Source organism: Streptomyces sp. NBC_00620 (assembly GCF_026341825.1).
GTDB lineage: Bacteria > Actinomycetota > Actinomycetes > Streptomycetales > Streptomycetaceae > Streptomyces.
Genome location: NZ_JAPENY010000001.1, coordinates 802571 through 1721108, shown reverse-complemented (window position 1 = coordinate 1721108; position 918538 = coordinate 802571). Strand labels below are relative to the sequence as shown.

At 69.5% G+C, this 918538-nt stretch carries 818 protein-coding genes, 7 tRNA genes, 3 rRNA genes, 18 pseudogenes and 2 riboswitches (2 of these 848 cut by a window edge); of the genes and pseudogenes, 529 read left to right on the top strand and 317 right to left on the bottom strand.

What is annotated here, in order from left to right; translation table 11 throughout:
* The 3 genes in view from OG246_RS07820 to OG246_RS07810 are tightly spaced (at most 56 nt apart) and all read left to right on the top strand, a layout consistent with a single transcriptional unit that may run on beyond the window.
* A protein-coding gene (locus OG246_RS07820; protein ID WP_266457810.1) for an MBL fold metallo-hydrolase crosses the window boundary here: on the top strand, window positions 1-591 show its 3' portion. 261 nt of this gene lie to the left of the window's left edge; only the last 591 of its 852 coding nucleotides appear in the window; its start codon lies off the left edge, out of view; its stop codon occupies window positions 589-591.
* A gap of 56 nt (window positions 592-647) precedes the next feature.
* Window positions 648-2234, top strand: coding sequence for an MFS transporter (locus OG246_RS07815; protein WP_266457808.1), 1587 nt, complete (start codon window positions 648-650; stop codon window positions 2232-2234).
* Complete coding sequence (locus OG246_RS07810; protein WP_266457806.1) at window positions 2231-3175, top strand: fumarylacetoacetate hydrolase family protein; 945 nt, start codon at window positions 2231-2233, stop codon at window positions 3173-3175. The genes OG246_RS07815 and OG246_RS07810 overlap by 4 nt, the downstream gene beginning before the upstream one ends.
* A gap of 75 nt (window positions 3176-3250) precedes the next feature.
* On the opposite strand, the gene OG246_RS07805 is transcribed toward OG246_RS07810, so the two are convergent.
* The gene (locus tag OG246_RS07805; protein ID WP_266457805.1) at window positions 3251-4531 is read right to left on the bottom strand and encodes an SH3 domain-containing protein; all 1281 of its coding nucleotides are present in this window, start codon (window positions 4529-4531) and stop codon (window positions 3251-3253) included.
* 234 nt (window positions 4532-4765) lie between these two features.
* Here OG246_RS07805 and OG246_RS07800 point away from each other — a divergent pair, with 234 nt between their 5' ends.
* Entirely contained in the window at window positions 4766-5563 is a 798-nt protein-coding gene (locus tag OG246_RS07800; RefSeq protein ID WP_266457803.1) for a M23 family metallopeptidase, read from the top strand.
* A 94-nt stretch (window positions 5564-5657) separates the two neighbouring features.
* Here OG246_RS07800 and OG246_RS07795 read toward each other — a convergent pair whose 3' ends face one another.
* The 3 genes from OG246_RS07795 to OG246_RS07785 all read right to left on the bottom strand — a co-directional run bounded on the left by OG246_RS07795 (window position 5658) and on the right by OG246_RS07785 (window position 9471).
* Window positions 5658-7343: a serine/threonine-protein kinase gene (locus OG246_RS07795; RefSeq protein ID WP_323178280.1), complete on the bottom strand. Its 1686-nt coding sequence runs from the start codon at window positions 7341-7343 to the stop codon at window positions 5658-5660.
* A complete protein-coding gene (locus OG246_RS07790) occupies window positions 7340-8140 on the bottom strand; it encodes a serine/threonine protein kinase (RefSeq protein WP_266457801.1) in 801 nt (266 codons plus the stop codon). Before OG246_RS07790 ends, OG246_RS07795 begins: the two co-directional genes overlap by 4 nt.
* Before the next feature lie 215 nt (window positions 8141-8355).
* The gene (locus tag OG246_RS07785) at window positions 8356-9471 is read right to left on the bottom strand and encodes a hypothetical protein (RefSeq protein ID WP_266463959.1); all 1116 of its coding nucleotides are present in this window, start codon (window positions 9469-9471) and stop codon (window positions 8356-8358) included.
* A 518-nt stretch (window positions 9472-9989) separates the two neighbouring features.
* On the opposite strand from OG246_RS07785, the gene OG246_RS07780 reads away from it, so the two are divergent.
* Together OG246_RS07780 and OG246_RS07775 are read left to right on the top strand one after the other, a co-directional pair.
* The gene (locus OG246_RS07780; protein WP_266457799.1) at window positions 9990-10907 is read left to right on the top strand and encodes a hypothetical protein; all 918 of its coding nucleotides are present in this window, start codon (window positions 9990-9992) and stop codon (window positions 10905-10907) included.
* Window positions 10908-10969: 62 nt separating this feature from the next.
* Window positions 10970-11392, top strand: a complete 423-nt coding sequence (locus OG246_RS07775) for a peptidase inhibitor family I36 protein (RefSeq protein WP_266457797.1) — start codon at window positions 10970-10972, stop codon at window positions 11390-11392.
* A gap of 82 nt (window positions 11393-11474) precedes the next feature.
* Here OG246_RS07775 and OG246_RS07770 read toward each other — a convergent pair whose 3' ends face one another.
* Window positions 11475-12695 carry an Ig-like domain-containing protein gene (locus OG246_RS07770; protein ID WP_266457793.1) on the bottom strand — a complete coding sequence of 407 codons (1221 nt, stop codon included), beginning with the start codon at window positions 12693-12695 and terminating at the stop codon, window positions 11475-11477.
* Between the two features lie 241 nt (window positions 12696-12936).
* Between OG246_RS07770 and OG246_RS07765 the strand changes: the two genes are divergently transcribed.
* The 6 genes from OG246_RS07765 to OG246_RS07740 all read left to right on the top strand — a co-directional run bounded on the left by OG246_RS07765 (window position 12937) and on the right by OG246_RS07740 (window position 21812).
* A complete protein-coding gene (locus OG246_RS07765) occupies window positions 12937-14133 on the top strand; it encodes a peptidoglycan bridge formation glycyltransferase FemA/FemB family protein (protein ID WP_323178279.1) in 1197 nt (398 codons plus the stop codon).
* A 68-nt stretch (window positions 14134-14201) separates the two neighbouring features.
* On the top strand, window positions 14202-15755 hold the full coding sequence (murJ, locus tag OG246_RS07760) for a murein biosynthesis integral membrane protein MurJ (RefSeq protein ID WP_323178312.1): 1554 nt from the start codon (window positions 14202-14204) through the stop codon (window positions 15753-15755).
* Window positions 15756-15778: 23 nt separating this feature from the next.
* Entirely contained in the window at window positions 15779-16462 is a 684-nt protein-coding gene (locus OG246_RS07755) for a response regulator transcription factor (RefSeq protein ID WP_266457784.1), read from the top strand.
* 50 nt (window positions 16463-16512) lie between these two features.
* On the top strand, window positions 16513-17934 hold the full coding sequence (locus OG246_RS07750; protein ID WP_266463958.1) for a HAMP domain-containing sensor histidine kinase: 1422 nt from the start codon (window positions 16513-16515) through the stop codon (window positions 17932-17934).
* Window positions 17931-18545 carry a hypothetical protein gene (locus tag OG246_RS07745; protein WP_266457781.1) on the top strand — a complete coding sequence of 205 codons (615 nt, stop codon included), beginning with the start codon at window positions 17931-17933 and terminating at the stop codon, window positions 18543-18545. The genes OG246_RS07750 and OG246_RS07745 overlap by 4 nt, the downstream gene beginning before the upstream one ends.
* 189 nt (window positions 18546-18734) lie before the next feature.
* Window positions 18735-21812 carry an FG-GAP-like repeat-containing protein gene (locus OG246_RS07740; RefSeq protein WP_266457780.1) on the top strand — a complete coding sequence of 1026 codons (3078 nt, stop codon included), beginning with the start codon at window positions 18735-18737 and terminating at the stop codon, window positions 21810-21812.
* 44 nt (window positions 21813-21856) lie between these two features.
* Here the strand turns inward: OG246_RS07740 and OG246_RS07735 are convergent, their stop codons facing one another.
* Entirely contained in the window at window positions 21857-22630 is a 774-nt protein-coding gene (locus OG246_RS07735) for a polysaccharide deacetylase family protein (protein ID WP_266457777.1), read from the bottom strand.
* 244 nt (window positions 22631-22874) lie between these two features.
* Between OG246_RS07735 and OG246_RS07730 the strand changes: the two genes are divergently transcribed.
* The 4 genes from OG246_RS07730 to OG246_RS07715 all read left to right on the top strand — a co-directional run bounded on the left by OG246_RS07730 (window position 22875) and on the right by OG246_RS07715 (window position 27633).
* On the top strand, window positions 22875-23495 hold the full coding sequence (locus OG246_RS07730) for an RNA polymerase sigma factor (RefSeq protein ID WP_266457775.1): 621 nt from the start codon (window positions 22875-22877) through the stop codon (window positions 23493-23495).
* Entirely contained in the window at window positions 23492-24118 is a 627-nt protein-coding gene (locus OG246_RS07725) for a hypothetical protein (RefSeq protein ID WP_266457773.1), read from the top strand. The genes OG246_RS07730 and OG246_RS07725 overlap by 4 nt, the downstream gene beginning before the upstream one ends.
* Before the next feature lie 598 nt (window positions 24119-24716).
* Entirely contained in the window at window positions 24717-26594 is a 1878-nt protein-coding gene (locus tag OG246_RS07720; RefSeq protein ID WP_266457771.1) for a serine/threonine protein kinase, read from the top strand.
* Window positions 26595-26766: 172 nt separating this feature from the next.
* Window positions 26767-27633: a helix-turn-helix transcriptional regulator gene (locus OG246_RS07715; protein WP_266457769.1), complete on the top strand. Its 867-nt coding sequence runs from the start codon at window positions 26767-26769 to the stop codon at window positions 27631-27633.
* Between the two features lie 27 nt (window positions 27634-27660).
* On the opposite strand, the gene OG246_RS07710 is transcribed toward OG246_RS07715, so the two are convergent.
* Window positions 27661-27798 carry a hypothetical protein gene (locus OG246_RS07710; protein ID WP_266457767.1) on the bottom strand — a complete coding sequence of 46 codons (138 nt, stop codon included), beginning with the start codon at window positions 27796-27798 and terminating at the stop codon, window positions 27661-27663.
* A 155-nt stretch (window positions 27799-27953) separates the two neighbouring features.
* The gene (locus tag OG246_RS07705; RefSeq protein WP_266457764.1) at window positions 27954-28574 is read right to left on the bottom strand and encodes a TetR/AcrR family transcriptional regulator; all 621 of its coding nucleotides are present in this window, start codon (window positions 28572-28574) and stop codon (window positions 27954-27956) included.
* Between the two features lie 62 nt (window positions 28575-28636).
* Between OG246_RS07705 and OG246_RS07700 the strand changes: the two genes are divergently transcribed.
* A complete protein-coding gene (locus OG246_RS07700) occupies window positions 28637-29413 on the top strand; it encodes an SDR family NAD(P)-dependent oxidoreductase (RefSeq protein ID WP_266457761.1) in 777 nt (258 codons plus the stop codon).
* Window positions 29414-29563: 150 nt separating this feature from the next.
* Window positions 29564-30004 (top strand): VOC family protein, encoded by a 441-nt coding sequence (locus tag OG246_RS07695; protein ID WP_266457759.1) that lies wholly within the window; start codon window positions 29564-29566, stop codon window positions 30002-30004.
* Window positions 30005-30032: 28 nt separating this feature from the next.
* Here OG246_RS07695 and OG246_RS07690 read toward each other — a convergent pair whose 3' ends face one another.
* The gene (locus tag OG246_RS07690) at window positions 30033-33272 is read right to left on the bottom strand and encodes a BTAD domain-containing putative transcriptional regulator (RefSeq protein ID WP_266457757.1); all 3240 of its coding nucleotides are present in this window, start codon (window positions 33270-33272) and stop codon (window positions 30033-30035) included.
* A 166-nt stretch (window positions 33273-33438) separates the two neighbouring features.
* Here OG246_RS07690 and OG246_RS07685 point away from each other — a divergent pair, with 166 nt between their 5' ends.
* The 4 genes and pseudogenes from OG246_RS07685 to OG246_RS07670 all read left to right on the top strand — a co-directional run.
* A complete protein-coding gene (locus OG246_RS07685; protein ID WP_266457755.1) occupies window positions 33439-33768 on the top strand; it encodes a hypothetical protein in 330 nt (109 codons plus the stop codon).
* Window positions 33769-33855: 87 nt separating this feature from the next.
* Complete coding sequence (locus OG246_RS07680) at window positions 33856-34122, top strand: CopG family transcriptional regulator (protein WP_266457752.1); 267 nt, start codon at window positions 33856-33858, stop codon at window positions 34120-34122.
* Window positions 34119-34562: a PIN domain-containing protein gene (locus OG246_RS07675; RefSeq protein ID WP_266457749.1), complete on the top strand. Its 444-nt coding sequence runs from the start codon at window positions 34119-34121 to the stop codon at window positions 34560-34562. The genes OG246_RS07680 and OG246_RS07675 overlap by 4 nt, the downstream gene beginning before the upstream one ends.
* A 104-nt stretch (window positions 34563-34666) precedes the next feature.
* Window positions 34667-34729: pseudogene (locus OG246_RS07670) on the top strand (dihydrofolate reductase); the annotation flags it as partial.
* A gap of 313 nt (window positions 34730-35042) precedes the next feature.
* On the opposite strand, the gene OG246_RS07665 reads toward OG246_RS07670, so the two are convergent.
* Window positions 35043-35876, bottom strand: coding sequence for a PIG-L family deacetylase (locus OG246_RS07665; RefSeq protein ID WP_266457746.1), 834 nt, complete (start codon window positions 35874-35876; stop codon window positions 35043-35045).
* Between the two features lie 263 nt (window positions 35877-36139).
* A pseudogene (locus OG246_RS07660) lies at window positions 36140-36704 on the bottom strand (DnaB-like helicase C-terminal domain-containing protein); the annotation flags it as partial.
* A gap of 159 nt (window positions 36705-36863) precedes the next feature.
* On the opposite strand from OG246_RS07660, the gene OG246_RS07655 reads away from it, so the two are divergent.
* The 6 genes and pseudogenes from OG246_RS07655 to OG246_RS07630 all read left to right on the top strand — a co-directional run bounded on the left by OG246_RS07655 (window position 36864) and on the right by OG246_RS07630 (window position 40968).
* The gene (locus OG246_RS07655) at window positions 36864-37679 is read left to right on the top strand and encodes an oxidoreductase (protein WP_266457743.1); all 816 of its coding nucleotides are present in this window, start codon (window positions 36864-36866) and stop codon (window positions 37677-37679) included.
* A gap of 117 nt (window positions 37680-37796) precedes the next feature.
* Entirely contained in the window at window positions 37797-38879 is a 1083-nt protein-coding gene (locus OG246_RS07650) for an SMP-30/gluconolactonase/LRE family protein (protein ID WP_266457732.1), read from the top strand.
* A 40-nt stretch (window positions 38880-38919) separates the two neighbouring features.
* On the top strand, window positions 38920-39522 hold the full coding sequence (locus OG246_RS07645; protein ID WP_266457729.1) for a TetR/AcrR family transcriptional regulator: 603 nt from the start codon (window positions 38920-38922) through the stop codon (window positions 39520-39522).
* A 46-nt stretch (window positions 39523-39568) separates the two neighbouring features.
* Window positions 39569-39828, top strand: a pseudogene (locus OG246_RS07640) (alkene reductase); the annotation flags it as partial.
* Between the two features lie 280 nt (window positions 39829-40108).
* A complete protein-coding gene (locus tag OG246_RS07635; protein ID WP_266457726.1) occupies window positions 40109-40681 on the top strand; it encodes a TetR/AcrR family transcriptional regulator in 573 nt (190 codons plus the stop codon).
* 80 nt (window positions 40682-40761) lie between these two features.
* The gene (locus tag OG246_RS07630; protein ID WP_266457723.1) at window positions 40762-40968 is read left to right on the top strand and encodes a hypothetical protein; all 207 of its coding nucleotides are present in this window, start codon (window positions 40762-40764) and stop codon (window positions 40966-40968) included.
* Window positions 40969-41007: 39 nt separating this feature from the next.
* Here the strand turns inward: OG246_RS07630 and OG246_RS07625 are convergent, their stop codons facing one another.
* Window positions 41008-41877, bottom strand: coding sequence for an alpha/beta fold hydrolase (locus tag OG246_RS07625; RefSeq protein WP_266457720.1), 870 nt, complete (start codon window positions 41875-41877; stop codon window positions 41008-41010).
* Window positions 41878-42573: 696 nt separating this feature from the next.
* Here OG246_RS07625 and OG246_RS07620 point away from each other — a divergent pair.
* The 6 genes from OG246_RS07620 to OG246_RS07595 all read left to right on the top strand — a co-directional run bounded on the left by OG246_RS07620 (window position 42574) and on the right by OG246_RS07595 (window position 50678).
* Window positions 42574-43578, top strand: coding sequence for an NADP-dependent oxidoreductase (locus OG246_RS07620; RefSeq protein ID WP_266457718.1), 1005 nt, complete (start codon window positions 42574-42576; stop codon window positions 43576-43578).
* 530 nt (window positions 43579-44108) lie between these two features.
* On the top strand, window positions 44109-45347 hold the full coding sequence (locus tag OG246_RS07615) for an IS256 family transposase (protein ID WP_266457717.1): 1239 nt from the start codon (window positions 44109-44111) through the stop codon (window positions 45345-45347).
* 606 nt (window positions 45348-45953) lie between these two features.
* Entirely contained in the window at window positions 45954-46556 is a 603-nt protein-coding gene (locus OG246_RS07610; protein WP_266457716.1) for a hypothetical protein, read from the top strand.
* A gap of 360 nt (window positions 46557-46916) precedes the next feature.
* On the top strand, window positions 46917-49442 hold the full coding sequence (locus OG246_RS07605; RefSeq protein WP_266457714.1) for a hypothetical protein: 2526 nt from the start codon (window positions 46917-46919) through the stop codon (window positions 49440-49442).
* A 607-nt stretch (window positions 49443-50049) separates the two neighbouring features.
* Window positions 50050-50271, top strand: coding sequence for a type II toxin-antitoxin system VapB family antitoxin (locus OG246_RS07600; RefSeq protein WP_266457711.1), 222 nt, complete (start codon window positions 50050-50052; stop codon window positions 50269-50271).
* Window positions 50268-50678: a PIN domain-containing protein gene (locus OG246_RS07595; RefSeq protein WP_266457708.1), complete on the top strand. Its 411-nt coding sequence runs from the start codon at window positions 50268-50270 to the stop codon at window positions 50676-50678. Before OG246_RS07600 ends, OG246_RS07595 begins: the two co-directional genes overlap by 4 nt.
* A 101-nt stretch (window positions 50679-50779) precedes the next feature.
* Here OG246_RS07595 and OG246_RS07590 read toward each other — a convergent pair whose 3' ends face one another.
* Window positions 50780-51163 carry a hypothetical protein gene (locus OG246_RS07590; RefSeq protein WP_266457705.1) on the bottom strand — a complete coding sequence of 128 codons (384 nt, stop codon included), beginning with the start codon at window positions 51161-51163 and terminating at the stop codon, window positions 50780-50782.
* Window positions 51160-52857, bottom strand: coding sequence for a hypothetical protein (locus tag OG246_RS07585; RefSeq protein WP_266457702.1), 1698 nt, complete (start codon window positions 52855-52857; stop codon window positions 51160-51162). The genes OG246_RS07590 and OG246_RS07585 overlap by 4 nt, the downstream gene beginning before the upstream one ends.
* 383 nt (window positions 52858-53240) lie before the next feature.
* On the opposite strand from OG246_RS07585, the gene OG246_RS07580 reads away from it, so the two are divergent.
* Complete coding sequence (locus OG246_RS07580) at window positions 53241-53636, top strand: hypothetical protein (RefSeq protein WP_266457699.1); 396 nt, start codon at window positions 53241-53243, stop codon at window positions 53634-53636.
* A gap of 560 nt (window positions 53637-54196) precedes the next feature.
* On the opposite strand, the gene OG246_RS07575 is transcribed toward OG246_RS07580, so the two are convergent.
* From OG246_RS07575 to OG246_RS07565, 3 genes and pseudogenes are all read right to left on the bottom strand, one after another.
* A complete protein-coding gene (locus OG246_RS07575) occupies window positions 54197-54886 on the bottom strand; it encodes a hypothetical protein (RefSeq protein WP_266457697.1) in 690 nt (229 codons plus the stop codon).
* 256 nt (window positions 54887-55142) lie between these two features.
* A complete protein-coding gene (locus tag OG246_RS07570; protein ID WP_266457694.1) occupies window positions 55143-55553 on the bottom strand; it encodes a VOC family protein in 411 nt (136 codons plus the stop codon).
* Window positions 55554-55734: 181 nt separating this feature from the next.
* Window positions 55735-56140: pseudogene (locus OG246_RS07565) on the bottom strand (DUF1152 domain-containing protein); the annotation flags it as partial.
* A gap of 2 nt (window positions 56141-56142) precedes the next feature.
* Between OG246_RS07565 and OG246_RS07560 the strand changes: the two are divergent.
* Window positions 56143-56532: pseudogene (locus OG246_RS07560) on the top strand (site-specific integrase); the annotation flags it as partial.
* 90 nt (window positions 56533-56622) lie between these two features.
* Here OG246_RS07560 and OG246_RS07555 read toward each other — a convergent pair.
* Window positions 56623-56696, bottom strand: a tRNA-Gly gene (locus OG246_RS07555).
* A 538-nt stretch (window positions 56697-57234) separates the two neighbouring features.
* Between OG246_RS07555 and dcd the strand changes: the two genes are divergently transcribed.
* A complete protein-coding gene (dcd, locus tag OG246_RS07550) occupies window positions 57235-57810 on the top strand; it encodes a dCTP deaminase (protein WP_266457691.1) in 576 nt (191 codons plus the stop codon).
* Window positions 57807-58310, top strand: coding sequence for a phosphoribosyltransferase (locus OG246_RS07545; protein ID WP_266457688.1), 504 nt, complete (start codon window positions 57807-57809; stop codon window positions 58308-58310). Before dcd ends, OG246_RS07545 begins: the two co-directional genes overlap by 4 nt.
* Before the next feature lie 82 nt (window positions 58311-58392).
* Here OG246_RS07545 and OG246_RS07540 read toward each other — a convergent pair whose 3' ends face one another.
* The 4 genes from OG246_RS07540 to OG246_RS07525 form a co-directional block, all read right to left on the bottom strand.
* Window positions 58393-59298, bottom strand: coding sequence for a Yip1 family protein (locus OG246_RS07540; RefSeq protein ID WP_266457685.1), 906 nt, complete (start codon window positions 59296-59298; stop codon window positions 58393-58395).
* Window positions 59299-59381: 83 nt separating this feature from the next.
* The gene (locus OG246_RS07535; RefSeq protein ID WP_266457682.1) at window positions 59382-60473 is read right to left on the bottom strand and encodes an IS630 family transposase; all 1092 of its coding nucleotides are present in this window, start codon (window positions 60471-60473) and stop codon (window positions 59382-59384) included.
* A gap of 103 nt (window positions 60474-60576) precedes the next feature.
* The gene (locus OG246_RS07530) at window positions 60577-61833 is read right to left on the bottom strand and encodes a VCBS repeat-containing protein (RefSeq protein ID WP_266463957.1); all 1257 of its coding nucleotides are present in this window, start codon (window positions 61831-61833) and stop codon (window positions 60577-60579) included.
* 231 nt (window positions 61834-62064) lie between these two features.
* A complete protein-coding gene (locus OG246_RS07525) occupies window positions 62065-62772 on the bottom strand; it encodes an SDR family NAD(P)-dependent oxidoreductase (RefSeq protein ID WP_266457680.1) in 708 nt (235 codons plus the stop codon).
* Window positions 62773-62873: 101 nt separating this feature from the next.
* Here OG246_RS07525 and OG246_RS07520 point away from each other — a divergent pair, with 101 nt between their 5' ends.
* A complete protein-coding gene (locus OG246_RS07520) occupies window positions 62874-63710 on the top strand; it encodes a helix-turn-helix transcriptional regulator (RefSeq protein WP_266457677.1) in 837 nt (278 codons plus the stop codon).
* Window positions 63711-63823: 113 nt separating this feature from the next.
* Here the strand turns inward: OG246_RS07520 and OG246_RS07515 are convergent, their stop codons facing one another.
* Window positions 63824-66091: a (Fe-S)-binding protein gene (locus OG246_RS07515; protein WP_266457674.1), complete on the bottom strand. Its 2268-nt coding sequence runs from the start codon at window positions 66089-66091 to the stop codon at window positions 63824-63826.
* Between the two features lie 257 nt (window positions 66092-66348).
* Here OG246_RS07515 and OG246_RS07510 point away from each other — a divergent pair, with 257 nt between their 5' ends.
* The 5 genes from OG246_RS07510 (at window position 66349) to OG246_RS07490 (ending at window position 71695) form a co-directional block, all read left to right on the top strand.
* Window positions 66349-67404 carry an undecaprenyl/decaprenyl-phosphate alpha-N-acetylglucosaminyl 1-phosphate transferase gene (locus OG246_RS07510; RefSeq protein ID WP_266457671.1) on the top strand — a complete coding sequence of 352 codons (1056 nt, stop codon included), beginning with the start codon at window positions 66349-66351 and terminating at the stop codon, window positions 67402-67404.
* Between the two features lie 106 nt (window positions 67405-67510).
* A complete protein-coding gene (gene dnaK / locus OG246_RS07505) occupies window positions 67511-69358 on the top strand; it encodes a molecular chaperone DnaK (RefSeq protein ID WP_266457668.1) in 1848 nt (615 codons plus the stop codon).
* Window positions 69355-70017, top strand: coding sequence for a nucleotide exchange factor GrpE (grpE, locus tag OG246_RS07500; protein ID WP_266457665.1), 663 nt, complete (start codon window positions 69355-69357; stop codon window positions 70015-70017). Before dnaK ends, grpE begins: the two co-directional genes overlap by 4 nt.
* A 33-nt stretch (window positions 70018-70050) precedes the next feature.
* Complete coding sequence (dnaJ, locus tag OG246_RS07495; protein ID WP_266457663.1) at window positions 70051-71235, top strand: molecular chaperone DnaJ; 1185 nt, start codon at window positions 70051-70053, stop codon at window positions 71233-71235.
* Window positions 71236-71242: 7 nt separating this feature from the next.
* Complete coding sequence (locus OG246_RS07490; protein ID WP_266457660.1) at window positions 71243-71695, top strand: helix-turn-helix domain-containing protein; 453 nt, start codon at window positions 71243-71245, stop codon at window positions 71693-71695.
* A gap of 77 nt (window positions 71696-71772) precedes the next feature.
* On the opposite strand, the gene OG246_RS07485 is transcribed toward OG246_RS07490, so the two are convergent.
* On the bottom strand, window positions 71773-74241 hold the full coding sequence (locus tag OG246_RS07485) for a PA14 domain-containing protein (protein WP_266457657.1): 2469 nt from the start codon (window positions 74239-74241) through the stop codon (window positions 71773-71775).
* 17 nt (window positions 74242-74258) lie between these two features.
* Window positions 74259-75959, bottom strand: coding sequence for a fibronectin type III domain-containing protein (locus tag OG246_RS07480; protein WP_266457654.1), 1701 nt, complete (start codon window positions 75957-75959; stop codon window positions 74259-74261).
* Between the two features lie 433 nt (window positions 75960-76392).
* Between OG246_RS07480 and OG246_RS07475 the strand changes: the two genes are divergently transcribed.
* Window positions 76393-76977 carry a hypothetical protein gene (locus OG246_RS07475; protein ID WP_266457652.1) on the top strand — a complete coding sequence of 195 codons (585 nt, stop codon included), beginning with the start codon at window positions 76393-76395 and terminating at the stop codon, window positions 76975-76977.
* Between the two features lie 113 nt (window positions 76978-77090).
* On the opposite strand, the gene OG246_RS07470 is transcribed toward OG246_RS07475, so the two are convergent.
* Window positions 77091-77804, bottom strand: a complete 714-nt coding sequence (locus tag OG246_RS07470; protein ID WP_266457649.1) for a hypothetical protein — start codon at window positions 77802-77804, stop codon at window positions 77091-77093.
* A gap of 97 nt (window positions 77805-77901) precedes the next feature.
* Here OG246_RS07470 and OG246_RS07465 point away from each other — a divergent pair, with 97 nt between their 5' ends.
* On the top strand, window positions 77902-78474 hold the full coding sequence (locus OG246_RS07465; protein ID WP_266457647.1) for a transcriptional regulator: 573 nt from the start codon (window positions 77902-77904) through the stop codon (window positions 78472-78474).
* A gap of 43 nt (window positions 78475-78517) precedes the next feature.
* On the opposite strand, the gene OG246_RS07460 is transcribed toward OG246_RS07465, so the two are convergent.
* Together OG246_RS07460 and OG246_RS07455 are read right to left on the bottom strand one after the other, a co-directional pair.
* Window positions 78518-78712 carry a DUF397 domain-containing protein gene (locus OG246_RS07460; protein WP_266457644.1) on the bottom strand — a complete coding sequence of 65 codons (195 nt, stop codon included), beginning with the start codon at window positions 78710-78712 and terminating at the stop codon, window positions 78518-78520.
* 11 nt (window positions 78713-78723) lie between these two features.
* The gene (locus tag OG246_RS07455) at window positions 78724-79605 is read right to left on the bottom strand and encodes a helix-turn-helix transcriptional regulator (protein WP_266457641.1); all 882 of its coding nucleotides are present in this window, start codon (window positions 79603-79605) and stop codon (window positions 78724-78726) included.
* Between the two features lie 254 nt (window positions 79606-79859).
* Between OG246_RS07455 and OG246_RS07450 the strand changes: the two genes are divergently transcribed.
* On the top strand, window positions 79860-80291 hold the full coding sequence (locus tag OG246_RS07450) for an ATP-binding protein (RefSeq protein WP_266457638.1): 432 nt from the start codon (window positions 79860-79862) through the stop codon (window positions 80289-80291).
* Window positions 80292-80422: 131 nt separating this feature from the next.
* The gene (locus OG246_RS07445; RefSeq protein WP_266457636.1) at window positions 80423-81064 is read left to right on the top strand and encodes a Uma2 family endonuclease; all 642 of its coding nucleotides are present in this window, start codon (window positions 80423-80425) and stop codon (window positions 81062-81064) included.
* Window positions 81065-81154: 90 nt separating this feature from the next.
* On the opposite strand, the gene OG246_RS07440 is transcribed toward OG246_RS07445, so the two are convergent.
* Window positions 81155-82867, bottom strand: a complete 1713-nt coding sequence (locus OG246_RS07440; protein ID WP_266457635.1) for a PA14 domain-containing protein — start codon at window positions 82865-82867, stop codon at window positions 81155-81157.
* A gap of 134 nt (window positions 82868-83001) precedes the next feature.
* Entirely contained in the window at window positions 83002-84672 is a 1671-nt protein-coding gene (locus OG246_RS07435) for a fibronectin type III domain-containing protein (RefSeq protein ID WP_266457632.1), read from the bottom strand.
* A gap of 288 nt (window positions 84673-84960) precedes the next feature.
* Between OG246_RS07435 and OG246_RS07430 the strand changes: the two genes are divergently transcribed.
* Window positions 84961-86088 carry a sugar ABC transporter substrate-binding protein gene (locus tag OG246_RS07430; RefSeq protein WP_266457631.1) on the top strand — a complete coding sequence of 376 codons (1128 nt, stop codon included), beginning with the start codon at window positions 84961-84963 and terminating at the stop codon, window positions 86086-86088.
* Window positions 86089-86268: 180 nt separating this feature from the next.
* Window positions 86269-86925, top strand: a complete 657-nt coding sequence (locus OG246_RS07425; protein ID WP_266457628.1) for a M15 family metallopeptidase — start codon at window positions 86269-86271, stop codon at window positions 86923-86925.
* A gap of 53 nt (window positions 86926-86978) precedes the next feature.
* Here the strand turns inward: OG246_RS07425 and OG246_RS07420 are convergent, their stop codons facing one another.
* Genes OG246_RS07420 through OG246_RS07410 form a run of 3 tightly spaced genes read right to left on the bottom strand, consistent with a single transcriptional unit; the run spans window position 86979 to window position 90359 of the window.
* Entirely contained in the window at window positions 86979-87842 is an 864-nt protein-coding gene (locus tag OG246_RS07420; RefSeq protein ID WP_266457626.1) for a transglutaminase family protein, read from the bottom strand.
* A 2-nt stretch (window positions 87843-87844) separates the two neighbouring features.
* Window positions 87845-88777, bottom strand: coding sequence for an alpha-E domain-containing protein (locus OG246_RS07415; RefSeq protein WP_266457624.1), 933 nt, complete (start codon window positions 88775-88777; stop codon window positions 87845-87847).
* A gap of 37 nt (window positions 88778-88814) precedes the next feature.
* A complete protein-coding gene (locus OG246_RS07410; RefSeq protein WP_266457621.1) occupies window positions 88815-90359 on the bottom strand; it encodes a circularly permuted type 2 ATP-grasp protein in 1545 nt (514 codons plus the stop codon).
* Window positions 90360-91053: 694 nt separating this feature from the next.
* Between OG246_RS07410 and OG246_RS07405 the strand changes: the two genes are divergently transcribed.
* Window positions 91054-92094 carry a helix-turn-helix transcriptional regulator gene (locus tag OG246_RS07405; protein WP_266457618.1) on the top strand — a complete coding sequence of 347 codons (1041 nt, stop codon included), beginning with the start codon at window positions 91054-91056 and terminating at the stop codon, window positions 92092-92094.
* Here the strand turns inward: OG246_RS07405 and OG246_RS07400 are convergent.
* Both OG246_RS07400 and OG246_RS07395 read right to left on the bottom strand, forming a co-directional pair.
* On the bottom strand, window positions 92051-93052 hold the full coding sequence (locus OG246_RS07400) for a helix-turn-helix transcriptional regulator (protein ID WP_266457615.1): 1002 nt from the start codon (window positions 93050-93052) through the stop codon (window positions 92051-92053). The genes OG246_RS07405 and OG246_RS07400 overlap by 44 nt on opposite strands.
* A gap of 23 nt (window positions 93053-93075) precedes the next feature.
* Window positions 93076-94059: a helix-turn-helix transcriptional regulator gene (locus tag OG246_RS07395; protein WP_266457612.1), complete on the bottom strand. Its 984-nt coding sequence runs from the start codon at window positions 94057-94059 to the stop codon at window positions 93076-93078.
* Window positions 94060-94407: 348 nt separating this feature from the next.
* Here OG246_RS07395 and OG246_RS07390 point away from each other — a divergent pair, with 348 nt between their 5' ends.
* Window positions 94408-94743 (top strand): hypothetical protein, encoded by a 336-nt coding sequence (locus OG246_RS07390; RefSeq protein ID WP_266457609.1) that lies wholly within the window; start codon window positions 94408-94410, stop codon window positions 94741-94743.
* A 133-nt stretch (window positions 94744-94876) separates the two neighbouring features.
* Here the strand turns inward: OG246_RS07390 and OG246_RS07385 are convergent, their stop codons facing one another.
* Window positions 94877-95293 (bottom strand): pyridoxamine 5'-phosphate oxidase family protein, encoded by a 417-nt coding sequence (locus OG246_RS07385; RefSeq protein WP_266457607.1) that lies wholly within the window; start codon window positions 95291-95293, stop codon window positions 94877-94879.
* Between the two features lie 147 nt (window positions 95294-95440).
* Between OG246_RS07385 and clpB the strand changes: the two genes are divergently transcribed.
* A complete protein-coding gene (gene clpB / locus OG246_RS07380) occupies window positions 95441-98038 on the top strand; it encodes an ATP-dependent chaperone ClpB (RefSeq protein ID WP_266457605.1) in 2598 nt (865 codons plus the stop codon).
* Window positions 98039-98062: 24 nt separating this feature from the next.
* Here the strand turns inward: clpB and OG246_RS07375 are convergent, their stop codons facing one another.
* Window positions 98063-99112 (bottom strand): helix-turn-helix transcriptional regulator, encoded by a 1050-nt coding sequence (locus OG246_RS07375; protein WP_266457602.1) that lies wholly within the window; start codon window positions 99110-99112, stop codon window positions 98063-98065.
* 144 nt (window positions 99113-99256) lie between these two features.
* Here OG246_RS07375 and OG246_RS07370 point away from each other — a divergent pair, with 144 nt between their 5' ends.
* The 12 genes from OG246_RS07370 (at window position 99257) to OG246_RS07315 (ending at window position 120695) form a co-directional block, all read left to right on the top strand.
* Complete coding sequence (locus tag OG246_RS07370) at window positions 99257-99439, top strand: hypothetical protein (protein ID WP_266457600.1); 183 nt, start codon at window positions 99257-99259, stop codon at window positions 99437-99439.
* Between the two features lie 69 nt (window positions 99440-99508).
* Window positions 99509-99757, top strand: a complete 249-nt coding sequence (locus tag OG246_RS07365) for a phosphopantetheine-binding protein (protein WP_266457597.1) — start codon at window positions 99509-99511, stop codon at window positions 99755-99757.
* Window positions 99754-103005 (top strand): AMP-binding protein, encoded by a 3252-nt coding sequence (locus OG246_RS07360; RefSeq protein WP_266457594.1) that lies wholly within the window; start codon window positions 99754-99756, stop codon window positions 103003-103005. The genes OG246_RS07365 and OG246_RS07360 overlap by 4 nt, the downstream gene beginning before the upstream one ends.
* On the top strand, window positions 103002-109646 hold the full coding sequence (locus tag OG246_RS07355; protein ID WP_266457591.1) for a non-ribosomal peptide synthetase: 6645 nt from the start codon (window positions 103002-103004) through the stop codon (window positions 109644-109646). The genes OG246_RS07360 and OG246_RS07355 overlap by 4 nt, the downstream gene beginning before the upstream one ends.
* Window positions 109647-109760: 114 nt before the next feature.
* Window positions 109761-113705, top strand: coding sequence for an amino acid adenylation domain-containing protein (locus OG246_RS07350; RefSeq protein ID WP_266457588.1), 3945 nt, complete (start codon window positions 109761-109763; stop codon window positions 113703-113705).
* Window positions 113706-113740: 35 nt separating this feature from the next.
* A complete protein-coding gene (locus OG246_RS07345; protein ID WP_266457586.1) occupies window positions 113741-115057 on the top strand; it encodes an MFS transporter in 1317 nt (438 codons plus the stop codon).
* Window positions 115058-115063: 6 nt separating this feature from the next.
* Window positions 115064-115264, top strand: coding sequence for an MbtH family NRPS accessory protein (locus OG246_RS07340; protein ID WP_266457583.1), 201 nt, complete (start codon window positions 115064-115066; stop codon window positions 115262-115264).
* Between the two features lie 34 nt (window positions 115265-115298).
* Window positions 115299-116381: a MupA/Atu3671 family FMN-dependent luciferase-like monooxygenase gene (locus OG246_RS07335; protein WP_266457580.1), complete on the top strand. Its 1083-nt coding sequence runs from the start codon at window positions 115299-115301 to the stop codon at window positions 116379-116381.
* On the top strand, window positions 116378-116908 hold the full coding sequence (locus OG246_RS07330) for a flavin reductase family protein (RefSeq protein ID WP_266457578.1): 531 nt from the start codon (window positions 116378-116380) through the stop codon (window positions 116906-116908). The genes OG246_RS07335 and OG246_RS07330 overlap by 4 nt, the downstream gene beginning before the upstream one ends.
* Entirely contained in the window at window positions 116905-118518 is a 1614-nt protein-coding gene (locus OG246_RS07325; RefSeq protein ID WP_266457575.1) for an ABC transporter substrate-binding protein, read from the top strand. Before OG246_RS07330 ends, OG246_RS07325 begins: the two co-directional genes overlap by 4 nt.
* A complete protein-coding gene (locus OG246_RS07320; RefSeq protein WP_266457572.1) occupies window positions 118511-120061 on the top strand; it encodes an AMP-binding protein in 1551 nt (516 codons plus the stop codon). Before OG246_RS07325 ends, OG246_RS07320 begins: the two co-directional genes overlap by 8 nt.
* 103 nt (window positions 120062-120164) lie before the next feature.
* On the top strand, window positions 120165-120695 hold the full coding sequence (locus OG246_RS07315) for a YbjN domain-containing protein (RefSeq protein ID WP_266457569.1): 531 nt from the start codon (window positions 120165-120167) through the stop codon (window positions 120693-120695).
* Between the two features lie 174 nt (window positions 120696-120869).
* Here the strand turns inward: OG246_RS07315 and OG246_RS07310 are convergent, their stop codons facing one another.
* Both OG246_RS07310 and OG246_RS07305 read right to left on the bottom strand, forming a co-directional pair.
* Window positions 120870-121976 carry a glycosyltransferase family 39 protein gene (locus OG246_RS07310; RefSeq protein ID WP_266463956.1) on the bottom strand — a complete coding sequence of 369 codons (1107 nt, stop codon included), beginning with the start codon at window positions 121974-121976 and terminating at the stop codon, window positions 120870-120872.
* 225 nt (window positions 121977-122201) lie between these two features.
* On the bottom strand, window positions 122202-123392 hold the full coding sequence (locus OG246_RS07305) for a pyridoxal phosphate-dependent aminotransferase (protein ID WP_266457567.1): 1191 nt from the start codon (window positions 123390-123392) through the stop codon (window positions 122202-122204).
* A 128-nt stretch (window positions 123393-123520) separates the two neighbouring features.
* On the opposite strand from OG246_RS07305, the gene OG246_RS07300 reads away from it, so the two are divergent.
* The 11 genes from OG246_RS07300 to kynU all read left to right on the top strand — a co-directional run bounded on the left by OG246_RS07300 (window position 123521) and on the right by kynU (window position 135329).
* On the top strand, window positions 123521-123808 hold the full coding sequence (locus OG246_RS07300; RefSeq protein WP_266457564.1) for a hypothetical protein: 288 nt from the start codon (window positions 123521-123523) through the stop codon (window positions 123806-123808).
* A gap of 406 nt (window positions 123809-124214) precedes the next feature.
* The gene (locus OG246_RS07295) at window positions 124215-124751 is read left to right on the top strand and encodes a DUF2617 family protein (RefSeq protein ID WP_266457561.1); all 537 of its coding nucleotides are present in this window, start codon (window positions 124215-124217) and stop codon (window positions 124749-124751) included.
* A gap of 138 nt (window positions 124752-124889) precedes the next feature.
* Window positions 124890-126536: a polyamine aminopropyltransferase gene (locus OG246_RS07290; protein WP_266457558.1), complete on the top strand. Its 1647-nt coding sequence runs from the start codon at window positions 124890-124892 to the stop codon at window positions 126534-126536.
* Between the two features lie 78 nt (window positions 126537-126614).
* Window positions 126615-127454 carry an SRPBCC family protein gene (locus OG246_RS07285; RefSeq protein ID WP_266457556.1) on the top strand — a complete coding sequence of 280 codons (840 nt, stop codon included), beginning with the start codon at window positions 126615-126617 and terminating at the stop codon, window positions 127452-127454.
* Between the two features lie 440 nt (window positions 127455-127894).
* Window positions 127895-128683, top strand: a complete 789-nt coding sequence (locus OG246_RS07280; RefSeq protein WP_266457554.1) for an aldose 1-epimerase — start codon at window positions 127895-127897, stop codon at window positions 128681-128683.
* Between the two features lie 10 nt (window positions 128684-128693).
* The gene (pyrE, locus tag OG246_RS07275) at window positions 128694-129242 is read left to right on the top strand and encodes an orotate phosphoribosyltransferase (protein ID WP_266457551.1); all 549 of its coding nucleotides are present in this window, start codon (window positions 128694-128696) and stop codon (window positions 129240-129242) included.
* Between the two features lie 210 nt (window positions 129243-129452).
* Window positions 129453-130475 carry a class II fructose-bisphosphate aldolase gene (gene fbaA, locus OG246_RS07270; protein WP_266457548.1) on the top strand — a complete coding sequence of 341 codons (1023 nt, stop codon included), beginning with the start codon at window positions 129453-129455 and terminating at the stop codon, window positions 130473-130475.
* 62 nt (window positions 130476-130537) lie between these two features.
* A complete protein-coding gene (locus OG246_RS07265) occupies window positions 130538-132067 on the top strand; it encodes an MFS transporter (RefSeq protein ID WP_266457545.1) in 1530 nt (509 codons plus the stop codon).
* 425 nt (window positions 132068-132492) lie between these two features.
* A complete protein-coding gene (locus OG246_RS07260; protein ID WP_266457542.1) occupies window positions 132493-132906 on the top strand; it encodes a DUF3151 domain-containing protein in 414 nt (137 codons plus the stop codon).
* Window positions 132907-133246: 340 nt separating this feature from the next.
* Window positions 133247-134140 (top strand): tryptophan 2,3-dioxygenase family protein, encoded by an 894-nt coding sequence (locus OG246_RS07255; protein WP_266457539.1) that lies wholly within the window; start codon window positions 133247-133249, stop codon window positions 134138-134140.
* A 1-nt stretch (window position 134141) separates the two neighbouring features.
* Window positions 134142-135329: a kynureninase gene (gene kynU, locus OG246_RS07250; protein ID WP_266463953.1), complete on the top strand. Its 1188-nt coding sequence runs from the start codon at window positions 134142-134144 to the stop codon at window positions 135327-135329.
* A 259-nt stretch (window positions 135330-135588) separates the two neighbouring features.
* Here the strand turns inward: kynU and OG246_RS07245 are convergent, their stop codons facing one another.
* Window positions 135589-136200 (bottom strand): TetR/AcrR family transcriptional regulator, encoded by a 612-nt coding sequence (locus OG246_RS07245; RefSeq protein ID WP_266457536.1) that lies wholly within the window; start codon window positions 136198-136200, stop codon window positions 135589-135591.
* Between the two features lie 193 nt (window positions 136201-136393).
* On the opposite strand from OG246_RS07245, the gene OG246_RS07240 reads away from it, so the two are divergent.
* The 8 genes from OG246_RS07240 to OG246_RS07205 all read left to right on the top strand — a co-directional run bounded on the left by OG246_RS07240 (window position 136394) and on the right by OG246_RS07205 (window position 145670).
* Window positions 136394-137308: a S9 family peptidase gene (locus OG246_RS07240; RefSeq protein ID WP_266457533.1), complete on the top strand. Its 915-nt coding sequence runs from the start codon at window positions 136394-136396 to the stop codon at window positions 137306-137308.
* A gap of 305 nt (window positions 137309-137613) precedes the next feature.
* The gene (locus OG246_RS07235) at window positions 137614-138594 is read left to right on the top strand and encodes an alpha/beta hydrolase (RefSeq protein ID WP_266463949.1); all 981 of its coding nucleotides are present in this window, start codon (window positions 137614-137616) and stop codon (window positions 138592-138594) included.
* A 64-nt stretch (window positions 138595-138658) separates the two neighbouring features.
* Window positions 138659-139888 carry an acyltransferase gene (locus tag OG246_RS07230; protein WP_266457530.1) on the top strand — a complete coding sequence of 410 codons (1230 nt, stop codon included), beginning with the start codon at window positions 138659-138661 and terminating at the stop codon, window positions 139886-139888.
* 151 nt (window positions 139889-140039) lie between these two features.
* Complete coding sequence (locus OG246_RS07225; protein WP_266463946.1) at window positions 140040-141473, top strand: sensor histidine kinase; 1434 nt, start codon at window positions 140040-140042, stop codon at window positions 141471-141473.
* Entirely contained in the window at window positions 141470-142153 is a 684-nt protein-coding gene (locus tag OG246_RS07220; protein WP_266457527.1) for a response regulator transcription factor, read from the top strand. Before OG246_RS07225 ends, OG246_RS07220 begins: the two co-directional genes overlap by 4 nt.
* Before the next feature lie 156 nt (window positions 142154-142309).
* A complete protein-coding gene (locus tag OG246_RS07215) occupies window positions 142310-143656 on the top strand; it encodes a sensor histidine kinase (RefSeq protein WP_266457525.1) in 1347 nt (448 codons plus the stop codon).
* Window positions 143653-144363, top strand: a complete 711-nt coding sequence (locus tag OG246_RS07210; RefSeq protein ID WP_266457523.1) for a response regulator transcription factor — start codon at window positions 143653-143655, stop codon at window positions 144361-144363. The genes OG246_RS07215 and OG246_RS07210 overlap by 4 nt, the downstream gene beginning before the upstream one ends.
* An 86-nt stretch (window positions 144364-144449) precedes the next feature.
* Window positions 144450-145670: a cytochrome P450 gene (locus OG246_RS07205; protein ID WP_266457520.1), complete on the top strand. Its 1221-nt coding sequence runs from the start codon at window positions 144450-144452 to the stop codon at window positions 145668-145670.
* Window positions 145671-145779: 109 nt separating this feature from the next.
* Here the strand turns inward: OG246_RS07205 and OG246_RS07200 are convergent, their stop codons facing one another.
* From OG246_RS07200 to OG246_RS07190, 3 genes are all read right to left on the bottom strand, one after another.
* Window positions 145780-146295 (bottom strand): hypothetical protein, encoded by a 516-nt coding sequence (locus tag OG246_RS07200; protein ID WP_266457517.1) that lies wholly within the window; start codon window positions 146293-146295, stop codon window positions 145780-145782.
* Between the two features lie 18 nt (window positions 146296-146313).
* Entirely contained in the window at window positions 146314-146568 is a 255-nt protein-coding gene (locus OG246_RS07195) for a hypothetical protein (protein ID WP_266457515.1), read from the bottom strand.
* A gap of 94 nt (window positions 146569-146662) precedes the next feature.
* Window positions 146663-150577, bottom strand: a complete 3915-nt coding sequence (locus tag OG246_RS07190) for a polymorphic toxin-type HINT domain-containing protein (protein ID WP_266457514.1) — start codon at window positions 150575-150577, stop codon at window positions 146663-146665.
* A gap of 203 nt (window positions 150578-150780) precedes the next feature.
* On the opposite strand from OG246_RS07190, the gene OG246_RS07185 reads away from it, so the two are divergent.
* Both OG246_RS07185 and OG246_RS07180 read left to right on the top strand, forming a co-directional pair.
* Entirely contained in the window at window positions 150781-151293 is a 513-nt protein-coding gene (locus OG246_RS07185) for a hypothetical protein (RefSeq protein ID WP_266457513.1), read from the top strand.
* Window positions 151294-151373: 80 nt separating this feature from the next.
* A complete protein-coding gene (locus tag OG246_RS07180) occupies window positions 151374-153578 on the top strand; it encodes a trypsin-like serine protease (protein WP_266463942.1) in 2205 nt (734 codons plus the stop codon).
* A gap of 118 nt (window positions 153579-153696) precedes the next feature.
* Here OG246_RS07180 and OG246_RS07175 read toward each other — a convergent pair whose 3' ends face one another.
* Complete coding sequence (locus tag OG246_RS07175) at window positions 153697-155307, bottom strand: ABC transporter permease (RefSeq protein ID WP_266457510.1); 1611 nt, start codon at window positions 155305-155307, stop codon at window positions 153697-153699.
* On the bottom strand, window positions 155304-156218 hold the full coding sequence (locus OG246_RS07170; protein ID WP_266457507.1) for an ABC transporter ATP-binding protein: 915 nt from the start codon (window positions 156216-156218) through the stop codon (window positions 155304-155306). Before OG246_RS07170 ends, OG246_RS07175 begins: the two co-directional genes overlap by 4 nt.
* A 103-nt stretch (window positions 156219-156321) precedes the next feature.
* Here OG246_RS07170 and OG246_RS07165 point away from each other — a divergent pair, with 103 nt between their 5' ends.
* Window positions 156322-156819 carry a GbsR/MarR family transcriptional regulator gene (locus tag OG246_RS07165; RefSeq protein ID WP_266457505.1) on the top strand — a complete coding sequence of 166 codons (498 nt, stop codon included), beginning with the start codon at window positions 156322-156324 and terminating at the stop codon, window positions 156817-156819.
* Between the two features lie 101 nt (window positions 156820-156920).
* Here the strand turns inward: OG246_RS07165 and OG246_RS07160 are convergent, their stop codons facing one another.
* Window positions 156921-158438: an APC family permease gene (locus OG246_RS07160; RefSeq protein WP_266457503.1), complete on the bottom strand. Its 1518-nt coding sequence runs from the start codon at window positions 158436-158438 to the stop codon at window positions 156921-156923.
* A 206-nt stretch (window positions 158439-158644) separates the two neighbouring features.
* Between OG246_RS07160 and eutB the strand changes: the two genes are divergently transcribed.
* Window positions 158645-160039, top strand: a complete 1395-nt coding sequence (gene eutB, locus OG246_RS07155) for an ethanolamine ammonia-lyase subunit EutB (protein WP_266457500.1) — start codon at window positions 158645-158647, stop codon at window positions 160037-160039.
* Entirely contained in the window at window positions 160036-160827 is a 792-nt protein-coding gene (gene eutC, locus OG246_RS07150; protein WP_266457498.1) for an ethanolamine ammonia-lyase subunit EutC, read from the top strand. Before eutB ends, eutC begins: the two co-directional genes overlap by 4 nt.
* A 142-nt stretch (window positions 160828-160969) precedes the next feature.
* Here eutC and OG246_RS07145 read toward each other — a convergent pair whose 3' ends face one another.
* Window positions 160970-161833: a diacylglycerol kinase gene (locus OG246_RS07145; protein WP_266457495.1), complete on the bottom strand. Its 864-nt coding sequence runs from the start codon at window positions 161831-161833 to the stop codon at window positions 160970-160972.
* A 190-nt stretch (window positions 161834-162023) separates the two neighbouring features.
* Between OG246_RS07145 and OG246_RS07140 the strand changes: the two genes are divergently transcribed.
* The 7 genes from OG246_RS07140 to OG246_RS07110 all read left to right on the top strand — a co-directional run bounded on the left by OG246_RS07140 (window position 162024) and on the right by OG246_RS07110 (window position 170111).
* Window positions 162024-163307, top strand: coding sequence for an adenylosuccinate synthase (locus OG246_RS07140; RefSeq protein WP_266457492.1), 1284 nt, complete (start codon window positions 162024-162026; stop codon window positions 163305-163307).
* A gap of 182 nt (window positions 163308-163489) precedes the next feature.
* Entirely contained in the window at window positions 163490-164560 is a 1071-nt protein-coding gene (locus OG246_RS07135; RefSeq protein WP_266457489.1) for a helix-turn-helix domain-containing protein, read from the top strand.
* A gap of 45 nt (window positions 164561-164605) precedes the next feature.
* Window positions 164606-164779 carry a hypothetical protein gene (locus tag OG246_RS07130; RefSeq protein WP_266457486.1) on the top strand — a complete coding sequence of 58 codons (174 nt, stop codon included), beginning with the start codon at window positions 164606-164608 and terminating at the stop codon, window positions 164777-164779.
* Between the two features lies 1 nt (window position 164780).
* Entirely contained in the window at window positions 164781-165779 is a 999-nt protein-coding gene (locus OG246_RS07125; protein WP_266457483.1) for a peptidoglycan-binding protein, read from the top strand.
* 204 nt (window positions 165780-165983) lie between these two features.
* The gene (locus tag OG246_RS07120; protein WP_266457479.1) at window positions 165984-167792 is read left to right on the top strand and encodes a bifunctional UDP-sugar hydrolase/5'-nucleotidase; all 1809 of its coding nucleotides are present in this window, start codon (window positions 165984-165986) and stop codon (window positions 167790-167792) included.
* Window positions 167793-167973: 181 nt separating this feature from the next.
* On the top strand, window positions 167974-168777 hold the full coding sequence (locus OG246_RS07115) for a methyltransferase (protein WP_266457475.1): 804 nt from the start codon (window positions 167974-167976) through the stop codon (window positions 168775-168777).
* Window positions 168774-170111, top strand: a complete 1338-nt coding sequence (locus OG246_RS07110; RefSeq protein ID WP_266457473.1) for a salicylate synthase — start codon at window positions 168774-168776, stop codon at window positions 170109-170111. Before OG246_RS07115 ends, OG246_RS07110 begins: the two co-directional genes overlap by 4 nt.
* On the opposite strand, the gene OG246_RS07105 is transcribed toward OG246_RS07110, so the two are convergent.
* A complete protein-coding gene (locus OG246_RS07105; protein WP_266457471.1) occupies window positions 170098-171252 on the bottom strand; it encodes an acyltransferase family protein in 1155 nt (384 codons plus the stop codon). The genes OG246_RS07110 and OG246_RS07105 overlap by 14 nt on opposite strands.
* Window positions 171253-171564: 312 nt before the next feature.
* On the opposite strand from OG246_RS07105, the gene OG246_RS07100 reads away from it, so the two are divergent.
* Entirely contained in the window at window positions 171565-171855 is a 291-nt protein-coding gene (locus tag OG246_RS07100; protein ID WP_266457469.1) for a DUF3303 family protein, read from the top strand.
* A 73-nt stretch (window positions 171856-171928) separates the two neighbouring features.
* On the opposite strand, the gene OG246_RS07095 is transcribed toward OG246_RS07100, so the two are convergent.
* From OG246_RS07095 to OG246_RS07085, 3 genes are all read right to left on the bottom strand, one after another.
* The gene (locus OG246_RS07095; protein WP_266457466.1) at window positions 171929-172579 is read right to left on the bottom strand and encodes a hypothetical protein; all 651 of its coding nucleotides are present in this window, start codon (window positions 172577-172579) and stop codon (window positions 171929-171931) included.
* 140 nt (window positions 172580-172719) lie between these two features.
* A complete protein-coding gene (locus OG246_RS07090; protein ID WP_266457464.1) occupies window positions 172720-173433 on the bottom strand; it encodes a GntR family transcriptional regulator in 714 nt (237 codons plus the stop codon).
* Window positions 173434-173729: 296 nt separating this feature from the next.
* Window positions 173730-175085: an aspartate aminotransferase family protein gene (locus tag OG246_RS07085; protein WP_266457462.1), complete on the bottom strand. Its 1356-nt coding sequence runs from the start codon at window positions 175083-175085 to the stop codon at window positions 173730-173732.
* Window positions 175086-175265: 180 nt separating this feature from the next.
* Between OG246_RS07085 and OG246_RS07080 the strand changes: the two genes are divergently transcribed.
* The 5 genes from OG246_RS07080 to OG246_RS07060 all read left to right on the top strand — a co-directional run bounded on the left by OG246_RS07080 (window position 175266) and on the right by OG246_RS07060 (window position 181631).
* Window positions 175266-175883, top strand: coding sequence for a type 1 glutamine amidotransferase family protein (locus OG246_RS07080; protein ID WP_266457460.1), 618 nt, complete (start codon window positions 175266-175268; stop codon window positions 175881-175883).
* Entirely contained in the window at window positions 175880-176371 is a 492-nt protein-coding gene (locus OG246_RS07075) for a MarR family winged helix-turn-helix transcriptional regulator (protein WP_266457459.1), read from the top strand. The genes OG246_RS07080 and OG246_RS07075 overlap by 4 nt, the downstream gene beginning before the upstream one ends.
* A gap of 79 nt (window positions 176372-176450) precedes the next feature.
* On the top strand, window positions 176451-178466 hold the full coding sequence (locus OG246_RS07070) for a serine/threonine-protein kinase (RefSeq protein ID WP_266457456.1): 2016 nt from the start codon (window positions 176451-176453) through the stop codon (window positions 178464-178466).
* A 126-nt stretch (window positions 178467-178592) separates the two neighbouring features.
* On the top strand, window positions 178593-180122 hold the full coding sequence (locus OG246_RS07065; RefSeq protein ID WP_266457453.1) for a substrate-binding domain-containing protein: 1530 nt from the start codon (window positions 178593-178595) through the stop codon (window positions 180120-180122).
* 105 nt (window positions 180123-180227) lie between these two features.
* Window positions 180228-181631 carry a M20/M25/M40 family metallo-hydrolase gene (locus tag OG246_RS07060; RefSeq protein ID WP_266457450.1) on the top strand — a complete coding sequence of 468 codons (1404 nt, stop codon included), beginning with the start codon at window positions 180228-180230 and terminating at the stop codon, window positions 181629-181631.
* A gap of 211 nt (window positions 181632-181842) precedes the next feature.
* Here the strand turns inward: OG246_RS07060 and OG246_RS07055 are convergent, their stop codons facing one another.
* Window positions 181843-182652: an SLATT domain-containing protein gene (locus tag OG246_RS07055; protein ID WP_266457447.1), complete on the bottom strand. Its 810-nt coding sequence runs from the start codon at window positions 182650-182652 to the stop codon at window positions 181843-181845.
* Window positions 182653-182912: 260 nt separating this feature from the next.
* On the opposite strand from OG246_RS07055, the gene OG246_RS07050 reads away from it, so the two are divergent.
* From OG246_RS07050 to OG246_RS07020, 7 genes are all read left to right on the top strand, one after another.
* On the top strand, window positions 182913-183257 hold the full coding sequence (locus OG246_RS07050) for a YbaB/EbfC family nucleoid-associated protein (RefSeq protein ID WP_266457444.1): 345 nt from the start codon (window positions 182913-182915) through the stop codon (window positions 183255-183257).
* Window positions 183258-183375: 118 nt separating this feature from the next.
* Window positions 183376-183975 carry a recombination mediator RecR gene (gene recR, locus OG246_RS07045; protein WP_266457441.1) on the top strand — a complete coding sequence of 200 codons (600 nt, stop codon included), beginning with the start codon at window positions 183376-183378 and terminating at the stop codon, window positions 183973-183975.
* Entirely contained in the window at window positions 183968-184627 is a 660-nt protein-coding gene (locus OG246_RS07040) for a DUF5063 domain-containing protein (protein WP_266457438.1), read from the top strand. The genes recR and OG246_RS07040 overlap by 8 nt, the downstream gene beginning before the upstream one ends.
* 105 nt (window positions 184628-184732) lie before the next feature.
* The gene (locus OG246_RS07035) at window positions 184733-185128 is read left to right on the top strand and encodes a type II toxin-antitoxin system RelE/ParE family toxin (protein WP_266457435.1); all 396 of its coding nucleotides are present in this window, start codon (window positions 184733-184735) and stop codon (window positions 185126-185128) included.
* Window positions 185125-185457 carry a helix-turn-helix domain-containing protein gene (locus tag OG246_RS07030; RefSeq protein ID WP_266457432.1) on the top strand — a complete coding sequence of 111 codons (333 nt, stop codon included), beginning with the start codon at window positions 185125-185127 and terminating at the stop codon, window positions 185455-185457. Before OG246_RS07035 ends, OG246_RS07030 begins: the two co-directional genes overlap by 4 nt.
* A 113-nt stretch (window positions 185458-185570) precedes the next feature.
* Window positions 185571-185882 carry a trypco2 family protein gene (locus tag OG246_RS07025; RefSeq protein ID WP_266457430.1) on the top strand — a complete coding sequence of 104 codons (312 nt, stop codon included), beginning with the start codon at window positions 185571-185573 and terminating at the stop codon, window positions 185880-185882.
* Window positions 185883-185924: 42 nt separating this feature from the next.
* The gene (locus OG246_RS07020) at window positions 185925-188585 is read left to right on the top strand and encodes a tetratricopeptide repeat protein (RefSeq protein WP_266457428.1); all 2661 of its coding nucleotides are present in this window, start codon (window positions 185925-185927) and stop codon (window positions 188583-188585) included.
* A 1-nt stretch (window position 188586) separates the two neighbouring features.
* Here OG246_RS07020 and OG246_RS07015 read toward each other — a convergent pair whose 3' ends face one another.
* On the bottom strand, window positions 188587-189003 hold the full coding sequence (locus OG246_RS07015; RefSeq protein WP_266457426.1) for a hypothetical protein: 417 nt from the start codon (window positions 189001-189003) through the stop codon (window positions 188587-188589).
* Between the two features lie 78 nt (window positions 189004-189081).
* Here OG246_RS07015 and OG246_RS07010 point away from each other — a divergent pair, with 78 nt between their 5' ends.
* Entirely contained in the window at window positions 189082-189894 is an 813-nt protein-coding gene (locus OG246_RS07010) for a helix-turn-helix transcriptional regulator (RefSeq protein WP_266457424.1), read from the top strand.
* Entirely contained in the window at window positions 189891-190100 is a 210-nt protein-coding gene (locus OG246_RS07005) for a DUF397 domain-containing protein (RefSeq protein ID WP_266457422.1), read from the top strand. The genes OG246_RS07010 and OG246_RS07005 overlap by 4 nt, the downstream gene beginning before the upstream one ends.
* Here OG246_RS07005 and OG246_RS07000 read toward each other — a convergent pair.
* Window positions 190069-190803, bottom strand: coding sequence for a sulfite exporter TauE/SafE family protein (locus OG246_RS07000; RefSeq protein WP_266457419.1), 735 nt, complete (start codon window positions 190801-190803; stop codon window positions 190069-190071). The genes OG246_RS07005 and OG246_RS07000 overlap by 32 nt on opposite strands.
* Before the next feature lie 62 nt (window positions 190804-190865).
* Here OG246_RS07000 and OG246_RS06995 point away from each other — a divergent pair, with 62 nt between their 5' ends.
* The 4 genes from OG246_RS06995 (at window position 190866) to OG246_RS06980 (ending at window position 194635) form a co-directional block, all read left to right on the top strand.
* A complete protein-coding gene (locus OG246_RS06995) occupies window positions 190866-191273 on the top strand; it encodes a hypothetical protein (RefSeq protein WP_266457416.1) in 408 nt (135 codons plus the stop codon).
* Between the two features lie 62 nt (window positions 191274-191335).
* The gene (locus OG246_RS06990; protein WP_266457413.1) at window positions 191336-193366 is read left to right on the top strand and encodes a tetratricopeptide repeat protein; all 2031 of its coding nucleotides are present in this window, start codon (window positions 191336-191338) and stop codon (window positions 193364-193366) included.
* Between the two features lie 120 nt (window positions 193367-193486).
* On the top strand, window positions 193487-193990 hold the full coding sequence (locus OG246_RS06985; RefSeq protein WP_266457410.1) for an SgcJ/EcaC family oxidoreductase: 504 nt from the start codon (window positions 193487-193489) through the stop codon (window positions 193988-193990).
* A gap of 141 nt (window positions 193991-194131) precedes the next feature.
* The gene (locus tag OG246_RS06980) at window positions 194132-194635 is read left to right on the top strand and encodes an SgcJ/EcaC family oxidoreductase (RefSeq protein WP_266457408.1); all 504 of its coding nucleotides are present in this window, start codon (window positions 194132-194134) and stop codon (window positions 194633-194635) included.
* Here OG246_RS06980 and OG246_RS06975 read toward each other — a convergent pair.
* Both OG246_RS06975 and OG246_RS06970 read right to left on the bottom strand, forming a co-directional pair.
* Complete coding sequence (locus OG246_RS06975; RefSeq protein ID WP_266457405.1) at window positions 194598-195899, bottom strand: HAMP domain-containing sensor histidine kinase; 1302 nt, start codon at window positions 195897-195899, stop codon at window positions 194598-194600. The two genes, OG246_RS06980 and OG246_RS06975, sit on opposite strands and share 38 nt — an antisense overlap.
* The gene (locus OG246_RS06970) at window positions 195896-196579 is read right to left on the bottom strand and encodes a response regulator transcription factor (protein ID WP_266457402.1); all 684 of its coding nucleotides are present in this window, start codon (window positions 196577-196579) and stop codon (window positions 195896-195898) included. Before OG246_RS06970 ends, OG246_RS06975 begins: the two co-directional genes overlap by 4 nt.
* A 257-nt stretch (window positions 196580-196836) precedes the next feature.
* On the opposite strand from OG246_RS06970, the gene OG246_RS06965 reads away from it, so the two are divergent.
* The 4 genes from OG246_RS06965 (at window position 196837) to OG246_RS06950 (ending at window position 201609) form a co-directional block, all read left to right on the top strand.
* On the top strand, window positions 196837-198129 hold the full coding sequence (locus OG246_RS06965; protein WP_266457400.1) for an aspartate kinase: 1293 nt from the start codon (window positions 196837-196839) through the stop codon (window positions 198127-198129).
* A complete protein-coding gene (locus OG246_RS06960; RefSeq protein WP_266457397.1) occupies window positions 198129-199223 on the top strand; it encodes an aspartate-semialdehyde dehydrogenase in 1095 nt (364 codons plus the stop codon). The genes OG246_RS06965 and OG246_RS06960 overlap by 1 nt, the downstream gene beginning before the upstream one ends.
* Window positions 199224-199819: 596 nt before the next feature.
* A complete protein-coding gene (locus tag OG246_RS06955; RefSeq protein WP_323178311.1) occupies window positions 199820-200395 on the top strand; it encodes a SigE family RNA polymerase sigma factor in 576 nt (191 codons plus the stop codon).
* Window positions 200392-201609, top strand: a complete 1218-nt coding sequence (locus OG246_RS06950; RefSeq protein ID WP_266457392.1) for a hypothetical protein — start codon at window positions 200392-200394, stop codon at window positions 201607-201609. Before OG246_RS06955 ends, OG246_RS06950 begins: the two co-directional genes overlap by 4 nt.
* Window positions 201610-201642: 33 nt before the next feature.
* Here the strand turns inward: OG246_RS06950 and OG246_RS06945 are convergent, their stop codons facing one another.
* On the bottom strand, window positions 201643-202443 hold the full coding sequence (locus OG246_RS06945) for an SURF1 family protein (protein ID WP_266457391.1): 801 nt from the start codon (window positions 202441-202443) through the stop codon (window positions 201643-201645).
* Window positions 202444-202532: 89 nt separating this feature from the next.
* Complete coding sequence (locus tag OG246_RS06940; protein ID WP_266457388.1) at window positions 202533-202907, bottom strand: nuclear transport factor 2 family protein; 375 nt, start codon at window positions 202905-202907, stop codon at window positions 202533-202535.
* 135 nt (window positions 202908-203042) lie between these two features.
* Between OG246_RS06940 and OG246_RS06935 the strand changes: the two genes are divergently transcribed.
* Window positions 203043-204860, top strand: coding sequence for a prolyl oligopeptidase family serine peptidase (locus OG246_RS06935; protein WP_266457385.1), 1818 nt, complete (start codon window positions 203043-203045; stop codon window positions 204858-204860).
* Between the two features lie 178 nt (window positions 204861-205038).
* On the opposite strand, the gene OG246_RS06930 is transcribed toward OG246_RS06935, so the two are convergent.
* The 3 genes from OG246_RS06930 to OG246_RS06920 form a co-directional block, all read right to left on the bottom strand.
* The gene (locus tag OG246_RS06930) at window positions 205039-206949 is read right to left on the bottom strand and encodes an NAD-binding protein (protein WP_266457381.1); all 1911 of its coding nucleotides are present in this window, start codon (window positions 206947-206949) and stop codon (window positions 205039-205041) included.
* 138 nt (window positions 206950-207087) lie between these two features.
* Window positions 207088-207849: a GNAT family N-acetyltransferase gene (locus OG246_RS06925; RefSeq protein WP_266457379.1), complete on the bottom strand. Its 762-nt coding sequence runs from the start codon at window positions 207847-207849 to the stop codon at window positions 207088-207090.
* Between the two features lie 87 nt (window positions 207850-207936).
* Window positions 207937-208371: a (2Fe-2S) ferredoxin domain-containing protein gene (locus tag OG246_RS06920; RefSeq protein ID WP_266457377.1), complete on the bottom strand. Its 435-nt coding sequence runs from the start codon at window positions 208369-208371 to the stop codon at window positions 207937-207939.
* A gap of 289 nt (window positions 208372-208660) precedes the next feature.
* Between OG246_RS06920 and OG246_RS06915 the strand changes: the two genes are divergently transcribed.
* The gene (locus tag OG246_RS06915; RefSeq protein WP_266457375.1) at window positions 208661-209977 is read left to right on the top strand and encodes a phytase; all 1317 of its coding nucleotides are present in this window, start codon (window positions 208661-208663) and stop codon (window positions 209975-209977) included.
* A gap of 56 nt (window positions 209978-210033) precedes the next feature.
* Here the strand turns inward: OG246_RS06915 and OG246_RS06910 are convergent, their stop codons facing one another.
* From OG246_RS06910 to OG246_RS06895, 4 genes are all read right to left on the bottom strand, one after another.
* Window positions 210034-211446: a condensation domain-containing protein gene (locus tag OG246_RS06910; protein WP_266457373.1), complete on the bottom strand. Its 1413-nt coding sequence runs from the start codon at window positions 211444-211446 to the stop codon at window positions 210034-210036.
* 157 nt (window positions 211447-211603) lie between these two features.
* Window positions 211604-212260 carry a hypothetical protein gene (locus OG246_RS06905; RefSeq protein ID WP_266457370.1) on the bottom strand — a complete coding sequence of 219 codons (657 nt, stop codon included), beginning with the start codon at window positions 212258-212260 and terminating at the stop codon, window positions 211604-211606.
* A 102-nt stretch (window positions 212261-212362) separates the two neighbouring features.
* A complete protein-coding gene (locus tag OG246_RS06900; RefSeq protein WP_266457367.1) occupies window positions 212363-212926 on the bottom strand; it encodes a hypothetical protein in 564 nt (187 codons plus the stop codon).
* Window positions 212927-213023: 97 nt separating this feature from the next.
* The gene (locus tag OG246_RS06895; RefSeq protein WP_266457365.1) at window positions 213024-213473 is read right to left on the bottom strand and encodes a DoxX family membrane protein; all 450 of its coding nucleotides are present in this window, start codon (window positions 213471-213473) and stop codon (window positions 213024-213026) included.
* Window positions 213474-213667: 194 nt separating this feature from the next.
* Here OG246_RS06895 and OG246_RS06890 point away from each other — a divergent pair, with 194 nt between their 5' ends.
* From OG246_RS06890 to OG246_RS06880, 3 genes are all read left to right on the top strand, one after another.
* Window positions 213668-214888: an amidohydrolase family protein gene (locus tag OG246_RS06890; protein ID WP_266457363.1), complete on the top strand. Its 1221-nt coding sequence runs from the start codon at window positions 213668-213670 to the stop codon at window positions 214886-214888.
* A gap of 155 nt (window positions 214889-215043) precedes the next feature.
* The gene (locus OG246_RS06885; protein ID WP_266457360.1) at window positions 215044-215235 is read left to right on the top strand and encodes a ferredoxin; all 192 of its coding nucleotides are present in this window, start codon (window positions 215044-215046) and stop codon (window positions 215233-215235) included.
* A 107-nt stretch (window positions 215236-215342) separates the two neighbouring features.
* Complete coding sequence (locus OG246_RS06880; protein WP_266457357.1) at window positions 215343-216290, top strand: FkbM family methyltransferase; 948 nt, start codon at window positions 215343-215345, stop codon at window positions 216288-216290.
* Between the two features lie 31 nt (window positions 216291-216321).
* On the opposite strand, the gene OG246_RS06875 is transcribed toward OG246_RS06880, so the two are convergent.
* From OG246_RS06875 to OG246_RS06850, 6 genes and pseudogenes are all read right to left on the bottom strand, one after another.
* The gene (locus OG246_RS06875) at window positions 216322-217080 is read right to left on the bottom strand and encodes a glycosyltransferase family 2 protein (protein WP_266457354.1); all 759 of its coding nucleotides are present in this window, start codon (window positions 217078-217080) and stop codon (window positions 216322-216324) included.
* A gap of 8 nt (window positions 217081-217088) precedes the next feature.
* Window positions 217089-217877: a GntR family transcriptional regulator gene (locus OG246_RS06870; RefSeq protein WP_266457351.1), complete on the bottom strand. Its 789-nt coding sequence runs from the start codon at window positions 217875-217877 to the stop codon at window positions 217089-217091.
* A 296-nt stretch (window positions 217878-218173) separates the two neighbouring features.
* Window positions 218174-222214, bottom strand: a complete 4041-nt coding sequence (locus tag OG246_RS06865) for an AAA family ATPase (RefSeq protein WP_266457348.1) — start codon at window positions 222212-222214, stop codon at window positions 218174-218176.
* Window positions 222215-222812: 598 nt separating this feature from the next.
* Window positions 222813-222886 (bottom strand) — tRNA-Pro (locus tag OG246_RS06860).
* 33 nt (window positions 222887-222919) lie between these two features.
* A pseudogene (locus tag OG246_RS06855) lies at window positions 222920-223715 on the bottom strand (Pr6Pr family membrane protein).
* A 64-nt stretch (window positions 223716-223779) separates the two neighbouring features.
* Complete coding sequence (locus OG246_RS06850) at window positions 223780-224706, bottom strand: metallophosphoesterase (protein ID WP_266457346.1); 927 nt, start codon at window positions 224704-224706, stop codon at window positions 223780-223782.
* Window positions 224707-224827: 121 nt separating this feature from the next.
* Between OG246_RS06850 and OG246_RS06845 the strand changes: the two genes are divergently transcribed.
* The gene (locus tag OG246_RS06845) at window positions 224828-225295 is read left to right on the top strand and encodes a GatB/YqeY domain-containing protein (protein WP_266457343.1); all 468 of its coding nucleotides are present in this window, start codon (window positions 224828-224830) and stop codon (window positions 225293-225295) included.
* A 163-nt stretch (window positions 225296-225458) separates the two neighbouring features.
* Here OG246_RS06845 and OG246_RS06840 read toward each other — a convergent pair whose 3' ends face one another.
* Window positions 225459-227738 (bottom strand): transglycosylase domain-containing protein, encoded by a 2280-nt coding sequence (locus OG246_RS06840; protein ID WP_266457341.1) that lies wholly within the window; start codon window positions 227736-227738, stop codon window positions 225459-225461.
* Window positions 227739-228355: 617 nt separating this feature from the next.
* Between OG246_RS06840 and OG246_RS06835 the strand changes: the two genes are divergently transcribed.
* Entirely contained in the window at window positions 228356-228694 is a 339-nt protein-coding gene (locus OG246_RS06835) for a WhiB family transcriptional regulator (protein WP_266463939.1), read from the top strand.
* Between the two features lie 131 nt (window positions 228695-228825).
* Here the strand turns inward: OG246_RS06835 and OG246_RS06830 are convergent, their stop codons facing one another.
* Complete coding sequence (locus OG246_RS06830) at window positions 228826-230292, bottom strand: ArsA family ATPase (protein WP_266457338.1); 1467 nt, start codon at window positions 230290-230292, stop codon at window positions 228826-228828.
* Entirely contained in the window at window positions 230289-231266 is a 978-nt protein-coding gene (locus OG246_RS06825) for an ArsA-related P-loop ATPase (protein ID WP_266457335.1), read from the bottom strand. Before OG246_RS06825 ends, OG246_RS06830 begins: the two co-directional genes overlap by 4 nt.
* A 118-nt stretch (window positions 231267-231384) precedes the next feature.
* Here OG246_RS06825 and OG246_RS06820 point away from each other — a divergent pair, with 118 nt between their 5' ends.
* The 4 genes from OG246_RS06820 (at window position 231385) to OG246_RS06805 (ending at window position 233883) form a co-directional block, all read left to right on the top strand.
* Window positions 231385-231543 (top strand): DUF4177 domain-containing protein, encoded by a 159-nt coding sequence (locus OG246_RS06820; protein WP_003967454.1) that lies wholly within the window; start codon window positions 231385-231387, stop codon window positions 231541-231543.
* Window positions 231540-232019: a RidA family protein gene (locus tag OG246_RS06815; RefSeq protein ID WP_266457333.1), complete on the top strand. Its 480-nt coding sequence runs from the start codon at window positions 231540-231542 to the stop codon at window positions 232017-232019. Before OG246_RS06820 ends, OG246_RS06815 begins: the two co-directional genes overlap by 4 nt.
* A gap of 167 nt (window positions 232020-232186) precedes the next feature.
* Complete coding sequence (locus tag OG246_RS06810) at window positions 232187-233056, top strand: NUDIX hydrolase (RefSeq protein ID WP_266457332.1); 870 nt, start codon at window positions 232187-232189, stop codon at window positions 233054-233056.
* Window positions 233053-233883, top strand: coding sequence for an MBL fold metallo-hydrolase (locus OG246_RS06805; RefSeq protein ID WP_266457331.1), 831 nt, complete (start codon window positions 233053-233055; stop codon window positions 233881-233883). The genes OG246_RS06810 and OG246_RS06805 overlap by 4 nt, the downstream gene beginning before the upstream one ends.
* On the opposite strand, the gene OG246_RS06800 is transcribed toward OG246_RS06805, so the two are convergent.
* Both OG246_RS06800 and OG246_RS06795 read right to left on the bottom strand, forming a co-directional pair.
* Window positions 233880-234704 carry a nucleotidyltransferase domain-containing protein gene (locus tag OG246_RS06800; RefSeq protein WP_266457327.1) on the bottom strand — a complete coding sequence of 275 codons (825 nt, stop codon included), beginning with the start codon at window positions 234702-234704 and terminating at the stop codon, window positions 233880-233882. The two genes, OG246_RS06805 and OG246_RS06800, sit on opposite strands and share 4 nt — an antisense overlap.
* A gap of 131 nt (window positions 234705-234835) precedes the next feature.
* Complete coding sequence (locus OG246_RS06795; RefSeq protein WP_016642758.1) at window positions 234836-235510, bottom strand: Crp/Fnr family transcriptional regulator; 675 nt, start codon at window positions 235508-235510, stop codon at window positions 234836-234838.
* Window positions 235511-235846: 336 nt separating this feature from the next.
* On the opposite strand from OG246_RS06795, the gene nth reads away from it, so the two are divergent.
* The 3 genes from nth to OG246_RS06780 all read left to right on the top strand — a co-directional run bounded on the left by nth (window position 235847) and on the right by OG246_RS06780 (window position 238967).
* Window positions 235847-236818 carry an endonuclease III gene (gene nth, locus OG246_RS06790; RefSeq protein WP_266457312.1) on the top strand — a complete coding sequence of 324 codons (972 nt, stop codon included), beginning with the start codon at window positions 235847-235849 and terminating at the stop codon, window positions 236816-236818.
* A gap of 106 nt (window positions 236819-236924) precedes the next feature.
* Window positions 236925-237647 (top strand): CoA pyrophosphatase, encoded by a 723-nt coding sequence (locus OG246_RS06785; RefSeq protein WP_266457309.1) that lies wholly within the window; start codon window positions 236925-236927, stop codon window positions 237645-237647.
* Window positions 237648-237767: 120 nt separating this feature from the next.
* Window positions 237768-238967 carry a MarP family serine protease gene (locus tag OG246_RS06780; RefSeq protein WP_266457306.1) on the top strand — a complete coding sequence of 400 codons (1200 nt, stop codon included), beginning with the start codon at window positions 237768-237770 and terminating at the stop codon, window positions 238965-238967.
* A gap of 38 nt (window positions 238968-239005) precedes the next feature.
* On the opposite strand, the gene OG246_RS06775 is transcribed toward OG246_RS06780, so the two are convergent.
* The 6 genes from OG246_RS06775 to OG246_RS06750 form a co-directional block, all read right to left on the bottom strand.
* Entirely contained in the window at window positions 239006-239188 is a 183-nt protein-coding gene (locus OG246_RS06775; protein WP_266457296.1) for a hypothetical protein, read from the bottom strand.
* Between the two features lie 140 nt (window positions 239189-239328).
* On the bottom strand, window positions 239329-240279 hold the full coding sequence (locus OG246_RS06770; protein ID WP_266457293.1) for an alpha/beta fold hydrolase: 951 nt from the start codon (window positions 240277-240279) through the stop codon (window positions 239329-239331).
* The gene (locus OG246_RS06765) at window positions 240276-240764 is read right to left on the bottom strand and encodes a phage holin family protein (protein ID WP_266457291.1); all 489 of its coding nucleotides are present in this window, start codon (window positions 240762-240764) and stop codon (window positions 240276-240278) included. Before OG246_RS06765 ends, OG246_RS06770 begins: the two co-directional genes overlap by 4 nt.
* Before the next feature lie 43 nt (window positions 240765-240807).
* Window positions 240808-242211 carry a Na+/H+ antiporter NhaA gene (nhaA, locus tag OG246_RS06760; RefSeq protein ID WP_266457288.1) on the bottom strand — a complete coding sequence of 468 codons (1404 nt, stop codon included), beginning with the start codon at window positions 242209-242211 and terminating at the stop codon, window positions 240808-240810.
* Between the two features lie 491 nt (window positions 242212-242702).
* A complete protein-coding gene (gene acs, locus OG246_RS06755) occupies window positions 242703-244703 on the bottom strand; it encodes an acetate--CoA ligase (protein WP_266457286.1) in 2001 nt (666 codons plus the stop codon).
* A 439-nt stretch (window positions 244704-245142) separates the two neighbouring features.
* A complete protein-coding gene (locus tag OG246_RS06750; protein WP_266457284.1) occupies window positions 245143-247548 on the bottom strand; it encodes a bifunctional SulP family inorganic anion transporter/carbonic anhydrase in 2406 nt (801 codons plus the stop codon).
* 338 nt (window positions 247549-247886) lie between these two features.
* On the opposite strand from OG246_RS06750, the gene OG246_RS06745 reads away from it, so the two are divergent.
* Window positions 247887-249158, top strand: a complete 1272-nt coding sequence (locus OG246_RS06745) for a hypothetical protein (protein WP_266457283.1) — start codon at window positions 247887-247889, stop codon at window positions 249156-249158.
* A gap of 21 nt (window positions 249159-249179) precedes the next feature.
* Here the strand turns inward: OG246_RS06745 and OG246_RS06740 are convergent, their stop codons facing one another.
* On the bottom strand, window positions 249180-250160 hold the full coding sequence (locus OG246_RS06740) for an ATP-binding protein (protein ID WP_266457280.1): 981 nt from the start codon (window positions 250158-250160) through the stop codon (window positions 249180-249182).
* 101 nt (window positions 250161-250261) lie between these two features.
* On the opposite strand from OG246_RS06740, the gene OG246_RS06735 reads away from it, so the two are divergent.
* Entirely contained in the window at window positions 250262-251086 is an 825-nt protein-coding gene (locus OG246_RS06735) for a Fic family protein (RefSeq protein WP_266457277.1), read from the top strand.
* Between the two features lie 441 nt (window positions 251087-251527).
* On the opposite strand, the gene OG246_RS06730 is transcribed toward OG246_RS06735, so the two are convergent.
* A complete protein-coding gene (locus OG246_RS06730) occupies window positions 251528-252361 on the bottom strand; it encodes an HAD family phosphatase (RefSeq protein ID WP_266457275.1) in 834 nt (277 codons plus the stop codon).
* Between the two features lie 574 nt (window positions 252362-252935).
* Here OG246_RS06730 and ssd point away from each other — a divergent pair.
* The 7 genes and pseudogenes from ssd to OG246_RS42745 all read left to right on the top strand — a co-directional run.
* A complete protein-coding gene (gene ssd / locus OG246_RS06725; RefSeq protein ID WP_266457274.1) occupies window positions 252936-254030 on the top strand; it encodes a septum site-determining protein Ssd in 1095 nt (364 codons plus the stop codon).
* Window positions 254027-255241: a TadA family conjugal transfer-associated ATPase gene (locus OG246_RS06720; RefSeq protein WP_266457272.1), complete on the top strand. Its 1215-nt coding sequence runs from the start codon at window positions 254027-254029 to the stop codon at window positions 255239-255241. The genes ssd and OG246_RS06720 overlap by 4 nt, the downstream gene beginning before the upstream one ends.
* Before the next feature lie 36 nt (window positions 255242-255277).
* Window positions 255278-256153: a type II secretion system F family protein gene (locus OG246_RS06715; RefSeq protein ID WP_266457269.1), complete on the top strand. Its 876-nt coding sequence runs from the start codon at window positions 255278-255280 to the stop codon at window positions 256151-256153.
* On the top strand, window positions 256150-256932 hold the full coding sequence (locus tag OG246_RS06710; RefSeq protein WP_266457266.1) for a type II secretion system F family protein: 783 nt from the start codon (window positions 256150-256152) through the stop codon (window positions 256930-256932). Before OG246_RS06715 ends, OG246_RS06710 begins: the two co-directional genes overlap by 4 nt.
* Before the next feature lie 73 nt (window positions 256933-257005).
* Window positions 257006-257215, top strand: a complete 210-nt coding sequence (locus OG246_RS06705; RefSeq protein ID WP_266457263.1) for a DUF4244 domain-containing protein — start codon at window positions 257006-257008, stop codon at window positions 257213-257215.
* Window positions 257216-257258: 43 nt separating this feature from the next.
* Window positions 257259-257657, top strand: a complete 399-nt coding sequence (locus OG246_RS06700; protein ID WP_323178310.1) for a TadE family type IV pilus minor pilin — start codon at window positions 257259-257261, stop codon at window positions 257655-257657.
* 302 nt (window positions 257658-257959) lie between these two features.
* Window positions 257960-258277, top strand: a pseudogene (locus tag OG246_RS42745) (Rv3654c family TadE-like protein); the annotation flags it as partial.
* 176 nt (window positions 258278-258453) lie between these two features.
* Here OG246_RS42745 and OG246_RS06690 read toward each other — a convergent pair.
* Entirely contained in the window at window positions 258454-260907 is a 2454-nt protein-coding gene (locus OG246_RS06690; protein ID WP_266457254.1) for a DEAD/DEAH box helicase, read from the bottom strand.
* Window positions 260908-260987: 80 nt separating this feature from the next.
* Here OG246_RS06690 and bldG point away from each other — a divergent pair, with 80 nt between their 5' ends.
* From bldG to OG246_RS06630, 12 genes are all read left to right on the top strand, one after another.
* Window positions 260988-261341, top strand: a complete 354-nt coding sequence (gene bldG / locus OG246_RS06685; RefSeq protein WP_266457251.1) for an anti-sigma factor antagonist BldG — start codon at window positions 260988-260990, stop codon at window positions 261339-261341.
* Window positions 261342-261468: 127 nt separating this feature from the next.
* On the top strand, window positions 261469-261906 hold the full coding sequence (locus OG246_RS06680) for an ATP-binding protein (RefSeq protein WP_266457248.1): 438 nt from the start codon (window positions 261469-261471) through the stop codon (window positions 261904-261906).
* 355 nt (window positions 261907-262261) lie between these two features.
* Window positions 262262-264667, top strand: coding sequence for a sodium-translocating pyrophosphatase (locus OG246_RS06675; protein ID WP_266457245.1), 2406 nt, complete (start codon window positions 262262-262264; stop codon window positions 264665-264667).
* Window positions 264668-264893: 226 nt separating this feature from the next.
* Window positions 264894-265490 (top strand): small secreted protein, encoded by a 597-nt coding sequence (locus tag OG246_RS06670; RefSeq protein ID WP_266457242.1) that lies wholly within the window; start codon window positions 264894-264896, stop codon window positions 265488-265490.
* A 195-nt stretch (window positions 265491-265685) separates the two neighbouring features.
* Window positions 265686-267212, top strand: coding sequence for a class I SAM-dependent methyltransferase (locus tag OG246_RS06665; RefSeq protein WP_266457239.1), 1527 nt, complete (start codon window positions 265686-265688; stop codon window positions 267210-267212).
* A 284-nt stretch (window positions 267213-267496) separates the two neighbouring features.
* On the top strand, window positions 267497-267694 hold the full coding sequence (locus OG246_RS06660) for a hypothetical protein (RefSeq protein ID WP_266457236.1): 198 nt from the start codon (window positions 267497-267499) through the stop codon (window positions 267692-267694).
* A gap of 236 nt (window positions 267695-267930) precedes the next feature.
* The gene (gene topA / locus OG246_RS06655) at window positions 267931-270747 is read left to right on the top strand and encodes a type I DNA topoisomerase (protein WP_266457233.1); all 2817 of its coding nucleotides are present in this window, start codon (window positions 267931-267933) and stop codon (window positions 270745-270747) included.
* A gap of 150 nt (window positions 270748-270897) precedes the next feature.
* The gene (gene tmk / locus OG246_RS06650; protein ID WP_266457230.1) at window positions 270898-274287 is read left to right on the top strand and encodes a dTMP kinase; all 3390 of its coding nucleotides are present in this window, start codon (window positions 270898-270900) and stop codon (window positions 274285-274287) included.
* Window positions 274288-274523: 236 nt separating this feature from the next.
* On the top strand, window positions 274524-275729 hold the full coding sequence (locus OG246_RS06645; RefSeq protein WP_266457228.1) for a DNA polymerase III subunit delta': 1206 nt from the start codon (window positions 274524-274526) through the stop codon (window positions 275727-275729).
* A gap of 243 nt (window positions 275730-275972) precedes the next feature.
* A complete protein-coding gene (locus OG246_RS06640; protein ID WP_266457225.1) occupies window positions 275973-277601 on the top strand; it encodes an alpha/beta hydrolase in 1629 nt (542 codons plus the stop codon).
* 106 nt (window positions 277602-277707) lie between these two features.
* A tRNA-Thr gene (locus OG246_RS06635) sits at window positions 277708-277781 on the top strand.
* Between the two features lie 435 nt (window positions 277782-278216).
* On the top strand, window positions 278217-278441 hold the full coding sequence (locus OG246_RS06630) for a hypothetical protein (RefSeq protein WP_266457222.1): 225 nt from the start codon (window positions 278217-278219) through the stop codon (window positions 278439-278441).
* Window positions 278442-278463: 22 nt separating this feature from the next.
* On the opposite strand, the gene OG246_RS06625 is transcribed toward OG246_RS06630, so the two are convergent.
* Together OG246_RS06625 and OG246_RS06620 are read right to left on the bottom strand one after the other, a co-directional pair.
* On the bottom strand, window positions 278464-278679 hold the full coding sequence (locus OG246_RS06625) for a MarR family transcriptional regulator (protein WP_266457219.1): 216 nt from the start codon (window positions 278677-278679) through the stop codon (window positions 278464-278466).
* Window positions 278676-278951: a hypothetical protein gene (locus OG246_RS06620; RefSeq protein ID WP_266457216.1), complete on the bottom strand. Its 276-nt coding sequence runs from the start codon at window positions 278949-278951 to the stop codon at window positions 278676-278678. Before OG246_RS06620 ends, OG246_RS06625 begins: the two co-directional genes overlap by 4 nt.
* A gap of 1076 nt (window positions 278952-280027) precedes the next feature.
* Here OG246_RS06620 and OG246_RS06615 point away from each other — a divergent pair.
* From OG246_RS06615 to OG246_RS06585, 7 genes and pseudogenes are all read left to right on the top strand, one after another.
* On the top strand, window positions 280028-281551 hold the full coding sequence (locus tag OG246_RS06615) for a HAMP domain-containing sensor histidine kinase (RefSeq protein ID WP_266457213.1): 1524 nt from the start codon (window positions 280028-280030) through the stop codon (window positions 281549-281551).
* On the top strand, window positions 281454-282113 hold the full coding sequence (locus OG246_RS06610; protein ID WP_266457210.1) for a response regulator transcription factor: 660 nt from the start codon (window positions 281454-281456) through the stop codon (window positions 282111-282113). Before OG246_RS06615 ends, OG246_RS06610 begins: the two co-directional genes overlap by 98 nt.
* 144 nt (window positions 282114-282257) lie before the next feature.
* The gene (locus OG246_RS06605; protein ID WP_266457207.1) at window positions 282258-282860 is read left to right on the top strand and encodes a carbonic anhydrase; all 603 of its coding nucleotides are present in this window, start codon (window positions 282258-282260) and stop codon (window positions 282858-282860) included.
* A gap of 148 nt (window positions 282861-283008) precedes the next feature.
* The gene (locus OG246_RS06600; protein WP_323178309.1) at window positions 283009-284736 is read left to right on the top strand and encodes a SulP family inorganic anion transporter; all 1728 of its coding nucleotides are present in this window, start codon (window positions 283009-283011) and stop codon (window positions 284734-284736) included.
* Window positions 284737-284927: 191 nt separating this feature from the next.
* Window positions 284928-285104, top strand: a complete 177-nt coding sequence (locus OG246_RS06595) for a hypothetical protein (RefSeq protein ID WP_266457201.1) — start codon at window positions 284928-284930, stop codon at window positions 285102-285104.
* A 715-nt stretch (window positions 285105-285819) separates the two neighbouring features.
* Window positions 285820-286733, top strand: a pseudogene (locus OG246_RS06590) (aminoglycoside phosphotransferase family protein).
* Entirely contained in the window at window positions 286734-287426 is a 693-nt protein-coding gene (locus OG246_RS06585; RefSeq protein WP_266457199.1) for a bifunctional 2-polyprenyl-6-hydroxyphenol methylase/3-demethylubiquinol 3-O-methyltransferase UbiG, read from the top strand.
* 671 nt (window positions 287427-288097) lie between these two features.
* Here the strand turns inward: OG246_RS06585 and OG246_RS06580 are convergent.
* Complete coding sequence (locus OG246_RS06580; RefSeq protein ID WP_266457197.1) at window positions 288098-288376, bottom strand: GntR family transcriptional regulator; 279 nt, start codon at window positions 288374-288376, stop codon at window positions 288098-288100.
* 147 nt (window positions 288377-288523) lie between these two features.
* Here OG246_RS06580 and OG246_RS06575 point away from each other — a divergent pair, with 147 nt between their 5' ends.
* The 10 genes from OG246_RS06575 to OG246_RS06530 all read left to right on the top strand — a co-directional run bounded on the left by OG246_RS06575 (window position 288524) and on the right by OG246_RS06530 (window position 299786).
* Window positions 288524-288739 carry a hypothetical protein gene (locus OG246_RS06575; RefSeq protein ID WP_266457194.1) on the top strand — a complete coding sequence of 72 codons (216 nt, stop codon included), beginning with the start codon at window positions 288524-288526 and terminating at the stop codon, window positions 288737-288739.
* Between the two features lie 419 nt (window positions 288740-289158).
* Window positions 289159-289746 carry a DUF4352 domain-containing protein gene (locus tag OG246_RS06570; protein ID WP_266457191.1) on the top strand — a complete coding sequence of 196 codons (588 nt, stop codon included), beginning with the start codon at window positions 289159-289161 and terminating at the stop codon, window positions 289744-289746.
* Window positions 289731-290222, top strand: coding sequence for a hypothetical protein (locus tag OG246_RS06565; protein WP_266457188.1), 492 nt, complete (start codon window positions 289731-289733; stop codon window positions 290220-290222). The genes OG246_RS06570 and OG246_RS06565 overlap by 16 nt, the downstream gene beginning before the upstream one ends.
* Window positions 290215-290676 carry an SRPBCC family protein gene (locus OG246_RS06560; protein ID WP_266457185.1) on the top strand — a complete coding sequence of 154 codons (462 nt, stop codon included), beginning with the start codon at window positions 290215-290217 and terminating at the stop codon, window positions 290674-290676. Before OG246_RS06565 ends, OG246_RS06560 begins: the two co-directional genes overlap by 8 nt.
* A gap of 917 nt (window positions 290677-291593) precedes the next feature.
* Window positions 291594-291917: a hypothetical protein gene (locus tag OG246_RS06555; protein ID WP_266457183.1), complete on the top strand. Its 324-nt coding sequence runs from the start codon at window positions 291594-291596 to the stop codon at window positions 291915-291917.
* Window positions 291918-291928: 11 nt separating this feature from the next.
* The gene (locus OG246_RS06550) at window positions 291929-292585 is read left to right on the top strand and encodes a nucleotidyl transferase AbiEii/AbiGii toxin family protein (protein WP_266457181.1); all 657 of its coding nucleotides are present in this window, start codon (window positions 291929-291931) and stop codon (window positions 292583-292585) included.
* Window positions 292586-293611: 1026 nt separating this feature from the next.
* Window positions 293612-294787, top strand: coding sequence for a DUF3500 domain-containing protein (locus OG246_RS06545; RefSeq protein ID WP_266457178.1), 1176 nt, complete (start codon window positions 293612-293614; stop codon window positions 294785-294787).
* Window positions 294784-296172 (top strand): HupE/UreJ family protein, encoded by a 1389-nt coding sequence (locus tag OG246_RS06540; protein WP_266457175.1) that lies wholly within the window; start codon window positions 294784-294786, stop codon window positions 296170-296172. The genes OG246_RS06545 and OG246_RS06540 overlap by 4 nt, the downstream gene beginning before the upstream one ends.
* Window positions 296173-296364: 192 nt before the next feature.
* Window positions 296365-297405: a substrate-binding domain-containing protein gene (locus OG246_RS06535; RefSeq protein WP_266457172.1), complete on the top strand. Its 1041-nt coding sequence runs from the start codon at window positions 296365-296367 to the stop codon at window positions 297403-297405.
* Window positions 297406-297614: 209 nt separating this feature from the next.
* Window positions 297615-299786 carry an RICIN domain-containing protein gene (locus OG246_RS06530; RefSeq protein WP_323178278.1) on the top strand — a complete coding sequence of 724 codons (2172 nt, stop codon included), beginning with the start codon at window positions 297615-297617 and terminating at the stop codon, window positions 299784-299786.
* 74 nt (window positions 299787-299860) lie between these two features.
* On the opposite strand, the gene OG246_RS06525 is transcribed toward OG246_RS06530, so the two are convergent.
* Together OG246_RS06525 and OG246_RS06520 are read right to left on the bottom strand one after the other, a co-directional pair.
* Window positions 299861-300019, bottom strand: coding sequence for a hypothetical protein (locus tag OG246_RS06525; protein ID WP_266457166.1), 159 nt, complete (start codon window positions 300017-300019; stop codon window positions 299861-299863).
* 16 nt (window positions 300020-300035) lie between these two features.
* On the bottom strand, window positions 300036-301607 hold the full coding sequence (locus OG246_RS06520) for an oleate hydratase (protein ID WP_266463931.1): 1572 nt from the start codon (window positions 301605-301607) through the stop codon (window positions 300036-300038).
* A gap of 217 nt (window positions 301608-301824) precedes the next feature.
* Here OG246_RS06520 and OG246_RS06515 point away from each other — a divergent pair, with 217 nt between their 5' ends.
* Both OG246_RS06515 and OG246_RS06510 read left to right on the top strand, forming a co-directional pair.
* Window positions 301825-302604 (top strand): SDR family NAD(P)-dependent oxidoreductase, encoded by a 780-nt coding sequence (locus tag OG246_RS06515; RefSeq protein WP_266457163.1) that lies wholly within the window; start codon window positions 301825-301827, stop codon window positions 302602-302604.
* Between the two features lie 359 nt (window positions 302605-302963).
* Window positions 302964-306449 carry a BTAD domain-containing putative transcriptional regulator gene (locus tag OG246_RS06510; RefSeq protein WP_266457160.1) on the top strand — a complete coding sequence of 1162 codons (3486 nt, stop codon included), beginning with the start codon at window positions 302964-302966 and terminating at the stop codon, window positions 306447-306449.
* Window positions 306450-306518: 69 nt separating this feature from the next.
* On the opposite strand, the gene OG246_RS06505 is transcribed toward OG246_RS06510, so the two are convergent.
* The 4 genes from OG246_RS06505 to OG246_RS06490 all read right to left on the bottom strand — a co-directional run bounded on the left by OG246_RS06505 (window position 306519) and on the right by OG246_RS06490 (window position 312451).
* The gene (locus OG246_RS06505) at window positions 306519-308225 is read right to left on the bottom strand and encodes a bifunctional 3'-5' exonuclease/DNA polymerase (RefSeq protein ID WP_266457157.1); all 1707 of its coding nucleotides are present in this window, start codon (window positions 308223-308225) and stop codon (window positions 306519-306521) included.
* A 116-nt stretch (window positions 308226-308341) separates the two neighbouring features.
* Window positions 308342-309076, bottom strand: coding sequence for a Clp protease N-terminal domain-containing protein (locus tag OG246_RS06500; protein ID WP_266457154.1), 735 nt, complete (start codon window positions 309074-309076; stop codon window positions 308342-308344).
* Window positions 309077-309521: 445 nt separating this feature from the next.
* On the bottom strand, window positions 309522-311678 hold the full coding sequence (locus OG246_RS06495; RefSeq protein WP_323178277.1) for an ABC transporter permease: 2157 nt from the start codon (window positions 311676-311678) through the stop codon (window positions 309522-309524).
* A gap of 11 nt (window positions 311679-311689) precedes the next feature.
* Window positions 311690-312451, bottom strand: coding sequence for an ABC transporter ATP-binding protein (locus tag OG246_RS06490; protein WP_266457149.1), 762 nt, complete (start codon window positions 312449-312451; stop codon window positions 311690-311692).
* A gap of 157 nt (window positions 312452-312608) precedes the next feature.
* Here OG246_RS06490 and OG246_RS06485 point away from each other — a divergent pair, with 157 nt between their 5' ends.
* Entirely contained in the window at window positions 312609-313733 is a 1125-nt protein-coding gene (locus OG246_RS06485) for a DUF2786 domain-containing protein (protein WP_266457147.1), read from the top strand.
* 19 nt (window positions 313734-313752) lie between these two features.
* Here the strand turns inward: OG246_RS06485 and OG246_RS06480 are convergent, their stop codons facing one another.
* The 5 genes from OG246_RS06480 to rpmB all read right to left on the bottom strand — a co-directional run bounded on the left by OG246_RS06480 (window position 313753) and on the right by rpmB (window position 317707).
* Complete coding sequence (locus tag OG246_RS06480; RefSeq protein WP_266457144.1) at window positions 313753-314295, bottom strand: DUF4232 domain-containing protein; 543 nt, start codon at window positions 314293-314295, stop codon at window positions 313753-313755.
* Between the two features lie 191 nt (window positions 314296-314486).
* Window positions 314487-316277, bottom strand: a complete 1791-nt coding sequence (locus OG246_RS06475) for a hypothetical protein (protein WP_266457137.1) — start codon at window positions 316275-316277, stop codon at window positions 314487-314489.
* Window positions 316278-316602: 325 nt separating this feature from the next.
* A complete protein-coding gene (locus tag OG246_RS06470) occupies window positions 316603-317112 on the bottom strand; it encodes a hypothetical protein (RefSeq protein ID WP_266457134.1) in 510 nt (169 codons plus the stop codon).
* Between the two features lie 53 nt (window positions 317113-317165).
* The gene (gene rpsN / locus OG246_RS06465; RefSeq protein ID WP_266457129.1) at window positions 317166-317471 is read right to left on the bottom strand and encodes a 30S ribosomal protein S14; all 306 of its coding nucleotides are present in this window, start codon (window positions 317469-317471) and stop codon (window positions 317166-317168) included.
* A complete protein-coding gene (gene rpmB / locus OG246_RS06460; RefSeq protein ID WP_266457126.1) occupies window positions 317471-317707 on the bottom strand; it encodes a 50S ribosomal protein L28 in 237 nt (78 codons plus the stop codon). The genes rpsN and rpmB overlap by 1 nt, the downstream gene beginning before the upstream one ends.
* A gap of 62 nt (window positions 317708-317769) precedes the next feature.
* Between rpmB and rpmG (OG246_RS06455) the strand changes: the two genes are divergently transcribed.
* From rpmG (OG246_RS06455) to OG246_RS06435, 5 genes are all read left to right on the top strand, one after another.
* Window positions 317770-317934 carry a 50S ribosomal protein L33 gene (gene rpmG, locus OG246_RS06455; protein WP_266457123.1) on the top strand — a complete coding sequence of 55 codons (165 nt, stop codon included), beginning with the start codon at window positions 317770-317772 and terminating at the stop codon, window positions 317932-317934.
* Between the two features lie 5 nt (window positions 317935-317939).
* Window positions 317940-318203 carry a type B 50S ribosomal protein L31 gene (locus OG246_RS06450; RefSeq protein WP_266457120.1) on the top strand — a complete coding sequence of 88 codons (264 nt, stop codon included), beginning with the start codon at window positions 317940-317942 and terminating at the stop codon, window positions 318201-318203.
* Window positions 318203-319372, top strand: a complete 1170-nt coding sequence (locus tag OG246_RS06445; RefSeq protein ID WP_266457117.1) for a GTP-binding protein — start codon at window positions 318203-318205, stop codon at window positions 319370-319372. Before OG246_RS06450 ends, OG246_RS06445 begins: the two co-directional genes overlap by 1 nt.
* Window positions 319373-319376: 4 nt before the next feature.
* Window positions 319377-319610: a 30S ribosomal protein S18 gene (gene rpsR / locus OG246_RS06440; protein ID WP_266457114.1), complete on the top strand. Its 234-nt coding sequence runs from the start codon at window positions 319377-319379 to the stop codon at window positions 319608-319610.
* A 319-nt stretch (window positions 319611-319929) separates the two neighbouring features.
* Window positions 319930-320202: a DUF397 domain-containing protein gene (locus tag OG246_RS06435; RefSeq protein ID WP_266457112.1), complete on the top strand. Its 273-nt coding sequence runs from the start codon at window positions 319930-319932 to the stop codon at window positions 320200-320202.
* Window positions 320203-320280: 78 nt separating this feature from the next.
* Here OG246_RS06435 and OG246_RS06430 read toward each other — a convergent pair whose 3' ends face one another.
* A complete protein-coding gene (locus tag OG246_RS06430) occupies window positions 320281-320787 on the bottom strand; it encodes an ATP-binding protein (protein WP_266457109.1) in 507 nt (168 codons plus the stop codon).
* 358 nt (window positions 320788-321145) lie between these two features.
* Between OG246_RS06430 and OG246_RS06425 the strand changes: the two genes are divergently transcribed.
* The 7 genes from OG246_RS06425 (at window position 321146) to OG246_RS06395 (ending at window position 328269) form a co-directional block, all read left to right on the top strand.
* The gene (locus OG246_RS06425) at window positions 321146-321970 is read left to right on the top strand and encodes a helix-turn-helix transcriptional regulator (protein WP_266463927.1); all 825 of its coding nucleotides are present in this window, start codon (window positions 321146-321148) and stop codon (window positions 321968-321970) included.
* Window positions 321971-322158: 188 nt separating this feature from the next.
* Window positions 322159-323619, top strand: a complete 1461-nt coding sequence (locus tag OG246_RS06420; RefSeq protein WP_266457106.1) for an aldehyde dehydrogenase family protein — start codon at window positions 322159-322161, stop codon at window positions 323617-323619.
* Between the two features lie 99 nt (window positions 323620-323718).
* Window positions 323719-324264 carry a DinB family protein gene (locus OG246_RS06415; RefSeq protein WP_266457103.1) on the top strand — a complete coding sequence of 182 codons (546 nt, stop codon included), beginning with the start codon at window positions 323719-323721 and terminating at the stop codon, window positions 324262-324264.
* Between the two features lie 62 nt (window positions 324265-324326).
* Window positions 324327-324968: a PadR family transcriptional regulator gene (locus tag OG246_RS06410; RefSeq protein WP_266457100.1), complete on the top strand. Its 642-nt coding sequence runs from the start codon at window positions 324327-324329 to the stop codon at window positions 324966-324968.
* A gap of 115 nt (window positions 324969-325083) precedes the next feature.
* The gene (locus OG246_RS06405; protein WP_266457097.1) at window positions 325084-326067 is read left to right on the top strand and encodes an ATP-binding cassette domain-containing protein; all 984 of its coding nucleotides are present in this window, start codon (window positions 325084-325086) and stop codon (window positions 326065-326067) included.
* 89 nt (window positions 326068-326156) lie between these two features.
* Window positions 326157-326885 (top strand): ABC transporter permease, encoded by a 729-nt coding sequence (locus OG246_RS06400; RefSeq protein ID WP_266463924.1) that lies wholly within the window; start codon window positions 326157-326159, stop codon window positions 326883-326885.
* Between the two features lie 301 nt (window positions 326886-327186).
* The gene (locus OG246_RS06395; protein WP_266457094.1) at window positions 327187-328269 is read left to right on the top strand and encodes a sialidase family protein; all 1083 of its coding nucleotides are present in this window, start codon (window positions 327187-327189) and stop codon (window positions 328267-328269) included.
* Between the two features lie 26 nt (window positions 328270-328295).
* On the opposite strand, the gene OG246_RS06390 is transcribed toward OG246_RS06395, so the two are convergent.
* The gene (locus OG246_RS06390; RefSeq protein ID WP_266457091.1) at window positions 328296-329702 is read right to left on the bottom strand and encodes a glutamate decarboxylase; all 1407 of its coding nucleotides are present in this window, start codon (window positions 329700-329702) and stop codon (window positions 328296-328298) included.
* Window positions 329703-329710: 8 nt separating this feature from the next.
* On the bottom strand, window positions 329711-330985 hold the full coding sequence (locus OG246_RS06385; RefSeq protein ID WP_266457088.1) for an ion channel protein: 1275 nt from the start codon (window positions 330983-330985) through the stop codon (window positions 329711-329713).
* Between the two features lie 131 nt (window positions 330986-331116).
* Here OG246_RS06385 and OG246_RS06380 point away from each other — a divergent pair, with 131 nt between their 5' ends.
* Window positions 331117-331884 carry a MerR family transcriptional regulator gene (locus OG246_RS06380; protein ID WP_266457085.1) on the top strand — a complete coding sequence of 256 codons (768 nt, stop codon included), beginning with the start codon at window positions 331117-331119 and terminating at the stop codon, window positions 331882-331884.
* A 109-nt stretch (window positions 331885-331993) separates the two neighbouring features.
* Here OG246_RS06380 and OG246_RS06375 read toward each other — a convergent pair whose 3' ends face one another.
* Complete coding sequence (locus OG246_RS06375; RefSeq protein ID WP_266457082.1) at window positions 331994-332359, bottom strand: YbjQ family protein; 366 nt, start codon at window positions 332357-332359, stop codon at window positions 331994-331996.
* A 158-nt stretch (window positions 332360-332517) separates the two neighbouring features.
* On the opposite strand from OG246_RS06375, the pseudogene OG246_RS06370 reads away from it, so the two are divergent.
* Window positions 332518-333141: pseudogene (locus OG246_RS06370) on the top strand (DedA family protein); the annotation flags it as partial.
* Window positions 333142-333337: 196 nt separating this feature from the next.
* Here the strand turns inward: OG246_RS06370 and OG246_RS06365 are convergent.
* The gene (locus tag OG246_RS06365) at window positions 333338-334999 is read right to left on the bottom strand and encodes a threonine/serine exporter ThrE family protein (RefSeq protein ID WP_266457080.1); all 1662 of its coding nucleotides are present in this window, start codon (window positions 334997-334999) and stop codon (window positions 333338-333340) included.
* 132 nt (window positions 335000-335131) lie between these two features.
* Window positions 335132-335623 (bottom strand): inorganic diphosphatase, encoded by a 492-nt coding sequence (locus OG246_RS06360; RefSeq protein WP_266463919.1) that lies wholly within the window; start codon window positions 335621-335623, stop codon window positions 335132-335134.
* 79 nt (window positions 335624-335702) lie between these two features.
* Here OG246_RS06360 and dacB point away from each other — a divergent pair, with 79 nt between their 5' ends.
* The 6 genes from dacB to folE all read left to right on the top strand — a co-directional run bounded on the left by dacB (window position 335703) and on the right by folE (window position 343581).
* Window positions 335703-337265, top strand: coding sequence for a D-alanyl-D-alanine carboxypeptidase/D-alanyl-D-alanine-endopeptidase (gene dacB, locus OG246_RS06355; protein ID WP_266457077.1), 1563 nt, complete (start codon window positions 335703-335705; stop codon window positions 337263-337265).
* Window positions 337266-337504: 239 nt separating this feature from the next.
* A complete protein-coding gene (locus OG246_RS06350) occupies window positions 337505-338629 on the top strand; it encodes a zinc-dependent metalloprotease (protein ID WP_266457074.1) in 1125 nt (374 codons plus the stop codon).
* Between the two features lie 192 nt (window positions 338630-338821).
* Window positions 338822-339946: a tRNA lysidine(34) synthetase TilS gene (gene tilS / locus OG246_RS06345; protein WP_266457071.1), complete on the top strand. Its 1125-nt coding sequence runs from the start codon at window positions 338822-338824 to the stop codon at window positions 339944-339946.
* Between the two features lie 108 nt (window positions 339947-340054).
* Window positions 340055-340615 (top strand): hypoxanthine phosphoribosyltransferase, encoded by a 561-nt coding sequence (gene hpt / locus OG246_RS06340; protein WP_261704688.1) that lies wholly within the window; start codon window positions 340055-340057, stop codon window positions 340613-340615.
* 187 nt (window positions 340616-340802) lie between these two features.
* Window positions 340803-342830, top strand: a complete 2028-nt coding sequence (gene ftsH, locus OG246_RS06335; protein WP_266457069.1) for an ATP-dependent zinc metalloprotease FtsH — start codon at window positions 340803-340805, stop codon at window positions 342828-342830.
* 145 nt (window positions 342831-342975) lie between these two features.
* The gene (gene folE / locus OG246_RS06330; protein WP_266457066.1) at window positions 342976-343581 is read left to right on the top strand and encodes a GTP cyclohydrolase I FolE; all 606 of its coding nucleotides are present in this window, start codon (window positions 342976-342978) and stop codon (window positions 343579-343581) included.
* A gap of 154 nt (window positions 343582-343735) precedes the next feature.
* Here the strand turns inward: folE and OG246_RS06325 are convergent, their stop codons facing one another.
* From OG246_RS06325 to OG246_RS06300, 6 genes are all read right to left on the bottom strand, one after another.
* On the bottom strand, window positions 343736-344221 hold the full coding sequence (locus OG246_RS06325; protein WP_266457064.1) for a DUF3180 domain-containing protein: 486 nt from the start codon (window positions 344219-344221) through the stop codon (window positions 343736-343738).
* Between the two features lie 46 nt (window positions 344222-344267).
* Complete coding sequence (gene folK / locus OG246_RS06320) at window positions 344268-344879, bottom strand: 2-amino-4-hydroxy-6-hydroxymethyldihydropteridine diphosphokinase (RefSeq protein ID WP_266457061.1); 612 nt, start codon at window positions 344877-344879, stop codon at window positions 344268-344270.
* Complete coding sequence (folB, locus tag OG246_RS06315; RefSeq protein WP_266457058.1) at window positions 344876-345235, bottom strand: dihydroneopterin aldolase; 360 nt, start codon at window positions 345233-345235, stop codon at window positions 344876-344878. Before folB ends, folK begins: the two co-directional genes overlap by 4 nt.
* Before the next feature lie 269 nt (window positions 345236-345504).
* Window positions 345505-346017, bottom strand: a complete 513-nt coding sequence (locus OG246_RS06310) for a nuclear transport factor 2 family protein (protein ID WP_266457055.1) — start codon at window positions 346015-346017, stop codon at window positions 345505-345507.
* Window positions 346014-346997 carry a dihydropteroate synthase gene (folP, locus tag OG246_RS06305; protein WP_266457052.1) on the bottom strand — a complete coding sequence of 328 codons (984 nt, stop codon included), beginning with the start codon at window positions 346995-346997 and terminating at the stop codon, window positions 346014-346016. The genes OG246_RS06310 and folP overlap by 4 nt, the downstream gene beginning before the upstream one ends.
* A 70-nt stretch (window positions 346998-347067) precedes the next feature.
* Entirely contained in the window at window positions 347068-348960 is a 1893-nt protein-coding gene (locus tag OG246_RS06300; protein WP_266457049.1) for a phosphatidylglycerol lysyltransferase domain-containing protein, read from the bottom strand.
* Between the two features lie 225 nt (window positions 348961-349185).
* Here OG246_RS06300 and OG246_RS06295 point away from each other — a divergent pair, with 225 nt between their 5' ends.
* Both OG246_RS06295 and OG246_RS06290 read left to right on the top strand, forming a co-directional pair.
* Window positions 349186-350307, top strand: a complete 1122-nt coding sequence (locus tag OG246_RS06295) for an esterase family protein (RefSeq protein ID WP_266457046.1) — start codon at window positions 349186-349188, stop codon at window positions 350305-350307.
* A gap of 70 nt (window positions 350308-350377) precedes the next feature.
* Window positions 350378-351820: a hypothetical protein gene (locus OG246_RS06290; protein ID WP_266457043.1), complete on the top strand. Its 1443-nt coding sequence runs from the start codon at window positions 350378-350380 to the stop codon at window positions 351818-351820.
* An 85-nt stretch (window positions 351821-351905) separates the two neighbouring features.
* On the opposite strand, the gene OG246_RS06285 is transcribed toward OG246_RS06290, so the two are convergent.
* Both OG246_RS06285 and OG246_RS06280 read right to left on the bottom strand, forming a co-directional pair.
* Window positions 351906-353186 carry a PH domain-containing protein gene (locus OG246_RS06285; protein ID WP_266463912.1) on the bottom strand — a complete coding sequence of 427 codons (1281 nt, stop codon included), beginning with the start codon at window positions 353184-353186 and terminating at the stop codon, window positions 351906-351908.
* A 161-nt stretch (window positions 353187-353347) separates the two neighbouring features.
* Window positions 353348-353851 (bottom strand): PH domain-containing protein, encoded by a 504-nt coding sequence (locus OG246_RS06280; RefSeq protein WP_266457038.1) that lies wholly within the window; start codon window positions 353849-353851, stop codon window positions 353348-353350.
* A gap of 31 nt (window positions 353852-353882) precedes the next feature.
* Between OG246_RS06280 and OG246_RS06275 the strand changes: the two genes are divergently transcribed.
* Window positions 353883-355034, top strand: a complete 1152-nt coding sequence (locus OG246_RS06275) for an NADH-quinone oxidoreductase subunit D (RefSeq protein ID WP_266457033.1) — start codon at window positions 353883-353885, stop codon at window positions 355032-355034.
* On the opposite strand, the gene OG246_RS06270 is transcribed toward OG246_RS06275, so the two are convergent.
* Window positions 354999-356024 carry an SAM-dependent methyltransferase gene (locus OG246_RS06270; protein WP_266457030.1) on the bottom strand — a complete coding sequence of 342 codons (1026 nt, stop codon included), beginning with the start codon at window positions 356022-356024 and terminating at the stop codon, window positions 354999-355001. The genes OG246_RS06275 and OG246_RS06270 overlap by 36 nt on opposite strands.
* A 118-nt stretch (window positions 356025-356142) precedes the next feature.
* Here OG246_RS06270 and OG246_RS06265 point away from each other — a divergent pair, with 118 nt between their 5' ends.
* The 3 genes from OG246_RS06265 (at window position 356143) to OG246_RS06255 (ending at window position 358777) form a co-directional block, all read left to right on the top strand.
* Entirely contained in the window at window positions 356143-357348 is a 1206-nt protein-coding gene (locus OG246_RS06265) for a sensor histidine kinase (protein ID WP_266457027.1), read from the top strand.
* A 66-nt stretch (window positions 357349-357414) separates the two neighbouring features.
* A complete protein-coding gene (locus tag OG246_RS06260) occupies window positions 357415-358086 on the top strand; it encodes a response regulator transcription factor (RefSeq protein ID WP_266457024.1) in 672 nt (223 codons plus the stop codon).
* A gap of 58 nt (window positions 358087-358144) precedes the next feature.
* Entirely contained in the window at window positions 358145-358777 is a 633-nt protein-coding gene (locus OG246_RS06255) for an AAA family ATPase (RefSeq protein ID WP_266457021.1), read from the top strand.
* 104 nt (window positions 358778-358881) lie between these two features.
* On the opposite strand, the gene OG246_RS06250 is transcribed toward OG246_RS06255, so the two are convergent.
* Window positions 358882-359988, bottom strand: coding sequence for a DUF5937 family protein (locus tag OG246_RS06250; protein WP_266457019.1), 1107 nt, complete (start codon window positions 359986-359988; stop codon window positions 358882-358884).
* 158 nt (window positions 359989-360146) lie between these two features.
* Between OG246_RS06250 and OG246_RS06245 the strand changes: the two genes are divergently transcribed.
* Complete coding sequence (locus OG246_RS06245; protein WP_266457016.1) at window positions 360147-360350, top strand: hypothetical protein; 204 nt, start codon at window positions 360147-360149, stop codon at window positions 360348-360350.
* A gap of 19 nt (window positions 360351-360369) precedes the next feature.
* On the opposite strand, the gene OG246_RS06240 is transcribed toward OG246_RS06245, so the two are convergent.
* On the bottom strand, window positions 360370-361566 hold the full coding sequence (locus OG246_RS06240; protein ID WP_266457013.1) for a low specificity L-threonine aldolase: 1197 nt from the start codon (window positions 361564-361566) through the stop codon (window positions 360370-360372).
* A 185-nt stretch (window positions 361567-361751) separates the two neighbouring features.
* On the opposite strand from OG246_RS06240, the gene OG246_RS06235 reads away from it, so the two are divergent.
* From OG246_RS06235 to OG246_RS06190, 10 genes are all read left to right on the top strand, one after another.
* Window positions 361752-362684: a Rossmann-like and DUF2520 domain-containing protein gene (locus OG246_RS06235; protein WP_266457010.1), complete on the top strand. Its 933-nt coding sequence runs from the start codon at window positions 361752-361754 to the stop codon at window positions 362682-362684.
* The gene (gene panC / locus OG246_RS06230) at window positions 362681-363673 is read left to right on the top strand and encodes a pantoate--beta-alanine ligase (protein WP_266457007.1); all 993 of its coding nucleotides are present in this window, start codon (window positions 362681-362683) and stop codon (window positions 363671-363673) included. Before OG246_RS06235 ends, panC begins: the two co-directional genes overlap by 4 nt.
* The gene (locus OG246_RS06225) at window positions 363670-365448 is read left to right on the top strand and encodes an L-aspartate oxidase (RefSeq protein WP_266457002.1); all 1779 of its coding nucleotides are present in this window, start codon (window positions 363670-363672) and stop codon (window positions 365446-365448) included. The genes panC and OG246_RS06225 overlap by 4 nt, the downstream gene beginning before the upstream one ends.
* Before the next feature lie 5 nt (window positions 365449-365453).
* Window positions 365454-366446, top strand: a complete 993-nt coding sequence (gene nadC / locus OG246_RS06220; protein ID WP_266463908.1) for a carboxylating nicotinate-nucleotide diphosphorylase — start codon at window positions 365454-365456, stop codon at window positions 366444-366446.
* A gap of 5 nt (window positions 366447-366451) precedes the next feature.
* Window positions 366452-367249: a type III pantothenate kinase gene (locus tag OG246_RS06215; protein WP_266456992.1), complete on the top strand. Its 798-nt coding sequence runs from the start codon at window positions 366452-366454 to the stop codon at window positions 367247-367249.
* 335 nt (window positions 367250-367584) lie between these two features.
* Entirely contained in the window at window positions 367585-368184 is a 600-nt protein-coding gene (locus tag OG246_RS06210; protein WP_266463904.1) for a hypothetical protein, read from the top strand.
* Between the two features lie 14 nt (window positions 368185-368198).
* On the top strand, window positions 368199-368378 hold the full coding sequence (locus OG246_RS06205; RefSeq protein ID WP_266456989.1) for a hypothetical protein: 180 nt from the start codon (window positions 368199-368201) through the stop codon (window positions 368376-368378).
* Window positions 368379-368514: 136 nt separating this feature from the next.
* Window positions 368515-368907 (top strand): BlaI/MecI/CopY family transcriptional regulator, encoded by a 393-nt coding sequence (locus tag OG246_RS06200; RefSeq protein ID WP_266456986.1) that lies wholly within the window; start codon window positions 368515-368517, stop codon window positions 368905-368907.
* Between the two features lie 9 nt (window positions 368908-368916).
* Complete coding sequence (locus OG246_RS06195; protein ID WP_266456983.1) at window positions 368917-369486, top strand: amino-acid N-acetyltransferase; 570 nt, start codon at window positions 368917-368919, stop codon at window positions 369484-369486.
* A gap of 228 nt (window positions 369487-369714) precedes the next feature.
* Complete coding sequence (locus OG246_RS06190) at window positions 369715-370050, top strand: Lsr2 family protein (protein WP_266456980.1); 336 nt, start codon at window positions 369715-369717, stop codon at window positions 370048-370050.
* Here the strand turns inward: OG246_RS06190 and OG246_RS06185 are convergent.
* The gene (locus OG246_RS06185) at window positions 370029-370757 is read right to left on the bottom strand and encodes an SCO3374 family protein (protein ID WP_266456975.1); all 729 of its coding nucleotides are present in this window, start codon (window positions 370755-370757) and stop codon (window positions 370029-370031) included. The genes OG246_RS06190 and OG246_RS06185 overlap by 22 nt on opposite strands.
* Before the next feature lie 430 nt (window positions 370758-371187).
* Here OG246_RS06185 and OG246_RS06180 point away from each other — a divergent pair, with 430 nt between their 5' ends.
* Window positions 371188-373716, top strand: coding sequence for an ATP-dependent Clp protease ATP-binding subunit (locus tag OG246_RS06180; protein ID WP_266456974.1), 2529 nt, complete (start codon window positions 371188-371190; stop codon window positions 373714-373716).
* A gap of 85 nt (window positions 373717-373801) precedes the next feature.
* Here the strand turns inward: OG246_RS06180 and OG246_RS06175 are convergent, their stop codons facing one another.
* Together OG246_RS06175 and OG246_RS06170 are read right to left on the bottom strand one after the other, a co-directional pair.
* On the bottom strand, window positions 373802-377071 hold the full coding sequence (locus tag OG246_RS06175; RefSeq protein WP_266456971.1) for a serine protease: 3270 nt from the start codon (window positions 377069-377071) through the stop codon (window positions 373802-373804).
* Window positions 377068-377442 (bottom strand): trypco2 family protein, encoded by a 375-nt coding sequence (locus OG246_RS06170; RefSeq protein WP_266456968.1) that lies wholly within the window; start codon window positions 377440-377442, stop codon window positions 377068-377070. The genes OG246_RS06175 and OG246_RS06170 overlap by 4 nt, the downstream gene beginning before the upstream one ends.
* 553 nt (window positions 377443-377995) lie before the next feature.
* Between OG246_RS06170 and OG246_RS06165 the strand changes: the two genes are divergently transcribed.
* Window positions 377996-378601, top strand: a complete 606-nt coding sequence (locus OG246_RS06165) for a M23 family metallopeptidase (RefSeq protein WP_266456965.1) — start codon at window positions 377996-377998, stop codon at window positions 378599-378601.
* Between the two features lie 7 nt (window positions 378602-378608).
* On the opposite strand, the gene OG246_RS06160 is transcribed toward OG246_RS06165, so the two are convergent.
* Window positions 378609-379205 (bottom strand): TetR/AcrR family transcriptional regulator, encoded by a 597-nt coding sequence (locus tag OG246_RS06160; protein WP_266456962.1) that lies wholly within the window; start codon window positions 379203-379205, stop codon window positions 378609-378611.
* Window positions 379206-379389: 184 nt separating this feature from the next.
* Here OG246_RS06160 and OG246_RS06155 point away from each other — a divergent pair, with 184 nt between their 5' ends.
* The gene (locus tag OG246_RS06155; protein ID WP_266456959.1) at window positions 379390-380979 is read left to right on the top strand and encodes an MDR family MFS transporter; all 1590 of its coding nucleotides are present in this window, start codon (window positions 379390-379392) and stop codon (window positions 380977-380979) included.
* Window positions 380980-381387: 408 nt separating this feature from the next.
* Here OG246_RS06155 and cseC read toward each other — a convergent pair whose 3' ends face one another.
* The 5 genes from cseC to OG246_RS06130 all read right to left on the bottom strand — a co-directional run bounded on the left by cseC (window position 381388) and on the right by OG246_RS06130 (window position 386083).
* Window positions 381388-382815: a two-component system sensor histidine kinase CseC gene (gene cseC / locus OG246_RS06150; protein WP_266456956.1), complete on the bottom strand. Its 1428-nt coding sequence runs from the start codon at window positions 382813-382815 to the stop codon at window positions 381388-381390.
* Between the two features lie 8 nt (window positions 382816-382823).
* Window positions 382824-383540, bottom strand: a complete 717-nt coding sequence (gene cseB / locus OG246_RS06145; RefSeq protein ID WP_266456953.1) for a two-component system response regulator CseB — start codon at window positions 383538-383540, stop codon at window positions 382824-382826.
* A 39-nt stretch (window positions 383541-383579) separates the two neighbouring features.
* Window positions 383580-384218, bottom strand: coding sequence for a hypothetical protein (locus OG246_RS06140; RefSeq protein ID WP_266463899.1), 639 nt, complete (start codon window positions 384216-384218; stop codon window positions 383580-383582).
* A 110-nt stretch (window positions 384219-384328) separates the two neighbouring features.
* Window positions 384329-384880, bottom strand: coding sequence for a SigE family RNA polymerase sigma factor (locus tag OG246_RS06135; protein WP_266456951.1), 552 nt, complete (start codon window positions 384878-384880; stop codon window positions 384329-384331).
* A 288-nt stretch (window positions 384881-385168) separates the two neighbouring features.
* Complete coding sequence (locus tag OG246_RS06130; protein WP_266456949.1) at window positions 385169-386083, bottom strand: A/G-specific adenine glycosylase; 915 nt, start codon at window positions 386081-386083, stop codon at window positions 385169-385171.
* 425 nt (window positions 386084-386508) lie between these two features.
* On the opposite strand from OG246_RS06130, the gene OG246_RS06125 reads away from it, so the two are divergent.
* On the top strand, window positions 386509-387336 hold the full coding sequence (locus OG246_RS06125) for a hypothetical protein (protein WP_266456947.1): 828 nt from the start codon (window positions 386509-386511) through the stop codon (window positions 387334-387336).
* Window positions 387337-387431: 95 nt separating this feature from the next.
* On the opposite strand, the gene disA is transcribed toward OG246_RS06125, so the two are convergent.
* Window positions 387432-388556 carry a DNA integrity scanning diadenylate cyclase DisA gene (gene disA, locus OG246_RS06120; protein ID WP_266456944.1) on the bottom strand — a complete coding sequence of 375 codons (1125 nt, stop codon included), beginning with the start codon at window positions 388554-388556 and terminating at the stop codon, window positions 387432-387434.
* Window positions 388557-388627: 71 nt separating this feature from the next.
* Window positions 388628-390037, bottom strand: coding sequence for a DNA repair protein RadA (gene radA / locus OG246_RS06115; RefSeq protein ID WP_266456941.1), 1410 nt, complete (start codon window positions 390035-390037; stop codon window positions 388628-388630).
* Window positions 390038-390244: 207 nt separating this feature from the next.
* Between radA and OG246_RS06110 the strand changes: the two genes are divergently transcribed.
* Window positions 390245-392104: a hypothetical protein gene (locus OG246_RS06110; RefSeq protein WP_266456938.1), complete on the top strand. Its 1860-nt coding sequence runs from the start codon at window positions 390245-390247 to the stop codon at window positions 392102-392104.
* A gap of 33 nt (window positions 392105-392137) precedes the next feature.
* Here the strand turns inward: OG246_RS06110 and OG246_RS06105 are convergent, their stop codons facing one another.
* Entirely contained in the window at window positions 392138-392851 is a 714-nt protein-coding gene (locus OG246_RS06105; protein ID WP_266463896.1) for a hypothetical protein, read from the bottom strand.
* Between the two features lie 197 nt (window positions 392852-393048).
* Between OG246_RS06105 and OG246_RS06100 the strand changes: the two genes are divergently transcribed.
* The 4 genes from OG246_RS06100 to ilvD all read left to right on the top strand — a co-directional run bounded on the left by OG246_RS06100 (window position 393049) and on the right by ilvD (window position 397724).
* Entirely contained in the window at window positions 393049-393981 is a 933-nt protein-coding gene (locus tag OG246_RS06100) for a Ppx/GppA phosphatase family protein (protein WP_266456935.1), read from the top strand.
* A 189-nt stretch (window positions 393982-394170) separates the two neighbouring features.
* Entirely contained in the window at window positions 394171-394995 is an 825-nt protein-coding gene (locus tag OG246_RS06095) for a sugar phosphate isomerase/epimerase (protein ID WP_266456932.1), read from the top strand.
* Window positions 394992-395624, top strand: coding sequence for a TetR/AcrR family transcriptional regulator (locus OG246_RS06090; protein WP_266456928.1), 633 nt, complete (start codon window positions 394992-394994; stop codon window positions 395622-395624). Before OG246_RS06095 ends, OG246_RS06090 begins: the two co-directional genes overlap by 4 nt.
* A 246-nt stretch (window positions 395625-395870) precedes the next feature.
* A complete protein-coding gene (gene ilvD, locus OG246_RS06085) occupies window positions 395871-397724 on the top strand; it encodes a dihydroxy-acid dehydratase (RefSeq protein WP_266456925.1) in 1854 nt (617 codons plus the stop codon).
* A 46-nt stretch (window positions 397725-397770) separates the two neighbouring features.
* Here the strand turns inward: ilvD and OG246_RS06080 are convergent, their stop codons facing one another.
* Window positions 397771-399873, bottom strand: coding sequence for a serine/threonine-protein kinase (locus OG246_RS06080; protein WP_266456923.1), 2103 nt, complete (start codon window positions 399871-399873; stop codon window positions 397771-397773).
* Window positions 399874-400053: 180 nt separating this feature from the next.
* Here OG246_RS06080 and OG246_RS06075 point away from each other — a divergent pair, with 180 nt between their 5' ends.
* The 4 genes from OG246_RS06075 to OG246_RS06060 all read left to right on the top strand — a co-directional run bounded on the left by OG246_RS06075 (window position 400054) and on the right by OG246_RS06060 (window position 402277).
* Complete coding sequence (locus OG246_RS06075; protein WP_266456920.1) at window positions 400054-400392, top strand: SH3 domain-containing protein; 339 nt, start codon at window positions 400054-400056, stop codon at window positions 400390-400392.
* Between the two features lie 90 nt (window positions 400393-400482).
* Window positions 400483-400764, top strand: a complete 282-nt coding sequence (locus OG246_RS06070) for a peptidase (protein WP_266463893.1) — start codon at window positions 400483-400485, stop codon at window positions 400762-400764.
* A 49-nt stretch (window positions 400765-400813) separates the two neighbouring features.
* Window positions 400814-401302 (top strand): EamA/RhaT family transporter, encoded by a 489-nt coding sequence (locus tag OG246_RS06065; RefSeq protein ID WP_266456917.1) that lies wholly within the window; start codon window positions 400814-400816, stop codon window positions 401300-401302.
* A gap of 192 nt (window positions 401303-401494) precedes the next feature.
* On the top strand, window positions 401495-402277 hold the full coding sequence (locus tag OG246_RS06060; RefSeq protein WP_266456914.1) for a class I SAM-dependent methyltransferase: 783 nt from the start codon (window positions 401495-401497) through the stop codon (window positions 402275-402277).
* Here OG246_RS06060 and OG246_RS06055 read toward each other — a convergent pair.
* Complete coding sequence (locus OG246_RS06055) at window positions 402241-403662, bottom strand: SulP family inorganic anion transporter (RefSeq protein WP_266456910.1); 1422 nt, start codon at window positions 403660-403662, stop codon at window positions 402241-402243. The two genes, OG246_RS06060 and OG246_RS06055, sit on opposite strands and share 37 nt — an antisense overlap.
* A gap of 268 nt (window positions 403663-403930) precedes the next feature.
* On the opposite strand from OG246_RS06055, the gene OG246_RS06050 reads away from it, so the two are divergent.
* The 3 genes from OG246_RS06050 (at window position 403931) to proC (ending at window position 406547) form a co-directional block, all read left to right on the top strand.
* Entirely contained in the window at window positions 403931-404821 is an 891-nt protein-coding gene (locus OG246_RS06050; protein WP_266456907.1) for an ABC transporter ATP-binding protein, read from the top strand.
* A complete protein-coding gene (locus OG246_RS06045; protein ID WP_266456904.1) occupies window positions 404818-405627 on the top strand; it encodes an ABC transporter permease in 810 nt (269 codons plus the stop codon). Before OG246_RS06050 ends, OG246_RS06045 begins: the two co-directional genes overlap by 4 nt.
* A gap of 110 nt (window positions 405628-405737) precedes the next feature.
* On the top strand, window positions 405738-406547 hold the full coding sequence (gene proC, locus OG246_RS06040; RefSeq protein WP_266456901.1) for a pyrroline-5-carboxylate reductase: 810 nt from the start codon (window positions 405738-405740) through the stop codon (window positions 406545-406547).
* Window positions 406548-406626: 79 nt separating this feature from the next.
* Here the strand turns inward: proC and trpS are convergent, their stop codons facing one another.
* Entirely contained in the window at window positions 406627-407625 is a 999-nt protein-coding gene (gene trpS / locus OG246_RS06035; protein ID WP_266456890.1) for a tryptophan--tRNA ligase, read from the bottom strand.
* Window positions 407626-408455: 830 nt separating this feature from the next.
* On the opposite strand from trpS, the gene OG246_RS06030 reads away from it, so the two are divergent.
* From OG246_RS06030 to OG246_RS05980, 11 genes are all read left to right on the top strand, one after another.
* Window positions 408456-409983: ribosomal RNA gene (locus OG246_RS06030) — 16S ribosomal RNA — on the top strand.
* 320 nt (window positions 409984-410303) lie between these two features.
* Window positions 410304-413427, top strand: a 23S ribosomal RNA gene (locus OG246_RS06025).
* Between the two features lie 87 nt (window positions 413428-413514).
* Window positions 413515-413631 (top strand): 5S ribosomal RNA (gene rrf, locus OG246_RS06020).
* Together the 16S, 23S and 5S rRNA genes form the textbook arrangement of a ribosomal RNA operon.
* Window positions 413632-413714: 83 nt before the next feature.
* On the top strand, window positions 413715-414359 hold the full coding sequence (locus tag OG246_RS06015; RefSeq protein WP_266456888.1) for an HAD family phosphatase: 645 nt from the start codon (window positions 413715-413717) through the stop codon (window positions 414357-414359).
* 134 nt (window positions 414360-414493) lie between these two features.
* On the top strand, window positions 414494-415726 hold the full coding sequence (locus OG246_RS06010) for an MFS transporter (protein ID WP_266456886.1): 1233 nt from the start codon (window positions 414494-414496) through the stop codon (window positions 415724-415726).
* Window positions 415677-416849: an acetoin utilization protein AcuC gene (locus OG246_RS06005; RefSeq protein WP_266456884.1), complete on the top strand. Its 1173-nt coding sequence runs from the start codon at window positions 415677-415679 to the stop codon at window positions 416847-416849. Before OG246_RS06010 ends, OG246_RS06005 begins: the two co-directional genes overlap by 50 nt.
* 473 nt (window positions 416850-417322) lie before the next feature.
* Complete coding sequence (locus tag OG246_RS06000) at window positions 417323-418138, top strand: phosphatase (RefSeq protein ID WP_266456882.1); 816 nt, start codon at window positions 417323-417325, stop codon at window positions 418136-418138.
* A gap of 129 nt (window positions 418139-418267) precedes the next feature.
* Entirely contained in the window at window positions 418268-418480 is a 213-nt protein-coding gene (locus OG246_RS05995) for a helix-turn-helix domain-containing protein (RefSeq protein ID WP_004984898.1), read from the top strand.
* A gap of 183 nt (window positions 418481-418663) precedes the next feature.
* A complete protein-coding gene (locus OG246_RS05990; protein ID WP_003948845.1) occupies window positions 418664-418762 on the top strand; it encodes an AURKAIP1/COX24 domain-containing protein in 99 nt (32 codons plus the stop codon).
* Between the two features lie 312 nt (window positions 418763-419074).
* Window positions 419075-420136 carry an NAD-dependent epimerase/dehydratase family protein gene (locus tag OG246_RS05985; RefSeq protein ID WP_266456879.1) on the top strand — a complete coding sequence of 354 codons (1062 nt, stop codon included), beginning with the start codon at window positions 419075-419077 and terminating at the stop codon, window positions 420134-420136.
* A 14-nt stretch (window positions 420137-420150) separates the two neighbouring features.
* The gene (locus OG246_RS05980; protein ID WP_266456876.1) at window positions 420151-421200 is read left to right on the top strand and encodes a lysophospholipid acyltransferase family protein; all 1050 of its coding nucleotides are present in this window, start codon (window positions 420151-420153) and stop codon (window positions 421198-421200) included.
* A gap of 115 nt (window positions 421201-421315) precedes the next feature.
* On the opposite strand, the gene OG246_RS05975 is transcribed toward OG246_RS05980, so the two are convergent.
* From OG246_RS05975 to OG246_RS05965, 3 genes are all read right to left on the bottom strand, one after another.
* Entirely contained in the window at window positions 421316-422545 is a 1230-nt protein-coding gene (locus OG246_RS05975) for a DUF5667 domain-containing protein (RefSeq protein WP_266456873.1), read from the bottom strand.
* 264 nt (window positions 422546-422809) lie between these two features.
* Window positions 422810-423580, bottom strand: a complete 771-nt coding sequence (locus OG246_RS05970; protein WP_266456870.1) for an ECF subfamily RNA polymerase sigma factor, BldN family — start codon at window positions 423578-423580, stop codon at window positions 422810-422812.
* A 758-nt stretch (window positions 423581-424338) separates the two neighbouring features.
* Window positions 424339-425280, bottom strand: coding sequence for an HAD family phosphatase (locus OG246_RS05965; protein WP_266456868.1), 942 nt, complete (start codon window positions 425278-425280; stop codon window positions 424339-424341).
* A 159-nt stretch (window positions 425281-425439) separates the two neighbouring features.
* Here OG246_RS05965 and OG246_RS05960 point away from each other — a divergent pair, with 159 nt between their 5' ends.
* The 5 genes from OG246_RS05960 (at window position 425440) to OG246_RS05940 (ending at window position 431418) form a co-directional block, all read left to right on the top strand.
* Window positions 425440-425748 carry a glutaredoxin family protein gene (locus OG246_RS05960; RefSeq protein WP_266456866.1) on the top strand — a complete coding sequence of 103 codons (309 nt, stop codon included), beginning with the start codon at window positions 425440-425442 and terminating at the stop codon, window positions 425746-425748.
* A gap of 324 nt (window positions 425749-426072) precedes the next feature.
* Window positions 426073-426834 (top strand): redox-sensing transcriptional repressor Rex, encoded by a 762-nt coding sequence (locus OG246_RS05955; protein ID WP_266456864.1) that lies wholly within the window; start codon window positions 426073-426075, stop codon window positions 426832-426834.
* Window positions 426831-428723 (top strand): glutamyl-tRNA reductase, encoded by a 1893-nt coding sequence (locus OG246_RS05950; protein ID WP_266456862.1) that lies wholly within the window; start codon window positions 426831-426833, stop codon window positions 428721-428723. The genes OG246_RS05955 and OG246_RS05950 overlap by 4 nt, the downstream gene beginning before the upstream one ends.
* Window positions 428720-429679, top strand: coding sequence for a hydroxymethylbilane synthase (gene hemC, locus OG246_RS05945; RefSeq protein ID WP_266456860.1), 960 nt, complete (start codon window positions 428720-428722; stop codon window positions 429677-429679). Before OG246_RS05950 ends, hemC begins: the two co-directional genes overlap by 4 nt.
* Window positions 429676-431418 (top strand): bifunctional uroporphyrinogen-III C-methyltransferase/uroporphyrinogen-III synthase, encoded by a 1743-nt coding sequence (locus tag OG246_RS05940; protein ID WP_266456859.1) that lies wholly within the window; start codon window positions 429676-429678, stop codon window positions 431416-431418. The genes hemC and OG246_RS05940 overlap by 4 nt, the downstream gene beginning before the upstream one ends.
* Before the next feature lie 58 nt (window positions 431419-431476).
* Here OG246_RS05940 and OG246_RS05935 read toward each other — a convergent pair whose 3' ends face one another.
* Window positions 431477-432886, bottom strand: coding sequence for an FAD-binding oxidoreductase (locus OG246_RS05935; protein WP_266456856.1), 1410 nt, complete (start codon window positions 432884-432886; stop codon window positions 431477-431479).
* Window positions 432887-433354: 468 nt separating this feature from the next.
* On the opposite strand from OG246_RS05935, the gene hemB reads away from it, so the two are divergent.
* A complete protein-coding gene (gene hemB, locus OG246_RS05930; RefSeq protein WP_266456849.1) occupies window positions 433355-434347 on the top strand; it encodes a porphobilinogen synthase in 993 nt (330 codons plus the stop codon).
* A gap of 145 nt (window positions 434348-434492) precedes the next feature.
* Window positions 434493-435719 (top strand): PLP-dependent aminotransferase family protein, encoded by a 1227-nt coding sequence (locus tag OG246_RS05925; protein WP_266456846.1) that lies wholly within the window; start codon window positions 434493-434495, stop codon window positions 435717-435719.
* Window positions 435720-435729: 10 nt separating this feature from the next.
* Here OG246_RS05925 and OG246_RS05920 read toward each other — a convergent pair whose 3' ends face one another.
* Window positions 435730-436437: a DUF4232 domain-containing protein gene (locus OG246_RS05920; protein ID WP_266456843.1), complete on the bottom strand. Its 708-nt coding sequence runs from the start codon at window positions 436435-436437 to the stop codon at window positions 435730-435732.
* Window positions 436438-436664: 227 nt separating this feature from the next.
* Here OG246_RS05920 and OG246_RS05915 point away from each other — a divergent pair, with 227 nt between their 5' ends.
* Both OG246_RS05915 and OG246_RS05910 read left to right on the top strand, forming a co-directional pair.
* Window positions 436665-437942 (top strand): helix-turn-helix transcriptional regulator, encoded by a 1278-nt coding sequence (locus tag OG246_RS05915; protein ID WP_266456840.1) that lies wholly within the window; start codon window positions 436665-436667, stop codon window positions 437940-437942.
* Window positions 437943-438072: 130 nt separating this feature from the next.
* The gene (locus OG246_RS05910; protein ID WP_266456837.1) at window positions 438073-438975 is read left to right on the top strand and encodes an SAM-dependent methyltransferase; all 903 of its coding nucleotides are present in this window, start codon (window positions 438073-438075) and stop codon (window positions 438973-438975) included.
* 28 nt (window positions 438976-439003) lie between these two features.
* Here the strand turns inward: OG246_RS05910 and OG246_RS05905 are convergent, their stop codons facing one another.
* From OG246_RS05905 to argS, 3 genes are all read right to left on the bottom strand, one after another.
* Window positions 439004-439918: a DUF4253 domain-containing protein gene (locus tag OG246_RS05905; RefSeq protein WP_266456835.1), complete on the bottom strand. Its 915-nt coding sequence runs from the start codon at window positions 439916-439918 to the stop codon at window positions 439004-439006.
* Window positions 439919-439972: 54 nt separating this feature from the next.
* Window positions 439973-440878: a hypothetical protein gene (locus tag OG246_RS05900; protein ID WP_266456833.1), complete on the bottom strand. Its 906-nt coding sequence runs from the start codon at window positions 440876-440878 to the stop codon at window positions 439973-439975.
* 288 nt (window positions 440879-441166) lie between these two features.
* Window positions 441167-442930, bottom strand: a complete 1764-nt coding sequence (gene argS, locus OG246_RS05895) for an arginine--tRNA ligase (protein ID WP_266456831.1) — start codon at window positions 442928-442930, stop codon at window positions 441167-441169.
* A 168-nt stretch (window positions 442931-443098) separates the two neighbouring features.
* Here argS and lysS point away from each other — a divergent pair, with 168 nt between their 5' ends.
* On the top strand, window positions 443099-444838 hold the full coding sequence (gene lysS, locus OG246_RS05890; protein WP_266456829.1) for a lysine--tRNA ligase: 1740 nt from the start codon (window positions 443099-443101) through the stop codon (window positions 444836-444838).
* A gap of 97 nt (window positions 444839-444935) precedes the next feature.
* Here lysS and OG246_RS05885 read toward each other — a convergent pair whose 3' ends face one another.
* From OG246_RS05885 to OG246_RS05875, 3 genes are all read right to left on the bottom strand, one after another.
* Window positions 444936-446264, bottom strand: a complete 1329-nt coding sequence (locus OG246_RS05885) for a DUF2637 domain-containing protein (protein WP_266456827.1) — start codon at window positions 446262-446264, stop codon at window positions 444936-444938.
* A 163-nt stretch (window positions 446265-446427) separates the two neighbouring features.
* A complete protein-coding gene (locus OG246_RS05880; protein WP_266456826.1) occupies window positions 446428-447288 on the bottom strand; it encodes a DUF3558 domain-containing protein in 861 nt (286 codons plus the stop codon).
* A 147-nt stretch (window positions 447289-447435) separates the two neighbouring features.
* Entirely contained in the window at window positions 447436-448284 is an 849-nt protein-coding gene (locus OG246_RS05875) for a DUF3558 domain-containing protein (RefSeq protein WP_266456825.1), read from the bottom strand.
* A 169-nt stretch (window positions 448285-448453) separates the two neighbouring features.
* Between OG246_RS05875 and OG246_RS05870 the strand changes: the two genes are divergently transcribed.
* Window positions 448454-449647 (top strand): RtcB family protein, encoded by a 1194-nt coding sequence (locus tag OG246_RS05870; RefSeq protein ID WP_266456823.1) that lies wholly within the window; start codon window positions 448454-448456, stop codon window positions 449645-449647.
* Between the two features lie 48 nt (window positions 449648-449695).
* Here the strand turns inward: OG246_RS05870 and OG246_RS05865 are convergent, their stop codons facing one another.
* The 5 genes from OG246_RS05865 to OG246_RS05845 form a co-directional block, all read right to left on the bottom strand.
* Complete coding sequence (locus tag OG246_RS05865) at window positions 449696-450559, bottom strand: LAGLIDADG family homing endonuclease (RefSeq protein WP_266456822.1); 864 nt, start codon at window positions 450557-450559, stop codon at window positions 449696-449698.
* 144 nt (window positions 450560-450703) lie between these two features.
* Window positions 450704-450940, bottom strand: a complete 237-nt coding sequence (locus tag OG246_RS05860) for a hypothetical protein (RefSeq protein ID WP_266456821.1) — start codon at window positions 450938-450940, stop codon at window positions 450704-450706.
* Window positions 450940-451710, bottom strand: a complete 771-nt coding sequence (locus OG246_RS05855; protein WP_266456819.1) for a tyrosine-protein phosphatase — start codon at window positions 451708-451710, stop codon at window positions 450940-450942. Before OG246_RS05855 ends, OG246_RS05860 begins: the two co-directional genes overlap by 1 nt.
* 47 nt (window positions 451711-451757) lie before the next feature.
* Entirely contained in the window at window positions 451758-451940 is a 183-nt protein-coding gene (locus tag OG246_RS05850) for a hypothetical protein (RefSeq protein ID WP_266456817.1), read from the bottom strand.
* A complete protein-coding gene (locus tag OG246_RS05845; protein ID WP_266456815.1) occupies window positions 451940-452707 on the bottom strand; it encodes an SDR family NAD(P)-dependent oxidoreductase in 768 nt (255 codons plus the stop codon). Before OG246_RS05845 ends, OG246_RS05850 begins: the two co-directional genes overlap by 1 nt.
* 200 nt (window positions 452708-452907) lie before the next feature.
* Here OG246_RS05845 and OG246_RS05840 point away from each other — a divergent pair, with 200 nt between their 5' ends.
* Window positions 452908-453348, top strand: coding sequence for an ester cyclase (locus tag OG246_RS05840; protein WP_266456813.1), 441 nt, complete (start codon window positions 452908-452910; stop codon window positions 453346-453348).
* A 48-nt stretch (window positions 453349-453396) separates the two neighbouring features.
* Here OG246_RS05840 and OG246_RS05835 read toward each other — a convergent pair whose 3' ends face one another.
* Window positions 453397-453732 carry a YnfA family protein gene (locus OG246_RS05835; RefSeq protein WP_266456809.1) on the bottom strand — a complete coding sequence of 112 codons (336 nt, stop codon included), beginning with the start codon at window positions 453730-453732 and terminating at the stop codon, window positions 453397-453399.
* Between the two features lie 139 nt (window positions 453733-453871).
* Here OG246_RS05835 and OG246_RS05830 point away from each other — a divergent pair, with 139 nt between their 5' ends.
* Window positions 453872-454357 (top strand): hypothetical protein, encoded by a 486-nt coding sequence (locus OG246_RS05830; RefSeq protein WP_266456807.1) that lies wholly within the window; start codon window positions 453872-453874, stop codon window positions 454355-454357.
* 205 nt (window positions 454358-454562) lie between these two features.
* On the opposite strand, the gene OG246_RS05825 is transcribed toward OG246_RS05830, so the two are convergent.
* On the bottom strand, window positions 454563-454964 hold the full coding sequence (locus tag OG246_RS05825) for a helix-turn-helix domain-containing protein (RefSeq protein ID WP_266456806.1): 402 nt from the start codon (window positions 454962-454964) through the stop codon (window positions 454563-454565).
* Window positions 454965-455099: 135 nt separating this feature from the next.
* Here OG246_RS05825 and OG246_RS05820 point away from each other — a divergent pair, with 135 nt between their 5' ends.
* On the top strand, window positions 455100-455990 hold the full coding sequence (locus OG246_RS05820; RefSeq protein ID WP_266456805.1) for a zinc-binding dehydrogenase: 891 nt from the start codon (window positions 455100-455102) through the stop codon (window positions 455988-455990).
* A gap of 241 nt (window positions 455991-456231) precedes the next feature.
* Here the strand turns inward: OG246_RS05820 and OG246_RS05815 are convergent, their stop codons facing one another.
* On the bottom strand, window positions 456232-457041 hold the full coding sequence (locus OG246_RS05815; protein ID WP_266456803.1) for a helix-turn-helix domain-containing protein: 810 nt from the start codon (window positions 457039-457041) through the stop codon (window positions 456232-456234).
* 148 nt (window positions 457042-457189) lie between these two features.
* Between OG246_RS05815 and OG246_RS05810 the strand changes: the two genes are divergently transcribed.
* The 5 genes from OG246_RS05810 (at window position 457190) to OG246_RS05790 (ending at window position 463009) form a co-directional block, all read left to right on the top strand.
* A complete protein-coding gene (locus OG246_RS05810) occupies window positions 457190-458290 on the top strand; it encodes an LLM class flavin-dependent oxidoreductase (RefSeq protein ID WP_266456802.1) in 1101 nt (366 codons plus the stop codon).
* Entirely contained in the window at window positions 458287-458979 is a 693-nt protein-coding gene (locus tag OG246_RS05805) for an FMN reductase (RefSeq protein ID WP_266456800.1), read from the top strand. The genes OG246_RS05810 and OG246_RS05805 overlap by 4 nt, the downstream gene beginning before the upstream one ends.
* A 122-nt stretch (window positions 458980-459101) precedes the next feature.
* A complete protein-coding gene (locus OG246_RS05800) occupies window positions 459102-460670 on the top strand; it encodes a PQQ-binding-like beta-propeller repeat protein (RefSeq protein ID WP_266456797.1) in 1569 nt (522 codons plus the stop codon).
* A 129-nt stretch (window positions 460671-460799) separates the two neighbouring features.
* Window positions 460800-461531, top strand: a complete 732-nt coding sequence (locus OG246_RS05795; protein ID WP_266456795.1) for a response regulator transcription factor — start codon at window positions 460800-460802, stop codon at window positions 461529-461531.
* Window positions 461532-461605: 74 nt separating this feature from the next.
* The gene (locus OG246_RS05790; RefSeq protein ID WP_266456794.1) at window positions 461606-463009 is read left to right on the top strand and encodes a cell wall metabolism sensor histidine kinase WalK; all 1404 of its coding nucleotides are present in this window, start codon (window positions 461606-461608) and stop codon (window positions 463007-463009) included.
* A 141-nt stretch (window positions 463010-463150) separates the two neighbouring features.
* On the opposite strand, the gene OG246_RS05785 is transcribed toward OG246_RS05790, so the two are convergent.
* Window positions 463151-465118, bottom strand: coding sequence for an amino acid transporter (locus OG246_RS05785; protein WP_266456792.1), 1968 nt, complete (start codon window positions 465116-465118; stop codon window positions 463151-463153).
* A gap of 434 nt (window positions 465119-465552) precedes the next feature.
* Between OG246_RS05785 and OG246_RS05780 the strand changes: the two genes are divergently transcribed.
* On the top strand, window positions 465553-466626 hold the full coding sequence (locus OG246_RS05780; protein WP_266456790.1) for a WD40 repeat domain-containing protein: 1074 nt from the start codon (window positions 465553-465555) through the stop codon (window positions 466624-466626).
* 138 nt (window positions 466627-466764) lie between these two features.
* Here OG246_RS05780 and OG246_RS05775 read toward each other — a convergent pair whose 3' ends face one another.
* Together OG246_RS05775 and OG246_RS05770 are read right to left on the bottom strand one after the other, a co-directional pair.
* Window positions 466765-467256: a peptidylprolyl isomerase gene (locus OG246_RS05775; RefSeq protein ID WP_266456787.1), complete on the bottom strand. Its 492-nt coding sequence runs from the start codon at window positions 467254-467256 to the stop codon at window positions 466765-466767.
* Between the two features lie 67 nt (window positions 467257-467323).
* A complete protein-coding gene (locus OG246_RS05770) occupies window positions 467324-467878 on the bottom strand; it encodes a hypothetical protein (protein ID WP_266456784.1) in 555 nt (184 codons plus the stop codon).
* A gap of 620 nt (window positions 467879-468498) precedes the next feature.
* Between OG246_RS05770 and kdpF the strand changes: the two genes are divergently transcribed.
* From kdpF to OG246_RS05745, 5 genes are all read left to right on the top strand, one after another.
* Window positions 468499-468588, top strand: coding sequence for a K(+)-transporting ATPase subunit F (gene kdpF / locus OG246_RS05765; protein ID WP_266456782.1), 90 nt, complete (start codon window positions 468499-468501; stop codon window positions 468586-468588).
* 8 nt (window positions 468589-468596) lie between these two features.
* Entirely contained in the window at window positions 468597-470261 is a 1665-nt protein-coding gene (gene kdpA / locus OG246_RS05760) for a potassium-transporting ATPase subunit KdpA (RefSeq protein ID WP_266456779.1), read from the top strand.
* Window positions 470258-472390 (top strand): potassium-transporting ATPase subunit KdpB, encoded by a 2133-nt coding sequence (gene kdpB, locus OG246_RS05755; RefSeq protein ID WP_266456776.1) that lies wholly within the window; start codon window positions 470258-470260, stop codon window positions 472388-472390. The genes kdpA and kdpB overlap by 4 nt, the downstream gene beginning before the upstream one ends.
* A 5-nt stretch (window positions 472391-472395) precedes the next feature.
* Window positions 472396-473028, top strand: a complete 633-nt coding sequence (locus OG246_RS05750) for a potassium-transporting ATPase subunit C (RefSeq protein ID WP_266456773.1) — start codon at window positions 472396-472398, stop codon at window positions 473026-473028.
* A gap of 115 nt (window positions 473029-473143) precedes the next feature.
* Window positions 473144-473827: a response regulator gene (locus OG246_RS05745; protein WP_266456762.1), complete on the top strand. Its 684-nt coding sequence runs from the start codon at window positions 473144-473146 to the stop codon at window positions 473825-473827.
* 29 nt (window positions 473828-473856) lie between these two features.
* Here OG246_RS05745 and OG246_RS05740 read toward each other — a convergent pair whose 3' ends face one another.
* On the bottom strand, window positions 473857-474645 hold the full coding sequence (locus OG246_RS05740) for a transglutaminase domain-containing protein (RefSeq protein WP_266456759.1): 789 nt from the start codon (window positions 474643-474645) through the stop codon (window positions 473857-473859).
* Between the two features lie 404 nt (window positions 474646-475049).
* On the opposite strand from OG246_RS05740, the gene OG246_RS05735 reads away from it, so the two are divergent.
* On the top strand, window positions 475050-475820 hold the full coding sequence (locus OG246_RS05735) for a hypothetical protein (RefSeq protein WP_266456756.1): 771 nt from the start codon (window positions 475050-475052) through the stop codon (window positions 475818-475820).
* 156 nt (window positions 475821-475976) lie between these two features.
* Here OG246_RS05735 and OG246_RS05730 read toward each other — a convergent pair whose 3' ends face one another.
* The 10 genes and pseudogenes from OG246_RS05730 to OG246_RS05685 form a co-directional block, all read right to left on the bottom strand.
* Window positions 475977-476615: a hypothetical protein gene (locus OG246_RS05730; protein ID WP_266456753.1), complete on the bottom strand. Its 639-nt coding sequence runs from the start codon at window positions 476613-476615 to the stop codon at window positions 475977-475979.
* 9 nt (window positions 476616-476624) lie between these two features.
* Entirely contained in the window at window positions 476625-477509 is an 885-nt protein-coding gene (locus tag OG246_RS05725) for a hypothetical protein (protein ID WP_266456750.1), read from the bottom strand.
* A 153-nt stretch (window positions 477510-477662) separates the two neighbouring features.
* The gene (locus tag OG246_RS05720) at window positions 477663-478004 is read right to left on the bottom strand and encodes a hypothetical protein (protein WP_266456748.1); all 342 of its coding nucleotides are present in this window, start codon (window positions 478002-478004) and stop codon (window positions 477663-477665) included.
* Window positions 478005-478029: 25 nt separating this feature from the next.
* Window positions 478030-478395: pseudogene (locus tag OG246_RS05715) on the bottom strand (hypothetical protein).
* A gap of 88 nt (window positions 478396-478483) precedes the next feature.
* Window positions 478484-478914, bottom strand: a pseudogene (locus tag OG246_RS05710) (transcriptional regulator); the annotation flags it as partial.
* 10 nt (window positions 478915-478924) lie between these two features.
* Window positions 478925-479596: a nucleotidyl transferase AbiEii/AbiGii toxin family protein gene (locus tag OG246_RS05705; protein WP_266456745.1), complete on the bottom strand. Its 672-nt coding sequence runs from the start codon at window positions 479594-479596 to the stop codon at window positions 478925-478927.
* The gene (locus tag OG246_RS05700) at window positions 479593-479940 is read right to left on the bottom strand and encodes a transcriptional regulator (RefSeq protein WP_266456742.1); all 348 of its coding nucleotides are present in this window, start codon (window positions 479938-479940) and stop codon (window positions 479593-479595) included. The genes OG246_RS05705 and OG246_RS05700 overlap by 4 nt, the downstream gene beginning before the upstream one ends.
* A gap of 163 nt (window positions 479941-480103) precedes the next feature.
* Window positions 480104-481630: an ATP-binding protein gene (locus OG246_RS05695; protein WP_266456737.1), complete on the bottom strand. Its 1527-nt coding sequence runs from the start codon at window positions 481628-481630 to the stop codon at window positions 480104-480106.
* Entirely contained in the window at window positions 481627-482412 is a 786-nt protein-coding gene (locus OG246_RS05690) for a response regulator transcription factor (RefSeq protein WP_266456734.1), read from the bottom strand. The genes OG246_RS05695 and OG246_RS05690 overlap by 4 nt, the downstream gene beginning before the upstream one ends.
* 299 nt (window positions 482413-482711) lie before the next feature.
* Complete coding sequence (locus tag OG246_RS05685; RefSeq protein WP_266456731.1) at window positions 482712-484283, bottom strand: PucR family transcriptional regulator ligand-binding domain-containing protein; 1572 nt, start codon at window positions 484281-484283, stop codon at window positions 482712-482714.
* Between the two features lie 297 nt (window positions 484284-484580).
* On the opposite strand from OG246_RS05685, the gene OG246_RS05680 reads away from it, so the two are divergent.
* The 4 genes from OG246_RS05680 to OG246_RS05665 all read left to right on the top strand — a co-directional run bounded on the left by OG246_RS05680 (window position 484581) and on the right by OG246_RS05665 (window position 488718).
* The gene (locus OG246_RS05680) at window positions 484581-485987 is read left to right on the top strand and encodes a cytosine permease (RefSeq protein ID WP_266456728.1); all 1407 of its coding nucleotides are present in this window, start codon (window positions 484581-484583) and stop codon (window positions 485985-485987) included.
* Window positions 485988-486021: 34 nt separating this feature from the next.
* Complete coding sequence (locus OG246_RS05675; protein ID WP_266456726.1) at window positions 486022-486504, top strand: nucleoside deaminase; 483 nt, start codon at window positions 486022-486024, stop codon at window positions 486502-486504.
* Window positions 486505-486524: 20 nt separating this feature from the next.
* Entirely contained in the window at window positions 486525-487874 is a 1350-nt protein-coding gene (locus tag OG246_RS05670) for an amidohydrolase (RefSeq protein WP_266456723.1), read from the top strand.
* Window positions 487875-487947: 73 nt separating this feature from the next.
* The gene (locus OG246_RS05665; protein WP_266456720.1) at window positions 487948-488718 is read left to right on the top strand and encodes an aminoglycoside phosphotransferase family protein; all 771 of its coding nucleotides are present in this window, start codon (window positions 487948-487950) and stop codon (window positions 488716-488718) included.
* Between the two features lie 16 nt (window positions 488719-488734).
* On the opposite strand, the gene OG246_RS05660 is transcribed toward OG246_RS05665, so the two are convergent.
* Complete coding sequence (locus OG246_RS05660) at window positions 488735-488923, bottom strand: DUF397 domain-containing protein (RefSeq protein ID WP_266456714.1); 189 nt, start codon at window positions 488921-488923, stop codon at window positions 488735-488737.
* 11 nt (window positions 488924-488934) lie between these two features.
* The gene (locus tag OG246_RS05655) at window positions 488935-489780 is read right to left on the bottom strand and encodes a helix-turn-helix transcriptional regulator (protein ID WP_266456712.1); all 846 of its coding nucleotides are present in this window, start codon (window positions 489778-489780) and stop codon (window positions 488935-488937) included.
* A gap of 286 nt (window positions 489781-490066) precedes the next feature.
* Here OG246_RS05655 and OG246_RS05650 point away from each other — a divergent pair, with 286 nt between their 5' ends.
* The gene (locus tag OG246_RS05650; RefSeq protein ID WP_266456710.1) at window positions 490067-490465 is read left to right on the top strand and encodes an ATP-binding protein; all 399 of its coding nucleotides are present in this window, start codon (window positions 490067-490069) and stop codon (window positions 490463-490465) included.
* A gap of 108 nt (window positions 490466-490573) precedes the next feature.
* Here OG246_RS05650 and OG246_RS05645 read toward each other — a convergent pair.
* Window positions 490574-490693, bottom strand: a pseudogene (locus OG246_RS05645) (MerR family DNA-binding transcriptional regulator); the annotation flags it as partial.
* Between the two features lie 158 nt (window positions 490694-490851).
* On the bottom strand, window positions 490852-492336 hold the full coding sequence (locus tag OG246_RS05640) for an APC family permease (RefSeq protein ID WP_266456708.1): 1485 nt from the start codon (window positions 492334-492336) through the stop codon (window positions 490852-490854).
* 207 nt (window positions 492337-492543) lie between these two features.
* Between OG246_RS05640 and OG246_RS05635 the strand changes: the two genes are divergently transcribed.
* A complete protein-coding gene (locus tag OG246_RS05635; RefSeq protein ID WP_266464376.1) occupies window positions 492544-492903 on the top strand; it encodes a hypothetical protein in 360 nt (119 codons plus the stop codon).
* Window positions 492904-493391: 488 nt separating this feature from the next.
* Here the strand turns inward: OG246_RS05635 and OG246_RS42740 are convergent.
* Together OG246_RS42740 and OG246_RS05625 are read right to left on the bottom strand one after the other, a co-directional pair.
* Window positions 493392-493670, bottom strand: a pseudogene (locus tag OG246_RS42740) (transposase); the annotation flags it as partial.
* A 172-nt stretch (window positions 493671-493842) separates the two neighbouring features.
* Window positions 493843-494676 (bottom strand): aminoglycoside phosphotransferase family protein, encoded by an 834-nt coding sequence (locus OG246_RS05625; RefSeq protein ID WP_266456705.1) that lies wholly within the window; start codon window positions 494674-494676, stop codon window positions 493843-493845.
* A gap of 156 nt (window positions 494677-494832) precedes the next feature.
* Here OG246_RS05625 and OG246_RS05620 point away from each other — a divergent pair, with 156 nt between their 5' ends.
* The 4 genes from OG246_RS05620 to OG246_RS05605 all read left to right on the top strand — a co-directional run bounded on the left by OG246_RS05620 (window position 494833) and on the right by OG246_RS05605 (window position 498494).
* On the top strand, window positions 494833-495381 hold the full coding sequence (locus OG246_RS05620) for a hypothetical protein (protein WP_266456703.1): 549 nt from the start codon (window positions 494833-494835) through the stop codon (window positions 495379-495381).
* A 64-nt stretch (window positions 495382-495445) separates the two neighbouring features.
* Window positions 495446-495781, top strand: a complete 336-nt coding sequence (locus tag OG246_RS05615) for a helix-turn-helix transcriptional regulator (RefSeq protein ID WP_266456696.1) — start codon at window positions 495446-495448, stop codon at window positions 495779-495781.
* Complete coding sequence (locus OG246_RS05610; protein WP_266456690.1) at window positions 495781-496500, top strand: cation transporter; 720 nt, start codon at window positions 495781-495783, stop codon at window positions 496498-496500. The genes OG246_RS05615 and OG246_RS05610 overlap by 1 nt, the downstream gene beginning before the upstream one ends.
* Window positions 496501-496673: 173 nt before the next feature.
* On the top strand, window positions 496674-498494 hold the full coding sequence (locus OG246_RS05605) for an APC family permease (RefSeq protein ID WP_266456680.1): 1821 nt from the start codon (window positions 496674-496676) through the stop codon (window positions 498492-498494).
* 113 nt (window positions 498495-498607) lie between these two features.
* On the opposite strand, the pseudogene OG246_RS05600 reads toward OG246_RS05605, so the two are convergent.
* Window positions 498608-498856 (bottom strand): annotated as a pseudogene (locus OG246_RS05600) (leucine zipper domain-containing protein); the annotation flags it as partial.
* Window positions 498856-499653: an alpha/beta fold hydrolase gene (locus OG246_RS05595; RefSeq protein WP_266456677.1), complete on the bottom strand. Its 798-nt coding sequence runs from the start codon at window positions 499651-499653 to the stop codon at window positions 498856-498858. The pseudogene OG246_RS05600 and the gene OG246_RS05595, both read right to left, overlap by 1 nt.
* 36 nt (window positions 499654-499689) lie before the next feature.
* Between OG246_RS05595 and OG246_RS05590 the strand changes: the two genes are divergently transcribed.
* Entirely contained in the window at window positions 499690-500310 is a 621-nt protein-coding gene (locus tag OG246_RS05590; protein ID WP_266456674.1) for a TetR/AcrR family transcriptional regulator, read from the top strand.
* Between the two features lie 10 nt (window positions 500311-500320).
* Here the strand turns inward: OG246_RS05590 and lysA are convergent, their stop codons facing one another.
* Window positions 500321-501673 (bottom strand): diaminopimelate decarboxylase, encoded by a 1353-nt coding sequence (gene lysA / locus OG246_RS05585; RefSeq protein ID WP_266456672.1) that lies wholly within the window; start codon window positions 501671-501673, stop codon window positions 500321-500323.
* 17 nt (window positions 501674-501690) lie between these two features.
* Window positions 501691-502050, bottom strand: a complete 360-nt coding sequence (locus OG246_RS05580) for an SAV_915 family protein (protein ID WP_266456669.1) — start codon at window positions 502048-502050, stop codon at window positions 501691-501693.
* A 269-nt stretch (window positions 502051-502319) separates the two neighbouring features.
* Between OG246_RS05580 and OG246_RS05575 the strand changes: the two genes are divergently transcribed.
* Window positions 502320-503603, top strand: coding sequence for an acyltransferase family protein (locus OG246_RS05575; protein ID WP_266456667.1), 1284 nt, complete (start codon window positions 502320-502322; stop codon window positions 503601-503603).
* Window positions 503604-503605: 2 nt separating this feature from the next.
* On the opposite strand, the gene OG246_RS05570 is transcribed toward OG246_RS05575, so the two are convergent.
* Both OG246_RS05570 and OG246_RS05565 read right to left on the bottom strand, forming a co-directional pair.
* Window positions 503606-504151, bottom strand: a complete 546-nt coding sequence (locus OG246_RS05570; RefSeq protein ID WP_266456666.1) for a universal stress protein — start codon at window positions 504149-504151, stop codon at window positions 503606-503608.
* Window positions 504152-504275: 124 nt separating this feature from the next.
* Window positions 504276-504782, bottom strand: a complete 507-nt coding sequence (locus tag OG246_RS05565; protein ID WP_266456665.1) for an NUDIX domain-containing protein — start codon at window positions 504780-504782, stop codon at window positions 504276-504278.
* Between the two features lie 308 nt (window positions 504783-505090).
* Here OG246_RS05565 and OG246_RS05560 point away from each other — a divergent pair, with 308 nt between their 5' ends.
* Window positions 505091-505348 carry a hypothetical protein gene (locus OG246_RS05560; RefSeq protein ID WP_266456664.1) on the top strand — a complete coding sequence of 86 codons (258 nt, stop codon included), beginning with the start codon at window positions 505091-505093 and terminating at the stop codon, window positions 505346-505348.
* A gap of 121 nt (window positions 505349-505469) precedes the next feature.
* Here OG246_RS05560 and OG246_RS05555 read toward each other — a convergent pair whose 3' ends face one another.
* Window positions 505470-506363, bottom strand: a complete 894-nt coding sequence (locus OG246_RS05555) for a hypothetical protein (RefSeq protein ID WP_266456663.1) — start codon at window positions 506361-506363, stop codon at window positions 505470-505472.
* A gap of 365 nt (window positions 506364-506728) precedes the next feature.
* Here OG246_RS05555 and OG246_RS05550 point away from each other — a divergent pair, with 365 nt between their 5' ends.
* Both OG246_RS05550 and OG246_RS05545 read left to right on the top strand, forming a co-directional pair.
* Window positions 506729-507358, top strand: a complete 630-nt coding sequence (locus OG246_RS05550; protein WP_266456662.1) for an antibiotic biosynthesis monooxygenase — start codon at window positions 506729-506731, stop codon at window positions 507356-507358.
* Between the two features lie 63 nt (window positions 507359-507421).
* A complete protein-coding gene (locus OG246_RS05545) occupies window positions 507422-507880 on the top strand; it encodes a hypothetical protein (RefSeq protein ID WP_266456661.1) in 459 nt (152 codons plus the stop codon).
* A gap of 73 nt (window positions 507881-507953) precedes the next feature.
* Here the strand turns inward: OG246_RS05545 and OG246_RS05540 are convergent, their stop codons facing one another.
* The 3 genes from OG246_RS05540 to OG246_RS05530 all read right to left on the bottom strand — a co-directional run bounded on the left by OG246_RS05540 (window position 507954) and on the right by OG246_RS05530 (window position 509919).
* Window positions 507954-508481: a GNAT family N-acetyltransferase gene (locus tag OG246_RS05540; protein WP_266456660.1), complete on the bottom strand. Its 528-nt coding sequence runs from the start codon at window positions 508479-508481 to the stop codon at window positions 507954-507956.
* A gap of 93 nt (window positions 508482-508574) precedes the next feature.
* The gene (locus OG246_RS05535; protein ID WP_266456659.1) at window positions 508575-509270 is read right to left on the bottom strand and encodes a maleylpyruvate isomerase family mycothiol-dependent enzyme; all 696 of its coding nucleotides are present in this window, start codon (window positions 509268-509270) and stop codon (window positions 508575-508577) included.
* 109 nt (window positions 509271-509379) lie between these two features.
* A complete protein-coding gene (locus OG246_RS05530; protein ID WP_266456658.1) occupies window positions 509380-509919 on the bottom strand; it encodes a YbhB/YbcL family Raf kinase inhibitor-like protein in 540 nt (179 codons plus the stop codon).
* A 158-nt stretch (window positions 509920-510077) separates the two neighbouring features.
* On the opposite strand from OG246_RS05530, the gene OG246_RS05525 reads away from it, so the two are divergent.
* The 4 genes and pseudogenes from OG246_RS05525 (at window position 510078) to OG246_RS05510 (ending at window position 513988) form a co-directional block, all read left to right on the top strand.
* The gene (locus tag OG246_RS05525) at window positions 510078-510782 is read left to right on the top strand and encodes a GntR family transcriptional regulator (protein WP_266456657.1); all 705 of its coding nucleotides are present in this window, start codon (window positions 510078-510080) and stop codon (window positions 510780-510782) included.
* A gap of 135 nt (window positions 510783-510917) precedes the next feature.
* On the top strand, window positions 510918-511166 hold the full coding sequence (locus OG246_RS05520; protein WP_266456655.1) for a hypothetical protein: 249 nt from the start codon (window positions 510918-510920) through the stop codon (window positions 511164-511166).
* A pseudogene (locus OG246_RS05515) lies at window positions 511166-513429 on the top strand (heavy metal translocating P-type ATPase). Before OG246_RS05520 ends, OG246_RS05515 begins: the two are co-directional and overlap by 1 nt.
* A 19-nt stretch (window positions 513430-513448) precedes the next feature.
* Window positions 513449-513988, top strand: coding sequence for a copper chaperone PCu(A)C (locus tag OG246_RS05510; protein ID WP_266456653.1), 540 nt, complete (start codon window positions 513449-513451; stop codon window positions 513986-513988).
* Here the strand turns inward: OG246_RS05510 and OG246_RS05505 are convergent, their stop codons facing one another.
* From OG246_RS05505 to OG246_RS05475, 7 genes are all read right to left on the bottom strand, one after another.
* Entirely contained in the window at window positions 513989-515200 is a 1212-nt protein-coding gene (locus OG246_RS05505) for an MFS transporter (RefSeq protein ID WP_266456650.1), read from the bottom strand. It lies immediately after the preceding gene.
* Window positions 515197-516423: an ATP-grasp domain-containing protein gene (locus tag OG246_RS05500; protein WP_266456647.1), complete on the bottom strand. Its 1227-nt coding sequence runs from the start codon at window positions 516421-516423 to the stop codon at window positions 515197-515199. The genes OG246_RS05505 and OG246_RS05500 overlap by 4 nt, the downstream gene beginning before the upstream one ends.
* A complete protein-coding gene (locus OG246_RS05495) occupies window positions 516420-517523 on the bottom strand; it encodes a pyridoxal-phosphate dependent enzyme (RefSeq protein ID WP_266456644.1) in 1104 nt (367 codons plus the stop codon). The genes OG246_RS05500 and OG246_RS05495 overlap by 4 nt, the downstream gene beginning before the upstream one ends.
* Window positions 517520-518527, bottom strand: a complete 1008-nt coding sequence (locus OG246_RS05490) for an ABC transporter substrate-binding protein (protein WP_266456642.1) — start codon at window positions 518525-518527, stop codon at window positions 517520-517522. Before OG246_RS05490 ends, OG246_RS05495 begins: the two co-directional genes overlap by 4 nt.
* Entirely contained in the window at window positions 518524-519336 is an 813-nt protein-coding gene (locus OG246_RS05485; RefSeq protein ID WP_266456640.1) for an ABC transporter ATP-binding protein, read from the bottom strand. Before OG246_RS05485 ends, OG246_RS05490 begins: the two co-directional genes overlap by 4 nt.
* 27 nt (window positions 519337-519363) lie before the next feature.
* Window positions 519364-520521, bottom strand: a complete 1158-nt coding sequence (locus OG246_RS05480; RefSeq protein WP_266456639.1) for an iron ABC transporter permease — start codon at window positions 520519-520521, stop codon at window positions 519364-519366.
* A gap of 81 nt (window positions 520522-520602) precedes the next feature.
* Entirely contained in the window at window positions 520603-521370 is a 768-nt protein-coding gene (locus OG246_RS05475; RefSeq protein WP_266456637.1) for a class I SAM-dependent methyltransferase, read from the bottom strand.
* Window positions 521371-521632: 262 nt separating this feature from the next.
* Between OG246_RS05475 and OG246_RS05470 the strand changes: the two genes are divergently transcribed.
* Window positions 521633-522400, top strand: a complete 768-nt coding sequence (locus OG246_RS05470; protein WP_266456634.1) for a hypothetical protein — start codon at window positions 521633-521635, stop codon at window positions 522398-522400.
* 173 nt (window positions 522401-522573) lie between these two features.
* Window positions 522574-523200 carry a sigma-70 family RNA polymerase sigma factor gene (locus OG246_RS05465; protein WP_266463890.1) on the top strand — a complete coding sequence of 209 codons (627 nt, stop codon included), beginning with the start codon at window positions 522574-522576 and terminating at the stop codon, window positions 523198-523200.
* Between the two features lie 42 nt (window positions 523201-523242).
* Here the strand turns inward: OG246_RS05465 and OG246_RS05460 are convergent, their stop codons facing one another.
* Window positions 523243-523881, bottom strand: coding sequence for a TetR/AcrR family transcriptional regulator (locus OG246_RS05460; protein WP_266456632.1), 639 nt, complete (start codon window positions 523879-523881; stop codon window positions 523243-523245).
* A 131-nt stretch (window positions 523882-524012) separates the two neighbouring features.
* On the opposite strand from OG246_RS05460, the gene OG246_RS05455 reads away from it, so the two are divergent.
* Both OG246_RS05455 and OG246_RS05450 read left to right on the top strand, forming a co-directional pair.
* Window positions 524013-525143, top strand: a complete 1131-nt coding sequence (locus tag OG246_RS05455; RefSeq protein WP_266456629.1) for an NAD(P)/FAD-dependent oxidoreductase — start codon at window positions 524013-524015, stop codon at window positions 525141-525143.
* A 93-nt stretch (window positions 525144-525236) separates the two neighbouring features.
* The gene (locus OG246_RS05450) at window positions 525237-525785 is read left to right on the top strand and encodes a GNAT family N-acetyltransferase (protein ID WP_266456626.1); all 549 of its coding nucleotides are present in this window, start codon (window positions 525237-525239) and stop codon (window positions 525783-525785) included.
* A gap of 108 nt (window positions 525786-525893) precedes the next feature.
* Here OG246_RS05450 and OG246_RS05445 read toward each other — a convergent pair whose 3' ends face one another.
* Complete coding sequence (locus tag OG246_RS05445) at window positions 525894-526331, bottom strand: hypothetical protein (protein ID WP_019061278.1); 438 nt, start codon at window positions 526329-526331, stop codon at window positions 525894-525896.
* Between the two features lie 63 nt (window positions 526332-526394).
* Here OG246_RS05445 and OG246_RS05440 point away from each other — a divergent pair, with 63 nt between their 5' ends.
* The 10 genes from OG246_RS05440 to OG246_RS05395 all read left to right on the top strand — a co-directional run bounded on the left by OG246_RS05440 (window position 526395) and on the right by OG246_RS05395 (window position 537102).
* A complete protein-coding gene (locus tag OG246_RS05440) occupies window positions 526395-526532 on the top strand; it encodes a hypothetical protein (RefSeq protein ID WP_266456620.1) in 138 nt (45 codons plus the stop codon).
* A gap of 371 nt (window positions 526533-526903) precedes the next feature.
* Window positions 526904-528220, top strand: a complete 1317-nt coding sequence (hemL, locus tag OG246_RS05435) for a glutamate-1-semialdehyde 2,1-aminomutase (RefSeq protein ID WP_266456617.1) — start codon at window positions 526904-526906, stop codon at window positions 528218-528220.
* Window positions 528217-528903, top strand: coding sequence for a histidine phosphatase family protein (locus tag OG246_RS05430; protein WP_266456614.1), 687 nt, complete (start codon window positions 528217-528219; stop codon window positions 528901-528903). Before hemL ends, OG246_RS05430 begins: the two co-directional genes overlap by 4 nt.
* A 201-nt stretch (window positions 528904-529104) precedes the next feature.
* Window positions 529105-530382, top strand: a complete 1278-nt coding sequence (locus tag OG246_RS05425; RefSeq protein ID WP_266456612.1) for a hypothetical protein — start codon at window positions 529105-529107, stop codon at window positions 530380-530382.
* A 66-nt stretch (window positions 530383-530448) separates the two neighbouring features.
* Window positions 530449-531108 carry a TlpA disulfide reductase family protein gene (locus tag OG246_RS05420; RefSeq protein ID WP_266456609.1) on the top strand — a complete coding sequence of 220 codons (660 nt, stop codon included), beginning with the start codon at window positions 530449-530451 and terminating at the stop codon, window positions 531106-531108.
* Between the two features lie 51 nt (window positions 531109-531159).
* Window positions 531160-531897 (top strand): cytochrome c biogenesis CcdA family protein, encoded by a 738-nt coding sequence (locus OG246_RS05415; RefSeq protein WP_266463887.1) that lies wholly within the window; start codon window positions 531160-531162, stop codon window positions 531895-531897.
* A 3-nt stretch (window positions 531898-531900) separates the two neighbouring features.
* Complete coding sequence (locus OG246_RS05410) at window positions 531901-533730, top strand: cytochrome c biogenesis protein ResB (RefSeq protein ID WP_266456606.1); 1830 nt, start codon at window positions 531901-531903, stop codon at window positions 533728-533730.
* On the top strand, window positions 533727-534803 hold the full coding sequence (gene ccsB / locus OG246_RS05405) for a c-type cytochrome biogenesis protein CcsB (protein WP_266456603.1): 1077 nt from the start codon (window positions 533727-533729) through the stop codon (window positions 534801-534803). Before OG246_RS05410 ends, ccsB begins: the two co-directional genes overlap by 4 nt.
* Window positions 534804-535328: 525 nt before the next feature.
* On the top strand, window positions 535329-536690 hold the full coding sequence (gene iscB, locus OG246_RS05400; RefSeq protein ID WP_266456600.1) for an RNA-guided endonuclease IscB: 1362 nt from the start codon (window positions 535329-535331) through the stop codon (window positions 536688-536690).
* A gap of 10 nt (window positions 536691-536700) precedes the next feature.
* Window positions 536701-537102, top strand: a complete 402-nt coding sequence (locus tag OG246_RS05395) for an SRPBCC domain-containing protein (RefSeq protein WP_266456597.1) — start codon at window positions 536701-536703, stop codon at window positions 537100-537102.
* Window positions 537103-537342: 240 nt separating this feature from the next.
* Here OG246_RS05395 and OG246_RS05390 read toward each other — a convergent pair whose 3' ends face one another.
* The 5 genes and pseudogenes from OG246_RS05390 to OG246_RS05370 form a co-directional block, all read right to left on the bottom strand.
* On the bottom strand, window positions 537343-538890 hold the full coding sequence (locus tag OG246_RS05390) for an ABC transporter substrate-binding protein (protein WP_266456595.1): 1548 nt from the start codon (window positions 538888-538890) through the stop codon (window positions 537343-537345).
* A gap of 43 nt (window positions 538891-538933) precedes the next feature.
* Window positions 538934-541042: a hypothetical protein gene (locus tag OG246_RS05385; RefSeq protein ID WP_266456592.1), complete on the bottom strand. Its 2109-nt coding sequence runs from the start codon at window positions 541040-541042 to the stop codon at window positions 538934-538936.
* Between the two features lie 180 nt (window positions 541043-541222).
* Window positions 541223-541798, bottom strand: a pseudogene (locus OG246_RS05380) (cytochrome P450); the annotation flags it as partial.
* Between the two features lie 182 nt (window positions 541799-541980).
* Window positions 541981-542967 carry an isopenicillin N synthase family oxygenase gene (locus OG246_RS05375; protein WP_266456590.1) on the bottom strand — a complete coding sequence of 329 codons (987 nt, stop codon included), beginning with the start codon at window positions 542965-542967 and terminating at the stop codon, window positions 541981-541983.
* Window positions 542948-543406, bottom strand: a complete 459-nt coding sequence (locus OG246_RS05370; protein ID WP_266456587.1) for a nucleoside deaminase — start codon at window positions 543404-543406, stop codon at window positions 542948-542950. The genes OG246_RS05375 and OG246_RS05370 overlap by 20 nt, the downstream gene beginning before the upstream one ends.
* A gap of 102 nt (window positions 543407-543508) precedes the next feature.
* On the opposite strand from OG246_RS05370, the gene OG246_RS05365 reads away from it, so the two are divergent.
* Together OG246_RS05365 and OG246_RS05360 are read left to right on the top strand one after the other, a co-directional pair.
* Window positions 543509-544804 (top strand): PucR family transcriptional regulator, encoded by a 1296-nt coding sequence (locus tag OG246_RS05365; protein WP_266456585.1) that lies wholly within the window; start codon window positions 543509-543511, stop codon window positions 544802-544804.
* 79 nt (window positions 544805-544883) lie between these two features.
* Entirely contained in the window at window positions 544884-545480 is a 597-nt protein-coding gene (locus OG246_RS05360; protein ID WP_266456583.1) for an SPFH domain-containing protein, read from the top strand.
* 24 nt (window positions 545481-545504) lie between these two features.
* Here the strand turns inward: OG246_RS05360 and OG246_RS05355 are convergent, their stop codons facing one another.
* Both OG246_RS05355 and OG246_RS05350 read right to left on the bottom strand, forming a co-directional pair.
* A complete protein-coding gene (locus OG246_RS05355; RefSeq protein ID WP_266456580.1) occupies window positions 545505-546458 on the bottom strand; it encodes a glutamate ABC transporter substrate-binding protein in 954 nt (317 codons plus the stop codon).
* Between the two features lie 213 nt (window positions 546459-546671).
* On the bottom strand, window positions 546672-547820 hold the full coding sequence (locus OG246_RS05350) for an abortive phage infection protein (RefSeq protein ID WP_266456577.1): 1149 nt from the start codon (window positions 547818-547820) through the stop codon (window positions 546672-546674).
* Between the two features lie 185 nt (window positions 547821-548005).
* Here OG246_RS05350 and OG246_RS05345 point away from each other — a divergent pair, with 185 nt between their 5' ends.
* The gene (locus OG246_RS05345) at window positions 548006-548743 is read left to right on the top strand and encodes a hypothetical protein (protein WP_266456574.1); all 738 of its coding nucleotides are present in this window, start codon (window positions 548006-548008) and stop codon (window positions 548741-548743) included.
* A 13-nt stretch (window positions 548744-548756) separates the two neighbouring features.
* Here OG246_RS05345 and OG246_RS05340 read toward each other — a convergent pair whose 3' ends face one another.
* Window positions 548757-549677 carry a LysR substrate-binding domain-containing protein gene (locus OG246_RS05340; RefSeq protein WP_266456571.1) on the bottom strand — a complete coding sequence of 307 codons (921 nt, stop codon included), beginning with the start codon at window positions 549675-549677 and terminating at the stop codon, window positions 548757-548759.
* Window positions 549678-549836: 159 nt separating this feature from the next.
* On the opposite strand from OG246_RS05340, the gene OG246_RS05335 reads away from it, so the two are divergent.
* On the top strand, window positions 549837-550847 hold the full coding sequence (locus OG246_RS05335) for an aldo/keto reductase (RefSeq protein WP_266456568.1): 1011 nt from the start codon (window positions 549837-549839) through the stop codon (window positions 550845-550847).
* Between the two features lie 44 nt (window positions 550848-550891).
* A complete protein-coding gene (locus tag OG246_RS05330; RefSeq protein WP_266456565.1) occupies window positions 550892-551317 on the top strand; it encodes an SRPBCC family protein in 426 nt (141 codons plus the stop codon).
* Between the two features lie 9 nt (window positions 551318-551326).
* Here OG246_RS05330 and OG246_RS05325 read toward each other — a convergent pair whose 3' ends face one another.
* Window positions 551327-552712: a cytosine permease gene (locus tag OG246_RS05325; RefSeq protein ID WP_266456562.1), complete on the bottom strand. Its 1386-nt coding sequence runs from the start codon at window positions 552710-552712 to the stop codon at window positions 551327-551329.
* Between the two features lie 175 nt (window positions 552713-552887).
* Between OG246_RS05325 and OG246_RS05320 the strand changes: the two genes are divergently transcribed.
* Entirely contained in the window at window positions 552888-553304 is a 417-nt protein-coding gene (locus OG246_RS05320; RefSeq protein ID WP_266456559.1) for a CoA-binding protein, read from the top strand.
* A gap of 115 nt (window positions 553305-553419) precedes the next feature.
* Entirely contained in the window at window positions 553420-554415 is a 996-nt protein-coding gene (locus OG246_RS05315; protein WP_266456557.1) for a DMT family transporter, read from the top strand.
* Here OG246_RS05315 and OG246_RS05310 read toward each other — a convergent pair.
* Complete coding sequence (locus OG246_RS05310; protein ID WP_266463883.1) at window positions 554303-555193, bottom strand: LysR family transcriptional regulator; 891 nt, start codon at window positions 555191-555193, stop codon at window positions 554303-554305. The genes OG246_RS05315 and OG246_RS05310 overlap by 113 nt on opposite strands.
* Window positions 555194-555209: 16 nt before the next feature.
* On the bottom strand, window positions 555210-555605 hold the full coding sequence (locus OG246_RS05305) for a PLD nuclease N-terminal domain-containing protein (protein ID WP_266456556.1): 396 nt from the start codon (window positions 555603-555605) through the stop codon (window positions 555210-555212).
* A gap of 89 nt (window positions 555606-555694) precedes the next feature.
* Between OG246_RS05305 and OG246_RS05300 the strand changes: the two genes are divergently transcribed.
* Both OG246_RS05300 and mqnP read left to right on the top strand, forming a co-directional pair.
* On the top strand, window positions 555695-557146 hold the full coding sequence (locus OG246_RS05300) for a menaquinone biosynthesis decarboxylase (protein WP_266456554.1): 1452 nt from the start codon (window positions 555695-555697) through the stop codon (window positions 557144-557146).
* A gap of 138 nt (window positions 557147-557284) precedes the next feature.
* Window positions 557285-558187 carry a menaquinone biosynthesis prenyltransferase MqnP gene (gene mqnP / locus OG246_RS05295; protein WP_266456552.1) on the top strand — a complete coding sequence of 301 codons (903 nt, stop codon included), beginning with the start codon at window positions 557285-557287 and terminating at the stop codon, window positions 558185-558187.
* On the opposite strand, the gene OG246_RS05290 is transcribed toward mqnP, so the two are convergent.
* Window positions 558177-558806, bottom strand: a complete 630-nt coding sequence (locus OG246_RS05290) for a rhomboid family intramembrane serine protease (protein ID WP_266463881.1) — start codon at window positions 558804-558806, stop codon at window positions 558177-558179. The two genes, mqnP and OG246_RS05290, sit on opposite strands and share 11 nt — an antisense overlap.
* Window positions 558807-558897: 91 nt before the next feature.
* Between OG246_RS05290 and OG246_RS05285 the strand changes: the two genes are divergently transcribed.
* The 6 genes from OG246_RS05285 to OG246_RS05260 all read left to right on the top strand — a co-directional run bounded on the left by OG246_RS05285 (window position 558898) and on the right by OG246_RS05260 (window position 563150).
* Window positions 558898-559581 carry a UbiX family flavin prenyltransferase gene (locus OG246_RS05285; RefSeq protein ID WP_266456550.1) on the top strand — a complete coding sequence of 228 codons (684 nt, stop codon included), beginning with the start codon at window positions 558898-558900 and terminating at the stop codon, window positions 559579-559581.
* A 72-nt stretch (window positions 559582-559653) separates the two neighbouring features.
* Entirely contained in the window at window positions 559654-560109 is a 456-nt protein-coding gene (locus OG246_RS05280) for an Lrp/AsnC family transcriptional regulator (protein WP_266456547.1), read from the top strand.
* Window positions 560110-560181: 72 nt separating this feature from the next.
* A complete protein-coding gene (mqnE, locus tag OG246_RS05275) occupies window positions 560182-561345 on the top strand; it encodes an aminofutalosine synthase MqnE (RefSeq protein ID WP_266456545.1) in 1164 nt (387 codons plus the stop codon).
* Window positions 561346-561358: 13 nt separating this feature from the next.
* The gene (locus tag OG246_RS05270; protein WP_266456543.1) at window positions 561359-561892 is read left to right on the top strand and encodes a GNAT family N-acetyltransferase; all 534 of its coding nucleotides are present in this window, start codon (window positions 561359-561361) and stop codon (window positions 561890-561892) included.
* 111 nt (window positions 561893-562003) lie between these two features.
* Window positions 562004-562309: a DUF4229 domain-containing protein gene (locus OG246_RS05265; protein WP_266456541.1), complete on the top strand. Its 306-nt coding sequence runs from the start codon at window positions 562004-562006 to the stop codon at window positions 562307-562309.
* 157 nt (window positions 562310-562466) lie between these two features.
* Window positions 562467-563150: a TetR/AcrR family transcriptional regulator gene (locus tag OG246_RS05260; protein WP_266456539.1), complete on the top strand. Its 684-nt coding sequence runs from the start codon at window positions 562467-562469 to the stop codon at window positions 563148-563150.
* On the opposite strand, the gene OG246_RS05255 is transcribed toward OG246_RS05260, so the two are convergent.
* From OG246_RS05255 to OG246_RS05240, 4 genes are all read right to left on the bottom strand, one after another.
* Entirely contained in the window at window positions 563138-564037 is a 900-nt protein-coding gene (locus OG246_RS05255) for a sulfotransferase (RefSeq protein ID WP_266456536.1), read from the bottom strand. The two genes, OG246_RS05260 and OG246_RS05255, sit on opposite strands and share 13 nt — an antisense overlap.
* Window positions 564038-564058: 21 nt before the next feature.
* The gene (locus tag OG246_RS05250) at window positions 564059-565051 is read right to left on the bottom strand and encodes a hypothetical protein (protein ID WP_266456533.1); all 993 of its coding nucleotides are present in this window, start codon (window positions 565049-565051) and stop codon (window positions 564059-564061) included.
* Between the two features lie 131 nt (window positions 565052-565182).
* Window positions 565183-566478 (bottom strand): DUF6716 putative glycosyltransferase, encoded by a 1296-nt coding sequence (locus tag OG246_RS05245; RefSeq protein WP_266456530.1) that lies wholly within the window; start codon window positions 566476-566478, stop codon window positions 565183-565185.
* Window positions 566479-566697: 219 nt separating this feature from the next.
* Window positions 566698-567498 carry a MaoC/PaaZ C-terminal domain-containing protein gene (locus OG246_RS05240; RefSeq protein ID WP_323178308.1) on the bottom strand — a complete coding sequence of 267 codons (801 nt, stop codon included), beginning with the start codon at window positions 567496-567498 and terminating at the stop codon, window positions 566698-566700.
* A gap of 517 nt (window positions 567499-568015) precedes the next feature.
* Here OG246_RS05240 and OG246_RS05235 point away from each other — a divergent pair.
* Entirely contained in the window at window positions 568016-569890 is a 1875-nt protein-coding gene (locus OG246_RS05235) for a long-chain fatty acid--CoA ligase (RefSeq protein WP_266463878.1), read from the top strand.
* A gap of 9 nt (window positions 569891-569899) precedes the next feature.
* Here OG246_RS05235 and OG246_RS05230 read toward each other — a convergent pair whose 3' ends face one another.
* Both OG246_RS05230 and OG246_RS05225 read right to left on the bottom strand, forming a co-directional pair.
* On the bottom strand, window positions 569900-570217 hold the full coding sequence (locus tag OG246_RS05230) for an AzlD domain-containing protein (protein ID WP_266456526.1): 318 nt from the start codon (window positions 570215-570217) through the stop codon (window positions 569900-569902).
* The gene (locus OG246_RS05225) at window positions 570214-570897 is read right to left on the bottom strand and encodes an AzlC family ABC transporter permease (protein WP_266456524.1); all 684 of its coding nucleotides are present in this window, start codon (window positions 570895-570897) and stop codon (window positions 570214-570216) included. Before OG246_RS05225 ends, OG246_RS05230 begins: the two co-directional genes overlap by 4 nt.
* A 70-nt stretch (window positions 570898-570967) precedes the next feature.
* Between OG246_RS05225 and OG246_RS05220 the strand changes: the two genes are divergently transcribed.
* Complete coding sequence (locus OG246_RS05220) at window positions 570968-571537, top strand: helix-turn-helix domain-containing protein (protein ID WP_266456521.1); 570 nt, start codon at window positions 570968-570970, stop codon at window positions 571535-571537.
* A 105-nt stretch (window positions 571538-571642) separates the two neighbouring features.
* Here OG246_RS05220 and OG246_RS05215 read toward each other — a convergent pair whose 3' ends face one another.
* Window positions 571643-571846 (bottom strand): cold-shock protein, encoded by a 204-nt coding sequence (locus OG246_RS05215; protein WP_037627265.1) that lies wholly within the window; start codon window positions 571844-571846, stop codon window positions 571643-571645.
* Between the two features lie 357 nt (window positions 571847-572203).
* On the opposite strand from OG246_RS05215, the gene OG246_RS05210 reads away from it, so the two are divergent.
* Both OG246_RS05210 and OG246_RS05205 read left to right on the top strand, forming a co-directional pair.
* On the top strand, window positions 572204-573052 hold the full coding sequence (locus OG246_RS05210) for a menaquinone biosynthetic enzyme MqnA/MqnD family protein (RefSeq protein ID WP_266456514.1): 849 nt from the start codon (window positions 572204-572206) through the stop codon (window positions 573050-573052).
* An 80-nt stretch (window positions 573053-573132) separates the two neighbouring features.
* Window positions 573133-574746: a serine/threonine-protein kinase gene (locus OG246_RS05205; RefSeq protein ID WP_266463875.1), complete on the top strand. Its 1614-nt coding sequence runs from the start codon at window positions 573133-573135 to the stop codon at window positions 574744-574746.
* A 64-nt stretch (window positions 574747-574810) separates the two neighbouring features.
* Here OG246_RS05205 and OG246_RS05200 read toward each other — a convergent pair whose 3' ends face one another.
* Window positions 574811-579379 carry an FtsK/SpoIIIE domain-containing protein gene (locus tag OG246_RS05200; protein ID WP_266456513.1) on the bottom strand — a complete coding sequence of 1523 codons (4569 nt, stop codon included), beginning with the start codon at window positions 579377-579379 and terminating at the stop codon, window positions 574811-574813.
* 255 nt (window positions 579380-579634) lie between these two features.
* Between OG246_RS05200 and OG246_RS05195 the strand changes: the two genes are divergently transcribed.
* The 6 genes from OG246_RS05195 to OG246_RS05170 all read left to right on the top strand — a co-directional run bounded on the left by OG246_RS05195 (window position 579635) and on the right by OG246_RS05170 (window position 583511).
* Window positions 579635-579940: a WXG100 family type VII secretion target gene (locus tag OG246_RS05195; protein WP_266456510.1), complete on the top strand. Its 306-nt coding sequence runs from the start codon at window positions 579635-579637 to the stop codon at window positions 579938-579940.
* 117 nt (window positions 579941-580057) lie between these two features.
* Window positions 580058-580369, top strand: a complete 312-nt coding sequence (locus tag OG246_RS05190; protein ID WP_266456507.1) for a hypothetical protein — start codon at window positions 580058-580060, stop codon at window positions 580367-580369.
* Window positions 580370-580371: 2 nt separating this feature from the next.
* Complete coding sequence (locus OG246_RS05185) at window positions 580372-581655, top strand: putative T7SS-secreted protein (protein ID WP_266456498.1); 1284 nt, start codon at window positions 580372-580374, stop codon at window positions 581653-581655.
* A gap of 13 nt (window positions 581656-581668) precedes the next feature.
* Window positions 581669-582241, top strand: coding sequence for a hypothetical protein (locus OG246_RS05180; RefSeq protein ID WP_266456495.1), 573 nt, complete (start codon window positions 581669-581671; stop codon window positions 582239-582241).
* On the top strand, window positions 582241-582960 hold the full coding sequence (locus tag OG246_RS05175) for a hypothetical protein (RefSeq protein ID WP_266456492.1): 720 nt from the start codon (window positions 582241-582243) through the stop codon (window positions 582958-582960). Before OG246_RS05180 ends, OG246_RS05175 begins: the two co-directional genes overlap by 1 nt.
* Complete coding sequence (locus tag OG246_RS05170) at window positions 582957-583511, top strand: hypothetical protein (protein WP_266456489.1); 555 nt, start codon at window positions 582957-582959, stop codon at window positions 583509-583511. The genes OG246_RS05175 and OG246_RS05170 overlap by 4 nt, the downstream gene beginning before the upstream one ends.
* A gap of 108 nt (window positions 583512-583619) precedes the next feature.
* Here the strand turns inward: OG246_RS05170 and OG246_RS05165 are convergent, their stop codons facing one another.
* The 8 genes from OG246_RS05165 to OG246_RS05130 form a co-directional block, all read right to left on the bottom strand.
* Complete coding sequence (locus OG246_RS05165) at window positions 583620-584234, bottom strand: hypothetical protein (RefSeq protein WP_266456486.1); 615 nt, start codon at window positions 584232-584234, stop codon at window positions 583620-583622.
* Window positions 584231-584899, bottom strand: a complete 669-nt coding sequence (locus tag OG246_RS05160) for a hypothetical protein (protein WP_266456484.1) — start codon at window positions 584897-584899, stop codon at window positions 584231-584233. The genes OG246_RS05165 and OG246_RS05160 overlap by 4 nt, the downstream gene beginning before the upstream one ends.
* Entirely contained in the window at window positions 584889-585308 is a 420-nt protein-coding gene (locus OG246_RS05155; RefSeq protein ID WP_266456482.1) for a hypothetical protein, read from the bottom strand. Before OG246_RS05155 ends, OG246_RS05160 begins: the two co-directional genes overlap by 11 nt.
* A 13-nt stretch (window positions 585309-585321) precedes the next feature.
* Window positions 585322-586665: a putative T7SS-secreted protein gene (locus OG246_RS05150; RefSeq protein ID WP_266456480.1), complete on the bottom strand. Its 1344-nt coding sequence runs from the start codon at window positions 586663-586665 to the stop codon at window positions 585322-585324.
* Window positions 586666-586709: 44 nt separating this feature from the next.
* A complete protein-coding gene (locus OG246_RS05145; RefSeq protein ID WP_266456477.1) occupies window positions 586710-587000 on the bottom strand; it encodes a hypothetical protein in 291 nt (96 codons plus the stop codon).
* A gap of 20 nt (window positions 587001-587020) precedes the next feature.
* Window positions 587021-588076, bottom strand: a complete 1056-nt coding sequence (locus OG246_RS05140) for a hypothetical protein (RefSeq protein ID WP_266456474.1) — start codon at window positions 588074-588076, stop codon at window positions 587021-587023.
* The gene (locus tag OG246_RS05135; protein WP_266456473.1) at window positions 588067-588720 is read right to left on the bottom strand and encodes a hypothetical protein; all 654 of its coding nucleotides are present in this window, start codon (window positions 588718-588720) and stop codon (window positions 588067-588069) included. The genes OG246_RS05140 and OG246_RS05135 overlap by 10 nt, the downstream gene beginning before the upstream one ends.
* 346 nt (window positions 588721-589066) lie before the next feature.
* Window positions 589067-589693 carry a hypothetical protein gene (locus tag OG246_RS05130; RefSeq protein ID WP_266456472.1) on the bottom strand — a complete coding sequence of 209 codons (627 nt, stop codon included), beginning with the start codon at window positions 589691-589693 and terminating at the stop codon, window positions 589067-589069.
* A gap of 289 nt (window positions 589694-589982) precedes the next feature.
* Between OG246_RS05130 and OG246_RS05125 the strand changes: the two genes are divergently transcribed.
* The 4 genes from OG246_RS05125 (at window position 589983) to OG246_RS05110 (ending at window position 591505) form a co-directional block, all read left to right on the top strand.
* The gene (locus OG246_RS05125) at window positions 589983-590210 is read left to right on the top strand and encodes a GntR family transcriptional regulator (RefSeq protein WP_266456470.1); all 228 of its coding nucleotides are present in this window, start codon (window positions 589983-589985) and stop codon (window positions 590208-590210) included.
* Window positions 590211-590276: 66 nt separating this feature from the next.
* Complete coding sequence (locus OG246_RS05120) at window positions 590277-590666, top strand: VOC family protein (RefSeq protein WP_266456468.1); 390 nt, start codon at window positions 590277-590279, stop codon at window positions 590664-590666.
* A 168-nt stretch (window positions 590667-590834) separates the two neighbouring features.
* On the top strand, window positions 590835-591116 hold the full coding sequence (locus OG246_RS05115) for an Arc family DNA-binding protein (protein ID WP_266456465.1): 282 nt from the start codon (window positions 590835-590837) through the stop codon (window positions 591114-591116).
* Window positions 591113-591505, top strand: a complete 393-nt coding sequence (locus OG246_RS05110; protein WP_266456462.1) for a hypothetical protein — start codon at window positions 591113-591115, stop codon at window positions 591503-591505. Before OG246_RS05115 ends, OG246_RS05110 begins: the two co-directional genes overlap by 4 nt.
* Before the next feature lie 126 nt (window positions 591506-591631).
* Here OG246_RS05110 and OG246_RS05105 read toward each other — a convergent pair whose 3' ends face one another.
* Entirely contained in the window at window positions 591632-592126 is a 495-nt protein-coding gene (locus OG246_RS05105; protein ID WP_266456459.1) for a MarR family winged helix-turn-helix transcriptional regulator, read from the bottom strand.
* A gap of 77 nt (window positions 592127-592203) precedes the next feature.
* Between OG246_RS05105 and OG246_RS05100 the strand changes: the two genes are divergently transcribed.
* Window positions 592204-593511, top strand: a complete 1308-nt coding sequence (locus OG246_RS05100; RefSeq protein ID WP_266456456.1) for a multidrug effflux MFS transporter — start codon at window positions 592204-592206, stop codon at window positions 593509-593511.
* Between the two features lie 64 nt (window positions 593512-593575).
* Here the strand turns inward: OG246_RS05100 and OG246_RS05095 are convergent, their stop codons facing one another.
* Together OG246_RS05095 and OG246_RS05090 are read right to left on the bottom strand one after the other, a co-directional pair.
* Window positions 593576-593884 carry a helix-turn-helix domain-containing protein gene (locus tag OG246_RS05095; RefSeq protein ID WP_266456453.1) on the bottom strand — a complete coding sequence of 103 codons (309 nt, stop codon included), beginning with the start codon at window positions 593882-593884 and terminating at the stop codon, window positions 593576-593578.
* Window positions 593884-594255: a type II toxin-antitoxin system RelE/ParE family toxin gene (locus tag OG246_RS05090; protein ID WP_266456450.1), complete on the bottom strand. Its 372-nt coding sequence runs from the start codon at window positions 594253-594255 to the stop codon at window positions 593884-593886. The genes OG246_RS05095 and OG246_RS05090 overlap by 1 nt, the downstream gene beginning before the upstream one ends.
* Window positions 594256-594504: 249 nt before the next feature.
* Between OG246_RS05090 and OG246_RS05085 the strand changes: the two genes are divergently transcribed.
* The 11 genes from OG246_RS05085 to OG246_RS05035 all read left to right on the top strand — a co-directional run bounded on the left by OG246_RS05085 (window position 594505) and on the right by OG246_RS05035 (window position 603991).
* Entirely contained in the window at window positions 594505-595152 is a 648-nt protein-coding gene (locus tag OG246_RS05085) for a hypothetical protein (protein ID WP_266456447.1), read from the top strand.
* A gap of 125 nt (window positions 595153-595277) precedes the next feature.
* Window positions 595278-596954, top strand: coding sequence for a RecQ family ATP-dependent DNA helicase (locus OG246_RS05080; RefSeq protein WP_266456444.1), 1677 nt, complete (start codon window positions 595278-595280; stop codon window positions 596952-596954).
* Between the two features lie 457 nt (window positions 596955-597411).
* Entirely contained in the window at window positions 597412-598122 is a 711-nt protein-coding gene (locus OG246_RS05075) for a hypothetical protein (protein WP_266456441.1), read from the top strand.
* Between the two features lie 20 nt (window positions 598123-598142).
* On the top strand, window positions 598143-599006 hold the full coding sequence (locus OG246_RS05070; protein ID WP_266456438.1) for a hypothetical protein: 864 nt from the start codon (window positions 598143-598145) through the stop codon (window positions 599004-599006).
* Window positions 599003-600316 (top strand): CpaF family protein, encoded by a 1314-nt coding sequence (locus OG246_RS05065; RefSeq protein ID WP_266456436.1) that lies wholly within the window; start codon window positions 599003-599005, stop codon window positions 600314-600316. Before OG246_RS05070 ends, OG246_RS05065 begins: the two co-directional genes overlap by 4 nt.
* Window positions 600317-600318: 2 nt before the next feature.
* A complete protein-coding gene (locus OG246_RS05060) occupies window positions 600319-601362 on the top strand; it encodes a type II secretion system F family protein (protein ID WP_266463871.1) in 1044 nt (347 codons plus the stop codon).
* Complete coding sequence (locus OG246_RS05055; protein ID WP_266456435.1) at window positions 601359-602288, top strand: type II secretion system F family protein; 930 nt, start codon at window positions 601359-601361, stop codon at window positions 602286-602288. The genes OG246_RS05060 and OG246_RS05055 overlap by 4 nt, the downstream gene beginning before the upstream one ends.
* 49 nt (window positions 602289-602337) lie before the next feature.
* Window positions 602338-602589, top strand: coding sequence for a hypothetical protein (locus OG246_RS05050; protein ID WP_266456433.1), 252 nt, complete (start codon window positions 602338-602340; stop codon window positions 602587-602589).
* Between the two features lie 120 nt (window positions 602590-602709).
* Entirely contained in the window at window positions 602710-603093 is a 384-nt protein-coding gene (locus OG246_RS05045; protein WP_266456431.1) for a TadE family protein, read from the top strand.
* The gene (locus OG246_RS05040) at window positions 603090-603527 is read left to right on the top strand and encodes a TadE/TadG family type IV pilus assembly protein (protein ID WP_266456429.1); all 438 of its coding nucleotides are present in this window, start codon (window positions 603090-603092) and stop codon (window positions 603525-603527) included. The genes OG246_RS05045 and OG246_RS05040 overlap by 4 nt, the downstream gene beginning before the upstream one ends.
* Complete coding sequence (locus OG246_RS05035) at window positions 603524-603991, top strand: Tad domain-containing protein (RefSeq protein ID WP_266456426.1); 468 nt, start codon at window positions 603524-603526, stop codon at window positions 603989-603991. The genes OG246_RS05040 and OG246_RS05035 overlap by 4 nt, the downstream gene beginning before the upstream one ends.
* 42 nt (window positions 603992-604033) lie before the next feature.
* Here the strand turns inward: OG246_RS05035 and OG246_RS05030 are convergent, their stop codons facing one another.
* The 3 genes from OG246_RS05030 to OG246_RS05020 all read right to left on the bottom strand — a co-directional run bounded on the left by OG246_RS05030 (window position 604034) and on the right by OG246_RS05020 (window position 606152).
* A complete protein-coding gene (locus OG246_RS05030) occupies window positions 604034-604360 on the bottom strand; it encodes a hypothetical protein (RefSeq protein ID WP_266456423.1) in 327 nt (108 codons plus the stop codon).
* An 83-nt stretch (window positions 604361-604443) separates the two neighbouring features.
* Window positions 604444-605508 (bottom strand): hypothetical protein, encoded by a 1065-nt coding sequence (locus tag OG246_RS05025; protein ID WP_266456420.1) that lies wholly within the window; start codon window positions 605506-605508, stop codon window positions 604444-604446.
* A 2-nt stretch (window positions 605509-605510) separates the two neighbouring features.
* On the bottom strand, window positions 605511-606152 hold the full coding sequence (locus tag OG246_RS05020; RefSeq protein ID WP_266456418.1) for a hypothetical protein: 642 nt from the start codon (window positions 606150-606152) through the stop codon (window positions 605511-605513).
* Between the two features lie 324 nt (window positions 606153-606476).
* Here OG246_RS05020 and OG246_RS05015 point away from each other — a divergent pair, with 324 nt between their 5' ends.
* The 4 genes from OG246_RS05015 to OG246_RS05000 all read left to right on the top strand — a co-directional run bounded on the left by OG246_RS05015 (window position 606477) and on the right by OG246_RS05000 (window position 611965).
* A complete protein-coding gene (locus tag OG246_RS05015; protein ID WP_266456415.1) occupies window positions 606477-609461 on the top strand; it encodes a BTAD domain-containing putative transcriptional regulator in 2985 nt (994 codons plus the stop codon).
* The gene (locus OG246_RS05010; protein WP_266456412.1) at window positions 609458-610240 is read left to right on the top strand and encodes an A24 family peptidase; all 783 of its coding nucleotides are present in this window, start codon (window positions 609458-609460) and stop codon (window positions 610238-610240) included. The genes OG246_RS05015 and OG246_RS05010 overlap by 4 nt, the downstream gene beginning before the upstream one ends.
* Window positions 610241-610311: 71 nt before the next feature.
* Window positions 610312-611511 carry a cyclic dehypoxanthinyl futalosine synthase gene (mqnC, locus tag OG246_RS05005; RefSeq protein ID WP_266456409.1) on the top strand — a complete coding sequence of 400 codons (1200 nt, stop codon included), beginning with the start codon at window positions 610312-610314 and terminating at the stop codon, window positions 611509-611511.
* 7 nt (window positions 611512-611518) lie between these two features.
* A complete protein-coding gene (locus tag OG246_RS05000) occupies window positions 611519-611965 on the top strand; it encodes a hypothetical protein (RefSeq protein ID WP_266456407.1) in 447 nt (148 codons plus the stop codon).
* A gap of 33 nt (window positions 611966-611998) precedes the next feature.
* Here the strand turns inward: OG246_RS05000 and OG246_RS04995 are convergent, their stop codons facing one another.
* On the bottom strand, window positions 611999-613027 hold the full coding sequence (locus tag OG246_RS04995; protein ID WP_266456404.1) for a chitinase: 1029 nt from the start codon (window positions 613025-613027) through the stop codon (window positions 611999-612001).
* 307 nt (window positions 613028-613334) lie between these two features.
* Between OG246_RS04995 and OG246_RS04990 the strand changes: the two genes are divergently transcribed.
* From OG246_RS04990 to OG246_RS04975, 4 genes are all read left to right on the top strand, one after another.
* On the top strand, window positions 613335-613718 hold the full coding sequence (locus OG246_RS04990) for a hypothetical protein (RefSeq protein WP_266456401.1): 384 nt from the start codon (window positions 613335-613337) through the stop codon (window positions 613716-613718).
* A 19-nt stretch (window positions 613719-613737) separates the two neighbouring features.
* Window positions 613738-616101, top strand: coding sequence for a bifunctional polysaccharide deacetylase/glycosyltransferase family 2 protein (locus OG246_RS04985; RefSeq protein WP_266456398.1), 2364 nt, complete (start codon window positions 613738-613740; stop codon window positions 616099-616101).
* Window positions 616102-617490, top strand: a complete 1389-nt coding sequence (locus OG246_RS04980; protein WP_266456395.1) for an acyltransferase family protein — start codon at window positions 616102-616104, stop codon at window positions 617488-617490. It abuts the gene before it with no gap.
* Window positions 617491-617571: 81 nt separating this feature from the next.
* Entirely contained in the window at window positions 617572-618264 is a 693-nt protein-coding gene (locus OG246_RS04975) for a demethylmenaquinone methyltransferase (RefSeq protein ID WP_266456393.1), read from the top strand.
* A 67-nt stretch (window positions 618265-618331) separates the two neighbouring features.
* Here OG246_RS04975 and OG246_RS04970 read toward each other — a convergent pair whose 3' ends face one another.
* Both OG246_RS04970 and OG246_RS04965 read right to left on the bottom strand, forming a co-directional pair.
* Window positions 618332-618673 carry a PASTA domain-containing protein gene (locus OG246_RS04970; RefSeq protein WP_266456391.1) on the bottom strand — a complete coding sequence of 114 codons (342 nt, stop codon included), beginning with the start codon at window positions 618671-618673 and terminating at the stop codon, window positions 618332-618334.
* Between the two features lie 81 nt (window positions 618674-618754).
* Window positions 618755-619261, bottom strand: coding sequence for a GNAT family N-acetyltransferase (locus tag OG246_RS04965; protein WP_266456388.1), 507 nt, complete (start codon window positions 619259-619261; stop codon window positions 618755-618757).
* Between the two features lie 99 nt (window positions 619262-619360).
* On the opposite strand from OG246_RS04965, the gene OG246_RS04960 reads away from it, so the two are divergent.
* Entirely contained in the window at window positions 619361-620656 is a 1296-nt protein-coding gene (locus tag OG246_RS04960; RefSeq protein ID WP_266456385.1) for a geranylgeranyl reductase family protein, read from the top strand.
* Window positions 620657-620713: 57 nt separating this feature from the next.
* On the opposite strand, the gene def is transcribed toward OG246_RS04960, so the two are convergent.
* Both def and OG246_RS04950 read right to left on the bottom strand, forming a co-directional pair.
* Complete coding sequence (gene def, locus OG246_RS04955; protein WP_266456384.1) at window positions 620714-621340, bottom strand: peptide deformylase; 627 nt, start codon at window positions 621338-621340, stop codon at window positions 620714-620716.
* 221 nt (window positions 621341-621561) lie between these two features.
* Window positions 621562-622398 (bottom strand): C40 family peptidase, encoded by an 837-nt coding sequence (locus tag OG246_RS04950; RefSeq protein ID WP_266456382.1) that lies wholly within the window; start codon window positions 622396-622398, stop codon window positions 621562-621564.
* A 714-nt stretch (window positions 622399-623112) separates the two neighbouring features.
* On the opposite strand from OG246_RS04950, the gene OG246_RS04945 reads away from it, so the two are divergent.
* The 14 genes from OG246_RS04945 to nuoN are packed head-to-tail and all read left to right on the top strand — an operon-like array spanning window position 623113 to window position 639052.
* The gene (locus OG246_RS04945; protein WP_007383963.1) at window positions 623113-623472 is read left to right on the top strand and encodes an NADH-quinone oxidoreductase subunit A; all 360 of its coding nucleotides are present in this window, start codon (window positions 623113-623115) and stop codon (window positions 623470-623472) included.
* A gap of 14 nt (window positions 623473-623486) precedes the next feature.
* Window positions 623487-624041 (top strand): NADH-quinone oxidoreductase subunit B family protein, encoded by a 555-nt coding sequence (locus OG246_RS04940; RefSeq protein WP_055509252.1) that lies wholly within the window; start codon window positions 623487-623489, stop codon window positions 624039-624041.
* Window positions 624038-624775, top strand: a complete 738-nt coding sequence (locus tag OG246_RS04935) for an NADH-quinone oxidoreductase subunit C (protein ID WP_266456364.1) — start codon at window positions 624038-624040, stop codon at window positions 624773-624775. The genes OG246_RS04940 and OG246_RS04935 overlap by 4 nt, the downstream gene beginning before the upstream one ends.
* Window positions 624772-626115, top strand: a complete 1344-nt coding sequence (locus OG246_RS04930; protein ID WP_266456362.1) for an NADH-quinone oxidoreductase subunit D — start codon at window positions 624772-624774, stop codon at window positions 626113-626115. The genes OG246_RS04935 and OG246_RS04930 overlap by 4 nt, the downstream gene beginning before the upstream one ends.
* Window positions 626112-626972 carry an NADH-quinone oxidoreductase subunit NuoE gene (nuoE, locus tag OG246_RS04925; RefSeq protein WP_266456360.1) on the top strand — a complete coding sequence of 287 codons (861 nt, stop codon included), beginning with the start codon at window positions 626112-626114 and terminating at the stop codon, window positions 626970-626972. Before OG246_RS04930 ends, nuoE begins: the two co-directional genes overlap by 4 nt.
* Window positions 626969-628321, top strand: a complete 1353-nt coding sequence (gene nuoF / locus OG246_RS04920; RefSeq protein ID WP_266456358.1) for an NADH-quinone oxidoreductase subunit NuoF — start codon at window positions 626969-626971, stop codon at window positions 628319-628321. The genes nuoE and nuoF overlap by 4 nt, the downstream gene beginning before the upstream one ends.
* Window positions 628318-630822 (top strand): NADH-quinone oxidoreductase subunit G, encoded by a 2505-nt coding sequence (locus OG246_RS04915; protein ID WP_266456356.1) that lies wholly within the window; start codon window positions 628318-628320, stop codon window positions 630820-630822. The genes nuoF and OG246_RS04915 overlap by 4 nt, the downstream gene beginning before the upstream one ends.
* On the top strand, window positions 630819-632195 hold the full coding sequence (nuoH, locus tag OG246_RS04910; RefSeq protein WP_266456354.1) for an NADH-quinone oxidoreductase subunit NuoH: 1377 nt from the start codon (window positions 630819-630821) through the stop codon (window positions 632193-632195). The genes OG246_RS04915 and nuoH overlap by 4 nt, the downstream gene beginning before the upstream one ends.
* Entirely contained in the window at window positions 632188-632790 is a 603-nt protein-coding gene (gene nuoI, locus OG246_RS04905; protein ID WP_266456352.1) for an NADH-quinone oxidoreductase subunit NuoI, read from the top strand. Before nuoH ends, nuoI begins: the two co-directional genes overlap by 8 nt.
* Window positions 632787-633605 carry an NADH-quinone oxidoreductase subunit J gene (locus OG246_RS04900; protein ID WP_266456349.1) on the top strand — a complete coding sequence of 273 codons (819 nt, stop codon included), beginning with the start codon at window positions 632787-632789 and terminating at the stop codon, window positions 633603-633605. The genes nuoI and OG246_RS04900 overlap by 4 nt, the downstream gene beginning before the upstream one ends.
* Window positions 633602-633901, top strand: coding sequence for an NADH-quinone oxidoreductase subunit NuoK (gene nuoK, locus OG246_RS04895; RefSeq protein WP_004927567.1), 300 nt, complete (start codon window positions 633602-633604; stop codon window positions 633899-633901). The genes OG246_RS04900 and nuoK (OG246_RS04895) overlap by 4 nt, the downstream gene beginning before the upstream one ends.
* Before the next feature lie 14 nt (window positions 633902-633915).
* Window positions 633916-635829, top strand: a complete 1914-nt coding sequence (gene nuoL / locus OG246_RS04890) for an NADH-quinone oxidoreductase subunit L (protein WP_266456346.1) — start codon at window positions 633916-633918, stop codon at window positions 635827-635829.
* 5 nt (window positions 635830-635834) lie between these two features.
* Window positions 635835-637406, top strand: coding sequence for an NADH-quinone oxidoreductase subunit M (locus tag OG246_RS04885; protein ID WP_266456343.1), 1572 nt, complete (start codon window positions 635835-635837; stop codon window positions 637404-637406).
* Window positions 637403-639052: an NADH-quinone oxidoreductase subunit NuoN gene (nuoN, locus tag OG246_RS04880; protein WP_266456340.1), complete on the top strand. Its 1650-nt coding sequence runs from the start codon at window positions 637403-637405 to the stop codon at window positions 639050-639052. The genes OG246_RS04885 and nuoN overlap by 4 nt, the downstream gene beginning before the upstream one ends.
* Before the next feature lie 82 nt (window positions 639053-639134).
* Here nuoN and OG246_RS04875 read toward each other — a convergent pair whose 3' ends face one another.
* Entirely contained in the window at window positions 639135-639620 is a 486-nt protein-coding gene (locus tag OG246_RS04875) for a hypothetical protein (RefSeq protein ID WP_266456337.1), read from the bottom strand.
* A 235-nt stretch (window positions 639621-639855) separates the two neighbouring features.
* On the opposite strand from OG246_RS04875, the gene recQ reads away from it, so the two are divergent.
* Window positions 639856-641841, top strand: coding sequence for a DNA helicase RecQ (gene recQ, locus OG246_RS04870; protein ID WP_266463868.1), 1986 nt, complete (start codon window positions 639856-639858; stop codon window positions 641839-641841).
* Window positions 641842-642099: 258 nt separating this feature from the next.
* On the opposite strand, the gene fahA is transcribed toward recQ, so the two are convergent.
* Entirely contained in the window at window positions 642100-643371 is a 1272-nt protein-coding gene (fahA, locus tag OG246_RS04865; protein ID WP_266456334.1) for a fumarylacetoacetase, read from the bottom strand.
* Window positions 643372-644045: 674 nt separating this feature from the next.
* Between fahA and OG246_RS04860 the strand changes: the two genes are divergently transcribed.
* Window positions 644046-644852: an HAD family hydrolase gene (locus OG246_RS04860; RefSeq protein WP_266456331.1), complete on the top strand. Its 807-nt coding sequence runs from the start codon at window positions 644046-644048 to the stop codon at window positions 644850-644852.
* On the opposite strand, the gene OG246_RS04855 is transcribed toward OG246_RS04860, so the two are convergent.
* Window positions 644849-647092: an MMPL family transporter gene (locus OG246_RS04855; protein WP_266456328.1), complete on the bottom strand. Its 2244-nt coding sequence runs from the start codon at window positions 647090-647092 to the stop codon at window positions 644849-644851. The two genes, OG246_RS04860 and OG246_RS04855, sit on opposite strands and share 4 nt — an antisense overlap.
* 352 nt (window positions 647093-647444) lie before the next feature.
* Here OG246_RS04855 and OG246_RS04850 point away from each other — a divergent pair, with 352 nt between their 5' ends.
* Window positions 647445-648662, top strand: a complete 1218-nt coding sequence (locus OG246_RS04850; protein ID WP_266456325.1) for a sensor histidine kinase — start codon at window positions 647445-647447, stop codon at window positions 648660-648662.
* 11 nt (window positions 648663-648673) lie between these two features.
* Here OG246_RS04850 and OG246_RS04845 read toward each other — a convergent pair whose 3' ends face one another.
* The 7 genes from OG246_RS04845 to OG246_RS04815 all read right to left on the bottom strand — a co-directional run bounded on the left by OG246_RS04845 (window position 648674) and on the right by OG246_RS04815 (window position 658614).
* Window positions 648674-649348 carry a response regulator transcription factor gene (locus OG246_RS04845; RefSeq protein WP_266456322.1) on the bottom strand — a complete coding sequence of 225 codons (675 nt, stop codon included), beginning with the start codon at window positions 649346-649348 and terminating at the stop codon, window positions 648674-648676.
* A 187-nt stretch (window positions 649349-649535) separates the two neighbouring features.
* A complete protein-coding gene (locus tag OG246_RS04840) occupies window positions 649536-650843 on the bottom strand; it encodes a VWA-like domain-containing protein (protein ID WP_266456319.1) in 1308 nt (435 codons plus the stop codon).
* Window positions 650840-652099, bottom strand: a complete 1260-nt coding sequence (locus OG246_RS04835; RefSeq protein ID WP_266456316.1) for an AAA family ATPase — start codon at window positions 652097-652099, stop codon at window positions 650840-650842. The genes OG246_RS04840 and OG246_RS04835 overlap by 4 nt, the downstream gene beginning before the upstream one ends.
* 96 nt (window positions 652100-652195) lie before the next feature.
* The gene (locus tag OG246_RS04830; protein WP_266456313.1) at window positions 652196-653638 is read right to left on the bottom strand and encodes a hypothetical protein; all 1443 of its coding nucleotides are present in this window, start codon (window positions 653636-653638) and stop codon (window positions 652196-652198) included.
* Window positions 653639-653823: 185 nt separating this feature from the next.
* Window positions 653824-654573, bottom strand: coding sequence for a LysM peptidoglycan-binding domain-containing protein (locus OG246_RS04825; RefSeq protein WP_266456310.1), 750 nt, complete (start codon window positions 654571-654573; stop codon window positions 653824-653826).
* A gap of 4 nt (window positions 654574-654577) precedes the next feature.
* Window positions 654578-654728, bottom strand: a riboswitch (cyclic di-AMP (ydaO/yuaA leader).
* Between the two features lie 361 nt (window positions 654729-655089).
* Window positions 655090-657087: a CocE/NonD family hydrolase gene (locus OG246_RS04820; RefSeq protein ID WP_266456308.1), complete on the bottom strand. Its 1998-nt coding sequence runs from the start codon at window positions 657085-657087 to the stop codon at window positions 655090-655092.
* Window positions 657088-657105: 18 nt separating this feature from the next.
* On the bottom strand, window positions 657106-658614 hold the full coding sequence (locus OG246_RS04815; RefSeq protein ID WP_266456306.1) for a peptide MFS transporter: 1509 nt from the start codon (window positions 658612-658614) through the stop codon (window positions 657106-657108).
* A gap of 381 nt (window positions 658615-658995) precedes the next feature.
* Between OG246_RS04815 and OG246_RS04810 the strand changes: the two genes are divergently transcribed.
* From OG246_RS04810 to OG246_RS04790, 5 genes are all read left to right on the top strand, one after another.
* A complete protein-coding gene (locus OG246_RS04810; RefSeq protein WP_266456304.1) occupies window positions 658996-660006 on the top strand; it encodes a polyprenyl synthetase family protein in 1011 nt (336 codons plus the stop codon).
* A 172-nt stretch (window positions 660007-660178) separates the two neighbouring features.
* Window positions 660179-661183, top strand: coding sequence for a CHRD domain-containing protein (locus tag OG246_RS04805; RefSeq protein ID WP_266456302.1), 1005 nt, complete (start codon window positions 660179-660181; stop codon window positions 661181-661183).
* Window positions 661184-661416: 233 nt separating this feature from the next.
* Entirely contained in the window at window positions 661417-662628 is a 1212-nt protein-coding gene (locus OG246_RS04800) for a DUF2092 domain-containing protein (protein ID WP_266456299.1), read from the top strand.
* Window positions 662629-662692: 64 nt separating this feature from the next.
* Window positions 662693-663718: an ABC transporter ATP-binding protein gene (locus OG246_RS04795; RefSeq protein WP_266456296.1), complete on the top strand. Its 1026-nt coding sequence runs from the start codon at window positions 662693-662695 to the stop codon at window positions 663716-663718.
* A complete protein-coding gene (locus tag OG246_RS04790; RefSeq protein WP_266456293.1) occupies window positions 663705-664595 on the top strand; it encodes an ABC transporter permease in 891 nt (296 codons plus the stop codon). Before OG246_RS04795 ends, OG246_RS04790 begins: the two co-directional genes overlap by 14 nt.
* Window positions 664596-664612: 17 nt before the next feature.
* On the opposite strand, the gene OG246_RS04785 is transcribed toward OG246_RS04790, so the two are convergent.
* Window positions 664613-665194: a flavodoxin family protein gene (locus tag OG246_RS04785; protein WP_266456290.1), complete on the bottom strand. Its 582-nt coding sequence runs from the start codon at window positions 665192-665194 to the stop codon at window positions 664613-664615.
* Between the two features lie 401 nt (window positions 665195-665595).
* On the opposite strand from OG246_RS04785, the gene OG246_RS04780 reads away from it, so the two are divergent.
* Window positions 665596-666804, top strand: coding sequence for a tetratricopeptide repeat protein (locus tag OG246_RS04780; RefSeq protein WP_266456287.1), 1209 nt, complete (start codon window positions 665596-665598; stop codon window positions 666802-666804).
* A gap of 67 nt (window positions 666805-666871) precedes the next feature.
* On the opposite strand, the gene OG246_RS04775 is transcribed toward OG246_RS04780, so the two are convergent.
* Window positions 666872-667819, bottom strand: coding sequence for a M28 family metallopeptidase (locus OG246_RS04775; protein WP_266456283.1), 948 nt, complete (start codon window positions 667817-667819; stop codon window positions 666872-666874).
* A gap of 250 nt (window positions 667820-668069) precedes the next feature.
* Window positions 668070-668528, bottom strand: a complete 459-nt coding sequence (locus tag OG246_RS04770; protein ID WP_266456281.1) for a VOC family protein — start codon at window positions 668526-668528, stop codon at window positions 668070-668072.
* 52 nt (window positions 668529-668580) lie between these two features.
* Here OG246_RS04770 and OG246_RS04765 point away from each other — a divergent pair, with 52 nt between their 5' ends.
* On the top strand, window positions 668581-669162 hold the full coding sequence (locus tag OG246_RS04765) for a CGNR zinc finger domain-containing protein (protein WP_266463864.1): 582 nt from the start codon (window positions 668581-668583) through the stop codon (window positions 669160-669162).
* 124 nt (window positions 669163-669286) lie between these two features.
* On the opposite strand, the gene OG246_RS04760 is transcribed toward OG246_RS04765, so the two are convergent.
* The gene (locus OG246_RS04760; RefSeq protein ID WP_266456278.1) at window positions 669287-669727 is read right to left on the bottom strand and encodes a helix-turn-helix domain-containing protein; all 441 of its coding nucleotides are present in this window, start codon (window positions 669725-669727) and stop codon (window positions 669287-669289) included.
* 162 nt (window positions 669728-669889) lie between these two features.
* Here OG246_RS04760 and OG246_RS04755 point away from each other — a divergent pair.
* Window positions 669890-670981, top strand: a pseudogene (locus tag OG246_RS04755) (MFS transporter); the annotation flags it as partial.
* An 80-nt stretch (window positions 670982-671061) separates the two neighbouring features.
* On the opposite strand, the gene rarD reads toward OG246_RS04755, so the two are convergent.
* Window positions 671062-672090: an EamA family transporter RarD gene (gene rarD, locus OG246_RS42735; RefSeq protein WP_323178276.1), complete on the bottom strand. Its 1029-nt coding sequence runs from the start codon at window positions 672088-672090 to the stop codon at window positions 671062-671064.
* Between the two features lie 141 nt (window positions 672091-672231).
* Complete coding sequence (locus tag OG246_RS04745) at window positions 672232-673086, bottom strand: NAD(P)H-binding protein (RefSeq protein WP_266456273.1); 855 nt, start codon at window positions 673084-673086, stop codon at window positions 672232-672234.
* An 89-nt stretch (window positions 673087-673175) separates the two neighbouring features.
* Between OG246_RS04745 and OG246_RS04740 the strand changes: the two genes are divergently transcribed.
* Window positions 673176-673547, top strand: coding sequence for a helix-turn-helix domain-containing protein (locus OG246_RS04740; RefSeq protein WP_266456272.1), 372 nt, complete (start codon window positions 673176-673178; stop codon window positions 673545-673547).
* A 38-nt stretch (window positions 673548-673585) separates the two neighbouring features.
* On the opposite strand, the gene OG246_RS04735 is transcribed toward OG246_RS04740, so the two are convergent.
* The 5 genes from OG246_RS04735 to OG246_RS04715 form a co-directional block, all read right to left on the bottom strand.
* On the bottom strand, window positions 673586-674665 hold the full coding sequence (locus OG246_RS04735) for a 2-oxoacid:ferredoxin oxidoreductase subunit beta (protein WP_266456269.1): 1080 nt from the start codon (window positions 674663-674665) through the stop codon (window positions 673586-673588).
* Window positions 674658-676589, bottom strand: coding sequence for a 2-oxoacid:acceptor oxidoreductase subunit alpha (locus OG246_RS04730; RefSeq protein ID WP_266456266.1), 1932 nt, complete (start codon window positions 676587-676589; stop codon window positions 674658-674660). The genes OG246_RS04735 and OG246_RS04730 overlap by 8 nt, the downstream gene beginning before the upstream one ends.
* Before the next feature lie 297 nt (window positions 676590-676886).
* A complete protein-coding gene (locus tag OG246_RS04725) occupies window positions 676887-677546 on the bottom strand; it encodes a response regulator transcription factor (protein WP_323178307.1) in 660 nt (219 codons plus the stop codon).
* A gap of 246 nt (window positions 677547-677792) precedes the next feature.
* Window positions 677793-679148 carry a sensor histidine kinase gene (locus OG246_RS04720; RefSeq protein WP_266456260.1) on the bottom strand — a complete coding sequence of 452 codons (1356 nt, stop codon included), beginning with the start codon at window positions 679146-679148 and terminating at the stop codon, window positions 677793-677795.
* A 410-nt stretch (window positions 679149-679558) separates the two neighbouring features.
* The gene (locus tag OG246_RS04715) at window positions 679559-680797 is read right to left on the bottom strand and encodes a sensor histidine kinase (RefSeq protein WP_266456257.1); all 1239 of its coding nucleotides are present in this window, start codon (window positions 680795-680797) and stop codon (window positions 679559-679561) included.
* Between the two features lie 211 nt (window positions 680798-681008).
* Here OG246_RS04715 and OG246_RS04710 point away from each other — a divergent pair, with 211 nt between their 5' ends.
* The 14 genes from OG246_RS04710 to OG246_RS04645 all read left to right on the top strand — a co-directional run bounded on the left by OG246_RS04710 (window position 681009) and on the right by OG246_RS04645 (window position 694452).
* Window positions 681009-681434, top strand: a complete 426-nt coding sequence (locus tag OG246_RS04710) for an NADH-quinone oxidoreductase subunit A (RefSeq protein ID WP_266456254.1) — start codon at window positions 681009-681011, stop codon at window positions 681432-681434.
* Window positions 681425-682027 (top strand): NADH-quinone oxidoreductase subunit B, encoded by a 603-nt coding sequence (locus OG246_RS04705; protein WP_266456252.1) that lies wholly within the window; start codon window positions 681425-681427, stop codon window positions 682025-682027. The genes OG246_RS04710 and OG246_RS04705 overlap by 10 nt, the downstream gene beginning before the upstream one ends.
* A complete protein-coding gene (locus OG246_RS04700) occupies window positions 682024-683397 on the top strand; it encodes an NADH-quinone oxidoreductase subunit C (protein WP_266456250.1) in 1374 nt (457 codons plus the stop codon). Before OG246_RS04705 ends, OG246_RS04700 begins: the two co-directional genes overlap by 4 nt.
* The gene (locus OG246_RS04695) at window positions 683394-684362 is read left to right on the top strand and encodes a complex I subunit 1 family protein (protein ID WP_266456248.1); all 969 of its coding nucleotides are present in this window, start codon (window positions 683394-683396) and stop codon (window positions 684360-684362) included. Before OG246_RS04700 ends, OG246_RS04695 begins: the two co-directional genes overlap by 4 nt.
* Window positions 684363-684364: 2 nt before the next feature.
* On the top strand, window positions 684365-685012 hold the full coding sequence (locus OG246_RS04690) for an NADH-quinone oxidoreductase subunit I (RefSeq protein ID WP_266456246.1): 648 nt from the start codon (window positions 684365-684367) through the stop codon (window positions 685010-685012).
* Window positions 685013-685047: 35 nt separating this feature from the next.
* Window positions 685048-685692, top strand: coding sequence for an NADH-quinone oxidoreductase subunit J (locus tag OG246_RS04685; protein WP_266463861.1), 645 nt, complete (start codon window positions 685048-685050; stop codon window positions 685690-685692).
* Window positions 685692-686093, top strand: coding sequence for an NADH-quinone oxidoreductase subunit NuoK (gene nuoK, locus OG246_RS04680; protein ID WP_266456244.1), 402 nt, complete (start codon window positions 685692-685694; stop codon window positions 686091-686093). Before OG246_RS04685 ends, nuoK (OG246_RS04680) begins: the two co-directional genes overlap by 1 nt.
* Complete coding sequence (locus OG246_RS04675; protein WP_266456241.1) at window positions 686090-688081, top strand: NADH-quinone oxidoreductase subunit L; 1992 nt, start codon at window positions 686090-686092, stop codon at window positions 688079-688081. Before nuoK (OG246_RS04680) ends, OG246_RS04675 begins: the two co-directional genes overlap by 4 nt.
* A 6-nt stretch (window positions 688082-688087) precedes the next feature.
* Window positions 688088-689665 (top strand): NADH-quinone oxidoreductase subunit M, encoded by a 1578-nt coding sequence (locus tag OG246_RS04670; protein WP_266456238.1) that lies wholly within the window; start codon window positions 688088-688090, stop codon window positions 689663-689665.
* The gene (locus OG246_RS04665) at window positions 689662-691176 is read left to right on the top strand and encodes an NADH-quinone oxidoreductase subunit N (protein WP_266456235.1); all 1515 of its coding nucleotides are present in this window, start codon (window positions 689662-689664) and stop codon (window positions 691174-691176) included. The genes OG246_RS04670 and OG246_RS04665 overlap by 4 nt, the downstream gene beginning before the upstream one ends.
* A 182-nt stretch (window positions 691177-691358) precedes the next feature.
* The gene (gene htpX, locus OG246_RS04660; RefSeq protein WP_266456232.1) at window positions 691359-692222 is read left to right on the top strand and encodes a zinc metalloprotease HtpX; all 864 of its coding nucleotides are present in this window, start codon (window positions 691359-691361) and stop codon (window positions 692220-692222) included.
* Entirely contained in the window at window positions 692219-692611 is a 393-nt protein-coding gene (locus OG246_RS04655; RefSeq protein ID WP_266456229.1) for a YccF domain-containing protein, read from the top strand. The genes htpX and OG246_RS04655 overlap by 4 nt, the downstream gene beginning before the upstream one ends.
* 16 nt (window positions 692612-692627) lie before the next feature.
* Window positions 692628-693785, top strand: coding sequence for a barstar family protein (locus OG246_RS04650; protein ID WP_266456227.1), 1158 nt, complete (start codon window positions 692628-692630; stop codon window positions 693783-693785).
* A gap of 100 nt (window positions 693786-693885) precedes the next feature.
* Complete coding sequence (locus tag OG246_RS04645; protein ID WP_266456224.1) at window positions 693886-694452, top strand: SMI1/KNR4 family protein; 567 nt, start codon at window positions 693886-693888, stop codon at window positions 694450-694452.
* A 195-nt stretch (window positions 694453-694647) separates the two neighbouring features.
* Here OG246_RS04645 and OG246_RS04640 read toward each other — a convergent pair whose 3' ends face one another.
* The gene (locus OG246_RS04640; RefSeq protein ID WP_266456221.1) at window positions 694648-695955 is read right to left on the bottom strand and encodes an APC family permease; all 1308 of its coding nucleotides are present in this window, start codon (window positions 695953-695955) and stop codon (window positions 694648-694650) included.
* Between the two features lie 208 nt (window positions 695956-696163).
* Between OG246_RS04640 and OG246_RS04635 the strand changes: the two genes are divergently transcribed.
* The 6 genes from OG246_RS04635 (at window position 696164) to OG246_RS04610 (ending at window position 700144) form a co-directional block, all read left to right on the top strand.
* Entirely contained in the window at window positions 696164-696430 is a 267-nt protein-coding gene (locus tag OG246_RS04635) for a GlsB/YeaQ/YmgE family stress response membrane protein (RefSeq protein ID WP_266456218.1), read from the top strand.
* A 412-nt stretch (window positions 696431-696842) separates the two neighbouring features.
* On the top strand, window positions 696843-697220 hold the full coding sequence (locus OG246_RS04630) for a hypothetical protein (RefSeq protein WP_266456215.1): 378 nt from the start codon (window positions 696843-696845) through the stop codon (window positions 697218-697220).
* Window positions 697217-697612 carry a hypothetical protein gene (locus OG246_RS04625; protein ID WP_266456208.1) on the top strand — a complete coding sequence of 132 codons (396 nt, stop codon included), beginning with the start codon at window positions 697217-697219 and terminating at the stop codon, window positions 697610-697612. The genes OG246_RS04630 and OG246_RS04625 overlap by 4 nt, the downstream gene beginning before the upstream one ends.
* A complete protein-coding gene (locus tag OG246_RS04620) occupies window positions 697609-697767 on the top strand; it encodes a hypothetical protein (protein WP_266456205.1) in 159 nt (52 codons plus the stop codon). The genes OG246_RS04625 and OG246_RS04620 overlap by 4 nt, the downstream gene beginning before the upstream one ends.
* A complete protein-coding gene (locus OG246_RS04615) occupies window positions 697764-698078 on the top strand; it encodes a hypothetical protein (RefSeq protein ID WP_266456202.1) in 315 nt (104 codons plus the stop codon). Before OG246_RS04620 ends, OG246_RS04615 begins: the two co-directional genes overlap by 4 nt.
* 2 nt (window positions 698079-698080) lie before the next feature.
* Window positions 698081-700144 carry an FtsK/SpoIIIE domain-containing protein gene (locus tag OG246_RS04610; RefSeq protein WP_266456199.1) on the top strand — a complete coding sequence of 688 codons (2064 nt, stop codon included), beginning with the start codon at window positions 698081-698083 and terminating at the stop codon, window positions 700142-700144.
* Between the two features lie 283 nt (window positions 700145-700427).
* Here the strand turns inward: OG246_RS04610 and OG246_RS04605 are convergent, their stop codons facing one another.
* From OG246_RS04605 to OG246_RS04535, 15 genes are all read right to left on the bottom strand, one after another.
* Complete coding sequence (locus tag OG246_RS04605) at window positions 700428-700562, bottom strand: hypothetical protein (protein ID WP_266456198.1); 135 nt, start codon at window positions 700560-700562, stop codon at window positions 700428-700430.
* A gap of 178 nt (window positions 700563-700740) precedes the next feature.
* Window positions 700741-700935: a hypothetical protein gene (locus tag OG246_RS04600; RefSeq protein ID WP_266456195.1), complete on the bottom strand. Its 195-nt coding sequence runs from the start codon at window positions 700933-700935 to the stop codon at window positions 700741-700743.
* On the bottom strand, window positions 700932-701393 hold the full coding sequence (locus tag OG246_RS04595) for a hypothetical protein (RefSeq protein WP_266456192.1): 462 nt from the start codon (window positions 701391-701393) through the stop codon (window positions 700932-700934). Before OG246_RS04595 ends, OG246_RS04600 begins: the two co-directional genes overlap by 4 nt.
* A gap of 87 nt (window positions 701394-701480) precedes the next feature.
* Window positions 701481-702323 (bottom strand): helix-turn-helix transcriptional regulator, encoded by an 843-nt coding sequence (locus OG246_RS04590; RefSeq protein WP_266456189.1) that lies wholly within the window; start codon window positions 702321-702323, stop codon window positions 701481-701483.
* Window positions 702320-702856, bottom strand: a complete 537-nt coding sequence (locus OG246_RS04585; RefSeq protein WP_266456188.1) for a DUF6879 family protein — start codon at window positions 702854-702856, stop codon at window positions 702320-702322. Before OG246_RS04585 ends, OG246_RS04590 begins: the two co-directional genes overlap by 4 nt.
* Window positions 702857-702861: 5 nt before the next feature.
* Window positions 702862-703065 (bottom strand): hypothetical protein, encoded by a 204-nt coding sequence (locus tag OG246_RS04580; protein WP_266456185.1) that lies wholly within the window; start codon window positions 703063-703065, stop codon window positions 702862-702864.
* A gap of 161 nt (window positions 703066-703226) precedes the next feature.
* Window positions 703227-703916, bottom strand: a complete 690-nt coding sequence (locus OG246_RS04575) for a hypothetical protein (RefSeq protein ID WP_266456183.1) — start codon at window positions 703914-703916, stop codon at window positions 703227-703229.
* 2 nt (window positions 703917-703918) lie between these two features.
* Window positions 703919-704635: a hypothetical protein gene (locus OG246_RS04570; protein WP_266456181.1), complete on the bottom strand. Its 717-nt coding sequence runs from the start codon at window positions 704633-704635 to the stop codon at window positions 703919-703921.
* On the bottom strand, window positions 704593-705051 hold the full coding sequence (locus OG246_RS04565) for a hypothetical protein (RefSeq protein WP_266456179.1): 459 nt from the start codon (window positions 705049-705051) through the stop codon (window positions 704593-704595). The genes OG246_RS04570 and OG246_RS04565 overlap by 43 nt, the downstream gene beginning before the upstream one ends.
* On the bottom strand, window positions 705035-705388 hold the full coding sequence (locus tag OG246_RS04560) for a hypothetical protein (RefSeq protein ID WP_266456176.1): 354 nt from the start codon (window positions 705386-705388) through the stop codon (window positions 705035-705037). Before OG246_RS04560 ends, OG246_RS04565 begins: the two co-directional genes overlap by 17 nt.
* Before the next feature lie 69 nt (window positions 705389-705457).
* Window positions 705458-705880 carry a hypothetical protein gene (locus tag OG246_RS04555; protein WP_266456173.1) on the bottom strand — a complete coding sequence of 141 codons (423 nt, stop codon included), beginning with the start codon at window positions 705878-705880 and terminating at the stop codon, window positions 705458-705460.
* Between the two features lie 192 nt (window positions 705881-706072).
* A complete protein-coding gene (locus OG246_RS04550; RefSeq protein WP_266456170.1) occupies window positions 706073-707974 on the bottom strand; it encodes a YfjI family protein in 1902 nt (633 codons plus the stop codon).
* Complete coding sequence (locus tag OG246_RS04545) at window positions 707971-708213, bottom strand: hypothetical protein (protein WP_266456167.1); 243 nt, start codon at window positions 708211-708213, stop codon at window positions 707971-707973. The genes OG246_RS04550 and OG246_RS04545 overlap by 4 nt, the downstream gene beginning before the upstream one ends.
* Entirely contained in the window at window positions 708213-708995 is a 783-nt protein-coding gene (locus tag OG246_RS04540; protein WP_266456164.1) for a hypothetical protein, read from the bottom strand. The genes OG246_RS04545 and OG246_RS04540 overlap by 1 nt, the downstream gene beginning before the upstream one ends.
* Window positions 708996-709114: 119 nt before the next feature.
* On the bottom strand, window positions 709115-709327 hold the full coding sequence (locus OG246_RS04535) for an AlpA family transcriptional regulator (RefSeq protein ID WP_266456161.1): 213 nt from the start codon (window positions 709325-709327) through the stop codon (window positions 709115-709117).
* Between the two features lie 127 nt (window positions 709328-709454).
* On the opposite strand from OG246_RS04535, the gene OG246_RS04530 reads away from it, so the two are divergent.
* Window positions 709455-710087: a helix-turn-helix transcriptional regulator gene (locus OG246_RS04530; RefSeq protein ID WP_266456158.1), complete on the top strand. Its 633-nt coding sequence runs from the start codon at window positions 709455-709457 to the stop codon at window positions 710085-710087.
* Window positions 710080-711438: a site-specific integrase gene (locus OG246_RS04525; protein WP_266456148.1), complete on the top strand. Its 1359-nt coding sequence runs from the start codon at window positions 710080-710082 to the stop codon at window positions 711436-711438. The genes OG246_RS04530 and OG246_RS04525 overlap by 8 nt, the downstream gene beginning before the upstream one ends.
* Before the next feature lie 19 nt (window positions 711439-711457).
* Here the strand turns inward: OG246_RS04525 and OG246_RS04520 are convergent, their stop codons facing one another.
* Window positions 711458-711946 (bottom strand): YajQ family cyclic di-GMP-binding protein, encoded by a 489-nt coding sequence (locus OG246_RS04520; protein ID WP_266456145.1) that lies wholly within the window; start codon window positions 711944-711946, stop codon window positions 711458-711460.
* Between the two features lie 200 nt (window positions 711947-712146).
* Between OG246_RS04520 and OG246_RS04515 the strand changes: the two genes are divergently transcribed.
* A tRNA-Tyr gene (locus OG246_RS04515) sits at window positions 712147-712228 on the top strand.
* 101 nt (window positions 712229-712329) lie between these two features.
* Window positions 712330-712542 carry a hypothetical protein gene (locus tag OG246_RS04510; RefSeq protein WP_266456142.1) on the top strand — a complete coding sequence of 71 codons (213 nt, stop codon included), beginning with the start codon at window positions 712330-712332 and terminating at the stop codon, window positions 712540-712542.
* A 111-nt stretch (window positions 712543-712653) separates the two neighbouring features.
* Here the strand turns inward: OG246_RS04510 and OG246_RS04505 are convergent, their stop codons facing one another.
* On the bottom strand, window positions 712654-713310 hold the full coding sequence (locus tag OG246_RS04505; RefSeq protein WP_266456139.1) for an SDR family oxidoreductase: 657 nt from the start codon (window positions 713308-713310) through the stop codon (window positions 712654-712656).
* Between the two features lie 173 nt (window positions 713311-713483).
* Between OG246_RS04505 and OG246_RS04500 the strand changes: the two genes are divergently transcribed.
* Entirely contained in the window at window positions 713484-714467 is a 984-nt protein-coding gene (locus tag OG246_RS04500; protein ID WP_266456116.1) for a hypothetical protein, read from the top strand.
* Window positions 714468-714617: 150 nt separating this feature from the next.
* Here the strand turns inward: OG246_RS04500 and OG246_RS04495 are convergent, their stop codons facing one another.
* Complete coding sequence (locus tag OG246_RS04495; protein WP_266463858.1) at window positions 714618-715868, bottom strand: amidohydrolase family protein; 1251 nt, start codon at window positions 715866-715868, stop codon at window positions 714618-714620.
* 364 nt (window positions 715869-716232) lie between these two features.
* On the opposite strand from OG246_RS04495, the gene OG246_RS04490 reads away from it, so the two are divergent.
* The 8 genes from OG246_RS04490 to OG246_RS04455 all read left to right on the top strand — a co-directional run bounded on the left by OG246_RS04490 (window position 716233) and on the right by OG246_RS04455 (window position 721287).
* Window positions 716233-716305 (top strand) — tRNA-Thr (locus OG246_RS04490).
* Between the two features lie 46 nt (window positions 716306-716351).
* A tRNA-Met gene (locus OG246_RS04485) sits at window positions 716352-716424 on the top strand.
* A 91-nt stretch (window positions 716425-716515) separates the two neighbouring features.
* Window positions 716516-716680: a 50S ribosomal protein L33 gene (gene rpmG / locus OG246_RS04480; RefSeq protein WP_004571794.1), complete on the top strand. Its 165-nt coding sequence runs from the start codon at window positions 716516-716518 to the stop codon at window positions 716678-716680.
* A 133-nt stretch (window positions 716681-716813) separates the two neighbouring features.
* Window positions 716814-717260: a MaoC family dehydratase N-terminal domain-containing protein gene (locus OG246_RS04475; protein WP_266456114.1), complete on the top strand. Its 447-nt coding sequence runs from the start codon at window positions 716814-716816 to the stop codon at window positions 717258-717260.
* Window positions 717261-717262: 2 nt separating this feature from the next.
* A complete protein-coding gene (locus OG246_RS04470) occupies window positions 717263-717691 on the top strand; it encodes a MaoC family dehydratase (protein WP_266456111.1) in 429 nt (142 codons plus the stop codon).
* Between the two features lie 115 nt (window positions 717692-717806).
* Window positions 717807-718406: a TetR/AcrR family transcriptional regulator gene (locus OG246_RS04465; RefSeq protein WP_266456108.1), complete on the top strand. Its 600-nt coding sequence runs from the start codon at window positions 717807-717809 to the stop codon at window positions 718404-718406.
* Window positions 718407-718539: 133 nt separating this feature from the next.
* Window positions 718540-719979, top strand: coding sequence for an MFS transporter (locus tag OG246_RS04460; RefSeq protein ID WP_266456105.1), 1440 nt, complete (start codon window positions 718540-718542; stop codon window positions 719977-719979).
* Window positions 719980-720291: 312 nt separating this feature from the next.
* On the top strand, window positions 720292-721287 hold the full coding sequence (locus tag OG246_RS04455) for a UDP-N-acetylmuramate dehydrogenase (RefSeq protein WP_266456102.1): 996 nt from the start codon (window positions 720292-720294) through the stop codon (window positions 721285-721287).
* A 73-nt stretch (window positions 721288-721360) separates the two neighbouring features.
* On the opposite strand, the gene OG246_RS04450 is transcribed toward OG246_RS04455, so the two are convergent.
* A complete protein-coding gene (locus OG246_RS04450; protein WP_266456099.1) occupies window positions 721361-721993 on the bottom strand; it encodes an NAD(P)-dependent oxidoreductase in 633 nt (210 codons plus the stop codon).
* Window positions 721994-722119: 126 nt separating this feature from the next.
* Between OG246_RS04450 and OG246_RS04445 the strand changes: the two genes are divergently transcribed.
* Both OG246_RS04445 and OG246_RS04440 read left to right on the top strand, forming a co-directional pair.
* Window positions 722120-722731, top strand: a complete 612-nt coding sequence (locus tag OG246_RS04445) for a TetR/AcrR family transcriptional regulator (protein ID WP_266456096.1) — start codon at window positions 722120-722122, stop codon at window positions 722729-722731.
* Between the two features lie 16 nt (window positions 722732-722747).
* Window positions 722748-722999, top strand: coding sequence for a hypothetical protein (locus OG246_RS04440; protein WP_266456093.1), 252 nt, complete (start codon window positions 722748-722750; stop codon window positions 722997-722999).
* On the opposite strand, the gene OG246_RS04435 is transcribed toward OG246_RS04440, so the two are convergent.
* Both OG246_RS04435 and OG246_RS04430 read right to left on the bottom strand, forming a co-directional pair.
* Window positions 722980-724008, bottom strand: coding sequence for an adenosine deaminase (locus OG246_RS04435; RefSeq protein WP_266456091.1), 1029 nt, complete (start codon window positions 724006-724008; stop codon window positions 722980-722982). The two genes, OG246_RS04440 and OG246_RS04435, sit on opposite strands and share 20 nt — an antisense overlap.
* A 231-nt stretch (window positions 724009-724239) precedes the next feature.
* Window positions 724240-725466, bottom strand: a complete 1227-nt coding sequence (locus tag OG246_RS04430) for a pyridoxal phosphate-dependent aminotransferase (RefSeq protein WP_266456089.1) — start codon at window positions 725464-725466, stop codon at window positions 724240-724242.
* Between the two features lie 247 nt (window positions 725467-725713).
* Here OG246_RS04430 and OG246_RS04425 point away from each other — a divergent pair.
* The 10 genes from OG246_RS04425 to OG246_RS04380 all read left to right on the top strand — a co-directional run bounded on the left by OG246_RS04425 (window position 725714) and on the right by OG246_RS04380 (window position 739158).
* Window positions 725714-725786, top strand: a tRNA-Trp gene (locus OG246_RS04425).
* A gap of 107 nt (window positions 725787-725893) precedes the next feature.
* Window positions 725894-726175 (top strand): preprotein translocase subunit SecE, encoded by a 282-nt coding sequence (gene secE / locus OG246_RS04420; RefSeq protein WP_266456088.1) that lies wholly within the window; start codon window positions 725894-725896, stop codon window positions 726173-726175.
* Between the two features lie 77 nt (window positions 726176-726252).
* On the top strand, window positions 726253-727134 hold the full coding sequence (nusG, locus tag OG246_RS04415; RefSeq protein WP_266456086.1) for a transcription termination/antitermination protein NusG: 882 nt from the start codon (window positions 726253-726255) through the stop codon (window positions 727132-727134).
* A 198-nt stretch (window positions 727135-727332) separates the two neighbouring features.
* On the top strand, window positions 727333-727767 hold the full coding sequence (rplK, locus tag OG246_RS04410) for a 50S ribosomal protein L11 (RefSeq protein WP_030359033.1): 435 nt from the start codon (window positions 727333-727335) through the stop codon (window positions 727765-727767).
* Between the two features lie 94 nt (window positions 727768-727861).
* On the top strand, window positions 727862-728587 hold the full coding sequence (gene rplA, locus OG246_RS04405; RefSeq protein WP_266456084.1) for a 50S ribosomal protein L1: 726 nt from the start codon (window positions 727862-727864) through the stop codon (window positions 728585-728587).
* A 179-nt stretch (window positions 728588-728766) separates the two neighbouring features.
* Entirely contained in the window at window positions 728767-729687 is a 921-nt protein-coding gene (locus tag OG246_RS04400) for a hypothetical protein (protein ID WP_266456082.1), read from the top strand.
* 323 nt (window positions 729688-730010) lie between these two features.
* Window positions 730011-730541: a 50S ribosomal protein L10 gene (gene rplJ / locus OG246_RS04395; RefSeq protein ID WP_266456080.1), complete on the top strand. Its 531-nt coding sequence runs from the start codon at window positions 730011-730013 to the stop codon at window positions 730539-730541.
* Between the two features lie 110 nt (window positions 730542-730651).
* Window positions 730652-731035, top strand: a complete 384-nt coding sequence (gene rplL / locus OG246_RS04390) for a 50S ribosomal protein L7/L12 (protein WP_266456079.1) — start codon at window positions 730652-730654, stop codon at window positions 731033-731035.
* 627 nt (window positions 731036-731662) lie between these two features.
* Window positions 731663-735148 carry a DNA-directed RNA polymerase subunit beta gene (gene rpoB / locus OG246_RS04385; protein ID WP_266456078.1) on the top strand — a complete coding sequence of 1162 codons (3486 nt, stop codon included), beginning with the start codon at window positions 731663-731665 and terminating at the stop codon, window positions 735146-735148.
* A 110-nt stretch (window positions 735149-735258) separates the two neighbouring features.
* On the top strand, window positions 735259-739158 hold the full coding sequence (locus OG246_RS04380) for a DNA-directed RNA polymerase subunit beta' (RefSeq protein WP_266456075.1): 3900 nt from the start codon (window positions 735259-735261) through the stop codon (window positions 739156-739158).
* A gap of 68 nt (window positions 739159-739226) precedes the next feature.
* Here the strand turns inward: OG246_RS04380 and OG246_RS04375 are convergent, their stop codons facing one another.
* The 7 genes from OG246_RS04375 to OG246_RS04345 all read right to left on the bottom strand — a co-directional run bounded on the left by OG246_RS04375 (window position 739227) and on the right by OG246_RS04345 (window position 747712).
* Window positions 739227-740246 (bottom strand): M48 family metalloprotease, encoded by a 1020-nt coding sequence (locus OG246_RS04375; RefSeq protein WP_266456072.1) that lies wholly within the window; start codon window positions 740244-740246, stop codon window positions 739227-739229.
* Between the two features lie 25 nt (window positions 740247-740271).
* Entirely contained in the window at window positions 740272-740802 is a 531-nt protein-coding gene (locus OG246_RS04370) for a Pycsar system effector family protein (RefSeq protein WP_266456069.1), read from the bottom strand.
* The gene (locus tag OG246_RS04365; RefSeq protein ID WP_266456066.1) at window positions 740799-742190 is read right to left on the bottom strand and encodes a hypothetical protein; all 1392 of its coding nucleotides are present in this window, start codon (window positions 742188-742190) and stop codon (window positions 740799-740801) included. Before OG246_RS04365 ends, OG246_RS04370 begins: the two co-directional genes overlap by 4 nt.
* Window positions 742183-744480: a hypothetical protein gene (locus OG246_RS04360; RefSeq protein ID WP_266456063.1), complete on the bottom strand. Its 2298-nt coding sequence runs from the start codon at window positions 744478-744480 to the stop codon at window positions 742183-742185. The genes OG246_RS04365 and OG246_RS04360 overlap by 8 nt, the downstream gene beginning before the upstream one ends.
* Complete coding sequence (locus OG246_RS04355; protein WP_266456060.1) at window positions 744477-745250, bottom strand: hypothetical protein; 774 nt, start codon at window positions 745248-745250, stop codon at window positions 744477-744479. Before OG246_RS04355 ends, OG246_RS04360 begins: the two co-directional genes overlap by 4 nt.
* Window positions 745251-745369: 119 nt before the next feature.
* Window positions 745370-746086, bottom strand: a complete 717-nt coding sequence (locus OG246_RS04350; RefSeq protein WP_266456057.1) for a Crp/Fnr family transcriptional regulator — start codon at window positions 746084-746086, stop codon at window positions 745370-745372.
* A 303-nt stretch (window positions 746087-746389) separates the two neighbouring features.
* On the bottom strand, window positions 746390-747712 hold the full coding sequence (locus OG246_RS04345; protein ID WP_266456054.1) for a glycosyltransferase family 39 protein: 1323 nt from the start codon (window positions 747710-747712) through the stop codon (window positions 746390-746392).
* Between the two features lie 374 nt (window positions 747713-748086).
* Between OG246_RS04345 and rpsL the strand changes: the two genes are divergently transcribed.
* From rpsL to tuf, 4 genes are all read left to right on the top strand, one after another.
* The gene (rpsL, locus tag OG246_RS04340; RefSeq protein WP_003948652.1) at window positions 748087-748458 is read left to right on the top strand and encodes a 30S ribosomal protein S12; all 372 of its coding nucleotides are present in this window, start codon (window positions 748087-748089) and stop codon (window positions 748456-748458) included.
* Between the two features lie 2 nt (window positions 748459-748460).
* Window positions 748461-748931, top strand: a complete 471-nt coding sequence (rpsG, locus tag OG246_RS04335) for a 30S ribosomal protein S7 (protein WP_055517367.1) — start codon at window positions 748461-748463, stop codon at window positions 748929-748931.
* 39 nt (window positions 748932-748970) lie between these two features.
* Window positions 748971-751100, top strand: coding sequence for an elongation factor G (gene fusA / locus OG246_RS04330; protein WP_266456041.1), 2130 nt, complete (start codon window positions 748971-748973; stop codon window positions 751098-751100).
* A gap of 143 nt (window positions 751101-751243) precedes the next feature.
* Window positions 751244-752437: an elongation factor Tu gene (tuf, locus tag OG246_RS04325; RefSeq protein ID WP_266456038.1), complete on the top strand. Its 1194-nt coding sequence runs from the start codon at window positions 751244-751246 to the stop codon at window positions 752435-752437.
* 93 nt (window positions 752438-752530) lie between these two features.
* Here tuf and OG246_RS04320 read toward each other — a convergent pair whose 3' ends face one another.
* Window positions 752531-753754, bottom strand: coding sequence for a cytochrome P450 (locus OG246_RS04320; protein ID WP_266456035.1), 1224 nt, complete (start codon window positions 753752-753754; stop codon window positions 752531-752533).
* Between the two features lie 334 nt (window positions 753755-754088).
* Between OG246_RS04320 and OG246_RS04315 the strand changes: the two genes are divergently transcribed.
* The 28 genes from OG246_RS04315 (at window position 754089) to OG246_RS04180 (ending at window position 773781) form a co-directional block, all read left to right on the top strand.
* A complete protein-coding gene (locus tag OG246_RS04315) occupies window positions 754089-758552 on the top strand; it encodes an RHS repeat-associated core domain-containing protein (RefSeq protein ID WP_266456034.1) in 4464 nt (1487 codons plus the stop codon).
* 65 nt (window positions 758553-758617) lie between these two features.
* Window positions 758618-758848 (top strand): hypothetical protein, encoded by a 231-nt coding sequence (locus tag OG246_RS04310; protein WP_266456032.1) that lies wholly within the window; start codon window positions 758618-758620, stop codon window positions 758846-758848.
* A gap of 5 nt (window positions 758849-758853) precedes the next feature.
* A complete protein-coding gene (locus OG246_RS04305; RefSeq protein ID WP_266456030.1) occupies window positions 758854-759327 on the top strand; it encodes a hypothetical protein in 474 nt (157 codons plus the stop codon).
* 162 nt (window positions 759328-759489) lie between these two features.
* Window positions 759490-759873: a hypothetical protein gene (locus OG246_RS04300; RefSeq protein WP_266456028.1), complete on the top strand. Its 384-nt coding sequence runs from the start codon at window positions 759490-759492 to the stop codon at window positions 759871-759873.
* A gap of 213 nt (window positions 759874-760086) precedes the next feature.
* A complete protein-coding gene (locus OG246_RS04295; RefSeq protein WP_266456026.1) occupies window positions 760087-761334 on the top strand; it encodes an acyltransferase in 1248 nt (415 codons plus the stop codon).
* A gap of 447 nt (window positions 761335-761781) precedes the next feature.
* Window positions 761782-762090, top strand: coding sequence for a 30S ribosomal protein S10 (gene rpsJ / locus OG246_RS04290; RefSeq protein WP_003948644.1), 309 nt, complete (start codon window positions 761782-761784; stop codon window positions 762088-762090).
* 17 nt (window positions 762091-762107) lie between these two features.
* Window positions 762108-762752 (top strand): 50S ribosomal protein L3, encoded by a 645-nt coding sequence (gene rplC / locus OG246_RS04285; protein WP_266456024.1) that lies wholly within the window; start codon window positions 762108-762110, stop codon window positions 762750-762752.
* A gap of 5 nt (window positions 762753-762757) precedes the next feature.
* Complete coding sequence (gene rplD / locus OG246_RS04280; protein ID WP_266456022.1) at window positions 762758-763414, top strand: 50S ribosomal protein L4; 657 nt, start codon at window positions 762758-762760, stop codon at window positions 763412-763414.
* Entirely contained in the window at window positions 763414-763830 is a 417-nt protein-coding gene (rplW, locus tag OG246_RS04275; protein WP_266456020.1) for a 50S ribosomal protein L23, read from the top strand. The genes rplD and rplW overlap by 1 nt, the downstream gene beginning before the upstream one ends.
* Window positions 763831-763869: 39 nt before the next feature.
* Window positions 763870-764706: a 50S ribosomal protein L2 gene (gene rplB, locus OG246_RS04270; protein ID WP_043676819.1), complete on the top strand. Its 837-nt coding sequence runs from the start codon at window positions 763870-763872 to the stop codon at window positions 764704-764706.
* Window positions 764707-764718: 12 nt separating this feature from the next.
* Window positions 764719-765000, top strand: coding sequence for a 30S ribosomal protein S19 (gene rpsS / locus OG246_RS04265; RefSeq protein WP_266456015.1), 282 nt, complete (start codon window positions 764719-764721; stop codon window positions 764998-765000).
* Window positions 765001-765042: 42 nt separating this feature from the next.
* Window positions 765043-765390: a 50S ribosomal protein L22 gene (gene rplV / locus OG246_RS04260; protein ID WP_266456014.1), complete on the top strand. Its 348-nt coding sequence runs from the start codon at window positions 765043-765045 to the stop codon at window positions 765388-765390.
* A complete protein-coding gene (gene rpsC / locus OG246_RS04255) occupies window positions 765390-766244 on the top strand; it encodes a 30S ribosomal protein S3 (protein WP_266456011.1) in 855 nt (284 codons plus the stop codon). Before rplV ends, rpsC begins: the two co-directional genes overlap by 1 nt.
* Before the next feature lie 5 nt (window positions 766245-766249).
* Window positions 766250-766669: a 50S ribosomal protein L16 gene (gene rplP / locus OG246_RS04250; protein ID WP_099500627.1), complete on the top strand. Its 420-nt coding sequence runs from the start codon at window positions 766250-766252 to the stop codon at window positions 766667-766669.
* Complete coding sequence (gene rpmC / locus OG246_RS04245; RefSeq protein ID WP_003998824.1) at window positions 766669-766893, top strand: 50S ribosomal protein L29; 225 nt, start codon at window positions 766669-766671, stop codon at window positions 766891-766893. The genes rplP and rpmC overlap by 1 nt, the downstream gene beginning before the upstream one ends.
* Window positions 766893-767177 (top strand): 30S ribosomal protein S17, encoded by a 285-nt coding sequence (rpsQ, locus tag OG246_RS04240; RefSeq protein WP_266455996.1) that lies wholly within the window; start codon window positions 766893-766895, stop codon window positions 767175-767177. The genes rpmC and rpsQ overlap by 1 nt, the downstream gene beginning before the upstream one ends.
* A 103-nt stretch (window positions 767178-767280) precedes the next feature.
* Complete coding sequence (rplN, locus tag OG246_RS04235; protein WP_003992364.1) at window positions 767281-767649, top strand: 50S ribosomal protein L14; 369 nt, start codon at window positions 767281-767283, stop codon at window positions 767647-767649.
* Window positions 767650-767651: 2 nt separating this feature from the next.
* A complete protein-coding gene (rplX, locus tag OG246_RS04230; RefSeq protein ID WP_266455993.1) occupies window positions 767652-767975 on the top strand; it encodes a 50S ribosomal protein L24 in 324 nt (107 codons plus the stop codon).
* The gene (gene rplE / locus OG246_RS04225) at window positions 767975-768532 is read left to right on the top strand and encodes a 50S ribosomal protein L5 (protein WP_266455990.1); all 558 of its coding nucleotides are present in this window, start codon (window positions 767975-767977) and stop codon (window positions 768530-768532) included. Before rplX ends, rplE begins: the two co-directional genes overlap by 1 nt.
* A 5-nt stretch (window positions 768533-768537) precedes the next feature.
* The gene (locus tag OG246_RS04220; protein ID WP_261705331.1) at window positions 768538-768723 is read left to right on the top strand and encodes a type Z 30S ribosomal protein S14; all 186 of its coding nucleotides are present in this window, start codon (window positions 768538-768540) and stop codon (window positions 768721-768723) included.
* A gap of 207 nt (window positions 768724-768930) precedes the next feature.
* Window positions 768931-769329, top strand: coding sequence for a 30S ribosomal protein S8 (rpsH, locus tag OG246_RS04215; protein ID WP_081218894.1), 399 nt, complete (start codon window positions 768931-768933; stop codon window positions 769327-769329).
* Between the two features lie 24 nt (window positions 769330-769353).
* Window positions 769354-769893, top strand: coding sequence for a 50S ribosomal protein L6 (gene rplF, locus OG246_RS04210; RefSeq protein WP_266455979.1), 540 nt, complete (start codon window positions 769354-769356; stop codon window positions 769891-769893).
* A 3-nt stretch (window positions 769894-769896) separates the two neighbouring features.
* A complete protein-coding gene (gene rplR / locus OG246_RS04205) occupies window positions 769897-770280 on the top strand; it encodes a 50S ribosomal protein L18 (protein WP_168510320.1) in 384 nt (127 codons plus the stop codon).
* Window positions 770281-770321: 41 nt separating this feature from the next.
* A complete protein-coding gene (rpsE, locus tag OG246_RS04200) occupies window positions 770322-770927 on the top strand; it encodes a 30S ribosomal protein S5 (RefSeq protein WP_006376045.1) in 606 nt (201 codons plus the stop codon).
* Window positions 770927-771109: a 50S ribosomal protein L30 gene (gene rpmD, locus OG246_RS04195; RefSeq protein WP_006376032.1), complete on the top strand. Its 183-nt coding sequence runs from the start codon at window positions 770927-770929 to the stop codon at window positions 771107-771109. Before rpsE ends, rpmD begins: the two co-directional genes overlap by 1 nt.
* A 2-nt stretch (window positions 771110-771111) precedes the next feature.
* On the top strand, window positions 771112-771567 hold the full coding sequence (rplO, locus tag OG246_RS04190; protein WP_266455972.1) for a 50S ribosomal protein L15: 456 nt from the start codon (window positions 771112-771114) through the stop codon (window positions 771565-771567).
* Window positions 771568-771811: 244 nt separating this feature from the next.
* The gene (secY, locus tag OG246_RS04185; RefSeq protein WP_266455968.1) at window positions 771812-773125 is read left to right on the top strand and encodes a preprotein translocase subunit SecY; all 1314 of its coding nucleotides are present in this window, start codon (window positions 771812-771814) and stop codon (window positions 773123-773125) included.
* Window positions 773125-773781: an adenylate kinase gene (locus OG246_RS04180; protein WP_266455961.1), complete on the top strand. Its 657-nt coding sequence runs from the start codon at window positions 773125-773127 to the stop codon at window positions 773779-773781. The genes secY and OG246_RS04180 overlap by 1 nt, the downstream gene beginning before the upstream one ends.
* Before the next feature lie 310 nt (window positions 773782-774091).
* On the opposite strand, the pseudogene OG246_RS04175 reads toward OG246_RS04180, so the two are convergent.
* Window positions 774092-774373 (bottom strand): annotated as a pseudogene (locus OG246_RS04175) (XRE family transcriptional regulator); the annotation flags it as partial.
* 380 nt (window positions 774374-774753) lie between these two features.
* Here OG246_RS04175 and OG246_RS04170 point away from each other — a divergent pair.
* The 10 genes from OG246_RS04170 to truA all read left to right on the top strand — a co-directional run bounded on the left by OG246_RS04170 (window position 774754) and on the right by truA (window position 781973).
* Entirely contained in the window at window positions 774754-775959 is a 1206-nt protein-coding gene (locus tag OG246_RS04170) for a hypothetical protein (protein WP_266455959.1), read from the top strand.
* A 255-nt stretch (window positions 775960-776214) separates the two neighbouring features.
* Window positions 776215-776601: a hypothetical protein gene (locus OG246_RS04165; protein ID WP_266455956.1), complete on the top strand. Its 387-nt coding sequence runs from the start codon at window positions 776215-776217 to the stop codon at window positions 776599-776601.
* Between the two features lie 179 nt (window positions 776602-776780).
* Window positions 776781-777617, top strand: a complete 837-nt coding sequence (map, locus tag OG246_RS04160; RefSeq protein WP_266455953.1) for a type I methionyl aminopeptidase — start codon at window positions 776781-776783, stop codon at window positions 777615-777617.
* Window positions 777618-777758: 141 nt separating this feature from the next.
* Window positions 777759-777980, top strand: coding sequence for a translation initiation factor IF-1 (infA, locus tag OG246_RS04155; protein WP_003948620.1), 222 nt, complete (start codon window positions 777759-777761; stop codon window positions 777978-777980).
* 57 nt (window positions 777981-778037) lie between these two features.
* Window positions 778038-778151: a 50S ribosomal protein L36 gene (rpmJ, locus tag OG246_RS04150; RefSeq protein WP_003998809.1), complete on the top strand. Its 114-nt coding sequence runs from the start codon at window positions 778038-778040 to the stop codon at window positions 778149-778151.
* Window positions 778152-778358: 207 nt separating this feature from the next.
* On the top strand, window positions 778359-778739 hold the full coding sequence (rpsM, locus tag OG246_RS04145; protein WP_266455950.1) for a 30S ribosomal protein S13: 381 nt from the start codon (window positions 778359-778361) through the stop codon (window positions 778737-778739).
* Between the two features lie 69 nt (window positions 778740-778808).
* Window positions 778809-779213: a 30S ribosomal protein S11 gene (rpsK, locus tag OG246_RS04140; protein ID WP_006376016.1), complete on the top strand. Its 405-nt coding sequence runs from the start codon at window positions 778809-778811 to the stop codon at window positions 779211-779213.
* Window positions 779214-779326: 113 nt separating this feature from the next.
* Window positions 779327-780349 carry a DNA-directed RNA polymerase subunit alpha gene (locus OG246_RS04135; RefSeq protein ID WP_019055532.1) on the top strand — a complete coding sequence of 341 codons (1023 nt, stop codon included), beginning with the start codon at window positions 779327-779329 and terminating at the stop codon, window positions 780347-780349.
* Between the two features lie 177 nt (window positions 780350-780526).
* Window positions 780527-781045, top strand: coding sequence for a 50S ribosomal protein L17 (gene rplQ, locus OG246_RS04130; protein ID WP_266455946.1), 519 nt, complete (start codon window positions 780527-780529; stop codon window positions 781043-781045).
* An 82-nt stretch (window positions 781046-781127) separates the two neighbouring features.
* Entirely contained in the window at window positions 781128-781973 is an 846-nt protein-coding gene (gene truA / locus OG246_RS04125) for a tRNA pseudouridine(38-40) synthase TruA (RefSeq protein ID WP_266455944.1), read from the top strand.
* A gap of 56 nt (window positions 781974-782029) precedes the next feature.
* On the opposite strand, the gene OG246_RS04120 is transcribed toward truA, so the two are convergent.
* The 6 genes from OG246_RS04120 to OG246_RS04095 form a co-directional block, all read right to left on the bottom strand.
* Entirely contained in the window at window positions 782030-784057 is a 2028-nt protein-coding gene (locus OG246_RS04120) for an acyltransferase family protein (protein ID WP_266455942.1), read from the bottom strand.
* 51 nt (window positions 784058-784108) lie between these two features.
* Window positions 784109-785206, bottom strand: coding sequence for an NDP-sugar synthase (locus tag OG246_RS04115; RefSeq protein WP_266455940.1), 1098 nt, complete (start codon window positions 785204-785206; stop codon window positions 784109-784111).
* Between the two features lie 15 nt (window positions 785207-785221).
* Window positions 785222-786469, bottom strand: a complete 1248-nt coding sequence (locus OG246_RS04110; RefSeq protein ID WP_266455939.1) for a hypothetical protein — start codon at window positions 786467-786469, stop codon at window positions 785222-785224.
* A 20-nt stretch (window positions 786470-786489) separates the two neighbouring features.
* On the bottom strand, window positions 786490-787941 hold the full coding sequence (locus OG246_RS04105) for a glycosyltransferase family 2 protein (protein WP_266455937.1): 1452 nt from the start codon (window positions 787939-787941) through the stop codon (window positions 786490-786492).
* Between the two features lie 253 nt (window positions 787942-788194).
* Complete coding sequence (locus OG246_RS04100) at window positions 788195-789550, bottom strand: glycoside hydrolase family 26 protein (RefSeq protein ID WP_266455936.1); 1356 nt, start codon at window positions 789548-789550, stop codon at window positions 788195-788197.
* Window positions 789551-789691: 141 nt separating this feature from the next.
* On the bottom strand, window positions 789692-790579 hold the full coding sequence (locus tag OG246_RS04095; RefSeq protein WP_266455934.1) for a hypothetical protein: 888 nt from the start codon (window positions 790577-790579) through the stop codon (window positions 789692-789694).
* A 416-nt stretch (window positions 790580-790995) separates the two neighbouring features.
* Between OG246_RS04095 and rplM the strand changes: the two genes are divergently transcribed.
* The 3 genes from rplM (at window position 790996) to glmM (ending at window position 793579) form a co-directional block, all read left to right on the top strand.
* On the top strand, window positions 790996-791439 hold the full coding sequence (gene rplM / locus OG246_RS04090; protein ID WP_055614906.1) for a 50S ribosomal protein L13: 444 nt from the start codon (window positions 790996-790998) through the stop codon (window positions 791437-791439).
* Between the two features lie 42 nt (window positions 791440-791481).
* A complete protein-coding gene (gene rpsI / locus OG246_RS04085; protein WP_266455931.1) occupies window positions 791482-792015 on the top strand; it encodes a 30S ribosomal protein S9 in 534 nt (177 codons plus the stop codon).
* Between the two features lie 205 nt (window positions 792016-792220).
* Window positions 792221-793579 carry a phosphoglucosamine mutase gene (gene glmM / locus OG246_RS04080; protein ID WP_266455929.1) on the top strand — a complete coding sequence of 453 codons (1359 nt, stop codon included), beginning with the start codon at window positions 792221-792223 and terminating at the stop codon, window positions 793577-793579.
* On the opposite strand, the gene OG246_RS04075 is transcribed toward glmM, so the two are convergent.
* Entirely contained in the window at window positions 793576-794517 is a 942-nt protein-coding gene (locus OG246_RS04075) for a DUF389 domain-containing protein (RefSeq protein WP_266455927.1), read from the bottom strand. The two genes, glmM and OG246_RS04075, sit on opposite strands and share 4 nt — an antisense overlap.
* A gap of 241 nt (window positions 794518-794758) precedes the next feature.
* Here OG246_RS04075 and OG246_RS04070 point away from each other — a divergent pair, with 241 nt between their 5' ends.
* The gene (locus OG246_RS04070) at window positions 794759-796036 is read left to right on the top strand and encodes an RNA-guided endonuclease TnpB family protein (protein ID WP_266455925.1); all 1278 of its coding nucleotides are present in this window, start codon (window positions 794759-794761) and stop codon (window positions 796034-796036) included.
* Window positions 796037-796075: 39 nt separating this feature from the next.
* Here the strand turns inward: OG246_RS04070 and coaA are convergent, their stop codons facing one another.
* Window positions 796076-797065: a type I pantothenate kinase gene (gene coaA / locus OG246_RS04065; protein ID WP_266455923.1), complete on the bottom strand. Its 990-nt coding sequence runs from the start codon at window positions 797063-797065 to the stop codon at window positions 796076-796078.
* Between the two features lie 149 nt (window positions 797066-797214).
* Between coaA and glmS the strand changes: the two genes are divergently transcribed.
* The 8 genes from glmS (at window position 797215) to OG246_RS04025 (ending at window position 805756) form a co-directional block, all read left to right on the top strand.
* Window positions 797215-799062: a glutamine--fructose-6-phosphate transaminase (isomerizing) gene (gene glmS / locus OG246_RS04060; protein ID WP_266455921.1), complete on the top strand. Its 1848-nt coding sequence runs from the start codon at window positions 797215-797217 to the stop codon at window positions 799060-799062.
* 313 nt (window positions 799063-799375) lie between these two features.
* On the top strand, window positions 799376-799747 hold the full coding sequence (locus tag OG246_RS04055; RefSeq protein ID WP_266455918.1) for a holo-ACP synthase: 372 nt from the start codon (window positions 799376-799378) through the stop codon (window positions 799745-799747).
* 19 nt (window positions 799748-799766) lie between these two features.
* On the top strand, window positions 799767-801203 hold the full coding sequence (locus tag OG246_RS04050; RefSeq protein ID WP_266455915.1) for an NAD(P)H-hydrate dehydratase: 1437 nt from the start codon (window positions 799767-799769) through the stop codon (window positions 801201-801203).
* A 249-nt stretch (window positions 801204-801452) separates the two neighbouring features.
* Window positions 801453-802340: a L,D-transpeptidase gene (locus OG246_RS04045; protein WP_266455912.1), complete on the top strand. Its 888-nt coding sequence runs from the start codon at window positions 801453-801455 to the stop codon at window positions 802338-802340.
* Window positions 802341-802392: 52 nt separating this feature from the next.
* Entirely contained in the window at window positions 802393-803550 is a 1158-nt protein-coding gene (gene alr / locus OG246_RS04040) for an alanine racemase (protein WP_266455909.1), read from the top strand.
* A 99-nt stretch (window positions 803551-803649) separates the two neighbouring features.
* Complete coding sequence (locus OG246_RS04035) at window positions 803650-804888, top strand: alpha/beta fold hydrolase (RefSeq protein ID WP_266455907.1); 1239 nt, start codon at window positions 803650-803652, stop codon at window positions 804886-804888.
* Window positions 804854-805387: a tRNA (adenosine(37)-N6)-threonylcarbamoyltransferase complex ATPase subunit type 1 TsaE gene (tsaE, locus tag OG246_RS04030; RefSeq protein ID WP_266455904.1), complete on the top strand. Its 534-nt coding sequence runs from the start codon at window positions 804854-804856 to the stop codon at window positions 805385-805387. Before OG246_RS04035 ends, tsaE begins: the two co-directional genes overlap by 35 nt.
* Window positions 805388-805567: 180 nt before the next feature.
* The gene (locus OG246_RS04025) at window positions 805568-805756 is read left to right on the top strand and encodes a hypothetical protein (protein WP_266455901.1); all 189 of its coding nucleotides are present in this window, start codon (window positions 805568-805570) and stop codon (window positions 805754-805756) included.
* A gap of 76 nt (window positions 805757-805832) precedes the next feature.
* Here OG246_RS04025 and OG246_RS04020 read toward each other — a convergent pair whose 3' ends face one another.
* Complete coding sequence (locus OG246_RS04020; RefSeq protein WP_266455898.1) at window positions 805833-806387, bottom strand: hypothetical protein; 555 nt, start codon at window positions 806385-806387, stop codon at window positions 805833-805835.
* A gap of 122 nt (window positions 806388-806509) precedes the next feature.
* Here OG246_RS04020 and tsaB point away from each other — a divergent pair, with 122 nt between their 5' ends.
* From tsaB to OG246_RS03940, 16 genes are all read left to right on the top strand, one after another.
* Window positions 806510-807157 (top strand): tRNA (adenosine(37)-N6)-threonylcarbamoyltransferase complex dimerization subunit type 1 TsaB, encoded by a 648-nt coding sequence (gene tsaB / locus OG246_RS04015; RefSeq protein ID WP_266455896.1) that lies wholly within the window; start codon window positions 806510-806512, stop codon window positions 807155-807157.
* Window positions 807158-807174: 17 nt separating this feature from the next.
* Window positions 807175-807681 (top strand): ribosomal protein S18-alanine N-acetyltransferase, encoded by a 507-nt coding sequence (rimI, locus tag OG246_RS04010; RefSeq protein ID WP_266463855.1) that lies wholly within the window; start codon window positions 807175-807177, stop codon window positions 807679-807681.
* Between the two features lie 5 nt (window positions 807682-807686).
* Window positions 807687-808784: a tRNA (adenosine(37)-N6)-threonylcarbamoyltransferase complex transferase subunit TsaD gene (gene tsaD, locus OG246_RS04005; RefSeq protein ID WP_266455893.1), complete on the top strand. Its 1098-nt coding sequence runs from the start codon at window positions 807687-807689 to the stop codon at window positions 808782-808784.
* Window positions 808781-809032, top strand: coding sequence for a hypothetical protein (locus tag OG246_RS04000; protein WP_266455889.1), 252 nt, complete (start codon window positions 808781-808783; stop codon window positions 809030-809032). The genes tsaD and OG246_RS04000 overlap by 4 nt, the downstream gene beginning before the upstream one ends.
* Before the next feature lie 137 nt (window positions 809033-809169).
* The gene (locus tag OG246_RS03995; RefSeq protein ID WP_266463853.1) at window positions 809170-810207 is read left to right on the top strand and encodes a LacI family DNA-binding transcriptional regulator; all 1038 of its coding nucleotides are present in this window, start codon (window positions 809170-809172) and stop codon (window positions 810205-810207) included.
* 229 nt (window positions 810208-810436) lie between these two features.
* Window positions 810437-811726, top strand: a complete 1290-nt coding sequence (locus OG246_RS03990) for an extracellular solute-binding protein (RefSeq protein ID WP_266463850.1) — start codon at window positions 810437-810439, stop codon at window positions 811724-811726.
* Window positions 811727-811735: 9 nt separating this feature from the next.
* Window positions 811736-812746 carry a carbohydrate ABC transporter permease gene (locus OG246_RS03985; RefSeq protein WP_266455887.1) on the top strand — a complete coding sequence of 337 codons (1011 nt, stop codon included), beginning with the start codon at window positions 811736-811738 and terminating at the stop codon, window positions 812744-812746.
* A complete protein-coding gene (locus OG246_RS03980; RefSeq protein ID WP_266455885.1) occupies window positions 812743-813591 on the top strand; it encodes a carbohydrate ABC transporter permease in 849 nt (282 codons plus the stop codon). Before OG246_RS03985 ends, OG246_RS03980 begins: the two co-directional genes overlap by 4 nt.
* Window positions 813592-813624: 33 nt before the next feature.
* Window positions 813625-815850, top strand: a complete 2226-nt coding sequence (locus OG246_RS03975) for a glycoside hydrolase family 3 N-terminal domain-containing protein (protein ID WP_266455882.1) — start codon at window positions 813625-813627, stop codon at window positions 815848-815850.
* A 111-nt stretch (window positions 815851-815961) separates the two neighbouring features.
* Window positions 815962-817020, top strand: a complete 1059-nt coding sequence (locus tag OG246_RS03970; RefSeq protein WP_266455879.1) for a LacI family DNA-binding transcriptional regulator — start codon at window positions 815962-815964, stop codon at window positions 817018-817020.
* A 199-nt stretch (window positions 817021-817219) separates the two neighbouring features.
* A complete protein-coding gene (locus tag OG246_RS03965; RefSeq protein ID WP_266455876.1) occupies window positions 817220-818572 on the top strand; it encodes an endo-1,4-beta-xylanase in 1353 nt (450 codons plus the stop codon).
* Window positions 818573-818666: 94 nt separating this feature from the next.
* Window positions 818667-819746: an LCP family protein gene (locus OG246_RS03960; protein ID WP_266455873.1), complete on the top strand. Its 1080-nt coding sequence runs from the start codon at window positions 818667-818669 to the stop codon at window positions 819744-819746.
* 272 nt (window positions 819747-820018) lie between these two features.
* Window positions 820019-820867 carry a hypothetical protein gene (locus OG246_RS03955; protein ID WP_266455870.1) on the top strand — a complete coding sequence of 283 codons (849 nt, stop codon included), beginning with the start codon at window positions 820019-820021 and terminating at the stop codon, window positions 820865-820867.
* Between the two features lie 59 nt (window positions 820868-820926).
* Window positions 820927-821505 carry a Uma2 family endonuclease gene (locus OG246_RS03950; RefSeq protein ID WP_266455867.1) on the top strand — a complete coding sequence of 193 codons (579 nt, stop codon included), beginning with the start codon at window positions 820927-820929 and terminating at the stop codon, window positions 821503-821505.
* A gap of 117 nt (window positions 821506-821622) precedes the next feature.
* Window positions 821623-821979: a YciI family protein gene (locus OG246_RS03945; protein ID WP_266455864.1), complete on the top strand. Its 357-nt coding sequence runs from the start codon at window positions 821623-821625 to the stop codon at window positions 821977-821979.
* A gap of 45 nt (window positions 821980-822024) precedes the next feature.
* The gene (locus OG246_RS03940) at window positions 822025-823296 is read left to right on the top strand and encodes an RNA polymerase sigma factor (RefSeq protein ID WP_266455861.1); all 1272 of its coding nucleotides are present in this window, start codon (window positions 822025-822027) and stop codon (window positions 823294-823296) included.
* Window positions 823297-823324: 28 nt separating this feature from the next.
* Here OG246_RS03940 and OG246_RS03935 read toward each other — a convergent pair whose 3' ends face one another.
* Complete coding sequence (locus OG246_RS03935; protein ID WP_266455859.1) at window positions 823325-824524, bottom strand: SAM-dependent methyltransferase; 1200 nt, start codon at window positions 824522-824524, stop codon at window positions 823325-823327.
* A gap of 90 nt (window positions 824525-824614) precedes the next feature.
* On the opposite strand from OG246_RS03935, the gene OG246_RS03930 reads away from it, so the two are divergent.
* From OG246_RS03930 to groL, 4 genes are all read left to right on the top strand, one after another.
* Entirely contained in the window at window positions 824615-825550 is a 936-nt protein-coding gene (locus tag OG246_RS03930) for a polysaccharide deacetylase family protein (protein WP_266455856.1), read from the top strand.
* Entirely contained in the window at window positions 825547-826323 is a 777-nt protein-coding gene (locus tag OG246_RS03925; protein WP_266455853.1) for a polysaccharide deacetylase family protein, read from the top strand. The genes OG246_RS03930 and OG246_RS03925 overlap by 4 nt, the downstream gene beginning before the upstream one ends.
* A 225-nt stretch (window positions 826324-826548) precedes the next feature.
* On the top strand, window positions 826549-826857 hold the full coding sequence (gene groES / locus OG246_RS03920; protein ID WP_266455850.1) for a co-chaperone GroES: 309 nt from the start codon (window positions 826549-826551) through the stop codon (window positions 826855-826857).
* Window positions 826858-826990: 133 nt separating this feature from the next.
* Complete coding sequence (groL, locus tag OG246_RS03915; RefSeq protein WP_266455847.1) at window positions 826991-828619, top strand: chaperonin GroEL; 1629 nt, start codon at window positions 826991-826993, stop codon at window positions 828617-828619.
* Between the two features lie 111 nt (window positions 828620-828730).
* Here groL and OG246_RS03910 read toward each other — a convergent pair whose 3' ends face one another.
* The 3 genes from OG246_RS03910 to OG246_RS03900 all read right to left on the bottom strand — a co-directional run bounded on the left by OG246_RS03910 (window position 828731) and on the right by OG246_RS03900 (window position 831065).
* Window positions 828731-829438 (bottom strand): ester cyclase, encoded by a 708-nt coding sequence (locus OG246_RS03910; RefSeq protein WP_266455844.1) that lies wholly within the window; start codon window positions 829436-829438, stop codon window positions 828731-828733.
* A gap of 77 nt (window positions 829439-829515) precedes the next feature.
* A complete protein-coding gene (locus tag OG246_RS03905; protein ID WP_266455841.1) occupies window positions 829516-830289 on the bottom strand; it encodes an SDR family oxidoreductase in 774 nt (257 codons plus the stop codon).
* A gap of 107 nt (window positions 830290-830396) precedes the next feature.
* A complete protein-coding gene (locus tag OG246_RS03900) occupies window positions 830397-831065 on the bottom strand; it encodes an MOSC domain-containing protein (RefSeq protein ID WP_266455838.1) in 669 nt (222 codons plus the stop codon).
* An 80-nt stretch (window positions 831066-831145) separates the two neighbouring features.
* Between OG246_RS03900 and OG246_RS03895 the strand changes: the two genes are divergently transcribed.
* Entirely contained in the window at window positions 831146-832042 is an 897-nt protein-coding gene (locus OG246_RS03895; protein ID WP_266455835.1) for a LysR family transcriptional regulator, read from the top strand.
* A gap of 92 nt (window positions 832043-832134) precedes the next feature.
* Here OG246_RS03895 and OG246_RS03890 read toward each other — a convergent pair whose 3' ends face one another.
* Window positions 832135-832464: a WhiB family transcriptional regulator gene (locus tag OG246_RS03890; RefSeq protein WP_266455834.1), complete on the bottom strand. Its 330-nt coding sequence runs from the start codon at window positions 832462-832464 to the stop codon at window positions 832135-832137.
* Between the two features lie 390 nt (window positions 832465-832854).
* Between OG246_RS03890 and OG246_RS03885 the strand changes: the two genes are divergently transcribed.
* The 4 genes from OG246_RS03885 to OG246_RS03870 all read left to right on the top strand — a co-directional run bounded on the left by OG246_RS03885 (window position 832855) and on the right by OG246_RS03870 (window position 837699).
* Window positions 832855-833466, top strand: coding sequence for a response regulator transcription factor (locus OG246_RS03885; protein WP_003948568.1), 612 nt, complete (start codon window positions 832855-832857; stop codon window positions 833464-833466).
* 268 nt (window positions 833467-833734) lie between these two features.
* Window positions 833735-834310, top strand: coding sequence for a sigma-70 family RNA polymerase sigma factor (locus tag OG246_RS03880; RefSeq protein ID WP_266455832.1), 576 nt, complete (start codon window positions 833735-833737; stop codon window positions 834308-834310).
* Window positions 834311-834916: 606 nt separating this feature from the next.
* Entirely contained in the window at window positions 834917-836422 is a 1506-nt protein-coding gene (gene guaB / locus OG246_RS03875; RefSeq protein WP_266455829.1) for an IMP dehydrogenase, read from the top strand.
* Window positions 836423-836574: 152 nt separating this feature from the next.
* Complete coding sequence (locus OG246_RS03870; protein WP_266455826.1) at window positions 836575-837699, top strand: GuaB3 family IMP dehydrogenase-related protein; 1125 nt, start codon at window positions 836575-836577, stop codon at window positions 837697-837699.
* 117 nt (window positions 837700-837816) lie between these two features.
* On the opposite strand, the gene OG246_RS03865 is transcribed toward OG246_RS03870, so the two are convergent.
* Both OG246_RS03865 and OG246_RS03860 read right to left on the bottom strand, forming a co-directional pair.
* A complete protein-coding gene (locus tag OG246_RS03865; RefSeq protein WP_266455823.1) occupies window positions 837817-838416 on the bottom strand; it encodes a hypothetical protein in 600 nt (199 codons plus the stop codon).
* Window positions 838417-838547: 131 nt separating this feature from the next.
* Entirely contained in the window at window positions 838548-839756 is a 1209-nt protein-coding gene (locus OG246_RS03860) for a nucleotide sugar dehydrogenase (RefSeq protein WP_266455820.1), read from the bottom strand.
* A 260-nt stretch (window positions 839757-840016) separates the two neighbouring features.
* Between OG246_RS03860 and OG246_RS03855 the strand changes: the two genes are divergently transcribed.
* The gene (locus OG246_RS03855) at window positions 840017-841723 is read left to right on the top strand and encodes a glycerol-3-phosphate dehydrogenase/oxidase (protein ID WP_266455817.1); all 1707 of its coding nucleotides are present in this window, start codon (window positions 840017-840019) and stop codon (window positions 841721-841723) included.
* A gap of 121 nt (window positions 841724-841844) precedes the next feature.
* On the opposite strand, the gene OG246_RS03850 is transcribed toward OG246_RS03855, so the two are convergent.
* Entirely contained in the window at window positions 841845-842987 is a 1143-nt protein-coding gene (locus OG246_RS03850; RefSeq protein ID WP_266455814.1) for a serine hydrolase, read from the bottom strand.
* Window positions 842988-843136: 149 nt separating this feature from the next.
* Between OG246_RS03850 and OG246_RS03845 the strand changes: the two genes are divergently transcribed.
* The 5 genes from OG246_RS03845 (at window position 843137) to OG246_RS03825 (ending at window position 854162) form a co-directional block, all read left to right on the top strand.
* Window positions 843137-845251 (top strand): serine/threonine-protein kinase, encoded by a 2115-nt coding sequence (locus OG246_RS03845; RefSeq protein WP_266455811.1) that lies wholly within the window; start codon window positions 843137-843139, stop codon window positions 845249-845251.
* Window positions 845252-845421: 170 nt separating this feature from the next.
* A complete protein-coding gene (locus OG246_RS03840) occupies window positions 845422-848628 on the top strand; it encodes a protein kinase (RefSeq protein ID WP_266455808.1) in 3207 nt (1068 codons plus the stop codon).
* Window positions 848629-848824: 196 nt separating this feature from the next.
* The gene (locus OG246_RS03835) at window positions 848825-850612 is read left to right on the top strand and encodes a serine/threonine-protein kinase (protein WP_266463847.1); all 1788 of its coding nucleotides are present in this window, start codon (window positions 848825-848827) and stop codon (window positions 850610-850612) included.
* 102 nt (window positions 850613-850714) lie between these two features.
* Window positions 850715-852361 carry a serine/threonine-protein kinase gene (locus tag OG246_RS03830; protein WP_266455806.1) on the top strand — a complete coding sequence of 549 codons (1647 nt, stop codon included), beginning with the start codon at window positions 850715-850717 and terminating at the stop codon, window positions 852359-852361.
* 211 nt (window positions 852362-852572) lie between these two features.
* On the top strand, window positions 852573-854162 hold the full coding sequence (locus tag OG246_RS03825) for a serine/threonine-protein kinase (RefSeq protein ID WP_266455804.1): 1590 nt from the start codon (window positions 852573-852575) through the stop codon (window positions 854160-854162).
* 76 nt (window positions 854163-854238) lie between these two features.
* Here OG246_RS03825 and OG246_RS03820 read toward each other — a convergent pair whose 3' ends face one another.
* Complete coding sequence (locus OG246_RS03820; protein ID WP_266455801.1) at window positions 854239-855057, bottom strand: hypothetical protein; 819 nt, start codon at window positions 855055-855057, stop codon at window positions 854239-854241.
* 347 nt (window positions 855058-855404) lie between these two features.
* Here OG246_RS03820 and OG246_RS03815 point away from each other — a divergent pair, with 347 nt between their 5' ends.
* Together OG246_RS03815 and OG246_RS03810 are read left to right on the top strand one after the other, a co-directional pair.
* Complete coding sequence (locus OG246_RS03815; RefSeq protein WP_266463844.1) at window positions 855405-856994, top strand: succinic semialdehyde dehydrogenase; 1590 nt, start codon at window positions 855405-855407, stop codon at window positions 856992-856994.
* A gap of 73 nt (window positions 856995-857067) precedes the next feature.
* Window positions 857068-858849, top strand: coding sequence for a GMC oxidoreductase (locus OG246_RS03810; RefSeq protein ID WP_266455799.1), 1782 nt, complete (start codon window positions 857068-857070; stop codon window positions 858847-858849).
* 117 nt (window positions 858850-858966) lie between these two features.
* On the opposite strand, the gene OG246_RS03805 is transcribed toward OG246_RS03810, so the two are convergent.
* Window positions 858967-859995, bottom strand: coding sequence for a hypothetical protein (locus OG246_RS03805; RefSeq protein ID WP_266455796.1), 1029 nt, complete (start codon window positions 859993-859995; stop codon window positions 858967-858969).
* 310 nt (window positions 859996-860305) lie between these two features.
* On the opposite strand from OG246_RS03805, the gene OG246_RS03800 reads away from it, so the two are divergent.
* The gene (locus OG246_RS03800; RefSeq protein WP_266455793.1) at window positions 860306-870928 is read left to right on the top strand and encodes a LamG-like jellyroll fold domain-containing protein; all 10623 of its coding nucleotides are present in this window, start codon (window positions 860306-860308) and stop codon (window positions 870926-870928) included.
* A gap of 12 nt (window positions 870929-870940) precedes the next feature.
* Window positions 870941-871558: a hypothetical protein gene (locus OG246_RS03795; protein WP_266455791.1), complete on the top strand. Its 618-nt coding sequence runs from the start codon at window positions 870941-870943 to the stop codon at window positions 871556-871558.
* A 628-nt stretch (window positions 871559-872186) separates the two neighbouring features.
* Here OG246_RS03795 and OG246_RS03790 read toward each other — a convergent pair.
* Entirely contained in the window at window positions 872187-872441 is a 255-nt protein-coding gene (locus OG246_RS03790) for a hypothetical protein (RefSeq protein ID WP_266455789.1), read from the bottom strand.
* Window positions 872442-872469: 28 nt separating this feature from the next.
* Between OG246_RS03790 and OG246_RS03785 the strand changes: the two genes are divergently transcribed.
* From OG246_RS03785 to OG246_RS03770, 4 genes are all read left to right on the top strand, one after another.
* A complete protein-coding gene (locus tag OG246_RS03785) occupies window positions 872470-873015 on the top strand; it encodes an SMI1/KNR4 family protein (protein ID WP_266455786.1) in 546 nt (181 codons plus the stop codon).
* A 190-nt stretch (window positions 873016-873205) separates the two neighbouring features.
* The gene (locus tag OG246_RS03780) at window positions 873206-873754 is read left to right on the top strand and encodes an SMI1/KNR4 family protein (RefSeq protein WP_266455783.1); all 549 of its coding nucleotides are present in this window, start codon (window positions 873206-873208) and stop codon (window positions 873752-873754) included.
* Between the two features lie 173 nt (window positions 873755-873927).
* Entirely contained in the window at window positions 873928-874485 is a 558-nt protein-coding gene (locus tag OG246_RS03775; RefSeq protein WP_266455780.1) for a hypothetical protein, read from the top strand.
* Window positions 874486-874534: 49 nt separating this feature from the next.
* A complete protein-coding gene (locus tag OG246_RS03770) occupies window positions 874535-875452 on the top strand; it encodes a hypothetical protein (protein WP_266455777.1) in 918 nt (305 codons plus the stop codon).
* Window positions 875453-875480: 28 nt separating this feature from the next.
* On the opposite strand, the gene OG246_RS03765 is transcribed toward OG246_RS03770, so the two are convergent.
* Both OG246_RS03765 and OG246_RS03760 read right to left on the bottom strand, forming a co-directional pair.
* Window positions 875481-875675, bottom strand: a complete 195-nt coding sequence (locus tag OG246_RS03765; protein ID WP_266455774.1) for a DUF397 domain-containing protein — start codon at window positions 875673-875675, stop codon at window positions 875481-875483.
* Between the two features lie 13 nt (window positions 875676-875688).
* A complete protein-coding gene (locus tag OG246_RS03760; RefSeq protein WP_266455773.1) occupies window positions 875689-876540 on the bottom strand; it encodes a helix-turn-helix transcriptional regulator in 852 nt (283 codons plus the stop codon).
* Between the two features lie 239 nt (window positions 876541-876779).
* Here OG246_RS03760 and OG246_RS03755 point away from each other — a divergent pair, with 239 nt between their 5' ends.
* Both OG246_RS03755 and OG246_RS03750 read left to right on the top strand, forming a co-directional pair.
* A complete protein-coding gene (locus OG246_RS03755; protein ID WP_266455770.1) occupies window positions 876780-877262 on the top strand; it encodes an ATP-binding protein in 483 nt (160 codons plus the stop codon).
* 111 nt (window positions 877263-877373) lie between these two features.
* The gene (locus OG246_RS03750; RefSeq protein WP_266455768.1) at window positions 877374-877661 is read left to right on the top strand and encodes a hypothetical protein; all 288 of its coding nucleotides are present in this window, start codon (window positions 877374-877376) and stop codon (window positions 877659-877661) included.
* A gap of 583 nt (window positions 877662-878244) precedes the next feature.
* On the opposite strand, the gene OG246_RS03745 is transcribed toward OG246_RS03750, so the two are convergent.
* The gene (locus OG246_RS03745; RefSeq protein ID WP_266455765.1) at window positions 878245-878544 is read right to left on the bottom strand and encodes a chorismate mutase; all 300 of its coding nucleotides are present in this window, start codon (window positions 878542-878544) and stop codon (window positions 878245-878247) included.
* Between the two features lie 374 nt (window positions 878545-878918).
* Between OG246_RS03745 and guaA the strand changes: the two genes are divergently transcribed.
* Window positions 878919-880496: a glutamine-hydrolyzing GMP synthase gene (guaA, locus tag OG246_RS03740; protein ID WP_266455762.1), complete on the top strand. Its 1578-nt coding sequence runs from the start codon at window positions 878919-878921 to the stop codon at window positions 880494-880496.
* Window positions 880497-880508: 12 nt separating this feature from the next.
* On the opposite strand, the gene OG246_RS03735 is transcribed toward guaA, so the two are convergent.
* Window positions 880509-881030, bottom strand: coding sequence for a pyridoxamine 5'-phosphate oxidase family protein (locus OG246_RS03735; RefSeq protein ID WP_266455759.1), 522 nt, complete (start codon window positions 881028-881030; stop codon window positions 880509-880511).
* 199 nt (window positions 881031-881229) lie between these two features.
* On the opposite strand from OG246_RS03735, the gene OG246_RS03730 reads away from it, so the two are divergent.
* Entirely contained in the window at window positions 881230-882024 is a 795-nt protein-coding gene (locus OG246_RS03730) for a class II aldolase/adducin family protein (protein ID WP_266455757.1), read from the top strand.
* Between the two features lie 4 nt (window positions 882025-882028).
* On the opposite strand, the gene OG246_RS03725 is transcribed toward OG246_RS03730, so the two are convergent.
* Window positions 882029-882910, bottom strand: a complete 882-nt coding sequence (locus tag OG246_RS03725) for a DUF4429 domain-containing protein (protein WP_266455754.1) — start codon at window positions 882908-882910, stop codon at window positions 882029-882031.
* Between the two features lie 297 nt (window positions 882911-883207).
* Between OG246_RS03725 and OG246_RS03720 the strand changes: the two genes are divergently transcribed.
* On the top strand, window positions 883208-884446 hold the full coding sequence (locus OG246_RS03720; RefSeq protein WP_266463841.1) for a hypothetical protein: 1239 nt from the start codon (window positions 883208-883210) through the stop codon (window positions 884444-884446).
* Between the two features lie 562 nt (window positions 884447-885008).
* Entirely contained in the window at window positions 885009-885539 is a 531-nt protein-coding gene (locus tag OG246_RS03715) for a DoxX family protein (RefSeq protein ID WP_266455751.1), read from the top strand.
* Between the two features lie 81 nt (window positions 885540-885620).
* Here OG246_RS03715 and OG246_RS03710 read toward each other — a convergent pair whose 3' ends face one another.
* Both OG246_RS03710 and OG246_RS03705 read right to left on the bottom strand, forming a co-directional pair.
* Window positions 885621-885857 (bottom strand): hypothetical protein, encoded by a 237-nt coding sequence (locus OG246_RS03710; protein ID WP_266455750.1) that lies wholly within the window; start codon window positions 885855-885857, stop codon window positions 885621-885623.
* The gene (locus tag OG246_RS03705) at window positions 885844-887232 is read right to left on the bottom strand and encodes a PspC domain-containing protein (RefSeq protein ID WP_266455748.1); all 1389 of its coding nucleotides are present in this window, start codon (window positions 887230-887232) and stop codon (window positions 885844-885846) included. Before OG246_RS03705 ends, OG246_RS03710 begins: the two co-directional genes overlap by 14 nt.
* A gap of 264 nt (window positions 887233-887496) precedes the next feature.
* On the opposite strand from OG246_RS03705, the gene OG246_RS03700 reads away from it, so the two are divergent.
* Together OG246_RS03700 and OG246_RS03695 are read left to right on the top strand one after the other, a co-directional pair.
* The gene (locus tag OG246_RS03700; RefSeq protein ID WP_266455745.1) at window positions 887497-888840 is read left to right on the top strand and encodes an ATP-binding protein; all 1344 of its coding nucleotides are present in this window, start codon (window positions 887497-887499) and stop codon (window positions 888838-888840) included.
* Window positions 888837-889619 carry a response regulator transcription factor gene (locus OG246_RS03695; protein WP_266455742.1) on the top strand — a complete coding sequence of 261 codons (783 nt, stop codon included), beginning with the start codon at window positions 888837-888839 and terminating at the stop codon, window positions 889617-889619. Before OG246_RS03700 ends, OG246_RS03695 begins: the two co-directional genes overlap by 4 nt.
* Before the next feature lie 29 nt (window positions 889620-889648).
* Here the strand turns inward: OG246_RS03695 and OG246_RS03690 are convergent, their stop codons facing one another.
* Window positions 889649-890473, bottom strand: a complete 825-nt coding sequence (locus OG246_RS03690; protein ID WP_266455739.1) for an L-histidine N(alpha)-methyltransferase — start codon at window positions 890471-890473, stop codon at window positions 889649-889651.
* 28 nt (window positions 890474-890501) lie between these two features.
* Here OG246_RS03690 and OG246_RS03685 point away from each other — a divergent pair, with 28 nt between their 5' ends.
* A complete protein-coding gene (locus OG246_RS03685) occupies window positions 890502-892142 on the top strand; it encodes a PLP-dependent aminotransferase family protein (RefSeq protein ID WP_266455736.1) in 1641 nt (546 codons plus the stop codon).
* Between the two features lie 36 nt (window positions 892143-892178).
* Here the strand turns inward: OG246_RS03685 and OG246_RS03680 are convergent, their stop codons facing one another.
* Window positions 892179-893243: a C40 family peptidase gene (locus OG246_RS03680; protein ID WP_266455733.1), complete on the bottom strand. Its 1065-nt coding sequence runs from the start codon at window positions 893241-893243 to the stop codon at window positions 892179-892181.
* 403 nt (window positions 893244-893646) lie between these two features.
* On the opposite strand from OG246_RS03680, the gene OG246_RS03675 reads away from it, so the two are divergent.
* A complete protein-coding gene (locus tag OG246_RS03675; protein WP_266455731.1) occupies window positions 893647-894000 on the top strand; it encodes a hypothetical protein in 354 nt (117 codons plus the stop codon).
* Here OG246_RS03675 and OG246_RS03670 read toward each other — a convergent pair.
* Together OG246_RS03670 and OG246_RS03665 are read right to left on the bottom strand one after the other, a co-directional pair.
* Complete coding sequence (locus OG246_RS03670) at window positions 893978-894931, bottom strand: tellurite resistance/C4-dicarboxylate transporter family protein (protein ID WP_266455728.1); 954 nt, start codon at window positions 894929-894931, stop codon at window positions 893978-893980. The two genes, OG246_RS03675 and OG246_RS03670, sit on opposite strands and share 23 nt — an antisense overlap.
* A gap of 223 nt (window positions 894932-895154) precedes the next feature.
* Window positions 895155-896300: an NlpC/P60 family protein gene (locus OG246_RS03665; RefSeq protein ID WP_266455727.1), complete on the bottom strand. Its 1146-nt coding sequence runs from the start codon at window positions 896298-896300 to the stop codon at window positions 895155-895157.
* Between the two features lie 7 nt (window positions 896301-896307).
* A riboswitch (cyclic di-AMP (ydaO/yuaA leader) is annotated at window positions 896308-896480 on the bottom strand.
* Between the two features lie 234 nt (window positions 896481-896714).
* Here OG246_RS03665 and OG246_RS03660 point away from each other — a divergent pair.
* Window positions 896715-899852, top strand: coding sequence for a BTAD domain-containing putative transcriptional regulator (locus tag OG246_RS03660; protein WP_266455725.1), 3138 nt, complete (start codon window positions 896715-896717; stop codon window positions 899850-899852).
* On the opposite strand, the gene OG246_RS03655 is transcribed toward OG246_RS03660, so the two are convergent.
* Complete coding sequence (locus OG246_RS03655) at window positions 899833-900624, bottom strand: ABC transporter permease (RefSeq protein ID WP_266455722.1); 792 nt, start codon at window positions 900622-900624, stop codon at window positions 899833-899835. The two genes, OG246_RS03660 and OG246_RS03655, sit on opposite strands and share 20 nt — an antisense overlap.
* Window positions 900621-901607: an ATP-binding cassette domain-containing protein gene (locus tag OG246_RS03650; RefSeq protein WP_266455720.1), complete on the bottom strand. Its 987-nt coding sequence runs from the start codon at window positions 901605-901607 to the stop codon at window positions 900621-900623. The genes OG246_RS03655 and OG246_RS03650 overlap by 4 nt, the downstream gene beginning before the upstream one ends.
* Window positions 901608-901912: 305 nt before the next feature.
* Here OG246_RS03650 and pcrA point away from each other — a divergent pair, with 305 nt between their 5' ends.
* Entirely contained in the window at window positions 901913-904402 is a 2490-nt protein-coding gene (gene pcrA, locus OG246_RS03645) for a DNA helicase PcrA (protein ID WP_266455718.1), read from the top strand.
* A 63-nt stretch (window positions 904403-904465) separates the two neighbouring features.
* Here pcrA and OG246_RS03640 read toward each other — a convergent pair whose 3' ends face one another.
* Window positions 904466-906106, bottom strand: coding sequence for a M23 family metallopeptidase (locus tag OG246_RS03640; RefSeq protein WP_266455715.1), 1641 nt, complete (start codon window positions 906104-906106; stop codon window positions 904466-904468).
* A gap of 278 nt (window positions 906107-906384) precedes the next feature.
* A complete protein-coding gene (locus tag OG246_RS03635) occupies window positions 906385-907257 on the bottom strand; it encodes an alpha/beta fold hydrolase (protein WP_266455712.1) in 873 nt (290 codons plus the stop codon).
* Between the two features lie 699 nt (window positions 907258-907956).
* Between OG246_RS03635 and OG246_RS03630 the strand changes: the two genes are divergently transcribed.
* Entirely contained in the window at window positions 907957-908373 is a 417-nt protein-coding gene (locus tag OG246_RS03630) for a cobalamin B12-binding domain-containing protein (RefSeq protein WP_266455710.1), read from the top strand.
* A 347-nt stretch (window positions 908374-908720) separates the two neighbouring features.
* Here the strand turns inward: OG246_RS03630 and OG246_RS03625 are convergent, their stop codons facing one another.
* Both OG246_RS03625 and OG246_RS03620 read right to left on the bottom strand, forming a co-directional pair.
* Window positions 908721-910337 carry a DUF5691 domain-containing protein gene (locus tag OG246_RS03625; protein ID WP_266455707.1) on the bottom strand — a complete coding sequence of 539 codons (1617 nt, stop codon included), beginning with the start codon at window positions 910335-910337 and terminating at the stop codon, window positions 908721-908723.
* A gap of 31 nt (window positions 910338-910368) precedes the next feature.
* The gene (locus OG246_RS03620; RefSeq protein WP_266455698.1) at window positions 910369-911742 is read right to left on the bottom strand and encodes an SWIM zinc finger family protein; all 1374 of its coding nucleotides are present in this window, start codon (window positions 911740-911742) and stop codon (window positions 910369-910371) included.
* Between the two features lie 144 nt (window positions 911743-911886).
* On the opposite strand from OG246_RS03620, the gene OG246_RS03615 reads away from it, so the two are divergent.
* From OG246_RS03615 to OG246_RS03595, 5 genes are all read left to right on the top strand, one after another.
* The gene (locus OG246_RS03615) at window positions 911887-913029 is read left to right on the top strand and encodes an AAA family ATPase (protein WP_266455695.1); all 1143 of its coding nucleotides are present in this window, start codon (window positions 911887-911889) and stop codon (window positions 913027-913029) included.
* Complete coding sequence (locus tag OG246_RS03610; protein WP_266455692.1) at window positions 913026-915464, top strand: DUF5682 family protein; 2439 nt, start codon at window positions 913026-913028, stop codon at window positions 915462-915464. The genes OG246_RS03615 and OG246_RS03610 overlap by 4 nt, the downstream gene beginning before the upstream one ends.
* Window positions 915461-916690, top strand: a complete 1230-nt coding sequence (locus tag OG246_RS03605; protein ID WP_266455689.1) for a VWA domain-containing protein — start codon at window positions 915461-915463, stop codon at window positions 916688-916690. Before OG246_RS03610 ends, OG246_RS03605 begins: the two co-directional genes overlap by 4 nt.
* 159 nt (window positions 916691-916849) lie before the next feature.
* The gene (locus OG246_RS03600; RefSeq protein ID WP_266455686.1) at window positions 916850-917833 is read left to right on the top strand and encodes a hypothetical protein; all 984 of its coding nucleotides are present in this window, start codon (window positions 916850-916852) and stop codon (window positions 917831-917833) included.
* 158 nt (window positions 917834-917991) lie between these two features.
* Window positions 917992-918538: the start of a hypothetical protein gene (locus OG246_RS03595; RefSeq protein ID WP_266455683.1), read on the top strand. Its footprint extends 584 nt past the window's final position; 547 of the gene's 1131 nt are visible here — the first part of the coding sequence; the start codon lies at window positions 917992-917994; the stop codon falls past the right edge of the window.

Genomic DNA, 918538 nt, shown 5'->3' with positions numbered 1-918538 from the left:
GCCGAGGACAGCGACGCCGGACGGTTCGCCCGCCGGATCTTCGCCCGCTTCGACTACCGCGATGTCCGACCCGTCCTCCCGAACCGGGTTTTCGAAGGCGAGACGGTCCTGGACATCGGCGGGACGGAGGTCCGGCTGATCGACGTGGGAGCCGCGCACAGCGCCGGGGACACGATCGTCCATGTCCCGAGCGCGCGGACCGTCTACACCGGTGACATCGTCTTCGTCGGCGCCACCCCCCTCGTATGGCACGGCCCGTTCGCGGGCGGGCTCGCCGCCTGCGACCTGCTGCTGGGCCTCGACGTGGACACCGTCGTGCCCGGACACGGCCCGGTCACCACCAAGGCGGCCGTCCGGACCGTCCGCGACTACCTCTCGTACGTCCATGAAGAGGCCACCGCCCGCTTCACCGCCGGAATGCCGGCCGCGGACGCGGCACGGGACATCCGCCTCGGCCCCTTCGCCGGCCTCGATGAAAGCGAACGCCTCGCGGTCAACGTCTACACGGTCTACCGCGAACTCGACCCCGGCCTGCCCCCGCTCGACGGCCCCCAGCTCTTCGGCCGCATGGCCTGCCTCGCCCACCCCTGAGCCGCCTCCGTGGCCGCTTCCCCTCGGCCATGACCCGCACCCAGCAAGGAGGAGACATGGTCTCCAGCCCCGCCTACGACCCACCCGCCGCCGCCCCTTCCAGCGCGCCGGCCGTCCTGCGTCCGGGCACCCTCATCGCCGGATGCCTGGCCGTCTGCCTCGCCCAGATCGGCCTCGTCCTGCCCGCCGCGATCAACGGTGTCATCCAGCGCTCCCTGGGGACCTCCGGCGCCGAACTCACCTGGATCAGCGACGCGTTCCTCGTCCCCGCCGCGGTCCTGGCGCTGACCTTCGGTGTCGTCGGTGACCTGTACGGCCGCAAGAAACTCCTGGTGGGCGGCGCCCTGCTGGCGGCGGTCGGCTATCTGGTCTCCGCCACCGCCGACTCGGCGGCGCAGCTGATCACCGGCCAGGCGCTGTCCGGCATCGGCGCCGCGGCCCTCTTCCCCGCCTCCCTCGCCGTGATCATCGCCGGGACCCCGACACCGGCGGCCCGCGCCCGGGGCCTGGCCTCCTGGACCACCGCACTGTCCCTGGGCGCCCTCATAGCCCCGCTGCTGTCCGGGGCGGTCGTCGAACACACCTCGTTCCACTGGGCGTTCGCGGCCACCGGCGTCCTGGCGCTCGCCACCGCGTTCGCGGCCTGGCGGCTGACCACCGAGTCCAGCGCACCCGAAGGCCGCTCACTGGACTGGCCGGGCCAGATCACCATCGCCCTCGCCCTGCTGGCCCTGCTCTACGGCATCATCCAGGGCCCCACCGACGGCTGGGGGTCGGTGACGGTCGTCGGCTCCTTCGTCCTCGCCGCGGTGATGCTGGGGGCGTTCATCGCGGCCGAGTCGCGGAGCAAGTCTCCGATGCTGCGCCTGGAGCTGTTCCGCAATCGGGCGTTCTCGGCCTCGGCCGCCATGGCGGTGATCGGCATGTTCGGCTTCCTGGGCGGCGCGTACGACCTGAGCATCCGGCTCGGTGTCATCCAGCACCAGAGCCCGCTGCGGGCCGCGGTGCCGTTCCTGATCATCCAGGCCGTCACCCCGCTCATCTGGCCGCTCCTTGTCCGCCTGCTCCAGCGGGTGGGGCCGGGTCCGATGCTGGTCACCGGCTTCGTCTCGCTGGCCGTCGCCCAGCTGTGGCTGCGTGCCGTGCCGGTGCACGAGACCGGAATTCCCGCCCTGCTGGGGCCACTTGTTCTCAACGGCGTCGGCTTCGGACTGGTCGTCGCCGCCATCACCGCCGCCGCGGTCAACGTCGTGGCGCCCCATCTCACCGGCATGGCCGCCGCGACGACCAGCCTGGTTCGCGACCTCGGCCAGACCCTCGGCCCCGCGGTCGTGGGCGCGGTCGCCCTCGCCGTGGCCACCGACCAGCTGACCGGCAGCCTCGGTGCGGCGGCCCTCACCCCCGCCGAACACGGCACGGCCACGGCCGTTCTCGAGGGAGGCGGCCCGCTCGCGCTGCACACCGCCGACCTGGGCCCACTCAGCGCCAAGCTCGCCCCGCTCACCGAACGGGCCCTGGCGGACGGATACGCCGATGTCCTCCTGCTCACCGCCGGCGCCTGCGTGACCGCCGCCGTCATCGCCGCCGTATTCCTGGGCGTGAGGCCGCGCGCCGCCGCCCAGCTGGAAGGGAGCCGGTCATGAGGTTCGCGACCTTCCTGTACGGCGGCCGACGGCAGTCGGGAGTCGTGGTGGACGACAAGGTCCACCCCTTCGAAGTCCCTGCGGAACTACAGGAGTTCATCAAGGCGGGAGAGGACATGTTGCGCACGGCAGCTGCGGACGCCCTGGCCGGGACATCGCCCCTGCCCCTGGCCGACGTACGACTGCTGCCCCCTCTGCAGCCGCCCACGGTGCGGGACTTCTTGACCTTCGAGCGTCATGTGGAGGGTATGGCGCGGGGACACGGCGACACCGTCCCCGAAGAGTGGTACCAGGCGCCCACGTTCTACTTCAGCAATCCCTACGCGGTGGTCGGCGCCCACGACGACGTGCCCGTCCCGCCCGGCTGCGAACGCTTCGACTTCGAACTGGAAGTAGCCGCGGTCATCGGCAAGTCGGGCCGCAACCTCAGTCCGGCGCAGGCCCGCGAGCACATCATCGGCTACACGATCCTCAACGACTGGTCCGCCCGCGACCTGCAGGGCCGCGAGATGAGAGTCGGACTGGGCCCGGCCAAGGGCAAGGACTCCGCCACCACCCTCGGCCCCTGGCTGGTCACTGCCGACGAACTCGAACCCCACCGCACGGCCGACGGCTTCCTCGACCTCCACCTCACCGTCGAGGTCAACGGCGAGACCGTCGGCCAGGACAGCCTCGCCGACATGGCATGGACCTTCGAGGAGATGACGGCCTACGCCTCCCGCGGCACCTGGGTCCGCCCCGGCGACGTCCTGGGCTCCGGCACCTGCGGCAACGGCGGCTGTCTGGCCGAACTCTGGGGCCGCCACCTGGTCCCGGAACCGCCACCGCTCGCTCCCGGAGACACGGTCACCATGACCGTCCAGGGCATCGGAAGCATCAGCAACACCGTGGTCGAAGGGATGCCGCCCGTACCCGTACCCCGCGCCCGTCACAGACACTGAACGTGTCCGGTTGGTGGGCCGACGGAAGGCGCCGGCCCACCAACCGGATTCCCGGTCCCTTGCCGCGGGGCGGTGTCAGGGGCAGCGTGTGGTGACGCCGCCGGTCTCGTCGCCCTTGAGGTAGATACCGCTGACGTAGCCGACGCCGCCCGCATTCAGCGGCAGACGGACCCACTTGTCGTTGGTGACACCCTCGGCGGTCACGCTCTGACCGACCACCCAGCACTCCGCCGGGTAGGACTCACCCGGGTACACCTTGCTCTTGGCCTCACACGAAGTCGACGCACACGAACGGACATTGGCCTCCGCCCACGCCGTCACCGTCGCCGAACCACCACCACCGCTGTCCGGCATGAAGGTGACGTCCACCCAGCCGTTGTCGGTCATACCGAGGCCGTCCCAGAAGGTGCCGTCCGCGACGTCGATGCCGGCCGGATTCGCCGCTCGTCGGCCGAACTCGTCGAGCCCGCCGTTGTAGCCGTTTTGGTACGCCGCCTGAGCCTCGGGGGTGCCCTGCGGCAGATCGCGCCACATCTCCCGCTGCGCGGGCGGGTTCCAGTAGTCGTCGCGGGTGTTCCACGGGCCTACGTCCCACACGGGCGCGGTCTCGCAACGCCCCTGGTAGCACAGCCGCACCTGGTACTCGTGTCCGCCGTTGACCGCCAGCATCCGTCGCGAGGGCAGGGCCACGAAGTGGTCGCGGGGCTGGATGACATGGCCGTTGGCGGTGGTCTGCCCGGTGAGGCCCTCCCGGGTGGCGAACAGCCGGTAGGTGGGACCGGACGCGGCCGCCGACAAGCCGTTCTCCGGGGTCTGCTGCGGCGCGGGCTGCTCGGCCGCGGCCGCGACGGTGACGGCGTGGACGGTGGGTGAAGCACCGCCGGGGACGCCGAGCAGGGTGAGCCGGACCTGGAGGAGGGAGACCGCCTGCGGCAGCCGGACCGCGCCGGCGCCGTCTATGGTCCGCCACTGCGTCCAGGTGCCCGGGTGGTTGCTGCCCCGGATCTCGGTCTGCACCTTCGTGCCGGTGGGGAGCTCCGCCTCGGTCAGCACGGTGAACGCCGTGAGCTGGCGGCCGAGGCTTCTGCCGGGCGAGGTGTAGACGGCGTGGGAGGCGCCCCGTACAGACGGTGTCCGGGCTCTGCTGTTCTCGACGGTGATCCCGTCCGGACGGGAGGCGACGTTGCCCCGCTCGGCCTCCGGTCCCGTCAGGTCGATGCGCCAGCTGTCCTGACGTTTCTGATCCTGCGCGGCGGCGGACGGCACCGCCAGGCCCGTCAGGACGAGCAGCAGGCACAGGACCTGCGTTGCCCACAGCGGCGTACGCCACTTGGCACGCACGGATACGACACGCACGGGTTCCCCCTTGGTGGATGCGGACTTGGTGGATGTGGACGACTTGGTGGATGCGGACGACGGTCCAGGACTACCGCCCCCACCGGGCGCCGTCTCTCCGCAAACTTCCGGATGCCCCGGGGGGCCGCCGCGCGCCTAGGGTCCGTGCTCCGGCCTGCCGTGCCCAGCGGGCGAGGGCCGGACCACCGCACCCCACGGCTCGTCAGAAGCCGCTACCTCATGGGAGGAACCCAAGTGCGTCTTGGTCTGAACGGGATGAACCTGCGGGCCGGCCTGCTGGCCGCGGCGGCGGCCCTGCTGCTGCCCCTCGCGGCGGCGGCCCCCGGCCACGCGGCGACGAACGGCTCCGCCGCCGCCACCGCCTTCGCCGGCTCCTGCCCGGCCGCCGGCGTGGTCACCCAGGGCTACAGCAGCGCCCACGACGGTGTCGACATCGCGAACTCGCTCGGCACCCCTATATACGCGGTCGGCGCCGGCGAGGTCATCGCCTCGGGGCCTGCCCAGGGCTACGGCCAGTGGATTCGCATCCTGCACTCCGACGGCACCGTGACCGAGTACGGCCACATGTACCAGCGGGATGTCTCCGTCGGCCAGCAGGTGTCGGCCGGACAGCGCATCGCCCTGATGGGCTCCGAGGGCGACTCCACCGGCGTCCACCTGCATCTGCGGGTGCGGGTCGGCACCTCCACCTCGATCCGCGGCATCGACCCGGTCCCGTACCTGAGCGACCGCGGAGTCGGGCTGCCGTGCACGCCCGGTGGTGGCGGTGGTGGTGGTTCGGCGACGGTGACGGCGTGGGCGGAGGCCAATGTCCGTTCGTGTGCGTCGACTTCGTGTGAGGCCAAGAGCAAGGTGTACCCGGGTGAGTCCTACCCGGCGGAGTGCTGGGTGGTCGGTCAGAGCGTGACCGCCGAGGGTGTCACCAACGACAAGTGGGTCCGCCTGCCGCTGAATGCGGGCGGCGTCGGCTACGTCAGCGGTATCTACCTCAAGGGCGACGAGACCGGCGGCGTCACCACACGCTGCCCCTGACACCGCCCCGCGGCGGCCCACCCGGGGGCCGGGCCGCCGCGACCCGCGGCTCAGCCGGCGCAGGCCGGGACGTCAGCCGGCGCAGGCCGGGACGTCAGCCGGCGCAGGCCGGGACCGAGGGCTTGCTCCTGGTCCGCACCTCGGGCAGCCAGGCGGTGGTCCGCACGGTCTCCGCACCCTTCTCCGCCGTGGGCAGCCGCACCCGGTACCACCGCGACGACCGGACGCCCGCCTCGTCGGTGATGGGGATGCCCCGCTCCAGACCGCACTCGACGGCGAGGACATCGCCGTGCCACACCCGGGTCTGCACAACGTTGTCCAGGACGTAAGCCATGGTGGGGTCGATGGCCAGTCCGAGGCTGCACAGCGGGTGCCGGTCGGTGCTGGCGCGGCACTTGTCGTCGGCGTTGTACACGCTCAGCCGTGCCTCCGGCGCCCGCCCGGAGCCGCCGTCGGAACCTCCCCACTGCCACCAGGCGCCGCCGCCCGCGCCGAGCAGGGCCAGCGCGGCACCGGCGGCCAGGGCCACGGCCCGCTTACGACTCCGCGGCCGGGCGGCCGGGCTGTCGTCCCCCTGCCCGGCGGCCCGGATGCGTTCCAGCAGGCTGTCCGCCGTGTGCGCCGCACGCTCGACGTGGGCGGGCAGGAGGCAGTCGGCGGCCAGGGTGCGCCAGAACTCCGGCACCACGACGTGCAGCCTGAGCGGCGCCCTGCCCTCGGCGTACTCCTGGACCGCCGAGGCGCGGGAGGTGAAGGTGGCCCCGGGGAAGGGCGAGGCACCCCCGCTGAACACCTGATGGATCATCACGCCCAGGGCCCACACGTCGGCGGTGGGCCGCACCTGCACCCCGCGTTCGTCCAGCGGGGCCCTCCAACGCTCGGGCGGCAGGTAGTCGGGCGATCCGAGGGGCGGGATGTAGCCGTGGGTGCCGCGCGTCCCCTCCAGCTCGACGGTGAGACCGAAGTCGGAGAGCCGTACCGAACCGTCCGCCATGATCAGCACGTTGTCCGGCTTCAGGTCGCCGTGCACCCAGCCGAGCCGGTGCAGGTGGGCCAGCCCCTCGCAGATCTCGGTCACCAGCCGGTCCGCTTCCGGCAGCGGGTTGCCGTCCGCGGCGTCCAGCAGGTCCTGCAGGCTGCTCTCGGCCCGCTCCATGACCAGTACGACGGCGCCGTCCAGTCCGGGCACCTCGCTGTCGCCGAGCACCACGGAGTCCAGCAGCCGCATCAGCCGGGGATGGTGGGCCCGGCTGCCGAACTCGATCTCGCGCCGCGCCGTCTCCGCCAGCCGCGCGGCCTGCCGGGGAGCCAGCCCCGAGGTCGGCAGGAACTTCAGCGCGACCCGGTGCGGTGCTTCGGCGCCGCCCTCCGCGGCCTCCGCCTCTGCCGGGGCCGCCGCGTCCTCCGACGCCTCGCGGCCCTCGTAGACCTGCCCCCAACCACCGTCGGCTATCGGCTCGGTGACCTCCCAGCGGCCTACGCGGAAGCCTCGGGGTATCCGGCCGGCGGTCTTGGCGGAGCCGTTGTGGTCCGACCCGTCGGTCCGGCCCTGGTTCGTCTCGTCGGTGCGGCCGTGACTCGATTCGCCGGTGCCGCCGGTGCCTGTCTCGCCGGTCTCGTCGGGATGCGGTTCGCCGGTCCGGTCGTGGTCCGTCTCGCTGGTCCCGCCGGGTCTCGGTTCGTCGGTACCACCAGGGCCCGTCTCCCCGGTCCCGCCGCGACCCGGTTCGCCCGTCCCCCCGTCGACCGTCTCGTCGTACGTCTCGCCCGTACCGCTCACCGGTTACCCCCGGACGGTGCCGGTGCCGGGAGCGGGAGGCCCGGGGCGCGGGACGGCAGCAGTGCCAGGTGCTCCTCGCGGACCAGGCCGAAGCGCAGTGCGACGCCGACGACGGCCTCGCGCTTGCCGGTACGTCGTGTACCGCTGCCCGAGGCGTCGACGTCCTGCGGCCCGCGCACCCGCAGCTTCTGCTCGGCCAGGTAGTCGATGTGGGCGCTGACCGCCCGCGCGGTCAGCCGCGACAGCGCCGGGTGGGTGCGGATGCGTTCCACGACCTGCGGGGTGCTCGGCACGGAGACGGCCGACTCGTCGCGCAGTCGCGGTTCGCAGAGCGCTACCAGGACGAGGAAGTACGTGGCGGTCTCGTCCAGGGAGTAGGCGTTGAGGGTACGGGTGCCCCAGGCGCCGCCGGGATCGTCCGCGTCGAGGTAGACGTGGTCGGGCGCGAACACCTGGAAGCTCACCGTGGAGCCCCGGGTGGGCAGCACGACCCGGGCGAACTCGAAGGGGATCGGCGCCCCCGACCGGCGCGGCGGGACCCGCAGGTACTCCCCGGCCCCTTCGGGGTTCTCGACCAGGTAGCTGTGGGTGGTGGAGAAGTTGGTGAGCTGCCAGTGGTCCTCCGTCACCCGGATCTCCCCGGCGAGCCGGGAGACGGCCGGGTCGGGCAGCAGCAGTTCGACCGGATGCGCCTTCGTGCCCCGGCCGAAGCGCGCGGTCTCCCCCGGTCCCAGGCGCCGGGTCGTCGTCGGCTCCGTTCGGTGCGCTGACGGCAAATGGATCAGTATGCCGCTCATCGGCAGATTTTCCTTCCCCCGCTTTTCGGCTGGTCAGGCCGCCGGGCATCGTAGCCCCCGGGGGTACCCCGTACGGGCTTCGCTGCGCGTGCGTTGGCTGGATTCCGCCGGAGGCCGTGGGCGGCCGTCCGCCCGGTCGGCGCACGGGGAAGGAGGCGGAGGGCCCCCGTGGATTCCGTTCCACGTGGGGCCCTTCGCCACTCGTCCAGCGCTTCTTACGAGGAACAGACGGGCACTCCGGGGAGCTGGTTCCCCGGCGAGGTGATGTAGATGTTGGTCACGTAGCCGCCGTACTGGGGGAGATAGGCCCACCACGTGTTCGTGTATGGCGGAATGGTGACTTCCTGGCCCAACTTCTGGCAGCTCACCAGGACTTCCACGCCGGCCGGCAGCGTCGTCAGCGGCGCGGAGTCGACGGTGGTGGGCCGCGGGCGCACGTTCACGCCCGAGCTCCAGGTGCCGAACCAGGTTCCCGACGGGCGGACGGCGCCCGGCACGTCGAGGGAGCGGGTGAGCCGGCCCAGGTCCGTGTAGGCCGTGCCGTACGGGGTGCCGTCGGGGTGCAGGGTGAACACGGCCACGATGGTGCGGTCGCCGGCCCCGACCGTGCCGGTGGTGTGCAGCGCCTCCCGGGTCAGGTCGACGGCGGCCGCGGCCCGCTGAGCGGACGGCTGCGCGGACCCCTGGACCCCCGCTGCGGCGAAGGCGGTCGTCGGGGGCTTGGGCGTGCAACCGCCGGAGTTGCCGAAGCCGGACCAGCCCTGCTTGACCGCCCACGGCCGCTCGAAGGAGCCCGCGATGCCGAAGTGCTGGTCGAACCCGTCGGTGCCACAGCGCGTCGACTGCCGCAGGTTGCCCATCACGTAGTCGCGCACCGGCGCCGAGGCGGTGTCCAGGATGTACCGGTAGATCCGTACCGTGTCGGCGGCCGACAGGGCCACGTACCCCCAGGTTTCCTCGTACCCGGCGGGCGGGTTGGCGGTGTCGGTCAGACCGAGCTGCGCCACCGTCCGGTCGATGATCGCCGTCCGCCCGCCGAGGTCCCAGTAGTAACTGGCCGCGGTGTCGTCGCTGCTGCGCAGCATCGAGTCGAGCCGGGTGCGGTCGGCGGCGGACAGGGTGCGGGGGTCGTGGGTGCGCAGGTAGTCGAGGGCGATCAGCAGTTTCACCACCGAGGCCGAGCGGAACTTCAGGGTCTCGTTGATCCGCTCGGTGAAGGTCCCGGTCGTACGGTCGAAGACCGCCACGCCGGCGGTCACGCCCGCCGGTATCTCGGCCTGCGTGGCACGGGCCGGTGCGGCGGTGGCCCGTGGCGTCCCGGTCAGGCCCAGCACTGTCGCGGCCAGGGCGAGGACGGCGGCGTACGCACCGAGTCGCCGCAGGCGTGTCCCGCGCCGGTTAGGCGGTCGCTCGACGGCCGAACTGCCGTGGCGGGTGGTCGGACTGTTCACAGTGGGTTCCCCTTTTCGGTCGGGCCACCGCGGCGCCGCGGTACGGGCACCGGTACGGGCCGGGCAGCCTCGAGCCGGCGCTCCTCGGCTCCGACCGGTGGCGGCGGGAGCACGCTAGGTCGCTCACCGGCCCTGCGGTATCCGGAAGTTGACGGGGTCCGCGCCGCATGACGGTGGGTCGCCCCGGCCCTACCCCACCTGCATGCGGGGCGTCATTCCGTGAACTTCCGGATGACGCACGGGACCTCGCCCCGGATACGTTCCGCAGCGTCCGGCCGCCCCGCACAGCATCGGTCGGGTGCCACGAGTTCGGTCCGGACCGGGGACCGTCTCCCCGGCGGCGGATCACCGTCCACGACGCGAATCGACGAAACGACGAAACGACACGAGGAGTTCCGATGAGCGGCAAGGATCTGCTCCGGACGCTCGCCGTCACGGGCCTGCTGCTCGTCACGGCCTGCTCCGCCGCCGACCGGCCGGCCGAGGACGCCGGCGGCCGGCTGCGTACCGGACTGACCGACGCGGAGCGCAAGACCCTCGGCGGAGCCGAGGAGCGGCTGATCGCCGGCTGTATGCGGGACAAGGGGTTCGAGTACGGGCTCGACCCGGACGGGCCGCGCGGCGAGGTACCCACCCGCCGCTTCGGCCTGGACGACGTCGCCTGGGCCCGCGCGCACGGCTACGGTCTGGACGAGGCGGCCCGGTCCGGCGACCGGGGCGGGAAGGCCGCGGCCGGGAAAAGTCCCCAGGCGCGCTACATCGCCTCCCTCCCGCCGCGCCGCCAGGCCGAGTTCGACCGCGCCCTGAACGGCACCGACCGCGACGCGATCGTCGTCCCGGCGCCCGGCCGCGGCCAGATCTTCACGAGCGCCGACGGCTGCCAGGCCGACGCCCGCCGAGGGCTCTACGGCGATCTGCGCAAGTGGACCGAAGCCAAGGCAGCGGTGGTGAACCTGGAGTACGTCACCTTCGACGACGTGGTGGCGGAACCGAGCTACACCAAGGCGCTGGCCGACTGGAAAGCCTGCATGAAGGCACGGGGACTGGCCTACCCGAGCTCTTCGGAGGCCATCGGCGCCGTGGTGGAGGAGAACCGGTCCCGCACCGCCGAGGAGGCACGGAAGCGCGAGGTGACCGTCGCCGTCGCCGATGCCGAGTGCAACCGCGCGGCCGGGCTGGCCAGGACCGGAGCCCGCCTGCAGCGGGAGCACGTGCGGGACGCCGCGCGCAACGAGTTCGCCCGCCAGACCCGCTACTACACCCAGGCGGTCACCACCGCGCTGGACCGAGCCCGCTCCGTAGCCGGCTCCGACTGAGACCGCACCACCAAGTAACCCACCAAGTAACCCATCGAGAAACCCATCAGAAGGAGAACGCCATGCGCATCACCAAGCGCGCCCTGCTGGGGCTGGCCCTGGCCGCCACCCTGATCCCGATCGCCGCCACCACCGCCCAGGCCGGGGGCACGAAGCCCACCTGGAGCCGGGAGAATCCCGGCAACTGCCCGGAGGGGTTCCTGTGCGTCTACAAGGGGATCAACTACGACCTCGCCGACGCGGGCATTGCCAAGTTCCAGTTCGACAACCCCATCTGGTCGGACACCGACAACCGGTACATCGCCCACGAGGACTCGTCCTGGTTCAACAACGGCACCGGAAGCTCGTACAGCTCCGTGGAGGTCTTCGCGGACAACGGCTACGGCGGGAACTCCTTCTGCCTGGACAAGGGCTGGGGCAACAAGTGGGACGAGGTGGCGAACGACCAGGGCGAGGCCAACCGCTGGGTGAACGGCCCCTGCTGACCCACCGTCACCACTGACCCACCTCCGCCGCTCGCGCCGGCCCACCACCGGCGCGAGCGGCGGCGTCACTTGCCTTGGCGCCTCACCGCAGCGCGCTCTTCTCCTGCCACTCGCTCCACGAGAGATTCCACGCACCGAACCCGTTCCCCGGCGCGACCACACCCTTGGTGTCCTTGCCGGTGATCTCGAACGGGTCGCCCGGCCGCACCTGCCCGTAGAACCAGGACGCGTTCGCGTCGCTCATTCCTATGCATCCGGAACTGTGGTTGGAGTTGCCGAAGTAGCGGGCGTTCCACGGGGCGGCGTGCGCGTACATGCCCGACCAGGTCAGCCGCATCGAGGAGTTGACCATCTTGTCGTAGGCGTCGCCCAGGCCCACCGTCTCGGAGTTCATGTTGATCGTGCCCTCCTTGGCCATGAGCACGGCGGTTCCGCGCCATGAGCGCTTGTCACCGCCGGGTGTGCCGCCGGAGACCGGTATGCGCCGGACCGTCTCGCCGTCGCGTACGAGGGTGAGTTGGTGGCTGTCGAGGTCGACCTTGACGATCTGCTGGGCGCCGATGGTGAAGGTGGTCGTGTAGTCGCGTACGAACCAGCCGCCGGCCGCGCCCGAGTCGGTGCCGTTCAACTCGCCGTTCAGCGTGACCTTGGTCCCTGGCTTCCAGTACGTCTTGGGCCGCCAGTCCACCCGGTCCCTGCCCGACCAGTCGGTTATCCAGCCCCAGGAGCCCTCGGTGTTGTTCGAGGTGGTGATCCTCAGCTGCTTCTCGACCTCGGCCCGGTTCTTCACCGGGTTGTCGAAGACCAGGGAGATCGGCTGGGCGATGCCGACGGTGGCGTCGGCGCCCGGTCGCCAGTCGACCTTGTTGACCTTGTCCGCCGGAGCCGTGGTGAAGGCGGCCTTGGTGCTCTTGGCGGTTCCGCCCTCGGTCCTGGTCGCCGTCGTCACCGTGTAAGCCGCGCCGGGTATGGCCTTGCGGTCGGAGACCCAGGACCGGCCGTCGGCGGCGACCTTGCCGGCCAGCCGGTGGCCCTCGGCGTCGGCGACGGTCACCGAGGTGAGCCGGCCGCCCGCGGCCGTGACCTTCACGGGCGTGCCCGCCGGGACCTGTTCTCCCGTGGGTGTGACGGTGACCGTGACAGGGCGGTCGTCGGCGGCCGGCTTGCCGTCCGGCTTGGTGTCCTGGGCGCCGGAGGATCCGCTCGACGAGCAGGCGGCGAGCGGCGCCAGCAGGGCGGCCGTGGCGACGGCCACCACGGCGGCCCGGACGCGGGCATGGGCGAGTACGCGTGTGCGGGGCAACCGGGACAACGGGACCTCCGGGAAGGGTGAGAAAGGGGTTGGCCGAGTCGGCGATGTCGTGACTGTAGAGCCGTAAAACCCGAGGTCAGCCGCTATGGAGCAATGTGACGGCGACTGGTGAGGAACGGTCATGGTCCCGTCACACTCACCGCGCGGAGCGGTCATGGTCCGCTGTGAGCATCCTTTGCGACCCCGCGAAAAGGCCCGCGAAAAGGCCCGGGGAGAAGGAGAGGCTCAGACTGTGTCAGCGCTGCTCGTGCCGCCCAGCCGCGTGCCCCAGCCACGGAACCCGGGCGTGGCCCTGCGACCCATCACCGCGGAGACCTACCGCGCCTTCCTCGCGTCCCCCGACGGCGCCGCCCTCGGCGCCGGTTTCCTCCAGTGCCCGTCCTGGGCCGACGTCAAGGAGGGCTGGCGCTCCCAACTGCTCGGCTGGGGGCCGGATCCCGAGGCAGGCCGACTGACCGGCGTGGCCCTGGTGCTGCTGCGGCAGTTCCCCGGCACCCGCAAGTACTTCGCCTACCTCCCCGAAGGGCCCGTCGCCGACTGGAACGACCCCGACGTCGACGGCTGGCTCGGTCAGCTGCTCGAACACCTGCGCCGCGCGGGCGCCTTCGCCGTGCGCATCGGCCCGTCGCCCGCCTACCGGCGCTGGGACGCCGCCCTGCTCAAGCCGCTCGCCGGCCCTGGCCGACGCCTGGGTGACGTCCTCGCCAGTGAGGTCGACCCGCTCGGCACCGCCGTCGCCGAGCGGCTGCGGGCCCGGGGCTGGCGCCGCTGCGGTGGTGACGGGACCGGAACGGATGGCGATGCCCAGCCCCGGCACGTCTTCCACGTACCGCTCGCCGGACGCACCACGGAGGACCTGTGGTCCGGGCTCAACCAGGAGTGGCGGCGCAATGTGCGCCGAGCCCGGAAGGAGGGCGTGGAGGTGGTGGTGGGCAGTGCGGCCGAACTCCCCGAGTTCCACCGGCTGTTGGGCATCACCGAGCGACGCGACGGTTTCCGCCTCGGCCGCTCGCTCGCCTACTACGAGCGCCAGTACGCGGCGCTCAACGCCGAGGAACCGGGCCGGATGAAGCTCTACCTCGCCCGTCACCAGGGAGAGATCCTCGCCGCCCACACGATGATCACGGTGGGCCGCCGGGCCTGGTACCAGACCGGCGCCTCGGCCGACCACCGCCGCGAGGTCCGGCCCTCCAACGCCCTGCAGTGGCGGATGCTGCTTGACGCCCACGCCCTCGGCGCCGACGTCTACGACATGCGCGGGGTACCCTCCACTCTCGATCCTGAGGAACGTACGTACGGACTGCTGCGGTGGAAGCTCGGCACCGGAGGACAGGTCGTCGAGACGTTGGGGGAGTGGGAGAGACCATTGGGCGGCAGCGCCAACCACGCGCTCCACCGCGCCTTCCAGGCGTACCTGAACCGCCGATGACGCAGACGGCCCCGACGACCTCGACCACCACCGCACCGACGAAGACGGCGGCCCGCGGCAGCGCCGTCATGGCCGCCGGATCCATCGTCTCCCGTGCCACCGGCTTCGCCCGCTCCGCCGTCGTCGCGGCAGCGCTGGGCACCATCGGGCCGACTGCCGACGGCTACGCGGTCGGCAACGCCCTGCCCACCATCGTCTACATGCTGCTCCTCGGCGGCGCGCTGAACGCCGTCTTCGTGCCCGAGCTGGTCAAGGCCGCCAAGGAGCACGACGACGGCGGTACGGCGTACACCGACCGGCTCGTCACCGTCTGCGTCCTCGCCCTGCTGGCGATCACCGCGACCGCGGTGTGGGCGGCTCCCGCGATCATCGACGCGTACACCGACTACACCGGTCCGCAGGCGGCCATGACCACCGCGCTCGCCCGCTACTGCCTGCCCCAGATCTTCTTCCTCGGCCTCTTCACCCTGCTCGGCCAAGTACTCAACGCCCGCGGCCGGTTCGGCGCGATGATGTGGTCGCCGGTCCTCAACAACCTTGTCGTGATGACCGTGTTCGGGCTGTACCTGGCGCTGGCCATGGGCGGCGGCGACACGCTCACCGCGACCGAGACCGCCGTCCTCGGCTGGGGCACGACCGCCGGCATCGCCGTCCAGGCACTCGCCCTCGTCCCCGCGCTGCGAGCCGCCCGCTTCCGCTGGCGGCCCCGATTCGACTGGCGCGGCAGCGGACTGACCCGCCCCCTGCGGGCGGCCGGCTGGCTGGTGCTCCTCGTCCTGGCCAACCAGGCCGCGTACTGGGTCACCACCCGCCTGGCCACCACCGCGGGCCTCGACGGCGGCCCCGGATACGGCGCGTACAACAACGCCTATGCCCTGTGGGTCGTACCGCACGGCATCATCACGGTCTCCGTGGTGACCGCGCTGATGCCCCGGATGAGCGCGGCCGCCGCCGACGGGGACACCGCCGCCGTGCGCCGCGACGTCTCCCACGCCCTGCGCATCTGCGCCTCCGCCGTGGTCCCCGCCGCCTGCGCGCTGTTCGCCCTCGCCCAGCCGGTGATGGCCCTCGTCTTCGGGTACGGCAGGACGGGCGCCGACGACACGGCCGCCATGGCCGGGATCCTGATGGCCTTCGCGCCGGGACTTCTCGCCCTGTCGGGCCAGTACGTCCTGTCCCGCGCCTTCTACGCGCTCTCCGACACCCGTACGCCGTTCCTGCTCAACCTCGTGATCGTCGCCCTGAATGCGGGACTGTCCCTGACTGCCGCACACCTGCTGCCGGCCCGCTGGGCCGTGACGGGCATGGCGGCGGCGTACTCCCTGGCGCTGTGCGCGGGCTGGGCGGTGACCGGCCTGGTGCTGAGCCGCCGGCTCGCCGTCGTACGCCCCCTGCGCTCGTCCGCCGTCGGCGCCCACGCGCGGCTGCTGCTCGCCGCCGTCCCCGCCACCGCGCTCGGCCACCTCGCGGCCCTGGGCACGGCACGAGCGGGGTCCCTGGTCGCCGCAACTGCCGGGGCGGCTGTTGTCGTCCTCACCTTCGCTGTGCTCGCCCGTCCACTGCGACTCGCCGAACTCGACGCGCTGCTCTCCGGCGTACGCCGCAGACGCACCCGGACCTGACCATCACCTAGGGAGAACCGCCGATGCCCCGCGTGCTCCTCATCGAGGACGACCCTTCCGTACGCGAGGGGGTCGAACTCGGTCTGCGCCGCCGCGGCCACGAGGTACGGGCGGCCGCGACCGGCGAGGCCGGCCTCGCCGCGATGGCCGAATTCCGGCCCGATCTGCTGCTGCTGGACCTGATGCTGCCCGGCATGAACGGCGTACAGGTCTGCCGGCAGGTCCGCGACCACAGCCAGCTGCCGATCATCATGCTCACCGCGCGCGGCGACGACTTCGACGTGGTCATCGGCCTGGAGGCCGGTGCCGACGACTACATCGTCAAGCCCGCCCGTCCCGAGGTGATCGAGGCCCGGATCCGCGCCGTACTGCGCCGCATCGACGACAGCGGATCGGGCCGCCCGGCCATCGAGGTCTACGGCGAACTCACCGTCGACCGGGTCGGACTGACCGTCAGCAAAGCCGGCCGGCCGCTCGCGCTCGCCCCCTCCGAGCTCAAGCTCCTGCTGCACCTCTCCGGCGCCCCCGAGCAGGTGTTCAGCAGGCAGCAACTCCTTGAGCACGTCTGGGAGCACACCTTCCACGCCGACGCCCGACTGGTCGACGCCTGCGTCGCCCGGCTGCGCGGCAAGATCGAGGACGAGGTCGGCAGCCCCCGGTACGTCCAGACACTGCGGGGCTTCGGCTACCGCTTCGGGCCCCTGTGAGCAGCGGTGAGCGGTCGCGGGTCAGGGCGTTCGGGCTGCGTACGCGGCTGATGCTCGCCTTCCTGCTGGTCGCCGCCGTCAGCGCCGGCACGACGGCCGCGCTGACCTACCGCGAGGCCCGCAACGCGGTGCTCCAGACCGCCCAGGACACGGCGGTCACCTCGTTCCGTGAACACGTCGAGACGACGGCCTTCGCGCTGCCCGTGCTGGGAGGGAACGACCTGGATGAACTCCTGCGAGACATCGCCCGCAAGGGCAAGCCCCACCCCTGGGTGGTGTTCGCCGAATACGGTTCGGTCCGCGCCTCCTCGGGCGAGAACCCCGTCTCCACCGTCATCACACCCGAACTGCGCCGCGCCGCACGGTCCCCCCACGGCAGCTTCGAGCGGGTCGTCAAGGACGGCGTCCCCTATCTGACCATCGCCATGCCCATGGTCTTCAAGGCGAGCCCGGACAGCGAGCTGCCCAGCGGACTGGTCCTGTACGCCGTCATGCGGATGACCGACGAGCAGGTCAACGTCGACGCCCTCCTCATGGCCGGCCGGGACGGCGCCCTGCCAGGCCTCGCCGTGTCGCTGATACCCGGCCTGATCGCCGCGCGCAGCGTGCTGCGCCCGGTGCGCAAACTGCGCGAGGCGGCCCTGCACATGGGCAGCGGCCGACTCGACACCCGGATTCCGGTGCGCGGCAGCGACGAACTGGCCGACCTGGCACGGACCTTCAACAAGTCGGCGGGCCAACTGGAGCATTCTGTACGCGAGTTGCGCGAGGCCGAGGAACGCGCCCGCCGCTTCGCCTCCGACGTCTCGCACGAACTGCGCACCCCCCTCGCCGGAATGCTCGCCGTCACGGAGGTGCTCGACGAGGACGCGGACGGCCTGGACGCCGACACCGCCCGGGCGGTCCGGCTGGTCAGCGCGGAGACCGGAAAGCTCGCCGTGCTCGTCGAGGACCTGATGGAGATCTCCCGCTTCGACGCCCGCGCGGCCGAGCTGAACGCCGACGAGCTCGACGTCGCCGAGGCCATCCGCAAGACCCTCAACCACAGGCACTGGACCGACGACCGGATCCGCACCGAACTCCCCGACGGCATCCGGGCCCGCCTCGATCCGCGCCGCTTCGACGTCGTGATCGCCAACCTCGTCGGCAACGCCCTGCGGCACGGCGGCGCACCCGTCACCGTACGACTGCGCACCGAGCCACGCTCCCCGGGCCCGCACGTGCTGATCGCCGACGTCGTGGACAGCGGACCCGGCATCCGCCCCGAAGCGCTCCCGCACATCTTCGACCGCTTCTACAAGGCCGACGCGGCCCGCACCCGCTCGGCCGGCAGCGGCCTGGGACTGGCGATCACCCTGGAGAACGTGAAACTGCACGGCGGAACGATCTATGCGGGGAACCGCCCCGGGGGCGGTGCCGTCTTCGCCGTCGAGATACCGCTACACGTGGAGGGGGAGGGGGCCGGCGGATGAGGCGACGTGTGTCGGCTGTCGCTCTCGCCGTCGCGGCCGCCGTACCGCTGGTACCGCTGCTCGGTGGCTGCGGTATCCAGGAGACCGACGTCATCGAGGCGGGCGGTCCCGCCAGCTTCCAGGCCTTCTTCGACCGCGAGTACGAGATGCTGCTCTTCTTCCGCTCCCCCGACGGAGGGCTGAGCCCCGTGATCCGGAGCACCGGGTCCCCGGCCGGGTCCAGCGCCGAATTCTTCGGATACGAGCTGCCGGGCTCCGAAGAAACGCCGGAACCGGTGACGCCCGACCAGGTCGTCCTGGCGTTGCTCGACGGTCCGAGCGAGGAGGACCGGGCCGCGGGCCTGGGCACCGCCCTTCCCGCCGCCCGCCCCGGCGGGACCGTCGAGGTCGAGCCCGCCCCGGGCGGCAGGGTGACGACCCGCCTGCCTTTCCCCCTGAAGGGCCTGAACAGCACCGCTCTACGTCAGCTGACCTGCACGATCGCCTACAGCCAGGATCCCGACGGCCAGGTCGTCGTGGAACTGACGGGACAGGACGGGGCATCGAGGTCCGGCACCTGCGGACTCGCGCCCGGCAGCACGGGGACCACGCCGTCCGGGACGACCGGCTGAGAACAGGCGACTCCGCGATCTCCTTCCCCGGTACTCCTGATGGGCCTGGGCCTGCTGTTACTCTCATGCCCGCTGTGCGTGGGGGGCAGCTCGGGGGCTGGACATTTTCACAGCACCGTCAACGCGCGCCTGATCGGCCGCCGCCGTCCCGTCACGCCTTTCTCTGTTTGAGAGGTCCAGGAGACGTTGATGGTCCGTCGTACCACCGCCCGTACGACCGCCCGGGGCGTCGTCGCCGCGCTGGCAGTCCTCGCCGTGACCGTCGGTCCCGGCCCGTTCGCCGTCACGGCCGATGCGGACGAAGGCGTCGGGGGCACCGCCCTCGCGACGGAGAAGGTCTTCCAGGCGGACCGCTACATACCGCGGAAGGACCAGATCCACACAGCTGGCCCCAGTGGCTATCTGCATGTCCAGGAGGGGCGTTCCGGCTATCTGTGGACGTCGTACGACACCGGTGCGACGACCGAGCTGGGCGACCTGCCCCGGGCCGAACTCCCCGCGTACCTGGGGTCGTCGTCCGACGTCGTGGCCGATGTCGTCTCGCCGACCCAGAAAGTCGTCCTGCGGGACCTGTCCGCCGGTACCACCACGGACGTAGCCCTCACCCACGGCTCGTACACGGCCACCTTCGGCAGCCACGTGCTGACCCAGGCCCGGGATACCGCCGGCAACCGCGTCCTGTGGCTGTACGGCGACGGCGCGCCCGCCGACGGCACCCTCGTCGACGGATGGCCGACCGGAATCACCACCAACTTCAGCGTGGTGGGCGGCGACAGCACCACCGCCGTCATCGGGTACGCGTTGGCGAGCGGGGAACGGCACCTGGTGCTCGTGGACCTGGCCACCGCGAGCGTCACCGGCGACGTCGCCGTGTCCGCCGCTCCGACCTCCGTCGCGCTGAGCGCGGACCGGCTGGTCTGGTACCGGTACAACAACCCGGTGGCCCACGTCCTGGACCGCGCCGACCTCTCCGCCGCCGAGACGACGGTGACGCTGCCGGGGACGGAGGGGACCCCGTCCTTGGGCATCGCCGGACGCTGGCTGGTGGTGGCCCGCACCGTACCGTCGAGCCCGAGCAAGCCGGCCGACAGAGCCGGCGTGCCGCTGATGGCCGTCCCCCTCACGGGCGGGGACCCGCTCACCCTGCTTCCGCACGCGAACAGTTCCCTCGTCACGGCACCGGACGGCAGTCTGCTGGCCGTCGGCGGTGCCGACTCCGGGCACTGGGCGGTACGCCGGGTCACCGACACGGGGGCGGCCACCCCGACCCTGACGGAACTGACCGCCGTACCACCGGCGGCCGCGACTATCAGCCAACTGTCGCTGCAGAACGGCACCCTGGCCACCGACGAGCCCAACAGCAGCTTCCTGGGCGCCTACTACATTCGGCGGATCGCCGCCGACGGAACGCCGAGTGCGCCGGCCTGGCAGGCCTGGGACGGCCGCGGGGCGGGTCCCTATGCCACCGGCGACGGACGGGCGGTGACGTTCACCGCCGAGCCCGACCCCACCGTCGACTCGTACGTCGATTCCCTCGACCACGGGCAGGGCTTCTCCGTGCCCTCGGCCGCCGGGACCGTCCTCGACGTCACCGGCCACTACGCGATCGTCAACGGCACGTCCCCCACCAAGCAGTACGTCGGTGACTTCGGCCGCGCCTACACCTCGCCGATCGTCACCCGCTCCGTCACGGCCGCCTCCGTCTGGGGGACCGGCCTGTGGACGCCGGGTTCCGGCACCGGTGTCGTCACCGCCAAGGACCTGAAGACCGGCAAGACCACCGACACCGTCTCCACCGGCGCCCCGTGTGTTCCCAAGGAGCTCCAGGTGGTGGGCCGTTGGATCTACTGGTCCTGCGGCACGGCCGCGACCGCGGGCGTCTGGGACCGTACGGCGAAGAAGAACATCCCCGTCCCGTCCGGCGAGGCCCTGCTCGGCGACGGTTACCTCGTCCGGCACGACACCGCGGCCGGAGCGCTCCTTCTCACCGCCTTCGCCGACGGCACCGCGGCCACCCGCAAGATCGGCGACCTGGCGGCGGGCACCTCCAGCCTGCGCGGGGTGACCTGGACCGTGGACAAGTTCGGCGGGCCCGCGGCCTACGTCGATGCGGACAAGCGGATCCACCTGGTGCCCAGCGAGGTGGCCACCCAGCGGCTCGCGGTCATCGAGTCGGAGGTGAGGGACAACGCGTGGGGGAGCGACTCGGCCGCCAGCCCGTGGTGGCAGTGGCGCGGACAGCTCTCCAAGCCCGCCGCCTCCTGGACGGCCACACTGACCAGCAAGGTCACCGGCTCCGTGGTCCGTACGCTCTCCGGCGGAGAGGCGAGCGGCAGCGTGCCCGCGAACTGGGACATGCGCGACACCAAAGGCGCGCTCGTCCCCAACGGCACGTACACCTTCAAGCTGACGGCCCCGCCCGCCGACGGTTCAGGACCGTCGCTGACGGTGACGCAGACGCTGAAGGTGTCCAACGGAGCCGCCGTACGCCGCGACTTCACCAACAACGGCACCTGGGCGCCCGACGGAACCGGCGACGTCCTGACCCTCAACTCGTCCGGCGTCATCAGCTACCGCCCGGGCAACGGGACGGGAGCCTTCGGCGGGGCCATGCCGGCCTCGGGCTGGCCCTCCACCGTGACCCTGGTCCCCTTCGGCGACCTCAACGGCGACCGCCGCAACGACGTCCTCGTCCGGTTCAGCAGCGGCGAACTGCGGGTGTACAGGACCATGCGCGGGCAGGCCTTCCTCACGAGCACCCCGCGTACCTCGCTCGGCAAGGGCTGGAACCAGTACAACGTGCTGACCTCGCCCGGTGACGTCAGCGGCGACGGCCGCCCCGACCTCATCGCCCGCAACTCCTCCACCGGAGCGGTCTACCTCTACAAGGGGACGAGTTCCGGAAAGCTCTCGGCACGCGTGAAGCTCTACGACAACTGGAAGACGTACAAGAAGATCGTGGGCGTCGGCGACCTCAACGGCGACGGCGTCGGGGATCTGCTGGCCCAGGACAAGGCGAACAACCTGTACCGGTACTACGGCAAGGGCAACGGGACGTTCGCACCGCGCGTGAAGGTGTTCTCGGCCTGGGGAGGCTCCTACAACGCCATCGTCGGCGTCGGCGACATCACCGGCGACGGCAAGGCGGACATCATCTCCCGCGACACCTCCGGCAACGTGTGGCGCAACAGCGGTAACGGGAAGGGGTCGTTCGGGCCCCGCGCGAAGATCGCCTCGGGATGGCAGGCGTACAAGGGCGTGTTCTGACGGCTGGTGGGCGCCGGTGTGGCGGGCCTCGGCAGAGCCGGGGCTCAGCGCACCGGGAAGCCGAAGGAGTAGCCCTGCTCCTTGAGTTCGGGGAGGATCCGGCGCAGGGCCTCGACGGTCTGGGAGCGGTCGCCTCCCGCGTCGTGGAAGAGGAGCGTCGGCCCGTTGGGCAGCTCCCGCTCGACGGTGGCGACGATGGCGTCCGTGCCCGGCCGCTCGAAGTCCTTGGTGTCCACGTTCCAGCCCAGCGGGCGCATGCCGTGGGAGGCGGCGAGGTTGCGGCTGTACGGGGTGAAGGCACCGCCGGGCGCCCGGTAGTACATCGGTCGTACGCCCCCGGACGCCTCGGTGATCATGCGTTCGGCGTCGAGGATCTGCTGCGACTGGTAGGCCTGGGACTGCTTGTCCATGGTGGTGTCGTGCGACACCGAGTGGTCGCACAGCCGGTGCCCGGCCGCGACCACCTGCTTCACGAGGTCCGGGTGGGCCTGCGCCTGCGTCCCCACCATGCAGAACGTGGCCTTCACCCCGTACTCCCGCAGCACGTCGAGCACTTGAGGGGTCCACGCGGGGTCGGGGCCGTCGTCGATGGTGATGTTGACGCCGCGCGCGCCCTTGTCCGAGGCGTGCGCGATGGTCACCGCGACCTTCTTGACGTCACTGACCGGTGTGGCCGACGCGTTCGCCCTCGGGGACGAGCCGCCCACGGCACCGGCCTGCGCGGTCCACACCGAGGCACCGCAGGCGAGCAACGTCACCCCGAGCGCCGTGCCGAGCACTTTGCCGTACCAGCCGCGCCCGCCGTTGTGCCGCGCCATGTCCGCCCCGCCTTCACGCAGTTCTCGCCGATGTCATGGTCAACTCGCGACCAACTGGCAGGACGAGGATCAGCGGTCAATGGATGCGTCCGTTACCGATCAAGGACAATCCCGGAGTGGTTCCCGGACAACCGGGCGAGCAGCGGGAGGACTCCTACGGCGTCGGCCACGCGGTTGTGTTGGTCCGACCGGCGCTGTGCTGAAAGGAACCGGCCGTTGCCGGACACGACGGGTTGTGGAATCCATGACGGAAGAGGAGACGCGCCGGAAGCGGCAGGCGCGTTTCGAAAGACTGGCGCAGGTGGTGGTGGAACCGCTGCATCGGTACCTGCTGCGACGGGCGGGCGCAGACCTGGCCGAGGACGTCTTGTCGGAGACGATGCTGGTGCTGTGGCGTCGTATCGACGATGTCCCCGGGCCGGGAACAGGTTCCGCGACCGAACCCGCGACCGAACCCGATGCCGATCCCGATGCCGATCACAGTCCCGACGAAGTGCTGCCGTGGTGCTACGGGGTGGCACGGGGGTGCCTGGCAAATGCCCGCCGTGCCGACGGACGCAGGCTGCGTCTGGTGGAGCGGCTGATACGGACACAGCAGCGGCCTCCGACAGGGGCTGCCGATCACAGTGACCACAGCGACCTGCATGCCGCGCTCGGTGCCCTCGGGGCGCTGGACCGCGAGGTGGTGCAGCTGTGGGCGTGGGAGGAACTGGCGCCGCGTCAGATCGCGGAAGTCACCGGGCTGACCTCCAACGCGGTCAGCATCCGGCTCCACCGGGCGAAAAAGAAGCTCGCCGCACAACTGGGGCGAAAGGATGCCGAACGGTCCGGACACAAGAGGGATGAAGGAAGGAGCAGTCAGTGAACGACGACGAACTGCTGGCCCGGCTGAGGTCTGCGGATCCGGCACTGACCTCGAGTGCTCCGCTGCCCGACACCAACCGTCTTGTGGAGGCCACCTTGAACACCGACACCGACACCGCACTCCAGCCTGCGGAGACCGCCGCCGGCACCACGACCCGCCCTGCGAAGGCCGCAGGACGGGGACGACGCAATCTCTTCGGACTCGCGGCGGCCGCAGGTCTGCTCATGCTCGGAGGCGGCATCGCCGGGGGAATCGTGGCGGACAACGACAACGGTCACTCGATCTCGGCCGGCCCTCTGACCCTGACCGCCGAGAGCGGCTCCGCCAACCAGAAGTGCATGGAGCCCGTCCCCGACCAACTGCGCAGGTACCCGACCCTCTTCGAGGGAACGGTCACTTCCATCAAGGGCTCCATGGTCACCTTCCGTGTCGACCACTGGCTGCAGGGCGGTGACGCGGACACGGTCGTACTCGACAGCAACACGGACCAGCCGGAGACGCTGACGTTCACGGACGGTGAGCACTACATCGTGGCCGCCGAGAACGGCGTCGTCCCGTCGTGCGGCGCGAACTGGGCCTCGGCCGAAACCATCGCCAAGTTCCGCCAGGCATACGGAAACTGACCGCAAGGACCGCGCCCAAGCCCACCAGCAACTGCGGTGGACTTGGGCGCGCCGTCGGTTCGCACGCGTGGAGAGCCCCTCCGGGTGGTCGGCGGGCTGCCCCGCAGCGGCCGGGACCGCGGGTGGTACTGCTGTTCCTACCCTCGAGGCTGGCGGCTGCCGTGTTCCTTGGAGGATGATCGGGCACGCGAAGGATCCGGCGAGTCCGCTGACCGCGGCCGTCGGACCTTCATGACGTGAGATGGCGGCGCCGCCCTGCTTGTGACCGGGCCCCGTAGCGCCGCAGACCCCGAACCGGAGACAGTCAGAAGCCCTTGTCCAACCGAATCCGGGGCCTGACCGATCCAACACAGACCCCTCCAATGGCGGCCCAGCTCCTCATGGAACCGATCAACAGTCCTGGAGTCGCCCTGCGCGCGGCACTTGGGCCCGGCGCGCCTTGGACAGGGGCCGCTTCCCAGTATGATCGCCCCCTTCGACTGACAGGGCAATCCCCAACAAGCCCTGAGCGAGGGGCTGTTGGGCGTGTGTCCGGCCGGAGTAGCCCCGTGGCGCCGTCGGCCGGTTCGGTCCCTGAAGCAGCTGAAAGGAACCCACGGTGTCCGACGAAGGACGGCTGATCGCCGGCCGATACCGCATCCTCGACCGGATCGGCCGAGGCGGCATGGCCACCGTGTGGCGCGCCCACGACGATCTCCTCGGCCGCGAGGTCGCTGTCAAAAAGCTCCATCCCCAGCCGCACCTCGACGGCGACGAACTCGACACCCTCTTCGAGCGCACCCGTCGCGAGGCTCGCAGCGCCGCCCGGATCAGCCACCCCAATGTCGTTGTCGTCCACGATGTCGTGGACGACGAGGGCCTGCCCATCATCGTCATGGAGTACGTGCCTTCCACCACCCTCGCCGACCTGATCAAGGCACACGGCCCGGTCCCCCCCGAAGAGGCCGCCAGGATCGGCCGTGGCGTGATCGCCGCGTTAGGGGCGGCGCACCGGGCCGGGATCCTGCACCGGGACGTGAAGCCGGCGAACGTACTGCTCGCCGCGGACGGCCGGGTGGTCCTCACCGACTTCGGCATCGCCCAGGCCGCCGAGACCTCGGCTCTCACCCGCACCGGGCAGCTGGTGGGGTCGGTCGACTTCATGGCCCCCGAGCGTCTCGTCGGCGCCAAACCGGGCCCGGAGGCCGACCTGTGGGCGCTGGGCGCCACGCTGTTCCAGGCGGTGGACGGACGCTCACCGTTCCTCCGGGACACGGTGACGGAGACGATGTACGCCATCGCCATGGAGCCGGCCCCCGAGGTCCGGGACGCCGGGCCGCTGACCCCGCTGATCCAGGGCCTGCTCATCGCCAAACCGGCTGAGCGACTGTCGGCCGAGGACGCCGAGCGCCTCTTGCGGGCAGAGGCGAGCGCCGACCCGCGCCGAATACGCCGAGTGGGCCACTCCACCACTTCGCCCGCTGCCGCCCGTACGGGGGTCGCCGACGTTGCGGCTGCGGCTGCGGCGCCGAAGCCGGAATCGAGTGCGAGGCCGGAATCAAGTGCGAAGCCGGAACCGGACTCGAAGCCGGAACCGAGTCCGAAGCCGGAACCGGAACCGGAACCGGACTCGAAGCCGAAACCGAACCCGGGGCACAGAACACGCGAGGCATCCGCCGCCGACCCGGCAGCCGAACGCCCGCAGCCTGACACGACCGATCCGCAGGCGCGGCGGCCCTCTGGCCGAACGGACCGAACGGGCCTTACGGGCCGTACGGGCCGTAAGAAGAAACTGGTCCTGCTCGCCGCAGTGGTCGCCACGGCGGCACTGAGCACGATCGCCGCCCTGCTGGTCGACACGACGACGGAGAAGAACACCAGCGGCGCCAAAGCGTCGGCCGGCGCTCTCCCAGCCGGCGGCCCCACGACCTCGAGGTCCGCGGACAAGCCGACGGCCTCTTCTGCCTCCTCCTCACCGTCGAGCTCTACGAGTTCCAGCGTCAAGTCGCCGACGGCGCACACCCCGTCGCAGGAGTCGACGCCCAAGGCCGGACAAGAGAATCCCGACACGCAACCCGGAGACGAGAACCCGGCCACGAACAGCGGATCCGACTCATCGGACGCCCCGGCCGGCCAAACCCTGGTGGTCCCCGCCACGGAGAAGTGCCTGAGCCGCGGCGCCGGGACCGAGGGGATCCAGCTGGTCCAGGCCACGTGCGACGGCTCCGCGGCGCAGCGGTGGCTCATCGGATCGGATGGGACCTTCCGGTCGGCGGGAAAGTGCATGACCGTGGCCGGAGGGTCGAGCGATGACCGGACCGAGATCCAACTGACCGGGTGCAGCGGCGGCGCCAGTCAGCAATTCCACTTCTCCGGAACGGAACTGCTGGGTGATCAGTCCCAGAAATGCGTCACCATTTTCGGGGGCACGAGCGGAACGGTCGTGGTCCTCTGGGAATGCAACAACTGGGACAACCAGACCTGGACGATCCGATGACCCACGTCACCCCGTAGGTCTGGCCTCAAGTCCCTTATGTTGTCCGGGAGTTCGCCGCGATACTCGAAGAGGCCGCGCGCCGTGACCCAACCCGGCGTGAGTGTGTAACGAATCCGCTGGGCGGCAACAGAAGCTTCGTGTCGTCCGCGGCACCTGGACGACGATGACCCGCATGGCAGCGATGAACCACTTCGGCATGACCCTGCGCGGCTGGCGTGAGCGCATGTCACCGCAGGACAGCGGGCTGGAGGCCGACGGGGAGCGGCGCATTTCTGGACTGCGCCGCGAAGAACTTGCCCGTCTGGCAGGCATATCGGTCGACTACGTGGTGCGGCTGGAACAGGGCCGCGCCGGCAACCCCTCGGCCCAAGTGGTCACCGCCCTGGCCAGAGCACTGCGTCTCGACCCGTCCGAACGCGACCATCTGTTCCGCTGCGCCCACCTCGCGCCGCCCTCCGCCGGGAACGTCTCCAGACACATGCCCGTGAGTGTGCAGCGGCTTGTACACCAGCTGGGAGACATTCCCGCCGCGGTCTTCGCCGCCGACTGGACCATCATCGGCTGGAACAAGATGTGGACGGCCGTGGTAGGCGATCCCCGCGCGTACGGCTGGGCCGAACGCAACCTCGTCGCCGCGATGTTCCAGTCGAGCGACAGCCGAGGCCGGGACCCGGTCGCGGCATGGCCCGTCTGGTCATGGAAGGGCACCGAAGCGCAGGAGGAGGACCTCGTCGCCGACCTGCGTGTGACGGCGGCCGCCCACCCCCATGACGCACGCCTTGCCTCACTCGTCGAGGACCTGCTTCGAAGCGACCCGCGCTTCGCCCGTCTCTGGTCCAACGGCACCGCCGGCCCCTACGTCGGCGACCGCAAGACCATCGAGCATCCACTGGTGGGTGACATCGCCCTCGACGTCGACGCCCTGATGCCTGCCGGCACCGACCTCAGGATCATCACGTACACGGCCGCGCCCGAGACCATCGACGCAGAGAAGATGGATGCCCTGCGTGCGGCCTGTCATCTGCCGTTCCGCGAATGACAGAGGGACTGTGGCACGTGACGTCACTCAGCCGGCGGCGGGGGTGATCGCGACCCTGACCGTGGCCGGCCGGGGTACCGACGACGTCACGGTGCGGGCGAGATCAAGGACTTTCGCGATCCGGCGATCGCGCGATTCCGCCGGCCGGGCGAGCAGGAGGGCCACCGGGTACTCCTGGGCGATGTCGCTGCTCTCGAGGTCGCGGAGGTCCTCGGTCGCGCACAGCAGAGCGATGTCGGCCTGCCTGGTGGATCAGGTCGCAGGGAACCAACGCCGCAGATCGGCGTCGAAAGCCCCGCGTCCGCGGCACGATCCGCCGGTCAGGCCCTACGTGCCGTCGGCTCACCCGCCGTCGCGCGGAGGTGCTCGATGCCGGTGTCGAGTGCCGCCCTGAGGTGGGTCGAGTCGCCCGTGGACATCATGATGGCCACGCCTCCCTGGACACCCGCCAGCAGCGCGGCGGCCGTCCGGTCCACATCAAGGACCGGCGACACCAGCCCGTTCGCCTGAAGGGCGCGCATACCGCGGGCGAGTTGCTCCTGCCATTGGCTCATCAGCTCCGCCACGATCGCCCTGGCACCTGGGCGGGACCGTCCCACCTGCAGGAACAGTGACCCCAACGGGCACTGGTCGCCCTGGAGTTCATAACGCTCCACCACAACATCCCGCCACCGCTGCCAGGACTCCCACGAGTCCAGCCGCCCCAGATGCGGCTGCTGGTCCGTAAGGACGCGGTCCGCCTCGAACTGGGCCACCGCCAGCAGCAGTTCGTCCTTGCCGTCGGGGAAGTAGTGGAAGAGCTGGCTCTTGCTCGTGCCGGTGCGGCCGCGGATGTCATCGAGCGTCGTGAAGGCGACGCCCTGCTCGCGCAGCACCTCGGCCGCCCCTTCGACGATGCGGGCTCGTGTGGCGCGGCCCTTGGTGGTGGGTGCGTCGGGCATACGGCCTCCCTGAGCCAGTTTGTGGACTTGCTGGTCCATTTTATACGAAGCACAGTTGCGGCATGACTGAACTACTACGACTGCGGAACAAGACGGCGCTGGTCACGGGATCGACCAGCAACATCGGGCAGGCGATCGCCGAAGCGTTCGCCGCCGAGGGCGCCCACGTGATCGTGTCCGGGCGCAACCGGGAACGAGGGGCACAGGTCGTCGAAGGGATCCGTGCGTCCGGCGGCCGGGCCGACTTCCTGGAGGCGACCCTCGACGGCAGTGCTGAGGCCTCCCAGGACCTGGCCGATCGGGCCCGTGAGACCTTGGGCGGACGGATCGACATCCTGGTGAACAACGCCGGCATCTACCCGGCCCCCGGCACCCTCGCCACCGACGAGAAGACGTTCGACGAGGTCTACGGCGTGAACGTGAAGGCGCCGTTCTTCCTCACCGCCGCCGTGGTCCCCGGCATGACGGAGTCCGGCGGCGGGGTGATCATCAACCTCGGCTCGTGGATCGCACGCCTGGGCGTTCCCCTTGGCGCGCTCTACAGCTCCACCAAGGGAGCCATGGAGACGCTCACGCGGGCGTGGGCCGCGGAGTTCGGCCCCATGGGCGTGCGCGTGAACGCCGTCTCGCCCGGCGTGATCCTGCCCCCGGCCCCGGTGGGCAGCGAGCCCCATCCGGGCGAGATCATGATGAAGGGCACCCCGGCCGGTGCCGTCGGCACACCGGACGCCATCGCGCATGCCGTCGTCTGGCTGGCCAGCGACGAAGCGGCCTTCGTGCACGGAACCGTGGTGGATGTCGACGGAGGCAGGACAGGGGTCGCCGTCATCGCCGCGTAGCCCGCGGATCCGGAGCCTGAATCTCACCTGAGGCGCGATCCAGATTCTTCGGGGGTCGGCGCTCTGCGGATGTCGAAAACGTGCCACCGTCTCCGTCCCAGGGACATCAGCGGCCACCACCGGCCGCACGAGGAAGAAGGAGAAACCGGCATGGCGATTCAGCGGATGGACAACGTCGGCATCGTCGTCGAGGACTTGGATGCCGCCATCGCGTTCTTCGTGGAACTCGGCATGGAGCTGGAGGGCAAGGCGGAGATCAAGGGCCTCGTCGCCGACCAGTGCACCGGCCTCGAGGGCGTCCGCTGCGACATCGCGATGGTCCGGACCCCGGACGGTCACAGCCGGCTCGAGCTGGCGAAGTACCGCAGCCCCGCGGCGATCAGCGCCGAGCCACGAAACCGGCCGCACAACATTCTGGGCACGCACCGCGTCATGTTCGCCGTCGACGACATCGAGGACACCGTTGCCCGCCTGCGCCCTCACGGCGCCGAACTCGTCGGCGAGATCGCCCGGTTCGAGGACAGCTATCTGCTCTGCTACCTCCGCGGCCCGGACGGCATCATCGTCGGCCTGGCCGAGCAACTGAGCTGAGAGGGAGGAACCGAACACGGAGGAGACGTCACCGGTCGAGATCCTCGTACTCCGTCTTGGGTACGCCGATGTCCGAGAAGATGGCCCGCGCCTGTCGCCTCATCAGTTCGGCGGCGCCGTCGGGCTTCCGGTGGGCGCGGGCGAGTGCCATGAGGGTGCGGGCCTCGCCGAGTCGGTGGCCGGTCTCGCGGTGTACGGCGAGGGCCTCCTGGCCGAGCTCGACGGCTGTGCCGTGTGCTTCCTCGGCCTCCGCCGTCTCGCACAGGGCTGTCAGGGCCTGGCCCTCCACCACGCGGAACGAGTGGTCGCGGGCCAGGGCCAGGGCCTGTCCGGCGTGGGCGCGGGCCTCGTTGTACCGGCCCGTTTCCTTGTGGGTGAGGGAGAGGCACACCAGGCTGTCCGCCTCGGCTCGTCTGAATCGTGCCTCGCGAGCCAGGGCGAGGGCCTGCTCGCCGGCCTGAAGAGCCCGGTCCAGCTGCGACAGCCTTCGGCGGGCGGCGGCGATCGTGTTGAGGATGCTGGACTGAACCCAGTGTCGTTTCGTGTCCTGGACCAGGGCGAAGGCTCGCTCGGCCTGTTCCAGTCCTTCGCCGTGGCGGCCGAGTTCGACATTGATTTTCGCGATGGCGTTGAACATCATCGCGTGGCCGTTGCGGTAACCGGCCCTCTTGTCGGAGGCCACCTCCGGGCCGAGGAGGTCGAGTCCGTCGGTGAGACGGCCGAGTTCCCAGTACACCCCGCCCAGGATCTGCACGGCCGAGTAGGAGTCCCACCAGCTGACCTCTGCCGCGAGGCTGACGGCACGTTCGAGGTGGTCCGCGGCCTCGTGCAGCCTGCCCAGATCCCGGCAGGCCATCCCGAGGCCGATCATCCCGAATCCTTCGAAGTAGCGATGCCCGGTCTCGCGGAAGATGCGCAGGCCGGCGGTGAAATCGTCGTGCGCACTGTCGAGGCGCGCCATGCTCCAGCGCGCCATGCCTCTGAGGCCGAGACCCGACGCCTCGCCCGTCGCCCAACCGAGCTCCCGGCTGATGTCCAGTGCGCGTGTGGCGTGTTCCATCGTCTGTCGGACATGCCCCCGGTCCCACCGTGCCGCGGCGAGGCTGGAGTGCATCGCTGCCTGGCCGAACAGATCACTCTCGGCCTCGGCCGCGTCCAGCGCTGTCTGCGCGGTGGTCTGCCAGGTCTTCCGTGGCAGATGGATCCAGAAGTCGCTGAACAGTGCGGAGGTCAGGTGCCAGGCGACGGGGCGGGGGCCGTGGTGGGCGGCCTGGTTGATGACGGCGAGCAGATTCGCCCGTTCCGCATCCAGCCATGGTCGGGCGGCGATGTCCGATGGCAGGCCCGGGTGCCTGCCGGGACGGAGGCTGCTGGGCAGCTCCGGAAAGAGCCCGGTCCCCGCGGTGGTTCGGGTGGCGTTCAGGTACCAGATCAGGAGCCGTTCGAGGGCGGCTTCACGGTCCGAGGCTGTCTCCTCCACCAGCGCACACTCCTGTGCGTACTCGCGGAGGAGATCGTGGAACCGGTAACGCGCCGCCGTCACGGGTTCGATCAGGTGGGCCGAGACAAGCGCACCGATCAGACGCCGGGCCTGCGGCAGCGGCACGTCCAGGAGGGCTGCCGCGGCCTCGGTGGTGAACTCCGCTCCCGGAAACAGGCCGAGCAGGCGGAACAGCCGGCGTGCGCCGGGTGCCAGAACCCGGTACGACACCGAAAAGGCCGTACGCAAAGGAGAGTTGGCGTCACCGTCCGGCTCCAGTGCCTCCAGCCTGTTGCCATCGGTCATCTCGGTGACGAGGTCGGCCGTCCGCAGGGCCGGATCGCCCGCGAGCCTGGCGGCGGCCACGCGCAGGGCCAGGGGGAGGCTGCCGCAGAGCCGGATCAGTTCGTCGACCGCGTGTCTGTCATCGTCGACCCGCTCCGTGCCGAGGGTCCGGCCCAGCAGTGCGCGGGCCTCGTCCGGCTGGAGTAGATCCAGGGGCAGGGCGTGGGCGCCGTCGTGGGCGACGAGGTCGCCGAGCCGGTTCCGGCTGGTGACGAGGACGCAGCAGGTCGGGCTGCCGGGCAGCAGCGGTCGTACCTGATCGGCGGAGGCCGCGTTGTCCAGCAGGACGAGCAGGCGCCGGTCGCCCAGCAGGGTCCGGAACACGCGGCCCTGGGCCTCGGGGTGCGGGGGGATCTCCGACGCCGCGAGCCCCAGGCTGCGCAGCAGCAGTTCAAGAGCTTCGCCGGGTTCGAGGGGCTGCCGGTCGTGGTCGAAGCCGTGCAGGTTGACGTAGAGCTGGCCGTCCGGGAAGCGCTCGCGGACCTGGTGTGCCCAGTGCACGGCCAGCGCGGTCTTGCCGATGCCGGCGGCGCCGCCGATGGCGGAGATGACCACGGTGTTCGCCGTCCCCGGCGCCCGCGCGGGCTCCAGCAGCGAATGGAGGCGGTCGAGTTCGCCGCTGCGGCCGGCGAAACCCGGGGTGTCGTGCGGGAGTTCGGCGGGCACGGCGCTCTCCCGCGGTGTGGGGAGCGCCGACGAGGGCGGACGCAGGAGGAAGGCGTCGTCGTGGTGCAGTACCGCTTCGTGCACCCGGCGCAGTTCCTCACCGGGATCGGTTCCGAGCTCGTCACGCAGTCGTATGCGCAGTTCCTCGTAGGTTTTGAGCGCTTCCGCCTGACGTCCGCGGCCGTACAGGGCCCGTATACGCAAGGCCGTCAGCGACTCGTCGTCACGGTCGGACGCGGACAGCCCGCTCAGGTCGTCGAGGGCATCGCCGAACCGGCCCAGCAGGACCAGGCACTTGAGCCGCTCCAGCCGGAACGTCCGTCGGCGTTCCTCCAACCGCTGCCGCTCCTCCTGCGCGAATGGTCCCGGCAGCCCGGCCAGGGGCTCGCCCCGGAACAGCCCGATGGCTACGGAGAGTTGGTCCGCGGCGGTGGCCAGGTCGCCCGACGCGACGGTGCGCAGCGCCTCGTCGCCCCGTTCATCCAGATCCGCCGTATCGAGCCTGACTTCCTCAACGACGAAGCGGTACCAGCCCTTGCCGCTGCGGATCACCGACTCCGCGGGCGGGGTGCCTCCCGGATCGAGCACCCTGCGCAGCGAGTTGACGTGAGTGGGCAGCACCTTGTGGCCGCCTGCGGGAGGCTCCTCGCCCCACACCGCGTCGAGCAGCCGCTCATGACTCACTACGGCCCCTTGGCGCAGCAGCAGAGCGGCCAGCACGGCCTGCCGCTTGACCGGCCCCAGCTCCAGCGGCGTACCGCTCCGCCATACCCGCAACGGTCCGAGCACTTCTAATCGCAGCAGCTGAGGAGATCCGTCGTCCACCCCGAAGCCTCCGGTCCCCTACGTCATCCACGTCATCGGAATTTCATCGGAATTGCAGCACCCCCAGCCAAGGTGATGGACACGACATCGCACAATCCGCACAACCGAAGGGGTCCGCGTGACCGAACTGGAGTTGGTGGCCACCGCATTGGCCACGGGGGCGGCGGCCGGACTCACCGACACCTCACGAGGAGTCGTCCACGACCTCCACGCCGCGCTGAGGGAGGCGGTCCGCCGACGGTTGTCCGGTGTCGGCGACGGCGTGCGGGGCGGATACGGCGTACGGGTCCTGTACGCATACGAGACGGACCCCGATGTGTGGCGGACCCGGCTGCTCCAGGTCCTGGCCTCAGGGCTGGAAATGGACGAGGAGATCCTCGGGGCGGCCCGCGCAGTGCTCCGCGCGGAAAGGAGGAAAGGGCACATCACCGCGGTCGTCGGTCCATGACGGAGCGGGTGACCACCCAGGAAGGTGCCCAGCTCGCTTCACAGGACGGCGCATACGCCAATCTGGTACATGGGCTACTCTTGGTACATGTCCATGAAGCGCACCAACGTCTACGCCGACCCCGAGGACCTGGCGATCATCAAGGAGGCTGCCAAGCGCCGGGGGATAAGTGAGGCCGAGATCATTCGACAGGGGATCCATCTCGCGGCCATGGCGAACCGTGTCTGGGACGAGCCGCTGTTCTCCCGCACCTTCGAGGGGTCGGGGCGTACGCCGTCCAAGGCTGAGGTCCGTGACGCGGTTGCCGACGCCGTCCGACGCGAGACCGACTCGGGATCCGGAACCGCCGCGTGATCGTCGTTGTCGCCGACACGACCGGTCTCCTTGCCGCCCTTGACTCGACGCACCCGGAGTATGGGGCTGCGAACGAGGCGATCATGGCGGCCGGTCTCCTGATCATGTCCCCGCTCCTGTTGGCGGAACTCGATCACGTGGCCACGCGCGAGTTGGGACGCGCAGCCGCCGTCAGCGCGGTCGACGACCTGCGGCGCTGGATGAGCCGGGGCAGGGTTGTCATGCCCGAGATCACGGAAGACCACTTGGGCGCCGCGCAGTCCGTCCGAGTCCGCTACGGCGCGCTCGACCTGGACCTCGCCGACGCGGTGAACGTGGCGCTAGCCGCCGACTACGACACCGACGCCATCCTCACCCTCGACCGACGCGACTTCCGGGCCGTCCGCCCGTTGGGCCGGCACAAGGCGTTCCGGGTACTGCCCGACGACCTCCCGCTCTGACCCGAGATCCCCGGCGGCCAAGTGCCCGCATCGTCGCCCACCGTTGAGTTTCCCGCGCCGCGCCGGTCTGTGCGCGTGAGACCGACTCACGGAAGGCCGGCGCGATGCGGAAACTGATCTACGGCATGAACCTGACCCTGGACGGCTACATCGCCGCGCCCGGTGACACGGCGTGTCGGACATCGGAGCCTCGGCTTCGTGTCACTTCCTTGGCGGTCTGTCTTGATCGGAGCAGACCGCCGGGCTTGTGACCTGGGCTGTCGCGCACCTTCTTAGTCAGCAGCCCGCAGGTCTCCCACCTGCGCGGTTGCCAGGTGGTTTGGGGACGAGCACGGTGTCGGATCGGGAGTGCGGGCATGCGTCGGCGAGGGTCTGGACGGGGGCTGCCGGAGCGGAACCCGCGTGGACAAACCTCCGGGCGTGACCCGCTCGATCGCGCCGTGCGGTCGATGCGCTTTCCCGGCCCGTCGGGCGGGCGGATCAGCGCAGTCCGGCGAAGAGGTCGTTCTCGGGTACGGCCGCGCCGGTGGTGTCCTGGACACGTACGAAGGTCTCCATGCCCATCAACTCGCCGAACCTCTCCTTGCCCATCTTGAGGAAGAAGATGTTGTCGCCCTGGCTGGCGTGCGCGGCCAGCGCGTCGAACTTCTGGCCGCTGAACGCGGTGGCGTCCACCCACGTGGTGATCTCGTCGTCGGGGAGGCCGATCTCGGCCATCGCGGCGGCCTCGGCAGGATCCGGCTCAGGCATGTCCGGATGAAACTCGCGCATGATCTCGCCGAACCGCTGCATCATCGAGCGGGGCATCGTGGTCCAGTACACCTTCGGTGCCAGCGCGGTCATCTCCAGCGCCGCCATCGTGATGCGGTGGGCCTGGATGTGGTCGGGGTGGCCGTAGAAGCCGTTCTCGTCGTAGGTGACGACCACATCGGGTCGGTAGTGCCGCATGAGTTCCGCGAGTCGGGCCGCGCCTTCCTCCACGGGGGTCTGCCAGAAGGATCCGGGGGCGTCGTTGCTCGGCCAGCCCATCATCCCGGAGTCGGCATAGTCCAGCATCTCCAGATCGCTGACCTTCAGGGCGTCACAGCTCGCCTCGAGTTCTTGACGACGCATCAGGGCGACGGCCGCCGGATCGTGTCCGGGTTCGCCCGGCTTGACGCCTCCCGGTCCGTCACCGCAGCGGCCGTCGGTACACGTCACGAGAACCGTGCGGATGCCCTCCGCCGCGTACCGCGCCAGGACTCCTCCGGTTCCGGTGGCTTCGTCGTCGGGGTGAGCGTGTACTGCCATGAGCGTCAAGGGCCGGTCAGTCATGAAACAGTCCTCCTGCAGAAATGTGTCGTGGTCCGAGTGCGCGGCGGTCGTACCGCGATCCCGGGGCCCGGAGCCTGGTGGGGCGGACAACCTTGCGGTCTCCGTGTTTCCGCCCATACGGCGCCGGGCCCTCGGTCGATGCAACCGTGCCGGCCGGACCGGCTGTTCCCGGCGCGGCCGTTCGGGCTTCCACGCGTCGGCGTTTCAACGCGAACGAGGCCCAGGCGCGACCTGCATGTCTCAGTGCCACGCCGGATCCGACGTGGCCCGTTGCGGTGCTTGGCGACGATCAGGTCGGCCTCGCCGGCACGGGGCGATTCCTTTTCGTAGACGTCGTCGCGGTGCAGGAGGATTACCAGGTCGGCGGTGTCCTCCAGGGCTCCGGAGTCGCGTAGATCGCTGACCATGGGGCGTTTGCCGGTGCGCTGCTCCGGCCCGCGATTGAGCTGAGAGACGGCCACGATGGGGACGTCCAGCTCCTTGGCCAGGAGTTTCAGGCAGCGGGCGATCTCGGAGACCTCTTCGTAGCGGGAGGCGAACGCGCGGGTGCCGTAGGTGAGCATGTGGAGGCCGTCGACGACGACCAGTCTGATGTCGTTTCGGCTGTGCAGCAGCCGACACTGTGCGCGCAGGTCGACCATCGTCCCGTAGTCAGCGTCCTGGATGTACAGCGGAGCAGCCGACACGTCAGGCATCCGGCGGGCCATACGAGTCCAGTCGTCCTCTGCCAACTGTCCGCCGCGAAGCGTGGTGCAGGGGTACGCGGGCTTCTGCCGCCACGATGCGCATCGCGACCTCGGTGCGTCCGGATTCAAGGGTGAACAGGACGACCGTGCCGTGAAACAGCCACCGCTCGTCGCCGAGCCCCGTCGGCTCGGTGGATCTGGCTGGAGCACCGGACGTAACTACTTGCCATCGACCCACGACCACCGTATGGTCGTACGAACGTAAGGCATACGAACGTAAGACAATCCAAGGGAGTCCGTGATGGCGACAACTCGGCCGGTGGCGCTCGTGACAGGTGCCTCATCGGGGATCGGCAAGGAGACGGCCCGCGCCTTCGTCGCGGCAGGTTTCGAGGTGATCGGAACCGGCCGCAAGACCTCCGGACTCACCCCGCCCGCCGGGGTGACATACCTCGATCTCGACGTGGCCAACGACGACTCGGCCACCGCCGCGGTCGGAAAGGTGATCGACCGGTTCGGACGCATCGACGTCCTGGTCAACAACGCGGGCATCGGCTCGGCGGGCGCGGTCGAGGAGAATTCCGTCGCACAGGCCCAGAACGTCCTGAACGTCAACGTCCTCGGTGTCATCCGTATGACGAAGGCCGTCCTGCCGCACATGCGCGCCCGGGGTGGCGGACGCGTCATCAACATCTCGTCCGTCCTGGGCCTGATCCCCCAGCCCTACATGGCGCTCTACGTCGCCGCGAAACACGCCGTCGAGGGCTACTCCGAGTCCTTGGACCACGAAGTCCGCGAACACGGTATCCGCGTCCTCCTCGTCGAACCCGCCTATACCAAGACCAGCTTCGACACCAACGCCGCACAGCCCGACACCCCGCTGCCTCTGTACGCGGAGCGACGGCGCATCTTCGACGAGGTGATCGCGGATGCGATGAAGGCCGGCGACGATCCCGCGGTCGTCGCCAAGGTGATCGTCACCGCGGCCACCGACAAGAAGCCGAGGCTGCGCTACACCGCGGGCCCCCTCGCCGCGCGCATGAGGGCACTGCGCCGTTTCGCCCCCACCACCACCTTCGACAAAGGCATCCGCAAATTCAACCGGATGCCCGCCTGACATCCAGGTCCGGCTTCAGGGGCGCCGATTCCGCCTGGATGTCTCCGGCGTACCCGACATCACTGGTGTCTCCGAAAGTCCATTGATCAGTCACTCGTTGATTTGCCGAGGAGAGTCATGCAGCAGCAACGGCAGCAAACGGCCCGGCGCAGTGCATCGGGCGCACGGCGTTTCCTGAAGAGGAACGTCGGCATCGCGCCGGCGGTCACCGCGATGGCGGCCGTCCTGGTGTCGGCGCCGTCCGCGGCAGCGTGGACGGGACACTCGCACCGCGGATCCGTTGTCACCGACGTACGCACCGCGGCGAAGTTCGACTTCGCCGCCGGCGAGATCCCCGAGAACATCACCGTCAACCCCGACGGCTCGGTGACTCTGTCCCTGCTCGGCAGCTGCGCGGTGTGCGAGCGCACGCACGGGCCGGAGTTGATGCGTATCTCCGCGTCCGGACAGCGCACGGTGCTCGCCACCGGGCAGGTGGGTGAGGCGATCAGCGGCAACACCCGTGGCAGTGACGGCACCGTCTACTACAGCCTGTGGGCCCCGGGCAACGCGGCCAGGAACGGCGTGTACAAGCTGCTTGCGGACGGTACCCCTCAGCGCATCGCCGCCCTGCCCGCCGACGCGGGCCCCAACGGGCTGGCCAACGACCCGACAGGACGCACCCTCTACATCGCCGACAGCCTCAAGGGCATCATCTGGTCCGTCCCGGCCGCGGGCGGACCGGCGACCCCCTGGCTGGCCGACGCCGCTCTCGCGCCGGTACCGACCGAAGCCCTGCCGATCGGCGCCAACGGGCTCAGGTTCCACAACGGCGCCCTGTGGGTCAGCAACTTCAACAAGGGGACACTGCTGCGGGTACCGGTCACCCCCGCCGGCACGGCCGGCCCCATCCACCTCGTCACGGGCGGCCTGCCCAACATCGACGACCTCAGCTTCCTGACCCCCCGCTCCGACGTGGTGTTCGCGGCGCAGAACGGCTCCTCCTCGCAGAACGGCCCGGACAGGGTCGTGGTGATCTACCCGAACGGCACCTACAAGGCCGTTCTGACCAGCGCGGACGGTCTCGCCTCGCCTTCCGCGACCGCGGTTCGTGGCGACCGGCTGTACGTCACCGACGGCGGCGTCCCCGAGCCCCACGACCCGAAACTGCAGACCGCGAGGATCAACTTCGCTGCTCTCCTTGCCCACGCGGCACACTGACTCGACCAGGGCGGTATCCGGAGCGCAAGCCCCGGCTGCGATGGAGGAACGCCTCGTGCGGTACACGAAAGAACACAAGCAGGAGACAAGGCAGCGGATCGTCGAGAGGGCCGGTCGCCGGCTCAAGCGGGACGGCATCGACGGCTCCGGAGTCGCCACGCTCATGAAGGACGCGGGGCTGACCAACGGCACCTTCTACGCCTACTTCGCGTCCAAGGACGAACTCGTCGCCACCGCGGTCGCCGACCAGATGCGCGCACAGCACGAGAGCATCGTCGCGCAGGCGGCGCCCGGCCGGGCCGGACTCGAACAGTTGATTCGCTGGTACTTCTCCACCGAGCAGCGCGACAACGTCGAGGACGGCTGCCCCAACGCCGCCCTGCTTGACGAGATCGGACGCTCCACGGATCCCACCAGGCAGGCGTACACCGACGGCGCTCTGGTCCTCATCGACGGCTTCGCCGCCCGCCTGGCACCCCACGATCCGTCGTCGGCACGTCTGAAGGCACTCGGCCTCCTCGGCATGATGGCCGGGACGCTTCAGCTCTCCCGTGCCCTGACCGACCGGCAACTCGCCGACCAGCTCCTCGAACAGGGCATCCACAACGCCCTCGCACTACTGGATGCCGAGCAGCACGGCTGAGACGCCATCCGCGTATCGGTCACGGGGCCGACCGGGTCGAACAGGGTTCGGCGGGTCCCTCGACAACCGCATCCGCTTCGCCGTCGAGGTCGCCACCGCTCCGGCAGACGAGATCGGCGCCGGCCGTACCGGCTTCGGGTCCCTCCCGGAAACCCGTTCAACGACATCGCGGAGAGCGACACCCACGAGCTGCATCCGGCACTCGCGCGAGCCCCCACCCCGCTCGACCTCGCCTGCCTGCACATCGGCCACGGCGGCGACGAACTCCTGCACGCCCTCAGCAAGTTGTGGCCGAACACCTTGGTTGAGTCCGCCTGAGCTGACCGCACCGGAGCTACCGCGGTCTTCCCCTCCCTGATCAACAACGCGGGGTCGCCCCATGGCCGACCTGTTCGCAGCCGAACCGGACGACGCCCGCCTGGAGATGAACCCCCACTACTTCGGTGCCCTCTCGGCGGTCCGGAGCTTCGCGCCTCGGCGGCAGGGCAGCTGCTAATGATCTGCCGACTGTAATATTATGTTCGTCAGGCCATCGATTAGGATGGAGTGCGTCGCAATGGCCCCGCGGAGCGAATGGAGGAACCCTGTGGCGCGCTATGCCAAGGAGCACAAGCAGGTGACGCGGCAACGGATCATCGAGACGGCCGGCCATCGGTTCAAGCAGGACGGCATCGACGGTTCGGGCATCTCCACGCTGATGTCGGACGCCGGGCTCACCAACGGGGCCTTCTACGCCCACTTCGCGTCCAAGGATGACCTCGTCGCCCAAGTCGTGGCCGAGGAACTGCGCACACAGGCCGCGAGGTACAGCACTCTGCGGCCCGGCCGCCCGGGACTTGAGGACTTCGTTCGCGAATACCTGTCGCCCGAGCACCGGGACCACCCCGGCCTCGGATGCCCCTCCGCCGCCCTGCTCGACGAGATCGGCCGCTGCGGGGACGAGACCAAGCAGGCCTACACCGACGGCGCGCGGAACATCGTGGAGGAGATCGCCGCCCGCCTGACACCCGAGGATCCGCGGTCGGCTCGCGGCAAGGCCATCGGGCTCTTCACCATGGTGGTAGGGACGTTGCAACTGTCCCGCGCCCTCTCTGACCGCGAGTTCGCCGATGAGGTCCTTGAGCAGGGAATCGAGAACGCCCTCGCCTTCATGCGCTGAGGGGGACGGCCCACGGCCGCCCAAGAGTCACCGGAAGTCTTCTCCCAGCTCGCCTCGCGCCGACCGGCGGGGAGGCAGACATGGCCGACGGCAGCGACTCCAGGGAGTGGGGGTCGTCCGATGCGAAGGACACCGCCAGCAGAACCACGATCATCACGGGTGGCGGCTACCCGGACACCGGCCTGGTCGTCGCGCACCGCCGCGAGCGCGGCCAGGCCAAAGGACTCAGGTCAGCAACTCCGATGAGGTGGTTCGAGCCGCTCGCCCAAAGTGCGTCACGGCTCTGAGGCGGCGTCCTCGGCTCAACGGCCGACCATGCTTCGCGCCTACTGCCGTTCGAGGAACGCGAGAGCCGTCTCCACGAACTCCCGGTGGAACTGGAAGATGCCGCCGTGGCCGGCGTCTGGGTAGATCACCAACTCGCCGTTCGGCAGTCGCCGCGCCAGGTCGGCCGAGTTCTTCGACGGAACCATCCTGTCGCTCTCGCCGTTTACGACGAGCACGGGTTGGTGGATGACGGAGAGATCCTGGGGCTGCTCCAGCCCCCAGCGGTGAATGGCCTTGAGCTGGGCGCCGTACGACGTGAGGGAGATCGCCTTGTCCCGGTCGTGGGTGCGCTCCTTCAGGCGGGCCAGGAACTCCTTCCCGGCGCGACGCCCGTTGGCAGTGCGGGTGAAGAAGAGGAACTGCTTCGGGTCCTGAAGGGTGAGCAGTCCTCGGACGGTGTCGAGATGGGACAACCGGGTCACGTTCTTGATGCCCTCGCCGCCCGCGGGACCGGTACCCGTGAGGATCAGCTTGCGGACGAGGTCCGGGTCGGTCTGCACGATCACCTGAGCGATCATGCCGCCCATCGAGAAGCCGTGGAGATCGACGTACTCGAGCCCGAGCGCCCGGATGAACGTGACGGCATCCTTCGCCATCGCCTCGATGGTGCGCGGCGTCGAACCGGAGGAAGCGCCGACGCCCCTGTTGTCGAACGCGATGACCCTGCGCTGGGCGGCGATGCCGTCGACGACCCGGGGGTCCCAGTTGTCGAGGACCGCGGCGAGGTGGGTGAGAAAGACCACCGGGACGCCGGACTGGGGACCGAGCTCGCGGTAGGCGAAGGTCACTCCGCCGGCGGTGAGGGTGCGGGTCGGTGCGTTCTTGTACGACGTCACCACGTCGCCTCGTACTTCTTGTGAGTCATTCACGGTCGTGCCCTTCGGCGTGGGGGTTCCTGCGAGCGCGTGCAAACCCCTCTCTCACGGAAGGGCGCGTAGAACAGTCACCCGCGTCTCCCGACTGCGGCTGCAGTCTGCGGAGTCGACGGTCAAAGACGGTGGATGTCGGAACCCTGAGTGGTCCAGCCCCGCAGCATCGCGTCGATAATTAAAGTATGACCGTACTTCTATGCGCCTGCAAGTCGGCGGGCATCTTTCTGATGGCCTCCTTGAGTAGGGCATCCGCAACGCCCTCGCACCGCTAGGCGCCTGGCGTGAGCATGCCGGGACCTCGGATCGGCGTACCCGTGGGACGCGCTGGCTCGCACCCGGGGTGCCCGCTTACGCCCGGGCCTCGCCGATAGGTCTCGCGTCCGTCGCGGGTGCGGCGCCCTTGCGGGGAGTGGGTCCACTTGTGGTCCACCGGTCGGCCGCTTAGGATTACGAGCATAATTTAATTGACGGGGTGTCGCCGGAAGGCTCTGCCGACGGAGGTAAGCGTCGGGCGCCACGCCCGGCGCGCCCCATGCGTGATCGTCCCCCAGGGGCTCGACCCTTCACCAATGGTCTGGATCCAAAGCCCCCGCTGAGACCTGTCGCACCAAAGAGCGCGTACTACCAACAATCCACCGAAGTTCGGAATGAACAGCACCCCCGTCCGCTTGCGGGCGAGATGAGGAGCCGACGATGAGGGCCTTCACGGTAGAGCGCTACGGCGACAAGGCCGGCGTGCGTGTCGGCGATGTGCCGGACCCGGAGGTGGGCGCGGAGGACGTGCTGGTCCGGATCCACGCCGCGAGCATCAACCCGCTCGACCGCATGATCCGGGACGGGGAGATGAAGGCGATCCTGCCGTACAAGGTCCCGTTCGTCCTGGGCAACGACCTGGCCGGGGTGGTGGTCGAAGTGGGTGCGGCCGTTACGCGGTTCGCGGTGGGCGACGAGGTCTTCGCGCGGCCCGACAAGGACCGGATCGGCACGTTCGCCGAACTCATCGCGGTGCACCAGGACGACGTGGCGATCAAGCCGGCCACGCTGACCATGGAGGAGGCGGCGTCCCTTCCCCTGGTCGCCCTGACCTCGTGGCAGGTACTGGTCGAGCGGGCGCACATTCAGCCGGGCCAGAAGGTCCTCATCCATGCGGGTTCCGGCGGCCTGGGCACCGTTGCCATCCAGCTGGCAAAGGAGCTGGGTGCGTACGTGGCGACCACCACGAGCACGGCCAACGTCGATCTGGTGAAGCGTCTGGGCGCGGACGTCGTCGTCGACTACAAGAAGCAGGCGTTCGAGACGGTGCTGCACGACTATGACGTCGTCCTCGACTCGCTCGGCGGCGAGACGCTGAAGAAGTCCCTGGACGTACTCAAGCCCGGCGGGAAGGTCATCAGTGTCGCGGGCCCTCCCGACGCCGCTTTCGCCAGGGAGCTGGGAGCGAATCCGATCGTCCGGCTGGTGATGTCCGCGCTGAGTTTCCGGATCCGGCGAAGCGCCCGGCGCCGCGACGTGACGTACTCGTTTCTGTTCATGAAGGCCAGCGGGGACCAACTGCGCGAGCTCACCCATCTCATCGAGGCCGGCAGGATCCGACCCGTCGTCGACACGGTGTTCCCGTTCGAGTCGGCACGAGAAGCGCTGGAGTACGTCGAAGCAGGGCGTGCGAAGGCCGGCAAGGTCGTCGTCAAGATGACGTGAGGGAACGGGACTGCCGCTCGGCGGGGGCACGGGCCCGATCCACCGGCGCACAGTCGCCGTCGGCTGACGGGAACCAGGTGGGCGCAACTGTCCCTTTGCGTAAACGACTTCGGACGCAGGCGAACGCTCCGTGACGCGGGCCACTAGAAAAGCGTCTCGCGATTTGAGACGAGTTGCCTCTCCGCCTCGAAAATCGAGCCCCGAGGAGACTCCGGCGGCGCCTCCCACCTGCACTTAGGGCACACGAGGGCGCGCCGCCCTCGAATTGGTCTAGACAACAAACAGCCCCCAGGCCGCTGACCTGGGGGCAAATTCTGGAGCGGGTGACGAGAATCGAACTCGCACTCTCAGCTTGGGAAGCTGCGGTCATGATGGTGTCCCTCGTTGTGGTGTACGGGATCAGCGGCTGGGAGTGCGCGGGCGTTTGCCCGGGGCGCACTTCCACGGGTGAGTACCGCTCCCTGAACAGGGGGCGGGCCATCGCGTAACTCTCCTTGGTGAACGGCCAGTTCAACCACGAGGAGTGCACGATGGCCCTGTCCCAGTCTGAGCTGATACGGCTGCTTGAGTCACTACGTTCGACCGACGGAATCGAGCTCATCCGCGCCATCGCCGAGCGGATGGTGCAGGAGCTGATCGAGGCCGAGGCGAGTGCCCAGATCGGCGCGGAGTGGAACGAGCACACGCCGACGCGGACCAATGTCCGCAACGGGCACCGCGAGCGGGTGCTGACCACGCTGGCCGGCGATCTGGATCTGGAGATCCCCAAGGTTCGCACCGGCAGCTTCTTCCCGTCACTGCTGGAGCGGCGGCGCCGCATCGACCAGGCCCTCTACGCCGTCATCATGGAGGCATACGTGCACGGCGTCTCCACTCGCAGCGTCGATGACCTGGTCAAAGCTCTCGGCGGGGACAGCGGCATCTCCAAGTCCGAGGTCTCGCGGATCTGCCAGGCGCTGGACGAGCCCCTGACCGCGTTCCGCACCCGCCCGCTGGATCATGTCCGCTTCCCCTACGTCTACTTGGACGCCACTTATTGCAAGGCGCGGGTGAACCACCAGATCGTCTCCCGGGCCGTCGTGGTCGCCACCGGCATCACCGAGGACGGCAACCGCGAGGTCCTCGGACTGATGGTCGGCGACAGCGAGAGCGAGATGTTCTGGAAGGAGTTCCTGCGTTCCCTGCGTGAACGCGGGCTCTCCGGGGTCCGTCTGGTCGTCACCGACCAGCACTCGGGCCTGGTCGCCGCGGTGCGCAAGGTCATGCTCGGCGCCGCCTGGCAGCGGTGCAGGGTCCATTTCCTGCGAAATGCCTTCGGCGTGATCGACCGGGACTCCGGCGAGATGGTCGCTGCGACGATCCGCACGATCTTCACCCAGCCCACCGCCGGCCTCGTGCGCACTCAGCTGAACACCGTCGCGGACATGCTCGGCACCCAGTTCCCCAAGGTCAAGGCCATGCTGTTGGAGGCGAAGGAGGACCTGACCGCGTTCGCGGACTTCCCGCCGCGGCACTGGAAGAAGATCCAGTCGACGAACCCGTTGGAGCGGGTGAACCGGGAGATCAAGCGCAGGATCGATGTCGTCCAGGTCTTTCCCAACGACGACGCGCTGGTCCGGCTGGTCACTGCCGTGCTCTTCGAGATGCACGACGAATGGATCGCCTTCCCCCGCCGCTACCTCCCCGAAGGCAGCATGGGCGAGATCTACCGCGAGCTCCCCGAGAGCGCCCCGGCGCTACCCAACACACCGAACGCGCCCGCCAGTTGATCCCTTACACCACGGCAAGGGACACGACCGCGGTCATTTGCCGCGAGTTCGTGCGCTGATCTGGGTGAACGGTCTGGATCGAGTCCTGTCGGGCTCGGCTGCTTTTACCGTGATTCCCCGTGGTTCCCTGCTCGATCTGGTGCGGTTGTGGTGCGGGGCCAACTGACCACAGCTGACGGTCGATCACCGTCGCGTCGGTTGTCAGTGCCGGCAGCTATGGTCTCTGGCGCGTGGTCGGCTTCCGAGGGTTCCAGCTCTGAAGGGAATGGTTGCATCCCTGGCCTGTCTGGGGGCGGCCCGGAGACTCGTCCGGGACCTAACCGACGGCTGGGCTTCGTCGATGGCCAAGCAGTGACCTGCCAGCGCCGACCGCGCACCACCTCCGGCCCGGGCCGATGACAGGTGCACGCTTTACAACTGTGGTGGTCGGGTTTTGGGGTGTGCGGGGGCGTTCACCTGGGCTCATGGGCGGAGGGCTGCCAGTGCAGAGACGGTTGCGGGTCTCGCCTGAACGACCGTGAACGGGGATGAATGAGAGGGAACCTGAGACGGAGTCCGCGCACAACTCGGGTGACGGTGGGCTGTGATCGGCGCTAGCGTGCTGAGGTGATCAGCAGTGAGGGCGTAGGCCTGGGTGTGGAGGCCGCACGTCGTCTGGCACAGACAGGTCTCTACGAGTTCGAGTCGGGGCTGACGGACGCCGAGTTCATGCGCATCGAGCGCGAGTATGGCTTCGAGTTCGCGGACGACCATCGAGCGTTCCTCGCGGCCGGGCTCCCGGTCAATGTCCCTCCTGAGGACGGGCAGACCTGGTCGAGGCCCTGGCCGGAGTGGCGCGGTGGCGACTTGGACAGCTTGCGTCGGCAGCTCGACTGGCCGGTCGAGGGCGTTCTGCTCGACGTTGAGCACAACGGGTTCTGGTACGAGGGCTGGGGTGAGCGTCCCGCTGATGGGACGGCGGCACTGGATACGGCGGGGCGTCATCTGGCGGAGGCGCCGGTGCTGGTGCCGGTGTATGCCCATCGATACCTGCCCGCTGGCCGTGGCAGCTTCGGGCATCCGGTGCTCTCGATGTGGCAGACCGACATCATCTATTACGGCCTGGACTTGGCCGACTACATTCACCAGGAGTTCGACGAGGGGCGAGGCGAGATTGACGGGAGCTGGAACCCGCGAGCAACGGTCTCCTTCTGGCGGGACCTGCTCTAACCCTTCGAGGTTGGCGGCCAGGCGACGGGCGCGCTCAGCTTGGGAAGCTAAGGGCATCTAGGGCTCGCTCAGGGCCCTACCTGCGACGGAGGCTCGCAGACGCCTGGCGGAGGGTCGATCGGCTCCCCGCTGTTCACCGTGGTGGCCCAGGAGGTCAGGAGTGCCGCAGGTCGGCGATTCCTAGGCGTACATGACGATCAAGTCGGCGCTGTCACTGCCGACCCTTAGAGTGAACTGATCGCCGCCTGTGGCGGATGTGCCGGGGGCGGTTCTCAGGGGAAACATTCAGGGGGGCCATTGATGTCCGTTTTTCGTGTCGGGTGGGTTCGAAGACGTGCTGCGGCGGGACTGTGCGGAGCAGTGTCGACTGCCTCGCTGCTGCTCGCGCCCGCGGCGACGGCGTCGGACAGCGGTCCGGCGACGGTGGGCATGGTGTCGTCGACGGATGACGTGGCACCCCGCACCGGGCGGAGCGTCGAGCTGGGAGATGACGGGCGCGTCGAACTCGTCGACGGGCGTGACATCCGGGTGACAGCGGATCCGGAAGGCGCCGCTCCCGCGCTGCGCTACTCCGTCGCCTCGGTGGACGGCGTGGTGTCCGTGCGGCCGACAGGCAAGTCCGCGGCCGACCGCACGACCGCGAAGCTCCCGCTGACCGCGCGGACCAAGGCCGCCCAGAGCACCCCCACGACGACGTACGCCCCCACGACGACGTACGCCGCCGCGGCGACCTACGCGGTCAAGCTGAGCATCACGAACGCCGACGTCCGGTCCAAGTCGTTCTACGTCTGGGACCGCAAGACCTGGACGTCGTACGCCGTCGACAGCGACACCGCCGGCGCTTCGTCGACCGTGAAGCTGCCCCCGGGTGACTACTTCTCGGTCGCGCTGCACAACGACTGGCTGGAGCCGAGCTACCTGCTCACGCGCACCTTCTCGGTCGGTTCGGCCGCCAAGACGGTCACCTTCGACCAGCGCGCGGCCAAGGAGGCCGCGATCCGAACCGACGACACCACCGCCACCCGGGATGCGGCCGCCGTGTGGATCAGCGTCCCGGGCGGCGACCTGGCGGGCTTCGCCGGATCGGGAGCCGACAAGGTGTATGTCACTCCGTTCTCGGTGGGTGGCGTCTCGCTGCGCCTGCACGAGGTGCTCGGCAAGAAGGGCGCCTCGGCGAGCGTGCCGAGCCCTCACCGCTACGACCTCACACACAGCTTCACCACCACCGTGCCCGCCTCGCCCATCGCGACGGTCCGCGCCTCGGCCCTGGCGAAGACCGTCACGAAGGTGGGCGCCCCGGGCACCCGGACGACGGCCTTCCTGCAGAGCGCCCCGTCCTTCGGCGAGTGGACGGGCGTCTACATCGGCAGCGCGGTACCCGTCGGTGGTTCGGTCACCGAGTACGCCACCCCGGGCGTCACCTACAGCCGACTGCTGTCCTACGGCACCGGTGAGCTGAGTCTGAACCTCCCGGACCGGATGCTGGCAGCCGGGACCGGCGCAGGCGAGAGTCTGGGCGCGGCCCCGCTTCAGCCGGTTCGCAGGGAGTGGGGTGGCTCGCAGCGGAACTTCGGGAAGATCGTGTTGTCCGAGTCCAACGCTTTCAGCGACGCGGTCGGCCACGCGGCGATCGACGGCCGTGCGACGTACTCGTACAAGCTCGCCTCCTCCGAGGGTGTCACCTACGCACAGGCCACCGGCCTCGACGGGTATCACTCGCTGACGTCGTCGGCCCTGCCGTCGCTGCAGAGGACATACATTCTGGACCAGACCGTCCACCGCCGTGTCCCGTACTCCCGGCTGTCCACGGACGTCCACAACGAGTGGACCTTCCGCTCGGCCTACGCCGAGGGCCGGGAACTCCCGCTGATTGACGCCCGGTTGAGCGTCCCGGGCCTCGACGGGTATGGCCGCGCGGCTGCCGGTCCGGTCCAGATCCAGGCGAGTGCCACCACCCGCGCCACGGACGCGGCGGAGGCGAACACCCGGATCACCGGGCTCGCCTACTCCACCGACGACGGAGCCACCTGGACGGACCTGGCCGTCGCGTCGGACGGCTCGGCGACGCTCGACCTTCCCGCCACCGCCTCCTTCGTCTCGCTGCGCGTCACCGCCGCCGACGACCGGGGCGGCAGCCTCCGCCGCACCATCACGCGGGCGTTCGCGGGCCCGGCAGCACAGGGCGATGAGACGGCGGGGGCGACCCGCATCTCGAACGTAGTGGTCAACGGGGGCAAGCGGGTCGAGCTCACCGACGCCCCACTGCAGGAGTTCGGGGCGAAGTTCACCGCCACCGACCCGTCGGGGATCAGGGGCGGAGACATGTACCTCTACAAGGGTTCGTACGACACCCCCGACGCCATTCTCTACGGCACCTGGCCGGCGGCCTGCACCAAGGCCAGCGCGACCACCTCCACCTGCGAGGCGCACTTCGCCTACATCCAGCCGCGCTGGGCGCTCGGGCGCAACTCCCTGGCCGGCACCTGGAAGTTGGCCGCCTGGGCCGAGTCCGCGGACGGTACAAGCCACGTCGACCTGCACGCCGCCAAGTCGGTGCCCGTCGTGCGTGACGCGACCCTGACGGTCAACGCGGCTCCCGAGCCGGTGGCCAAGGACAAGACCCTCACCATCACCGGCAAGTTGTCCCGCGCGGACTGGGAGACGCTCGGTGGCTACCACGGCTATTCCGGCCAGAAAGTGACGCTGCAGTTCCGGAAGAAGGGGACGTCCACGTACACGACTGTGAAGACGGTCACCACCAGCAGCTCCGGAAGCCTGAAGACCACGGCGAAGGCGTCGGCGGACGGCTACTGGCGTTACACCTTCGCCGGTTCGTCCACCACCGCCCCCATCACCGCCTCGGGCGACTACGTCGACGTCCGCTGACCTCGCCGGGTCCCGGCTCCACGGCCGGGACCCGGCCTCCACCCGGTCCATCAGCGTCCGCGGCACGCTGGGCCTGGACCTCACTTTTGACCGAAGCGACATCCGCGCCGTAGGACCGTAGTGCCGACACGAGGCAACTGATTTCTGCCGCCCGGCAAAGAACAAGCCCCAGGCGAATGACCTGGGGCTTCAAGAAGAGCGGGTGACGAGAATTGAACTCGCACTCTCAGCTTGGGAAGCGACGGCGCTTGGGGTGCCGGGGAGCTTCTGACCTGGGCGTATGTGCTCCCGCGAGGCGTCCGAGGGGGCGGGATCTCACCGCTGTTGACCGTGGTTCACCGGTCCTATGGGCACGCTGTGGGCACGGCGTCGTGACGGATGGGCGACGGCGGCCTGTGAGGCGCACTTCCGGCTCGGGACGACTCGACTCGCAGGTCGACTGAGCGGCGACATCACGACTGCACACACCTGTGGATGGAGCACGGACACAGCTGCGGAGTGTCCGTCGCGACTGCGCATACCGGGATTCGGCGCTCAGACGTGGATCCTCGAATGTTGGTGACGTATTCTTCCATGTACATCACCAACATTTAGTGGGAGGTGCGGTATGTCTGTGACCCAGATCGACATCGACGATGACGCCCTGGAACGTGCCATGGCTCTGTCCAAGGTCAGGACCAAGAAGGAGGCGGTCAATCTCGCTCTGCACTTCTACGCCGAGCAGCAGGAGCGTGCGGCGCGCATCAGCCGGCACTTCGAGCGCGCGCGTGAGTGGGGTGCCGTCGAGGACGCCGAGCGCCTGCACCGGGCGGAGAAGGACGGCCGGTGATCTACTTGCTCGACACGTCCGGTCTGGTCCGGCTGCTCCGCGAGCCGAAGCTGCAATCGGCCTGGTACGACGCGATCGATGCCGGGGCCATCGCATCTTGCTACGTGCAGCGCGCCGAGTTCCTGTACAGCGCCCGAAACGGTCGGGAGTACGACGAGATCTCGGAAATGTTCACTGACCTCTACCCCGACGTCCCGGTGCCGAAGAACGCAGGACGCTGGATCGGCGCGGTGCAACACCGTATGGCCCAGGCCGGAGAGCATCGCAGTGCCTCGGCCGTGGACCTCGTCATCGCCGCTACAGCGGCTCATCACGGCCTGGCCGTCCTCCACGACGATGCGGACTACCGTGCCATTGCCCGGCACGCATCCGACCTGACCGAGCACAACGTCCACGACATCGCCTGAGACGTTTTCACCGCCCGACAGGTTGTGGATGGGAAGGTTTCCGAACGGGTGCTCCCCTGTCCCCGCGCCATGTGACCCTAGCCCTCGGGTCGTCCTCGCTGTCAGGCGAAGGTGGCGATCAAAGAGAGAGCGGAACTCAGCAGGGAAACGAGTCCGGGGATGCCATCGCATTTGGTCAGGATCTGTTCCAGCGTGGTCCTCGCCACGGTGCGGCCGCCGGTGTCGTCGAGGCGTTGCTGGGCGGTGAGATCGAGAAGGACGACGCACTGCTGGTAGTCGTTGACGCGTCCTTGCTCGGCCGCCAGTTGCTGGCGGATGCGGTCGAGCAGAGCGGAGAATTCCTTCAACTGATCCGAGCCAGAGCCGGTGTTGGTCTGGTTCTGGTGGGAATTGGTGGCACCCGGCTGGTTCTGGACGTTCCCCATCGCCCCGTAGTTCACGACGCCGGAATTGGCGTCCGGGGGCTGGCTGTTCCTGCGGATCACGCTATTCCTCCTGTCGGCGGGGGCTGGGCGTTCATCCGAGAACCAACGGCTCCGGGCTGGTTCTGTACGGAGCCCATCTCGCCGTAGTTGATGACGCCGGAGTTCTGGAGAATGACCGTGGTCTGCTGCACGTAGGAACCGGTGTCGACGTTGTGATCCTCAAGGAACCTCTCGACCGAGTCGAAGATGCGCCGTTGCATCATCTCGATGTAGCGGCGTGCGTCGTCGTACTGGAGCATGTCGTCCATATACCGGGTCGAGTACGCCTCGCGCAGGCTCACCGGCCCTTTTTGCTCGTCGAGTTCTGGGCGCCGGCGGTTCTTTCCCGGGTTGAACAGCCGGACGAACACCAGCGCCACGTCCACGGCCGAGGCGAGCCAGGCGCGGCGGTGCCAGGACCAGCCGGACTTGCTGGCCTCGCCGTCGGCGGAACGCAGCGTGGGGTGGAGAGGGTTCATCACGTGGGGGCGGACGGTGACCCTCAGATAGTGGTCCTCATAGGCGAAGCCCACGAAGACCGAGGCCGCCAGTTCACCGTCCCAGGAGATGACCCGGGCGCACAGGAACCGGCGGGCCACCTTCGGAGCGCGTTCCGCGCCGACGGCCTGTGCGCCGTGTTCGGCCAGGACGTTCAGTGCCGTCCACAGCTCAGGAGTGATGCCCTTCCAGCGCTCGGCGGAGATCGCGGCGACGCCGTACGCTTCGAGCCGGTTGTCCGGGTGGAAGTCCGGGCTCGGCGCGGCACCGCGCTTGAGTTCGCGTACGACATGCGCGAGTAACTCGTCCGGGGTGAACCGTCTGACACCGGCCGGCTCCGGTCCGGTCGTACGGGGACCCGGGACAGCGGAGAGAGGTCCGTCGTCGTTCTCGGGCTTTGGCTGCGCGGGCAGGACGTCGATGCCGATCGGGGCCTCATACCAGACTTTTCCCGCTCCGAGGAAGTGATATCTGGGGCCGCCCGCGCGGATCTCGGTGACGTACGGGATTACCCTCCCGAACTTGAGCTGTCTGACGGCCGTCAGGGCACGGCGGCTCTTGCGGGTGAGGCCGCGTGCCAGGGTGCCCGTCTCGATGGATCCTCCGGTCATCTGCACGAGGCGGCGGTGAGCGAGGAGCCGGTCGAGGTAGAAGGCGGCCCATAAGCCCGCGACCACCACAACGGGGGCCAACTCGGCGGCTGTGGTGCGCAGACACGCGAGTCCGGCCAGTACGGCGAGGGTCATGACGGCCCGCCGAAGGTACAGCAGATCCTCGGCGGCGGTGCAGCGCTCGACGACTGGGGTGAGTTCGAAACCGAAGGCGGGCACAGGGCGGCCGGCGGCGAGGCGGTTGCGTACCCAGCGAACATAGCCGTGCCCGATGATCACTTTCGGCTGTGGTTTCGCGGGCACCTCGTCCGCGTTGGCGTCCTTCTGCGCTTTCTGCTTCTTGTCCAGCCGCTTCTGCACGAACTCGGGCGTCAGCTTCTTCTTGAGCTCGGCCCGCTCTTTCTTCTGCCACGTGCGGAACTCCGCTATGGAATCAGGTCGCAGGTAGGCCGCCGCACTCAACAGCCATGTCGTCTCCGTCTGCTCCAGCCCCTGGCCGTGCGCGCCACCCATGACACCCAGCGGTACGGAAGGCGCGTTGAACAACAAGCTGTCGATGGTCGCGGAACTGTCCGCGTCCTTGCCGAGCTCTCTGCCTAATCCCATGGCCCACTCACGCCCCGTCTGCGCCTCGGCGTGCCCCCCTTGGCTGCCGACGGTCCATGCTGCCGCGTGTGCTGGACCCTGGCCATACCACCAACCGCAACAAAACCGGCCGACCAAAGAGCGCGAGTGGCGCCCAGGTTGCGCCGCTCCGGGGTAATCCGGGGTAAGGGGACAGCGGGGGTGTCGAGGGCTTCGGCGACTTCGCACCAACAAACAAGCCTCAGGCCACTGACCTGGGCCTCCCGATCCTACGAGTGACCGGATCAACCCACCAACAACGTAAGGAGTGACCGGATCAACCCACCAACAACGTAAGGAACTTGATCGGGCGATGTCGGGTGATTGCCTGACAGGTGAGGGATGGGTCCGATAGATATGTGAGCGTGAACGACTTCACGCCCCCCGAGGATGGCGAGCCCACCCGTTTCGCCAAGGCGAAGAACTGGTGCAAGAAGCACGAGCCGAGGTTCCGCGCCGCTGGCGGCGCAACTCTGGCCATCGGCGGCGTGATCCTGGCCGCCACGATCGCCAGTCGCATCGAAGGGCGGGACGCCGAGAGGTACGAGGTCGAGGATTGGGACCCGCTCTCAGCCCCTGAAGAGGCGGACCAATCTCGTCAGTCCTTCCTCGGCCCTGACCGTGACCCCTTCCTGCGGAGGCTCCCCGCTGGCCAGCACGCCAGCGAAGAGGCCAAGGCGAGGTATAGGGAACTGGTAGGGGACGAGCTTCCTGACGGTTACACCGTGGTTCGCCGGTGGCTCTACGAGACCGTAGCTTGAGCGGAGGGCACTGCGGCCCCATACTCCTGTGCAGTGCCGGCGGAGCTGCTGCAGAACGGTCGGATCGGTGCTGGCCTGCGCCCACGCCGGTCATCGCCAGCACGATGCTTGCCTTGGCATCAGCCCGTGCGAGTTCGCTGGTGAGCGTCCTGAACGCATCGTTCAAGTTGTCGGACGAACGGTCCGCGCCACTGTTCAACCCTGTGGCATGAAGCCTCCGTCCCCTGACACAGACACGTTGATGGACGGCTACCGGTTAGCCCGCGCCCAGCAAGTCCGACATGCATTACCCACAGACCGCTTCGTCCCGAAGTAACTTGGGGCGCTCGCTGTCCTTGGGCGGCTGTGCCAGTCACCTGCGCTGATGGTCCGCTGACGTCCACGGTTGTTCGCGGTTGTGCCTCGTGGTTGTCACGCAGTTAGACACTCATCTGCCTGGCAGGCCATTGTCCGGTCTCGGTTGATGCTTGACGCGCTGACGTCACTTGATGCTTGACGGCTGCGCGCCCGGTTGGCCCTCCGGGCGGCTGGCGGGCTGGTGTCCGGTCCCGGATTGATGCTCAGTCCGCTTCAAGCTTCCTGATGTCCAGACCGAGGCCACGTTCGGGTTCGTCGGTCTCCCAGATCGTGAGCCCGAGCGGAATGCTCTGGGTGCGCGAAATTCCGAAGACGCTGAAGCGCAGCGGAACGGCGATCTCGGAGCCGGTGAAAGCGCTCTTGGGGCCATCGCAGCCTGGTTCGCCGATCCGGCCGATCAGTTCGAGCATGATCGATTCCCCCGGTTCCAGCCTGAAGGGCACCTCAAGAGCGGGGGCATCCTCATCAACGGCTGTGAATTGCGCCCGCACCGGCTGCCAGAGGCACGGCGCATGGCTCTGGCGCCAGTCAGCCAGCGCCGGCCCGGGATCGATGATCTTGATGCTCCGCGAACTGGCGTTGTGGATCTCTTGATGCAGTGTGAGTGTGGCACCGTAGTCGTTCTTGACCATAAGAGCCCGGCCGTCAACGAGGAATGAGTCCACTTCCCAGGCGTCGGTCGACGATGTCGCGTAGGGCTGGCTGCCACCCGCCGTGAGCGGCTGGAACCCGGCCAACCACACCTTGCCCGTCAGCGGCACGGCCACTACGACCGCAACGATGCCGGCGACGAAGACCCAGATCACCCGGCGCCGCGTTATCCGCCCCCTGCGGGCTGGGCCCACAGCATCTGCGTCGACGGTCTGCTCGGCTGTAGCACTCGTCTCCGACATGCGGATCATCCTGGCCCGGACTGGAGCTGCCGGGAAGCTCAGGAACGCTGACGATCAGGTAAACGCACCCGTCGACGACCGAGGGCGACGTATCCGACGGCGCGCACCTTCCTCTACTGGTGGCGGTCCCGCTGTCAGTCGCGTCCAAGACTCAGGGGCAGAGTTTGGGCACGACAGGCTAGAACTGTTAAGCCTCAACCGACGTAGAAGCGTTAAGCCTCATCTGAACTCAGGCACTTCGGCTGGGGCGTGTCTATTAGTCGCGCTTGGGCCAGATCGGGCCCTGGTCGGTCCAGATGACGCCCTTGTTGCGGCACAGGCAGAAGGGGTGGCCGATCGGGTCGGTGTAGACCTGCCAGCCGTAGCCGTTGGGGCCGATGAAGTCCTGCCTAAGCGTCGCGCCGAGGTCGAGGACGCGGCGCTGCTCGGACTCGATCTCGTCCACTTCGAAGTCGAGGTGGAACTGCTTGGGGTGCTCGCTGTCGGGCCACTGCGGAGCGCGGTAGTCGTCCACCCGGATGAATGCCAGCTCGATCTCGCCGAACTGGATGCCGGCCCAGTCCTCGGAGCTGCCTTCCTTGATCGGACGGCCCGTCACCTCGGAGTAGAAAGCCGCCAGCTTCATCGTGTCCGGGCAGTCGATAATGAAATCGGTGAGTCGCAGCATCCCGGGATCTTGTCACGAGCTCACACCCGACTTCGAGACAGGCCCTAAGCAGCTCCGCTGAGGTGCGGGAACAATAAGTTCCTGGGGCTTCGCCCCCAGACCCCGTTCACCAGGGGCGGCCAGGTTTGTACCGCAGGTGCGGATCAGCAGCGGACTTCGGCGGAGCGGCGGCGGGTCCAGCTGGGATGCGCCGAAGCGGAGCCTCGTACTGTTCCGGCCGGCTGCTGAGCAGTAGGGCTCTGAGGTCTTGGCGCTGCTTGCCGTTGAGACCGAGTGCCTCGGTGATCCTGCGGAACGTCGTGTGTGTGATGCCGCGACTGCGGGCATCGGCCTCGAACTGGTCGAGTTGTAGGAGCGTGCCCTCCGGGTCGAGCTTCTGTTCCGGCTGGCTGCCGAGCCAACTGGCCTTGTTCCGCTCGTAGTCGATCTCCAAGTAGCCGCAGATTTCGCGGCTGTACTGCTCGGCTTCCTCAAGGCTCTCCGTCGCGAGGATGGCGCGGGCAAGTTCGTTGCGAGTGAGAGCGTCGTCCAGGTCCGCTTCATGGACCGTGGGGGCCTTCGCCGGTGAGCGGGACCGGTAGGCCGGCACAAGGACGTGAAGCAACACCTCGCGTGGTTCGTAGAGAAGGGGCCGGACGGGTTGCTCTTCGTCGGCGAGAAGGGTGCGCCCTTCCGGCGCACGTCGTTCGGTCGGAAGTGGCGTCGGGCCCGCACGGTCGTCGGCCTCCCGGACGGCTTCCGCTTCTACGACCTTCGCCACACTGGACACACACTTGCGACCCGCTCGGGCGCCACTCTCAAGGACACGATGGTGCGGGCCGGCCAGTCCTCCGAAAAGGCCGCGCTGATCTATCAGCACTCCGACGAGGAGCGGCAGCGCGACCTTGCGGCCGGACTCGACGACATGGTCCGTGCCGAACGTGCGAAGCACCACAACGGCGATCGCGCGCACCACAAAGGGAAGCCCACCGGAAGCTAGCCAAGCCCCTATGGTGCGGTTGTGGTGCGCACCTCGCCCACCGGTCTAGACAACAAAGAACCCCCGGGTCATCGACCTGGGGGCTTCAAATGGAGCGGGTGACGAGAATCGAACTCGCACTCTCAGCTTGGGAAGCTGATGTTCTACCACTAAACTACACCCGCGTAAGACGCCGGTTTGGGCCGGTGTCGAATGCCCGCTCACTCTACCTCATGCCTGGCCCCCGGCGTTGAAGCCGTGGGGCCACGGTGCGTTTCGGGGAGGGGGATGCGGCTGCGGGGGACCGGAGTTGGGGCGTACGGTGGGGGCGCGGAAGAGGGTCTGTGTGTGACCGGAGTGCCGCCTGGAGGGGCATCCCTTACGTCCCGTAATGTGGGCTTTCGTCGTCAGTCAGACGCGGCTCTGGGGAAGGGACTCTGAGGACTTGATGGAGCGCACCGTCGTCCGTTGTGCCGAGGGGCACGTGTTCAGCACCGCTTCGTTCCCGATGCAGCAGGCCGAGCGGCTCGGCCCTGGTCGGCTCATCCGGTGTCCGCGTTGTGCGCGGCTCCGGAACGTCGTACCGGTCACGTTGGAGAAGCGGTAGCGAGCGGTAGTCAGCGGCAGGAGAAGTGGTAGCAGTAGCGGTCTGAAGCAGTAGGCCGTAGGTGAGGCGCGGGGGACTGTGCGCAATTGCTGACAGTCCCCGCGTATCCTCGGGGCGTGCTTCTCTCAGACAAGGACATCCGGGCCGAGATCGATGCCGGACGGGTGCGGATCGATCCGTACGACGAATCCATGGTGCAGCCGTCGAGTGTCGACGTGCGGCTCGACCGCTACTTCCGGGTGTTCGAGAACCACCGCTATCCGCATATCGATCCGTCCGTCGAACAGGCGGATCTGACCCGGCTCGTCGAGCCCGAGGGCGATGAGCCGTTCATCCTGCATCCCGGGGAGTTCGTCCTCGCCAGCACGTACGAGGTCATCTCGCTCCCTGACGATCTCGCCTCGCGGCTCGAGGGCAAGAGTTCGCTCGGGCGGCTCGGGCTCGTCACGCACTCCACGGCCGGGTTCATCGACCCCGGGTTCTCCGGGCACGTCACCCTTGAGCTGTCGAATCTCGCGACTCTCCCCATCAAGCTCTGGCCGGGGATGAAGATCGGGCAGCTGTGCCTGTTCAGGCTCAGTTCGCCGGCCGAGTTCCCGTACGGCAGCGACCGGTACGGGTCCCGCTACCAGGGGCAGCGCGGGCCGACCGCGTCCCGCTCCTTCCTCAACTTCCATCGGACCCAGGTATGAGCGACGCAGACGTGCGGGAGAACCTGACCTACGAGCTGTTCGGCACCGCCGTCCGCGAGCTCGCCCAGACCATCGCCGACGACGGGTACGAGCCCGACATCGTGCTCTCCATCGCCCGCGGGGGTGTCTTCGTCGCCGGCGGGCTCGCCTACGCCCTCGACTGCAAGAACATCCACCTGGTGAACGTCGAGTTCTATACCGGTGTGGGGACCACCCTGGAAATGCCCGTCATGCTCGCCCCCGTCCCCAACACCATCGACTTCTCCGACAAGAAGGTCCTGATCACCGACGACGTCGCCGACACCGGCAAGACGCTCAAGCTGGTGCACGACTTCTGCGTCGGCGCCGTCGCCGAGGTCCGCAGCGCCGTGATCTACGAGAAGTCCCACTCGCTGGTGAAGTGCGAGTACGTGTGGAAGCGGACCGATGAGTGGATCAACTTCCCGTGGAGTGTCGAGCCGCCCGTCGTGAAGAGGGCCGGGCAGGTTCTCGACGCCTGACCCTCCCCTGGACACCGTGAAGGCCCCCGGCAGCGCGCAAACGCCGGGGGCCTTCACGTACGTACGAGACGTACTGGACGTACTAGAACGTACCCAGCTTGATGATCGACAGGATCGCGATCAGCTGGATCGCCGAGGCGCCGAGCGCCTTCGGCCACGGGAGGTCGTGGGACTTGCTGACCATGAGGGTCAGCAGAGCGCCCGCGGCGACCCAGGTCGCCCAGCCCAGGAGCTGGACGAAGGACGCGTCGCCGCCGAAGAACATGGCGACGACCAGGCGCGGGGTGTCCGTGAGGGACATGATCAGCATCGAGAGGCCGACCGTGGGCTGCCAGGCGCCGTCGCCGCCGAGCTGGCGGGCCAGGGTGTGGGTGACCACGCCCAGGATGAAGGTGCTGAGCACGATCGCCACGGCCGTCGTCAGGACGATCGGGATCGCGTTCGAGAGGGTGGCGTTTATCGCGTCCTCGCGGGCTCCGTCGAAGCCGAAGACGGCGAGCAGGCCGTAGAGGAACGTCACGATCAGGGCCGGGGCCCACATCGCGTAGTCGCGCATCTGGAGGAAGGTCGGGTTGGGGCGGGTGATGATGCCCTTCAGCAGGTCCTTCCAGTGCAGGCGGGGGCCCACCGGCGGGGCCGCGGTCTGACCGGCGCGGTAGGTACCGCCCTGGTTGTACGGGTCCTCGCCGACCGAGAAGGCCTGGGTGTGCCCGGGCTGGTTCGCGGCGTACGGGTCCGGGCCCTGCTGCGGGTGCCCGTCACCGAAGTACTCCGGCTCGTCGTAGCCACCACCGCCGGGCCCGGCCTGGGGCCAGCCGCCCTGCTGCCCGCCGTACGGCTGCTGCTGCGGCGCGGGTGGGTAGCCGTACGGCGGCCGGCCTCCCTGAGGAGGCCCTGGGGCCTGCTGCCCGTACGACGGTTGCTGCTGTTGCGGTCGCCCTTGCGGGGCGCGGTTGTCCCGGCCGCGTCCGATCCTGAATCCAGCCACGTTATCGAACGTACCTGGTCCCGGAGAGTGACGTGCGGGAGCCGGGGCGCGGGCCGGGCTTTGGGGCCTATCTGTGACATCACCTAGTCTTCTGAGTCAGGAATTCTATTCAGATAACTGGCGAGGCGTTCGAGGATCTCGTCCGCGGTCTTCGTCCAGACGTAGGGCTTCGGATCGGTGTTCCAGGCGGCGATCCAGGTGCGGATGTCCTTCTCCAGCGCTTGGACGGTCCTGTGGACGCCTCGCCGTATCTGTTTGTTGGTCAGTTCGGCGAACCAGCGCTCGACGAGGTTCAGCCAGGACGATCCGGTCGGCGTGAAGTGCAGGTGGAAGCGGGGATGGGCCAGCAGCCACTTCTTGATGGCGGGGGTTTTGTGGGTGGCGTAGTTGTCGCAGATGAGGTGGACATCCAGGCCGGCAGGCACCTCTTTGTCGAGCTTGGTCAGGAACTTCTTGAACTCCTCGGCACGGTGTCTGCGGTGCAGGGAGCCGATCACTTTGCCGGTGGCGACCTCAAGGGCCGCGAACAGGGTGGTGGTGCCGGCCCGGACGTAGTCGTGCGTTGCCCGCTCGGGAACCCCGGGCATCATCGGCAGGACGGGCTGGGACCGGTCCAGCGCCTGGATCTGCGACTTCTCGTCGACACAGAACACCAGGGCCCGCTCGGGCGGGTCCAGGTAGAGGCCGACGACATCGTGGACCTTGTCGACGAAATACGGATCGGTCGACAGCTTGAAGGTCTCCGACCGGTGCGGCTGCAGGCCGAAGGCCCGCCAGATCCGTGACACCGACGACTGCGAAAGACCCATCTCTTTCGCCATCGCCCGCGTCGACCAGTGCGTCGCGTTCTTTGGAGTGGACTCCAGTGTCCTGGCGATCACCGCGGCGACCTGCTCGTCCGTCACCGTCCTGGGACCGCCCGGACGCGGCATGTCTCCAAGACCAGCGATCCGGTACTGCACGAACCGGGCCCGCCAGCGGCCCACCGCATGAGGTGTGGAGCCGAGTTCAGCAGCCACGTCCTTGTTCGACGCACCCGCGGCACAGGCCAGGATGATCCGACACCGCAATGCCCATGCCTGCGGCGTGGAATGTCGCCGCACCCACCCCTCGAGTGCGGCCCGTTCCTCGTCCGACAGCGTCAACTCGGCCTTCGGCCGCCCCGTCCGTGCCATGGAACAAGCCTATACATCTGAATAGAAGTCCTGACTCAGAAGACTAGGGGGAATCACAGGTGCCCCCTACGGGAGGGCACAGGACCCTGCGGAGCAGCCGGTGTCAGGAGTCCATTCCCAGGAACTCCGAGGTGGAGAAGGTGACCGTCGGCTTCGGGGCGACCAGGTTCGTGCTGCCGCCGCCCGGGTACAGCGCGACCGTGTCCTTCGTCTCTCCCGGGTACGTCCGGACCACCAGGTCCGCCCGTCCGTCCCCGGTGAAGTCGGCGACGGTGAGGACGCGGGTGGTGCCCTGGGCGGGCGGCTGTACGGTCACCATGCCCGCCGTGGCGAGACCGGCCGTACGGCCTCGCAGTATTCGTAGTTGCGAACCGCTGGAGACGAGTTCGCTCAGGCCGTCTCCGTCGAAGTCGCCGGAGTCGAGCACCGAGCCCGCGGTGGTGATGCTGCCGCGGGTGGTGCCGGGCAGGTCGTAGCGCAGGGAGGTTCCGCCCATGGCGCCGACCGCCGCGTCCAGGGCCTTGCCCTTGCCGAAGTTGCCGAGGGCGACGTCGATGCCGGTGGGCAGGGCGGCGCCGGTGCGGGTGGGGCCCGCCGGGCCGCCGAGGACGATCGCGGAGGTGGCGGCGCTCTCCGCCGTACGGACGAGGAGGTCGTCGTAGCCGTCGTGGTTCACGTCGGCCGCGGTCCCCGTGGGCACGTTGCCCGGGGAAGCGAGGGGCGCGCCCGCCGCGCGCGGGGCGCCTTTGCGGGTGAACGGGCCGCGGAGATAGGTGAGTTGGCCGTTCGAGGCGTGGACTACGAGGTCCGTCGCACCGTCTCCGTCGAAGTCGCCGGGGACCGGCTGGTCCGGCCAATCGTTGCCGGAACGTGCCTGCGCGGGGATGGTCAGCTCGACCGCCTTGCCGGTCAGGCCCGAGGGGGAGCCGAAGAGGATCTGGAGGGGTACGGGGGGCATGCCCTGTCCGTCGTACGGCGGGTCCGTGGAGACGACGAGGTCGGTGAAGCCGTCCCCGTCCAGGTCGCCGCTCGCCTCCGCTTCGAAGAGCGCGGGGAGTTGGCCGTCGGTGGGGGCCGCCTGCCGGGCAGGGCTGAGGAGTTGGCGTGCGCCGGGGGTGAGGCCGCGGACGGATCCGTACACGATGCCGATGCCCGCGTCGTCGCCGTGGGTGTCGTCGGGGCCCTTGACGAGGTCGTTCAGTACGAGGTCGGGGTGGCCGTCACCGTTGAAGTCGTCCGGCGTCTTGCTGCCCTTGCCGCGCGGGACCGGGAGCTTGGCGGGGGCTTTGGCGACGGTGATGGGGTCGTGCGTGGCGGCGGGCTTGGTTTCGTCCGTGCCGGTCCCGGCGCATCCGGCCAGTCCCGCCAGCAGCAGGACGCATCCGAGCCCGGCAGCCGCCGTACGTATCCCGCTCCCGTTTCCTCGCACACGCACCATCCATCTCGAACACACCCTCGACAGCAACCTGCACATGATGGCCTTGTTACGGCGGGGAGTTAAGGGGACTGACGTGCGCGGTGGGTCACTTGGGGCTTATCGGCGGACTTGGGTTCCCGAAGGGCTGGAATTCACCAGCCGAAGGGATGGGATTCACCAGGGGATCGGGCCGTCGGCGTCGAAGTAGCCCCCGGTGGGGCCGTCCGGGCGGACCTGGGCCATGCGGACGATGATCTCGGCGCCCTGTTCGACGGTCTGTATCCCGGTGCGGCCGTTCAGGTCGGTCGCGGTGTAGCCCGGCTCGACGCAGTTGATCCGCATCTCCGGGAACGCCTTCGCGTACTGCACGGTGATCAGGTTGACCGCGGTCTTCGAGGCCGGATAGGCGACGCCCGGGTAGGCGTACGTCGGGGTGTCCGGGGCGGTGACGCGGGCCATCGAGGCCAGGCCGCTGCTCACGTTCACCACGACCGGGGCGGCGGACCGGCGCAGCAGCGGCAGGAAGGCGTGGGTGACGCGCACGACGCCGAAGACGTTCGTCTCGAACGTCGACCGCATCAGGTCGGCGGTCACGTCGGCGGCGCCGATCACGGTGTTGTTGTCACCCCGCTCCTCGATGCCCGCGTTGTTGATCAGTACGTCCAGTCCTCCGTCGGCCTCGACGGCCTTCACCGCGGCCGCCACGGAGGCGTCGTCGGTGACGTCGAGCTGGACCGACCGCGTGCCCAGTCGCTCGGCGGCCAGGCGCCCGCGTTCGGCGTCCCGGCTTCCGATGTAAACGGTGTGGCCCGCGGCGACGAGACGGCGGGCGGTCTCGAAGCCGAGACCTTTGTTCGCTCCGGTGATCAGTGTCGTTGTCATGTCTCCACGGTGCGGCGGGGCCGGACGGTCAGCCAGGCGTCCCGTCTTCCTGGGACTGGCAGTACCAGGACGATCCCAGCGGCGCGGTGCACAGTGGATCCATGGCGACCACGGAGTTCGGGCATGCGGTGCGGCGCTGGCGCGACCGGGTCTCCCCGGAGGCGGCCGGGCTGCCAGCCGGCGGCCATCGGCGCGCGGCCGGGCTGCGCCGCGAGGAGCTGGCGCTGCTGGCCGGGATCTCGGTCGACTACGTCACCCGCCTCGAACAGGGCCGCGCGGCCAACCCGTCGGAGCAGGTCGTCGAGGCCCTGGGCAGGGCGCTGCGGCTGTCCGGAGCGGAGCGCGAGCATCTGTTCCATGTCGCCGGGCTCGTACCGCCGGGGCAGGGCACGGTGCCCGCGTTCATCACGCCGAGTGTTCAGCGGTTGCTGGACCGGCTGACCGGGACGCCGGTCGCGGTCAGTGACGCGGCGTGGACGCTGCTGCTCGCCAACCCCCTGTACGTGGCCTTGATGGGCGAGCGGCACGGCAACGAACGCAACGCGGTGTGGCGCAACTTCCTCGGCTCGGGCAACAGCCGCGTCCGCCACACACCCGAGGGGCTGCGCACGCTGGAGGCCGTGCAGGTCGCCGAGCTGCGGGCGACGGCGATCCGTTATCCGGCGGACCAGCGGCTGCGGAAGCTGATCGCGGAACTGCGCGCGAACAGTGCCCGGTTCGCCGAGCTGTGGGAATCGGGCGCCGTGGGCCGGCCCGAGGCGTCGCGCAAGACCATCGATCACCCGCAGGTGGGCCCCCTGACGCTGGACTGCGATGTGCTGAGCGTCGCGGGCAGCGACCTGCGGATCATGATCTACACGGCTGAGCCCGGTACGGAGGACGCCGAACGGATGGCGCTTCTCGGGGTGCTGGGTACGCAGGAACTCAGCGCGTCCTGACGTACGTCCTGAGGTCCTGATGTACGTCCTGACGCCCAGCGAAAACGCCGTAGGGACCGAGTTTCCTCAGCCCCTACGGCGTTCGCGGGCGTACTCCCAACGTACTCCCTAGGTCACTTCACCGGCTCCGGCTCCGGCGTGCTCTCCGCCTCCGCCGTGCCCGCCGGGTCGACCGGCGTCCTGACGGAGTCGAGGAGCAGCTGAGCCACATCCACGACCTGGATGGACTCCTTGGCCTGGCCGTCGTTCTTCTTGCCGTTGACCGAGTCGGTCAGCATGACGAGGCAGAACGGGCAGGCGGTGGAGACGATGTCGGGGTTGAGCGACAGGGCTTCGTCCACGCGCTCGTTGTTGATGCGCTTGCCGATGCGCTCCTCCATCCACATGCGCGCGCCACCGGCGCCGCAGCAGAAGCCGCGCTCCTTGTGGCGGTGCATTTCCTGCTGGCGCAGGCCCGGGACGGCGGACATGATCTCGCGCGGCGGCGAGTAGATCTTGTTGTGGCGGCCGAGGTAGCACGGGTCGTGGTAGGTGATCAGGCCTTCCACCGGGGTCACCGGGATCAGCTTGCCCTCGTCGATGAGGTGCTGGAGCAGCTGGGTGTGGTGGATGACCTCGTAGTCGCCGCCGAGCTGCGGGTACTCGTTGCCGAGCGTGTTCAGGCAGTGCGGGCAGGTGGCGACGATCTTCTTCGCGGACTTCGGCTTCTTGGTGCTCTCGTCCTCGTCGTCCTCGCCGAACGCCATGTTCAGCGCGGCGACGTTCTCCATGCCGAGCTCCTGGAACAGGGGCTCGTTGCCGAGGCGGCGGGCGGAGTCACCGGTGCACTTCTCGTCGCCGCCCATGATCGCGAACTTGACGCCCGCCATGTGGAGGAGCTCCGCGAAGGCCTTGGTGGTCTTCTTGGCGCGGTCCTCGAGGGCGCCCGCGCAGCCGACCCAGTACAGGTAGTCGACCTCGTCGAGGTCCTCGAGGTCCCTGCCGACGACCGGAATCTCGAAGTCGACTTCCTTCGTCCACTCCAGGCGCTGCTTCTTGGCCAGGCCCCAGGGGTTGCCCTTCTTCTCCAGGTTCTTGAGCATCGTGCCGGCCTCGGACGGGAAGGCGGACTCGATCATCACCTGGTAGCGGCGCATGTCGACGATGTGGTCGATGTGCTCGATGTCGACCGGGCACTGCTCGACGCAGGCGCCGCAGGTGGTGCAGGACCACAGGACGTCCGGGTCGATGACGCCGTTCTCTTCGAAGGTGCCGATCAGCGGGCGCTCGGCCTCCGCGAGGGCGGCCGCGGGCACGTCGGCGAGCTGCTCCTTGGTGGCCTTCTCGTTGCCTTCGGCGTCCTTGCCGCCGCCGGCGAGGAGGTAGGGCGCCTTGGCGTGCGCGTGGTCCCGCAGCGACATGATCAGCAGCTTCGGGGACAGCGGCTTGCCGGTGTTCCAGGCGGGGCACTGCGACTGGCAACGCCCGCACTCGGTGCAGGTGGAGAAGTCGAGGATGCCCTTCCAGGAGAACTGCTCGACCTGGCTGACACCGAAGACGTCGTCCTCACCGGGGTCGGTGAAGTCGATGTCCTTGCCGCCGGAGGTCATCGGCAGCAGCGCGCCGAGCGCGGTCGCGCCCTTGGCGTTGCGCTTGAACCAGATGTTCGGGAAGGCGAGGAAGCGGTGCCAGGCGACGCCCATGTCCGTCTTGAGCGCGACCGTGATCATCCAGATGAAGGACGTCCCGATCTTGATCATCGCGGTGAGGTAGATCAGGTTCTGGAGCGTGCTGACGTCCGTGTCCCTGAAGGTGGCGACGATCGGGTACGAGGCGAAGTACGCGGCCTCGTAGTGGTGCACGCCGACGAGGGCGCCCTCCATGCCGCGCAGAGTCATGATCGCGAGGCCGATGATGAGGATGATCGACTCGACGAAGTAGGCCTGGCCGGTGTTGGACCCGGCGAACCGCGACTTCCGGCCGGCGCGGCCGGGGCGGGACAGCTGGCGGATCACGATCAGCGTGAGGATGCCGAGGACCGTCATCAGGCCGATGAACTCGACGAAGACCTCGTACGGCAGCCAGTGCCCGACGATCGGCAGCACCCAGTCGGCCTGGAAGAGCTGCCCGAAGGCGTTCACGAGGGTCGCGATCAGCGAGAAGAAGCCGATGGCGACGAACCAGTGGGCCACACCGACGATGCCCCAGCGGTTCATCCGGGTGTGGCCGAGGAACTCCCTGACCACCGTGACGGTGCGCGCGGTCCAGTCGTCGGTGCGGGTTCCCGCGGGGACGTCCTGGCCGAGCCGTACGAACCGGTAGATCTGCGCGATGGCTCTGCTGAACAGCGCCACGCCGACCACGGCGAGTACCAGCGACACAATGATCGCGGCGAGTTGCATTGGGGGCTCCTCGGGCCTGCGAGGTGTTGCTCCGAGGGTGATCTCGGAGGTGATTGCGGTGATTACTAAGCGGTAACTTATGCAGTCGGTCTGAGACTACCCACTTCTTTCGCCGCACTGTAGCCAGCGGTGCGGTGATCTGCGTCGCTGAGGCTGCCCTGACCGGCGGTGCCTGTTTGTCGGGGTCGCGGATCGACACGTAAACCCGATCGTGTTATCTGCGACACATTTGCGACATTCGGGCCTAAATTAGCTGGGTGTTGTACGGAATCGTCGCCGCCATCGCCGCCCTGCTCCTCACCGCCGCGCTCGCCGCCCTGCTGCGGATGTTCGCCCTGCGCTTCGGGGTGGTCGAGCGGCGGCGGTTGCGGGTGGTTCCGTTGCTGGGCGGGGTGGCGGTGGTCGGGGGGACGGCGCTCGTGGCCGGAGCGGGGGAGTGGACGGACGTTGCTCCGCTGGGGACCGATGCCGGGCGGCTGCTGGTGGCGGGGATCGGGGTCGCGCTGCTCGGCCTTGTCGCCGATCTGCGGGCCGTGCCGCTCGCGGTCCAGGTGGGCGGTGTGGGTCTCGCCGCCGCGCTGACCGTGCCGTACGGCGAACTCGGGCTGCTGGGCGGGGTGTTGGGCGTCGCCTGGATCGTCTTCGTGACGTTCGCCTTCGTCTCGCTCGATCACGCCGACGGGGTGATGGGGACCGTCGGGGTCGTCACCGCCTTCGCGTTGAGCGGGTGTGCGGCGGCCGAGGTCATGGACGGGACGGCGGCGCTGCTGAGTGTGCTGGCGGCGGCGCTCACCGGGTTCCTGATGCAGGGGCGGCCTCCGGCGCGGATCGTGCCGGGGCGGTGCGGGGCGTTGTTCGCCGGGTTCGTGCTGGCCGGGGCGGCGGTGGTTGTCCATGGGGGGCGGGAGACGGGGGCCGGGGTGGCGGCGCTGTTCTCGCTGACGGCTGTGGGGCTTGTGGATCTCGCCCTTGCCGCTCGGGGGCCGGGTGGGCATCTTGCTCATCGGCTTCGGCGGGGCGGGCTGACTTCGCGGGGGGTGATGGTGGTGATCGGTGCGGCGGCTTTCGGTGGGGCGCTCGTTGGTTTGCTCATCGACCTGGGGTGGGTGGGTGCGGGCGCCGCGTGGTGGGTGGCGGGGGTTGCTGCCGTGGTGGTGCTCTTGGGGGGTGTGGGGCCTCTTTCTCGCCCCCGCCGCCCCTACCCATTCCCGTCCCCCGGGGGCTCCGCCCCCAGACCCCCGAACGCCCGAAGGGCTCGTCCTCAAACGCCGGACGGGCTGACTATCCCCAGGTCAGACGCAAGGTGCGCGTAAGAAACAGATAAGAGTTGAGCCTCCTCGACTCAGCTCTGTTGACCACGCGGCGGGCGTCGTGCACACTTGAGTCCGTTCCACTCAAGTCATTGCTGGAGGAATTGAAATGGCACGTGCGGTCGGCATCGACCTGGGCACGACTAACTCCGTCGTCAGCGTTCTGGAGGGCGGCGAGCCCACCGTCATCACCAACGCCGAGGGTGCCAGGACCACGCCGTCCGTCGTCGCCTTCGCGAAGAACGGTGAGGTGCTCGTCGGCGAGGTCGCCAAGCGCCAGGCGGTCACGAACGTGGACCGGACGATCAGGTCCGTGAAGCGTCACATGGGTACGGACTGGAAGATCGAGCTCGACGGGAAGCACTTCAACCCGCAGCAGATGAGCGCCTTCATCCTGCAGAAGCTGAAGCGCGACGCCGAGGCGTACCTGGGCGAGAAGGTCACGGACGCGGTCATCACCGTTCCGGCGTACTTCAACGACTCCGAGCGTCAGGCGACGAAGGAGGCCGGCGAGATCGCGGGCCTGAACGTCCTGCGTATCGTCAACGAGCCGACGGCCGCCGCCCTGGCGTACGGCCTCGACAAGGACGACCAGACGATCCTCGTCTTCGACCTCGGTGGCGGCACCTTCGACGTCTCGCTGCTCGAGATCGGCGACGGCGTCGTCGAGGTGAAGGCCACGAACGGCGACAACCACCTCGGTGGTGACGACTGGGACCAGCGGGTCATGGACTACCTGGTCCAGCAGTTCCGCTCCGGTCACGGCGTGGACCTGGCCAAGGACAAGATGGCCCTCCAGCGCCTCCGTGAGGCTGCCGAGAAGGCCAAGATCGAGCTGTCCTCGTCCACCGAGACCTCGATCAACCTGCCCTACATCACGGCCTCCGCCGAGGGCCCGCTACACCTGGACGAGAAGCTCACGCGCGCCCAGTTCCAGCAGCTGACGGCCGACCTTCTGGAGCGCTGCAAGACGCCGTTCCACAACGTCATCAAGGACGCCGGTATCCAGCTGTCCGAGATCGACCACGTCGTTCTCGTCGGTGGCTCCACCCGTATGCCCGCCGTCGCCGAGCTCGTCAAGGAGCTGACCGGCGGTCAGGACGCCAACAAGGGTGTCAACCCGGACGAGGTCGTCGCCATCGGCGCCGCCCTCCAGGCCGGTGTCCTCAAGGGTGAGGTCAAGGACGTCCTGCTCCTCGACGTGACCCCGCTGTCCCTGGGTATTGAGACCAAGGGCGGCATCATGACGAAGCTCATTGAGCGGAACACGACGATCCCGACCAAGCGGTCCGAGATCTTCACCACCGCCGAGGACAACCAGCCCTCCGTGCAGATCCAGGTCTACCAGGGCGAGCGCGAGATCGCGGCGTACAACAAGAAGCTCGGGATGTTCGAGCTGACCGGCCTGCCGCCGGCCCCGCGTGGTGTCCCGCAGATCGAGGTCGCCTTCGACATCGACGCCAACGGCATCATGCACGTCACGGCCAAGGACCTTGGCACGGGCAAGGAGCAGAAGATGACCGTCACCGGTGGCTCCTCGCTGCCGAAGGACGAGGTCAACCGGATGCGCGAAGAGGCCGAGAAGTACGCGGAGGAGGACCACGCCCGCCGCGAGGCCGCCGAGTCCCGCAACCAGGGCGAGCAGCTCGTCTACCAGACGGAGAAGTTCCTCAAGGACAACGAGGACAAGGTCCCCGGCGAGGTCAAGACCGAGGTCGAGGCCTCCGTCGAGGAGCTGAAGGCCGCGCTCAAGGGCGAGGACACCGCCGAGATCCGCACCGCCACCGAGAAGGTCGCCGCGGTCTCGCAGAAGCTCGGCCAGGCGATGTACGCCGACGCCAACGCCGCACAGGCCGCGGGTGACGCCCCCGGTGCCGAGGCGCCGAGGTCCGACGACGACGTGGTCGACGCGGAGATCGTCGACGAGGACCGTGACCGCAAGGACGGTGCCGCGTGACGGAGGAGACCCCGGGCTTCGAAGAGAAGCCTGACGTCCCTTCCGGCGCCACCCCTGACGACGCCGAGTCGGCGGCCGCCCCTTCGGGGGCGGCCCCGGCCGGGGACGAATCAGCAGCAGCACAGGCACAACTGGCCGGTCTGACGGCCCAGCTGGACCAGGTGCGCACGGCGCTCGGTGAGCGCACGGCGGACCTCCAGCGGCTCCAGGCCGAGTACCAGAACTACCGCCGCCGGGTCGAGCGCGACCGGATCGCGGTCAAGGAGGTCGCCATCGCGAACCTCCTGACCGAGCTCCTCCCCGTGCTCGACAACATCAACCGCGCGCGGGACCACGGCGAACTGGTCGGCGGCTTCAAGTCGGTGGCCGAGTCGCTGGAGTCCGTCGCGGCGAAGATGGGACTTCAGCAGTTCGGCAAGGAGGGCGAGCCCTTCGACCCGATGATCCACGAGGCCCTGATGCACTCGTACGCGCCGGACGTCACGGAGACGACGTGCGTGGCGATTCTGCAGCCGGGGTATCGCTTCGGCGAGCGCACCATCCGCCCCGCGCGGGTGGCCGTCGCCGAGCCCCAGCCCGGTGCGCAGCCCGTCAAGTCCGAGGACACGGCGGCCGACGCGGCGGACGACAAGGAGAGCGGTGGCCCGGACGAGGGCTGACGTTGAACGTATGAGAGAGGAGGGACGTCGAGGATGAGCACCAAGGACTTCATCGAGAAGGACTACTACAAGGTCCTCGGCGTCCCCAAGGACGCCACCGAGGCCGAGATCAAGAAGGCGTACCGGAAGCTCGCCCGCGAGTTCCACCCGGACGCCAACAAGGGCAACGCCAAGGCGGAGGAGCGCTTCAAGGAGATCTCCGAGGCGAACGACATCCTCGGGGACCCCAAAAAGCGCAAGGAGTACGACGAGGCACGCGCCCTCTTCGGCAACGGCGGCTTCCGTCCGGGCCCCGGTGCCGGCGGCGGCAACTTCAACTTCGACCTGGGTGACCTCTTCGGAGGCGGCACCCAGGGCGGCGGTCCGCAGGGCGGCGGCTTCGGCGGCGGGATCGGCGACGTGTTCGGCGGGCTGTTCAACCGCGGCGGCGCGACCACCGGCACCCGTACGCAGCCCCGGCGCGGCCAGGACATCGACACCGAGGTGACGCTCAGCTTCACCGAGGCGGTGGACGGCGCGACGGTTCCGCTGCGGATGACCTCCCAGGCGCCCTGCAAGGCCTGTTCGGGCACCGGCGACGCGAACGGCACACCCCGCGTGTGCCCGACGTGCGTCGGCACCGGCCAGGTCGCCCGGGGCTCCGGCGGCGGGTTCTCCCTCACCGACCCCTGCCCCGACTGCAAGGGCCGCGGTCTGATCGCGGAGACCCCCTGCGAGGTCTGCAGCGGCAGCGGCCGCGCCAAGTCCTCGCGCACGATGCAGGTCCGTATCCCGGCCGGCGTCAGCGACAACCAGCGCATCCGCCTCCGCGGCAAGGGCGCCCCCGGTGAACGGGGCGGCCCCGCGGGCGACTTGTACGTCACCGTCCACGTCGACGCCCACCCGGTCTTCGGCCGCAAGGGCGACAACCTCACCGTCACCGTTCCCGTCACCTTCGCGGAGGCGGCCCTCGGCGGCGAGGTCAAGGTGCCCACCCTGGGCGGACCCGCGGTGACCCTGAAGCTGCCGCCGGGCACGCCCAACGGCCGCACCATGCGCGCCCGCGGCAAGGGCGCGGTCCGCAAGGACGGCACCCGCGGAGACCTGCTGGTCACCGTCGAGGTGTCGGTCCCCACGGACGTGTCGGGCAAGGCTCGTGACGCCCTGGAGGCGTATCGCGAGGCGACCGCGGGAGAGGACCCGCGGGCGGAGCTGTTCCAGGCCGCGAAGGGAGCATGAGGACGCCATGGATGGAACCGGCCGTCGACGCAACCCGTACGAACTGACCGAGGAGACGCCGGTCTACGTCATCTCGGTGGCGGCCCAGCTCTCCGGCCTGCACCCGCAGACCCTGCGTCAGTACGACCGCCTCGGCCTGGTCTCTCCCGACCGCACGGCCGGGCGCGGCCGGCGCTACTCTGCCCGCGACATCGAACTGCTGCGCGCCGTCCAGGCGTTGTCGCAGGACGAGGGCATCAACCTCGCCGGTATCAAGCGCATCATCGAGCTGGAGAACCAGGTCGCCGCGCTCCAGCAGCGCGTCGCCGAACTCCAGTCGGCGGTGGACGGCGCGGCAGCCGCGATGCAGCAGCGCGAGGCGGCCGTCCATGCCTCGTACCGGCGTGACCTGGTTCCGTACCAGGAGGTTCAGCAGACGAGTGCGCTGGTGGTGTGGCGGCCGAAGCGGTCGCCCGAGTAGCCGTCGGCACAACTGCGTGAAGGGGCCCGGAGGTTGAACCTCCGGGCCCCTTCGTCGTACGCGGCACTCCGCTCGGGTCAGAACCAGCTGGCCCAGATCCCGTACGCCTCGCTCCGCACGGTCTCCTCGACCCCCTCGGGGCTGATGTACACCACGCGGTAGTAGTAGAGGCCCAGACGGTCCGCGTACACGGTCGTGTCCGTGGAGGACACGGGCCACGAGTCGCTCACCACCCCCGCGTCGAGCGTGGACCATGCCCCGCCGGCCGGGTCCCACCGCTCCACCCGGTAGTCGTAACCCAGGTACACCGTGCAGGGAACGGTCGAGAACAGGCTGTCGTTGCAGCTCCGGTAGAGGTTCGGGTACGGGGCCTCGCCGACCCCGGTGCCCGTCCATCCCGGTGGCCGGGTGTCGGGCAGGGTGACCCGCACGTCCACCGGGTGGTAGCTCATCGGGATGTACTCCGACTCGTCGTAGTCCTCCACGCCCGCGTCCGTGCCCGGCTGGTAGTCGTACCCGACGACCCGGTACACGTGCTCCTTCCCGTCGGGGACGGTCGCGCACAGGATCTCGGTCTCGCCCAGGGAGTCCCCGCCCCAGCAGTTGCGCTTCCAGACCGTCTCGCCGGTGTCCGGATCGGTGCTGCCCTGCCACACCAGGTATCCCTGGACCGGGTCGGGGTCGTCGGTCGGGGCCGTCCAGGTGAGCCGCACACCCATCGGGATCCGCTCCGCCGTCAGGTCGGTGACGGGCCCTGGCCGCAGGGTGTCCGGCGTGGTGGCCGTTGCCGAGGCCGTGCTGGGCTCCGAGGCATGCCCGTAGGAGTCGACCGCGATGACGCGGTACTCGTAGGCGGTCTCGGACTCGCCGGAGGCGTCCAGGCAGGAGGAGATGGCGGTGGGGCTGCCCTTCGCGTAGGCGGGGTCGGTGCCGGAGGCCCAGGAGAAGGTGTACGTGTACGGGGATTCGAGCGTCCCGCTGTCGGGCGACATGTGGGAGACGCACTGGTCCACGACGGTGCTGGTCCCGGTCGTGGTGTCCGTCCGCAGGATCCGGAAGGAGGATCGCGTGCTGTCGTCGATCCCCCAGGGGTCGGAGGTGCGCCAGTCCAACTGCACGCCCCATTTGCCGTACGCGGCCGCGGTCACCTGATGGGCGGTGACGGGCTCCGGCCGTTCCGCCAGGACGAGTTCGACCTCCGCCGGCGCGGCGGCGTTACCGGCCGCGTCCACCGCCCGGACCACGTACCGGTAGGAGTCGGAGACGGCCAGCCGCTGCATCGGGACGACGTCCGTCGCGGTCGTCGTGGTGACCGTCGTACCCGTGCTCGCGGCCAGGGCGTCGAGGTACCCGCCGGTGGACGGGACGTACTGCAGTACCTGGTACGAGGCGGCCCCGTCAGCGGGCGACCACACCAGGTGGGGAACTCCCGACTCGTACTCGATGCGGGCGTCGGTGACGGGTGCCGGCGGCGTCAGGTCGGAGGTGGTGACCGTGGTGGCGGCCGAGTACGCAGACCAGTTCCCGGCGGCGTCACGGGCCCGCCCGCGGTAGGTGACCTTGCTGCCGTCCAAGCGGTACCCGGTGTCGCAGATCGCGCCCTTGGCACCGGAGTAGATGGTGCTCCAGGCGCCGGTGGCCGCGTTCAGCCGCTGCATCTCGTACCAGGCGATGTCGGCCTTGTTCTCCGCGGTGGTGACGAGCTGCGGGGCCGCGTAGGGCTCGAGGGACGCGCACGCGTCCATCTCGACGAACGGCGCGGCCGGCGGGGTCTTGTCCACGGTGGTGACGAGCTTGTCGGCGGTTCCGGCCGAGGAGTTGCCCGCCTTGTCGTAGGCGCGGACCTCGTAGTAGTACGTCTTGCCCGTCTTCGGCAGGGTCGTGTCGGTGTACGAGGTGGCGGTCGTGGTGGTGAGCTTGGTCCAGGTTGTGCTGCCCTGAAGGCGCCGGTAGACGCGGTAGCTCGCGAGATCCAGCTCTTTGTTCTTGGACCAGGTGAGCTTGGCCTTGCCGGTGGTCTTGTCGTACGTGACTGCTGTGCCCGTCGGGGTGAGGGGCTTGACCTTGTCGACGGTGGCCGTGGTGCGGGGGGTGTAGGCGAACTTGACGTTCGCGGTGCCGGTCCAGTTGACGTAGTCGACGCGGAGGGTGTGCTTGCCCTTGGGGACGGTGACGTTGACGGTCTTCTTCACCGTGGACGACACGTTCTTCCAGATGTCGACCTTGCGGGTGCCGTCGAGGTAGACGCGGATGCCGTCCTGGGTGGAGATGGGGAGGGCGAAGGGGCCGCCGGAGCCGAAGTCGCGGGTGACGGTCCAGCGGACGCCGAACTTGTCCTTCGGGAGACCGGAGACGGGAGCTCCGGACCCCCAGTTCTGGTCGATCGCGCTGTCGCAGTCCGTCTTCTTCGCCGTGCCGGAGAAGGTGGTGTTGGCGAAGAACTGCCGCTTGTAGACCGGCGAGGTGCAGGTCGTAGCGGCGGAGGCGGAGCCGGCTGCTGCGGTGAGCAGGCTGCCCGCCGTGGTGAGCACGAGGGCAGTTGCCATCGTGCGGATGGTGCGGGTCACTCGGTGATCTCCGGTTCGATGACGGTGACGTAGGAGAAGTCCTCGCCAGTGCTGAAAAGGGAGTTGCCGGCCTTGTCCACGGCGAGGACGGCCCAGCGGGCGGTCTCGCCCTGCCCCTCGAGGAACTCGTGGACGTAGTAGGGCGGCTCGTCGTCGCTCCAGGGCTGAGACACCTCGTACCACCACTTCACGTACTGCCAGACGCCGTCGACCTGTACGCCCCGGTAGATGGCGTAGTGATCGACGTCCTCCTCGGAGCTGCGCTGCCAGGTCAGTTCGAGGTTGCCGTTGGGGGCCAGGTAGCCCCGCAGTCCTGCGACGGGCGCCGGGGAGAGCCCGGTCGCCGGTGCGGTGGCCGTCGCGGGTGCGGACGCCACGGACTCGTTGCCCACGATGTCCACGGCGGTCACCGTGTACGCGTACGCCGTGCCCTGGCGGACCTCGGTGTCGGTGAAGGAGGTCTGCGTGGCGCGGATCTGCTCCACGAGCCTCCCCTTCCTGTAGATCCGGTAGCTCCACAGATCCTCGGTGAAGGGGGTGGTCGGGGCCCGCCACGTCAGCGCGATGCCGTTGGCCACCGTCGTGCCCGCCAGGCCGGTGGGCGCCGAGGGCGCGTGGTCGCCGCGTCCGAGGAAGACGGGCGCCGACTTGGCGGACAGGTTGCCCGCACTGTCGACCGCCGTGACCCAGTAGGAGTAGGACAGGTACTCCCTGGCCGTGGCATCGATCCAAGAGGCGGACGCCACCGTCGCCACCTTCACCGTCGGCTCGTCGTTGCCGTCGGTCTCCCAGCGTCGGTGGACGACGTAACTCGCCGCGCCCGGCACGGCGTTCCAGGTCAGCGAGATCCCCGGCTGCTCGTCTACCGCCGTGACCCCGGTGGGAACCGCAGGCGCGGTCTTGTCGGGTGTAGCGACCGACCGGTCGGCGCTGCCCGTCGACTCGTTGCCCGCTTTGTCGATGGCGCGGACCTCATAGAAGTACGTGTCGCCGTTGGCGGGCGGGGTGTTGGTGTACGAGGTGGCAGTCGTGGTGGTGAGCTTGGTCCAGGTTGTGCTGCCCTGAAGGCGCCGGTAGACGCGGTAGCTCGCGAGATCCAGCTCTTTGTTCTTGGACCAGGTGAGCTTGGCTTTGCCGGTGGTCTTGTCGTACGTGACCGCTGTGCCCGTCGGGGTGAGGGGCTTGACCTTGTCGACGGTGGCCGAAGTCCTGGGCGTGTAGGCGAACTTGACGTTCGCGGTGCCGGTCCAGTTGACGTAGTCGACGCGGAGGGTGTGCGTGCCCTTGGGGATGGTGATGTTGACGGTCTTCTTCACCGTGGTCGAGACGTTCTTCCAGATGTCGACCTTGCGGGTGCCGTCGAGGTAGACGCGGATGCCGTCCTGGGTGGCGACGGGGAGGGCGAAGGGGCCGCCGGAGCCGAAGTCGCGTGTCACCGTCCAGCGGACGCCGAAGTTGTTGGTCGGCAGGCCGGAGGCGGGCGCACCCGTGCCCCAGTTCTGGTCGATGGCCGTATCGCAGTCGGTCTTCTTCGGCGTACCGGAGAAGGTGGTGTTCGCGAAGAACTGCCGTTTGTAGACCGGTGATGCGCAACTCGTCGCGGCGGAGGCGGAGTTGGCGGCCACGAGCAGGCCGGCCGCGGTGATGAGCACGACGGCGCCGGCGACCGCGGCCGTCGTGGGTCTCGCTGGGTTCATGCGTTCCTTCGCTCCTGATCGTCAACGGCGGGCAAAGCCGTTGACGATCAGGACTCGTGAGGACGCGGCTTGGTTGTACGGATCTTTGCGCGCGTTTGACCGTCAGGCCGCCGGGGGTCGCCGACACCTCAGGGGGACAGTGCGGACTCCGCGCCGGGCGAGGCCGCGTTCAGTGCCCGCACCTTGTACGCGTGGGGCATGTCGGCCGTCGCGGCCTTGTCTTGTTTGTGTTAGCGAATGGTCATGATTGTCATTGATCGATCGCGGCGATGTGTCGATTCGCCAACATGCCTGATGGGCAAGGCTATTCGACGCTACGCCGGATTTCGTTCGAACCCGGAAATCTTCTTGCGCGTCGCTAATGCGACTGCTTCTATTTGGCCGTGCCCCGACAAGTTGTTCGGGGCATGGATCACCAAACGGGGAGTTTGCATTGAACAAGCGACTGACGGCGACCATGGCCACGACCGGTATCGCAGCCCTGCTGATGGTGGGCTTGCCGGCCGGTGTGGCCAGCGCCGCGCCGATCATCTGTGAGCCCGGCTACAAGCACGCCACCTGGACCTCGCTGTCGTCGGCGTGGGTCATCACCCACGCCAAGCAGATCAACATCCCTCAGGACGGCACCGGCAAGTACACGAAGTCGGCCACCTATCGCTCGACCGTGAGCTCCGGCCGTGAGATCACCGCCGGTGCCAGCTACTCGGCGCAGTGGGTCATCTCCAGCATGGACGCCCATGTCTCCGGCACTCTGACCAAGGCCGGGGAGAAGACGAAGGAGACCAGTGAGTCGGTCGAGTTCAACTTCAACAAGTCCGGCACGTATGTCGTCTTCAGCGGAGTGAAGAAGGCCTCCGGCTACTGGGAGGCCAAGACCTGCAACGGCAGCGGGACCGGCTACGGCAAGACGGCGTACGGCAAGGCCCGCAGCTGGAGCGTCCAGACCGAGGGCGGCGTGAAGTGCACCGAGGCACCGGCCAGGGGTACCGCCAAGAAGGCGGCCAAGGCTTACTGCTGACGGTTGGTGGATGAGAGTTCCGCTATCGCGCCTCGCCGGATTCGTCCGGCGGGGCGCGGTGCGGCGAGGGCGCCCGTGGGTCACAGGTACCGGCAATGACTCACCGAACCGGCCTACACGTAGGGCCGGATGGCCACCGTGACATCCATGTCGAAGGCGTTCGCCCCCGCCTCGGACGGCAGGCCCAGGGCCCGGTCGAGTGTGCGGCGCAGGGGGCCGCAGCCACTGGTGCCCGGGGCGGCGAACTCTGTGTCCTGGGCGCCGAAGGTGACGATCAGGGGATCCGTGGATATCACCCGGGTGGGATCGGTGTCCTTGAGTACGAGGTGGACCGCGTCCTCATCGCTGCCCACTGAGCAGTGCGACGACGGCCGGGTCGGCACCCCGTGCGCCGTGCCTATGGCGAACTTGATGTCGAACTCGCCGCGCCGGGTGTCGTCGGACAGGAAGTCCGAGTAGCCGCCGTACTGCGGAGTCAGGGTCAACGGGGTGCCTCCCACCCGGATCGGCGCAGCGGTCATCTTCCCGAAGACCTGGCGGAATTCACCGTCCACACGGCCTTCCGCAAAGGTGATCGTCATGGGTTCGGTGAGCGGCTCGTCGACGGCGCCCATGCGCAGGTGTCCCGTTGCGTGCATGACCTCGCAGCGCCAGGTCCCGGGGTCCGCACCCGCGGGCAGCTCGCCGGCGGTCGGGCAGGCGGAGAAGTCGAACTCGGGCGGATCTGCTGCCCGTTCAGCTCCGTGTGCGGGTGCGGCGCCCAGGGCGAGTGCGGCAAGCAGGGCCCCCGCGGCAGCACTCGTGAAGCGGTGGACTGTGCGATTCAAGGTCTCTCGGTTCGGTGTCACGCATCCAGCATTGCAGAGATTTCTCTGCAGAGAAAGGTCTGCAGAGAAATTGCTGCGATCCGGATAGACTGCCGCCATGACGGAAGAGCGCGGAGTGGAAGCCACGGATCGGCGCACGGTCGACAGTCCCGAGGTGCTCAAGGCCCTCGCGCACCCCCTGCGCCTGCGCATCCTGCGCCACCTCGGCACGGCGGGCCCGGCCACCTCGACCACGCTGGCCGCCGCCCTCGGCGAAAACACCGGGACGCTCAGCTATCACCTGCGCATGCTGGAGCGCAGTGGCCTCATCGAGGACATCCCTGAGCGCTCCACCGGGCGTGAGCGCTGGTGGCGCGGGGTGCGCGGCCTCGACATCCGCAGGCCGCCGCAGGAGGAGCTGACGGAGGCCGAGCGTGCCATGTCGGCCGAGCTGGATCGCATGAGGATGGAGGAGGACGTCGAACTGGCCCGGCAGTTCACCGCCGGACAGGCGGAGTCCGAGGGTTGGATGCGGGGTTCACGCAGCCTCATCCATCTCACCAAGGGTGAGCTGGACGCCTTCCATGACGACTATCTGGCGCTGCTCGCGCGCTATGCCCGCGGCCCCGAGGATGCCCCCGACGACGCGCGACCCGTACTCCTGCGTTGGTTCGGCCTGCCTGCCGATTGACCGGCGGCCGGCCCGCGGACTTGTCCGATCACCGTCGGCACGATCAGCGCTGAGGCGGGTTCGTCCTCTTGATGTGCCGGAGCAGCGCGGCGAGGCCCCGCGGGGCGGTGTGGAGGATGTCGTCCGGGGTGTCGCTCTCGCGGAGGTGGAGGGTTCCGTCGGGGGCGGTGGCTATGTTGAGGCACTCGCCTTCTGGGCCGCCGCTGAACGTTGACTTCTGCCAGTTCAGTTCGGGCATCGGGGGCCTCCCTAGAGCGTGTAGAGAACGTGCTGGATGAGCGCCAGCGAGTCCTTCACAGAGTGTGCATCTGGGGCCAACGATACGTCGATGGGGGCGAGGGCGTTCTCGGCCAGGTGCTGGAACAGGTCCTCGTACCGGTCCAGGCTCGGCCTGTCGCCCAAGTACTGGAGTCCGACGGGCTGTTCGAGCAGGACGGTGCCCAACTCCGGGTGTCCTGGGATGACGTGGACGAAGTTGCCGCTGAGTGCCGCGTACGCCTGGGCGCTGAACGGATAGATCTGGATGGTGACGTTGGGCAGGCGCGCGAGTTCCACGAGGTGCAGCAGCTGATCGCGAACCACCTTGGCTCCGCCGAACCGCATGTGCAGGGCGGACTCATGGATCACCGCGTGCACGGAGGGCGGATTCTCGCGGGTGAGTACCTGCTGCCGTTCCATGCGGAACTCCAGGGCGCCTGCGCTGCGTTCGAAGCCCAGGCCAGGGCTGGTGAAGATGGCTCGCGCGTAGTCGGCGGTCTGGAAGAGCCCCGGGATGAACAGTGACTGGTGCATCCGAAGGGTGGTGCAATCCGCCTCCAGTTCTGCGGTGTTGAGGGCGTCGAGTCCTCGGCGTTTCTTGTACGCACTCCACCATCCTCTACCGGTTGCCTCGGACGTGGCGACGAGGGCCTCGATATACGTCGTATCTGTACATCCGTAGAGGTGGCAGAGCTCGCGGAGTCGTCCGGTCAGGATGCTCGTCTTCGCGGTTTCGATCTGGCTCAACTGAACACGGCCCATGTTGATCCGCTCAGCTGCTTCTCCTGCGGTCAATCCCGCCTTCTCGCGCAGGTGTTTGAGTTCGAAACCGAGGCGCCGTTGACGCTCGCTGATGGTGGTGCGAAGTCCCACGTGACTCTCCTTGCCGACTTCCCCGAAGTCTGCCCTGATCGCGGGAGTTGGTCCACCGATAGTGGCGATTAGGTTGTTCATGAAAGCCCATCTGCCCTACCGTGAGTGTGAAGCCGGTGACTCACCGGAATCAACCAACTCCCCCTGCCCACAAGCCGACAGAGCACCCGCCCCTCCCACCAGGAGCGCGCGGACAGAGCCATCGCAGGGCACGGGCCAGCCACCCCCCACCCCCACGACGGGAGCCGACCCCCATGGACCCTGCCCGCCGCGCAGCCCACCGCCCCGCCCAACTCACCCACGAATACAGCCTGTTCGCCCCCGCGGACGCCACCGCACCCCGCGTTTGCCGGGACTTCGTACGCGCCGTCCTGTTCACCCACGACCGCGAACCCCTCGTCATGCCCGCCGCCCTGTGCACCTCGGAACTCGTCACCAACGTCCACCTGCACACCAAGGGCACCGCAATGGTCCGTATCCGCCTGACCCCCGCCCGACTCCACGTGAGCGTCTTCGACGAGAGCCCTGATCCACCGGTTGTGGCGCACCCCGTGGCGGGTGCCGTCGCCTGTTGGGGGCGTGGGCTAGCCCTGGTGGAGGAGGTGGCTGACATGTGGGGCGTCGCGGCTGAGCGGGCGGGGCGGTATGCGAAGGGGGTGTGGTTCGAACTGGGGTTGGCGGGCTGAGTCGTTTCCGCAGGTGAGCCCATATGGCTGCCTACCGTGACGGCGTTGCTTGTGCCTCAACGACGCCAAGCCCACACTTGAGGAGGAGGTGCCGCACCTTGACCGCTCTTGCGCACGAGAGGCCCGAGACCATGCCTGAGACCAGGACCGAGTCCGAGCCCACCCCGTCGCCCACCCCGTCCGTTTCAGAGTTGGACGAGGTCCTGTGGCAGGCATGGAAGGCCATGGAACTCCCCGAGGGCTACCGCGCTGAGATCATCGAGGGAGCCATCGAGGTGTCACCCACCGGCCGCTATTCGCACAGCGAGATCATCTACCAGCTCAAGGAGGCGCTGGGGGAGTTCCTGAGGGGTGGGGACTTCGCCACCCGGAACGACACGAACATCTTTCACCACGGCGGCGCGTGGGTGCCCGACCTGTTCGTCACGGTCAGGGATACGGAGCGCTACGTAACGGATGATGGCCTCGGGCTCACTGCTGCGGCAGTTCGACTCGTCGTTGAGGTCGTCTCCCCAGGCAAGCGCAACCAGGACCGCGACCGCGTGAAGAAGCGCCGGGAGTACGCCCGTGCGAGCATCCCCGTCTACGTCATCATCGATGACTACGACGACCAGGGCACCGTAACCGTCCTCACCGAACCCCGCCCCGAGAAGGCCGACTGGGTGGGCGTGCACCGAGTGTCGTACGGCACCGAGGTCACCATCCCCGAAGGGCCCGCCAAGGGCTTCGCCATCACGGAGGCGATCACGGGGCCTGCGAGGTCGGGGAAGTAGCGAGGGGGCCGTCACTGTCCGAACGGCGGCCCAACTGCGGCAAGGGGCCGGAAGGTTGATCACCCCCCGACCCCTTCTGTGTCGCTCAGGTCACTCCGCGGGCGCCGTGGCCGCCCAGTCGCCCGCCGGTACCGACTCGGTGCCGTCCGCGGCCAGGGTGGTCACCCGGTAGAAGGACGTGGTGCCGCGCCGGGCGCCGGTGTCGTAGTAGTAGGTGACACCGCTGCCGACGTCGGCGATCTTCTCGTACGTCTCGGTGGCGGGGTTCCAGCGGTAGACGCGGTAGCCCGTCGTCTCCTGGGAACTGGCGCTCCAGTTCCAGTCGAGGTAGTTGCCCTCGTCGCCTTCCGCTCCGGACGCGTCCAGTTCCAGCGGGGAGCCCTCCGGAGTCGCGACGCTCGGCGTCATGTCGAGTTCCGTCGCCGTGATGATGTTGGCCTCGCCGGTCGTCTTCCAGGCGGACCACCAGTTGTCGTCGTACGCGTCGATGAAGAAGCAGGCCTCTTCGCCGTCGGGCAGGGTCGCGTACTCGTACGACGTGGTGGCGGCGGACAGCCACTCCACCTCGTGCACGGAGCAGACCTTCTCCTCGTCGTCGCCCAGGAGTTCACCCCGGTAGACGACGTACCGCCCGAGGTCGGGCGCCGGGTTCGGGTCCCATGCCAGCGAGAAGCCGTACTCGGTCGGCGTGGCCGTCAGCCCGGTCACCGCGGGTGGTGCGGTGCTGTCCGGGCGGGTGGCCTCGATGGCGGCGGAGCGGGCGGACTCGTTGCCCGCCGCGTCCAGGGCGGTCACCCGGTAGAGGTAGGTGCTGTCCTCCAACGCCGAGGTGTCCAGGTACGAGGCCTTGGTCGTGTCCCCGACCTTGACGTACGTGCTGCTCCCGCTCGGCGCCCGGTACACGTTGTACGACGTCGCTCCGGTGACCGCGGTCCACTCGATCGGGATTCCGTTCACCGAGATGGAGGTGTCCAGCCCGGTGGGCACGGCGGGGGCGGTGAGGTCGGCGGTGGTGACGAGCTTGTCGGCGGTGCCCGTGGACTCGTTGCCGGCCTTGTCGTAGGCGCGGACCTCGTAGTAGTAGTACGCCTCGCCCGTCACGGGGAGGGTCGAGTCCGTGTACGAGGTGGACGTCGTCGTCGCCAGCGGCTTGGTGGGGAACGCCGCTCCCTTGAGGCGGCGGTAGACGCGGTAGCCGGCGAGGTCCATCTCTTTGTTCTTGGACCAGGTGAGCTTGGCCTTGCCGGTGGCCGTGTCGTACGTGACGGCCGTGCCCGTCGGGGTGAGCGGCTTGACCTTGTCGACGGTGGCCGTGGTGCGGGGGGTGTAGGCGAACTTGACGTTCGCGGTGCCGGTCCAGTTGACGTAGTCCACCCGCAGGGTGTGCTTGCCGGCGGGGATGGTGATGTTGACGGTCTTCTTCACCGTCGAGGACACGTTCTTCCAGATGTCGACCTTGCGGGTGCCGTCGAGGTAGACGCGGATGCCGTCCTGGGTGGCGACGGGGAGGGCGAAGGGGCCGCCGGAGCCGAAGTCGCGGGTCACCGTCCAGCGGACGCCGAAGTTGTTGGCCGGGAGACCGGGAGCGGGGGCGGCGGTGCCCCAGTTCTGGTCGATCGCGGTGTCGCAGTCCGTCTTCTTCGGCGTACCGGAGAAGGTGGTGTTTGCGAAGAACTGCCGCTTGTAGACCGGCGATGCGCAGGTCGTCGCGGCGGAGGCGGGGGCGGCTATGAGCAGGCCGCCCGCGGTGGCGAGCACGAGGGCGGTGGCAACCGTGGCCGTCGTGCGTCTTGCTGGGTTCATGCGTTCCTTCGGTCCTGAACAAGCCTGATCGTCAACGGCAGGCAAAGCCGTTGACGATCAGGACCGACGAGGAAGCGACTTGGTTGTACGGATCTTCGCGCGCCGTTGGCTTGCGGGCCGCCGGCGCCTCCTGGTCAGCGGCCGACCGTGAACTCCAGCCAGGAACCCTTCTCGCCGGTGCGCCCGTACGCGTCCACGGCGAACACGCTGACCATGCAAGGGCCGCTGTACGGAGGGGTCCAGGCGATGGTGGAGGTCGTTGTCCTCCCGCCGAGGCCGCTGTCACCGCAGGCGCCGGAGATGTTCCAGGAGTAGTGGCTCAGCAGCCGGCCTTCGTCACCGGCGCCGGGCTTGATCCCGACCTGGATCGGGGAACGGGTGGATCCCGACGAGACCAGCGTCAGCTGCGGCGCGAGCGGCCCGGTCGCGGTGGCAGGCGTGAGCCGGTCTACGACGGCCGCCTCGGACGGCTCCGAGTCGGCGCCGTGGCTGTCGACGCCGACGACGTAGTAGTACGCGTTCCCCTTCGGAGCGGAACGGTCCTCGTAGGACGTGGCCGACGCCCCCGCGCCGGCCACCAGGGCCCAGGCGCCGTTGGGGGAAGTACGACGGTAGACGTGGAACCCGGTGACCACCGCGTCGGGATCCTCCGCCGCAGTCCACGTGACGTTGGTGAAGGCGTCGGCGGGTGTGCCCTTGACCGCGGACGGGACGGGCGCGGTGGACGCCACGGGGCGTGTGACCGTCACAGGCTCGGAGACCGGGGAAATGTTCCCGGAGCCGTCGACGGCCTGGAGGGTGTACCTGTAGGCCGTCCCCGCGTCTGCGATGGGGTCCGTGTAGGACGTTTCGAAGACGAACGCGGGTCCGTCCAGGTCCTGCTGTCCTACGGGGGCCGCCCACACCTCGTAGTGGTCGACGTCCTTCGAAGAGGCCTGCCACGTGATCGCGTTGCCCGCGGTGGTCCCCAGCGCCGAAACGCCGGTGACTCGCTCTGGGGCTGTCTTGTCGACGGTGGTGACGGCCTTGTCCGCCGTGCCCCCGGACTCGTTGCCCGCCTTGTCGATGGCGCGGACCTCGAAGTAGTACGTGTCGCCGGTCGTGGGCGGGGTGTTGGTGTACGAGGTGGAGGTCGTGGTGGTGAGCTTCGTCCAGGTGGTGCTGCCCTTGAGGCGGCGGTAGACGCGGTATCCCGCGAGGTCCATCTCCTTGTTCTTGGACCAGGTGAGCTTGGCTTTGCCGGTGGCTGTGTCGTACGTGACGGCCGTGCCCGTCGGGGTGAGCGGCTTGACCTTGTCGACGGTGGCCGTGGTGCGGGGGGTGTAGGCGAACTTGACGTTCGCTGTCCCTGTCCAGTTGACGTAGTCCACCCGCAGGGTGTGCTTGCCGGCGGGGATGGTGATGTTGACGGTCCTCTTCACCGTCGAGGACACGTTCTTCCAGATGTCGACCTTGCGGGTGCCGTCGAGGTAGACGCGGATGCCGTCCTGCGTGGAGACGGGGAGTGAGAACGGGCCGCCGGAGCCGAAGTCGCGGGTCACCGTCCAGCGGACGCCGAAGTTGTTGGCCGGGAGACCGGAAGCGGGGGCGGCGGTGCCCCAGTTCTGGTCGATCGCGGTGTCGCAGTCCGTTTTCTTCGGTGTGCCGGAGAAGGTGGTGTTTGCGAAGAACTGCCGTTTATAGACGGGTGAGGCGCAGGTTGTCGCGGCGGAGGCCGGGGCGGCGGCCGCGGTGAGCAGGCCGCCGGTGCTGGCTGTCGCCAGCGTGATGGCGATTGCCGCTCCGCTGCGTCTGACTGGTCTCATGCTTCCCCTGTAGCGCTTGGTGGTGTAGATCGGCCACCACCAAGACACCTGGACAGGGGCATGGGTTGTAGGCATGTGACGAGAAGTATGTGAAACGAGGGGCGTGTGTGAATCAGAGGGGTTCCGTGGAAGTGGAGGCGCACCCTCTTCCCATCGTGTTCACTTGAGGAACACAGCATGCTGTTGCCATCTCGTTAAGTGGTTACTCCTTGACGCTGAGGTAATCGCCGCGTTGGCTTTCAGCCACCTGGGTCGCAATGCTGCAACCTCGCCCGGAAGGCACCTGATGTGAACACTCGTAACACCCGTCGCCGTCGGACCGTCATAGCCCTGACCTCGTCCGCGATGGCAGTCTCCCTCGTCGGCTGCGGCGTTGTGGACGGGATCGGTGGCAGCGAAACCAAGGCAAGCCCCACGAAGGGCGACGACATCAAGGTGGGTCTGCTCCTCCCGGAGACGGAGAACACGCGTTACGAGAAGTTCGACTACCCCATCATCAAGTCGGAGGTGGCGAAGCTCACCAACAACAAGGGTTCGGTGGTCTACGCCAACGCCGGGGCGGACGCGGACAAGCAGTCCACCCAGCTCCAGGAGATGGTGGACGCCAAGGTCGACGTGCTCCTCGTGGACGCCGTGGACTCCAAGGCCATCGCGAGCGGCGTGCAGAAGGCCAAGGACGCGGGCATCCCCGTCATCGCCTACGACAGGCTGGCGCAGGGGCCGATCGACGCGTACGTCTCCTTCGACAACGAGCTCGTCGGCGAGGTGCAGGGCAAGGCGCTCGTCTCCGAGCTGGGCAGCGGTGCCGCCAGCAAGAAGATCATCATGATGAACGGTTCGGTGACCGACCCGAACGCGGCGCAGTTCAAGGCGGGCGCGATGACCGAGCTGAAGGACAAGGTCGTCATCGCCAAGACGTACGACACCAAGGACTGGCTCCCGGCCGAGGCCAAGAAGAACATGGAGAAGGCCATCGAGGCCGTCGGCCTCGACAACATCGCCGGTGTGTACTCCGCCAACGACGGCATCGCGGGCGCGGTCATCGACGTCATGAAGACCATGGGCGTCAACACGGTTCCGCCGGTCACCGGGCAGGACGCCGAGCTCAACGCGGTGCAGCGCATCGTCAAGGGCGACCAGTTCATGAGCGTCTACAAGTCGTACCCGCAGGAGGCCAGCGCCGCCGCCGAGATGGCCGTGGCGAGGGTCCAGGGCCGCTCGATCGAGTTCGACGCGCTGGCCAGCGACAAGGTCGACAGCCCCACGAACGAGAACATCCCGGCCTCACTCGTCCCGGTGGTCGGCCTCACCCAGGCCAACATTCAGGACACGGTCATCCAGGACGGCATCTACAAGATCAAGGACATCTGCACGGCCGACTACGAGTCGGCGTGCGAGGCGATCGACCTGAAGTAGTCCGTCGGGTCGGTCCTCGGTCTACGTGACTGGTCTACGTGACTCGGTCCACGTGACTCAGCAGGGCGGCGAGTCCCTCCGGGGCGGTGGTGATCACCGCGCGGGGCTCGCCGCTTTCGCATGCCAGGGGCTCGCCGCTTTCGCGTACCAGGGACCGCCGCGGCGTGATCTGATCCGGTCATGACCGAGATCGTGTTGATGTCAGATCCGAAGATCGCCGCGATACCCGTTGTGGACTGCGGGGAGCTCCTCGTCGATGTGCGGGAGAGGGAGCTGTTTCCCGTCGATGCCCGCAGGCGGGACGACTCGGGGGCCTTCGCGCATCTGCGGGCGGGCGTGCTGACCAGGCTCGTGAAGGCCAGGGCCCTGCTCCCCGGTGGCGTAAGGCTGTTGTTCGTCGAGGGGTACCGGCCGCCCGCCCTGCAGCGGGAGTACTTCGAGCGGTACGCCGCTGAACTGCGGGCGGACAACCCCGGCTGGGACGCCGAACGCGTCCGGAACGCGGCGAGCCGGTACGTGTCCCCTCCGGAGATCGCCCCGCACAGCGCGGGCGCCGCCGTCGACCTCACCCTCGTCGGCGCCGACGGGCAGGAACTGGACATGGGGACGCGGGTGAACGCGAGCCCGGAGGAGAGCGACGGCGCCTGCTACACGGCCGCGGACGGCATCAGCCTGCGGGCGCGCGCCAACCGCCGGCTGTTCGGCGACGCGCTCAAGGCGGCCGGCCTGGTCAACTACCCCACCGAGTGGTGGCATTGGTCCTACGGCGACCGCTACTGGGCGCTCACCACCGGCGCCGACCACGCGATCTACGGGCCCCGGGAGTTCGACGCCTGACACACCCGGGGCTCGCGCACTCGCAGGTACTCGAGGTACTCGCACAGGCGAGTTCAAGCCACCCGCGTGAACTCCACCGTCACCTCGGGCGGCCCCCCGGCCACCCCCCGATACACCCCCTTGTGCGGTGTCACGTCGTCGTAGTCGCGTCCTCGGCCCACCACCACGTGGGACTCGTCGGCGCGGGTGCTGTTGGTGGGGTCGTAGCCGTTCCAGTCGCCTGCCCAGTACTCGATCCAGGCGTGGCTCTGGCCGGCGACGGGTCGGTGGAGTTCGGCGTCGCGTTCGGGGTGGAGGTAGCCGGAGACGTAGCGGGTGGGGAGGCCGAGGCCGCGGAGGAGGGCGGCGGTGAGGTGGGTGATGTCCTGGCAGACGCCCGCGCCCTGTTCCCAGGCCTCCATGGCGCTGGTGTTCACGCCCGTGGCGCCGGGGATGTACGAGACCTGACCGGTGACCAGGGACGACACCGCGACGGCGGTCTCGTGCGGGTCGAGGCCCGCGGCGATCGCCCGCGCCCGCTCCACCAGCTCGGGCGACACGGTCGTACGTCCGGTCGGCGCCGCGTACTCCAACAGGCGCGAGTTGGTGATGAGTTCGGCGATTTCCGGCCAGGTGGGCGAGGCTGTCGGCGGACCAGGCGGTGCCGTCTCCACCAGGCTCGACGCCGTGATGGTGAGGTCCGCGTGCGGGTCCATGAGGTCGAAGCCGGTGACCTGGGTGCCCCAGTAGTCCCAGTACGACCAGGTGGCGGTCGCGGGGTTCACCGTCACCCGCGCGTCCAGGGTGGTCTGGCCGGGGAGCGTCAGCGGGGTCATGCGGACCTCGTTGTGCGAGGAGACCGCGGCCTGCGCGTAGGAGACGCGGGTGGTGTGCCGGATCCGGAGCCGACGGGTTGCGGTGTTGAAGTTCCCGGTCATGGTCACGCTCCTTCCTGGGCCCACTCGACGGGCCCCTGGTTCGGGAAGAACTTCTCCGCCACCGCCTCGGCGGACGCCATGCACGCCTGCTGCAAGTCCTTCAGCAGCAACGGGAGTTGTTCCTCCAGGGCGGCCAGGTCCAGGTATTCGAGGCGGGTTCGCATGCGGCCTATCGGGCGGCGCGCCGGGTCCTGTCTCGGCCGCCCGAGCGCCGCGAGGCACTCCTCCGCCGTGGTCAGCGCGTGCAGTGCCGAGCGCGGGAAGTCCCGGTCCATGAGGAGGAATTCAGCCACTCGCGGGGTGTCGCCGAAACCGCCGTAGACACGGGCATACGCCTCATCCGCGCCGCTCGCGCTGAGCAGCGTCTGCCAGTCGGGAGCATGGGCGGCGTCCAACACCCGTACGGACAGAAGCCGTACGGTCATGTCGACCCGCTCCAGGCTCCGCCCCAGGACCACGAACCGCCAGCTGTCGTCCCGGCTCATCGTCGAGTCCGCCAGCCCGAAGAAGAGGGCGGCCCGGCGGCGTACGAGCTCCAGATAGGCGTACGGGCCCGTCCGCCGCGATGCCAGCCGCTGGTCGGCGAGGGCGTGCCAGGTGGAGTTGAGGCACTCCCACATCTCGGAGGAGACCGCCTCGCGGGCGCTGCGCGCGTTCAGGCGGGCGGCGCCGATCGCGCCCTCGATGGCGCAGGTGGAGCGGGCGTCGAAGGCCAGCTGGTCCAACACCTGCTGCATGTCGACGCGTTCGCCGCCCGCGTCGACACCGAGGATCGCGTACAGCGAGCGGCAGGCCACGTCCTCGTCGCGCCAGGGGTCTTCGAGGAGCCGGTGCAGATAGGCGTCGAGGATGCGGCCGGTGGCGTCCGCTCGCTCGACGTACCGTCCGGTCCAGATCAGGGCTTCGGCTATCCGGGAGAGGATCACGTCGTTCACGGCCGTACCTCCTGGGCCTCAGGAACCAGTGAAGCGGTCACTGCTGCTGCGCCCCTTCCTGTACGACGGTGCGGTCGCCGTCGGGTCCGAGCTGGCGGGGGACCACGTCGGGAACGGAGCTGCTGATCTCAGGTGCGGGCTGATCGGCGGGCCCCTCGGCAAGGACCCAGGTGTCCTTGGAGCCGCCGCCCTGGCTGGAGTTGACGATGAGGTTGCCCTCCTGGAGCGCGACCCGGGTGAGTCCGCCGGGCAGCACCCACACATCGCTGCCGTCGTTCACGGCGAACGGACGCAGGTCAATGTGGCGCGGCGCCATACGGTCACCCGCGAGGGTGGGCGAGGTGGACAGGGCGACCGGCCGCTGCGCTATCCAGCCGCGCGGATCGGCGGCGACAGCCTCGCGCGTACGCTCCAGGGTCTCCCGGTCGGCCTTCGGTCCTATGACGATGCCCTGGCCGCCGGCGCCGTCCACGGGCTTGATGACCAGCTGGTCGATCTGGTCGAGGACGGCGTCCAACTGGCCGGGCTCGTCGGGCCGGAAGGACTCGACGTTGGGGAGAATCGGTTCCTCGGAGAGGTAGTAGCGGATCAGGTCGGGGACGTACGTGTAGAGCAGCTTGTCGTCGGCGATGCCGTTGCCGACGGCGTTCGAGAGGGTCACCGTGCCCGCCTGCGCGGCGTTCATGATCCCCGGGCAGCCGATCACCGAGTCGGGCCGGAACTGCAGCGGATCGAGGAAGTCGTCGTCGAGCCGCCGGTATACGACATGGACGGGCATCTCGCCGCGCGTGGTCCGCATCCACACCCGGTTGTTGCGGCAGACGAGGTCGTGCCCCTCGACCAGCTGCACGCCCATCAGCCGTGCCAGCAGGGCGTGTTCGAAGTAGGCGGCGTTGCTGGGACCGGGGGTCAGGACGACCACGCGGGGGTCGGTGACGCCGTGCGGCGCGGCGGCTCGGAGCGCGGACAGCAGCTTCTGCGCGTACCCGTCCACGGGCACCACATGCTGCTCGGCGAAGAGCGAGGGGAAGATGCGGGTCATCGCACGCCGGTTCTCGATGACGTACGAGACGCCGGACGGCACGCGAACGTTGTCTTCGAGGACCCGGAACTCCCCTGCCTCGTCCCGCACGAGATCGATCCCGGCGACGTGGATCCGTACCCCGCCCGGTGGCTCGATCCCGTGCGCGGCTCTGTGGAAATGGGGTGAATTGAGCAGCAGCCGCCACGGTACGACACCGTCCTCGAAGGCACGGCAGGGCCCGTAGGCATCGCTGAGATAGGCCTCGAGGGCCCTGACCCGCTGGGAGACCCCGCGCTGGATGAGATCCCATTCGAGCGCGTCGAGGATGCGCGGCACGAGATCCAGCGGCCAGGGCCGTTCCTCGCCCGCGAAGGCGTAGGTGACACCCCGGTCGGTGAACGACCGCGCCATCTGGTCGGCCCTGAACCGCAGTTCCACCGGTTCGATCGGCTGAAGTGCCGCCAGTACCGGCTCATAGGCGGTCCTGACCTCACCCGGCCGCTCAAACATCTCGTCCCACGCATCGGCCAACGCGTATGCGTCAAATATGTCCGCCATGGACTGACGTTAAGTGCGGTACGTAACACGCTGATCACTCGACGATTTCCAGCAGCTCACGTGGTGTGCCGCCGTTGTCGTGTCGTCGCTGGGTCGCCGCCCCCGGGGCCCTGGCCGAAGGGGGAATCCGGCCAGGGCCGCTCGGAGCGCCCTGGAATCCGTGCAGCCTGTGAAGCCCATGTGGGCTCCGTGGATTCCGTGGCGCTCATGGGAAGCGATTCCACGATGCAACGGACGGATGGGCGCCGCCACCGTCAGCTTGTTGCAAGTGCGCGGGCGGAGGCGGGGATATATATGGGCGTATACGGGCGATAGGGGGCGGTGGGGCGGCGCAGGCGTGTTGCGATGGCGGACGGGGCCGCGCATAGTTGCGCTGCGGAACGCGGAAGTCGCGGATTGTGGAAGTCGCGGAGCGCGGCGGTCGCGAATGTGGCGGTCGTGGTGCGCGGCGGTCGCGGACGTGGAAGAGGTGGAAGCGCGCGGGCCGGTAACGCGGGAGTCCCGTAAGCGGAGTCCCGAAGGCAGGGAGTCCCGGAATTGCGGGGTCCTCGGAAGAGCAGGGGAGTCCCGGAAGCGCGGGAGTCGCGGAACACGGGGACGACGCGGAGCGTGGAAGAGCGGAAGCGTAGAACGCGCGGAAGCGTGGAAGACGCTGGAGTCGGCGGCGGGGAGATGGCCGGGCAGGAGTGGGGAGATGGCCGGGCAAGGCACGGACAGGCATCCGCACGGCGCTGACCAGCTGTGCGCGGCAGGGGACCGGGTGTACTCCCGGGCCGTGCGGCGCGGCCGTGTGCCCCGCGAGGACGCGGAGTCGGTGCCCTGCCTGCTGGAGTTGGCGCTGCTGCATCCCGACCCCGACGACATGGGGTGGCTGGTGCCGACCTCGCCGCAGGAGGTCATGACGCGGCTGCTGCGCGGGGTGTACGAGGAAGTCAGCGCGAGCCAGGCGCGGGTGGGCGACGCGGTCTCCGCGTTCGAGTGGTACGCCGGGCTCGGCGGGCGCGTCCAGGGGCCGGCGGAGGGTGTGGCGATCCGCGTCCTCGACGGACTGCCCCGCATCCGGGCCGCCATGGACGCGGCGACCGAGGCGTGTACGTCCGAGGTGCTCACCGTGCAGCCGGGCGGCATCCGCCGCGAGGACGAACTCTCCGAGGGCCTGCACCGCGCGCTGGGCCTGCGCCACCGCGGCGTACGCATGCGCGACCTGTACACCCACGTGGCGAGGCACGGCCAGGGCCTGCTGAACTACATGGAGCTGATGGGGGATTCGGCGGAGGCCCGCACCCTCGACGAGGTCTTGGAACGCCTCATCCTCTTCGACCGCACGGTCGCCTTCATCCCCGCGAACTCGGACCGCACGATAGCGCTGGAGCTGCGTCACCCGGCCCTCGTGGACTACCTGGTGACGGTCTTCGAGCGCCTGTGGCGCCTGGCGATCCCCCTCGCCTCCCCGCTCCCCTCGACGGGCATCGAGGGCATCACCCACCGGGAGCGGTCCATCGCCGCGCTCCTGGCCGAGGGCCACCAGGACGCGGTGGTCGCGGAACGCCTGGGCATCAGCGTCCGTACGTGCCGGGCACACATCGCCCGCCTCTCGGAAACCCTGGGCGCCGCGAGCCGCACCCAACTGGGAGTCCGCATCGCCCAGGCGGGCCTGGACGACCCTCCCCGCTCCCCGGAACTCGAGGCCGTCACGGCTCCCGCTGTGCCCGGTCCCGCTGTTCCGCCTGCTTGAGGATCCCCGACTCGGCGATGAGGTAGCCGAGTTGGGCTCGGCTTTCGCTGCCGAGGGTGGCTGCGAGTTTGGCTATGTGGACTCGGGCTGTGCGGATGTTCAGGCCGAGGCGGTCGGCTATTGCGGCGTCGGTGAGGCCTTCGATGAGGAGGCTTGCGATGGCGTGTTGGCGGGGCGTGACGCCGTTCAGGGAGGGCTGTTGGACGGCCTGGGGGTACATGGGAGTGGCCAGGCGCCAGAGGCGGTCGAAGGTGGTGGCGAGGTAGGCGACCATGGCGGGATTGCGGACCTCGACGGCCATCGTGCGGTCGGTGTTCGCGGGGATGAAGGCCACGGTGCGGTCGACGACGATGAGGCGGTCGGTGACCTCGTCGAGGGTGCGGACCTCGACATCGCCGTTCAGGTTCTCGTAGTGGGCGAGAGCCACCGGGTCGTGGCGGGAGGTGTGCTGGTAGAGGGTGCGCATCCGGCAGCCCCGCGCGAGCATCTCCTGCTCAAGCAGGAACGCGCCTGCCAGTAGGGGAGCGGGACGCTTGCCGCCGGGCTGGATCGTGAGTACCTCGCGCGAAGAGCCGGCCATGGCTCTGGCGATCGCGGCGTTGATCCGCTCGAGGTCGGTCAGGACGGTGTTCGCGGGCGCGTCCGTGGGCGATGTCTGCGCCGCGTTCAGCGCCATGAGCGGCTCGAAGGCCTCCGCCAGGCGCGCTTCGCGCTGTCGCTGGCGGGCGATGTCCTCGGCGGTGGTGTGCAGTAGCCGGGGAAGGGCTATGGCGGGGGCCACGGGACGCAGCCGGTCCATGTGCTCAAGGTCCGGCTGGAGCAGGCCGGAGCTGATCAGGCAGGGGACGGAGTCCGCGTCCTCCTGGGGAACGTGGCCCTCGCGCAGCGCACGGGCGTACAGGTCCAGGCCCGCCTCGCACAGCTCGTCGGCTCTGTGCTCGTGCGCCCCGGCGCTCACCTGCCGCCCTCTTCCCTCGGCATTCAGTGATCCTGGTCCAGGATTCCCGACTGCGCTATCAGAAAGCCGAGTTGCGCCCGGCTGCCGCTGCCCAGGGACACGGCGAGTTTCGCAATGTGGGCGCGGCAGGTGCGGACGTTCATGCCGAGGCGCCGGGCTATGGCCTCGTCGACGTGGCCCTCGACGAGGAGCTTGGCTATGGAGCGCTGGACTCCGCTGATGCCATCAGGAGTGGACTCGTACGGCACCTCCTCCAAGAGGGGCGTCGCGCGTTGCCACAGTTGCTCGAAGACCTTGATGAGGTACTTCACCAGGCCGGGGTGGCGGAGTTCGAGCGCGACTTGCCGGTCGTCGCGTGCGGGGATGAAGGCCACTGTCTCGTCGCAGATGATGAGTCGCTCGATGAGTTCCTCAAGGGTGCGGATTTCGACCTTGGCGCCGGCCATCTGGTCCACGTAGGCGAAGGTGCTCTGACTGTGCCGGACCGTGTGCTGGTAGAGGGTGCGCACCGAGATGCCGCGCTCGATGAGAGGCTTGCTCCGTTCGAGGGCCTGACTCAGTGCGTTCTCCGGCCGACCGCCACCAGGCTGCACGGTGAGGACTTCGACCCGGCTCTCCGCTATGGCTACATCCAGGGCCGTGTTGATTCTGCTGAATCCCTCCAGCACCGTGATGGCGTGGGTCGTGGCGGGCTTCTGCGCACTGATGGCCAAGAACGGCTCGAACGTATCGGCAAGGTCAACGGAAAGCCTCCGCCGGTCCTGGATCTCCCGCTCGATCGGCTGGAGCTGCTGGGAGAGTGCGATCGACGGTGGCACAGGGCGGAGCCAGTTCGCGTCGTCCGGGTCGGGATGCAGCAGGGCGAATTCGACCAGGCAGGGGGCAGGCTCTACCTCGACGCGAGCGATGCGTCCGGCGCTCAGGGCACCGGCGTAGAGACGGGCACCCTCGTCGCATAGAGCGGTGATCGAATGAGGATGTGTCGGGTTTGTGTTGTTTGTTATCAATTCTCCACCCCCTAGGGTCCTGAACGTGCAGGAACATGATGCATCGAGTGTGTGGCATCCATGTGCCTGAATGAGCCATCGTCTTGTTCTGCGGGGGAGAGGATGTCATCGAGTGAGGACGAAGCCGACTATGCGAAAGAGAATGCTTCGATCAGTGTTGGCCGCGGCCGTCGTGGCCGCCGCACTGGCACTTGGTGCGGCAAGTCCTCTCGACGTCGCCTGGACTTCTGCTCCCGCGGAGGTTGGTGCTCAGCAAGGGGACGTCGGTTGGACCTCCGCTCCTGCTGATGTTGTCGCCGTTCAGCAGGGCGACGTTGGTTGGACCTTTACCCCGGCGGGCGACGGCGCATGACCACCCCTCCCGACGACCGCTCCTTCCGCCGAGAAATGGCCACGGCCTATCGCTCCGGTTGGCACTTCATCGACCTGGTCACCGCCATCCCCCACAGTGGTGACTCGTTGATGGTGACGGTATTCGGAGAGCCGGTCGTCGTCACGCGTGACGACGACGAGGATCTGCGGGCGTACCGGTGTTTGCGGCGGCCTCGGGGGGCGCCGCAGCCAGTGCGGTGTGCCATTCGGTACGGAATGATCTTTGTGAACCTCGACCAGCGTGACCACCAGCTGGTCGAGCCGGAAGCCCCGGACGTGCAGACCATCTCAGCCACCCCCCGCAGTGCCTGACGCGATTCCCCCGTCGTAGTAAATCGCGCAGGTGCTTCCCCCCGCAGCGGCGTCACCGTGACCTGAACACGGTGACGCCGCTGCAGTTTTACGTGAAACCTCCAGGTATCGGCCACTTCGGGAATGGCCGCGATCAGCCGCGCCCCAGCGCCGAGGTCAGCTGGATCTCGATCACCACCCGGGAGGGATTGGGGGAGGGCGTGCGCCCGTACCGCTCCGCGTACCGCCGCTCCGCCTCCGCGATGCGCCCGGGGTCGACGGACACCGTCGCGAGCCCCTCCAGCGTCGCCCAGCGGCGTCCGTCGACCTGACAGGCGGCCACCCGCACTCCACCGGGGCCCGCGGCCAGCACATGGCCGACCTTCGCGCTGGACTTGTTCGCGATCACCCGAGCCAGACCGGCCCCGGGATCGTATGTAACCCCGACGGGGACCACGTGCGGGCTGCCGTCGGGCCGCAGGGTCGTCAGCGTGCACAGGTGCCGCTCCCGCCAGAAGCTGAGGTAGGCGGCGTCCGGCTGTCGCGGATCCACCGGGTACGAGGAAGGCATGGGCCGAATCTACGTGCCTCAGCTCCCGGATCCGGGACCCGGATCCGCTCCCGAACCCACCCTTGAGTGGAATAGACTCAACTTTGTGCCAGTTGGAACACTCAGGATCTAGTACCGGCATCTAGTACCCAGGAGGAGAACGCGACCGTGGACGCCGAGCTGACCAACAGGAGCCGGGACGCGATCAACGCGGCCAGTACCCGGGCCGTGTCCGGGGGCCACCCGGACCTCACCCCCGCCCACCTGCTGCTCGCGCTGATCGAGGGGCAGGACAACGAGAACATCATCGACCTGCTGGCCGCCGTCGAGGCCGACCAGGCCTCCGTGCGGACCGGCGCCGAGCGCGTGCTCGCGGGTCTGCCCAGCGTGACCGGATCCACCGTTGCGCCCCCGCAGCCCAACCGTGAGCTGCTCGCCGTCATCGCGGACGCGGCCGAGCGGGCGAAGGAGCTCGGGGACGAGTTCATCTCCACCGAGCACCTGCTCATCGGAATCGCCGCCAAGGGCGGCCAGACCGGCGACATACTCTCCCAGCAGGGGGCGAACGCCAAGAAGCTCCTCGACGCGTTCCAGAAGAGCAGGGGAGGGCGCCGGGTGACCACCCCGGATCCCGAGGGCCAGTACAAGGCGCTCGAAAAGTTCGGTACCGACTTCACGGCCGCGGCGCGTGAGGGCAAGCTCGATCCCGTCATCGGCAGGGATCAGGAAATCCGCCGGGTGGTGCAGGTCCTGTCCCGGCGCACCAAGAACAACCCCGTCCTCATCGGCGAGCCCGGCGTCGGCAAGACCGCCGTCGTCGAGGGGCTCGCCCAGCGGATCGTGAAGGGCGACGTCCCGGAGTCGCTCAAGAACAAGCGGCTCGTCTCGCTCGACCTGGGCGCGATGGTCGCCGGGGCGAAGTACCGGGGCGAGTTCGAGGAGCGGCTCAAGACCGTGCTCGCGGAGATCAAGGACTCCGACGGGCAGATCATCACCTTCATCGACGAGCTGCACACGGTCGTGGGCGCCGGCGCCGGAGGGGACTCCTCCATGGACGCGGGCAACATGCTCAAGCCCATGCTCGCGCGCGGTGAGCTGCGCATGGTGGGTGCCACCACCCTCGACGAGTACCGGGAGCGGATCGAGAAGGACCCCGCCCTGGAGCGGCGCTTCCAGCAGGTGCTCGTCGCCGAGCCGTCCGTCGAGGACACCATCGCGATCCTGCGCGGGCTCAAGGGGCGGTACGAGGCCCACCACAAGGTCGTGATCGCGGACAGCGCGCTCGTCGCCGCCGCCACGCTCTCCGACCGGTACATCACCTCCCGCTTCCTCCCCGACAAGGCCATCGACCTCGTCGACGAGGCCGCGTCCCGGCTGCGCATGGAGATCGACTCCTCCCCCCTCGAGATCGACGAGCTGCAGCGCCAGGTGGACCGGCTCCGCATGGAGGAGCTGGCGCTCGACAAGGAGACCGACCCGGCCTCGCGCGAGCGCCTGGAGAAGCTGCGCCGCGACCTCGCCGACAAGGAGGAGGAGCTGCGCGGCCTCACCGCCCGCTGGGAGAAGGAGAAGCAGTCCCTCAACCGCGTCGGTGAGCTGAAGGAGAAGCTGGACGAACTGCGCGGCCAGGCCGAACGCGCCCAGCGCGACGGCGACTTCGACACCGCCTCCAAGCTGCTGTACGGCGAGATCCCCTCCCTGGAAAGGGACTTGGAGGAAGCCTCCGAGGCCGAGGTGGAGGTCTCCAAGGGCACCATGGTGAAGGACGAGGTCGGACCCGACGAGATCGCCGACGTGGTCGGTGCCTGGACCGGGATCCCGGCAGGACGCCTCCTCGAGGGCGAGACGCAGAAACTCCTGCGCATGGAGGAGGAGTTGGGGCGCCGGCTCATCGGGCAGGCGGAGGCCGTGCAGGCGGTGTCGGACGCCGTACGACGCACGCGCGCCGGAATCGCCGACCCGGACCGGCCCACCGGATCCTTCCTCTTCCTCGGCCCGACCGGCGTCGGCAAGACCGAACTCGCCAAGGCACTCGCCGACTTCCTCTTCGACGACGAGCGCGCCATGGTCCGTATCGACATGAGCGAGTACGGCGAGAAGCACAGCGTCGCCCGACTGGTGGGCGCGCCGCCCGGCTACGTCGGGTACGAGGAGGGCGGCCAGCTCACCGAGGCGGTGCGCAGGCGGCCGTACAGCGTCGTGCTCCTCGACGAGGTGGAGAAGGCGCACCCCGAGGTCTTCGACATCCTCCTCCAGGTGTTGGACGACGGCCGCCTGACGGACGGTCAGGGCCGGACGGTCGACTTCCGCAACACCATCCTGATCCTCACGTCGAACCTGGGCAGCCAGTACCTGGTCGAGCCGATGACCTCCGACGAGGTGAAGAAGCAGCAGGTCCTCGAGGTCGTACGGGCCTCTTTCAAGCCGGAGTTCCTGAACCGGCTCGACGACCTGGTGGTCTTCTCCGCCCTGAACAAGGAGGAGCTGGAGCGCATCGCCAGGCTCCAGATCGACCGGCTCGCCGGGCGCCTGGCCCAGCGGCGCCTCACCCTGGAGGTCACCGACGCGGCCCTGGCCTGGCTCGCCCAGGAGGGCAACGACCCCGCCTACGGCGCCCGCCCCCTGCGCCGCCTCATCCAGACCGCCATCGGCGACCGCCTCGCCAAGGAGATCCTGGCGGGCGAGGTCAAGGACGGCGACACGGTCCGGGTGGACGCCTTCGGGGACGGGCTGATCGTGGGCCCGGCGACGGGGAAGACGCTGTAGCCGGCGGTGTCCGTCAGGGGGAGGTCACGTACGCGTGGCCTCCCCCAACAGGTTCTGGGTGTGGGCGAGATAGCCCGCCTGGAACCGGCTCTCGGCGCCCAGGCGCTGGAATATGTCGGCGATGTACTTGCGGCAGGTGCGCAGCGAGACACCGAGACGGCGGGCGATCACCTCGTCCTTGAGTCCCTGGCTGAGCAACTGCACGATGCCCTGCTGCAGTTCGTCGACGGCCACCGGGGTGCGATGGGCGTCGGTGAACGGGACGGCCTGGTCCCAGGCGTAGTCGAAGGCATTGCACAGGAACGCCACCGCGGCGGGGGAGCGGACCACGGCCGCGCCGCCACGCTGCTTGTGATGGGGGACGAAGACCACCTTCCGGTCGAAGGCGATCATGCGCCCGAACAGCTCGGTGAGCGTGCGGACTTCGGCGCCCGCGGGTGAGATGCGCTCCACGTACGCCTGGGTGGGAGCGTGGTGGCGGGCGGAGTGCTGGTAAAGCGTCCGCATCCGCACACCACGGGTGAGCAGTGCCTGGTCCCGGCCGACCGCCTGCTCCAGCTCGGCCGTGGGGCGGCCGCCGCCCGGCTGGCAGGTGATCATCTCCCGCTCGCACTCGGCGCTGGCCTGCTCTATCAGCGCGATCACGTCGCTGAGCGACTCCACCACCTCGACGGTGTCCCGGCTCTCGGTGCGGTCCTCCTCGCGGGGCGCGTACACCGAGGCGAGGGCGGCGAGTGAGTCGCGGCGCGAGTTCAGCTCGAACAGGCGCTGCCTGAGCCGGGATTCGGCGGAGGCCATGCGGGCGGCCGCGATGTGCGGATGCACGATGCGCCAGGACGATTCGTGAAAGCCCAGCGGGAAGAGATCGTGCGAGCCGGGCTCCTCGTCGGCGAGATGGAATTCTCGCAGGGCGTCGATCGAGGCACGCGCTTCCGCCTCTGAAATGTCGAGCGCTCGGGCCGCCTCCCCCGTGGCGAAGAATGCTTGTTTCGCTCCCCAGCTATAGAGCCGGATGTGTTCCGGCGCGAGCTGCTGAAGGAGCTGGGTAGGGTCCGATTCAAGGATTTTGTCCATTTGTTCCCCCCTGCATCTTGCTGTTCGCATCATCCTGCTCGATGGATTACTGGAACTCCACGGCGGCCGGATTACAACATCGTGAAACACACCGCTCGTGCGATCGGGCGGTCACGCAGAGCCGTCACGGGGGAGGGGCTTTCTGTGAAGAAAGCACGATTTGTCACCACCGCACTTTTGGTCCTGGCCGGGCTGGCCGGCGGCGTGGGCGCCGCCGCCGCCACCGGCGCCGGCGATGTCCTGGAACGAGCCGGAAACACGTCGGTAGCGGAAAACGGTCACGTGCGACCGCTCGTCGTCACGCCGGACGACAGCGCGTGGAGCTAGCCGGCCGCGGTGAATCGCGGCAATGGATCACTGGCTCGCTGGATCGACGGATCACCGGAGAAGACTGAAATGACACAGATCGACGAAGTGTCCCGGATCGACGCGGAAAGTGTGCGGCGCATATTCGCCGACGTGCTGGGGGTGGAAATCCGGGAGGATTCCTCTTTCCTCGCGCAGGGCGGGGATTCCTTCCACGCCGTACTCGTCGTCGCACGTATCGAGGACGACTGGGGGCTGGAGGCCGATTTCACCGACGTACTCCAGTCCACTCCGGGCGAACTGGCCCGGGCGCTGGCCACCGCACCTCGCCTCTCATGACGCTCAGGCGTCCCTCGGTCGCTGCCGGACCCGGCCATCCCGTGCCGGCCGCTGCCACCGCCCACGAGGCGGTGCTCCGGCAGGCCGCCCGGACCCCGCGGGCGACAGCCCTGCGGGGTCCGGGCGGGACATCCCTCTCGTACGCCGAACTGGCCGACCGGGCACGGGAGATCGGCCGACGGCTCACGGCGGCGGGGGTGCGGCCCGGCGCGTTCGTGCCGGTGGTGGCGGTGAACGGCGCGGACTTCGTCGTCGCGGCACTCGGCGTCCTGCTCTCGGGCGCCGCGTACGCCGCGGTCGACCCGGCGTGGCCCGCGGCGCGCGTCCGCGGAGTCGTCGCGGACCTGGGGGCCACGGTCGCGATCGAGACGGTCGCGATCGAGACGGGCGGGGGCGCGGGGCGGCTGCCCGAGGGGCTCAGGGTGATCTCCCTGACCGGTTCGGCCGGGACGGCTGTGGGCTCGGGCGACTCGGCGATTGTCGCCGACACGGCTGTGAGCTCGGGTGACTTGGCGGGCTCGGCTGAAACGACTGTGGACCTGGGCGACTTGGCCGTCGTGACTGAAACGGCTGTGGACCTGGGCGACTTGGCGGTCGTGCTCGAAACGACCGTGGAATCAGATGACTTGGTGGTCGTCGGAGCCGACGCCCCCGCCTGTGTCTTCTTCACCTCCGGGTCGACCGGGCGGCCCAAGGGGGTCGTCGTTCCGCATCGGGCGTTCGTGCGGACCTTTGTCGAGGGCGGGTACGCGGAGTTCGGGGCCGGGGCTGTGATGCCGCTGCTGGCGGCGCCGTACTGGGACGCGGGGGCCCTGGAGGTGTTCGGGCCGCTCATGAACGGCGGCACCTGCGTCGTGCCGGACGAGCCCTTGATCACGCCGGACGGCCTGCGCGGCCTCGTCTCCGGGCACGGCGTGAACACGCTCTGGCTGACCAGCTCCCTCGTCAATCTGCTCGTCGACGAGGACCCCGACGCGTTCACCGGCGTACGCCAACTCCTGTGCGGCGGTGAGCGGTTGTCGCCCGCGCACATCGCCGCCCTGCTGGCCCGGCACCCCGGGTTGCGCATCACCAACGGGTACGGCCCCGTCGAGTCCATGGTGTTCGTCGCCACGCACGACATCCGCGCCGCCGACACCGGCGCCGAGTACGGCATCCCGCTCGGCCTGCCCGTCCGCGGCACCCTCGTCGCCGTGCTCGACAGCGAGGGCCGGACCGTGGAGCGCGGCACCGAGGGTGAGCTGTGGGTCGCGGGTGACGGGCTCGCACTCGGCTATCTCGGCCGGCCCGAGGAGGACGCGCGCCGCTTCGCCGCGATCGACGTCCCGGGGTACGGCACGCTGCGCGCGTACCGCACCGGGGACCGGGTACGCATGGACGACGAGGGCCGGCTGTCCTTCATCGGGCGTGCCGACCGGCAGTTCAAGATCCGTGGATACCGGGTCGAGCCCGGCGAGGTGGAACGCGGTGTCGCCGCCGTACCGGGCGTCAGGCAGGCCTTCCTGATCCCGCTGCGCGACGCGCACGGCACCGTCACCGCGACCGTCTGCGCGTACGCCACCGAGTCGGCCGCCCCCCTTCCGGAGCACGCCCTGCGCGAATCCGCCGGCGAGGCCCTCGCGTCCCACCTCCGCCCCGACCGCTACCTCCACCTGCACCCCGTACCCCTCGGCCCGACGGGCAAGGCGGACGTACGGGCGGTGGGGGCGTGGGTGACCGAGCAGGTCGCGGCGGCACGGCCGGAACCCGTGTCCGCCGAGGCGCCGGCGTCCACCGTCCTGCGCGAGGTCCGCGCCATCCTCGGGGAGCCCGGGCTGACACCGGGGACCGATCTGCTGCTCGGCGGGGCGAGTTCGCTGCACATGCTGCGGATCGCCGCCCGGCTGGGGCGCCTGCTCGGCGTCCGCCTGTCGGTCCGTGAGGTGTACGAGAACCCGACGGTGCGGGCCCTGGAGGCGCTTGCCGCGCGGGCCCCCGCACAGCAGGCCGCGCCCGCGCCGGCCACTCCCGCCTCCGAACTCTCCCCCGGTGAGCGCCGCTTCTGGCTGGCAGGACGGCTGGTGCCGGATGCTCCCGGGCATGTGGCCATCAGCCGGATCGAGATCACCGGCGCGCTCGACCCGGAGCGCCTGGCACGGGCCCTGGCGGCGGTCGTCGCCGCCCACCCCGCACTGCGGACGACCTTCCCGCGCCGGGCGGGCCGGCCCCTCCGGTCGGTGTCCGAGCTGGGCGTGGCGGCTCCGCCGCTGGTACTGGCGCAAGGGCACCTGGACGAAGGGGAGTTGACGCGCGAGCTGGTGGCGCGCGTACAGGATCTCGAAGGCGGGCCCCTGTTCGCGGCGGGGCTGCTCGGCGGAGGCGTCGGTGCCGAGGCCCACCTCCTGCTGCTCGCCGTGCACCACATCGTGTACGACGGTCGGTCCGAGGAGGTGCTCGTCGGGGACCTCGCCGCCGCGTACGAGGGCGAGGCCGTCGACCAGGCCCCGGCACCGCCCTCCGGTGGCGCTCCGCTCGACGGCGCCGAACAGGCGTACTGGAAGACGGAGTTGGAAGGGCTGCCGGCGGCACGCTGGCCCGGCGGTGGCCGTGACCTACAGATGCGCGAGCTGTGGACGCGGCCGCTCGTCTCGTGGCACGTCGGTCTGAGCGCGGAACAGACCGACGCGTTGCGGGAGTTCGCGGCCCGTGCCCGGTACCCCGTGCTGGTGCCGCTGCTCGCGGCCTGGTGGCGGGCGCTGGCCAAGGTCACGGGACAGGACGACCTCGCCATCGGGACGATCGTCGACACCCGGGACGCCGCACACGAACGCACGGTCGGCTATCTCGCCAACGGCCTGCCCGTACGCATCGCCGCCGACCCGGCGCTCGACCCCGGCGAACTGCTCCGCCTCGTGGGCGACCGGCTCCTCGACGTCCTCGCGCACAGCGCACCCGGCACGGACGAGCTCGCGGCGCTTGCGCCCCGCCCGGCGGGCGGCCGTACTCCGCTCTACCAGAACCTGCTGGTGCTGCAACGGGTCGCAAGGCCGGCCGAGGGCGGCGGCGCCCGGTTCGTGCCACTGGCCGCGCCCGCGCTGGGCCCGCAGGCCGAACTCTGTTGCGAACTGTGGGACGACGGCACGGCGTTCACCGGTGCCGTGCACGCCCCCGAGGGTCTGTTCGACCTCCCCGCGCTCGCCGAAATCACCGCACTCTTCCGTGCCGAGCTCACCCGCTTCACGGATCGCGCCCCGAAGGACCCCACATGACCGAGAAGGACGCCCCGCTCTCCTGGACCCAGGAGCGGATCTGGTTCGAGGAGCAACTGCGGCCGGGCGACGCGGCCTACAACATGCCCGTGGCGTTCCGGGTCCAAGGACCCCTGGACACCGCGCGGTTGCGGCCGGCCTTCGACGCCCTCGCCGCCCGGCACGAGGCACTGCGCACGGTCTTCGACACCGTCGACGGGGTGCCCGTGCAGCGGACCGTCGAGGGCTTGACGGTGCCGGTGGAGACCCAGGACGTACGGACCCTGCCGGATCCCGCGGCGGCCGCCGCGACGGCGCTGCGGCGGGCCTCACGGGCACGCTTCGACCTGGCGCGCGGACCGCTGCTGCGCGTACTCGTCGTCCGGACGGCCGACGAGGAGCACCTGTTGCTCCTGACGGCGCATCACCTCATCGCCGACGGCTGGTCGTTCGGGCTCCTCTTCCAGGAGCTGTCGCGCGTGTACGCCGAGCCCGCGGACCCCGGTCTGCGGCCGCTGCGCCGCACGTACGCCGACGCCGTGCGCGCCGAGCGGGCGGAGCTGGACGAGGCGGCCGTGGACCGGCTCGTCGACTGGTGGCGGCGCCATCTGGGCGGCGTACCAAGGGTGTTGGAGCTGCCGGCCGACCGGCCCCGGCCTGCCGTACGGGGGCACCGGGGCGCGCGCCGTCGCCTGGCCGTGGACGCGGCGACCGCGCACGCGGTGCGGGAGCTGGCGCGGGCCCACGAGGCGACGCCGTTCATGGCGCTGCTCGCGGCGTTCGGCGTGGTGCTGGCACGGCACACCGGGCAGGAGCGGATGGTCGTGGGCACCCCGGCGTCCACCCGCGGCGCGGGCACCCGTGATCTCGTCGGCTGCTTCCTCAACACGCTGCCCGTCAAGGTGGACGCCGCCGCCGACCCCACCTTCGGCGAGCTGCTCGGGCGGGTCCGGCGGGACTCCCTGGACGCGTTCGGGCACCAGCGGGTGCCGTTCGGGCGGCTGATCTCGGGGCTCGCCCCGGAACGCGATCTCTCCCGCAACCAGCTCGTGCAGGTCTTCTTCAACGTCCTGCCGCCGTCCGGGGTGCCGGACCTGGCCGGCTGCCGGGTGGAGGCCCTGCCCTTCGGGGACATCGACAACAAGTTCGACCTCACGCTGTACGTGGGGACCGAGGCCGACGGCGCGCTGACCCTGGACGCGGTGTACGACGCCGCGCTGTACGAGGGCGAGCGCGTCGCCGACCTCCTTGAGCAGCTGCGCGGGGTGTTGGCCCGGGCGAGTTCCGAACCCGGCCTGCGCGTCAGCGAGTTCGCTCTCTCCACGCCCCGTTCGGCGGCGCTGCTGCCCGACCCGGCCGCCGAACTCCCGGTCTCCGTAACCGAGTCACTCCTCGACCGGCTCGCCAAGCACACGGCGGCGTCTCCGCAGGCGCCCGCGCTCGTCGCCGGGACGACCGCCGACGGAGGCGTCTGGTCGTACGCCGAACTGGACCGGGCGACCGACCGGCTGGCCCGGGTGCTGCGCGAGCGCGGCATCCGCCCCGGCGACGTCCTCGCCCTGCACGCCGCCCGCCACCCGGCGGTCGTCCTCGGCATCCTGGCCGCGGTGAAGGCAGGCGCGGTCTTCTCGGTCCTGGACGCGGACTACCCCGACGAGGCGCTGTCGGCCCGCGCACAGGCACTCTCCCCCCGAGCCTGGCTGGCCTGCGCCCCCGACCGCCCCCTCCCCACCTTCGTCACGGGCCCGGTACTACGCGTCGACCCGGCACGCGAGCGGGAGCTGGCGCGGACGCCGGGGGACCTGCCGGAGGCCCGCGTGCCGTCGGACGGCACGCCCACCGGGCCCCTCGCAGGGACGAGCCGCGGTCCGCGGGAGGACACCGCCGTTCCGCCCGACGATTCCCCCAGCACCCCGCAGGGGCCGCGCGCCCCGGCGCCCGGCACCGAGGCCACGGGTGACCCGGTACCGGGCCAGCCGGGCCGTTCCGCTCAGGATGTGCCGCGTGGCCCGGGTGTTCTCGACGGCGACGTCCCCGCCTACGTCGCCTTCACCTCGGGTACGACGGGTCGGCCCCGGCCGGTGCTCGGCGGGCACCGGCCGCTTGCGCACTTTCTCGACTGGTACGCGCGGGCCTTCGGGCTCGGGCCCGCGGACCGGTTCGCCGCGCTGTCCGGGCTCGGGCACGACCCGTTTCTGCGGGACGTGCTGGCGCCGCTGTGGGCGGGTGCGGCCGTGGTGTTTCCCGACGCGGACGTACGTGACGTGCGGGCCGTCGGGGAGTGGCTGCGGGCGGCCGGGGCGACGGTCGCGCACCTCACGCCGGCCCTCGGCGGGGCGCTCGCCGAGCAGGCGGACGGAGAGCCCTGGCCGCTCCTGCGGCTCGTGGGCTTCGGGGGCGACACCCTGACCGGCCGTACCGTACGGGACTGGGCCCGGCTCGCCCCCGGCGCCGACCTGCTCAACATGTACGGCGCCACCGAGACCCCGCAGGCGGTGTCGGTGCACCGTGTTCACCGCGCCGGGTCCGCCACCGACGCGCGGCCCGGCGGCCTGGTGCCGCTCGGCCCCGGCATCGACGGCGTCCAGCTCCTGGTCCTCGCGGGCGACCGCCCCGCGGGCCTCGGCGAGGTCGGCGAACTCGTCGTCCGCACGCCGTACTTGGCCCGTTACGCCGATGACCGGGAGGGCGGTTACGTTCCCGATCCCTTCGCACCGGGCAGCGGCGCCCGCGTCTACCGCACCGGAGACCTGGCCCGCCTGCGCCCCGACGGTCTCATCGAGCCTCTCGGGCGCGCCGACCAGCAGATCAAGGTGCGCGGGTTCCGGGTGGAGCCCGCAGAGGTGGAGGCGGCCCTCGACGCACTGCCCGGCGTCGCCCACAGCGCCGTACTCGGCGTGGCGGACGCGTCCGGCGAGCGGAGACTCGTCGCGTACCTGGCCACGGGAGGCAGCGCGCTCCCCACGGTCACGGGAGGTACCACACCCACCCCGGCCACCGGAGGCACCGCACTCACCCCGGCCACCGAACCCACCGCACTCGACCTGGCCGACATCCGCGCGGCGCTCGCCCGCCGCCTTCCGGAGTACGCCGTCCCCTCCTCCTACGTCGTCCTCGACGCCCTCCCGCTGACCGCGAACGGCAAGGTGGACCGCGCGGCCCTGCGGGCGCTCGGCGTCCGCGCGGAGCGGGCCACCGGTGCGTACGTCGCCCCCGAAGGACCCGTCGAGCGGCGGATCGCCGAGCTGTGGGGGGAGTTGCTGGGCCGCGAACGGATCGGCGCCGCCGACGACTTCTTCGCGCTCGGCGGGCATTCGCTGCTGCTGACGCGGCTGCTGGCGCGCATCAGGCGGGAGTTCCACGGCGATGTCACCCTCCAGGACCTCTTCGAGCGGCCCACGGTCGCCGGGCTCGCGCCGCTGCTGAGCCGCCAGGAGACACCTGACGGTGGGGCGGTGGTCGCGCGAGGTGACGTCACCGTGCCAGGACCCCTTTCCTGGACCCAGGAAAGGCTGTGGCTGGAGGAGCAGCTGCGGCCGGGGGACGCGGCGTACAACATGCCCGTCGTGCTGCGACTGCGCGGCGCCCTCGACGACGCGGCGCTGCAGTCGGCCGTGGACACCGTCGTGGCCCGGCACGCCGTGCTGCGTACGGTCTTCGAGGCAGGACCGGACGGCACCCCGCTGCAGCGGGCGGTCGACGGCGCCCGGGTCCTCGTACGCCATGACGACCTCTCGGGGGCTCCCGACCCGGAGTCCGCAGCCGTGGCCGCCGCGATGCGTGGCATCAAGGAGCCCTTCGACCTGACGCGCGGCCCGCTGCTCAGGGCGGAGCTCCTGCGTATCGGGGAGAAGGATCAGCTGCTCGCGCTGACCGTCCATCACATAGCCTTCGACGGCTGGTCGTTCGGTCTGCTGCTGCGCGAGCTGTCGCGGGCATACGCCGGAGACGTGGACCAACTGCCGGAGCCAGGACTCCAGTTCGCCGATGTCGCCCGCTGGGAGCGGACGGACCTCTCCGGCCCCGCGCTCGACTCGCTGCTCGACTGGTGGCGCCGTCATCTGGACGGCGTACCAAGGGTGTTGGAGCTGCCAACCGACCGGCCGCGGCCCGCTGTGGGCACGCACCGGGGCGCGCGGCGCCGGCTGACGGTGGACGCGTCGACCGCCGCGGGGCTGCGGGAGCTGTCGCGCAGCCACGGCGGAACCCTCTTCATGACGCTGCTCTCCGCGTACTCCGTCGTCCTGTCACGCCACACGGGGCAGGAAACTCTCCTGGTCGGCACGCCGGTCGCGAACCGGCCGCGGGCCGAGTTCGAGGATCTCCTTGGCTGCTTCCTCAACACGCTGCCACTCCGTGTCGACCTGCACGGCGACCCGTCGTTCCCGGAACTCATCGGCCGGGTTCGCGACACCTCCCTTGAGGCGTTCGCGCACCAGCGGGTGCCGTACGGGCGGCTGGTGAACGAGCTTGTTCCGGAGCGCGACCTGTCGCGCAGCCCGCTGGTGCAGGTGCTGTTCGCGTTGCAGAACATCGAGCTCGGCACCCTCGAAGTCCACGGTGTGGACAGTGAGTTCGTGGACATCTCGGAGGCCAACAGCCAGTTCGACCTCAACCTCCGGATGATCGACACCGGCCAGGAGCTCATCGGCTGGCTCGACTACGACGTGGAGCTCTTCGACGCCGCCACCATCGAGCGGTTCGTCGAGCACTTCACCCGCGTCCTGACCGCCGTCGTCGCCGAACCGGCCGCCCCCGTCTCCACCGTCGATCTCCTCGGGCCCGCCGAACGCGCCCTGCTGGTGGACGAGTGGAACGACACGGCGGTCGACCGGCCACAGCGGGAGACGCTCACCGCCCTGCTCACCGAGGCCGCCGTCAAGTACGCCGACGCGCCCGCCGTACGGTTCGAGGACAGCGAGGTGTCGTACGCCGAGCTGCACCGCCGCGCCAACCGGCTCGCCCACCGCCTGCGCGCCCTCGGCGTCGGCCCCGACACCGTCGTCGGCGTCCACCTGGAGCGGTCGCCCGAGCTGATGGTGGCCCTGCTCGCCGTGCTCAAGGCGGGCGGCGCCTATCTGCCGCTGGACCCCGGATACCCGGCCGGGCGGCTGGAGTTCATGCTCACCGACTCCGGGGCGCCCGTGCTGCTCACGGCGGCCGGAGCGGAAGCCGGGCTCACCACCGAAGGCCTCACCGTCGTCCCCGTCGACGAGCGTGCCGGAGACGGCCACCCCGACACCGAGCCGGAACCGGTCGCAGGACCCGACCACCTCGCGTACGTCATCTACACCTCGGGTTCCACCGGCCGCCCCAAGGGAGTGCAGGTCCCGCACCGCGGCATCGCCAACCGGCTGCGCTGGATGCAGGACACGTACGGGCTCACCGGCGCGGACACCGTCCTGCAGAAGACGCCGATCAGCTTCGACGTCTCCGTGTGGGAGCTGTTCTGGCCGCTGCTCACCGGCGCCCGGCTGGTCCTCGCGGAGCCCGGCGGGCATCGCGATCCGGGGTATCTGGCGGAGCTGATCCAGCGGGAGTCGGTCACCGTCTGCCACTTCGTGCCGCCCATGCTGGAGGCGTTCCTCGGTGCCGGGCGCGCGGGCGAGTGCCGTTCGCTGCGGCTCGTCGTGTGCAGTGGCGAGGCGCTCCCCGCCGAACTGGCCCGACGCTTCCACCGCACCCTCGGGCAGGCGGAGTTGGAGAACCTGTACGGCCCCACGGAGGCGTCAGTCGACGTCACCCGCTGGTCGAGCCGCCCCGACTGGACCGGCCCCGCCCTGCCCATCGGCACCCCGATCGCCAACACCCGCACCTACGTCCTGGACGCCCGCCTGCTCCCGGCCCCCATCGGGGTGCCCGGCGAACTCCACCTGGGCGGCGTCCAGCTGGCCCGCGGCTACGGCGGCCGACCGGGCCTCACCGCCGACCGCTTCGTACCCGACCCCTTCGGCCCACCCGGCTCCCGCCTCTACCGCACCGGAGACATCGCGCGCTGGAACGCCGAGGGCCGCATCGAGTACCTCGGCCGCGCCGACCACCAGGTCAAGGTGCGCGGCTTCCGCATCGAACTCGGCGAGATCGAGGCGGCGTTGCTCGCCGTGAACGGCATCACCCAGGCCGTCGCCATCGTCCGCGAGGACCAGCCGGGCGACCGGAGGATCGTCGCGTACCTCACGGGCGAACGGCCCCCTTCCATCGGTGAGTTGCGCACCGCCCTCGCCGAGCACCTCCCCGACCACATGATCCCCGCCGCCCACGTCGTCCTCGACGCCCTGCCGCTCAGTCCGAACGGCAAGGTCGATCGCAAGGCGCTGCCCGCCCCCGACCGCTCCGGCGGGACGTCCGCCGCGTACGTGGCGCCGGGCAACCCGCAGGAGGAGCGGCTCGTCGCGCTGTGGCAGCGGGTGCTCGGAGTCGACCGGGTCGGCGTGCGCGACAACTTCTTCGAGATCGGCGGGGACTCGATGCATGCCGTGCGGATCGTCGGTCTCGCCCGTGAGGACGGGCAGGACATCCCGCTTCAGCGGCTTTTCACCAGCCAGACCGTCGAGGCCCTCGCGCAGTGGCTGGCCACCCGCACCGACAGCGGGGCCGGACGCCGTGAGGTCGCGGCCTTCGGCCTGCTCTCACCGGAGGACCTGGCCCGGCTCCAGGCGTGACCGTCCCTCATCCGTCGCCCGGTTCAAGGCGTGACCGCCCCCATCCCGTCGCCCGGCCCAAGGCGTGACCGCCCCCAACCCGTCCGTCCCGCAGCGCACCCGGAAGGAAACCCCGTGCCGTCCCACGACGACATCATCGACGCCTACCCCCTGACCCTGCTCCAGTCCGGCATGCTCTTCCACAGCTACGCGGACGGCGCCACCCCCACGTACCACGACATCTCCAGCATCCGGCTGTCCGGCCGTTTCGACGAGCCGGCCCTGCGGGACACCCTCGCCGCGGTGATCCAGCGCTCCGACATCCTGCGCAGCGGCTTCGACCTGACCCGGTTCAGCAAGCCCATGCAGCTCGTGTACGCGGCCGTCGAGACCCCGCTCACCGTGGAGGACCTGCGCGGTCTGGAGGAGGGCGAGCAGGCGCGCCGGGTCGCCGCGTGGACGGAGAAGGAGAAGGCCACCCCGTTCGTGCTGACCCGGGCGCCGCTGCTCACGCTGCACGTCCATGTCTTCGACGACGCCGACTTCCAGCTCAACCTCAGCTTCCACCACGCGATCCTCGACGGCTGGAGCCTGTCCCTGGTCACCTCGCAGCTGATCACCGGGTACGACGCCCGACTGGCCGGCCGCCCGGACGAGGCCGCCGCCCCGGTGACCCGGTTCCGGGACTATCTCGCCCTGGAACAGGATGCGTTGGCGAGCGAGGAGTCGCGCGGCCACTGGGCCCGGGTCCTGGAGGACACCTCCTTCACCGGGCTGCCGCGTCACCAGGACGACGCCCTCGCCGACGTCCGCGAGGCCCGCGTCCACGAAGTGCCCCTGCCCGCCACGCTCGGCGCGGCACTGCGCGCCGTCGCCGCCGAGGCCAAGGTGCCGGTCAAGTCGGTGATGTTCGCCTCGCACGCCCGCGTGCTGTCCCTGCTGTCCGGGCAGCGGCGGGTCGTCACCGGTCTGGTCAGCAACGGCCGCCCGGAGACCGCCGACGGCGACCAGGTCGTCGGGCTGTTCCTGAACACCCTGCCGCTGGTGGTGGACGTCGCGGGCACGACCTGGACGGAACTCGCCCAGCAGATCCACGCGGCGGAGAGCGGCGCGCTGCCGCACCGCCGCTACCCGATGGCCCAGCTGCTCACCGACCTGCGCCGCCCGCAGTTCTTCGAGACCGTCGTCGACCACCGCAGCTTCCGCAGCTACGACATGGAGCTGGCCGAACTGGCGGTCACCGGCGGCGAGTTCTTCGAGCAGACCAACTTCCCCTTCACCGCGAACTTCGGCACCGACCCGGTCAGCGGCGAGGTCAGGCTGCGGATCAACTACGACGCCGAGCAGTTCACCGACGAGTGGATCGCCCGGGTCGGCGGCTACTACGCCGACGCGCTCGGGGCCCTCGTAGCCGACCCGCACGCGGCCGTGCACGCCACCGCGCTGCTCGGCGCCGACGAGCAGGACCGGCTGCTCCGCGACTGGAACGACACCCGCGCCGGCTGGCCCCTGGACCGCACCCTGCCCGAGCTGCTCACCGAGCGCGCGGCCAAGGACCCCGACCGCACCGCCGTACGCTTCGGGGACACCACGCTGTCGTACGGCGAGTTCCACACCTGGTCCAACCGGCTCGCCCATGAGCTGCGCGAGCGCGGGGTCGGCCCCGACACCCTGGTCGGCGTCCACCTGGAGCGGTCGGCCGAGCTGATCGTCGCCCTGGTCGCCGTGCTCAAGGCGGGCGGCGCCTACGTGCCGCTGGACCCCGGATACCCGGCCGAGCGCCTGGAGTACATGCTCGCCGACGCGCGCGTGCCGGTCCTGCTGACGGGGGCGGGGCTCCCGGCGCCCGCCGCCCCCGAGGGCACTGTCGTGATCGAGGTCGACCGGACGGCCGCGGCCGAACGCCCGTCCGACGATCTCGACCCCCTCGCCGGACCCGAGCATCTCGCCTACGTCATCTACACCTCGGGCTCCACCGGCCGGCCCAAGGGCGTCCAGATCCCGCACCGGGCCCTGCTCAACCTGCTGAACTCCTTCGGCCGCGACCTCGAACTCACCGACGAGGACCGGCTGTTGGCGGTCACCTCGCTGTCCTTCGACATCGCGGGCCTTGAGGTGTATCTGCCGCTGCTGACCGGCGCCGAGCTGATCATCGCCCCGGACATCGCCGTCGACGGGCCGCGGCTGCGCGAGCACGTCGAGCGGTCCGGCGCCACCGTCATCCAGGCGACCCCGTCGAGCTGGCGGCTGCTGATCGAGGCGGGCCTCGACGCCGACCCCGGCCTGCGGGTGATCTCCGGCGGCGAGGCGCTGCCCGAGGACCTCGCGCACGACCTCACCGACCGCTTCCCGGTGGTGTGGAACGCGTACGGGCCGACCGAGACCACCATCTGGTCCTGCCTGGACCGGGTGCGCCCCGCCGAGCCGGTCACGCTGGGACGGCCGATCGCCAACACCCAGGTGTACGTCCTCGACGAGTCCTTCGCACCGGTCCCCGAGGGCGTCCCCGGCGACCTCTACATCGCCGGCGACGGCCTGGCCCGCGGCTACTCGGGGCGCGGCGACCTGACCGCCGACCGCTTCGTGCCCGATCCGTACACGGACCGTGCGGGCGCCCGTATGTACCGCACCGGCGATGTGGCGCGCTGGCTGCCGGACGGGCGCCTGGAGTTCCTGGGCCGCTCCGACCACCAGGTGAAGGTCCGCGGCTTCCGTATCGAACTCGGCGAGATCGAGAGCGTGCTGTCCCGGCACCCGGGTGCGGGCCGAGTCGTTGTGGTGGCCCGCAAGGACCAGCCGGGCGACGCGCGACTCGCCGCGTACCTCACGGCGGAGGGCGAAGTCCCGCCCTCGGCGGCCGAGTTGCGCACCCTCGCCGCCGAGTCGCTGCCCGAGTACATGGTGCCCAGCGCCTTCGTCGTCCTGGACGCCTTCCCGCTCACCCCCAATGGCAAGGTCGACCGGCTCGCACTGCCCGCGCCGGGCCGCGAGGAGACCACCGCCGGCGCCTTCGTCGCCCCGCGCAACGAGACCGAACGGCAGCTCGCCGAGATCTGGCAGGACGTACTCGGCGTGGAGCGGGTCGGTGTCACCGACGCCTTCCTGGAACTCGGCGGCAACTCGATCTCCGCGCTGCGCGTCATCATGCGGCTGCCCGACATCACCGACGTCGAGGTGCCGGTGGCCGCGCTCTTCGAGGGCGGCACCATCGAGAAGCTCGCCGCGATCATCTCCGGCGAGCAGACCGCCACCGCCTCCACCCTGGTGCCGCTGCGCTCCACGGGGACCAAGGCCCCGTTCTTCCTGGTCCACCCGCTGGGCGGCAGCGTCTTCTGCTACTCCGAACTGCTCGACGTACTCGACCCGGAGCGCCCGCTGTACGCCTTCCAGGCACCCGAGTACGCGGGCCCCGACGTGCCCCGCCCGGACAGCGTCGAGGAGATCGCCGCGCTGTACCTCTCCGAGGTGCGTGCGGTGCAGCCCGAGGGCCCGTACTACATCGGCGGCTGGTGCATGGGCGGCATGGTCTCGTACGAGATGGCCCGCCAGCTGGAGGCCGCGGGCGACGAGGTCGGCATGCTGACGATCATCAGCGCCAGCATCGACGACCCGGTCCCGCCGCGCTACGCGACCAGCGAGTCCGCCGCGATCCTCGGCGCCTTCGCGGGCCAACTGAACGTCACCGAGGCCGAGTTGGAGGCGCTGGACTCCGACGCCCGGATCGAGCACGTCGTACGGCTCACGCAGGGCACCGGGCACGAGCGCGCCGACGCCCGTTCCGTGGAGGACCTGCGCCGGCTGGTCCGGCTCTACCAGCGGCACGCGCGCGCCCTGCTCACCTACCGCGACACCCCGCGCGAGCCGCTGCGCGGCGACGCGGTGCTCATCCGCGCCGAGACGGAGCTGTTCGAGGGCTGGCACATGGGCTGGGAGCCCCGGGTCGGCGGCCGCCTGCTGATCGACGAGTCGCCCGGCAACCACTTCAGCATGCTCGAACAGCCCAACGTTCCCCAGGTCGCGCGCCGCCTGGAGGACGCCGCCGCGGGCAGCCCCCGCGGAGTCCTCGCCACTTCCTCCTGACCGTCCCCGACTCCCCCCACGTATAGGAGCAGTTCATGTCAGAGGCCACCAGTGGCGCGCAGGTTCAGGAGGAGCGGGAACCGGATTCCGCCGCTGTCCCCAGCGTGTGGAAGAACCGCGACTTCACCAAGTTGTGGACCGGCCAGACCGCCTCGCTCTTCGCCGCCCAGATCACCGAACTCGCCCTGCCGCTGGTCGCGGTCCTCGCTCTGACCGCCACCTCCCAGCAGGTCGGTCTGCTGACCTCCGTCGTCAAACTCCCGTATCTGCTGGTCTCGTTGTTCGCGGGCGTCCTGGTGGACCGGGTCAGGCGCAGGAACATCCTCATGGCCACCGACCTGGGCCGGGCCCTGGTCCTCTCCGTCGTCCCGGTCCTCTACTGGACCGACCAGCTGGGCATCAGCTGGCTCTACGTCCTCGGCTTCTTCGCGGGCTGCGGCAGCGTGCTCTTCGACGTGGCCGGACAGGCCTATCTGCCGCGCCTGGTGGAACGCGACCAGCTGACCCGGGGCAACTCGGCGCTCGGCGCGAGCCAGTCGGCGGCCACCATCGGCGGGCCCGCGCTCGGCGGTGTGCTGGTGCAGTGGCTGACGGCGCCGGTGGCGGTGCTGGCCGGCGCGGTGTCCTACCTCGTCTCGGCGGTCACCATCTGGACCATCGGGCACAAGGAGGACCGGCCCGCGGCGTCGGAGGCGGCCTCCCCGGCCGGGACGCTGCGCGAGGTGTGGGCGGGCCTGCGGTTCGTCTTCGGCAACGAACCGCTGCGCGCCATGACGATCATGGCGTCGATCTTCAACCTCTCCTTCACCGCCCTGGAGGTCGCCTTCCTCCAGTTCATGCCGCGCACGCTGGGTCTGTCGCCGGGCGAGATCGGCCTGGTGATGGCGGCCCTCGGCCCCGGCTTCCTGGTCGGCGCGGCCTTCGCGGGCCGGCTGCCGCAGAGGTTCGGCTACGGGCGCACGATGCTGACCACGGCGTCCGTGGCCAACCTGGTGATGCTCGGCATCTCCACCGTGCACGGCGGCGGATTCCTGTCCGTCGCCACCCTGATGCTGATCAACTTCCTCTTCGCGTCCTTCGGCGTCGCCAACAACGTCACCGTGCTCAGCATCCGCCAGACCCTCACACCCGACTCCCTCCAGGGCCGGGTCGCCGCCACCAACCGCTTCGTGGCCATGGGCATCGCCCCGCTCGGCGCCCTCATCGGCGGCTTCCTCGGCGCCGGCGTGGGTCTCCGCTCCACCGTGCTGATCAGCGCGATCGGCCTGTCCTCGGCACTGGTCCCGCTGGCGCTGTCCTCGCTGGCCCGCATCAAGTACGAACTCCCGCCCCAGATCCAGGAAAGGTCCTGATCCTCGATGTCGCAGAACAACACGCAGCAAGCCCCCGAGCCCGTGCACACGGTCGTGGTGAACGCCGAGGAGCAGTACTCGGTGTGGCCGGCCCTGCTGCCGGTGCCCGACGGATGGCGTGAGACCGGCACCCGCGGCACGCGCGCCGAGTGCCTGGAGCACATCGAGTCCGTCTGGACCGACCTGCGTCCGCTGAGCGTCCGCTGAGCACCCGCCGACCCCCGAACTCAGAGGACAGGACATGGACTTCAGTCTCTTCTACTTCGCCGACGGCAGTGTCGGCGAGACCGGCGGCGGGCGCTACGACCTGCTCCTGGAGGGCGCCAAGTACGCCGACACGCACGGCTTCTCGGCCGTGTGGACGCCCGAGCGCCACTTCCACCCCTTCGGGGGGCTCTACCCCAACCCGTCGGTGACCGGCGCGGCGGTGGCCGCGGTCACCTCGCGCGTCGGCATCCGCGCGGGCAGTGTCGTGGCGCCCCTGCACCACCCCCTGCGGATCGCCGAGGAGTGGTCGGTCGTCGACAACCTCTCCGGCGGCCGGGCCGGCATCTCGCTGGCCTCGGGCTGGAACGCGGTGGACTTCGCACTGCGCCCCGAGGGGTACGCGGGCCGCAAGACCGCCGTCATCGAGGCCGTGGAGCAGATACGGGCGCTGTGGCGCGGCGAGCCGCTCCAGGTCACCGACGGGGCCGGAAAGCCCGCCGAGGTACGGGTCTACCCGCCGCCGGTCCAGAGCGAACTGCCCGTCTGGGTCACCAGCGCGGGCGGCCCGGAGACGTTCCGAGCGGCGGGCGCGGCGGGCGCGGGCGTCCTGACCCACCTGCTGGGCCAGAGCCTCGACGAACTCGCCGAGAAGATCGCCCTGTACCGCGGGGCACTCGCCGGGCGCCCCGGCCACGACGGCAGGCCCGGCCATGTCGCGCTGATGCTCCACACCTATCTGGGCGAGGACCCGGCCCAGGTCAAGGAGACGGTCAGGGAGCCCTTCACCGCGTACCTGAAGAGCTCCTTCGGCCTCATCGCCCGCTCGGCGGGCAGCATCCTCGCCGGCTTCGACCCCGACAAACTCCGGGAGTCCGACATCGACTTCCTGGTCCGCCGCTCCTTCGACACCTACTACTCGACGAGCGGCCTGTTCGGCACCGTCGACCAGGCGTCGACGGTCGTCGAGAAGGCCCGCGCGGCGGGCGTCGACGAACTGGCCTGCCTGATCGACTTCGGGGTCGGCGACAAGGAGGTCCTCGCGGGCCTCGACCACCTGAACACCCTGCGGGTGGCAGCGGAGCCCGCCCCGGGCGAGTCCGACGGGACGCCCGCGTGACCGGGTCGCGCGCCGACCTCTTCCGCACTGCCGCCGGACGGTTTCCGACCGGCGTCACCGTGCTGACCACGCTCGCCGACGGCGAACCGTTCGGGATGACCGCCAACGCGTTCATGTCCCTGTCCCTGGACCCGCTGCTCGTCGCGGTGGGCCTGGGGACGCGGTCACGGGCGCACGGATACGTGCGCGGCTCGGGGCGGTTCGCGGTCACCGTGCTGAGCGACCGGCAGACCGGTACGGCACGGCGGTTCGCGGACCCCGCCCGGCCCGTCGGCGCGGACGCCTTCGCCGCCGACGACTGGAAGCGGGGACCGGCCACCGGCTGCCCCGTACTCCTGGACGGCGTCGGCTACTTCGACTGCACGGTCCACTCCGTCCACACGGCCGGCGACCACGCGCTCGTCGTCGGCCGCGTCGACGACTTCGGCCCGCTGGCCGGCGTCCGCCCGCTGGTCTTCGTGGACAGCGCCTTCGCCGCCACCGACCCCACCCTTCCCTCCACCGGCCCCCTCGGAGCACGCACATGACCAAGGCATCCATCGCGTGGGACACCCGCGCCGCACAGGGCCCGGCCCGCCCTGTGCCGGGCGCGGTCCGCGGCGGCACACTGCGCATCCTGCGCGACGGCGACTACGACCACCTCGACCCGCAGCGCATCAACACCCTGCAGTCCACGGCCCTTGGCCACCTCCTCTTCCGTACGCTGACGATCTCGGCCGAGGACGGACAGGGCGGCTGGACGCTGGTCGGCGACCTCGCCGAGAACCCGGGCCGGGACGTCGACGGGGACGGCCGCACCTGGGAGTTCACCCTCAAGCCGGGCCTGCGCTTCGAGGACGGCCGGGAGATCACCGCCGCCGACGTCGCGCACGGCATCGCCCGCTCCTTCGAAGGGGCCCTCGGTGACGGCCCGGAGCACTTGCAGGACTGGCTGCGCGACAACGGCCCCTACGGCGGACCCTTCACCGACGGCACCGACGAGGTGCCGGGCCTGGAGGTCCGCGACACCCGCACCCTGGTGTTCCGCTTCCCGGTGCCGCGCCCCGACCTGCCCTTCGCCGTCTCCCTCCCCACCACGGTCCCGGTGCCCAAGGACGCCGACACCGGCGAGAGTTACGGCAAGGCACCGCTGGCCTCGGGCCCGTACCGCATCGCCGGGCACACCCCCGGCAAGCTGCTCGAGCTGGAACGCAACCCGCACTGGGACGCGGCCACGGACGCCGTACGGCACGACCACCCGGACCGCTTCGAGATCGAACTCGGCGTGGAGAGCGGGCCGCAGAACCTCCGCGCCCGCGCCGACGAGGGCCCCGACACCTTCGCCGTCGCCGAGAACAACGCGCCCGAGGGCGTCGCCGAACTCCTGCTCGCCGAACCGGAGTTGATCCCGCGTCTGCGCCGAGACCGCACCCCCCTCGTCTGGTACCTGGCGATCAACACCGCCCGGGTCCAGGACGTGGCGGTGCGCCGCGCGATCGCCCGTGCGGTGTCCGTGGACAAGGCGGCCGTACGGGACGCGATGCTCGGTCCGACGCAGGGCGAGGTGACGCACACGATCCTGTCGCCCGGCACCATCGGCCACCGCGCCTATCCGGATCCGCACACCGGCGGCCCGCTCCCCGGCGAGGGACGCGTCCTGCGTCTGCTGAGCCGTGACGGCGCCTACTTCACCGCCGGTGCGAAGGTGCTCGCACGCCAACTGGAGGAAGCGGGCTTCCGCGTCGAGCTGGTGGAGACCGACCGGCCCTCGCACAACGCCACCGTCCTGACCCGGGGCCACGACTACGACCTGTACATGATGTGCCAGGCCGCGGACTGGCCGGGCGCGTCCACACTCCTCACCGGCTTCGACGGCCGCACGATCCGGGCCACCGGCAACGCCGACTACACCTACCTCGACGACCCGGACGTCAACGCCGAGATCGCCCGCGTCTCGGCGCTCCCCGCCGACCAGGCCGCGGCCGAATGGGGCGCACTGGACGAGGAGTTGACGACACGTCACATCCCGCTCGTGCCGCTGTTCTCGTATCTGCACCTGGCCGTCAGCGGCTCCCGCGTGGGCGGCGTCTTCACCTCGTCGTTCCTCGGAACGCCCGTGTACTACCGGGCGTTCGTCAAGGAAGCCGCCCATGGCTGACCGACCGACCCTCTACGAACGGTTCGCCGCCTCGGCCGACACCTACGGCGACCGCACCGCCCTGGAGACCGGCGGGCGCACCCTCACCTACACGGAGCTGCGCTCGCTCGCCGAGCACAACGCCGCCCGCCTGCTGGCCGCCCTCGACGGCCGTCGCCCCGCCCGCGTCGGCATCCTCGCGGGCCGCGGCGTCGCCGCCTACGCCTCGTACCTGGCGGCCCAGCGCCTGGGTGCCACCGTGGTCCCGCTGAACCCGGACTCCGCCCCCGACCGGGTCACCGCGGTGCTGGCCGCGGCGCGCCCGGACGCGGTACTCACCGACCGGAACACCGCGCTGACCTGCCCGGTCGTCGCCTTCGAGGAGCCGGCGGACGGGAGTTTCGACCGGCCCCCCAAGGACGTCTGCGCCCCGGATCCCGACGCGATCGCGTACATCGTCTTCACGTCCGGCTCCACCGGCACCCCCAAGGGCGTCCCGGTGCGCCAGCGCAACGCGGCCGCGATGCTCGACTACGCGATCGACCGCTACGACATCGGCCCGGACAGCCGCGTCTCCCAGACCTTCGACCTCACCTTCGACCCCACCGCGTGGGACCTGTTCACCGCCTGGGGCGCCGGAGCGGCCCTGGTCGTCCCCGCCCGCGGCGAACTGGCGCGGCCGGCGAGTTTCATCGCCCGCGCCCGCATCACCCACTGGTTCTCGGTGCCTTCGCTGATCTCGTACGCCCTGCGGCTGCGGGACCTGGCCCCCGGCTCCATGCCCGGCCTGCGCTGGAGCCTCTTCGGCGGCGAGCAGCTCACCCTGGAGCAGGCCGCCGCCTGGCGGGAGGCGGCGCCCGGCAGCGTCCTGGAGAACCTGTACGGCCCCACCGAGGTCACCGTCTCCTGCACCCAGTTCCGACTGCCCGCCGAACCCGCCGACTGGCCCGCCACCGCCAACGGCACCGTCCCGATCGGCACGCCCTACCCGCACCTGGACTTCCTCGTCCTCGGCGAGGACGGCCGCCCGGCCGACGAGGGCGAGCTGTGCCTGCGGGGCCCGCAGCGCTTCCCCGGCTATCTCGACCCGGGCGAGAACCCCGGCCGGTTCCTGCGCTTCGACGGCCGGGAGGCGTCGGTGTACGAGGACCGCGAGGCGCCCGGCGAGGAGCTGTACTACCGCACCGGCGACCGGGTGCGCGTCGGGGCGGGCGGCGCGCTGCTGCACCTGGGCCGCCTCGACCACCAGGTGAAGGTGGCCGGTCACCGGGTGGAGCTGGGCGAGATCGAGGCGGCGCTACGCGCGGCCGAGGGGGTCGCGGAGGCCGTCGTCACGGTCCTGAAGGCGGCGCCCGGGGCCGAGCCCACGCTGGAGGCCGCCTACACCGGCACGCCGCGCGACCCGCTGGCCCTCCGGGCCGAACTGTCGGGCCGCCTGCCCGCCTACATGCTCCCGCGCGCCTTCACCCACTTCGAGACCTTCCCGCTGAACGCGAACCGCAAGATCGACCGCCTCGCGGTGACGGCCCGCCTGGCCGAGCCCCACCCGGACACCGCCTGGTGAACAGGCCTTCCCGCGCCGGCCCGGCCTGTTATGCCCGTCGGGGTTGCCACCCCCCGCCCCGCATGGGAGAGGATGGCGGTATCCGTACGAAGGGAAATACACGGTGAGCATCGACCCGTCCTCGATTCCGAACTTCGGGGGCCAGCAGCCCGAGCCGCAGAGCGGCGGACCGGCGGGCCCCGTCGTCCCGGATCAGGACCTTGTGAAGCAGCTCCTCGAACAGATGGAGCTGAAGTATGTCGTCGACGACGAGGGTGACCTCGCGGCGCCGTGGGAGCAGTTCCGTACGTACTTCATGTTCCGCGGCGAGGGTGACCAGCAGGTCTTCTCGGTACGGACGTTCTACGACCGGCCGCACCAGATCGACGAGAAGCCCACGCTGCTCGAGTCCATCGACGACTGGAACCGCCGCACGCTGTGGCCGAAGGTCTACAGCCACACGCACGACGACGGCACCGTCCGCCTGATCGGCGAGGCGCAGATGCTGATCGGCACCGGCGTCAGCCTGGAGCACTTCGTCTCCTCGACGGTCAGCTGGGTGCGGGCCGCCATCGAGTTCGACAAGTGGCTCGTCGAGCAGCTCGGCCTGGAGCAGGAAGTCAACGAGGCGGAGAAGCCCGAGGACGACGAGTAGTCGAGCGGTGACTTAGAGCCTGTGTCACATCCCCGGCCGGGCGCACGCCGCCTGGCACGCACGCTCGCCGCGTTGCCGAAAGGCCCTAGTAGCTCCGCTACGAGGACCTTCCGGCGCCTTGCGATCGCACGCACCAGACGACGTGCGCTGATGCCGGGGATGTGACACAGGCTCTTACAGCGGCGTGTGAGCGATCACGACCAGATACGCGCCGTACGCGAACGAGAGCCCGGCCAGGGCGCCGACCACCACGGTCGCGTGCCAGGGCCGGGCTCTGGCCGTCCGCACCAGGGCCCGCGCCAGCGGCAGCAGCAGCGGAAAGGCGGGCAGCAGGAAACGCGGCTTCGACTCGAAGAAACCGGAGCCGCCGAGCGCGATCAGCAGCAGTACGCCGCTGTGGACGAGCAGGGGGAGCGGGGCGCGGTCCGCGAGCAGCAGCGCGTACAGCAGCACGCCCGCCGCCACGATCACCATCGTCATGGGGAACACGAAACGGTCCCCGTGCAGCAGCAGGTGTTTGGCGAAGCGCAGCGAGCCGGCGCCGAAGTCGAAGCGGGAGCCCCACAGCCGCTGCACCTCGAAGTACCCGCCGAGCGGATCGCCCTTGCGTACGCCCACCCACAGCACGTAACCGCCCCAGCCGAGCGGCGCGAGCGCGGCGCCCGTCCACAGCCTGTGGGGAACTTTTCGCCCCCGCCGCCTCCCCGCCTCGTACACCGCCGCCGCGAGCACCGCCGCGGCCACCGCGATCCCGTTCGGCCGGGCCAGACCCGCCAGGGCCGCCAGCGTGCCCGCCCAGAGCCAGCGCTCGGTGAGCACCGCGTACAGCGACCAGGCGGCGAAGGCGGTGAGGACGGGCTCGGTGTACGCCATGGACAGCACGACCGAGTGGGGCAGCAGGGCCCACAGGAGTACGAGCGTGGTGCCGACCGCGCGGCCGTGCAGGTGCGCCCCGACGGCGTAGATCCCGCACGCGGCGGCGCCGGCCGCGAGCCAGGAGACCAGCAGACCGGCCACGCCGCTGCTCAGCGGGGTCAGCGTGGTGACGGCGCGGACGACCGCCGGGTAGAGCGGGAAGAACGCGAGGTCGCTGTGGACGACGGTGGGGCTGAAGTGGAACGTCCGCCCGTAGCCGTGCGAGGCGATCCACAGGTACCAGGCCGAGTCCCAGGACCGGCCGAGCAGGTAGAGCGGGTTCCTGCCGGTGGCCCAGGCGGTCGCGGCGAGCACGAGGACACCGGTCAGCCGGGCGGCGGCGAACAGCCCCACCGCGGTCACCATGGCGGCCGGCAGCCCGCGCGCGGCGCGGGACGGCAGGGAGTCGACGCGGTCCCCGGACTGGGCGCGGGCAGGACGGGCGGGGCGGGCGAGGGTACTCGGGTGGGTCACCCTCGCACTCTGCGTCCCTTATGCATGATTTTCGATGCATTTAGGGGCTTTACTCGTCCGTGTCGGTACGGTTTTCCCCGCCCCGGCGCGCCGTCCGGGCCCACGGCCGCCCCGGTGCTACCAGGCCGCCTTGAGCCGCTTGACGGCCTCCTCAAGGACCTCGGTCCGCTTGCAGAACGCGAACCGCACGAAGGGCGCGCCCGCCTCCCGGTGGTCGTAGAAGACGGCGTTCGGGATGGCGACGACACCGGCGCGCTCCGGCAGGGCGCGGCAGAAGGCGAAACCGTCGGACTCGCCGAGCGGCCGGATGTCGGTGGTGATGAAGTACGTGCCCGCGGGCCGGTAGACCTCGAAACCCGCGTCCGACAGCCCCGCAGCCAGCAGGTCCCGCTTGGCGAGCATGTCCGCCCGGAAGTCCGCGAAGTACGAGTCCGGCAGCGCCAGCGCCTCGGCGACGGCGTACTGGAACGGCCCCGACGCCACGTACGTCAGGAACTGCTTCGCCGACCGTACGGCGGTGACGAGATCCGGGGTCGAGGTGATCCAGCCGACCTTCCAGCCCGTGAAGGAGAAGGTCTTCCCCGCCGAGCCGATCGTGACCGTCCGCTCCCGCATCCCCGGGAAGGAGGCCAGCGGCAGGTGCTCGGCGTCGTCGAAGACGAGGTGCTCGTACACCTCGTCCGTCACCACGAGCAGGTCCCGCTCGACGGCGAGCCGCGCGATCTCGGTGAGCTCCTCGCGGGTGAGGACGGTGCCGGTGGGGTTGTGCGGGGTGTTGATCAGCAGCAGCCGGGTGTTGTCGGTGACGGAGTCGCGGAGCTCGTCGAGGTCCAGGCGGAAGCGGCCGTCGCGCGGGCGCAGGGTGACCGGGACGCGGGTGCCGCCCGCCATCGCGATGCAGGCCGCGTACGAGTCGTAGTACGGCTCGAAGGCGATCACCTCGTCGCCCGGTTCGAGCAGCGCGAGCAGGGTCGCGGCGATGGCCTCCGTGGCGCCCGCCGTGACGAGGACCTCGCGGTCGGGGTCGTACGACAGTCCGTACCGGTGCTTCTGGTGCGCCGCGATCGCCGTACGCAGCTCGGGCACGCCCGGACCCGGCGGGTACTGGTTGCCGCGCCCGTCCCGCAGCGCGCGCACCGCAGCCTCACGGACCTCCTCGGGCCCGTCGGTGTCGGGGAAGCCCTGGCCGAGGTTGATCGAGCCGGTACTGAGGGCCAGTGCCGACATCTCGGCGAAGATCGTCGTGCCGAACTCGGCGAGCCGGCGGTTGAGCAGGGGGCGGCGGGCGTTGGAGGTCATGCCGGTCATCCTGCGCCCAAGCTCTGGAGTTCCTCAACTCTGCTTTGGCACGTGAGACGCGGGGGCATCCCCCTCTCACGCAAGAAGCGAAGCGCCCACGGGGGGTCGCTTCGGGGGAACGAAAGGAGGGTGGCGCCATGATCATTGGCATCATCCTGGCAGTCGTCGCCAGCACGCTGGTCGCGGTCTTCGGATTCGGAGGCCGCAAGGACAAGAAGGTCGCGCTGACGAAGGCGTCGAAGGCGGCCAAGGCCTCGAAGGGGAAGCGCCGCTCGCGCCGCGGTTCCTCGGGCAGCTGGTGGGCCGGCGGGGCGGGTGGCGGCGGCGGATCGTCCTGCGGGGGATCGTCGTCCTGCTCGAGCGGGTCCTCCTGCGGGGGCGGGTCGTCCTGTGGCGGCGGGGGCGGATGCGGCGGAGGCAGCTGACACGGGGCAGCTGAGCTCCTCAGGGGGAAACGCATCCGGAGCACGAAGAAGTGCCCGTCGGGCAACGGCTGCCGACGGGCACTTCCGTGCGCGGGGCGCACGCCGTGGTTGAACAGTTGAGCGTTGGAGCCCTCGGGGGGATGGAAACCCCACGAAGTTGGGTAAAAAGCCTGTGGTGGCGCCACAGTTCATGATTCCCTCTAAATCACCAACGCAGCCCCAAGGCCCTGTCGTCTCCATGACGTCTGCCGGGCGACGCCTGGCACCGCCCTTCCGGCGGACGACGCCAAGGTGACCTCAGGGCCTCGGACCGTCCTTACTGGCCGGGCTGATCGGGCCGATCCCCCGGTACCCACCGGGTGCGCCGGACCCCCCACCTCCCTTTGCGTGCTAGCGGAGCCGACCCATGCTCACGACTCTCGAAACCTCGTACACCGACACGTGCGCGGCCGACCTCGCCTGGACCCTGGGGCGCGAGCCGCTGCCCGCGCTCGCCATCCTCGACCTCGAACTCGGCGGGGCGAAACTGCAGTTGAGACTGCTCGGCGCGTCCCACCAGGTACTCCTGGAGGAGGAACAGGGCAGTTGTTCGGAGACCGTCGCGTGCATCCCCGGCAGCAGTACGCCCCTTCCGCTCGGCGTGGCCAAGCGGGTCGGCGACTGGGAGTACGAGTTCGCGGCCCGCGTCGAAACCCTCTCCCACGGCTCCTTCGCCGGCCGCGCCCAGGAGTTGCTGGCCCTGGTCTCCGACCACCCCAACGGCCTCGCCGGCGTCTTCCCGGGCAGCCCGCACGCCTTCACCGCGATGCTGGCCCAGCGGTACGAGGGGCAGGTGCACTGGCGTACGTGGCACGCGTATCCGCAGGACGGGCAGTTGGTGGCTACTCGGACGCGGGTGGGGGTGCGGGTCCCCGCGGGGGCGGGGGCGGGGTTTGCCGGTTGAGTGTCGGCCGGCGATCTTTTGGTCGGTCACCTCGACCTTTCGGTCGGTCACCTCGACGCCGAGTGCCATAAACCGCTGGGTCACTTCCACACGTGTGGGTGACGAGGCGTAGCGCCGGTGTGACGTACCGTTCGCAACGTGATCGAACCGCACGCGCCCGCACCCCCCGGCGCGCCCCCGCAGTGGGGCGGCGTCCAGGGCCAGGCGCGGCTGCCGGTCCGCCCGGGCACCGGCCGGTTCTTCGTCCTCGCGGGTGTGTTCGTCTGCGCGGCGTGCGGACTCGTGTACGAACTCGAACTGGTCGCCCTCGCCTCGTACTTGATCGGCGACTCGGTCACCCAGGCCTCCGTGGTCCTGTCCGTCATGGTCTTCGCCATGGGCATCGGCTCCCTCGCCGCCAAGCGGCTCCGCCCCCGCGCCGCGGCGGGCTTCGGCGCGGTCGAGGCGGCGCTCGCCCTGGTCGGCGGCTGCAGCGCGATGGCGCTGTACGCGGTGTTCGCGTGGACCGGCGACCTGGGCGGCGTCTGGGCTGACGGCTCCCGCTATCTCCTGGTCGCCTTCTCCCTCACCATCGGCCTGCTGATCGGCGCCGAAGTCCCCCTCCTCATGGAGCTGATACAGCGTGTCCGCCGCCAGGACCCGGGCGGCGCGGTGGCCGACCTCTTCGCGGCGGACTACGTGGGCGCACTGGTCGGCGGCCTGGCCTTCCCCTTCCTCCTTCTGCCGTGGCTCGGCCAGCTGACCGGCGCGCTGCTCACCGGAGGGGTGAACGCACTGGCCGGCGGCGCACTCGTACTCGGCCTGTTCCGCAGGGACTTGACCCGGCGCGCGCGCTGGACGCTGGCCGTCGCCAACCTCCTGGTCCTCGGACTCCTCGCCTCGGCAGCGCTGCTGGTCGACGACTTCGAACGGGCGGCACGGCACGCGGTGTACGGGGCGGAGGTGCGGGTCGCGCTCAGGACCGGGGTCCAGGAGGTCGTCCTCACCGGCGGCACGGCCGGCCGCCCGCTCGATCTCTACCTCGACGGCCGCCTCCGGGTCAGCGGCAGCGACGAGCGCCGCTACCACGAGGCACTCGTCCACCCCGCGATGAACGGCCCCCACGCGCGCGTGCTCATCCTCGGCGGCGGCGACGGGCTCGCCGCCCGCGAGGTGCTGCGGTATCCGGGCGTACGCCATGTCGACGAGGTCGAACTCGACGCGGGCGTGGTGCGGTTGGCGCGCCAGGACCCGGCGCTGTCCCGGCTCAACGGTCACGCGTACGACGATCCACGCGTGCGCGTGGTGACCGCGGACGCTTTCGACTGGCTGCGCGGCGCCCCCTCGACGTACGACGTGGTGATCTCCGACCTCCCCGACGCCGGCATCACGGCGAGCACGAAGCTGTACTCGCAGGAGTTCTACGGCCTGGTGCGCCGCGTCCTTGCCCCCGACGGGCGCCTCGCGGTCCATGCCGGTCCCGTGGAGACCCGCCCCCGGGTCTTCTGGACGATCGACACGACGATCCACGCGGCCGGACTGCGCACCGCGCCCTACCGCGTGGGCGGCCGCGACTCCGGCTTCGCGGCCGGCCCCGACCGCACGGCCGGCGCGTCACGCGCCCCGCACGACTGGGGTTTCCTCCTGGCCTCCCGTACGGCTCCGGTCCTGGGCCTGGACCACGGCGGGCCGAGCCCGCGCACGCTCACGCCCGCCGCCCTGACCGCGGACGCCCGTGCCGCCTCCCGCACCCGGATTCCCGGCCTCCCGCCCTCCACGCTGGTGCATCCGCGGTACGCCGACTGAGTCGGAGGCGTGGGAATCACGTCGGAATCCCTTCATACCCGGGTGCGGTCCCGGTCGTGCTGGGTAGGCTCGGCTGGCATGGAGCATGAGGTGTACGTTCCGGTTCCGGCCGAGCGGCTCAGGGAGGCGCTGGGCGATCCCGTGCGGGTGGCCCGGGCGGTCCCCGGGCTCCAGCAGGACGCCGGGACGCCGCCCGTCTCCGGGCGCCTGAAAGTCCGCTTCGGCGGCCACACCATCACCTATCGCGGCGCGCTGAGTGTCACCGCCCAGGGCGACGGTTCCTACGCCGTCGAGGGCGATGCGACCGAGGCCCGCGGCAGTGGTTCGGTGAAACTCGCGCTGGCTCTGCGGCTGGTACCCGCCGAGGGTGGCACGACGGTCGTCGTCGGTGGCACGGCGTCCGCCGACGGGCGGGTGGCGGAGTTGCCGTCGGATGCGGTGGCTGCCGCGGTGGGGCGGCTGGTGGAGCGGTTTGTGGGGAATCTGGGGGCGGTGGAGGCGGATGCGGCCTCGCCTTCGGCTTCGGCTTCGGTCGAGGGGGCCGACCCTGACCCCGCCCCCTCTGTCTCCGACGCCGATGTTCCGTCGCCGTCGCCCTCGCCCTCGCTTGAGCCGTCTGTCGAAGACGAACTCGTGGCGGAGGGGTTCGGCGAGGAGTTCGTGGACGAGGAAGAGCTCGTGCCGGGTCTCCTGGCCGATGAGGAGGACTCCATCGCCGAGGCCGCGCACGCTCGGCGGACGATGATCGGCCGCAGCGCGGAAGAGGTCGACCATGCGCCGCCTCGCGGGCGCTACGCCCCCGTCCCCGCGCCGGAGGCGACCGCCGCCCGCGCCACCCTGCGCTGGGCGGCACCTGCGGCGGCCCTGGCCCTCGCGTCGGCGATCGCCCTGACGAGGGTGTTGCGCAAGCGGCGGTGAGGGTTGGGCTGGGGGGTGGTTTTTTCGCCCCCTCCGCCCCTACCCATTCCCGTCCCTTGGGGGCTCCGCCCCCAAACCCCCGCTCCTCAAACGCCGGAGGGGCTGAACACCTTCAGCGGGTCCGGCGTCCGAGGGCGAGGTGGTGCCGTCCCGAGCCTCCACCCACCCGTGGGGGCTGCGCTTTTCAGCCCCGGGCCGGGGGAGATCTTTCAGCCGGTCCGGCGTTTGAGGACGGGGTGGTGCCGTCCCGAGCCCCCACCCACCCGTGGGAGCGGCACTCTTGAGCCCCGGCCAGGTATCTCCAGCCCGTCCGGCGTTTGAGGACGAGGCCGTCCAGGCCGATGCGGGGGTCTGGGGGCGGCAGCCCCCAGGTACGGGACGGGCAGGGGCGGAGGGGGCGAAAAACCATTCCGGGCGCCCGTCCCAGTAGGGTCAACTCCGTGAGTAACGAAGACATCACGCTGACCGCGGGTGACGCGGAGGTGACCGTACTGCCGGGGAACGGCGGACGGATCGGGAGTGTGCGGGTCGGCGGTGTGGAACTGCTGCGGCAGGGCGGGAAATTCGGGTGCTTCCCGATGGTTCCGTGGTGCGGAAGGATCCGCGACGGCCGGTTCCTGGACGGCGTCGCCGTACAGCAGATGCCGCTCAACTCCCCACCGCACGCCATCCACGGCACCGCCCGAGACGGCGCCTGGCGCACCGCCCACACCACCAAGAACGAGGCCGTGATCACGTACGACCTCGTCGCCCCCTGGCCCCACCCGGGCCGCGTCACCCAGGCGTTCGCCCTGACGGAGGACGCCCTCACGCTCACCATGTCCGTGGAGACGTACGACGACTCCTTCCCCGCCCAGATCGGCTGGCACCCGTGGTTCAACCGGAACCTCGGAGAGGAGGACGTGGACATCGACTTCACCCCCGCCTGGCAGGAGGAGCGCGGCGAGGACCACCTCCCCACCGGGCGCCGGATCGAGCCGCGCCCCAGCCCCTGGGACGACTGCTTCGGCATGCCCGACGGAGTCGACGTCACGCTCACCTGGCCGGGGCAACTGGAGCTGAAGATCGCCAGCCGCGAGGAATGGGTCGTCGTGTACGACGAGCAGGAGGCGGCCGTGTGCGTCGAACCGCAGACGGGTCCGCCCAACGGGCTGAACACCCTTCCCCGCCTGGTCACCCCCATCGAGCCCCTGGAGGCGGCCACCACCTGGACCTGGCGGCGCCTCTAAGCTGGCGGACATGACTGACGTACGCGACGCGCTGTTGCAGCAGATCAAGGACAAGGCCGTGGTGCACGGCAAGGTGACCCTCTCCTCGGGTCTCGAGGCGGACTACTACGTGGACCTGCGCCGCGTCACGCTGGACGGCGAGGCCGCGCCGCTGGTCGGCCAGGTGCTGCTCGACCTCACCGACGGGCTCGACTTCGACGCGGTCGGCGGCCTCACCATGGGCGCCGACCCGGTGGCCACGGCCATGCTGCACGCCGCCGCCGCGCGCGGAAAGCGGCTGGACGCCTTCGTCGTACGCAAGGCCGCCAAGGCGCACGGGCTGCAGCGTCGCGTCGAGGGTCCGGAGATCGCGGGCCGGCGCGTACTCGTCGTCGAGGACACCTCCACCACCGGCGGCTCCCCGCTCGAGGCCGTGACGGCGGTGCGCGAGGCCGGCGCCGAGGTGGTGGCCGTCGCGACGATCGTCGACCGCGAGACGGGCGCCGCCGAGAAGATCGAGACGGGCGCCGGGGTGCCGTACCTCTTCGCGTTCTCGAAGGACGAGCTGGGCCTGGACTGAGACCGGGGCTGAGCCCTGTTGCGTGCGGCCTTGTGCAGGGCGTTGCGTACGGCGTCGCAGACGGCCCGGATCCGGAGTTATCCACAGGCTGGACACCATGGCTCAAGCATCCGGGCAAGTCTGGAAAGATGGGGACGACGATGACGTCACCCCCTAGGTCAGGGCCGTAAGCAGCAGAACGCCACCCGCACATACACAAGGAGCGGACAGATGCCGATCGCAACCCCCGAGGTCTACAACGAGATGCTCGACCGGGCGAAGGCAGGCAAGTTCGCCTACCCGGCCATCAACGTGACCTCGTCGCAGACCCTGCACGCTGCCCTGCGCGGCTTCGCGGAGGCCGAGAGCGACGGCATCATCCAGATCTCCACCGGTGGCGCGGAGTTCCTGGGCGGCCAGCACAACAAGGACATGGTGACCGGCGCCGTCGCGCTCGCCGAGTTCGCGCACATCGTCGCCGCCAAGTACGACGTCACGGTCGCGCTGCACACGGACCACTGCCCCAAGGACAAGCTGGACGGCTACGTACGTCCGCTGCTCGACATCTCCGCCGAGCGTGTTGCCAAGGGCCTCAACCCGCTGTTCCAGTCGCACATGTGGGACGGCTCCGCCGAGACCCTCGCCGACAACCTGGCCATCGGCCAGGAGCTGCTCGCGAAGGCCGCCGCCGCGAAGATCATCCTTGAGGTCGAGATCACCCCGACCGGTGGCGAGGAGGACGGCGTCTCGCACGAGATCAACGACGAGCTGTACACGACCGTCGACGACGCGCTCCGCACCGCCGAGGCCCTCGGCCTGGGCGAGAAGGGCCGCTACCTGCTCGCCGCGTCCTTCGGCAACGTGCACGGTGTGTACAAGCCGGGCAATGTCGTCCTGCGCCCCGAGCTCCTCAAGGACCTCCAGGAGGGCGTCTCCGCCAAGTACGGCAAGGCGAACCCGTTCGACTTCGTCTTCCACGGCGGCTCCGGCTCCACGGCCGAGGAGATCGCCACCGCGCTGGAGAACGGCGTCGTGAAGATGAACCTCGACACGGACACCCAGTACGCCTTCACGCGTCCCGTCGTGGACCACATGTTCCGCAACTACGACGCGGTCCTGAAGGTCGACGGCGAGGTCGGCACCAAGTCGAAGTACGACCCGCGCACCTGGGGCAAGGCCGCCGAGGCCGGCATGGCCAAGCGCGTGACCGAGGCGTGTGCGGCGCTGCGTTCCTCGGGCACCAAGCTGAAGTAACCGCGAGATGGATTTGGGCTCGGCACCCGCGCGGTGCCGGGCCCTTCCGTATGCTCCGAGGTATGGCTGCCACTCCGCAGGATCCGGAGTCTCCACGGTCTCCGCAGTCTCCGCAGTCTCCGCAGGAGAAACCGGCGGAACCGGGCGTGCGGATCTCCAGCCCCACGGGCAAGTGGATCCTGCTGACCACCGTCCTTGGTTCCAGCATGGCCATGCTGGACTCGACGGTCGTCAACGTCGCGCTGCCGCGGATCGGCCGTGACCTGGACGCGGACCTCGCGGCCCTCCAGTGGACCGTGAACGCGTACACGCTGACGCTGGCGGGGCTCATCCTGCTGGGCGGATCGCTCGGGGACCGCTTCGGGCGGCGGAAGGTCTTCGTCATCGGGGTGGTGTGGTTCGCGGCCGCCTCGCTGCTGTGCGGAATCGCGCCCAGCGGGGGAGTGCTGATCGCGGCCCGTGCGTTGCAGGGCGTCGGCGGGGCGCTCCTCACCCCCGGTTCACTCGCGCTCATCCAGGCCTCCTTCCATCCGGACGACCGGGCCAGGGCCGTCGGGCTGTGGTCGGGGTTCGGGGGCGTCGGCGCGGCGATCGGGCCGTTCGTGGGCGGCTGGCTGGTGGACGGCCCCGGCTGGCGCTGGGTGTTCCTGCTGAACATCCCGGTGGCGCTGCTGTGCGCGCCCATCGCTCTGCGGCATGTCCCCGAGTCCAAGGACAGCCGTACACACCGCGGCTTCGACGTGCTGGGCGCGGCTCTCGGCGCACTGTCGCTGGCGTTCGTGACGTATGCCCTGATCGAGGCCCGCAGCGGCTCTGTGCTCGTGTGGGTGACGGCGGTCGCGGGCGTGGCCGCGGGGGTGGCCTTCGTGTACGTCGAGCGGGGCCGCAGCGATCCGATGATGCCGCTCGACATCTTCGCCTCGCACCAGTTCACGGCGGTCAACGCCGTCACGCTGTGCGTGTACGCGGCCTTCAGCGGCTTCTTCTTCCTGGCCGCGCTCCAGCTCCAGGTGGTGGCGGGATACTCGGCCCTCGCCGCCGGTACGGCGCTGCTGCCCACGACCGCTCTCATGCTGCTGTTCTCCGCCCGCTCGGGCGAGCTCGCCCAGCGCATCGGGCCGCGTATTCCGCTCACGGTGGGGCCGCTGCTGTGTGCGGCGGGGATGCTGCTGATGTTGCGGGTGGGGGAGGACGCCTCGTACGTCGCCGATGTGCTTCCCGCGCTGCTGGTCCTGGGCCTGGGCATGGTGACGCTGGTCGCGCCGCTGACCGCGACCGTCCTCGCCTCCGTGGACACCGGGCGGGCGGGGCTCGCCAGCGGGATCAACAACGCGGCGGCCCGTGCGGCGGGGCTCATCGCGGTGGCCGCGCTGCCGCTGCTCGCGGGGATGGGGGCGGAGGCGTACCGGTCCGCCGACGCCTTCGACGCCGCGTTCCGGCGGGCGATGCCCTTGTGCGCCGGGGTCCTCGTCCTCGGTGCGATCGTGGCCTTCGCAACGGTCCGCCGCCCGGCACCGGACTGCCGCCGACCCGAGTGCCGCACACACGGCTGGGTCACGGCTCCGCCGCTGGAGACGGGGAAGCGGGGGTGAGGGTGGGGGTTTTTCGCCCCCGCCGCCCCTACCCGTCCCTTGTCCCTGGGGCTCCGCCCCAGACCCCGCTCCTCAAACGCCGGAGGGGCTGAATCCTTCCCCGGCCGGAGCTGGAGATCTTTCGCCCCGTCCGGGGAAGATCTTTCAGCACGTCCGGCGTTTGAGGACGAGACAGTGCCATCCCGATCCCCCACCCACCCATGGGGGCTGCGCTCTTCAGCCCCGGGCCGGGGAAGGATTCAGCCTGTCCGGCGTTTGAGGACGAGCCCTTCAGGCGACCGGGGGTCTGGGGGCGGAGCCCCCAGGAACAAGGGACGGGTAGGGGCGGAGGGGGCGAAGAAACCCGAGCCCAGCCCCGGCACCGGGGTCCCTCCCTCCCCGGGGTGACTCAACCTCGCGCCAACGAATGCCGCAGACTGGAACCCATGACGATTCACGAGAACCTCCTCGGGGGACCGCCCCCGACCAACCTCCCCGATTACCCGGAGCCCCGCGAGCTCCTCGCGAACGGCACGGCCCCCGCCGACGTCGCCGCCAAGTACCCGACCTCCTCCCTCGCCTGGGCCCAGCTCGCCGACGAGGCGTACGAGCGAGGCAGCGTCGTCGAGTCGTACGCCTACGCCCGTACCGGCTACCACCGCGGCCTGGACTCCCTGCGCCGCAGCGGCTGGAAGGGCCACGGCCCGGTCCCCTGGGAGCACGAGCCGAACCGCGGCTTCCTGCGTGCCCTGCACGGCCTCGCCCGCGCCGCACAGGCGATCGGCGAGCAGGAGGAGTACGAGCGCTGCAGCCAGTTCCTGAAGGACTCCTCGCCCACGGCGGCGCAGACGCTGGGCTAGGGCCTGTCCGGCGGATCATGCCGGAGACGCGGGGCGTGGCACGCCGATCTGCGGCGTTGTCGTCGGTTGCCGACGCTCCGCGTCGTCGCCCTCCTCCGCCTTGCAGCTCGACGCACCACGCCCCGCTCACCTGCGTCAATGCGGCACCGCCGATTTCCTCCGACCTGATCCGCCGGACAGGCCCTAGCGCGCACCGCGTTTGTGCAGGTCCGCCTGGTGTGACCAGGCGGACCTTGCGTTATCGGGGGACGATTGCGGAGGATGCCGGTGGGGACCGGGGCCCCCGTGTCGGAATCGGCAGGGGCGGACCGCTACCCGGAGTACGCATCAGGAGACAGCGATGTCGTCCCAGCAGGCTCAGCCCGCAGAGACCCATCTCGCCGAGGCCCATGTCGCCGAGGCCCATCTCGCAGAGGCTCAGGAGCCCGAGACCCCGCATCTCGACTTCCAGGGAACCACGCCGTACGAGGACTACGTACAGGCGGACGTCCTCACCCACCTCCAGCACACCCGCTCCGACGACCCCGGAGAGATGGTCTTCCTCGTGACCACCCAGGTCATGGAGCTGTGGTTCACGGTCATCGTCCACGAGTGGGAGACCGCGGCGAACGCGCTCCGCGAGGACCGGGTGCCGGTCGCGGTGGCCGCGCTGAAGCGGTCCGTACGGGAGCTGGAGGCGCTGAACGCCTCCTGGCGGCCCCTCGCCGGGCTCACGCCGGCCCAGTTCAACTCGTACCGCGGCGCCCTCGGCGAGGGCTCCGGCTTCCAGTCCGCGATGTACCGCCGGATGGAGTTCCTGCTCGGCGAGAAGTCCGCGTCCATGCTGGTCCCGCACCGGGGCGCGCCGCGCGTCCACGCGGAGCTGGAGAAGGCGCTGCACGAACCGAGCCTGTACGACGAGGTGTTGAGGCTGCTGTCGCGGCGCGGGCACGCGGTCCCGGCGGCGGTCCTTTCGCGCGACGTGTCGTTGCGCTACGAGTCCTCGCCGGAGGTGGAGGCGGTGTGGACGTCGTTGTACGCGGGCGACGAGAACGCCGAACTCGCCCGTCTCGGCGAGGCGTTGACGGACGTAGCCGAACTGGTGTGGCGATGGCGCAACGACCATCTCGTCGCCACGCGCCGCGCGATGGGCGCGAAGACGGGGACCGGCGGCTCCGCCGGGGTGGCCTGGCTGGAGAAGCGGGCGCAGAAGAACGTGTTCCCCGAGCTGTGGACGGCGAGGTCCCATGTCTGAGCTGTCGGAGTTGCGCGGCAGGGCCGAGGAGCTGGACTCGGCCGACGAACTGGCCGGACTGCGCGAGCGGTTCGTCCTCGACGACGTGGTGTACCTGGACGGGAACTCGCTCGGCGCGCTGCCCGCGAACGTACCCGGCCGGGTCGAGGACGTCGTACGCCGTCAGTGGGGCGAGCTGCGGATCCGGTCCTGGGACGAGAGCGGCTGGTGGACGGCGCCGGAGCGGATCGGCGACCGGATCGCGCCGCTGGTCGGTGCGGCGCCCGGCCAGATAGTGGTGGGCGACTCCACAAGTGTCAACGTCTTCAAGGCGGTTGTGGGTGCCGTGCGGCTGGCCGGGGAAGGCCGGGACGAGATCCTGGTCGACGCGACGACGTTCCCCACGGACGGCTACATCGCACAGTCGGCGGCCCGCCTGACCGGCTGCGAGCTACGTCCGCTGGAACCCGCGGACGTGCCCGCTGCCCTGGGCCCCCGCACGGCGGCGGTCCTGCTGAACCACGTCGACTACCGCACCGGCCGCCTGCACGACCTCCCGTTCCTGACCTCCGCGATCCACGCCGCGGGCGCTCTCGCGGTCTGGGACCTGTGCCACAGCGCGGGCGCCCTGCCGGTGGACCTGGACGCCCACGGTGTCGACCTGGCGGTCGGCTGCACCTACAAGTACCTGAACGGCGGCCCGGGTTCACCGGCGTACCTCTACGTCCGCAACGAACTCCAGGACCGCTTCGACTCCCCGCTGCCCGGCTGGAACTCCCACACGGACCCCTTCGGCATGAGCCCCGCCTACGAACCCGCGCCGGGCGCCCTGCGCGGCCGGGTGGGCACACCGGACATCCTCTCGATGCTCGCCCTGGAGGCGGCCCTCGAGGTCTGGGACGGCATCTCCATCGACTCCGTCCGCACCAAGTCCCTCGCCCTCACGGACTTCTTCCTGGAATGCGTCTCGGCATACGTCCCCGAGGGCCGCGTGGAGTCCGTAACACCCTCCGCCCACACGGAGCGCGGAAGCCAGGTGGCCCTACGCTGCCCGGACGCCGGCGAGGTCATGAAGAAACTGATCGAGCGCGACGTGGTCGGCGACTTCCGCCACCCGGACGTCCTGCGCTTCGGTTTCACTCCCTTGTACGTCGGTTTCGCGGATGTGGAACGGGCGGCGAGGGTGCTGGGGGAGGAGATCGTTCTGTAGCTGGGGGGAGAGAGATCTTCCAGCCCGGGCCAGGTATCTCCAGCCCGTCCGGCGTTCAAGGACGAGGCAGCACCATCCCGATCCCCCACCCACCCGTGGAGGCTGCGCTCTTCAGCCCCGGGCCGGGGAAGATCTTTCAGCCCGTCCGGCGTTTGAGGACGAGCCCTTCGGGCGAACGGGGGTCTGGGGGCGGAGCCCCCAGGAGCAAGGGACGGGTAGGGGCGGAGGGGGCGAAAAACGCTTGTCCCCTCCCCCCGGCTCACCGGGGGCCGACGACGTACACCCCGGCCACCGCCGCAGCGAACGCCGCCGCCGCAGCCCGCTCGGCATCGTCCTCGCCCGGCGCCACCCCACCGGTGAGCAAGGAGTAATAGAGCGGCGCAGACACCGCACGCACGACCAGCGCAGCGTCGGTCCCCACCGGCAACTCCCCCCGCACAACCCCCTGCTCGACACAAGGCGCCCACTCCGCAACCCGCACGTCATAGAACCGCCGCAACGCCTCCCCCGTACGCACATCCCCCGCCGCCGCAGCAATGACCGCCCGGAACAACGCCCCCTGCCGAGCATCGGCAAGCGTCCGCCGCACGAGCGCGGCATTGGCACGCAGATCCCCCAACACCGACCCGGTCTCCACCCGCGGCAGCGACTGCTCCGCCATGTCGCTCAGCAGATCCGCGACCAGCCCGGTCACGGACCCCCACCGCCGGTACACCGTGGTCTTCCCCACCTCGGCCCGCCGCGCCACATCGGCAAGATCGAGATGCGCGAACCCCTGCTCCGCGAGCACGTCCCCGGCGGCGCGGAGCACAGCCGCACGGACACGGGCGGTGCGTCCCCCGGGGCGTACGGTGCCGGGCTCGGCGGACATGGCGTACTCCTTCGCGGACCGGACCACGGGCGTGGACGTCCCCCGCCAGCGTAACGAAACAGCAGAACCGTTTGACCCTAACCGAGAGTGATATCCCGGTGTCGACGCACGTCACGGGCCTGATAGCGTCCCCGCCAACGGTCGAATTCTCTCCTGGTCCGCCAAATCCGTTTCACCGCTGAGAGGTTGGAGCATGCAGGACGACGCCGCAGCTCGGGACGAAGCCGCAGCTCGGGACGGAGCGATGGCACGGGACGACGCCGAGGAGGCGTCCGCCTTCTCGCACCCGCCCGTCGACCCCGACGTCACCGTCGCGTACGGCGACCACCCCGACCAGGTGATCGACTTCTACGCCCCGCGCGAGCCCGACCCCGCCGTCCTCGCCCCCCTCGTGGTCGTCCTGCACGGCGGCGCCTGGCGCGCCCCGTACGACCGCCGTCACATCACGCCGTTCGCGGACTTCCTGGCCCGCCGCGGTTTCGCCGTGGCCAACGTCGAGTACCGCCGGGGCGCCGCGATCCCCGCGCAGGGCGGCGAGGGCCCGGTCGCAGGTCGCTGGCCGGACACCTTCGACGACGTCGCGGCCGCGCTCGACACCCTGCCCGCGCTCGTACGGGAGAAGCTCCCGTCGGCCGACCCCCGCCGCATGGTGGTCACCGGCCACTCGGCGGGCGGCCACCTCGCCCTGTGGGCCTCCGCGCGCCACCTCCTGCCCGCCGACGCGCCCTGGCACACGGACCGTCCGGCGCCCCTGCGCGGCGTCGTCGCCCTCGCCCCGATCGCGGACTTCCGGGTTGCCGAGAAGCTGGACGTGTGCGGCGGGGCCGCTCGCCAACTCCTCGGCGGGGAGGGCAAGTTCGCGGACCGCCTGCCGTACGCCGACCCGGCGCACCTCCTCCCCACCGGCATCGCCACGACCCTCGTACAGGGCCGTACCGACATCGTCGTCCCGCAGGCGGTCGCGGAGGCGTACGCCGACGCGGCGGCGAAGGCGGGCGAGGTGGTCGGCCTGACGCTCCTGGAGGACGTCGGCCACTTCCCGCTGATCGACCCGGCGGCGGACGCCTGCGCGGTGGTGGCCGAGGAGATCGCCCAGCTGGCCTGGTGAAGGCGGGTGGGGAGCGACCGGCGTGTGGCCCGTGTTCGGCAGCCCGGTCATACCCGTAATACCTGAGAGCTACCTCCCAGGTGAGCTCCCTGGCGGGACGCCGACGACACGTGACGATCCGTAACTTCCCTTCCATTGGCGCCCGATGAGCGGGAGCACGGGGAGGGAAGGTCGGCATGGGGTTCGGGGCGAAGCCGAGCGCGGCGGGCAGCGGGGTATCACCTGCGGAGTCGGAGTCGGAGTCGGAGCCGGGGTTGAGACCGGATTTGGTGCCGGAGCCGGGGTTGGGACCGGAGTCGGTGCCGATGGCCGCGGGGCCGACGCCGGGTGGGCGTGCCGGACGCGTGGTCCGGCGGCTGCGCCGCACCCTGCTCGCCGTACTGGTCATGGGTGCTGTTGTCGTCCCCGTGGCCGCCGCGGCCGCTCGGCCCCGGATCCCCGCCCCGGCGCCCGCGACGCTCGCCCCCGTGACGGTATCGACGCTGGACGAGGCGTACGCGGCCAACGGTGCGAACGCCGCGGAGGCGGCCCGTATGGCCGCGGACCGCGGCGACAGCACCCGCGCCGCCGCCGACCGGGCCATGGCCGACTCCTCCCGCCACTTCCTCTCCTTCGACGGCCGAGGCCCGGGCCAGGCCGTCGAGGTGTTCGGCGACCTCGCCGAGGCCGACCGCGTCGCGATCCTGGTCCCGGGCTCCGACACCAACCTGGAGACGTACGACCGGTTCCGCGCCGGCGCCCTCTCCCTGCACGAGCGCCTCGGCCCGCGTACGGCCGTCGTCGCCTGGCTCGGCTATGAGGCACCCCGCACGGTGAGCACCACGGTGCTGACCGCGGACCGGGCCGACGCCGCGGCCCCGCGCCTGAAGGGGTTCATACGCGAACTGCGGGGCGTCGTCGGCGAGAAGGCGTCCGTCTCCCTGCTCTGCCACTCCTACGGCACGGTGGTCTGCGGACGTGCGGCGCAGGACCTGGACGTGGACGACATCGTGCTCGTCGGCAGCCCGGGCACCGGCGCGGACTCGGTCGCGGCACTGCACACGTCCGCCCGTGTCTGGGCGGCCCGCGGTGCCGACGACTGGATAGCGGGCGTCCCGCACGCGCGCGCCGACCTCTTCGGCTCGACCGTCGGCTTCGGCACCGACCCGGTCTCCCCGGACTTCGGCGCCCATGTCTTCGCGGCGGGCGGTGTCGGCCACAGCGACTACTTCACACCGGGCTCGGTGTCCCTGGACAACCTCGCCCGCATCGTCCTCGGCGACACCTCGGAGGTAACCCGTGCGTGAGTTCCACCCGTCTCATCTGTCTCACTCGTCGCACCCGTCTCACTCGCGCTCCGTGCGAACAGCGATGCCCCGAACAGCCAAGCCCGGCAGCGTCATACGGGCGGCGGCACAAGGCATAAGGGGCGGCGCCCGTCGTATCGACGAGGCGACCCCCGCGGCGCGGGACCGTGCCGTCGACGCCCTGCGCGCCCTCGCGATCCTCGGTGTCGTACTCGGCCACTGGCTGGTGACGGCCCTGGTCGCGGACGGCGGCGCGCTGCGCGTGGCGAGCCCGTTGCAGCACATGCCCTGGCTGGCTCCCATCTCCTGGGTCTTCCAGACGCTCGCCGTGTTCTTCCTGGTGGGCGGCCATGTGGCCACCAAGGGCTACGCGTCGGCGCGGGCACGCGGCACGACGTACGGGCAGTGGCTGCGCACCCGCCTGGCCCGCCTCTTCAAACCGGTGGCGGCGGTGCTGGCCCTCTGGACGGTGGCCGCGGTCTGTCTGCTTGCGTCGGGCACGGGCTTCGAGACGGTCCACGCGCTGGTGAAGCTGGCGCTGTCCCCGCTCTGGTTTCTCCTGGTCTTCGCGGGACTGACCGCGGCGACACCCCTGTTGACGCGGATGAACCCGCTGTGGCCGCTGGCCGTCGTTCTCCATGTGGATCTCATTCGCTTCGGATTCGGCGGCCCGTCCTGGCTCGGCTGGGTGAACGTCGCGGCGGGCTGGCTGGTGCCGTACACGCTGGGTGCGGCCTGGACGCGCGGTGAGCTGGACAGTCGTCGCGCGGGCTGGGTGCTGTTCGGCTGCGGGGCGGCCGCGACCGCGGTGCTGGTGGCGTGGGCGGGCTATCCGGCGTCGATGGTCGGCGTCCCGGGCGCGGCGGTCTCCAACCTGAACCCGCCGTCGCTGGCCGTCGTCACCTTCGGGCTGGCGCAGTGCGGTCTCGCCCTGCTGCTGCGCGGGCCGCTCCGCCGCTGGATGGGGCGCCCCGCGGCCTGGGCGGCGGTGGCACTCGCCAATCTCTCCGCGATGACGATATTTCTGTGGCACCAGACGTCCCTGATGGCGGTCACCGCCCTGGGCCTCCTGGCGGGCCGGCTCCCCGGCCTGCACACCGTCCCCGACGACCTCGGCTGGGTGGCGGCACGTCTCGCCTGGCTGCCCGTCTTCGCTCTCGCCCTCGCCGTCTGCTGGTCCGCCTTTCGCACCCATGAACAGGGCCCCCGCCGCCGCACCGGCCGGCCCTCCCGAGTCGTCCGCGTCCACCGCCGTCCTGACCCCGCCGGAGTGAAGGCGGTGCCCCGTGCCTAGGGTTGGCCCCGTGAGCGGCCCGAGCAACAACGGCATCACACGTGGCGACGCCTCCGCCGCTCCGTCGCCTCCCTCGGTCGCGCAGTTGGCCGGGCAGGGACTCCGCCGAGTGCTGCGGACCTTGTGGGAGGACGGGGCGAACTTCACCCGCATGCCCTTGCCGCCGTTGTCGCGGCCCCGGTGGCTGCGGAGGTTCCCGCATGTCGTGGTCATCGTGATCGCGGTCGTCGCGACCGTTGCCAACACGGAGCAGATGACCATGGTCTCCGGCGTGAGCGCGGAGTTGGGTCTGCTGGCCGCGCTGGCCCAGGGCATCGGCGTGGTGCTCGTGCTGTGGCGGCCCGTTCCGGCCTGGTGGCTCTCGCTGGTCGCCACGTTCGTGGCCGCCGAGGCCGCACGCCCCGGCCTGACCTCGGACTCACCGATCGGCCGTGTCGACGGCGCAATCCCCTGGCCGTGGGGCGGGCCGGGCATCGTCGCGCACGCGATCGTGCTGTTCCTGCTGGCTCTGCGGGTCCCCACCCGGGTGGCCATAGAGGCACTGGCCCTCACCGCGTTGCTGACGTACGTCTTCCAGGGGCTCCTCGGCGCCGTGTCGTACTCCTCGACGGGTGTGCTGGCGGTCATCGTCTTCGCCGCCGTCGTCCTCCTCGGTACCGCCCTGCGCGGCCGCCGCGAGGCCCGTAGCCAGCTCGTCGAGCAGGCCTCGCTGACCGCGGAGGAGCGGGCCCGCCGCACGCTGTTGGAGGAGCGCAGCCGTATCGCGCGCGAGCTGCACGATGTGGTCGCCCACCACATGTCGGTGATCTCCATCCAGGCCCAGGTCGCGCCGCACCTCGTCGAGAACCCGTCGAAGGAGCTGCGGGAGAACCTGGAGGGCATCAGACAGAACGCCCTGGAGGCACTCACCGAGCTGCGCCGCGTTCTTGGCGTCCTGCGCTCGGAGAATCCGGAGGACCCGTACGGCCTCGGGGCCGGCACCGGCGCCACCCCCGACTCCCCGCAGCCCACGCTCGACCGCCTCGACGCCCTCGTCGAGAACACCCGCACCGCCGGACTGGTTGTGACCACCGAGATCACCGGCGAACAGCTTCCCCTCTCGCCCGGTGTGGAGCTGTCCGCGTACCGGATCATCCAGGAGGCACTCAGCAACGCCCTGCGGCACGCGCCCGGTTCGATCGTCCGCGTCGAGCTCTGTCACTTCCCCCGTGGCCTCCAGATACGGGTCATCAACTCCAGACCCGAGCGCCCGGCCCCGCCGTCACCGGGCGCGGGCCACGGTCTGCTCGGCATGCGGGAGCGCGCCGCGATGCTCGGCGGCACCCTCGTGACCTCGGAGACCTCGCACGGCGGCTTCGTGGTGGCGGCCTTCCTGCCCCGCGGCGGCGCCTCTGACCCCGACGCCTCGGACCCCGACGGCTCAGCGGATGACAACTCCACAGGCACCACGGCCATCGCGAAACCCGCGGGCACCAAGGCCATCGCGAACTCCACAAGCTCCACAAGCTCCACAAGCTCCACAAGCTCCACTGGCTCCACAAGCTCCACTGGCTACACAGGCTTCGCAGGAGAAGAGAACCCATGACGAGCGGCACCATCGGCACCATCCGCGTACTGATCGCCGACGACCAGCAGATGGTCCGGCAGGGCTTCACCGTGCTGCTCAACACCCAGCCCGACATCGAGGTGGTCGGCCAGGCGGTCGACGGCATGGACGCGATCGTGCAGGTCGCCGAACTCACCCCGGACGTCGTCCTGATGGACATCCGCATGCCCGAACTCAGCGGTATCGACGCCACCAGACGCATCACCGAGGCCACTCCCCAGATCAAGGTGCTGGTGCTCACCACCTTCGACCTCGACGAGTACGTGTACGACGCGCTGCGCGCCGGCGCCTCCGGGTTCCTGCTCAAGGACGCGTCCGCGGACCAGCTCGCCGAGGCGGTACGGGTGGTCGCGGCGGGCGATGCCCTGCTCGCGCCCGGGATCACCCGCCGTCTCATCGCCGAGTTCTCCCGGCTCGACTCCACACCCCGCTCCCCCCTCAAACAGCGGGTGGGCGAGCTGACCGAGCGCGAGACGGAGGTCCTCGCCCACATCGCCCAAGGCCTGTCGAACTCAGAGATCGCCGAGCGCCTCGTCGTCGCCGAACAGACCGTGAAGACCCACGTGGGCCGCATCCTGGTGAAACTCGGCCTGCGCGACCGCACCCAGGCGGCCGTCTTCGCCTACGAGTCAGGACTGGTCCGCCCGTCCGGCTACTGATCGGCGACGGTCCCGCCCGCTGTGCCCTCCACCCCTCCGCCCCCTTCCCCCTCCATCGGAGGACCACAGCGATACCCGTAGTACCTGAGACGGATCCCGGAGGACCCTCCTCCCTGGTGACGACGGCGACCCCGGCGGCGGCCTACCTTTTTGAGTGTGACCGAGACGACCCAGACGCAGATGACGCCGCCGGGCGGGGCAAAGCCGCGCAGCCCGGAGTTCCGGCTGGCCGCGGACGCCCTGCGCGGGCTCCGGCAGGACCTGTTCCACGACGCCTTCGCCTACCGCCCGCTGCCGCGGATGCGGGTGGACGGCCCACTCACCCGGCGGCTGCCCGAGGGCATACAGAAGTACGCGGCCTGGACACCGCACGCCGTGGTGGCGGTGGCCGGACTCTTCGCGATGGCTATCGCGAACACCGCCGGTGCCGGCGGCGACAGCATCGGGACGCTGGTGTGCGCCCTCCTCGCCCTGCTCCCGGTCCTGCTGACGCTGGTCCGGCCGGTCGGTGCCTTCTGGTTCTCCTTCGTGGCGACACCGGTCGTCGGCGTCTTCGGCACCAGCTGGAGCGACTGGCCGTGGCTGCCGGGCAGCTTCGCCACCCACCTGGTGGTGCTGACGGTCGTGGCGTTCCGGACGAGGCCGCGCACCGCCGCGTGGATGTGGGTGCTGACGGCGCTGTACGGGATAGCCGCCGAGACCTTCTTCCACGGGGGGTACTACAGCAGCAACACGGTGCCGCTGCTCTTCGTCTCCGCCGTGGCTCTCCTGGTCGTCACCGTCCTCCAGGTGCGCCGCGAGGCGGAGCAGGAGGTGACCGCCCACCAGTCGGAGACGGCGCACGAGCGCTCCAGGCGCACCCTTCTCGAAGAGCGCACGACGATCGCCCGCGAACTGCACGACGTGGTCGCCCACCACATGTCGGTGGTCGCCATCCAGGCCGAGGCCGCCCCCTACCGCGTGGAGAATCCGCCGCCGGAGCTGGAGCAGGCCTTCATCACGATCCGGGAGAACGCGGTGGCTGCCCTGACCGAGCTGCGCCGCGTACTCGGTGTCGTACGGGCGGAGGACTACGAGGCGCCGGACGCCCCCCAGCCCACCCTCGCCGACCTCGACGCGCTCCTGGCCAATGTGCGCGACGCGGGCCTGACCGTCGACAAGGCGGTCACCGGAGCGGTGCGCGAGCTCCCGCAAGGTGTCGAGCTGTCGGCGTACCGCATAGTCCAGGAGGCCCTGAGCAACGCCCTGCGGCACGCGCCGGGTGCGCCGGCCCGCGTCGAGATCGGCTACGTACTCGGAGGGCTCGGCCTGCGCATAGTCAACGGCCCCGCGCCGACGACGAGCCTGACGAAGTCCACGCACGGCGCGGGGCACGGCATCACCGGCATGCGTGAGCGCGTCACGATGCTGGACGGCGAGATGACGGCGGGCGGTACGGACGACGGGGGATACGAGGTGGCGGTGTTCCTGCCGGTGCCCGCGGCGGCGGAGGAGACAGGATGACGGGCGGCACCAGCGGCGGAACCACCAGCGGTACCGCCGGCAACACCATCCGCGTACTGATAGCCGATGACCAGGTGATGGTCCGCGAGGGCTTCTCCGTGCTGCTCGGCGCGATGCCGGACATCGAGGTGGTCGGCGAGGCGGTCAACGGTCGGGAGGCCGTCGAGCGGGTCCGTGAGCTGGCCCCGGACGTCGTGCTGATGGACATCCGGATGCCGGAGATGAACGGGATCGAGGCGACCCGGGAGATCGTCGCGGCGAACGGCGCCGCGAAGGTGCTGGTCCTGACGACGTTCGACCTCGACGAGTACGTGTACCAGGCGCTGCGGGCGGGAGCCTCCGGCTTCCTCCTCAAGGACGCCTCGGCGCGCCAGCTCGCCGACGGGGTGAGGGTGGTGGCGGCCGGCGAGGCGCTGCTCGCCCCCTCCGTCACCAGGCGGTTGATCACCGAGTTCTCCAAGCTCGCGGACGAGCCCCGGCTCTCGGCCACGGCACAGGCGGCGTACGGCGATCTCACCGACCGGGAGACCGAGGTGCTGGTCCTCATCGCGCAGGGCCTGTCGAACGCGGAGATCGCGACCCGGCTGTTCGTCGCCGAGTCCACGATCAAGACCCATGTGAGCCGGATCCTGGTGAAGCTGGGCCTGCGGGACCGTACGCAGGCGGCGGTGTTCGCGTACGAGGCACGGCTGGTCACGCCCAGGTGATCAAGGGGTGCGCGCGGTGGTCCGATAGGGGCCGTCCGTCGAGACGCCCCTGGTCAGCGGGGGGTGGGTCGGGCTAGCGTCCGTCCATGGCAGCTTTGGAGACTCCGCAGGCCTTCGACCCGTGGGACCCGGCGTTCTTGGCGGACCCGTACCCGGCGTACGAGGAGCTGCGTGCCCGGGGCCGGGTGCACTACTTCGAGCCCACCAAGCAGTGGCTGGTCCCGCATCACGCGGACGTGTCGGCGCTGCTGCGGGACCGCCGCCTCGGCCGGACGTACCAGCACCGGTTCACGCACGAGGACTTCGGCCGCACCGCGCCCTTGCCCGAGCACGAGCCGTTCCACGTCCTCAACGACCACGGGATGCTCGACCTGGAGCCGCCGGACCACACGCGGATCCGGCGGCTGGTGTCGAAGGCGTTCACGCCGCGCACGGTGGAGCGGCTCAAGCCGTACGTGGACCAGCTGGCCGGTGAGCTGGTCGGCCGGCTGGTCGCGGCGGGCGGCGGTGATCTGCTCACCGATGTCGCCGAGCCGCTGCCGGTCTCGGTGATCGCCGAGATGCTGGGGATCCCGGAGTCCGACCGGGCGCCGCTGCGGCCGTGGTCCGCGGACATCTGCGGGATGTACGAGATGAATCCGTCGGAGGAGACGGCGGCGAAGGCGGTCCGGGCGTCGGAGGAGTTCACGGCGTACCTGCTGGGGCTGATCGAGGAGCGCCGCAAGGAGCCGGGCGAGGATCTGATCTCCGGCCTCATCGCCGCGTACGACGAGGGGGAGCGGCTTACCGAGCAGGAGATGATCTCGACCTGTGTGCTGCTGCTGAATGCCGGACACGAGGCGACCGTCAACGCGACGGTGAACGGCTGGTGGGCCCTCTTCCGCAACCCCGGTCAGCTGGCCGCCCTCCGCGCCGACCACTCGCTGGTCCCCACGGCCGTGGAGGAGCTGATGCGGTACGACACGCCGTTGCAGCTGTTCGAGCGCTGGGTTCTCGATGACATCGAGATCGACGGTACGACCATTCCCCGTGGCGCCGAGATCGCCATGCTCTTCGGCTCCGCCAACCATGACCCTGCCGTCTTCACCGCCCCCGAGGAGCTGGACCTCTCCCGTCCGGACAACCCGCACATCTCCTTCAGCGCGGGCATCCACTACTGCATCGGGGCGCCGCTCGCCCGCCTGGAACTCACCGCATCCCTGCGTGCGTTGCTCTCCCAGGCACCGACGCTCACCCTCACCGCCGAGCCGGTACGCAAGCCGGCCTTTGTGATCCGGGGGCTGGAGGGACTCAGGGTCGAGCTCTGATCCGCCAGGTGGCGTCTCCTGGTGACAGGCCACTCGGTTCGCAGCATTTCGCCCCGCTGGATGACATCCAGCGGGGCGAAATCGACCAACAGCGATTTCCGCGGCTACTTCACGTGCTGCTCGATGTGGACGAATTCAACACCGTGCATTCGGAATCCCACCAGGGAAGACCGTCGCGGACCTCGTGCAGCTGGCGCTCCAGAAAGAGGGGTGGAGCGTCAGGGACTCCCTCGGCCTCGAGGAGATAGAAGTCCGCATTCTTTCCGGTGACGGAGAGTTCGCCATCCGGGATCAGGCCGATGTCCATCCGCCATTCCTTCTTCTTGGCCGCTGAGGGCGTGCTCGACATGATCGTGAAGGGCCGCAGGTCGCGTTCCAGAGGCTCCTCGTCCCAGTGGAACGACCGGAGTCCGCGGACCACGAGCAGGGCGGCATTGCCCGTGCGGTACTGCAGGGCACTGCGCATGTCCAGGAGCAACCCGGCCCGGCCCGTGAGAGGACACACCCTGCAGTCGAGGAGCCCCACCTCCTGCAAGGCGTCGGGCTCCCGCAGCGGATCCCAGCCGATGGGATCCGCCGACGTACCGGTCTCGGCGGTGGTCAAGAGGGCTTCAACCGAGGTCATTTGATCGCCACCCGCGCCTTACCAGCCCATGTCCTTGGCCACTTCTTCTTGCGCTGCGGCAATCTCTTCCTCGGTGGACGCCGTGATGTCCGTGTCGGACGCCCACTCGAACCGGCCCAACAGGTCGGCGAGCGCCTGCTTCTGGGCTGGGTGCGAGATCGGTACCGCGTTCAGATCGGTGCTCATCAGCCAGTCGAACAGCACAATGGCATCCGCACGCCACAGGCGGATGGTGACGGTCGGTACGGATTCCCAAGACTCATCGGCATTCATGGGGGGAGTGTCTTTCCTGGTCAAGGTGGGTGTGGCGCGTTGGTCTGCACGGCCTCAACAAGGTCGTGCAGACCAACGCGCGATGCAACGGTATCTACCGGATCGGAATGTGCCAGTAGGGGTCGGCCGGACCGACGGTATTCCCTGTCAGGGGGTTGATGAACTGGCCCATGTCGTTTGCGTAGGTGATGTATCCGGTGGGTTGCGGGAACTTCCCGGTGGTCGTCGGATCCATGACGCGTACGTATCTGACGCTCTTGTGGAGCCCGTTGGCGAGAGCCTCGGATTCCTTGATGTCATAGAACCAGCCCTTCCCATTGTTGGCCTTCGCCAGAGCCTTGCGTCCCTTGGGGAGCCAGAGGGTCTCGCCGGCGGGGCCGGTGACGTTGGCGATCAGGCACCGGCTGTTGTGAACCAGAACCGGGGTGTCACCCGCGAAGACAAAGTACGTGTGCAGGCCCTCGACCGTGAGGTTGTAGGTCCGCGCGATCTTGCTGAAGGACCGGTTGGCCAGGACGGTGACGGTGGAGCCGTCGTCGGTCCTGAGCGTCATTCCGGGCCGCAGGACCTCCGCCTCGACCCAGTCGTTCTCCGACGGCGACCAGAACGGGTGCTCGTACGTCGCTGTCAGCTTCTCCTCGCCCTGCGGGGTGGAGATGCCGAGTTCGTTGAAGAACTTGTCGTCCTCGGTGACGATCAGGTCGGTGACCCTGCGCGGGCCCTGCTCCCGGGTGACCGGGTCCGTGGCGAGCACCTCGTCGCCGACCTGGACGGACTCGATGTTCTTCGCCGAGTCGTCGGCCATGAGCACCCTGGTGCCCGCGAGGAAGCACTGCGTGCACTTCTGGGCCGCGCGCACCGTCCTGCTGCCGTCGACCACATCCTCTACTCCGTCAAGTCCCTTCTTGAGGAGCTTGAGCTTGCCGACCGGAAGGAATGACAGCGCGGCGAGAGAGCACTTGCCGAGGCTGGGATTCTGGACGCATTCCTTGGCGTCGTTCAGACCGAGGATCTCCCAGACGATCTCCTTCATCGTCGGGTCGATCTCGGGGAAGGTGAGGGGCTTGCCGGCCAGCGCGCAGGGCGGCAGGTGGTCGCGGTACGGGTTGACGATGCAGACCGGTTCGCTTTCCCGCTCCTGCTTGCGGCGTTCCGCTGCCACCCGACGCGCTTCGGCCTCCTCCGCCTCGCGCTTCTGCACCACGTCCTTCCAGGCCGCGGCGGCCAGCTGGTCGGCCTCTGCCGCGCTCTTCCCGGCCGCCACCGCGTCCGCATGCGCACGGCTGCTGGACTCCTTGGCCTCGTACGCCGAAGTGCGCGCGTACTCGGCGGAGAACTCCGCCTGGGCAGCGGACTCCTCGGCGGCCACCGCGTCGCTTGCCGCACGGTTGGCGGCGGCGCGTGCGGTGGTCGCCGAGGTCTTGGCCTGCTTGGCGCTGGTCTCCGCGCGGTCCGCCGCGTTGTCGGCTGCGGTGGCGTAGTCCTCGGCCTCGCCGGCGCTCTTCTTGGCGTCGGCGGCGGCCAATTCGGCTTCGGCGGCGGCGTTCTTGGCGTCGGCGGCGGCCTTGGCGGCGACCGCGGCGTTGTACCGGGCGGTGGCCGCGATGTTCTGGCCCTCGGCGATGAGGCGTTCGACCTGGGCGACGTGGGTGTCGGCGAGCCCGTCCTTCTGGGCGGCCGTGTACTGGCCCGCCTGGACGAAGTTGTGCACCTCGTCGGCGGACCCGGCGAGCGCGATCTTCGCGGCGGACTTGACCTCGGGACCGCCGACGTTGAACAGCTGGGTGGCGATCACCCGCTCGTCGGCCTGCTGGGCCTCGTACTGACCGCTGTTGAGGAAAGCGAGCAGGGCCTGCGTGCTGCCGTCCTGCAAGGCCTTGACGGCGCCTTCCTTGACGCCGGGGCCGCCGTCATTGGCGAGCTTGGTGACCGCGATGCGGTAGTCGGCGTTGGCGGCCTGGTGCCGGCCGGTGGTGTAGAAGTCGAGGATCTGCTGGTCGGTGCCCTTCAGAGCCTCGGTGGCCGCAGTGCGTACCGCCTCGTAGGGGCCGGCCGAGGCGAGGTCGGCGACCTGCTGACGCGTCTCGTCCGCGAGGGCCTTGTCCCAGCCGGTCTTCAGGTACTCGATGACCTCGGCGTCGGTACCGGACAGGGCCTGGGCGGCCGCGTCCTTGCGCCAGGAGCCGAAGTACTGCAGCGCCCGCATCGCGACCGCACGACCCTTGACCGCGATGGCGGCCTGGTCGGCGTCGGGCTTGTTCGCCTCGGCGGTCAGGGACTTGGTGTCGTCCACGATCGCCTGGCCCTCGACCACCGTCCGGGAGACATCCGCGGTGAAGGTGTCTGCCGAGGACTTGTACGTCATGGCGGCCTCGACACCCGCGTTGGTGCGGGTCTTGAGGTCCTCGGCCTCGGTCTCGCGGGCGATGCCGAAGGTCTTCTGCGCCGTTGCCACCGCCTTGGTGGCGGTGTCGGCGGCGGCCTTGGCGGCAGCGGCCTGCTTGGTGGCCTCGGCTGCCTGGTCGGCTGCCTCACCGGCGTGCGCCGCGGCTTCCTCGGCGGCCGTGGCGGCGTTGAAGGCATGCGTGGCGGCCGAGTTGGCCGCGTCACGGGCCTCGTTGGCCGCCGTCGCCGACCTGCGGGCCAGTGCCTCGGCGGCGGTGGCGGCGCGGTCGGCCTCGGCGGCGTGCCGGCGGGTCTCCGCCGCGGCGGCCCGGGCCTCGGCCGCGGATCCGCCGGCGGCCTCCGCGTAGTTGGCTGCCTGGTCGGCCGCGTTGGCGGCGGCGTTGGCGTTGCCCGTTGCGCTGCGGGACGCGGCTGCCGCGTCGGCGGCGGCCAGGGACGCCTTGCCGGCCTGCTCGGCGGCCGCGGCCGAGCGCTTGGCGAGCTCGCCGGCCTTGCGCGCCTCGGCGGCCCGGTCGAGGGCGGCCTGGGCCTGGCCCTTGTCCTTGCTCGCGGCGAAGGCCGCGTTCGAGGCACGGCCCGCGGCTTCGGCCGCGGCCGCGGCCGCGTTCGCCGTCTGCGCCGCGGCGAGCGACGCCCGCCTGGCCGAGCGGTTGGCCTCGTTGGCAGCGCCGATCGCCCGCTGCGAGGCCTCGGCCGCCGCCCGGGCCGCGTCGGCGGCCTGCTTGGCCTTCGCCGACGCGCGGATGGCATCGGTCTTCGCGGCTTCGGTCTCCTTGGCCGCCCGCTCCGCGGCTTCCTTGGCGAGCGCGGCGGCGGTGATGGCCTGTGCGGAGGCCTCCACGGCCTTGTCGGTCGCGTCCTCGGCCTGCTTGCCAGCCTTCTCGGCCTGCTCGATCAGCTGCGCGATCGTGGCGTGTTCCTGGTCACGGTTGCGGGCGACGAACTGGCCGACCTCCAGGAACTCGACGATGTCGTCCGCAGTGCCCTGCAGTGCGAGCTTGGCGGCGGCCTTCACGTTCGTGCCGCCGGTGCTGTAGAGCTTGGTGACCTCGACCCGGTTGTCGGTCTGCTGCGCCTTGTACTGGCCGACCTCCAGGAACTGCTTGACGTCCGCGGAGGTGCCCAGCAGTGCGGCCTTGCCCGCGTCCTGAACGCCGGGGCCGCCGAAGTTCACGACCCTGGCGGCCTCCACGCGCAGATCCTGCTCGTTCGGGGCCTTCCAGCCCTCGTCCAAGAAGGCCTCGACGTCGGCCGGTGTGCCGGTGAGGGCCTTCTTCGCGCCCTCCCGCACGGCAGGCCCACCGGCGTTCACCACCCGGGAGAGATCCACCCGGTCATCGATCTGCTGAATGCCGGGCGCATCCGTGAGGAACGTCCGGATGTCCTCGTCCGAGCCCAGAAGCGCCTTCTCGGCCGCTTCCTGGATGCCGGTCCCGCCCTCGAGCCAGTAGCCGACCACCAGTCCGCGGTACACGGTCGGTTCGGCGTCTGCCGCGGTCGCGGGGGTTGTGCCCAGGAGAGTCGCCGCCAGTGTGGCGGACAGTACAGTCGCACACGCCGCGCGGAAGCCCCCCAGGCGTATGGAGCGCGATGGTTGTTTCACCTGACGGTCCTTCAAGCTATGTCCGCTTTCCGTTGGATCGCGGGGAAGTAAACGCGATAGCGAAGCCGCGGCACACCGATAACAGTTGACGAACTGTCAGGTGGCGCCATCTCTCCAGGTGAAGGAGGGCTTTGCAGCTTGCCGACAGGGATCTTACCTGTGCTTTACTTTCGAGAAGCCTATGTGATGAATGAGAGGAATCCATGGCGATATCCCCTGCCCGGAAGACCCTTCTGGGCGGCCTCACCGCCGCCCTCGTGGTCGGCCTCGGTGCCACCGCGCTGGCTCTCCCGCAGATCGCGCCGGCCGCCCAGAGCGCCGCCGTCGAGGGCATGCCCGACCTGGTCGAGGACTTCGACCACCCCGGTGCCGCCGAGCTCCTCGCGGACCGCGGAGTCACGCTCAAGCGCGGCGACGGGCACGTCTGGCTCACCGACGTCACCGACCTCGGCGAGTGCGCCGACCCGTCGAACATCGCGATCGAGTCCCGCAAGGGCATCTTCTGCTTCAAGACCAACGCCAAGTCCGGCTTCCTGACGCTCGAGCTGCCCGACACCTTCAGCATCTGGACACAGGACCGCCCGGTGAAGGCCACGCTGACCGCCGAGGGCACGGACACCGTCGTCAACGCGCCGGCCAACGACCTCACACCGGTCGGCGAGTCCGGCGACACCGGCCTCCGCTCGGTCCTCGTCGAGATCCGCGTCACCGGCTGACCCACGCCGGACCGGCACCGCTTCCGCGTGCGCCCGGCAGCGCGCACCACTGAACCACCAGGAACCTCTACGTGTCTCACATACGTCCACGCGTTGCGCTGACGAGCACCCTGCTCGCCGCCGGCGTCGTATCCGGGGTACTCACCGGCACCCCCGCGCAGGCCGTCACCGGCGGCACCGCCGCCACCGACACCACGTACGGCTATACCGCGCGCCTCATCATCGGCGACACGGACCGCGGCTGCTCCGGCACGCTCGTCGACTCCGAGTGGCTGCTGACGGCGGCCAGTTGCTTCGCCGACTCCACGGGCGCCGCCGCGCAGGCCGGCGTACCGAAGCTGAAGACGACCGCGACCATCGGCCGCTCCACCGACCTCGCCGGTACCGACGGTGTCGTACGTCAGGTCGTCGAGCTCGTGCCGCGTACCGACCGCGATGTGGTGCTCGCCCGGCTGAACCGGCCGGTCACCAACGTCACCCCGATCGCCCTGGCGACCACCGCCCCCACCGCGGGCGAGGAGCTGAAGTTCGCCGGGTACGGGCGTACGAAGGCCGAATGGGCCCCGATGAAGCTGCACTCCGGCGCCTACACCGTGGACTCCGCGGACACCACCACCGCCTTGGTCACCGGCAAGGCCGGCGCGGCGGCGTGTGCGGGTGACGCCGGTGGTCCGGTGGTGCGGGGAACGGGCACCTCAGCTGCCCTCGTCGGCCTCAACACCCAGTCGTATCAGGCGGGTTGCTTCGGCATCGACGCGGCGGAGACCCGTACCGCAGGCGCCACCGCCCGCGTGGACGACCTCGCCTCGTGGGTGAACTCCAAGGCCGGCGCCCTCCGTGTCACCGACTTCAACGGCGACGGCGTCGAGGACATCGCGATCTCCGACCCGAAGGCCACCGTCGGCTCTGCCGCCGAGGCCGGTGTGGTGCGGATCGTGTACGGCGGCGGCAAGGGCACCGTCGAGGTCAACCAGGACCTCGACTGGGTGGCCGGCGGCGCCGAGGCCACCGACTGGTTCGGTGAGGCCATCGACACCGTCGACTACAACGAGGACGGCTACACCGACCTGGTCGTCGGTACCCCCTCCGAGGACCTGGGCACCGCCACCTCGGCCGGATTCGTCGACGTCATCTACGGCGCCGCGGGCGGCATCGGCACCGGCGCGACGAAGTACACCCACTTCGAGCAGGGCGGGGGCACCGGCGCGATCGCGGGCTCCGCCGCGGAGACCGACGACCGCTTCGGCCACGCCGTCGCGGCCGGCACCACGCAGGCCGGTGAGCCCTACATCCTGGCCGGCAGCCCCGGCGAGGCCCTGGGCACCATCACGAAGGCGGGCATGGCCTTCTACATCCACGCCGGGACCAGCGTCGGCATCTCCCAGAACAGCGCGGACGTGCCCGGCGACCCCGAGACGGGCGACCGCTTCGGCGCCGCCGTCGCCGGCAACGCCAACCACCTCGCCATCGGCGGCCCGAACGAGAACGTCGGCACCAAGGCGGACGCGGGCGGTCTGTCGCTGTTCAACCACAACAAGCTGACCGCCTCCGAGGGCAGGCCGACCCCGCTCAGCGGCATCGACCAGGACCTCGCCACCGTCTCCGGCGCCGCCGAGGCGGGCGACGAGTTCGGGTACGCCCTCAGCATGACCGCGTACCGTCCCACCGGCGCCGCGGCCGCCACCGAGTCGATCCTCGCGATCGGTTCACCCGGCGAGGCCATGACCGTCGGCACCTCGGCCAACGCCGACGCGGGCCGCGTGGTCCTGCTCCGTGTCAAGGCGGACGGCACCTGGAGCGAGCTGCGCGATCTCTGGCAGGGCACCGGCGACGACGACGTCTCGGGTACCGCCGAGGCCGGTGACCGCATGGGCGAGAGGCTCACCGCGATCAACCTCGCCCCGCGCGCGGTCGGCACGGAAGCGACGATGAAGCTCGCCGTCGGCACACCGGGCGAGGCCATCGGCACTCTCACCAAGGCCGGCGCGGTCCACACCTTCTCGCTGCTCGGCACGGCGGGCGCCAATGACCGCTGGATCGAGGCGGGCGACGGTGACGGCGTCCCCGGCCCTGCCGGCGCCGACCAGAACCTGGGCCGCAGCATCCACTTCACCGGCACCAAGCTCTACATCGGCACGCCCTACGGCCCGTCCACCGGTGCGCTGTACGCCCTGCCGCACTCCAACGTGACCGCCGGCGGCACCGTCGCCGCGGTCACCACGTACAAGCCCGGCACCGGCGGCCTTCCGGCCAGCGCCGCGCGCTTCGGCTACGTGGCGCGGTAATCACTCGCAACAGACAACGGGCACCCGCCCGTTGACACTCCGGGATTCCCCGAGGGCCGAGCCCGGTCCTCGGGGAATCCCGTCGTACTACCCACGCCCTGCCGCCTGGAGCCGGAACTCACCCGCCCAGATCCCGCCTCCGCAAAGCCCCCAGCCCCGCCCCCACCAACCCCACCGCGATCCCCACCAGAACAACCACCGGCGTCCAGGCCATCTCGCCCCCCGGCAGCTTCGGAAGGTGCCCGAAGGGCGAGAGGTTCATGACGGCCTGCGGCACGTTCAGCGCGGGTCCGATCCAGCCGAGGAGGAGGGCGAGACCGGCCGCGCCCCAGGCACCGGGGGCCAGTTGGGGCGAGAGCCCGTGGAGGAGGACCGCCAGGCCGCCCAGAGTCCAGATGGCCGGGACCTGGACGAGGCAGGCCCCGAGGATGGGGCCGAGACCGGCGCCGTAGCCGAGACCGAGGCCCAGCCCGCCGAGCAGCATGATGAGGACCGTGCCGCCGAACGCGATGGCGAGATGGCCGGAGGCCCAGCGCAGTCGCCCGACCGCCCCGGCGAGTACGGGCTCGGCCCGCTGCGAGGTCTCCTCGCCGTGCAGCCGCAGCACGGACGAGACGACGTACAGCGCGGCGACCATGCCGAGCAGCCCCACCATCGCCGCCAGGAACGCGTCCGTGATCCCGGCCTGCCCACCCATCCGTTCGATGATCTCGCGGGTCTTGTCGTTGTCCCCGACCAGATCCGCCGCCCCCTTCGTCATCCCGCCGAAGGCGGCCCCGGCCGCGAGGAACCCGAGGCTCCAGCCCAGCACACTGCCCCGCTGGAGCCGCCAGGCAAGCGCCCCGGCCGTACGGAGGCGCCCCGAGGCGGGCCCGGGCCGGGTGGGCAGGAAGCTCATGCCGACATCGCGCCGCCCGGCGAGTTCGTAGGCGACCGCGCCCTGCACGGCGCACGCCGCGACGAACAGGAGCAGCACCCACCAGCGTTCGCCCGCGAAGGCCCTGATCTCCTCCAGCCAGCCCACCGGCGAGATCCAGGTCAGGGCGGAGGAGCCGTCGGTGGTGGCCGAGTCACCGGCCGCCTTCAACACGAAGGCCGCGCCCAGCAGTCCGCCCGTCAGCCCCTTCGCGAGCCGCGCGCTCTCGGTGAACTGCGCGACGATCGCCGCCATGGTCGCGAAGACCATGCCGACACCCGCGACCGCGAGCCCCAACGCCAGTGCTCCGCCGCCGCCTTGGCCCGCGAGCCCGCCCGCGACGATCAGCGCGAGTGCCCCGTTGGCGACGAACGCCGCAAGGAGCGCCGCGGTCAGCGGGGCACGCCGCCCCACCATTCCCGCCGAGAGCATCTCCTGCCGCCCGCTCTCCTCCTCGTCGCGGGTGTGCCGTACGACGATGAGCAGGCTCATGATGGCGGCGAACACCCCGGCGAAGCCGCCGATGCGCCAGGCGGTGAGCCCGCCGAGCGAGTCGCTGAACACCGGCCCGTACGTGGCGCGCAGGGAGCTGTTGGTGAGCATCTGCCGTGCCAGGTCGGCGCGTTCGGCCGGGGTGCTGTAGACGGTCTCCAGCGAGTTCGGCATGGAGAGCACCAGCAGGCCGATCACGCCGACCCAGAGCGGGATCATCACCCGGTCGCGGCGTAGCGCGAACCTCAACAGGGTGCCTGTGCCTGCCAGTTGGCGGGATCCTCCGGCCCGCACGGTGAAGGCCGAGGCGGTGGCGGTCATCGTGCCATCGCCCCTTCCGAAGCGCGCACGTCCTCCTGGTAGTGCCGCAGGAACAGCTCCTCCAGGGTCGGCGGCGTCGAGGTCAGCGACCGTACGCCCGAGCCGGTCAGGGAGCGCAGTACGGCGTCCAGCTTGTCGGTGTCGACCTGGAGTTTGACGCGCCTGCCGTGTACGTCGAGGTCGTGGACCCCGGGCAGGTCGGCCAACCCGTTGGGCGGGCCCGCGAGTTCGGCGGTGACGCTCGTACGGGTGAGGTGGCGCAGGTCGGCGAGCGATCCGGTCTCGACGGTCCGGCCCTTGCGGATGATGCTGACCCGGTCGCAGAGTTCCTCGACCTCGCTGAGGATGTGCGAGGAGAGGAGGATCGTCCGGCCGCGGTCGCGCTCCTCCTCGACGCAGCTCTGGAAGACCTCCTCCATCAGCGGGTCGAGGCCGGAGGTCGGCTCGTCCAGGATCAGCAGGTCGACGTCCGAGGCGAAGGCGGCGACGAGGGCCACCTTCTGCCGGTTGCCCTTGGAGTAGGTGCGCCCCTTCTTGGTCGGGTCGAGTTCGAACCGCTCGATGAGATCGGCCCGGCGCGCCCTGTCGAGCCCTCCCCGCAGCCGCCCGTACAGGTCGATGACCTCGCCGCCGGAGAGGTTGCGCCACAGGGTCACGTCACCGGGGACGTACGCGATCCGCCGGTGCAGTTCCACCGCGTCCGCCCAGGGGTCCCGGCCAAGGAGCTGTGCCGCCCCCGAGTCGGCGTGCAGCAGGCCGAGGAGGACCCGGATGGTGGTGGACTTCCCGGCGCCGTTCGGGCCGAGGAATCCGTGCACTTCACCGGTCTCGACGTCCAGGTCGAGACCGTCAAGGGCGTGCGTCCTGCCGAACGACTTGTGCAGTCCGGAGACGGTGATTGCCTTCGTCATGATTCCGAACGTACGCTTCTTTCAGAAATTTGTGAAGTTAAGGAAGCATATGAACGGCCGATACACTGAGTGGCGGTGCGTGAGCAGGGGAGATGATCCAGGGATGACCGAACCCATCGGAGCCGAGCGTGACCCGGAGGCGGTCTCGAAGTTCGTCGAGGGCTTCGCGGCGCAGCTCGTCGAGGCCGGGATGACGCGTATGCCGGCCCGGGTCTTCGCGGCCCTGCTCGCCTCTGACACCGGCACCCTGACCTCCGCCGAACTCGGCGAGACCCTGCAGATCAGCCCGGCCGCGGTGTCCGGCGCGGTCCGCTATCTGGCGCAGGTGCACATGGTCTCGCGCGAGCGGGAACCCGGCTCACGGCGCGAGCGCTACCGCGTGCACAGTGACCAGTGGTACGAGGCGCTGACCAATCGCGAGGCGATTCTCAAGCGGTGGGCGTACGCGCTGCGTGAAGGCGTCGAGAGTCTCGGCGCCGATACCCCTGCTGGGCGGCGGCTTGCTGAGACTCAGGCCTTCTTCGAGTTCGTCGACGGGGAGATCGCCCTGATGATGGGGCGTTGGCGCGTCCACCGGGACCAGGTTTTCGGCCAAGGGTGAGGTCGCGTAGAGAGGTGGGTGGGGAACTGCGGGCCCGCCGTGGCTGGTCGCGCAGTTCCCCGCGCCCCTGAAGGGGCGCTCCCGTCAACGGTGACAGCTCGTCACCGTTCCTTTGTCTCCTCCAGGACTGTTCGTCCCAGCAGCGCGTACCGCTCCGGAGCCCGTCGCTTCAGATAGGTCGCGTAGCCGAGGCCGCCCACCGCGACCAGTGCCACGATCCACGGGGTCGCCTTCAGGACCAGTGAGCCGGACTCCGTGCCCGCCGCGACGCCCATGTTGGACACCAGGAGCACGACCACCGCGAGCATCGCGACGCCGCCGAGGAGCGGGGCGGTGAAGGTCTTGAACCAGTGGCGGCTCTCGGGGTGGTTCTTGCGGAAGTAGGCGAGGACCGCGAAGGAGCAGACGGCCTGGACGACGAGGATCGCCATGGTGCCGAGGATGGCGAGAAGGACGTAGAGCGCGTTGTACGGGTCCTTGCCCGCGATCCAGAACGCGGCGATCAGGACGCCGCTCACGATCGTCTGCGCCAGGCCCGCGATGTGCGGGGAGCCGTGCCTGGCGTGGGTGCGGCCGACGGTGTTCTTCAGTCCGGGGATGGCGCCTTCGCGGCCCAGGGCGTACATGTAGCGGGCGGCGCAGTTGTGGAAGGCCATGCCGCAGGCGAGCGAGCCGGTGATCATCAGCCACTGCATGACGTCGACGGCCCAGTGGCCCACGTACTGCTCGGTGGGGCCGAAGAAGAGGCCGAGCGGGTTGGCGGTGGCGACCTCGACGGCCTTCGACTCGCCCGTGCCCGAGATGGCCATCCAGGAGACGAAGACGTAGAAGATGCCGACGCCAAGCACCGAGATCATCGTCGCCTTGGGGATGATCTTCTTCGGGTTGCGGGACTCCTCGCCGTACATCGCCGTCGACTCGAAGCCGACCCACGACCAGAAGGCGAAGAACAGCCCGAGGCCGGCGCTGGTCCCCTTGAACGCGTTGACCGGGTTGACCGGGTCGAGGCTGAAGCCGTCCGGGCCGCCGCCGTGCAGGGCGACCGAGATCGCCATCGCCGCGAGGATCGTCACCTCGGTCGCCAGGAGTACGACAAGCAGCTTCTCGGCGACGCTGACGCCGAACCAGGTGCCGGTCGCGTTGATGGCGAGCATCAGCATCGCGAACGCCCACCACGGGACGGCAAGTCCCGTCTGGTCCTCGAGAGTTGTCGTCGCGAAGACCGAGAAGATGCCGATGAGCGCGGGCTCGAAAACGGCGTACGCGAAGGTCGCGAGCAGCCCCGCGGCGAGGCCGACGGTGCGGCCGAGCCCGTAGGAGATGAAGCCGTAGAAGGCGCCCGTGGAGGTGATGTGCTTCGCCATCGAGGTGAAGCCGACGGAAAAGATCGCCAGGACGACCATTGCGACGAGGTAGCTGGCGGGGGCGCCGATGCCGTTGCCGGCGGAGACCATGAAGGGCACGTTGCCGGTCATGGCGGTGATCGGGGCCGCGGTGGCGACGGCCATGAAGACCACGCCGAGCAGGCCGATCGCGTTCGGCTTCAGCCGGTGGACGGTGCCGTCGCCCGCCCCCGTACTCGTCCCTTCCGCAGGGGCTACGCCCTCTTGAACCGCCATCGGGTGGCCCCTTTCCGCAGTCACACTCGTTGATCACTGTCTGTGCTCGATGGGCCGGAATCCTGCTGGCCGAATGATTCGCCCCGCAGGTCGGGGCGTTAAATGTGTGTCAACTAGACCTTTGGACTGCCTGGGGATCGAACGTCTGCGTTAACTCTCCGTCCGGCCATGGACCCCGGGTCCCGGCCCTTCGTACGGTCGCCGACATGACCACCTACACCGCCGCCCTCGGCGGCCGGAGCCACCGGTTCGACGGACTGGCCGCCCTGCTCGCCGCCGCGAGCCCCGAGCGGTCCGGCGACCGGCTCGCCGGGCTCGCCGCCGAGTCCGCGCAGGCGCGGGTCGCGGCGCGGTGGGCCCTGGCGGAGGTGCCGCTCGCGCAGTTTCTCGCCGAGCCGGTGATCCCGTACGAGGACGACGACGTGACCCGGCTGATCGTGGACACGCACGATGCGGCCGCGTTCGCGCCGGTGGCCGGGCTCACGGTCGGCGAGTTCCGCGAGTGGCTGCTGTCCTCGACGGCGGACGCGGGCGCCCTTGCCGCCCTGGCACCCGGTCTGACACCCGAGATGGTCGCCGCCGTCTCCAAACTCATGGGCAACGCGGACCTGGTGGCCGTCGCCCGCAAGGTGCGGGTGGTCACGGCCTTCCGCTCCACCATCGGCCTGCCCGGCCGGCTGGCCACCCGCCTCCAGCCCAACCACCCCACCGACGACCCGGCGGGCGTGGCCGCGGCCCTCCTCGACGGACTCCTCCTCGGTTCCGGCGACGCCGTCATCGGCATCAATCCGGCGACCGACAGCCCCAAGGCGGTACGGGATCTCCTGGAACTCCTGGACGGCGTGATCGCCCGCTACGACATCCCCACCCAGTCCTGCGTCCTGTGCCACGTCACCACCAGCATCGACCTGATGGAACGCGGCGCCCCCGTCGACCTCGTCTTCCAGTCCATCGCAGGTACGCAGGCCGCGAACGCCTCCTTCGGCGTCACCCTCGGCCTGCTCGACGAGGCGCATGAGGGGGCGAAGGCGCTGGGCCGGGGCACCGTCGGGCACAACGCCCTCTACTTCGAGACCGGCCAGGGCAGCGCACTGTCCGCCGACGCGCACCACGGCGTGGACCAGCAGACGGTGGAGGCCCGCGCGTACGCCGTGGCCCGCCGCTACGACCCGCTCCTCGTGAACACCGTCGTCGGCTTCATCGGCCCGGAGTACCTGTACGACGGCCGCCAGATCCTGCGGGCGGCTCTCGAGGACCACTTCTGCGGCAAGCTCCTCGGCCTGCCCATGGGCCTCGACATCTGCTACACGAACCACGCCGACGCCGATGACGACGACATCGCGACCATGCTGACCATGCTCGGCGTCGCGGGCGCCTCCTTCGTGATCTGCACCCCGGGCGGCGACGACATCATGCTCAACTACCAATCCGCCTCGTACCACGACGCGTTGTACCTGCGCGAGGTGCTCGGCCTGCGCCCGGCACCGGAGTTCGAAGCGTGGCTGGAGCGGATCGGGCTCCTTGACGACGGGGGCGGGATACGGGATGTCGCCGGTACGGCACATCCCCTGATGACGATCGGCAAGGAGCTGGCGGCATGACGGATCGTCAATTGGCCGACCTGGTACGGGCCTTGGTGGTGCCCGAGTCGGATGCCGCGATGTGGGCGAGCCTGCGCACGCACACCCAGGCCCGTATCGGGCTCGGGCGGGCGGGCTCGGCTCTGCCTACGCGGCACCGTCTTGAGCTCCAGGCCGCGCATGCCGCGGCGCGGGACGCGGTGCACTCGCCGTTCGAACCGGAGCTGGTGGCTGCCGCGCTGACGGGAGTTCCGACGGTACGGGTTCGGAGTGCCGCTCCCGACCGGCTCACGTATCTCCAGCGGCCGGATCTGGGGCGCCGGCTCGACGACCTCGACCGGGCGCACCTTCCTCGCGGCGACTGGGACGTGGTGTTCGTGGTCGCCGACGGGTTGTCCAGCCGGGCCGTGCACGAGCACGCGGCGGCGGTGATCCGTGCGACGACCTCGCTGTTGCCGGGGGACTGGAGCGTCGCTCCGGTCGTCCTCGCGGAACAGGCCCGCGTGGCCCTCGGGGACGACATCGCCCACGCCCTTGGCGCCACGATGGTCGTCGTCCTCATCGGTGAACGCCCCGGTATGTCCGCGGCGGACTCCCTGGGCGCGTACCTGACGTACGCCCCCGTCCCGGGCACCACGACGGACGCCGACCGCAACTGCCTTTCCAACATCCGGCCGCCGCTGGGGCTGTCCCACGGGGCGGCCGCGGCCAAGCTGGCGGCGCTGATGGGGCGGGCGCGGGAGCTCGGGGGGACGGGGGTGGCGCTGAAGGACGACTTCTCGCCCCCTCCGCCCCTACCCGTCCCGTAGTTCCGGGCTCCGCCCGGTTTCAGCCCGTCCGGCGTTTGAGGACGAGGCCGTTCAGGCCGAAAACGGGGGTCTGGGGGCGGCAGCCCCCAGGTACGGGACGGGCAGGGGCGGAGGGGGCGAGAAACCACCCCCCACCCACCCGTCACCCCACCGGCAACGTAAGCCCCCAAGCCCCCTCCCGAACCACCCAAGTCCGAGTCCGCACGGGCCCCCCGACCACCGCATCCGCCCGATAACGAAAATCCGCCCCGGACACGGTCACCCGCCGCCCCACAACCCGCAGCGGAGCAACCGCCGCCCCCACGGACACCGGCCGCACCTCCACCTCCGCACCCCCGAGCACCCCCGGAGTCACGGAAACCGCCTCCACGGGCTGATCAAGGTCGACGAGGAGCACCCCGTCCACCTCGACCCGAAGCCGGAACGGCCCGGGCGCGGCCACGGAGGCCCCGACGCGCCCCGGCCGCGAGGCCAGGGTGCGGACCAGCGACTGGCAGGTCCGCAGCCAGGGCAGCCGCCCGTCGGACAACCCGCCGACGGGCACGGGAGCCGAGACGGGGTCCAGAGACGGCACGGACGGAATCCGCAGCGCCCCCACCACCACCCCGTCACTGTCGTCCACCAGCAGATCCATCCGCCGCTCGACCCCGTCGAGCACGGCCCGAGCCGCCGCCACCGCCCCCATGGGCACCCCCAGCGACCGGGCGAGCGACAGCACACCCCCCACCGGCACGAGGGACACCGCACACGCCCCCAGCGCCCGCTGCCGGTGCAAAAGGGACACAGCGCGCAGCAGCGCCCGGTCGTCCCCGACGACAACGGGCCGCCGGGACCCCCGACGGGCCAGTGCGCGAGCAAATTCCTCAGGCCCGTCGGGGAGGCACACTTTCGTGGCCGCACCCGCGCTGAGCACGTCTTTTGCGATCCGTACCGACTCACCGTCACTGTGACGGGCGACCGGGTCGATGACCACCAGGAGCTGGTCGGAAGGCGCCACCTCGGTCATGCCTCGCTTCCTCGGGTAGCATCTTTGTGCAAGAGCCCCTTGCGCTATTGCGCCAGGGGCTTCGTCTATTCCGGGGCATCCGGTCCGACGGTCGCGGCCAAAGGTGGTCGCCGGCGTACGCAGCCGTGCACAAATCAGCCGCGTACGTCTCCGACCTTGGACATGCCCCGCCCGGAAGGGGTGTACGCGCGTGCCCGCACTTGTGCTGCTCGGTGCTCAGTGGGGTGACGAAGGCAAGGGAAAGGCCACGGACCTGCTCGGCGGTTCTGTGGATTATGTGGTGCGCTACCAGGGCGGCAACAACGCCGGCCATACGGTAGTCGTGGGCGATCAGAAGTACGCCCTTCACCTCCTCCCTTCCGGGATCCTCACACCGGAGTGCACTCCGGTCATCGGAAACGGAGTCGTCGTCGACCCGTCGGTCCTGTTCTCCGAGCTGAACGGACTGAACGAGCGAGGCGTCGACACGTCCAAGCTCCTGATCAGCGGAAACGCGCACATCATCACGCCTTACAACGTGACGGTGGACAAGGTGACGGAACGCTTCCTCGGGAAGCGGAAGATCGGCACCACCGGGCGCGGTATCGGCCCGACGTACGCGGACAAGATCAACCGCGTGGGCATCCGCGTCCAGGACCTGTACGACGAGTCGATCCTGACGCAGAAGGTCGAAGCGGCCCTCGACGGCAAGAACCAGCTCCTCACCAAGGTCTTCAACCGCCGCGCCATCGAGGCGGAGCAGGTCGTCGAGGAACTGCTGACCTACGCGGACCGGCTCAAGCCGTACGTCGCGGACACCGTGCTGCTCCTCAACAAGGCGCTCGACGACAACAAGGTCGTGCTCTTCGAGGGCGGCCAGGGCACGCTGCTCGACATCGACCACGGCACGTATCCCTTCGTCACGTCCTCGAACCCCACCGCGGGCGGGGCGTGCACCGGATCGGGCGTCGGCCCGACGAAGATCAGCCGCGTCATCGGCATCCTCAAGGCGTACACGACCCGCGTCGGCGCGGGCCCGTTCCCGACCGAGCTCTTCGACGCGGACGGCGACGCGCTGCGCCGCATCGGCGGCGAGCGGGGCGTCACGACGGGCCGCGACCGCCGCTGCGGCTGGTTCGACGCCGTCATCGCCCGCTACGCAACGCGCGTCAACGGCCTGACCGACTTCTTCCTCACCAAGCTGGACGTGCTGACCGGCTGGGAGGAGATCCCGGTCTGCGTGGCGTACGAGATCGACGGCAAGCGCGTCGAGGAACTCCCGTACTCCCAGACCGACTTCCACCACGCGAAGCCGATCTACGAGACCCTCCCGGGCTGGTCCGAGGACATCACCAAGGCGAAGTCCTTCTCCGACCTCCCGAAGAACGCCCAGGCGTACGTCAAGGCGCTCGAGGACATGTCAGGCGCCCCGATCTCCGCGATCGGCGTCGGCCCGGGCCGCGACGAGACGATCGAGATCAACTCGTTCATCTAGTCCGGCAGTCCGACGGTCTTTGCTTGTAGCAGTACGTCGACGAGCAGCACGTCGATGAGCGTCCCGGTGGCCCTTCCGGCCACCGGGACCTCTGCGTTCACGGGGCCCCCACGTCCATCGGACGTTTATGCGCACTTGTTATCCCTGACCCCACGCGTACTCATTCATCCAGGGGGAGATCAGTGGGCGCAGACGGGCTGGTTCTGGACGCGGAAGCGTGGGCACAGGTGCTGACCGGGTTGTACGGACCGGTGAGCACGCGCGTCGACCCGGGGGAGGGGTTCCGCGCGGCGGTGCGGGTGAGGGAGCTGGGCGCCGTGCGGGTGTCCGCGGTGCGCTGCCCGCCCGTGGAGGTTCGGGCGGCCGCCGGGCCCTGCGACGAAAGCGCCGCCCGCCACCACCTCGCGCTGGTGCTGGGCGGTGAGCTCGTGCTCGACCAGGCGGGGCGTACGGCCAGGGCCGGGCGGGGTGACCTGGTGCTGTTCGACACCGGCCGCCCGTTCCGGCTGCGGCCGACCGCGCCGTGGAACGCGGTGGTCACCGCGCATCTGGCACCGACCCCGCCGACCCGACCGACCCCGTCGTCCTTACCGTCCCCGCCCCCGCCGCCGGGTGGCCCGGGGCAACTGGTGGCGCGGGAGTTACCGGGCCGCGAAGGGGTGGCCGCGCTGGTCGCGGGGTTCCTGGCGGGCCTGGCGCGTGACGCGACCCCGTACCGGCCGTGCGAGGAGCTGCGGTTGGGCATGGTGGTGACCGACCTGGTCGGGGCCCTGCGCGACCAGTGGCTCGGCGAGGAGGACCCGGAGCCGCCGGTGCTGCTGCCGCGCATCCAGGCATACGTCCTGCGCCATCTCGGGGACGGCGGGCTGACGCCGGACCGGGTCGCCGCCGCGCACCACATCTCCACCCGCTATCTGCACCGCCTCTTCCAGCGGCAGGGGCTCACTGTCGCCGCCTGGATCAAGGCACAGCGGCTGGAGCGATGCCGACGCGACCTGGCCGACCCGCACCTGCGCCGGCTGCCCGTCTACGCCATCGGTGCGCGCTGGGGCTTCGCCAACGCGGCCGACTTCAGCCGGGCGTTCCGCACCGCGTACGGCATCACGCCCACGTGCTTCCGCGAGGGCGAAGGCGGGAGCGAGAGCCGGGGCCAGGCCCAGGGCGAGCCCGCGGTGCGGGTGCGCTCACAGCCAAGGATCAGTGCGCGCAGCGCCAACGACAGTCACGCGACGCCTCAGCAGACTCAGCGGTAAGAGGAGGCGCGGCAGTCGCCGCCCTCACCAGACATGGGGGACAGCATGGCCGAGAGCGAAGCGAAAGCAGCGGCGGCGGTGAGCGAACAGAAGCCGGTGGAGCCGCTCGGCGGCGCCGGACTGTTCGACGTCGACCCCGACCAGACCGGGGTGAGCCAGGACCCGAAGGTCGTCGTCAAGGGTGACATCGCCGTCTTCCCCGAGAACGGGGGACTGTGACATGGGATCCGTCGAAGGCATGCTCGCGCAGATGCGCAAGCTGATAGGCACCGGTGAGAACCCGCCCGGCTCGAACACCAACCTCATCACCAAGTGGTACGGCTTCAACGACGCGTGGTGCGACATGACCGTCAGCTACGCCGCCGCGCACTCGGACAACCTGAGCGCGGTCATGGGCAAGTTCGCGTGGACGGTCGCGCACGCGAAGGCCTTCCAGTCCAAGGGCCGCTGGCACTACGGGGTCGGCGGCATCCGCGCGGGCGACATCATATTCTTCGACTGGAGCGGCACCCGGTCCATCAACAACATCGACCACGTCGGCGTGGTCGAGGCCGTGCACTCCAACGGCAAGATCACCACCATCGAGGGCAACACCAGCGACAAGTGCATGCGCCGGGACCGCTACGCCTCCGAGATCGTGGGCTACGGCCGCCCCTCCTACGGCAACGCCCAGCCGCTGCCCTCCACCGACGGAATGCTGCGCCGCGGCTCGAAGGGCGCCGCAGTCAAGACCCTCCAGCAGAACCTCAACACGGTCATGGCGTCGAAGCTGGTGGTCGACGGGGACTTCGGCGCCGCCACCGAGTCGGCGGTGAAGTCGTTCCAGAAGAAGTACGGCCTCTCGGCCGACGGTGTGTACGGGCCGGCCTCGGCGGCCATGATGAAGTCCGCGCTCAAGGGCGGCACCAAGCCGCAGAAGCCCACCCCGCGGCCGCCCGCCGCCGGAAAGCTCACGGTCGACGGCCAGTTCGGCCCCGCTACCTGCGCCGCGCTCCAGCGCTCGCTCAACAAGCACGGCGCGAAGCTGTCCGTCGACGGCTCCTTCGGGACGCTGACCAAGAAGGCCCTGCAGAGCCATCTGAAGGTGACCGCGGACGGCGTGATCGGCCCGAACACGGTCAAGGCCCTGCAGAAGAAGGTGGGCTCGGGCGTCGACGGCCAGTGGGGCAACGACACCACCCGCCACCTCCAACTGGCCCTCAACGCGGGCAAGTTCTGACCTCTGAGGGGCGTCCGTCCGCCGGGCGCCCCTCAGTATCCGGGTGGCTGACCGCGCGAACCCGGTCCACGTGGGCGCGGTTTCGTCATGCCGTGTCATGCCCATCCTTGACTCGGACATGGCCTGTTCCTGGTTCCCGACAGGCTGAGACGCGACGACTATCTACGCGTGTAACCCCCGTCGCCCCAGTCCCAGGAGCCCCGAATGCCCGTCAACCCCCTGAACCGCCGGGAGTTCGTGAAGAAGTCGGCCGTCACCGGAGCGGCCGTGGCCGTCGCGGGGTCGGTCGCCGCGGCCCCCGCGCAGGCCGCGGACCGGCATCCGGGGAAGAAGCCGCGCACCTGGTCGTTCTCCATCCTCGGCACCACCGACCTGCACAGCCACGTCTTCGACTGGGACTACTACACGGACGCGGCGTACAAGGACAGCAAGGGCAACTCCGTGGGCGTCGCCCGGGTGGCCACGCTCGTCAAGCAGCAGCGCGCCGCGAAGGGCGAGGACCACGTGCTGCTCGTCGACGCGGGCGACATCATCCAGGGCACCTCGCTGGCGTACTACTACGCGCGCGTGGACCCCATCACGGGTTCGGACGCCCCGAAGCACCCGATGGCGATCGCCATGAACGCCATGCGCTACGACGCCGCCGCCCTCGGCAACCACGAGTTCAACTACGGCATCGACGTCCTGCGCAAGTTCGAGAAGCAGTGCCGTTTCCCGCTGCTCGGCGCCAACGCGCTGGACGCGAAGACCCTCCGGCCGGCCTTCGCCCCGTACACGGTGAAGCACATCCGGGTGCCGGGCGCCCCCGACATCAAGGTGGGCATCCTCGGCCTCACCAACCCCGGAATCGCCCTGTGGGACAAGGACAACGTCTCCGGGAAGATGGAGTTCACGGGCCTGGTCGAGCAGGCGAAGAAGTACGTGCCGCGGCTCCGTGCGCTCGGCTGCGACGTCGTCTTCCTCACCGACCACTCGGGCCTGGACGGCAGTTCGTCGTACGGCAGCGAACTCCCGTACGTCGAGAACGCGTCGAACCTCGTCGCCGAGCAGGTCCCCGGTATCGACGCGATCCTCGTCGGCCACACCCACACCGAGGTCTCGTCCTACACGGTCACCAACACCGAGACCGGCAAGGACGTGATCCTCTCCGAGCCGTACTGCTACGGAATGCGCCTGACCGTCTTCGACTTCGAGCTCGAACTCGCCCACGGCCAGTGGAAGGTCACCAGCACCAAGGCGCAGACGCTCAACAGCAACACGGTCGAGGAGGACGCGGAGATCACCGAACTCCTCAAGGCGGACCACGACTTGGTCGTGAAGTACGTCAACACCCCGGTGGGCACGTGTACGGAGGACCTCTCCGCCGCCGAGGCCTGCTGGAAGGACGTCCCCGTCATGGACTTCATCCACGAGGTCCAGATGGCGGCCGTCGCGACCGGCCTCTCCACCGCCGACGCGGCCCTCCCGCTCATCTCCGTCGCCGCCCCCTTCAGCCGCACCGCCGACATCCCGAAGGGCGACGTCACCATCCGCGACGTCGCAGGGCTCTACATCTACGACAACACCCTGTACGGCAAGAAGCTCACGGGCGCCCAGCTCAAGGACTACCTGGAGTACGCGGCGAAGTACTACGCGAAGGTGCCGTCCGGCACGACGGTGGACACCTCCACCCTCACCAACGCCAACAGCTTCTGGGACTACATGTACGACACGGCCGCGGGCGTCTCGTACGACATCGACATCGCCCAGGCCGAGGGCTCCCGCATCAAGAACCTGACCTACAAGGGCACTTCGGTCACCGACGACCAGGTCTTCGTCGTGGCCGTCAACAACTACCGGGCCAACGGCGGCAGCGGATACCCGCACATCGCCGCCGCCGACATCGCGTACAGCTCCACCAACGAGATCCGCCAGCTGATGATCGACTACGTGACGTCGAAGGGCTCGCTGGACCCGGCCGACTTCGCGGCCACCAACTGGAAGCTCACGCAGGACGGGACGGCGGTCTTCTAGCCCAGTCCCCGAAGGTGTACGTCCGCACGCCGGGCGTACACCTTCGTGCGGCCGACCACTCCCATTGCGCTCTGTAGTCGACTCGTCTCCAACTGTGATGCTTCGGAGGGTTTCTGTCACGCATGCAGAAACGTTCGGAGCCATACGGAGACGTGTGCAGACGTGTGGAGAGGTTCGGGACATGTCCTATCTGTTCGACAACGCCGCAGATCAGACGCCGGATCGTTTCTCGGTGCTGGAGGCGCGCTACGACTCCTTCTCCAAGGAGCAGTTGAACCTGACCGGCCTGGACCCTGGCTGGAGATGTCTGGAAGTCGGCGGTGGTGGCGGATCCCTGGGCAACTGGCTGGGGGAGCGCGTCGCGCCGGGCGGGGAGGTCACGGTCACCGACATCGAGCCGCGGTGGGCGAAGACGCGTCCGCGGCCGGCGAACGTACGGCTGGTGCGGCACGACATCACCCGGGATCCGGCACCCGGCGACGGCTACGACCTCGTGCACGCCCGGCTGGTCCTGCTGCATCTGCCCGAACGGCTGCGTGTGCTGGACCGGTTGGTGCGGATGCTGCGGCCGGGCGGCTGGCTGGTCCTCGAGGAGTTCGACTGCGGGTGGACGCCTGTTCTCGCCGCGCCCGACGAGGGGGCGACCGCCCTGTTCGAGCGGGTGCACACCGCGCTCATGGGCATGCTGGAGCAGGCGGGCGCGGAGCCGCTGTGGGGCCGCCGGGTGCTGGGGAGCATGATGCGGGCGGGGCTCCACGAGGTGACGGCGGCGACGTACGCCGAGGCGTGGCAGGGCGGCGGCGAGGGGATCGGTCTGCACCGCGCCAATGTCGGCCAAGTGGCCGGGCGCCTGCGGGAGTCCGGGTTCGGGGAACACGACCTGAAGCGGTTCTCGGCCCTGCTCGACGACCCCGCGTTCGTCGTCAACTCGTACCCGATGATCAGCGCGCGGGGCCGCCGTCCCCGGCAGGAGGCCGGGCGATGAGCCGCCTGCGGTACCGGGAGGCACGACTCCCCCTGGACGAGAACCCCTTGTCCCTCATGGCACGGCTGGTCCGCAGCGGTCTGTTCGACCAGTACGTGGTCTACGAGAACGGCTCCTCGTGGTCCTTCGCCGGCGGCGCCCTCGCGTCCGTCCGGCTCGGCCGCGAGGCCAAGGACCTGCGAGACATGGGAGATCTTCAAGACCTGCGAGGCGTCGAGGACCGGCTCGCCGCCGTGCCGGTGAAGGACTGGCGGGCCTATGGCTGGGCCACCTTCGAACTGGCCACCGCGCTGGCGGGCGCCGCCGTGGACGCCGGGGGCGATCTGCTGCACCTGGTGATTCCCGCGGGTGAGGTGCGTGCCGAGGGCGACACCGTGCTGGTGCGGGCCGTGGACGTCGAGCAGTACGACCGCTTGGTCGCCCTCGTCGGCGCGAGCGTTCCCGCCGACGGCGACACGGGCGGCGCCGCCGGTGGCGACGAGCGGATCAGCCTCGCCCTGGACGACCACGGCAACTACCGGGCCGCCGTCGCCGCGGCCCTGGTGGAACTCCGCGCGGGCGGGCCACTGGAGAAAGTGATCCTCTCCCGACAGGTGCCCGTCCTGGTGCCGGTGGATCTGACGGCCACGTACGTCGCCGGGCGGCGCGGCAACACCCCCGCACGGTCCTTCCTCCTGGACCTCGGCGGGATCCGGGCGGCCGGCTTCAGCCCGGAGACCGTGGTCGAGGTCTCCGGCGGCCGCCGGGTGACCACCCGCCCGCTGGCCGGCACCCGGGCCCGTACGGGATCGTCCGCCCAGATCGCCCGTCTGCGCGCCGAACTGCTCAGCGACCCGAAGGAGATCTACGAACACGCCATCTCGGTCAAGCTGGCCTGCGAGGAGCTGGCCGCCGTCTGCGAGGACACGCAGGTCACCGAGTACATGACCGTCCAGGACCGCGGCACCGTCCAGCACCTGGCCTCCGCGGTCACCGGTCTTCTCCGGGAGGGGCAGTCCCCCTGGCAGGCCTTCGCCGCCCTCTTCCCCGCCGTCACCGCCACCGGCATCCCCAAGGCCCCCGCCTACCCCGTCATCCGCGCCCTCGAAGGCCGGCCACGGGGCCTGTACGCCGGTGCCGTACTCACCTGCGACGCCACCGGCACCCTCGACGCCGCGCTCGTCCTGCGCAGCATCTTCCAGCAGGACGAGCGCTGTTGGCTCCAGGCCGGGGCGGGGATCGTCCAGCAGTCCCAGCCCGAACGCGAACACGAGGAAACCTGCGAGAAGCTGCGCAGCATCGCCGACCACCTGGTGCCGACGGTTCCGCGTCAGGTTCCGCCTACGTCCTCGTGACCTGCTGCTCGGCGGCAACGCGTGGAGCCGGAACGGCTGTCAGCGCCGCGGACGTCTCCGAGTGCGGTGACCGCTGACGGGGCGGTTCGGGGGCGAACAGCCAGCTGATGGGCGGCCGGGTCAGTGGCTGGACCAGTCGGCGGACCGGGGGAGAGCCGAGGACCATCGCCAGCAGGATCGCGCACAGCACCAGGCCGACGATCTCGACCCGGGTGTTCACCCGGGAGATCCAGTCCTGCTCCCGGACCGGCAGAATGATCAGCGGGTGCAGCAGATAGATGGTGAAGCCGCCGGCGCCCAGTGTGGATATCAGCGGCAGCCGCCGCCGGGGCATCAGCCGCAGCAGGCAGAGGACGAGGGCCGCGGCCGTGGCCAGCACCACCAGCCGGATGACCCAGGCCCATTCCAGGCTCAGCGGATCGGCGGCGGTGTAATGGTGGCGCATCGACAGCCAGTTGCCCTTGATGTCCCCGTGCCACAGCCACGCCGCGACAAAGGAGGCAAGGATTCCGGCGACCGCCACGGGCGCGCTCCAGCGGCTGGTGAACCAGGTGTTCAGATGGCCCTGGCCGATTCGCCAGCCGAGGTAGAACAGCGGCATGTAGACGAGGGTCCGGCTCGCGGAGAAGGGCAGCCCGAACTCGTCGATGTACCCCACGGCCAGGGCGATGCCCGTGGTGATGAGCAGCGGGTGCCGCAGCTGCACCACCAGCGGTAGCAGCAGCCGCCAGAAGAAGAGGGACATCAGGAACCAGAGGGTCCACGGCAGTTGGGTGATGTGCAGAACGAACTTGGACCCCAGCCAGTAGTTCTCCAGCGAGAACAGCAGACTGCACACCAATGCGGGCACCACGATGCTCTGGATCAGGGAGCGCAGATTGCGGGATCCGAGTGGACCCGCGCTGCTGAACACGCCGGCCAGCATGACGAAGGCCGGCACCCGGAATGCCCAACTGGCGATGTTGAAGGCGTGCAGCACCTCCACCCGGCTCATGATGCTGCCCACGGAGTGCAGGATCACGATCAGCGCGGCGGAGGTGAACCGGGCGTTGTCCCACCACGGATCCCGGCCGCGTGCGGTCCGCTCTGCGCCGGCCCCAGCGGCGTCGGTGGCGGGTCTTGGGAGTGGTGGCTTGGACATCGTGATGGCATGCTCCTGACAGCGGCTCGCCGGTCAGGAATTCGCCGTGCTGATGATCGGACCGGGTGGCTGTGAGCATACTGTGAACGCCGCTGCGAATGGCACCGGTTGTCGAGGGCCGGGTCGCCTGGGACCCGCCGATCCTGGCCGATCATTTCCGCCCGACGGCCGCCTCGCACGCACCCTGCTGCCGCGCTCCCCGCTCCAGTTGCAGGAGTGGGCGTACCTCGCATATCGGGCATAGGCTGAAAATGCAATCGCGAGCGCCGCGAGTGCAAGCGCACGTGCGTCGACCAGAAGAAGGTGAGTGCGATGCGCGTCCTGCTCAGGGCGACACTGGACACGGAGAAGTCGAACGAAGCGATCCGCAGCGGCAAGATGCCGGAGCTGATCACGGAGATCTTGGACCACCTCAAGCCGGAGGCGGCGTACTTCGCGCCCTTGGACGGCCGCCGAACCTGCCTCCTGGTCTTCGACATGAAGGACAGCTCCGACCTGCCTCCCGTCGGTGAGCCGTTCCTCACCCAGTTCAACGCCGAGGTCGAGGTCTGCCCGATCATGAACGCCGAGGATCTCGCGAAGGGCCTGTCTCAGCTGCGCTGACTGCCGGCGGAGGTGTGGTGCGGGCCGGGCCGCAATGCAGCCCGGCCCGCACAGCCTCAGTTGAGGGCGATCATCAGCTGAAGACGATCATCGAGCCCTGTGCCAGGCTGCGGGTCGCGGCCGCGTGCAGGCCCAGCCAGACGTGGCGTTCGCGGGCGAAGGGACTGGCGTCGTAGGGGGCTGGGGCTGCCGGTTCCTCCAGGTCCGTGGGGGCCATGGGGGGCTGGGGCGTGGCCGGCGGGTTGGCCGGGTCGATGCCGATCGACTGGGCGACGAACTCGAGTTCGCGCAGGAGGGTCTGGGAGGAGCCCAGGGGGCCGCCGCCCGCGAGGAGTTCGTCGTTGGCGAGCGGGTGCGGGAAGTCGACGGGAACGTACGCGCCCGCGTGGTCGTAGTGCCAGACCAGGTGCGACTGCTGGGCGTTCGTCTCGAACATCTCCAGCAACTGCTCGTAGTCACCGCCGAGTTCGTCCACCGGCGTCACCGCGAGGCCGCACATCTGAAGGAGGTACGCGCGGCGCAGGAAGTGCAGCGCGTCGTAGTCGAACCCCGCGACAGGGGCCACGTCGCCGGACAGGCCCGGCATGTACGCGTACACGGGGACCGGCGGGAGGCCGGCTGCGGCCAGCGTCTTGTCGTAGAGCGCGAGTTCCTCGGCGAAGGGATTGTCGGGGGTGTGGCACAACACGTCGACGAGCGGGACCAGCCACAGGTCACAGGCCAACAGACGGCTCCTCTAGCTCCTTGGTGTGCACGATGGTCAGGGAAGCGTAGTGCGCGCGGCGGTCCTGGTCAGGTCCCGGTGCACAACTCCGGTTCTCCACCGATCGCCCGAAGCGCCCGACCTCAAACGTACGGGCGCCCTCAAACCCCGGGCGAGCCCGAACCCGAGGCCAGGCGCTCGATCAGCGCGAGCGAGTGCGCGTTGTACGCCGTCACGATCGCGTGCGCCTCGACCGCGTCGCGGCGGGCGAGGGCGTCCACCAGTTCCGTGTGGGCCGACCACAGGTCGCCCTTGAGGTCGGCGACCTGGCGCAGGTGCTGGACCGCGCAGGCCCAGGACTGGATGCGCAGGCGGTGCAGGAAGTCGGCGAGGTAGGGGTTGCCGAAGAGGCCGCTCAGCTCGCGCCAGAAGCGGAGGTCGTAGCCGATGAGGATGTTCAGCTCGCCGGCGGCGGCGGCGCGCTGGGCCTCCTCGCCGCGGCGGCGTACGCCCGCGAGGGCGGCGGTGGTGCGGGGGTCCTGGGGCCTCGTCAGGACGTCTTCGGTGATCGAGCGGAAGATGCCGTCGGTGACGAGGCTCCGGGCCTCGATCATGCCTCGGTAGTCGGCGGCGGAGTACTCCCGTACGCGGAAGCCGCGGTGCTGGTCCGCCTCCAGGAGGCCCTGCGCCGAGAGGTCGACCAGGGCCTCTCGGACCGGGGTCGCGGAGACGCCGTACTGCTCGGCGATCTCCTTCACCGTGAACTCCTGGCCCGGCTGGAGGCGGCCGGCCAGCACCTCGTCGCGGAGCGCGTCCGCGATCTGCTGGCGCAGGGTGCTGCGGGTTACGGCGCCAGTGCCGCCGGTGCCGGGCATGGTGTCGGGCTCCCCTTGTCGCGTATGTCTAGGAGCCAGTCACCATACGCCGTGGGGGGCGGGGGGAGGGTTTTTCGCCCCCTCCGCCCCTACCCGTCCCTTGCTCCTGGGGGCTCCGCCCCCAGACCCCCGTATCGCGCTGACGCGCTCGTCCTCAAACGCCGGACGGGCTAGAAACCTCTCTCCCCGGCCGGGGAATATTCAGCCCCTCCGGCGTTTGAGGAGCGGGGGTTTGGGGGCGGAGCCCCCAAGGGACGGGAATGGGTAGGGGCGGAGGGGGCGATAAACCCCACACCTCACACCACGTACTCGTCCGCCACACCCAGCGCCTCGTCCAGTACCGCGAGCCCCTCCTTGGCCTCACCCTCGGTGACGTTGCACGGCGGCACGACGTGCGTGCGGTTCATGTTGATGAAGGGCCACAGCCCACCCGCCTTGGCGGCGGCACCGAACGCGGCCATGGCGGCGTTGTCCGCCCCGGCGGCGTTGTACGGCACCAGCGGCTCCCGGGTCTCCCGGTTCTTCACCAGCTCAAGGGCCCAGAACACCCCCATACCCCGCACCTCACCGATACTCGGATGCCGCGAGGCAAGCTCGTGCAGCCCGGGCCCGATGACGGTCGACCCGATCAGCGCGGCCTGGTCGACGATCCCCTCCTCCTCCATCACGTTGATCGTCGCGACGGCGGCGGCACAGGCCAGCGGATGCCCGGAGTACGTCAGCCCCCCGGGATACGGCCGCCGCGCGAACGTCTCCGCGATGGCCCCCGAGATCGCGACACCGCCCAGCGGCACATACCCGGAGTTCACCCCCTTCGCGAAGGTCATCAGGTCCGGCGTCACGCCGTAGTGATCGGCGGCGAACCACTTCCCCGTACGCCCGAACCCGGCCATGACCTCGTCCAGGATGAAGACGATCCCGTACCGGTCGCAGAGCGCACGCACCCCGGCGAGATAACCCGGCGGCGGCGTCATGATCCCCGCCGTACCCGGAATCGTCTCCAGGATCAGGGCCGCGATCGTGCCGGGACCCTCGAAGACGATCGTGTCCTCGAGGTGCTGGAGCGCCCGCTCCGACTCCTGCTGCTCGCTCTCGGAGTGGAAGGGGGAGCGGTAGAGGAAGGGCGCCCAGAAGTGGACGACACCCGCCGCACCGCTGTCGTTCGGCCAGCGCCGCGGGTCACCGGTGAGGTTGATCGCGGCGGAGGTGGCCCCGTGGTACGAGCGGTACGCGGAGAGGACCTTCGGGCGGCCGGTGTGCAGCTTGGCCATCCGGGTCGCGTTCTCGACGGCCTCCGCGCCACCGTTGGTGAAGAAGATCTTGTCCAGGTCGCCCGGCGTCCGCTCGGCGATCAGCCGCGCGGCCTCCGAACGCGCCTCGACGGCGAAGGCGGGCGCGAACGTGGACAGGGTTGCGGCCTGCTCCTGGATCGCGGCGACGACCTTCGGGTGCTGGTACCCGATGTTGGTGAAGACGAGCCCACTGGTGAAGTCCAGATACCGCTTGCCTTCGTAGTCCCAGAAGTACGACCCCTCCGCGCCGGCGACGGCGAGCGGGTCGATGAGCTCCTGCGCGGACCAGGAGTGGAACACGTGCGCACGGTCCGCTGCCTTCACGGCGGCGCCGACCTGGGGATTGGGCTGAGGGGTCATGCGCCGAAGCGTAAATGTCCACGAGGTGGACGCGATATCGGCGTCTTGTCTGTGGTCGGGGGCTTTCCGCGACAGTCTGTCGGGCTTCACGGGGGGATCCCTCTGCGCCGCTCGACAACAGTCATTGACAGCATGCTGTCGAAGTGACAGCATGCTTACATGCCCGGTCAAGGAGGAGCGATGAACCACAGCACGCCCGAGCCCAAGCCCGTACACCTCGCCGTCTACGACACCTTCGCCGACTGGGAGACGGGTCACACCACCGCCTACCTCGCCCGCGCAGGGCGCGAGATCCGTACCATCGGCCCCACCCGGGAGCCGGTGACGACGGTCGGCGGCGTCCGCATCCAGCCCGACCTAGCCCTCGACGAGCTCCGCCCCGAGGACAGCTCGCTGCTGATCCTCACCGGCGCGGACCTGTGGGACACCGGCGACGACCTGGCCCCCTTCGCCCGCAAGGCCCGCACGTTCCTCGACGCGGGCGTCCCCGTCGCGGCGATCTGCGGAGGCACCGCGGGGCTCGCCCGCGAAGGCCTGCTCGACGACCGCGCGCACACCAGCGCCGTGTCCTTCTACCTCGCCGCCACCGGCTACAAGGGCGGCGAACGGTACGTCGACACGGACGCCGTCACCGACGGCAACCTGGTCACCGCGGGCCCCACCGAACCCGTCGCCTTCGCCCGCGAGGTCTTCGGGCTCCTCGGTGTGTACGAGGGCGAGGTCCTGGACGCCTGGTACCGGCTGTTCCACGACTCCGACCCCGAGGCCTACGCCGTACTGGAAAAGGCCGGACAGTGAGCCGAGCACACCAGGACCTGCTGAGCCGCAGCGCCCTCGGCGTCTTCCGGCTCAACGGCCAGTTCCTGTCCGTGGCCGAGGAGTTGGCCCGCCCCTCCGGACTCACCGCGGCCTGGTGGCAGGTGCTCGGCGCGGTGCTTCCCGAGCCGCTGCCCGTCTCCGGGATCGCCCGCGCGATGGGCATCACACGCCAGAGCGTGCAGCGCATCGCCGACCTGCTGGTGGAGAAGGGGCTGGCCGAGTACCTCCCCAACCCCGCCCACCGCCGGGCCAAACTCCTCACCCCGACCGAGGAGGGCCGCGCCGCCATCACCAGGATCGACCCCGGCCACGCGGATCTGGCGGACCGGCTGGCGCAGTCCCTCGGGGCGGACGAATTCGCCGAGACCGTACGGGTGTTGGAACGCCTGTCGACAACGCTCGACGCGATCATGACAGAGAGTGCGGAGGGTGTCACGGAATCGGCACACCCTGTTACGGAACCGTAGACACCGCCCCGCCCCGCCTCCCCGTAAGGCCGCACTATCCTCGGGCTGTTGCACACGTACGGGGAGGGTGGGCGCAGCCATGGAGAAGCTGGGACCGGGGGATCCGCAGCGGATCGGCGCGTATCGGCTGCTGGCGCGGCTCGGTGCCGGGGGGATGGGGCACGTGTATCTCGCCCGGTCCGACCGGGGGCGGACGGTCGCGGTCAAGCTGGTGCGCCAGGAGCTCGCCGAGCAGGAGGAGTTCCGGGCGCGGTTCCGGCAGGAGGTGCTGGCCGCGCGGCGGGTCGGCGGGTACTGGACGGCGCCCGTCCTCGACGCGGACACCGAGGCCGAGATCCCCTGGCTGGCCACCGGCTATGTCGCGGGACCGAGCCTGCAGGCCGTCGTGGGCCGCGAGCACGGGGCGCTCCCCGAGCGGTCGGTGCGCATCCTCGCCGCCGGGCTCGCCTACGCCCTGCGGGACATCCACGCCGCGGGGCTGATCCATCGGGACCTCAAGCCCTCGAACGTCCTCGTCACCATCGACGGCCCCCGCGTCATCGACTTCGGGATCGCGCGCGCCCTGGAGACGGTGACCGACGGCGGCCTCACGCGCACCGGCGCGCTGGTCGGCTCGCCCGGATTCATGGCCCCCGAGCAGGTCCGCGGTGACCGCATCACGCCCGCGTGCGACGTGTTCTGCCTGGGCTCGGTTCTCGCGTACGCCGCCACGGGCGCCCTTCCGTTCGGCGCGGCCAACTCCGGTGTGCACGCGATGATGTTCCGCATCGCGCAGGAGGAACCCGACCTGGACGGGATGCCGGAGGGCCTCGCCGACCTCGTACGCGCCTGCCTGCGCAAGGACCCCGCCGCCCGGCTCACCCTCGACCAGATCCTGGAGCGGACCGGCGCGGAGGACACCGTCTCGGACGGGCGGACGCGCGACCCCTGGCTGCCGAGTGCGCTGGTGGCCCAACTCGGTCGGCACGCCGTGCAGTTGCTGGACACGGAGAACCCGGACGAGGGGCCGGGGTCGGGGTCGGGAGCCCCGACGACACGGCTGGCCCGCGTCCCGGCCGCCCTGGACCCGGCTCCGGCTCCGGTTCCGGCCCCGGACCTCTCCAAGCCGCCCTCCGCCCCGAACCCGTCCAAGCCGCCGTACGCGCCCCCGCCGGAGCCCGCCGCTCCTCCCCAGGCGTCCCCGGAACACGCGTCCGCCCCTTCCGAGGAAGGCTCCACCCCGCCTCCACCGGGACAGCCCGCTCCGCCCGCTCCCGTGAACCACCTCCCCACGATGATCGCGGGCGCGAGCCAGACGCCGCCGCCCCCCGCCGCCCCGCACCCCGCGTACGGCTATCCCCAGCAGCACCCGCAACCTCCCGGGCAGCCTGCTCAGCCCGCGTACGGCTATCCGCAGCCGCCGGTCGGCTGGGACGGCCAGCAGTCCTCTCCGTACGGTGCGACACCCCCGTACGGGCCAACACCCCCGTACGGCCCCGGAGTCGGCCCCTACCCCCCGCAGCCCGAACCCCCGCGCGGAAGCAGCCGCTCCACCGCCGCCCTCATCGGCGTGGCCCTGATCGTCGCGCTCGGCGCGGGCGGCTCGGTCTACGCGCTGATGAGCGGCGACAGCAGCGACGGGAACGATGACGCGAAGTCGTCCTCGGCTTCCAGCGCGCCCGTGACACCCGGCCCGACCGCACCCGAGCCGTCCGCCCCCACCGCGACCGATTCGCCCACGACGCAGGCACCCGAGGGCGGCGTGGTCCCGGATGCCTACCTCGGTGTCTGGAGTGCCGCCATCGACAACGACACGGGCCACAACACCCGCCAACTGGTCATCCAGCAGGGCGAGGTGGGTGACACGGTCCTCGCGCTCACCGCGGACGGCCCGGCCGGCAGCGGCACGTACCACTGTGTCTTCCAGGCCACTCTGACCGGGACCCCGGCGGCGGACGGACCGCTGGAGATCGGCCCCTCCGAGGTCACCGTCGGTGAACCGGCCTCCTCCTGCTCCCCGGGCGCCGCCTCCGAGGTCAGCCTCCTCCCGGACGGCACCCTGCGCCGCGTGAACACCCAGTCGGGCGAGTCGCTGACGTACACGAAGAGCGGCTGACCTACACGAAGGGCATGTGCCTGAAGAGCTGCTGACGGCACCTCAGGAAATTCACCTGACGTCTCCTGGAGGTTCCCGTTCCGCGCCGTACCGTGTCCGCACCATCGGGCTCGGGGGAGTGCTCAAGTGGAGTGGCTCAGCGCAGAGAACGTGGTGGCCGTCGGTACCGCTCTGATCGGTATCGTCGCCGCCGCCGTGATGGTCTGGTACGAGCGCCGGGTGCCGCGTCGCAAACGCATCGGCTACCGGGTGCAGATGGACAACCCGATAGGCGACGACGTGCGTTCGGGGATCGCGAACGTCCGGCTCGGGCTGTTCGACGAGACGCCCGACATGACCAACGCCACGCTCGTCCTGCTGCGGGTGGAGAACGACGGCTCGCAGAGCATCGCCCGCGAGGACTACACGAGTGGTGAACGGCACGGTCTGACCGCGGTGTTCACGGACCGCACCATCCGGGGCGTGTCCGTCACCCAGCCGCCCGGCGCCAACAACCTCATGGGCAACTTCACGCCGTCCGCGGGCCTCGGCTACGAGGACGGCATCCTGCGCATCCCGCGCGTCCCGCTCAACCGGGGCGAGCACTACAAGCTCCTCGTGCTGCTGTCGGGCGGCGACGTGGGGTGCCCGATACAGATCATCGGCGGGATCCGGGACGGTGAGGTCCGGCCCAACCGTGCCATGACACCGGACGACCGGCCGCCGCTGTTCAGCCGTGCGGCCCAGCTGATCACCGCGTTGCTGACCGTGTGCGTCGTGACCCTCGCGCTGATCGTCGTGCTGCGCGACGACACCAGGCCCCCGATCGGCTGCGAGACCGGCAGCCTGACCGTCACCGGCTCGACCGCCTTCGCGCCCGTGATGCGCGAGCTGGCCGAGAAGTACGAGAACGACTGCGAGGGCGCCGACATCACGGTGGACGCGCACGGCAGCCAGGCGGGACTGCGCGAACTGGACACCGCGGGAGCCGAGTCCAAGAACGGCGCCCCGCCCGTCGTCGCCCTCTCCGACGGGCCCAAGTCGAACGGACTCGACAGACTCCGGGAGAACCGGGTCGCCGTCTCGGTCTTCACGCTGGTCGTCAACGACAAGATCTCCCTCACGAACCTGTCCACCGAGGACGTACGCCGTCTCTACCGCGGCGAGATCAAGAACTGGAAGGAGCTCGACGGCCCCGACCTGCCCGTCCTGCTGGTCAGCCGGGACGCCAACTCCGGTACCCGGCAGGTCTTCCAGCGGCGCGTGCTGGGCCGCGGCGAGATCGCGAACTCCTCCCTCGACTGCGTCCACAAGGACGACCCGACCGCCCCCGTCGTGCGCTGCGAACTCGACTCCACCGACCAGGTGTTGAGCACAGTGGCCAAGCTGCCCGGCGCGGTCGGCTACAGCGAGCTAAACAACGCCACCGGGTACGACGGCCTGCACGGTCTCGGCCTCGACGGCCACGAAGCCTCCGTCGAGGACCTCGAACACGGCACCAGCGACTACCCGTACCGCGAGATCGAGTACGCCTACACCTACGGCGCCCCGCCCGCCGACTCCCTCGTCTCCAGTTTCCTCACCTACATCAGGGGCGGCGGCCAGGACGTGATCCGTACGCACGGGCATCTGCCGTGCGGGACACCGGTGGGGATGAGGATCTGCGGCGCGGGCTGATCCCGGGTTCACTCAGGACCCCTCGACGCCCCCTTGCCCGAGGCTTGTCGCGTACACAACCATTGCAGGATCCATCGGTTCGCCTCGGCTGTCTCAGGAGGACACATGCGCCACAGCAGGAGATCGGTCCTGACCGCGACGGCGGCGAGTGCGGTGGCGCTGGGGGTGACGGCGCCTCCGGCGCAGGCGGCTTCCTCCGGATCCGGCTCCCGCCCGCCCGCGACCGCGCAGCCCCCCAGCCGCGAACTCCGCGCCCTCCTCAAGGAGATCGACCCCGACCGCATCGAGGCGACCGTCCGCAAACTGGTCTCCTTCGGGACCCGCCACACGCTCTCCGTGCAGGACGATCCGGTACGGGGGATAGGCGCGGCGCGCGACTGGCTGCTCGCCGAACTCCGTTCGTACGCCGCCGAGTCGGGCGGCCGTATGACGGTCGAGGCACAGTCGTACATCCAGGAGCCGGCGAGCCGCATCCCGACCGCGACGCGCATCACGAACGTCGTGGCGACCCTGCGCGGATCGGTGACCCCGGAGCGGGTGTACGTGGTGTCGGGCCACTACGACTCGCGGGTGACCGATGTGATGGACGCCGTGTCCGACGCCCCGGGCGCGGACGACGACGCGTCCGGCGTGGCGGTGGCCCTCGAACTGGCCCGGGTGATGGCCCGGCGCCGCCCCGCCGCCACGATCGTCTTCGCGGCGGTCGCGGGTGAGGAGCAGGGGCTGTACGGATCGGCCTACATGGCACAGCAGTTCAAAGCGGCCGGGGCGGATGTGCAGGGCATGTTCACCAACGACATCGTGGGCAGTCCGACGGCCGACGACGGTGTGGAGGACCCGTACACGATCCGCCTCTTCGCGGAGGGCGTGCCGACGTCGGAGACCACGGCGCAGGCAGCCACCCGCCGCTCGGTGGGCGGCGAGAACGACTCCCCGACCCGCCAGCTGGCCCGCTTCGTCCGCGACACGGCGGACAACGCGGCGACGGGCATGCACGTACGGATGGTGTACCGCCGGGACCGCTACCTCCGGGGTGGCGACCAGATCCCCTTCCTCGAACGCGGCTACCCGGCGGCCCGGTTCACGGAACCGGCGGAGGACTACGCCCACCAGCACCAGGACGTACGCGTCGACGACACCGGCAAGCAGTACGGAGACCTGCCGGAGTTCTGCGACTTCGCCTTCGTCGCCCGGGTCGCGAAGGTCAACGCGGCAGCCCTGTGGACCCTGGCCCAGGCCCCCGGCACCCCACGCGACACCAAGATCATCACGTCCGCCCTGACCAACTCCACCCAACTGACCTGGACCCGAGGCACCGAACCGGACCTCGCCGGCTACGAAGTGGTCTGGCGCGAGACAACGGCCCCCGAGTGGACCCACGTCCTCCCCGCGGGCGACGTGACGACCTACGAGGTCGACATCTCCAAGGACAACGTGTTCTTCGGCGTACGGGCGGTGAACCGGGCGGGGGAGCGGAGCCCGGTGGCGTTCCCGGCGCCGGGGGCGTAGATCTTTGACGAGGCGGTGCCGTCCCGATCCCCCACCCACCCGTGGAGGCTGCGCTCTTCACCCCGGGCCGGGGAAGATCTTTCAGCCCGTCCGGCGTTTGAGGACGAGCGCGTCAGCGCGATGCGGGGGTCTGGGGGCGGAGCCCCCAGAAACAAGGGACGGGCAGGGGCGGAGGGGGCGAAAAACTCCACCCCAGCCCACCCCCGGGGGGCTACCGAGGCTCCGGCGGCCGCTGCCGAGGCATGTTCGGCCGAGTCCCCGGCGGCAAAGGCACCCGCCCCGGCGGCACCCCCTCACCCCGAGGCGACCCCACCGACGACTGGATCCCCATAGGCGCGGACCCCGTCCGGAACTCCACCATCCAGTCCGCCGTCTCCGCCCGCACCAGCTCAGTCACGTCATCAGAGAACCGCCGCAACACCCCAAGACACCGCTCGGCGGCCTCACTGGCCGTCCCCTCCGTAGGCCCCAGAACCTCCCGCACACTCTCGGACGCCCAGTCGAACTGAAGTACCTGAAGCCGCCGCTGCACCGCCTGAGCCGTGGCCACGTCCCTTATCCACCCGGACGTAACCCCGAAGAACCGGTCACAGGCGACGCACGCACCCCCGAGCAGCAGCGCCAGATACCCCCAGGGGGCAACCCCGCCGACCACACCCGTGAGGTCGAGGAGAGGAAGCGCGGCCCCGGCGACAGCCCCCACCGCCGCCCCGCCCCGCAGCACCCGCGCCGCCCACCGCTTCCGTACCCGGTCCGCGAGATACCAGGAAGCCGTGTCGAGCGCCCCGCACTCCACCCACCGGTACAGCTCGTCGAGCCGCTCCGCGGGCTCCCCCCAGTCCCCGAGCGGAAACGGCCGCCCGGTCAGGTCGCCCGGCCGGGTCCCCGCGGCGCCGTCGTCGCGCCCGCCCGGCCCGCCCCGCCCGTCCTGGGGCGGCCCCTCGGGCTGCATCTCCGGCTGGCTCACCCGGCACTCCCTACTGACGACGGTGATGACGTTGCGTGACGTCACGTGACGCATGATGCAGCAGCGTCACGCCCTTCCTACCGCCCAATGGGTGGCGATGGCCCGGGTTTCATCGCTTTTACGCCCGGAAGTGGGGCTTGATCAGGTATAGGCTTCCGGACCGCCTCACTCGAAAGAGTGCTTGAGCGATGGCCCGGCCGACCACGTAGGCTCGTGCCGAGAGGGAAAATCCCGCACTCGCAGCCGTACTCGAAGCGGTACTGACAACCGCACTCACGGCGGTACTCACAGCCGTACGAAACCAGGAGCTGATCGTGATTCCCGGTGGTGGCCAGCCCAACATGCAGCAGCTGCTCCAGCAGGCCCAGAAGATGCAGCAGGACCTCGCGAACGCGCAGGAGGAACTCGCGCGCACCGAGGTCGAAGGCCAGGCGGGCGGCGGCCTGGTGAAGGCGACGGTGACGGGCTCGGGTGAGCTGCGTGCCCTGGTCATCGACCCGAAGGCGGTGGACCCGGAGGACACCGAGACCCTCGCCGACCTGGTCGTCGCGGCGGTCCAGGCGGCGAACGAGAACGCGCAGGCGCTCCAGCAGCAGAAGCTCGGCCCGCTCGCCCAGGGTCTCGGCGGCGGCAGCGGTATCCCCGGCCTGCCGTTCTGAGACACGGGCGTGCCGTTCTGAGACACGGCCTGTCTTTCTAAGAGGGGCAACGGCCAACTACGGTACGTACGTACCGCCGAAGCAAGCACGCACGTGAGGAACCAGGAAAGGCAATCCGTTGTACGAAGGCGTGGTCCAGGACCTCATCGACGAGTTGGGGCGGTTGCCCGGCGTCGGTCCCAAGAGCGCGCAGCGGATCGCCTTCCACATCCTCCAGGCCGAGCCGACGGACGTCCGCCGTCTCGCGCAGTGCCTGCTGGAGGCCAAGGCGAAGGTCCGCTTCTGCGCGACCTGCGGGAACGTCGCGCAGGAAGAGCTGTGCAACATCTGCCGCGACCCGCGCCGCGACCTCTCGGTGATCTGCGTGGTCGAGGAGTCGAAGGACGTCGTAGCGGTCGAGCGCACCCGCGAGTTCCGGGGCAAGTACCACGTCCTGGGCGGCGCGATCAGCCCGATCGAGGGCGTCGGCCCGGACGACCTGCGCATAAGAGAGCTCCTGGCCCGTCTCGCCGACGGTGTGGTCACGGAACTGATCCTCGCCACGGACCCGAACCTGGAGGGCGAGGCCACGGCCACGTACCTCGCCCGCATGATCAAGCCCATGGGCCTCAAGGTCACCCGCCTGGCCAGCGGCCTCCCGGTGGGCGGCGACCTGGAATACGCGGACGAGGTCACGCTCGGCCGCGCCTTCGAGGGGAGACGACTCCTAGATGTCTGACGCCACGCTTCACGCGACCAGCCAGGACCCGGACGACTTCGTGGTCCAGATCGCGGACCAGGTCGAGAGCTTCCTGGTCGCCGTCTCCGAGGTGGCGAAGGGCGACGAGCCGGACTCGGCGGTCCCCTTCCTCCTCCTGGAGGTCTCCCAGCTCCTGCTGGCCGGCGGCCGCCTCGGCGCGCACGAGGACATCCTCCCCGACGAGCGCTACGAGCCCGACCTGGGCCCGGAGCCCGACGTGGACGACATCCGCGAGCGCCTCGCGGTGATGCTGGAGCCGATCGACGTCTACTCCGAGGTCTTCGACCCCTACGAGCCGCGCAAGGCCCCGGTCCCGGCCCGCATCTCCGACGACCTCGCCGATGTCATCGCCGACCTCCGCCACGGCATGGCCCACTACCGCGCCGGCCGCACCACCGAAGCCCTCTGGTGGTGGCAGTTCTCCTACTTCTCCAACTGGGGCTCCACCGCCTCCGCAACCCTCCGCGCCCTCCAGTCCGTAGTAGCCCACGTCCGCCTGAACCAGCCCCTGGAAGAACTCGACGGCCTGGACACCGACCAGGACCTCGGCGAGGACGCCCTCGCAGAGGAAGCGGGCAAGGTCATGGCGGAGGAGATCGCGGGACCGTTGGGGTTGCGGACGGTCAAGTAACGACGGGTTGGCGGGGGCGTACTTCTGTACACCGGGATGCCCTCATTCACCCGTTGAGCTGAAGATATAAGGATTCCCTTTTATTGTTCTGCGCCTTACGCTGGGATGCGGAGCATGAACTGGGAGATCAACCTCCACTCAGCGGTGGAGTCGTGGCTGCTCAAGCTGGCAGAGGAGGACCCGGTGTCGGCGGACCTCGTCGAAGCGGCGGTCGACATGCTTTCGGAGAGCGGCCCAGCGCTGGGGCGCCCGCTCGTCGACCGGCTCACCGGTTGCCGTACCCACAACCTCAAAGAGCTGCGACCAGGCAGCTCGGGGAGCACCGAGGTCCGGATTCTGTTCGTCTTCGACCCCAAGCGGGAAGCGATTCTGCTGGTGGCCGGAGACAAGTCCGGCCGCTGGAGGGACTGGTATCGCGAGTCGGTCCCCCTTGCCGAGGCCCGCTACGACGAGTACTTGGCCGCCGCGGACGAGGCGGGAGAGGACGGGAAGACCCGATGAGCCAGTACAGCAACTGGGCAGACGTCAAACGCCGGATGCGGGAGAACCAGCCCGAAGTGCCCGACGCCGAATGGGAGTCCCGCAAGCAGGCCGCGCGTACGGCGACCGAGGCGCGCGTGGTGGGTCACCATCTCCGGGAGATCCGCGAGGAGCAGGGGCTGACGCAGGCTCAGGTGGCCGGGTCGGTGGGAATCTCGCAGGCCAGGGTCTCTCAGATCGAGCGCGGGGAGATCCACAACCTGGAGACGATGCGCACGTATGCGGAGGCGCTCGGGGCCAGGATCACTGTGACGATCGAGTACGGGGACCGCGCGGTCGGGGCGGCCTGACTGTCGCGGATGTCATCTTCCTTCGTACGTCGATGAGTTGGGCCCTACGGTGTGGAGCGCGGCGAGTACGCTGCGTCCCACAGTGCGTGTACGGGGACGAACGGGGACGCTCGATGGCGGATCAGGCGTGGGTCGGTCTTGCCGAGGCGATCGGGGCGATCCGGGCGGAACTTCAGCAGGCTGCGCGGGACGGGGCGGGGCAGGAGATCCAGTTCAGGACCGGGCCCGTTGAGGTCGAGTTCTCCGTGGATGTGAAGAAGGACGGGGAAGCTCGGGCGAAGGTGCTGGTCCTGCCGTTCGGGGCGGAGGCCAAGGCGTCGCGGTCCAAGGGGACGATGAGCCGCGTGAAGATCACGCTTCAGCCGGTGGATGCCGAGGGTGCGGATCTGCGTATCAGTGATGAGTCCGGGGAACGCCCCAAGTAACGGGGAGCGCGGGGGTGTTGGCCTGTGGATGCGCGGCGGGTCATGGAGATCTGGAATCCGGTTGGGAAGTGTTCGGGGACCGGGTATCTCGTCGCGGACGGACTTGTCCTGACGGCGCTTCACAATGTGCTGGGTTGTGGGGCATTGGAGGTAAAGCGGCTCGGCCATGACGAGGAATGGGTTGCGGCGGAGGTGCTGTGGCCGCAGACCGCGCCGCCCGATCTGGAGCGGGAGCCGCAGGCCGACGGGGCGTTGATCAGGATCACGGGGCTGAGCCGGCAGCCGCCGTTGGGCGTCAAACCCGTCCGATGGGGGCGGATCGACGGCACGGTCGTGCGGGACGAACAGCGGATGACGTGCGTCGCGGTCGGCTTTCCCCGGTCTGAGGTGCGGGACGGCGTCCGCGACACGAAGGAGATCCGCGGCCACATCGAGACGCTGACGGGACTCAAGTCCGGCGGGCTGATCACGGCGTACGTCGATCAGGTCGCCGTACCCAGCAAGCCGGACGAGAAGTCTCGGTGGGCGGGGGCGTCCGGGGCGGCGTTGTTCGCGCGGGGGCGGCTCATCGGGGTCGTGACGACCGACCGGCGGCGGGATTACGACGGGGATCAGGTGACCGCCGTGTCGGTGGTGTCGCTGGCGGCGCGGCCCGGGTTCGTCGCGGCGGTGGGGGAGTTGGTCCCGGAGGAGGTTACGGCCGGTGAAGGCGAGGAGCGGTCGCGTACGGCGTACGACGTCGAAGTCCCGCCGGGTGTGAACAACCTGCCGGAGCTGCCGTCGCCGATCTTCGTCGGCCGGGCGGAGGTGATGGCCGAGTTGGAGAGGGCCCTCTCGGCGGAATCAGAACAGGCGATCACACAGACGTTGCACGGACTCGGGGGCGTCGGGAAGACGACTCTCGCCCTGCACTACGCGCATGACCACGCCGGGGCGTACCGGCTGGTGTGGTGGATCCGCTCGGACACCCCTGAACTGATCGAAGCGGGCTTCGCCGCCCTCACCGTCCGCCTGCGGGGCGCGGAGGCGTCCGACCTCACCACCACACAGGCCGCTGAGTGGGCCGTCGGATGGTTGCAGACGCATCCTGGGTGGTTCCTGGTCTTCGACAACGCGGAGAAACCGGAGGACGTGCATACCTGGACTGGCCAACTGCGCTCATCGGGCCGCCACTTGATCACGAGCCGCTACAAGCGGGGCTGGGTGTGCGAGCCGATTTCGTTGCACGTGCTGGATGAGGAAGCAGCGAGTGGCCTTCTGTCACGCCTTGTCGAGGACGCTGACGCCGACGAGGCCCGGGCCTTGGCGGACGAGTTGGGCTACCTGCCGCTCGCGCTGGAACAGTCGGGGGCCTTCATCGCGCAGACCGGCATCACGATCGCCGAGTACAGCGCGATGCTGCACCGGTACCCCCAGCGCGCCACGGATGCTGCACCGGGCGGTTCCGACCCCGAACGGACGGTTGCGCGGATCTGGCGCATCACGCTGGACGTGCTTGAGGAGCGGGATCCCAGGGCGGTGGAGATCCTGCGGAACGCAGCGTGGTACGCCCCGACAGGCATCCCACGATCTCTGTTCGAGCCGCTGGCCGAGGACCCGGTCGACCTCGCCCAGCTTCTGGGGCTGTTGGGCGACTACAACATGATCACGCTCGACCGGGCCGGGGTCGGCATCCACCGCCTGGTCCAGATGGTGGCCCGCACACCGTCGGCGGACGATCCGCATCGCGATCAGGCGCGCGTCATGGCTGCGCGTGACCGGGCCGCGGAGCTGCTGCTCGACGAGCTTCCGGACGATCCCCGCTTGAACGTCGCGGGCTGGCCGACGTGGAGAGCCTTGCTTCCCCACGTCGAAGCCATCCTCGATGCGTGCGATCCGGACGAGGACACGGCTGAGATTGATCTGATCCTCGCTCATGCAGGAGAGTTCCTCGAAATGCAAGGGCAGTTGAGTCAGGCAACCGACTACTACATCCGCTCTCTGGCAGCGGCTGCCCGGCTGTTCGGCGAGGATGACCCGAGCACGCTGAGTTCGCGGAGCAACCTGGCTCTTGCGGTTTGGGCGTCGGGTGATGTGGTGCGGGCGATCCCGTTGTTCGAGCGGACGTTGGAGGATCGTGTGCGGGTGTCGGGTGAGGATCACCCAGGCACGCTGGCTTTGCGGATCAACCTGGCCGGCGCGTATGTGGCGTGGGGTGATGCGGTGCGGGCGATCCCGTTGTTCGAGCGGGCGTTGGAGGATTGCGTGCGGGTGTTGGGTGAGGATCACCCGGACACGCTGGCTTCGTGGAGCAACCTGGCACGTGCGTATGAGGCGTCGGGTGATGTGGTGCGGGCGATCCCGTTGGCCGAGCGGGCGTTGGAGGATTGCGTGCGGGTGTTGGGTGAGGATCACCCAGGCACGCTGATTTCGCGGAGCAACCTGGGTGGCATGTATGTGGCGTCGGGTGATGTGGTGCGGGCGATCCAGTTGGCCGAGCGGACGTTGGAGGATCGTGTGCGGGTGTTGGGTGAGGATCACCCGGACACGCTGGCTTCGCGGAGCAACCTGGCACATGCGTATGAGGCGTCGGGGAATGTGGTGCGGGCGATCCCGTTGGCCGAGCAGGCACTGGCCGGCCTTCTCCGGGTACTGGGCGAGGACCACCCGACGACAAAGACGGTCCGCGCGAATTTATCCATCCTGCGTGCCCAACAGTCCTGATCTACGATCCCATCACCCCCAACACCCCCCGCAATCGCCCCGCCTCCACGAACGGCGCCGTAACCGTAGGTTCGCTGTACCACCGCAACGGCCACGTGTTCCCGTCCAGCGCCGGAATCCCGATGTACGTGACCGTACGACTCCCGGCCCCGCCGAACCGCTGCACCCCCAGCGGCCATTCGTGGGCCCTCGCAGCCCCCGGCGCCAGCAGGAAGTACATCCATCGGAAGCCGACCGCTTCGCAGACGACGGGTCCCGCGTCGCCATCGGCGGCCTCGATGAGGTCGGCGGCGACCTGTTCCCCGCGTACGCCCTGGACACGGACCGCGTCGAAGTAAACGCCGGACAGTCGGAGTTGGTGGCCGGCGAGGGGGACCCAGTTCGGGCGGTAGTGGGGGATTGCGTTCGTCATGGTCACACGGTGGCGGTCGCGAGGCTACGCTCGGTAGTGACCGAGGGGATACACGCCGGGGTGTATCGGTCGGAGGTGGCCGCTGTGTCAGTCCAGTACAACTCCGCTTCTTCGGTGCCGATCAACTGGCGCTACAGCGGCAACCAGCTGAAACGCTGGCGCACCAAGGCGAACGTGACCCGCGAGGAGCTGGCCGCCGCCTCCAACTACTCGCCGGACACCATCAAGTCGATGGAGCAGGGCGTGCGCATGCCGACGCCGCGCGTGCTGGATGCGGCCGATGAGTTGTGCCATGCCGAGGGGTTGCTCAGCGCGGCGAAGGAGTACCTGAAGCGGGAGAAGTTTCCGGCGCGGGCTCAGGACTACATGGAGTACGAGCGCGAGGCGATCAACCTCTGGTGGTACGAAGTTGCCCTGATCCCGGGGCTGTTGCAGACCGAGGCCTACGCGAGGGCGCTGATCGGCAACCACACTCCGCCCCTCGATGAAGAGACCGTCGAGGAGCGGGTCATGGCCAGGCTGGAGCGCCAGGGCATCCACACGCGCAAGCCGTTGGCAGCCTGCAGCTATGCCTTGTACGAGGCGGCACTGCGCGGCCCGTACGTGGACAAGGAGCAGCTGCTGCACCTCTTGGAGATGGCGAAGGTGCGCAACATCTCGATCCAGGTGTTGCCCTACGGCAGGGCGATGACCGCTGCACTCCACGGCCCGATGGTGCTCCTGGAGACCAGGGACCACGAGCGTTTCGCCTACACGGAGGCCCCGTCGACAAGCCAGCTGACCTCCGACCCGGCAGTCGTCAGCGCGCAGACCGAGCGGCTTAGCATGATCCGCATGATGGCCCTCGACCCTGACGAGTCGGCCCGCTTCATCGAGCGGATGGTGGATGAGCTATGAACGACGAGCTGAAGTGGTTCAAGGCCAGCTACAGCGACGGCGAGGGCGGCGCCTGCGTCGAAGTCGCCATCCCTGCACTGAAGATGACGGTCCACGTACGCGACTCAAAGGTCCCCGCGGGCTCCGAACTGTACATAGCGGCCCCCGCCTGGTCCGCCTTCATCTCCGCAGTCCCTACAGCCCCCACAACCCCTTCCCCAAAGTAGTGAGCCCCCCGGCCAGCGCCAGCCCCAGCACCAGCATCCGCGCCCGCTTCTCCGGTACCCGCTGGGCAAGCGCCCGGCCGATCAAGCCCCCCGCCACCATCCCAGTGACCGCAAGCCCCCACACCGGCGCGCTGAGCCGGGGGATCCCGTTCGCGGCGACCGAGAAGACGTTCACCACCACCCCGTAGAACATCGCGTTCGGCACGAACTCCCGTACTGTCCAGCCCGCGTTGACCGCGTACAGGGACAGTGGCGGACCCCCGACCCCCGCCGCCGAGTTCATGAATCCGCCGACGGCTCCTGCGGCCACCGCGCCTCCGCCTCCGCGTAGGGCAGGCACTCGGGCGCCCCCCATCACCAGCGTCACGGCGACCGTCACCAGCGCTCCCATGGCGGCGAGCAACGCGGGTTCCGGGAGTTTTCGGGCCAGCCAGGTGCCGGCGGGTACGGTGCACGCCGCTGCCACGCACAGCGGCACCATGGCGCGCAGGCGTACCCGGCGCCAGCCGCCCGCGAGGCCGACCACGCTGATGGCTCCGGCCGCGCAGTTGGCGAGTACGACGCCCTGGGCAGGGCCGAGCAGGAGTACCAGCGCCGGTACGGCGACCAGGGCGAAGCCCATTCCCGTGAGCCACTGGACGGAGGAGCCCAGCAGCACGATTCCGCCCAGCAGCAGGCTGTTCGCCCACTCGGGACCTGCCACAGCCGACAACCTCCTCGCATTGGGTCCACGCGATCGACACCCTGGCACGCCATGATGTGTGTATGGGGCCAAAGACAGTGCTGTGGACCGGAATTGGGCTGTGTGCGGCGGGGGCCGTCGGACTGGTCGTCGGCGGCCTGCTCGACGTCGACGCGGCGGACCCATGGGCGAGCGTGGCGGGAGGCGCCGCCGCGCTGATCGGGCTCGCGCTCACGCTGTACGTGCTGGTCACCCAGTCGTCGGCCCCCGCGGCCCCCGAGTCCTCGGTGACCGCGAGCGGTGATCGGTCCGTCGCCGCCGGCGGGAACATCGGATCGGTGGCGACAGGCGACGGCAGCACGGCCACGGCTCCACCAGCACCGACTACGCCCGCCCCGCCCCCGCCCCCCGGCGGCACCGTCACTGCCTCCGGTGACCGTTCCGTCGCCGCCGGCGGCGACATCGGCAACGCGTCGACGGGCGACTCGTGACAGGCGGCCCGGTAGAGGCCTCCGGAGACCGCTCGGTCGCCGCAGGCGGGAACATCCGGCAGGTGGCGACCGGAGACTTCGCCACGCTGGCCGAGCACGCGACGATGCTGCCGCCGGAGGCGTTCGCGCTGGAGCCCTGCACCTTCCCGGTGCGCAACGTCCCCGACCGCAGCGCGCAGTTCGTCGGACGTGGGCGCGAACTCGCGCTGCTGGACGAGGCGTTCGGCGAACCCGGCGGTGTGGTCGTGCACGCCGTGCACGGGCTGGGTGGGATCGGGAAGTCGACGCTGGCCGCGCACTGGGCGATCGGCCGGGCGGCGGACTTCAACCCGGTCTGGTGGATCACCGCCGAGTCCCGGACCGGTGTGGACGCGGGCCTCGCCGCCCTCGGCCGCGCGCTTCAGCCCGCCCTGGTCGACGTCCTGTCCGAGGACGCCTTCCGCGAACGTACGCTCCAGTGGCTGGCCGCCAACGACGGCTGGCTGCTCGTCCTCGACAACGTCTCCGACCCCGCCGACATCCGGCACCTCCTCGCGCGGGCGCCGGGTGGCCGCTTCCTGATCACCACCCGCCGGGGCGCGACGAGTTGGCGGGGGATCGCCGAGCCACTGGACCTGGACGTGCTCGAACCGGCGGAGGCGGTCGAGCTGTTCACGAAGGTCTGTCCGGGGCAGAGCGGCGGCGTCGAGGAGTTGTGCCGTGAGTTGGGGTACCTGCCGCTGGCGGTCGACCAGGCCGCCGCGTACTGCCGGGAAGCGGGGATCAGTCCGAGTAAGTACCTGACGCTGCTGGCCAGTTATCCGGCGGACATGTACGCGGCCACGGCGGAAGGCGGTGACGCGGAGCGGACGGTGGCCCGGGTCTGGAACGTGACGCTGACGCGGCTTGCCGACACCCCGGCGGCCCAGATGATCCTGGAGGCCACCGGCTGGTGGGCGCCGGACGGAATTCCGCGTACGTACCTGGAGTTCCTCGGGAGCCCGCCGGAGATCACCGAGGCGATCCGGCGCCTCGCGGCCCACAGCATGATCACTCTGCGTGGTAGCACGATCTCGGTGCACCGGTTGGTGCAGGCGGTGGCCCGTACGCCGGAGCGTGCTGGTCCGCGCCCGGATCCCAGGCGTGTCGAGGTTGGGCGCGAGATCGCCGTGCGGCTACTTCTGGAGTTGGAGACGGCGACCGACGAGGACGGCGAATGGGAGGACGCCCACCGTGTCTGGGCGGCGCATGTCGAGGCTTTGGCGTCGAGAACCGCACCGGAGACGGACACGGCCGAGATGGCGGAGCTCTACGGCGAGGCGGCGTCGCAGTACGCGAGGGACGGCCATTTCGAACGCGGGTTGGCGCTGGGCAAGCGCGCGGTCACCGCGGCTCTGCTTGTCTGGGGCCCGGACCACGAGAAGGTGCGCCTGGCCCGCAGCCGGCTGGCCGTGGGATATCAGGGTGTGGAGAGATTCGACCTGGCCCTCGTCCTCTACGAGCAGATTCTGGCGGACACCGAGCGTGCGCTGGGGGCCGATCATCCGAAGGTGTTCCAGACTCGTGGCCTGTTGGCCGACGTGCTGGAGAAGACAGGCGATGGGGAGCGCGCGCTGACACTCGCACGCGAGAACGCCGAAGCCGCGGCACGTGCGCTGGGCGATGACCACCCGGGGACCCACAATGCCCGTCTGCTGCTGCACAGACTCCGTCGGGAACTGGGCCCGGAACAAGGCGGCGAGGCTTCCGTTCGTTCCCTTGAGAGCCAACTCGCCGACGCGATCACAACGTTGGGGAAAGGCCATCCGACCGTTGTCCACCTCAGAATGGAACTGTTCTACACACGGCGGGAGGCGGGTGACTTCGACGAGGCCGCCCTGCTGATCGAGGAGGCTGTCGCCGAGTTCGGGATGATCTACGGCAGATCCCACGTGATGACACTGGTGGCTCGTGCCATCCACGTGATGCTCCTCCGGTCGGCCGGAGAGGGCGCGCAGGCCGACGCACTGGCACCGGCGGTCCTTGAGGACACTATGCAGGCGCTCGGTGACTCCGCGTATGCGCGGAAGATGCGAGGGTGGCTCTACCTCGGGTCCCCCGCGCGGCCCGACTGATTTGGAAAGACCCTGGCCGTCCCCTGCACGTCCGCTGCACGGCCCTTAACCAGTGCGAAGAGAAAGTGGAACTGCTCCCACCGAAGAGGAGCAACCCACCTCACCCGCACTGGAGTTGCCATGAAGCGCCAGACCCGTACCCGCGCCGCGATAGCCACCGCCGCCGCCCTCGTCGCGGCGGGCACCGTCACCGTCGGCGTCAGCGCGGCCGGCCCGGAGTCGAAGAGCACCAAGCCCACCAAGGCGCAGATCGCCGCCCTCTTCGACGGGTGGAACGCGGCCCTCGCCACCGGCGACGCCGAGACGGTGGCCGACCGGTACGCGAGCGACGCGGTGCTTCTCCCCACCGTCTCGCCGGAGATCCGTACGGACCGCGCGGGGATCGTCGACTACTTCGAGCACTTCCTGGCGAACAAGCCGCAGGGCAAGAAGATCCGCACCGTCGTCAACGTTCTCGACAGCAACTCCGCCATCGACGCGGGTCTGTACGAGTTCACGCTGACCGACCCCGAGACCGGCGAGAAGCGCGAGGTCGAGGCCCGCTACACGTACGAGTACGAGAAGCGCGGCGGCAAGTGGCTGATCGTCAACCACCACTCCTCCGTGCTGCCGGCCGCGGGCTGACCCTCCCCCTGAATCCTCGGCAAACCTTGGCCATGCGCTGATCGTTTCCAGGGCGGCTCTTTACCTGCGCGAGAGGAAGGTTGAACCGCTCCCGGAAGGCACCAAGACGGAGCAACGAACCCCCCATGCACAGGAGTTGTGATGCAACGTCACATACGCACCCGCGCCGCGATAGCCACCGCCGCGGCCCTGATCGCCGCAGGAACCATCACCGCCGGCGTCAGCGCGGCCACCCCGGAGCACCAGAGCGGCAAGCCCACCAAGAAGGAGATCGCCGCTCTCTTCGACGGCTGGAGCGCCGCGCTGCGGACGGGCGACCCGGAGGTCGTCGCCGACAGATACGCGGACGACGCGGTGCTGCTGCCCACCCTCTCGGCCGAGATCCGTACGGACCACGCGGGGATCGTGGACTACATGGAGGGCTTCCTCGCGAAGAAGCCCGAGGCATCCAAGGTCCAGACGGTGATCAACGTTCTCGACAACAACTCCGCCATCGACACGGGCCTGTACGAGTTCCAGCTCACCGACCCGGCGACCGGCGCGAAGAGCACCGCCGAGGCCCGCTACACGTACGAGTACGAGAAGCGCGACGGCGAGTGGCTGATCGTCAACCACCACTCCTCGCTGCTGCCGGACGGAGACTGACCGCCACGCACAGCCCGCCCTCGGGCGCGTCCCGCAGGGCCACGGTCCCGCCGTCGTCGGTCACCAGCTGCTTGACGATGGCGAGGCCGAGCCCGGAGCCGGAGCGCCCGGTCAGGCCCTGACCGCGCCAGAAGCGGTCGAAGGCGCGGGACTTCTCGGCGTCCGACATGCCGGGACCCTGGTCGAGGACCGACAGTTCCACCGAGTCGGCGTCCACTGACACCCGTACGGTGATCGTCGTGCCGTCGGGGGACACCTCCAGGGCGTTGGAGAGCACGTTGTCGAGGACCTGGTCCAGGTGTCCCGGGCTGGCCAGCACAGCCGGCCGGCCGCCGAACTCTCCCTCGAGCGCGATGGTGACCCCGCGCTCCTCGGCGGCCGGTCTCCACACGCTCAGCCGCTCCTCGACCAGCTCCCGCAGCGGCAGCGCCTCCGCCGCGGACACCTTCGCCTCGGCCCGGGCGAGCACGAGCAGACCGTTCACCAGACGGCTCATCCGCACCACTTCGGCCGTCGCCTGCTCCACGTCCTCGCGTACGAAGAAGTCATCGGCCCCGTCCGCGATGTTGTCCAGCGACAGGCGCAACGCCGTGAGAGGTGTACGGAGTTGGTGCGAGGCGTCGGCCACGAAGATCCGCTGGGAGTCGATCAGGATGTCGAGCCGTTCCGCGCCCGAGTTCAGGGTGCGGGCCAGCTGCTGTGTCTCCGGCGGGCCCGTGACCGGCGAGCGGGCCGTCAGGTCGCCGTCGCCGAAACGGCTCGCCATCTCGTTCAACTGGCGCAGCGGACGGGTGAGTCGGCGGGCCACCAGCGCACCGAGGCCGGCGGCCACCGCGAGCACGCCCACCGCGAGGACCGCCCGGAAGCCCCAGATCCGCCACAGGCGGGAGGTCAAGTCCGAGGTGGGGTAGGTGACTTGGACGGCGCCCACCGTCCGGCCGCCTTCCGCGACCGCGGGTACGGTCACCTTCAGCGCCCCGTCGCCCCAGTGCGCCGTGGTCTTCCCGACGGTGGCCGAGGCCGGGAGCACATCGACCGTTCCGGGCGTCTCGGCGGCGTACGCCTCGGACATCCGCGTCAGCGCCGCCCGCGAGGCCGCGTCCCCGTCCGCGAGCAGCAGCGCCATGGTCCGCGCCTCCCGCCGTACGGACTCCTCGGTGTCCCCGCGCAACTGCGCGGTCAGCGTGAACGCCACCGGCACCGTGAAGGCCGTCAGGGCGACGGCGACCAACAGGACGTAACTGACGATCAGTTGCCGGATCATGAGGGCAGCTCGCCGGCGATCTCCAGGCGGAAGCCGACCCCCCGTACGGCTTCGATGGTCACCGCGCCCGCCAGCTTCCGCCGCAGCGCCGCCACATGGACGTCGAGGGTCTTCGTCGGCCCGAACCAGTTCGCGTCCCAGACCGCTTCCATGATCTGCTCGCGCGACATCAGCGCGCCGGGCTCCTCGGTGAGGAACGCGAGCAGGTCGTACTCCTTGGGCGCGAGGGCGACCTCCTCGCCGTCCAGGCGTACGCGGGCGGCCTTGCGGTCGATGGTCAGGTGCTCCCCGTACTGATCGGGGCCTGTCGTCGAAGCGTCGTTGCGCGGCTGCGCGCGCCGCATCACCGCCCTTATCCGCGCGATGACCTCACGTACACCGAAGGGTTTGGTGACGTAGTCGTCCGCTCCGAGCTCGAGCCCGACCACGCGGTCCGTCTCGTCGCTGCGCGCGCTGATCACGATGATCGGGACGTCGCCGCGCGCCCGCAGCGCCTTGCAGACGTCGAGGCCGTCGGTGTCGGGCAGCCCGAGGTCGAGGAGGACGACGTCGTAGGGGCTCTCGTACGTAAGGGCCGCCCCGCCCGTGGTCACCCACTCGACCTCGAAGCCGTAGCGCAGCAGGCCGCGCCGGAGCGATTCGGCGACCGGCTCGTCGTCTTCCACCAGGAGTACGCGCACGCTCGAACCCTAGTACTTGAAAGTTGAGTCATGACTCCCCTGTGTGACACGGCGCACTTTCCCGCGTGGCGGGTCCCGGGGGCGGGCAGATGCCGTTCCGGAGCGGCCGGAGGACTTCGCTGTCCTGACGGACCGGGTGATCACTTCGTGGGCGGGACATCTCACGATGCGATACCCCGGAGGGGAATTCCGGCCGCTCGTTAGACTGAGCCGACCGCAGTTGTGCGGTGCAGATACGGATTGATCGAGGAGCGCACGTGGGCCTTGTCGTGCAGAAGTACGGAGGTTCCTCCGTAGCCGATGCCGAGGGCATCAAGCGTGTCGCCAAGCGAATCGTGGAAGCGAAGAAGAACGGCCACCAGGTGGTCGTGGTCGTTTCCGCGATGGGCGACACGACGGACGAGCTGATCGATCTCGCCGAGCAGGTATCTCCGATGCCCAGCGGGCGAGAGTTCGACATGCTGCTGACCGCGGGAGAGCGGATCTCCATGGCGCTGCTGGCCATGGCGATCAAAAACCTGGGCCACAGCGCCCAGTCGTTCACCGGCAGCCAGGCGGGTGTCATCACCGACTCGGTCCACAACAAAGCGCGGATCATCGATGTCACGCCGGGCCGTATCCGTACGGCCCTCGACGAGGGCAACATCGCCATCGTCGCCGGGTTCCAGGGCGTCTCGCAGGACAAGAAGGACATCACCACGCTCGGGCGCGGCGGGTCCGACACGACCGCCGTCGCGCTGGCGGCGGCCCTCGACGCCGAGGTCTGCGAGATCTACACCGACGTGGACGGCGTGTTCACCGCCGACCCGCGGGTGGTCAAGAAGGCCCAGAAGATCGACTGGATCGCCTTCGAGGACATGCTGGAGCTGGCGGCCTCCGGCTCCAAGGTGCTGCTCCACCGCTGTGTGGAATACGCGCGCCGCTACAACATCCCGATCCATGTGCGCTCGTCCTTCAGCGGACTGCAGGGCACCTGGGTCAGCAGCGAACCACCCGTTCGGAAGAATCAGCAGCAAGGGGACCAGAAGGTGGAGCAGGCCATCATCTCGGGTGTCGCTCACGACACCTCCGAGGCCAAGATCACGGTCGTCGGCGTCCCGGACAAGCCCGGTGAGGCCGCCTCGATCTTCCGCGCCATCGCCAACGCGGAGATCAACATCGACATGATCGTGCAGAACGTGTCGGCGGCCACCACGGGTCTCACCGACATCTCCTTCACCCTCCCCAAGACCGAGGGCCGCAAGGCCATCGACGCCCTGGAGAAGGCGAAGGATGTCATCGGCTTCGACTCGCTGCGCTACGACGACCAGATCGGCAAGATCTCGCTCGTCGGCGCCGGCATGAAGACGAACCCGGGTGTCACGGCCGGCTTCTTCGAGGCCCTGACCGACGCCAACGTGAACATCGAGCTGATCTCGACCTCCGAGATCCGCATCTCGGTCGTCACCCGCGCCGACGACGTCAACGAGGCGGTGCGCGCCGTGCACTCCGCCTTCGGGCTCGACTCCGACAGCGACGAGGCCGTCGTCTACGGGGGCACGGGCCGCTGATGGCCCGTACCGGGTCGCGAACCGAACGACCGACGCGGACCGAACAGCCGACGCTCGCGGTCGTGGGTGCGACCGGAGCCGTCGGCGCGGTCATGCTCCAGATCCTGTCCCAGCACGCGGACATCTGGGGCGAGATCCGTCTCATCGCCTCTCCGCGCTCGGTCGGCCGCAAGCTGAACCTGCGCGGCGAGGAGGTCGAGGTCGTCGCCCTGGCGGAGGAGGCCTTCGACGGCGTCGACGTCGCCATGTTCGACGTACCCGACGAGGTGGCCGCCCAGTGGGCGCCGATCGCCGCCGCCAAGGGCGTGGTCGTCGTCGACAACTCCGGCGCCTTCCGGATGGACCCGGACGTGCCCCTCGTCGTACCCGAGGTGAATCCGCACGCGGCGCGCGTGCGCCCGCGCGGGATCATCTCCAACCCGAACTGCACGACCCTCTCCATGATCGTGGCCCTCGGCGCGCTGCACGCCGAGTTCGGGCTCCGCGAGCTGGTGGTGTCCAGCTATCAGGCGGTGAGCGGGGCGGGCCGCGCGGGCATCGACACCCTGCGGCAGCAGCTGTCGCTGGTCGCGGGTACGGAACTGGGGACCAAGCCCGGTGACGTACGGCGGGCGGTGGGCGACAACACCGGACCGTTCCCGGAGCCGGTCGCGCTGAACGTGGTGCCGTGGTCCGGGTCCCTCGCCGAGGACGGCTTCTCCTCGGAGGAGATGAAGGTACGCAACGAGTCCCGCAAGATCCTCGGGCTCCCCACGCTGCCGGTGGCCGTGACGTGCGTACGCGTCCCCGTCGTCACCACGCACTCCCTCACCGTCCACGCCCGCTTCCAGGCCGAGGTCACCGTCGACAAGGCGCGGGAGATCCTCGCCACGGCGCCCGGGGTGGTGCTGTTCGACAACCCGGCCGCCGGTGAATTCCCCACCCCCGCCGATGTGGTGGGCACCGATCCGACCTGGGTCGGCCGGGTACGCCGCTCGCTGGACGATTCGACGGCACTCGAACTGTTTGTCTGCGGGGACAACCTGCGCAAAGGTGCTGCATTGAACACGGCGCAGATCGCGGAGCTCGTGGCGGCGGAGATCACGAGGCTTTAAGTTTCGCGTCAAGCATGACCTGGGGCCGGAATCCTGGTGGCCTTCCGGGGATTCGTTTGTAGGATCTGTGTTGGATGTGTGGTGCGAGCATCTGGATGGACGTCCCGGTCTTCAGGTGGCCGGTGCGTCCTGATGGGTGTCTCGGTCTTCAAGTGGCCTGAGCATCCGGGCGGGTGTTCCGGTCTTCAGGTGGCCGGAGCGGCAGACCGGGTGTGTGCGGCGGCGATCGGCCGCCGATATGTGGTGCGAATAATGGTCCGGACCACTTGAAACGAGTCACCAGTCGTTCGAAGATTTTCCTCCCCGTCCTCCGCAACCGTGCGGAGGGCGGGGAGCGTCTTTGCGGTCGCCATTCAGGGGTGGCCGGGCGTCGCGGTAAAACGGGACATAGGGGATGAGCTGGTACGCATGAGGGCATTTGACGCATTGTCAAAAGGGGTGCCTGACGCAAACGCGATGCCTGATGCGTACAACCCTCGCGGGGGGACGCGTGTCCAACTGGCGTGGCAGAGGTACTCGAATTCACCGCGGTACAGACGAGGGGCAACGCCCTTCGTCCACCCCGCCGACTCCGCAGCCCCGGCGTGCCCGGCGGCATGCCGGTGATCGCGCCCATGCCCGCAGCGCGGCCCGCCCGCCTACCGAACCAGCGCGACGGCGCCGAGGACAGCACGGCCGCCGGAACCACCGTCGACCATCTCACCGAGACCTACCGCGCCCACTACCGGTCGCTCCTGGGCCTCGCGGCGCTCCTGCTCGACGACACCGCGTCGTGCGAGGACGTCGTCCAGGAGGCCTTCATCCGGGTGCACTCGGCGCGCAAGCGCGTCCGCGACCCGGAGAAGACGCTCGCGTATCTGCGCCAGACCGTCGTGAACCTCTCGCGGTCCGCCCTGCGCCGGCGCATCCTCGGCCTCAAGCTCCTCTCCAAGCCGATGCCCGACATGGCGAGCGCCGAGGAAGGCGCCTACGACCAGTTGGAGCGCGACGCGCTGATCAAGGCGATGAAGGGACTCCAGCGCCGCCAGCGCGAGGTCCTGGTGCTGCGTTACTTCGCGGACATGACCGAGGCGCAGGTCGCTGAGACGCTCGGGGTGTCGCTGGGGTCGGTCAAGGCGTACGGCTCGCGCGGCATAGCAGCGCTCCGTGTCGCCATGGAGGCTCCGGCATGAGCGAGTACGACGAGCGGCGGCGCCCCGAGGAACCCGGGCGCCCCGAACACGAGCACAAGCAATCGCACGCTGGGAACGGAATTGTGAATCACGGCCCCGAAGGACACGGCCGCGACGGACGACACGGTCCGGACGGCGGGCACGGTCCCGACGGCGGACGCGGTACTGACGTACAGGGCTCCGGCGTACAGATCTCCGAAGGGCTCGGCTCGGACGGACCCGATCCCGAAGGGCTCGGCTCGGACGAGCGGGCGCTGCGGCTCCTGCTGCACCAGGCCGTCCAGGAGATCGAACCCACCGACGGCACCCTGGAGCACCTGCGCCGCGCGGTGCCGGCCCGGCGGGCCCGCAAGCGCCACGCCGCGGTCGGGATGGCGGCCGCCGCGCTCTTCGTCGGCACGGCCGTCCCGGCCCTGCTGCACGTCTCGAACGCCTCGGGACCGAACGCCAACCCGTCCATCGCGGGCAACACCTCGCAGACAGAGGGCGGCTCGGGGCAGGGCAAGAGCACGGACGGCGGGGAGCACGCGGTGGGCGGTTCCTCCGGCACGGCCAAGGACCCGGGCAAGGAAGGCCCGAAGGGCACGCCGTCGGCGAGTACGGGCGCGGACACCGGGGCCGCCACGGGCGGCGCTGTTCCGACGGCTTCCTCGGTGACCGCGCCCACCTGCACCGTGGACCAGCTCGGCGGGGCGACCAGCGCCCTCGGCGACCCGGACTCCACCGGCACGGTCTACGGCTCCTTCGCCGTCTCGAACGTCTCCACCGCCGTGTGCTCGGTCAGCGGCGCGGGCACCGTGAGCACGGTCACGCAGGGCGCGGCGGACGCCACCAAGATCAGCGTGGTGAACCATGTGGCGGGCGACGCGGCCAGCGGGCTGCCCGACCCCTCCACGGAGGTCACCTCCCTGGTACTTCAGCCGGGTGCCTCGTACGTCGTGAAGTTCGCCTGGGTGCCCTCGGAGACCTGCCCGACCACCAGCGAGCCCTCGCCCGACCCGACCACCACGGACGACGCCACCACCTCCGGCGGCACCTCCACGGACAGCGGCGGCACCTCGACGCAGCTCATCACGGAGGACGGGGTGGCCGAGGGCAGCGTCACCGTCTCGCACACGGACCAGACGGGTACGGCCACGGCGACGACGACGGTCTCCAACGCGTGCGCGGGGACGGTGTACCGGACCGGGATGCTGGCGGCCGACGCCTCGTAGTTCCCGGGTCTGGCTGCGGGTCTTTCCGGAGGTCTACGAGACCGGCGTACCGGCGGTGTCCGGTGCCGGCTCCTCGTCCGGGACCAGGCCCAGTTCCGCGTCCCGGGCGAACTCCACCTCGCGGCGCAGCAGCCGGAACCACATGAAGACCACGAAGCCCGCGAAGACGAACCACTCACCGGTGTAGCCGAGGTTCTGGAACGCCTTCAGGTCGAGGCCGGTGTCCTGCGCCGCGGTCGCGGGAACCGCCATCATCCCGCTGTCGGCCTTGGCGAGGGTGATCCAGGCGTCGTACATCTTGTACGGCACCAGGTTCACCAGCGACGCCGAGCTGATCGCGCCGGTCTGGCCCTTGGGCAGCCCGCCGACAGCGCTCACCCCGTTCGACCCCGGGCTCTCGGACGCCTGGAGCGCGCCGGTCACCGTGACCTCGCCGGTGGGCGGGGCCGGGGCCTTCGCCGGGTCCGCATCGCCAGGCAGCCAGCCCCGGACGACGGGCAGCGCCCTGCCGTCGTCGGTCCGCAGCAGCGTCAGTACGTAGAAGCCGCGCTTGTCGTCCACCTCGCGGTCCGGCACGAGCAGCTGCTCGGCGTACCGGCCGGTCGCGGTGGCCTGCTTGCCGGACGTGTTCTTGTCCACGGGCAGCAGCTCGGCGAGCGGCCGGGCCGCCTCCGTCTTCGCCGCCTCGGCCTGCTCACTGGCGTCCCGGCTGGTCTGCACCCGGTCCTCGAACCGCCCCAACTGCCATGACCCCATGAACACGCAGAAGGGGATGGCCAACAGCACGAAGACGTTGATCCCCCACCAGCGGGGCGTCAGCAGGAACCGGTACACGACTTCAAAGGTACGGGGCCGCCGGGCGGGGCAGGGCGTCGGGGTACGGCACCGTTTCGCTGGCGGGTACGCCGGACAGGCCCTTGGGGTCAGTACCGCTCGACGAGGTGCTCGCGCCCCGGCGGGGGCTCGTACGGCTCCGGCCAGAAGTCGGTGATGGAGGCTATTCGACCGGACTCGTCCGCCGTGAAGAACGTGATCGCGTGCATCTCCTCCAGGCCCACCGTGACGAGGATCCAGGTGACTGCCTGGCCGGGCTCGGCGACGACACGTTCGATCCGGACGTGCCAGTCGCCCGGATACTCGCGGTTGAACTGGACGAACCGCTCCCTGCCGTGGATCACCTCCCGCGTCTGCGGCAGCGTGTACACGACGTCCTCGGCCAGCATGTCCGCGAACGCCGCCCAGTCCCGGGCGTCGGCGGTGGCCCAGTAGCTCTCGACTGTCTTGCGCAGATCGGTCATGCGAAGAAGTCTGCACCCGACCACTGACAACCGGCCTTGGCCTGCGCGGCCCGGGAGACCGGTGGGGCCGCGAAGTTATCCACAGGCTGGGGACCTTGGCAGCGGAGTGTCGTGCGCGCCAGGCACTATGGGGCCATGACTGAGAGCAAGGGGTCCATGCCGGACTGGGAGAAGCGCTTCCGGGCGCCGCGGGTGTCGCTGCCGGACTGGGCGGAGGACGCACCGCACCGCTCGCTGTTCGTCTCGAACGCGACGGGGACGTACGAGTTGTACGCGTGGGACCGGGTGACGGGGGAGCAGCGCCAGGTCACGGACCGGGCGAACGGTACGACGGACGGGGTGCTCTCGCCCGACGGCGAGTGGATCTGGTGGTTCGACGACAAGGACGGGGACGAGTTCGGCATCTGGCGCCGACAGCGCTTTGACGGTTCGCACACCTCCCAGGGCTCCGACGGCTCCGACGAGCCCGCGGCCCCGGGCCTTGAGCCCTCGTACCCCGGTGGACTCGCGATCGGCCGGGACGGGCGTACGGCCGTCGTGGGGCGGTCCACGGACGAGGACGGTTCGACGATCCATGTGGTGCGGACCGGCGAGGACCCCGTGGAGATCTACCGTCACCGGGAGTCCGCCGGCGTCGGTGACCTCTCGCACGACGGCTCGCTGATCGTCGTCGAGCACACCGAGCACGGCGACGCGATGCACTCGGCGCTGCGGGTGCTGCGCCCGGACGGTTCGCCGGTCACGGAGCTCGACGACACCAAGGGCGGCACGGTCGAGCTGGGCCTCGAGGTGCTGGGCTTCGCCCCGGTCGACGGGGACACACGGCTGCTCATCGGGCACCAGCGGCGCGGTCGTTGGGAGCCGATGGTGTGGGACGTCGCCACCGGCGAGGAGACGGACCTCGCCCTCGACCTTCCCGGTGATGTGGGCGCCGAGTGGTATCCGGACGGTTCCGCGCTGCTCGTCGCGCACAGCTTCGAGGCCCGCAGCGACCTGTGGCGCTACGACCTGGCCTCCCGCGAGCTGCTCCCCGTGCCGACCCCGGCGGGCTCGGTGTCCGGGGCGACGGCACGGCCCGACGGAAGCGTGGAGTACCTGTGGTCGTCGGCGGCCGAGCCGTCCGTGGTCCGCTCCACCACGGGTGAGGTGGTCCTGGACCCGCCTGGCATGAAGTCCCCGGGATCCGTCCCGGTCGAGGACGTCTGGGTGGAGGGTCCGGGCGGCCGCGTCCACGCCCTGGTCCAGAAGCCGGCGGGCGTGACCGGCCCGCTCCCCACTGTCTTCGACATCCACGGTGGTCCGACCTGGCACGACAGCGACTCGTTCGCGGCGGGGCCGGCGGCGTGGGTGGACCACGGGTATGCGGTGGTGCGGGTCAACTACCGGGGCTCCACCGGGTACGGGCGTGAGTGGACGGACGCGCTCAAGCACCGTGTCGGTCTCATCGAGCTGGAGGACATCGCGGCGGTTCGCGAATGGGCGGTCACGTCCGGACTCGCCGACCCCGAGCGCCTGATCCTCACCGGCGGGTCCTGGGGCGGCTATCTCACGCTGCTCGGCCTTGGTATGCAGCCGGACGCCTGGACGCTCGGTATCGCCGCCGTTCCGGTCGCCGACTATGTCACGGCGTACCACGACGAGATGGAGGCGCTGAAGGCCATGGACCGCACGCTGCTGGGCGGCACCCCGGAGGAGGTCCCGGAGCGCTTCGAGGCGTCGTCCCCTCTCACCTACGTCGACGCCGTGAAGGCCCCGGTCTACATCTCGGCGGGCGTCAACGACCCCCGCTGCCCCATCCGCCAGGTCGAGAACTACGTCGACCGCCTCACCGCCCGCGACGCCGTCCACGAGGTCTACCGCTACGACGCGGGCCACGGCTCCCTGGTCGTGGACGAGCGCATCAAGCAGGTCCGGCTGGAGCTGGACTTCGCGGAGAGGCACCTCGGGGGCTAGCGGGCGGTTTCTTCGCCCCCTCCGCCCCTACCCGTCCCATCCTTCCGGGCTACGCCCGGTTTCAGCCCGTCCGGCGTTTGAGGACGAGGCCGTCCAGGCCGAAAGCGGGGGTCTGGGGGCGCAGCCCCCAGGTACGGGACGGGTAGGGGCGGCGGGGGCGAAAAACACTCCCACCCCCCTACGCCCCCGCCCGCTCCCGAGACCTCCGCCCCAGCAACTCCGCCAACCCCCGCCGCGTCGCGGCCAGCACCACCCGGTCCTCGCCCCGCAGCACATACGTAGAGGGAAGGTCCCACACCAGCCCCGAAGAGGACCCGGGGGCTCTGGGGGCCCTGGGGGACGACGCCGCCCTCGGGTCGGTGTCCAGCGCGAGCACCCGCCACGCCCCCGCCCGAAACGCCTCCCCGACAGTCCGCCCCTCCAACTGCGCATGCCCGCCCACATCCACGGCCGCGAACAGCAGCACCCGCCGCTCCACAGGAATCGCCCCGAGAATCTGCCGCCCCATCATCGCCCCGGCGAACGCGGGCGCGGCCAGATGGGACACACTCCGGCTCCGGGTGAGGGCCCCCGGGTGCGCGGCCCGCAGCGTCCGGTACACGGCGGTCGCGAAGTCGTCGTCGTACAGCCGCAGTACGACCCGCAGATCGGGCCGCACGGTACGGGCGTACAACGCGGCCTCCAGATTCGTCGTGTCCGCGCTGGTCAGCGCGAGCAGCGCATGCGCCCGATGAATCTTCGCGGCCTCCAGTACGCCTTCCTGCGTCACATCGCCGAGTACTACAGGCACCCGCAGCCGCCGGGCAAGCGCCAGCCCCCGGGCCTCGGGATCGGCCTCGACGCACACCACGGGAATGTGCAGCTCACGCAGGCGCGCCAGCACGCGCGTGCCGATCTTGCCGACCCCGAGCAGCACCACGTGCCCGGACAGCCCGCGCGGCGGCCGGCGCAGCGCGGACCCGCTGCGGAACGTACCGAGCGCCTCGAGGACGGTGGCGAGCAGCACCGGAAGGAGCAGCAACCCGATGAGCCCGGAGAAGAGTTGAAGGACCTGTTCCCCCATCGGCCGCCCGATCGCGGGGTCGTTGATGCCGAAGAGATCGAGCAGCGTCAGGTAGGTCGCACGCAGCGGATGGTCCCCGGTGACCAGCATCGACGCGACCGCGAGACCGACCACGCACGCCACGAGCCCGGCGAACGACCACCGCAGCCGCCGCGACATCAGTGAGCCGAACGGCACGACGCTGCGCCCCGGGGGCGAGGAGGGACCGGAGTAGGAGACGTTCTCCAGTACGACGGTTCCGCGCCCGGTCGCGGCGGCCACCGCCTCTTCGTCGGGCAGCAGCCGGGGGCCCTGCGTACCGCTGCTCTCGGACCCGTCGGCGCCCGCGGGGTCGCTGGCCGTGGTGGACAGCAGTGCCAGCGTGCACAGTCCGGGATCGGCGACCTCTCCGGGCGCGGGCGGCGGCCGTTCCACCGCGCGCAGCATCAGCCCGTCCGTCTGGACGACCTTGCTGGTGCCGGCCACGGCGGTCGCGGCCAGCGCGGGCGCGGCGGTGTCGGCGTCGGACAGGACGGTGGTGGACGCGTCGAACCCTTCGCCGCCATCGTCAGCGCCGTCGGCTCCCGCGGCGGCCAGCGCCGAAGCCTGGTCGAGGAGCGCCTCGATGTGGTGGCCGAGGCGACGGTTGTAGAGGCGCAGGACCAGCCGGATCCGCGGGTTGAGCCGCCGGGCGGTGAGCGCGGCCCGGATGTTCGTCTCGTCGTCGTCGTACACCAGCGCCAGCGCGGCGGCCCGCTCCACACTGGCCTCGGCGAGCACCGCCTCGGTGAGTTCGGCGGCCTCCAACACCCGTTCCGCGCCGGGTGGTTCGGATGTCCGGGCGGTCGCCGGGTCACCGTTCCCGGCGGCCCGGTTCACCGCGGCGGACACCCGGTCGAACAGAGCGGTGGCCCGCGTCCGTCCCACCACCGGCGGCCGCACACTCCGATGGGCGGGCGGCACGACCAGGGTCACCTGCTCCCCGTACACTCCGCGCAGTTCGGCGGCCAGCCGGTGCGCCAGGGCGTCGTCCCCGGCGACAACCATGTGTGCGGTGACGTCGGTTGAAGCGTTCGACGCGCCTGGCGCGCTCTGAGACGGAAGGTTCCCCACGAGGGAGAAGACTGCCTCACCGGCACCGGTGGTTCCACCAGGCACGGGGAGGCGGCCGCCGTACGACCGTGATCAGTGTCGTACGTAGAGGGGGGTGCGGAAGTCCTCGGTGAACCCCGACCTGAGGTAGAGGCGTTCGGCGGTGGAGCCGACCTCGGTCTGCAGGGCGAGCTGTTCGCCGCGCTCGTGGGCCTCGGCGCTGATGGCGGCGAGGAGCAGACCGGCGTAGCGGCGGCCCCGGTGGGCGGGGCGGGTGGCGACGGCGTAGATGCCCGCGAGGCCGTGGGAGTGCAGGGCCAGCGCGACGGCGGCCCCTTCGCTCTCGGACCGCAGGAGGTAAAAGGTCTGGTCGGCACTGGCGTAGTGGCGCAGGGCGTTGCGGGTGAAGTCCTCCTCCCACCAGGCGGTCTGTTCGGGGGTGTCGCCGGGCTCGGCGAATCCGGCCGCCTGGGTCAGGGCGAACTCCCGCGCCTGTCCCTCGTCGTCGACGACGGTCAGCGTGACACCGTCGGGCAGCTCCGGCCCGTCGGGCGCGGCGGGAGCGCGCAGGTAGGACAGTTCCCCGGCCCGCTTGAACCCGGCCTGCTCAAGGCGGGCCGGCCAGCCGTTTCCGCTGAAGGGGAACACCCGGACCGTGTTCGCCCCGGCCGGAATCGGCACGTCCTCGCCGAGCGGGGCCCACCACGAGAAGAACTCCTCATCGCCCGCCAGGGCAAGGGAGTCGGCGGTGATCTCCACCGATCCGCGTTGTGCCGCCATGAAGGCGAGGTGATTGGCGACGGGCGCGGGCAGCCGGTCCGCCGCGGTGAGGGAACGGTCGGGGTACGCGGTCATGCCAATCTCCTGTCGCCTGAGGGGTGCGGTGCGTGAGGTACGCATCTTCGTACACCGCCGCCCAACTACCGTCGCTGTCCGCATATTTCACCGGCGCGCCCGCGCCCGTGCCTCCCGCGGCGGCCGGACGAACTGCAACTCCAGCGTGGCCGGCGGTTGCGCGATCCCCGGCCCACCGGCGGCCGCCCACTCGATGAGTTCCTCGGTGCAGTCGTCCCCCATCGCGAACCCGATCCAGGTCACCTGCCCACCGCCGCGCCGCCCGGCCCCCGAGGGCTGTACGACGACGACATTGGCCTGGTCGCACGGCCCGAGACAGTCCGAGGTCCGCACGGCGAACCGTCCCCCGGACGCCTCGGCCCCGGCGCGCAGCCGCTCCAGCTGCCAGGTGTGGTCGTCGGCCGGGTACTTCCGCGGGTTGCCGCAGCAGCACCCCCGGCAGACGACCAGGGTGCAGGGGCGGGACACGGCGGCCCCGACGGCGACCGTACGGGACCGCTGGCGCGGGGCGTTGACTGTCACCGGGGGAGACCTTTCGCAGGGGAGCCGATCATCACCGTACGAGACCCCTCGCCCACCCGACAGGCCGCCCCGCACGGCCGCTCGCCCACCGACGGGCCGCCCCCGCAGGCCCGTTCACCAGGGCTCGGGCGACCCGGCGCGACAAACTCAGGCGAACTTCCGCTGACGTACTGCCGAACTCCCCATGACGGCATGGACAGTTGACGGACCTCTGGGCGCAAGCTTCTCCCCGCACCATCGGCATGACCTCGACATGTGGTCGATGCGTCCCGACAGTAAGGAAACGCTTGTGAGAGCGCACCGCACCCCACGGAGAGCCGCGGCCCTCGCCCTGGGCACCGCACTCGTCAGCCTCCTCGCGACGTCCCCCGCGGGGGCGGGCACGTCCGGTCTGCCGGTGGTGACCGCCACCAGTGAGGCCGCCGCGCTGTACGACGACGAGGCGGGCGGCAACTCCGACGCGGACGACCCGGCGATCTGGCGGAACGCCGCCGACCCCGGGCGCAGCCTTGTCGTGGCCACCGCCAAGGAAGGCGGACTGAAGGTCTACGACCTGGGCGCCCGCCTGGTGCAGTCGCTGTCCGCCCCGAAGCCGCCCGCCGAGGACGACGCCCCGGGCCGCTTCAACAACGTCGACCTCGTCTCCGGCCTGCGCACCTCCGCCGGCCGCACCGACGTGGCGGTGGTGACCGACCGGGGCAACGACCGCCTCCGCATCTACCGCATCGACCCGTCCCGCCCGGGCGGCCCCTTGACCGATGTCACCGACCCGGCGGCCGCGCCCGTGTTCTCCGCCGACCAGAGCGAGATCAACGACCAGCGGACCGCGTACGGCCTGGCCACCTGGACGAACAAGGCGACCGGACGGACGTACGCCCTGGTGAGTCAGCGCGAGCGGACTCGGCTCGCGCTGCTCGAGCTGGTTCCGGCGGCGGGCGGCAAGGTCGGCTACCGCAAGGTGCGCACCCTGGACCTGCCCTCCTCCTTCCGGCTGCCCGACGGCACGTCGTGGAGCGCGTGCGCCGAGCCCGGCGAACTCCCGCAGGTCGAAGGCATGGTCGTCGACCCGGCCACCGGCACGCTCTACGCCGGCCAGGAGGACATCGGCATCTGGCGGCTGCGCGCCGACCTCACCGGCAAGCCGGTCCTGGTCGACAGGACCAAGGAGTTCGGCGTCCCCGGCGTCTACGACGAGGCGACCGAGGAGTGCGTGCTTGGCGCGGACCCCGGCTACGGCGGCAAGCGCCTGTCGGCCGACGTCGAGGGCCTGACCCTGCTCCAGCAGCGGGGCGGCGCCGGATACCTGCTCGCCTCCAGCCAGGGCGACAACACCTTCGCGCTGTACGACCGTGACGTTCGTAAGGGCAACGCCTACGAGGGCGGCTTCCGCGTCGGTGCCGCCTCGGAGAACCTCGACAGCGTCGAGGAGTGCGACGGCGCCGCCATCCTGAACGCCCCGCTGGGCAAGCGTTATCCGCGTGGCCTGCTCGTCGTGCAGGACGGTCAGGAGACCCCGGAGGTGCCGGACGGGGAGGGCGGCACGCGTACGGCGACGGGCTTCAAGTTCGTCGACCTGGGGGCCGTGGTGGACGCGGCCGGCCTGTGACGTAGGTACCCCGCCGGCCACCCCGGGCTTGAGAGGCTGCTGCCCGTCCCCGCCTCTCAAGCCCGGGCACGCCCGGCCAGGGCCTCTTCGCGGTCCCGCGCGACCGACCGGATGCGTTCGCGCAGCCCCTCGGCGTACAGCCGCATGTTCTTGTACGCGATGTCCGTGTCCGGATAGCGGCTGGCGAACTGCAGGCCCTCGTGGAGCCGGGTGACCCAGGCGCACACCTGGTCGCCGTACGAGATCCGGATCAGCCCGTACGCCTTCAGGTCCTGCCACCGCTCCGACCCCGGGGTGTCGCGCGTGTCGACGAGCGAGACGATCGAGTACAGGTCGGGTGAGGTGGGCCGGAAGTCGGAGCCCAGCAGCCGCAGTACGCGGGCGATGGGCATCCGCGACAGCGGCCGGCCCTCGCGCAGTGCGGCGCGGACCATCCCCAGCGCGCTGTCGAAATCCGCCGCCCGGGCCACCGGAATCTCGATCGGCGCGCCGCCCACGTACCAGCCCATCGAGTCCGACCACTTGGACTTCGCCCTGGTGTGGAACGGCACGACGGTGCGGTACACCTCCTGCCCGCCGATCTCGCGGACGATGAGGGCGGTGGCCGCGAGGATGCCGACCAGGCTTCCGCCGTACGGCCTGCAGTACGCCTCGAAGGCGGCCGCGTCCGCGTCGTCCACGAGCATCTCGTGCATCAACTTCTGGGCGGGCAGCGGACCTTCGGGTTCGAGGCCGAGGTCGACGGGGAAGCCCGGCAGCTTCCCGTCGCACTGGGCGATGAACTCCCGCCAGCGGGCGACGATCGCGTGCGTGTCGTCGATCTCGTCGGCCTGCGCACGCTCGATCGCGCAGAAGTCGACGTAGCTGGCGATGGGTGCCGTGGCGACGGCGCGGCCTTCGAGGCCCGCTTCGTAGAGCTCGTGGATCTCGGCGGCGATGCGGTGGAGCGAGTACGCGTCGACGTTGCTGTGGTCGAACGCCATGTAGACACTCGCGCCGTCCTCCCGGACGACCGCCGTGTAGATGAAGTTCGGCCAGCTGAGCGCGTCCGCCGCGACGTCGAAACGGTCCTGCAGATACCGGGTCAGCGTGGCCGCTTCGGCGAAGTCGCCGACGTCCTCGCGGTGCAGCACGACCGCGTCGGCGTCCAGCGTGAACCGGCGCATCTCGTCACCGCTCCACCGGAAACCGCTGCGCAGCGTCTCGTGCCGAAGTGTCCAGTCCCGCAAGGCGTGTTGCAGCACGTCGAGGTCGACCTGCCCCGGGATGTCGAACGCCGTGCCCAGCCAGGTGGGCACGAACAGCCCGTCGTCCCGCACCGATCGGGCCGTCCGCACATGGGACTCCTGCACATACGCCGGTGGCCGGGAATCCTCCGGCAGGCCGGCCGCGGCCTCGACGGTCCTCGGATGCAGCGTCCACTCCACGAGACATCCGGGCCGGATCTCGCAACGCTGGATGTCGGTCATTCGCACGGGGCTCTCCGATCGCATGCCCCTGGGATGCGGGTAGGGCAGTTGAGGGGCGGATTCGCCCGGACCAACGATTCGGATGATCGGAAAGAAACGCCGTGGCGGGAAGGCGGTACCCGTCAGATGTATCCGTCACACACCGGTGAGGTACTGGTCACAGGTGCAGCATCGACATGATCTCCGGGCTTCGCACGCCCGTGGACACCTGGGGAAGGTCCTGGCCCGGCCGCATCCAGCCCGCCTCCTCGGCGGCGGCGACGGCGGCTGCCTCGGCCGCGTCCGCACTGGCGTTCAACGTCTCGTTCACGCCCAGGCCTTGGGCTCCGGCGGCCTCCGCGGCGGCCCGGGACGCGTGGACAGCGGCGCGGCAAGCGGCCACGGCCAGCTCGCCGTCGCCGTCGTGGAGTTGGCCCATCTGGGCGGCCTGAGCGGCGGAGGCGGCGGCGTTCCTGGCACAGCGCGAGTCCGCCGCGGGCGCGGGGGCGCTCTCAGAGAGGACGGCGAAGGCCTGAGCGGCGACGCGGGCTGCGTGGGCGGCCTTCCAGGCGATCTCTTTCGCCGCCGGTCCGACTTCTGCCGTTCCGCCGGCTGCCGCCCCGCCTTCCGCCGGTCCGCTGGCTGCCGTTCCGCCTTCCGCTGTTCCGTCCTCCGCCGTTCCGTCCTCCGCCGTTCCGGCTTCGTGTTTCTCGGCGGAGCCGTGCCGCTCGATGTAGTGGCAGATCGCGGCGGCCCGGGACGCGGCACTTCGGGTGCGTGCGGCGTGACTCGTCCTGAGCGTCTGCTCGGGCTCGTTGCCCTTCGGGTCGCTCATCTCCGCCTCCTCCGTCGGGACGACAGTGCGCGGCAGGATGGCAGGTACGGCGCGAAGAGACCAGAGCCGTGCGGCCGGTTCAGGCCCGCGCACGGAGCGCCGTCAGCCGTCGGCGGGCGCCTGACGGGAGGGCGGCAGCAGGAGGTCCCGCTCGGGATGCTTCTCGCCGGTGACGCTTCCCCGGATCCCGAGGTCCTGCCGGGCGGCCTCGTGGAAGGCGTTGATGGCGCGGAACGCGGTTCGGTTGCGTCGGCGCCAGTCGTCGAGGCTTCCGTCGATCTTCCCGGTCGCCTGCCAGACGATCTCCGCGACCAGCACGTTCAGTTCGTGCCCCTCCTCGATGGCGTCGTCGCCGCCGAGAAGCATGACGCGCTCGAAGGAGCCACCCCATACGCGGCTTGCCTCCGAGAGATCCTCACGCAGCTCGTGCTCGGACCTCTCGCTCTCGGCCAGGCCCTCCCGGACCTCGTACAGCCGGACGGCCGTGGCGATCCTCGCCTTCACGGCGTCCACGTAGTCCCCGTACGCGTCGATCTTCTTGTCGTCCCACCGCGTGAGGAGCTGGTAGCGGTTCCGGCTTCTCTCCATCAGGTAGTTGGTGACGTGTGTCATCAACGCACCGAGCAGTACTGCGGCGATGGTCACGAACTGCTCGCCGGTGCTCAACTCGTCCCCCAGTCATGCCTTCCGAAAACGACTGGATGATCTTACGAGGGTGGGCGGCCGTTGGTCCGCGAGTTGCCGAAGTGCCAGTGACAGCCCCCTAGTTGAAGAGCCCCAGCGCGTTGTCGAGGGACCACACCTGCCAGCTCATGGCGAAGAGTGCGACGGCGGAGATCAGGGCCATCATGAGGTTCTGTCCCTGCTCGGCCCAGTCGTGGATCATCAGCACGAGGTAGATCAGGTTGAGCAGGAGGCCGCCGACGAGGGCGATCGGCGTCAGGAAGCCGGCGATCAGACCGAGGCCGAGGGCCAGTTCCGCGTAGGCGACGACGTACGCCATCAGGCGAGGCCTCGGCGCGACCACGCGGTCGAAGCCGAGCCGTACGAAGGGCCATCGGTGCTTGGCGGCGATTCCCCCCGCCCACTTGATGCCGCCGCCCGTGAACCAGTCCTTCTTGTCCTTGTGACGCCAGCTCTCCAGCCACCACAGGCCGACGCCTATGCGCAGGACCGCGAACCACTCGGCACCGCTGAGCCATGTCGTCTGCATCTCCGACGTCCCTCCCCGGAATTCCCTCTATCTGATGGATCGTCAGTTGAGCGGACTCGGTTCGAGATCGCAAGGGGTGGAAGGGGTGCTTGCTCTTGCTGTCGGGGGAGTGGTCCCCTAGCCTGAATCTGATGGATCGTCAGATATGGCGTCGGGCAGGGGCCGGAGAACCGGCAGGCAGCAGGGGGTTGGGCGTGGTCAGTACCGAGAGCGGCACCGGGGATCTTCCCAGGGTCATCAGCGTGGACGATCACGTGATCGAGCCCGCGCACCTCTTCGAGACATGGCTCCCGAGCAAGTACCGCGACAAGGGTCCGCAGCCCTTCACCGCCGGTATCGGTAACCTCCAGTACATCGGCGGGAAGTACCGGTTCACCACGGACCCGAAGGGCCAGATCACCGACTGGTGGAGGTACGAGGGCGAGGTCTTCCCGTACAAGCGCATCATCGCGGCCGTCGGTTTCTCGCGGGACGAGATGACCCTCGACGGCATCACGCGCGAGCAGATGCGGCGTGGCTGCTGGGACCCGAAGGCGCGCCTGGAGGACATGGACCTCAACCATGTGGAGGCCTCGCTCTGCTTCCCGACCTTCCCGCGGTTCTGCGGGCAGACCTTCGCGGAGGCCAAGGACAAGGAGGTCGCGCTCGCGTGCGTCCGCGCCTACAACGACTGGATGGTCGAGGAGTGGTGCGGCGACAGCGGAGGGCGGCTCATCCCGCTGTGCCTGATCCCGCTGTGGGACATCGACCTCGCCGTCGCGGAGATCAGGCGCAACGCGGCTCGTGGCGTGCGGGCGGTGACCTTCAGCGAGATCCCGACGTACCTGGGGCTGCCGTCCATCCACTCCGGCTACTGGGACCCGTTCTTCGCGGTGTGCGAGGAGACCGGGACCGTGGTCAACATGCACATCGGCTCCTCGTCGCAGATGCCCGCGGCCTCGCCGGACGCACCACCGGCCGTACAGGCCTCGCTGAGCTTCAACAACGCGATGGCGTCGATGATGGACTTCCTCTTCTCCGGGGTCCTGGTGAAGTTCCCGCGCCTCAAACTGGCGTACAGCGAAGGGCAGATGGGCTGGATCCCGTACGCCCTGGAGCGCGCCGACGACGTGTGGGAGGAGCACCGGGCGTGGGGCGGCGTGAAGGATCTGATCCCGGAGCCGCCCTCGACGTACTACTACCGGCAGATCTTCTGCTGCTTCTTCCGGGACAAGCACGGCATCGCGTCGATCGAGACCGTCGGCGTTGACAACGCGACCTTCGAGACGGACTACCCGCACGTCGACTCGACTTGGCCGCACACGAAGGAGGTGGCGGCGGACCACGTGGCCGGTCTCTCCGAAGAGGTGACGTACAAGCTGTTGCGGGGGAACGCCATCCGGATGCTGCAACTCCCGTTTGACCAGGGCAAGTAGACGTCTCCGACCAGGGCAAGTAGACGTCAGAGGCGCCATCGGTTCAGGTGATTGTCCGGCGGGCAGTCAAGTGGGAAAGCCGGAAGTCTCCTGGATTCCGGCCGGCTCGTCGGCCCGCTCCGAGGGACGGCGCCCTCTTGCCAACTGGAGTGCGAATGAAGGTCTCCGTCGACCGCGACGTGTGTTACGGCTCCGGTGACTGCGCCCACCGGGTCCCCTCCGTCTTCGCCCTGGCGGACTCCGGATACGGCACCGTCCTGCCGGGCCAGGAGGACAGCGGAGACGATCCACGGGTGCGGGAGGCGGCCGACTGGTGTCCGTCCCAGGCCATCGTCATCGCCGAGTAGCGCCCATCGCCGAGTAGCGCCGGAGGGCCTGGCTTCTCCGGCTCCAGTGCGCCCCGGAAGGACCGGCGCGCTACGGTTTCCGCTGGACCCGGCGGAGAGGCGAGCGGATGCGTGATCCCATTTCAGGGGCTGTTTCAGCGGCTGTTTCGGAGGCTTTGGTCACCCTCGGGCGCCGGTACGTCCGTGCGGCCCCGGGCTCGTTCGGAAAGGCGCTGCTGGCCACGCGTCTTCTGAACGCCCATCTGAGGGAGCACCCGCGCCGGCGGGTCGTCGAGACGCGATCCGGCGCCCGGTTCGCCGTCGACACCCAGGACCTGATCCAGCGCTACCTGTACCTGTTCGGCGTGTGGGAGCCGCACATGACGAACTTCCTCCAGAGCCGCTTGAGGCCGGGGGACGGTTTCATCGACGTCGGAGCCAACATCGGCGTGTTCAGCGTGCTGGCCTCACAACTCGTCGGCGATGAGGGCCAGGTGGTGGCGATCGAGGCCTCGCCCGTGTTCCATCAGCGGCTGTTGCAGGAGGCCCGGCTCAACGACTGCGGCAACCTCCGCGCGGTCAACTCCGCGGTGTCGGACAGCCGCCAGACACTGACATTCGTGCTGGCGAGCTCGCGCAACATGGGGGCGAACAGCATCGTTCCCTACGACGGCCCGGCGGAATCCACGTTCGAGATCGAGGCGCTCCCGCTGCCCGAGCTGCTCGACCCCTCGGAGATCGCCAACGCCCGGGTGATCAAGATCGATGTGGAAGGCGCGGAGGGAAAGGTCGTCCGCGGCCTGGCGCCCATGCTGGACAAGCTCCGGCCGGACGCCGAGATCTGCATCGAGGTCACGCCCGACCGGATGGCCCAACTCGGCGACTCCGCCGATGAGTTGATGAAGACGATGACGGGCGCCGGCTTCCACGTCTTCCGGATGGAGAACGACTACGCCCCGGGGAGCTACCCGCCCGCACTCAAGCGAGCGCACCGTGTTCCGATGCGCTGGCGCGGGCCCCTGCTCGGCGAGAGCGACCTGATCTTCTCCAGGCTGGATGTCGAGGCGCTGCTCTGAAGGCGGTGAACCGCCCGCTGTGGAGCTCGGGTCAGTCGGAGACGGGGAAGCGCCAGCCGAACGAGGCCAACGCCCCGGCCCTGGCCTCCACCACGGCCATACGGGCTTCCCGTTCGGCCGGATCGACGTGCGAGGCCTGCCCCGTCGCCTGCCCTTCCCACTTCCGGTAGAGAAGTCCGACCTCCGCCGAGAACCACCCGCGGCTGACCGCGTTCAGTGCGAGCAGGAGACCGGTGTCCTCGGATGCGGGCAGCGCCATCCAGCCGCCGAGGGCGAGCACCAGGTCACGTCGTACGAAGAGCGTCGCGGGGTGCACCTGGGCGCGGAAGCCGTTCGCCTTCCAGAAGTCGAGCACGGCACCGCGCTCGACGGGCCCGTTGTCGGGGTCGCCCGGGAAGCCGGCGGTGGAACCGTCGGGCAGAAAGTCCAGCACCCGGGAGGTCGCCCAGCCGATGGTGCGGTCCGCTTCGAGGGCGGCCAGGTCGCGGGCGAGCGCACCCGGAGCGAGCTGGTCGTCGGCGTCCAGCACCTTGACGTACTCGCCGTCGGCCTGGGCGAGGGCGATGGTACGGGCGACGCCCGGCCCCCCGGGCCGGCCCTGGCGGAAGGTCACGCGCTCGTCCTCGGGCACGTGCGGGGCGACGGTGTCCGTCCTCCCGTCCTCCTGGATCACCCAGTGCCACTCCCAGCCGTCCGGAAGCACTTGCTCGCACAGCGACTTGTAGGCCTCCGTCAGGAAGTGGGCCGAGGGCCCGTGGACGGCAGTGACGATGATGATGCGCCGGCTCACGGCAGCACTCACCACCTTTCCAGTGGAGTGGTGAAGAGCAGCTCGGTGCGATCGCCGGGCAGGATGATGTCGGAGAGGTCCACGACGCGGTTGTCGAGGTCGTGGGAGGTCTTGCGCAGGACGAGCACGGACGTGCCGCGCGGCAGTTCCAGTTCGTCCGCCTCCTCCGGTGTCGGCGGCCGGGCAGTGACGCGTTCCTCGACGCGGTCCAGCTCGATGCCGACGGTGTAGAGCTGGTTCTGCGAGCCCCCGGGCCACGGCTCCTTGGTCTCGTCCAGGAGATCGGGATTCCCCGCGATCATGTCGCGGACGAGGTAGGAGGTCACCAGGTTGAAGGGTGCGGTCTCGGCGGCGTAGCGCGTCCGGTAGGTGCGTTCGAGCAGCGCGGTCCCTTCGGGGACGCCCATGGCCTCGGCGATGTCCTGGGGCGCCTCGATCTCGCGGTAGGACGCGTGGAAGACGAGGTCGTCCAGTACGAGGCCGGTGTCGTGTTCGGTGGCCCCGGTCTGCGCCCGCTCCGCCACCGGCTCGCGCACCCGGCCCTTCTCCCACTGGTGCCGGGAGTTCGCGCGCCGCGCCATCGTCCGGGGGAGCCGGACGAAGTTGCCGCGGCCGTGCTGCTTGTCGATCAGGCCTTCCTCGTGCAGAACCCGGAGCGCGTTCTGAACGGTGGGCACGCTTCTCTTGTAGTGGCCCGCCAGGTCCGTTTCCGACGGCAGCCTGTCGCCGGGCTTGCGCCTGCCTTCACGGATGGACCGGCGCAGGTCGTCCGCGATCACCTCGTACGCCTTTGGCACAGCCGCTCACCGATCCGTCGCGGGGGGCCTCAGCCTACGACTCCTAAAGAGGTCTTGACGAGTGGGGAGGCGGCTGTGAAGGAGCCGGTCCGGTGCCGCAGGGCATGCAAGAACCCGACCGCTGGAGACGGGGGATGCACCAGCGATCGGGTCCAACCCAAGCGTAACAAGGCTGCCGGGGCGGCGGGAGGCCACTGCTCAGCCGCGTTGAGGCGTTGTGATCGGGATCACGTACGGCGGTGCGTGACCCGGGCCGGTGGCCGGCGCCGGGTTCCGCCGCCGGTCGCGGGCCTCCGCTACTGGTCGCACGGAGACTCGTACGAGAGCCGGGGCAGATACTCGTGCCATTTCTCCGGTGTCAGAACACCCCGAGTGGTCGAGCAGATACGGCGAATGGCCTCGTCGACGTCGAGGTTCCAGAGCCGGACGGTGTCGGCCCCGCTGGATACACCGAGTGTGTGGCTCTTGGCATTGAACGAAAGGAAATTACCTGTTTTGGCATTGGGGCTCATCGACTGGCCGATCGGGGTGGCCTTGGACGGCACGGTGACGTCCCAGAGCCGGACCGTGTTGTCGTTCCCGCCGCTCGCCAGCCTGGTGCCGTCCTGGCTGAAGGTCAGCGACACCACCGATTCGGTGTGGCCCGTGAGCGTGGACTCCATCCGGGGCGCCCTGTCCTTGGAGGAGTCGGTCACGTCCCAGAGGCGGACCGTGTTGTCGTCGCTGCCACTGGCCAACGTACGGCCGTCCGGGCTGTAGACGAGCGCGTTGATGGGCCCCAGATGGCCCGTGAGGGGTGCGCCGAGCAGTGTCGCGTGGCGTGGGTCGGCCACGTTCCAGAGCCGGATGGTGACGTCCGCGCTGCCGCTGGCCAACGTACGGCCGTCCGGGCTGAAGGCGAGGGAGTTGACGTACCCCTTGTGGCCGGTCAGGGGCGCGCCGAGCCGGACCGGGTGGGACGGGTCACTGACGTTCCACAACTGGATGGTGCGGTCGTCATAGGCGGTCGCCATCGTGCGCCCGTCCGGGCTGAAGGTCAGCGCGGCCGCGAACCGTGTCCGCAGGGCGACGGGCTCTCCGTAGGCGACGGGCCGGGACGGGTCGCTGACGTTCCACAGCTGTACCGCGCGGTCTCCGGTCACCACCGCGAGTATGCGGCCGTCGGGGGAGAAGACCGGCTCACGCAGCTCACCCTCCCCGGGCATGAACGGATCACCCAGCGACACGGGCCGGTCGGGATCCTCCACGTTCCACAGCCGGACCTTCTCGTCGCGCGCGGCCGTGGCGAGCACCTTCCCGTCCGGGCGGAACGCTCCGATGCGGCCGATCATGTCCGATGTCGGTATCGACCACAGGCGGACCGTGTTGTCGCCGCTCCCGGTGGCCAGGGTCCGTCCGTCGGGGCTGAATCCCAGGGCGTACATCTCACCGCTGCTCCCCGCGAGCGGCTCGCCGACCTGCGAGGGGTACGCCGGATCGCTGACGTTCCACAGACTCGCCGTACTGTCCTGGCTGGCCGCGGCGAGCATGGTTCCGTCAGGGCTGAAGGCCACCGACCAGATGGGACCGGTGTGGCCGGTGAGCGGCGCGCCGAGCGGTTTCGCGTGACGGGGGTCGGCGACGTCCCACAGCCGGACGGTGTTGTCCGCGCTGCCGCTGGCGAGGGTACGTCCGTCGGGGCTGAAGGCCACGGAGTGCACCAGGCTCGTGTGGCCGGTCAGCACCGTGCCGATCCGCACCGGATGACGCGGATCGGCGGTGTTCCACAACCTGACCGTGTTGTCGTCGCCCCCGGCCGCCACCGTCCGTCCGTCGGGGCTGAACGCCACGGAGCGTACGGCGTCGGTGTGACCGGTCAGAGCGCCGAGCTTCTTCGGCCGGCTCGGATCGCGCACGTCCCACAGACCGAGGGTGTGGTCTTCGCTCGCGGACGCCAGAGTGTGTCCGTCCGGGCTGAAGGTGATCAGGTAGATCGTGCCGTCATGGCCGGTCAGGGGCGTGCCGAGCGGGCGCGGGCGGCCGGGCTCCCGCACGTCCCACAGCCGGATCGTGCCGTCGTCGGCAGCGGTGGCGAGAGTGCTGCCGTCGGGGCTGAAGACCGCGCTGCTCACCCAACTCGTGTGGCCGGTGAGGGGTTTGCCCAGCGGTTTGGGCCGAGTCCGGTCCGATACGTCCCACAGCCGCACGGTCCTGTCGTAGCTGGCGGTGGCCAGGATCAGTCCGCTCGGGCTGAACGAGGTGAGGTACACGGCGCCGGTGTGCCCGAGGAGCGGTGTGGCCAGCGGCGCGTTCACGATCGAGATCAGCCGGTTGTTCGCGCCCTCGTCGTCCGGCCGCAAGCGGTGGGCCACCAGGTCGAGTTGAGCCGACAACGACGGGTCCGTGTACTGGACGCGATCGGCTTCGGCGATCACCTGCTCGAACACCGCGTCGTTCCGCTGCTGCCACGCGACCACTGCTGAACCGACGGCCAGCATCGCCAGCACGACCAGGGCCGACACCGCGCCGCGGAAGATCCAGACCGTGCGTTTGCGCAGCCTGACCGAAGCGGCCAGGAACTCCACCGCGCTCCGGGTCAGGAAGGTGTTCCCGGCGGTTTTCGCCCAGCCACGGGCCTGCTCCAGACGGGAACCCCGGTAGAGGAGTGACGTGTCGCGGTTCGAGCCCTCCCAGGCCCTGCCGTCATCCTCCAGTTGCTGGCGCAGCAGGTTGCTGTTCTTGTCCTCGCCGATCCAGTCGCGCAGGCGCGGCCAGGCGTGCAGCAGCGCTTCATGGGTGATCTCCACGGTCTCCGCGTCGAGCGTCACCAGCCGGGCGCGAACCAGCGCCTCGAGCGATTCCTCCGTCTTGCCGGGGTCCGTCGACTCCTCCGCCAGCTGGCGCCGCGTCCCCCGCCGCCGGGTGGCCTGCGTGTCCTCGCCCAGCCTGACCAGCCGGAGCAGGAGCAGCCTCGCGGCCGTACGCGCCGCCGGATCGAGGCCGGACCAGGCCTGCTCGGCGGTCGCCGCCACCGCCCCCTGGATCCCGCCCGCCGCGCGGTAGCCGGCCAGCGTCAGCCTGCCCGCCTTCCGCCGCTGCCAGGTGGCGAGCAGGGCGTGGGACAGCAGCGGCAGCACCCCCGCGTCGTGCGCCCCACGCGGGCCGTCGGCACTCAGCTCCCGGACGATCAGCTCCGCAAGCCCCGGCTCCAGTTCAAGACCCACGGCCTTGGCCGGCCCGGTCACCGCCTCGCGCAGCTCCGCGGTGGCCAGCGGCCCGAGCACCATGTGCCGGTGCTGGAGCGCGTCGGCCAGTTCCGGATACCCGAGACACTGCTCGTAGAAGTCGGCGCGTATGCCCAGGACCACGAGCACGGGGGCCGGGTCGACTGGGACACCGGCGTCCGCGGGGGCGGCGGGTGAGCACGCGGCGTGCAGGAGCTGGATGAAGGTGCGCCGCTGCGCCTCGTCGGAGCAGAGGGTGAACGCCTCCTCGAACTGGTCCACGATGACGACCGGAGGGTCGGCGGAGGAAGCCTCGCGCCGGGCCCACGCGCTGACGGCCATCCGCACCTCGTGCGCGAAACGCGGAGTACAGGGGTCCTTGGCCGGGTGCTCCTCCCCGTCCTCCTCGTCCCTCGCGGTGGAGAGGACCTGCGCGAGTTCAGGGATCCGCCGGGTCAGCTCCGCGAGCGGATCGCCGCCCGGCACGAGCTGCAGAACCACCCTTGCCCGGCTGTCGTCGTCCCCCCGGGCCCCGTTCCGCAGCGCGGGCACCAGACCGGCGTTCAGCAGAGACGACTTGCCCGCCCCCGAGGCGCCCACGAGCATGACAAGGCCGCCGGTCTTCTCCGCCGCGTCGAGCTGAGCGATGAGAGCGTCCGTGCTCCGCTCACGGCCGAAGAACCACCGGGCGTCCTGCTGACGGTAGGAAGCCAGCCCCCGGTACGGGCACACGGCCGGGGCCTCGACCGCGGTGTGTTCCTCCGCTTCCGCGGACGCCGGGGCGCGGTCGGCGACGGGGACGGCCACCGCTCGCTCCCAGAGGCGCTGCCACTGGACCGGGTCGTACAGGCCAGGGGACACCGGCACGGGCCGCAGGCGCCGCGCATCGGGTATCAGGATCTGCAGCACCGCCGCGAGCGCGGCGAACTGGGCAGGTACGTTCCTGGCCCGTCGCCAGTCGCTGATCCGCTGGGCGGACACCCGAACGGGCCGCCCGCGCTCATCGACCCGATGCAGCCGTACGACCGCCTCGGCCACGCGACTGAGGGGAGGATTGCCGGCCTCCTTGTAGAGCAGCGCGAGACGCTCCGCGAAGGCAATGCGTGCCCCTGAGTCGGAACTCAAGGCCTCCACCCCTTACTTCCACCGCACCTGGACATCCGGACCGGAAAACTCACCTTATACGGCTGACCTGCGGCTAAGCCGTTCCTCCGGCTCCGGAACCTCCTCCGCGCGACCCACAACTGGCAGGATCACGCCCCAGTAGCGAACCAACCGCGCGACGCCCGGCCAAACCACCAGCTCAGCGCTCGGAGGCCAACTCATGACGCTGCGTTTTCGGTCAACTTCCACTGAAGTGCCGAAACGGCGGCGACGGCCCCGTAGCGAGGCCCTGTAGAGATCCGCGGAGCCGACCCGAACCGCGACCGCCATCGCACCGACAAGGGTCCGGCTCCTCCTAGACCCACCCGATCCGCCCCTGATCCACTCGATCCGCGCCGGTACGGCATACGGCACGGACCGACTCCGCCCGCACCGTTCGGTACCGGTCCCCACGTGGGGAGGGACCGGTACCGAACGGTGCGGCATGTTTCGGGGCGAGGGGACCGGCATACGCCGGTCGGGCGCGAGCAGCGACCACACCCGGCTCACCCCCCCGAGATGGCCCCGGAAAACACATCAGGCCCGGTTCCCGTCTCCGGAAACCAGGCCTGACCTGGTGCTAAAGCTGTCGGGGTGGCGGGATTTGAACCCACGACCTCTTCGTCCCGAACGAAGCGCGCTGCCAAGCTGCGCTACACCCCGATTGTCGCTGCCTTGGCGGCGACGTCGTTTACTTTAGCCCACCGGTGGCCGGAGACGAAATCCGGTTTTCGGGGCGTCTGACGCGGCGGCGGACCGGGTCGGGGCGGATGTGGTCGAGGGCGACGAGGAGGAGGGCGAGGGCGTAGAAGGCGAGGCCGAGGAGGAGTGCGTTGGCGAGGACGCCGGGGTAGCCGTGCTGGTCGACGTCCACGAAGGGGTAGAGGTAGCGCGCCGGGGTGCCCGGCGACATCATCGCGCCGCGGGCCAGGGAGAAGGCCAGGTACGCGAGGGGATAGAGGAGCCAGGTCGCCGCGTGGCGGAAGGCCAGCGGGGCGGGGCGGGTGAGCAGGAGCCAGTCGGCCGCGGCCGCGATCGGTACCACCGTGTGGAGGAGGTTGTTGGCCACCGCCTGCCAGCCGGTGGGCGGGGCGACGTCCCCCGTCATGGAGAAGACACCGGACTGGTTCGCCAGGATCAGGTGGTAGACCAGGCCCGTGATCGAGATGTAGAGCAGGGTGCCGCCCGTCACCGCGCCGGGCAGTGGCCGGCGGGCCGCCCACGCCCGCCGGGCCGAGGCGGCGAAGACCACCGCCACGAGCAGGCTGCTCTGGATCGTGAAGTAGCTGAGCACGCGGGCCGGGCTGCTCAGGGTCAGGTCGATGGCCACGCCCGCCGCCGCCGCGAGGGCGACCAGGATGCGGAATGCCGCCGCCGGCCGACGGCGCGAGGGGGCCACCACAGCCGTCGCGGGGACGATGGAGGGAGGCGGCGCGGGCATACCCGGTATCGCGGGGAGGTCGGGTATGTCCTTGGGTATCGGGGCGATCATGGCCCCACGCTAGGACGGATCGACAAATCGGGCGATACGGGTCACCCGCGTGGGTTGCGGCCCACTACCCCCGCGCCACCAACGTCAACAACGAAGCCTCGGGCGGGCAAGCGAACCGCACCGGCGTGTACCGGCTGGCCCCACACCCCGCCGACACATGCATGTACGACGTCCGCCCCTCCGCCGTATGCGTGGACAGGCCCTTCACTCGATCCGTGTCCAGGTCGCAGTTGGTGACGAAGGCGCCGTAGAAGGGGAGGCAGATCTGGCCGCCGTGGGTGTGGCCGGCCAGTATCAGCGGGTAGCCGTCCGCGGCGAACGCGTCGAGCGCGCGCAGGTACGGGGCGTGGACCACGCCCATCGAGAAGTCGGCCGACTCCGAGGGGCCGCCGGCCACACGGGCGTACCGGTCCCGCTTGATGTGGGGGTCGTCGAGGCCGGTCAGCTCCACGGAGGCGCCCTCGATCTTCAGCTCACCGCGGGTGTTCGTCAGATTCAGCCAGCCCGCCGTGTCGAAGCCGTCGCGCAGCTCCTCCCACGGGTTGTGGACGGCGCCGACGACCGGCTTGTTGCCGTTCAGACCGTGCTTGCCCTGGGCCTTCTCGAACAAGTACCGGGCGGGGTTGCGGAGTGTGGGGCCGTAGTAGTCGTTCGACCCGAAGACGTACGCCCCCGGGAACTCCATCAGCGGACCCAGCGCGTCCAGTACCTCGGGCACGCCCTCCGGGTCGGAGAGGTTGTCCCCGGTGTTGATGACGAAGTCGGGGCGCAGGCCGGCCAGCGAGCGCAGCCAGCGCTGCTTCTTGCGCTGGCCTCTCACCATGTGGATGTCGGAGACCTGGAGAACGCGCAACGGCCGCATGCCGGGCGGCAGCACCGGCACCGTCACCCGTCGCAGCCGGAAGGAGCGGGCCTCGAAACCCGCCGCGTACAACAGACCGGCGGCGCCGACCGCCGTGATTCCCAGGGGTACTCCGTATCGCGCGCGCATACGCCCATCGTGTCAGACCCCGGCAACTCGCCGTGCCCGCCTGTGGACAACCTCGGACGCACGACGAGCACCCCCGAAATCAGCAGGCGACCGTCTCCCCACACCTGCGACAATCGACGGCATGACCACCCTTAAGTCGAAGCTCAAGGAAGACCTCAACGCCGCCATCAAGGAGCGCGACGAGCTCCGCTCCTCGACGCTCCGGCTGACCCTCTCCGCGATCACCAACGAGGAGGTCGCGGGCAAGACCAAGCGTGAACTCTCCGACGAAGAAGTGCAGAAGGTGATCACCCGCGAGGCGAAGAAGCGCCGCGAGGCCGCGGACGCCTTCGCGAAGGGCGGGCGCCCCGAGTCGGCCGAGCGGGAGAAGGCAGAGGGCGAGATCCTCGCCACGTACCTGCCCAAGCAGCTCAGCGACGAGGAGCTGAACGCCATCGTCGCCCAGGCCGTCGAGGAGGCGAAGTCGGCGGGCGCCGAGGGGCCGCGTGCGATCGGCCAGGTCATGAAGATCGTGAACCCGAAGGTGGCCGGCCTGGCGGAGGGCGGCCGCGTCTCCGCCCTCGTCAAGCAACTCCTCGCGGGCAGCTGAACGGACGGCGATACGGACGGCTGAACAGGCAGCCGAACGACCCGTCCACCCGTACGCCGGTGGGGGCGCCCCTTGTCACAAGGGGCGCCCCCACCGGCGTATCGACATCAGACTTCAAGCAGGCAGCACCTGGTTCCCGGAGGAACCGGAGGAGCTGGAGGAACTAGCCGTCCCGCCCACCGTTCCCGTTGCCACCATCGCCCTGCCCCTGGATGAAGCCCTCAGGGAGGGAGATGGTGGGCGTCGGCGTGGTGCCGCCGGTGGTGGTGCCCCCGGTCGTGAGGCCGCCGTCGATCAGACCGCCGTTGTTGCCGTTCCCGTTGTCGTCGTCCCCGTTGTCCCCGTCGTCATTGCCCTTGTCCTTGTCCTTCTGGGGATCGGGGATGTTGACGAGGTTGAAGGACGGGGAGTCCTTGCCGTCGAGGGCGCCGGTCATCGCGTCCTTCCAGATGGGACCCGGCACCTGGCCGCCGTAGACCTTGTCGTGCCAGACGCCGCCGATCGTGATGTTCTCCATCTCGACCTTCTGCGTGGCGCTGCCGACCCAGACCGCGCCGGCGAGGTTCGGCGTGTAGCCGACGAACCAGGCGTTCTTGCGGGAGTCGGTCGTACCCGTCTTACCGGCGTTGGCGCGGTCGGTGAGACCGGCGGCCTGACCCGTACCGGAGTCGATCACGCCGCTCAGGAGGGTGTTGACGGTGTCCGCGGTCTTCTCGGACATCGCCCGCGAGCAGGTGGACTTCGGCACGTCGAGGGACTTCTGCTTGTCGCCGACCTTCTGCGTGATCGACTCGATGGCGACCGGGGTGCAGTACATGCCCCGGGCGGCGAAGGAGGCGTACGCGGTGGCCATCGTCAGCGGCGAGAGGCCCACCGCGCCGAGGGCGATGGACGGGCTCTCCGGCAGCTTTTCGCCGTTGCCCTGCGTGACGTGCAGCTTGTCGGTCATGTTGACCACGGGGCACAGGCCGATGTCGGAGATCATCTGCACGAAGTAGGTGTTGACCGACTTGGCCATCGCCTCCTTCAGCTGGTACGGCCCGACCTCGGACTCGGCCTCGTTCTCCACCGTGTCGCCCTGCGTGTTGACGTACGGATCGGTGCCACACCTCTGGACGGGGCTCGGGTAGTCCATCTCGTACGGCGACGCGTACTCCTGGGTCGCGGGCCGGCCCTCCTCCAGGGCGGCCGCGGCCACGAACGGCTTGAACGTCGAACCGGTCGGGAAGCCGAAGTTCGAGCCGCCCATGGCGTAGTTGACCGAGTAGTTGTACTCGGTCTCGTTCTTGCCGTAGCCGTACGGCGTCGCCTGGCCCATGCCGACGATCTTGCCCGTGCCCGGTTCGACCAGGGTGGCCGCCGCGGTGACCTTGTCCGTCTGGTTGACGTGGTCCTTGAGCGAGGCCTGCACCGATTCCTGTGCCTGCGGGTCGAGCGTCGTACGGATCGTCAGGCCGCCCTGGTTCCAGATCTTCGCCCGCTCCTCCTTGGTCTCGCCGAAGACCGGGTCGCTGAGGAAGACCTTCTCCACGTACTTGCAGAAGAAGGCCGCGCCTTCGACCGCCGTGATGCAGCCGTTGTTCGGCTTGCTGACCTTCAGGCCGAGCGGCGTCTTCATGGCCTTGTTGGCTTCCGCCTGCGAGATGTCGTTCGTCTCGGCCATGCGCTGCAGGACGGTGTTGCGGCGCTTGGTCGCCTCCGCCTCGTCGTTGACCGGGTCGTACCGGCTGGGCGACTGGACGATGCCCGCGAGCAGCGCCGACTCCTGGAGGTTCAGCTTCTTGGCGGGCTTGGAGAAGTAGCGCTGGGCCGCTGCCTCGATGCCGTACGCCTGCTCCCCGAAGAACGTGATGTTCAGGTAGTTCTCGAGGATCTTCTTCTTGCCGAGCTTCTCCTCGAGCTGGATCGCGTACTTGAGCTCGCGGATCTTGCGGCCGAGGGTCTGCTGGGTGGCCTGGGCGACCTTCGTCGGGTCGTCGCCGGCCTCTTCGACGAAGTAGTTCTTCACGAGCTGCTGCGTGAGGGTGGAGGCGCCCTGGGACACTCCGCCGCTCTGCGCGTTCTGGTTCAGGGCGCGCAGGACACCCTTCAGGTCGATCGCGCCGTGCTCGTAGAAGCGCGAGTCCTCGATCGCGACGATCGCCTTCTGCATGTACGGCGAGATGTCCTTCAGGGCGACCACGGTCCGGTCACGCGAGTAGACCGTGGCGATCTGGCCGCCCTCGCTGTCCAGGATCGTGGTGCGCTGACTCAGCTGCGGACTCTTCAGGCTGTCCGGAATCTCGTCGAAACTCTGGACCGAACCCTTGGCCGCGAGTCCGAGCGCGCCCGCCGCGGGCAGCGCGATTCCCGCCATGACCGCCCCCGCGAGCACGCTGACACCGAGGAACTTGGCGGCCTGCTGGAATGGCGACAGACCACCGCCCGAGCGCTTCTTTGGCATGAGGGCAGCCTAATCCCTAATTACGGGCGTCCCGAGGGGCAGGTGGTTCTCGGGATGTTCGAGTACCAGACCGTGACATCCAAGGGCAGCCGGGCGGGCTACGCCTCAACGTAGACCGGGTGCGCGGTCCAGATGCTCACTGTGGCACCAGCGGCTCTACGACCGCGCCGTGTTCGGAGGCCTCATCCCGAGAACTTGACGGCATGGCAACGCGAGCTGTCTACGTTCTCAATCGCCGGACACGCGTATAGGCCTTGGCCTAAGCTGCTCTCAACTGTCACAGCAGTGCGGCTACGTATCAATACGTCCGGCGACCCCGAATCGTTCCGGAGGTTCCCTAATTTTTGTTGGGGGCGTGTCCGAATCCGCCTTGTGTGTCACCCGGCGTCCGTTGTGACTCAACTGAACTGTCCCGGTTTGCCGGGATACTCACGTATGTCCTCAGGTCACTCCCCCGGGTGATCTGCCGCTTACGCATAGTCCGTTCGGGCCATTCAAGATTGGGCCCGAAGGGGGTGTTGCGCTGTGCCCACCTTCCGTAACGTCCTCAACTGGCGGCGGTGAATATGCCGCTGCCGCCGTGGGGGAGCCTCGATTCGGGAGAGGACGGCGCCGGTATGGGCTGGGTAACCGACTGGAGTGCGCAGGCGGCCTGCCGCACTACCGATCCGGATGAACTGTTCGTTCAAGGAGCAGCGCAGAACCGGGCGAAGGCAGTGTGCACCGGATGTCCGGTGCGCACGGAGTGCCTCGCCGATGCGCTCGACAACCGCGTCGAATTCGGCGTGTGGGGTGGCATGACCGAGCGGGAGCGCCGCGCATTGTTGCGCCGGCGCCCCACCGTCACCTCTTGGCGTCATCTGCTCGAGACCGCGCGTACGGAGTACGAGCGCGGTGCGGGCCTGCTGCCTCTTGATGAGGAAGAGGTGTACGAGCGCTACTTGGCGGTGGGCTGAGGGCGTTTCCCTCAGTCCCCGCAGCAGTCCCTGTAGGCCATGGCCACGGCTGTGCATGTCACGGCTGTGCCTGTCACGGCCCCGCAGACCATGGCCTCGCAATGACCACGCAGGTCATGGAAGGCGCCGCGTCAGGCGCCGGTTTCGGGCAGCTCCGGCCTACCGGCCGCGAGCCGGTTCCCGATGTCCCGCAGCCCTGCCAGGTCGTGCACGTCGCCGGGCAGCGCCGCCACTTCGGCCACCGCCACCTCGGGGTGGAGGGCGGTGAAGCGGTCACGCGTGCGCTGCTCGCGGGAGAGCAGCTGCATGCGCTCGGCGTGCAGCCTCAACAGGCCTGCGGTGAGCTGTTCGACGGTCCGGCCGGTGTCTGTGGCCCGATTCCCGTTCGTGGCGGCGGTCCTGTCCGTGGTGGCGGGGGAGCCTTCGTCGGGATCGTCGGCGGCGTCGGGAGCTGGTGCCTCGGAAGCGGGAGATTCTGAACTGTCGTACGTGTCGGGAGAGTTACGAAGTCCAGCCTTCCCGTCCCCCTGATCCACAATGCGGGCCTCGGCAAGATTTTCCGCGGCTTCCAGATCACGGTCCGCCGCGGCATCGGGTCCGAGGTTTTCCGCGGCGGCGAGTGCCCGCTCGGCCGACAGCTGAGCGGCGCCGCTGCCGTGCACCCGGTTGAGCACCAGACCGGCGAACGGCATGTCCTCGGCGGCCAGCCGCTCCACGAAGTACGCGGCCTCGCGCAGCGCGTCCCGCTCCGGGGCCGCCACCACCAGGAACGCCGTGCCGGGCGCCTGGAGCAGCTTGTACGTGGCGTCCGCGCGCGTACGGAACCCGCCGAAGGTCGTGTCCATCGCGGACACGAAGGTCTGTACGTCCTTGAGGAGTTGCCCGCCGAGCAGCTTCCCCAGGGTGCCGGTCATCAGCGACATCCCGACGTTCAGGAACTTCATTCCCGCCCGGCCGCCCAGCTTCGCCGGCGCCGTCAGCAGCCGGATCAGCCGTCCGTCCAGGAAGGACCCGAGCCGCTTGGGTGCGTCCAGGAAGTCCAGGGCCGAGCGGGACGGCGGCGTGTCGACGACGATGAGGTCCCATTCCTCCCGCGCCCGCAGCTGCCCCAGCTTCTCCATCGCCATGTACTCCTGCGTGCCCGCGAAGCCCGCCGAAAGCGACTGGTAGAAGGGGTTGTTGAGGATCGCCGCCGCCCGCTCGCGGTCCGCGTGCGCCTCGACGATCTCGTCGAAGGTGCGCTTCATGTCGAGCATCATGGCGTGCAGTTCGCCGTCCCCCTCGACGCCCTTCACCCGGCGTGGGGTGTTGTCCAGGGAGTCGATGCCCATGGACTGGGCGAGGCGGCGCGCCGGGTCGATGGTGAGCACGACGACCTTGCGGCCGCGCTCGGCGGCGCGCAGCCCCAGCGCCGCCGCCGTGGTCGTCTTGCCGACGCCGCCCGAGCCGCAGCACACCACGATGCGGGTCTTCGGGTCGTCGATCAGCGGATCGACGTCCAGGAGGCGTGCGTTTCCCAGTGCACGGGTGGAGTCGTGCGCGTGGGCGGAGTCGCGTGCGCGGGCGGATTCCTGTGCGCGGGCCGGGTCCGAACTCATGAGATCCCTTGCTGACGCAGTTCCTTGGCCAGTTGGTACAGGCCCGCCAGATCCATTCCCTCGGCGAGCAAAGGGAGTTCGTGCAGCGGCAGGCCCTGTTCCGTGAGCACCGCCCGCTGCTCGCGCTCCAGGGTGTGCCGCTCGGCGTACTCGGCGGCCTGCTCCAGCAGCGGGTCCACCAGCCGCTCGGCGAGTCCGCCACGCCGGGCGCCGCCGAGTCCGGCCGCGGAGAGCGACTTGGCGATGGCGGTACGGGGAGCGGCGGCCGTGAGTTCCAGATCGGCGTCGTCGAGCAGCGCGGGTCGCACCATGTTCACGATGATCCGCCCGACCGGCAGCTTCGCGGCCCGCAGTTCGGCGATGCCGTCCGCGGTCTCCTGTACGGGCATCTCCTCCAGGAGCGCCACCAGGTGAACGGCCGTCTCCTTGGACTTGAGGACCCGCATGACGGCCTGTGCCTGATTGTGTATCGGGCCGATCTTCGCGAGGCCCGCCACCTCGTCGTTGACGTTCAGGAAGCGGGTGATGCGCCCTGTCGGCGGCGCGTCCATGACCACGTAGTCGTACGCGAACCGCCCGCTCTTGTCCTTGCGGCGTACGGCCTCGCACGCCTTGCCGGTCAGGAGCACGTCCCGCAGACCCGGCGCGATGGTCGTCGCGAAGTCGATGGCGCCGAGTTTTTTCAGGGCGCGGCCGGCGCCGCCCAGCTTGTAGAACATCTGGAGGTAGTCCAGAAGGGCCAGTTCGGGGTCGATGGCGAGGGCGTACACCTCCCCGCCCCCGGGAGCGACGGCGATTTTCCGCTCCCCGTAGGGCAGCGCTTCTGTCTCGAAGAGCTGCGCGATGCCCTGCCTGCCCTCGACCTCGACGAGAAGGGCGCGCTTGCCCTCCGTGGCGAGGGCGAGCGCGAGGGCGGCGGCTACCGTGGTCTTGCCGGTACCGCCCTTGCCGCTGACGACCTGGAGCCTGCTCACGTATTCGAGCCTAACCAGTCGGCCGCCGTACTACGCAGGAGGCTGTGGACAACGTGTGCGCGAGGCCTTGGGCGACACCCGCGAAAGGCCGTGCCCGGCAACGGCTACAGTCGGCGACATGACCAAGTGGGAATACGCAACCGTGCCTCTGCTCGTCCATGCCACGAAGCAGATTCTGGACACCTGGGGCGAGGACGGCTGGGAGCTCGTCCAGGTCGTGCCCGGGCCGAACAACCCCGAGCAGTTGGTGGCCTACCTGAAGCGGGAGAAGGCATGAGTGGCGCCATCGAGGCCAAGCTGGCGGAACTCGGGCTGACACTGCCCGAGGTCGTCCCGCCGCTGGCCGCGTACCAGCCTGCCGTGCAGTCCGGCGTGTACGTCTACACCGCGGGCCAGCTCCCGATCGTGGAAGGCAAGCTTCCGCTCACCGGCAAGGTGGGCGCGGAGGTCACGCCCGAGGAAGCCAGGGACCTGGCCCGCACCTGCGCCCTGAACGCGCTCGCCGCGGTCAAGTCCGTCGCGGGCGACCTGGACCGCATCGCGCGTGTCGTGAAGGTCACCGGCTTCGTCGCCTCCGCCTCCGACTTCACCGGCCAGCCCGCCGTCCTCAACGGAGCCAGCGAACTCCTCGGCGCCGTCCTTGGCGACAAGGGCGTCCACGCCCGAAGCGCGGTCGGCGTCGCGGTCCTCCCGCTGGACGCGCCGGTCGAGGTCGAGATCATGGTGGAGCTCTCCAGCCCGTCCGGCGTTTGAGGACGAGCCCTTCGGGCGATCGGGGGTCTGGGGGCGGAGCCCCCAGGTGCGGGATGGGCAGGGGCGGAGGGGGCGAAAAAACTCTCGGTCCCGCCCCCGCCGCCGGGCAGAGGGATCCCCAAGGGCGGCCACTCGAACATCCGCCCGGCTCGGGATAGCCTCCGCCCATGGCGAATGGGCAGTGGTTCCCCCCGGAGTGGCCCGACCGCATCCGCGCACTCGCGGAGGGCACCCTCACACCGGTCGCCCCGAAGCGGGCGGCCACGGTGATGCTGCTCAAGGACGGGCCGACCGCCCCCACCGTGCACATGCTGCGCAGACGCGCCTCCATGGCCTTCGCAGGAGGCGCGTACGCGTATCCCGGCGGCGGCGTCGACCCGCGCGACGACGAGCACCACATCCGCTGGGCGGGCCCCACGCGCGCGTGGTGGGCGAAAAGGCTGGGCGGCGACGAGACCTCCGCCCAGGCGATCGTCTGCGCCGCGGTCCGCGAGACGTACGAGGAGGCGGGCGTCCTCCTCGCGGGCCCCATCCCGGACACGGTCGTCGGCGACACCACGGGCGACGAGTGGGAGGCGGACCGCGCCGCCCTGGTCGCCCGCGACTTCTCCTTCGCTGAGTTCCTGGACCGCCGGGGACTCGTCCTCAGGTCGGACCTCCTGGGCGCCTGGGCCCGCTGGATCACCCCGGAGTTCGAGACCCGCCGCTACGACACGTGGTTCTTCGTGGCCGCCCTCCCGGAGGGCCAGCGCACCCGCAACGCCTCCACGGAGGCCGACCGCACGGTGTGGATCAACCCGGCGGACGCGGCAGCCTCGTACGACAAGGGCGAGCTGCTGATGATGCCGCCGACCGTCGCGACCCTGCGCCAGCTCACCGCGTACGACACCGCCGCCGACGCCCTCGCCGCCGCACCCGACCGCGACCTGACCCCCGTACTGGCGAAGGCCCGTCTGGAGAACGGTGAAGTGGTCCTCTCCTGGCCGGGCCACGACGAGTTCACCAAGCACATCCCGAACGGTGGAGCCTCCGCATGACCGACGCAGCAGCCCTCCCCGGCCAGCCGCGAGGCGGGGTGCTCTCCGGCCCCGCCACCCCGCGAGCCGTCAACGTCCTGGCACCCAACGCCTCCGCGATGACCCTGGACGGCACGAACACCTGGATCCTGGCCGAGCCGGACTCCGAGCTCGCGGTGGTGATCGACCCGGGGCCCCTGGACGACGTACACCTGCGGAATGTCGTGGACACGGCCGAGAAGGCCGGCAAGCGGATCGCGCTGACGCTGCTCACGCACGGGCACCCCGACCACGCCGAGGGCGCCGTGCGGTTCGCCGGGCTGACGGGCACGAAGGTGCGGGCGCTGGATCCGGCGCTGCGGCTCGGGGACGAGGGGCTCGGCGCGGGGGAGGTGATCACCACCGGCGGCCTGGAGCTGCGTGTGGTGTCCACTCCCGGCCACACCTCCGACTCGCTGTGCTTCCATCTCCCGGCCGATCAGGCCGTCCTGACCGGGGACACCGTCCTCGGCCGCGGTACGACCCTGGTGGCCCATCCCGACGGCCGTCTGGGCGACTATCTGGACTCCCTGAGGCGCCTGAGGTCACTCGCGGTGGACGACGGCGTCCACACCGTCCTGCCGGGCCACGGACCCGTCCTCGAAGACGCCCAGGGCGCCGTCGAGTTTTACCTCGCCCACCGCGCCCACCGCCTCGCCCAGATCGAGACGGCGGTCGAGAACGGCCACCGGTCCCCGTCCGAGGTCGTCGCCCACGTGTACGCGGACGTGGACCGCTCCCTGTGGCCCGCGGCCGAACTGTCGGTCCGCGCTCAGCTGGACTACCTGCGGGAGCACGGCCTCATCTAGGCCCCCTGCGGCTGGTCGGGCCTCGGGGCCTTCACGCCGTGCACGCGCGCGTACTCCTCGGCGAGCCACGGCCCGAGGTCGTCGACGTACGACCGCAGGACGGCTAGGTCGCCGCTGGGCTCGTAGCCGAGGACGGCCGCTGCCCGCATCTCGTCGGCCCGCTCCGGGTAGTACACGGCGAACGCCTCGGCCATCTCCCGCAGGTCGCTGGTCCAGCCGTTCCAGCGCGGCATGACGAGCGTGAACCCGGTCCGTACGAGATGGCGTGACATGTAGCGCACCAGCGGGCGCCGGGCCTCCTCCGTGTCGGCGGCACCGGCGATCCGCTCGCGCCAGCGCGGCAGGAACAGTGCGAGCTCGCCGTTCGTCTCGCGGGCGAGGAGGGAGTCGGGGCGGTAGCGCGGCAGGTACTCGGCCAGATCCTCGCCAAGGAGGCGCGTACAGAGGCAGGCGACGAACCAGCCGAGGTCGTACCTCTCCAGGTCGCTCAGCAGCCGCGTACGGCTGACCAGGAGCGTTCCGGACCCGTCGATCTGCGCGAATTCCTTGTCCAGCGCCTCGTCGAGGGAGCGGGCGTCCGCACGGTCCTCCTCGGTGGGCTCCTCGCGCAGCACGAGCAGCAGATCGAGATCGCTGCGCCCCACGCGCGCGGTGCCGCGCGGAATCGACCCGTAGAGGTACGCGCTGTCGAGCCGCGCCCCGAAGACGTCGAGGACCCGGTCCCGCGCCATGGCCACCACGGGCCGGAACTCCCGCGGGACGCGCCCGAGGGCGCCCTCGGGCGCGATGTAGCCCTGGGCGTCGAGCCCCTTGTTCTGCATGCGACCACTGTGCAACGGCGACGCGACGCCGTCAGGTCATTTCCAGCGCACGACCCGGCGATACGTGAAGGGCCCCACCTCGCGGCGGGGCCCTTCAGTAAGAAGACGTACGGCTGGTGCCGGCGCCAGTGTTAGCGCGACCGCTTCGCGAGCCGCTCCACGTCCAGCAGGATCACGGCACGCGCCTCCAGGCGGAGCCAGCCGCGGCCCGCGAAGTCGGCGAGGGCCTTGTTGACCGTCTCGCGGGACGCGCCGACCAGCTGGGCCAGCTCCTCCTGCGTGAGGTCGTGCACGACGTGGATGCCCTCTTCGGACTGCACGCCGAAGCGGCGGGAGAGGTCCAGGAGGGCGCGGGCGACGCGGCCCGGGACGTCCGAGAAGACCAGGTCGGACATCTGGTCGTTGGTCTTGCGCAGGCGTCGGGCGACGGCGCGCAGCAGGGCGGCGGCCACCTCGGGCCGCGCGTTCAGCCAGGGCTGGAGGTCGCCGTGGCCAAGGCCCAGCAGCTTGACCTCGGTCAGCGCGGAGGCCGTGGCCGTGCGCGGACCCGGGTCGAACAGCGACAGCTCGCCGATCAGCTCACCGGGGCCCAGGACCGCCAGCATGTTCTCGCGGCCGTCGGGGGAGGTGCGGTGGAGCTTCACCTTGCCCTCGGTGACCACGTAGAGGCGGTCCCCGGGGTCGCCCTCATGGAAGAGAGCGTCGCCGCGAGCGAGGGTCACCTCACTCATGGAGGCGCGGAGCTCCGCGGCCTGCTCGTCATCGAGCGCCGCGAAGAGCGGGGCGCGCCGCAGAACGTCGTCCACGAGTTCTCTCCTTGTCGACCTGCTCAGGGGATCTTGCTCCCCCTTGGTACCAGGGGACCGTGTTCCCCATCTTGCCGGACGGTCCAAACAGTGTGATCAGTCACAAGTCTGCCGCACTGGTGTCCCGGGCAGTGCGGCAGGGGGCCAATTGGGGGCTGATCTCATGGGTCCGGGGCGGATGTCAGTGCCGGGCTTTAGGCTGGCCGGGTGTCCAAAACGCCGGTGAGAGCACAGGCCAAGGGGGCTGGGCGGGTGGCTGTACGTCGCGATTCTGCTGTGGGCGAACAGCCCACGGACGGTACCAAGAAAACGACAAAGGGAGCAAAGGGGGCGCCGGTGAAGGCGACGGCCGCGACGCCCGCGAAAGTGACTCCTAAGAAGGCGACGGTCACGACCAGAAAGTCGGCCGCCGCCAAGAAGGCGGCCCCCGCCAAGCCCGCGCAGTCCGCCAAGAAGGCGACCTCCACCAAGCCCCCGCGGTCCGCCAAGAAGGCCACCCCCGCCAAGTCCCCGCAGAAGGCCCCCGCGCCAGACACCGCCCTGGTCCGCCGAGCCCGCCGCATCAACCGCGAACTCGCCGAGGTGTACCCGTACGCCCACCCGGAGCTCGACTTCGAGAACGCCTTCCAACTGGTCGTCGCCACCGTCCTGTCGGCGCAGACGACCGACCTGAGGGTCAATCAGACGACCCCGGCGCTCTTCGCCAAGTACCCGACCCCCGAGGACCTGGCCGCGGCCAATCCGGAGGAGGTCGAGGAGATCCTGCGCCCGACGGGGTTCTTCCGGGCCAAGACCAAGTCGGTGATAGGGCTCTCCAAGGCGCTGAGGGACGACTTCGGGGGCGAGGTCCCCGGCCGCCTCGAAGACCTCGTCAAGCTCCCCGGCGTGGGCCGCAAGACCGCCTTCGTGGTGCTCGGCAACGCTTTCGGGCGCCCCGGAATCACCGTGGACACCCATTTCCAGCGGCTGGTCCGCCGCTGGCAGTGGACCGCGGAGACGGAGCCCGACAAGATCGAGGCGGCCGTCGGCGCGCTCTTCCCGAAGAGCGACTGGACCATGCTCTCCCACCACGTGATCTTCCACGGCCGCCGCATCTGCCACGCCCGCAAGCCCGCCTGCGGAGCCTGCCCCATCGCCCCGCTCTGCCCGGCGTACGGAGAGGGCGAGACGGACCCGGAGAAGGCGAAGAAGCTCCTGAAGTACGAGAAGGGCGGCTTCCCGGGCCAGCGCCTCAATCCCCCGCAGTCCTACCTGGACGCGGGCGGCATTCCGGCGCCCCCGCTGGGCACACCTCAGGGCGCTGGATGACGGGCCCCGCCGGAAGCACCCCAGACACCCCGCATACCTCAGGGCTCCGGACGACGGAACGAACACGGCACCGGCAGGCGTTGGGAAGAGCAGAACGGGGGTGGCGATGACGCACGCCAGCAACACGCAGGGCGGTCGGTTGGCCGGCAACACACAGGGCGGCCCGGTGGCCGTGAGCAAGGACGGTCTGCCCGACTGGCTCGACCCGGTGGTGCGCGCCGCCGAGACGGTGGAGCCGCTCCAGCTGAGCCGCTTCCTGCCCCCGAGTGACGGAGCGGGGCGGCAGTCCGCCGTCCTCATCCTGTTCGGCGAGGGCGAGCGCGGCCCCGAGCTGCTGCTCATGGAGCGCGCCACCTCCCTGCGATCGCACGCGGGGCAGCCCTCCTTCCCCGGCGGCGCCCTCGACCCCGAGGACGGCGACCCGATGGCCGACGGGCCGCTGCGGGCCGCTCTCCGCGAGGCCGAGGAGGAGACCGGGCTCGACCCGAGCGGCGTCCAGCTCTTCGGCGTGCTGCCCAAGCTCTACATCCCGGTGAGCAGCTTCGTGGTCACGCCCGTCCTGGGCTGGTGGCGCCGCCCGACACCGGTGGGCGTGGTCGATCCGAACGAGACGGCGCGCGTCTTCACCGTCCCCGTGGCGGATCTCACGGACCCCGCCAACCGCGCCACCGCCGTGCACCCCAGAGGCCACAAAGGCCCGGCATTCCTGGTCGAATCCGCCCTCGTCTGGGGCTTCACGGCGGGCATCATCGACCGGATCCTGCACTATGCGGGCTGGGAGCGCCCCTGGGACAGGGAGAACCACGTCCCGCTCGACTGGCGCGCATGACAGGGTGGCCCCTGTGCTGTGTCTTCCTGGGGGACGCCGCACCCGTCAGCGGCTGCGCCGCGGGTCGGACCCCCAGCCGAGACGGAGTGACCGCAGAGTGATGAGGCGAGGCTTGAAGCAGTGAACGTGCTGGACATCCTGTTGCTGGTCGCCGCCGTGTGGTTCGCGATCGTGGGCTATCGCCAGGGCTTCGTCGTCGGCATCCTGTCCGTGATCGGCTTTCTCGGGGGCGGCCTCGTCGCCGTCTACCTGCTGCCGGTCATCTGGGGCGCGGTCACCGACGACGCCGAGGTGAACACGACCGCCGCCGTCGTCGCTGTCGTCGTCGTCATCGTCTGCGCCTCCGTGGGCCAGGCCCTCACCACCCACCTCGGCAACAAACTGCGCCGCTACATCACCTGGTCCCCGGCCCGCGCCCTGGACGCGACGGGCGGCGCCCTCGTCAACGTCGTGGCGATGCTCCTGGTCGCCTGGCTGATCGGCTCGGCCCTGGCCGGCACGACGCTGCCGACGCTCGGCAAGGAGGTCCGCAGCTCCAAGGTGCTGACCGGCGTGTCACGGGCCCTGCCCAACCAGGCCGACACCTGGTTCGCCGACTTCTCCTCGGTCCTCGCGCAGAACGGCTTCCCGCAGGTCTTCAGCCCGTTCGCCAACGAGCCCATCACCGACGTCCAGCCCCCCGACCCGGCCCTCGCCAACAGCGCGGTCGCCATCCGCGCCCAGCGGTCCATCGTCAAGGTCATGGGCACCGCCCCGAGTTGCGGCAAGGTCCTCGAAGGCACCGGCTTCGTCTTCGGGGCCCGCCGTGTGATGACCAACGCCCACGTGGTCGGCGGAGTCGACGAACCCACCGTCCAGATAGGCGGCGAGGGCAAGAAGTACGACGCCACGGTCGTCCTCTACGACTGGGAGCGTGACATCGCCGTACTCGACGTGCCGAGCCTGGACGCGCCCGCCCTCCAGTTCACGACCGAGGACGCGAGCAGCGGCAACAGCGCGATCGTCGCCGGCTTCCCGGAGAACGGCGCGTACAACATCCAGCCCGCGCGCGTGCGGGGCCGCCTCACCGCCAACGGCCCGGACATCTACCACCGGGGCACGGTGCGCCGCGACGTCTACTCGCTCTACGCGACCGTCCGCCAGGGCAACTCCGGCGGCCCGCTGCTCACCACCGACGGCAAGGTGTACGGCGTGGTCTTCGCGAAGTCGCTCGACGACGCCAACACCGGGTACGCGCTCACCGTGGACGAGGTCCAGGAGGACATCATCAAGGGCCGTACCGCGAACCAGCAGGTGGACAGCGACAGCTGCGCGCTGTGATGCCGATCAGCGTGTTGGTGGCCAGCCGCGAGACTGGCTCAGCCTCGAGGATGGCGCAGCCGCACCGAGACCCAGCGGGCCCGACGGCGCAGAATGCGCGGGATCCCCACCAGGGGATGATCCGTGCCCGGCAACTGCGGGGTGCCCCTCTGATGGGAGCTCAGGCCCGCGGCCGAGCGGCGTGTGCGTGCTGCGTCACTGTAGTCGTGCGTCCAGCCCATACCCCGACGTCTGCCCCCGCCCCAAGGTCGATAACCGCCCCCTGGCCCCCCAATTGGCCTATGCGTAAGGCATTTGGCTGTTCGTAGGACAGGCGTTCCCGTCCGGATACCGGACGCCCGGGTGGCCTGGGTGAACGGCCTCACCGATCAGGCTCGGGATCCTTCAGCCAGTTGACCAATTCGGTCGAAAACGCCACCGGATCTTCCTCGTGCGGGAAGTGCCCGAGCCCGTCGAACAGCCGCCAGCGGTACGGCGCTTCGACGTACTCGCCGGAGCCCGCGGCACTCCGCGTCCGCATCACCGGGTCGAGCGAGCCGTGCAGATGCAGCGTCGGCACCCGGACCGGCCGCTTCATGCGCCGGTTGAACTGGATCCCGTCCGGGCGGGCCATGGACCGCACCATCCACCGGTACGGCTCGATCGCGCAGTGCGCCGTGGAGGGGATGCACATGGCACGGCGGTACGTCTCCACGGCCTCGTCGTCCGGAAGGCGCGGCCCCGACCAGTCCCGTACCAGACGGCCCACCAGCGCCCCGTCGTCCGCGACGAGTTGGCGCTCCGGGATCCACGGCCGCTGGAACCCCCAGATGTATGAACCCGCGGCCGTCTGCTTGACGTCGGAGAGCATGGCGTACCGCCAGCGCCGGGGATGCGGCATCGAGGAGACCACGAGCCGGCGTACGAGCTTGGGGCGCATCACGGCAGCCGTCCACGCCAGATATCCGCCCAGGTCGTGCCCGACCAGCGCGGCGTCGGGCTCGCCGAGGGAACGTACGACTCCGGTGATGTCGAGCGCGAGGTTGGCGGGGTCGTAGCCGCGGGGCGTGCGGTCGCTGCCGCCGACTCCCCGCAGGTCCATGGCGACGGCGCGGAAACCGGCGTCGGCGAGCGCCACCAGCTGATGGCGCCACGTCCACCAGAACTGCGGGAAGCCGTGCAGCAGCAGGACGAGCGGCCCGTCGCCCATCTCGGCGATGTGGAAGCGCGCGCCGTTGGCCGCCACGTCCCGGTGGATCAGGCCTTTTCCGCCAGGGATGTCGAGCTTTACGACCGAAGTGGGTTGCGCCGAAGGTGTGGCGGGGTCCGTCATGAGGACGAGCGTGCCACAGCCTCGATGGCCTCGGGCACACGATCCTGCGCGGGCAGCTCGCGCGGGTGCGGCTTGGCGTTCTGCAGGACCCCTGCCGTCTCCTTCACCGAGGCCGCGACCTTCTGCGGGCCCTTGCTCTTCTTGGCCTTCTTCGCGAAGACCACGCCGATCAGCGCGAGCGCGGCGGCGACCAGCACGTTCGCCGCGAAGGAGAGCAGGAAGCAGATCGCGAGGTTCCAGTCGCTCCAGGTCCGGATGCCGTACGCCAGGGCGAAGCTCAGCATCGGCAGGGAGAAGATCAGCACCGCGCCCGCCACCGCGAACGCGCCACCGCTGATCGCCCCGCGCTTCACATCCTGCTTGAGCTGCGCCTTCGCCAGCGCGATCTCGTCGTGCACCAGCGAGGACATCTCGGTCGTCGCCGAGGCGAACAACTGGCCGATGCTGCGTTCGGCTCCGACCGGACTGCCGTCGGGTGCACTCATCGCGTTCTCCCTCTCCTGCATGTTTTTGTACGGTCGTGTCAGATCATGCCGGACCGTCGTCCCCGTCGCTTGCCCCGCCCGTCACTTCGGCAAGCCTTCTGTGCTCGGCGGCCTTGCGCTCGTAGATCTCGGCCATCCGCAGGTGGTACGCCGGGTTGTCCTGCTCGTAGATGTCGGGGATGCCGTCGAGGTCGTCGTCGCGGTCCTCGGCCTCGACCATCGCCCGGTACTTGGCGTTCCGTATCTTCAGCAGCGTCCCGGCGCATACGGCCGCGATGAGGGAGCCGACGAGGACGGCGGCCTTGACCTCGTCGGTGAGCGCCGGGTTCCCGTCGAAGGCGAGTTCGCCGATCAGCAGCGAGACGGTGAAGCCGATGCCCGCGAGGGAGGCCACGGCCAACACGTCGGGCCAGGCCAGGTCGTCACTGAGCGAGGCCCTGGTGAACCGGGCCGTCAGCCAGGTCCCGCCGAAGATGCCGACCGCCTTGCCGACGACGAGCCCAAGGACGACACCGAGCGTCTCGGGCCGCTGGAACACATCCCCCAGTACGCCTCCCGAGACCGCGACCCCGGCGCTGAACAGCGCGAACAGCGGCACGGCGAGGCCCGCCGACAACGGCCGCACGAGATGTTCGACGTGCTCGCCGGGGGAGTGCGCCTCGCCCTCGTGCCGGGTGCAGCGCAGCATCAGGCCCATCGCGACACCGGCGATGGTGGCGTGGATGCCGCTGTTGTACATCAGCCCCCAGTTGACGAGGGCGAGCGGAACGTACACGTACCAGCCGCGTACGCCCTTCCTCAGCAGCAGCCAGAAGACGCCGAGGCCGACGACCGCGCCGGCGAGGGCGGCGAAGTTCAGGTCGGCGGTGAAGAAGACCGCGATGATCAGGATCGCGAAGAGGTCGTCGACGACGGCGAGCGTCAGCAGGAAGGCGCGCAACGCCGACGGCAGGGACGTACCGATGACCGCGAGGACGGCGAGCGCGAACGCGATGTCGGTCGCGGTGGGCACTGCCCAGCCGTCGAGAGAGCCGCCCCCCAGCACATTCGTCAGGGCGTAGACGAGCGCCGGAACCACCATGCCGCACAACGCGGCGGCGACCGGCAGCAGCGCCGCCTTCGGGTCCCGCAGATCGCCGGCCACCAGTTCGCGCTTGAGCTCGATACCGGCGACGAAGAAGAACACGGCGAGCAGTCCGTCGGCGGCCCAGTGCTGCAGGGAGAGGTTCAGACCCAGCGCGCTGGGACCGATGTGGAAGTCGAGGACGCTCTGGTAACTGTCCTTGGCCGGAGTGTTCGCCCAGATCAGCGCCGCGATCGCGGCCACGAGCAACAGCACGCCACCCACGGTCTCGGCACGCAGCGCGTCCGCCACGAAGTTCCGCTCCGGCAGGGACAGACGGCCGAGGAACTTGCGGTTGGTGCTGTGGGGCGCGGGGGCGGGCACGGGAGACCTCCGGTCGGGCGGGCAGGACGAATCACATGCCGACCAGACTTCCCGGCGCACCTTGAGGATCTTGTCGCGTCGCTGACGCGCTCATCATCCTACCCAAGGCTCGACCGGACCTATCCGGTGATCTTCACGTTAAGTGCAAATGGGGTGCTTGGCGCGTTTGGTGGGGGCGTGAGGGTTTTTCGCCCCCGCCGGCAGATCTTTCAGTCCCGGCCAGGGAGAGATCTTTCAGCCTGTCCGGCGTTTGAGGACGAGCGCGTCAGCGCGATGCGGGGGTCTGGGGGCGGAGCCCCCAGGAAGCAAGGGACGGGTAGGGGCGGAGGGGGCGAAGAAAACCCGTGATATCCGTCGTGCGGGGCAAAGCCCGGCGGGGTGCAGGGGCGGAGCCCCGCCAGGGTGGGCGTGCGGAGCCCCGCCGCCCGCCGGGGTGTGGGGGCGCGCAGGGCCCCCACACCAATCAGGGGCGGGTGGGCGGGGAGAAACCCTCAGTCCTCGCTCGGTGCCGCCGGCAGCTTCGCCTGGATCATGTTCATCACCGTGGAGTCGGTCAGCGTCGTGACGTCACCGAGCGCCCGGTTCTCCGCCACGTCACGCAACAGCCGCCGCATGATCTTGCCGGAGCGCGTCTTCGGCAGCTCGGCCACCGGCAGGACCCGCTTGGGCTTGGCGATCGGCCCGAGCACCGTGCCCACGTGATTACGCAGGTCCGCCACCAGCCCTTCGTCCTCGGCGGAAGCCGTCCCACGCAGGATCACGAAGGCCACGATCGCCTGCCCGGTCGTCTCGTCCGCCGCACCCACGACCGCCGCCTCGGCGACCGACGGATGCGAGACGAGCGCCGACTCGACCTCGGTCGTCGAGATGTTGTGCCCGGACACGAGCATCACGTCGTCGACCCGCCCGAGGAGCCAGATGTCCCCGTCGTCGTCCTTCTTCGCCCCGTCCCCGGCGAAGTACTTGCCCTCGAACCGCGACCAGTACGTGTCGAGGAACCGCTGATCGTCCCCCCAGATGGTCCGCAGCATCGAAGGCCACGGCTCGGTGAGTACGAGGTAGCCGCCACCCCCGTTGGGAACCTCCCGCGCCTCGTCGTCCACGACGGTCGCCGAGATTCCCGGCAGAGCCCGCTGCGCGGAGCCGGGCTTGGTCTCCGTCACCCCCGGCAGCGGCGAGATCATCATCGCGCCGGTCTCGGTCTGCCACCAGGTGTCCACGATGGGCGTCTGGTCGCCCCCGATGTGCTTCCGGTACCAGATCCACGCCTCGGGGTTGATCGGTTCACCGACCGACCCGAGCACCCGCAGCGACGACAGATCGAACTTCGCCGGGATGTCGTCGCCCCACTTCATGAACGTACGAATGGCCGTCGGGGCCGTGTACAGGATCGTCACCCCGTACTTCTGCACGATCTCCCAGAACCGCCCCTGGTGCGGAGTGTCCGGCGTCCCCTCGTACATCACCTGCGTCGCGCCGTTCGAGAGCGGCCCGTACGTGATGTACGAGTGCCCGGTGACCCAGCCGATGTCGGCCGTGCACCAGTACACGTCGGTCTCCGGCTTGAGGTCGAAGACGGCGTGGTGGGTGTACGAGGCCTGCGTGAGGTAGCCGCCCGAGGTGTGCAGGATGCCCTTCGGCTTCCCAGTCGTCCCGGAGGTGTAGAGGATGAACAGCGGGTGCTCGGCCTCGAACGCCTCCGGCGTGTGCTCGGCGGACTGCCGCTCGACGATCTCGTGCCACCACACGTCACGGCCGTCGGTCCAAGCGACCTCCTGCCCGGTACGGCGCACGACGAGCACCTTGTCGACCCCGTCGACCCGGCTGACCGCTTCGTCGACGGCGGGCTTGAGCGCGGACGGCTTTCCGCGCCGGTAGCCACCGTCGGAGGTGATGACCAGCTTGGCGTCGGCGTCCTGGATCCGGGTGGCGATCGCGTCCGCCGAGAACCCGCCGAACACGACCGAGTGCGCGGCACCGATACGGGCGCAGGCCAGCATCGCGACGACGGCCTCGGGGATCATCGGCAGGTAAATGGCGACCCGGTCGCCCTTCTCGACCCCCAGCTCGGTCAGCGCGTTCGCGGCCTTGCTGACCTCGTCCTTCAGCTCGGCGTAGGTGATGGCGCGGCTGTCGCCCGGCTCACCCTCGAAGTGAATGGCGACCCGGTCACCATTCCCCGCCTCCACATGACGGTCCACGCAGTTGTACGCGACGTTCAGCTTGCCGTCCTTGAACCACTTGGCGAACGGCGGATTCGACCAGTCCAGCGTCTCGGTCGGCTCGGTGGCCCAGGTCAGCCGGCGGGCCTGCTCGGCCCAGAAGCCGAGCCTGTCAGCCTTGGCCTGCTCATACGCCTCCGCGGTGACATTGGCGTTCGCGGCCAGGTCGGCGGGCGGCGCGAACCTGCGCTCTTCCTTCAGCAGGTTGGCCAGGCTTTCGTTGCTCACGACATCTCCCTTTCCCAGGGTGTCCGTTGTGTCCCGGGCCACAGCTCATCAGACCCGGGGGCCTGGTGACAAGGGCCGACCGGAAATTGGTTTAGACCTATTGAGGCTGCATGCTAGCGGCCGGGCGCTCTTCAGAAGGACGCACTCTGGGGCACGTACGGCTCGGCCTTCGGGTTCACCCGCCAACGCTTCCCGGACTGCGGCCAAGAACAGCCGAAATCCCCCTGAAGCGAGGGGGACTCCAAGGGAAACGCACACGGGACGAGCCCGCCGCCCCGGCACACGACCCACACCAACATGGTGCGCGGCCCCGCCAACTGGGACCACGCACCACGCCCAGACCACCCGTACCGGCGTACGAGGATCATGTGCGCCCGCGCAGGAGATCACGCGCCACCCGGCCCACGAGGCCACGCGTCACGGCCTACGCGGTCACGCGTCACGCCGTCACGCCGTCACGCGTGACAGGTGGGACAGGCCGTCACGCAGGATGCCGCAGATCCTCCGTCGCGCCCACGTGATCGAACAGCTCGGCCCCCTCGCCGTCGGCCAGCAGATACGCCTGCGCTTCGCCCACGTGGAAGTACATCCCGTGCAGCTCGAGCACACCCTCCCGCAGGGCCCGCGCCACGGACTCGTACGCCCGCAGATGCTCCAACTGCTGCACCACGTTGGTCAGACAGAGCTGCTCCACCGCGTCGGCGGGCGCCCGCCCGGCCAACCGCGCCCACGGCCGGTCCTTGGCGGCCATCCGCTCGAGACTCGGCAGCCCGTGCCGCAGCCACCGCTTGAGCGGCGTCATCGCGCCTCCCGGCTCCGCGTTCATCAGGGCTTGCATCGCCCCGCACCCGGAGTGCCCGCACACCGTGATGGACCGCACCTTCAGCACGTCCACCGCGTACTCGATCGCCGCGGCCACCGAGTCGTCCCCGCTCTCCTCCTCGGGCAACGGCACGAGGTTGCCCACATTCCGTACGACGAAGAGGTCACCCGGACCACTGGACGTGATCATCGAAGTGACGAGCCGCGAGTCGGCACAGGTCAGGAACAGCTGGGACGGCCGCTGCCCCTCCCGTGCCAGCCGCGCCAGCTCACCCCGCACCAGGGGCGCGGTGTTGCGCTGGAACGCGCTGATGCCGCGCGCCAGTTGGTGCCCGCTCTCCCCACGCTCCCCGTCCCGCGCGAGTCGACCCGAGGAAGCCGTCGCTTCACCCGGCTCACCGGGCTCTCCCGGAGGGCTGCCCGGGGATACGGACTGCGGGCTCGCGGAGGGCTCGCAGTGGTGGTTGCGCCAGGGCGTCCAGGGCCGGCACCTGCAGTGTGCGGAGCCCGCGGGCTCGGCGATCCGCGCTCCGGCCCGTCCGGTGAGCTCGACGGTGCCACCTTGCGCGGAGTGCGCGTTCTGCCAGTCGTGCAGCGCCTCGAACGCCGCGTGGTCCATGAACGAGCCGTCCAACTCCACGACGGCGCTGGACCCTCGGGGCATCTGGTGCAGCGTGCGGCTGAGCCGCGGCACCGCGAGGAACGTCAACTGCCCTCGTACGCGTACGTAATGGACTCCTTCCCTCTCTTCGTGCGTGATGCGGGTGCGGGCGAGGCGGTGCAGGGCGACGCCGACGGCCACGGATACCCCCAGCACCACGCCCTCGAGAACTCCGAGGATGACGACGCCGAGCGTGGTGACGGCGTACACCAGCACCTCGCGGTGGCGGGTGACCGTGCGGATGTGGTGCAGGGACACCATCTGGATGCCGACGGCCATCACCAGGGCGGCGAGCGATGCGAGCGGGATCAGCTCCAGGATCGGGACCATCAGCAGCGCGGCAACTACTACGAAAACGCCGTGCAGCATCGTGGAGTTCCGGCTCACGGCGCCGGCTTGCACATTCGCGGAACTTCGTACGGCGACCCCCGCGACCGGCAGTCCGCCGAGGGCGCCGGAGACGATGTTGGCGGCGCCCTGCCCGAGCAGTTCCCGGTCGAGATCGGAGCGGCCCACCCGTGCCTGCAGCTCGGGCCGTCCCGTCACCAGCTTGTCCACGGCCACGGCGCCGAGCAGGGACTGCACGCTGCACACGAGCGTGACGGTGAGAACGGCGGCCATGATTCCGAGCACCGGTCCCTCGGGCAGCCCGGCCAGCGCGTGACTGCTCCAGGACGGCAGTTCGGCCTTGGGCAGCGTCAGCCCGGCGAGCGAGGCGGTCGCGGTGGCCCCGGCGACGGCGACGAGCGCGGCCGGAACCTTGCGCAGCAGCCGGCCCACGCGCCCGGGAATCCGCGGCCAGGCAAGGAGAAGGAGCAGGGTCAGCGCGCTCATCGACACCGCTGCGGGGTCGACGTTCGCCAACTGATCCGGCAAGGCACGGACGTTGTCGAGAACGGCGCTCTGCGGGGTGCCGCCCAGCACGATGTGGAGCTGAGCGACGGCGATGGTCACGCCGATGCCGGCGAGCATCCCGTGCACGATCGCGGGGCTGACGGCGAGCGCCGTACGGGCCACTCGCAGGTAGGACAACCCCAGTTGGGTGATTCCGGCGAGGACGGTGATGGCGCAGGTCGTGCGCCATCCGTAGAGGTGGATCAGGTCGGCGGTGACGACCGTGAGCCCGGCGGCGGGCCCGCTCACCTGGAGGGGCGAGCCGCCCAGTCGTCCGGCGACGAGTCCGCCGACGGCGGCGGCCACGAGGCCCGCCTGGAGTGGCGCGCCGGTGGCGAGGGCGATGCCGAGGGACAGGGGCAGGGCGATCAGGAAGACAGCGATCGAGGCCGACAGATCGGCGCCCGCGATACGGAATCGGCGGGGCGGAGTCGGCGGGGGGCTGTGGGGCTGGTGGATGCGCTTTTGCCGAGTCGAGTCGGCGGCGCGGGTGGGGACGCAGGCAGACATGGTTCCCGTCTCCTCCGGGGCAGCGCGGTCGCGGAACAGGTGGTCCCCCGCCGGGGAGGCGGGGGGCGGGTCGCGGCCGTGGGTCACGGCGTGCAGCGGCGGGATTTTCAACGCTCGGTAAACGGATCGTAATGCAGAGTAAAGGCTTCGTGCGGAAAACCATAGCAAATGGGGCATTAATTCACCCCCTGGAGTGAACCAGGCAATTGATCGGCTTGTCGTACTTATTCAATCTCGGCCTCGTGCGACCTTGGCGGCACTGTCGGCGTATAGCCGTAGATCGCTGCATAACGCGCAAATCAACGTTGCCCAGACTGAAGGAAGAAGGCGGGCGGAAGATGGCCGTCACCCAGAGGATCGCCGCGGGCGTAGCACTCGCCGCGGCCTGCGCCACGGCGCTCGCCGGTTGCGCGCTGGACACCACCGGTTCCAAGGAAGGCGCGCATGGTGCGAAGAAGGCGGCGGGCGCTCCGGCGCCCAAGAGCGCGGTCCGCCTGATCGGCGACGGTTCCACCGCGTACACCGGCGCGCAGCCGCATCTGCCCCGGCCGGAACGGCTGAAGCCCGGTCAGAAGCCCCCGCAGTTCGTGATCTTCTCCTGGGACGGCGCGGGCGAGGACAGCCAGAAGCTGTTCTCGCACTTCCGGAAGGTCTCCAAGGCCAACAAGGCGACGATGACGTACTTCCTGAGCGGCGTGTACATGCTGCCGGAGGACAAGCGCGAGCTCTACAAGCCGCCGCAGCACTCACCGGGCAGCTCGGAGATCGGCTTCAACGACGAAGCGGGCATCGAGGAGACCGTGAAGCAGCTGCGCGGGGCGTGGCTGGAGGGCAACGAGATCGGTACGCACTTCAACGGCCACTTCTGCGGCACCGAAGGCGGGGTCGGTGACTGGTCCGTCGCGGACTGGAAGGACGAGATCGCCCAGGCGAAGTCGTTCGTGAAGTCCTGGAAGACCAACACGGGCATGAAGAAGGCGTCCCCGCTGCCCTTCGACTACGACAAGGAACTCGTCGGCGCCCGCACGCCCTGCCTGGAGGGGCAGAAGAACTTCATGAAGGCGGCCCGCCAACTGGGCTTCCGCTACGACACCTCAGGCGTCAACAACCAGGTCTGGCCCAAGAAGAAGGAAGGCCTGTGGGACCTGTCGATGCAGCTTGTGCCATTCCCCGGGCATTCCTACGAGCAGCTCACCATGGACTACAACTTCATGGTCAACCAGTCGGGCACCACGACCCAGGGCGACCCCGACAAGCACGAGTACTGGGGCGACCAGATGCGTGACGGCCTCCTCAAGGGCTTCGACCGCGCCTACGACGGCAACCGCGCGCCGCTGATCATCGGCAACCACTTCGAGTCCTGGAACGGCGGCACCTACATGCGCGCCATCGAAGAGGTCATCGAGCGCGTCTGCACCAAGTCCGACGTGCGCTGCGTCTCCTTCCGGCAACTCGCCGACTGGCTCGACGTGCAGGACCCCGCCACCCTGGACAAGCTCCGCGGCCTCAAGGTCGGCGAGACCCCGAAGCAGGGCTGGGCGTCCCTCCTCTCGGGCCGCCCCGCCCCGGCCCCGAAGGGCGTCCCCGGGGCGCCGGCGGTCAAGCCCTAGCAGTCCCGCGTGGGCCGGTGCTCAAGCCGTGGCCACCAGCCCCTCACCGAGTACGAAGCCGGGGTCGACCTGCGCCGCCAGGTCCGCCCCGGTCCGCTCGTTGCCCCAACTGCCGGCGTTCTTCAGGTGGAAGTGGACCATCTGGCGCGTGTAGCGCTCCCAGTCGCGCCGTTCGTACATGGCGTCGGCGGCGCTCTGCAGGGCGTGCAGGGAGCGGCGGTTGCCCTCCTCCAGGAACTCGAACCGGGGCGAGCGGCCCTTCTCCATGGAGCGCACCCAGTCCGAGTGCCCGACCGTGACCAGGAGGTCGTCACCGACTTCGGTGCGGAGGAAGTCGATGTCGTCCTGGCCCTGCACCTTGTTGCCGACGACCTTCAGGGCGACGCCGAAGTCGCGGGCGTACTCCTTGTACTGGCGATAGACGGAGATGCCCTTCCGGGTCGGCTCGGCGACGAGGAACGTGATGTCGAACCGGGTGAACATGCCGGACGCGAAGGAGTCCGAGCCCGCCGTCATGTCGACGACGATGTACTCGCTCTGGCCGTCGACGAGATGGTTCAGGCAGAGCTCCACTGCACCGGTCTTGGAGTGGTAGCAGGCCACTCCCAAATCGGCCTCGGTGAAGGGGCCGGTGACCATCAAACGGACGGCGCCGCCGTCGAGTTCCACCGGCCGCGCGCACGCTTCGTAGACCGGATTCTCCTCGCGCACCCGCAGCAGTCGTGACCCCTCGCCGGGCGGGGTCGTCTTGATCATCGTCTCGGCGGACGTGATGCGGGCGTTGGTGCCGCGCAGGTATTCCTTGATCAGCGGCAGCCGCTCGCCCATCGCGGGCAGTCCGGCGGCGACCGTCTCATCGAGGCCCAGGGCGGTCCCCAGATGCTGGTTGATGTCGGCGTCCACCGCGACGACCGGCGCCCCTGAGGCCGCGAGGTGGCGGATGAAGAGCGAGGACAGGGTGGTCTTGCCGCTGCCGCCCTTCCCAACGAAAGCAATTTTCATGTTCACCAAGGGTAGTCGGGTGATCGCCCTGGGTGCACCGCTCGCGTGAAGAAGACCACTCCATCGTGGGGCGGCGGGCAAGGGTGCGTAATGTCGTACTCATGAGTACGACAGGCGCGACCGCCGATCCGCTCGCGGCCCTGGGCTCGCTTCCCGGGGTGGCCGAATCCGTGGAGTCCGTCCGCAAGGCCGTGGACCGGGTCTACGGGCACCGGATCATGCGGCGTCGCAGCAACGAGATCACGTCCGAGGCGGCGCTGCGCGGCGCACGCGGATCCGCGGCGCTGTCCGGCGCCGACTGGGCCCTCGAAGAGGTGCGCCGCCGCACCGACTTCAGCGCGGACGAAGAGGGCCGTACGGTCGGCGCGGCTCTCCGGCTGACCGCCGAGGCGGGCCAACTGCTCTCCATCTGGCGGCAGTCGCCCCTTCGGGTGCTTGCTCGGCTGCACCTGGTGGCGGCCGCGGACAAGGGTGACGAGGTCGGTCGTCCGCGCCAGGACGGTGAACCGGTGGACGAGCCGCTCGTCGAGCTGCCGCTGCCGGACGCCGACGAGGTCGCCGGCCGTCTCGAAGGCCTCTCCCAGCTGATCATCGCGGGCGGCTCGGCCCCCGCCCTGGTGACGGCGGCAGTGGTGCACGGCGAACTCCTCGCCCTGCGTCCCTTCGGCTCCCACAACGGCCTGGTCGCACGCGCGGCCGAACGCATCGTCCTGATCGGCAGCGGCCTCGACCCGAAGTCCGTCTGCCCGGCGGAGGTCGGCCATGGCGAACTCGGCCGCGCGGCCTACGCGGCAGCCCTGGACGGCTATGCCTCCGGCACTCCGGAGGGGATGGCGGCCTGGATCGCCCATTGCGGCAAGGCGGTTGAGCTGGGGGCCAGGGAGTCGACGGCCGTCTGCGAGGCGCTTCAGCGCGGGGCGGCGTAAAGCTCGTACTTCGTACGGCTTGAAAAACGCCCCCTACTAAGAGGGCGAAAAACTCCCTGAACAGGGTTGCGGCGGTACGAGGTCTCGTACCGCCGCTGGCATGTTCACCGGGTTACCAAGCGTCCTCGAATGTTGCCCATCAGGCCGGGAACTGTGGCCCGTTTCCTGGTGCGGCTGGCCCGTAATCGACGGGTCGACGTCGCGTGGGTGCTCGATGTTCATGCTCGGTCCGTGGGGCCTTGGTTGCGTTTAAAGGTGATCCTCTCGGATGTCCTTGGTCTCGCGGGCCGTTAACCCCTTTGTACTCCAGGTCCAGAGGAAGCGGAACCCCTGGCTGCAGTTCTTTACTTTTAGGTTCAAACGGGTTCGAAACGGGCGTGAGTGTGCTGCCCGCGCACGCGTGACGAGAGCCGTGTCGCTGTGACGTGATCCGTGACGCGATCACACCACCGTCGCGCGCCGCCGGCTCGCGTACCAGACGAGTCCCGCCGTGGCCGCCGCCGCTCCTATCGCCGCCGCCGCGACGAGCGCCGGACGGGGCGGTACGGACAGGGTGGGCAGTCGCTGCTTCAGCCGGACCGGACGGTGGAAGTCCAGAATCGGCCACGAGCGGGCGAGAGCCTCGCGCCGCAGGGTGCGGTCCGGATTCACCGCGTGCGGATGGCCCACGGACTTCAGCATCGGCAGGTCGGTCGCCGAGTCGCTGTAGGCGTAGCAGCGTGAGAGGTCGTACCCCTCGGACTCGGCGAGTTCCCTGACTGCCTCGGCCTTCGTCGGCCCGTACGCGTAGTACTCCACCTCCCCGGTGAAGCAGCCGTCCTCGCCCACGACCATGCGGGTCGCCACCACGCGGTCCGCGCCGAGCAGTTCGCCGATCGGCTCGACCACCTCCGCACCGGACGTGGACACGATCACGACATCGCGGCCGGCGATGTGGTGCTCCTCGATGAGGGAGGCGGCCTCGTCGTAGATGATCGGGTCGATGAGGTCGTGCAGCGTCTCGGCGACGATCTCCTTGACCTGCTGGACGTTCCAGCCGCGGCACATCGCGGAGAGGTACTTCCGCATCCGCTCCATCTGGTCGTGGTCGGCGCCGCCCGCCAGGAATACGAACTGGGCATATGCGGTGCGCAAGGCGGCCCTGCGGTTGATCAGACCGCCTTGGTAGAACGACTTGCTGAACGTGAGCGTGCTCGACTTCGCAATGACCGTCTTGTCCAGATCAAAGAAGGCTGCTGTGCGAGGCAAGGAGTGGTTTTCCACGAGCATGAGCATAGGCGCCCACCATTCGGCGTAAGGTGAGGCGCGTGGGTTTGCCTGAGAGAGCTCTCGGGTACACCATGGAAGTCACGGATCGTTCGCGACCGTGCTAACCCGGTCTGGCTCCTCCCCCCCCGAGTCGGACCGTGGGGACGACCCCCGCTCTCCCCCCCGGCGGGGGTCGTCGCATGTCCGGATGCATTTCTTCCTCTACTTGCGCGGCCTCGGGACCCTGTTGTCCCCGTTGAGGCCGCGCTTTTGCGTGTGCGTGATTCGTCACCGTGTGTAGCTGTGGGGCTGCTCTGTGGGAGTCGCCGGGCGGTCACCGGTATGGGTGAAGGCGATATTCACAGGCTCTGAGTTGTCCACAGAAATCGACCAAGATCCACACGATTTCCGGGATCGCTGCACCGTGATTCCAGCGCGCTCCGCTCACGGCAAGTTCATGGCCGGTTCCGTTTGTTGGGCGCGTTTGGCCGGTTCGTATCGGCCGTTCATATGGAGGCCGGTTGCCGGCTCTTCACACGAGCGGGAATCAGCGGGGCCGCAGAGGGCCCCGCGCAGGAAGCAGCGAGGGGGGCTGGAGATCATGGCGGGAGTCATCACACACGAGCGGCCGCCCGCCGCCGAGGGGCGGCAGGGCGGACCATTGATCGTCACGGAGGACGCCGAGCTACTGGACGACCTGCTGCGCCTGTGCGCGGCGGCGGGCGCCAGGCCGGAAGTCCACCACGGGGTGCCGGAGCACAGAGGCAGCTGGGAGGCCGCGCCTCTCGTGCTGGTCGGCGACGATGCCGCGCGGCGGGTGCGGGGTGCCGCGCGACGGCGTGGAGTGGTTCTGGTCGGCCGGGATCAGGACGATTCCGGAGTCTGGCGGCGGGCTGTCGAGATCGGCGCCGACCACGTCCTGATGCTGCCCGATGGCGAGCAATGGCTTGTCGACCGCATCGCCGACGTGGCGGAAGGAGTCGGCAGGCCCGCGCTCACCGTCGGCGTGCTCGGCGGGCGTGGCGGGGCCGGAGCGTCCACGCTGGCCTGCGCGCTCGCCGTCACCTCGGCGCGCGAGGGGCGCCGCACGTTGCTCGTGGACGCGGATCCGCTGGGTGGCGGACTCGATGTACTCCTGGGCGGAGAGGGGGTCGAAGGCCTGCGCTGGCCTGCGTTCGCCGCCTCGCGGGGCCGGGTCGGCGGTGGCGCCCTGGAGGAGTCCCTGCCCGAACTGCACGCGCTGCGGGTCCTGAGCTGGGATCGCGGCGACTCCGTCGCCATTCCGCCGCAGGCCGTACGGGCGGTCCTGGCCGCCGCCAGACGGCGCGGCGGTGCGGTGGTCGTCGATCTGCCACGCCGCATCGACGAAGGCGTCGCCGAGGCTCTCGCCCAACTCGACCTCGGGGTGCTGGTGGTCCCCGCCGACCTGCGCGCCATCGCGGCGGCCGGACGCGTGGCCTCCTCGGTCGGCATGGTCCTGCGCGATCTCCGGGTCGCGGTGCGCGGACCGTATGCCCCTGGCCTCGACGACCGTGAGGTGGCCCGGCTGCTCGGGCTGCCGCTGGTGGGTGAAGTGCCGGTCGAGCCACCGCTGTTGGACGGTGGCGTGCCGCCCGGGGGATCGGCGCGAGGGCCACTCGCCCGGTTCTGCTCGGCCTTCTGGCAGCGGGTTCCGGTGGAAGGCGGGGGCGTATGAGCTGGGACGCCGCTACGGGGATGGACTGCGGTGCGGGTCTCGGCGGGCCTACGGGCCTGCTGGACGGCGTACGGCAGTGGCTCGCGGAGAGCGGCTCCGAACCCACCCCGGCGCGCGTGGCACAAGCCCTGCGCGAACAGGGCCGCGTGCTGGGGGATGCAGAAGTTCTCGGTGCGGCCGAGCAGTTGCGTTCCGAACTGGTCGGCAGCGGCCCGCTGGAACCGCTGCTCGCCGATCCGTCGGTCACCGACGTACTGGTGTCGGCACCGGACCGCGTGTGGGTGGACCGGGGCGGCGGCCTGGAGCTGACGGCCGTCTCCTTCGCGGACGCGGCGGCGGTACGACGTCTCGCACAGCGCCTCGCGGCCGTTGCCGGGCGAAGGCTGGACGACGCCCGGCCATGGGTCGACGCCCGGCTTCCGGACGGCACCCGCCTGCACGCGGTACTGCCGCCGGTCGCCGTCGGCTCGACCTGCCTGTCCCTCCGGGTCGTACGGCCACGCGCGTTCACGCTCGACGAGTTGATGGCGGCGGGCACGGTGCCGCCCGGCGGGGACCGGGTGTTGAGAGCGCTACTGGATGCCAGGTTGTCGTTCCTGGTCAGTGGTGGGACCGGGACGGGCAAAACGACCTTGCTGAGCGCGCTGTTGGGGCTGGTCGGCCCCGGTGAGCGGATCGTGCTCGCCGAGGACTCGGCGGAGCTGCGGCCCGACCATCCCCATGTGGTGCGCCTGGAGGGGCGGCCCGCCAACCAGGAGGGCGTCGGGCTCGTCGCGCTCCAGGACCTGGTCCGGCAGGCCCTGCGGATGAGACCGGACCGGCTGGTCGTCGGCGAGGTGCGCGGGCCGGAGGTCGTGTCCTTGCTGGCCGCGCTGAACACCGGCCATGAGGGCGGCTGCGGAACGGTGCACGCGAACGCTGCGGCGCAGGTGCCCGCCCGCCTGGAGGCGCTGGGTACGGCCGCAGGGCTCGACCGGGCCGCGCTGCACAGCCAGTTGGCGGCGGCGCTGTCGGTGGTCCTGCATCTCGTACGCGACCGGGCCGGGCGGCGGCGGATCGCCGAGGTGCATGTGCTCGAACGGGACCCCTCGGGGCTGGTGGTGACGACGCCCGCGCTGCGGTGGGGCGCGGAGGCCTTCGTGCACGAGCGGGGGTGGGAGCGGCTGGAGGGGCTGCTCCGGGACGGGAGCAATGGGGGCGGACTGCTGTGACGGGGACGGGAGGCCTGGATGTGAACGGGGAGTGGGATGGCGATCGGTGAGATGTCCGGGATGTCGGCGGGGGCGGCCATGGTGTGCGCCGGGGCGGCGGCCTGGTTGATGGGCGGGTGGAACTCGGGGGCGCGCAGGGCGAGGTTGCTGGTGGCGGGTGGGGGAGTGGTGGGGGCCGGTCCGCCGCCCTGGGAGAAGGCGCTCGTCGGATGGCGGCGGCTGCGCGGGTGCCTGCGGGCCGAAGGGTGGTCGGTGGTCGCCGGGCTGGTGGTCGCGTTGATCGGTGCGTCCGTGGTGCCGCTGTTCCTCGGGTTGGTCGGGGTGCCCTTGCTCCGGCGGGTGCGGCGGGCCGCGGAGGCTCGGCGGGAGCTGGAGCGGCGAGGGGATGCGGTGATCGCCCTGTGCAGGGCGCTCGCCGGCGAGGTGCGGGCCGGGAGGCAGCCGGGCGAGGCCCTGCTCCGGGCCGCGCGTGACTCGGCCGGGCTCGGCGAGGCGCAGGCGCTGGTGCTGGCGGCGGCGCGGTTCGGCGGGGATGTGCCGGGCGCGCTCACCGACGCGGCACGGCAGCCGGGGGCCGACGGGCTGGTGGGACTCGCCGCGTGCTGGCGTGTGGCTGTGGACCGGGGCGCGGGGCTTGCCGCGGGGCTCGACAGGCTGGAGGGGGCGCTGCGTGCTGAGAGAGACCAAAGGGCTGATCTGCGGGCTCAGTTGGCCGGATCGCGGTCCACGGCGGTGATGCTCGCTGGGCTTCCGGTGCTGGGGCTCCTGCTCGGTACCGCGTTGGGCGCCGATCCGCTGCACGTGCTGCTGCACACGGGACCCGGCTTGGCCTGTCTGCTGATCGGCGGGGTGCTGGAGGGCGTGGGGCTGTGGTGGGCGATGCGGATCGTGAGAGGAGCGGAGTCGGCATGAGTACGGAGGTTGTCCACAGGCTGGGGGTGATCGTGTGGGGAGCGCTGGCGCTCGGATGGCTGGCGCGGTCGCTCTGGGCGGCGCGGCGTCGACGGTTGGTGCGGCGGAGGCTCGCCGAGTTGCTGGCCCTGGAGGCGGCGTCGAGCGGACGGCGCCTGGAGTTGCGGGGCGTCGGGCGGCGGTGGCTGCCGGTGGTGGGTGCCGTGTGCGCCGGCTGGGTGCTGGTCGGGGGGCTCGCCGGAGGTCTGGTGGGGCTGGCTGCCGGGTTCGGGGTCTGGCGGTGGCGGCAGCGGCGGGGAGCTGACCCTGTCGCGGAGTACGACGGGGCGCGGGCCGCGCGACAACTTCCGCTTGCCGCCGATCTGGTGGCGGCGTGCATCGCGGCAGGCGCGGGCCCCGTAGTGGCGGCTCAGGCCGTCGGCGAGGCCCTGGGAGGGCCTGTAGGTGAGCGGCTCGCGCGAGGTGCGGCGGAGATGCGGCTCGGGAGCGAACCGGCCGCTGCGTGGCGGAAGTTGGCGTCGATACCGGGCGCCGGGCCGCTGGCAAGGCTCCTGGAGCGCGCGGGTGAGGCGGGTGTACCGGCGGCCGTGCCCGTCGGGCGCCTCGCCGCCGAGGCCCGCGCCGAGTGGGGGCGCACCGCCACGGCACGAGCGCGCCGGGCGGCCGTCATGGTCACCGCGCCTGTGGGGCTGTGCTTTCTGCCCGCGTTCCTCGCGATCGGCGTGCTGCCCGTGGTGATCGGGCTGGCGGGCGGGCTGTTGGGAGGGGGTGATGGATGACGGGTCAGGGCGACGGCGACGGTGTTCGGTGAACGGCAATTGACCAATGGGCTTGGACCTTACGGGGGTTGAGATGGGCAAGGCAGTACGAGTGCAGGTACGGGTGCGGGCGTGGTTGCTCGGGCTGGTGCGGAGGGACGCGGGAATGGTCACTTCCGAGTACGCGGTGGGGATCATCGCGGCGGTCGCCTTCGCGGCCGCGCTCTACAAGGTGCTGACGAGTGGGCAGGTCAGCGCGGAGTTGCAGGGGATCGTGGAGCGGGCGCTCAATGTCCAGATGTGAACGGAGGACGGGGGCCGCGGGGGCGAGTCGGGTGGCGCCGGTGGTGACCGGGCCGGCTCCGGCCGAACGAGGGGCCCCCGGCCCCCCGCGCTGCCGGGACCGCGGATACGTGACCGCCGAGGCGGCCGTGGTGCTGCCCGCGCTGGTGCTCGTCGCGATGTCGCTGGTCTGGGCGCTGCTCGCCGCGTCCGCGCAGATCCAGTGCCAGGACGCGGCGAGGGCGGGTGCCCGCGCGGCGGCCCGCCAGGACCCGCCCGACGCCGTCCTGACGACGACGCGCCGCGCGGCACCGCGGGGCGCACGAGTCGAGGTGAGCCGGGAAGGCGACCTGGTCCGGGTGACGGTCACCGCGAGCGCGCCGGGTCCCGACGCGCTGACCCTGGAGCTGAGCGATGAGGCGGTGGCTCTGGCGGAGGAGTCGGTGGGGGTGAGCGGGGGATGACGGGAGGTGGTCGGCCAGGTGCGGTGGGCCGTAACTGCGCTGCTCGGGAGTCGGGTTGCTCGAATCGGTTGAGTGCGCCGGATTCGCCGAGCGCATTGGCTGGGTCTGGTAAGTCCGCTCGGTCCGGCAGACCTGCCAGATCAGAGCGGCCGGCTCGGTCGGACGGGCCGGCGAGGTCGGAGCAGTCGGACAGGCGCGCGGGGCGCGCGAGGCCAGCCAGTCCCGCGAGGCCAGCCAGGCCAGCCAGGCCAGCCAGGCCAGCCAGGCCTGACGGTTCAGCCAGACCCGACACGGCAGTCCGGTCCGACAGAGGCTCGGCGACCGTCTGGTCGGTCGGAGTGATCGCCGTGCTGTGCGTTGTGTTCGGGGTGGTTCTGGCCATGGGGCAGGTCGTCCTGGTCCGTCACCGGGCGGCGGGAGCGGCCGACTTGGCGGCGCTCGCCGCGGCGGACCACTGGATGGACGGCGCGACGGCGGCCTGCGCCGAGGCGGACCGAGTGGCACGGGCCCAGCACGCGCGGCTCGTCAGGTGCGCGATCGGCGGCGAGATCTCGGACGTCACGGCGGCGTCGGGCCGGGAGCCGTTCGCGGCGGAGGTCAGGTCGAGAGCGGGACCGGCGGGACCCGTGCAGTCGGCGGGATCTGCGGATCCGACGGGCCTCGCCCAGCCGACCGAGTCACCGGGACCGGGACCCGGATCGGGATCGGGATCGGGACCCGGATCGGGACTCGGACCGGCACCGGTCCCGCCCGGCCCGCCGCAGGACCGGCCAGGTGACGTCGGTGCCCCGCTCGGCTAGCTCTCCGGCGCCTCCCGCAGCAGCTCCGCGAGCAACCGCACCGCCCCCCGCTTGTGCAACGGGTCGTTGCCGTTGCCGCACTTGGGGGACTGGATGCAGGACGGGCAGCCGGCGTCGCACTCGCAGGAGGCGATGGCTTGCCGGGTGGCGGTGAGCCAGTTGCGGGCGGTGTGGAAGGCACGCTCGGCGAAGCCCGCGCCGCCGGGGTGGCCGTCGTACACGAAGACCGTGGGCAGCAGGGTGTCCGGGTGCAGCGGGACGGAGACACCGCCGATGTCCCAGCGGTCGCACGTGGCGAAGAGCGGGAGCATGCCGATGGACGCGTGCTCGGCGGCGTGCAGGGCGCCGCCGAGGATCTCCGGGTTGATCCGGGCCGCGTCGAGTTGGTCCTCGGTGACCGTCCACCACACGGCGCGCGTACGGAGCGTACGAGGAGGGAGGTCGAGTTTCGTCTCGCCCAGAACTTCGCCCGTGATGACACGTCGACGCAGGAAGGAGACGACTTGGTTGGTGACTTCGACGGAGCCGTAGCACAACCGGCCCTGGCCCCAGGGGAGTTCGATGTCCGTCTCCAGGACGGAGATGGCGGTCGTGTCGCGGGCGACCGTCGAATACGGCGGGTTGGCCTCCTCGACCAGGGCGACGGAGTCCTCCAGGTCCAGTTTGCGCACCAGGTACGTACGGCCCTGGTGCAGGTGGACCGCGCCCTCGTGGACCGTCGTGTGCGAGGCGCTCGCGTCGACAGTGCCGAGCAGCCGCCCGGTTCCGGCCTCGACGATCTGAACGGGGCTGCCGCCCTCACCGCGGATGTCGGTCAGGTCCGCGGCCCGCTCCCGGCGCGTCCAGTGCCACGCCTTCGTCCGGCGGCGCAGCAGCTTCGCGGCCTCCAGCTGCGGCAGCAGGCCCGGGGCTGCCGGTCCGAAGAGCTCCAAGTCCTCGTCCGTGAGCGGGATTTCGGCGGCGGCCGCGCACAGGTGCGGGGCGAGGACGTACGGGTTGTCCGGGTCGAGGACGGTGGACTCCACCGGCTGGTCGAAGAGGGCCTCGGGGTGGTGGACGAGGAAGGTGTCCAGCGGGTCGTCGCGGGCGACGAGGATCGCCAGCGCGCCCTGTCCGGAGCGTCCGGCGCGGCCCGCCTGCTGCCACAGGGAGGCCCGGGTGCCCGGGTAGCCCGCGATGACGACGGCGTCCAACCCGGAGACGTCGACGCCGAGTTCGAGGGCGGTGGTGGCGGCGAGGCCGAGGAGTTCGCCGGAGTGGAGGGCGCGTTCGAGGGCGCGGCGTTCCTCGGGGAGGTAGCCGCCGCGGTACGCGGCCACGCGTCGGGCCAGTGAGCGGTCGATCTCGGCGAGGCGTTCCTGGGCGATCACCGCGATCAGCTCGGCGCCGCGGCGGGAACGTACGAAGGCGATCGAGCGCATGCCCTGGAGGGTGAGGTCGGTGAGGAGGTCCGCGGTCTCGGCGGTGGCGGTACGGCGGACGGGGGCGCCCTTCTCGCCGTGCAGTTCGGTGAGAGGGGGTTCCCAGAGGGCGAAGACGAGCTCGCCGCGTGGGGAGGCGTCGTCGGCGACCTCGACCACCGGGAGGCCGGTCAGGCGGCGTGCGGCGACCGAGGGTTCGGCGGCGGTCGCGGAGGCCAGCAGGAAGACGGGAGAGGCGCCGTAGTGGGCGCAGAGGCGGCGCAGGCGGCGCAGGACCTGGGCGACATGGGAGCCGAAGACACCGCGGTAGGTGTGGCACTCGTCGATGACGACATAGCGCAGGGCACGGAGGAAGGAGGACCAGCGGGGGTGCGAGGGCAATATCCCGCGGTGCAGCATGTCGGGGTTGGTCAGGACGTAGTTGGCGTACTGACGTACCCATTCGCGTTCCTCGAAGGGGGTGTCCCCGTCGTACACGGCTGGGCGTACCGCGTTCCCCAGAGGTTGTGAAAGTTCCTTCACAGATCGGCGCTGATCTGCGGCGAGGGCCTTCGTCGGGGCGAGGTAGAGGGCGGTCGCGCCGCGGCCGTTCGGGGCCTCGGAGCCGTCCAGGAGGGCCGTCAGGACGGGGGCGAGATACGCCAGGGACTTGCCGGAGGCCGTGCCGGTGGCGACGATCACCGACTCGCCGTCCAGGGCGTGCTCCGCGGCCAGTGCCTGGTGGGCCCAGGGGTGTTCGATTCCCGCGGCCTGCACCGCGGCGATCACCTCCGAGCGGATCCGGTCGGGCCAGACTGCATGGCGGCCCTCACGTGGGGGCAAGTGCTCCGTATGAGTGATGCGCGAAGCCCGGCTCGGCCCCGAGGCGAGCCGGTCCAGGACCGTGCTCGGCGAGGGGCGGGAAGCGGTGTCCGTCGAGGGTCGATCGGATCGGTGATTCTTGGCCATCGGCATCGAGTGTGTCACTGGCGTGACGGACAATGGGGCCAAGGCGTCGTGCACGCCTGCCGGTAAGTGATTGAATGCCATCGCGGCTGGCGAACCGTCCCGGGGGCTCTGCCGAGGTGTCCCGTGGGGCGACCGCTCGATAGCAAGGTGCTGGAGGATTCGTGGACCTGTCTCTGTCGACTCGCAGTGTGTCCGGCCCTAACGGCGACCGTACGGTCGTCGAGGTCGGTGGCGAAATCGATGTATATACCGCGCCCAAGCTGCGCGAGCAGCTGGTCGAGCTGGTGAACGACGGCAGTTTCCACCTTGTCGTCGACATGGAGGGAGTCGACTTCCTCGACTCCACCGGGCTCGGCGTTCTGGTGGGCGGCCTGAAGCGCGTGCGTGCCCACGAGGGCTCGCTGCGGCTGGTCTGCAACCAGGAGCGCATTCTGAAGATCTTCCGTATCACCGGCCTCACCAAGGTGTTCCCGATCCACACCTCGGTCGAGGAAGCGGTGAACGCCACCGACTGACCCGTCCGCGGGCCGCGAGCCGACGGACGGCAGAAGTCGCGCGCCCATGACGGCAGAAGCAAGGAAGGGGGGACCGGGCCCTGGTGGCCCGGCCCTCCGACAGCACGCCCGTAGCTGAGGGGGATGCATGGCCACCGTTGAGCTCCGCTTCAGCGCGCTGCCCGAGCACGTCAGGACCGCCCGACTGGTGGCGGCAGCGGTGGCGCGCAGGGCCGGAGTGGACGAGGCCGTACTCGACGAGGTCAGACTCGCTGTCGGCGAGGCCTGTACCCGTGCCGTCGGACTGCACCAGAGCAGCGGTATCTCGGCGCCGGTGCGGGTGCTGCTGATCGAGGAGGAGAAGCAGTTCTCCATCGAGGTCGGCGACGAAGCGCCGCGCACGGCTCCCGGTGAGTCGGTGCCCGGCGCCTCCCCCGGCGACCCGGACGCGGAGACCGAGGAGGACGAGATGGGGCTCGCGGTCATCAGCGGCCTCGTCGACGACGTCGAGGTCACCGCCGGGGAGAACGGCGGACTGATCAGGATGAGCTGGCCGACCACGCCGCCGGCCCCGCTCGTTCCCTGACATCCCCGTCTCACCCCCTGACTCCACCCCCACCTCCAACCTCGTAAGTGACGACGTGGGTAACCAGAAGGGCCCTGCTGAGCAGGGCCCTTCTGCATGTCCGGCACTCGCACGGCCGGCTCGTTCGTCTCACGGGCCCCTTTTCGTGAATTGATTCACGATCATTCGCGCGATTATTTGATCAAGCGTCAACGGTTTTGGGGCATTACCTCTTTCGAGCCCCATGGATACCCGGCGATCATTTGCTGAAGAGCATGTGAAGGCGAATTCCGTTTACCGCCCACTGTTTTGATCAGGTTCCGGTACCTACAATCCGTCCACATCTTGAGCTCAGCACAGGCGTCAAGGAGGACGAATGGCGGGGCTTTCTACCCCTCAGCAGTTTGACCACCCCACAACCTTCGCAGCCGCAGTACTGACGGATGACAACCGTCTGATCGTGATGGTCATCGGAGTCGTCGCGCTCGCGGCGCTCGTGGTCGCCGGGGTCCTGGTGCGCCAGGTACTCGCGGCGGGCGAGGGCACCGACAGCATGAAGGAGATCGCCAAGGCGATCCAGGAAGGCGCCAATGCCTACCTGGGACGGCAGATGCGCACCCTCGCGGTATTCGCCGCCGTGGTGTTCTTCCTGCTCATGCTGCTTCCGGCGGACGACTGGAATCAGCGTGCCGGACGGTCGATCTTCTTCTTGATCGGCGCGGCGTTCTCGGCGACCACCGGCTATATCGGTATGTGGCTCGCCGTACGGAGCAATGTCCGCGTGGCCGCCGCGGCAAGGGAAGCGACTCCGGCGGAGGGTGAGCCCGAAAAGGATCTCACCGCCGTCTCGCACAAAGCCATGAAGATCGCTTTCCGCACGGGCGGCGTCGTCGGCATGTTCACGGTGGGGCTCGGTCTGCTGGGCGCCTCGTGTGTGGTGCTGGTGTACGCGGCCGACGCCCCGAAGGTCCTCGAGGGCTTCGGTCTCGGTGCCGCGCTGATCGCGATGTTCATGCGTGTCGGCGGCGGCATCTTCACCAAGGCCGCCGACGTCGGCGCCGACCTGGTCGGCAAGGTCGAGCAGGGCATTCCGGAGGACGATCCGCGCAATGCCGCGACCATCGCCGACAACGTGGGCGACAACGTCGGCGACTGTGCCGGTATGGCCGCGGACCTCTTCGAGTCCTACGCCGTGACGCTCGTCGCCGCGCTGATCCTCGGCAAGGCCGCGTTCGGCGACGCCGGGCTGGCGTTCCCGCTGATCGTGCCCGCGATCGGCGTACTCACCGCGATGGTCGGCATCTTCGCGGTGGCGCCCCGGCGCTCCGACCGCAGCGGCATGTCCGCGATCAACCGGGGGTTCTTCATCTCCGCGGTGATCTCGCTGGTGCTGGTGGCCGTGGCCGTCTACACCTATCTGCCGGGGAAGTACGCCGACCTCGACGGCGTCACGGACGCGGCGATCACGGCCAAGGACGGCGACCCGCGGATCCTCGCGGTCCTCGCCGTCGCGATCGGCATCGTCCTGGCCGCGCTGATCCAGCAGTTGACCGGCTACTTCACCGAGACCACCCGCCGTCCCGTGCGGGACATCGGCAAGAGTTCGCTCACCGGCGCGGCCACCGTCGTCCTCGCCGGTATCTCCATCGGTCTCGAGTCGGCCGTCTACACCGCCCTGTTGATCGGCCTCGGCGTGTACGGGGCCTTCCTGCTCGGCGGTACGTCGATCATGCTGGCGCTCTTCGCCGTGGCGCTTGCCGGCACCGGTCTGCTCACCACGGTCGGCGTGATCGTGGCGATGGACACCTTCGGGCCGGTCTCCGACAACGCTCAGGGCATCGCCGAGATGTCCGGTGACGTCGAGGGCGCGGGCGCGCAGGTGCTCACCGACCTGGACGCCGTGGGCAACACCACCAAGGCCATCACCAAGGGCATCGCCATCGCCACTGCCGTACTGGCCGCGGCGGCGCTCTTCGGCTCGTACCGCGACGCGATCCTCACGGCCGCGAACGAAGTCGGCGAGAAGGTCTCAGGGCCGGGCGCGCCCATGAACCTGATGATGGACATCTCGCAGCCCAACAACCTGGTGGGTCTCATCGCGGGCGCCGCGGTCGTCTTCCTCTTCTCGGGGCTGGCGATCAACGCGGTATCGCGGTCCGCCGGGGCCGTGGTCTACGAGGTGCGGCGGCAGTTCCGCGAGCACCCCGGGATCATGGACTACACCGAGAAGCCCGAGTACGGGCGCGTCGTCGACATCTGCACCAAGGACGCGCTGCGCGAACTGGCCACGCCCGGTCTGCTCGCCGTACTCACTCCGATCGCGATCGGCTTCTCGCTCGGGGTCGGCGCGCTCGGCTCGTTCCTCGCGGGAGCGATCGGCACCGGCACGCTGATGGCGGTCTTCCTCGCGAACTCGGGCGGTGCCTGGGACAACGCGAAGAAACTCGTCGAGGACGGCCACCACGGCGGCAAGGGCAGCGAAGCCCATGCCGCGACGGTGATCGGCGACACCGTCGGTGACCCCTTCAAGGACACCGCGGGCCCCGCGATCAACCCGCTGCTCAAGGTGATGAACCTGGTGGCGTTGCTGATCGCACCCGCGGTCGTCAAGTTCTCGTACGGCGACGACAAGAGCGTCGGGATGCGCGTGCTGATCGCGGTGCTCTCGATCGCTGTCATCGTGGGCGCCGTGTACATCTCCAAGCGGCGCGGGATCGCCGTGGGTGACGAAGGCAACGCGGAAAGGGTGGCCAAGGCGGCCGACCCCGCAGTGGTGTCGTAGGGGTCGCACGGTGCCTGGCCTCGCACCTGGTCAGGGTTCCGAAGGGCTCCACTCAATGGGCGGGCGGACGGCGCGTGCACACGTGCCGTCCGCCCGCCTTGTGTGTGTTCACACCTTCTCCGTGAGCCTTCTCTCGCTTGGTGCAAACGGCTCTAAAAGGCGTCCAAGCGGACATTCGGCGTACGAATGTTGCGCGCGTGGCGTGTATGTTCCGGGGCCGAGAGCCATGGAAGGGACCAATCCGGTGAACAAGAAGCTCGCGGCCGCACTGTCCGGCGGTGCGGTACTGGTACTGGCGCTGTCGGGATGCAGCAGCGACGACGGCAACGACAAGCTCAACTCCTGGGCCAAGCAGGTCTGTGACGCGGTGCAGCCGCAGATCCAGAAGATCGCGGCAGCCAACGCCCAGATCCAGAAGGAGACCTCGGACGACAGCACGCCGGAAGAGGTCCAGAAGGCCGACTCCACGGGCTTCCAGGACATCTCCGACGCCTACAAGACGATGGCGACCGGCATCGAGAACGTCGGGCCGCCGGACGTCGACGACGGCAAGAAGAAGCAGGAGGACGCGGTCAAGGAGCTCAACGCCCTCTCCGCGTCCTACGCCGACCTGGTGAAGCAGTCGGATGCGCTCAACACCAAGGACCAGGCGAAGTTCGCCGACGGACTCAGCGGTGTCGCCGAGCAGTTGGGCAAGCTGAGCAAGACCGGCAACGACGCCCTCAAGAAGCTCGAAGAGGGAGACGTCGGCAAGGCGATGGCGACGCAGGAGAGCTGCAAGTCGGCGTCCACGTCGGCCTCGCCTTCGTCGACCGAGGGCTGATCCGGACGCGCCGATTCTCCTGGGCCGATCCCGGGAGGGCGATCGTTCGTCAACCGAAAGAGGGCCCGGTACGCGTGCGTGCCGGGCCTTCGGTGTGCCCTGCGCGGCTCACGGGGCGGACTTGTCCACAGGCCTACGAGGGGTCGGCGCGGGCTTGTCCACAGGTGCACGCCCGCGTCGGCGGAAGCGGACACAATGGGGGATGTGAGCCACACCAGCCAGTCACCCCTGCCCTCGTCCGGTCGTGTCGATGTCGCCGCCCGGTTGCGGGACGCCCTGCTCGGGGCCTCCTTCACCGTCGACGGCCTGCTCGACCTGCTCGGCGCCCCCGCGTACGCGGCGCTGGCGCGCAGTGAGACCGTGCCCGCGCTCCGGGCCACCCGGGGGGACACCCCGCTGGAGACGCTCGTACGGCTGTTCCTGTTGCAGCAGCCCGTGCCGCACGCGCGTGTGGCGGACGTTCTGCCGGTCGAGGACTGTGTGGAGGCCGGCTGGCTGGCGCGGGTGGGCGGGGACGAGGTCGCCGCGAGTGTGGACATCCGGCCGTACGGAGGTTCCGACGGGCAGGACTGGTTCATCGTGTCCGACCTGGGGTGTGCCGTCGGTGGCGCGGGCGGCATCGGCAGCCGGGACGAAGGCGTCGTGCTCGGCGTGGGCGGGGCCTCCACGACCCTTGCGGGCATCACCGTGCGTACGCCGGTGGAGTCGGCCCTCGACCTCGGCACCGGCTCCGGGATCCAGGCTCTGCACGCCGCACAGCACGCCACACGCGTGACCGCGACCGACCTCAACCCGCGTGCGCTGCACATCACGGCGCTGACCCTCGCGCTCTCCGGCGCCCCGGCCGCCGATCTGCGCGAGGGCTCCCTCTTCGAACCGGTCGCCGACGAGACGTACGACCTGATCGTCTCGAACCCGCCCTTCGTGATCTCGCCGGGCGCCCGGCTCACCTACCGCGACGGCGGAATGGGCGGGGACGATCTCTGCCGGACGCTCGTTCAGCAGGCGGGGGCACGCCTCAGGGACGGGGGGTACGCGCAGTTTCTGGCCAACTGGCAGCACGTGGAGGGGGAGGACTGGCAGGACCGGCTCCGGTCGTGGGTGCCGCGCGGCTGTGACGCGTGGATCGTGCAGCGCGAGGTCCAGGACGTCACGCAGTACGCCGAGTTGTGGCTGCGCGACGCGGGCGACCACCGGGTGGATCCCGCCGAGTACCAGGCGCGGTACGACGCCTGGCTGGACGAGTTCGAGGCGCGCAAGGTGAAGTCGGTCGGCTTCGGGTGGATCACGCTGCGCAGGACGGCCGCCGCCCAGCCCTCGATCACCGTCGAGGAGTGGCCGCACTCCGTCGAACAGCCGCTCGGTGAGGCCGTGCGCGCGCATTTCGAGCGCGTCGACTACCTGCGGGCGCACGACGATGCCGCCCTGCTCGCCGGGCACTTCACGCTCGTGGCCGAGGTCGTCCAGGAGCAGGTCGGGCTGCCCGGCGCCGAGGACCCGGAGCACGTGGTGCTGCGTCAGAACCGTGGGATGCGCCGGGCGACGAAGGTGGACACGGTCGGCGCGGGCTTCGCCGGCGTGTGCGACGGCACGCTGAGCGCCGGACGGATTCTGGACGCCATCGCCCAACTGGTCGGCGAGGATCCGGTGTTGTTGCGGGACCGGACGCCCGCGCAGATCCGGCTGCTGGTGGAGCAGGGGTTCATCGAGCCGGTGGGATGAAGTGGTGAGGGCGTCCCGGCGGCATCGTGCCCGAGGCGTATCCGTACCGCTGAGTGCGTACGACTTCTGGCATCCCGAAGCCGGGCAGCGACAAGTTCGCGTCGAGTTGGGCGCCCGGATCCGAACCGGCCGCACAGGAAAAACGGGTGGGAAGTCGCCCGCATCGGGCGATCGCATGGGGCTCATGAGGTGTCGGCCGCCTGGTGTTCACCATGGGTTCTTGTGCTCGCCGCCGGGGCCTGTCAGCGTCCCGACCCTGGAGACTCGGGCGGAAGGGCATAACCGTGGAAAGCGGACCGGCGATCTTCGCGGGGGTGGTGTTCGCGCTGTTCGGAGGCGGACTGCTGGCCTGGACCGCGACCAGGGTGCGCCGTGGCGAGCCCGTCGCCGTCGGTGTGAACCGCGTCGCATCGGCGACGCTTGCGAGCGTCGCCGGAGTGGGGGCACTGGCGCTTGCGATCTGGTGCATCACGCGCGCGTGAGGGCATCGACTTCGGTAACTGGGAGGTCACACTCCGGATAGTGCCGAAACGGCTGGTCGACACTCCGGGCGGCAGGAATGGCGGTAGTCGGGTTACCGTTCGAGTGGCCGTTGCGGGCTTTTCCCGTTTGACACGGGGGCGGGATGTACCGTCACACTCCGCAGCGTCAGCACGACCCGACCCCCGGGAGCAAGGCCTGGGGAGATCCCCCGCGTCGACCGGAGAGAAGAGCGAAGTTGTCCCCGACCAGCGACACCGCACACGGCGGCCGCCGACTCGTCATCGTCGAGTCGCCTGCCAAGGCGAAGACGATCAAGGGCTATCTCGGCCCCGGCTATGTCGTCGAAGCGAGCGTCGGGCACATCCGTGACCTTCCCAACGGCGCCGCGGAGGTGCCCGAGGAGTACACCGGCGAGGTGCGCCGCCTCGGCGTGGACGTCGAGAACGACTTCCAGCCGATCTACGTGGTCAACGCTGACAAGAAGGCTCAGGTCAAGAAGCTCAAGGACCTGCTGAAGGACTCCGACGAACTCTTCCTCGCCACCGATGAGGACCGCGAGGGCGAGGCCATCGCGTGGCACCTCCTCGAGGTCCTGAAGCCCAAGGTTCCCGTCCACCGGATGGTCTTCCACGAGATCACCAAGGACGCGATCCGCAGCGCCGTCGCCAACCCGCGCGAGCTCAACCAGCGCATGGTCGACGCCCAGGAGACCCGCCGCATCCTCGACCGCCTCTACGGCTACGAGGTCTCGCCGGTCCTGTGGAAGAAGGTCATGCCGCGCCTGTCGGCCGGCCGTGTGCAGTCCGTGGCGACCCGGCTCGTCGTCGAGCGGGAGCGCGAGCGCATCGCCTTCCGCTCCGCCGAGTACTGGGACCTGACGGGCACCTTCGGCACCGGTCGCACGGGTGACGCCTCGGACCCCTCGCAGCTGGTCGCCCGCCTCACGGCCGTCGACGGCAAGCGCGTCGCCCAGGGACGCGACTTCGACTCCCTCGGCCAGATCAAGGGCGCCAACACGCTCCACCTGGACGAGACGAACGCCCGCGCGCTCGCCGCCGCCCTGGAGAACACGGACTTCGCGGTCCGCTCGGTCGAGTCCAAGCCGTACCGCCGCTCGCCCTACGCCCCGTTCCGTACGACGACGCTCCAGCAGGAGGCCTCGCGCAAGCTCGGCTTCGGTGCGAAGGCGACCATGCAGGTGGCGCAGAAGCTGTACGAGAACGGCTTCATCACCTATATGCGTACGGACTCCACGACCCTGTCGGAGACGGCGATCACCGCCGCCCGCACCCAGGTCACGCAGCTGTACGGCGCCGACTACCTGCCGGACAAGCCGCGCACGTACGCCGGAAAGGTCAAGAACGCCCAGGAGGCGCACGAGGCGATCCGCCCCTCGGGCGACCGGTTCCGCACCCCGGCCGAGACGGGCCTGACCGGTGACCAGTTCCGGCTGTACGAGCTGATCTGGAAGCGGACCGTCGCCTCCCAGATGAAGGACGCGGTCGGCAACTCCGTCACCGTCAAGATCGCGGGCAGGTCCGCCGACGGCCGCGACGCCGAGTTCAGCGCGTCCGGCAAGACGATCACCTTCCACGGCTTCCTCAAGGCGTACGTCGAGGGCGCGGACGACCCGAACGCCGAGCTGGACGACCGCGAGCGCCGGCTGCCGCAGGTGGCCGAGGGCGACCCGCTGTCCGCCGAGGAGATCACGGTCGACGGGCACGCCACCAAGCCCCCGGCCCGCTACACCGAGGCCAGCCTCGTCAAGGAGCTCGAAGAGCGCGAGATCGGCCGCCCGTCGACGTACGCGTCGATCATCGGCACGATCCTCGACCGCGGCTATGTGTTCAAGAAGGGCACGGCCCTCGTGCCGTCCTTCCTGAGCTTCGCCGTGGTCAATCTGCTGGAGAAGCACTTCGGGCGCCTCGTCGACTACGACTTCACCGCCAAGATGGAGGACGACCTCGACCGCATCGCGCGGGGCGAGGCGCAGTCCATCCCGTGGCTGCGGCGCTTCTACTTCGGCGAGGGCGAAGCGAGGGGTGCCGCCGAGGCCGGGAACGGCGACGGCGACCACCTCGGCGGCCTCAAGGAGCTCGTCACCGACCTGGGCGCCATCGACGCCCGCGAGGTGTCGTCCTTCCCGGTCGCCGGCAGCGACATCATGCTGCGCGTCGGGCGCTACGGCCCGTACGTCGAGCGCGGCGAGAAGGACTCCGAGAACCACCAGCGCGCGGACGTGCCCGAGGACCTGGCCCCCGACGAGCTGACGATCGAGCTCGCCGAGGAACTGCTCGCCAAGCCGAGCGGCGACTTCGAGCTCGGTGCCGACCCGGTGACCGGCCACCAGGTCATCGCTCGCGACGGCCGCTACGGCCCGTACGTCACCGAGGTGCTCCCCGAGGGCACCCCGAAGACGGGCAAGAACGCCGTCAAGCCGCGGACGGCCTCGCTCTTCAAGGCGATGTCGCTCGACACGGTGACGCTGGACGACGCACTGAAGCTGATGTCGCTGCCGCGTGTGGTGGGCAAGGACGCCGAGGGCGTGGAGATCACCGCGCAGAACGGGCGCTACGGGCCGTACCTGAAGAAGGGCACGGACTCGCGGTCCCTCACCGCCGAGGACCAGCTCTTCACGATCACCCTCGAAGAGGCGCTGGAGATCTACTCCCAGCCCAAGCAGCGCGGGCGTGCGGCCGCCAAGCCGCCGCTGAAGGAGCTGGGCGAGGACCCGGTCAGCGGGAAGCCCGTCGTCGTCAAGGACGGCCGTTTCGGGCCGTACGTGACCGACGGCGAGACCAACGCGACCCTGCGGTCCGACGACAGCGTCGAGGAGATCACCCCGGAGCGCGGCTTCGAGCTGCTCGCCGAGAAGCGCGCCAAGTCGCCGGCCAAGAAGACCGCGAAGAAGGCTCCGGCCAAGAAAACGGCCACCAAGAAGGCCCCCGCCAAGAAAACCGCTGCCAAGAAGACGACGACTTCGAAGACGGCTGCCAAGAAGGCCCCCGCCAAGAAGGCCGTCGCGAAGAAGACGGCGGCTTCGGAGGGCTAGAGCTTCGGAGGGCCAGCGCTTGCGGGTGCCTTCCCGGCAACCGTCCTCCATGTGCCCGACACGTGTGCGCCCCTACACCTTTTGGTGTGGGGGCGTCCGTATGTTCGGCCACCCCTTCGGGGAGTCAGTGGGTCCGGATAGGCTGTCAGGATGACGCGAGCCGAGCAGCCAACGGCCCACACCCCGGCCCCCGACGACGCCCTGGTTGCAGATTCCCGGGAGCGCGCCGTGCGCGCCCTGCTGCGCCAGCCGCAGTTGAAACGGCTGTGGAGCGCCCAGCTCGTGGGAGGTGTCGGTGACGCCCTGGCCCTGCTGGTCCTTGTCGTCCTGGCCCTGCAGGCGGCGATCTCCGAGGGTTCCTTCGGCGGTGGCTACCGTGGAGTCGCCCTCGCCGTGGCGGCCGTCTTCGGGGCACGTGTGCTCGCGACGCTGCTCTTCGGGGCCGTACTTCTCGGGCCGCTGACCTCGCTGACCTCCCAGGAGGGGCTGCTCGACCGGCGCTGGACCATGGTCGGGGCGGACGGCGTGCGGGCCGCGCTCATGATCGTCGCGCCCCTGTGGATCGACTGGACCCCGGACGACGCGCTCGCCGTGATCCTGGTCGTCGCCTTCGTGACCGGAGTCGCCGAGCGGTTCTGGACGGTGTGCCGGGAGAGTGCGGCGCCCGCGCTGCTGCCCGCCCCGCCGCTGGAGGGCGCCACGGTGCGCCCGCTGCCGGACCACATGGACGCGCTGCGGCGCCTGTCGCTGCGTACGGGATTCCTGGCGGTGCCGATCGCGGCCGCCGCGCTCGTGGTCGTATCCCTCGTCAACAACCTGCTGGGCGCCGGGATCGCCTGGTTCGGCCTGCACCAGGCGGCGCTCGCCTCGTACGTCGCCGCCGGGCTGTTCGCCGCCTCGCTGTCGGTGCTGACCTTCCTCGAGCTGCCCGACGCGCGCACCCCGCGCGCCAGGTCGCCGCTGGAGGGCCTGCGCCGCCCCAAGACGGGCACGGTCGTCGACACGGGCCGTACGGGCGCCATTCCGCTCCTTGTGCTGGCCTGTGCCGCCGTCGCCGCGGCGATCTCGGCCGCCGTCGCCGTCTCCGTGCTGCACGCCAAGGACCTGGGCGGCGGACCGGTGACGTACGGGCTGCTGGTGCTGGCGCTGACCGGCGGTGTCGTCATCGGCATCCGTACGGCCTCCTCGGTGGTGCCGTCGCTGTCGCGGCGCAGGCTGCTCGCGCTGGCGATCGCCTTCACCGGCATCGCGCTGCTGGCCGCCGGGCTGGTCCCTGACGTCACCACCGTGCTGCTGATCGTCGGCTTCGCGGGCGTCGGCGCGGGCGTCGCCGCCAACACCGGGCACGCGCTGCTCGACCAGGAGACCGAGGACTACCGGCGCGCGCGGACGACCGAGCATCTGCACGCGGTCGTACGAGTGTTCGTGGCGCTCGGCGCGCTGGTGGCGCCCGTGGTGGCGGCCCTGATCGGTCCGCACCGCCTGGAGAGCGGCAAGTTCGTGTTCGCGCACGGCGGCGCCGCCTTCACCCTGATGCTGGTCGGCGCGCTGCTGCTGCCAGTTGCCGCGCTGGTGCTCGCCAAGGCCGACGACCGCTCCGGGGTGCCGCTGCGGCACGACCTGCGGGACGCGCTGCGCGGCGGCGACGACCCCGCGCAGGCCACGGCCGTCTCCGGGTTCTTCATCGCTCTGGAGGGCGGTGACGGGGCCGGGAAGTCGACCCAGGCGGAGGCACTCGCGGAGTGGATCCGCGCCAAGGGCCACGAGGTCGTGGTGACCCGGGAGCCGGGCGCCACACCGGTGGGCAAGCGGCTGCGGTCGATCCTCCTCGACGTGTCGTCGGCCGGTCTTTCGCACCGGGCGGAGGCGCTGCTGTACGCCGCCGACCGCGCGGAGCACGTCGACACGGTGGTGCGGCCCGCGCTGGAGCGGGGGGCCGTCGTGATCTCCGACCGGTACATCGACTCCTCGGTGGCGTACCAGGGGGCGGGCCGCGATCTGTCGCCGACCGAGATCGCGCGGATCTCGCGCTGGGCCACGGACGGGCTCGTCCCGCATCTGACGGTGCTGCTTGACGTCTCGCCGGAAGCGGCTCGTGAGCGGTTCACGGAGGCGCCGGACCGGCTGGAGTCGGAGCCCGCCGAGTTCCACGCGCGCGTGCGGTCCGGTTTCCTGACGCTCGCCGCCGCCGACCCGGGGCGCTACCTCGTCGTCGACGCCGCGCAGGAGCCCGAGGCGGTCACCACCGTCGTACGGCATCGGCTCGACGTGATGCTGCCCCTCTCCGAGGCCGAGGTGAAGGCGCAGGAGGAGGCTCGCAAGGCGGCTGAGGAAGAGGCCCGGCGGAAGGCCGAGGAGGAGGCCGCGCGCAAGGCCGAGGAGGAGCGCCTGGAGCGCGAGCGCCAGGAGCAGCTCGCCAGGCTGCGTGCGGAGGAAGAGGAGCGCAAGCAGCGCGAGCTGGAGGAGGCCCAGCGGCGCGAGGCCGAGCGCCAGGCGGAGGAGGCCAGGCAGCGTGCCGAGGAGGCTCGCCGCCGTGCCGAGGAGGAGCAGGCCCGCAAGCTGGCGGAGGAGCAGGTCAGGGCCGCCGAGCAGGAGCGTCTGCGCAGGCAGGCCGCCGAGGAGGCGCGGCTGCGTGCCGAGGCGGAGGCGCGCCGCTTGGAGAAGCAGCGGAAGGCCGAGGAGGCGTTGCTGCGGGCGGAGGAGGCTCGGCGGGGGGCGGCGGAAGCGGCGGCGGCTTCGGCGGCCGCGGCCGCTGCGGTGGCTGCCGAAGCTGCGGCGGTGGAGGCTGCCGCTTCGGCTTCGGCCTCGGCTGCCGCTTCCGGTTCGGCGGGTTCTGCTTCGGCCGCGCCTGACAACGAGACGACCGTGCCTACGCCGGTCGTGGCGCCGTCGGGCGGGTCTGCCCGGGCGTTGGACGACACGGCGGTGCTGCGGCCGGTGCGGGGTGATGAGGGCCGGGGCGGTGTGCGGTCCGGTTCCGGGGCGGGTGCTCGTTCTGGTTCGCGGTCCGACTCCGAGGAGACGGCCAAGCTGCCGCAGCCGCCTGTGCCTGAGCGGGCTGCGGACGAGACCGCGGTGCTGCCGCCGGTGACTTCGGGGCCGGCGGACGAGACCGCTGTGCTGCCTCCGGTTCGGGACAGGGCTGCGGACGAAACGGCTGTGCTGCCGCCGGTGCGTGGCAGGGCTGCGGATGAGACGGCCGTGCTGCCGCCGGTGACTTCGGGTGCTGCGGATGAGACGGCTGTGCTGCCTCCGGTTCGGGACGCGGGTGCGGGCAAGTCAGCGAGTGATCCCTCGGATCGGGTGCCGCCGGGCTACTTCCGCGACGAGCGCGCGGCCCAGGGGTCCGACGATTCCGGCGACCGTACGCGCGAGCTGCCCCAGGTCGACGCCGAGGGCACCCCGCGTCGACGCCCTCGCTCCGACTGGGCGGAGGAGACACCGCTCGACGATCTCCCGACGCTGGCGGACGAGTTGCTGGGCCCGCGCGAGGACGACGACTGGGACGAGGGGCGGGGGCGGGGCGACCAGCGCCGCTGAGATCCGGCGGGCTGCGGTGCGGGAACCGGCGGACGCAGCTGTTGAGATCGGCGGCCGCGGTTCTTGGGCCGTTGGCCGCGGCTGTGAGACCGGTGGCCGCAGCTGTTGGAGCCGGTGGCTGCGGCAGCTGAAGGGTGGCGGTCGTAGCCGTCGGCCGCCGGTCCGGGGACCCGTTGTCAGTGGCGACCCGCACAATGGATCCGGCAAGGCGAAGTGCGACGGAAGGGCGGTGCCCCGTGCCCGTGTGGGACGACCTGGTGGGCCAGGAGAAGGTGAGCGAGCAGCTCGCCGCCGCTGCCCGTGACGCCGACGCCCTCGTCACGGCAATCACCTCGAACACCCCGCCGCCCGAGGCGTCCAAGATGACGCACGCATGGCTGTTCACCGGCCCGCCCGGCTCGGGCCGTTCCACGGCGGCGCGGGCGTTCGCGGCCGCCCTCCAGTGCGTGAGCCCCGACCGCGCGCTGGGCGGCATCCCCGGCTGCGGCTTCTGCGACGGCTGCCACACCAGCCTGGTCGGCACCCACGCCGATGTGCAGATCGTCCGCACCGACATGCTCTCCATCGGCGTGAAGGAGACCCGCGACCTGGTCCGCCGCGCCCAGCTGTCCCCGGCCACCGGCCGCTGGCAGGTCATCGTCCTGGAGGACGCCGACCGCCTCACCGAGGGCGCGGGCAACGTCCTGCTGAAGGCCGTGGAGGAACCCGCTCCCCGTACGGTCTGGCTCCTGTGCGCCCCGTCCATCGAGGACGTCCTGCCCACCATCCGCTCCCGCTGCCGCCTGCTCACGCTCCGCACCCCGCCCGTGGACGCGGTGGCCGACATCCTCGTACGCCGTGACGGCATCGAGCCCGGCGTGGCGGCGGTCGCTGCCCGCGCGACGCAGGGCCACATCGGCCGGGCCCGCCGCCTTGCCACGGACCCGCGCGCCCGCGAGCGCCGGGCCGCCGTCCTCAAGCTGCCGCTCCGGATCGACGACATCGGCGGCTGCCTCAAGGCGGCCCAGGAGCTGATCGACACGGCGTCCGAGGACGCCAAGCAGCTCGCCGAGGAAGTCGACGTGAAGGAGACCGAGGACATGAAGGCCGCGCTCGGCGGGGCACAGGGCGGCCGTATGCCCCGTGGCACCGCGGGCGTCATGAAGGAGCTCGAGGACAACCAGAAGCGCCGAAGAACGCGTACGCAGCGCGATGCACTGGACCTGGCCCTGATCGACCTCACCGGGTTCTACCGCGACGTCCTCGCCCTCCAGCTCGGCTCGCGTGTGGCTCTCGCCAACACGGAGTCCGAGGACGTCCTGGAGCGGCTGGCCCGCGGTGGCCCACCGGAGGCGACCCTGCGCCGCATCGACGCGATCGCCGCGTGCCGCGAGGCCCTCGACCGCAATGTGGCTCCGCTGCTCGCGGTGGAGGCGATGACGATGGCGCTGCGGGCGGGCTGACGGCGTCCCGGTATCCCCGGTATCGGGGTCTCCGGCTCCGGGCTTCCGGCTTCCGCGGGCTTCGGGCTTCCGGGGTCTCCGGGCCTCCGGCCTCCGGCTTTTGGGCCCTACCGGCGAGGTCTGCGTGGTCCATGTACCCAGTGATGCAGGCCTGGTCGGCGTGACTGGTTGACCGCATCACTCAAACGAGGCGCTTGGGCAACTGATGGTGATCAATTGGTCGCGCAAGGTTACGCTCGCGAGATGTACATCAGGCGCACTCCTCGGCCGGCCCGGTCCGGCCGGCCGATCAGTTCCCCTAGGCCGCCCCGTACGCCGTCGCGGTCCCTCCGGGTGGGCGGCGTGCTGCTGGCCGCCACCGCACTGCTCGTCTCGGCCTGCTCCTCGGGGAGTTCGACCACGGCGTCGACGGCGGACTCGGCGCTGGCCGCGCTGCCCAGTTCCACACCGGCGGCACTGTCGCGGTACTACGGGCAGAAGCTGACCTGGCGTACCTGCGGTGTGCCCGGCTTCGAGTGCGCCACGATGAAGGCGCCGCTGGACTATGCGAAGCCGGCTTCGGGCGACATCCGGCTGGCCGTCTCCCGCAAGAAGGCCACAGGTCCGGGGAAGCGACTCGGTTCGCTGCTGGTCAACCCGGGCGGGCCGGGCGGCTCGGCGGTCGGCTACCTCCAGGCGTACGCCGGCATCGGCTACCCCGCGGAGGTCCGCGCCCGCTACGACATGGTCGCCGTCGACCCGCGCGGCGTGGCCCGCAGCGAGCCGGTCGAGTGCCTCACCGGCCGTGAGATGGACACGTACACGCAGACGGACACCACCCCCGACGACGGGCAGGAGACGGACCAACTGGTCGACGCCTACAAGCAGTTCGCGGAAGGGTGCGGGCAGCACTCGCCCGACCTGCTGAGGCACGTCTCCACGGTGGAGACGGCCCGCGACATGGACATGCTGCGGGCCGTGCTGGGCGACAAGAAGCTGACGTACGTGGGGGCGTCGTACGGAACGTTCCTCGGGGCGACGTACGCCGGGCTCTTTCCCGACAGGGTGGGCCGGCTGGTCCTGGACGGCGCGATGGATCCCTCGCTCAGTGCCCGCAAGCTGACCGAGGGGCAGACGGCGGGCTTCGAGACGGCTTTTCAGTCGTTCGCGAAGGACTGCGTAGGCCGGAGCGACTGCCCGCTGGGCGGCACGGGAACCAGTGCGGACCAGGCGGGCAAGAACATCAAGGCCTTCTTCCAGCAGCTCGACGCGGCTCCGATCCCGGCGGGCGACGCGGACGGCCGCGAACTCGGCGAGGCGCTCGCGACGACGGGTGTGATCGCGGCGATGTACGACGAGGCGGCCTGGCAGCAGTTGCGCGAGGCGCTCACCGCGGCGATGAAGGAGAAGGACGGCGCGGGCCTGCTCTCCCTCTCCGACAGTTACTACGAGCGCGACGCCGACGGCAGGTACGCCAACCTGATGTTCGCCAACGCGGCCGTGAACTGCCTCGACCTGCCGGCTGCCTTCTCCCGCCCCGACCAGGTGGAGAAGGCGCTCCCCTCTTTCGAGAAGATGTCCCCCGTCTTCGGTGAGGGCCTGGCCTGGGCCTCCCTGAACTGCGGGTACTGGCCGGTGAAGCCCACGGGCGAACCCCATCGCATCGAGGCGAAGGGCGCCGCCCCGATCCTCGTGGTCGGCACCACCCGCGACCCCGCCACCCCGTACCCCTGGGCCCAGGGCCTCGCCTCCCAGCTCTCCTCCGCCACCCTTCTCACCTACGTCGGCGACGGCCACACCGCCTACGGCCGCGGCAGCGACTGCATCGACTCCACGATCAACCGCTACCTCCTCAAGGGCACCCCCGCCACCAAGGGAAAGCGCTGCTCATAGGCCTGCCGCATACCCCAGGTGCGGTCTCCCGGGGCGTGTTCGGAGCACCCCCGGAAACTGTGTAGACTTACCCGCGTTGCTGATCGCACCATAGTGCGGACGGCGCGCCGCCTTAGCTCAGATGGCCAGAGCAACGCACTCGTAATGCGTAGGTCTCGGGTTCGAATCCCGAAGGCGGCTCTGTAGAAGCCTCAGGACTCACTCGCCGTGACCTGGGGCTTTTGCTTTTTTGTGACCTTGGAATCTCCGTAAATCGGGCCCTGGTTGCCTTCGGATCGTAATGCGTAGGTCAGAGGTGTGGTTTCTGTGACGGCATTGCCGGTCTAAGCCTCTGACCTGCTCTTTTGCTCACCTGGGAGAGTAGGGTCAGGCTCGCGCCAAGGGTCCCGGTGGACAACCGGTGGACAACCGGTGGACAGCCGTGCATGACACCCCATCAAGGACTTGTCGCCGCTCCCGGCCAGCGTGCGAAATTCACTTGGCTCCGGCGGAACGATCGGCGGCGTCGTGACTGACCGGTTTTGACAGGTCCCAAGTCTTGCCCGGGCCCGCGCGACGTGGGATGAACCGCACTGCCCTGGACAGCGGCCGTCGGCCGGAGGGGAGCAGAGCGTCGTGAGCCATCTGGATTACGAGCAGGTCCTGCACCGGGTGGACCGCATGGCGGCCCAGATAGACAAAGCCGAAGAGCTGGCCCAGGGCGGCGACCGTAGGCTGTGGCGGACGCTGTTTGATCTGCGCCTCGCGGTCCATCGGCTGCAGAGAGAGATGCGGGGCGGGCAGGCCCTCGGCGAGGCTACCGACAACCCCGCCGGGAACGATGGCTCCCCCGGCGAGTAAACGGCCCGCGCAGACGCAGGAGTCAGCGGGCGAGCCGGCTCGCGCGCGAGGCACGCCGCTCGCGGGAGAGGAGTCCGCGCTTCTCAAGCTGGTTGAGCTGGTGGAGCACCGATGACGGGCTGCTCAGCCCGACCTGCTTCCCGATCTCGCGGATGCTCGGGGCCTCGCCGTGTTCGGCGATCCACTCCCGTATGCACCGGAGGATGCGCTCTTGGCGGTCGGTGAGGGGGTAGATCATGACCGGTTCCTGGCTCGCCCGGCCGTCAGGAGCGTGATCGGCAACAGGATGAGCATGGTCGTCCAGTAGGCGAGCGTGATGAAGATCGGCTCGCCGATGAACAGCATCAGGAGGAAGGCGAGGATGTCGCCCTTGACCACCTGCAGTTCAAGGAGGGGCAGCCGTCCCCCGATCAGGAGGATCGCGCTGCACCAGGTCGCCCATATGCCCATAGTCACCGCAGCGAGCAGGGCCGAGCCCTTCACCCAGCCGGGCCGTACGGTGTTGTTCATGGGGCCTCCCGAATATGACACTGGCATGCGGCGAGTGGAAGTGCCTCAGTGTCGCGGCCGGGCGGAGCCTGTGAGTCCGCTATGGATGGTCGTAACGGCTTCGTTACGGAAAGATTTCTTCAGCTACTCGCGGTAACAGCAGGCTCCAGGGGCGGCGCGCTGGCGGCGCCCCTCTCAGGGAGGGCCGGGTCGTGCGCGGGCTTCGTGGCCGTGTCGTGAAGCTGCCAAGTGCCGCTCTGTGCAAGGGTGTTGACTCCGCGACCACCCGCAGTCCCGTGTGACACTTCCGGCGCACGGCGCGCGGTAGGAAGTGACCCGATCATGAGGGTCACGGGGCCCGCCCTCTAGGGGGAGGTACGCGGGCTCCGACGCGCAGGGGCAGGCTCGTTCCCCCCGTGACGGCCCCTGAGGGCGGGAGACGACGCCGCTGTGGTCCTCCGGCCAAGGGGACCCGCGTGGCGGGACCGGCGCCGGGGTCCACCGTTGCCCGGGGTGCCGAGATGACTGGTGGGCCAGGCTCGGTCCGCGATCCGGACATCGTCGAGTTGTCGCCATGGGTCCGGAATCGGGCGGCGTATCCGGCCGTGGTGGGAGATGAGAAAGCTCTCCTCTTTCATCAACGTGTTCGAGTGAGACAGCAGACTGGCCCGATGACGCTTCGGAAGGTGAGTGTGGTGATCACTGTGGTGTGCGCCCTGGCGGCCGGGGGAGCGGTGGTCGGGCGTCTGTGGGCCGGTGGTGGCGATCCGCCGTCGCTTGGCCCGGGAGTCGTCGTGTCGGGAAGCGGCAGTGACGGGCCGTTACCGGGCCCGACGTCGCGATCAGCCTCTGCCACCTCCGGACCGTCGTCGTCTCCCGTGTCACCGGCTGCGTCACGGCAGTCGTCTTCGCCCAAGGCTCCGCCGTCGGAGCCCGGGGGGCAGCCTGTCAGCACGCCGCCACCCCACAGCAGCGATGACACCAGCTCTTCTCCGAGCACGACGACTCCCACGCCGAGCAGCAGCGGGAGCGCCAGTGGTGGGAGTGATGACGGCGGTGACGACGGCAACGGCGGTGGCGGGGGGGATGGGTGAGCGATGCGCAGGCGCATGCCGAGCGCGCGGTCGCGCATCGTGGGATGGATGCTGCTCCTGGTGGGTGCGGCCCTGGCCGCGCCGACCTTCGGTATCACGGTGATCTGGCAGGCGCAGCTCGATAGACAGGTGGATGAGCAGCTGCGGCGGGAGGCGGACAAACTGCGCCGGTTCGCAAAGACGGCGCGTGAGCCGTCCACCGGGCGGCCCTTTCCCGATGCGGCTTCGCTGCTGACCGCGTTCATGACGGTCAACCTGCCGAGCCGCGAGGAGACGTTCTTCAGCATCGTGGACGGCCGCGCCGACCGGCGCAGCTCGAGTGAGGTGCCGGCCCGGCTGGACCGCGATGAGGCCGTGGTCGCCCGGCTGGCCACGGTCCGTGGCACGGAGATCGGCTGGCTCGACTCCCCGGCCGGGAAGGTGCGTTACGGGGTCATTCCGGTGCGCGTGGAGGGCGACCCGCACGATGTGCGGCTGGTGGTGCTGGAGTTCCGGGACCGTCAGCTGAGCGAGGAGCGCCAGGTCGGGAAGCTGTTGCTGGTCACCGGCGGTGGTGCGCTGCTCTGCGCGGGCCTGGCCAGCTGGCTGGTGGCCGGCCGGGTCCTGGCGCCGATCCGGCTGGTCCGGCAGACCGCCGAACGGATCGGTGAGTCCGACCTGACACGGCGGCTGACGGTTACGGGAACCGACGATGTGGCGGCGCTGGCCCACACCTTCAACCACATGCTGGACCGTCTGGAGAGTGCCTTCACCACGCAGCGCCGGTTCCTGGACGAGGTGGCGCACGAGCTGCGCACCCCGATCACGGTGGTCCGCGGGCACCTGGAGCTGATGGACGAAGACGAGGAGGCCCGCGCCGGGACACGGGCACTGGTCGTGGACGAACTCGACCGGATGACACGCATCGTGGGGGACCTGCTTCTGCTGGCCAAGGCGGAGCGCCCGGACTTTCTGACCTTCGGTGAGACGAACCTCACCGATCTGATCGTGGATGTGGTCGCCAAGGCGCGGGCCCTGGGGGACCGGCACTGGAGAGTCGCGGCGGTGTCCGAGGCCACCGTGCTCGTCGATGGCCAGCGGCTCACCCAGGGGCTGATCCAGCTCGCGGCGAACGCGGTGCGGCACACGCGGGACGGTGACCTGGTGGAGATGGGCTCCGCGGTGCGCGAGGGCCGCGTACTGCTGTGGGTGCGTGATACCGGGCCGGGCGTCGGGCCCGAGGACCGGGAGCGCATCTTCGGCCGCTTCGCTCAGGCGGGACGTGCCGCCTCACCCGATCCCGTGGGCACGGGGATCGGCCTCGGGCTTGCCATCGTCCGCGAGATCGCGCAGGCGCACGGCGGCACCGCCTGGGTGGAGGACGCCGAGGGCGGGGGTGCCCGATTCGTGATCGACCTGCCCGCTCACTTTCCTTGGCAGAGAGGACACCATGAACCGCATTCTCATAGCGGAGGACGAGATCAGGATCGCCGCCTTCGTCGCGAAGGGCCTGCGCAGCAACGGCTTCGTCCCCACGGTCGTCGCTGACGGGCTGTCCGCGTACGAGCAGGCGCGGGTTGGCGACTGCGCCCTGCTGATCCTGGACCTGGGGCTCCCGGCCTGCGACGGGTTCACCGTGCTGCGCAAGCTCCGCGAGGCCCGCGTGACCATCCCGGTGATCATCCTGACGGCCCGGGACAGCGTGTCCGACGTCGTCGCCGGGCTGGAGGGCGGGGCCGACGACTACATCTCCAAGCCGTTCGCCTTCGAGGAGCTGCTGGCACGGGTGCGCCTGCGGCTGCGCGGGGAAGGCGCCCCGGAGGCGACACTGCTGCGCGTCGGCGACCTCGCCCTCGATCTGCGCACCCGCCGCGCGCACGTGGACGGGCGGGTGGCGGAGCTGTCCTCGCGGGAATTCGCCCTGGCCGAGGTGTTCCTGCGCAATCCCGACCAGGTGCTGACCCGCGAACAGCTGCTCAGCCGCGTCTGGGGATTCGACTACGACCCGGGGTCGAACATCGTCGACGTCTACGTGCGCTACCTGCGCCGCAAGGTGGGAGCTGGCCGGGTGGAGACCATCCGCGGCGTCGGCTACCGGCTGCGCGCCTGACCAGCGGGCTATCTGCCGAATAAACCTCTTTGTCGTGTCCATGAGAACACTCTCACCGTGGTCTCACAGGCAACTCACGCCACCCTCACAGTCTCTTCACCGAGCGGCATCCACCGGGGATGTCCGGAGTCAGGAGACGTAAGGATGAGCGACCTATTTCAGCGGGCTCGTTCCTTTCGACATCGCATAGAGCCCAACGGGGAACTGTTCCAGCGGTTCGCCGCCGGACAGTCCCCCACGACCCTGTTCATCAGCTGCTCGGACTCGCGCGTGGTCCCCACCCTCATCACCCGCGCCGCCCCGGGCGAACTCTTCGAGCTGCGCAACGCGGGCAACATCATTCCGCCGTACCGGCCGAGCCGGCGGTCGGGGGAGGCCGCCACCATTGAGTACGCGGTCCAGGTGCTCGAGGTCTCCGACATCATCGTCTGCGGGCATTCGCACTGCGGCGCCGTGGGGGCCCTGGCCCGCGGTGAGGATCTGACCACGCTGCCCAGCGTGGCGAGCTGGGTGGCGTTCGCCCGGCCCTCGCTGGCCTCGCTGCTGGGCACCCCGCCCGAGGACGCGGCGATGTCGAAGATCGTGCAACGGCACGTCACCGCCCAGCTGGAGACGCTGCGCGGCTACCCCCAGGTCGAGCGCAGGAGGGCCGAGGGCCTGCTGAACCTGCACGGCTGGTTCTACCGGGTGGACACCGGAGAGGTCTGCGAGTGCGACGACATAGAGGGGACCTTCGGCCGGCACTGACACCGCGCCCCCACTCGCCACTCCCACCCGCACCGGGCCACCCGGTGTGAGTGAAAGGAGCATTGTGTCGAACGCACGAAATCGCAGTGCACGCCATGCGCGAAGGGCTCCCGGTCAGTCGGCCGGTTCCGCCGCCCCCGGCACGGACATCGTCGCCTCACTCGTCGTCTTCCTGGTCGCCCTCCCGTTGTGCATCGGCGTCGCGGCCGCCTCCGGCGTCCCGGTCGCCCTCGGCATCATCTCCGGGATCATCGGCGGCCTGGTCGTCGGCTTCCTGCCCGGCAGCCGTCTCCAGGTCAGCGGACCGGCCGCCGGACTCGCCGCGCTCGTCCTGGAATTCGTCGGCGCGCACGGTCTGGCCCTGCTCGGCCCCGTCGTCCTGGTCTCCGGCCTGATCCAGATGGCGCTCGGCGCGCTCCGCATGGGGCGCCTGTTCCAGTCCATCTCACTCGCCGTGGTACAGGGCATGCTGGCCGGCATCGGGCTCCCCCTCATCCTCAGCCAGACCTACGCCCTCACGGACTCCAAGCAGCTCGGCTCGGCCCTGAAGAACATCGCCGGCCTCCCCGACCTGATGACTGCCGTCTTCGCCGAACCGCACAAGCGCTACGCCCTCATCCTCGGAGCCCTCTCCCTGGCCTTGTGCTTCCTGTGGAAGAAGGTTCCCGCTCCCCTCGGCAAGCTGCCCGCCCCGCTGGTCGCGGTCATGCTCGGCTCGGTGCTCGCCGCTCTGCCCGGCTTCGACGTCAAGCGCGTGGAGGTCGGCAACCTGCTGGGGGCAGTGCACTTCGCCGGGCCGAGCGGGTTCGCCGGACTCGCCGACCCCGAAGTGATCACCATGGTCATCACCTTCGCTGTCATCGCCTCCGCCGAAAGCCTCTTCAGCGCCGCCGCCGTCGACAAGATGCACGACGGGCCGCGTACCCAGTACAACGCGGAGCTGTTCTCCCAGGGCGTCGGCAATACGCTGTGCGGGTTTCTGGGTGCACTGCCCATGACCGCGGTGATCGCCCGCAGCGCCGCCAACGTACAGGCCGGAGCCAAGACCAAGGTCTCCCGCATTCTGCACGGCGGATGGCTGCTCGGATTCGGGCTCCTGCTCCCCGGCCTGCTCGGGCTCATCCCCGTGGCGGTGCTCTCCGGGATCCTCGTCCACGCCGGCTGGAAGCTCTTCGACCCCCCTGCCTTCCCGAAGATGTGGCGGACCGACCGCGGCGAGGGCATCGTCATGATCATCACGACCCTTGCCATCATGGTCGCCAACCTGCTCGAAGGAGTGGTGGCCGGCCTGGCCGTCGCCATCGTCCTGGTCGCCCTGCGCATGTCCCGGATCACCATCCACAAGACCACGGACAACGGCACCGTACGCCTGGAGATGCACGGCAACGCGACCTTCCTGCGGCTGCCGCGCCTGATCGAATCCCTGGAGTCGGTCGCGAACGAGCGAAGGGTCCAGGTGGACCTGACGCGCGTGCAGCACCTCGACCTCGCCTGCCGCAGCCAGGTCGAGGAATGGGCACAGCAGCGCCGCAAGGCGGGCGCCGAAGAGGTGCAGGTGCTGCTGCCGGGAGCCGAACCGCAGGCGGACGCCCCTGCCCGGCATTCCGAACAGGAAGCTGACACCCGGGAGTTCCAGGTGCCCATCCCCGGGCCCCGCCGGCCACAGGACGTCAGGCCCCCCGCTGCACCGGGCCGGTACGACCACGCCGGGGTCCCCGAGCACGGGTATGCCGCGCAGGTTCCGGTGTATGTGCAGCAGTACGCGGCTCCTCCGCACCACTACCCGTACAGCCACGGCATCGCGCCAGAGCCCGCGTACTGGACCCCGGAGGACGACCGCGCCGCGCAGGCCTACTGGGAAGGAAATCAGAGGTGAGGTGGCTTGTGAGGATCGCTCTCAATAGGGCGTGGAACGCCGAGAGAAGACCCGACACGGGCTGGACGGGGATCCGTCCCGTGTACCGGCCGCACCTGGTGGACTTCGCGAGGCCTGCGCAGCCCACGCCCGCACTCCTCCGGCTGCCGACGCGTCGCCACCTCCGGACGGGCGGTCGCAAGGAACCCGGCGTGTCAGAAGACGACCAGTTCTTCCTGCTGATGTGCGGCATGTATCAGTTCCTCACCGCACCCGAGGACGCGGCGGGGCCGGCGGCGAAGGCATCCGCCCCGCGAGCCCCGGCCCGCTCCGAAACCGATAGCCCGGCGCCCCCTGGCGGCGCACCGAATCTCCGCCCGCGGATTTGACCCTCCCGTGCAGGTCCGTGCAGGCGGCCAGGCCCCGGTTGTCTAACCCGACTCCCCCAGCCGGGGCCGCGGGAGCCCCTCCTCCTGTCGACGAGGAGGGGCTCTCGCGCGAGCAAGCTCACGGGATCACTCGGCCCCCGCCCCCGGGGGATGCGGTTGCGCTCCTCACCTCGCACCCTGCGAAGGCGGTTGTCCCGTACCTCATGTACGACTCTTCTCCCCGATCGCTCAAGGACCACGCCATGCAGCATGCGGCACAGAGCAGCCGCCTGGATCAGCCTGGCCGCGATCCAGCGCTCCCGGGGGCCACACGGCCCCCGGGGTTCCGTACGCCCCGCCGTGGGCCCGGCTCTTCAAGTGTCCGGAGCCCGCCTGGCAGGAGACGAAAACGCCGATGCCGACCATCGGCACCACGGCCCATCACAGCTGACTGGTTCAACGAGTACCGCCGTGTCGAGTACGCCAAGACCCGCGCAGCACTCGGCGGGCGCCTGGTGTACAGCCTGCCAATCCGCGCCGGGACCGCCGCGAGCTGATGCGCCCTGCGGTGCCTCGACAGCCAATACCCCTGCCCATCCGGCCCGGTTCAAGGCCGGCGGGATCGAGCTGATCCACGCCCAGCGCGCGACTTCGGCCGCGTGGAGCCCCAGCCGAAGTCCCGGGCGGGCCGACCGGCTTCGCGGGACACCTCCTCTCCGCTCCAGGAGCATCGCTCATGCACAATCCCCTCACCACCACCCTGCTGACCAACCTGTGCACCCTCACCGGCCGGCCCACACCCACCCGGGAGGAGATCCGGCTGCGGCCGACATCGGGATTCGAGCGGGTGACCTTCCCCGACGGCCGGACGGCGATCTTCAAGTACGCCGAGAAGCCCTTCCACAGCGAGGATCTGGCCCTGCGCCTCGCGCACCTGCGCGGTATCCCGGTGCCGCAGGTCCGCTCCTCCGTCGTACGCGACGCCTGGCTCGGAATGCTCCTCGAAGACCTCGGCACCCCCGTCCGTGACGCAGACGATCCCGACGGTGCCGCCGCCGCAGTCGTCCTGCACAGTGCTCCCGCGGCGCCCTTCCTGCCCGTACTCCATGAGGCGGGACTCCGCGCCCTGCCGGACCGGGCGCTCGGCCATCTCGACCAGCTCCGCAGGCCGACCGCTGGCAGGACACGGGCGACATCAAGGAGGCCCTGGACCAGATCGCCCGGGCCGCCACCGCCCGCGCGACCGGAGCCGCCGTGGCCCCGTTCGGCTGGGTGCACGCCGAGTTCCACCCCACCAGTCTTCACATCGGCCCCACCGGCTGGCGGCTACTGGACATGGCACGCGCCTTCACCGGCCCCGGCCTGCTCGATCTCGCCAGTTGGCACACCACCCTCCATGCCCCCGACCCGCTACGACTGGGGGCCTTCCTTGAGCAGTACGTCACCGCAGGCGGCGCCCCGGACGTACTCGCCCAGCGTGGCGGCGGCCTGGCCGCGGAAGCGTGGGCCGTGGGCTGGCACCGGATGTGGGTCACCGAGCGGTTCCTGGAGCAGATCGTCCGATGGCTCGATGCCCCGGCCACTGATCTCGCCTCCATCAAGGTCGTCCGCCGGCACCTCATCGACGTACTCCAACTCCTGGAGGTCTAGGTGCCTGCCCAAGTCTCCGCCTGGCACTTCCAGGCCTTCCAGCGAAGTGCCGCCGGGCCCGCTCAGGCCCTGCCCGTACTCAAGCGCATGGAGTGGACCACCCACCGTGGCCTCGGTCCCGGTGCCGAGATCCTCGGCAGGGACCTGCGGCAAAGGAGTGTGCTGGAACTCGGCTGCGGTCCTGGTCACAACGCCGCTCACCTCGCCGCCCGCCACGGCGCCATCGTCACCGGGGTGGACCTGGTGGGTCTGCAGGTGCGCCGCGCCCGCTCCCACTACGGGCGGTTGGACAGAGTCACCTTCGTGGCCGGCCACGCCGTGACCTTCCTGCAGGCCACCGGGGAACAGTACGACGCGATCTACTCGGTGTTCGGCGCCATAGGCCTTGTCGCCCCGGAACTGCTGCTGCCCGCCATCGCCGAACACCTGAGGGCCGGACGCATCCTTGCCTTCTCCGTCCCGCACCCCGCGCGTGGAGGTCGCCGTCCCTCGTCGGATGACCGGCCCCGCTGGGACTTCGTCACCCTCCCCGATGGCTCCCGACTTCCCATCGCGCGCTGGGAGTTCGACGCCAACCGCTGGGACGCTCACCTCGCCTGTGCCGGCCTCAGGGCGACTTCGGCCATGGAGTTGCGCGGTTCCCGACATGACCGCTGGCCGACCACTCTGCTGATCACTGCACGTAAGACCTGACGCGCATGTCCCAACACGCCTCTGCTGATGAGCCGTGCGCCTGCATACCGGCCGTAGTCCGATCGCGCCCTCACCGCACGCGCGAGACATGCGGCGGGGGCGTGCTGCATACCCATATGACACCGCGGCGCGGAGGGCCGGAAGTCGTGGATCAAGGGTTCGTGCGTGCGAGCACTCCAAGGCAACGGGCAGCAGCACCACGGGCTTGGTGGTGGCTATCGCCTGCGCGGCTGACCCGCCGCTCCACCCCTATGTGGCACATGCGTGAGAACTCTCTCACTGTGATCTCACAGCTGACTCACGCAAACACCACAGGCTTATCGCATGCGATATCCACCGGGTATGTCCGAAGGCTGGATGGAGGTCCATCGAATCGCCGTCCGGGGACCTTGATCCCCGTCGGTCCTCAAAGGCGGCAGCTCCCGGTTGCCGTACGGTGGCCCGGCGACCGAGACGCGAAAGTCCCCTCCTGCTCGACCGGCAGGGGGCGTGCCACCGCGGCGCCCCTCCTGTACCCGCGAACGGGGCGTAAAGCTGTCCGTCGGATGCGGGAAGGCATGTTCCGGAAAGGTTTTCGACATCAGGACCCCAGCCCTCTCGCCACGTGGCCGACACGACGAAGTCGTCGGTCTCAAGTCCCCCGTGACAGGTGGCCCGCAGCGCAGCGCGTGCTACTCGTCGTTGTCGGGGCCATCCGCCGACGGCTCGACGACGAAAGTGCCCTTGCCCACCACGGTGTGGACAAGACCGCGCTCGCGCAGCTCCCGGACGGCGCGGGACGCGGTCATGCGGGCGATGCCGTAGGCCGCCGCGAGGTCCAGCTCGCCCGGCAGCCGCGAGCCCGGCTTCAGCTGGCCGCTGGCGATCTGTCCGGCGATGTGATCGGCCACGACCATGTAGACGAGCTGCGGCCCGCGCGGATCGATCACTGGCATGTCGTTCTTACCCATACCGATCACCGTAGGGTGCCGTTGACCTGCAAAGACACACACAGGCCTCCACAGCTGCCTACAGTGCCCTATATGGTGAATAAGAGAGCCCCCGACGACCGCTGACACGGCGCCGGGAGGTTGCCACCGCTGGGAAGGAGCGTCGACATGCACGACCCTGACCGCCACCCCGCGGACTGGCCGACGGTCGGTGCACTGGCCGTAGACATGCAGAGTGACCGCATCGGCGTCGTGATGGGGCACGTCGGGACGAATCTCCAGCTCCGGCCACCGGGCGGCGGCCGCGAATGGGACGCCGCCCCGCAGCACGTGCGGCCCGCCGAACCCGCAAAAGAGCCCAGCGCCAACGGGGAGGCACGGTGACCACGCCGGAGAGACCCCGTCCGCAGGGAGGCACACTGCCGCGACCACGCGTGCTGACGCAGACCCCCGTTCGGTGTGTGGAGCCACCGACGGGACGGCGGCCCTGGTGCGGGCCGTCGGCGCCGGGTCCCTCCGCCGCTCCCCCGAGGCGGAGGGACCCGGTGAGGCCTCCGGCCGCACCGTCCCAGGGGGACACGGCCGGAGCGGGTCTTGCGCGTCCGAGAGCACTGCGCTCGTTGAACTCGGTGACAGACCACGGGACCCCGGCGGGCCGGGGGGCGCGAGACGTGCGCATGAACCGACGGTGCCGTCAGCCCAAGCGCCTACGCCGAGGCCCTGCCTCTCTCCACCCGGCAAACGCCCCTAACAGCGCGGCTACGGCCCGGCCGACGAAACCGGCCCGCACCCCGGGAGGCACCATGCGCACCAGACTCGCAGCACTCACCACCGCCACGGTCCTCGGCCTCGCGCTCACCGGCTGCAGCGGCAACGACGACTCGGTCACCACGAAGCCCGAGCCGAAGGCCACCTCCAGCAAGACCGGGTCCGACAAGTCAGAGGCCCCGCAGGAACCAGCCCAGGAAGAGCCTGCCCGCATCGGCGACACGATCACCCTCGCGGGCATGGACGACGGCTCCGAACTGAAGGTCACGATCCTGAAGTACGTCGACCCGGCGAAGCCCGCCGACCCCGAGATCTTCGGACCCGAGGGCGGCAAGAAGTGGGCGGCCGCCCGCTTCCAACTGGTCAACACCGGCAAGAGCACCTACCCCGACAGCCCGAGCAACGGGGCAAAGATCGCCGACACCGGAGGGCAGCGCTTCGACAGCACGATCGGCGACATCACCACCGGACCGGCCATGACCAGCGACCTGAGCCTTCCCGTCGGGGAGAAGGCCGTGGGGTGGATGGTCTGGGAGGTCCCCGCGTCCTCGAAGGCCGCGACGATCCAGTGGGCCATGGACTCCGGGTTCGCGGACGAGGTCGGTCAGTGGAACGTCAAGTAGCCGCCTGGGACGCCGCCCTGCTCGTGATGACTGCGGGCTGCGGCAGTAGCGGCGGTGCCAAGCCCGCGCGCACCGTGACGCAGACCATCACCGAGACGGCGACCGCGACTGCCGAGCCCGCACGCACGGTCACCAAGATGTCGGCCGCGCCGACCGTGACCGTGAGGCCGAAGCCAAAGTCGGCCGCGGCGACCATCCCCGGCGAAGGCACCCACGTGGTCGGCACCGACATCAAGTCCGGCGTCTACAGGACCGCTGGCGCCTCGGATCCCGGCTTGTCTCTCTCCTACTGGGCCCGCCTGGAGGGTACGTCCGGCGACTTCGACGAGATCATCGCCAACGGCACCACGACCGGGCAGACCACGTTCACCGTCAAGGCAACCGACGGAGCGTTCGTGACCCCGGCTGCGAGGCCTGGTACAAGGTCGGCTGAGCCCCGGCCGTTCGGACAACGTCGGAGGAGGCCGCATGCCTGAAGTGAGGATCGAGGACAAGGTTCTGATCCACGCCCCGGTGGGCGCCGTCTGGCAGGCGATCAAGAACCCGCAGGTGCACGCCCGCTGGCATCCATACATCGTTCGCATCACCGGCGATCACCGTCTCGGAGCGATGCGGATCTGCTCGGTCGTACTCGGCGGGAAACCCGGCGCGACCCAGGAGCGCTGCATCGAAATCGAAGAGGACGAGCAGTGGCGGATCACCTGGGCGATCGACGACGACACCTCCGGGTTCAGCCGCCGGGTCTCCGACTGGCGGGCCGGCTTCGACCTCGAACACCGCGAAGGCGGGACCCTGGTGACGGCGCACAGCACGTTCCGGCCGAACAACGTCCTCGTCTGGCTGATGAACCCCCTGATCGGGTGCAGGTTCCATCACACCCAGCGAACGATCCTCAAGCGCCTCCAGAACTTCGTCGAGGAAGGATGCTGACGATCGGTGGTGCCGGGGCCAGGCCTGCGCTCTTACGGAGCCAGGCGCAGCGCTCCCGGCACCGGATGGAGTCGGCCTGACGGCCGCCTCAACGTGCCTGGGAGCCATGAGTGCTCTCTCATCGTGATCTCACAGATGACTCACACAAACCCCGGATGGTCTTTACGCGCGACCTCCACCGGGGACGAGCGAGAGCCGGATGGAGGCCCACCCAATCGCCGTCTGCGGGCCTTCACGCCTCAGGGGTCCTCACCGGCGGTCGGCCCCGGTTGCCTGTCTGGTCGCACAGCCGGGACCCCGAGAGCCCTCTCCTGTGACCGCAGGAGAGGGCTCTTGCCAACGGCCGGACGCACTGACGGAGGCGCACTGCCTCGGCTGCGCAACACCGCTACGCGTCGCCCTCGACGGACTGCGTCCTACCGACGCTCTGCTCCTTGACGCCTTCGCCGACAAGACCTCCGACCGGGTGTGGCCCCTGAGCGCCGCCTCCCTCCCGAGCGCCCTGGACACCAAGCGCACCCTGAAGGAGTTCCGCCGTTACCTTGCCCGGGCGTCCTCGCAGCCGCTGCCGCAACCCGGAACGGGTCAGCCACCCTGCTGGATGACACCGAATGCCGCCTCGGCAGGGTCCGCGGCACCGGATCGGTCCACCTCATCGAGTGCGCCGACGAAGCCCCGGCTGCTCTTCTTGCGGGCGGCCGCCGCCTGCGCGGCCTCTGCACCCGCCCCGGTGAGCGGCAGCTGGCCGTCCCCGCCGAGAGGCTCCCCGCGTTCCGCAAAGCCCTGCTCGCCCAGGGCTACCCACTGGCCTGACCCGGACGGATCCGCGGGCTCAGCCTCCTGCAGGCCCTGATCGACGGCGCCCCCTGAGCAGATGGCTGTGGCTGTCCGGGGCCGAGGCTGGGCATACTGAGCGCATGGAGACACGGGTGCGGTATGCGGAGATCCGGCCGTACACGGTTCCGGAGACCCTGGATGAGCTGGCCGGTCCGACGGACGGGGTCGTGGCTTTGCCGACCGCGTTGGACTGGACACCGAAGAGTGCCTACGACCTGTCGGACGACGTTGACCTGCGGATGCTCTATGAGACGGTCATCCGCGAGGCCATGCATGTGGAGGAGCTGCGGCAGTTCCTCGACCCGGTGCTTCTCTCAGCGGTGTGGCAGAGGCTGTGGCTTCCGCCGCGGGTGCGGCTGATGTGGGAGGGGCGCTTCCCGGAGCTGGCCCGCAGGGCTGCGTAGGATTCGTCGGCATGGATCCGTTTCACTCCCGGCTCGCCCGTATCGGTCTTGGAGCCGCCGCGAGTTACGGCTTTGTCCTGGCCGGCGGGTATGCGGTGCAGGTGCACGGGTTCCTGGAGCGGCTGTCGGATGACGTCGACCTGTTCACGGACAACGCTGACCCGGTTGCCTTCTCCGAGGCAGTCGGTGCGGTGGCTGCGGCGTACCGGGCGGCAGACCTGACCGTTGAGGTGGAGAAGTCCGGTGGGGTGTTCGCCCGGTTCGCGGTTGCTGACGAACGGGGACACACGGCGAAGGTAGAGCTCGGGTGCGACTGGCGGGCTCGGCCGCCTGCTGTTTTGGAGATCGGTCCCGTACTGCACCCCGACGACGCGGTGGCCAACAAGGTGACCACGCTGTTCGGACGGGCCGCGCCGCGTGATTACCTCGATGTGAGTGCCGCGCTCGCTTCCGGGCAGTACCCGGGTGATCGGCTGCTGGAGTTGGCGTCGGAGCACGATGCTGGGTTCGATCCGCGCTATTTCGCCCAGGCGCTGCGGGCGGTCGACCGTTGGCCGGACCGGGAGTACGAGGTCTACGGCGTCGATGGTGGCCAGGTGGAGGCCATGCGTCGACGGCTGCGTGCCTGGGCCGCCGAGATCCTCGGTGAACGGATCGACGAGAGATGACCCAGCCGACCCTGGCGCCAACTGGTGCGGGCTCTTTCACCGGTTATCGGCGCTTCGGCGCACGAGCAGGAGCAATGCGCCCGGGCAAGGCAGTCGGCGAGTATTCCGAATTTGAGGCTGAGGGCCAGGTGGCAGCCAGGGTGAGGTGGTACGTGGGGCTGCGCGCTGCCCGAACCCACCAGAGGGGCGCTTGTAGAGGTCCCACAGTGACTTCCGCTCGGCCCTCCGGCCGCCCGACAGTAGCGCTGACAGCCGAGCGGCAGTCTCGCGGGCGGGCCGGTGAGAGCCCCACCGGTGGACAGCCGGTGGACAGACGCCTTTGGACGGTGCATCACGGGGTGGCACGGGTCAACCTGTTGCACGTGCTCTGATCAGGTAAAACATCACCGGACAGCACGACGAAGCACCACGCAACACGAACACTCATGGTCTCGTAATGCGAAGGTCTCGGGTTCGAATCCCGAAGGCGGCTCTGTAGAAGCCTCAGGACTCACTCGCCGTGACCTGGGGCTTTTGCTTTTTCCGGACGCGGTGACGACCCGGTGACGACGCGATGGTCGACGCAGCCGCGATCGACGTGACCGCGTCATGCTCCCGCGCCCTGCCCCCTCGGCCGCGCCATGCTCGTGCCACCTGCCCCCGGCCGGTTATCGGCAATAGCAGGAAATTCTATTCGCGCGATAAGGGCAGCCTGTCAAATTCGTAAGCGAATTCAGTGAATTCACCCTGTGCTGTGGCGCAACCTAGGAATGTTTTTGTTCATCTGAAGATGCATTGAGATTCCGGTAAGACTGTCGATAATCTTGTCAACAATCGCACGGACGGCGCGCAGGTGTCTGCCGTGCGCTTCTGTCCTGCCCGTAGCTGCTGATGAGCGGTCGAGGTCGCAGTGGAACGGGCTTCGTTCCAGACTTGAAGGAGTGGTTCATGAGCAGAGAAAGAACCCGTCGAGTGCGTATGCGGCGGAATTCGCGGAGGGTGGCCGGTGCCATCACGGCGGTCGTCCTTGTCGGCGGTGGCTTTGCCGTGGCAAACGCATCGACGGATATATCGACAGGTAAATCGGCCGCAGGCCTCCAGCGCCCCGTCGACAAGCAGGCCACCGGCACCAAGGCCGTGGTCAGCGCCGCCAACGCGTTCCTGAACACGCTGGACGCCGACCAGCAGGCCGAGGTGCTCCTTGAGCTCACCGAGGCGAACGCCACGGCATGGTCGAACCTCCCCTGCGGGTCGACCTGCCGTCCCGGCATCGAGCTCGGTTCACTGAGCGACACTCAGCTGGCCGCCGCCGTGCAGCTGTTGAAGGTGGCTACGGGCACCGGCAAGGGCAGCGGGTACGACCAGATCACGCAGATCATCAAGGCCGACGATGTGCTCGCCTCGGTGCAGGCCACCAGCTCCGCGGGGACGGGCCCGGCGCCCTCGGACACCGCGTCGAGCACGGCCTCCGCCGACCCGTCCGCCACGGCGGTCCCGAGCTCCACGGCCACCGACGCTCCGACCGGCGCCCCGCCCTCCGGCGGCACCGGCGGAGGCGGCTCCTTCGGCTACGGCAGTGGCCTCTACTACATGGCGTTCCTGGGCACCCCCTCGGCGGACGGCACCTGGCAGCTGCACTTCGGCGGTCACCACCTCGCCGTGAACCTCACCTACAAGAAGGGCAAGGTGGCAGGCGCCAGCCCCTTCTTCATAGGTGTCGAGCCGACCACCTGGACCGCCGACGACGGCACCACGTACTCGCCGCTGGAGGAACAGCGCAACGGCATGCTCGCGCTGACCGGCAGCCTGAGCACCGAGCAGCTGGCCACGGCCAAGCTGTCCGGGACGTACAACGACGTGCTCCTCGGCCCGGGTGAGGACGGCCAGTTCCCGGAGACCAAGGAAGGCATCAAGGTCAGCGAGCTGTCGCCCAAGCAGAAGCAGCTGGTCCTGAAGGCCATTCACCCCTGGGTCGCCAACGTGGACGACGCCACCGCGAAGAAGCTCATGAAGACGTACGAGCGTGAGCTGAACGAGACCTACGTCAGCTACTCCGGCGGCACCGCCCTCGACACCCAGGGCGACTACGTGCGCATCGACGGCCCCGGCGTCTGGGTCGAGTTCGTCTGCCAGAACGGCCTCGTCATCCAGGGCAAGGTCCACTACCACACGGTGTACCGCGACCACACCCGCGACTACGGCAGCGAGTTCTCCTTCTCATGACCCGACCGCGAAACTGGCTGACCACAGCACTTCGCCTGGTGGCCGGGATCGCGATCGCGGTACCGGCGGCGCTCCTTCTCGGAGCGTCGCCGGCCGCCGCGCATCCGATGCCGCACTCAGTGGTCCAGCTCGACGTGTACAAGGACTCGGTCACCGCGCGCCTTGAACTGCCCGTCGGCGACCTCGCCACGGCCGGCGGCATCGATCTGACCACCATCGAATCGGCCGCCCTGCCCACCAAGGCCAAGGCCGTCCGCACCTACCTCGCCCAGCACATCCGCCCGACCACCCTCAAGGGCGAGGCCTGGCAGGTCAGCATCGGCGCGCTGAGCCTCAGCAGCACCGAGCAGACCTCCACCGGCCCCTACCGCGAGCTGATCGCCAAGGCCGTGCTCACCCCGCCGGCCGGTGCCGACGTACGGCACTTCAAGCTGGACTACGACGTGATCGTCCACCAGGTCGTCACCCACGTGGCGCTGGTGACGGTACGACAGGACTGGGCCGCCGGTCAGGTCGGCGACGACGTGAGTGCCACCCAGGTCGGCACCGTCCGTCTCGACGTCCGGAGCATGACCGTTCCGGCGCTGACCGTCGACCTCGGTGACGGCAGCGCCTGGCGCGGCTTCCTCGCCATGGTCGAACTCGGCGGCGACCACATCCTCACCGGCACCGACCATCTGTTGTTCCTGCTCATCCTGCTGCTGCCCGCACCGCTGATGGCCGCCGGGGGACGCTGGAGCGGTCTGGTCGGCGCCCGTGCCGCGCTCGGGCGTATCGGCCGCATCACGATCGCCTTCACCGTCGGCCACTCCGTCGCGCTGGCCGCAACTGCCCTCGGTCGCCTGGAGATTCCCGGCCGGCCGGTCGAGGCGTTCATCGCCGCGAGCATCCTCCTCGGCGCCGTGCACGCGATCCGCCCGCTGTTCGCGGGCAGGGAAGCGGTCGTGGCCGGCGTCTTCGGGCTCGGCCACGGCATGGCGTTCTCCTTCGTGCTCGCCGAGATGCAACTGTCCACCGGACAGCTCGTGTTCAGCCTCCTCGGCTTCAACCTGGGCATCGAGCTGGTCCAGCTCCTCCTGGTGTGCCTCGCTCTGCCCTCGTTGCTCGTGATCGCGCGGATGCGGGTACAGCCCGCGCTGCGGGTGGGCGGCGCGCTGCTCACCGGCACGGCGGCCCTCGGCTGGCTGGCCGACCGGCTCGGCATGCCCAACCCGGTCGCCCGGGCGGCCGACAGCGCCGGATCCCACACCACGCTGATGCTGGCCGTCCTCACGCTCGCCGCGATCGCGGCCGTCGGCTGGACACTGGCCACCCGCCGGCGCGCGCTGTCCGAACCGGGCGAGGGTGTCCGCCTCCGGCTCCGACGGTTGAGAGCTGAGAGCTGAGAGCTGAGAGCTGAGAGCCGGGAGCCGGGAGCCGGGAGCTCAGAGGTGGATCCTCCTGCGGTGGGACGGAGGGCGGCGTGTGCATCGGTCTTGCCTCCGCCTGCCGTGCCCCGTTACCTTGCGGCGAAGTTTGTGGACAGATACGCGGTGCGGTCCGGCGTATCGGTGTTCGGCGAGCGGAACGGGCATCGAGTGACAGGTCGCGGCAAGGGACAGCTGGAGGCGCAGTACGGCCTTCTGACGAGCATCGCCGGTGAGGCGGGGGTCTCGCTCAGCACGGTGTCGAAGGTGGTGCACCGGCGCCGGGACGTCGGCGCGGCGACGCGTGAGCGGGTCGAGGAACTGCTGGCGCGGCACGGGTTCGTCCGCCCGTGGGAGCGGGATCCCGCGACACCCCGGCAGATCATCGCGGTGTTCCGGGACCTGTCGGGGCCGTACACGCTTGAGGTGGTCCGCGGCATCGTGGACGCGGCCGGCGGGCTCGGGATCGACGTGGTCACCGGGACGACGAGCCGGCGGTCGATCTCCGGGTGGCTGCAGGAGTGTGTGGCGCTCGGTGCGGCGGGGATCGTCATCGTGATCTCGATGCTGTCCGAGGAGGACCAGCGCCGCATCGTCGAGCAGCGGCTCCCGGTCGTCCTGATCGATCCGCTCAGCGCGCCCTCGGAGGACATTCCCAGCATCGGGGTGACGAACTGGAGCGGTGCCCGGGACGCCGTGAAGCATCTGCTGGACCTCGGACACACCCGTATCGGCATGGTCGCGGGGCGCTCCCACTCCCTGGCCGGGGCGGCGCGGGTGCACGGTTACCGGGCCGCGCTGGAGGAGGCCGGGCTCGCCTACGATCCGGCGATCGTCCGCTCGACCGACTTCGACTACGCCGAGGCGCTCGCCACCAGCGCGCAGATCCTGCGGGCGGACGATCCGCCCACGGCCGTCTTCGCGGCCAGTGACGCGCAGGCGCTCGGTGTGCTGGAGGCGGCCCGTCAGCTGGGGCTCGCCGTGCCGGACGACCTGGCGGTGATGTCCTTCGACGACACGCTGGTGGCGGCCATGGCCTGCCCGCCGCTGAGCGCCGTACGACAGCCTTTCGAGGAACTGGGACGCGAGGCGACCAGGGTGCTCCTGGAGCTTGCCCAGGGTCGGGCGCCCGCGTCGCCTCGTATCGAACTGGCCACGGAGCTCGTGCTGCGGACCTCGACGTCCGTCCGCCGACGCGTCAATACCGCGTAGCCCGCGACTGTGCGAAACACTTTCGAAATGTGCCGGTGACATCGCGGTGTCGGCTCCGAATACTGGGCGTCCTACCCAGCGCACCCTCAACTCCCCTTTTATGAAACGAGGCGCGCGCTCCCCCGGGTGAAAGGAACGCCGTGCTCGCGACAGCCCGCCCTCCGGCCGCCGCCGTCAGGCTCAGACGAACCGCGATGACAAGCCCCTTCATGAGTAAGGCTGTTGCGGCAGTGTCAGCCTTCGGCGTCGGTCTGGCATTCGCCATTGCCTCCGCGACCGGTGCGCAGGCATATCAGCCGAGCCCGGCGAATTTGTATGTGGCGGAGAATTCCGCCGCGTGCAACAAGAATCCCTGTGTTCTCTATCCGAAGTCGGCCCAACTCCCGGGCGGCCGGCTCGTGGCGGCGTTCGAGAACAGTCAGACGGCTCCGGTGGGGCAGACGATGCCCATCCACAAGAGCGACGACGCCGGTACGACGTGGCAGAAGCTGGCCGACGTCAAAGCCCCCGCCTACCTGTCCAGTGACGCCAAGTACGCGAAGTACACGAGCAACTGGACCAACCCGTATCTCTACGTGCTCCCGCAGAACGTCGGAAACCTGAGCGCCGGCACGCTGCTTCTCGCGAGCATCGTCTCGGGGGACGACTACTACTACCAGGAGCAGAAGGCCGCGAACTCCAGCTGGACGCCGTCGGGTGACGGCGACCGCAAGGACGTGGCGCTGGCGCTGTACTCCAGCACCGACCAGGGCGCGACCTGGAGCATCCAGAACATCATCGCCACCGGCGGCTGGCAGGGCGGAAGCGCGGGCGCCATCGGCCGCGTCTCGAACGCCAACACCTCCGCCCAGGTCGACCCGCTCTGGGAGCCGCACCTGGTCGCCCGAGGCGGACAGCTCGTCGCCTACTACTCCGACGAGAACGACTACCTCGGTTACAACGCCACCACCGGAGTCCCCACCCTCGACCCGGCCAACGACACGGCGGCGGACTCGGGCGGCCAGATCCTCGTGCACAAGACCTGGGACGGCGGCAGCGGCACGTCCTGGAGCCAGCCGGTCGTCGACATCCCGGGAAGCACCGTGAACAACGGCGGCAAGTCGGAGATCGGCGGCGGCCGCCCGGGCATGACGACGATCGCCCCGACCACCGACGGCAAGTGGCTTCTCACGTACGAGTATTGGGGCGGCGGTACGAACGTCCGCTACCGCATCGCGGACGACCCGCTGAAGTTCTACGCGGCCGGTGACGCCGCGATCACCGCACTCCCTGTGCCCTCGGGCGGCCGCACGCTGTCCACGGGCGGCAGCCCGGTGCTCCTCCCGATGCCGGACGGGCGGATCGTCTACAACGCGTCCGGCAGCGGCAACGTCTGGGTGAACGAGTCCGGTCTGAGCACCGGGACTTGGAAGGAGTACCAGACGACGATGCCCAGCGGTTACAGCCGCAATCTCCAGTACGTCGAGGGCACGGGACGCGTCCTCATCCTCCAGGCCGCCTGGAGCGGCGGGAGCGTCGGGCCCGTGAAGTACGGCGAGGTCGACCTCGGCCGGTCCGACGGCGCCTACACCACCCTCGTCAACCGCCTGACCGGCCAGGTCCTCAGCCCCGACACCGGAAAGACGCAGGACGCGAACCTCACCGGAAACGTGCCCGACCTGGTCCTCAAGGCCCGGGCCGCCGCGGACGATTCGCAGCGCTGGCATCTGACGGCCAAGGGCGCCAACGTGACGCTGCTCAACAAGACCGGTGGCCGCTCGGTCGCCATCTGGACCGGCACCGCGACGGCCGGGCAGAAGCTCGCCCAGTGGGTCGACGACGGAGCCACCGACAAGCAGTGGACCCTCGTCGCCTCGACCGACGGCTACTACAAGCTCCGCTCGGTCCGCAACACGAGCCTGTTCATGACGGGCGCGACGGCGGGCGGCTCCGTCACCGTGGCCGCGTCGACCACCGACGGCTCACAGGACTGGCAGCTTGTCCAGGACCCGCTGCCGACCGCCGCGTCCTTCACGCTGAAGGGCGCCAACTCCGGTCGCTGCCTTGACGTTCCGAACGCCGCGACGGGTGTCCAGGTGCAGATCTGGGACTGCTCCGGAAACACGAACCAGCTGATCACGCAGACCGCCGCGGGTGAACTCCGCATCGCCGGCAACTGCCTTGCGGCCAGCGGCGACGGCACCACCGCGGGCACCAAGCTGATCCTCTGGGCCTGCAACGGCAAGTCCAGCCAGAAGTGGTGGTTCCGCCTGGACGGGTCCGTCGTCAACCGCTCCAACGGTCTCGCCCTCGACGTCAACAACTGGGCCACGGCCAACGGATCGCCGGTACAGCTGTGGACGGCTCTCGGCAACGCCACCCAGAGGTGGAGCCGCGCGTAACGGACCAAAAGAGGGCGGCGCCACCAACTGCCCGGTGGCGCCGCCCGCCCATGTGAGTCACTCCCGCTCGACCGTCACAGCCACCGCGTGATGCCGTACGACCGTGGCGTCCCGCTCCTAACCGAAGGGAGTTCCTCGGTCAGCTCGGTGCGCAGGGATGCCGCCTCGACGCCGTTGCCGAGGTCGTCGCGGTCGGCGAGGACGTGGTTGGGGAAGCTGTAGCAGCCGAACATGGTCCGTACGCCTTTGTCAGCGGCGGTGCAGGGTCTCCAAGGCCTCGACGAGGATCTTCGCGTCGTACTGGCCCTTGTAGACGGGCGGGGGCTGCCTGTCGAGCTTGAGGAGCTGGGCGACCGCGGTCCAGGCGGTGCGTACGGAGTACTCGACGGTGAAGACCACGTCGTCGGGGACCTCGGCGTACTGGCCGATGAACGCCAGGTTGGTGGAGCCCTCAGGGACGACCTGGGGGCGGTCGCCGGCCTTGCGGACCAGGAACTGGCTGGTGATGTACGGCATCTTCGCGGGGATCACGATGGAGCCGTCCAGGATCCGCTCGCGCTCCGCGAAGGGCAGGTGCTGGAGCACTTCGTCGAGGATCTCGCGGCCGGTGCACTCGGACATCGGTTTGTCGACGAAGTCGCCCTGCCGGTCGGGGAACAGGGCGTAGCCCCACCACACGAACGTGTCCTCGGGCTGCTCACGGAAGTGCGGCTGGTGGTTCAGCACGATGGTCAGCAGCCAGCTGGACTCCTTGAAGGTGATCAGGCCGCCCTTGCCCGCCTCGCTGCCGCTGAACTCCTCCATCACCTTGAAGAAGAGCGGGTCCTTGGTGGTGACGGTGAACGACTCCCAGGTGGAGTCCTTCGTCGAGGAGTCGAACACCTTCGGGTCGCCCAGTCCGGCGCCGGGGCGCTTGGCGGCCAGGGTCTCCCACAGCTGCCAGGCGCCGCTGGAGGAGGTGGTGTCCAGGGCGGGGACCGTGTCGGTCGAGCCGAGGGTGGAGTTCGCGGTCATCGAGCCGTTGGTGACCAGGACCAGGTCGTCCGGGCCGACGGCCGTCTCGCCGGACTTCCCGCCACGGTCCCAGGTGAGGGCCTTCACCGTCAGTGCGTCGCCGTCGGCCAGGCGCAGGTCCGTGATGCGGGTGCCGAGCTGGATGGTCACGCCCTGGGCCGTCAGCCAGGCAAGGAGCGGGCGCACGATCGAGTCGAACTGGTTGAACCGGGTGCGGTAGATCCCCGACATGGTGTCGAAGGTCTTGAACAGGTGGACGAAGCGGTTGAGGTAGCGGCGGAACTCGATCGCGCTGTGCCAGGGCTCGAACGCGAAGGTCGTGCACCACATCGCCCAGAAGTTGGTGGTGAAGAACTCCTCGTGGAACAGGTCCGCGATGCGCTTGCCGTCCAGCAGCTTCTCCGGAGTGGCCACGCACTTCACGAGCTCGAGACGGTCGCGCTCGGAGAACGTCATCGAGTGCGCGTCGATGATGTTCCCGTGTCCGTCGACCAGGCGGGCGTGGTCGTCCCAGGCGAAGTCCTCGTGGAACGCGAACGTGTCCTCGGTGACCGACTTCGCCGGGTCGTCCAGCGAGGGGATCGACGACAGCAGGTCGTAGGTGCAGTCGAAGTGGACCTCGAACATCCGCCCGCCGCGCATGGTGTACCCGGTCTCGGGCGAACCCGCCGCGTCCAGGCTTCCGCCCTCGCGGTCCTGCTCCTCCAGGATCACGATGTCGTCCCCCGCGAACCCGCCCTCGCGGATCAGGAACGCCGCCGCCGACAGCGACGCGATCCCACTGCCGACCAGATAAGCCTTCGCCACAGCCATCCCTCGTTCCGTGTCCACCGACGACAGCCACGGTCGGATACAGACACCGGCACGCGGCGTCTCCGAGGCTGAAAGAGCCCTCCATGGGTCCCCTGCCGAGCCGGGCCCGACACCGGGAGGAACCTCGGGTCCCCGGTTCGGCCCAGTCGCGTGGCCGGTCGCGTTCCGCCCCGCGCGTCGTCACCTTCGGTGTGCCATCTAGGGTGCGGACATGACCTCGCAGACCTACCTTTCTGAACTGTTTTCGCTGGACGGCCGGGTTGCCGTGGTGACGGGGGGTAGTTCCGGCATCGGGCGGGCTATTGCCGGGGCGCTCGGGCGGGCGGGTGCGAGTGTTGTGGTTGTGGCTCGTAAGGAGTCGGAACTGGTTGCCACCGTTGAGGAGTTGGTGGCGGACGGTTGCCGGGCGGCCTGGGTGAGTGGCGATCTGAGCACCCGCGACGGGGTGCGTGCGGCGGCGGAGCAGGCGGCCGGGGTGTTCGGGGAGCCCGACATTCTCGTCAACTGCGCCGGGGTCAATCTGCGCCCGCCGATGGGCGAGCTGGACGAGGACGTGTGGGACACCACGATGGCGGTGAACCTGGAGGCGCCCTACTTGCTGGGCCGCAGGTTCGGGCCCGGTATGGCCGAGCGGGGCTTCGGGCGGATCATCCACATCACCTCCCAGCAGGCGCACCGGGCGTTCGTCCAGAGTGGTGCGTACGGGGTCTCCAAGGGTGCGTTGGAGTCGCTGGCCCGCTCCCAGGCCGAGGCGTGGTCGCCGCACGGCGTCACCTGCAACACGCTGGTGCCGGGCTTTGTGATGACTCCGCTCAACGCACGGTTGTCGTCCGACCCGGAGAAGGTGGCGGCGCTGGCCGCGCGCACGATGGTCGGGCGCAACGGTCTGGCCGAGGACTTCGCGGGTGCGGTGGTGTTCCTCGCGAGCGGCGCCTCCGCGTACGTCACCGGGCAGTCGGTCTTCGTCGACGGCGGGTTCTCCGTTCACTGAAGCGAGAGCCGAGAGCCGAGAGCCGAGAACCGAGAACCGAGAACCGAGAACCGAGAACCGTTGTCACATGTCCGCCGGCTTGTACTCGGGCTGACACGACAGACGGAGGCCCCGGTCGCTCACCTCGACGACTGGGGCCTCTCGCGTCCCCGGATCCGGCCACGGCGGTGACACTCCCCCGAGTTACGCGTTGAACGCGCGCGCCGTCGGGCCAGATCCGATGTAGTGATCACATCAGGCCACGCCAACGGATCGCTAACATAATGGCCAACGGTTCCACGGGGAACTGAGCGCCGGGCGGCCGGAAGTCGCCGTTGGCGCGGTCGGGTTGGTGTGCGGGAAGGCAGTGGGGCGGCGTTATGCGGGACGGGCTGCCGCGTGGACTGCGGTTCGGGCTGCTGGGGCCACCGGTTCTGTACGACGCCGACGGCGAGGTTCGGTCGGTCGGTGGCGGGAAGATGCGTGCCCTGCTGGTCGCGCTGCTGCTGGAGCCGGGCCGGGTCGTCTCGGTCGATGTGCTCAAGGACGCGTTGTGGGGCGGGGCGCCGCCGGCTTCCGCGCAGGCCTCGCTGCAGAACCATGTGACGCGGCTGCGGCGCCTCCTCGACGATCCGGAACGGCTGCGGGCCGTGCCGCCGGGGTACGTCCTGCGCGTCGGCGAGGGCGAGTTGGACGTCCGTGTCTTCGAGAACCACGTCACGGCCGCGCGTGCAGCGCACGCCGGGCGCGATTGGGAGCGTGCGTTGCGCGAGTCCGCGACCGCGCTGGCGCTGTGGCGCGGCACGCCCCTGAGCGGGCTCCCGCCCGAGGGCGGCGGGTACGCGCTCGTCCAGCGGCTCACGGAGGCGCGGCTGTTTGTTCTGGAGTGGGGGTACGAGGCTGAGTTGTGGCTTGCGGGGGCGGGTGCGGGGGCCGGGGATGCCGGGGGCCTTGGGGTGGGCGGGAGCTCCGGGGGCCTTGGGGCGGGCGGCTGTTCCGGGGTGGCTCGACTGGACCGTCTCGCGCCGGAGTTGGCCGCCCTTGTTGCCGAGCATCCGCTCCGTGAGGCCTTCCACCGGCTGCTGATGCTCGTGCTGCACCGCACCGGACGCCGGGCCGAAGCCCTCGCCGTCCACCGCGACCTGCGGGCCCGCCTGGTCGAGGAACTCGGCGTCGAACCGGGAGCCGCGGTGCGGGAGGCGCACCTGGAGATCCTTCGGGAGGGGGGCGGGAGGAACGCGGGGAACGCGGGGAACGCGGGGAACGCGGGGAACGCGGGGGAGGTTCTTGGGAACTCCGGCTGGGGGGAGCGGGATGCGGGCGAGGGCGAAGGGGTGGGGGGCTCGGGGGCGCGGTCTTTGGTGTCTGGCTCTGCGGGTTCTCGTTCTGCAGGGTCCGGCTCCTCGGGCTCCCGTTCCGAGGGTTCCCGCTCCGCAGGGTCCGGCTCCTCGGGCTCCCGTTCCGTGGGTTCTCGTTCCGCAAGGTCCGGCTCCGCAGGCTCCCGCTCCGCCGAGTCCGTCTCCTCAGAGCCGCGCGACTCAGAGTCAGGCCGCCCGGAGTCCCGCCTCCCGGAGCCAAGCCGCCCGGAGTCCGGTGCTGCGGAGTCCGGTCCTGCCGGTTCCCTACCTGCCGGTTCCGCACCCGCGGGTTCCGCCCCGTCAGCCCGCACCCCCTCTCACTCCACCCCGCCCCGACCCGCCCAACTCCCGCCTCCCCCCGCGCACTTCACCGGCCGGAGCGACGTACAAGAGGCGTTGCGCCCGGTCCTGGACGCGGATCACGGTCACCACACCACCGGCCCCCGCGTCGCCGTCATCAGCGGTATGGCGGGCGTCGGCAAGAGCGCGCTGGCGCTGCACGTGGCGCATGGGCTGAGGGAGCGTTTCCCTGACGGGCAGCTGTACTTCAACCTGCACGGGGCCACGCCCGGAATGACCCCGCTCACGCCCGGTCAGGCGCTCGCCGCTCTGCTGCGCGACCTCGGCACGGAGCCGCGCCGCATCCCCGAACACCCGGACGCGGCAGCCGCGTTGCTCCGGTCGCTGCTCGCGCCGACCCGCACACTGATGGTGCTCGACGACGCCGCGCACGCCGGGCAGGTACGGCCGTTGCTGCCCGCGGGCGCGGGGTGCGCGGTGATCGTGACGAGCCGTTCGCCGCTCACGGCACTGGACGGCGCGCACCGTTTCCCACTTGCGCCGCTGTCGGACGAGGACAGCGCGGTGCTGCTCCGCGCGGTCTCCGGACGGGTGGAGGGGCTCGACGGCGGACACCCCCTCGTCGAACTCACCGGCCGGCTGCCGCTCGCCCTCCGTATCGTCGCGGCCCGCCTCGCCGCGCGCCGCGCGCTCACGCCGGACGCGCTGGCCGGCCAACTGGCCGCCACGGAGGGACGGTTGCACCATCTCGAGTACGACGACCTGAGCGTACGAAGGTCGCTGGCCGTCGCCCATGACGCGCTGCACGCCTCGGAGCGGCAGGCAGACCGGGACGCGGCGCTCGCCCTGCGCCGTATCGGCGCGCTCGACCTCCCCGCGTACGGGGCACCCCTCCTCGCCCGGCTCACCGGCACGGACGAGCGCCGCGCCGAGGCCGCCCTCGACCGCCTCGTCGACGTCGCCCTCCTGGAGGAGACGGCGTACGGCCGCTACGCACCCCACGACCTGGTCCGCGACTTCGCCCGCGAGATCGCGGCGACACCGGCCCCCGCGCCGCCCGGCGATGCACTCACTCCGACGAACACCCCCATCCCCGCCGAACGCGCCCTTCGCTGGTACGCCGCCGTAGCCGCACGCACCCTCGCCGCGATCGTCGAGCCGGGCCTCGACCGCGACGACCGCAGCAGGCCGACCACCTCGCAGCCGCCCTCGCACGCGGCGGACGTCGCGGCCACGCAGCCGTTCGGTTCCGCGAAGGAGGCCTTCGCCTGGGGTGATCTGGAGCTGGAGAACGTGGTCGCGCTGGTGGAGCGGTACGCGCAGGTGTGCTCGTACGTTCCCGTTCTGGTGCGCCTGCTCCACCCGTACGCCCAACGCAGTGGCCGCGTCGCCGAGTCGGAGGTGCTCCAGCGGTCGGCGCTCCGTGCCGCGCGACGGCTCGGGGACGAGGCCGCCGAGGCGTACGCGCTCGGAGATCTCGCGGGGCTGCACTTCATGACCGGGCGTGCGGGCGAGGCGCTCGCGCTGAACGACGAGGCGCTGGCGATCTGGCGTCGGCTCGGGGTCCTGTCGTGGGTACGGCGGGGCCTGAACAACCGAGGCATGCTCCTCGAAGGGCTCGGCCGGCACGACGAGTCCAGCGAAGCGCTGCTGCAAAGCCTCGAACTCTCAAGGCGGTTGGGGGACCAGCACACCGAGGCCATCACCTACAGCAACCTCGGCAACCTGTACGAGCACACGGACCCCCGGGCCGCCATCGACCACCACAAGCGGAGCCTCGGGCTCGGCGACGCGCTGGACGACGTGATCATCCGGCACTCCGCGCACTGCAACATCGGCTACGCCCACCTCACCCTCGGTGAACCGGCCGCCGCGCTACCGCACTTCGAGGAGAGCCTGCGCATTCTCGGCAGCCACGGCGACTGGCACGGCGAGGCCCAGACCCGCCTCGGGCTGGTGCGCGCCCTGCGCGGAGTGGGACTCGGCGCGCGGGCCGCCCGCGAGTGCGACCTGCTCCTCGGCCGTGCCGACAGCCGCGCCGACGGGTACAGCGGAGGGCTCGCCCGTCACCAGCGCGGGCTGCTGCTGAGCATGGAGGGTGACACCGAGGGGGCGTACGGGCAGTGGCGGTCGGCCCTCGAAGCGCTGGACGGGACGGACACCCCGGTGGTGGGGGAGCTGCGGGAACTCCTCAAGTCCCGGCCGTAGCAAGAAGTCCCGGCCGTAGCAGGAAGTCCCGGCCCGAGGTGAGCTGTCCCAGCCGTAGCGAGCTCGAGCTCACTTCGCGTCCGCATAACACTCCACCACCGCCGTCGTGAACGGAAAACGCACCGGTGTCTCGCCGAACGTGAGGCGGCCCGCGAGATCGGACGCCTCACGGATCGCGGTCACCACGGTGTCCGCCTCCTCGGCGGGGCAGTGCACGATCACCTCGTCGTGCTGGAAGAAGACCAGCTCGGCCGCCATGTCCGTGCAGGTGCGCCGGAGGGCGGCGAGCACCAGCAGGGTCCACTCGGCGGCGCTGCCCTGGACGACGAAGTTGCGGGCGAAGCGGCCGCGGGCGCGGGAGTTGGAGGAGGCATAGCCGGGGACCCAGGCGGACGTCTGGTCGCCGGTGGTCTCGGCGGGATCGTCCTGCGGCAGCCCCGCCTCCTCCGACGCGGATGCGGCCGCGTCGGACGCGCCGACCGCCGGAGGGCATGTACGCCCGAGCCAGGTCCGGACGAGCCGCCCCTCCTCGCCCGCGCGCGCCGCGTCGTCCACATAGGCGACGGCCTTGGGGAAGCGGCGGCGCAGCAGGGCGAGGTTCTTCAGCCCGTCTCCGGACGTCTGCCCGTACACGGCCCCCAGCACGGCGAGCTTCGCCTGGGCCCGGTCGCCGGAGAACGCCCGGTCCGACACCGACTGGTACAGGTCGCTCTCGCGGCCCGCGACCTCCATCAGCCCCGGATCGCGGGAGATCGCCGCGAGCACCCGGGGCTCCATCTGGTCGGCGTCGGCCACGACGAGCCGCCAGCCGGGGTCGGCGACCACCGCGCGGCGGATCACCTTGGGGATCTGCAGCGCCCCGCCGCCGTTGGTCACCCACCGCCCGGTGACGGTCCCGCCCGGCAGGTACTCGGGCCTGAACCGGCCGTCCCGCACCCAGTCCTGGAGCCAGGACCAGCCGTGCGCCACCCAGATCCGGTACAGCTTCTTGTACTCGATCAGCGGCTTCACCGCCGGATGGTCGATGGACTCGATCTCCCAGCGCCGGGTGGACTTGACCTTGATACCGGCCTGCGCGAAGGCCTTTATGACGTCCGCCGGCAGGTCGGGCCTGACCCGCCTCCCGAAGGCCGCCGAGACCTCTTCGGCGAGCTCGGCCAGCCGCCGGGGTTCGCCCCCGCCCGCATACCGCTCGCCGAGCAGTTCGTGCAGCACCTCCCGGTGGACGTCCGCGCTCCAGGGCAGCCCCGACTCGTTCATCTCGGCGGCCACCAGCATCCCCGCCGACTCGGCCGTCGTCAGCAGGTGCATCCGCTCGGGGAACGCGGTCGCTTCATGGCGGTGGCGCTGGTCCGCGTACACCTCCAGGAGGTCTTTCAGGGGTACGTGGACCGGGCGCGGTTCGAAGAGGGACGACTGCGAGCCGGGCTCGGCGGCGCGCTGGGGCGGGTCCGGCGGTACGGGGCCGCCGCGCAGTCTCGCGAGCGCGGCGGCCGCCGACCTGGGTTCGCCGAGCCGTCCCTCGTGGCCGAGGAGCAGCGTCTCGGCGGCCTCGATGTCGTAACACCGCTCCACTCGCACCCCCGTGGCGAGCAGTCGCGGATATACGTCGGCCGTGGACCGCCAGACCCACCGGGTCACGTCCGGCCGTGTCCGCACGGCGTCGACGAGATCCGGTTCCCTGCGCACCGGGCCTGCGGGCAGCCCGTCCGGGCCGAGGGGGGCGACCTCCGCGCCGCCGTCCTCGGCCGGTGCGAGTGCCCACCGGTCGGTCATGATTGCGAGTCTCGCAGGAGGGTCTGACAACAGCCCCGAAGCAGGCCTGCCGTTCTGTCCCGAAGCAGCCGTGCCGTTCTGCCCCGGGGGCGGTCGGTCAGCTGGCCGTGGCCTGTTCAGCCGGTCTGCTGGTTCGCCTTCACGATCTCCTCGACGACGTGGGCGATGTGGGCCTCGGCCGCCGTCTTCTCGACGCCGAGGCCGCTGAGAAGGCCCTCGCCGTTCTCGTGCTCGAGGAGGGCCAGGAGGATGTGCTCGGTGCCGACGTAGTTGTGGCCGAGGCGGAGGGCCTCGCGGAAGGTGAGTTCCAGGACCTTCTTGGCGGCGGGGCCGTACGGGACGAGTTCGGGGACGTCCTCGACGGCCGGCGGGAGCGCCGCGGTCGCCGCCTCGCGGACGGCGTCCAGGGTCACGCCCTGTGCGGTGATCGCCTTGGCGCCGAGCCCCTCGGGTTCGGCGAGGAGGCCCAGCACGAGGTGCTCGGGGACGGTCTCGGCGTTGCCCGCGGTCTTCGCCGCGTTGTGTGCGGCCATGACCGTGTTCCGGGCGCGGGGTGTGTAGCGGCCGAAGCCCTGGCTGGGGTCGAGGTCCGACTCCGCCTTCGGGACGAAGCGCTTCTGGGCGGCCTGGCGGGTGACTCCCATGCTCTTGCCGATGTCCGTCCAGGACGCGCCCGAACGCCGGGCCTGGTCCACGAAGTGGCCGATCAGGTGGTCGGCGACGTCGCCCAGGTGGTCCGCGGCGATCACCGCGTCCTGGAGCTGGTCGAGTGCGTTGGTGTGGACCTTCTTGATGGCGTCGATGAGGTCGTCGAGACGTACGGATGCGGTGCCGGGTGGGTTCGTGGTCATGTGTCAACCGTAGGTTGACAGTAGGAGAGTGTCAACCCGAAGTTGACACCGCTGTGGGGGGTGAGGGGACAGGTTTTTCGCCCCCTCCGCCCCTACCCGTCCCGTACCTGGGGGCTGCGCCCCCAGACCCCCGCTTTCGGCCTGGACGGCCTCGTCCTCAAACGCCGGACGGGCTGAAGCCGCGGCGCCCGCGGGTGGGTGGGGGATAGGGACGGCACCGCTCGTTCTCAAGCGCCGGACGGGCTGAAGCCGCGGCGCCCGCGGGTGGGTGGGGGATAGGGACGGCACCGCTCGTTCTCAAGCGCCGGACGGGCTGAAACCCCAGCCCCCGTGGGTGGGGGATTGGGGCGGCACCGCTCGTCCTCAAGCGCCCGACGGGCTGAAACCCCGTGGGGGATCCGGACGGCACCGCCCGTCCTCAAACGCCGCACAGGCAGGACGGCGATCACCCCCGCCCCCAAGCCCCCGCCCCCGAAGCCCCCACCCCGATCACCAGGCACACCCCCACGCACCCGGCCACCACCCCCCACGGCACCCCCACCCCCACCGGCGCCGACAACCTCCCCAACGCCGCCGCCAACCCCGCGAGGTTCACCGCGGCGACGGTGCCCCCGAGCAGCGCCCCCACGCCGACCCCCACCACCGTCTCGCCCGCGACCACGCGCAGCACCTGCCCGTGAGTGGCCCCCGCGAGCCGCAGTGACCGCAGTTCCGCGCCCCGCGCGGAGGTGGCCATCAGGAGTGTCCCGGCGAGTGAGATCCCGGTGTAGACAAGGGCGATGCCGAGGACGACCAGCAGCCCCAGCCGGGTCTGTGGGCCGGTGCGCGGATGGGTGGCGGCCAGCCATGCCGAGGTGGTCCGGACCGTTCCGCCGGTCGACCGCAGCGCCGCGGCGACCGCCGACCGGTCCGCACCGCGCGCCACCCGCACATCGAGCCGGTCGACCGTGGCGCCCGGCGCGTTCGCCGAGGTCACATACGCCCCGTTGTCCCCCGTCCCCTGCGCAAGGACCGCGACGATACGCAGCCGGGCGGGCCGTCCGTCCCCGAGCCGGACCCCGACCCACGAGCCCACCTCGTGCCGCTCCCACTCCTCGTTCACGACGATCGAGCGGTCGTCGAGATCGCGCACGTCACCCGCCACCACCGGAAGCCGAGCCACCGACGCGAACGCCGCCACGTCGCTCACCGCCCGCGCGTCGGACCGTATGAGAGCCGTCCCTTCCTCCAGTACGAAGACCGCGGTGGAGGCGGTGGCCGAGACCGTGGCTCCCGCCACCCGCACCACCCCCGAGGCGCCTCCCAATCCCGCGCCCAATCCCGCTCCCGATCCCTCCCCAGTGACCACGAACTCCCCCCGAGTCTGCTCCCGCGCCTCCGTCGCCCTCGCCCCCGTCACCGTCGCCGCCGACCCCAGCAGCGAACCCGCCAGCGCGACCGTCACCAGAACGGGAGCCGCCACGGCGGCGGTTCGCCGCACGGAGGTGGACGCGTTCTCGCGGATGAGGAGCCCGCCGGCCCCGGGCAGCAGATCCAGCCGGAGCAGCCGTACGACCGGACGCACCAGGATCGGCGCCAGCGCAGCCACCCCCGTGATCAGCACCATCGGCTGCGTCACGTACGTCTTCCGCTTGAGCAGTGCGGCCGGATCCGTCCCCAACGTCCAGGCCAGCAGCCCGAGTCCGGCCGCGAGCAGTGTGAAACCGACCGCCCGCCGCGACCACGGCATCAGGCCCGTGTCCACCGACGCCTCGCGCAACGCCTCGACGGGACCGATACGGGCCGCCCGCCGCGAGGCCGCCCACGCACCGGCGACGGCCACCAACAACCCGACGCCATAGGCGACTTGGTAGGGCCAGCTCACCGACCCCCGCAGCGCGAACCACGGAGGTGCCACGCCGCCGTCCACCAGCGCCCGCACCAGCCATGGCGCTGCCCAGGATCCCCACACACATCCGACCGCCGAGGCCACGAGCCCCACCGCGACCGCCTCCCCGAGCACCATGCGCCGCACCTGACCGGGCGTCGCCCCGGCCATCCGGAGCAGCCCGAACTCCCGCCGCCGCAGCGCGACTACGAACGCGAACGTCGACGCCGTCACGAAGACCGACACGAAGGCCGTGACCCCGGCGGCGGTGCCCAACAGGGAGTTGACCCCGACCAGCGCCTCGGCGTCGCGAGCGGCGGAGGGGTCGGCCTGGTGGCGGTCGTCGCCGGTCAGGACACGGCCGCGGTCGCCGACAAGCTCTCGTACGGCCGCGACGGGGGCATCGACACCGACCGCGTCCCGTACGTCCCCGTCCACCTGGACTTGTCCCAATTCCCGCAGCTCGGCGATCAGTTCACTGTCCACAGGGTGTGGATGCGCCAGCTTCTTCGACACCGGGGCGGTACCCGGCCCCCGCCGGACCTCCACCGTGAGCGTGTCCCGGCCCATCACCACGACCGGCGACGAGGCGAACCTCTCCGGCGCCCGTGGGGATGCGTCGAGGGAGGCGGTGAGGCCGAGCCCCATCGCCGTCATCACGGCGACTCCGAGCGCGACGGCGACGAAGGAGCCGAGGAGGGACGCCCAGCGCGCACGCAAGGACGACAAGGTCAAGGCTGCCAAGGTCAGCACGCCACACGCCCCAGACCGGTCGGCCTGGTGGGTCCGGTCGGTCCGGTCAGTCCGGCCATGTGCCCGGCGATCTCCTCCGCCGAAGGGGCCGCCAGCTCCCCGCTCACCCGCCCGTCGACCAGGAACACCACCCGGTCCGCGTACGAGGCGGCCACCGGGTCGTGCGTGACCATGACCGTCGTCTGGCCTTCGCGGTCCACCAACTCCCGTAGCAGGGACAGCACTTCGCGGCTCGTCCCGGTGTCGAGGGCGCCCGTCGGCTCGTCGCCGAAGAGCACGGACGGGCGGGTGATCAGCGCCCGGGCGAGCGCCACCCGTTGCTGCTGCCCGCCGGACAGCTGCGACGGCCGGTGTCCGGCGCGGTCCGCGAGACCCACCCGGGCCAGCGCCTCCCGCACCGCCCCGCGCGCGGGCCGCCGCCCGGCCAGCCGCAACGGCAGTGCCACGTTCTGCGCGGCCGTCAGTGACGGCAGCAGGTTGAACGACTGGAACACGAACCCGATCCGCTCCCGCCGCAGCAGCGTCCGCCGCCGCTCGCTCAGCCCGGCCAGCTCGACCCCGTCGACGGCCACGGTCCCGGAACTCGGCCGCTCCAGCCCGGCCGCGCACTGCAGCAAGGTCGACTTCCCCGACCCCGACGGACCCATCACGGCGGTGAAGGTCCCGGCGCCGAAGTCCAGGTCGACCCCGTCCAGGGCGGCCACGGCGCCAAAGTCACGGCGCAGGGATCGGATACGTACGGCTGTGGTGTCCATGCCCTCCAGCGAACCGTCCGGAGACCGCCAGGACACGACCACCAGAGGGTCTCCTGCGGGTAGGGCCAGCCATACCGCAGGCCGGGCCGTACCTGCACGCCGGGCCATACCCGCAGGCCGGGCCGTACCACCGGTCGGCCCGTGACACGATCGAGGGATGAGCAGCAGTACGCCCAGCACCGTGGAGCGTGCCTTCGAGGCCGCCCTCTACGCCGACTCCGACGCGGCCCTCGACACCGGCGCCTCGATGCTCGCGGCCGACCCCGCTTCGGACTCCGAACTAGCCCACCGCGGCGAGGAGTTCGTCGCCGGGGCGTGGCGGCGCGGCTGGCAGCCCGCCGATCTCGTACGGTTCGTGCGGCGCGAGCTGGAGGACGTACACGTACACCTGGTGTCGGCGCTGATCGTGAGCGAGAGCCGGGAGCCCCGGGGCCCGCGCTGGGCGGCACAGCTCGAAGAACTGGACGCACAGCCACCCCGCACCGACCGCTTCTCCTACGCCACGGCCGCCCTGGAGCTGTACCGGCTGCTCCTCCGTCTCCCCTCCATCGAGCCACTGGACGTACCCGCGGGGACAACGGCCGCCGCCCCGCAGGACTCCCGCATGCTCACCCGCATCCGTGCCCTGCTGGCGAAGGCCGAGGCGACCGGGTTCCCGGAGGAGGCGGAGGCGTTGAGCGCCAAGGCGCAGGAGCTGATGGCGCGGCACAGCATCGACGAGGCGCTGCTTGCGGCCCGTACGCATGCCAAGGACGCGCCCGGAGCCTGCCGGATCGGGGTCGAGGCGCCGTACGAGACGGCCAAGGCGGTGCTCCTGGACGCGGTGGCCGGGGCGAACCGCTGCCGCGCCGTGTGGAACGACGCCCTCGGCTTCTCGACCGTCGTCGGCTTCGAACCCGATCTGGAGGCGGTCGAACTCCTCTACACCTCACTGCTGGTGCAGGCCACCGCCGCGATGACGAAGGCGGAGGCGGCGCAGCGGGCGGGCGGACGGAAACGTACGAAGACCTTCCGGCAGTCGTTCCTGGCCGCGTACGCGCACCGGATCGGCGACCGGCTCGCGTCCGCCGCGGAGAGCCAGGAGAGCCAAGTGACGGCTGCCGAGGGGGAGTTGCTGCCGGTCCTGGTGGCCCGCGACGTGGCGGTCGCGGACCACATGGAGCGCATGTTCCCTCAGACGGTGACCACCAGGCTGCGCGGGGTGACCGACGCGGCCGGCTGGGAGGAGGGGGCCGCGGCGGCGGACCGGGCGCAGGTCAGGGGGCGACGCCCGATCCCGTGACCGTTGCGTACTAGGGGGCTCAGTCGCCCGCGTGCTGGAACGGGCTCACGGAGGCGTCCGGGTCGCTCGCCTCGGTCTTCCCCGCGACGGGGCCGTACGACCACGGGAAGTCCTTGGTGGCGGTGGCGCCCGGCAGGCTGATCTTCACCGTCTTCGCGTCGAGGCTCTTGGCGTCGGCCGCGTCGCCCCGTACGTAGGTGATGGTGAAGGTCGCGGTGTCGTCCTTCGCCAGGGTCAGCTTCTCCGGCTGTGCGGCCTCGTCCCCGGCCACGGTCGCGGAGGACTCGCCGGCGTTGAGGTCGATGACGGGAAAGCCCTCCAGCGTGCACTGGTCGCCGCTGTTGGTGATCGTGAAGGGCACGATGCCGGTGTCGCCGGCGGCCGGGGCCTCGCTGGCGGGGCCGACCTCCAGGCCGACCTGGCCGATCTCGCAGGCAGTGGCGGCGGCAGCGGCATCCGTGGCGGAGGCCGTGGCCTTCGTGTCGCTGCCACCGCCATCGCTGCAGGCGGTCAGGGTGAGGGCCGCCACGAGGGCGGTGACGGCGATCGGTATGGCGCGCATGTTCTGGTTCCCCTGAGATCGTGACGGTGCTCCCAGGATCATCACGCATATCGCTGTGCTCCCGTTCCACCACCCCCGGCCGCCCAGCTCATCCCCGCCCCTTCCGCCCGGCCTCCTCTCCGGACCGCGCCCCCCGAAACTCCGTACGCTGGCGGAATGAGCTGGCTCCGGGCGCTGCTCGCGCACGCGGTCTACCGTTCCTGAGTTGATTGGCCGTTGTTGGCCATGTCGGGCGTTCCGAACAGCGTGAGCTGGTGTGGAACGCTGGGCCCCCGAACGGTGGTGGGGCCGTGGGGCGGGTGCTTTCCGGGTGGGCGCGTTCGCGTCTGACGTACCACGGGTGTGGTGCTGCGCGTCGTCCTGCCTGGAGCTGTCCGCTCCGTGCGGTCTGGGGTGTGGTGACTCGGCGGTGTGGGGACGGCTGGCCCGGTGTGATCCTCCGGTCGCACGGCCCCCGCCTCTGCACGCCGGATGGCGTGGGTGGTGGGGGTTTGGCGGGGTCCGTCTTTCCTGCGCCGGGCCGTGCAGCCCAGACCGCGTCTGCCGACGACCACCGCGGCGGCATGATGCCCCGTGACGGTGGTGGTCGATCCGGTGGAAGCCTGTTCTTTCAAGGCGCCCAGCCAGTGCTGGGCGCCCCACTTGCTGGTGTACGCGGGGTCCACCGCGATCACCGAGAGCCCGGAATGGTGCGCCATCCCGGCGAGCCGGTCGCGGAACTTCGCGGTCGGGATCCCGGCCACCGTGCGGCGGAAGGCTTTACCGCGCCTGCCCCGGCCGAGCTTCTCCCGGCCGGTGGTGCGGACGTCGGCGAAGTCCAGGTTCTCGATCACCAGCGCCGCGCAGTCGTGGAGTTGGGCGAGGTGGATGAGCTGGGAGATGGCCTCGCGCAACCGGGCATCGCGGGTGGAGGCTGGCAGGCCCGTCAACTCCAGGGGGAGAGTGTGGGGTTGGCCGACGGGGTTGCCATGCGGGTCGAGGATCCAGGCGGCGAGGTGGTCGGCGTTGACGTCGACGGCCAGCACCGGGTGAGCGCGCAGGACATCCAGAGTCGGGGCAGGAGGCTGCTGACCCTTCTTCGCGGTGGACCAGGAGGCGTCGAGGTACCAGCGCCCGCGTCCGGGGTCGTAGGTGATGTCGTAGCGCACCGGCGCCCCCGTGCTGATCGGGTCGGCCCACTGGTGACCACGGTGGGTGAAGACGGCGGCGGCGTCCAGGAGGTAGCGGCCGCGCGGGGCGTTTGCGTGCTGCTGGCGCAGGGGTTCGGGCAGGACGAGGGCGATGGTGCCGTCGGTGGGGTTGATGCTGATGGTGTAGTTCCCGAACGGCGCCCCGGCCTCTCCATCCGCTGTCAGGAACATCCGCCGCGCCGACCACTCCTCACCCCAACTGCCCAACTCCGCTTGCCAGGCCGTCGCGGTCAGCGGCTTCGGCCCGGGCGCGGTGTCGTAGAGGTGATGGCGGGAGTTCAGCAGCCTGCGCCCGCCCCGGGCGACCCGCACCCGGCCGGAATCCCGCTCCCGTACCGCCTGCCGCAGATCACCTTTCAGGATCTGCAGGCGCTGCTGTTTCGCCCGCAGCTCCCCGTGGTCCGCGTACCCGCGCACAGTACGACGCCCCCGACGGACGCTGGTACCGGCTGGGACGGCGAGGCGGGCCTCGATCGCGCCGATGGCTCGCCGCAGGGAGCCGATCCGGGCGTTCAACGCCCGCCGTCCCAGCTGGTACTGGTCCTCGGAAGTCCGGGTGATCGCACCCGCCCACCGCGACGACGACCGGCTGGTCAGGGCCTTCTTGCGCTCCGCCCGCCGGGTGTTCGCCGCCGGTACGTTCCCCATCCGTACCCGCTGAGCGAGGTCCGCTCCGGCCAGCGAACCCAGATGCTCCCCCACCGCCCGCAGTACCACCGCGTCCGTCGGCGAGAGGTGCAGCCGGGTCCGGATCCGGCAGCCGGACGGCGGCGCGACCACGAACGGGGCCACCAGTGCACGGTAGGGGCGCAGCTCACGCCCCTTCCCGCCCCGCACTCGCTTCCCCACCCCGTACACCCCCTGCCACGCCCGTGATGATCTCGACGAGCCGAAACTAACGCCGCATCTCACTCCCGTGGCGCACATGTCGGCGATTGGCAAACAAGTGATCCATTCCGTATGGCAATGCCCGAAAACGATCACCAGTCAGACCTTCATCACACACCGCACCAACCGGCCCGAAGTGGTCAGCCTTGACTCACCAAACCAGGAACTACTCCCAACGTGAACGGGCCGCGGAACCCGAAGGATTCCGCGGCCCGGCAGTGAGAGAACGTCAGCCCAGACTCGCCGTAGGCAACCCACTGGGCAGCTGCCCGCCCTCGGACCGCGTATACGACTCCGCGCCGAGATCGCCCTCCCACGTGACCTTCATGGCCGTACCGCTCACGGAGTCGACCATCCCGACCGCGCGGTCCTTGTTGCCGTCCGTGCAGGTGAGGCGGATCATCCGCATGCCCGACTCCTCGCCTGCGGTACCGCTGCACACCGTGCCGCCGGTCTCGAAGAGCCCCGCCTGCGTGCCGGTGATCACCAGCGCCACGGCCTTGCCATCGGTGGTGGCCAGCCAACTGCCCTCCAGCTGGCCGCCGGAGGAGGCGGAAGGGGATCCCGAACCGCCGCCCGTGTCGGCCGAGCCGCTCGCGGACGCGCTGGGGCTCGCGGACTCGTCCGCGGAGCCGTCGTCGCCGCTGCAACCGGTCAGCACGAGCGCGGCGGCCAGGGCCGCGACCGCGGACACTGCCGCGATACGTGCCTGACGCAGCGGGAAGGTCGCCGAAGCCACTGAAGCCCCCAAGTGTGGTGAAGATGCCGGGTCACCGGAATGACCGCAGCAAGTTACCAGGAGGACTTGCGAACCCCCGGAAGGAATCCGGCGTGCGCTTGCTCACGCAGATTCACCCGGGAGAGGCCGAAGGTACGGAGATAGCCGCGGGGGCGGCCGTCCACGCTGTCCCGGTTGCGTACGCGGGTGGCGCTGGCGTCGCGCGGCTGCCTGCGCAACTCCTCCTGGGCGGCGAGCCGTTCGGCCCCGCTCGACGAGGGCCGGCGGATGATCTCCTTCAGCTCGGCCCGCCGGCCGGCGTACCGCGCGACGATCTCCTGGCGCCTGTCGTTCTTCGCGATCTTGCTCTTCTTCGCCATCAGACCTTCCCTCCTCGGGCGCGAATCCTCGCCACGGCCGCCTCGACGCCGATCGTGTCGACCGTCTTGATCCCCCGCGCGCTCAGCCGCAGCCGTACGTGGCGGCCCTCGCTCGGCAGCCAGTAGCGCTTGCGCTGGATGTTGGGGTCGAAGCGGCGTGAGGTGCGCCGGTGGGAGTGGGAGATCCGATTGCCGAAACCCGGCTGGGCGCCGGTCAGCATGCAGTGGGCGGACAAGGGTGACGCACCTCTCCAGTTCGCTGGTTGGTAATGGGAGTCGTTTTCAGTAAGGTACCAGCATGGCACGCAACGAACTCCGTCCGGTCGTCAAACTCCGGTCGACGGCCGGGACCGGCTACACGTACGTCACCCGCAAGAACCGCCGGAACGACCCGGACCGGATGGTCCTGCGCAAGTTCGACCCGGTCGTCCGCAGGCACGTCGACTTCCGAGAGGAGCGCTGACCGTCATGCGCGAAGGAATCCACCCGTCGTACGGCCCGGTCGTCTTCCGGGACCGCGCCGCGAACCATGCCTTCCTCACCCGCTCGACGCTCTCCGCCACGGCGGGCGAGAAGACGATCGAGTGGGAGGACGGCAACACCTACCCCGTCTTCGACGTCGAGATCTCGAACGTGAGCCACCCCTTCTACACGGGCAACGCGCGCGTGCTGGACACCGCGGGCCGCGTGGAGCGCTTCGAGCGACGGTTCGGCAAGCGCGGGGGCCGCTGATGGACGGCGGGGGGCTGTCCGTCGCGATCGTCGGCGGACTGCACGCCGATGCCCGCAGGGCGGCCGTCGAGCGTCTCCTTGTGGACGTCCCGAACAGCGTCGCGCTCCACCACGACCTTTCAACGGCCGCTGCGGGCACGGTCCTCCGTACGGTCCGGGACGCCGTTGGCGTGCTGTCCGTCGGCGAGGCTCCCCTCGTCAACGACTGCGCGTGCTGCGCCCTGCGCGAGGACCTGGTGCCGGAGCTGGAGCGGCTGGCGGACGAGGGGCGTACAAGGCTCGCGGTCGTGGAGCTGTGGGACTCGGTCGAGCCGAAGGCCATGGCCGAGGTCGTGGCGTCCAGCGGTCTCACGCTGACCGGCGTGATCACCGCAGTCGACCCCGCCCTGCTGCTGCCCTACCTCGGCAACGGCGACGACCTCGCCGACGGCGGCCTGGCCGCTGCCACCACCGACCAGCGCACGGTCGCCGACACCTTCGCCCGCCAGCTGGAGTACGCGCCCGTCCTCGCCATCGTTCCCTCCGAGGAGGCGGACGACGAGGACCGCGCGCTGCTGGCCCAGTTGCATCCGACGGCCCGGCAAGTGCCGATCGGGGAGGGCGACTTCGGCTGGCCGCTGCCGACTCCCCGCTCTCCCCTCGCCGAAGCAGCCCTCGCCGGGTTCGACGTCGAAGCGGCCGCCGCCGCCCAGCACCCCGCCTGTGCGCTGCTGCCGGCCGATGCCGACGAGTGCGGGGTCGCCACTCTCGTATGGCACCGGTGCCGTCCGTTCCACCCGGAGCGGCTTTACGAGGCGCTGGAGGATCTGACCTGCGCGGCCGCGCGCAGCCGGGGGCGGTTCTGGCTCGCCGACCGGCCCGACACGCTGCTGCACTGGGACGCGGCCGGGGGTGCGCTGTGCGTGGAGAGCGCGGGCCCGTGGCTGGCCTCGCTACCGGACGCGGCGTGGGACATGGTCCCGCCGGTGCGCCGGGCCGCCGCCGCCCTCGACTGGCACCCGGAGCACGGCGACTGCTGCCAGCACCTGGTCTTCACCTCTCCGGGTCTGGACCGCGACGGACTTGAACTGCTCCTGGAGTCCTGCCTGTTGACCGACGCCGAGTACGCCGCCGGACGCACCGCCTGGAAGCGGCTGCCGCCCGCCTTCGACAACCTCCTGGAGGTCTGACCCCATGGCTCGCAAGCCCGAGCGCAAGCCCGCGAAGTCCCGCCCCAATCCGCTGGACCGCGAGAAGATCACATACATCGACTACAAGGACACGGACCTGCTGCGCCGCTTCATCTCCGACCGCGGCAAGATCCGCAGTCGCCGGGTCACCCGGGTGACGGCGCAGCAGCAGCGGATGCTGGCCCGCGCGATCAAGAACGCACGGGAGATGGCGCTGCTGCCGTATTCCAGCCGCTGAGAGGATCGCCGGTTTTCGCCCCCAATTTGTACAGATTTCACGGACGTTGGAACACCGTGGCCGTCGTGCGCGTCTCTTCTTACGAGCACGGGGGGCTGGAGGTCGTGTGTAACGCGATCTTCTGGGAATGCGCTGGACCGGCTGTAGTCGTCTGTACAACCGCCTGTAGTCGAAGTGGCGGCAAAAGCTGTAACCACAGGACCACCCCGCGTGCACGTGCATCTGCCCATGCATCTGCACATGAACAGAGCTATGATCCGGGTCAGTTGACCACTGCATCAATGGCCACATCAGCCACTGCACGACCGGGGAGCGACCTGTGGACCACGACGTGTACGACGTGGATTTCGTGGATGACGTGTACAACGGCATGGCTGCGACAGAGCTGAACGGAGTGGCCTGGCAGAAGAGCCGGCACAGCAACTCGCAGGGTTCCTGCGTGGAGTTCGCGCGGCTGCCGGGCGGCGACGTCGCCGTGCGGAACTCGCGGTTCCCCACCGGGCCCGCGCTCGTCTACACGCGCGCCGAGATCGAAGCCATGCTCCTGGGCATCAAGGACGGCGAGTTCGACCACCTGGTGGCAGGCGCCTGAGTACTGAACCGAGTGTGACCGCCGCCTGGCGGTGAGTAACGCGCGTAGAACCGCGGCGCCAAAAGGCGCCGCGGTTCTCTATTCGCCCGGAACGGTGGCCGGTATCGCGGCCGGAGCCGGCGGCAGCCGGAACAGCGCCCACACGACCTTGCCGCTGAGGGTGCCGGCGAGCGGGTGCCAGCCCCAGCTGTCGGCGAACGAGTCGACCAGGAAGAGGCCGCGGCCCGACTCCGCCGAGAAGTCCTCGGAGTCTCCCGCGACCGGGCTGTCGTGACTGGGGTCGCGCACCGCGCACACCAGACGCTCGGTCCAACGCATCAAGTGCAGCCGCACGGGCGGGCCTTGGTCGTCCACGCGGGGCTTGTCCGAGGGCAGTGCGTGCCGCAGCGCGTTGGTGACGAGCTCGGAGACCACCAGACAGACATCGTCGAAACGGTCGCCGACGTCCCACTGGTCGAGCGTTCTGCGGGTGAACTGCCGCGCCTCACGCACCGCTTCGTAGCGGGCGGGCAGGGCGCAGGAAGCGGCGTTGGACACGGCCGCGGGATCGAGCGGCGGAAGTCCCTGCCGTAAGGGCTCGAGCATGGTCGATCCATTCGTCCCCATGCGAGGCACTCCCGGGTGTTCGCGGTCGTTGCGATGCAGCGGTGGCGCGAGGACCATGGTTCCGAATGCGTAGAGCAGATGCAAGGGCAGATGCACGTGCACGCGCCCGAATTGGACCTTCCTCTACCAGTTCTTGCTCATTTCTTCTGTCACCTTCTTCACTCTTGTTGTCTCTCCAGTGGTCTCTTCCTGTGGCAGTCCTTTGGATCCTTTCCATTTCTGTAACCGAACGAGTACAGCTCGAAGTGTTTTAGTGGCAGACTGCGGGCCCTGAAGACGGTTGGGGAGGCGGACGAACGTGAGCGCTGGTGAGTCGAGCGGCTCGGTGGTGCGGCGCATGCTGCTCGGATCGCATCTCAGGCGCCTGCGAGAGGCGCGTGGAATCACCCGTGAAGCGGCCGGTTACTCGATCCGCGCCTCCGAATCGAAGATCAGCCGCATGGAGTTGGGACGGGTGAGCTTCAAGACGCGCGACGTCGAGGACCTGCTGACGCTCTACGGCATCATGGACGAGGTCGAGCGCACCTCCCTGGTGTCCCTCGCGAAGGAAGCCAACGTCGCGGGCTGGTGGCACAGTTACTCGGATGTCCTGCCCAGCTGGTTCCCGACCTATGTCGGCCTGGAGGGCGCCGCCCATCTGATCCGGGCGTACGAAGTGCAGTTCGTGCACGGCCTGTTGCAGACCGAGGCGTATGCGCACGCGGTCGTCACGCGCGGCATGAAGGGCGCGAGCGTCGCCGACATCGACCGGCGCGTGGCGCTGCGTCTGGAGCGCCAGAAGTACCTGGTCGCCGAGAGCTCCCCCGAGTTCCACTTCGTTCTCGACGAGGCCGCCCTGCGCCGGCCGTACGGCGACCGCGAGGTGATGCGCGGACAACTCCAGCATCTGATCGAGGTGTCGGAGCGTCCCAACGTACGACTTCAGGTCATGCCGTTCAGCTTCGGCGGCCACTCGGGAGAGAGCGGCTCCTTCACGATCCTCAGCTTCCCCGAGTCCGACCTCTCCGACGTCGTCTACCTGGAGCAGCTCACCAGCGCGCTCTACCTGGACAAACGCGAGGACGTCACGCAGTACGAGAGCGCGCTGAAGCAGTTGCAGCAGGACAGCCCGGGCCCGTCCGAGAGCCGCGACCTGCTCAGGGGGCTGCTCCAGCTCTCCTGAACCCCAGGGTCCACTCTGGAGCCCTCCTGTGGATCCGCTTCGAGTCTTCACAGACTCTCCAGAGTTGTTCTCCAACTCCCTTGAAACACAAGTACGATGACGTCTGATCAGACGTTGATCGTTGTTGATGTCTGCTGACTCAGACTTGAGTGTCTGTGCCTCGGCAGCACAGGGATTTGAGGGAGCACATGTCGTCCTACTTCACCGACCTGGCCCAGCAGTACATCGACGGTGAGTGGCGCCCAGGGACCGGGTCCTGGGACATCATCGACTTCAACCCGTACAACGGCGAGAAGCTGGCGTCGATCACCATAGCGACGGTCGACGAGGTCGACGAGGCCTACCGCGCGGCCGAGCGCGCCCAGAAGGAATGGGCCGCGACCAACCCGTACGCGCGCCGTGCCGTCTTCGAGCGCGCTCTGAAGATCATCGACGAGCGCGAGGCGGAGATCACCGAGGTGATCATCGCCGAGCTCGGCGGCACGTACCTCAAGGCCGGCTTCGAACTGCACCTCGTCAGGGAGTTCCTGCGCGAGTCGGTCAATCTGGCGCTGCGCCCCGAGGGCAAGATCCTCCCCTCGCCGGTGGACGGCAAGGAGAACCGCGTCTACCGCGTCCCCGTCGGTGTCGTCGGCGTGATCAGCCCCTTCAACTTCCCCTTCCTGCTGTCCCTGAAGTCCGTCGCCCCGGCGCTGGCGCTCGGCAACGGTGTGGTGCTGAAGCCGCACCAGAACACCCCGATCGTCGGCGGTTCCCTGGTCGCCAAGATCTTCGAGGACGCGGGCCTGCCCGGCGGCCTGCTGAACGTCGTCATCACCGACATCGCCGAGATCGGCGACGCCTTCATCGAGCACCCGGTCCCGAAGGTCATCTCCTTCACCGGCTCCGACAAGGTCGGCCGCCATGTGGCCACCGTCTGCGCCTCGCACTTCAAGAGCGCGATCCTCGAACTGGGCGGCAACAGCGCGCTGGTGGTCCTGGAGGACGCGGACATCGACTACGCGGTCGACGCGGCGGTCTTCAGCCGGTACGTCCACCAGGGCCAGGTCTGCATGGCCGCCAACCGCGTCCTCGTGGACCGCTCGATCGAGGCCGAGTTCACCGAGAAGTTCGTCGCCAAGGTCAAGACGCTGAAGGTCGGCGACCCGACCGACCCGACGACGGTCATCGGCCCGGTCATCAACTCCTCCCAGGCGGACGCGCTCACCGGCGTGGTCGACCAGGCGATCGCCGAGGGCGCCACCGCCCTCGTGCACGGCACCACCACCGACAACCTCGTCGAGCCGAGTGTCCTGACCGGTCTGCCGGCCGACTCGGCCATCCTCCAGCAGGAGATCTTCGGCCCGGTCGCCCTCCTCATCCCCTTCGACGGCGAGGAGGAGGCCGTACGCCTGGTCAACAACACCCCGTACGGGCTCAGCGGCGCCGTCCACACCGCCGACGTCGAGCGCGGAGTCGGCTTCGCCAAGCAGATCGACACCGGCATGTTCCACGTCAACGACGGCACCGTCCACGACGAGCCCCTCGTCGCCTTCGGCGGCGAGAAGCACTCGGGCATCGGCCGCCTGAACGGCGAGGCGACCGTCGAGGCGTTCACCACGCAGAAGTGGATCTCGGTGCAGCACGGGCGGAGCTTCTTCCCGTTCTAGCCTCTTTGCAGTGACCGGGCCCTTGCGGACAGAAGCTGACCGCAAGGGCCCGTAGCTTCATCGGTGTCAGGCAAGAAGACCCGATGAAAGGCGGCCGACATGGTCACTCACGTTCCCGCAGAGGCGTACGGCGACGAGCGCGGCGCGCTCCTGGCCTTCGCGGAGGCCCAGCGTGGCGGCCTCCGGCGCGCGGTGCTGGGGCTGGACGACGAGCAGGCGGCGCTGCGGCCCAGCGCCAGCGAGCTCTCGCTGTCCGGACTCGTCAAGCATGTCGCCGAGTGCGAGCTGAACTGGCTGCGGCTGGCCCAGCAGAAGCCCAATGAGCGGGCGCGCACGGAGGAGACCTGGGGGGACGGCTTCCGGCTCGCCGAGGGCGAGACGGTGGCCGGGACCCTCGCCTTCTGGGACGGGGTGGCGCACGAGACCGAGGAGTTCATCCGGTCCGCGGGATCCCTGGACGACACCTTCCCGCTGCCCGAGGCGCCCTGGTTCCCCAAGGGCGAGGTCTCGATGCGCTGGCTCATGCTCCATCTCGTCGAGGAGTTCGCCCGGCACGCCGGCCACGCCGACATCATCCGCGAGTCCCTGGACGGCAAGACGGCCTTCGAGCTGGTCGCCCAGGAGCAGGGCACCTCCTGGGGGTGAGACGGGACGCCAGGGGCACACCGCGTCCTGGAGGTCAAGCGGCGGGTCCTAATGTGGACCACATGTCAGCGATCCGTCTCCTCGTGCTCGGCGCCGTCCGCCAGCACGGGCGGGCCCACGGCTACCAGGTCCGCAACGACCTGGAGTACTGGGGCGCGCACGAGTGGTCCAACGCCAAGCCCGGCTCGATCTACCACGCGCTCAAGCAGATGGCGAAGCAGGGCCTGCTGCACGCGCACGAGATCGCGCCGTCCACGGTCGGCGGCCCGCCGCGCACCGAGTACGAGATCACGGACAAGGGCACCGAGGAGTTCCTGGCGCTCCTGCGCGAGTCCCTGACCTCGTACGACCAGAAGATGGACGTCCAGTCGGCGGGCATCGGCTTCATCGTCGACCTGCCGAGGGACGAAGCGGTGGCCCTCCTGAAGGAGCGGATCCGGAAGATCGAGGAGTGGCGTGGTGCCGTCACCGAGCACTACGTGCCCGAGGACGGCCCCGAACAGCTCGGCCACATCGGCGAGATCATGAACCTCTGGGTGCACACCGCCGACTCCGACGCCGAGTGGACGCGCGGCCTGATCGCGCGGATCGAGCGCGGGGCGTACACCTTCGCGGGCGAGGGCGAGCCGTTCGTCGCCGTCCTGGCCGAGGGTGAGGAGAACCCGTACGCGACGGGGATGCCGCATCCCGGGGATCGCGGCTAATCAAGTTTGACGAATGACTTCGGGCGAGTTACTTTCGATGGGTAGTCAAGTTTGATTACTGGGTTTGGCCACTGGCCGGATCGCTTGGCTTGATCACTGGGCGAAGGGGGATCGGATGACCGACGCGATCGTCGCTGAGGGCGTACGGAAGCGGTACGGCGACAAGGCGGCACTGGACGGACTGGACCTGGCGGTGCGCCGCGGCACCGTCCACGGCCTGCTCGGTCCGAACGGCGCGGGCAAGACGACCATGGTGCGCGTGCTGACCACCCTGCTGCGTCCCGACGAGGGCCGGGTCGAGGTCGCCGGGTACGACGTGGCGCGCGAGGCCGGCCGGGTACGGCACCGCATCGGCCTGCTCGGCCAGCACGCCGCGCTCGACGAGGAGCTCGGCGGACACCAGAACCTGGAGATGTTCGGCCGGCTCCACCACCTGGGCGCCCGCCACGCGCGCGTGCGGGCCGACGAGCTCCTGGAGCGCTTCGACCTCGCCGACACCGGGCGCAAAGCGGTCAAGCAGTACAGCGGCGGCATGCGGCGCCGCCTGGACCTCGCCGCGTCCCTCATCACCGAGCCGGAGGTGCTCTTCCTGGACGAACCGACGACCGGGCTCGACCCACGAGGCCGGGCGGAGGTGTGGGCCGCCGTCCGCTCCCTGGTCGGCGGCGGCACCACGGTCCTGCTCACCACGCAGTACCTGGAGGAGGCCGACCAGCTCGCCCACCGCATCTCCGTCGTCGACCACGGCCGGGTCATCGCGGACGGCACGGCGGACGAACTGAAGGCCCGCACCGGCGGCGACCGCATCGACGTGGTGCTGCGGGACGGCGGCCAACTGGGCGCCGCCGTCGCCCTGTTGCCGTTCCCCGGGGACGGCGTCTCGGTGGACACCGACCGCCGTCTCATCAGCGCCCCGGTCACCGACCGCATGGCGGCGCTGGCGGGGGTCGTACGCGCCCTGGACGAGGCCGGCATAGAGGCGGAGGACATCGCGCTGCGGCGGCCGACGCTGGACGAGGTGTTCCTGGATCTGACGGGGGGCGGGCGCCGTACTGACGAGCCCCGCGTGGACGAGCACCGCATGGAGGAGACCGTATGAGTACGTACGAGGCGACCCGTCCCGGGGATTCACGGGCTCCACGGGCTTCGCGTGCTCCAGGGGCCGACATCCTGACCGACTGCTGGACCATGACCCGCCGCGAACTCGCCCACTGGGCACGGCAACCCGTCCAGGTGCTCGTCGGCCTGGTCTTCCCCGTGATGCTGCTGCTGATGTTCGGCTATCTCATCGGCGGCGGCCGGGGCGTCCAGGGCGACTACGTCGACTTCCTGGTGCCCGGCATGCTCGCGCTGACCATGGCCTTCGGCCTGGAGGGCACGATGCTGGCCGTCACCCAGGACCTCAACAAGGGGGTGATCGACCGCTTCCGGTCGATGCCGATGACCAACGGCGCGGTCCTGGTGGGCCGTTCGGTCGCCGACATGCTGCAGTCGGCGCTGGGCCTGGCCGTGCTGATCGGCGTCGGGTATGCGATCGGCTGGCGCGCGCACGGCACGTTCGCGGCGTTCCTGGGAGCCGTCGGGCTGCTCCTGCTCTTCCGGTTCGCCATGCTGTGGATCGGCATCCACCTCGCGATGGTCGCCGGAAAGCCGGAGATGGTGCAGGCCGTGCAGATCCTGGTCTGGCCGGTCGGCTTCCTGTCCAACGCGTTCGCGACCCCGGACTCCATGCCGGGCTGGCTGGGCACGGTGGTCGAGTGGAACCCGATGTCCCAGACGGCGACGGCGGTACGGGACCTGTTCGGCGGGCCGGGCGGGGAGCCGGGCCACGTCTGGGCGGCCGTGGTCTGGCCGCTGGCACTGCTGGCGGTGTTCTTGCCCCTGGCGGTGCGGAGGTTCGGGGGGCTCAGTAAGTAGTTCGGGGGCTGAGTAGATAGTTCGGGGGGCTGAGTAAGCAGACGTACGGCGCCCTCAGCCCTGCGCCTGAAAAGTCGTCGCGAGGAAGTGGGAACCCGAGCGCGGCGAGCGGTGTACCAGAAATGACGGTGCGTCGCGGGATCGGGGGAATCTCATGAGGTGGGGCAGGGGCAGGGGCAGGGGCGCGGGCTCAGGCACGGGCACGGGCACGGCGGTTGTGGCTGCCGTACTGGGCGTACTGGCACTGTTGGCCGGCTGCTCGGGCTCCGGCGCGGATACCGCTGCGCGTACGGATCCGGGTGTGAGCAGCAGCGCCCCCGCCCCGACGGGGGTCTCGCCTCCCCGTATCCCCTCGTCACCGGACCTGCCCGGAGGTCCGCACGCCGTGGGCTTCGCGTCGGACGCCAGCGGGTTCGCGCTGCTCGCGCGGTGCGGGAAGACGCGCTGCCGGCAGTACGTCGCGGTGCTCGACAAGGCCGCCGACTCCTGGCGCCTCGCGCGCTCCCCGCTGCCGGACGTGCGGGGCGACCTCGGCATCACGGCGGGGCTCGTGGTGCTGGGACCCGGCCGCGCGCTGATCACCGAGGGCAAGTGGCCGCCGCCGGACGGGACCTGGTTCACGGGCGACGGCGGCCGCAGCTGGCGGCGCGGCTCCGTCGCCCCTTCGGGCACGACCGCGGCGGTGCCCGAAGGAGGCGCCCTGGTCCCGGACTGCTCGCGGCCGGACAGCGAGGGGAACGGATGCGCGCCGTCCCGCCTCCTCGTGATCCACCCCGGCACGGGCAGATTCCAGGTCCTGGCCCACCAGCCTCCGCTGGCGGGTGAGCTGATCCCGGCGGGGGAGACCGCGGGCGGACTCCTCTTCGTCTCCGGCGCCGACCCGGGCTCCGGCGCCCCCGCTCTCGCCGTCAGCGAGGACCGCGGGCGCACCTGGCGTACGGCCCTGATCGCCCCGTCCGAGGAGCGCGGCTGGGGCATGCGCGTGGTCGCGTCCGGAGATGTGCTGTACGCGCTTCATCCGGGCCAGCTGCCCGAGGAGGAGGGCGTGAAGAACGGGCTGCTCGCCCTGTACCGCAGCACCGACGGTGGCCACACCTGGGAGCAGGTCTGGAAATACCGTAAGGGCGTGGACCCGCGCTCCTCGATCGGCGATCCGGTCGCCGCCGTCGACGGCAGCCTCACCATCCACGGCGAGGACGCCGTCTGGCGCAGCACCGACGGCGGCCGTTCCTTCAAGGAGGCCAGGGGCTCGCAGGGCCTGGGGGGTTCGGCGACCGTGACGCCGCTCGGCTACGTGATGGGCGGCAGCTTCGGCACCGGGAGCTATCGCATATCCGCCGACGGCGTGCACTGGCACAGCTTCGACCTGGGCGACGGCACCTGACAACGGCGGCTGCCCGGACGGCCGGCTCAGTGGTGGAAGCCGGTGGCCGCACCCTTGTCGCGCGTCAACGGATGCGACTGTCGGCGCAGTTCAGGCAGCAGTCGTCCGAGGTCGTCCACGAACAACTCGGCGAGGTCCGTCGAGAAGCCGTTGCGGCACACCACCCGCAGCACCGACAGGTCCTCGCGGTTGGCCGGGAAGGTGTACGCGGGCACCAGCCAGCCCCGCTCGCGCATCCGCCGGGACACGTCGAAGACGTCGTAGGCGGTCACGTCGGGTCCCGTCGTGAAGGCGAAGACCGGCAACTCATCACCTCGGGTCAGGAGTTGGAAGTCGCCCAGTGCCTCGACACGCCCGGAGAGTGCGAGCGCCACGTCACGGGTCGTCTGCTGCACGGCCCGGTAGCCCTCCCGGCCCAGCCGCAGGAACGTGTAGTACTGCGCCACCACCTGGGCGCCGGGCCGGGAGAAGTTGAGCGCGAAGGTCGGCATGTCGCCGCCCAGGTAGTTGACCCGGAAGACGAGTTCCTCCGGCAGCTCGTCAGCCGACTTCCACAGCGCCCAGCCGACGCCCGGGTAGACGAGGCCGTACTTGTGGCCCGAGGTGTTGATGGACGACACCCTCGGCAGCCGGAAGTCCCAGACCAGGTCCTCGTCGAGGAAGGGGGCGACCATCGCGCCGGACGCGCCGTCGACATGCACCGGGATGTCGAGCCCGGTCCGCTCCTGAAGGGCGTCGAGGGCCGCGCACAGGTCGGCGATCGGCTCGTAGGACCCGTCGAAGGTGGACCCGAGGATGCCCACGACCCCGATGGTGTTCTCGTCGCACAGCTCGGCGGCGGCCTGGGGGTCGAGGTGGAACCGGTCGCCCTCCATGGGGACTTGGCGCGCCTCGACCTCCCAGAAGTTGCAGAACTTGTCCCAGCAGACCTGGACGTTGACGCCCATGACGAGGTTCGGGCGAGCCGCGGGATAGCGGTCGGCGTTGCGCTGGGCCCAGCGCCGCTTCAGCGCCATCCCCGCGAGCATGCACGCCTCACTGGACCCGGTCGTCGAACAACCCACGGCGGCCGACGGGTCGGGTGCGTTCCACAGGTCGGCGAGCATGGCCACACAGCGTCGCTCCAGCTCCGCGGTGCGCGGGTACTCGTCCTTGTCGATCATGTTCTTGTCGCGGCACTCGGCCATCAGCACCCCGGCCTGCGGCTCCATCCAGGTGGTGACGAAGGTGGCGAGGTTCAGCCGCGAGTTGCCGTCCAGCATCAGCTCGTCATGCACGAGTTGATACGCAGTGGTGGGCGGCAGCGGCCCGTCCGGGAGCCGGTGCTTGGGCGGGGCCTCTGTCATGCCGCCGACCGGATTGGTCTCCCCGAAGAAGGGGTTCACGGACATCGGGCGCTCGTCGCGCTTCTCTGGGCCTTTGTGGAGCGGCATGGCATCTCCTAGCGGATCGGGGTTCCGTCGTCGTGAAGCTGCATTTTGGGGCGCCCGGTGACCAGCAGCCAGGCCGGCACCGACGCCAGTACGAGGAGCGGCAGCACGGCAGGGTCCGACACCAGGACCGCCGCGGTGAACAGGCTGATCCAGCCCTGCCTGGTGACGGCGAGCAGTACGCCCAGGACGCCGCACACCACGCCGATCGTGGGATGCACCTGGGGCACCAGCGCGTGCGCACACAGTCCCAGGGCTACCCCCGCGAAGACGGCGGGAAAGATCCGGCCGCCCCGGAAGCCGCACGCGGCGGCGACCGCGAGGGCGGCCAGTTTCACCACGGCCATCAGAGCGAACCGCCCCGCCGACCAGCCGTCCGGGTCCGCGGCCAGCACCTTCACCTCGTCCAGCCCCTTGAAGAGGGTCAGATGCCCGCCCAGGGCGCCAAGGAGCCCGAGGACGAGCCCGCCCGCCGGAATCGTCAGCATGGGGTGCCCGAGCCGGGAGAAGGCGCCGTGGACGTAGGGGAAGGCGTACACCGTGGCCATCCCGGCCACCGCCGCGACCGAGGCGACCACCAGGGCGGACAGGAGGTCGCCCCAGTGCGGTCCGGTGTAGTCGGGCAGAGACAGGTTGAAGCTCGGGTGGGCGAGCAGGTCCATGGTCAGCGCGCCGGTGCCGCCCGCGACGAGTGGCGGCAGCAGCCGGTCCCAGAGGGCGCCGGGGCCCGGCCGCCCGGCCAGCACCTCGGAGAAGACCAGCGCGGCCGCCACCGGCGTCCCGAACAGCGCGCCGATCGTGCCCGCGGCCGCCAGCATCATCCACACGGCGGCGGGGGAGCGGGGGGCGACCTTCCTGCCCAGCCAGTACGCGAGGGCGATGTTGGCGGCCGTGATCGGGTTCTCGGGGCCCAGGCTCACCCCGCCCGCCAGCGCCAGGACCGTGGCGAGGAGCAGCCCGGGCAGCACGCGGAGCGGCAGGGGCGGATCGACCAGGCCGGTGGTGGCCGGGTCCGGTCCCGCGTGCCCCGGCACCTTCCACACCACCAGGCCCACCGCGACACCGGTCGCCGTAAGCATCACCATCATCCAGAGCACGGAGTAGCGGCCCACGTCCAGCGCGTCCGGAAGGGTCTCCCACAGGACGTCCTGGAGCTGCTCGGCCAGCAGACTGACGCCCAGCAGGACGAGCGCCGCGACCACACCGACCACCACGGAGGGCACGATCAACGGCAGCAGACGCCGTGCGGGGGTCTGTGCCGGCTCCGCCGGGGCTTCGGTGCTCACGCGCACACCCTAAGTGGGCGAAACCGACATAACACCTCGGGGAATCCGCCTCGGAATCCCCGGGATTTCCGACTTGCACCTCACGTCACGTGAGGCCTCAGCCTGAGAGGCGTACGGAGAAGGGAGCGGAAGTGAGTTATCCAGTGGGCCAGGTCGCCGGTTTCGCCGGGGTCACGGTGCGCACGCTGCACCACTACGACGAGATCGGTCTGCTCGCGCCGAGCGGGCGCAGCCACGCGGGCCACCGGCGCTACAGCGACGCCGACCTCGACCGGCTGCAGCAGATCCTGTTCTACCGGGAGCTCGGCTTCCCCCTCGACGAGGTCGCCGCCCTGCTCGACGACCCGGAAGCGGACCCGCGCGCGCATCTGCGCCGCCAGCACGAGCTGCTGACCGCCCGGATCGAGAGGCTGCAGAAGATGGCGGCGGCCGTGGAGCACGCCATGGAGGCACGCAAGATGGGCATCAATCTCACGCCCGAGGAGAAGTTCGAGGTCTTCGGGGACAAGGATCCGGAAGCACACGCCGAAGAGGCCGAACGGCGCTGGGGCGGTACGGAGGCGTACGCCGAGTCGCAGCGCCGCGCCGCCCGCTACACCAAGGACGACTGGAAGCGCATGCAGGCCGAGGTGGCCTCCTGGGGCGAGCGGTACGACGCCCTCATGGAGGCCGGTGAGCCGCCGACCGGTGAGCGCGCCATGGACATGGCCGAGGAGCACCGGCAGCACATCACCAAGTGGTTCTACGAGTGCTCGTACGAGACCCACCAGGGGCTCGCCGGGATGTACGTCTCCGACGAGCGCTTCAAGGAGTTCTACGACTCCATGCGGCCGGGGCTCGCCGAGCACCTGAGGGACGCGATCGGGGCGAACGCGGCCAGGCACTCCCAAGGAGCGTGACGGTAAGGGGCGCCCGCCATTGCGGACGCCCCTTACCGCATGCACTGAACCGCACGCACTGATCCTCGGCGCAGGCGTGCGCTGCTGCCTACCGCCTACCGCCTGCTCCTCATTCCTTGACCAGGACCACCGCCGTCCCGTAAGCGCACACCTCCGTGCCCACGTCCGCCGCCTCCGTCACGTCGAAGCGGAACATCAGCACGCCATTGGCGCCACGCGCGCGTGCCTGCTCGACGAGCCGTTCCATGGCCTGGTTGCGGGTCTCCACGAGGGTCTTGGTGAGCCCCTTGAGCTCACCGCCGATCATCGACTTCAGACCCGCGCCGATCTGGCTGCCCAGATGCCGGGAGCGCACGGTGAGGCCGAAGACCTCACCGATGACTTCCTGGACGCGGTAACCGGGTGCGTCGTTCGTCGTCACGACCAGCACGTCCGACTGGGGGACCTGACCGCCGCCGTACTCTTCGATGCCCATGGCGCACAGCTTTGTACGGCTCACAGCTTTGTACCAGTTGGCACACAGTGCACCCTCTGGACACCGGTGGAACCTGGGGGAGCCCCATTGCGTTGATAGTTTTGGTCGGCCGTATGTGGACCGCCGTCCCTTCCTTCACCCCTCAGGAGCCCGGAACCGTGACGACGCTTGCTCTCGGACCAAGCTGGCTGGATCCGAACACGCTCCTGGACAACTTCGGTATCTGGGGCCTGCTCCTCATCGTCTTCGCCGAGTCCGGCCTGCTCATCGGCTTCTTCCTGCCGGGCGACTCGCTGCTGTTCACCGCCGGACTGCTGATCACCGCGGGCACGCTGGACTTCCCGCTGTGGGCGGCGATCGCGCTGATCTGCGTCGCGGCGATCCTCGGTGACCAGGCGGGCTATCTGTTCGGCAAGAAGGTCGGACCCTCGCTCTTCACCCGCCCGGACTCCCGCCTCTTCAAGCAGGAGAACGTGGTCAAGGCCCACGAGTTCTTCGAGAAGCACGGGCCCAAGTCCCTGGTCCTGGCCCGCTTCGTGCCCATCGTGCGCACGTTCACGCCGATCATCGCCGGCGTCAGCGGCATGAAGTACCGCTCGTTCATCACGTACAACATCATCGGTGGTGTCCTCTGGGGCGCCGGCGTCACGGCGCTCGGCGCCTGGCTCGGCAACATCGAGTTCGTGCACAAGAACATCGAGGCGATCCTGATCCTGATCGTCCTCATCTCGGTCGTCCCGATCGTCATTGAGTACCTCCGGGCGCGAGGTAAGTCCAAGAAGGAAGCCGCCCAGGCTCCCGAGGCACCCGCCCTCGACGAGACGGCCCAGCTGCGGGTACCCCCGCTCCAGCAGCACCAGAACCAGCACCAGAACCTGGACCAGCCCCAGCACCCGAATCAGCACCAGGACCCGCAGCAGCCCCCGCGCGGTGGCCGCCACGCCAAGCGGTAGGCAGTCCTCGTACGACTGGAAGCCGCTAGAAGCCGCGCGTCCGCTTGGCCGCGCGGCGGCCGCCCGCCGTACTCGCGCCCGGGATCCGCAGGAACAGCCGGGAGATCTCGGACCCCAGGTTCACGCCGATCGCGATGGCCATCGCGAGGGCGGCGGCCTTGGTCAGGGACACGAGCCCCTTGTCGAGCTCGTTCTGCGCGATGGACAGCAGGCCGAAGTAGGTGGCCGAACCCGGCAGCAGCGGTCCGATCGCGGCCGTCGTGTACGGGAGCGCGGACGCGAACCGGTAGCGGGACAGCAACTGCCCGAACAGGCCCACCAGGCCCGCCGCCACGGCCGTGGAAGCGACCGGTGAGATACCGCCCGCGTAGTGCATCGCCCCGTACACCGACCAGGCCACGCCCCCGTTGAGGGTCACCGGGAGCACGGTGGACCGCTCCTGCTGGAGCAGCACCGCGAAGGTGAGCGACAGCAGCATGGACGCGGCGATCTGCAGCAGCGGCCGCTCGGAGATGCTCAGCGCCTGGTCCGGATTGAGCTCGGCGCCCAGCTTCACGCCGAAATAGAGCACAAGAAGGACCCCGACAACGATGCCGACAAAGAAGTACATGACTTCCAGCAGGCGCGCGGACGCGGTGATGTAGAAGCCGGTCAGACCGTCCTGCACGCCCGCCACGAGCGCCCGCCCGGGCAGCAGCGCGAACAGCCCACCGGTGATCACCGCGGACGCCTTCACGTCCATGTGCGCGAGCTGGATCGCGACACCGATCGCGGCGGGGGGCGTCGCGGCCACCGTGAACTGGTAGAACTCCGGCAGCCCGCGCCCCGCGCACAGCCATGCGAGCCGGTCGCCCAGCATCGCGCCGAGCGCGGCGGCCACGAACACGAGGGCGTCACCGCCGACGAGCACCGAGGCCGCGCCTGCGAGCAGCCCGGTCGCCGAGGTCAGCACCCAGCCGGGGTACGGGTGCCGGTTGCGCCGCATCTCGGCGAGCCGCCCGTACGCCTCCTCCAGCGAGATCGCGGCCTCCGGGTCGCTCAGATCGTCCACGAGCCGGAAGACGGCCGCGAGCCGCGTGTAGTCGGTGCCCCGGCGGCGTACGGTCCTGGACGCCGTCACGGGGTCCTCGACCAGGGACGGCTGGTGCGAGATGGACAGCAGCGTGAAGGTGACGTTCGGCTCGCAGCGGTCCAGGCCGTAGCTGCGGCACACGGCGAACATCGCCGCCTCCACGTCCTCCGCGCCCTCACCGCCCGCGAGCAGCAACTCGCCGATACGCAGGGTCAGGTCGAGCACGCGCGGGATGGCGGGCCCCGACTCGTCCTCCTTGCGGACCAGTTCGGGCGCGGGCCGCTCGGTCACCGGCATGCGCAGCATCTCGCGCATCCGGTCCTGCCACGGCACGTCCTTGGTCAGCTTGACCATGGGGATGCCGGTCGGCGGCGTGAACGCGGGATGGGCGTGCTGCGCGCTGTACGAGGCCGGGGTGCTGAACGCCGAACCCTCGGAGTCGGCCCCGGCCGGCTGCGGTGCGCCGAACCCCTTCGGGAGCGCGAACTCGGACGTGGTCGACGACTCGTCATCGACCACCGGGATCTGCGGCGGCGCCACCCCGGCCGGCTGAGCGAAGGCACTCCTCGCCTCGTCCGACTGCGGCTTGCGGTCTTCCGCCTCCGGGTCCGCCACCAGCTCCTGCCTCACCTCTCGTACGCGTGCGTCTCCTGCGTACCTTCCGTATGCCCTCAGTATGCGTACGGATACACGAACGGGCCGCGCGACCCCATCAGGATCACGCGGCCCGAACGGAAGCGCGGGTACTCAGTGAGCGCCCTGGTCCTTCAGGCGCTTGTAGGAACGCTCGATCTCAGCCTCGGCCTCCGTGCGGCCCACCCAGTTGGCGCCCTCGACGGACTTGCCGGGCTCCAGGTCCTTGTAGACCTCGAAGAAGTGCTGGATCTCCAGGCGGTCGAACTCCGACACGTGGTGGATGTCGCGCAGGTGCTCCACCCGCGGGTCGTGCGCCGGGACGCACAGCAGCTTGTCGTCGCCGCCGGCCTCGTCCGTCATACGGAACATGCCGATCGTGCGGCACTGGATGAGGCAACCGGGGAAGGTCGGCTCGTCCAGGATGACCAGCGCGTCCAGCGGGTCGCCGTCCTCGCCGAGAGTGTTCTCGACGAAGCCGTAGTCGGCCGGGTAACTGGTCGAGGTGAAGAGTCGACGGTCCAAGCGGATCCGACCGGTCTCGTGGTCCACCTCGTACTTGTTCCGCGAACCCTTCGGAATCTCGATCGTGACGTCGAACTCCACCGGTGGCTCCTCCATGATCAGCACATAGTTCTGGTGGTTAAGTGTCCCTCACGCAGGTGTGTGATCGCGAAAGGGGCTGGTGGTCGTGCCAGAGCTGAGGGCTTGGCGGGCCGCGAGACCGCATGTGGTGCGGGTCGCGGGCTCGGTGAAACCGCATGTGGCGCGGATCACCCAAGCCGTGCGGCCGCGTCCCGTCAAGTTCACGACTCCGCAGCTCACAGCCGTCGCAGCCACCGTGGGCCTGGCGCTCGCGGCCGGGCTGGTGACCGCGGCCGGTCCCTGGGACTCCACAGGTCAGCGTACGGCGGAGCGCGACTGGGCCGCATCGCGGGAGGGCGAGGGTGGCACAGATCACGGCCTTACGTCCGGTACGTCCGCGAAGGCGCCCCGCCCCGCGCCGAGCGCCGCCACCGTACTGGCCGGACTCGGCGGCTCCACCTCCACGGATTCGGTGCCCGCCCCCGCCGAGAAGGCCCTGGCGGACGTCCTGGACCCGCTCCTGAACGACCCCGCCCTCGGTGCTCAGCGCACCGCCGTGGTGGTCGACGTCGCGACCGGCAAGCGGCTGTACGGCAAAGGGGCGGACAAGGCCCAGACCCCGGCCTCCACCACGAAGATCGCCACCGCCGTCGCCGTCCTCTCTGCGGCCGGCACCGACCACCGCATCACCACGCGCGCGGTCCTGGAGCCCGACACCAAGGAGGTCGTCCTCGTCGGCGCGGGCGACCCGACCCTGACCGCCCGCGAGGACGCGAAGGGCTACGCGAGCCTGCGCACCCTCGCCGAGGAGACGGCGACCGCCCTGAAAGCCCGTCATCTGGACCAGGTGACAATCTCGTACGACACCTCGCTGTACGCGGGCGCCACCGTGCACCCCATCGGCGCCAACCCCAACCTCGCCCCGGTCAGCGCCCTGATGGTCGACGAGGGCCGGATCGACGACTCGGACAGCGGCACGGCCAAGCGCAGTACGGACCCGGCGGGGGACGCGGCCAGGAAGTTCGCGGAACTGCTCCAGGCCAAGGGCATCAAGACGACATCCCCGGGCCTCTCGAAGGCGACGAGCCGTTCGCAGGACCTCGCCTCGGTCTCCTCGCCGCCTCTGTCCGCCCTCGTCGAGCGGATGCTGACGAACAGCGACAACGACATCGCGGAGGCCCTGGCCCGGCAGGTCGCCCTCGTGACGGGCGGGCAGGCGAGTTTCAGCGGAGGCGCGGCGGCGATCGGCGCGCAGCTGAAGAAGCTCGGACTCCCCCTCGCCGGCGTTCATTTCGCCGACGGAAGCGGCCTGAACCGCGCCGACAAGCTCACCGCCGACCTGCTCACCGCCCTGCTGGCGAAGGCAGGCGACCCCGCCCACCCCGAACTCCGCCCCGCCCTGACCGGCCTCCCCATCGCCGGCTTCACCGGCACCCTCAGCGACCGCTACACCACCGACGCCTCAGCCACCGGCGTCGTACGCGCCAAAACCGGCACCCTCACAGGCGTCAACACCCTGGCAGGCACAGTCGTCGACACCGACGGCCGCCTACTGGCCTTCGCCTTCCTCACCTCCGACGAGGCCCACCCCCCGGCGCCGGCACCGGCCCAAACAGCCTTGGACCGCGCGGCAACGGCACTGGCGGCGTGCGGCTGCAGGTAGTTGTTGCCCAGGGGCTACCCGCTGTGGGGCGGCGGGTCGCAGTCGCCACCTACCGCTGTGGGCAATCGTCCCGCAGGGCGGGACGGGTGGGCACAGCCGACAGCGCCGGGCTCCGAGAAAACGGGGCCCAGCCCCTGCCGACCCAGGGGGCGCCAACCGCACCGCCGGCCCCAAGGCAGAGGGCGACCAGGACCTCGTACCCCTAACCGCAGCCGGACACGCTCACGTACGGTTGACGCATGACGAGCATCGGTGGTGCCGAGATGGTCGACTGGAATCTCGCGGTGGCAACCGCGACACGGCTCGTGCGGCCGGGCCCAGAGGTGAGCCGCGACGAGGCCAGGGACGTCGTGGCGGAGCTGCGCCGGCACGCCAAGGCTTCGGAGGGACACGTCCGGGGCTTCACTCGTATGGGCACGGAGGACACCCACGACACCCCCGTACTCGTGGTGGACCGCCCCGGCTGGGTGCGGGCGAACGTCGCAGGGTTCAGGGAGATCCTCAAGCCCCTGCTGGACAAGATGCAGGAGCGCAGGGGGAGTACCCCGGGCGGAGCCGTCCTCGGCGCCGTCGGCGGCAAGGTCACCGGCGTCGAGCTGGGCATGCTGCTGTCGTTCCTGTCGTCGAGGGTCCTCGGCCAGTACGAGACCTTCGCCCCGGCGACACGTGAGCTCCCGGCAGGGGAGAACGGCGGCGGCAGGCTCCTCCTGGTCGCGCCGAACATCGTCCACGTGGAGCGCGAACTCGACGTACAGCCCCACGACTTCCGCCTCTGGGTGTGCCTGCACGAGGAGACGCACCGCACCCAGTTCACGGCCGTGCCCTGGCTGCGGGCCCACCTCGAGGGCGAAATCCAGTCGTTCTTGGGAGAGACCGAGGTCGACCCCATGACAGTCCTCGAACGCATCCGCGAAGCCGCCCAGTCCTTGGCGGGCGGACGGCCCGAGGGCGAGGAGGACGACGGCGGCCGCTCGCTCGTCGAAATCGTGCAGACGCCGGCCCAGCGGGAGATCCTCGGCCGGCTGACCGCCGTCATGTCGCTCCTGGAGGGCCACGCGGACTTCGTGATGGACGGTGTGGGGCCCGACGTCGTCCCGTCCGTCGCCGAGATCCGCGAGAAGTTCCAGCAGCGTCGCGCCAAGGGGGCCTCCCGCCTGGACCTGGCCCTGCGCAAGCTGCTCGGTTTGGACGCCAAACTGAGGCAGTACAAGGACGGTGAGCGGTTCGTGCGGTCGGTCGTCGGAGAGGTCGGCATGGATGGCTTCAACCGGGTGTGGACCTCCCCGAACACGCTCCCGACCAAGACGGAGATCGCCAAACCGGCGGACTGGGTCGCGCGGGTGCACCGCAAGGCAGAGTCGTGAACGCCGCGGGCGGGTCGTGAAGTGAATCCGGCCGACGGCAGGTAAACGCCCCTCCAATCACCCGTCCGAGGGACCGTGGGGCATGGGTAGGCGTGCAATGCTCGGGGAACGGCCCGGTTCTGTCACCATCTACACACTCTGAGTGACCGGAACCGGGTTCACTCCCCGAAAACTTCATGAAGGGAACCGGACATGGGTCCCCATCCTGCGGTCGCGGCGATACGCCTGGCGGTTCGCCGCGTACTCCACGACATCCTCACCGAGCACACGCCCGCCCCCGACACCAGGCGTACGCCCGCGGCCGACGTCGCGCGCCCGCCCGCCTCCGAGCGCGTACCCGCCCCGGGTACGAGGCGCTCGCCCGCCCCCGACCTCCCCACGCCAACCCCGCACGAGCAGCCGTCGACGCCGCTCGTGCTCGTCGCGTGCTCCGGTGGCGCCGACTCGATGGCGCTCGCCTCCGCCCTCGCCTTCGAAGCCCCCAAACTCGGCATCCGCGCCGGCGGCATCACCGTCGACCACGGTCTGCAGCCCGGCTCCGACCTGCGCGCCGACGAAGTCGTGCTGCGCCTCACCGAGCTGGGGCTCTCCCCAGCCGAGTCCATCGCCGTCACCGTGGGCCGCGACGGCGGGCCCGAGGCCGCCGCCCGCGACGCCCGCTACGCCGCCCTGGACTCCGCCGTCGAACGCCACGGCGCCACCGCGATCCTGCTCGGCCACACCCGCGACGACCAAGCCGAAACCGTCCTGCTCGGCCTCGCCCGCGGCTCCGGCATCCGCTCGCTGTCCGGAATGGCCGCGGTCTCGGGGGCCGACGGCCGTTACCGCCGCCCGTTCCTGTACCTGGACCGGCAGACCGCCCGCAAGGCCTGCATGGTCCAGTCGCTGCCCGTCTGGGACGACCCGCACAACGCCGACCCGGCCTACACCCGCTCCCGGCTGCGCCACGAGGGCCTGCCGGCCCTGGAGAAGGCGCTCGGCAAGGGAGTCGTCGAGGCGCTCGCCCGTACGGCCCAGCTCTCCCGCGACGACGCCGACGCCCTCGACGCCTGGGCCAGCCAGGCCGAGGCCTCCGTACGGGACGCGGCGGGCCTCCTGGAGTGCGCCAAGCTCTACGCCCTGCCGCCCGCTGTACGCCGCCGCATCCTGCGCCGTGCCGCCATCGAGGCGGGCGCCCCGGCCGGTTCGCTGTTCGCCCGTCACATCGAGGAAGTCGACCGGCTGATCACCGGCTGGCGCGGCCAGGGAGCCATCAATCTCCCGGGCAAAGTCGTCGCCCAGCGGCAGGGTGGCAGACTGGTGATTCGGCAAGGCTGAAACCGGACCCCCACCGGGACCGCTCGCGCGGCTCCCCAGGGCCCTCTCACGCGGGTCGCGGGCGGTTCGAGCGGCCGCCGAAAAGGTTCGGACGGACGACCGAAAGTGATGCGGGTGGACGCGAAAGACATGGGCACCGACCTCAAGTCGGTGCTCATCACCAAGGAAGAGATCGACGCCAAGCTGGTTGAGCTGGCCGCGAAGATCGACGCGGAGTACGCGGGCAAGGATCTGCTGATCGTCGGTGTCCTCAAGGGTGCCGTGATGGTCATGGCGGACCTGGCGCGTGCGCTGTCCACCCCCGTCACCATGGACTGGATGGCGGTGTCCTCGTACGGCGCGGGCACCCAGTCGTCCGGTGTGGTGCGGATCCTCAAGGACCTCGACACCGACATCAAGGGCAAGCACGTCCTCATCGTCGAGGACATCATCGACTCCGGGCTGACCCTGTCCTGGCTGATCTCCAACCTCGGCTCACGCGAGCCCGCCTCCCTCAAGGTGTGCACGCTGCTGCGCAAGCCGGACGCGGCCAAGGTCGCGATCGACGTGGAGTGGGTCGGCTTCGACATCCCGAACGAGTTCGTCATCGGCTACGGCCTCGACTACGCGGAGAAGTACCGCAACCTCCCGTTCGTCGGTACGCTCGCGCCGCATGTCTACGGCGGTTAGCACAGCCGGGTAGGACGACCGGGAACCCCAGCGGGGTTCGCGCCGTTGGAGCATGCGTAGGCGGGATTGCCAGCCGTCCCCTGCGGCTTCGGGTGACAATGCTGGGGTACCGTCCGAAGAACAGTCTTTAAAAGTCTTTATCAAACTCACTATGGCAGGAGGGACGGGGCGTCACCGCTCCGTATGGATGGACGTGAAGCGATACTTCCGTGGGCCGGTCATGTGGATCGTGCTGGCCGTCCTTGCCGTGGTCGTGTTGATGCAGGTCGTCGGCTCGTCCGGCGGCTACAAGACAGTGGACACCGGCCAGGTCGTCCAGGCGATCAATGACAACAAGGTCGAGTCGGCCAAGATCACCACCGGCGACGAGCAGATCATCAAGGTCTCTCTCAAGGATGGCGAGAAGGTCGACGGCAGCTCAAAGATCCAGGCGAGCTACATCGGCGACCAGGGCGTGACCCTGGCGGACACTCTCCAGAACAAGTTCCAGAACAAGCAGATCCCGGACGGCTACACCGTTTCGCCGTCGAAGCAGAACCCGTTCCTGGGCATCCTGCTGTCTCTGCTTCCCTTCGTCCTCATCGTCGTCGTCTTCTTGTTCCTGATGAACCAGATGCAGGGCGGCGGCTCCCGGGTCATGAACTTCGGGAAGTCCAAGGCGAAGCTCATCACCAAGGACACCCCGAAGACGACGTTCGCCGATGTGGCAGGCTCGGACGAGGCGGTCGAGGAGCTCCACGAGATCAAGGAGTTCCTCCAGGAGCCGGCGAAGTTCCAGGCCGTCGGGGCGAAGATCCCCAAGGGCGTGCTCCTCTACGGGCCTCCTGGAACCGGTAAGACGCTGCTCGCGCGCGCTGTCGCGGGTGAGGCCGGCGTCCCCTTCTACTCGATCTCGGGTTCCGACTTCGTCGAGATGTTCGTCGGTGTCGGTGCCTCCCGAGTCCGTGACCTGTTCGAGCAGGCCAAGGCGAACGCTCCGGCGATCGTCTTCGTCGACGAGATCGACGCGGTCGGCCGTCATCGCGGCGCCGGCCTCGGTGGCGGTCACGACGAGCGCGAGCAGACGCTCAACCAGCTGCTCGTCGAGATGGACGGCTTCGACGTGAAGGGCGGCGTCATCCTGATCGCCGCCACGAACCGGCCCGACATCCTCGACCCGGCCCTCCTGCGCCCCGGCCGCTTCGACCGCCAGATCGCGGTCGACCGCCCGGACATGCAGGGCCGTCTGGAGATCCTCAAGGTTCACCAGAAGGGCAAGCCGGTCGCCCCGGGCGTCGACCTGTCGGCGGTCGCACGTCGCACGCCGGGCTTCACCGGCGCGGACCTGTCGAACGTGCTGAACGAAGCTGCGCTGCTCACCGCGCGCAACAACGGGAAGCTGATCGACAACGACATGCTGGACGAGGCGATCGACCGAGTGGTCGCGGGCCCGCAGAAGCGGACCCGGATCATGTCGGACAAGGAGAAGAAGATCACCGCGTACCACGAGGGCGGCCACGCCCTGGTCGCGGCGGCGTCTCCGAACTCCGACCCGGTCCACAAGATCACGATCCTGTCGCGCGGCCGTGCCCTCGGCTACACGATGGTCCTGCCGGACGAGGACAGGTACTCCACGACCCGCAACGAAATGCTCGACCAGCTGGCGTACATGCTGGGCGGGCGCGCGGCCGAGGAGCTCGTCTTCCACGACCCGACCACGGGCGCTGCGAACGACATCGAGAAGGCCACAGCCACGGCCCGCGCGATGGTCACGCAGTACGGCATGACCGAGCGTCTCGGCGCGATCAAGTTCGGCGGCGACAACACCGAGCCCTTCCTGGGCCGGGAGATGTCGCACCCGCGTGACTACTCGGAAGAGGTCGCCGCGCTCGTCGACGAAGAGGTCAAGAAGCTCATCGAGAACGCGCACAACGAGGCCTGGGAAATCCTGGTCGAGAACCGCGACGTCCTCGACGCGCTGGTGCTCCAGCTGCTGGAGAAGGAGACGCTGAGCAAGGAGCAGATCGCCGAGGTCTTCGCTCCCATCATCAAGCGTCCGGCCCGCCCCGCGTGGACCGGTTCCTCCCGGCGCACCCCGTCCACCCGCCCGCCGGTGCTCTCCCCCAAGGAGCTGTCACTGACGAACGGGGCGAACGGTTCTACGCCGGCGATCGCCGGCGTGACGGAGTCCGTCCCCGCGGCGGAAGCGGTCCCTGAGGAGCGCACCGAGAGCTGATATTTCGCAGCTCCCGGTGGCCTCACCAGGCCCGGAATGGATGCCGCGCCCCCCAGGTTCTAGCCTGGGGGGCGCGGCATCTTCTTATGCCGGCTTGTTCGACGCGTCGATCCGCACGCGTGAGAGGCACAGGAACGAGGACCACATGACCGACCCCGTGACGCTGGACGGCGAGGGTGTGATCGGCGAGTTCGACGAGAAGCGCGCCGAGAACGCCGTACGAGAGCTCCTCCTCGCCGTCGGTGAGGACCCGGACCGTGAGGGTCTGCGGGAGACGCCGGGGCGGGTCGCCAGGGCGTACCGGGAGATATTCGCGGGCCTGTGGCAGCAGCCGGAGGACGTCCTGACGACGACGTTCGATCTGGGGCACGACGAGATGGTCCTGGTGAAGGACATCGAGGTTTTCAGTACCTGCGAGCATCACCTGGTGCCGTTCCGGGGTGTCGCGCACGTCGGCTACATTCCGGCCACCAGCGGCAAGATCACCGGCCTGTCCAAGCTGGCGCGGCTGGTCGACGTCTACGCGCGGCGGCCGCAGGTGCAGGAGCGGCTGACGACCCAGATCGCCGACTCCCTGATGGAGATCCTGGAGCCGCGCGGGGTCATCGTGGTCGTCGAGTGCGAGCACATGTGCATGTCGATGCGCGGTATACGCAAGCCCGGTGCGAAGACGATCACCTCTGCGGTGCGGGGGCAGCTGCGGGATGCGGCTACGCGTAATGAGGCGATGAGCCTCATCATGGCTCGGTAGCGCTCCGCTTGGTTCCGGGTGGGTTCTGCGGGTGCGTTGGCTGCCGGGGCGTTGCCTGCGGGTGCGTTGCCTGGTGGTGCTTCGGCTGCGGGTGCGTTGTGGCTGGTCGCGCAGTTCCCCGCGCCCCTTTGGGGGCGCTTTCGCCGGCCCGCGGTCACAGTGCGGGGGCCGTGCCGCCGTTCTCGTCGTCGTCCTCCGGGAGTTTGCAGACTCGCTCGAGGAAGAAGGCGGCCGCTATGACGCCTAGGCCCGCGAGGACTGAGAAGCCGGCGTAGATGGCCTGGTCGCGGCGGGCGGGGATGTCCAGGGACTCGAGCAGGAAGACGCCCGTGCCGCCGTACATACCGGCCACCAGGGCGGCGACCAGTGCGCTGGCCTGACCGAAGACGACGGCGCGGGCCGCCATCAGGGGGTCGACGCCCTTGGCGCCGGGGCGGCGCTCGCGCTGGGCCTTGAGGCGGGCGCGCAGCGAGAGCGCCGTGGACAGCAGGACGACCGCGATCAGTGCGAGGACGATGGGGGCGGCCAGGGGGACCGAGGGGAGTGTGCCCACGGAGTTCCACAGGCGGGCACCTGCCCAGGACAGCACTCCGGCGATGAGGAACACCGCAGCCAGCGTCCTGATGCGCAGCTCTTTCACAATGCCCCTTCGGTCAACCGCCTGATGGTCGTCCTGACCTTAACGACTACTCGGGCAGCCGGAGTTCCAGGTCGGCGCGGGGCGCGACACCGTCTCGCGTGACCGTCGCGAGGAGTTGGGCCACGGGGCCGCGGCCGGGGAGCTGAGCCTCGGGTTCCACGTCGTGCCAGGGGGCGAGGACGAAGGCACGCTCGTGGGCGCGCGGGTGAGGGAGGGTCAGGACCGGGTCGTCGGAGATCACATCGGCGTACGCCACGATGTCCACGTCGATTGTGCGGGGGCCCCAGTGGTCTTCGCGGACCCGGTGGAAGGCCTCCTCGACCGCGTGCGCGCGCTCCAGGAGCGAGGAGGGGGGCAGGGTCGTCCTGAGGACCACCACCGCGTTGAAGTACGAGGGCTGGCTGTCCGGGGCGACACCCCAGGGCTCCGTCTCGTAGACGGGTGAGACCGCTTTGATCCGGACGCCGGGGGTGTCCTCCAGGGCGTCGATGGCGCCCTGGAGGGTCTCCAGGCGGTTGCCCAGGTTCGAACCGAGGGAGATCACCGCTCGCTTCGGGTTCTGCAGGGTCGTGTCGGCGGCGTCCACCTGTTCCACCACGGAGGCGGGCACCGGCTGTACGGTCGGGTCGCTCTGACCCTCGGTGAAGAAGGCGGTCATACTCGGCTCCGGGTGATGGTGACGGTCACGTCGTCGAAGGGCACCGTGATCGGCGCGTCCGGTTTGTGGACGCAGACCTCGACCTCCTTGACCCCGTCGTGCTTCAGGCACGTCTGGGCGATGCGCTCGGCGAGCGTCTCGATGAGATCGACGGGCTCGCCCTCCACGACGGCCACGACCTCCTCGGCCACGACGCCGTAGTGCACGGTCTTCGCCAGGTCGTCGTCGGCCGCGGCCGCTCGGGTGTCCAGGCCCAGCGTCAGGTCCACGATGAAGGTCTGGCCCTCTTCGCGCTCCCTGGCAAAGACGCCATGGTGCCCGCGGGCCTTGAGGCCGCGCAGCGCGACACGATCCACGCGAATCACTCCTGCAATCGTTGGTAGCGGCTGGTACATACCGAGTGCGGTCGGTACACCGGCCTCAAACGAATCTACCTGCGGGCACTGACAGTCCCTGCCCGCGGAGGCGCGCGCCCTGGCGATGGGCACGAGGCTTCATCGGACGTTTCCCTTGGGGAACACGGCGGCTCACGGGTTGGTAGCCGCCCCTACCCAGGGGTACGTGATTCCAACCACGCCTTGCTGCTCACGGACCGCTAACCCACTCGATCCGGGTGGACTCGCCACTAACCGGGAGTGTCCTCGTCCTCCTCCTCGCCCGATTCGGCGAGGACGGGGGAGGCATGGTGCGACCAGAGCTTCCAGCCGTAGGCCGTGCGACGGAACACATTCGTGGCGACGACCAGCTGGCCGACCAGCGGACCGAGCTCGTCGCTGCCGTCGGGGGCGGGGCCGCCGCTGAGGATGTTCTCGGTGCAGGTGACCAGCGCGGTGTCGCCGACGACGGAGACATGTACGTCGGTGAGGAAGAACTGGATGTACTCGGTGTTCGCCATGATCAGCGCGTACGAGCGCAGCACCTCGCCGCGGCCGTTGAGGACGGGCCAGCCGGGGTGGACGCAGGAGATCACCGGGCCTTCGTCCTCGCCCTCGCCCACGCTCTCGACGGCGTCGTCGGCCGTGTCCAGCGGGGCCAGCCAGAGCGACGACAGCTCTTCGAAGTCGCCCCGCTCCAAGGCCTCGTAGAAGGCGGTGTTGGCGAGTTCGACCTGCTCGACGTCGGTGCGGGGAGCGCTCACCGGGCTCCCTCTGCGGTCGGGGCTCCGGCGGCTCCGCGTGCGGTCGGGGTTCCGGAGATCCCGGATTCCTCCGCGGTCCGGGCTTCCGCCGCACGGACTCCGGCCGTACGTGCTCCCGCCGTACGTGCTCCTTCCACGGCCCTGGCGACGCGTACGGCGTCGGCCGTGGCCCGCACCTCGTGGACGCGGACCGCCCACGCGCCCTGGTCGGCGGCCAGGGCGGAGACAGCGGCGGTGGCGGCGTCGCGCTCGCGCGCGGGCGGCGGGGCGCCTTCCGCGCCCGCCAGTACGCGGCCCAGGAAGCGCTTGCGGGACGCGGCGACCAGCAGGGGGTGGCCGAGTTCGCGCAGGCGGTCGAGGTGCGCCAGGAGCATCAGGTCGTGCTCGGGGTCCTTGGAGAAGCCGAGGCCCGGGTCGACGACGATCCGGTCGGGGGCGATGCCGCCAGCCAGAACGGCCTCCACGCGTGCGTGCAGCTCGTCGACGACTTCGGAGACGACGTTCTCGTACGTCCCCTTCACGTTGCCGCCCTCAAGGAAGCCGCGCCAGTGCATGACCACGAAGGGGGCGCCCGTCGCGGCGACGGCCGGGATCATGGCGGGGTCGGCGAGGCCGCCGCTGACGTCGTTGACCAGGACGGCGCCCGCGGCGAGCGACTGCTCGGCGACGCTGGCACGCATGGTGTCCACGGAGACCGTGACGCCTTCGGAGGCGAGGCCGCGGACGACGGGGATGACGCGCTTGAGCTCTTCCGCCTCGTCGACGCGGGTGGCGCCGGGGCGGGTGGACTCGCCGCCGACGTCCACCAGGTCGGCGCCCTCGGTGACCAGGCCGAGGCCGTGTTTGACGGCGGCCGTCGTGTCGAACCAGCGGCCTCCGTCGGAGAAGGAATCGGGGGTTACGTTGACGACTCCCATGACCGCGCAGCGGTCCCACGTCGGCAGTCCCGCGACTTGGCCGCGCCCGCGCTCAATGCTCATACGTCCAGCCTAGGCCTCCGGCGGGGAGCCGATTCGCCCCCGCCCACCCGACTCGGTCGGTTCACCAGCCCTACGCCGCCCGCACGCCCCGCTCCGCCACCGCGTGCGCGCAAGGCCGTGGAGCCGTCCTGCGGCGGCGCAGCAGGCGTGGCAGGGCGAGACTCACGAAGCCCTCCGCCTGCATGGCGGCGAGGCCGATGCGGGGGAGGTCGCGGGAGGAGCCGTAGACGACGAAGCGGGGCTCCCAGCGGGGGCGGAATTTGGCGTTGAACTTGTACAGGGACTCGATCTGGAACCAGCGCGAGAGGAAGACCAGCAGGCCCCGCCAGACGCGCAGCACGGGGCCCGCGCCGATCTTCTCGCCCCGCGCGAGCGCCGCGCGGAACATCGCGAAGTTCAAGGAGACCCGCTCGATCCCGAGGCGGGGCGCAGCCTGGAGGGCGGCCACGATGAGAAGTTCGTTCATGCCGGGGTCCGCGGAGCGATCGCGGCGCATGAGGTCCAGTGACACGCCGTCGGTGCCCCACGGGACGAAGTGGAGTACGGCCTTCAGGTCGCCGTACGGGCCGGGTTCGGCGTAGTGGGCGGGCTCCGCGCCGATGCCGGGCACGTCGGCCTTGTGGGCGGTCGCGATCAGGCAGTCACCGTCGGCCGGGTCGCCGATGCGGCCGAGCGCCATGGAGAAGCCGCGCTCGGTGTCCGTGCCGCGCCAGTCCTCCGTGGCGCGCCGGATCCGGTCCAGCTCACCCTCGCTCAGATCGCGGACGCGCCGTACCCGGGTCTCGTAACCGGCCCTTTCGATGCGCTTCACCATCTGGCGCACATTCCGCATCGCGCGCCCGGCCAGGGAGAAATCCGCGACGTCCACCACCGCCTCGTCGCCCAGTTCGAGGGCGTCGAGACCGGTCTCGCGGGTCCACACCTCGCCGCCCGTCTCGGAGCAGCCCATGACGGCCGGCGTCCAGGAGTGTGCCTTCGCCTCGTCCATGAAGCGCTCGATGGCGCCGGGCCAGGCCTCGACGTCGCCGACGGGGTCGCCGCTCGCGAGCATCACTCCCGACACGACGCGGTACGTCACCGCCGCCTTGCCGCTGGGCGAGAAGACGACCCCCTTGTCGCGGCGGAGCGCGAAGTGGCCGAGCGAGTCGCGGCCGCCGTGCTTGTCCAGGAGGGCGCGCAGGCGGGCCTCGTCGTCCTCGGTGAGGCGTGCGGCCGGGTGTTCGGGGCGGAAGGCGAGGTAGATCGTGGTGATCGCGGTCAGCAGGCCGAGCGCGCCGAGCGAGACGGCGACCGTCCAGGAGGTGGGTCCTGTGTAGTCGAGGGGCCCTTCGAACCCGAACAGGCCGTACAGGACGTGGGTGATGCGGTCGGCCAGGCTCGGGCTGCCGATCATCCGGTTCGCGTGGACGCTGACGATGACCAGTCCGAGGACGAGGGAACCGGCGCCCATGAGCACGAAGTTGGCGAGCGCGCGCCAGCGGCTGCGCGGATCGGGCAGGGCCTCGAATTCGCTGCGGTGGCGCAGCAGCGGCGCGAGCAGGGCCAGCGAGATGGCGACCCCGATGAGCGAGTGCCGGTACGCGAACTGGGCGACGGCGCCTGCCGGGAGCAGGACGACGGCGGCCCGCCACGCCCGGCGCTTGCGGCGCCGCAGCCCGTGCGCGAGCAGCAGCAGGAGTACGCCGGTGCTGAGCGAGAGCGCGGCGGCGAACGGGCCGAGCGCGCCCGGGAGTACCTCGGCGACGGTGTGCATCCGGCTGTGCCGGAAGCGCGGGAAGACTCCTGCGGCGATGTCCAGGAGCCCTACGAGCGTGCAGGCACTGGCGATCAGGGCGGGAACGGCGTCGGGGCGCGGCCCCCGGACTGCGCGCGGACCGCGGACCAAGCGCGGCGCACGGACGGGGTGCGCACCACGGACTGCGCGCCGCGCACGCCCTGTTCGGTCCGGAACCCCGGCCGACATTTCACCCTCTACCCTGACAGACATCGCATCCCGTGGTTCGGTGAGAGACCTTGAATTCCGGTGCCATTCCGGCATCCGGCGACATTGCGCCCTCTAGGACGGTGTCTTCGGGAGACAGGTTCACTCCCCGCGGGAAAGCCGGTTCAAAAGGCAAGGAAAGTGCCGGGCAAGTGCTCGCGAAAGTGCGGGGCGGTCACGGCACGGAAAGCGCAGGCAGAACAGCCCATGGGACTCACGAGTAACGAGTTGCTGGTGTCGGCGGTCCTGCTCGCCGTGCTGCTGTTCGTCGGCACGGTGTGGCTGTGGCCGAGGCTGGCACGGCGCGGCTGGCGGGCCGTCAGCGGACGGGTCGGCCTGCTGCTGGCCACCCAGGTCGCCGTCTTCGTCTCGGTCGGCCTCTGCGCCAACCAGACGTTCGGCTTCTACGCGAGCTGGGCCGACCTCTTCGGAAGGGAGCGCGGCGAGGGCGTGGTCGTCGACCACGACTTCGCCGACGGCGGCCCCCTCCAGGTGGTCGACACCCAGCAGGTGAAGGTGGCGGGCGGTTCACGGCCGAGGGTCGGCGGCCAGATCCAGAAGATCGACATCGTGGGCCGTACGACGCACATCGCCACTCCGGCGTACGTCTATCTGCCCCCGGAGTACTTCCAGTCGCGGTACCGCACCCGTACCTTCCCGGCCGCCGCCGTCCTCACCGGGTATCCGGGCACCGCCGAAGCGCTGATCAAAGGCCTGCATTACCCGCAGACGGCCCATGAGTTGGCCAGGGACGGCAGGATGCAGCCGATGATCCTGGTCATGCTGCGGCCGACCGTCGCGCCCCCGAGGGACACCGAGTGCGTGGACATCCCGGGCGGCCCGCAGACCGAGTCCTTCTTCGCCAAGGACCTCCCCGACGCCGTATCGGCCCACTACAGGGTGGGCGAAAAACCCGGCAGCTGGGGCATCATCGGCGACTCCACAGGCGGTTACTGCGCCTTGAAACTCGCTGTCCACCACCCTGAGGTGTATGCCGCGGGGGCGGGCCTGTCGGCGTACTACAAGGCGCCGATCGACCCCACGACGGGCGATCTCTTCCACGGGGACGAGGAACTGCGGAACAGCGCCGACCTGAGGTGGTACCTGAAGCACAGGCCCGCGCCCGACACCTCACTGCTCGTCAGCAGCAGCAAGGTGGGCGAGGCCGACTACCAGGACACGTTGAAGTTCATAGAGCTGGTGAAGTCGAGGCGGCACACTCGGATCTCGTCGATCATCCTCGACAGCGGCGGCCACAACTTCAACACCTGGCGGCGTGAGATTCCGGGGACGCTGGAGTGGATGAGCGGGCGGCTGAGCGACCGCTGAGGCTGCGAGGTGGCTGTGTTTTTACCATGCGGGGCTCCAAGATTCGCCTACGCGCGGTAAGTTTCTGGCCATGCCACGTGGACGTCACCGCCATTCACCGCCTCTGCACAGGCTGCTGCCTCCTTCGGCGATCGCAGGCGTCTCGCTCGTCTGCGCCGTGGGGCCCTGGCTGTTCACCGAGCCGACGGTGCTCCGCGGGCTGGCCGCGGGTGCCGCGCTGACGGCGGTACTCGGCGCTGTCGTCATGCGCCGCTGGGACTCGTCCGCGGGCAAACAGGTGGCGGACCTCTCGCGCGCGCGTGCGAGCGACGAGTGGCGTTACGAGGAGCGCGTCGCCGAACTGGAGACCGACCTCGACGAGTCCCGCGAGCTGCGCGTCAAGCTGGAGCACAAGCTGCGCGCGAAGCGGACCGAACTGGCGGGCCTGCGCAACGAACACGCGGCGCTGCTGAGGCGGTACGCCACGGCGGAGACGGAGCGGGCGAGCGCCCTGGAGGGTCGCCGACTGCTCGCGATAGAGACGACGCCGGCTCGCGCGCTGCCCGCGGCACTGACCGCCGGTTCGGAGAAACCGGAGGTTCCTGAGGAGCCCGAGGCGGTTTCCGCCGGTCCTGACGCGGACGCGGATGCGGACGCCGTCGATGCCGGTGAGGCAGCAGAGACAACCGAGGCGATCGAGGGCCACACGGTTGTGCAGAAGTCTCCCGAGGTCTTCTCCCCGGCCGGGTCGTCGCTCTTCCTGCGGGCCTACGCGGCGCTGAACCGCATCTCGAACGTTGCTCCGGAGCCGCACGAATCCGAACCGATCGAGCCGGTGAAGACCGAGTCGTTGCAGGCCGGTTCCACGGAGGCCGAGGCGAGTGCTTCCGACGGCGCCGCCGCGGAGGAGGGCGAGGCCGAGGGGAAGCCCGAGGCGGTCGGCGGTCATGAGCGCGCGGCCGCCGAGGCGAAGCCCTCCAAGTCCTCGTCCTCGCAGGAGCCGACGCAGGACCCGGCGCGGGACCCGTCCTCGAAGTCGCCCCAGAGCCCGGACCCCGCGGATCCTGAAGACCCTGAGGACCCGTCACACCCCTCGCATCCCGCGGATCACTCGCACCCGGCGAAGCCCTCGGCCCACTCGGCCCCTGCGAAGCCCTCGAGTCTCCCGGCTCCCGCGAAGCCGCCGAAGCCCGTCAAGCCCGTGAAGCCCTCCCCGTCCTCGGGGCACTTCACCGTGCCGACCGCGGTGGCCGTCGTACCGGCAGCGCCCGTGCGGCGTCCGTCGGTCGAGGGCGGCTTCGACTTCTTCGGTACGCAGCAGGAGTCGTCCGCGACCGCGCTGGAGGCCGTACAGAACGAGGACCTCGCCGATGTGGTCGGTCAGGAGGCGCTCGCCCTCCACAAGGCCGAGGCCGAGGCCGGCTTCAAGCCCGCGGACGAGGAATCCCGCGGCGTCGGCCAGGTCATCGACCTGACCGTCCACGACGAGACCGAGCGGATCGACGTGGCCGAGCTGCGGAGCGCGGTTTCCTGACCCGGCGGTCCCGGAACGCAGAAACGTGAGGGCGGGCGGTGGCACAAGCCACCGCCCGCCCTCACGTCCTACATTTCAGGACCACTCACGCCATCCACCGATCCGGTCGGGCCTCCCGCCGCCCCGTGCGCGACCGGTCCGCCTGGGACTCCAGAAGCTTCGCCGCCTCGGAGGCGTCCCGCAGCCGCGCCGTCACCGTCTTGTTGGCCCCCGTGTCCACATGGACGTCGGCGAGCCGCTTGAAGCGGGCCCAGGGCCCCTGCTCCAGACGTACGCTCTGGACCTTCGCGTGCGGCACGAGCGAGAGGCTGCGGCGGAGCAGCCCGTGGCGGGCCACGAAGACGGTGTCGGTGACGGCGAGGCCGTAACCCCGCCACCAGAACGGCACGCACCACCCGGCCCGGCGCGGCGGCCGCGACAGCGGGGTCGGCACCGTCACCCCCGGCAGCACCCGCGCGATCATCGACTCGGCGACCTCGCGCGGAGCAACCGGCACGAGCACGGAGTTGGCGGACCCGGCCACGTCCAGCTCCACCCGTACCCAGCCGCGCCGCCGCCACAGCAGCGGTTCCACGATCCGTACGGTCTGCACGCGCCCGGGCGGCACCGTCTCGTGCGTACGGTCCAGGAGCCCGTGGTCGATCCGGAGCCCGTCCGGAGACTCGCCGACTGTCCAGTCGTACTCGCTGACGAACCGCCCCAGGCTGCTCGCACCCGCCGCGCCGAGCAGCGGCAGAGCGGTCGCGAGGACCGTCCACACGCTGTGGGTCGCCCACCACAGCAACGACGGTACGACGAGCGCGGCGGCCAGCGTCCCCCAGGTGGCGCCGGTGAGCACCAGGGAGACGGCGAGCTTGCCCGCGGGGACGTGCAGCAGCTGCCGTACGGGTGCCTCGCCGACCTCGTGTGCCGTCTCGGGGGCGAAACCGGCCGCGCGGGCGAGGAGTTCGGCGCGCAGGACGCGGGCCTCGTCCTCGCCCAGATATGCCAGTTCGTCCTTCTTGTCCGTCCCGATGACATCGAGTTTGAGCTTGGTGACGCCGGCGACGCGCGCCAGCAGCGGCTGGGTGACGTCGACCGCCTGGAGCCGGTCGAGCCGGATGTGCGCGGTGCGCCGGAACAACAGGCCCGTACGGATGCGCAGTTCGGTGTCGGTCACCGCGAAGTGCGTGAACCACCAGGTCAGAAAGCCGTAGAGGGCACCGCCCGTGACGGCCACGGCCAAGGCGAGCAGCAGCGTGGTCGTGGCGAGCTTGGTCAGCTGCTCCTGCGCCTGGTTGGGGTCGTGCACGGCCCATCCGGCGATCACCGCGACCGGCGCCCATGCGCGCCGCAGGGGCGTTACGGGGTGCAGGCGCCGCTCCAGGAGCGGTTTCGGCTCCGGTACGGGGTTGTCGGCGCCCGGAGTCCGTACGGCCGTGTCCGTGCCCGGAGTCTGTACGGCGTTGTCCGTGCCCGGATCCCGTACGGCGTCGTCGGTGCCCGGGGACGCGTTGTCCGCGCCCGGGGTCGCCGCGGAAGGCGTACTCACAGGCCTGCCGATCGTGCCTCGCCCAGCTCGGTGAGCCGGTCTCGCAGCCGCTCGGCCTCGGCCGGTTCCAGGCCGGGGATGCGTGCGTCGGTCGCCGCGGCCGCCGTGTGCAGCTGGACACTGGCGAGCCCGAAGTGCCGCTCGACGGGCCCGGAGGTCACCTCGACCAGCTGCATCCGCCCGTACGGCACCACGGTCTCCTCACGCCACAGCACACCCTTGCTGATCAGCAGGTCGTCCACGCGCTCGGCGTACCGCCAGGACTGCCAGTTGCGGCCCAGCATCCGCCAGCCCCACGCCAGCAGGGCCAGCGGCAGCAGGGCGAACGAGGCCCACACGAGCCCGGCGAACGTCTCGAGCACCAACCCCACGACGATCGTCAGCAACCCCAGCCACACCACCAGCAACAGCCGTCGCATCCGGAGCAGCCCGCGGGGCAGCCCGTTCCAGACCGGCTCGGTCGCCGAGTTTCCGGTGGTCTCCATGCTCCCCGTCTCCATGTGGCAAGCGTACGTACGAGAGACTGTGCCCATGACTCCCACGACGGAGACCATGGTCGGCATCGGCGGCGCCGCGGAGAGCACCGACATGGTGCTCAACATCGGGCCCCAGCACCCGTCCACGCACGGTGTACTGCGGTTGAAGCTCGTCCTGGACGGCGAGCGGATCCAGCACGCGGAGCCGGTCATCGGCTATATGCACCGCGGGGCGGAAAAGCTCTTCGAAGCGCGCGACTACCGCCAGATCATCATGCTCGCCAACCGCCACGACTGGCTCTCCGCCTTCGCGAACGAGCTGGGCGTCGTCCTCGCCGTGGAGCGGATGCTCGGCATGGAGGTCCCCGAACGCGCGGTCTGGACGCGCACGCTGCTCGCTGAGCTGAACCGGGTACTGAACCACCTGATGTTCCTGGGCTCCTACCCCCTGGAGCTGGGCGGGATCACCCCGATCTTCTACGCCTTCACGGAGCGCGAGGAGCTCCAGCACGTCATGGAGGAGGTCTCCGGCGGGCGCATGCACTACATGTTCAACCGGGTCGGCGGCCTCAAGGAGGACCTTCCGGCCGGATGGACCACGCGCGCGCGTGCCTCCGTCGCGGCCCTGCGTTCCCGTATGGACCGGTTCGACGACCTGGTGCTCGGCAACGAGATCTTCAGGGGGCGCACGCGGGGCGTGGGGGCGCTCGCGCCGGAGGCCGTGCACGCGTACGGCGTGAGCGGGCCGATCGCGCGCGCCTCCGGGGTCGACTTCGACCTGCGCCGGGACGAGCCGTATCTCGCGTACGGGGAGCTCCAGGACACCCTGAAGGTCGTCACCCGCCAGGAGGGCGACTGCCTGGCCCGCTTCGAGTGCCTCCTCGAGCAGACCCACAACGCGCTCGACCTCGCGGACGCCTGCCTCGACCGGCTCGCGGACCTTCCGACCGGCCCGATCAACCAGCGGCTGCCCAAGGTCCTGAAGGCGCCCGAGGGCCACACGTACGCCTGGACCGAGAACCCCCTCGGCATCAACGGCTACTACCTGGTCAGCAAGGGCGAGAAGACCCCGTACCGGCTGAAGCTGCGCTCGGCCTCGTTCAACAACATCCAGGCGCTCACCGAACTGCTGCCGGGCACGCTGGTCGCGGACATGGTGGCGATCCTCGGGTCACTGTTCTTCGTGGTCGGGGACATCGACAAGTAGGTCGCCGGCCAGACCGTCCGGAATTCCAACCGGCTGGAGCAGCCAGCCGAAGTCGCCCAGGCCGCCGGGCGCGGTCAGTTCGGCCGCCGCGCCGGCGCTCGCAAGGGCGCGCACGTAGGCCGTGGGGTCTGTGGACGCGAGGGCGAGCGCCGGGCGTGCGCCGCTCACGCCCAGCGCGCGCAGCGCGTTCCGCTGGGTCTCCACGCGCCCCCCGGGCAGCGCGCACGCGTCGAGCGCCACGTGCGCGGTGATGTCGCACGAGCCGTCCGGGACGGGCACCGTCTCCCGGCCCTCCCGGAAGCCGGTGAGCGTCCCGAACGGGGGCCGCGCACCGGCGACGTGCGCGTAGTCGACGGCCACGGCGAGACCGCGTCCGAGCGAGGCGACCGCGGAGGCCCAGGCGGCATCCCTGGGGAGCCCGATTTCCGCACGGTCCCCTTCGGAGGACAGCGGCCACCACTTCCGCAGCCACTCCGCTTCCGCACCCGCGACGGGCTCCCCGAGGCGCTCGGTGCCGTCCCGTCGTACGAGAACCACGCGCGCCACACCCTCCGAGTCCACCTCGGCGACCTCCAGCGGCACGTTGTCCAGCCACTCGTTGGCGAACAGCAGCCCGGTGACGCCCTTCGGGGGCTCCGCGAGCCACTCGATCCGGTGATCAAGACCGGCGGGGCGGGCGGCGCGTTCGACGGCGTACCCGCGCGCGCGGGCGGCCACTTCGGCGGGAAGTGCGGCGAGGACCGCGGTCACCAGTTCGCCGCGGCCCGCCGCCATGTCGACGAAGGCGAGCGTGGCCGGGCGCCCGAGGGCTGCGTCGACGCGGCACAGCAGCCGGGCCACGGCATGCGCGAAGAGCGGGGAGGCGTGCACCGAGGTACGGAAGTGCCCCGCGGGCCCCTCGGGCCTGCGATAGAAGCCGCGAGGCCCGTACAGCGACTCCTCCGTCGCCTCGCGCCAACCCCGGAACCCGTCCGTTTCCTCGTCTCTCACCGGGCCAGGCTAAGCGGCACGGAGAAGCGGGCCTCCACCTTGGGGAGTACGCGCGGCGGCCAGGGATCGATCCTCCGGTTGACCCCTGCACACTGCACGCTTCCCTACGCTGGGTTACGTGCAGCGCCTCTATGACTTTCTCCGCAGGCACCCGACATGGGTCGACAGCTTCTGGGCCGTCGTCCTGCTCGGGATCACCGGCGTGAGTCTCAGCAGTGTCACCGGGGGCCAGGAGAACCACGGGTCGTCCGCCGTGGCTCTCCCGATCGCCGTCGTCCTGTGCCTGGTCGTCGCGCTGCGCCGCCGGATGCCCGAGAAGATGCTGCTGCTGGCCGGCCTGATGGGCGTCGTGCAGCTGATCGTCGACGTCGAGGTGATTCCCGCCGACTTCGCGATGATGGTGATCATCTACACCGTCGCCGCGGACGGCGCCCGCTGGGCCTCCCGCCTGGGGCTGATCGGCGGCCTGTGCGCGGGAACCCTCTCGCAGATCCGCTGGCCCCAGACGGAGACGAGCGCACTGGGCGTCGTCCTGATAGCCGTCTTCCAGACGGTGCCTTTCGCGCTCGCCTGGGTGCTCGGCGACTCCATCCGCACCCGTCGCGCCTACCTCGCCCAGCTCGAGGAGCGCGCCGCCCGGCTGGAGAAGGAGCGCGAGGCGCAGTCCAAGGTCGCCGTCGCCGCCGAGCGCGCCCGGATCGCCCGCGAACTGCACGACGTCGTCGCGCACAACGTCTCGGTGATGGTGGTCCAGGCCGACGGCGCCGCCTACGTCATGGACACCGCCCCCGAGCAGGCCAGGAAGGCCCTGGAGACCATCTCGGGAACCGGCCGCCAGGCCCTCGCCGAGATGCGCCGCCTGCTCGGCGTACTGCGCACCGGCGAGCACCAGGAGGTCGGCGAGTACGTGCCGCAGCCCGACGTGGAGCAGCTCGCCGACCTCATCGAGCAGTGCCGCACCTCGGGCCTCCCCGTCGACTTCAAGGTGGAGGGCACCCCGCGCCCCCTCCCCAGCGGCGTGGAACTCACGGCCTACCGCATCGTGCAGGAGGCGCTCACCAACACGCGCAAGCACGGGGGCCCGAACACGGGCGCCAGCGTGCGCCTGGTCTACTTCGACGACGGCCTCGGACTCCTCGTCGAGGACGACGGCAAGGGCGCGCCCCACGAGCTGTACGAGGAGGGGGGCGCCGACGGACAGGGACACGGTCTGATCGGTATGCGCGAGCGCGTTGGCATGGTGGGCGGCACCCTGGACGCGGGGCCGCGTCCGGGCGGAGGCTTCCGCATCAGCGCCCTGCTCCCCCTCAAGCCCGCTCACTGACACCTGTCACGCTCCCTTTAGTGACCCCCCTTTTTTTGACTTAGACGGAAACGGAAGAGGCCCCCGATGGCGATCCGAGTGATGCTCGTCGACGACCAGGTGCTGCTGCGCACCGGTTTCCGGATGGTGCTCGACGCCCAGCCGGACATGGAGGTCGTGGCCGAGGCGGGCGACGGCGTGGAGGCCCTTCAGGTGCTGCGTGCGACCGAGGTCGACGTCGTGCTGATGGACGTACGCATGCCGAAGCTGGACGGCGTCGAGACGACCCGCCGCATCTGCTCGGACCCCAACCCGCCCAAGGTGCTGATCCTCACCACCTTCGACCTCGACGAGTACGCCTTCTCCGGGCTGAAGGCCGGCGCCTCCGGCTTCATGCTCAAGGACGTGCCGCCCGCCGAACTCCTCACCGCCATCCGCTCCGTGCACAGCGGCGACGCCGTGGTCGCGCCCTCCACCACCCGGCGCCTGCTCGACCGGTTCGCGCCGCTGCTGCCGCACGCCGGCCAGGAGCCCCAGCACAAGGAGCTGGAGCGGCTCACCGGCCGCGAGCGCGAGGTCATGATCCTGGTCGCGCAGGGCCTTTCCAACGGGGAGATCGCGGCCCGCCTCGTGCTCTCCGAGGCGACCGTGAAGACGCACGTGGGCCGCATTCTGACGAAGCTGGGGCTGCGCGACCGGGTCCAGGTGGTCGTCCTCGCCTACGAGACGGGACTGGTGCGGGCGGGCGGGCACGGCTGACGGTGTGGACGCCGGGGGGCGTGACCGGCGCGTGACCGGCGCCCACTAGGGTCTGCGCATGCTCCTGTGGATCAACGGCCCCTTCGGGGGCGGCAAGACACAGACCGCACACGAGATCCAGCGACGGCTGCCCGGCAGCGTCGTCTGCGACCCGGAACACGCCGGTTTCGGTCTGCGCCGCATGCTGCCGCCCGAACTACGCGGTGACTTCCAGGACTTGAGGTCCTGGCGGCAGGGTGTGGTCGAGGTGCTCGACCTCGCCCTCAGCAAGCAGGACGGTGTCGTGATCGCCCCCATGACGGTCACGAACCCCCTCTACTTCGAGGAGACCGTCGGGCGGCTGCGCGAACTGGGCCACGACGTACGCCACTTCGCGCTCCTCGCCGAACGCGAGACCGTACTGAAGCGGCTGCGCGAGCGCGGCTTCGGGCACCTCCTCCAGTACGTCGCCCGCAAGGACGCCCCGCTGCGCCGCGAGAGTTGGGCCGTGCAGCAGCTCGACCACTGCCTGGAGCGGCTGCGCGAGCCGGAGTTCGCCGAACACCTGTGGACCGACCACACGACGGTCGCCAAGACGGCGGACCGGATCGCGGTCCTGGCGGGCCTCACCCTCACACCGAACCGGGACGGGGTGCTGCGGGGGCGGCTGCGCCGGGCGTGGACGAGCGCGCGGCACATCAGGTTCGACTGAGGCGGAGTGGCTGGGGGGGCGACAGCGCCCCATAGGGGCGCGGGGAACTGCGCGACCAGCCACGACGGACCCGCAGACGAAGCACCGCAACTCCAGCGGAGCGCTCAGCGCAGGATCCCCTCCAGGAAGTCGCTCCCCAGCCGGGCCACGACAGTGACGTCCAGTTGGTGCAGTACATACCGGCCCCGGCGCCGCGTGGTGATCAAGCCCGCCTTCTTGAGCACGCTCAGATGCCGGGATATCTCGGGAGCGCTCATCCCGTGCACCTGCGCCAGCTCGCCCGTGGTGTACGCGCTGCGGGCCAGGTGACGGCAGATCCGCATCCGGACCGGGTGGGACAGCGCGGTCATCCGCAGGGTCAGCTGCTCGACCGAGGGCGGGGCGGCGAGCTCGGGCGAGCTGATCGGGTAGTGCAGCACCGGCTGCCACCGGTATCGGTGCAGCACCAGCAGATGCGGCCAGCCGAGACTGGTGGGCACGAGCAGGAGGCCGCCGTCCGCGGTGACCGTGCGGCCCTCGGACAGTTTGTCGACGGTGAGCCGCCCGGCCGCCTCGTCCAGCGCCAGCGCGGGGGACACGGAGGCCAGCGCCGCGGCCAGGTTCTTGTGCCGGAGCAGGTCCGTCTTGTGTCGGGCGTCCGCCGCGAGCTGGTGGCGCAGGCGGGACCAGGCCTCGGCGAAGAATGCCTCGTCGCAGTCCTCCAGGAACCGCCTCAGCCAGGCCCTGACGCTCGGTGGATCGTCGAGCAGCCGCATGGTGAACTGCACCTGCTGCGGCCCGCGCGAGGCGGCCAGGTCCACCGCGCGGCGGCGCACCTCCGGGTCGGAGAGCGCGTCGGGTCCGTGCGAGTCGTACGCCAGCGCACACGTGAACTCCAGGGCGGCGTCCACGAACTGCTCGTCCGTCAGCTTGTCCAGCAGATCCAGGTCCTCGGCGAGCGTCGCGCCCGGCAGCGTGGTCCCGCCCGGAATCCCCGCGGCGGGCAGGAACAGGTCCGAGAACGTCGTCCGCCACAGGAATTCCGCCTCGCACATCCGGTCCGCGAGATCGGGCTCGAGCCGTGCGGTCACCCCCGTCGCCCAGCCCTGCAGCCCGGGATGGTGCCCCGGCTCGGACAGGGCGTGCAGCGCCATCCCGAGCTCGGCCAGCGGCGACGGCACGACGGCGATGTCCTCCCGCCGCAGCCCGGTGATGTCGATGTGCACGCTCATGACCTCATGGTGCACCCGGCCACTGACAACGCCGTCGTCGATTGACCACGCCCGTCAATCGAGGCGACGTACGGCGTGAGCAGGCGCAGGCTGGGATGACCGGGGCACACCGCGCGGGGCCTACGGATCCCATTCCCCGTCCCGAGAGGCGATCCGCCATGAGCATCACCCAGCAGTACCTCCTCGACACCTACCGGGCCCGGCAGCACGGCGAGCCCGCCCCTCCGGCACCGGGCACGCACGACTGGCAGGCCGTACGCGAACTGCGCGACTACCGGCGGTTCCGCGCGGTCGTGGCGGAGCGCCCGGCCCACGGCCGGATACGAGAAGCCCTGGGCCGGTGGCTGCACGCCGGCTGCTGACCCGCGGCGGGGGAGGCGGTCAGTGGGGCAACCGCTCCACGAAGTCCCGTACGGCCGCCTTGACGTCCTCCGCCGTCCACTCCAGGCCGGGCGCCGCCACCGTGACCTCGGTGTAGGCGAGCCCCGGGCCGCCACGCACCCAGCCCTGCGCGAACAGGCCGGTCTTCGTCTCCTCGGTCTGCCGCAGCCCCGTGTCCCCGAGGACGTCGGGGTCGTACGGCAGCCAGATCTGGAACTGGTGGGTGTGCGGTACCTCGGGGTGGACGCGTACCCAGGGGACCCCGGCCTCCGTGAACCCCTCGTGCAGGGCGGCGGCGACCACGCGCGCGTGGGCCACGTATTCCGGCAGCCGGGGCAGCTCCCGCTCCAGGCCGATGAGCGCCGCCAGGACGGTCGGGAACTGCTGGAGGACCATGCCGCCGTACCGGTGCCGCCAGGTCTTCGCCTCGTCGATCAGTGTCTGCGGGCCCGCGACCGCCGCTCCGCCGAACCCGCCGAGCGACTTGTAGAACGACACGTAGACGCTGTCCGCGAGGCCCGCGATCTCGTCCAGGGGGCGGCCGAAGTGCGTGGTGCACTCCCAGAGCCGGGCCCCGTCGAAGTGCACCACCGCGTCACGTTCCCGCGCGGCTTCGACGGACTCGGAAAGCTCCTCCCAGGAGGGCAGCAGGAAACCGGCGTCCCTGAGCGGCAGTTCGAGCATCAGCGCGCCGAAGGGCTCCGGGAGGTCGCTTATCTCCTCGGCGGTAGGCAGCCGGGGTTCGTCCGTCACATGGACCGGGCGCAGGCCGCTGACCTGGCTGAACGCATGCCGCTCATGGACCTCTGGATGGCCGAGCGGATGCATCGCGACGGTCGGGTTCCCGGTGCGGCCCGCCCAGCAGCGCAGGGCGATCTGCTGGGCCATGGTGCCGGTGGGGAAGAAGACGGCGGCCTCCTTGCCGAGCAGGCCCGCGACCCGCTCCTCCAGGGTCTCCACCAGCCGGTCGCCGTACATGTCGACCGGCTGGTCGAGGTCGTACACGCCCTCGGCCCCGTCGTTCAGCCACGCCAGCCGGTCGCGGACCGTGTTCTGGTAGCTGGGGCGCCACAGCACCCTCCGCGCCGCCCGCCAGGCGGCAACGCGCCGCTCCCGCTTCCGCTGGTCCGTCTCGTCCGTCTCGGCCGAGGTCTGCTCGGCCGCCTCTTCAACCGCTTCTTCCGCCGTATCGCTCATCCCTGGATGATGCCGCGTGCCCGTTCGCTGTGGCACCCCGGTTTCCGCGCCCCCGCGACCTGCGGAAACCCACAGCCTGTGGACAACGAAAACGGCCCTGGAACCAATCGCGTTAACATGACGAGAAATCGTTCGGTACATCGTCCGGTACCCAGAGCGGACTGGAACGGGAAGGCCGCCGTCGAGTGAGTACATTCCAACAGCCGGATCCCAGGGACCGCCCCGCGCGGCTCACCGTCGGCGTCGTCGGCGCGGGCCGGGTGGGCCCCGCCCTCGCCGCGGCTCTCCAGCTCGCCGGACACCGCCCGGTGGCCGTCTCCGGCGTCTCCGACGCCTCCGTACGGCGGGCCGCGCAGCTGCTGCCCGACGTGCCGCTGATGACCCCGGCCCAGGTCATGGAGCGCTCGGATCTGGTGCTGCTGACCGTCCCGGACGACGCCCTGCCGGGCCTCGTGGAGGGGCTCGCCGAGACCGGGGCCGTGCGCCCCGGGCAGCTGCTCGTGCACACCTCGGGACGGTACGGCGCGCGCGTGCTCGACCCGGCGCTCAGGGCGGGCGCGCTGCCGCTCGCGCTGCACCCCGCGATGACGTTCACCGGCACCGCCGTGGACGTACAGCGGCTCGTCGGATGCTCCTTCGGAGTCACCGCGCCCCAGGAGCTGCGGCTCGCCGCCGAGGCCCTGGTGATCGAGATGGGCGGCGAACCCGAGTGGATCGCCGAGGAGAACCGGCCGCTCTACCACGCGGCCCTCGCGCTCGGCGCCAACCACCTGGTGACCCTGGTCGCCGAGTCCATGGAACTGCTGCGCGCCGCGGGCGTGGAGGCCCCCGACCGGATGCTGGGCCCGCTCCTCGGCGCCGCCCTGGACAACGCCCTCAGGTCGGGCGACGCGGCCCTCACCGGGCCCGTCGCGCGCGGGGACGCGGGCACGGTCGCCGCGCACGTCGCGGAGCTGCGCAAGCACGCCCCCGGTACCGTCGCCGGCTACCTCGCGATGGCCCGCGCGACCGCCGACCGCGCGCTCGCGCACGGGCTGCTCAAGCCGGAACTCGCCGAGGACCTCCTGGGCGTACTCGCCAACGGCGCGGCCCTGCCGGACGACGGGAGCGACCGATGACCACCGCCCTCCTGCGCACCGCCGACGAGCTGCACGCGCGCGTACGGAACGGCCGCCGAGCCGTCGTCATGACGATGGGCGCCCTGCACGAGGGCCACGCCACGCTGATCCGCACGGCCCGCGAGATCGCCGGGGACCAGGGCGAAGTGGTCGTCACCGTCTTCGTGAACCCCCTCCAGTTCGGCAAGGGCGAGGACCTCGACCGCTACCCGCGCACCCTCGACGCCGACCTCAAGATCGCCGAGGAGGCGGGCGCGGACGCCGTGTTCGCCCCCTCCGTGGACGAGGTCTACCCGGGCGGCGAACCCCAGGTCCGCATCAGTGCGGGCCCCATGGGCGGGCGCCTCGAAGGAGCCACCCGCCCCGGGCACTTCGACGGCATGCTCACCGTCGTCGCCAAGCTGCTGCACCTCACCCGGCCCGACGTGGCGCTGTTCGGGCAGAAGGACGCCCAGCAGCTGGCGCTGATCCGGCGCATGGCGCGCGACCTGAACTTCGGCGTGGAGATCGTCGGCGTACCCACCGTCCGCGAGGAGGACGGGCTCGCCCTCTCCAGCCGCAACCGCTACCTCTCGCCCCAGGAGCGGCGCACCGCGCTCGCCCTCTCGCGGGCACTGTTCGCCGGCCGCGACCGGCACGCCGCCCAGGAGGCCCTGCGCGCCCGTGCCCGCGAAGTACCCGCCACGCGTGCGCGTGCCGAGGCCCTCAGCGCGATCGGCGAGTCCCGCGCGGCGGCCGACGCGCACGCGGTCGCGAAGTCCGTCCCTGGCGGTCCCGCCGGCGTCCGCGCCGCGGCCCGGCTCGTCCTCGACGAGGCGGCGCGCCTGCAGCCGCCGCTGGCCCTGGACTACCTGGCACTGGTCGATCCGTCCGACTTCACCGAGGTCGGCGAGGACTTCACCGGCGAGGCGGTCCTCGCCGTCGCCGCCCGGGTCGGGACGACCCGCCTGATCGACAACATCCCCCTCATCTTCGGAGCCGCCCCGTGACCGGCAAAGGCACAGGTACGGGTACAGGTGCAGGTACGAGCACCGGTACCGGCATACGACTGCACGCCCCGGCCCCCGGCTGGGCCCTCACCGCCGACGTCGTGGTCGTCGGCTCCGGCGTCGCGGGCCTGACCGCCGCACTCCGCTGCGAGGCCGCAGGGCTGCGGACCGTCGTCGTCACCAAGGCCCGCCTGGACGACGGCTCCACGCGCTGGGCGCAGGGCGGCATCGCCGCGGCCCTCGGCGAGGGCGACACCCCCGAGCAGCACCTCGACGACACCCTGGTGGCGGGCGCGGGCCTGTGCGACGAGGAGGCCGTACGCATCCTCGTCACCGAGGGCCCCGACGCCGTACGCCGCCTCATCGCGACCGGCGCCCACTTCGACGAGTCCGCCGCGGGCGACCTGGAGCTCACCCGCGAGGGCGGTCACCACCGCCGCCGTATCGCGCACGCCGGCGGCGACGCGACCGGCGCCGAGATCTCCCGGGCGCTCGTCGAGGCGGTACGCGCGCGTGGCCTGCGTACGGTCGAGAACGCGCTCGTCCTGGACCTCCTCACGGACGCCGACGGCCGCACCGCGGGCGTGACCCTGCACGTCATGGGAGAGGGCCAGCACGACGGCGTGGGCGCCGTGCACGCCCCCACCGTGGTCCTCGCGACCGGCGGCATGGGCCAGGTCTTCTCGGCGACCACCAACCCGTCCGTGTCGACGGGGGACGGCGTGGCGCTGGCCCTGCGCGCCGGTGCCGAAGTCTCCGACCTCGAATTCGTGCAGTTCCACCCGACGGTGCTCTTCCTGGGCGCGGACGCGGAGGGCCAGCAGCCGCTCGTCTCCGAGGCGGTACGCGGCGAGGGCGCCCACCTGGTCGACGCGGACGGCGTGCGCTTCATGGTGGGCCAGCACGAACTGGCCGAGCTGGCGCCCCGGGACATCGTCGCCAAGGGCATCATGCGCCGCATGCAGGAGCAGGACGCCGAGCACATGTTCCTCGACGCCCGGCACTTCGGCACCGACATGTGGGAGCACCGCTTCCCGACGATCCTGGCCGCCTGCCGCGCCCACGGCATCGACCCGGTGACCGAGCCCGTGCCGGTGGCCCCGGCCGCCCACTACGCCTCCGGAGGCGTCCGCACGGACGCCCGGGGCCGCACCACGGTGCCGGGCCTCTACGCGTGCGGCGAGGTCGCCTGCACCGGCGTGCACGGCGCGAACCGGCTCGCCTCCAACTCCCTCCTGGAGGGCCTGGTCTACGCCGAGCGCATCGCGGCGGACATAGCGAGCCGCCACGAGGAGAACCGCCTCCACGCGCGCGTGCCCGAACCGGTCCCGCACCCCGAGAAGCCCGCCCACCCGCTGCTCGCCCCGGAGGCCCGGTTCGCGATCCAGCGGATCATGACGGACGGCGCGGGCGTCCTGCGCTCGGCCGCGTCCCTCGCCACCGCTGCCGAGCGGCTCCAGCGGCTGCACACCGACGCCCGCGACGCCCTCGACGAGAACGGCAAGACCGCCGAGCCCGGCGTCGACACCTGGGAGGCCACCAACCTCCTGTGCGTGGCCCGGGTCCTCGTCACCGCCGCCCATCTCCGCGAGGAGACCCGCGGCTGCCACTGGCGCGAGGACCACGCCGACCGGGACGACACGGACTGGCGCCGCCACATCGTCGTACGGCTGAATCCCGACCGGACGCTCGCCGTACACACCACAGACACCGCAGACTTCCCCCCGACCCGGCAGAACCGCCAGGACCGTCAGCCCCGTCCCCAGGAGCAGTGACCGAAGTGAGCACCCCCGACCTTCCCCTCGTCCAGAGCGGCGGCTGCGGCGACGGCTGCGGCTGCGGCGCCGACGCGGACGAGACCTACCTGGAGTGCGGCCTCGACCCCGCGCTCGCCCAGCTCCTCGCCGAGTCGGGACTCGACCCCCTGGAGGTCGAGGACATCGCGAACGTGGCCATCCAGGAGGACCTCGACCACGGCGTGGACGTGACGACCGTGGCGACCGTCCCCGAGGACGCCGTCTCCAGCGCCGACTTCACCGCCCGCGACGCCGGTGTGGTCGCGGGCCTGCGGGTGGCCGAGGCGGTCATCTCCGTGGTCTGCACGGACGAGTTCTCGGTCGAGCGGCACGTCGAGGACGGCGACCGGGTGGAGGCGGGCCAGAAGCTCCTGACCGTCACCACGCTCACCCGTGACCTCCTGACGGCCGAGCGCAGCGCGTTGAACCTCCTGTGCCGCCTGTCCGGCATCGCGACCGCCACGCGCGCGTGGGCGGACGCTCTGGAGGGCACCAAGGCCCGCGTGCGGGACACCCGCAAGACGACGCCGGGCCTGCGCTCCCTGGAGAAGTTCGCGGTGCGCTGCGGCGGTGGCGTCAACCACCGCATGTCCCTCTCGGACGCGGCACTCGTCAAGGACAACCACGTGGTCGCGGCGGGCGGCGTCGCACAGGCCTTCAAGGCCGTACGCGAGGCCTTCCCGGACGTGCCGATCGAGGTCGAGGTCGACACCCTGCACCAGCTCCGCGAGGTCCTGGACTCGGGCGCCGACCTGATCCTTCTGGACAACTTCACCCCCGTCGAGTGCGAGGAGGCCGTCGCGCTCGTCGGCGGTCGCGCGCTCCTGGAGGCCTCCGGCCGCCTCACCCTGGGCAACGCCGAGGCGTATGCCAAGACCGGCGTCGACTTCCTGGCGGTGGGCGCACTCACGCACTCCTCGCCGATCCTGGACATCGGCCTGGACCTGCGCGAGGCCTCGACGGACGAGGCGGCGTAGGACCCATGCTGCTCACGATCGACGTCGGCAACACACACACCGTCCTCGGCCTCTTCGACGGGGAGGAGATCGTCGAGCACTGGCGCATCTCCACGGACGCCCGCCGCACCGCCGACGAGCTCGCCGTGCTCCTCCAGGGCCTGATGGGCATGCACCCGCTGCTCGGCGAGGAACTCGGCGACGGCATCGACGGCATCGCCATCTGTTCCACGGTCCCGTCCGTCCTGCACGAGCTGCGCGAGGTGACGCGCCGCTACTACGGAGACGTGCCCGCCGTGCTGGTCGAACCCGGCATCAAGACCGGCGTCCCGATCCTGATGGACAACCCCAAGGAGGTCGGCGCCGACCGCATCATCAACGCGGTGGCGGCGGTCGAGCTCTACGGGGGCCCGGCGATCGTCGTGGACTTCGGTACGGCGACGACGTTCGACGCGGTGTCCGCGCGCGGCGAGTATGCGGGTGGTGTGATCGCTCCGGGCATCGAGATCTCGGTCGAGGCCCTCGGCGTCAAGGGCGCTCAGCTCCGCAAGATCGAGATCGCCCGCCCGCGGACCGTCATCGGCAAGAACACCGTCGAGGCCATGCAGTCGGGCATCATCTACGGCTTCGCCGGCCAGGTCGACGGTGTCGTCAACCGCATGGCCCGCGAACTCGCCGACGATCCCGACGACGTCACCGTCATCGCCACGGGCGGCCTGGCGCCGATGGTGCTCGGCGAGGCGTCGGTCATCGACGAGCACGAGCCGTGGCTGACGCTGATCGGGCTGCGGCTGGTGTACGAGCGGAACGTGTCGCGTACGTAGTGCCTGCGGCTGAGCCGCTGTCGGGTTTTTCGCCCCCTCCGCCCCTGCCCGTCCCGTTCCTGGGGGCTGCCGCCCCCAGACCCCCGCATCGCGCTGACGCGCTCGTCCTCAAACGCCGGACGGGCTGAAACGGCCGCCCCCGCGGGTGGGTGGGGGATCGGGATGGGCGCCGCCTCGTCCTCAAACGCCGGACGGGCGGAAAGATTTCCCCCGGCCCGGGCTGAAGACTGCAGCCCCGGCCAGGGGAGGCGCGCCGCACCCACGCCTTATGCGCGTTTTGTCTGATTAGCGCGTATCGTCGCCGCATGCCCACGCCATACGGATCCCGCGGCGGCATGGCGTTCGGTGCGGAGGAGCTGCGTGTGCTCCGTCGCGCTCTCGCCCTCGCCCTTCACCCCAGCCCCGTCTCGGCCGAGGACCTCCAGGACTGCCTCCGACTCGCAGAGTCCGTCGACGAGGCGGCCCGCGAGGGAGCCAGGCTCCGGGCCTTCCTGGTGGCCGACCTCGCCCGCTACCGGGCCGCGCTGCCCGGCACAGCGGCCGGCTACCTCCTGCTCCTGGAGGAGGCGCTCGGCAACGGCTACCGCCCGAACCCCGACGATCTTGCCGCGCTCCGGGCCCTGCGCGGCAACCCCGCCGCGGCCACCCTCCTGGACCGCTGCCGCACGCTGGCCGAGCAGGACGTACGCGCCCGCCTGTCCGTCCGCGCCGTCCCGCCGTCCCGCACCCGCCTCCTCGCCCTCCCCGGCGGCCTGGCCTCGGAGGAGGGCGCCAAGAAGCCCGCGGACAAACCGGCCGGCCAGCCACAGCCACGGCCCCCGGCCAAGACCCCGCACCCGGAGAGCCCCATCCCCACCCCGGGCGAGGTCTTCCCCCCGAAGCGCAAACCCGCACCACCACCGGCGAACCCCCCTCAACAGCTCGCGGCCGGGTAGCTACTCTGGGGGGCATGGACTATGTCTCCGCGCTCGTGCCCCCCGTAGTGATGGCCGCGTTCTTCATCGGGCTGATCGTGACGATCGTGAAGAGCCAGGGCGGGGCCAACAAGGCCAAGGAGGACGGGGTCGTCGACGCCGCCCTCGCGCGTGCGGAGAGCGCCCGCCAGACCTCCCGGGACACCGAGAACTGAGCACCCGGCCCACACCGGGACAACTCATCGGCGTACGACTCATACGTTTTTCGAGTCGTACGCCCTTTTTGTTGCCGATCTCCCACTATTGTTCTGAGCTGTGCCTCGCCCATTGGGAGAACTCGAAGACTCGGTCATGACGCGGGTGTGGAAGTGGAACCGCCCGGTGACCGTTCGAGAAGTCCTGGAAGACCTTCAGCAGGAACGGTCCATCGCCTACACCACGGTGATGACCGTTTTGGACAATCTCCATCAGAAGGGCTGGGTGCGCCGCGAAGCCGAAGGCCGGGCCTATCGATATGAGGCGGTCTCCACACGGGCCGCCTACGCGGCCGCGTTGATGAACGACGCCTGGTCGCAGAGCGACAACCCGGCGGCCGCTCTCGTCGCGTTCTTCGGCATGATGAGCGAGGAACAGCGACATGCGCTGCGCGACGCCGTACGTATGGTGCAAGGACCGGAAACGCCGGAGGCGGAGAAGTCGCCCGGCGAGAACCCCGGCTCCGAGCGGGACGACAGCGGGCGATAGCGTCCGCTCATGCCAGCAGAGCATCCCGCGGAGCTTCCGGCGAAGCCTCCGTCAGAACATCCCGTAGCCGCCTCAAAAGCCATCACCGTCCGGCGGGCCAGGACCAGCGATGTCGCGGCCGTGCGCCGGCTCCTTGACGCGAACGTCCGGCGCCGCATCCTGCTCGACAAAGCGACGGTGACGCTTTACGAGGACATCCAGGAGTTCTGGGTCGCGGAACGGGACGACAACGCCGAGGTCGTCGGCTGCGGTGCGCTGCACGTGATGTGGGAAGACCTCGCGGAAGTCCGCACTCTCGCCGTGAACCCCGCGGTCAAGGGCGCCGGTGTCGGTCATCAGTTGCTGGAGAAGTTGCTGCAGACCGCCCGCTGGCTCGGCGTTCGTCGCGTTTTCTGTCTGACCTTCGAAGTGGACTTCTTCGCGAAGCACGGCTTCGTGGAGATCGGCGAGACACCCGTTGACACCGATGTCTACGCCGAGCTACTGCGCTCCTATGACGAGGGCGTGGCGGAGTTCCTCGGTCTCGAACGAGTGAAACCGAACACCTTGGGCAACAGCCGGATGCTTCTGCATCTGTGATCGCCGACAACTATTCCGGTTTGAACGCCCTGCCCAGGTTCCCTATGTCCGAAACGCGCACGTTTCCGGTCTACCACTGCCCTGTCGGTCTCCTCCAGGGGTTTGTGTTTTTCCAGCAAAAGCGGTTTGCTTTCCGACGTACTGCAGTACTGCATATAACAGGGGCCGTGAAACAGCGGCAGACGCTGTAGTCCCTCGGCCCTGAAGTTATCGATGAAAGGAAATCCGGTGGCACAGAAGGTTCAGGTCCTTCTTGTCGACGACCTCGACGGTGGCGAGGCCGACGAGACCGTGACGTTCGCGTTGGACGGCAAGACGTACGAAATCGATCTCACGACCGCCAATGCGGACAAGCTCCGTGGCCTTCTCGACCCCTACGTGAAGGGTGGCCGCCGTACCGGAGGCCGCGCTTCGGGGGCACGCGGAAAGGCCCGCGTCGCTTCCGGTGGCAGCCAGGACACCGCGCAGATCCGCGCGTGGGCGAAGGAGAACGGCTTCGAGGTCAATGACCGTGGCCGAGTTCCCGCGACCATTCGTGAGGCCTACGAGAAGGCCAACGGCTGAGCGCACGCGCGCCGAAGCCGTACCCGGTGGCATTGCGTCGCCAACGTGTCGACGAGTCGTACGAGGTCGGGGGCGCCCCCAACGCCCCCCACGGCCGGCCATGCCGGCAGCGCCGAAAATGCCGACAGTGTCGGCAGCGAGGGTTCGACCTCGCAGCCAGGCTCGGGGGGCCGCAGCCAGACAGCGGCCCCCTGTGGACTGGCCTCTTGTGTGCCGGGCCCCCGTGGACCGGCCTCTTTCATGTCCGGCCCCCATGAATCGGCCTCTTGCGCACCGGGCCTCTGTGAACAACCCGGACCCGGTGAATCCCCCGGCATTCCCGGCGGTCGAACAGCAGGTGGCGGTGGAGCCTCGATGCTCCCGCCCGCGCCGATCGCCCTGAGATCCAGCGTGAGGGCCCCCCACTCCAGCCAGTCGAGCAGCCCCGGCAGCTCGTCCGCGCTCCCCGCGGCCACCAGGAACCGCATCCGCTCCCCACGCGTGCGGCGCCCTCCGTGCAGCGCCACCGGAGACCCGGGGCCCAGGTGCCGCAGCGCCGCGTACCCCGCCTCCGCCGGCACGTCCAGGACGTCGAAGCGCAGGCCGGTGGCGAGTCGTACCGGTGCTCCGGGCACTGTCGCCCAGCCCAGTTCGTTCTCGTACCACTGCTGCACCGCATCGCTCGGATCGTCGAGCGGCCGACGGGGGAGGGGGACGGTGTGAACCATGCCAGGAGCAACCGCCGGAAAGGCTCCGGAGTTACGCTGGGTGTTCCGGTGAACGCACAGAGTGCGGGAAAAAGGGGCGTGCGGGGGTGATCGGCGGCGCAAGGGTGTTCGCCCGTAGCGGAGGGAACCGGCGTGCGTGGCATGGAGTGTCAGTGCGTACGGGTAAGACATCCCTAGTGGGAGGGGCGACACGCATGGCTCGGGCATCTCACGTTCGCCATCGGCGTACAGCTGGAGAGAGTATCTGCCTGGCCTGCGGGAACATCGTCTCGCACCATCAGGTTGGAGCAGATGTCGGCGTTCGGGGTCAGGAGGCCAAGGACGGTGTCGGCAGTTGGAATGAGCGGTCCCCGCTTGCGGGACTAAGCTGCGGAAGGACAGGGAGGGGAGCGTCCCCTTACTGCCTGACCGCTCTGAGGAGCGATTAACGATGTTCGAGAGGTTCACCGACCGCGCGCGGCGGGTTGTCGTCCTGGCTCAGGAAGAAGCCCGGATGCTCAACCACAACTACATCGGCACCGAGCACATCCTCCTGGGCCTGATCCACGAGGGTGAGGGTGTCGCCGCTAAGGCCCTGGAGAGCCTCGGGATTTCGCTCGAGGCGGTCCGCCAGCAGGTGGAGGAGATCATCGGGCAGGGTCAGCAGGCCCCGTCCGGGCACATCCCCTTCACCCCCCGTGCCAAGAAGGTCCTGGAGCTCTCGCTCCGCGAGGCCCTTCAGCTGGGCCACAACTACATCGGCACGGAGCACATCCTGCTCGGCCTGATCCGTGAGGGCGAGGGCGTCGCCGCCCAGGTCCTGGTCAAGCTGGGCGCAGACCTCAACCGGGTGCGGCAGCAGGTCATCCAGCTGCTCTCCGGCTACCAGGGCAAGGAGACCGCCGGCGCCAGTGGCGGTCCTGCCGAGGGCACTCCCTCGACGTCCCTGGTCCTCGACCAGTTCGGCCGGAACCTCACCCAGGCCGCTCGTGAGTCCAAGCTCGACCCGGTCATCGGGCGCGAGAAGGAGATCGAGCGGGTCATGCAGGTGCTGTCCCGCCGCACCAAGAACAACCCGGTCCTGATCGGTGAGCCCGGCGTCGGCAAGACCGCCGTCGTCGAGGGCCTCGCCCAGGCCATCGTCAAGGGCGAGGTGCCCGAGACCCTCAAGGACAAGCACCTCTACACCCTGGACCTCGGCGCGCTGGTCGCCGGCTCCCGCTACCGCGGTGACTTCGAGGAGCGCCTGAAGAAGGTGCTCAAGGAGATCCGCACCCGCGGCGACATCATCCTGTTCATCGACGAGCTGCACACGCTGGTCGGTGCGGGTGCCGCCGAGGGCGCCATCGACGCGGCTTCGATCCTGAAGCCGATGCTGGCCCGCGGCGAGCTGCAGACCATCGGTGCGACGACTCTGGACGAGTACCGCAAGCACCTCGAGAAGGACGCGGCCCTCGAGCGCCGCTTCCAGCCGATCCAGGTGGCGGAGCCTTCCCTCCCCCACACGATCGAGATCCTCAAGGGACTGCGGGACCGCTACGAGGCCCACCACCGCGTCTCCATCACGGACGAGGCCCTGGTGCAGGCCGCGACGCTCGCGGACCGCTACATCTCCGACCGGTTCCTCCCCGACAAGGCGATCGACCTGATCGACGAGGCGGGCTCCCGGATGCGTATCCGCCGGATGACCGCTCCGCCGGACCTCCGCGAGTTCGACGAGAAGATCGCGGGCGTGCGCCGCGACAAGGAGTCCGCGATCGATTCGCAGGACTTCGAGAAGGCCGCCTCGCTGCGCGACAAGGAGAAGCAGCTCCTGGCCGCCAAGGCCAAGCGGGAGAAGGAGTGGAAGGCCGGCGACATGGACGTCGTCGCCGAGGTCGACGGCGAGCTGATCGCCGAGGTCCTCGCGACCGCCACCGGCATCCCGGTCTTCAAGCTGACCGAGGAGGAGTCCTCGCGTCTGCTGCGCATGGAGGACGAGCTCCACAAGCGGGTCATCGGCCAGAAGGACGCCATCAAGGCGCTCTCGCAGGCGATCCGTCGTACGCGAGCGGGTCTCAAGGACCCGAAGCGTCCCGGTGGTTCGTTCATCTTCGCCGGCCCCTCGGGTGTCGGTAAGACCGAGCTGTCGAAGACCCTCGCGGAGTTCCTCTTCGGCGACGAGGACGCGCTGATCTCCCTCGACATGTCGGAGTTCAGCGAGAAGCACACGGTCTCGCGTCTCTTCGGTTCGCCCCCCGGTTACGTGGGCTACGAAGAGGGTGGCCAGCTGACGGAGAAGGTGCGTCGGAAGCCGTTCTCGGTGGTTCTCTTCGACGAGGTCGAAAAGGCTCACCCGGACATCTTCAACTCGCTTCTCCAGATCCTGGAGGACGGTCGCCTGACCGACTCCCAGGGCCGGGTCGTGGACTTCAAGAACACGGTCATCATCATGACGACCAACCTCGGCACCCGGGACATCTCCAAGGGCTTCAACCTCGGCTTCGCCGCCGTGGGTGACGTCAAGTCCAACTACGACCGGATGAAGGCCAAGGTCAACGAGGAGCTGAAGCAGCACTTCCGCCCCGAGTTCCTGAACCGTGTCGACGACACGGTGGTCTTCCACCAGCTCACCGAGGAAGACATCATCCAGATCGTCGACCTCATGGTCGCCAAGGTGGACGAGCGGCTGAAGGACCGGGACATGGGCCTCGAGCTCAGCCCGACCGCCAAGTCGCTCCTCGCGAAGAAGGGTTACGACCCCGTCATGGGCGCCCGGCCGCTGCGCCGGACGATCCAGCGCGAGATCGAGGACCTGCTCTCCGAGAAGATCCTCTTCGGCGAACTGCGTCCCGGCCAGATCGTGGTCGTCGACACGGAGGGCGAGGGTGACGCGAAGAAGTTCACCTTCCGGGGCGAGGAGAAGTCCGCGCTCCCCGACGTCCCGCCGATCGAGCAGGCGGCCGGCGGCGCCGGCCCGAACCTGAGCAAGGAGGCGTAGGCGCTACGGCGCTCGCCTGAACGGAGGGGCTGCCCTGGGACTTCGGTCCTGGGGCGGCCCCTTTTTTCGTGTGTCGGCGTTCCGTTCAACCGGCCGCGATGCCGAAGCGTTCGCCTCCGATGGCGCGCACGGGGGAGGCCTTTGAGAGGGACAACTGGAGGTCCGGCAGCGAGTGCAGTGGACGTAGATCCACTACCTCACCGCGCCCCTTCGGAAGAAGGCCGAGCAACAGGGAGGAGAGTGCCGGGAACAGCGAGGGCAGGACGGCGGTGTCGCTCCAGTCCACGATCCCCGTGAGCGAAACGTTTGTGACTCGGGGCAGCGGGCGCAAATGGCGCAGGTCGGACAGAGAGTGAACCGATGTGCTGACGTGGGTGATCCGGTCCATCTCGCGTACGCAGTCCCAGAACCTGGTGAGGTACAGCGGGAAGGGCAGGGTGATGTCGGTCAGCGACTCCCATGCCTCAAGGCCTGTCGTGTCCACCAGTCGTTCGACGTGGAGTTCGAGACGGGTGACGGTCGGGTGGACGGGGATGGAGTCGACCGCGGTGAGGTGGGCGGCGGTGAACGTCAGAGACCTGAGACCAGGGACGGCTTGTACGTACTCCAGTGCCTGGGCGGGGAGGTGCTGGAGCTGGAGATCGATGGAGCTCAGAGCAGACATCCGAGCCAGCAGCGAGATGTCCGTGAGCGATGGGCAGGAAGACAGGCTCAGCATCCTGAGGGACTCTGTCTGATCGCCGAGGAAGGCCAGGTCTTCCAGGACCGGCATTCTGAGCAGGGTCAGCATCCGGATCTCCGGGAGCCGCGCTGCCTGGATCTCCTTGGAGGAGAAGGGGCCGGTGAGCCGGAGGTTGTTGGCGCCGGGCAACAGGTGCAGCAAGGACAGCTGCTCTTTGGTGGTCACGGGCAAGGGGCGAGCGGGCAGCCGATGTACGTGTGCGAGCACCTCGCGCGCGTACTCCTCGGCCGGGAAGTTGTCCCACATGCCGTTGAGCCGGTAGATCGCCGCAGGGCTCGTTCGCGGATTGGCGGCGAAGTGACGCGCATAGGGAATGGCCTCGGATCCCCCGATTCTGCCCACAAGGTTTGCGACCTGGTATTGCTGAGCGGCCTCCATTTCGTCGGCCGGGGGCAGGAGCGGCAGGATGTAGGGCCCCAGCCGGACCAGTTGGCCGCCCTCCACCCCAGCGCTGCCGGAGGTGTAGGACGAGAAGAGGTCGGTGATGTGGTCGCGGATGCGGTCGTGCAGATCCGTCTCCAGCCATGCCGCGTGCTCGGAACAGAGGGCGGAGAGTACGAGGAGCTGGGTGCGCAGGCGATCGGAAGGGGCCAGGGCTTCCGCCTTGGCGAGGAGTCCGGTGAGCAACTCCCGGATTTCGCGGCGGCAATGGCCCGACGCCATGAGGATGACGTCCTGCCAGAGTTCGTCGTCGGCATTGCGGACGAGTTCTCTCAGGGAGCCGCTCTCGACGAGTTCCTTTGCGGCGAGGTAGTCCTGGAAGGTGCGGTGGATGAACTGGTAGGAGTCCTCGGCACGTTCCTGGAGCAGACCCGAACGGTTGAGGAGGTGCGTGAAGATCGCCTCAACGGTGCCCTGGCCACGTACGCGTTCCATGCCCGCCAGGGCGGCTTCCAGCTGGGGGCGGGCCTGGGCGCGGGTGAACTCGGACTGGCCGCAGCGGACCAGCCATACCGCGATGCGCTGGAGGATCTGGTGATGTTCCTCGACTGACATGGTGATGCCGTCCGGTGCTTCCACCCGGCGGCGCTTGTCGCGGTTGCCGAGGAGCATCTCCAGGGCCGACTGGTACAGCTTGAAGCGGGTTTCCGGCAGAAAGCCCTGGAGACGGCGGTGGAGCGCGCAGATCACCGCGCACAGGAGCGGGGTGCGGGCCAGGTCGCTGAGGGCGGCGTTGTGGCGGAACTGCTGGGACAGGTCCTTCTCCAGTTCGCGCAGCAGCTCGTGGTCGTCCTCGTTCAGGCGGGCGGCGCGGTGCCAGGCCTTGATGAACGTCTGGATGTCGTCGTCGCGCATCGGCAGGAGGCGCAACTCCTCGAACTGCTCCGACTCCAGCCAGTCGGGCTCGACGGCGTGCGGTCGTACGGTGGCGACGCAGCGCGTGCCCGGGTAGCGCCGCAGCAGGCTGGACAGCCAGAGGTGCGCTTCGTCGCGGTCGGCCTGCGGGACCTCGTCGAGTCCGTCGACGAGCAGCAGAGCGCGTCCCGCGTGCAGGACTCGGCCCGCCCATCCGTCCGGCGGCTTGTCGATCACCAGCCGTGCGGCGTGCGGGAGTTGGGACGGGGACGGGAAGTCGGCGCGATGGGCGCGCAGGGTCCGCAGGGGGATGACGAGGGGTACCAGGCCGTTGAGCCCGGCCAGGCTGGGGCCGTGGGTGCCCGCGGCGGCGTGGGCGGCCAGCCACCAGACCAGGGTGGTCTTGCCGGCGCCCGCGTCACCGCGCAGCAGGACGCGGGGGCGGGTGGACAGAAGTGTGTCGACGCGCTGCGGGGTGCGGTCCGTCCGGGACGACCGCTGCCGTGTCGTCGTGGTGCTCAGGTTGCGTGCTTCGGCCTCGGAGATGCGGGTCGCCGCCTCCAGGCTCAGATACGCGGTGTCCAGGTCCCATTCGGATTCGCGGCGAGTGAGATCGTCGAGGCCGAAGATCTTGGTGTTGCGGTAGGCGGCGCCGACGGCCTGCGCGTACTCCGTCTCGTACTGGCGGTCCAGCGGATGGTGGTGACTGATCAGTTCGCTTTCCGGCAGGTCGTACGGCATCCGTGGCAGGTCGCTGATCAGGGTGCCCTCGGCGCGCAGGTGGGCACGGCCCCGGGGGATCGACGTGATGATGCCGAGCAGGACGTCGCCCGCGAAGACGGGCGCCCCGGAGAGGCCCGCCAACGGGGAAGGGCCGTCGGGGAGTTCGGCGGCGGGCGGCTGGTCGAAGGCGAAGGTGAGGACGGAGCGGGGGCGGGCCGCGGCCGGCAGCACCGTGCCCGCGTACTGATCCGAGGCGAGATGACCTTCCTGGCCCCGGCGCTGGATGTCCGGGTAGCCGATGATCTCGCACTGCGGGAGCGGTCGGGTGGTGTCCAGGTGGCCGATGCGGACGTGGGAGGTCCAGGGAAGGTCTGCGTCCGCGCGCAGCAGGGCCGCGTCCAGCCCGGGGTGGTGCCAGATGACGTTGGCGGTGATCCGCTCCGGGCTGCCCGGGTGGGCGATCTCAACGGTGGTGCTGCCGCCGATGACGTGGGCGCAGGTCAGGACCAGGCGGCCGTTGAGCGCGACTCCGCTGCCCTGTGTCTCCCCCAGTACGACCAGCGCCCGGTCGGCCGGACCGGAGGGCGGATTCATCGCGCCGTGGGCGGGTTGGGCACCTGGCCGAACGCGGAGGTGCTGCCCTGCCGCTCGTTGCCGACCTGCCACGGGGCGTTGGTGCGCGCGTCTCGTGGTGTGAGGGTGAAGGCGACCCGGTGTGTTCGCCCCGTCGCGCGTGAGGTGTCGGCTCCCGCCTCGACGACCCAGGCTTTGACCTTGCCGCCGCCCGTCGACTCCTTGCGCAGTTCGAGGGTGAACTCCATCTCGATGGCGCCGACTTCGAAGGACACGGGCTGGCCCGATGCCCGTGTCGCGGCTTCCATGAGCTGGTCGCGGACGGAGGCGATGGCGTCGGCGAGTTCGATGCCGTCAAGGTCGTTGGTGGTGCGCGGCGCAGTGGCGGTCATGATCCCCCCGGACCTCTCAGGCATGGCGCAAGTAGACCGATTTTACGGGGTGTTGGGGGAGGAGCGAGTGGCTTTTGGGGGGAGTGGGCGAACCGGTCGAGGTTTCATGGCTGTGCGTCGATGACCCCGTGCCGCGTGGCCCCCATCACATTTCCGTGGTCCCGGATTGCGGTGCCCGGTGACATGACCCACAGGCGATTTGTCCGTTACTAAGATGAATAGTGGAGAGGGTCGGACGGACAAAACGGACCTTTGGGTTAGGGGTCGGGTAGGGCTTCCAAGGCCCCGGGTGGGAGTCGGCGCGCGTGGCCGTTCCCGTGGAGTGCGACCGCTCCAAGTGTGGTTAAACCACCCTTCTGGGAAAAAATACGGAAGATTCATTACGGGATGATGCGTCTGTCAAGAATGTGGAAGTTTCAGTGTCAAGTACGACCTTCCATCGTAGATCGGCTGTTTGGGGGTCGGTGGGGGCGCGGGTTACCAAGGTGAGGTCCATCCGGTGGGTGTCTGTGCCTCGGGTGGGCTTTCTGTCCCCGTCCCCCGTGAGGTCCCCATGTCGAAGCGCGCTACGTCCCGTCAGTCCCGTACGTCCCTGATCCGCTCGCGGGCGGCCGTCCTGGCCGTCGGTCTCGGCGCCTCGGTCGTGCTGGGCGCCGGGGTCGCGGCCGCCGCGAGCAGCAGCACCGCCACGGCGGCGAGCGTCACGCAGGTGAAGACCGCTGCCGCCAAGGCCACGGCCGCCACCTGGGTCGACCCGGTGAAGAAGTACACCCTGTCCGCCAGCTTCAACCAGGCCGGCAACATGTGGTCGTCCACCCACTCCGGGCAGGACTTCGCCGTGGCCAGCGGTACCAAGGTCGTCGCCGCGCACGGCGGTACCGTCGTCAAGGCCGGTGCCAACGGCGCCGGTGACGGATCCGCGTACGGCAACGCCATCGTGATCAAGCACGGCAACGGGACCTACTCGCAGTACGCCCACCTGTCGAAGATCAACGTGAAGGTCGGCCAGGTCGTCGCCACCGGTCAGCGCATCGCGCTCTCCGGCAACACCGGCAACTCCAGCGGACCCCACCTGCACTTCGAGATCCGTACGACCGCCAACTACGGCTCCGCCGTCGACCCCGTCGCCTTCCTGCGCGCCAAGGGCGTGACCGTCTAAGACGGGGCTACGAAGCGGCAGCGTCTCCGTGCGCCCGCGTCACCAGATCGATCGCGACCTCCAGGACCGCCTTGCGCTTCTCCTCGGGGTCGCCTTCGACGTCTCTGAGGACGAACATCCCGGCGTGCATCGTGAAGAGCGCGCTGACGCAGCGGACCTGGTCGGTCAGCGGTGACTCGGGCTCCTTGATGATGTCGAGCATGCTGTGCATACGGTCCTTGAACGTCTCGCCGATGCTCAGCTCTCGTACGGTCGCCTGGTTCTCCTGCATGAAGCGGAAGAGTGGGGCGGCGCCGGTGAGGGCCTCGCTGTAGCGGCGCAGGACCTCTGTCTTGGTCTCCAGGGTGTGCGGCTGCTGCGCGCCCCACTCGATCAGCTCGTCGAGCGGTCGCGTCAGGTCCTGGAAGAGGCTGATGAGGATCTCTTCCTTGGTCTTGAAGTGGTAGTAGAGCGCCGCCTTCGTGACGTCGAGGTGCTCGGCGATCTCGCGCAGCGAGGTCTTCTCGTAGCCCTGCTCGGAGAAGAGTTCGAGGGCCACGTCCTGGATGCGCTGGCGGGTGTCCCCGCGGCGCTGTCGCTTGATGCCGTCCATGGTGCCGCCCATTCTCGTGGTCCTCGCGCTCCCTGAAAACTTACCGGTCGACCGGCTGGTAAAGCCCAGCAAAACTTACTTGACGACCGGCTAGTTGCGAGGCTACTTTCCCAGTGTAGTCAACTTGCCGGGCGGCAAGTAAGTAGTCGGCGGAGGCAGCTGCATCTGGCGCGGCTGTACCAGGGGAGTGGGAACGATGGCGGACAAGACCGAAGTGGCAGTGGAACCCGAGAAACAACCTCGCAGCGTGCGCGTCGTCCTGTTCGCGCTCATGGTCGCGATGATGCTGGCGATGCTCGACAACATGATCGTGGGCACCGCGATGCCGACGATCGTCGGCGAACTGGGGGGACTTGAACACCTGTCGTGGGTGGTGACGGCGTACACCCTCGCGACCGCGGCCTCCACCCCCATCTGGGGCAAGCTCGGCGACATGTACGGGCGCAAGGGCGCCTTCATGACCTCGATCGTGATCTTCCTGATCGGGTCCGCGCTGAGCGGTATGGCCCAGGACATGGGGCAGTTGATCGGGTTCCGTGCGATTCAGGGGCTTGGCGCCGGCGGTCTGATGGTCGGCGTCATGGCGATCATCGGGGACCTCATTCCGCCGCGGGAGCGTGGCAAGTACCAGGGCATGATGGCCGGCGTGATGGCGCTCGCCATGATCGCCGGACCGCTCGTCGGCGGCACCATCACCGACCACTGGGGCTGGCGCTGGTCCTTCTACATCAACCTGCCGCTCGGTGTCGTCGCGCTCCTCGCGATCAGCGCCGTACTGCACCTGCCGAAGAAGCGGGTCGAGGGGCGGATCGACTATCTGGGCGCGGGGCTGCTGACCGTCGGCATCACGTCCATCGTGCTCGTCACCACCTGGGGCGGCAGCGAGTACGCCTGGGGCTCCGCCCGGATCATGGAGCTCATCGGCATCGGTGTCGCCGCGCTCGTCGGGTTCGTGTTCGTGCAGACCAAGGCCGCCGCGCCGGTCGTACCGCTGCACATCTTCCGCAGCCGCAACTTCACCCTCATGTCGATCATCGCCTTCATCACCGGCTTCGTGATGTTCGGGGCGACGCTCTTCCTTCCGCTGTACCAGCAGGCGGTGCAGGGCGCGTCCGCGACCAACTCCGGGTTGCTGCTCCTGCCCATGCTCGGCGCGATGCTCGTCACCTCGATGGTGGCCGGGCGGGTCACCACCAACACCGGCCGCTACAAGGTCTTTCCGCTCGTCGGCGGTGCGCTCATGACGGTCGGGCTGTTCCTGCTCTCGCAGATGGACACCGAGACGACCCGGCTGACGTCCGGGGTGTACATGGCCGTGGTCGGCGCCGGCATGGGCTGCCTGATGCAGATCACCATGCTGGTCGCGCAGAACAGCGTCGAGATGAAGGACATGGGTGTCGCGTCTTCGACGAGCACCCTCGCCCGTACGCTCGGCTCCTCCTTCGGTGTCGCGATCATGGGTGCGCTGTTCAACCAGCGGGTGACGGACGCGATGGTCGAGCGGGCCGGGGCGCTCGGGTCGCAGGTGACCGAGCAGTCCGCGCAGCTCGATGCGGCGAGCCTGGCGAAGCTGCCGGCGCCGGCACGGGAGGCGTACCAGTACGCGGTGTCCTCCGGGACGCACTCCGCGTTCCTGCTGGGGGCGGTGGTGGCTGTGGTCGCGCTGGTGGCCGCCGTGTTCGTGAAGGAGGTTCCGCTGAAGGGGGCGGGGGCCTCGAAACCGGCCGAGGAGGGTGCGGCTGGGGACGCCGCGGGGGCGCAGCGGGCGGTTGCAGAGGCCGTCTGAGCCGCGTCCTGGTCCTCCTTGGTCCGAAGGCCCCCGGTGTTGTCCGCCTCGGGGGCCTTCGCCTTTGCGTGTACGGGGCTGGGTGCGGGGTTTTTTCGCCCCCTCCGCCCCTTCCCGTCCCGTTTCTGGGGGCTGCCGCCCCCGGGCCCCCGCATCGCGCTGACGCGCTCGTCCTCAAACGCCGGACGGGCTGAAAGATCTCCCCCGGCCTGGGGTTGAAGAGCGCAGCCCCCACGGGTGGGTGGGGGATCGGGATGGCACTGCCTCGTCCTCGGACGCCGGACGGGCTGAAAGATGTCCCCCGGCCCGGGACTGAAGAGCGCAGCCCCCACGGGTGGGTGGGGGATCGGGACGGAACCATCCTGTCCCCAGACGTCGGACGGGCTGGACGGGTTGAAGGAAGGCTTCCTACGGCAGCATCGGATAGCTGCCCGTATTCGTCGGTGCGTGTTCCGGTAGCCACAGGACTGCGACTGCGCCCTCGGCGGGGACTTCGTCCGGGGCGCCGGGGGGGCGGATGTTGCGGAAGGTCAGGCGGGCGCCGAGTACTCGGGCCTGGCCTGCTGCGATGGTGAGGCCGAGGCCGTGGCCGTGGCCTGCGCGGTCGGTGCTGCCTGTGCGGAAGCGGCTCGGGCCGTCGGCCAGGAGGGCCGCGGGGAAGCCGGGGCCGTGGTCGCGGACGCGGATGACGCGGCCCTCGACGGTGACCTCGACGGGCGGCTTGCCGTGCCGGGACGCGTTGGCCAGGAGGTTGAACAGGACGCGTTCCAGGCGGCGCGGGTCCGTCGTGACCTCCGACTCGTGCACGACGCGTACCTCGACGCCCGCGTCCTTGGCCGCCACGCGCCGCGACACGAACTCGCCGAGCATGATGTCCTGCAACTCGGCCCGCTCGGAGGCGCCGTCGAGCCGCGCGACCTCCAGGACGTCCTCGACGAGCGTGCGCATGGCCTGGGCGCGGTCGCGGACGAGCTCGGTCGGGCGGCCGGGGGGAAGGAGCTCCGCCGCCGTCAGCAGCCCCGTCACCGGCGTACGCAGCTCGTGCGCGATGTCGGCGGTCACCCGACGCTCGGCCTCGATGCGCTGCTGGAGCGCGTCCGCCATCGCGTCCACCGCCCGCGCGAGATCGTCGGTCTCGTCGCGTACGACCCCGCTGATGGCGTTACCCACACGTACGTCGGTGTCGCCCTTGGCGACCTGGTTCGCCGCCGCCGCGGCCTTCCGCAGCCGGCGCGACAACTGGCCGCCGATGAGCACGCCGAGCGCGCTGCCGCCGAAGACGACCGCGATCGAACCGATGATCAGCGCCTGGTCGAGGTCGGTCATGACGTCGGTGTTGCGGTCCGTGAAACCGGTGTGGAGCGAGAGGACGCGGCCGTCCTTGAGCGGTACGGCGGCCCAGATGTCGGCCACCCCGCTCGCGTTGTCCGACACGTACGTGGCCCGCCGCCCCTGCGCGACCTTCGCCAGCAGGTCCTTCGGGATGGCCGGGTCGTCGACCTCGACCCCGAAGGCCTGCGTCCGCCCCGACTCGTACATGCGCTGCGCGACCTGGATGCGCTCGTCCGCCAGATCGCGCGAGTTGTCGAGCATCGACACCCGCGCCGCGTTGTGCACGACCAGGCTCAGCGCGATCGCCACCAGCGCACCGACGAACGCGATCGCGGCGCTGAGCTTCCACCGGATGCCTGTACGAATGCCCCCGGCCCTCGCCGTGCCCCCGGCCCTCGCCGTGGCACCACCGGTCCTCGCCGTACCACCCGCCCTCGCCGCATCGCCGGCCGCGCCCGTTCCTCTGGCGCCGCCCGGTCCCCGGCGTCGAAATATCCCCCGCATACCCCTGCTCAGGCCTTCAACTTGTAGCCGAAGCCGCGGACCGTCTCGATCCGGTCCTGGCCGATCTTCGTACGCAGCCGCTGCACATGGACGTCGACGACGCGGGTGTCACCGCCCCAGCCGTAGTCCCAGACGCGTTCGAGCAGCTTGTCACGGCTCAGCACAGTGCCCGGAGCCGACGAGAACTCAAGGAGCAGCCGCATCTCGGTGGGCGTCAGCGCCACCGGCGTACCGCCTCTGCGGACCTCCATGCCCTCCGTGTCGATCTCCAGGTCGCCGTCGCCGAAGGTGAGGACACCGCCGGCGACCGGGGAATGCCCCTCCGCGGCCGCGCCGTTCGTCGAGCCGCTCGCGTGTCCGAAGCGGCGCAGTACCGCGCGGATGCGGGCGACCAGGACGGCGCCGTCGAAGGGCTTGGTCACGTAGTCGTCGGCGCCCGCCTCAAGGCCCAGGACGACGTCGATCGAGTCGGCGCGCGCGGACAGCATGATCACCGGGACGGTCGACTCGTCGCGGATACGGCGGCACAGGCTGACGCCGTCCAGGCCGGGCACCATGACGTCCAGGAGCGCGATGTCGGGGCGGTTCGCGCGGAACGACTCCAGGCCCGACAGGCCGTCGGGCATCGCGGTGACCGCGAAGCCGTCGCGCTCCAGCGCGAGTTGGGTGGCCTCGCGGATGACGTCGTCGTCCTCGACGAACAGGACGTGGGTCTGTTCTGCCATCCGGTGCTCCGCCATCCGCTGCTCTGCCATCCCTTGCTCTCAGCTCTGGGCCGGGGTGGGCACGTCCGCGCCGCCCACCGCTTTGCTGTAGTCGTTGTGGGTCCGGGACTCCTCGGTGAAGTGGGTCGCGGACCAGGCGTAGGTGATCACTTCTTCGCTGGAGGGATACGACACCGGGTCGCCCTTCGCGTACAGCTGCTGGGTGACCACCAAGTCCCCCCGGTCGATCTCGGCGTAGACCGGAGGCTCCTCGGCCTTGAAGACGTTCTCGAACCTGCCGTCCTTCTCGCGGTACACGTACGAGCCGACTCCGACGGCATCGGCACAGGTCATCACGTTGACCACGACGTCGTTCGCGGATCCCCCGGTCAGATTCCCGTAGGACACGTCGACCGGGTACTCGTCGGCGACGCAAGGCTTGAGGGCACTCTTGACCGCGGAACTGACCTCCGGGTCGTCCTGGACGAGCTTGACGGCGTCGACGCGTTGGGGCGCCTTGGTCGCGGAGGCAGCGGCGGAGGCGGCGGAGGAGGTCTGCACCTTGCCGGCCACGGCGTCGCTGCCCGCCGGGCCCTCGTCGCGGGCGCCCGTGCCGCCCGTCGCGCAGGCGGTCAGGAAAAGCCCGAGGGCGGCGAGCGCGGCAACCGCCGCACTCCCCGCCTTGAGGACCTGCTTCAGAACCTGCCCGGCCGATCTGGCCTGTCCGGCCGTTCTGGGCTGCCCCACCGTTCTGGCCTGCCCCGCCGTTCTGGGCTGTCCCGCCGACCCAGCCCTCCTGGCCCGATTTTCTAGGCCGCGCAACGCTCCCGCTCCTCACTCGGTTCGAGCGCGCGTGCGCCGCGCTCTTCGTAGTCGCGGTTCTCCAGCTCCTCGCGGAGCCGGGCCAGCGCCCGGTGCAGCGTGCTCTTGACCGTCCCGGCCGACATACCGAGGGCGGCAGCCGTCTCCTCCGTGGACATCTGCTCCCAGTGTCGCAGCACCACGACGCTGCGCTGCTTCGGAGCCAGCACCTTCATGATGTCCATCAGCAGCGCGCGGTCCGCGTGCTGCTCGGTGGAGTCGTCGACGGAGGCGTCCGGCAGCTGCTCGGTCGGCACCTCTTCGAGCTTCCGGGCCCGCCACCACTCGGTCCGCGTGTTGATCATCACGCGCCGCAGGTAGGCATCGGCCAGCCGCTTGTCCGCGATGCCGTCCCAGCGGCCGTACGTCCGTACCAGCGCGGTCTGCAGCAGGTCCTGGGCGTCGACGGGGTCGGGGACCAGGCGGCGGGCACTGCGCAGCAGCGCGTCCTGCCGAGTGCGGACGTACTCCTCGAATTCGAGCACCTCGCCGTGCGCCATGATCAACCGCCTCCATCCCCGTGTCCGACCTGCCTGCTGTCGCCTGCCGCCGGTGGTCCGTTGCCTGAGATGAAGCTACGGAGGGGTTGTCACGGGGTTGTCCGAGACAGCATGCGGGGAACGCTCGGCTGTCCGTCGGTTGTGTAACGGATGTAGGAGGTGGGTAAGACGAGGTGCTGTTATGTCCCGGTTGAAATTGTTTTGCCGTGCCGGTTACGTCAGTTACGTCAACCGGCCACGGCTGTCACGTCAATCGGTCACGGCCGTCGCGTCAACGAGTCACGTCGGTTACGTCAAGGGAAGTCGATACAAACCGCCCGGGAGCGGCTCCACGAGCCCGTCGGCGACGAGGCCGTCCAGCGCGCGGGCCCGCTGAACCGGCTCGTCCCATACGCGGTCCAGGACGGACTGCGGGACCGGGGCGACGGCCTCCCTGAGTACGGCGAGGAGCTTGCCGCGGACCTGGCGGTCCGTACCGGCGTACGTCTGGCCGCGGCGGGGCGGACCCTCGTGCTCGGGCTTGCCCGCCAGCCGCCATGCGCACTGCGCCGCGATCGGGCAGCGCTCACAGTTCTCGTTCTTCGCCGTGCAGACGAGTGCGCCCAGCTCCATGGAGGCGGCGGCCCAGCGGGACGCCGTCCGCTCACTGTCGGGCAGCAGCGCACGGGCGAGCTTGCGCTCCGCCGCGGTCGTGGCGTTCGGGGGGTACCGCACGCCGGTGACCGCGCGGGCGAACACCCGTCGTACGTTCGTGTCCAGTACGGGGTGGCGCTGGCCGTACGCGAACGAGGTCACCGCCGCCGCCGTGTACTCGCCGATGCCGGGCAGCGCCAGGAGCTGCGCGTGCTCCGCGGGTACGTCGCCGCCGTGCCGTTCCGTTATGGCCACCGCGGCGCCGTGCAGGCGCAGCGCGCGGCGGGGATAGCCGAGGCGGCCCCAGGCGCGGACCGCTTCGCCCGGTGCCTCCTTGGCCAGGTCGGCGGGGCGGGGCCAGCGGGCCAGCCACTGCTCGTACACGGGCAGCACGCGGTTCACCGGCGTCTGCTGCAGCATGAACTCGCTGACCATCACGCCCCAGGGGCCGGCGTCCGGGCGGCGCCACGGGAGGTCGCGGGCGTGCGAGTCGAACCAGGCGATGACGGGGGTGTGGAGGGGCTCGCCGGGGGCGGTGGACTGGGCGGTGGGCTTCGTGGGTGCAGTCATGACGGGGTCGATCCTGCCATGTTGGGGGTGTCTGGGGGCGCTTGCCGGTGCCGGGTGGATGGGGTTGGGGTGGGTTTTTTCGCCCCCTCCGCCCCTACCCGTCCCTTGTTCCTGGGGCTCCGCCCCAGACCCCGCTCCTCAAACGCCGGAGGGGCTGGATTGTGCCGGGCGGGGCTGAAATCTTTCGCCCCGGCCGGGGGGAGATCTTTTAGCCCGTCCGGCGTTTGAGGACGAGCGCGTCAGCGCGATGCGGGGGTCTGGGGGCGGCAGCCCCCAGGAAGCAAGGGACGGGTAGGGGCGGAGGGGGCGAAAAACCCAACCCCACTGCCGCGTAAGCGCGTCGGCCAGGATGATGATCCGGAAAAGTTGACCCGGGGCGGCGGGTGGGGCAAGCACCGCGACGGATCTCTCGTACAGTTTGCGCCGTGGGATCTATGCGCAATCCGGTCGGGCCGCTCCCCTCCACCATCTACTGGCGTCGGAGGGCCGTTCTGCTGTCCCTGGTCGCGCTGTTGGCGCTGCTCATCGTGTGGGTGGTCGGCACCGGCGGCGGAGGCGGGACGAACAACGGCGACGGATCCAACGGGAAGAACCCCGTGTCCACGATCACGCCGGGACCTTCCGGCTCCGGCCCGGCGATCAGCCAAAACCCGGGCGGGCGCGACGAGTCGACCGCCGGCACGGGCGACAGCGGCTCCGGCGACGGATCCGACGGCGGCTCCGGAGACGGTTCCGGTTCCGGGTCCACTTCCGGTTCCGGCGACTCCGGTACGAGCAGCGGCACCGGCTCCGACGACGGTTCCAACGGCGCCGGAGGGTCGGCGGACCAGATCCCGGCCGGATCCACCCTCCCCAACTGCACCGCGAGCGCCGTGAAGTTGACGCTGCGCAGCGTGCGCAACACCTACGCGCCCGGCGAGAAGCCCACGATCGAGTTCACCGCCAAGAACTCCTCCGGCAGCGACTGCAAGGTCGACCTCGGCCCGAAGAACACCGTTCTGACGATCACTCAGGCCGGCAGCGACGACGACATCTGGTCCTCCGACGACTGCCCGACGGGTTCCGGCAGTCTCCTCTACCGCGTCGCGGCCAACGGGCAGGTGACCCACACGGTGGAGTGGGACCGCAAGGCCAGCGCCCCCGAGTGCGCCACACCGCCCGCGCTTTCGGCAACCGCGGGCACGTACCTGGTGGAAGCACAGGCGCCCGGCCTGACGAAGGCACAGACGTCGTTCGTACTGTCCAAGGACTGAGCCCAAGGGCTGAACTCTCCAAGAACCGAACGGCACCAAGCGCGGGCCGAACGGCACTGAGCGCGGACCGAACGGCAGCAAGCGCGCGCCGTACGTCAGACGTACCGCTCCAGGATCGACGACTCCGCCAGCCGCGACAGCCCCTCACGGACGCTGCGCGCCCGCGCCTCGCCCACGCCGTCGACCGTCTGGAGGTCGTCGACGCTGGCGGCGAGGAGCTTCTGCAGGCCCCCGAAGTGCTCCACGAGGCGGTCGATGATCGCGCCGGGCAGGCGGGGCACCTTGGCGAGGAGGCGGTAGCCGCGCGGGGAGACGGCGGAGTCCAGCGCCTCGGGGGAGCCGGTGTAGCCCAACGCCCGTGCCACGGCGGAGAGTTCGAGCAGCTCGGCGTGGGTGAGCGCGTGGAGCTCGGAGAGCGCCTCGTCGACCGTGCGGGAGCGCTTGACGGTCGGCTCGGGCACGTAGTCCCGTACGACGAGTTCACGCTCGGGCTCGACGCCGGCGATCAACTCGTCGAGCTGGAGCGAGAGGAGGCGCCCGTCGGTGCCCAGCTCCACCACGTACTCGGCGATCTCGGTGGCGATCCGGCGCACCATCTCCAGCCGCTGGGCCACCGCCGAGACATCGCGGACCGTGACCAGGTCCTCGATCTCGAGGGCCGACAGGGTGCCCGCGACCTCGTCGAGGCGGAGTTTGTAGCGCTCCAGGGTCGCCAGGGCCTGGTTGGCGCGGGAGAGGATCGCGGCGGAGTCTTCGAGGACGCGGCGCTGGCCGTCCACGTAGAGGGCGATCAGGCGCATCGACTGGGAGACCGAGACGACCGTGAAGTCGACCTGCTTGCTCACCCGGTCCGCGGTGCGGTGCCGGGTGCCGGTCTCCTCCGTTGGGATGGTCGGGTCGGGCACCAGCTGCACGCCCGCCCGCAGGATCTTGGTGATGTCCTTGTCGATCACGATGCCGCCGTCGAGCTTGCACAGCTCGCGCAGCCGCGTCGCGGTGAACTCGACGTCCAGTACGAAGCCGCCGGTACACATCGCCTCGACGGTCTTGTCGGACCCGAGCACGATGAGTCCTCCGGTGTTGCCGCGGAGGATCCGCTCGAGCCCGTCGCGCAGGGCCGTGCCGGGTGCCACGGCGCTCAGTGCGGCGCGCATCAGGCCATCGGCACCGGAGCTCCCACCGGACTTTCCGGGAGCTGCTGCCCGGTCGTTGGCTGCCACTGCACTCCTCGGGTCGCGGGGGGTTTCCGGCCGCCCTTGGTTCGTACGGATGGGCGAGACCAGGGCAAAGTCTACCGGCGCTCTTCCTCCTCCCGTGGGGCCTCTCGACGACGCGACCTCGGCAGGACGCTCAGCGCGGCTCCCATGTCGGCGACTTCCAGGACCTTCATACCGGGAGGGATCTTGCCGGGATCGCTCGGGACGAGGGCGTGCGTGAAGCCGAGCCGGTGGGCTTCGGCGAGCCGGCGCTGAACGCCCGTGACCCGTCTGACCTCCCCGGCGAGCCCCACTTCGCCGATCGCCACGAGGTTCTTCGGCAGTGGGGTGTCGCTCGCGGCGGAGGCGAGGGCGAGCGCGATCGCGAGGTCCGCGGCGGGCTCGGAGAGCTTCACTCCGCCGACCGTCGCCGAGTAGATGTCCCGCTTTCCCAGGGCGGTGATCCGGCCGCGCTGCTCCAGGACGGCGAGCATCATCGAGACGCGCGAGGTCTCCAGACCGGAGGTCGTGCGACGGGGTGAGGGGATCTGCGAGTCGACCGTGAGCGCCTGCACTTCGGCCACCAGGGGGCGGCGGCCCTCCAGAGTGACCGTCAGGCAGGTGCCGGGGACCGCCTCCGCGCGGCGGGTCAGGAACAGGCCCGAGGGGTCGGCCAGTCCTGTGATGCCCTCGTCGTGCAGCTCGAAGCAGCCGACCTCGTCCGTCGTCCCGTAACGGTTCTTGACCCCTCGTACGAGCCTGAGGCGCGCGTGCCGGTCGCCCTCGAAGCTCAGGACGACGTCCACGAGGTGTTCGAGGAGGCGGGGACCCGCGATCGCGCCGTCCTTGGTGACATGGCCGACGAGGAGGGTGGACATGCCGCGCTCCTTGGAAGCGCGGATGAGCGCACCGGCGACCTCCCGGACCTGGGCCATGCCGCCCGGCGCACCGTCGATCTCCGGGGAGGCGACGGTCTGTACGGAGTCCACGATGAGCAGGGACGGCTTCACCGCGTCCAAGTGACCGAGAACGGCGGCCAGATCGGTCTCGGCGGCGAGATAGAGATGGTCGTCGATGGCCTTGATGCGGTCGGCGCGGAGCCGCACCTGACTGGCCGACTCCTCCCCGGTCACGTACAACGTGCGGTGCTCGTCGCTCGCCGCCTTGGCCGCCACGTCAAGGAGCAGGGTGGACTTGCCGACGCCGGGCTCGCCCGCGAGGAGGACGACCGCGCCGGGTACGAGACCGCCGCCGAGGACGCGGTCCAGCTCGGGCACTCCGGTGGAGCGCGCGGTGGCCTGGCGGCCGTCGACCTGCCCGATGGGGACCGCGGACGTGGTGACCCGGCCCGGTGCCGTCGTACGGACAGCGGGTGCGCCGTACTCCTCGACCGTCCCCCACGCCTGGCACTCGGAGCAACGGCCGAGCCACTTGGCCGTCTGCCAGCCGCACTCGGTGCAGCGGTAGGACGGTCGGTCCTTCGCGGATTTCGTACGGACAGCCATGAACCGAACCGTAGCCGAGGCCACTGACAGCGCTGTCGGCGCTGTGCGCGAGGGGCGCCCGGCATGGCATTGCCATCGCCGCCCGTGCAGGCCCAGGCCATGGAATGGGAGGTTCCTGTCCCCTTTTGAGGGATCGTTTCACCCGTACGGATTAAATGTACTCAAGGGGGAGGAAGGGGCCACCGATTGGCGCCTACGGTCGCACGGGTGATGAGCAGCAGTCCGGAGACCTCCACGCACACCACCGGCGCACACCGGGCGCACGGAGACGCGCGCAAGCGGGCGGCCGCGCCCCGTGGCGCGTCGACCCGCACCACCATGGCTCAGCGCCCACCCGCGCGCTACGAGCCCTATCTGGACGGCCTGTTCACCTACTGCCTTTCCGTCCTGTGCGACCACGACGCGGCGACCGCCGCCCTCGGGGACGTACTCGCGCTGGCCGAGCGCCGGGGCGCGCGCGCCCCGGAGGCCGCAGGCGACCGCAGGGCTTGGCTGTACGCACTGGCCCGCTGGGCCTGTCTGCGCAGGCTCGCCGAGACAAGGCGCAGGCGCCAGGGAGCCCACGCCTCCGTCCGGGGGCGTGCGAGCCACAAAGGCGCCCCCGGGAGCGACCCCACGCCCGCGCGCAAGACCAAGCCGACGGGCAGGACGCGGCACAAGGCGGCGGACAAGGACGCCGCCGACCGGCGCGCGGCCGAGGCGCTGAGCGCCCCCGTCTCCGAAGAGGCCCAGGCACAGCGCCGGAGCGAACTCGCCCTGCTGGCCTGGCCGGAGGCCGCCGGCACCACCCCCGAGCAGCGTGAGGCGCTCGAACTCGCCGTGCGCCACCAGCTCGCCGCCCACGAGGTGGCCGCCGTCCTCGGCATGGACCTCGCCTCCGCGCGCGAGCTGCTCGGCTCCGCCGCCTGCGAGGTCGAACGCACCCGCGCCGCGCTCGCCGTCGTGGAGACCGGCACCTGCCCGAGCGTCGCCCGCCTCACCGGCGACAACCAGCTCGTGCTCGGCACCGCCCTGCGCCGGGAGCTGGTCCGGCATGTCGACGACTGCCCGCGCTGCCGCCGTACCGCCGAGCGCGCGGTCCCCGGCTCCTGGCCCGGCACCAGTGTCACGCCCGCCGCGCTCCCCGTCCTGGAGGCCCCCCGCGCGGCCCTGCACGTCGCGATGGCGCACGTCCCACGCGCGCGGGGCAGCGCTCCGCGCTTCGACCGGCGCGGTTTCCCGATGGACCCCAAGGACCGCGCCGCCCGAAGGGACCGGCTACGCGCGCGTGCCGTCACGACCACCGTCGTCGCCACCGTCGTCGCCGCCCCCGTGCTCGCCCTCTGGGCGGCCTATCGGGGCGGGCCTCTCACCGGCGAGGGCACGGACGGCCGCTCGGTCACCGCGAGCGAGGCGCAGGACGCCGACGGGATCGACGGCATCGACGGCGAGGCGCCGGGCGGCTACCAGAACGCGGGCAACGCCAGCACCGACCCCGACGCCCGATTCACCAAGGGCAGCCGCTCGCCCGACGTCTCCGTGGAGGTCATCAGCGCCCCCGGAAGCAGCCAGGCACCCGGCGCGGGACAGCTCTCCGTACTGGCCGGCAACAGTGGCGACACGACCCTCATCACGCTGACGGCGTCCGGGAGTTCACCGGTTCACTGGGCCGCGCACACCGGCGCCCACTGGCTCTACCTGAGCCAGTCCTCGGGAACCCTCGCCCCGGGCGAATCGTTGACGATCAAGGTGTACGTCGACCATCTTCGCGAGCCGGTGGGCCCCTGGAACGCGCGGGTGTCGATCGCACCGGCGGGCTCCATGGTCACGATCGAGGGTTACGGAACCGCGCGCCCGACCAACCCCGGCGGGCCCGGAAACCACCACCCCGGCCCGCGCCCCACCACCCCGACCCCCTCCGACCCCGACCCCACGCCGAGCGACCCCACTCCGTCTGACCCGGATCCCACGCCCAGCGACCCGACCCCTTCCGACCCCGAGCCCACGCCCACCGACCCGGCGCCCTCCGACCCCGGGGGCTCGACCCCGCCGCCCGGCGACAGCGGCGACCCGAGCCCCTCCTCGTAACCCCGGCGTCCGCCGGACCTCAGTGCCGGTGCCTCAGTGGACCGGGTCGGCCGGATGCGGCGCCAGCAGGGGCAGCTGCGAGGACAGCCGCTCCTCGCAGAGCTCGACCAGCCGGTCGTACCCCGCCTTGCCCATCAGCTCGACCAGCTCCGGCCGGTACGAGACGTACACCGGGTCGCCCGCGCCGTGCGCCGAGGTCGCCGACGTGCACCACCAGTGCAGGTCGTGGCCGCCAGGACCCCAGCCGCGGCGGTCGTACTCACCGATGGACACCTGGAGCACGCGGGTGTCGTCGGGCCGGTCGATCCACTCGTACGTCCGTCGCACGGGCAGCTGCCAGCAGACGTCCGGCTTGGTCTCCAGCGGCTCGCGGCCCTCCTTCACGGCGAGGATGTGCAGCGAGCAGCCGGCGCCACCCGCGAAGCCGGGCCGGTTCTGGAAGATGCAGGACCCCTTGTACGGACGGGTCTGCCGGTCGCCGTCCTCGTCCTCCGAGACCCAGCCGGTCTTGGTGCCCACGTCATGGTGCTGCCAGACATCCGGCGTGAGCCTCGCCACATGGCCGGCCACCCGCTTCTCGTCGTCCTCGTCCGAGAAATGGGCTCCGAGCGTGCAGCAGCCGTCGTCGGCGCGACCCGCCTGGATGCCCTGGCAGCCGCTTCCGAAGATGCAGTTCCAGCGAGAGGTCAGCCATGTCAGATCGCACCGGAAGAGCTGCTCGTCGTCGGCGGGATCCGGAAACTCCACCCATGCGCGAGCGAAGTCGAGCCCCTTCTCGTCGCTCTTGTCCGGAGACTTCGTGGACTTGGTGGCCTTCGCCTGCGAAGAACCCTTGGCCGATTTGTCGGGCTTCGCCTTTTTCGTCTTTGGCACTTGTCCAGGGTAAGTCGCTCAAGGCCGCTCCGGGGACGGCCGGGGGTCGAACGCGCAGTAGCGTTCCGTATATGAGACTCGGTGTCCTCGACGTGGGTTCGAACACGGTGCATCTGCTGGTGGTGGACGCGCACCCCGGTGCACGACCGCTGCCCGCGCACTCGCACAAGGCCGATTTGCGGCTTGCCCAACTGCTCGACGCGAGCGGGGCGATCGACCCCGAAGGCGTCGACAAACTGATCGAGACGGTCCAGGTCGCCCTGGAAGCCGCCGAGGACAAGGGCGTCGAGGCCCTGCTGCCCTTCGCGACCTCCGCCGTGCGCGAGGCCAGCAACGCCGACGACGTACTCGCCCGCGTCAAGGCCGAGACCGGCGTCGAGCTCCAGGTCCTCACCGGCGCCGAGGAGGCCCGGCTCACCTTCCTCGCCGTCCGCCGCTGGTTCGGCTGGTCGGCGGGCAAGCTGCTCGTCCTCGACATCGGCGGCGGGTCCCTGGAGATCGCGTACGGCATCGACGAGGAGCCGGACGCCGTCGCGTCGCTGCCGCTCGGCGCGGGCCGGCTGACCGCGGGCTGGCTGCCGAACGACCCCGCCGATCCCGCCGACATCAGGGCGCTGCGCCGCCATGTCCGGGCCCAGATCGCCCGTACGGTCGGGGAGTTCAGCCGCTTCGGGGCACCCGACCACGTGGTCGCCACCTCCAAGACCTTCCGCCAGCTCGCCCGCATCGCCGGCGCCGCCCGCTCCGCCGACGGCCTCTACGTGCAGCGCGAGCTCAAGCGCCGCTCCCTGCAGGACTGGGTCCCCCGCCTCGCCGCGATGACCGCCGACGAGCGCGGCGAACTCCCCGGAGTCTCCGAGGGCCGCGCGGGCCAGCTCCTCGCGGGCGCCCTGGTGGCCGAGGGCGCGATGGACCTCTTCGGCGTGGAAACCCTGGAGATCTGCCCCTGGGCACTCCGCGAGGGCGTGATCCTCAGACGCCTGGACCAGATGGCAACGACGTAGGCGGGGCATCGGGGCCGCGCCCCGATAGGGGCGCGGGGAACTGCGCGCTCAGCCACATGGAACCTGCACCCGCCCACGGCGACCCCCAAAGAACGGCGAACAGGCGCCAAGGCCGGGGGCTCCAGCGGCCCCCGGCCAAAGCCCACCACCCCCGCCAAACCGCCGGAGGCAACCCGTACGCTGTCCCTCGTGGCAGAACCAGTTGTGCGCATCCCGGATGCGAAGGTCGCGCTGTCCACGGCGTCCGTGTATCCGGAGTCGACGGCGACGGCCTTCGAGATCGCCGCGCGCCTCGGGTACGACGGCGTCGAGGTCATGGTGTGGACCGACCCCGTCAGCCAGGACATCGAGGCGCTGCGCAGACTCAGCGACTACCACCAGGTCCCGATCCTCGCCGTCCACGCTCCCTGCCTGCTGATCACCCAGCGCGTGTGGTCCACCGACCCGTGGATCAAACTCCAGCGCGCACAGGCGGCGGCCGAGAAACTCGGCGCGAGCACGGTCGTCGTACATCCGCCCTTCCGCTGGCAGCGCCAGTACGCCCGTGACTTCGTCACCGGGATCTGGCGGATGGCCGACGAGACGGATGTACGGTTCGCTGTCGAAAACATGTACCCCTGGCGCTATCGCGACCGCGAGATGCTCGCGTACGCACCCGACTGGGACGTGACGAAGGAGGACTACCGTCACTTCACGATCGACCTCAGTCACACGGCGACGGCCCGCTCCGACGCCATGCACATGATCGACCGCATGGGCGACCGCCTCGGCCACGTCCACCTCGCCGACGGCAACGGCTCCAACAAGGACGAGCACCTGGTGCCCGGCCGCGGCACCCAGCCCTGCGCCGAACTGCTGGAGCGCCTCGCGCTCACCGGCTTCGACGGCCATGTCGTCATCGAGGTCAACACCCGCCGCGCGATGTCCAGCGCCGAACGCGAGGCCGACCTGGCGGAGGCCCTGGCCTTCACCCGGCTCCACCTCGCCTCCGCGGTGAAGGTGCCACGCCGGTGACGGCCGCCGGCCCCCAGGACGCCGCCGCCCCCCGACGCAGAGGACGCCCTTCCCGTACGGAGACGGAGGCGGCCCCCGCCACCCGCGACCGCATCCTCGACGCGGCCCGCGAGGAGTTCTCCGAGCGGGGGTACGAGAAGACGTCGGTCCGCGGTATCGCCAAGGCCGCGGGTGTGGACTCGGCGCTCGTGCACCACTACTTCGGCACCAAGGAGCAGGTCTTCGAGGCGGCCATCGAGGTCGCCGTCGCGCCCGCCCTGGCCGCGTCGACGGCGGTGGGGGACGGCCCGCTGGACGGTGTGGGCGAGCGCCTGACCCGCTTCATGTTCGGGGTCTGGGAGAACCCGACGACCCGTACGCCGTTGCTCGCGATCGTCCGCTCCGCCTTCAACAACGAGGCCGCGGCCGCCGTCTTCCGCCGCCTCCTCGTCGCCCAGCTGATGCGCCGCGTCGCGCAGCAGCTCGACTTCCCCGACGCGGAACTGCGCGCCGAGCTTGCGGCGGCCCAACTGGTGGGGATCGCGATGCTGCGGTACGTGATCAAGCTGGAGCCGCTGGCCTCGGCCGACGTGGAGCGGATCATCGAGCGGGTGGCGCCGGTGGTGCAGGGCCATCTCACGGCGCCGTGACGGCACCGCAAGCGCCCACGTAAACGCTTACGTAAGCGTTTACGTGACCGCTTGGGCGACCGCTCGCCCGACCGCCTGTTCGCCCGACCGACTACCTGGGCGTGCCCGCCGACCGAGACACCCATCCCGAATACCGGACACCCTGTCCGGCCCTTGGAGCACCGGCGTACGCTCGAATCAGTCACGACCAGCAGTCACGACTGCCGGCCCGTACGAGCCGGTTTCCCTCCGAAGGAGCGAGCGACGATGCCCGAGCTGAGGTCCCGCACAGTCACCCACGGCCGCAACATGGCGGGCGCACGCGCCCTTATGCGCGCCTCCGGTGTACCGGGCGCGGACATCGGCCGCAAGCCGATCATCGCGGTCGCCAACTCCTTCACGGAGTTCGTGCCGGGTCACACCCACCTCCAGCCGGTCGGCCGGATCGTGAGCGAGGCCATCACCGCCGCCGGCGGCATCGCGCGCGAGTTCAACACCATCGCGGTCGACGACGGCATCGCGATGGGCCACGGCGGCATGCTGTACTCGCTGCCCTCCCGCGACCTGATCGCGGACAGCGTCGAGTACATGGTGGAGGCCCACTGCGCCGACGCCCTGATCTGCATCTCGAACTGCGACAAGATCACCCCCGGCATGCTGATGGCGGCCCTGCGCCTCAACATCCCGACGGTCTTCGTCTCCGGCGGCCCCATGGAGTCCGGCCGCGCGACGCTGGTCGACGGCACGGTCCGTACGCTCGACCTGGTCGACGCGATCTCCGACGCCGTGAACGACAAGATCTCGGACGAGGACATCCTCCGTATCGAGGAGAACGCCTGTCCGACCTGTGGTTCCTGCTCCGGCATGTTCACGGCCAACTCCATGAACTGCCTGACCGAGGCGATCGGCCTGTCCCTCCCCGGCAACGGCTCGGTCCTCGCCACCCACACGGCTCGCAAGGGCCTGTACGAGGACGCGGCCCGCACGGTCGTCGACATCACGCGCCGCTACTACGACCAGGACGACGAGTCGGTCCTGCCCCGCAACATCGCCACCATCGCGGCCTTCGAGAACGCCATGGCCCTGGACATCGCGATGGGCGGCTCCACCAACACGATCCTGCACCTGCTGGCCGCCGCCCAGGAGGCGGGCGTCCCCTTCGGCCTGGACGAGATCAACGAGGTCTCGCGCCGCGTGCCCTGCCTCGCCAAGGTCGCGCCGAACGTCGCCAAGGACCGCACGTACTACATGGAGGACGTGCACCGCGCGGGCGGCATCCCGGCCCTCCTTGGCGAGCTGCACCGCGGCGGCCACCTGAACGAGGACGTCCACTCGGTCCACAGCCCGTCGCTCTCCGACTGGCTGAAGACCTGGGACGTGCGAGCCGGCTCCCCGTCCCCCGAGGCCCTCGAACTGTGGTACGCGGCCCCCGGCGGCGTCCGCTCCTCCGAGGCCTTCTCCCAGTCCGAGCGCTGGGAGGCCCTCGACGAGGACGCGGAGGGCGGCTGCATCCGCTCCGCCGAGCACGCGTACTCCAAGGACGGCGGCCTGGCCGTCCTCAAGGGCAACCTGGCCGTCGACGGCTGCGTCGTGAAGACGGCCGGTGTCGACGAGTCCATCTGGACCTTTGAGGGCCCCGCGGTCGTCTGCGAGTCCCAGGACGAGGCCGTCGACAAGATCCTCCGCAAGGAGATCACCCACGGCGACGTCGTCGTCATCCGCTACGAGGGCCCCAAGGGCGGCCCCGGCATGCAGGAGATGCTCTACCCGACCTCCTTCCTCAAGGGCCGGGGCCTCGGCAAGACCTGCGCCCTCGTCACCGACGGCCGCTTCTCCGGCGGCACCTCCGGCCTGTCCATCGGCCACGCCTCCCCGGAAGCGGCTTCGGGCGGCACGATCGCCCTGGTCAAGGACGGCGACCGCATCCGCATCGACATCCCGAACCGTACGATCGAGCTCCTCGTCTCCGACGACGAGCTGGCCTCGCGGCGCGACGCGCTGAACGGCGTCTACGCTCCCGCGAACCGCGACCGCAAGGTCTCGGCCGCCCTTCGCGCGTACGCGGCGATGGCGACCAGTGCGGACAAGGGTGCGGTGCGGGACGTCTCACTGCTGGGCTGAGGTTTGTGTGCGGGGGCCGCTCCTTCTGGGGCGGCCTCTTCGCTTGTCACCAGGCTGACGGGTTGTGTCCGTCTACTGCGAAGACGGTTCCGTCGGGGGCGGCGGCGTGGACGTGACCGTCGATGATCATGGGCGGGGGCAATTCGGCCACCACGCGATCGGAGTCCGCCCCGAGTCGTGCAGGCGTCTGCCCGACGAGTTTTCCATTGGAGGCGTCCACCGCCAGCAGTCGGCCGTCGGGGGCAGTGAAGTACACGTGTTTGTCGTCGGCGACGGGCGCGGAACCTCGGCTGACGGATGTCTCAAGCCGCCATTTCTCCGCCCGGTCCTCCATGTCCATGGCCACCAGGCCGCCGCCGACGGCCAGAAGGTAGACGACGCCTTCGTGCGAGGTGGCTACGGCCTGGGGGAGGGCCGTAGCGAGCGCCACGCGCTGCGTCACAGTGCTCTCGGGGTCGTACTGGACCAGCGCGTCAGTCTTGCTGTAGACGTCGACCGATGTGAAGAAGAGTGTGCCGCCGTTCTCGCCGACCGGCTCCAGCAGGCCCTTCAGCTGGGCGTCCCACCGCACGTCACCGGTTTGCGGGTCCACCGCACTCACCCGTGTATGCGAGTCGTCCTCAGTCTTACTCGTGGCGTAGGTCAGTCCGTCCGCGCCGAACGAGGAAAATTTCGGTGCGCTCTGGCCGGCGATCCGATGGCTCCAGACCTGCTTACCCGACGCGCCGTCCACCCCGGTGGCTGTTCCGTCGGTGCGGGTGAGCAGCACCATGCCGCCCGCGTACTGAACTCGCCCGTACGCGGAGATGTCCAGCGTCCAGCGCGTTCCGCCCGAGGCGGGGTCGAGAGCTATCAGCTCCTTTCCCTCGTTCGTCAGAGCGTGCACCAACCCGCCCGCCGCGACCGGCGGGCCGTCCGGAGCATCTCGACCGGCAAGGGTGCGTCGCCACAACACCGTGCCGTCGGCCGGGTCCAGAGCGGAGAGCAGCCCCACCTGGGCGCAGAGCAACTTCCCTCCACCGTACGAGCATTGGGGCATGCCCTGGCTGCCGGAACCGGGCGTGGCGTCCCAGGCGTCGAACCCTGCCGGTGCGGACCGCGTGCTGCTGTCCTCGGGTACGCCGCCGCTGCCGTCGAGCAGTTGAACCGAGGCGAAAGCCGCGCCCGCGGTGAGGAGGAGTGCTCCGGCCGCGAGGACCCCCCGCTTACGGAGGCGGCTCATGGCTCTCGCGGGACGCGGACCGGCTGACCGGGCGCCGCCGCCCGGCTTCGGATCACCAATGGTCCGCTGGGCCGGAATGAACGCCTGGGTGTCGTACGAGGCCGCCACCGACCGCAGTTCCCGCATCAACTCGTCAGGAGTGGGACGGTCGTCGGGCTCCTTGGCGAGACAACGCAGCACCAGTGGCGCGAGATTCTCCGGTACGCCGGTCAAGTCCGGCTCGTCGTGCACGACTTGATAAGCGACGACGTACGGGCTGTCGGAGTCGAACGGCCCGCGCCCGGTGGCGGCGTGCACCATCACCGAACCGAGCGCGAAGATGTCGGCGGCGGGTCCCACCTCGCGCGGCCGGCGGAACTGCTCGGGCGCCATGAACGGCGGCGTACCGATCAATTTGCCTGTCTCGGTGCGCAGTTCGCTGTCTTTTGGCCGGGAAATGCCGAAGTCGATGACCTTCGGGCCGTCCTCGGCGAGCAGGACGTTGCTCGGCTTCAGATCCCGGTGCACGACTCCCACGCGATGTATGTCGCGCAGTGCTTCGGCGAGCCCGGCCATCAGGCGACGCAACTCGCCAGTGGGCATGGCCCCGTTCCGCTTCACCTGGTCGGCGAGAGTTGGTCCCGGAATGAACAACGTCGCCATCCAAGGGCGTTCTGCCTCGGGATCGGCGTCGACGACGGACGCCGTGAAGGCACCGCTCACTCGTCGAGCCGCCGCCACTTCCTGCCGGAAACGGCCCCTGAACTCGGGGTCCCTGGCGTACTGGGCGTGCACGACCTTCACGGCCACCCGCATCCCCGACGTACCCCGGGCAAGATGGACGACGCCCATACCGCCGGAGCCCAGGCATGACTCCAGCCGGTAGTGACCGGCGTACTCGGGAAGTTCCGCTTCCGCGCCCGCTCCGTTGTTCCGCTGTGGCGCCATGGGAACCCCCGTGCTGTTCGTCCGCCGCGCGCGACGCACGGAGCCTAGTCGATGACTCGTACGAGACGGAGGCGGCTTGCTAGCCTCCGAGTGCGAGTTACGTACATGTGTGCGTGGCGCGTTTCAGGGGAATCAAAGGGGCCCCATGGCAGTCATGGGGTTCAACGGGGGAGGCTTTTCATGTCTGTTGACCGAACTGAGGAAGTCGAGAGCAGCGACGAGGAAACCGTCGCAGCGAAGGCGGCTGTGAGCGCAACTGCGACGGCGGCCCAGACCTATTACCCGGTTGCACCCGGCGTCAACTTGAATGTCCGCAGCGGCCCCGGCACCGGCTACCGCATCGTCCGTGTCCTGCCCAAGGGCGCCTTCGTCCCGATCTTCTGCCAGAAGCCGGGGGAGTCGGTCAGCGGCCCATACGGCACGTCGAACATCTGGGACAACATCGGCGTCGGCGAGTACGTCTCGGACGCCTATGTGAAGACGGGCAGCGACGGTTACGTCGCGCCGCGCTGTGCCTGACCCTGCACACGTACTGCTACCGAGAGGACAGAAATGACACTCCGGAGACGCAGATCCATCCTGTTCGCCGGCGCCACAGCAGCCCTTCTCATGGTGATGAGCTCGCCTTCGGCCGAGGCCGCTGTCCGCTACTACCCAGTCGCACCGGGTGTCAGTCTCAACGTCCGCAGCGGCCCGAGCACCACCTACCGCATCGTCCGCGTCCTGCCGGAAGGCTCCCACGTCCCGATCTTCTGCCAGAAGGCGGGCCAGTCGGTCACCGGCCCGTACGGCACGTCGAACATCTGGGACGGCATCGCAAACGGCGAGTACGTCTCGGACGCCTACGTAAACACAGGCAGCGACGGCTACGTAGCCCCTCTCTGCGCCTGACCGACCACACCGGCAGGGCCCCGCGCCACCCCAGAGCGATAATCAACCCGTGAGCGACGAAACCACCGGCACCCCCGCGGGGCCCCAGCCCGAACCCATCCGTTTCTTCGGCACGTCCTGGTTGGACCACACCGACGGCTACGCGGCCCGCCGAGCCGCCGTGGCCGTCGGTTCGCTGGCCGCCGCGGTGGCCGCCTGCTTCGTCCTCCGCTTCGCCTACGAGGGCCTGGAGGTCGCAGACGTGGGCGGGCCGGTGACCCTCATGGTCGTCGTGATGTTCGCGGTGTGCAGCGCCCTCGCATTCCGCCACACCTCGGGCGCGTTCACCAAGCGCCCGGACCCGGACCGTCAGTCCTCCCTCCGGGGCCTCCTCGCGATCGGCTTCATCGGCTCCCTCCTCGCCTACTTCTTCCGTGCCCTGGTCGAGGCCCCGGGCGAGAAGCTGAACCGCGAGGAGTACGAGGCGGCTCGCGAACAGTACGAGCGCCGCAGCAAGCGCCGTACGGGCAACCCTTCGAAGAAGCGCCGCAACTCTTAGACCAGCGGGGATCTTTCAGCCCGTCCGGCGTTTGAGGACGAGGCCGTTCAGGCCGATGCGGGGGTCTGGGGGCGGCAGCCCCCAGGAACAAGGGACGGGTAGGGGCGGAGGGGGCGAAACCCTTTCGGCCACCCACCCCAACCTCTCACCAAACCACCCGCCCCCAGCCCCCACCCCCGCCACCATGACCGTATGGCGCCCCACTCCCACACCACCCGAGCCCACTCCTTCAACACCGCCGCAGCCCAGTACGCCGCGAACCGCCCCTCCTACCCCTCCACCCTCTTCGACGCGATCGAAAACCTCGCCCGCCGCCCCCTCACCGGCGCAAGGGTCGTCGACGTAGGCGCCGGCACCGGCATCGCGACCGCCCTCCTCAAGGCAAGGGGCGCGAACGTGCTGGCCATCGAACCCGGCGACGGCATGGCGGCCGAGTTCCGCCGCACGCTCCCCGACACCCCCGTCGTCCGAGGCAACGGCAACGCCCTCCCCCTGGCCACCGCCTCCGCCGACTTCCTCACCTACGCCCAGTCCTGGCACTGGACCGACCCGGCCCACTCCATCCCGGAGGCGTTCCGCGTGCTGCGCCCGGACACCGGCGCACTGGCCCTGTGGTGGAACACCGAAGCCCTGGACATCCCCTGGATCGCGGCGGCAGCCGACCGGGTCGAACGCTTCCTCGGCCTTGACGCGGTCGTAGCGAAGAACGGCAGCGGCGCCAGTGCAGCAGCAACCCTCTCCACCACCCCGGCCGGCCCCCTGCACGTCGACCGCGACCAGGTCCGCTGGAGCCGCCGCGTCCCCGTCGACACCCACCTCGCCAACCTCGGAAGCCACTCGGCCTTCCTGGTCCTCGGTGAGGAGGGCGCGAATGCCTTCCTCACCGAGGAGCGCGCGCATCTGCTCGGCGCCTTCCCGGACGGTGTGATCGAGGAGGTCTACGACGTCGAACTGATCGTCGCCACGCGTTCGTGATCCCGCCCGGCGGCCCACCCCTCAAGGGCCGCCGCACACGCGTGATCCAGATGCCGCAAGCCACCCAACTCCAGCCGTACGTCCCGGTCGTGAGGCAAAGCCTCCAACGCGTCCAGCAACTTCGGCAGCCTTAGGAACGTCGCATGCCCGACGACCCGTACGACCATCCCCGCGTCCCCCCGGTCCTCGGTCTCCACATGCACATGACTGATGTCCCACGCCGTCTTGGCGACGGCAAGCGCCAGCCCCACCAGTACCCCCTCAAACAAATTCCCGACCACGATCGCGACGGCCGTCACGACGAGCACCACCAGCTCCCCGCGATGCTCCCGCCAGAGTGGCCCCAACTCCCGTACGGGCACGAGCTTGCAGCCCGCGTGCACCAGTAGCCCCGCCAGCGCGGCCACCGGAATCACCCCGAGCACCCCGGGCAGCACCGCGGTGAAGACCAGCAACCACACCCCGTGCAGCACCCGGGACACCTTCGTACGCGCCCCTGCCTGCACATTTGCCGCACTCCGCACGATCACCGCGGTCATCGGCAGCGCACCCAACACTCCGCACACGGCATTCCCGGCACCCTGCGCGATCAACTCCCGGTCGTAGTCGGTACGCCGCCCCCGATGCAGCCGGTCCACCGCCGCCGCGCTGAAGAGTGACTCGGCCGAGGCGATCAGCGCGAACGCCAACACCGTCCCGATCACGCCCACTTCCGTGAGCCGCCCGAAATCCTCCAGCCCCGGCGGCCGTACGGCATCCAGCAGCCCGCGCACCTCGACCCGCCGCACGGACAGATCGAACACCCCGGTCACGACCGACGCGAGCCCCACGGCCAGCAGTGGCGCGGGCACCAACCGCGCCCCCCGCCGCCAACGCGGCCACAGCAGGAGTACGACCACGGTGGCGCCCCCGATCACCAGGGCGACCGGGTCGGCGTCCCCCACCAGCGAGACGAGCCCGGCGACCTTCCCGACCCCGCTCGCGGGCGCGGCCGCGTCCCCCATCGCGTACACCTGCCCCGCGATCAGCACGAGCCCGATCCCGGCCAGCATCCCCTGCACCACGGCCACGGACACGGCCCGGAACCACCGCCCGAGCCGCAGCGCCCCGAGCGCGAGCTGCACCAGCCCGGCCCCGAGCACCAGCACACCCAGCGCCTGCACCCCGTACGACTGCACCGCCTCGTACACCAGCACCGTCAGCCCCGCCGCGGGCCCACTCACCTGCAGGCAGCTGCCGGGCATCACTCCGGCCACCAGACCGCCGACGATCCCGGTCACCAACCCCAGCTCGGCGGGCACCCCGGAAGCTATGGCGACCCCCACGCACAGGGGCAGCGCGACGAGAAACACGACAAAGGACGCGAGCAGATCGGCTTTACGCATGACAACAGCACCTCCGGTGACAAGCGGGAGATGCGTGGGCGCCGAGCCGGGGGAGGGCACGGCGGACCAACTGGCGCGGCATATGACCGTGCACTGAAATCCATTGTCAGGAAGGGGAGTTGGACACGCACCCCTTTCGCGTAACCACCACGTGAACGCGGAAGCGCGCAGCCCCGGACCGCACCCCTCCGATCACGCCGCCGCGCGCCTGCGCCCCCGAATGCGACGGGACTTGACGAGTCCACCCCGCGGTAGCAATATTCATCACATGATGAATATTAATCCCGGCTCACCCGCAGCCGCAGAACCTCCCGGCGCCACGGAGCGGCCCGACCCCACAAGTCAGCCCGCCATCCGCGCCGAAGGCCTCACCGTCGTACGCGGCACCCGCACCGTCCTGCGCGGACTCGACTTCGCCGTACCGCGCGGCCAGATCACCGGGCTGCTCGGCCCCTCCGGCTGCGGCAAGTCGACCCTGATGCGCTCGATCGTCGGCACCCAGGCCAAGGTGACCGGCACGCTCGAAGTCCTAGGCCGCCCCGCCAGCGACGCCGCACTCCGCTCCCGCATCGGCTACGTCACCCAAGCCCCCTCCGTCTACGACGACCTGACCGTCCGCCAGAACCTCGACTACTTCGCCGCGATCCTCGACCCCGGCCACGCCTCCTCCGACCGCCGCCACGCCAACGTCACCCAGGCCATCACCGACGTCGACCTCACCTCCCACGCCGACTCCCTCGCCGGCAACCTCTCCGGCGGCCAGCGCAGCCGCGTCTCCCTCGCCGTCGCCCTCCTCGGCACCCCGGAACTCCTCGTCCTCGACGAACCGACCGTCGGCCTGGACCCGGTCCTGCGCCGCGACCTCTGGAACCTCTTCCACGCCGTCGCCGCCGAACGCGAGGCCACCCTCCTGGTCTCCTCCCACGTCATGGACGAGGCCGAGCGCTGCCACCGCCTCCTCCTGATGCGCGAGGGCGAGATCCTCGCCGACGACACCCCCGACGCCCTGCGCGAACGCACCGACTCCGAAACCGTCGAGGCCGCCTTCCTCCACCTGGTCGACGAGGCGATCGCCGCGCACAACCGTTCCGCGACGGGCGAACCGGCCCACAACGAGTCCCCGTCCGGCGACCAGCCCCGCAAGGAGACCGTCCGATGAGCACGACGACCACACCCACCACCGCACCCCGGCCCACCAGCACCCACACGGGCCCACGCCCGAGCGCGATCAACTTCTCCCGCACCACCGCCACCGCCGCCCGCGTACTGCGCCAGCTCCGCCACGACCCGCGCTCCATCGCGCTGATGATCCTCATCCCGTGCGTGATGCTCGTACTGCTCCGCTACGTCTTCGACGGCAGCCCGCGCACCTTCGACTCCATCGGCGCCTCCCTCCTCGGGATCTTCCCGCTCATCACGATGTTCCTGGTCACCTCCATCGCCACCCTTCGCGAACGCACGTCCGGCACCCTGGAACGCCTCCTCGCCATGCCCCTAGGCAAGGGCGACCTCATCGCCGGCTACGCCCTGGCCTTCGGAGCCCTGGCCATCATCCAGTCGGCCCTGGCCACAGGCCTGGCGATCTGGTTCCTGGGCCTCGACGTCACCGGCTCCCCCTGGCTGCTCCTCCTGGTCGCCCTCCTGGACGCCCTCCTGGGCACAGCCCTCGGCCTCTTCGTCTCGGCCTTCGCGTCCTCGGAATTCCAGGCGGTCCAGTTCATGCCGGCCGTGATCTTCCCCCAACTCCTCCTATGCGGCCTCTTCACCCCCCGCCCCAACATGCACCCAGTCCTCGAAGCGATCTCCAACGTCCTCCCCATGTCCTACGCGGTCGACGGCATGAACGAAGTCCTCAAACACACCGACATGACAGCCACCTTCGTCCGCGACGCCCTGATCGTCGCGGGCTGCGCACTGCTGGTCCTGACCCTCGGCGCGGCGACCCTGAGGCGCAGGACGGCGTAGAACCTCCGTACCCCTGGGCAGCGTCCCGCTCAACGGACAGCCCACCCCGTCCCGCACCCCCGGTGCGAGGATGGACACCGGACGACGCAACCCCCGGAGGGCACCGCACCATGACCCAGAAAGTCGCAGTCCTCGGCACCGGCAAGATCGGCGAAGCCCTGCTCAGCGGAGTGATCAGGGCAGGCTGGCCACTCGCCGACCTGCTGGTCACCGCCCGCCGGCCCGAACGCGCCAAGGAACTCCAGGAGCGCCACGGAGTCACGGCGGTCACCAACGCCGAGGCCGCCAAGACCGCCGACACCCTGATCCTCACGGTCAAGCCGCAGGACATGGGCACCCTCCTCGACGAACTCGCCCCGCACATCCCCGCCGACCGCCTGGTCATCAGCGGCGCGGCAGGCATCCCCACCTCCTTCATCGAGGAGCGCCTGGCCGCAGGCACCCCCGTCGTCCGTGTCATGACGAACACCCCCGCCCTCGTCGACGAGGCCATGTCCGTCATCTCCGCCGGCAGCCACGCCACCGCCGAGCACCTCGCCCACGCCGAGGAGATCTTCGGCGCCGTCGGCAAGACGCTCCGCGTCCCTGAGTCCCAGCAGGACGCCTGCACCGCCCTCTCCGGCTCGGGACCGGCGTACTTCTTCTACCTCGTAGAGGCCATGACGGACGCGGGCATCCTCCTTGGCCTGCCCCGCGACAAGGCCCACGACCTCATCGTCCAGTCCGCGATCGGCGCCGCAGTGATGCTCCGCGACAGCGGCGAGCACCCCGTGAAGCTCCGCGAGAACGTCACGTCCCCCGCGGGCACCACGATCAACGCCATCCGCGAACTGGAGAACCACGGCGTGCGTGCCGCACTGATCGCCGCGCTGGAAGCGGCCCGCGACCGCAGCCGCGAACTCGCCTCCGGCAACAGCTAAGAAGAACAGGGGCCGGGCCCGCCCCCGGCCCCACCGTCCTTCAGCCCTCAGCCCTCAGCCCTCAGCCCTCAGTCCTGCCTCAGCCCGCGGCCAGCAAACCGATCGCCCGATACGCCGCGTCCACCCTCGGCCGCGCCATCCCTCTGGCCTTCTCCGCACCGTCCCGCAACACCCCCTCCACGTACGCAGGATCCGCGCACAACTCCTGGTGCCTCTCCTGTACGGGCCTGAGGAGCTCGACCACGGCCTCGGCGGTGTCCTTCTTCAAAGCTCCGTACGACTCATATACACCGCCCAAGGCCTCTGGGTTCCCACCCTCGCAAGCCGCGAGAATCTCCAGCAGATTCGAGATCCCCGGCCGGGCCTCCTGGTCGTACACGACGTCCTGCCCGCTGTCGGTCACAGCCCGCATGACCTTCTTCCGCACGACATCCGGCTCGTCGAGCAGATAGACGACCCCGGGCCCGACGTCATCGCTCTTCCCCATCTTCGACGTCGGCTCCTGCAGATTCATGACCCGCGCGGCGACCTCCGGACGCGTGGCCCGAGGCACCACGAACGTGTGCCCGTACCGCTGGTTGAACCGCGCGGCCAGATCCCGAGTCAGCTCCACGTGCTGTGTCTGGTCATCACCCACCGGCACCTCATCGGTCCCGTACGCCAGGATGTCCGCCGCCATCAGCACGGGATACGTCAGCAACGACAGCCGAACACTCCCGCCCCGCTCCCGCTCCCGCACGGACTTCTCCTTGTACTGGATCATCCGCCGCATCTCCCCGTCGGTCGCGACGCACTCCAGCAGATACGACAGCCGCGCGTGCTCGTCCACATGACTCTGTACGAACACGGTGCACAGCTCCGGATCGAGCCCGGATGCCAGCAACAACGTCGCCGCCTGCCGACTGAGCCTGCGCACGCGCCCCGGATCGTGGTCCACGGTCAGCGCATGCAGATCGACGATGCAGAACAGGGCATCGGCCCGGTGCTGATCGACATCGGCCCACCGCCGTACGGCCCCCAGATAGTTGCCCAGCGTCAGATGCCCGGTCGGCTTGACCCCACTGAAGATCCGCGTCATCTCTCAACCTCCTGGTCGAGGCCGCCGCACCCGCCGGCCGGCTCTCCAGGAAGGAGATACAGAAACGGCCGCCGAGGGCGGCGGCCGTTGAGTACATACGTATGTACGGCCGCCGTCAGGCGGCCCACCACTGCTGGGTGCACGTATGCGTAGTCACGGCTCCAAGGTACGCCTCCGAGGCGCCTCCTGGAGCGGAGTTGACACACCTCGACCTCGTACGTAATGTTCTCCGAGCTGTCCGACGTGAGTGCCGACTCCGGTCGGTCCCCGGACAGCCATTCCGCAACAAGCACTCAACGAACGACGACCTGTCGTCGGCTCGTTTTCCTGCGCGTTTGTGAAATGAGGAATCCGCGTTCGAAAGGACGCCACCCCGATTAGCTCGGGAGCCGAGATTCCGCTAAAGTCTCACTCGTCGGAACGGCCCAACAGCCGCGAAGACAAGCCCCACTGACTGGGAATCAGGCCCGAAAGGATCTGATAGAGTCGGAGCCGCTGGAAAGGGAAACGCGAAAGCGGAAACCTGGAAAGCACCGAGGAAATCGGATCGGGAAATGGTCTGATAGAGTCGGAAACGCAAGACCGAAGGGAAACTGCCCGGAGGAAAGCCTGAGAGAGTCTCTCGGGTGAGTACAAAGGAAGCGTCCGTTCCTTGAGAACTCAACAGCGTGCCAAAAATCAACGCCAAGTTTGTTGATACCCCGTCTCCGGCCATTCGGCTGGGACGAGGTTCCTTTGAAGTAAAACATCAGCGAGGACGCTGTGGACCGTGGGGATTATTCCTCTCTTCGGTTCCGCTCTCGTGGTGTCGTCCCGATTACGGGAAAACATTCACGGAGAGTTTGATCCTGGCTCAGGACGAACGCTGGCGGCGTGCTTAACACATGCAAGTCGAACGATGAAGCCTTTCGGGGTGGATTAGTGGCGAACGGGTGAGTAACACGTGGGCAATCTGCCCTTCACTCTGGGACAAGCCCTGGAAACGGGGTCTAATACCGGATAACACTCCTGCCTGCATGGGTGGGGGTTAAAAGCTCCGGCGGTGAAGGATGAGCCCGCGGCCTATCAGCTTGTTGGTGAGGTAGTGGCTCACCAAGGCGACGACGGGTAGCCGGCCTGAGAGGGCGACCGGCCACACTGGGACTGAGACACGGCCCAGACTCCTACGGGAGGCAGCAGTGGGGAATATTGCACAATGGGCGAAAGCCTGATGCAGCGACGCCGCGTGAGGGATGACGGCCTTCGGGTTGTAAACCTCTTTCAGCAGGGAAGAAGCGAAAGTGACGGTACCTGCAGAAGAAGCGCCGGCTAACTACGTGCCAGCAGCCGCGGTAATACGTAGGGCGCAAGCGTTGTCCGGAATTATTGGGCGTAAAGAGCTCGTAGGCGGCTTGTCGCGTCGGTTGTGAAAGCCCGGGGCTTAACCCCGGGTCTGCAGTCGATACGGGCAGGCTAGAGTGTGGTAGGGGAGATCGGAATTCCTGGTGTAGCGGTGAAATGCGCAGATATCAGGAGGAACACCGGTGGCGAAGGCGGATCTCTGGGCCATTACTGACGCTGAGGAGCGAAAGCGTGGGGAGCGAACAGGATTAGATACCCTGGTAGTCCACGCCGTAAACGGTGGGAACTAGGTGTTGGCGACATTCCACGTCGTCGGTGCCGCAGCTAACGCATTAAGTTCCCCGCCTGGGGAGTACGGCCGCAAGGCTAAAACTCAAAGGAATTGACGGGGGCCCGCACAAGCAGCGGAGCATGTGGCTTAATTCGACGCAACGCGAAGAACCTTACCAAGGCTTGACATACGCCGGAAAGCATCAGAGATGGTGCCCCCCTTGTGGTCGGTGTACAGGTGGTGCATGGCTGTCGTCAGCTCGTGTCGTGAGATGTTGGGTTAAGTCCCGCAACGAGCGCAACCCTTGTTCTGTGTTGCCAGCATGCCCTTCGGGGTGATGGGGACTCACAGGAGACTGCCGGGGTCAACTCGGAGGAAGGTGGGGACGACGTCAAGTCATCATGCCCCTTATGCCTTGGGCTGCACACGTGCTACAATGGCAGGTACAATGAGCTGCGATGCCGCGAGGCGGAGCGAATCTCAAAAAGCCTGTCTCAGTTCGGATTGGGGTCTGCAACTCGACCCCATGAAGTCGGAGTTGCTAGTAATCGCAGATCAGCATTGCTGCGGTGAATACGTTCCCGGGCCTTGTACACACCGCCCGTCACGTCACGAAAGTCGGTAACACCCGAAGCCGGTGGCCCAACCCCCTTGTGGGGAGGGAGCTGTCGAAGGTGGGACTGGCGATTGGGACGAAGTCGTAACAAGGTAGCCGTACCGGAAGGTGCGGCTGGATCACCTCCTTTCTAAGGAGCATCTAGGCCGCCAGGCATTGTCTGGTGGTCCAGGGCCAGTACATCGGCGTACGTCCGGTGCTGGTTGCTCATGGGTGGAACGTTGATTATTCGGCACTCTCAGTCATCTCGGGCTGCAAGTACTGCTCTCGCAAGGGAGCGTGGAAAGCTGATCATGAGTGGCGAGGGTGCCGGGCACGCTGTTGGGTGTCTGAGGGTACGGACTTTGAGTCTGGATCTTCAGTGCCGGCCCCGGTGAAAATCTGCTTCGGCGGGTTGTGACGGGTGGTTGGTCGTTGTTTGAGAACTGCACAGTGGACGCGAGCATCTGTGGCCAAGTTTTTAAGGGCGCACGGTGGATGCCTTGGCACCAGGAACCGATGAAGGACGTGGGAGGCCACGATAGTCCCCGGGGAGCCGTCAACCAGGCTTTGATCCGGGGGTTTCCGAATGGGGAAACCCGGCAGTCGTCATGGGCTGTCACCCATACCTGAACACATAGGGTATGTGGAGGGAACGCGGGGAAGTGAAACATCTCAGTACCCGCAGGAAGAGAAAACAACCGTGATTCCGGGAGTAGTGGCGAGCGAAACTGGATGAGGCTAAACCATATGCGTGTGAGACCCGGCAGGGGTTGCGTATATGGGGTTGTGGGATTTCTCTTTCACGGTCTGCCGATCGTGAGACGAGTCAGAAACCGTTGATGTAGGCGAAGGACATGCGAAAGGTCCGGCGTAGAGGGTAAGACCCCCGTAGTCGAAACGTCAACGGCTCGTTTGAGAAACACCCAAGTAGCACGGGGCCCGAGAAATCCCGTGTGAATCTGGCGGGACCACCCGCTAAGCCTAAATATTCCCTGGTGACCGATAGCGGATAGTACCGTGAGGGAATGGTGAAAAGTACCGCGGGAGCGGAGTGAAATAGTACCTGAAACCGTGTGCCTACAAGCCGTGGGAGCGTCGCGCATCAAGTTTACTTGGTGCGTCGTGACTGCGTGCCTTTTGAAGAATGAGCCTGCGAGTTTGCGGTGTGTTGCGAGGTTAACCCGTGTGGGGAAGCCGTAGCGAAAGCGAGTCCGAATAGGGCGATTTAGTAGCGCGCTCAAGACCCGAAGCGGAGTGATCTAGCCATGGGCAGGTTGAAGCGGCTGTAAGAGGTCGTGGAGGACCGAACCCACCAGGGTTGAAAACCTGGGGGATGACCTGTGGTTAGGGGTGAAAGGCCAATCAAACTCCGTGATAGCTGGTTCTCCCCGAAATGCATTTAGGTGCAGCGTCGTGTGTTTCTTGCCGGAGGTAGAGCACTGGATAGGCGATGGGCCCTACCGGGTTACTGACCTTAGCCAAACTCCGAATGCCGGTAAGTGAGAGCACGGCAGTGAGACTGTGGGGGATAAGCTCCATGGTCGAGAGGGAAACAGCCCAGAGCATCGACTAAGGCCCCTAAGCGTACGCTAAGTGGGAAAGGATGTGGAGTCGCACAGACAACCAGGAGGTTGGCTTAGAAGCAGCCACCCTTGAAAGAGTGCGTAATAGCTCACTGGTCTAGTGATTCCGCGCCGACAATGTAGCGGGGCTCAAGCGTACCGCCGAAGTCGTGTCATTCCAGCACATACCCCCAACGGGGGCTGGGATGGGTAGGGGAGCGTCGTGTGCCGGGTGAAGCCGCAGCGGAAGCTAGTGGTGGACGGTTCACGAGTGAGAATGCAGGCATGAGTAGCGATACACACGTGAGAAACGTGTGCGCCGATTGACTAAGGGTTCCTGGGTCAAGCTGATCTGCCCAGGGTAAGTCGGGACCTAAGGCGAGGCCGACAGGCGTAGTCGATGGATAACCGGTTGATATTCCGGTACCCGCTGTGAAGCGTCAAACATTGAACCAGGCGATGCTAAGTCCGTGAAGCCGCCCCGGAGCCTTCGGGCAAAGGGGAGTGGTGGAGCCGACGGACCAGACCTGCAGTAGGTGAGTGATGGGGTGACGCAGGAAGGTAGTCCATCCCGGGCGGTGGTTGTCCCGGGGTAAGGGTGTAGGCCGTGTGATAGGTAAATCCGTCGCACATTAAGGCTGAGACCTGATGCCGAGCCGATTGTGGTGAAGTGGATGATCCTATGCTGTCGAGAAAAGCCTCTAGCGAGTTTCATGGCGGCCCGTACCCTAAACCGACTCAGGTGGTCAGGTAGAGAATACCGAGGCGTTCGGGTGAACTATGGTTAAGGAACTCGGCAAAATGCCCCCGTAACTTCGGGAGAAGGGGGGCCATCACCGGTGATAGCACTTGCTGCTTGAGCTGGGGGTGGCCGCAGAGACCAGCGAGAAGCGACTGTTTACTAAAAACACAGGTCCGTGCGAAGCCGTAAGGCGATGTATACGGACTGACGCCTGCCCGGTGCTGGAACGTTAAGGGGACCGGTTAGTCACTCTTCGGGGTGGCGAAGCTGAGAACTTAAGCGCCAGTAAACGGCGGTGGTAACTATAACCATCCTAAGGTAGCGAAATTCCTTGTCGGGTAAGTTCCGACCTGCACGAATGGCGTAACGACTTCTCGACTGTCTCAACCATAGGCCCGGTGAAATTGCACTACGAGTAAAGATGCTCGTTTCGCGCAGCAGGACGGAAAGACCCCGGGACCTTTACTATAGTTTGATATTGGTGTTCGGTTCGGCTTGTGTAGGATAGCTGGGAGACTGTGAAGCTTGAGCGCCAGCTCAGGTGGAGTCGTCGTTGAAATACCAGTCTGGTCGTGCTGGATGTCTAACCTGGGTCCGTGATCCGGATCAGGGACAGTGTCTGATGGGTAGTTTAACTGGGGCGGTTGCCTCCTAAAGAGTAACGGAGGCGCCCAAAGGTTCCCTCAGCCTGGTTGGTAATCAGGTGTTGAGTGTAAGTGCACAAGGGAGCTTGACTGTGAGACCGACGGGTCGAGCAGGGACGAAAGTCGGGACTAGTGATCCGGCGGTGGCTTGTGGAAGCGCCGTCGCTCAACGGATAAAAGGTACCCCGGGGATAACAGGCTGATCTTCCCCAAGAGTCCATATCGACGGGATGGTTTGGCACCTCGATGTCGGCTCGTCGCATCCTGGGGCTGGAGTCGGTCCCAAGGGTTGGGCTGTTCGCCCATTAAAGCGGTACGCGAGCTGGGTTTAGAACGTCGTGAGACAGTTCGGTCCCTATCCGCTGCGCGCGCAGGAATATTGAGAAGGGCTGTCCCTAGTACGAGAGGACCGGGACGGACGAACCTCTGGTGTGCCAGTTGTCCTGCCAAGGGCATGGCTGGTTGGCTACGTTCGGGAGGGATAACCGCTGAAAGCATCTAAGCGGGAAGCCTGCTTCGAGATGAGTATTCCCACCCCCTTGAGGGGTTAAGGCTCCCAGTAGACGACTGGGTTGATAGGCCAGATGTGGAAGCCCAGTAATGGGCGAAGCTGACTGGTACTAATAGGCCGAGGGCTTGTCCTCAGTTGCTCGCGTCCACTGTGTTGGTTCTGAAACCACGAACAACCGTCGTAGCCATGCCACGGCTCCGGTTGACAAGTTTCACCGTGTTTCGGTGGTCATAGCGTGAGGGAAACGCCCGGTTACATTCCGAACCCGGAAGCTAAGCCTCACAGCGCCGATGGTACTGCAGGGGGGACCCTGTGGGAGAGTAGGACGCCGCCGAACTATTTGTAGAGAAAACCCCTGTACCGGGAAACCGGTACAGGGGTTTTCTGCATTTAGGGGTCGCTTCGTTTTATTGTCGCAGTATGCGCTACGAATTGATCATCTTCGACAACGACGGTGTCCTCGTGGACAGTGAGCCGATCTCCAACACACTTCTTGCCGCGTATCTCACCGAACTCGGACATCCCACCTCGTACGAGGAGTCCCTCCGCGACTACATGGGCTCCGCCATGCACCGCGTACACGATCTGGTGGAGGAGCGGACCGGGCAGCGGTTGCCCGCGGACTTCGACGAGGTTTTCCACGCTCGCGTCTTCGCCGCCTTCGAGCGGGAGTTGGAGCCGGTACCCGGTGCTGTGCAGGTGCTGGAGAAGCTGGCTGCGGACGGGGTGCCGTACTGCGTGGCCTCTTCCGGGAGTCATGAGCGGATTCGTGTGGGGCATCGGAAGACCGGGCTCGACCGGTGGTTCGACGAGGGGCGCGTCTTCAGTTCGCAGGATGTGGGGCGGGGGAAGCCGGCGCCGGATCTGTTCCTGTACGCGGCCGAGCGGATGGGCGTAGCGCCGGAGAAGTGTGTTGTCGTGGAGGACAGTCCGCTGGGGGTGCAGGCGGCTGTCGCGGCCGGGATGGATGTGTACGGGTTCACGGCCATGACGCCCGCCGACCGGCTGGCGGGGGCCACTCGGCTCTTCTCCGACATGGGGCAGCTGGCTGACCTGCTCGTATGACCAGGGACGGCTGCGATTCCCGCTCGATCTTCTTGTTCGGCATCGGCCTGGAGTGCGCTGAGTTGGAGAGCTGAGCAAAATTCATCTTCGGCTGGATCTACCCACGGGTAAGCCGGGGCCCTACGCTCGCCGCCATGACAGATGTGCTGCGGCGCGGTAGGGCCTCGCTCGCGTTCAGCTTCTTCGCCCAGGGCGTCGCCTTCGCGCTGCTGGTGACGCGTATCCCCGCGATCCAGGACCGCTACGGGATATCCGACGCGTTGCTGCCCGTGTTCCTCGCCGCCGTGCCGGTCCTGGCCGGGGTGGGGAGCGTGGCCACCGAGAAGTTGGTCAAGCGAATACCCCCCAGCCGCGTGCTGAGGTGGTCTCAACCCGTCGTACTCCTTGCCCTGCTGGGTGTCGGGTCCGGTGACCATGTGGCCGAGGTGGCGGTCTCGCTCGGCGCCTTCGGGCTGGCTGTCGGTGCGCTCGACGCCTCCATGAACATGCTCGGGGTGAGCCTTCAGCGGACGTATGGGCGCAGCATCATGCTCGGGTTCCATGCCGTGTACAGCCTGGGCGGGATCGTGGGTGCGTCGCTCGCGTGGGCGGGGGCGCACTGGCATCTGTCGCTGTTCGTGTCGTATCTGCCGGTCGTGGCGGTGCTGTTGCCGGCGGCTCTTGTCGGGAGTCGGTGGTACGTCGACTGGGGCGCCGGTCCCGGTGTGGCTGACGCGGCCGATGCGAAGGAGGGGGCGGGCGAGGCCGCGCCTGTCGTCTTCAAGTTGCTGCTGCCGCTGTGTCTGGTGATGACCTTCGCCTACATCGGGGACTCGACGGTCTCCAACTGGAGTGCGAAGTATCTGCAGGACGTGCTGGGCAGTTCGGAGCAGCTCGCGACCGTTCCGTACAACGTCTATATGGTCACGACGCTGCTGGGGCGGGCCATCGGGGACTTCGGGGTGCGTCGGTTCGGGGCCGTGGCGGTTGTGCGGCTGGGGGCGATGGTCGCGGCGCTGGGGTTCGGTGTGGTGGCGGTGGCGCCTGGTCCAGGGGTGGGGATGCTCGGGTTCACCCTGCTGGGGCTGGGGTTGTGTGTGATCGTGCCGCAGACCTTCGCGGCTGCCGGGCGGCTCTTCCCCGGGGCTTCGGATACGGCGATCGCGCGGCTCAATATCTTCAATTACGTGGGGTTCTTGATCGGTTCGCCTTTGGTGGGGGCGCTGGGGGACGCCTGGAACTACCGGGGCGCCATGCTCGTACCCATGGTGCTGGTTCTGCTGATCTTGAGGTACGCCCGGTCGTTCGACGTTGAACCGGACCGATACGGTGATGGTCATGAGCGGCCGCGCACAGCTGATGTGGGACGAGGCAGTAACGGGCTATGACTTCGGTCCGGACCATCCGATGGATCCGGTCCGGCTGGTGTTGACGAGGAAGCTCGTCGACGCGTTCGGGCTCGATCGCGACGTTGATGTGGTCGCGGCGAAGCCGGCCGGCGAGTCGACGTTGCGGCTCGTGCATCGCGAGGACTACGTGGAGGCGGTGAAGGCCGCCTCCGTGGATCCGGAGGCTGCCGACACCTCGTACGGGCTCGGGACCATGGACGATCCCGCCTTCGCCGGGATGCATGAGGTGTCGGCGATGATCGCCGGGCAGTCGGTGGGTGCGGCCGAGGCGGTGTGGCGCGGGGACGCGGTGCACGCGGTGAACTTCGCGGGTGGGCTGCATCATGCGATGCCGGGGGGTGCATCCGGGTTCTGTATCTACAACGACGCTTCGCTGGCCATCGCTCGGCTGCTTGAGCTGGGCGCTGAGCGGGTCGCCTATATCGATGTGGATGTGCATCACGGGGACGGGGTGCAGGCGGCGTTCTGGGAGGATCCGCGGGTTCTGACGATCTCGCTGCATGAGCATCCGCGGACCTTGTTTCCGCAGACCGGATGGCCGGAGGAGACGGGGGCCGAGAGCGCGGAGGGGTCCGCCGTCAACGTTGCGCTGCCTGCGGGGACCGGGGATGCGGGGTGGCTGCGGGCGTTTCACTCCGTGGTGCCTGAGCTGATCGCGGACTTTCGGCCGCAGGTGCTGGTGACTCAGCACGGGGCCGACACTCATTTCGAGGATCCGCTCGCGCATCTCGCGGTGTCGCTGGATGCGCAGCGGGCTGTGCAGGTGGCTTGTCATGAGCTGGCGCATGAGTACGCCGAGGGGCGGTGGGTCGCTCTGGGTGGGGGTGGGTACGCGGTGGTGGATGTGGTGCCTCGGTCTTGGACGCACCTGGTTGCCATCGCGGCGGGGCGGGAGATTGCGCCCGAGACGGTGGTTCCTGAGGGGTGGCGGCAGGAAGTGTTCGCTCGTACGCGGCAGTTGGCGCCGGGGCGGATGACTGATGGGCGGTGGCCTGTGTCCTGGAAGGACTGGGAGTCCGGGTACGACCCGGCGGATCGGTTGGATCAGGCGGTTCTGGCTACTCGGCGGGCCGTGTTTCCGTTGCGGGGGTTGTTGCCGTAGGTGGGGGTGGGGAGTTTTTCGCCCCCTCCGCCCCTACCCGTCCCTTGTTTCTGGGGGCTCCGCCCCCAGACCCCCGTGTCGCGCTGACGCGCTCGTCCTCAAACGCCGGACGGGCTGAAAGATCTCCCCCGGCCCGGGGCTGAAGAGCGCAGCCCCCACGGGTGGGTGGGGGATCGGGATGGCACCGCCTCGTCCTCAGACGCCGGACGGGCTGAAAGATCTTCCCCGGCCCGGGGTCGAAGAGCGCAGCCCCCACGGGTGGGTGGGGGATGGGGATGGCAGCGCCTCGTCCTCAAACGCCGGACGGGCTGAAAGGACCTTCCCCGGCCCGGGACACCATCCCGTCCCCAGACGCCGGGCGGGCTCAGAACCTCTGTCGCCGGGCGGAGCCCCATGGCACCCATTACGCCAACTGTGCGGCCTTTTCGGGATTTTCGGGGTGAAGCCCCGGCAAATGCGTCAGCATCGCTGGTGTGTTGAGCACCGGAGCGTTGCGTGCACACCTGTTGGCTGCCCGGTTGGCCGGGCCTGTGGCCACCTCGCGTGAGGAGAGTCTGCGGAGTTATCGGCTCTTCGCTGCTCGTGATCCTCGCGTGCTGCTCGGGCTTGATCCCGAATGGAGCTGGCGGCAGCGGGACTTGATCGAGTTGATGGCGGACAAGTGCGGGGTTTCTGCCGACCCGGCGCACACTTCGGGGCATGATGTGATCGATCCCGAGCGGACCCTGGCGGCCCTCGACGCCTTCGCGGCGCGGCTCGGAGAGGCGGCCCGCAACCGCGAACCGGTGCTTCTCGGCACCGGGCACCCGCATCGGCTGATCAGTTTCTACGCCGCTCTGGCGGACGCGCTGTCGGCGGCGGGGTGTGCCGTCCTCACCCCCGCGCAGGGTAGCTCTGTCGACATAACGACCCGGTTCGGTCTACGCACGTACAACCTTGACTACGTACAAGGTGTCGCGCTGGTGCGCGAACCCGGCGCGCGAGCCCCCGGTAGTGCGACCGGCGCACACTCCCACTCACCCCTCCCGGTTCGCACCGTTCTGGCCGCCGCGGCGGAGGCCGGTGGGCTGCTCCCGGAGCTGGTGATCGGAGACCACGGATGGGTCTGCGGGGCAGGTCAGCTGGGGTTCGAGGCGATGGGGCTGGCGGATACGGACGATCCTGCGCTCTTCGTCGGGGAGGCAGAGGGGCGGGTGTCCGTCGTCGTTCCGCTTGATGACGCTGTGCGGTCTGATTACTACCGACCGCTTACTCGCTATGTACTCAATCGAGCGTGTCTGTCACAGTAGGCGGCCGATGACAGCTCCTCTTCCCCACTCGCATCACCCGCCTCTACTCTGGGGAGTGAGCACGCAACGACGAAGTGTCACCGGAAGGGGAAGCCGGTGACCGTCGAGTGCGGAAGGTTCAGGTGTGTCATGGCTGCAGCTGGCGAGAGGCCTCTGAACGAGGTTCAGTTCCTGACCGTGGCGGAAGTCGCCTCGGTGATGCGAGTGTCGAAGATGACCGTGTACCGCTTGGTGCACAGCGGTCATCTGCCGGCGATCCGGGTGGGGAGGTCCTTCCGGGTGCCGGAGCAAGCGGTTCACGAGTACCTCCGCGAGAGCTATGTGGGGGTGGAGACAGCCTGACGGCGGTCCGGGAGACCGTCCGGGGGCTCCGGGAGATCCTTAGGGATCACTCGGGGATCGCCTGGAGATCTCCCGGATCCCCTCGATTACGACCTCAGCGCTCGGACGGGTAGGCTGGCCCCTCATAGTCGTGTGGGCCCATGCAGCCCAGCAGCGAGTAAAGAGAAGTGAGCGAGGGTAGTCGTGGGCTCTGTTATCAAGAAGCGGCGCAAGCGGATGGCGAAGAAGAAGCACCGCAAGCTGCTCAAGCGCACTCGCGTTCAGCGTCGCAACAAGAAGTAAGCGGCGCCGCTAGAAGCGCGTACTGTGGCCCTCCACCGACTGGTGGGGGGCCACAGGCGTATCCGGCCACGAAAGGCTTTGCCATTTCCGGGCCGAATTCGGCCCGTCGCCGGCGACAGAAAGCCTTTTCATCGCTGAGCGTATGTCTGTGCGCCGAATGGCTTGGTCTGGTCGTACGTCTGTGGCTGTCGTCACTTCGTGCATCGGGCGGTCATCACAGCGCAACATCAACCCGCTAGGTTGGCGGCACACGGGGAACACGGCAGGGTACGAGCAGAGCTACGTTGCAGGTCTGGAAGGAAGGCGCTGATCTTGGGGAAGGTCGTGCTCGTGACCGGGGTGGCCCGTCGGCTGGGCGGCCGGTTCGTACGGCGGATCCAGCGTGACCCACAGGTGGACCGGGTGATCGCCGTGGACGCGGTTCCGCCCGAGCACCATCTCGGCGGTGCCGACTTCATCCAGGCCGACATCCGGCACCCGACCATCGCGCGTGTGCTCGCCGAGACGAACGCCGACACGGTCGTGCACATGGATGTGACGGGCACCGCGCTGGGCAGCGGCAGCCGGACGACGGTCAAGGAGACCAACGTCATCGGCACCATGCAGCTCCTGGGCGCCTGCCAGAAGTCCCCGACGGTCAAGCGGCTCGTCGTGAAGTCCAGTACGAACGTGTACGGGTCCGCGCCGCGCGATCCGGCCGTCTTCACCGAGAACACCCCGCCCAAGTCGCTGCCCAGCGGCGGCTTCGCGAAGGACACGGTCGAGGTCGAGGGGTACGTACGAGGGTTCGCGCGCCGGCGGCCCGACGTCGCCGTGTGTGTGCTGCGGTTCGCGAACATCCTGGGGCCGAGCGCGGATTCGCCGCTCGCCTCGTACTTCTCGCTGCCGGTGCTGCCGACCGTTTTCGGCTACGACCCCCGGCTGCAGTTCGTGCACGAGGACGACGTGATCGAGGTGCTGCGGATCGCCTCGCACGAGCCGGAGCGCGGGACGCTCAACAGCGGCACGTTCAACATCGCGGGCGACGGCGTCCTGTTGCTCTCCCAGTGCTCGCGGCGCCTGGGGCGTCCCACGGTGCCGCTGCTGCTGCCCGCGCTCACCTGGGTGGGTACGGCGGTGCGTACCCTGGGCGTGACGGACTTCTCGCCGGAGCAGCTGCGGCTGCTCACACACGGCCGGGTCGTGGCGACGAAGCAGATGCGCGAGACGCTGGGATTCCAGCCGAAGTACACGACGGCGGAGACCTTCGCGGACTTCGCCCGCAGCCGGGGGCCTGGACTTCTGCCCCCCGAGGCCGTTGCGGGAGCCGTCGACCGGATCGCCGCGCTGCCCTTCCTGGGCGGCGGCCACCCCCCGACGCAGAGCGCCAACTGAGGAGCGCATCAACGATGGCGGACGCCAAGGTCATTCCGTTCGACGACGACCGGTCGCGCGGGGGTGCGGTGCAGCGCCCGCCGCGTCGCCGGAGCGCGGGTAGCCGGCGCGCGGGCGATCCCGTGGTGGTACGTGAGGTCCAGCCCCTGCCCGGCCGGGCCGTACAGCGGGATGATGTTCCCGTGACGCGTGAGGAACAGCCGCCCCAGGAGCCGCAGGAGAGCGGCGGTCTTGAACGGCGTATCGCCGGGGGCCTGGCCTTCCTGCGCCGGCGGCTCACGGGCGACTACGAGGTCGACGACTTCGGATACGACGCCGAACTCACCGACCAGGTACTGATGTCGCTGGTGCGCCCGCTCTACGAGAATTACTTCCGCGTAGAGGTGAAGGGCATCGAGAACATCCCTGCCGAGGGCGGGGCGCTGATCGTCGCCAACCACTCCGGGACGCTGCCGCTGGACGGCCTGATGATGCAGGTCGCCGTTCACGACAACCATCCCGCGGGCCGGCACCTCCGGCTCCTGGCGGCCGACCTGGTGTTCATGCTGCCGGTTGTCAACGAGCTGGCCCGCAAGGCCGGTCACACCCTCGCCTGCGCCGAGGACGCGGAGCGCCTGCTCGAACGCGGCGAACTGGTCGGTGTGATGCCCGAGGGCTTCAAGGGCATCGGCAAGCCCTTCAGTGAGCGCTACAAGCTCCAGCGCTTCGGCCGCGGCGGCTTCGTCTCCACGGCCCTGAAGCAGGGCACCCCGATCATCCCGTGCTCGATCGTCGGCGCGGAGGAGATCTACCCGATGATCGGCAACGCGAAGACCCTGGCGCGTGTCCTGGGCATTCCGTACTTCCCGATCACTCCGACCTTCCCGTGGCTGGGCCCGCTCGGCGCGGTCCCGCTCCCCACGAAGTGGACGATCCAGTTCGGCGAGCCGATCCGGACGGACGGCTATCCGCCGGAGGCGGCGGAGGATCCGATGCTGATGTTCAACCTGACGGATCAGGTGCGGGAGCAGATTCAGCACACGCTGTACAAGCTGCTGGTGCAGCGGCGGTCAGTGTTCTTCTGATCCGGCCGGTGTTCTTCTGATCATGCACATACGTTTCTTCTGATTACGCGCCTGTACGGCGGTGGGGGCGCCCTTCTCAGGAAGGGCGCCCCCACCGCCGTACAGCACCTTCGGTCTAGCTCGCGTCCTCGCTGTCGATGCCCAGGCCCGGGAGCAGGCCCGGGAGGAGCGGCGGCAGGGTGACGTCCGGTTCGCCGGCGGACGGAGTGCCATTGCCGGTGGACGGGGAGGCTGAGCCGGTGGTGTCCTCGGGCGGGTCCAGGAGGCCGCCCGTGTTGCCGCCGAGCAGGCCCTCGTCCTGGCTGTCAGAGGTGGACGGCTTGGGTTTGCCGCTGCTCTGGCTGCCGGTGGAGGAACCGCCGCTGGTGGCGCTGGGCGCCGGACGGTCCGTACCGGAGGAGCCCGTGGAGTCGGAACTGGAGCCGCGGTGGCGGCCCGTGCCCTCCTGCACGGGAGGCTGCGGGAGCAGCGAGCGCAGCGGGTCGACCTCGTCGTCTATGGCGTCGAAGACCGACGAGACCTGGCTGCTCACGTCGCCGAGCTGCACGGGCAGCCGGTCTCGCAGCATGCCCCAGGCTTCTCGGTGGGACTGCGAGAAGGCGGACAGGGCCTGGATGGGGCCCAGTGAGCCGTCCCGCTGGTACGCCTCGTGCAGCAAACGGTGGCCCTCGGCCGCGTCGTGCTGCATGCCCGACAGGGCGCGGCGGATCTCGCCCAGGGACTCGTGGTCGAGCTGCCCGGAACGGTCGCGCTCCATCAGTCGGCGTGCCTCGCTGAGCCGGGTCGAGGCCTGGTCGAGGTAGAGCTCGCCCCGGTCACTGTCGCCGTGGGCCAGGCCCAGCTTGATGTCCTCCATGCCGCGCTTCAGCCCGTAGAGCGAGTCACCGGGAAGGGCGTCGGAGCTGGCAGCGGCCACGCCGCCGAAGGCTCCCGCGGCCACACTGACGGTGAGCCCGCCCGCGGCGAGCCCCTTCGACAGCCTGGAACGGGGCCGCAACTTCCCCAGCCCGGTCGCCCGGTGCGCGCCCCTGCGGGAGCGCTGCTCGGGCACCGAAGGGCCCAAACCCTCGCCTCCCGAGGCGGTGCCCTCCAGCAGCATCGCCTCCATCGCGGCCACGAGCTGGGCTCGCTGCACGACTTTGACCCCGGGGTCCAGCCCCGGTTTGGGCAGCTCGCCGAGACCGGTGGCGAGGGCCAACAGCAGGCCCTGCTCGGTCTGTTCCGACGCAGCCTGGGACGGTGCCGACCCATCGGGCTGCTCGGCCGCCGTGCCCTGGTCGGACTGCTCCTCCAGGGCCAGGGCGAAGGCGTTCGCCCGCCGGTGTGCCGATACGTTCGCGATCACTGGCGGCACCTCCTCTCATCATGACGGTCGACTCCCCAGGGGGTCCTGAGGGTTGCACTCCCTGACCACATCCACACGATCGAGTGATCGGTGGCGGCCAGGGAGTGACCACAGGGAGCCTGTATCCCGCACAACGAGCGTCGCGGCACTTGGGTTACGGACGACGGATGATCGGACCGCGAAGTCAACAGACTTTTACGGACGGTGAGTTGAGCGTCGCTGAACGTGTGGGATCGCTATGGCGTTTGTGCCGGTGTACGGGCTTCAGCGAGCGTCGTCCGGAAGAAGCCGGGCCAGCGTGCGGACCGCCCGGTACTGGAGGGTCTTGATCGCGCCCTCGTTCTTGCCCATCACGCGGGCGGTCTCGGCGACCGAGAGCCCCTGGAGGAAGCGCAGGGTGACGCACTCCTGCTGCTGGGGATTGAGCCGTCGTACGGCATCCAGCAGTGCCGCGTTCGACAGCGACTCCAGGACGGAGTCCTCGGGGCTGCGCTCGACATCGTTCGAGTCGAGCATGTCGCCGGTGGTCACTTCCAGCCGGAAGCGGCTGGACTTGAAGTGGTCGGCGACCAGGTTGCGGGCGATGGTCACCAGCCAGGCGCCGAAGTCGCGGCCCTGCCAGGTGAAGGTTCCGATGCGGCGCAGGGCGCGCAGGAACGTCTCGCTGGTGAGGTCTTCCGCGGTCGCCTTTCCGCCGACGCGGTAATAGATGTAGCGGTACACGGTGTCGCTGTACTGGTCGTAGAGACGGCCGAAGGCGTCGGCCTCGCCCGCTTGGGCGCGCTCCACGAGTTCCATCATCCGGGCGCTGTCGCTGTCTGCGGCCGGGCGGCGTGCGGTGGTGGCCGAGCTCGAGCGGCCCCGTCTGCCGACCGCCGCGCTTCCGTCGGCCAGGGCGTAACAAGGGCCGACGGGCGCGGGGCCGGCGAAGGCGGGGACGGCGTACGCGGTGGGGACGAAGCCGCGCAAGCGGTCCAGAACCGTTGCGCGCAGCGTAGCCAGGCCCGAGGCGTCAACCCCGACGTGTGAGTACACGGGACTCCCAGAGGCAGAGCTTCCATCACGTTCAGTGCGGAACCGTTCACCCGTCGTAGCGACGGAGGGGTGGCGGTTTGCGTCTGAGGAGAATAACGCTTCGTACAGGCAGCGCTACACCGAGTTGCTCAAATCACCGATTGCGTCGCTTCTGTTGCCTATTGACGCCGATTCAAGTGCCGGACGGTGACCGTTTGTTGATCGTTTGGGTCCGGGTTCCGTTTGAGTGCGGGGCGTGTTGTGGTCGTCTGTGGTTAACGGGACTGGCGGGGGCGTTGCGCGGGTAGGAACGTGGGATTGCCGGGTTCCTGCCGTGTCATGAGCATCCGGAAGAGTGTGGGCTGGGGCGTGGGTTTTTCGCCCCCTCCGCCCCTACCCGTCCCTTGTTCCTGGGGGCTGCCGCCCCCAGACCCCCGCATCGCGCTGACGCGCTCGTCCTCAAACGCCGGACGGGCTGGAAGATCTTCCCTGGCCCGGGGGTGAAGAGTGCAGCCCCCACGGGTGGGTGGGGGATCGGGATGGCGCCGCCTCGTCCTCGGACGTCGGACGGGCTGAAAGCTCTCCCCCGGCCGGGGCTGAAGAGCGGAGCCTCCACGGGGTGGGTGGGTGGGGGGGCGGGATGGTGCTGACTCGTACTCAAGAGTCAGGCGCGTCGGCGTTGCTCGGACGGGGTTGAAGCGCGCAGTTCCCGCGGGTGGGTGGCGGATCGGGGTGGTGTCACCGCACCGTCCTCGTGCGTCGGACGGGACGGCATCGCTTCAGCGGCGGCGGCGGTGCAGGGCGATTGCTGCTGCTGTGCCGCCTGCTACTGCGCCTACTCCTGCTGCGGCTGGGATGCCTACCTTGGCTGCTTTGCGGCCTGTGCGGTAGTCGCGTAGGCGCCATTCCAGGTTGCGGGCGTGTTTGCGGAGCTTGGTGTCGGGGTTGATGGCGTAGGGGTGGCCCACCAGGGAGAGCATGGGGATGTCGTTGTGGGAGTCGCTGTAGGCGGCGCAGCGGGAGAGGTCCAGGCCCTCCGCGGCGGCCAGGGCTCGTACCGCTTCCGCCTTGGCGGGGCCGTGCAGCGGTTCGCCGACGAGCTTGCCCGTGTAGACGCCGTTCACGGATTCCGCGACCGTGCCGAGTGCGCCGGTCAGGCCCAGACGGCGGGCGATCACCGTTGCGATCTCGACCGGGGCGGCCGTGACCAGCCACACCTTCTGGCCGGCGTCCAGGTGCGCTTCGGCCAGTGCGCGGGTGCCAGGCCAGATGCGCTCGGCCATGTACTCGTCGTAGATCTCCTCGCCGATGGACATCAGCTCGGCGACACGGTGGCCCTTCACGATCGACAGGGCCGAGTCGCGGGCCTCCTGCATGTGCTCCGGGTCCTCGACGCCCGCCAGTCTGAACCACGCCTGCTGCCAGGCGAATTTGGCGAGATCGCGCGTCTCGAAGAACTTCCGCTTGTGCAGGCCGCGGCCGAAGTGGAAGAGCGCGGCGCCCTGCATCACGGTGTTGTCGAGGTCGAAGAAGGCGGCTGCCTTGTCGTCGCCGAGCACCGGGAAGTCCGGTTCGGCGGGGGCGTCGGGCGCGGCTTCGTGCGCGAGTTCCTCCTGCTCCTGGGAGGTTTTGCGCGCTGCCTCCGCCGAGGCCTCGCCTGCCAAGACGCTCCGCGCGGTGGCGGAGCGCCTACGGGGAGTGAGCCATCCGAGAGCGGCCATGTCGTGAGCATAGCCAGTTTGTTCGGTGGTTCCGGAGTCGTGAGGATTCGAGGCTGTGAACTCTCCGCGACCGAGTCGTTAAAGAAGTGATCTGGCCGGTGTGTCGGATGGGGATGGTGGCGCTACCGAGGGGTCCCGCGGGCCGCGGGCGGCGGGAGAATGGCAGGTATGAGTTCCATGTTCCGGCGCGGTGGGCGTCGTACGGAGAAGGCGGAGGCCGGGGTTCCCGGCGAGCAGCGGCTGGTCACGCTGATCAGGAAGCCCGGATGTCATCTGTGCGATGACGCACAGGAAGTGGTCGCGAGGGTCTGCGACGAGCTCGGGGTCGTCTGGGAGCAGAAGGACATCAGTACGGACGAGGCGCTGTACCGCGCGTACTGGGAGCAGATCCCGGTCGTGCTGGTCGACGGCGCTCAGCACACGTTCTGGAGGGTGAACGAGGAGCGCCTTCGCAAAGCCCTCACATAGTGACGGGAGGCGGATCGTGGCCCCATCGTGGCCTGACTGAGTAGTCCAAGTGGTCCGGAAAGTCGCCTAGGATCGACGGCGATTGGTCTCGGGGGCGGGATGCGTTGAGGAGAGTGTGCGGTTTTGCCCCCTTCAGGCGAGGAACGAAAGTGTCCGCGCGCCGGTTCCATAACCGCGCGCCGGGCGTGCGTGACCCCGGTCACGTTGGCCGGGCAAATCGGACACCATCTTTGTGCACGCGTTCACAAAGACATAGCCTGCATTCGACGGGGCGGTCTAGGTAAGTGTGACCGCCTGCAGCCCCGCGCTACCCGCAGGAGCACCGTGGCAACTGGCCGAACTCACCGACCGGCGACCCGCAGCCGAGGGATTCCCGAGGCCACCGTCGCCCGTCTTCCGCTGTACCTCCGCGCCCTCACCGCACTGTCGGAGCGCTCGGTACCCACGGTCTCCTCCGAGGAGCTCGCGGCCGCCGCGGGGGTCAACTCCGCGAAGCTGCGCAAGGATTTCTCCTACCTCGGCTCCTACGGGACGCGTGGTGTGGGGTACGACGTCGAGTATCTCGTGTACCAGATCTCCCGCGAGCTGGGCCTGACCCAGGACTGGCCGGTCGTGATCGTCGGTATCGGTAACCTCGGCGCCGCGCTGGCCAACTACGGCGGGTTCGCCTCCCGTGGGTTCAGGGTCGCCGCGCTGATCGACGCCGATCCCGAGATGTCGGGCAAGCAGGTCGCCGGGATCGCCGTGCAGCACAGCGACGGCCTCGAGAAGATCATCGACGAGAACGGCGTCTCCATCGGCGTCATCACGACCCCGCCGGGCGTCGCCCAGGCAGTGTGCGACCGGCTCGTCGCCGCCGGGGTCACCTCCATCCTCAACTTCGCGCCGACCGTCCTGACCGTCCCGGACGGTGTCGACGTACGCAAGGTCGATCTCTCCATCGAGCTGCAGATCCTCGCCTTCCACGAGCAGCGCAAGGCCGGCGAGGAGGCCGAGGCGCAGGCCGCGGCCGCCGTGCACCCGGCCGCTCAGGAGAACTCCGGCAAAGGACCTGACGGGGACGTCCCCGCCGTGATGCCGGCATGAGTCTCCTCGTCGTGGGGCTGAGTCACCGCAGCGCTCCGGTCAGCGTCCTGGAGCGGGCCGCGCTGTCCGCGGACGCGCAGGTCAAGCTGTTGCAGGACACCCTCGCCGCCGAACCGGCCACCGAGGCCGCGGTGCTCGCGACCTGCAACCGGATCGAGCTGTACGCCGACGTGGACAAGTTCCACGCGGGCGTCGCCGAGCTGTCCACGCTGCTCGCCCAGCACAGCGGGGTCGGGCTCGAGGAGCTCACGCCTCACCTGTACGTGCATTACGAGGACCGGGCCGTCCACCATCTGTTCTCCGTGGCCTGCGGCCTCGACTCGATGGTCGTGGGCGAGGGGCAGATCCTCGGCCAGATCAAGGACGCCCTCGCGACCGGGCAGGAACTGCACAGCGCCGGCCGGCTGCTGAACGACCTGTTCCAGCAGGCCCTGCGGGTCGGCAAGCGCGCCCACTCCGAGACCGGCATCGACCGTGCGGGCCAGTCCCTGGTCACCTTCGGCCTGGAGCAGCTGGCATCCGGCGCTCCGGTCGACGCCTGGCTCAAGGGCAAGCGGGCGCTGGTCCTCGGCGCCGGCTCCATGTCCTCGCTGGCCGCCGCGACGCTCGCGCGCGCCGGGGTCGCCGAGATCGTCGTCGCCAACCGCACCCTCGACCGTGCCGAGCGTCTCGCCGAGATCCTCACCGACAGCGACGAAACGGACGTGCTGGCCCGCGCGGTACCGATCGACTCGGTGCCGGTCGAGCTGACACGTGCCGACATCGCCATCTCCTGTACGGGTGCGACGGGTCTCGTCCTGTCGGCCGACTCCGTCGCCGCCGCGATCGAGGGGCGTACGGCTCCGGTCGCGGACTCCCGCCGCACGGCTCCGGGCGCAGGATCCGGTCGTACGGCCGCCTCCGCCGGCGTACGGGACGGCCTTGCGCCGACCAGCGTCGGAAGCGAAGAGGGCTGCCCGCTCGACCTGTCCGCCGTGCAGGGAACCGCCGGCTTCTCGGTCCTCGGCGAGGCGGCGGTGGCCGGAATGGCCGCGGCCGAGCTGGAACAGCACGCGGCATGGGTGGACAAGGGGACGGGGCGCGCCGCAGGATCCGGTCGCACGGCCGCCCTCGCCGGCTCGCCCGAGACCGCGGCCGCAGCCGAGCAGGCGCAGGGCCTGGACACCACCGGCTTCGCCGGGGCGCCGGACGCGGCGGGTGCCATTGCCGCCGTCCCGCAGGGAGCCACCGCCGCGACCTTCGGAGTCGCGCTCGACGCCGAACTCATCACCGCGCTCGCCGCCACCGCGGCCACCGTCGGCCGGGTTCCCGAGCGCCGCAAGCCCGAGCCCGTCGCCGAGGCCCCCCGGCCCGCTCCCGTGCTCGCACTCCTCGACCTGGCGATGCCCCGCGACATCGACGCGGCCGTGCACCGGCTGCTCGGGGTGCGGCTCGTCGACATCGAGTCGCTCGCCGATGCCTCCGCGGATGCGCCGATGGCCGCCGATGTGGACCAGGTGAAACGGATCGTCTCCGACGAGGTGGCCGCCTTCGGCGCCGCCCTGCGGGCCGCGCACATCACCCCCACCGTGGTGGCGCTGCGGACCATGGCCGCCGATGTCGTCGCGAACGAGATCGCTCGCCTTGACGGGCGGCTGCCCGGCCTCGACGAGAAGCAGCGCGGGGAGATCACCCAGACCGTGCGGCGCGTGGTGGACAAGCTGCTGCACGCGCCGACCGTACGGGTCAAGCAGCTCGCCGCCGAACCTGGCGGCGCCGGGTACGCGGACGCGCTGCGGACCCTGTTCGACCTGGACCCCGAGACGGTTGCCTCCGTCTCACGGGCCGAGGACAGCAATACCGATACCACCGAGAACGCCGAGAGCGCCGAGAACCGAGGGCGAGCATGAGTGAGCAGGCTTTGAGACTGGGGACCAGGCGAAGCAAACTCGCCATGGCCCAGTCCGGGCAGGTGGCGGACGCCGTAAGGCAGGTGACCGGACGGCCAGTCGAGCTCGTTGAGATCACGACGTACGGCGACACCTCCCGCGAGAACCTCGCGCAGATCGGCGGCACGGGGGTGTTCGTGACCGCGCTGCGCGACGCACTCCTCGCCGGAGACATCGACTTCGCCGTGCACTCCCTCAAGGATCTGCCGACCGGCCAGCCCGAGGCACTCGCGCTGGCCGCCGTACCGCTGCGTGAGGACCCGCGTGACGTGCTCGTCGCCCGCGACGGGCTCATCTTCGAGCAGCTGCCGAACGGGGCCCGCGTCGGCACCGGTTCGCCGCGCCGCATGGCCCAGTTGAACGCGTACGCGCGCAATCACGGGATGACGATCGAGACGGTCGCGATCCGGGGGAACGTCGACACCCGGATCGGATACGTGCACAAGGGCGAACTGGACGCCGTCGTGCTCGCCGCCGCCGGACTCAGCCGCCTCGGTCGCATCGAGGAAGTGACGGACTTCCTGTCCGTCGACACTGTTTTGCCCGCCCCCGGCCAGGGGGCACTGGCGATCGAGTGTGCCGCGGACAACGCGGACCTCGTCGCAGCGCTCGGCGAACTCGACGACCCGCTCACCCGGGCCGCCGTGACCGCCGAACGGTCCCTGCTCGCCGCCCTGGAGGCCGGCTGCAGCGCACCTGTGGGTGCACTCGCCGACCTGCTGGCCGACGGGCAGATTGTCAAGGAAATGCGCCTGCGCGGCGTCGTCGGCACGACCGACGGCTCGACGCTGGTGCAGTTGTCCACCACCGGTCCCGTGCCCGAGACGTACGACCAAGCAATGGCGCTCGGCCGTGAACTCGCTGCCGAGATGCTTGCCAAGGGCGCGGCCGGTCTGATGGGGGAGCGAGCACTTTGAGCCCCACCAACCTTCCCGCCGGTCCGGACCACGGGCACGTCACCTTCCTTGGTGCCGGACCCGGGGATCCGGGACTACTGACACTGCGCGCCGTAGAGGCGCTGGCGAACGCGGATGTTCTCGTCGCCGAGCACGAGGTGCTCGACGTCGTCCGCGCACACGCCAGACCAGGCGTCGCCGTACTGAATACGGATACCGAAACTGGTACAGGTAGTAATGCGTCGCCCGTGGGCACGCCTTCATCCGTGAGCGCGTACTCGGGTACGGGCACGCCTCAGCTAACGGTTGTTGACGGTTCGTCAACAACCGTTGGTGACCCCGTGTTGAGGGACGCTGCCAATCTTGTCATGACGGCCGCACGGGGCGGCAAGCGGGTCGTGCGTGCGGTGTCCGGGGACCCCGGACTAGATACGTACGCCGCCGAGGAAATGCTCGCCTGCGTCGCCGCGGGTATTCCGTTCGAGGTCGTACCCGGTATCGCGGCCGCCGTCGGTGTGCCCGCGTACGCGGGTGTGCCGCTGCGGGACGCGCAGGGTGCGGACGTGCGGTTCGTCGACGCGCGGACGGCCTCCGACCGGTGCTGGACCGAGGTCGGTGCATCGGACGGGACGGTCGTCGTCTCCTCGACGCTCGACTCGGTCGGTGCGGCGGCGGGTGAGCTGGTGGCCGCGGGCCGAAAGCCCGATACGCCGATGACCGTCACCATCGCCGGTACGACGACGCGTCAGCGGACCTGGGCTGCCACCCTCGGCACCATCGCGCAGACGCTGAAGCAGGCGAAGGTGCTGCCCTCCCCGGAGGGTCACCGCCCGGTGATAGCCGTGGTCGGTGAGCGTTCCGCCGCCGCCCAGCGCGACCAGTTGTCGTGGTTCGAGTCCAAGCCGCTGTTCGGCTGGAAGGTCCTCGTACCGCGTACGAAGGAGCAGGCGGTGTCGCTCTCCGACCAACTGCGGTCGTACGGGGCCGTGCCGCACGAGGTGCCGACGATCGCCGTCGAGCCGCCGCGGACGCCTCAGCAGATGGAGCGTGCGGTCAAGGGGCTTGTCACCGGCCGTTATGAGTGGATCGCCTTCACGTCGGTGAACGCCGTGAAGGCGGTGCGGGAGAAGTTCGAGGAGTACGGGCTCGACGCGCGCGCATTCGCCGGCATCAAGGTGGCGGCGGTGGGCGAGCAGACCGCGAAGGCGCTGGTCGCCTTCGGTGTGAAGCCGGATCTGGTGCCGAGCGGTGAGCAGTCCGCCGCCGGGTTGCTGGAGGACTGGCCGCCGTACGACCCGGTGTTCGACCCGATCGACCGGGTGTTCCTGCCGCGGGCCGACATCGCCACCGAGACGCTGGTCGCCGGGCTGATCGAGCTGGGCTGGGAGGTCGACGACGTCACGGCCTACCGGACCGTGCGTGCCTCGCCGCCGCCGGTCGAGACGCGTGAGGCCATCAAGGGCGGCGGCTTCGACGCCGTGCTCTTCACCTCGTCCTCCACCGTGCGGAACCTGGTGGGCATCGCGGGCAAGCCGCACAACGTGACGGTGATCGCCTGTATCGGGCCCGCCACCGCCAAGACGGCCGAGGAGCACGGCCTCCGGGTCGATGTGATGGCTCCCGAGCCGTCCGCGCTCAAGCTGGCCGAGGCGCTCGCGGACTTCGGTCTGCGGCGCCGTGCGGCGGCCACGGAGGCGGGGGATCCCGTCACCAGGCCGAGCGAGCGGCGGCCGGGGTCGCGGCGGCGGCGTACGACGTAGGTGCCATTGCGTCAGGGGACTCCCGTAGCTGCTTGTGCGGCTGCGGGAGTCACTGCGTTTACGCGGTCGCGGGAGTCACCGCGTGGCCGAAGCGCAGGAGGTTCGCCGGGTCGTAGGTGGCCTTGGCGGCGCGTAGGCGGGTGTAGACCTCGGGGGTCCAGGCGCGGGCGCGGTCGGCCTCGTCGCCCGGGGCGCCATGGATGTTGACCATGGTCCTGCCCGTGCCGTACGGGGCCATCGCGGCGTTCAGTGCGACCGTGGCCGTCTCGACCGCCGCGGCGGCCTCCGGTCCCGCCAGCACACCGACCGTCTCCAGCAGGTACCCCGCGTCGCGGGCGCACACCGCGTCCTCGACGGCGGCCGGGCGTGCCAGCTCGCCGCCCATGTGGCGCAACTCGACGAGCAGCAGCGGGTAGTCGGCGGGGGCCGCCGGGCCCGCATGGTCCAGGAAGGTCCGTACGGCGTCGGGGGTCAGGTCGCGCATCAGGGCGCACGACTCCCTCGCGGGGAGCGGGTCCTGCGGCTCCGCGTACACCTGGTCCACGGCCGTGTAGTCCATCTCCGCCACCGTGTCGACCACCACCGGCGCCGCCTCGCGGATCGGCGCGAGCAGGCGCTCGCCCTCAGCCGGGTCGCCGGTCCAGATCGCCGCGACCCGGGCCCAGAAGCCGCCGCGCAGCGGTTCGGGGATCTGCGGCAGCGGGGGGAGGCGCAGGATCGAGAAGGCCGAGCACATCTGCGGGGGCAGGGTGGGGGTCCACGCCGTGTAGGCGTTCAGCAGGGCCTCCGCGTGTTCGCCGGGGCAGTAGATTCCGCCGCCTAGGACGCGGGAGAGTGGGAGCAGGTCGCAGACCAGTTCCGTCACCACACCGACGTTGCCCTTGCCGCCGCGCAGGGCCCAGAAGAGTTCCGGTTCGTGGTCGGCGTCCGCCTCGATGAGGGTTCCGTCGGGTGTCACGACCTGGAACGAGCGGACGTGGTCCGCCGCGTAGCCGTACGCCCGGCCGAGCACCGGGAGTCCGCCGCCCAGCGTGTAGCCGATGACGCCGACGTCCGTCGACGAGCCGTTGAGCGCGGCGAACCCGTGCGGTGCGGCCGCCTCCAGGACGTGGCGCCACTTCGCTCCTGCGGCGACCGTCGCGGTGCGCGCGGTCGCGTCGATCCGTACGTCCGTCATGCGCGAGGTGTTGATCAACAGGCCGTTCTCGACGGGGAAGTTCGCACCGTGGCCGGTGGCCTGTACGGCGACGGGGGTGCCGGTGGCGGTCGCCCAGCGCATCGCGGCCACGACGTCGTCGGTACCGGTCGCGCAGACGACCAGCTCAGGGGTGTGGAGGGCGGCCAGGTTGAAGCCGGTGACTTCGGCGGCGTAGTCCGGGTCGCCGGGGCGCAGCACAGGGCCGCGGATGTCGGAGAGGGCGAAGAGATCGGGGGTGGCGTGGGGGTGGTGCGGGGCGGGGGCGGTCATCGCGTCCTCCTTGAGCGCGGGCCGGGCGGGCGGGCCGGGCGGGGTGCGCGGGGGAGGGACGGCGGCGGGTCTGGCCTGACGCCGGCGTCGGTGCCTGCGGGGTCCTGGTTGCGGCCCGTCGTTGGGGGCCTTGTTTCCAGCATGGACCTGTGGTGGTCGGCTCGCATGCGGGGGTGTCGGGGGTGTAGGTGGGGGCTGATGCTGGGTGGGTGGGTCGGGGGCGTGCCGGTACGTCCGCCCGTCGCCGCCGGATCAGACGTTGGCCGGGCAGGGAAGCGTCCGGTGACGCGGGCGTACGCGACGGGCTTTGGACGTACCGGCACGCCCCCTCCCGCCGGTGGGCCGCTGCGGGGCCTCCGGGGTGGTGGGGGGTGGGGGTCGGCCCAGGCTTCCGGGTCACACTTGGGAGGTGTTCGCGCCGACGTCGCGTCGGCAAAGGGGGTGTGGGGGCGGGCGTAGCGTATGTGTATGACGACGTACGGATCCTTCCCCGGTACGCGGCCGCGGCGTCTGCGGACCAGCCCCGCCATGCGGCGCATGGTCGCCGAGACCCGGCTGCATCCCGCTGACTTCATCCTTCCGGCCTTTGTGCGCGAGGGCATCGGCGAGCCCGTGCCGATCGCGGCGATGCCTGGCGTCGTGCAGCACACCCGGGACAGCCTGAAGAAGGCGGCCGCGGACGCGGTGGCGGCCGGGGTCTCCGGGATCATGCTCTTCGGAGTGCCGGAGGAGTCCAAGAAGGACGCGGTCGGTACGCCCGGCACCGATCCCGACGGGATCCTCCAGGTGGCGTTGCGCGATGTGCGTGCCGAGGTCGGTGACGAGCTCCTTGTGATGTCCGACCTGTGCCTGGACGAGACCACCGACCACGGTCACTGCGGTGTGCTCGACGCCGAGGGCCGTGTCGACAACGACGCCACGCTCGAGCGGTACGCCGAGATGGCGCAGGTGCAGGCCGACGCGGGCGCGCACGTGGTCGGGCCGAGCGGGATGATGGACGGCCAGATCGGCGTCGTCCGTGACGCCCTCGACCAGATCGGCCGCGAGGACGTCTCGATCCTCGCCTACACCGCCAAGTACTCCTCCGCCTTCTACGGCCCGTTCCGGGAGGCCGTGGGCTCGTCCCTGAAGGGCGACCGCAAGACGTACCAGCAGGACCCGGCGAACGCCCGGGAAGCCATGCGGGAGCTGGCGCTCGACCTCGAAGAGGGCGCCGACATGGTGATGGTGAAGCCGGCGGGACCGTACCTCGACATCCTCGCGCGGGTTGCGGACGCCGTGGATGTGCCGGTGGCCGCGTACCAGATCTCCGGCGAGTACTCGATGATCGAGGCCGCCGCCGAGAAGGGCTGGATCGACCGCGACAGGGCCATTCTGGAGACGCTGACGGGGATCAAGCGGGCCGGGGCGCGGAACATCCTCACGTACTGGGCGACCGAGGTCGCGCAGAAGCTGCGCTGAGGCGGGCAACACTGAGGCGGCCAATGCCGAGGGGCCTCTTGGTCCCGCCCGGTGGCGCGTCCGTATCCCGGAAACCCGCTTGTAGACGGCACGTACATCCCTAGGCTGCGGCAGGAGTCGCTGTCGCAGCCGAAGGAGCCGAGTCATGACCCTCGTCGAGCCCGCGCCCACCCGTGCCCCCGTGCCGCCGCTCGCCGCGCGGGCCCGTTCGATCGGCGGTTCGCCGGTACGGGACATCCTCGCCGTCACCGCGCGGCCCGAGGTGATCAACTTCGCGGGCGGGCTGCCGGCGCCGGAACTCTTCGACGTCGACGGGATCGCCGCCGCGTACCGGGCGGTCCTCGCCGAGTCGCCCGCACAGGCGCTGCAGTACTCCACGACGGAGGGCGAGCCGGAGCTGCGGGCCGCGCTCGCCGCGCGGACATCGGCACGCGGGCTGGCCACCGGCCCCGACGACCTGCTCGTCACCACCGGCTCCCAGCAGGCCCTTTCCCTGCTCGCCACCGCGCTGATCGAACCCGGGGACACGGTCCTCGTCGAGAACCCCTGCTACCTGGCGGCCCTCCAGGTCTTCGGCTTCGCGGGCGCGCGGGTGGTGGCCGTACCGGGGGACGGACACGGTGTCGATCCCGAGGCGCTGGAGGAACTGGTGGTGCGCGAACGCCCCAAACTGCTCTACACCGTGCCCACCTTCCAGAACCCGACGGGCCGCACCCTGCCCAGGGAGCGGCGGGCCGCCGTCGCCGCGGTCGCCGCCCGGCACGGGCTGTGGATCGTCGAGGACGACCCGTACGGCGAGCTCCGCTTCGAGGGCGAGCACGTGCCGTGGATCGCGTCGTACCCGGGCGCCGAGGACCGTACGGTCCTCCTCGGCTCCTTCTCCAAAGTCATGGCACCCGGCATGCGGCTCGGCTGGCTGCGCGCCCCGGCCGAGCTGCGCCGCGCGTGCGCCGTGGCCAAACAGGCCGCCGACCTGCACACCCCGACCGTCAACCAGCTCGCCGCGGCCCGCTACCTCGCGGACAGTGACCTCGACGGGCACGTCACGCGGGTCGCGGCGGTCTACCGCGAGCGCCGGGACGCCATGCTCGCCGGCCTCGCCGAGGCCCTCCCCGAAGGCTCGCACTGGGACCGGCCCGAGGGCGGAATGTTCCTCTGGGCACGGCTTCCGGAGACGTACGACACCACGGCACTGCTGCCCGCAGTGGTGCGGCAGGAGGTGGCGTACGTCCCCGGTGCGCCGTTCTACGCGGCCGAGCCCGATCGGTCGACGCTGCGGCTGTGCTTCGTGACGCAGACGCCGGAGGAGATCGGGGAGGGGCTGCGGCGGTTGGGGGTGGGGATGGGCGTGGGGCCGGCGCTCGGCCGGTGAGCCCTCCGAGTCACCAGGTGAGGGCGTCGGCCATGGTCGACTGCCAGTACGAGACGCTGATCGAGTCGTCTACGTACACGCCCTTCGCGGGGAGCGACGGGTGGGCCGCGTCTCCCGTGCTGTTGTTGAGGAGGACCTCGAGGGACTTGGCCGTGTAGCCGTTGGAGCCGCTGCCGTCCGCTGCCGACAGGAGCACGCTCGCGTAGCCCGACTCACCCGGGGCCAGCGTGACCACCGCCTGCGGCTTGGAGTCCTCGAAGGCCGGCGGGACCGACTGGGCCTCGCCGAAGCGGACGGCCGGGTAGCCGATGAGGTTGCAGTTCCCCGCGCCCGTGTTGGTGACGGTGAGGAGCACGTGGTTCAGGGGGCGGGAGACCTCTGTGGCGGTGGTTCGGGTGGTGGTGCTGGAGCAGCGGGTGGAGGTGGGGGCGGAGTCGTTCGAACCCGTGGAGCCGGTGGAGTTCGTGGAGCCCGTGGTGCCCGTGGTGCCCGTCGTGTCGTTGGCGGCCTGGCCGGCTCCCGTGGATGTTCCCTCGTTCGTCTTGTCCGACGGGGACGACGTGGTGGCGGACGTGTTGGGTGACTCCGTGGACGCGGTCACCTTCGACGCGCCCTCCTCGCGGACGCCCCCTCCGTCGTTGCACGCCGCCAGCGTCAGTGTGGCGAACGTGATCGCGGCTGCGGCGAGCATGCGGTTACGGGTGGTGCGTGCGGACATGGCTGATCCCCCTGTTGTGGAACGGGTGTTGATGCAGGCCGCTCGACCGGGTGCCGGGAGCGGCGTGCTTTGATGGCCACAGCTTGTGCGGTGATCCGTCCCAGCCGCCACAGCTGCCGGAGTTTCCGGGACGCTGGAACGCTCAAAGTGCCTCTGACCTGGTGGAACGATGTTCCCCTGGAACGCGGATCTGGGACGTGGGGAAGTGAGGAACGGTGGCGGGGGACGTGGCGGGGGACGAATTCTCGGAGCTCCTGGGACAGCTGAAGCAGCGGTCCGGGCTCAGCTATGGAGTGCTGGGGAAGCGGCTCCACATGAGTGCGTCCACGCTTCACCGGTACGTCAACGGGGACGCCGTACCGACGGATTACGCACCCGTGGAACGGTTCGCCCGGGTGTGCAAGGCGACCCCCGATGAGCTGGTGGAGCTGCATCGGCGGTGGGTGCTGGCGGATGCGCGGCGGGGGCAGAAGGGGGTCCCTTCGGGGACGGGGGCGGTGACGGAGGGGCCAACAGCATTGGCGCCGGAATCGTCGGCTGCGTCCGAGCCGGAGGACGCACCTGAGGTCGAGCGGGGGTCTGTACCGGAGCCTTTGGTGAAGCGGCGTCGGCGTACCGTCGTGCTCTCCGGTGCCGCCGTGGTCGCCGCCCTTGTGTCCGCGGCCCTCGTCGTGAACCTTGTGCCCGGCGAGGACGACGGTCAGGGCAGGAAGCAGCCTGTGGGTGCTGCCGCGCCGTCAGGTGTCAGCAGCCCTGTTGTCACCGCGTCGGCCGACGGGAAGCATGCCCCGGCCTCGCCGTCCGCCTCGCGCAGTGCCAGTCCTACGAGTCCTGCAAGTCCTACGGTGTCCGCGTCGGTGAGTGGTGGGGCCGCTGAGGTCGTGGCCGGCGCCACCGCGCCCGCGGTCGCCACCAACCCGTACAAGTGGGACGGCCCGTGCAGCCAGCACTACCTGGTGAACCAGAAGGCAGAGTATGTGCCCCCGCCGCCGAGCGAGTCGGAGGCGCGTGGGTGGGTGACCGCGCTCGGCGGTGTCGCCGCCGGGGAGCAGATGGTCGCGCTGACCGTGCAGGGCACCGGGGAGGCCACCGTCGTACTCGACGCACTGCATGTGCGCGTGGTGACGAAGAGTGCGCCGCTCGCCTGGAACGACTTCGCGATGGGCATCGGTTGCGGCGGCGGCGTGGAGACGAAGTCGTTCGCCGTGGACCTGGACGCCGGAAGCCCCGCGGTCGCGGCCAAGGCGGGGCAGCGCGACTTCCCGTACAAGGTCAGTGAGTCCGACCCCGAGGTCTTCTACGTGTTCGCGGACTCGAAGGCCCACGACGTGAGTTGGTACCTGGAGCTCGACTGGTCCAGCGGGACGAAGAAGGGCACGTTGCGCATCGACGACAACGGCAAGCCGTTCCGGACGAGCGGGAACGTGGGGCGGCCCGCGTACGCGTATCCGCTGGGCGACTCCGAGTGGTGGAGGGACGAGTACGAGCCCAACATCAAGGGCTGAGGCCGGCGGGGCGATCAAGGGCTGACACGGGCTGAGGCTTACGGCCCCGGATCGGGTTCCGGCCCTATCAAGTCCCCCTGGGAGTTAGGTTGTTGCCCGTTGAATGACGCGACTCTCCAGGGAGGGCCTTATGCCCGGTGACGCTCTCGGCCAGGACCCCGACGAGTTGAGAAGGAGGATCGACACCAGCAAGGCGCACCCCGCGCGCGTCTACGACGTCTTCCTCGGCGGCAAGGACAACTACGAGGTCGACCGAGCCGCCGCCGCTGCCGCCCTCGCCGCCAATCCGCGCGGCTACCTCGACGTCCGGCACAACCGCGACTTCCTGCGGCGCGCCGTGACCACGCTGGCCCGGGAAGAGGGCATCCGCCAGTTCCTGGACATCGGCACCGGGCTGCCGACGCAGGAGAACGTCCACCAGATCGCCCAGCGGATCATCCCGGACTCGCGGGTCGTGTACGTCGACAACGACCCGGTGGTTCTCGCTCATGCGCGCGCTCTGCTCACCAGCGGGCCCGAGGGCCTCACGGACTACATCGACGCCGACCTGAAGCAGCCCGCGCAGATCCTCGAAGAGGCCGCCAAGACCCTCGACTTCGACCGGCCGATCGCACTCGAACTCGTGGCGATCCTGCACTTCGTCGAGGACGCGGAGGCCTACCCGATCGTGCGCGAGCTCGTCGACGCGCTGCCGTCCGGAAGCCGGCTCGTCCTCAGCCACCTCACCGAGGACCTCAACCCCGAGAACGTCCGCGCGGTCCAACGGACGTACACCGAGCGCGGATTCACCTTCGTGCTGCGCTCCAGGGCGGAGGTCGAGCGCTTCTTCACCGAGAGCGGCCTGGAACTCGACGACCCCGGCGTCGTCCCCGCCCACCACTGGCGCCCCGACGGCGCCGCCCCGCTCCCCGAACGGGCCGATCCCGCCTACCTCGCCACCCTCGACGACATCGAGAAGGTCCGCTACCGCGACATCAACGACGTCACGGACGCGGACATCAATGTGTACGTGGCGACGGGGCGGAAGGCTTAGCGGGTGGGGTGCGCTTGGCCGGTCGGTGTCAGTCCCACCAGAAGGACCACACCTGCTGGTCGAGGATCTCGTGTGCCGCGTACGCCCGCAGGGCCTCGTGGTTGCCCTGGGTGATGTTGTCCGGGCAGAACGCGAAGTGCTCGGCGGCGACCGCCTCCGCCTCCGCCATGGTGGTCGGCGGGGCGGCCACCGACAGGACGAGCTGGTCGAAGGTGAGGGCGACCACGCGTATGCCGAAGCGGTCCTCCCAGGAGCGGAGTACGGCGCACAGGCGAGCGACATCACCCTCGTAGTTCACGGGACCGGACCAGCCGATCGCCGCCGGAATGTCCGCGCTGCGGCGGGCGGGGACCAGGGCGAGGCGCGGGTCCTTGAGCCAAGAGCCGTCGGCCGAGAGGGAGTCGGCGATGTCGGCGGCGCGGGTGTCGGGGTCGGTGGCGGTGGGTGCGTCCGGGGCGCCCGGGGCTGTGGTGGGTGTGGTGGCGGGGGCGAGGCCCGGCCACTCCGGGCCGTACGGGGCGATCGTCTCGTCGTAGGTGTTGGGCTCGCCGAAGACTGCGACGACGGCCTCCTTGCCGGGGTAGTCCTCGTCGGCGCCGAGCTCGTCCGCCGCGTACTCCTCCCAGAACTCCGCCAGCACCTCCTCGGCGTCGTGATCCCCGGGGTACGACACCTCGTCCGGCCTCAACTCCCAGTCCTCCAGGCCTCCTTGGGCGCCGCCGACGTCCACGAGGAGGGGGAGCAGGCCGGAGGTCCGCCGGGCGGGCTCCAGCGCCGACCAGGCTCCGGGGGTCGCCGGTGCGTCGGCGTGCCAGAGCAGCGGCTCGTGCCACGCGCCCTCGCGCGTCGCGTCGATCAGTTTCCCGGGCGGGAGTTCAAGCCCGAGCGTGCGCCCGCTCGGGTCGGCCGCCAGCTTCGGCAGCGGGTTGGGGAGTGTCGCCATGGCCCTGACTTTAGGGGGAGCCACTGACAACGGGCCCGGGTGGTCCTGGTTGCTCTAACTCCAGCTCGGTGAAGGCCCTTCGGAGTGGCCGTACGGCACGGGGCGGCCGGTGAACGCGTCCAGGAGGATCCGGTCGGCCAGCGGGCGGTCCAGTTCCACCGTCACCTTCTTGGCGCGCAGATCGCTGGTGCAGGGGCCGTCCTTCGTCCCGACGACCGACGCGGACAGCACCACGCTGCCGTCCGTCTCCAGCACGGCCACGGCAGGGCCGTCGTCGCAGGATCCGTGGTTGGCGACGACGGTGACCGACCGGCCGTCGTCGGCCACTTCGGCCAGCCGGTCGAGCGGCATCAGGTGGTTGGTGGGTGTCTCCCTGGCCGGCTTGATCGGCGGCTTGGGGAGCTTCGAGGGGCTGAGGGCGACCTGCTTGAGCGGGGTGTCGTAGCCGTCCAGCGTGAACATCCAGGCCGGTACGGTCGCCGGGCCACGGCTGGTGGCCAACGCCATCTCGCCGAGCTTCGCCCCGGTCACGGTCAGGTGCGGTCCGTCGCTGCCGCCGCGGGCCACCGTCTCGTACGCCGCCTGCGCCCCCGTCAGCGGCAGCGTGAGCGAGCCTCCGCTCTTCCACTCCACCTTGCCGTCCTTGGGTGAGGTGGCGGGGAGCTTGCCGCGCAGGACGAAGTTCTGGGTCATGTACGCGAGCTTGTCGTCCTCGTTGCGGAAGGCGCCGTCTGGCAACTGGACCGACTCGCCCATCGGGTAGTAGCCCTTGCGCCACACCTCGGCGGCCTGAGAGCCGTCCCAGGCCTCTGCGACCTGGCGGGCGCGGGGGCCCGACTCCGGGGGAGAGCTACCGGGCCATTTGTCGCCGCAGCCGGTGAGCGCTGCGGCTGCGGTGGTGAGCAGGGTCAGGGTGATGAGTAGGTGGGGTGTGCGTGGGGTGGTTCGGGTCGTGTCCATGGGTCCCCCGGCGGCAGGCAGCTGGGTAGCTGGCGGTGACGGTGACGTCCGTACCGTTCCTGTGACGCGCCGGACTTGGGGCGCGTTCGGTTCGCGGGGATGGGGGATTGCTTGTTGCCGCATCGTGACCGGGCGCGGTGGCCATGGTGGTGCGGGGGTGCGTTCGCAGGTGCTGGTGGGTGCTCGGGAGGGTGGGACGTATCTGCCAATCACCCCTGCTGCCCCCGGCTTCACAGCCGGGGGCCACACGAGCCGGCCTGCGAGGGTCGGCGTCGATGAAGGGTCTGGTCAGAGTCGCTCAGGTGTCCTGATGCCCAGCAGGGCCATGCCCTGGTGGAGGGTGCGGGCCGTCAGGTCGCAGAGGAACAGGCGGTTTTCGGCGATCTCCTGTGCCGGGCGCGGCTTGATCACCGGGCACTGGTCGAAGAACGTCGTGTACAGCGACGCCAGCTGGTACAGGTACGCGGTCACCTTGTGCGGTGCGTACTCTGCCGTCGCCTCCGTGAGCAGATCGCCGAACCCGTCCAGGTGCAGGCCCAACGCCCGCTCGGCCGGGGCGAGTTCGAGCTCCGGGTGGGCGATGGGGGACGCGCCCTCCGCCTTGCGCAGGATCGACCTGTTCCGGGCGTACGCGTACTGCAGGTACACGCTCGTGTCGCCGTTGAGCGAGACCATCTGGTCCAGGTCGAACTTGTAGTCCCGGTTCGCCGACGTCGACAGGTCCGCGTACTTCACGGCGCCGATCCCGACGTACCGGCCGTTCTCGACGATCTCCTCCTCGGTCAGGCCCACCTTCGCGGCCTTCTCGCGCACGACCGCCGTGGCCCGCTCGACGGCCTCGTCGAGGAGGTCCTCGAGCTTGACCGTCTCGCCCTCACGGGTCTTGAACGGCTTGCCGTCCGCGCCGAGCACCGTGCCGTAGCCCATGTTGTGCGCGGTGACCTCGTCGGTCAGCCAGCCCGCCCGGCGTGCCGTCTCGAAGACCATCTTGAAGTGCAGGGACTGGCGGACGTCCACGACGTAGATCAGCGTCGTCGCGTTCAGGTCGGTGACACGGTTGCGGATCGCGGAGAGGTCGGACGCCGCGTAGCCGAAGCCGCCGTCCGCCTTCTGCACGATCAGCGGCACCGGCTGGTCGTCCTTGCCCCGGATCTCGTCGAAGAAGACCACGAGCGCGCCCTCGGAGCGCACGGCGACGCCGGACTCCTCCAGGAGGCGCGCCGTCTCGGGCATCAGGTCGTTGTACGCCGACTCGCCGACGATCTCCTCGTCCCTGATCTCCATGTCGAGCTTCTCGAAGACCGAGTTGAAGTAGACCTTCGACTCGTCCACGAACTGCTGCCACAGGTCGAGGGTCTCCTTGTCGCCGGACTGGAGGGCGACGACCCGCTTGCGGGCCCGCTCCTTGAAGTCCTCGTCGGCGTCGAAGACGGCGCGCGAGGCCTTGTAGACCCGGTTCAGGTTCGACATGGCCTGCTCGCCGTCGACCTCTTCGGCGGGGGCCAGCTCGCCCGGGTTCTCGATCAGGTACTGGATGAGCATGCCGAACTGGGTGCCCCAGTCGCCGATGTGGTGCCGGCCGATCGTCTGCTCGCCGGTGAAGTCGAGCATGCCGCGCAGCGCGTCGCCGATGACGGCCGAGCGCAGATGGCCGACGTGCATCTCCTTCGCCACGTTCGGCTGGGCGTAGTCGATGACCGTGACGCCCGGCTTCTCCTTCAGCGGTACGCCGAGCCGGTCGTCGTCGTACCGGGCGGCGAGGGTCTCGATGATCGCCTTGTCGGTGATCGTGATGTTCAGGAAGCCGGGTCCCGAGACCTCGATGTCCTTGATCACGTCACCGGCCGCCACCTCAGCCACGACCTGCGTCGCCAGCTCCCGCGGGTTCGCCTTCGCCTTCTTCGCGAGGGCCAGGATCCCGTTGGCCTGGAAGTCCGCCCGGTCGCTTCGGCGCAGCAGCGGGTCAGCGGAACCGGCCTCCGGCAGAGCTGCCGAGAGAGCGTCCGCGAGGCGCTGATGGACGGAAGCGGTGAGGGACGTGACCGAGGCCATGGAGTGGCTGCCGTTCTGCTCGGGTTCCGGAACTTGCTTTACTACGGAAACCGAGTATCCCACGCCGTGAAAAGCCGTTTTCGCGGTTCAGGGCCGAGCTGGGAGAATGAGGCCGTCAGCCGTGTGACCGTACCGGCTGCTCCCGAAGGAACTCCAGAAAAAGAGGACGTGCCGATCGTGGCTCAGAGCACCGAGACCACCGACTGGGTCTCCCGTTACGCGGATGAGGTCATCGAGGAGTCGGAGCGTCGGGCCCCGGGCAAACCGGTCGTCGTCGCGTCCGGGCTCTCGCCCTCCGGCCCGATCCACCTCGGGAACCTCCGCGAGGTCATGACGCCGCACCTCGTCGCCGACGAGATCCGGCGGCGCGGCCACGTCGTACGCCACCTGATCTCCTGGGACGACTACGACCGCTACCGCAAGGTCCCGGCCGGCGTCCCCGGCATCGACGACTCCTGGGCCGAGCACATCGGCAAGCCGCTCACCTCGGTCCCCGCGCCCGCCGGCTCCTCGTACCCGAACTGGGCCGAGCACTTCAAGGCCGCGATGACCACCTCGCTCGCCGAGCTGGGCGTGGAGTACGACGGGATCAGCCAGACCGAGCAGTACACCTCCGGTGTGTATCGGGACCAGGTCCTGTTCGCGATGAGGCACCGCGGGGACATCGACGCGATCCTCGAGCAGTACCGGACCAAGAAGAGCCCGGCGAAGAAGCAGGGGCAGAAGCCACTCGACGAGGCCGAGCTGGAGGCCGCCGAGGGGTCCGGCGCAGCCGCCGAGGACGACGGCAGCACGGACGCCGGGTACTTCCCGTACAAGCCCTACTGCGGGAGTTGCGAGAAGGACCTGACGACCGTCACCGCCTACGACGACGACAGCACCGAGCTGACGTACACCTGCTCGGCCTGCGGTTTCTCCGAGACCGTCCGGCTGAACGAGTTCAACCGCGGCAAGCTGGTCTGGAAGGTCGACTGGCCCATGCGCTGGGCGTACGAAGGGGTCGTCTTCGAGCCGAGCGGTGTCGATCACTCGTCCCCGGGCTCCAGCTTCCAGGTCGGCGGGCAGATCGTCGGCATCTTCGGCGGCAAGCAGCCGATCGGGCCCATGTACGCGTTCGTCGGCATCAGCGGCATGGCCAAGATGTCCAGCAGCAAGGGCGGGGTCCCCACCCCGGCCGACGCCCTCCAGATCATGGAACCGCAGCTGCTGCGCTGGCTCTACGCCCGCCGCCGCCCCAACCAGTCCTTCAAGATCGCCTTCGACCAGGAGATCCAGCGGCTGTACGACGAGTGGGACAAGCTCGAGGGCAAGGTGACCGACGGAAGCGTGCTCCCGGCGGACGCCGCCGCGTACTCCCGTGCCGTGGGTACGGCGGCCGGGGAGCTTCCCAGGACGCCCCGCCCGATGGCGTACCGCACCCTCGCCTCCGTCGCCGACATCACCGCCGGCGCCGAGGACCAGACCCTGCGGATCCTGAGCGAACTCGACCCCGACAACCCGCTCGGCTCGCTCGACGAGGTCCGGCCGCGGCTCGACAAGGCCGAGACCTGGATCAACACGCAGGTCCCGGCGGAGGAGCGGACCGTCGTCCGTGAGGAGCCCGACACCGAGCTCCTGAAGTCCCTCGACGACCAGGGCCGCGAGTCCCTGCGCCTGCTGCTCGACGGACTCGACGCCAACTGGTCCCTGGACGGCCTGACCCACCTCGTCTACGGCGTCCCCAAGGTCCAGGCCGGCTTCCCCGCCGACGCCACCGCCAAGGAACTGCCCGCCGAGATCAAGGTCGCCCAGCGCACCTTCTTCGCCCTGCTGTACCACCTGCTGGTCGGGCGTGACACGGGCCCGCGCCTGCCCACGCTGCTGCTCGCGGTGGGCCAGGACCGGGTGCGCAAGCTGCTCGGGGCGTAGGGCCGCAGGGCCTTAGGGCCTTTGGGCCTTCGGCTGTACGAGGATGGGGGCGCCCGGTGATCACCGGGCGCCCCCATCGACGTACGCACTGACCTTCTTACGCGATGTGGTCTTCCTGGAGTTCCGCCGTGTGGCGGTTGGTGAAGCGGTTGACCATCCGGTCGGCCTCGCGCTGCGGGAGCGTGTTGCCGTACGTCGCCTCCACGTCACCCCTGAACTGGCCCGAGGTCGGATAGCTGCCGTCTATCGACTTCTTGAAGACCATGTAGTAGTCGTCCTCGGTCGGCTCCGAGCCGCCGCCCGCACCCATTTCACGGGTCCGGCCCGGGCCCGACGGGATCGGGAAGGTACCGGTGTCCTCCGGAGAGGGCTCCGGGGCGGAGGCCGGCGGCTCCTCGTACTGCTGCGGGAACATCTGCTGCTGCTCGAACTGCTGCTGTTCCTCGAACTGCCGCCGAACCCGGAACTGCTGCTGTTCCTCGAACTGCTCGAACTGCTCGGCCTGCTGCTGCTCCGCGTACCACTGCATGTACGCGGCATCCGGGTCGTACGTCGGGTCGTAGCCGCCCTGATACGCGACGGTCTGGGGGTCCCGCGACTGAAGCCACTGACTCTGCGGCTCGGTGAGGTCCTCCGGCTGCTGCTGCACCGGGGCTGCGGGAGACTCCAGCGCGGGCTGTTCCACGGCCGCGGGCGCCGCCTCGACCGGAGTCGGCGCCGGGGGCAGGAGCGCCGGCTCGATGCCCGCCGCTGCCAGGCCCGCCGGGGCCGTCTGCGCCAGCGGGACGCCGTACTTCGCGAGCCGCAGCGGCATCAGGGACTCGATCGGGGCCTTGCGGCGCCAGGCGCGGCCGAAGCGCGAATTGAGCCGAGCCTGGTAGACGAGGCGGTCCTGCTCCAGCTTGATGACCTGCTCGTAGGAGCGCAGCTCCCACAGCTTCATACGGCGCCACAGGAGGAACGTCGGGATCGGAGAGAGTAGCCAGCGCGTGAGGCGGACACCCTCCATGTGCTTGTCGGCCGTGATGTCCGCTATGCGGCCGATCGCATGCCGGGCCGCCTCGACCGAGACCACGAAGAGGATCGGGATCACGGCGTGCATGCCGACACCCAGCGGGTCCGGCCAGGCCGCGGCGCCGTTGAACGCGATCGTCGCGACGGTCAGCAGCCACGCCGTCTGGCGCAGCAGCGGGAAGGGGATCCTGATCCACGTCAGGAGAAGGTCAAGGGCGAGCAGGACGCAGATGCCCGCGTCGATGCCGATCGGGAAGACATAACTGAAGTTCCCGAAGCCCTTCTGGATCGCGAGCTCGCGGACGGCCGCGTACGAACCGGCGAAGCCGATGCCCGCGATGACGACCGCACCGGCGACAACCACGCCGATGAGAATCCGGTGAGTGCGTGTGAGCTGAATGGGCGCGGACACCCGTACTCCCCTCCCCTTACTTGTCGTTGCGCGCAACAGGGTGGCACATGTGTGCGTCGCTCGGATGCCCGGTACGGCACGAGCCCGGTCCCTGTAGGGGCCGGGCTCCTGCAAATGGCCTGGTGGGGCTACGAGTTGAGCAGCAGGACCATCTCGCGACGGGTCAGCTCTTCGTCGCCGACTTGGAAGGTGACGCGCTCTTCGAGGCCGACTTCGACGGGGACGCCGACTTCGTGGCCGACTTGGACGGTGACGCGCTCGCCGTGGCGCCGCCCTCCTTGTTCGCGGCGGTCACAGCCGCCACCGCCTCCTTCGCGGCCTTCTCCGCCGACTTCAGCAGAGTGGCGGCGGACGGGGTCTTCTCGCCCGCCAGACCGGCACCGTTGTAGTCGAGCGTGACGACGACGTTCTCCACGCGCGCCACGATCGTCTGCTGCTTGAAGGCGCCTTCCTTCTTCTTCAGGTCGTAACTCACGGCCGTCGCCTCGTCGCCCGTACCGGACACCGGCGCCGACTTCGTGTTCTTCGCGCCCGTCACCGCCTTCGCGGCCGTGACCTGCTTCTCGAAGTACGTGTGCGCCTGCTCGTCGCCCGAGCCACGCGTGTCCGAGTCGAAACGCAGCAGGGCCACGTTCAGCCAGCGGTACTGCGAGCCGTCCACGCCGTTGCTGTCGAGGCTCGTCCAGTAGCAGTTGCCACGCTCGGACGCATCGTCCGATGTGCCCTTCTTGCCGGACTTGGCCGCCTTCGGGACCAGTGAGCCCAGCGTCTTGTCCGACAACACCGAACAGGACTCGGGCAACGTCGCGTACGCGGCCGCCTGCACCGCGTTCGCCGAAGCGCTCGCGGAAGCCTGCGCGTCCGGGCTCGAACCGGAGCTGTTGTTCGCGTCACCGGAACCGGAATCAGAGCCGGAATCCGAGGAACAGCCTGCGGCGACAAGCATCACCGGGACGGCGGCTGCGCTGACAAGGATGCGGGTGAGTCGCGGTACTCGGCCTACTCGCTGTACTGGTCGGTGCATGGTTCCTTCACTCGTGGCGCTCGTGGTCCGGCTGCACATGGAACGTGCGACCGGTCGGGTCCGAGGGGCCACGGTACGCGGTGAGCAACGTGGACGGTCCCGCTTCGCGGGCTTTGCGCCCACGGCCCGAACCCCCCTCCACACCCCCTAACCGTCGAGCGTGTCAGCCAGCTTCGCCGCCAGATTCCGCGCCCTGTCCTGCATTTCCTTGCTGTCCGGCACCTCGCCCGTGACCGCCGGCTGCTCGTCGTACTCGATCGTCACGATCACATTCGACGTGCGGAACACCACAGTCACCGTGCGCTGCTGAGCCGTCGAGCCGGCGGAGCTGAGGGTGTCGTTCAGGTACGCCTCGTCGCCGAGACCGTCGAGGGTGCGGGGCTGGAGGGAGGTGGGGGTCGCGCTCGCGGAGGGCGAGGCGGAGGCCGTCGACGAGGGGGTCGCGCTCGCGCTCGCGCTGCCGGAGGCGGAGTCCGACGGGGACGCGGAACTGCCGGCGTCCGGACTCTCCTCGCTCCCCTCACTCTCCGAGCTCGCGGAGGCGGAGGGCTCGGGGAGGTCCGCCGCCGTCTCCTTGCCCGCGTACAGGCCCGAGGCCTTGCTGTCGTCGCTCACCGAGTCGTACGACACCACGCGCTCGAAATCGACGAAGAGGTGATCGGTGGCGTTCGTCGACTCCACCTTCCAACGGCAGCCGACGCGCCGGTCGGTGTCGTACGTGAGCGTGGCCGTGCCCTCGTACGCCGTCTCGCGCTGCTCCTCGTCCGCGATCTGCTCGATGCCGGGCAGCAGCGAGTCGAGGGTGCCGTGGTCGACGGCGGCGCAGGCCTCCGGGAGCGTGCGGTACTTGCCGGGCTGGGCCGCCGGTGCCGTCGAACTGGAGCCGCCCGGCTTCGAGTCGTCCGTCGCGCCGTCGTCGCTCGAACTGCCCGTGCAGCCGGCCAGCAGCGCCGCGAGGAGCACGGCGACGCCGGGTACATACGCCTTCCGCTGCACGGTCAGGCTCCTCTCCTGTGGTTATTCGGTTGCCGCGTGGGGGCGGCCCCTGGAGACAATGTCTATCGCACGCACTGCCGTGAACGCCGGTCCGTTGTCCCATACGTAGACCTTGGCGCTGGTTTTGCGTTTTGAGACTTCTGCTTGTTTCCGGGGGAAAGGGAACGATATGTCGTACGTAGAGGTACCGGGCGCCAAGGTCCCCATCCGCATGTGGACCGACCCGGCGTCGGTCGAGGACGTGGCGCTCCGTCAGCTCCAGAACGTCGCGACCCTGCCGTGGATCAAGGGGCTCGCTGTGATGCCCGACGTCCACTACGGGAAGGGTGCGACGGTCGGGTCCGTCATCGCCATGCGGGATGCGGTGTGTCCTGCGGCGGTGGGGGTGGACATCGGGTGCGGGATGTCTGCCGTCAAGACGTCGCTCACCGCCAATGATCTGCCGGGGGATCTTTCGCGGCTTCGGTCGGAGGTTGAGCGGGCTATTCCGGTGGGGCGGGGGATGCATGACTCTGCCGTTGAGCCTGGGCGGTTCCATGGGCTGGCTACTGGGGGGTGGGATGACTTTTGGGGGCGGTTTGATGGGGTTGCGGAGGCGGTGAAGTTCCGGCGGGGGCGGGCCGTTTTGCAGATGGGGACACTCGGAGCCGGGAATCACCATTGTGAAGTATCGGTTGATTCGGATAGTTCGATCTGGTTGACGCTCCACTCCGGGTCCCGCAACATCGGCAAGGAACTCGCCGAGTACCACATAGGTGTCGCGCAGAAGCTCCCGCACAATCAGGGCCTGGTCGACCGTGACCTCGCGGTCTTCGTCTCGGACACTCCGCAGATGGCCGCCTACAGGAATGACCTCTACTGGGCGCAGGAGTACGCGAAGTACAACCGCTCGATCATGATGGCGCTCCTGAAGGACGTTATCCGCAAGGAGTTCAAGAAGGCGAAGCCGACTTTCGAGAAGGAAGTCAGCTGTCACCACAATTACGTTTCCGAGGAGCGCTACGACGGGATGGACCTGCTCGTGACGCGCAAGGGTGCGATTCGGGCGGGTGCCGGTGACCTCGGGATTATCCCGGGTTCCATGGGCACGGCGACGTACATTGTGAAGGGACTCGGGAACGAGAAGGCCTTTAACTCGGCGTCGCACGGCGCGGGTCGGCGTATGAGCCGTAACGCGGCCAAGCGTCGTTTCTCGACGAAGGACCTGGAGGACCAGACGCGGGGTGTCGAGTGCCGCAAGGACTCCGGCGTCGTGGACGAGATTCCGGGTGCGTACAAGCCGATCGAGCAGGTTATGGAACAGCAGCGTGACCTCGTGGAGGTCGTGGCGAAGCTGAAGCAGGTTGTCTGTGTGAAGGGCTAGACGTGGCGATGGGCGCGGCGAACGTTCGCCGCGCCCATCGTGAGTTGGCTAGTCCGGCGACCCTACTGCGCCGTGAAGCAGTTTCCAGCGGCGAACTTGGCAGGCGCTATAGGAGTAGCCCAGTTCGGCTGCCGCGTGGGCAATCGTAGGGGCGGCGAGCACGATCCGGTCCATTTCGCTGGTCCACTCGATGCGTGGTGGCCTGGGCTTGGAGTCAGCCGGGCGAGTCCATGCTGCGACGCTCTCCGCGGTTGCCTGCTTCCGCTTCAAGGACAAACAGCCCGGATAGTAGAGGCGCGCAGTCAGTTTTTGCGCTGCCTCGGTGATGTACATGATGTTGTAGATGTCGTCGCGTTGGTTACGTCGTAGCTTGCGCTCGGCGCCTGTGATGTCCTCTGCGTAGGAGCACAGGTAAGCCATGATGGACGTGCTGGCTGTCGTCAGGGAAATGAAGGGGTAGCCCTGGGAGTAGCCCACGGAACCATCGGCGTCGATGATGCCTCTGAGATAGTCGCGGCGGGAGAACTCGACGCGTGGTGGGGTGATCGTCTTCGACTTGCGGCCGTAAGGCAGGCCGAGTTGGTTGAGCTTGGTCCTGGCTTCGAGGGAGCACAAGGTCCAGATCGCCGTGTGGCTGTTCTTGGCGAAGTTCGTGGACCGAGTGCGTTCTCTGATGCTGCTGTTGTACGGCGTCAGCCGCTGGAATTCGCGCAGGATTCCGATGTCCCGCGCGTTGATCTCGGCGGTCAGGCGTCCTTTCTGGCCGGGCCCCTTCGCGAGGTGTCCATCGGCCTGCAAGAAGCCGAACATGTACGCGTAGTTGGGGTCTTCGAGGTCCATGAACCCCGTCGTGTCGACGCCGAGGGCGTCGTCCAACGTGAACTGGTGAGCGTTAGGCTCGCGTTCAGCCACAGGGAAGTCTCTCTTCCGTGCTGGTCAGGCCCTCGGCCGGGATGGCAGTCCCGGTCGGGGGCCGTCGTTTTTGATGTTGTGGTGCGAGCCTAGATCGCGAGTTCTGGTGCCGTATGGGTGATCTATCCGGTTCACCCTTGTGAGTTAGTGGAGTCGCTTCTCCAGGAGCGTCACCGCGTACGGGTTGCCCAAGCCGCTGTCCTTCGCGGCCTGTTCGCCAACGACCGTGTAGCCCGCCGCCTGGTAGTACTCGCGCAGGCGCGGGTTGCCGGCGAGGCAGTCCAGACGGGAGAGGGTGCGGCCCGTGGCTGTGATGCGGCGCTCCGCCTCTGCCAGCAGGTGGCGGCCGGTGCCGGGTGGGGCTACCCGGCGGTCCGTCATCAGGCGGTGGATGTAGGCGGCGGTGGGAGGCTGGGGGCGGCGGGTTCCAGGAGGTTGGCGCGGAGGGCCGAGATGAAGGTGGTGTCCAGGCCCAGGATCTGTGTGACGTAGGACTGGATCGAGCCGTAGCGGGAGTTCAGGTCCGCCAGGAACAGGGTCATGACCTCGGCGGGCGCCTGGCCGTAGCCCGGCCACGTCAGTTCCCGGTCGGGATTGGCCGCCCGCCAGTCCGCCACCAGACGGGCCGTCGCCAGCCCCGTCAGTGTGAAGTCCTCGACGATCGTCCGTTCCGGGACGCCCAGCAGGGCCAGGACCAAGGCCGCCACCAGGCCCGTACGGTCCTTGCCCGAGGCGCAGTGGAAGACGACGGGGCCTTCGCCCGCTGTCGCTATCAGCTCCAGCGTTTCGCGGATCTCCTTCGTGCCGTCCTTCGCGACCTCCGCGTAGCGGGCCGCCAGGTATGGGCCGGGGGCCACGTCCGGTGCCAGCGCCGACTGGTCGTACGGGCGGTGCTCGATGCTCTGGTTGTGGTAGGCGAGGGACGGGTGTGCCGGGACCCGGCCCTTCGCCTCGATCTCCCAGGGGTATCGGAGGTCGACCACCGTGCGGATGCCGAGGGACAGGAAACGGTCCCAGTCCGCGCCTTCCAGCTTGCTCAGCGAGTCCGACCGGAACAGGCGGCCCCGGCGGACCGTGCTGCCGTCCTCGGCCTGGTATCCGCCCAGGTCACGGAAGTTGTGCAACTGCGCGAAAGGTATGTGTCTGTTCACTTGCGGGAGCGTATGTCGACCCCGCCTCGGGCGAACACCCGTTTTGATCACTTCGCGTGCATGACCGCGTAGATCATTACGAAAGCCACGATGTGGATGCCGAAGAGGAAGTACGCCAGGTACCACCAGACGTAGCGTTCGTCCTTGGTTTCCTGGGTCAGGCGGCGTTGTTCCTGGGCCTGGGTCTGGGCCTGTGTCGGCTCCTGGTCCCCGGTGGGGTCGTCCGGCATCACAACTCCCGGTGGACCTTGGCGTTCGAGGCCTGGGCGCGGGGGCGGACTACGAGGAGGTCGATGTTGACGTGGCTGGGGCGGGTGATCGCCCAGGTGATCGTGTCGGCCACGTCCTCGGCGGTGAGGGGCTCGGCGACGCCCGCGTAGACCTTGGCGGCCTTTTCCTCGTCGCCGCCGAAGCGGGTCAGTGCGAACTCGTCCGTCTTGACCATGCCGGGGGCGACCTCGATGACCCGGACCGGGGTGCCGACGATCTCCAGTCGGAGGGTCTCGGCGAGGACGTGTTCGGCGTGCTTGGCGGCGACGTAGCCGCCGCCGCCCTCGTACGTGCTGAATCCGGCGGTCGAGGAGAGGACGACCACCGTTCCGTCGCCGCTGGCCGTCAAGGCGGGGAGCAGGGCCTGGGTGACGTTCAGGGTGCCGATGACGTTCGTCTCGTACATCTGGCGCCAGTCGGCCGGGTCGCCCGTCGCGACGGGGTCGGCGCCGAGCGCGCCGCCGGCGTTGTTGACCAGGACGCCGATCGTCTTGAAGGCGCCGGCGAACTCGTCGACCGCCGCGCGGTCCGTGACGTCGAGGGTGTACGCCGTCGCCTGGTGGCCCGTCGCGTTCAGCTCCTCCGCGAGCGCCTCGATGCGGTCCTTGCGGCGGGCGGTCAGGACGACGCGGTAGCCCGCGGCCGCCAGCTGCCGGGCCGTCGCGGCGCCGATGCCGCTGCTGGCACCGGTGACGACGGCGATACGGGACGCGGCGGCGGGGCTCATACGGCTGCTCCTCAGGGCGGGGCTGGGCGGTGCGTGGTGCGGTGCGTGGTGCGTTGCGGTGGGCGGGGTGGATCGGACCGCCCCCGGTCAGGATAGGCGGGGTGGGTGTCCGGGCGGTTGGTGGCCTGGATCTCGGATGGGCCCGGAACTGTCCTGCGTGGGAAACTGGAGTGGGTGATCCCCTGCTCAGGAGGTGGATCATGGGACAGGCACGTGAGGTCATGGACCGGCTCACCGAGGCGCTCACCTCGACCCCGGACCTCAAGGCCGTCGCCGAGCTGTACGCGGTGGACGCGGTCGCCTTCACGCCCGACGCCGGAGAGATCCACGGGCGCGACAACATCGTCGAATACTGGCGTCAGATGACGGACTCGGTCACGGGTGCCAGGTACGAGTCGGTGTACGCGACCGAGGTCGGCGACACCGCCATCGACGAGGGGTACTACAACGGGACGAACACGGGTCCGCTGCCGTTGCCCTCCGGGGAGTCGCTGCCCGCGACGGGGAAGGGTGTCAGGATCCGCGGCTGCGACATCGCGACCGTCGAGGACGGGCGGATCGTCAGCTATCGGCTCTACTTCGACCAGATGGATTTCCTGGGGCAGTTGGGGTTGTTGCCCGAGCTGACGTCTTCGTCCTGAGGACCGCGGGTGCCCCTGAACGGCTGGATCCGTGAAGGGGCGCCCCTCTCAGTTGCCCCGCGGCGCGTACATGATCACTGCCATGCCCGCGAGGCAGATCAGCGCGCCTGTGACATCCCAGCGGTCCGGCCGGTAGCCGTCCGCGACCATCCCCCACGCGATGGACCCCGCTACGAAGATGCCGCCGTACGCGGCGAGGATGCGTCCGAACTCGGCGTCCGGCTGGAGCGTGGCCACGAAGCCGTACACGCCGAGGGCCATCACGCCCGCGCCGATCCACAGCCAGCCGCGGTGCTCGCGTACGCCCTGCCAGACCAGCCAGGCGCCGCCGATCTCGAAGAGTGCGGCGAGGACGAAGAGGGCGGCGGAGCGGGCGATCAGCATGCGGTCACTTTTGCATGGGCGGTCATGAGGGTTTGCGCTGCTGTTCGCTGTCACCTGATGGACGGCGCCTGGCAGTGGGCAGAGGTGGGATACATCCCGTGACGGTGACCGGCCGAGTGAAGGGAATGACCTCATGGGGATGCGAACGCGAACGCTGGTGCGGGTGCTGTGTGCGACGAGTGTCGGGGCGGGGCTGGTGGTGGGGGCGGTCTGGCCTGCTGTCGGCGCCGCGGCTCTCGCTCCGGAGGCGGATCTCGCCTACCACGGGGACGTGTCCATGGCGGAGGGCCGTGTCGACGTACGGCTGACTCCTCGGAACCACGGGCCGGGTGCCGTTCCGGACGCGACGGTTCGGCTGCGCTGGTCGGTTGCCCTGGCGGATCGGCAGAGTTTGCCGGACGGGTGTGCGCGGGCGGAGGCGCGGGCTGTGGTGTGCCGGACGGGGGCGTTGGCGGCGGATGGGGTGGGGGAGGAGATCAGGCTGGGGGTGCGGCTGCGGGGGGCGCCGGCCGAGGTGACGGTGTCGTTCGACACGGTTTGGGGTGGGGGTGCGGTGGATCGTAATTCCGGCAATGACCGGCAGCGGGTGCTGGTGCTGGATACGGGGGACTCGTATGCCTTCTAGTGGGGGGGCGCCTGCGGGTCGGTGGGGGGTCGGGGTCGTGCCGGTACATCCGCCCGTCGCTTGATGGACACTTCTGTTTCTTGGGTGGCTGGGTTGGCTGTGACCACGTATGCGACGGGCATCTGATGTACCGGCACGACCCCTTCCGTCGTGTTGCGGGTGCGGGGCCTTGGGACCGGGGGGCCGGGGGTACGGCTGCGGGGGGTCAGGACGGTGTTGTGTCGTAGTGGTCTCTGGCCTTGTTGACCTGCTCTATGTGTAGTTCTGCCCAGTCCTTCACTGCGGCCAGGAGGTGGCTGAGGCTGGTGCCCAGGGGGGTCAGTTCGTAGTCGACTCGGACTGGGACGGATGGGGTGACCGTGCGGGTCACGATTCCGTCGCGTTCCAGTGAGCGGAGTGTCTGGGTGAGCATTTTGGGGCTGACGCCCGCGATTTTGCGGGTGAGGTCGCTGTAGCGCATCGAGCCGGTGGTGAGCGCGCAGACTACGAGGCTGACCCACTTGTCGCTGATGCGGTCGAGGAGCTGGTTGGTGGGGCAGCTCCTGATGAACGCGTCGTACTCGACGCGTGCCTGTTCGCGCCGCTGGGCCGCGGTCGTGGTCGCCATGGGCTCACCTCCGGGTGACGTACGCACCTTGAGGTGCCTACTTACTGGAAGAGAGTAACTCTTCCTAGGGTTGTTGGTGCCGGGTGGATATCGGAATCCACCGGGGTAAATGGCCTGCCGGTAGGGAGAGTTGTCATGCGTGCAGCAGTTGTTACGGCGTTCGGTGGTCCGGAGGCCGTGGAGATCGTCGAGACGGCCGTGCCGGAGCCGGGTGCCGGCCAGATACGGATCAAGGTCACGGCCGCCGCGCTCAACCCGGCCGACGCGGGGGTACGCGCGGGCGTTTTCGGGGGTGCGGGCAAGCGGCTCGGGCTCGGCTGGGATGTCGCCGGGACCGTCGACGCGGCGGGTGTCGCGGTGGGGTGGACAGTTGGCGAGCAGGTGGTCGGGATTTCGTACGGGGTCGCCAAGTCCCTTGGTACGCATGCCGATTACGTCGTCGTCGACGCGGACGCGGTGGCTGTCGCGCCTGCCTCCGTCGACGCGGTGCACGCGGCGACCGTGCCCTTGAACGCCCTCACTGCCGCGCAGGCGCTCGATCTGCTGGCGCTGGAGGCGGGGCAGAGCCTGCTCGTCACGGGTGCCGCGGGGGCTGTGGGTGCTTACGCCGTTCAGCTCGCCGTCCAGCGGGGGCTGGCCGTGACCGCGCTGGCCCGGGAGGGCGATGAGGAGTTCGTACGGTCGCTGGGGGCGGGCCGTTTCGTGTCGGGCGAGGTTGCGCCCGGGAGCGTGGACGCGGTGCTGGACGCGGCGATTCTGGGAGAGCGGGCCTTGGAGTGGGTGCGGGACGGGGGCGTGTTCGTGGGCGTCATTCCGCATGCTCAGCCGGCGTCCGTGCGGGGGGTGCGGACCGATGCCGTCGAGGTGGCCCCCGATGGGGCTCGGCTCGCGGAGCTGGTGGCGCTCGTGGATGAGGGGGTGCTGACGACTCGGGTCGCGGAGACGTTTCCGCTGGAGGACGCGGCGAAGGCGCATGCGCGGTTGGGGGAGGGCGGGGTGCGGGGGCGCTTGGTTCTCGTGCCGTAGGAGCCCAGCACTTCCGGCCGGGGGAGATCTTTCAGCCCGTCCGGCGTTTGAGGACGAGGCGCTGCCATCCCCATCCCCCACCCACCCGTGGGGGCTGCGCTCTTCGACCCCGGGCCGGGGGAGGAATCTTCAGCCTGTCCGGCGTTTGAGGACGAGCGCGTCAGCGCGATGCGGGGGTCTGGGGGCGGCAGCCCCCAGGAAGCAAGGGACGGGTAGGGGCGGAGGGGGCGAAAAACTACCCTCAGCGCACCCCCCGCGCATACGCCGAAGGTGGCACCCCCACCGTCGACGTGAAGTCCCTGACCAGGTGGGCCTGGTCGGCGTAGCCGAGGTCGGCGGCCAGGCCTGCCCAGTCGACCGTGTCGGAGGTCTCCGCCTGTTCCAGGGCTTCGTGGATGCGGTAGCGCAGGATGATCCACTTCGGGCCGACCCCCACGTACGCGGCGAAGAGGCGTTGCAGGCTGCGTACGGTCATGCCCTGGGCGTGGGCGAAGTCGCCGACCTGGCGGATCGTGCGGTCGCCGCGGATCTGGTCGACCAGGGTCATCGCGAGGTCGGCCTGGGGGTCCGGCCGGGGGTTCAGGCTCAGGAGGAACGCGTCCAGTGCGGCCACGCGTGCTTCCTCGTCGTCCGGGGTGAGTACCGCCTCGATGGCGCCCGTGGAGCCGGGGAGCACCTCCGGGAGGCGGATCCGCTGTCCCGTGAGCGACGTCACCGGCCGTTCCGGCGCGAAGGGGCGGAATCCACCAGGCCTGAACTGGATTCCGCACACCCGTCCGCGCCCCTCCAGTTTCTGTGTGAACAGGTCGAGGCCGATCCCGGCGACTTCGGAGAAGGGGTCCTGACCTGCGTACTTCTGGAAGACGATGTTCACGGACGGGTGCGGGACGACGTGCGAGGCGTACGGCTGGGGCAGGTCCCAGTCGATCAGCCAGTAGTGCTCCAGGTATGGGCGCAGGGGTGGTGCGGGTTCGCGGCGCCGGAAGTGGACCCGGGAGAAGAGCTCCGTGGCGTCGACGATGCCTCTGGTGTCGCGGCGTGGGGCGGCCATGTTCGGATCGTAGGGCTGGGTACTGACAATCGGGCACTGACAATCGGGCGGGTGCGGGGAGAAGGGGGGGAGGGTGGGAATAGGGCGGGGGTGGGTGCCGTTAGCAGGTATAGTTGAATCGTAAACAACCTGCGGAGGGTGAGCGACCATGCAGTTCGGGATCTTCAGCGTCGGCGATGTGACACCGGACCCGACGACGGGACGGACGCCGACCGAGCACGAGCGCATCAAGGCCATGGTCGCCATCGCGCAGAAGGCCGAGGAGGTCGGCCTCGACGTCTTCGCGACCGGCGAGCACCACAACCCGCCCTTCGTGCCGTCGTCCCCGACCACCATGCTCGGCTGGATCGCGGCCAAGACCGAGAAGCTGATCCTCTCCACCTCCACCACCCTCATCACCACCAACGACCCGGTGAAGATCGCCGAGGACTTCGCGATGCTCCAGCATCTCGCGGACGGCCGGGTCGACCTGATGATGGGGCGCGGCAACACCGGACCGGTCTACCCCTGGTTCGGGCAGGACATCCGCCAGGGCATCAACCTCGCCATCGAGAACTACGCGCTGCTGCACAGGCTCTGGCGCGAGGACGTGGTGACCTGGGAGGGCAAGTTCCGTACGCCGCTGCAGTCCTTCACCGCGACCCCGCGGCCGCTGGACGGCGTACCGCCGTTCGTCTGGCACGGTTCCATCCGCTCGCCGGAGATCGCCGAGCAGGCCGCGTACTACGGCGACGGCTTCTTCCACAACAACATCTTCTGGCCGGCCGACCACACGAAGAAGATGGTCGAGCTGTACCGGGAGCGGTACGCGCACTACGGGCACGGGACGGCCGAGCAGGCCATCGTCGGGCTCGGCGGCCAGGTGTTCATGCGGCACAACTCGCAGGACGCCGTACGGGAGTTCCGGCCGTACTTCGACAACGCGCCGGTGTACGGGCACGGGCCGTCCCTCGAGGACTTCACCGACCAGACGCCGCTGACCGTCGGTTCGCCGCAGCAGGTGATCGAGAAGACGCTGGCCTTCCGCGAGTACGCCGGTGACTACCAGCGGCAGTTGTTCCTGGTGGACCACGCGGGGCTGCCCCTGAAGTCCGTGCTTGAGCAGCTCGACATGCTGGGCGAGGAGGTCGTGCCCGTGCTGCGCGAGGAGTTCGCGAAGGGCCGTCCTGCCGGGGTGCCGGACGCGCCGACCCACCAGTCGCTGCTGGCCGCCGCCACGGAGAGTTCGGAAGGAGTGAACGTCGCATGAAGCTCGTCGTCGTCTCGGCGGGGCTGAGCGTCCCGTCGTCCACCCGGCTGCTCGCCGACCGGCTGGCCGCCGCCACGGTCGGGGAGACCTCCGCCGACGTCCAGGTCGTCGAACTGCGCGACCTGGCCGTCGAGATCGCCCACAACTTCACGAGTGGGTTCCCTGGGCCGGCGCTGGCATCCGCCATCGACGCGGTGCGGGCGGCGGACGGGCTCGTCGTCGTCACGCCGGTCTTCTCCGCCTCCTACAGCGGGCTTTTCAAGTCCTTCTTCGACGTGCTGAGCGTCAGCGACCAGGACGCGCTTGCCGGGAAGCCGGTGCTGATCGCGGCCACCGGGGGTTCGGCGCGGCACTCGCTCGTGCTGGAGCACGCGCTCCGTCCGCTCTTCTCCTATCTGCGGGCCGTGGTCGTGCCGACCGCTGTGTACGCGGCGTCGGAGGACTGGGGTGCGGAGGGGCTTGCCTCGCGGATCGACAGGGCCGCGGGGGAGTTGGCGGGGCTGATGAAGGGGGCTTTGGGTGCGGGCGCGGGGCGGGGGGAGGCTGCGCGCGAGCACGAGTCCGCGTCCGCGTCCGTCCCGGAACTGCCCGCCCAGGGCGGGGGCGTTCGGTCTGTGGCCCTCGACTCGAGCAGGAGTGGGTTCGAGGTCGTTCCCTTCGCGCAGCAACTGGCCGCTCTTCAGCCGTAGTTGGGATTTCGATGGGCCATCTTCACTGAAGGTGGTCCGTCCTCCCCTGGCGCCATACCGTCGGACAGGCCCTAGGCTGCTGCGGTCGATCAGCTTGGCTTGCGGTGTCCTTGGGGGGATGGATGAAGCTGGTGCCGGGGCAGGGGGACGCGGGGCTGGACCCGGGACCGCTCGAACGCGTTGACAGCGATGGGCACTTGGCCGTGCGGTGGACGCTGCGACTGGGCGTGTTCGTCGCCTTTGCTGTCGCGGGGGCCTGCGGAATCTGCGCGCTGATGTACGGGGTGCTGGCCGTCAAGTTGATGATCGTCGACATGCCGGCCAATGAGTGCAGTGGTTCGCAGTGCCCCCGCGGCATGACACCGGTGTTCCTGCTCGCGTTCGCCTTCGGGTTCGTCTCGGTGTGGGTCGCCCGCCTGGGCGGGAAGACAGCGGGAACGGTGTCCGCCCGCACCCTGGCCGCGGTCCTCGTGTTCGGTGTGCTGGCCGGTGTCTGGCCGGCCTGGCTCGGCTACGCCTGGTTGCGCGGACCGCACATGGATGTGGCGTGGGAAGTCGGACGCGACCGGCCGTCGTCGGTGGACGTGCTCGGCTACTGGGCGTCCGACCCTTCCACCGCGATACGCGTCCGTACCGACGGCCTGTACGCCTACGACACGGCGGGGGGCGATGTCCGCTGGAGAGCCGCCGCGCCCGCCGGGACCTCGGTGTGCGCGGTGAGCCGGAGCACGTCGGCGGGGGTCGGCATCGTCGGGTTCCAGGGCGGTGAGGGATCGTGCGGGGCGTCCGTCGGCGCGGTGGATCTGGACTCCGGGCGCTGGTTGTGGCGAAAGCCCGTTCCGCTGGGTGAGGAAGGTGGCGGTACGTCGGTCATGACGGCCGCCGGTTCCGTCGCGGTCGTCCAGGGCAACGGTGCCTTGGTCGGTCTTGGACTGCGCGACGGCTCCCAGCTGTGGAGTGCGAAGGTGTCGCCGAGCTGCCGGGTTCAGGAGCTGGATGCCGCCGGCGACCGTGTTCTGGTCGTCGAGGGGTGCACGGACGAGTCCGGCACCGGCGTCACGATGCGCGTGTCGGCCGTGGATGCGTCGTCGGGTGAACGTGCCTGGCAGAGCGTGCTGGCCACGGGCGGCGGTATGCGGTCCGTCGGCGTGCTGTCCGCCGATCCGATCGTGGTCCATGTCGACGAAGGGGATCAGCGGGAAGCCGGCGTCGTCGTCCTCTTCGATGACGCGGGTCGCCGCAAGGCCACCATCCCCGTCTCCGGACCGGACGGCGACCTGGTGGTCACCGCATGGCCCGTGGCGCCCGGGAGCATGCCCGCGTCCCAAGTGGTGGTGAGCGGCGGGTTGTTCATCAGCGTGGTCAACGAGTCGACCCAGGGCCGTCGGCAGGAGGTGTCCGCGTACTCCCTCACGGACGGCCGGCGCGTATGGCACACCGCCTTCGAGGACGCCATCGACAGGTTGGCTCCGGGGAGCGATGGCCGGATCAACGTCGTCACCTCGTCCTCCTGGTGGCACCAACTCTGGCGGGTGGACGCCCGCAGCGGGCAGCGCAGGGGAGCGTCGGTCGTACTCCGCGACGCGCCGCTGAGCTACCAGTTCGACGTACGCCCCCGGCCGGAGGGCGGCTATGTCTTCGTCAATCTGCAGAGCGACAGCGACCAGCCCGCGCTGTTCGCCGCGGACTGAGCGGACTGAACAGATTGCGCGGACTGAGCGGACCGACTTGATCCGGCCGTGGTGAGAGGCCGGTAAGAAGCCCGCCCGTACCCCCGCTCATCAGGTGGTGCGTGGCCGGGCGCCAGGCAGACTGGTGGGGTGCCCCAGAATGTGCTGCTTGCCGAGGACGATCGTGCCATCCGTCATGCGCTGGAGAGGGCGCTCGCGCTGGAGGGGTATGAGGTGACGGCCGTCGCCGATGGGGTGGCGGCGCTGGCGCAGGCCCATCGGACGCCGCCGGACGTGCTGGTTCTCGACGTGATGATGCCCGGGATCGACGGACTGCAGGTGTGCCGGGTGCTGCGCGCGGAGGGGAACCGGACGCCGATTCTGATGCTCACCGCGCTCGTGGAGACCGCGGACCGTATCGCGGGGCTGGACGCGGGGGCCGACGACTACGTGGTCAAGCCGTTCGACGTGGAGGAGGTCTTCGCCCGGCTGCGGGCGCTGCTGCGCCGTACGCGTGGCGGAGACGGCCCCCTCGTCGACGTACCGGCGGCGAAGGCACCCCAGGAGCAGCAGGTCGCTTCGGCGCAGGTCGCCGCGGCCGGGCTGCGGATGGACGTCCAGGCGCGGCGTGTCTGGCGCGGGGCGCGGGAGGTGGAGCTGACTCGGACCGAGTTCGAGCTGCTTGAGCTGCTCGTTCGTAACGCGGGGATCGTCCTTGACCACTCCACGATCTACGACCGGATCTGGGGGTACGACTTCGGGCCCGGCTCGAAGAATCTCGCCGTGTACGTGGGCTATCTGCGGCGCAAGCTGGAAGAGCCCGGGGCGCCCGGGCTGATTCACACGGTGCGGGGTGTGGGGTACGTCCTGAGGGAGGACTGAGAGTGCCTCTGAGACTCCCCGAGGGATTCCCCGGGCGGCTCCTCGGGCGGCCGGCCCGGCTTCGCCTTCGGCGGGTGTCCTCTCTGCGGGCCACCTTCACGCTGTCCTTCGCGGCCGTCGCCGCCGTCGTCACCGTTCTCGTCGGGTTTCTGAGTTACGACGCCGCCGCCCGGCTCGTACGCGTGGATCAGCAGACGGTTTTCGCCGGGGTGGTGCAGGACCTGCGGGGCGAGGTGCGCGAGCAGGCCTTGGAGCCGGAGGACTTCGCTCAGTCCGACCCCGGTCATGCCGGGGCGCTCGACAAGATCGTGCGGCCCAGCCGTACGGACGTACAGGTGCTCGGGCCGGGTGGTGCGGTCGTCGACCGCGGGCATCCTCCGCTGCCCGTCGCCGCCGTCGACCGGCAGGCCGCCGACGCCTCGGCCGCGGGGACGCTGGCCGAGCACAAGGAGGTCGAGGTCGGCGGCAACTGGTACCGGGTGGCGACCGTCGCGCTCGGGGACGGGCGCGGGGCCGTCCAGGTCGCGCAGGAGTTCAGCGACACGGAGGACCTGCTGAACGAGCTTCAGCAGCGGACCGTGCTGCTTGTCGCCGCCGTCGTGATCGCCTCCGGGCTGTTCGGGTGGTGGCTGGCCCGGCGGATCACCCGGCGGCTGGTGCGGCTCGCCGGGGCCGCGGAGGACGTGGCGCGGACCGGGCGGCTGGGGATTCAGGTGCCGGTCGCCGGGTACGACGAGGTGGCTCGGCTCGGGCGGTCCTTCGACCGGATGCTCGGGCGGCTCGCGCAGTCCGAGGAGGACCAGCGGCGGCTGGTGCAGGACGCGGGGCATGAGCTTCGTACGCCGCTGACCTCGCTGCGTACGAACATTTCCATGCTCCGGCGTATCGACGAGCTGCCGCCTGCCGCGCGCGAGGAGCTCGTGGCCGACCTGGCCCTTGAGTCCCGTGAACTGACCGATCTCGTCAATGAGTTGGTGGCGCTTGCGGCGGGGCGGTCCGATACCGAGCCGGTGCGGCGGGTGGATCTGGGGGAGGTTGCCGAGGATGTTGCGGTCGTTGCTCGGCGGCGTAGTGGGCGGGACATCGTTGTGCGGGTGAGTGGGGACGTGGGGGTGGATGGGCGGCCCACCGCGTTGCAGCGGGCCGTGTCCAATCTGGTGGAGAACGCGGTCAAGTTTGACCGGGGTGGGGCTGCGGCGATCGAGGTTGTCGTTGTGGGGGGCGTGGGGGGTGGTGGGTCTGGGGGTGTTCGGGTTGAGGTTCTCGACCGGGGGCCCGGGATCGGTGAGGGGGATCTGGAGCGGGTTTTCGACCGGTTCTACCGGGCTGCCGATGCTCGGAGTCTGCCTGGGTCGGGGTTGGGGCTTTCCATCGTGCGGGAGGTTGCGGCGGGGCATGGGGGAGCGCCGTTCGCCTATCGGCGGGAGGGGGGTGGGGTGGTTATCGGGTTCACTGTGGGTGGCGAGCGTGCGGGGTGACGGACGGTTTTCTCGCCCCCTCCGCCCCTTCCCGTCCCGTTTCTGGGGGCTGCGCCCCCAGGCCCCCCTGTCGCGCTGCGCGCTCGTCCTCAAACGCCGGACGGGCTGAAAGATCTGCGGCCGGGCTGAAACCTTGTCTCTCTAGCCGACGTGGACCTTCGGCCGTCGCGCCCGGTCCCGTTCTGCCTCCCTCAGGACCTCTCTCGTTACCGGGGCCACCTCGCCCTGGCCGAAGAGGAAGAAGCGGAGGAAGTTGGTGAAGGGGTTGCCCTCGGTCCATTCGAAGTAGATGTGGGGGGTCTGGCCGGTGGTGTCGCGGACGTAGAGGAGGAGGGCCGCGAGGGCGTTGGGGATGGAGGAGGACTCCAGGGTCAGGACGCGGTAGCGGCCGTGCATGACTTCGCCCCGTACGTTCAGGCCCGCCTCGAACTCCGAGGCGTCGAGGACGGTGACCTCGACGAAGACGAAGTCCTCCTGGGCGGGGAGGTCGTTGTCGGCGCGGATCTGCTCGATCTTCTCGCGGTACTCGGTGATGTCGCGGTTGTCTGGCTCGTTGGCGATGAAGCGGGCCCGGCGGCTCGCGATGTCCCGTACGAACCGTTCCGCAATGGGGTCCATGGTCAGGCTGGTGACGCGCAGTTCGAAGGCGCGGGCGAGCCGGGAGAGGAGGGAGACGAGGATGATCGCGGCGATGAAGCAGGCGCCGATCTTGACGCCGTCGGGGCGTTCGATGACGTTCACGACGGTCGTGTAGAGGAAGACCGCCGAGATGACGGCGAAGGCGATGGTCCAGTTGCGCTGGCCGGCCTTGCGGGCGGCGATGGTGACCGCGACGGCGGCGGAGCTGATGAGGACGAGGACACCGGTGGCGTACGCGCCGCCCTGGGCGTCGACGTCGGCGTCGAAGATCCAGGTGACCAGGAACGCGACGAGGGTGAAGACGATCACCATGGGGCGGACCGCGCGTGCCCAGTGCGGGGCCATGCCGTAGCGGGGGAGGTAGCGCGGCATGAGGTTGAGCAGGCCGGCCATGGCGGAGGCGCCGGCGAACCACAGGATGGCGATGGTCGAGACGTCGTAGACCGTGCCGAAGGCGTTGCCGAGGTACTCGTGCGCGAGATACGCCAGCGCGCGGCCGTTGGCCTCGCCGCCCGACTCGAACTCCTTCTCCGGGATGAGCAGCGTGGTGATGAAGCTGGTCGCGATCAGGAACACGCTCATGATCACGGCGGCGACCGTGAGCAGCTTCTTCGTGCCCCGGATGCGGCCGGTCGGCTTCTCCTCGGTGTCGCCGGGCTCGCCCTCCACGTGCGGCATGACCGCGACGCCCGTCTCGAAGCCGGAGAGGCCGAGGGCCAGCTTCGGGAAGACCAGGAGGGCCACGCCGATCATCGCGAAGACGTTGCCGTGTTCGGCGGTGAGGGCGGTGGACCAGTCGGTGATGACGTGGCCCTCGGTGACCACGTGCCAGAGGCCGGCGATCGTCACCACGACGTTGAGGCCCAGGTAGATGCCCACCAGGACGACCGCGACGCCGATCGCCTCCAGGAAGCCCTTGAGGAACACCGCGCCGAGGAGGGCGACGAGGATGAGGGTGATCAGCACCTGTTTGCCGTGCAGGGCCTCGGTGAGGTGCGGGTTCTCCACCAGGTGGGTGGAGGCGTCCGCCGCCGACAGGGTGATGGTGATCAGGAAGTCGGTCGCGGCGAAGCCCAGCAGGGTGAGGACGAACAGCTTGCCCTTCCAGAACGTCAGCAGCCGTTCCAGCATTGCGATCGAGCCCTGGCCGTGGGGGCTTTCCTCGGCCACTCGGCGGTAGACGGGGAGTGCGCCCGCAAGGGTGACGATGACGAGCACGATGGTCGCCACGGGGGACAGCAGGCCGGCCGCAAGCGCCGCGATGCCGGGCTGGTAGCCCAGCGTGGAGAAGTAGTCGACGCCGGTCAGGCACATCACCCGCCACCAGGGCTGGCCCTTGTGCACGGGCTCCGGCTCGGCCTCCTTCCGCTGCGTGCCCTTGCCCATGTCGGACAGTCCCTGCAGCATCCACGCACGCAGACGGCTCGTGCGAGGGGGGCTCGTACGGGCGACTTTGTCGGCGGTGGCCATCGGCGTGCTCCTGACGTACTGGCAAGCGAAGGGTTCCGGCCATTGCGCGGACGACCGGGCCAGCGTATGCAACCAGTGATCCACAGGCCCAGGGTCCGGCGCATGTTGAGAGGAACGTTTCCGTCAAGACCCCGGAACGTCTCCGCCTGTTCGTGCGGCCCGTTCTTGTCCGCGCTCCCGTCACTCCACCTCCGCCCCACGACCGCGACGGGCCCTGTCCTCCCCCGCTCGTCAAGGGGCTCGCTCTGTCCCCGGGGGCTGGCCGCGGCGATGGACGGCACGCTGGTGCCGGAGGACACGCCGGGTGGGGGCGCTGACGCTGGTGATGTCGCCCGGTTTTGAGGGCACTTGACGTCTTGCGGTGGGACGATGAGCGGCGGGACTACAGGACCGCAGCTGGAATGGTGCGACGCCCGTATGCATCGGAGATTTCCATGGAAGATCCCGCCTCTTTCCTTGCGCGAAAAGCCGTCAAAGGCATGGTCGGAGCGATCGGTTCGCAATACAAGAAGAGCCGTCGCGAGAAGACGAATGCAGTCGATCTGGGTGAAATTCGATTCGAGCTCTTAATGAGCTTCCGGGGTCACGCGAAGGGGCCGGGCAAGTATCAGACTGCCGCAGTTTGTAGCCTGGATTATGATTCGTCGCGAGAAATCCTCGCCACTGCCGGGGCGGACGGAACGGTAAGGATCTGGTCGAAGGATCGGCCTGACGGTCGTGTCATTCACTCCATGCCCGGGCAATCGGCTCGTTCAGTCGCGTTTGCTTCCGATGGCAGGCTGGCAATCGGTGGAGCCACCAAACGATTGATTGTCATGGAGCCGGTGTCCGCGAATGATGTGGGGCCGGAGGTGGTTCGGTCATGGGATTACAAGCAGGCCATGAATCGTGTTGCCTGGGCGCCGCGTGGCAACGTCCTGGCTGCCTACACGTCATCGGGAGATGTTGTGACCTGCGACGCGTCCGGTGGACCACTGCAGGTCCTGTTTCATCGACGATTCGGTGACTTCGTCGGCGCGCCGTGCCTCAGATTCACTCCCGACGGCACGAGGATCGCTCGGTCCACGTACGAATCCGTCGCGGCTCACACGACGGCCGGAGATCAGGCGGAGAGCATTCGCGTGGCGAAAAGTCGCACGTGTGGATTCGACTTCTCTGTCGACGGAAGGCAGATCGCGGTAGGCGTGGATGACGGGTTGATTCACGTGTTCCAATGGCCTGGCGGAGAACCGGTACGAGTCCTGAGATCGCATGCCCCTTTGAGCGGTCTGGGGGCCACGGTTCCGGCTGTCGAGTACAGTCCGGACGGACAAATGATCGCCACGGCCGGCTACGACGGCGTATTGCAGATCTGGCGGGCGAATGACGGTGCACTCCTCGGCAGAAAGGACTGCCAGGGGGGAATCATCTATGCGCTGAAGTGGATTTCCGGCGGCAAGGAGATGGCCGTGGCCACTGGGTTCGGAGCAGTCCAGGTCTGGGCACTGGCTCGGCCGGGTGACTGGTGAGGATCCGACTCCGTCGTGGTACGCGGAGGGGCGTGCCCCGCCTTCTGTGAAGGCGGGGCATCGCCGTTTCCTCCGTCTGCCGGGTCTGGATCACGGTGACGACGGAGTGGCCGTCAGCGCGGGCCAGGACAGCAGGTGTTAGAGAACGCCGCTGCTCTCGATGACGATGCTCGTGCTCGGCGTGCCGCTCCTGCTGCCGTAGCCCTCGATCTTCTTGACGAGGTCGAGACCCTCGACGACCTCGCCGAAGACGACGTGCTTGCCGTCCAGCCAGTCCGTCACCACGGTGGTGATGAAGAACTGGGAGCCGTTGGTGTTCGGTCCCGCGTTGGCCATCGACAGCAGGCCGGGCTTGGTGTGCTTGAGCTGGAAGTTCTCGTCGGCGAACTTCTCGCCGTAGATGCTCTTGCCGCCGGTGCCGTCACCCCTGGTGAAGTCACCGCCCTGGAGCATGAACTGGGGGATGATCCGGTGGAACCCGGAACCGGCGTAGCCGAAGCCCTTCTCGCCGGTCGCCAGCGCGCGGAAGTTCTCCACGGTCTTGGGCACCACGTCGTCGTACAGATCGAAGACGATCCGCCCCGCGGACTCGTTGCCGATACGGATGTCGAAGTAAACCTTTGTCGTCATGCCGTCAGTCTGGCATTTCCCCCGTGGGCTGCTTACCCATGGGCCCCTATACGGCCCCTATACGGCCCTAATCCATCCCCGAGACCTTGAACACGGTCATCGCCGTCTCCCGGTCGATCCGTTCCGAAACCCGGCGCAGTGCCGTCGCCCCGCAGGTCAGCGAGCCGCGCAGAGCGGAGACGCGGGCGTCCTCGTCCAGGCGGTGCCACAGCGGGGGGTTGGCGACCAGGACCCGGGGGTCGATCTCGACCGAGACGCCGGAGGTGTCGCGCAGGACGAGGCGCTGGGCGACGCCGTCCAGGCAGCGGACCGAGACCAACTGGTCGGTGCGGACGCGGCGGGTGCGCAGCAGGCCGCGGGAGGTGAGCCAGCCCTCGCCGGCGGCGACGCGGGTGGGGTGGAGCACGAGGAACAGCAGCAGCGCGAGCGTCACCCACAGGGCGGCCCGCGATGGTGTGAGGGTGCCCGCTCCCCAGTCGATCACCAGGAGCAGGGCGAGGAGTGCGGCGGAGCAGCGGATCGAGCTGCGCAGATCCTGGGCCCAGAGGCGGTCGTGGGCCACCTCGGCGGGGCGTGTTGCGGGTGCGTCGACCGCGGCGCGCGTGTCGTTGCGGCGTTCCATACGACCGACGGTAGGGACCCGGAAGGCCGGGTGCAGCACCCCTTGACGGGACTCTGATGGGCGGGCGCGTCAAGGATCCGACAGGGGCCGGGGAGCTCTGCCACGTGGACACGGAGGACCGCGTTCAGGTTTCCGCCGCCCCACGGGCCGGACGGTGCACTGTGGAAAACCCCGGGGTCCCCACTCGTTCGGCTTGCCTCCGAGCGCCGCGGCCCGGGCCGCCCCATAGCGTCGTACGTACGTGAGACCGCCGGGCCCGGAATCGCGTCATCGTGCTGATCCGCGAGGTCGGGGCCGACCGACCGTGGCGGCGGCTGCCGCGGAACGAGCGGGGCGCGGCCGTCGCCCACGCGGTGCGCCGGGACCCGGATCCGGTGGTCTGCCGGCTCCGCTTCCGCCTCATCCGAAACATCGCCGTAAGGGATGCGTCAAAGCCGTACCGCGCCCCGTATGGGAGCCGTCAACGGTGGCCGAATCCGGTCGGGGAGGAGCTTTCCTCTACTAGTCCGTTCAATTCCGAACCTCATCTAGGAGCTCACGATGGCCGACGTGGCCTTCGTCGTCACCACGATCGCGGTGTTCGCGCTGGTGGCCCTCGTCGCCAAGGGGGTGACGAAGCTGTGACCGCCGAGAACATCGTCGGCCTGATCGTGGCCGTCGCCCTGCTGGGCTATCTCATCCTCGCCCTCGTCTTCCCCGAGAGGTTCTGAGCACTGTTATGGGACCCGTCCTCGCCGGCGTGCTCCAGATGGTCGCTCTCATAGCGGCACTGGCACTCGCCTACCGTCCCCTCGGCGACTACATGGCCAAGGTCTACTCCTCCGACAAGCACCTGCGCGTCGAGAAGTGGATCTACAAGGGCATCGGCGCCAACCCGAACACCGAGATGCGCTGGCCCGCGTACCTGCGCAGCGTCCTCGCCTTCTCGGCCGTAGGCGTCCTCTTCCTCTACCTGCTGCAGCGGATCCAGGGCATCCTGCCCGGCTCGCTCGGCTTCTCCTCCATCGACCCGGACCAGGCGTTCAACACCGCCGCGTCCTTCGTGTCGAACACCAACTGGCAGTCGTACTACGGCGAGCAGGCCATGGGCCACGTCGTGCAGACCGGCGGCCTGGCGGTGCAGAACTTCGTCTCCGCCGCGGTCGGTATCGCCGTAGCGGTGGCGCTCGTACGGGGCTTCGCGCGCTCGCGCACCGGTGAACTCGGCAACTTCTGGGCCGACATGGTGCGCGGTGTCATCCGCATCCTGCTGCCCATCGCGGTGATCGCCGCGATCATTCTGGTCGCGTGCGGCGCCATCCAGAACTTCGCCGGCATCCACTCGGTCGGCCAGTTCATGGGCGGCTCGCAGGAGTGGAACGGCGGCGCGGTCGCCTCCCAGGAGGCCATCAAGGAGCTGGGCACCAACGGCGGCGGCTACTTCAACGCCAACTCGGCCCACCCCTTCGAGAACCCCACCCCGTTCTCCAACCTCTTCGAGATCTTCCTGCTCCTGGTGATCCCGTTCGCGCTCACCCGGACCTTCGGCCGGATGGTCGGCTCGCTCAAGCAGGGCTACGCGATCCTCGCCACGATGGTCACCATCTGGATCGGCTTCACGGCCCTCATGATGTGGACCGAGTTCGCCCACCACGGCCCCGCCTTCGACATCGCCGGCGGCGCGATGGAGGGCAAGGAGACCCGCTTCGGCGTCGGCGGTTCGTCGATCTTCGCGGTGGCGACCACGCTGACCTCGACCGGCGCGGTGAACTCCTTCCACTCCTCGTTCACCGGCCTCGGCGGCGGCATCACGATGCTGGGCATGCAGCTCGGCGAGATCGCACCCGGTGGTACCGGCTCCGGCCTCTACGGAATCCTGATCATGGCGATCATCGCGGTGTTCATCGCCGGTCTGATGGTCGGCCGTACGCCCGAGTACCTGGGCAAGAAGATCGGCACCCGCCAGATCAAGTTCGCCGCCTGCTACATCCTCATCACCCCGGCACTGGTCCTCATCTTCGCCGCCGCCGCGATGGCCCTGCCCACCCCGGGCAACTCGATGACCAACAGCGGGGCGCACGGCTTCTCCGAGATCCTGTACGCCTACACCTCGGCCGCCAACAACAACGGCTCGGCCTTCGCCGGTCTGAACGCGGACACCCAGTGGTTCAACAGCACCCTCGGTCTCTGCATGCTCCTCGGCCGCTTCCTGCCGATGGTGTTCGTGCTGGCCCTCGCCGGTTCGCTCGCCGAGCAGAAGCCGGTGCCCGCGACCGCGGGCACGCTGCGCACCGAGAAACCGCTGTTCACCGGCCTGTTGGTGGGCGCGATCCTGATCATCACCGGTCTGACCTACTTCCCGGCGCTCGCGCTGGGCCCGCTGGCCGAGGGGCTGGCGTCATGAGCACCCGCACAGACAAACAAGAGGACGCCGTGTCCACAACCACCCCGACCCGGGCGCCGCACAGCGATGTGCCGACCGGCCACAAGCCCGACCAAAGCCGTGTCGGCGCCGGGCTCTTCGACCCGAAGCAACTGCTCAAGTCGCTGCCGGACGCCTGCCGCAAGCTCGACCCGCGGGTGATGGTCAAGTCCCCCGTCATGTTCGTGGTCCTCGTCGGCTCGGTGCTGACGACCGTGTTCTCGTTCAAGGACCCGGGCGACTGGTTCGGCTGGGCGATCAGCGCCTGGCTGTGGCTGACCGTCATCTTCGCCAACCTGGCGGAGGCGGTGGCCGAGGGCCGCGGCAAGGCGCAGGCGGACACCCTGCGCAAGGCCAAGACCGACACGGTGGCCCGGCGGCTCAACGGCTCCGCGGAAGAGCAGGTGCCCGGCACCGAGCTGCGCGTCGGCGACCTGGTCGTCTGCGAGGCGGGCGACATCATCCCCGGCGACGGTGACGTCGTCGAGGGTGTCGCTTCGGTCGACGAGTCGGCCATCACCGGTGAGTCGGCCCCCGTCATCCGTGAGTCCGGCGGCGACCGCAGTGCCGTCACCGGCGGTACGAAGGTCCTCTCCGACCGCATCGTCATCAGGATCACGACGAAGCCGGGCGAGACCTTCATCGACCGCATGATCGCCCTGGTCGAGGGCGCCGCACGGCAGAAGACGCCCAACGAGATCGCGCTGAACATCCTGCTCGCGTCCCTCACCATCGTCTTCCTGCTCGCCGTCGCCACCCTGCCGCCGTTCGCGGACTACGCGGGTACGCATCTGACGATGGTCGTGCTGGTGGCGTTGCTCGTCTGCCTCATCCCGACCACCATCGGCGCGCTGCTCTCCGCGATCGGTATCGCGGGCATGGACCGACTCGTCCAGCGCAACGTACTGGCCATGTCCGGAAGGGCAGTTGAGGCGGCGGGCGACGTGTCGACCCTGCTCCTCGACAAGACCGGCACCATCACCCTCGGCAACCGCCAGGCCTCCGAGTTCGTGCCGGTGACCGGCACCACCGACGCCGAGGTCGCCGACGCCGCCCAGCTCTCCTCGCTGGCCGACGAGACGCCCGAGGGCCGCTCCATCGTCGTACTGACGAAGGAGAAGTACGGGCTGCGCGAGCGCCACCAGGGCGAGCTGGCCGGTGCCGAGTGGATCGCCTTCACCGCCCAGACCCGGATGTCGGGTGTGGACGTCGACGGGCGCAGGATCCGCAAGGGCGCGGCCGGTTCGGTCATCTCCTGGGTGCGGGAGCGGGGCGGCACGGTGTCCGAGGACGCCGACACGCTCTCCAACCGGATCTCGGAGGCCGGCGGCACGCCGCTGCTCGTGGCCGTCGAGGACACGCAGGGCGCCCGCGTCCTTGGCGTCATCCACCTCAAGGACGTCGTCAAGGAAGGCATGCGCGAGCGGTTCGACGAGCTGCGCCGCATGGGCATCAAGACCGTCATGATCACGGGCGACAACCCGCTGACGGCCAAGGCGATCGCGGACGAGGCGGGCGTCGACGACTTCCTCGCGGAGGCGACTCCCGAGGACAAGATGGCGCTCATCAAGCGGGAGCAGGCGGGCGGCAAGCTCGTCGCGATGACCGGTGATGGTACGAACGACGCTCCGGCGCTGGCGCAGGCCGACGTGGGCGTGGCCATGAACACCGGCACCTCGGCCGCCAAGGAGGCCGGGAACATGGTGGACCTGGACTCCAACCCCACCAAGCTCATCGAGATCGTGGAGATCGGCAAGCAACTGCTGATCACCCGGGGCGCGTTGACGACGTTCTCCATCGCCAATGACGTCGCGAAGTACTTCGCGATCATCCCGGCGCTGTTCGCGGCGGTCTACCCGGGCCTGGACAAGCTCAACATCATGGACCTGTCCTCGCCCGACTCCGCGATCCTGTCGGCGGTCATCTTCAACGCGCTGATCATCATCGCGCTGGTCCCGCTCGCTCTACGGGGTGTGCAGTACCGGCCGGTGAGTGCGGACCGTCTGCTGCGGCGCAACTTGGGGATCTACGGGCTCGGCGGGCTCATCGCGCCCTTCATCGGCATCAAGATCATCGACCTGATCATCTCCCTCATTCCCGGAATCGGCTGATCGCCATGAACAACTCGGTTACGAACACTGCCCGGTTGCTGGGAGCGGGTCTGCGCGCCCTTCTCGTCCTGACCGTGATCTGCGGGGTGCTCTACCCGCTGGCGATCACGGGTGTCGCGCAGGGGCTGTTCCCCGGCAAGGCGAACGGCTCGGAGATCAAGGCGAACGGCCAGGTCGTCGGCTCCTCGCTGATCGGCCAACAGGGCTACAGCCTCGACTACTTCCAGCCGCGGCCCGCCAACGGTCTGGGGACGAACTCCGTCAACACCCAGTACAAGCTGATCTTGTCCGGCGCGACCAACCGTTCGGGTGACAACGCCGACCTCATCAAGTGGGTCACGGAGGCCAAGGCCAAGGTCATCAAGGACAACTCGGTGCCCGGCTACACGGTCAAGCCCTCCGACGTACCCGCCGACGCGGTGACGTCCTCCGGCTCCGGCCTGGACCCGGCGATCTCCCCGCAGTACGCCGACATCCAGGTGCACCGCGTCGCGGAGAAGAACGACCTCCCCGTCGCCGAGGTGCAGAAGCTCGTCGACGAGCACACCGACGGCCGCACGCTCGGCTTCATCGGCGAGCCGACCGTCAACGTCCTCGAACTCAACATCGCGCTCAAGGAACTTGTGGCCAAGAGCTGATGGACTTACGTGCGTTACGCGGGAGTTGGCGCCAGGGGAAAACCTCGGGGTACGCCAACTCCCGCACCACTTATGGCAGTCGTTGTCCGGCGTACGACGTGAAAGGCACACACCGATGACCCGGATGCTGGTGGTGGAGGACGACCCACAGCTCGTACGGGCGCTCGTGATCAACATGCAGGCACGCGGGTACGGGGTCGACGCGGCCCCCGACGGTGCCACCGCGCTCCGGCTCGCGGCCGCGCGACAGCCCGACGTGGTCGTACTGGACCTGGGGCTGCCCGACATGGACGGCACGGACGTCATCAAGGCCCTGCGCGGCTGGACGCGCGTGCCGATCCTGGTGCTCTCCGCGCGCCGCGCCTCCGACGAGAAGGTCGCCGCGCTGGACGCGGGCGCCGACGACTACATCACCAAACCGTTCAGCATGAACGAACTCCTCGCCCGGCTGCGCGCCGCGGTCCGCCGCACGGACTCCGTGCCCGTCGCCCCCGAGACCGTCCTCGTCACCACCGACGAGTTCACCGTCGACCTGGTCGCCAAGAAAGCCGGCCGCGCGGGCCGCGACGTACGCCTCACCCCCACCGAATGGCACCTGCTGGAGATCCTGGTCTGCAACCCCGGCCGGCTCATCACACAGCGCCAGCTCCTCCAGGAGGTGTGGGGCGCCTCCCAGAGCAACAAGACCAACTACCTGCGGGTCTACATGGCCCAACTACGGCGCAAACTCGAAGCGGATCCCTCGCACCCCCGCTATCTGATCACCGAGCCCGGGATGGGGTACCGCTTCGATCCCTGAGTCTTCCGAAATCGGTGGCTCTGCTCGGCTCAGGCCGTGACGGTGCGGGCGCCCGCGCTCCAGCGTCCGAGTACGGGCTCCGCGAGGGTCCGGGCCGGGCGGCACAGGGTCTGGTCGTGCCGGGCGAACAGCTCGTCGCGGGAGGTGAAGTGGCCGAGGTCCACGCGGACTTGGGCCGAGAGGTCGCAGGCGGTGCCCGGGCCGGCGCAGCTCGCCGCCGATGTGCCGTCCCAGTCCACCGCGGTACGGGCCACGGCGTCGAAGAGGGTTTCGCCGCCGTGGTTGCTGAAGCCGCCGGCTTCGCTCAGCTCGGTCAGAGTCCCGAACAGCTCGGCGATCGGCACCCATTGCCTGTCCGGTTGGCCGTCCGGCTGTCCTTCCAGCTGGAACTCGGGCCAGGCGAGCAGTACTTGCTCCGGTACGAGCGGCTTGAGCCGGGGGAAACGCGGATACCAGAAGCGTCCGTCCACCAGCAGTCCCCGCACCCGCGTGGGCACGCCGACCGCCCTGGCGACCGCCTCGAGCACCGCCATCCGCTGACTGCACGAGCCCCGCCCCAGCTTCAGCGTCCGTGAGGCGCGGCGCAGGTCGTCCACCGAGTAGACGGGCAGCACCTCGCGCGCGATGATCCCGTGCGCCACGCGCAGCGACTCGCGTGCGTCGCCGCTCCTGGGGATCCGCTCCACGAGGGCTCCGACGGCTGGGTGCGCCCAGTCCAGGGTGGCGGTGGGCCGCGTCGAGCCGCGCACGGGCTCCTGCGCGTCGACCGGTACGTCGTCACTGTTACGCCGGTACGGCATCAACAAACGGCTGGTCATGGTCCGTCCCCCTCATCCCCGTGACTGACTCCTGGCCATCATCACATGGGCCGATTTCATCCCGGCGGGCGGAAATTTTTTAGCCTGTCCGGCGTTTGAGGACGAGCGCGTCAGCGCGATACGGGATCTGGGGCGGAGCCCCCGGAAACGGGACGTCGGCGGCCTGGGGCCGGCCTTCGGAGACGGGACAGGCTCGCCTGGCATGGGCGAGGGGGTGGTGGTCACGCCGTGAGTGTCGCGATGCGCCTGGCCCTTGCGGAGTCGACCAGCCTGGTGATCACTAGAAAGAGCGGCAGGGGTCGTCGCTGTCAACGGCGGAGGGGCATGCATCCCGAGTACGGACGCGGACTTGCTCCAGGAAATGCATCAGCATCGGGTCGGCGCGACCGGTAACGTTTTCCAGCGTGAACGAGACTGGTGTTCAGTCCGAGCCCGCCGACGAGCAGACCGCTGCTGAGGATGCAGGGCGGCCTTCCCTTGTGGATTGGCAGAAGAGGCTCAATGACTCCTCTGGCCATCGTGCCATCGCGCTCGGAGCCCGAGTCAAACGAATAGGGTACGTGTTTCAGGGAAATGTTGCGCAATACAAGTTGCTCGTTGCCAAGCTGCAGGACCCAGCGGTATCCGGTCCGATTTTCGATGTCCGCAATCCCGAGGCGCACGACGGACTTCTATCAGAGGCTGAGCGTCTTCTGCGCAACGTCCTTACTGCGATGAGTACGCGAGTTGATCAGCAGCGCCGCTTCATGGAGAAGCATTTCCACGACGACTTGGCGCTGATGAGTGAATATGGTGGAAGGATCGCCTCTCTCTTTAAGGGTGACCCGCAGGCAGATTTCTTGAAAGGGCTGCGCAATTACATCACGCATACGCAGCTTCCTGTAGCGCAGAGTAAGCAGACGTTCGGACGTGAATCATTCGAGATCACCTTTACTCTGCCTGGTGAGCCCCTGCTTGAGTGGAAGGGTTGGAACGGCGTGCAGCGCACGTGGATCGCTGGTCAGGGCGATGCGGTCGCCATCGTTGATGCGGTCGACACCTACGCTTGTAAGGCCGGAGAATTCGACAAGTGGTTGTTCGATCGAATCGCTCTTGAGTGCAGGGCTGACATCGATGTATATATGCGCGAGTGCGCGGAGTTCAATCGCGAACATGATCGAGTCTTCGGTGGTTAGAGGTTAGTGCGGTTATGCTTGACTGGGAATCGGGGCGGTTAGGTTCGCCGTGAGCGGCTGCTCGGGCGAATGTCAGAGAATGAAACCTGTGGTGCATGAAGGTAATGAAGTCGCGTTCGCGGATATATGGAGAGCTTGTTCGTCAGCGGCACTGCCTCAGATCTCCGTTTGATCAGGGTCGGCTGTCTGGGCCTCCGAGAAGGTGCCGAATTCGGTGGAGCGGCTGATCAGCATAAGGTCCACATCGCCAGCGGTGAACCGTCCGGTGAAGTAGTGACCGGTCGCGGATTTCGGGATTAGACCGGTTACCGAGAGGCGGCAGGCGCCGTGGTGTCGGGGGCTGCGATGTTGGTGCGCCACGCGCGGTGTGTTGTCGTACAAGAACACGATCTCGGCTGTTCCGGAGTTCTCGGGGGCAGCGATTGTCGCGTTGCTGGAACGGGAGGTGCTCTCCGCGGTGCGGAGGGTGGCGTGCAGGCTCCAGTAGGTCTGCTCGATTATCATGTAGGCCGTTATAGGGCCGCGGTTCCCGCCAGCTGGGATGTGACTCTCCGGGCTGGGGGTCAGCACGGCGCGCCATGTGCCGTTCACCCACGCCTGGCTGCTGATCCGGTGAATCAGAGGCCAGCGCCAGGCCCACTTGTCGAAGGCAAGGACGCCGTAGCCGACGGCTGCTGGTATGTACGCGAACAGGTATCTGAACTCGGACGGGTACAACCCTAGTAACAGCAGGACGCCCGTATAGAGGGTTGCGGCGATGGTGGCACCGGTGCGGAGTGTGCTGGCCGGGCTCATCGTCATCCTTCAGTAGTTGAGATAATACAAGGCGCTGTTGATCAGGTCCCGAGCATCGCCTTCATCCCACTTCTGGCCCTCACCGAAGACCTTCTTCACCTCGTTGGGCTCCACCATGTGCCGCGTACCGAACCAGGCGTTCGTCAGCTGACTGCGGACGTTGGCCAGAGTGTTTCGTACGGCGTCATCGAAGCCACCCCCGAGGAACAGGTGGTCCGGCACGTTGTAGATCAGGCACTCGGAGAAGTACGACGGCAGCTCCTTGATCATGCCCTCTGCCGAGAGGTCGTTCTCGACGTTCTTCAGGACCCGCACGACGAACTTGTATCGCAGGTTCGTCAGGCCGTTCTTCGTACGCCCGTTGGCGAGCTGCAACTCTGGCCAGTTGACGATCTTCTTGCCGTCTTGGCCGAACACGACGCTTCCTTCGTACTTACCTCCGGTGGCCGTGTTGTCGAACAGCACGTACTTGAAGCACGGCACGACATCGATGCTGGGACGGCTGCCAATGACTTCTGGAACGTAGAACGCGATGTTGTGGTCAGCATCGATTGTCCCGAAGTGCTCATCGAGCGCCTCGTAGACCTCCTTGCGGAGGCTGTCCTGCGTCCACGGTCCCGTGTATGGGTCGGGCTTGTTGAACCACGACGTGCCGTCGTAGTAGAAGCACTCGTTCAACTGCACCCTGATGTCCACGTCGCTGTCGCCGCGGACATTGGTCTTGTTCGGGTAGGAGCCCTTCGCCTCAACAGTAATATCGACCCCTTGGAACGGCTCGTGCAGGTCTATTGCTGCCTGCACCATGCGCTCCGCTCGCTCCAGACGGTCTTGTTCCGACTGCCCTGGTGGATTTCGCCACTTGCTGATCAACGTGAGCCGCTGGTCGTAGGTCAACTGCCGTGGCATATAAGTCCTCCCCCGCTCCGAGTCTCTCCTTGAGAACAACAGCCTAGGCACAGGCACTGACAAGCCCATCCGCCAGAGAAACTGTTGCTATTGGGGCGGCAGAATCCGCGGTGCGGAGGGTGCCGTGTCCTCTGCCTGCGACTAACGGCTCACGTGTGGACGAACGGCCGGCGTGATTCGGGCTCCTGCTGATTCGCCCGCTGTACGACAGCGGTGGACTTCGATGGCGTACGCGTTGGCGTTGGGAGCTGGGTCACAGGCGGCGTGGTGGACTCGCCAGCGGGCCGGGTCCGGATATGACATGAGACTTTCCGCGGAGTAGCTCTGGACGCCGGGCGCGAGCTTTTCGGCTTCGAGCTGCTCCCAGGCGCGCTCGTTCACCGTGGCTTCGTTGACCTCCGTCATGTCGATCCAGAGGGTGCCTTCGCCGTCGGCGACGGGTCTCTTGCACGCGTCACAGATGGCGAGAAGCTCGTGCGTCACGGTGTGGCCTCCGGCGGATGAGCGGCTACATCGAACCGTCTTCGATGGCCTCGAAGATGTCGGCGTCGGTCTCCTTCTGCCAGCCGGGCAGGTTGGGCCAGGTGGCGACATAGCCGGGCTGTGGGTCCTCGAAGTGCCGGTACATCTGGGCGGTCCAACAGGTGGCGACGAAGTGGCTCTTCTGTTCGCGGGTGAGGTGGGAGGCGTGCCGGTCGCTGAGGTCGAGGAACTGTCGTACCTGGTCGTGGACGGCGCCGGCGGCCTGCTGCTCCTACTCGGGGGTCTCTTCTCAGAGGGTGAGGTAGCCGGGCTTGGGCTAGCCAGGGAAGTGCTTGCGCACACCGGTGATCCAAGCCTCGCGGAACAGTCGTGCGCCCTCGATCTGCGACATGCCTTCCCTTCGCGTCACGTCGTGCACATTCGTCGATCTCGGCGCTCAGTTCAACCACATGGGCATCGCGGGCGAGAGGGCCGAAGCCGGTTCGTAGTCCATGGAGTTTACGGGCGACGTAGCCAGAGGAGGTTGTTCGGGCGAGTTGCAGCGCTTCCCGGCCGTAGGCAAGTACCTGGTCCGGGTCATGGCGCCGATAGATGCGAGATCGGTCAGGACTGCGCCGCGTCGCCGCAAGGACTGTCCGGAAGTTGGGACGTCCTGGCCGAGAGCGGTAGGGAGTACTTTCTCGGCGATGTCCAGGCGGCCGAGTTGCAGGTAGCGGGCGCCAGGCCCCTCAGCGAGGCGGGAGCCGTCAAAGCACAGCCAGCCGCTGTTTTGGGCTCGGCCGCTCAAGTCCGTCACCGTTTCCGCTTCATCGAGGGCGCGCTCGCACGCGGAGAGGTTCCCGAGGCCGGCGTATACCTCGGCCTGAATGGAGGCGACCCAGTGGCGGGCGGACGGGGAGCTATCCCCGCGTCGGGGGTGTTTATTCGTCGTTCGGGTCGGCCAATTCCAGGAGCCGTTCGGCGATGTCGTCAGCCCACTCCTGAGCCCACTGGCGTAGCCCGGCGATTGCTCCGTCGTCGAGGCCGTAGGCGGCGAACTCGGTGTCGTCGATCCAGTCCGCGCCGGCCAAGCGGGCCTGGAGGTCGGTGAGGTCGAAGGTGTCGCGGGCGTGGCGGCGGCCGAGTTCTTCGAGTCCGGGGTGGCTCCAGCGGTCTGTGGCGGCGCGGACGTCGATGAGGTCGCGGGCGAGGCCGCGGTCGGCCAAGGCGCGGACCTTGGTGCCGACGACGTCTTCGAGTGAGAGGACCAGGCCGTATTCGGTCTGCACGGGTGGACGCCAGAGCGCTTCCTTGAGGACGTCTACTTCGCATTCCTCGCCGCTGGCCGGGTCCGTGACGATCAGCCGTGCGGAGAGCGGGTCCGTCTCCAACGCCCGTACCTGCCAGCCCCGTTGCTCCAGACCCGCGCGCAGGGTGGCGGCGATCGTCTCCATTGCCTCCGGGTTCTCCGTGGCGACGTCGAGATCCTGGCTGAGACGGTCGACCAGACCGTGGGCCTGGACGGCGTAGCCGCCTGTGAGCGCGAGTGGGTAGGGGGTGCCTACGGCCAGTACGTCGGTGAGCAGACGGCGGTGCAGGTCGGTCAGTTTCACGCAACAGCCTGGGTGCGCGGAGCCAGTTCCGTGAAGGCGTTTTCCCAGACACCGCGGAGATCTCGACTGATCAGCGTGCGCAGCGTGGGCCACATGCTGATGAGCAGGTCCTGGTTGAGGTACTGGACCAGGTCGTCGTGGAGACCCTCGGCCAGGACGATGCGGTAGTAGCTCATGCGCAGGCGTGGCTGATCGAGGTCGAATTCGGTCAGTCCGGACCAGGCCAGGTGCAGCGGCAGGCTCACGGTCCCGTGGGCGGGACCGGCGAGCGTCGCGAGCTCGCCGGGCAGCCGTCGGGTGAACTTGGCTCGGCGGAGTTCGGAGATGGAGGGCGGTGAGGCCATGTGCCGATTATTGCCCGAAAGCGTCAGGTGCGGATGGGATCAGCAGGCTTTCGTCTTGCTCGCTCACCATGGTGTCCCCTGCTCTTATCTCGCTCGTCACGGTGCCCCGGGTCTTATGAGGCAGCTCTCTCGGCTTCGTCCTTACGGAGGGGGCGCAACCCCATCACGCCCGCCCCGACCCCGGCAGCACCAGCCGGAACGTGCAGCCCTCCCCGGGCGCGGTGTCCAGCTCGAGCCGGCCCCCGTGGCCCTGGGCGATGGCCGCGGCGATGGCGAGGCCGAGGCCGCTGCCGCCCTGGTCGTGGGCTCGGGAGCGGGAGCGGTCGACGCGGTAGAAGCGTTCGAAGACGCGTTGGGCGTCTTCGGGGGCGAGGCCCGGGCCGGCGTCGGCGACTTCCAGGATGCCGACGGGGGTGCCGAGGGGGAGCGGAGGGGACGCGCTGGTGCGGCCCCGGCGGTCCGCGCCGCCGGTGTCCGGGGCGACCCGGGCGGTTCCGACTCGGACGTGCACGGGGGTACCTGGGGGAGTGTGGGTGCGTGCGTTGGAGAGGAGGTTCTCGACGACCTGGCGGAGTCGGTGCGGGTCGCCGAGGGCCTCTACCAGTTCCAGTTCCTCCTCGTCCTTCGAGTCCCGCAGCGGTCCCAGGTCGATCAGCCGCCCGGAGTCCCCCAGCGCCGCCGCGCTCACCGCGTCGGCCGCCAGGGACAGCAGGTCGACGGATTCACGCCCGTGCGAGGGCCCGTACGACGGCTCCTGGTCGAGCTTGGCGAGGAGCTGGAGGTCGTCGACGAGGAGGCCCATGCGTTCGGCGTTCTGGGCGATGAGCCGGTTCGCCTCGCGGCGGCCCGCGGGGGACTGCTGTTCGTGGCGGAGCGCGAGCTCGGCGAAGCCCTGGATCGCGGTGAGCGGCGTGCGCAGTTCGTGACCGGCGTCGGCGACGAAGCGCCGCAGCCGGGCCTCGGAGGTCTCGCGCTCGCGCAGGGCGCCCTGGAGCCGTTCGAGCATGGTGTTGAGGACCCGCCCGAGCCGTCCGGTCTCGGTGCGGGTGTCGGTGTGGGGCAGCCGCAGGTCGAGGTCGCCGTCGGTGATGTCCTGGGCGGTGCGTTCCATGCGGGTGAGGGGGAGCAGCCCGAGGCGTACGACCCAGCGGCCGAGGAGTACGACGCCGGTGACGGTGAGGGCGAGCAGCGCGCCGTCCACGTAGAGGATCTTGGAGGTGGCGCCGTCGATGGTGGCCAGGGGCAGCGCGACGACCGCCTTCATGTCGTCGGGGCCTTCGCGCAGGACGACCCGCCAGCGCCCGCCGCCCGTGTCGGCGGACACCGTGGCGAGCTGCCCCACGGACAGGCCGAGGCCGTCGACGGTGGACGCCAGCTCGGGCTTGGTCGGCTGGTGGTAGTCGCCGAGCGAGGCGCTGAGGAGGCGGCCGTCGGAGTCGTAGAAGAAGACCCGGAAGTCGGAGGGCAGCGCCCCGGGGGTGGTGAACCTGTCCGGGAACCCCTCGTCGCTCACCGCGTCCTGGTACGCCTTCCTGGGCGTGCTGAAGTGGGCGAGCTGCTCGTCGAGCCCGTCCATCAGCCAGGAACGCATCACGACGAAGCCGACGACCTCGGCGGCCAGCACCGCGGTGGTGGCGAGGACGGCGAGCCCGAGGACGAGCCTGCCCCGCAGGGAGACGGGCCGTTTCACCGCTCGGCGGCGTCGGACACGGGGGCCTGCGGGGCCTGGTCGCGCTCGTGCTCGCGCGGCAGCCGCAGCGAGTAGCCGATCCCGCGCACGGTGTGGATCAGCGGCGGCTCGACGCAGTCGATCTTCTTGCGCAGGTACTTCACGTACGTCTCGACGATGCGTACGTCCCCGGCGAAGTCGTACCCCCACACGTGCTGCACGATCTGCGCCCTGGTCAGCACCCGGTTGGCGTTCGCCATCAGGTAGGCGAGCAGATGGAACTCGGTCGGCGACAGCGGCACGTACCGCTCCGCGCGGTGCACCTCGTACGCCCGCTCGTCGAGCCGCAGGTCGGCGAAGAGCAGGATGCTCTCGTCGTCCTCGTCCGCCTCGCCGGACGGTGTTTCCTCCGCGCCGGTGCGGCGCAGGATCGCCTGGATCCGCAGCAGTACCTCGTCGAGGCTGAAGGGCTTGGTGACGTAGTCGTCGCCGCCGGCCCGCAGCCCGTCGATACGGTCGGACAGGTCGGTGCGCGCGGTCAGGAAGAGTACGGGGGTGTTCTTGCCGCCCGCCCGCATCGCCCGGGTCACCTCGAAGCCGTCCAGGTCGGGCAGCATCACGTCGAGCAGCACCAGATCGGGGCCGAACCTCTCGATCTCCAGGAGCGCGGCACCGCCGGACATCACGCTGCTCACCTCGTAGCCGCTGAGCCTCAGCGTGGACTCCAGCAGGGCACGGATGCTCGGCTCGTCCTCGACGACAAGGAGCCTGTGGGGGGTGTGGGGCTCGGTGTGCTCGGCCATGGCGCCGACTCTCCACCCTCTTCATGAGCGTTTGATGGGGGAAGCCTGTTGGTTGGCTGAGAGTGGCCCATGTGGAGGCCCCGGCCGCGTGAGCCCCGTATATGCGGAGGCCCCGGACTCCTCCACTGAGGGAGTCCGGGGGCCGCCCCGTGTCTGACTGAGACCCGGCTCCTGATGAGACCTGGCTCCACGAGGTGCTCCGCAGGTTAGGTGCGGTATGTGGGAGATCCCGGGATGTGTGCTGGGAGGTCCTTGTGTAACCGGCCCGTGCAACCGGCCTGCGTAACCGGCCCGATCGCTCACGTGATGCTGAGCGCCAGGCAGAAGTCCACCCGGTCGCGCAGGGTGGCCAGGCTGTGGCCGGTGAGCTGTTCGACCCGTTGGAGCCGGTATCGCAGGGTGTTGACGTGCACGTGGAGCTGCTCGGCGCAGCGGTGCCAGGAGCCCGAGGCGTCGAGGAAGGCCGCCAGGGTGCCCACGAGGTCGCTGCCGTGCTCGGCGTCGTACCGCTCCACAACCCCGATGAGCCGCTCGCGGTAGAGCCTGCGTACGTCCTCGGGGACAGAGGCGAGCAGCAGCAGGTACGAGGACAGGTCGTCGCCCGTCGCCGTGCGGACGGTGCCCGTGCCCAGACAGGCGATGCGGTGGGCGTGCCGCGCCTCGTCGAGGGAGCGGCGCAGCCCGGCCGCCCCGGTGGCGGGTCCGCCGGTGCCGAGGGCGGCCCAGCCGGGGGCGAGGAGCGGGGTCAGGCGGGTGGCGGCCTTTTCGAGGTGCTCTTCGAGTTGGTCACCCGGGTGGTCTTCGAGGTGGTCGTCAAGGCGGGTCGAGACGGCGTCCGGCACCAGCATCACGTAACCGTCGTCCTCGGCGACCGGCGTGGAGCAGCCGGGTATCTGGTCGAAGACGTCCTCCAGGACGACCGCCGCGAGCTCGGCGCCGTACGGGCTGCCGGTCGTGGTGACGTAGACGCAGGTCAGCGGGGTGTCCGGGTCGAGGCCGAGGCTGCGCAGGCGCCCCTCGGCCGCCTCGGCCCGCCCCTCCCGTACGAGGGTGAGGGACTCGCGCAGGAATCGTTCCTCGATGCGGCGGCGTTCCTGGCGGGCCACCCGGTCCATGGCGAGGAGCGCGCACACCTCGGTGGCGGCGTCCGCGACGCCCGGCGCCCAGTCGCGGAAGTCGCCGGCGGCGGCGAGGTAGGCGGCGGGCGGGCGCCTGGCGACCGGCGACTGCACCGGGAAGAAGGTCAAGTGGCCGCCGCCGGGCACCGGTTGTACGGAGGGGAAGGCGCCCGCGGCGAGCGCCTCGCGGTGCGCCCGGTCCAGGTGGTGGCCGGTCACTTCGGGTACGCCGCCCGCGGTGGCGCGACCGGTCGCGGACAGCACCGCGCACCACACGCCGGTGGCCCGCGCGAAGACCTCGACGAGACCCTCGGGCCCGGCCCCGGACGCCATGCTCGCGACCAGGCCGCGGTGCAGGTCCGCGCCCGGTGAGCGGCGGGCCGGTCCGGCGAGCGCGGCGAGGACGGTCTCGGTCAGTGCCGCGTACGACACGTCGTCGCCGACCGTGAAGAGGGCGAGCCCGTGCCGCTCACAGGCCTGCGCGAGCGCGTCCGGCAAGGTGCCGATGCCCGCGGTCCCGGCGACCAGCGCGGCGGCGCCCGCACCCGCGAGCGCGGCGACGAACGTGTCGGCGTCGCGCGGCTCGCGGTACCAGGTGGTGGAGGTGAGGACGAGTTCCCCGCCGTCGAGGTAGCGGCCCGGGTCGGGGAGGTCGGTCGTGTAGACGCCGCGGATGCGCGGGGTGCGGGGGGTGCCGGGCACGACGGGGACGAGGCCGAGGCGGGGGATGGCGAGGAGTTCGGTCAGCAGCATCGGTGGTCGTCCTCCCTGCTGCCGAGGCGGGCCGAGGCGCTTGCACGCCCTTGCCGGTCTCTTCGACGCATCGGCGCTTGTTACGGGCGTGCACACCGGCGGGCACGGGGTTTGGAGAACAGTACAGGCGGAGGGGGCCAGGGACGCCTGTCGTCTGTAGGGCGGTGCAGGTCCGCGCGGGCCGCGCGACGAGTTCACTGATGGCCACCCGCCCGAACCGCATGCTCCGCTCCCTCGCACCCTGGACGCTCCCGCGCCTCGTCCGGTGCGCTCCCGTCGTCCCATGAGGAGACCGTCGTGCAAACCGAAACCCTGGCCGGCGCCGAGAAGTCCTTCGGCGCCGAGAAGCCCTTCGGTGTCGAGCGAGCCGGAGCCGAACCGGTACCGCCCGACCACCGCCACGGCCGCCCCTGGTCCCTGTTCACGCTCTGGTTCGGCGCGAACGTGCAGTTCGCGACGCTCAGCGTCGGCGCCCTGTCGACGTCCGTCTTCGGCCTCGACCTGCTCCCGGCCGTCCTCGCCATCACCCTCGGCACGCTGTTGAGCTCGGCGCTCGTGGGCCTGTTCTCGACCCGGGGCCCGCTCACCGGAGTACTCCAACTCATCCAGTCCCGGGGCCCGTTCGGCCGCCTCGGCAATCTGCCGTCCGCCGCGTTCACCGTCGTCAACGGCGTCGGCTGGTGCGTGGTCGACACCCTGCTCGGCATCTTCATCCTGCGCGACCTGACGGGGATGGGCTTCGCCCCGGCCCTGCTGCTCATGGCGGCGGCCCAGCTGGCGATCGCGGTCATCGGCTACCGGATGATCCACTACGTGGAGCGCGCCCTCGCCGTCCTCCTGGTCGTCGTCTTCGCGGTGGTGTCGGTGTACGGCTTCGGCGACGCGCACGCCGCCGCCCCGGTCGAGCCCTTCGACGGGACCACCGCCGCGTTCCTGCTCGTCGTCGCGGTCACCGCGGCCCGCGTCATCGGCTGGTCCGCGTACGCCTCCGACTACAGCCGCTATCTGCCGGCCACCTCCGCGCCGAAGAGGGTCTTCCTCGCGGCGGGCGGCGGCAGTGCGGTCGCCGGCGTGTGGATCGGCGCCCTGGGCGCGGCGATCGGCACGGCGGGCGCGCTCGACAACCCCAGCTCGATGGTGAGCGGCCTGCTGCCGGACGCCCTCGGCACCGTCGTACTCCTGTCTCTCCTCCTGTCCACGCTCGCCTCGACCGTCATCGACCTGTACTCGGGCGCGATGGCCGCGCTGGTCGCCGGGTTCACGATCCCGCGCTGGGTGTCGGTCCTGGTGGTCGGCGGGCTCGGCACGGCGATCTCCTGGTACGCCGGACACGGGGACTTCGCCCAGCAGTTGCAGGACTTCATGCTGATGACCGGCTACTGGCTGGCGCCTTGGGCGGCGGTGATCGTGGTGGCGTACTGGGGACGGCAGCGGGGGACGTACGACATCTCGCGGCTGTACGACACCGGGCACCGCCTCGGCTGGGGGCTGCCGTCGGTCCTGCTCGCCCTGCTCGTCGAGATCCCGTTCATGAACCAGTCCTTCTACACCGGGCCGCTCGCCGAGGCGCATCCCGCGCTCGGTCCGCTGGGGCTGTTCGTCGGGTTCGTGGTGGCGGGGGCGGCGTACGGGGGGTTGTCGGCGTGGCGGCCGGTGAGGGTCGTTGACGCGCCGGAAACCCGGATACCTGTGACCGCTGAATAACCCATTTCTGTAAGCCAGTTGAGGAGTCAGCCCTGTGAACGACATCCCCACCGCCGCCGACGAGAAGTTCCTTCTCACGGCGATCGAACTCGCCGCCCGCGCCCGCCGGGACGGCAACCATCCCTTCGGTTCCCTGCTCGTCCTCGACGGCTCGGCGGTGCTGGAGGCGGGCAACACGGTGGTGACGGAGCGGGACGCGACCGGGCACGCCGAGACCAATCTCGTACGCCTGGCGACCCGGACGTACACGAGTCCGGAGCTGGCCCGCGCCACCCTCTACACCAGCACCGAACCCTGCGCGATGTGCGCGGGCGCCGTGTACTGGAGCGGGATCGGGCGGGTCGTCTACGCCCTGGGTGAGGACGAACTCCTCGCCCTCACCGGCGCGAACGACGAGAACCCGACGATGGCGCTGCCGTGTCGGGAGGTGTTCGCGGCGGGGCAGCGGCGGATCGAGGTGGTCGGGCCCTGCCTGCGGGAGCGGGCCGAAGCCGTGCATGCCGCTTTCTGGAACTGATCCTGCGAGGAGACACCCGAATGACCCGCACCCGTACGTTGATCCGCAACGGCATCGTCATCCCCTGCGAGGGCCGCAAGACGGTGTACGACCCCGGTTCGGTCCTCGTCGAGGACGGCAGGATCGCCGCCGTGGGAACGGTGGCGGAGCTGGACGCGGCCGCCGCCGACGCGCAGGTCGTGGACGCCACCGGGCACGCAGTGATCCCCGGCCTGCACAACACCCACCTCCACTCGGGCCTGTTGCGCGGCACGGCCGAGTCCAAGTCCCTGTGGGACTGGCTGCGCGATTACGTCGACCCGGCCCACAAGGCGCTCACCCCCGAGATCGCGGAAGCCGCATCCCTCCTCTGCTACACGGAGTCGCTGCGCGCGGGCACGACGTCGGTGATGGACATGTGGCGCCACATGGAGGGTTCGGCACACGCGGCGGAGCGGGTGGGCATCCGCGCGACGCTCGTCCCGTACGTGGCCGACCTCCCGGGCTACGACTACTTCGAGACCCTGGAAACGAACCGCCGGCTGCTTGAGCACTACCGCACGTACGCGAACGACCGAGTCCGCTCCTGGGTCGGCCTGGAACACCTCTTCTACTGCAGCCCGGAGGCGTTCAAGGCCGCTGCGGCACTCGCGGACGAGTTCGACACGGGGCTGCACACCCACTCCTCCGAGACCGTCTGGGAAGTGGAGGAATCCCTGCGGCAGTTCGGGCGTCGCCCGATCGAGGAGTTCTACAACCGGGGGATCCTCGGCCCCCGCACGGTCGTGGCCCACTGCGTCTGGCTCGACGACCGTGAGATCGAACTCCTCGCCGGGACGGGTACGAGCGTCGCCCACTGCCCCTGCTCCAACATGAAGCTCTCCTCGGGTCCGGCCCGCGTCATCGACATGCGCCGCAAGGGCATCGCGGTCGGCCTCGGCAGCGACGGCGAGAAGGAGAACAACAACCTGGACCTGCTGGAGGAGATGAAGTTCGCGTCGCTGTTGCAGAAGGTCTCCACGCTGGACCCGACGACGGGTGACCCGTGGGACATCCTGACGATGGCGACGCTGGAGGGCGCACGAGCCCTGGGCCTGGACGGCGAGACAGGCTCCCTGGAACCGGGCAAGAAGGCCGACATCGTCACCGTCGACCTCCGCAAGCTCCACACCACCCCACTCCTCCACGGCGAGGACTTCAACGCGGTGGCCCACCTGGTGTTCTCGGCGGGCTCGGCGGACGTCGACCATGTGTGGGTGGACGGACGCCAACTGGTCGCGGGGGGAACGGTGTTGAGCGTCGACACCGAACAGGTACGGCTGCGCGCGCAGACAGCGGCCGAGGAACTCTTCCGGCGCAGGGCGGCTCTTGTGCCCCCGTCCCGCCCCTGAGTCAATGGCTGGCGTGCGTCGCTGCCGGTGATCGACGTACCGCGTGTCCGGGCGGCTGGGTAGCGTGACGCGCGTGCCGAATGAGGAAGTGATGCAGGACGGGGCCCATCGCCGGGTGGTGCGGATCGGTGACACCGTCCGCAGGCCCGTGCAGCCGTGGACACCCACCGTCCACGCGCTGCTGCGACACCTGGAGGAGGTCGGATTCGCCTACGCACCCCGACCGCTGGGGATCGACGAGGAGGGCCGGGAAGTCCTCACCTATTTCGAGGGTGACTCCGGGGCGTCGGGCTGGGCCAAGGTCGTCGAAGACCAGGGCCTGGCCAACTTCGCCCGGCTGCTGCGCGATTACCACGACGCCTGCGAGGGCTTCTCGCCTCCACCGGACGCGACATGGTCCACGGGCACGGGCGGCCCCGGCCACGAAGAGGTCGTCTGCCATGGGGACTTCGGCCCCTGGAACGTGGTCTGGCAGGGCAACCGCCCGGTGGGAATCATCGACTGGGACTTCGCCCGACCGGCGCCTCCCCTGCACGACGTGGCCTACGCACTGGAGTACGTCGCCCCGTTCCGCGACGACGCCGAGTGCCTGCGCTGGCTGCGGTACCCGGCGCCGCCCGACCGCCGCCTCCGGCTGGAGCGCTTCTGCCGCGCGTACGGTCTCGACTCGACCGAGGGGATCGTCGACGCCGTCATCGCCCGACAGCGGGAGAACGCCGCGCTCGTACGGCAGTTGGCCGAGCGGGGGCACGAGCCCCAGGCCAGCTGGGCCGCCGACGGGCTCCTGGGCGAACTCGACGCCCGGATCGACTGGAGCGAGGCGCACCGGCACCTGGTCGAGTAGGCGGCGTCTGCGAGGTTCAGGACCTCAGGGTGGTGAGGAGGGCGCGGAGGGCGGTGGGGGTGGGGGTGAGGATGGTGGTGGGGTGGTCGCTTTCTCGGAGGTGGAGGGTGGTGGGGGTGGAGGCGGCTATCTCCACGCAATCTTCCTCATCGCCGCCTCCGGAGAACGACGACTTCTGCCAGTAGAGGATGGGGGACAGGGACATGCGGGGGCCTTTCACAGTTCCTGGCTGACACGGCGGATGAGGTCGAGAGAAGCGTCCTGCGGAAGGGCAGCGCTTTCGATGCGTTCGAGGCGGGCTCGGTAGCGGCTCAGTTGTGCAGGCGCGTCGATGAACTCGGCGCCATGCGTGGTGTCGAGCTGCACTGTGTCCAATTGAGGGACGACTCCGCCGATGTACTGCATAGAGTGCCCGGCGCCCGCGAAACCGTCAGCGGTGAATGGGATCACACGAAGGGTGACGAACTCTCTCTCAGATGCCGCGAGGAGGTGTTCGAGCTGGGCGCGGGCAACCTTGGGGCCGCCAACGCGCATGCGTAGCGCGGCTTCGTGGATGATCGCGTCGTAGGGCTTCCCGGAGTCGAGTACAACCTGGCGCCGGACACGGAACGAGACGCGGGTCTCTCGGTCACTCTCCAGAAGCTCCGGCACCGCGAAGAGCGACGACGCCCGCACGTGATCCTCGGTTTGTAGAACACCCGGGATGTGCACTGACTGGAACGTGCGGATGTACGAGCAGTGGTGCTCCAGCTCAGCAAGGTCGAGGGCCTTGGGACCCATCAGGCCGCGGAACTCCTCCCACCACCCTTTGTCCCGCTCGTTTGCCATCTCGACCAGGGCGTTTACGAGTTGGATGTCGTCGCAGGCGTAGATCTCGGCGAGTCTGCGAACCCGCGCCTCGCTGACGCCGTTCTTCCCGGCCTCGATATTGCTGATCTGAGCCTGGCTGGCGCCCAGGAACTCGGCGGCGTCACGTGACACCACACCTGCGGCCTCCCGCAACTTGCGCAGCTCCGCACCGAGACGCCCCTGACGTGCGGTGGGGATGATTCTCGGCGGCATGGCGTCCTCCTCGTGATCACGCCCGAGTCTGCCGTGTCGTCAGCTCAACCACCACGGAGTTCAGGGCAATTCCGCCGACGCGGTTGCGGAGTTGAAAGTATCACCGCTAACGTCGTCTCGTACTCACGGAGAGTGTCGGAGACGTCACTCATCCGCAACTCTCCCCTGCGTACTGCCAGTTGGAAGTGCCACCACGGGCCGTCGACACCCGAGGCGAGGCCACTAGCGCGGCAGGGAACCGACCACCCCTCGTGCCCCCTCACCGCAACGGAGTTGACGGAACCCCATGCCCGAATACGCCCTCTTCTGCCCGCCCTCGGACACGTCCCCGCACGTTGCCCGCGACTTCGTCGCCTCGGTCCTCCGCGCCTTAAGACTCGACGCCCTCGTGGACGCGGCAACCCTCTGCACGTCCGAACTCGTCACGAACGCCTGTGTGCACGCGAAGGACGGCGGCTCGGCCCTGTGGCTGTCGGTGAAGCCCGCACGGGTACGCGTCACGGTGTTCGACGGGAACGAGAACCTGCCGGTGATAAGGGAGTTGACCCCCGACGGCTGGGAACTGGGCGGCCGGGGCCTGCACCTGGTGGACGCCCTCACGGACGGCTGCTGGGGCACCGCCCCCGCCTCCCCGCAGGGCAAGGCGGTGTGGTTCGACCTGTCGGCGGCCGGCCCAGGGGCTTGAAGGCGGTTCGGCCCCGTCGCTCAGCCGATGAGCGCCTCGGTGATCTGACGTGTGGTCTGCGCGGCGATCCGGGTGCCGTGAGTGTTCCGCCTCGTGAATCACTTAGGTGTAGGGGTGTCCGTTGGCACCGATCCGGGCCGGCGGCAGCAGGCCGGTGTCGTCATAGTGGCGCAGTGTCCGGGCGGTCACGCCCGGCATCCGGGCCACTTCAGAGATCGGCCAGTCCATCACGACTCCCGCACGTGTGTATCGCCGGGCCGGTCGCTCCGGCCCTGGTCACGACCGTAGAAGCTGCCGCAATGGCAACTTCAACCCCGAAACCCGTATTCCTCGCAGTCGAACAGAAACAGCCCACATCCCGTGCGGGACAGATTAGTTTCGGAAGATCAATGTTTGAAGGCGCTCACGTCTCCGGGCTCGGTGTCCAGCGCCTCGCGGTCGAATTTCAGCATGAAGAGGAAGTACAGCCCGCCCGCGGCGAGCAGGCCGACCACGATCACCACGGAGACGAGCGCTTCCCGGGGTGCCACCAGGACGAACAGCGCTACGAGCGTCCACGCCAGCGCGCAGATCGCGACGGGAAGCTCGAAGCGCCCGAGGTCGAATGCGCCCTTCTTGCGATCCAGTCCTTTGCGCACCGCCAGGTAGAGGACGACCGTCGAGCCGTAGGTGAGCGCGGGGAGGATCGTCGACGCCGTGATCAGCTCCAGGAGTGCGGCACCCGGCAGGGCGACCATCAGGACGACCCCCAGGGTGAAGATCAGGACAGTCGCCGGGATCGGCGTCTGTGTGCGTGGGTTGACCCGTCGCATCAGCCGGTGGGCAGGGAAGCGTGAGTCCCGCGACATCGCGAAAATCATCCGCGAGCAAGCGACCATCACGACCATCCCGGCGCCGAAGAATGCGAAGGTGATCGCAACCAGCAGCACCTTCTCCATCACCGGACCGAGCTGATCGCGCATGATGGCCGCGACCGGTGAGCCGTTGGCGGTGACCTTGGGGATGTCATCGATCGCGACGGTGAGTGCGATCAGGAACAGCATGCCCAGCAGTCCGGCCGCCACGACCGACCCCACGATCGCCCGCGGCACGCTGCGATGGGGGTCCTTGGCCTCCTCGGCCAGGTTCGCCGCGGCGTCGAAGCCGACGAGCGTCGCGAGGCCCATGATCATCGCGAGCATCAACCCGCCGCCGACGGCGAAGTAGTCGGGGGCGTTCTCGGTGACACCGCGCGAGACGAGATTGTCGGCCGCGCCGTCACCCGTGACCACCACGGCGATGGTGAGCGCGATCGCCACCACCACGACAAGCGCCAGTTCGATCCCGACCGCGCCCGTGTTGATCAGGCTGACGAGGCGTGTCGAGGCCACTGCGAGCAGGGCCTGGACGAGCAGCACCACGACCGTGATCAGGCGCGCGGTGCCCTCGTCCGGCCCGATGCCGGCGAGCGGCATGAACGCCTGGCTCGCCAGCGCATTGTCGACCGCCACCACGCCGATCGCCAGGTAACAGAAGGCCAGCCAGCCGAACCCCCAGCCGATCCTCGGGTTGGTCAGCCGTGACGCCCATTGGTAGGAGGAGCCGCTGAGCGGGATACGGGCGGCGAGTTGCGCGACCACCAGCGCCACCAGGAACTGCCCCACCGCCGCGATGACCCAGAGCCAGATCCCGACCGGGCCCGCAGTCTGCAGTACGTCGTCGTAGGTCGCGAAGATGCCAACGGCCACCGAGATGAACGCGAACGAGATCGCGAACACCTGAAAGGAGCCGAGCGTCCGTTTCAGCTCCTGCTGGTAGCCCCCGAGCTCCACGGAAGTCTCTACCCGTTCGCCCGCCTGACTTTCCGTCGGACCTTCCGCCACCTCAGCCACCACACCTTCCGTCGGAGCCGTCCGACCATGCCCCTGCACGTTTCACAGCCAGTGCCCCATCTTCACCATCCGTGTCACGTCTTCTTCCTGTGCGACACGTCAGGGGATTCCATTCCATCGAGGCTTCGCTCACGCACTCACCGAATGGGCCTGACCGACACGTGCAGGTTCATCACGATCATTGGCACTCCCGAACGGAGAATCGTCATGCGGTCCGCACGTCGCCTGCTCACTGGTCTGGCGGCCACCGCCGCCTTCGGGGCACTGCTCGCAGGCCCCTCGTACGCGGCAGCCGCGCCTGCTGCCCAGACCGCCCCCGCAAACGACGCGGTCAGCTGGTCGTGCAGCTCCATTACGCGTCAGTACATGACCTTCGAGGACGGCACTCCCGTGCACGCCGAGCCTGCGGGCAGCTCCAAGACCATCGCCTGGCTGTCTACGACGGCTACCGGACCGACTGACCGGCCGCCACAGCACGTGCGCGACCGGCACGACGCGATGCCCGCCCATCTGCGCACCCACCGAGCGGACCGCGCGGGGGACGGTCCGGGGCGGGCCACCGGCTAGGAAGAACCGCGCCGTGCGCACGGCGTCGGTGCCAGCCGACCTGTTCGCCGCGGCGACGATGCGCGGTGTGACCAGCCGCAGCTGGGTGGCGTAGGCGGGCGAGTCCAGGCGCAGGTTCAGATGCCGGGTCGCCGGGTGAAAGGCGCTGGCGGCGACGTGGTGGGGCGACGGCGGCCGCGATGCCCGGCCACCCGGTCCAGCACCGTTCCGCCGGCGGCCGGGAGCTCCCAGGCCCGCTCGTTCACTAGCACGCCGAGCGCGGACCGAGCCCAGCGGCTCCCGCCCGCCGTGCCGTACCGAGGACGACGTCGTGCGCGGCTTCGCCTTCGCCGTACGGACGCCGCCGTTCTTCCTCGCCGCTTCCAGCGCGGCCCGGGCCAGGTCAACGCCCGACACCTCACCGCCGCACATGACTGCTCCCAAGTGGTGTAGCCGAGGGGCCGGTGCCCCAGACGGGACAGGCGGGTCAACTGCTTAACGAACGCCCTGGGCAGGTCGTGCTCAGTAGGCTTGGACTTCGCGATCTTCTTGATCTCGCGGCGCTCGGGCAGCGTGAACGTCCTGGGCCGGCCGCCCTTGTATTTCGGGTAGAGGGAGTCGAAGCCGTCGGTGTTGAAGTTGTGGATCACATCGCGGACCCGGTCGTCGCTGGTGAACGACACCTCGGCGATCTTTGCCACGGGCATGCCCTGCGCGGACAGCAGGACCATCTGGGCCCGCCGCCAGGTCACCACCGACCCGGTGCCCCTGCGGATGATCCGAAGCAGGCGCCTGCCCTCGTCATCATCCTGCCGTCGTGGGCCGGGTCATGTGAGCTTCGTAGACCTCGCAGGCTCTACCTGACGTGACACCAGGTGCGTGATGTTCTGTGAAGGTCGGCAGCACCACTACAACCCCTCCGTTACAGAACGTCACAGATCACCGGTTCTGACACAGCTTCTAAGAGGTGTAGGCGTTCAGGCCGGTGGCCAGGGCCCAGCCGCGGCCCCGGGTCCAGGTGGCGTCGTCCACGTCGAGGGCGGTGCGGAAGGCGGCCCGGGTGTCGGCCGACATCAGGGTGAAGGCGATGATCAGGTCGCGGGCCGGGTCGCCGAGGCCGAGTTCGCCGAAGTCGATGACCGCGCTGAGGCGGCCGTCGGTGGTCAGCAGGTTGCCGGTGTGGAAGTCGCCGTGGAACCAGACCGGAGGGCGGTCCCAACCGGGGGCGCCGAGGGCCGCGGCCCACAGTTCGGTCATGGCCGCCGCGTCGAACGCGTCGCCGACGTCCGCGATGGCGGCCTGCGTAGCCCGGTCCCGGTCGGCCAGCGATCCGGCGGTGAGGTCCGCGCGGGTGCCCTCCGCCGGGAGGTCCTCGGGTGCGAAGCGCTGAAGGGCGGTCAGGAACTCCGCCAGTTCGACGGCGGCGACGGACGATTCGGCCAGTACCTCGACGGTCGCCACCTCGCCCTCCAGCCATCGGGACACCGCCCACGGCCACGGATAGCCGAAGCCGGGCTCACCCACGCCCACCGGCACCGGGACAGCCAGCGGCAGATGCGGGGCGAGCCGGGGCAGCCACTCGGACTCCTTCCGGGCCTGCCCGATGGCCCCGGAGTGGCGGGGCAGCCGGACCGACAACTCCGGGCCCAGCCGGTGGATCACATGGTCCGAGCCGGCCGGGTCGACCAACTCCAGCGGCAGTTCGGCCCATTGCGGGAACTGCGCATCGACCAGACGCCTGACCAGGGCGCCGTCGATCGAGGGACGGGTGTCCGCGGTTCTCCCGGTCGTCAACAGCAGCTCCTGCGGTCGGTCCGCTCCGGTGCGGCGGACAGCCGGGGCCATCACAGTGCGTCGGGGGCCCGCCTGTCGACCGGGTTTTCGCCCCGTGGACCTGCGTAGGGCATGGTGCGATGCTGATGCGCCTGGCGGAACAGTTGGGGGCTGTCGATGAGCGCGCAGGACGTGGTGACTGTTTCCGTGGCGGTGCTGGTCCCCGTGGTGACCGCGGCCGCCGGTGTGGTGAGCCTGCGGGCGCAGGACCGGCGGGTGCGCCGATCGCGAGCGGGCCGCCGCCGGCTGGCCTTCGAGGACGCGACTCGGCAGGTGGCCTTCGCGGCCGAGTGGTGGAAGGCGAAGCAACTGGTCGCCGCGACTCCGGAAGCACTCCAAGGCCCGACCGCAGTGGCGAACGACTGGCTGGACGAGGCGTCCGCGCGGGTGACCGCGGCGGAGCAGGCGGACATCGACGAGGAAACCCGTGTCTCGGTCAGCAGACTGCTGCTGCTCTACCGATTCCACCGCTGGTCCGCGAAGGCCATCCGGATCGGCTTCTACGCGGCCCTGGCCTTCATGGCCACCGTGATCACAGTCGTCCTGAACGACGCCGAGTCCCGCGAGGCCGTCGGGTTCAACGTACGGGCGCTGACCTCCTCCGCGATGCTCGCGCTGTTCCTGCGCTTCTGGGCCGTCTCGGCGGATACCCCGGACCAGCGCTGAGGCCGCCGGATCCCTCACTGATTCACCTATCTTTGAATTCAGGAGATCCTGTACTCTCAAGTTCATGCTGACCCTGGCCACCGACCTCGACGCCCTCACCCGCTTCGGCCGCGCCCTGGCCGACCCCATCCGCTGCCGCATCCTGCTCATGCTGCGGGAGGCGCCGGCACATCCGGCCGACATGGCTGAGGAGTTGGGGATCTCGCGGACCCGGTTGTCGAACCATCTCGCCTGTCTACGCGACTGCGGTCTGGTCGTCGCCGTCCCGGTCGGGCGGCGTACGCGGTACGAGCTGGCGGATCCGCGGCTCGGACACGCGCTGGACGACCTGCGGAACGCCGTGGTGGCCGTCGAGACCGACCGCAACTGCCCCGACGCCGACGAGAAGGGCTGCTGCTGATGGTCTCCATATCCCTGGGGCCTTCGCCGGTCCGCCGGGACGCGCTGGCCCGGCGGATACGGCTCCTGGTCGCCGCGACGATCGCGTACAACGTCGTCGAGGCGGTCGTGGCGATCACCGCGGGGAAGCTCGCCTCCTCCAGCGCGCTCATCGGGTTCGGGCTCGACTCCGTCATCGAGGTGTCGTCCGCCGCGGCCGTCGCCTGGCAGTTCTCCGCGCGGGAGCACGCGGTTCGGGAGGCCCGGGAGAGGGTGACGCTGCGGATCATCGCCGGGTCGTTCTTCGTGCTTGCCGCGTACGTCGCTGTCGACGCCGTACGCGGTCTGGTGGGGGGTGGGGAAGCGGAGCCCTCCGTGCCAGGGATCGTGCTGGCGGCGCTGTCACTGCTGGTCATGCCGTTCCTGTCGGCGGCGCAGCGGCGTGCCGGGCGTGAACTCGGGTCGGCCTCGGCGGTGGCCGATTCCAAGCAGACCCTGCTGTGCACCTACCTGTCGGGGGTGCTGCTGGTCGGTCTCGTCGTCAACGCCACGCTCGGCTGGTCGTGGGCCGACCCGGTCGCCGCTCTCGTGATCGCGGCCGTCGCGGTCAAGGAGGGGCGGGACGCCTGGCGCGGGGAGGGGTGCTGCGCTCCGGCGTCACCTGCCGTGCCGCCGACGCCCGTTGAAGCCGGGGCGCCGGACGCCTGCGGCTGCAAGCCCGGCTGCGATTGCTGCGCCTGACCCCGCGCCTCTCCCGAGATCCCCCGATCCCCCGATCCCTCGATCCCCCGATCTCCAGAAGGACTGTTTGCCGAAGGGCACCCGCCCGTGGCGCGTCCTTGACCCCTCGCGGTGCCCCGGGCCGGTCACACTGACCTCGAACCGCCCCCAGTCCCCGGCACCGCGAGGTCCCCATGGCATACGGTCTGGCCCGCCGCCAACTGAAGCCGAGAGTTCCATTGCGGCACGGGGAGGGCGACCGGTCCCATCTGACCAGCCTCGAAGGGCTTGCCGCGCTGTCGCTGGACGCGCTGAGTTCGGTGGCGTACGGACCCGAGGCGATCGTGCTGGTGCTGATCGTGGCCGGCACCGGGGCGCTGACCGCGACGCTGCCGGTGACGCTGGTCATCGCCGCGCTGCTCGCGGTGCTCGTGGTGTCGTACGGGCAGGTGATCGCCGTACATCCGGACGGCGGTGGTGCGTATGCGGTGGCCAAGAAGGATCTCGGGCCCCGGATCAGCCTGCTCGCGGCGGCCAGTCTCGTCGTCGACTACGTGCTGACCGTGACCGTCAGCCTGGCCGCCGGTGCCGCCAGTCTCGCGTCCGCCTTCCCCTCCCTCACCCCGTATCTGCTCGAGATCTGTCTGATCGGGCTGGCCCTCCTCACGATCACGAACCTGCGGGGCGTCGCCGAGAGCGCGCGGGTGCTGATGCTGCCCACCGTGTTGTTCGTCGTGAGCATCTTCGGCATCGTCGTGCTCGGTCTGCTGCGCGGCCACCCGCTCGCGACCGTCGGGACCGCCCAACCCGTGCACGCCACCGAGGCGTTGGGAGTGGTACTGCTCCTGAAGGCGTTCTCCTCCGGCTGCTCCGCGCTGACCGGAGTGGAGGCCATCGCCAACGGCGTACCCGCGTTCCGCGAACCGCGCGTCAAGCGGGCCCAGCGCACCGAGTTGATGCTCGGCGGGCTCCTCGGGCTGATGCTGATCGGCCTTGCCGTGCTCATCCAGCGCGACGACGTGGTCCCGCGCGGCGGCGTCACCGTGCTCGCTCAGCTCACCGCGGGCTCGTACGGGACGGGATGGGCGTACTACGCGACCAATCTCATCGTCACGGCGGTCCTGCTCTTTGCCGCCAACACCAGTTTCGGCGGCCTGCCCGTGCTGATGAGCCTGCTCGCCAAGGACCACCGGCTGCCGCACCTGTTCGCGCTGCGCACCGAACGCCCCGTGTACCGCTGGGGAGTTGTGGCCCTCGCCCTGCTCGCCGCGCTGTTGCTGATCGCCGTGAACGCCGACACCCACCGCATGCTCCCCCTCTTCGCGATCGGTGTCTTCATCGGCTTCACCATCAGCCAGACCGGGCTGGTGCGGCACTGGGCGAAGGAGCGGCCGCCCGGCTGGCTGCGGCGCGCGGTGCTCAACGGATTCGGCGCGGTGCTGACGAGTGTGGCGTGCGTGGTGCTGCTGGCCTCCAAGTTCCTCGAGGGCGCCTGGGTGGTCGTCCTCGCGATTCCGCTGCTGATGCTGCTCTTCGCCCGCATCCAGCGCTACTACGCCGAAGTCGCCCGGGAGTTGGGGCTCGGCGAGATCCCGCCCCCGGTCCGCGTCACCGCCGACTCCCTCGTCATCGTGCCGGTCGGCGAGGTCAGCAAACTCACGCAGTACGCGCTGACGGCCGCCCGCGCCCTCGGCTCGGCGGAGGTCGTCGCGGTCGCCGTACACGGAAACCAGGCAAGGGCCCAGGCCCTCAAGGCGAGTTGGGCCAGCTGGAATCCCGGCGTACGGCTGGACATCGTCGACAGCCCGCGACGCTCCCTCGTCGAGCCCATCGTCGACTACGTCCAGCGGGCGGCGGCGGGCGGACGACAGATCGCCGTCCTCATCCCCGAGGTGGAACCCCTCCACCGCCGCTACCAGATCCTCCAGAACCAGCGCGGCCTGCTGCTCGCGGCCGCGCTGAGGGCTCGTACCGATGTCGTGGTGTGCGTGGTGCCGTACCGGCTGAGCATCTAGCCGACCGCGGGTGCTAGATGTACGAGGCCATGACGTCGACCGCGGAGTGTAGGTACACGGACCCTCCACGACCGGTCTTCTTCTTGTTCCGGCTGACTGCCCGGGAGTGGTCGCTGTCGGCGCATCTGCTCGATCCGCTCCACTACCTCGCCCGGTGTGGCGGTGGGTCGGCGGTGGGGTGTGGAGGACCGGTCGTGCAGGCCGAGCTCGCCATGACGGCGGTACCGGTTGACCCCCTTGGAGGCGCATGCCCTGGAGATGCCCATCTCCGCGGCAACGTGGGCGATCGGACGTGACTGGCATCGCTCGACGAGTCGCCTGCGGCCCTCAACGGAGAGCGGTGCGTTGGCGTGGGTGCCCATCAGGTCGCGGCGAGGTTGTTGAGCAGGTGGCCCAGCTCTGCCGGCGCCAGAATGTGGGCCAGGTGGCCCTGGCCAGGGAGTTCGTGGACTTCGGCGTGCGCGACGTGCTGCCGCACGTGATCGAACGACGTTCCGTAGGGGGCTGTTCCGCGATTGCGCTGGCCGATGATCAGGTCCACTTGATCTGCCTGTCGCGCCATCACATCCGGAGGCGGCGCCGCGTTGAGCGCGCCGAGTTCGGCGTACAGCGGTTCGCTCAAGCGACGCAGTATCGCCCAACTGTGGGGATCGGCCCGAAGGTCGTCGACATGTGCTGCGGAGAAGCCGGAGATCTGCCGATTGACGATCTCGACGCAGCGATCCCAGTCCGCCGTCTCCGCTGCGCTCTTCAGGTCCGGCACTGCATGGCGTCCGAATGGCTGCATCACCGGCTCATAGGCGATCACATGAGGAATCGGGCGATCGTTGGCGGCCAGCAAGGTGATCAAGCCGCCGTAGCTCCAACCGAAGAGCGTCCGCGCGCTGTCGAACTCGTCAAGGACCACGCCGAGGTCCTCGACCTCTGTCCGCAGCGAGTAGGAATTGGTCAAGGGCCCCGAGGGAGTGCGTCCCCGACGGTTTACGACTACCACTGAGGGCCAGGCCGCGATGGCGCCCACGACCCGGCGCCACGTGTGCGCGTCGCTCATGACGCCCGGGACGACGACGAGGCCCGGAGCATCCCGCTCCCCGTACACATCGACCGTCACCCAACTGTCCCCGCCGACCGGCAGCCTCTTCTGAATCGTTCGCTCCATAAATCTATTATGGAGCGAACGATCTACAATGCAAGCGTGACCGAACGCAACCGTGGACGCCCCCGAGCCTTCGACCGCGACCGTGCGGTCCTCGAAGCCGCTCGCCTCTTCTGGCGACGCGGCTACTCCGGCACCTCGACCCGCGCCCTGACCGCGGCCCTCGGGCTCTCCACGTCCAGCCTCTACGCCGCGTTCGGCAGCAAGGCTGGACTGTTCGAGGAAGCGGTGCGGACCTACGCCGAGCGGTACCGCGAGATCTATCAGCAGGCTGTCGCCGAGAACGTCATCCAGACCGTCATCGAACGCATCCTGACCGACTCGGTGCACGAGTTCACCCAGCCAAGCGGCACGCACCCGGGGTGTCTCATCAGCAGTGCCGTGATGAGCGACAGCACGGGCACGCTCGATACCAGCGCCTACGTCGCCGAACTGCACAGCTCGAACGAGCAGGCCCTCCTCGCGCGCATCGAACGAGCGGTCCAAGAAGGGGAACTAGCCGCCGGCACCAACGCAGCGGTCCTGACCGGGCTCGTCCAATCCGTCTGGCACGGATTGTCAGTGCGATCCAACGGCGACACATCTCGCGAGGACCTGCTCGCGACGGCGCAACTTGCTCACCAACTGATCTGCCAACAACTCACGTCATCAACGTCCTGACCCGCAACAGCTAGAGGCCGACGTCCCGGCGGCTCATGTCGTCCAGCGACTCACGGCGTACGAGGATCCGTGCGATGCCGTCGGCCGCCGCGACGACCGGGGGCCGGCCGACCAGGTTGTAACCGGAGGCCATGGACAGGTGATAGGCCCCCGCCGCCGGTACGGCGAGGAGGTCGCCGGGGTGTACGTCGCCGGGGAGCGCCACCTCGTCCGCGAGGATGTCGCCCGCCTCGCAGTGTCGGCCCACGACCGTGACGAGGCGGGGCGGCGCGGTGGAGGCGCGGCCGATGAGCCGGGGTGCGTACCGGACGCCGTACAGCGCGGGCCTCGGGTTGTCGCTCATACCGCCGTCGACGGCGACGAAGGTGTGCTCGCCGGTGCGCTTGACGGACAGGACCCGGTAGACGGCGACCCCGGCGGGTCCGACGACCGCACGGCCGGGCTCCAACGTCAGCCGGGGGAGGGGGAGTTGGGCCCTCGCGCAGCCGTCCGCCAGCTCGGCGCCGACCCGGCCGGCCAGGAGGCCCACGTCGAGGCTGTCCTCGCCGGGCCGGTAGGCGATGGCGTGCCCGCCGCCGATGTTCAGCTGCGGCAGGGTGACACCGTGCTGGTCGCGGATCCGGGCCATCAGCCCGACCATGCGGCGCACGGCGGCGACGTACGGCTTCACGGTGGTGACCTGCGAGCCGATGTGGCAGTGCAGGCCGACCAGTTCGAGGTGCGGCTGGTCGAGTATCCGGGTGACGGCGTGCTGCGCGGAGCCGTCCGTGATCGACAGGCCGAACTTCTGGTCCTCGGTACCGGTACGGATCTTGGCGTGCCCGCCGGCCGCGATGCCGGGCACCACCCGCACCATGACCTTCTGGCGGGTACCGGCGGGCGTGATCGCGGCCAGCCGGGCGATCTCCGAGGTGCTGTCCACGACGATGCGGCCGACTCCGAGGCGCAGCGCGGTGCGCAGGTCCTCGGGGCTCTTCGCGTTGCCGTGCATCACGATCCGCTCCGGCGGGAACCCGGTGGTGACGGCGAGCGCCAGCTCCCCGGCCGAGCACACGTCCAGGCCGAGGCCCTCCTCCTGCACCCAGTGCGCCATCGCACGGCACAGGAACGCCTTGGCCGCGTAGACGATGTCGGCCTCGGGAAACGCCGTGCGGTACGTACGGCAGCGCTCGCGGACCTCCTGCTCGTCGAGCACGTACACGGGGGTGCCGAAGCGGTCGGCCGCCTCGGCGAGGGAGACGCCGCCGACGGTGACGTCTCCGTCGGGCTGGGGGCGGGCGGAGCGGGGCCAGACGGACAGGCCGTCCGTGTCGGAGGGGTCGCTCTCGTTGGCGGGTGGGAGGGAGGTGACTGAGATGGTCATGGCGTTTCCTCAGCTCCTCAGCCGATGAGCGGGGTCGGATGCGCGAGGACGACCGGGTGCGGCCACGGGTCGGTCGAGGGCGCGGCCGCAGGCGCGGAGAGCTGCGGGTCGACGGTGAGGGCGCTGACGCCCAGGGGCGCCGCGAGCGCGCGCAGCGCGGGTTCGGACAGTCTGATGCAGGCCTGTTCCGTGCCGAGGGTGGCGGTGAGCTTCGCCGCCGAGGTGAATCCGACGGCCGTACGACCGCCCAGGGGGGTGCGGAAGAACCGGGCCGTGCAGCCCGCGGGCCCCGACCGGACGGGTACGTAGAGGAGTCCGGCCGGGATGCGTTCGGAAGGCTCGGGGTCCGGGTCCTCGGGACGGTCCAGTGGAGACATCGTGCAGCTCCTTGACGAGGGTGACGTGCGCCGCTCTGCCGATGCTCTTCTGTATCGACCGGACGCTCCGGTGACGCTATGCCCGGGTGACGGGGTACGGAGCGGGCTGCTGACGGATGCTTGACGTCCAGCCCGGCAGCCGTAACGCGATGCTTACGGGGGTGTGGCCGGAACGGGGTTCGGCTGGGTGTGTACCTGGCGTTCCCGTCCCGGAGGCCGGACACTGGTGCGGCCACAAGCGACATGCCACACGCCACGGGGGAGGCGGCATGACGGAGCCGGGAGGCGCGTCGGCGGAGCGCTCGGAGCCCGCGGGACCTGCGGGAGCCGCGGAACCTGCGGGACCCGCGGGACCTGCGGGAGCCGCGTCCGGTCGGCGTACGGAACTGGACGCGATCCGCACACTCGTAGTCGTCGGGCTCGTCTTCTTCCACTCGGCGCTGGTGTTCGCCACGGACACCGACTTCTACGTCCAGAACCGCGACACCACCGACGCGATCCTGGTCATCGCCGGGTTCGGCGTGGTGTGGGCGATGCCGATGCTGTTCTTCGTCGCGGGCCTCGGCTCCTGGCACTCGCTGCACCGCCGCGGCCCCGGCGGCTTCGCCAGGGAACGGCTGCTGCGCCTCGGCGTACCGCTGCTGTTCGCGACGGCCGTACTGCTGCCGGTGCCGCAATGGCTGCGGGAGCGGTCCGCGGACCCCGGCTACGACGAGTCCTACCTCCGCTTCCTGCCCCGCTTCTTCGACGTCCATCTGGACCTGTCCGCGTTCCCCTTCGTCGTACAGGGCAAGTACTTCGAGACGGGCCACCTGTGGTTCGTGGTGCTGCTGCTCACGTTCTCGCTGTTCCTGGTGCCGCTGACCCGGTGGTTCCCCGAGGCACGCGCACGCCGGCTGCGCGACGCTCTGGCCAGGGCGTGCGAGCGGCGCGGCGTGGTGCTGCTCCCTGCTCTTCCGCTGGCCGCGATGAGCGCGCTGATCGGCCTGGAGGAGGACTACGGAGGCTGGGGCCGATGGGCGTACCTCCTCTTCTTCCTCTACGGCTTCATCCTGGCCACCGACGACCGCCTACGCGCGGCGATGCGCCGGGATGCGGTGGTGGGCGCTGTCCTCGGACCACTCCTCTTCGCCGCCTGCGCGCCCGGCTTCATGACGGCGGACGACGCCTTCACGGACCAGACCGCGCTCGCGGTGGTCTCGCGTGCGCTGTTCGGCGCGGCGGGGTGGTGCTGGATCGTGGGGATCGTGGGGCTGCTGGACCGACGCGGGCGGCGTGACCGGCGTGACCGGCCTGTGCCTGGGGCCGGTGACGATGCGGGTCGTCGCCGCCGCTTCTTCGGCTATCTGGCCATCGGCGCACTGCCGTTGTACGTCCTCCACCAGCCGATCGTCGTGGCGGTCGCGTACGGAGTGGTCGGCCTGGACGCCCCGATCCCGGTCAAGTACGTCCTGATCGTGGCGGCTTCGCTCGCCCTGACCCTGGCTTCGTACGAACTCCTCGTACGGCGGACGAAGTTGACGCGCTTCCTGTTCGGGATGCGTCCGCGCTGAGCTCAGTTCTGCCTCTGCTTGCCGTCCGTCAACTCCCGTGCGTCGAGGGGCAGTCGCAGGCCGATACGGCGGTGCGCGGAGGCAAGCTCGCTCTCCAGGGGCGAGGGCGGGACGGCCAGGACGGGACAGCCGGCGTGGGCGAGGCAGTACCGGGCGGTGGACGGGGAGAACGCCCGGTGGATCCAGCCACGACACCCCGCACCGACCACCAGTAGATCCCCGTCCCGGTCCGCACACTCCACCAGCGCGCGCCCCGCCGTACCCCGTACGACCAGCCCCCGGAACGGAACCCCGGGCCCCGCATCACCGAACGCCGTGCGCAGAGCCCCGAGCAGCCGCTCACCCGCCGCCCGCCGTAGATCGGGCACGGGCGAGGTGAACACCGCACGCCGGGAGGCGAGTTCACCCCCGGGCAGCTCCCAGGCGAGCACGGCCAGCAACTCGGCACCCCCACGCCGAGCCTCGCCCACGGCCCGATGCAGAGCCACCAGACTCCCCAGCGAACCACTCACCCCGACCACGATGCGCCGCCCCGCGTCCTCACCCATTGCCTGCTCCTGTCCGCACGGATGTCCGCGTCCCATGGAAGGGGCCAGCGAGCGGGCGGACGGCGGTGTTGGTGTTTACCTGACGCCGGGAGGCCGGTTCATAACACGCTCCTGACGCCGCCGCTCAGCGCCAACCGCGGAGGGAGACTTGCGGGCCCCGGCCCCCGGAGAGGTACTGGTGAAGTGCGTCGGCGCTCGAGCCCACGAACGCATCGGGGATGGCGTCGGCATCGACCCACCGAACCTGCGCGTGCTTGCGCGGTTCGCGGTTCTCGGGTTCGCCGGTCCATTCATGAGCGGCGAAGACGACGGTGAGGAAGCCATTGGGGGCTTCGACGCCCGATGCCCCATGGACGATGTGAGCGACCTCCAGCACCTCCGGTTTCACCGTCAGCCCCGTCTCCTCGTACAGCTCACGCACGGCGGTCCCGGTGATCGGCTCGCCGGGTTCACTCTTCCCGATGGGCAGGTCCCACAGGCCCTGGCCGAACTTGGCGTTCTCACCGCGCTGGAGGAGGACGATTCGGTTGGCGGCCCGGTCGTGGACGATGACGGCCGCGGCCAGGACGGTCATGGATCCGAGGGCGGGCTTGAGGGCCTCGGGCTGGTCGTCGGGGGTTGGCTGAGCCACGGTGGTCCTTTCGACCGGTCGGGTCACCTCAGTGTCCCGATTCTCCGGACACTGACAACTCGTCTCAGCATCCCGAAACCCCGGACGCTGAGCCGCCTGAACAGGTCCCTCTGATCACCGGGACGTCGCGCTCAACCATAGGACGATGCGAACGAGCTCTTGCTGATGGGTGTGAAGGCGTACTGCCCGACCCTCAGGCCGCAGTGGTAAGGCCTGCGTTCACTCAGCAGGTTGAAGCTCCACGGTTTTCCCCACACATCGCCCACCCCCCGTGCAAAGTTGCCCTCTCCACTACAGGGGGAGAGAGCATGCATCAGCAGCCACAGCGCTACGTCCAGAAGCGTGGCGCCAACCACGGCCTGCACTTGTTCCTGACGATCATCAGCTGCGGCCTGTGGGCAATTACCGGATGGCCGATCGCCGCAGCCATGGGCCGCAAGACCGTAACGACCGGGTACGCGCCACCACAGCAGCCGCCGTACGGCTACCCGCCGCAGCAGGGCTACCCACCACAGCAACACGGACAGTACGAGCAACCACCCTCCGGGCCTCCCTACGGCCAGTAGCTGCCGCACCAATTGGACCTCACTGCGGGCGGTGGTTGCTTCCCGGTGGCACGCCGACCTCGCAGGCCGCCGCGAAGCCTTCGTCGACTCCAGGGCACCGCAGAGCGCGAAGTCGAGACCATCAGGCTGCTTTCCGGCAGTCGCGGCAGGAGGACGGTTCCGGGGCCCGGTAGGCGCGTTCGCAGCCGTCGCAGGTCTGCCAGGGCAGGACGGTCCGCTGCGTGGGTGGTGCATCCGGGATTGGTGGCGCCGCGAGGGGGACCTCGCCGAGCCGGTAGGCGAGAACCCGCGCCGGGCGGGACTGGAAGTGCCTGGGGAGCCCGGCGGTGAGCAGGCCGGTGATCTCCTCGGGCCGGAGGCCCCGCGCGAGCCACTCGGTGACGGCCGGGGCCAGCTCGGCGACCTCGCGGCGGGACAGGGTCAGTCTGCGGTCGACGATCCGGAGGGAGGCGAGGATGATGACGGCCTGGGGGTCGGCGTCGTCGAGGCGGAGTGGTGGAGCGGGTGACTCGGCGGGCGAACTTGCCTGTGCAGGCCTGGCGTTGGCATCCGATGAGGGCGATGCGCTGTTCCGGGATGTCCGTCCCGGTGTGCCGCCCTCGGCGGACTTCCGCGGCCGGACAGGCCCGTCGGGTCGGCCGGGCGGCGGGGTCGGCTGCCTCTGGCCACGCGGTACGTCGTAGAAGAACGTCCGCGTGCGCACCTGACCGTCGGGCCCGCGCTCGCGCCGCCGCTCCAGGTAACCGGCGGCCTCCAACTCCCGTAGCGCACGGGAGATCAGGATCTCGCCCTCGGTGAAGTGCCTGCACAGCGCGGCGATGCTGACGATGGCACCGTCCGGCAACGAGAGGATGTAGGCCGCGACGCCGATGGTGACCGCGCTTCCGCGCCGCTGCGCAAGGGCGTTGGCGATCACGGTGAAGTCGGCGGTGAGGCGGGTGCGGACGTGGATGACGCCGGAGGTGGGAGCTCCGGCGGTGGCGCGCGAGGGCGCGTTAGACTGCGGATCAGCCATCGGGAAGGTTTCGCTTCCTGAGCGGTCAGGCCCTCGTTCAGGATTGCCGTCCTGGCGGGGGCCGTCGTTTGTGTGGAGTTGTCGCCGGGAACGTAACCCTCCGCCTCCACTCTCCGCAACCGCGTCACTCCTGAGGGTGAACGGGTGGGTGGGGGAGGGTAGTTGGTTCTTTCCTTAAAGTCCTTGGGGGAGGGCCGTGGCTCACCGGGGTGCCGCGAACGAGGGCCCGGTGGAGCTGGAATGCCGTCCGGGGCCGGTACTTGGCCGGCTCGGATGCGGTCGAGGGACTGGGGATGGGTCGGCCGCCGGGTCGCGTGACCGGATCACCTTGACCTGAAGTGTGGTTCAGGTTTCACGATGGTTCGGTGACTGACAACGGAATCACCCTGATCGACGCGTGGGAACTGCCCGAGGACCGGATCGACGAGTCCGTTGCACGCTGCCGGGAGCGCGTCGGGCTCATCCACGGTGCCCCCGGTTTCCGGGATGCGCGGCTGCACCGCAGGCTGTTGCCGGAGTCCCGGCTCGGCCTTGTCAATGTGGCGCACTGGGACAGCATCGAGGCCCGGGACGAGGCTCTGGCGAATCCCGGCTTCACCGCGTCGGCAGCCACCGCCGCGGACTACGCCACCGTGCACGGCGGTTGGTACGAGGTGGCGGCCGAATACCGCGCGGCGGGAAACGGTTCGGGCGAGGGGCCGGGAATCACCTTCGTCAATGTCTTCGAGCTGCCCGCCGAGCGGATCGATGAATTCCTGTTGCACTGGCTCGGCCACGCAGAGCTGATGAGCAAGGCGCCCGGCTTCAGGGACAACCGGCTGCACCGTGCGGTGGACCCGGACACTCGCTTCCAACTGGTCGACATCGCGCACTGGGACAGCCCCGACGCATGGCGCACAGCAGACAACGACCCCCGCTTCCAACAGCACCCGTCCACCACCCCTGACTTCGCCATCGCCGACCCCGCACTCTTCCGGGTTGTCGTCGAGTTCTGAGCGGGGGTCGTAGACTCCCGAGCCGTTCGCCCCGGTGGTCGGGCCGGCACCGGAAGGCGGGCGATGAGCGGCAACTACCTGACGGTGATTCCGACTGATCCGCACTGGCAGCCCAGTCGGGATGCGGCGGATCGTGCGGCGGCCGTGCTGTCCGGGATGCTTCCCGACGACTCCCGCCGTGGCTTGGAAGCCAAGTGGCACGACAGTGTCGAGGTGGTCGACTGCGGTGCCAACCTGGAGAAGATCTCCTGCCTGCGCTGCGGTGCGGAGCTCACCCCCGGCTGGTGGGGGGAGGCCGTCTCGGAGCGCTACGACGAAGGCTTTTCGACGCTCATGGTGACGGTTCCCTGCTGTGACGCCGAGACGTCGCTCAACGGGCTGGTGTACGACTGGCCGATGGGGTTCGCGCGGTTCAGGATCGAGGTCCTGTATCCGAACCGGGCGTGGCTGACCGACGAGGAACTGGCCTCCGTCACGGACGTGCTCGGACATCCCCTACGACAGATCCTCATCCACATCTAGCACCGTGACCGCATGAGTCCGCCTGGTCCCGCTGCAGTTGTGCAAGCCGCCAGTCGCTCGGGCCGCTCTCGGATCACGCGCGGATCCGGTACAGCACGTTCCGGCGCAGTGGGCCCTCGAGCTCGTTGGGGTCGTCGAAGTCGTCGGCGGGGTCTCGGGTCATTCCGATCCGGCTCATCACGGCCTGGGAACGGAGGTTGGTGGCGGTCGTCACCGCAAGGATTTCGGGGAGTTCGAGGGTCTCGAAGCCGAAAGCCAGGCAGGCCCGGGCGGCCTCGGTGGCGTAGCCGTGCCCCCAGGCCGAACGGGCGAGTCGCCAGCCGGCTTCCACTCCGGTGAACGGCATTCCGTCATCCACCCGGTCCAGGCCGGCGAAGCCGATGAACTCGCCGGTGGCGAGCACCTCGACGGCCCACCACCCGTAGCCCCGCTCGTCGAATTCGGTCTGGAAGCTCGCCACCGAGGCGTCGGTCTGCTCACGGGTGAGGAGAGCCCCGAGGTGTTCCCGGACCTCTGGATCGGCGTTCATCGCCGCCCATGGTCCAAGGTCGGAATCCTGCCATCGACGGAGCGTGAGGCGTTCGGTACGCAGTTCAGGCATGCCGCCCAGCCAACATGACCTGCGGGCAGCGAGTCGATCCCTTTTCCGGCGGGACGGCCAACGTCCGCCCGCCCCGCTTCGAGAGACCCGAGGTCAGGGCACCAACGGCCCGTCCAACACCCGCTCCCCGGCGTGCCGATCGCCCTCCCACGTCAGTGCGTCACCCGTACGCGGCAGCCGTCCCCACAGTGTCAGCAGGAGGCTCTCCGCCGTCCCGGCGAGGACCGCGACCGGGGTGCCCGGACCGTACGTCCAGGTCGCCCCGGTGTCCGTGGCTTCGAGGCGCAGCGCGACCTGGGGCGGGGCCGCGCGGCCGCGTGCGGTCTGGCGAGGGGCCATGGTGTCGAAGACCTCGGACACGCCGTCGTGGACCAGGTCCGCGTCGAGCGGCGGTGCGGGTACCCCGAGGGCGTGTTCGGCGTCCCAGCGGTGGATGAGTGTCTCCAGGCAGCGGCGTCGTTGCCAGAAGCCGACCGTGTGCGGGGGATAGAAGGTCCAGGCCGCGGTGGACGGGTCGTTGTCCAGGGCGGTGAGCAAGGTCTCGGACGTGGCGTCGAACCACCGTCCCAGCGCCGCCGGGTCCCGTGGCGCCGCCGCCGGTTTGAGGTCGCCGTGTCCCTCGGTCACCGCGGTGGCCGCCCAGAGGTTCCCGCTGCCCAGATGGTCGGCCAGGTCGTACAGCGTCCAGTCGCCGCAATGCTCGACCGGTGCGGCCAGGTCGCCGTCCAGACAGGCCCGGAAGCGGTCCAACTCGCGGCGCAGATGGAGGAGTAGGGATGCGGAGTCCATGCCGGGAACGTATCCCGATCGGCGCCGGGTGACGACGTCACGCTCACGGCCGCGCCGGGCCGCATCCCGGCACGCCGCAGGCTGAACGTCGGCTGGGACAAGCTGTTCGTCAGGCGGGAGTCTCGGCGGTGGCGGTCAGGACCGCGCGGCCGAGGATGTGGCCGGCGATGTTGAAGCCGAGGTAGGCCGGGGTGGTGTCGGCCGGGACGCCGATGGACTCGACGTCGAGGGCGTGCACCACGATGAAGTAGCGGTGAGGGCCGTGCCCGGCCGGCGGGGCGGCGCCGATGAAGCGGGCCGCGCGGGCGTCGTTGGGCAGTTGGAAGGCACCCTCCGGCAGGCCCGAACCGGTGTCGTCGCCGGCTCCCTCGGGCAGTTCGGTGACGGTGGCGGGGATGTCGGCGACCGCCCAGTGCCAGAACCCGGACCCGGTGGGGGCGTCGGGGTCGTAGACGGTGACGGCGTAGCTCTCGGTGCCTTCCGGGGCGCCGCTCCAGGACAGCTGGGGCGAGACGTCCTTCCCACCGGGGACGCCGGAGATGCCGGAGAACTGCTCGGGTGACCAGGCGGCGCCGTCGGTGACGGTGGTGCTGGTAACGGTGAAGGAGGGCGCCTCGGGGAGGCGGGCGAAGGGATCGTTGGCGCTCATCGCGTCGTTCCTTTCAGGCCGTGCTGTGGGGTGACGGTGATGCGGTCGGCGGAGGGCCCGCAGCGTCTCGTAGAGACACCGCCGTCATCCTTCATCGACCACTGAATCGACGATAACACGAACAATCGATTATTCACTGGATCGTCTATGATGGCGACATGACTCGGACGGCCGACACCTCAGCCTCCTCGGGGAAGCAGATGCTCTCCGAGCAGGTCTACGCGCACCTGCGGGACGCGATCATGCGCGGGGGTTACGCCCCCGGTGACGCCCTCAAACCGCAGGACCTCGCCAGGGAACAGGGCGTGAGCCTGGCCGTCGTACGCGAGGCGCTCGTGCGGGTGGTCGGCGAGGGCCTCGCCGACCGGCTGCCCAACCGCGGCTTCGCAGTCCCGGCCTTCTCCGACAGCCGCTGGCAGGAGATCGCGGAGGCCCGCCGGACCGTCGAACCGGTCGTGCTGCGCATGTCCATCGAGCGCGGCGACGTCGACTGGGAGGCCCGGGTACGAGCCGCCCACCACCGGTTGTCCCGCACCCCGGCGTACGCGCCGGAGGAGAGCGAGTACTACAGCGACGCATGGTCCGAGGCCCACCGGGTCTTCCACCGCACCCTGCTGGAGGGCTGCGGCAACCCCGTCCTCCTTGAGACCTTCGACCGGATGTGGACCGCGAGCGAACTGGCCCGCCGCTGGTCGGCACACCGCAACCCCGACCGTGACCACGTCGGTGAGCACCGCCGGCTGGAGGAGGCGGCGCTGGCCCGCGACGCCGACACCGCGGCCGAGGTACTGGCCCGCCACTTCACCCTGACCGCGACCGAACTGGCCGGCCCCACCCACCACGAATCCGCGAAGGAAACCTGACGCACCAGCCCGACAGGGCGGCCAAGTGACGTACACCACAAGCCAATTGAGGAACTCACCCCGCGACGCGTCCGACTCCTGACTCGGTACGGCTCCACCCCACGGACGCCGTACGAGGCGATCTGGAGACCCGGTATGGGCGAGCCCCGACAATCCTCCCCCGACGCGGGCGCGGGCGCGGCGTTACGGAAGTTGACGCCGCCGCCCGTGCTGGTCGGCTTTCTGCTGCTTCTGGTGCTGATCTTCGCGGTGTCGTACGCCGTCGGCGCCGCCGCTGGACCCGTGGCGCCCGGCATCCACGGCACCGACCCGGGCACGGGAACGAGCGGTGGCGGTGACGGAACCGACGGCGGCACCGGGCACGGACACGGATCGGACGGCTGATGGCCTCGGAATCGGAAACCGTCCTCGTGACCACTGACCTGACCGTCGGCGGCATGACCTGCGCGGCCTGCGTACGGCGGGTCGAGAAGAAGCTCGGCAAGCTGGACGGGGTCACGGCGACCGTCAATCTGGCCACCGGGCGGGCCCGGGTGAGCCACCCGGCCCATGTCCGGCCCGGCGAACTCGTCGCGACGGTGGAGAAGGCCGGCTACACGGCAGCGCTCCCCGCGCCTCCCAAGAAGCGCCAACGCCCGGACGGCGGAGGGTCCGAGGACACCCGGGGCGAGCGGGACCGACTGCTGGTGACCGCACTGCTCGCGGTGCCGGTGCTCGTGCTGTCGATGGTGCCCGCCTGGCAGTTCCGGAACTGGCAGTGGCTGTGCTTCGTGCTGGCCGCACCGGTCGCCGTGTGGGGTTCATGGCCGTTCCACACGCGGGCGGTACGCGGATTGCGGCACTCGGCGGCGACCATGGACACGCTGGTGTCGCTGGGGGTGGTGGCGTCCTTCTCGTGGTCGGCGTACGCGCTCTTCCTGGGCGGCGCGGGGGATCCCGGCATGCGGATGCCCTTCAGCCTGGTGCCCTCCTCCTCGGACGGTGTCGCGCACATCTACCTCGAAGCGGCCGTCGGCGTACCGCTGTTCGTGCTGGCGGGGCGATTCCTGGAGGCGCGTGCCCGGCACGGGACCGGGGCGGGACCGGGGCGGCGCTGCGGTCGCTGGCCCGGCTCGCGGCCAAGGATGTGTCGGTGCGAGAGGAGGACGGGTCCGAACGGCTCGTCCCCATCGAGGAGTTGGGGGTCGGGCAGGTCTTCGTCGTGCGGCCGGGGGAGCGGGTTGCCACCGACGGCGAGGTGGTGGAGGGCAGTTCCGCCGTGGACCTGTCGCTGGTGACGGGGGAGAGCGAGCCGGTCGAGGTCCAGCCGGGCTCGGCGATGGTCGGCGGCGCCGTCAACGCGGGCGGGCTGCTGGCGGTACGAGCCACGGCGGTCGGTGCCGACACACAACTCGCCCGGATCACCCGGCTGGTGACCGAGGCGCAGGCTGGCAAGGCGCGGGCGCAGCGGCTGGCCGACTCGGTGGCCGGGGTGTTCGTGCCCGCGGTGCTGGCCCTGGCCGTGACGACCCTCGGATTCTGGCTCGGTGCCGGGGCCGATCCGCAGGCGGCCGTCACCGCGTGCGTGGCGGTGCTCGTCGTGGCCTGTCCGTGCGCGCTGGGCCTTGCCACGCCGACCGCGCTGATGGCGGCGACCGGGCGGGGTGCCCAACTGGGCGTTCTCATCAGCGGTCCGCAGGCCTTGGAGGGGCTTCAGCACCTCGACACCGTCGTGCTCGACAAGACCGGCACGCTCACCTCCGGGCACATGAGCGTCGCCCGGGTCACGGCGGCGCCGGGCGGGTCGGGGAGGGACGCGGTGCTGCGGCTGGCCGGGGCGGTCGAGCAGGGTTCGGAACATCCGCTGGGGCGGGCGATCGCGGCGTATGCGCGACGCACGCTGTGGTCACTGCCGGAGGTCGGCGAGTTCAGCGCCCTGCCGGGGCAGGGAGTCCGTGGCTGGGTGGAGGGACGCCTCGTCGAAGTGCTCGCGCCGGACCAGGAGTTGCCCGTGGACCTGGCGGACGCGCTGCCGGTGGCGGAGGCCGCCGCGCACACACCCGTCGTGGTGCTGGTGGACGGAGTGGCCGAGGCCCTGATCGAGGTCGGTGACGTCGTACGGCCGGGAAGTTACCGGGCCGTGGAACGGCTGAGGCGCGACGGTGTGCGGCCGGTGCTCGCCACCGGCGACCGCGAGGCACCGGCCCGGGCCGTCGCGGCCGCGCTCGGCATCACCGAGGTGCACGCCCGCTGCACACCCGAGGACAAGGCCGACCTCGTACGGGAGCTGAGGGAACAGGGCCGTCGGGTCGCCGTGGTCGGCGACGGTGTCAACGACGCCGCCGCGCTGGCCGGCGCCGACCTCGGCATCGCCATGGGCAGCGGCACCGACGTCGCCATCGGCGCGGCCGACGTGACGCTGGTGCGCGGCGATATCGAGGCCCTGGCGGACGCGGTACGGCTGGCCCGCCGCACCCTGGGCACGATCCGCGTCAACCTGGTGTGGGCCTTCGGCTACAACGTCGTGACCGTGCCGCTCGCCATGGTGGGGCTGCTCAACCCGATGCTCGCCGCGGCCGCGATGTCGGTCAGTTCGCTGCTGGTCGTCGGCAACAGCCTGAGATTGCGCGCCTGGCAACCGACGCGGGGCAGGAGTCGTACGCGATGAACGAAACGAGTCGTACGCGATGAACGAGCCGGACTTGACGACCGAGCAACACCCGTGGCGGCCGACCCGTCGTCGCCTCACCGACACCCTGCTCGCCGCGCTCGCGCCCGTGGCCGTGTGCAGCCTCGCCCTGGGCGGTCTGACCACCTGGGTCGGGGCCGGGAAGGCGGGCAGCCCGGCCCGGATCGTCGTCTCGTCGGGGCGGGTCTTCCTGCCGTACGGCGACAGCACGGAGACCGCCGCGTTCTTCGACGTCTCCAATCCAGGCGGCGCCGACGACCGGCTGGTCAAGGTGACGTCCTCCGCCACCGGCGGGGAGATCGGCCTCAGCCGTCACAGCACCGCCGGCAGCGGAGCCGCTCGCAAGGAGGCGGTGTCCTCGGCGCCGATCCCCGCGGGCGGCGAGTTGTCGATGTCTCCGCACGGCCTGGACGTGGTCCTGCGGGCCAGGATGGGCTGGCGGGCGGGCGACCTCGTGTCGTTCACGCTGCACTTCGAGCACAGCGGGGCGATCGAGACCATCGCTGTGGTGGTTCGCCCGAGCGACCCCGTGTCGTGATCACAGGGCCCTGTGAAGTGCGGTCGTGGTGCGGCCGGGGCGGAGCCGCCGCAGGCCACGGATCAGCAGCGGCGGCAGCAGCGCGCACTGCACCGCGACCGCTGCCCAGAACAGGCCGGTGTGGCCGGACCGTTCGGCCAGGTCGTAGCCCCCGCCTCCCGCGATGCCGCTGGCGAACGCGCCGATTCCGGCCGCCAGTCGCTGGTGGCCGAAGACCACCGCGGGTGAGCGGCCGGACCGGTTCAGGGCTTCGAGGTCGTTCTTGAGGAAGAGGACGATCTCGCCGAGGCAGATGAGCAGCGCTCCGGCCAGGATGGCGGCCGGGTGGCCGAGGGCGAGCGTGGTCATGCCGGCGGCCAGCGCCGTGAAACCGAGCCGCAGGGCGCGGGGGTAGGGCAGGCGGGCGATCCAGTCCGACAGGAGGGGCTGCGCGACGACCAGGAGCAGGGCGTACAGCGCGAGGACGAAGGCGTAGAAGACCGTCGAGGTCCTGGGCACGGCGTAGACCGCCAGGTAGTGCTGGAAGAACATGAAGACGTACACGCTCAGCACGGTGATCGCGAAGGGCAGGACAGGCAGTCCGGCGAACGGCTTCTCGCGGGGCCGGGGCGCTTCCCCGACGTCGGCCGGCCGCTCGTCGGGTTTCTCCACGGGCAGCAGCGCGTGCCCCACCGTGACCGCCGCGAACAGCACGGAGACCGCGGTGAAGAGCCCCGCCGAGGCGCTGAGCACGAAGGGCGCGGCGGCGATCGGGCCCAGGGCGATACCGGCGTTGAGGGCGGAGCTGCTCGCGGACAGCAGCAGCGGGCGCTGCTCCTCCTCCACGCGGTGCACCAAGTACGCCTTGTTGGCGGGCAGATAGAGCGCGGCGCCGGCGGACACGAGGAACAGCGCGGTGACGGCCACCGCCGGATTGCCGAGCCCCGGCAGGAAGCAGACGAAGCCCGCCGTACGGATCACCAGGGCGAGCAGCATGGTGCGCTGCAGCCCGATCCGCTCGGCGATCGCGGCCCCGACGACGCCGCCGGAGAACTGCACGAACGAGGCGACGGCGAGCACCACGCCGACGGTGCCGAGCCCCATGCGCAGCCGTTCGTGCAGCAGGACCGACATGAAGGGCAGCACGGCGAAGCTGCCCAAGGGAATGAGGAACGATCCGGCCAGCAGAAAGTACTGCGGGCCGGTGAGCGCCCTGAGCGGAGCCAGAGTCATCCCCGGTCGTCGGTGGCGATGACCGGCCGTATGCTCCCGGCCGCGCTGAGCGCCCGGTGCAGGGCCAGTTCGGCCGTCGCCGCCTCGGCCAGGACGATGCCGGTGCAGCCGCGCTGGTCGGCCAGGTGCTCCACGCGCCGGCCCGGGACCGCGGTGGGGTACCACTCGGGCGAGCCGGGGAAGGCGGACAGACCGTCCAGGCCGGTCCAGCCGGTGAGCGTGCCGGGCCGGTCGGGGTAGACGAGCACGAAGGCGGTGGCGGGACCGGGGGTGTGATCGGCGGCCGGGGTGTCCAGCAGTGCGGGGCGGCGGCCGAGAGCTGTGTCGACCATGGCGTCGTAGACGTTGGTGCGCAGGGCGCGGCACAGTGCCTCGCCGACGAGCGCGCCGCCGATGCGGCGGTTGATCTCGACCAGTTCCGGGCCCTCGGTGGTGAGGACGAACTCCACGTGCGCGAAGCCGCTGTCGTGGCCCGCGGCCGCCAGCACGCGCGCCACCCAGTCCTGGATCAGGCCGAGTTCGGGGCGGGGGAGGACGACGGGGAAGGCCGCAGCCTCCTCGCGTACGGAGGGCTCGGGGGACATCTGCCGGCTGAGGACGCCGAGCAGCTTCGTCTCGCCCTCCCAGCTGATGGTTTCCGCGCTGTAGACGGGACCGGAGAGGAAGGGCTCGGCGAACAGCCGCCCGTTGAAGGGGCGTTCGGCGGCCGCGGTGAGGGCCGTACGCAGCTGGAGTTCGTCGCGTACCGGCCAGACGTTGCGGGAGGAGGTGCCCGCGGAGTCCTTCAGGACGGCCGGCAGACCGATCACACGGAGGATCTCCGAAGCAGAGGAGGGATCGGCGAGGGCGCCGCCCCGGCTGAGGCCGCGCTCGTGGAGGAGGTTGCGCACCCGGCTCTTGTCCCGCAGTTGGCGGACCGCGCTCGGGTCGGGTCCCGGGAGGCCGAGTTTGGCGGCGAGGTCGGCGCCCGGGACGCTCCAGGTGTCGGTCGAGTTGATGAGCCCGCGCAGGTCGGGCACGGCGGCCAGGGCGGCGGCGCACGCGGCTTCGTCGGTGGTGTCGAGGTCGACGATGTCGAGTGCCGTGGGGTCGAGTCGGTCGAGTTCGTGGCGGTAGACGTCACGGTCGCCGGTGAGCAGACACAGCCGGTGTCCGGCGTTGTCGGCAGCCGCGATCAGGCGTCCCAGGCCGAAGGTGAGTGCCTCCAGGGCGGCGATGGTCACGATGCCTGGTCCTCCTTGGTGGGTGAGGCTGTTCCCTGTATGGGGATGGCGGGTTGGCGTACGTCGTACCGCCGCCGTTTCCACTCCATGGCCGACCACGGCAGGGCGAGGTCCTTGAGGCTGGTGATCTGGTGCGGCTTGAGCGCGCGCGGGTCGAGGGCCTCGTGGTGGCGGGCGAAGACGCGCTCGGTGTAGCGGTGTCCGGTGTCGGCGCCGATGACCAGGTGTGTGCGGCCGGGGTCGCGGCCGGCCTCCCAGCCCGCGACGAGGTGGGCGGCGCCGGTGGACAGACCCGCGAACACGGCGTGTTCGCGCAGCAGGCCGACGGCGCCGGCCATGGCGTGCCGGAAGTCGAGCCAGTGGAGGGTGTCGTAGAGGTCGTGGCGGACGTTGTCGAACGGGATCGAGCTGCCGATCCCGGCGATGATCGCCTCGGGGTCGCTGAACCCCTCGCTGCCGAAGGTGACGCTGCCGAAGGGCTGGAGTCCCAGCAGGCGTACGTCCCGGCCGCGCCCGCGCAGTGCCTCGACCAGTCCGCCGCTGGAGGAGCCCGTGCCCACGGCACCCACCACGGTCAGCGGTACACCGGGGAGCGCACGGTCCACGAGGTCGGCGAACTCGCGGTAGCCGGTGTAGTGGACGCCGTCGTGGTACTGGCGCATCCAGTGCAGCCCCGGCTGTTCGGCCAGCAGCTGCCGGACCCGGCGGACCCGCCCTTCCTGGTCGAGTCTCAGGTCCTTCGAGGGCGGCATCTGGTCCACGGTGGCGCCGAGGATCTCCAACTGGGCGCGCATCGTGGCGTCGACGGTGGTGGAGGCGACGATGTGGCAGTTCAGGCCGTAGCGGTGGCAGGCCATCGCCAGGGCCAGGGCGTAGATGCCGCTGGAGCTGTCGACGAGGGTCTGGCCCGGTTTCACGGTCCCGCGCTCCATCAGGGTGCGGACCGCGCCGAGGGCGGCGTACACCTTGAGGGTCTCGAAGCGGGCGAGGACGACGTTGTCGGACAGCCGCAGCAGGTCGGGGGCCTTGATGGCGTCGGTGATGTGCTCGTGGACGGGGGCGGTGGGTGTGCGTGTCGCGCGCGCCGGGGTCACCGTCACCGCCCGACCGAGCGCAGGTAGCGGCCCAGGTCCTCGGCGCCCGTGACGTTGCGCGGGCCGCTGACGGCGTCGCCGTACGACATGACGAGGAAGTGGTCGTCCTTCACCGCCGGGACGGACTTCAGGCTGGGCAGCGACTTGAGGTAGGCGATCTTGTCCTTGGCCGGCTGGTCGGCGTAGTCGATGATGACGATCACCTCGGGGGCGGCTTCGATGACCGGTTCCCAGCCGACCGTCGTCCAGCCCTTGTCGAGATCGCCGAAGACGTTGGTGCCTCCGGCCGCGCCGATGATGTCGTTCGGCGCGGCGTGGCGGCCGGCGGTGAACGGCTGGTCGGTGCCCGAGTCGTAGACGAAGACCTTGGCCGGGTCGCCCTCGGCGGGCCAGGTCTTCTTCAACGCGGCGACACGGCCCTTGAGTTCGGTGACGAGTTCGTCGGCCCGCTTCTCGACGCCGAAGATCTTTCCCAGGTTGTCGAGGTCGGTGTAGAGCGCCTCCAGCGGTGTCGCGTCGACGCTCTTGTCGCCGTAGTCCCAGCAGGTCTCGGTGTGCAGGTAGCTGGCGATGCCGACCTTGTCCAACAGGGCCGGGGTGATGCCGCGTTCCTCGCTGAAGCCGGAGTTCCAGCCGGCCAGCACCCAGTCGGCCTCGGCGTCGACGACGATCTCCCGGGTGATGCGCTCGGTGCCCAGCCGCTCGACCTCGGCGTAGTCCTCGCGCCACGGCGAGCCCTTGATGGAGGGGTCGCCGAGCGCGTTCATGACGTAGCCGCGCATCTCTTCGGCCAGTCCCAGGGCGAACATCTTCTCCGCGCCGCTGACGTCGTAGGCGACCGGGCGTTCGGGGCGGGTGTACGTGACGTCCTTGCCGCAGTTGGAGACGGTGACCGTGTCCGGCTCGGCGTCCGCCGCCGGTTCGACCTCGGCGCCGCAGCCGGCGGTCAGCAGGAGCCCGGTGGTGAGCAGTCCGGCGGCGAGGCTGCGGGGGAATGGTCGTCTGATCACGAGGGGGGTCCTTCCGGGGACGCGTCGATGCGGGAAGCGCCGGTGGGGGCGAGGTCGTAGAGCAACTGCGGGATTCCGGTACGCGGATGGGGCACGACCATGGCGTCGACGCCGAACACCTTGCGGACCAGCTCGGGCGTCAGGACCTCCGCGGGAGCGCCGGAGGAGACCAGGCAGCCGGAGCCGAGCACGGCGATGCGGTCGCAGACCTGGGCCGCCAGGTTGAGGTCGTGCAGGGCGGTGAGGACGGTCAGTCCGGACGAGCGCAGGAAGGACAGCAGCTCGACCTGGTGCCGTACGTCGAGGTGGTTGGTGGGCTCGTCGAGGACCAGGACGCGGGGCTCCTGGGCGAGGGCGCGCGCGACGAGTACGCGCTGGCGCTCGCCCCCGGACAGGGTCAGCACGCTGCGGTCCGCGAGGTGGGCGATGTCCAGCCGGTCCATCGACCGGCGGCACAACTCGCGCTCACGGGCGGTCAGTTGATGGTTGCCGCGTGCGTGCGGAGTGCGGCCGAGGGCGACCACCTCCGCCACGGTGAAGTCGAGCTCGGTGTGGCTCTCCTGGGTCAGGGCGGCGATCGAACGGGCGCTGTCGCGCAGCTTCAGCGAGGTCAGGTCGGTGCCGTCGAGCAGGACGGCCCCTGAGGTCGGCCTCAGCGCCCGGTAGACACAGCGCAGAGCGGTGGACTTGCCGCTGCCGTTGGGCCCGACGAGCCCGACGATCGAACCGGCGGCCACATCGATGTTCAGCCGGTCGACGAGCGCCCGCCCGGCCGCTTCGACGGACAGGTCGCGCAGGGAGAGGACCATTTACCGACCTCCGGACAGGAGGGCCATCTACTGACCTCCGAACAGATAGCCGCGCCGCCGCATCAGCACGACGAACACGGGCACCCCGATCAGTGCGGTGATCACTCCGAGCGGCAACTCCTCGGGCGCGAAGGCGGTACGGGCGACCAGGTCGACCCAGACCATGAAGCAGGCCCCGGCCAGCGGCGCAACGGCCAGCACCCGCCGGTGAGTTGAGCCGACCCAGATCCGTACGACATGCGGCAGCACCAGGCCGACGAAGCCGATCGCGCCGCTGACCGCCACGATCAGCCCGGTGACGGCCGCGGTGAGCACGAACAGCCCCCGCCGCAGCGCGTCCGCGTCCACGCCCAGGCTGGCCGCGGTCTCGTCCCCCAGCGACAGCACGTCCAGCGACCGGCTCTGCCGCAGCAGCACCACGACCGCGACCAGCACCGCCGCCGCCACCAGCGGCAGTGACTCCCAGGTCGCCGAACCCAGGCTGCCGAGCAGCCAGAACAGCACGGTCCGCGCGGCCTGCCCGTTCGGGGAGAGGAAGACCAGGACACTCATCAACGCCTGGAACCCGTACGCCAGCGCCACCCCGGTCAGCACCAGCCGCAGCGGCGTCAGCCCCAGCGGACCGCGCGCGGCCAGGTACACAAGGACCGTCGCCCCGAGGGCACCGAGGAACGCGGCGGCCGACAGGGCGAAGACCCCGAGACCCGCGAAGACCCCGAAGACCACGACGGCCGTCGCCCCCACGGACGCACCCGACGAGATGCCCAGCACGAACGGATCCGCGAGGGCGTTGCGCACCAGCGCCTGGATGGCGACACCGACGACCGAGAGCCCGGCGCCGACGACCGCGGCGAGCAGCACCCTGGGGGTGCGCACATGCCAGACGATCGAGTACCCGGTCACCTCGTCCGCCCCGATGCCGCCGCCGGTGAGGGCCGCCCACAGGAAGTGCACGACGTCGGCCGGGGGTACGACGGTCGGCCCCAGCGCGATACCGGCCAGGACGGAGACCAGCAGCGTGACGGAGAGCGCCACGAGTGTGGTCAGCAGCCTGCCGCGGCCCGCCGGCTCCTGATAAAGCTCCTGTTGCGGCTCCTGTCTTGGCTCCTGTTGTGGCTCCTTCGCCGAGGAGACGGCGGGACCCGCGGAGGATGTCCCGGATGCGGCCTCGGCCATCTCGGCCATGAAGTCCCTTCATTCGCAAGGAAGTTGGCTGGCAGGGCGCCTCGAACTCCGCCCACGGACCAGTAGTCGGAGCGGGGTGCCTCAGAGTTCCCGTGAATCGGCGGAGAGTTCCGGCCGTGTTCCGCGCACGATCAGCCGCCCGGCGTGGTTGTCGTACGGGCCGCCGTCGAAGCCGCCGTAGCACCGCACGTCGGTGAAGCCGGCCGCCTCGAAGAGGGCGCGCAGCTCGGCCGCGCTGTAGAGGAAGGAGGTGATCGACGCCTCGCGCGCCACCCCGTCGCGCACCAGCGTCCAGTCGGTGCGCAGCCGCGTCCAGCTGTCCAGGACGGTGTCGCGCTGCACCACGTACGCGCCGCCCTCGAGCTCGACGAGCTTGGGCCGGCCGATCCAGCCGGCGAGGACCTCCTTGCCCAGCACGTCGATCAGCAGCTGTCCGCCGGGTGCGAGCGAGTCGTGGGCGTTGCGCAACACGCGTGCGTTGTCGGCGGGTTCGTCGAAGTAGCCGAAGGAGGTGAAGACGTTGAGCACCACGTCGTACGACTCCGGCTCGACGTGCGTCAGCATGTCCGCCCGTAACAGCCGGACATCCACCCCGGCCTCCGCGCAGGCGGCCTCGGCCCGCTTCAGCATGACCGGGCTGAGGTCCACCCCTGTCACCGTGTGACCCCGGCGGGCCAGCGGCACCAGATACAGGCCGGGCCCGCAGCACAGGTCCAGCACACGGCTCCCGGCCGGGAAGCGCAGCAGCGGCGACCCGGCCACGAGGTCCGCCGTCTCCGACCGCCTGCGCTCGGAGAACATGGTCTCGGAGAAGTCCGACCAGAATCCGTCGTCCTCGTACCAGTGCATACAGCTGCAACCTCGATCCAGGGCCGGGTGGGGCCGGGCGCCGGAGCGCCGCGACCTTCTGAGTGCGGGGCTTCCGTTGCAGTGGTCGGATGCCGATCGGCTCTGGTTCCCGGCGGGTTCGAGCTCGGCTCGGCCCGAACGGCCCGCGGTTTCCGGCGTGTTGCTGTGTCGTGGATCACATGTGCGGGATTGAGTGGCGTACCCCGTGGGTTTCCGTACTGCCCTGGTGACAGCGGAGACGCTGATGCAAGGATGAGCCGCTATGACCGCTGGACGGTGTTCGCGTGCGTTGAGGGCTGCGGTGTTCGCGGCCGTCTGCGTGCTGTCCGCCGTGCAGGGCCACGCGATGGCGTCCGGCTTCGAGGTGCCCTGGTGGGCGCTGGTCGCCGGAGCCGTGGCTACGGGCGGGACGGCGTGGGCGCTGGCCGGCCGCGAGCGCGGGCTGTTCGCCGTCGGCTCCGTCACGGTCGCCGCCCAAGTCCTCCTCCACGCGCTGTTCTCACTCGCTCAGGCGGTCGTACGGCCGGAAGGGGCCGATGGCGCGTCCCTCGCCGGGCGATGGGCGTCGTACCTGCTGTGCTCGCCGGCGGGAACCGGCACGGACACCCACGGCGGGCAGGCGACGGCTGCGCACTCCATGAGCCATGACATGGCCGATATGTCGTCGATGTCGATGAGTGGCATGGACGGTATGGGCTCCATGGGATCCATGCGCTCGATGGGCTCGATGGCCCACGCGGGTCATGTCATGGACGGCATGTCACCGATGGGCATGCTCGCCGCCCACCTGGTCACCGCCCTGCTCTGCGGCTTGTGGCTCGCGCACGGCGAGCGCGCCGCGTTCCGCATCCTGCGGGTCCTCGGCGGCTGGCTCGTCGCCCCGTTGCGGCTGCTGCTCCGGCTGCCCGCGCCGCCGCACCGCCCACGTGTCCGCGCTCGCCGGAACCACTCGGTCCAAGCGCTGCGGCAGCTCCTCCTCGTCCATGCCATCACTTCTCGGGGTCCACCCGTCGGGACCGCTGTCATCTGACGACAGCCGGTTCCCCGAGGCCGCACACGGAGTCCGTCACCGACACTCCGCACTTCGCCTCGGGTATCGGTCGCGCCTGCGCGGCCGGACGTCAACAACCGCCGGAACCGCCGTGCCCGCTGGGCCGGCCCGTTCCCGGACCCCGAGAAGGACACCAGGTGCTCACTACCGCCCTGCCCAACTCACAAGCCGTACCGACCTCTCCCGCCTCTCCCACCTCACCCGCCTCACGCGACGAGTCGATAACCTCCTGGGCGCTCGCCGCCCGAGGCGGTGACCTCGACGCGGTCGAGAAGTTCGTCCGCGCCCTGCACCGGGACGTCATCCGCTACGTGACCCACCTCGGCGCCGACCCGCAGAACGCCGACGACCTGGCCCAGGACATCTTCCTGCGGGCCCTCGGCAGCCTGCACCGTTTCGAGGGCCGTTGCTCGGCGCGCAGTTGGCTGTTGTCCATCGCGCGCCGCGCCGTGGTCGACAGCATCCGGTACGCCGCCGCCCGGCCCCGCCTGTCGCACACCGACGACTGGCAGTCGGCGGCCGAACGCGCACAGCCGCGCGGCCTCCCCGGCTTCGACGACGGCATCGCCCTCGCCGAACTTCTCGCCGCACTGCCCGACGAACGCCGGGAGGCGTTCGTGCTGACCCAACTGCTCGGGCTGCCCTACGCGGAAGCGGCACTCGTCAGCGGCTGCCCGGTGGGCACGGTGCGCTCGCGGGTGGCCCGCGCACGCAGCGCCCTCATCGAGTCGCTGTACGAGGCCGAAGGCCCCCGCCGGGAGGCCGCGGCAGCCGCTTGAGGTGCCGTACGTCGATGCCGCCCGGCGCGTTGGCCGGGCGGCCTACTTCGGTGCGAGAACGGCCTCGATGGCCGGGGCGAGGCCGTCTTCGACCTCGTCCCGGGTGAGGGCGGTCACCGCCGGGAGACGCAGCAGGTAGCGGGTCAGGCCCAGGCCGAGGAGTTGGGCGGAGACCAGTCCGGCCTTGCGTCTGGCTGTTTCCGGGCCCAGCGCGGCGGCCAGCGTCGGGGCGACCTGGGTCGCGAAGATCTCGTGCATCCGCGTCGCGGCGTGCTCGTTGGTGACCGCGGAGCGGAGCAGGACCAGCAGCGCTTCGTCGGCCGGGTTGCCTTCCCAGCGGTCGAGGAAGTGCCGCACCAGCACCCGTGCCAGCTTCTCCGCCGGAACGTCGGTGAGGTCCGGCAGACGCAGGTCGATGGCGAGCGCCGCGTCGAAGAGGTGTGCCTTGTTGCCGAAGTAGCGCATGACCATCGACGGGTCGATGTCGGCGTCTGAGGCCACGGCGCGGATGGTGGTGCGTTCGTAGCCCTGAGCCGCGAACCGCTCACGCGCGGCGCGCAGGATCGCGGCCTTGGTGCGGTCGGAGCGCTTGTCCGTGCCGGTGGTGTCCGTGCTGCCGGTGTCTGTGCTGCTGGTGTCTGTCCTGGTGTCTGTGCTGGTGGGCTCGGCGTCCTGGTTCATGCCAACGATTGTAGGCCAACGCGTGTTGACTTTCCAGCGTGGAGCCGGGCATCCTGTCAACAGGCGTTGGCCAACGCTCGTTGACCAACATGTGTTGACCTGTTTCCCGGACCAGAACGGAAGGCTCCGCCATGAACACCACCGCACTGCCCGCCCGCACCGAGGTCGCCGTCGTCGGTGCCGGCCCGGCCGGTCTCGCTCTCGCCGTCACGCTCGCCGCCTCCGGCGTCGACTTCGTCGTCCTGGACAAGCTGGCGGAGGGCGCCAACACCTCACGTGCCGCCGTCGTACACGCCCGCACCCTGGAGGTCCTCGACGAACTGGGAGTCTCCGAGGAACTGATCGCACGCGGCATCAAGGTCACCCGGTTCGCCGTCCGCGAGGGCTCCCGCCGGCTGCTGACCGTGCCGTTCGAAAAGCTGCCCACGGCGCACCCGTACACGCTGATGGTTCCCCAGTACGAGACCGAGAGCGTGCTGCTTGACCGGCTGCGGGCGCTCGGCGGCGATGTGCACCGCCCGTACGAGGTCGCCTCCGTCGTTCAGGACGAGGACGGCGTGACGCTCACCATGAGCACCGGAGAAACGCTGCGCGCCGCATACGCCGTCGGCGCCGACGGCATGCACAGCACCGTCCGCGAAGCCGCGGGCATCGGATTCACCGGCAGCGCCTACAGCGAGTCCTTCGTGCTCGCCGACGCCGTGATGGACTGGGCCCCGGGCCCCGGCGAGGTGTCGCTCACCTTCGCCACCGACGGTCTCACCGTCGTCGCGCCGCTTCCCGGCGGCCACTACCGGGTCGTCGCCACCGTGGACGACGCGCCGCCCACCCCCGACCTCGCCTTCGTCCAGCGGTTGCTCGACGAGCGCGCCCCCGGGCAGGCCAAGGTCACGGGCATTGCGTGGTCCTCACGGTTCCGGGTGCACCACCGGGTCGCCGACCGCTACCGGGCCGGCCGGCTGTTCCTGGCCGGCGACGCCGCGCACGTGCACAGCCCCGCCGGAGGCCAGGGGATGAACACCGGCATCCAGGACGGCTACGCCCTCGGCCAGGCGCTCGCCACCGGGCGGCTCGACGGCTACGAGGCCCGGCGCCGCCCCGTCGCCCAGCGGGTCGTCGCCTTCACCGACCGGATGACCCGCATGGCCACCACCCGCAACCCGATGGCGCGCGTCGTGCGCAACATAGCGCTGCCCCTGCTCGGCCACACCGCCATACCCAAGAAGCTCGCCACCGAGCTCGCCGAGCTCAACTACCGCTGAAATCCCGCAGACTGATGCGCGGGTCCTCCGCGCCGCCGGCGTCACGGCACGAACAGCGGAAATCAGGGGGAGGCGATGAGAGGAAGCGAAGACATGGAGACCGCGAGGCTGTTGCTCCGGAAGTTCACCCCGGCAGATGCACCGGCATTGGCGGCGTATCGGTCGGATCCCGAGGTGAGCCGGTATCAGTCCTGGGAATCGCCGGTGTCGATGGAGGAGGCCGAGCGGCTGGCGGCCACGTTCTCCGCCGGGGATCCCCGCGATCCGGGGTGGTTCCAGTACGCCGTCGAGCGGCGGGACACTCCGGGGCTGATCGGCGATGTCGGGGTGTGCCGGAACGAGGACGGGCGGCAGGCGGAGCTGGGCTTCACGTTCGCGCCGGAGTTCCAGGGGCGCGGGTACGCCACCGAGGCGGTCGCGCGGATGGTGGAGTTCCTGCTGGTGGAGGAGAGGCTGCACAGGGTCTCGGCCGCCTGCGACGGGCGCAACGCCCGCTCGGCGAAGTTGCTGGAGCGCGTCGGCTTCCGCCGCGAGGGCCACCTCGTACAGAGCACCTGGATCAAGGGGGAGTGGACCGACGACGTCCTCTTCGGTCTCCTCGCCTCGGAACACCGGGCCGTGCGTGGCGGCCGCGGCCGTTAGCGTCGCGAACCCGGTGTGTTTTCGCCGTCGCCGTAGCGGCACATGACGAGGGCGGGGCCCGAAAACCCCGCCCGCACTTCATGAAGCCTCGGCTCACGCAACCTCAGGTCAGGGCCAGACCAGGCAATAGGGCTGATGGCCGGCCTCATGCAACCGGTGGCTGAAGTCCTGCCACTCATGCAGCAGTTGATACACATTGAACGCGTCCCGCGGCCCGCCCCGGTCCGGCACCGTCGACCAGATGAAGGCCGCGGCGCCCACCGCTTCCTCCCCGATCCCCCGGAGCGGGTCGACGACGGTCATGGGGAGCTTGACCACGGCGTAGTCGGGGTGGAGGACGACGAGCTCGAGCGGCGGCACCTTGTTGAGGGGGACGCCTTCTATGCCGGTGAGGACCATGGCTGCCATGGTTTCCGGCTTGATCTTGGTGAACATGCCGTTCATGCCGAGTTCGTCGCCGCCGAGTTCTTCGGGGCGCATCGAGATCGGGACGCGGGCTGCCGTCGCGCCGTCGGGCGCGCCGAAGTATTTGTACGTCACCCCCACCCGGCCACCATTCCCGCTCCCTGCCCCCAGCCTCTCGACCCTGCGGTCGGCACGCTCGGGCTCATGTCCGGCTCTGGCCTCGGCCGCTTCCTCCGCCTCGCGTCGGTGCTTTCCCCCGCGGGCACGCCGAGGACCGAGGTCATCGGTCCCCTCGCCCAGTCCGCCACCGCGATGCATATCTCCACCCGACTGCTTTTCTAAGGCGCGCGACCCCCGTCACGCAACCCGATCATCGTGACAGTGACCTCCCCCACGGCCGCACGCCGAAACGTGCGCTGAAACACCTGTCCGCAGGATCTTCGCGGCCTCTGAACACCATCGTTCATGTGAGCTGTCCGTACCAGGCCCCAGTTTCGCAGATGGCCGGCGGCCGCAGCCCGTTTGTCGTACCGAGAACGGGCCCGCCGGACGTGCGATGGCTGGGATCTTCCGTACGTGAAGCCGGGCGCCCGCGTTCAAGCGGGTCCGATCCGACGCCCGCGCCGCCGCGCTCTCTCGCCCGCGGTGGCCCGAAGCCGCTGGCCTACCCTGAGTAGGTCACTAGCCCCCCGGAGTCGGAGACGTCGCAGGTCATGACCGAACTGCCTTATTCCTATGAAGCCCCAGTCTCGCAGTCGCTATTCGACCGTGCGTCCATCGTCACACCAGGTGGCGTGAACTCTCCCGTGCGCGCGTTCCGCGCCGTGGGCGGTACGCCCCGGTTCATGGTGTCCGGTAACGGTCCCTACCTGACCGATGCCGACGGGAGGGAGTACGTCGACCTCGTTTGTTCCTGGGGGCCGATGATTCTCGGGCATTCTCAGCCCGACGTCATCGCCGCGATCCAGGACGCCGTATCCCGCGGTACGTCCTTCGGTACGCCCGGCGAGGGCGAGGTCGCCCTCGCCGAGGAGATCGTCGCCCGTGTCGAGCCCGTCGAGCAGGTCCGGCTGGTCTCCAGCGGGACCGAGGCGACCATGTCCGCGATCCGGCTCGCCCGGGGGTTCACCCGGCGCGCGAAGGTGATCAAGTTCGCCGGGTGTTACCACGGTCACGTCGACTCGCTGCTCGCCGCTGCGGGGAGCGGGGTGGCGACGTTCGCGCTGCCCGACACCCCCGGCGTCACCGGGGCCCAGGCCGCCGACACCATCGTCCTCCCCTACAACGACCTCGAAGCCGTGAACGCCGCCTTCCACGCGCACCCCGGTGAGATCGCCTGCGTGATCACCGAGGCCTCGCCCGGGAACATGGGCGTCGTGCCGCCGCGGCCCGGGTTCAACCAGGGACTGAAGGACGCCTGCGCCAAGAACGGCGCCCTGTTCATCTCCGACGAGGTCATGACGGGGTTCCGGACCAGCAAGGCCGGCTGGTACGGCATCGACGGGGTCAAGCCTGACCTCATGACCTTCGGCAAGGTCATGGGCGGCGGCTTCCCGGCCGCCGCTTTCGGTGGACGGGCCGACATCATGGGGCACCTCGCGCCTGCCGGGCCGGTGTACCAGGCGGGCACCCTGTCCGGGAACCCCGTCGCCACCGCCGCCGGGCTCGCGCAGCTGCGGCTGCTCGACGACGCCGCGTACGAGAAGGTCGACGCGGTCTCCGAGCAGATCCGCAACCTCGTCACCGAGGCGCTCAGCAAGGAAGGTGTGGCCCACCGGCTGCAGAACGCCTCCAACATGTTCTCCGTCTTCTTCACCGGGCGTGAGGTGCGCGACTACGAGGGCGCGAAGGCGCAGGAGTCCTTCCGGTTCACCGCGTTCTTCCAGTCGATGCTGGCGCAGGGCGTGTATCTGCCGCCTTCGTCGTTCGAGTCCTGGTTCGTCTCCACCGCCCACGACGAACGGGCGATTCAGCGGATCGCCGACGCCCTTCCGGCGGCGGCACGGGCAGCAGCGGAGGCCACGGCATGAGCGAGCGCAACGAGGACATCACCGTCGTACATGTGATGCGGCACGGTGAGGTCGCCAACCCGGACGGCGTGCTGTACGGGCGGCTGCCCGGCTACCACCTCTCCGAGCTCGGGCGGCAGATGGCCGACCGGGTCGCCGAGCACCTCTCGTCGCGGGACGTCACGCATGTCGTCGCCTCGCCGCTGGAGCGGGCGCAGGAGACCGCGACGCCCATCGCCAAGGCGCACGGGCTCGACCTCGCGACCGACGCCCGGCTCATCGAGGCGGACAACGTCTTCCAGGGCAAGACCTTCGGTGTGGGGGACGGCGCGTTGCGGCGGCCCGAGAACTGGAAGCACCTTGTCAACCCCTTCAAGCCGTCCTGGGGTGAGCCGTACGTGGATCAGGTCGTACGGATGATGGGGGCGCTGGACGCTGCCAAGGACGCCGCCCGCGGGCACGAAGCGGTGTGTGTCTCGCACCAGTTGCCCATCTGGATCGTGCGCTCGTACGTGGAGCGGCGGCGGCTGTGGCACGACCCGCGCAAGCGGCAGTGCACGCTGGCGTCCCTGACGACCTTCACCTACCGCGGCGACAAGATCGTCTCCGTGGGCTACACCGAGCCCGCCCGCGATCTCGTCCCCGCCCATCTCCTCGCGGGCGCCAAGCCGGTGAAGGGGAAGGACAAGGCGTTCGGCGCGTAAGTGCCCGTAACGGGCGCAGTGCGTACGTCTCTCCGCAAGGCGTACGCGTCGTCACGTAGCGTATGGATTCCTGCCATCTGAGCGTATCTTCGTAAAAACAGCTAAATATGCGCGAGTTTGGCGGAACCCCCGTCTTCCTCGCGCCCTCTCATGGGATGCCGGCTGACCGCCGGCCGAGAGGGTGCGAGGAACGGGGATGGAATGCGGGACATCAGTCGCAGGGGAATGATCGGCCTCGGGGCGGGTGCCGCGGCCGCGCTGGGACTCACGGCGTGCGGTACCGCACTGCAAGAGGGCGCGGGGCAGGGCGGCGGTTCCAGCAGTGGGCAGCCGGGTGCTCCGAAGCACCCGGTCAGGCCCCTCGGGGACGGCTCCACGGCCTTCACGGGCAAGCAGCCCGGTCGGCCCGGGGAGCCGGTGCCGCTCGAACCCGGCGAGACTCCGCCGCAGTTCGTGATCTTCTCCTGGGACGGTGCGGGAGAGGTCGGGACCGGTCTCTTCTCCCGCTTTCTCGAACTCGCCAAAGACCACGACGCCCACATGACTTTCTTTCTCTCCGGGCTGTATCTGCTGCCCGAGTCGAAAAAGCGCATGTACTCGCCGCCCAACAATCCCAAGGGCGCCTCGGACATCGGTTATCTCACCGACGACCACATCAGGACGACGCTGAAACTCGTCCGCCAGGCCTGGCTCGAGGGTCATGAGATCGGCACCCACTTCAACGGCCACTTCTGCGCCGGCACCGGCACCGTCGCCAACTGGACGCCCGCGCAATGGCGCAGCGAGATCGACCAGGCGAAGTCCTTCGTCAAGGAGTGGCGGACCAACAGCGGCTGGACCGATCTGCCCGCGCTGCCCTTCGACTACGACAAGGAACTCATCGGCGCCCGCACCCCGTGTCTGCTCGGCCAGAGCAACCTGCTGCCCACCGCTCGCGAGCTGGGCTGGCGCTACGACGCCTCCTCGCCCGGCGGCGTCCAGCGCTGGCCGCGGAAGAACCAGGGGCTGTGGGACCTGCCGCTCCAGGCGATGCCCTTCCCGGGGCACAGCTTCGAGGTCCTCTCGATGGACTACAACATCCTCGCCAACCAGTCGATCAACACGACCAGGGCACCCGCGTACAACTACCCGGCCTGGCGCACCCAGGCGACCCAGTCCTACATCGAGGGCTTCAAGCGCGCATACGAGACAAACCGCGCACCCTTCTTCATCGGCAACCACTTCGAGGACTGGAACGGCGGCATCTACATGGACGCCGTCGAGAACGCCTTCAAGCACATCGCGCGGGAGAAGGAGAAGGGCGAGGACGTACGCCTCGTCTCCTTCCGGGAGTTCGTGGACTGGCTGGATGTGCAGAAGCCCGAGGTGCTGGCCAAGCTGCAGTCGCTGGACGTGGGGCAGGAGCCGGCCGGCAGCTGGAAGGGCTTCCTCGGCGATGTCGGTACACAGTCCTCCAAGGGGTCCGAAAAGGCCGCCTGATATGCGGGTTTCCGCCCGCAAGGGGGGTGCGCAAGATCCCCGGAACGGACATGCGAAACTTTTCACATGAGTGCTGCCTGCCGCACCGACCAGCGTTCGAACCGCACCCGTAGCCGTTCTCGTAGCCGTTCTCGTAGTCGTTCCCGTAGTCGTACCGCCCTGCTGACCGCCGGGGCCGCCGTCGCGGCGCTCGCCCTGTCCGCGTGTGGTTCCGGGGGTACGTCCGGGGGCTCGGGCAACACCAACTTCGTCGCGGGCAAGGACGGCATCGCCACCGTCGCCAAGGGTGAACGGGCCGACGCGCCCGACCTCTCCGGCAAGACCGTCGACGGCAAGCAGCTCGACGTCGCCGACTACAAGGGCAAAGTCGTCGTCCTCAACGTGTGGGGCTCCTGGTGCCCGCCGTGCCGCGCCGAGGCGCCGAACTTCGTCAAGGTCGCCAAGGACACGGCGGACCAGGGCGTGCAGTTCGTCGGCATCAACACACGCGACGCCAGCACAAGTCTTGCCAAGGCGTTCGAGGAGGAGCAGGGCGTCACGTACCCCAGCCTCTACGACCCGACGGGCAAGCTGATGCTCCGCTTCAAGAAGGGCACGCTGAACCCGCAGGCCATCCCGTCCACGCTCATCATCGACCGGGACGGCAAGATCGCGGCCCGTACGCTGCAGGCGCTCAGCGAAGCGAACCTGCGCAAGATGCTCGCGCCCGTCATCGCGGAGAAGTGACCTGACGTGTCTCTTCTCGCCACGTCCGCCGACCTCGCCGCAACACCCGGGATGAACTCCACGGTCTACAGCGGGGCCCTGCTCCTCGCACTGCCGATCGCGGTGCTCGGCGGGCTCGTCTCCTTCTTCTCGCCCTGCGTACTTCCGCTGGTGCCCGGCTATCTCTCCTACGTCACCGGGGTCACCGGCACGGATCTGGCCGAGGCCCGGCGGGGGCGGATGGTCGCGGGCGCCTCTCTCTTCGTACTCGGCTTCACCGTGGTGTTCGTCTCCGGCGGGGCGCTCTTCGGGTACTTCGGGCAGACGCTGCAGGAGCACCAGAGCACCCTGTCCAAGGTGCTCGGCGCGCTCATGATCCTGATGGGCATCTTCTTCATGGGGATGATGCCCTGGCTCACCCAGCGCGAGTTCCGCTTCCACACCCGCCCGTCGACCGGGCTCGTCGGCGCCCCCGTCCTCGGCGCGCTCTTCGGCATCGGCTGGACACCCTGCATCGGGCCGACCCTGGCCTCCGTGCAGGCGCTGGCCTTCAATGAGGCGAGCGCGGGCCGCGCCGCCATACTGACTGTCGCGTACTGCGCCGGTCTCGGCATCCCGTTCGTCCTCGCCGCTGTCGCCTTCCGCAAGGCGCTCGGCGCCTTCGGCTGGGTCAAGCGGCACTATGCGTGGGTGATGCGCATCGGCGGCGGCATGATGATCGCGACCGGACTGCTGCTGCTGACCGGGGTGTGGGACAGCCTCGTGTACGACATGCAGGGCTGGACCCAAGGCTTCACGGTAGGGATCTGATCCATGAGCACGACTGACACCGGCAAGACGGCGGCGGACGGCGCCGAAGAGGCGACGGCTCCGGCGCCCGCCAAGCGGCACGTCGGCGTGAGCGCCGACGGTGAACTCGGCGCGGCCGGATCCCAGCTCTCCACCGCCCCGGTCGAGACCGTCGTCCCCGGCTCCTTCGGCGGCGTACGGAAGCCGGGCGCCGCCGGGTGGCTGGCGTGGACCGGGCGTGAGATCACCGGCTGGGCCCGCTGGTTCTGGCGGCAGCTGACCTCGATGCGGGTCGCGCTGCTCCTGCTGTTCATGCTGTCGCTCGGGGCGATCCCCGGCTCGCTGATCCCGCAGTCCGGGACCGACGCGGTGAAGGTGCAGGACTTCAAGGACGCGCACAGCGTGCTGGGGACCGTCTACGACAAGCTCGGGCTGTTCCACGTCTACAGCTCGGTGTGGTTCTCGTCGATCTACATCCTTCTCTTCGTCTCGCTCATCGGCTGCATCGTGCCGCGCACCTGGCAGTTCGTGGGGCAGCTGCGAGGCCGTCCGCCGGGCGCGCCCAAGCGGCTGAACCGGCTGCCCGCGTACGCGACCTGGCGCACGGACGCCGAACCGGAGCAGGTCCGCGAGGTCGCCCTCAAGGTGCTGAAGAAGCGGCGGTTCCGGGCGCACATCGACGGAAACGCGGTGGCCGCCGAGAAGGGCTACCTGCGCGAGACCGGCAACCTGCTCTTCCACCTCGCGCTGATCGTGATGCTGATCGCCTTCGCCTGGGGCCAGCTCTTCAAGTCCGAGGGCAACAAGCTGATCGTTGAGGGCGACGGCTTCTCCAACACGCTCCTGTCCTACGACGACTTCAAGTCCGGCAACCTCTTCTCCACCGACGACCTCACGCCGTTCAGCTTCGACCTGAAGAAGTTCACCGGCACGTACGAGGAGACAGGCCCCAACAAGGGCACCCCCCGCACCTACCAGGCGGACATCACCTACAGCGTGGGCGCCGACGGCAAGGAGCAGAAGACCACGGTCAAGGTCAACGAGCCGCTGGAGATCGGCGACTCGAAGGTCTACCTGGTCAGTCACGGCTACGCGCCCGTCGTCACCGTCCGGGACGGCAAGGGCAAGGTCGTCTACTCCGAGCCCGTGCCGATGCTGCCGCTCGACTCGAACGTCACCTCGCAGGGTGCGATCAAGGTCATGGACGGCTACCGGAACGGCAAGGGCGAGAAGGAGCAGCTCGGCTTCTCCGCCTTCTTCGTGCCGACCTTCGCGGGCGCGGGCGAGGGCGACATGTTCTCCCAGTTCCCCGCGCTCAACTACCCGGTGCTCGCACTGAGCGGGTACCACGGCAGCCTGGGTGTCGACTCGGGTCTTCCGCAGAACGTGTACCAACTGGACACCTCCGAGATGAAGCAGTTCAAGGACTCCAAGGGCGACATCCTCAAGAAGAGGCTGCTGCCCGGCGAGACCATGACGCTGCCGAACGGCGCCGGCTCGATCACCTTCGAGAAGGACATCAAGGAGTGGGCCGGCTTCCAGGTCACTCAGCAGCCCGGCAGTGACTGGGCGCTGGTCGGAGCCTTCACCGCGATCTTCGGTCTCGCCGGGTCGCTCTTCATCCAGCGCCGCCGCGTCTGGGTGCGGGCCGCCACCGGCGCCGACGGTGTCACCGTCGTCGAGATGGCGGGCCTGGGCCGCAGCGAGTCCTCGAAGCTCCCCGAGGAACTCGGCGACCTGGCCGCGCTCGTGCACGAACAGGCGCCCACCAAGCCCGACGAAGACGAACCCGCCGCACCCGATCCCGACGCCGAACCCCCCGTACCTGCCGCCGGAAAGGCTGAGAAGCGATGACTCTCGCCACCGCAACCAACGAACACCTCGCCAACGTCAGCAACACGCTGATCTACTCCGCGATGGCCGTCTACATGCTGGCCTTCTTCACGTACATCGCCGAGTGGATCTTCGGCAGCCGCAGCAAGGTCGCCCGCACCGCCGCGGCGCTGACCTCTCCGCAGAAGGCGGCTGCACCCGCGGTCACGGTGAAGAAGGCGGGCGGCACCGCGGTACTGGAGCGGCCCAAGGTCGTCACCCGGGCCGCGGCCGGTGCCCGTGATGTGCCCGACGGGCCCGGCGCGCACGGCGGGGACGTGCAGGGCGACCTCTACGGCCGTATCGCGGTGTCCCTCACCGTGGTCGCCTGGGCCGTCGAGACGGCTGGTGTGGTCGCCCGGGCTCTCTCGGTGCAGCGGGCGCCGTGGGGCAACATGTACGAGTTCAACATCACCTTCTCCACCGTCGCCGTCACGGTGTACCTGGTGATGCTCGCGCTGAAGAAGAACATCCGCTGGCTCGGCCTCCCCCTGGTCACCACGGTCCTCCTCGATCTCGGTCTCGCCGTCACTGTCTTGTACACCGCCAGTGACCAATTGGTTCCCGCGCTCCACTCGTACTGGCTGTACATCCACGTCTCGACCGCGATCCTCTGCGGCGCCGTCTTCTACGTGGCCGCGGTCGCCACCCTGATGTACCTCTTCAAGGACTCGTACGAGAACAAGCTCGCCTCGGGCGGCAAGCCCGGCCGCTTCGCGACCTCCGTCATGGAGCGGCTGCCCGCGTCGGCCTCGCTCGACAAGTTCTCCTACCGCGTGAACGCCGCCGTCTTCCCGCTGTGGACCTTCACGATCATCGCGGGCGCGATCTGGGCGGGCGACGCCTGGGGCCGCTACTGGGGCTGGGACCCCAAGGAGACCTGGGCGTTCATCACCTGGGTCGCCTACGCCTGCTATCTGCACGCCCGCGCCACGGCCGGCTGGAAGGGCCGCAAGGCCGCGTACATCGCGCTGATCGCCTTCGCCTGCTTCCTCTTCAACTACTACGGGGTCAACATCTTCGTCACCGGCAAGCACTCGTACGCCGGGGTCTGACCCCCATACGACCCCAAGAGGCCGGTCTCTCCCCCGTCTGTGACGCGGAGAGGCCGGCCTTTGTCATGCAGGACGACAATCGCGTAACTCGAACGGTCGGTGATAGTTAGTTCGATCGGCGGCTGTTTCCTGCGGCTGTGCGAACGCGGCACCGCAGGACGAAGGCCGGTTCCTGTCACTCGCTCTCCGGCCCCAGGGTCGGGGCCGCCCTGGAACGCAGAGCGGCTCTGAGTGACCAGCCCAAGTCATCACGCGCGAAAAGGGGTGCATTTGATGGCTACGTTTCACGTGGGTGAGCAGACCCACCCTGCCGTGCTTCCTCAGCGGCAGGCTCTGGAATCCGTGGGAGCAGACACCCCTGTGAGCAGGGACGAAACGGCTCACGGACATCCCGTGCACATGCGGGACACCGGCGTGGAACATGGGCGAGAGGAGACTTCGCGGACCCGTACCCGGCCTGCGAAGCGTCACCCTGAGGTCACCACAGTGGTGGCCGAGGGCGCGGGTCGTGAGGCCCACCCTGTTGTGTTCGTCCTGGACAAACGTGGTCGCCCCCTGCAACCCACCACTCCAGTACGGGCGCGCAAGCTCCTCAAGCAGGGCCGGGCGGTTGTCGCCCGGCACACCCCGTTCGTCATCCGGCTGAAAGACCGTGTTGTCGAGAGGTCAGCCGTGGACGGTGTTGCGCTGCGCATCGACCCGGGCTCCAAGGGAACTGGAATCGCGGTTACTTGCGATATCGACAACGTCGACGCGGCCACGGGCGAGACCGTCACGGATCGGCGAGGCCTGTACGCAGTCGAACTCACCCATCGCGGCTCGCTGATCCACAAGAAGATGGGGCAGCGAGCCGCTTACCGGCGTGGCCGCCGGACGCGGAACCTGCGCTATCGCGCCCCTCGTTTCTGTAACCGCACCAAGCGAGAGGGGTGGCTTGCACCGTCCCTCAGACATCGGGTGGACACCACCCTTTCGTGGGTGAGCCGTCTTCAGAAGTTCGCCCCAGTCACCGAACTGCATGTCGAGCTGGTGTCCTTCGACACTCACCAGCTCAGCGCTGGAGGACCCCTGGAAGGTGCCGAGTATCAGCAGGGCGCCCTTGCTGGGTATGAGAGTCGCCAGTACTTGCTGGAGAAGTGGGGGCGAGTCTGTGCGTACTGCGGAGCGACCGGCGTTCCGCTACAGGTGGAGCACATCCGTCCCCGGTGCCGAGGCGGCAGTGACCGCATTTCAAACCTGACCCTTGCCTGTGAGCCCTGCAACCAAGCCAAGGGCAGTCGGCCGATCGAGGAATTCCTTGCAGGGCGACCAGCGCGGCTGGTGAAGGTCCTTGCCCAGGCGCAGAGACCGCTGCGCCATGCCGCAGTTATGAACAGCACTCGCTGGGCGCTGCGAGGCGCCCTCGCATTGCGAGGTCTGCCGCTCCGCGCCTGGTCTGGGGGGCGTACGAAGTACAACCGGGCACGTAGTGACTTGGCCAAGACGCACACCATGGATGCACTTGCCGTCGGCGACCTCCCCGACGGCACCCGTATCACGCGGTTCCCGGCAACGGTGCTCGTCGCAGCGGCTGCCGGACGTGGTGCTCACGCTCGGACCAGCGCAGACAAGTACGGCTTTCCCCGCTTGTACCTGCCTCGGCAGAAGCAGTTCTTCGGCTATCAGACCGGAGATCTCGTACGGGCCGTTCTTCCCGCCGGCAGGTATGTCGGGACGCACATCGGTCGAGTCGCTGTACGGGCTACGGGCAGATTCAACATCCGCACAGCCGACCGCCTCGTTCAAGGCATCCACTGTCGTTATATCCAGTTACTCCAGCGATCCGACGGCTATGGCTACAGCATCCGGAAGGAAGAGGTCGTGTGCGGAACCGGCACGCCTGAGTGAGGCTGGTGTCATGACCAGATCCATCCCGTCCATCGAAGAGGGCGCCACCGAGACCCGCGAGGACACACGCACCCTGCACTACCTGCTGCGTCTTCCCCAGCCTGTGGACAAGGTCTGGGCGGCGGTGGCCACCCCCGAGGGCCTGCGGGGGTGGCTGGCCGCCGTCGAGGTGTTCGAGCCGCGGCTCGGCGGGGCCGTCGCCCTGCACGGCCTCGGCAGCGGGCGGATCACCGCCTGGGACGTGGAGCGGGTCGCCGAGTACACGGTCGAGGGGCGGGTCAGGTTCCACCTGGAGCCCGGGGTGCCGGACGGGACCACGGTCCGGTTCACCCACGCGTACGAGGGGGAGCGGAAGCCGCCCGGATGGCGGGCACGCTTCGAGCGGCTCCTCGAAGCGCTTACAGCGAGCTAGGGCCTGTCTGGCAATTCCCGTCTGGCTCGCGACGCCATGCACGCGCCCCCACCCTCGAACCGGCTTCGCCCGGCTCGGGCGGGGGGACCCCCTTCGCCGCACCGGGCGCAGACCCAAGTACGTCCAGTACGAGGATCTACGCCCGGCACGCCGAGAGCACGCACCTACTGCGACACGAGCTGCTGCCGCAGCGGGCGCGAGGCCGCCCTCCGGGCGACGACGGGAATTGCCAGACAGGCCCTAGGAGCCAGGCGGCAGGCACTCCTTCGCCGGTGGCTTCCCCTCCGGCCAGGCGATCTCCACGAAGCGGGCCTTGCCCTCGGGGGTCAGTTCCACGATCGGTACGGCCTTGTCGTACGGGTTGCCGTGGACGTCCAGGCAGATCCAGCCGCTCGCGCCGCTCACCCGCTGGGAGCCCTTCGTCAGCGTCCACTGGTTGGCGACGTCCGCGATGGGCGGGACCGTCTTCCCGTCGGCCGTGGCCTCGCGGATGCCCTGGACGGCGAGCGTCATGGCGTCGTACGCGATGATCGTCTGGCCGTCCTCGAGGGAGACCTCGCCGATGGGACCGACCGGCTTGCGCTCGCTGCTGCCGAGCAGCTCGTCGAGCACCTTCGCGTCGGCGGCGCTGCCCCCGCTCTTCGGCGCGTCCTTCGCGGCCCAGGCGTCCGGGTGCGCCAGTGCCGTGTAGCGCACCGAGATGCGGTGCTGGAGGGCGGTGCGGTCGAGGTCCTTGTCGCCGGTGAGATACGAACCCTCGTCGCCGGTGAGCAGGGTGAAGCTGCGGTCCTGGCAGCCGCGGTCGCCCAACGCGTTGATGAACTGCCGCAGTTGGGTGTGGCGGCCCGCGAACAGGATGGTGTCCGTGGAGCGTGCCGTGTCGCAGACGAGGTGGGTGATCTGCCGGAAGGTGTTGGCGGTGGTGCCCTCCTGGCTGCGGTCGGCGGGCGGGGTGAACGGCTGCGGCTGGTAGGGCGAGCCCTCGAGCAGCTTCTCGAAGGACTGCTGAAGCGTGCGCGAGTAGGGGTCGCCCGGCTTGTCGTAGACCAGGAGCGCCTTGCCGGCCGAGACGTCGGCGAAGGAGGCGAGCGCGCGGGCCTCGTCGGTGTTGGTGGGGGAGACGCGGGCAAGGCCGGGGTAAGGGTCCTTGCCCGACTGCCCGTTGGCGAGGTCGTCGGCCGTGATGGAGGAGCCGATCACCGGGATGCCGAGGCGGGTGAGCTCCTTGACGGCCAGCTTGTTGTTCTCGGTGCTCAGGCCGACGCCGGTCACCGCACGCAGCCGGTCGGGCCCGGTCGTCATCCCCGCCAGCTGGTCGACCGTGTGCTGCCACTGCTCGCCGGTGGCACCGGGGTTGGCAAGGACGAGCCGGATCTTCGGCGTCTGGTCGTTGGAGTCGTGGTTGGCCCGGTACTGGGCGAGATAGGCACCCTGGAGCTCGTGCAGCGCGTCGCCCAGGTTGTCCGCGTCGGTAGCCGTGAAGGGTTCGAGCAGGGCGACGGTGACCCAACTGCCGGGCTTGAGGCGCTTGTTCTCCGCGTCGATGGCCCGCACGGCCTCGGTGAACTGGGAGCGGCCCCAGTTGTACGAGGTCGCCGAGACACCCACGCATTCGTCGCTGTCCTCGGGACGCTCGACGCCGGGCGCGCAGGAACGGTCCTCCTTCGCGAGCGTCGTACCACCCCAGACACCGAGGGCGATGAGGACGGCCGCCAGCAGCAGGGCGATGTACCGCCGGAACCGGATCTCCCAGACGTCCTCGCGCAACCACACCCACAAGCGCGCCATCTATCCGCCCCCGTCCTGCGTCATGAGTCGGCTTCGTCCTGCGTCACGGGCCGCCCTCGCCCTCGTCGTCCTCGTCGCCCGGGATACGGAACGGCCGACCCGCCAGCGCGTCCGCCGGCCAGTCCCTGGAGGCCCGCCACAGCAGCGCGTTGCCCGCGGGCCGCAGATTCGACAGCTGCTCCAGCTCGAACTGCAGCCGGTCGGTCACCTTCGGGTCCGGCAGCACCAGCGGATCGGTCAACTGCCAGACGGCGTGCAGGAGTCGGCGTACCCGCAGATGCAGTACGGCGTCCACGCCCTCCGGCGGGGACTGCGCGGCGTCCGTGTGGCCGAGCGCGACGGAAGCCCGATGGTCGTGGCCGTCGAAGTCGCGGCCGTCCGGATCGTGTGCGTGGTAGTACGGCGCGGAGGCGATGAAGACCAGCGCGGACAGCCACGCGCGGGTCTCGGCCTCGTGGAAGGTGTCGCGCAGGTACGCGATCGCGAAGTCGGCCTTCCCCAGGGCGAGTTCGTGATGCAGGCGGTACTGGGCGCGGCCGGGGTTGTCGTCGCTGCCGGGCACGTCGGCATAGTGGTCGATGAGGGTGCGGTGCGCGGCCCTCCACCGCTCGTGGCCGGGGTCGTGGTGGTGCAGGCGCAGTAGCAGGAGCGCGCGCAGGAACGGGTCGCCGACGAACTGGTCCGCAGCCACCGGCCAGCCCTCCGCGGCGAGCCGTGCCTCCAGGTCCAGTACGCCCGACGCGCCGAAGTCGTCCGGGAGTTGGGCCTCGGCCAGTGCGCGCGCCGAGTCGGGGTCGTGGGCGGCGGCGAGCACGGTCAGCTCGTCCAGGCCCCCGCCGGGCACCAGTCGGTCCAGGAGCTCCCGGTAGGTGGCCCGCCCGTCGCGGTCGTCCCGCAGGGCGACATCGGCGGTGAGCAGGGCGCCCAGGGTGGTGGCCTGAGGAAGGTTCTGGTGGGCGGACTCGGCGAACAGGGTGATGCCGAGCGGGCTGCCGCCGGTCAACCGGTGGGTGGCGTGCGGGAGTTGGGGCGGGACCGGGACGTCGAGACAGGTGGCGCCGACGATGTGCAGGGTGTCGTCCGGGGTGAGCGGCGGCAGCGACACGAGCAGCGCGCGCGAGGAGGGCGAGGTGTCCGGCGTCCAGTCGCAGCGCCTGGCCACGTCGGGCAGCGTGCGGCGGACCGCGTTGCGGAGCGCCGGATGGCTGTATCCCCGCAGCGAGGTGAAGAAGACGACCTGGTCGGCGATGCCGTCGGCGCGGTCCCGCAGCACCGACTCCATGAGGCCCCGACCCGCGGGCTCCTGCACGTTGTCGATGAGCACGACCGGGCGGCCGAGCCGGTGCGAGCGCTGCAACGCCCCCGTGTACGCGTCGTCGAGGTCCGCGAGCAGGGCCCGTACGAGATAACGCTCCGCGTGCGTACGGGAGTTGCCGCCCGCCCTGAAGTGCCGGGAGAGCAGGATGAGCCCGAGCTTCGGGTTGCCGCCCGCGTTGGGATAGTCGCGGTACCAGGACGCCGCCCGGCGCAGCCGGTGGTGCGTGGGGGAGACGCCCTCCGAGAACGCCTCCAGCGTCGCCTCGATGATCGGCTCGAGCACCGGTCCCGTACCCGACATGGAGGCGACCAGCTTGGCGACGACCCTGTTCACCCAGCGGTTCGCGAACCCGGAGAGCCAGGAGCCCGACTCGTTCAGCAGCAGGATCCGCTCCGCCTCCTGCCGGATGCGCGGCAGGTCACGGTCGCTCCAGCCGCTCGCCGCGACGGCCAGGAGCCCCGCCGCGAGCCGCGGGAAACTGATCCGCCTGGCCCCCGTCACCGGCTCCGCGAGCTGCTCGGCGACCGTGGTGAGCGCCTGCGCGACCGCCGACCAGGACTCCGCGGGCCGCTCCGGCGGCGGCCCCGCGAACTGCGTCTCCTCGCCGTCGATCAGCGCGACCGGCGTATGCCCCTTGCAGGCCTTGCGCAACTCGGCGAGCAGCGCGCTCTTGCCGAGACCCCGGCCGCCCGCGAACACCACGAAGGGCAGTTCCTTCGGATGTTCGTACGGCGTCGAGCGGTGCTGGTACGGACGCAGGCCGATGAGCCGTGGAGCGAGACCGGGCGGATCGGTGTCGAACAGTGCCCCCCGGCCGTGCAGCCCTCTGTGCACCGCATCTCCCCCCGGGGCGGTCCGTTCCGATGTGCTGCTGTGAGGTGTATCAACACCAGTGTAAAAAGGGGGACTTGATTCGGGATAGGGCGCCTGGTGACCGTTGGGTTACGAAAGTTTTCCGCCCCGGGCCCGAGTTTGGCCGGGAAGGCGCCGCCCGTACGGGGCCCGAAGCCGCGGCTACCAGGTCACGGGCAGCTCGTGGACGCCGTAGACGATCCCGTCCTTGAAGGGGACCTTCTCCAGCCCGACGGCCAGGCGGAGTTCGGGAATTCGGCGGAAAAGGGTGCGGTAGGCGATCTGGAGCTCGAGGCGGGCCAGCGGCTGCCCCAGGCACTGGTGGATGCCGAATCCGAACGCCATGTGGCGGCGGGCGTCCCGGGTGACGTCGAGCCGTTCGGGGCCGGGGAAGCGGCCGGCCTCCCAGTTGCCGGTGGCGCCCGGGATGATGACGCCCTCCCCGGCGCGGACGATCTGGCCGCCGATCTCGATGTCCTCCAGGGCGAGACGGCGTTGGCCGCTGTGCACGACGGTCAGGTAACGCAGCAGCTCCTCCGTCGCGTTGGCGACCACCTTCGGGTCGTCGGTGTCGCGGACGACGGCGAGCTGGTCGGGGTGTTCCAGGAGCGCGAGGACACCCAGGGCGATCATGTCGGCGGAGGTCTCGTGCCCGGCGCCGAGCAGCAGGACGCCGAGCAGGGAGGCTTCCATGCGGGTGAGGTCACCGGCCCGCATCCGGGCGGCGATGTCGGAGAGCCTCGGTCCGGGCGTCGGCAACGGTGTCGGTCATTGCACTCCTCGCGGTGGGGCGCGGTGGGGGATCGTGCGGGAGCATCGAATCCCACGTTCCTGACGGTCCCCTGCCAGAAAACTGACACACCGCTGACGCACCCCACCTCAAGCTCACCTTTGCCAACTCCCAGGCCCCGGCGAGCCGTTCAGCCGACGGTGATCGAGTCCAGCTTCGCGCGCAGGTACACGTGCGAGTCCACCGGCCCGTAGGCCACCCGTCCCACCGGAGCCGGCACCGACTCCACGACCGTCCCCGGTGTGCACTCGCCGAAGTAGACGAGCGACATCAGCTCCTCGGCGGGGACGTCGGCGGGCGGGGGCAGTACGCGGTGCCGGCCCGAGCGCCACCGGTCGCCCGTCCAACGGGCCATCAGATCACCGATGTTGATGGTGAACGCCGCCGCGTCGAAGGGCGCGTCCTCCCAGCCGCCCTCGTCCGTGAAGACCTGCAGCCCGCCCTTGCCCGCCTGCCGGTCGAGGATGGTGACGGTCCCGAAGTCGGTGTGCGGGCCGATGCGGAACTGGCCCGGCTCGGGCTCGCCCACGACCTCCGTACCCGGATACCAGTTGATGTTGAAGCCGTACGTCGGGTGGTCCATGTGCTTCGTGAAGAAGTCCGGCTCCAGACCGAGGGCCTCGCCGAGCAGCGCGAGGAGATGGTTCTCCAGCTCGCCCATCCTCGTCAGGTACTCCTCGCAGAGCTTCTGCAGCTCGGGCGCCTCCGCGGGCCAGACGTTCGGCGCGTACCACTCCGCGTTGGTCTCCGGGTCCTCGAACTCCTCGTGCGTCGCGAACGTCAGCGACTCCTTGAGGTCCGGCGGGGTCTCCGTACCCTCCGAGTAGCCGTTCGCCTCGGCACCCGGGCCGAGCCAGCCGCGGCCGCCGACCGTGGCGGCGTACGGCTGCTTCGTCTCCACGGGGAGGGTGAAGAACGCGCGGGCGGCCTCGCGGATACTCCTGCGCAGTGCCGGGTCCACGCCGTGTCCGGTGACGAGCAGGAACCCGGCCGTCTGGAGCGCCTGGTCGACGGTGCGGGCGATGCCGGCGCGGGCGTCCGGGTCGCCGGAGAGCCAGGGGCGCAGGTCGATGGTGGGGATGCGGGGGGTCTTGGGGTCACTCACCGATGTCCTCATTCCACAGTGCCGGGTTCTTCTCGATGAAGTCGCGCATCAGGGCGGTGCACTCGGGGTCGTCGAGCTGCACGATCTGCACGCCGTGCTCGGCGAGCCAGTCGTGGCCGCCGTGGAAGGTCTCCGACTCGCCGACGACGACCCGGGAGATGCCGAACTGGCGCACCAGACCGCTGCAGTACCAGCAGGGGGAGAGGGTGGTCACCATCGTCGTCCCGCGGTACGAGCGCTGCCGGCCGGCGTTCCGGAAAGCGGCGGTCTCCGCGTGCATCGACGCGTCGTCGTCCTGGACACGGAGGTTGTGGCCGCGGCCGAGGAGGGTGCCGTCCGCGCCGTACAGCGCGGCCCCGATGGGGATGCCGCCCTCCGCGAGTCCGGTGCGGGCCTCTTCGACGGCGGTGGCGAGCCACACGCGTGCCTGTGCCTGATCGATGGGCTTCATACCTCTCACTCTCCTGTGGCCGAAACACCAGGGCAACGTGCGGAAAGTACTCTCCCGGCAACCCGCATCCGGACGAACTGTCAGCGCCTGAAGGAGGTTCCCGTGCCCGCACTCACCCTCCGCGAGATCCTGGCCCTCGACCCCGTACGTGGCAGTGCCCCCGAACTCCTCGCGGGCGAGGGTTCCTTGGACCGCCCCGTCCGCTGGGTGCATTCGAGCGAGGTGTACGAGGGCGCGAACTTCCTCGACGGCGGCGAACTGCTGCTGACCAACGGCTTCGGGTTGACCGGCGCCGACGAGGGGACACGGCGGCAGTACGTCCGTGAGCTGGCCGCGCGCGGTGCGGCGGGGCTGGCCGTGGAGGTCGGGCGGTCGCTGGTGCGGATGCCGGAGGAAGTGGTCGACGAGGCCCGGCGGCTGGGGCTGCCGCTGCTCGCCCTGCACCGCGTGGTCCCCTTCGTGCGCATCACCGAGGCGGCGAACCGGGCGATCGTGGCGCGCGGCCTTTCGGGGCGTTCGGCCGGGCGCCCCTGGGGCGGCGACCACACCGCCGCCCTGCTGGCCGACCTCGCCGACGGACAGGCACTCAACCAGCCCGAGGTGGAGGCGCGCGCGGCGCTCGCCGGGTTCCACCCGGGCTCGGGGGCGCGGCTGGTCGGGGTGTCGGCGCACGGGGCACGGGCGGATCTGGGCGTGATCGACCGTGCCGCGCGGTCCCTCGGCGGGGTCGCGGTGCTGCGGGCGGCGTTCCCGGGGGACGTACTGGCGCTGGTGGCGATGCCCGGGAACGCCGGGGCGGGTGCGCGGGATGTCGTACGGACTGTGCAACGGGATGTCGTACGGGCCGTGCAGGAGGCCTTCCGGGCGGTCGCCGAGGCCGGAGCGACCGTGGCGGTCGGGCACGCGGTCGCGTCGGGCGGCGGCTGGCTGCGCTGGAGCGAGACCCTGCGCGCGGCCCGGACCACCCTGGAGCTGGCCCTCACCGTGCCGTCGGCCGAACCCGGTCCGTCCGGCGGCCCGGTCGTCACCTCCTCGCGCGCCCTCACGCTGGAACGCGAGCTCACCCGCGGCGGTGTGGACGCCAACCGCGACCGCCTCGCCCGTCTCGTCCAGCACACCCTGGGCCCCCTGCTGGCCTGGGAGGCCGCCCACCCCAGCGACCTCGTCCGCACCCTGGAGGTCCACCTCCGCCACGGCTGCTCACCCACCCGCACGGCCGCGCTCCTGCACATCGGCCGCCAATCCCTCTACCAGCGCCTCGAACGCATCGAGACCCTGCTTGGCCTGGAGATCGACGACCCCGATCTGCTGGGGGAGTTGCTCGCGGCGGCTTGTGCGCACCGGGTGGTGCGGGGGATGGGTGAGGCTTCGGTACGGGGGCTTCGGACGGTGGCCTGAGACCGGGAGGTCTGGGACACTCCGGACAGCGGCATCCGGGGGGCACGACACGGTGGCCCGGGGGACGGGGGGAGTCGCGATGAAGAAGCGGTATGGGTTCTTGATCGCCGGGGGAGCGGTCCCCCTTGTCCTGGGGACGTGCATCCGGCGCCTTAGCAGCGCCAACGCCGTCGTGGTCGAGCGCTTCGGCCGCTACACGCGGACGCTCAACGCCGGCCTCAACATCGTGGTGCCGTTCGCCGACGCCATACGGAACCGGATCGACCTCCGTGAGCAGGTCGTGCCGTTCCCTCCGCAGGAAGTCCTCACCGTGGACGCCCTGGCCCTCAAGATCGACACCGTCGTCTACTTCCAGGTGACCGACGCCCGGGCCGCCACCTACGAGGTCACCAGCTACCTGCAGGCCATCGAGCACCTCACGGTCGTCTCCCTGCGCGACATCTGCGGCTACATGGACCTGGAACGCATTCTGAGCTCTCGCCAGGAGATCAGCGCGGCCCTGCGCGGCATCCTCGACGAGGCCACCGGCAAGTGGGGTATCCGGGTCAACCGCCTCGTCATCAACACGATCGACCTGCCCGCCGCCGCCCGTGAGGCGATGGAGCGGGCGACGCACGCCAGGAGCGACGGACACGTCGCCCACCTGCCGGCCGAAGGCGAAGCCGGCGAGCGGTAAGGGGAGCAGGGGCCACGCTCGCGGTCACTTCAGGTAGCGGGGTGCGGGTGGGTAGAAGTCGCCGTATCCGCCCAGCCACCGTTCGTGCAGGGTACGGAGTCCGCCCGAGGCGCGCAGCCGGTCGAGGACGCCGTTGACGAAGCGGACGAGTTCCGGTGAACCCTTCGCGACGGCGATGCCGTGCGGCTCGTAGGTGAACCGGGGTCCGGTGATGCGGGTGGTGGGGTCCTGGGCGCGCAGCCCGGCGAGGACGTTGTCGGTGGTCGACACGGCGGCCACGTCGCCCAGTTGGAGACGTACCAGGCAGTCGGTCCAGTCGGCGACGGCAACCGGCCGCACCTTCGGACGGGCCCGGCGCAGCGCGGTCAGCGAGGTGGTGCCCTCGGCCGTGCACACTCTCTGTCCGGCGAGGTCGGCCAGGGTCTGCGCAGGGGAGGCGTTGGGGACCAGGACGCGCTGGCCGGAATCGAGGTAGTCGCTGCTGAACAGCACCTGCTCCATGCGCTCGCAGGTGATGGTCATCGAGTGGGCGACCAGGTCGACTTCGCCGCGTTCCAGTACCTCGATGCGCCGTCGGGACGGCACGGTCTTGAACTGCACCCGGTCCGGCTTTCCGAACAGGGCCCTGGAGATCTCCCGCACCAGGTCGATGTCGAGTCCGTCCAACTGCCCGGTGGTGGGGTTGCGGTAGCCGAAGAGGTACGTGTTCTGGTCCACGCCCACGATCAGTCGGCCGCGTTCGACGATCCGTTCCATCGCCGTACCGCTCGGCATCCGGCCGCCTGGCTCCGGCATCCGGGCCGGCGGCTTCAGCGACCGCAGCGGGTCACAGTCCTCGGCCTCGGCCCGAGTGACCACGGATGCGGTGTCGGCGGGCCGGTCCGCCCCGAGGGGCGAGTGGCAGACCGGGGGGCGTACGTCCGCGGAGGACGCCGTCAGTGCCAGGGCGACCAGCGGCGCCATGATCACAGGCAGCACGCGAAGACGTAGCGGGACCCGGCCGGACATCTCTTGTCCAGGTGTGTGCCTCCAGCGCCCGCTGTCCGCCACGCACTGCCCCCCGCTGCCGTGGTGCGACGACGCGGGCCCGCCCGCAGACTCGTTACAGAGTGAGGTGTGAAGGGGCTTCTCCGCCACCGTTCCTGCCCATCAACTCGAAATCCTCGCGCGGCAGTCGGTGGCCTGAAGGGGTCAGCAGCCCCGGGCCGCCCGCCCGTACTGCCGGGCCAGCGCGCGGAACGACTCCTTCGGCTCCCAGTGCCAGTCGGACGCGGGGTCGCCGGGCCGGTCCTTGATCGGCTTCACGATGCTGTAGCTCGCCATGTCGAGGTCGTGGCGGGGGTCTTGGGGGAGGTGCGGGGAGTCCGGGGTGACGAAGGTGAACGCCATCGCCGAGTACAGGCCCATCGACTCGAACACCGAGAGCACGTCCATGAGATACGCGGCCTGGGTGCGCTCGCTCCGCACCAGCTCGCCCTTGATCTCGGGCGGCTCCTTCGTGTAGTCGACGACGTCCCAGCCCATACCGCCCTGCTCCGGCGCCCCTTCGAAGGTGCAGCAGCCGAACTCCGTGATGGCGACCGGCTTCCCGAAGCGCCGGAACCGGTCGAGGTCGCGGACGTACTCGTTCCGGCTCCGGAAGTACGAGTAGTAGTCGATGCCGACCAGGTCGAAGAGGCCCCAGTCGACGTCGTCGTCCTGGGCGGCGGCGTACGTCAGCCGTCCGCCGAAGACCGACCGGCCGACCCGGGCCGCCTTCGCGGTGAAACGGCTCAGGCGGCGCGCCATCAGCACCGGATCGAAGTTGCCGCTCATCAGGTTCTCGATCCGCTCCAGGACATTGTCGCCGGGCACGATGCCGGGCACGAAGAGCCAGAACTCGCAGCCGACGCTGAGGTGCACCCCGGCCCCCTGCCGCCGCAGCCGCTCGGCGAACCGCCCCGTCTCCGCGAGGTGTTCGAGGATCTCCTTCTCCGGTACGTCCCCCAGCGTCGGTTCGAGCCAGACGTTCAGCCCCCGCTCCGCCGCCTCACCCGCCGTCGCGGTGAGCCGCTCGACGCCGTAGCCGGTGACCTTGACGGAGTTGGCGTGCAGATCGCTATCGATGGCCCGCATGTCGGCCCGCATCCGCGCCGGGTTCCACGCGGTACCGGGCGTCTCCCCCTCACCGACCTCGTAGACGACACCCCGGTACGTCAGCCCGCGCCGGCCCCCGCCGCCGCTCGCGCCGCCCGCGCCTCCGCCCCCGGTAGCCGAAGCCCGCCCCGCCGCCGGCAGCACCGCCGCACCCCCGACCCCCGCGGCCATCCCCAGGAACCGTGCCCGAGTGATCTCCTGCATCGCGTCTCCCCATGTCGTCGTCCCGACCTCAGTCTGGGAAACGGCCATGGCCCCCGCCGTCCGCCGATGGTCTACGTACGGCCGTCGAAGGTATGAACTCGGGCGCGACTTATGGCGCCGCCCCGTCAAGGTGGAGGTTTCGGAAAGCTTCTTCGGCGCGGCTGCCCGTTGGTCACACTGGCGCGGTGGAACTCTCCATATCTCTCACGCCGCAGCAGGCCGCTTCCGGTGCCGTCGTCACCGTTCCTCTGCCGTCCGGCACCACCCGTGTCCGTGTCCCGCCCGTACGGGACGGCGACCTCGTGCGGGTCCGTGCCGGTGAGAGCGAGGTGCTGCTGCGCATACGGGTGACGAACCCGGCGACCCCGTCGCGCGGCCTCCAATGGCTGGGCGTGCTCGCGGTCGCGGCCGTGCTCGTGTTCCTGGTGGTGCTGGCCAACGAGGGCGACGGCAGTGGCAGCGACAGCGCCTCCGGCGTGGACTCGACCAGCTCCCCGTACGCCGAGGAACCGTATTCGGAGGACCCCTACACCGCGGATCCGTACACGGAGGACCCGTACTCGGAGGAGCCGTATTCGGAAGAGCCCTACACGGAGGACCCGTACAGCGAAGACCCGTACACCGAGGACCCGTACGGCACCGAGAGTGAGGCTCCCGATCCGTACGAATCCGGCACCTGCCTCAACGGAACCCTGCCGGACTCCACGACCGCGCAGGAGGTCAGCGGCGTCGAGGAGGTCTCGTGCTCGGCGTCCGACGCCCACTACAAGGTGATCGAGACGATCCCGCTGACGTCGGAACTGAGTCGCTGCAACGCCAACCCCCAGACGCAGTACGCGTTTTCCTACAGCTACACCCGCAACGGGATGCCCTACTACGAGTACGTGTACTGCCTGGTCGGCCTCGGCTCGTACGGGTACTGACCGGGGGTGAAAGCTAGTCCTGGTGTCCGACAGGGGCGGAAGGCCCACGCTCCGCGAGGACCGTCTCGCGGAACGACGCCACCACCGGGCGGAGATCGACCCGGTGCCAGGCTGCCCACAGCTGCACCGAGCCGCCGTACCAGGGGAGTTCGCGCACCACGATGCCCTCGGTCGTGCCGCGCACCATGCTCCGCTGGACGAGGGCGAGGCCGAGGCCGGAGGCGACCAGGCCGAGCGCGGTGAGCGGATCGGCGGCGTCGAGGAGGATGTCGGGGGTGAAGCCGGAGTTCACGCAGGACGCGACGAACGTGTCGCGCCAGGCCGGGTCCGGTGAGTCGGCCACCGCGATCCACGGCTGCCCGTCGAGGTCCTCGGGCGTCAACTCCGCCTGTTCCGCGAGGGGATGGTGTGCGGGCAGGGCGAGCAGCAGCGGGTCCCGCAGCAAGGGGGACGCCTGGAGATCCGGGTCGTCCTCGGGCGGCGGTGTGCGGACCAGCGCGATGTCCAGGCTGCGCTGGCGCAGGCCCTCGAACTGCTCGGTGGACTCCTGGTCGTACAGCGCCACGTGAATACCGGGGCGTTCCCCGCGCAGGGCCCGAAGGGCGGTGGGCAGGACGCCCGTGTGCATGGCGTCGGCGACGTACCCGATGCACAGGCCGCCCTCCTCGCCGCGGCCCAGTCGCCGGCCGAGGTTCTCCAGCCTGTCCGCGTGCCGCAGCAGGGCGCGGGCCTCGGTCAGGAAGACCCGGCCGTCGGAGGTCAGCCGGATGCGCTGCTGGCTGCGCTCGAAGAGGGTGAGGTCCAGGTTCTTCTCGAGCTGGGCGATCTGCCGGCTGAGGGGTGACTGGGAGATGTGCAGCTGCTCGGCGGCGCGCCCGACGTGCTCGGACTCGGCGACGGCCACGAAATAGCGGAGTTGTCGCAGGTCAAGCATGTGGGACCTCGGGGGACTCAAGTGAGTCGAAGTAAGTCTTGGACAGTCTCATGCAGGGATCATAACCTCGAAGACACAAGCCCGGCGGATCGCTCATTCAGCAACAGATACGCCGAAAACGATCTAAATAGATCGAAATCGATTCGAAGAGGATCACTCATGACCATCAAGTCCCTCCTTCCCGGTGCGCTCGGATTCGGCACCGCCCCGCTCGGCAACATGTTCCGCGCCATCCCCGACGAAGAGGCCGCGGCCACCGTGGAAGCCGCCTGGGACCAGGGCATCCGCTACTTCGACACCGCGCCCTTCTATGGCGCGGGCCTCTCCGAGATCCGGCTCGGCGACGTACTGGCCCAGCACCCGCGCGACGAGTACGTGCTCAGCACCAAGGTCGGCCGGGTCGTCCTCGACGAGACCGAGGACCCCGCCGCGCGTGACCTCGGCGAAAAGGGCGGCCTCTTCGAGCACGGCCGCCCGAACAAGATGATCAACGACTACACCGCCGACGCCACCCTGCGCTCCATCGAGGACAGCCTCAAGCGCCTCAGGACCGACCGCCTCGACATCGTGTGGGTGCACGACGTCGCGCAGGACTTCTACGGGGACGAGTGGCTGGCCGCCTACGAGACCGCCCGCACGGGCGCCTTCCGCGTCCTGCAGAAGCTGCGCGAGGAGGGCGTCATCAAGGCCTGGGGCCTGGGCGTCAACCGCGTCGAGCCCCTGGAGCTCACCCTCGACCTGGACGAGCCGAAGCCCGACGCCTTCCTCCTCGCCGGCCGCTACACCCTTCTCGACCACGACCGTGCCCTGCAGCGCCTGCTGCCGGCCGCCTCCGCCCAGGACGTGGACATCGTCGTCGGCGGTCCCTACAGCTCGGGAATCCTCGCCGGCGGTACGCACTTCGAGTACCAGAAGGCGCCCGCCGCCATCGTCGACAAGGTGGCCCGGATCAAGGCGATCGCCGAGCGGTACGGGGTCGGCATCAAGGCCGCCGCGCTGCAGTTCTCCCTCGCCCACCCGGCGACGGTCGCCGCGATCCCCGGCGCCACGAAGCCCAGCCGCATCGCGGAGGACGTGGCCGCACTCGGCGAGACGATCCCGGCCGCGTTCTGGACGGCCCTGCGCGAGGAGAAGCTGATCGCCGACTCCGCACCGGTACCGACCGCCTGACCCCTCAGCCCGTAACTCAGCTCCAAGTCCCTCAGGAGACCCCCGTGGCCACCACCACCGCATCCATCGACGTGCCCGCATCCCCCGACCGCATCTGGCAGCTCATAGGCGGCTTCGACTCGCTCCCCGACTGGCTGCCCTACATCCCCACCAGCGAACTCAGCGAGGGCGGCCGCGTCCGCTCCCTCCGGGACGAGGACGGCGGCGTCATCATCGAGCGCCTCGAAGCCTTCGACAACACGGCACGCACGTACACGTACTCCATCCTCCAGGCCCCCTTCCCCGTCACCGGCTACCTCTCCACCCTCACCGTGCACACCGTCCCCGGACAGGACACGGCCCGCGTCGAGTGGTCCGGCACCTTCACCCCGACCGGCGTGAGCGACGAAGAGGCCATCGCCCTCTTCCACGGCATCTACACCGACGGCCTGACCGCCCTGCACCGGACACTCACCCCGGAAGCCGCCTGAGGCCCTGCTCTAGGCCGCCCGGCGCCGCAGCCCCGCATACAGCCCCGCGCTCACCACGAACCCGACGAGACAGGTGATGTCTCCGAAGGCCGGCCACTGCTCGGGCACCCACCCCATGTACTTCTCCTGGTTGGAGAAGAGCGGGACGGAGACTGCGATGCCGGTCAACAGGGCAGCTATGCCCGGCCAGTTGGTGTAGGCGCGGTCGCCGAGACGCAGGGTCAGTTCCTCGGCCGGGGTGTGCGAGCGCATCCAGCGCTCGACCAGGACGACGCCCAGCCACGGGCCCACCCAGTACGCGATGACCAGCAGGAACGCCTCGTAAGCGTGCCCCGCGTCGGCGAGTGACGCCCAGGCCGCCGCCGTACCCGCCAGGCCCGACAGGACCACCAGCGCGCTGCGGCCCAGCCAGACCGGCAGCCGCAGGCCCAGCGAGGTGACCGACATGGCGGAGGAGTAGACGTTGAGGGCGTTGGCCGAGACCGCGCCCAGGATGATGGCGAGGAGTACCAAGTTGCTGAGCCAGGACGGGAGATGGCCGGTGAAGGCGGCCGTCGGGGTCGCGTCGTCGGGGGCCACGATCGTCGCCGAGGCCGCGCCGATCAGGGAGACGACCGCGATCGACACGAAGAGACCCACGGCGGGGTAGAGGGCGGTCTTGAAGCGGTTCGCCGTGCGCGGGAGGTAGCGCGAGTAGTCGGAGGCGCCCGGGTTCCAGCCGGCCGTGTAACCCCAGGCCGTGCTGAAGGCGAGCAGGAAGCCGCCGATGCCGCCGCCCGCGCCGGCCCCGCCGAGGTCGGCCTCCTTGAAGGTCCAGGCACCGGCCAGCAGGAAGACGACCGCGAGCACGGGGAACGCGTACTTCTCGAAGGCGTGCACGAAGTTGTGGCCGATGAAGCCGATCACGATCTCGGCCGCCACCACTATCAACAGCGAAGGAAGCGGACGCAGGTCCGTCAGCGTGTTGAGCGCGAAAGCCGCGCTCACACTGTTCACGGCGAACCAGCCGACACCCGCGACCAGCGCGTTCACACCCGACGGCAGCAGGTTGCCCCGGTAGCCGAAGGCGAAGCGGCCGATCGCCATCTGCGGTACGCCGAACCGCGGCCCGTCCAGCGACAGGATCCCCTGCGTCAGCGAGCCCAGCGCGGTGCCGAGCAGCAGCGCCGCGGCCGCCTGCCAGAAGTTCAGGCCGAAGAAGAGGACGGAGATCACGCCGATGTAGACGGTCGCGAACTCGATGTTCGGGGAGGCCCACGTCCACAGCAACTGGAGCGGGTTGCCGTGCCGTTCGGAGTCGGGGATCGGTTCCGAGCCCGCCGTCTCGACGGCGATGACTTTGTCGCCGTACTCGGGGGCGAGGGCTGGTGCTGAACTGGCGGGAGCGGTCGTCATGCACCGTAAGTGTCCGGGGCCGGGCCGCCGCCGGGCAGAGGCGCATTGTCCGTTTCGGGGGGCATGCGGGCGTACACCTTGTACCGGACCCGGTGCCGTATCGGGCGCGGCGGGCCATCGCTCAGCGATGGGCAGGCCCATCGCCATATTGGATCCTGTATGCCATCCTGTGGCGATGACCTATGGCGACGACGCGACGATCAGGGACATCCTCACAAGCGCCGGAGAGATCTGGGCTGTGGTCGGTCTGTCCAGCAACCCCGACCGGGCCGCCTACCGCGTGGCCGAGAAGCTGCAGCGCATCGACAAGAAGGTGGTGCCCGTGCACCCCAAGGCCGAGGCGGTGCACGGCGAGCAGGGCTACGCCTCGCTCGCGGACATCCCTTTCCCGGTGGACGTGGTGAACGTGTTCGTCAACTCCGCCCTGGCCGGCGACATCGCCGACCAGGCTGTGACGATCGGCGCCAAAGCGGTCTGGTTCCAGCTCGGCGTCGTGGACGTGGCCGCCTACGACAGGACCCGTGGGGCCGGCCTGCGGATGGTGATGGACCGCTCCGCGGGACGGGAGATCACCCGGCTCGGGCTGGCCTGATCCGTACGCACCATCGGTCTGTCCACACGCGCCATCGGTCCTGCCGATCCCCCCATCGGCAGGACGCCCCACTGGCTCATGGACCGGCCAGGACCCCCGCTCGTACGTTCAGCCCATGACCTCGAAAAGCACCCTCGAGAACAAGGGCACCGCCCAACTGACCGCCGCCATGGTCCTCTCCGGCACCCTCGGCATCTTCGTCGTCGAGTCCGGCGCCTCCCCCTTCAACGTCGTCTTCTTCCGCGTCCTCTTCGGCGCCCTGGCGCTGGGCGCGTATGTCGTCGCCCGCGGCTGGTTCCGCGGACACGGCTTCACCCCGCGAAAACTCGGACTCGCCGTACTCGGCGGGGTGTTCATCGTCTTCAACTGGGTCCTGCTCTTCCAGTCGTACGAGAACACGTCGATCTCGGTCGCGACCGTCGTCTACCACACCCAGCCGTTCTACGTGGTCCTGCTGGGCGCCCTCCTCTTCCGCGAGCGCCTCACCGCGGCGAAGGCGGGCTGGATCGTCGTCGCCTTCGCCGGCCTGATCCTGGTCTCGGGAATCCGCCCCGCGGACTTCACTGGCGGAGACACCACCTACCTCCTCGGCATCGGCCAGGCGCTCCTCGCCGCCCTCCTCTACGGCCTCTCCACCCTCGTGACCAAGCGCATCACCGGCGTACGCCCCCACCTCATCGCCCTCGTCCAAGTCCTCGTAGGAATCCCGCTGTTGCTCCCCTTCGCCGACTTCGGCGCGATGCGCGGGACCGGCGCCGGATGGGGCTGGCTGGTCGGACTCGGACTCATCCACACGGGCCTGATGTACGTCCTCATGTACTCCGCGTACGCCAAACTGCCGACCGCGAAGATCGCCGTACTCGCCTTCACCTACCCGGCGGTCGCGATGGTCGCCGACTGGGCGGTGTACGGCCACCACATCGGCCTCGTCCAGGCGTTGGGCGTCCCGCTGATCGTGGCGGCCAGCCTGAAGGTCACGCTTACCAAGCCCGTGCAGGTCACGCGTCCGACGACTGCTCCCGCACCAGCCGCCGCGCCTGCTCCACGAACAGCCGCACATGCGCCGGAAGCCGCTTCCCGGCCCGCCACGCCAGCTGCGTCCGAAGTGTGAACGGCACCTCCCACGGCAGCCGGACAAGACTGCCGTCCGCCAGCTCCGCGGCGACCGTCACCTCGGGCAGGAGCGCGATCCCGAGGCCGGCCGCCGCGGCACGCTTGGTCGCCTCGATCGTGCCGAACTCCGTGAAGGCGACCTGCCCAAGGGAGTTGAGCTCCAGCTCGAACAAGTCCCGGTAGGCGCAGCCCGGTTCGGTGGCGAGCAGGGACTCCCGTACGAGATCCGCGGTGACCACAGGCGTGTTGGCGAGCCGATGGCCCGGCGCCGCGACGAGCGTCAGCGGCTCGACCGCGAGCACCGCCGTCTCGAGGCCCGCGTGCTCGGTCTCCCGCTCCATCAGGAAGCCCACGTCGTACGTGCCCTGCCGGAGCGCCTGCCGCGTCTCGTCGCCGATGGTCGTGCGCAGCGAGAGCCGGACGCCTGGATAGCGGTGGTGGAACAGTTCGAGGAGGGGCAGCAGCCGGTACGCGGTCAGCGACTCCATCGTGCCGACGGTGAGCGCGCCGCTCGGCTCCCCGGCGCCGACGACCGCCGCCCGCGCCTCCTCGGCCAGCTCGATGATCTGACGGGCGTACGGGAGGAGCCGTTCACCCGCCTCGGTCAGCCGGATCCTGCTCCCCAGCCGGTCGAAGAGCTCGGTCCCGAGTGAGGACTCCAGGGCACGGACCTGACTGGTCACGCTGGACTGCGCGTACTTCAGCTCGGCGGCGGCCTGCGTGAAACTCAGCACGGTCGCGACCTTCTCGAAGGTGACGAGCAGCCGCAGTTCCATGTCGGCCATGGCGGGGTCAGGCCTCGTCGTCGCGCTCGCGCCGCTTCAGTTCCTCCTCGCGGCGCTGGAGGTCTGCCTCCCACTTCTTGAGGAGCGCCTCGTCGTCCTCGCCACCGTCCTTGTCGGACTTGAGGGACTTGAGGAACTCGGGGTTGTCGTCGGGCGCGACGAACCCCGTGCGCTGGTCGCGGCGCCAGGTGGAGGGCGCGGCGCCGTTCGCGGGCGTCTTACGCGGCCTGCCCGCCACCAGCCAGGCGACCGGGCCGACCAGCACCTCGCCGAAGAGCAGGATGATGATCACCCACACCACCTTCGGCAGGCCCCGGACTTCCTTCTCCGGGGTGTTCAGGCAGTCGATGAAGGCGTAGATCCACAGCGCCAGGACCAGCAGGAAGGGCAGATACCTGAGCATGGGCGGGCGATCCCTCAGTGAGCGGCGGCGGGGCGGCGAAAGGGCCCCGGTGACGGGCACAGGTTAGCGGGTGGCCGATACTTGGAGACATGGCTTATGACGATCTTCGCTCCCTGTTGCGGGCCCTGGAGCGTGAGGGCGACCTCAAGCGCATCAAGGCCGAGGTGGATCCGTATCTGGAAGTCGGGGAGATCGTCGACCGGGTGCAGAAGGCGCAGGGCCCGGCGCTGCTCTTCGAGAACGTCCGCGGGTCCGCGATGCCGCTCGCGATGAACGTTTTCGGGACCGACCGGCGACTGCTGAAGGCCCTGGGGCTGAAGTCGTACGGCGACATCTCCGAGAAGATCGGCGGGCTGCTCAAGCCCGAGCTGCCGCACGGCTTCGTCGGGGTGCGCGAGGCCTTCGGGAAGCTCGGCGCGATGACCCACGTACCGCCGAAGAAGGTCAAGGAGGCGCCGGTCCAGGAGGTCGTGCTCCGGGGCGAGGACGTGGACCTGGACCAGCTTCCGGCGCTGTTCACCTGGCCGCAGGACGGCGGGTCCTTCTTCAATCTGGGCCTGACCCACACCAAGGACCCCGAGTCCGGCATCCGCAATCTCGGGCTCTACCGCCTCCAGCGCCACGACAAGCGCACGATCGGCATGCACTGGCAGATCCACAAGGACAGCCGGAACCACTACCAGGTGGCGGCCCGCAAGGGTGAGCGGCTGCCGGTCGCCATCGCCTTCGGGTGTCCGCCCGCCGTGACGTACGCCTCGACCGCCCCGCTGCCCGGTGACATCGACGAGTACCTCTTCGCCGGGTTCATCCAGGGCAAGCGCATCGAGATGGTCGACTGCAAGACGGTGCCGCTGCAGGTGCCCGCCAACGCCGAGGTCGTACTCGAAGGGTGGCTGGAGCCGGGCGAGATGCTCCCGGAGGGGCCGTTCGGCGACCACACCGGGTTCTACACGCCGCAGGAGCCGTTCCCGGCGCTGACCATCGACTGCGTGACGATGCGGAAGCGGCCGCTCATCCAGTCGATCGTCGTAGGCCGCCCTCCGACGGAGGACGGACCCCTGGGCCGGGCGACGGAGCGGTTCTTCCTCCCCCTCCTCAAGATCATCGTGCCGGACATCGTGGACTACCACCTGCCCGAAGCAGGGGGTTTCCACAACTGTGCGATCGTCGCGATCGACAAGAAATACCCCAAGCACGCCCAGAAGGTGATGCACGCTGTGTGGGGGGCGCACATGATGTCCCTCACCAAGCTGATCGTGGTGGTCGACTCCGACTGCGACGTCCACGATCTGCACGAGGTCGCGTGGCGAGCCCTCGGCAACACGGACTACGCCCGCGACCTCACCGTCGTAGAAGGCCCGGTCGACCACCTCGACCACGCCTCCTACCAGCAGTTCTGGGGAGGCAAGGCGGGCATCGACGCGACGAGGAAGTGGCCCGAGGAGGGCTACACCCGGGACGGGGGCTGGCCCGAGATGGTGCTCTCCGACCCGGAGACGGCGGCGACGGTCGACCGCCGCTGGAAGGAGTACGGCTTGTGAGGGGCTTGAACAGCGTGAACAGGTGCGGCTTGTGAGGTGCTTGAGCAAGTGTGAACAGGCGCGGCTTGTGAGGGTGCTTGAACAGCGTGAAGGGGTACGGCTCGTGAGGTCTCTGAACAGCGTGAGGGAGAACGGACTGTGAGTTCAGCTTCCGCAGCGCTCCCGCAGCCGGGCCGCACCAAGGCGTTCCTGCGCCTCGTCATGATCGAGCACTCGGTCTTCGCGCTGCCCTTCGCCTACATCGCCGCGCTGACCGCGATGTTCCAGCTGGACGAGAACATCCACTGGGGACGGCTGCTGCTCGTCACCATCGCGATGGTCGGGCTGCGTACGTTCGCCATGGCCGCGAACCGGATCATCGACCGCGAGATCGACGCCCGCAATCCCCGTACGGCCCATCGCGAGCTGGTCACCGGCGCGATGACCGTGAAGCACGCCTGGACCGGGGCGCTGGTCGCCCTCGTCTTCTTCCTCGGCGCCGCGGCCCTGCTCAACCCCCTGTGCCTGGCCCTCGCGCCCATCGCGGTCATCCCGATGGTCGTCTACCCGTACGGCAAGCGGTTCACTAACTTCCCGCAGGCCATCCTCGGTCTCGCCCAGGCGATGGGCCCGATCGGCGGCTGGCTGGCGATCACCGGCGAGTGGTCCTGGGACGCGGTCATCCTCGGGCTCGCGGTCGGCATCTGGATCGGCGGCTTCGATCTGATCTACGCCTGCCAGGACGTCGAGACGGACCGCGAGGTCGGCGTGATGTCGGTGCCGGCGCGGTTCGGGATCCCCGCGGCCGTCTGGGGCGCGCGCGTCTGCCACACCGTCACCACGGCGCTGTTCGTCTGGTACGCCCTGGCCACCGACGCCGGAACGTTCTTCTGGGTCGGCCTGGTGGTCGTCGCGGGTGCCTTCCTCTACGAGCACTCCATCGTCAAACCGCACGACCTGTCCCGCCTGAACCGCGCGTTCTTCAGCGTCAACGGGTTCATCGGCATCGCGCTGTTCGCCTGCGCCCTGCTCGATCTGCTGGTGCGCGGGCTCACCGTATAAGCGCGGGCGCGGTGGTGGCCCGGCGGCGGAACAGGAACGCCGCCGCCACCCCCGATATCAGGCCGATGAGATGGCCCTGCCAGCTGACGCCCGTCTGCGTCGGGGCGAGGCCCATCAGCATCGAGCTGCCCCAGACGGCGCCGACCAGCAGGCCGACGAGGATGCCCAGCGGGCGGCGCTCGATGAAGCCGGTGACCAGAAGGAAGCCGAACAGGCCGAAGATCAGCCCGGAGGCGCCCGCCGTGTTGCTGTTCGCCGGGGCTATGAGCCACACGCCCAGACCGTCCGCGACGATGATCATCGCGCAGACCGCGGCGAACCGGCGCAGCCCGCCGAGGGCCGCGAGGAAGCCGAGGACAAGCAGCGGCACGCTGTTGGCGGCGACATGGGCGAAGCCGAAATGGATGAAGGCGGCGGGCACGATGTCGACCAGCTCGGAGGCCTGCCGCGGCATGATCCCGAGGCCGTCAAGGGCGTGGCCGCTGACCACGTCCACGACTTCGAGCAGCCACAGCAGGGCCACCCAGCCCACCATCAGCTTGGCGGCGGCCTGTGCCCGGCCGCCCCGCGTCCACGCGAGTTCCGCACCCGGCCTCGTGCCCGACCCTGTACCCGACATGGCGACCCCCACGGTCAACTCGTCCCCTCCGGGGAACGCTCCGGCCCCCTTGGCCGGTTCCCACCCCACCATGCCGGATAGGCTCGGTGCCATGAACCCAGGACAGACGCAGCGCCGGCCTTGGATCGTGGGGGTGTCGGGCGCGTCCGGTACCCCGTACGCCGCTGCCGTCCTGCGTGCGCTTCTGGATGCGGGGGAGAGCGTGGACCTCGTGGTCTCCCGCGCCTCCCGGCTCACCCTGCTCGACGAGACGGGGATCGCCTTCCGGGACGCCCACTGGCAGCAGGACCTGCGCGAGTGGCTGGCCAGGGGCGCCGACGGTAAGCCGGGCGCCTTCAACGCTTTCGAGGGACGTATGGACGCCGTACGTCACTGGAGTGCCGGGGACCTGGCGGCGGGGCCTTCCTCCGGCTCGTACCCCGTGAAGGGCATGCTCATCGTGCCCGCCTCCACCGCCTGCGTGGCCGGGGTCGCCCTCGGGCTCTCCAAGGACCTGCTCCAGCGCGCCGCGAGCGTCACGCTCAAGGAGGGCCGCAAGCTGGTCGTCGCCGTCCGTGAGACCCCGCTGAACGGGCAGACGCTGCGGCACTTGGTCGCCCTGGACGACGCGGGCGCGACCGTACTGCCCGCCTCACCGGCGTTCTACGCGGGCGCCACGCACATCCAGGACCTGGTGGACTTCGTCGCCGGGCGGATCCTCGACGCGGCGGGCGTCGAGCACGGCCTGTACCGGCGGTGGGAAGGCGAACTCGGCGGGGGTTCGCGCACCGTCTGAGCACCGAGCAGTACCCGACATATCAGGCATTCATCACTTTCAGGAACTCTTCAGCGGAAGGCTATCGATCGCATGGACGCGGTGGACAGGCAGCTCATCCAGGCCCTGAGAGAGAACGGCCGGGCTTCCTACGCGGAACTGGGGCGCCTCGTCGGTCTGTCGGGACCCAGTGTCACCGACCGCATCAACAGGCTGGAGGCGGCCGGTGTCATCACGGGCTACCGCGCCACAGTCGACTCGGCCTCACTCGGTCTCGGTGTCATCGCCCTGATCGGCATCTCGCTCTCCGACGCCGCCGACCACGAGGACGTGGCGCGCCGTATGAAGGACCTCAGCGAGATCGAGGACTGCTGGTTCATCGCCGGCGACGACTCGTTCATGCTCAAGGTGCGGGCGAGCGACGTGGACGGTCTGGAGAAGACCATCCGGCGGCTGTCCGGAACGAAGGGCGTCTCCAGGACCCGTACGACCATCGTGCTCTCCACGAAGTGGGAGAACCGGGTGGGAGAGCTGCCCGAAGAGGAGTAGCCGCCTGCTTCAAAAGGGCGGAGCAGTTAGGCGTACGGTTGACACGGATCGTCATTAGGGAGAGGTACACGCATGGATGTCGGGCTCAAGCGCGAGCTGGAGGACAAGGTCCGGGCCGGTGAGCGGCTGACCCGCGAGGACGGCATCGCGCTGTACGAGTCGGACGACCTGGCCTGGCTGGGCGGGCTCGCCCACGAGGTGCGGATGAAGAAGAACGGCGACGTCGTCCACTTCAACGTCAACCGCCACCTCAACATGACGAACGTGTGCACCGCGTCCTGCGCGTACTGCTCGTTCCAGCGCAAGCCGGGCGAGAAGGACGCGTACACGATGCGCATCGAGGAGGCCGTCCGCCTCGCCAAGACGATGGAGGGCGAGAACCTCACCGAGCTGCACATCGTCAACGGCCTGCACCCGAACCTGCCGTGGCGGTACTACCCGCGCTCGCTCAGCGAACTGAAGAAGGCCCTCCCGAACGTCTCCCTGAAGGCCTTCACGGCGACGGAGATCCACCACTTCGAGACGATCTCCGGGCTCAGCGCCTCCGAGATCCTCGACGAGCTGATCGACGCCGGGCTCGAGTCCCTCACCGGTGGCGGCGCCGAGATCTTCGACTGGGAGGTCCGGCAGCACATCGTCGACCACCGCACCCACTGGGAGGACTGGTCGCGCATCCACCGGCTCGCGCACGAAAAGGGTCTCAAGACCCCGTGCACGATGCTGTACGGCCACATCGAGGAGCCCCGCCACCGCGTGGACCACGTGCTGCGGCTGCGCGAACTCCAGGACGAGACCGGCGGTTTCCAGGTCTTCATCCCGCTGCGCTACCAGCACGACTTCGTGGACGTGAAGGACGGCAAGGTCCGCAACCGCCTCCAGGCGCGTACGCAGATGGCGACGGGAGCCGAGGCTCTCAAGACCTTCGCGGTCTCACGCCTCCTCTTCGACAACGTCCCGCACGTCAAGGTCTTCTGGGTCATGCACGGCGTCCAGACCGCGCAGCTCGCCCTCCAGCACGGCGCCGACGACATGGACGGCTCGGTCGTCGAGTACAAGATCACGCACGACGCGGACAACTACGGCACCCCGAACAAGCTGACCCGCGAGGACCTGCTCGACCTGATCCGCGACGCCGGCTTCCGCCCGGTCGAGCGGAACACGCGGTACGAGATCATCCGCGAGTACGACGGTCCCGACCCGGCGCGCCGCGAGTCCCCCCAGCCGATGCGGGTCTGAGCGAGCGCGCACGATGGCACTGATCTTCCAACTGGACCCGCCCATAGGTCCGGAGCTCCGTGACGGAGTGATCGGCCTGTGGGCGGACGTCTCCAACGCGGGCGGCTCGGTCGGTTTCGTACCGCCGGTGGACGCCGAGGACATCCGGCCCGAGTGGCTCAAGCACCTCACGGCGATATCGGACGGCCGCACCCGGCTGCTCGTGGGGTATGACGAGGACGGCGCCGTCGCCGCCACCGCGTTCTTCAGCTTCAACACGCACCGGCTGATGAAGCACTGGGTGTGGCTGTACACGGTGATGGTGCATCCCAGGCACCAGGGCAAGGGGTACGGGCGCGAGCTGCTGGCCGCCGCGGAGGAGGCCGGAGCCGGCTTCGAGGGGATCGGGGCGATACGGCTCACCTGCCGGGGCGGCGAGGGCCTTGAGCGGTTCTACGCCTCCTGCGGATACAAGGAGGTCGGCCGCGTGCCCGGCGCGATCCGGGTCGCTCCCGGCGAGGACCGTGACGACATCACGATGCTGCTGCCGCTCGCCTCCCGTGCCTGAGACTCCTCCTCGCCCCGAGGCCCCCCTGCAAGATCGCCGCCCCGTCGTGCTTCACTGGACGGTGCCCTTTGGGGTGTTCCAAACGGATTCGGATCGGAAGAGTGGATTGACATGGGCCGCTACACGCTGATGCGTCTGGGGATCTTCGCGGGCTGCCTCCTGGTCGTCTGGGGCCTTGTCTCCCTCGGTTTCGCCCCGCGCGGCTTCGGCGACTCCAACTACATGTGGATCGTCCTGCTCTCCCTGGTGATCTCCGCCCCGATCAGCTTCGTCGTCCTGCGCAAGGAGCGCGACCGCGCCTCCGCCCAGGTCGTCGCCCGCGTCGACCGCATCAAGACCAACCTGGACCAGAACCGCACCCAGGAGGACAGCGCAGACGACGCGGCCCGCGGCGGCGCGCAGGGCCAGGCTTCGTAGAGATCTTTCAGCTCGTCCGGCGTTTGAGGACGAGGCCGTCCAGGCCGACAGGGGGTCTGGGGGCGCAGCCCCCAGGAACGGCACCCCGGCCCAGGACCAGAACCAGCGAGCCCTATCCCCGCCCAGCCGCCGGCAGGCAAACCGTACGCTTGCGCGCATGGGTGCTGTGAAGAGCAAGCGGATGCCGCGCGCGGTACGGGAACAGCAGATGCTGGACGCCGCCGTGCGGACCTTCGGGCAGTTGGGGTACCGGGCCGCGTCGATGGACGAGATCGCCGAACTGGCGGGCGTGTCCAAGCCGTTGGTGTACCTGTACCTGAACTCGAAGGAAGACCTCTTCACCGCCTGCATCCGGCGCGAGGCCCAGGCGCTCACCGGCGCCGTCATGGCGGGCGTACAGCCGGACCTGCCCGCCGACCGCCAACTCTGGGACGGACTGCGGGCGTTCTTCACGCACACCGCGCAGAACCCCGACGGCTGGTCGGTGCTGCACCTCCAGGCGCGTACGCACGGCGAACCGTTCGCCGCCGAGGCCGGCGCGATGCGCGAGGAACTCGTCACGTTCGTCACGCGGTTGATCGTCGTCGCGGCCCGTGAGGCACACCACGACCCGTCGCTGCCCGAGACGGAGGTCGCCGGGCTCGCCGAGGCCCTGGTCGGCGCGGCCGAGTCGCTCGCGGCCTGGGCCAACGCCACGCCGGGCGTCTCGGCGAAACAGGCGGCGGCGACCTTGATGAACTTCGCCTGGGCGGGCCTCGGCGACCTCATGGAGGGACGCCCCTGGTCACCGCCTGCCAAGGAGCCTGCCAAGGAGCCCGCCAAGGACGCTCAGTCCAGGTAGCCCCAGGCCTTCGCCATCGGCCGCAGGCCCTCCGGGATCTCGCCCGGCTCCGGCAGCGGGCGCCCCGCCTGGACGCTGCCGCTCTTGATCTTGTCCGTCCAGTCGCCGATGCCCTTGGTGAACTCGCCGTGGTCGTGGCGCCCGTACTCCGTCATCGTGGGCTCCCAGCGGATGCCGAGACGGTCGCAGAGCGCGCGGGTCGCCGACTCGGGGTCGGCGGTCAGGTCCTCGTAGCGGATGGTGTGGCCGGGCAGGTGCTGCCTCGCCTGTTCCAGGGTCCGCATGTACTCGCGGGTGTGGCGCACCGCCTCCTCCATCGGCCGCGTCTCGGGGGCACCCTCGTGCCAGGAGCGGGCGATCGAGTACGGGTGCCGGATCAGGAACACGAAGCGCGCGTCCGGCCAGCAGGTGGCGAGCCGGTTCCAGACGAACACGTTGCTCGGTGTCTTCTCGACGAGGAACTCCTTGCCGCTGAGGGCGAGTTCGCGGTGCAGCAGCCGGTCCCAGAGGATGTGCTCGACGTCGGCGAGATTGTGGCCCGCGGCCTGCATCGCCTGGTTCGCGGGCTCGGTGGTGAAGCGGACCGTGATGCGGCGGAAGTGCGTCTCGTGCGGGGAGTGCAGCTGCGAGTGGCTGTTCAGCAGGACGCGCAGGAGAGTGGAGCCGGAGCGCGGCGCGGAGAGCACGAACACGGGTGCACGCAGCAGCCGGTCGGTCTCGGGGCGGGAGGGCGGCCGGGCGCTCGCGGCGACCTGGCCGGCCGGAGGTCTGACGAGCGTGGCCTCGGTGGTGCGGGGGAGGGGCCTGCGCGCACGGGTGACGCGCAGGCCGGTACAGCTCTCGAAGGCGGACTTCGCCGTCCGCTTCAGGTCGTTGTTCCAGGTCACCTGTGCACTACCTCTTCCAGGTCATTTGCGGATCACTTCTTCCAGGAAGGCTGTCGCCCGCTCGGACGCGTCCGGTTCGAGCCAGTCGGTGACGTCCCCGCAGACGGTGATCTCCACGCCCGTACCGGCGAGCACGAGGGGCAGGGTGTGCAGCACCGTGGAGGGCATGCTGACCAGGGTGTCGGCGACCGGGCCCTTCAACAGTTCGAGTTCCAGGGGGAGTTCGGGCCGTACGACTTCCAGCTCGGCGTACTCCGCGATGAGCCGCAGCTTGTCCGGGTCCTCGCGGCGGTGCGCGAAGTAGCGTTCCGCGTTCACCTCGTCGGCGAGGGAGATGATCTCCCGCACATACCGCTCGGGGTCGATCAGGCCGGTCTCTGCGAGCGAGGTGCCGATCACGTCGACGCCGGGGCGGACCTGCGGCGGCCCGTACCGCTGCCGCGCCCAGCTGTAGGTGTTGGCCGAGGCGATACCGCCGGGCGGCAGCCTGAGGTCGGCCGTCAGGCAGGAGAAGACCTCAAGTTGCCGCCCGTGTCCGGGGGTTATCCGGCGCGAGGCGCGGGCGGCAGCCGCCGGTGCCGAGCCCGTGCGGTGCCAGCGGACCAGCGGGCGCCCCGCGAGCAGTTCACGGGAGAGCTCCAGGGTCGCCGTGCCGTCGTCCACAAGCACCAGGTCCCGCGTCCTGGCCAGCGGCAGCAGCCACTGGATCAGCCCCGAGAACGGGTCGCCGATCACCAGGCGCCCCGCTCCGGCCAGCTTCGGCGCGAGCGCCGCCAGGGCGCGCGGAAAGCCGGCCGGAACCCTGCGGATGTCGTGCAGAGCGACCCGGATGCCCTCCGCGCGGGCCAACTCCGCCATCACGCCCAGCTGGTGGCGCGTGGTCGCGTCGCGGGGCAGCAGGACCGCCACCTCGCACCGGGCGGGATCCGGCGCGCCGTCGCGCTCGCCCAGTGCCCACTCAAGGAGGTTGAGGAGCTGGGCGGGGCTCTCGACGAGTGCGAGGGTGCGGGTCATGGTCTTCCCCCGGGGTTGTGGATCATTGGTGTCGCGGGCTTCTGGCAGAGGCGGCGCGGGGCACTGGGGGTCCCGGTGTTCTGCCGGAGACGGCGCGGGTCATGTCTGTCGCACCGCCGGAGCGCTGCGGGTCACGTCTGCCCCCAGCGCCGGAGCGCGGGTGCGACCCGCTGATAGCCCATGCGGTAGAGCCGCTTGGCGCCGCGGCGCGTGACGCCCCGGACGGCCGATTTCAGGGAGCCGTCACCCGCTCCCGACGACACGGGCAGCGGCCGGCCCTTCTCGTCGAACCCGTTGCGCTCCAGCACGCCGCCCAGGTAGGCACCGGCCCGCTGGGGCGAGTAGTACGGCCGCAGCTGCGGCAGCGGACCCGAGGCGCGCAGCGCGGCGATGCGGGCGCGCGTCGCGGCGTACGGGTCGCTCTTGCCGATGCCCTGCGCGGCCGTCCACGCCGGGTCCGGTCGCGGGCGGGCACCGGCGTCGAGCTCGTCCCAGGAGGTGAGGCAGCCGGATTCCACGAAGTAGTGATTGCCGTGCGCCTCGCGGACACCGAAGTCGGTGAGGATCGCGGTGGGGATGTTCCGGTGCATCGACTCCAGCGCGGCCGTGGAACTGACCGTCACCAACAGGTCCGTACGGTCGAGGACTTCACCCATGTTCCCGTACACGAGCTGGAGGTTGGACGGGGCCGGCTCGGCCAGCTTCCCGATGAGTTCCTGGTACGGGTTGGCCTCGACGTGGGTCGTGTGCTCGCCCGGCAGGCTGCGCAGCTTCATCAGGACGAGGCGTTCGGGGTGCCGCCGGGCGTGTGCGGCCGCGCGCTCCAGGAGCGAGAGCCGTTCCTCCCTGCTCTTGGGCACCGACGGCTGCACGGCGAAGGTGAGCGTGAAGGGGCGGTCGCCGGAGGGCGTGTACGGGTCGCCGCCGAGGAACGGCAGCGCGCACTCGACGACCGAGTCCGGGTCGACGCCCACGTTCGCGAAGACATCGCGGAACCGGCCCGTGTCGTAGGCGCTGTTGGCGAGGACGACATCGGCGCCGGCGCGGGTGAGCAGGCCGTCGACCATCTTCTCGTAGACGACTCCGACATAGCCGGTGACGGTGACGGGCCGCTCGGCGCGCGCCTCCCACGCCAGACCGAGGCTGTGCACGAGCGCGAGCGCGGTACCGCCGACGATCGCCAGGACCACGATGTCGGCGCTCGCGAACTCCTCGTCGTCGACCAACTCGGCCGCCGTGACCTCGCGTTGGGTGTCCGGCACGATGCCGACCTCGGCGAGCTGGCGCTCGGTCGGGGTGGCCCGGGTGCGCAGGAAGTACGCGTCGAGTGCGTGGTCCGGAGCGATCTGTCGTGCGACGGAGGCGCCCCACTTCCAGCGGGTGTCCGAATCGGCGAGTACGGCGATACGTCTGGGGGTGGGGGGCATGGCTCGGGAGCCTTCCTGGCGCGGTTCCAGCAGGTGGACCGAGGCTAGGAAGGGTGTCTGAGCGTGGAATGAGCGGAGGCTTGAAAGAACCTTGGGGAAGCTAGGGGTTTACTGTGAACGATTTCTTAACTTAGGTGGCTCACCTGCGAGTTTGCCCCCCAGGACGTGGGGCGCGCGAGGTCGGCAAGTCGCGGTTCCCGCCGATTGTTTGCCTGTTGTTCACATGGGGGCGGGCTGGACCTCGCCTGTGAGATGGAGCCGCTGCATCGCACCCCGGAGCTCGAAACGGTTGCCTTCGGCCGCGTAGGTCACCGTTCCCGGGAGTCGTACGGGTGCCTTGAACTCCGCCCGTACGGTGAGGGATTCACCGTCTGCCGGGAGTTCGGCGAGGCAGCGCGCGACGGTCCACATGCCGTGGGCGATCGGCCGGGCGAAGCCGAACAGGCGGGCCGTGAGCGGATACAGGTGGATGGGGTTGCGGTCCCTGGACACGGCGCCGTAGCGCCGCCCGACGTCCCCGGCGAACCGCCACTCGGCGACGGCGGGCAGCGGCGTGCGTTCCGCGACGTCGTCTCGGGGCCCGGGAGCGCCGGCCGTCGAATGCCGCGCCAGATAGGTGTTCCTCGACTCCCATACGAGGGTGCCCGCGAGCCGCGCCTCGGTCACCACGGTCGCCTCCGTCCCGCGCCTGTGAGCCGCCAACCCCTCGACGCACACACTGATCTCGTACTCCCCATCGGCGGGTAGCCCCCGCCGCTGCGTCATCTCCGTCGACGTATGAACAAGCCCGAGCACCGGCAGCGGGAACGCCCGACTGGCCATGACCCGCACGGTCATCGGAAACGCCAGCACATGCGGATACGTGACCGGCATGGCCACCGCCCCGGTGGCGAACCCACACACCCGCTCATAGGCGGCGAGACGGGCAAGATCGACGCGAACACGCTTCTGCACGGGGGCTCCGGGGAGAGATCTTTCAGCCCGTCCTGCGGTGCTTGAGGACGGGCCCTTCGATTTCAGCCCGTCCTGCGGTGCTTGAGGGCGGGCCCTTCGATTTCAGCCCGTCCGGCGTTTGAGGACGAGCCCTTCGGGCGAACGGGGGTCTGGGGGCGGAGCCCCCAGGTACGGGACGGGCAGGGGCGGAGGGGGCGAAGAAAGTCCTGGCCCAGCACAGGTGGACGCCACCTCGCCCCGACGCAAGGTTACCCGCGGTAAGTCCAAGTTGAGGCCAAGACCGAAGAGGCCCGAACCGGCACCGAATCAGCCGCCCCCCACCCCCCGGAAGTACCGCCGGTAACCCGCACGCCGCCCGCCCTCCAACCCCACAAACCCCACACTCCGGCGCCGTACGATCCCCACCTCAGCCGGTTTACACGATCCCCACCTCGGCAGGACTACGATCCCGCCCCACCGCACCCGCACACCTGAACTCCCCACCCCCCAGGCCCGTATGAGGATTCGCGCCCTCACCCCGCCCCGGCCCCCGGCCGACAAGGAGCACCCCGTGTCCAGCCAGTACTCCTCCGAACCTCCACACATGGAGCCCGAGATCAAGCGGCTGGACGGGGTCGTGCGCGAGGTGGCCCTGCCACCGCTGGTCGCCCCGATGACGCACGGCTCCCTCGCGGACATACCGTTCGACAACGAGGCCGCGGCCCCGCACGAGCCGGCCCTCAGTCGCAAGGGCCCGGACGGCGAGTGGACGGACGTGACCGCGGCCGAATTCGCGGCGCAGGTACAGGCGGTGGCGAAGGGCCTGATCGCGGAAGGACTCGTCCCCGGTGACCGCATAGCCATCATGGCGCGGACGACGTACGAGTGGACCCTCCTCGACTTCGCCGCCTGGGCGGCAGGCCTGGTCACCGTCCCCGTCTATCCCACCTCGTCCCCCTTCCAGGTCCGCTGGATCCTCCAGGACTCGGGAGCCGTCGCCCTCGCCACCGAGACCGTCGCGCAGGCCGCCGCACTCGGCCCGGAACGCGACCGGATCCCCGACCTGCGACACATGTGGGTCTTCGAGAAGGGGCACGTGGAGCGGCTGGCCGAGCTGGGCCAGAACGTCCCGGACTCGGAAGTAGCCGTACGGCGTGGGGTGTTGGGCCCCGACACACTCGCCACCCTCATCTACACCTCGGGCACGACGGGCCGCCCCAAGGGCTGCGCGATCACCCACGGCAACTTCTTCGCCGAGATCGACAACGCGATCGAACTGCTCTACCCGATCTTCAGGGCCCGCACCCAGGACGCGCCCTCCATGCTTCTCTTCCTGCCCCTCTCGCACGTCTTCGGCCGGATGGTCGCGGTCGCCTGCCTGCGCGCCCGCGTGAAACTGGGCCACAGTCCGAGCCTCCAGACCCAGGACCTGCTCGCCGACCTGGCCTCCTTCAAACCGACCTTCCTCCTGGCCATCCCGTACGTCCTGGAGAAGGTCTTCAACACGGGCCGCGCGACCGCTGAGCGGATGCGCCGCGGCTCGTCCTTCGACCGCGCGGCGCGCATCGCACAGCGGTACGGCGAGGCGCTGGAGGCCCGCCAGCACGGCACAGGCCCGGGCCCGGGACCGGGCCTGCGCGCCGCCCGCGCGCTCTACGACCCCCTGGTCTACCGCCGTATCCGCAACGCCCTCGGCGGCAGGGTCCGTTACGCGATCTGCGGCGGCTCCCCGCTCGGCCGCCGCCTGGCCGCGTTCTACGCAGGCGCCGGCATCGACGTCTACGAGGGGTACGGCCTGACGGAGTCGACCGCGGCCGCCACGGTCACGCCTCCGGACAAACCCCGTCTGGGAACCGTGGGTTGGCCCCTCCCGGGCACCCGGGTGCGGATAGCCGCCGACGGGGAGATCCTGCTGAGCGGCGCGCAGGTCTTCCGCGGCTACTGGGACCCGCACGCGGGCGGAGTCGTCGACGCGTCCCCGGACGGCTGGTTCGCGACCGGCGACATCGGCGAACTCGACGACGGCGGTTACCTGTCCATCACCGGCCGCAAGAAGGAGATCCTGATCACCGCGGGAGGCAAGAACGTCGCCCCGGCCCCCATGGAGGACTGGCTCCGCGCCCACCCCCTCATCGCCCACGTCATGATCCTGGGCGACCGCCGCCCCTACGTCACCGCCCTCATCACCCTCGACCCCGACGGCATCACCCACTGGCGCCAGATGAACGGCAAGCACCCGGTCCCCGCCGAACTCCTCGTCGACGACCCGGAGTTGCTCGCGATCCTCCAGCGCGCCATCGACGAGGCGAACAAACTCGTCTCGCGCCCCGAATCCATCCGCCGCTTCACCGTCCTCCCGGGCGCCTTCACCGAGTACGCGGGCCATCTGACGCCCACCATGAAGCTGAAGCGGGACGAGATCGCCCGCGACTTCAGCCGGGAGATCGAGGGCTTGTACGCGGACTACGAGCAGCAGTAGGCGGCCCCACTAGCCCACCCCGACCGCCCGCAGCACCGCCGTCGCCCCGGCCGCCCCCAGCACCACCACCACGAACGGCGCCCTCCGCCAGGCCAGCACCCCACCCACCAGCACCCCGAGCGGCCGTGCCCATCCCGCGAACCCCCGCGTCTCGGTGAGCGCCCCGGTGGCGAGCAGGGCGACGAGCAGGACCACCGCTCCGGCGGACAGCAACTCACGTACCCGTACCGGGATTTCGACCCGCCCGTGCAGGACAGGGCCCACCAGCCGGAAGGCGTACGTCCCCACCGCGAGCGCGAGGATGGCGACGACCAGCGGGGTGGTCATGCCGTCCTCCCTAGGACGAGCAGCCCGGCCAGGGCCAGCAGCACCGGCACGCCCGCGGGCACGACCGGTGTGACCGCCAGCGCCACGACTGCCCCGGCGAGCGCGGCCCGCCGTACACCCAAGTCCTTCCGCAGTGCGGGCAGCACCAGCGCCAACAGCACCGCTGGGAAGGCCGCGTCCAGGCCGAACGTGCCCGTGTCCCCGATCGCACCGCCCGCCAGCGCGCCCCCCAGCACGCACAGGTTCCAGGCCGCGTACAGACCGAGCCCGGAGAACCAGAAGGCGGCCCGGCGACGGGCGGGGGTGGGCTGGGCGAGTGCGAACGCCACCGTCTCGTCGGTGACGAGGTGTGCCCCGAGCAGCCGTACCGGCCAGGGTCCCCGGCCGAGTACGTCTGCGACGGCGAGGCTGAAGGCCGCCGTCCGAGTGTTGAGCAGCAGCCCGGTCGCCGCCGCCGCGAACGGGCCGCCGCCGGCCAGCAGGATCCCCACCGCGCTGAACTGGGCGGAGCCCGCGTACACGACCAGCGACATCACCACCGGCACCCACACGGGCAGCCCGCCCGCGACGGAGATCGCGCCGAACGAGATGCCGACGACTCCGCTGGCGAGACAGACCAGGGCCACGTCACGGAGGAGGCCGGAATCGAGTGCCCCGGTTGTTCGGAGTAGCGAACGCATGTTTTCTACAATGAACAGTGACCCTGCTGTTCGTCAAGTAGAACGATCGTACCGACGGAGCGAACGACATATGACCGACGACGGCCCCCCGTCCCGCCTCCCGCTCGACTGGATCGCCGCCTCCCTGCGGCGCAAGCGCACCCGCGCCGGGCTCTCCCTCTCCGAGCTGGCCAAGCGCGCCGGCATCGCGAAGTCCACGCTCTCCCAGCTGGAGGCGGCGAGCGGCAATCCGAGCGTGGAGACGCTGTGGGCGCTGGGGGTGGCGCTCGGCGTACCGTTCAGCGCGCTGGTGGAGCCGCCCGCCCCGGCCGTCCAGGTGATCCGCGCGGGCGAGGGGCCGACCGTCCACTCCGAGCAGGCGGCGTACGCGGCCACCCTGCTGTCGGCGAGCCCGCCGGGAGCGCGGCGCGACATCTACCACGTGCGCGTGGAGCCGGGCGCCGCCCGGGAGTCGGACCCGCACATCCCGGGGACGGTGGAGCAACTGATCGTCAGCACCGGGCGGCTGGCGGCGGGCCCGCGGGGCGAGACGGTGGAGCTCGGGCCCGGCGACTACGTGTCGTACCGCGGAGATGTGCCGCACGTGTACGAGGCGCTGGCGCCGGGGACGACGTTCGTACTGGTCATGCAGCACATCTAGGTGCACATGCGGGTAAAGGCAGGAGCCCCACGCCAGGCCGGCGCGGGGCTCCTTGGGTACTGCTATCGATCCTGTTCAAAGCACTGGGCTCATGGAGCCGCAGGCTTAGAGCGGGGTTACGTTCTCCGCCTGCGGGCCCTTCGGACCCTGCGTCACGTCGAAGGAGACCGACTGGTTCTCCTCGAGTGAACGGAAACCGTTGGCGTTGATCGCAGAGTAGTGGACGAAGACGTCCGGTCCTCCGCCTTCCTGGGCGATGAAACCAAAGCCCTTTTCGGCGTTGAACCACTTCACGGTTCCGGTAGCCATAAGCCCTCCTTGGGCCCAAAGGGTTGCCCTGCTCCAGAACCTGCAAGGTGTAAACAACTGCGTGTAAACAACTGCATTCATCTGAAAACGACGAGAGCCCGCGGTCACATGCTCCGCAGGCTCTGTACTGCAAGGGAAACCAAACTGCAACTTGCGGGCGAGCTTAGCCACCCGGGCAGCTGAAAGCAATAGAGGGCAAGATCACGTCACCCGGAGGTTTGACCAGCAAGGCGTCTGGGTTGACGTCGTAGTGGATCAGTGTCTGTCACGGGGGTTGACACGAGGGGTCCGGGTGGTTTCGAAACCACTCGGGGACCCGAAGCCTGCACCGTACCCCACTGGGGCTAGCCTCGCGATGTGGACAATTCTCGCAACCGGCCGCGCGTCGGCCACATCCAGTTCCTGAACTGCCTGCCCCTCTACTGGGGGCTCGCGAGAACGGGCACGCTCCTCGACTTCGAGCTCACCAAGGACACCCCCGAGAAGCTCAGCGAGAAGCTGGTGCAGGGCGACCTCGACATCGGGCCCATCACGCTCGTCGAGTTCCTCAAGCACGCCGACGAGCTGGTCGCCTTCCCCGACATCGCGGTCGGCTGCGACGGCCCGGTGATGTCCTGCGTGATCGTCTCGCAGGTCCCCCTCGACCAGCTGGACGGCGCCCGCGTCGCCCTCGGCTCGACCTCTCGTACGTCCGTACGCCTGGCCCAGCTGCTCCTCGCCGAGCAGATCGGTGTCCAGCCGTCGTACTACACCTGCCCGCCCGACCTCCCGCTGATGATGCAGGAGGCCGACGCCGCCGTACTCATCGGTGACGCGGCCCTGCGCGCCAACCTGAGCGAGGGCCCCAAGCTCGGCCTCGAGGTGCACGACCTCGGCGCCATGTGGAAGGAGTGGACGGGCCTGCCGTTCGTCTTCGCCGTCTGGGCGGCCCGCCGCGACTACCTGGAGCGCGAGCCGGCCGTCACCCGCAAGGTCCACGAGGCGTTCCTGGCGTCCAGGGACCTGTCCCTGGACGAGGTCGGCAAGGTCGCCGAGCAGGCGGCACGCTGGGAGGCCTTCGACGAGAAGGTCCTGGAGCAGTACTTCACGACGCTCGACTTCCGCTTCGGCGGCCCCCAGTTGGCGGCCGTGCGGGAGTTCGCCCGCCGGGTCGGCTCGACCACCGGGTTCCCGGCGGACGTCAGCGTGCGGCTGCTGGAGTCCTGAGGCCCGGGACGCCTCGTACGGCACTACTCTGCTGAGCAGTGCGTGCGGTACGTACGGGGGAGGGTTGAGCTGTGAGCGCCATGCAGCCGCTGGGAGTTGACGAACCCACGGTCGTGGGGCCCTACCGGCTGCTCGGCCGGCTGGGCTCCGGCGGCATGGGGCGCGTGTATCTGGGCCGAAGCACGGGCGGACGTACGGTCGCGGTCAAGATCGTGCACCCGCACTTCGCGCTCGACGAGGAGTTCCGGGCCCGTTTCCGCCGCGAGGTCGAGGCCGCGCGGCGGGTGGGCGGCGCGTGGACGGCCCCGGTCCTGGACGCGGACCCGGAGGCGCCGGTGCCGTGGGTCGCGACGGGGTACGCGGCCGGTCCCTCGCTGGCGGCCGCCGTCGCGGACGCCGGCGCGCTTCCGGCCCATTCCGTACGAGTCCTGGGCGCCGGCCTCGCCGAAGCGCTCTCGGCGGTCCACGCGCTGGGCCTCGTCCACCGCGACGTCAAGCCATCCAACGTCCTGCTCACCCTCGACGGCCCCCTGCTCATCGACTTCGGCATCGCGCGCGCCACGGACGGCACGGCGTCACTGACCTCGACGGGCGTCTCGGTCGGTTCCCCCGGTTACATGTCGCCCGAACAGATCCTCGGCAAGACGGTCGCGGGCCCCGCGGACATCTTCTCGCTGGGCGCGCTGCTGGTGTACGCGGCGACCGGTGAGCCGCCGTTCCCCGGCGACTCCTCCGCCTCCCTCCTCTACAAGGTGGTGCACGAGGAACCCCGACTCGGCACGCTGGAGGGCGAGTTGCGGCAACTGGTCGCTGAGTGCCTGGCGAAAGATCCGGGCGAGCGGCCGGCTCCGGGTGACGTGGCCCGGCGCCTCGCCCCGGAGGGAGCGGCCCGGCTGGTCGCGGCGGGATGGCTGCCGGGGCCGATGGTGGAGCAGGTCAGCCGCAGCGCGGTGCGGTTGCTGAACCTGGAGGCCGGGCTGCCTTCGGGGCCGGTGGAGTTCAGCAACCCTTCCGTGGGCGGGGAGTTCGGCCCGCCGCCGGTCATGACGCCCACACCTACCTATGTGCCCGAGCCACGCGATGCGCCGCCGCCCCCTGCCGACCGCCCCGGCAAGCTCTCCGTCAGCGTTGCCGCCACCTCCGCGGCCGGGGTGAACGGCCGTGGCCGCAGGCTCAGTTGCACGGTCGCCCTGGCTGTCGCGGGGGCGCTGGCGGCGGTGACGGTGGGCTCGGCGTTCCTGTTCGACCTGATGCCGGGCGGGGACAAGTCGACCGACTCGGGCGACACTTCGGCAGCGGACTCCGCCTACGCGACACCGAGCGCGTCGGCCACCGGGGAACAGTCCATCCCCGCCTCCTACCTGGGCACCTGGGAGGGCCCCGGCCTGGCACTCAGCGGCACCCTCCCCATGGGCACCATCCGCGTCACCGTCCACCAGGCCGCCGTGGGCAAGGAGTTGGGCACCTTCCGCCAGACCGACCAGATCGGCGGCATCTGCGACGACGTACTCATCCTGAAACAGGTGACGTCCAAACAACTCATCGCCACAAGCATCGCCGACGAGTCCAACCGCGACGTATGCACAACAGGCGAACACGAGGTACGCCTCACCCCCGTCGGCGACGACCTCAAGTACGAGACGGACAACGCGGAGGCGGGGGATCCGGTGGCTCGGATGTCGAAGGTCGGGTAGCGGACGGTTCTCCGGCGGCCCGTCACTCTGACCGGGCCGCCGTCCCGCTGTCGGACGGCGACCGTCACATCGGCGTGGTGACCGTGATGTGTTCCCCGGTGCCGAGGTGCAGCATTCCCTTGCCGGGGGCGATGGGGCCGCCGACCATGCTGCGGGTCGTGCGGATGCCGATCAGGTCGCCTGCGGAGGAATCCTGTGGGGAGAGCAGGATTCCGCGGCGGGCCTTCTTGGCGTCGACCTGCCAGCCGGAGAAGCCGTCGCAGATCTCTTCCTCGTCGCCGGCGATGACGAGGGCGATCCCGTCCTCGACGCCGCTTTGGAGGATCTTTTTGAAGATGTCCTCGGCGTCGCAGTCGTCCAGTACTTCGGCGTCGTCGACCAGAACGGCGATGGGCTGCTCCGGTGTCGCCGAGGCGATGGCCTCCTCGAGGTCGTCGTCCTCGATGTCGCGGCCCGTGAAGACCTTCAGGACGCCTTCCTGGCCCTCCAGTTCGCGCAGGGGCGACTGGCGCGGCGCGGCGACGACCAGGCGTACTCCCTGTGCGAGGTAGGAGCGCGCGAAGTTCAACAGCACCGTGCTGCGACCGGACTTGGCCGGGCCGCCGATCACGAAGGCCGGAACACCCTCGGCGAGGTCGGGGCCGAAAGCGGTGAGTTCGTCGCCGCCGACGCCCACGAGCGCCCACAGCGGGGAGGTGCTCGTCTCCGGGTCGCGCATCCCCCAGGCGTCCGCGAAGGAGATCCGGCTCGGCAGGACGTCGACCTTGAAGGGTCGGCGGGAACGGGGGATGGCCGTGTCACGGGCGGCCGCGGCGTCGCCGATGGCGATCAGCGCGGCGGCCTGCCCCTGCCCGGTCGTGTCCTCGGAGAGCAGGGCGAACTGGGTCTCCGTCGCCGTCTCGTTCCTGAAGGCCCGGCCCGGGGGGATCTCCTCGGGAACCTTGCGGGAGTTGATGTCCAGCATCGAGAAGTCGCCGCGGTCGGCAAGGCGCAGGCCGTATTTGTCCTCGGTCAGCGAGCCGATCCGCCCGGACAGGATCTGCCGGTCACCCGTGATCACCACGTGGATGCCGACGCTCGCGCCCTCGCGCATCATGGCCATGAGCTGGTCGGTCAGGTCACCGTGGTCGTACTCGCCGAGCGTGGGCAGCCAGCCCTCCCAGCGGTCGAGCAACAGCACGATGTGCGGCAGCCGTTCGTCCTCGCCCGCGGCGGTCCGCTGCTCGCCGATGTCGGCGTATCCCTGGTCGGCGAACAGGTCCTGGCGACGGGTGAGTTCACCCTTCAGCCGGGCGAAGAGCCGGACGACCCGCTCCAGTTGGTTGCGTCCGACGACCGCTCCGCAGTGCGGCAGCCGGGTCAGCGCGTTGAGGGCGCCGTTGCCGCAGTCGATCCCGTACAGGTGGACGTCGGCCACCGAGTGCGTACGGGCCAGTGAGCCGGCGATCGTCCGCAGCAGCTGCGAGCGGCCGGTCCGCGGAGCGCCGCCCACGAGCAGGTGCCCGAACGTGGCGAAGTCCACGGCCACCGGGCGGCGGTCCTGGGCGGCCGGCAGGTCCTCGACGCCGTACGGGGCGGCGGGCAGCGCACCCGCGCTGCGGACCGGCGGAATGGCGTCCAGCAGGAGGGTCTCCTCCAGAGCGGGCAGCCACGGGCTGTGCTGTGCCGGAATCCCCAGTGCCTGGTTGGCCTCCTGCACCGCGTCCACCAGGACCTTGAGGTCGGTGATCTCCTCTTCCTGGCGCGCCTCGGCCTTCGGCTTCACCAGCGCGGCCCGTCCGAGGTCCTCCCACTGCAGCGGTCCCGCCCACGGCGCGAGCGTCTGCGGGTCGGCCGCCCCCGGCCGGCGTCCGCCGACGCGGCCGGACTGGAAGGGGACGAGGGAGGCGTGTCCCAGACGCACATAGGCGCGACCGGGTGTGCTCTTGGAGATGTGACCGGCCTCGGGCGAGTCGATGACGTCGCTGGACTCGCTGCCGTCCGTCACGCGCAGCGCGATCCGCAGGTTGGTGTTGGCCCGGATCTCGGGCGAGACGACACCGCTGGGCCGCTGGGTGGCGAGCAGCAGATGGATGCCGAGCGAACGGCCTCGCTGGGCGATGTTGACCAGACCGGTGACGAAGTCGGGCAGGTCACGCACCATCGAGGCGAACTCGTCGATGACGATGAGGAGTCGGGGGACCGGCGGGTTCGAGGGATCCCTGCGTACCAGGTCCTGGTAGTCCTCGATGTCCTTGGCGTCGGCGGCGGCGAGGATGTGCTCGCGCCGCTTCAGCTCCGCGCCGAGCGATTCCAGGGCACGCTCGACGAGGTGGGCGTCGAGGTCGGTCACCATGCCGACGGTGTGCGGGAGCTTCACACAGTCCTTGAACGCCGAGCCACCCTTGTAGTCGACGAGGACGAAGGTCATGTTCTCGGGGGTGTTGGCGACGGCGAGCGCCGCCACGATGGTCTGCAGCAGCTCCGACTTACCGGAACCGGTCGTGCCGGCGATCAGGCCGTGCGGCCCGTCCCGCCGGATGTCGATGCCGAAGGGACCGTCGTACGACTCACCGACGACGGCCATCGTCGACTGCCCGCCCATGCGCCAGCGGGCGGCGATCGCGTCCCGCGTCGGCGGTTCCAGCTGCAGTACGTCGAGCAGCCTGCTGGAGCCCGGCAGCGCCGAGTCCTCCGTCTCACCGCTGATGTCGCGCAGCGCGGAGAGCGAGCGGGCCAGCCGCGCGCACCAGGCGGGCGAGACGAAGTCGGGCCGTACGTCGGTCATACGGCGGTGGCCGCTCTGCTCGACCCGCAGCCTCAGTTCGAGCACCTTCTCCGCGCCCTCGGAGTCCTGCTCGGCCGTCTGGTGCCAGGCGTGGAAGGACGGGAACCCGCCCGCGGAGGGCGGCGCCGCGGCCGCGAAGCCGGCGGCCTGGCCAGGGGTTTCCTCGGTCCGCCTGGGTTCGGCGACGACCACGGCCTGGCACTCTCCGGGCAGGAACCGCTCCTCCTCGTCCAGGCAGATCGCGTACATGGCGACGCCCGGTCCTTCCCGCAGCAGACGTACGACACCCGGCATCGAACGCAGCCGACGGGATCCGTCCCATACGACGACGATGTCGGCGTCGATGAGGCCGGCACCGGAGCCTCCGGCCTCCTTCACGGCCTTCTGGCGCGCGTCGAGGAGCTGCGTGAGTTCACCGACCCGGGCGCCCACGGTCTCGGAGTCCGTGCCGATCAGCACGTTGGCGTCCTGACCGCCCGACGGACGCGCGTGCGGCAGCCAGCGCGTCCAGTCCCAGCGGGTGTGCGCCTCGTTCTCGGTCAGCACGTAGAACTGGACGTCCATGGGGCTGTGCAGGACCGCGGCCTGGGCGACGGCCCAACGGCCCAGCGCATGGGCCGAGTCGCCGGGCCCGGCGATGCCGATGACACCGAGATCCTTGAGCGGCAGCGCCACCGGCGCGTCCTCGATGTCCCAGGTGACCTGGCGCTTGTGGTCGTCCTGCTCCGGGTCGTCGAGCACGACCACGGACGGGACCCGGCCGGTACCGACCCGCATCACCAGGTGGTCCGCATCGGTGCGCCGCCGCTCCCACAGCCGGGTACGGGGGCCGGTCCCGAAGTTGAGTACGGCGGCGGGGTCGGGGATGGCGTTCCGCCGGTCCAGTCGCTCGGTGCGCAGCGCGTCCTGGGCGTCCTTCTCGATCCGCTCCTTGTGCTCCTTGTACTCCTTCAGCTGCTTGGCATGTGACTTCCGGCCGTGCTTCTTGTCCATGAAGTAGTTGCCGAAGAGCATGATCGGGCTCAGCCCGGCCATGATCAGGTAGTACCAGCGCTGGAAGATCATGGCCGCGACCACGGCGCCGACCAGCGGGAACAGTGCCATCAGCCAGGGCAGCGGCCGGGCTTCGAAGTCTCCGGGCGGCGAGGGCAGCCGAAAGTGGGTCTGGCGCTCGGCCGGACGCAGCCGAGGGGGCCGGTTGTAGTCGAGGCCGGATCCGTCGTCCGACCACTTCAGGGCCGCGTTCGGCGGCGTGTAACCGACGATTTCCAGCAGGGTGTTGCCGAGGGCGAGCTGGGAGCCGAGGGGCCAGGAGTCGCCGTCGAGTTCCTCACCGTCGAGGCGGACGCCCTGCTTGTCTCCCTTGTCCTTCTTGTCGCCGTGCACGGCGATCTGGCAGGTTCCGTCGATTGCGATCGACAACGTGGCCGCACGCGCGGCCAGTTCGGGATCGTCGACACGGAGGGGCGCGGCCGAGCCGCTGCCGATGTCGTACCGCCCGACTCCGAGCCGGTGCACCGCACCGGCCGCCGGACCGCCGGCCACCCGCAGCTCCACCACTCCGGTCGGCTCCCCGAGCAGGCAGCCGGCCGGATCGTGGAGGCTGACGACGGCGCCCTCCCGCAGCGGCGACCCGACGACGGTCGCGCTCGGGTCCAGGGCGTATCCGTCGACGTACGCCTGCGCTATCCCGCCGCCGGGGCCGCGTTGGGCTCCAATGGGGATGATCTGCGCACTGTCGCCCAGACCGACATGTCGCGCCAGCTCCCGGGTGATGTCGCCGACGGACGACTCGGGATCGGCATCAAGCACCACATCGGCACTCGCACCGCCGATGGGGTCGACGACGGTCAGACTCAGGCGCACGTTCGTCCTCCTCGCTGGGCAGAGGCCGCCCCCGGAACGCTGAACACAGTTGAAGCGACCTTAGCCGCCCCTTCCTTCCCCGTAGCAACGGGATGTGCGCCCGCTCACGATCCTGTTACGGAACAGCCATGTGACCCCAACAGCCCCACCCGTAGGATCTTTGCTCATGCGGACAGGTCGGCGGATGCCCGAGCGATCCGCACAACGCAGCCACGGGGGTAGGCCCTGCGGCGATCTGAACGGGAGGGAGCCGTCATGGGCAAGAAGGATGCAGATCTCACATATGCCGAGATGGAGAAGGAGGCCGGCAAGCTTCTGAAGGACATGGACCGTCTGCACACGGAACTCGACACCATCGACGACCGCATCAAGACGCTCGTGGACAACGGCGGCTACACGACCCAGAAGGGTTCGTCGGCTTTCGAGGAGTCCTTCAAGGACTTCACCAAGGGTGCGAAGAAGGCCATGGAGGGACTTGAGGGCATGTCCAAGTTCCTGACCTCGGCCAAGCAGGCCTACGAGGACCTGGACGACCAGCTGGCGCGCAGCGCCAAGGGCTGACCCGGGATCGCGGGCCGACTCGGGTGCGACAGGGCGTGATCGGCGTCCTGTCGCACCCGCTGTTTCGCTGCCTGGTGTGAAGTAGCCTCACTCGACCGTTGGACAGGAAGCCCGACCGTGGCGGACAAGACTCGATACGACCTCGACATGATCAAGGACTGCTCGGACTCGCTCTACCGCATCCACCGCGAGTTCAAGGAGAACGGCAACCCCGCCGACGGCTATGGCGACGACCTCGGCAGCGACAAACTGCGGGACGTCTTCGACGACTTCTCCGAGACGTGGAAGAAGAACCGCAAGAAGCTGATGAAGGACATCGAGAACCTGGCCAAGTACACCGACAACGCGGCCAAGGCCTACGAGGACATCGACCACGAGCTCGCGCAAGCGCTCCGGGACGCCAAGAAGAGCGACAAGAAGGGGAAGTAGCAGTGACACCCCGTCCAAAGGACTGGACCCCGATGTACGACTCCGACCCGGTGCCCGGTGATCCGTACGAGGTGGCACGGCTCGGCAAGAAGCTCCGTGGCATGGCCGAAGAGATCGACAAACAGGCCCGGAACATCAAGGCGTTGGCATCGGTCGACGGCTGGGACAGCGACGCGGGCCGCGCCTTCCACGAGATCGCGGGCGACGCGTCCGGGCGCCTGAAGAAGGCGTACGACCGGTACGACGAGGCTGCGACGGCGCTCGGTACGAAGGTCAAGGACGGGGAGTCGGAGGAGTACGCCAGTGAGCTGAGCCGGGCGCAGCGGGTCGCGGACAAGGCGCTGGAGGACTTCCGCGCCGCGGAGGTCGATCACAAGGCGGCCCTCAAGATCCTGGAGCCGACCGTCGGCACGGTCCCGTCCAAGGACGACCACGTGGAGCGCACGAAGCAGGAGAAGAAGCGGGACGACGCCGCGCATCTCATGGCTGTGGCGCGCAGCCAGATCGAGGGCGCCAAGGAGATCCGCGACGACGCGGCGAAGCGGGCGGCCAGAAGGATCAAGAACGTGATCCACCACGACGGGGTCCGGGACCCTGGCGGGATCATGAACTGGATTGCCGACAACGCGGACTGGATATCGACCGCGGCCACGGTTCTGGCGGTGGCTGCGCTGATCGCGGCGGTCGTGCTGTCGGGTGGCACACTCGCCGTCTTCCTTGTCGTCGCGGCGGGCGCACTCAGTGCCACCGCTCTGTCGGGCCGTCTGTACGACTACTTCGCGCGCGGCGGGAAGTTCGACTGGTTGAAGATCACCTTCGATGTACTCGGAATCATCCCGGGACTCGGGGCGGTGAGGGGGCTCACCGCGGCGGCCAAGGGGTCACGGCTGCTGGTCGCGAGCGACGCCGTCTGGGCGGGCTTCACCAACGGCTTCGCCGTGAAGAGCATCAACAGGGGCGTCGGCCTCGCCTCCAAGTTCCTCACCAAACGAGGCATCACCAAGGTCAGACTTCCTGAGGGAGGGTTCGACCCGGTGACCATCACGCGCTACATCAAGGGCGCCGCACTCGGCAACGCATACGTACAGAGCCTGCTGAGGCTGAGGCGCTACTTCCCCCAGGACGACACAGCGAACCCGGTGAGCCCTGCGCCCGGTACCGCCCGGCCCACCTCCCCGCCCGACCCGACTCCCACTCCGTCCGGCGGGGCGAGAACCCCCTCGCCGACGCCGCAACCGAGCCCGTCGCCGACCTCGTTCCACGGCGCGTTGGCGCCCGTCGGGTAAGGAGAACCGATTCATGGGTGACTACCAAGCACTTGAGTTCGGAAAGTTCGTCGATGACCAAGGGGCCGTGCACAACATGGTCTCCTCGTCGGTCATCGCGGCCGTTCCCGCCGCGAAGGCGGCAGCGGAGCGCTACGGACGCGAGGTGCGCTTCGACTTTCTCGATGACCGGGCCGTGCACTGGATGCTGTTCCAGCGGCGCGAGGACACGGAGAAGGGCAGCGTCCTCGGCTGTCTCCTCGCACTGCCGATTTTCGTCTTCGGGTTCGGTGCGTGGCCGTTCTGGGATCTGGTCGCCTCACAGAAGTCCCAGCAGTTCCAGATCGCGTTCATCGTCGTGGACGCGCTGATCGTCTGCGGCGCTCTGGTGGGGACCTACCTCGTGCGGCGCCGCACCCTGCTCGACCAGACCATCCGAAACGTTCGCTGCAGGGCACGCCTCTACCGCCAGATCGCCGGCATCGCCCGCCAGGGCGGCGCCGACATCCCGCGTCTCTACCCCTACTACGGGATGTATGCCACCTCCCGGAAGTTCTTCCCCGAGGCTCCCGAGCGCCCCATCCCCGAAAAGGACCAGACTCCCTGATGGCCGAGCTCAATGTGTCGGCGTTCGTCCCCACACACACCGCACCGCCCGTGCTCCGCTCCGACGACGTCCAAGTCCGCTGGGTGATGCCGGAGATCTACTACGACCTCCCCATCCACGAGGCGGACGACGACGAGGCGATACGGCTGCTGGAAGAACTCGTGGACAAGGCCCTCCCGGGGGCGGGGGAGGACGAGAAGACCCAGTTCGGGGTCGTCTGCGCACTCGGCTTCGACGACCTGCTGGCCGCCGGAGCCGAGTACGCCGCGATCGGTGTGACCGCGGTCGACGAAACCCCTTGTACCGCCACGGTGTTCGCGGCTCTGGTGGACAGCCCGGAAGTCGATGGTGGTGTTCCGGGAGCGGTGAGGGAGATCTCATCGAGCCTCCGCCGCATGGACGCGGGTGACGCTTCCCGGATAGAGCTCCCCTGCGGACCCGCCGTGTCGTACATCGGCGCCCGGGAGTCGCAGTTCACCGGCGAACTGACCGAGTCCGGCGAAGGCTTCACGTTCCCGACGTCGTTCATACGCGTCTACGTCCCCCTCCCGAACGGCACCACCCTGATCATGGAGATGTCCACCCCCACCGCGGCCGGCTGGGACACCTTCTCCACGATGTTCGGCAACACGGTCAGCAGCATCCGCCTCTTCAACGCGGACGGCTCGCCGTTGATCACCGCTGGGACGACCGGGACGACCGGGGCGAGCGGGGCGTGAGCGCGACCACCGCTGAGACTCCGCCCTCGGACTACCGGCTCCTCGTCCCCCGCGACTGGTTTCGCGTCGACCTCACCCACGAGCGCTGGCGCCGCCAGTTGAAGACCTTCGTGGACAAGGAGTCCGCGGGAAGCGGTGTCTCCGCGGAGGTGGCCCGAACCGTCTGGACCACCCTGCGCAACACCGCCGAACACGGCCTCTCCCAGGGCGCGTTGGAGTTCTTCCTCAAGACGGAGTCGCCCGGCGAGTCGGCCCTGCCCGCCTCCCTCCTCATCTCGCTGGCACAGACCCCCCGCGGATCGGCCCCGACACCGGGCGACTTCGCCCAGGCACTGGCTCAGCGCACCGCCCGGAACGCCGAGGTGGACGTCGTCGAACTACCGGCCGGCCCGACGGTCCGCGCCACCACCGACACGACCATCGACTTCCACGTACACATGCCTGGCGGCGTGGGCTACCTGCACCTGGCCTTCTCCATGCCGCTGAGCGGCAGCGAGGGTTCGATGGGGGAGCTTTGTGACGCCATGGCGTATTCGCTGCGGTGGGTGTGATCTGCGGTCCACGGCTGGTGCGTGGAGTCTGGTGAGACGGGGCGCGGCCGGCTGATCGCAGGATGAAGTTGCTGCGGTTCGGAGCCTGCCCCACCGTTTGTATCTCGGTCAGGGAATCCAGACCGCCAGCGATCGTGCGAGTTCCTCCAGGTCGTCGCCGGCGCTCATGAGGCGGGCGACGTCGTCGGTGGCCGTCCACATGACCACGTCGGCGCCGTGCTCCTCGACCTGCCAGGCGTACCGGACGCAGGCCAGCAAGTGAGGGGAGTCGTCCTGCTGGACATAGCGGAAGGTGGTCATACCCTTGCCGAGTCTCTCGGACTTGAAGGATTTGACGACCGGCCGCTCGATGGCGTTCGGGTCGTCCGCCTCGGTGAGGGCGCGGAGGGTCTCCTCGCGAGAGCCCTTCGCGGGTCCGATCGCCGCACAGACCGGGAGCGGTACGTCGGTGGGGTTGTCGAGGTGCAGGAACAGCCAGTGCTTCGAGCCGGGCGGACAGAAAGCCTCGGCGCAACGCGCCAGGGTGCCTCCGACGAAGTCCACGCCGTTCGGACCGGGGTCGAGCCCGCGGTCGGCCCACAGGTCTTCGGAGCGATCGCGGCACCACATGCGGATGTCGTCCCACTCGTCGAACGGGGCCGAGGGGCCGGCGCGCGGAGGAATGATGATCCACGGATAGGCGTCGATGTACTCGATGTCGATGATGGGCCAGAATTCACTCATCCACGCCGCCAACGGAAATTCGCCATCACGGCGTCGAACCATTCGACGAGCGCCTCCGAGAGCTCGTCCCGGGGATGCCCGCTCCCGATCGTCGAGAAGGCGGCCACGAACCAGCGGTCGGGGTCGTCTGGTACGGACACGATGTACTCGACACGGCGGGAGGCGAGTTCGGCGCCTTCGCCGGGGTTGGCTTTGGCCACATGTTCACGGCGCACGGCGAGGGCGCCGTCGATCTCTCCCGAGCTCAGGTCGGCTCCTTCCACCCCGTCCCTGGACAGCAGTTGCACGGCCAGGTCGGTCGGCTCGGTCCTGTCGGTGGTTTCGACGCGCCGGGGGAGCGGGGTCTCCGAGACGAGGATCGAGGCTCCCAGGCTGAAGTTGCCGCCCATGGGCTTCACCGGCAGATAGAGGTCCAGGGCCTTGGTCCGCTGAGCCTGGGCGACAGCCCCTCGGAAACGACGCTCCAACTCCCGCTTGTACGGGCCGATCCTGTCCGGTGGCGCGTCCTTGGGCATGCGGGTGTAGGCGTCGTCCAGGATGCGGCGGATGGCTTCCTCGGTGCCCTGGCGCAGGGGGACTTGGGCCCATTGGTCGGGGAGGAGCATGCGGTAGCCCGTCACGGGCGGGACAGTCTCCTCGATCGGCCCGGTCTGTTCACCGGGCATGTGCGGGCTCCCTGCGGTTCAGGTACCAAATTCCCGCGAAGCCGCCTAGGCCGGCTGCGACACCAATCCAAAGGATCCACACGCCCTGGAAGGCAGCGAAAGCCAATGAGTAGAGCAAGTAGAAGCTCAGCGCAATCATGAGGAAGGTACGCTCGCCTGCCAGCGCGACCCAGTTCTCCGGGCGCCGTGCCAGGTAGATCAGGATCGCCGGAGTGAGCGCGCAAAGAGCCCACTCCCAGGTCGGCATGGGGAGCAGTTCCTCGTCCAGAAGGTCTTTGGTCATCGGGCCGGCGAACAGCCGGAGGAGGGCCAGAACAAAGATCACCTTGGTGGCTGCCACGCAATACGGAAGACGCTGCGCTCGCCGGGTGTTCTGGTCGGCTTCCCCTGCGCGGGGGGCGTCGGTCATCAGCGGGCTTCCTTCACCATTGCGATCCTACGGGCGCGGTCATACCGTCCTTCATCCTGCCGTACTCGCCGTCCGTAACGGGATCCGCGCTCTTGTCAGCCGCGTCGAGTCCAGTAGCCACCCCCCACGATCCTTGAACCGTGTTCTTGTGGCGCTCGGCTTGACGGGCGTTGTCGGCGAGTGTGGTGCTGTCGGGGTACTCGTCCCGCCATTTCTTGATGTCCTTCATCTGGCGGCCGAGGGCCTTGTCGCCGAGCGCACTGGCGCTTTCCTGCGCGGTGATCTGAGGCATCTCGGCATCGCGCACCTCGTCCGACGCCCTTGTGCCGGCCTTGCGGTTCTGGTCCTCCGCACGCAGGCGACGGCCTCGGGCGGCTTCACGATTCTTGCTCGATGTGCCGCCGCGCCTGCGCTCGCTGCGGGCCGCCGTCTTCCTCAATCCGGCATTGGCCTCTGACGCTTGCGACTTGGCTTTGTCCTTTGCCAGTCCGGCCGCGGTCTTGCGAGAACTGTCCTGGAGAGTTTTTACAGCTTTGGCCGCTTTGATTCCGTTCCGCGCCATTTTGAGTGCGCCGATGTCCATGATGACGTCGAACCATGAGCCGTTCCCGGTGAGCGCCTGCCCGAGATGAATAAGGGCCACCGCGATCGTAAGCGCGAGGGCCAGGGGGCCCAGGAAAGGGAAGAACATGGCGGCAATGCCCACGATCGTCGCGGCCCAGCTCATCCAATTGGCCATGCTGCTGAGCCAGTCGGCGTCGGCGACCCATCCTTTGAGATCGTTCCACCAACTGTCCTTCATGTCGTCGTCGATGGAGGACCGGATCTTGCCTGCGAAGTGACCGGCTCGCTCGTCGTAGTCGCCGGCTGCCGTGTTGAGCCGCTTGCGCGCGTCCTCCAAGTCCTCCTTGGCGCGCTTGAGTGCGGGATCCTCACCTGCCGAGCCGCCGTCCTGGCTCTCGTTGTCCTTCTTGCCGGAGCCCGACTTGTCATCGGCCTTCGCTTCGTGGGAGTCGATCACGCGTTGGGCGTCCTGAGCGTCCCCGACGGCTTTGTCGGCCTTCTTCTGGAACTCTTCGAGTTCGTCGGCCCAACCGGACAGATGACCCTTGACCTCGCGGTAGCGGTCCTCCGCCTCGTCAAGTTTGCGGCCCAGACCGCGGGCATTCTCAGCCAGCTCGTCGGCGTACTTGCCCTTGAGGTTGTCGGCGTCAGCCATCGCGGTGAGAGCCGCCGCCTGGGTACGCAGGTATTCCGCGATCTTCTTCATGTGTTTCACTTCGCTGCGGATTCCCCCGGGGTCACCCGGTACGGGATCGCTCTCGCGCAGTGGATGCCAGTCCTTCGGCCTTGCCATCTCTCCCCTTGAGCGCAGCCGTTCAGGCGGAGTGCAGGACGCTTCTACTTCTTACGTCCGGCCTTCGCCAGATCGTCATCAAGTTTCTTGAACGCGTCCCGCGTGCCTTCCACCATCTTCCCGACACTTTCCAACGACTCAAGTAGACGCTTACGGTTGTCGTCCCAGTTGTCGATGAAGTCAGTCATTGCTGACTTGATCTCAGACGCTCCCACGACAGACTTGATGTCGTCCTTCCAGTCGTCGAGATTCTTGAACTCTCTCTGGATTTCGCCGAGTTGTTTCGCTGATTTCTCGAGCAATTCGAAGTCGACGATCAGGTCTGATTTGGACATGCCCTTCGTCCTTGCCCCGGTCAGCGGTTGATGGACTGGATTTCCTGGACGGTGACGTTCTGCTCGTTGCCGAAGGTGCCGTCGGGCAGGGCCGTGGGGTTCGGGTTGCCGGTGCCCACCCAGGTGATCTCCCAGGTGATGGTCGCCTGGAGTTTGTACGTCCCGTCGCCTGAGGACCGGAGGTACTTGATGCCGCATGGTGGTGTCCGGTTGGCCTTGCCCTCGGCGTAGGGCTCGCCGATCGAACCGTCGTTGTTGAACGTGCACTCTCCGGAGGAGGGGTAGGTCTCGGCGTCTACCGTTCCCGGCTCCAGCTTGAGGGACACGGGCTTGGCGGTAGTGGTGGCCTGGATGTTCACCCCGCCGACATTCAGCGACGCGGTGACCGAGACTTCCTTGAACTCGGCCTGGTCGAGCCAGGCCCAGGTCGGGAGGTTCACCTTGGTGACGGTCTCCGGGGCGAGAGTGACCTCGGTGTCGGGCACCTTGATCCGGTTGTACGCGAGTTGGGCGAGAATCTCAGGGGTTACCGCGTTTTCCACGTCCGGGGTCTCGCCGTTCTCCACCCAGAACGTGGCGGTGTCGCATTCGAAAGCGGCTGGATCGCCCGCCTCTTCGCGATCCTTGTCCCTGACCGCGTCCCACCACATTCCCTTGCCCGTCTCGGACTCGTTGAAGTCCGTGTACGGCTCGCCGTTCTTGTAGTGGTCCTGGGCGAGGTTGTACGCCTCTCCCACGCCGCTGGCGTGCGGGATGTCCCACTCTTTTTGGAATTCCGTGGCGAACTCCGCGGGCGTCCACTTGGGCTCGTACCAACAAGCGGGAGGGGTCCAGTCGCTTGCGGGAGTGACGGTTCCAGTGCTTTTTCCTGAGCCATTCTTCGACTCGTCGAACTGGATGACGCTGGCGTAGATGCTTTGCTTTGCAGTGCCACCGGAAGGGTCTGCTGGAACTTCCCCGACGGAGCCCCCGTCGCCACCTCCTCGCCCTCCTCCGGCGAATGCGGGCGGAACCACAGCTACCAGCACGGCTGTTGAGACTGCGACTGCCGCGATGCGCCGACGCACTACTGGCACTGGGAAGCCCCCCGCTTCGAGATGAGGTCAGTCGTCTGCCAGATGCCCTTCGCGTCCTTCTGGAGACGGGTGTTGTAGAAGACCATGTAGTCGGCCGGGTCCGAGACCGCACCCGACGTTTTGCCGGTCTTGAGGTTCTTGTTGAACGACTTCGACTCATCGGAGCAGTACGTCAGGGTCGCGACGTTGTTCTTCAGCGATGTGATCTCGCGGCTGAAGTAGCGAACCTTGCCGGTCCAGGTGATTCCGTCGTCGTAGAAGCCCTGGACCCAGACAGCTGCGTCCCTCGCGGCGTCATCCGCCAAGTACGTGCCGAACGAGGGCTTCTGAAGGCTGCGGGTGTAGACGGCCTCGTCCATGGCGGAGACGGCCTGGGTGTTGTCGTAGAGGATGGCGTCCTTCACCGGATCGCCGGTTTTCCCGCCTTCGAAGACGTTCTCCATGTCCTCGGCGAGCGTGACCTTCGGGCGTCCCGCTGTTTCCGACGCACTCGCGCTCGGCGAAGCCGACGTCGTCTCGCCGGTGTCCGCCCCCGCGATCTTGTCGCTGTCCTTCGAGCTGTCGTCCCCGCTGCCGCATGCGGTCAGCAGCATGGCTGCGGTCGCGGCGAACGCGGCAGCAACGGGCAAAGAGCGGCGCTTCACAGTGGACTCCCCGTGTGACGGATGTTCAGTCAAGAGCAATGACGGTATCCGTGTGGAGATCGGTTTCGCCACAGCGAACTTCCCTGCATGACTGGGCAGATAGGGAGAAATATGGACAGCTCGGCTGGGTCTGTAGCTCGATCGTGTCGAGGTGCACAGCGGCGCGCACGCCATGGGTCCGCTTGGGGCCGTCGTCGAGAAGGCGTTGGCTGTCGGGGCTTATGCGTTGCTTGAGCGATGAGGTCGGTGCGCAGTGGCGGGTGCCGTGGAGTGACTGCTCAGCCGGGGCTCTCGAAGGGGCCCGCCTTGGGGAGCCCGCTGACCGAGGGGCGCGAGGCCGTGCGGTTCAGAGCGCCGCGCCCTCCGCGGAGCTGACGGTCGCGCCGTCCCGTGTGCCTCCGCGCCGCCGGCCGAAAGCCACGTACAGGCAGATCAGCAGCGCGGCCACGGCGATCGTGGACGCGAAGCCGACCGCCCACAGCCAGGGGTAGTTTCTGAAGACCCAACTGGGAGAGGCCGAGGTACCGCGGCCCCACTTGCCGGTGTCCTGGGCGCTGAAGATCAGCGCCACGAGCTGCAGCATCGTCGCTCCGCACCCGACGGTCAGAAACATGCAGCCGAACGTGCGCGCCTTGTGTGCCCTCCAGGACTTCCTGTCCATCCGGGCCAGTGACAAGCCGAAAAGCGCCACAACGCCCGGCACCAGCGCCCCCAGGAGCACCGCGAAACCGTATGCCCCGCCCGGCCACGCGTCGGCTGCCCACTGCCAGGTGCCGTCGCCCCAGAACATGTCCGCCAGGACGAGGAAGGTGAAGGCTGCCGCGAGGGAGAGGAACACGAAGCAACCGAACAGCTTGTCCCCCTTGCCCGAGCGCTCGCCCTCACGCGCGAGACGTTTCCCGGACCGCGTCTCGTACCGCAAAGACGCAGCTGCCGCCTTCCCCCGGCGCGGCCTGGCCGATGACACTCTCATGTCGCTGTTCCCGCCCCGTGTGTTGCTGTCGCAGTGCGCGGAGAGTGTGCCACGGCTGTCGCCAGCCGGCCAGAAGCCGGTCACGACCGAGGCCTACGAGGGGTGAAGTCGTGCCGTCAAGTGGGCTGGCGTGGCGGGGGAGTTGGGGAGCGGCTGGGGCCAGGTGAGGTGAGGTGAGGTGTGGTGCTCGGTGTCGGCCGCTCGGGCGTGGTGTTGAGGCGGTTGTCTACTCATATGGGGGGTGAGAGGTCTCTATGACTTCCTGCTGGGTGCTACGTACAGTTCGCCTGTGTTCGAATTTGATCCGACAAGGCCGAAGTGGCAGCAGATCGCCGAGGTGGTTCGGCAGCGAATCGCCAGCGGTGAGTACCCAGTTCGAGGCTTGATCTCCGAAGTGAAGCTGGAGCAGGAATTCGGAGTGGCCCGCGAGACGGTTCGTAAGGCCACCGCGGCCCTGCGGGCGGAGGGCCTGATCACCACCACCCGGGGCATGGGCTCCTTCGTCGCGGACCGGTGACCGGTGACCGGTGATCGGAGGCCAGGCGGCATACTCTGAGCCCCGTCCGCACCCTCTGGGAGAGTCGTGACAAGTAGGTTCACCGAGTTGGTCGTTGACTGCCACGATCCGGAGAGGCTCGCGGCCTTCTGGTGCGAGGTCCTGGACTTCAAGGTGATCGACCGGAGCGAGGGCAAGGTCGAGATCGGCTCGTGGGTGCCGACCGTCGAGGATGTTCGGGCCCGTCAGATGCCGCCCACCCTGATGTTCATCCAGGTGCCCGAGGGTAAGACCGTGAAGAACCGGCTTCACCTCGACGTGAGCCCGATCGACGGCAGCACCGAGGACGAGGTGACCAGATTGCTCGGCCTCGGCGCCACCAAGACGGATGTGGGCCAGGGCTCGGACCGGAACTGGGTGGTCATGGCAGACCCCGAGGGCAACGAGTTCGACGTCGTGCGCACCCTGGCACCGTAGGACTAGACCGCGAGCGGGCATCCGTACCCCGTCACGGGATTCCTCCGACGCGGGGGACGGCACCACGATCTGGGCCGACGGACAGCGCGGTGCGCTGGGCCCGGACGCTGGCGTGATTGTCTGCACGGTTCTGCAGCGCCCGGCGTATACGCCACGTATACTCGCCGCATGTCCGACGTCATGATCCGCGTCCCCGCCGAAGTCCGTGACCAGCTCGCCGCCGTGGCTGAAGCGCGTGGCACCAGCCTGCGGGCTCTCATGCAGGAGATAGCGGCTCAGACGCTCACGCCGGATCAGATCAGGGAACGGGCCGATCGCACGCGTTCCCTTCTCTCCGAGCGGTTCGGGCACTACGTGACGGACGAGGAGTCCGCCGAGATGCGCCGCAAGATGCGTGAGGCCACCGCCGCGCATCGTGCCGCCCTCGCCGAGACGGAGTCGTCCCGTTGAGGGAGACCGAGCACTACGTCCTGGATGCTCCGACTCTCCTCGCCCTGGGAGGCAATAAGCAGGTCTCCGGTCTCGTTCATGCGGCAGCGGCCAGCGGGAATGTGCGCCTGTGGGTGCCGGTCCTGTGTCTGCTGGAGGCGGAGCGGGAGCGTGCGGGGATTGTTGGTCATGTCGGTGTGCTGGTGGACGTGATGCACCTGATCGACGATGACTACGCGATGGCTGTGACCATCGCTGAACTGTGCCGTGACGGCGTCTCCTTCGGTGTCGGCGCAGCTGTGCACGCCGCGCGGCCGAATCAGATGCTTCCCGAGGGAGCGCTCGTCGCCACCGTTGCGCCCGAGGCTTACGAGGGTCTCGGAGTCGGGGTCATGGACCTGAACCGCTGAGGAGTCGACCCGGGGGGGCGGGGCAGGGAGAGGAAGCCGGGAGCGGCGAGGTCGGGTCTTCGAGCCGGCCGATGGCCCAGCTCGCGCCGCCCGATTGACTCCGCCCACGGACCCCGGAGCAGCGACTCACCCCCGCCCCAAATGCCCCTCCATCACCCCGGCCAACCGCTCCAACGCCCCCATGACCCACGTCCGGTCCTCCCCAAGTCCCGCCAACAGCTCCACCTCCGCGGCGAGTTGGCGCGGGAACAGTCCGTCCACGGCCTCCGCGCCCGCCGGTGTGATGGTGACCAGGGCCGTGCGCCGATCGGCGGGGTTGGGGGTCCGTTGGATGAAGCCGCGCTTTTCCAGTTTGGCGAGGGTTTTGCTGACGCCTGCGCGGGAGAGGCCCATTGTCTGGGCGAGGCGGCGGGCGATGGCTGGTTCGGTCGCGTGGCGGAGCGGGATGAGCATGTCGACTTCCGGTGGGGTGAGCGGGGCACCGTCGTAGAGGGGCTCGATGGCGCGGTCGAGCATCGCGGTGACGCGCTTGAGCAGGACGATGAGTTCCATCGGGGACGTGTCGAGGCCCGGGTTGTGTGCGGCCCACTGGGCGCGGACGTCGGTGGTCGAGAGTGACATGCGGATCGCCCTTTGTTGGCCAGTTGTTTTACCGGTGAAATTGGTTAACCGGTGAACCATCGGTTACCTTTATGTCCATGGTAGCCCCGTCCCCCGGTCAGAACGCTGTGCCCCGCGACGCCGATCCCCAGGCCCACAGCGGCACTCACCCCCACGCCGAGCCGTCGAAACGCGCAGCCGCGCTCCTCGTGGCGGTCCTCGCGGCGCTCACTGCCGTCGCTCCCCTCGCCACCGACATGTACGTCCCCGGCTTCCCCTCGATGGGCGACTCGCTGCACGCGAGCAGTTCGGCCGTGCAGCTGACGATGACCGCGTTCCTGGCCGGGCTCGTGGTCGGACAGCTGCTCATCGGCCCGATCAGCGACGGCCTCGGACGCCGCAGGCTTCTCATATCGGGCACCGCGGGCTTCGCCGTCTTCTCCCTCGCCTGCGCCCTCGCCCCGAACGTCACCGTCCTGACCGGCACCCGCTTCCTGCAGGGTGTCGCGGGAGCGGCGGGCATGGTCCTGGCGCGAGCGGTGCTCACGGACCGCTTCCACGGCGCGGACATCCCCCGCTACTTCGCGCTGCTCTCGCAGATCCTCGGCGTGGCGCCCATCGCCGGACCGGTACTCGGCGGCGCGATCCTCTCCGTATCCACCTGGCGCGCGGTGTTCGTCGCGCTCACCGTCATGGGCGGCGCGATGCTGCTCGCCGTACTGCGGAAGGTGCCGGAGACACTGCCGCCCGAGCGTCGGCAGGCCGGCGGCCTCGCGAGCACCTTCCGTGCGATGGGGGAACTGTTCGGCCGCCGGACCTTCCTGGGGTACGTCCTTGTCCTGGCCCTCTGCTCGGCGGCGATGTTCGCGTACATCAGCGGATCGAGCTTCGTCTTCGAGAACCTGCACGGGGTCTCGTCGACGACCTACTCGCTGATCTTCGCCTCCAACGCCGTCGGCATGCTCATCGCCGGCGCCCTCTTCGCCAAGCTGGCGGCGCGCGGCGTACGCCTGAACACCCTCCTCACGGCGGGCGTCTGCACGGCCGCGCTCGGAACACTTGCCCAGGTCGTCCTGGTCACCACCGCCGGCGAGACCCTCGCGGGCACCTGGGCGACGCTGTTCGTGACCATGACGGGCATCGGCATGGTCTTCCCGTCGACCATGAGCCTCGGCCAGACCCTGGGCCGCACCGCCCCGGGCGCCGCCTCCGCACTCCTCGGCGGCTGCCAGTTCCTGTTCGGCGCGCTCGCCTCCCCGCTCGTCGGTCTGTTCGGCGAGGACAGCTCGCTGCCGATGGCGCTCATCATGCTGATCACCGTTGCGGGGGCGGGAGTCGCACTGGTGGGGCTTGCTCGGCCTTGGGAGGGGCAGGGGGAAGTAGACGGGGCGGCGGGCGGGCACTAGGAGCGGTGAGGACGGGGTGGGGGCCGGAGGGTTCGCTCGTACCAGGTCGTCGCGAGTGGGGGTCTCAGGCCGCGTGGCCCTCGAAACGGAACTCGGGGGTCGTACGCGGGTCGATCCGTGCACCCGATTCAAGGGCGGCGGCAAGTCGCTCGATCAACTCAAGAGTCGGATCGACACCGCTCTCCTCGATGGACTCGATGTCCTCCTCGGACATATCGGCCCGGCGAGCCAGCTCGGCCGTGCTCCAGCCCAGGGCGGAGCGGCGGTCGTAGACCGCCTGGGCGAAGTCCATCCGCCGTCCCGCGGCGCGGTACTCCGGGTCTTCGCGGTGCTCGGGCGGGACCTTCCAGCTGGTGTGGTATCCGCTGCTCATCAGGCCTCCTCGCCTCTACTGTAGACGTCGTGCTCACTGGCCGGAGGGTGCTCGGACTCGCACCGCTTCCGAGCCCGATGTGCCTTCATGACCTCGTCGGTCTCGCGCATCCTCGTCTTGCGGAACACGGTGAGCAGAACCGCTCTCCTTCCTGGAGCCAGCCAGTACGTCACCCGGATTGCACCGATACGCAACTCCCGAAGACCGTCGCCCAGATGACTGGCCAGGGGAAAAGGCAGCGTCGGGCCCTCGGCCGCGAGTCGATCGGCAAAGCGTTCGACGGCACGGTGGTCGGGCAACGCGAGAGTTTCCAGCCAGGCGCGCACCTCCGGCTCGACTTCGATCGTGTAAGGGGCTGGTGGCTCCGGCATTCGCTGTTCCGCTCGCCTCGGGTGTCGTGGATCTTCACCCAAGGGGCATGAAGCGTCGGCCGGGCCCATTTCCGTCGCAGTTCACCGGATCGAGGCGACGGTCCTCTTCGGCGCCTCCGTCGGCGCCGTGGCGAGGGCGCCCGCGCCTCGGCCCGGCACCGCCACCTCGTAGGCTGACCCGAGTCGAACAGGCGAGCAGGTGTACGCAGGGGTCCACGCGCACGCCGGGGTAGAGGAACGGGGAACACCATGGCCCGCTACATGGAGACGCTCACCATCGAGCGCGGTGGCTTTCGGATCAAGGTGCCGGAGTCGTGGTGGGAGTTCGACGTGCGGCCCGAGTCGCGTGACGACTCCATCCGGCGGATGGTGAACGAACGGGTGGAGCAGCATCCGGAGTTGGCCAAGTACCGCGACACGTATGCCGCGTTCCTCCAGAAGGCGGCGGCCGACGCCTGGAAGTCCGGTGCCCTGTACTGCGGTTGCATGGCGGAGGCCTTCGGCGGTGACACCCCGATCACCGGCTCGGTCACCGTCTCGATCGTCGGCGGCCGTTCAAAGACAGGCGAGCCCCTCTCCACCGACCCCCAGACGATGGCCGGCCAGCTCTCCGTGCGCGAGGCCAAGAAGGAGGGCGACGCCTGGCGCAAGGTCACCACCGTCGACATCCCCGGCGTGGGTCCCGCCGCGCGGACGTACGGCATCGAGGACATCGTCGTACCCGACGACGCACTCAACCGCACCATCCGCGCGGTACTCATGCAAACCTTCATCCCCGTGCCGGGCCAGGAGGGCAAGGTCGCCCTCGTCGCCGGGAGCAGCCAGGTCCTGGATCTCGCGGACTCCTTCTTCGACATCTTCGACGCGATCACGTCGACGTTCCGGTTCGCGGAGTAGCCGGAGTAGCCCCGGCGGGCTTCTGGCCGGGCGACGGCGGACTGCTTCCGGCCGGGGCGGGCACTAGACCCACCACCGCCCGTCCGGTTCCGTCCCGGCCGCGCACAACTGCTCCGGGAGTCCCTTTGCCGATCAGCCTGTTCGTCGCCCGCCGTCTCCGCAGAGCCGCGCGGGAGGTCTTCGGATGGGACTCGTTGCGTCCCGGCCAGCTCACCGCGATGAAAGCGGTCATGGGCCGCCGGGACGCCATGGTGGTGATGCCTACCGGTTCGGGCAAATCGGCGGTGTACCAGGTGCCGGGCATGCTGCTCGCCGGGCCGACGCTCGTCGTGTCACCGCTGATCGCTCTCCAGCGGGACCAGATCGCCGGCCTGCTGCGGAACAGCGGCCGGACCGCCGCCGCCGTCGCGGTCAACTCGTCCATGTCCAAGGCTCAGAACGAGCAGGCATGGGAAAGCGTGAGTGACGGAACGGCCCGGTTCCTGTTCCTGGCCCCGGAGCAACTGGCCAAGCAGGACGTGGTCGAGCGGCTGTCCACGCTGCGACCGTCTCTCTTCGTCGTGGACGAGGCGCAGTGCGTGTCCTCCTGGGGCCACGACTTCCGCCCGGACTACCTGAGGCTCCGGCAGGCGGCGGAGAGCATCGGGCGTCCTCCGATCCTCGCCCTCACCGCCAGCGCCGCGGCGCCGGTGCGCGCCGACATCGTCGAGCAGCTCGGCATGCGCAAGGTCCGCGAAGTGGTGGCCGGGTTCGACCGGCCCAACATCCGTTTGGAGGTCACCCGTTTCCAGGACGACTCGGCGAAGCGGCGAGCTGTGGTGGAGCGGGCGGCGGCCGAGCCCAAGCCGGGCATCGTGTACGTCGCCACCCGCAAGGACGCCGATGCGTACGCCGCCGAGCTGGGTGAACTCGGCCTGAGCGCGGCCGCCTACCACGCGGGCAGCCGGTCGGCCGACCGCAGCGCGGTCCATGACCGCTTTCTCGGCGGGGAGTTGGACGTCGTGGTGGCCACGTCGGCGTTCGGCATGGGCATCGACAAGCCCGACGTACGGTTCGTGCTGCACGCCTCGGTGCCGGGGTCGCTCGACGCCTACTACCAGGAGATAGGCCGGGCGGGCCGGGACGGCGCGGCCTCCAGGGCGATCCTGCACTACCGCACGGAGGATCTGGGCCTCCAGAAGTTCTTCTCCACCGGCCGTCCGGACGCGGACACGATCGCGGACGTCGCCCGCCGGGTGCGGGACCACGCGACCGCGGTGACACCGACGGGACTCCAGCAGGAGACCGGCCTGTCCGCCGGCAGGCTGACCGCCGTCCTCAACCTCCTGGAGAGCGCCGGAGCCGTCACCACGGAGCGCGGAAAGGTGGCCACGGTGGCTGGGGCCGATACCGACGAAGTCACCGCACGGGCGGTGGAGTTGGGCGTCGCCCACGAGAGCATGGAACGCTCCCGGGTCGACATGATGCGCGGCCTGGCCGAGACCACCGGCTGCCGACGGCGGTTCCTGCTCGGCTACTTCGGCGAGCGGCTGCACGGCCCCTGCGACAACTGCGACAGGTGCGAGCAGCGGCCCACGGGCGCCGGCGGCGTCCCGGGCCTGCACCATCCCCGGACCGCCTCACCCACCCGCCGCGACCACCCGTTTCCGCCGGGCACCAGGGTCCACCACCCCCAGTGGGGTGACGGCGAGGTCCTCAGCGGAGAGGAGAGCCGGATCACCGTTCTGTTCGCCTCGGTGGGCTACCGGACTCTGTCGCTGCCGGTGATCCTGGAGAAGAACCTGCTCACGGCCGTTTCCTGAGGCGAACTCGTCGGCTGCCGGGGACCGTCCCGCGCACGAGATGGGTCCCCGGGGCCGGTTCCTCACTCCCATGGCTGAAAGATCACCCCGCCCCGCCGACCCGCCCGTGAGCACCTCGTGCAGGCCTCGTGCACACCCCGTAACGATCCCCCCGCGGCAGCACGGCAGCGAATTCGCTGCCGCACAGCATCCCCGCCTCCCGGATCCCCGTGCTCAACAAGGCGTGTCCTGCCGCTCATTGCAGCTGTATAACGCCGAGCCCCCTGAGGTCCGCGAGCTGTAACGCGCCTTGAGGGGCCTATGTGCGGCTGATACGGTGCCATGGCTTGACACTCGCTTCAGCGCTGGCTATTTGGCCAGGTCGGGCGGTACGTCCGGCAAGGGCGGACCGGGGTGGAGTGTCCCAGTTGGCGCGGAAATTGGTAGAAATCACCTTGGGTGTACGGGGAGCGGTTGCGTGAAGATCCAAGAGCGTACGGGGGCGGGCAACCACCGTTCCGCGGCGCCGGTTCAGCCGGCGATGGGCGAGCGCCTTCCCGCGCCGCCTCGCGAGCGCAAACCCGCGCTGGCCGCTCTCGCGGTGCTCCTGATCCTGGTGGGCGCGCTGGGCGCGACGATGCTGGTGCTGCGTGCCGGGGACCGTATCGAGGTCATCAAGGTGACGCAGCAGATCGAGGCCGGGGAGTCCGTCAACAGCAGCAACACGACCTCGGTCATGGTCGCGGCAGACACCGGTATCAACTATGTCGAGTGGTCCCAGCTGAACGCCCTCAAGAAGCTCAAGGCCAAGTCCACGATCTACAAGGACACGGTCGTCATGGGCCAGATGTTCGCCGTGGGCGAGTCCATCCCCGCAGGCAAGGCCTCCGTAGGCGTCGCCCTCAAGGAAGGCACCTACCCCGACGGCATCAAGGCGGGTGACACCGTGGCCGTCTACCGCGTCGGCAGCGACAGCGGCACCACCGACAGCTCGTCGAGCACGACAGGCGCCGGAAACACGCTGATCGTCGACAGGGCTGAGATCAGCAAGGTCAAGTACGAGTCGGACAGCACCATCAGCAGCACCAACCTCCCGGTAACCCTCACCGTGGACAGCGCAGACGCCGCCGCCGTCACTCAGGCCTCTGCAGCCGGCGAAGTCGCCCTCGTTCTCATCCCCGGCAACTAAAGGCGAGTGAGTTAAGAGACATGGCGCTCATCGCCCTCGCCGCCGACAAGGGTTCCCCCGGAGTCACCACTGCCGCGGTAGCCCTGTCGGCCGTCTGGCCCCGCCGGGTCCTGCTCGCCGAGACGGACCCCGCCGGCGGCGACCTCGTGTACCGCAGCGCCGCCGCGCACGGTGGGCCGCTCAACCCCAACACCGGCATGCTGTCGATAGCGGCGACGGCCCGCCGCGGCCTCGTGCCGGATCAACTCTGGGACCACGTGCAGCCGTTGAGCGGTGGGCTCGAAGTCCTCGTCGGGCTCGGTGTCGCCGAGCAGGCCGCTGGGCTCGCGGGGTTGTGGCCGACCCTGGGCCGCGCCTTCGCGCAGCTCGCGGACTCCCCGCACGCGCCCGCCGATGTCATCGCCGACTGCGGCCGGATCAGCGGGGACACCCCCGCCGTCGAACTCTTCCCGCACGCCGCCCTCGTACTGCTGCTGTCGCGGACGGAGCCGGAGGCGATCGCGCGTGTCCGGGACCGGGCCGCGGCCCTCTCCGCCAAGCTGCACGGCGGCCAGCGCGGCGCCGCCACCCTCGCCAACCCCCTCATCGGCGTCATCCTGATCGCCGATCCGAGCGACTCCGCCAAGCTCGTCCACCAGGTCAACGACATGCTCGTAGCGGCGCAGACCGGTGCACGGGTCGTCGGCACGCTGGCCGAAGACCCCTCCGGGGCCGACCAGTTGGCCGGGCGCAAGCGCGGGCGGCTCGACAAGTCGCTGCTCATCCGTTCCGCCCGCAAGGTCACCGCGGACCTGTACCAGCAGTACGGCGCCGCCTGGGCCGTACCCGCGCACGGCCAGGTTCCCGGACCGCACGGACAGCCCGCCGCCGGAGCCGGCCGATGACCGCCGTCGACCACCAGCTGGTCAAGCGGTTCCGGCAGGACGCCGGTGACCGTATCTCCGAACAGCGCCGCGAGGACCAGGTCCGCGGCGTCACGCCGATGTCCAACGAGGACGAACGGCACTACGCGCGTGCCGTCATCGCTCAGATACTCGAGGACTACGCCCGTACCGAGATCAACCTCGGCCGCACCCCTCTCGACGCCGAGACCGAGGAGCAGTACGCGGCCGCCGTGCACGCCGCGCTCTTCGGCGTCGGCCGCCTGCAGCCGCTGCTCGACAACCCCGAGGTCGAGAACATCGACATCAACGGGTTCGACCAGGTCTTCGTCGGCTACGCGGACGGCAGCGAGGTCAAGGGCGACCCCGTCGCCGAGAGCGACGACGAGCTGGTCGAGCTCATCCAGATCCTCGGTGCGTACTCCGGTCTCTCCTCCCGGCCCTTCGACTCCGCCAACCCCCAGCTCGACCTGCGGCTTCCGGACGGTTCGCGACTGTCCGCCGTCATGGACGTGACGCGTAGGCCCGCGCTGTCCATCCGTCGCGCGCGCATGGGCAAGGTGTTCGTGTCCGACCTGGTCGGCAACGGGACGATCTCGCCCGAGGTCGCGCACTTCCTCGCGTGCGCGGTCCGCGCGCGCAAGAACATCATGATCGCGGGCGCCACGAACTCCGGTAAGACGACCCTCCTGCGCGCTCTCGCCAACGAGATCCCGCCGCACGAGCGCCTCATCACCGTCGAACGCGCCCTGGAACTCGGGCTCGACACCTTCGCCGAGCTCCACCCCAATGTGGTGGCCTTCGAAGAGCGGCTGCCCAACTCCGAGGGCCAAGGCACCATCTCCATGGCCGAGTTGGTGCGGCGGTCGCTGCGTATGAACCCCTCACGCGTCATCGTCGGTGAGGTCCTCGGCGACGAGATCGTGACGATGCTCAACGCGATGTCGCAGGGCAACGACGGTTCGCTGTCCACGATCCACGCGAACAGCTCCAGCGAGGTCTTCAACCGCATCTCCACGTACGCCCTCCAGGCCAAGGAAGGGCTGCCGATCGAGGCCAGCCAGATGCTCATCGCGGGCGCGGTGAACTTCGTCGTCTTCATCCAGCGCCGCAACGACTACGAGACCGGCGGCCGCCTCCAGCGCATGGTGACCTCCGTCCGCGAGGTCAACGGCGTCGACGGACGCGTGCTGTCCAGCGAGGTGTTCGCCGAGGCCCCGGACGGCCGGATCGTCCCGCACGCGCCCATAGCGTGCCTCGACGACCTCATCGCGCAGGGCTATCGGCTTCCGGGCAGCGGGAGTTGGGGATGACCATGACCCAGGACACCACCACACTTGCCGCGCTCGACTCGCTCGGTTCCATGGGCGGGCTGTTCTCCACGACCGTCCTGTACGCGCTCGTGTCCGGGATCGCCGTCGGCGGCGGCCTCGCGCTGTTCGCCGTGGCCGTACGCGGACTTCCCGTCAAGCCCGAGCACGAGAAGCAGAAGGCGAGCGAACGGGCCGGCGAGCTGATCCGGTTCGCCGGACAGCGCGGTTCGATCGCCGCCATCGTCGGCCTTGTCGTCCTCCTCCTCACCCGCTGGGCCGTCGCCGGAATCGCGGCCGCCGTCCTCGTCTTCTTCTGGGACAAGCTCTTCGGCGGTGCCGGGGAGGAGAAGGCCGCCATGCGCCGCGTGGAGGCCCTCGCGTCCTGGACCGAGTCACTGCGCGACACGATCGCGGGCGCGGTCGGCCTGGAGCAGGCGATCCCGTCCGCGGCGCGCGCGGCGGCACCCGTACTGCGGCCGCACCTGGAAGCGATGGTCGACCGCCTTCGCTCCCGTACGCCGCTTCCCGAAGCCCTGCAGCACCTCGCCGACGAGATCAACGACGCGTCCGCCGACATCATCGTCGCCGCGCTCATCCTCAACGCGAAGCTGCGCGGACCGGGTCTGCGCCAAGTCCTTGGCGCGCTGGCCAAGTCGGCGCGCGAAGAGGTCGACATGCGGCAGCGGGTGATGGCGCAGCGCGCGTCGACCCGTCGTTCGGTGCAGATCGTCGTAGCCGTGTCGATCGCCTTCGTACTCGGTCTCTCCATCTTCAACCGTGACTTCGTCGAGCCGTACGGCACGGCGGTCGGGCAGGTCGTACTCGCCTGCGTCTGCGGCCTGTTCGCGCTCGGCTTCTGGTGGCTGCGCAAGCTGTCGACGATCGAGACGCCGGACCGGTTCCTGGTGCGCGACGAGGCGTCGGTGCAGTTCGTACGTCCTCGTACGCCTGCCCAGACCGCCGGACAGACTCCCGGTCAGACCGCCGGGCAGTCCCCGGCCCAGTCCGCTGCTCAGTCCCTTCCGGACGAGGGGGTACGGCGATGAACCTGACCATGCCGATCGTGATCGGTGCCGTCCTGGGCCTGGGCATCTTCGCCCTCGTACGCGCCCTCATGCCGTCCAAGCGCAGCGCGGTCGCCCAGGTCGCGCGCATCGACGCGATGCGGGCGCGGGGAGCGGCGTACGAGTCCGCACACCACGGCGGCAGCAAGGACGACGCCGGGCGGCTCGGCAGCCTGCGGGCCCAAGTGGGCGCCCGGGTGTCCGAGTTCTACATGCAGCAGGGCTGGGAACAGCGCTCTCTCCGCGCCGACCTGGCTGTCCTGGAACGGAGTTGGGAGAACTTCCTCGCCACGAAGGTGCTGCTCGCCGCCGGGGGCGTCTTCTTCGGCCCGCTCATCTTCGCCGTCGTCTGGACGATCGGGTTCAGCCGCAGCCCGATCATCCCGGTCTGGCTGGCCCTGCTCTTCGCCGCCGTCTTCTTCTTCCTCCCGGATCTGGAAGTACGGCGGGACGCGGCCGACAAGCGGCGTGACCTGCGGCGCGTGATCGGCGCTTATCTGGACCTGGTGTCGATGAGCCTGGCCGGCGGCCGGGGTCTCCCCGAGGCGCTGATGGCCGCCGCCGAGATCTCCGACGGCTGGGCGACGCGCCGCATCCGCAGCGCACTGGCCGACGCCCGGATCACCGGCATCAGCCAGTGGCAGGCCCTCGGTTCGCTCGGCGAGGAGCTGGGCGTCGAGGAACTGAAGGATCTGTCCGCCTCGCTTGCGCTGGTCGCGGACGACGGCGCGAAGGTGCGTGACTCGCTGGCCTCACGCGCCGAGACGATGCGGCACCGCGAACTCTCCGACATCGAGGGCAGCGCGGGCGAGAAGTCGCAGTCGATGCTCGTGGCGCAACTGCTGCTGTGCGCCGGGTTCCTGGTCTTCCTGATCTTCCCGGCCGCGATGCGCGTGTTCCAGGTCTGACGTCCATTCCCGCATTCCCTACCGCTTGAACTCGAGAGGACAACTCACCATGAACGGACGGAACTTCAGCACCGGGATCCCGGGGGTGGACTTCCTGATCACCTTCCTCCAGGGCCGGGTGCAGCGTGCCCGCTCCGGCGAACTCGACCGTGGTGCGTCCGCGGTGGAATGGGTCATCATCTCGGCGGTCGTCGTCGCGATCGTCGGCGTGGTCGCCGCGATCATCAACGCCGCGCTGAGCGAGGGCGCCAACAAGGTCGGCGACTGCATCAAGGGCGCGGACGCGGGCAGCACCTGCTGACGTCCGACCGCTGACCTTATTTCTTCTACAACTACGGGGTTACTGGTGCGCGTACGTCGCTGGGTCCACCGTCGGGTGGAGGCCGCCAGAGGTGCCGCCTCCACCCGCGGTGACTCCGGCATGACCGCGATCGAGTTCGTGCTGCTCACGCCGGTGCTGTTCTTCATGATCTTCGCGACGGTGCAGTTCGCGCTGTACTTCTTCGCGGATCACGTGGCCCAGGCGGCGGCCCAGGCGGGCGCCCGCAAGGCCCGCGCCACGGCCGACGAGCAGCCCGGCGCATGGCGCGGCGAGGCCCGCGACGTCGTCGACAGTTACATCCAGCAGCTCGGCCCGCAGCTCGTGCTGTCCCCGAACGTGACGATGCTCCAGCCGGAGCCGAACACGGTCGGGGTGGAGATCACGGCGAAGGTGCCCACGGTGTTCCCCGGGTTCGACCTGACGGTGCATGCGCAGTCCTCGGGGCCGGTGGAGAGGTTCGTACAGGAGGGGGAGAACCCGTGAGTTCGGCTCTCGTCGCCTTCGTACGCGCGCGGGTGGCCGCGGGGCGTGACCGGGGACTGTCCACGATCGAGGTGGTGATCCTCGCTCCGGTGATGATCCTCTTCATCCTCGTCCTGGTGGCCTTCGGTCAACTGGTGGACGGGCGCGGAGCGTTGGACGGCGCCGCCCGGGATGCCGCGCGCGCCGGTTCGATCCAGAAGGACCACGCCACGGCCATGGCCGAAGCGAGGAAGGCGGCCGAAGCGGATCTCGATGACGTCTGCTCGGGCCCGGTGACCGTGACCCAGACCAGCGCGGGCTTCGAGCCCGACACCATCTTCACCGTCGAGGTGAGCTGCGAGGTGCGAGGTCTGGCGATGCTCGGCCTCGACGTACCGACGACGCTGACAGCCACCTTCAGCTCGCCCCTCGACCCGTTCCGGAGGACGGCGTGACACTTCCTCCGGCTGTACGGAACTGGCTCGACGCCCGGCGAGAACTGCTGGACGACCAGGGCTCGGGCGCCGGCGCGGTCATCATCTTCGCGCTCGTCTTCCTCTCCCTCTCGGCCTTCGTCATCGACGGCGGCATGTCCATCTCCAAGCGCGAACGCGCCGCCGACATAGCCGAACAGGCCGCGCGCTACGCCGCCCAGGACATCGACAAGGAAGCCCTGTACGACAACGAGGGCGGCCCCGCACCCATCAACTTCGAGAACTGCGGCGCCCGCGTAAAGGCCTTCGCCCGCGAAATGGGCATGTCCGGCGCCGACATAGCGGCAACCCACTGCGTCGCCGCCAACGCCGACCAGGTCGAGGTCGAGGTCCGGCTCACCTACTCCCCGATCTTCACCGGGATGTTCTACGACGGCGACGTGGTCGTCCATGGACAGGCGGTCGCGGAGAACGAAGTGGGCTGAGGCGGCGCCCTGGGCTCCGAGCGCCTGGCTCCGGGCGGAGGCCTACTTGCCGGCCCCGCCGTCCTCCTGCTTCACGCCCTCCGACACGTCCTTGGCGAGCTGGTCGTCGAGCTTCTTGAACTCGCGGACGACGGCGTCGGACATGTCGGCGAGGGCGTCGAGGGCCTGGGTGATGTCCTCCCGGCCGTCCTCCCAGCCGGACTCGAAGTCGTCGAGGGCGTCGTAGACGGTGTTGTCGCCGAGGTCGTCCTTGTAGGACTCGAAGAGCTTCTTGGTGCGGTTCATGCGGGTCTTGATGGACCGCAGCCGCCCGCCGTACTCCTCCAGCTCGCTCAGTGGGAGCGCGAGGTCGCTCTTGCCGTTGCCCATGGCAGGTCCCCCCAAGTGTCGTCGTCAGTGCAGTGTCACAGGAATGTACGTGGCACACACACCGCCTGTGAACAGTCGCCCGGTCAGCGGTTGACCGACTGGATCTCCTGGACGTTCATGTCCTGGGTCGTCTCGAAGGTGCCGTCGGGGAGGTCGCCGCCGGTGCCGCCCGTTCCCTCCCAGGTGATCTGCCAGGTGATGGAGGCCTTCAGCTGGTACGGCTTTCCGTTGGTGGCGCGGAGGTAAGTGAGGCCGCAGGGTGGGGTCTTGCCGGCGTCGCCCGTCGTGTACGGGGTGCCGATGGAGCCGTCGGCGTTGATCTCGCAGTCGCCGGAGGCGGGGTAGGTGGTCGCGTCGGCCGTGCCCGGTTCCAGGTGGAGGGCGACCGGTTTGGCGGTCGTCTCCGCCCACAGGCCGGTGTTGGGGAGTTCCGCGCGGACCTCGACCTCCTGGAAGGTGCCCTGGTCCAGCCACACCCAAGTGGGCAGGTTCACCGTGGACTTGGTGGCCGGCTTCAGCTCGATCTCGGTGTCGGGGACCTCGACCTTGTCGTAGGCGTACTCGGCGAGGGTCTCGGCGGTGGGGGCGTGGGGGACCTTCGGGATCTGGCCCGCGTCCTGCCAGAACATGATGAGGCCGCAGTCCCAGGACCTGGGGTCGGTGTCGTCGGGGGCGACGCTCCGCCAGAAGTAGCCGTCCTTGCCGATGTTGTAGTTCTCGTAGCCCGGCGCGGACGTCACGTTCTCGTCCATGTTCGTTTCGGGCTTGCCGTGCTGGTAGTGGTCGGTCCACAGCCCCTTGCCGAACCACGACTGGTGGATGCCGACGTCTCCGTTGCCGTCCGACTCGTCGACGAACGTCCTGAGTCGCTCGGGGGTGAAGACGGGCTCGTACCAGCAGGCGGGGGGCTCCCAATTGGGGTCGACCGAGCCGAGGTTGCCCTTCTTGCCGCTGCCGCTGCCCTTCACGTAGGTGACCTTGATCCGGGAGTGGGTGGCGGAGGCGTACAGCGTCTTGTCGTCGGCGCCGCCGCCCGCCTCGCCCTCGTGCCCCGGGGTGCCGAGGGCGAGAGCCGGGGACGGAGTCAGAGCGATCGCGAGTGCCAGTGGGGCGAGAAGGTTTCCGAGGACCCTGCGGTTCGTTCCCATCGTCAGCAGCCTCCCGGCTCCGTCTCGACCGTCAGGGTCTTCCAGACGCCGTTCGCCTGCTTCCCGAGGCTCGTCCGGTACTGCACCTTCGGGGACTCGCCCGCGGGGGTTCCGGCGGTCTCGCCCGTCTTGAGGTCCTTGCTGAAGCCCTTGCTCTCGTCGACGCAGTAGAAGAGCGTGGCGCGTGACTTCGCGTCGCCCAGGTAGCTGATCTCGGGGTCGTAGGCCTTGACCTCGCCGATGATCGTCAGACCCTTGTAGCCCTTCACCCACGCGGAACCGGTGCTCAACGCCGATGTGTCGCTGTAGTACGCGAGATAGCTCGCCTCGGGATCGCCGTCGATGATCGCGGCATACGAGGCCCGGAGCCGCTCCTTGCCGTCGTCGAGGGCGGTCTGGAGCTCGGGGTCGCTGTTCGTCCAGCCCTCGAAGTCCGCCTGGAAACTGTCGGGGAGTTCGATGTCCGGGCGGTCCGCGTCCGACGCGGCCGAGGCGGAGACCGAGGCCGACGGGCTGCTCGACCCCGAGTCCGCCCCCTTGATGTCGTCCGAGGACGAGTCGTCGCTTCCGCCGCAAGCGGTGAGCAGCAGTGCCGCGCTCGCGGCGAACGCGACGGCGGCGGTGGTCAAGTTGCGGCGGGCCACGATCGTTTTCCCCCTGTGGTAAGGCGTATGTGCAGCAGAGAACGAAGCTATCAGCGGCAAGTAGAGGGCTTTGGGGTGGCAACGGGGGATTGTGTGGGGACTGTGAGAAGTGTGACGTGACGACTGCGAATGTTCGTGGGGCCCGGGCGTCGCGAGGGCGGCAGCGGGGTGGGCAACTCAGGCTTAGGGGGCGGAAGGTGAGGAACCGGGCGCAGTGGCGGCAGGTGCCCCCTGTCTGACCTTCGACACCCTCCTTAGACTCTCAGTAGGCTCAGCACACCCCCCTTCTCCCACCCCTCCACACACGACCCCAGGACACCCGACATGGCCCGACGCACCACCTCAAGCTCCACGGGAAGCCCGCCGGGTCCGAGGAATCGGACGCCGCAGCCCCTGCCCCGGCGTCGTCGGACGTTCGGGGACTTCCTGAAGGCGTTCGGGGCGTTTCTCGCTCTGGTCGTGCTGCTCGTCGGGGTACCCGGTGCGCTGGCGACGCAGATCGGGTGGCCGCTGCCGACCGGAGCGCCGTCGCTGGACTGGCTGCAGCAGGAGATCACCGTCGACACGTTCATCAACGTGCTGACCGTCCTCGTCTGGTTCGCCTGGGCCCAGTTCACCGCCTGTGTGCTCGTCGAGATAAAGGCCGCGCTGTCGGGCGTGGGGATGCCGAACCGGGTCCCGGGCGCCGGGCCCAGCCAGTTGCTGGCGCGGCAGCTCGTCGCCGCGCTGCTGCTCGTGGGCGCCACCGCGGCCAGCTTCACGCCGGGGCTCTCGCAGCTCGGGCACAGCATCGAGGGGAACCAGCGGGGGACCGTCGCCGCCGCGCAGCAGACGCCGGGCGGGCTGTTCGGCCAGCAGCAGGAGCAGGCCGCCTCGAACGCGGCCGCCGCCATCGCCGAGCAGGCCTCCAACGCCGCGTCGCACGCCGAAAGCGGGAGCGGGAGCACGGCCGAGGAAGGCGCCACCAAGTACTACCGGATTCAGCCGCCCGAGGGGCGACACCACGACTCGCTCTGGGAGGTCGCCGAGCGGCACCTCGGCGACGGGCGCCGGTACAAGGAGATCTACCAGCTCAACAAGGACCGTACGCAGCCCGACGGTTCGAAGCTGTCCGAAGCCAGCCTGATCCGGCCCGGCTGGATCCTCGAGATGCCCGCCGACGCCCGCGGCGGCGACCTCGTCGAGATGCCCGACGAGGCGCCCAAGGCCTCGGAGCAGGTGCAGCGGCAGATCCACGAGTACGCCAAGACCGGCGACCAGCAGCAGGGCAGTGGCGGTCAGCAGGGCGCGGGCGCCGGCGACCGGGACACCGCGCACATCAGCGTGCCCCAGCAGCGGCCCGACAGCGACGGGAGCGGCGCGAGCGATCAGCAGGCGCAGGCGCCGCATGCCTCGGGGGCCTCTTCCGAGGAGAGCGGTTTCTCCTTCGGGCTGCCCGAAGCCCTCGTCGGCGCGCCCTTGTTGGCCGCGGGACTGCTCGGCGCTCTCGGGCGCCGGCGCCGTCAGGCGCTGTGGCAGTCGGCGCTCGGTGCCGTCGGCGGGCGGCGCGGTATGGAGCCGCCGATCCCGACCGGGACCGCCGCGGACGCGCAGGACGCGCTGCTCGTGGGGGCCGACCCCGAGGGCGTACGACTGCTCGACCTGTCGCTGCGCGGGCTCGCGGCAGCACTCGCCGCCGAGTCGCGGCCGCTGCCGACCGTCTACGCGGCCTGGCTCAGCGGCAACGGCGATCTGCACCTCCAGCTCGCCCAGCCGGCCGGAAAGCCGCCCGCGCCGTGGCAGCTCGGCCAGGACCAGACGTTCTGGATGCTCGCGCGGACCGACGCGGAGAGTTACGAGGATGTCGACACCGCCGCTCCCTACCCGGGCCTCGTCAGCCTCGGCACCATGGACGACTCCCGGCTGCTGCTCAACCTCGAGTCCGTCCCGGGCATCGTGTCCCTGAGCGGCAGTGAGCGCGACCGCGCCGGTGTCTTCGCCTCCGTCGCCGCCGAGTTGGCCACCAACGGCTGGTCCGACCGCATGACGATCACGCTCGTCGGATTCGGGCAGGACCTCACGCCGCTCGCGCCCAACCGGCTGCGCCACCTCGACGACATCGAGGCGCTGGTGGAGACCATGGAGGCGGAGACCCGGCAGCGGCGCGGTGCGCTGGGCGCCGCCGGGCAGGACTCCGTCCTCACCGGGCGTACGGGCCCGGCCCAGCACACCCGTTGGGCCCCTCACCTGGTGCTGCTCGCGGCCGAGCCGCAGGGCGAGGACGCGGTCAAGCTCGCCGAACTCGCCGCCGACGCCAGCCGGTTGGGCATCGGATACCTCGTCGGCACCGAGAGCGGTGACCTGCCCGGCGCCGCCTGGGAGATGGAGATCACCGGCGAGGGCAAGCTGCTCGCTCCGCTGCTCGGGCTCGAACTCGACGCGCAGACACTGCCGTTGGCCTTGCAGCAGGCGGTCGTCGAGCTGTTCGTCGAGGCGGACCCCGAGCGGGCGAGCACCAACACCGCGACGCCGCCGTTCCTCGTCGACATCAGCGAGCAGGGCCGGCCGGCCGTGTACGCGCGGCTCGTGGGCCCGTACGAGATCATCGGTCTCGAGACGCCCGACGGTGAGCGCAGCCCGCTGATGCACGAGGCGTTGGCGCTGCTGCTGCTGCACCGCGAGGGTGTGCACCCGCGGGTGCTGTCCTCCGCGCTGTGGCCGCGCGGGGTCACCGACGACGTACGCGACGCGCTCGTCGAGCGGCTGCGGGCCTGGCTGGGCGGCGACCCGGACGGCACGCCGCGGCTCGGCACCGACGCGAGCGGGCGGCTCACGCTCGCCAAGTCGGTCGTCTCCGATCTGGATGTGCTGCGGTCGCTGTACCACGAGGCGACCCAGGGGCAGGGCGTCAACAGCCGTGCGGTGCGCGGGCGGCTGCTCACGGACGCGCTCGTGCTGGTACGCGGTCCGCTGCTCGCCGACCGCCCGCAGGGCCGGTACGGCTGGCTCACCCACGAGATCATCGACGCCCAACTCCCGCTGCTCGTCGCGGACATCGGGCTCGCGCTCTCCGCGTTCCACCTGGAGAAAGGGCGCGCGGAGAAGGCCATCGAGGCCCTCAACGCCTCCCTCAACTCCGCCCCCGCCGACGAGCGGCTCTGGAACGAGCTGCTGCGCGCGACGCACGCGACCGGCGACACCGACCGCCTGCAGCGCCTCGCCGCCGACCTCGTCTCCCGCAGCGGCGCGCGCGGGGTGCCGCCTCGTACCGAGGCGCTCCTCGACGAGCTGCTGCCGGCCTGGCGCAGCGGCGTGGCAGCGGTGGGATGAGCGACCTGCTGCTGACCGCCGTCGCCGCCCTGTGGGGCGCGGCGGCGGGCCTGCTGGTACCCCAGGCCGCGTACCGCTTCGCAGTCGACCCGGACGAGACATGGCGGGACAGCTGCCCCACCGGGCACCCGATCACGGGCACCGCGAGAGGCTGGCTCGGCCTCGCGAGGTGCGGCGACTGTACGGCGGGGGTGGCGCCCGGCAGCACCGGGGCAGCCTCCGCGAGCGGGCCCTCGTACGGCCCCAGCACCCCCCTCGTCTCCCTGGCCACCGCCCTCCTCTGCGCGACCCTCGCCCTCGCCACCGGCACCCGGCCCGAACTCGGTGTCTGGCTGCTGCTCGCGCCGCTCGCGGTGTTGCTGGCGGTGGTGGACTTCAAGGTGCAGCGGCTGCCGGACGTGCTGACCCTGTCGCTCGCGGCGGCGGCCCTGGTGCTGCTGGGGGTGGCCGCGGCCGTTCCCGAGCACGCGGGGGACTGGCTGACGGCGCTGTTCGGGGCGCTCGCGCTCGGGGGCGGGTACTTCGTGCTGTTCCTCATCAACCCGAACGGGATGGGGTTCGGGGACGTGAAGCTCGCGCTCGGGCTCGGGGCGGTGCTCGGCTGGTACGGGTGGAGCGTGGTGTTCCTGGGGACCTTCGCCGGGTTCCTGCTCGGGGCGCTGTACGGGGCCGGACTTGTCGTGGTCCGGCGCGCCGGGCGGAAGTCGTCGATCCCGTTCGGGCCGTTTCTGATCGCGGGGGCGTACGCCGGGCTGCTGGTCGGGGCGTACGCGGCCTGACGTCGGGCCTGTCACATGGCTGGCGTAGGCTGGCCGGGTCTGTCCACACCCTGATGAAAGGGACACTCCCGGTGACCGAGAAGGCCGACCTTCAGTCCGTCCTCGACCGTGCCGCCGAGGGTGGGCGGATCACCCCGGAAGAGGCGCTCGACCTCTACCGGGACGCCCCGCTGCACGCGCTGGGCGTCGCCGCCGACGCCGTACGCAAGCAGCGGTACGCGGGCACCGAGCACATCGCGACGTACATCATCGAGCGCAACATCAACTACACGAACGTGTGCGTCACGGCGTGCAAGTTCTGCGCCTTCTACGCGCCGCCCAAGGACACCGCCAAGGGCTGGACGCGTGACCTCGAGGACATCCTGCGCCGCTGCGCGGAGACCGTCGAGCTGGGCGGTACGCAGATCATGTTCCAGGGCGGGCACCACCCGGACTTCGGCGTCGAGTACTACGAGGAGCACTTCGCCGCGATCAAGGCCGCGTACCCGCAGCTGGTCATCCACTCCCTCGGCGCGTCCGAGGTCGAGCACATGGCCCGTATCTCCAAGGTGTCGGCGGAAGAGGCCATCGCGCGGATCCACGCCGCGGGCCTCGACTCCTTCGCCGGCGCCGGTGCCGAGCTGCTGCCCGCGCGGCCGCGCAAGGCCATCGCCCCGCTGAAGGAGAGCGGCGAGCGCTGGCTGGAGATCATGGAGATCGCGCACGGGCTGGGCGTCGAGTCGACGTCCACGATGCTGATGGGCACCGGCGAGACCAACGCCGAGCGCATCGAGCACCTGCGGATGATCCGTGACGTACAGGACCGGACGGGCGGCTTCCGCGCCTTCATCCCGTACACCTACCAGCCCGAGAACAACCACCTCAAGGGCCGCACCCACGCCACGATCTTCGAGTACCTGCGAATGATCGCGATCGCCCGGCTCTTCATGGACAACATCGCCCACATCCAGGGCTCGTGGCTCACCACCGGCAAGGAAGCGGGCCAACTCTCCCTGCACTACGGCGCGGACGACCTCGGCTCGATCATGCTGGAGGAGAACGTCGTCTCCTCTGCCGGTGCCAAGCACCGCTCCAATCGCATGGAGATCATCGACCTGATCCGCAAGGCCGGGCGGGTGCCCGCCCAGCGGACCACGACGTACGAGCACATCGTCGTCCACGACGACCCGGCGAACGACCCCGTCGACGAGCGGGTCATGTCGCACATCTCGTCCACGGCGATCGAGGGCGGCACGGCCCACCCCGAGCTGAAGCTGCTCGCGTCGAACTGACCTCGCTGTGCTGACGATTCACGCCGCCGACGAGGTGCGGCGCACGTGGGATGCCGAACCGCTCAAGGACGCCGGAGTCGTCGTCGAGGGCGACCGCGTCGCGGGAGTCGGGCCGCTCGACGAGCTCCGCGAGCGGTTCCCGGGGGCGCGGGTCCGGCGCTGGCCCGGGGTCCTCGGGCCCGCCCTCGTCCACGAGGGGCCGCTGCCCGAGGCACCGTCACCCCGTGAACGCGTCCACGCCGTCCTGAAGTCGGGCGCCACCGCCGTACTGGAGGAGTACGCCGGCGAGCCCGGCCTGCGCGCCGCCGCCTCCCGCAACGACGTCGCCGTACTCCCGCGTACGAAGAAGACCGCGATTGCCGACACGGAACGTGCCGACCTCGCGGTCTTCGACGCGGAGGGGGCGTGCATCGCCACGGTGTGCGCGGGGCGCCTGGTGCACCGGCGCCGTTGAATCATCTGGGGCCCGATTCGTCCGGGCCTCAAGTCATCCTGCCAGCGCCTCGGCGAACGCCCCCGCGCTCTGCTCGACCCCACTGCAATCCGTGGCCGCGTCGTCGTTCGCGGTGTCGTCCTCACACTGCTGGTCGCGGAAGGTCGACCACAGCGAGACCCAGGCGACCCCCTGTTCCTCCGCGAACGTGCGGACCTGTGCCGCGTCGGAGAGCGTGAACGTCTCGTTGTCGACGTCGTTGACGCCGATCATCGAGGTGAGGGCGAGGCCCTGCCAGGCGCTCTCGGAGGAGAGCCCGAAGACGTCCTCCAGCTGGGTGTGCGCGGCCTTTGCGGAGGCGATCGCGTAGTCGCCCATGTCACCGTCGTACGAACTGCCGTAGTTCATGGTCATGATGTTGACGGTGGAGACCGCCACGGCGTTGTCGTTGGCGGACTCCAGCAGCGCCAGGCTGTCGGCGTCGAGGCCGGACGGCATGACGGGCAGCGTGAAGGAGACATTGAGGTCGGTGCGGTCCTTCTGGAGCAGCGCGATCGCCTCGGAGCGCAGCGCGACCGAGGCGGAGTCGGTCAGCGCGTCGCCCTCGACGTCGAAGTCCGCCTGCGTCGACCCGGCGGCGTCGAGCGCGGCACCGTAGGCCGCGGCCAGCTCGGACGCGCTGTCGCAGGTCTCGGCGAGCTCCGTACCGGACGCCCCGCCGAAGGAGACCCGCACGCTCGCGCCAGACTCCGTGAGGGCGGAGATCCGGGACTTCACGGCCGAGTCGTCGATGGCGGTCGTGCCGTTCCACTTCGGCGTGCAGTCGCTGCCGTCGGAGATCACGAAAGCCAGGTTGTACGTCGTCGGGGACCCGGTGGAGTCCGTGTCGGAGGCGGTGGTGGCGCTCACGTACGGGGCGTACGAGGTGGACGACGCCGTCTCGGTCGGTGAGGGGGTCGAGCTGGCCTGCGAGGGCTCCGAAGTCGCCGCGTCGGAGCCGTCGTCACCGCCCGAAGAGCACCCCGCACAGGCCAGAGCCATCAGGCAGACGAGCCCGGCGGCCGGCTTCAGGAAACTCCTCATTGCGCATGCACCCGCTCTCGTGATTTCTGTCTCAGGATGGAAACAAAGCGCGTTTCCGCAGTGGAAAGGTGTCACATCCGTCCCTGAATCATGAATACAGGAAGGGCACAGGCGGCTCATGGGAAAGGGTTGGCGAATCGGATGAATCGGACGTGAAAATGGCGCATAAGGTCCATATCTGGCTGCCCTGAACTGCGAAGATGGTCATGGATTCTCTCAGGGAAAAGACAGGTTAAGGCGTTTCTCATTGGCGCCTCACATGGGAACCAGAGTTTTTGACACATAAAGGTCTCCTAATGTCTGGGGAATGCAATCCGAGTCCGCCATCGAAAATCGCGCCACCGAGCGCGGCCGCCGCAGGAAACGTGGCAACGGGGCCGCGGACGGTCCCGTGTTCGTTGACAACTCCGGGCGCAGATCACGTCTGCTGCGCCGAATCGGCACCCTCGTCGGTGTCGTCTGCCTCGGGTACGCGGTCGTACTCGGCATGGCCTTCATGGGCTGGGGCATCTCGGTGACCCCTTCCTCGCTGCTCCCCTTCGGGGGCGGCCAGGCGGCCGGTGCACCCGGCGGCGGGGGGTCCGGGCAGTTGCCGGGCGGCGTCGCTCCCACCGGCACCCCGCCCACCGGAGCCCCGCCCACCGGCGCAGCCCCGTCCCCCTCCGCGTCCGCCTCCACCGGCGCCAACTGACCGGGACACACCGACACTTATGACTACGACGTCCTCGCGCGGTCGCCGGCGCGCCCCCTCCAAGATGGGGCGGGCCGCCAGCAGGGCCGCGGCGCTGCAGAAGCCGCGCGTGATCCTCGCGCTGCTGCTTCTGCTGGCGCTCACCAGCGTGATGCTCCTCGACGGCTATCTGCGCTCCGAGGTCGGCAACGACCAGCGCGTGCGCGATGGCGCGGCCTACGACAAGGTCCCGGAGAAGATCCTTGACGGCGGCCCCATCCTGACGTTCAACAACGGCACGTCCAAGACGCAGTCAGTGCCGGACAAGACCATCGTGCTCACCTTCGACGACGGTCCCAATCCGACCTGGACTCCCCAGATCCTCAAGGTGCTCGAGGAGAACGACGTACAGGCCACGTTCTTCGTGGTGGGCTCGATGGTCAGCCGCTCCCCGAGCGTGGTGAAGGACCTCGTGGACCAGGGCAACGAGATCGGCATCCACACCTTCACGCACGTCGACCTCTCCTACCAGAGCACGGCACGGCTCAAGCGCGAACTGGTGCAGACGCAGCTGGCCCTCGCGGGCGCCGCGGGGATCCAGACGACGCTGTTCCGTGCCCCGTACTCCTCCGAGATCAACGCCGTCGACAACTACAGCTGGCCCGTCTACAAGGAGATCGGCGGCCTGGGCTACACCAGCGTCTTCGTCGACACCGACAGCGACGACTGGAAGCAGCCGGGCGTCTCGAAGATCATCAAGTGGGCCACGCCGGAGGACAACGAGGGCGCCGTCGTCCTCATGCACGACGCGGGCGGCAACCGCGCGCAGACGGTCAAGGCGCTCGGCACGTACATCAAGACGATGAAGGCGAAGGGGTACTCCTTCACCACGGTCAGCGGCGCCGAGGCCAAGCTGCGCAGCGAGGAGTCGGGCAACGCGGAGGCCGTCGGGGTCGCTCAGCAGACCGGTCAGTCCACCGAGTCCGGCCAGACCGGTCAGTCCGCGGAGTCCGGCCAGGCTGGTCAGTCCGCGGATTCAGGCCAGCAGCCGCCCGGGGCGCAGGGCACCGGCCGGAACACCGAGCAGGCCGCCCACTCCGAGGCCACCGGCGCCACCCTCTACGAGGGCAAGGCCCTCATCGTGGCGGTCACGGTCGCCGAATGGGTCGTACCGGCGCTCGCCTGGTTCCTTGCCGTCGTCGGCGTCGCCGTCATGGGCAGGTTCGGGATGATGCTGATCCTCGCCCGCCGCCACTACAGACAGCGCAACAAGAAACGCGGCAAGCGCGGCCAGTTCAGCTGGGGGCCGACGGTCACCAGGCCGGTGACCGTGATCGTGCCCGCGTACAACGAGAAGGAGTGCATCGCCAACACCCTGGAGTCGCTGGCGAGGAGCACCCATCCGATCGAGATCATCGTGGTCGACGACGGCTCCACGGACGGCACGTCCGAGATCTCGCGCAGCGCGGCGGAGTCCCTCGGCATGACGAACGTCCGCGTCATCCGGCAGGAGAACGCGGGCAAGCCGGCCGCGCTCAACAACGGTGTGCGCAACGCGAGTTACGACATCGTCGTGATGATGGACGGCGACACCGTCTTCGAGCCGGACGCCGTGCACCAGCTGGTGCAGCCCTTCGCCGACCCGGAGATCGGCGCGGTCGCGGGCAACGCCAAGGTCGGCAACCGCAACACCATCATCGGCGCCTGGCAGCACATCGAGTACGTGATGGGCTTCAACCTCGACCGCCGCATGTACGACCTGCTGCGCTGCATGCCCACCATCCCGGGCGCCATCGGCGCGTTCCGCCGGGACGCCGTCCTCGAGGTCGGCGGCATGAGTGAGGACACGCTCGCCGAGGACACCGACATCACCATCGCCATGCACCGCGGCGGCTGGCGGGTCGTCTACCAGGAGCACGCCATCGCCTGGACGGAGGCGCCCGGCTCCCTCAAGCAGCTGTGGTCGCAGCGCTACCGCTGGTCGTACGGCACCATGCAGGCGCTCTGGAAGCACCGCAAGTCCCTGACGGACAAGGGTCCTTCGGGCCGCTTCGGCCGGGTCGGCATGCCCCTGGTCGTGATCTTCCAGATCATCACGCCGGTCTTCGCGCCGCTCATCGACGTGTTCACCATCTACTCGATGATCTTCGTGGACTTCCAGGCGGCACTGCTCGCCTGGCTGGCCGTCCTCGGCATCCAACTGGTCTGCGCGGCCTACGCGTTCCACCTCGACAAGGAGAAGTACCGCTACCTCGCGATGATGCCGCTCCAGCAACTCGCGTACCGCCAGATGATGTACCTGGTCCTGATCCACTCCAGCGTCACGGCCCTGACCGGCGGACGCCTCCGCTGGCAGAAGCTCAAGCGCACGGGTGAGGTCGGGACTCCGGCAGGGGTGAGCTAGATGAGCTGGGGGTCCGAGCAACAGGGACAGCAGGGGTACGGGTACGGGCAGCAGCCTCAGCCGTACCCGCAGCAGCCCCAGCCGTACGCACAGGGGTACCCCCAGCAGTACGACCAGGGGTACGCGCAGCCGGTGCAGCAGCCGTACGCGCAGCCCGGACAGCAGCCGTACGCGCAGCCCGTTGAGTACGAACAGCCCGCGCAGTACGAGCAGCAGCCTTGGAGTTACGTTCCCGAGGAACCGGAAGCGGTCTCGACCACCGCCCAGTTGGACCCGGTGCAGTCCGAGCCGCCGGCTCCTCCTGAGGAGGAGCTACCGGACTCGGCGCCGGAGGAGCCCGCACCCAAGCCGAAGGCCGGCGGCCGTGACCGCTACTTCGACGCGCTGCGCGCCGTAGCGCTCGTCCGCGTGGTGACGTACCACACCTTCGGCTGGGCCTGGGCGGGCATGGTCTTCCCGTCGATGGGCGTGATGTTCGCGCTCGCCGGCACGCTGATGGCCAAGTCCCTGGAGCGCCCCGCGTTCAAGGTGGTCAAGAGCCGGATGCGGCGGCTGCTGCCGCCCTTCTGGTTCTGGGGTGCCTTCGTCGTGGTGGCGATGTTGATCCACGACTGGATGCCGGGCTGGCAGATCGTCTTCTGGATCGTGCCGGTCGGTGACCCGCCGGGCAACCAGTGGGGCGTCCAGGCCTGGGAGATCCTCTGGTACCTGCGGACGTACCTCTGGTTCGTGCTGCTGTCGCCGCTGCTCCTGTGGATCTTCCGGAAGGCGCCGATTCCGGTCCTGCTCCTCTCCCTCGTCCCGATCGTGGTGTTCCAGTACGGGTGGACGCCGCCGTGGAACCGCTTCGGCAGCGCGCTCACGGACCTGGCCACCTATCTGTTCTGCTGGCTCGTCGGCTTCGCGCACCGCGAGGGCGTGCTCCAGCGGCTGAAGCCGCCGCTGGTGGTCGTGGCCTCGCTGGCCGCGCTGGCGTTCGGCGGCTGGTACGCCTTCGGCCACCAGGCGGAGTTCGGGACGTACGACCTGGACGAGATCCCGCTCGCCCAGGCCTTCTTCTCGGCCGGCTTCGTGACGCTGCTGATGTACTTCAAGGCGTACTACGAAGTCGACTTCGCCTGGCTCGCCCGCTTCAAACGGCTCGACAGGATCGTGACGATCTTCAACGGGCGAGCCGTGACGATCTATCTCTGGCACGAGATCGCACTGGTACTGGCGGTTCCACTGATCGACCAGTTCTGGAAGGTTCCCGCGTTCGAGAGGTGGCTGCCGCTGGAGAGCCAGTGGTTCATGTTCGGCATCGGCTGGGTGCTGATCTGGATCGCGATCCCGCTCTTCGGCTGGGTCGAGGACGTCGCGGCGAAGAAGAAGCCGAAGCTGCTGCCGTAGGGCGGTAGGCCCTTTTTATGAAGACCGGCGTACGGGCCGGGTGCTGGAGAGTCGCCCGGTCCGTACTGCCACAATGGGGGCGTGACCCGCGCATCCCTGAACAAGCAGCCGCACGAAGTCGCCTCGATGTTCGACGACGTCGCGGAACGCTACGACCTGACGAACGACGTGCTCTCCCTCGGCCAGGACCGGGTGTGGCGCAAGGAGGTCGCGAAGGCGGTCGACGCGCGGCCCGCACAGAAGATCCTGGACCTGGCGGCGGGCACGGCCACCTCGTCCCTCCCCTTCGCACGCACCGGCGCCTACGTCGTCCCCTGCGACTTCTCCCTCGGGATGCTCCGCGTCGGCAAGAAGAACCACCCCTGGCTGCCGCTGACGGCGGGCGACGCGACGAAGCTGCCCTTCAAGGACGACACCTTCGACGCGGTCACGATCTCCTTCGGGCTGCGCAACGTACAGGACACCGACACCGCGCTGCGCGAGCTGTACCGGGTGACGAAGCCCGGCGGCCGGGTCGTGATCTGCGAGTTCTCGCACCCGACGTGGGCGCCCTTCCGCACGGTGTACACCGAGTACCTGATGCGCGCGCTGCCGCCGGTCGCCCGCGCGGTCTCCTCCAACCCCGACGCGTACGTCTATCTCGCCGAGTCCATCCGCGAGTGGCCCGACCAGCCCGCGCTGGCCGAGCGCCTGCGCAAGGCCGGCTGGTCCAAGGTGGCGTGGCGGAACCTGACGGGCGGGGTCGTGGCCCTGCACCGGGGCTTCAAGGCCTGACCCGGTCCGACCCGAGGGCATGGGGCTTCAAGGCCTGACCCGGCCAGGCTCGGGGCACCGGTCGGTATCAGTACCTGAGCACCTCGAACGGGTCGCCCGGCGCGTCGAGTTCGCGGTGCACACCGCCCGGCGGCGGACCGGTCCTGCGCGGCTCGCGCACCCCCGCGCCCCCGCCGCCCTCCGAGTCACCGAAGTCGAACCACACCGTCACCACGGCGCCGCGCGGCACCTCGGCATCGGGCGGCGGATATTGCCGTACGACGTAATCGACGACGGTGAGATGGAAGTCGGGCCGGTCGGGCGCGGCGAGCAGCACACCTCGCGCCTCGGCCGTCTCACGCGCGTCCACAGCCATCAGTCCCACGAGCCGCGGTACGCGCACTTCGGGTGTCTTGGGTGTTATGCGCACAGACGTCACCCCCAGCGGTACCGGCAGAGTAAGCCCCTGCCGTGCCCTTCCGGAAGCCGTCGGGTGGCTTGCCGACAGCGGTCAGAGGGCCAGCCGGTAGCAGTGCGCGGGCTGCTCCAGGTCCGGGTGGGGGAAGCGCTCGGCCAGTTCCATACCGAGGCGCCGGGTCAAGGCGATGGACCGCTCGTTGTCGGCTCTCACCATGGCGACGACGTGGGAGACGCCTGCCGCTCGCAGCCTCTCCAGGGTGGTCAGGGCGGCCGCCGTGGCGTACCCCTTGCCCCAGTGCGCCCGCCCGAGCCGCCAGCCGATCTCGATCTCACCCGTGGGCCCCCATTCCCGCTGCCACGGCTGCGCTCCGGTGAACCCCAGCACCTCATCCGCCGGGCCGACCATCGTCCACAGACAGAACCCCAGCTCCGCGTCGTGCCTGCGCTGGCGCGCGGTGAGCTCCTCGTACACGGACAGTTCGGCCGCCCTGCCCCCGTGGAACTCCATGACCTCCGGGTCGGCGAATACGCGGTGCCAGGCGAAGGCGTCCTCGTCGGTGGGGACACGGAGCGTCACGTCGGGGAGAGCTCGGTTCACGGGGGCAGCCCTTCAGCCAGGTGATCAGTACCGCTGCATAGACTGCCCATGTCCAGTGCCCGTCGGCACGTTGATTGCGAATCTTGGGGAGAACCCGCCGTGACCGAGCCCCAGCCCCTCTCCGAAAACACCGCCGATGTCATCGTCGTCGGGGCCGGGCCAGCCGGTTCGACCACCGCGTACTACCTGGCCAAGGCCGGACTGGATGTCCTGCTCCTGGAGAAGACCGCGTTCCCGCGGGAGAAGGTGTGCGGCGACGGGCTGACCCCGCGCGCCACCAAGCAGCTCGTCTCCATGGGCATCGACATCTCGGAGGAGGCCGGCTGGCTCCGCAACAAGGGCCTGCGCATCATCGGCGGCGGCGTCCGCCTCCAGCTGGACTGGCCGGATCTCGCCTCCTTCCCCGACTACGGACTCGTCCGCAAGCGCGACGACTTCGACGAGCAGCTCGCACGCCAGGCGCAGAAGGCCGGCGCGCGACTCTACGAGCGCTGCAACGTCGGCGCCCCGATCATCGACGACCGCACGGGCCGCATCACCGGCGTCCACGCCAAACTCGGCGACACCGGTGAGAAGCGGGAAGTCACCTTCCACGCCCCGCTGGTCGTCGCGGCCGACGGCAACTCCACCCGACTCTCCCTGGCGATGGGCCTGCACCGCCGCGAGGACCGCCCGATGGGCGTCGCGGTCCGTACGTACTTCACCTCCCCGCGCCACGAGGACGACTACCTGGAGTCCTGGCTGGAACTCTGGGACCGCCGGGGAGCCGAGGACCGGCTCCTCCCCGGCTACGGCTGGATCTTCGGCATGGGCGACGGCACGTCGAACGTCGGTCTCGGTGTCCTGAACACCTCCGACTCCTTCAAGGAACTGGACTGGCGGGAAGTCCTCAAGGCCTGGTGTGCCTCGATGCCGGAGGACTGGGGCTACACGCCGGAGAACATGACGGGCCCGATCCGCGGTGCCGCCCTCCCCATGGCCTTCAACCGCCAACCGCACTACACCAAGGGGCTGTTGCTGGTCGGCGACGCCGGCGGCCTGGTGAACCCCTTCAACGGGGAGGGCATCGCCTACGCCATGGAATCCGGCCAGATCGCCGCCGACGTCATCGTCCAGGCGCACGCGCGGGCGACCGACGGCCAGCGCGAACTGGCCCTCCAGCGCTACCCGCGCGTGCTCAAGGACACCTACGGCGGCTACTACACACTCGGCCGCGCCTTCGTGAAGCTCATCGGCAACCCGAGGGTCATGAAGATCGCGGCGGAGCGCGGCCTGACCCACCCGCTGCTGATGAAGTTCACCCTGAAGATGCTCGCCAACCTGACGGATCCGACGGGCGGCGACGCGATGGACCGCATCATCAACGGGCTGTCGAAGGTGGCTCCGAAGGCCTGATCAGCCTGGTCTCGAAACCAACCTGCTCTCGAGATCAACCTGCTCTCGAAGGCCTGATCAGCGGCCGAGTTCCGCTGTCCTGACGGCGCGGCGGGCGAAGACCCGCTCGCGCCGGTCCTCCATCTGCCGCAGCGCGTCCCGCCGTTCCCGCTTGGAGAGCCGGTCCAGGTAGACATGACCGTTGACGTGGTCGGTCTCGTGCTGCAGGCAGCGGGCGAAATACCCCGTTCCCTCGATGGTGAGGGCGTTCCCGTCCTGGTCGAAGCCGCGCACCACGGCACGGTCGGGGCGGGGTACGTCCACGACGGCGCCCGGCACCGACAGGCACCCTTCCCCCTCTTCGAGGAGACGCCGGCCGGTCGGATCGAGCTGATCCAGGACCGGGTTGGCGATATGACCGACATGCCGGACTCCGTCGTCGTCCGGGCAGTCGTACACGAACAGCCGCAGATCCACGCCCACCTGATTGGCGGCGAGACCCGCTCCGTCCGCGACGCGCATCGTCAGGAACATGTCGCCGATGAGCGCGGCGAGATCGGGGCCGAACTCGGTGACGTCCCGGCACGGCCGGTGCAGCACCTCTTCCCCGACCTCGGTGATCCGGCGCACCATCCCGCGCCGTGCCTCCGGCGAGAGCGCCGGATACGAGTCGACGGGCTTTCCCTGCACGAACACTCGTGGCATCGCTGTGTCTCCTTCAGGTGTGAGGCTGTTGTGGACCCTCGCGGGCCCTCATGGACCCTCCTGGGGCCCGCGAGGGCCCTTGCGGGCTCCACGACAACAGAACACCTGGCACAGCGCCAGCAGCACACCGGACATGGCACCAGCACCACGCCGGACATGGCGAAGGGACCGCCGCTCTCCCGAGCGACGGCCCTCAACCCTGACGATTCGTGCGACTCAGCTCAGAGAACGCGCACCGCACCGGTGGCCGGGTAGCCCGAAAGGTCCTGAATCACCACACCCTTGGAGGGGTTGGCCGCGTCCAGGTACTGGCCGTCACCGATGTAGACACCCACGTGGTACGCCGAACCGGCCGAACCCCAGTACAGGATGTCCCCGACCGCGAGGTTGGACAGCGACACCGGCGTACCGGCCGTCGACTGGTCACCCGAGACGCGCGGCAGGTCCACGCCGGCCTGCTTGAACGCGGCCTGCACGAGACCGGAGCAGTCCCACGAGTTGGGGCCGGTGCCGCCCATCACGTACGCGTCGCCGACCTGCGCCTTGAGGAAGGCGATCACGGTCGCGACACTGCCGCTGGCCGGGGCGGAGACGGACGTGGAGGCGGAATCGGAGGAGGACAGGGTGGTCCGCTCCGCGGAACGCGAGGCGGCCTCCTCCGCGGCGGCCTTGCGCGCGGCTTCGTCGGCAGCCTTCTTCTTGGCAGCCGCCTTCGCCTTGGCGTCCGCGAGGTCCGCCTTGGCCTGCTGTGCGGCCTTGGCGGCGGCAGCGTCACGCTCCGCCTGCAGCTCGTAGTTCGCCGCGGCCTGCTGGGTGGCGTCCGCCGACTGCGCGACCTGGGTGGCCAGATCGGCCGTCAGGGCGGACAGGTCGAGCGTCTGCGTCGTCTCGGCAGCGTTCGCCGAACCGGACGCCCCGGCCACTGCCAGGGTGCTGAGAACGCCACCGGCAACTCCGGCACGCATCGCGAGTGTCGACGCGTTGCGGCGGGGTTTCCGGTGGCTGCGTATGTGAGCGGTGTGGGACATGAGTACAACCGGTACCAGGGACTCCCTCATACCTTCAAGAAACGTGTGCTGCGCCACAGTTGTTCAATCCCTGTGCCGAATTCACCTGGCGTCACTCTTTATTGACGCCGTAACGGGCATTGCGGACACGACCCATCAAGCCCGTGATCATGGGCTTTCCGTATTACGTCCGGATTGCCCGGCACCTACCACCGGTTGGAGCCGATGGCCAAGCCCGGCTTATTCGACCCATAGGTGGATGTGGCGCAGGTCACGGAACGGTCACCGCGGCGACGGCGTCCCGCGCGGGAATCCCGAGCTCCCCCGCTCGTGAATGTGTGCACGCGTCCACATCCCTCCGTCCGTCTCCCCCTGACGTGTGAACGCGTCCTCTATCAAGGCCTCGCGTCCAGCACCAATTTGCATGCATAGGAAGCCTCTTGATATAGAGACGCCGTCCTGGACCTGCGGTGACGAGCGGAAATATCACCTCGGGTGACCGTCCGGACGCTTCACGTGCGAAGATCACGGCCCTTCCGACTTCATGATCGTTCGCTGGGTGGTGGAGATCACAAAGTCGTTGTCGTACCCCGTGTCGCAGATCACAGACCGGCGGGCATAAGATGCGGGGCAGTTGGGCTTGTGACCTGCTTCACATGTGCGCGATCTTCGCCGGGACGGGTGGAGCTCGTGAGGCACGCGGGGCAGGAGTGCTTGCCCGACGCAACCGCCAGCAGTCAACGCCGACTGAGAGGAGCGAGGAGCGTGAACGCGTATGCGCCGATCCTCGTACTGGGAGCCCTCGGGGCAGGCTTTGCGATCTTCTCCGTGGTCATGGCCACGCTTATCGGTCCAAAGCGTTACAACCGGGCCAAGCTCGAGGCCTACGAGTGCGGTATCGAGCCGACCCCCACGCCGGCAGGCGGCGGGCGATTCCCCATCAAGTACTACCTGACGGCGATGCTCTTCATCGTCTTCGACATCGAGATCGTCTTCCTCTACCCCTGGGCCGTCACATTCGACGCCCTGGGTGTTTTCGGGCTCGTGGAGATGTTGCTCTTCGTGCTCACCGTCTTCGTGGCGTACGCGTACGTATGGCGGCGCGGCGGCCTGGAATGGGACTGAGGGGCCTTTAAGACATGGGACTCGAAGAAAAACTGCCGAGCGGATTCCTGCTGACCACCGTCGAGCAGGCCGCGGGCTGGGTGCGTAAGTCGTCCGTCTTCCCCGCCACGTTCGGACTCGCCTGCTGCGCCATCGAGATGATGACGACCGGCGCCGGGCGTTACGACCTGGCGCGCTTCGGTATGGAGGTCTTCCGCGGATCACCACGCCAGGCGGACCTGATGATCGTCGCCGGCCGGGTCAGCCAGAAGATGGCGCCGGTTCTGCGGCAGGTCTATGACCAGATGCCCAACCCCAAGTGGGTGATCTCCATGGGGGTTTGTGCCTCGTCGGGCGGAATGTTCAACAACTACGCGATTGTGCAGGGAGTCGACCACATCGTCCCGGTCGACATCTATTTGCCCGGCTGTCCGCCGCGGCCCGAGATGCTGATCGACGCGATTCTCAAGCTGCACCAGAAGATCCAGAGCTCCAAGCTCGGCGTGAACGCCGAGGAGGCGGCCCGTGAGGCGGAGGAAGCGGCGCTCAAGGCGCTGCCCACCATCGAGATGAAGGGCCTGCTGCGGTGAGCGACGCGAGCAACGGGGTCAACCCCGAAAAGGACCTCGGCGCCTCCAACCTCCCCGGCCAGCGTGGCGATGGCGGCGAGGAGATCCGCGTCCAGCGCGGCATGTTCGGCGCCAACAACGGCGGCGACACCACCGGCTACGGCGGCCTGGTCCGCTCGATCCGGCTCCCTGGCGAGGCCGCCCGCCCGTACGGCGGCTGGTTCGACGAAGTCGCCGACGAACTGGAAGGCGCCCTGGAGGAACAGGGACTCGTCCCCGAGAACGTCATCGAGAAGACGGTCGTCGACCGCGACGAGCTCACCTTCCACATCGAACGCGAACACCTGGTCCGCGTCGCCCAGACCCTGCGCGACGACCCGGCCCTCCGCTTCGAACTGTGCACCGGCGTCTCGGGCGTCCACTACCTGCACGACAAGGGCCGCGAGCTGCACGCCGTCTACCACCTGCGCTCGATCACCCACAACCGGTTGATCCGCCTGGAGGTCAGCGCCCCCGACGCCGACCCGCACGTCCCCTCGCTCGTCCCCGTGTACCCGACGAACGACTGGCACGAGCGCGAGACGTACGACTTCTTCGGGCTGATCTTCGACGGTCACCCGGCGCTGACGCGGATCATGATGCCGGACGACTGGCAGGGCTTCCCGCAGCGCAAGGACTACCCCCTCGGCGGCATCCCCGTCGAGTACAAGGGCGCCCAGATCCCGGCTCCGGACCAGCGGAGGTCGTACTCATGAGCACACAGACCCCTTCTCCCGAGGCGTCCGCCGCCTCGGCCCGCGAGACGACCGAGGGCACCGTATATACGGTCACCGGTGGGGACTGGGACGAGGTCGCCCAGGCCGCGGTGAAGTCCGACGACGAGCGCATCATCGTCAACATGGGCCCGCAGCACCCGTCCACGCACGGCGTGCTCCGGCTCATCCTGGAGATCGACGGCGAGACGGTCACCGAGGCCCGCTGCGGCATCGGCTACCTCCACACCGGCATCGAGAAGAACCTCGAGTTCCGCACGTGGACGCAGGGCACCACGTTCGTGACGCGCATGGACTACCTGACCCCGTTCTTCAACGAGACGGCCTACTGTCTCGCCGTCGAGAAGCTCCTCGGCATCGAGGACCAGATCCCCGACCGCGCCACGATCATCCGCGTGCTCCTGATGGAGCTGAACCGGCTCTCCTCCCACCTGGTGTGCATCGCCACCGGCGGCATGGAGCTGGGCGCCACCACGATCATGATCTACGGCTTCCGTGATCGTGAACTCATTCTCGACATCTACGAGCTGATCACCGGCCTCCGGATGAACCACGCGTACATCCGCCCCGGCGGACTCGCCCAGGACCTGCCGCCGGGCGCGGTGGACCAGATCCGCGAGTTCGTGAAGAAGATGACGAAGAACCTTCCCGAGTACGACAAGCTCGCCACCGGGAACCCCATCTTCAAGGCCCGTATGCAGGACGTCGGCTATCTCGACCTGGCCGGCTGCATGGCCCTCGGCGCCACCGGCCCGGTCCTGCGCTCCGCGGGCCTGCCGCACGACCTGCGCAAGTCCCAGCCGTACTGCGGCTACGAGACCTACGACTTCGAGGTCCCGACCGCCGACACCTGCGACTCCTACGGGCGCTTCCTGATCCGGCTGGAGGAGATGCGCCAGTCGCTGCGCATCGTCGAGCAGTGCCTGGACCGGCTGCAGCCCGGCCCGGTCATGGTCACCGACAAGAAGATCGCCTGGCCCGCGCAGCTCGCGCTCGGTCCCGACGGTCTCGGTAACTCCCTCGACCACATCAAGAAGATCATGGGCACCTCCATGGAGGCCCTGATCCACCACTTCAAGCTGGTGACCGAGGGCTTCCGCGTCCCGCCGGGACAGACGTACGCGGCAGTCGAGTCGCCCAAGGGCGAGCTCGGGGTGCACGCCGTGTCCGACGGAGGCACCCGCCCCTTCAGGGTCCACTTCCGCGACCCGTCCTTCACCAACCTTCAGGCCATGGCGGCGATGTGCGAGGGCGGCCAGGTCGCCGACGTCATCGTCGCTGTCGCGTCCATCGACCCTGTGATGGGAGGCGTCGACCGGTGACCACCACTCCCTCCCAGGGTGTAGGCCTGGGCATGCCCCAACTGCCCGCGCCCGCATACCCGGACGACGTTCGAGCCCGGCTCGAAACGGACGCGCGCGAGATCATCGCCCGCTATCCGGACTCCCGCTCCGCGCTCCTGCCGATGCTGCACCTCGTGCAGTCGGAAGAGGGCCATGTCACGCGCACGGGACAGCGGTTCTGCGCCGAGCTGCTGGACCTGACCACGGCCGAGGTCGCCGCGGTCGCGACCTTCTACTCCATGTACCGGCGCGGGCCGAGCGGCGACTACCAAGTGGGTGTGTGCACCAACACCCTGTGCGCGGTCATGGGCGGCGACGCCATCTTCGAGGCCCTCCAGGACCACCTGGGCGTCGGCAACGGTGGGACCACCGACGACGGCAAGGTCACCCTGGAGCACATCGAGTGCAACGCGGCCTGCGACTTCGCGCCGGTCGTGATGGTCAACTGGGAGTTCTTCGACAACCAGACCGTGGCCTCCGCGAAGCGCCTCGTCGACGACCTGCGCTCGGGAGTTCAGGTCGATCCCACCCGGGGCGCCCCCTTGTGCACCTTCAAGGACACCGCCCGGATCCTGGCCGGCTTCCCCGACGAACGCGAGGGGGCCGTCGAGGCGGGCGGCAGTGCGGGGCCGGCATCACTGATCGGGCTGCGTCTGGCCAAGGGCGAGACGCAGCCTGTGCGCGTAGTACATCCGCGTGGTGGGGGTCCTAAGGATCAGCCGTCCGCCGAGCGCTCGAGCTCTGCCGAGCACTTGAGCTCACATGACGCGCCGCAGGACACGTCGGCATCCGACCCGTCCCACCCGGCGGGCCCTGTCGCCGAGGAGGGGGAGTGATGACGTTGGCACCCGAAATCAACGAGACGAGCCCCGAGAAGCTGCTCGCACCCGTGCTGTCGGCCTTCTGGGACGAGGAGAAGTCCTGGACTCTCGACGTCTACCGGAGGCACGAGGGGTACGAGGGCCTACGCAAGGCGCTCGCGATGTCGCCGGACGACCTGATCGCGTACGTCAAGGACTCAGGTCTGCGCGGCCGGGGTGGTGCGGGATTCCCTACCGGAATGAAGTGGCAGTTCATTCCCCAGGGCGATGGCAAACCACACTATCTAGTTGTCAACGCCGACGAGTCGGAGCCGGGAACCTGCAAGGACATCCCGCTCCTCTTCGCGAACCCGCATAGCCTCATCGAGGGCATTGTGATCGCGTGTTATGCCATCCGGTCTTCGCATGCGTTCATCTATCTGCGCGGTGAAGTGGTCCCCGTATTGCGGCGGTTGCACGAGGCCGTACGTGAGGCCTACGCGGCGGGCTACCTCGGCGAGAACATCCTGGGCAGCGGACTCGACCTCCAGCTCACCGTGCACGCGGGCGCGGGCGCGTACATCTGCGGTGAGGAGACCGCACTGCTCGACTCGCTCGAAGGCCGCCGTGGTCAACCGCGGCTCCGTCCCCCTTTCCCTGCCGTCGCGGGCCTCTATGCGTGCCCAACTGTTGTAAATAACGTCGAATCGATCGCGTCAGTTCCCGCAATTCTCCAAAAGGGCAAGGAATGGTTCCGGTCGATGGGCAGCGAGAAGTCTCCGGGCTTCACGCTCTACTCGCTCTCCGGCCACGTCACCAATCCGGGTCAGTACGAGGCCCCGCTGGGCATCACGCTCCGCCAACTCCTCGACATGAGCGGCGGGATCCGCCCCGGTCACCGGCTGAAGTTCTGGACACCCGGCGGCTCCTCGACGCCGATGTTCACCGACGAGCACCTCGACGTCCCTCTTGACTACGAAGGAGTGGGCGCCGCGGGTTCCATGCTCGGCACAAAAGCACTCCAGTGCTTCGACGAGACGACCTGCGTCGTACGAGCGGTCACGCGGTGGACCGAGTTCTACGCACACGAGTCCTGCGGCAAGTGCACGCCGTGCCGCGAAGGGACGTACTGGCTCGTGCAGTTGCTGCGCGACATCGAGGCCGGCAAGGGCGTCATGTCCGACCTCGACAAGCTGAACGACATCGCCGACAACATCAACGGCAAGTCGTTCTGCGCCCTCGGTGACGGCGCCGCCTCACCGATCTTCTCCTCGCTCAAGTACTTCCGTGAGGAGTACGAGCAGCACATCACGGGCCGCGGCTGCCCCTTCGACCCCGCCAAGTCGACCGTCTGGGCGGACAAGCACACGGAGGTGAACGCATGACAGTGACCACCAGCGCTCCCTCCGGAGGCGGGGAGGCGGCCGTCCCGCCGGAGGACCTCGTCTCGCTGACGATCGACGGCGTCGAGATCAGCGTGCCCAAGGGCACTCTGGTCATCAGGGCCGCCGAACAGCTCGGCATCGAGATCCCCCGCTTCTGCGACCACCCGCTTCTCGACCCGGTCGGCGCCTGCCGCCAGTGCATCGTCGAGGTCGAGGGCCAGCGCAAGCCCATGGCGTCCTGCACGATCACCTGTACGGACGGGATGGTCGTCAAGACCCACCTCACCTCGCCCGTCGCCGAGAAGGCCCAGCACGGTGTGATGGAGCTGCTGCTCATCAACCACCCGCTGGACTGCCCGGTCTGCGACAAGGGCGGCGAGTGCCCCCTGCAGAACCAGGCGATGTCGCACGGCAACGCGGAGTCCCGCTTCGAGGGCAAGAAGAGGACGTACGAGAAGCCGGTCCCGATCTCCACACAGGTGCTGCTCGACCGTGAGCGGTGCGTGCTCTGCGCGCGCTGCACCCGCTTCTCCAACCAGATCGCGGGCGACCCGATGATCGAGATGGTCGAGCGGGGCGCGCTCCAGCAGATCGGCACCGGGGAGGGCGATCCCTTCGAGTCGTACTTCTCCGGGAACACCATCCAGATCTGCCCGGTGGGCGCTCTGACGTCGGCGGCGTACCGCTTCCGCGCGCGGCCCTTCGACCTCATCTCCTCGCACTCCGTCTGCGAGCACTGCTCCGGCGGCTGCGCCACCCGCACCGACCACCGGCGCGGCAAGGTCATGCGGCGCCTGGCGTCCCCGGACCCCGAGGTCAACGAGGAGTGGCTCTGCGACAAGGGGCGGTTCGGCTTCCGGTACGCGCAGCAGCGGGACCGTCTGGACACGCCTCTCGTACGGGGCGAGTCGGGAGAGCTGGAGCCCGCTTCCTGGCCGGAGGCCCTGGAGGCCGCCGCTCAGGGGCTGTTGGCAGCCCGCGGCAGGTCCGGCGTCCTGACCGGCGGCCGTCTCACCGTCGAAGACGCCTACGCGTACAGCAAGTTCGCGCGCGTGGCCCTCGACACGAACGACATCGACTTCCGCGCGCGCGTGCACAGCGGCGAGGAGGCCGACTTCCTGGCCGCCAAGGTCGCCGGACGCGGACGGGATCTCGACGGTACGGGGGTCACGTACACGGCACTGGAGAAGGCACCCGCCGTCCTGCTCGTCGGCTTCGAGGCCGAGGAGGAGGCGCCCGGCGTCTTCCTGCGGCTGCGCAAGGCGTGGCGCGGACATGGGCAGAAGACCTTCTCGCTCGCCACGCACGCGACGCGCGGTCTGGAGAAGGCGGGCGGCACGCTGCTGCCCGCCGCGCCCGGCACCGAGACCGAGTGGCTGGACGCGCTCGCGAGTGGTTTCGGCCTGGAGGGCGACGGCGCGAAGGCCGCCGAGGCGCTGCGCGGCGAAGGCGCGGTGATCGTCGTGGGTGAGCGGCTCGCCGCCGTGGCGGGCGGGCTCACCGCCGCCGTACGGGCCGCGTCCGCGACCGGCGCCCAGCTGGTGTGGATTCCGCGCCGGGCCGGGGAGCGCGGCGCGATCGAGGCGGGTGCGCTGCCGTCACTGCTGCCGGGCGGACGTCCGGCCACCGACCCGCGCGCGCGGGCCGAGGTCGCGGTGGCCTGGGGTGTCTCCGAACTCCCGCACCGCTACGGCCGCGACACCGGCCAGATCGTCGAAGCGGCCGTCGGTGGCGAGCTGCAGGCGTTGGTCGTCGCCGGTGTGGAGGTCGCCGACCTCCCCGATCCGGCACGCGCGCGTGAAGCACTATCCGAAGTGGGCTTCCTGGTGTCGCTCGAACTGCGTCCCAGCGAGGTCACCGAGCACGCGGATGTCGTTCTTCCAGTGGCCGCGGTCGTCGAGAAGGCGGGCACCTTCCTCAACTGGGAGGGCCGGGCACGCCTCTTCGAGTCCGCGCTCAAGCCCGACCAGATGACACGCCGGCTGGCGCCCACCGACGCGCGTGTCCTGCAGATGCTGGCCGACGCCATGGACGTACACCTCGGTCTGCCGGATCTGCAGACCGTGCGCGGGGAGCTGGACCGGCTCGGCGCCTGGGACGGGCCGCGGGCCACCGATCCGCTGGAGACCGCGGTGGGGCTGCCGCGGCCCGCCGCCGGGGAGGCCGTGCTCGCGGGCCACCGGCTGCTGCTCGACCAGGGCCGACTCCAGGAGGGCGACGACGCGCTCGCCGGGACCCGGCACGCGGCACACGCGCGCGTGTCGGCCGCCACGGCCGCCGAGGCGGGCGTCAAGGAGGGCGACCTCCTCGCCGTGACCGGCCTCTTCGGAGTGGTCGAACTTCCGCTGCAGATCACCGAGATGCCCGACCGGGTGGTCTGGCTCCCGCTGAACTCCACCGGAGGGGGCGTCGCCTCCGACACCGGGGCGCTGCCCGGCGCACTCGTCCGCATCGGTCCGGCGACGCTCGCCACCGAGGCCCCCAAGGAGGTGGAGGCATGACGCCGTACCTCGCCGCTGAAGACCTCTCCATGTTCGGCACCGACCCCTGGTGGCTGGTCGTCGTCAAGGCGGTCTTCTGCTTCGCCTTCCTGATGGTGACCGTGCTCTTCTCCATCGTGTGGGAGCGCAAGGTCGTCGCCTGGATGCAGCTGCGCATCGGCCCCAACCGGCACGGCCCCTGGGGCATGCTCCAGTCACTCGCCGACGGCGTGAAGCTGATGCTCAAGGAAGACCTCATCGTCAAACGCGCGGACAAGGTGGTCTACGTCCTCGCACCGATCATCGCGGCCATCCCGGCCTTCATGGCGATCGCGGTGATCCCCTTCGGGCCGGCCGGCAACGAGGTCTCGATCTTCGGCCACCGCACCACGATGCAGCTCACGGACCTGCCGATCGCGATGCTCTACATCCTCGCGGTCGCCTCGGTGGGCATCTACGGGATCGTGCTCGCGGGCTGGAGTTCCGGATCCACCTACCCGCTCCTCGGAGGTCTGCGGTCCTGCGCGCAGATGATCTCGTACGAGATCGCCATGGGCGCCGCGTTCGCCTCGGTGTTCCTCTACTCGGGGTCGATGTCGACCTCGACGATCGTCGAGGCGCAGCAGGACCGCTGGTACGTCATCCTGCTGCCGGTCTCGTTCCTGATCTACATCGTGACGATGATCGGCGAGACCAACCGCGCGCCCTTCGACATGCCGGAGTCCGAGGGCGACCTGGTCGGCGGCTTCAACACCGAGTACTCGTCGATCAAGTTCGCGCTCTTCATGCTCGCCGAGTACGTGAACATGGTGACGGTCTCCGCCGTGGCGACCACGCTCTTCCTGGGCGGCTGGCGGGCCCCGTGGCCCATCAGCACCTTCTGGGAGGGCGCCAACCACGGCTGGTGGCCGATGCTCTGGTTCGTGGTGAAGGTGCAGTTGCTGCTGTTCTTCTTCATCTGGCTGCGCGGCACGCTCCCGCGCGTCCGCTACGACCAGTTGATGAAGCTCGGCTGGAAGGTCCTCATCCCGGTCTCCGTGGTCTGGCTGATGCTCGTCGCGACGGTCCGGACGCTCAGGAACGAGAACTACGACTTCGCCGACATCGCTTTGTACGTCGGCGCGGGTGTCCTCGCCCTGCTGCTGCTCTCGTTCCTCGTGGACATCTTCCGCGAGAAGCAGGGAGCCGAGGATGCACCGCCCGCCGAGCCCGCGGCATTCGACCCGATGGCCGGTGGATTCCCCGTGCCGCCGCTGCCGGGACAGACGCTTCCACCGGTGCCACGGCGCCGCCCGCGCCGCGAGCGGGAGTTGATTGTCAGTGGTGGGTCCGATACTGCGAGTGACGGATCGATCGGCGGATCACGTGACGGAAAGGAGGGGTCCGATGGCTGAGGAGCCGAAGGAGACCAAGTCCGGTTTCCAGAACCCCGTCGCCGGCTTCGGCGTGACCTTCAAGGCCATGTTCAAGAAGCGGCTGACCGAGCAGTACCCGGAGCAGCAGAAGACCACCGCTCCGCGGTTCCACGGCCGGCACCAGCTCAACCGTCACCCGGACGGCCTGGAGAAGTGCATCGGCTGCGAGCTGTGCGCCTGGGCCTGCCCCGCCGACGCCATCTATGTGGAGGGCGCCGACAACACCGACGAGGAGCGCTACTCGCCGGGCGAGCGGTACGGCGTCGTCTACCAGATCAACTACGCCCGCTGCATCCTGTGCGGCCTGTGCATCGAGGCGTGCCCCACGCGCGCGTTGACGATGACGAACGAGTTCGAGCTCGCCGACAGCAGCCGCGCCAACCTCATCTACACCAAGGAGCAGCTGCTCGCCGGGCTCGAAGAGGGCATGGTCGACAGCCCGCACTCGATCTTCCCCGGGACGGACGAGCAGGACTACTACCGGGGACTGGTCACGGAGGCCGCACCCGGGACGGTGCGCCAAGTCGCCGTCTCCAGGGGCGAGAAGCCCCATGAAGAGGGGGTGGAGGCATGAGCGCGCAGCTCGCCGCCTACTCCACCTCCACCGGAGAGGCCTTCCAGTTCTGGGTCCTCGGCACCGTCGCCGTGATCGGCGCCCTGTGCACCGTCTTCATGAAGAAGGCCGTGCACAGCGCGCTCTGTCTCGCCGGGACCATGATCATCCTGGCGGTGTTCTACCTGGCCAACGGCGCGTACTTCCTGGGCGTCGTGCAGATCGTCGTCTACACCGGCGCGATCATGATGCTGTTCCTCTTCGTGGTCATGCTCGTCGGTGTCACCGCGGCGGACTCCCTGAAGGAGACCATCAAGGGCCAGCGCTGGCTGGCCCTGATGTGCGGACTCGGCTTCGGCATCCTGCTGTTCGCGGGCATCGGCAACGCGTCCATCTCGGAGTTCAACGGCCTGGCCGCGGCCAACGCGGGCGGGAACGTGGAGGGTCTCGCGGCCCTCATCTTCACGAAGTACGTGTTCGCCTTCGAAATCACCGGCGCCCTGCTCATCACGGCCACCATCGGCGCCATGGTGCTCACGCACCGAGAGCGCACCGAACGGGCGCTGACCCAGCGCGAGATGTCCGAGAAGCGTGTGCGCGAGGGCAAGCACCTGCCGCCGCTGCCGGCACCCGGTGTGTACGCCCGGCACAACGCGGTGGACATCGCGGGCCTCCTCCCGGACGGCACCCCGTCCGAGCTGACCGTCAACCAGACGCTGCGGGAGCGCGGCCAGATCCGTGACGTGTCGACCGAGGCGCTGAGTGACCTGAAGGCCCTGGAGCAGCGCGCCGAGGAACGCCTGGAGCGCACGAAGACAGAGGAGGCGTCGAAGTGAATCCCGTCAACTACCTCTACCTCGCCGCCCTCTTGTTCACGATCGGCGCCACCGGTGTGCTGATCAGAAGGAACGCGATCGTGGTGTTCATGTGCGTCGAGCTCATGCTCAACGCCTGCAACCTCGCCTTCGTCGCCTTCTCCCGTATGCACGGCAATCTCGACGGCCAGATCATCGCCTTCTTCACGATGGTCGTCGCCGCCGCGGAGGTCGTGGTCGGGCTCGCGATCATCGTGTCGCTGTTCCGTTCCCGCCACTCGGCCTCGGTCGACGACGCCAGCCTGATGAAGCTGTAAGGGGTCGCTGAATCGTGGAGAACCTGATTGCGCTGCTTGTAGCGGCGCCTCTGCTCGGAGCGGCCGTACTGCTGTGCGGCGGGCGGCGGCTCGATGCCGTCGGCCACTGGATCGGTACCGCCCTCGCGGCCTCCTCCTTCGTGATCGGCGCGATCCTCTTCGCCGACATGCTGGGCAAGGACGCCGAGCACCGGGCCATCGGCCAGCACCTGTTCAGCTGGATCCCGGTCGAGGGCTTCCAGGCGGACGTCGCCTTCCAGCTCGACCAGCTGTCGATGACGTTCGTGCTGCTGATCTCCGGCGTCGGCTCGCTGATCCACCTGTACTCGATCGGGTACATGGAGCACGACGAGCGGCGCCGCCGCTTCTTCGGCTATCTGAACCTGTTCCTGGCGGCGATGCTGCTGCTCGTCCTCGCCGACAACTACCTGCTGCTGTACGTCGGCTGGGAGGGCGTGGGCCTTGCCTCGTACCTGCTGATCGGCTTCTGGCAGCACAAGCCCAGCGCCGCCACCGCCGCGAAGAAGGCCTTCCTGGTCAACCGCGTCGGTGACATGGGCCTGTCGATCGCCATCATGCTGATGTTCACCACCTTCGGGACCTTCGCCTTCGGACCGGTGCTCGGCACCCACGAGGAACCGGGGCTCGTCGGCGACGCGACCGAGGGCAAGCTCACGGCCGTCGCCCTGATGCTGCTGCTCGCCGCCTGCGGCAAGTCCGCCCAGGTGCCGCTGCAGTCCTGGCTCGGGGACGCGATGGAGGGCCCGACCCCGGTCTCGGCCCTCATCCACGCCGCGACCATGGTGACCGCGGGCGTGTACCTGATCGTCCGCTCCGGCGCGATCTTCAACGCGGCACCGGACGCGCAGTTGGTCGTCACGGTGGTCGGCGCCGTCACGCTCCTCTTCGGTGCGATCGTCGGTTGCGCGAAGGACGACATCAAGAAGGCCCTCGCCGGGTCGACGATGTCGCAGATCGGCTACATGGTGCTGGCCGCAGGGCTCGGCCCCATCGGCTACGTCTTTGCGATCATGCACCTGGTGACACACGGCTTCTTCAAGGCCGGCCTCTTCCTCGGCGCCGGTTCGGTCATGCACGGCATGAACGACGAGGTCGACATGAGGAAGTACGGCGGCCTGCGGAAGTACATGCCGGTCACCTTCGTCACCTTCGGCCTCGGCTACCTCGCGATCATCGGCTTCCCCGGTCTGTCCGGCTTCTTCTCCAAGGACAAGATCATCGAGGCGGCCTTCGCCAAGGGCGGCACCGAGGGCTGGATCCTCGGCGGCGCGGCCCTGCTGGGCGCGGCCATCACGGCGTTCTACATGACGCGCGTGATGCTGATGACGTTCTTCGGAGAGAAGCGCTGGCAGCCGGACGCCGAGGGTCATGAGCCGCACCCGCACGAGTCGCCCAAGTCGATGACGATCCCGATGATCGTGCTCGCCTTCGGGTCGGTCTTCGCGGGCGGCTTCTTCAGCATCGGCGACCGGTTCCTGCACTGGCTGGAGCCGATCACCGGGCACGACCACGGCGACGCACCGATCAGCGCCACGACGGTCACCCTGGCCACCATGGTGGTGCTCGTCATCGGCGTCGGAATCGCGTACGCCCAGTACGGGCGCCGTCCGGTCCCGGCCGTCGCCCCGCGTGGTTCGCTGCTCACCCGGGCGGCCCGGCGCGACCTGCTCCAGGACGACTTCAACCACGTCGTGCTGGTGCGCGGCGGGGAGCACCTCACGCGCTCCCTGGTGTACGTCGACCACACCCTGGTCGACGGGGTCGTCAACGGCACGGCGGCCTCGATGGGCGGCCTCTCCGGCCGGCTCCGCAAGCTGCAGAACGGGTACGCGCGGTCGTACGCGGTCTCGATGTTCGGCGGTGCGGCGATCCTCATTGCCGCGACCCTGCTGATGAGGGCGGTCTGATACCGATGTCCTTTCCTCTGCTGACAGCGACGGCGGCGCTCCCGGCCCTCGGGGCGATCGCCACGGCCGCCGTGCCGGCCGCGCAAAGAGTCGCCGCCAAGTGGCTGGCGCTGCTCGTCTCGCTCGCCACGCTGGTGCTGGCGATCGTGGTCCTGGTCCGCTTCGAACCAGACGGCGACCGCTACCAGCTCACCGAATCCCACGCCTGGATCGCGGACTTCGGGGTGCGCTACGAACTGGGCGTGGACGGCATCGGTGTGGCGCTCGTCGCGCTGACCGCGCTGCTGATCCCGTTCATCATCCTGGCGGGTTGGCACGACGCCGATCCGCACGAGACCGGCAACACGCGCTGGCGTCCGACGCAGGGCTTCTTCGCCCTGATCCTGGCCGTCGAGGCGATGGTGATCATCTCCTTCGAGGCCACCGACGTCTTCCTCTTCTACATCTTCTTCGAAGCCATGCTCATCCCGATGTACTTCCTCATCGGAGGCTTCGGGGACAAGGCCCACGAGCACGGCGACGAAGTGGCGGCCACCCAACGGTCGTACGCCGCCGTGAAGTTCCTCCTCTACAACCTGGTCGGCGGCCTGATCATGCTGGCCGCCGTGATCGGTCTCTACGTAGTGGCCGGGAACTTCTCGCTCCAGGCGATCGCCGAGGCCCGCGCCAACGGCTCGCTGGAGATGGCGACCAATACGGAGCGGTGGCTGTTCCTGGGCTTCTTCTTCGCGTTCGCCGTCAAGGCGCCGCTGTGGCCGCTGCACACCTGGCTGCCCAATGCCATGGGGGAGGCCACGACCCCGGTCGCCGTACTGATCACGGCAGTTGTCGACAAGGTCGGCACCTTCGCGATGCTCCGCTTCTGCCTCCAGCTCTTCCCGGAGGCCTCGAAGTGGGCGACGCCCGTCATCCTCGTACTGGCGCTCATCAGCATCATCTACGGGGCGCTGCTCGCGGTCGGCCAGCGGGACATCAAACGCCTTGTGGCGTACGCGTCGATCTCGCACTTCGGGTTCATCATCCTGGGCATCTTCGCGATGACCAGCCAGGGTCAGTCGGGCGCCACGCTCTACATGGTCAACCACGGGATCTCGACGGCCGCCCTGATGCTGGTGGCGGGCTTCCTGATCTCGCGGCGCGGTTCGCGTCTGATCGCCGACTACGGAGGGGTGCAGAAAGTCGCCCCGGTGCTCGCGGGCACCTTCCTGATCGGCGGCCTGGCGACCCTCTCGCTCCCCGGGCTCGCGCCCTTCGTGAGTGAATTCCTGGTCCTGGTCGGCGTGTTCGCGCGCTACCCGGCCGTCGGCATCATCGCCACCTTCGGCATCGTCCTCGCCGCGCTCTACACGCTCGTCCTCTACCAGCGGACGATGACAGGCCCGGTGAAGCCCCAGGTCGCGAACTTGCCCGACCTCAGGGTGCGTGAACTTCTGGTCGTCACCCCGCTGATCGCCCTGCTGATCTTCCTGGGCGTCTACCCGAAGCCGCTCACCGACATCGTCAACCCGGCGGTCAAGCAGACCATGTCAGACGTCCATAAAACGGACCCCCAGCCCGAGGTGGAGGCGGCCAAGTGAGCGCAACAGCCGTCCACAGCCTGTGGACAACCGCAGCCGACCCGATCTCGAAGATCGACGCGCCGAAGATCGAATACGGGCAATTGTCGCCCACCTTGATCGTCATCGGGGCGGCGGTCATCGGGGTGTTGATCGAGGCGTTCGTCCCGCGCAAGTCCCGTTACTACGCCCAGGTGTTCGTGTCCGCCGTCGCACTCGCCGCCGCGTTCGCCGCGGTCGTGGCGCTCGCGGCAGGCGGATACGGCACCACGAAGGCGCACATCGCGGCCATGGGCGCGATCGCCGTCGACGGGCCCGCGCTGTTCCTCCAGGGCACGATCCTCCTTGCCGGCCTGCTCGGCGTGTTCACCTTCGCCGAGCGGCGGCTCGACCCGGAGGCGCACGGCAACCGGGTCGACTCGTTCGCCGCGCAGGCCGCGTCCGTACCCGGAAGCGACAGCGAAAAGGCCGCCGTGAAGGCCGGGTTCACCACCACCGAGGTGTTCCCGCTCCTGCTCTTCGCGGTCGGCGGCATGCTGATCTTCCCGGCGGCCAACGACCTGCTGACGCTGTTCATCGCGCTGGAAGTCTTCTCGCTCCCGCTGTACCTCCTGTGCGCCGTGGCCCGCCGCAAGCGGCTCCTGTCACAGGAAGCGGCGGTCAAGTACTTCCTGCTCGGCGCCTTCGCCTCCGCGTTCACGCTCTTCGGCATCGCCCTGCTGTACGGCTACGCGGGCTCGGTGTCGTACGCCACGATCGCGCAGGTCGTCGACGGCACCATCCAGAACATCGACCCGGCACTCGCCGACACCATGGGCAACGACGCGCTGCTGCTCATCGGCGCCGCGATGGTCGTCATGGGCCTGCTGTTCAAGGTCGGCGCGGTGCCCTTCCACATGTGGACGCCGGACGTCTACCAGGGTGCGCCGACACCGGTCACCGGCTTCATGGCCGCCGCGACGAAGGTGGCCGCGTTCGGCGCCCTCCTGCGGCTGCTGTACGTCGTCCTGCCCGGCCTGCGCTGGGACTGGCGGCCGGTCATGATGGCCGTCGCGATCGTCACCATGCTGGGCGGTGCGATCGTGGCGATCACACAGACCGACATCAAGCGGCTCCTGGCGTACTCGTCGATCGCGCACGCGGGCTTCATCCTCGCGGGTGTCATCGCGACCTCGCCGGACGGTGTCTCGTCGGTGCTCTTCTACCTGGGCGCGTACTCGTTCGTCACGATCGGCGCCTTCGCCGTGGTGACTTTGGTGAGGGACGCGGGCGGGGAGGCGACGCACCTGTCCAAGTGGGCGGGGCTCGGACGCAGGTCTCCGCTGGTGGCGGCCGTGTTCGCGGTCTTCCTGCTGGCCTTCGCGGGCATCCCGCTGACCTCCGGCTTCGCCGGAAAGTTCGCCGTGTTCAAGGCGGCGGCGGAGGGCGGTGCGGGAGCGCTGGTCGTGGTCGGTGTGATCTCGTCGGCGATCGCGGCGTTCTTCTACATCCGGGTGATCGTGCTCATGTTCTTCAGTGAGCCGCGGCCGGACGGGCCTACGGTCGCCGTGCCGTCGCCGTTGACCATGACGGCGATCGGGGTGGGTGTGGCGGTCACGTTGGTATTGGGTGTGGCGCCGCAGTACTTCCTGGACCTGGCCGGTCAGGCCGGGGTGTTCGTGCGCTGAGTCGCGCCGAGTTTCGTGCGCTGAGTCGCGCCGAGTGCGGATCGGGACCCGCTCCCCTGGGGGAGCGGGTCCCGACGCGTTTTCAAGGGCACTTCACCTTCGGGTTCCACGGCTCGAACAGGCCGCTGGGGTTGGGCTTGTAGATCCAGGCGTGGAGTGTGTAGAAGCCTGGGAGCACCGTGTTGTCGAGGTCCTTGCCGAACAACGTCGGCGGCTTGGCCTGGCCGGTGTCCTCGACGACCCACTCCACCGCGACCAGCTTGCGCTTGCCGTATGCCCCGGTCTCGTACAGGAGGGCCGCGGGCGTGGCCGGGTCGAGCGAGTTCAGGTACTCCTTGTTGAGGTAGTGGTAGCCCATGCCGCCTGCCGCGCTGGAGGCGCACGTCTCGGTGCGGGCGTATCCCGCCTTGATGCCGAACGGCTCGTACGCGTACGCCCCGGTCGCCGTGTACGTCTCGCTGAGCTCGGTCCAGACGTCGGGGTGTTCGTCGGCGGCGTGGGCCGGGGCGGCGGCCAGGGACAGGGCGGTGGCCAGCGCGAGGGCGCAGGCGGCCTTGAGGGGGGACATGTCGGGGGCTCCTAGGGGAGAGGGGCGCGTGGGGCGCCCGTGAGCGGAGCGGGCCTCCCCCGTCCCGCACGAGCAGAATGTCCCGTTCTGCCTGGTGGCCGCCATCCGGCGAACCCATTGGGCTGACAGGGAGCGGGGTGGTCCATGGGCCGGCCTGTGGATAACTCCGAGGCTGTCGGCGCGGAGCCCTATGGTGGACGCAGTGGTCGAGGCGCGACGTACGGGGGACGGGACGATGGGCGGGACGGGTGTGATGACCGAAGCGGATGCGACGGAGACGCTGGGTGAGAGCGAGGCGCTGGCCACGCTCCACCGGGTCTTCGGGTACGACGCCTTCCGCGGCGAGCAGGAAGCGATCATCGAACATGTGGTGACGGGCGGTGACTCCGTCGTCCTGATGCCGACGGGTGGCGGCAAGTCGCTCTGCTACCAGATTCCGGCCCTGGTCAGACCCGGTACGGGCGTCGTGGTCTCCCCGCTCATCGCGCTGATGCAGGACCAGGTGGACGCGCTGCGGGCGCTGGGCGTCCGCGCTGGCTTCATGAACTCGACGCAGGACTTCGACGAGCGGCGGACGGTCGAGGCGGAGTTCCTGGCGGGGGAGCTGGACCTGATCTACCTGGCTCCGGAGCGGCTGCGTCTGGACAACACGCTGGACCTGTTGTCACGCGGGAAGATCTCGGTCTTCGCGATCGACGAGGCGCACTGCGTGGCCCAGTGGGGGCACGACTTCCGCCCCGACTACCTGGCGCTCTCGGTGCTGGGCGAGCGCTGGCCGGACGTGCCGCGGATCGCGCTGACGGCCACCGCCACGCGCGCCACGCACAAGGAGATCACCCAGCGCCTGGGCATGCCGGACGCCCGGCACTTCGAGGCGAGCTTCGACCGGCCCAACATCCAGTACCGGATAGTCCCGAAGGCCGATCCCAAGAAGCAGCTGCTGGCCTTCCTGCGCGAGGAGCACGCGGGCGACGCGGGCATCGTGTACTGCCTCTCGCGCAAGTCGGTGGATGCGACTGCCGAGTTCCTCGCCCGCAACGGCATCGAGGCGGTGCCGTACCACGCGGGCCTGGACTCTGGCACCCGCGCGCGTCACCAGTCGAGGTTCCTGCGCGAAGACGGCCTTGTCGTGGTCGCCACCATCGCGTTCGGCATGGGCATCGACAAGCCGGACGTACGGTTCGTCGCCCACCTCGACCTGCCGAAGTCGGTCGAGGGCTACTACCAGGAGACGGGCCGCGCGGGGCGTGACGGACTGCCGTCCACGGCCTGGATGGCGTACGGGCTCCAGGACGTGGTCCAGCAGCGCAAAATGATCCAGAGCTCGGAGGGCGACGAGGCGTTCCGCCGCCGGGCGGCCGCCCACCTGGACTCGATGCTGGCCCTGTGCGAGACGGCCCAGTGCCGGCGCTCTCAGCTCCTGGCCTACTTCGGCCAGGACCCGCACACGCCCGCGTGCGGCAACTGCGACACGTGCCTTACGCCGCCCGAGACCTGGGACGGCACGGTCGCTGCGCAGAAGCTTCTCTCCACAGTGGTGCGCTTGCAGCGCGAACGGGGGCAGAAGTTCGGCGCGGTCCAGATCGTCGACATCCTGCTCGGGCGCCGGACCGCCAAGGTGATCCAGTTCGACCACGACCAGTTGTCCGTGTTCGGCATCGGTGAGGATCTGGCCGAGTCCGAATGGCGTGGTGTCGTGCGGCAGTTGCTGGCGCAGGGGCTGCTCACGGTTGAGGGTGAGTACGGGACGCTGGTGCTGACCGAGGCGAGTGGGACGGTGCTGCGGCGCGAGCGGGAGGTGCCGTTGCGCAAGGAGGCGCCGAAGCCGGTGACTGCGCGCTCGTCGTCCTCTCGGGGAGAGAAGAAGGCCAAGGCCGCCGTGGCCGAGCTGGCGCCGGAGCTCGTGCCCGCCTTCGAGGCCCTGCGGGCCTGGCGTGCCGAGCAGGCTCGTGAGCAGGGTGTTCCGGCGTACGTCATCTTCCATGACGCCACGCTGCGGGAGATTGCCACGGTGTGGCCCGGGTCGGTGGCTGAACTGGGCACCATCAGTGGTGTCGGCGAGAAGAAGCTGGCTACGTACGGGGAAGGGGTGCTGGGGGTGCTTGGCTCGCTGGGCGGTGGTTCTGGGGAGGCGGCGGCTCCGGCGGTCGGTGAGGCGCCGGATCCGGACTGGCCGGAGATGGGTGAGGAGCCGGAACCGGAGCCGGAGGACTGGGGCTAGCCCGCCGGGGCGAGGGCCAGTACCGGGCGGGGTGGCCTCCGTGACCGGGCGGTGGCGTCCGCTACCGGGTGGTGGGTCGGGGCCGTGCCGGTACGTCCCGCCCGTCGCCGCCGGATCAGACGTTGGCCAAGAGGTGTGGCGTCCGGTGACGCGAACGTACGCGACGGGCTTTTGGACGTACCGGCACGGCCCCTTCCGTGGGGTGGTGGCTGCGGGTGCGTGGGGGCTCGTGTGCTCTCTGCCGGACGCGGAAGTCCCTCAGGCGGTTGGTTTGATCCGTCCTGTTACCTCGCCCAGGCCTACCCGTGTTCCGCCTGGGCCCGGGGCCCAGGCTGTCAGGGTCACCTCGTCGCCGTCCTCCAGGAATGTGCGCTTGCCGGTGGGGAGGTCGAGGGTGTCTCGGCCGTTCCAGGTGAGTTCGAGTAGGGAGCCGCGTTCGGACTCGGTGGGGCCGCTGACCGTTCCGGAGCCGTAGAGGTCGCCTGTACGGAGCGAGGCGCCGTTGACCGTCATGTGGGCCAGTTGCTGGGCGGCCGTCCAGTACATGGTGGAGAACGGGGGCTCGGAGACGACGTGGCCGTTGATGGCTACGGAGATGCGGAGGTCGTAGCCGCCCGGCTCGTCGTCGGAGTCGTCCAGGTAGGGGAGGAGGGGGTGTGTGCGCGAAGGGGGTGCGACCCGGGCGTCGGTCAGGGCGTCGAGCGGGGTGATCCACGCCGACACCGATGTGGCGAAGGACTTGCCGAGGAAGGGGCCGAGAGGGACGTACTCCCAGGCCTGGATGTCGCGCGCCGACCAGTCGTTGAGTAGGCAGAGGCCGAAGACGTGGTCGCGGAAGGCGGAGAGCGGGACCGGCGTGCCCATGGCCGAGGGGGCGCCGACCACGAAGCCGACCTCCGCCTCGATGTCCAGCCGGACGGAGGGGCCGAAGACGGGGGCCGTGTCGGTGGGGGCCTTGCGCTGGCCCGACGGGCGTACCACCTCCGTTCCCGACACCACGACCGTGCCGGACCTGCCGTGATAACCGATGGGCAGGTGCTTCCAGTTGGGGGTGAGGGAGTCGGCGGCGTCGGGGCGGAAGATCTGGCCGACGTTCCGGGCATGGTTCTCGGAGGCGTAGAAGTCGACGTAGTCCGCCACCTCGAAGGGGAGGTGCAGGGTCACCTCGGAGACGGGGTGGAGGTGGGGTCCGAGCGTCTCGCGGTGGGCCGGGACCGTCACCCATGCCGTGAGGGCGCGGCGGACGTCGGACCAGGCCGTGCGGCCGGCTGAGAGGAGGGGGTTCAGGGTTGGCCTGGCGAGTAGTTCGGCGTACGGGGAGCCGAGGGCCCTTGCTGCCGCGCCCGCGTCGAGCACGTGGTCGCCGAGGCGGACACCGACGGTTCGTTGTCGGGAAGATTCCCTGGTTCGCTCACCGGTTCGCTCACCGGTTCGTTCTCCGGGGGTGGGCGGGGGGTTCAGGGAGAACACGCCGTACGGCAGGTTGTGCGGGCCGAAGGGATCGCCCTCGGGGACGTCGAAGGGGGGCATCGGGTGGTGCCTCGCTCTCGTGGCTTGCGGGTGCGTACTCACTACTCACTCACCATGTGGTTCACGTGGTTCACGTGGTTCACGTGGTTCACGTGGTTCACGTGGTTCACGTGGTTCACGTGGTTCACGTGGTTCACGTGGTTCACGTGGTTCACGTGGTTCACGTGGTTCATACGGTCCGGGTGGTCCGGGTGGTCCGGGTGGTCCGGGCGGTCTTGGGGTTCCACATGTTCCATGTGTTCTACGTGGTCGCGGCACACGTTACGGGGGAGTGAACCTGCTGCGGCAGTGCCTGAAGAGTGGGGAATGTTCAGATAGGTGATATTTCGATAAGTCTTGTTCGGTTACGTCGACTTCTGCCAGGGCAGGCGGTCGGCGATCAGTTCGGGCGGGTTGGCGGGCAGTCCATGTCGAAGACGTGTGTCTCCCCGTACTCTCTGGTCCAAATCGGTTCAGGGGCAGTATCTGTACGGCGGCGATTGCACAACTGCCCTGCGTCCCAAAGGGGTTCGCTGCGGGGCCGCATGGCCGTCAGGGTCGGCGGCGGGTGAAACCCGTATGGGCTGAAGTGAACCTCGTACTGGCCGTGCGGTGAACGGCGTTGCTGACGGGATACCGGACGTCGTCCGGTTCACGCCGGGCCGATGAGTCGTTCGATCCGTATTCTTCGGATCATGGCCGCTCCGACTGCATATTCACTTATCGCCACTGACCTGGACGGAACGCTGCTGCGCGGCGACGACACCCTCTCCGACCGGTCGCGGGCCGCGTTGGCGAAGGCCACGGCCGAGGGTGCCCGGCATCTGGTGGTGACGGGACGGCCGGCGCCGAGAGTGCGACCGCTCCTCGACGAACTCGGCAGCCAGGGGCTGGCGGTGTGCGGGCAGGGGGCGCAGTTGTACGACGCCGGCGCGGACCGTCTGCTGTGGTCGGTGACCCTGGACAGGGAGCTGGCCGAGACCGCGCTCGGCAAGATCGAGGCGGAGGTCGGGCAGGTCTACGCGGCCGTGGACCAGGACGGTGTGGACGGGCTCACGCTCATCGAGCCGGGGTATGTGATGCCGCATCCGACGCTTCCGGCGATGCGGGTGTACCGGCGCGACGACCTGTGGACGGAACCGATCAGCAAGGTGTTGCTCCGTCACCCCTCTTTGTCCGACGACGAGTTGGCGATGACGGCGCGTGCGGTGGTGGGTTCGCTGGCGACCGTCACCATGTCGGGGCCGGGGACCGTCGAACTCCAGCCATGCGGCGTGACCAAGGCGACGGGCCTGGCCCTCGCCGCCCGCCACCTCGGTCTCGCCTCCTCCGACACCATCGCTTTCGGTGACATGCCCAACGACATCCCGATGTTCGACTGGGCCGCTCGGGGCGTGGCGATGGACAACGCCCATCCGGAACTCAAGGCGGTCGCGGATGAGGTGACGCTGTCGAACGAGGAGGACGGGATCGCGGTGGTGTTGGAGCGACTGTTCGGCTAACCCCGGGCCTTCACGCTGTAGTCGTGAGTGGGGGCGTGGCCTGACTGATCCTCGGCGGCCAACGTGGGCTTGCGGTGCGCCAGTTTCTCTCCTTCGATGTCGACGTTGGGCAGGATGCGGTCGATCCGCGCGGGCAGGGACCATGCGCGGTCGCCGAGAAGGGCGAGTACGGCGGGGACGATCGTCATGCGGACGATGAAGGCGTCGAAGGCGACGGCGACTGCGAGTCCGAAGCCCAACGACTTGATCATGGGGTCGTGGGCACCCATGAAACCGGAGAAGACGGTGATCATGATGAGGGCCGCGACGGTGACAACCGTGGCGCTCTGTTTGAATCCCGCCTCGATCGCCGTGCGGGCGTCGGCGCCGTGGACGTATGCCTCGCGCATGCGGGAGACCAGGAACACCTGGTAGTCCATGGCCAGGCCGAAGACGATGCCGACCATCAGGACGGGCATCAGGCTCATGATGGGGCCGGTCTGCTCCAGGCCGATCAGATCCTTCAGCCAGCCCCACTGGAACACCGCGACGAGCGCTCCCAGAGCGGCCAGTACGGAGAGCAGGAAGCCGAGGGCGGCCTTGACGGGCACCAGGATCGAACGGAACACCAGGATCAGTACGAGAATGGCCAGTCCGACGACGACCGCCAGGTAGGGCGCGATCGCCTTGCTGAACTTGGCGGAGACGTCGATGTTGAGGGCCGTCGTGCCGGTCACCAGGGAGCGGGCTCCCGTTTGGGCGCCGGTGCTGTCGGCCAGGGAGCGGATGTCGCCGACGAGTTCCTTGGTGGAGTCGCCGGCCGGTGGGCTCTTGGGGATGACGGTGATGATGGCGGTGTCGCCCGCTTCGTTGAAGACGGCCGGGGCCACGGCGGCCACATCGGGCAGACCGGTGAGGGACTTGCCCAGCTCCTCCGAGCCGGTGCGTGTGACGGCGGGGTCCTGGTTGTCGACGGTTACCGTGAGCGGGCCGTTGAAGCCGGGGCCGAAGGACTGCGACAGCATGTCGTAGGCCTTGCGCTGGGTGGAGGAGGCAGCCTTGGAGCCGTCGTCCTGCAGGCCGAGTTCGAGCTTCGTGGCGGGCAGGGCGACCACACCGAGACCGACCACCGCCAGGAGCAGGACCTTCGCCGGCTTGCGCAGGACGTAGGAGATCCATCGCTGTGCCAGTCCCGTGCGGCCGGACCGGAGTCGGAGTGCGGCGAGTCGGGTGGTGGACTGCTTGCGGGCCTTGCCGCCGATGCGTTCGCCGGCGAAGCCCAGGAGCGCGGGGATCAGCGTGACGGCGACGAGAACGGCGACGACGACGGCACCGGCGGCGCCCAGACCCATCATGGTCAGGATCGGCAGGTTCACCACGGCCAGGCCCACGAGCGCGATCACCACGGTCAGTCCGGCGAAGACGACGGCTGATCCGGCGGTGCCGTTGGCGCGGGCGGCGGCTTCCCTGGCGTCGTGGCCGGCGGCGCGTTCGGAGCGGTAGCGGGAGACGATGAACAGGGCGTAGTCGATGCCGACGGCGATGCCCAGCATCGTGGCCAGGGACGAGGTGCTGCTGCTGAGATTGAGCGGCCCGCTGAGCGCCGTGATGGCGGACATGGTCACCCCCACACCGACCAGCGCGGTGACCAGGGGGAGGCCGGCGGCGATCAGCGAGCCGAAGGTGATGAAGAGGATGACCGCGGCCAGAGCGAAGCCGATGGCCTCGGCCATGGAGCTCTCCGCGGCTTCCGCCACCGCGTTGCCGGACGCCTCCACCGTCAGTCCCTGATCGCGGCCCGACTCGAGTGCCTTGTCGAAGCCGGTGTGGTCACGGTCGGTCAGGTCCGAATCCTTGACGGTGTAGGTGACCTGCGCGTATGCGGTGGTGCCGTCCGCGCTGACCGTCTTCGCCGTGAACGGGTCGCTGACCTGGGCGACGTGCGGCGAGGAGTTCTTCACCTCGGCCAGGGTCGCTTCGAGTGCTTCCTTGTTCTCGGTACCGCTGATCTTCCCCCCGTCGTGGGCCCGTATGACGAGGCGGGCGCTGGCGCCTTCGGCATTGGCGGACGGGAACTTCTCCGCCAGCAGGTCATTGGCGCGCTGTGCTTCCGTACCGGGCAGGGAGACGGTTGAGCTCTGCGGGCCCGAACCGCTCGCGGCGGCGGCGCCCATGACGCCCAGGACGAGCGCCCACAGAAGTACGACCAGTCGGCGCCGCTGGAAGGCGGCCAGGCCGATTCGGTGCAGGAAGGTGGCCATGAGGGTGCGACAACTCTCTGTCTGTCGAAGGTCTGTCGGAAGGTCTGTGATGGTCCGGCGGTGGTCTGGCGGTGGTCTGGCGGTGCGAACGGACACTGCGCGGCTACTGGGGTCCAGTGGGAGGGTTCAGCGGGAGGCCGGCACGGAGGACGCTTCGCCGTCGACGCCTTGGCCGTCATCGCGAGCCGTGCTGGCCGGCGGCCGGGCCTCGGAGGTGGGTCGCCGGCCGCCGTGATCACCATGGTTCCGCCGGGGCGGTCCGTGCCGTGTCGGCCGTTCGGACGCCACGCTCACCGGCCTGTCGGTCATTCGGCCGACACCGATCCAGGCCTACGCTCCTACGCTGATCCGCGTGGACTGGAAACTCCCGCTCAACCCGGCCGGCGGCAGGCTCATCAAGATCAGCAGCCTGATCGCCTTCACGCTCACCTGGTTCGCGGACTTCGCACTGCTCGGCCGGGGCCCCGATCCGTTCGGATCACCCACGACATGGCTGCCCGTGATCGTCACCGGTCCGCTGATCGGGCTGCTCGCACTCGGCGTGCCGCGCTCGGCTGACCTGGCCAAGCGCGTCATCGGCGCCGTGACGATCTCCTTCGCGGTGACCGTCTGGAGCCTGATCGAACCCCCCACCCTGCATTGGTGGGGAGCACTGGAGACCTGCGGGCTGCTCTTCCTCACCGTTCACACCACGGCGCACGCCTGGCGGCCCGGTCGCGCGACCGCCTACACCCTCGCGCTGGTCGCCGCGATCCTCGCACTGCCGCTGCGCAGTGGATCATGGGGCGCTTTCCTCGCCGGCGGCTACGTCCTGACCATCGCCCTGGCGATCTGCATCGTCATCGGCTGTGCCATCCGTGCCCTGGAGGTCCGCCGGGAACGCGCCGTGCACGACGTACGCCAGGCGGAACGCCTTGCCCTCGCCCGGGACCTGCACGACCTGATCGCCCACCACATGACCGGCATCATCGTCCAGGCCAACGCCGCGCTGACCATCCAGGCCACCGCTCCCGACAAAGTGGATCCCATCCTGCGCACCATCGCCCGGTCCGGCACGGAAACCCTGGAGTCGATGCGCCGCCTCGTACACGTCCTGCGGGAGGACAAGCACCCCGCCCTGCGCCCCGGCGACCTGCTCACCGAACTGGCCGATCTCGTCTCCGCCCACTCCGCCGCCGGCGGCGACACACCTGCCCGGCTCGAAGTCACGGCAGCCGCCCGCACCACCCTCCTCAGCCCCGAAATCGAGCTCACCGTGCAGCGGCTGGTCCAGGAAGCCCTCACCAACATCCGCCGCCATGCCCCCGGCGCCCGCACCACCGTCCACGTGGACGCGGACCGTGCGTGGCTGCGTGTGACGGTCACCAACACCGCGCCCCCTCACAAGGCCGCCACGCCCGCCGGCGGGCGCGGCGGCTTCGGCCTGCTGGGCCTGCGCGAACGCGTCGAAGCGCTCGACGGAACGGTCCGCGCCGGCGCACTCCCCCACGGAGGCTGGGAGGTCCACGCCGCCGTCCCGCTGGCAGCACCCGCCGCCAATGCCTTCCAGGACGACCAGCCCAAGCGTTGACGGGCGCGGCGTCAGCGGTCCGTGTGCACCGCGCCGTGCTCCCACGCCCACGCCGCGACTTCCACCCGGTTACGGGCCTTCAACTTGGCCTGGATCCGGGCCAGATACGTCTTCACCGTCGACAACGACAGGAACAGCTCGTCGCAGATCTCCTGATTCGTACGTCCCACAGCCACCAGACGCACGATGTCCAGCTCGCGCTCACTGAGCCCGGCAGCCCCCGAGTCACCCGACGCCGAGCCCCGCTCGGTCTCCTCCAGCCGACGCAGCAGGCGGACCGTCACCGCCGGTGACACCAGGGCATCCCCACGGGCCGCCGCCTGCACCGCCTCCACGAGCAGCCCCGGAGAGGCGTCCTTCAGCAGGAATCCGCACGCCCCGTTCCGCAGTCCGGTCCGTACGTAGTCGTCCTGGTCGAACGTGGTGATCAACACGACGTTCATCGGATCGGCCACGCCCGGCCCGGCCAGCTGCCGCACCACGTCCAGACCGTCCAACCGCGGCATACGGATGTCGGTCAGCACCACATCCGGGCGCAGCCGGCGTGCCAGATCGATGCACTCGACACCGTCGGCCGCTTCCCCGACCACGGTGATGCCTGGCTGCGCCCCCAGAATCAGGCTGAATCCGGTCCGCACCAACTGCTGGTCGTCGGCGATCACCACATCGATCTGTGTATCGGCCACTACTTGTTCCTACCACAGTGCGTGTCGGCCGGCCGGGGGCGTCCGGCTGCAGGCATTCCATTTCCTCGGGGTGAGACACCGGTCGCCATGGTCACCACGATTGCGCCGGGCGAGACCCGCCGCGTCGGCCGCACGTACCGGTTCCACGCGAACCTGTCGGCCATTCGGCCGACACCGCCGCCGGAGATCAGTGAGCCGACCCGATGTCCACCACTCGTGCCCACTCGGGCGGCGACTCCGGTACGTAGTCGGGATCGTCCTCGTCCCAAGACGGGGCCATGTGCTGCCGGGGGAACAGGCCCACCACCGTCCGGCACGGTGGTCGGGTGGCCGGCCAGGGTGTCTGGCCGTCGGTCAGGGCCACGATGACATCCGGCCGGGATCCGGCTCGTAGCGCCTTCGCGAAGCCCGTGCGCAGATCCGTACCCCCGCCGCCCACCAGCGGGATCCCCTCGGCACGGCACAGCGGGTGTGCGATCCGGGCCGCCGCGTCGCACGGCACCACGGTGATCAGGTCGCGACGGCCGCCCAGGGCACGGGAGATCGCGGCAACTTCCAGGAGCGCGCTGCCCAGTTCGGCGTCACTGACCGAACCGGATGTGTCGATGACCACGGAGACCCGGGGCGGTCTGCGTCGGAGGCTCGGCAGGATCGCGCCGGGCACCCCGGCCGAGCGCCGCGACGGCCGGCCGTAGGTGTAGTCCTCGCCCGCTCCGGAGCCGGAGGCCGCCGAGCGGACCGCCGCTCCGAGCAACTCCCGCCACGGCTGCGGCGGGTGGAACACGTCCTCCGCCCATCGCCGCCACCCCTGCGGGGCGTGACCCTGGCGGGCCTTGATGCCCTGCGCCACCCGGAACCGGACCGCGTCCCGTTCCTGCGCGCTGAGGCCGTGCGCACCGTCCGGCCCCAGCTCCCACTCCCGGTCGAGTCCGTCGGCGCCGCTGCCGCAGTCCAGCCAGGCCGCGTGCTGCGCGTACAGGCTGAGCCGTACGTGGCCCAGATAGGTCTCCATGAGCTGGCCGTCGGGCAGCCCCAAGGTCCCCGGTACGACGGCGTCCTCGGGCTGGATCAGCCCGTCGCCGAACGCGTCGTCGTTGATCTCGCAGTCGGCGGCGATGTTCATCCGGAGTCGTTCCCCGGGGCCGGTCAGCTCGTGTTCCCGGGCGTATCGGTCGCTGCGCCCGTGGTGGTCGCGGAGCAGGTGGGAGACCTCATGGACCCATACCGCGGCCAGTTCCTCCACCGGGGTCCGGTCCACGAAGGCCGGCGAGACGTAGCACCGCCAGTGCCGGTCGACGGCCATCGTCGGTACCCGGCGCGACTCCACGGTGTGCAGGGCGAACAGGGCCGTTGCCAAGTAGGGCCGGGCGCGGGCGGCGTGCAGTCGGGCGGCGAAGAGTTTGTCGAGGTCGAGGTCGGGGCTGGGGCTGGGGTCGGGGCTCAGCGTCCCCGATGCGTCCGGGTCCGGGGCCAGGCCCGGGTTCGAGGTCGTCATCGTCCGGCCTTCGCGGTGACCGCGGCACGGGTGGCGGCCTGTGCCGCTGCCTGGTCCGCGCGCCGGGACAGGGACACCGCTCCGGCGAGCTGCTCGATCGTTGCCGGAACGTCCCAGTCCTCCTGGCGCAGTGTGGCGAGCGTGGTCGCGGGGACGACCACCAGGTCCGGGGCTCCGGTCTCCACCGCCCGGACCAGGAGCGCCCACGCCGCGTCCCAGCGGGACTTCTCCGGACGCTTGCGGACCGCCGCCACCACACCGTCGAGCACTGCTTGGCGCAGGTCCCCCCTCTCGGGCAGGGCGGCACCCGTTGGGTCGGCGAGAAGCGATTCGGGGTCCGGGAGGTCCATCCGGTCCAGGCTTGCCAGCAGTTCCAGGCCAGGACCGTCCCCGACCGTGCCTCTGACCAGCAGGGAAAGTACCTCCCGGGAGGAGCCGGCCGCGGTCGCGAAGGCGATCAGGCACAGGGTCATCTCCCAGCTCCGGGGTGAGGGCCAGGGGCCGCCCCGGCGGGTTTCGTTGCTGGGCAGTTGGTGTACGAGTTTGGGCCGGCCGGTGAGGAGTCCGCACACCGCGCGGCGGGCGAAGTCCACGGCCTCCGGCAACCTTTCCGGGGCGAGCAGCGGCAGTGTCGCCCGGGGCCAGGTCCCGCCGAGGCCGCGTACGACGACGTCGTGGTCGTGGGTCCACTGGAGATGGACGAACCGGTTGGCCAGCGGCGGGCTCAGTTCCCAGCCGTCGGCAGCCGAGGACCGCGGATTGGCGGCGGCCACGATCCGTACGCCGGGCGGCAGTTGAAGTGAGCCGATGCGCCGCTCGAGCACGAGGCGGAGCAGGGCGGCTTGAACGGCCGGCGGCGCGGTGGACAGTTCGTCCAGGAAGAGCAGCCCCCGGCCGGCCCGTACCAGGCGAACTGCCCAGTCCGGCGGGGCCATCGGGACACCCTGTTCCGCGGGATCGTCTCCGATGATGGGCAGCCCCGAGAAGTCGGACGGCTCGTGCACGCTGGCGATCACCGTGGTCAGCGGAAGATCGAGGGCCGCGGCGAGCTGTGTCAGGGCAGCGGTCTTGCCGATCCCCGGCTCGCCCCACAGGAGTACCGGCAGGTCGGCGGCCACGGCCAGTGTCAGGGCCTCCAGTTGGATGTCGGGGCGCGGTTCGGTGGTGGCGTTGCGCAGCAGGGTCAGCAGGTCGCCGGCTACGTCGAGTTGGGAGGTGGGAGCGGTGGCTGCGGCGGACGGGGTGCAAGTGGGCATGTTTGATCACCTTTGGGTTCGTGGTGGGTGCGGGGACGAAGGCCCCTCCAGGAGCGGGGGACGAAGGTCCCTCCGGGGTCGCGAGGTCTCCCCGCGTCAGCGCAAGGTCGCCTGACGCGGGCGCGAGCGCCCGCGTTCACGGGGACGGTGACAAGCCGGGTGGCAGCTGATGCCGTCGGGCCCGGGTCCCGGCGCGGGTCCGATCAGGCCCGCCCTGAACAGCCCGTACGTGATCCGCCGTGCCGCGGCCGCCTCCAGCTCGTCCCGCAGGGCGCCGCCGCGCAGCACCGCGTCGGGGCCGAGCAGGCCCTCGACGACGGCCAGCGCGCCGGCGGTGTCGCCATGGACCAGGCGTTCGCGGACGCCGACGAGACAGTCCGGACGACGGTGCGCCTCGTCGATGGCCTGCAGGCAGGGAAGCGGAGTGCCGGTGAGCGCGACCAGCAGTTCCTCCCGGCGGACCTCGGCGGGGTCGTGGTCCAGCGCCGCCAGTACCCCGTCGACCAGGCCGATCCGGTGCTCGGCCCCACGGCACTCCACGAGTCGCGGTTGGCCTGCGGCCCGGTCCGGAACGGGGGAGGAGCGGGTCGGCGAGCGACCCGCCACCAGTGCCGAGGCGACCAGCGGATGCAGCCGGTCGACCTCGATCGAACCGGTGCGGATCAGTTCCAGGTCGGGCAGCACCCAGGTCGCCGCGTCGGGCAGGACGTGCAGCGCGGAGGCGCTGCCGTCCGTGGGCGCCGCGCCGATCCGCATGACGGGCGACGCGAGGCCGTCTCTGTCCGCGGTCAGCTCCAGGGCCAGCCGATGCCGGGCCCCGAACCGCACGGCGACGGTACCGGTGCCGTCCGTACGCCCTTCGGCGTGCAGCAGGATCCCCGCCTCGGCCGCCCATCGGTCGACGGCACACCGGCGTTCCTGCGGCACCATCCCCAGCGGATCCGGGTCGGCGGAGGAGGCGCGCGGCCGATCGGCCCCGGACCGGACCCTCAGTTCCTCGGCCCTGCGCGCGTCCCACAGGTGCCGGTGCAGGTCGAGCCGGTACCGCCGGTTGGGATGAGGGTGAGGGTGAGGATGCGGATGCCGGTATGAGCCGGACTCGAAGCCGGGGCCGCCCCACAGCGCGAGGCTGATCCGCTGGCCGGCGTCCGCCCAGGCAGGCGGAGTCCGCACCACGAGGTACACCGGGTGCTCGCCCTCACGCCCCGCGGCCACGTACTCGTACCGTGCCAGGGCGATGGTCAGACCCGGGCGCAGCAGCCCGTCAGGAGCGACCCTCGGCAGGTGCCAGCGCAACAGGTCAGGAGCCAGATGGCGGAGATCGGCCCGGATCTGGGCCGCGAGGTCGTGGCCATACGTGCGCGCCACGGAACGCAGATTGAAATCGACGTCGATACCTGCGGCGGCACACGCCCCCGCCCAGTCCCCGGCGGAGCGGCGGGCGGTCGCAGTCTCGATCATGGAAGGCGGCACGGCGAACTCGCGCACGCGCAGCCAGAAGGAAAGGCGGGAATCCCCATTCGCGGTCCGAGTGAGCATCAGCACTCACCTTGCGCGGATGGGACCCCCAATCTGCCTACGGATTGAGTCATCATCGCGGCGAGCATAACGCTCCCGACCGCGATCCGGCAGGTGCATTTTTGAGGCGCATGGAGAGGCGCATGGATCTGCCGGTTCCATGCGCCAGTTGTCCACCGGCGGTTGTACGGCGATGAACTGCCCGCTCAGTAGGCCCCGTTGACGTTGTCGATCGAACCGTACTTCGCCGCGGCGTAGTTGCAGGCCGCCGTGATGTTCGCGACCGGGTCGTAGGGGTCCATCGAGGTGCCGGCCACGTGGTAGGCGGCGAAGGTCGGGTCGATGACCTGGAGGAGGCCCTTGGAGGGGGTGCCGGCGGCGGCGTTGGAGTCCCAGTTGTTGATGGCCAGGGGGTTCCCCGCGGACTCGCGAATGATGTTGCGGTAGATGCCGTCGTAGGTGCCGGGGATTCCGGACTTGGCCATGACGTCCAGGGACTCCTTGATCCAGCCGTCGAGGTCGTCCGTGTAGGTCGTGGTGGTGGCCGCCGCGGATTCCGTGGTGGAGGCGGTCGACTTCGTGGCTGTTTGGGAGGTTTTCGTGCCAACCGTCAGGGTGGTGCCCGGACGCAGCGACGCCGGGTCGCTGCCGATGACCGCGGCGTTGGCCTTGTAGAGCGTCTGCCAACTGCCGTCCTTGGTGTGTTCCCGCGCGATCTTGGACAAGGTGTCGCCCGCGGCGACCTTGTACGTGACGAGCTTGACGTCGGGGACGGCGGCGGGAGCGGACTTCGCCGCCGCGGTGACCTGGGCGGGCACGGACGCCTGAGTGGCGGCGTGGGCGCCGGTCGCGCTCACCAGGGGGAGTGCGAGCGCGGCTCCGCCCGTTCCTGCCGCGACCATGCCGCGGGTGAGGTGGTTGGTCCTGGGGCGGCGGTGCTTGCCTCGTGCGGGCATGACGAATTCCTCTCCGGCGCCTGCGAGGTGAGCTGTCGGGTTCGGGCGGGAGCTGCCCGGCCGCGTATTGGGTGCGGCTTCACCCCTAGCCGTTCCGGTGTCCGGATCGGCGGCTTACCTGGGTCCCCCGCTCCTGCCGTGAGCGCGTGGGTGGGTGGGTTTCCGGGCGGCGGCAGGATTCGGCGTTCCGCCTGGATCGACGCGAACGTATGCGAGAGCACATGTCGGGAACAAGGCCCGATTTCGCGGCGTAGATCGCTTTTGCCTCGGTGGATTGCAGCGAGAATCGCCCGATTCCACCGGAATGTGAAACTCAACTTACCTTTCGCGAATGGGCAATTGTGAACCGGGGTCAGATGTCGATCTTGTCCGGACGTGACCCATTTCACGCGACCAAGCATGAACAAAGCGGCGACGCAGGCAATCTAGGTGCAATACGGGCAATCGCTGGACGCTCGAAAGCGCGATGACCGGCGGCCGCCTAGGGCCTGTCCGGCATGATCCGCCGGACAGGCCTTAGCCCGCAGTCCGCGGAATTCGCCGCTCCCACGTCCGGTGGAACACCACTTCGTCCCCGTCTTTGCAGATCAGCTCGTTCAAGGTGATGAAGTCATCGGCATCGCAGGTGATTTCGGAGGTCGTCGAGACCCGCGCATCCCAAGGCAACTCCGGCCGATGCAACCGGATCGACCAGGTCGACCGCGTCCGGGCCGACAGCGGATCCGATTCATTGATCGTGTACGTCTCCACCGCGTCCTCCGTGAATTCGAGGCCGTCGGGATAGACGCGGGTGCCGCCGTAGCGGGGGTCGACTTCGAGGCGCCACTCGCCCTTGGCGACGTCGCGTACGACGAGGCGTTCGGGGCGTGGTTCGTCGAGGGTCGCCGGGACGACGACGCCCAGGGGTTCGGACTCCTCCGGCTCCTCGAAGGTGATCGGGGATGTCGACTGCCTTGCCCGTACGGGGAGTTCGAGGGAACTGCCTGCCGGGTCCAGGGTGAAGCCCGCCTCCGAGCCGGGCTGGGGCCAGATCCACGGCCAGTACGCGGAGGAGACGGCGAGGCGGATGCGGTGACCGGAAGGGAAGGCGTGGCCGATGCCGTTCAGGTCGAAAAGCACGTCCTCCGTAGAGCCCGGTTTCCAGGGAACCGCCTGGTCACGGCCATGGCGTGCTGACAGGTTCAGGACGCCACGGGTGACGAGAGTGGAGGAGCCGTCGGGGGCCACGTCGCAGACCCGGGCGATCACCTGGCCGCGCTCGGCCCAGGACGTCAGCCGCAACCGCACCTTCGGGCGGCCCAACACCCAGGTCTCCTGCGGGACTTCGAACTCGAAGCAGGCCGAACGCCCGTCCTCCTCCCGCTGGTCCGGGGGCAGGTCGGCATCGTTCCCGAAGGGGAAGAAGCGGCCCGCGTCCACGCCCGTGTGCTGCGGGGAGCGCACCAGCACCGGCGCACCCTGAAGGCCGTACGAGACCGGTGTCACGGAGGGGGACGGCCAGACCTCGTCGCCCACCCACCGGCCCGGCAACACGTCGTACACCGTTGCCGGGCGGTGCGAGTCCATGACGTACGAGCGCAGGAGCGGCTCCGACATCACGCCCGTGTCACCGTCGCGCAGCCAGTGGTCCCACCAGCGCAGCGTCTCCTGGAGGAAGCCGATCGCCGGTCCCGGCGGCAGGCCCCGGTCCGGGTACTGGTGCGACCAGGGGCCGATCAGGCCTCGTACGCGATCCGGTGGCAGGTTCTCGACCAGGCGCAACACCGTGTCCCGGTACGGGTCGTGCCAGCCGCCCACCGCGAGGACGGCGGCCTGGATCGCGCCGTAGTCCTCGCAGACGCTGCCGTGGCGCCAGTACGCGTCCCGGGTCTGGTGCTCGAGCCAGGTGTGGATGAAGGGGTCCACCGCCTCCAGCCGCTTCACCCACATGTCGTGCCACATCACCTCGCCCACGTGCACCGGGTCCGGCGGGCGGGCGACGAAGGCGAGCATGGTGGCCGCCCAGGCGTGCATGTCCACGGCGAGGACGGAACCTCCCATGTAGTGCACGTCGTTGTCGTAGCGGTCGTCCGCCGAGCAGACCGTGACGATCGCCTTGAGCGGTTCGGGCGCGAGGGCCGCGATCTGGAGGGAGTTGAAGCCTCCCCAGGAGATGCCGAACATGCCGACCCTGCCCGAGCACCAGGGCTGGGACGCCAGCCAGTTGACCACTTCCACCCCGTCGGCCAGCTCCACCGCCGAGTACTCGTCCGTCGGCATGCCCTCCGAGTTGCCGTGGCCGCGGACGTCCACGCGGACGGAGGCGTAGCCGTGACCGGCGTACCAGGGATGGCGTTGCCAGTCGCGCGGCGCGGTCCAGTCCGTGAGCCGGTACGGGAGGTACTCGAGGAGCGCCGGTACGGGCTCGTCGGTCAGCGGGCGCCAGATGCGGGCGTACAGGCGGGTGCCGTCCGGGAGCGGGATGAGGACGTCCTCGTGAGCCGTCTCGTAGGGGAAGGACGTACGGATGCGCATGGTGGGATCCCAGTGGCTTCAGTGGACGGGGTGCATCGTGCGGCGCAGCCACGGCGCGAGTGCCATCACGGCGAGGCCCGCGGCCACCGCGATCGCGCCGTTGACGCCGAAGTAGGCCGGCTTGGAGACGTCGTCGTAGAGCTTCACGGTCTGGGCCTGGATGCCGTTGGCGAGCGCGAGGGACAGGAACCAGAGGGACATCGTCTGGCTGGTGAAGGCGGCCGGGGCGAGCTTCGTGGTGGCCGACATGCCGGAGGTCTCCAGGAGGATGTCGCCGAGGCCGAGCAGGAAGTACGAGCCGACGATCCACCACGCCGACATCAGATAGTCGTCGCTGCTGTGGCCGCTGGTCGGCAGCACCATCAGGAGGAACGACAGACCGCCGAGCACGACCCCGATCGCGATCTTGTTGGAGGCGTGCGGCTGGCGGTGGCCCATCCGGACCCACAGCGCGGCGACCACGGGCGCGAGGGCGACCTCGAAGGCGCCGAGCGCGGAGGCGTACCAGCTGGCCGGGAAGTCGTAACCGAGGATCGTGGTCTCGGCGTTCGACGCAGCGAGCAGCATCATCGTCGAGTACGCCTGGAAGAGGATGAAGTTGAAGACCGTCGAGGCGAGGAAGAGGACGATGTACGGGCGGAGGCGGCCGCGTTCGGCGTCCGTCACCCGGGGGCTTCTGAACATCACCACGAAGTAGACGACCGGCGCGATCACCGAGATGAGGGTGAGCAGGTCGACGAAGCGGTCCATCGTCAGGTAGCCGACCAGCGCGAGGAGAGTCGCGAGTACGGCCGCCGCGAGGATGCCGAGGACGATCACCAGGACCGCGCGGCGCATCGCGTCGGGAGCGAGCGCGAATTCCGCCGCGCGCTTGCGTCCGGCCAGGTGACGGCGGCCCATGACGTACTGGATCAGGCCGAAGGTCATGCCGACCGCCGCCGCCGAGAAACCCCAGTGCCAGCCCCGGTGGTCGCCGAGCCAGCCGGTGATGAGCGGGCCCGCGAAGGCGCCGATGTTGATCGCCATGTAGTAGAGGGCGAAGCCGGCGTCGCGGCGGTCGTCGTCGGTGCGGTAGAGCTTGCCGACCATGGTGGCGACGTTGGGCTTGAGCAGGCCGGTGCCCGCGCTGATCAGACCCAGGCCGACCCAGGTCATGGTGGCCGTCGGCACCGCCATGGAGTAGTGGCCGCAGGCGATCAGGATGCCGCCCCACAGGACCGCGCGGTACGAGCCGAGCATCCGGTCGGCGAGCCAGCCCCCTGCGACCGAGACCAGATAGACGAGCGTTCCGTACGCGGCCGACACCGAGGCGGCCGTGCCCGACGACATGCCCAAACCGCCGTGGGCGACGGTGTCGGCGAAGTAGAGGACGAGGATCGCCTGCATGCCGAGGAACGAGAAGCGTTCCCAGACCTCCAGGCCGGAGAGGGTGAGCAGGCCCCTGGGCTGGCCGAAGAAGGCGTGGTCGTCACCCGGAGGCGGCGGCGACTCGCCGCCGGGCTCGGTTTCGACGGTGCTTCGGGACACGGCGGCCGGTCTCCTTGCTGGTCGCTGCGGGGCACGGGGTGACGGGGGCGTTGGGCACGCTGCGGGGCACGGGGTGACGGCGCGCGCCGGGGACGCTGCGGGTCACTGCGGAGTGTGGCAAGTAGGCGGATATCGGCTCGTATTAGTTGATCAAGAACATACCTCTCGTGATCGGATACCGCCCGGGCTGCGCCCCGTCCCTCCCGCCCGGGGGAACTCGTGAGGGAAGTCGGCTACAGGGACGGTGGGCGCTCGTGGTGATCGAAACGTGACCGGATACGCTGACTTGAGTGATGGCAGCGACACATCGACAAACCGCGTCACCGACCGAATGATCGACCGAGTTCGCCATGTGATCGTCAGCAGACAGGAGAACCTCTCGTGACCGTCGTCGGGCCGTTCGGGCTGAGCGTGCGGGACCAGGCTCTCGAAGCCGATGTCCAGGCCGGATTGGCGGCTGTCGAGGAGGGTTTGCTCGAAGCCACCAAGAGCGAGGTCCCCTTCATCACGGAAGCCGCCCAGCACCTCGTGCGTGCGGGTGGAAAGCGGTTCAGGCCGCTGCTCGTGACGCTCGCCTCGCAGTTCGGCGATCCCTACGCGCCGGGTGTCGTGCCCTCGGCCGTGGTCGTCGAGCTGACGCATCTCGCCACGCTGTACCACGACGACGTCATGGACGAGGCGGACGTACGGCGCGGGGTGCCCAGCGCCAACACCCGCTGGGGCAACTCGGTGGCCGTCCTCACCGGCGACTTCCTCTTCGCGCGCGCCTCCTACATCCTGGCGGACCTCGGTCCCGACGCCGTGCGGATCCAGGCGGAGGCGTTCGAACGGCTCGTCACCGGACAGATCCTGGAGACCGCGGGGCCGCGCGACGGGCGTGACCCGGTCGACCACTACCTCGATGTGCTGAGCGGTAAGACCGGCTCCCTGGTCGCCGTCGCGTGCCGGTTCGGCGCGATGATGTCCGGGGCCGACGAGACCGTCGTGGACGTGCTGACCCAGTACGGGGAGCGGCTGGGCGTCGCCTTCCAGCTCGCGGACGATGTGCTGGACATCGCGTCCGACTCGCACGAGTCGGGTAAGACGCCCGGGACGGATCTCCGCGAGGGGATTCCCACGATGCCGGTGCTGCGCCTGCGTGAGCGGGTGGCACGGCTCGGTCTCGCCGAGGACATCGCGCTGTGCGAGCTGCTGGACTCCGACATGACGGACGACGCCCGGCACGCCGAGGCGCTGGCCCGGCTGCGGGAGCACCCGGCTCTTGAGCAGGCGCGCAGGGACACCGTTCGGTACGCGGAGGACGCGCGGGCCGCGCTGGCTCCGTTGCCGGAGTGCGACGCGAAGGCCGCGCTGGTCGAGCTGTGCGACCTGGTGGTGCACCGGGCGGGGTGACCTGCCCCCGTAGCCCCGTAGCCCCGTAGCCCCGTAGCCCCCGGGAACCCGCCGGACTTGTTGTGGCGTACGTCACATACTTGGATTGAGTCCAGTCTGAGATCGAGTCCGTATGTCCTCCCAGAAGCTGACGCAGGGGGCGTCAGCTGAGATACGGGGAGAAAACAGAATCATGGGATCGAACGCCACGTTCACGACGCGTCGCAAGAGCCTGATCCTGACCGGTGTCGCGGTGGCCACCGCGGCCGGAGTCGCCGCCGCCGTCATCCCGGCGGTCGCCGCCGGCGGAAGCGACAACAAGAGCCACGCCGGGCACGGCGACCAGACCATCGCCGTGCAGAGCGGAGTCCTTGGCGGCAAGGGCGGCACCATCCTCGCCACCAGCCTCAACGGCGCCAACGAGGTCCCCGTCCCGGGCGGCCCCGCCGTCGGCGACAAGGACGGCGCGGCCCTGGAGTTCGTCAAGGTCGAGGGCAGCAAGGTATCCGTCGCCGTGAAGTGGCGCGGCACCGGCAAGCCGACCCTGCTGCACATCCATCAGGGTGCCAAGGGCACCAACGGCGGCGTCAAGGTCGACTTCACCAAGCTGCTGGCCAAGAGCAAGGGCCGCACCGTCACCGGGACCGTGACGGTCAAGGACACCGCCCTCCTCGATCAGTTGAAGAGCGACCCGGGCGCCTTCTACGCCAATCTGCACACCGCCGAGTTCCCGGGCGGCGCCGTCCGCGGCCAGCTCCACAAGGTCACCGGATCCTTCGACTTCCGCAACGCCCTGAAGAACTTCCAGGCGTCCGTCGTCAAGGGCAAGCAGATCTACGAGTGCAAGGCGGTCGAGGGCGGCGGGTACGCCTTCGCCCAGCGTGATGTCTCGGCCGTACTGGGCGGCAACATCGCACACTCGTTCGTGAAGCCCAACTCCGGAACCCCGCAGTGGATCGCGCCCGACCGCAGCGCGGTCACCGGCGCCGTGATCAGCAAGACCCCGAACGGCGACAAGAACATCCCCGAGCTCGACCTCAAGGCCACCCAGTCCGGCAAGCACCGCGGTCTGCTGGCCGGTACGCAGGAGATCCTGCGCCTCAACACCGTGGGCGGAGTCGCCCCGGCCGGCTCCTGCTCGCCTGGCGCCATCGTGGGCGTGCCCTACCAGGCCGATTACGTGTTCGTGCAGCGCTGACGGCCCGACCGACGAGGTGGCGCCTCCTCCGACCCCTACGGGTTGGGGGAGGCGCCACCTCGTGACGTCATACCGCAGGAGTACGTGGAGTTGAGTCCGGGGTCTGACGCTTCTCTCTTGCCGATTTGGTCAGATTGAGAACACCACTCCTCACCGGTTCGGGTGAGAATGGCGGCTAAGAGTGGACCAGTGCAGGACGACGAGCCGCCGCCGACGACGGAGGTAAGGCACACATGGCACCGTACGAATCCGACGACAGCAGCACGAACGCCGGCGAGGCCGAGGATGTGCGCGCAGGCCGGCGGAAGGCGGCGCGTTACGTCGTCCCGGTCGCGGTGATGGGCGTGGCGGCGGCGACCATCGGCCTGGTCCCGGCGCTCGCCGACTCCGGTGACCCCGATCTGCCGAAGATCAGCGCCCAGCAGCTCATCGAGAAGATCGCCAAGTCGGACGTCGAGCAGCTGTCCGGCACCGTCAAGATCAGCACCGACCTGGGGCTGCCCGACCTCGGCGGCCTGGAGAGCAGCTTCGCTTCCGGCGCCGTACAGGGCCCCGACGGCGGTTCGTCCGCCGATCCGTCGTCCAAGCTCATGGAGCTGGCCTCCGGCACGCACACCCTGCGGATCGCGGCCGACGGCCCGGACAAGTCCAAGATCTCCCTCCTGGACAGCGCCGCCGAGTACAGCCTCATCCACAACGGCACGGACGTGTGGGGCTACGACAGCGAGTCGAACGAGGTCTACCACGCGACCACCTCCAAGTCCGGGGCGCAGAAGGAGCAGGAGGACGTCCCGGCCACTCCCAAGGAGCTCGCCGACGAGGCCCTCAAGGCCGTCGACGACACCACCTCCGTGACCGTCGACGGCACCGCGCAGGTCGCGGGCCGAGACGCGTACAAGCTGCTCATCAAGCCCAAGCAGTCCGGCTCCACGGTCGGCGCGATCACCATCGCGGTCGACTCGAAGACGGGGCTGCCGCTGAAGTTCACGCTCACCCCGGCGAGCGGCGGCGCGGCCGTCGTGGACGCGGGCTTCACCAAGGTCGACTTCTCCAAGCCGGCCGCGTCGACCTTCGACTTCACCCCGCCCAAGGGTGCGAAGGTCACCGAGGGCGACGAGGTGCAGGCGCCGGAGTCCTCCCAGAAGTCCGACGAGGACCTGGGCGCGGGACTCGACGGACTCGACGGGCTCAAGACCATCGGCGAGGGCTGGAACGCCATCGCCGAGTTCGACACCGGCGGCGAGGGCGTACCGTCCGGCTCCTCCGGCAACAGCGACGTCGATGGATTCCTGAACTCCCTCGGCGACCAGGTCAGCGGTAAGTTCGGCTCGGGCACGGTCTTCTCGACCCGCCTGGTCAACGCGCTGATCACGGACGACGGCAAGGTGTACGCGGGTGCCGTCACCAAGGACGCGCTGGTCAAGGCGGCCAACGCGGCCCAGTAGGACTCGTAGGGACGCGTCGCGCGAAGTCCCGTACGCGCGCGGCGAATCGAGATTGAGGGAGCCCATGGAGGAACTGTCCACCGCGGAGCCCGACCCGGTGGGCGACACGGGAGGAGCGGCGAACACGGTCGCGGCGAACACGGTTGAGGAAGCCGACGCCGACACCGTGATCGTCACCCGTGCGCTCACCAAGCGCTTCCGCGGCGGACAGCTCGCCGTCGACGGCCTGGACCTGACCGTCCCGGCGGGCAGCGTCTTCGGCTTCCTGGGGCCGAACGGCTCGGGCAAGACCACCACCATCCGCATGCTGATGGGCCTGATCGAGCCCACCTCGGGCACGGCGCGCGTCCTGGGGCAGCCCATGCCCCGGGCCACCCGCGCCGTGCTCCCGCACGTCGGCGCACTCATCGAGGGCCCCGCGCTGTACGGCTTCCTCTCCGGGCGCGACAACCTCCTCCGGTACGACGCCGCAGACCCGACCGCCGACCCGCGCACCCGGCGTACACGCGTCGCGGCCACCCTCGACCGGGTCGGACTCGCCGCCGCCGCGGGCAAGAAGGCGAAGGCGTACTCACTCGGCATGAAGCAGCGGCTCGGGCTCGCGGCCGCGCTGCTCCAGCCCCGCCGCCTGCTCGTCCTGGACGAACCGACCAACGGCCTCGATCCGCAGGGCATGCGCGAAATCCGTTCCCTGATAAGGGAGTTGGCCTCGGACGGCACGACCGTCTTCCTCTCCTCGCACCTGCTCGACGAGATCGAGCAGGTGTGCACCCACGCGGCCGTGATGGCGCAGGGCCGGCTCATCACCCAGGGCGCGGTGGCGGACCTCGCGGCGGGTGCGCGCGGACGTCTCGTCGTGACGACTCCCGACCCGGCGGACGCGGCGCGCGTACTGAAGGAACAAGGAGTCGGAGATCTCGTCGTGACGGACACAGGGGTGACCGCCGAGCCTCCGGACCGCGAACTCGCCGAGCTGAACGCCGCGTTGGTCACGGCGGGCGTCCGGGTCCGCGGCTTCGGGGTCGAACGGGCCTCGCTGGAGGACGCGTTCGTGGCGCTGACGGGGGAGGGCTTCGATGTCGCGGGCTGAGGTCGTGAACATAGACGTTCAGGCGCCGCGCGCCCCCAGTCCGCTGTGGACGTTCGGACTGTTCCGCAGCGAGCTGGTCACCACCTTCCGGCGGTGGCGGACCATCGCGCTGCTCGGCGTGCTCGCGGCGGTGCCCGTCCTCATCGGTATCGCCATCAAGATCGAGACGGGCGACGGATCCGGGGGCGGCGAAGGCGGCGGCGGTGGGCCGGCGTTCATCTCGCAGATCACCAACAACGGCCTGTTCCTGGTGTTCACGGCGCTCGCCGCGACGCTCCCCTTCTTCCTGCCGATGGCGATCGGCGTCATCGCAGGCGACGCGATCGCGGGCGAGGCGAACGCCGGGACCCTGCGCTACCTCCTGGTCGCACCCGCGGGCCGCACCCGCCTCCTCCTCACCAAGTACGCGACCACCATGACGTTCTGCCTGGTCGCGACCCTCGTAGTGGCGACCTCGGCGCTCGCGATGGGCGCTCTGCTGTTCCCACTCGGCGAGCTGACGACGATCTCCGGGACCCGGATCAGCTTCGCGGAGGGACTCGGCAGAGCCCTGCTCATCGCGCTGGTCGTCGCCGCGTCACTGATCGGCGTCGCGGCGCTCGGCCTGTTCATCTCGACACTGACCGGCAGCGGCATCGCGGCGATGGCGACGACCGTCGGACTCCTCATCACCATCCAGATCCTCGACCAGATCCCCCAACTCCACGCGCTCCAGCCGTACTTCTTCTCCCACTACTGGCTGTCCTTCGCCGACCTCATGCGCGACCCGGTGTACTGGGACGACCTGGTCCGCAACCTCGGCCTGCAGGCCCTGTACGCGGCGGTGTTCGGGTCGGCGGCCTGGGCGCGGTTCACGACGAAGGACATCACGGCCTGAGGCCCGGCCTGCCCCACTCAGCTCTCGTACGGGAACCGCGCGAGCGGCGGCTGCTGCGCGAAGAACGTCTTCGCGCGGGCCAGGGCCTCGGTGTCATTGAGTACGTCACCGGGCTTGCTGCCGTTGCCGAGCAGGACGCCACCGAAGCGCATGCCCATGTACGCGGCCGAGTGGTTCAGGGTGCCGACCAGCGGATCGGCGACCTCCTGCTCCTCGTGCGCCAGCACGGTGACGCCCCACAGGTTGCGCCCCGCCAGCGTGGCTTTGAAGTCGACGCCGGGGGTGCGCAGCCAGCCCGACCAGTAGTCGAGGTAGCGCTTGGTGAGGGAGGAGACCGAGTACCAGTACAGCGGCGACGCGATGACGATGTCCGTCGCGGCGAGCGTCGCGTCGAAGAGCAGGCCCGTGTTGCCCTCGGTCGGCCGGACATGGTCGCTGTCGTGGCGCAGGTCCGGGAAGTCCGGCAGCGGATGCTCGGCGAGGCGCAGCCAGCGCTGCCCGACCTCCGAGGGCAACTGCTCGGCGGCCTTGCGGGCCAGCATCTCGGTGTTGCTGTCCGAGCGGCTGCTGCCGAGCAGGAACAGGAACTGGCGGGTCATGGGTCCCCCTGGAGTGCGCGTGGCGAACGGCGGCTGCCGCGACTACATGCGTGCACAATATATGCGTATGCATGTAGCAGTCCAGTCGAGCGGCCACGGAAACCATGCGGTCGGTGATCGGCGTCAGTCTCGGTCAGAAGGCCTGAAGGTCAGAAGGCCAGAAGGCCGGAGTCGGTGCGAACGTGGATCCGGCACCCCGGCCTGGGCCGGGACGAGGAGAGGGGCGAGGATGCGTACGAGGATGATCGCCACCGGGGTCGTGTCCGTCACGGGACTGCCCACGTTGACGGGCTGTGGTCTGCGGGACCAGGGTGAGTCAGTGGGCGCTACCGGTTCGTCACCCTCGGATCTCTCCGCTCCATCCTCCCCTTCCTCCCCCGATCACCCCGAGTGAGGGCACGATGTCTCGACTCAGCCGCGAACAGAAGCGGGAACTCAAGCGGCGGCGCGCCGAGCAGGATGCCGTCGCCGGGGAGCACCCGGCCGCCGGGGTGACGCCGATCGAGGTACGGGTGCCGGCCCCGGCGGGGGGCGCCGCTCCGGTCGGGGGAGCCGCCCCGGTCGGCGGCGAGGCCACGGTCGGCGGCATGCCGGTCGTCGCCGCCCCCGGCGAGACGGTTCAGGACGCCGTCCTCAACCACCTCCACCGCATCGCCCTCTCCATCGGCCAACCCGTCCTCGCCTCGATCCACGACGAACGCACCGGCTTCGTCGTACCCATTCAGGTGTACGTGGACGGGTCGAGCCACCACATGGGGGAGCCGCAACGGTTCGAGCCGCAGCCGCCCGAGCCCCGGCAGATGCAACGGGCGCCACAGAATGAACAACCGCCGGTGAGGCCGAGGCCCTCGGTGCCCGTGACGCCCACCGCCCCGGCGACCGAACCGGTGTGGCCCCCGGCGGCCGAACCCGTGTGGCCCCCCGCAGCCACCGGCCCCGAGCCGAGGGACACCTCGTACGGTGTGGCCGCACCCCCGACGGGTGTGTTCGGCCCGGCACCGGGCCAGGCTCCCGCTCGGGAGACCGCCATGTCCCTGATGCGCCTGGGTCTGGAGCCGGACCCCGAGCCGGAGCCGGATCCGAAGCCCACACCTCCGCGGGGCTTCGACGCCGTCGCCGAATCGGTACTGGCGCCGGTGTCGGAAGCACCGGGAGAGGCGGCCTTTCTCGCGGAACCCCTGACGCGGATCAACGAGGCCGTGAAGGAGGGCAGGATCGAAGAGGCCGCGGGCATGGCGGAGCGGGCCGTTGCAGAGGCGGCGCAGGCGCTGGGCCCGGAGCACCCCGAGGTGCTCCGGCTGCGCGAACTGTCCGCGTACATCGCCTACTTGGCCGGCGACGCGGTCCGGTCCTTCCACCTGTCGCTCGACCTGGCCAGGGTCCTCCGCCGGCACCGGGACCTGGAGGCCGCGTACGGCAACGTACAAAGTGCGGCCACGGCCTGGCGCGCCGTCCGTGACCCCTTGCAGGGACTGAACCTCGGGCGCGATCTGATCGAGGTGTGGACCGAGCTCGTGGCGGGCGAAGGCCCCGCCGTCGACGACATCGAACAACTCGAAAAGGCCCGCACCCGCATGGGCCGCCTGACCGAACGGGCCCGCGACCACTGACGAGCCCGGAACCGAACAGGCCCCGGCGGAACGGGATGCGTCCGCCGAGGCCGAGTTCAGAGGCCCGCTATGAGGACAGCTCCCACACCGCGTAGGCCAGCGCGTCCCCGTTCCGGTCCAGCGCCGTGTCGTTGATGTTCGACGTCGTGTCGCACGAGGAGTGGTAGCAGGCGTCGAAGGCTCTGCCCGACGTACCGCCCCACTTCGCCGCCTGGGCCGCCGTCTTGATGTAGTCCGCGCCGCTGAAGAGGCCGCCGACGGGGATGCCCGCGTTCTTGAAGGGGGCGTGGTCGGAGCGGCCGTCGCCCTCGGTCTCGATCTCCGTCGCGATGCCGATGCCCGCGAAGTAGTTCTGGAAGGTCTTCTCGATGGCGGGGTCGTCGTCGTAGACGAAGTAGCCGGGGTTCGGCGAGCCGATCATGTCGAAGTTGAGATAGCCGCTGATCTTCGAACGGTTCGCGGTGGTCAGGCTGTTCACGTAGTACCGCGAACCGACCATGCCCAGCTCCTCCGCGCCCCACCAGGCGAAACGCAGATGCTTGGTGGGCTGGTACTGCGTACGGGAGACGGTGAGCGCGGCCTCGAGGACCGCGGCCGATCCGGACCCGTTGTCGTTGATGCCGGCCCCCGCCGTCACGCTGTCGAGGTGGGACCCCGACATGACGACCTGGTTGGTGTCGCCGCCGGGCCAGTCGGCGATCAGGTTGTAGCCGGTGCGTCCGCCGGACGTGAACTGCTGGACGGTCGTGGTGAATCCGGCCGCGTCCAGCTTGGCCTTCGCGTAGTCGAGGGACGCCTTGTAGCCGGTGCGGCCGTGGGCGCGGTTGCCTCCGTTGGCGGTGGCGATGGCCTGGAGCTGTGCGAGATGGGCCTTGACGTTGGCCACGGGGAGATCGGGCGCGGCAACCGCGAGCGGGGATGCGGGTGCCGCGCCGGTTATCGCGCCGGTGGTGAGGAGCGTGACGGCGGTGACCATGGCAGCCGTGCCAGCACGCCCGGGAATGGAGAGCTTCATGTGGGGGGCTCCGAATTCCGTGGGAATCCACAGGGATTCCACAGTGAATGGGGTGCCTGATGGTGAAGCTGAGCCTGAAGCTCCGTCAAGAGCGCAATCCGGTCACGGCTGTTCAGATAGCGGATGCGATCAGTTCGCGCCGGGAACCCGGCCGTACGACGAGCCGCTGGGCCGTGCGACAAACCGCCTTGGCCGTACGGCGAACCGCCTGGGCCGTAGGGCGAACCGCCCCGGCCGTACGACGAACCGCCTACTGCACGCAGAACTCGTTCCCCTCAGGGTCGGTCATGACGACCCACTCACCCCCGGGCTCCTTCACCTGCCGCAGCACACTCGCGCCGAGCCCCTCCAGCCGCGCGACCTCCGCCCCGCGCCGCTCCGCCCCCGCGTGCAGGTCCAGATGCAGCCGGTTCTTGACCGTCTTCGGCTCCGGCACCCGCTGGAAGAGCAGCCGCCGCCCGAGCCCGGTTCCGCTCGCCTCCTCGTACGGATCGTCCGGATGCCGTACGGCGATCAGGTCCCGGAAGGCCCGGCGGCCGTGGGACTCGACGGTGAGCTCGGCCGGTACGGCGCCGGCGCCCAGCAGTTGTTCGACGAGCGCGCTGTTGTCCTCGACCTCGTAGCCGAGCGCGGCGGCCCAGAAGTCGGCCTGGGAGTGCGGGTCGGCGGAGTCGATGACGAGCTTCCAGTGCAGGGTCGCGTGTGTCATGGTAACCACTTATAGTGGTTACGTGAGCGAGCGCGCAATGGAATCGCCAGGGATGACCCTCGTGTCGCACGGCGGAAAGGCCTTCCGCTTCGACCCGGGAGCGCTCTGCCTGGAGCTGCTGACGACCGGCGGTCCGGGCGAGTTCGCCCGCTACGAGGTGCTGCACGAGCCGTCCGACCTGGCCCGCTGGGCGGACCGGAGCCGTCTGTCACCCGGACTCGAACTGTCCATAACCCAGCAGGAGTTGGAGCGCACACGGTCGGTTCGTGACGCCCTGTTCCTGCTGACGGCCGACCGCGCGCACGGCCGCCCCCCGAACCCCCGCGACCTGGCCGTCGTCAACGCGGCCGCGGCCGAACCCCCGCTCGCCGCCCGCATCGAGCCGGACGGCACCCGCGCCTGGGCCCCCGGAGCCACGGGCACGCAGCTTCTCTCCACGGTCGCGCGCGACGCCGTGGACCTCTTCACCGGCCCGCACGCCGACCGCATTCGCGAATGCGGATCCCACAACTGCTACCTGCTCTTCGTGGACACATCCCGCCCCGGCCGCCGCCGCTGGTGCGCCATGGAACACTGCGGCAACCTCAACAAGGTCCGCGCACACCGGGCCCGCTCCAGCACGCCGGACGCTTGAGGGCGAGCCTTTCGGTTCCAGCCCGTCCGGCGTTTGAGGACGAGCCCTTCGGGCGAACGGGGGTCTGGGGGCGGAGCCCCCAGGAACGGGACGGGAAGGGGCGGAGGGGGCGAAAAACCCGCCGTCACCCACCCCCGACCGCAGACCCCCGCGAGTCATAAGCCACCCGAGCCGAAGCAATCTCCCCCCGATGGACCTCCGTCCACGTCACCAGCGACTGGATGGTCGCATGCAACGTCCCACCCAACGGCGTGAGTTCGTACTCCACCCGAGGCGGCACCACCGCATGAACCGTCCGCTTCACCAGCCCGTCCCGCTCAAGCTGCCGCAAGGTAACCGTGAGCATCCGCTGACTGACGCCGTCGATCTCCCGCCGCAACTCCGTGAACCGGAGCACGCGTTGCTCGAGCAGAGCGATCACAAGCAGGGACCACTTGTCGGCGATCCGGTCGAGGATCTGCCGCACCTCGCAGTCCTCCCGGGTGTCCCACTGGAAGGGGTCCGCATCCCCGTAGTCGACGGTACTTTCGCAGTTACTCAGTGACTTTGAAGTGCCTTCTTCCATGCCTGTCGATGCTGCCGCAGGCTGGCGGTGGTTACAAGAGGGAACCGACCCTCACCCGAGTAACCGCCCCCAGTCCAAAAGGAGTTCACCGTGGGTAAACGAGCCTGGGCCCTGCTCCTCGTCCTCTGCGGAACGATCTTCTTGGAGGGCGCAGACGTCGCGATGCTCGCGGTCGCGATCCCCTCCATCAGATCCGACCTCGACCTGACCACAGGCAGCGCGGCCTGGGTGATGAGCGCCTACGTCCTCGGCTACGCCGGCTTCACCCTCCTCGGCGGACGCGCCGCCGACCTGCTCGGCCGCCGCCGGATGTTCCTCATCTGGCTGACGGTCTTCATCGCCTTCTCCGGACTCGGCGGCTTCGCCACGGAGGGCTGGATGCTGATCGTCGCCCGCTTCGTCACGGGAGTCTCCGCCGCGTTCATGACCCCGGCGGCACTGTCCCTGATCACGACGTCGTACGAGGAGGGTCCCCAGCGCAACAAGGCCCTGCTGGTCTTCGCGGGCACGGGGGCCGGCGGCTTCTCCCTCGGCCTCGTCATCGGCGGCCTGCTCACCGAACTCGACTGGCGCTGGGTGTTCTTCGCACCGGTCCTGCTGGCGGGCGCGCTCCTGGCCGCGGCGGTCCGGCTGATCCCCGTACAGGAAGGGCGCCCCCAACCCCGTACGACAGAACGGCGATTCGACCTCACCGGCGCCGTCACCGCCGCCGGAGCCATGCTTCTCGCCGCCTACACCGTCCTCCGTCTCGAACACGGCCTGCATGAATGGCAGTTGACGGCGGCAGCGGCACTCGCGGCGCTGCTCCTGGCCACCACCTTCGTCGTCGTCGAACGCCGCGCGGCCACCCCCCTCGTACGCCTCGGCATCCTCCGTACCGGCTCGGTGGTCCGTGCCGACCTCGGTGCCCTGCTCTTCGTGGGCGCCTTCTTCGGCTTCCAGTTCGTGCTGACGCTGTATCTGCAGGAACTGCGCGGCTGGTCGGCGCTCCAGACGGCGATCGCGCTCATCGTGATGGGCTGCGACGCGGTGCTCGCGCCGACGCTCACGCCGAAACTGGTCGAGTGGTTCGGCCACGCGCGGGTGATCCTCGGCGGCTTCGTGCTTGCCGTGATCGCGTACGGGCTGTTCCTGCCCGTCGGCGCGGACTGGTCGTACGCGGCGATGTTCCCGACCCTGATCATCGCGGGGACCGCGTTCGCACTCGCCTACGGGCCGCTGACGATCGCGGCGACGGACGGCGTGGCCGAGTCGGAGCAGGGGCTCGCGAGCGGGCTGCTGCACACGGCGACGCAGTTCGGCTCGGCGATCGGGATCTCGGCGGTGACCGCGGTCTACGGCTTGGCGTCGACGGGATCGGAGTCTGCGGCCAATGACCCGGATGCGATGCTGTCCGCCTTCCGGGCGGCGCTGACCGTGCCGGTGGCGATGGTGGTCCTGGGCGCGCTGGTCTCGGCCCTGAGCGTGCGAGCCGCTCGGCGGGCGGTGCGCAGCGCGTCGAAGGTGAGCAGCGACAGCGCGAGCCAGACCAGTGCGAACCCGGCCCAGCGCTCGGGCGGCATGGCCTCGTGGAAGTAGAGGATGCCCAGGAGGAACTGGAAGACCGGGGCGAGGTATTGGAGGAGTCCCAGGGTGGACAGCGGGACCCTGATCGCGGCCGCGCCGAAGCAGACGAGCGGAAGCGCGGTCACCACGCCCGTCGCGGCGAGGAGCGCCATGTGGCCCACGCCCTCCGTGCCGAAGGTCGCCTTGCCGGACGACCCCAGCCACAGCAGAAAGCCCAGGGCGGGCAGGAACTGGATGGCCGTCTCGGCGGCGAGCGACTCGATGCCGCCGATGTTGACCTTCTTCTTCACCAGTCCGTAGGTGGCGAATGAGAAGGCGAGGATGAGGGAGATCCACGGCGGGCTGCCGTATCCGAGGGTGAGGACGACCACCGCTGCGAAGGCGACGCCGACCGCGGTCCACTGGAGGGGGCGCATCCGCTCCTTGAGGATCAGCACGCCCATCGCGATGGTGACCAGCGGGTTGATGAAGTAGCCCAGCGAGGCCTCGACCACGTGACCCGAGTTCACAGCCCAGATGTAGACGCCCCAGTTCACGGTGATGACGGCCGCGGCCACCGTGATCAGTCCGAGCTTGCGCGGCTGTCGTATCAGCTCACCGGCCCAGGCCCAGCGCCGCATCACGACGAGCGCGATCCCGACGAAGGCCAGCGACCAGACCATCCGGTGGGCGAGGATCTCGACCGCCCCGGCAGGCTGCAGGAGCGGCCAGAACAGGGGGACGAGCCCCCACATGCCGTATGCCGCGATGCCGTTCAGCAGACCTATGTGCTGTTCGCCCCTGGCCTTCGCCGCCACCGCGTCCTCCTTGCCCCTTCGGCCGTATCCGTACGGCCTTCAAGAAGGTAACGCCGAGCGCCCCCGCCTGTCATGCCCGTATCGCCATACGGTCGTTACAGGCGGGGGTTCGGAGAGCGGTACCGAGGGCCCGAGGGGGAGTCAGCCCTTCAGTGCCGCCGCGATGGACTCGGCGATCGGCGTGGTCGGGCGGCCGGTCAGCCGGGACAGGTCGCCGGTCGTGACCGCCAGCTCGCCCTTCGCGATGGACCCGTCGACACCCGCCAGGATCGCGGCGAGGGCCTCGGGCAGCCCGGCGCCGGTCAGGATGCCGGTGTAGACCTCGGCGGGAACGGCGTTGTAGGCGATCTCCTTGCCGGACTGCCTGCCCACCTCGGCGGCGTACTCGGCGAAGCCGAACGTGGTGTCGCCGCTCAGCTCGTACGTCGTGTTCTCGTGGCCCTCGCCGGTCAGCACCGCCACGGCGGCGGCCGCGTAGTCGGCGCGCGTGGCGGCGGCGATCCGGCCCTCGCCGGCGGCCTGGACGACGGCGCCGTGCTCCAGGACGGGGGCGAGGTTCTCGGTGTAGTTCTCGTTGTACCAGCCGTTGCGCAGCAGGGAGTACGGCAGACCGGACGCGAGGATCGCCGCCTCGGTGGCCCGGTGGTCGTCGGCCAGGGCGGCCGTGAGGCTGCCGGGAGCGCTGGTGTACGCGAGGAGCGCGGCCCCGGCGGTCTTGGCGGCGTCGAGGACCACCTTGTGCTGGCCCACGCGGCCGAGGTGGAACTCGTTGCCGGAGATCAGCAGCACCTTGTCACCGGCGGAGATGACGCCGTCGAAGGTGTCGGGGGCGTTGTAGTCGGCTACCGCGATCTTCACGCCGCGGGCCGCGAAACCGGCGGCCTTCTCCGTGTCGCGGACGACGGCGGTGATCTGGTCGGCCGGGACCTTCTCCAGCAGGCCCTCGATGACGTGGCGGCCGAGGTTTCCGGTGGCTCCGGTGACGACGATGCTCATGACTGATATCTCCTAGCGGGTGGCTTGGCACTCACCCTAGGAGCTGCACTAACTTCTCGAAAGTACCCACTTTGAAGTAAGGTACTGGCATGTCCGTAAGTATCTGGAGCCTCGAGGGCGAGGCCATGTGCCCGCACCGCCTCGTCCTGGAGCACGTCACCAGTCGCTGGGGCGTCCTCGTTCTGATCGAGCTGAACGAACGCTCGTACCGCTTCAGCGAGCTGCGTCGCGCGATCGGCCGGGTCAGCGAGAAGATGCTGACCCAGACCCTCCAGACCCTGGAGCGTGACGGTCTCGTCCATCGCGACGCCAAGCCGGTGATCCCGCCCCGGGTCGACTACTCCCTCACCGATCTGGGACGCGAGGCCGCCCAGCTGGTGAGTGCGCTGGGGACCTGGACGAACGAGCGGATGGACGACGTGCTGAAGGCGCGCGAGACGTACGACAGGGCCCGCACCTGACGGCCCGGGCCCGGTAGGACGTACGGGACCGGGCCGGACTAGCCGACGACCGTCCAGGTGTCGCCGCCCGCGAGCAGCGCCGCGAGGTCGCCCTTGCCGTTCTGCTCGATGGCCGAGTCGAGCTGGTCCGACATCTGGGTGTCGTAGACCGGCCGGTCCACGGAACGGAACACGCCGATGGGGGTGTGGTGCAGGGTGTCCGGGTCGGCGAGCCGCGAGAGCGCGAACGCGGTGGTCGGGGACGCGGAGTGCGCGTCGTGGACCAGGATCTGCGCCTCGTTCTCCGGGGTGACGGTGACGGCCTTGAGGTCGCCGGTCCGCTCATCGCGTACGACACCGCGGTTGCCGTCGGCGCCGAAGCGGATGGGCTGCCCGTGCTCCAGCCGGATCACTGCCTCCTCGGCCTGCTGCCTGTCCTTCAGCACCTCGAAGGCGCCGTCGTTGAAGATGTTGCAGTTCTGGTAGATCTCGACGAGCGCGGTGCCGGGGTGGGCGGCGGCCTGGCGCAGCACCTCGGTGAGGTGCTTGCGGTCGGAGTCGACCGTGCGGGCCACGAAGGAGGCCTCCGCGCCGATCGCCAGGGACACCGGGTTGAAGGGCGCGTCCAGGGAGCCCATCGGCGTCGACTTGGTGATCTTGCCGACCTCGGAGGTGGGCGAGTACTGGCCCTTGGTCAGACCGTAGATCCGGTTGTTGAAGAGCAGGATCTTGAGGTTCACATTGCGGCGCAGGGCGTGGATGAGGTGGTTGCCGCCGATGGACAGCGCGTCGCCGTCACCGGTCACCACCCATACGCTCAAGTCCCGTCGGCTGGAGGCGAGTCCGGTGGCGATGGCGGGGGCGCGGCCGTGGATGGAGTGCATCCCGTACGTGTTCATGTAGTACGGGAAGCGGGACGAGCAGCCGATGCCCGAGACGAAGACGATGTTCTCCTTCGCCAGGCCCAGTTCGGGCATGAAGCCCTGCACCGCGGCGAGGACCGCGTAGTCACCGCAGCCGGGGCACCAGCGCACTTCCTGATCGGACTTGAAGTCCTTCATGGATTGCCTGGCCTCGGCCTTGGGGACGAGAGAAAGCGCCTCGATCGAGCCCGTGCCTTCCGTGGTCGTCTCAGCCATCGATGGCCTCCTTGAGAGCCGTGGCGAGCTGCTCAGCCTTGAACGGCATGCCGTTCACCTGGTTGTACGAGTGGGCGTCCACCAGGTACTTCGCCCGGATGAGTGTGGCGAGCTGGCCGAGGTTCATCTCGGGGATCACCACCTTGTCGTAACGCTTCAACACCGCGCCCAGATTCCGCGGGAACGGGTTCAGGTGCCGCAAGTGGGCCTGCGCGATGGAGTCCCCGGCCGCTCGCAGCCGCCGTACCGCCGCCGTGATGGGTCCGTAGGTCGAACCCCAGCCCAGGACAAGGGTGTTGGCCGTGCCGGACAGGTCGTCGACTTCCACGTCCGGTACGTCGATACCGTCGACCTTGGCCTGGCGGGTGCGGACCATGAAGTCGTGGTTGGCGGGGTCGTAGGAGATGTTGCCCGTGCCGTCCTGCTTCTCGATGCCGCCGATGCGGTGCTCCAGACCCGGCGTGCCCGGGATCGCCCACGGGCGGGCGAGGGTCTGGGGGTCGCGCTTGTAGGGCCAGAAGACTTCGGTGCCGTCGTCCAGGGTGTGGTTGGGCCCCTGGGCGAACTGCACACGCAGGTCGGGGAGTTCGTCGGTGTCCGGGACCCGCCACGGTTCGCTGCCGTTGGCCAGATAGCCGTCGCTCAGCAGGAACACCGGGGTGCGATAGGTGACGGCGATGCGGGCGGCCTCGATCGCGGCGTCGAAGCAGTCGGCGGGGGTCCGGGGGGCGACGATCGGGACCGGGGCCTCGCCGTTGCGGCCGAACATGGCCTGCAGCAGATCGGCCTGTTCCGTCTTCGTCGGCAGACCGGTCGAAGGGCCGCCGCGCTGGATGTCGATGACCAGCAGGGGCAGTTCGAGGGAGACGGCGAGGCCGATGGTCTCGGACTTGAGGGCGACACCGGGGCCGGAGGTGGTGGTGACGCCCAGCGAGCCGCCGAAGGCGGCGCCCAGCGCGGCGCCGATGCCGGCGATCTCGTCCTCGGCCTGGAAGGTGCGGACGCCGAAGTTCTTGTGCTTGGACAGCTCGTGCAGGATGTCGGAGGCCGGGGTGATCGGGTACGAGCCGAGGTAGAGCGGCAGGTCCGCCTGCCGGGAGGCGGCGATCAGGCCGTACGACAGGGCCAGGTTCCCGGAGATGTTGCGGTAGGTGCCGGTCGGGAAGGTGTGGGAGGCGGGGGCGACCTCGTAGGAGACCGCGAAGTCCTCCGTGGTCTCGCCGAAGTTCCAACCGGCCCTGAACGCCGCGATGTTGGCGGCGGCGATCTCCGGCTTCTTCGCGAACTTGGTCTTCAGGAACTTCTCGGTGCCCTCGGTGGGCCGGTGGTACATCCAGGAGAGCAGTCCGAGGGCGAACATGTTCTTGCTGCGCTCGGCCTCCTTGCGGGAGAGGTCGAACTCCTTGAGCGCCTCGACGGTCATCGTGGTGAGCGGGACGGGGTGGACGCTGTAGCCGTCCAGGGAGCCGTCCTCAAGGGGGTTCGTCGGGTAACCGACCTTCGACATCGCCCGTTTGGTGAACTCGTCGGTGTTGACGATGATCTCCGCGCCACGCGGTACGTCGGCGATGTTCGCCTTCAGGGCGGCGGGGTTCATGGCGACGAGCACGTTGGGCGCGTCGCCGGGGGTGAGGATGTCGTGGTCCGCGAAGTGCAGCTGGAAAGACGAAACGCCCGGCAGGGTGCCTGCGGGCGCTCGGATTTCGGCGGGGAAGTTCGGAAGGGTCGAGAGGTCGTTGCCGAAGGACGCCGTCTCGGAGGTGAAGCGGTCTCCGGTGAGCTGCATACCGTCACCCGAGTCACCCGCGAACCGGATGATCACCCGGTCCAGCCGGCGGAGCTCTTTCGCCCCTGCCGGTTTGCGCTGTTCTCCTACGACGGCTCCGTCGGCCTGTTCCGCTGCGCTACTGACCTGGCTGGTCACTGAACTGGACCTCCCTCGAGGCGGGTGTCTGGGAGCGGCCTTCCCGCAGGCCTTCCCAGGATCAACCCTACGTCTGTAAGGGTCGCCTTCCCGGGGTCATTCGCACAGTGGACACCTTTTTGAGACTGCTTGACGGTCTGACTTGTCATGATTTACCCGCCCCCCGACGCTTCCCTTGAAGACGCTCCCACTCTTCGTTCGGTTCTCGTGCCGCACGGCTGTGGTGGTTCTTGTGTCGCCTGGCCGGTTCTCGCGTTCCATGGCGTGTCCGCAATCACCTGACACAGTGTCAGATGATCAGGAGTTCAGATAGGTGAGGACCGCGAGAACACGCCGGTGGTCCCCGTCGCTCTGGGACAGGCCCAGTTTCAGGAAGATGTTGCTGACGTGCTTCTCGACCGCGCCGTCACTCACGACGAGCTGCCGGGCGACGGCCGAGTTCGTCCGCCCCTCGGCCATCAGACCCAGGACCTCCCGCTCTCTCGGGGTGAGCCCCGCGAGCACATGCTGCTTGCGGCTCCGCCCGAGCAGCTGCGCGACCACCTCCGGGTCCAGCGCGGTACCCCCCTGGGCCACCCGTACCACCGCGTCCACGAACTCGCGCACCTCGGCCACCCGGTCCTTGAGCAGATAGCCGACGCCCCGGCTCGAACCGGCCAGCAGTTCGGTGGCGTACTGCTCCTCCACGTACTGCGACAGCACGAGCACACCGAGTCCCGGGTACGCCTTGCGCAGCTGTACGGCGGCCCTGACCCCCTCGTCGGTGTGCGTCGGCGGCATCCGCACGTCGGCGACGACGACGTCCGGCAGCGCGTCCCGGTCCGCGAACTCGGTGATCGTCTTGATCAGCGCGTCCCCGTCCCCGACCCCCGCCACCACGTCGTGTCCGCGATCGGTCAACAACCGGGTCAGGCCCTCCCTGAGCAGCACTGAATCCTCGGCGATGACGACCCGCACCCTGTCCTCCACGATTTTCGGCCCCCCAGAGCCCTGCTCCCGGCCGGTGCCGGGTTAGTCCCCACTCGTACGACAGACCCCAGCATTCCAGCATTGGGACCGGAGGGGAGCTGTTCAGCCCGTCCGGCGTTTGAGGACGAGCGCGTCAGCGCGATATGGGGGTCTGGGGGCGCAGCCCCCAGGGGGCGGGAATGGGTAGGGGCGGCGGGGGCGAAAAACACCCACGCCGCCCGGGTCCCGGACCACTCACCCCCGCCAGGGCAGCTCCGCGGTGATCCGAGTGGGCCCGCCCACCGGCGAATCCACCACCAGAATCCCGTCCACCGCCCCGAGCCGCTCCGCGAGCCCCGCAAGCCCGGACCCGCCGGAGCCATCGGCCCCGCCCACCCCGTTGTCCACGACCTGGAGCATCAGCCGGTTCTCGACCCGCCAGACATCCACCGTGGCCCGCGTGGCCCGCGAATGCTTGCTGATGTTCTGCAGCAGCTCGGAGACCGTGAAGTACGCGATCCCCTCTATCGCGGGCGCGGGCCGCGTCGGCAGATCCACATCGACCTGCACCGGCACGGTGCACCGCGACGACACCGCGGACAGCGCCGCGTCCAGGCCACGGTCGGTGAGGACCGCCGGGTGGATGCCGCGGGCCAGATCCCGCAGCTCCTGCAACGCCGTCTTCACCTCGCCGTGCGCCTCGCCCACCATCCGCGCGGCCGCCTCCGGATCCTCCGTCAGCTTCTCCTTGGCCAGCCCCAGATCCATCGCCAGGGCGACCAGCCGGGCCTGCGCCCCGTCGTGCAGATCCCGCTCGATGCGGCGCAGATCGGCGGCGGCGGTGTCGACCACGACCCCCCGGTCCGACTCCAGCTCGACCACCCGCGTTGCCAGCTTCGACGGCCCGAGCAGCCCGCGCACCATCACCGCGTCCACCGTCGTCAGCCCGCGCACGATCCACGGCGAGGCCATGGTGAACAGCAGCCCCACCATCGCGGTCACGGCGATCTCGAAGGGGTTGTTCAGGTAGACGCTGTGCGTGTCGTCGCCGTAGAGCTGGAGCCCGTCCTGCCCCCCGTACATCGGGAAGACCCAGAACCACAGCGGATACGTCAGCAGCGCCCACCCGTACGCCCAGATGTTCAGCGCCACCACGAACGAGAACACCGACCACGGGAACTGCACCACCGTGTACAGCAGATGCCGCCAGGACGCACCGCTCTTGAGCATGGCGCCCATCCACGCCCACGCCCCGCGCGTCCGCATCCGCAGCGGCTCCGGCTCGGCCACCTCGACCCCGAGCAGCCCGCGCGCCCGGGCCCGTTCCAGCGAGCCGAACCCGCGACTGCCGGCCAGGGCGGCGGCGAGCACCGGGACCCCGAGGAAGGTGATCAGCAGTCCCGCGCCGAGCGAGAACATCGTGACGGCGTACGTGAACATGAGGATGCCGAGCGGCAGGCTCAGCATCACATAGCCGAACTCGCGCCAGCTGCGGGCCTCGATCGGCGCCCGCAACGGGGCCGGCAGACGGAACCGCCGCTCCTCGACACCCGCCCCGCGGAGTCCGGGCCCGTCGTGCTGCCCGTACCCCTGTCCGTAATCCGTGGCCATCGGTCCCGTCCGTTCTACTCGTCCTGCTCGTCGGCTCGTACCTCAACCCTGCTGTCCACGGCGTCCGCCGACCATGGAGCGGGTCGGCGTCTTGGGGCGGGGGTTTTCCCTACCTTGGCGGGGGTGCGGGGGTGCGGGGGTGCGGGGGTGCGGGGGCTCCGCCGGGCTCGGCGGGCGAGGATCGCAGGGGTACGTGGCCGATCCGGGCGTATGCCCTGGGCTGAGGCCGCCGTACGCGTAGGTACGGGAGCGCAGTCGGGCGGGTACGGGCGGCGACGGGCGATTGCCGCCAGTGGTTCAGCCAGTGGTTCAGCCACTGGTCCTGCCAGTGGTTCAGCCAGTGGTCCTGCCGCCGGTCCCGCCACTGGTCCTGTCACCGGTCCAGCCGGCCCGCCCTGCCGTCGGTCGCGCTACCGCCACGAAGCAGGTTCGCCCCGCGCACTCCGGTCGCCTTCCCGGTCCCGGTCCCGCCACGGGAGCTCCGCCGTGATCACGGTGGGACCACCGGGCGGCGAGTCGATGACGAACAGGCCGTCGACCGCGCCGAGGCGGTCCGCGAGGCCCGCCATCCCCGTACCGCCGTCGAGGCTGGCGCCGCCGCGCCCGTCGTCCCACACCTGGATGAGCAGCCGCAGGTCCGTCCGCCATACGTCGACGGATGCGGACCGCGCACCGCTGTGCTTGCTCACGTTCTGCAGCAGCTCGGAGACGGTGAAGTACGCGATGCCCTCGATCGCCGCGGCCGGTCTCGACTCCAGGTCGGCCGTCACCTTCACCGGCACGGTGCAGCGTGAGGCGACCGAGGACAGCGCGGCGTCGAGGCCGCGGTCGGTGAGGACCGCCGGGTGGATGCCGCGAGCCAGATCGCGCAGCTCCTGCAACGCGAGCTTCACCTCGCCGTGCGCCTCGTCGACCATGGCCGCGACGGTCTCGTCGGCCTGGCCCTCCAGGAGCTTCTCCTTGGCCAGGCCGAGCCCCATCGCCAGGTTGACCAGCCGGGCCTGCGCCCCGTCGTGCAGATCTCGTTCGATGCGCCGCAGGTCGGCGGCGGCCGTGTCGACCACGACCCCCCGGTCCGACTCCAGCTCCGCGATACGCCGCTCCAGGTCCTCGGAGGGCGACAGCAGCCCGCGCACCATGGCCCGGTCGGCGTTCGTCAGCCCCCGCGCGATGAACGGCAGCACCGGCCAGGCCACGAACAGCGATGTGAGCGTGATCGTGAAGGTGGCGATACCCCAGGGCAGCCGTATGAGGTCGTACAGGACCGTGCGCCAGCCCACCGGGTCCTTCAGTGACATCCACAGCTGGGCGAAGAACCCGCCCCGGCCGCGCAACGGCAGCGGACTCGGCTCGTCAACCCGCACCCCGAGCAGCACCCTGGCACGGGCCCGCTCCATCTTGCCCAGCTGGCGGGCGCCCAGCAGACCGGCAGCGAGCAGCGGGAAGCCGATCACCGTCACGGTCAGCCCCAGGCCCGTGAGCATCACCGTCATCACGTAGGTGAAACCGAACAGTGCCACCGGCAGATTGGCCAGCAGATGCGCGATCTCCTTCCACGTCTGCGGGTCGAAGGCGAAGCGCGCGGGAGGCAGCCGGTCGGCGTCGGACGTTCTGTCCGACGGTCCGCTGAGCGTGATGCGTTCGGTCATATCCGCTAGCCTGCCCGGCGGCGAGCCGCCGCGCCATGAGGTGGACCGCCGGGATCCACTGGGGAAAACCCCACCCCCGGGACGGACAGGGGCAGCACATCAGCCCATGCCGAGGCGTGACGGGCTGCTTACCGTTTCTTTAGCAGGCCCTAGACTCCCGTCCGTACAGATCGTCGAACGAGGCGCATCACAGAGGGAGCGAGGGGCTGACGTGCCGGAACCGACCGTGCTCACGGCGACCGGGGCCGCGGCCGGGCCCGTCGTCGCCGCGGACTACTTCCAGTCGTACTCGGTGGTCGGACTGCTCGCCGTCGTCGGCGTACTGTTCGTCGCCGTCGCGTTCGGCGCGGGACGCCTGTTGCGGCCCATGGTCCCCACCCCCGAGAAACTCATGACGTACGAGTGCGGAGTCGACCCCGTCGGCGAGGGCTGGGCCCATACCCAGGTCCGCTACTACGTCTACGCCTTCCTCTACGTGATCTTCGCCGTCGACTCGATCTTCCTCTTCCCCTGGGCGACGATCTTCGCCGCGCCCGGCTACGGAGCGGCGACGCTCGTGGAGATGTTCATCTTCCTCGGCTTCCTGGCCGTGGGCCTGCTCTATGCCTACAAGAAGGGCGTCCTGGAATGGACGTGACCCCCGAGACCCCCGGGCAGCCGGTTTTCGTGCCCGAGCCCAAACGCCTCGGCGCGCTCTCCCGCCTGGCCCCCGAGCCGATGAAGGTGGTCCTCAACTGGGGCCGCCGCTACTCGCTCTGGGTCTTCAACTTCGGCCTCGCCTGCTGCGCCATCGAGTTCATCGCCGCGTCCATGGCCCGGCACGACTTCATCCGGCTCGGCGTGATCCCCTTCGCGCCCGGCCCGCGCCAGGCCGACCTGATGGTGGTGTCGGGCACGGTCACGGACAAGATGGCGCCCGCCGTGAAGCGCCTGTACGAGCAGATGCCCGAGCCCAAGTACGTCATCTCCTTCGGCGCCTGCTCCAACTGCGGTGGCCCGTACTGGGATTCGTACTCCGTCACCAAGGGCGTCGACCAGATCATCCCGGTGGACGTCTATGTGCCGGGCTGCCCGCCCCGCCCCGAGGCTCTCCTCCAGGGCATCCTGAAACTCCAGGAGAAGATCGCGCGCGAGTCCCTGGGCGAGCGGTACGGCGCCTCGCCGCGACCGTCGGTGGCCGCCCTCCAGAGCGGTCTGGTCCAGCCCCCGGCCCCGGGAGCCGCCCGATGACCGGCTGGCTCCCCGCCCCCGTCGAGGAACTCTTCGGCCCGGACGCCACGGCCGAGGAGTCGTACGAGGTCCTGACGGTCGACGTCCCGCCGACTTCCTGGATCGCGGCCCTGGAGACCTCGCGCGAGGTGCTGGGCTGCACGTACTTCGACTGGCTGAGCGCGGTCGACGAACCCGGCACGCAACCCGGCGGGGGCTTCCGCGTCATGGCGCATGTGGCGGCGCTCGGTCCGCTACGGCGCCTGCTCGTCCGTACGACGGTCCCGCACTCCGCGCCCGTCCTCCCGTCGGCCGTCTCCGTGTACGCCGGCGCCGGCTGGCACGAGCGCGAGACCCACGAGATGTTCGGCGTCACCTTCGAAGGCCACCCGGGTCTTGCCCCGCTGCTGCTCCCTGAGGGCTTCGAAGGCCACCCCCTCCGCAAGGACTTCGTCCTCGCCGCACGCGTCGCCAAGGCCTGGCCCGGCGCGAAAGAACCCGGCGAGTCCGAGCACGGCGGCCCCAAGCGCCGCCAGATGCTCCCGCCCGGCGTCCCCGACCCCAACGAGTGGGGCCCCCTCAAGGGCCAACTCCCTCCGGCCCCGGCCCGCCCGGCCCGCGGCGCCGCCCGCCCGGCCGGCGACCGCCCGGCGCGCCGGGCCCGCACGGCGGGGGAGGGCTCGGCGAGCCAGACGACGGAGACGGGTCCTGCGGGTACGGGTTCCGTGGCGGCCACGGGTTCCGTGGAGGCGGGCTCGGTGGGCGCGGACTCGACTGGGGCCGGCACCGGCGCTGGTGCTGGGTCCGGCTCCGGTGCTCCTGGGTCGCCGCGTCGGGCGCGGAGCGCGAGCCAGGGATCGGCAAGCCAGCAGGCAGCCGCGGCTCCGGCCGCCGAGCAGCAGGGGGCGACATCTGCCCCGGCGACGCCTGCGGATCCGGAAGCTTCTGAGGCTCCGGCTGGCACCGAACCGACGGCTCCTGCCGGTCCGCGCCGCGCACGCAGCGCGAGCCAGGGCTCGGCGACCCAACGGTCGGAGGACACCGAACCGACGGCTTCCACCGCGCCGCGCGGTTCGGACGCGCCCTGGCACCACGCCCGCCCTGCCTTCGACGAGGCGGAACCGGAGCAGCCGGAGGTCAGTCCCGAGCCGGAAGCTGCGCCGGAGCCGAAGGTCACTCCGGAATCGGAAGCCGCGCCGGAGCCGGAGCCCGCTGTCACGGATCGTGAGGCGACCGCCCCGAAGGCCGAAGGCTCGCCAGAACCTGAAGCGGCCCCCGAGGCTGCCGAAGCCTCACCAGAACCCGAAGCCACCCCGAAGCCGCCGACCGCACCCCCTGACCCGGACCCGCCCACCCCCGACCCCGACGCCCCCTCCGGAGGCCCGCAGTGAACGACGCTCTCGACGTCGCCCTGCGACTTCTCGTCGTCTTCGTCGTGTTCCTGACGTTCCCCCTGATCGTCGGTCAGACCGAGCACAAGGTGATGGCCCACATGCAGGGCCGCCTCGGCCCGATGTACGCGGGCGGCTTCCACGGCTGGGCCCAACTCGTCGCGGACGGAGTCAAGTTCGCGCAGAAGGAAGACATCGTCCCCGCGGGCGCGGACCGACGTATCTTCCAACTCGCCCCTGCCGTAGCCCTCCTCCCGTACCTCCTGGTCCTCCTCGCCATCCCCATCGGGCCGGGCGAGGGCGCCGTCGGCGAGGTCGTCGACGCGGGCATCTTCTTCGTACTCGCCGTCATGGGCGTGGGCGTCCTCGGCTCGCTCATGGCGGGCTGGGCCTCGGCCAACAAGTTCTCCCTCCTCGGCGGCCTCCGCACCGCCGCCCAGCTCCTCGCGTACGAACTCCCGATGCTCCTCACCGCCGCCTCCGTCGCGATGGCGGCCGGCACCGTCTCCCTCCCCGGCATCGTGGACGCCTTCGAGTGGTGGTGGCTGCCCTGGCAGATCATCGGCGCGATCGTCTTCTTCGTAGCCGGCCTCGCGGAGTTGCAACGACCCCCCTTCGACATGCCCGTCGCCGACTCGGAGATCATCTTCGGCGCGTACACCGAGTACACCGGCCTGCGCTTCGCCCTGTTCCTCCTCGCCGAGTACGCCGGAATCGTCGTCCTGTGCGGCCTGACCACCGTCCTCTTCCTGGGCGGCTGGCACGGCCCCTGGGGCGCCGACGGCCTCGGCTGGGTCTGGACCCTGCTCAAGGCGGCCGTCCTGGCCTTCGTCGTCATCTGGCTGCGCGTGACCTACCCCCGTCTCCGCGAGGACCAGCTCCAGAAACTGGCCTGGACCCTCCTCGTCCCGCTCGCTCTCGCCCAGATCGCCCTCACCGGCATCGTCAAGGTGGTGATCTCGTAACCATGGCCCCCATCCCCGGCTCCGGCCTCGCCAAGGGCCTGGCCGTCACCCTCCGCACGATGACGAAGAAGACCGTCACCGCGCAGTACCCGGACGCCCAGCCCGAACTCCCGCCCCGCACCCGCGGCGTCATCGGCCTCTTCGAGGAGAACTGCACGGTCTGCATGCTGTGCGCCCGCGAGTGCCCGGACTGGTGCATCTACATCGACTCCCACAAGGAGACGGTCCCGCCCGCCGCCCCCGGTGGCCGCGAACGCAGCCGCAACGTCCTCGACCGCTTCGCCATCGACTTCGCCCTGTGCATGTACTGCGGTATCTGCATCGAGGTCTGTCCTTTCGACGCGCTGTTCTGGTCCCCGGAGTTCGAGTACGCCGAGACCGACATCCACGAACTCACCCACGAACGCGACAAGCTCCGCGAGTGGATGTGGACCGTCCCGGCTCCACCCGCCCTGGACCCCGCCGCCGAGGAGCCGAAGGAACTGTCCGCCGCCCGCAAGACAGCCGAGAAGCTCGCGGCAGCCCAGGCCGAACCCGCACCCCAGGCCGAGCCCTCACCCCAGGCCGAAGCCTCGCCCCAGGCCGAGCCCGCCGGCCGGCCCGATTCCGCCCAGGCGGACTCCGCCGATCCACAGGAGGGCGAGTCGTGAGCGCCGCAGCAGCCACGGTCACGGCGGCGCACGCCATGACCACCGCTACCGCCACCGCCGCCGACAACCACGGCTTCCTCTCCCCGACCGGCGTCGAGATCGCCTTCCTCCTCGTCGGCCTGGTCACCCTCGGCGCCGCGATCGTCACCGTCACCACCAAGCAGCTGGTGCACGCAGCCCTGTGGCTGGTGGTGGCGCTCGGCGGCCTCGCCGTCGAATACCTCCTGCTCACCGCGGAGTTCATCGCCTGGGTGCAGGTCCTCATCTACGTCGGCTCCGTCGTCGTCCTCCTCCTGTTCGGTCTGATGCTCACCAAGGCCCCCATCGGCCGCTCCCCGGACGCCGACTCCGGCAACCGCTGGGCCGCCCTGACCGTGGCCGTCGCCTCCGCGGCCGCCCTGATCTGGGTCGTCGTCGACGCCTTCCGCACGACGTGGATGGATCTGGACGGCGCCGCCGCCGGCTCCACCGAGGTGACCGGCAAGGCCCTCTTCCAGAACTGGGTGCTCCCCTTCGAGGCCCTCTCCGTACTCCTCCTCGCCGCCCTGGTCGGCGCGATCGTCCTCTCCCGCAAGGCGAAGTCGGACACGGCGATCACCACCGGCGCCCCGGCCCCCGGGAGCCTCCCAGCCACCGGGCCCGCCCCGACTCCCCGGAGCGAGAAGGAAGGCACCCGCTGATGCACCTCGCCTATCCCGCCGTGCTCTCCGCCCTCCTCTTCTGCACGGGCCTGTACGGAGTCCTCGCGCGCCGCAACGCGATCCTGGTCCTGATGTCCGTCGAGCTGATGCTCAACGCCGTCAACCTCAACCTCGTCGCCTTCGACGTGTGGCTCAGCAAGACCGCCCAGGACACCCTGCACTCCGGCCAGGCCCTGACCCTGTTCACCATCGCCATCGCCGCCGCCGAGATCGGCATCGGCCTGGCGATCGTCCTCGCCGTCCACCGCAACCGCGGCACCTCGGACATCGACAAGCTCCGCGACACCGCCGAAGGCCCGGACACCGACGGCCCCGACAGCGGCGGAGGCTCCGACGAAGCCACCGTCACGGCAGTCGAGAAGGCTGAGGCCACCGCGTGACCACGACCACCCTCGCCGTCCTCGTCCCCCTCCTTCCCTTCCTGGGCGCCGCGGCCGGCCTTCTCCTCGGCCGCACGGCCCCCGGTTTCGTACGCCCCCTCGCCGTGCTCCCCACTCTCACGGCGCTCGTCCTCGCCGTCCTCGTCGCCGTACGCCAGGGCGGTAACCAGGCCGTCGACGCCGCCACCGAGCTGACACCCACCGGCTCGGTCCCCATCGAACTCGCCCTGCACATCGACGGCTTCGCCGCCCTCGTAGCCGTCCTGGTCGGCCTGGTCGCCTCCTGCGTGCAGATCTACTCGACGGGCTACCTGCGCGACGACCCGCGCTACCCCTCGTACGCCGCCCTCGTCTCCCTCTTCACCTCCGCGATGCTGCTCGTCGTCTACTCCGGCGACCTGATCGTGCTCCTGGTCGGCTGGGAGATCATGGGCATCTGCTCGTACTTCCTGGTCGGCCACTACTGGGAGACCCCCGAGGCCCGCGCCGCCTCGATCAAGGCCTTCCTGGTCACCAAACTCGGCGATGTCCCCTTCCTGATCGGCCTGTTCGCCCTCGCCACCGACGCCGGGTCCTTCCGCATCACCAAGGTCCTCGGCACCGTCGCGAGCGGCGGCCTCGACCATCCGACGCTGATCGCGCTGCTGCTCCTCGCCGGTGTGGCGGGCAAGTCGGCGCAGTTCCCGCTGCACACCTGGCTACCCGACGCGATGGCGGGCCCCACCCCCGTCTCCGCGCTGATCCACGCCGCGACGATGGTCGCCGCCGGTGTCTACTTCGTCGCCCGGCTCCTTCCCGTCTTCCAGGCCTCCTCGGCCGCGATGGTCGTCCTGGCCGTCATGGCCGCCGTCACGATGGCCGGTTCCGGGCTCGCCGCGCTCGCGCAGGACGACATCAAACGCGTTCTCGCCTACTCGACGATCGGTCAACTCGGCTACATGACCGGCGCCCTCGCCGTCGGCGACCGTGGTGCCGCCGTCTTCCACCTCCTGTCCCACGGCGCCTTCAAGGCGCTGCTGTTCCTCGCCGCCGGCGTGATCATCCACGCCTCCGGCACCAACTCGCTCGCCGCCATGTCCCGTATGAAGGACCTGCGCACCCGCGTCCCCGACGCCTACTGGACGATGACCGTGGCGCTGCTCGCACTCACCGCGATCCCGCCGTTCAGCGGCTTCTTCTCCAAGGAAGCCGTCCTCGGCGCCGCCGAGCACGTCGCCACCGGCCACACCGAACACGCCCCCGGCGCCGCGGGCTGGATCGTCCTCGTCGCCGGCCTTGTCAGCGCCGTGCTCACCGCCGCGTACGCCACTCGCCTGTGGCTGCTCGCCTTCCGCGGCCAGGGCGTCGAGGCTCCGGACCACGGCAGGCAGCCGCTCACCATGACGGTCGTGCTGTGGGTGCTCGCCGTCCCGTCGCTCGCCTTCGGTCTGGCGTACGGCCCGCTGCCCGGCTGGTTCGACGGCCGCGACCTGACGCCGGTCCTCACCACCTCCGTCCTCGGCACGGGGCTCGCCCTGGTCGGCGTGATCGTCACCTATGGCGCCTGGAAGCACACCAGCGCGATGGCTGCCCAGATCCCCGTGGGTGCGGTCGCGGCCCATCCCGACGCCGATGCCGGACTGGTCGAGGCCGAGGCGATCGCCAGCCACGCACCCGCCTACGGAGACGTGGCCTACACCCCCGATCCGGCGGACCCGGGCCGATTGCTCCTCGGCCCGCTGCACCGCCACGCGGCCGTCGGCTTCCACCTCGACGCCGTGTACGCGGCGCTGTTCGTCCGCCCGGTCCAGGCCGGAGCCACCCTCGTGCGGTTCCTCGACCGGGAGGTCGTCGACACCTACGTACGCGGTGCGGGCGCCCTGCCCCGCTGGCTCGGCGAGGCCGTCCGGCGTGCCCAGACCGGCAATCTGCAGACCTATGTGAGCGCGCTGCTCGCCGGCACCGTCGTCCTGGTGGTCGCCGCCCTCCTAGTCGCCACGGGAGCGTGAGCAGGCGTGATCGATATCAGTGAATCCGTGATGCAGATCCTTCTGGCATTCATCGTCGTCGGCCCGCTCATCGGCGCGGCGGCGGCTCTTCTGCCGGCCCCGCCCGGGCTGAAGGGGAAGTCGCCCGAGCAGGCCGTGCTGCGGCACGGCGTGACCGTCACCGGCGCGGTCCTCATCGCCGCGATCGTCCTCACGCTCGGCTTCGACCACGACCACCCGTCGAGGATGCAGGCCACGACGGACATCAGCTGGATCCCCGCACTCGACGTGCGGATCCACCTCGGCATCGACGGCATTTCCCTCCCCCTTCTGGTCCTTACCGCGCTGCTGACATTCCTCTGCGCGCTGTACAGCTACTTCAAGATGCCCGCGGGCCCGACCCCGAAGGCATTCGTCGCACTCGTCCTCGTGCTCGAGTCCGGCACCCTCGCCACCTTCGCCGTCCTCGATCTCCTGCTGTTCTTCCTCGCGTTCGAGATGGTGCTCATCCCGATGTACTTCCTCATCGCCCGCTGGGGCGGTGAGCAACGGACCCAGGCCGCTTGGAAGTTCATCCTCTACACACTGCTCGGCTCCGTCGTCATGCTGCTGGGCCTGCTCCTGATCGGAATCAAGTCCGGCACATTCGACATGGTGGCACTCGCCACTGACAACGGCCGGTCGCTGACCACATCCGTGCAGGTCATCGCCGTTTTGGCGATCGGGATCGGGCTCGCGGTCAAGACGCCGATGTGGCCGCTGCACAGCTGGCTGCCGGACGCCCACACCGCCGCGCCCACCGTTGGCTCGGTCCTGCTGGCCGGCGTCCTGCTGAAGATGGGTACGTACGGGTTCGTCCGCATTCTGCTGCCGATCGCACCCGAAGGCATGCGCACCTTCGCCCCGTACCTCGCCGCCTTCGCCGTGGTCGGAATCATCTACGGATCCCTGGCCTGCCTCGCCCTCGCCAAACAGGGCGCGAAGGGCGATCTCAAGCGGCTCATCGCGTACTCGTCGGTCGGCCACATGGGCTTCGTACTGCTCGGCATCGCGACAATGACGCCAACCGGCGTGAACGGCGCGCTGTTCGCCAACATCGCCCACGGCCTCATCACCGGCCTCCTCTTCTTCCTGGTCGGCGCGCTCAAGGACCGCACGGGCACCACCGACCTCGACGCTCTCGCCGAGGAGACCGGCGCCGCCCTCTACGGCAAGGCCCCCCGCTTCGGCGGCCTTCTCGCCTTCGGCGCGGTCGCCTCCCTCGGACTTCCGGGCCTCGCCGGATTCTGGGGCGAGATGCTGGCGCTGTTCGGCGCGTTCAATCCCGCCGACGACCTCAGCCGCCCCGCGTTCCTGACGTTCATGGCGATCGCCGCCTTCGGCACGCTGCTCACCGCCGCGTACATGCTCGTCGTCGTACGCCGCGTCTGCATGGGCGCCGCCCCGCGGCCCGACAGCCCGAAGCTCGCCGACGTCCAGAGCTACGAGTTCGCGGCCTGGGCGCCGCTGGTCGCCCTCACCATCGTCGCCGGACTCTGGCCCAAGGCCCTCCTCGGCCTGACCGACCCGGCCGTACAGCAGCTCCTCGCAGGAGGCACCCGATGAGCGCCTTGGCCGCCCAGTCCGTGGTCCAGTCCGTCGACTGGCTCGCGATCGCGCCGCCCACCATCGCCGCGGTCGTGGGACTCGTCGTGCTCGTGGCCGACCTCTTCCTCGGCGACTCCAAGAAGGCGCTGCTCGGCTGGCTGTCGGTCGCGGGACTCGCCGCGTCCGCGCTCATGCTGCTGCCCCTCCTGGACGGTGACCGTGCCACCTTCTGCCTGACCGGTGACGCGGACGTCTGCAGCTACACGGCCGACCGCTTCACACTCGTCATCCAGCTCCTGGTCCTCGGCGGCGCGCTCCTTACGGCACTGCTCTCGGTCACGGCCCTCAAGGACTCCAACAAGGAACTCCCCGAAGGGGAGTACTGGTTCCTGCTGCTCTCCTCCGCCGCGGGCGCCGCCCTGCTCCCCGCCTCGCGCGACCTGGCGACCCTCATCGTCGCCCTGGAAGTCGCCTCCCTGCCCGCCTTCGCCCTGGTCGGCATCAAGCGCGGCGACAGGAAGTCCTCCGAAGCGGCCCTGAAGTTCTTCCTGTCCTCCGTCACCGCGACCGCCGTGAGCCTGATGGGCGTCAGCTTCGTCTACGCCACGACTGGCACCCTCTACCTCACCGAGATCGCGGACAAGATCCAGCAGGTCGACGGACAGTTCCACACGCTCGCGCAGGCGGGCGTCGCCCTCACCCTCATCGGCTTCGCCTTCAAGACGGCCGCCGTGCCCTTCCACTTCTGGGTGCCCGACACCTACGTAGGGGCGCCTTTGCCGATCGCCGCCTACTTGTCGGTCGTCGGCAAGGCGGTCGGCTTCTCCGGGCTGATCCTCGTCACCGTCGTCGCCTTCCCGTCGTACGCGGACGTCTGGGGCCCGGCGCTCGCCGTACTGGCAGCCCTCACCATGACGGTCGGCAACGTCGGCGCCCTGCGGCAGCAGTCCACGCGCGCGTACAGCGCGGTACGGCTGCTCGCCTGGTCCTCCGTCGGCCAGGCCGGCTACCTCCTGGTGCCGATCGCGGCCGCCGCCTACTCCAAGGACGCCGAAAAGGCCATCGGCTCCACCGTCGCGTACGCCCTGATGTACGCCTCCGTGAACCTCGGCGCCTTCGCGGTGGCCGCCCTCGTCGCCCGTACGAGCCCCCTGAACCGCATCAGCGACTACCGCGGGCTGTACGCGGCGAGCCCTCTGTCGGCGCTGCTCCTCGGCTTCTTCCTGCTCTGCCTCGCGGGCCTGCCGCCGGGCATCATCGGCCTCTTCGCCAAGGTCACCGTCTTCTCGGCGGCGGTCGACGCCGGCCTCGGCTGGCTCGCCGTCGTCATGGCGGTCAACGTGGTGATCGCGCTCTTCTACTACCTCCAGTGGACGACGCTGCTGTTCCGCGCCCCCGAGGGCGAACCCGGCAAACACCGCGTCCCGGCCCCGCTCACGGCGGCGATCGCCCTGACGGCCGTCCTCGGCATCGCCCTCTCGGGAGCACCCCAGTTGGCCCTGCGCTTCTCGGCGACAGGCCTTTTCTGACACCCACTGGGGCACACGCGCGCGTGGACCGTCACCCGGACGGCCCACCCCCGCAGGTGCGCGCACAAGGGAACTAGTGCCTCTCGTCTGGCGTTGACCAGTACGGGAGGGTCCACTGAAGAGTGGAAGCAGAGCATCAGTAGGCAAAGGGTTCCCCTGCCGCACCACTTGGAGGGCGTACCGTGCACCGCCGGCACAACGGGCTCAGGACCGCCGTACTCCTCGGGGGACTGTCCGCACTCATCATCGTCATCGGCAGCTTCTTCGGGCGTACCGGCCTCATCATCGCGCTGTTCATCGCGATCGGCACGAACGCGTACGCGTACTGGAACAGCGACAAACTGGCTCTACGCGCGATGCGCGCGCGCCCGGTGAGCGAATTCGAGGCCCCGGCGCTGTACCGCATGGTCCGCGACCTCTCCACGCAGGCCCGCCAGCCCATGCCGCGCCTGTACATCTCCCCGACGGAGGCACCGAACGCGTTCGCGACGGGCCGCAACCCGCGCAACGCGGCCGTGTGCTGCACCGAAGGCATCCTGCGCATCCTCGACGAGCGCGAGTTGCGCGGGGTCATCGGCCACGAACTGAGCCACGTCTACAACCGGGACATCCTGATCTCGTCGGTCGCCGGAGCCCTCGCCTCCGTGATCATGTTCCTGGTCAACTTCGCCTGGCTGATCCCGATCGGCCGCTCGAACGATGATGACGGACCCGGCATTCTGGGCATGCTGCTGGTTATGATCCTGGGCCCGCTCGCCGCGTCCCTCATCCAGCTCGCCATCAGCCGCTCCAGGGAGTACGAGGCGGACGCGTCCGGCGCCGCGCTCACCGGTGACCCCCTCGCCCTCGCCAGCGCCCTGCGCAAGCTCGACGCGGGCACCAAACAGCTGCCGCTGCCCCCCGAGCCGCGCATCGAGACCGCAAGCCACATGATGATCGCGAACCCCTTCCGCCCCGGACAGGGCATGTCGAAGATGTTCTCCACGCACCCGCCCATGGCGGAGCGCATCGCCCGGCTCGAGAAGATGGCAGGTCGACACCAGTGAAGACAATCCTGAACGTCATTTGGCTCATCCTGAGCGGCTTCTGGCTGTTCCTCGGGTACCTGTTCGCGGGCCTGCTGCTGTGCATCACGATCATCGGCATCCCGTTCGGCATCGCCGCGTTCCGCATCGCCGTCTACGCCCTGTGGCCCTTCGGCTATACGACGGTGGAGAAACCCGACGCGGGCGCACCGTCCTGCATCGGCAACGTCCTGTGGCTGGTGCTCGCGGGCTGGTGGCTCGCCCTCGCCCACATCGTCACCGGCATCGCCCTGTGCCTCACGATCATCGGCATCCCGTTCGGTATCGCCAACTTCAAGCTCATCCCCGTTTCGCTGCTCCCCTTCGGACGCGAAATCGTGCGCACCGACCAGCCGTTCGCGACGCGCTGACGGGGTGGCCCCGGGGGTGGAGCCGCCGAAGTACCTACTGCTGTCCTACGACGCCGAAGCCGAGTTCAAGGGCGAGGACGGGTACGAGGAGACATGGGCGTCGTGCGCGGACGCCGAGGGTCTCTTCGGTGATCCACCCCGTCCCGCGCGAGGGACGTACGAACTGCTCGGCTGCGCCCTGGAGGGCGAGCTGAGTACCGCCCTCACGCGCGCGCGTGCCGAGGGTTCGGCGCCGCTCGGTCTTCTCACCCTGGAAGTCCTGGACAAGACAGGCGAGTTCGTCGTCGAGTGGGAGCTGGACGACGCGCGTGTCATCGACGACCGCCCGTGCGCGCGGGACCTGTCACTCCGCGACATCACCGTGGAGGCGTCGGAGTCGATCGACAACGCGTCCGACTATCCGCACTGCCCACCGCTCTCCCCGGGCTACCGGCTGTCCGGCGCGGAGAACCACCCCTGGGGCACCTGCAAGGACCTGGCACACGTCCGCCACGAAACGCTCGAACCGCTGGAGCCGGCACTGCGGCTGCTCGGCTGCTCCCCGAGCGGAGCCCTGCGCGCGGCGCTGGACGCGGGCGAGGAGGACCTGGGGCACGCCAAGGTGCTGCGCCTCGACGCGCACGGCCGCACCGTCCAGCCGGCCGTCGAGGGCGAACTCACCGCGTGGATCCCGTCGGCACGCGGCCGAGGCCTGGTCGACCTCACCCTCGAACCCTGGTCGGAAAGGCCGCCGACCGCGGCCCCCGAGGTCTGGGACCTGTGGTGGGACGGACGACCGTCCGAGCCCAACCTCTGGGCTCAATGCGGTGCCGAAGGCCGCGAGTTCTGGCTCCGCACCGCTCTCACGAACCGCGCACATGGCGAGCCGGACAGACCGCCCGGCACCACATACCACCTCGACGGCCGCCACATCACCGATGAGCGGGGCTTCTTCTGCGCGATCGGTGAAGCGGTGAACGGGCCAGGCGGATACTTCGGCTGGGCCCTCGGCGCCCTGAACGACTGCCTCCGCGGACGCTGGGGCGCCGAGGGGCCCTTCACTCTCGTCTGGCACGACGCGGACGTCGCCCGCACCTGCCTCGGCGTCACCCCGCACACCGGCTACCGCCCCGCGACCTTCGAGGAACTGCTCGACTTCTTCGCCGAAAGGCACATCGACGTCCGTCTCGCCTGACGGCACGGGACAGTGTCGGACGGCACCGGACAGTGTCGGACGGTGCCGAGGGTTATCCACAGGCTGCCCGATTGTCAGTGCCGCGCTGCATCATGAACCCATGACCGAAATCGAGCAGCTGCTGGAGAAAGTGGCGGAAGAGGCCCGCAACACCCGCCCATGGGGCTGGCCTTCGCTGCCGGAGCCCGTGGACACGGCCGCACTCTCCCGCGCCGAAGCCACCCTCGGCTTCCCGCTGCCCGCGCTGCTCGCCGCGCTCTATGTGCGTATAGGGGACGGCGGATTCGGCCCCGAGTACGGTCTGCTGCCCCTGCTCGAAGGCTCTCCGTCCGGTGAACCTGCCGCCGTGCCGCAGTACCTCGCCAACAGAAAGAGCGGCCGCAAGGACCCCGACTGGCCGTGGCCCGAGGGCGTACTGCCGATATCCCACTGGGGCTGCGGAATGTACGCGTGCGTGGACTGCCAGAGCTTGGACGGCACGGTTCTGTTCTTCGAACCGAACGCGGACGAGGCCGACCACGCCTGGTACGTGGACGCACCCGACCTCGCGACCTGGCTGCGCACATGGCTGGACCGCACCGGTTGGTACGAGGAGTCCCACGACGATACGGACATGGCCCCTTGGCCCGAATTCCGCATACGCACGGCGGCGCCACGGGCCTCATAGCCGTTCGCGGAGCTACGGGCGGCCACGTGCCGTCGCCGTCTCCCGCGGCGTCTTCGGTCACCGCCTCCCGCGGCCGTCTTCCGCCGCGGTCTCCCGCTGGAGGCGACCGCACCTCCGTCAGCCGGGCCCGTACGCCCCACCCCCACACCACCCGCGCCCACCGCAAGGCAGCGCCTCCGTCCCAGCCCGCGGCCGCTACTGCGAAGCGGCTGCCCACCGCCGTACGCCGTACGCCGCCGCCCCCACCGCCAGCACTGCCGCCCCCAACACCACCGAGACCCCCGGCAGCGCGAACGCCAACGTGACGCACCCGATGAGCCCCACCACCGGCGCGACGCGCGACACGGGAGCCGAACTCAACGTCCAGGCCGAGGCGTTCGCCACCGCGTAGTACGCCAGCACACCGAAGGAGGAGAAGCCGATCGCGCCCCGCACATCCACCGTCGCGGCCAGCACGGCGACCACCGCGCCCACGGCCAGCTCCGCCCGGTGCGGCACCTGGAAGCGCGGATGTACGGCGGCCAGGGCGCCCGGCAGATGACGGTCGCGGGCCATGGCCAGCGTCGTCCGCGAAACGCCCAGGATCAGGGCGAGGAGTGAGCCGAGCGCGGCCACGGCCGCACCCACCCGCACCACCGGCACGAGCCCCGGAACACCGGCCGCACGCACCGCGTCGGCCAGTGGCGCCGAGGCGTCCCCGAGCCCACCCGGCCCCAGCACGGAAAGGACAGCCACCGCCACTGCCGCGTACACCACGAGCGCGATGCCCAGAGCCAACGGGATGGCGCGCGGGATGGTGCGCGCAGGATCCCGTACCTCTTCACCGAGCGTCGCGATCCGCGCGTACCCGGCGAACGCGAAGAACAGCAGCCCAGCCGCCTGAAGCACCCCGCCCGCCCCGGCGGAGAGCCTGACGTCCAGCCGCCCGGCGTCGGAGGCGCTCGAGCCGAGGCACACGACGACCACGGAAGCGAGGACCGCGAGGACCACTGCCACGATCGCCCGCGTCAGCCAGGCCGACTTCTGTACGCCGCCGTAGTTCACCGCGGTCAGGGCCACCACGGCCGCGACCGCCACCACGTGCGCCTGCCCCGGCCAGACGTACGCGCCCACGGTGAGCGCCATCGCCGCACAGGAGGCCGTCTTGCCGACGACGAACGACCAGCCCGCCAGGTACCCCCAGAAGTCCCCGAGCCGCTCGCGCCCGTACACGTAGGTGCCGCCCGAGGTGGGATACAGGGCGGCGAGCCGTGCCGAGGACATCGCGTTGCAGTAGGCGACCACGGCGGCGACCGCGAGCCCGAGCAAAAGCCCGGACCCGGCGGCGTGTGCTGCGGGGCCCAGCGCCGCGAAGATCCCGGCGCCGACCATCGACCCGAGACCGATGACCACCGCGTCCCCGACCCCGAGCGTCCGCCGCAGCTCCGCCCCGCCCTGCGAGCCGCCGCCCTCCTGCCCGCCTGAACCTTGCCCACCGGGCTGTGCCGCACCGGACTGTGTCATGTGCCGCACCCTACTGATCAGTGCAACCGAGCAGCGCCAACGAGGCGTCCTCCCCACCAACAACCCACGAACACAAGCGCGACCAGCGGTTTGAAGGCCTTCAAGCTCCTTCAATCTCCTTCAAGTCATCACGGCATCAAGGCATGAGCACAGCCTGGCCGGAGCAGGTGCACAGCGCAGGCACAGTGCGGAGAGGCAGGTTCAGGGCATGGGCATCATCAGCTGGATCATTCTGGGGCTGTTGGCCGGAGCCATCGCCAAATTCCTGCTGCCGGGCCGCGACCCGGGCGGCTTCATCGGAACGACCGTCATCGGTGTCGCGGGCGCCTTCATAGGCGGCTGGGTATCCGCGCGCTGGCTGGACCACCCCATCACCAAGCAGTTCTACGACGGCGCCACCTGGGCCGCAGCGATCGGTGGGTCGCTCGTCCTGCTGGTCCTCTACCGCATCCTGTTCGGCGACTCGCGCCGCTGAGCGCGTACCCCCGAAGCCGCAGCCAGCAGGCGAGAAGGGTGGGCACCCCAGGATCCCGGGTGCCCACCCTTCCTCGTACGCGCAACGAACCGACCACTGCCGCCGGATGACGAGGCAGCCGCTGCCGCTGGTTGGCGCAGCACGGGCTACCGGTAGTTCACGTACCGCCCGCCTGATCCTCTGACCTGCACGTGACCCCTAGAAGGGGGGTTGACGTGCGGAAACTACTGCCAGTATTTGCCACTGTTGCACAGCGTTATCCAGGGTCTTGTGCCCTGAGTGTGCCCTCGCGTGGGCGCGATCCTCCGTGACTCCGCTCGTCTGCCTCGCGCAGACAGAGCGGCGCCGCCCGGTGCTACGAACACCGAACGGCGCCTTGATCCGAATCCTTCTCGATCAAGGAGTCAGACCCGTGACGAACCGTACCGTCACCCTCGCCACGCTCGACCACGGCGAGATCACCATCCCCGAACCGGCCTGGTGCATCGGCCACCCCAACCACAGGCCCGACGACCACCGCGCCGACATCCTCCACAGCGGCCCCGACACCGTCCTCGCCTTCCGCGGCCGGCACATCACCGACGCGAGCCTCGTGCAGTCGCCGTTCTCAACGGCCGAGATCCCGGAGTTGTGCAGCAGCACCCCCGGTGTGTCTGTGTCCGTCCTCGGCCTGACTCTGGACCCCGTCGGCCTGTACGAGCTCGCGGCCGCGCTTGAGACGTACGCCGACCAACTGCGCAACCTCGCCGACCAGCTGGACACGTTCCTCGCCGGGGGTGATGAGCGGTGAGTGAGCTGTCTCGTGAGCTGCGCCAAGTCCTGGTGCGCCACCTCGTCGACGCGGGCAGGAACGCGACGGAGATCGCTGCTGAGCTGGGGATCTCCCGTCACACCGCGCGCAGGGACATGGAGACGGTTGTGACCGAGATGGTCACAACTGCGGCGCCCGATGCGCCTGCGGATGAGCGCCCCGTGAGCGCCGACCCGCGGCCCGGTCCCGAGGGCGTGACCTTGCCGCCGAGCGATCAGCTGGGGAAGGATCTGCGGCTCCTCGCCGCCTCGTACAAGGGGCAGCCAGAGGACGTCGCGCGGTTCGCGATCCACCAGGCTGCGGAGGCTGTGCGCGCCCGCATGACGGCCCGCTTCGCCGCCGCCGACGCGCAGCACGAGGTGCGGTCATGAGGTGGATCCTCCTCGGCGCGCTCCTCGGTCTGCTCCTGGTGCTCTGCCCGGCGCTCGTCGTCACCCTCGCCTCGCAGCCCATCGTCGTCGCCTTCGTGCTCGGCCTCGCTGCCCGCCCCCGTATCGCCCGGAGCATGCGGAGGTGGGCGCCGTGACCGAGCCCGTACAAAGACAGCAGATCGGCTACGACCTCGCGGGCAACCCCATGTACGCGGCGCCCGCACCGACGACCCCGGCCCCGGTCGCTCAAGCGCCGTTGCAGCCGCTCAAGGCGTACCCGTGGGGCGCGTACGTCGGCGCCGGCTGCTTCGGCCTGCTCGCCCTGGTCGTCGTCGGCTTCGTGATCGTGGCCATCCTGATCGGCTTCTCCATCGCTCTGGTGGTGCTGGCCATCGGCGTGGTCGCCCTGACGATCTGCGTCGTCGTCCTGCGCTCGATGTGGCGCGACTACCAGCGAGGCCGCTGACCATGACCGACACCGTCAAGAGCCCCGCCGAGATTGAGGTACGGTCGCGCCGCCGCGTCCGCATCGACGCCCTGCGCCGGGTCGTTGTCGAGGCCCGCGAGCACACCACCTACCGGCTCCTCGTCCGCCACGGCGCGTACGTACTCGGGGGTACCCGCGTCCTCACCCGACGGGCCTGGGAAGCCCGGACCACCGCCATGCACTCCCGCATGATGCGCGCCGCGGAGATCGCCGGGAACGAGGAACTCGTCCGGCAGTGGGAACAGCGCGCCTACGCCTACCGGTTCGCCCGCCACAAGCGGCGCATGGACCTGTTGCAGATGCTCCTCAACACCCCGAAGGCCATCGCGTCCGCAGTCCTCGGCACGGGCAGCGTGCTGCTCATGCTCGGCATCATGCTGGCCTGGTACAACCACGACGTCCGAGACATCCTCACGCCCCTGAAGACGGTCATCGAGCTGGTCGGATGGGTCGCGTTCATCGCGGGCGTGCTGTGGGAACCCGTGCTCTACTCCCTGCCCTGGCTCGCCCTCACCGGAGTGTGGGCCGTCGGCCGGCACCGCCAGACCGCCCCGTCGTGGGCCCTGCCCGTCGGCGGTGACGAGCGGGACATCGTGCCCGACGAGGGCGCCATCCTGCGGGCGCTCGGCAACCTCGGTATCGCCCCGCTCAACAAGGCCATCAAGGACGGCTGGCAGCCCCGTTGGGAGCAGCCGACGACCCGGTCCGGGAACGGCTGGCACACGCAGCTGCAGCTACCCATGGGCGTCACCGTGGAAATGATCTGCGCTAAGAAGAACGTCCTTGCGCACAACCTGCTCCGCAAGCCGGTCGAGGTGTGGCCGACCGAGCCCCCGAAGCAGCCCGGAACCCTCGATCTGTGGGTGGCCGACCAGGGCTCGCTGTCCGGGCCGGTCCCGCCGTGGCCGCTACTCATCGAGGGGACGACCGACTACTTCAAGGGCGTGCCGGTCGCCATCTCGCAGCGCGGCGAGGCCATCATCGGGAAGCTGATGGCCGCGAACTACATGGTCGGCGGCATCATGGGTTCGGGTAAGTCGTCGCTGGTCATCGCCCTGCTGCTCGGCGCGATCCTCGATCCGATCGTCATCGTCGAGGCGTACGTCATGGCGTACAACACGGACTATGACCCGCTGAAGCCGCGACTGAAGACGCTGGTCAAGGGCGACGACGACGAGGACATCTACGCCGCACTGAAGGCCCTGCGCAGCCTGCGCGACGAGGTGACCACCCGCGGCAAGCTCCTCGAGGAACTCGGCGAAGGCGCCACGAAGGTCACGCGCGAACTCGCGTTGAAGGACCCGCGGATGCGGCCGAAGGTCGTCGTATTCGACGAGTGCCACGAGCTGTTCATGCACAAGGAGTACGGCAAAGAGGCCGCCGAGCTGGCCATCAAGGTCATGAAGAAGGCCCGCAAGACGGCCATCACCCTGATCTGGGTCACGGTCTCCCCGACCGCGGACAGCCTGCCGAGGGATGTCACCCGCAACACCTCCCACAGGGTGGCGTTCGCGGTCGGCGACCACGTGGCCAACGATGGGCTGCTCGGCTCCGGGCGCCACAAGGCCGGCGTCACCGCGACCACCCTGATCCCGGGCGAGGACGTCGGCACGGCGGTGACCGTGGGGTTCTCCACGAAGCCGTTCGAGGTGGTGCGCGCCCACTACGTGGCGCGTGACCCCGACAAGGGTGTCGACGAGGTGACCCCGGTCGTCGTCCGGGCGATGGGTCTGTACGAGGGCGGCCCGGCCGTCGACGAGCCGATGTTCCAGCCGGCCGACCCGCTCGCCGACGTCGCCGCGGTCCTCGCCGATGAGACGCGCGTGCTCGCTCAGGAGGTGGTGCACCGTCTCGCCGCGCGGAACCCGGAGGCGTACGGCAGCTGGGGGCCGACGGACCTGAAGCGCGCTCTGGAGCCGTACGGCGCGGAGCAGTACAAGAGCAACGGGGTGATGGTCGTGGCCCGTGACCGCGTCCAGGACGCCGTGTTGGAGCGTCTCGCGGAGGACGTCGACGACTTCGACGACGAGGAGGGACCCGTCTAGATCTTGGGGAGTTCTCCCCGAAGCCTCCCTGATCCACCTCCCCCGTAGTGACCTGCGCATATGCCAGTTCAGGGAGGGCAGGGAGGCAGGCGGCTGGAGGTGCGGGAAACGGGAAACAGGCTGTCCAGCCTCCCCCGAGATGCCTCCCTCCCCACTCTCACCAGGCGTGATCCACAGGTTGTGCACCTAGGTGCACAACGGCCCCCGGACGGGAGACGCGCACCGTCACGGGGGCCGCTCCCGCCCGCCCCTCGAGCACGGGGGTGCGGGGCGGGCGGGAGTCTTAGCGCTTGATCTGCTTGAGCAGGCAGGCGAGGTGGTAGTGGAACGTGAATCCGCCGGCCGAGGTGCTGAACTTGTCGAAGCTGCGCTGTGGTTGGCCGGGCGTGATGGCCCTCCGGCAGCGGGAGCAGATCATCGATGTGCCCTCGCCCGGCGCAGCACGAGGCGAAGGTGGCCGCCTGTCTGGCATCGGACGTCCTCGCCGCGCAACTCGTTCGCGCAGCACCCGCAGCCTTGGGCGTGGTCGAGGACTGCCCTGTAGGCGGTCTGGACGCGGTTGTATGGCCCGGAGTCCGGCCGCTCCCACCGCGCGCTCATGACGCGCTGTCCTCGTGCGCGGGGTGCGAGCGGATCTCCTGCTCGCACGTCGTGGCGCGCCGAGTGTTCTTGGCCCGCTCGGCTGCGATGCGCTGCCGCTCCAGAGCTGCGCACACGTCACAGCCTGGCGCCGGGCGCGGCGGCTGTGTCGGGTCGTGCAGCGTGATGGGCGGGTCCATGGTCGTCTTCATCCGAATGCCTCCGCGGGAAGTCGTCCGCCCGGCCCGAAGCAGGCGCCGAGCACGGTGGGATCCGTCAGGCGCCCGCTGCCGTGCGGCCGCGCGAGCCACACACGGCCATTCGTCGGACGGTTGACGGGCGGGCAGTACAGCGGCCACAGGGGCGGGTGCACGGTGAGCCGGGCGACGTCGTCCAGGTGCTCCGCGGCGTCCAGAGGAACGAGCCACCAGGCGCGCTCAGCAGCCGGATACGCGAGGACGGGCCCGAGGCCGTCGGGCGGCATCCGCTGCATCGCGTCCACGCTGGGCAGGAGGGGCGCCTCGACGACGAGCCAGCGCAACCCCGAGGGGACGAGCGCGAGTTCGCCGGCCGACCAGGCACGGTGCACAGCGTCAGGGGTGGGGGCACACTCGGCGAGCCAGTCGCGGCCTGCGTAGCGCGTGCCCGGATTGCGGGTCGATGTGGCCATGACCAGGACCGTAGGGAGTCCGGTTGCGCAGGCGCGCGCCGATTGCGCGGGATTGCGCGAGGGGCCGGGGGTGTTGGGGCTGGTTGCTCACGCGAGGTCGAGAGAGGCCCGCGCGCGGGCGATGAGGCGGTGCGCCGGAGGGCCGTAGACGGCCCCCTCATCAAGGCTGTCCCACACCCGCCCGTACAAGGCGACATCCTCGGTCGATTCGAGCGCGAACTCCGTGTTGATCGTCTCGACGACTACCCGCTGTTCGTCAAAGATCCAAAACCCGTGCTTCGGGGTGATCTTCAGCGGCACGCCGAAGGGGACGATGCCGAGCGAGACCGCGCTCATGCCGATCAGTCCGGCGAGCCGATCGAGCTGTCCCGCCATCACGTCGCGCGGGCACATCAGGGCGTGGAGGGCGGCCTCCCAGATGATGACGCGGAACGTCTTGCCCACCTCGTACAGCACCTCTTGGCGCCTCATGCGGGCGCGTACGGCCTCGTCGGTGTCGCGCGGGGACTGCATCAACTCGGCGTTGTGGATCAGTAGATGGCGGGCGTATTCCGGGGTCTGGAACAGGCCGGGGATGACGGTCGCCTCGTACCCGCGCACGGTGGCGGTACGGCGGTACTCGACGACGTACTTGTCCTGTACCGACCGGTGACCCTCGGCGAGTTGCCGACGCCATGAGCGCTGCTGTGTCTCCAGCCCGCGCAACCGGCTCTTGAGGTCGTCGGCCTCGGCCGGCGCTCCCACCACATCGGCCCACGCGTCGAGGTCCTGCGGTGTCGCGGTCTGCTTGCCGTTCTCCAGGCGGGAGACCTTGGAGCGCTGCCAGCCGAGGCGCTCGGCGACGCCCTTGCCGTCGTACCCGGCCTCGGTGCGCAGCTCGCGCAGCCGCGCACCGAGGGCCTCGCGGGCGGTCTGGAAGTCCGTGCTCACACGGAGGAACGTACCTGCGTTGAGGCGTCCGCAGTAGGCACTGCGAAGTGCCATGCGGCGTCACGGGCCTGGCACGCCGCGAGCACCTCGGCCGAGTCCTCAACGACCTCCACACCGGTGGTGGTGTCGGTGTCGTCGATGTGGAAGCGGATCAGGGTGCGGGAGTCGAACAGCCACAGGTCGTGGTCCGGGAGCTCCAGCCGCTTCGCCTCGGATCGGGGCAGGACGCGGATGTCCTCGCCCGCCGCGGCGTTGCCCTGCGCGGTGGCCACGAGGAAGCGTTGGCCGTCGGTGGGAGGCTCGTCGATGATCCGTACGCGCGAGAACCGCTTGCCCTTCGCGGTCTGCGTACGGACGTTGACGTTCCACGAGTGCTCAGGCTCCGGGGCCGGCATGACGCCGCGCATGAACGCCTTGAAGCGCTCGCCCTCGCGGTCGGAGGCGTAGCCGCGGCGGGTCTCCAGGCGCCATGCCGTGTGCTCGAAGTCCGTGAACAGGTGGGCGATCTCGTCGAACGGGACCAGGTCCGGCACTCGGTCTACTCCTTGGGGGCGAAGCGGGTGAGCAGCTCGCGCGGGACGCGTACGAACGTCTCCGAGCCCTTCACGTCCCGCAGCTGCGCGAGGTGCTCGGGGTCCGTCTCTACCTCGCCCTGGACGAGGATCTCGCCAGTCTCAACGACCTCGTACAGCGTGGGGCAGTTGCCGTGTTCTGACGTGGTGCCGATGAACCTGAGCGTCATGTCGCCCTCCATCTGCGCTGGTTGGAGGTCCAGCATGCTGCCGATCGCGCGGGCGCGCTGGAGGATTGCGCGAGATTGCGCTCACCGCTGGTCAGGTGGTCCGTTGCGCGCAACAGCGCCCGGTCCCTCGTGGTGAGGTGCCGGGCGCCGTGCGGTCTGCCTCAGCGGCGGCGGCCGAACTCAATGACCCCAGGCCGCACTTCGCGCCCCGGGTCGCTGGGCTGCGCCTCCGGATGGTCCTTGATGCGAGGCCAGTCGTACGCCTCCCGGGCCTTCGGCACAGGCGTGAAGTCCTTCCACTCGAACCCGTGGAGGGGGCCGCGGCCGGCCAGCGTCTCGCGCAGCGTTCGAGCCTCGTCGACCATGCCCTTCTCATCGAGGTGGAGGTCCGTCCAGGCGCGCACGGTCTCCATCTCTCCGTGGTCGACAGCGAAGGTGAGGACGGCCCGGCGCGCCGCGTCGTCCCCGAACCGCTCAGCCTCGGCGAGCATCCGCATGCGGCCTGCGCGGTCCACCTCCTGCGCTTCCTTCCACGCGGTCCTGAACGCCGTCATGAGCACGGCCTTGTCTGCGGGGGTGGCATCCTCGGCGATGCCCGCCCCAACCGGCACCAGGGACTCCAAGTAGGCGAGGCGGTCACGGCGGCGGGTGGTCAGCCGCTCGTACGCGTCCGCGGTCTCCTGCACGTGTGTGTCGTACAGGTCGGAAACCTGCTGCGTCTTGAGGCGGTCGGAGATGCCGAGGTTCTCGCGGACCGCGCGGGCCTTGGCGACGAACGTCTGCTTCGAGGCGCGCGCGGCGAGGTGGTCGGCGTCCTCGTTGGGGTGCGGCATCGGCTGGGGGATGGTCATGGTCAGGAGTCCCTTCGGATCAGGGCGTGGACGTTCAGGGGCTCACCGGAGGTCCGGTCGTGCAGCTCTCCGTCGCGGGCCAACTCCTGGTCGACGTTGTACTTCCGCATCTCCATCGGGTACGCGGCGAGCACGCGGTGCAGGGCGACCGCGAGGAGCGTCCCGGCCCGCATGCGCCGGTAGACCTTGTGGCCGATGGTGACGTTCTCCCCGCCGACCATGTGCGCGAGCGCGTCAGCTGCACGTCCTTCGCCCTGGATGGGGTGGATACCGGCCGCGCCCATCTGCTTGCCCCACTTCACGATCCGCTCGTTGTGGGCGGCGACCGTCTCGCACAGACCGCGTGCGGCGGCCTCGTACGCGTCGAAGGCGGCGAGGATCTCCGGGGCGCCTTCGAGGTCGGAGGCGGCCTCGGCGCGGATCTGCGCCTTGATCTCTGTGTGCCGGGCCTGGCGGCGGGCTTCACGGATCTCGGCCTGGCGGCGCTCGGCGGCCGGCACCTTCAGCTCGGCGTGCTCGGCGGTGGCGCGCAGCTCGGCGAGGTGCGCGGGGGTGAGTGCGTCGGGTACCGGCCCGTGCTCGCCGCGGAGGGTCTCCTCGGCGGTGCGCAGTCGCTGAGCGGCGAGGTACGCCTCCTGCTCGGCGTCGGTGACGATGGCGTCGACCTCGGCGTCGGTCAGGGCGAACGCATCGGGGGGTGCTGTCTCGGTGGCGGGCATCCGTCGGTCTCCTTGTGGCTGTTCACGAGGTGCTGGGCGTCGTCCGGGTGCCACGCGTTGCGCGCGGCCGGGGTGACGCCTGCCTGTGCAGCCAGGCGACGGGCGTGACGTTCAGTCACGCGGAGCCGGACGGCGAGCTGTTCAGTGCTGATCAGCTCACGGTCCGAGGATGGCTCGATGTCCACGGATGTCCGCGCGGAGTGTCCGTTCGCGGACATGTGGGCTTGCGAGGCGGCCCTCAACGCGTCCAGGGCGGCGGCGACTTCGGGGCGTACACGGCCGCCCTCGGCGCGGTGCTGCATGAGTTGGGCGCGGAGGGCGAGCCACAGCGGGTGGCAGACCTCGGCGGGCAGGAACACCCCGCCGGCCGCGATGACCGAGGGCGGGGCGGTCCCCTGACTATGCGGCGTCGTCACCGTCGGAACCACTCTGCGGCCGGCGGGCATCGAGCCGCTCCAGCATCGACACGGCCCGCGGGTCGCCCCGCCGTACGCCCTTGCGGAGGGTCGCCCGCACCTTGTCCTCCTCCTTCTTCAGCGCGGCCCTGTGGCGGGTGCTGGAGTCCTCCGCCTTCTCCGCCTCGACAGCGAGCGCGGCGAGCTGCGTGGTGGCGTTCTGGACGATCGCCGCGAGCTTCGGCATCAGGGCGGGGTCATGCCGGCCTGCCTCGCGGTGCAGGCGGGCGAGGGCGCGGCGGAAGCGCATGTTCGCGGTGTCGAGCTGCTCTCTTCCGGGGTAGGCGGGCTTGCCCATGGGGTGTTCCTTCCGTACATGTGCGGGGGCGTGATTACGCGTGGGGCTGCGGAACCGGATGAGCGCGGCTCAGCGGGCCTTGCAGATGCCGTGTCCGTTGCCGGGGTCTGCGTCGTTGAGGCGGCGGATGAGTTCGCCGCAGAAGGCGTCCCAGGCTTCGGGGGTGCGGAGCCACTTCTCGGTGTCGGTGGTGGCGGTGGTGCGGGTCTTCTCTGCGGTCTCGAACTCTTTGGCCCAGTCGGAGCCGGAGATGAGCCGCCATTCGGCGTTGCCGGGGTCGTGTGCTTCGCGGGGTGGGTAGCCGCGTTCCCAGCCGATGAGGGGGGTGGTGAGGGGCTTGATGATGCCTTCCCAGATGCAGCTTCCGCACATGTTGTCGTTGGGGCGTACGAGTTCGATGAGGACGTCGACGATGCTGGCGATGGCTTGGAGGCGGGGTTCTGCGTGGAGGGCTCGTTGGTAGTCGGTCTGGCGGGTGGTGGGGGTGTTCATGGGGTCCTCCAGGGTTTCCGCATTTTTCGCAGGGTGTTGCGGGGGTGGCGGGTGTGGTCACCGACGCCCCCGGCGGATACAGAGAGTGGATAGGTTGGTTACGTTAAGTAATAATTAGTTGAAAAATGGCCTATATAAAGGGGTAGTGCGTCAATCCCAAAACCCTTGAGGCAGTGCGGAAAATGCGGAAACTCATCGCGGCGGCTCCAGGACTCTCGGATGCACCACGAAGCGAGGCGCCGGAGGCCGCCCTTGCCGACCCGTACGCTCCGGAGCCGGGAGCCATCGGATCCAGCCGTGCCGTTCCAGGACATCCAGCGCCTGCCGTGCTGAGTCGGTGTCCTGGAACCAGCTCTGGCCAGCCACGCCCCGCTTGACGTCCTCGGCGGTGAGCGCACCCTCGGGGTGCTTCTTGCGCAGCCAGTCGAGGACGGCGCGGGCGGGGCCAAGCTTCGACTGCTTCTCGGCGGACATCAGGTCGACGACCAGGCGGGCGTGCGCAAGGAGATACGGCACCAGGGCCACGGTGTTGGCCATAGTCTCGCCGGACACCGTCATGCAGTCCGGAGCGTCGAACAACGTCATGATCGCGGCGAGGCGCAGGAGTTGGCCCGGGAGCTTCTTTGACCAGCCCTCCACGGAGGTCAGTTCGCCGGGCACGAGGTGGCGGCGCTCCCACTCCTGCCAGAACGCCTTGAAGATGCCTTGGGCGTCCTCGTCGAGGCTCATTTCACGGACCTCGGAGTCGTCCCAGACGACCGCGATCATCCGGGCGAGCCTGTCGGCGTACCGGCGACGGACATCGTCCGGGATCGGGACCGTGTCGTACGTGCGCTGCCCGACCATGGACAGCGGTACCGAGAAGATGAACCGACCGGTCAACCCGCGAGACTCGAACACCTCGGCCATGTCGCCGAGCCCGGTGAGCAGGCCCGGCTGGACGGCGAGCGCGAGCGTCAGGTTCGGCCGCGTGAGGAACAGAGGCGGGCCGCTCTTCCGGTTCACCGTGTGGGGTTCGTGGGACCAGCTCTTGAGGACGATCTCCAGGTTCGGCAGGTTCGAGTAGCGGCCGCTGATGTTGCCGAGGAACCCGCCCTCGGCGGAGATGACGGCGAGGCGTTCGCCCTGCTCGGCCATCACCTCGGCCGCGGCCTCCGGAGTGGTGTCGTCCGCGAGCATCTGGGTGGGCACCTTCGGCTCGCCGAGCTGCTCCATCTCGTCACGGACCGCGTCGAGGTCGGTCCGGGCCGCCTGCCGTTTGGTGACGTTCGAGGCCTTGATGACCTTGTCCTCGGCAGCCTTGACACAGGCCTCAGCGATGCGCCGCTCTTGCTGGTCGCGCGCGACCGAGTACCGGTCCTCGGCCTTACGCCGCTGCTCCTCCTCCGAGAGCGGCGCGACCATGGCGGCTCGGGACGGCGACTTCTTCTCGCCGGGCGCGGCAACCGTCATGGAGTACAAGGTCACCGGTTCGAACCAGTCCGGCTTGGGGCTCACAGTCCGCCGGCCGCCGACGGCTGCGGAGGCCGCGGCCATACCGAACCATGCCGGGATGTCCACGGGCACCTGGAGCGAGTCGGCGACGGCCTGCGCCATTTCGCCGATGCCGCCGAGGAGCTTGACGTCCAGCGTCGGAGGAGCGGGCGGTGTGAGCCGTACGGGCTCGTCCCACTCGCCTTGCTCCTGGCGGTCGACGGCCTCGCGGATCGCGGCGCGCGCGGCCTCGGGGTCGTCGGCGTACTGCTCCATCGCGTGCCGGATCTCGGCGCCCGTGCGCTGCTCGACAACCAGGTCGCGCAGCTTCTCCGCGTGATACTCGGCGTCCGGAACGCAGTGCTCGCCGAGCTGACTGAAGACGACGGCCCCACCGACCGCCTTAACCAGGCCGGGATCGGCGCCGAGGGCGGCATAGTCGGTGGGCTCACCCTTCGGGATGCGCTCGGCGAGAGCGTCCCAGACAGCTTTGGTACGTGGATGCCGGATCATGCCCGGCTGGACGATCGCGGCGAGTCTCTCGAACTGGTCGGGCTTGACCAACGCAGTCCCGACTACGGCCAGTTCGAGGCCCTCGCTCGGCGTTTCAGGAGTGATCAATGGAGCTCTGCCTCCGGCTGCTCTTCGCGGGCCTTCACTTCTGCGTCGGCTGCGGCGAGCACGTACTGATCCATTCGGTGCGCGGTGGCGCGCACGAGGTTGGAGCTGGGCTGGTCTTCCAGGAGTGCGCGGACCGAGCGCCGGAACTGGTCCCAGACGGCTCTCGTGTCCACGCGGGAGGGCCCCGCCACCGACTTGGTGTCGGCGGCGGGGCTTCCCGGGTTGGTGCGGGAGGTCATTACGCGCGGGCCTCGGCCTGGCGGTCGGCCGCCGCGATCTCCGGGTCACCCTCGAAGTCGCCGGCCGCAGTCTCGTCCGCGAGGTCGAGGAGCACCTCGTACCGGTCGGCGAACTCCCGCATGGCCACCAGCGCCTCGCGGCCCTGCGATGGGGTCAACTCCCCGGTGGTCGACCCGTTGTGAAGCCACACCCTTGTCTTGCGGCCGTACGCCTGCGGCTTGTCGTCGAAGACGACCACTTCGGCGGCGAGCCACGGCAGGTCGCGGCGCTCGGCCTCGCAGTCGATGTCCCGCAGCGCGGTCTCGATGGGGGTGGTGCGGTGGGCTCCGAGTCCCTCGTCGAGGGTGAGGGTTACCTGGGGGACGGTGAGGGCCTGCTCGGCCTTGTCGAGGAGATGGCGGACGGTTTCGAGGAGGTGCGTGGGGTCTTGGCCGTCGACGACGCAGAGGACGCGAGTGCCGTCGAGGTGCTCCGCGTGGAAGGCGGTGACCTTGTTGCGAAGGTTCTCGCTGAGGGTGGAGGGGTCCAGCACTTCGACGTCTAGGCCGTGTTCGGCGACGAGGGCGGCGAGCTCGGCCTCGGCGCCCTGGTCGTCGGTGTGCTCGCGAGCTCCGTCGTTCAGGAGCGCGGCCACGTGCGGGTGCTGATCGGCGATGTAGCGGTCCGCGGACTCCTCGGCGGCCTTCGCGGTCTGCGCGACCGCGTCCGCGACGAGGAGGGGGTGCGGGTGCCGCGTCGGCTGAAGAGCGGCGCGCATGGTGTCGGTGGTCTGTGCTTTCATGTGGGCATCCGTTTCTGTTGAAGCCCTGGGGTCGCTGGCGAGCGATCAGCCCCGGGGTTTCGGCTTTTCTGGGATCGGATAGGCCCTCAGCGGGATTGGCGTCCTGCTGGGGGCCGCTTCTATGCGGCGATCGTCTGGGAGTCGAGCCACTTCTCAACGTCGGACCAGCGGGCACGAAGGTGCCGGCCGACCTTGATGAACTTCGGGCCGCTCCCGCGGCTGGACCACTGATAGACGGTGCCGAGCGGGACACCGCAGTACTCGGCGATTTCTTCGGGCTTCGCCAGCGGGCGGTGATTCGAGGCCGTCGGCGGGACGGTGGCACGGGGCATGGAGCCCTCCATGTCCGTTCTGGAATGACTGACATTGCTCAGCATGACGTGACCGAATGGCACCTGTCAACGCTTGCCTTACATCCCGGCCGTATGTCATCGTCAGCAATGACGAAAGGTGCTTGTTGTGCGGTTGGAAGAGACCATCGGCTGGAACATCAACCAGCTGCGCACCCAGCAGGAGCTGTCACAGGCAGACCTCGGCGAGGCCCTGGGGGTGTATCTCGAAAAGCCTTGGAGCCGCCAGGCGATCCACTCGGCTGAGAAGGGTAAAAGGGCGTTCACGGCTGTTGAACTGGTCGCTTTCGCCCTGGTGTTGGAGTGCGAGCTGCCGTTCCTTCTGGCTCCTCACGGGCCCGCGAGGAGCGGCAATATCGAGCTGCCGAACGCCTCGGTGCCGGCCCTGCGACTTGCCGAGGTCGTGGCTCCGGAAGCGCCCGAGGATTGGATGCGTCGCACCAACATCGAATCCTTGAGGCAGCTCGTCCCGATGCTGACCGGGAGTCTCGATACCTTGCGGCTCCTTGAGGTGAGCCTGGTGGAACTACTCAACGACGCCGAGGAGCGAGAGGCCCACACCAATCCCGAGAATGCGAATCCGCTGGTCAAGCAGGAAATGGCTGCGCGGGCAGAGATGGCCGCCGTCCTGGCTGACGCGCTCGGACGGGGCAAGATCGATCTTCGGCGCATGAGAGCGATCGCAGGTTTCCGAGAGAAGACAGAAGAGGTGCGGCGCGAGACGGGGGATGTCGATGGCTAGCGTCTACGACCGGTGGCACCTTTCTCGCCCGCGCAAGGGCGCCGAGCCCTGCGCCGAGCACTCCAGCAAGACCCGCACGCTCGTACCGTCCGCCGACCATGGCAAGGGCAAACGCTGGCAGGTCCGTTGGCGCGACGCGGCGGGGGAGCAGCAGAAGGAGAACTTCGCCAAGCGCAGCCAGGCCGACACCCGCGCCGCGACCGTGCAAGCGGACCTGGACCGCGGCCTGTACGTCGACCCCGCCGCGGGCAAGGAGAGCTTCCGCTCCGTCGCCGAACGCTGGCGCACCTCGGCCGTGCACCGCGGCGGCACGTCATCTCGTGTCGAGCGGGCCCTTCGGCTGCACATCTACCCGACGTTCGGCGACCGCCCGGTCGTGACGATCCGCCCCTCGGAAGTGCAGGCGTGGGTCAAGGACCGGTCGCAGGTCCTCGCGCCGTCCACGCTCCGGGTGACGTTCGCCTACCTGGTCACCGTGATGCACACGGCAGTTCGGGACCGGACGATCGCGCTCAACCCGTGCGCCGGCATCAAGCTGCCGGAAGTCCGCCGAGTCGAAATCGTTCCCCTGCACGCGGACGCCGTACGGGCGTTGATCGAAGCGGCCCCTCCCCTGTACCGCGCGATGATCCTGCTCACCGCTGCCTCCGGGCTACGGCAGGGCGAAGTGTTCGGCCTCGAAGTGGAGTGCATCGACTTCCTGCGCCGCGAGGTGACGGTGCGACAGCAGCTCATCACCCCGGACAAGGACACCGACGCCGCCGAGGACGAGACCCCGGAGCCGTACCTCGGCGAGCCCAAGACGCATGAGAGCTATCGCACGGTGCCCCTGGCCACTCCTGCGGTCAACGCGTTGGCCGCGCACCTCCAGCAACATCCGGCGGTCGCGGTAGACATCGAGGACCGGACGGACCCGCGGAAGCCGAAGATGCGGAAGGCACACATGCTCTTCAGCAACGGACGCAACGAGGTGATCAAGCGGGCGAGTTGGTCGCACGTGTGGGCGCGTATGGAGGAGCGGGCGAACGAGTCGCTCAGCAAGGCCTACGCGGAGGCGTATGCGGCGTGGGTGCAGCGCGGCCGGCCGGACGGGCAGGAGCCCGCACCGGTCCGCGTGCCGGACGGCGCGAGCATGCACGACCTCAGGCACTTCTACGCCTCAGCGCTGATCAAGCACCGCGAGAGCGTGAAGACCGTTCAGCGGCGGCTTGGTCACTCGAAGCCGTCGATCACGCTCGACATCTACACCCACCTCTGGCCGGATGACGAGGACACAACGCGGGCGGCCGTCGAGGCGGTCCTCGGTGATGTGCCCGCGTTGTGCCCTCCGGCCGCAACGATTTCTAGTTAGTGCAGCTCAGAGGCTTGTATCACCGGTAGTTCACGAACTGCAGGGCGAAGTCGAAGTCCTTGCCCTTGAGAAGCGCCTGAACTGCCTGCAGGTCGTCACGGCTCTTGGAGCTGACGCGCAGTTCCTCGCCCTGCACCTGAGCCTTCACGCCCTTCGGGCCCTCGTCGCGAATGATCTTCGCGACCTTCTTCGCGTTGTCCTGGGAGATGCCCTCCTCGATCGACGCGAAGATCTTGTACTCCTTGCCGGAGAGCTGCGGCTCACCGGCGTCCAGCGTCTTCAGCGAGATACCGCGCTTGATCAGCTTGGTCTCGAACACATCGAGGATGGCCTTGACCCGCTCCTCGGAGTTCGCCTCCATGAGGATCTTCTCGCCGGACCAGGAGATGGAGGCGCCGACGTTCTTGAAGTCGTAGCGCTGCGAGATCTCCTTGGCGGTCTGGTTGAGGGCGTTGTCGACTTCCTGCCGCTCGACCTTCGAGACGATGTCGAAACTGGAGTCGGCCATGTCCTGTGGCTCCTTGTATCGGGGTGCGTAGGGGCGGCCGTCGAGCCCGGCGTGGTCCCCGGCCGCATCCGCATAAGCCTAGCCACCCCCTACCCCCCGAGCGCAGATCAATCGGGTGGCGAAGCACCCCCGGGCATCAGGTATCGTTTACGTCGTTGCCACAGAGCACCGCCAAAACGGTCCTCACGGCAGCAAACCCTGGCGGTGTGCCCGAGCGGCCAAAGGGAGCAGACTGTAAATCTGCCGGCTTCGCCTTCCGTGGTTCGAATCCACGCGCCGCCACATGAGGGAAACCCCCTCCGAACTGCGATCAAGCAGTTCGGAGGGGGTTTCTTCGTGTTCGGGGCCGGGGGAATCGTCGGTTGCTCGGGCACACTGATCCCATGTCGTCGCGTCGCAGGAACTGCCCCGAGTGCCGTCGGGAGATCGCCGTCGTCGCGGGGCGGTTCGCTCGGCATGATCCGCCGGGTGCGCGGGGGAGCGGGGAGCTGGTCTCGTGTCCGGGATCGCGCAGCCAGGCGCCGCTCGGGGCGGCTCAGCCGGCGCTGGACGGGTACGCCGTTCCCGAGTTCCCCGGTCAGATTCCGTTGTTCTGACCGGCGTTTGTTCCGACGGGTGCTCCGACCGGTCTTCTGACGCAGGCCCGCAGCGCCTGGCTCCGTGCCCCTGGCGCGGGGCCCCTCACTCCGTGCCCCTGGCCCCCCGTCCTAGTTCCCCGCCACCGACTTCACCGCCACCGAAACCGGCGTAGAACCGCTGATCAATTCCAGCGTCAGGCCTGCCGTCGCAGGGGTGTCGACCATTTCCGCGAGGACCGCTGCGACGTCGTCGCGGGGGATCGTACCGCGGCCGGTGGAGGCCTCCAGGCGTACGAGGCCGGTGCCGGCGTCGTCGATCAGGCCGCCGGGGCGCAGGATCGTCCAGTCCAGGGCCGTACGACCGCGTACGTACTCGTCGGCCTCGCCCTTGGCGCGCAGATAGGCGTCGAAGATGTCGTCGCCCGGGTGTGCCGGGTCCGCGCCCATGGAGGAGACGACGATGTGACGGCGTACGCCGGCGCGTTCTGCCGCGTCCGCGAACAGCACGGCGGCGCCCCGGTCCACGGTGCTCTTGCGGTCCACGCCGCTGCCCGGGCCCGCGCCCGCCGCGAAGACGGCCGCGTCCGCGCCCTGCAGATGTGCGGCGACCTCTTCCACCGTGGCGGACTCCAGGTCGCACAGGACGGGCTCGGCGCCGGCCGTCCGCAGGTCGTCGCCCTGTTCGGCGCGGCGGATGATCCCCGCGACCTCGTCACCGCGCGCGGCGAGCAGGCGCTCCAGCCGCAGTGCGATCTGACCATGACCTCCAGCGATAACAATGCGCATGTTTCCGACCGTACGCCCGGATGGACGCGTTCGCCGCACAACCCTGTGGATGACTCACGGGTCACATGAGTGATCACTGTGAACGAGGGGATGTCGTGCGTGCCGTGCGGCGTCGTTAGGAGAACACCATCACCGCCATACGCAAGACCGTCATCGCCGCCGGCTGCTCCGCAGTGCTGCTCGCCACCGCGGCCGCCTGCGGCACGGTTCAGAATCTCACCGCAGGTCAGAAGGTCGACCAGGCCGTCGACCGGCTCGGCGAACAGAAGTCGCTCGCCTTCGAGTTGGACCTGGACGCCGACTCCGACGCGCTCACGGCGCTGGCGGGCGAAGCGGGTTCCGAGGAGGAGCTGCCGCCGGAGTTCGCGAAACTCCTCGCGGGACTGCGCGTCGAGGTCTCCGTCAAGTCCAAGAAGCCGCTGGCTGATTCGGGTGAGAAAGATCTCGTCGGTATGAGTGCCAGGGTCGAGGGCCCCGAAGGCGTCCTGGTCGAGTACCGGGTCGTCGGCGACTTCACGTACTACCGCGCCGACTTCAAGGCGATGGGCGAGACCATGGGCGTTCCCATGCCTACGGCCGATCAGATCCCGGAGAGCGAGAAGGAGTTCAGGAAGGTACTTGAGGGCGAGTGGGTCAAGGTCGACACCAGCGCTCTGGAGAAGGCCCAGAAGTCTGAGTCCTCCTCGGGCGGCGCCGACGGGATCGACGCCAAGACTCAGCAGAAGATCATCGATGCCGTACGTGGTGTCATCGCCCACGAGGTCACCTTCAGCGCCAAGGACGGCAGCGACGGCACCGAACACGTCATCGCCCAGGGCAACTTCCGTGATCTGCTCACCGGAGTCCTCGACAAGCTCGGACCGTTGGAGGGAGACCTCCCGCCGGGCGCCGAACTCCCCACGGCCAAGGACCTCAAGGACGCTCCGAACAAGAAGGTCGCGGTCGACTTCACGCTGAAGAACGGCGACCTGACCCAGGTCGAGGTCGACCTCGCCGTCCTCGCCGACGCCCCGAAGGGCACCCGGCTGCCGCTGGTCCTGAAGTTCACCGACGCGGGCGACGTCAGCGCGCCGTCGGGTGCCACGGAGATCCCCACGGGCATGGTGCCCGGAGACAGCCTCTTCTCCGGTGGCCTGTTGGGCGGCGGCGAGTTCTGAGTTCCCGGTGCGCCGACCGGCGAGCGCGCCGGTCGGCGCCGGGCACGCGCGCGTGGATGCAAAAAGCCCTCCACGCGCGCGTGCGCTCACACAAGCCAGCCACGCGCGCGTGCCCTCACAAAAGCCGGGCCCCGTCCCGCCCGCCCCCGTTCAAGACGGCTCCCCCCGCCCCTGCCGGGGCAGATCCAGTCCCGTAGCCGCCGAGTTGCAGTACTCCCGCACCGCGCTGGTCCGCGCCACCACGCGCCCCCGGTGCACCACGATGCGGCTGTACGCCAGCGACAGCACCCCCGCGAGCCGGTCCCCGCGTACGGCGAGCAACTCGGCCGGAAATCCCGCCTCCACGCGCACCTCGGGCAGCCCGAGGGCGGACCGGGCTACGGAACTCACGGCGTCGTACGCGTCCTCGGGGCGCAGCCCGTGCCGCGAGGCCAGCAGATACGCGGCCTCCAGCGGGTCGCCGCGGCCCACCGGATTCGCTACGTCGCGCAGGGCGCCGCTGCCCGCGGCGACCCGTACTCCGGCCGCCCGCAACAGCCGTACCGGAGCGGTTCCGCGCCGGTCCACGGCCCCGCACCCGCCCTGCGGCAGGCAGACGACGGTCACCCCGGCCGCGGCGAGCTGGTCCGCCGCGCGGGAGGCGACCTCGGCGGGCAGCCGGCCGAGTCCGCCGCAAGGGCCGAGCGTCACTCCGGGGCGCAGCCCGCCCGCCATCGCCGCGAGCCGCCCGAGCCGTGCGGGGTCGGCGGCGTCCGTGTGCAGGTCGACCGGGCAGCCGTGCTCGGAGGCGAGCTCCAGGACCGCCTCCACGTAACCCGTCGGATCGGGGTCGGCGTCCGGGCAACCGCCCACTACGGAGGCGCCCATTTTCACCGCGTCCCGCAGCATCGCGAGCCCGTCCGCCCCGGCGACACCGGTCAGCACCCGGGGCATTGCCACCGTCGTCAGCTCGGCGAGCCCCCGCAGTGACCGCCGCGCCTGGAGCACCGCGGCCAGCGCGTCGAGCCCCTGGACATCGCCTACACGCACGTGTGAGCGCAACGCCGTGGCCCCGTGCCCGAGTTGCAGCAACGCGGCCTCGGTAGCCCGTCGCTGGACCTCCTCGGCGTCGTACGAGAGGGGGCCGTCGTCCTCCGCCGTCAGCGCCGTGTCGCCGTGGGCGTGCGGCTCGGCAGGGGCCGGCAGGAGGAGGTAGCCGCTCACGTCGACGCGCGCGCCGTGGGCGCTGAGGCTCCCGGCGGTGCCGACCGCCTCGATGCGCCCGCCGCCCAGCCGTACGTCCACGGTCCGGCCGTCTGTGAGCCGTGCCCCGCACAGCAGGAGGGTGGCCGTGTCGGTCTGGCCCGACGGTCCCGACTGTCCCGATGAGGAGTGGGGCGGCTGCGGCTGGCTCTCGGGCATCTGACTGTCGGGCATCGCGCTCCTGGGGCTCGGGGGCGGCTGCGGGGCGGGGCGACTGCGGGGAGTGAAGACACAAGATCACACAGCGTGAGCCGAGCCTAGGGCGGCGACCTGTCCGCATCGGGGAGGAGCGCAATAGTCGTACTGGTGTGGTCCGTCGGGGAGAATCCCGGTCCTCCGCCGGGGAGCGGAGGCCGAGGACACGGAAGGCGCGATGGGGTTCGACCACGGGGTCACGGCTGTGGTTCGCGGTGCGTGAGAGGGCCGTGGGAACGCCCGGGAATCGGTGGGGAACAGGCCGGGGCGGTTGCCGCGAAACGGATTTGGGCGATCGGCGGCCGACCGTGTAATGTCTTCATCGCTCGCCCCAATAGCTCAGTCGGTAGAGCGTCTCCATGGTAAGGAGAAGGTCTACGGTTCGATTCCGTATTGGGGCTCTGGTGTGGGAGGTTCCCGTCGCAAGGCGGGAGCCGATCGCATCTCAGCGGTGTAGCTCAGTCGGTAGAGCAAGCGGCTCATAATCGCTGTGTCACCGGTTCAAGTCCGGTCACCGCTACTGACAGTAGCCGATTGTGGGGTCGGTCCTTCGATCGGCTACTCTTTCATGCGTCAATAGTCCTACTTTCCGTTCGTCAAGGAGCACTCCTGTGGCTGCCACCGACGTCCGCCCCAAGATCACGCTGGCCTGCGTGGAGTGCAAGGAGCGGAACTACATCACCAAGAAGAACCGGCGTAACGACCCGGACCGACTGGAGATGAAGAAGCACTGCCCGCGTTGCAATGCGCACACTGCGCACCGCGAAACGCGATAAGTTTCAGGCTCGTACACGAGGCCGTCCCCTTCGCGGGGGGCGGCCTCGCGTCGTTGCATCTGCACATCTGTGCATCTGCCTTCGTTACACCCGCGTTCGATTCACCGGCTGAAAGCCAGGAGGTGCCGAGCCCATGGCGCTCGACCAGTCCTTCGTGGGGCGGTCCTATCCGCCCACCGACCCCTATGAGGTCGGGCGCGAGAAGATCCGCGAGTTCGCCGAGGCCGTGGGGGACACCCACCCGGCCTACACGGACCCGGAGGCCGCCAAGGCCCTCGGATACCCCGATGTGATCGCCCCGCCGACGTTCGTCTTCGCGATCTCCTTCAAGGCCGCGGGGCAGGTCATCGAGGATCCCCAACTGGGTCTCGACTACAGCCGCGTGGTGCATGGCGACCAGAAGTTCGCCTACAGCCGCCCGGTGCGCGCGGGGGACCGGCTCACGGTCACCTCGACCATCGAGGCGATCAAGTCCATGGCGGGCAACGACATCCTGGACATCCGCGGTGAGGTCCACGACGAGGCGGGCGAGCATGTGGTGACCGCGATCACCAAGCTCGTGGCGCGGGCGGAGGGCTGACCATGACGGCGAAGATCGCATACGACGACGTCGAGGTCGGCACCGAGCTGCCGGCCCAGTCCTTCCCCGTGACCCGGGCCACGCTGGTGCGGTACGCGGGTGCTTCCGGGGACTTCAACCCGATCCACTGGAACGAGAAGTTCGCGGTCGAGGTCGGCCTCCCCGACGTCATCGCCCACGGCATGTTCACCATGGCCGAGGCGATCCGCGTCGTCACGGACTGGGCCGGCGACCCGGGCGCGGTCGTCGAGTACGGCGTCCGCTTCACCAAGCCCGTCGTCGTCCCGAACGACGACAAGGGTGCGACCGTCGAGGTCAGCGCCAAGATCGGCGCCAAGCTCGACGACAACACCGTCCGCGTCGATCTCACCGCGACCAGCGCGGGCCAGAAGGTCCTGGGTATGTCACGAGCGGTTGTGCGACTGGCCTGAAGGTGTCGTGGGTGACCTAGGTGACTCAGGTAAGGGGCGTCCGCCATTGCGGACGCCCCTTACGCGTTGCGCCTACCTGTTGACGTAGTTAGTGATTGAGTACTAACTTACTTACATGGTCAGGATGAGCGCAGAAGAGAGGCGCGAGAGCGTCATCCGTGCGGCGATGAGCGAGTTCGCCCGCGGTGGCTACAGCGGCACCTCCACCGAGGCGATCGCCAAGCGTGTGGGTGTCTCACAGCCGTACCTCTTCCGGCTCTTCCCGGGCAAGAGGGCGATCTTCCTCGCGGCGGCCGAGCGCTGCATGGAGCTCTTCCGGCAGACGTTCGAGGAGGCCTCCAAGGGGTTGGAGGGCGAAGAGGCCCTGCACTCCATGGCCAACGCCTACACCCGGGTCATCGCGGAGGAGCCCGAGCGGCTGCTCATGCAGATGCAGACGTACGTGGCGGTGGCGGCGGCCGAGGAGGCCGGCGACCACGAACTCGGCGAGTTGGTACGGGACCGCTGGATGCGGCTCTGGGACGCCGCCCACATCCCGCTCGGGGCCGACGCGAACGAAACCACCACCTTCATGGCGTACGGAATGCTTATCAACTGCCTCGTGGCCATGGGTTTCCCGGCGGAGCACCGGGTCTGGGAAGGGCTCTACCCGTCGGCGCGGACCAAGGGGCGGCTCGAAGCCGATCCCCCTGAAGCCGCTCCTGGCGAAGGCTGAACAAGTAAGCCGGATGAAGAGGGCGGAGATCGGCGCCTCTTCATGCCCGTGAAAGTTAGTCAGCAATAACTAACCATCGTTGGTAACCGTCCAACCGTCCAACCGTCCACAGTGATCACCCTCTGGGGGAGCGATGTCACAGCAGACAGCACGTCGCGGGGGAGCCGTCTGGGCCCTCGTCATCACCAGCGTCGCCGGATTCATGGCGGCCCTCGACAACCTCGTCGTCACCACTGCCCTGCCCTCCATCCGCGAGGACCTCGGGGGAGGGCTGGACGACCTGGAATGGACCGTGAGCGCGTACACGCTCACCTTCGCCGTGCTGCTGATGTTCGGCGCGGCTCTCGGTGACCGGTTCGGCCGCCGACGGCTCTTCCTCGTCGGGCTCACCGTCTTCACCGGTGCGTCCGCCGCCGCGGCCATGGCGCCCGGCATCGACTCGCTGATCGCCGCCCGCGCGGTCCAGGGCGTCGGCGCGGCGATCATGATGCCGCTGACACTGACCCTGCTGACGGCCGCGGTCCCGGCGGCCAAGCGCGGGATGGCGTTCGGGATCTGGGGTGCCGTCAACGGACTCGCGGTCGCCTCCGGGCCCCTCATCGGCGGCAGCCTCACCGAACACGTGTCCTGGCACTGGATCTTCTGGCTGAACGTTCCGCTGGGTATCGCCCTGCTGCCGCTCGCCCGGCTGCGCCTCTCCGAGTCGTACGGCACCGGCGCCCCGCTCGACATCACCGGCACCGTGCTCGCCAGCGGTGGTCTCTTCGGAGTCGTGTACGCCCTGATCCGCGGCAACATCGACGGCTGGAGCAGCGCCCCCGTACTCACCGGCCTGATCGGGGGCGGCTTGCTCCTCGCCGGCTTCGTATGGCACGGGATCCGTGCCAAGAACCCGATGCTGCCGATGCGGCTCTTCCGCAGCCGTGCCTTCTCCGCGATCAACACCGCCAGCCTGCTGATGTTCGTCGGGATGTTCGGCTCGATCTTCCTGCTGAGCCAGTTCCTGCAGGGTGTCCTCGGTTACTCGCCGACCGAGGCGGGTCTGCGGATGCTCCCGTGGACGGGCATGCCGATGATCGTCGCGCCCATCGCCGGGTATCTGTCGGACCGGATCGGCGGACGCCCGGTGGTCACCGTGGGCCTCGCACTGCAGGCCGTAGGGCTCGGCTGGTTCGCCCTGGTCGTCTCGCCCGAGGTGTCGTACGCGGCCCAGTTGCCCGCCCTGATCATCAGCGGCATCGGCATGGGCCTGTACTTCGCCCCGTCCGCCGCCCTGGTGATGGCCAGCGTCCTCCCGTCCGAGCAGGGCATCGCCTCCGGCGCCAACAACGCCCTCCGCGAGGTCGGCGGCGCACTCGGGATAGCGGTCCTCGCCTCGGTCTTCTCCGCCCAGGGCGGCTACGAGTCCGCGCAGCGCTTCGCCGACGGCCTCTCGCCCGCACTGTGGGTGGGCGCCGTGGTGGTCGGCGCGGGTGCGGTGGCCGCGGCGCTGCTGCCCGGTCGGCCGGCGGTGACCGGGACTCCGGTGGCGGCCTCGGATCCGGCGCCCGCCCTGGAAACCGTCTCCCACTGAAGCTGCGCTTCTTCGCGCGGACGCCGAGCGAGGGACGCCAAGTTCCTCTCCTGGACGGCCACGGCCGACGAGCCGTCTCTCGACTGGGTGCAGGTGCTGCGGCGCTTCGACTGAGTCGCTCCTGATGTACGACACGGAAAGGCCCCGCGCGCTTGTGGCGGGGCCCTTTTCGCGCCCGCGCACCAGGAGAGCGCATTCTGCGGCTGTGCACCGGATCTGCGCACCCCGCGCCCCGGCGCCGAGCGTGCACTTTTTCCCGCCCGCGTGCACCGATGACCAGGCGCCCCCGCTCCTTCTCGTACTCTTGGGCCCGTGCAGGTACTCCACGACGCCCCGCTCGCCCCGCTGGTGATCGCCGCCGTTCGCGAGGCCGACGACGCCGGTACGCCGCTGCTGGTGATCGGTGGTGGATCCAACCTGGTCATCGGTGACAAGGGCTTCGCCGGGATCGCCCTGCGCATCGCGACGAACGGCTTCGAACTCGACGGCGGGAAGCTGGAGCTGGCGGCGGGCGAGGTGTGGACCGACGCGGTCGCCCGCACTGTCGAGGCGGGGCTCGCCGGCATCGAGTGCCTCGCGGGGATCCCCGGCTCCGCGGGCGCGACACCGATCCAGAACGTGGGCGCGTACGGACAGGAAGTGTCCTCGACGATCACCGAAGTGATCGCGTACGACCGGAAGACGCGTGAGACGGTCACGCTGACGAACGCCGACTGCGCCTTCTCGTACCGCCACAGCCGGTTCAAGGCCGACCCCGAGCGCCATGTCGTGCTGCGGGTCCGCTTCGCGCTGGAGGACGCGGAGGGGCTGAGCGCGCCGATCAAGTACGCCGAGACGGCTCGCGCGCTGGGTGTCGAGCCCGGTGACCGTGTGCCGCTCGAGAAGGCCCGGGAGACCGTGCTGAAGCTGCGTTCCGGCAAGGGCATGGTGCTCGATCCCGAGGACCACGACACCTGGTCGGCCGGGTCGTTCTTCACCAACCCGATCCTCACGGACGAGGAGTTCGCCGCGTTCCACGCGCGCGTGGAGGAGCGGCTCGGCTCCGCTGCCGCACCGCCCGCGTACCCGGCGGGCGACGGCCACACCAAGACCTCCGCGGCCTGGCTGATCGACAAGTCGGGCTTCACCAAGGGCTACGGCAGCGGGCCCGCCCGGATCTCCACCAAGCACACACTGGCCCTCACCAACCGGGGCGAGGCCACCACCGAGGATCTCCTCGCGCTGGCCCGAGAGGTCGTCGCCGGAGTACGCGACGCGTTCGGGATCACGCTGGTCAACGAGCCGGTGACGGTCGGCGTGGAGCTCTAGTACGAGCCCTGGTGCTCTGGTGCGAGCCCCGGTGCGTCCAGTACGAGCCCTGGTGTGAACCCTCGTCCGGGTCCTAGTAGGCGACTCCGACGCCCTGCTTCACCGTTCCCGGGTCGTCCGTCATCGCCAGCATCGCGTGAGCCACATCGGCGCGTGAGATGAACCTGCCCTTGAGCGGGAAGCCCCCGACAACCGTCCGGTACGAACCGGTCAGCGGCTTGTCCTGGAGGCGGGGCGGGCGTACGGCCGTCCAGTCCGTCGCGCTGCTGGCCAGCTCGTCCTCCATCTCCCTGAGGTCGGCGTAGACGTCCTTCAGGATCCCCGAGATCACACTCCGCATGGCGCGGTCGACGAGCGTGGCGCCCTCGGGATCGGGACCGATCGGACTCGCGCTCACCACGAGCAGCCTCCGTACCGCCTCCGCCTCCATGGCGGCCAGCACCCTGCGGGTCAGCTTCGCCGTGACCCCGGCGTCCTTGCGGCTGCGGGCGCCGAGGCCGGAGAGGACCGCGTCCCGGCCCGCGACCGCGGGGCGCAGCGCCTCCGGGTCGGTGAGGTCGGCGCGGAACACCTCCAGGTCCGCGCCGGTGACGGTGAACCGTGCGGGATCCCGCACGACGGCCGTGACCTGATGGCCCGATGCCAGGGCCTGCCGGACGATCTCCTGCCCGATGCCCCCGGTGGCACCGAAAACGGTGAGCTTCATGACGTGCTCTCCTCAGATGGAACGTCGGTGGGTGAGTATTCACCCACCACTGCTTACCCCTAGAGTGAGTAAGCACTCACCCACCCGTCAAGTCTGATTGGCTCCTCCATGGAATCCTTGGGCCCCATGCAGCAGAAACCGGCTCGGATCCGTCTCCTCGACGCGGCGCACGAGCTCATGCTCACCGTCGGCCTCGCCCGCACCACCACCAAGGAGATCGCCAAGGCGGCGGGCTGCTCCGAAGCGGCGCTCTACAAGTACTTCGCGAGCAAGGAAGAGCTCTTCATCCGCGTCCTGGAGGAGCGCCTCCCCACGCTGGGCCCCCTCCTGGGCAGACTCACGGCCGAGCCGGGGGAGCACACCGTCGAGGAGAACCTCACGGAGATCGCCCGCCAGGCCGCCCTCTTCTATGAGCAGAGTTTCCCGATAGCCGCCTCCTTGTACGCGGAGAAGCAGCTCAAGCGGCGCCACGAGGAGGCCATGCGGGCGATGGGAGCGGGCCCGCACATGCCCATCCGAGGGGTCGCCGAGTACCTGCGCGCGGAACAGAAGGCGGGTCGCATCCACCTCTGCGCCGACACCTTCGCGGCCGCGTCCCTGCTCCTCGGCGCCTGCGCCCAGCGCGCCTTCGCCTACGACATGACGGAGGACGGCAAGCCCCCGCCCCTGGACACCTTCGCCCCGGCACTGGCCCGCACGCTCCTACGCGGTATCTCCGTTGCCCAAGGCCCTTACTGACCCGCACGCTTGCCCCATGAGGCACCCCATATGCGGCTTCGTCCCCACCGCGTACGCCGTCCCCGCCTTTGCCGACACCGCGTCCGCCCTCGCCTACGCGGCAGGCTGGGGGCCGCGTGAGAGGCGCGTCGTCAAAGGGCGCTCAGCGCTGATCACCGCGATCGGCGGCCTGAAAGCGGACCGTGGCGGCAGCTGGCGCGGGCCCGAGGTTCTCATCTGCTTCAAGGCGTATCCGCCGTACCCGCACTTCAGGCGACCGGGCCGCTGAGCCACTCGTCGACTCCGGACAGCAGCTTTTCCCGTACGTCCTCAGGGGCGGCCGAAGCGCGGATGGACTGCCTTGCCAGTTCGGCCAGCTCGGGGTCCGTGAAGTCGTGGTACCGGCGGGCGATCTCGTACTGGGCTGCCAGCCGGGACCCGAAGAGCAGTGGGTCGTCGGCGCCGAGGGCCATGGGGACCCCGGCTTCGAAGAGTGTGCGCAGGGGGACGTCCTCCGGCTTCTCGTAGACGCCCAGGGCGACGTTCGAGGCCGGGCAGACCTCGCAGGTCACCCCGCGGTCCGCGAGGCGTTTCATCAGCCGGGGGTCCTCCGCGGCGCGCACCCCGTGGCCGATCCGCGAGGCGTGCAGGTCGTCCAGGCAGTCGCGGACCGAGGCCGGCCCGGTCAGCTCGCCGCCGTGCGGCGCGGCCAGCAGACCGCCCTCACGCGCGATCTCGAAGGCCCGGTCGAAGTCCCGCGCCATGCCCCGCCGCTCGTCGTTCGAGAGCCCGAAACCGACGATGCCCCGGTCCGCGTACCGCACGGCCAGGCGGGCCAGCGTACGAGCGTCCAGCGGGTGCTTCATACGGTTCGCCGCCACCAGGACGCGCATCCCGAGCCCCGTCTCGCGCGAGGCCGAGTCCACCGCGTCCAGGATGACTTCGAGGGCTGGGATCAGACCGCCGAGGCGCGGGGCGTACGACGTCGGGTCGACCTGGATCTCCAGCCACCCGGAGCCGTCCTTCACGTCCTCCTCGGCGGCCTCGCGCACCAGCCGCCGGATGTCCTCGGGCTCTCTGAGGCACGACCGCGCCGCGTCGTACAGCCGCTGGAACCGGAACCAGCCCCGCTCGTCGGTAGCCCGCAGCTTCGGCGGCTCCCCGCTGGTCAGTGCGTCGGGCAGCCGTACGCCGTACTTGTCGGCCAGCTCCAGCAGGGTCGTGGACCGCATCGACCCGGTGAAGTGCAGGTGCAGATGGGCCTTCGGCAACTGTCCGATATCACGAACCACACCCATCAACGCTCCGTAATCGCTAGGCTCTGCTCCGTACCGGAAGGTGCCGGGCAGGGCTTGTCCGTCATGAGGCCGTCACACGGCCGAGTGAGAAGCCCCCTCGGGGGAGGAGTCACCCCAGGATCTTGCCGTAGAAATCCTGGACCAGGCAGCCGAGTTCACCGAACGAGCGCGTGCCTGAACGCACAAGCGGGCCCCCGGTCCGACCGGAGGCCCGCTTGTGCGTCGTACACGTCAGTCCGTGGCCTCGGCCAGCAGCTTCTGGATGCGCGAGACGCCCTCGATGAGGTCCTCGTCACCCAGCGCGTACGACAGACGCAGGTATCCCGGTGTGCCGAAGGCCTCACCCGGGACCACCGCGACCTCGGCTTCCTCCAGGATGAGCGCGGCCAGCTCGACCGTGTCCTGGGGGCGCTTGCCGCGGATCTCCTTGCCGATGAGGGCCTTCACCGAGGGGTACGCGTAGAAGGCGCCCTCCGGCTCGGGGCAGAGTACGCCGTCGATCTCGTTGAGCATGCGCACGATGGTCTTGCGGCGGCGGTCGAAGGCCTCGCGCATCTTCGCGACGGCCGTCAGGTCGCCGGAGACGGCGGCGAGCGCGGCGACCTGGGCCACGTTCGAGACGTTCGAGGTGGCGTGCGACTGGAGGTTGGTCGCGGCCTTGATGACGTCCTTGGGGCCGATGACCCAGCCCACCCGCCAGCCGGTCATGGCGTACGTCTTGGCGACGCCGTTCACGACGATGCACTTGTCGCGCAGCTCGGGCACCACGACGGGCAGGGAGTGGAACTCGGCGTCCCCGTAGACCAGGTGCTCGTAGATCTCGTCGGTCAGGACCCACAGGCCCTTCTCGGCGGCCCAGCGGCCGATCTCCTCGATCTGCTCGCGGGTGTAGACCGCGCCCGTCGGGTTGGACGGAGAGACGAAGAGCAGCACCTTGGTGTTCTCGGTGCGGGCCGCCTCCAGCTGCTCGACCGAGACGCGGTAGCCGGTGGTCTCGTCGGCGACGACGTCGACCGGGACGCCGCCGGCGAGGCGGATCGACTCCGGGTACGTCGTCCAGTACGGCGCCGGGACGATGACCTCGTCGCCCGGGTCGAGGATCGCGGCGAAGGCCTCGTAGATGGCCTGCTTGCCGCCGTTGGTGACCAGGACCTGGGTGGCCTCCACCTCGTAGCCGGAGTCGCGCAGCGTCTTGGCGGCGATCGCGGCCTTCAGCTCGGGCAGTCCGCCGGCCGGGGTGTAGCGGTGGTACTTCGGGTTCGAGCAGGCCTCGATGGCGGCCTGGACGATGTAGTCCGGGGTCGGGAAGTCCGGTTCACCGGCGCCGAAGCCGATCACCGGACGCCCCGCGGCCTTGAGGGCCTTGGCCTTGGCGTCCACGGCGAGGGTGGCGGACTCGGAGATCGCGCCGACTCGGGCGGAGACGCGGCGCTCGGTGGGAGGGGTTGCAGGGCTCATGGCCCCATCGTTTCAGACCGGAAACCTCCCCGGCACGCGGGTTTCACAGACTGAACAGCGACTGAACAACCGTCCGGATCGAGGCGGTGGGCTGGACGATCTTCCGGGATCAAAGCCCGTACGGACACTTTCTGTTCGACGACCGGCCCCGGAGCACGTACACTCATCCCTCGTTGGCCTTCACCGGCCGCACTCACCCGGTGCACACCGAGCACTCGGGCGGATGCGGTACGTTGGGGGAAATCAAAGGGTCGTAGCTCAATTGGTAGAGCACTGGTCTCCAAAACCAGCGGTTGGGGGTTCAAGTCCCTCCGGCCCTGCTACACAATCCTTCGCCAGGATGTGTGCGCATGTACGTACTGCAATGCACCGCCGTGCGGCCTGGCCGGGCACGGCGTAGCCACGACCCGGAATCAGGTGAGGACGAGTGACGGACGCCGTGGGCTCCATCGACATGCCTGATGCCGAGGCACCGGAGTCCAATAAGAAGACTCGCAAGGGCGGCAAGCGTGGCAAGAAGGGCCCTCTGAGGCGCCTTGCCACCTTCTACCGCCAGATCGTCGCGGAACTCCGCAAGGTCGTCTGGCCGACGCGCAATCAGCTGACGACGTACACCTCAGTGGTAATTGTCTTCGTCGTCATCATGATCGCTCTGGTGACCGTGATTGACTATGGACTCGACCACGCCGCCAAGTACGTATTTGGCTGAGCCAAACGCGAAGGGCGCCGACACCGGCGCCCCTTTCGTGTGTTCCACCCCCATGTATCCAGGAAGAAGCAGCCACCGTGTCTGACCCGAACCTGAACGACGCCATCGAGTCGGTCGAGTCCGTTGAGGACGAGCTCGACATCGTGGAGGGCGCGGACACCGAGGACCCGGACGAGGTCGAGGCTGCCGACGCCACCGCGGGCGAGCCCGCCGAAGAGGCGGCCCTGCACGTCGAGGACGAGTCCGGTACGGACGTCGAGTCCGTCGAGGACGACGACGTTTCGGACGAGGACCTCGCTGTCGAGGACGACGAGGCCGAGGCCGAAGAAGAGCCCGAGCCCGTCGACCCCGTCACCGCCCTGCGCGAGGAGCTCCGTGCCCTCCCCGGCGAGTGGTACGTCATCCACACGTACGCCGGTTACGAGAACCGCGTGAAGACCAACCTCGAACAGCGTGCCGTCTCGCTGAACGTGGAGGACTTCATCTTCCAGGCCGAGGTGCCGCAGGAAGAGGTCGCGCAGATCAAGAACGGCGAGCGCAAGACCGTCCGGCAGAACAAGCTCCCCGGCTACGTGCTGGTGCGCATGGACCTGACGAACGAGTCCTGGGGCGTCGTCCGCAACACCCCCGGCGTCACCGGCTTCGTGGGCAACGCCTACGACCCGTACCCGCTGACCCTGGACGAGATCGTCAAGATGCTCGCCCCGGAGGCCGAGGAGAAGGCCGCCCGTGAGGCAGCCGAGGCCGAGGGCAGGCCAGCTCCGGCCCGCAAGCTCGAGGTCCAGGTGCTGGACTTCGAGGTCGGCGACTCGGTCACCGTCACCGACGGCCCGTTCGCCACGCTCCAGGCGACCATCAACGAGATCAACGCCGACTCGAAGAAGGTCAAGGGCCTCGTCGAGATCTTCGGCCGCGAGACTCCGGTCGAGCTTTCCTTCGACCAGATCCAGAAGAACTAGCACCTTCTGGACGTACGTCTTCCGAACAGGTCAGACGGGCTCGCAGCCTGTCTGACCTGCTCGGTTTTTAGCCGCGCATGGATACCCGTTATCGTTGTGCGGTATGCCTCCATCCGGGTCAGAGTCATGGGTTCGGTTGAAGGCAGTCGTCCGAGCGTGTCTCGGGCGTAGGTAGGCGAAAACGAAAGAGGACCCGGAATGCCTCCCAAGAAGAAGAAGGTCACGGGGCTTATCAAGCTCCAGATCCAGGCCGGCGCCGCCAACCCGGCTCCGCCGGTCGGCCCCGCGCTGGGTCAGCACGGCGTCAACATCATGGAGTTCTGCAAGGCCTACAACGCCGCGACCGAGTCGCAGCGTGGCTGGGTGATCCCGGTGGAGATCACGGTCTACGAAGACCGCTCCTTCACCTTCATCACCAAGACTCCGCCGGCCGCCAAGATGATCCTCAAGGCCGCGGGTGTCGAGAAGGGCTCCGGCGAGCCGCACAAGACCAAGGTCGCCAAGATCACCCAGGCGCAGGTCCGTGAGATCGCCACGACCAAGATGCCCGACCTGAACGCCAACGACCTGGACGCCGCGTCGAAGATCATCGCCGGCACCGCCCGTTCCATGGGCATCACGGTCGAGGGCTGACACCCACCTTCGTAGGAACCATGCGGCCTCGGCCGCACGTGGCAGGGCCTGCTCGGTCCGCACCACGACTCCTCAGAACACATCAGGAGAAGCAGTGAGCAAGCGCAGCAAGTCTCTCCGCGCTGCGGACGCCAAGATCGACCGGGAGAAGTTCTACGCCCCGCTCGAGGCCGTCCGTCTCGCCAAGGAGACCTCCACCTCGAAGTTCGACGGCACTGTCGAGGTCGCCTTCCGTCTGGGTGTCGACCCGCGCAAGGCCGACCAGATGGTCCGTGGCACCGTGAACCTCCCGCACGGCACCGGTAAGACCGCCCGGGTCCTGGTCTTCGCGACCGGTGACCGTGCCGAGGCCGCACTCGCCGCGGGCGCCGACATCGTCGGCTCCGACGAGCTCATCGACGAGGTGTCGAAGGGCCGTCTGGACTTCGACGCCGTCGTCGCCACCCCGGACCTCATGGGCAAGGTCGGCCGCCTCGGCCGAGTCCTCGGCCCGCGTGGTCTGATGCCGAACCCGAAGACCGGCACCGTGACCCCGGACGTGGCCAAGGCCGTGACCGAGATCAAGGGCGGCAAGATCGAGTTCCGCGTCGACAAGCACTCGAACCTGCACTTCATCATCGGCAAGACCTCGTTCGACGAGACCCAGCTGGTGGAGAACTACGGCGCCGCGCTGGACGAGATCCTTCGTCTGAAGCCGTCGGCCGCCAAGGGTCGCTACATCAAGAAGGCCACGATCAGCACCACGATCGGCCCCGGCATTCAGCTCGACTCGAACCGCACCCGCAACCTCCTCGTCGAGGAGGACCCGGCCGCCGTCTGAGCCTCCCGCTCACCCCGGTGACCGCGTCGCGTACGTGTATCTGAGACGGGCCCCGCACCTTTCGAGGTGCGGGGCCCGTCCGCATTCGTGGGCAACAAATCCTGATACGGGTGTCAGTGGGCTGCAGTAGCGTGCGGAGCACAGAATTCGCATAGGGGATTCGCATAGGGGTGGGACGAATGATGAGCACGACTGTGCGCCGCGTGACCCTGTCGCTCGCGCTGACGGGTGTGCTGGCGGGGATGGCCGCCTGCAGTTCCCCGGACTCCTCCGGCGGCTCCGACGGCCGAGACGCCTCCGGCAGGGACGACAAGGCGGTGCACAAGGGCACGGCGCACATAAGCTCCATAACCGCCCTGCGCTCCGCCGAGAAGTCCACGGACGGCGCCGATTCGGCCAGAGTCGAGTCCACGACGACCATGGGCACGATGATGTCCATGACGGCGGACGGCGCCCTGGGATGGGCCGACGGCCTCACGGGCAACCTGACGATCACGTACACCGGCGGCACGATGGCCGACACGATGCGTCAGACGGGCAGCACCACCATGCAGGCCCGCTATCTGCCCGACGCCTACTACGCGAAGATGGGCGACGCGTTCGCCGAGCAGGCGGGCGGCAAGCACTGGATCAGGTACGCGTACGACGACCTGGCGGAGCTCGGCGGCAGCTCGGGCGCCTATCTGCAGGACCAGATGCAGAACACCACGCCGAACCAGTCCGTGAAGCTCCTGCTCGCCTCCGGTGACGTGAAGAAGGTCGGCGAGGAGACCGTCCGCGGCGAGCGGACCACGCACTACTCGGGCACGGTGGACGTCGCGGACCTCGCCACCGACAACTCCAGCCTCACCGAAAGCCAGCTCGCCGACCTGAAGAAGCAGCTCACCCAGGCCGGCGTCACCACGGAGACGGTCGACATCTGGGTCAACGGCGACGACCTGCTGGTCAAGAAGGTCGAGAAGGGCGAGCTGACGACCGGCTCGATGTCCTCGACGGCGTACTACAGCGACTACGGGGTGGAGGTCTCCACCCAGAAGCCCCCGGCGAGTGACACCGCCGACTTCAAGGAGCTGCTGAAGGCGCAGGGTGCGACCTCCTGAGCCCCGGATTCGGGCAGCCCAGGAGGGCTGAGCCGCCCGCAGGGGTTTGGACCGTTCGGGCGGATTTGCTTGACGGCGATCCGGTCGCGTACTCTCCCAGAGAAGCCAAAGACCGCTGGTCGTTGCCGTGTGCTCGTAAGAGGGCGCGGTGACCGAAGGATCCGCTGAAACTGCGGACGACCCGCGTAGGTGACTGTGGACATGCTCCCGGAACTCCGTCAAGGAATTCCGGTCGAGCTACGCCCCGTGCGCCTGCGCCGGGGCGTTTCGTTTTCCTCAGCCCCTTCTGAGCGGTCCTCATCACCCGGAAGGAGGCCACGCTTATGGCAAGGCCCGACAAGGCTGCCGCGGTAGCCGAGCTCGCGGACCAGTTCCGTAGCTCGAACGCCGCTGTGCTGACCGAGTACCGGGGTCTCACCGTGGCGCAGCTCAAGACGCTGCGTCGTTCGCTCGGTGAAGACGCCCAGTACGCCGTGGTGAAGAACACGCTGACCAAGATCGCGGCCAACGAGGCCGGGATCTCTACGCTCGACGACCTGTTCAACGGTCCGACGGCGGTCGCCTTCATCACCGGTGACCCGGTGACGTCGGCGAAGGGTCTTCGTGACTTCGCCAAGGACAACCCCAACCTCGTCATCAAGGGCGGTGTCCTTGACGGCAAGGCGCTGTCCGCCGACGAGATCAAGAAGCTTGCGGACCTCGAGTCCCGCGAGGTTCTGCTCGCCAAGCTGGCGGGCGCCATGAAGGGCAAGCAGACTCAGGCTGCGCAGCTCTTCCAGGCGCTTCCGTCGAAGTTCGTCCGCACTGCGGAGGCGCTTCGCGTCAAGCTCGAAGAGCAGGGCGGTGCCGAGTAATTCGGCTCGCGCATTGACCGCCGCTTGAGGCGACGGTCGCAGCGGGCCGAACGTACGCCCGCCTCACCAGTACATACCGGCACCTGCCGAATGAGTGGAAGGACGCCATCATGGCGAAGCTGTCCCAGGAAGAGCTGCTCGCGCAGTTCGAGAACCTCACCCTCATCGAGCTCTCCGAGTTCGTGAAGGCCTTCGAGGAGAAGTTCGACGTCACCGCCGCCGCCGCGGTCGCCGTTGCCGGCCCCGCCGGCCCGGGCGCCGTTGCCGAGGTCGCTGAGGAGCAGGACGAGTTCGACGTCATCCTCACGGGTGCCGGCGAGAAGAAGATCCAGGTCATCAAGGTCGTGCGTGAGCTGACCTCGCTGGGTCTGAAGGAGGCCAAGGACCTCGTCGACGGCGCTCCGAAGCCGGTCCTCGAGAAGGTCACCAAGGAGGCCGCCGAGAAGGCTGCCGAGTCCCTCAAGGGCGCCGGCGCCGGCGTCGAGGTCAAGTAACACCTCGCGGGTCCGTACCGGACTCCAGCGGGCTGACAAAGCCGCTCGCGTAGCGCTGTAACGCTGACGCACCGAAGAGCGATCACCCAACTGGGTGGTCGCTCTTCGGCGTTCCTGGGGGTCGGGCGGCGGCTGCCTTGCGCGGGTGGTCGCGACGAGTAAGGTGATCTTCGTTGTGCCTCCGGCCGCCCCTGTGACGGGCTGTACGACGGCTGCACGTGACTATCGCGGCACTCGGTTTGGGCTTGGGGGGCCTTGACGAACCGCACGCAGCGCGCAATTCTCAGGACGCGTCGTCACAACGATCCGGATCCGAGGCATGGATCGGTGGCGAAGAGGGCAGTATCGATGTGCATTGAGGGCGTGGCTTGCAGCAGGGGTTGAGAACAACGAGGGTCTTCAAAAACCCGCACTGGACATCAGTGGGCCTTGTGGCTACACTGACCCTTTGCGCTGCCTGTTAGCTGCCTCCTGCCCGTCACCAGGGGCATACCCGTGTATGAACACCGACGATTGGAACGTCCCTGACCAGGCCTTCTTTGGCTGAATCGGGAACGCCTCTGTCTCTGTGTCCGACATGGGACCGGTACGCGCGTAGTGAGTCCGAGCCCTCGGAAGGACCCCCTCTTGGCCGCCTCGCGCACTGCCTCGACCGCGAATACGAACAACGGCGCCAGCACCGCCCCGCTGCGCATCTCCTTTGCAAAGATCAAGGAGCCCCTCGAGGTTCCGAACCTTCTTGCGCTGCAGACCGAGAGCTTCGACTGGCTGCTCGGCAACGCTGCGTGGAAGGCTCGTGTCGAGGCGGCTCTGGACAGTGGACAGGATGTCCCCACCAAGTCCGGTCTGGAGGAGATCTTCGAGGAGATCTCCCCGATCGAGGACTTCTCCGGGTCGATGTCCTTGACGTTCCGCGACCACCGCTTCGAGCCTCCCAAGAACTCGATCGACGAGTGCAAGGACCGTGACTTCACGTACTCCGCGCCGCTCTTCGTGACCGCCGAGTTCACCAACAACGAGACCGGCGAGATCAAGTCCCAGACGGTCTTCATGGGCGACTTCCCGCTCATGACCAACAAGGGCACCTTCGTCATCAACGGCACCGAGCGTGTCGTGGTGTCCCAGCTGGTCCGCTCGCCGGGTGTCTACTTCGACTCCTCCATCGACAAGACGTCCGACAAGGACATCTTTTCCACGAAGGTCATCCCGTCCCGGGGTGCCTGGCTGGAGATGGAGATCGACAAGCGCGACATGGTCGGTGTCCGTATCGACCGCAAGCGCAAGCAGTCCGTCACCGTTCTCCTGAAGGCTCTCGGTTGGACGACCGAGCAGATCCTCGAGGAGTTCGGCGAGTACGAGTCCATGCGCGCCACCCTGGAGAAGGACCACACTCAGGGCCAGGACGACGCGCTGCTCGACATCTACCGCAAGCTGCGTCCGGGCGAGCCGCCGACGCGTGAGGCCGCGCAGACCCTGCTCGAGAACCTCTACTTCAACCCGAAGCGCTACGACCTCGCGAAGGTCGGCCGCTACAAGGTGAACAAGAAGCTCGGCAGCGAAGCGCCGCTGGACGCCGGGATCCTGACCGTCGAGGACATCATCTCGTCGATCAAGTACCTGGTGAAGCTGCACGCCGGTGAGACCGAGACCGTCGGCCCCAACGGCGCCTCGATCGTCGTCGAGACCGACGACATCGACCACTTCGGCAACCGTCGTCTGCGCAACGTCGGCGAGCTCATCCAGAACCAGGTCCGTACGGGTCTGGCTCGTATGGAGCGCGTCGTCCGTGAGCGCATGACGACTCAGGACGTCGAGGCGATCACGCCGCAGACCCTGATCAACATCCGGCCGGTCGTCGCCTCCATCAAGGAGTTCTTCGGCACCAGCCAGCTGTCGCAGTTCATGGACCAGAACAACCCGCTGTCGGGTCTCACCCACAAGCGCCGTCTGTCGGCGCTTGGCCCGGGTGGTCTCTCCCGTGAGCGGGCCGGCTTCGAGGTCCGTGACGTGCACCCGTCGCACTACGGCCGCATGTGCCCGATCGAGACCCCTGAAGGCCCGAACATCGGCCTGATCGGCTCGCTCGCCTCGTACGGCCGGGTCAACGCGTTCGGTTTCGTCGAGACCCCGTACCGCAAGGTCGTCAACGGCACCGTCACCGACGATGTCGACTACCTGACCGCCGACGAAGAGGATCGCTTCGTCATCGCCCAGGCCAACGCCGGCCTGTCCGACGACATGCGTTTCACCGAGTCCCGCGTGCTCGTCCGTCGTCGTGGCGGCGAGATCGACTACATCGCCGGTGACGACGTCGACTACATGGACGTCTCGCCGCGCCAGATGGTGTCGGTCGCGACCGCGATGATCCCGTTCCTCGAGCACGACGACGCCAACCGTGCCCTCATGGGCGCGAACATGATGCGTCAGGCCGTGCCGCTCATCAAGTCCGAGGCGCCGCTGGTCGGCACCGGCATGGAGTACCGCTGTGCGGTCGACGCCGGTGACGTACTGAAGTCGGAGAAGGACGGTGTGGTCCAGGAGGTCTCCGCGGACTACGTCACCACCGCCAACGACGACGGCACGTACACCACGTACCGCCTGCACAAGTTCTCCCGCTCGAACCAGGGCACGTCCGTCAACCAGAAGGTTGTCGTGGACGAGGGCGCCCGGGTCGTCACCGGTCAGGTTCTGGCCGACGGTCCGGCGACCGAGAACGGCGAGATGGCGCTCGGCAAGAACCTGCTCGTGGCGTTCATGCCGTGGGAGGGTCACAACTACGAGGACGCGATCATCCTGTCGCAGCGCCTCGTGCAGGACGACGTCCTCTCCTCGATCCACATCGAGGAGCACGAGGTCGACGCCCGTGACACCAAGCTCGGCCCCGAGGAGATCACCCGGGACATCCCGAACGTCTCCGAGGAGGTCCTCGCCGACCTCGACGAGCGCGGCATCATCCGTATCGGTGCCGAGGTCGTCGCCGGTGACATCCTCGTCGGCAAGGTCACGCCCAAGGGTGAGACCGAGCTGACCCCCGAGGAGCGTCTGCTCCGCGCGATCTTCGGTGAGAAGGCGCGCGAGGTGCGCGACACCTCGCTGAAGGTGCCGCACGGCGAGATCGGCAAGGTCATCGGTGTCCGCGTCTTCGACCGTGAAGAGGGCGACGAGCTGCCGCCGGGCGTGAACCAGCTGGTTCGTGTCTACGTGGCGCAGAAGCGCAAGATCACGGACGGTGACAAGCTCGCCGGCCGCCACGGCAACAAGGGTGTTATCTCCAAGATCCTGCCGATCGAGGACATGCCGTTCCTGGAGGACGGCACCCCGGTCGACATCATCCTCAACCCCCTCGGTGTCCCGTCCCGAATGAACCCGGGACAGGTCCTGGAGATCCACCTCGGCTGGCTCGCCAGCCGCGGCTGGGACGTCTCCGGGCTCGGCGAGGACTGGGCGCAGCGCCTCCAGGCCATCGGGGCCGACCAGGTCGTCCCGGGCACCAACGTCGCCACCCCCGTCTTCGACGGTGCGCGTGAGGACGAGCTCGCGGGTCTGCTGCAGCACACGATCCCGAACCGCGACGGATCGCGCATGGTGCTCCCGACCGGTAAGGCACCGCTGTTCGACGGCCGCTCCGGCGAGCCGTTCCCGGAGCCGGTCTCGGTCGGCTACATGTACATCCTGAAGCTCCACCACCTGGTCGACGACAAGCTGCACGCTCGTTCGACCGGTCCGTACTCGATGATCACCCAGCAGCCGCTGGGTGGTAAGGCCCAGTTCGGTGGCCAGCGCTTCGGTGAGATGGAGGTGTGGGCGCTTGAGGCTTATGGCGCCGCTTACGCCCTCCAGGAGCTGCTGACCATCAAGTCCGACGACGTCACCGGCCGCGTGAAGGTCTACGAGGCCATCGTCAAGGGCGAGAACATCCCCGAGCCCGGCATCCCCGAGTCCTTCAAGGTGCTCATCAAGGAGATGCAGTCCCTGTGCCTCAACGTGGAGGTGCTGTCCTCGGACGGCATGTCCATCGAGATGCGCGACACCGACGAGGACGTCTTCCGCGCAGCGGAGGAGCTTGGCATCGACCTGTCCCGGCGCGAGCCGAGCAGCGTCGAAGAGGTCTGACGGGAGTCCGGTACGGGGGCTCAGCGATGAAAATCCATGAGCCCCCGGCCGGCCCCAGGACCCCCGTTTCAGACCCCATGACTTACAACCCTGAGAGGGATTGACGCATAGTGCTCGACGTCAACTTCTTCGATGAGCTCCGGATCGGTCTGGCCACCGCTGACGACATCCGTCAGTGGAGCCACGGCGAGGTCAAGAAGCCAGAGACCATCAACTACCGCACCCTCAAGCCCGAGAAGGACGGACTCTTCTGCGAGAAGATCTTCGGTCCGACCCGGGACTGGGAGTGCTACTGCGGTAAGTACAAGCGTGTCCGCTTCAAGGGCATCATCTGCGAGCGCTGCGGCGTCGAGGTCACTCGCGCCAAGGTGCGTCGTGAGCGGATGGGCCACATCGAACTGGCCGCGCCCGTTACCCACATCTGGTACTTCAAGGGCGTCCCGTCGCGCCTCGGCTACCTGCTCGACCTCGCCCCGAAGGACCTCGAGAAGGTCATCTACTTCGCGGCGTACATGATCACGTACGTCGATGACGAGCGTCGCACCCGCGACCTGCCCTCGCTGGAGGCGCACGTCTCCGTCGAGCGTCAGCAGGTCGAGAACCGTCGCGACTCCGACCTGGAGGCCCGCGCCAAGAAGCTCGAGACCGACCTGGCCGAGCTCGAGGCCGAGGGCGCCAAGGCCGACGTACGCCGCAAGGTGCGCGAAGGTGCCGAGCGTGAGATGAAGCAGCTGCGTGACCGTGCGCAGCGCGAGATCGACCGTCTCGACGAGGTGTGGACCCGGTTCAAGAACCTCAAGGTCCAGGACCTCGAGGGCGACGAGCTCCTCTACCGCGAGCTGCGTGACCGCTTCGGCACGTACTTCGACGGCTCGATGGGTGCCGCGGCGCTGCAGAAGCGCCTGGAGTCCTTCGACCTGGACGAAGAGGCCGAGCGGCTTCGCGAGATCATCCGTACCGGCAAGGGCCAGAAGAAGACCCGTGCGCTGAAGCGGCTGAAGGTCGTGTCTGCCTTCCTGCAGACCTCCAACAGCCCCAAGGGCATGGTCCTCGACTGCGTGCCGGTCATCCCGCCGGACCTGCGTCCGATGGTGCAGCTGGACGGTGGCCGCTTCGCGACCTCCGACCTGAACGACCTGTACCGCCGCGTGATCAACCGCAACAACCGTCTGAAGCGACTCCTTGACCTCGGCGCCCCCGAGATCATCGTGAACAACGAGAAGCGCATGCTTCAGGAGGCCGTCGACGCGCTGTTCGACAACGGTCGTCGTGGCCGTCCGGTCACCGGTCCGGGTAACCGCCCGCTGAAGTCCCTGAGCGACATGCTCAAGGGCAAGCAGGGTCGTTTCCGTCAGAACCTGCTCGGCAAGCGTGTGGACTACTCCGCGCGTTCCGTGATCGTCGTCGGTCCGCAGCTGAAGCTGCACCAGTGTGGTCTTCCCAAGGCCATGGCACTGGAGCTCTTCAAGCCGTTCGTGATGAAGCGCCTGGTCGACCTGAACCACGCGCAGAACATCAAGAGCGCCAAGCGGATGGTCGAGCGCGGCCGCACGGTCGTGTACGACGTCCTGGAAGAGGTCATCGCCGAGCACCCGGTTCTGCTGAACCGTGCGCCGACGCTGCACCGCCTCGGCATCCAGGCCTTCGAGCCGCAGCTGGTCGAGGGCAAGGCCATCCAGATCCACCCGCTCGTCTGCACCGCGTTCAACGCGGACTTCGACGGTGACCAGATGGCGGTGCACCTGCCGCTCTCCGCGGAGGCGCAGGCCGAGGCCCGCATCCTGATGCTGTCCTCGAACAACATCCTGAAGCCGGCCGACGGTCGTCCCGTCACCATGCCGACCCAGGACATGGTTCTTGGTCTGTTCTTCCTCACCACCGACGGTGAGCTGCGTGACGTCAAGGGCGAGGGCCGGTCCTTCGGCTCCACGGCCGAGGCGATCATGGCGTTCGACAACGGCGAGCTCGCGCTCCAGTCGGCCGTCGACATCCGCTTCCCGGTGGGCACCATCCCGCCGCGTGGCTGGGTGCCGCCGGTACGCGAAGAGGGCGAGCCGGAGTGGCAGCAGGGTGACACCTTCCGCCTCCGTACGACTCTGGGCCGCGCGCTCTTCAACGAGCTGCTGCCCGAGGACTACCCGTTCGTCGACTACTCGGTGGGCAAGAAGCAGCTCTCCGAGATCGTCAACGACCTCGCCGAGCGCTACCCCAAGGTCATCGTGGCGGCGACGCTCGACAACCTGAAGGCGGCCGGCTTCTTCTGGGCGACCCGCTCCGGCGTCACCGTGGCCATCTCCGACATCGTCGTTCCTGAGGCGAAGGTCGAGATCGTCAAGGGTTACGAGGCGCAGGACGAGAAGGTCCAGAAGCAGTACGAGCGCGGTCTGATCACCAAGGACGAGCGCACGCAGGAGCTCATCGCGATCTGGACCAAGGCGACCAACGAGGTTGCCGAGGCGATGAACGCGAACTTCCCCAAGACGAACCCCATCTTCATGATGGTTGACTCGGGTGCCCGAGGAAACATGATGCAGATGCGTCAGATCGCCGGTATGCGTGGTCTGGTGTCGAACGCGAAGAACGAGACCATCCCGCGTCCGATCAAGGCCTCGTTCCGTGAGGGCCTGTCCGTCCTCGAGTACTTCATCTCCACGCACGGTGCCCGTAAGGGTCTGGCCGACACCGCCCTGCGTACCGCCGACTCGGGTTACCTGACCCGTCGTCTGGTGGACGTGTCGCAGGACGTCATCATCCGCGAGGAGGACTGCGGCACCGACCGTGGCCTCAAGCTGAAGATCGCGGAGCGCGGCGCGGACGGCGTGCTGCGCATGGCGGAGAACGTCGAGACCAGCGTGTACGCACGTGCGCTGGCCGAGGACATCGTCGTCGACGGTGTGGTGCTGGCCCCGGCCAACACCGACCTGGGTGACGTCCTCATCGCCGAGGTCGTCAAGCACGGCATCGAGGAGGTCAAGACCCGCTCGGTCCTGACCTGCGAGTCCGCCGTCGGTACCTGCGCCATGTGCTACGGCCGTTCGCTGGCCACCGGCAAGCTGGTCGACATCGGTGAGGCGGTCGGCATCATCGCCGCCCAGTCCATCGGTGAGCCCGGCACGCAGCTGACGATGCGTACCTTCCACACCGGTGGTGTGGCCGGTGACGACATCACCCAGGGTCTGCCCCGTGTCGTCGAGCTCTTCGAGGCTCGTACGCCCAAGGGTGTCGCCCCGATCTCGGAGGCGGCCGGCCGCATCCGTATCGAGGAGACCGAGAAGACCAAGAAGATCGTCGTCACCCCGGACGACGGCAGCGACGAGACGGCGTTCCCGATCTCGAAGCGTGCCAAGGTCATGGTGCGTGAGGGTGACCACGTCGAGGTCGGCCAGAAGCTGACCTTCGGTGCCACCAACCCGCACGACGTGCTGCGGATCCTCGGTCAGCGCGCGGTCCAGGTCCACCTGGTCGGCGAAGTCCAGAAGGTCTACAACTCGCAGGGTGTGTCGATCCACGACAAGCACATCGAGATCATCATCCGGCAGATGCTGCGCCGTGTGACGATCATCGAGTCGGGCGACGCGGAGCTGCTGCCCGGCGAGCTGGTCGAGCGTTCGAAGTTCGAGACCGAGAACCGTCGTGTGGTCCAGGAAGGCGGCCACCCGGCCTCCGGCCGTCCGCAGCTGATGGGTATCACCAAGGCCTCGCTCGCCACCGAGTCGTGGCTGTCGGCGGCGTCCTTCCAGGAGACGACCAGGGTTCTGACGGACGCGGCGATCAACGCCAAGTCCGACTCCCTGATCGGCCTCAAGGAGAACGTCATCATCGGTAAGCTCATCCCGGCCGGTACGGGTCTGTCCCGCTACCGCAACATCCGGGTCGAGCCGACCGAGGAAGCCAAGGCCGCGATGTACTCGGCCGTCGGCTACGACGACATCGACTACTCGCCGTTCGGCACGGGCTCCGGCCAGGCCGTTCCGCTGGAGGACTACGACTACGGTCCGTACAACCAGTAAGGCGTACGTCTGCTGAAGGGCGGCCACTCCGTTTCGTACGGGGTGGCCGCCCTTCGGCGTTCCACCGACTACAGGTACGGCCGGAGCCGGTGCAGCCGGGTCGGGTAGTCGGGGTGGGTGGACAGCAGGCGGGCCAGGAAGCCGAGGTCGGGGTGATCGTGGCCTGCGGCTGCCTTGGCCGCGTGCCTGGTCTCCCGCTCGGCCTGGTGCATCGCCTCCAGGAGCACGGCGAGTTCGCGGGCGAAGCCGAGTACCGCAGCGTGCTGGTCTGCGCGCAATTCGGCCCTGCGTCCTACGGCTGCGATGAGATAGGGCGTTGCGAGCAGGATGAGGGGCAGTCCGTAGAGCTTCTGGATCGTGGTGATCGTGAGGAGCCCTATGCCGAAGATCAACAGGGTGGTGACCAGCCAGGAGTAGCGGCTCGCCTGATCCAGGGCCAGCGCCACCAGGTAGCGGATCACCCGCCAGGCCAGCCGACCCGGCAGGGCGTACCACTCGCCCAGCAGGGAGGTCCAGACATGTCCCCCCGTGTGGTGGCCTAGTTCGTGCGCGAGTATGGCGGCGAGTTGGGAGCTCGGCAGGTGTTCCAGCGCGAACCGCGTGACACCCACGATGTGGCCGGCGGCGGCATAGGCGTTGAGGTCCTCACTGTCCTCGATCCACAGCTCGTACGCGCGGCTGTCGATGCCGGCGCGCGCGGTCACTTCACGCCAGACCGGCGCGAGGCGCGCGTATTCCTCGGGCAGGGGGCGCTGCAGCCGCAGGAGGTGGCGAGCCAGGAAGTCCTCGGTGGGACGGTGGAAGACCAGGGCGCCCGAGGCCAGCCAGATCAGCGGCGGTATCCAGAAGGGAACTCCCAGCCAGGCGTCCAGCCCGCCGGACATCAGAAGCAGCACCAGGAGGCTCATGAGGGTGCTGGGTAGCCGCAGGACCAGTTGGCCGAAGGCCGTCGCGTCTATCCCGCGTTGGTGAGCGGAGAGGTGGAGTCGGCCTGTCCTGTGGCGGTAGTCGAGGTCGTCGGTTGGCGGCTTGGACTGCCCGGGAGGCGGGGTTTCCTCCGGTTGTTGCGGGTCGCTCGCTTGGGACATGATCTGTCTCCAGGGTGTGGGGACGTCAGCCGATGAGGAGGGATCCGGGGAGGAGCACCAGGGCGAGGCCGAAGGCTGTCAGCCCTGCGCGTATCCACTGGTGCTTTCGAGAGGCAATGCGGCTGGTCTCGGTCAGCGTTGTGATCACGCTCGCTGCCTGAGCGCGTTCGGTCTCGGCCAGTGCTTCCGCCAAGTGGCCGCCGCGTGCGGCCCGTTGAATGTCGTCGAAGTACGACAGCGGTGCTCCAGGCATCCATCTAGTGGTGCTGTGCCGCGGAAGTACGGCCATGAGCAGCGCCAGCAGGGCGATCGCGAGCGCGAGAACGCCTGACCACCACGCGGAGCTTCCAAGCATCGAGCGGTGGGTCGAGGCCCACGCCTGCCCGGCCAGCAGACCACTGAAGACGCCTGCCGCGACACCGAGGGCTGCTACGAGCACGGCCGCCTTGGTGTCCGCGCGGGCGATGTCGGTTCGCAGGTCGGCGAGGAGACGCTCCGCGGCCCTGACGCCGGGGGGCGGTTGTGCTGCGGACGCGCGTGGATCGGTGCCGCTCACGGGGTGGGCCCCTTTCGCTCGCCCCCGTCGGGCTCCGGATCTCGTTCCGGCTCCTGAGCGGGTGCGACCGGCTCTTGAGCGGGTATCACCGACGAGGTGCCGTAGCCCGGAGGAGGCTGCCAGTCTGGGAAAGCTCCGGTCGGCTCGCGGGACCCGCGTTCGCGGTCGGCGACCGTTGTGGAGGTCTGTTCTTTGCTCGGACCAGTCGGCCGCGGGGCACTCGCGGGCGGGTGGTCGTCGCTCTGTTCGGAGAGCGGCACGTCCTTCGGCGGCGAGAGGGGCGTGGGCGGGGGAGAGGTGGACCTGCCGGGCGGGATTCCCAGCAACTGCTGGTTGAAGAGTTGGTACACGTAGTCGAGAGCCAGGCGCTTGGGCCCTTCCAACTCGTAGTCCTCGGCGTTGCCTCCACTCAGCAACTCCCGGGCCAGCTCGATCTTGGCCTGGATCAGCCTCTGCTGGTCCTCGCGCATGCTGTTGATGACAAGCTGCGAGTCCTCCGGATGCGCGGCGAGGTGCATGGCCCAGGCCACCACGCCGCCCTCTTCCAGGTACTTCCGGTAGAACGCGATCCTCTCGGCCTCAAGCTGCTGGAGTTCGGCCTGATGGCGGGCCCGCAGCTCGTCCTGCTCCTGTTGCCACAGCTGGCGCTGGATGGAGAGTTCCTGATCCAGTCGCCCGTACTTCATGGCCCGGCCCAGTTGGAGCTCGTCCTGCTTCCGGGCGCGCCGGTCGAGCTCGACGTCGTAGTCCACGCCGAGCTGTTCGGTGCGTATCTGCTCGGCGGAGGCGTGGTCGATGGACTGAAGGCGTTGCTGGTGATCGATCTCCTGCTGGTCGCGGCTCAGACGCAAGGTCCAGATCACCTTCAGGCCCGCGGCCGCGCCGAGCGGGGCCCGGTCGGAGAGCGTGCTCAGCAGCTCGGCTTCGGCACTCGCGCTGTCGTGGATGACGAACCGGCGAGTGATGGGGCGGGCCGCTTGTTGGACTTCGCCGAGGAGCAGGCCCGGCACGTCGCGGTGGCCGCTCTGCACGAAGACCTTGGGGTCGGCGACCTGCCAGGACAGTTCGAGCGTGGCGACGAACGCGAAGGCGTCGTTGTCACTCGGCAGTGGGATGTCGGCCTGGTGGAGGTGGACACCCATGTCGACCTCATAGACCGCCGTGTAGCGTTTCGCGGCCGCTTCGCCACGGCTCGGGCGCAGGGGCGGCAGGAAGGTGTCGTACTCCCCCTTGGCCGTCGAGAAGACCAGGGCGTGGTCGATGCGGGTCAGCGCCCTGCGTGCGAACCCTAGACGCGAGAGCTGCCGCACGGTGATCACGGGATCGATCAGCGGGGTGTGCCGGTCTGCCTGTTGCCGCCAGTCCGGAGGCTTGCTGGAGTCAACCATGATCTTTTTCTCCTTGGCCGGTCCAAACGGTCGCTGTGGATGGTCCGCGCACCTCGGCGGGGTCCGGGAGAACGGTCAGCAGGCGGGCCGCCACAGGCGGTGGGAGTGCTCCGTCTTCACCGCGCAGGGTGCGCAGGAGGTGACTCAGTCGCTGATATTCGGCAGGCGTGGTGACCAGCACCCGTAGCAGGGACGCGAGCGCCCACTCGGTCGAAGGGTCTCGGTCGGCGGTGCGAACCCACTCACTCAGCGCATCGAGCGCGTCCCTCGTGTGGCGACGGTCGTCGAGTGCCGCACGCCAGAGCCTGGCGATCCCGTCGGCTGCCTGGTCGCCGTTCCTCACCGCATCGGCATACCAGTCGAGGAGCAACGGCCGTCCGTACCGCTCGTCGTCCTTGGTCCGCTCACATGCGCTGAGGAAGCCGCCCAGAGCGAGGATGTGAGCTGGCCGGTCGACATCGACCTGCTTCAACAGCTCGGTGAGGACCTCGTCACGAGCGGGCGAGAGCAGCAGCAGTTCCACCGACCACGCGAGCTGTTCGAGCATCAGCTCGTCGATGTCGTCCTCGTCGCCGTCCTCTTCCTCGGCCTCCTTGTACGCCTTGCGGATGGCTCCGCGGAGCGCGGCCAGAGTCTGTTTCGGCCGCTCCGCGCCGATCAAGCCGTACGCGCGAATGGCCACCCAGCGCATTCCCTCGTCGTCGCCCTCGCACCAGGCGTCGAGGATGCGTGGGATGTTGGGCGCTTCGAGCAGGTGCGCGAGCGTCAACGCGTTCACGGCGACGAGACGGTGGCGGAACAGATGGGACGTGGCCCACACCTCGATGACCAGGGCCATGGTGGAGGGCAGGTCCGCGTAGGCGAGGACAGCGACGGTCGACGCCGCGCGGGTGCGGACCAAAGGCCTCCCGTCGTCGGCGAGTTGCTGAAGCCAGCCGACCAGGGCCGGTCGGGCCGAGGGGTGTCCCGTCCACACCTCGCGCAGCAATACGAGTGACACCCGCTCGTCCCGGAAAGTGGCCTTGGCCTGGACGACCGGGCCCCACTCCGTGTTCTCCTCCTCGTTGTCGAGCCGGGCACGGGCGAGCTGGAGGCGCTTGCCGATGTGGGTTCCGAATACGGGGACCTGCGGGCGCAGAGCGGAGTTCTCGGTCGCCTGCAGGAGTGCGTACAGCAGGTCGCTCAACTCGGCCGTGAGGGCGTACGAGCCTCCGTCGAAGGCGGCCAGGGCGACGAGGAATGCCTTGTCTCGCAAGGGGACCCGCTCGTCGTCCTCCTCGAACCACTCCTGGACTTGGCTTTCGAGGCTGAACAGTGAGAAGTTCCGGACGGTCGACTCGTCGGCCTCTCCGTCCGTGTACCGCTTGAGTTGTTTCGCGAAGGCTGCGACCTCGCGCAGCTGATGGTCGCGGCCTATGAACTCCGCGACGGAGGGGTGCGTCAGGAGCCGCTGTGCGGTGGTCTCATCGGTCAGCTCGCGCAGATGTGCCGCCAGTACGGCGTCGGAGCTAGGTGGCACCCATTCGACGGCGGAGATGTCTTCTTCCAGGGCCGACGTGGGGCCGACCGTGATGACCAAGTAGGCATCATCTTTGATCAGTTGGTCACGGGCCGCGAGGAGGTGTGGTTCCCTCAGTGGCTGGTCGCGGCGGGTGGTCAGATCGCACAGTACATACCCCCTGGCCGGGTGTTGGTCGTTGCCGAGCTGCTGGACGAGCTGTGCCGGAGTGGTGTCGCGGACCAGGATGCGAACCGGCGACACTTCCAGGCGTTGCAGCAGCATCAGTGCTGCGGTGCGCCGGCCGGTGAAATGGGGTCCGGAGAGCACGATGACCCGTTCCGCGTGGAGCCGTTCCACAAGGCCTTCGAATACCGTCTCGTCGGTGACGAAATACGGAGCGAGACGGTTCAACGTCGCCTGCGGAACCTCGCCCGAGCCGTGGCTGGCCGTGGAGATACCGAAACCGAAGTGGACCTCGGTCTTGCTGCCCATGATGACGTCTCCGGCGACCAGCCCGCCGCTGACGCCGTGCTGATCTCCGGCCACCAGACTGCCGCCGAACCGGGCGTTGGCGCCAACGCCCATCGCCTTCGGGCTGTGGTCCACCAGGTCCCTGCGGGCGGACCAGGCGTCCTGCGGCCGATTGGGTTCTTCCTCCTTGTCTTCAGCGTCAGGGACGTCGGCACCGGGCTGTTGGGGTGCCTCGCCCTTCGTCTCCTTGTCGCCGCCCGGCCGCTGAGGCCCGCCGCCCGCGGCCGCCTGCTGGGGGCCCGGCGCGCCTGTGCTCATCCCCGCTCACCCCGCTCGGTGCCACCGAGGTTCACGTCGCCGCGGACCTGCCCGCCACTCACTCCGTGCTGGTCGCCTGCCACGTAACTGCCTCCGAAGGAGGCACCGTTGAGGTTGACGGGAGGGAGGCCGGGAGATGCCACAGCGGGTTCCTGCACACCGTCCGGGCCGTTCGGCTCTTCCGACCGGTGTGTGCCTTCGCGGGCAAGGCCGTGCAGCCACGCCACCGTGGGCCCTTCCTTCGTCTCGACCGTGATCTGCTGGAACTCCTTGGGGCGGACGCCCAGGGGGCCGTGGCGTACCACTCCCTGGTAGACACCGTCCGAGACGCACAGCACACAGTCGCCCTCACGTTGCTTCAGGGCGTTACGCAATGGGTTCGCGTCGAGGAGCCGGCAGGCATGGTTGAGATCCGACCCGACCCAACCGTTCAGCTCGTCCACGGCGACGTAGCCGGAAGACAGAACGATCCGCAGGCGCATCTGGGCGCCGGTCGCCATCAGGCGGTTCTTGTTGTGCAGCAGAGCGGGAGTCTCGGCCAACAGGGTCTTCACGAGTGTCGGCACGGGGACCTGGGTGTCGATGAGCTCCATGACGGAGTCTCCGCGGTCTGCACGTAGCCGGGCGGTCTCATCGACGTCTGCCGCCATGAGCGTGGCGTCGACGACGTCGTAGAGCATCCGCCGCAGGAACGCTTGCTCCACGTCGTCGTGTGAGCCGTACTTCTCAATGTCGAAGAGGAGGATCGTGCGGTACACGGGACCGGTCATGGTTGCCTCTCGCTCGTTCCGTTGCCCAGCACGATGGCGGGCCAAAGGGGCGCGTCAGAGGACCGATGACACGGACGAACTGTGACCGTGTGCACAGAACGGGAACCGACGATGTGCGGTCACGCGGACTTCTCGCCGATGATGCGGCGCAGCACGTCGGGACGGACGACGACCATGCGGCGGCGTCTGGTAACGACCACCTCTCGGGCCCGCAACTCCCTCAGGAGCCGGGCGACCGCCTCGCGAGAGGAGCCGACCGATCCCGCGAACTCCTGCTGGCTCAGGCGGATGGTGAGTTCGATTCCCTCGTCCGTACGGCTCCCGTGTGTACGGACGAGTTCGAGCAGCAGAACCGCCAGTCGCTCGCGCACAGTGAGCGCCGCCCACTCCAGTCGGCGGCGATCGGTCGAGCGCTGCCGGTCGGTAGTCAGACTCAGCAACTGCAGAGCGACCCCCGGGGTATCGGTGAGAAAAGCAGTGAAGCGGCCCTGGTCGATGGCGACCGCTTCGACCGGTTCCAGAGCCGTCACGGTCGCCGAGCGATGGCGTCCGCTGAGCGCCGCGCCCTCGCCGACGATGTCGCCGGGGCCGCGCAGAGCGAGCAGGGCCTCATAGCCGTTGACCGCGATGGCGGTGACCTTGGTCCACCCGTGCAGGAGGAGAAGCACATGGGCGGACGGCTCGTTCTGATGCATGATCACGCTGCGCGCCCGGTAGTGCAGGGGGCGGCCTATCGCAATCAGGGCGACGCGGTCCTCTCTGCCAAGGCGAGCCAGAAAGGGCACCCTGTCGTCGAAACCGTCGTCGTCCCACGCGCGTGTACGCCCCCCGGTCATCCCGCCGCCCCCGTGATCACCTGTGCAGATACCCGTTGTTCCGCAACCTGCCAACGTACTTGAGGCAACCATGTAGGGAACGAGCGACAATCGGCCTCCCTGGCCGAGGAGTGCCTTCCGGGACAGGGGGCCGGCGCACAGGCAGCTGCTATTGGTGCTGCCAGCGGATCACCGGGAAGGGTGCATTATTACAATATGATAACGCCCGTGGGAGGCCTCGTTGCTTGCCTCGAACGCCGACCGGGAGCGCGTGGTGGACGTGCTCGGGGCCCTTCTTGTGACCGTGTCGCGCTACGGATCCCCCTACGGAATCCCCAACTCGAAGATCACGTAATGCGCGTACCACCCCGACGCCACCGCCGCCGTCGTGAAGAACACCACCAGGCTCGGGAGCTTCAGGCGGCTCATGGCCGCTGCCGGGGCGAGGAGTAGCGGGAAGCAGGGGAGCAGGTAGCGGGAGGTGTTGCCGAACATCTGCTGGGTGCCCAGTACGGAGACGATGCCGGCCAGGGTGTAGGCGATGAGTACCAGGGGTGGTCGTTTGCGGAGCATCAGGGCGATCAGGAAGGGCAGGGCCAGGACCAGCTGTACGGCGAGCAGGTCCGGGACGGAGAAGGCGAAGATGTAGTCGTGCTTGCCGACCGCCGTGTTGCGCAGGACGTCCAGGGTGTAGTCGCCGAAGTCGAAGTAGTGGGCCCACCCGTCCCGCTGGAGCGTGAAGTAGGCCGTGAGGTCGCCCATGCTGAGGCCGACCCAGGTGATGTACGTGAGCAGGCCGAGCGGCGCGGCGAACATGGCGTACACCGGGCCCGCGACCCCGTGTTCCCGTCTGCTCTCCCGCCGCGCCAGCGTCACCAGTGCGGCCAGCCCCACGGCACCGATTAGCGCTGCGGACGTGGGGCGGTTGAGCCCGGCCAGGAAGGCGAGCAGCCCTGCGGCCACCCAGCGGCGTTTCATCACGCAGTGGCAGGTCCAGGCGGCGATCGCCACGAACACGGACTCCGAGTACACCGCCCACTCGACGCCCGCGCCGGGCGCCACCGCCCACAGCCCGGCGGCGATCGTGCCCGCGCGGGCCCCCGCGAGCAGCGAGATCACGGCGTAGATGCCGGCGGCGGCGACGAACGACGCCAGGACCGAGACCAGGAGGCCGGACCCGAACAGGCCGAGGCCGGTGACCTCGGACACCGTCCGGATCATGCCCGGGTAGAGCGGGAAGAAGGCGACCGAGTTCTGCTTGACCGTGAACATGCCGCCGGGGTCGAGCCGCTCCAGCGGGCGGGGTTCGTAGCCCTTCTCGGCGACCTGGAGGTACCACCAGCCGTCCCAGCTGCCGAGTACGTCCCACCAGTGGGCGCCGCCGCCGAAGCGCGGCTTCTTCTTGTGGTACTCGCCGGCGCTCTCCAGCAGCCAGGCGAAGACGCCGAGCCCTACGAGCTTGGTGACCCCGTAGAGGATTAGCGGGGCGGCGTACGGTCGCACTCCTGCCGGCAGCCCGAATACCCGGCCGCGGCCGCCGCCGGGTATTCGGGGACGCCAGGCCCGCCACTCCGGCCGTTCCCACCACTTTCGCCGCGTGTCCGGTATGTCAGAATCGATTGCCGTGTCGTCGGAAATCGTGCTCATGACGGTTCCCCCCGTCCGACCGCCTGACCCAGAGCGTGACTCGCTGTCCCGGCGGTTGTGAACTGTCTGTACTGAAGATCGCGACAGACTTGCACATCCGTGTCGGGCCCCGGTCGGAACCCCCGGTGTGTCGGCCGCTCGGCATTTGTTTTGACCACAGCGAATGAGGTAGGTACGCTCAAGCCTTGTGCCTGGGGTGTGCCCTGGCTCCCGTGCGTGCCTTCGAACCGCAGGGGAAGCCGTAAGCGGTCACCGTAAATCTGCGCCCTTTTCGCCTTTCGGCGGAAGTCTGCAGGCTTCGACACACCCGACCGCGTGGGTCGGCGATGTTCCAGGTTAGCTCCACCATTCGGCACACAGAAACCGGAGAAGTAGTGCCTACGATCCAGCAGCTGGTCCGGAAGGGCCGGCAGGACAAGGTCGAGAAGAACAAGACGCCCGCACTCGAGGGTTCGCCCCAGCGTCGCGGCGTCTGCACGCGTGTGTTCACGACCACCCCGAAGAAGCCGAACTCGGCCCTGCGTAAGGTCGCGCGCGTGCGTCTGACCAGCGGGATCGAGGTCACCGCTTACATTCCGGGTGAGGGACACAACCTGCAGGAGCACTCGATCGTGCTCGTGCGCGGCGGCCGTGTGAAGGACCTGCCCGGTGTTCGCTACAAGATCATCCGCGGTTCGCTTGACACCCAGGGTGTCAAGAACCGCAAGCAGGCCCGCAGCCGCTACGGCGCCAAGAAGGAGAAGTAGAAATGCCTCGTAAGGGCCCCGCCCCGAAGCGCCCGGTCATCATCGACCCGGTCTACGGTTCCCCTCTGGTGACCTCCCTCATCAACAAGGTGCTGATGAACGGCAAGCGCTCCACCGCCGAGCGCATCGTCTACGGCGCCATGGAGGGCCTGCGCGAGAAGACCGGCAACGACCCGGTCATCACGCTCAAGCGCGCTCTGGAGAACATCAAGCCGACCCTCGAGGTCAAGTCCCGCCGAGTCGGCGGTGCGACGTACCAGGTGCCGATCGAGGTCAAGCCCGGTCGCGCCAGCACGCTCGCGCTGCGCTGGCTCGTCGGTTACTCCCGCGCCCGTCGCGAGAAGACCATGACCGAGCGTCTGCTCAACGAGCTTCTCGACGCCTCCAACGGCCTCGGTGCCGCTGTGAAGAAGCGCGAGGACACCCACAAGATGGCCGAGTCCAACAAGGCCTTCGCGCACTACCGCTGGTAGTCGCTACCCACATCGAGACCGAGAGAAGACCGAAGCCTTATGGCTACCACTTCACTTGACCTGGCCAGGGTCCGCAACATCGGGATCATGGCTCACATCGACGCGGGCAAGACGACCACCACCGAGCGGATCCTCTTCTACACCGGCGTCAGCTACAAGATCGGTGAAGTCCACGACGGCGCTGCCACCATGGACTGGATGGAGCAGGAGCAGGAGCGTGGCATCACGATCACCTCTGCTGCCACCACCTGTCACTGGCCGCTTGAGGACAACGACTACACGATCAACATCATCGACACCCCCGGGCACGTCGACTTCACGGTCGAGGTGGAGCGTTCGCTCCGCGTCCTCGACGGTGCCGTCACGGTGTTCGACGGTGTCGCCGGTGTCGAGCCGCAGTCCGAGACGGTGTGGCGTCAGGCCGACCGTTACGGCGTGCCGCGCATCTGCTTCGTGAACAAGCTGGACCGTACCGGCGCCGAGTTCCACCGCTGTGTGGACATGATCAAGGACCGGCTCGGCGCCGTTCCGATCATCATGCAGCTGCCGATCGGTGCCGAGATGGACTTCAAGGGCGTTGTGGACCTGGTCCGCATGAAGGCGCTCGTGTGGTCCGCCGAGGCGGAGAAGGGCGAGATGTACGACGTCGTCGACATCCCCGCCACGCACGCCGAGGCTGCCGAGGAGTACCGCGGCAAGCTGGTCGAGACCGTCGCGGAGCACGACGACGAGATCATGGAGCTGTTCCTGGAGGGCCAGGAGCCCACCGAGGAGCAGCTGTACGCCGCGATCCGTCGCGTCACCATCGCGTCCGGCAAGTCCGACGGCGTCACGGTCACCCCGGTGTTCTGCGGTACCGCGTTCAAGAACAAGGGCGTTCAGCCCCTGCTCGACGCGGTCGTGCGCTACCTGCCGACCCCGCTTGACGTCGAGGCCATCGAGGGCCACGACGTGAAGGACTCCGAGGTCGTCGTCCAGCGCAAGCCGTCGGTGGACGAGCCGCTGTCCGCGCTCGCGTTCAAGATCATGCGCGATCCGCACCTGGGCAAGCTCACCTTCGTCCGGGTTTACTCGGGCCGCCTGGAGACCGGCACCGCGGTGCTGAACTCCGTCAAGGGCAAGAAGGAGCGCATCGGCAAGATCTACCGCATGCACGCGAACAAGCGTGAGGAGATCGAGTCGGTGGGCGCCGGCGACATCGTCGCCGTCATGGGTCTGAAGCAGACCACGACCGGTGAGACGCTCTGCGATGACAAGAACCCGGTGATCCTGGAGTCCATGGACTTCCCGGCGCCGGTCATCCAGGTCGCCATCGAGCCCAAGTCCAAGGGTGACCAGGAGAAGCTGGGTGTCGCCATCCAGAGTCTCGCGGAGGAGGACCCCTCCTTCCACGTTCACTCGGACGAGGAGACCGGCCAGACCATCCTCGGTGGTATGGGCGAGCTGCACCTCGAGGTGCTGGTCGACCGTATGAAGCGCGAGTTCAAGGTCGAGGCCAACGTCGGCAAGCCGCAGGTCGCTTACCGTGAGACGATCCGTAAGGCCGTCGAGCGTCACGACTACACCCACAAGAAGCAGACCGGTGGTACCGGTCAGTTCGCCAAGGTGCAGATTGCGATCGAGCCGATCCTCGAGGCCGACGGTCCGGCGTACGAGTTCGTGAACAAGGTCACCGGTGGCCGCATCCCGAGGGAGTACATCCCCTCGGTCGACGCGGGTGCGCAGGAAGCCATGCAGTTCGGCATCCTCGCGGGCTACGAGATGACTGGCGTCCGCGTCATTCTTCTCGACGGTGGCTACCACGAGGTCGACTCCTCGGAGCTCGCCTTCAAGATCGCCGGATCGCAGGCCTTCAAGGAGGCCGCGCGCAAGGCGTCGCCCGTTCTGCTCGAGCCGATGATGGCCGTTGAGGTCACCACGCCCGAGGAGTCCATGGGCGATGTCATCGGTGACATCAACTCCCGCCGTGGCCAGATCCAGGCCATGGAGGAGCGTCACGGCGCTCGCCTCGTGAAGGGCCTCGTGCCCCTCTCGGAGATGTTCGGCTACGTCGGCGACCTCCGCAGCAAGACCTCGGGTCGCGCAAGCTACTCGATGCAGTTCGACTCCTACGCCGAGGTTCCCCGGAACGTCGCCGAGGAGATCATCGCGAAGGCCAAGGGCGAGTAACACACCCCGTTTGCACGCTTTAGGCTTGACACCGACCGCCGGGGTAGACCCGGGAGGGTAAACCCCGGCGGGCGGCATCCCAGCAAAGATCACCTGGCGCCGATGAGTAAGGCGTACCAGAACCACTCCGCAGGAGGACCCCAGTGGCGAAGGCAAAGTTCGAGCGGACTAAGCCGCACGTCAACATCGGCACCATCGGTCACATCGACCACGGTAAGACGACCCTCACGGCCGCCATTACCAAGGTGCTGCACGACGCGTACCCGGACCTGAACGAGGCCTCGGCCTTCGACCAGATCGACAAGGCTCCTGAGGAGCGCCAGCGCGGTATCACGATCTCGATCGCGCACGTCGAGTACCAGACCGAGACGCGTCACTACGCCCACGTCGACTGCCCCGGTCACGCGGACTACATCAAGAACATGATCACGGGTGCGGCGCAGATGGACGGCGCCATCCTCGTGGTCGCGGCCACCGACGGCCCGATGCCGCAGACCAAGGAGCACGTGCTCCTGGCCCGCCAGGTCGGCGTTCCGTACATCGTTGTCGCCCTGAACAAGGCCGACATGGTGGACGACGAGGAGATCCTGGAGCTCGTCGAGCTCGAGGTTCGTGAGCTGCTCTCCGAGTACGAGTTCCCGGGCGACGACCTTCCGGTCATCAAGGTCTCGGCGCTCAAGGCCCTTGAGGGCGACAAGGAGTGGGGCCAGACCGTCCTCGACCTGATGAAGGCCGTCGACGAGAACATCCCGCAGCCCGAGCGTGACGTCGACAAGCCGTTCCTGATGCCGATCGAGGACGTCTTCACGATCACCGGTCGTGGCACCGTCGTCACCGGTCGTATCGAGCGCGGCATCCTCAAGGTCAACGAGACCGTTGACATCGTGGGCATCAAGCAGGAGAAGACCACCACCACGGTCACCGGCATCGAGATGTTCCGCAAGCTGCTCGACGAGGGTCGCGCCGGTGAGAACGTCGGTCTGCTCCTCCGTGGCATCAAGCGCGAGGACGTCGAGCGCGGCCAGGTCATCATCAAGCCCGGCTCGGTCACGCCCCACACCTCGTTCGAGGCCCAGGCGTACATCCTGTCCAAGGACGAGGGTGGCCGTCACACGCCGTTCTTCAACAACTACCGTCCCCAGTTCTACTTCCGTACGACTGACGTGACCGGTGTTGTGACCCTCCCCGAGGGCACGGAGATGGTCATGCCCGGCGACAACACTGAGATGACGGTCGACCTCATCCAGCCCGTCGCCATGGAAGAGGGCCTGAAGTTCGCCATCCGTGAGGGTGGCCGGACCGTGGGCGCCGGCCAGGTCATCTCGATCAACAAGTAATTGTCGATCGCCTGACCTGGTAGCTCCTTCAAGAGCTCCTGAAAGGGCCCGTACGACTTCGGTCGTACGGGCCCTTTTGCCATGCTCCGGCCGTCACCAGGTGACAGGCAGAGTCACCGGCCCGCGGATCATCGTGCGCTGCCGCCAGAGGACCTCGTCGGCGGGCACGGCGAGCTGCAGCCCTGGCAGGCGGTCGAGCAGGGTGTTGATCAGGAGATCGGTCTGCATACGGGCGAGGACGGCGCCCGTGCAGAAGTGGGGGCCGTTGCCGAAGGCGAGATGCGCGCTCGTGTCCCTGTCGACGTCGATGCGGTCGGGGTCGGGGAAGACGTCCGGGTCGCGGTTGGCGGCGAGGTAGGAGACGTAGACGGGGTCGCCCGCGCTGATGCGTACGCCCTGGATGTCGATGTCCTCGAGGGCGATGCGAGCCAGCCCGACCGAGGTGCGGTGCGGGATGAAGCGCAGGAGCTCGTCGATGGCGGCGGGGCGCGACTCGGCCTGGCAGCGCACGCGGTCGAGGAGCTCGGGGTCGGTCAGGATGAGGTAGAGCATCTGGCCGCAGTTGTGGGTGACGGCCTCTCCGCCGATCTGGAGAGGGCCGGCGATGCCGATGGCCTCCGCCTCACTGATGTCACCGCGTCCGACGGCGGCGCCGAGCAGCGAGAGCACGTCCTCGCTGTCGCTCCGGCTTCGGTCGCGGATGGCCTGCGCGATGTACCCGTACATGCCGTCCTTGGCGCGCTCGGCCGCCTCGGCGCCGCCCGCGGTCGAGATGATCTGCCGGGTCCAGGCGTGGATCTGCTCCCGGTCGGCTTCGGGTACGCCCATGACCTCGCAGACGACGGAGATGGGGAACGGTTCGAGGACCCGCTCGATGAGATCGGCGGGGGGACCGTCGTGGAGCACGCCGTCGACGAGGGCGTCGAGCGTCTCCTGCGCGCGCGGGCGCAGCCGCTTCACCGCTCCCACGGTGTACGCGGCCGCCACCGCCTTGCGCAGCCGGTTGTGGTCGGGCTGGTCGGCGAACGCCAGCGACCCCGGCTTGGGCTTGAAGTGCGGTGCGATCCGGGTGACTTGGCGGTCGACGACCTCGGCGCGGCTGAAGCGCGGGTCGTTCGTGATCATCTTGACGTCGTCGTGGCGGGTGGCGAGCCACGCCCAGCCCTCCCCATGGGGGAGGCGAATCCGGGTCATCGGCCCTTCGCGCATCAGCTCCGCCAGCACCGGGTCGAAGTCGGTCGCGTGCAGCTCACGGGGCGGCCAGTCCCGTACGGGGGGAGGGGGCTGGCCGGTCAGGGTGGTGGTCTCTTCTGCCATGGGTCCACCATCAGACGGCGGGGGCCGGGTGTCGCGTGGGGGTGCTCCAGGTGGAGGTGCGGGTAGCCACCCCGGAGATCCGCTGGTTCAAGAGCGGCTGCAGCGACAGCGCCAACAGCAGCAGTGAGTGCGTCGAGATGGCAACGACCCCCGCGTGTCGTACGCCTCTGAGCGTTGACCTAGGGCAGGCGCCCCCGCCTCCTGTAAATTCGCTGATGCGTACGGTTGTTGGTGGGGCGGGCGTGACGGGGGTTGCGGTGTGGCGGGGAATCGGCCGAGTGATTGGCATGTCCTGGATCTGGAGAGGGATCCGACGCCGGGGGATCCGGACCGGGTGCGCCTGCTGTCCAAGAATCTCCTCGACTTTGCCGATGACGTGGGGGATGCGCTGCGTCTGATCAAGGGGATGGCGGACGAGGAAGCGGTTCTGCAGTGGGCGGGTAAGTCGGCGATGGCGTTCCAGGATCAGTTTTCGGGTGTGCCGAAGCAGCTGAAGAAGCTGAGGACGTCGTACGACATGGCGGGGGGTGCGCTGGCGGCGTACTGGCCGAAGCTGGAGCGTGCCCAGGCCCTCGCCGACCGGGCGCTGGCCAACGGCCGTACTGCCCAGAGCGATCTCACTTCGGCCAAGTCCCGTCTGTCCTCGGCTGATTCGTGGGTGACGAAGGCCGGCAAGGAAGCGGACAAGTACAAGGACGATCCGACCGGCAGCAAAAGCACCGAGAAGCCCGACGAGGCCAAGGTCCGCGCCGCCACCCGGGACGCCCAGCACGCCAAGACCGCGCAGACGTCCGCCCAGTCGGACGTGTCCACCGCGCAGGACGCGCTGGATGCGGCGAAGAAGATGGCCGCGGACGCCCGGAAGATGCGTGAGGACGCGGCGCGGGAGGCCAAAACCAAGATCGATGAAGCCTCCGACGCGGGGATCCGGAACCGGAAGTGGTGGGAGGAGGTCGGGGACTGGTTCACCGACAACTGGGACACCATCGTCACGGTCTGCAAGGTCGTTGTCGCCGTCGTCGGCATCATCGCGATGATCATCGGGGGGCCGATCCTCGGCGCGATCCTGCTGATCGCCGCCCTCGTCGTCCTCGCCGACACCCTCAACAAATACGCGAAGGGCCAGGCCTCCCTATGGGACGTCGCATTCGCGGCACTCGACTGCATACCCGGCATGAAGGGGCTGACCACCCTCGGCGGCCTCGCCAAGGGCCTCAAGGGCGGGGCGGCCGCTCTCAAGGGACTCAGGGGCGGTTTGAAGGGCATGGGCCTGGCCGCGCGCGGCTTGGGCAAGTCGGCCCGCGGTGCGCTCGCGGACGGGGCGAAGGGCGCCTACAACCGGCTGAAGAGCAAGATCAAGGGCTGCGGTGACCCGGTTGACGCGGCCACCGGGCAGATGTTCTTGGCGGAGACGGACGTCACCCTTCCCGCCGTCCTGCCGTTGGCCTTCACTCGCCGGGTCGCATCCGGATACCGCACGGGTTGGTGGTTCGGCCCCACCTGGGCTTCCACCATCGACCAGAGACTCGAGATCGACGCGCAAGGTCTTGTCCTCGTCACCGATGACGGTCTGCTGCTCGAGTATCCCCACCCCCAAGGGCCGAACGCGCACGTCCACCCCGAGAGCGGTCCACGCCGGCCCCTGACCCGCCTGGACACGGGCGGTTACCGAGTCGACGACCCGATCACCGGTCAGAGTCAGCAATTCTCCCCGCCTCGGGAGGGCTTGGCGCTCCTGGAGCGCATCGTCGACCGCAACCACAACACGATCGAATTCGACTACGACACCGACGGCACGCCCCTCGCGATCCGGCACTCGGGCGGATACCACCTCACCCTGACCGTGCTGGACGACCGGGTCACCGCTCTGGGCCTGGCGGGTGGCGGTGAGGACGGCTCGGATCTCACGATCAAGCGCTACGACTACACAGACGGCAACCTCACCTCCGTCGTCAACTCGTCGGGCACGCCGATGGAGTTCACCTACGACGAGCGACTGCGCGTCTCGTCGTGGCGGGACACCAACGGGAGCCGTTACGACTACACTTATGACGACCAGGACCGCTGCATCGCTCAGGGCGGTGAGGCGGGGGATGTGACGAACACCTTCTCCTACGACGTCGCCGATCCCGCGTGGCCCGGTTGCCGCATCACGGAGGTCACCTCGGCCGAAGGGGCCACTTCTCGCTACGTCGTCGACGAAAACTGTCTGGTTGTCGCTGAGATCGACCCGTTGGGCGGCATGGTCCGCACTGCGTACGACAGCGGGCACCACCTCATATCCTCGACGGATCAGCTCGGGCACACCACGAATGTCGTCAACAACGAGCTGGGCCAGCCCGCCGAGATGGTCCGGCCGGACGGCAGCGTCGTACGCGTCACGTACAACCACCTCAACCTCGCCACAGCCATCGAACTGCCGGACGGCACCTCCTGGACGTACACCTACGACGCACGAGGCAACTGCACCGCCATCACCAATCCGGCCGGGGAGACCGAGCGCAGCACCTATACGGCGGCGGGCCACCCTGTGGCCATCACCGACGCGCTGGGGCACACCACCACGGTGCGCTGTGACGCGGCAGGTCTGCCCATCCGGACCACGGACCCTCTGGAAGGCGTCCTCTCCTGGCAACGTGACGCTCTGGGCCGGCCTGTCACCTTCACGAATGCGGCAGGACACTCCACGCACTCCGCCTGGTCGACGGAGGACCGGCTGGTGCGCCGTACGACGCCTCACGGCGAGAGCGAGACTTGGACGTACGACGGCGAGGGCAACTGCACCAGCCACACTGACCAACTCGGTCAGATCTCTCGCTTCGAGTACACCCACTTCGATCTGTTGGAGGCCCGTACCGGCCCCGACGGCGCCCGCTACGAGTTTGCTTACGACGCGTCGCTGCGCGTTACCCGGGTCACCAACCCGCTGGGGCTGGCCTGGAGTTACGACTACGACGCTGGTGGGCGGTTGGTGTCGGAGACGGACTTCGACGGCCGCGCGGTCACCTACACGCACGATGCCGCGGGACGGCTCACGTCACGCACCAATGCCCTTGGCGAGGCCGTTTCGTTCGACCACGACGTGCTCGGCCGGATCGTCCGCAAGGACGTTGCCGGGGCGGTCACCACCTTCGCCCACGACCTGGCCGGCCGACTCACCCGGGCCACCGGGCCGGACTCCTCGCTCACGATCGAACGTGATCGCCTCGGCCGGCTGCTGTCCGAGACCGTCGACGGGCGCATCCTCACCTTCGGGTACGACGAGAGGGGGCGTCGCACCCGCCGTACCACCCCCGCTGGGGCGACCAGCGTGAGGACCCACGACGCCGTGGGCAATCTGGCGCGGCTCGTCACCGCCGGTCGGGTGATCGACTTCGAGCGCACCCCGTCGGGCCGGGAGGTCGCCCGCCACTTCGGTGCGAACGTCACCCTGGCCCACACTTTCGACGAACTGGGCCGCCGTACCGCTCAGTCGGTGATCAGGGCAGATGGTGAATCGGTCCAGCAGCGTGCCTACACCTACCGCGCCGATGGCAACGTCATCGGCGTCGACGAGCAGTTCTCCGGTGCCCGCCACTTCGACCTGGACGCGGTCGGCCGGGTCACCGCGGTCCACGCCCGCACGTGGACCGAGACCTACGCCTACGACGCGGCAGGGAACCAGACGCACGCCGACTGGCCAAGTAGCCACCCGGGTCATGAGAGCACCGGGCCGCGCACGTACGCGGGCACAGACCTCACCCGCGCCGGGCAATTCCGTTACGAGCACGATGGCCTCGGCCGCGTCACCCTTCGCCAGAAGACACGTCTTTCCCGCAAGCCGGACACCTGGCGGTACATCTGGGACGCCGAGGACCGTCTGACGAGCGTCATCACGCCGGACGGCACTCAGTGGCGTTACCTGTACGACCCCCTGGGGCGCCGTAGTGCCAAGCAACGTCTTGCCCCCGACGGCGAGACCGTCAGGGAGCAGACCGTATTTGCCTGGGACGGCACGACCCTCTGTGAACAGACCACCGTGGCGGAGGAACTGCCCAACCCGGTCACCGTCACCTGGGATCACCAGGGCCTGCACCCCGTCGCGCAGACCGAACGGGTATCCGCCGTTGACGCGTCCCAGGACGAGATCGACTCCCGCTTCTTCTCGATCGTCACCGATCTCGTCGGTACCCCTACCGAACTCGTCGACGAAACCGGGGACATCGCCTGGCGCGCCCGCAGCGCCCTCTGGGGAACCACTGCATGGACGGCCGACAGCAGGACGTACACGCCGCTGCGGTTTCCCGGACAGTACTTCGACCCGGAATCAGGCCTCCACTACAACTACTTCCGACACTACGACCCCGAGACCGGCCGCTATCTCACCGCGGATCCCCTCGGCCTCGCCCCTGCCCCCAACCCCAGCACCTACGTTCCGAACCCCCACACCTGGACCGACCACCTGGGGCTCGCGCCGGACGAGTGCACACAGTCCATCTTCAAAGCGCCGGGGAGAAACCAGGGGGAGGCCCAGGAGCTGCATGGATATCGTGCAGACGACTTCCCCGGGGATCCGAACGGTCCTGATTACATATACCCCAACGGGCGGGTCTACTTCGCGAAAGAGCGCTCCGTGGCCGATAAATACGCCAAGGCCTACGGTGAAGGCGTCGTTGAAATCAAAATTCCGAAATCGGAGTACGCTGCGAAATATCAAAAGTACGAGCGAGACTATGAAGGAGGCCCCGATAAGGAGCTGGAAATTCCGAACAACATTGTCGAAGATTTGAATCAATATCCGAGAGTGCGGCACAAGTAATGACGGAAGAATCCTGGGAAGAGGCCAAGCATAGGTACCCCGTGGGGTCCACCGCTCGGGGAAGGGTGAAGGACCGGTTCGACTTCGGGGTCTTCCTGGAACTCGAGGACGCTCCCGAAGTTCACGGCTTCATCGACCTCCTGTCGTACAACCCGGACGGCACCATCAACGACCCCGATGCTCCGCCCGTCCCGATGCCTGAGGTCGGGGACGTCGTCGAGGGAGTCGTCGCGGTGCACGTCGACCGCGACCGGCAGATCCGGATCCGCGTCGGCCGTCCGTATTGGGAGTCGTGATTCCCATGGGCCGGACGTCCCCGCACGACTGGGAAAGTGGCGAGGGTCTGCTGGGTGTCGACGACCCCGCCGAGGTGGACGCGGCATTCGAGCGCGGCGCGGGACATCTTGGGACGGCGGTGATCGGGCTGGCCTTCAACTGTTCGCTGGAGGAGGCGTCGCCTCGGATTGTCCGGGCGATGCGGCTGCCGGACATCGCTCAACGCGGGTTCGCGTTCACCGCGGCGTTCACCGCGGCCCGGCTCAACGGCGAGTTGACACCAGAGCTGTACGCCGCGCTGCGCGCCGAGGGCCCCGTTGGCACCGCCGACGACGCCATCAGAGACACCCTGACCTTTGTGCCGTTCCGGCAGCTGCCGCCGTGGTTCAAGTGGCAGATGGTGCGTATCACCGTGCTGGACAAACTGGAGTACTGGTGGACGCGGTCAGAGGATGCCGTGGGCGATGCCTGGCGGGCCCTGCGCGGACGCCGCCCGTGAGCGGGTGGGTTTCGTACGCGGCCGGTGCCCTCTGGATTTGGGGGCGGAGGAGCACCGCGAAGGAGAAGCCCGAGGTCGCGCTCGGGGAGTGGTGGAAACGCAAGCCGGTGTGCCTGCCCTGGGACTGAGCCGGCCATCAGCACGGGACAGGAGGAATCCGGCGTGGGTGACGGGGATTGGGCCTGGCCGCCCAAGCCGGGCCGTGACGAGGGAACCGCGGAGTTCCTGCTGCGTCTCGATGAAGGGATGCTCGGATACTTTCGCGAGATGGCGAGCGAAATGGTGGGGCGATTCGGGATTTCCCGTGCCGAGGCGGTGGCCAGGATCAATGAGAGGTATCAGGGCCTGGACATCGAGCCCTACCCCGACCTCATGTGTCACGAGGGCCCGGAATTCTGGGCCCATGGCGCGTACTACTACCCCGACGAAAGGGATCGGCTTCCGACGGGAGACGTACACGCGGACGCGGCCATCGACTTCACGCGGCTGCGGGTCCGCCCGCTGCCGCCCCAGGGCTCACCCGTCTGGACTCTCCGGCCCGAGTAGGCGCCCGCCTCCCGGAGTTGAAGCTTCCGCCTTCGCCAGGTGAAGCATCGGGGAACGCCGTGCGGCGTCTCGGTGGCGGTTTCGGCAACTGCGGGTCTCGCGCGTGAGTAATGTTCTTGTCTGGTCGCTGTGGGGTGGTTGTGACGGTCGTAGCCTGAGCTGTTCCGGTGGCTGTTCGGCTCCGGATTCCCTTGTGATGGCGGGTGGGTGCTCATGCGCGGCGCGGCAGGCGAATCGGCGATACCCGTGCGGGGCGCGGGTGGGTTGAAACAGCCGCTTCCCCCGCTCGCCGAGTCGGACTGGCGCACCGGTGTCGCCGCGGCCGAGCGGCTCGTGCAGCCGCCCGCGCCCGTCCGGGAGGGGAAGCCCGCCACCGCTCGCGCGCAGCGGGCGGGCAGCCGGCTGTACGCCATCGACGGCATCCGGATAGCCGCCGCGCTGATGGTGGCCGTGCACCACTTCGCCGGCACGAACCGGAGCAACCAGCCGGGCAACATCATCTGGGACCGTCCGGTGTCCGACATCATGCCCAACGTGTTCCGCGTCGCCACATACGGCTGGATCGGCGTCGAGATCTTCTTCGTGATCAGCGGGTTCGTGATCTGCATGTCGTGCTGGGGGCGCACCCCGCGGCAGTTCTTCGTCTCGCGGGTGATCCGGCTCTACCCGGCGTACTGGTTCGCCATCGCCTTCACCACGGCCGTCCTGGTGGCCGTACCCGGGGTGTGGGAGCGACTGCGGCTGCGGGAGATCCTGCTCAACTTCACGATGCTGCAGTCCGGTTCGGGTGTGGCCAACGCCGACGGCGTCTACTGGACCCTCTGGGCGGAACTGCGCTTCTACCTGCTCTTCATGATCGTCGTCGCCGCCGGCCTGACGTACCGCAGGGTCGTGATCTTCTGCTGCGTGTGGGGTGCCGCGGCGATGCTCGCCCCGGTGTCCAAGTTCCCCCTGCTGGTGCTCGTCGCCAACCCCGAGGGTGCCTGGTACTTCATCGCGGGGCTCGCCCTCTACCTCATGCACCGCTTCGGCCAGGACCTGCTGCTGTGGGGCATCCTCGCCATGTCGTGGCTGATGGGTCAGCTGGAGCTGGGGCACCGGATCGACTCGGTCGAGCACGTCTCCAGCTGGCGCGGTGCCGTGCTGATCTTCACGGTGTTCCTGCTGGTCATGGTCGGTATCGCGCTCGGCATGACCGACCGGATCCGCTGGAAGTGGCTCGTCACCGCCGGCACGATGACGTACCCGCTTTATCTGATGCACTACGCGGCCGGTACGGCGCTGATCAACCGCCTGCACGACACCATGGACCCCCGGCTGCTGGTCGTCGCCGTGATCGCCGGCTTCCTGGTCCTGAGCTACCTGGTCCACCGCTTCGTGGAGCGTCCCGTGGCGCGGCTGCTGAAGAAGGGGCTCGACACCTCCTTCGCCCGGCTGCGCAACGCCGGAAACACGGCTTGATCAGGAACAGGGCCCGATGGACCGAGCCTGTGTTTGACCTGCGTCACCTTCGGGGTACGATCCTCGGCTCGATTGGCCAGGCCCATGCCCCGTATGGCAGACTGTCGGAGTTGCTCGGTCGAGTGCCGATGCTGCGCGTCTCCCGTCGGGAGGACCGGAAGCGAGTCCCACAGTACTCGTCGCTTCAACTGCCGTAAGGCAGCGCTGAGGCGGACGTACGGGAATCTTTCGGGAAGTGTCAGCGGGGTGCAGACCAGGCGCCCGGTGGGTGTTCCAGCCCCCGGTCCAGCGGTTGCTTTCGGGCGGGCCGCGTCCCTCGCAGGGAAAATCCGTAACGGATATCTGTGCGGCAGGAGCGCGACACACCCGACCGCGTGGGTCGGAGGACGGGGACGCGAACCCCCGGGTTCCAGAGCGTTTCACTAGACAAAGGACTACTGAGTAGCCATGGCGGGACAGAAGATCCGCATCCGGCTCAAGGCCTACGACCACGAGGTCATCGATTCCTCGGCGAAGAAGATCGTCGAGACGGTGACGCGTACTGGTGCGTCGGTCGCGGGCCCGGTGCCGCTGCCCACTGAGAAGAACGTGTACTGCGTCATCAAGTCGCCGCACAAGTACAAGGACTCGCGCGAGCACTTCGAGATGCGCACGCACAAGCGCCTGATCGACATTCTCGACCCGACCCCCAAGACCGTTGACTCCCTGATGCGACTCGACCTCCCGGCCGGTGTCGACATCGAGATCAAGCTCTAGGGATCGGTGATCTGAGAATGGCTAAGCAGATCAAGGGCATCCTGGGCGAGAAGCTCGGCATGACGCAGGTGTGGGACGAGAACAACCGTGTTGTTCCCGTCACCGTCGTCAAGGCCGGCCCGAACGTCGTGACCCAGGTCCGTACGAATGACTCCGACGGCTACGAGTCGGTCCAGATCGCCTTCGGCGAGATCGACCCTCGCAAGGTGAACAAGCCCCTCAAGGGTCACTTCGCCAAGGCCGACGTCACCCCCCGCCGCCACCTCGTCGAGATCCGTACCGCTGACGCCAGCGAGTACACCCTTGGCCAGGAGATCACCGCCGAGACCTTCGAGGCCGGCGTCAAGGTGGACGTGACCGGCAAGAGCAAGGGCAAGGGCTTCGCCGGTGTCATGAAGCGCCACAACTTCCGTGGCCTCGGCGCCGGACACGGTGTCCAGCGCAAGCACCGCTCGCCCGGTTCCATCGGTGGCTGTGCCACCCCCGGCCGTGTGTTCAAGGGCATGCGTATGGCGGGCCGTATGGGCAACGAGCGGGTCACCACACAGAACCTGACCGTTCACGCTGTTGACGCGGAGAAGGGACTGCTCCTCATCAAGGGAGCCATCCCCGGTCCGAACGGCGGCCTCGTCCTGGTCCGTACCGCGGCGAAGGGGGTCTGAGGAACATGACCACCATTGACATTCAGTCGCCCTCCGGCGACACCGCTGGGACTGTTGAGCTCCCGGCCGAGATCTTCGATGTAGAGAAGATCAGCATCCCGCTGCTCCACCAGGTCGTCGTCGCACAGCTGGCCGCTGCCCGTCAGGGCACGCACAAGGTCAAGCGTCGTGGCGAGGTCCGCGGTGGTGGCCGCAAGCCTTACCGCCAGAAGGGCACCGGCCGCGCCCGTCAGGGTTCGACCCGCGCCCCGCAGTTCGCCGGCGGTGGCGTCGTCCACGGCCCCACGCCGCGTGACTACTCGCAGCGGACCCCGAAGAAGATGAAGGCCGCGGCCCTGCGCCACGCCCTCACCGACCGGGCCCGCAACGCTCGCATCCACGTCATCACCGACGTGATCGACGGCGAGACCATCTCCACCAAGGCCGCGAAGAGCTTCCTCGGCAAGATCTCGGAGCGCAAGAACGTGCTCCTGGTCATCGAGCGCTCCAACGAGGCCGCGCTGCTTTCCGCGCGCAACCTGCCCCAGGTCCACATCCTGGAGCCGGGCCAGCTGAACACGTACGACGTTCTCGTCTCGGACGACGTGGTCTTCACCCAGGCCGCTTTCGAGTCCTTCGTGTCTGGCCCCCAGGCCGCTGACACCGAAGGGAGCGAAGCCTGATGGCTACGCGTCACCCGAGCATTGCCTCGAAGGCCGCCAAGGCCAAGAAGGTCGCGCGCATCGCCAAGGCGAAGCGCCACGAGACCGAGGGCAAGAACACCGTCGAGACGCCGCTGAGCAAGAGCTTCACGGACCACCGTGACGTCCTTCTCAAGCCGGTCGTCTCCGAGAAGAGCTACGCGCTGCTCGACGAGGGCAAGTACACCTTCGTCGTCGCGCCGGGCGCCAACAAGACCCAGATCAAGCAGGCCGTCCAGGCGGTCTTCTCGGTCAAGGTCACCGGCGTCAACACGATCAACCGTCAGGGTAAGCGCAAGCGGACCAAGAGCGGTTTCGGTAAGCGTGCTGACACCAAGCGCGCGATCGTGACCCTCGCTGAGGGCGACCGTATCGACATCTTCGGCCAGGCCTCCTAACGGAGCGCCCTGGTCCGAATATCGGACGAGGACTGAGAAATGGGAATCCGCAAGTACAAGCCGACTACGCCGGGCCGCCGTGGCTCCAGCGTCGCCGACTTCGTCGAGGTCACGCGGTCCACGCCGGAGAAGTCGCTGGTTCGCCCCCTGCACAGCAAGGGCGGCCGTAACAATTCCGGTCGTGTGACCGTTCGCCACCAGGGTGGCGGACACAAGCGCGCCTACCGCGTCATCGACTTCCGTCGCCATGACAAGGACGGCGTGCCGGCGAAGGTCGCGCACATCGAGTACGACCCCAACCGCACCGCGCGCATCGCGCTGCTGCACTACGCGGACGGCGAGAAGCGTTACATCCTCGCCCCCCGCAACCTGTCGCAGGGCGACCGCGTCGAGAACGGTCCTGGGGCCGACATCAAGCCGGGCAACAACCTGGCGCTCCGCAACATCCCGGTCGGTACCACGATCCACGCGATCGAGCTCCGTCCGGGTGGCGGCGCCAAGTTCGCCCGCTCCGCCGGCGCCTCGGTGCAGCTGCTCGCGAAGGAGGGCACCATGGCCCACCTCCGCATGCCCTCCGGTGAGATCCGTCTGGTCGACCAGCGCTGCCGCGCCACGGTCGGCGAGGTCGGCAACGCAGAGCAGAGCAACATCAACTGGGGCAAGGCCGGCCGCAAGCGCTGGCTGGGCGTCCGCCCGTCCGTTCGCGGTGTGGCGATGAACCCGGTTGACCACCCGCACGGTGGTGGTGAGGGCAAGACCTCCGGTGGTCGCCACCCGGTCTCCCCGTGGGGTCAGAAGGAGGGTCGTACTCGCTCGCCGAAGAAGGCTTCGAGCAAGTACATCGTCCGCCGCCGCAAGTCGAACAAGAAGCGCTAGGAGCGGGTTTAGATGCCGCGCAGTCTCAAGAAGGGGCCCTTCGTCGACGACCACCTGATCAAGAAGGTGGACGTACAGAACGAAGCCGGCACCAAGAACGTCATCAAGACCTGGTCCCGTCGCTCGATGATCATCCCGGCCATGCTCGGTCACACGATCGCGGTGCACAACGGCAAGATCCACATCCCGGTGTTTGTCACCGAGTCGATGGTCGGCCACAAGCTCGGCGAGTTCTCGCCGACGCGCACCTTCCGGGGTCACGTCAAGGACGACCGGAAGACGAAGCGCCGCTAGCGCGGGGTGGAATCGACCATGACAGACACTGGAAGGACAACCATGGAAGCCAGGGCCCAGGCGCGGTACATCCGCGTTACGCCCATGAAGGCCCGCCGTGTGGTGGACCTTATCCGTGGCATGGATGCCACGGAGGCTCAGGCGGTCCTGCGTTTCGCCGCGCAGGCCGCGAGCGTGCCGGTTGGCAAGGTGCTCGACAGCGCCATCGCCAACGCCGCGCACAACTACGACCACACCGACGCCGGCAGCCTTGTCATCTCTGAGGCGTACGTCGACGAGGGTCCGACCCTGAAGCGGTTCCGTCCGCGCGCCCAGGGCCGTGCCTACCGGATCCGCAAGCGGACCAGCCACATCACCGTGGTCGTCAGCAGCAAGGAAGGAACCCGGTAATGGGCCAGAAGGTTAACCCGCATGGGTTCCGGCTCGGCATTACCACGGACTTCAAGTCCCGTTGGTACGCCGACAAGCTGTACAAGGACTACGTCAAGGAAGACGTCGCCATCCGTCGGATGATGACGTCCGGCATGGAGCGCGCCGGCATCTCGAAGGTTGAGATCGAGCGCACCCGTGACCGTGTGCGTGTGGACATCCACACCGCGCGTCCCGGCATCGTCATCGGCCGCCGTGGCGCCGAGGCCGACCGCATCCGCGGCGACCTCGAGAAGCTCACGGGCAAGCAGGTCCAGCTGAACATCCTCGAGGTCAAGAACCCCGAGACGGACGCTCAGCTGGTTGCTCAGGCCGTTGCCGAGCAGCTGTCCTCCCGCGTCTCCTTCCGGCGTGCCATGCGTAAGAGCATGCAGTCGTCGATGAAGGCCGGCGCCAAGGGCATCAAGATCCAGTGTGGTGGACGTCTCGGCGGCGCCGAGATGTCCCGCTCGGAGTTCTACCGCGAGGGCCGTGTGCCCCTGCACACGCTCCGCGCGAACGTCGACTACGGCTTCTTCGAGGCCAAGACGACCTTCGGCCGCATCGGCGTGAAGGTCTGGATCTACAAGGGCAACGTCAAGAACATCGCCGAGGTCCGCGCCGAGAACGCCGCTGCCCGTGCGGGTAACCGCCCGGCGCGCGGTGGCGCGGGTGGCGGCGGTGACCGCCCGGCCCGTGGTGGTGCCCGTGGTGGCGAGCGTGGCGGCCGCGGCCGCAAGCCGCAGCAGCAGTCCGCGCCGGCAGCCGAGGCCCCCAAGGCCGACGCTCCCGCCGCCGCTGCCGCTCCGGCTGAGAGCACCGGAACGGAGGCCTGACCGACATGCTGATCCCTCGTAGGGTCAAGCACCGCAAGCAGCACCACCCGAAGCGCCGTGGTCAGGCCAAGGGCGGTACGCAGGTCTCGTTCGGCGAGTACGGCATTCAGGCCCTCACGCCGGCTTACGTGACCAACCGCCAGATCGAGGCGGCGCGTATCGCGATGACCCGCCACATCAAGCGTGGCGGCAAGGTCTGGATCAACATCTACCCGGACCGCCCGCTGACCAAGAAGCCTGCCGAGACCCGCATGGGTTCCGGTAAGGGTTCGCCCGAGTGGTGGGTCGCGAACGTGCACCCGGGCCGGGTCATGTTCGAACTGTCCTACCCCAACGAGAAGATCGCCCGTGAGGCCCTTACTCGCGCAGCCCACAAGCTGCCGATGAAGTGCCGGATCGTCAAGCGCGAGGCAGGTGAAGCGTGATGTCGGCCGGTACCAAGGCGTCCGAGCTGCGCGAACTGGGTGACGAGGAGCTTCTCGCGAAGCTTCGCGAAGCCAAGGAAGAGCTGTTCAACCTCCGCTTCCAGGCGGCGACCGGTCAGCTCGAGAACCACGGGCGGCTCAAGGCCGTCCGCAAGGACATCGCGCGGATCTACACCCTGATGCGTGAGCGCGAGCTGGGCATCGAGACGGTGGAGAGCGCCTGATGAGTGAGAACAACGTGACCGAGACCGCTGAGGCTCGTAGCTTCCGTAAGACCCGTGAGGGTCTCGTCGTCAGCGACAAGATGGACAAGACCGTCGTCGTCGCTGTCGAGGACCGCGTCAAGCACGCGCTGTACGGCAAGGTCATCCGCCGTACCAGCAAGCTCAAGGCCCACGACGAGCAGAATGCCGCCGGCATCGGCGACCGCGTCCTCCTGATGGAGACCCGGCCGCTGTCCTCGACGAAGCGCTGGCGCATCGTCGAGATCCTCGAGAAGGCCAAGTAATTACCTGAGGGGTTTCCCTCAGGTTGGTTCCGCCAGGCTCGGGGCGGGGTCGCCGTAAAGGCCGACCCCGCCCCGGGAACCGGCAGACAATCAGGAGATAGACGTGATCCAGCAGGAGTCGCGACTGCGTGTCGCCGACAACACTGGTGCGAAGGAAATCCTTTGCATCCGTGTGCTCGGTGGCTCCGGTCGCCGCTACGCGGGCATCGGCGACGTCATCGTCGCCACCGTCAAGGACGCGATCCCCGGCGGCAATGTGAAGAAGGGTGACGTCATCAAGGCGGTCATCGTTCGCACCGTCAAGGAGCGCCGCCGTCCGGACGGCTCGTACATCCGCTTCGACGAGAACGCCGCTGTCATTCTCAAGAACGACGGCGACCCTCGTGGCACCCGTATCTTCGGCCCGGTGGGCCGGGAGCTGCGCGAGAAGAAGTTCATGAAGATCATCTCGCTCGCGCCGGAGGTGCTGTAAGCATGAAGATCAAGAAGGGTGACACGGTTCAGGTCATCACCGGCAAGGACAAGGGCAAGCAGGGCAAGGTCATTGCGGCCTACCCCCGCGAGGACCGCGTCCTGGTCGAGGGTGTCAACCGGGTCAAGAAGCACACCAAGGCCGGCCCGACCGCAAAGGGTTCGCAGGCCGGCGGCATCGTCACGACCGAGGCGCCCGTCCACGTCTCCAACGTCCAGCTGGTCGTTGAGAAGGACGGCAACAAGGTCGTCACGCGTGTCGGTTACCGCTTCGACGACGAGGGCAACAAGATCCGCGTTGCCAAGCGGACGGGTGAGGACATCTGATGGCTACCACCACGACTCCGCGTCTCAAGACGAAGTACCGCGAGGAGATCGCGGGCAAGCTGCTTGAAGAGTTCGCGTACGCGAACGTCATGCAGGTTCCCGGCCTCGTCAAGATCGTGGTCAACATGGGTGTCGGCGACGCCGCCCGTGACTCGAAGCTCATGGACGGTGCCGTCCGTGACCTGACCACGATCACCGGTCAGAAGCCGGCCGTCACCAAGGCCCGCAAGTCCATCGCGCAGTTCAAGCTGCGTGAGGGTCAGCCGATCGGTGCCCACGTCACGCTCCGTGGCGACCGCATGTGGGAGTTCCTGGACCGCACCCTGTCGCTCGCGCTTCCGCGCATCCGCGACTTCCGTGGTCTGTCCCCCAAGCAGTTCGACGGCCGTGGCAACTACACCTTCGGTCTCACGGAGCAGGTCATGTTCCACGAGATCGACCAGGACAAGATCGACCGCGTCCGGGGTATGGACATCACCGTGGTCACCACGGCGACCAACGACGCTGAGGGCCGCGCCCTTCTCCGTCACCTCGGCTTCCCCTTCAAGGAGGCGTAACCGAGATGGCGAAGAAGGCTCTGATTGCCAAGGCTGCTCGTAAGCCCAAGTTCGGCGTACGTGGCTACACGCGCTGCCAGCGCTGCGGCCGTCCGCACTCCGTGTACCGCAAGTTCGGCCTGTGCCGCATCTGCCTTCGTGAGATGGCTCACCGTGGCGAGCTGCCGGGCGTGACCAAGAGCTCCTGGTAATCCCTTAGTTGGGATTACCCGAGGCTCTCGGTAAGCAATGGGTCGGTAAGGTGCCCTGCTCTCCATGGCTTAGGCTAGGAGGGTTGGGCGCCTGCCGCCCGTACGACTTACTACGCCGTAGGTCCCCGCACCGCACCCGTCCCGCCACTGAGTGGGGAGAGGGATGGCGCACTGGAAACCCCGGCGAGAGAGGCCGAAGGCCAATTCATGACCATGACTGATCCCATCGCAGACATGCTTACTCGTCTGCGTAACGCGAACTCGGCGTACCACGACGATGTCGCGATGCCGCACAGCAAGATCAAGTCTCACATCGCGGAGATCCTCCAGCAGGAGGGCTTCATCACCGGCTGGAAGGTCGAGGACGCCGAGGTCGGCAAGAAGCTCGTCCTCGAGCTGAAGTTCGGCCCGAACCGTGAGCGCTCCATCGCGGGCATCAAGCGGATCTCGAAGCCGGGTCTGCGTGTGTACGCGAAGTCCACCTCCCTGCCCAAGGTGCTCGGTGGCCTCGGCGTGGCGATCATCTCCACGTCGCACGGTCTCCTCACTGGACAGCAGGCCGGCAAGAAGGGCGTAGGCGGAGAAGTTCTCGCCTACGTCTGGTAGCGGAAGGGAACGGAGGAAAAAGCTATGTCGCGTATTGGCAAGCTCCCCATCACGGTTCCCGCCGGCGTGGACGTCACCATCGACGGCCGTACGGTCCAGGTGAAGGGCCCCAAGGGCTCTCTCTCCCACACCGTCGCGGCGCCTATCGATGTCGCCAAGGGTGAGGACGGCATTCTCAATGTCACCCGCCCGAACGACGAGCGTCAGAACAAGGCCCTGCACGGCCTGTCCCGCACGCTGGTGGCGAACATGATCACCGGCGTGACCCAGGGTTACGTGAAGAAGCTCGAAATCAGCGGTGTCGGTTACCGCGTCCTGGCGAAGGGCTCCAACCTGGAGTTCTCGCTCGGCTACAGCCACTCGATCACGGTCGAGGCGCCCGAGGGCATCTCGTTCAAGGTCGAGAACCCGACGCACTTCTCGGTCGAGGGCATCGACAAGCAGAAGGTCGGAGAGGTTGCGGCCAACATCCGCAAGCTGCGGAAGCCCGACCCGTACAAGGCCAAGGGTGTCAAGTACGAAGGCGAAGTCATCCGCCGCAAGGTCGGAAAGGCGGGTAAGTAAGCCATGGCATACGGTGTCAAGATTGCTAAGGGCGACGCTTACAAGCGTGCTGCCATCAAGCGTCGTCACATCCGGATCCGTAAGCACATCTCGGGTACGGCTGAGCGTCCGCGCCTGGTCGTGACGCGCTCCAACCGCCACATCGTGGCCCAGGTCATCGACGACGTTAAGGGTCACACCCTGGCGTCGGCGTCGACCCTGGACACGACCGTCCGCGGTGCCGAGGGCGACAAGTCCGCGCAGGCCAAGTCGGTCGGCGCCCTGGTTGCCGAGCGCGCCAAGGCCGCCGGTGTCGAGGCTGTCGTATTCGACCGTGGTGGAAACCAGTACGCCGGGCGCATTGCCGCTCTGGCGGACGCCGCCCGCGAAGCCGGACTCAAGTTCTGAGTCGGTTCCGTAGCTAGCGGAAACAGAGAGAGGTAATTCCAATGGCTGGACCCCAGCGCCGCGGAAGCGGTGCCGGTGGCGGCGAGCGGCGGGACCGGAAGGGTCGCGACGGTGGCGCAGCTGCCGCCGAGAAGACCGCCTACGTTGAGCGCGTTGTCGCGATCAACCGCGTTGCCAAGGTTGTGAAGGGTGGTCGTCGCTTCAGCTTCACTGCGCTCGTCGTAGTGGGCGATGGTGACGGCACCGTCGGTGTCGGTTACGGCAAGGCCAAGGAGGTGCCGGCCGCGATCGCCAAGGGTGTTGAAGAGGCCAAGAAGCACTTCTTCAAGGTTCCCCGTATCCAGGGCACCATCCCGCACCCGATCACGGGCGAGAAGGCCGCGGGCGTCGTCCTGCTCAAGCCTGCTTCCCCCGGTACCGGCGTTATCGCCGGTGGCCCGGTGCGTGCTGTCCTGGAGTGCGCCGGCGTTCACGACATCCTGTCGAAGTCGCTCGGCTCGTCCAACGCGATCAACATCGTGCACGCGACTGTGGCGGCCCTCAAGGGCCTGCAGCGTCCCGAGGAGATCGCGGCCCGCCGCGGTCTGCCCCTCGAGGACGTCGCCCCCGCGGCTCTGCTTCGTGCACGTGCGGGAGCGGGTGCGTAATGGCTCGCCTCAAGGTCACGCAGACGAAGTCGTACATCGGCAGCAAGCAGAACCACCGTGACACCCTGCGGTCCCTTGGTCTCAAGGGGATCAACACCGTGGTCGTCAAGGAGGACCGCCCCGAGTTCCGCGGAATGGTTCACACCGTCCGCCACCTCGTGACGGTTGAGGAGGTCGACTGATCATGGGTGAGAACAACCCGCTCAAGATCCACAACCTCCGTCCCGCCCCGGGCGCCAAGACCGCCAAGACCCGTGTGGGTCGTGGTGAGGCGTCGAAGGGTAAGACGGCTGGTCGTGGTACCAAGGGCACGAAGGCCCGTTACCAGGTTCCGGAGCGCTTCGAGGGTGGCCAGATGCCCCTCCACATGCGTCTTCCGAAGCTCAAGGGCTTCCGGAACCCGTTCAAGACCGAGTACCAGGTCGTGAACCTCGACAAGCTGGCGTCGCTGTACCCGGAGGGTGGCGAAGTCACCGTCGAGGGGCTCGTCGCCAACGGTGCGGTTCGCAAGAACAGCCTCGTCAAGGTCCTCGGCCAGGGCGAGATCACCGTGGCGCTGCAGGTGACGGTTGACGCCGTCTCCGGCTCCGCCAAGGAGAAGATCACCGCCGCCGGCGGTACCGTCACCGAGCTCGTCTGAATTCTCCAGGCGTCTCGATGACTTGAGCGATCCCAGCCGGGGATGCCCCACAAAAGGGGCATCCCCGGTTGGTCGTTCCAAGGGGGGCAGTGTCGCCGGTAAGGTGGCCTGCGCTGCCGAATTTCGTCCGGTGCGTCTCAAGGGAACTCCGGGCGGCCTTTGACTGTTGGTTAGCTGTCAGATATCCGTCGAACCTCAAGACCGTCACCTCTGACGCAGTAGCGCGGGGGTCGCAGGAGGCACCGTGCTCACCGCGTTCGCCCGGGCGTTCAAGACGCCCGACCTGCGCAAGAAGCTGCTCTTCACGCTCGGCATCATCGTGGTCTATCGGGTGGGTACGCACATCCCGATCCCGGGTGTCGACTACCAGAACGTGCAGACCTGTATCGAAGTGGCCAAGGGCAACCAAGGTCTGTTCGGTCTGGTCAACATGTTCAGTGGTGGCGCGCTGTTGCAGATCACGATCTTCGCGCTGGGCATCATGCCGTACATCACGGCGAGCATCATCCTCCAGCTGCTGACCGTGGTGATCCCGCGCCTGGAAGCCCTCAAGAAGGAGGGCTCGGCCGGCACCGCGAAGATCACGCAGTACACCCGCTACCTGACGGTGGCGCTGGCCATCCTCCAGGGCACCGGCCTGGTCGCGACCGCTCGCAGCGGCGCGCTCTTCAGCGGCTGCCAGGTGGCCACCGAGATCGTGCCCGACCAGTCGATCTTCGTCACCATCACGATGGTCATCACCATGACCGCCGGTACGGCCGTCGTCATGTGGCTCGGTGAGCTCATCACCGACCGCGGCATCGGCAACGGCATGTCGATCCTGATGTTCATCTCGATCGCCGCGACCTTCCCGGCCGCCCTGTGGTCCATCAAGACCTCGGGCACGCTGGCCGACGGCTGGATCGAGTTCGGCACGGTCATCCTGGTCGGCCTGGTCATGGTCGGCCTGGTGGTCTTCGTCGAGCAGGCTCAGCGCCGGATCCCGGTCCAGTACGCGAAGCGCATGATCGGCCGCCGGTCCTACGGCGGCACGTCGACGTACATTCCGCTGAAGGTCAACCAGGCGGGCATCATCCCTGTGATCTTTGCCTCGTCGCTGCTCTACATCCCGGCTCTGATCGCACAGTTCTCCAGCGGAACGTCCAGCTGGAAGACCTGGATCGAGACAAACCTGACCAAGGGTGACCACCCGATCTACATCACGGTCTACTTCTTGCTGATCGTTTTCTTCGCCTTCTTCTACGTGGCCATCTCCTTCAACCCCGAAGAAGTAGCCGACAACATGAAGAAGTATGGTGGCTTCATCCCGGGCATCCGGGCCGGCCGGCCGACCGCAGAGTACCTGGGATACGTACTCAACCGGATCACGTGGCCGGGTTCGCTGTATCTGGGTCTGATCGCTCTCGTGCCGACGATGGCGTTGGTCGGGTTCCAGGCGAACCAGAACTTCCCGTTCGGCGGGACCAGCATCCTGATCATCGTGGGTGTCGGTCTGGAGACGGTGAAGCAGATCGAGAGCCAGCTCCAGCAGCGCAATTACGAAGGGTTCCTCCGCTGATGCGAATCGTCCTCGTCGGGCCGCCTGGCGCCGGAAAGGGTACGCAGGCCGCGTTCCTCGCCCAGAACCTGTCGATCCCGCACATCTCCACGGGCGACCTGTTCCGCGCCAACATCAGTCGGCAGACGGAGCTCGGCAAACTGGCGAAGTCCTACATGGACAAGGGCGAGCTGGTACCGGACGAGGTCACCATCGCGATGGCCAAGGACCGCATGGAGCAGCCGGACGCGGAGAACGGCTTCCTGCTCGACGGCTTCCCTCGTAACGTCTCGCAGGCCGAGGCGCTCGACGAGATGCTGAAGAACGAGGGCATGAAGCTCGACGCCGTGCTGGACCTCGAGGTCCCCGAGGACGAAGTGGTCAAGCGGATCGCCGGCCGCCGCATCTGCCGGAACGACTCGGCGCACGTTTTCCATGTCACGTACAAGGCGCCGAAGCAGGAAGGCGTCTGCGACGTCTGCGGCGGCGAGCTGTACCAGCGTGACGACGACTCCGAGGCCACCGTGCGTACGCGCCTGGAGGTCTACCACACGCAGACCGAGCCGATCATCGACTACTACAAGGCCCAGGGCCTGGTGGTCACTATCTTGGCGCTCGGCAAGGTGGAAGAGGTCACGGCTCGCGCGATGGAGGCGCTTCAGCGCGACGAGGACTGACTAGGGTCTGTCTGGGTTCGGATCACGAGAAGGCCGGACCCGTCGACCGTGAGAACGCCCGTCCCGGGGGCTTCCTGCCCCCGGGACGGGCGTTTTCGTGCGCCCCTGAGCCTGCGGTCGCCGCGAGGCCCCGTACCGCCGGGGCGGGCGTTGCGGCGGCTCTACGCGCCGCAGTGAGTGCGATCAACCGGGCGACGGCCAGGGGGCGCGCACAGCATCGCGGCCGACGACATCGGCACCGACCAGTACGAAGCGCAGGCCTGCGCCTCAAGCTCGGCCATGTCCACTCGAAGCACGCCCAGGTAGGTAGCTGGTTCAGCGTGGCGGGCGCGACGTCCGGCTGTCCGTCGAGCTGGTAGCCCCGAGCCTCTTCGATGCGGTGCCGGGCCCGGCGTGGCCTCGAGGGGATCGAGACCGCATCGGCCGCTGCGGCCTGCCGGACCGACTCCCCGCCCTGATGCGGCTCCACGGCCACGGTGACCGCGTGCGCGCCCATGATGGCGCGCGAGAACGACGTCACGGGTGGTAGGTCCCCCTGGAGCCGGTAGGCCATGGCACGGGCCTGGTCCCAGTACCCCCACGCCGTGCCGGTCGTTGCCGAGGCATTCCTCAACTCCGTCGCACTTGTTCGGTCCGCCGCCAGTTATGAGCCCGCACGCGGTGTCAGATCGCTGTATAACCGGAACCCCTCCGTCAGGTCGACCCATAGAGGCTGTGGCGTAGATCACTCTCGAGGGTGCGCTCTTACTCAATGTGTTCTCGGCGAGTTCAAATCTGTTCATGTATGTCCAGATTGCCGTGTGGTCGGCGCTCGCCCCTGCATGAAGGCTCCCCGTCTGGTCACCTTCCGTGAGGGCTATGCAAACCTCAGGGAAACCTCAAATTCACTTTTCGCTTGATCACCCTCGCCTAGGGTCCTGTTCAGCCGGACTGAATCCGAAATCCAGTCTTCTTTCCTGTGGGGGTACAGACGTGAAACCCGGACAGTTGGTCCGCGAGGATGTCGAGGGGGCTTCGGAGGGGATGCGCCACGACATAAGCGGGTCGATGTCCGGTGTGCGGCGTCGGAAGGTGCGCCGTTTCGTGATGGCCGGCATCGGTACGGTTCTCGTCGGGGCGGGCATTGCAGCGGCACTCGTCGCAACCAATGGTCAGGAAGAGGAAGAGCCCGTAGGGCGTCCCGCGGGCGTGGCGGCGCATCCGGATCAGTCGCCGCCGACGCAGTTCATAGCCGCAGGGAATGTCGCCGTCTCGGCGTACTACACGGTGAAGTCGGAGAAGCGGGCGAACGGTGACGGAGCCCTTTCCTTCAATTGGAACCTCCTGAACTCGACCACGGATCGGTACGAGGAGACGGACTGGGCTTGGCTCGATGTGGCGCCGGGGATGAAGACCGCAGCGGTATTGGAGCGCGGCCTGCCGGTCCACCGCATTGGAATCGTGGATCTGGCCACCGGCAAGGTGGAACGGTGGATAAAGACGGACCAGGGCGTTGGCGGTGTGCAGTTCTCGCCGGATGGCAAGCGTCTGGTCGCAACCGCCTATGACATCAATCCGGACGGGCTTTTCAAGGACGCGTCCTACCGGCTGAACGGCAAGATCGTGCCGGGGCCGAAGCCGAGCCGTGCGGGGTTCTATGTCATCGATGCCGCCTCTGGTCAGGCGGATTTCAGCGCGCGCCCGCCCAGGAAGAGTGACGACGGGCTCGTCGTCGGCGGCGGGCGCCAGGACATCGCCTGGAGCCGTGACGGCAAGCTGCTGTGGGAGCCCTGGAGCACCAAGGCGGGCAGGGTCTTCTACAGCGTGGACGGTGAAGAGGTGCCTGTCCCGAAGTCGGAGGAGGAGCTGAGCTCGCCGGGAGCCGTCTCCCCTGACGGGAAGCTGGTAACAGGCCGGTTCGTGGGCGAGGGTGGCCAGATCGTCTCTGAGGTGTTGGACGCCAGGACCGGTGAGCGCGAGGCACTCGTGCCCGGTCAGCAGCTGCTGGCCTGGGCCGACGACGATTGGCTCATCGCCTTCAGGTGCGATCCCGAGCAATGTGAACCCAGCAAGGGTGAGTTCCGAAATCAACTCATTCTTGCCAGCTCGGATGGAAAGGAAGTCATCCCCCTTTCCGGCTTCCGGCCATCTTCCCTCAGCGACGCCAGTCGCTGGACTCCAATCCTTAGCAATCGCTGACCGGATTCGCCGGCTCCGGGAATTCCCGTGGTAGCCGGCGTATTGGCTGTAAAGACCTGCTCTGCCGTGCCCGATTGTGTTCCTGATTGCTGCTTGCCTCTTGATTCTTCTGTTTATGAAGAGCCGATTGACGGTGGACATTCAGAATCTTGGTCGGTAGGGTAAATCTAGATCGCTGCGGAACCGCACAGAAATGGTGTTCTGCAGACTGTCCGGGTCCTTTTAGGGCTCATGAGAAAAAGGGGTGGGAATCGAATGAATAAGACCATGATTAGACGCGGTGTAATGGCCGCCGCGGCCGCCGCCACGGTGGTTGGTTTCTCGGCCGGTCCGGCTGCAGCGGCGACTGGCAGCCAGATAGTCTCCCTGCCGTCCAGCCGTGGCTACATGTACTACAAGGATGACGGTGATGTATTCACCGTCTGCGACACCTACGCTGACGGCTACGGTGTCACCGGGCAGCTGAAGACCCTCAACAGCACGGGCACCGGAATCGTGACCGTCTTGACCGTCGATGACGGTGGTGACTCTGGCTGTGACTCGAGCACTTACGACATCATCGGCGCCAAGTCGTACAGCATGTGGGTGAACTGGCACGGCAATTCCTCCTGGTACGAGTCCGTGGTGTTCTCCGAGTCCTAAACACTGCGATAACTCTGCGATAGACCGAAGCTCCGGCCGGTGCGGGCGATCAACTGGTGTGCCTGCACCGACCGGGGCTTTGTCGTGCTCGGTGTGACGCGCCACTCCCCGTTCGATGGGTGCCAGTCGCACGCGTATCCTGGAGCGCCGTGTACCAATGGCAGGAGGCGCAATCCATCATGGTGGAAATCAAGACCCCCGCGCAGATCGCCAAGATGCGTGAGGCGGGCCTGGTCGTTGCCGCCATCCACGCGGCCACCCGTGAGGCGGCCGTGCCCGGTGCCACGACGAAGGATCTGGACGAGGTCGCGCGCAAGGTACTTGCCGAGCACGGGGCCAAGTCGAACTTTCTCGGGTACGGCGGATTCCCTGCCACCATCTGCACCTCGGCCAACGAGGTCGTCGTCCATGGCATCCCGGACGACAAGACCGTCCTGAAGGACGGCGACATCATCTCCATCGACGCCGGCGCGATCGTCGACGGCTGGCACGGCGATGCGGCATACACCGCGTTCGTGGGCACCGGTCACGCCCCGGAGCTCATCGAGCTCTCCCGGGTGACCGAGGAGTCGATGTGGGCGGGCATCGCCGCGATGAAGCTGGGGAACCGGCTCGTCGACGTCTCCCGCGCCATCGAGACGTACATCCGCCGCCAGCCCAAGGTCGGCGGCGGCCGCTACGGCATCGTCGAGGACTACGGCGGCCACGGCATCGGCACCGAGATGCACATGGACCCGCACCTCCTCAACTACGTCGAGCGCCGACGCGGCAAGGGCCCGAAGCTGGTCCCCGGCTTCTGCCTCGCCATCGAGCCGATGGTCTCCCTGGGCACCCCGAAGACCGAGGTGCTGGAGGATGACTGGACCGTTATTACTACGGACGGCACCTGGTCCTCGCACTGGGAGCACTCCGTCGCGCTGACGGAGGAGGGGCCGCTTGTGCTGACGGCTCCCGACGGTGGGAAAGCGAAGCTGGCGGAGTATGGGATTACGGCCGCGCCGGACCCGGTGGCTTAATGATCTTCGAAGCAGGGCATTCTTCCTCGATTCGTCTTTCCGGGTGCCCTGACGTAGACTGACTCGTCGGCTCTCGTGCACCCGCATGCCTGCATGCGCTCGTACAGAGTCGATCAGGGTAGTCGATTCGAAGGGCGAAGCGTGGCCAAGAAGCAAGGTGCCATCGAGATCGAGGGCACTGTCGTCGAGTCTCTTCCGAACGCAATGTTCAAGGTTGAGCTCCAGAACGGCCACCAGGTTCTGGCACACATCAGCGGCAAGATGCGCATGCACTACATCCGCATCCTCCCTGACGACAGGGTCGTGGTGGAGCTGTCTCCGTACGACCTGACGCGTGGCCGGATCGTCTACCGGTACAAGTAGATCTTGCCTGTGCCCCGCTTCCGCGGGGTGGTGGCACTGACCCGGAGAACCTCACCAATGAAGGTCAAGCCGAGCGTCAAGAAGATCTGCGACAAGTGCAGGGTGATCCGCCGTCACGGCCGGGTCATGGTCATCTGCGAAAACCCGCGCCACAAGCAGCGCCAGGGCTGACGCACGACCGACCTTCTGCATCCGCAGATACTTCGCGCGACGCAAGTAGTACATGTTCATACGCAGAGCCCAGGGCTGAGTTCATCAGGCCTGACACCCCCGGTCGGAGGCTGGGGACCCGGTTCGTACCGAATCTTCGACATGAAGAGGACGGCGGGCGGGAGCCGGTTCTGCGGAAGACCTCCGAACGACAACTGGAGCCATTGAATGGCACGCGTTTCCGGTGTTGACATCCCGCGCGAAAAGCGCGTGGAGGTTGCCCTCACCTACGTGTTCGGCATCGGCCGGACCCTCTCGCAGAAGACGCTGGCCGAGACCGGCGTCAACCCTGACACCCGCGTTCGTGACCTCTCCGAGGAGGAGCTGGTCAGGATCCGCGAGTACGTGGACGCCAACTTCAAGACCGAGGGTGACCTCCGTCGCGAGGTGCAGGCCGACATCCGCCGCAAGGTCGAGATCGGCTGCTACCAGGGTCTGCGTCACCGTCGCGGCCTGCCCGTTCACGGTCAGCGCACCAGCACGAACGCTCGTACCCGCAAGGGCCCGCGTCGCGCGATCGCCGGTAAGAAGAAGCCGGGCAAGAAGTAGTCCACAGCGGACAACGCTTCATCAGCGGTCTTCGCTGTAGGACCGACCACCTCCCCGTAGGAGTAATAGATGCCCCCCAAGGGTCGTCAGGGCGCTGCCAAGAAGGTGCGCCGCAAGGAAAAGAAGAACGTCGCCCACGGGCACGCTCACATCAAGAGCACGTTCAACAACACGATCGTCTCGATCACGGACCCCGCGGGCAACGTGATCTCCTGGGCCTCCGCCGGCCACGTCGGCTTCAAGGGCTCGCGCAAGTCCACCCCCTTCGCCGCGCAGATGGCCGCCGAGTCGGCCGCCCGTCGCGCGCAGGAGCACGGCATGCGCAAGGTTGACGTCTTCGTGAAGGGCCCGGGCTCCGGTCGCGAGACCGCGATCCGCTCCCTCCAGGCCACTGGCCTCGAGGTCGGCTCCATCCAGGACGTCACCCCCACGCCGCACAACGGCTGCCGTCCGCCCAAGCGCCGCCGCGTCTGACGCACGGTTGTCTTAGGTTTCGGGCGGTATGGCCTTTCGGGGCCGTGCCGCCCGTACCCTTGTAGTACTCAAGGGCATCAAATAGTGGGTGCCCATGACTGAAGGATTCCTTCATGCTTATTGCTCAGCGCCCGTCGCTGACCGAAGAGGTCGTTGACGAGTTCCGCTCCCGGTTCGTGATCGAGCCGCTGGAGCCGGGCTTCGGCTACACCCTCGGCAACTCCCTGCGTCGTACGCTCCTCTCCTCGATCCCCGGTGCCGCTGTCACCAGCATCCGGATCGACGGCGTTCTGCACGAGTTCACCACCGTGCCGGGTGTCAAGGAGGACGTCACCGACCTGATCCTCAACATCAAGCAGCTGGTCGTCTCCTCGGAGCACGACGAGCCTGTCGTGATGTACCTGCGCAAGCAGGGTCCGGGTCTGGTCACCGCCGCCGACATCGCGCCTCCGGCCGGTGTCGAGGTGCACAACCCCGACCTCGTCCTCGCCACGCTCAACGGCAAGGGCAAGCTGGAGATGGAGCTGACCGTCGAGCGCGGTCGCGGCTACGTCTCCGCCGTTCAGAACAAGCAGGTGGGGCAGGAGATCGGTCGTATCCCGGTCGACTCCATCTACTCGCCGGTGCTGAAGGTCACGTACAAGGTCGAGGCCACGCGTGTCGAGCAGCGCACCGACTTCGACAAGCTGATCGTCGACGTCGAGACCAAGCAGGCCATGCGTCCCCGTGACGCCATGGCGTCGGCCGGTAAGACCCTGGTCGAGCTGTTCGGTCTCGCCCGCGAGCTGAACATCGACGCCGAGGGCATCGACATGGGCCCGTCCCCCACGGACGCCGCCCTCGCCGCCGATCTCGCCCTGCCGATCGAGGAGCTCGAGCTCACCGTTCGGTCCTACAACTGCCTCAAGCGTGAGGGCATCCACTCCGTGGGTGAGCTCGTCGCCCGCTCCGAGGCCGACCTCCTCGACATTCGCAACTTCGGTGCGAAGTCCATCGACGAGGTCAAGGCGAAGCTGGCCGGCATGGGCCTGGCCCTCAAGGACAGCCCGCCCGGATTCGACCCGACCGCCGCCGCGGATGCCTTCGGCGCGGACGATGATGTGGACGCCGGGTTCGTCGAGACCGAGCAGTACTAAGAGCTCGGGACCGACTGCCGGTTCCTGGGTGCGGGTGCGCTGTGGCTTGTCGCGCAGTTCCCCGCGCCCCTTCCGGGCGCCCCTACGGGGCTGCCCGGATCTCCGACGGGCAGCCGCCCGCTCGGACACTGACCTCGGTACCTGATACGGCCGGGGCAGACACCTAGGAGAAACACCATGCCGAAGCCTGCCAAGGGTGCCCGTCTGGGCGGCAGCGCCGCGCACGAGAAGCTGCTCCTCGCGAACCTCGCGAAGTCGCTCTTCGAGCACGGCCGCATCACCACCACCGAGGCGAAGGCCCGCCGCCTGCGCCCGTACGCGGAGCGTCTGGTCACCAAGGCGAAGAAGGGCGACCTTCACAACCGCCGTCAGGTGCTCACGGTGATCACGGACAAGAGCATCGTGCACACGCTCTTCACCGAGATCGGCCCGCGCTACGAGAACCGTCCGGGTGGCTACACCCGTATCACCAAGATCGGTAACCGTCGTGGCGACAACGCGCCCATGGCTGTCATCGAGCTGGTGGAGGCGCTGACCGTGGCCCAGGAGGCCACCGGTGAGGCCGAGGCGGCGACGAAGCGTGCCGTCAAGGAAGACGTTCTCAAGAAGGACGAGGCCGTCGAGGCCAAGTCCGACGAGGTCGTCGAGGACGCGGCTCCGGCTGACGCCGAGGGCAACGAGTCCAAGGACGCCTGAGCTTCGGCTCGCGTCTGAGCGGGTCCGCCCCTTGCGGGGCGGGCCCGCTTTCGCGTTCACGGCCTCTGGAGAGGATCTGTTGGTGAGTGACGAAGTAGAGCCCGGGTTCGTACGGGTGCGGCTGGACCTGTCGTACGACGGGAGCGGGTTCTCCGGGTGGGCCAAGCAGGCCAGCGGGCGCAGGACCGTGCAGGGGGACATCGAGGACGCCCTGCGGACGGTGACGCGGTCGGGGGAGACCACGTATGAGCTGACCGTGGCCGGGCGGACCGATGCCGGGGTGCATGCGCGTGGGCAGGTGGCGCACGTCGATCTGCCGGAGGCGTTGTGGGCCGAGCATCGGGAGAAGCTGCTGAAGCGGCTCGCCGGGCGGCTGTCCCGGGACGTGCGCGTGTGGCGTGCGGCGGAGGCGCCTGCGGGGTTCAACGCGCGGTTCGCGGCCGTGTGGCGTCGCTACGTCTACCGGGTCGGCGACCAGCCCGGCGGAGTGGACCCGCTGCTGCGCAACCATGTCCTCTGGCACGACTGGGAGTTGGACGTCGCCGCGATGGACGCCGCCGCCAAGTCCCTTGTCGGGGAGCACGACTTCGCGGCGTACGCGAAGAAGCGCGAGGGGGCGACCACGATCCGCGAGATCCTCGACTTCGGGGTGGGCCGGCGCGAGGACGGCATCGTCGAGATCGAGGTCCGCGCCGACGCCTTCTGCCACAACCAGGTGCGTTCCATGGTTGGCGCGCTGCTGTTCGTCGGCGACGGGCACCGTGACGTGGAGTGGCCCCGGCGGGTCCTCGACGCGCACGTCCGGGACAGTGCGGTGCATGTCGTACGGCCGGTCGGGCTGACGCTGGAGGAGGTCGGGTATCCGGCGGACGATCAGCTGGCGGCTCGGCAGGGGCAGACTCGGCGGGTGCGGGTCCGGGGGCAGTGACGGCTTGACGGGGTCCGCTCCGGCCGGGTGGCGGCCGGAGCGGAACGGGTCGCGGGCTACGCCTTGTCGAGTATTTCTTCCAGGGCCGGCTTGAGGAACGGCTTCAGGGTCTTCGAGTACGACGACGTGATGTGGCTGTTGTCGAAGTAGACGACCTGGTCGCCGATCACCGCCGGGCAGACGTCCACCGCGCAGAACGCGGGCGTCGTGTCGATGATCTCCGCACCGTACTTCTCGGCCACCTCACGCTCCATGGCGCGGAACTCCGTGTACTCGAGCGCCTGCCACTCCTTGCGGTTGCAGAGGGAGATGTCGTCGATGTGCGTGGCGAGACAGTCGGGGACGTTCTGCCCGGGCTGCGGGGTGTCCGTCATGTAGACGAGCTTGGCGCCCGTCTCCTTGAACACCTTGAACGAGGCCTCGGCGCCCGACCGGTTCGCCTCCTGGCGGGCTCGGTCGGCGATGACGAGGACGTCGGGCTTGATCTTCTTGAGCTCGGCGAAAGCCGATTCGCGCCAGCTGTCGCACTCGGTGTACTCGCGGTTCACGGTGGGGTTGATGATGCGGTAGATCTGTGGCGAGCAGCCGCCCTTCGATATGGTCACCACCCGCACCCCGAGCTCCTTGCCGATCTCGTGGTAGAGGTCGTTCCACTGCCACGCGTGGGAGTCCCCCATGAGGACAAGGGTCTTGGTGCCCTCCGGGTCGCCGGCGACACAGCCGTCCCGCATCTCGAACTTCTTGACGTCGAAGTTGTCGATGCAACCGTGCTTGGCGGAGTTCTTGGGCGTGGACTGCAGAGCGCTCTGCACGGTTGCGGAGAGCTCGGTGCGGTGCACGGCGTCCTCGACCGATGCCTGGCTGGTGAACCCGACCGCGAGCGTGCTCGACGACGCCGAGGTCGCCAGGTTCAGCGGGATGATCGTGGCCAGGACCATCGCTCCCGCGGTGCCCGCGGTGGTGAACCCGCCGGTGAAGACGCCCTTCCAGGGGCGCGCCACCAGCTTCACGTTCTTCTTGAACTTGCGCTCGACGGCGTAGTGCAGGACCACAGCCACCAGGAACGACAGGACGGCAACCCGTAGCCGGTCCTGGAAGGTGAACTCCCGGTCGGTGATGGACGGCCAGAGCACCAGCAGCGGCCAGTGGGTCAGGTACCAGCCGTAGCTGACGTTGCCGACGAAGTCGAGGACTGGGTTGTCGATCAGCCGCTCCGCGCCGAACCGGGGATTGGCGCAGCCACCGGCGATGATCATGACGGCGCCGAGCACCGGGCCGGCCACCGCGTACCCCGGCAGCGGCGTCTCGTCGGAGATGAGCATCGCCGTGACGAGCACGGTGCCGAGCCCGAGCCACGAAACGACCGCGGCCACGCCGGTGTTCATGCGGGAGACGAGCGGAGCGGCCAGGGCGAGCAGGACGCCGCAGGCGATCTCCCAGATCCGGGTGTGGGTGCTGAAGTACGCGAGCGGCTGGTTCTCGGCAGTCTGGGACCAGCCCTGATAGAACGATCCGCCGATGACGGCCATGAGGAACAGCGCCACCAGAGCGCGGTTGCGGAAGATCTTGCGGCTGATCCACACCACCACGACCAGGACGAGCGGGGCGACGACGTAGAACTGCTCCTCGATGCCCAGCGACCAGAAGTGCTGATACGGGGACTGCGACCCGTCGTTGGCGAAGTAGTCGGTGCCGGTCTCGACCAGGCGCCAGTTCAGGAAGCTGAGGGAGGCGCTGAGGCCGTCCTCCATGTACGCGCGGAACCTGAGCGGGCTGCCGTACATCCACGCCAGGGCCGCGGTGGCGACGATGACGAGGGCCATGGGCGGCGTCAGACGCCGGAAACGGCGCGCCCAGAACTTGGTCAGGGACACCTTGCCGGTCTTCTCGATCTCGGCGAAGAGCTGGCCGCCGATGAGGAAGCCGCTCAGCACGAAGCTCACGTCCACGCCACCGTGGATGTCGAGAATGCCGCAGTGCATGCTGACCACCATCATGATGGCTACGGCACGCAGGCCCTGGATGTCGGGCCGATACTTGCGAAGACGCTCTGTCTCCACGGCCGATGTGCGATGGCGGGGCATGTCTCTCCAGTAACTGACTGTCCGGTCAAGTTGTGCGGCAGGTAGGCGACTTCAGTGGGCCGTCAGGCAGGCGGCAGCCGTGCCACTGACGCGTACTCCTTGGGCGGGAATGCGGATGCCGCACGACAGCCGCAGCTGGGCGGGCAGTTCGTTCTCCGCGCCGATGTGCGCATGGCAGCCCACCACGGCCTCACGGAGGAAGGACTCGCCGCCGATCGATGAGTCGTGGTCCACCACGGACTCGTGGATCCGGGCGCCCTCGGCCACGGTGACGCTCCCGCCGAGGATGGAGCGGTCGACGACCACGCGCGGGCCGATGACGGCGTGCGGACCGATCGTCGAGCCTCCCGTGATGCGGGCGGTCGGGTCGACGGTGGCCGTGGGATGGATCAGGGCCTCGGCCTGCCGCTCCACGAGGGGAGAGGTCACCTTGCCGGTGACCAGGTCGGCGGACCCGTGGACGAATGCCAGCGGCGTGCCGAGGTCGCGCCAGTAGTCCTCCGTGGTGTGGCCGAACACGCGCCGCCCCTGGGCGACGAGCTCCGGGAAGGTCTCCTGTTCGACGGAGACCTCGCGGTCGGCCGGGATGGCGTCGAGGACGGACCGGCGGAAGACGTAGCAGCCCGCGTTGATCTGGTCGGTGACGCACTCCTCCTGGGTCTTCGGCTTCTCCAGGAAGGACAGCACCCTTCCGGCCTCGTCGGTGGGCACGAGGCCGAAGGCACGGGGGTCGGAGACGCGGGTGAGATGCAGCGTCACGTCCGCTTCCCGCGCCTTGTGCTGCTCCAGTACGTCACGCAGGTCGAGCCCGGACAGGATGTCGCCGTTGAGGATCAGGACGGGCGCGTCCGCCGGACCGCGCAGCAGGCGGCCGGCGTTGCGGATCGCCCCGCCCGTGCCGAGCGGGACGCTCTCGACCGCGTAGGAGATCTTCAGGTCCTGGGAGAAGTCCTTGAACTCCTCCTCGAAGAGGCTGGCGAGATACGAGGTGGCGAACACCACGTGCTCGACGCCCGCATCCATCAGCTTGGCTATCTGGTGCCGGATGAAGGAGGATCCCGCGACGTTGAGAAGCGGTTTCGGGGTGTGGTTGGTCAGCGGGCGCAAGCGGGTTCCCTTGCCGCCCACCAGGATGATGGCTTCCTGCATGATTGCCTCGCTCGGTCAGCTGGCGGTGTCGGTGCCAGGGCCTGCGTAATCGGAGGTGAAGCAGGCCTTGATGGCCTTCTCGGTAAGAGGGCGTCCGGCGAAGTCGAGCCGGGAGGCGACCTTGTCGTCGGGCTTGGTGTTCGGGTCGTCGTCGAACCAGATCGACCACCAGTAGACGCCGCTCATCTCTCGTTCCTGGACTACCTGACAGACGGCCTCGTACCAGTTGGCCTGCACCGTCGGGTTCACTGCTCGCTTGGTGTAGAAGTCGCCGGGCGCGTGGTAGGCGCCGTTCATCGCGCCGATGCCGGACTCGGCGATGGTGATGTTGGGCAGCGGTCCTGTGGCCTTCTTGTCCAGCCAGGTGTTCCAGCCGTCGACCAGCGTCGAGACGGACGCGGTGTCCGCGACCTTGACGGGGAAGTAGGCGTCGACGCCGAGGTGGCTGACCGGCATGTTGATGCGGCCGGAGACGTAGTTGTCCCAGTTGGCGTCGTAGGCGACCTCACCTGAGAAGGCCGTCTCGGCGGAGGCGACCAGGGAGTCCCAGCCGGTGTCGCCCTCCAAGGAGTTCAGCTCGGTGCCGATCACAAAGGTGTTCGCCTTCTCTTCCTCGGCGACCTTGAGGTACGGGGTGAGGAACTCCTTGTACGACGCGAACCAGGCGGAGCGCGAGGCGGGTTCGATGTTGCCGCGCCAGCCGGTCGGCGGGTCGAGGGAGGCCTCGTCCATGATCGGGCGGACCGTGGTGCGAAAGCCCGCGTCCTCGAACACCTGCAGCACCCGCTGGAGGCGCTCCGGGGACGGCGTCTTGGCCCCGGCGGAGATCTTGTTGGACGTGGAGTCCCCGGTGAAGTAGGGGAAGGACAGGGACACCGAGTTCGCGCCCAGGCCGATGAGGTACTTGGCCTGCTTGCGGGCCTGGTTCTCGATGAACGTGTCGGAGCGCTTCTTGGTCTCCTCCTCCCAATACACCTGTACGCCCCACTGCGCCATGCCGGCCTTCCAGGGCTTGGCGACCTTGAGGCCGTCGCCGGAGGACGAGGAAGGCGTGGAGGACGAGGGGGAGGACGCGTCCGTCGTATCGGAGGGGTCGTCGGTCGGAGTGCTGGATTCCTCGGGGGCGTCGCCCAGGACGAGCTTGGGCAGGGCCGAGCCCGACTCCCAGCGCACAGGGTGGTCGCCGAGGACGAAGGGGGTGCCCAGCACGATGGTGAGCACGCTCACCGGGAAGATGGCGAGCAGGGGCAGTCGCGAGCGCATGTCAGTTGTCTTCCGGGCGATCAGGCGGGCTTGGCGATCACGACGAACTTGTTCTCCTCGCGCCGGACGAACTTCAGGAAGCCCTTGAAGCCTCCGATTCCTTCCAGCACGGAGAAGACGGGGATGAGAGCGATCACCACGATCGGCTCCCACCACTTGCGTCTGCCGCTGACGGACGCGAGCGCGTTGAGCCGCAGTCCCTCCCAGTAGGTCCAGATGACGTAGGCGAAGTTGAACGCCCACAGGATGGTCACGGACTGGGTCGCGGGCGAGGTGTTCATGTCGTTGATGAGCCAGCCGAAGAGCAGCACGGCGCCGATGTGCTGGAGGGGGCCGAGGATCCAGGTGGTCACACAGATCGACAGGAACCAGCGGTAGCGCAAGGGCACGGACCTGTTGAAGCAGAGAGCCACCAGGCCCCAGGCCCACCGGTCGCGCTGCTTGACGAAGTCGGCGGCGGTGGAGGGGGAGGCGCCGTAGCAGCGGCCGTTGAACCAGTCGCTGCGGCCCGGGTACTTGCGGCAGAAGGTCAGGGCGAGGCGGGCGTCCTCGACGATCTCCTTGGGGCCGAAGTCCCAGCCGATCTCGGCCTCGATGGACGCGCGCAGCACCAGCAGCTCGCCGTGCACACCGGCGGCCGGGGTGCCCATGCCGGTCAGCGCGCGGAAACGGGCGATGTCGTCGGCGGGGCGTACCGCGTCGGCGAGCCAGGTGAAGAGGTTGACCGCGTTCTCGCGGGGATACGTGAGGATGCCCTGGGCCATGTGCTTGGCCTCGTCGGGGTGGGCGCGGCGCTGCCGGTTGATGAACTGGGCGAGCGAGGACGAGGTGTCGGGGCCGACGCCGGTGTCGTCGTCCATGTGCAGCACCCAGACGTAGTCGAGGGCCTCGCCCTCCTCGATGCGCAGCTCGTGGGCGTAGTGGTTGGCGCGGGCCTTGAAGCGGGTGCCGTTCTCCGGGACGTACGCCTTGGGGACGGTGATCACCCGGATCAGCGGGTGCGAGTCGGCGAGCCGGTCGATGTCCGCCGCTGCCTCGCAGCCCTCCTCGGTGAGGATGTCGACGCGCATGTACGGAAACCACTCCGGCATGTGCTCGACGTAGGACAGGATCGAGCGTTCCAGGGCCGGGTAGGTGTCGTGACGTCCGATGGTCGGGCAGAGGATGATCAGGAAGTCCTGGTCGACCGGCGCGGGCGGGGCCATCCGGTCGCTCTTGCGGACCCGGCGGCGGAGCAGCACTGCGCCCTGGATACCGACCAGCACACCGACCACCGGCAGGGACCAGACGACGGTCAGGACCCAGCTCAGCGGAGTCGAACTGGGCCGGTAGGACCACAGCCCGAAGGCGACCAGCAGGACGAAGGGCACCAGGAACGGCAGGATCCCCGGTTTCCACGACGCGGTGCGCTTCGTCAGTTTCGCGTTCTGCCGAGAGTGCGGAACACCCTCGTCGGCGACTGTTGATGCCATGACTTCTGAGGAACTCCTGTGAGATCGCTGGTGCGTTGAGGCAGCCATAGATCTCGGCCGGGGCACGACAAAGCGCGCCACGGCACAGAAACTCTGGGTTCCATGCCCCCCAACGCCTTCTTTGGCGTCATCGGCCACTTGCCTGTCAGAAGCCCCCCCGGGCACCCGAACCACTGGCCGAACAGAAGAGTGATCCTTGCATGTATGTGCCTATGCATGGAACACATGTGAGGGGGATGTGTTCAAAAGTTAATCAACCGAAGTCTTGCGCCGTGATCATGCGCGAAGAGTGATAGGTCCGTTTCACATCGTCCGCGGTGTTCTTCTTCCGGGGCGCGGACACGTTGTCGTACGACAGGGCCTGGCCCCACACCGTCCACAGCACCCAGGGCGTCCTGGTCAGGGTCCGGGGCTGGGCCGCGTTGAGCGGTACGTGGAAGGACTCGGAGACGATCCGCGGCCTGCGGTACCGCTCCAGGCCGCGGTACCAGACCTCGGTCCAGGCTCCGTCGCCGAACGGGCGGGCCGGGGTGTCGCTGTAGTCGTCGACGCCCACGATGTCGACGTAGCGCCCGCCGGGGTAGTAGGCCCGGGGTTCCCGCCCGTAGGACCCGTCCCAGGAGTTCGGCGCCCACACGAAGATCAGGTTGTGCAGGCCGCGCCGGTTCACGAGGTAGTCGTACGTCAGCCGCCACAGCGTCCGGAACGCGGCCGGGTCCTGGCCCGCCCACCAGAAGCCCCTGCCGGGCGCGGTGTTCATCTCGTGGTACGGCCGCAGCAGTACGGGGACCCCGCGGCCGGCCAGGTAGCCCAGGTGGTCGGCGAGGAAGGCGAGGTCGTGCAGCAGGGACTTGTGCTCGGCGGTACCCGGGCTTGTCACCCGGGCGAACCAGCGGGGGTCCTTCGCGGCCGGTGAGTTGCGGTGCAGCGTCTGGGTGTAGCCCTTGACGGGGCTGCCCGGGTAGGGCTGGTGGAAGGAGAACCCGACCAGGCCCGCCGGAGCGCCCCCGTTGTGCGGCAGGGAGACCTCGGCCCCGGACGCGCACTCCCGGTGCGTGCCGGAGGGGCGGTACGAGCCGTCGGCCGTCCGGGGCAGGCCCGCCCACACGCCGACGGCGAGGTCCACGGCGTCCTCGGTGTACCCCCAGTAGCGGCGGCAGCTCGGCCAGGCGCCGGAGTAGGAGCGGGCCTGGCCCACCGCCCAGCCGGGTTGGCCGTAGCCGGGGCCGAGGTCCAGTTCCACGAAGCCGGGCAGCCGGCCGGTGATGTCTCGGGCCTTGCGGTAGTAGTAGCCCGGCGCCTTGGTGCCCTGGTAGTCGCCGTACTGCGGGTTGTACCGCTCGTTGTGCAGCTCCACGTGCTGGCCGATCACCGTGCGGCTCGGGCGGTCGCGGCGCGCGGTGTTCTCCTGGTTCGCGAGCATCGCGTACACCTGGCGCGCCTCGGGGGTCGCCTTCGGATCCCGGTCCCGCAGATCGGTCGGCACCGCCCGGGGCCCGGCCGCGCTCTCCTGCTGCTCGGGCCAGGCCCACACTCCCAGCGGGGCCAGTAGCGCGGCGCCCGCGCAGGTCCCGAGCAGCAGGCGTCGGGACGGGCGCTGCGTGGTCATGGAGTGGTCCCCCCGGGGCCGGCCGTCGGCGACACGGCCAGTGTCCGACTTGCCGACGAGCGTGCGGGAGAGTCTCACACGTCCTTGTTGCGGGGCACGGCCGCCCGGGGCGGGGCCGTGGTCACCGGGGCGGGGTCCGGGTCACTCGTTGGCCGCGGTAGACGCCTGGGCCTCGCCGCGGCGGCGGATCTGCCGGAAGGCGAACTCGGCGAGGTCGTCGCCGGTGGTGAAGACCGCGGTGTCCTTCGTCGTCACGTCCTTGCCGTTGGTGAAGCCGGCGAGGGTGAAGTAGGCGTAGCGCCCGTAGGAGTTCGTGGTCGAGCGGCAGACCGCCGAGTCGCAGAAGGGCTTGACCTTCCCGCCGGACAGCGAGGCGATGATGCTCTTCGCGTCCGCGTCGCCCTTGGCCTTGACCGCCTGGGCCTCGGTGTCGAAGACGGCCACACCGACCGTCACGGCGACGCCGTCCTTGCTGTAGGTGACGCGCAGGAGGCGCGTGCACTTGTTCTTGGTGAGGACCGTGGCGAGCGTGCCCTTCGCGGCCGTGGCGCAGTTCGTCGTGTCGGCCGTCGGACCCTTTGTGTAGACGCGGTCACCCATGGTCAGCGTCGAGCCGGGGAAGAGGAGGCCGGGGCTGAGCGGTGCCGTGTCCTTCTTCACGCTGGATATGAAGTCCTTCGGGTCCAGCGGGGGAGGGGCCGAGGTCGGCGCGAAGGACGGTTCCGGCGCGGTGGTGTCGCTCGGGATGTCCGCGGTGGCGGGCAGGTTGCTGGGCGAGTTCGAGGCCTGGCTGCTGCCGTTCGCGGACACGACGGCCACCGCGACGGCGACGCCGACCGCGACCGTGGCAAGCGCTCCGCCGCTGATCAGCAGCACCCTGCGGCGCTTGTTGCGCGACTCGGAGGCGTCGGCGAGCGCCGCCCAGTCCGGAGTCCGGTCGTCCGTCTGGCTGCCCCACTGGGGTCGCTGCGATCCTGAATTCCAGGGATCCCACGGGGGCTGCCCCTGCCCACCCTGCCCATAGCTCATGTGCCGCATCTTAGACGGGGGTTGGGGTGTGCCGTTCCGCTTCGGCGGGCACTCGGGACCTGGTGCGAGGTGAGCCCGCACGGGCAAAAGTGACATCTCCGGGTGGTTGGTGCGTCGCGGTTCCCGGGGTGCGGGGTGCCGTGAATATTTCGTACGGTTGTACTAGACGTTGTCGGTCGCGGTGGCGGCCGTGAGGCGCGTTTTGACCCTTCCGGGGCAGCGCGAGTACTCTTGCATTTCGTTATGCGTATCGGCTTGGTCGTTCTCACGCGAGAGGCCCTTACGTAGGTTCCCTGGAGCAGTTACCAGTGGGCGGCATACGGGCATCGTTCCCGGCACTGTCGTCCCCAGCTGCATGATCGCTTCAGTGATGCCATGTGTCAGGACCCATCCACTGAAGAAGCGAAGGCTACGAAGTGCGTACGTTTAGCCCCAAGCCCGGCGACATCACTCGCCAGTGGTACGTCATCGACGCTCAGGATGTAGTCCTGGGCCGTCTGGCGACCACCGCCGCGAACATCCTTCGGGGCAAGCACAAGCCGATCTACGCCCCCCACGTCGACGCTGGTGACTTCGTCATCATCATCAACGCCGACAAGGTGCACCTCTCCGGCAACAAGAAGACCCAGAAGCTGGCGTACCGCCACTCCGGTTACCCGGGTGGTCTGCGCTCCGTCCGTTACGACGAGCTGCTGGCGAAGAACCCCGAGAAGGCCGTCGAGAAGGCCATCAAGGGCATGATCCCCAAGAACACCCTGGGCCGTCAGGTGCTCTCGAAGCTGAAGGTCTACTCGGGCGACCAGCACCCGCACGCTGCGCAGCAGCCGGTGCCGTTCGAGATCACCCAGGTCGCGCAGTAGTTCCGGCCACCCCCTAAGACACAGAAAATTCTGAGGAGAATCGTGGCCGAGACCACCGTTGAGCAGCCGGTCGAAGAGACCGAGGGCGAGCTCGTCGAGAACGTCGAGAACTACACCACCGAGTCCGAGGTCCCGCCCGTCGAGGGCGAGTACACCTCGGAGTCGCTCGCGGGCCGCTTCGGCGACCCGCAGCCGGCCGCCGGCCTGGGCCGTCGCAAGAACGCCATCGCCCGCGTCCGGATCGTCCCGGGCACCGGCAAGTGGAAGATCAACGGTCGCACCCTTGAGGACTACTTCCCCAACAAGGTGCACCAGCAGGAAGTCAACGAGCCCTTCAAGGTGCTCGAGCTCGACAACCGCTACGACGTTGTCGCCCGCATCACGGGTGGCGGCGTCTCCGGCCAGGCCGGTGCGCTCCGTCTCGGTGTCGCCCGCGCGCTGAACGAGGCCGACGTCGACAACAACCGCGGCGCCCTCAAGAAGGCCGGCTTCCTCAAGCGCGACGACCGTGCGGTCGAGCGCAAGAAGGCCGGTCTCAAGAAGGCCCGTAAGGCCCCGCAGTACAGCAAGCGTTAATCTTCGCTGCCTGCTCGTACGCGTAGCACGTGTGGTCGGTCGAGCACGTGTGGTTACGCGTAGTACGTCCGAACGCCCCGGCGGCACGCCACAGTGCCGTCGGGGCGTTCGTTTATCACAGCCTTAGGCGTATAACGGCACAAGGTGCTCAAAGGCTCGTGTGATCGGATGACGTCCGAATTCTGAAGCTTTCTCAGGAGGACAAGTGGGACGACTCTTCGGCACGGACGGCGTGCGCGGTGTTGCCAACGCGGATCTGACGGCCGAGCTCGCGCTCGGTCTCTCCGTCGCGGCGGCGCACGTACTGGCCGAGGCGGGCACGTTCGAGGGCCACCGGGCAGTCGCGGTGGTCGGTCGTGACCCGCGCGCGTCCGGGGAGTTCCTGGAGGCCGCCGTGGTCGCCGGTCTGGCCAGCGCGGGCGTGGACGTCCTGCGCGTCGGTGTGCTGCCCACCCCCGCGGTGGCGTACCTCACCGGTGCGCTGGGCGCCGACCTCGGCGTGATGCTCTCCGCCAGCCACAACGCGATGCCCGACAACGGCATCAAGTTCTTCGCCCGCGGCGGCCACAAGCTCGCCGACGAGCTGGAGGACCGGATCGAGGGCGTCTACGAGGAGCACCGCACCGGCGCTCCCTGGGACCGGCCGACCGGCTCCGGCGTGGGCCGCGTGCGCAGTTACGACGAGGGCTTCGACCGGTACGTCGCCCACCTCCTCGGCGTACTCCCCAACCGCATCGACGGTCTGAAGGTCGTCCTCGACGAGGCACACGGTGCCGCGGCCCGCGTGTCGCCCGAGGCCTTCGCGCGCGCCGGCGCAGAGATCATCACGATCGGCGCCGAGCCGGACGGGCTCAACATCAACGACGGATGCGGCTCCACCCACATGGAGAAGCTCCAGGCCGCCGTCCTCGAGCACGGTGCCGACCTCGGCATCGCGCACGACGGCGACGCCGACCGCTGCCTCGCCGTGGACCACACGGGTGCCGAGGTCGACGGGGACCAGATTCTGGCCGTACTCGCGCTGGCGATGCGGGAGCGTTCCGCACTGCGCTCCGACACCGTTGTCGCGACGGTCATGTCCAATCTGGGCTTCAAGCTCGCCATGGAGCGCGAGGGCCTGTCCTTCGTGCAGACGGCGGTCGGTGACCGCTACGTCCTGGAGGAGATGAAGAAGCACGGGTACGCGCTCGGCGGCGAGCAGTCCGGGCACGTGATCATCCTCGACCACGCCACCACCGGCGACGGCACGCTGACCGGGCTGCTCCTCGCGGCCCGGGTCGCCCAGACCGGTCGTACGCTCCGGGACCTCGCGTCCGTCATGGAGCGGCTGCCGCAGGTGCTCATCAATGTGCCGGACGTCGACAGGTCGCGGGTGGGAACCTCCGCCGAACTGGCCTCCGCCGTGGCCGACGCCGAGCGCGAACTCGGTGCCACCGGGCGGGTGTTGCTCCGTCCCTCCGGCACCGAGCCGCTCGTACGGGTGATGGTCGAGGCCGCCGACATCGACCACGCGCGGTCGGTGGCCGGGCGGCTCGCGGACGCCGTGAAGTCGGCGCTGGGCTAGGCCACTTCAGGTGTACGCGCGCGCTGTCTCGCCCAGAACCACTTCTGGGCGAGCAGCGTGAGCGTGCCGGCGGCGATGATGCCGCCGAGGTTGGCGAGGAGCTGCCAAGTGGAGCCCCACGTCTGGGAGTAGTCCGTGTAGCTGAAGGCCACCGCCGCGTTCGCCGCCGCCGGGACCGTCGTCACCGAGATCGCGACGCCGATCAGCGCGCCCGACTTCGCGGACGTGAGCGAGAGGGTGCCCGCGACGCCCGCCAGGAAGGCCACGACGAAGGACATCCAGTCGGGCTTCCAGATGAAGGCCGTGTTCGGCCGGGCCGCCTCCACCATCGACCTCTCGAACAGCCCGAGCGCGTCCAGCAGCCAACTGAAGCCCGCCGTCAGCACTATGGCGACGGCGAACCCGGCGAGCAGCGCCCACAGCGACCGCCACACCAGTTGCGGGGCCCGCTGCACGAGCGCCGTGGAGATCCCGGCGAGCGGCCCGAACTCCGGGCCCACGGCCATCGCGCCCACGATCAGGATCGCGTTGTCGAGCATCACACCGCAGGCCGCGAGCATCGTCGCGACCGCGAGGAGCCCCACGTAGGTGACGGTGAGCGTCGACTCCTCGTGCGTCGCGTCCGTCAGGTGCTCCCACAGCACCGCGTCCACGCCCTCGCCCGGCGCCTCGTCCTCCGCCTTGTCGGCGCGCTTCGACAGTGACAGGTCGATGTTCTCGACGGCGATCGAGCCGGTCTTGTCGAGGTCCAACTTCTGGAGGCCGCTGATGAGTTCGTCGCCCGCCTCGCGCGCGACGTCGACCATCACCACGTCTCCGGCGGGGTTGCGGGCGGCGCCCGGCACGACCACGAGATGGGCGGTGCCGACCGTGTTCTCGATCAGGCGCACCACGTCGTCCGTCTTGCCGGCCGGGGTGATCAGGCGCAGATGCAGCATGACGTCTTTCTACACGGCTCGCATGGACTGCTACTGGGATTCATTCTCGGTGCTCCGGCGTTCACGTCGGGGGTGTGGAGAATCCGGCGGCTGTGCCGTGGAGCGGCACGGTAGTGGGTGTCGGTGCACGCTGCTGCCGGCGGAGCCGGGGAGGGCTCGTTGTCTTCTGCCTGGCAGGGGTGATGTGGGGAACGGATGTTCCGGGTTCATGAGAGCGGGCCTCGTTCATACGATCGGCGGCATGCAGCTCCGGTACGCCTTTCGCCTGTACCCGGAGCCCGGCCAGGAACGCGCTCTGGCGCGGGCGTTCGGGTGCGCACGGGTCGTGTTCAACGACGCCGTGCGCGCCCGCCGCGACGCCCACGAGACGGGTGCCCCGTATCCGTCGGCGGCCGTGCTGTCCAGGGCGTTGGTGACCGAGGCGAAGAAGTGCCCGGAGCGGTCCTGGCTGGGTGAGGTCTCCGCGGTCGTGCTCCAACAGTCCCTGCGGGATCTGGAGTCCGCCTATCGGAACTTCTTCGCCTGTCTCAAGGGCGAGCGGAAGGGTCCGAAGATCGCTGCTCCCCGGTTCAAGTCCCGCAAGGACACCCGGCAGTCCATCCGGTTCACCGCCAACGCCCGCTGGTCCATCACCCCGGGCGGACGGCTGCACCTGCCCAAGATCGGGGCGGTGAAGGTCGTCTGGTCCCGGACCCTGCCCACCACCCCCACCTCGGTCACCGTCATCAAGGACAGTGCGGGCCGGTTCTTCGCCTCTTTCGTGATCGACACCGACCCGGACACCGACGCCGTCACCGTGCCGGACACCGGCCAGAGTGTGGGCATCGATCTCGGTCTCACCCTCCCCCACGCGCGGCTTCGCTCGCGCGGGGGGACCCCCATCGCGGTCCTGTCCGACGGCACGAAGGTCTCCTCGCCGCGCTTCCTGCGCCGGGCGGAGAAGAAGCTGAAGAAGGCCCAGCGGGAGCTGTCCCGCAAACAGAAGGGATCCAGGAACCGTGACAAAGCCCGCCTGAAGGTCGCCCGCGCCCACGTGCAAGTGGCGGATGCCCGCCGCGAGTTCCACCACCAGCTCTCCAGCAAGCTGATCCGCGAGAACCAAGCGATCGCCGTGGAGGACCTGGCCGTGAACGGACTCGCACGGACCCGGCTGGCGAAATCGGTCCACGACGCGGGCTGGTCATCCTTCGTGAACATGCTCCAGTACAAGGCCGCCCGATACGGGCGCACCTTCGTCAAGATCGACCGGTTCGAGCCGACCAGCCAGACCTGCTCTGTCTGCGGAGTCAAGGACGGGCCCAAGCCCCTCGACGTGAGGGAATGGACCTGTGCCGCCTGCGGCACCGTCCACGACCGTGACGTCAACGCCGCAACCAACGTCAAGACGGCCGCCGGACTGGCGGTATCAGCCTGCGGAGCGCCGGTAGGACCAGGAGCGATCCTGGCACGGCGTCAAGAAACAGGAAGCCACGGAATCCCCACCAGGAGCCGTGCCGCGCAGCGGCACAGCACTCGGTAGGGACGGCCGGAATCCTCGCCCTTCAGGGCAAGGAGCATGTCAAAGCTTGCGCAGGCTCAGCCTCTGCACCTTGTGGTCCGGGCCCTTGCGCACGACGAGGGTCGCGCGGCCGCGGGTGGGCGCCACGTTCTCCAGCAGGTTCACCTTGTTGATGGTCCGCCAGGTCGTACGGGCGTAGTCGAGCGCCTCATCTTCGGAGACCTGGGTGTACCTGCGGAAGTACGAGGAGGGGTTCTGGAATGCCGTGGCGCGCAGCTTGCGGAAGCGGTTGAGGTACCAGGCCTCGATGTCCTCGGCGCGGGCGTCGACGTACACGCTGAAGTCGAAGTAGTCGGCGAGACCGACGCGGGTGCGGCCGTCCTTGCCCGGCAGGGCGGGCTGCAGGACGTTCAGGCCCTCGACGATCAGGATGTCGGGGCGGCGGACCGTGAGCCGCTGGCCGGGGACGATGTCGTAGATCAGGTGCGAGTAGACGGGGGCCGTCACCTCGTCCTTGCCCGCCTTGATGTCGGCGACGAACCGGGTGAGCGCGCGGCGGTCGTACGACTCGGGGAAACCCTTCCTCGACATCAGGCCGCGCGCCTCGAGCTCCTTGGTGGGGAGCAGGAAGCCGTCCGTGGTGACCAGCTCGACGCGCGGGTGCTCGGGCCAGCGGGAGAGCAGGGCCTGCAGGAGGCGGGCGACCGTGGACTTTCCGACGGCCACCGAGCCCGCGACGCCTATCACGAAGGGCGTGCCGGACTGGGAGCCCTTCTCGCCCAGGAAGGTGTTCAGGGCGCCTCTGAGCCCGTCCGTGGCACCGACGTACAGATTGAGCAGCCTGGACAGCGGCAGGTAGATGTCCCGCACCTCGTCGAGGTCGATGACATCGCCCAGGCCGCGCAGCTTCTCGACCTCCTCGGCGTTCAGCGGGAGCGGCGTTTTTTCGCGCAGCGCGCTCCACTCGGCACGGGTGAGGTCGACGTAGGGAGTCGCCTCCGGCTTGGACCGGTGGGCGCTCCGCGGCAACGAGGAGACCGGAGAGATCACCAGTCCATTGTTACGGGAGTGTGGACGTGATGGGGCGTGGGGTCCGTCACGCGGGCTACTCCGGGGGGAGCGCGGGCAGGGGTGGGAATTTCCGATATCGGGCACGAGGTGCCGGGTTCGGGCGGCTTCCGGCCCTTAGGCTGCCGCCCATGTGCGGAATCGTGGGATACGTGGGGTCGCAGTCGGCGCTTGACGTGGTGATGGCCGGACTGAAGCGGCTGGAGTACCGGGGGTACGACTCGGCGGGTGTCGCCGTACCGGCGGACGGGGGGCTCGCCGCCGCGAAGAAGGCCGGGAAACTGGTCAACCTGGAGAAGGAGCTGGTCGAAAGGCCGCTGCCGACCGGGTCGACGGGGATCGGGCACACCCGGTGGGCCACGCACGGCGGGCCCACGGACGCGAACGCCCATCCGCACCTGGACAACGCCGGCCGGGTCGCCGTCGTGCACAACGGAATCATCGAGAACTTCGCGGTGCTGCGGGCCGAGTTGGCCGAGCGCGGGCACCACCTGGCCTCCGAGACGGACACCGAGGTGGTCGCGCATCTGCTCGCCGAGGAGTTCTCGGTCTGCGCGGACCTGGCGGAGGCCATGCGGCTGGTGTGCCGGCGCCTCGAAGGCGCGTTCACGCTGGTGGCGGTGCACGCCGATGAGCCGGACGTGGTCGTCGGCGCGCGGCGGAACTCGCCCCTCGTGGTGGGCGTCGGAGAGGGCGAGGCCTTTCTCGCCTCGGACGTCGCCGCGTTCATCGCCCACACGCGGTCGGCGATCGAGCTGGGCCAGGACCAGGTGGTGGAGCTGCGCCGGGACGGGGTGACGGTCACCGGCTTCGACGGCCTCCCCGCCGAGGTGCGCGCCTTCCACGTGGACTGGGACGCCTCAGCGGCCGAAAAGGGGGGCTACGACTACTTCATGCTCAAGGAGATCGCCGAGCAGCCCAAGGCGGTCGCCGACACCTTGCTGGGGCGCATCGACGCGTCCGGCCTGCTGACGCTGGACGAGGTGCGGATCCCGGTCCACGAGCTGCGCGAGGTCGACAAGGTCGTCATCGTCGCCTGCGGTACGGCCTTCCACGCCGGGCTGATCGCCAAGTACGCCATCGAGCACTGGACGCGGATCCCGTGCGAGGTGGAGCTGGCGAGCGAGTTCCGCTACCGGGACCCCATCCTGGGCTCGCGCTCGCTGGTCATCGCCATCTCGCAGTCCGGCGAGACCATGGACACCCTGATGGCGCTGCGGCACGCCCGCGAACAGGGCTCCAAGGTGCTGGCGATCTGCAACACCAACGGCTCGACGATCCCGCGCGAGTCGGACGCGGTGCTGTACACGCACGCCGGTCCGGAGGTCGCGGTCGCCTCGACCAAGGCGTTCCTGACGCAGCTGGTCGCCTGCTATCTGGTCGCGCTGTACCTCGGCCAGGTACGCGGCACCAAGTGGGGCGACGAGATCCTGGCCGTGATCCGTGACCTGTCCCAGATCTCCGCTTCGGTCGACCAGGTCCTGGAGACCATGGAGCCGGTACGGGAGCTGGCGCGGTCCCTCGCCGACAAGAACACGGTGCTGTTCCTCGGGCGGCACGTGGGCTATCCGGTCGCGCTCGAAGGCGCGCTCAAGCTCAAGGAGCTGGCGTACATGCACGCCGAGGGCTTCGCGGCGGGCGAACTGAAGCACGGGCCGATCGCGCTGATCGAGGATGACCTGCCGGTCGTCGTGGTCGTCCCCTCGCCCCGGGGGCGGTCCGTTCTTCACGACAAGATCGTGTCCAACATCCAGGAGATCCGGGCGCGGGGTGCGCGGACGATCGTGATCGCGGAGGAGGGGGACGAGGCGGTCGTGCCGTACGCGGACCACTTGATTCGCATTCCGGCTACGCCGACCTTGCTGCAGCCGCTGGTGGCCACGGTGCCGTTGCAGGTCTTCGCTTGTGAGCTGGCCACGGCTCGGGGGAACGAGGTGGATCAGCCTCGGAACCTGGCGAAGTCGGTGACGGTGGAGTAGCCCTTCAGGGCGTCGGGGAAGGCGGAGAAGGCCCCGGTGGGGAGTGTGGTGCGAGCTTGCTGCGGCGTAGGGGTGAGTCGGAGTGGGCGCGTGTTGGTTGCGCGGCCGTTGCCGGATCCTTCCGGATCCGGGAGCAGGCAGCAGACCAGGTAATTGCCTCCTGCCGAGTGACTGGCGAGGTGCGATCGCGTCCGTCCTTGCCGGCGCGCTTCTCGATCGACGGTTGTCGTCGGCTGACCTGGGATCCCGGTTTTCCGGGCTGCCCCGATGGTGAGGTGAAGGGGGCGGTGCCGGATCGCCGTAGGGTCTCGGCATGAGCATCATCGGGGTCGGTATCGATGTGGCGGAGATCGACCGGTTCCGGGCTTCGCTGGAGCGTACGCCTGGGCTGGCCGAACGGCTGTTCGTGGAGAGCGAGTTGCTGTTGCCGAGCGGTGAGCGGCGGGGTGTCGCCTCGCTCGCGGCCCGCTTCGCGGCCAAGGAAGCCGTGGCCAAGGCGCTGGGCGCTCCGGCGGGCCTGCACTGGACGGACGCCGAGGTCTACGTCGAGGACAGCGGGCAACCGCGGTTGAAGGTGACGGGCACGGTGGCCGCCCGCGCGGCCGAGCTGGGCGTGCGGTCCTGGCATGTGTCGCTGAGCCATGACGCCGGTGTGGCCTCGGCTGTGGTGGTGGCGGAGGGATAGCTGCGCGAAACTCGACCGTATGCGTACTGCGTACAGCGTGGAGACCGTGAGGACTGCCGAGCGAGACCTGATGGCGCGGCTTCCGGAGGGGGCGTTGATGCAGCGCGCCGCTGCCGGACTGGCCGTCGCCTGCGCCCAGTTGCTGGGGCGGGTGTACGGGAGCCGGGTCGTGCTGCTGGTGGGGAGCGGGGACAACGGCGGAGACGCCCTGTACGCGGGGGCGCGGCTGGCGGGGCGTGGGGCGGGTGTCACTGCTGTCCTGCTCAGCCCCGAACGTACGCACCCGGGAGGGGTCGAGGCTCTGCGCCGGGCCGGCGGGCGGACCGTGAGTCCGGCCGCCGCCGAGGAGATCGTCCGCCGGGCCGATCTCGTTGTCGACGGGATCGTCGGGATCGGGGGCAAGGGTGGGCTCCGGGCCGATGCGGCGGCGCTGGTCGGGGTTGTCGACGGCTCCCGCGCGGCTGTCGTCGCCGTCGATCTGCCGAGCGGCGTCGAGGCGGACACCGGCGAGGTGCTCGGGGCCGCTGTCCGCGCCGACCTCACGGTCACTTTCGGGACGCACAAGCCGGGGCTGCTGATCGATCCGGCGCGGGAGTACGCCGGGTCGGTGCGGCTTGTCGACATCGGGCTCGGGGCCGAACTGCCCGCCGACCCCGAGTTGGAAGCCTTGCAGCACGCGGATGTCGCCGCGCGGCTGCCGGTGCCGGGGGCTGAGAGCGACAAGTACCGGCGGGGGGTCGTCGGGATCGCCGCCGGGTCGGCGCGGTATCCGGGGGCGGCCGTGCTCGCCGTGGCCGGGGCGTTGCGGGGTGGGGCGGGGGCCGTGCGGTACGTCGGGCCCGCCGGGGACGCGGTTCTCGCCCGCTTTCCGGAGACGCTGGTGTCCGACCAGGGGCCCAAGCATGCCGGGCGGGTGCAGGCGTGGGTGGTGGGGCCGGGGGCCGGGGACGATGCGTCGGGCGTGGGGGAGGCGCTGGCGGCGGATGTGCCTGTGTTGTTGGACGCGGATGGGTTGCGGCTGGCCTCGCGGGTGGTGGTGCGGGGGCGGGGGGCGCCGACCTTGATGACCCCGCATGCGGGGGAGGCGGCGGCGCTGCTCGGGGTCTCGCGGGAGTCTGTCGAGGGGGCTCGGCTGGCTGCCGTGCGGGAGCTTGCGGGGCTTTATGGGGCGACTGTGCTGCTCAAGGGGTCTACGACGTTGGTCGCTGACGCCGGGGGTGGGGTGGTGCGGGTGAACTCGACCGGGACGGGGTGGCTGGCCACCGCGGGGAGTGGGGACGTGTTGTCTGGGCTTGGGGGGTCGTTGCTTGCGGCGGGGCTGTCGGCGCTCGATGCCGGGAGTGTTGCCGCGTATCTGCATGGGCTGGCGGGGCGGTTTGCTGCGGATGGGGCGCCTGTGGGGGCGCATGACGTGGCTGATGCGATTCCGGGTGCCTGGCGGGATGTGTGTGGCTGAGGTGAGGGTTTTTCGCCCCCTCCGCCCCTACCCGTCCCGTTCCTGGGGGCTCCGCCCCCAGACCCCCGTATCGCGCTGACGCGCTCGTCCTCAAACGCCGGACGGGCTGAAACCGGGCGTAGCCCGGAAGTGCGGGACGGGTAGGGGCGGAGGGGGCGAAGAAAAGTCGGTGTCGGCCCGCCGCCTAACGGGCGACCCCCTCCGCGCGGCTCACCCGTGCTCGCCCTCCCGTTGCGTATGGCTGATCGCATGATCAGCAGACGAATGACGTGTCGTGGGATCGCGGTGATGCTCGCCGTGGTGACCGTCCTGCCTGTCGGGGCGGCGTATGCGGAACCTGTTCCTCCCGCTTCCGGGCCGGAGGCGGAGCTTGTGCCCGGGGTGCCGCCGGGGCCGTACCAGCCGTGGCAGATCGATACGCCCGACCAGGTGCTGGCGCCGAAGGTGTACACGCCGACCGCCACGGAGGACGCGGCCGAGCCGCGGGACGCGATGGAGGCGACGTACGCGCTCGTCGAGTACGTGCCGCTCGGGGACGCCGCCGCGAAGGTGGCGTGCAGCAAGCGGACCGGGCCCTATCAGCGCCAGGTCGAGCGGTGGCTGAAGCTGAAGGTGGACGGGAAGCAGTCCGGCGCGGACTGTCTTGCCATCCGTGGCTTCCAGACGAAGCACAAGATCAAGCCGAGCATCGGCTTCGCCGGGCCCGTCACCTGGGCTCATATGCAGTTGCTGTCGGCGAAGAAGAACCCGAACGCGGCCAAGAAGTGTCCTGTCCGGTCGTACCGCGTGGCCTGCGTGGATCTCACCCGTCAGCTCACCTGGGTGCAGAAGGGGAAGAAGGTCATCTACGGGCCGGTGCCGATGAGGAGCGGGCGGGCCGGGTACGGGACGCGGACGGGCTGGAAGAAGGTCTACTGGAAGCACAAGAACCACTGGTCGACGCTCTACAACACCCCCATGCCGTACAGCCAGTTCTTCGACGGCGGACAGGCATTCCATGCCGTCTACGGCAGCATCTACACCACGGTCGGCTCGTGGGGCTGTGTGAATCTGCGGCTCGCCGACGCCCGCAAGCTGTGGGGCGTCCTAAAGAAGGGCGACCGGGTCTACGTATGGGGCCGCCGGGCCGGTACCTGAGTGCCACCGGTGCCGGGGTGCTGTCGGACCCCTCTGAGACACTGGGGACGCTATGAACGAGACAGCACCCCTGCGCGCCCGCGCCGAGATCGATCTGGCCGCACTCCGGGCCAATGTGCGGACCCTGCGCGCCCACGCGCCGTCCGCGGCCCTGATGGCCGTGGTCAAGTCCGACGCGTACGGCCACGGGGCGGTCCCGTGTGCCCGTGCGGCGCGCGAGGCGGGCGCCACCTGGCTCGGCACCGCCACCCCCGAGGAGGCTCTCGCGCTGCGGGCGGCGGGACTGCCGGGCCGGATCCTGTGCTGGCTCTGGACGCCCGGCGGCCCCTGGGCCCAGACCATCGAGGCCGACGTCGATGTGTCGGTGAGTGGTCTGTGGGCGCTGCGGGAGGTCACTCAGGCGGCCCGGGACATCGGCGCCCCCGCCCGCGTCCAGCTCAAGGCCGACACCGGTCTCGGGCGCAACGGCTGCCAGCCCGCCGACTGGCCCGAACTCGTCGCTCAGGCTCTGCGCGCCGAGGCCGACGGGCTGATCACCCTCACCGGCCTCTGGTCGCACTTCGCCTGCGCCGACGAACCCGGCCACCCCTCCATCCAGGCCCAACTCACCCGTTTCCGCGAGATGGTGACGTACGCCGAGGAGCGCGGCGCCCGCCCCGAAGTGCGGCACATCGCCAACTCGCCCGCCACGCTGACCCTTCCCGAGAGCCACTTCGATCTCGTACGCACGGGAATCGCGGTCTACGGCATCTCGCCGAGCCCCGAGATCGGCACCCCCGCCGACTTCGGGCTGCGCCCGGTGATGACGCTGAGCGCGTCGCTCGCGCTGGTGAAGCACGTGGAAGGGGGGCACGGCGTCAGCTACGGGCATCACTACATCACCCCCGGCGACACGACCCTCGGCCTCGTGCCCGTCGGGTACGCGGACGGCATCCCGCGCCACGCCTCAGGCACCGGACCCGTGCTGGTCGGCGGCAAGCTGCGGACGGTCGCCGGTCGGATCGCGATGGACCAGTTCGTCGTCGACCTCGGCGGGGACGAGCCGGAAGTCGGTGCGGAGGCCGTGCTGTTCGGGCCCGGCGACCGGGGCGAGCCGACCGCCGAGGACTGGGCACGGGCCGCGGGAACAATTGCGTACGAAATCATCACCCGGATCGGAACCCGCGTACCGCGTGTGTACGTGAAGGTGAATGACGAACAAAACGGGTAACAGCGAATAGATGTGCGACGCAGGCGCGCCTGTATCTCCAACGGTGCGGAACACGGCAGTACCCCGAACAGTGCAGAAACCGGCGAAGAGGAGCGGGAAGTGAGCGAGAGCAGCGCGGAGGCCGTCGCGAGTGCGGCCTCGGCGGTCGCCGCCTCCGCCGGGAACTGGCGCAAGGCAACCGGTATCGCGGGCGTCGCCATAGGCGTGGTCGCGGCCGGCGCCGCCGCCGGAGTCGCCATAGAGCGGCTCACGGTCGGCCGCGGCATGCGGGAGCGGGCCCGGCTCGCCCTCGACTCCGCGGGACCGTACGGCGCGCTGCGCGGCACCCCCGGCAAGGCGTACGCCGATGACGGCACCGAGCTGTACTACGAGGTCGACGACGTCGAGCCCGAGGCCCCGCTCGGCGGTCGCCGCCGGCGTCTGTTCGGCCGCAAGGCCCCGGCCCCCGTCACCGTCGTCTTCAGCCACGGCTACTGCCTCAACCAGGACTCCTGGCACTTCCAGCGGGCCGCGCTGCGCGGTGTGGTGCGCATGGTGCACTGGGACCAGCGCAGCCACGGGCGGTCCGGGCGGGGCGTCGCCCAGGTCGAGGAGCACAAGCCGGTCACCATCGACCAGCTCGGCCGGGACCTGAAGGCCGTCATCGACGCGGCCGCGCCCGAGGGGCCGATAGTGCTCGTCGGGCACTCCATGGGCGGTATGACGGTGATGGCGCTGGCCGACCAGTACCCCGAACTGATCCGCGAAAGGGTCGTCGCCGCCGCGCTCGTCGGTACGTCTTCGGGGCGGCTCGGCGAGGTCAACTTCGGGCTGCCCGTCGCGGGCGTCAACGCGGTGCGGCGGGTGCTGCCGGGTGTGCTCAAGGCGCTCGGACAGCAGGCCGCCCTGGTGGAGCGGGGGCGGCGGGCCACGGCCGATCTGTTCGCCGGGGTCATCAAGCGGTACTCGTTCGCGGGACGGGACGTCGACCCGGCCGTCGAGCGGTTCGCCGAGCGGATGATCGAGGGCACGCCGATCGACGTGGTCGCCGAGTTCTACCCGGCGTTCACCGAGCACGACAAGACCGAGGCGCTCGCGTACTTCGCCGACATGCCCGTCCTCGTCCTCGCCGGGGTCAAGGACCTGGTGACCCCGAGCGAGCACAGCGAGGCGATCGCCGATCTGCTGCCGGACGCCGAGCTGGTGCTCGTGCCGGACGCCGGACACCTCGTGATGCTCGAGCACCCCGAGGTCGTCATAGACCGTCTCGCGGACCTCCTCATGCGCGCGGGCGCCGTCCCGGCAGGAGCTACCGTTGGTGGCTATGGAACGACCAGCAGCACCGCACAACCCGGCTGAGCCCGCCGCGGCGGGGGCCCGCGTCCAGTTCACCGTCAACTCCCCTGAACAAATGCGCGAGTTGGGCCTCCGTCTGGCCAAGCTGCTGCGCGCGGGTGACCTCGTGATGCTGAACGGCGAGCTCGGCGCCGGCAAGACGACACTGACGCGCGGCCTCGGCGAGGGGCTCGGAGTGCGGGGCGCGGTCACCTCCCCGACCTTCGTCATCGCCCGCGTGCACCCCTCTCTCGGCGACGGTCCGCCGCTGGTCCACGTGGACGCGTACCGCCTCGGCGGCGGGCTCGACGACATGGAGGACCTCGATCTCGACGTATCGCTCTCCGACTCGGTGATCGTCGTGGAGTGGGGCGAGGGCAAGGTCGAGGAGCTCACCGACGACCGGCTGCACGTCGTGATCCACCGGGCCGTGGGGGACACCACGGACGAGGTACGGCACGTGACGCTGACCGGGCTCGGCGGGCGCTGGGCGACGGCTGATCTGAGTGTGCTCTCGGCCTGAGCGCGGGCGTTCGCGCAGCCTGGGCGCGGTGGGCGCGGCCGTTTCTTCGTACATTCGAATAACGTTCCGACAAGACGTCGGCAAGATGTTGCTTTTCGCGTCCCGGGCGTGGTCACATGGACATCAGTCCGTGGTTAGGTCTACCTAACCACGGTAGCCCCCGAAGCCCAGGAGGCGTCCATGTCGGCTTCAGAGCGGTCGGCTTCAGAACGTGACGTGCCGGCGCAGCAGCAGCCGCCGCGCGTAGCCGTCGGGGTGTCGATGCGGGATCTGCTGGCGTCGTGTGCCGCTGCCGAGGCCGTGTCGCGGCCGCCGCGTGCGCCGCTGCCCGACGCCGCCGGCGTTGAACAGCCCCGTAAAGCTGCGTAGTCCTCGTCCGCGGGCCGGTGGGGGCTGGTCGCGCAGTTCCCCGCGCCCCTGACGGGGCGCTCCCTGACGGGGTGCGCTACTGGACGACTACTACCTTTACGCCGACCGTTGCGAAGTTCCACATTGCGTCGCCGTCCGCTCGGGACTCGCGGATGCCGCCGAGCTTCTTGGAACTGTCGGGGGCGGCTGTCGAGCCGTTGAGTGCCGCGCTGAAGCCGATCGCGATGCTGTCGACCGTCGTGAACCGGACGACGTGCTCGATCTGTGCCCCGTCCGACCCGGTGACCGTGTTGGCGCGTGTCGTGACGGCGTACGTGCCCGCGGCCGGGTCCACCGTGCCGGGTGTCACCTCGAAGGTGCGCTGCACCTTGTTGTTCGCGGCGACCAGCCACACACGGTCGTCGTCCGTCGAGTAGACGACCCGCTCGCCGGTGCCGGACGCGGTGGGCAGCGCCTTCGGGTTCGCAGTGTTCTTGGGGGTCTTCGAGGCGGAGGCCTTGGGCGACGCGCTGGTGTCCGCTTTGCCGAGGGTGTCCGGCACGCTCGCGGACGCCTGGTAGGCGAGGAAGCCGACTGCTGCGATCGCCGCCACGGTGAGCCCGGCCACGAATCCCGAGCTGCTCCTAGCCACCTTGTGTGCCCACCTCTCGAACCGCGTTCTTACCCTGTACGTCGCTTGTGGTGACGGTAGCAGCCGGGGCACGGCAGACCGGGGCGGCCGTGCCTTGCTCCCCGGCGCCGTAGGCTGTTTGCGTGCTCTTGCTCGCTCTGGATACCGCCACCCCCGCAGTGACCGTCGCCCTGCACGACGGCACGTCCGTCATCGCCTCCTCGAGCCAGGTGGACGCGCGTCGGCACGGGGAGCTGCTGCTGCCGGCCGTCGACCGGGTACTCGCCGAGGCCGGCCTGCGTCTCGACGCTGTCACCGGCGTCGTGGTCGGCGTCGGCCCCGGCCCCTACACCGGGCTCCGCGTCGGCCTGATGACCGCCGACACCTTCGGGCTCGCGCTCGGCGTGCCCGTGTACGGCCTGTGCACCCTCGACGGACTCGCGTACGCGGCCGAGGTCGAGGGTCCCTTCGTCGTAGCCACCGACGCGAGACGCAAGGAGGTCTACTGGGCGCGGTACGCCGATCCCCGTACCCGTGTGTCGGAGCCCGCCGTGGACCGGCCCGCGGACCTGGACCTCGGCGGCCTGCCCGCCGTCGGCGCGGGTGCGCTCCTCTACCCCGACACCTTCCCGGACGCCCGAGCGCCCGAGTACGTCTCGGCCGCCGCGCTGGCCTCCCTGGCCGCCGAGAAGCTCGCGGCGGGCGAGGAACTGGCGGCTCCCCGGCCGCTCTACCTGCGCCGCCCGGACGCCCAGGTGCCCAAGAACTACAAGGTGGTCACCCCCAAGTGACCGCCGTGCTGCGCGAGATGCGCTGGTGGGACATCGATCCCGTACTGGAGCTGGAGAAGGACCTCTTCCCCGAGGACGCCTGGTCGCGGGGGATGTTCTGGTCCGAGCTGGCTCATTCGCGAGGCCCGGAGGCGACGCGGCGCTATGTCGTGGCCGAGGAGGGCGGACGCCTTGTCGGGTACGCGGGACTCGCGGCCTCCGGTGACCTCGGTGACGTACAGACGATCGCCGTGCGCCGCGAGCAGTGGGGCACCGGGCTCGGCGCACGGCTGCTGGCCGAACTGCTGCGGGCCGCAACCGCGTTCGAGTGCGCCGAGGTGCTGCTCGAGTGCCGGGTGGACAACGTCCGCGCGCAGAAGCTGTACGAGCGCTTCGGCTTCGAGGCCATCGGCTTCCGGCGGGGCTACTACCAGCCGGGGAACATCGACGCCCTGGTGATGCGCCTCCACACAGCGTCCGACAGCGGCTCCGCCGCGGGTTCCCCCTCAGTAAACGGCGTACAAGGAACAGAGATCAATGGTTGAGATCAATGGCTGACGAACCGCTCGTCCTCGGCATCGAGACCTCCTGCGACGAGACCGGCGTCGGCATCGTCCGCGGCACCACGCTGCTCGCCGACGCCATCGCGTCGAGCGTCGACGAGCACGCGCGTTTCGGCGGGGTGGTGCCCGAGGTCGCCTCGCGGGCGCACCTCGAAGCGATGGTGCCGACCATCCAGCGCGCGCTGAAGGAGGCGGGGGTCGCCGCCTCGGACCTGGACGGCATCGCCGTGACCGCCGGGCCCGGCCTTGCCGGCGCGCTGCTCGTCGGGGTCTCGGCGGCAAAGGCGTACGCGTACGCACTCGGCAAGCCGCTGTACGGCGTCAACCATCTCGCCTCGCACATCTGCGTGGACCAGCTGGAGCACGGCGCGCTGCCGGAGCCGACGATGGCGCTGCTCGTCTCCGGCGGGCACTCCTCGCTGCTGCTCTCGACCGACATCACCTCCGACGTACGTCCCATGGGCGCGACCATCGACGACGCCGCGGGCGAGGCCTTCGACAAGATCGCGCGGGTGCTGAACCTCGGCTTCCCGGGCGGTCCTGTCATCGACCGGTACGCGAAGGAGGGCGACCCGAAGGCGATCGCCTTCCCGCGCGGGCTCACCGGGCCGCGCGACGCGGCGTACGACTTCTCCTTCTCCGGTCTGAAGACCTCCGTGGCCCGCTGGATCGAGGCCAAGCGGGCGGCGGGGGAGGAGGTGCCGGTGCGCGATGTGGCCGCGTCCTTCCAGGAGGCGGTCGTCGACGTGCTGACGCGCAAGGCCGTACGGGCCTGCAAGGACCAGGGCGTCGACCACCTCATGATCGGCGGCGGGGTGGCCGCCAACTCCCGGCTGCGGGTGCTCGCCCAGGAGCGGTGCGAGGCCGCCGGGATCCGGCTGCGGGTACCGCGGCCGAAGCTGTGCACGGACAACGGGGCGATGGTGGCCGCGCTGGGCGCCGAGATGGTGGCGCGGAACCGGGCCGCCTCCGACTGGGACCTGTCGGCGGACTCGTCGTTGCCGGTGACGGACCCGCATGTGCCCGGCCGTGGTCACTCTCATGACCATGTGCATGAGGTCAGCAAGGAGAACCTGTACTCGTGAGCGTCGCGCTGATGTGGGAGGCGCGGGCTGTCTCCGGGCGGGGTGAGGAACTGCTCGACTGGGTGCGGGCGCAGGAGTTGGCGGCCCCGCCGTTGCGGCGGGAGATCCTGCGGGCTCCCCAGGACCGGGTGCTCGTCATCACCTGGTGGGACGCGCCGTACGACGCCGAACTGCCCGAACTCCCGGAGCCAGACGGGGAGTTGGTGAACCGGGCCGTGCACCGATGGCGGTTCGAGACGGTGTCCTGACGTCAGTCCTGACGGCTGTCCGGACGTCAGTCCCGACGCCCGCCCGGACACCTCCGTTTCCGGCTGGGCTTCACGTCGGCCCTGGTTTTCCGGAAGACTCCTGCAAAGTTTCGTAAGTGTCGACGGAGGTGGGCGCAGTGGCCCGGGAGAGCATCAAGAAGGCCGCGACCGAGAAGAACAAGGTGACGATCACTGAGATCGCCCGCCAGGCCGGGGTCTCGGTGCCCACCGTGTCGCGTGTCGTCAACGGGCGTTCCGATGTGTCGCCGGAGACCCGGGCCAGGGTCGAGGACCTGCTGCGCCACCACGGCTACCGGCGCAGGCCGTCCGCGCCGGGTGACCGGGCGGCCCTCGTCGACCTGGTCTTCAACGACCTCGACAGCCCCTGGGCCGTGGAGATCATCCGGGGGGTCGAGGAGGTCGCGCACGCGGCCGGTGTGGGGACGGTGGTGTCGGCCATCCATGGCGCGTCGGGCTCGGCCCGGCAGTGGATGACCAACCTGCGGGCCCGCGCCTCGGACGGGGTGATCCTCGTGACCTCCGTCCTCGAACCCGGGCTGCACGAGGAGCTGCGGCGCCTCGGGGTGCCGCTCGTCGTCGTCGATCCGGCGGGGTCGCCGTCGCTCGACATGCCGACCGTCGGTGCCACCAACTGGGCGGGCGGGATGGCTGCGACGGAGCATCTGCTCGGGCTCGGGCACCGCAGGATCGGGTTCGTCGCCGGGCCGGTGCGGTTGCTGTGCTCGCGGGCCCGGCTGGACGGGTACCGGGCGGCGTTGGAGGGGGCGGGGATCGCGGTCGACGACGCGCTGATCCAGCAGGGGGACTTCTATCACCGGTCCGGGTTCGATGGGTGCAATCGGCTGCTTGATCTGGCGGAGGCGCCTACCGCGTTGTTCGCGGCGAGTGATCAGATGGCGCTCGGGGCGATCGAGGCTTTGCGGCGGCGGGGGTTGCGGGTTCCCGAGGACATGAGTGTGGTCGGGTTCGATGATCTGCCGGAGGTTCGGTGGTCTGCGCCGCCGTTGACCACGGTGCGGCAGCCGCTTGCCGATATGGGCAAGCTGGCTACTCGTACGGTGTTGCGGCTGGCGCTCGGGGAGGAGCCCGCGTCGCCGCGGGTGGAGCTTGCTACCGAGTTGGTGGTGCGGGCGAGTACCGCGCCCCTGAGCTGAGGTATTGGGTTTTCGCCCCCTCCGCCCCTACCCGTCCCTTGTTCCTGGGGGCTCCGCCCCCAGACCCCCGTGTCGCGCTGACGCGCTCGTCCTCAAACGCCGGACGGGCTGGACTGTCCAACCCCCGATATTTGTCAGGGGCGTTGACATACCTGTCGTACGCCCGTAACTTCCCGCGCACCTCACCGATAATTATCGGCACTCTTCCGGAAGGTGTGCGATGCGAGCGTTGGGCAACACCTCTCTCTCCCGCCGTGGGCTCCTGGCGGCCTCCGCGGCTACCGCTACCGGGCTGGCCCTGAGCGGGTGTGGTTCCTCCGACGGGGGGAGCGGTTCGGGCAAGACCACCGTCGAGTGGTGGAACATCACCACCACCGAGCCCGCGAAGAAGCTGTGGGCCGAGCGGGCCAGGGAGTTCGAGGCCGCTCACCCGGACGTGAAGATCAAGATCGTCACGCTGGAGAACGAGGCGTACAAGTCGAAGATGACCGCGCTGACCACCTCGGGGAAGCTGCCGGACATCTACCACACGTGGGGCGGCGGGGTACTGAAGCAGCAGGTCGACGCCGGTCTGGTCGAGGATCTGACGGACAAGGTGTCCTCCTGGACGAAGGACTTCGTGCCTGCCGCGCTGTCGGCCTACGAGTTCGAGGACAGGTCGTACGCCGTTCCCTTCGACATCGGCATGGTCGGCTTCTGGTACAACAAGGCGCTCTTCAAGAAGGCGAAGATCGACTCGCCGCCCACCACCTGGTCCGGCTATCTCGACGCCGTCCAGGCACTCAAGGACGCCGGGATCACGCCGATCGCCCTCGCGGGCAAGGAGAAGTGGCCCGGCATGTACTACTGGGCGTATCTCTCGATGCGGGTCGCCGGGCTCGAAGCGATGCAAAAGGCCGCCACCGAGGCCGACTTCACCGGCGAGGGGTTCGTCACTGCGGGGCAGCACCTCAAGGACCTTGTCGCCCTTGAGCCCTTCCAGAAGGGGTTCCTCGGCGCGGCCTACTCCACGCCCAGCGGCGAGGCCGCCCTGATGGGCAACGGCAAGGCGGCCATGGAGCTGATGGGCCAGTGGGCGCCGGTCGTCCAGGGCGACGCGGGCAAGGGCATCGGCGAGGACCTCGGCTTCTTCTCCTTCCCCGCGGTGGAGGGCGGGAAGGGCGCGCTCACCGAGGTGTTCGGCGGGGGTGGCGGGCACGCGGTGCGCAAGGGCGCTCCCGACGCGGCGGTGGAGTTCCTGAAGTTCTTCGCCGAGAAGGAGTTCGCCGAGAAGCTCGTCAAGGAAACCGGCTTGATACCGGTGTCCAAGGACGCGCGCGCCGCACTGACCGACCCCAACCTCACCGCCGTATCGGACGCGCTGAACACGGCCACCGGCTTCCAGCTCTACCTCGACCAGGCGTACGCCCCCGCCGTCGGCCAGGAGATCAACGACAGCGTCGCCGCGCTCATCGCGGGCTCCAAGTCCCCTGAACAGGTCACCCGTTCGGTCACTCAGGTCGCCAAGAGCGAGGGCTAGCGGCCGCCGATGACGCACTCGACGACACCGACCTACGTGCCCGACCTCGGCAAGTCCCCCGACACCCCGGTGCCGCCGTCACCGCCCGGCACGGGGACCCGCAAGCCCGCCGGGCGCCGACTGCGCGACTGGCTGGGGGCCTTCGTGTTCACGGTCCCGGCGCTCGTGCTGTTCGGGCTGCTCGTGCTGGTGCCGATGGGCTACGCGTTCTACATCAGCTTCTTCAACTGGGGCGGCTTCGGGCCGATTTCCGACTTCCGGGGGCTCGGCAACTACACGCGGCTCCTCAAGGACCCGGTGTTCCTGGGGGACTTGTCGCGTGGCGCGCTGCTCATCGGGCTCTCCGTCGTCCTTCAGCTGCCGTTCGCGCTCGCCATGGCGGTGCTGCTCAACCAGAAGCTGCGCGGCCGGGCGGTGTACCGGATGCTGTTCTTCGCGCCGTACATCCTGTCCGAGGTCATCACCGGCGTGCTCTTCGGCATGATCTTCGCGCCGGGGGACGGGCTCGCCGACAGGGTCCTGGACGAGGTGGGGCTGAGCGGTCTGGGCGGGGACTGGTTCGCGGGTCAGCACACCGTCCTGCCCACGCTCTTCCTCGTCATGACGTGGAAGTACTTCGGCTTCCACATGATGCTGTACCTGGCGGGCCTGCAGGGCATCCCGGCCGAACTGCACGAGGCGGCGCGCATCGACGGCGCCGGCACCTGGCAGCGGTTCCGCCACATCACGCTTCCGCTGCTCGCGCCGACCATCCGGATCAGCGCGTTCCTGTCCGTCATCTTCTCCGTCCAGCTCTTCGACCTGGTCTGGGTGATCACCACCGGCGGTCCCGACCACGCCTCGGAGACGCTGGCGATCTCCATGGTCCAGTACGGCTTCAAGCGCTATCAGATGGGTTACGCGAGCGCGATCAGCGTCGCGATGTTCCTGATCAGCCTCGTCTTCGCCCTCGCCTACCAGCGTTTCGTGCTGCGCCGTGACACCGAAGGAGCCATCACCACCATGCGAGGGAACCGATGAGCGGGGCGACCCGGGGCAGCCTGCGCCGGAGGCTGCGCAAGGTGCCTGTGTACGTGATCCTCTGGCTGGTCGGGGTGTTCATGGTCACCCCGCTCCTGTACGCCCTCATCTCCGGCTTCAAGTCGACCGACCAGCTCTCCAGCAATCCCTTCGGGCTGCCCGATCCCTGGGTGACCTCGAACTACACGTCCCTGCTCGGCTCGGGCGCGTTCTGGCGGTCCATCGGCAGCAGCACGCTGATAGCGGTGGGCGCCACGCTGCTCACGGTGGCGACGGCGGCCCTTGCCGCGTTCGCACTCGCCCGATTCGCCTTCCGTGGGCGGGAGTTCATGTTCACCCTCTTCACGATGGGGCTGATGTTCCCGTTCGCGGTGGCGATCCTGCCGCTGTTCATCCTGCTGCGCACCTTCGGGCTCCTTGACAACCCGTGGGGCGTGATCCTTCCCGAGGCGGCCTTCGGCCTGCCGCTGACGATCGTCATCCTGCGCGGCTTCTTCCGGGAGATCCCCGGAGAACTGGAGGAGGCGGCGACCATCGACGGCTGCTCCCGCTTCGGCTTCTTCTGGCGCATCCTGCTGCCGCTGGCGCGACCCGCGCTCGGCACGGTCTCCGTCCTCGCCATCGTGGGCAGCTGGAACCAGTTCCTGCTGCCCCTGCTGGTCTTCAGCGAGCCCACCTGGTGGACGGTCCCCGTCGGCATCCAGCAGTTCCAGGGCCAGTACGCCTCCGACGTGGCCCGCATCTTCGCGTACCTGGTGCTCGCCATGGCACCCGCCCTGGCCTTCTACGCGGTCGCCGAACGGCAGTTGATCGGCGGCATCACACTCGGCGCGACCAAGGGCTGACGACCGTACGGACCCATCCATGTGAGGAGTTACATGACCGACCCCTGGCAGGACCCCGCCCTCCCCGCAGGCGTCCGCGCCGCCGACCTGCTCTCCCGCATGACCCTCCAGGAGAAGACCGCCCAGCTCTACAGCGTCTGGCCCGGCTCGGCCGAGACACCGGGCGGCGACATGGCACCGCTCCAGCACGCGCTGTCGGGCGACGTCGACCTGGCGGAGCTACTCCCGTACGGCCTCGGCCAGTTGACCCGCCCCTTCGGCACCGCGCCGGTCGAGCCGGCCGAGGGCGCCGCCCGCCTCGGGGCCCTCCAGGAACGCATCCGCTCGGCGAACCGCTTCCACCTGCCCGCCCTCGCCCACGAGGAGTGCCTCACCGGCTTCACCGCCTGGCGGGCGACGATCTTCCCGACGCCGCTCGCCTGGGGCGCGAGTTTCGACCCGGCCCTGGTCAAGGAGATGGCGGCGGCGATCGGCGCCTCGATGCGGTCGGTGGGCGTGCACCAGGGTCTCGCGCCCGTCCTCGATGTCGTACGGGATCCCCGCTGGGGCCGCACGGAGGAGTCGATCGGCGAGGACCCCTACCTCGTGGCGACGGTCGGCACCGCCTATGTCCAGGGTCTGGAGGAGGCGGGCATCGTCGCCACGCTCAAGCACTTCGCGGGCTACTCGGCCTCACGCGGCGCCCGCAACCACGCGCCCGTGTCGATCGGCCCGCGCGAACTGGCGGACGTGATCCTGCCGCCGTTCGAGATGGCCGTACGGGAGGGCGGCGCGCGGTCGGTGATGGCGGCGTACAACGATGTCGACGGGCTGCCCGCCCACGCGCACGGCGCACTTCTCACCCAACTCCTGCGGGAGGAATGGGAGTTCGGGGGAACCGTCGTCTCCGACTACTTCGGCGTCTCCTTCCTGGAGTCGGCGCATGGGCTCACCGACTCCCCGGGCGGGGCGGCGGCGCTCGCGCTCGCGGCGGGTGTCGATGTGGAGCTGCCCGCGGTGCGGTGCTTCGGGGCCGGGACCCTGGACGAGGCTCTGGTGGACCGGGCGGCGCTACGGGTCCTTACGCAGAAGTGCGAGCTGGGGCTGCTGGATCCGGGCTGGGCGCCGCCTGCCGCCGAGGTGTCGGCTGATCTCGATCCGCCTCATATGCGGGCGCTGGCACGGCAGTTGGCGGAGGAGTCGGTCGTGCTGCTGGCCAACAGCGGGGTGCTGCCGCTCGGGGCCGGGGCGCGGCGGGTCGCCGTCCTCGGTCCGCTCGCCGACGACCCCGCGGCCATGCTCGGCTGCTACACGTTCCCCCGCCATGTCCTCCTGGACCACCCCGGACTCCCGATGGGCGTCGCCGTCCCCACGCTGCTCGAAGCGCTGGGCGCCGAGCTGCCGGACGTGGAGTTCACGGACGATCCGGTGGCGGCCGATGTGTGTGTGGTCGCGGTCGGGGACCACTCGGGGCTGTTCGGGCGGGGCACCTCGGGTGAGGGGTGTGACGTGGCCGACCTCGAACTCCCCGACGGGCAAGGCGAGTTGGTGGAGAAGGCGCTCGCGTCCGGGACGCCGGTCGTGCTCGTGGTGCTCTCCGGGCGCCCCTACGCCCTCGGCCGGTGGGCGGACCGGTGCGCGGCGGTGGTGCAGGCGTTCTTCGCGGGCCAGGAAGGTGGCCCCGCGGTGGCCGGGGTCCTGTCGGGCCGGGTGAACCCGTCCGGGCGGCTTCCGGTGAGCGTGCCGCGCGACCCGGGCGGGCAGCCGTGGACGTACCTCGCCCCACCGCTCGGCCTGCGCGGCGAGGCGAGCAGCCTCGACCCGACGCCGCTGTTCCCGTTCGGGCACGGGCTTTCCTACACGACGTACGACTGGCAGGTCCCGTCGGCCGACGCCGACACCCTCCCCACGGACGGCGAGACGACACTGCGCCTGACGGTCCGCAACACGGGCGGGCGGGCTGGTACGGAGATCGTGCAGCTCTATCTCCACGACCCCGTCGGCAAGGTGGCGCGACCGGTGGCCCGCCTGGTGGGCTACGCGCGGGTGCCGCTGGAGGCGGGGGCATCGGCGGAGGTCCACTTCACGGTCCCGGCGGACCTGGCCGCGTACACCGGACCCGACGGTGACCGGATCGTCGAACCCGGGGAGCTGGAACTGCGGTTGGGGGCGTCAAGCGGGGGAGGGGACGTGCGGCAGGTGGTGCGGGTGACGTTGACCGGGGAGGAGCGGGTGGTGGGGCGGGGGAGGCGGATGCGGTGTGAGGTGCGGGTGAAGTGAGCTGTTGAACCAGCGGGTTCGAATGTTTCGCGCCAGATGTCGAATGTTCTGGGAGAGGTATGGCCTCAAAGGGGGTTCGGGGCGTCGGCAGCCGGGGCTACGATCGCCGCCATGACTCCCGCCAGACCGGCGCGGCCCCTGGGAAAGCGGACGGCACGGCGGTCGACACAGACCGCCACGCTCGCCGAGATCGCCCGCGAGGCCGGCGTATCGGCTCCGACTGTTTCGAAGGTGCTCAACGGGCGCGCCGACGTGGCTCCGGCGACCCGCACCCGCGTCGAGGGACTGCTGCGCGAGTACGGCTACCGGCGCCGCCGCGCCGAGGCCACCCGCTCCCCCCTCATCGACCTGGTCTTCCACGAGCTGGAGAGCGCCTGGGCGATGGAGGTCATCCGGGGTGTCGAGAACGTCGCGCGGGACGAGGGACTGAGCGTCGTGCTCTCCGAGAGCGCGGGCCGGCTGACCCCCGGCCGCACCTGGGCCGACCAGGTCGCCGCCCGCCGCCCGCACGGCGTGATCCTCGTCCTGTCCGGGCTCGACGCGTCCGGGCAGGCGCTGTTGACCAGCCGGTCCATCCCGTTCGTGGTCCTCGACCCGGCCGGTGACCCGGGCGACGACGTCCCCTCCATCGGCGCCACCAACTGGCACGGCGGTCTGGCCGCGACCCGCCACCTCGTCGAGCTCGGCCACACCCGGATCGGCGCGATCAGCGGCCCCTCGCGGATGATGTGCAGCCGCGCCCGCGTCGACGGCTACCGAGCCGCCCTGGAGACGGCCGGCCTGCCGGTCGACCCGGCGCTGATCCGGCCGGGGAACTTCCACCACGAGTCCGGGTACCGGGCGGGGCTCGAGCTGCTCCGGTCGCCGGACCGGCCCACCGCCGTCTTCGCGGGCAACGACCTTCAGGCCCTCGGCCTGTACGAGGCCGCCCGCGAGCTGGGGCTGCGCGTTCCGGAGGACCTCAGTGTCGTCGGGTTCGACGATCTGCCGGTGGCACGCTGGGTCGGGCCGCCGCTGACGACCGTACGACAGCCGCTCACGGAGATGGCGGAGGCGGCGGCGCGGCTGGTGCTGGAGCTGGGGAGGCGGGAACAGCCCCCCGCGGGAACGCGGATGGAGCTGGCCACGCGGCTGGTGGTGCGGAGCAGTACGGGGGCGCCTCCGGCGTAGCCGCGTTTCAGCCTTGGCGAGACGGGGTGCTGTTCCCGCATCGGCGGCATGGGGTCGGTGCTCCTGTTCTGGCGGTACGGGCTGGTGATTCTGTACTGACGGAACGGGTTGGTGCTCCCGTATTGACGAGTGGTGCGGGCAGCTCCACACTCTCCGAAGCCAATCGGTTGCACCACCGAAACTTTCGGAGGCACCCGCAATGAGATCTCGGAGATCAGGCTTATCCCCGGCGTCGCTGCTGACCGGCATCGCCACCCTCGGCGCCCTGCTCGTGGCGGCCCCCGCCGCCCACGCCGCGGACACCCCGCTGCGCGACCTCGCATCCGCCAAGGGCAAGGTCATCGGCACCGCCGTCACCGGCTCCAAACTCACCGGCACGTACGGCGACACGGCCGGCGCCCAGTTCAATTCGCTGACCCCCGGCAACGCCATGAAGTGGGAGTCCGTCGAGCCCAGCCGCGGAACCTACAACTGGGCCGAGGCCGACCAGATCGTCGCCTTCGCGCAGGCCCACAACCAGCAGGTACGCGGCCACACTCTGGTCTGGCACAGCCAGAACCCGGGCTGGCTGGCCAACGGCAGCTGGACACCCGCCCAGCTGAGCACGCTGCTCCAGGACCACATCAGCACCGAAGTCACGCGCTACAAAGGCAAGTTGGCCGCCTGGGACGTGGTGAACGAGCCCTTCAACGAGGACGGCACCTACCGCTCGACCCTCTGGTACAACGGCCTCGGCGCCGACTACATCGCCCAGGCCCTCACCTGGGCGCGCGCCGCCGACCCGAGCGCCAAGCTCTACATCAACGACTACAACGTCGAGGGCGTCAACGCGAAGAGCACCGCCCTCTACAACCTGGTCAAGTCGCTGAAGGAGCGCGGCATCCCGATCGACGGCGTCGGCCTGCAGGCCCACCTCATCCTCGGCCAGGTCCCGGCCACGTTCCAGCAGAACATCCAGCGCTTCGCCGACCTCGGAGTGGACGTCGCCATCACCGAGCTGGACATCCGGATGCAACTCCCGTCCACAGACGCGAAGTTGACGCAGCAGGCCGCCGACTACAAGGCCGTGCTCGACGCCTGCGTCGCGGTCACCCGGTGCACCGGCGTCACCGTCTGGGGCTTCACGGACTCCGACTCCTGGATCCCGGACGTCTTCACGGGCTACGGGGCGGCGACCCCGTACGACGAGAACTACGTGCCGAAACCGGCGTACTACGCGATCGCGACCGCGCTCGGCGGCACGTCCACCCCGCCGACGGGCGCGTGCTCGGCGACGTACAGCGTCACGAATCAGTGGAACACCGGCTTCACGGGCCAGGTGCGGATCGCCTGCTCGGGGGCGGCCCTGTCCTCGTGGCGGGTGAGCTGGACCTATGGCGCGGGCCAGCAGATCACGCAGGCCTGGAACGCGACCTGCACGCAGACGGGCGCGGCGGTGAGCTGCCTCAACGCCTCCTACAACGGAACGGTCGCGAACGGTGGTTCGGTGACGTTCGGGTTCAACGCGGCATGGAGCGGGAGCAATCCGGTGCCGACCGTGACACTGGGCTGAGCATTTGCCGTTCAAGCCTTAGCCACGGCTGAGAAGTCTGAGATTTTCCGAAGGAAACCCCAGAAGGTGTTCCTGCTCGTAATAATTCGGACTTATGTTCCTCCGCGTGACTTCTGAAGACGAGCGCGGGGACGAAAACGAGGGCGTCGAAAGACGCGGGGGCCGACGGCGGGGCCTGCTGAAAGCCGCCGGCATCGTGTTCGCCGGCGCCCTCGTACTCTCCGTCGCCGGGGCGGGCTGGGCCTACTGGCACCTGAACCAGAACATCAAGAGCGTCGACATCAACAGCGCGCTCGGCGACGACCGCCCGCCGAAGGCCGTCTCGACCCCGTCGGCCTCCTCCTCCGCCTCCGCGACCCCGCTCCCCAGCGGGGCGCTCAACATCCTGGTCCTCGGCTCCGACTCCCGCAGCGGCGAGGCGAACGCGGCGCTGGGCGGCGGCAGCAGCTCGGGAGCCCGCTCGGACACCGCGATGGTCGTGCACATAGACGAGGGCCGTACGGCGGCGACGGTGGTCAGCATCCCGCGCGACACCCTGGTCACCCGCCCGTCGTGCCCCACCTCCTCCGGCGGGACGACCTCGGTGGCGTACGGCTCGATGTTCAACAGCGCGTACTCGGTGGGCGGTCCGGTCTGCGCCGTGAAGACGGTCGAGTCCATCACCAACGTCCGCATGGACCACTTCATCGAGATCGACTTCTCCGGCTTCGCGGATCTCGTGGACGCGCTCGGCGGCGTCACCGTCACGACGGACGAGGACATCGACGACGACGACAGCCACCTCCACCTGAAGGCCGGCGAACACCACCTCGACGGCGCCACGGCGCTGGCGCTCGCCCGCACCCGGCACGGCATAGGCGACGGCAGCGACCTGGGCCGAATAGGCCTCCAACAGACCCTGGTGAAGGCCCTGTTGGAGCAGATCTCCTCGACCAACCTGCTCACCGACCCCGCCAAGCTGTACAAGGTCGCCGACGCCGTCACCGGCAGCCTCACGACCGACACCGGCCTCGACTCGCTGAGCGAACTGATGAGCCTCGGCCAGAGCCTGAAGTCCCTGCCCTCGGACGCGCTCAAGACGGTCACCATGCCGGTGGTGACTGCGGCGTCGGACCCGAACAGGGTGGTGGCTCAGGAGCCGGAGGCGAGCGAGCTGTGGGAGTCGCTGCGATGAGTGTTCGCCGGAGTAGTTCGCACGTCGGGGCTTGAGCTTCGGGGGCCGGGATTCGAGATTCTTTTTGCAAGGAATGGGTGGGTGGCTCAACCCACCCACCCTCCCTTGGTGGCGGCCCAAGTGCCGCCCGGGCCAGGGAAGATGACTTTTTGTGATCGTGTCGCGGCGGAGCGTGGCGAGCGTGTAGCGTGCGCCGGGAAAGCATCGACCCCCGTGGGTGTTGTCGCACCACGCGGGGGTCTGACCAACAAGATCGAAAGCAGAGTCGATCCATGGCTACCGCCCAGCTTAGTGCTGCCCCGCGCCCGTCCGCTCACCCCAAGGCCAATCCCGGGTACGGAAAAAAGTCGGCGCCCGACCAAGAGCCCCGTACCGGCCGGGACTTCGCACATCTGCCCGTCCGCGAGGCATCGATCGCCGGGTATCTCGACCGGCTCGACGACGAGGCGGACATCTCCATCAAGACGCTGGCCAAGCATCTCTCGTACGGCCAGTGCGCCATCGGCACCGCCCTCAACAACCTCTCCGTGGCAGGCCATCTGCGCCGGGTACGCCGTCCTGTCACCGTCGACGGCTGCCCCCGCTGGGTGTGGCACACCTTCTTCTCGCGTACCGCGCGTGATGACGCCTGGTGGGACGCCTTCCTCGCCGGCGAGGCACCGGTCACCGCGCCCTCGCCGCAAGCGGCGCGCTCGGCCGCGTACGGCGTGCTGGCCCGGCTCGGGCGGATCGACGCGCGCCTCACGCTCTCGGCTGGGGAGTGCGGGGCGTTGGAGGAGCAGGCTGCCGAGTGGTTCGCGCGGGGCGCGGGTGAGGCGCAGCTCGTCGCGGCGGTGACGGCGGGGCTCCCGGAGCGGGTGGCACACGCGCACGGTTTCGTACGGGCTCGGCTGCTCGCCAAGCTGCCACCCGAGCCGCAGCCTCCGTCGTGTGCCCGCTACGAGGTGGTCTGCACGGCGTGCGGCGAGCCGGGCGGGGACGGCGGGCTGTCGGGCGGGTTGTGCGGGGGCTGCTGGGGAGGGCGGCCCGCCCTCCCGGCGGACCGGGTTCACGCCCATGCGGGGCGGCTGCGGGCTGCCCTGCGCACTGGGACACGTACAGAGAAAGGAGCAGGCGCGTGACGACCTTGCAGCACGGTCCGCCCGTAGCCGGGGCAGGATGGAGGGGAGGAGGCGACGCCATGACCCCCAGTACGTCCGACCACCCCCAGATGGGCATCGAGGATTTCGAAGAGCTTGCCCTCCTTGCGCACGAGACGGCGCGCCTGGAGTTCTTGAACGGGAAGATCGGGGTCAAAGCCGTGCCGGACGGGAATCACGGCGAGATGGTCGCCTGGCTTCTCAGGCGGTGCATGCAGCATCGCCCTGAGCTGTTCCTCTATCCGGAACAGGGCCTCAAGGTCGAGGCGTACCGCCAGGGGCGAGCCCGGCCTGACGGTGCACTGGTACCCGAGGAGTACTTCGCCGGAAAGGGTGAGTGGGCGGAGCCCGACGGTGTCCTGATGGTTGTCGAGGTCACGTCCCCCGACAGCGATGCCACCCGGCGGGACCGGATCGAGAAGCCAGAGGCCTACGCGGCCACGAGCATCCCCGTCTACCTGTTGATCGACAGGGAAGCTGCGGCTGTCACCGTGTATTCGGATCCGGAGGACGGCAAATACCGCTCATGTACCGCTCGGCCTTTCGGCGCCGTGATCGAGCTGCCCGATCCCGTCGGGATCACGCTGGACACCGAGAAGCTGAAGGACTTCGCCGACTGAAGTTGTCCCGGAGGAAACGTCGAAGAATTCCGGCGACGGTGTCGAGACAGACGTCTCCCGTTCGACGCAAGGGTGAGAGGCGGGAACAAGCCCCGTCTCCGTACCGAAGGAGTCACCATGCCGCGCTACCTGTCGATGGTCCAGATCGACGAGGCCAACGCGCCCGCCGAGGGCCCCAGCCCCGAACTGATGCAGCGGATGGGTGAGCTGATCGAGGAGATGACCAAGGCGGGCGTGATGCTGGACACCGCCGGGCTCACCCCCACCTCGCAGGGCACCCGCGTCCGCTGGGAGAAGGGCGAACTGACCGTCACCGACGGCCCGTTCACCGAGTCCAAGGAGGTCGTCGGCGGCTACGCGATCATCCAGGCCAAGGACAAGGCCGAGGCGATCGAGTGGACCAAGCGCTTCCTGAAGATCCACGAGGAGCACTGGACCGTCACGTCCGAGGTGCGGGAGATCGCGGAGGGCTGAGCGGGTCCTTGGCCTGAGGGCGCCGGGGGTGTCTTATGGGGGGCTGTGACAGAGCAGCCCCCCGCCGCCGCATCGGGTGCCATCGAAACCGTCTTCCGGATCGAGTCGCCGCGCATCATCGCCGGCGTCGCCCGGATCGTACGAGACGTCGGCATCGCGGAGGAGCTGGCGCAGGACGCGCTGGTCGCAGCGCTGGAGCAGTGGCCGCGTGAGGGAGTCCCGGACAACCCGGGGGCCTGGCTCATGACCACGGCCAAGCGCCGCGCGATCGATCTCGTACGCCGCGAGGAGCGGTACGCGCGCAAGCTGGCGGAGATCGGGCGCGACGCGGACACGACCATCCCTTTCGAGGAACCCTCCGACCCGGACGACATCGACGACGACCTGCTGCGGCTCGTCTTCACCGCCTGCCACCCCGTCCTCTCCGCCGAGGCCCGCATCGCCCTCACGCTGCGGCTGCTCGGCGGCCTGACCACCCCCGAGATCGCCCGCGCCTACCTCGCCCCGGAGGCGACGATCGCCCAGCGCATCGTGCGCGCCAAGCGGAAACTGGCGACGCAGGGGGTCGCCTTCGAGGTGCCGTACGGCCCGGAGCGGGAGGCCCGTCTCGGGTCCGTACTGGAGGTCATCTACCTGATCTTCAACGAGGGGTACGCGGCCACCGAGGGCGAGGACTGGCTGCGCCCCGGGCTGTGCGAGGACGCCCTCCGACTGGCCCGAGTGCTGGCCGAGTTGATGCCGAAGGAGCCCGAAGTGCACGGGCTGGCCGCCCTGTTGGAGCTCCAGACCTCACGCGCGGCCGCCCGCACGGGCCCGTCGGGCGAGCCGGTCCTCCTCAAGGACCAGAACCGCCGCCGCTGGAACCGCATGCTGATCCGCCGGGGTTTCGCCGCCCTGGGTCGCTCGAACGCCGTCACCACCACCGGACCCGGCCCGTACGCCCTCCAGGCCGCCATCGCCGCGTGCCACGCGCAGGCGTACGCCTACGAGGACACGGACTGGGATCGGATCGCCACCCTGTACGGCCTGCTCGCGGCCCGTTCCCCGTCGCCCGTGGTCGAGTTGAACCGTGCCGTGGCCATCTCCATGGCGGAGGGCCCGGAGCCGGCCCTCGCCCTGATCGACACCCTCACCGCCGAACCCGCCCTCCGTGACTACCACTTGCTGCCCAGCGTCCGCGGGGATCTGCTCGCCCGGCTCGGGCGTACGGCGGAGGCGCGGGCGGAGTTCGAGCGGGCGATCGCGCTGACGCGCAACGAGCAGGAGAGGGACCTCCTGCGGGCGCGGGTCCGGGAGCTGGGCCCGCCGCGGTCCTGACCTGGTGGGCGGTCCTGACCCGGCGGGATCAGCCCGCCAGCGGGTGCCCCACCAGCATCGTCGGCGCCCCCGCGACCCGAGTCATGAACACCGTCGCCGAATTCGGACCCTGCGCCTTCGGTAGAACCTTCCGCCGCAACTCCTCCGGCTCGACCGCCGACCCCCGCTTCTTCACCGTCAGTACGCCGACCTGCCGCTCCCGCAGCAGCGCCTTCAACTTCTTCACGCCGAAGGGGAGTTGGTCGGTGATCTCGTAGCCGGAGGCGTACGGCGTCGGACGTGCCTCGTCCGCCGTGATGTACGCGATCGTCTCGTCGATCAGTCCGCCGTCGAGCTCCTCGGCCACCTCCGCGACCAGGTGGGCGCGAATGACGGCGCCGTCGGGCTCGTACAGATACCGCCCGACGGACCGCACCGCCGGATCCGGCAGCCCGCGCCCCCGTACCTCCCGCGGCCCCGGCAGCAGCGTGGCCCGCACAAGCCCCGGCTCGGTGCCGAACCACAGCACCGCCTCCTTCACGTCGCCGCCGTCCGAGATCCACTCGGCCTCGGCCTCGGCGGGGATCGCCTCGTGCGGGATGCCGGGAGCGATCTTCAGTGCGGCGAGCGGAGCCTTCGAAGCCGTGCCGACCGCCCAGGACAGGGGCGGTGAGTAGGCCTCCGGGTCGAAGATCCGGCCTCGGCCGCCCCGGCGCGCGGGGTCCACGAAGACGGCCTCGTACGCGGACACGTCCACCTCGGTGACATCCGCCTCGCGGACCTCGATCAGGCCGGTGAGGCCGAGCGCGTCGGCGTTCGCGCGTGCCACCGCCACCGTCAGCGGGTCCCGGTCGACGGCGAGGACCCGGATCCCGGCGCGGGCGAGCGCGATCGCGTCGCCGCCGATGCCGGAACAGAGGTCGGCGACCGAGCGGACGCCGAGGGCGCGCAGCCGCTCCGCGCGGTGCGCCGCGACCGTCGTACGGGTCGACTGCTCGACCCCGTTGGGGGTGAAGAACATCCGCTCCGCGTCCTCGGCGCCGAACTTCGCCGCCGCCCGCTGCCGCAGCCGCGCCTGCCCGAGGGCCGCCGAGACCAGCTCGGCCGGGTGCTCGCGGCGCAGCCGGGTGGCGACGGCCAGTTCGCGCGCCGGGTCGGTGCCGCGCACCTCGTCGAGCAGGGCGCGGCCCTCGGGGGTGAGCAGGGAGGCGAAGGAGGCGAGGGGGGACGGCGGATCGAGGTCGTTCACCGGGCCATTGTGGGCCAGTCGGTGGACGGCGCGCGTCCGGCCGCGGTGTCGTGGCCCCGTACGGGCCATGGCCTGGGAGGATCCGGCGCCATGCGATCAGTACGACAAAATTACAAAAACGGTATGAAGTTGACGGTTGTCCGGAGCGGCATCGCTGCGCTCACCCTCGCCGCCCTCGTGTCCGGCTGCGCCGAGAGCGCCGGCTCCAAGCCCGTGAAACCGGCGCCCGGCCGCCAGGCACCCCAAGCGCCGCAGGCGCCACCCGCCGCCCGTGCCCTCGACTCCTACGCCGCCAAGCTCCGCCGCGCGCAGGCCGCACGGGCCGCCGCGGCCAAGCGCTGGGGCCTTGCCAAGACACCGCTTACCGCGCCGCCGGCCCCCGCCAAGAAGCCGGTCATCGAGTTCCGCGACGGCTTCGAGGTCGAGGACGGCGAGGATCTGCCGCCGGTCTTCACGACCATCCCCACCAAGGACAAGGTCGTCTTCCTCACCATCGACGACGGCGCCGAGAAGGACCCCGCGTTCCTGCGGATGATGAGCGACCTGAAGATCCCGTACACCGCCTTCCTCAGCGACTACCTGGTCAAGGAGGACTACGGGTACTTCCGCAAGATGCGCGACCGTGGCGTCGTACTCAACAACCACACGCTCCACCACCCCTACCTGCCCGGGCTTTCCTACGAACGCCAGAAGCGCGAGATCTGCGGCATGCAGGACGTGATGAAGAAGCAGTTCGGCAAGCGCCCCACGCTCTTCCGGCCGCCGTTCGGCAACTACAACGAGGACACCCTGCGCGCGGCCAAGGCCTGCGGCATCAAGGCGGCCCCGCTGTGGAACGAGGAGATCTTCGTCGACCACTGGGAGTACCGCGAGTGGGACCGCGATCTGAACCCCGGCGACATCGTCCTCAGCCACTTCCGCGGCAAGGAGGACTGGAAGGGCACGATGCCCGACATGGTCCGCCGCTTCATGAAGATGGTGACCGACAAGGGGTACGCGGTGGCGCGCTTGGAGGACTACCTGTGAGGTCGCGGCCGTACGCGCTCCTTTCCGGGGCGCTCGCCGCCGTACTCCTTACGGGCTGTGCCCAGTCCGTCGACCCGATCGAACGGCTGGGCAAGAAGGCGGCGCACGAGGTGAGCAAAGCGCGCTCGCACGGGCCGACCCTGGCGACGTACCGCCGCTGGGGCCTTTCCGCGCCGCTCGTCCCCGCGCCGAAACCGTCCGCCCGGGTCACCGCGCGCACCGCGGGCCCGGGCCTCGCGCCGGTCGTGGACCGCGTGCCCACCCGCGACAAGGTGGTCTTCCTGACGTACGACGACGGTGCCGAACGGGATCCGCGGTTCGTCGACCTGGTCCGTGAACTGCGGCTGCCGGTCAGCATGTTCGTCACGGACAGCGTGGTCGGGCCGGGGTACGGACACTTCGCGCGGCTGCGGGCGGTCGGCGCGACCGTGCAGAACCACACCCTCGACCACCCCTCCCTGCGGGGCCTGCCGTACGCCGGCCAGCGCGCCGAGATCTGCGGCCAGCAGAACAAGCTCAAGGAGCGCTTCGGCATCCGCCCCCGCTTCCTGCGGCCCCCGTACGGCACGTACGACACCACCACGCTGCGGGCCGCCGCCGACTGCGGGATCGCCGCCGTCGTGCGGGGGCGGGACGCCGACGCGGGCCCCCTGCGGCCGGGCGACATCCTGTCCGGCTCCGAGCACCCGAACCTCACGGAGGCGACGGTCGAGCTGCTGCGCCAAGTCCAGGCGGAAGGGTTCACGCCGGCGCGGCTCGAGGACTACCTGTGACGTGTCCGGGGGCTGTGATTCCGCTCGGGATCCGATGGGCTCGTGAGCGCCGCGTTGGCACTCCGCTTGACCGAGTGCTAATCGCGGTCATAGTCTCGGGTCTGGCACTCCCCACTGGAGAGTGCCAATGACGACAGGTAGATCCGGCTCCCGCGACGACGGGTCCACCTGGTCGCCACCTCAGACAGTTAACCCCGTGAGATCTCCGAAGGGGGAGGTCGGATCGTGACGACCACCAGCTCCAAGGTTGCCATCAAGCCGCTCGAGGACCGCATTGTGGTCCAGCCGCTCGAAGCCGAGCAGACCACGGCCTCTGGCCTGGTCATCCCGGACACCGCGAAGGAGAAGCCCCAGGAGGGCGTCGTCCTTGCCGTGGGCCCGGGCCGTTTCGAGGACGGTAACCGTCTTCCGCTCGACGTCGCTGTCGGCGACATCGTGCTGTACAGCAAGTACGGCGGCACCGAGGTGAAGTACAACGGCGAGGAGTACCTCGTCCTCTCGGCTCGCGACGTTCTCGCGATCATCGAGAAGTAATTCACCCCGGTACCCAACCGGTTTTGTAGTGAACTGCGCCCCTGGCCCCCCGCGACCTCAAGTAGCCGGGCGTCGGGGGCGCCGTTCGTTCTCCCCAGATTTTCCAGAGTTTCGAGAGGGCTGAATCGCTCCCATGGCGAAGATCCTGAAGTTCGACGAGGACGCCCGTCGCGCCCTCGAGCGCGGCGTCAACAAGCTTGCCGACACGGTCAAGGTGACGATCGGCCCCAAGGGCCGCAACGTCGTCATCGACAAGAAGTTCGGCGCTCCCACCATCACCAACGACGGCGTCACCATCGCGCGTGAGGTCGAGCTCGACGACCCGTTCGAGAACCTCGGTGCCCAGCTGGTGAAGGAGGTGGCGACCAAGACCAACGACATCGCGGGTGACGGTACGACCACCGCCACCGTGCTCGCCCAGGCGCTCGTACGCGAGGGCCTCAAGAACGTCGCCGCCGGCGCGTCCCCCGCCCTCCTCAAGAAGGGCATCGACGCCGCCGTCAAGGCCGTGTCCGAGGAGCTCCTCGCGACCGCCCGTCCGATCGAGGACAAGGCCGACATCGCGGCCGTCGCCGGTCTGTCCGCGCAGGACAGCCAGGTCGGCGAGCTCATCGCCGAGGCGATGGACAAGGTCGGCAAGGACGGTGTCATCACCGTCGAGGAGTCCAACACCTTCGGTCTGGAGCTGGACTTCACCGAGGGCATGGCCTTCGACAAGGGCTACCTGTCGCCGTACTTCGTGACGGACCAGGAGCGCATGGAGGCCGTCCTCGAGGACCCGTACATCCTCATCCACCAGGGCAAGATCTCCTCGATCCAGGACCTGCTGCCGCTGCTCGAGAAGGTCATCCAGGCCAACGCCTCGAAGCCGCTGCTGATCATCGCCGAGGACGTCGAGGGCGAGGCCCTGTCGACCCTGGTCGTGAACAAGATCCGCGGCACCTTCAACGCCGTCGCGGTGAAGGCCCCGGGCTTCGGCGACCGCCGCAAGGCGATGCTGGGCGACCTCGCCACCCTCACCGGCGGTCAGGTCATCGCCGAGGAGGTCGGCCTCAAGCTCGACCAGATCGGTCTGGACGTGCTGGGCACCGCCCGCCGCGTCACGATCACCAAGGACGACACCGTGGTCGTCGACGGTGGCGGCGACTCCTCCGAGGTCGTCGGCCGCGTCAACCAGATCAAGGCCGAGATCGAGAACACCGACTCCGACTGGGACCGCGAGAAGCTCCAGGAGCGCCTCGCGAAGCTGGCCGGCGGCGTGTGCGTGATCAAGGTCGGCGCCGCCACCGAGGTGGAGCTCAAGGAGAAGAAGCACCGTCTGGAGGACGCCATCTCCGCGACCCGCGCCGCGGTCGAGGAGGGCATCGTCTCCGGTGGTGGCTCCGCGCTCGTCCACGCCGTCAAGATCCTTGAGGGCAACCTCGGCAAGACCGGCGACGAGGCCACGGGTGTCGCGGTCGTCCGCAAGGCCGCCGTCGAGCCGCTGCGCTGGATCGCCGAGAACTCCGGCCTGGAGGGTTACGTCATCACCTCCAAGGTCGCCGAGCTCGACAAGGGCCAGGGCTTCAACGCCGCCACCGGCGAGTACGGCGACCTGGTCAAGGCCGGCGTCATCGACCCGGTCAAGGTCACCCGTTCCGCCCTGGAGAACGCCGCCTCCATCGCCTCCCTGCTGCTCACGACCGAGACCCTGGTCGTCGAGAAGCCGGCCGAGGAAGAGGCCGAGGCCGGTCACGGCCACGGTCACGGCCACTCGCACTGAGGCACCAGCTTCCGAGGAAGCCCCCGTTCCCACAGGGAACGGGGGCTTCTCCCGTTTATCCACTACGGGCTACGGGCTACGGGTCACTGCTCCAGCGACACGGGCTACGGGTCACTGCTCCAGCGAATCCAGCGCCCCGAGCTGCGCCATCAGCCCCAGCCTGTCGTACTGCCACCAGCCCTCGGCGAGCTTGCCGTCGTCGGTGCACCGGTGGATGGTCGTGCCGGTCATGGCGACCTGCCTGCCGCTGGCCGGGATCCCCATGAAGTCGCCCTTGTGGGTGCCGTTCCAGGTCCAGCGCGTACAGACCCGGTCGCCGTCGGCGAGCTGGTCCTCGATGGTGAACGTGAAGTCGAACCCGGTCCGCCACATGTCCACCTCGCGGCGCATGGCGTCCAGGCCGATCACGTCCTGCTCGTTGGACGGATCGTGGTCGTGGTAGTTCTCCGCGACGACCTCGTCCCACGAAGGCAACTCGCCCTTGCCGGCGACCAGCCCGTAGAAATTGCGGACGTTGGTCTTGTAGAGCCACTCGTCCCGCACCACATCCAGATCCGTGAACGTCGGCATCTCGTCGCAGAGCGCCACCATCTCCCGGAAGATCTTGTCCGTCTCGGGAAGATTCGAGTTCGCCATCGCTTCCTCGTACGACGAGAACTCCACGATCTCGATGAAGTGCCTGGCGTCGGACCGGTCCTTGCCGATGACGCTGTGCGTCGCGGTCCGCTTGCCCTTGGTCTGCTCGACCCATGTGTCCATGAGCCGGTCCATCTCGTCGAATCGACCCGTCTTGCAGTCGATGAGCTGCACAAATGTCATGACGCCGCCTTCCGGCCCCCCTGGGTCCGGTCGATACCTCCATCGTCCCACTGGGACGGCGGCGCCACCCCTCTGGCCTACTGGGGCCCGTACTTCCGCCCGGTCCTGGAGGAGATACCGCCCAGCAACGACCGCGGCGCCACCTTCGCCATGCCCATCAGCACCTTGTAGCGCGGGTCGGGAATCGACAGGGTCTTGCCGCGGGACAGGTCCGTGAGCGCGGCGGCGACCAGCTTGTCGGCGTCCAGCCACATCCAGTTGGGGATGTTGTCGGTGCCCATCCCGGCGCGCTGGTGGAACTCGGTGCGCACGAAACCGGGGCACAGCGCCATCAGCCGTACGCCGCTGCCTGCCAGGTCCTTCGCCGCCCCCTGCGAGAACTGCACGACCCACGCCTTGGACGCCCCGTACGTCCCCCGCGGCAGGAACGCGGCCACCGACGCGACGTTGACGACCCCGCCACGGCCGCGCTCGCGCATGCCCTCGGTCGCCGCGGAGGTCAGCCGGAGGACCGCCTCGCAGTGCACCTTGAGCATCTTCAGCTCGTCGGCGATCGACACGTCGAGATACCGGCCCTTGTTGCCGAAACCGGCGTTGTTGACCAGCAGATCGACCGGGTTCTTGCGGTCGCTCAAGCGCTCGGCCACCGCTTCGATGCCGTCGTCCGTGGCCAGATCCGCCGTCAGCACCTCCGCCTCGATCCCGTGCCGGTCGTGCAGCTCGGTCGCCTGCTCGCCCAGCCGCTTGGTGTCACGCGCCACCAGCACGAGGTTGTGCCCGTCAGCCGCCAGACGCCGCGCGAAGGCGGCGCCGATCCCCGCGGTCGATCCCGTAATCAGAGCCGTTGTCATGGCCCAAGGTTAGTGACCTGACCTGTGGTCCGGCGCCCCGCGCCCCCAACGTCTGCGCGCCCCACATCACTTCTGCGCGGGGCGCGCGACTGCCTGCGTAACCCCTGCTAAGCGCCGGGCGTCGCCACGTATTTCTCGGCGATCGCCCGGGATTCCGGATGCAGCGCCTCGCCCGCGTCCAACAGCCTTGGCAGCAGCCCCCGTTCGGTCGTGATCGCACGGAACTGGAGGGCGACCGTGACGTCGTGGTCCGGCCTGTGCACGATCTCGATCGGGTCGCCGGAGCGGATCTCGCCGGGCTCGACGACACGCAGATACGCGCCGGGCGCCCCCTTCTGGGTGAAGCGCTTCACCCAGCCCTTCTCACCGACGTGTTCCTGGAAGGTCCGGCAGGGGATGCGCCCGCAGGTGACCTCGAGGACCACCTCGGGCCCGATCCGCCAGCGCTCGCCGATCAGCGCCCCGGACACGTCGACCCCCAGTGTCGTGAGGTTCTCGCCGAAGGAGCCGGCGGGCAGCGTCCGGCCCAGCTCGCGTTCCCAGTCGTCGAGATCCTCGCGCGCGACCGCGTACACGGCCTGGTGTTCCCCGCCGTGGTGCCGCTTGTGGCACACGTCGTCCCCGGCGAGGCCGCTCCCGCCGGTCCCCTTGGGCCCGGGCGCCGCGACCCGCACCGGCCCCGGCACCGGCTGTTTGTCGATGCCGGTGACCCCGTCCGGCTGGTCCGTGTAGTCGACGGCCCGCGCCCGGCCCAGATTCAGCGAGAGAAGCTTCATGACGAGAACGCTAGGCGATGGGAGCCAAAGCGTCGACGCAATATTCGCTTCCGTACCCAAGGCACCCTTATGCTCGGAAAATGATCGAGGCCCGCCATCTCCGCGTACTGCGTGCCGTCGCCGCCTCCGGCTCCTTCTCGGCGGCCGGGCGCGAACTGGGCTGCACCCAGCCCGCCGTCAGCCAGCAGATGAAGGCGCTCGAAGCGTCCGTCGGCACGCCGCTGCTGGTCCGCACAGGACGCGAGATGCGCCTGACGCAGGCGGGCGACGCGCTGGTCCGGCACGCGGCCGGCATCATCGCGGGACTGACGGCCGCCGAGGAGGAGGTCGCCGCCATCGCGGGCCTGCGCGCCGGCCGCGTACGGCTCGTCTCCTTCCCCAGCGGCAGTTCCACGCTCGTCCCCACGGCCCTCGCCGCCCTGCGCGCAGCGCACCCCGGCACCCGGGTCTCCCTCGAGGAGGCCGAGCCGCCGCGCTCAGTGGAGATGCTCCGCGAGGGCGACTGCGACATCGCGCTCGCGTTCCGGTACGAGGGGGCGGCGGGCGTCGAGGAGTGGGACGACCTGGTCGTACGCCCCCTGCTCCTGGACCGGCTCGTCGGGCTCGTCCCCGAGAGCCACCGCCTCGCCGGGGCCGAGTCGGTCGCGATCGGCGAACTCGCCGGAGACCCATGGATCGCGGGCTGCCCGCGCTGCCGCCGACAACTGGTCGAGGTCTGCCGCGGCGCGGGCTTCGAGCCCCGTATCGACTTCGCCACCGACGACTACCCGGCCGTGGTCGGCCTGGTGGGCGCCGGTCTGGGGGTTGCGGTCCTTCCGGAACTCGCGATCGAGTCCGTACGGCCGAAGGGGGCACGCACGGTGCGGGTGGAGCCCCCGGTGCGGCGGGAGATCGTCGCGCTCACACTGCCCGATCTCGCCCAGGTGCCCGCGGTGGCGGCGACGCTCGACCGGCTGGCGCGGGCCGCGCAGCGGTAGTCCCGGCGCCGGTAGGACGCGGGCACATACCGGGCGCGGCATCAGAAAAGTAGGGGCACGCGTGCGCGTGCCCGGTCAGCAGAAACGTTCCTTCAGTTGTTCGAAGCGGGACTGCTTCCAGTGGCCGACGCCGAGACCAGCCGGTTGCGTGCCCGTCCCATGAGCTCTTCTCGCTCGTCCTCGGTCAACCCGCCCCACACGCCGTACGGCTCGCGCACCGCCAGCGCGTGTGCCGCGCACTCCGCGCGTACCGGGCATCGCATGCAGACCTCTTTGGCCGAGTTCTCGCGAGCGCTCCGTGCCGCACCTCGCTCGCCCTCCGGGTGGAAGAAGAGCGAGCTGTCGACCCCGCGGCAAGCCGCGAGGAGCTGCCAGTCCCAGAGGTCCGCGTTCGGACCGGGAAGGCGGGAGAAATCTGCCATTGCGTGTCCCCTTGTTGCCGTTCTGGGCTGCTATGTGCCCACCGACCGTACATCTACGATCTAAGGAGATGAAAATATGACTCATTGCGAATCTAGCCACAGACACCAGCAAAAGGGAAGAAATCGGGCTAAATGGGGCATGGGTTGTGATGAAAGGTTGTGGGTCCGCCCCGCATGTCTGCACCGTGTCCGCACCCTCACGTACAGTGCCGAAGACGACCGGCTGCCCCGTAACTCTTTCGAGTGACCATCGTTGGAAGTGCCGAGGCGGTTGAAGGAACAAGCGCTCGGGCAGACGGCAGTTTCCGTCGGCGAGTGTCGACCGCACAGATGACGATTCGTACCAGCCTGGAGGCTCAAGGTGACGCGCATCAGCTGCGGAGGACGGCCATGACATCCGTCCTCGTCTGCGACGACTCCCCGCTTGCCCGAGAGGCGCTCCGTCGTGCGGTGGCGACAGTGCCCGGCGTCGAGCGTGTGACGACGGCGGCCAACGGCGAGGAAGTACTCCGCCGCTGGGGTGCCGACCGTTCGGACCTGATTCTGATGGACGTACGCATGCCCGGTCTGGGCGGCGTCGAGACTGTTCGGCGGCTGTTGTCCGCCGACCCCGGTGCGCGCATCATCATGCTCACCGTCGCCGAGGACCTGGACGGCGTGGCGCTCGCCGTCGCCGCCGGTGCCCGCGGCTATCTGCACAAGGACGCCTCGCGTGCCGAACTGCGCGCGACGGTGACCCAGGCGCTGGCCGACCCCACCTGGCGGCTCGCCCCGCGCAGACTGCGGTCGGCCGAGATGGGCGCCGCGCCCACGCTCACCGCGCGGGAGATCCAGGTCCTGGAGGGCATGAGCCACGGCCGCTCCAACGCGGAGATCGGCCGTGAGCTGTTCCTCTCCGAGGACACCGTCAAGACGCACGCCCGGCGGCTCTTCAAGAAGCTCGGCGCCTCGGACCGCGCGCACGCTGTGGCGCTCGGCTTCCGGTGGGGCCTGGTTCGCTAAGTGAGCCGCCGTGGGGGTACAACGGCAGTAGTCCCTGCCCGCCGTGCGGCGGGCGGGGCCGGGCCCTCGGAGAGCGCCTCTTCGATGCCCGATCCCCGTTTCCCGGCGGATGCCGCATCCTTGAGGTGTGGAGTTCCTAGGGGACGATTCGGTCGAGCGGAAGGGGAGGGCGCAGGAGATGAGTTCCGGCGCACCTGCTCATAACGCTTCGGTGCACAACTATGGACGCGGTGCCACGGATCGGACGACGCCGAGGCACCATGGACCGATGCGCGACGACGAGACGACGGTGATCGGTGCGCTCGTCCATCGCGCTGTCGACGGCGACGAGCAGGCCACGCACGACCTGCTCGCTCATGTTCACCCCCTCGCGCTGCGCTACTGCCGCACCCGTCTGTCCCGGCTTCCGGGCGACGCGCGGCACTTCGTGGAGGACCTGGCGCAGGAGGTCTGCGTCGCGGTGCTCCTGGCGCTGCCGCGCTACAAGGACACCGGACGCCCCTTCGAGGCGTTCGTCTTCGCTATCGCCGGCCACAAGGTCGCTGACCTGCAGCGAGCCGCGATGCGCCATCCCGGTTCCACCGCGGTCCCCTCGGACGAGATGCCCGAGCGCCCCGACGACTCCCTCGGCCCAGAAGAGCGCGCCCTGCTCAGCAGCGACGCCGAATGGGCCAAGAAACTCCTGGCCAACCTCCCCGACAACCAACGCGAGCTGCTCCTGCTGAGGATCGCGGTGGGCCTCACGGCCGAGGAGACGGGGCAGATGTTGGGAATGTCACCAGGGGCGGTACGGGTGGCTCAGCACAGGGCGCTGAGCCGGCTGCGGGCGTTGGCGGAGCAGTAGGCGGGGGTTGTTCGGGGGCCGGGTTTTCCGGTTCTTTCCGCCGCGTCCGCCGGGGCGGAGGTAGCCGGACGGTGGTGTCTGGCGGTGCGGTGGTGTCCGGCGGTGCGGCGATATCTGGCGATATGGCGGTGCTGGACGCGGCTCGGCCGGGGCGGCGGGTTTTTCTCCGCCGCGACGGCGGGAGGCCGGATGGCGGTGTTCGGCGGTGCCGGGCGTGGCCCAGCCGGGACGGCAGTTCTTCTCCGCCGCGACGGCGGGAGGCCGTACGGCGGTGCCGGGCGCGGCTCAGCCGGGTCGGCAGGTTTTCTCTGCCGCGACGGCGGGCGGACGGCGGTGTCGAGCATGGCCCAGCCGGGACGGCGTTTTTCTCCGCCGCGACAGCAGGTAGCTGCACGGCGAAGACCGGCCCCGCGCCGGGCGGGCCGGGTCAGCGGAGGCCGGGTTCGGGCCCAGGGCTGGGCTTCCGGCGCCGTGGATGAACGGCGACGCCACCCGCCCCGTACGAAAGTACGAAGCCCCAGGCCAACCCAAGCCATGGAATGAGAGACCCTTGCTTCCCGTTAGCATGGACATCCGCACCGATCAAGGCCATTTGGGGAAGGTGTCATGACTGCCAACGTCGACGGAGTGCCCGCTAAATTCGCGACACTCGGGCTGACCTACGACGACGTGCTGTTGCTGCCGGGCGCTTCGGAAGTGCTGCCCAACGCGGTCGACACCTCGTCCCGCATCTCGCGCAACGTGCGTGTGAACATCCCGCTGCTCTCCGCCGCGATGGACAAGGTGACCGAGTCGCGCATGGCGATCGCCATGGCCCGGCAGGGCGGCGTCGGCGTGCTGCACCGCAACCTGTCCATCGAGGACCAGGTCAACCAGGTCGACCTCGTGAAGCGTTCCGAGTCCGGCATGGTCACCGACCCCATCACGGTGCACCCGGACGCGACGCTGGGCGAGGCCGACGCGCTGTGCGCCAAGTTCCGCATCAGCGGTGTCCCCGTCACCGACGGCAACGGCAAGCTGCTCGGCATCGTCACCAACCGCGACATGGCCTTCGAGACCGACCGCTCGCGCCAGGTGCGCGAGGTCATGACCCCGATGCCCCTGGTCACCGGCAAGGTCGGCATCTCGGGCAACGACGCCATGCAGCTGCTGCGCCGCCACAAGATCGAGAAGCTTCCGCTGGTCGACGACGCGGGTGTCCTCAAGGGCCTCATCACGGTCAAGGACTTCGTGAAGGCCGAGAAGTACCCGAACGCCGCGAAGGACGCCGAGGGCCGCCTCCTGGTGGGTGCCGCCGTCGGAGCCAGCCCCGAGGCGCTGGAGCGCGCGCAGGCGCTGGCCGAGGCCGGCGTGGACTTCCTGATCGTCGACACCTCGCACGGGCACAACAGCAACGCCCTCAACTGGATGGCGAAGATCAAGTCGAGCGTCGGCGTCGACGTGATCGGCGGCAACGTAGCCACCCGTGACGGCGCCCAGGCCCTGATCGATGCCGGTGTCGACGGCGTCAAGGTGGGCGTGGGCCCCGGCTCGATCTGTACCACCCGTGTGGTCGCCGGCATCGGCGTCCCGCAGGTCACCGCCATCTACGAGGCAGCTCTCGCGGGCCGCGCCGCAGGTGTCCCGGTGATCGGCGACGGCGGTCTGCAGTACTCCGGAGACATCGGCAAGGCCCTCGCGGCCGGCGCCGACACGGTGATGCTCGGCAGCCTCCTCGCGGGCTGCGAGGAGTCGCCCGGCGAGCTGCAGTTCATCAACGGCAAGCAGTTCAAGTCCTACCGCGGCATGGGCTCCCTCGGTGCGATGCAGTCGCGCGGCCAGGGCAGGTCGTACTCGAAGGACCGCTACTTCCAGGCAGAGGTGGCCTCCGACGACAAGCTCGTCCCCGAGGGCATCGAGGGCCAGGTGCCCTACCGCGGCCCGCTGGCCAACGTGCTGCACCAGCTCGTCGGCGGCCTGCGCCAGACCATGGGCTACGTGGGCGCCGCCTCCATCGACGAGATGGAGACCAAGGGCCGCTTCGTACGGATCACCTCGGCGGGCCTCAAGGAGAGCCACCCGCACGACATCCAGATGACGGTCGAGGCGCCGAACTACAGCCGTAGCCAGTAGCCGCAGCGAGTAGCCGTACCAGTAGTCGTCACCACAGCCGTAGCCAGTAGCCGTACGGCTTGAGGGCGGTCCCGGGGGTTCCCGGGGCCGCCCTTGTCGTGGGCGTCGGCGATACTGGGAGACGCAGAAGCGAAGAGGGAAAGGCCACACACGTGACTGAGATCGAGATCGGGCGCGGCAAGCGCGGCCGCCGGGCGTACGCCTTCGACGACATCGCCGTCGTCCCGAGCCGCCGTACCCGGGACCCGAAGGAGGTCTCGATCGCCTGGCAGATCGACGCCTACCGCTTCGAGCTGCCCTTCCTGGCCGCCCCGATGGACTCGGTCGTCTCCCCGGCCACCGCGATCCGCATCGGTGAGCTGGGCGGCCTGGGCGTGCTCAACCTTGAGGGCTTGTGGACGCGGTACGACGACCCGCAGCCGCTGCTCGACGAGATCGCGGAGCTTGACGCGGACACCGCGACCCGTCGCCTCCAGGAGATCTACGCGGCTCCCATCAGGGAGGAGCTGATCGGGCAGCGCATCAAGGAGGTGCGCGACTCGGGCGTCGTCACCGCCGCCGCCCTGTCCCCGCAGCGCACGGCGCAGTTCTCCAAGGCCGTCGTGGACGCGGGCGTGGACATCTTCGTCATCCGCGGTACGACGGTGTCGGCGGAGCACGTCTCCGGTGCCGCCGAGCCGCTCAACCTGAAGCAGTTCATCTACGAACTGGACGTCCCGGTGATCGTCGGCGGCTGCGCCACGTACACCGCGGCCCTGCACCTGATGCGCACGGGCGCGGCCGGTGTCCTCGTCGGCTTCGGCGGCGGCGCCGCGCACACCACGCGCAATGTGCTGGGCATCCAGGTCCCGATGGCGACCGCGGTCGCCGACGTCGCGGCCGCGCGCCGTGACTACATGGACGAGTCCGGCGGCCGGTACGTGCACGTGATCGCCGACGGCGGTGTCGGCTGGTCCGGCGACCTCCCCAAGGCCATCGCCTGCGGCGCCGACTCCGTGATGATGGGCTCTCCGCTGGCCCGTGCCACCGACGCGCCCGGCAAGGGCCACCACTGGGGCATGGAGGCCGTCAACGAGGAGCTGCCGCGCGGCAAGAAGGTCGACCTCGGCACGGTGGGCACCATCGAGGAGATCCTCGCGGGCCCCTCGCACATCCCGGACGGCTCGATGAACTTCTTCGGGGCCCTGCGCCGCGCCATGGCCACCACCGGCTACAGCGAGCTGAAGGAGTTCCAGCGCGTCGAGGTGACGGTGGCGGACTCGCAGCACAAGCGGTAGGCAGTACGAACGGCTCGTACGACAGCTCGTACGACGCGAAGGGGCCCGGTCACCTGGTGGTGACGCGGGCCCCTTCGCCGTACGTGAACCGGTGCGTGAACCGCTGCGCGAACCGGGTTACGCGGCGGCCTTCTTGGCGCCCGAGAAGGCGGCGAAGGCGCCGATCCCGAAGAACAGGTAGGTCATGAAGTCGGCCGATTCCTTCCAGGCCGAGGTGACCAGGTCGAAGTGGTCGGTGAGGAGCGTGGTCGCGGAGATGCCGGACTCGTCGGCACCGATCATCGCGACACCGATGATCTGGCCCGCGTAGATGGCGCCCAGGGCGAGGGCGGCGCTCAGGACCGGCAGTACGGGGTTGCTGCCGCCGATCTTGCCCGCGGCGAGGCCTGTGAGGAAGCCGACGCCGACCGCGGCGTAGCCGATCTCGTACCCCGAGGCACCGATGATGGCGCCGTAGATGCCGGCGGTCACCAGGGCCGCGACAACGGCGGCCACGATGCCGAGGGCGAGGTTGCCCTGGCGCGGGGCGGGCGGCGCCGGGGCGAAGCCGGGCTGCTGGCCGCCCGCGAACGGGTTGCCGCCGGTGGGCTGCTGCTGACCCGCGAACGGGTTGCCGTCCGAGGGCTGCTGGCCGGCGTAGGGGTTGCCGGCGACGGGCTGCTGAGCGGCGTACGGGTTGCCCTCGGTGGGCTGGGAAGGCGGCGTGGGCTGGCTCATGGTGGATATCCCCCGAATTTGGTGTGGGTGGTGGACGCACTGATGTGCGTGGGGCGCGGGCGCACTCGTGTGCGACAACGGCCCCGGACACTAGCAGTCACCACTGACATACGGGAGAGGGATTTCCGGGGTCAGAGCCGGTGGGCCGCTCCGGTGGGGGTTGCTCCCCTTGTGTCCAGGAGGAGTTGGGCCTTCACGGACAGTCCTTGGAGGTCGTACGTGCGGTGCTGCTGGAGCAGGATCGTGAGGTCGGCGTCGGCCGCGGCCTCGTAGAGGGAGTCCGCGCGCGGGACGGGGCGGCCGAGTACGCGCCAGGCCGGGACGAGCGGGTCGTGGTAGCTGACGGACGCGCCGAGTTCCATCAAGCGCAGGGCGATCTCGTGGGCGGGGGTGCCCTGTTGGTCGGCGAGGTCCGCCTTGTAGGTGACGCCCAGGAGGAGCACGCGCGCGGCGCGGGCCGATTTGCCGTGCTCGTTGAGGAGCGTGGCGGCGCGCTGGATGACGTACTGGGGCATGTGGTTGTTGACCTGCTGGGCCAGTTCGACCATCCGGAGGGTGCGTCCGGAGTGGCCTGTCAGGTCCTGGGCGATTCCGTGGCCGCCGACTCCGGGGCCCGGCCGGAACGCCTGGAAGCCGAACGGCTTGGTCTCGGCGCAGCGGATGACGTCCCACAGGTCGACGCCCAGGTCGTGGCAGAGCACGGCCATCTCGTTGACGAGGGCGATGTTGACGTGCCGGAAGTTGGTCTCCAGGAGCTGCACGGTTTCCGCTTCGCGTGTTCCACGCGCGCGTACGACCTTGTCGGTGAGGCGCCCGTAGAAGGCGGCGGCCGACTCGGTGCAGGCCGGCGTCAGGCCGCCGATGACCTTCGGGGTGTTGGCGGGGCCGAAGTCGCGGTTGCCGGGGTCGACCCTGCTGGGGGAGTAGGCGAGGTGGAAATCGCGTCCCGCGCGCAGTCCGGAGCCCTCTTCGAGGAGCGGGCGGAGGAACTCCTCCGTGGTGCCGGGGCGTACGGGTGACTCGAGGATCACGGTGGTGTGCGGGCGCAGCTGTGCGGCCAGGGTGCGGGCGGCCGCCTCCAGCTGGCTCAGGTCCAGTGCGCCGTCCGCGCCGCGCGAGGTCGGGGCGCAGATGACCGCGGTGCGGACGCGGCCGAGTTCCGCCGGGTCGGTGGCGGGCCGGAAGCCCCCCGAGAGCATCCGGCGCAGTTCGGCGGGGCTGAGGGAGCCGCCTTCCGGGCCGGTTTTGTAGCCGAGTGTGGGGATGCCGGCCGCGACGGCGGCCTGGGCGAGGGGCAGGCCGTGATGACCGAGTCCGATGACGGCGAGGTCTGCGGGCATGGAGTGGGCCGTCCTTCCCAGTAGCCGAAGCGGGACAGGTGCGCAAGCCCTGTGGACAAGACGGGCGAGCGCAATGTCAGACTAGGAGTAAATATGACCGATTTGCGGGATTGCGCGTTCAAGATTCCCCGAGTGTTGTCCACAGGCTGCTGGTGAGTGGTGGCCGAAGGAGGGCAAGAAGGTCAGACTTTGGGCATGGGGGATGTGAGCACGGGTCCCGCCCGAGGGTGAGGCCGCGCGACCAAGAGCGGGAGGCAGCGGTGAGGACAGCGACACTGGGGCCGGCGGAGCGCGCCGAGTCACTGGCGGGAATGGCCGAGCGTGAGCTGGATGTGCTGGTCGTGGGCGCGGGCGTGGTCGGTGCGGGCACCGCCCTTGACGCCGTGACACGCGGCCTGTCCACAGGTCTGGTGGAAGCGCGTGACTGGGCGTCGGGCACGTCGAGCAGGTCGAGCAAGCTGATCCACGGCGGCCTGCGCTATCTGGAGATGCTCGATTTCGCACTGGTGCGCGAGGCGCTGAAGGAACGCGGGCTCCTCCTCGAACGGCTCGCGCCGCACCTCGTGAAGCCCGTGCCGTTCCTCTACCCGCTCCAGCACAAGGGCTGGGAGCGGCTGTACGCGGGCTCGGGCGTCGCGCTCTACGACGCCATGTCGATTTCGAGCGGCCATGGACGCGGACTGCCCACACACCGCCATCTGTCCCGCACCCGCGCCCTGCGCGTCGCCCCCGCCCTGAAGAAGGACGCCCTGGTCGGCGCCCTGCAGTACTACGACGCGCAGATGGACGACGCCCGCTATGTGGCGACCCTGGTGCGCACGGCGGCGGCGTACGGCGCGAAGGTGGCCAACCGCGCGCGGGTGACCGGCTTCCTGCGCGAGGGTGAGCGCGTTGTCGGTGCCAAGGTGCAGGATGTCGAAGGGGGCGGGGAGTACGAGGTCCGCGCCAAGCAGGTGGTGAACGCCACGGGGGTGTGGACCGACGACACCCAGGCGATGGTGGGGGAGCGGGGGCAGTTCCACGTACGCGCGTCCAAGGGCATCCATCTGGTCGTACCGAAGGACCGGATCAACTCGACTTCGGGGCTGATCCTGCGTACCGAGAAGTCCGTGCTCTTCGTGATCCCGTGGGGGCGGCACTGGATCATCGGCACCACCGACACCGACTGGGACCTCGACAAGGCCCATCCGGCGGCGTCCAGCGCGGACATCGACTATCTGCTGGAGCACGTGAACTCCGTGCTCTCGGTGCCTCTCTCCCGCGACGACGTACAGGGTGTGTACGCGGGGCTGCGGCCACTGCTCGCCGGTGAGTCGGACGCCACCAGCAAGCTGTCGCGCGAGCACACCGTGGCGCATCCGGTGCCGGGGCTCGTGGTCGTGGCGGGCGGCAAGTACACGACGTACCGGGTGATGGCCAAGGACGCGGTGGACGAGGCGGTGCACGGTCTCGACCAGCGGGTCGCCGAGTGCGTCACCGAGGACGTTCCGCTGCTCGGCGCTGAGGGGTACCGGGCGCTGTGGAACGCGCGAGCGCGGATCGCGGCGCGCACCGGGCTCCATGTGGTGCGCGTGGATCACCTGTTGAACCGGTACGGCACGCTCGCCGAGGAGTTGCTCGACCTCATCGCCGCCGATTCCTCACTCGGCGAGCCCTTGCCGGCCGCCGAGGACTATCTGCGGGCCGAGATCGTCTATGCCGCCTCGCACGAGGGTGCCCGGCACCTGGACGACGTGCTGACCCGGCGCACCCGCATCTCGATCGAGACCTTCGACCGGGGAACGCGCAGTGCGCGGGAGGCCGCGGAGCTCATGGCGCCGGTGCTCGGCTGGGACAAGGACCAGATCGAGCGGGAAGTGGAGCACTACGAGAAGCGGGTCGAGGCCGAGCGGGAGTCGCAGCGGCAGCCGGACGACCTGACGGCGGACGCGGCGCGGCTGGGGGCGCCGGACATCGTGCCGCTGTAGCCGTCCTCGTGGCCGTCCTTGTGGCGGTCCGGTCGTCGCCGTGGCGGTGTGGCTGGTCCGTGCCGGGATGTCACTCGAACGAGTGTCGTGAGCTGGGATCTTTGCTCGGAACGTGTCCGTTCTACTCGGTGCGGGGGCAGAACTCGGCGGCGAGCAGGGCCGGTTCGAGGCCAGGGTCTGCGATCCCGTCCGTGTTCACCCGGAAGGTGAGGACACGGCGACCGTCGACGGTGGCTGCGCTGCGCACGTAGCTGCCGGATATGCGGCCGTTGTGCCCCCACACCGTGGTGCCGCACGGCAGCTTCACCGGGTAGAGGCCCATGCCGTACGAGCCATGTGCGGCGCGGGTGTTGAGCATCTCCCGCAGTTGGCCGGGCGGGAGCAGCTCGCCGGCGAGCAGGGCCCCGTAGAAGCGGTCCAGGTCGGCGAGTGTGGTGACCAGCTCGCCCGCCGCGCCGGCCACGCGCGGGTCGAGCTCGGTGACGTCGGAGCCGTCGGCGGCGTATGCGCGGCCGTGCGGTGAGGGGAGAGAGGTGCGGGCACCCGGGAAGGATGTGCCGGTCAGACGGAGAGGGGTGATGATGCGGCGCTCGGCCTCGGTGGCGTACGAGTGGCCGGTGACCTGTTCGACGACCATGCCGAGCAGGACGTAGTTGGTGTTCGAGTAGGCGTAGCGGCCGGGGTCGGCCGGGGGGTGGGTGAGCGCGATGCGTACGGCCTGAAGCGGGGTGACGGGGACGGTGCCCAGGGTGTCGGCGGTGAAGTCGTACAGGCCGCTGGTGTGGGTGAGCAGGGCGCGCAGGGTCAGGCGGCTGCCGTCGTTGCCCGCGCCGCTGACCAGGCCCGGGAGGTGGGCGTCCACGGAGTCCGACAGGGACAGCCGGTGTTCGGCGGCCAGTTGCAGGACGACGGTCGCGATGAACGTCTTGGTGATGCTGCCCGCGCGGAAGTGGTCGGAGCGGTCGATTCCGTCACCGGCGTCGGCGAATTGTGAGCCGAAATCGTCCTGGGCGAGCAGGGCCGCGGCCGGGGCCTTGCCACGGGTGACGAGGAGCGCGAGGGCGGCGTCCGCGGCCGGGGAGACGGGCGATCGCGATCCGGCTGGTGCTGGGGACGTGAGGGCTCGGGAGCCGGACGAGGGCTCGGACCTGGGGGTTTGTGCGCCGGTCGGGGTCGAGGCGAGCAAGCAGGTCGGGGCCAGGCCGAGGAGCGCCAGGGCCGCGGGTATGGCCCGGAGTGTCCGAGGTGTCCGGCGCGGCGGCATCGGCGGTCCTTCCTTGTTGGGGGCCATCATGCGGGACGGCGCGGGGCCAGGTGTCGGGCGGTCCCTTCTTGAGGGGCCCCACGGCATCGTTCACTTGTCCGGTGAGGGACAATGAAGGCTCTGTCAGGGCGGGTTGCTTGAGGGGACGCATGTCGGAGGCGGAGCGGGCGGGAGCATCCCGTCAGGACAAGAGCGAACGTCTCCTCGCCGGGCGCTACCGGCTGGGGGATGTTCTCGGCCGCGGCGGCATGGGCACCGTGTGGCGGGCCAAGGACGAGACCCTGGGCCGCACGGTCGCCGTCAAGGAGCTGCGGTTCCCGTCGAGCATCGACGAGGACGAGAAGCGGCGGCTGATCACGCGCACGCTGCGTGAGGCCAAGGCGATCGCGCGGATCCGTAACAACGGCGCGGTGACGGTCTTCGACGTGGTCGACGAGGACAACCGGCCGTGGATCGTGATGGAGCTCGTCGAGGGCAAGTCGCTCGCCGAGGTCATCCGCGAGGACGGCCTGCTCACGCCGGTGCGGGCCGCCGAGGTCGGGCTGGCGATTCTCGATGTGCTGCGTTCGGCGCACCGGGAGGGCATCCTGCACCGGGACGTGAAGCCGTCGAACGTGCTGATCTCCGAGGACGGCCGGGTCGTGCTGACCGACTTCGGGATCGCGCAGGTCGAGGGCGACCCGTCCATCACCTCGACGGGCATGCTCGTCGGCGCGCCCTCGTACATCTCGCCGGAGCGGGCGCGCGGTCACAAGCCCGGGCCCGCCGCCGACCTGTGGTCGCTGGGCGGTCTGCTGTACGCGTCGGTTGAGGGCGTGCCGCCGTACGACAAGGGTTCCGCGATCGCGACGCTCACCGCGGTGATGACCGAGCCGGTGGAGCAGCCGAAGAACGCGGGTCCGCTGGAGAACGTGATCTACGGGTTGCTCGCCAAGGACCCCGAGCAGCGGCTCGACGTCGAGGGTGCGAGCGCGATGCTCACCGAGGTGCTGCGCGCGCCCGAGCCCAGGCCGACCGCGCCGGAGCCGCCGGACGCGACGAAGGTCGTGGCGTTGCCGCCGGTGCCGGACGAGGGGTCCGGCAAGGGTGGTTCGGGTTCCGGAGGCTCGGGTGGCTCGGGCGGTTCCGGGGCCAAGCGGGGTGAGGAGGCCGGGGAGCGGCTGCGCGGGGCGATGCGTTCCGTGCGGAAGGCTGCCTCGGCGGCCGGGGCGGCCACGGCTGCGGCCGGTGCGGCTGCGACGGCGCGGGCCAAGTCCGGGGGTTCGGGGGCAACTGCCGGTACGGGTACGGGTACGGGTACTGATCCGGGCACGGGTACGGAGGCGGCCACGCATGTGTCCGCACCTGTTTCCGGACCTGGGTCGGAGAAGGACGGTGCTGTTGCCGCGACTGCCGTCTCCGCTTCCGTCTCGGCTGATGCGCCTGCTGACTCCGCGACCGCCGGCAAGGCTTCCGGGTGGCCGGTGGCTCCGGAGCGGCCGCCGCGGCCGGTGCCTCGGGCGCCGTTGACGGATGTGGTGCCGCGGCGGACGTTGATCATCATCGCGGTGGTCGTGGCGCTGGCGGTGCTCGGCACCGTGCTGGCCCTGACCCTCAACGGGGGTGACGACAGCTCGAACTCCAAGAGCGGTGACACCAAGTCCGCGTCCAGCGGGGCGACCGCCGGAAGCGGCAGCGAGGAGAGCAGCGGCGCCCACACGGACAGCGGTGACGGGGCGGACGACTCGGCCACAGGTGCGGCCGGGGAGGCGGGCTCGGGCAGCACGCCGAGCACCAGCGCCAGTGCCGGTACGTCGAGCGGGTCGGACGGCGACGACGAGGGCTCTGACCCGGCGGACGGAACGCCGTACACCAGCAGTCAAGGGTTCTCGATCGTGCTGCCGGAGGGGTGGAAGTACGTGTCCACGGACTCGGCGGGTGCCCGGCTCACCGGTCCCAACGGGCAGAAGCTCCTGATCGGGTGGACGACCACGCCCAAGGACGACCCGGTCGCGGACTGGGAGAACCAAGAGCAGTACATGACGCGGTCGCAGTACAAGCGGGTGCGAATAGAGAAGGTGGACTACCGCGGCTGGAACACGGCCGACTGGGAGTTCACCTACGAGGACGGCGGCACGAAGTACCGGTCGATCGACCGCGGCTTCGTCGTCAACTCGAGCCAGGGGTACGCGTTGATGTACACGGCGAAGGCGGCCGACTGGGACAGCGATCTGCGTGAGGACACGTGGAAGCAGTTCACCGAGACGTTCCAGCCGAAGTCGTGACGTACCGCTCGCCGATGTGACGTTCCGCCATGCATGAGCACCCTGAGATATCGCATCCCTACTTTGCGGGTTGCCTCCGGCACGTATCGTGAGTGGTTGCGGACCGTACGGAACCACAACGGGACGCAAGGCGAACGGAATTGACCAACCGGGCGGCCGAGGGAGGCATTGTGGACGAGTACGCGGGACGGATTCTCGCCGACCGTTACCGCTTGCCCCTGCCGCCTTCCGACGAGTACGAACTCGCCGAGACCCGGGCGTACGACACCTACAGCGGGCAGGAAGTCCTGGTCCGGCAGGTGCCGTTGCCGGAGGTCGTCGAGGCCGAGGTGCTCGACGCGGACGGGCTGCCCGAGGGGTTCGTGGCGCGGGACGGCGGGGTGCGCCGGGCGTCCGCGAGGACCACGCGCAGGCCCACCGAACCTGCCGTACGGCGGGCGATCGAGGCCGCGCAGGCTGCCGCCCAGATACCCGACCATCCCCGGCTCGACCAGGTCTTCGACGTGTTCGCCGAGGGCGGGTCGCTGTGGATCGTCAGCGAGTTGGTGGCGGCGAGGCGGCTGGACGCGTTGCTCGCCGAGAGGCCGCTCAGTCCCTATCGGGCCGCCGAGATCGCCTCCGATGTCCTCGCCGCACTGCGGGTGCTGCACGCTCACGGGTGGGTGCACCGGAACATCACCGTGCGCACGGTGCTCGTCTGCGACGACGGCCGCGTGATGCTGACCGGCCTTGCGGCCGGGGCCGCGGAGGAGGCGCTGTGCGGGTATGACCCTGTGCCGGTGCGGGACTTCGAGGGTGACGTCCGGGGTGGGGGTGCTGGAGCCGGTGGGCCGGGCGGGCCGGGTGGTCCCGGGGGTGCGGGGACTGGGCTTTCAGGTGGTGCCGGTGGTGGTGCTTCGCATGGGTTCGGTCCTGGTGGGGCGTCTGGGCTGTCCGGGGCGTTGGGTGGCGGCGGAGCAGGCGGTGCTGCGACTGGGGGAGATCCCGAGGCCGCGCGGCGAGCTGCGATCGAGGCTCGGGCCAAGCGTGGGGGGCCCGCGGAGGCGGCTGCGGGTGTAGGGCCGCGCGCACTTGAAGCACGGGGGGCTGGAGGAACTGGCGGCGCTGGAGGTGCCGCGGGCGCGGGTGGCGCCGGGGGTCCTGGGGGTGGCGCTGGGAGCGACATGCGTGCGGCGCGCGCCGGGGCCATTGCCGCGTACCGTGCCGGAGCGCGTGCCGCGGCCCGCGTGCACGAAGAGCAGCGGGGCGGTCGGGCGGCGCTGCCTGCGGCCCGGCCTTCGGCGCAGGCCGATGCGTCGGCGGCCCAGGCGCAGTCTCCGGTTCAGGCACAGTCTCCGTTCCAGGCACAATCTCCGGTTCAGGCCCAAGGCCAGGCGCAGGGCGCGGCGCAGACGGCGCAGACATCCGGGCACGAGGTCGCCGGGTACAGCGGGTTCCCGCAGGCATCCGGGGGGAGCGGGGGCAGCGGGTTCCCGCAGGCTCCTGGGCACGGTGGCCAAGCCCAGGCCCAGGCCCAGGGTCTTGGCCGCGGGCAAGTCCCGGCCCAGGGGCTTGGGCATGGACAGGCTCCGGCCCAAGCGCCCGGCCACAGCCCGGCCCAAGCTCAGGGTTCGTACCAGGTCCCCAGCCACGGCACGGAACACCGTCCCAACACCGCGCCCCCCGGGCAGATAGCCGACCCGTACGGAGTCGGGCACTCCAACTCCTGGCATGGCGCCCAGCCCCGCGGCGGCAGCGGCGGCGGCAGCGGAACCGCCACGGGAACCGGAACCGGTGGCGGCGTCGAAGGACGCCCCGCGCTTCCTGGAGCCGCGAGCGGCGGGATGGCGGCCCCGGGGGGTGACACCGGGAGTTACACCGGGAGTGACAACTCACCCGGCATGTACTCCGGGAGCGGTACCTCCACCAGCCCCCTCCCGATAAGCGGCGCTCCAACCGGCGCGCCCCCGTCCTCGGACAACAGCGCTCCCGCCCTCGTACCCGGCCAACCGTTCGCTCCCGCTCCCGCACCCGCACCCACCCCGGCTCCCGGCACCCCCGCCACCACCCCCCAAGGCCAGACCGCCCGTTGGGACCAGATCGTCGCCAGTGGGCCCCCGCGCCGGGGTCCCGCCACCGCGCTCGCTGCGGAGCGGGCCCGGCAGGCGCGGATGGCTGTGGTCGGGCCCGTGACCGAGCGGTGGGCGCCCGAGCAGGCCGGGCCGGTGCATGAGAACTGGCAGTTGGCGGCGCCGATCGGGCCCGCGACCGACCTGTGGGCGTTGGGTGCGCTGCTCTTCCGGGCCGTTCAGGGGCATGCGCCCTATCCGGAGGAGAACACCGCGGAGCTGGTGCAGCTCGTGTGCGCGGAGCCGCCCGCGTTCGCGGAGGAGTGCGGGCCGCTGAGGCCCGTCGTGGAGTCGCTGCTGCGCCAGGACCCCACCGAGCGGCTCGACTTCGAGGAACTGCGCGGCTGGCTGCGCTCCTTGGTGCGGTCCGCGCCGGAGGCCGAGGCGGGCGCGCATGTCGTCGCCGCGCCCCCGGTCAACCCCAGCCGACTGCCGATCGTACGGCGACGGGGCGAGCTCGTCCGCAGGCGCCGCGCCGGGCTGCCCGCGACCAGCCCGCACGCCCGGCACAAGCGGGCCAAGCAGAACAAGCAGGCCAAGCCCAGACGGCTCGGGCGGAACCTCGTCCTGCTGATCCTGCTCCTGCTGGCCGCGGCGATCGCGTACGCCATGGTGTTCATGCCCAAGTCCGGGTCGAACAGCGGCACGGACGACGAGCGGACCGGTTCCGCCGGAGACGTCAGTCCCGCCCCCGACACCGGCGCGGGAGGGAGTGCGAGCAGCGAGCCGCGCCCCGACCAGACCTCGCCGGGTGAAGACAAGAGCCCCTCGCCATCGTCCAGTTCGACGAGTCCAGGGTCCAACGACCCCGATGTCGCCCAGGGTTTCACGCTGCGCGAGGACGCCGAGGGCTTCCAGGTGGCCGTGGCGAACGGCTGGGACCGTGCGGCGAAGAACGGGAACGGCCAAGTCGTCTACTCCAACGGCGACTTCGAGCTCATCCTCGTACCCGGGCGGGACAGCACGAGCACGTACGGCAGCGATCCGATGACGTACCAGCGGGAGCGGGAGGGAGAGTTGCAGCCGTTCCGCGACTCGACCTGGGCCACTTCCAGCGGGATGCGGCGGATCGACGTGGGCGGCCTTGCCATGGCCGAGGGGCAGTTCACCTGGACCGACGGCGAAGGGCACGAGCTCTTCGTGCGCAATCTCGCGATCATCATCGAGGGGCGCTACCACGTGGTGCAGGTGCGCGGCCCGGAGGCCGAACGGGACGAGGTCACGCGGCTGTACGAGCAGGCTTCGGGGACGTATCGGGTCACGGGGTGACATCAGGTCACGAGGTGACACCGTCTCAGGGCGTCGGCCGAGGCCTTCGTAACCCCCTGGCTCCCTTTGGTTCCCTTGTGCGCGCGGAAGGGATAACCGTCACAGTGCGGTTTCCGTACGGCCACGGCGGTTCCCTGTGCGGGGGCCGCTCCTTAGTCTGACCCTGTCAAGAGCATTGCGGGGAAACGTGAATCAGATGCAGGGCCTGCTCCTCGCGGGCCGCTACCGGCTTGCCGAATCCATCGGCAGCGGCGGCATGGGCCGGGTGTGGCGTGCGCACGACGAGGTGCTGCACCGCCCGGTCGCTATCAAGGAGTTGACCGCCGCGCTCTACGTCGCCGAGAGCGACCTGGCCCCGATGCTCGCCCGCACGCACGCCGAGGCGAGAGCAGCCGCCCGGATCAACCACTCGGCCGTGGTCACCATCCACGACGTCCTGGAGTACGACAGCCGGCCGTGGATCGTGATGGAGCTGGTCGAGGGCAACTCGCTGGCCGACGAGGTCAAGGAGCGGGGGCGCGTCGAACCGGCCGAGGCGGCGCGGATCGGGCTGTGGGTGCTGCGCGGGCTGCGGGCCGCGCACGCCGCCGGCGTGCTGCACCGTGACGTGAAGCCCGGGAACGTACTCCTGTCCGCCGACCGGCGCGTACTGCTCACCGACTTCGGGATCGCACAGGTCGAGGGCGATACGACCCTCACGCGCACCGGCGAGATCGTCGGCTCGGTCGACTATCTGGCCCCCGAGCGGGTGCGCGGCCACGATCCCGGTCCGGCCTCCGACCTGTGGGCGCTGGGCGCGACGCTGTACACGGCGGTGGAGGGCAGGTCGCCGTTCCGGCGCACCTCGCCGCTGAGCACCATGCAGGCCGTTGTCGAGGAGGAGCCCGAACCGTCCGAGTACGCCGGTCCGCTCGGGCCCGTGATCACCGCGCTGCTGCGCAAGGATCCCGCCGTACGGCCCACTGCCTCGGAGGCCGAGCAGATGCTCGCCGAGGCGGCGGAGGGACGGCGGCCGAGCGCGGCGCAGGCGTTCGTGCCGACGCAGCATGTGGAAACCGGGGTGGATCATTCCTTCGGTGGCGGCATCGCTCCCGGACATGGGGCGACGACACCCGCACATGGGTCGACCACCCCCGCACATGGGTCGACCACCCCTGCACATGGGTCGACCACACATGTCCCGGCACCCGATCACTCGGCATCTCATGTCTCGGCACCCCATGTCTTGGCACCCCATGTCCCGGGTGGGACCCAGCCCCAGGCCCTGTCCTACCCCACGCCCGTCCCGGCCGGCCCCAGGAAACGGCGTCGGGGTCGCACCATCGCCCTCGTCGTCGTAGCGGCCGCGCTCGTCGGTGGTGGCGGTGCCGTGGTCATGAAGTACGCGGACGACTGGCGGACGGGCGCGGGCGGGGTCACCAGCGGCGAGGAACCCGGCGGTAGCGGGGAATCGGCGGGTACGGAGGAGCCGAGCGCCACCCCCAGCCCGCAGGCCAGCGAGAGCGGGCGGCCGGCGACCGGTGCCCTGCCCGAGGGCTGGGTGCGCGTGGACGACCCCGAGGGTTTCAGCCTCGCCCTGCCCAAGGGCTGGGAGCGGCAGCTCGACGGCACCCAGATCGACTACACACCCGACGGCGGCGAGCACTTCGTACGCATCGCAGTGGACGATTCGCCGGACTTCGACAACCCGTACCTGCACCAGGTGGACCTGGAACAGCAGTTGATGAAGCTGGCCGATTACCACCGGGTGAGCATGGAGGCCAACACCTTCCGTGACTGCGACGGCGCGCTGTGGGACTTCACCTGGACCGCGCTGGCGAAGGACACCTCGTTCCCCGGGCCGCGCCGCGCCATCGAGCAGACATATCTCAGCCGGGACGGCGTCGAGTACGTGATCTACATGTCAGCGCCGGCGGCGGACTGGGCCACCACGCGCGAGCAGTTCGACACGGTTCTGAAGGGCTGGCGCCCCGCGGCCGAATAGCGACGCCGGGCAAGGGAAGCGCCGCACAGCGGCACGGCCGGATACAGCCACCGCCGGTCGCCGACCCGGAGGGCCGGGCTCCATTGCGGCATGATGGGACGCATGGGGACCGAGGGGGACAACGTCCGGGTGATCGCCGGCCGTTACCGGCTGGAGGCCAGGATCGGGCGGGGCGGCATGGGCGTCGTCTGGCGTGCGACCGACCAACTGCTCGGCCGCCAGGTCGCGGTCAAGGAGATCGCCCTCGACACCACACTCTCCGCGGACGAGGCCCGCCAGCAGCGGGACCGGACCCTGCGCGAGGCCCGTGCCGTCGCTCAGCTGCGGCACCCGCACATCATCGTCGTGCACGACGTGGTCGAGGACGACGAACGCCCGTACATCGTCATGGAGTTGATCGAGGGCGGCTCGCTCGCCGAGCGGATCTCCGCACGCGGTCCGGTCGACGCGCGCGAGGCCGCCCGCATCGGCATCGGCCTCCTCGGCGCGCTGCGCCGCGCGCACGACGCGGGTGTCCTGCACCGGGACCTCAAGCCCGCCAACGTGCTGATGGCCGAGGAAGGCAGGGTCGTCCTCACCGACTTCGGCATCGCCCAGGTCGCGGGCGCCACGACACTCACCGAGAGCGGGGCGTTCGTCGGTTCGCCCGAGTACACCGCGCCCGAGCGGATGGCCGGGGCCAGGACGGGCCCCGAGTCCGACCTGTGGTCGCTGGGCGTGCTGCTGTGCACCGTCCTGAGTGGCGAATCGCCGTTCCACCGCGACTCGTTGGGCGGCATTCTGCACGCGGTCGTCATGGACGAGATCCGGCCGCCGGCCCAGGCCGCGGCCCTGCTTCCCGTCGTACGGGGGCTGCTGGAGCGCGATCCCGAGCGGCGGCTCGACGCGGCGGAGGCGGAGCGGATGCTGCGAGCGTTCCGGGACACGGGGCGTACGCCGCGGCTTGCGGCCGGGTACACGCCCACGCAACGGGACGTACCGGTGAGGAAGGATGCGCCTGCCCCGCCGTCCTTGTCATCAACCTCGTCGTCCTCCGCTCCGCTTCCCGTGGCGCAGCGCTCCACGCGGGGCATCCTTGTCGCTGCCGCGCTGGTCGCCGCGATGGCGGGGGCGGGGGTGTCGGCGGCGGCGTTGCTGATGAACGACGGCGGTGGAGGCGGAGGCGGGGGTACGCAGGCTCCTTCGAGTGCGGTGAGCACGTCGAGTACGCCCAGCGCGACCCGTAGCGGTACGTCGACGACCGGGGCGCCGGGAACGTCGGCGAGTGCGTCGGGCTCGAGCCCGCCCGTGAGTCCTGTCGCCCGGACGGTGCCCTCGGGGTACCGCACCGCGCAGGATCCGAACGGGTTCACGCTCGCCGTGCCCGACGACTTCACCCGGGAACCGCAAGGGGAGCGGGTCTTCTACATGTCGCCGGGGAAGACCTTCCGCCTCGGCATCAAGGTGTCCGATCCCGAACCGGGCGGCCCGCTCGAGGTGATGCGGCGCGGGGACGCGAAGGGGCCCTCCACCAACCCGGGTTACCGCGACGCCGCCGTCACCTCGGCCACGCACGGCGGACAGCCCGCCGCTTTCTGGGAGTTCACCTGGAACGGCTTCACCGAGGCGGAGGGCGCGCGGCACACGTACGACCTGTGCTGGGAGGAGGGCGGGCGGATGTACGACGTGTGGGTGTCGGCGCCGGTCGGGAGGGCGAGGGAGGCGAAGGAGTACCTCGACGTGGCGGTGGACAGCTTCGTACCGTCGTAGCGGGCACCTCCGTACCCGCATAAAGGGGAGATAAAGGGTGGTTCGCGTCACGGGTCTGTGACTGGAAAGCGACGGGGCTGGATGCCGGAGCGCTTGCCGCGATATGGATGGACCCATGAGTGACAACGGGGGAGTCCCTTACGGGGCCGATGAACCAACGAGTTTCGGTCTGCAACCGCCGCGCCAGAGTTTGCCGGGGCAGCAGGCGGGTGTGCCCTACCCCGGTAACCCGTACGCCACGCCGACCCAGGTCGTCCCGGAGCAGCAGGCGCAGCAGACGCGGCAGGATCCGGGTCACGCGCAGCAGGACCCGGGCGTGGGACGTCTCATCGCAGGCCGCTACCGTCTCCTCTCCAAGCTCGGTCACGGCGGGATGGGCACGGTCTGGCGGGCCAAGGACGAGACGGTGGACCGCGAGGTCGCCGTCAAGGAACCCCGCGTTCCGGATCACCTTCCCGAGCGCGAACGCGCCAACGCCTTTGAGCGCATGCGCCGCGAGGCACGCGCCGCGGCTCGCCTCGATCACCCGTCGGTCGTGAACGTCCACGACGTCGCGGTCGTGGACGGACAGCCCTGGATCGTCATGGAGTTGGTGCAGGGCCGCTCGCTGGGTGACGCTCTCCAGGAGGGCACGCTCGGAGTCCGCGAGGCGGCGCGTGTCGGCCTTGAGGTTCTCGGTGCCCTGGAGGCCGCGCACGCGGCGGGCATCCTGCATCGCGACGTGAAGCCCGACAACGTCCTGCTCGGCCGCTACGGCCGCGTCGTCCTCACCGACTTCGGCATCGCCCAGATCGAGGGCGAGACCAGCCTCACGGACACGGGCGGCTTCGTCGGATCGCCCGAATACATCGCACCGGAACGGGTGTTGGGGCAGCGCCCGGGCCCGCCGAGTGACCTCTGGTCCCTCGGCGTCGTGCTCTACGCGGCCACCGAGGGCGTCTCGCCCTTCCGCCGCAGCAACACCCCGGCGACCCTCCAGTCCGTCCTCAACTCCACGCCTGCGGCGCCCGCTTCGGCGAACGGCCCGCTCGCCGAGACGATCAACGGCCTGCTGGACAAGGAGCCGTCCCGCCGCCCGGACGCGGCCAGGGTCCGCAGTCTCCTGGAGGCGGCCGAGCGGCCGCCCGCTCCGGCACCGACGCAGGTCGTACGGATCGAGGGGCCGGAGGGCGGCAAGGGGATCCGTGTCGGGCGCAAGACCTTGATCGGCCTCGGTGCGGCGATCGTCGCCGCGGCGGTGGCGGCGTACCTGGTGGTCGCGGATCCGTTCGCGGGGCCGTTGCCGGACGGCTGGAAGCTGCGCGAACAGAAGGCGCTGGGCGCGACGTTGGCGGTGCCGGCGGACTACCAGGTGGGCAAGCCGGACGCCGACGACACGGACAAGAACTGGGTCACGTACTCGGACTTCAGCGGCAGCATCTGGATCGGCCTGAACCTCGCCAAGAAGGCCGAGGACACCAGCGGTCAGATCAAGGGGAACTCCGCCGCCGAAATGTACGCCGACGACGACGAGTTCAAGGAGAGCGGCGCGTACGAGCTCAGCATGCCCGAGAACCCGACGAAGACGGACCCGAAAGAGACCAAGTACCAAGGCAAGAAGTCTGCCGAGAACACCGTGGTCTACACGACCACCGACAGCCAGAACCCCCGCCCCCGCGAGCTGAAGATCTTCTACTACAAGACGTCCAAGGGCGACATGTACAAGCTCACGATCAGCTACCCCGGCAAGGGCGACTTCACCGAGCGCGGCCGCGAGGTCGCGAAGACGGCGATCGCGAACCTGGACATCAACAAGCTGTGAGGAGCCCGCGGCCGGCCAAGGCGTCCAACTGAGCCTGGCCGGCCGGGACTTCAGCTGAGCCTCATCAGCTGGGACTTCAGCTGAGCTTCGCCGCCTGGGCCTCGATGATCTCCGCCGGGACGTCGTAGTCGGCCGTGCCGGCTCCCGCCTCGCCGGAGAAGGCGGCCAGGTTTATCGAGTAGTACGTGGCGACCGTGCTGCCATGGCGTACGACCTCGCCCTTCACCACGACCTCGTCGCCCTCCGCGTCGCCGGTCACCGCGAACGCGACCGATTCGTCGCCGCTTCCGGATGCCTTCTCGGACGCCACCTTCGTGAACTTCTGGGTGTCGCTGCCGGCCGCGACGGTGAACCCGCTCGCACAGCCCTCGACCGCCTCGGAGACCGAGGCGAGGGTCTCCTGGGCGCCGTCACCCTCGTACGAGGAGAGCGAGACGATCGTCATCGTGCTGTTGAGGGCGTCGGTGATCGAATCCAGCGAGTCCTCCAGGCTGTCCGAGGAGGTCGCGCTGGGCGCGATTTCTTCGGTGGCCGGAGTCACCTGGCGGTTGAGGTACGCGGCCTCCGAGTCGCCGGGCGCGAACCCGGTGAGGACGTACGCGATCGGCGCGCACTTCTCGTCGACGACCTTGACCTTCTCCTTGGAGGACGCGAATGGCTCGGAGTCCGTGGCCGAGGTGACCTCGAAGCCGTCGACGTCGCCCGTGGCGATGATCGCCTTCTCCAACTCGCTGCTGCTCAGCACCTTCGCGGCGGCCGTCGACTCCTTGCCGCCCGTGGCCTTGTCACCGTCCCCGGAGTCGGATCCACTGTCGGAGCAGCCGGTGGCCAGGGCGAGCGAGAGCACCGACGCGGCCGCTGCGATGCCGGTACGCGGCAGCGTGAATCTCTTCATCTTTGGGTGTTCCTTAGGTGTGTTCCGGGTGCGCCTGAAGTGGCGCTGGAGTAGGAGAGCAAGATTAAAGGGATCGCCAAGTGTTGGCTGGGGAGTGACCAACTCGTGATCGCCGCGCCCACAACGCCCTGATCAGCGCATTCGTTGCCAGCGATCACTGGCGCCGTGTGAGCACTCGGTGAAGGCGGATTACTCACGGGTACCCAAAGGGCGCGGTCGGGCATACCCTGCGGCTCATGACGGACTCGCAGGCCACGGAGCAGGCCACGGAAAACACCGGCACCGACGAAGCGGCCGGGACGGGCACCGACGAAGCGGCCGCGGCAGGCGCCACCGGCGCTGCCGCCATGGTCGGCACCAACCCCCTCGCCCCCGCCCCCGCAGGCGCCCGCACCGCCGCCGACGTCGTCACGCCCGAGCTGGTCGCGCAGCTCACGAAGGGTGTCGTCGGATCCGGGCGGACCGCCAACCACACTCCGTTCACCGGGGAGAAGCTGGCCGATCTGCCCGAGTCCACCCCCGAGGACGTACAGGAAGCGTTCGAGCGGGCGCGCAAGGCGCAGGTCGCCTGGGGCGCCACCCCCGTACGGCAGCGCGCCGCCGTTCTGCTCCGCTTCCACGATCTCGTGCTCGCCCGCCAGGCCGAGGTCCTCGACCTGATCCAGCTGGAGACCGGCAAGGCCCGGCTGCACGCGCACGAGGAAGTCCAGGCCGTTGTCGTGGCCGCGCGGCACTACGGCCGCAAGGCCCCCTCCTATCTCCGTCCCAAGGGGCACACCGGCGCCGTCCCGACCCTCACCAAGGTCACCGAACTGCGTCACCCGCGTGGCGTCGTCGGCCAGATCGCGCCCTGGAACTACCCCCTGGAGCTGTCGGTCGGCGACGCGCTCCCCGCCTTCGTCGCGGGCAACGCCGTCGTCATGAAGCCCGACACCGAGACCTGCCTGACCGCCCTCTGGGCCCGCGACCTGCTCGTCGAGGCCGGGCTGCCCGCAGAGGTCTTCCAGGTCGTCCTCGGCGACGGTCCGGTCGTCGGACCCGAGGTCGTCAAGCACGCCGACTACGTCTCCTTCACCGGGTCCACGCGGACCGGGCGCGAGGTCGCGCAGGGCGCCGCCGCCCGTCTCGTCGGCGTCTCGCTCGAACTCGGCGGCAAGAACGCCATGGTGGTGCTGGCGGACGCTGACGTCGACAAGGCCGCCGCAGGCGCCGTGCGCGCCTGCTTCTCCTCCGCCGGCCAACTCTGCATCTCCATCGAGCGGTTGTACGTCCATGAGGACATCGCCGATGTGTTCGCGGAGCGGTTCGCCGCCCGCACCAAGGCGATGCGGCTCGGCACGTCCCTCGCGTACGGGGCCGACATGGGCTCGCTGGTCGGCGAGCGGCAGCTCGAAACCGTCACCCGGCACGTGGACGAGGCCGTCGCCAAGGGAGCGAAGGTGCTGGCCGGCGGCGTCGCCCGCCCCGACATCGGCCCCTACTTCTACGAGCCCACCATCCTCGACGGCGTAGAGGCCCCCATGGCGGTCTGCGCCGAGGAGACCTTCGGCCCCGTCGTCTCCCTCTACCGCTTCAAGACCGAGGACGAGGTCGTCGAACTCGCCAACTCCACGGCGTACGGCCTCAATTCCTCCGTCTGGACCAAGGACGGGCGGCGCGGTCGCGCGGTCGCGGCCCGGCTGCGCACCGGAACCGTCAACGTCAACGAGGGCTACGGGGCCGCGTACGGCAGCGTCCAGTCACCCATGGGCGGCATGAAGGACTCCGGCCTCGGCCGCCGCCACGGCTCCGAGGGCATCCTCAAGTACACCGAGGCGCAGACCGTCGCCCACCAGCGACTGCTGCCGTTGGCACCGTCGCTCGGCATGGACGACGAGAAGTACGCGGCGTTCATGAGCCGGAGCCTCCGGGCCATGAAGGCGCTGCGCCTCCGGTAGATCCCAGATCTGAATAGTTCTCAAAAGTTCTCAACGAGGAGAGCGGCACGTGTCACAGGAGAGCTCTGTCCAAATGCAGGACGAGTCCGCATACGACTATGACGTGATCGTCGTCGGCTCGGGCTTCGGCGGGTCGGTGACCGCCCTGCGACTAACCGAAAAGGGCTACCGCGTAGGCGTGTTGGAGGCCGGCCGCCGCTTCACCCGCGGCTCGCTGCCCAAGAACTCCTGGGACCTGAAGAACTACCTGTGGGCACCCAGGCTCGGCATGTACGGCATCCAGCGCATCCACCTGCTGGGCAACGTCATGGTCCTCGCGGGCGCCGGTGTCGGCGGCGGATCCCTGAACTACGCCAACACCCTCTACGTACCGCCGAAGGCCTTCTTCGAGGACCCGCAGTGGAAGGAAATCACCGACTGGGAGGGGGAGTTGAAGCCGTACTACGACCAGGCCCGGCGGATGCTGGGCGTGCGGCTCAACCCGACCATGACCCCGTCCGACGTCCATCTCAAGGCGGCCGCCCAGCGGATGGGCGTCGGCGACACCTTCCACATGGCGCCGGTCGGTGTCTTCTTCGGCGACGGGGAGGACGCGGACGGGACGGCGAAGGCCAGGCCGGGCGGTGAGGTGGAAGACCCCTACTTCGGCGGCGCCGGACCCGCCCGCAAGGCCTGCACCGAGTGCGGCGAGTGCATGACCGGCTGCCGGCACGGCGCGAAGAACACCCTCAACGAGAACTACCTCCACCTCGCCGAGAAGGCGGGCGCCGTGGTCCATCCCATGACGACGGTCGTGTCCGTCACCGACGACTCGCAGGGCGGGTACGCCGTCGCCACCCTGCCCACGGACGAGAAGCGCAAGGGTGAGGGGCGGATCCTCAAGGCCCGCCGGGTCGTCATCGCCGCCGGCACCTACGGCACGCAGACCCTGCTGCACCGCATGAAGTCCGGCGGCCAACTGCCGTACATCTCAAGCAGGTTGGGCGAGCTGACCCGCACCAACTCCGAGGCCCTGGTGGGCGCGCAGACCGACAACCGCAGGTACCGCAAGGCGCACGGCACGCCCAAGGTCGACTTCACCCAGGGCGTAGCGATCACCTCCTCGATCCACCCCGACGACAACACCCACATCGAGCCCGTCCGCTACGGCAAGGGCTCGAACTCGATGGGCGGCTTGTCGATCCTCCAAGTCCCGTACGCAGAGGGCTCATCACTGCTTCTGGGATGGCTGGCCAACGCGGCGAAGCACCCCCTCCTCGTACTCCGCTCGCTCTCCAACCGCCACTGGTCCGAGCGGACCATCATCGGTCTGGTGATGCAGTCGGTGGACAACTCCCTGACGACGTACCTGAAGTCGAAGGGCGTGGGGAAAGGTCTATTGACGGCCCGTCAGGGACACGGAGCCCCCAACCCCCGTCAGATCAAGGCGGCTTCGGAGGGCGCCTCCGCCATCGCCGCCGAGATCAACGGCTTCGCGGGCAGCAATGTCGGCGAGTTGATGGGGATGCCGCTCACCGCGCACTTCCTCGGCGGTTGCCCGATCGGCGACTCACCGGCCTCCGGGGTCATCGACCCGTACCACCGGCTGTACGGCCACCCCGGCATCTCCGTCGTCGACGGCGCCGCGGTCTCCGCGAACCTCGGCGTCAATCCGTCGCTCACCATCACCGCCCAGGCCGAGCGCGCGATGTCGTACTGGCCCAACAAGGGCGAGGCCGACCCGCGTCCGGCGCAGGGAGCGGCGTACGAGCGCCTGCAGCCGGTCGCGCCGCAGAGCCCCGCCGTCCCCGCGGACGCGTTCGGCGCGCTGAAGCTGCCGTTCCTGGGGATGCCTGCGGTGCCGCCGAAGTCGTAACCCTGCTTGCGGTCGCGTACAGAATCCGCGCGCAGCCGCGTAGACAGAAAGAAGGACCTGTGCCCCCCTCCGAGCGCAGGTCCTTCATTCAGCTGTGGCTACTGGAGCCGGGCCGCCTTACGCGTGCGCGCCACCCGAGTTGCGGCGACGGACCACGTACACCGCACCCGCACCGGCGACGACGGCGACACCGCCGGTGAGGCCGATGAGCGGCAGCACGGACGAGGAACCGGTCTCGGCGAGCGAGCCGGAGGCGTCCACGGTCTTGACGTCGGTGATCTGATTCGCACCGCCGGTCTGCGGCTTGGCGTCCTCGGGGTCGCCCGCGTCCGAGCCGGCGGAGAGAACGTCGAAGAAGTAGAGCCAGCCGTTCGGGTCGTCGGCGACCCAGCAGCCCTCGTCGTCCTCGTACTGGGCGAAGCCGATGGTCATGCCGATGGAGTCCGGGACGTCGCCGCTGACGCTCAGGCGCACCTGGTACGAGGTCGACTTGCCGGCGGCGAGCTCGAACGCCGGGAAGGTGCCACCCTCGCCCGCGGCGCCCGCGACCTCCTGCCAGGTACCGGAGTCGTTGTCGAAGACCTGCACGCTGATATCGCCGGAGTAGTCCCGGTCGTCCCAGCCGATCGCCGCGACAGCGATCAGCGGAATGATGTCCGTGATCGTGTCGTCGCCGTTGTTGGAGACGTTGAACGAGAACTTCGTCCATCCGCTGCCCGCGACGATGGTGTCGGGCAGGCCCGACAGGCCGCTGGTCAGGTCGTTGCTGATCTCGACGACGTCGCTCTTGTCGACGCAGAGCTCGGGCTCCTCACTCTCCTCCGGGGCGCTCGAAGTGGAGGCCGGCGAGGTGGCCGGGCTGCTGTCGTCGGCGGCCGGGCTGCTGTCGTCCGCGGCGGGGCTGCTGTCGTCGGCCGCGGGGCTGCTGTCGTCTGCGGCGGGGCTGCTGTCGTCGGCCGCGGGGCTGCTCTCGTCCGTGGCGGGGCTGCTGTCGTCTGCGGCCGGGCTGCTGTCGTCGGCCGCGGGGCTGCTCTCCGTCGTGGCCGGAGGAGAGGTGTCCGCGAACGCGGCCGGAGCCGACAGCAGCGCAATTGGGGCCAGGGCGGCCGTCGCGGCCGCAACGGCCATGGCACGACGAAGCTTCATGAAAACCTCGATGGTTCTGGCGCACCGCAACTCCGCGGCACGCACGTGGGGAGGCCTTCGCGTGTGGGGCGCGGGTGTGGCCGTTGATTCTGCAGGTGAGACACGGCAAGGCTGTGAATGGTTGTGCCTTCATTCACAGAACCTTTATGTGAAGTGGATCACATCAATGTCACCTGGAGTTCATCCCGTTAACGCTTGATTGTCGTGTGATCCACCTCACTTGGTGCTTGTGGAACTCTGTGGAGGCCTTGTGCATCTTCAGTGGTTCAGCTTAGAAATTCCCCCTCTTGATCATTCGAGTGGGGGATCTGTGCGACCGGTACGTCCGCTTGCAGTTGCTGTTGCCTTCGTTCTGGCCGTACTGACCGGAACCGAGCAAGCCGCACTAGCGCTTGGCCAGACGACCGCAGGCTCCGGGGCAGATGCCCCGGACCAGCGGTGGGGTTCCGCGGCGGGCCGCGGTCACACCGCGTCCGCGGATGCCACCGACGCCTCGGCCAAGGGCGGCAACTCCGGCCCCAGCACCGGTCGTGGCGAACTGCCCGCCGACGAGACGGCCGGCGTCACCCAGCTGCCCAGCACGGCGAGGACGCCCGAGCCGAGCCCCGTCGAGCCGGTCGAGGCGCCGGACGTGTCCGCCGCACAGGGCTTCGACTCCAAGCGCAGCAAGGAGATCAAGAACGAGCGCGGGGAGCGGGAGCGCACGTACCGGAACCCGGACGGCACCTTCACCACTCGCTTCTACACCGAGCCGGTCAACTTCCGCGCCGAGGACGGCAGCTGGAAGTCCATCGACACCACGCTGGTGCCCCAGGAGGACTCGGGCCCGAGCACGATGAGCGTCGGCGAGGACGACTGGGAGACCAGCTCGACCGAGGCGCAGATCGAGTTCGGCGGGACGGCCGACGCCGACCCGGTGGTGCGGATGCAGGTCGACGAGGGCGTGTCGGTCGGTTACGGCGTGGATGAGGCGAGTGCCGCCGCCGGGCAGGCGGACGGTTCCACGCTGACTTACGAGGACGTGCGCACCAGCTCCGATGTGGAGTTCGTCGCGGGCAGCGACTCGGTCAAGGAAACCCTGGTCCTCAGGGACACCGACGCGCCCACCGAATGGCGATTCCCGCTGGAGCTGGAGGGGCTCACCGCGGCGATCGACGATCAGGGCAACGTGCTCTTCACTGACGCCGGGGGCACCGTCCGTGCCTGGACACCCGCCGGATGGATGGAGGACTCAAACCTCGCGGAGAACGCCAACGAGGGCGTCATCTCCTCAGGGGTCACCTACAGCCTGGCCGAAGAGAGCGGCCGCCAGGTCCTCGTGGTCAAGCTCGACAAGGACTGGCTGAACGCCCCCGAGCGAGTCTTCCCTGTCCGAGTCGACCCCTCGGTGAAGTCCGTCGACGCCACCTCCGGTACCTACGTCGAGTACCCGTACAACCAGAACTTCGCCACGAGCGAGGTGCTGAAGGTCGGCACGCACGACGGTGGCAGCCACAAGGCGTCCTCGTTCCTGCGCTTCACGGGCCTGGAAACCACCCTGAAGAACGCCTGGGTGATCGGCGCCAACCTCGCTCTGTACAACAGCTGGTCGCAGTCGTGCACCGCACGTCCGGTAACCGTCCACCCGATCACGTCGAACTGGGCGGAGTCCACGACCTCCAAGTGGCCGGGCCCGTCCACCGGCGCATCGCTGGCGTCGAAGAGTTTCGCGCACGGCTGGAAGCCCGCGGACACGGAGATCTGGTCGTGCGGCGCGGCCTGGGAGAGCATCAAGCTCGGCTCGGCCGGCCGCAAGCTGGTCGACGACTGGACGCACGCCCGCAAGAAGAACTACGGCCTCGCGGTGAAGGCGTCCACCACGGACTCCAAGGGCTGGAAGCAGTTCGGCTCCGACGACTACCCGAACGGCAAGCCCAGTCTCGACGTCACCTGGACCAAGTACGGCGCCACCTACAAGCTAGGCGACTTCATCGCACCGGTGACCGCCACCAGCGAGGGCATTGAGAAGGTCACCGTCACCAACCAGGGGCAGGAGACCTGGCCCGCGGGCGGCAACTACAAGCTGCGGTACAACCTGTTCGACTCCGCGGGCAAGGAGATCACCGACAGCTCGAAGATCGCGTGGACGGAGATGCCCCAGGCGGTCTCGCCCGGTGAGAGCGTGACGCTGGACGCGAAGATCGCTGCGCTGACGCCTGCCACGTACACAGTGCAGTGGACGATGGACGACTACGGCGTAAGCCGCTTCACCACCGCAGGCGTCCCGGGACCCGCCGTCAAGATCGCCTCAGTGAACATTCCGCCACAGCTGACGGCCGAGTCACCGGGCAGCGGAGCCACCGCCGACACGCTCACCCCCACCCTGTGGGCGAAGGGTACGGACGCCGACAGATACCCGAAGGCGACGCTGCAGTACTCCTTCGAGGTCTGCGAGGTCGAGGGCAGCAACCTGCGCAAGAACTGCAAGACGGGCACGCGCAGCACCGAACAGCAGTGGGCGGTACCGTCCGGCTGGCTCTCCTGGGGCAAGACGTATGCCTGGTACGGATATGCCTACGACGGCGCCGCCACCTCGTCGCGCCCCGGCGCGGCACTGCTGACCACACAGGTGCCACAGCCAGCCGTGACCAGCCACCTCGGCGGCGCGGACGATGGCGGCGAGGTCGGCACACGCGAGGGCAACTACGTCACTGCGGCGACGGACGCGGCGATCTCCACCGTCGGCCCGGAGCTGGCGGTCACTCGTACCTACAACTCCCTGGATCCGCGCCGAGACCCTGCATTCGGCAGCGGCTGGTCCACCCGCTGGGACATGCGCGCGCTGGAGGAGCCCAGCACGTCGACCGTGCTGGTGACCCTCGCCGACGGCTCGCAGATACGGTTCGGCAGGAACCCCGACGGCTCGTACTCCGGCCCGTCCGGCGGGGCGTACACACTGACGCAGAGGTCCGAGAGCTGGACGCTGCGCGAGAGATCCGGCACCACCTACGTGTTCATGGTCAGTGGTTCGCTGGTTTCCGTCACCGACAGCGCGGGCCGGCGTCAGAGCCTCACCCATGAGTCCGAGGACGGTGGCGAGCTGCGCAAGGTCACCGACGCTATGTCCGGCCGCTCCTTGTCCTTCACCTGGTCCGGTGGACACGTCGACTCGGTGACCACAAGCGCCATCGACGCGAGCACCCCCGGTCTGACCTGGCGATACACCTACGCCGGCGACCAGCTGAAGACCGTATGCCCGCCGACGTCCACCACCAAGTGCACGGTGTACGAGTACGGCACAGGCTCGGTCTACCGCAGCGGTGTGCTGGACTCGGCCCCTAGCTCGTACTGGCGGCTGGGTGAGAGCGAGGGCTCCACGGCGGCCAGCGAGGCGGTCTCACGCACGGGCCTCAACGACGCCGTCCACCGGGACGTCCAGCTGGGTGCCGACTCCGCGATCGCGGGCACCTCGGACACCTCAGGTGGCTTCGACGGCGTCGACTCGGCAGTCGAACTACCCGCGGACACACTGAAGGCCGCGGCCTTCCCGACGATCGAGCTGTGGTTCAAGACGAGTACGCCGTCGGGTGTCCTCGTGGGCTTCCAGGACGTGGAGCTGGGTGAGAAGCCCGCCTCGTGGCGTCCGGTGCTGAACATCGACGGCGCGGGCAAGTTGCGCGGCGAGTTCTATCTGTCCGGCGTCTCCGGGGCCACCCCCATCGTGTCGGCGCAGGCGGTGACGGACGGCAAGTGGCATCACGCGGTGCTGTCCGCCGGCGCCGCCACCCAGACCCTCTACCTGGATGGTGCCGAGGTCGGTTCGCTGGACGGCGCCATCGTCGAACAGTCCCGCGACTACGCCTACCTCGGTGCCGGTTACGGCAGCTCAGGCTGGATGGGCCTGGCGAGCGGTGAGTACCACTTCAAGGGGCAGATGGACGAAGTCGCCGTCTACCACCACACCCTGGACGCCGTCACGGTCGCCGAACACTACGCAGGTCGGACCGCGATCGGGCAGGTCACGAAGGTCACCCTGCCCTCCGGCCGGGTGCACGCCACCGCCGCCTACGACCCGGTCAGCGGCCGGGTGACCCAGCACACCGACGAGAACGGCGGCACCTGGAAGGTGTCCGCGCCCTCCTACTCCACCTCCTCGTCCTCCTACGCGGACACGATCCAGCGCAGCGGCCCCACCGGCTACTGGCGGCTCGGCGAGCGCGCCGGCGCCGAAGCGGCGAGTCCCCTCGGCGACGACCTGGCCGGCAGCTACCTGGACGGCGTACGGCCGGGCAGCGCGGGCATCTTCGCCGACGGCGACGACACCGCGGCGAGCTTCACGGGTGACGGCGCGGTCGAGATGCCTCTCGAGTCCGTGGACACAGGGACGGCGATGTCGTTGGAGCTGTGGTTCAAAACGACCAGCCCGGGCGTCCTGGTCGCCAACCAGGACTCCGAGTTCGGCGACACCCCGACCGCCGGGTGGCGGCCCATGCTGCTGATCGACTCCGACGGCAAGCTACGCGGCAAATTCTCGTCCGGCGCATCGAGCATCGATTCCGATCAGGCCGTCACCGACGGCAAGTGGCACCACGTCCTGCTCACTGGGAATGAGGGCAGCCAGGCCCTGTTCGTCGACGGCGACTACCAGGGCATTGCGTTCACCGGTGTCCCCGCCGACCGCTACGCCCACGTGTTCGTCGGCGGCGGCTACTCCTCCTCCGGGTGGGACGGCGAGGCCGCGGGCTACCGCAACTTCACCGGTCAGATCGACGAAGTCGCCTTCTACGACAAGCCGCTGGTCAAGTTCGTGAACGCCGGCTCTGTCTGGATCTACGTCAAGTGGAACCCGGGCCAGACCGACACCCCCAACCGGCACTTCCAGGCCCGCCGTAGTCTCGTCACCGGCCGCGGTGACCAGTACGCCGGCGTCGCCCTCGCCGACGCGCCCGCCGCGTACTGGCGGCTCGGCGAGTACGAGGGCACAGCTCTCGGCAGCGAGGTCGGCGGGTCCGGCATGGGTGCCACGTTCCGCCCGGACTCGGGCGGCATCTCATCGCAGCTGGACAAGGCCGGCGTGTTCGGCCTAGGCGACAACCGGGCTGTGACGCTCGGTGGCGGGGGCACCGTCGAGGTGCCCGGATCGATCCTGGCCGGGGCGACCGAACTGTCCGCGGAGATGTGGTTCCGCACCTCCACTCCCTCGGCCGTCCTGCTCGGCTTCCAGGACACTCCTATCGGCCAGACCCCGACGTCTTGGCGCCCGGTACTGAACATCGACGGCGCCGGTAAGCTGCGCGGCGAGTTCTATCTGTCCGGCGTATCCGGGGCCACCCCCATCGTGTCCACGCAGACCGTGACCGACAACGAATGGCACCACGTCGCCCTGTCGGGATCCGGCGCGACCCAGACCCTCTACCTGGACGGCGTCAAGGTCGGCTCGCTGGACGGCACCATCACCGACCAGTCACGCCCGTACGCCTACATAGGCGGCGGCTGGGGCAGCTCCGGCTGGATGGGTCTCGCCTCGAACACCTACTACTTCAACGGGCAGGTCGACGAAGTCGCCCTGTACCGCAGTGCGCTGAGCGCCGATGCGGTCTCGGCCCACTACCGGGCCCAGACCGAGGCAGCTGACTCGGGCTTGACCTCGACCGTGACGGTCTCGGACCCCAAGGGGCGCACCAGCAGCAGTAGTTACGACGCCCTTCGCGGCCAGCGTGTGGTCGCGAGGAAGGACGCCACCGGCGCTGTCACCTCCTACGCCTACGACACCGGCGGCAACCTCCACACCGTCACCGACCCCAACGGCCACACCACCGTCACAGGCCACGACGCCCGCGGCAACGTGGTGTCCTCCACGACCTGTCGCGACGCCGACTCCTGCTGGACGAGCTTCAACTCCTACTACCTCAACGCGAGCGACCCCCTCGACCCGCGCAACGACAAGCAACTGACCTACCGGGACCAGCGTTCGACCGACTACCGCGACGACCGCTACCGCACCGCCTACACCTACAGCACCCTGGGCCTGCCCCTCACCACGGTCCGCCCGGACAACAGCACCGCCTCCACCACCTACACCGCGGGTACCGAGGCCGCGGTCGGCGGCGGCACCGCCCCGGCAGGCCTGGTACTGACGCAGACCACACCGGCCGGCGCGAAGACCTCGTACCGCTACTACTCGAACGGCGACCTGGCGGAGGTCACTTCCCCGTCCGGGCTGGTCACGACGTACACATACGACGGCCTGGGCCGCAAGATCTCCGAGAAGCAGGTCTCCGACACCTTCCCGAGCGGTGTGACCACGGCCTACGCCTACGACCAGGCCTCCCACGTCGTCACCGAGACCGGAGCGGGCGTCAAGAACGAGATCACCGGCACCACCCACACCGCGAAGATCACCCGCGGCTACGACGAGGACGGCAACCTGCTGTCCGAGACGACGGCCGACACCACGGGCGGCGACACTGCGCGGAGCACGGCCTACCACTACGACGAGCACGGCCTCAACGACAGCGTGACCGACGCCGAGCAGCACACCACCCTGCTCGAACACGACGAGTTCGGTCAGGTCAGAGGTATGACGGACCCGGCAGGCGCGCACTTCACGTACACGTACACCCCGCGCGGCCAGCACGCCTCGACCGTCCTCGACGACTGGACGGGCGACCCATCCGGCACTGTCCGGGACCTGACCGTGGTCTCCAACGCCTATGACCCAGCAGGACGCCTGGCCACCACGGCTGATGCGATGGGCGCCACCGCCGCGTACACCTACTACGACGACGGACTCGCGGCCACCACCACGGCCAAACAGGTCACTCAGGCCGACGGCACCAAGCGCGACATCGTCGCGGAGGCCAACACTTATGACTCGGCAGGTCACTTGACCCGTCAGGTCACCGGCGGCGGCAAGACCACTCAGACCTTCACCGTGGACGCTCTGGGCCGCACCGACAGCACCGTCCTCGACCCCGGCGGACTCAACCGGACCAGCACCTTTGTCTACGACCGCGACGACCAGGTGACGGAACAGAAGCAGTCCATCACCGGCGACAAGTCGCTCACCACGACGGCGGAGTACGACCCCGCCGGCAACGTCACCAAGCAGACCGTCACCGACGGCACCAGCACCCACACCACCACGAGCACGTACGACGACCGCGGCTTGCCGCTGACCACGGTCACCCCGCGCGGCAACACCACCGGCGCCGACGCGACCGCGTACACCACCACCCACCGCTACGACGCACTGGGCCGCCTCGCACAGGAGACCGCCCCGGCGGTGCAGACCGAGGAGAACGGCAGCGCGGCCACCACGGCCAAGCCCGCCACCCTCACCGGCTACAACACCTTCGGTGAGGCCACCGAGTCCAAGGACGCCCGGGGGAAGGTCGCCCGCTCCGAGGTCGACCGGCTCGGCCGCACGACCGCGGTGACCCTTCCCGACTACACCCCGCCGGGCGGCACCACCGCGCTCACCGCGACCGCCCGCACCACCTACACCCCGCTCGGCCTGCCGCAGACGGTCACCGACCCGCTGGGCCGCGTCACCCGCTACGACTACGACCAGTTCGGTCAGCTGACGACACAGACGGACCCGGTGGCCGACGCCGCTGCTGCCCTCGCGTCGGAGACCGACTCGGACCTGCTTGCCGCGGCCGCCGACGGCGGCGGAGTGACCCGCCATACCTGGACCCCGACCGGTCTCCAGCTCTCCGCCACAGATCCGACGGGCGCCCGAACCGAGGCCACGTACGACGAACTGGGCCGGCAGCTCACCGCCACCACGGTCGAGCGTTACCCGACCACGGTGAACCTGACCAGCGGCTACACCTGGGACGACGCGAGCAACCAGACGGCGTCGAAGACTCCGGGCGGCATCACCACGACCAGCACCTACAACCCGGCGGGCGAGGTCGAGTCGCTGACAGACCCGGCCGGCACCACCCGCTTCGGCTACGACGGCCTCGGCCGCCAGACCGAGACCACCGACGCCACCAACCGCTGGGCCACGACTACGTACGATGCCCTCGGCGGCGCCACCGCCACGACCGACTACGGCACGGGCACCACCGCACTGCGCACCACCACCGCCGAGTTCGACGCCGAGGGCAACCCGACGGCCGTGATCTCCGCGCAGACCAAGGCACGTACGACGTATGCGTACGACGCGCTGGGTCGCCTGACGACCCAGGTCGAACCGGTCTCCGCCACCGAGTCGATCACGACGACGTCCGGCTACGACGCGGCAGGCAACCGCACCCGGCTGACGGACGGACGCGGCAACAAGACCGTCTACACCTTCAACAGCTGGGGCCTGCCCGAGTCCACGATCGAACCGTCCACGACCGCGCACCCGGCCGCCGCCGACCGCACCTGGACCACCGTCTACGACAAGGCCGGACAGCCCGTCACAGAGCTGCTGCCGGGTGGCGTCAAGCGCGAGAGCGTCTACGACGGCCTCGGCCGCCTCACCCACGAGACCGGCACCGGCGCGGAGGCGGCCACCACCGACCGCACCTTGGAGTACGACCTCGCGGGCCGCCTCACCGCGGTCGGCACGGCCGACGCGCTCACCCGCGACACCTACACCTACAACGACCGCGGCCAGCTCCTGACCGCGGCAGGACCGGGCGGCGCCTCCAGCTACTCCTACAACGCCGACGGCAGCATGACGCAGCGCAAGACCAATGCGGGCACCACCAACTACGGCTACGACAGCGCCGGCCGCTTCGACTGGGTGTGGGACTCGATCACCAGCAATTACGTCTGGTACGACTTCGACGCCGCAGGCCGCCTGCGCCTGGAGCAGTACGCAAGCAAGCCGGACGGCGCCACGTCGCACACGGCTACGGCCAAGCGCAACTACGTCTACGACAGCCTCGGCCGCCTGAACACCGACACTGTGACCACCGTCGACACGGCGACCACCGTCGCCTCGACCACGTACGGCTACGACCTGGACGACAACCTGACGTCCAAGAAGACGACGGGCACGGCAGGGGCCGGCACCAACACCTACAGCTACGACTATGCGAACCGCATGACGTCGTGGGCGAAGGACGGCACGACGGTGTCGTACACGTGGGACGCGTCCGGCAACCGCACCAAGGCCGGCTCGACCACAGCGACGTACGACGCCCGCAACCGCCAGCTGACCGACGGCACGACGACGTACGCCTACACCGCACGGGGCACGCTGTCCTCGGTCAACACCGGTAGTGGATCCGCTCGTTCACTGACCTTCGACGCCTTCGAACGCAAGATCACCGACGGCGGCACGACGTTCACCTACGACTCCCTGGACCGCGTCCAGACCCGAGGCGCGACGACCTTCACCTACGACGGGGGCTCCAACAACCTCGCCAACGACGGCACCACCAACTACAACCGCACCCCCGACGGCACCCTCCTCTCCCTCTCCACCGGCACCACCAAGCAGTGGGCCCTGACCGACCAGCACACCGACCTGGTCACCGCCCTGACGGCCGACGGCAAGCAGGTCAGCGGCTCGACGGCCTACGACCCCTTCGGCAAGGAGACGGCCACCAACGGCACCACTCCCGCCGTCGGCTACCAGTCCGGCTTCACCGACCCCACCACCGGCGACGTCAACATGGCCGCTCGCTGGTACCAGCCGGGCACGGGGTCGTTCGCCTCACGGGACACGTGGCAGCTCGACCCGGTGTCCGCGCAGGCCAACCGGTACTCCTACGGCGACGGCGGGCCGCTGGGCGGCACCGATCCCACGGGCCACAGGTGGAACCCCAGCAACGGCGGCGCAGGAATGGGACCTGTCCCCATCATGTCGGCAGGCCGGCTCTCCGGTACCAAGACCAAGACCAAGACCAACACCAAGACCAACCGCTCGTCCACGTCCAGGCGTACGGGAAGCAGCGTGGGGGGCAGAGCGACGAGCCGTCAGCAGGCCCAGAAAGTACAAAAGGAGCTTGGCCTCAGGTCGAGCGCGAGCGGTTCACGCACCCCAGTCCGGACTACTACAAGGACTAGCGGCGTCCGCGGCTGCACGTACGGTTGCAAGTCCTCCAGCGCGTCCCGCGGCACTGGCAACGGAACCGGTCGGGGTACCACCCGCCCGCCGGCGCCCCGCATTAAGCAGAACCCCAACAACGGCAAGAACGCCACCCCGGCGCCAACGCGCACCGTACCCAGGGCCAAGGTGGACGCCGGTCGCACTCAGCAACGGTCACTGGATAGGGCTGCCGTGGTGGACCAGCGCGTCATGGTTGACCTCGTCGGTAACAAGGACTACACGCCGGACGCGCAGGGCTTGTTCGAATCCGCTCCTGCGCAGGGCGGGGATCAGGGCAGTGCGACCCGCGACAGCTCGGACTGCACGCGAGACGGTCAGGGATGGGTTGACTACGGGGACAGTGGCCAGGGCGGCCGGGCGACCGGTGTTGAGGCGTGCCTCGACACGGCCTATCTAGATGCCCACCCGGGCTCGTCGACCCAGCCGGACAAGGTGACGCCTCCGGGATACCAATGGGCTCGGGCGTACGCCGGTTACCTCGGTAACCGTCCGCCCGGCCAGTGGGTCAACGCCTGCCATCTGCTCGGGGCCGACCTGAGCGGCGACGGCACCAACCTCGAGAACCTCTCCACGTGCGCTCGGTCGGCCAACGCCAACCGCGTCTCCCAGGACGATCCAGGAATACCTGAGCACATGTACTACTTCGAGCGGCAGGTGAAAGCCGCGATCGACGGTGGGCAGACTGTGCATTACCAGGTGACACCCGTGTATTCAGGAGCGAGGACGGTGCCGGTCGCCTACGAAATGACTGCCTGGGGAACGGTGAATGGCAAGCCTGGACTCATGCTGGAGGACGTTGTCCCGAACATGATGTATAGCAACAAGTTCGGCTACTGGCGCAACATTGGCCTGGCCTCTTCCAAGGGGACGCCTGTACCACTTGCCGGCACACCGTAGACGGAGGGAACCGTGAACTACACATTCGGACAGCTGAGACAGGTCGTGACACCGCTGCACACGGCGGGGGACACGGTGGACTGGCGTGCGGCCGCAGTCGAGCTTGGAGTGGAGTCGTTCCCGGGCGACTACCGGGAATTCGTCTCGGCTTTCGGCGCGGGATCGATCGAGGACAGCCTCTACGTGTCGATCCCGCGCCCGGGGGAGCCGACGGCTCCGCTGACGGCTGGGCGGCTGCCGCCGGATGCCCTTCTAGCGGACTCCCTGCGCGACTGGCGGATGCCCGCCCAAGCGTCGCAGTACCGGCTGGAGGACATGCTTCTTTGGGGTCAGACCAACGGCGGCGACACACTGTGCTGGGTGACCTCGGACCCGGACCCGGACAACTGGCAGGTCGCGGTGTGGGCACGCCAGTGGGGCGGCTGGTCCGTCTACGGCTGCGGCATGACGGAGTTCCTCCTGCGGCTTCTACAGGCCGACTTCGACACCTGTCCCATCAGCGTTGCGTCCTTGTGGGCAAAGGGAACGGCGCGCTTTCTGAACTTCAGGGAAGAGGAGCGGCTCCGCGAGGCGGGCATGGATCCCTGGACCGGTGAGCCGGATCCGTTCGCGGGGATGGAGTTCGACTGACCTGCTGTCGGTGGTACGACATTGGGTTTCTTCACCGTGGGATAACTCACTTCTCGGTGCATAGAAAACCGTCACCTGAAAAAGAAGGCGCAATGCAAAGATCCGCGGGAGTCCGTGGCCCGAGACTGACTTGGCTGAACTCGGCGCCGGTCCTCATCGCCCTGAGCGCAGCCGGCTGCTCGGCCGACGGGAACACGAGCTCCGAACGTCCGGGAAGTACGACCCCGTCGCTGGAGACGTCTGCGTCCGCATCGGCATCGGCGAGCCCGGCGAAGGGGACGCCTTCGGCCTCGGCGTCCCCGACTACCGCCGCCGCCAAGCCGTCGAAGACTTCGGCCCCTCAGCAGACGAGGACCGCGTCGGTTACGTCCTCCCGAACAGGGGGATCCGGCGAGACGGGCGGCGGAGCGAGCGACTCGGGCAGCATTCCGCAGAACCCCAACACCGGCCCGACCCCTCCGCCTGCCCCGCCCCGGCCGTCGCCCACGCCGGAATGGAGTTCGGGTGCGTGGTCTCCGGGCGACCCTGTTGAGACGGTGGGGGCCGCGCCGTCGCTGTCCGCGGGCTAACCGGGCGGCGGACGGGGACATGCGAAGGGCCCTGGGAACAGCTCAAGCGGTAGGGCGCCTCAGGGTGATGAACTGCGGCGCGTGTTCTGCAGGGTGGTTATCAGCGCGTTGAGTTGGTGTCGGCCGGTGCTGAGGACGGCCTCGGGTCCGTCGCTTTCGCGGAGGAGGCCGCCTCGCTTGGTCCTTTTCAGTTGGCTGTCTGATCGGTTGACTTCGATGAGTTGCACCAGCGTTCCCGCGCCGACCGGTTCGATGCGGTGATGTCCGAGAGGCGGTTGAGTCTTGTCTGGGTTTGAAGAGCTGAGGCGCGTCATGCCGTCCCACCCGGGGGCGGGTGACGCTGTGGACTGGTCTGTCGTGGAGGCCAGTTGGGGTACGCCCTTCCCCGACGACTACAAGGAGTTCATGGCCGAGTACGGGGAGGGCGCCGTCGGCGACTACCTCGGAGTGCTGCTTGCCGAGCCCCATGGCGGTATCGACGGCAGGCCCGCGCATACGGGCATGGCCCAGGAATCCCTGAACGCGGAGGACGCCTGGCGGGCCAAGCCTCCGAACTCGTCCGGCCTGCCGCGGCTCATCACCTGGGGACTGGACTCCAGCGCGGACATCCTGTGCTGGCGAGCCGATGGTGACGATCCGAGCGCCTGGCCTGTGGTCGTCTGGAGTCGGGGCAGAGCGCGATGGTCCGAGTACGCGTGCGGAATGACGGAATTCCTGTGCCGCTTGTTCCACGCGGAATTTGACGCATGTCCACTAGGCGATCTCTCACTCTGGGGCACCGCTTCCCCACGCTTCCTTCACAGGGATGAGGAGCGGCGACTCCGAGCGACCGGAATCGACCCCTGGTCCGGAGATCTCGATCCGTACGCCGGCATGTTCGGCGATTGAGCGAATGATTGTGCAGCCCCAACGTGCACGTGATCCCCACTGCGGCTCCGAATTCCGGAATCTGCCTGCGAAAGCTGGCGGCTGAGTCACTCAGCTGCCTATGGAGGACCACCCGGGCAGCGTGGACTGCCCGAGGAAGTAACGGGGGTGAAGGGGAGCTCTTCGACGTGACAGTGGAAAACAGTCAGGATTGGCAGAAGACATGCTGAGGGTTTCGGATCTGGAGCGCGTGGTCAGCGAGCTTTTGTCGCATCGATCTCCAGGGCCGCGCGGTGTGAATTTCGAGGCGATATCCCAGATTCTGGGGGTCGAGCTTCCCAGCGATTACCGGGAACTGGCCGACTTTTACCCGACGCTAGAATTCGACGATTTCTTGCGTGTCCCGACTCCTCTCCCGGGGCAGGAGCGCGCTTTCGGCGACGGTATTTTCCGGGAACTGGAGACGCTGCGGGATCTCCAGGATGACGACATGACTGAGGGGTATGTCGCTCATCCTGATCCGGGAGGTCTGATTCCGTGGAGTGAGTCCTTGTCCGGGGACGTGTTCTACTGGCGTATTTCCGGCGGAAATTCCGACGACTGGCCTGTCGTCGTGAACAGCAGGAACGACGACTGGTGGGAGTTTCAGGAGGGCGCACTCGCCTTCCTCGTGGGGCTGATCGACGGCACTATCGAAAGGCGAGGGCTTCCCGATCGGATACCGGGGGCGAATCCTCGCGTTCGCGTGTTCTCTGTTTGATGCGCTGCCAGGCCTCGGGTGAACTGGCATGGGCGTCTTGTCGCAGACGTGTGACTTCCGCGTACGTGAGGCTGGCGACCGTCGTGGCGCATAGATCATCGCCCGAGGTAGAGGCAGTGCGCGAGATGGGGGCGGATGTCGGCTGAACTGCACCGTCGGCCATCGGCAATTCGATGGCTACCAATGCTCTGAAAGGTAATCTGGTGGGAATATCTCGATTTGGTGAACTCCTGGGGCAGCCTTCGGTAAATGGTGATGTGGAGTGCGACTGGAGGGTGCTGGAGGAGCGCACCAGGGTGACTTTGCCATACGACTACAAGGAGTTCGTAACCGCCTATGGTCCAGGTTGTTTCAACGACCAGCTCTACCTGTTCCACCCGCGGGCTGTGGATGGTGATCAGGGGTTGCGGCTCGGGTATCTGTGGGACCAGGCTGGATATGCCTATAGTGAGTTGGCGCGGAGTAACCCCGATCTTTATTCGTATCCGGTGTTTCCGGCCAAGGGTGGGTGCGTTCCGATCGCCAGGTCCGTCTCGGGTAACCACGTCCTGTTGATGCCTCCGGGCGAGGAATCGGAGGAGTGGCGAGTCGTTGTTGATATGGGGCAGTGGGTTGTCCTTGAGATGAACTTCACGGATTTCCTCTGGGCTGCACTGCGGGAAGAGCTTTCCGTTCCCGTGATCGACGGCGAGCCTTGTTTCGAGCGGATCGGCGACATCGAGCCTTTGTGACTTACGGCCGGATAGGTTGCGGCTATCGATTCTTGATGAGGAGTGCGCGGTGCCCCGTAACATCCCGCCGTCACCGTTCAAGGTGGCGGACTTGATACCCGAGTTGGCCGGTCTGGTCAGGCCGACCACGTTGCTGTATCCGAGGAGCGGGGCGCCGCAAGTCCACGAAAGCTCCATCGGTGGGCCGCTGCTGTGGCCGGCCGCCGAGCCCTGGCCGCGGTGTGCGGATCCCGTGCACTACGACCCCGCGCACGAGTCCACCTCGGCCGTCGGACCCGAGCCGGTCGCGATGGTTCCCGTTGTTCAGCTCTACGCCAGGGACGTCCCCGAGCTTCCTTTCCCCGCTGGGCGTGACGTCCTTCAGGTTGTGTGGTGCCCGCTTATCCATGAAGGCCAGGATCAGTGCACGGTCCTTCCCCAGCTCTATTGGCGGAGTGAAGCCGAAGTCTCCGCGACCGGAATCCGTGCCGAGGTCCTGCCAGATCCGCTTGCGCCGCACGGGCACGACGAGGACTTCGTTCCCCGGCCCTGTACGGTCTCGCCGACCCGCGTCGAGGAGTTCCCGAACTGGGACATGCCCGAAGGTCTCGCACGGACCCTGGCGGAACGGCTCGACGAGATCGAGGCGGAGTTCGGCAGCTCCTACTACGACATGGCGACCACCATCCAGAGCAAGGTCGGCGGCTACCCGGGCTGGACCCAGCCGCCGAACTGGCCCGACTGCGCCTGCGGGCGACGCATGGAACACCTGCTCAGCATCACCGCCACGGAACCGGGTAGTGGGCGATGGCTTCCCATGGACGAGCACCGAGACGGCACCCAGGTGCCTTTGTGGCGGGCCGAGGTCGACCCGGCCGTTGATCACGCCATCGGGCACGGGATGGACATGGGCGACCTCGGAGGCATGTACTTCTTCTTCTGCCCCACCTGCCCCGGTACGCCATGGACGTACCGCTCCGACTGCTGACCGCTTTCCTGTGCTTTCGCCGTAGGGCTCAGGATGGTGAGTTGCGGCGCGTGTTCTGCAAAGTGGTTATCAGGGCGTCGAGTTGGCGTGGGCCGGTGGTGAGGACGGCCTCGGGTTCGTCGCTTTCGTGGAGGAGGATCGTTCCGGCGGGGGTGGTGGCGAGGTAGACGCAGGAGGAGGCCGCCTCGCTGTAGGTGGACTTCTGCCAGTTGAGTTCGGTCACGGGGTGGCTCTCCTCAGGTGTCCTTGGCGATGCGGCGGATGAGGTCTCGGGATGCTGTGGGTTTGAGGGCGGCTTGCTCCATACGGTTCAGGACCAACCGGTACGTCTCCAATTTCCCGACTGCGTCGATGAGTTCACTGCCGTGGCTGGTGTCCAGCTGCGCGGTGTCGAGGGCTGTCACCGGGCCGTGCGCGTAGTCCAGACCGTGACCGGCGGTCGGGAACGAGGTGCCATCGAAGGGGATGACCCGAAGGGTGATGTGCGGCTGTTCGCTCACCTTGATTACGTGGTCCAACTGGGCGTGGGTCACCTGCGGGCCTCCGAACTGCATGCGCAGGGCGGCCTCGTGGATGATCGCGGTGTACGGCACCGGTTGGTCGCGGAAGAGGACGGCCTGGCGCTTGATGCGGTGCGAGACGTGGTGCTCGATCTCGTGAGGGCGTAGGGCGGGGACAGCTTCCCGGAACAGCGCGCGGGCGTGGTCGGGGGTCTGGAGCAAGCCTGGGATGTTGATGACCTGGGCGACGCGCAGCGCGGTCGAGTGGTGCTCCATCTCGGCCAGATCGAGGAGCGGAGCGGGCATAGTGCCCCGGTACTCCTCCCACCAACCACGCGTGCGGTCGGCTGCCATGTCGGCGAGGGCGTCGACCAGGGGCTGGTCGGTGCAGCCGTAGATGTGAGCGAGGGTGTGGACGCGGTCGGCGCTCACGCCGAATCGGTTGGCCTCAATGTTGCTGATCTGGGCCTGCGTCGTGCCCAGGGCCCGCGCGGCCTCCACGGCGGCCATGCCCGCGCGTTCGCGCAGTCGGCGCAGCTCGGTCCCGACGCGGAGGCGGCGCGCAGTCGGTGCGCTCCTCGGTGCCATGTCCTCGCTCCGTTCCGTACACCTGGTGGGGCGGTCACCCACACGAGGTAAATCCCTGAAGGTTTTGCAGCTCCAAGCAAAACCTTCAGGGGTTGCAGTCTACGGTGAGTTCCACGTCGCTCAACTGGCCCCACCGGTAAGCCGGAAGCGCCCCGCGCTGCCGTAACCGCACGCGATATGCCACCGCCCGGCCGGGCGCCGTCGAGCGAACTCAAGTCCCCCCACCGCAGGAGGCGTTCATGGTCACCGTATCCCCGCCGAAGTCCGAAGCGTCCGCATCTTGGGCATACGCGCTCCAGTTGCCGAACGATCCGCTCGCCCCGCGGATCGCCCGAACCACCCTCCGGGCCGTCCTTACCGGACACGGGATGCCCCAACTCACCGACACCGCCGAACTGTTGGCATCCGAACTCGTCACCAACGCCTACCGGTACTCCACCGGCCCCGCGACCCTCCGCCTCCGCGCCCTCGGCGGCACCCGCCTCCGCGTGAGCGTCTGGGACGCCAACCCGCACATCCCGCCTCCCTTCGACAAGCGCTCCGGCCCGCTCCACCCCGTCCCCGCCCAGGCGGATGGCGGACGCGGACTGTTCCTCGTATGCCATTACGCGGACGCGTGGGGCGGCTACCCGCTCGGCGACGACTTGTTCGGACAGGGCGGGAAGCTGCTGTGGTGCGAACTGGGTCCGCAGGCTGCCGACCGGGCCGGGGTAGTCGCGTGATCGCCGTACGCATGCGGGCGGCACCGCGGAGACGGCAGACTGCTTGGCGTGGTCGAGTGCGGAGACGAAAGCAGCCGGACTCCAACTCGGTGGGGCTATGGCGCCGAGCGCTTGCCGGCGACGCTCGATGAGCTGGACGGGCCGAAGGTGGGTCAAGTCGAGTTGCCGCTCCATCTGGCGTGGTCCGGGCTCCTGGTCTTCGACGTGGGTGACCTGAAGCTGCTGCTGGGGTTGTACCGGATCGTCCTCAACAACGGTTTGCGAGACGACTTCTCCAAGTACTTGGACGGGGAACTGCTTGTCCGTCACTGGCCGATCCTGCGCCAGATGGTCGGGCGCGGTGTGCGGGGGACATGGGAGGAGAGATTCCCCGAGCTGCGGCCCCCTGCCGCCGTATAGCAGTGCCGGATGCCGGATTGCCATCGCCTCGACACTCATGGCGAAGGGCCCCGCGGGACGGAATCCGCAGGGCCCTTCGGCGTCAGCACCGACGTCAGGGCAGCGCCGGTGCCGGGGGAGCGGCGCCGGGGGGTGCGCCGCTGGTTCTGGGGGCCGCCGGTCGGCGCCCCGGCGCACTGGGGGCGTGCGGGTGGTGTCGACCAATGGCGGTGCGGGATGAATTTGGTTGCCCATGGGGGGACTTGGGCTGTTCTTGCATCGTGCGGGATGGGTGGCGGGGTCCGCAACCGTTACGACCGGTTCTGTATAGATTCCGCCGGGCGGCTCCGGGCGTCCCCGGAGCCGACCGTTCTCTTGGGTGACCGGGCTGCTGTCCCCTGCCGTCCGGTCACAACCCTGGAGCGAGGTCCCACGACACACGGCACGATCCGTACGTCTCATCGCTCCAGCGAAGCCACGCGTGGTTCTTTCGGGCCCGCCCCTGGCTGACACGGACATCGGGACCAACGAAGCCCGCGGCGGCCCGGTCACGCGCCGTACGGGTGAGACGGCATGCGTACGTGCGTACGGCGCCGTACGGGACTCAGATGCGGCCCCGGCACAGCTCAAGCAGCGTCATCGCGAGCGACGTGCCCGGCTTGCCCAGCGCGTCCCTGTAGTGGCCGAGGATCTCCATCTCGCGGGAGAGTTTCACGCGGCGGCCGCCGGAGGAGATCCGGGCCTCCTGGATCACCGCCGACACGGCCATCCGTTCCTGGACGAGACCGATGATCCGGTCGTCCAGGGCGTCGATGCGCTCACGGGCACCGGTGATCGTGTCGGCCGCCTCGTCGGTGCGCGCGCCGGTCTTCTCGGTCTTGTCGAGGTCGAGTACGTCGGCCATGGTGGGGCTCCTCTTGATGTCTCGTGGTGACGGGGTGCCCCGGAGCGGCGAGGTCCGGAAACGGCAGACGCCCCGGGCCTTGTCGGCCCGGGGCGCCTGGGAAGTCGCTTGTCAGTTGCTCAAGCAGCACGACCATGGCAGCCGGTGGGCCGGTTGCCATAGGTAAAGACGAAGTTCGTCGGGTGCGTGAGCATGGGAGCAGTATGCCCGGGCGGGGCGCCCTGGCCAAGACGGTTCGGATGGTGAGACGGGCCGGGCAGGCAGACGTAGACGCAGGGGCGGAGGCGGCGAAAAAACCGCCCCAGCCACCCCCCACCCGCACCCCCGGTAGACTCAGCCCCACACACCCACTGCTCACCGCCGGAAGGCAACCCGTGTCATCAGCGACCCCCGCCGCCGCCCCCGACACCGTCCTGGTCGTCGACTTCGGTGCGCAGTACGCCCAGCTCATCGCCCGCCGTGTCCGCGAGGCCCGGGTCTACAGCGAGATCGTGCCGAGCACCATGCCGGTCGAGGAGATGCTCGCCAAGAACCCGGCGGCGATCATCCTTTCCGGCGGCCCGTCGTCGGTGTATGCGGAAGGCGCCCCCCGCCTCGACCGCGCGCTGTTCGAGGCCGGCGTCCCCGTCTTCGGCATGTGCTACGGCTTCCAGCTGATGGCGACGACGCTGGGCGGCACGGTCGACAACACCGGCGCCCGCGAGTACGGCCGTACCGCGCTGCACGTCTCGAAGCCCGGCTCCACCCTCTTCGAGGGCACCCCCGACGAGCAGTCGGTGTGGATGTCGCACGGCGACGCGTGCTCCGCCGCCCCCGAGGGCTTCACCGTCACGGGGTCCACGGACGTCGTCCCGGTCGCGGCCTTCGAGAACGACGAGAAGAAGCTGTACGGGGTCCAGTACCACCCCGAGGTCATGCACTCCACGCACGGTCAGCAGGTGCTGGAGCACTTCCTGTACCGGGGTGCGGGCCTCAAGCCCGACTGGACGACCGGCAACGTCATCGACGAGCAGGTCGCGCTCATCCGCGAGCAGGTCGGCAGCAAGCGCGCCATCTGCGGGCTGTCGGGCGGCGTGGACTCCGCCGTCGCCGCCGCTCTCGTCGCACGCGCCATCGGTGACCAGCTGACCTGCGTCTACGTCGACCACGGTCTGATGCGCAAGGGCGAGACCGAGCAGGTCGAGAAGGACTTCGTGGCCGCGACCGGCGTCAAGCTCGTCGTCGTCGACGCGGAGGAGCGGTTCCTCACCGCGCTCGCCGGGGTCTCCGACCCCGAGGAGAAGCGGAAGATCATCGGCCGTGAGTTCATCCGGGTCTTCGAGCAGGCGCAGGTCGACATCATCGCGGACGAGGGTCCTGAGGTCGCCTTCCTGGTGCAGGGCACGCTCTACCCCGACGTGGTCGAGTCCGGTGGCGGTACGGGCACGGCCAACATCAAGTCCCACCACAACGTCGGCGGCCTCCCCGAGGACCTCGAGTTCGAGCTGGTCGAGCCGCTGCGCAAGCTGTTCAAGGACGAGGTGAGGATGGTCGGGCAGGAGCTCGGCCTGCCCGACGAGATCGTCCAGCGGCAGCCGTTCCCCGGTCCCGGCCTCGGCATCCGCATCGTGGGTGAGGTGACCAAGGAGCGGCTCGACCTGCTCCGCGAGGCCGACGCCATCGCCCGCGAGGAGCTCACCGCCGCCGGTCTCGACCGCGACATCTGGCAGTGCCCGGTGGTCCTGCTCGCGGACGTTCGGTCCGTCGGGGTCCAGGGCGACGGTCGCACGTACGGCCACCCGATCGTGCTCCGTCCGGTGTCGAGCGAGGACGCCATGACCGCCGACTGGTCGCGTCTCCCGTACGACGTACTCGCCAAGATCTCGACCCGCATCACGAACGAGGTCGCGGACGTCAACCGCGTAGTGCTCGACGTGACCTCGAAGCCGCCGGGCACCATCGAGTGGGAGTAGCCGTCCCGCGGCTCATGTCCGCCTGAGAGTGCGCACCGGCTCTCCGGGCTTCCAGATCTCGACGACCAGATATGTGTCGTCCTCGACGTAGGTCCGTACGACCTCCGTCAGCTCGGTGCGGAAGAGGTGGAACGGCTCCGGCGGTTCCACCTCTTTCACGTACGCGGCCTTCGCCGTCGAGGCATCGACCTCGTACGCCCGCCCGCTGATCCGGACGTCGCCGCCCGCCATGGTGGTCCCCGGTCCCTGGTTCGCCTGGAGGGCGAAGCGCGGGTCGCGGCGCAGGTCCAGCGCCTTCAGCGAGTCCGGCATCATCCCGAGCCACAGCTCGCCGTGCAGGAAACGGACCTCGAGACCCGAGGTGCGGGGGGAACCGTCCTTGCGGAGGGTCGCGAGGGTGTGGTGCGTGAAGGCCGTGAACCGGTCCTCGACCGTCTTGGCCAGGTCCGGTTCCGCGGTGCTGAAAGCCGCCCAGTTCGATTTCGATGGCGTCGTGCTGGATGGCGTCGTGCTCGATGTCGTCGGATGCGTCATACGACGAGTCTCGCGCGGATACCCGACATCTTCTGTCTGGTATCCGGGTGCTCTCGGCGACCGTCCGCGTGCACTCGGCGACACAGGGAACCCGGATCTCGTAACGGTTGCGCACTCTCTTCACGGAACGGCCCTGTTCTCTTGGGCTGACCGAGGGTAACTTCCGCTCCGTACCGGACACGCCAGTGCTGGAGGACATATGCACGGGCCCACCCCGCCCCTGCCCCTACCCACCGACCGGCTGCGGTTCGCCATGCCGCCGATGCACGAGTCGTTGGACGACGAGCGGCGGCACCGCAAGGAACGGCTGGCCGGAGCGCTGCGGCTCTTCGGGCGGCTCGGGTTCGAGGACGGGGTCTCCGGTCACATCACCGCGCGCGACCCCGAGTACAGCGACTGCTTCTGGGTGAACCCCTTCGGGATGCCGTTCAAGCACGTCACCGTCAGCGACCTAGTCATGGCCAACCAGAGCGGGCAGGTGATCGAGGGCCGCTACCACGTGAACCAGGCGGCCTTCACTGTGCACGCCCAGGTCCACGCCGCCCGCCCCGACGTCGTCGCCGTCGCCCACTGCCACTCCGTGCACGGGCGCGCTCTGTCCGCCCTCGGCGACCTGCTCGACCCGATCACCCAGGAGAGCTGCGCCTTCTACGAGGACCACGCGCTGTACGACACGTACACCGGCGTCGCCGTGGACGCCGACGAGGGCCGCCGCATCGCCTCCGCGCTCGGCACCGGCAAGGCACTGGTGCTGCGCAACCACGGGCTGCTCACGGTCGGGGACTCCGTGGACGCTGCGGCCTGGTGGTTCGTCTCCATGGAACGGTCCAGTCAGGTACAGCTCACCGCGCAGGCCGCGGGCCGGCCGATCCTCATCGACCACAAACAGGCGGTCGCGACGCGGGAGCAGCTCGGCGGCGATCTGGTGGCTTGGATCAACTACCAGCCGTTGTGGCAGGACATCAGTCGGAGTGAGCCCGATCTGTTGTCGTAAGGGGTCAGAAACCGCGGAGCACCGCCGCCTTCGTCGCCGCGAACTCCTCGTCCGTGAGTACGCCGTCGCGGTGCAGTTCGCCCAACTCCCGCAGACGGCGCAGGAGTGCGTCGTGATGGTCGGCCGGAGGCGGTACGGCGGCCCTGAGTTGGGGGCGGTCCACGTACTCGCCCGTGCGGGTGGACGGATGCGGCAAGCGGGCGGTGACGGCGGTGGCGACCAGAGCCGTCAGGAGGTCGCGGTGGGTGTTGCCCCACAGGTCGAGGGAGTACGGGTCCTTCTCGGGCGGCAGCTTCGAGAAGACGGTCTCGCCGGTCACGAAGCGCAGAAAACCGTCCTCGTAACCGGAGTTGGGCAGCCACTCGACCTGTGCGAGGTCGCTCACCGCGATGATCCGCGGGCCCGTCGCCCGCTTGACCCGGTCGGAGGTGTCCGCCCAGTCGATCCGCACCTGCGTCCCGTCGAACGACACCGTGCCGTCGCTGGAGCGGACGGAGACGGGGACGGGCGGGCCCGGAAGGAGGTACCCCTTCGTCGGCTCCTTGGGGATCTGGTCGAGGAGCAGCGCGCGGCGGATCTCCTCGGCGACGTACTCCGCGACCCCGGAACGGTCGATGTCGACCGCCAGCCGGTACGGATCCGCCGCCTCGGGCAGTCGGCCGCCGGTCGCCTGGAGAAGCGGGTCGGCGCCCTCGCGCAGGCTCAGCCGCAGGCGGCCGCGCTTGCGTTCGGGCTCGTAGACGATGCCGGCGATCGCCTCCAGGGGAACCGCGACCTCCCCGTACGTCTGCCGGAACAGCGGCACGGAGCGGTGCAGTCCCGGCGTGATCCTGACCGTGCTGCCGTCGAAGACCCAGGTCCCGTCGCGCTGGATGATCTCGGCCATACGCAAATTCTCGCAGCCGGGTCAACACGGGCGCCCGCGCTTCACCCGCGCTGACCAGACCTGCCGGACGCGGGCCGTGTTTCGTACGGCACAATTCGCTGTCATCGCGACGCAGTTTTAAGGCAGTTGTACGGCAGTCAGGCGTACGGATGGTCTGGCCGCACGGGAGTTCTTGGTGTGGGGAAGGCGGCAGCGGACGTGGCGGTGCAGGAGGCGAGACACAGCGTGGAGCGTGGTTCGGGGCGTGGCGCGGGGCGCGGTGACGGGCTCGGCGCAGGTCAGGGTTCCGGGCAGGGCGTGCACGGCGGTGGGTGCACCTGCGGGGACTGTCCGCACGGGGCGCGCGAGGGGCATCGGCGGGCTGTCGCCGAATTCCTCGCGAAGCGCGACCAGTTGGCGTCCGGGCAGGGGCTGCCCGCCGCCGTCGCCCACTCGGCGTCCGCGTCCCGGCAGTGGGTCTCGGACGAACTGACCCAGTCCGCGGACGTCGTCGCCGAGCGCGGGCGCCTCGACGGTGAGGCGTGGCTCGGGCGGATGTGGCGGCGTACTGCCTACGCGGTGTGGGGAGTTGCCGTCGCGCTGCTCCTGGTGCAGGCGCTCACCGCGATCGGGGCGGGGTGGTCCGCCGCGCGGACGGCCGGGCTGCTTGCCGCGCTTGTGGTGAGCGGGGCGTTGACCGGTGCGGGGTATCTGCACCGGGCGCGGGGTGGTGCCCTCGCGCCTCTCATCGGCGAGGACAACCGGCTCTCCACCTCGCGTGTGGTGGCGGGGGGTTGGGTGCTGTTTGTCGTTTACGCCGTGCTCGTGCTGGTGGGGCAGCTGGCTGCGGCTTCCGCGCACGGCACGCGCGACGAGCTGATTGCCGGGCTTGAACTCGCCCGTGGTTCTGGTGTGGTGACCGTTGTTGCCGTGGTGTGCGGGATTGCTGTGCTGGTGCGGCGGGTGGTGGGGCTGCGGGTGCTCGGGCAGCGGCTGCAGAAGGTGCGGGCGGATCGGCCGCGGGCGTCCGATCTCCTGACGGATGACTCCGGGCGGGGTTCCTTTGCGGACATCCAGTACGTCGTGATCTGTGCGGTTGCTCTCGTGTTCGCGGCGGTACGGCTGGCGCGGCGGCCCTCGCAGCTGCCGGATCTGCCGTGGGGGCTGGCGGTGCTGGTCCTTGTGTCCGCCGCCACCTATCTCGCCGGGAAGTGGGCCGAGGGCGGGCGGCCGGTGATCCTCTCCGTCGTCCGCGCCCGTGAGGCGGGGGACCTCGACGCGCCCATCCGGACCGGTGACGACATCGAGATCCGGGGGGCCGGGTTCGTGCCGCCCGGTGCGGGGACCGCGGACCGGCTGTCCCGGATGGTGGTGCGGATCGGTCCTGTGCATGTCCATGTGCCGTTGGTTCCCGTGGCCGGGGGGTTCAGTAATCCCACGGATGCGGTGCTTACGGTGCCTGTGCCGGTGGATGTGGAGCCGGGGCGGGTGGAGGTGCAGGTGGTTACGGCTGCGGGGGTGGAGACGAATCGGTGCGTGATTGATGTGACGGATTGAGGGGCGTTGCGCCCTGGGGTTGGGTGGGTCGGGGCCGGGGGCCGGTACATCCGCCCGTCGCCGACGGATCAGACCTTGGCCGAGCAGGGAGGCGTCCGGTGACGCGAACGTACGCGACGGGCATTTGATGTACCGGCCCCCGGCCCCTCCCGTGCGTATGTGGCTGCGGGCGCGTGGGCGGCTAGGGGTGTAGGTGTGGGGCGGGTGCGTTCTCGGCCGGGCGGCGTTTGAGGACTCGGTGGTGCCGTCCCGATCCCCCGCCCACCCGTGGGGGCCGCACTCGTCAGCCCGCCCGGGGGAGATCTTTCAGCCCGTCCGGCGTTTGAGGACGAGCCCTTTGGGCGAGCGGGGGTCTGGGGGCGGAGCCCCCAGGTTCGGGTTGGGTAGGGGCGGAGGGGGCGAAAGAAATCGGCCCGGGCACCCGCGCCGGGTGGCCATATCGCTCTGGTCACTGGAGGGTGTGAAGGAAAACGGGCACCCCGAGTCTTGAGCGGGGGCCTGCTGTCGTACGTATGGTCTGTTGAGGGGTCAACGGCACGCGGGCGAGAGGCGGCGGAGAGCGATGACTCACGGTATTCGGACGGACACACCGAGCCCCTATCTCGATGGGGGGCGGGACTGGCGGGACACTGCCACCCGTTACGCCCTGCTTCCTCTACGGGTCTTCCTCGGCGTCACCTTCATCTATGCGGGCCTGGACAAACTCACCGACAGCGCGTTCATGTCGGACTCCGGCGCCGGCTCGATCGGGGACATGATGCGCGGGGTCCGGGACTCCTCGGCGATCCCGGCCCTTGTGGATCTGTCGTTGAAGAATCCGGTCGGCTTCGGTTATGCGATTGCCTTCGGTGAGCTCGCCGTCGGGATCGGCACGCTGATCGGCCTGCTGGCCCGCCTCGCCGCGTTCGGCGGTGCCCTCATCTCGCTCAGCCTGTGGCTGACCGTGAGCTGGGCCGCCGACCCGTACTACTACGGCAATGACCTGATCTACCTGATGGCCTGGCTGCCGCTGGTTCTGGCCGGTGCGTCGGTGTTCTCCGTGGATGCGGCGTTGAGGGCCAGGCGTAGGCAACGGGCCGGGGGCTATCGCTAGCCATCGGCGACACCGGCCAACGCCGACGGGGTCGTGCGGTCCGTGGGCGTCCGGTGACGTCCGTGGGTGTCCGTTCCCGGTCTACCCTCCCTTGCCCGCCGCGGTTGCAGGGTCCCGGCGAGCTGCTCGGCGTCTGCGTACGGCGTGGGTCAGCAGCGCCACCGTGCCCGCTAGGCAGAGGCCGACCGTGACTATGGGGATGATCGCGAACCACGGTGTTTCCCAGAGGCCGCCCGCGTCGCCCGCGTAGACGACGCCCGCGAGGGTGAGGAAGGAACCCGCGATCAGCTTTCCCGGCTGGAACTCATGACGTGGCACGGGTCACCTCCGCCTGGCCCACGCCGACCTGGAGGTCGAGGTCGAGCGTGCCGCCGTTCTTCTCGGCGGTCGTGGGCGACAGTGTCACGCTCTTGTGCTTGCCCGGTGCCACGTCCACGTCCTTCTTGTCGTCGCCCGGCAACTGGATGTCTCCGACGCCGACATCGACGGTCAGGTTCACGGTCAGATCCTTCGGGACGATCACCTTGAGCTGGCCCACACCCACCTCCGCGTTCGTCGACAGGGTCTGGCCCTTGGCGAGGTCGAGGTTGGTCAGGTCCAGGGTGCCCACGCCTGTGCCGAGGTCGTAGGTCTCCTTCACTTGGGCCGCGGTGGTCGGGGTCCACTCCGTTCGTACCCAGTGCGTGCTGATGTCCTTGGGGAGTGCGGCGGAGGCGGCGAGCAGGCCCGCGGTGAGTATCGCGAGGAAGATCGAGCCTGCGCCCGTACGGCCCTTGAACGCGCTGATCGCGATGCCCAGGCCGAACACGATCAGCGCACTGGCCAGGCCGGTCTGCAGGCTGGTGCCCAGCGTGTGTTCTTCCCAGGTCAGGCTGGTGCCGAGGATGCCCGCGACGAGCGCGAGCACGAGCACCCAGCCGCCGATCCAGCGCGGGCCGGGTGGCTTCGGCTGCGGCTGCCATGCCGTGCGTATGTCCGGGCGGCTTGTGCCCCGGGCGATGTTGAGTGCGGCCGCCACATCTCGGTTCCGGGCGTCTCTGGGGCCCCACAGATAGCCGGTACCGCCGACATGGGAGCCGTCCTTGATGATCGGGTCGCGCCACCAGGAGGGGTAGGAGGCGGGGACGGGCGGTGCCTGTGCCTCCGGCGGGGCGTCGGCCACGGCCTGGGCGGCGAGCGGGTCGGGGTCGGGGGCGCCGCGCTGCTGCGACCAGAACCCGGCGCCCGCCAGGAGCAGGGCGAGGACCACGGCGAAGGTCAGCACCCCGCCGTTGTTGATCATCGAGAGGAACACTCCGCAGCCGACCAGAGCGAAGAGCACGGCCGCCAGCGCCTGGCCGTCCACGCGGCCGGTCAGGAGCTTCCGTACCTCGTTCTCCTCGTCGTCGTCGAAGGGGACGAACAGCCAGACGAAGCCGTAGAAGATGAGGCCGAGGCCGCCGGTCGCGGAGAGCACCGCGAGCACGATCCGGAAGATCACCGGGTCCATGTCGCACTGCCGCCCCAGTCCGGCGCACACCCCGCCCAGCATCTTGTGCCGCCGGTCGCGGCGGAACTTGCGGGGGACCTCGGGCGCACGCGGCTCCTCACCTGTGGCGGGCGGCACGGCGTCGCGCGGCCCGGTGCCCGGTGGTGGGGCGCCCGGGCCGGGGCCGGGGTCCGGCTCCGCCGCCGCGTGCTGGTGATCTGTCATGCGTCCATCGTGACGGGCGAGGAGGCGCAAGGGCAGTCGGGATGACCCTGGCCGAACCCTGATTTCGGCCCTGATGGGGAGAGGAGGGGGCGGGAGGGGGGCGGGAGGAGGGCGGAGGGGAACTGTTCGATCACCCGGTTTCCTAGGATCGGCGGTCGGTTTCGTCGAAGATCGACTGCCGGATTTCCCGGGGTCGGACACCGGGCGTTCGAAGGTCAGGCGGCGGTTTCTCGAAGATCAGGGGAGTCTCGGGGGTCGACCCTGATGCCCGGGCCCGCCGGGCGTGTGAACATCGATGGCATGCCGGAAGCCGCAGCCATGCCACTGGACGCCCCGCGGCCCCCGCGCAAGCTCTACCGCAGCAGCGACGGACGCTGGCTCGGGGGCGTGGCGCGAGGGCTCGCCGGGCATCTCGGGCTGCCGGTGATCTGGGTGCGGCTCGTGTTCGTCGGCCTGTTCATGGCGGACGGGCTGGGGGCCCTGCTGTATGCCGCGTTCTGGTTCTTCGTGCCGCTCGGCGTCGGCGGGGTCGGAGGAGTCGGCCCGGTCGGTGCGGGGCGTACGCCGGGCATCTCCACCGAGACCGCCCCCGACGGCCGCCGCAGGCTCGTGGCCCGCAAGCCGGACAAGGGGCAGATCGTCGCCCTGCTCCTCATGGTCGTCGTGGCCATGGTCTTCGTCGGCAATGTGAACCTCGGCGGCGGAGCGAAGGCGTATCTGTGGCCGACGGTGCTCGTCGGCGCGGGCGTCGCCCTCGTCTGGCGCCAGGCGGACAACGCGCGGCGGGCCCGCTGGGTGGAGGTCGGCCGCCGCCGCCGTACGCTCACGCTGCTGCGCTCCGCAGCGGGTGTCCTGCTGGTCACCGCCGGAGTCTCCGGAATATTCGTCCTCCAGGGCTCGGCCGCCCACCTCGGCTCCGTCCTCCAGGCGGCACTCGCCGTCCTGGTCGGCATAGCGCTGCTCGCCGGCCCCTATCTCGTACGCATGACACAGGACCTCTCCGAAGAGCGCCTGATGCGTATCCGCGCCCAGGAGCGGGCGGAAGTCGCCGCCCATGTCCACGACTCGGTGCTGCACACCCTGACCCTGATCCAGCGCAACGCGGACAACGGGAACGAGGTAAGGCGCCTGGCCCGCGCCCAGGAGCGCGACCTGCGCACCTGGCTCTACAAACCCGAGGGCACCGGCAAGGACGAGGCCGAGGAGCCCGACACCCTCGCCGAGGCGGTCCGGCGCAATGCCGCGGAGGTCGAGGACAAGCACGGCGTCCCCATCGAGGTCGTGGTCGTCGGCGACTGCCCGCTCGACGAGGGCATCACCGCACAGATGCAGGCCGCGCGGGAAGCGATGGTGAACGCGGCCAAGTACGGTGGCGAGGGCGGCGCGGTACAGGTCTTCGCCGAAGTCGAGGGCAGGACGGTCTTCGTGTCCGTTCGTGACCGCGGCCCCGGCTTCGACCTCGACTCGATACCCGCCGACCGCATGGGCGTCAGAGAATCGATCATCGGCCGCATGGAGCGCAACGGCGGCACGGCGCGGCTGCGCGCGGTGCCGGACGGCGGCACGGAGGTCGAGCTGGAGATGGAGAGGGCGGAGAAGACGTCATGAGTGACACGAATGGGCCTGTGGAGTCCGGCAGTTCTGCCGGTGCGGAGGAGACCCCTTCGGCTGCCGCCGCATCCGGAGAGGCCGCGAACACGGCCGGGTCGGCCGCCGCCGGGAGTGGGCGTCATGCGCGGGTCGTGCTCGTCGACGACCACCGCATGTTCCGTACGGGCGTTCAGGCCGAGATCGGCGAGACCGAGCGGACCGGCGTCGAGGTGGTCGGTGAGGCCGCGGACGTCGACCAGGCGGTCACGGTCATCACGGCCACCCGGCCCGAGGTCGTTCTGCTCGACGTCCACCTGCCGGGCGGCGGAGGTGTCGAAGTGCTGCGCCGTTGCGCCCCGTTGATGGCCGACGCCGAGCAGCCGGTCCGCTTCCTCGCGCTGTCCGTGTCGGACGCCGCGGAGGACGTCATCGGTGTGATCCGCGGTGGCGCCCGGGGCTATGTCACCAAGACGATCACCGGTACGGACCTCGTGGACTCCATCTTCCGTGTCCAGGACGGCGACGCGGTCTTCTCGCCCCGCCTGGCCGGATTCGTCCTCGACGCGTTCGCCTCGACCGACGCCCCACCCGTCGACGAGGACCTCGACCGTCTCACCCAGCGCGAGCGCGAGGTCCTCCGCCTCATCGCCCGTGGCTACGCGTACAAGGAGATCGCCAAGCAGCTGTTCATCTCCGTCAAGACGGTCGAGTCCCATGTCTCCGCCGTACTGCGGAAGTTGCAGCTCTCCAACCGGCACGAGCTGACCCGGTGGGCCACGGCTCGTCGTCTGGTGTAGCACGGGATGAGGACGCTCACCGGGGCCGGCTAACCGGCCGGTGGATTCACCGCGAGGGCCTTGAAGAACGTGTAGTGGAACGTGCCGTCGTCGGTGGCCGTGCGGTGCAGGTCCCTGATGCCCCGGTCCCAGTCCGTCGGGGTCGTCAGGCCCCCGGCGAGGGCGTCTTCGCGTACGGATTCGATCATCGCGATGAAGGTGTTGCGGGTAAAGCCGTTCACCAGGGTGGGGCGGGAGCCGTCCGCGTACACCGTACGGGGGCGGACCACGACATCCTGGTAACCGGCGCCCGTGACGAGCGGATGCAGTTGTCGGCCGAGCAGCGCGTTGCCGCCTGCCATGGACTGGAGTCGGATCTGACAGTCGATCGCCGCGTGGGCGTGGGCGCTGTCGGGGTGGAAGAACGCCGAGCCGTGGTCGCCCTCGATGACGGTGAGGGTGCCGCCCGGGCGCAGGACGCGGCGCAGTGCGGTGAGGGCCTGGCGTGGGGCGGCGAGGTGTTCCAGGACGAAGCAGACGAAGAGGTGGTCGAACTCGGCGTCGGGGAAGGGAAGTTCGAAGAGGTTCGCCTGGTGCCACGAAACGTGTGCGTCGGGGGCGTGAGCCCTCACGCGGGCGCGGGCCTGGGAGAGGGAAGTGGCTGAGATGTCGACAGCGGCGAAGTGCGCCTCCGGGCTCCCTGTCACCAGGTGCACCGTCTGTGCCCCCACCCCGCAGCCGACCTCGAGAACCTTGCTGCCCGCGGGGTATGCCGTGCCGGAGTGCAGCAGGGCCGCCAGGGTGTCGGCCTGATCGCCGAGGCGGCGGGTCTCGTGGGCGGAGTAGCCGTGCACGTAGTCGATTGGCGTGGTCATGGAGCGAGCCTCGTCCGACAATGGCCCGGTGAACAGGTCCAATGGTGACCATGACGACAGGTCCATAAACAGCGCATCGGCAGGGTCGTCCGACTTTCTCCAACTCGACATCGGTGAAGCCCCGTTCGGTGGCCGCGCCGACTGGCTGGCGGGGCAGTTGCGGCGGGCGATCTCCGACGGCCGGCTGCCGCTGGGGTCCAGGCTCCCGGCGACCCGGGGCCTCGCCGCCGAGCTCCAGGTCTCGCGCGGGGTGGTGACAGAGGCGTACCAGCGGCTGTCCGAGGACGGGCACGTCGCGGGCAGGGGCCGGAACGGGACGGTGGTCGTGGCAGCGCCCACGGGTGCGTCTCGTTCGCCCGGCCCGTCTCGTTCGTCCGACGTGGCCTGCTCACCCGGCGCGCCCCTAGAGCCCTACCGCAGCGAGCTGCCCGGCGATGCGCTCAGCCGCCTGTTCTCCGCGCCTCCCGGCGACGACATCTTCGACCTGGTCCGCTCTGCCCCCGCCCGTATCGACTTCTCGCCCGGTGTCCCCGACCTCACGGCCTTCCCACGCGCGGCCTGGCTGCACGCCGAGCGGGAGGTGCTCGGTGGGCTCTCCGCGCCGGGATTCGGGTACGGGGATCCGTGCGGGACACCGGAGTTGCGGCGGGCCGTGGCGCACTGGCTGGCGCGGAACCGCGGGATCAGGGTCGAGCCGGACGAGGTGATCGTCGTCGCGGGGACCGCGCAGGCGCTGGCGCTGCTCGGGCAGGTGCTGCGCGACGACGGGGTGGAGGAGATCGCCGTGGAGGACCCCGGCTCGCTCGGGGTCCGGCAGCATCTGCAATGGCAGGGGCTGCGTACGCCGCCGGTGTCCGTCGACGCCGAGGGGATCCGGGTGGCCGAACTGCGGACGCACGGAGTGGTGTTGCTGACGCCGGCGCACCAGTTCCCGACCGGGGTGGTGCTCGGGGGAGCGCGGCGCCGCGAGCTGATGCGGTGGGCCGGGGACGGCGGGCTGATCGTGGAGGACGACTACGACGCCGAGCACCGCTACGACCGGCCGCCCGTGCCCGCGCTGCGGTCGATGCTCCCGGAGCGGGTCTGTTACGCGGGCAGCGTGTCCAAGCTGCTCGCCCCCGCCCTGCGTACGGGATGGCTGGTCGCGCCGCCGCGCTACCGGGACGCGCTGGTCGCCGCCAAACGCTTCGCCGACCTCGGCAACCCGGCCCTGCCTCAGCTCGTACTCGCGCGGCTCATGGAATCGGGTGAACTGGAGCGGCAGCTGCGCCAGTTGCGCCGCCGTCACCGTCGCCGCCGCGACGCAATGATCGCTGCGATCCGCCACCGACTGCCGGGCGCGGTGGTCCACGGAGCCGCAGCCGGGCTCCACCTGCTGATCACTTTCGAGAGGCCGGAGCTCGGCGAGCCGGAGTTCGCTGGGTCGGATTTCGCCGGGCCGGATTTCGCCGGGCCGGAGTCGGCCCGCCCTCTCGGCGAAGCCTTGCTCGACACCGACCTCGCCGCGGCCTCGCTCGCCCGCGGCGTCAAGGTGCACCCGCTGTCCTGGCATCGCCAGCGCCCCGGCCCGCCCGGCCTGCTCCTCGGATACGCCGCGTCTCCCGCAACGGCCATCGCGGACGGGGTGGCCGCGATCGGCGATGCCCTGCGAGACGTCCGCCGGAACTGAGGACGCGGCGGGAGACCCTTGTGCGCCCCGCCGCTCTCACGCCACCCGAGTGGCCCCGGCGAACGGCATCTCGTCGATCGGAGCCAGTCGCACCGGCGCGCTCGGGTTGGGGGCGTGGATCATCTGGCCGTTGCCCACGTAGATGCCCACGTGGCTGATGCCCGAGTAGAAGAACACCAGGTCGCCGGGGGCGAGTTCGGAGCGTGAGACGCGGCGGCCGGCGTTGATCTGGGCGTAGGTCGTACGGGGCAGGGCGATGCCCGCGGCGCGGTAGGCGGCCTGGGACAGGCCGGAGCAGTCGAAGGCGTCCGGCCCGGTGGCGCCCCAGACGTAGGGGCTGCCGAGCTTTGCGTAGGCGTACGAGACGGCCGCCGCCGCACGGGAGTTGGGGGCCGCGACCGAGCCCGACGACGGCGCCTGGGTCAGGTCCCGGGCCGAGGAGCGCGAGGCGCGGTCGCCGGAGTCACCGGTGCCGACGGCCTGTGCGCGCTCCTCCTCGCTGAGCCGGCCCAGCAGCTGCCTGGCCGCATCCAGCTTCCCGTTGATCGTCTTCTTGTGCCGCTTCAGCTCCGCCTGCCGCGACTTGAGCGAGGCCAGTTCGACATGCGCGGCGCCGCGCAACTGCTCGATCTCCCGCAGCTGCTGGCGTACGCGCTCAACGGCCGACGCCTGCCTGTCGCCCGCACGCTCGGCGAGCGCGGCACCTTCCAGGTACTGGCCGGGATCATCGGAGAGCGCGAGCTGCAGCGCCGGGTCGAGGCCGCCGCTGCGGTACTGCGAGGCAGCTATCGAACCCAGCGCTTCGCGCGCCGAGTTGAGCCGCTCCTCCTTGCGTGCCGCCTCGTCCTGCAACGTACCCAGCCGCTCCGCAGCTTTGCCGGCCTTCTCCTTGGCGCCGTTGTACTTCTCGGTGGCGACCTCCGCCTCCTCGTACAACTTGTCGACCTTGGCCTTCACCTGTGCCGTCGACAGCTGGGGCTCGGCGTACCCCGTCCCGTCGAAGGCGGTGGCCGTCGCCGCACCCGCGAGGGCGATCGTGGCGGCGGTGCGGGCCTTGCCTCCGCCGAGCGAGCGCTGCCTGGGCTTGCGGTGTGTTGCCACGAGGGCGCCACATCCTTCCGTACGGCCGCCGGAGCTGGAACCCGGCGGTCAGCGGTTACACGTCCGGCGGCGGCCCACACAGGGGGAGCGGGCCGCCGCCGGACCTTCTCGGCGGTGGTGTCCGGATGCCGCCCCTGGCCCGGGCGGCGGTGGGGAGCCGGGCACCTGGTGGAGGACGCTAAACCTGAGCGTGAGGGGTTGGTAACGCCATGTACGGAAGTGGCGCCACTGGATCGTCCAGCGACCGCAAGTGATCGCAATTCCGGTCCGGAGTCGCCGACTTCACACGGTGTGATGACCGATGGGGGCAATCCGGGACAACCAGGGGTGCGCCGGTGCTAGGGGTTACATGGGGTGGGCCGGTGACAAGAGGGGTCAGGGCGCAGGAATAGGCTCCGGCCCCATGGACCTACTCATCCATCTCTTCGTCGGCCTGCACATCATCGGCATCGCCTCGCTCCTTGGTGGCTTTCTCACCCAGATGAAGGCGATGGGCCAGGGCACGGCCCGGTTCGTCCCCGCGATGCTGCACGGCGCGCTGACCATGCTGGTCACGGGAGTTGTGCTGGTCGGCCTCAACCAGGCGGACGACCAGGCGGTCAACAACGTCAAGATCGGTGTGAAGCTGGCGCTGCTGATCGTGATCCTGGGGCTCGTCTATGTGAAGCGCGACGACGAGAAGGTGGACAAGGGTCTCTTCGGGCTCGTCGGGCTGCTGACGACGACGGACATCTTCATCGCGGTGCTGTGGACCTGATGGCTCCGGCTGCCACCGCCAGCCAGACCGCCACCGCGATCCACAGCAGTACCTCACCCGGCCCCTTGAGCCAGTCGACATCGAGGGCGGTCGAGACCGACAGGATCGCCACCGCCGTCATCCCCAGCGGGAACACGGTCGCCCAGCGCCGCACGTCGTAGCGAAGGCGCGGCCGGACCAGTTCCGCGGCGCCCAGGACGCAGTACCAGGCGAGGTCGAGGACGAGCAGGGCGACGGTGGCGGCACGCAGGACGCCGTTGTCGTCGTCGTTCCACAGGTACGCGTTCACGTTGTGTGCGGCGATGAGTCTGGCCCCGGCCAGCGTCGAGATCGCGAGCGCGCCGCCCGCGATCCAGTGGTCCCCGGCGCCCGTGACCACCTCCCTGAGGTCGAAGTGCGTGAACGCCACCCCGTAGAGCACGATCCCGGGCCAGAACAGCACCAGCGCGGCGTGCGCGAGCCAGTCCGCGCCCACCGCCGCGGCGAGCGTGGCCGCCAGCACCGCCAGGCTCTCCGTGGCCACGCACACCAGGAACACCCCTCCGGCCATACGACGCTTCCAGTGCCGTACGACGACGAAGAGCAGCACCGGCCACAGCACGGCCGACAGCGCAAGGAGCGCCTCGGCGACCTCCTGCCACCCCAGCGCCGACAGCCGCGTACCGAGGACGGCGGTCGCCGCGACGGCGGTCAGTCCGGCAGGCGTGCCCGCCTCTGCCGCCCAGCGCGTCCGCTCCCGCACCAGCCGCACGACGAAGTCCGCGGCGAGCGCGAGCCAGGCGGCGGCCGCCAGAACCAGCGCGATACGGGACAGCGTCTCGTATCCGGTCAGATGCAACCCGACCGAGACGATGCTGCTGGCCATGACGGCGGCACCGGCGGCGGGCGGCCGCTCGGCCCACCAGGCGCGGAGCTGGGAGATGGCTGGCATGGGCCCGATGCTAGGGATCTCCGGACGGGTTGCCCGCGGGGCACGCGCGCGGGGGGTGAAAACGTGCCCCACGCACGCGTGGAGGACGCCGCACGCGCCCGTGGGGGCGTGAAAGAAGGCTGCAGGGCGCCCCGAAGAGGCCGCAGGGCACGCCCCGTAGAGCACGAAAACGTGCTCCACGCGTGCGTGCCCCGCGGAAAGGGTGTCCGGGTGGTGCGGTGCGTTACGCCGGGCGTACCACGCTGTGGATTGCCGACTCGCCGTCGTAGTAGATCGATTCCTCGCGGACGTACGCGCCCGGCTTCGGCGCGTGGATCATCATGCCGTTGCCGATGTAGAGGCCGACGTGGCTGACGTCGTCGTAGAAGAAGACGAGGTCGCCGGGCTGGGCGTCGGAGAGGGCGACGGTCGTGCCGGCGTTCACCTGGTCGTAGGTGACGCGCGGGAGCGTGACGCCGGCGGCCTTCCAGGCGGCCTGGGTGAGGCCCGAGCAGTCGTAGGAGCCGGGGCCGGTGGCGCCCCAGACGTACGGCTTGCCGACCTGGGCGCGGGCGAAGGCGAGGGCCTTGGCCGCCTTCGTGGCGTACGAGGAGTCGGCGGTGGCGGTCGAGCCGGTCGTGGCGCTCGACGACGACTCCTGGGCCGCCTTCGCCGCGGCCTCGGCAGCGGCCTGCTGCTGCGCCAGCTCCGCCGCCTTGCGCTCGGCCTCCTTGCGCTGCTCCTCCTCGATCGCCGCGAGCCGCGCCTTCTCCTCGGCGGTCAGCTGCGAGAGCAGTTCGCGCGCCGCGGCGAGCTTCTGCTGGACGTCGGCCTTGGACGTCTTGAGGGCGGTCTGCGAGGTGGTCAGCGTCTCCAGGCTCTGGGAGGCCTCCGTGCGCTTCTCCGTGGCGGCGGCCTGCTCCGTGACGTAGTCGTCGACGGCCGCCTTCTGGCGGGTGGTCAGCCGGTCCATCAGCTGGGTCTGGTCGAAGTAGTCCTGCGGGTTGTCGGCCAGCAGGAGGCTCGCGGTGTCGGGGGCGGCGGCCCCGGTGCGGTACTGCGCCGCGGCGAACGAACCCAGCTCCTCACGCGCGGTGTTGAGCTTCTCCGTGCGCTTGGCGACATCGTCGAGAAGGGTGTCGACCTGCTTGCGCTGCTTGGAGGTCTTCTCCTTGGCCGCGTTGTACTTGTCGGTGGCCGACTCCGCCTGCCGGTAGAGGTCGTCGACCTTCTTCTCGACCTCTTCGAGGCTCGGCTTGGGCTCCTCCGAGGGCGCGGCGGTCGCCGTCTGGGAAAGCAGGGCCACGGAGGTGAGGGCGGCGGTGGCGAGGGCGGGAGGCCGTATGCCCGCCACGCGCGTACCCGGGAGCCATTTGCGATGCGACGCCAAGGGAGGCGACTCCTTCCATCATCCGCCTACCGAGTTAGCTGTCGGGTTCGGGCGGGTGGTTCGGAAGGGTTGCCCTACGGTCCATGCCCGACAAGGCAGTTGGACCGATTCACCCCAAGTTCGGTTGGGTCCCCGGCTCCAGCTGCCACGAAGGCGCACCGGACTCGGCGGAGGCCACCACGGCCCGGCGACGTTCGCCGGTGGGGGTCGGGCGGCCTGGTCAGCACGCTAGCCAACTCGTGTGGCCCTTGTGAAGGTTGATGTTCGATATGCCCGATACATTTTCGTGACCTTAGTCATGACCTTCGTCACCCGCAGGCAATCCGGAAGGGAATGGGGTGAGTTGTCCGATGCGCCGGCGCCCGCCGCTTTCCGCGCGCCGGCTTCCAGTCTTCCCTTGGCTACTGTGCACGGATGACCACCGACCTGACCCTGCTGCCGCGTGTCGCCTATCGCGGGCAGGAGGTCACCGCGCCCCGGCTCCGCGGTCTCCTCGCGCTGCTCGCGGGCGACTTGCGCACGGGCTGCAGCACCGAGCGGCTGGTGGCAGGGCTGTGGCCGGACGAGTTGCCGGAGCGGCCGGGAAAGGCGGTGCAGGTCCTGGTGTCCAGGGCGCGGGCGCAGCTGGCCGCCGACGTCCTCGTCAGCACGCCGACCGGATACCGGCTCACCCTCGCCGAGGACCAGGTCGACAGCTCCGCCCTGCTGCTGCACGCCGCCGCGAGCGCGGACCGGGCCAGGGCCGGGGACCACGCCGGATCGCTGGCCGCGGCCGAGGCCGGACTCGCGCTGTGGGAGGGCACCCCCGACGAGGCCGGCGACACCGACGACCCGGTGGCCGCGCTGCGCACCGAGCGCGCCCCCGTCCGCGGCACGCTCGTACGCGCGCAGGCGCTCGCACTCGCCCGCCTCGGCCGGCACGCGGAGGCGGCCGGACCGCTGGCCGTGGCCGCCGCGGAGCGTCCGCGCGACGAGGAGGTGCTCGCCGAGCTGCTGCGCGGTGAGGCGGCCTCGGCGGGCCCGTCCGCCGCACTGATGCGGTACGAGGCCTACCGCCGTGAGCTGCGCGAGACGCTCGGCACCGATCCGGGCGCCGGGCTCAAGGCCGTACAGCAGGAGCTGCTGCGCGGCGAGGCACCGGTGGCCAGGCACGGCGTGCCGCACGAGCCGAACCCGCTGCTCGGCCGGGACGAGGACATCGCGGCGGTGGAGCGGCTGCTGCGCGCCTCCCGCGCCGTCACCGTCGTCGGCCCCGGCGGCCTCGGCAAGACCCGGCTCGCGCACGCCGTCAGCCGCCGGGCCGAGCAGCGCGTGGTGTATTTCGTGCCGCTCGCCGGCGTCACCGCGGACGCGGACGTCGCCGCGGAGGTGGCCTCCGCGCTCGGCGCGGGCGAGGGACGGCCCGGCGCACTCAGTGGCCACGACCCGGTGTCCGGAATCCTCGGCGTGCTCGGCTCCGGGCCCGCGCTGCTTGTCCTCGACAACTGCGAGCAGGTCATCGCCGGCGCCGCCGACCTCGTACAGGCCCTGGTCTCGTCCTCGAAGGACCTGCGGGTGCTCGCCACCAGCCGGGCCCCGCTCGGCCTCACGTCGGAGGCGGTGTACGCGCTGCCCGAGCTCGGTCTCGGCACCTCGGTCGAGCTGTTCACACAGCGGGCCCGGGCCGCCCGGCCCGGCGTGGAGCTGCCACCGGACGCCATGGCCGAGCTGTGCCGGCACCTCGACGGGCTGCCGCTCGCCGTGGAGTTGGCCGCGGCGCGGGTGCGGGTCCTCTCGGTGCCGGAGATAGCCCGCCGCCTCGGCGACCGGTTCGCGCTGCTGCGCGGCGGGGCACGGGACACGCCGGAACGCCACCGCACGCTGCACGCGGTCGTCGACTGGAGCTGGAACCTGCTCGACGAGGAAGCCAGGGCCGCACTGCGCATGCTGTCCGTCTTCCCCGGCGGCTTCACCGGCGAAGCGGCGGAGCATGTCCTCGGCGAGGACGCGCTGTTCCTCCTCGAGCAGCTGGCCGACCAGTCGCTGCTCACCGTCGCCGACACACCGGCCGGCGTGCGGTTCCGAATGCTGGAGACCGTACGGGAGTTCAGCGCGGCCCGGCGTACGGAGGCGGGCGAGGACGAGGAGGCCGTCGGCCGGTTCCTCGCCTGGGCGCGGGACTTCGTGGTCGCCTACCACGACTGGTTCTTCGGCTCGGAACCACGGACCGCCTGGAAGCTGATCAGGGCCGAGCAGGACAACCTCGTACTGGCCCTGCGCCACGCCCTGGCCCGTACGGACGGCCCCACCACAGCCGCCCTCACCGCCGTCCTCGCCGCCCTGTGGTCCACCGACTCCAACTACCTCCGCCTCACCGCCCTCGCCGCGGACACCGGCCCACTGCTTTCGCACTACCACCCCGAACCCGAATACGTCGAAGTCGCCCGCGCCGCCGCGGTGTTGTGCACGGCAAGCCTGTTCATGGGCTACGGCCCGCACGTCGTACGCCAGCTCGTCACCCTCCGACGGCTGCCCCCGGCCCCGCCGGACACGCTGCTGCGCGCCATCGCGGCAGTGCTGAGCGCGGTCCCCGAGATGCTGCCTCCCGACTACGACGTGCTGCAGAAGCTCTGCGACAGCGAGCAGCCGCTGCTCGCCGGCGTCGCGGAGTGCGTCGCCACCTTCGTCTGGGAGTCGGAGCACGACATCGACCGCGCGCTCGCCTCGGCTCGCCGGACCGTCACCTCACTGGCGCCGGTCGACAACCCGTTCATGCAGGTCATGGGCCACACCCGGCTGAGCCAGCTGTGCTTGCAGACGGAGCAGGGCGAGGAAGCGTACGGACACCTCAAGGCGGCGCTCGACGTGCTGCCGCGGCTCGGCGACGAGCGCGACTCCATCGGCGTCCGCTGGGGGCTCGCCCTTGCCTGTCTGCAGCGCGGCGACCCCGACGAGGCCGAGTACTGGCTGCGGCAGGCGGAGGACGTCAACCTCCCGCACCAGGACGACTCCGACAGCACCGACCTCGGCGGCCGCGCCGAGATCGCGCTCGCCCGCGGACTGACGGAGGTCGGGCTCGGCCTGTGGCGCGGCGCCGTGGAGCAGACGCCCAAGGCCGGCTCGATGCACAACGGCGACCCCTTCCTCGACCGGTGGGCGCTGGAGATCCAGTCGGCGGCGGTGACGGCGCACGCGCACGCCGGCCGTCTCGCGCTGGTCGCCGAGCCGGTCGACCGGCTGCGGCAGGGGCTGCGGACCCTGCTCTCCGGTCCGCCCGGCTCGCCCATGGAGCTCCCTGTGTTCGGGACGGTGCTGCACGCCCTCGGCATGGCGGGGCTCGCGTCCGGCGATGCCACGGCCGTACGAATGATCGCGCTGGCCGAACGGCTGCGGGTGCTGCGCTCGTTCCAGCCGACGATGTCGGCGGACCGCGCCCGTAAGGCGGTCGCGGCCGCCGGGAACGCCGAGAGGGCGGCGTACGCCGACGCGGTGTCGGAGTACGCCGCCCTGGGGCGCGACGAGTTGCGGGAGGCAGCCCGCGCCGTCATGACGGCTACTTCGGGTCGCGGTTGAACTGAGCCATCGACCAGCGGTAGCCGAGCACCGTCAGGCCGACGCACCAGGCGATTGTGATCCACCCGTTGTTGCCGATCTCGGTGCCGAGGAGCAGGCCGCGCAGGGTTTCGATGGCCGGGGTGAACGGCTGGTACTCGGCGATCGGCTGGAACCAGCCGGGCATCGTGTCGGCCGGGATGAAGGCGCTCGAGATGAGCGGGAGGAGGATCAACGGCATCGCACTGTTGCTGGCCGCCTCGGGGCTCGGGCTGGCCATGCCCATGCCGACCGCGATCCAGGTGAGGGTGAGGGAGAAGAGCGCGATCAGTCCGAACGCCGCGATCCATTCCAGGGCGGTGGCGTCGGTGGAGCGGAAGCCGATGGCGACGCCGACGGCACCGACGAGGACCGCGCTGGCGATGCACTGCAGCACGCTGCCCACGACGTGCCCGATGATCACGGAGCCGCGGAAGACCGCCATCGTGCGGAAGCGGGCGATGAGGCCCTCGGTCATGTCCATGGAGATGTACACCGCGGCCCCGATCACGGTGGAGCCGATGGTCATCATCACGATGCCGGGGACGATGTAGGCGATGTAAGCGGAGCGGTCCCCGCCGCCGTCCCCGATGCCCGCGGCCATGACGTCGCCGAAGATGTAGACGAAGAGCAGTAGCAGCATGACCGGCGTGAGCAGCAGGTTCAGGGTGGCGGACGGGTAGCGCCACGCGTGCAGGAGGTTGCGGCGCAGCATCGTGTTCGAGTCGCGTACGGCGAGGGAGAGGGCGCTCATCGGACGTTCTCCTTGGGCTGGTTCGGCTGGTTGGGGACGGTGGTGGGGCCGGTGAGGGCGAAGAACACGTCGTCGAGGTCGGGGGTGTGCACGGTCAGCTCGTCCGCCTCGACGCCGGTCGAGTCCAGCCAGTCGAGGATGGAGCGCAGCTCGCGCTGGCTGCCGTCGCTGGGGATGCTCAGGGACAGCGACTCGTCGTCCCTGGTGACCTCGCGCAGGGCGACGGCGGCGGACTGGTAGGCGGCCGGGTCGGTGAAGCGGAGCCGGACGTGTCCGCCGGGGATGAGCCGCTTGAGCTCTTCTGCGGTGCCCTGGGCGGCGATCCTGCCGTTGTTGAGTACGGCGATGCGGTCGGCGAGTTCGTCGGCCTCCTCCAGGTACTGGGTGGTGAGGAAGACGGTCACCCCGTCGGAGACGAGTTCGCGGATGATGCCCCACATGTTGTGGCGGCTGCGTGGGTCGAGGCCGGTGGTGGGCTCGTCGAGGAAGATGATCCGCGGGTTGCCGACGAGGGTCATGGCGAGGTCGAGGCGGCGTTTCATGCCGCCGGAGTAGGTGGAGGCGGGCTTCTTGGCGGCCTCGGTGAGGTCGAAGCGTTCCAGGAGTTCGGTTGCGGTGCGGCGGCCTTCGCTGCGGGGCAGGTGGTGCAGGTCGGCCATGAGGAGCATGTTCTCCTCGCCGGTGATCAGGCCGTCGACGGCGGAGAACTGGCCGGTGACGCCGATTGCGGCGCGTACGGCTTGGGGGTGGGTGGCGAGGTTGTGGCCGCCGATGTGGATGTCGCCGGTGCCGGGGTCGGCGGTGATGAGGGTGGAGAGGATCTTGACGGCGGTGGTCTTGCCGGCGCCGTTCGGGCCGAGCAGGGAGAAGACCGTGCCGGTCGGCACCGTCAGGTCGACGCCGTCGAGGACCGTCTTGTCCCCGTAGGACTTGCGCAGCCCCTTGGCCGCGATGGCGGGAGAGTGCGATGTCGTTGTCGTCATGCCGAGGAGGTTGCGGCAGGGCGCATTCAGATCGCATTCAGCGCGGTTTCAGTGGCCTGGAACCGGGCGGCGGAAGGGTGCGGAAGGGCAAGGCCCCGACGCTTGGTCGGTCGCCGACCGCGGTCGGCGACCGTGACGGAACCGTTTCTGGAGGGTACGGAACCGTTCTGGAGGGGGTACGAGGTCACCGGGCGCCCGGATCCGGAGGATCCCCGGCGTCCGAGAGCGGTTTCCCGGCGTTTCCTGCGACGGAGTTTTCGGGGTGGCGGCGGGGTGTCAGTGGGGCCGCCTAGACTCGGAGAGCGATGAGCAGCCTCTTTGATGACAGCTTCCTGGCGGACCTCAAGCCCTCCGGGGCCCACGAGGAAGAGCCCCCGCCGCCGCCCGAGGACGGGGCGGCCGAGCCGCTTCCGGACGACCTGTTCGGCGGCCGCTTCGACGTGCCGCCCAGCCGGGACGCGTACTACCGCGACGGCGCCCCGCGCCCCGCCGTGGACGCGGCCGCGCTCCTGGACGGGCTGAACGAGAACCAGCGGGCGGCCGTGGCGCACTCCGGCTCCCCCCTGCTCATCGTGGCCGGCGCGGGCTCCGGCAAGACCCGCGTGCTCACGCACCGCATCGCGTATCTGCTGGGCGAGCGCAATGTCCACCCCGGCCAGATCCTCGCGATCACTTTCACCAACAAGGCCGCGGGCGAGATGAAGGAGCGCGTCGAGCACCTCGTCGGCCCGCGCGCCAACGCGATGTGGGTGATGACCTTCCACAGCGCGTGCGTACGGATCCTGCGCCGCGAGAGCAAGAGGCTCGGCTTCACGTCCTCGTTCTCGATCTACGACGCCGCCGACTCCAAGCGGCTGATGGCGCTCGTCTGCCGTGATCTGGACCTCGACCCGAAGCGCTTCCCGCCCAAGTCGTTCAGCGCCAAGATCTCGAACCTGAAGAACGAGCTGATCGACGAGGAGGACTTCGCCGCCCAGGCCGCCGACGGCTTCGAGAAGACCCTCGCCCAGGCGTACGCGATGTATCAGTCGCGGCTGCGCGAGGCCAACGCACTCGACTTCGACGACCTGATCATGACGACGGTCAATCTGCTGCGCGCCTTCCCGGACGTCGCCGAGCACTACCACCGCCGCTTCCGGCACGTACTCGTCGACGAGTACCAGGACACCAACCACGCGCAGTACGCGTTGGTGCGGGAACTCGTCGGCACCTCCCAGCACCCCGTGGACGTCCCGCCCAGCGAGCAGGACCTCGGGCCCGCCGAGCTGTGTGTCGTGGGCGACGCCGACCAGTCCATCTACGCCTTCCGCGGCGCGACCATCCGCAACATCCTCCAGTTCGAGGAGGACTACCCGAACGCGACGACGATCCTCCTGGAGCAGAACTACCGCTCCACGCAGACGATCCTCAGCGCGGCCAACGCGGTCATCGAGCGCAACGAATCACGCCGCCCCAAGAACCTGTGGACGAACGCGGGCGCGGGTTCGAACATCACCGGCTACGTCGCCGACACCGAACACGACGAGGCACAGTTCGTCGCCGACGAAATAGACCGTCTCACCGACGCGGGCGACGCCAAGGCGGGCGATGTCGCCGTCTTCTACCGTACGAACGCCCAGTCCCGTGTCTTCGAAGAAGTCTTCATCCGCGTCGGCCTGCCCTACAAGGTCGTCGGCGGCGTCCGCTTCTACGAGCGCAAGGAGGTCCGGGACGTCCTGGCGTACCTGCGGGTGCTGTCCAACCCCGAGGACTCCGTTCCCATGCGCCGGATCCTCAACGTCCCCAAGCGCGGCATCGGCGACCGCGCCGAGGCGATGATCGACGCGCTCTCGCAGCGCGAGAAGATCAGCTTCCCGCAGGCGCTGCGGCGGGTGGACGAGGCGTACGGCATGGCGGCCCGCTCCACGAACGCGGTCAAGCGGTTCAACACGCTGATGGAGGACCTGCGGACGATCGTGGAATCGGGCGCGGGCCCGGCCACCGTCCTGGAGGCGGTACTCGAACGCACCGGCTACCTCGCGGAGTTGCAGGCCTCGACGGATCCGCAGGACGAGACCCGCATCGAGAACCTTCAGGAACTCGCCGCCGTGGCCCTGGAGTTCGAGCAGGAGACCGGTGAGACAGAGACCCCGGCCGGGCTCGCCCCCTTCCTCGAGCGGGTCGCGCTCGTCGCCGACTCCGACCAGATCCCCGACGAGGAGGACGGCAACGGCGTCATCACCCTCATGACCCTGCACACCGCCAAGGGCCTTGAGTTTCCTGTGGTGTTCCTGACCGGCATGGAGGACGGCGTCTTCCCGCACATGCGTGCGCTGGGCCAGGTCAAGGAACTGGAGGAGGAGCGGCGCCTCGCGTACGTCGGCATCACGCGCGCGCGGGAGCGGCTGTATCTGACGCGGTCGTCCATGCGCAGTGCGTGGGGGCAGCCCTCGTACAACCCGCCGTCCCGCTTCCTGGAGGAGATTCCGGACGCGCATCTGGAGTGGAAGCGCACGGGTGCGATGGGTCCCGCCTCGTCGAGCCCCGTGTCGGGGGTGGCGGCTTCGCTGTCTTCGTCGCTGTCGTCCTCGCGGTCGCGGTCCGCGGGCGCCTCCGGGTTCGCGACGCGCCGCGGTATCTCCGAGAAGCCGGTGGTGTCTCTGGCGGTCGGGGACCGGGTCACGCACGACCAGTTCGGCCTGGGCACCGTCGTAGGTGTGAACGGGACGGGCGCGAACGCCGAGGCGACGGTCGACTTCGGGGAGCCGAAGCCGAAGCGGCTGCTGCTGCGGTACGCGCCGGTGGAGAAACTGTAGGCAGGCAGGCGGCCAGTGGGGTGGGGCCCGGCGGTTACGTCGGGTCCAGGCGGGATCCGGTGGTTACGTCGGGTCCAGGCCGTGGCTGTTCAGCCATGCCAGCGGGTCGATCGCCGAGCCGCCGGCCGGGCGGACCTCGAAGTGCAGGTGCGGGCCGGTGGAGTTGCCGGAGTTGCCGGAGTTCGCGATCGGGTCACCGGCCTTCACGGTCGTGCCCGACGCGACCTGGTAGCTGGAGAGGTGGCAGTACCACGTCTCCGTGCCGTCCTTCGCGGTCACGATCATCATGTTGCCGTACGCGCTGTTCCACTGCGTCCGTACGGTTCCGTCGGTCGCGGACATCACCGTCGTGCCGTACGACACCGGGAAGTCGATGCCCGTGTGGATGGACATCCAGTTGACGCCCGCCTGGCCGAAGTAGGCGCTCAGCCCCTTCTGCGCGACCGGCAGCGCGAACTTCGGACGCAGCCGCTCCTTGGTCGCCGCCGCCTCGGCCGCCTTCTTCCGCTCGGCCTCCTGCTGGGCCTCCAGGTCGATACGTTCCTGCGTCCGGCTCGCCCGGTCCGCGAAGTCGTCGGCGCCCGCGGAGAGACTCTGCAGCTGGGTGTCCAGCTTGTTGTTCGCGGCGGACGGCTTCACCGCGGTCCCGTCGGATGCGCTGAGCGTCGTGTCCTTGGTCTCGTCCCCGCCGATGTCGACCACCGAGGCGGCGGCGATCCCCGCGACCCCCATCACGCAGGCCGAGGGAACGGCGACGGTCAGCAGTGCGGAACGCTTCGCGGGGGTGCGGCGACGGGAGCGGGAAGGGGGCCGAGCCGCGGACCGCGAGGCGGGGCGGGGGGCCGGGGTGACTTCTTCCATGTCGTCGAGCAGCAGCGGCGCCTCGTGCTCGTCGCCGGTGTCGCGCTCGTCGGCCGGGTTCTCGAACTCGTCCTCCGCGGCGGCGACTTGCTCGTACGGGACCTGCTCGAAGGTCGCGGTCGCCTGCTGGTCGAAGGTTGAGGTTGCCTGCTGGTCGAGGGGCTCGGGCGCGGGCTGATGCTCGTAGGACTCGGTCTGCGGGTGCTCGCGTTCTCGCTCGTACGCGGCTTCTCGCTCGTACGTGTCGTGGTCACCGGCGGTGTTCCACTGCGTGGCGTCGTAAGCGCCCGTTTCCTGGGTGTGCGCGCTCCACTGCTGGGCGTGGTCGACCGGCTGCTCCGGCTGGAGCCAGGCGGTCGCGTCCCACTGGCCCGAGGTGTCAGGGCCGGGGTGCTGCGCGGGGATGTCGGCGAGCTGCTGGTAACCGGCCGCCCACGTCGTCGTTTCGTAGCTGCCGGTGTCGTAGGCGGCCTGGTGCTGCGCCGCGTACGGGTCGTAGTTCAGCGTCTGGTGACTGCCGGTGTTCCACTGCGTGGCGTTGTACGAACCTGTCGTGTCGTACGAGCCGGTGGTGTCGTGCGAACCTGCGCCGTCGCCCGGCATGTCGCCGAAGAGAGGGTCTGTCGCGAAGCTCGTCGTTTCGAAGGCCGGCGTTGCGAAGTTCCCGGTCGCGTACGCGGCGTTGGCACCCGTCTCAAAACCCGTGGCGGGGTAGCCGTCGTACGTGGTGAAGTCGCCGTACTGAGCTTCCTGCCCGCCGTACGACGACGCGTAGGGCGTCGAGGCGGCATCGGAAGCCGGAGCCGGGGGAGTAGCAATCCCCGACGGGGGACGGTCGTTCACCAACTTCTCTTTCGCCTCGACAACAGGGGCTGGCAGAGCAGTGCGGTGACTGTACCCGGCGGTACGCGGGCACGACAATCTTCGGCAGGTTTCCCTCTCGCAGGAAACGGGCATTCGGCCGTGTTTCGGGGGACTGCGGGCACGGCTTTGGCCTGGCGTTCGATGAGTGTTCGAGTGTGGGGGGCTGTTCGGTGGCCTGTCTGGCCGGCCTCGGCTCGGTTTCGATCCGCTCTCGGCCCGCTCGCGGTTCGGTCATGGTTCGCTGTACGGGGTGACTGTCACGCCACTGTCAGGCCGCCTCCGGTGTGGGTGGCGGCGTGGGTTCCCGCTTCCTCGGTGTCGAGCGCCTGCCGTATGCCGGTGGCGACGGCGGGATGCACGGGCAGGGCGAGGTGCCCGACGCCGCTCACCCGCACGTTCTGCGCGAGCAGGTCCGGATGATCGACGCAGGCCGTCTCCAGCGGGTCCATCAACTGGTCGAGGTCGCTCCAGAAGCTCACGAAGCGCGTACGGCAGTCCGGCGCGGGCTTGCGCAGTTCCTCGATCACGTCGGAGTCCGGGCGCATCTGACGGACGATCGGGTGCGCGTTCATCAACGGGGCCACGCGGGTGCCCGAGTGCGGTGTGCCCAGCGTGACCAGGGTGCGCACGTGTATGTCACCGCCGAGGCGCTGCACGTAGTAGCGAGCGATCAGTCCGCCGAGGCTGTGCCCGACGATGTCCACGCGCTCCTGGCCCGTGCGCTCGCAGATCTCCTCTATGTGCCGGCCGAGCAGCTCCGCGGCGGTGCGGATGTCGCACGTCAGCGGCGAGTAGTTGAGCGACTCGATGTGCTGCCTGCCGTGCTGGGCGAGGTTGCGGCGCAGCAGGACGAAGACCGAGCGGTTGTCTATGAAGCCGTGCAGCAGGACGACCGGGGGCTTGGCCTCCGTGGGCAGCCGGGCGGCGTCCGGTGAGGGGAGCGTGGGGGTGGCCCGGCGTTCCTGGGCCATGCCCGACGGATAGAGCAGGAGGTGTCCGGCGAGGATCGCGATCTCCAGGGCCGTCGCCTTCAGGAGGACCATCGAGAGTCCGGCCAGTCTGCTGGGAAGCAGGCGCTGGCAGAGGGGGAGAAGGGGAAGAAAGGGCGACGCAGCCCTGGTGACCTTCATGGCCGACCTCCTGTCGGCACGCGGAGGACTGCTCTGTCCCCCGTGTGCACTCGTGGAGAGTCGCATATGCCGGTGGCGGCTCGGTCGAGGTCTGGTCGATGCCGGCTAGACGTCGGCTCGGCGGTCGCTCGGCCGGTGTCGGTGGTGGTCGCGACGGTGCGTCTGTGGCGCGTGGGGCGCCTGTGACGCGACGGGGGCCCGTTCCTTGGTGGTGACGTGGTTTCCGGCCGTCGCTGTCCCTGCGGCGGATGACCTCGCCGGTGTGCGGCGGGGCGTCGGTCCTCGTCTTCCTCGTACGGGTGGTGCTCCCCGCTGTCGTGCCATCGCCGATGTGCCCCACCACTGCGGTGTCTCGCCGACGACGCCGTGGTGCGGCCACCTGATAGCGGCTCTCCTTGCGCACGCTCCGGCTGTGGTCCATGCGCCGCGGGTCCATGCGGTGCGTGTGCCGCAGGAACCCGGAGCGGTGCGCGGCGAACTTGTCCCACCGTGTGATTTCCCCCTCGGTATCCACCGCGAAACTGCCGGTTGCGGGATGCTGGGGATAACGTTCGTTCACTTCCCCGGCCGGTGTGGTGCGGGGCGCCCGTGCCGCGGGTGTGCGGCTGGTGTCGCGTCTGGTGTGGCCAGTGGCGGAATGTGCGATATCTGTCGGTGTGTGTTGGTGCAGGTTGGTGTAATCGGTTCATGGAGGCAGTGATGGGTGTGGCAGCCGGTCCGATCCGCGTGGTGGTGGCCAAGCCGGGGCTCGACGGCCACGATCGCGGGGCCAAGGTGATCGCGCGGGCGCTGCGCGATGCCGGTATGGAGGTCATCTACACCGGGCTCCATCAGACTCCCGAGCAGATCGTCGACACCGCGATCCAGGAGGACGCCGACGCGATCGGCCTCTCGATCCTGTCCGGCGCCCACAACACGCTCTTCGCGGCCGTCATCGAGCTCCTCAAGGAGCGTGAAGCGGAGGACATCAAGGTCTTCGGCGGCGGCATCATTCCCGAGGCGGACATCGCTCCGCTCAAGGAGAAGGGGGTCGCGGAGATCTTTACGCCGGGGGCGACCACCGCGTCGATCGTGGAGTGGGTGCGGGCGAATGTTCGGCAGCCCGCCGGGGCGTAGGGCTGGCGGGGGCGCCTTGTGCGGGGTGGGTGGGTCGGGGGCGTGCCGGTACGTCCCGCCCGTCGCCGCCGGATCAGACGTCGGGCTGGTAGCGGGGCGTCCGGTGACGCGAACGTACGCGACGGGCATTTGGACGTACCGGCACGCCCCCTTCCGCCGGTGGGCATCATTCGGCCCGTCCGGCGTCTGGGAAAAGGCTGGGCCATCCCGTCCCCCACCCACCCACGGGGGCCGCGGTGTCAGCCCGTCCGGCGTTTGAGGACGAGCCCTTCGGGCGATCTGGGGGGTCTGGGGGCGGAGCCCCCAGGTTCGGGTTGGGTAGGGGCGGAGGGGGCGAGGAAGTGCTTTTACGTTGGTTGGGGTGGCGTGAGTTCTTTGGTCATGGTTGCGCGTAGGCGCAGGGTCGTGACCAGGCGCTGGAACGCTTCGGCCCAGTAGCTGCCGGCGCCTGGGGCGGCGTTCTCCGGCTCTTCGGGAATGCCGGTGAGCCCTTCGAGGCGGACCGCCTCCGCGGGGTCGAGGCAGCGCTCGGCCAGGCCCATGACCCCGCTGAAGCTCCACGGGTAACTCCCCGCGTCCCGCGCGATATTGAGCGCGTCGACCACCGCCCGCCCCAACGGCCCCGCCCAGGGCACCGCACACACCCCGAGCAACTGAAACGCCTCGGACAACCCGTGCGTGCCGATGAACCCCGCCACCCACTCGGCCCGCTCGGCGGAACCCAGCGTGGCGAGCAGTTTCGACCGCTCCGCCAGGGACACCGCCCCCGGTCCACCGGCCTCCGGGGCGGAGGGCGCCCCGAGGAGCGCCCTGGACCAGCCCGGATCCCGCTGCCGTACCGCGGCCCGGCACCACGCGGCATGCAGCTCGCTCTGCCAGTCGTCCGCCACGGGCAGGGCGACGATGTCCTCCGGCGTACGTCCGCCGAGCCGTCGCGGCCAGGTCGCGAGCGGTGTCGCGTCGACCAACTGGCCCAGCCACCACGACCGTTCGCCGCGCCCGGCGGGAGGCTTCGGCACCACGCCGTCCCGCTCCATGCCCGCGTCGCACTCGTGCGGCGCCTCGACCACGATCGTGGGCGCGCCCCGCGTACGGTCGACGGCCACGCAGGAACCCGCCCTCGCCGCCATCCGCCCGGCGAGCGCCGACTCCGGCAGCGCGGACAGCAACTCCGCCGCCGTCGCCCGTACGTTGCGGCTCCGGTCGGCGAGCGCCCGCTCCAGGAACGGTTCGTCCGCCGCGCACAGACCCGACCGCAGCGAGTCGAGGAACATCAGCCGGTCCTCGGCCCGTTCGGTGGTCCAGGTCGTGGCGAGCAGCTCGCGGGCGGCTGCGGGTTGGCGGGTCCGTATTGCGGTGAGCAGCGCTACCCGTTCGGCGAACAGGCCTTCCTGCCAGAGCCGTTGTACGCGCTCGGGCTCTGCGGGGTCCGGGAGCGCCGTACCGCCTCCCGGAGTGGAGCGCAGTGCGAAGCGCCAGTCCGGGTTCAGCCGTGCCAGCCACAGGGCGCGCGGCCCCGCGAAGGTCAGTGCGGCGGGTCGGAGATCGGTGCGGCCCCGGGCCGCGTCGAGGAGTGCTGGGAGTGCTTGCGGGGGAGGCGCGAAACCGTGCGCGTTGGCCAGGGTGAGCCACTGCGGCAGCAGTTCCATGAGGTCGGGCGCCGTGCCTCTGCGGCCGCCGCCACCGGTGCCGGGGCGGTCCGTCAGCAGCTGTGTGAGTCTTTGGGCCGCGGCGGGCGGCAGGGCCGGGCGCGGATCCGGTGCCGACGGTTCGGGTCGGGCCGCCGCCCGCGCCGGGCGCATGCCGGCTCGCCGCCGCAGTGTTTCCACCGCGGCGGCGTCCAGCAATGCCATGGGTGCTTCCTGTCCCGGGCCGCACCCGGGAGGTGTACGCCGATCCGTTCCGAGCAGTGCGACGGTGACGAGCTCCTCCCAGGAGCCTTCAGGAGCAGAGGTCGTGTTCATGAGTGTTGGCGTCCTTTCTGTACGGAGGTGGTCAGCACAGCGACACCGCTTCTCCTGGGCCCTCCGGCCAGGCCGTCAGCGGAGTGAAGCCGTGGTGGCCGCACTCGCCGAAGACGGTTACGGGGGCGCCGCCAGAGAGGGCGGCGAGGCGCCACAGGCCGGGGAGGGAGGGCGGAGAGAGGGCGATGGGGAGGGCCAAGTCGCCGTCGGCATCTGCCAGTTGCCAGCGTTGTGGTGTCGTGGTTGCTTCGCCGTCCGGGGTCGGTATGACCCGGTCGAGGGTGACGGGGTAGGAGTCGAGCCAGGGGTCGGCGCATAGTGCCTTGCCGTAGTGGGCCGCCGCCTGGGGGGTCGTGACTCCCGGTGGTCGTGTCGCCGTGGGGGTCGGTGGTGTGAACCGTTCGCCCAGTGCCGCTCGTAGCCCGCCGCCCGAGTGTGCGGAGAGTTCCGCCTCGAAGGACAGCCCGACGGGCAGGGCCAGTTCCGGTGCGCGGCCGGCGGCTCCGTAGGAGAGGAGCAGAGCCGTGCGGCCGGACTCCGATCCGTGCAGCCAGATCCTGCGCGTCGTGAGACGGCTGTCCGATGTGTCGTACTGGGCGAGGACCAGCCAGCTGTCGCGCACCGGTGGGCCGTCCGCCGATCCGTGCAGGCCGATCCGTGAACGTACCGTCGTGGCAAGGTCGTCCGGCAGTCGCTCGCGGCGCAGCCAGCCCTGGTCGAGGAGATGGAGCAGCGCGCACTCCTCCAGGAGCCGCACCGGCCAGCCGGGGCCCGATGACGGGATCGCCCCCAACTCCCTTACCCGCGCCGCCAGTCCAGGTGCCTGCGCGTCGACCATCCGGGCCGCCGTCTCCTCCCACATGCCGTACCCGGCCTGCTCGGCCCCGGCCAGGCCGCCCCGCAGCAGATCCGCCAACCGCTGCTCCAGCTCCGCCGCACCCGCCGTGACCCGCTCGGCCCGCCGCTCCGCCCTGCGCCGCGCCGCCTCCGGATCACTCGGCGAGGCCGTCCCAGATGCCCCGCCCGTCGTCGTCGCCTTCTCCTCCGCGCGCTGTCGTCTCCCCTCTGTCCACTGCTCCGCCCAGTCCGGCGCCTGCCCCCGCGGCACAGTGCCCTCCTCGCCCGCCCAGAGCAGCAGCAGCCCCAGCGCGTGCTTGCACGGGAACTTGCGGCTGGGGCAACTGCACTTGTACGCGGGCCCGGTGGAGTCCGCGACGTCGATGACCGTCTGATACGGCTTGCTGCCACTTCCCGCGCACAGTCCCCATACCGTCCCCTCGTCAGAACTGCCTGCCTCCGACCACGGCCCGGCCGCGCCGAGCTTGCTTCCCGCTTTGCGTGACGCTGCGTCAGGCGCCAGTGCCAGCACCTGATCCGCAGTCCAGCGCACCCCCTGCTGAGTCATGTCATCGAAGGTAGATCCCACCACTGACAATCGGCCTCGCGAGCGCGTTTGTGCAGGTCAGGTCGCATTGTCAGTGGCATGGTGCACGGTGGAACCAGTCCGAACCGGCCGATCGAACCGGCCGAGCTGGAGGGGGACCTAGCCATGTCTGTGTCCGTTGAGCCGACTGGGACCACGTCCGTCGATCCGTCCGTGAGTGACGGGGCGGGCGAGGTGTTGCGGCCGCACGCCGAGGACGACTTCGCCGCCGAACTCGCCGCGCTGGCCGCGCAGGACGACCGGCCCCGCCCGGCCCGCTGGCGGCTGTCGCCGTGGGCCGTGGCGATGTATCTGCAGGGCGGCACGCTGCCGGACGGCACGGTGATCACACCCAAGTACGTGGGACCGCGCCGCATCGTCGAGGTCGCCGTCACCACGCTCGCCACAGACCGCGCACTGCTGCTGCTCGGCGTGCCCGGCACCGCGAAGACCTGGGTCTCCGAGCATCTGGCGGCGGCGGTCAGCGGCGACTCCACACTGCTCGTGCAGGGCACCGCCGGCACGCCCGAGGAGGCGATCCGGTACGGCTGGAACTACGCGGAGCTGCTCGCGCACGGACCGAGCCGGAACGCCCTGGTGCCGAGCCCCGTCATGCGCGCCATGGCGGAAGGGATGACGGCACGTGTCGAGGAGCTGACCCGCATCCCCGCCGACGTGCAGGACACGCTCATCACCATCCTGTCGGAAAAGACGCTGCCGATACCGGAGTTGGGCTCGGAGGTGCAGGCCGTCCGCGGCTTCAACCTGATCGCCACGGCCAACGACCGCGACCGCGGGGTCAACGAACTGTCGAGCGCGCTGCGCCGACGCTTCAACACGGTGGTGCTGCCGCTGCCGGAGAGCGCCGACGCCGAGGTCGACATCGTCTCCCGCCGCGTCGACCAGCTCGGCCGCTCCCTCGACCTGCCCGCCGCACCCGACGGCATCGACGAGATCCGCCGCGTCGTCACCGTCTTCCGCGAGCTGCGCGACGGAGTCACGGCCGACGGGCGTACGAAGCTGAAGTCGCCCAGCGGCACGCTGTCCACCGCCGAGGCGATCTCCGTCGTCACCAACGGGCTCGCGCTGGCAGCCCACTTCGGGGACGGCGTCCTGCGGGCCAGTGACGTCGCCGCCGGCATCCTCGGCGCCGTCGTCCGCGACCCGGCAGCCGACCGCGTCATCTGGCAGGAGTACCTGGAGGCGGTCGTCCGCGAGCGCGACGGCTGGAAGGACTTCTACCGGGCCTGCCGGGAGGTGAGCGTATGACCGGACTCCAGCAGGAGGCGGCGGAGGAGCGTGTCTCCGGCGTACGGGAGGGCGGGCCGCTGCTGCTCGGCGTGCGGCATCACGGTCCGGGGTCGGCACGGGCCGTGCGGGCCGCGCTGGAGGCGGCCGCTCCCCGGGTCGTGCTGATCGAGGGGCCCCCGGAGGCGGACGCGCTCATCCCGTTGGCCGCAGAGGAAGGCATGCGTCCGCCCGTCGCCTTGCTCGCCCACGTCGTGGACGAGCCCGGCCGCTCGGCCTTCTGGCCGCTTGCCGAGTTCTCCCCGGAGTGGGTGGCCATCCGGTGGGCCCTGGACCAGGGAGTCCCGGCCCGGTTCATCGACCTTCCGGCGACCCACACGCTGGTTTGGGGGAAGGACGAATCCGCTTCGGAGGAATCGGAGGAGTCGGAGGGCGAGGAGGGTTCGTCTGCTGACGAGGCCGTCCGTATCGACCCGCTTGCCGTGCTGGCCGAGACCGCCGGTTACGACGATCCCGAGCGGTGGTGGGAGGACGTGGTCGAGCACCGGGGCGGGGCGGCGGGAGGCGATCCGTTCGCGCCGTTCGCCGTACTCGGGGAGGCGATGGGGGCGCTGCGGGAGGCGTACGGGGTCGGGGGCCACGAGCGGGACCTCGTGCGTGAGGCGTACATGCGGCTCCAGGTGCGGGCGGCGCAGCGGGAGTTCGGGGACGACGTGGCGGTGGTGTGCGGGGCCTGGCACGTCCCCGCCCTGCGGCAGAAGACCACGGCCGGCGCGGACCGGGCGCTGCTCAAGGGGCTGCCCAAGGCCAAGGCCGACATGACATGGGTGCCGTGGACGCACCGCAGGCTGTCCCGGGTCAGCGGGTACGGGGCGGGCATCGACTCGCCGGGTTGGTACGGGCATCTGTTCGGCGCCCCCGACCGCCCGGTCGAGCGCTGGATGACGAAGGTCGCCCGGCTGCTGCGCGACGAGGACCGGATGGTCTCCTCCGCGCACGTCATCGAGGCGGTGCGGCTCGCCGACACACTCGCCGCGATGCGCGGCCGCCCGCTGCCGGGACTGACCGAGACCACCGATGCCGTACGAGCCGTGATGTGCGAGGGCTCCGACGTGCCGCTCGCGCTCGTGCGGGACCGGCTCGTGGTCGGAGATGTGATGGGCGAGGTGCCGGAGTCCGCGCCCGCAGTGCCCCTGCAGCGCGACCTGGCGCGGCTGCAGCGGCGGCTTCGGCTCAAACCAGAGGCGCTGGAGCGGGAGTTGGAACTCGACTTGCGCAAGGAGACCGACGCCGGGCGCAGCAGACTCCTGCACCGGCTGCGGCTGTTGGGCATCGGCTGGGGCGAGCCTGTCGCGTCGCGCGGCAGCACCGGCACCTTCCGCGAGACCTGGCGGCTGCGCTGGGAGCCGGAGCTGTCCGTGCGGGTCGCCGAGGCCGGGGTGTGGGGCACCACCGTGCTCGCCGCCGCGACCGCCAAGGCCGACGCGGACGCCATCGGCGCGGGCTCACTGGCCGATGTCACGGCGCTCGCCGAGCGGTGTCTCCTCGCCGAACTCCCGGACGCGCTGCCCGTGGTCATGCGGGTCCTCGCCGACCGGGCGGCCCTCGACGCCGACGTCGGCCATCTCGCCCAGGCCCTGCCCGCACTGGTCCGCTCCCTGCGGTACGGCGACGTACGCGGCACGGACACACACGCCCTCAGCGATGTCGCGGTGGGCCTCGCCGAGCGGATCTTCGTCGGGCTCCCACCGGCCTGCGCTGCTCTCGACACCGAGGCCGCGGAGGAGATGCGGCGTCATGTGGACGCGGTGCAGGGCGCGGTGGGCCTGCTGGGGGAGACGGGCGGCACCGGGTCCGGCGGCGGCATACGCGGCCGCTGGCACTCCGTGCTCCGAGTGCTGGCCGGGCGCGACACCGTGCCGGGGGTGATCCGCGGACGGGCCGTACGACTGCTGCTCGACGAGGGCGAGTTGGCGCAGGACGAGGCCGCCCGGCTCATGGGGCTCGTGCTGTCGCCGGGGACGGCGCCGGGGGACGCCGCCGCGTGGATCGAGGGGTTCGTCGGGGGCGGCTCCGGCGGCGGGATGCTGCTCATGCACGACGAGCGGCTTCTCGGGCTGGTGGACGCGTGGCTGACCGGGGTTCCGGCGGAGGCGTTCACCGATGTACTGCCGCTGCTGCGACGGACGTTCTCGGCTTACGAGGCCGGAGTGCGCCGGACGCTCGGCGAGCTGATCAGGCGCGGCCCGGGGGCACGGGGGAGTGCCACGGCAGCGGCCTCCGGGATACCCGGGTTCGCCCCCGACCTCGACGCCGAGCGCGCGGACGCCGTACTGCCGGTGCTGCGTCTGCTGCTCGGGCTGGACGAACCCGACGGCGGCGATGGCGAGGCCGGCGATGGCCAAGCCGACGACCGGGTGAGCGACGACAACGACCTTGTGGAGGTGGCCCGATGACCGCACCTGTGGACGCGACCGACGTAGTCACCGAAGCCGGCGCGACGGGTGTGACCGCCGCGTCCGGCGTGACCGGCGCTACGGACGAGCGGTTGCGGCGCTGGCGGCTCGTGCTCGGGGGCGACGAGGCGGACGGCACCGGGTGCGCACTCTCCGGGCAGGACGCCGCGATGGACGGTGCGCTCGGTGCGTTGTACGGGAACGGGAAGGGGGGCAAGGGGCAGGCGGGGCGGGACCGTTCGGCCGGGCTCGGGGCGTCCGCGCCGTCCGTCGCGCGCTGGCTCGGGGACATCCGGACGTACTTCCCGTCGTCCGTCGTCCAGGTCATGCAGCGGGACGCCATCGACAGGCTCGGGCTGGCCGCCCTTCTGCTGGAGCCCGAGATGCTGGAGGCGGTGGAGGCCGACGTGCATCTGGTGGGCACCCTCCTCTCCCTCAACAAGGCCATGCCGGAGACGACCAAGGAGACCGCGCGGGCCGTCGTACGCAAGGTCGTCGAGGACCTGGAGAAGCGGCTCGCCACCCGCACCCGGGCCACGCTCACCGGTGCCCTCGACCGCAGCGCCCGGATCAGCAGACCCCGCCACCACGACATCGACTGGAACCGCACCATCGCGGCGAACCTGAAGCACTACGTGCCCGAGTACCGCACGATCGTGCCCGAGCGGCTGATCGGCTACGGGCGTGCGTCGCAGTCCGTGAAGAAGGAGGTCATCCTCTGCATCGACCAGTCGGGATCGATGGCGGCATCTGTCGTCTACGCCTCCGTGTTCGGCGCGGTCCTCGCCTCCATGCGGTCCATCGCCACCCGGCTCGTCGTCTTCGACACGGCCGTCGTCGACCTCACCGACCAGCTCGACGACCCGGTCGACGTCCTCTTCGGCACCCAGCTCGGCGGCGGTACGGACATCAACAGGGCGCTCGCGTACTGCCAGTCGCAGATCACCCGGCCCGCCGACACGGTCGTCGTGCTCATCAGCGACCTCTACGAAGGGGGGATACGGAACGAGATGCTGAAGCGGGTCGCGGCGATGAAGGCGTCGGGGGTGCAGTTCGTGACACTGCTCGCGCTGTCCGACGAGGGGGCACCGGCGTACGACCGTGAGCACGCGGCGGCTCTCGCGGCGTTGGACGCACCGGCGTTCGCGTGCACGCCCGATCTGTTTCCCGAGGTGATGGCCGCGGCGATCGAGAAGCGGCCGTTGCCGGTGCCGGACACCAGGTGAGGAGACCAGACACCAGGTGAGGAGACCGGACACCCAGTGAGGAGAGCTGAAATTCGGACATGAACGAGCATTGCCTGGAGGGGGCTTGCGCGGCCTCGGGAGTCGCGTGCGAGGATCGACGCGCCTTCACACCCTTCACACGGGAAGCACCCCCTTCTCATGGCCTTGTCAGTCGCACTGCCCGGTGCCGCTCTGCGCGTGATGCGCACGGCGGTCGGACGGCGTGCGCTGCAAGTGGTGCTGCTGGCGGGCGGGTTGTTCGCGCTCGGGCTCCTCTTCGGGGAGCAGGCGCACGCGGCGGACGGGCTGGCGCCGACGACACCGGTGCCGGTCGTTCAGTCGGTTACGGGTGCGGTGACGCGCCCAGTTATCGGTGCGGTGACGCGTTCGGTGGAGCAGTCGCTGGAAAAGCCGGTGGCACATGTTGTGAAGTCGGCGGGCAGTTCGGTCCTTGGGGTCGGGTCGGTTCCGTCGAGCGCCGTCACGAATGTCACGCACGTCACTGACAGCGTCCAGACGCAGGTCACTGAACCCGTTCTGGCGCCCGTCACGGACACCGTCCGGCACGTCGTGCAGCCGGTCGGTGAGCTCGTCGTCCAACCCGTCGTCGACGATGTCGTACTGCCGATCGGTGACTTGGTGGAGACGGTTACCGGCGGGCTGACCGGAACTCCGGCGGAGATATTGCCGGCCCTGCCCGAGCTTCCCTCCCTGCCTGGCCTGCCGGTGCTTCCGGGTGTGGGCGGCCAGGTTCCGCCCGCCGCCGGTTCCGCGCCGCAGCAGTCAGTCGGCGGTGGGGTGGACGAGGGAGTTGCGGGGCAGCAGACGGTCCTCGGGGTCACGTCGGCCTACGGGCCCGCCCGTACAGCCACGCAGGCCGAAGGCGCTGACGCGTACAGGGGCCACCAAGGCGTACGTCCCGTGCAAGCGCCCGCACCCGCGCACCAGGCACCCCCCGGCAACCCGACCGGCGCGCTGGGCAACCAGTCGGCGGTCGACAACGGCGGGCCGCGGCACGGCGATGCGCATGCCGTCACTCCTCACCACCGGGTGCCGCTTCGGCTCGTACCCGGCGCGTCCGCGGTTGTGTCCGCGGCCGAGACCCGGGACAGGTTCCGGGACATTCCCGTTTTCCCCGGCTAGACAGCCCTCGCTCGCGCTCGCCTTTGCGAGCGGTGCAGGTCTGCCCGCTGTCCGGACCTCCTCCGATCACCGGATGGAAGCCGCCGGAAGCCACCGGAAGCCCCGGAAACCCCCGGAATGTCTCCAAGTCTCGGAATCCCGAAGGATCTGACGTACGCATGAACAAGAACATCCGCCGTTCCATCGTCATAGCCGCCGGCGTCACCGGCGCGTGGGCGCTCGGCTCCGCCGTCGCCAGCGCGGACGAGCTGCCCTCGCCGTCCGTCTCCCTGCCTGACACGACCCTCGACGTCACGGACACCGTCGGCTCGGTCACCGACACCGTCGACGACGTCGCCGGGAATGTCACCAGCGACGTCCAGAGCACCACCGCCTCGGGCGCCACCGGCACCAAGGCCGCACAGGCCAAGGCCTCCGCCGTCACCACCGCCGCGGAGCACACCACGACCGCCGCAGCCGCCACCACCGCTACCGCCGTCAGCGCCCCGCAGGACGAGATCGACTACCTCTTCGGCCCGCTCGCCGCCTTCGCGGACCCGGTCGTGGACGAGACCACCAGCGCCGTCGTCCCGCCGGTCGCCGCCACCGCCGTCCGGGGCGTCACGCCGGTCGTGGATCACGTGGTGGGGAACGTGACGCTGCTGGCGTACGGCGCCGTCGCCGACGTACAGCCGCTCGCCGGAGGTCTCGTCGGCCAGGTCGCCG

What these genes read in the sequence shown, in the direction of transcription:
- OG246_RS07815 (WP_266457808.1), top strand. Translation starts at nt 648, where the DNA reads ATGGTCTCCAGCCCCGCCTACGACCCACCCGCCGCCGCCCCTTCCAGC.
- OG246_RS07810 (WP_266457806.1), top strand. Translation starts at nt 2,231, where the DNA reads ATGAGGTTCGCGACCTTCCTGTACGGCGGCCGACGGCAGTCGGGAGTC.
- OG246_RS07790 (WP_266457801.1), bottom strand. Translation starts at nt 8,140, where the DNA reads ATGAGCGGCATACTGATCCATTTGCCGTCAGCGCACCGAACGGAGCCG.
- OG246_RS07780 (WP_266457799.1), top strand. Translation starts at nt 9,990, where the DNA reads ATGAGCGGCAAGGATCTGCTCCGGACGCTCGCCGTCACGGGCCTGCTG.
- OG246_RS07775 (WP_266457797.1), top strand. Translation starts at nt 10,970, where the DNA reads ATGCGCATCACCAAGCGCGCCCTGCTGGGGCTGGCCCTGGCCGCCACC.
- murJ (WP_323178312.1), top strand. Translation starts at nt 14,202, where the DNA reads ATGGCCGCCGGATCCATCGTCTCCCGTGCCACCGGCTTCGCCCGCTCC.
- OG246_RS07755 (WP_266457784.1), top strand. Translation starts at nt 15,779, where the DNA reads ATGCCCCGCGTGCTCCTCATCGAGGACGACCCTTCCGTACGCGAGGGG.
- OG246_RS07750 (WP_266463958.1), top strand. Translation starts at nt 16,513, where the DNA reads ATGCTCGCCTTCCTGCTGGTCGCCGCCGTCAGCGCCGGCACGACGGCC.
- OG246_RS07745 (WP_266457781.1), top strand. Translation starts at nt 17,931, where the DNA reads ATGAGGCGACGTGTGTCGGCTGTCGCTCTCGCCGTCGCGGCCGCCGTA.
- OG246_RS07740 (WP_266457780.1), top strand. Translation starts at nt 18,735, where the DNA reads ATGGTCCGTCGTACCACCGCCCGTACGACCGCCCGGGGCGTCGTCGCC.
- OG246_RS07735 (WP_266457777.1), bottom strand. Translation starts at nt 22,630, where the DNA reads ATGGCGCGGCACAACGGCGGGCGCGGCTGGTACGGCAAAGTGCTCGGC.
- OG246_RS07730 (WP_266457775.1), top strand. Translation starts at nt 22,875, where the DNA reads ATGACGGAAGAGGAGACGCGCCGGAAGCGGCAGGCGCGTTTCGAAAGA.
- OG246_RS07715 (WP_266457769.1), top strand. Translation starts at nt 26,767, where the DNA reads ATGGCAGCGATGAACCACTTCGGCATGACCCTGCGCGGCTGGCGTGAG.
- OG246_RS07705 (WP_266457764.1), bottom strand. Translation starts at nt 28,574, where the DNA reads ATGCCCGACGCACCCACCACCAAGGGCCGCGCCACACGAGCCCGCATC.
- OG246_RS07700 (WP_266457761.1), top strand. Translation starts at nt 28,637, where the DNA reads ATGACTGAACTACTACGACTGCGGAACAAGACGGCGCTGGTCACGGGA.
- OG246_RS07695 (WP_266457759.1), top strand. Translation starts at nt 29,564, where the DNA reads ATGGCGATTCAGCGGATGGACAACGTCGGCATCGTCGTCGAGGACTTG.
- OG246_RS07680 (WP_266457752.1), top strand. Translation starts at nt 33,856, where the DNA reads ATGTCCATGAAGCGCACCAACGTCTACGCCGACCCCGAGGACCTGGCG.
- OG246_RS07665 (WP_266457746.1), bottom strand. Translation starts at nt 35,876, where the DNA reads ATGACTGACCGGCCCTTGACGCTCATGGCAGTACACGCTCACCCCGAC.
- OG246_RS07655 (WP_266457743.1), top strand. Translation starts at nt 36,864, where the DNA reads ATGGCGACAACTCGGCCGGTGGCGCTCGTGACAGGTGCCTCATCGGGG.
- OG246_RS07650 (WP_266457732.1), top strand. Translation starts at nt 37,797, where the DNA reads ATGCAGCAGCAACGGCAGCAAACGGCCCGGCGCAGTGCATCGGGCGCA.
- OG246_RS07645 (WP_266457729.1), top strand. Translation starts at nt 38,920, where the DNA reads ATGGAGGAACGCCTCGTGCGGTACACGAAAGAACACAAGCAGGAGACA.
- OG246_RS07630 (WP_266457723.1), top strand. Translation starts at nt 40,762, where the DNA reads ATGGCCGACGGCAGCGACTCCAGGGAGTGGGGGTCGTCCGATGCGAAG.
- OG246_RS07620 (WP_266457718.1), top strand. Translation starts at nt 42,574, where the DNA reads ATGAGGGCCTTCACGGTAGAGCGCTACGGCGACAAGGCCGGCGTGCGT.
- OG246_RS07615 (WP_266457717.1), top strand. Translation starts at nt 44,109, where the DNA reads ATGGCCCTGTCCCAGTCTGAGCTGATACGGCTGCTTGAGTCACTACGT.
- OG246_RS07600 (WP_266457711.1), top strand. Translation starts at nt 50,050, where the DNA reads ATGTCTGTGACCCAGATCGACATCGACGATGACGCCCTGGAACGTGCC.
- OG246_RS07585 (WP_266457702.1), bottom strand. Translation starts at nt 52,857, where the DNA reads ATGGGATTAGGCAGAGAGCTCGGCAAGGACGCGGACAGTTCCGCGACC.
- OG246_RS07575 (WP_266457697.1), bottom strand. Translation starts at nt 54,886, where the DNA reads ATGTCGGAGACGAGTGCTACAGCCGAGCAGACCGTCGACGCAGATGCT.
- OG246_RS07570 (WP_266457694.1), bottom strand. Translation starts at nt 55,553, where the DNA reads ATGCTGCGACTCACCGATTTCATTATCGACTGCCCGGACACGATGAAG.
- OG246_RS07545 (WP_266457688.1), top strand. Translation starts at nt 57,807, where the DNA reads ATGAGCGACGCAGACGTGCGGGAGAACCTGACCTACGAGCTGTTCGGC.
- OG246_RS07535 (WP_266457682.1), bottom strand. Translation starts at nt 60,473, where the DNA reads ATGGCACGGACGGGGCGGCCGAAGGCCGAGTTGACGCTGTCGGACGAG.
- OG246_RS07525 (WP_266457680.1), bottom strand. Translation starts at nt 62,772, where the DNA reads ATGACAACGACACTGATCACCGGAGCGAACAAAGGTCTCGGCTTCGAG.
- OG246_RS07520 (WP_266457677.1), top strand. Translation starts at nt 62,874, where the DNA reads ATGGCGACCACGGAGTTCGGGCATGCGGTGCGGCGCTGGCGCGACCGG.
- OG246_RS07515 (WP_266457674.1), bottom strand. Translation starts at nt 66,091, where the DNA reads ATGCAACTCGCCGCGATCATTGTGTCGCTGGTACTCGCCGTGGTCGGC.
- dnaK (WP_266457668.1), top strand. Translation starts at nt 67,511, where the DNA reads ATGGCACGTGCGGTCGGCATCGACCTGGGCACGACTAACTCCGTCGTC.
- dnaJ (WP_266457663.1), top strand. Translation starts at nt 70,051, where the DNA reads ATGAGCACCAAGGACTTCATCGAGAAGGACTACTACAAGGTCCTCGGC.
- OG246_RS07490 (WP_266457660.1), top strand. Translation starts at nt 71,243, where the DNA reads ATGGATGGAACCGGCCGTCGACGCAACCCGTACGAACTGACCGAGGAG.
- OG246_RS07485 (WP_266457657.1), bottom strand. Translation starts at nt 74,241, where the DNA reads ATGGCAACTGCCCTCGTGCTCACCACGGCGGGCAGCCTGCTCACCGCA.
- OG246_RS07480 (WP_266457654.1), bottom strand. Translation starts at nt 75,959, where the DNA reads ATGAACCCAGCGAGACCCACGACGGCCGCGGTCGCCGGCGCCGTCGTG.
- OG246_RS07465 (WP_266457647.1), top strand. Translation starts at nt 77,902, where the DNA reads ATGACGGAAGAGCGCGGAGTGGAAGCCACGGATCGGCGCACGGTCGAC.
- OG246_RS07460 (WP_266457644.1), bottom strand. Translation starts at nt 78,712, where the DNA reads ATGCCCGAACTGAACTGGCAGAAGTCAACGTTCAGCGGCGGCCCAGAA.
- OG246_RS07450 (WP_266457638.1), top strand. Translation starts at nt 79,860, where the DNA reads ATGGACCCTGCCCGCCGCGCAGCCCACCGCCCCGCCCAACTCACCCAC.
- OG246_RS07445 (WP_266457636.1), top strand. Translation starts at nt 80,423, where the DNA reads ATGCCTGAGACCAGGACCGAGTCCGAGCCCACCCCGTCGCCCACCCCG.
- OG246_RS07440 (WP_266457635.1), bottom strand. Translation starts at nt 82,867, where the DNA reads ATGAACCCAGCAAGACGCACGACGGCCACGGTTGCCACCGCCCTCGTG.
- OG246_RS07435 (WP_266457632.1), bottom strand. Translation starts at nt 84,672, where the DNA reads ATGAGACCAGTCAGACGCAGCGGAGCGGCAATCGCCATCACGCTGGCG.
- OG246_RS07425 (WP_266457628.1), top strand. Translation starts at nt 86,269, where the DNA reads ATGACCGAGATCGTGTTGATGTCAGATCCGAAGATCGCCGCGATACCC.
- OG246_RS07420 (WP_266457626.1), bottom strand. Translation starts at nt 87,842, where the DNA reads ATGACCGGGAACTTCAACACCGCAACCCGTCGGCTCCGGATCCGGCAC.
- OG246_RS07410 (WP_266457621.1), bottom strand. Translation starts at nt 90,359, where the DNA reads ATGGCGGACATATTTGACGCATACGCGTTGGCCGATGCGTGGGACGAG.
- OG246_RS07405 (WP_266457618.1), top strand. Translation starts at nt 91,054, where the DNA reads ATGGCCGGGCAAGGCACGGACAGGCATCCGCACGGCGCTGACCAGCTG.
- OG246_RS07390 (WP_266457609.1), top strand. Translation starts at nt 94,408, where the DNA reads ATGACCACCCCTCCCGACGACCGCTCCTTCCGCCGAGAAATGGCCACG.
- OG246_RS07385 (WP_266457607.1), bottom strand. Translation starts at nt 95,293, where the DNA reads ATGCCTTCCTCGTACCCGGTGGATCCGCGACAGCCGGACGCCGCCTAC.
- OG246_RS07375 (WP_266457602.1), bottom strand. Translation starts at nt 99,112, where the DNA reads ATGGACAAAATCCTTGAATCGGACCCTACCCAGCTCCTTCAGCAGCTC.
- OG246_RS07365 (WP_266457597.1), top strand. Translation starts at nt 99,509, where the DNA reads ATGACACAGATCGACGAAGTGTCCCGGATCGACGCGGAAAGTGTGCGG.
- OG246_RS07360 (WP_266457594.1), top strand. Translation starts at nt 99,754, where the DNA reads ATGACGCTCAGGCGTCCCTCGGTCGCTGCCGGACCCGGCCATCCCGTG.
- OG246_RS07355 (WP_266457591.1), top strand. Translation starts at nt 103,002, where the DNA reads ATGACCGAGAAGGACGCCCCGCTCTCCTGGACCCAGGAGCGGATCTGG.
- OG246_RS07345 (WP_266457586.1), top strand. Translation starts at nt 113,741, where the DNA reads ATGTCAGAGGCCACCAGTGGCGCGCAGGTTCAGGAGGAGCGGGAACCG.
- OG246_RS07340 (WP_266457583.1), top strand. Translation starts at nt 115,064, where the DNA reads ATGTCGCAGAACAACACGCAGCAAGCCCCCGAGCCCGTGCACACGGTC.
- OG246_RS07335 (WP_266457580.1), top strand. Translation starts at nt 115,299, where the DNA reads ATGGACTTCAGTCTCTTCTACTTCGCCGACGGCAGTGTCGGCGAGACC.
- OG246_RS07325 (WP_266457575.1), top strand. Translation starts at nt 116,905, where the DNA reads ATGACCAAGGCATCCATCGCGTGGGACACCCGCGCCGCACAGGGCCCG.
- OG246_RS07320 (WP_266457572.1), top strand. Translation starts at nt 118,511, where the DNA reads ATGGCTGACCGACCGACCCTCTACGAACGGTTCGCCGCCTCGGCCGAC.
- OG246_RS07310 (WP_266463956.1), bottom strand. Translation starts at nt 121,976, where the DNA reads ATGGTGACCGCGGTGGGGCTGTTCGCCGCCGCCCGGCTGACCGGTGTC.
- OG246_RS07305 (WP_266457567.1), bottom strand. Translation starts at nt 123,392, where the DNA reads ATGACCGGCATGACCTCCAACGCCCGCCGCCCCCTGCTCAACCGCCGG.
- OG246_RS07300 (WP_266457564.1), top strand. Translation starts at nt 123,521, where the DNA reads ATGATCATTGGCATCATCCTGGCAGTCGTCGCCAGCACGCTGGTCGCG.
- OG246_RS07295 (WP_266457561.1), top strand. Translation starts at nt 124,215, where the DNA reads ATGCTCACGACTCTCGAAACCTCGTACACCGACACGTGCGCGGCCGAC.
- OG246_RS07285 (WP_266457556.1), top strand. Translation starts at nt 126,615, where the DNA reads ATGGAGCATGAGGTGTACGTTCCGGTTCCGGCCGAGCGGCTCAGGGAG.
- pyrE (WP_266457551.1), top strand. Translation starts at nt 128,694, where the DNA reads ATGACTGACGTACGCGACGCGCTGTTGCAGCAGATCAAGGACAAGGCC.
- fbaA (WP_266457548.1), top strand. Translation starts at nt 129,453, where the DNA reads ATGCCGATCGCAACCCCCGAGGTCTACAACGAGATGCTCGACCGGGCG.
- OG246_RS07265 (WP_266457545.1), top strand. Translation starts at nt 130,538, where the DNA reads ATGGCTGCCACTCCGCAGGATCCGGAGTCTCCACGGTCTCCGCAGTCT.
- OG246_RS07260 (WP_266457542.1), top strand. Translation starts at nt 132,493, where the DNA reads ATGACGATTCACGAGAACCTCCTCGGGGGACCGCCCCCGACCAACCTC.
- OG246_RS07255 (WP_266457539.1), top strand. Translation starts at nt 133,247, where the DNA reads ATGTCGTCCCAGCAGGCTCAGCCCGCAGAGACCCATCTCGCCGAGGCC.
- OG246_RS07245 (WP_266457536.1), bottom strand. Translation starts at nt 136,200, where the DNA reads ATGTCCGCCGAGCCCGGCACCGTACGCCCCGGGGGACGCACCGCCCGT.
- OG246_RS07240 (WP_266457533.1), top strand. Translation starts at nt 136,394, where the DNA reads ATGCAGGACGACGCCGCAGCTCGGGACGAAGCCGCAGCTCGGGACGGA.
- OG246_RS07235 (WP_266463949.1), top strand. Translation starts at nt 137,614, where the DNA reads ATGGCCGCGGGGCCGACGCCGGGTGGGCGTGCCGGACGCGTGGTCCGG.
- OG246_RS07230 (WP_266457530.1), top strand. Translation starts at nt 138,659, where the DNA reads ATGCCCCGAACAGCCAAGCCCGGCAGCGTCATACGGGCGGCGGCACAA.
- OG246_RS07225 (WP_266463946.1), top strand. Translation starts at nt 140,040, where the DNA reads ATGCCCTTGCCGCCGTTGTCGCGGCCCCGGTGGCTGCGGAGGTTCCCG.
- OG246_RS07220 (WP_266457527.1), top strand. Translation starts at nt 141,470, where the DNA reads ATGACGAGCGGCACCATCGGCACCATCCGCGTACTGATCGCCGACGAC.
- OG246_RS07210 (WP_266457523.1), top strand. Translation starts at nt 143,653, where the DNA reads ATGACGGGCGGCACCAGCGGCGGAACCACCAGCGGTACCGCCGGCAAC.
- OG246_RS07205 (WP_266457520.1), top strand. Translation starts at nt 144,450, where the DNA reads ATGGCAGCTTTGGAGACTCCGCAGGCCTTCGACCCGTGGGACCCGGCG.
- OG246_RS07200 (WP_266457517.1), bottom strand. Translation starts at nt 146,295, where the DNA reads ATGACCTCGGTTGAAGCCCTCTTGACCACCGCCGAGACCGGTACGTCG.
- OG246_RS07195 (WP_266457515.1), bottom strand. Translation starts at nt 146,568, where the DNA reads ATGAATGCCGATGAGTCTTGGGAATCCGTACCGACCGTCACCATCCGC.
- OG246_RS07185 (WP_266457513.1), top strand. Translation starts at nt 150,781, where the DNA reads ATGGCGATATCCCCTGCCCGGAAGACCCTTCTGGGCGGCCTCACCGCC.
- OG246_RS07175 (WP_266457510.1), bottom strand. Translation starts at nt 155,307, where the DNA reads ATGACCGCCACCGCCTCGGCCTTCACCGTGCGGGCCGGAGGATCCCGC.
- OG246_RS07170 (WP_266457507.1), bottom strand. Translation starts at nt 156,218, where the DNA reads ATGACGAAGGCAATCACCGTCTCCGGACTGCACAAGTCGTTCGGCAGG.
- OG246_RS07165 (WP_266457505.1), top strand. Translation starts at nt 156,322, where the DNA reads ATGACCGAACCCATCGGAGCCGAGCGTGACCCGGAGGCGGTCTCGAAG.
- OG246_RS07160 (WP_266457503.1), bottom strand. Translation starts at nt 158,438, where the DNA reads ATGGCGGTTCAAGAGGGCGTAGCCCCTGCGGAAGGGACGAGTACGGGG.
- eutB (WP_266457500.1), top strand. Translation starts at nt 158,645, where the DNA reads ATGACCACCTACACCGCCGCCCTCGGCGGCCGGAGCCACCGGTTCGAC.
- eutC (WP_266457498.1), top strand. Translation starts at nt 160,036, where the DNA reads ATGACGGATCGTCAATTGGCCGACCTGGTACGGGCCTTGGTGGTGCCC.
- OG246_RS07145 (WP_266457495.1), bottom strand. Translation starts at nt 161,833, where the DNA reads ATGACCGAGGTGGCGCCTTCCGACCAGCTCCTGGTGGTCATCGACCCG.
- OG246_RS07130 (WP_266457486.1), top strand. Translation starts at nt 164,606, where the DNA reads ATGGCCGAGAGCGAAGCGAAAGCAGCGGCGGCGGTGAGCGAACAGAAG.
- OG246_RS07125 (WP_266457483.1), top strand. Translation starts at nt 164,781, where the DNA reads ATGGGATCCGTCGAAGGCATGCTCGCGCAGATGCGCAAGCTGATAGGC.
- OG246_RS07120 (WP_266457479.1), top strand. Translation starts at nt 165,984, where the DNA reads ATGCCCGTCAACCCCCTGAACCGCCGGGAGTTCGTGAAGAAGTCGGCC.
- OG246_RS07115 (WP_266457475.1), top strand. Translation starts at nt 167,974, where the DNA reads ATGTCCTATCTGTTCGACAACGCCGCAGATCAGACGCCGGATCGTTTC.
- OG246_RS07110 (WP_266457473.1), top strand. Translation starts at nt 168,774, where the DNA reads ATGAGCCGCCTGCGGTACCGGGAGGCACGACTCCCCCTGGACGAGAAC.
- OG246_RS07105 (WP_266457471.1), bottom strand. Translation starts at nt 171,252, where the DNA reads ATGTCCAAGCCACCACTCCCAAGACCCGCCACCGACGCCGCTGGGGCC.
- OG246_RS07100 (WP_266457469.1), top strand. Translation starts at nt 171,565, where the DNA reads ATGCGCGTCCTGCTCAGGGCGACACTGGACACGGAGAAGTCGAACGAA.
- OG246_RS07090 (WP_266457464.1), bottom strand. Translation starts at nt 173,433, where the DNA reads ATGCCCGGCACCGGCGGCACTGGCGCCGTAACCCGCAGCACCCTGCGC.
- OG246_RS07085 (WP_266457462.1), bottom strand. Translation starts at nt 175,085, where the DNA reads ATGACCCCTCAGCCCAATCCCCAGGTCGGCGCCGCCGTGAAGGCAGCG.
- OG246_RS07080 (WP_266457460.1), top strand. Translation starts at nt 175,266, where the DNA reads ATGAACCACAGCACGCCCGAGCCCAAGCCCGTACACCTCGCCGTCTAC.
- OG246_RS07070 (WP_266457456.1), top strand. Translation starts at nt 176,451, where the DNA reads ATGGAGAAGCTGGGACCGGGGGATCCGCAGCGGATCGGCGCGTATCGG.
- OG246_RS07060 (WP_266457450.1), top strand. Translation starts at nt 180,228, where the DNA reads ATGCGCCACAGCAGGAGATCGGTCCTGACCGCGACGGCGGCGAGTGCG.
- OG246_RS07055 (WP_266457447.1), bottom strand. Translation starts at nt 182,652, where the DNA reads ATGCGTCACGTGACGTCACGCAACGTCATCACCGTCGTCAGTAGGGAG.
- OG246_RS07040 (WP_266457438.1), top strand. Translation starts at nt 183,968, where the DNA reads ATGTCTGACGCCACGCTTCACGCGACCAGCCAGGACCCGGACGACTTC.
- OG246_RS07035 (WP_266457435.1), top strand. Translation starts at nt 184,733, where the DNA reads ATGCGGAGCATGAACTGGGAGATCAACCTCCACTCAGCGGTGGAGTCG.
- OG246_RS07030 (WP_266457432.1), top strand. Translation starts at nt 185,125, where the DNA reads ATGAGCCAGTACAGCAACTGGGCAGACGTCAAACGCCGGATGCGGGAG.
- OG246_RS07025 (WP_266457430.1), top strand. Translation starts at nt 185,571, where the DNA reads ATGGCGGATCAGGCGTGGGTCGGTCTTGCCGAGGCGATCGGGGCGATC.
- OG246_RS07020 (WP_266457428.1), top strand. Translation starts at nt 185,925, where the DNA reads ATGGAGATCTGGAATCCGGTTGGGAAGTGTTCGGGGACCGGGTATCTC.
- OG246_RS07005 (WP_266457422.1), top strand. Translation starts at nt 189,891, where the DNA reads ATGAACGACGAGCTGAAGTGGTTCAAGGCCAGCTACAGCGACGGCGAG.
- OG246_RS06995 (WP_266457416.1), top strand. Translation starts at nt 190,866, where the DNA reads ATGGGGCCAAAGACAGTGCTGTGGACCGGAATTGGGCTGTGTGCGGCG.
- OG246_RS06985 (WP_266457410.1), top strand. Translation starts at nt 193,487, where the DNA reads ATGAAGCGCCAGACCCGTACCCGCGCCGCGATAGCCACCGCCGCCGCC.
- OG246_RS06980 (WP_266457408.1), top strand. Translation starts at nt 194,132, where the DNA reads ATGCAACGTCACATACGCACCCGCGCCGCGATAGCCACCGCCGCGGCC.
- OG246_RS06975 (WP_266457405.1), bottom strand. Translation starts at nt 195,899, where the DNA reads ATGATCCGGCAACTGATCGTCAGTTACGTCCTGTTGGTCGCCGTCGCC.
- OG246_RS06960 (WP_266457397.1), top strand. Translation starts at nt 198,129, where the DNA reads ATGGCCCGTACCGGGTCGCGAACCGAACGACCGACGCGGACCGAACAG.
- OG246_RS06955 (WP_323178311.1), top strand. Translation starts at nt 199,820, where the DNA reads ATGCCGGTGATCGCGCCCATGCCCGCAGCGCGGCCCGCCCGCCTACCG.
- OG246_RS06950 (WP_266457392.1), top strand. Translation starts at nt 200,392, where the DNA reads ATGAGCGAGTACGACGAGCGGCGGCGCCCCGAGGAACCCGGGCGCCCC.
- OG246_RS06940 (WP_266457388.1), bottom strand. Translation starts at nt 202,907, where the DNA reads ATGACCGATCTGCGCAAGACAGTCGAGAGCTACTGGGCCACCGCCGAC.
- OG246_RS06935 (WP_266457385.1), top strand. Translation starts at nt 203,043, where the DNA reads ATGACTGAGAGCAAGGGGTCCATGCCGGACTGGGAGAAGCGCTTCCGG.
- OG246_RS06930 (WP_266457381.1), bottom strand. Translation starts at nt 206,949, where the DNA reads ATGGTTGTCGCCGGGGACGACGCCCTGGCGCACCGGCTGGCCGCCGAA.
- OG246_RS06925 (WP_266457379.1), bottom strand. Translation starts at nt 207,849, where the DNA reads ATGACCGCGTACCCCGACCGTTCCCTCACCGCGGCGGACCGGCTGCCC.
- OG246_RS06910 (WP_266457373.1), bottom strand. Translation starts at nt 211,446, where the DNA reads ATGACCGACATCCAGCGTTGCGAGATCCGGCCCGGATGTCTCGTGGAG.
- OG246_RS06905 (WP_266457370.1), bottom strand. Translation starts at nt 212,260, where the DNA reads ATGAGCGACCCGAAGGGCAACGAGCCCGAGCAGACGCTCAGGACGAGT.
- OG246_RS06895 (WP_266457365.1), bottom strand. Translation starts at nt 213,473, where the DNA reads ATGCAGACGACATGGCTCAGCGGTGCCGAGTGGTTCGCGGTCCTGCGC.
- OG246_RS06885 (WP_266457360.1), top strand. Translation starts at nt 215,044, where the DNA reads ATGAAGGTCTCCGTCGACCGCGACGTGTGTTACGGCTCCGGTGACTGC.
- OG246_RS06880 (WP_266457357.1), top strand. Translation starts at nt 215,343, where the DNA reads ATGCGTGATCCCATTTCAGGGGCTGTTTCAGCGGCTGTTTCGGAGGCT.
- OG246_RS06850 (WP_266457346.1), bottom strand. Translation starts at nt 224,706, where the DNA reads ATGCGCGCGCGATACGGAGTACCCCTGGGAATCACGGCGGTCGGCGCC.
- OG246_RS06845 (WP_266457343.1), top strand. Translation starts at nt 224,828, where the DNA reads ATGACCACCCTTAAGTCGAAGCTCAAGGAAGACCTCAACGCCGCCATC.
- OG246_RS06840 (WP_266457341.1), bottom strand. Translation starts at nt 227,738, where the DNA reads ATGCCAAAGAAGCGCTCGGGCGGTGGTCTGTCGCCATTCCAGCAGGCC.
- OG246_RS06835 (WP_266463939.1), top strand. Translation starts at nt 228,356, where the DNA reads ATGGGCTGGGTAACCGACTGGAGTGCGCAGGCGGCCTGCCGCACTACC.
- OG246_RS06830 (WP_266457338.1), bottom strand. Translation starts at nt 230,292, where the DNA reads ATGAGTTCGGACCCGGCCCGCGCACAGGAATCCGCCCGCGCACGCGAC.
- OG246_RS06820 (WP_003967454.1), top strand. Translation starts at nt 231,385, where the DNA reads ATGACCAAGTGGGAATACGCAACCGTGCCTCTGCTCGTCCATGCCACG.
- OG246_RS06815 (WP_266457333.1), top strand. Translation starts at nt 231,540, where the DNA reads ATGAGTGGCGCCATCGAGGCCAAGCTGGCGGAACTCGGGCTGACACTG.
- OG246_RS06810 (WP_266457332.1), top strand. Translation starts at nt 232,187, where the DNA reads ATGGCGAATGGGCAGTGGTTCCCCCCGGAGTGGCCCGACCGCATCCGC.
- OG246_RS06805 (WP_266457331.1), top strand. Translation starts at nt 233,053, where the DNA reads ATGACCGACGCAGCAGCCCTCCCCGGCCAGCCGCGAGGCGGGGTGCTC.
- OG246_RS06800 (WP_266457327.1), bottom strand. Translation starts at nt 234,704, where the DNA reads ATGCAGAACAAGGGGCTCGACGCCCAGGGCTACATCGCGCCCGAGGGC.
- OG246_RS06785 (WP_266457309.1), top strand. Translation starts at nt 236,925, where the DNA reads ATGACGCACGCCAGCAACACGCAGGGCGGTCGGTTGGCCGGCAACACA.
- OG246_RS06775 (WP_266457296.1), bottom strand. Translation starts at nt 239,188, where the DNA reads ATGGGCTGGACGCACGACTACAGTGACGCAGCACGCACACGCCGCTCG.
- OG246_RS06770 (WP_266457293.1), bottom strand. Translation starts at nt 240,279, where the DNA reads ATGACGGACCCCGCCACACCTTCGGCGCAACCCACTTCGGTCGTAAAG.
- OG246_RS06765 (WP_266457291.1), bottom strand. Translation starts at nt 240,764, where the DNA reads ATGAGTGCACCCGACGGCAGTCCGGTCGGAGCCGAACGCAGCATCGGC.
- OG246_RS06750 (WP_266457284.1), bottom strand. Translation starts at nt 247,548, where the DNA reads ATGTCTGCCTGCGTCCCCACCCGCGCCGCCGACTCGACTCGGCAAAAG.
- OG246_RS06745 (WP_266457283.1), top strand. Translation starts at nt 247,887, where the DNA reads ATGGCCGTCACCCAGAGGATCGCCGCGGGCGTAGCACTCGCCGCGGCC.
- OG246_RS06740 (WP_266457280.1), bottom strand. Translation starts at nt 250,160, where the DNA reads ATGAAAATTGCTTTCGTTGGGAAGGGCGGCAGCGGCAAGACCACCCTG.
- OG246_RS06735 (WP_266457277.1), top strand. Translation starts at nt 250,262, where the DNA reads ATGAGTACGACAGGCGCGACCGCCGATCCGCTCGCGGCCCTGGGCTCG.
- OG246_RS06730 (WP_266457275.1), bottom strand. Translation starts at nt 252,361, where the DNA reads ATGCTCATGCTCGTGGAAAACCACTCCTTGCCTCGCACAGCAGCCTTC.
- ssd (WP_266457274.1), top strand. Translation starts at nt 252,936, where the DNA reads ATGGCGGGAGTCATCACACACGAGCGGCCGCCCGCCGCCGAGGGGCGG.
- OG246_RS06720 (WP_266457272.1), top strand. Translation starts at nt 254,027, where the DNA reads ATGAGCTGGGACGCCGCTACGGGGATGGACTGCGGTGCGGGTCTCGGC.
- OG246_RS06715 (WP_266457269.1), top strand. Translation starts at nt 255,278, where the DNA reads ATGGCGATCGGTGAGATGTCCGGGATGTCGGCGGGGGCGGCCATGGTG.
- OG246_RS06710 (WP_266457266.1), top strand. Translation starts at nt 256,150, where the DNA reads ATGAGTACGGAGGTTGTCCACAGGCTGGGGGTGATCGTGTGGGGAGCG.
- OG246_RS06705 (WP_266457263.1), top strand. Translation starts at nt 257,006, where the DNA reads ATGGGCAAGGCAGTACGAGTGCAGGTACGGGTGCGGGCGTGGTTGCTC.
- OG246_RS06690 (WP_266457254.1), bottom strand. Translation starts at nt 260,907, where the DNA reads ATGGCATTCAATCACTTACCGGCAGGCGTGCACGACGCCTTGGCCCCA.
- OG246_RS06680 (WP_266457248.1), top strand. Translation starts at nt 261,469, where the DNA reads ATGGCCACCGTTGAGCTCCGCTTCAGCGCGCTGCCCGAGCACGTCAGG.
- OG246_RS06675 (WP_266457245.1), top strand. Translation starts at nt 262,262, where the DNA reads ATGGCGGGGCTTTCTACCCCTCAGCAGTTTGACCACCCCACAACCTTC.
- OG246_RS06670 (WP_266457242.1), top strand. Translation starts at nt 264,894, where the DNA reads ATGGAAGGGACCAATCCGGTGAACAAGAAGCTCGCGGCCGCACTGTCC.
- OG246_RS06665 (WP_266457239.1), top strand. Translation starts at nt 265,686, where the DNA reads ATGGGGGATGTGAGCCACACCAGCCAGTCACCCCTGCCCTCGTCCGGT.
- tmk (WP_266457230.1), top strand. Translation starts at nt 270,898, where the DNA reads ATGACGCGAGCCGAGCAGCCAACGGCCCACACCCCGGCCCCCGACGAC.
- OG246_RS06640 (WP_266457225.1), top strand. Translation starts at nt 275,973, where the DNA reads ATGTACATCAGGCGCACTCCTCGGCCGGCCCGGTCCGGCCGGCCGATC.
- OG246_RS06625 (WP_266457219.1), bottom strand. Translation starts at nt 278,679, where the DNA reads ATGATCTACCCCCTCACCGACCGCCAAGAGCGCATCCTCCGGTGCATA.
- OG246_RS06620 (WP_266457216.1), bottom strand. Translation starts at nt 278,951, where the DNA reads ATGAACAACACCGTACGGCCCGGCTGGGTGAAGGGCTCGGCCCTGCTC.
- OG246_RS06615 (WP_266457213.1), top strand. Translation starts at nt 280,028, where the DNA reads ATGCGCAGGCGCATGCCGAGCGCGCGGTCGCGCATCGTGGGATGGATG.
- OG246_RS06610 (WP_266457210.1), top strand. Translation starts at nt 281,454, where the DNA reads ATGAACCGCATTCTCATAGCGGAGGACGAGATCAGGATCGCCGCCTTC.
- OG246_RS06605 (WP_266457207.1), top strand. Translation starts at nt 282,258, where the DNA reads ATGAGCGACCTATTTCAGCGGGCTCGTTCCTTTCGACATCGCATAGAG.
- OG246_RS06580 (WP_266457197.1), bottom strand. Translation starts at nt 288,376, where the DNA reads ATGGGTAAGAACGACATGCCAGTGATCGATCCGCGCGGGCCGCAGCTC.
- OG246_RS06575 (WP_266457194.1), top strand. Translation starts at nt 288,524, where the DNA reads ATGCACGACCCTGACCGCCACCCCGCGGACTGGCCGACGGTCGGTGCA.
- OG246_RS06570 (WP_266457191.1), top strand. Translation starts at nt 289,159, where the DNA reads ATGCGCACCAGACTCGCAGCACTCACCACCGCCACGGTCCTCGGCCTC.
- OG246_RS06560 (WP_266457185.1), top strand. Translation starts at nt 290,215, where the DNA reads ATGCCTGAAGTGAGGATCGAGGACAAGGTTCTGATCCACGCCCCGGTG.
- OG246_RS06555 (WP_266457183.1), top strand. Translation starts at nt 291,594, where the DNA reads ATGGAGACACGGGTGCGGTATGCGGAGATCCGGCCGTACACGGTTCCG.
- OG246_RS06550 (WP_266457181.1), top strand. Translation starts at nt 291,929, where the DNA reads ATGGATCCGTTTCACTCCCGGCTCGCCCGTATCGGTCTTGGAGCCGCC.
- OG246_RS06540 (WP_266457175.1), top strand. Translation starts at nt 294,784, where the DNA reads ATGACCCGACCGCGAAACTGGCTGACCACAGCACTTCGCCTGGTGGCC.
- OG246_RS06530 (WP_323178278.1), top strand. Translation starts at nt 297,615, where the DNA reads ATGAGTAAGGCTGTTGCGGCAGTGTCAGCCTTCGGCGTCGGTCTGGCA.
- OG246_RS06525 (WP_266457166.1), bottom strand. Translation starts at nt 300,019, where the DNA reads ATGTTCGGCTGCTACAGCTTCCCCAACCACGTCCTCGCCGACCGCGAC.
- OG246_RS06515 (WP_266457163.1), top strand. Translation starts at nt 301,825, where the DNA reads ATGACCTCGCAGACCTACCTTTCTGAACTGTTTTCGCTGGACGGCCGG.
- OG246_RS06510 (WP_266457160.1), top strand. Translation starts at nt 302,964, where the DNA reads ATGCGGGACGGGCTGCCGCGTGGACTGCGGTTCGGGCTGCTGGGGCCA.
- OG246_RS06505 (WP_266457157.1), bottom strand. Translation starts at nt 308,225, where the DNA reads ATGACCGACCGGTGGGCACTCGCACCGGCCGAGGACGGCGGCGCGGAG.
- OG246_RS06500 (WP_266457154.1), bottom strand. Translation starts at nt 309,076, where the DNA reads ATGACCACGAACCCACCCGGCACCGCATCCGTACGTCTCGACGACCTC.
- OG246_RS06490 (WP_266457149.1), bottom strand. Translation starts at nt 312,451, where the DNA reads ATGGACACCACAGCCGTACGTATCCGATCCCTGCGCCGTGACTTTGGC.
- OG246_RS06485 (WP_266457147.1), top strand. Translation starts at nt 312,609, where the DNA reads ATGAGCAGCAGTACGCCCAGCACCGTGGAGCGTGCCTTCGAGGCCGCC.
- OG246_RS06480 (WP_266457144.1), bottom strand. Translation starts at nt 314,295, where the DNA reads ATGCGCGCCATACCGATCGCCGTCACCGCCCTCGTGGCGGCCCTCACC.
- rpsN (WP_266457129.1), bottom strand. Translation starts at nt 317,471, where the DNA reads ATGGCGAAGAAGAGCAAGATCGCGAAGAACGACAGGCGCCAGGAGATC.
- rpmG (WP_266457123.1), top strand. Translation starts at nt 317,770, where the DNA reads ATGGCACGCAACGAACTCCGTCCGGTCGTCAAACTCCGGTCGACGGCC.
- OG246_RS06450 (WP_266457120.1), top strand. Translation starts at nt 317,940, where the DNA reads ATGCGCGAAGGAATCCACCCGTCGTACGGCCCGGTCGTCTTCCGGGAC.
- OG246_RS06445 (WP_266457117.1), top strand. Translation starts at nt 318,203, where the DNA reads ATGGACGGCGGGGGGCTGTCCGTCGCGATCGTCGGCGGACTGCACGCC.
- rpsR (WP_266457114.1), top strand. Translation starts at nt 319,377, where the DNA reads ATGGCTCGCAAGCCCGAGCGCAAGCCCGCGAAGTCCCGCCCCAATCCG.
- OG246_RS06430 (WP_266457109.1), bottom strand. Translation starts at nt 320,787, where the DNA reads ATGCTCGAGCCCTTACGGCAGGGACTTCCGCCGCTCGATCCCGCGGCC.
- OG246_RS06425 (WP_266463927.1), top strand. Translation starts at nt 321,146, where the DNA reads ATGCTGCTCGGATCGCATCTCAGGCGCCTGCGAGAGGCGCGTGGAATC.
- OG246_RS06420 (WP_266457106.1), top strand. Translation starts at nt 322,159, where the DNA reads ATGTCGTCCTACTTCACCGACCTGGCCCAGCAGTACATCGACGGTGAG.
- OG246_RS06415 (WP_266457103.1), top strand. Translation starts at nt 323,719, where the DNA reads ATGGTCACTCACGTTCCCGCAGAGGCGTACGGCGACGAGCGCGGCGCG.
- OG246_RS06410 (WP_266457100.1), top strand. Translation starts at nt 324,327, where the DNA reads ATGTCAGCGATCCGTCTCCTCGTGCTCGGCGCCGTCCGCCAGCACGGG.
- OG246_RS06405 (WP_266457097.1), top strand. Translation starts at nt 325,084, where the DNA reads ATGACCGACGCGATCGTCGCTGAGGGCGTACGGAAGCGGTACGGCGAC.
- OG246_RS06400 (WP_266463924.1), top strand. Translation starts at nt 326,157, where the DNA reads ATGACCCGCCGCGAACTCGCCCACTGGGCACGGCAACCCGTCCAGGTG.
- OG246_RS06390 (WP_266457091.1), bottom strand. Translation starts at nt 329,702, where the DNA reads ATGCCGCTCCACAAAGGCCCAGAGAAGCGCGACGAGCGCCCGATGTCC.
- OG246_RS06375 (WP_266457082.1), bottom strand. Translation starts at nt 332,359, where the DNA reads ATGGGCATCGAAGAGTACGGCGGCGGTCAGGTCCCCCAGTCGGACGTG.
- OG246_RS06350 (WP_266457074.1), top strand. Translation starts at nt 337,505, where the DNA reads ATGACGAGCATCGGTGGTGCCGAGATGGTCGACTGGAATCTCGCGGTG.
- tilS (WP_266457071.1), top strand. Translation starts at nt 338,822, where the DNA reads ATGGGTCCCCATCCTGCGGTCGCGGCGATACGCCTGGCGGTTCGCCGC.
- hpt (WP_261704688.1), top strand. Translation starts at nt 340,055, where the DNA reads ATGCGGGTGGACGCGAAAGACATGGGCACCGACCTCAAGTCGGTGCTC.
- ftsH (WP_266457069.1), top strand. Translation starts at nt 340,803, where the DNA reads ATGGACGTGAAGCGATACTTCCGTGGGCCGGTCATGTGGATCGTGCTG.
- folE (WP_266457066.1), top strand. Translation starts at nt 342,976, where the DNA reads ATGACCGACCCCGTGACGCTGGACGGCGAGGGTGTGATCGGCGAGTTC.
- folK (WP_266457061.1), bottom strand. Translation starts at nt 344,879, where the DNA reads ATGACCGCCTTCTTCACCGAGGGTCAGAGCGACCCGACCGTACAGCCG.
- folP (WP_266457052.1), bottom strand. Translation starts at nt 346,997, where the DNA reads ATGAGCATTGAGCGCGGGCGCGGCCAAGTCGCGGGACTGCCGACGTGG.
- OG246_RS06300 (WP_266457049.1), bottom strand. Translation starts at nt 348,960, where the DNA reads ATGTCGGCCGGGGTTCCGGACCGAACAGGGCGTGCGCGGCGCGCAGTC.
- OG246_RS06295 (WP_266457046.1), top strand. Translation starts at nt 349,186, where the DNA reads ATGGGACTCACGAGTAACGAGTTGCTGGTGTCGGCGGTCCTGCTCGCC.
- OG246_RS06290 (WP_266457043.1), top strand. Translation starts at nt 350,378, where the DNA reads ATGCCACGTGGACGTCACCGCCATTCACCGCCTCTGCACAGGCTGCTG.
- OG246_RS06280 (WP_266457038.1), bottom strand. Translation starts at nt 353,851, where the DNA reads ATGGAGACGGGGAGCATGGAGACCACCGGAAACTCGGCGACCGAGCCG.
- OG246_RS06275 (WP_266457033.1), top strand. Translation starts at nt 353,883, where the DNA reads ATGACTCCCACGACGGAGACCATGGTCGGCATCGGCGGCGCCGCGGAG.
- OG246_RS06260 (WP_266457024.1), top strand. Translation starts at nt 357,415, where the DNA reads ATGGCGATCCGAGTGATGCTCGTCGACGACCAGGTGCTGCTGCGCACC.
- OG246_RS06255 (WP_266457021.1), top strand. Translation starts at nt 358,145, where the DNA reads ATGCTCCTGTGGATCAACGGCCCCTTCGGGGGCGGCAAGACACAGACC.
- OG246_RS06250 (WP_266457019.1), bottom strand. Translation starts at nt 359,988, where the DNA reads ATGAGCGTGCACATCGACATCACCGGGCTGCGGCGGGAGGACATCGCC.
- OG246_RS06245 (WP_266457016.1), top strand. Translation starts at nt 360,147, where the DNA reads ATGAGCATCACCCAGCAGTACCTCCTCGACACCTACCGGGCCCGGCAG.
- OG246_RS06240 (WP_266457013.1), bottom strand. Translation starts at nt 361,566, where the DNA reads ATGAGCGATACGGCGGAAGAAGCGGTTGAAGAGGCGGCCGAGCAGACC.
- panC (WP_266457007.1), top strand. Translation starts at nt 362,681, where the DNA reads ATGACCACCGCCCTCCTGCGCACCGCCGACGAGCTGCACGCGCGCGTA.
- OG246_RS06215 (WP_266456992.1), top strand. Translation starts at nt 366,452, where the DNA reads ATGCTGCTCACGATCGACGTCGGCAACACACACACCGTCCTCGGCCTC.
- OG246_RS06210 (WP_266463904.1), top strand. Translation starts at nt 367,585, where the DNA reads ATGGCGTTCGGTGCGGAGGAGCTGCGTGTGCTCCGTCGCGCTCTCGCC.
- OG246_RS06205 (WP_266456989.1), top strand. Translation starts at nt 368,199, where the DNA reads ATGGACTATGTCTCCGCGCTCGTGCCCCCCGTAGTGATGGCCGCGTTC.
- OG246_RS06200 (WP_266456986.1), top strand. Translation starts at nt 368,515, where the DNA reads ATGACGCGGGTGTGGAAGTGGAACCGCCCGGTGACCGTTCGAGAAGTC.
- OG246_RS06195 (WP_266456983.1), top strand. Translation starts at nt 368,917, where the DNA reads ATGCCAGCAGAGCATCCCGCGGAGCTTCCGGCGAAGCCTCCGTCAGAA.
- OG246_RS06185 (WP_266456975.1), bottom strand. Translation starts at nt 370,757, where the DNA reads ATGGTTCACACCGTCCCCCTCCCCCGTCGGCCGCTCGACGATCCGAGC.
- OG246_RS06180 (WP_266456974.1), top strand. Translation starts at nt 371,188, where the DNA reads ATGTTCGAGAGGTTCACCGACCGCGCGCGGCGGGTTGTCGTCCTGGCT.
- OG246_RS06175 (WP_266456971.1), bottom strand. Translation starts at nt 377,071, where the DNA reads ATGAATCCGCCCTCCGGTCCGGCCGACCGGGCGCTGGTCGTACTGGGG.
- OG246_RS06170 (WP_266456968.1), bottom strand. Translation starts at nt 377,442, where the DNA reads ATGACCGCCACTGCGCCGCGCACCACCAACGACCTTGACGGCATCGAA.
- OG246_RS06165 (WP_266456965.1), top strand. Translation starts at nt 377,996, where the DNA reads ATGTCGAAGCGCGCTACGTCCCGTCAGTCCCGTACGTCCCTGATCCGC.
- OG246_RS06160 (WP_266456962.1), bottom strand. Translation starts at nt 379,205, where the DNA reads ATGGGCGGCACCATGGACGGCATCAAGCGACAGCGCCGCGGGGACACC.
- OG246_RS06155 (WP_266456959.1), top strand. Translation starts at nt 379,390, where the DNA reads ATGGCGGACAAGACCGAAGTGGCAGTGGAACCCGAGAAACAACCTCGC.
- cseC (WP_266456956.1), bottom strand. Translation starts at nt 382,815, where the DNA reads ATGCGGGGGATATTTCGACGCCGGGGACCGGGCGGCGCCAGAGGAACG.
- cseB (WP_266456953.1), bottom strand. Translation starts at nt 383,540, where the DNA reads ATGGCAGAACAGACCCACGTCCTGTTCGTCGAGGACGACGACGTCATC.
- OG246_RS06135 (WP_266456951.1), bottom strand. Translation starts at nt 384,880, where the DNA reads ATGGCGCACGGCGAGGTGCTCGAATTCGAGGAGTACGTCCGCACTCGG.
- OG246_RS06130 (WP_266456949.1), bottom strand. Translation starts at nt 386,083, where the DNA reads ATGACTGCACCCACGAAGCCCACCGCCCAGTCCACCGCCCCCGGCGAG.
- radA (WP_266456941.1), bottom strand. Translation starts at nt 390,037, where the DNA reads ATGGCTGTCCGTACGAAATCCGCGAAGGACCGACCGTCCTACCGCTGC.
- OG246_RS06100 (WP_266456935.1), top strand. Translation starts at nt 393,049, where the DNA reads ATGAGACTCGGTGTCCTCGACGTGGGTTCGAACACGGTGCATCTGCTG.
- ilvD (WP_266456925.1), top strand. Translation starts at nt 395,871, where the DNA reads ATGCCCGAGCTGAGGTCCCGCACAGTCACCCACGGCCGCAACATGGCG.
- OG246_RS06080 (WP_266456923.1), bottom strand. Translation starts at nt 399,873, where the DNA reads ATGGCGCCACAGCGGAACAACGGAGCGGGCGCGGAAGCGGAACTTCCC.
- OG246_RS06075 (WP_266456920.1), top strand. Translation starts at nt 400,054, where the DNA reads ATGTCTGTTGACCGAACTGAGGAAGTCGAGAGCAGCGACGAGGAAACC.
- OG246_RS06070 (WP_266463893.1), top strand. Translation starts at nt 400,483, where the DNA reads ATGGTGATGAGCTCGCCTTCGGCCGAGGCCGCTGTCCGCTACTACCCA.
- OG246_RS06060 (WP_266456914.1), top strand. Translation starts at nt 401,495, where the DNA reads ATGGCGCCCCACTCCCACACCACCCGAGCCCACTCCTTCAACACCGCC.
- OG246_RS06055 (WP_266456910.1), bottom strand. Translation starts at nt 403,662, where the DNA reads ATGCGTAAAGCCGATCTGCTCGCGTCCTTTGTCGTGTTTCTCGTCGCG.
- OG246_RS06050 (WP_266456907.1), top strand. Translation starts at nt 403,931, where the DNA reads ATGATGAATATTAATCCCGGCTCACCCGCAGCCGCAGAACCTCCCGGC.
- OG246_RS06045 (WP_266456904.1), top strand. Translation starts at nt 404,818, where the DNA reads ATGAGCACGACGACCACACCCACCACCGCACCCCGGCCCACCAGCACC.
- proC (WP_266456901.1), top strand. Translation starts at nt 405,738, where the DNA reads ATGACCCAGAAAGTCGCAGTCCTCGGCACCGGCAAGATCGGCGAAGCC.
- trpS (WP_266456890.1), bottom strand. Translation starts at nt 407,625, where the DNA reads ATGACGCGGATCTTCAGTGGGGTCAAGCCGACCGGGCATCTGACGCTG.
- OG246_RS06015 (WP_266456888.1), top strand. Translation starts at nt 413,715, where the DNA reads ATGCGCTACGAATTGATCATCTTCGACAACGACGGTGTCCTCGTGGAC.
- OG246_RS06010 (WP_266456886.1), top strand. Translation starts at nt 414,494, where the DNA reads ATGACAGATGTGCTGCGGCGCGGTAGGGCCTCGCTCGCGTTCAGCTTC.
- OG246_RS06005 (WP_266456884.1), top strand. Translation starts at nt 415,677, where the DNA reads ATGAGCGGCCGCGCACAGCTGATGTGGGACGAGGCAGTAACGGGCTAT.
- OG246_RS05995 (WP_004984898.1), top strand. Translation starts at nt 418,268, where the DNA reads ATGGCTGCAGCTGGCGAGAGGCCTCTGAACGAGGTTCAGTTCCTGACC.
- OG246_RS05980 (WP_266456876.1), top strand. Translation starts at nt 420,151, where the DNA reads ATGGCGGACGCCAAGGTCATTCCGTTCGACGACGACCGGTCGCGCGGG.
- OG246_RS05965 (WP_266456868.1), bottom strand. Translation starts at nt 425,280, where the DNA reads ATGGCCGCTCTCGGATGGCTCACTCCCCGTAGGCGCTCCGCCACCGCG.
- OG246_RS05960 (WP_266456866.1), top strand. Translation starts at nt 425,440, where the DNA reads ATGGCAGGTATGAGTTCCATGTTCCGGCGCGGTGGGCGTCGTACGGAG.
- OG246_RS05950 (WP_266456862.1), top strand. Translation starts at nt 426,831, where the DNA reads ATGAGTCTCCTCGTCGTGGGGCTGAGTCACCGCAGCGCTCCGGTCAGC.
- hemC (WP_266456860.1), top strand. Translation starts at nt 428,720, where the DNA reads ATGAGTGAGCAGGCTTTGAGACTGGGGACCAGGCGAAGCAAACTCGCC.
- OG246_RS05935 (WP_266456856.1), bottom strand. Translation starts at nt 432,886, where the DNA reads ATGACCGCCCCCGCCCCGCACCACCCCCACGCCACCCCCGATCTCTTC.
- hemB (WP_266456849.1), top strand. Translation starts at nt 433,355, where the DNA reads ATGACGACGTACGGATCCTTCCCCGGTACGCGGCCGCGGCGTCTGCGG.
- OG246_RS05925 (WP_266456846.1), top strand. Translation starts at nt 434,493, where the DNA reads ATGACCCTCGTCGAGCCCGCGCCCACCCGTGCCCCCGTGCCGCCGCTC.
- OG246_RS05920 (WP_266456843.1), bottom strand. Translation starts at nt 436,437, where the DNA reads ATGTCCGCACGCACCACCCGTAACCGCATGCTCGCCGCAGCCGCGATC.
- OG246_RS05910 (WP_266456837.1), top strand. Translation starts at nt 438,073, where the DNA reads ATGCCCGGTGACGCTCTCGGCCAGGACCCCGACGAGTTGAGAAGGAGG.
- OG246_RS05905 (WP_266456835.1), bottom strand. Translation starts at nt 439,918, where the DNA reads ATGGCGACACTCCCCAACCCGCTGCCGAAGCTGGCGGCCGACCCGAGC.
- OG246_RS05900 (WP_266456833.1), bottom strand. Translation starts at nt 440,878, where the DNA reads ATGGACACGACCCGAACCACCCCACGCACACCCCACCTACTCATCACC.
- argS (WP_266456831.1), bottom strand. Translation starts at nt 442,930, where the DNA reads ATGGCCTCGGTCACGTCCCTCACCGCTTCCGTCCATCAGCGCCTCGCG.
- OG246_RS05880 (WP_266456826.1), bottom strand. Translation starts at nt 447,288, where the DNA reads ATGCACCGACCAGTACAGCGAGTAGGCCGAGTACCGCGACTCACCCGC.
- OG246_RS05870 (WP_266456823.1), top strand. Translation starts at nt 448,454, where the DNA reads ATGTCGTACGTAGAGGTACCGGGCGCCAAGGTCCCCATCCGCATGTGG.
- OG246_RS05860 (WP_266456821.1), bottom strand. Translation starts at nt 450,940, where the DNA reads ATGACGGACCGCCGGGTAGCCCCACCCGGCACCGGCCGCCACCTGCTG.
- OG246_RS05850 (WP_266456817.1), bottom strand. Translation starts at nt 451,940, where the DNA reads ATGCCGGACGACCCCACCGGGGACCAGGAGCCGACACAGGCCCAGACC.
- OG246_RS05845 (WP_266456815.1), bottom strand. Translation starts at nt 452,707, where the DNA reads ATGAGCCCCGCCGCCGCGTCCCGTATCGCCGTCGTCACCGGTGCCAGC.
- OG246_RS05840 (WP_266456813.1), top strand. Translation starts at nt 452,908, where the DNA reads ATGGGACAGGCACGTGAGGTCATGGACCGGCTCACCGAGGCGCTCACC.
- OG246_RS05835 (WP_266456809.1), bottom strand. Translation starts at nt 453,732, where the DNA reads ATGCTGATCGCCCGCTCCGCCGCCCTCTTCGTCCTCGCCGCACTCTTC.
- OG246_RS05830 (WP_266456807.1), top strand. Translation starts at nt 453,872, where the DNA reads ATGCGAACGCGAACGCTGGTGCGGGTGCTGTGTGCGACGAGTGTCGGG.
- OG246_RS05825 (WP_266456806.1), bottom strand. Translation starts at nt 454,964, where the DNA reads ATGGCGACCACGACCGCGGCCCAGCGGCGCGAACAGGCACGCGTCGAG.
- OG246_RS05820 (WP_266456805.1), top strand. Translation starts at nt 455,100, where the DNA reads ATGCGTGCAGCAGTTGTTACGGCGTTCGGTGGTCCGGAGGCCGTGGAG.
- OG246_RS05815 (WP_266456803.1), bottom strand. Translation starts at nt 457,041, where the DNA reads ATGGCCGCCCCACGCCGCGACACCAGAGGCATCGTCGACGCCACGGAG.
- OG246_RS05810 (WP_266456802.1), top strand. Translation starts at nt 457,190, where the DNA reads ATGCAGTTCGGGATCTTCAGCGTCGGCGATGTGACACCGGACCCGACG.
- OG246_RS05805 (WP_266456800.1), top strand. Translation starts at nt 458,287, where the DNA reads ATGAAGCTCGTCGTCGTCTCGGCGGGGCTGAGCGTCCCGTCGTCCACC.
- OG246_RS05800 (WP_266456797.1), top strand. Translation starts at nt 459,102, where the DNA reads ATGAAGCTGGTGCCGGGGCAGGGGGACGCGGGGCTGGACCCGGGACCG.
- OG246_RS05785 (WP_266456792.1), bottom strand. Translation starts at nt 465,118, where the DNA reads ATGGCCACCGCCGACAAAGTCGCCCGTACGAGCCCCCCTCGCACGAGC.
- OG246_RS05780 (WP_266456790.1), top strand. Translation starts at nt 465,553, where the DNA reads ATGGAAGATCCCGCCTCTTTCCTTGCGCGAAAAGCCGTCAAAGGCATG.
- OG246_RS05775 (WP_266456787.1), bottom strand. Translation starts at nt 467,256, where the DNA reads ATGACGACAAAGGTTTACTTCGACATCCGTATCGGCAACGAGTCCGCG.
- OG246_RS05770 (WP_266456784.1), bottom strand. Translation starts at nt 467,878, where the DNA reads ATGGAACGCCGCAACGACACGCGCGCCGCGGTCGACGCACCCGCAACA.
- kdpA (WP_266456779.1), top strand. Translation starts at nt 468,597, where the DNA reads ATGGGACCCGTCCTCGCCGGCGTGCTCCAGATGGTCGCTCTCATAGCG.
- kdpB (WP_266456776.1), top strand. Translation starts at nt 470,258, where the DNA reads ATGAGCACCCGCACAGACAAACAAGAGGACGCCGTGTCCACAACCACC.
- OG246_RS05750 (WP_266456773.1), top strand. Translation starts at nt 472,396, where the DNA reads ATGAACAACTCGGTTACGAACACTGCCCGGTTGCTGGGAGCGGGTCTG.
- OG246_RS05745 (WP_266456762.1), top strand. Translation starts at nt 473,144, where the DNA reads ATGACCCGGATGCTGGTGGTGGAGGACGACCCACAGCTCGTACGGGCG.
- OG246_RS05740 (WP_266456759.1), bottom strand. Translation starts at nt 474,645, where the DNA reads ATGACCAGCCGTTTGTTGATGCCGTACCGGCGTAACAGTGACGACGTA.
- OG246_RS05730 (WP_266456753.1), bottom strand. Translation starts at nt 476,615, where the DNA reads ATGAGCCCGGCCAGCACACTCCGCACCGGTGCCACCATCGCCGCAACC.
- OG246_RS05700 (WP_266456742.1), bottom strand. Translation starts at nt 479,940, where the DNA reads ATGGCCTCACCGCCCTCCATCTCCGAACTCCGCCGAGCCAAGTTCACC.
- OG246_RS05690 (WP_266456734.1), bottom strand. Translation starts at nt 482,412, where the DNA reads ATGGCCGAGCACACCGAGCCCCACACCCCCCACAGGCTCCTTGTCGTC.
- OG246_RS05685 (WP_266456731.1), bottom strand. Translation starts at nt 484,283, where the DNA reads ATGCTGCTGACCGAACTCCTCGCCATCCCCCGCCTCGGCCTCGTCCCC.
- OG246_RS05670 (WP_266456723.1), top strand. Translation starts at nt 486,525, where the DNA reads ATGACCCGCACCCGTACGTTGATCCGCAACGGCATCGTCATCCCCTGC.
- OG246_RS05660 (WP_266456714.1), bottom strand. Translation starts at nt 488,923, where the DNA reads ATGTCCCTGTCCCCCATCCTCTACTGGCAGAAGTCGTCGTTCTCCGGA.
- OG246_RS05655 (WP_266456712.1), bottom strand. Translation starts at nt 489,780, where the DNA reads ATGCCGCCGAGAATCATCCCCACCGCACGTCAGGGGCGTCTCGGTGCG.
- OG246_RS05650 (WP_266456710.1), top strand. Translation starts at nt 490,067, where the DNA reads ATGCCCGAATACGCCCTCTTCTGCCCGCCCTCGGACACGTCCCCGCAC.
- OG246_RS05635 (WP_266464376.1), top strand. Translation starts at nt 492,544, where the DNA reads ATGCGGTCCGCACGTCGCCTGCTCACTGGTCTGGCGGCCACCGCCGCC.
- OG246_RS05620 (WP_266456703.1), top strand. Translation starts at nt 494,833, where the DNA reads ATGAGCGCGCAGGACGTGGTGACTGTTTCCGTGGCGGTGCTGGTCCCC.
- OG246_RS05615 (WP_266456696.1), top strand. Translation starts at nt 495,446, where the DNA reads ATGCTGACCCTGGCCACCGACCTCGACGCCCTCACCCGCTTCGGCCGC.
- OG246_RS05610 (WP_266456690.1), top strand. Translation starts at nt 495,781, where the DNA reads ATGGTCTCCATATCCCTGGGGCCTTCGCCGGTCCGCCGGGACGCGCTG.
- OG246_RS05605 (WP_266456680.1), top strand. Translation starts at nt 496,674, where the DNA reads ATGGCATACGGTCTGGCCCGCCGCCAACTGAAGCCGAGAGTTCCATTG.
- OG246_RS05595 (WP_266456677.1), bottom strand. Translation starts at nt 499,653, where the DNA reads ATGGAGCGAACGATTCAGAAGAGGCTGCCGGTCGGCGGGGACAGTTGG.
- lysA (WP_266456672.1), bottom strand. Translation starts at nt 501,673, where the DNA reads ATGACCATCTCAGTCACCTCCCTCCCACCCGCCAACGAGAGCGACCCC.
- OG246_RS05580 (WP_266456669.1), bottom strand. Translation starts at nt 502,050, where the DNA reads ATGTCTCCACTGGACCGTCCCGAGGACCCGGACCCCGAGCCTTCCGAA.
- OG246_RS05575 (WP_266456667.1), top strand. Translation starts at nt 502,320, where the DNA reads ATGACGGAGCCGGGAGGCGCGTCGGCGGAGCGCTCGGAGCCCGCGGGA.
- OG246_RS05570 (WP_266456666.1), bottom strand. Translation starts at nt 504,151, where the DNA reads ATGGGTGAGGACGCGGGGCGGCGCATCGTGGTCGGGGTGAGTGGTTCG.
- OG246_RS05560 (WP_266456664.1), top strand. Translation starts at nt 505,091, where the DNA reads ATGCATCAGCAGCCACAGCGCTACGTCCAGAAGCGTGGCGCCAACCAC.
- OG246_RS05555 (WP_266456663.1), bottom strand. Translation starts at nt 506,363, where the DNA reads ATGGCTGATCCGCAGTCTAACGCGCCCTCGCGCGCCACCGCCGGAGCT.
- OG246_RS05545 (WP_266456661.1), top strand. Translation starts at nt 507,422, where the DNA reads ATGAGCGGCAACTACCTGACGGTGATTCCGACTGATCCGCACTGGCAG.
- OG246_RS05540 (WP_266456660.1), bottom strand. Translation starts at nt 508,481, where the DNA reads ATGCCTGAACTGCGTACCGAACGCCTCACGCTCCGTCGATGGCAGGAT.
- OG246_RS05535 (WP_266456659.1), bottom strand. Translation starts at nt 509,270, where the DNA reads ATGGACTCCGCATCCCTACTCCTCCATCTGCGCCGCGAGTTGGACCGC.
- OG246_RS05530 (WP_266456658.1), bottom strand. Translation starts at nt 509,919, where the DNA reads ATGAGCGCCAACGATCCCTTCGCCCGCCTCCCCGAGGCGCCCTCCTTC.
- OG246_RS05525 (WP_266456657.1), top strand. Translation starts at nt 510,078, where the DNA reads ATGACTCGGACGGCCGACACCTCAGCCTCCTCGGGGAAGCAGATGCTC.
- OG246_RS05520 (WP_266456655.1), top strand. Translation starts at nt 510,918, where the DNA reads ATGGGCGAGCCCCGACAATCCTCCCCCGACGCGGGCGCGGGCGCGGCG.
- OG246_RS05510 (WP_266456653.1), top strand. Translation starts at nt 513,449, where the DNA reads ATGAACGAGCCGGACTTGACGACCGAGCAACACCCGTGGCGGCCGACC.
- OG246_RS05505 (WP_266456650.1), bottom strand. Translation starts at nt 515,200, where the DNA reads ATGACTCTGGCTCCGCTCAGGGCGCTCACCGGCCCGCAGTACTTTCTG.
- OG246_RS05485 (WP_266456640.1), bottom strand. Translation starts at nt 519,336, where the DNA reads ATGGTCCTCTCCCTGCGCGACCTGTCCGTCGAAGCGGCCGGGCGGGCG.
- OG246_RS05480 (WP_266456639.1), bottom strand. Translation starts at nt 520,521, where the DNA reads ATGGCCGAGATGGCCGAGGCCGCATCCGGGACATCCTCCGCGGGTCCC.
- OG246_RS05475 (WP_266456637.1), bottom strand. Translation starts at nt 521,370, where the DNA reads ATGCACTGGTACGAGGACGACGGATTCTGGTCGGACTTCTCCGAGACC.
- OG246_RS05470 (WP_266456634.1), top strand. Translation starts at nt 521,633, where the DNA reads ATGACCGCTGGACGGTGTTCGCGTGCGTTGAGGGCTGCGGTGTTCGCG.
- OG246_RS05460 (WP_266456632.1), bottom strand. Translation starts at nt 523,881, where the DNA reads ATGAACCAGGACGCCGAGCCCACCAGCACAGACACCAGGACAGACACC.
- OG246_RS05455 (WP_266456629.1), top strand. Translation starts at nt 524,013, where the DNA reads ATGAACACCACCGCACTGCCCGCCCGCACCGAGGTCGCCGTCGTCGGT.
- OG246_RS05450 (WP_266456626.1), top strand. Translation starts at nt 525,237, where the DNA reads ATGGAGACCGCGAGGCTGTTGCTCCGGAAGTTCACCCCGGCAGATGCA.
- OG246_RS05440 (WP_266456620.1), top strand. Translation starts at nt 526,395, where the DNA reads ATGTCCGGCTCTGGCCTCGGCCGCTTCCTCCGCCTCGCGTCGGTGCTT.
- hemL (WP_266456617.1), top strand. Translation starts at nt 526,904, where the DNA reads ATGACCGAACTGCCTTATTCCTATGAAGCCCCAGTCTCGCAGTCGCTA.
- OG246_RS05430 (WP_266456614.1), top strand. Translation starts at nt 528,217, where the DNA reads ATGAGCGAGCGCAACGAGGACATCACCGTCGTACATGTGATGCGGCAC.
- OG246_RS05425 (WP_266456612.1), top strand. Translation starts at nt 529,105, where the DNA reads ATGCGGGACATCAGTCGCAGGGGAATGATCGGCCTCGGGGCGGGTGCC.
- OG246_RS05420 (WP_266456609.1), top strand. Translation starts at nt 530,449, where the DNA reads ATGAGTGCTGCCTGCCGCACCGACCAGCGTTCGAACCGCACCCGTAGC.
- OG246_RS05415 (WP_266463887.1), top strand. Translation starts at nt 531,160, where the DNA reads ATGAACTCCACGGTCTACAGCGGGGCCCTGCTCCTCGCACTGCCGATC.
- OG246_RS05410 (WP_266456606.1), top strand. Translation starts at nt 531,901, where the DNA reads ATGAGCACGACTGACACCGGCAAGACGGCGGCGGACGGCGCCGAAGAG.
- ccsB (WP_266456603.1), top strand. Translation starts at nt 533,727, where the DNA reads ATGACTCTCGCCACCGCAACCAACGAACACCTCGCCAACGTCAGCAAC.
- OG246_RS05395 (WP_266456597.1), top strand. Translation starts at nt 536,701, where the DNA reads ATGACCAGATCCATCCCGTCCATCGAAGAGGGCGCCACCGAGACCCGC.
- OG246_RS05390 (WP_266456595.1), bottom strand. Translation starts at nt 538,890, where the DNA reads ATGGCGCGCTTGTGGGTGTGGTTGCGCGAGGACGTCTGGGAGATCCGG.
- OG246_RS05375 (WP_266456590.1), bottom strand. Translation starts at nt 542,967, where the DNA reads ATGAGGACATCGGTGAGTGACCCCAAGACCCCCCGCATCCCCACCATC.
- OG246_RS05370 (WP_266456587.1), bottom strand. Translation starts at nt 543,406, where the DNA reads ATGAAGCCCATCGATCAGGCACAGGCACGCGTGTGGCTCGCCACCGCC.
- OG246_RS05360 (WP_266456583.1), top strand. Translation starts at nt 544,884, where the DNA reads ATGAAGAAGCGGTATGGGTTCTTGATCGCCGGGGGAGCGGTCCCCCTT.
- OG246_RS05350 (WP_266456577.1), bottom strand. Translation starts at nt 547,820, where the DNA reads ATGCAGGAGATCACTCGGGCACGGTTCCTGGGGATGGCCGCGGGGGTC.
- OG246_RS05340 (WP_266456571.1), bottom strand. Translation starts at nt 549,677, where the DNA reads ATGCTTGACCTGCGACAACTCCGCTATTTCGTGGCCGTCGCCGAGTCC.
- OG246_RS05335 (WP_266456568.1), top strand. Translation starts at nt 549,837, where the DNA reads ATGACCATCAAGTCCCTCCTTCCCGGTGCGCTCGGATTCGGCACCGCC.
- OG246_RS05325 (WP_266456562.1), bottom strand. Translation starts at nt 552,712, where the DNA reads ATGACGACCGCTCCCGCCAGTTCAGCACCAGCCCTCGCCCCCGAGTAC.
- OG246_RS05320 (WP_266456559.1), top strand. Translation starts at nt 552,888, where the DNA reads ATGACCTATGGCGACGACGCGACGATCAGGGACATCCTCACAAGCGCC.
- OG246_RS05315 (WP_266456557.1), top strand. Translation starts at nt 553,420, where the DNA reads ATGACCTCGAAAAGCACCCTCGAGAACAAGGGCACCGCCCAACTGACC.
- OG246_RS05310 (WP_266463883.1), bottom strand. Translation starts at nt 555,193, where the DNA reads ATGGAACTGCGGCTGCTCGTCACCTTCGAGAAGGTCGCGACCGTGCTG.
- OG246_RS05305 (WP_266456556.1), bottom strand. Translation starts at nt 555,605, where the DNA reads ATGCTCAGGTATCTGCCCTTCCTGCTGGTCCTGGCGCTGTGGATCTAC.
- OG246_RS05300 (WP_266456554.1), top strand. Translation starts at nt 555,695, where the DNA reads ATGGCTTATGACGATCTTCGCTCCCTGTTGCGGGCCCTGGAGCGTGAG.
- OG246_RS05290 (WP_266463881.1), bottom strand. Translation starts at nt 558,806, where the DNA reads ATGTCGGGTACAGGGTCGGGCACGAGGCCGGGTGCGGAACTCGCGTGG.
- OG246_RS05285 (WP_266456550.1), top strand. Translation starts at nt 558,898, where the DNA reads ATGAACCCAGGACAGACGCAGCGCCGGCCTTGGATCGTGGGGGTGTCG.
- OG246_RS05280 (WP_266456547.1), top strand. Translation starts at nt 559,654, where the DNA reads ATGGACGCGGTGGACAGGCAGCTCATCCAGGCCCTGAGAGAGAACGGC.
- mqnE (WP_266456545.1), top strand. Translation starts at nt 560,182, where the DNA reads ATGGATGTCGGGCTCAAGCGCGAGCTGGAGGACAAGGTCCGGGCCGGT.
- OG246_RS05270 (WP_266456543.1), top strand. Translation starts at nt 561,359, where the DNA reads ATGGCACTGATCTTCCAACTGGACCCGCCCATAGGTCCGGAGCTCCGT.
- OG246_RS05265 (WP_266456541.1), top strand. Translation starts at nt 562,004, where the DNA reads ATGGGCCGCTACACGCTGATGCGTCTGGGGATCTTCGCGGGCTGCCTC.
- OG246_RS05260 (WP_266456539.1), top strand. Translation starts at nt 562,467, where the DNA reads ATGGGTGCTGTGAAGAGCAAGCGGATGCCGCGCGCGGTACGGGAACAG.
- OG246_RS05250 (WP_266456533.1), bottom strand. Translation starts at nt 565,051, where the DNA reads ATGACCCGCACCCTCGCACTCGTCGAGAGCCCCGCCCAGCTCCTCAAC.
- OG246_RS05245 (WP_266456530.1), bottom strand. Translation starts at nt 566,478, where the DNA reads ATGCCCCCCACCCCCAGACGTATCGCCGTACTCGCCGATTCGGACACC.
- OG246_RS05235 (WP_266463878.1), top strand. Translation starts at nt 568,016, where the DNA reads ATGGAGCCCGAGATCAAGCGGCTGGACGGGGTCGTGCGCGAGGTGGCC.
- OG246_RS05230 (WP_266456526.1), bottom strand. Translation starts at nt 570,217, where the DNA reads ATGACCACCCCGCTGGTCGTCGCCATCCTCGCGCTCGCGGTGGGGACG.
- OG246_RS05225 (WP_266456524.1), bottom strand. Translation starts at nt 570,897, where the DNA reads ATGCGTTCGCTACTCCGAACAACCGGGGCACTCGATTCCGGCCTCCTC.
- OG246_RS05220 (WP_266456521.1), top strand. Translation starts at nt 570,968, where the DNA reads ATGACCGACGACGGCCCCCCGTCCCGCCTCCCGCTCGACTGGATCGCC.
- OG246_RS05215 (WP_037627265.1), bottom strand. Translation starts at nt 571,846, where the DNA reads ATGGCTACCGGAACCGTGAAGTGGTTCAACGCCGAAAAGGGCTTTGGT.
- OG246_RS05205 (WP_266463875.1), top strand. Translation starts at nt 573,133, where the DNA reads ATGCAGCCGCTGGGAGTTGACGAACCCACGGTCGTGGGGCCCTACCGG.
- OG246_RS05195 (WP_266456510.1), top strand. Translation starts at nt 579,635, where the DNA reads ATGGGCAAGAAGGATGCAGATCTCACATATGCCGAGATGGAGAAGGAG.
- OG246_RS05180 (WP_266456495.1), top strand. Translation starts at nt 581,669, where the DNA reads ATGGGTGACTACCAAGCACTTGAGTTCGGAAAGTTCGTCGATGACCAA.
- OG246_RS05175 (WP_266456492.1), top strand. Translation starts at nt 582,241, where the DNA reads ATGGCCGAGCTCAATGTGTCGGCGTTCGTCCCCACACACACCGCACCG.
- OG246_RS05165 (WP_266456486.1), bottom strand. Translation starts at nt 584,234, where the DNA reads ATGAGTGAATTCTGGCCCATCATCGACATCGAGTACATCGACGCCTAT.
- OG246_RS05160 (WP_266456484.1), bottom strand. Translation starts at nt 584,899, where the DNA reads ATGCCCGGTGAACAGACCGGGCCGATCGAGGAGACTGTCCCGCCCGTG.
- OG246_RS05155 (WP_266456482.1), bottom strand. Translation starts at nt 585,308, where the DNA reads ATGACCGACGCCCCCCGCGCAGGGGAAGCCGACCAGAACACCCGGCGA.
- OG246_RS05150 (WP_266456480.1), bottom strand. Translation starts at nt 586,665, where the DNA reads ATGGCAAGGCCGAAGGACTGGCATCCACTGCGCGAGAGCGATCCCGTA.
- OG246_RS05145 (WP_266456477.1), bottom strand. Translation starts at nt 587,000, where the DNA reads ATGTCCAAATCAGACCTGATCGTCGACTTCGAATTGCTCGAGAAATCA.
- OG246_RS05130 (WP_266456472.1), bottom strand. Translation starts at nt 589,693, where the DNA reads ATGAGAGTGTCATCGGCCAGGCCGCGCCGGGGGAAGGCGGCAGCTGCG.
- OG246_RS05115 (WP_266456465.1), top strand. Translation starts at nt 590,835, where the DNA reads ATGTCCGACGTCATGATCCGCGTCCCCGCCGAAGTCCGTGACCAGCTC.
- OG246_RS05105 (WP_266456459.1), bottom strand. Translation starts at nt 592,126, where the DNA reads ATGTCACTCTCGACCACCGACGTCCGCGCCCAGTGGGCCGCACACAAC.
- OG246_RS05100 (WP_266456456.1), top strand. Translation starts at nt 592,204, where the DNA reads ATGGTAGCCCCGTCCCCCGGTCAGAACGCTGTGCCCCGCGACGCCGAT.
- OG246_RS05095 (WP_266456453.1), bottom strand. Translation starts at nt 593,884, where the DNA reads ATGAGCAGCGGATACCACACCAGCTGGAAGGTCCCGCCCGAGCACCGC.
- OG246_RS05090 (WP_266456450.1), bottom strand. Translation starts at nt 594,255, where the DNA reads ATGCCGGAGCCACCAGCCCCTTACACGATCGAAGTCGAGCCGGAGGTG.
- OG246_RS05085 (WP_266456447.1), top strand. Translation starts at nt 594,505, where the DNA reads ATGGCCCGCTACATGGAGACGCTCACCATCGAGCGCGGTGGCTTTCGG.
- OG246_RS05070 (WP_266456438.1), top strand. Translation starts at nt 598,143, where the DNA reads ATGGCGCTCATCGCCCTCGCCGCCGACAAGGGTTCCCCCGGAGTCACC.
- OG246_RS05065 (WP_266456436.1), top strand. Translation starts at nt 599,003, where the DNA reads ATGACCGCCGTCGACCACCAGCTGGTCAAGCGGTTCCGGCAGGACGCC.
- OG246_RS05060 (WP_266463871.1), top strand. Translation starts at nt 600,319, where the DNA reads ATGACCCAGGACACCACCACACTTGCCGCGCTCGACTCGCTCGGTTCC.
- OG246_RS05055 (WP_266456435.1), top strand. Translation starts at nt 601,359, where the DNA reads ATGAACCTGACCATGCCGATCGTGATCGGTGCCGTCCTGGGCCTGGGC.
- OG246_RS05050 (WP_266456433.1), top strand. Translation starts at nt 602,338, where the DNA reads ATGAACGGACGGAACTTCAGCACCGGGATCCCGGGGGTGGACTTCCTG.
- OG246_RS05045 (WP_266456431.1), top strand. Translation starts at nt 602,710, where the DNA reads ATGACCGCGATCGAGTTCGTGCTGCTCACGCCGGTGCTGTTCTTCATG.
- OG246_RS05030 (WP_266456423.1), bottom strand. Translation starts at nt 604,360, where the DNA reads ATGGGCAACGGCAAGAGCGACCTCGCGCTCCCACTGAGCGAGCTGGAG.
- OG246_RS05025 (WP_266456420.1), bottom strand. Translation starts at nt 605,508, where the DNA reads ATGGGAACGAACCGCAGGGTCCTCGGAAACCTTCTCGCCCCACTGGCA.
- OG246_RS05015 (WP_266456415.1), top strand. Translation starts at nt 606,477, where the DNA reads ATGGCCCGACGCACCACCTCAAGCTCCACGGGAAGCCCGCCGGGTCCG.
- OG246_RS05010 (WP_266456412.1), top strand. Translation starts at nt 609,458, where the DNA reads ATGAGCGACCTGCTGCTGACCGCCGTCGCCGCCCTGTGGGGCGCGGCG.
- OG246_RS04995 (WP_266456404.1), bottom strand. Translation starts at nt 613,027, where the DNA reads ATGAGGAGTTTCCTGAAGCCGGCCGCCGGGCTCGTCTGCCTGATGGCT.
- OG246_RS04990 (WP_266456401.1), top strand. Translation starts at nt 613,335, where the DNA reads ATGCAATCCGAGTCCGCCATCGAAAATCGCGCCACCGAGCGCGGCCGC.
- OG246_RS04985 (WP_266456398.1), top strand. Translation starts at nt 613,738, where the DNA reads ATGACTACGACGTCCTCGCGCGGTCGCCGGCGCGCCCCCTCCAAGATG.
- OG246_RS04980 (WP_266456395.1), top strand. Translation starts at nt 616,102, where the DNA reads ATGAGCTGGGGGTCCGAGCAACAGGGACAGCAGGGGTACGGGTACGGG.
- def (WP_266456384.1), bottom strand. Translation starts at nt 621,340, where the DNA reads ATGCCACGAGTGTTCGTGCAGGGAAAGCCCGTCGACTCGTATCCGGCG.
- OG246_RS04950 (WP_266456382.1), bottom strand. Translation starts at nt 622,398, where the DNA reads ATGAGGGAGTCCCTGGTACCGGTTGTACTCATGTCCCACACCGCTCAC.
- OG246_RS04940 (WP_055509252.1), top strand. Translation starts at nt 623,487, where the DNA reads ATGGGACTCGAAGAAAAACTGCCGAGCGGATTCCTGCTGACCACCGTC.
- OG246_RS04930 (WP_266456362.1), top strand. Translation starts at nt 624,772, where the DNA reads ATGAGCACACAGACCCCTTCTCCCGAGGCGTCCGCCGCCTCGGCCCGC.
- OG246_RS04915 (WP_266456356.1), top strand. Translation starts at nt 628,318, where the DNA reads ATGACAGTGACCACCAGCGCTCCCTCCGGAGGCGGGGAGGCGGCCGTC.
- nuoH (WP_266456354.1), top strand. Translation starts at nt 630,819, where the DNA reads ATGACGCCGTACCTCGCCGCTGAAGACCTCTCCATGTTCGGCACCGAC.
- nuoI (WP_266456352.1), top strand. Translation starts at nt 632,188, where the DNA reads ATGGCTGAGGAGCCGAAGGAGACCAAGTCCGGTTTCCAGAACCCCGTC.
- OG246_RS04900 (WP_266456349.1), top strand. Translation starts at nt 632,787, where the DNA reads ATGAGCGCGCAGCTCGCCGCCTACTCCACCTCCACCGGAGAGGCCTTC.
- OG246_RS04885 (WP_266456343.1), top strand. Translation starts at nt 635,835, where the DNA reads ATGTCCTTTCCTCTGCTGACAGCGACGGCGGCGCTCCCGGCCCTCGGG.
- OG246_RS04875 (WP_266456337.1), bottom strand. Translation starts at nt 639,620, where the DNA reads ATGTCCCCCCTCAAGGCCGCCTGCGCCCTCGCGCTGGCCACCGCCCTG.
- recQ (WP_266463868.1), top strand. Translation starts at nt 639,856, where the DNA reads ATGGGCGGGACGGGTGTGATGACCGAAGCGGATGCGACGGAGACGCTG.
- fahA (WP_266456334.1), bottom strand. Translation starts at nt 643,371, where the DNA reads ATGCCCCCCTTCGACGTCCCCGAGGGCGATCCCTTCGGCCCGCACAAC.
- OG246_RS04860 (WP_266456331.1), top strand. Translation starts at nt 644,046, where the DNA reads ATGGCCGCTCCGACTGCATATTCACTTATCGCCACTGACCTGGACGGA.
- OG246_RS04855 (WP_266456328.1), bottom strand. Translation starts at nt 647,092, where the DNA reads ATGGCCACCTTCCTGCACCGAATCGGCCTGGCCGCCTTCCAGCGGCGC.
- OG246_RS04840 (WP_266456319.1), bottom strand. Translation starts at nt 650,843, where the DNA reads ATGACGACCTCGAACCCGGGCCTGGCCCCGGACCCGGACGCATCGGGG.
- OG246_RS04835 (WP_266456316.1), bottom strand. Translation starts at nt 652,099, where the DNA reads ATGCCCACTTGCACCCCGTCCGCCGCAGCCACCGCTCCCACCTCCCAA.
- OG246_RS04830 (WP_266456313.1), bottom strand. Translation starts at nt 653,638, where the DNA reads ATGCTCACTCGGACCGCGAATGGGGATTCCCGCCTTTCCTTCTGGCTG.
- OG246_RS04825 (WP_266456310.1), bottom strand. Translation starts at nt 654,573, where the DNA reads ATGCCCGCACGAGGCAAGCACCGCCGCCCCAGGACCAACCACCTCACC.
- OG246_RS04820 (WP_266456308.1), bottom strand. Translation starts at nt 657,087, where the DNA reads ATGCGCATCCGTACGTCCTTCCCCTACGAGACGGCTCACGAGGACGTC.
- OG246_RS04805 (WP_266456302.1), top strand. Translation starts at nt 660,179, where the DNA reads ATGGGATCGAACGCCACGTTCACGACGCGTCGCAAGAGCCTGATCCTG.
- OG246_RS04800 (WP_266456299.1), top strand. Translation starts at nt 661,417, where the DNA reads ATGGCACCGTACGAATCCGACGACAGCAGCACGAACGCCGGCGAGGCC.
- OG246_RS04795 (WP_266456296.1), top strand. Translation starts at nt 662,693, where the DNA reads ATGGAGGAACTGTCCACCGCGGAGCCCGACCCGGTGGGCGACACGGGA.
- OG246_RS04790 (WP_266456293.1), top strand. Translation starts at nt 663,705, where the DNA reads ATGTCGCGGGCTGAGGTCGTGAACATAGACGTTCAGGCGCCGCGCGCC.
- OG246_RS04785 (WP_266456290.1), bottom strand. Translation starts at nt 665,194, where the DNA reads ATGACCCGCCAGTTCCTGTTCCTGCTCGGCAGCAGCCGCTCGGACAGC.
- OG246_RS04780 (WP_266456287.1), top strand. Translation starts at nt 665,596, where the DNA reads ATGTCTCGACTCAGCCGCGAACAGAAGCGGGAACTCAAGCGGCGGCGC.
- OG246_RS04775 (WP_266456283.1), bottom strand. Translation starts at nt 667,819, where the DNA reads ATGAAGCTCTCCATTCCCGGGCGTGCTGGCACGGCTGCCATGGTCACC.
- OG246_RS04770 (WP_266456281.1), bottom strand. Translation starts at nt 668,528, where the DNA reads ATGACACACGCGACCCTGCACTGGAAGCTCGTCATCGACTCCGCCGAC.
- OG246_RS04765 (WP_266463864.1), top strand. Translation starts at nt 668,581, where the DNA reads ATGACCCTCGTGTCGCACGGCGGAAAGGCCTTCCGCTTCGACCCGGGA.
- OG246_RS04760 (WP_266456278.1), bottom strand. Translation starts at nt 669,727, where the DNA reads ATGGAAGAAGGCACTTCAAAGTCACTGAGTAACTGCGAAAGTACCGTC.
- OG246_RS04745 (WP_266456273.1), bottom strand. Translation starts at nt 673,086, where the DNA reads ATGAGCATCGTCGTCACCGGAGCCACCGGAAACCTCGGCCGCCACGTC.
- OG246_RS04740 (WP_266456272.1), top strand. Translation starts at nt 673,176, where the DNA reads ATGTCCGTAAGTATCTGGAGCCTCGAGGGCGAGGCCATGTGCCCGCAC.
- OG246_RS04735 (WP_266456269.1), bottom strand. Translation starts at nt 674,665, where the DNA reads ATGGCTGAGACGACCACGGAAGGCACGGGCTCGATCGAGGCGCTTTCT.
- OG246_RS04720 (WP_266456260.1), bottom strand. Translation starts at nt 679,148, where the DNA reads ATGGCCACGGATTACGGACAGGGGTACGGGCAGCACGACGGGCCCGGA.
- OG246_RS04715 (WP_266456257.1), bottom strand. Translation starts at nt 680,797, where the DNA reads ATGACCGAACGCATCACGCTCAGCGGACCGTCGGACAGAACGTCCGAC.
- OG246_RS04705 (WP_266456252.1), top strand. Translation starts at nt 681,425, where the DNA reads ATGGACGTGACCCCCGAGACCCCCGGGCAGCCGGTTTTCGTGCCCGAG.
- OG246_RS04700 (WP_266456250.1), top strand. Translation starts at nt 682,024, where the DNA reads ATGACCGGCTGGCTCCCCGCCCCCGTCGAGGAACTCTTCGGCCCGGAC.
- OG246_RS04690 (WP_266456246.1), top strand. Translation starts at nt 684,365, where the DNA reads ATGGCCCCCATCCCCGGCTCCGGCCTCGCCAAGGGCCTGGCCGTCACC.
- OG246_RS04685 (WP_266463861.1), top strand. Translation starts at nt 685,048, where the DNA reads ATGACCACCGCTACCGCCACCGCCGCCGACAACCACGGCTTCCTCTCC.
- nuoK (WP_266456244.1), top strand. Translation starts at nt 685,692, where the DNA reads ATGCACCTCGCCTATCCCGCCGTGCTCTCCGCCCTCCTCTTCTGCACG.
- OG246_RS04665 (WP_266456235.1), top strand. Translation starts at nt 689,662, where the DNA reads ATGAGCGCCTTGGCCGCCCAGTCCGTGGTCCAGTCCGTCGACTGGCTC.
- OG246_RS04645 (WP_266456224.1), top strand. Translation starts at nt 693,886, where the DNA reads ATGACCGAAATCGAGCAGCTGCTGGAGAAAGTGGCGGAAGAGGCCCGC.
- OG246_RS04640 (WP_266456221.1), bottom strand. Translation starts at nt 695,955, where the DNA reads ATGACACAGTCCGGTGCGGCACAGCCCGGTGGGCAAGGTTCAGGCGGG.
- OG246_RS04635 (WP_266456218.1), top strand. Translation starts at nt 696,164, where the DNA reads ATGGGCATCATCAGCTGGATCATTCTGGGGCTGTTGGCCGGAGCCATC.
- OG246_RS04620 (WP_266456205.1), top strand. Translation starts at nt 697,609, where the DNA reads ATGAGGTGGATCCTCCTCGGCGCGCTCCTCGGTCTGCTCCTGGTGCTC.
- OG246_RS04610 (WP_266456199.1), top strand. Translation starts at nt 698,081, where the DNA reads ATGACCGACACCGTCAAGAGCCCCGCCGAGATTGAGGTACGGTCGCGC.
- OG246_RS04605 (WP_266456198.1), bottom strand. Translation starts at nt 700,562, where the DNA reads ATGATCTGCTCCCGCTGCCGGAGGGCCATCACGCCCGGCCAACCACAG.
- OG246_RS04600 (WP_266456195.1), bottom strand. Translation starts at nt 700,935, where the DNA reads ATGAAGACGACCATGGACCCGCCCATCACGCTGCACGACCCGACACAG.
- OG246_RS04595 (WP_266456192.1), bottom strand. Translation starts at nt 701,393, where the DNA reads ATGGCCACATCGACCCGCAATCCGGGCACGCGCTACGCAGGCCGCGAC.
- OG246_RS04580 (WP_266456185.1), bottom strand. Translation starts at nt 703,065, where the DNA reads ATGACGCTCAGGTTCATCGGCACCACGTCAGAACACGGCAACTGCCCC.
- OG246_RS04575 (WP_266456183.1), bottom strand. Translation starts at nt 703,916, where the DNA reads ATGACCATCCCCCAGCCGATGCCGCACCCCAACGAGGACGCCGACCAC.
- OG246_RS04570 (WP_266456181.1), bottom strand. Translation starts at nt 704,635, where the DNA reads ATGCCCGCCACCGAGACAGCACCCCCCGATGCGTTCGCCCTGACCGAC.
- OG246_RS04560 (WP_266456176.1), bottom strand. Translation starts at nt 705,388, where the DNA reads ATGGGCAAGCCCGCCTACCCCGGAAGAGAGCAGCTCGACACCGCGAAC.
- OG246_RS04555 (WP_266456173.1), bottom strand. Translation starts at nt 705,880, where the DNA reads ATGAACACCCCCACCACCCGCCAGACCGACTACCAACGAGCCCTCCAC.
- OG246_RS04545 (WP_266456167.1), bottom strand. Translation starts at nt 708,213, where the DNA reads ATGACCTCCCGCACCAACCCGGGAAGCCCCGCCGCCGACACCAAGTCG.
- OG246_RS04540 (WP_266456164.1), bottom strand. Translation starts at nt 708,995, where the DNA reads ATGAAAGCACAGACCACCGACACCATGCGCGCCGCTCTTCAGCCGACG.
- OG246_RS04535 (WP_266456161.1), bottom strand. Translation starts at nt 709,327, where the DNA reads ATGCCCCGTGCCACCGTCCCGCCGACGGCCTCGAATCACCGCCCGCTG.
- OG246_RS04525 (WP_266456148.1), top strand. Translation starts at nt 710,080, where the DNA reads ATGGCTAGCGTCTACGACCGGTGGCACCTTTCTCGCCCGCGCAAGGGC.
- OG246_RS04520 (WP_266456145.1), bottom strand. Translation starts at nt 711,946, where the DNA reads ATGGCCGACTCCAGTTTCGACATCGTCTCGAAGGTCGAGCGGCAGGAA.
- OG246_RS04510 (WP_266456142.1), top strand. Translation starts at nt 712,330, where the DNA reads ATGTCGTCGCGTCGCAGGAACTGCCCCGAGTGCCGTCGGGAGATCGCC.
- OG246_RS04505 (WP_266456139.1), bottom strand. Translation starts at nt 713,310, where the DNA reads ATGCGCATTGTTATCGCTGGAGGTCATGGTCAGATCGCACTGCGGCTG.
- OG246_RS04495 (WP_266463858.1), bottom strand. Translation starts at nt 715,868, where the DNA reads ATGCCCGAGAGCCAGCCGCAGCCGCCCCACTCCTCATCGGGACAGTCG.
- OG246_RS04475 (WP_266456114.1), top strand. Translation starts at nt 716,814, where the DNA reads ATGGCGCTCGACCAGTCCTTCGTGGGGCGGTCCTATCCGCCCACCGAC.
- OG246_RS04470 (WP_266456111.1), top strand. Translation starts at nt 717,263, where the DNA reads ATGACGGCGAAGATCGCATACGACGACGTCGAGGTCGGCACCGAGCTG.
- OG246_RS04465 (WP_266456108.1), top strand. Translation starts at nt 717,807, where the DNA reads ATGGTCAGGATGAGCGCAGAAGAGAGGCGCGAGAGCGTCATCCGTGCG.
- OG246_RS04460 (WP_266456105.1), top strand. Translation starts at nt 718,540, where the DNA reads ATGTCACAGCAGACAGCACGTCGCGGGGGAGCCGTCTGGGCCCTCGTC.
- OG246_RS04450 (WP_266456099.1), bottom strand. Translation starts at nt 721,993, where the DNA reads ATGAAGCTCACCGTTTTCGGTGCCACCGGGGGCATCGGGCAGGAGATC.
- OG246_RS04445 (WP_266456096.1), top strand. Translation starts at nt 722,120, where the DNA reads ATGCAGCAGAAACCGGCTCGGATCCGTCTCCTCGACGCGGCGCACGAG.
- OG246_RS04440 (WP_266456093.1), top strand. Translation starts at nt 722,748, where the DNA reads ATGAGGCACCCCATATGCGGCTTCGTCCCCACCGCGTACGCCGTCCCC.
- OG246_RS04435 (WP_266456091.1), bottom strand. Translation starts at nt 724,008, where the DNA reads ATGGGTGTGGTTCGTGATATCGGACAGTTGCCGAAGGCCCATCTGCAC.
- OG246_RS04430 (WP_266456089.1), bottom strand. Translation starts at nt 725,466, where the DNA reads ATGAGCCCTGCAACCCCTCCCACCGAGCGCCGCGTCTCCGCCCGAGTC.
- rplK (WP_030359033.1), top strand. Translation starts at nt 727,333, where the DNA reads ATGCCTCCCAAGAAGAAGAAGGTCACGGGGCTTATCAAGCTCCAGATC.
- OG246_RS04400 (WP_266456082.1), top strand. Translation starts at nt 728,767, where the DNA reads ATGATGAGCACGACTGTGCGCCGCGTGACCCTGTCGCTCGCGCTGACG.
- rplJ (WP_266456080.1), top strand. Translation starts at nt 730,011, where the DNA reads ATGGCAAGGCCCGACAAGGCTGCCGCGGTAGCCGAGCTCGCGGACCAG.
- rplL (WP_266456079.1), top strand. Translation starts at nt 730,652, where the DNA reads ATGGCGAAGCTGTCCCAGGAAGAGCTGCTCGCGCAGTTCGAGAACCTC.
- OG246_RS04375 (WP_266456072.1), bottom strand. Translation starts at nt 740,246, where the DNA reads ATGTCCCAAGCGAGCGACCCGCAACAACCGGAGGAAACCCCGCCTCCC.
- OG246_RS04365 (WP_266456066.1), bottom strand. Translation starts at nt 742,190, where the DNA reads ATGGTTGACTCCAGCAAGCCTCCGGACTGGCGGCAACAGGCAGACCGG.
- OG246_RS04360 (WP_266456063.1), bottom strand. Translation starts at nt 744,480, where the DNA reads ATGAGCACAGGCGCGCCGGGCCCCCAGCAGGCGGCCGCGGGCGGCGGG.
- OG246_RS04355 (WP_266456060.1), bottom strand. Translation starts at nt 745,250, where the DNA reads ATGACCGGTCCCGTGTACCGCACGATCCTCCTCTTCGACATTGAGAAG.
- OG246_RS04350 (WP_266456057.1), bottom strand. Translation starts at nt 746,086, where the DNA reads ATGACCGGGGGGCGTACACGCGCGTGGGACGACGACGGTTTCGACGAC.
- OG246_RS04345 (WP_266456054.1), bottom strand. Translation starts at nt 747,712, where the DNA reads ATGAGCACGATTTCCGACGACACGGCAATCGATTCTGACATACCGGAC.
- rpsG (WP_055517367.1), top strand. Translation starts at nt 748,461, where the DNA reads ATGCCTCGTAAGGGCCCCGCCCCGAAGCGCCCGGTCATCATCGACCCG.
- fusA (WP_266456041.1), top strand. Translation starts at nt 748,971, where the DNA reads ATGGCTACCACTTCACTTGACCTGGCCAGGGTCCGCAACATCGGGATC.
- OG246_RS04320 (WP_266456035.1), bottom strand. Translation starts at nt 753,754, where the DNA reads ATGGCAGAAGAGACCACCACCCTGACCGGCCAGCCCCCTCCCCCCGTA.
- OG246_RS04305 (WP_266456030.1), top strand. Translation starts at nt 758,854, where the DNA reads ATGGGCCGGACGTCCCCGCACGACTGGGAAAGTGGCGAGGGTCTGCTG.
- OG246_RS04295 (WP_266456026.1), top strand. Translation starts at nt 760,087, where the DNA reads ATGCGCGGCGCGGCAGGCGAATCGGCGATACCCGTGCGGGGCGCGGGT.
- rpsJ (WP_003948644.1), top strand. Translation starts at nt 761,782, where the DNA reads ATGGCGGGACAGAAGATCCGCATCCGGCTCAAGGCCTACGACCACGAG.
- rplC (WP_266456024.1), top strand. Translation starts at nt 762,108, where the DNA reads ATGGCTAAGCAGATCAAGGGCATCCTGGGCGAGAAGCTCGGCATGACG.
- rplD (WP_266456022.1), top strand. Translation starts at nt 762,758, where the DNA reads ATGACCACCATTGACATTCAGTCGCCCTCCGGCGACACCGCTGGGACT.
- rplW (WP_266456020.1), top strand. Translation starts at nt 763,414, where the DNA reads ATGGCTACGCGTCACCCGAGCATTGCCTCGAAGGCCGCCAAGGCCAAG.
- rplB (WP_043676819.1), top strand. Translation starts at nt 763,870, where the DNA reads ATGGGAATCCGCAAGTACAAGCCGACTACGCCGGGCCGCCGTGGCTCC.
- rpsS (WP_266456015.1), top strand. Translation starts at nt 764,719, where the DNA reads ATGCCGCGCAGTCTCAAGAAGGGGCCCTTCGTCGACGACCACCTGATC.
- rplV (WP_266456014.1), top strand. Translation starts at nt 765,043, where the DNA reads ATGGAAGCCAGGGCCCAGGCGCGGTACATCCGCGTTACGCCCATGAAG.
- rpsC (WP_266456011.1), top strand. Translation starts at nt 765,390, where the DNA reads ATGGGCCAGAAGGTTAACCCGCATGGGTTCCGGCTCGGCATTACCACG.
- rplP (WP_099500627.1), top strand. Translation starts at nt 766,250, where the DNA reads ATGCTGATCCCTCGTAGGGTCAAGCACCGCAAGCAGCACCACCCGAAG.
- rpmC (WP_003998824.1), top strand. Translation starts at nt 766,669, where the DNA reads ATGTCGGCCGGTACCAAGGCGTCCGAGCTGCGCGAACTGGGTGACGAG.
- rpsQ (WP_266455996.1), top strand. Translation starts at nt 766,893, where the DNA reads ATGAGTGAGAACAACGTGACCGAGACCGCTGAGGCTCGTAGCTTCCGT.
- rplX (WP_266455993.1), top strand. Translation starts at nt 767,652, where the DNA reads ATGAAGATCAAGAAGGGTGACACGGTTCAGGTCATCACCGGCAAGGAC.
- rplE (WP_266455990.1), top strand. Translation starts at nt 767,975, where the DNA reads ATGGCTACCACCACGACTCCGCGTCTCAAGACGAAGTACCGCGAGGAG.
- OG246_RS04220 (WP_261705331.1), top strand. Translation starts at nt 768,538, where the DNA reads ATGGCGAAGAAGGCTCTGATTGCCAAGGCTGCTCGTAAGCCCAAGTTC.
- rpsH (WP_081218894.1), top strand. Translation starts at nt 768,931, where the DNA reads ATGACCATGACTGATCCCATCGCAGACATGCTTACTCGTCTGCGTAAC.
- rplF (WP_266455979.1), top strand. Translation starts at nt 769,354, where the DNA reads ATGTCGCGTATTGGCAAGCTCCCCATCACGGTTCCCGCCGGCGTGGAC.
- rplR (WP_168510320.1), top strand. Translation starts at nt 769,897, where the DNA reads ATGGCATACGGTGTCAAGATTGCTAAGGGCGACGCTTACAAGCGTGCT.
- rpsE (WP_006376045.1), top strand. Translation starts at nt 770,322, where the DNA reads ATGGCTGGACCCCAGCGCCGCGGAAGCGGTGCCGGTGGCGGCGAGCGG.
- rpmD (WP_006376032.1), top strand. Translation starts at nt 770,927, where the DNA reads ATGGCTCGCCTCAAGGTCACGCAGACGAAGTCGTACATCGGCAGCAAG.
- rplO (WP_266455972.1), top strand. Translation starts at nt 771,112, where the DNA reads ATGGGTGAGAACAACCCGCTCAAGATCCACAACCTCCGTCCCGCCCCG.
- OG246_RS04180 (WP_266455961.1), top strand. Translation starts at nt 773,125, where the DNA reads ATGCGAATCGTCCTCGTCGGGCCGCCTGGCGCCGGAAAGGGTACGCAG.
- OG246_RS04165 (WP_266455956.1), top strand. Translation starts at nt 776,215, where the DNA reads ATGAATAAGACCATGATTAGACGCGGTGTAATGGCCGCCGCGGCCGCC.
- map (WP_266455953.1), top strand. Translation starts at nt 776,781, where the DNA reads ATGGTGGAAATCAAGACCCCCGCGCAGATCGCCAAGATGCGTGAGGCG.
- rpmJ (WP_003998809.1), top strand. Translation starts at nt 778,038, where the DNA reads ATGAAGGTCAAGCCGAGCGTCAAGAAGATCTGCGACAAGTGCAGGGTG.
- rpsM (WP_266455950.1), top strand. Translation starts at nt 778,359, where the DNA reads ATGGCACGCGTTTCCGGTGTTGACATCCCGCGCGAAAAGCGCGTGGAG.
- rpsK (WP_006376016.1), top strand. Translation starts at nt 778,809, where the DNA reads ATGCCCCCCAAGGGTCGTCAGGGCGCTGCCAAGAAGGTGCGCCGCAAG.
- OG246_RS04135 (WP_019055532.1), top strand. Translation starts at nt 779,327, where the DNA reads ATGCTTATTGCTCAGCGCCCGTCGCTGACCGAAGAGGTCGTTGACGAG.
- rplQ (WP_266455946.1), top strand. Translation starts at nt 780,527, where the DNA reads ATGCCGAAGCCTGCCAAGGGTGCCCGTCTGGGCGGCAGCGCCGCGCAC.
- OG246_RS04120 (WP_266455942.1), bottom strand. Translation starts at nt 784,057, where the DNA reads ATGCCCCGCCATCGCACATCGGCCGTGGAGACAGAGCGTCTTCGCAAG.
- OG246_RS04115 (WP_266455940.1), bottom strand. Translation starts at nt 785,206, where the DNA reads ATGCAGGAAGCCATCATCCTGGTGGGCGGCAAGGGAACCCGCTTGCGC.
- OG246_RS04110 (WP_266455939.1), bottom strand. Translation starts at nt 786,469, where the DNA reads ATGCGCTCGCGACTGCCCCTGCTCGCCATCTTCCCGGTGAGCGTGCTC.
- OG246_RS04105 (WP_266455937.1), bottom strand. Translation starts at nt 787,941, where the DNA reads ATGGCATCAACAGTCGCCGACGAGGGTGTTCCGCACTCTCGGCAGAAC.
- OG246_RS04100 (WP_266455936.1), bottom strand. Translation starts at nt 789,550, where the DNA reads ATGACCACGCAGCGCCCGTCCCGACGCCTGCTGCTCGGGACCTGCGCG.
- OG246_RS04095 (WP_266455934.1), bottom strand. Translation starts at nt 790,579, where the DNA reads ATGAGCTATGGGCAGGGTGGGCAGGGGCAGCCCCCGTGGGATCCCTGG.
- OG246_RS04075 (WP_266455927.1), bottom strand. Translation starts at nt 794,517, where the DNA reads ATGCTGCATCTGCGCCTGATCACCCCGGCCGGCAAGACGGACGACGTG.
- OG246_RS04070 (WP_266455925.1), top strand. Translation starts at nt 794,759, where the DNA reads ATGCAGCTCCGGTACGCCTTTCGCCTGTACCCGGAGCCCGGCCAGGAA.
- glmS (WP_266455921.1), top strand. Translation starts at nt 797,215, where the DNA reads ATGTGCGGAATCGTGGGATACGTGGGGTCGCAGTCGGCGCTTGACGTG.
- OG246_RS04055 (WP_266455918.1), top strand. Translation starts at nt 799,376, where the DNA reads ATGAGCATCATCGGGGTCGGTATCGATGTGGCGGAGATCGACCGGTTC.
- OG246_RS04050 (WP_266455915.1), top strand. Translation starts at nt 799,767, where the DNA reads ATGCGTACTGCGTACAGCGTGGAGACCGTGAGGACTGCCGAGCGAGAC.
- OG246_RS04045 (WP_266455912.1), top strand. Translation starts at nt 801,453, where the DNA reads ATGATCAGCAGACGAATGACGTGTCGTGGGATCGCGGTGATGCTCGCC.
- alr (WP_266455909.1), top strand. Translation starts at nt 802,393, where the DNA reads ATGAACGAGACAGCACCCCTGCGCGCCCGCGCCGAGATCGATCTGGCC.
- tsaE (WP_266455904.1), top strand. Translation starts at nt 804,854, where the DNA reads ATGGAACGACCAGCAGCACCGCACAACCCGGCTGAGCCCGCCGCGGCG.
- OG246_RS04025 (WP_266455901.1), top strand. Translation starts at nt 805,568, where the DNA reads ATGTCGGCTTCAGAGCGGTCGGCTTCAGAACGTGACGTGCCGGCGCAG.
- rimI (WP_266463855.1), top strand. Translation starts at nt 807,175, where the DNA reads ATGCGCTGGTGGGACATCGATCCCGTACTGGAGCTGGAGAAGGACCTC.
- tsaD (WP_266455893.1), top strand. Translation starts at nt 807,687, where the DNA reads ATGGCTGACGAACCGCTCGTCCTCGGCATCGAGACCTCCTGCGACGAG.
- OG246_RS03985 (WP_266455887.1), top strand. Translation starts at nt 811,736, where the DNA reads ATGACGCACTCGACGACACCGACCTACGTGCCCGACCTCGGCAAGTCC.
- OG246_RS03980 (WP_266455885.1), top strand. Translation starts at nt 812,743, where the DNA reads ATGAGCGGGGCGACCCGGGGCAGCCTGCGCCGGAGGCTGCGCAAGGTG.
- OG246_RS03975 (WP_266455882.1), top strand. Translation starts at nt 813,625, where the DNA reads ATGACCGACCCCTGGCAGGACCCCGCCCTCCCCGCAGGCGTCCGCGCC.
- OG246_RS03970 (WP_266455879.1), top strand. Translation starts at nt 815,962, where the DNA reads ATGACTCCCGCCAGACCGGCGCGGCCCCTGGGAAAGCGGACGGCACGG.
- OG246_RS03965 (WP_266455876.1), top strand. Translation starts at nt 817,220, where the DNA reads ATGAGATCTCGGAGATCAGGCTTATCCCCGGCGTCGCTGCTGACCGGC.
- OG246_RS03960 (WP_266455873.1), top strand. Translation starts at nt 818,667, where the DNA reads ATGTTCCTCCGCGTGACTTCTGAAGACGAGCGCGGGGACGAAAACGAG.
- OG246_RS03955 (WP_266455870.1), top strand. Translation starts at nt 820,019, where the DNA reads ATGGCTACCGCCCAGCTTAGTGCTGCCCCGCGCCCGTCCGCTCACCCC.
- OG246_RS03950 (WP_266455867.1), top strand. Translation starts at nt 820,927, where the DNA reads ATGACCCCCAGTACGTCCGACCACCCCCAGATGGGCATCGAGGATTTC.
- OG246_RS03945 (WP_266455864.1), top strand. Translation starts at nt 821,623, where the DNA reads ATGCCGCGCTACCTGTCGATGGTCCAGATCGACGAGGCCAACGCGCCC.
- OG246_RS03930 (WP_266455856.1), top strand. Translation starts at nt 824,615, where the DNA reads ATGCGATCAGTACGACAAAATTACAAAAACGGTATGAAGTTGACGGTT.
- groL (WP_266455847.1), top strand. Translation starts at nt 826,991, where the DNA reads ATGGCGAAGATCCTGAAGTTCGACGAGGACGCCCGTCGCGCCCTCGAG.
- OG246_RS03910 (WP_266455844.1), bottom strand. Translation starts at nt 829,438, where the DNA reads ATGACATTTGTGCAGCTCATCGACTGCAAGACGGGTCGATTCGACGAG.
- OG246_RS03905 (WP_266455841.1), bottom strand. Translation starts at nt 830,289, where the DNA reads ATGACAACGGCTCTGATTACGGGATCGACCGCGGGGATCGGCGCCGCC.
- OG246_RS03900 (WP_266455838.1), bottom strand. Translation starts at nt 831,065, where the DNA reads ATGAAGCTTCTCTCGCTGAATCTGGGCCGGGCGCGGGCCGTCGACTAC.
- OG246_RS03895 (WP_266455835.1), top strand. Translation starts at nt 831,146, where the DNA reads ATGATCGAGGCCCGCCATCTCCGCGTACTGCGTGCCGTCGCCGCCTCC.
- OG246_RS03890 (WP_266455834.1), bottom strand. Translation starts at nt 832,464, where the DNA reads ATGGCAGATTTCTCCCGCCTTCCCGGTCCGAACGCGGACCTCTGGGAC.
- OG246_RS03885 (WP_003948568.1), top strand. Translation starts at nt 832,855, where the DNA reads ATGACATCCGTCCTCGTCTGCGACGACTCCCCGCTTGCCCGAGAGGCG.
- OG246_RS03880 (WP_266455832.1), top strand. Translation starts at nt 833,735, where the DNA reads ATGCGCGACGACGAGACGACGGTGATCGGTGCGCTCGTCCATCGCGCT.
- guaB (WP_266455829.1), top strand. Translation starts at nt 834,917, where the DNA reads ATGACTGCCAACGTCGACGGAGTGCCCGCTAAATTCGCGACACTCGGG.
- OG246_RS03865 (WP_266455823.1), bottom strand. Translation starts at nt 838,416, where the DNA reads ATGAGCCAGCCCACGCCGCCTTCCCAGCCCACCGAGGGCAACCCGTAC.
- OG246_RS03860 (WP_266455820.1), bottom strand. Translation starts at nt 839,756, where the DNA reads ATGCCCGCAGACCTCGCCGTCATCGGACTCGGTCATCACGGCCTGCCC.
- OG246_RS03850 (WP_266455814.1), bottom strand. Translation starts at nt 842,987, where the DNA reads ATGCCGCCGCGCCGGACACCTCGGACACTCCGGGCCATACCCGCGGCC.
- OG246_RS03845 (WP_266455811.1), top strand. Translation starts at nt 843,137, where the DNA reads ATGTCGGAGGCGGAGCGGGCGGGAGCATCCCGTCAGGACAAGAGCGAA.
- OG246_RS03835 (WP_266463847.1), top strand. Translation starts at nt 848,825, where the DNA reads ATGCAGGGCCTGCTCCTCGCGGGCCGCTACCGGCTTGCCGAATCCATC.
- OG246_RS03830 (WP_266455806.1), top strand. Translation starts at nt 850,715, where the DNA reads ATGGGGACCGAGGGGGACAACGTCCGGGTGATCGCCGGCCGTTACCGG.
- OG246_RS03820 (WP_266455801.1), bottom strand. Translation starts at nt 855,057, where the DNA reads ATGAAGAGATTCACGCTGCCGCGTACCGGCATCGCAGCGGCCGCGTCG.
- OG246_RS03815 (WP_266463844.1), top strand. Translation starts at nt 855,405, where the DNA reads ATGGTCGGCACCAACCCCCTCGCCCCCGCCCCCGCAGGCGCCCGCACC.
- OG246_RS03810 (WP_266455799.1), top strand. Translation starts at nt 857,068, where the DNA reads ATGCAGGACGAGTCCGCATACGACTATGACGTGATCGTCGTCGGCTCG.
- OG246_RS03805 (WP_266455796.1), bottom strand. Translation starts at nt 859,995, where the DNA reads ATGAAGCTTCGTCGTGCCATGGCCGTTGCGGCCGCGACGGCCGCCCTG.
- OG246_RS03790 (WP_266455789.1), bottom strand. Translation starts at nt 872,441, where the DNA reads ATGACGCGCCTCAGCTCTTCAAACCCAGACAAGACTCAACCGCCTCTC.
- OG246_RS03775 (WP_266455780.1), top strand. Translation starts at nt 873,928, where the DNA reads ATGGCTACCAATGCTCTGAAAGGTAATCTGGTGGGAATATCTCGATTT.
- OG246_RS03760 (WP_266455773.1), bottom strand. Translation starts at nt 876,540, where the DNA reads ATGGCACCGAGGAGCGCACCGACTGCGCGCCGCCTCCGCGTCGGGACC.
- OG246_RS03755 (WP_266455770.1), top strand. Translation starts at nt 876,780, where the DNA reads ATGGTCACCGTATCCCCGCCGAAGTCCGAAGCGTCCGCATCTTGGGCA.
- OG246_RS03745 (WP_266455765.1), bottom strand. Translation starts at nt 878,544, where the DNA reads ATGGCCGACGTACTCGACCTCGACAAGACCGAGAAGACCGGCGCGCGC.
- OG246_RS03735 (WP_266455759.1), bottom strand. Translation starts at nt 881,030, where the DNA reads ATGACGCATCCGACGACATCGAGCACGACGCCATCCAGCACGACGCCA.
- OG246_RS03730 (WP_266455757.1), top strand. Translation starts at nt 881,230, where the DNA reads ATGCACGGGCCCACCCCGCCCCTGCCCCTACCCACCGACCGGCTGCGG.
- OG246_RS03725 (WP_266455754.1), bottom strand. Translation starts at nt 882,910, where the DNA reads ATGGCCGAGATCATCCAGCGCGACGGGACCTGGGTCTTCGACGGCAGC.
- OG246_RS03715 (WP_266455751.1), top strand. Translation starts at nt 885,009, where the DNA reads ATGACTCACGGTATTCGGACGGACACACCGAGCCCCTATCTCGATGGG.
- OG246_RS03705 (WP_266455748.1), bottom strand. Translation starts at nt 887,232, where the DNA reads ATGACAGATCACCAGCACGCGGCGGCGGAGCCGGACCCCGGCCCCGGC.
- OG246_RS03700 (WP_266455745.1), top strand. Translation starts at nt 887,497, where the DNA reads ATGCCCGGGCCCGCCGGGCGTGTGAACATCGATGGCATGCCGGAAGCC.
- OG246_RS03695 (WP_266455742.1), top strand. Translation starts at nt 888,837, where the DNA reads ATGAGTGACACGAATGGGCCTGTGGAGTCCGGCAGTTCTGCCGGTGCG.
- OG246_RS03690 (WP_266455739.1), bottom strand. Translation starts at nt 890,473, where the DNA reads ATGACCACGCCAATCGACTACGTGCACGGCTACTCCGCCCACGAGACC.
- OG246_RS03675 (WP_266455731.1), top strand. Translation starts at nt 893,647, where the DNA reads ATGGACCTACTCATCCATCTCTTCGTCGGCCTGCACATCATCGGCATC.
- OG246_RS03670 (WP_266455728.1), bottom strand. Translation starts at nt 894,931, where the DNA reads ATGCCAGCCATCTCCCAGCTCCGCGCCTGGTGGGCCGAGCGGCCGCCC.
- OG246_RS03660 (WP_266455725.1), top strand. Translation starts at nt 896,715, where the DNA reads ATGACCACCGACCTGACCCTGCTGCCGCGTGTCGCCTATCGCGGGCAG.
- OG246_RS03655 (WP_266455722.1), bottom strand. Translation starts at nt 900,624, where the DNA reads ATGAGCGCCCTCTCCCTCGCCGTACGCGACTCGAACACGATGCTGCGC.
- OG246_RS03650 (WP_266455720.1), bottom strand. Translation starts at nt 901,607, where the DNA reads ATGACGACAACGACATCGCACTCTCCCGCCATCGCGGCCAAGGGGCTG.
- pcrA (WP_266455718.1), top strand. Translation starts at nt 901,913, where the DNA reads ATGAGCAGCCTCTTTGATGACAGCTTCCTGGCGGACCTCAAGCCCTCC.
- OG246_RS03635 (WP_266455712.1), bottom strand. Translation starts at nt 907,257, where the DNA reads ATGAAGGTCACCAGGGCTGCGTCGCCCTTTCTTCCCCTTCTCCCCCTC.
- OG246_RS03630 (WP_266455710.1), top strand. Translation starts at nt 907,957, where the DNA reads ATGGGTGTGGCAGCCGGTCCGATCCGCGTGGTGGTGGCCAAGCCGGGG.
- OG246_RS03625 (WP_266455707.1), bottom strand. Translation starts at nt 910,337, where the DNA reads ATGAACACGACCTCTGCTCCTGAAGGCTCCTGGGAGGAGCTCGTCACC.
- OG246_RS03620 (WP_266455698.1), bottom strand. Translation starts at nt 911,742, where the DNA reads ATGACTCAGCAGGGGGTGCGCTGGACTGCGGATCAGGTGCTGGCACTG.
- OG246_RS03615 (WP_266455695.1), top strand. Translation starts at nt 911,887, where the DNA reads ATGTCTGTGTCCGTTGAGCCGACTGGGACCACGTCCGTCGATCCGTCC.
- OG246_RS03610 (WP_266455692.1), top strand. Translation starts at nt 913,026, where the DNA reads ATGACCGGACTCCAGCAGGAGGCGGCGGAGGAGCGTGTCTCCGGCGTA.
- OG246_RS03605 (WP_266455689.1), top strand. Translation starts at nt 915,461, where the DNA reads ATGACCGCACCTGTGGACGCGACCGACGTAGTCACCGAAGCCGGCGCG.
- OG246_RS03600 (WP_266455686.1), top strand. Translation starts at nt 916,850, where the DNA reads ATGGCCTTGTCAGTCGCACTGCCCGGTGCCGCTCTGCGCGTGATGCGC.